General features: G+C 64.2%; 917 protein-coding genes, 12 tRNA genes, 21 pseudogenes and 3 riboswitches (2 of these 953 running past the window's edge). Of the genes and pseudogenes, 547 read left to right on the top strand and 403 right to left on the bottom strand.

Features of this window, described 5'->3' with window-relative positions:
* The 9 genes in view from HAP48_RS46110 to HAP48_RS46070 are tightly spaced (at most 51 nt apart) and all read left to right on the top strand, a layout consistent with a single transcriptional unit that may run on beyond the window.
* A protein-coding gene (locus HAP48_RS46110; RefSeq protein WP_166206935.1) for an arylsulfatase crosses the window boundary here: on the top strand, positions 1 to 1,214 show its 3' portion. The gene continues 499 nt to the left of window position 1, outside the view; 1,214 of the gene's 1,713 nt are visible here — the last part of the coding sequence; the start codon falls outside the window, past its left edge; the stop codon is at positions 1,212 to 1,214.
* A 51-nt stretch (positions 1,215 to 1,265) separates the two neighbouring features.
* Positions 1,266 to 2,282 (top strand): HAD family hydrolase, encoded by a 1,017-nt coding sequence (locus HAP48_RS46105; RefSeq protein WP_166206932.1) that lies wholly within the window; start codon positions 1,266 to 1,268, stop codon positions 2,280 to 2,282.
* Positions 2,283 to 2,292: 10 nt separating this feature from the next.
* A complete protein-coding gene (locus HAP48_RS46100; RefSeq protein WP_166206929.1) occupies positions 2,293 to 3,615 on the top strand; it encodes a DUF1214 domain-containing protein in 1,323 nt (440 codons plus the stop codon).
* A gap of 9 nt (positions 3,616 to 3,624) precedes the next feature.
* Positions 3,625 to 3,912, top strand: a complete 288-nt coding sequence (locus HAP48_RS50560) for a hypothetical protein (protein ID WP_166206926.1) — start codon at positions 3,625 to 3,627, stop codon at positions 3,910 to 3,912.
* A 13-nt stretch (positions 3,913 to 3,925) separates the two neighbouring features.
* Entirely contained in the window at positions 3,926 to 5,353 is a 1,428-nt protein-coding gene (locus HAP48_RS46090) for a DUF1254 domain-containing protein (protein WP_166206923.1), read from the top strand.
* A gap of 29 nt (positions 5,354 to 5,382) precedes the next feature.
* Positions 5,383 to 6,402, top strand: a complete 1,020-nt coding sequence (locus tag HAP48_RS46085; RefSeq protein ID WP_166206920.1) for a DUF1254 domain-containing protein — start codon at positions 5,383 to 5,385, stop codon at positions 6,400 to 6,402.
* Positions 6,403 to 6,451: 49 nt separating this feature from the next.
* The gene (locus HAP48_RS46080) at positions 6,452 to 7,480 is read left to right on the top strand and encodes a SphA family protein (protein ID WP_166206917.1); all 1,029 of its coding nucleotides are present in this window, start codon (positions 6,452 to 6,454) and stop codon (positions 7,478 to 7,480) included.
* Positions 7,481 to 7,501: 21 nt separating this feature from the next.
* Positions 7,502 to 9,604 carry an adenylate/guanylate cyclase domain-containing protein gene (locus HAP48_RS46075; protein WP_166206914.1) on the top strand — a complete coding sequence of 701 codons (2,103 nt, stop codon included), beginning with the start codon at positions 7,502 to 7,504 and terminating at the stop codon, positions 9,602 to 9,604.
* A gap of 1 nt (position 9,605) precedes the next feature.
* Positions 9,606 to 10,622 carry an ABC transporter substrate-binding protein gene (locus HAP48_RS46070; RefSeq protein WP_166206911.1) on the top strand — a complete coding sequence of 339 codons (1,017 nt, stop codon included), beginning with the start codon at positions 9,606 to 9,608 and terminating at the stop codon, positions 10,620 to 10,622.
* Between the two features lie 7 nt (positions 10,623 to 10,629).
* Here the strand turns inward: HAP48_RS46070 and HAP48_RS46065 are convergent, their stop codons facing one another.
* The gene (locus HAP48_RS46065) at positions 10,630 to 11,406 is read right to left on the bottom strand and encodes an HpcH/HpaI aldolase family protein (RefSeq protein ID WP_175612278.1); all 777 of its coding nucleotides are present in this window, start codon (positions 11,404 to 11,406) and stop codon (positions 10,630 to 10,632) included.
* 60 nt (positions 11,407 to 11,466) lie between these two features.
* Positions 11,467 to 12,264, bottom strand: a complete 798-nt coding sequence (gene murI / locus HAP48_RS46060; RefSeq protein ID WP_166206909.1) for a glutamate racemase — start codon at positions 12,262 to 12,264, stop codon at positions 11,467 to 11,469.
* A gap of 183 nt (positions 12,265 to 12,447) precedes the next feature.
* On the opposite strand from murI, the gene HAP48_RS46055 reads away from it, so the two are divergent.
* The gene (locus HAP48_RS46055) at positions 12,448 to 13,011 is read left to right on the top strand and encodes a cytochrome b (protein WP_166206906.1); all 564 of its coding nucleotides are present in this window, start codon (positions 12,448 to 12,450) and stop codon (positions 13,009 to 13,011) included.
* Between the two features lie 143 nt (positions 13,012 to 13,154).
* Complete coding sequence (locus tag HAP48_RS46050) at positions 13,155 to 14,144, top strand: agmatine deiminase family protein (RefSeq protein WP_166215778.1); 990 nt, start codon at positions 13,155 to 13,157, stop codon at positions 14,142 to 14,144.
* A 281-nt stretch (positions 14,145 to 14,425) separates the two neighbouring features.
* Here HAP48_RS46050 and HAP48_RS46045 read toward each other — a convergent pair whose 3' ends face one another.
* From HAP48_RS46045 to HAP48_RS46030, 4 genes are all read right to left on the bottom strand, one after another.
* Positions 14,426 to 15,598, bottom strand: a complete 1,173-nt coding sequence (locus HAP48_RS46045; protein ID WP_166206903.1) for a M20 aminoacylase family protein — start codon at positions 15,596 to 15,598, stop codon at positions 14,426 to 14,428.
* Between the two features lie 184 nt (positions 15,599 to 15,782).
* On the bottom strand, positions 15,783 to 17,090 hold the full coding sequence (gene purB, locus HAP48_RS46040; protein ID WP_166206900.1) for an adenylosuccinate lyase: 1,308 nt from the start codon (positions 17,088 to 17,090) through the stop codon (positions 15,783 to 15,785).
* Between the two features lie 320 nt (positions 17,091 to 17,410).
* Entirely contained in the window at positions 17,411 to 18,079 is a 669-nt protein-coding gene (locus HAP48_RS46035; protein ID WP_166206897.1) for a response regulator, read from the bottom strand.
* 1 nt (position 18,080) lies between these two features.
* Positions 18,081 to 19,454: a sensor histidine kinase gene (locus HAP48_RS46030; RefSeq protein ID WP_166206894.1), complete on the bottom strand. Its 1,374-nt coding sequence runs from the start codon at positions 19,452 to 19,454 to the stop codon at positions 18,081 to 18,083.
* A gap of 278 nt (positions 19,455 to 19,732) precedes the next feature.
* Here HAP48_RS46030 and HAP48_RS46025 point away from each other — a divergent pair, with 278 nt between their 5' ends.
* The 7 genes from HAP48_RS46025 to HAP48_RS46000 all read left to right on the top strand — a co-directional run bounded on the left by HAP48_RS46025 (position 19,733) and on the right by HAP48_RS46000 (position 25,209).
* Positions 19,733 to 20,500 carry a MotA/TolQ/ExbB proton channel family protein gene (locus tag HAP48_RS46025; RefSeq protein WP_166206891.1) on the top strand — a complete coding sequence of 256 codons (768 nt, stop codon included), beginning with the start codon at positions 19,733 to 19,735 and terminating at the stop codon, positions 20,498 to 20,500.
* Entirely contained in the window at positions 20,497 to 21,171 is a 675-nt protein-coding gene (locus HAP48_RS46020) for a hypothetical protein (protein ID WP_166206888.1), read from the top strand. Before HAP48_RS46025 ends, HAP48_RS46020 begins: the two co-directional genes overlap by 4 nt.
* On the top strand, positions 21,164 to 21,772 hold the full coding sequence (locus HAP48_RS46015; RefSeq protein ID WP_166206885.1) for a hypothetical protein: 609 nt from the start codon (positions 21,164 to 21,166) through the stop codon (positions 21,770 to 21,772). The genes HAP48_RS46020 and HAP48_RS46015 overlap by 8 nt, the downstream gene beginning before the upstream one ends.
* 411 nt (positions 21,773 to 22,183) lie before the next feature.
* Positions 22,184 to 22,318 carry a hypothetical protein gene (locus HAP48_RS50315; RefSeq protein WP_256375171.1) on the top strand — a complete coding sequence of 45 codons (135 nt, stop codon included), beginning with the start codon at positions 22,184 to 22,186 and terminating at the stop codon, positions 22,316 to 22,318.
* Positions 22,315 to 22,908, top strand: a complete 594-nt coding sequence (locus tag HAP48_RS46010; RefSeq protein ID WP_166206882.1) for a TetR/AcrR family transcriptional regulator — start codon at positions 22,315 to 22,317, stop codon at positions 22,906 to 22,908. The genes HAP48_RS50315 and HAP48_RS46010 overlap by 4 nt, the downstream gene beginning before the upstream one ends.
* A gap of 94 nt (positions 22,909 to 23,002) precedes the next feature.
* Positions 23,003 to 23,743: a metallophosphoesterase family protein gene (locus tag HAP48_RS46005; protein ID WP_166206879.1), complete on the top strand. Its 741-nt coding sequence runs from the start codon at positions 23,003 to 23,005 to the stop codon at positions 23,741 to 23,743.
* Between the two features lie 5 nt (positions 23,744 to 23,748).
* Complete coding sequence (locus HAP48_RS46000; protein WP_166215776.1) at positions 23,749 to 25,209, top strand: serine/threonine protein kinase; 1,461 nt, start codon at positions 23,749 to 23,751, stop codon at positions 25,207 to 25,209.
* A gap of 174 nt (positions 25,210 to 25,383) precedes the next feature.
* On the opposite strand, the gene rpe is transcribed toward HAP48_RS46000, so the two are convergent.
* Positions 25,384 to 26,085 carry a ribulose-phosphate 3-epimerase gene (rpe, locus tag HAP48_RS45995; RefSeq protein WP_166206876.1) on the bottom strand — a complete coding sequence of 234 codons (702 nt, stop codon included), beginning with the start codon at positions 26,083 to 26,085 and terminating at the stop codon, positions 25,384 to 25,386.
* Positions 26,086 to 26,337: 252 nt separating this feature from the next.
* Here rpe and HAP48_RS45990 point away from each other — a divergent pair, with 252 nt between their 5' ends.
* Positions 26,338 to 27,153, top strand: a complete 816-nt coding sequence (locus HAP48_RS45990; RefSeq protein WP_166206872.1) for an EF-hand domain-containing protein — start codon at positions 26,338 to 26,340, stop codon at positions 27,151 to 27,153.
* A gap of 134 nt (positions 27,154 to 27,287) precedes the next feature.
* Here the strand turns inward: HAP48_RS45990 and HAP48_RS45985 are convergent, their stop codons facing one another.
* The 6 genes from HAP48_RS45985 to HAP48_RS45960 form a co-directional block, all read right to left on the bottom strand.
* The gene (locus HAP48_RS45985; protein ID WP_166206868.1) at positions 27,288 to 28,283 is read right to left on the bottom strand and encodes a P1 family peptidase; all 996 of its coding nucleotides are present in this window, start codon (positions 28,281 to 28,283) and stop codon (positions 27,288 to 27,290) included.
* Positions 28,284 to 28,460: 177 nt separating this feature from the next.
* Positions 28,461 to 29,579, bottom strand: coding sequence for a branched-chain amino acid ABC transporter substrate-binding protein (locus HAP48_RS45980; protein WP_166206865.1), 1,119 nt, complete (start codon positions 29,577 to 29,579; stop codon positions 28,461 to 28,463).
* Between the two features lie 154 nt (positions 29,580 to 29,733).
* Complete coding sequence (locus tag HAP48_RS45975; protein ID WP_166206862.1) at positions 29,734 to 30,483, bottom strand: ABC transporter ATP-binding protein; 750 nt, start codon at positions 30,481 to 30,483, stop codon at positions 29,734 to 29,736.
* On the bottom strand, positions 30,480 to 31,313 hold the full coding sequence (locus HAP48_RS45970; protein WP_166206859.1) for an ABC transporter ATP-binding protein: 834 nt from the start codon (positions 31,311 to 31,313) through the stop codon (positions 30,480 to 30,482). The genes HAP48_RS45975 and HAP48_RS45970 overlap by 4 nt, the downstream gene beginning before the upstream one ends.
* Positions 31,310 to 32,635, bottom strand: coding sequence for a high-affinity branched-chain amino acid ABC transporter permease LivM (livM, locus tag HAP48_RS45965; RefSeq protein WP_166206856.1), 1,326 nt, complete (start codon positions 32,633 to 32,635; stop codon positions 31,310 to 31,312). Before livM ends, HAP48_RS45970 begins: the two co-directional genes overlap by 4 nt.
* Positions 32,636 to 32,645: 10 nt before the next feature.
* Positions 32,646 to 33,563, bottom strand: coding sequence for an ABC transporter permease subunit (locus tag HAP48_RS45960; protein ID WP_166206853.1), 918 nt, complete (start codon positions 33,561 to 33,563; stop codon positions 32,646 to 32,648).
* 516 nt (positions 33,564 to 34,079) lie between these two features.
* On the opposite strand from HAP48_RS45960, the gene HAP48_RS45955 reads away from it, so the two are divergent.
* A complete protein-coding gene (locus tag HAP48_RS45955; RefSeq protein WP_166206850.1) occupies positions 34,080 to 34,610 on the top strand; it encodes a hypothetical protein in 531 nt (176 codons plus the stop codon).
* Here the strand turns inward: HAP48_RS45955 and HAP48_RS45950 are convergent.
* The 3 genes from HAP48_RS45950 to HAP48_RS45940 all read right to left on the bottom strand — a co-directional run bounded on the left by HAP48_RS45950 (position 34,590) and on the right by HAP48_RS45940 (position 37,317).
* Positions 34,590 to 34,982, bottom strand: a complete 393-nt coding sequence (locus HAP48_RS45950) for a carboxymuconolactone decarboxylase family protein (protein ID WP_166206847.1) — start codon at positions 34,980 to 34,982, stop codon at positions 34,590 to 34,592. The genes HAP48_RS45955 and HAP48_RS45950 overlap by 21 nt on opposite strands.
* Before the next feature lie 107 nt (positions 34,983 to 35,089).
* Positions 35,090 to 35,872, bottom strand: a complete 783-nt coding sequence (gene pcaD / locus HAP48_RS45945; RefSeq protein ID WP_166206844.1) for a 3-oxoadipate enol-lactonase — start codon at positions 35,870 to 35,872, stop codon at positions 35,090 to 35,092.
* An 89-nt stretch (positions 35,873 to 35,961) separates the two neighbouring features.
* The gene (locus HAP48_RS45940) at positions 35,962 to 37,317 is read right to left on the bottom strand and encodes a 3-carboxy-cis,cis-muconate cycloisomerase (protein ID WP_166206841.1); all 1,356 of its coding nucleotides are present in this window, start codon (positions 37,315 to 37,317) and stop codon (positions 35,962 to 35,964) included.
* A gap of 211 nt (positions 37,318 to 37,528) precedes the next feature.
* On the opposite strand from HAP48_RS45940, the gene HAP48_RS45935 reads away from it, so the two are divergent.
* The 9 genes from HAP48_RS45935 (at position 37,529) to HAP48_RS45895 (ending at position 45,045) form a co-directional block, all read left to right on the top strand.
* Positions 37,529 to 37,975 carry an SRPBCC family protein gene (locus HAP48_RS45935; RefSeq protein WP_166206838.1) on the top strand — a complete coding sequence of 149 codons (447 nt, stop codon included), beginning with the start codon at positions 37,529 to 37,531 and terminating at the stop codon, positions 37,973 to 37,975.
* Between the two features lie 155 nt (positions 37,976 to 38,130).
* On the top strand, positions 38,131 to 38,616 hold the full coding sequence (locus HAP48_RS45930; protein WP_163160166.1) for a (2Fe-2S)-binding protein: 486 nt from the start codon (positions 38,131 to 38,133) through the stop codon (positions 38,614 to 38,616).
* 37 nt (positions 38,617 to 38,653) lie between these two features.
* Positions 38,654 to 39,460, top strand: a complete 807-nt coding sequence (locus HAP48_RS45925) for an FAD binding domain-containing protein (RefSeq protein ID WP_166206835.1) — start codon at positions 38,654 to 38,656, stop codon at positions 39,458 to 39,460.
* 63 nt (positions 39,461 to 39,523) lie between these two features.
* Positions 39,524 to 40,429 (top strand): AAA family ATPase, encoded by a 906-nt coding sequence (locus tag HAP48_RS45920; protein WP_166206832.1) that lies wholly within the window; start codon positions 39,524 to 39,526, stop codon positions 40,427 to 40,429.
* Between the two features lie 129 nt (positions 40,430 to 40,558).
* Positions 40,559 to 41,761 (top strand): vWA domain-containing protein, encoded by a 1,203-nt coding sequence (locus HAP48_RS45915; protein WP_166206829.1) that lies wholly within the window; start codon positions 40,559 to 40,561, stop codon positions 41,759 to 41,761.
* Positions 41,762 to 41,790: 29 nt separating this feature from the next.
* A complete protein-coding gene (locus tag HAP48_RS45910; RefSeq protein ID WP_166206826.1) occupies positions 41,791 to 42,114 on the top strand; it encodes an XdhC family protein in 324 nt (107 codons plus the stop codon).
* Positions 42,115 to 42,116: 2 nt separating this feature from the next.
* Positions 42,117 to 42,818 carry an XdhC family protein gene (locus HAP48_RS45905; RefSeq protein ID WP_166206823.1) on the top strand — a complete coding sequence of 234 codons (702 nt, stop codon included), beginning with the start codon at positions 42,117 to 42,119 and terminating at the stop codon, positions 42,816 to 42,818.
* Positions 42,815 to 44,419, top strand: coding sequence for an NTP transferase domain-containing protein (locus HAP48_RS45900; RefSeq protein ID WP_166206820.1), 1,605 nt, complete (start codon positions 42,815 to 42,817; stop codon positions 44,417 to 44,419). The genes HAP48_RS45905 and HAP48_RS45900 overlap by 4 nt, the downstream gene beginning before the upstream one ends.
* A gap of 275 nt (positions 44,420 to 44,694) precedes the next feature.
* Positions 44,695 to 45,045 (top strand): DUF4189 domain-containing protein, encoded by a 351-nt coding sequence (locus HAP48_RS45895; RefSeq protein WP_420869917.1) that lies wholly within the window; start codon positions 44,695 to 44,697, stop codon positions 45,043 to 45,045.
* An 81-nt stretch (positions 45,046 to 45,126) separates the two neighbouring features.
* Here the strand turns inward: HAP48_RS45895 and HAP48_RS45890 are convergent, their stop codons facing one another.
* From HAP48_RS45890 to HAP48_RS45880, 3 genes are all read right to left on the bottom strand, one after another.
* On the bottom strand, positions 45,127 to 46,344 hold the full coding sequence (locus HAP48_RS45890; RefSeq protein WP_166206812.1) for an NAD(P)/FAD-dependent oxidoreductase: 1,218 nt from the start codon (positions 46,342 to 46,344) through the stop codon (positions 45,127 to 45,129).
* Positions 46,345 to 46,469: 125 nt separating this feature from the next.
* Complete coding sequence (locus HAP48_RS45885) at positions 46,470 to 47,015, bottom strand: tetratricopeptide repeat protein (RefSeq protein WP_166206809.1); 546 nt, start codon at positions 47,013 to 47,015, stop codon at positions 46,470 to 46,472.
* Between the two features lie 186 nt (positions 47,016 to 47,201).
* A complete protein-coding gene (locus tag HAP48_RS45880) occupies positions 47,202 to 48,314 on the bottom strand; it encodes an alpha/beta hydrolase family protein (protein ID WP_166206806.1) in 1,113 nt (370 codons plus the stop codon).
* A gap of 153 nt (positions 48,315 to 48,467) precedes the next feature.
* On the opposite strand from HAP48_RS45880, the gene HAP48_RS45875 reads away from it, so the two are divergent.
* The 10 genes from HAP48_RS45875 to HAP48_RS45830 all read left to right on the top strand — a co-directional run bounded on the left by HAP48_RS45875 (position 48,468) and on the right by HAP48_RS45830 (position 58,510).
* Positions 48,468 to 48,878 carry a DUF2000 family protein gene (locus HAP48_RS45875; RefSeq protein WP_166206803.1) on the top strand — a complete coding sequence of 137 codons (411 nt, stop codon included), beginning with the start codon at positions 48,468 to 48,470 and terminating at the stop codon, positions 48,876 to 48,878.
* 533 nt (positions 48,879 to 49,411) lie between these two features.
* The gene (locus HAP48_RS45870) at positions 49,412 to 50,125 is read left to right on the top strand and encodes a TetR/AcrR family transcriptional regulator (RefSeq protein ID WP_166206800.1); all 714 of its coding nucleotides are present in this window, start codon (positions 49,412 to 49,414) and stop codon (positions 50,123 to 50,125) included.
* Entirely contained in the window at positions 50,122 to 50,919 is a 798-nt protein-coding gene (locus tag HAP48_RS45865) for an HlyD family secretion protein (protein ID WP_166206797.1), read from the top strand. The genes HAP48_RS45870 and HAP48_RS45865 overlap by 4 nt, the downstream gene beginning before the upstream one ends.
* On the top strand, positions 50,916 to 51,875 hold the full coding sequence (locus HAP48_RS45860; protein WP_166206794.1) for an ABC transporter ATP-binding protein: 960 nt from the start codon (positions 50,916 to 50,918) through the stop codon (positions 51,873 to 51,875). The genes HAP48_RS45865 and HAP48_RS45860 overlap by 4 nt, the downstream gene beginning before the upstream one ends.
* A gap of 6 nt (positions 51,876 to 51,881) precedes the next feature.
* Entirely contained in the window at positions 51,882 to 53,045 is a 1,164-nt protein-coding gene (locus HAP48_RS45855) for an ABC transporter permease (protein WP_166206791.1), read from the top strand.
* 118 nt (positions 53,046 to 53,163) lie between these two features.
* A complete protein-coding gene (locus HAP48_RS45850; protein WP_166206788.1) occupies positions 53,164 to 54,477 on the top strand; it encodes an adenylate/guanylate cyclase domain-containing protein in 1,314 nt (437 codons plus the stop codon).
* 76 nt (positions 54,478 to 54,553) lie between these two features.
* The gene (locus HAP48_RS45845; protein WP_166206785.1) at positions 54,554 to 55,282 is read left to right on the top strand and encodes a GntR family transcriptional regulator; all 729 of its coding nucleotides are present in this window, start codon (positions 54,554 to 54,556) and stop codon (positions 55,280 to 55,282) included.
* A 46-nt stretch (positions 55,283 to 55,328) separates the two neighbouring features.
* On the top strand, positions 55,329 to 56,573 hold the full coding sequence (locus HAP48_RS45840; protein WP_166206782.1) for an MFS transporter: 1,245 nt from the start codon (positions 55,329 to 55,331) through the stop codon (positions 56,571 to 56,573).
* 15 nt (positions 56,574 to 56,588) lie between these two features.
* Positions 56,589 to 57,488 carry an amidohydrolase family protein gene (locus tag HAP48_RS45835; RefSeq protein WP_166206779.1) on the top strand — a complete coding sequence of 300 codons (900 nt, stop codon included), beginning with the start codon at positions 56,589 to 56,591 and terminating at the stop codon, positions 57,486 to 57,488.
* Between the two features lie 92 nt (positions 57,489 to 57,580).
* Complete coding sequence (locus HAP48_RS45830) at positions 57,581 to 58,510, top strand: PhzF family phenazine biosynthesis protein (RefSeq protein ID WP_166206776.1); 930 nt, start codon at positions 57,581 to 57,583, stop codon at positions 58,508 to 58,510.
* 142 nt (positions 58,511 to 58,652) lie between these two features.
* Here HAP48_RS45830 and dapD read toward each other — a convergent pair whose 3' ends face one another.
* From dapD to HAP48_RS45815, 3 genes are all read right to left on the bottom strand, one after another.
* On the bottom strand, positions 58,653 to 59,624 hold the full coding sequence (gene dapD, locus HAP48_RS45825) for a 2,3,4,5-tetrahydropyridine-2,6-dicarboxylate N-succinyltransferase (RefSeq protein ID WP_166206773.1): 972 nt from the start codon (positions 59,622 to 59,624) through the stop codon (positions 58,653 to 58,655).
* Positions 59,625 to 59,692: 68 nt separating this feature from the next.
* Positions 59,693 to 60,154: a DUF488 domain-containing protein gene (locus tag HAP48_RS45820; RefSeq protein WP_166206770.1), complete on the bottom strand. Its 462-nt coding sequence runs from the start codon at positions 60,152 to 60,154 to the stop codon at positions 59,693 to 59,695.
* 10 nt (positions 60,155 to 60,164) lie between these two features.
* Complete coding sequence (locus HAP48_RS45815) at positions 60,165 to 60,992, bottom strand: DUF72 domain-containing protein (protein WP_166206767.1); 828 nt, start codon at positions 60,990 to 60,992, stop codon at positions 60,165 to 60,167.
* Positions 60,993 to 61,127: 135 nt separating this feature from the next.
* Here HAP48_RS45815 and HAP48_RS45810 point away from each other — a divergent pair, with 135 nt between their 5' ends.
* From HAP48_RS45810 to HAP48_RS45760, 11 genes and pseudogenes are all read left to right on the top strand, one after another.
* Complete coding sequence (locus tag HAP48_RS45810; RefSeq protein ID WP_166206764.1) at positions 61,128 to 61,484, top strand: hypothetical protein; 357 nt, start codon at positions 61,128 to 61,130, stop codon at positions 61,482 to 61,484.
* Between the two features lie 67 nt (positions 61,485 to 61,551).
* Positions 61,552 to 61,758: a hypothetical protein gene (locus HAP48_RS45805; RefSeq protein ID WP_166206761.1), complete on the top strand. Its 207-nt coding sequence runs from the start codon at positions 61,552 to 61,554 to the stop codon at positions 61,756 to 61,758.
* A gap of 252 nt (positions 61,759 to 62,010) precedes the next feature.
* On the top strand, positions 62,011 to 63,144 hold the full coding sequence (locus HAP48_RS45800) for a glycosyltransferase family 2 protein (RefSeq protein WP_166206758.1): 1,134 nt from the start codon (positions 62,011 to 62,013) through the stop codon (positions 63,142 to 63,144).
* Positions 63,145 to 63,151: 7 nt separating this feature from the next.
* Positions 63,152 to 64,654: a glycosyltransferase family 39 protein gene (locus tag HAP48_RS45795; RefSeq protein ID WP_166206755.1), complete on the top strand. Its 1,503-nt coding sequence runs from the start codon at positions 63,152 to 63,154 to the stop codon at positions 64,652 to 64,654.
* Positions 64,655 to 64,732: 78 nt separating this feature from the next.
* The gene (locus HAP48_RS45790) at positions 64,733 to 65,428 is read left to right on the top strand and encodes a DUF899 family protein (RefSeq protein ID WP_166206752.1); all 696 of its coding nucleotides are present in this window, start codon (positions 64,733 to 64,735) and stop codon (positions 65,426 to 65,428) included.
* A 424-nt stretch (positions 65,429 to 65,852) separates the two neighbouring features.
* Complete coding sequence (locus tag HAP48_RS45785; protein ID WP_338028968.1) at positions 65,853 to 66,989, top strand: tlde1 domain-containing protein; 1,137 nt, start codon at positions 65,853 to 65,855, stop codon at positions 66,987 to 66,989.
* Between the two features lie 206 nt (positions 66,990 to 67,195).
* Positions 67,196 to 68,152: pseudogene (locus HAP48_RS45780) on the top strand (GAF domain-containing protein).
* 176 nt (positions 68,153 to 68,328) lie between these two features.
* Positions 68,329 to 69,846 carry an aldehyde dehydrogenase gene (gene adh, locus HAP48_RS45775; protein WP_166206749.1) on the top strand — a complete coding sequence of 506 codons (1,518 nt, stop codon included), beginning with the start codon at positions 68,329 to 68,331 and terminating at the stop codon, positions 69,844 to 69,846.
* A gap of 95 nt (positions 69,847 to 69,941) precedes the next feature.
* On the top strand, positions 69,942 to 70,292 hold the full coding sequence (locus tag HAP48_RS45770) for a DUF779 domain-containing protein (protein ID WP_166206746.1): 351 nt from the start codon (positions 69,942 to 69,944) through the stop codon (positions 70,290 to 70,292).
* Positions 70,293 to 70,405: 113 nt separating this feature from the next.
* Positions 70,406 to 71,902, top strand: coding sequence for an AMP nucleosidase (locus tag HAP48_RS45765; RefSeq protein WP_166206743.1), 1,497 nt, complete (start codon positions 70,406 to 70,408; stop codon positions 71,900 to 71,902).
* A gap of 318 nt (positions 71,903 to 72,220) precedes the next feature.
* Positions 72,221 to 73,000 (top strand): Crp/Fnr family transcriptional regulator, encoded by a 780-nt coding sequence (locus HAP48_RS45760; protein ID WP_166206740.1) that lies wholly within the window; start codon positions 72,221 to 72,223, stop codon positions 72,998 to 73,000.
* A gap of 16 nt (positions 73,001 to 73,016) precedes the next feature.
* On the opposite strand, the gene HAP48_RS45755 is transcribed toward HAP48_RS45760, so the two are convergent.
* The 5 genes from HAP48_RS45755 to HAP48_RS45735 form a co-directional block, all read right to left on the bottom strand.
* Positions 73,017 to 73,214 (bottom strand): hypothetical protein, encoded by a 198-nt coding sequence (locus HAP48_RS45755; RefSeq protein WP_166206737.1) that lies wholly within the window; start codon positions 73,212 to 73,214, stop codon positions 73,017 to 73,019.
* A gap of 41 nt (positions 73,215 to 73,255) precedes the next feature.
* A complete protein-coding gene (locus HAP48_RS45750) occupies positions 73,256 to 73,468 on the bottom strand; it encodes a hypothetical protein (protein ID WP_166206734.1) in 213 nt (70 codons plus the stop codon).
* Positions 73,469 to 73,686: 218 nt separating this feature from the next.
* On the bottom strand, positions 73,687 to 74,118 hold the full coding sequence (locus tag HAP48_RS45745) for a phasin family protein (protein WP_224496853.1): 432 nt from the start codon (positions 74,116 to 74,118) through the stop codon (positions 73,687 to 73,689).
* Between the two features lie 438 nt (positions 74,119 to 74,556).
* Complete coding sequence (locus tag HAP48_RS45740; protein WP_166206731.1) at positions 74,557 to 75,186, bottom strand: glutathione binding-like protein; 630 nt, start codon at positions 75,184 to 75,186, stop codon at positions 74,557 to 74,559.
* 10 nt (positions 75,187 to 75,196) lie between these two features.
* Positions 75,197 to 75,790, bottom strand: coding sequence for a cysteine hydrolase family protein (locus tag HAP48_RS45735; RefSeq protein WP_166206728.1), 594 nt, complete (start codon positions 75,788 to 75,790; stop codon positions 75,197 to 75,199).
* Positions 75,791 to 75,918: 128 nt separating this feature from the next.
* On the opposite strand from HAP48_RS45735, the gene HAP48_RS45730 reads away from it, so the two are divergent.
* The 5 genes from HAP48_RS45730 to HAP48_RS45710 all read left to right on the top strand — a co-directional run bounded on the left by HAP48_RS45730 (position 75,919) and on the right by HAP48_RS45710 (position 82,211).
* Positions 75,919 to 76,758: a LysR family transcriptional regulator gene (locus tag HAP48_RS45730; RefSeq protein WP_166206725.1), complete on the top strand. Its 840-nt coding sequence runs from the start codon at positions 75,919 to 75,921 to the stop codon at positions 76,756 to 76,758.
* Positions 76,759 to 76,961: 203 nt separating this feature from the next.
* Positions 76,962 to 77,032, top strand: a tRNA-Phe gene (locus HAP48_RS45725).
* 3 nt (positions 77,033 to 77,035) lie between these two features.
* A tRNA-Leu gene (locus HAP48_RS45720) sits at positions 77,036 to 77,102 on the top strand.
* 337 nt (positions 77,103 to 77,439) lie between these two features.
* The gene (locus HAP48_RS45715) at positions 77,440 to 78,603 is read left to right on the top strand and encodes an SPFH domain-containing protein (protein WP_166206722.1); all 1,164 of its coding nucleotides are present in this window, start codon (positions 77,440 to 77,442) and stop codon (positions 78,601 to 78,603) included.
* A gap of 248 nt (positions 78,604 to 78,851) precedes the next feature.
* Positions 78,852 to 82,211: an AAA family ATPase gene (locus tag HAP48_RS45710; RefSeq protein ID WP_166206719.1), complete on the top strand. Its 3,360-nt coding sequence runs from the start codon at positions 78,852 to 78,854 to the stop codon at positions 82,209 to 82,211.
* A gap of 132 nt (positions 82,212 to 82,343) precedes the next feature.
* On the opposite strand, the gene groL is transcribed toward HAP48_RS45710, so the two are convergent.
* Positions 82,344 to 83,984, bottom strand: a complete 1,641-nt coding sequence (groL, locus tag HAP48_RS45705) for a chaperonin GroEL (protein ID WP_029081569.1) — start codon at positions 83,982 to 83,984, stop codon at positions 82,344 to 82,346.
* Positions 83,985 to 84,042: 58 nt separating this feature from the next.
* A complete protein-coding gene (gene groES / locus HAP48_RS45700; RefSeq protein ID WP_029081568.1) occupies positions 84,043 to 84,357 on the bottom strand; it encodes a co-chaperone GroES in 315 nt (104 codons plus the stop codon).
* Between the two features lie 381 nt (positions 84,358 to 84,738).
* Here groES and HAP48_RS45695 point away from each other — a divergent pair, with 381 nt between their 5' ends.
* Positions 84,739 to 85,029 (top strand): usg protein, encoded by a 291-nt coding sequence (locus HAP48_RS45695; RefSeq protein ID WP_166206716.1) that lies wholly within the window; start codon positions 84,739 to 84,741, stop codon positions 85,027 to 85,029.
* Positions 85,030 to 85,140: 111 nt separating this feature from the next.
* A complete protein-coding gene (locus tag HAP48_RS45690; protein WP_166206713.1) occupies positions 85,141 to 85,692 on the top strand; it encodes a cupin domain-containing protein in 552 nt (183 codons plus the stop codon).
* Between the two features lie 118 nt (positions 85,693 to 85,810).
* Here the strand turns inward: HAP48_RS45690 and HAP48_RS45685 are convergent, their stop codons facing one another.
* Positions 85,811 to 87,061: a NupC/NupG family nucleoside CNT transporter gene (locus HAP48_RS45685; protein ID WP_166206710.1), complete on the bottom strand. Its 1,251-nt coding sequence runs from the start codon at positions 87,059 to 87,061 to the stop codon at positions 85,811 to 85,813.
* Between the two features lie 115 nt (positions 87,062 to 87,176).
* Here HAP48_RS45685 and HAP48_RS45680 point away from each other — a divergent pair, with 115 nt between their 5' ends.
* A complete protein-coding gene (locus tag HAP48_RS45680) occupies positions 87,177 to 88,400 on the top strand; it encodes an MFS transporter (protein ID WP_166206707.1) in 1,224 nt (407 codons plus the stop codon).
* 514 nt (positions 88,401 to 88,914) lie between these two features.
* Here the strand turns inward: HAP48_RS45680 and HAP48_RS45675 are convergent.
* Both HAP48_RS45675 and HAP48_RS45670 read right to left on the bottom strand, forming a co-directional pair.
* Positions 88,915 to 89,676, bottom strand: a complete 762-nt coding sequence (locus tag HAP48_RS45675; RefSeq protein WP_166206704.1) for an SDR family oxidoreductase — start codon at positions 89,674 to 89,676, stop codon at positions 88,915 to 88,917.
* A 12-nt stretch (positions 89,677 to 89,688) separates the two neighbouring features.
* Positions 89,689 to 90,448 (bottom strand): annotated as a pseudogene (locus HAP48_RS45670) (proteasome-type protease).
* A 279-nt stretch (positions 90,449 to 90,727) separates the two neighbouring features.
* Between HAP48_RS45670 and HAP48_RS45665 the strand changes: the two are divergent.
* Positions 90,728 to 92,323, top strand: a complete 1,596-nt coding sequence (locus HAP48_RS45665; RefSeq protein WP_166206701.1) for an ABC transporter substrate-binding protein — start codon at positions 90,728 to 90,730, stop codon at positions 92,321 to 92,323.
* A 165-nt stretch (positions 92,324 to 92,488) separates the two neighbouring features.
* Here HAP48_RS45665 and HAP48_RS45660 read toward each other — a convergent pair whose 3' ends face one another.
* The 6 genes from HAP48_RS45660 to HAP48_RS45635 all read right to left on the bottom strand — a co-directional run bounded on the left by HAP48_RS45660 (position 92,489) and on the right by HAP48_RS45635 (position 97,719).
* Positions 92,489 to 92,782, bottom strand: a complete 294-nt coding sequence (locus HAP48_RS45660) for a GYD domain-containing protein (protein ID WP_224496852.1) — start codon at positions 92,780 to 92,782, stop codon at positions 92,489 to 92,491.
* A gap of 371 nt (positions 92,783 to 93,153) precedes the next feature.
* The gene (locus HAP48_RS45655; protein WP_166206695.1) at positions 93,154 to 93,372 is read right to left on the bottom strand and encodes a hypothetical protein; all 219 of its coding nucleotides are present in this window, start codon (positions 93,370 to 93,372) and stop codon (positions 93,154 to 93,156) included.
* Positions 93,373 to 93,746: 374 nt separating this feature from the next.
* The gene (locus HAP48_RS45650; RefSeq protein WP_166206692.1) at positions 93,747 to 94,172 is read right to left on the bottom strand and encodes a carboxymuconolactone decarboxylase family protein; all 426 of its coding nucleotides are present in this window, start codon (positions 94,170 to 94,172) and stop codon (positions 93,747 to 93,749) included.
* Positions 94,173 to 94,366: 194 nt separating this feature from the next.
* Positions 94,367 to 95,209 carry a transglutaminase family protein gene (locus tag HAP48_RS45645; RefSeq protein ID WP_166206689.1) on the bottom strand — a complete coding sequence of 281 codons (843 nt, stop codon included), beginning with the start codon at positions 95,207 to 95,209 and terminating at the stop codon, positions 94,367 to 94,369.
* Between the two features lie 135 nt (positions 95,210 to 95,344).
* On the bottom strand, positions 95,345 to 96,292 hold the full coding sequence (locus HAP48_RS45640; RefSeq protein ID WP_166206686.1) for an alpha-E domain-containing protein: 948 nt from the start codon (positions 96,290 to 96,292) through the stop codon (positions 95,345 to 95,347).
* An 8-nt stretch (positions 96,293 to 96,300) separates the two neighbouring features.
* The gene (locus tag HAP48_RS45635; protein WP_166206683.1) at positions 96,301 to 97,719 is read right to left on the bottom strand and encodes a circularly permuted type 2 ATP-grasp protein; all 1,419 of its coding nucleotides are present in this window, start codon (positions 97,717 to 97,719) and stop codon (positions 96,301 to 96,303) included.
* 225 nt (positions 97,720 to 97,944) lie between these two features.
* Here HAP48_RS45635 and HAP48_RS45630 point away from each other — a divergent pair, with 225 nt between their 5' ends.
* On the top strand, positions 97,945 to 98,697 hold the full coding sequence (locus HAP48_RS45630) for a competence/damage-inducible protein A (RefSeq protein ID WP_166206680.1): 753 nt from the start codon (positions 97,945 to 97,947) through the stop codon (positions 98,695 to 98,697).
* A gap of 6 nt (positions 98,698 to 98,703) precedes the next feature.
* On the top strand, positions 98,704 to 99,231 hold the full coding sequence (gpt, locus tag HAP48_RS45625) for a xanthine phosphoribosyltransferase (protein WP_166206676.1): 528 nt from the start codon (positions 98,704 to 98,706) through the stop codon (positions 99,229 to 99,231).
* 166 nt (positions 99,232 to 99,397) lie between these two features.
* Here the strand turns inward: gpt and HAP48_RS45620 are convergent, their stop codons facing one another.
* Positions 99,398 to 100,564: an integrase core domain-containing protein gene (locus tag HAP48_RS45620; protein ID WP_224496526.1), complete on the bottom strand. Its 1,167-nt coding sequence runs from the start codon at positions 100,562 to 100,564 to the stop codon at positions 99,398 to 99,400.
* Positions 100,565 to 100,734: 170 nt separating this feature from the next.
* Between HAP48_RS45620 and HAP48_RS45615 the strand changes: the two genes are divergently transcribed.
* Positions 100,735 to 101,358 carry a hypothetical protein gene (locus HAP48_RS45615; RefSeq protein WP_166206673.1) on the top strand — a complete coding sequence of 208 codons (624 nt, stop codon included), beginning with the start codon at positions 100,735 to 100,737 and terminating at the stop codon, positions 101,356 to 101,358.
* 16 nt (positions 101,359 to 101,374) lie between these two features.
* Here the strand turns inward: HAP48_RS45615 and HAP48_RS45610 are convergent, their stop codons facing one another.
* Entirely contained in the window at positions 101,375 to 102,397 is a 1,023-nt protein-coding gene (locus tag HAP48_RS45610) for a methionine synthase (protein ID WP_035976962.1), read from the bottom strand.
* A gap of 99 nt (positions 102,398 to 102,496) precedes the next feature.
* Between HAP48_RS45610 and HAP48_RS45605 the strand changes: the two genes are divergently transcribed.
* From HAP48_RS45605 to HAP48_RS45580, 6 genes and pseudogenes are all read left to right on the top strand, one after another.
* Positions 102,497 to 103,201, top strand: coding sequence for a glutathione binding-like protein (locus tag HAP48_RS45605; RefSeq protein WP_166206670.1), 705 nt, complete (start codon positions 102,497 to 102,499; stop codon positions 103,199 to 103,201).
* Between the two features lie 137 nt (positions 103,202 to 103,338).
* Positions 103,339 to 103,950: a 2-hydroxychromene-2-carboxylate isomerase gene (locus HAP48_RS45600; RefSeq protein ID WP_166206667.1), complete on the top strand. Its 612-nt coding sequence runs from the start codon at positions 103,339 to 103,341 to the stop codon at positions 103,948 to 103,950.
* Positions 103,950 to 104,924 carry an NADPH:quinone oxidoreductase family protein gene (locus HAP48_RS45595; protein WP_166206665.1) on the top strand — a complete coding sequence of 325 codons (975 nt, stop codon included), beginning with the start codon at positions 103,950 to 103,952 and terminating at the stop codon, positions 104,922 to 104,924. The genes HAP48_RS45600 and HAP48_RS45595 overlap by 1 nt, the downstream gene beginning before the upstream one ends.
* A 112-nt stretch (positions 104,925 to 105,036) precedes the next feature.
* Positions 105,037 to 105,858: pseudogene (locus HAP48_RS45590) on the top strand (nitrate- and nitrite sensing domain-containing protein); the annotation flags it as partial.
* Between the two features lie 97 nt (positions 105,859 to 105,955).
* Positions 105,956 to 106,099: pseudogene (locus HAP48_RS50555) on the top strand (hypothetical protein); the annotation flags it as partial.
* Between the two features lie 42 nt (positions 106,100 to 106,141).
* On the top strand, positions 106,142 to 107,083 hold the full coding sequence (locus tag HAP48_RS45580; RefSeq protein ID WP_210292766.1) for a methyl-accepting chemotaxis protein: 942 nt from the start codon (positions 106,142 to 106,144) through the stop codon (positions 107,081 to 107,083).
* Here the strand turns inward: HAP48_RS45580 and HAP48_RS45575 are convergent, their stop codons facing one another.
* The 11 genes and pseudogenes from HAP48_RS45575 to HAP48_RS45525 form a co-directional block, all read right to left on the bottom strand.
* Positions 107,084 to 107,761: an esterase/lipase family protein gene (locus HAP48_RS45575; protein WP_166206661.1), complete on the bottom strand. Its 678-nt coding sequence runs from the start codon at positions 107,759 to 107,761 to the stop codon at positions 107,084 to 107,086.
* A pseudogene (locus tag HAP48_RS45570) lies at positions 107,758 to 108,647 on the bottom strand (crotonase/enoyl-CoA hydratase family protein). Before HAP48_RS45570 ends, HAP48_RS45575 begins: the two are co-directional and overlap by 4 nt.
* Before the next feature lie 134 nt (positions 108,648 to 108,781).
* The gene (locus HAP48_RS45565; protein WP_166206659.1) at positions 108,782 to 110,200 is read right to left on the bottom strand and encodes an amidase; all 1,419 of its coding nucleotides are present in this window, start codon (positions 110,198 to 110,200) and stop codon (positions 108,782 to 108,784) included.
* Positions 110,193 to 111,365, bottom strand: coding sequence for a M20 aminoacylase family protein (locus HAP48_RS45560; RefSeq protein ID WP_166206657.1), 1,173 nt, complete (start codon positions 111,363 to 111,365; stop codon positions 110,193 to 110,195). The genes HAP48_RS45565 and HAP48_RS45560 overlap by 8 nt, the downstream gene beginning before the upstream one ends.
* 5 nt (positions 111,366 to 111,370) lie before the next feature.
* Positions 111,371 to 112,891: a M81 family metallopeptidase gene (locus HAP48_RS45555; protein ID WP_166206655.1), complete on the bottom strand. Its 1,521-nt coding sequence runs from the start codon at positions 112,889 to 112,891 to the stop codon at positions 111,371 to 111,373.
* Between the two features lie 281 nt (positions 112,892 to 113,172).
* Positions 113,173 to 114,837, bottom strand: coding sequence for an ABC transporter ATP-binding protein (locus HAP48_RS45550; protein ID WP_166206653.1), 1,665 nt, complete (start codon positions 114,835 to 114,837; stop codon positions 113,173 to 113,175).
* Positions 114,834 to 115,721: an ABC transporter permease gene (locus HAP48_RS45545; protein ID WP_166206651.1), complete on the bottom strand. Its 888-nt coding sequence runs from the start codon at positions 115,719 to 115,721 to the stop codon at positions 114,834 to 114,836. The genes HAP48_RS45550 and HAP48_RS45545 overlap by 4 nt, the downstream gene beginning before the upstream one ends.
* A gap of 3 nt (positions 115,722 to 115,724) precedes the next feature.
* Complete coding sequence (locus HAP48_RS45540) at positions 115,725 to 116,666, bottom strand: ABC transporter permease (RefSeq protein WP_166206649.1); 942 nt, start codon at positions 116,664 to 116,666, stop codon at positions 115,725 to 115,727.
* 278 nt (positions 116,667 to 116,944) lie between these two features.
* Entirely contained in the window at positions 116,945 to 118,243 is a 1,299-nt protein-coding gene (locus HAP48_RS45535; protein WP_166206647.1) for an ArgE/DapE family deacylase, read from the bottom strand.
* A gap of 235 nt (positions 118,244 to 118,478) precedes the next feature.
* On the bottom strand, positions 118,479 to 119,786 hold the full coding sequence (locus tag HAP48_RS45530; RefSeq protein WP_166206645.1) for a D-amino acid dehydrogenase: 1,308 nt from the start codon (positions 119,784 to 119,786) through the stop codon (positions 118,479 to 118,481).
* A 65-nt stretch (positions 119,787 to 119,851) separates the two neighbouring features.
* A riboswitch (glycine riboswitch) is annotated at positions 119,852 to 119,967 on the bottom strand.
* 3 nt (positions 119,968 to 119,970) lie between these two features.
* Positions 119,971 to 120,077, bottom strand: a riboswitch (glycine riboswitch).
* Positions 120,078 to 120,169: 92 nt separating this feature from the next.
* Complete coding sequence (locus HAP48_RS45525) at positions 120,170 to 121,300, bottom strand: M20/M25/M40 family metallo-hydrolase (RefSeq protein ID WP_166206643.1); 1,131 nt, start codon at positions 121,298 to 121,300, stop codon at positions 120,170 to 120,172.
* A 265-nt stretch (positions 121,301 to 121,565) separates the two neighbouring features.
* On the opposite strand from HAP48_RS45525, the gene HAP48_RS45520 reads away from it, so the two are divergent.
* Positions 121,566 to 123,185, top strand: coding sequence for an ABC transporter substrate-binding protein (locus HAP48_RS45520; protein ID WP_166206641.1), 1,620 nt, complete (start codon positions 121,566 to 121,568; stop codon positions 123,183 to 123,185).
* A gap of 174 nt (positions 123,186 to 123,359) precedes the next feature.
* Here the strand turns inward: HAP48_RS45520 and HAP48_RS45515 are convergent, their stop codons facing one another.
* Positions 123,360 to 123,656: a hypothetical protein gene (locus HAP48_RS45515; RefSeq protein WP_166206639.1), complete on the bottom strand. Its 297-nt coding sequence runs from the start codon at positions 123,654 to 123,656 to the stop codon at positions 123,360 to 123,362.
* Positions 123,657 to 123,951: 295 nt separating this feature from the next.
* On the opposite strand from HAP48_RS45515, the gene HAP48_RS45510 reads away from it, so the two are divergent.
* Positions 123,952 to 124,239, top strand: a complete 288-nt coding sequence (locus HAP48_RS45510; protein ID WP_166206636.1) for a PilZ domain-containing protein — start codon at positions 123,952 to 123,954, stop codon at positions 124,237 to 124,239.
* A gap of 92 nt (positions 124,240 to 124,331) precedes the next feature.
* Here HAP48_RS45510 and HAP48_RS45505 read toward each other — a convergent pair.
* Positions 124,332 to 124,418: transfer RNA gene (locus tag HAP48_RS45505), tRNA-Leu, on the bottom strand.
* A gap of 224 nt (positions 124,419 to 124,642) precedes the next feature.
* Here HAP48_RS45505 and HAP48_RS45500 point away from each other — a divergent pair.
* Positions 124,643 to 125,080, top strand: a complete 438-nt coding sequence (locus HAP48_RS45500) for a twin-arginine translocation pathway signal (protein ID WP_166206634.1) — start codon at positions 124,643 to 124,645, stop codon at positions 125,078 to 125,080.
* Between the two features lie 52 nt (positions 125,081 to 125,132).
* Here HAP48_RS45500 and HAP48_RS45495 read toward each other — a convergent pair whose 3' ends face one another.
* Positions 125,133 to 126,335 (bottom strand): FAD-dependent monooxygenase, encoded by a 1,203-nt coding sequence (locus HAP48_RS45495; protein WP_166206632.1) that lies wholly within the window; start codon positions 126,333 to 126,335, stop codon positions 125,133 to 125,135.
* A 7-nt stretch (positions 126,336 to 126,342) separates the two neighbouring features.
* The gene (locus HAP48_RS45490) at positions 126,343 to 126,588 is read right to left on the bottom strand and encodes a zinc-finger domain-containing protein (protein WP_029081532.1); all 246 of its coding nucleotides are present in this window, start codon (positions 126,586 to 126,588) and stop codon (positions 126,343 to 126,345) included.
* 235 nt (positions 126,589 to 126,823) lie between these two features.
* Here HAP48_RS45490 and HAP48_RS45485 point away from each other — a divergent pair, with 235 nt between their 5' ends.
* Positions 126,824 to 127,957, top strand: coding sequence for a hypothetical protein (locus HAP48_RS45485; protein ID WP_166206630.1), 1,134 nt, complete (start codon positions 126,824 to 126,826; stop codon positions 127,955 to 127,957).
* Positions 127,958 to 128,015: 58 nt separating this feature from the next.
* The gene (locus HAP48_RS45480) at positions 128,016 to 128,768 is read left to right on the top strand and encodes an alpha/beta fold hydrolase (protein WP_166206627.1); all 753 of its coding nucleotides are present in this window, start codon (positions 128,016 to 128,018) and stop codon (positions 128,766 to 128,768) included.
* Positions 128,769 to 128,783: 15 nt separating this feature from the next.
* Here HAP48_RS45480 and HAP48_RS45475 read toward each other — a convergent pair.
* Positions 128,784 to 130,103 (bottom strand): annotated as a pseudogene (locus tag HAP48_RS45475) (hypothetical protein); the annotation flags it as partial.
* 255 nt (positions 130,104 to 130,358) lie between these two features.
* Here HAP48_RS45475 and cysE point away from each other — a divergent pair.
* Both cysE and HAP48_RS45465 read left to right on the top strand, forming a co-directional pair.
* Positions 130,359 to 131,186 (top strand): serine O-acetyltransferase, encoded by an 828-nt coding sequence (cysE, locus tag HAP48_RS45470; protein WP_166206624.1) that lies wholly within the window; start codon positions 130,359 to 130,361, stop codon positions 131,184 to 131,186.
* Positions 131,187 to 131,372: 186 nt separating this feature from the next.
* Positions 131,373 to 131,585 carry a DUF3126 family protein gene (locus tag HAP48_RS45465; protein ID WP_024582483.1) on the top strand — a complete coding sequence of 71 codons (213 nt, stop codon included), beginning with the start codon at positions 131,373 to 131,375 and terminating at the stop codon, positions 131,583 to 131,585.
* Between the two features lie 96 nt (positions 131,586 to 131,681).
* Here HAP48_RS45465 and HAP48_RS45460 read toward each other — a convergent pair whose 3' ends face one another.
* Positions 131,682 to 132,392 (bottom strand): hypothetical protein, encoded by a 711-nt coding sequence (locus tag HAP48_RS45460; protein ID WP_166206621.1) that lies wholly within the window; start codon positions 132,390 to 132,392, stop codon positions 131,682 to 131,684.
* Positions 132,393 to 132,611: 219 nt separating this feature from the next.
* Here HAP48_RS45460 and HAP48_RS45455 point away from each other — a divergent pair, with 219 nt between their 5' ends.
* A complete protein-coding gene (locus HAP48_RS45455; protein WP_166206619.1) occupies positions 132,612 to 132,941 on the top strand; it encodes a DUF6949 family protein in 330 nt (109 codons plus the stop codon).
* Between the two features lie 126 nt (positions 132,942 to 133,067).
* Positions 133,068 to 133,598 carry a gamma carbonic anhydrase family protein gene (locus HAP48_RS45450; RefSeq protein WP_166206616.1) on the top strand — a complete coding sequence of 177 codons (531 nt, stop codon included), beginning with the start codon at positions 133,068 to 133,070 and terminating at the stop codon, positions 133,596 to 133,598.
* 765 nt (positions 133,599 to 134,363) lie between these two features.
* On the opposite strand, the gene HAP48_RS45445 is transcribed toward HAP48_RS45450, so the two are convergent.
* Complete coding sequence (locus HAP48_RS45445; RefSeq protein ID WP_166206613.1) at positions 134,364 to 134,618, bottom strand: hypothetical protein; 255 nt, start codon at positions 134,616 to 134,618, stop codon at positions 134,364 to 134,366.
* 34 nt (positions 134,619 to 134,652) lie between these two features.
* Here HAP48_RS45445 and HAP48_RS45440 point away from each other — a divergent pair, with 34 nt between their 5' ends.
* The 3 genes from HAP48_RS45440 to HAP48_RS45430 all read left to right on the top strand — a co-directional run bounded on the left by HAP48_RS45440 (position 134,653) and on the right by HAP48_RS45430 (position 136,020).
* Positions 134,653 to 134,997 carry a hypothetical protein gene (locus HAP48_RS45440; RefSeq protein ID WP_166202870.1) on the top strand — a complete coding sequence of 115 codons (345 nt, stop codon included), beginning with the start codon at positions 134,653 to 134,655 and terminating at the stop codon, positions 134,995 to 134,997.
* A 158-nt stretch (positions 134,998 to 135,155) separates the two neighbouring features.
* A complete protein-coding gene (locus HAP48_RS45435; protein WP_166206610.1) occupies positions 135,156 to 135,659 on the top strand; it encodes a hypothetical protein in 504 nt (167 codons plus the stop codon).
* Between the two features lie 211 nt (positions 135,660 to 135,870).
* Positions 135,871 to 136,020: a hypothetical protein gene (locus tag HAP48_RS45430; RefSeq protein WP_166206607.1), complete on the top strand. Its 150-nt coding sequence runs from the start codon at positions 135,871 to 135,873 to the stop codon at positions 136,018 to 136,020.
* A 418-nt stretch (positions 136,021 to 136,438) separates the two neighbouring features.
* Here HAP48_RS45430 and HAP48_RS45425 read toward each other — a convergent pair whose 3' ends face one another.
* From HAP48_RS45425 to HAP48_RS45410, 4 genes are all read right to left on the bottom strand, one after another.
* On the bottom strand, positions 136,439 to 136,918 hold the full coding sequence (locus tag HAP48_RS45425) for a hypothetical protein (protein WP_166206604.1): 480 nt from the start codon (positions 136,916 to 136,918) through the stop codon (positions 136,439 to 136,441).
* Positions 136,919 to 137,087: 169 nt separating this feature from the next.
* A complete protein-coding gene (gene fabA, locus HAP48_RS45420) occupies positions 137,088 to 137,627 on the bottom strand; it encodes a bifunctional 3-hydroxydecanoyl-ACP dehydratase/trans-2-decenoyl-ACP isomerase (RefSeq protein ID WP_420869843.1) in 540 nt (179 codons plus the stop codon).
* 11 nt (positions 137,628 to 137,638) lie between these two features.
* Positions 137,639 to 138,292: a TetR/AcrR family transcriptional regulator gene (locus HAP48_RS45415; RefSeq protein ID WP_166206601.1), complete on the bottom strand. Its 654-nt coding sequence runs from the start codon at positions 138,290 to 138,292 to the stop codon at positions 137,639 to 137,641.
* A 587-nt stretch (positions 138,293 to 138,879) separates the two neighbouring features.
* Positions 138,880 to 140,223 (bottom strand): IS1380-like element ISBdi2 family transposase, encoded by a 1,344-nt coding sequence (locus HAP48_RS45410; protein WP_166204320.1) that lies wholly within the window; start codon positions 140,221 to 140,223, stop codon positions 138,880 to 138,882.
* 205 nt (positions 140,224 to 140,428) lie between these two features.
* On the opposite strand from HAP48_RS45410, the gene HAP48_RS45405 reads away from it, so the two are divergent.
* Positions 140,429 to 140,815, top strand: coding sequence for a hypothetical protein (locus HAP48_RS45405; RefSeq protein WP_029081518.1), 387 nt, complete (start codon positions 140,429 to 140,431; stop codon positions 140,813 to 140,815).
* 179 nt (positions 140,816 to 140,994) lie between these two features.
* Here the strand turns inward: HAP48_RS45405 and HAP48_RS45400 are convergent, their stop codons facing one another.
* From HAP48_RS45400 to HAP48_RS45380, 5 genes and pseudogenes are all read right to left on the bottom strand, one after another.
* Positions 140,995 to 141,609: a transglutaminase-like cysteine peptidase gene (locus HAP48_RS45400; RefSeq protein ID WP_166206595.1), complete on the bottom strand. Its 615-nt coding sequence runs from the start codon at positions 141,607 to 141,609 to the stop codon at positions 140,995 to 140,997.
* 333 nt (positions 141,610 to 141,942) lie between these two features.
* The gene (locus tag HAP48_RS45395) at positions 141,943 to 142,560 is read right to left on the bottom strand and encodes a PilZ domain-containing protein (RefSeq protein ID WP_166206592.1); all 618 of its coding nucleotides are present in this window, start codon (positions 142,558 to 142,560) and stop codon (positions 141,943 to 141,945) included.
* Between the two features lie 131 nt (positions 142,561 to 142,691).
* Positions 142,692 to 143,096, bottom strand: a pseudogene (locus HAP48_RS45390) (aromatic-ring hydroxylase C-terminal domain-containing protein); the annotation flags it as partial.
* 38 nt (positions 143,097 to 143,134) lie between these two features.
* A complete protein-coding gene (locus HAP48_RS45385) occupies positions 143,135 to 144,061 on the bottom strand; it encodes an acyl-CoA desaturase (RefSeq protein WP_166206589.1) in 927 nt (308 codons plus the stop codon).
* 119 nt (positions 144,062 to 144,180) lie between these two features.
* Positions 144,181 to 144,867, bottom strand: a complete 687-nt coding sequence (locus HAP48_RS45380) for a GDSL-type esterase/lipase family protein (RefSeq protein ID WP_166206585.1) — start codon at positions 144,865 to 144,867, stop codon at positions 144,181 to 144,183.
* A gap of 97 nt (positions 144,868 to 144,964) precedes the next feature.
* Between HAP48_RS45380 and HAP48_RS45375 the strand changes: the two genes are divergently transcribed.
* A complete protein-coding gene (locus HAP48_RS45375) occupies positions 144,965 to 146,044 on the top strand; it encodes a hypothetical protein (RefSeq protein ID WP_166206581.1) in 1,080 nt (359 codons plus the stop codon).
* A 91-nt stretch (positions 146,045 to 146,135) separates the two neighbouring features.
* Here HAP48_RS45375 and HAP48_RS45370 read toward each other — a convergent pair whose 3' ends face one another.
* The gene (locus HAP48_RS45370; RefSeq protein WP_166206578.1) at positions 146,136 to 146,618 is read right to left on the bottom strand and encodes a hypothetical protein; all 483 of its coding nucleotides are present in this window, start codon (positions 146,616 to 146,618) and stop codon (positions 146,136 to 146,138) included.
* Between the two features lie 147 nt (positions 146,619 to 146,765).
* Between HAP48_RS45370 and HAP48_RS45365 the strand changes: the two genes are divergently transcribed.
* The 4 genes from HAP48_RS45365 to HAP48_RS45350 all read left to right on the top strand — a co-directional run bounded on the left by HAP48_RS45365 (position 146,766) and on the right by HAP48_RS45350 (position 152,801).
* Positions 146,766 to 148,109 (top strand): IS1380-like element ISBdi2 family transposase, encoded by a 1,344-nt coding sequence (locus HAP48_RS45365; RefSeq protein ID WP_166204320.1) that lies wholly within the window; start codon positions 146,766 to 146,768, stop codon positions 148,107 to 148,109.
* A gap of 290 nt (positions 148,110 to 148,399) precedes the next feature.
* Positions 148,400 to 149,551, top strand: coding sequence for a zinc-binding dehydrogenase (locus HAP48_RS45360; protein ID WP_166206575.1), 1,152 nt, complete (start codon positions 148,400 to 148,402; stop codon positions 149,549 to 149,551).
* Between the two features lie 167 nt (positions 149,552 to 149,718).
* Entirely contained in the window at positions 149,719 to 151,602 is a 1,884-nt protein-coding gene (locus HAP48_RS45355; protein ID WP_224496850.1) for a cyclic nucleotide-binding and patatin-like phospholipase domain-containing protein, read from the top strand.
* A gap of 59 nt (positions 151,603 to 151,661) precedes the next feature.
* Complete coding sequence (locus tag HAP48_RS45350; RefSeq protein WP_166206569.1) at positions 151,662 to 152,801, top strand: amidohydrolase/deacetylase family metallohydrolase; 1,140 nt, start codon at positions 151,662 to 151,664, stop codon at positions 152,799 to 152,801.
* 1,038 nt (positions 152,802 to 153,839) lie between these two features.
* Here HAP48_RS45350 and HAP48_RS45345 read toward each other — a convergent pair.
* Complete coding sequence (locus HAP48_RS45345) at positions 153,840 to 155,060, bottom strand: ABC transporter substrate-binding protein (RefSeq protein WP_166206566.1); 1,221 nt, start codon at positions 155,058 to 155,060, stop codon at positions 153,840 to 153,842.
* Positions 155,061 to 155,636: 576 nt separating this feature from the next.
* On the opposite strand from HAP48_RS45345, the pseudogene HAP48_RS45340 reads away from it, so the two are divergent.
* A pseudogene (locus HAP48_RS45340) lies at positions 155,637 to 157,534 on the top strand (SPFH domain-containing protein).
* A 203-nt stretch (positions 157,535 to 157,737) separates the two neighbouring features.
* On the opposite strand, the gene HAP48_RS45335 reads toward HAP48_RS45340, so the two are convergent.
* On the bottom strand, positions 157,738 to 159,348 hold the full coding sequence (locus tag HAP48_RS45335; protein ID WP_166206563.1) for an ABC transporter substrate-binding protein: 1,611 nt from the start codon (positions 159,346 to 159,348) through the stop codon (positions 157,738 to 157,740).
* A gap of 365 nt (positions 159,349 to 159,713) precedes the next feature.
* Here HAP48_RS45335 and HAP48_RS45330 point away from each other — a divergent pair, with 365 nt between their 5' ends.
* The 3 genes from HAP48_RS45330 to HAP48_RS45320 are packed head-to-tail and all read left to right on the top strand — an operon-like array spanning position 159,714 to position 163,316.
* Positions 159,714 to 160,574 carry an FAD binding domain-containing protein gene (locus tag HAP48_RS45330; RefSeq protein ID WP_166215768.1) on the top strand — a complete coding sequence of 287 codons (861 nt, stop codon included), beginning with the start codon at positions 159,714 to 159,716 and terminating at the stop codon, positions 160,572 to 160,574.
* A gap of 4 nt (positions 160,575 to 160,578) precedes the next feature.
* Complete coding sequence (locus HAP48_RS45325) at positions 160,579 to 161,061, top strand: (2Fe-2S)-binding protein (protein WP_166206560.1); 483 nt, start codon at positions 160,579 to 160,581, stop codon at positions 161,059 to 161,061.
* On the top strand, positions 161,058 to 163,316 hold the full coding sequence (locus HAP48_RS45320; RefSeq protein WP_166206557.1) for a xanthine dehydrogenase family protein molybdopterin-binding subunit: 2,259 nt from the start codon (positions 161,058 to 161,060) through the stop codon (positions 163,314 to 163,316). Before HAP48_RS45325 ends, HAP48_RS45320 begins: the two co-directional genes overlap by 4 nt.
* Positions 163,317 to 163,885: 569 nt before the next feature.
* Here the strand turns inward: HAP48_RS45320 and HAP48_RS45315 are convergent.
* Positions 163,886 to 164,830, bottom strand: a complete 945-nt coding sequence (locus HAP48_RS45315; RefSeq protein ID WP_166206554.1) for an ornithine cyclodeaminase family protein — start codon at positions 164,828 to 164,830, stop codon at positions 163,886 to 163,888.
* Between the two features lie 178 nt (positions 164,831 to 165,008).
* Between HAP48_RS45315 and HAP48_RS45310 the strand changes: the two genes are divergently transcribed.
* The gene (locus HAP48_RS45310) at positions 165,009 to 165,749 is read left to right on the top strand and encodes a bestrophin-like domain (protein ID WP_175612277.1); all 741 of its coding nucleotides are present in this window, start codon (positions 165,009 to 165,011) and stop codon (positions 165,747 to 165,749) included.
* A 203-nt stretch (positions 165,750 to 165,952) separates the two neighbouring features.
* A complete protein-coding gene (locus tag HAP48_RS45305; RefSeq protein ID WP_175612276.1) occupies positions 165,953 to 166,339 on the top strand; it encodes a COG4315 family predicted lipoprotein in 387 nt (128 codons plus the stop codon).
* A gap of 142 nt (positions 166,340 to 166,481) precedes the next feature.
* Here the strand turns inward: HAP48_RS45305 and HAP48_RS45300 are convergent, their stop codons facing one another.
* Both HAP48_RS45300 and HAP48_RS45295 read right to left on the bottom strand, forming a co-directional pair.
* Complete coding sequence (locus tag HAP48_RS45300) at positions 166,482 to 167,963, bottom strand: DHA2 family efflux MFS transporter permease subunit (RefSeq protein ID WP_224496849.1); 1,482 nt, start codon at positions 167,961 to 167,963, stop codon at positions 166,482 to 166,484.
* Positions 167,960 to 169,102, bottom strand: coding sequence for an HlyD family secretion protein (locus HAP48_RS45295; protein WP_166206551.1), 1,143 nt, complete (start codon positions 169,100 to 169,102; stop codon positions 167,960 to 167,962). Before HAP48_RS45295 ends, HAP48_RS45300 begins: the two co-directional genes overlap by 4 nt.
* Positions 169,103 to 169,216: 114 nt before the next feature.
* On the opposite strand from HAP48_RS45295, the gene HAP48_RS45290 reads away from it, so the two are divergent.
* The gene (locus HAP48_RS45290) at positions 169,217 to 169,903 is read left to right on the top strand and encodes a CerR family C-terminal domain-containing protein (RefSeq protein WP_224496848.1); all 687 of its coding nucleotides are present in this window, start codon (positions 169,217 to 169,219) and stop codon (positions 169,901 to 169,903) included.
* 31 nt (positions 169,904 to 169,934) lie between these two features.
* Here the strand turns inward: HAP48_RS45290 and HAP48_RS45285 are convergent, their stop codons facing one another.
* Entirely contained in the window at positions 169,935 to 170,516 is a 582-nt protein-coding gene (locus HAP48_RS45285) for an HdeD family acid-resistance protein (RefSeq protein ID WP_166206548.1), read from the bottom strand.
* Positions 170,517 to 170,767: 251 nt separating this feature from the next.
* On the opposite strand from HAP48_RS45285, the gene HAP48_RS45280 reads away from it, so the two are divergent.
* Positions 170,768 to 170,989 (top strand): dodecin, encoded by a 222-nt coding sequence (locus HAP48_RS45280; protein ID WP_166206545.1) that lies wholly within the window; start codon positions 170,768 to 170,770, stop codon positions 170,987 to 170,989.
* 108 nt (positions 170,990 to 171,097) lie between these two features.
* On the opposite strand, the gene HAP48_RS45275 is transcribed toward HAP48_RS45280, so the two are convergent.
* The 4 genes and pseudogenes from HAP48_RS45275 to HAP48_RS45260 form a co-directional block, all read right to left on the bottom strand.
* On the bottom strand, positions 171,098 to 171,658 hold the full coding sequence (locus HAP48_RS45275; RefSeq protein WP_166206542.1) for a GNAT family N-acetyltransferase: 561 nt from the start codon (positions 171,656 to 171,658) through the stop codon (positions 171,098 to 171,100).
* Between the two features lie 18 nt (positions 171,659 to 171,676).
* Positions 171,677 to 174,034 carry an Orn/Lys/Arg family decarboxylase gene (locus HAP48_RS45270; protein WP_166206539.1) on the bottom strand — a complete coding sequence of 786 codons (2,358 nt, stop codon included), beginning with the start codon at positions 174,032 to 174,034 and terminating at the stop codon, positions 171,677 to 171,679.
* A gap of 99 nt (positions 174,035 to 174,133) precedes the next feature.
* The gene (locus tag HAP48_RS45265) at positions 174,134 to 174,556 is read right to left on the bottom strand and encodes a cupin domain-containing protein (protein WP_166206536.1); all 423 of its coding nucleotides are present in this window, start codon (positions 174,554 to 174,556) and stop codon (positions 174,134 to 174,136) included.
* Positions 174,557 to 174,631: 75 nt separating this feature from the next.
* Positions 174,632 to 175,770: pseudogene (locus HAP48_RS45260) on the bottom strand (DJ-1/PfpI family protein).
* Between the two features lie 273 nt (positions 175,771 to 176,043).
* Here HAP48_RS45260 and HAP48_RS45255 point away from each other — a divergent pair.
* Complete coding sequence (locus tag HAP48_RS45255) at positions 176,044 to 177,078, top strand: IS110 family RNA-guided transposase (protein WP_166203463.1); 1,035 nt, start codon at positions 176,044 to 176,046, stop codon at positions 177,076 to 177,078.
* Positions 177,079 to 177,453: 375 nt separating this feature from the next.
* Here the strand turns inward: HAP48_RS45255 and HAP48_RS45250 are convergent, their stop codons facing one another.
* From HAP48_RS45250 to HAP48_RS45240, 3 genes are all read right to left on the bottom strand, one after another.
* Entirely contained in the window at positions 177,454 to 178,062 is a 609-nt protein-coding gene (locus tag HAP48_RS45250; RefSeq protein ID WP_166206533.1) for a tetratricopeptide repeat protein, read from the bottom strand.
* Positions 178,063 to 178,438: 376 nt separating this feature from the next.
* The gene (locus tag HAP48_RS45245) at positions 178,439 to 180,172 is read right to left on the bottom strand and encodes an adenylate/guanylate cyclase domain-containing protein (RefSeq protein ID WP_166206530.1); all 1,734 of its coding nucleotides are present in this window, start codon (positions 180,170 to 180,172) and stop codon (positions 178,439 to 178,441) included.
* Between the two features lie 147 nt (positions 180,173 to 180,319).
* A complete protein-coding gene (locus HAP48_RS45240; protein ID WP_166206527.1) occupies positions 180,320 to 180,874 on the bottom strand; it encodes a PAS domain-containing protein in 555 nt (184 codons plus the stop codon).
* A gap of 504 nt (positions 180,875 to 181,378) precedes the next feature.
* Here HAP48_RS45240 and HAP48_RS45235 point away from each other — a divergent pair.
* Positions 181,379 to 182,176: a rhomboid family intramembrane serine protease gene (locus HAP48_RS45235; RefSeq protein ID WP_166206523.1), complete on the top strand. Its 798-nt coding sequence runs from the start codon at positions 181,379 to 181,381 to the stop codon at positions 182,174 to 182,176.
* A 188-nt stretch (positions 182,177 to 182,364) separates the two neighbouring features.
* Positions 182,365 to 182,793 (top strand): CBS domain-containing protein, encoded by a 429-nt coding sequence (locus HAP48_RS45230; RefSeq protein ID WP_166206520.1) that lies wholly within the window; start codon positions 182,365 to 182,367, stop codon positions 182,791 to 182,793.
* A gap of 3 nt (positions 182,794 to 182,796) precedes the next feature.
* Here the strand turns inward: HAP48_RS45230 and HAP48_RS45225 are convergent, their stop codons facing one another.
* Positions 182,797 to 183,846 carry a patatin-like phospholipase family protein gene (locus HAP48_RS45225; protein WP_035976625.1) on the bottom strand — a complete coding sequence of 350 codons (1,050 nt, stop codon included), beginning with the start codon at positions 183,844 to 183,846 and terminating at the stop codon, positions 182,797 to 182,799.
* 267 nt (positions 183,847 to 184,113) lie between these two features.
* On the opposite strand from HAP48_RS45225, the gene HAP48_RS45220 reads away from it, so the two are divergent.
* Both HAP48_RS45220 and HAP48_RS45215 read left to right on the top strand, forming a co-directional pair.
* Positions 184,114 to 185,193 carry a hypothetical protein gene (locus HAP48_RS45220; RefSeq protein WP_166206517.1) on the top strand — a complete coding sequence of 360 codons (1,080 nt, stop codon included), beginning with the start codon at positions 184,114 to 184,116 and terminating at the stop codon, positions 185,191 to 185,193.
* 181 nt (positions 185,194 to 185,374) lie between these two features.
* The gene (locus tag HAP48_RS45215) at positions 185,375 to 187,858 is read left to right on the top strand and encodes a putative bifunctional diguanylate cyclase/phosphodiesterase (RefSeq protein ID WP_166206514.1); all 2,484 of its coding nucleotides are present in this window, start codon (positions 185,375 to 185,377) and stop codon (positions 187,856 to 187,858) included.
* Between the two features lie 203 nt (positions 187,859 to 188,061).
* Here the strand turns inward: HAP48_RS45215 and HAP48_RS45210 are convergent, their stop codons facing one another.
* The 3 genes from HAP48_RS45210 to thrS form a co-directional block, all read right to left on the bottom strand.
* Complete coding sequence (locus tag HAP48_RS45210; protein ID WP_224496847.1) at positions 188,062 to 189,774, bottom strand: arylsulfatase; 1,713 nt, start codon at positions 189,772 to 189,774, stop codon at positions 188,062 to 188,064.
* Between the two features lie 454 nt (positions 189,775 to 190,228).
* The gene (locus tag HAP48_RS45205; protein WP_166206511.1) at positions 190,229 to 190,792 is read right to left on the bottom strand and encodes a nitroreductase family protein; all 564 of its coding nucleotides are present in this window, start codon (positions 190,790 to 190,792) and stop codon (positions 190,229 to 190,231) included.
* Between the two features lie 83 nt (positions 190,793 to 190,875).
* Positions 190,876 to 192,921, bottom strand: a complete 2,046-nt coding sequence (thrS, locus tag HAP48_RS45200) for a threonine--tRNA ligase (protein ID WP_166206509.1) — start codon at positions 192,919 to 192,921, stop codon at positions 190,876 to 190,878.
* A 229-nt stretch (positions 192,922 to 193,150) separates the two neighbouring features.
* Between thrS and HAP48_RS45195 the strand changes: the two genes are divergently transcribed.
* Together HAP48_RS45195 and HAP48_RS45190 are read left to right on the top strand one after the other, a co-directional pair.
* The gene (locus HAP48_RS45195) at positions 193,151 to 194,440 is read left to right on the top strand and encodes a COG3904 family protein (protein WP_166206506.1); all 1,290 of its coding nucleotides are present in this window, start codon (positions 193,151 to 193,153) and stop codon (positions 194,438 to 194,440) included.
* Between the two features lie 118 nt (positions 194,441 to 194,558).
* A complete protein-coding gene (locus HAP48_RS45190) occupies positions 194,559 to 195,695 on the top strand; it encodes an MFS transporter (RefSeq protein ID WP_166206503.1) in 1,137 nt (378 codons plus the stop codon).
* 40 nt (positions 195,696 to 195,735) lie between these two features.
* On the opposite strand, the gene HAP48_RS45185 is transcribed toward HAP48_RS45190, so the two are convergent.
* Complete coding sequence (locus HAP48_RS45185; RefSeq protein ID WP_166206500.1) at positions 195,736 to 195,903, bottom strand: hypothetical protein; 168 nt, start codon at positions 195,901 to 195,903, stop codon at positions 195,736 to 195,738.
* Positions 195,904 to 196,029: 126 nt separating this feature from the next.
* Complete coding sequence (yidD, locus tag HAP48_RS45180) at positions 196,030 to 196,341, bottom strand: membrane protein insertion efficiency factor YidD (protein WP_029080127.1); 312 nt, start codon at positions 196,339 to 196,341, stop codon at positions 196,030 to 196,032.
* Positions 196,342 to 196,624: 283 nt separating this feature from the next.
* Here yidD and HAP48_RS45175 point away from each other — a divergent pair, with 283 nt between their 5' ends.
* The gene (locus tag HAP48_RS45175; protein WP_210292764.1) at positions 196,625 to 197,542 is read left to right on the top strand and encodes a COG3904 family protein; all 918 of its coding nucleotides are present in this window, start codon (positions 196,625 to 196,627) and stop codon (positions 197,540 to 197,542) included.
* Positions 197,543 to 197,563: 21 nt separating this feature from the next.
* On the opposite strand, the gene HAP48_RS45170 is transcribed toward HAP48_RS45175, so the two are convergent.
* Entirely contained in the window at positions 197,564 to 198,010 is a 447-nt protein-coding gene (locus tag HAP48_RS45170) for an iron-sulfur cluster assembly scaffold protein (RefSeq protein ID WP_029080129.1), read from the bottom strand.
* A gap of 241 nt (positions 198,011 to 198,251) precedes the next feature.
* Between HAP48_RS45170 and folE the strand changes: the two genes are divergently transcribed.
* Together folE and hisI are read left to right on the top strand one after the other, a co-directional pair.
* Positions 198,252 to 198,932, top strand: a complete 681-nt coding sequence (gene folE, locus HAP48_RS45165; protein WP_166206497.1) for a GTP cyclohydrolase I FolE — start codon at positions 198,252 to 198,254, stop codon at positions 198,930 to 198,932.
* Between the two features lie 28 nt (positions 198,933 to 198,960).
* Positions 198,961 to 199,389: a phosphoribosyl-AMP cyclohydrolase gene (hisI, locus tag HAP48_RS45160; protein ID WP_166206494.1), complete on the top strand. Its 429-nt coding sequence runs from the start codon at positions 198,961 to 198,963 to the stop codon at positions 199,387 to 199,389.
* A 119-nt stretch (positions 199,390 to 199,508) separates the two neighbouring features.
* On the opposite strand, the gene ccoS is transcribed toward hisI, so the two are convergent.
* Genes ccoS through ccoN form a run of 8 tightly spaced genes read right to left on the bottom strand, consistent with a single transcriptional unit; the run spans position 199,509 to position 206,495 of the window.
* A complete protein-coding gene (gene ccoS / locus HAP48_RS45155; protein ID WP_166206491.1) occupies positions 199,509 to 199,727 on the bottom strand; it encodes a cbb3-type cytochrome oxidase assembly protein CcoS in 219 nt (72 codons plus the stop codon).
* Complete coding sequence (locus HAP48_RS45150; protein WP_166206488.1) at positions 199,724 to 201,985, bottom strand: heavy metal translocating P-type ATPase; 2,262 nt, start codon at positions 201,983 to 201,985, stop codon at positions 199,724 to 199,726. Before HAP48_RS45150 ends, ccoS begins: the two co-directional genes overlap by 4 nt.
* Positions 201,986 to 202,019: 34 nt before the next feature.
* Positions 202,020 to 202,814: a DUF2189 domain-containing protein gene (locus tag HAP48_RS45145; RefSeq protein WP_166206485.1), complete on the bottom strand. Its 795-nt coding sequence runs from the start codon at positions 202,812 to 202,814 to the stop codon at positions 202,020 to 202,022.
* A gap of 13 nt (positions 202,815 to 202,827) precedes the next feature.
* Entirely contained in the window at positions 202,828 to 203,061 is a 234-nt protein-coding gene (locus HAP48_RS45140; RefSeq protein ID WP_166206482.1) for a hypothetical protein, read from the bottom strand.
* Positions 203,062 to 203,072: 11 nt separating this feature from the next.
* Entirely contained in the window at positions 203,073 to 203,957 is an 885-nt protein-coding gene (gene ccoP / locus HAP48_RS45135; protein ID WP_166206479.1) for a cytochrome-c oxidase, cbb3-type subunit III, read from the bottom strand.
* On the bottom strand, positions 203,948 to 204,118 hold the full coding sequence (locus HAP48_RS45130; protein ID WP_166206476.1) for a cbb3-type cytochrome c oxidase subunit 3: 171 nt from the start codon (positions 204,116 to 204,118) through the stop codon (positions 203,948 to 203,950). The genes ccoP and HAP48_RS45130 overlap by 10 nt, the downstream gene beginning before the upstream one ends.
* Entirely contained in the window at positions 204,115 to 204,858 is a 744-nt protein-coding gene (gene ccoO / locus HAP48_RS45125) for a cytochrome-c oxidase, cbb3-type subunit II (protein WP_175612275.1), read from the bottom strand. Before ccoO ends, HAP48_RS45130 begins: the two co-directional genes overlap by 4 nt.
* Before the next feature lie 5 nt (positions 204,859 to 204,863).
* Positions 204,864 to 206,495 carry a cytochrome-c oxidase, cbb3-type subunit I gene (ccoN, locus tag HAP48_RS45120; protein ID WP_166206473.1) on the bottom strand — a complete coding sequence of 544 codons (1,632 nt, stop codon included), beginning with the start codon at positions 206,493 to 206,495 and terminating at the stop codon, positions 204,864 to 204,866.
* A gap of 266 nt (positions 206,496 to 206,761) precedes the next feature.
* Here ccoN and HAP48_RS45115 point away from each other — a divergent pair.
* From HAP48_RS45115 to HAP48_RS45105, 3 genes and pseudogenes are all read left to right on the top strand, one after another.
* A pseudogene (locus tag HAP48_RS45115) lies at positions 206,762 to 207,409 on the top strand (c-type cytochrome); the annotation flags it as partial.
* A gap of 88 nt (positions 207,410 to 207,497) precedes the next feature.
* Positions 207,498 to 208,502 (top strand): transglycosylase SLT domain-containing protein, encoded by a 1,005-nt coding sequence (locus HAP48_RS45110; protein ID WP_166215753.1) that lies wholly within the window; start codon positions 207,498 to 207,500, stop codon positions 208,500 to 208,502.
* Positions 208,503 to 208,665: 163 nt separating this feature from the next.
* Positions 208,666 to 209,844 (top strand): DUF2336 domain-containing protein, encoded by a 1,179-nt coding sequence (locus HAP48_RS45105; RefSeq protein ID WP_166206470.1) that lies wholly within the window; start codon positions 208,666 to 208,668, stop codon positions 209,842 to 209,844.
* Positions 209,845 to 209,901: 57 nt separating this feature from the next.
* On the opposite strand, the gene HAP48_RS45100 is transcribed toward HAP48_RS45105, so the two are convergent.
* From HAP48_RS45100 to HAP48_RS45090, 3 genes are all read right to left on the bottom strand, one after another.
* On the bottom strand, positions 209,902 to 210,480 hold the full coding sequence (locus HAP48_RS45100) for an Hpt domain-containing protein (protein ID WP_166206467.1): 579 nt from the start codon (positions 210,478 to 210,480) through the stop codon (positions 209,902 to 209,904).
* Positions 210,481 to 210,489: 9 nt separating this feature from the next.
* Complete coding sequence (locus HAP48_RS45095) at positions 210,490 to 211,035, bottom strand: response regulator (protein WP_024582417.1); 546 nt, start codon at positions 211,033 to 211,035, stop codon at positions 210,490 to 210,492.
* 116 nt (positions 211,036 to 211,151) lie between these two features.
* Positions 211,152 to 211,931 carry an NAD kinase gene (locus HAP48_RS45090; RefSeq protein ID WP_166206464.1) on the bottom strand — a complete coding sequence of 260 codons (780 nt, stop codon included), beginning with the start codon at positions 211,929 to 211,931 and terminating at the stop codon, positions 211,152 to 211,154.
* 162 nt (positions 211,932 to 212,093) lie between these two features.
* Between HAP48_RS45090 and HAP48_RS45085 the strand changes: the two genes are divergently transcribed.
* On the top strand, positions 212,094 to 213,668 hold the full coding sequence (locus HAP48_RS45085) for a S10 family peptidase (protein ID WP_166206461.1): 1,575 nt from the start codon (positions 212,094 to 212,096) through the stop codon (positions 213,666 to 213,668).
* A gap of 718 nt (positions 213,669 to 214,386) precedes the next feature.
* Here HAP48_RS45085 and HAP48_RS45080 read toward each other — a convergent pair.
* On the bottom strand, positions 214,387 to 215,268 hold the full coding sequence (locus HAP48_RS45080) for a LysR substrate-binding domain-containing protein (protein WP_166206458.1): 882 nt from the start codon (positions 215,266 to 215,268) through the stop codon (positions 214,387 to 214,389).
* A 183-nt stretch (positions 215,269 to 215,451) separates the two neighbouring features.
* Here HAP48_RS45080 and HAP48_RS45075 point away from each other — a divergent pair, with 183 nt between their 5' ends.
* On the top strand, positions 215,452 to 215,913 hold the full coding sequence (locus tag HAP48_RS45075; protein WP_166206455.1) for a (2Fe-2S)-binding protein: 462 nt from the start codon (positions 215,452 to 215,454) through the stop codon (positions 215,911 to 215,913).
* 2 nt (positions 215,914 to 215,915) lie between these two features.
* Positions 215,916 to 218,093 carry a xanthine dehydrogenase family protein molybdopterin-binding subunit gene (locus tag HAP48_RS45070; protein ID WP_166206452.1) on the top strand — a complete coding sequence of 726 codons (2,178 nt, stop codon included), beginning with the start codon at positions 215,916 to 215,918 and terminating at the stop codon, positions 218,091 to 218,093.
* A gap of 277 nt (positions 218,094 to 218,370) precedes the next feature.
* Here the strand turns inward: HAP48_RS45070 and HAP48_RS45065 are convergent, their stop codons facing one another.
* Positions 218,371 to 219,267: a DUF2189 domain-containing protein gene (locus HAP48_RS45065; RefSeq protein WP_166215751.1), complete on the bottom strand. Its 897-nt coding sequence runs from the start codon at positions 219,265 to 219,267 to the stop codon at positions 218,371 to 218,373.
* 565 nt (positions 219,268 to 219,832) lie between these two features.
* On the opposite strand from HAP48_RS45065, the gene coxB reads away from it, so the two are divergent.
* The 16 genes from coxB to HAP48_RS44985 all read left to right on the top strand — a co-directional run bounded on the left by coxB (position 219,833) and on the right by HAP48_RS44985 (position 235,528).
* A complete protein-coding gene (coxB, locus tag HAP48_RS45060; RefSeq protein ID WP_166206449.1) occupies positions 219,833 to 220,666 on the top strand; it encodes a cytochrome c oxidase subunit II in 834 nt (277 codons plus the stop codon).
* A gap of 74 nt (positions 220,667 to 220,740) precedes the next feature.
* Complete coding sequence (ctaD, locus tag HAP48_RS45055) at positions 220,741 to 222,516, top strand: cytochrome c oxidase subunit I (protein ID WP_166206446.1); 1,776 nt, start codon at positions 220,741 to 220,743, stop codon at positions 222,514 to 222,516.
* Complete coding sequence (locus tag HAP48_RS45050) at positions 222,513 to 223,217, top strand: cytochrome c oxidase subunit 3 (RefSeq protein ID WP_166206443.1); 705 nt, start codon at positions 222,513 to 222,515, stop codon at positions 223,215 to 223,217. The genes ctaD and HAP48_RS45050 overlap by 4 nt, the downstream gene beginning before the upstream one ends.
* Positions 223,218 to 223,232: 15 nt before the next feature.
* Positions 223,233 to 223,955, top strand: coding sequence for a heme-copper oxidase subunit III family protein (locus HAP48_RS45045; RefSeq protein ID WP_166206440.1), 723 nt, complete (start codon positions 223,233 to 223,235; stop codon positions 223,953 to 223,955).
* A gap of 8 nt (positions 223,956 to 223,963) precedes the next feature.
* Complete coding sequence (locus tag HAP48_RS45040; protein ID WP_166206437.1) at positions 223,964 to 224,371, top strand: cytochrome C oxidase subunit IV family protein; 408 nt, start codon at positions 223,964 to 223,966, stop codon at positions 224,369 to 224,371.
* A gap of 77 nt (positions 224,372 to 224,448) precedes the next feature.
* Entirely contained in the window at positions 224,449 to 225,357 is a 909-nt protein-coding gene (locus tag HAP48_RS45035; protein ID WP_166206434.1) for a heme o synthase, read from the top strand.
* A gap of 129 nt (positions 225,358 to 225,486) precedes the next feature.
* Complete coding sequence (locus tag HAP48_RS45030) at positions 225,487 to 225,903, top strand: hypothetical protein (RefSeq protein ID WP_166206431.1); 417 nt, start codon at positions 225,487 to 225,489, stop codon at positions 225,901 to 225,903.
* Between the two features lie 100 nt (positions 225,904 to 226,003).
* On the top strand, positions 226,004 to 226,405 hold the full coding sequence (locus tag HAP48_RS45025; protein ID WP_166206428.1) for a FixH family protein: 402 nt from the start codon (positions 226,004 to 226,006) through the stop codon (positions 226,403 to 226,405).
* Positions 226,402 to 227,856, top strand: a complete 1,455-nt coding sequence (locus HAP48_RS45020; protein WP_166206425.1) for an efflux RND transporter periplasmic adaptor subunit — start codon at positions 226,402 to 226,404, stop codon at positions 227,854 to 227,856. Before HAP48_RS45025 ends, HAP48_RS45020 begins: the two co-directional genes overlap by 4 nt.
* Positions 227,853 to 231,023, top strand: coding sequence for an efflux RND transporter permease subunit (locus HAP48_RS45015; protein WP_166206422.1), 3,171 nt, complete (start codon positions 227,853 to 227,855; stop codon positions 231,021 to 231,023). The genes HAP48_RS45020 and HAP48_RS45015 overlap by 4 nt, the downstream gene beginning before the upstream one ends.
* Before the next feature lie 40 nt (positions 231,024 to 231,063).
* Positions 231,064 to 231,537, top strand: a complete 474-nt coding sequence (locus HAP48_RS45010; RefSeq protein ID WP_166206419.1) for a cupredoxin domain-containing protein — start codon at positions 231,064 to 231,066, stop codon at positions 231,535 to 231,537.
* A gap of 29 nt (positions 231,538 to 231,566) precedes the next feature.
* The gene (locus HAP48_RS45005; protein ID WP_166206416.1) at positions 231,567 to 231,881 is read left to right on the top strand and encodes a copper-binding protein; all 315 of its coding nucleotides are present in this window, start codon (positions 231,567 to 231,569) and stop codon (positions 231,879 to 231,881) included.
* Between the two features lie 113 nt (positions 231,882 to 231,994).
* Entirely contained in the window at positions 231,995 to 232,729 is a 735-nt protein-coding gene (locus HAP48_RS45000) for a cation efflux transmembrane domain-containing protein (RefSeq protein ID WP_166206413.1), read from the top strand.
* 120 nt (positions 232,730 to 232,849) lie between these two features.
* Positions 232,850 to 233,128, top strand: a complete 279-nt coding sequence (locus HAP48_RS44995) for a hypothetical protein (RefSeq protein ID WP_166206410.1) — start codon at positions 232,850 to 232,852, stop codon at positions 233,126 to 233,128.
* Between the two features lie 155 nt (positions 233,129 to 233,283).
* Positions 233,284 to 234,477 (top strand): MFS transporter, encoded by a 1,194-nt coding sequence (locus HAP48_RS44990; protein WP_224496845.1) that lies wholly within the window; start codon positions 233,284 to 233,286, stop codon positions 234,475 to 234,477.
* 112 nt (positions 234,478 to 234,589) lie between these two features.
* Positions 234,590 to 235,528 carry an NAD(P)-dependent oxidoreductase gene (locus HAP48_RS44985; protein ID WP_224496844.1) on the top strand — a complete coding sequence of 313 codons (939 nt, stop codon included), beginning with the start codon at positions 234,590 to 234,592 and terminating at the stop codon, positions 235,526 to 235,528.
* A gap of 227 nt (positions 235,529 to 235,755) precedes the next feature.
* On the opposite strand, the gene HAP48_RS44980 is transcribed toward HAP48_RS44985, so the two are convergent.
* Positions 235,756 to 236,316 carry a tetratricopeptide repeat protein gene (locus tag HAP48_RS44980; protein WP_166206402.1) on the bottom strand — a complete coding sequence of 187 codons (561 nt, stop codon included), beginning with the start codon at positions 236,314 to 236,316 and terminating at the stop codon, positions 235,756 to 235,758.
* Positions 236,317 to 236,593: 277 nt separating this feature from the next.
* On the opposite strand from HAP48_RS44980, the gene HAP48_RS44975 reads away from it, so the two are divergent.
* Positions 236,594 to 236,905, top strand: a complete 312-nt coding sequence (locus HAP48_RS44975; RefSeq protein WP_166206399.1) for a His-rich protein BRANT — start codon at positions 236,594 to 236,596, stop codon at positions 236,903 to 236,905.
* A 117-nt stretch (positions 236,906 to 237,022) separates the two neighbouring features.
* On the opposite strand, the gene HAP48_RS44970 is transcribed toward HAP48_RS44975, so the two are convergent.
* A complete protein-coding gene (locus tag HAP48_RS44970) occupies positions 237,023 to 238,516 on the bottom strand; it encodes an FAD-dependent oxidoreductase (protein WP_166206396.1) in 1,494 nt (497 codons plus the stop codon).
* A gap of 44 nt (positions 238,517 to 238,560) precedes the next feature.
* Here HAP48_RS44970 and HAP48_RS44965 point away from each other — a divergent pair, with 44 nt between their 5' ends.
* The 4 genes from HAP48_RS44965 (at position 238,561) to HAP48_RS44950 (ending at position 241,010) form a co-directional block, all read left to right on the top strand.
* Positions 238,561 to 239,091: a MarR family winged helix-turn-helix transcriptional regulator gene (locus tag HAP48_RS44965; RefSeq protein WP_166206393.1), complete on the top strand. Its 531-nt coding sequence runs from the start codon at positions 238,561 to 238,563 to the stop codon at positions 239,089 to 239,091.
* Positions 239,092 to 239,148: 57 nt separating this feature from the next.
* A complete protein-coding gene (locus HAP48_RS44960) occupies positions 239,149 to 239,592 on the top strand; it encodes a hypothetical protein (RefSeq protein ID WP_224496843.1) in 444 nt (147 codons plus the stop codon).
* Between the two features lie 278 nt (positions 239,593 to 239,870).
* Positions 239,871 to 240,584: an outer membrane protein gene (locus HAP48_RS44955; protein ID WP_166206390.1), complete on the top strand. Its 714-nt coding sequence runs from the start codon at positions 239,871 to 239,873 to the stop codon at positions 240,582 to 240,584.
* A 186-nt stretch (positions 240,585 to 240,770) separates the two neighbouring features.
* The gene (locus HAP48_RS44950; RefSeq protein ID WP_166206387.1) at positions 240,771 to 241,010 is read left to right on the top strand and encodes a DUF6719 family protein; all 240 of its coding nucleotides are present in this window, start codon (positions 240,771 to 240,773) and stop codon (positions 241,008 to 241,010) included.
* A 59-nt stretch (positions 241,011 to 241,069) separates the two neighbouring features.
* Here HAP48_RS44950 and HAP48_RS44945 read toward each other — a convergent pair whose 3' ends face one another.
* Complete coding sequence (locus HAP48_RS44945; RefSeq protein ID WP_166206384.1) at positions 241,070 to 241,321, bottom strand: hypothetical protein; 252 nt, start codon at positions 241,319 to 241,321, stop codon at positions 241,070 to 241,072.
* A gap of 578 nt (positions 241,322 to 241,899) precedes the next feature.
* Between HAP48_RS44945 and HAP48_RS44940 the strand changes: the two genes are divergently transcribed.
* The 3 genes from HAP48_RS44940 (at position 241,900) to HAP48_RS44930 (ending at position 244,509) form a co-directional block, all read left to right on the top strand.
* Entirely contained in the window at positions 241,900 to 242,268 is a 369-nt protein-coding gene (locus HAP48_RS44940) for a hypothetical protein (protein WP_210292763.1), read from the top strand.
* A complete protein-coding gene (locus tag HAP48_RS44935) occupies positions 242,265 to 243,113 on the top strand; it encodes an alpha/beta fold hydrolase (protein ID WP_166206381.1) in 849 nt (282 codons plus the stop codon). Before HAP48_RS44940 ends, HAP48_RS44935 begins: the two co-directional genes overlap by 4 nt.
* A gap of 235 nt (positions 243,114 to 243,348) precedes the next feature.
* Positions 243,349 to 244,509 (top strand): DUF2652 domain-containing protein, encoded by a 1,161-nt coding sequence (locus HAP48_RS44930; protein WP_166206378.1) that lies wholly within the window; start codon positions 243,349 to 243,351, stop codon positions 244,507 to 244,509.
* Between the two features lie 60 nt (positions 244,510 to 244,569).
* Here the strand turns inward: HAP48_RS44930 and HAP48_RS44925 are convergent, their stop codons facing one another.
* Together HAP48_RS44925 and HAP48_RS44920 are read right to left on the bottom strand one after the other, a co-directional pair.
* Positions 244,570 to 245,124: a hypothetical protein gene (locus HAP48_RS44925; protein WP_166202867.1), complete on the bottom strand. Its 555-nt coding sequence runs from the start codon at positions 245,122 to 245,124 to the stop codon at positions 244,570 to 244,572.
* A gap of 134 nt (positions 245,125 to 245,258) precedes the next feature.
* On the bottom strand, positions 245,259 to 245,477 hold the full coding sequence (locus HAP48_RS44920; protein WP_166206375.1) for a hypothetical protein: 219 nt from the start codon (positions 245,475 to 245,477) through the stop codon (positions 245,259 to 245,261).
* Between the two features lie 94 nt (positions 245,478 to 245,571).
* Between HAP48_RS44920 and tnpA (HAP48_RS44915) the strand changes: the two genes are divergently transcribed.
* From tnpA (HAP48_RS44915) to tnpC (HAP48_RS44905), 3 genes are all read left to right on the top strand, one after another.
* A complete protein-coding gene (gene tnpA, locus HAP48_RS44915; RefSeq protein ID WP_166205731.1) occupies positions 245,572 to 246,018 on the top strand; it encodes an IS66-like element accessory protein TnpA in 447 nt (148 codons plus the stop codon).
* The gene (tnpB, locus tag HAP48_RS44910; protein WP_166205730.1) at positions 245,999 to 246,352 is read left to right on the top strand and encodes an IS66 family insertion sequence element accessory protein TnpB; all 354 of its coding nucleotides are present in this window, start codon (positions 245,999 to 246,001) and stop codon (positions 246,350 to 246,352) included. Before tnpA (HAP48_RS44915) ends, tnpB (HAP48_RS44910) begins: the two co-directional genes overlap by 20 nt.
* A gap of 125 nt (positions 246,353 to 246,477) precedes the next feature.
* On the top strand, positions 246,478 to 248,079 hold the full coding sequence (tnpC, locus tag HAP48_RS44905) for an IS66 family transposase (protein ID WP_166205729.1): 1,602 nt from the start codon (positions 246,478 to 246,480) through the stop codon (positions 248,077 to 248,079).
* A gap of 288 nt (positions 248,080 to 248,367) precedes the next feature.
* Here tnpC (HAP48_RS44905) and HAP48_RS44900 read toward each other — a convergent pair whose 3' ends face one another.
* From HAP48_RS44900 to HAP48_RS44870, 6 genes are all read right to left on the bottom strand, one after another.
* Positions 248,368 to 248,547: a hypothetical protein gene (locus HAP48_RS44900; RefSeq protein ID WP_166206366.1), complete on the bottom strand. Its 180-nt coding sequence runs from the start codon at positions 248,545 to 248,547 to the stop codon at positions 248,368 to 248,370.
* 83 nt (positions 248,548 to 248,630) lie between these two features.
* Positions 248,631 to 248,819, bottom strand: a complete 189-nt coding sequence (locus HAP48_RS44895) for a hypothetical protein (protein ID WP_166206363.1) — start codon at positions 248,817 to 248,819, stop codon at positions 248,631 to 248,633.
* A gap of 231 nt (positions 248,820 to 249,050) precedes the next feature.
* Positions 249,051 to 250,385 carry an IS1182 family transposase gene (locus HAP48_RS44890; RefSeq protein WP_166202952.1) on the bottom strand — a complete coding sequence of 445 codons (1,335 nt, stop codon included), beginning with the start codon at positions 250,383 to 250,385 and terminating at the stop codon, positions 249,051 to 249,053.
* A 1,802-nt stretch (positions 250,386 to 252,187) separates the two neighbouring features.
* Positions 252,188 to 252,382, bottom strand: a complete 195-nt coding sequence (locus HAP48_RS44880) for a hypothetical protein (protein WP_166206357.1) — start codon at positions 252,380 to 252,382, stop codon at positions 252,188 to 252,190.
* 153 nt (positions 252,383 to 252,535) lie between these two features.
* Positions 252,536 to 253,702: a tyrosine-type recombinase/integrase gene (locus HAP48_RS44875; RefSeq protein ID WP_224496841.1), complete on the bottom strand. Its 1,167-nt coding sequence runs from the start codon at positions 253,700 to 253,702 to the stop codon at positions 252,536 to 252,538.
* On the bottom strand, positions 253,686 to 254,252 hold the full coding sequence (locus tag HAP48_RS44870; RefSeq protein ID WP_166206351.1) for a hypothetical protein: 567 nt from the start codon (positions 254,250 to 254,252) through the stop codon (positions 253,686 to 253,688). Before HAP48_RS44870 ends, HAP48_RS44875 begins: the two co-directional genes overlap by 17 nt.
* Before the next feature lie 131 nt (positions 254,253 to 254,383).
* Between HAP48_RS44870 and HAP48_RS44865 the strand changes: the two genes are divergently transcribed.
* From HAP48_RS44865 to HAP48_RS44840, 6 genes are all read left to right on the top strand, one after another.
* Entirely contained in the window at positions 254,384 to 254,584 is a 201-nt protein-coding gene (locus tag HAP48_RS44865) for a hypothetical protein (RefSeq protein WP_166206348.1), read from the top strand.
* Positions 254,585 to 254,776: 192 nt separating this feature from the next.
* Positions 254,777 to 255,055 (top strand): TSCPD domain-containing protein, encoded by a 279-nt coding sequence (locus tag HAP48_RS44860; protein ID WP_166206344.1) that lies wholly within the window; start codon positions 254,777 to 254,779, stop codon positions 255,053 to 255,055.
* Positions 255,055 to 256,476 (top strand): AAA family ATPase, encoded by a 1,422-nt coding sequence (locus HAP48_RS44855; protein ID WP_166206340.1) that lies wholly within the window; start codon positions 255,055 to 255,057, stop codon positions 256,474 to 256,476. Before HAP48_RS44860 ends, HAP48_RS44855 begins: the two co-directional genes overlap by 1 nt.
* Before the next feature lie 196 nt (positions 256,477 to 256,672).
* Complete coding sequence (locus tag HAP48_RS44850; protein ID WP_166206337.1) at positions 256,673 to 257,041, top strand: hypothetical protein; 369 nt, start codon at positions 256,673 to 256,675, stop codon at positions 257,039 to 257,041.
* Between the two features lie 56 nt (positions 257,042 to 257,097).
* Positions 257,098 to 258,099, top strand: coding sequence for an AAA family ATPase (locus HAP48_RS44845; protein ID WP_166206334.1), 1,002 nt, complete (start codon positions 257,098 to 257,100; stop codon positions 258,097 to 258,099).
* Positions 258,100 to 258,624 carry a head maturation protease, ClpP-related gene (locus tag HAP48_RS44840; protein WP_166206331.1) on the top strand — a complete coding sequence of 175 codons (525 nt, stop codon included), beginning with the start codon at positions 258,100 to 258,102 and terminating at the stop codon, positions 258,622 to 258,624.
* Positions 258,625 to 258,659: 35 nt separating this feature from the next.
* Here the strand turns inward: HAP48_RS44840 and HAP48_RS44835 are convergent.
* Positions 258,660 to 259,789 (bottom strand): IS3-like element ISRj2 family transposase gene (locus HAP48_RS44835; RefSeq protein WP_166206328.1). Its coding sequence is split into 2 segments (ribosomal slippage): positions 258,660 to 259,537 and positions 259,537 to 259,789, totalling 1,131 coding nucleotides; the frame shifts between segments, so codons are not numbered across the junction.
* Between the two features lie 124 nt (positions 259,790 to 259,913).
* Here HAP48_RS44835 and HAP48_RS44830 point away from each other — a divergent pair.
* From HAP48_RS44830 to HAP48_RS44820, 3 genes are all read left to right on the top strand, one after another.
* Complete coding sequence (locus HAP48_RS44830; RefSeq protein ID WP_166206325.1) at positions 259,914 to 260,351, top strand: hypothetical protein; 438 nt, start codon at positions 259,914 to 259,916, stop codon at positions 260,349 to 260,351.
* A 448-nt stretch (positions 260,352 to 260,799) separates the two neighbouring features.
* Complete coding sequence (locus tag HAP48_RS44825) at positions 260,800 to 261,333, top strand: hypothetical protein (RefSeq protein WP_166206322.1); 534 nt, start codon at positions 260,800 to 260,802, stop codon at positions 261,331 to 261,333.
* A gap of 174 nt (positions 261,334 to 261,507) precedes the next feature.
* Positions 261,508 to 262,434, top strand: coding sequence for a hypothetical protein (locus HAP48_RS44820; RefSeq protein ID WP_166206319.1), 927 nt, complete (start codon positions 261,508 to 261,510; stop codon positions 262,432 to 262,434).
* A gap of 517 nt (positions 262,435 to 262,951) precedes the next feature.
* On the opposite strand, the pseudogene HAP48_RS51005 reads toward HAP48_RS44820, so the two are convergent.
* Positions 262,952 to 263,116 (bottom strand): annotated as a pseudogene (locus HAP48_RS51005) (DUF3892 domain-containing protein); the annotation flags it as partial.
* Between the two features lie 132 nt (positions 263,117 to 263,248).
* Here HAP48_RS51005 and tnpA (HAP48_RS50310) point away from each other — a divergent pair.
* Together tnpA (HAP48_RS50310) and tnpB (HAP48_RS44810) are read left to right on the top strand one after the other, a co-directional pair.
* Positions 263,249 to 263,650, top strand: a complete 402-nt coding sequence (gene tnpA / locus HAP48_RS50310) for an IS66-like element accessory protein TnpA (RefSeq protein ID WP_166202958.1) — start codon at positions 263,249 to 263,251, stop codon at positions 263,648 to 263,650.
* Entirely contained in the window at positions 263,647 to 263,997 is a 351-nt protein-coding gene (tnpB, locus tag HAP48_RS44810; protein ID WP_166202960.1) for an IS66 family insertion sequence element accessory protein TnpB, read from the top strand. The genes tnpA (HAP48_RS50310) and tnpB (HAP48_RS44810) overlap by 4 nt, the downstream gene beginning before the upstream one ends.
* A 107-nt stretch (positions 263,998 to 264,104) precedes the next feature.
* Here tnpB (HAP48_RS44810) and tnpC (HAP48_RS44805) read toward each other — a convergent pair whose 3' ends face one another.
* The 3 genes from tnpC (HAP48_RS44805) to tnpA (HAP48_RS44795) are packed head-to-tail and all read right to left on the bottom strand — an operon-like array spanning position 264,105 to position 266,564.
* Entirely contained in the window at positions 264,105 to 265,778 is a 1,674-nt protein-coding gene (tnpC, locus tag HAP48_RS44805; RefSeq protein WP_166205228.1) for an IS66 family transposase, read from the bottom strand.
* Between the two features lie 46 nt (positions 265,779 to 265,824).
* Positions 265,825 to 266,172: an IS66 family insertion sequence element accessory protein TnpB gene (tnpB, locus tag HAP48_RS44800; RefSeq protein ID WP_063676425.1), complete on the bottom strand. Its 348-nt coding sequence runs from the start codon at positions 266,170 to 266,172 to the stop codon at positions 265,825 to 265,827.
* Positions 266,169 to 266,564, bottom strand: a complete 396-nt coding sequence (gene tnpA, locus HAP48_RS44795) for an IS66-like element accessory protein TnpA (protein ID WP_166202956.1) — start codon at positions 266,562 to 266,564, stop codon at positions 266,169 to 266,171. The genes tnpB (HAP48_RS44800) and tnpA (HAP48_RS44795) overlap by 4 nt, the downstream gene beginning before the upstream one ends.
* Positions 266,565 to 266,706: 142 nt before the next feature.
* Between tnpA (HAP48_RS44795) and tnpC (HAP48_RS44790) the strand changes: the two genes are divergently transcribed.
* The gene (gene tnpC, locus HAP48_RS44790) at positions 266,707 to 268,290 is read left to right on the top strand and encodes an IS66 family transposase (RefSeq protein ID WP_166215215.1); all 1,584 of its coding nucleotides are present in this window, start codon (positions 266,707 to 266,709) and stop codon (positions 268,288 to 268,290) included.
* On the opposite strand, the gene HAP48_RS44785 is transcribed toward tnpC (HAP48_RS44790), so the two are convergent.
* Together HAP48_RS44785 and HAP48_RS44780 are read right to left on the bottom strand one after the other, a co-directional pair.
* Positions 268,291 to 268,728, bottom strand: a complete 438-nt coding sequence (locus HAP48_RS44785) for a hypothetical protein (protein WP_166202962.1) — start codon at positions 268,726 to 268,728, stop codon at positions 268,291 to 268,293.
* A gap of 889 nt (positions 268,729 to 269,617) precedes the next feature.
* Positions 269,618 to 270,961 carry an IS1380-like element ISBdi2 family transposase gene (locus HAP48_RS44780; RefSeq protein WP_166204320.1) on the bottom strand — a complete coding sequence of 448 codons (1,344 nt, stop codon included), beginning with the start codon at positions 270,959 to 270,961 and terminating at the stop codon, positions 269,618 to 269,620.
* 974 nt (positions 270,962 to 271,935) lie between these two features.
* Between HAP48_RS44780 and HAP48_RS44775 the strand changes: the two genes are divergently transcribed.
* Positions 271,936 to 272,595 (top strand): NYN domain-containing protein, encoded by a 660-nt coding sequence (locus tag HAP48_RS44775; protein WP_166206316.1) that lies wholly within the window; start codon positions 271,936 to 271,938, stop codon positions 272,593 to 272,595.
* Between the two features lie 370 nt (positions 272,596 to 272,965).
* Here HAP48_RS44775 and HAP48_RS44770 read toward each other — a convergent pair whose 3' ends face one another.
* The gene (locus HAP48_RS44770; RefSeq protein WP_166206313.1) at positions 272,966 to 273,763 is read right to left on the bottom strand and encodes a type I restriction enzyme HsdR N-terminal domain-containing protein; all 798 of its coding nucleotides are present in this window, start codon (positions 273,761 to 273,763) and stop codon (positions 272,966 to 272,968) included.
* 388 nt (positions 273,764 to 274,151) lie between these two features.
* On the opposite strand from HAP48_RS44770, the gene HAP48_RS44765 reads away from it, so the two are divergent.
* Positions 274,152 to 274,664 (top strand): twin-arginine translocation signal domain-containing protein, encoded by a 513-nt coding sequence (locus HAP48_RS44765; protein ID WP_166206310.1) that lies wholly within the window; start codon positions 274,152 to 274,154, stop codon positions 274,662 to 274,664.
* A 227-nt stretch (positions 274,665 to 274,891) separates the two neighbouring features.
* Here HAP48_RS44765 and HAP48_RS44760 read toward each other — a convergent pair.
* A tRNA-Thr gene (locus tag HAP48_RS44760) sits at positions 274,892 to 274,966 on the bottom strand.
* A gap of 172 nt (positions 274,967 to 275,138) precedes the next feature.
* Entirely contained in the window at positions 275,139 to 275,558 is a 420-nt protein-coding gene (locus HAP48_RS44755; RefSeq protein ID WP_166206307.1) for a hypothetical protein, read from the bottom strand.
* Positions 275,559 to 275,754: 196 nt separating this feature from the next.
* On the opposite strand from HAP48_RS44755, the gene HAP48_RS44750 reads away from it, so the two are divergent.
* The 3 genes from HAP48_RS44750 to HAP48_RS44740 all read left to right on the top strand — a co-directional run bounded on the left by HAP48_RS44750 (position 275,755) and on the right by HAP48_RS44740 (position 277,659).
* Positions 275,755 to 276,450 (top strand): HoxN/HupN/NixA family nickel/cobalt transporter, encoded by a 696-nt coding sequence (locus tag HAP48_RS44750; RefSeq protein ID WP_166206304.1) that lies wholly within the window; start codon positions 275,755 to 275,757, stop codon positions 276,448 to 276,450.
* 231 nt (positions 276,451 to 276,681) lie between these two features.
* Complete coding sequence (locus HAP48_RS44745) at positions 276,682 to 277,155, top strand: hypothetical protein (RefSeq protein ID WP_166206301.1); 474 nt, start codon at positions 276,682 to 276,684, stop codon at positions 277,153 to 277,155.
* 78 nt (positions 277,156 to 277,233) lie between these two features.
* Positions 277,234 to 277,659, top strand: a complete 426-nt coding sequence (locus HAP48_RS44740; RefSeq protein WP_175612274.1) for a hypothetical protein — start codon at positions 277,234 to 277,236, stop codon at positions 277,657 to 277,659.
* Positions 277,660 to 277,818: 159 nt separating this feature from the next.
* Here HAP48_RS44740 and rlmB read toward each other — a convergent pair whose 3' ends face one another.
* Positions 277,819 to 278,643, bottom strand: coding sequence for a 23S rRNA (guanosine(2251)-2'-O)-methyltransferase RlmB (gene rlmB, locus HAP48_RS44735; RefSeq protein WP_166206298.1), 825 nt, complete (start codon positions 278,641 to 278,643; stop codon positions 277,819 to 277,821).
* A 310-nt stretch (positions 278,644 to 278,953) separates the two neighbouring features.
* Between rlmB and HAP48_RS44730 the strand changes: the two genes are divergently transcribed.
* A tRNA-Tyr gene (locus HAP48_RS44730) sits at positions 278,954 to 279,039 on the top strand.
* Between the two features lie 306 nt (positions 279,040 to 279,345).
* Here HAP48_RS44730 and HAP48_RS44725 read toward each other — a convergent pair.
* From HAP48_RS44725 to HAP48_RS44715, 3 genes are all read right to left on the bottom strand, one after another.
* A complete protein-coding gene (locus HAP48_RS44725; protein WP_029080180.1) occupies positions 279,346 to 280,200 on the bottom strand; it encodes a hypothetical protein in 855 nt (284 codons plus the stop codon).
* Between the two features lie 336 nt (positions 280,201 to 280,536).
* Positions 280,537 to 281,718, bottom strand: a complete 1,182-nt coding sequence (locus HAP48_RS44720) for an acyltransferase family protein (protein WP_166206295.1) — start codon at positions 281,716 to 281,718, stop codon at positions 280,537 to 280,539.
* An 85-nt stretch (positions 281,719 to 281,803) separates the two neighbouring features.
* Positions 281,804 to 282,025 carry a hypothetical protein gene (locus HAP48_RS44715; RefSeq protein ID WP_210292762.1) on the bottom strand — a complete coding sequence of 74 codons (222 nt, stop codon included), beginning with the start codon at positions 282,023 to 282,025 and terminating at the stop codon, positions 281,804 to 281,806.
* A 311-nt stretch (positions 282,026 to 282,336) separates the two neighbouring features.
* On the opposite strand from HAP48_RS44715, the gene HAP48_RS44710 reads away from it, so the two are divergent.
* Positions 282,337 to 282,801: a hypothetical protein gene (locus tag HAP48_RS44710; protein WP_166206292.1), complete on the top strand. Its 465-nt coding sequence runs from the start codon at positions 282,337 to 282,339 to the stop codon at positions 282,799 to 282,801.
* A gap of 49 nt (positions 282,802 to 282,850) precedes the next feature.
* Here the strand turns inward: HAP48_RS44710 and cax are convergent, their stop codons facing one another.
* Positions 282,851 to 283,957, bottom strand: a complete 1,107-nt coding sequence (gene cax, locus HAP48_RS44705) for a calcium/proton exchanger (RefSeq protein WP_166206288.1) — start codon at positions 283,955 to 283,957, stop codon at positions 282,851 to 282,853.
* A gap of 259 nt (positions 283,958 to 284,216) precedes the next feature.
* Here cax and HAP48_RS44700 point away from each other — a divergent pair, with 259 nt between their 5' ends.
* Positions 284,217 to 284,723: a Spy/CpxP family protein refolding chaperone gene (locus HAP48_RS44700; RefSeq protein WP_224496840.1), complete on the top strand. Its 507-nt coding sequence runs from the start codon at positions 284,217 to 284,219 to the stop codon at positions 284,721 to 284,723.
* A gap of 78 nt (positions 284,724 to 284,801) precedes the next feature.
* On the opposite strand, the gene HAP48_RS44695 is transcribed toward HAP48_RS44700, so the two are convergent.
* Entirely contained in the window at positions 284,802 to 285,065 is a 264-nt protein-coding gene (locus HAP48_RS44695) for a hypothetical protein (protein WP_166206285.1), read from the bottom strand.
* 299 nt (positions 285,066 to 285,364) lie between these two features.
* On the opposite strand from HAP48_RS44695, the gene HAP48_RS44690 reads away from it, so the two are divergent.
* A complete protein-coding gene (locus HAP48_RS44690) occupies positions 285,365 to 285,793 on the top strand; it encodes a universal stress protein (RefSeq protein ID WP_166206282.1) in 429 nt (142 codons plus the stop codon).
* Here HAP48_RS44690 and HAP48_RS44685 read toward each other — a convergent pair.
* Both HAP48_RS44685 and HAP48_RS44680 read right to left on the bottom strand, forming a co-directional pair.
* A complete protein-coding gene (locus HAP48_RS44685; protein WP_166206279.1) occupies positions 285,787 to 286,047 on the bottom strand; it encodes a type 2 periplasmic-binding domain-containing protein in 261 nt (86 codons plus the stop codon). The two genes, HAP48_RS44690 and HAP48_RS44685, sit on opposite strands and share 7 nt — an antisense overlap.
* A gap of 87 nt (positions 286,048 to 286,134) precedes the next feature.
* On the bottom strand, positions 286,135 to 287,925 hold the full coding sequence (locus tag HAP48_RS44680) for a caspase family protein (RefSeq protein ID WP_166215735.1): 1,791 nt from the start codon (positions 287,923 to 287,925) through the stop codon (positions 286,135 to 286,137).
* Between the two features lie 200 nt (positions 287,926 to 288,125).
* On the opposite strand from HAP48_RS44680, the gene HAP48_RS44675 reads away from it, so the two are divergent.
* Positions 288,126 to 288,908, top strand: a complete 783-nt coding sequence (locus HAP48_RS44675) for a methyltransferase family protein (RefSeq protein ID WP_224496839.1) — start codon at positions 288,126 to 288,128, stop codon at positions 288,906 to 288,908.
* Between the two features lie 93 nt (positions 288,909 to 289,001).
* Here the strand turns inward: HAP48_RS44675 and HAP48_RS44670 are convergent, their stop codons facing one another.
* Complete coding sequence (locus HAP48_RS44670) at positions 289,002 to 290,384, bottom strand: hypothetical protein (protein WP_166206276.1); 1,383 nt, start codon at positions 290,382 to 290,384, stop codon at positions 289,002 to 289,004.
* A gap of 41 nt (positions 290,385 to 290,425) precedes the next feature.
* Positions 290,426 to 291,304, bottom strand: coding sequence for a hypothetical protein (locus tag HAP48_RS44665; RefSeq protein ID WP_029080192.1), 879 nt, complete (start codon positions 291,302 to 291,304; stop codon positions 290,426 to 290,428).
* Positions 291,305 to 291,433: 129 nt separating this feature from the next.
* Between HAP48_RS44665 and HAP48_RS44660 the strand changes: the two genes are divergently transcribed.
* The gene (locus tag HAP48_RS44660) at positions 291,434 to 292,063 is read left to right on the top strand and encodes a hypothetical protein (protein WP_166206273.1); all 630 of its coding nucleotides are present in this window, start codon (positions 291,434 to 291,436) and stop codon (positions 292,061 to 292,063) included.
* Between the two features lie 86 nt (positions 292,064 to 292,149).
* Here the strand turns inward: HAP48_RS44660 and HAP48_RS44655 are convergent, their stop codons facing one another.
* The 9 genes from HAP48_RS44655 to HAP48_RS44615 all read right to left on the bottom strand — a co-directional run bounded on the left by HAP48_RS44655 (position 292,150) and on the right by HAP48_RS44615 (position 304,111).
* Complete coding sequence (locus HAP48_RS44655) at positions 292,150 to 293,736, bottom strand: methyltransferase regulatory domain-containing protein (RefSeq protein WP_166206270.1); 1,587 nt, start codon at positions 293,734 to 293,736, stop codon at positions 292,150 to 292,152.
* Positions 293,737 to 293,741: 5 nt separating this feature from the next.
* Positions 293,742 to 296,378 (bottom strand): type VI secretion system ATPase TssH, encoded by a 2,637-nt coding sequence (gene tssH / locus HAP48_RS44650; RefSeq protein WP_166206267.1) that lies wholly within the window; start codon positions 296,376 to 296,378, stop codon positions 293,742 to 293,744.
* 98 nt (positions 296,379 to 296,476) lie between these two features.
* Entirely contained in the window at positions 296,477 to 297,541 is a 1,065-nt protein-coding gene (gene tssG / locus HAP48_RS44645) for a type VI secretion system baseplate subunit TssG (protein ID WP_166215729.1), read from the bottom strand.
* On the bottom strand, positions 297,505 to 299,472 hold the full coding sequence (gene tssF, locus HAP48_RS44640; RefSeq protein WP_166206264.1) for a type VI secretion system baseplate subunit TssF: 1,968 nt from the start codon (positions 299,470 to 299,472) through the stop codon (positions 297,505 to 297,507). The genes tssG and tssF overlap by 37 nt, the downstream gene beginning before the upstream one ends.
* 1 nt (position 299,473) lies before the next feature.
* Positions 299,474 to 300,022 (bottom strand): type VI secretion system baseplate subunit TssE, encoded by a 549-nt coding sequence (gene tssE / locus HAP48_RS44635; protein ID WP_175612273.1) that lies wholly within the window; start codon positions 300,020 to 300,022, stop codon positions 299,474 to 299,476.
* Positions 300,023 to 300,090: 68 nt separating this feature from the next.
* Positions 300,091 to 300,576: an Hcp family type VI secretion system effector gene (locus HAP48_RS44630; protein ID WP_029080199.1), complete on the bottom strand. Its 486-nt coding sequence runs from the start codon at positions 300,574 to 300,576 to the stop codon at positions 300,091 to 300,093.
* Positions 300,577 to 300,628: 52 nt separating this feature from the next.
* Positions 300,629 to 302,131, bottom strand: coding sequence for a type VI secretion system contractile sheath large subunit (gene tssC, locus HAP48_RS44625; protein ID WP_029080200.1), 1,503 nt, complete (start codon positions 302,129 to 302,131; stop codon positions 300,629 to 300,631).
* A 17-nt stretch (positions 302,132 to 302,148) separates the two neighbouring features.
* Positions 302,149 to 302,676, bottom strand: coding sequence for a type VI secretion system contractile sheath small subunit (gene tssB / locus HAP48_RS44620; protein ID WP_029080201.1), 528 nt, complete (start codon positions 302,674 to 302,676; stop codon positions 302,149 to 302,151).
* Positions 302,677 to 302,797: 121 nt separating this feature from the next.
* Positions 302,798 to 304,111 carry a type VI secretion system protein TssA gene (locus tag HAP48_RS44615; RefSeq protein WP_166206261.1) on the bottom strand — a complete coding sequence of 438 codons (1,314 nt, stop codon included), beginning with the start codon at positions 304,109 to 304,111 and terminating at the stop codon, positions 302,798 to 302,800.
* Between the two features lie 351 nt (positions 304,112 to 304,462).
* On the opposite strand from HAP48_RS44615, the gene HAP48_RS44610 reads away from it, so the two are divergent.
* From HAP48_RS44610 to HAP48_RS44570, 9 genes are all read left to right on the top strand, one after another.
* On the top strand, positions 304,463 to 306,331 hold the full coding sequence (locus HAP48_RS44610) for a type VI secretion system tip protein TssI/VgrG (protein ID WP_166215723.1): 1,869 nt from the start codon (positions 304,463 to 304,465) through the stop codon (positions 306,329 to 306,331).
* Between the two features lie 5 nt (positions 306,332 to 306,336).
* Positions 306,337 to 306,900: a DUF6931 family protein gene (locus tag HAP48_RS44605; RefSeq protein WP_166206258.1), complete on the top strand. Its 564-nt coding sequence runs from the start codon at positions 306,337 to 306,339 to the stop codon at positions 306,898 to 306,900.
* A 12-nt stretch (positions 306,901 to 306,912) separates the two neighbouring features.
* Positions 306,913 to 308,289 carry a type VI secretion system-associated FHA domain protein TagH gene (gene tagH / locus HAP48_RS44600; RefSeq protein ID WP_166206255.1) on the top strand — a complete coding sequence of 459 codons (1,377 nt, stop codon included), beginning with the start codon at positions 306,913 to 306,915 and terminating at the stop codon, positions 308,287 to 308,289.
* 48 nt (positions 308,290 to 308,337) lie between these two features.
* A complete protein-coding gene (gene tssK / locus HAP48_RS44595; protein ID WP_166206252.1) occupies positions 308,338 to 309,675 on the top strand; it encodes a type VI secretion system baseplate subunit TssK in 1,338 nt (445 codons plus the stop codon).
* 302 nt (positions 309,676 to 309,977) lie between these two features.
* Positions 309,978 to 311,192, top strand: coding sequence for a type VI secretion system protein TssL, long form (gene tssL, locus HAP48_RS44590; RefSeq protein ID WP_275949009.1), 1,215 nt, complete (start codon positions 309,978 to 309,980; stop codon positions 311,190 to 311,192).
* A gap of 45 nt (positions 311,193 to 311,237) precedes the next feature.
* Positions 311,238 to 314,786, top strand: coding sequence for a type VI secretion system membrane subunit TssM (gene tssM, locus HAP48_RS44585; RefSeq protein ID WP_166206225.1), 3,549 nt, complete (start codon positions 311,238 to 311,240; stop codon positions 314,784 to 314,786).
* A complete protein-coding gene (gene tagF / locus HAP48_RS44580) occupies positions 314,783 to 315,484 on the top strand; it encodes a type VI secretion system-associated protein TagF (protein ID WP_166206222.1) in 702 nt (233 codons plus the stop codon). Before tssM ends, tagF begins: the two co-directional genes overlap by 4 nt.
* Positions 315,485 to 315,490: 6 nt before the next feature.
* Positions 315,491 to 316,267, top strand: a complete 777-nt coding sequence (locus HAP48_RS44575; protein WP_166206219.1) for a PP2C family protein-serine/threonine phosphatase — start codon at positions 315,491 to 315,493, stop codon at positions 316,265 to 316,267.
* A complete protein-coding gene (locus HAP48_RS44570; protein WP_166206216.1) occupies positions 316,264 to 318,072 on the top strand; it encodes a serine/threonine-protein kinase in 1,809 nt (602 codons plus the stop codon). Before HAP48_RS44575 ends, HAP48_RS44570 begins: the two co-directional genes overlap by 4 nt.
* An 8-nt stretch (positions 318,073 to 318,080) precedes the next feature.
* On the opposite strand, the gene HAP48_RS44565 is transcribed toward HAP48_RS44570, so the two are convergent.
* Positions 318,081 to 319,061 carry a DUF4424 domain-containing protein gene (locus HAP48_RS44565; RefSeq protein WP_166206213.1) on the bottom strand — a complete coding sequence of 327 codons (981 nt, stop codon included), beginning with the start codon at positions 319,059 to 319,061 and terminating at the stop codon, positions 318,081 to 318,083.
* Positions 319,062 to 319,150: 89 nt separating this feature from the next.
* Positions 319,151 to 319,447 (bottom strand): hypothetical protein, encoded by a 297-nt coding sequence (locus HAP48_RS44560; protein ID WP_224496836.1) that lies wholly within the window; start codon positions 319,445 to 319,447, stop codon positions 319,151 to 319,153.
* 141 nt (positions 319,448 to 319,588) lie between these two features.
* Here HAP48_RS44560 and HAP48_RS44555 point away from each other — a divergent pair, with 141 nt between their 5' ends.
* The 3 genes from HAP48_RS44555 to HAP48_RS44545 all read left to right on the top strand — a co-directional run bounded on the left by HAP48_RS44555 (position 319,589) and on the right by HAP48_RS44545 (position 323,898).
* Positions 319,589 to 321,310 carry an NHL repeat-containing protein gene (locus HAP48_RS44555; protein WP_166206210.1) on the top strand — a complete coding sequence of 574 codons (1,722 nt, stop codon included), beginning with the start codon at positions 319,589 to 319,591 and terminating at the stop codon, positions 321,308 to 321,310.
* Positions 321,311 to 321,451: 141 nt separating this feature from the next.
* Positions 321,452 to 323,230 carry a caspase family protein gene (locus HAP48_RS44550; RefSeq protein ID WP_166206207.1) on the top strand — a complete coding sequence of 593 codons (1,779 nt, stop codon included), beginning with the start codon at positions 321,452 to 321,454 and terminating at the stop codon, positions 323,228 to 323,230.
* 20 nt (positions 323,231 to 323,250) lie between these two features.
* Positions 323,251 to 323,898 (top strand): DUF4384 domain-containing protein, encoded by a 648-nt coding sequence (locus tag HAP48_RS44545; RefSeq protein ID WP_166206204.1) that lies wholly within the window; start codon positions 323,251 to 323,253, stop codon positions 323,896 to 323,898.
* Here HAP48_RS44545 and HAP48_RS44540 read toward each other — a convergent pair.
* From HAP48_RS44540 to HAP48_RS44515, 4 genes are all read right to left on the bottom strand, one after another.
* A complete protein-coding gene (locus HAP48_RS44540; protein ID WP_224496835.1) occupies positions 323,891 to 324,079 on the bottom strand; it encodes a hypothetical protein in 189 nt (62 codons plus the stop codon). The two genes, HAP48_RS44545 and HAP48_RS44540, sit on opposite strands and share 8 nt — an antisense overlap.
* A 33-nt stretch (positions 324,080 to 324,112) precedes the next feature.
* Positions 324,113 to 325,966, bottom strand: coding sequence for a caspase family protein (locus tag HAP48_RS44535; protein WP_210292761.1), 1,854 nt, complete (start codon positions 325,964 to 325,966; stop codon positions 324,113 to 324,115).
* Positions 325,967 to 326,525: 559 nt separating this feature from the next.
* Positions 326,526 to 328,919, bottom strand: coding sequence for a calcium-binding protein (locus tag HAP48_RS50305; RefSeq protein WP_166206198.1), 2,394 nt, complete (start codon positions 328,917 to 328,919; stop codon positions 326,526 to 326,528).
* Between the two features lie 147 nt (positions 328,920 to 329,066).
* Entirely contained in the window at positions 329,067 to 329,987 is a 921-nt protein-coding gene (locus tag HAP48_RS44515) for a LysR family transcriptional regulator (protein ID WP_224496834.1), read from the bottom strand.
* A 129-nt stretch (positions 329,988 to 330,116) separates the two neighbouring features.
* Here HAP48_RS44515 and HAP48_RS44510 point away from each other — a divergent pair, with 129 nt between their 5' ends.
* Together HAP48_RS44510 and HAP48_RS44505 are read left to right on the top strand one after the other, a co-directional pair.
* Positions 330,117 to 331,472 (top strand): MFS transporter, encoded by a 1,356-nt coding sequence (locus HAP48_RS44510; protein ID WP_166206192.1) that lies wholly within the window; start codon positions 330,117 to 330,119, stop codon positions 331,470 to 331,472.
* A gap of 32 nt (positions 331,473 to 331,504) precedes the next feature.
* On the top strand, positions 331,505 to 332,749 hold the full coding sequence (locus HAP48_RS44505; protein WP_166206189.1) for a metal-dependent hydrolase family protein: 1,245 nt from the start codon (positions 331,505 to 331,507) through the stop codon (positions 332,747 to 332,749).
* Between the two features lie 200 nt (positions 332,750 to 332,949).
* Here HAP48_RS44505 and HAP48_RS44500 read toward each other — a convergent pair whose 3' ends face one another.
* A complete protein-coding gene (locus HAP48_RS44500; RefSeq protein WP_166206186.1) occupies positions 332,950 to 336,132 on the bottom strand; it encodes an autotransporter family protein in 3,183 nt (1,060 codons plus the stop codon).
* 570 nt (positions 336,133 to 336,702) lie between these two features.
* Here HAP48_RS44500 and HAP48_RS44495 point away from each other — a divergent pair.
* Positions 336,703 to 337,896 (top strand): adenylate/guanylate cyclase domain-containing protein, encoded by a 1,194-nt coding sequence (locus HAP48_RS44495; protein ID WP_166206183.1) that lies wholly within the window; start codon positions 336,703 to 336,705, stop codon positions 337,894 to 337,896.
* Positions 337,897 to 338,067: 171 nt separating this feature from the next.
* Here HAP48_RS44495 and HAP48_RS44490 read toward each other — a convergent pair whose 3' ends face one another.
* Positions 338,068 to 338,463, bottom strand: a complete 396-nt coding sequence (locus HAP48_RS44490) for an NUDIX hydrolase (protein WP_166206181.1) — start codon at positions 338,461 to 338,463, stop codon at positions 338,068 to 338,070.
* 342 nt (positions 338,464 to 338,805) lie between these two features.
* Between HAP48_RS44490 and HAP48_RS44485 the strand changes: the two genes are divergently transcribed.
* From HAP48_RS44485 to HAP48_RS44475, 3 genes are read left to right on the top strand one after another with little or no spacing between them, the layout of a single operon-like run.
* Complete coding sequence (locus HAP48_RS44485) at positions 338,806 to 339,102, top strand: hypothetical protein (protein WP_166206178.1); 297 nt, start codon at positions 338,806 to 338,808, stop codon at positions 339,100 to 339,102.
* A 13-nt stretch (positions 339,103 to 339,115) separates the two neighbouring features.
* Positions 339,116 to 339,295: a hypothetical protein gene (locus tag HAP48_RS44480; protein WP_084518414.1), complete on the top strand. Its 180-nt coding sequence runs from the start codon at positions 339,116 to 339,118 to the stop codon at positions 339,293 to 339,295.
* Entirely contained in the window at positions 339,258 to 339,485 is a 228-nt protein-coding gene (locus HAP48_RS44475) for a hypothetical protein (protein ID WP_029080225.1), read from the top strand. Before HAP48_RS44480 ends, HAP48_RS44475 begins: the two co-directional genes overlap by 38 nt.
* A gap of 446 nt (positions 339,486 to 339,931) precedes the next feature.
* Here HAP48_RS44475 and HAP48_RS44470 read toward each other — a convergent pair whose 3' ends face one another.
* The 3 genes from HAP48_RS44470 to HAP48_RS44460 form a co-directional block, all read right to left on the bottom strand.
* On the bottom strand, positions 339,932 to 340,141 hold the full coding sequence (locus HAP48_RS44470; protein WP_166206175.1) for a hypothetical protein: 210 nt from the start codon (positions 340,139 to 340,141) through the stop codon (positions 339,932 to 339,934).
* A gap of 251 nt (positions 340,142 to 340,392) precedes the next feature.
* A complete protein-coding gene (locus HAP48_RS44465) occupies positions 340,393 to 340,779 on the bottom strand; it encodes a VOC family protein (protein ID WP_166206171.1) in 387 nt (128 codons plus the stop codon).
* 21 nt (positions 340,780 to 340,800) lie between these two features.
* Complete coding sequence (locus tag HAP48_RS44460; RefSeq protein ID WP_166206169.1) at positions 340,801 to 341,160, bottom strand: MerR family transcriptional regulator; 360 nt, start codon at positions 341,158 to 341,160, stop codon at positions 340,801 to 340,803.
* Between the two features lie 246 nt (positions 341,161 to 341,406).
* On the opposite strand from HAP48_RS44460, the gene HAP48_RS44455 reads away from it, so the two are divergent.
* Complete coding sequence (locus HAP48_RS44455) at positions 341,407 to 342,204, top strand: lytic murein transglycosylase (protein WP_166206166.1); 798 nt, start codon at positions 341,407 to 341,409, stop codon at positions 342,202 to 342,204.
* 102 nt (positions 342,205 to 342,306) lie between these two features.
* Positions 342,307 to 342,714 carry a hypothetical protein gene (locus tag HAP48_RS44450; protein WP_166206163.1) on the top strand — a complete coding sequence of 136 codons (408 nt, stop codon included), beginning with the start codon at positions 342,307 to 342,309 and terminating at the stop codon, positions 342,712 to 342,714.
* A gap of 96 nt (positions 342,715 to 342,810) precedes the next feature.
* On the opposite strand, the gene HAP48_RS44445 is transcribed toward HAP48_RS44450, so the two are convergent.
* Positions 342,811 to 343,197, bottom strand: a complete 387-nt coding sequence (locus HAP48_RS44445; protein WP_166206160.1) for a YciI family protein — start codon at positions 343,195 to 343,197, stop codon at positions 342,811 to 342,813.
* 553 nt (positions 343,198 to 343,750) lie between these two features.
* Here HAP48_RS44445 and HAP48_RS44440 point away from each other — a divergent pair.
* Positions 343,751 to 343,824, top strand: a tRNA-Gly gene (locus HAP48_RS44440).
* A 244-nt stretch (positions 343,825 to 344,068) separates the two neighbouring features.
* Here HAP48_RS44440 and HAP48_RS44435 read toward each other — a convergent pair.
* Positions 344,069 to 344,884 (bottom strand): IclR family transcriptional regulator domain-containing protein, encoded by an 816-nt coding sequence (locus HAP48_RS44435; protein ID WP_166206157.1) that lies wholly within the window; start codon positions 344,882 to 344,884, stop codon positions 344,069 to 344,071.
* Between the two features lie 172 nt (positions 344,885 to 345,056).
* On the opposite strand from HAP48_RS44435, the gene HAP48_RS44430 reads away from it, so the two are divergent.
* The 3 genes from HAP48_RS44430 to HAP48_RS44420 all read left to right on the top strand — a co-directional run bounded on the left by HAP48_RS44430 (position 345,057) and on the right by HAP48_RS44420 (position 347,779).
* Positions 345,057 to 345,857, top strand: coding sequence for an NAD-dependent epimerase/dehydratase family protein (locus HAP48_RS44430; protein ID WP_166206154.1), 801 nt, complete (start codon positions 345,057 to 345,059; stop codon positions 345,855 to 345,857).
* Positions 345,858 to 345,866: 9 nt separating this feature from the next.
* Positions 345,867 to 346,727: a 2-keto-4-pentenoate hydratase gene (locus HAP48_RS44425; RefSeq protein WP_166206151.1), complete on the top strand. Its 861-nt coding sequence runs from the start codon at positions 345,867 to 345,869 to the stop codon at positions 346,725 to 346,727.
* A gap of 71 nt (positions 346,728 to 346,798) precedes the next feature.
* Positions 346,799 to 347,779, top strand: coding sequence for a DMT family transporter (locus HAP48_RS44420; RefSeq protein ID WP_224496832.1), 981 nt, complete (start codon positions 346,799 to 346,801; stop codon positions 347,777 to 347,779).
* A gap of 212 nt (positions 347,780 to 347,991) precedes the next feature.
* On the opposite strand, the gene HAP48_RS44415 is transcribed toward HAP48_RS44420, so the two are convergent.
* Genes HAP48_RS44415 through HAP48_RS44405 form a run of 3 tightly spaced genes read right to left on the bottom strand, consistent with a single transcriptional unit; the run spans position 347,992 to position 349,744 of the window.
* Positions 347,992 to 348,360, bottom strand: a complete 369-nt coding sequence (locus HAP48_RS44415) for a nuclear transport factor 2 family protein (protein WP_210292760.1) — start codon at positions 348,358 to 348,360, stop codon at positions 347,992 to 347,994.
* Positions 348,361 to 348,375: 15 nt separating this feature from the next.
* Complete coding sequence (locus HAP48_RS44410; protein ID WP_224496831.1) at positions 348,376 to 348,909, bottom strand: nuclear transport factor 2 family protein; 534 nt, start codon at positions 348,907 to 348,909, stop codon at positions 348,376 to 348,378.
* Positions 348,875 to 349,744 carry an SDR family NAD(P)-dependent oxidoreductase gene (locus HAP48_RS44405; RefSeq protein WP_166206146.1) on the bottom strand — a complete coding sequence of 290 codons (870 nt, stop codon included), beginning with the start codon at positions 349,742 to 349,744 and terminating at the stop codon, positions 348,875 to 348,877. The genes HAP48_RS44410 and HAP48_RS44405 overlap by 35 nt, the downstream gene beginning before the upstream one ends.
* 133 nt (positions 349,745 to 349,877) lie before the next feature.
* On the opposite strand from HAP48_RS44405, the gene HAP48_RS44400 reads away from it, so the two are divergent.
* Positions 349,878 to 350,741: a LysR family transcriptional regulator gene (locus HAP48_RS44400; protein ID WP_166206143.1), complete on the top strand. Its 864-nt coding sequence runs from the start codon at positions 349,878 to 349,880 to the stop codon at positions 350,739 to 350,741.
* A gap of 15 nt (positions 350,742 to 350,756) precedes the next feature.
* Here HAP48_RS44400 and HAP48_RS44395 read toward each other — a convergent pair whose 3' ends face one another.
* Positions 350,757 to 351,785, bottom strand: coding sequence for a GlxA family transcriptional regulator (locus HAP48_RS44395; RefSeq protein ID WP_166206140.1), 1,029 nt, complete (start codon positions 351,783 to 351,785; stop codon positions 350,757 to 350,759).
* A 150-nt stretch (positions 351,786 to 351,935) separates the two neighbouring features.
* On the opposite strand from HAP48_RS44395, the gene HAP48_RS44390 reads away from it, so the two are divergent.
* A complete protein-coding gene (locus tag HAP48_RS44390; protein WP_166206138.1) occupies positions 351,936 to 352,625 on the top strand; it encodes a DJ-1/PfpI family protein in 690 nt (229 codons plus the stop codon).
* Between the two features lie 75 nt (positions 352,626 to 352,700).
* Entirely contained in the window at positions 352,701 to 353,057 is a 357-nt protein-coding gene (locus tag HAP48_RS44385) for a DUF6616 family protein (RefSeq protein ID WP_166206135.1), read from the top strand.
* Positions 353,058 to 353,108: 51 nt separating this feature from the next.
* On the opposite strand, the gene HAP48_RS44380 is transcribed toward HAP48_RS44385, so the two are convergent.
* The 8 genes from HAP48_RS44380 to HAP48_RS44345 are packed head-to-tail and all read right to left on the bottom strand — an operon-like array spanning position 353,109 to position 361,553.
* Positions 353,109 to 354,164: a threonine aldolase family protein gene (locus tag HAP48_RS44380; RefSeq protein WP_166206132.1), complete on the bottom strand. Its 1,056-nt coding sequence runs from the start codon at positions 354,162 to 354,164 to the stop codon at positions 353,109 to 353,111.
* A gap of 17 nt (positions 354,165 to 354,181) precedes the next feature.
* Entirely contained in the window at positions 354,182 to 355,819 is a 1,638-nt protein-coding gene (locus HAP48_RS44375) for an ABC transporter permease (RefSeq protein ID WP_166206130.1), read from the bottom strand.
* A complete protein-coding gene (locus HAP48_RS44370; protein ID WP_166206127.1) occupies positions 355,816 to 356,877 on the bottom strand; it encodes an ABC transporter ATP-binding protein in 1,062 nt (353 codons plus the stop codon). Before HAP48_RS44370 ends, HAP48_RS44375 begins: the two co-directional genes overlap by 4 nt.
* A 4-nt stretch (positions 356,878 to 356,881) precedes the next feature.
* Positions 356,882 to 357,889, bottom strand: a complete 1,008-nt coding sequence (locus HAP48_RS44365; RefSeq protein WP_166206125.1) for an extracellular solute-binding protein — start codon at positions 357,887 to 357,889, stop codon at positions 356,882 to 356,884.
* 31 nt (positions 357,890 to 357,920) lie between these two features.
* On the bottom strand, positions 357,921 to 359,099 hold the full coding sequence (locus HAP48_RS44360) for a pyridoxal-phosphate-dependent aminotransferase family protein (protein WP_166206122.1): 1,179 nt from the start codon (positions 359,097 to 359,099) through the stop codon (positions 357,921 to 357,923).
* Positions 359,096 to 359,593: a LeuD/DmdB family oxidoreductase small subunit gene (locus HAP48_RS44355; protein ID WP_166206119.1), complete on the bottom strand. Its 498-nt coding sequence runs from the start codon at positions 359,591 to 359,593 to the stop codon at positions 359,096 to 359,098. Before HAP48_RS44355 ends, HAP48_RS44360 begins: the two co-directional genes overlap by 4 nt.
* Positions 359,590 to 360,852 carry a 3-isopropylmalate dehydratase large subunit gene (locus tag HAP48_RS44350; protein ID WP_166206115.1) on the bottom strand — a complete coding sequence of 421 codons (1,263 nt, stop codon included), beginning with the start codon at positions 360,850 to 360,852 and terminating at the stop codon, positions 359,590 to 359,592. The genes HAP48_RS44355 and HAP48_RS44350 overlap by 4 nt, the downstream gene beginning before the upstream one ends.
* A 2-nt stretch (positions 360,853 to 360,854) precedes the next feature.
* Positions 360,855 to 361,553: an RraA family protein gene (locus HAP48_RS44345; protein ID WP_166215708.1), complete on the bottom strand. Its 699-nt coding sequence runs from the start codon at positions 361,551 to 361,553 to the stop codon at positions 360,855 to 360,857.
* Positions 361,554 to 361,625: 72 nt separating this feature from the next.
* On the opposite strand from HAP48_RS44345, the gene HAP48_RS44340 reads away from it, so the two are divergent.
* Positions 361,626 to 362,360, top strand: a complete 735-nt coding sequence (locus tag HAP48_RS44340; protein ID WP_166206111.1) for an IclR family transcriptional regulator — start codon at positions 361,626 to 361,628, stop codon at positions 362,358 to 362,360.
* A 51-nt stretch (positions 362,361 to 362,411) separates the two neighbouring features.
* Here the strand turns inward: HAP48_RS44340 and HAP48_RS44335 are convergent, their stop codons facing one another.
* The 15 genes and pseudogenes from HAP48_RS44335 to HAP48_RS44265 form a co-directional block, all read right to left on the bottom strand.
* Positions 362,412 to 364,781, bottom strand: a complete 2,370-nt coding sequence (locus HAP48_RS44335; RefSeq protein ID WP_166206108.1) for a xanthine dehydrogenase family protein molybdopterin-binding subunit — start codon at positions 364,779 to 364,781, stop codon at positions 362,412 to 362,414.
* A 14-nt stretch (positions 364,782 to 364,795) separates the two neighbouring features.
* Positions 364,796 to 365,254 carry a (2Fe-2S)-binding protein gene (locus HAP48_RS44330; protein WP_166206105.1) on the bottom strand — a complete coding sequence of 153 codons (459 nt, stop codon included), beginning with the start codon at positions 365,252 to 365,254 and terminating at the stop codon, positions 364,796 to 364,798.
* Between the two features lie 22 nt (positions 365,255 to 365,276).
* Positions 365,277 to 366,152, bottom strand: coding sequence for an FAD binding domain-containing protein (locus HAP48_RS44325; RefSeq protein ID WP_166206102.1), 876 nt, complete (start codon positions 366,150 to 366,152; stop codon positions 365,277 to 365,279).
* Positions 366,149 to 367,174, bottom strand: a complete 1,026-nt coding sequence (locus HAP48_RS44320; RefSeq protein WP_166206099.1) for an ABC transporter permease — start codon at positions 367,172 to 367,174, stop codon at positions 366,149 to 366,151. The genes HAP48_RS44325 and HAP48_RS44320 overlap by 4 nt, the downstream gene beginning before the upstream one ends.
* Entirely contained in the window at positions 367,167 to 368,183 is a 1,017-nt protein-coding gene (locus tag HAP48_RS44315; RefSeq protein WP_166206096.1) for an ABC transporter permease, read from the bottom strand. Before HAP48_RS44315 ends, HAP48_RS44320 begins: the two co-directional genes overlap by 8 nt.
* Positions 368,180 to 369,718 (bottom strand): sugar ABC transporter ATP-binding protein, encoded by a 1,539-nt coding sequence (locus tag HAP48_RS44310; RefSeq protein ID WP_166206093.1) that lies wholly within the window; start codon positions 369,716 to 369,718, stop codon positions 368,180 to 368,182. The genes HAP48_RS44315 and HAP48_RS44310 overlap by 4 nt, the downstream gene beginning before the upstream one ends.
* A gap of 92 nt (positions 369,719 to 369,810) precedes the next feature.
* Positions 369,811 to 370,917, bottom strand: coding sequence for a TMAO reductase system periplasmic protein TorT (torT, locus tag HAP48_RS44305; RefSeq protein WP_166206090.1), 1,107 nt, complete (start codon positions 370,915 to 370,917; stop codon positions 369,811 to 369,813).
* 79 nt (positions 370,918 to 370,996) lie between these two features.
* Entirely contained in the window at positions 370,997 to 372,958 is a 1,962-nt protein-coding gene (locus tag HAP48_RS44300; protein WP_166206086.1) for a hydantoinase B/oxoprolinase family protein, read from the bottom strand.
* A 4-nt stretch (positions 372,959 to 372,962) separates the two neighbouring features.
* The gene (locus HAP48_RS44295) at positions 372,963 to 374,987 is read right to left on the bottom strand and encodes a hydantoinase/oxoprolinase family protein (RefSeq protein WP_166206083.1); all 2,025 of its coding nucleotides are present in this window, start codon (positions 374,985 to 374,987) and stop codon (positions 372,963 to 372,965) included.
* 252 nt (positions 374,988 to 375,239) lie between these two features.
* Positions 375,240 to 376,199 (bottom strand): AraC-like ligand-binding domain-containing protein, encoded by a 960-nt coding sequence (locus HAP48_RS44290; protein WP_166206080.1) that lies wholly within the window; start codon positions 376,197 to 376,199, stop codon positions 375,240 to 375,242.
* 284 nt (positions 376,200 to 376,483) lie between these two features.
* Positions 376,484 to 377,137 (bottom strand): annotated as a pseudogene (locus tag HAP48_RS44285) (5-oxoprolinase subunit C family protein); the annotation flags it as partial.
* A gap of 189 nt (positions 377,138 to 377,326) precedes the next feature.
* Positions 377,327 to 378,058: pseudogene (locus HAP48_RS44280) on the bottom strand (branched-chain amino acid ABC transporter permease); the annotation flags it as partial.
* Between the two features lie 132 nt (positions 378,059 to 378,190).
* Positions 378,191 to 379,105: a branched-chain amino acid ABC transporter permease gene (locus HAP48_RS44275; protein WP_029080256.1), complete on the bottom strand. Its 915-nt coding sequence runs from the start codon at positions 379,103 to 379,105 to the stop codon at positions 378,191 to 378,193.
* 3 nt (positions 379,106 to 379,108) lie between these two features.
* Positions 379,109 to 379,831 carry an ABC transporter ATP-binding protein gene (locus HAP48_RS44270; protein ID WP_166206074.1) on the bottom strand — a complete coding sequence of 241 codons (723 nt, stop codon included), beginning with the start codon at positions 379,829 to 379,831 and terminating at the stop codon, positions 379,109 to 379,111.
* Positions 379,828 to 380,601 carry an ABC transporter ATP-binding protein gene (locus HAP48_RS44265; protein ID WP_166206071.1) on the bottom strand — a complete coding sequence of 258 codons (774 nt, stop codon included), beginning with the start codon at positions 380,599 to 380,601 and terminating at the stop codon, positions 379,828 to 379,830. Before HAP48_RS44265 ends, HAP48_RS44270 begins: the two co-directional genes overlap by 4 nt.
* 97 nt (positions 380,602 to 380,698) lie before the next feature.
* On the opposite strand from HAP48_RS44265, the gene HAP48_RS44260 reads away from it, so the two are divergent.
* From HAP48_RS44260 to HAP48_RS44235, 7 genes are all read left to right on the top strand, one after another.
* Positions 380,699 to 381,619, top strand: a complete 921-nt coding sequence (locus HAP48_RS44260) for a LysR substrate-binding domain-containing protein (RefSeq protein ID WP_166206068.1) — start codon at positions 380,699 to 380,701, stop codon at positions 381,617 to 381,619.
* Between the two features lie 560 nt (positions 381,620 to 382,179).
* Positions 382,180 to 382,596 carry a hypothetical protein gene (locus HAP48_RS44255; protein WP_166206065.1) on the top strand — a complete coding sequence of 139 codons (417 nt, stop codon included), beginning with the start codon at positions 382,180 to 382,182 and terminating at the stop codon, positions 382,594 to 382,596.
* 106 nt (positions 382,597 to 382,702) lie between these two features.
* Complete coding sequence (locus HAP48_RS51000; RefSeq protein ID WP_420869842.1) at positions 382,703 to 382,969, top strand: PilZ domain-containing protein; 267 nt, start codon at positions 382,703 to 382,705, stop codon at positions 382,967 to 382,969.
* A gap of 117 nt (positions 382,970 to 383,086) precedes the next feature.
* A complete protein-coding gene (locus tag HAP48_RS44250; protein WP_166206062.1) occupies positions 383,087 to 383,275 on the top strand; it encodes a hypothetical protein in 189 nt (62 codons plus the stop codon).
* A 232-nt stretch (positions 383,276 to 383,507) separates the two neighbouring features.
* Positions 383,508 to 384,023, top strand: a complete 516-nt coding sequence (locus HAP48_RS44245; protein ID WP_166206059.1) for a GNAT family N-acetyltransferase — start codon at positions 383,508 to 383,510, stop codon at positions 384,021 to 384,023.
* Between the two features lie 103 nt (positions 384,024 to 384,126).
* Entirely contained in the window at positions 384,127 to 384,582 is a 456-nt protein-coding gene (locus tag HAP48_RS44240) for a cupin domain-containing protein (RefSeq protein ID WP_166206056.1), read from the top strand.
* Positions 384,583 to 384,675: 93 nt separating this feature from the next.
* Complete coding sequence (locus HAP48_RS44235; protein WP_166206053.1) at positions 384,676 to 384,858, top strand: hypothetical protein; 183 nt, start codon at positions 384,676 to 384,678, stop codon at positions 384,856 to 384,858.
* A 25-nt stretch (positions 384,859 to 384,883) separates the two neighbouring features.
* On the opposite strand, the gene HAP48_RS44230 is transcribed toward HAP48_RS44235, so the two are convergent.
* Both HAP48_RS44230 and HAP48_RS44225 read right to left on the bottom strand, forming a co-directional pair.
* Complete coding sequence (locus HAP48_RS44230) at positions 384,884 to 385,819, bottom strand: diacylglycerol kinase catalytic domain-containing protein (protein ID WP_166206051.1); 936 nt, start codon at positions 385,817 to 385,819, stop codon at positions 384,884 to 384,886.
* On the bottom strand, positions 385,803 to 386,849 hold the full coding sequence (locus tag HAP48_RS44225; protein ID WP_166206049.1) for an SPFH domain-containing protein: 1,047 nt from the start codon (positions 386,847 to 386,849) through the stop codon (positions 385,803 to 385,805). Before HAP48_RS44225 ends, HAP48_RS44230 begins: the two co-directional genes overlap by 17 nt.
* A 183-nt stretch (positions 386,850 to 387,032) precedes the next feature.
* Here HAP48_RS44225 and HAP48_RS44220 point away from each other — a divergent pair, with 183 nt between their 5' ends.
* The gene (locus HAP48_RS44220) at positions 387,033 to 387,740 is read left to right on the top strand and encodes an NUDIX hydrolase (protein ID WP_166206047.1); all 708 of its coding nucleotides are present in this window, start codon (positions 387,033 to 387,035) and stop codon (positions 387,738 to 387,740) included.
* Between the two features lie 131 nt (positions 387,741 to 387,871).
* The gene (locus tag HAP48_RS44215; protein ID WP_166206045.1) at positions 387,872 to 389,584 is read left to right on the top strand and encodes an EF-hand domain-containing protein; all 1,713 of its coding nucleotides are present in this window, start codon (positions 387,872 to 387,874) and stop codon (positions 389,582 to 389,584) included.
* On the opposite strand, the gene HAP48_RS44210 is transcribed toward HAP48_RS44215, so the two are convergent.
* A complete protein-coding gene (locus HAP48_RS44210) occupies positions 389,585 to 390,580 on the bottom strand; it encodes a phosphotransferase (protein WP_166206043.1) in 996 nt (331 codons plus the stop codon).
* 127 nt (positions 390,581 to 390,707) lie between these two features.
* On the opposite strand from HAP48_RS44210, the gene HAP48_RS44205 reads away from it, so the two are divergent.
* The 4 genes from HAP48_RS44205 to HAP48_RS44190 all read left to right on the top strand — a co-directional run bounded on the left by HAP48_RS44205 (position 390,708) and on the right by HAP48_RS44190 (position 394,323).
* A complete protein-coding gene (locus tag HAP48_RS44205; RefSeq protein ID WP_224496830.1) occupies positions 390,708 to 391,193 on the top strand; it encodes a copper chaperone PCu(A)C in 486 nt (161 codons plus the stop codon).
* A 120-nt stretch (positions 391,194 to 391,313) separates the two neighbouring features.
* Complete coding sequence (locus HAP48_RS44200) at positions 391,314 to 393,086, top strand: PQQ-dependent dehydrogenase, methanol/ethanol family (RefSeq protein WP_224496829.1); 1,773 nt, start codon at positions 391,314 to 391,316, stop codon at positions 393,084 to 393,086.
* A 68-nt stretch (positions 393,087 to 393,154) separates the two neighbouring features.
* Positions 393,155 to 393,697 (top strand): c-type cytochrome, encoded by a 543-nt coding sequence (locus HAP48_RS44195; protein ID WP_166206041.1) that lies wholly within the window; start codon positions 393,155 to 393,157, stop codon positions 393,695 to 393,697.
* Positions 393,694 to 394,323: a hypothetical protein gene (locus tag HAP48_RS44190; protein ID WP_166206039.1), complete on the top strand. Its 630-nt coding sequence runs from the start codon at positions 393,694 to 393,696 to the stop codon at positions 394,321 to 394,323. Before HAP48_RS44195 ends, HAP48_RS44190 begins: the two co-directional genes overlap by 4 nt.
* 6 nt (positions 394,324 to 394,329) lie before the next feature.
* On the opposite strand, the gene HAP48_RS44185 is transcribed toward HAP48_RS44190, so the two are convergent.
* Positions 394,330 to 395,268 (bottom strand): IclR family transcriptional regulator, encoded by a 939-nt coding sequence (locus HAP48_RS44185; RefSeq protein ID WP_166206037.1) that lies wholly within the window; start codon positions 395,266 to 395,268, stop codon positions 394,330 to 394,332.
* A gap of 305 nt (positions 395,269 to 395,573) precedes the next feature.
* Here HAP48_RS44185 and HAP48_RS44180 point away from each other — a divergent pair, with 305 nt between their 5' ends.
* Positions 395,574 to 397,352, top strand: coding sequence for an acyl-CoA dehydrogenase family protein (locus HAP48_RS44180; protein ID WP_166215699.1), 1,779 nt, complete (start codon positions 395,574 to 395,576; stop codon positions 397,350 to 397,352).
* Between the two features lie 20 nt (positions 397,353 to 397,372).
* On the opposite strand, the gene HAP48_RS44175 is transcribed toward HAP48_RS44180, so the two are convergent.
* Both HAP48_RS44175 and HAP48_RS44170 read right to left on the bottom strand, forming a co-directional pair.
* Positions 397,373 to 399,076, bottom strand: coding sequence for a bifunctional protein-serine/threonine kinase/phosphatase (locus HAP48_RS44175; protein ID WP_166206034.1), 1,704 nt, complete (start codon positions 399,074 to 399,076; stop codon positions 397,373 to 397,375).
* A gap of 33 nt (positions 399,077 to 399,109) precedes the next feature.
* On the bottom strand, positions 399,110 to 400,369 hold the full coding sequence (locus tag HAP48_RS44170; RefSeq protein ID WP_166206031.1) for a nitrate/nitrite transporter: 1,260 nt from the start codon (positions 400,367 to 400,369) through the stop codon (positions 399,110 to 399,112).
* Positions 400,370 to 401,006: 637 nt separating this feature from the next.
* Here HAP48_RS44170 and nirB point away from each other — a divergent pair.
* From nirB to HAP48_RS44140, 6 genes are all read left to right on the top strand, one after another.
* Positions 401,007 to 403,466 (top strand): nitrite reductase large subunit NirB, encoded by a 2,460-nt coding sequence (gene nirB, locus HAP48_RS44165; RefSeq protein ID WP_166206028.1) that lies wholly within the window; start codon positions 401,007 to 401,009, stop codon positions 403,464 to 403,466.
* Positions 403,463 to 403,792 carry a nitrite reductase small subunit NirD gene (nirD, locus tag HAP48_RS44160; protein ID WP_166206025.1) on the top strand — a complete coding sequence of 110 codons (330 nt, stop codon included), beginning with the start codon at positions 403,463 to 403,465 and terminating at the stop codon, positions 403,790 to 403,792. Before nirB ends, nirD begins: the two co-directional genes overlap by 4 nt.
* A 10-nt stretch (positions 403,793 to 403,802) precedes the next feature.
* Complete coding sequence (locus HAP48_RS44155; RefSeq protein WP_166206022.1) at positions 403,803 to 406,466, top strand: nitrate reductase; 2,664 nt, start codon at positions 403,803 to 403,805, stop codon at positions 406,464 to 406,466.
* 191 nt (positions 406,467 to 406,657) lie between these two features.
* Positions 406,658 to 407,716 carry an amidohydrolase family protein gene (locus tag HAP48_RS44150; RefSeq protein ID WP_224496828.1) on the top strand — a complete coding sequence of 353 codons (1,059 nt, stop codon included), beginning with the start codon at positions 406,658 to 406,660 and terminating at the stop codon, positions 407,714 to 407,716.
* Positions 407,717 to 407,754: 38 nt separating this feature from the next.
* Complete coding sequence (locus HAP48_RS44145) at positions 407,755 to 407,952, top strand: (2Fe-2S)-binding protein (protein WP_166215695.1); 198 nt, start codon at positions 407,755 to 407,757, stop codon at positions 407,950 to 407,952.
* 256 nt (positions 407,953 to 408,208) lie between these two features.
* Positions 408,209 to 408,628 carry a hypothetical protein gene (locus HAP48_RS44140; protein ID WP_166206019.1) on the top strand — a complete coding sequence of 140 codons (420 nt, stop codon included), beginning with the start codon at positions 408,209 to 408,211 and terminating at the stop codon, positions 408,626 to 408,628.
* A gap of 244 nt (positions 408,629 to 408,872) precedes the next feature.
* Here HAP48_RS44140 and HAP48_RS44135 read toward each other — a convergent pair whose 3' ends face one another.
* On the bottom strand, positions 408,873 to 409,118 hold the full coding sequence (locus HAP48_RS44135) for a hypothetical protein (protein ID WP_166202864.1): 246 nt from the start codon (positions 409,116 to 409,118) through the stop codon (positions 408,873 to 408,875).
* Positions 409,119 to 409,411: 293 nt separating this feature from the next.
* Here HAP48_RS44135 and HAP48_RS44130 point away from each other — a divergent pair, with 293 nt between their 5' ends.
* Together HAP48_RS44130 and HAP48_RS44125 are read left to right on the top strand one after the other, a co-directional pair.
* On the top strand, positions 409,412 to 410,638 hold the full coding sequence (locus tag HAP48_RS44130; protein ID WP_166206016.1) for a CaiB/BaiF CoA transferase family protein: 1,227 nt from the start codon (positions 409,412 to 409,414) through the stop codon (positions 410,636 to 410,638).
* Positions 410,639 to 410,878: 240 nt separating this feature from the next.
* Entirely contained in the window at positions 410,879 to 411,274 is a 396-nt protein-coding gene (locus HAP48_RS44125; protein WP_166206013.1) for a RidA family protein, read from the top strand.
* Between the two features lie 19 nt (positions 411,275 to 411,293).
* Here the strand turns inward: HAP48_RS44125 and HAP48_RS44120 are convergent, their stop codons facing one another.
* Positions 411,294 to 411,983, bottom strand: a complete 690-nt coding sequence (locus tag HAP48_RS44120) for a TetR/AcrR family transcriptional regulator (RefSeq protein ID WP_166206009.1) — start codon at positions 411,981 to 411,983, stop codon at positions 411,294 to 411,296.
* A 235-nt stretch (positions 411,984 to 412,218) separates the two neighbouring features.
* Between HAP48_RS44120 and HAP48_RS44115 the strand changes: the two genes are divergently transcribed.
* The 3 genes from HAP48_RS44115 to HAP48_RS44105 all read left to right on the top strand — a co-directional run bounded on the left by HAP48_RS44115 (position 412,219) and on the right by HAP48_RS44105 (position 415,712).
* The gene (locus HAP48_RS44115; RefSeq protein ID WP_166206005.1) at positions 412,219 to 413,451 is read left to right on the top strand and encodes an acyl-CoA dehydrogenase family protein; all 1,233 of its coding nucleotides are present in this window, start codon (positions 412,219 to 412,221) and stop codon (positions 413,449 to 413,451) included.
* A gap of 132 nt (positions 413,452 to 413,583) precedes the next feature.
* Entirely contained in the window at positions 413,584 to 414,642 is a 1,059-nt protein-coding gene (locus HAP48_RS44110; RefSeq protein ID WP_166206002.1) for a phosphotransferase family protein, read from the top strand.
* 155 nt (positions 414,643 to 414,797) lie between these two features.
* A complete protein-coding gene (locus HAP48_RS44105; RefSeq protein ID WP_166205999.1) occupies positions 414,798 to 415,712 on the top strand; it encodes a DMT family transporter in 915 nt (304 codons plus the stop codon).
* 94 nt (positions 415,713 to 415,806) lie between these two features.
* Here the strand turns inward: HAP48_RS44105 and lepB (HAP48_RS44100) are convergent, their stop codons facing one another.
* The 3 genes from lepB (HAP48_RS44100) to HAP48_RS44090 all read right to left on the bottom strand — a co-directional run bounded on the left by lepB (HAP48_RS44100) (position 415,807) and on the right by HAP48_RS44090 (position 419,896).
* Complete coding sequence (lepB, locus tag HAP48_RS44100; protein ID WP_166205996.1) at positions 415,807 to 416,565, bottom strand: signal peptidase I; 759 nt, start codon at positions 416,563 to 416,565, stop codon at positions 415,807 to 415,809.
* A 173-nt stretch (positions 416,566 to 416,738) separates the two neighbouring features.
* Positions 416,739 to 417,908 (bottom strand): acetylornithine deacetylase, encoded by a 1,170-nt coding sequence (gene argE / locus HAP48_RS44095; protein ID WP_166205993.1) that lies wholly within the window; start codon positions 417,906 to 417,908, stop codon positions 416,739 to 416,741.
* A 1,202-nt stretch (positions 417,909 to 419,110) separates the two neighbouring features.
* The gene (locus HAP48_RS44090; RefSeq protein ID WP_166205990.1) at positions 419,111 to 419,896 is read right to left on the bottom strand and encodes an SDR family NAD(P)-dependent oxidoreductase; all 786 of its coding nucleotides are present in this window, start codon (positions 419,894 to 419,896) and stop codon (positions 419,111 to 419,113) included.
* Between the two features lie 134 nt (positions 419,897 to 420,030).
* Here HAP48_RS44090 and HAP48_RS44085 point away from each other — a divergent pair, with 134 nt between their 5' ends.
* Complete coding sequence (locus HAP48_RS44085; protein ID WP_166205987.1) at positions 420,031 to 420,738, top strand: histidine phosphatase family protein; 708 nt, start codon at positions 420,031 to 420,033, stop codon at positions 420,736 to 420,738.
* An 81-nt stretch (positions 420,739 to 420,819) separates the two neighbouring features.
* Positions 420,820 to 421,587 (top strand): SDR family NAD(P)-dependent oxidoreductase, encoded by a 768-nt coding sequence (locus HAP48_RS44080; RefSeq protein WP_166205984.1) that lies wholly within the window; start codon positions 420,820 to 420,822, stop codon positions 421,585 to 421,587.
* A 170-nt stretch (positions 421,588 to 421,757) separates the two neighbouring features.
* Here the strand turns inward: HAP48_RS44080 and HAP48_RS44075 are convergent, their stop codons facing one another.
* Positions 421,758 to 422,981 carry a serine hydrolase domain-containing protein gene (locus tag HAP48_RS44075; protein WP_166205981.1) on the bottom strand — a complete coding sequence of 408 codons (1,224 nt, stop codon included), beginning with the start codon at positions 422,979 to 422,981 and terminating at the stop codon, positions 421,758 to 421,760.
* A gap of 169 nt (positions 422,982 to 423,150) precedes the next feature.
* On the opposite strand from HAP48_RS44075, the gene HAP48_RS44070 reads away from it, so the two are divergent.
* Positions 423,151 to 423,226: transfer RNA gene (locus HAP48_RS44070), tRNA-Trp, on the top strand.
* A 64-nt stretch (positions 423,227 to 423,290) separates the two neighbouring features.
* Here the strand turns inward: HAP48_RS44070 and HAP48_RS44065 are convergent.
* Positions 423,291 to 424,496, bottom strand: coding sequence for an ABC transporter substrate-binding protein (locus HAP48_RS44065; protein WP_166205978.1), 1,206 nt, complete (start codon positions 424,494 to 424,496; stop codon positions 423,291 to 423,293).
* A gap of 201 nt (positions 424,497 to 424,697) precedes the next feature.
* Between HAP48_RS44065 and HAP48_RS44060 the strand changes: the two genes are divergently transcribed.
* A complete protein-coding gene (locus HAP48_RS44060; protein WP_166205974.1) occupies positions 424,698 to 425,462 on the top strand; it encodes a FadR/GntR family transcriptional regulator in 765 nt (254 codons plus the stop codon).
* 54 nt (positions 425,463 to 425,516) lie between these two features.
* The gene (locus HAP48_RS44055; RefSeq protein ID WP_166205971.1) at positions 425,517 to 427,130 is read left to right on the top strand and encodes an acyl-CoA synthetase; all 1,614 of its coding nucleotides are present in this window, start codon (positions 425,517 to 425,519) and stop codon (positions 427,128 to 427,130) included.
* 52 nt (positions 427,131 to 427,182) lie between these two features.
* On the opposite strand, the gene HAP48_RS44050 is transcribed toward HAP48_RS44055, so the two are convergent.
* A complete protein-coding gene (locus tag HAP48_RS44050; RefSeq protein ID WP_166205968.1) occupies positions 427,183 to 428,091 on the bottom strand; it encodes a DUF3313 domain-containing protein in 909 nt (302 codons plus the stop codon).
* A 205-nt stretch (positions 428,092 to 428,296) separates the two neighbouring features.
* Here HAP48_RS44050 and HAP48_RS44045 point away from each other — a divergent pair, with 205 nt between their 5' ends.
* From HAP48_RS44045 to HAP48_RS44015, 7 genes are all read left to right on the top strand, one after another.
* Positions 428,297 to 429,043 (top strand): response regulator, encoded by a 747-nt coding sequence (locus tag HAP48_RS44045; RefSeq protein ID WP_166205965.1) that lies wholly within the window; start codon positions 428,297 to 428,299, stop codon positions 429,041 to 429,043.
* Positions 429,043 to 430,380, top strand: coding sequence for an ATP-binding protein (locus tag HAP48_RS44040; RefSeq protein ID WP_166205962.1), 1,338 nt, complete (start codon positions 429,043 to 429,045; stop codon positions 430,378 to 430,380). Before HAP48_RS44045 ends, HAP48_RS44040 begins: the two co-directional genes overlap by 1 nt.
* A 372-nt stretch (positions 430,381 to 430,752) precedes the next feature.
* Complete coding sequence (gene secE / locus HAP48_RS44035; protein WP_028335448.1) at positions 430,753 to 430,944, top strand: preprotein translocase subunit SecE; 192 nt, start codon at positions 430,753 to 430,755, stop codon at positions 430,942 to 430,944.
* A gap of 20 nt (positions 430,945 to 430,964) precedes the next feature.
* Positions 430,965 to 431,498 (top strand): transcription termination/antitermination protein NusG, encoded by a 534-nt coding sequence (gene nusG, locus HAP48_RS44030; RefSeq protein ID WP_044538613.1) that lies wholly within the window; start codon positions 430,965 to 430,967, stop codon positions 431,496 to 431,498.
* 130 nt (positions 431,499 to 431,628) lie between these two features.
* Positions 431,629 to 432,057: a 50S ribosomal protein L11 gene (rplK, locus tag HAP48_RS44025; protein ID WP_008136439.1), complete on the top strand. Its 429-nt coding sequence runs from the start codon at positions 431,629 to 431,631 to the stop codon at positions 432,055 to 432,057.
* Between the two features lie 6 nt (positions 432,058 to 432,063).
* Entirely contained in the window at positions 432,064 to 432,756 is a 693-nt protein-coding gene (gene rplA, locus HAP48_RS44020; protein ID WP_029081784.1) for a 50S ribosomal protein L1, read from the top strand.
* Between the two features lie 198 nt (positions 432,757 to 432,954).
* Positions 432,955 to 433,911 carry a 2-hydroxyacid dehydrogenase gene (locus tag HAP48_RS44015; RefSeq protein WP_166205959.1) on the top strand — a complete coding sequence of 319 codons (957 nt, stop codon included), beginning with the start codon at positions 432,955 to 432,957 and terminating at the stop codon, positions 433,909 to 433,911.
* A gap of 7 nt (positions 433,912 to 433,918) precedes the next feature.
* Here HAP48_RS44015 and sigJ read toward each other — a convergent pair whose 3' ends face one another.
* The 3 genes from sigJ to HAP48_RS44000 are packed head-to-tail and all read right to left on the bottom strand — an operon-like array spanning position 433,919 to position 435,709.
* Positions 433,919 to 434,803 (bottom strand): RNA polymerase sigma factor SigJ, encoded by an 885-nt coding sequence (gene sigJ, locus HAP48_RS44010; protein WP_166205956.1) that lies wholly within the window; start codon positions 434,801 to 434,803, stop codon positions 433,919 to 433,921.
* A complete protein-coding gene (locus tag HAP48_RS44005; RefSeq protein WP_166205953.1) occupies positions 434,781 to 435,326 on the bottom strand; it encodes a hypothetical protein in 546 nt (181 codons plus the stop codon). The genes sigJ and HAP48_RS44005 overlap by 23 nt, the downstream gene beginning before the upstream one ends.
* A complete protein-coding gene (locus HAP48_RS44000; RefSeq protein ID WP_166205950.1) occupies positions 435,248 to 435,709 on the bottom strand; it encodes a hypothetical protein in 462 nt (153 codons plus the stop codon). Before HAP48_RS44000 ends, HAP48_RS44005 begins: the two co-directional genes overlap by 79 nt.
* Before the next feature lie 619 nt (positions 435,710 to 436,328).
* Between HAP48_RS44000 and rplJ the strand changes: the two genes are divergently transcribed.
* From rplJ to HAP48_RS43970, 6 genes are all read left to right on the top strand, one after another.
* Positions 436,329 to 436,847, top strand: a complete 519-nt coding sequence (gene rplJ / locus HAP48_RS43995) for a 50S ribosomal protein L10 (protein WP_166205947.1) — start codon at positions 436,329 to 436,331, stop codon at positions 436,845 to 436,847.
* 54 nt (positions 436,848 to 436,901) lie between these two features.
* Complete coding sequence (gene rplL / locus HAP48_RS43990; protein ID WP_029081779.1) at positions 436,902 to 437,279, top strand: 50S ribosomal protein L7/L12; 378 nt, start codon at positions 436,902 to 436,904, stop codon at positions 437,277 to 437,279.
* A gap of 442 nt (positions 437,280 to 437,721) precedes the next feature.
* Entirely contained in the window at positions 437,722 to 441,840 is a 4,119-nt protein-coding gene (gene rpoB / locus HAP48_RS43985; protein WP_166205944.1) for a DNA-directed RNA polymerase subunit beta, read from the top strand.
* 126 nt (positions 441,841 to 441,966) lie between these two features.
* Positions 441,967 to 446,169 carry a DNA-directed RNA polymerase subunit beta' gene (gene rpoC / locus HAP48_RS43980; RefSeq protein ID WP_166205941.1) on the top strand — a complete coding sequence of 1,401 codons (4,203 nt, stop codon included), beginning with the start codon at positions 441,967 to 441,969 and terminating at the stop codon, positions 446,167 to 446,169.
* 180 nt (positions 446,170 to 446,349) lie between these two features.
* Positions 446,350 to 448,410, top strand: a complete 2,061-nt coding sequence (locus HAP48_RS43975) for an FAD-dependent oxidoreductase (protein ID WP_166205938.1) — start codon at positions 446,350 to 446,352, stop codon at positions 448,408 to 448,410.
* Between the two features lie 223 nt (positions 448,411 to 448,633).
* The gene (locus tag HAP48_RS43970; RefSeq protein WP_166205935.1) at positions 448,634 to 450,679 is read left to right on the top strand and encodes an ABC transporter ATP-binding protein; all 2,046 of its coding nucleotides are present in this window, start codon (positions 448,634 to 448,636) and stop codon (positions 450,677 to 450,679) included.
* A 56-nt stretch (positions 450,680 to 450,735) separates the two neighbouring features.
* Here the strand turns inward: HAP48_RS43970 and HAP48_RS43965 are convergent, their stop codons facing one another.
* Entirely contained in the window at positions 450,736 to 451,947 is a 1,212-nt protein-coding gene (locus tag HAP48_RS43965; RefSeq protein ID WP_166205932.1) for an FAD-dependent oxidoreductase, read from the bottom strand.
* Positions 451,948 to 452,650: 703 nt separating this feature from the next.
* On the opposite strand from HAP48_RS43965, the gene rpsL reads away from it, so the two are divergent.
* The 33 genes from rpsL to HAP48_RS43800 all read left to right on the top strand — a co-directional run bounded on the left by rpsL (position 452,651) and on the right by HAP48_RS43800 (position 473,072).
* Positions 452,651 to 453,022 carry a 30S ribosomal protein S12 gene (gene rpsL, locus HAP48_RS43960; protein ID WP_028168167.1) on the top strand — a complete coding sequence of 124 codons (372 nt, stop codon included), beginning with the start codon at positions 452,651 to 452,653 and terminating at the stop codon, positions 453,020 to 453,022.
* 15 nt (positions 453,023 to 453,037) lie between these two features.
* The gene (gene rpsG / locus HAP48_RS43955; protein WP_021081660.1) at positions 453,038 to 453,508 is read left to right on the top strand and encodes a 30S ribosomal protein S7; all 471 of its coding nucleotides are present in this window, start codon (positions 453,038 to 453,040) and stop codon (positions 453,506 to 453,508) included.
* Positions 453,509 to 453,538: 30 nt separating this feature from the next.
* Positions 453,539 to 455,611, top strand: a complete 2,073-nt coding sequence (gene fusA / locus HAP48_RS43950) for an elongation factor G (RefSeq protein WP_166205929.1) — start codon at positions 453,539 to 453,541, stop codon at positions 455,609 to 455,611.
* 40 nt (positions 455,612 to 455,651) lie between these two features.
* Complete coding sequence (gene tuf, locus HAP48_RS43945; RefSeq protein WP_166205926.1) at positions 455,652 to 456,842, top strand: elongation factor Tu; 1,191 nt, start codon at positions 455,652 to 455,654, stop codon at positions 456,840 to 456,842.
* Between the two features lie 86 nt (positions 456,843 to 456,928).
* Positions 456,929 to 457,237, top strand: a complete 309-nt coding sequence (rpsJ, locus tag HAP48_RS43940; protein ID WP_002712302.1) for a 30S ribosomal protein S10 — start codon at positions 456,929 to 456,931, stop codon at positions 457,235 to 457,237.
* Positions 457,238 to 457,291: 54 nt separating this feature from the next.
* On the top strand, positions 457,292 to 458,011 hold the full coding sequence (gene rplC / locus HAP48_RS43935) for a 50S ribosomal protein L3 (protein WP_029081772.1): 720 nt from the start codon (positions 457,292 to 457,294) through the stop codon (positions 458,009 to 458,011).
* A gap of 1 nt (position 458,012) precedes the next feature.
* The gene (gene rplD / locus HAP48_RS43930; RefSeq protein WP_166205923.1) at positions 458,013 to 458,633 is read left to right on the top strand and encodes a 50S ribosomal protein L4; all 621 of its coding nucleotides are present in this window, start codon (positions 458,013 to 458,015) and stop codon (positions 458,631 to 458,633) included.
* Entirely contained in the window at positions 458,630 to 458,929 is a 300-nt protein-coding gene (locus HAP48_RS43925) for a 50S ribosomal protein L23 (protein WP_092114992.1), read from the top strand. Before rplD ends, HAP48_RS43925 begins: the two co-directional genes overlap by 4 nt.
* A gap of 12 nt (positions 458,930 to 458,941) precedes the next feature.
* The gene (gene rplB, locus HAP48_RS43920; protein ID WP_029081769.1) at positions 458,942 to 459,775 is read left to right on the top strand and encodes a 50S ribosomal protein L2; all 834 of its coding nucleotides are present in this window, start codon (positions 458,942 to 458,944) and stop codon (positions 459,773 to 459,775) included.
* 12 nt (positions 459,776 to 459,787) lie between these two features.
* Positions 459,788 to 460,066: a 30S ribosomal protein S19 gene (rpsS, locus tag HAP48_RS43915; protein ID WP_018272137.1), complete on the top strand. Its 279-nt coding sequence runs from the start codon at positions 459,788 to 459,790 to the stop codon at positions 460,064 to 460,066.
* 10 nt (positions 460,067 to 460,076) lie between these two features.
* The gene (gene rplV / locus HAP48_RS43910; RefSeq protein ID WP_166205921.1) at positions 460,077 to 460,463 is read left to right on the top strand and encodes a 50S ribosomal protein L22; all 387 of its coding nucleotides are present in this window, start codon (positions 460,077 to 460,079) and stop codon (positions 460,461 to 460,463) included.
* Positions 460,464 to 460,483: 20 nt separating this feature from the next.
* Positions 460,484 to 461,185, top strand: coding sequence for a 30S ribosomal protein S3 (gene rpsC, locus HAP48_RS43905; protein WP_018272135.1), 702 nt, complete (start codon positions 460,484 to 460,486; stop codon positions 461,183 to 461,185).
* A gap of 30 nt (positions 461,186 to 461,215) precedes the next feature.
* Positions 461,216 to 461,629, top strand: coding sequence for a 50S ribosomal protein L16 (gene rplP, locus HAP48_RS43900; protein ID WP_016843752.1), 414 nt, complete (start codon positions 461,216 to 461,218; stop codon positions 461,627 to 461,629).
* A 5-nt stretch (positions 461,630 to 461,634) separates the two neighbouring features.
* On the top strand, positions 461,635 to 461,841 hold the full coding sequence (rpmC, locus tag HAP48_RS43895; protein WP_166205919.1) for a 50S ribosomal protein L29: 207 nt from the start codon (positions 461,635 to 461,637) through the stop codon (positions 461,839 to 461,841).
* A gap of 9 nt (positions 461,842 to 461,850) precedes the next feature.
* Positions 461,851 to 462,099, top strand: a complete 249-nt coding sequence (gene rpsQ / locus HAP48_RS43890) for a 30S ribosomal protein S17 (RefSeq protein ID WP_016843754.1) — start codon at positions 461,851 to 461,853, stop codon at positions 462,097 to 462,099.
* A 75-nt stretch (positions 462,100 to 462,174) separates the two neighbouring features.
* Entirely contained in the window at positions 462,175 to 462,543 is a 369-nt protein-coding gene (gene rplN / locus HAP48_RS43885; protein WP_011473865.1) for a 50S ribosomal protein L14, read from the top strand.
* Entirely contained in the window at positions 462,543 to 462,857 is a 315-nt protein-coding gene (gene rplX / locus HAP48_RS43880) for a 50S ribosomal protein L24 (RefSeq protein ID WP_029081764.1), read from the top strand. The genes rplN and rplX overlap by 1 nt, the downstream gene beginning before the upstream one ends.
* Positions 462,850 to 463,407 (top strand): 50S ribosomal protein L5, encoded by a 558-nt coding sequence (gene rplE, locus HAP48_RS43875; RefSeq protein WP_166205917.1) that lies wholly within the window; start codon positions 462,850 to 462,852, stop codon positions 463,405 to 463,407. The genes rplX and rplE overlap by 8 nt, the downstream gene beginning before the upstream one ends.
* Before the next feature lie 46 nt (positions 463,408 to 463,453).
* Complete coding sequence (rpsN, locus tag HAP48_RS43870) at positions 463,454 to 463,759, top strand: 30S ribosomal protein S14 (protein ID WP_029081762.1); 306 nt, start codon at positions 463,454 to 463,456, stop codon at positions 463,757 to 463,759.
* 14 nt (positions 463,760 to 463,773) lie between these two features.
* The gene (rpsH, locus tag HAP48_RS43865) at positions 463,774 to 464,172 is read left to right on the top strand and encodes a 30S ribosomal protein S8 (protein WP_029081761.1); all 399 of its coding nucleotides are present in this window, start codon (positions 463,774 to 463,776) and stop codon (positions 464,170 to 464,172) included.
* Between the two features lie 14 nt (positions 464,173 to 464,186).
* A complete protein-coding gene (gene rplF, locus HAP48_RS43860) occupies positions 464,187 to 464,720 on the top strand; it encodes a 50S ribosomal protein L6 (protein WP_016843759.1) in 534 nt (177 codons plus the stop codon).
* 11 nt (positions 464,721 to 464,731) lie between these two features.
* Positions 464,732 to 465,091 carry a 50S ribosomal protein L18 gene (gene rplR, locus HAP48_RS43855; protein ID WP_166205915.1) on the top strand — a complete coding sequence of 120 codons (360 nt, stop codon included), beginning with the start codon at positions 464,732 to 464,734 and terminating at the stop codon, positions 465,089 to 465,091.
* 57 nt (positions 465,092 to 465,148) lie between these two features.
* Positions 465,149 to 465,724, top strand: a complete 576-nt coding sequence (gene rpsE, locus HAP48_RS43850) for a 30S ribosomal protein S5 (RefSeq protein ID WP_029081759.1) — start codon at positions 465,149 to 465,151, stop codon at positions 465,722 to 465,724.
* 35 nt (positions 465,725 to 465,759) lie between these two features.
* Entirely contained in the window at positions 465,760 to 465,951 is a 192-nt protein-coding gene (gene rpmD, locus HAP48_RS43845) for a 50S ribosomal protein L30 (RefSeq protein WP_029081758.1), read from the top strand.
* 21 nt (positions 465,952 to 465,972) lie between these two features.
* Entirely contained in the window at positions 465,973 to 466,458 is a 486-nt protein-coding gene (gene rplO, locus HAP48_RS43840) for a 50S ribosomal protein L15 (protein ID WP_028339310.1), read from the top strand.
* Between the two features lie 158 nt (positions 466,459 to 466,616).
* Positions 466,617 to 467,951, top strand: coding sequence for a preprotein translocase subunit SecY (gene secY, locus HAP48_RS43835; RefSeq protein WP_166205913.1), 1,335 nt, complete (start codon positions 466,617 to 466,619; stop codon positions 467,949 to 467,951).
* A gap of 71 nt (positions 467,952 to 468,022) precedes the next feature.
* Entirely contained in the window at positions 468,023 to 468,916 is an 894-nt protein-coding gene (locus HAP48_RS43830; protein ID WP_166205911.1) for an adenylate kinase, read from the top strand.
* A gap of 189 nt (positions 468,917 to 469,105) precedes the next feature.
* The gene (rpsM, locus tag HAP48_RS43825) at positions 469,106 to 469,474 is read left to right on the top strand and encodes a 30S ribosomal protein S13 (RefSeq protein ID WP_029081754.1); all 369 of its coding nucleotides are present in this window, start codon (positions 469,106 to 469,108) and stop codon (positions 469,472 to 469,474) included.
* 123 nt (positions 469,475 to 469,597) lie between these two features.
* The gene (gene rpsK / locus HAP48_RS43820; RefSeq protein WP_006021048.1) at positions 469,598 to 469,987 is read left to right on the top strand and encodes a 30S ribosomal protein S11; all 390 of its coding nucleotides are present in this window, start codon (positions 469,598 to 469,600) and stop codon (positions 469,985 to 469,987) included.
* Between the two features lie 130 nt (positions 469,988 to 470,117).
* Entirely contained in the window at positions 470,118 to 471,137 is a 1,020-nt protein-coding gene (locus tag HAP48_RS43815) for a DNA-directed RNA polymerase subunit alpha (protein ID WP_029081753.1), read from the top strand.
* A gap of 123 nt (positions 471,138 to 471,260) precedes the next feature.
* Entirely contained in the window at positions 471,261 to 471,677 is a 417-nt protein-coding gene (gene rplQ / locus HAP48_RS43810) for a 50S ribosomal protein L17 (protein WP_028335465.1), read from the top strand.
* A gap of 294 nt (positions 471,678 to 471,971) precedes the next feature.
* Positions 471,972 to 472,766 carry an SDR family NAD(P)-dependent oxidoreductase gene (locus tag HAP48_RS43805; RefSeq protein WP_166205909.1) on the top strand — a complete coding sequence of 265 codons (795 nt, stop codon included), beginning with the start codon at positions 471,972 to 471,974 and terminating at the stop codon, positions 472,764 to 472,766.
* A 9-nt stretch (positions 472,767 to 472,775) separates the two neighbouring features.
* On the top strand, positions 472,776 to 473,072 hold the full coding sequence (locus HAP48_RS43800; RefSeq protein WP_166205907.1) for a DUF1330 domain-containing protein: 297 nt from the start codon (positions 472,776 to 472,778) through the stop codon (positions 473,070 to 473,072).
* Here HAP48_RS43800 and HAP48_RS43795 read toward each other — a convergent pair.
* From HAP48_RS43795 to HAP48_RS43785, 3 genes are all read right to left on the bottom strand, one after another.
* Entirely contained in the window at positions 473,069 to 474,196 is a 1,128-nt protein-coding gene (locus HAP48_RS43795; protein ID WP_166205906.1) for an Rv3169 family protein, read from the bottom strand. The two genes, HAP48_RS43800 and HAP48_RS43795, sit on opposite strands and share 4 nt — an antisense overlap.
* 21 nt (positions 474,197 to 474,217) lie before the next feature.
* Positions 474,218 to 475,297 carry a phosphotransferase family protein gene (locus HAP48_RS43790; protein WP_166205905.1) on the bottom strand — a complete coding sequence of 360 codons (1,080 nt, stop codon included), beginning with the start codon at positions 475,295 to 475,297 and terminating at the stop codon, positions 474,218 to 474,220.
* A 245-nt stretch (positions 475,298 to 475,542) separates the two neighbouring features.
* Positions 475,543 to 476,556 (bottom strand): zinc-binding alcohol dehydrogenase family protein, encoded by a 1,014-nt coding sequence (locus HAP48_RS43785; RefSeq protein WP_166205904.1) that lies wholly within the window; start codon positions 476,554 to 476,556, stop codon positions 475,543 to 475,545.
* A gap of 118 nt (positions 476,557 to 476,674) precedes the next feature.
* Here HAP48_RS43785 and HAP48_RS43780 point away from each other — a divergent pair, with 118 nt between their 5' ends.
* Positions 476,675 to 477,055, top strand: coding sequence for a winged helix-turn-helix transcriptional regulator (locus HAP48_RS43780; protein ID WP_166205903.1), 381 nt, complete (start codon positions 476,675 to 476,677; stop codon positions 477,053 to 477,055).
* A 332-nt stretch (positions 477,056 to 477,387) separates the two neighbouring features.
* Here HAP48_RS43780 and HAP48_RS43775 read toward each other — a convergent pair whose 3' ends face one another.
* Entirely contained in the window at positions 477,388 to 478,986 is a 1,599-nt protein-coding gene (locus tag HAP48_RS43775; RefSeq protein WP_166205902.1) for an OprO/OprP family phosphate-selective porin, read from the bottom strand.
* 291 nt (positions 478,987 to 479,277) lie between these two features.
* Here HAP48_RS43775 and HAP48_RS43770 point away from each other — a divergent pair, with 291 nt between their 5' ends.
* Positions 479,278 to 480,690 (top strand): DegQ family serine endoprotease, encoded by a 1,413-nt coding sequence (locus tag HAP48_RS43770; protein WP_166205901.1) that lies wholly within the window; start codon positions 479,278 to 479,280, stop codon positions 480,688 to 480,690.
* A gap of 18 nt (positions 480,691 to 480,708) precedes the next feature.
* Positions 480,709 to 482,043, top strand: a complete 1,335-nt coding sequence (locus HAP48_RS43765) for a replication-associated recombination protein A (RefSeq protein WP_166205900.1) — start codon at positions 480,709 to 480,711, stop codon at positions 482,041 to 482,043.
* 4 nt (positions 482,044 to 482,047) lie between these two features.
* Here HAP48_RS43765 and HAP48_RS43760 read toward each other — a convergent pair whose 3' ends face one another.
* Entirely contained in the window at positions 482,048 to 482,986 is a 939-nt protein-coding gene (locus HAP48_RS43760; protein WP_166205899.1) for an alpha/beta hydrolase, read from the bottom strand.
* Between the two features lie 126 nt (positions 482,987 to 483,112).
* Here HAP48_RS43760 and HAP48_RS43755 point away from each other — a divergent pair, with 126 nt between their 5' ends.
* Complete coding sequence (locus HAP48_RS43755) at positions 483,113 to 484,321, top strand: RluA family pseudouridine synthase (RefSeq protein ID WP_166205898.1); 1,209 nt, start codon at positions 483,113 to 483,115, stop codon at positions 484,319 to 484,321.
* 117 nt (positions 484,322 to 484,438) lie between these two features.
* Positions 484,439 to 485,653 carry an amidohydrolase family protein gene (locus HAP48_RS43750; protein ID WP_166205897.1) on the top strand — a complete coding sequence of 405 codons (1,215 nt, stop codon included), beginning with the start codon at positions 484,439 to 484,441 and terminating at the stop codon, positions 485,651 to 485,653.
* A gap of 338 nt (positions 485,654 to 485,991) precedes the next feature.
* Here HAP48_RS43750 and HAP48_RS43745 read toward each other — a convergent pair whose 3' ends face one another.
* Entirely contained in the window at positions 485,992 to 486,201 is a 210-nt protein-coding gene (locus tag HAP48_RS43745; RefSeq protein WP_166205896.1) for a hypothetical protein, read from the bottom strand.
* 303 nt (positions 486,202 to 486,504) lie between these two features.
* On the opposite strand from HAP48_RS43745, the gene glsA reads away from it, so the two are divergent.
* The 4 genes from glsA (at position 486,505) to HAP48_RS43725 (ending at position 491,288) form a co-directional block, all read left to right on the top strand.
* Complete coding sequence (gene glsA, locus HAP48_RS43740; protein ID WP_166205895.1) at positions 486,505 to 487,503, top strand: glutaminase A; 999 nt, start codon at positions 486,505 to 486,507, stop codon at positions 487,501 to 487,503.
* A gap of 71 nt (positions 487,504 to 487,574) precedes the next feature.
* On the top strand, positions 487,575 to 489,227 hold the full coding sequence (locus tag HAP48_RS43735; protein WP_175612272.1) for an MFS transporter: 1,653 nt from the start codon (positions 487,575 to 487,577) through the stop codon (positions 489,225 to 489,227).
* 40 nt (positions 489,228 to 489,267) lie between these two features.
* Positions 489,268 to 489,831, top strand: a complete 564-nt coding sequence (locus tag HAP48_RS43730) for an HdeD family acid-resistance protein (protein WP_166205894.1) — start codon at positions 489,268 to 489,270, stop codon at positions 489,829 to 489,831.
* 95 nt (positions 489,832 to 489,926) lie between these two features.
* The gene (locus HAP48_RS43725) at positions 489,927 to 491,288 is read left to right on the top strand and encodes a metal-dependent hydrolase family protein (RefSeq protein ID WP_166205893.1); all 1,362 of its coding nucleotides are present in this window, start codon (positions 489,927 to 489,929) and stop codon (positions 491,286 to 491,288) included.
* A 35-nt stretch (positions 491,289 to 491,323) separates the two neighbouring features.
* On the opposite strand, the gene HAP48_RS43720 is transcribed toward HAP48_RS43725, so the two are convergent.
* From HAP48_RS43720 to HAP48_RS43685, 8 genes are all read right to left on the bottom strand, one after another.
* Positions 491,324 to 491,782 (bottom strand): GNAT family N-acetyltransferase, encoded by a 459-nt coding sequence (locus HAP48_RS43720; RefSeq protein WP_166205892.1) that lies wholly within the window; start codon positions 491,780 to 491,782, stop codon positions 491,324 to 491,326.
* A 129-nt stretch (positions 491,783 to 491,911) separates the two neighbouring features.
* Positions 491,912 to 494,068 (bottom strand): alkaline phosphatase family protein, encoded by a 2,157-nt coding sequence (locus HAP48_RS43715; protein ID WP_166205891.1) that lies wholly within the window; start codon positions 494,066 to 494,068, stop codon positions 491,912 to 491,914.
* Entirely contained in the window at positions 494,068 to 495,876 is a 1,809-nt protein-coding gene (locus HAP48_RS43710) for a multicopper oxidase family protein (protein WP_210292759.1), read from the bottom strand. Before HAP48_RS43710 ends, HAP48_RS43715 begins: the two co-directional genes overlap by 1 nt.
* Before the next feature lie 389 nt (positions 495,877 to 496,265).
* Positions 496,266 to 497,564 carry a dicarboxylate/amino acid:cation symporter gene (locus HAP48_RS43705; protein WP_166205890.1) on the bottom strand — a complete coding sequence of 433 codons (1,299 nt, stop codon included), beginning with the start codon at positions 497,562 to 497,564 and terminating at the stop codon, positions 496,266 to 496,268.
* Between the two features lie 99 nt (positions 497,565 to 497,663).
* On the bottom strand, positions 497,664 to 498,845 hold the full coding sequence (locus HAP48_RS43700; RefSeq protein ID WP_166215689.1) for an aminotransferase class V-fold PLP-dependent enzyme: 1,182 nt from the start codon (positions 498,843 to 498,845) through the stop codon (positions 497,664 to 497,666).
* A 207-nt stretch (positions 498,846 to 499,052) separates the two neighbouring features.
* Positions 499,053 to 499,862: an IclR family transcriptional regulator gene (locus HAP48_RS43695; RefSeq protein ID WP_029081731.1), complete on the bottom strand. Its 810-nt coding sequence runs from the start codon at positions 499,860 to 499,862 to the stop codon at positions 499,053 to 499,055.
* A gap of 58 nt (positions 499,863 to 499,920) precedes the next feature.
* Positions 499,921 to 500,376: a hypothetical protein gene (locus tag HAP48_RS43690; RefSeq protein WP_166205889.1), complete on the bottom strand. Its 456-nt coding sequence runs from the start codon at positions 500,374 to 500,376 to the stop codon at positions 499,921 to 499,923.
* 178 nt (positions 500,377 to 500,554) lie between these two features.
* Positions 500,555 to 501,784, bottom strand: a complete 1,230-nt coding sequence (locus HAP48_RS43685; protein WP_166205888.1) for a cyclic nucleotide-binding domain-containing protein — start codon at positions 501,782 to 501,784, stop codon at positions 500,555 to 500,557.
* Between the two features lie 179 nt (positions 501,785 to 501,963).
* On the opposite strand from HAP48_RS43685, the gene corA reads away from it, so the two are divergent.
* From corA to HAP48_RS43655, 6 genes and pseudogenes are all read left to right on the top strand, one after another.
* Positions 501,964 to 503,022 (top strand): magnesium/cobalt transporter CorA, encoded by a 1,059-nt coding sequence (gene corA / locus HAP48_RS43680; RefSeq protein ID WP_166205887.1) that lies wholly within the window; start codon positions 501,964 to 501,966, stop codon positions 503,020 to 503,022.
* Positions 503,023 to 503,209: 187 nt separating this feature from the next.
* Positions 503,210 to 503,995: an ATP12 family chaperone protein gene (locus HAP48_RS43675; protein ID WP_166205886.1), complete on the top strand. Its 786-nt coding sequence runs from the start codon at positions 503,210 to 503,212 to the stop codon at positions 503,993 to 503,995.
* A 64-nt stretch (positions 503,996 to 504,059) separates the two neighbouring features.
* Positions 504,060 to 505,652 (top strand): flagellar hook-length control protein FliK, encoded by a 1,593-nt coding sequence (gene fliK, locus HAP48_RS43670; protein WP_166205885.1) that lies wholly within the window; start codon positions 504,060 to 504,062, stop codon positions 505,650 to 505,652.
* Entirely contained in the window at positions 505,649 to 505,912 is a 264-nt protein-coding gene (locus tag HAP48_RS43665) for an EscU/YscU/HrcU family type III secretion system export apparatus switch protein (RefSeq protein WP_166205884.1), read from the top strand. Before fliK ends, HAP48_RS43665 begins: the two co-directional genes overlap by 4 nt.
* 131 nt (positions 505,913 to 506,043) lie before the next feature.
* Positions 506,044 to 506,857, top strand: a pseudogene (gene blaOXA / locus HAP48_RS43660) (class D beta-lactamase).
* Between the two features lie 86 nt (positions 506,858 to 506,943).
* A complete protein-coding gene (locus HAP48_RS43655) occupies positions 506,944 to 507,600 on the top strand; it encodes a carboxymuconolactone decarboxylase family protein (protein ID WP_166205883.1) in 657 nt (218 codons plus the stop codon).
* Positions 507,601 to 507,832: 232 nt separating this feature from the next.
* On the opposite strand, the gene HAP48_RS43650 is transcribed toward HAP48_RS43655, so the two are convergent.
* Complete coding sequence (locus tag HAP48_RS43650) at positions 507,833 to 509,188, bottom strand: aminotransferase-like domain-containing protein (protein WP_166215687.1); 1,356 nt, start codon at positions 509,186 to 509,188, stop codon at positions 507,833 to 507,835.
* Positions 509,189 to 509,561: 373 nt separating this feature from the next.
* Between HAP48_RS43650 and HAP48_RS43645 the strand changes: the two genes are divergently transcribed.
* Positions 509,562 to 510,425 carry a DMT family transporter gene (locus tag HAP48_RS43645; RefSeq protein WP_166205882.1) on the top strand — a complete coding sequence of 288 codons (864 nt, stop codon included), beginning with the start codon at positions 509,562 to 509,564 and terminating at the stop codon, positions 510,423 to 510,425.
* A gap of 203 nt (positions 510,426 to 510,628) precedes the next feature.
* Here the strand turns inward: HAP48_RS43645 and HAP48_RS43640 are convergent, their stop codons facing one another.
* Complete coding sequence (locus HAP48_RS43640; protein WP_166205881.1) at positions 510,629 to 511,030, bottom strand: DUF4260 domain-containing protein; 402 nt, start codon at positions 511,028 to 511,030, stop codon at positions 510,629 to 510,631.
* A gap of 163 nt (positions 511,031 to 511,193) precedes the next feature.
* Between HAP48_RS43640 and HAP48_RS43635 the strand changes: the two genes are divergently transcribed.
* From HAP48_RS43635 to HAP48_RS43620, 4 genes are all read left to right on the top strand, one after another.
* Positions 511,194 to 512,726 carry an acyl-CoA carboxylase subunit beta gene (locus tag HAP48_RS43635; protein ID WP_166205880.1) on the top strand — a complete coding sequence of 511 codons (1,533 nt, stop codon included), beginning with the start codon at positions 511,194 to 511,196 and terminating at the stop codon, positions 512,724 to 512,726.
* 135 nt (positions 512,727 to 512,861) lie between these two features.
* Complete coding sequence (locus tag HAP48_RS43630; protein ID WP_166205879.1) at positions 512,862 to 513,209, top strand: hypothetical protein; 348 nt, start codon at positions 512,862 to 512,864, stop codon at positions 513,207 to 513,209.
* Positions 513,210 to 513,620: 411 nt separating this feature from the next.
* Complete coding sequence (locus HAP48_RS43625) at positions 513,621 to 513,779, top strand: hypothetical protein (RefSeq protein WP_166205878.1); 159 nt, start codon at positions 513,621 to 513,623, stop codon at positions 513,777 to 513,779.
* A gap of 145 nt (positions 513,780 to 513,924) precedes the next feature.
* On the top strand, positions 513,925 to 514,236 hold the full coding sequence (locus HAP48_RS43620) for a twin-arginine translocation signal domain-containing protein (RefSeq protein ID WP_166205877.1): 312 nt from the start codon (positions 513,925 to 513,927) through the stop codon (positions 514,234 to 514,236).
* Positions 514,237 to 514,301: 65 nt separating this feature from the next.
* On the opposite strand, the gene HAP48_RS43615 is transcribed toward HAP48_RS43620, so the two are convergent.
* Together HAP48_RS43615 and HAP48_RS43610 are read right to left on the bottom strand one after the other, a co-directional pair.
* Entirely contained in the window at positions 514,302 to 514,571 is a 270-nt protein-coding gene (locus tag HAP48_RS43615) for a GCG_CRPN prefix-to-repeats domain-containing protein (protein ID WP_029081715.1), read from the bottom strand.
* 277 nt (positions 514,572 to 514,848) lie between these two features.
* Entirely contained in the window at positions 514,849 to 515,544 is a 696-nt protein-coding gene (locus tag HAP48_RS43610; RefSeq protein WP_050402286.1) for an ArsR/SmtB family transcription factor, read from the bottom strand.
* A 105-nt stretch (positions 515,545 to 515,649) separates the two neighbouring features.
* Between HAP48_RS43610 and HAP48_RS43605 the strand changes: the two genes are divergently transcribed.
* Positions 515,650 to 515,958 carry an NIPSNAP family protein gene (locus HAP48_RS43605; protein WP_166205876.1) on the top strand — a complete coding sequence of 103 codons (309 nt, stop codon included), beginning with the start codon at positions 515,650 to 515,652 and terminating at the stop codon, positions 515,956 to 515,958.
* A gap of 82 nt (positions 515,959 to 516,040) precedes the next feature.
* Positions 516,041 to 516,859, top strand: a complete 819-nt coding sequence (locus HAP48_RS43600) for an isocitrate lyase/PEP mutase family protein (protein WP_166205875.1) — start codon at positions 516,041 to 516,043, stop codon at positions 516,857 to 516,859.
* Positions 516,860 to 516,923: 64 nt separating this feature from the next.
* On the opposite strand, the gene HAP48_RS43595 is transcribed toward HAP48_RS43600, so the two are convergent.
* Positions 516,924 to 517,379 (bottom strand): hypothetical protein, encoded by a 456-nt coding sequence (locus tag HAP48_RS43595; RefSeq protein ID WP_166205874.1) that lies wholly within the window; start codon positions 517,377 to 517,379, stop codon positions 516,924 to 516,926.
* Between the two features lie 184 nt (positions 517,380 to 517,563).
* Here HAP48_RS43595 and HAP48_RS43590 point away from each other — a divergent pair, with 184 nt between their 5' ends.
* The gene (locus tag HAP48_RS43590; protein ID WP_166205873.1) at positions 517,564 to 518,205 is read left to right on the top strand and encodes a trimeric intracellular cation channel family protein; all 642 of its coding nucleotides are present in this window, start codon (positions 517,564 to 517,566) and stop codon (positions 518,203 to 518,205) included.
* A 139-nt stretch (positions 518,206 to 518,344) separates the two neighbouring features.
* Here the strand turns inward: HAP48_RS43590 and HAP48_RS43585 are convergent, their stop codons facing one another.
* A complete protein-coding gene (locus HAP48_RS43585) occupies positions 518,345 to 519,568 on the bottom strand; it encodes a c-type cytochrome (RefSeq protein ID WP_166205872.1) in 1,224 nt (407 codons plus the stop codon).
* Positions 519,569 to 519,802: 234 nt separating this feature from the next.
* Between HAP48_RS43585 and HAP48_RS43580 the strand changes: the two genes are divergently transcribed.
* The 11 genes from HAP48_RS43580 (at position 519,803) to HAP48_RS43530 (ending at position 534,790) form a co-directional block, all read left to right on the top strand.
* Positions 519,803 to 523,294, top strand: coding sequence for an indolepyruvate ferredoxin oxidoreductase family protein (locus HAP48_RS43580; RefSeq protein ID WP_166205871.1), 3,492 nt, complete (start codon positions 519,803 to 519,805; stop codon positions 523,292 to 523,294).
* Between the two features lie 88 nt (positions 523,295 to 523,382).
* On the top strand, positions 523,383 to 523,727 hold the full coding sequence (locus tag HAP48_RS43575) for a hypothetical protein (protein ID WP_166205870.1): 345 nt from the start codon (positions 523,383 to 523,385) through the stop codon (positions 523,725 to 523,727).
* A 304-nt stretch (positions 523,728 to 524,031) separates the two neighbouring features.
* Positions 524,032 to 525,189 carry a thiolase domain-containing protein gene (locus HAP48_RS43570; protein ID WP_166205869.1) on the top strand — a complete coding sequence of 386 codons (1,158 nt, stop codon included), beginning with the start codon at positions 524,032 to 524,034 and terminating at the stop codon, positions 525,187 to 525,189.
* A complete protein-coding gene (locus HAP48_RS43565; protein ID WP_092114941.1) occupies positions 525,189 to 525,578 on the top strand; it encodes a Zn-ribbon domain-containing OB-fold protein in 390 nt (129 codons plus the stop codon). The genes HAP48_RS43570 and HAP48_RS43565 overlap by 1 nt, the downstream gene beginning before the upstream one ends.
* A gap of 207 nt (positions 525,579 to 525,785) precedes the next feature.
* On the top strand, positions 525,786 to 526,646 hold the full coding sequence (locus HAP48_RS43560) for a MaoC family dehydratase (protein WP_166205868.1): 861 nt from the start codon (positions 525,786 to 525,788) through the stop codon (positions 526,644 to 526,646).
* 142 nt (positions 526,647 to 526,788) lie between these two features.
* Positions 526,789 to 527,667: an SDR family oxidoreductase gene (locus tag HAP48_RS43555; RefSeq protein ID WP_166205867.1), complete on the top strand. Its 879-nt coding sequence runs from the start codon at positions 526,789 to 526,791 to the stop codon at positions 527,665 to 527,667.
* Positions 527,668 to 527,783: 116 nt separating this feature from the next.
* Complete coding sequence (locus HAP48_RS43550) at positions 527,784 to 528,737, top strand: dihydrodipicolinate synthase family protein (protein ID WP_166205866.1); 954 nt, start codon at positions 527,784 to 527,786, stop codon at positions 528,735 to 528,737.
* 2 nt (positions 528,738 to 528,739) lie between these two features.
* Complete coding sequence (locus HAP48_RS43545) at positions 528,740 to 529,540, top strand: NUDIX hydrolase (RefSeq protein ID WP_166205865.1); 801 nt, start codon at positions 528,740 to 528,742, stop codon at positions 529,538 to 529,540.
* A 388-nt stretch (positions 529,541 to 529,928) separates the two neighbouring features.
* Positions 529,929 to 530,840: a DMT family transporter gene (locus HAP48_RS43540; protein WP_166205864.1), complete on the top strand. Its 912-nt coding sequence runs from the start codon at positions 529,929 to 529,931 to the stop codon at positions 530,838 to 530,840.
* 139 nt (positions 530,841 to 530,979) lie between these two features.
* Complete coding sequence (locus tag HAP48_RS43535) at positions 530,980 to 531,951, top strand: Bug family tripartite tricarboxylate transporter substrate binding protein (protein WP_166205863.1); 972 nt, start codon at positions 530,980 to 530,982, stop codon at positions 531,949 to 531,951.
* Between the two features lie 151 nt (positions 531,952 to 532,102).
* Positions 532,103 to 534,790 (top strand): PAS domain-containing sensor histidine kinase, encoded by a 2,688-nt coding sequence (locus tag HAP48_RS43530; protein ID WP_166205862.1) that lies wholly within the window; start codon positions 532,103 to 532,105, stop codon positions 534,788 to 534,790.
* 272 nt (positions 534,791 to 535,062) lie between these two features.
* On the opposite strand, the gene HAP48_RS43525 is transcribed toward HAP48_RS43530, so the two are convergent.
* Positions 535,063 to 535,413, bottom strand: a complete 351-nt coding sequence (locus HAP48_RS43525; protein WP_029081700.1) for a GrlR family regulatory protein — start codon at positions 535,411 to 535,413, stop codon at positions 535,063 to 535,065.
* Between the two features lie 237 nt (positions 535,414 to 535,650).
* Between HAP48_RS43525 and HAP48_RS43520 the strand changes: the two genes are divergently transcribed.
* A complete protein-coding gene (locus tag HAP48_RS43520) occupies positions 535,651 to 536,088 on the top strand; it encodes a hypothetical protein (protein ID WP_420869841.1) in 438 nt (145 codons plus the stop codon).
* Between the two features lie 110 nt (positions 536,089 to 536,198).
* Here HAP48_RS43520 and HAP48_RS43515 read toward each other — a convergent pair whose 3' ends face one another.
* Positions 536,199 to 536,582: a VOC family protein gene (locus tag HAP48_RS43515; protein ID WP_166215683.1), complete on the bottom strand. Its 384-nt coding sequence runs from the start codon at positions 536,580 to 536,582 to the stop codon at positions 536,199 to 536,201.
* 267 nt (positions 536,583 to 536,849) lie between these two features.
* Between HAP48_RS43515 and HAP48_RS43510 the strand changes: the two genes are divergently transcribed.
* Together HAP48_RS43510 and HAP48_RS43505 are read left to right on the top strand one after the other, a co-directional pair.
* Positions 536,850 to 537,473 (top strand): hypothetical protein, encoded by a 624-nt coding sequence (locus tag HAP48_RS43510; RefSeq protein ID WP_175612271.1) that lies wholly within the window; start codon positions 536,850 to 536,852, stop codon positions 537,471 to 537,473.
* A gap of 213 nt (positions 537,474 to 537,686) precedes the next feature.
* A complete protein-coding gene (locus HAP48_RS43505; RefSeq protein ID WP_166205861.1) occupies positions 537,687 to 538,214 on the top strand; it encodes a hypothetical protein in 528 nt (175 codons plus the stop codon).
* Positions 538,215 to 538,330: 116 nt separating this feature from the next.
* Here the strand turns inward: HAP48_RS43505 and HAP48_RS43500 are convergent, their stop codons facing one another.
* Positions 538,331 to 538,735 (bottom strand): hypothetical protein, encoded by a 405-nt coding sequence (locus HAP48_RS43500; protein WP_166205860.1) that lies wholly within the window; start codon positions 538,733 to 538,735, stop codon positions 538,331 to 538,333.
* A 215-nt stretch (positions 538,736 to 538,950) separates the two neighbouring features.
* A riboswitch (ZMP/ZTP riboswitch) is annotated at positions 538,951 to 539,030 on the top strand.
* 15 nt (positions 539,031 to 539,045) lie between these two features.
* Between HAP48_RS43500 and HAP48_RS43495 the strand changes: the two genes are divergently transcribed.
* From HAP48_RS43495 to HAP48_RS43470, 6 genes are all read left to right on the top strand, one after another.
* Positions 539,046 to 539,909 (top strand): bifunctional 5,10-methylenetetrahydrofolate dehydrogenase/5,10-methenyltetrahydrofolate cyclohydrolase, encoded by an 864-nt coding sequence (locus HAP48_RS43495; RefSeq protein ID WP_166205859.1) that lies wholly within the window; start codon positions 539,046 to 539,048, stop codon positions 539,907 to 539,909.
* A 1,101-nt stretch (positions 539,910 to 541,010) separates the two neighbouring features.
* On the top strand, positions 541,011 to 541,463 hold the full coding sequence (locus HAP48_RS43490; RefSeq protein ID WP_166205858.1) for a MaoC/PaaZ C-terminal domain-containing protein: 453 nt from the start codon (positions 541,011 to 541,013) through the stop codon (positions 541,461 to 541,463).
* A gap of 206 nt (positions 541,464 to 541,669) precedes the next feature.
* Complete coding sequence (locus tag HAP48_RS43485; RefSeq protein ID WP_029081693.1) at positions 541,670 to 541,999, top strand: PadR family transcriptional regulator; 330 nt, start codon at positions 541,670 to 541,672, stop codon at positions 541,997 to 541,999.
* Positions 541,996 to 542,568, top strand: a complete 573-nt coding sequence (locus HAP48_RS43480; protein WP_166205857.1) for a DUF1700 domain-containing protein — start codon at positions 541,996 to 541,998, stop codon at positions 542,566 to 542,568. Before HAP48_RS43485 ends, HAP48_RS43480 begins: the two co-directional genes overlap by 4 nt.
* Positions 542,569 to 542,593: 25 nt before the next feature.
* The gene (locus HAP48_RS43475; protein WP_224496826.1) at positions 542,594 to 543,739 is read left to right on the top strand and encodes a serine hydrolase domain-containing protein; all 1,146 of its coding nucleotides are present in this window, start codon (positions 542,594 to 542,596) and stop codon (positions 543,737 to 543,739) included.
* Positions 543,740 to 543,945: 206 nt separating this feature from the next.
* The gene (locus tag HAP48_RS43470; RefSeq protein ID WP_166205856.1) at positions 543,946 to 545,010 is read left to right on the top strand and encodes an IS630 family transposase; all 1,065 of its coding nucleotides are present in this window, start codon (positions 543,946 to 543,948) and stop codon (positions 545,008 to 545,010) included.
* Here HAP48_RS43470 and HAP48_RS43465 read toward each other — a convergent pair.
* Positions 544,997 to 546,157: a lanthionine synthetase C family protein gene (locus tag HAP48_RS43465; protein ID WP_166205855.1), complete on the bottom strand. Its 1,161-nt coding sequence runs from the start codon at positions 546,155 to 546,157 to the stop codon at positions 544,997 to 544,999. The two genes, HAP48_RS43470 and HAP48_RS43465, sit on opposite strands and share 14 nt — an antisense overlap.
* 305 nt (positions 546,158 to 546,462) lie before the next feature.
* On the opposite strand from HAP48_RS43465, the gene HAP48_RS43460 reads away from it, so the two are divergent.
* A complete protein-coding gene (locus tag HAP48_RS43460; protein WP_166205854.1) occupies positions 546,463 to 546,762 on the top strand; it encodes a hypothetical protein in 300 nt (99 codons plus the stop codon).
* Positions 546,763 to 547,175: 413 nt separating this feature from the next.
* On the opposite strand, the gene HAP48_RS43455 is transcribed toward HAP48_RS43460, so the two are convergent.
* Both HAP48_RS43455 and HAP48_RS43450 read right to left on the bottom strand, forming a co-directional pair.
* Positions 547,176 to 547,637: a hypothetical protein gene (locus HAP48_RS43455; RefSeq protein WP_224496825.1), complete on the bottom strand. Its 462-nt coding sequence runs from the start codon at positions 547,635 to 547,637 to the stop codon at positions 547,176 to 547,178.
* 47 nt (positions 547,638 to 547,684) lie between these two features.
* A complete protein-coding gene (locus HAP48_RS43450) occupies positions 547,685 to 548,191 on the bottom strand; it encodes a hypothetical protein (protein ID WP_224496824.1) in 507 nt (168 codons plus the stop codon).
* A 221-nt stretch (positions 548,192 to 548,412) separates the two neighbouring features.
* On the opposite strand from HAP48_RS43450, the gene HAP48_RS43445 reads away from it, so the two are divergent.
* Positions 548,413 to 548,832 (top strand): zinc-ribbon domain containing protein, encoded by a 420-nt coding sequence (locus HAP48_RS43445; protein ID WP_210292758.1) that lies wholly within the window; start codon positions 548,413 to 548,415, stop codon positions 548,830 to 548,832.
* Between the two features lie 87 nt (positions 548,833 to 548,919).
* On the opposite strand, the gene tnpC (HAP48_RS43440) is transcribed toward HAP48_RS43445, so the two are convergent.
* From tnpC (HAP48_RS43440) to tnpA (HAP48_RS43430), 3 genes are read right to left on the bottom strand one after another with little or no spacing between them, the layout of a single operon-like run.
* Positions 548,920 to 550,593: an IS66 family transposase gene (gene tnpC / locus HAP48_RS43440; protein WP_166205228.1), complete on the bottom strand. Its 1,674-nt coding sequence runs from the start codon at positions 550,591 to 550,593 to the stop codon at positions 548,920 to 548,922.
* Between the two features lie 46 nt (positions 550,594 to 550,639).
* Positions 550,640 to 550,987 carry an IS66 family insertion sequence element accessory protein TnpB gene (gene tnpB / locus HAP48_RS43435; RefSeq protein WP_063676425.1) on the bottom strand — a complete coding sequence of 116 codons (348 nt, stop codon included), beginning with the start codon at positions 550,985 to 550,987 and terminating at the stop codon, positions 550,640 to 550,642.
* Complete coding sequence (gene tnpA / locus HAP48_RS43430) at positions 550,984 to 551,379, bottom strand: IS66-like element accessory protein TnpA (RefSeq protein ID WP_166202956.1); 396 nt, start codon at positions 551,377 to 551,379, stop codon at positions 550,984 to 550,986. Before tnpA (HAP48_RS43430) ends, tnpB (HAP48_RS43435) begins: the two co-directional genes overlap by 4 nt.
* Positions 551,380 to 551,645: 266 nt before the next feature.
* Between tnpA (HAP48_RS43430) and HAP48_RS43425 the strand changes: the two genes are divergently transcribed.
* From HAP48_RS43425 to HAP48_RS43415, 3 genes are all read left to right on the top strand, one after another.
* A complete protein-coding gene (locus HAP48_RS43425; RefSeq protein ID WP_166205853.1) occupies positions 551,646 to 551,939 on the top strand; it encodes a hypothetical protein in 294 nt (97 codons plus the stop codon).
* Between the two features lie 241 nt (positions 551,940 to 552,180).
* Complete coding sequence (locus HAP48_RS43420; RefSeq protein WP_166205852.1) at positions 552,181 to 552,552, top strand: hypothetical protein; 372 nt, start codon at positions 552,181 to 552,183, stop codon at positions 552,550 to 552,552.
* A gap of 194 nt (positions 552,553 to 552,746) precedes the next feature.
* Positions 552,747 to 553,523, top strand: a complete 777-nt coding sequence (locus HAP48_RS43415) for a class I SAM-dependent methyltransferase (RefSeq protein WP_166205851.1) — start codon at positions 552,747 to 552,749, stop codon at positions 553,521 to 553,523.
* A gap of 7 nt (positions 553,524 to 553,530) precedes the next feature.
* On the opposite strand, the gene HAP48_RS43410 is transcribed toward HAP48_RS43415, so the two are convergent.
* Both HAP48_RS43410 and HAP48_RS43405 read right to left on the bottom strand, forming a co-directional pair.
* Positions 553,531 to 554,193 (bottom strand): hypothetical protein, encoded by a 663-nt coding sequence (locus HAP48_RS43410; RefSeq protein WP_166205850.1) that lies wholly within the window; start codon positions 554,191 to 554,193, stop codon positions 553,531 to 553,533.
* Positions 554,194 to 554,206: 13 nt separating this feature from the next.
* On the bottom strand, positions 554,207 to 554,599 hold the full coding sequence (locus HAP48_RS43405) for a winged helix-turn-helix transcriptional regulator (RefSeq protein WP_166205849.1): 393 nt from the start codon (positions 554,597 to 554,599) through the stop codon (positions 554,207 to 554,209).
* Between the two features lie 151 nt (positions 554,600 to 554,750).
* On the opposite strand from HAP48_RS43405, the gene HAP48_RS43400 reads away from it, so the two are divergent.
* Positions 554,751 to 555,872: an L-dopachrome tautomerase-related protein gene (locus HAP48_RS43400; RefSeq protein ID WP_210292757.1), complete on the top strand. Its 1,122-nt coding sequence runs from the start codon at positions 554,751 to 554,753 to the stop codon at positions 555,870 to 555,872.
* Positions 555,873 to 555,934: 62 nt separating this feature from the next.
* Here the strand turns inward: HAP48_RS43400 and HAP48_RS43395 are convergent, their stop codons facing one another.
* Positions 555,935 to 557,080: an alkane 1-monooxygenase gene (locus HAP48_RS43395; protein WP_166205848.1), complete on the bottom strand. Its 1,146-nt coding sequence runs from the start codon at positions 557,078 to 557,080 to the stop codon at positions 555,935 to 555,937.
* Positions 557,081 to 557,231: 151 nt separating this feature from the next.
* Here HAP48_RS43395 and HAP48_RS43390 point away from each other — a divergent pair, with 151 nt between their 5' ends.
* The 4 genes from HAP48_RS43390 (at position 557,232) to HAP48_RS43375 (ending at position 560,381) form a co-directional block, all read left to right on the top strand.
* Positions 557,232 to 558,242, top strand: a complete 1,011-nt coding sequence (locus tag HAP48_RS43390) for a helix-turn-helix domain-containing protein (RefSeq protein WP_166205847.1) — start codon at positions 557,232 to 557,234, stop codon at positions 558,240 to 558,242.
* A 187-nt stretch (positions 558,243 to 558,429) separates the two neighbouring features.
* On the top strand, positions 558,430 to 559,248 hold the full coding sequence (locus tag HAP48_RS43385; protein WP_166205846.1) for a pentapeptide repeat-containing protein: 819 nt from the start codon (positions 558,430 to 558,432) through the stop codon (positions 559,246 to 559,248).
* A gap of 120 nt (positions 559,249 to 559,368) precedes the next feature.
* On the top strand, positions 559,369 to 559,839 hold the full coding sequence (locus HAP48_RS43380) for an aminoacyl-tRNA deacylase (protein ID WP_175612270.1): 471 nt from the start codon (positions 559,369 to 559,371) through the stop codon (positions 559,837 to 559,839).
* A gap of 122 nt (positions 559,840 to 559,961) precedes the next feature.
* A complete protein-coding gene (locus tag HAP48_RS43375; RefSeq protein ID WP_166205845.1) occupies positions 559,962 to 560,381 on the top strand; it encodes a CBS domain-containing protein in 420 nt (139 codons plus the stop codon).
* A gap of 705 nt (positions 560,382 to 561,086) precedes the next feature.
* On the opposite strand, the gene HAP48_RS43370 is transcribed toward HAP48_RS43375, so the two are convergent.
* The 8 genes from HAP48_RS43370 to HAP48_RS43335 form a co-directional block, all read right to left on the bottom strand.
* Positions 561,087 to 561,263: a hypothetical protein gene (locus HAP48_RS43370; RefSeq protein ID WP_166205844.1), complete on the bottom strand. Its 177-nt coding sequence runs from the start codon at positions 561,261 to 561,263 to the stop codon at positions 561,087 to 561,089.
* A gap of 18 nt (positions 561,264 to 561,281) precedes the next feature.
* Positions 561,282 to 561,476 carry a hypothetical protein gene (locus HAP48_RS43365; RefSeq protein WP_166205843.1) on the bottom strand — a complete coding sequence of 65 codons (195 nt, stop codon included), beginning with the start codon at positions 561,474 to 561,476 and terminating at the stop codon, positions 561,282 to 561,284.
* 279 nt (positions 561,477 to 561,755) lie between these two features.
* Positions 561,756 to 562,130, bottom strand: coding sequence for an MreC domain-containing protein (locus HAP48_RS43360; protein WP_176399250.1), 375 nt, complete (start codon positions 562,128 to 562,130; stop codon positions 561,756 to 561,758).
* 230 nt (positions 562,131 to 562,360) lie between these two features.
* A complete protein-coding gene (locus HAP48_RS43355; protein WP_166205841.1) occupies positions 562,361 to 562,540 on the bottom strand; it encodes a hypothetical protein in 180 nt (59 codons plus the stop codon).
* Positions 562,541 to 562,714: 174 nt separating this feature from the next.
* Positions 562,715 to 562,996 (bottom strand): hypothetical protein, encoded by a 282-nt coding sequence (locus HAP48_RS43350; protein WP_166205840.1) that lies wholly within the window; start codon positions 562,994 to 562,996, stop codon positions 562,715 to 562,717.
* A 187-nt stretch (positions 562,997 to 563,183) separates the two neighbouring features.
* Complete coding sequence (locus tag HAP48_RS43345; RefSeq protein ID WP_166205839.1) at positions 563,184 to 563,867, bottom strand: hypothetical protein; 684 nt, start codon at positions 563,865 to 563,867, stop codon at positions 563,184 to 563,186.
* 274 nt (positions 563,868 to 564,141) lie between these two features.
* Positions 564,142 to 564,218: transfer RNA gene (locus tag HAP48_RS43340), tRNA-Arg, on the bottom strand.
* A gap of 100 nt (positions 564,219 to 564,318) precedes the next feature.
* Positions 564,319 to 564,594, bottom strand: a complete 276-nt coding sequence (locus tag HAP48_RS43335; RefSeq protein WP_166205838.1) for a hypothetical protein — start codon at positions 564,592 to 564,594, stop codon at positions 564,319 to 564,321.
* Between the two features lie 209 nt (positions 564,595 to 564,803).
* On the opposite strand from HAP48_RS43335, the gene HAP48_RS43330 reads away from it, so the two are divergent.
* The 3 genes from HAP48_RS43330 to HAP48_RS43325 all read left to right on the top strand — a co-directional run bounded on the left by HAP48_RS43330 (position 564,804) and on the right by HAP48_RS43325 (position 566,785).
* Positions 564,804 to 565,250: a hypothetical protein gene (locus tag HAP48_RS43330; protein ID WP_166205837.1), complete on the top strand. Its 447-nt coding sequence runs from the start codon at positions 564,804 to 564,806 to the stop codon at positions 565,248 to 565,250.
* A 384-nt stretch (positions 565,251 to 565,634) separates the two neighbouring features.
* Positions 565,635 to 565,757 (top strand): hypothetical protein, encoded by a 123-nt coding sequence (locus tag HAP48_RS50300; RefSeq protein WP_275949006.1) that lies wholly within the window; start codon positions 565,635 to 565,637, stop codon positions 565,755 to 565,757.
* 590 nt (positions 565,758 to 566,347) lie between these two features.
* Positions 566,348 to 566,785 carry a hypothetical protein gene (locus HAP48_RS43325; RefSeq protein WP_225024748.1) on the top strand — a complete coding sequence of 146 codons (438 nt, stop codon included), beginning with the start codon at positions 566,348 to 566,350 and terminating at the stop codon, positions 566,783 to 566,785.
* Between the two features lie 477 nt (positions 566,786 to 567,262).
* Here the strand turns inward: HAP48_RS43325 and HAP48_RS43320 are convergent, their stop codons facing one another.
* Positions 567,263 to 568,087, bottom strand: a complete 825-nt coding sequence (locus tag HAP48_RS43320) for a YkgJ family cysteine cluster protein (RefSeq protein WP_166205835.1) — start codon at positions 568,085 to 568,087, stop codon at positions 567,263 to 567,265.
* 705 nt (positions 568,088 to 568,792) lie between these two features.
* Between HAP48_RS43320 and HAP48_RS43315 the strand changes: the two genes are divergently transcribed.
* Positions 568,793 to 569,665 carry a DMT family transporter gene (locus tag HAP48_RS43315; protein ID WP_166205834.1) on the top strand — a complete coding sequence of 291 codons (873 nt, stop codon included), beginning with the start codon at positions 568,793 to 568,795 and terminating at the stop codon, positions 569,663 to 569,665.
* Here HAP48_RS43315 and HAP48_RS43310 read toward each other — a convergent pair.
* Together HAP48_RS43310 and HAP48_RS43305 are read right to left on the bottom strand one after the other, a co-directional pair.
* A complete protein-coding gene (locus tag HAP48_RS43310; RefSeq protein ID WP_175612269.1) occupies positions 569,662 to 571,125 on the bottom strand; it encodes a cryptochrome/photolyase family protein in 1,464 nt (487 codons plus the stop codon). The two genes, HAP48_RS43315 and HAP48_RS43310, sit on opposite strands and share 4 nt — an antisense overlap.
* Positions 571,126 to 571,146: 21 nt before the next feature.
* Complete coding sequence (locus HAP48_RS43305) at positions 571,147 to 571,806, bottom strand: peroxiredoxin (RefSeq protein WP_029081666.1); 660 nt, start codon at positions 571,804 to 571,806, stop codon at positions 571,147 to 571,149.
* A gap of 387 nt (positions 571,807 to 572,193) precedes the next feature.
* Here HAP48_RS43305 and HAP48_RS43300 point away from each other — a divergent pair, with 387 nt between their 5' ends.
* Entirely contained in the window at positions 572,194 to 572,775 is a 582-nt protein-coding gene (locus tag HAP48_RS43300) for a hypothetical protein (RefSeq protein WP_166205833.1), read from the top strand.
* A 60-nt stretch (positions 572,776 to 572,835) separates the two neighbouring features.
* Here the strand turns inward: HAP48_RS43300 and HAP48_RS43295 are convergent, their stop codons facing one another.
* The 5 genes from HAP48_RS43295 to HAP48_RS43275 all read right to left on the bottom strand — a co-directional run bounded on the left by HAP48_RS43295 (position 572,836) and on the right by HAP48_RS43275 (position 580,039).
* The gene (locus HAP48_RS43295) at positions 572,836 to 574,677 is read right to left on the bottom strand and encodes an alkaline phosphatase family protein (RefSeq protein ID WP_166205832.1); all 1,842 of its coding nucleotides are present in this window, start codon (positions 574,675 to 574,677) and stop codon (positions 572,836 to 572,838) included.
* A 139-nt stretch (positions 574,678 to 574,816) separates the two neighbouring features.
* Positions 574,817 to 578,041 (bottom strand): efflux RND transporter permease subunit, encoded by a 3,225-nt coding sequence (locus HAP48_RS43290; RefSeq protein ID WP_166205831.1) that lies wholly within the window; start codon positions 578,039 to 578,041, stop codon positions 574,817 to 574,819.
* Entirely contained in the window at positions 578,034 to 579,257 is a 1,224-nt protein-coding gene (locus tag HAP48_RS43285) for an efflux RND transporter periplasmic adaptor subunit (protein WP_166205830.1), read from the bottom strand. The genes HAP48_RS43290 and HAP48_RS43285 overlap by 8 nt, the downstream gene beginning before the upstream one ends.
* 111 nt (positions 579,258 to 579,368) lie before the next feature.
* Entirely contained in the window at positions 579,369 to 579,737 is a 369-nt protein-coding gene (locus HAP48_RS43280; RefSeq protein ID WP_166205829.1) for a hypothetical protein, read from the bottom strand.
* A gap of 74 nt (positions 579,738 to 579,811) precedes the next feature.
* Entirely contained in the window at positions 579,812 to 580,039 is a 228-nt protein-coding gene (locus tag HAP48_RS43275) for a hypothetical protein (RefSeq protein WP_166215670.1), read from the bottom strand.
* A gap of 92 nt (positions 580,040 to 580,131) precedes the next feature.
* Here HAP48_RS43275 and HAP48_RS43270 point away from each other — a divergent pair, with 92 nt between their 5' ends.
* The 5 genes from HAP48_RS43270 to HAP48_RS43250 all read left to right on the top strand — a co-directional run bounded on the left by HAP48_RS43270 (position 580,132) and on the right by HAP48_RS43250 (position 585,205).
* The gene (locus tag HAP48_RS43270; protein ID WP_166205828.1) at positions 580,132 to 580,626 is read left to right on the top strand and encodes an ArsI/CadI family heavy metal resistance metalloenzyme; all 495 of its coding nucleotides are present in this window, start codon (positions 580,132 to 580,134) and stop codon (positions 580,624 to 580,626) included.
* Positions 580,627 to 580,997: 371 nt separating this feature from the next.
* Entirely contained in the window at positions 580,998 to 581,441 is a 444-nt protein-coding gene (locus tag HAP48_RS43265) for a hypothetical protein (protein WP_166205827.1), read from the top strand.
* Positions 581,442 to 581,549: 108 nt separating this feature from the next.
* On the top strand, positions 581,550 to 584,261 hold the full coding sequence (locus tag HAP48_RS43260; RefSeq protein ID WP_166205826.1) for a bifunctional diguanylate cyclase/phosphodiesterase: 2,712 nt from the start codon (positions 581,550 to 581,552) through the stop codon (positions 584,259 to 584,261).
* Between the two features lie 81 nt (positions 584,262 to 584,342).
* Positions 584,343 to 584,789, top strand: a complete 447-nt coding sequence (locus HAP48_RS43255) for a PPC domain-containing DNA-binding protein (RefSeq protein ID WP_166205825.1) — start codon at positions 584,343 to 584,345, stop codon at positions 584,787 to 584,789.
* A 119-nt stretch (positions 584,790 to 584,908) separates the two neighbouring features.
* Complete coding sequence (locus HAP48_RS43250) at positions 584,909 to 585,205, top strand: septal ring lytic transglycosylase RlpA family protein (protein ID WP_224496823.1); 297 nt, start codon at positions 584,909 to 584,911, stop codon at positions 585,203 to 585,205.
* A 9-nt stretch (positions 585,206 to 585,214) separates the two neighbouring features.
* On the opposite strand, the gene HAP48_RS43245 is transcribed toward HAP48_RS43250, so the two are convergent.
* Positions 585,215 to 587,683, bottom strand: coding sequence for a hybrid sensor histidine kinase/response regulator (locus HAP48_RS43245; RefSeq protein WP_176399249.1), 2,469 nt, complete (start codon positions 587,681 to 587,683; stop codon positions 585,215 to 585,217).
* 102 nt (positions 587,684 to 587,785) lie between these two features.
* Positions 587,786 to 588,577, bottom strand: coding sequence for a thermonuclease family protein (locus HAP48_RS43240; protein ID WP_166215666.1), 792 nt, complete (start codon positions 588,575 to 588,577; stop codon positions 587,786 to 587,788).
* A 284-nt stretch (positions 588,578 to 588,861) separates the two neighbouring features.
* Between HAP48_RS43240 and HAP48_RS43235 the strand changes: the two genes are divergently transcribed.
* The 4 genes from HAP48_RS43235 (at position 588,862) to HAP48_RS43220 (ending at position 592,528) form a co-directional block, all read left to right on the top strand.
* On the top strand, positions 588,862 to 589,068 hold the full coding sequence (locus HAP48_RS43235) for a hypothetical protein (protein ID WP_016840474.1): 207 nt from the start codon (positions 588,862 to 588,864) through the stop codon (positions 589,066 to 589,068).
* A 174-nt stretch (positions 589,069 to 589,242) separates the two neighbouring features.
* Positions 589,243 to 591,258, top strand: coding sequence for an acetyl-CoA carboxylase biotin carboxylase subunit (locus HAP48_RS43230; protein ID WP_166205823.1), 2,016 nt, complete (start codon positions 589,243 to 589,245; stop codon positions 591,256 to 591,258).
* A 107-nt stretch (positions 591,259 to 591,365) separates the two neighbouring features.
* Entirely contained in the window at positions 591,366 to 592,232 is an 867-nt protein-coding gene (locus tag HAP48_RS43225) for an isocitrate lyase/PEP mutase family protein (RefSeq protein WP_166205822.1), read from the top strand.
* A complete protein-coding gene (locus tag HAP48_RS43220; RefSeq protein WP_166205821.1) occupies positions 592,229 to 592,528 on the top strand; it encodes an acylphosphatase in 300 nt (99 codons plus the stop codon). Before HAP48_RS43225 ends, HAP48_RS43220 begins: the two co-directional genes overlap by 4 nt.
* Before the next feature lie 9 nt (positions 592,529 to 592,537).
* On the opposite strand, the gene HAP48_RS43215 is transcribed toward HAP48_RS43220, so the two are convergent.
* Positions 592,538 to 593,350, bottom strand: coding sequence for a class I SAM-dependent methyltransferase (locus HAP48_RS43215; protein WP_166205820.1), 813 nt, complete (start codon positions 593,348 to 593,350; stop codon positions 592,538 to 592,540).
* Between the two features lie 240 nt (positions 593,351 to 593,590).
* Here HAP48_RS43215 and HAP48_RS43210 point away from each other — a divergent pair, with 240 nt between their 5' ends.
* The 4 genes from HAP48_RS43210 to HAP48_RS43195 are packed head-to-tail and all read left to right on the top strand — an operon-like array spanning position 593,591 to position 596,725.
* Positions 593,591 to 594,148, top strand: coding sequence for a GbsR/MarR family transcriptional regulator (locus HAP48_RS43210; protein ID WP_166205819.1), 558 nt, complete (start codon positions 593,591 to 593,593; stop codon positions 594,146 to 594,148).
* Positions 594,149 to 594,174: 26 nt separating this feature from the next.
* Positions 594,175 to 594,840 (top strand): DUF4166 domain-containing protein, encoded by a 666-nt coding sequence (locus tag HAP48_RS43205; RefSeq protein ID WP_166205818.1) that lies wholly within the window; start codon positions 594,175 to 594,177, stop codon positions 594,838 to 594,840.
* Positions 594,837 to 596,273: a TIGR01777 family oxidoreductase gene (locus HAP48_RS43200; protein ID WP_166205817.1), complete on the top strand. Its 1,437-nt coding sequence runs from the start codon at positions 594,837 to 594,839 to the stop codon at positions 596,271 to 596,273. Before HAP48_RS43205 ends, HAP48_RS43200 begins: the two co-directional genes overlap by 4 nt.
* Positions 596,274 to 596,284: 11 nt before the next feature.
* Complete coding sequence (locus tag HAP48_RS43195) at positions 596,285 to 596,725, top strand: hypothetical protein (RefSeq protein ID WP_166205816.1); 441 nt, start codon at positions 596,285 to 596,287, stop codon at positions 596,723 to 596,725.
* On the opposite strand, the gene HAP48_RS43190 is transcribed toward HAP48_RS43195, so the two are convergent.
* Positions 596,679 to 597,536: a LysR family transcriptional regulator gene (locus tag HAP48_RS43190; RefSeq protein WP_175612268.1), complete on the bottom strand. Its 858-nt coding sequence runs from the start codon at positions 597,534 to 597,536 to the stop codon at positions 596,679 to 596,681. The genes HAP48_RS43195 and HAP48_RS43190 overlap by 47 nt on opposite strands.
* A gap of 109 nt (positions 597,537 to 597,645) precedes the next feature.
* On the opposite strand from HAP48_RS43190, the gene HAP48_RS43185 reads away from it, so the two are divergent.
* Positions 597,646 to 598,074: a tautomerase family protein gene (locus HAP48_RS43185; protein ID WP_166205815.1), complete on the top strand. Its 429-nt coding sequence runs from the start codon at positions 597,646 to 597,648 to the stop codon at positions 598,072 to 598,074.
* A 27-nt stretch (positions 598,075 to 598,101) separates the two neighbouring features.
* On the opposite strand, the gene HAP48_RS43180 is transcribed toward HAP48_RS43185, so the two are convergent.
* Both HAP48_RS43180 and lipB read right to left on the bottom strand, forming a co-directional pair.
* Positions 598,102 to 598,764 (bottom strand): SGNH/GDSL hydrolase family protein, encoded by a 663-nt coding sequence (locus tag HAP48_RS43180; protein WP_166205814.1) that lies wholly within the window; start codon positions 598,762 to 598,764, stop codon positions 598,102 to 598,104.
* A 4-nt stretch (positions 598,765 to 598,768) separates the two neighbouring features.
* Complete coding sequence (gene lipB / locus HAP48_RS43175) at positions 598,769 to 599,500, bottom strand: lipoyl(octanoyl) transferase LipB (protein WP_166205813.1); 732 nt, start codon at positions 599,498 to 599,500, stop codon at positions 598,769 to 598,771.
* A gap of 60 nt (positions 599,501 to 599,560) precedes the next feature.
* Here lipB and HAP48_RS43170 point away from each other — a divergent pair, with 60 nt between their 5' ends.
* The gene (locus HAP48_RS43170; RefSeq protein ID WP_021080574.1) at positions 599,561 to 599,806 is read left to right on the top strand and encodes a FliM/FliN family flagellar motor switch protein; all 246 of its coding nucleotides are present in this window, start codon (positions 599,561 to 599,563) and stop codon (positions 599,804 to 599,806) included.
* A gap of 92 nt (positions 599,807 to 599,898) precedes the next feature.
* Positions 599,899 to 599,983: transfer RNA gene (locus HAP48_RS43165), tRNA-Leu, on the top strand.
* Between the two features lie 78 nt (positions 599,984 to 600,061).
* On the opposite strand, the gene HAP48_RS43160 is transcribed toward HAP48_RS43165, so the two are convergent.
* The 13 genes from HAP48_RS43160 to HAP48_RS43100 form a co-directional block, all read right to left on the bottom strand.
* Positions 600,062 to 601,186 (bottom strand): tyrosine-type recombinase/integrase, encoded by a 1,125-nt coding sequence (locus HAP48_RS43160; RefSeq protein ID WP_166205812.1) that lies wholly within the window; start codon positions 601,184 to 601,186, stop codon positions 600,062 to 600,064.
* Between the two features lie 243 nt (positions 601,187 to 601,429).
* Entirely contained in the window at positions 601,430 to 601,876 is a 447-nt protein-coding gene (locus HAP48_RS43155) for a hypothetical protein (protein ID WP_166205811.1), read from the bottom strand.
* A complete protein-coding gene (locus HAP48_RS43150) occupies positions 601,876 to 602,376 on the bottom strand; it encodes a twin-arginine translocation signal domain-containing protein (RefSeq protein WP_166205810.1) in 501 nt (166 codons plus the stop codon). Before HAP48_RS43150 ends, HAP48_RS43155 begins: the two co-directional genes overlap by 1 nt.
* On the bottom strand, positions 602,373 to 602,933 hold the full coding sequence (locus HAP48_RS43145) for a phiTE_072 family protein (protein WP_166205809.1): 561 nt from the start codon (positions 602,931 to 602,933) through the stop codon (positions 602,373 to 602,375). The genes HAP48_RS43150 and HAP48_RS43145 overlap by 4 nt, the downstream gene beginning before the upstream one ends.
* A gap of 160 nt (positions 602,934 to 603,093) precedes the next feature.
* Complete coding sequence (locus HAP48_RS43140) at positions 603,094 to 604,311, bottom strand: hypothetical protein (protein ID WP_210292756.1); 1,218 nt, start codon at positions 604,309 to 604,311, stop codon at positions 603,094 to 603,096.
* A 73-nt stretch (positions 604,312 to 604,384) separates the two neighbouring features.
* Complete coding sequence (locus tag HAP48_RS43135; RefSeq protein ID WP_166205808.1) at positions 604,385 to 604,693, bottom strand: hypothetical protein; 309 nt, start codon at positions 604,691 to 604,693, stop codon at positions 604,385 to 604,387.
* Entirely contained in the window at positions 604,690 to 604,857 is a 168-nt protein-coding gene (locus HAP48_RS43130) for a hypothetical protein (protein ID WP_166205807.1), read from the bottom strand. The genes HAP48_RS43135 and HAP48_RS43130 overlap by 4 nt, the downstream gene beginning before the upstream one ends.
* Positions 604,857 to 605,252 carry a recombination protein NinB gene (locus HAP48_RS43125; protein WP_166205806.1) on the bottom strand — a complete coding sequence of 132 codons (396 nt, stop codon included), beginning with the start codon at positions 605,250 to 605,252 and terminating at the stop codon, positions 604,857 to 604,859. Before HAP48_RS43125 ends, HAP48_RS43130 begins: the two co-directional genes overlap by 1 nt.
* Positions 605,253 to 605,434: 182 nt before the next feature.
* A complete protein-coding gene (locus HAP48_RS43120) occupies positions 605,435 to 605,941 on the bottom strand; it encodes a single-stranded DNA-binding protein (protein WP_166205805.1) in 507 nt (168 codons plus the stop codon).
* A gap of 61 nt (positions 605,942 to 606,002) precedes the next feature.
* Positions 606,003 to 606,977, bottom strand: a complete 975-nt coding sequence (locus HAP48_RS43115) for a ParB N-terminal domain-containing protein (protein ID WP_166205804.1) — start codon at positions 606,975 to 606,977, stop codon at positions 606,003 to 606,005.
* 224 nt (positions 606,978 to 607,201) lie between these two features.
* Positions 607,202 to 608,437: a hypothetical protein gene (locus HAP48_RS43110; protein WP_166205803.1), complete on the bottom strand. Its 1,236-nt coding sequence runs from the start codon at positions 608,435 to 608,437 to the stop codon at positions 607,202 to 607,204.
* Positions 608,438 to 608,484: 47 nt separating this feature from the next.
* Positions 608,485 to 609,498 carry a YqaJ viral recombinase family protein gene (locus tag HAP48_RS43105; protein ID WP_166205802.1) on the bottom strand — a complete coding sequence of 338 codons (1,014 nt, stop codon included), beginning with the start codon at positions 609,496 to 609,498 and terminating at the stop codon, positions 608,485 to 608,487.
* 471 nt (positions 609,499 to 609,969) lie between these two features.
* Complete coding sequence (locus HAP48_RS43100) at positions 609,970 to 610,638, bottom strand: helix-turn-helix domain-containing protein (protein WP_166205801.1); 669 nt, start codon at positions 610,636 to 610,638, stop codon at positions 609,970 to 609,972.
* Between the two features lie 246 nt (positions 610,639 to 610,884).
* On the opposite strand from HAP48_RS43100, the gene HAP48_RS43095 reads away from it, so the two are divergent.
* The gene (locus HAP48_RS43095; protein ID WP_166205800.1) at positions 610,885 to 611,178 is read left to right on the top strand and encodes a hypothetical protein; all 294 of its coding nucleotides are present in this window, start codon (positions 610,885 to 610,887) and stop codon (positions 611,176 to 611,178) included.
* An 8-nt stretch (positions 611,179 to 611,186) separates the two neighbouring features.
* Here HAP48_RS43095 and HAP48_RS43090 read toward each other — a convergent pair whose 3' ends face one another.
* The gene (locus HAP48_RS43090; protein WP_166205799.1) at positions 611,187 to 611,414 is read right to left on the bottom strand and encodes a hypothetical protein; all 228 of its coding nucleotides are present in this window, start codon (positions 611,412 to 611,414) and stop codon (positions 611,187 to 611,189) included.
* 221 nt (positions 611,415 to 611,635) lie between these two features.
* Here HAP48_RS43090 and HAP48_RS43085 point away from each other — a divergent pair, with 221 nt between their 5' ends.
* The 16 genes from HAP48_RS43085 to HAP48_RS43010 all read left to right on the top strand — a co-directional run bounded on the left by HAP48_RS43085 (position 611,636) and on the right by HAP48_RS43010 (position 620,874).
* Positions 611,636 to 612,073 carry a hypothetical protein gene (locus HAP48_RS43085; protein ID WP_166205798.1) on the top strand — a complete coding sequence of 146 codons (438 nt, stop codon included), beginning with the start codon at positions 611,636 to 611,638 and terminating at the stop codon, positions 612,071 to 612,073.
* Positions 612,074 to 612,084: 11 nt separating this feature from the next.
* Positions 612,085 to 612,645 carry a GcrA family cell cycle regulator gene (locus tag HAP48_RS43080; protein WP_166205797.1) on the top strand — a complete coding sequence of 187 codons (561 nt, stop codon included), beginning with the start codon at positions 612,085 to 612,087 and terminating at the stop codon, positions 612,643 to 612,645.
* 39 nt (positions 612,646 to 612,684) lie between these two features.
* Positions 612,685 to 613,221, top strand: coding sequence for a crossover junction endodeoxyribonuclease RuvC (locus HAP48_RS43075; protein WP_166205796.1), 537 nt, complete (start codon positions 612,685 to 612,687; stop codon positions 613,219 to 613,221).
* Between the two features lie 11 nt (positions 613,222 to 613,232).
* Complete coding sequence (locus tag HAP48_RS43070) at positions 613,233 to 613,499, top strand: hypothetical protein (RefSeq protein ID WP_166205795.1); 267 nt, start codon at positions 613,233 to 613,235, stop codon at positions 613,497 to 613,499.
* The gene (locus HAP48_RS43065; RefSeq protein WP_166205794.1) at positions 613,496 to 613,834 is read left to right on the top strand and encodes a hypothetical protein; all 339 of its coding nucleotides are present in this window, start codon (positions 613,496 to 613,498) and stop codon (positions 613,832 to 613,834) included. Before HAP48_RS43070 ends, HAP48_RS43065 begins: the two co-directional genes overlap by 4 nt.
* Before the next feature lie 30 nt (positions 613,835 to 613,864).
* Entirely contained in the window at positions 613,865 to 614,050 is a 186-nt protein-coding gene (locus HAP48_RS43060) for a hypothetical protein (protein ID WP_166297200.1), read from the top strand.
* Between the two features lie 3 nt (positions 614,051 to 614,053).
* A complete protein-coding gene (locus HAP48_RS43055) occupies positions 614,054 to 616,444 on the top strand; it encodes an AAA family ATPase (RefSeq protein WP_166205793.1) in 2,391 nt (796 codons plus the stop codon).
* Positions 616,441 to 616,896 (top strand): hypothetical protein, encoded by a 456-nt coding sequence (locus tag HAP48_RS43050; protein WP_166205792.1) that lies wholly within the window; start codon positions 616,441 to 616,443, stop codon positions 616,894 to 616,896. Before HAP48_RS43055 ends, HAP48_RS43050 begins: the two co-directional genes overlap by 4 nt.
* 1 nt (position 616,897) lies before the next feature.
* A complete protein-coding gene (locus HAP48_RS43045) occupies positions 616,898 to 617,584 on the top strand; it encodes a metallophosphoesterase family protein (RefSeq protein WP_166205791.1) in 687 nt (228 codons plus the stop codon).
* A gap of 50 nt (positions 617,585 to 617,634) precedes the next feature.
* The gene (locus tag HAP48_RS43040; protein ID WP_166205790.1) at positions 617,635 to 617,889 is read left to right on the top strand and encodes a hypothetical protein; all 255 of its coding nucleotides are present in this window, start codon (positions 617,635 to 617,637) and stop codon (positions 617,887 to 617,889) included.
* A gap of 16 nt (positions 617,890 to 617,905) precedes the next feature.
* Positions 617,906 to 618,271, top strand: coding sequence for a hypothetical protein (locus tag HAP48_RS43035; protein ID WP_210292755.1), 366 nt, complete (start codon positions 617,906 to 617,908; stop codon positions 618,269 to 618,271).
* Complete coding sequence (locus HAP48_RS43030; protein WP_166205789.1) at positions 618,271 to 618,549, top strand: hypothetical protein; 279 nt, start codon at positions 618,271 to 618,273, stop codon at positions 618,547 to 618,549. The genes HAP48_RS43035 and HAP48_RS43030 overlap by 1 nt, the downstream gene beginning before the upstream one ends.
* Entirely contained in the window at positions 618,527 to 619,240 is a 714-nt protein-coding gene (thyX, locus tag HAP48_RS43025; RefSeq protein WP_224496822.1) for an FAD-dependent thymidylate synthase, read from the top strand. The genes HAP48_RS43030 and thyX overlap by 23 nt, the downstream gene beginning before the upstream one ends.
* Entirely contained in the window at positions 619,237 to 619,479 is a 243-nt protein-coding gene (locus HAP48_RS43020) for a hypothetical protein (RefSeq protein ID WP_166205788.1), read from the top strand. The genes thyX and HAP48_RS43020 overlap by 4 nt, the downstream gene beginning before the upstream one ends.
* The gene (locus HAP48_RS43015) at positions 619,464 to 619,733 is read left to right on the top strand and encodes a hypothetical protein (protein ID WP_166205787.1); all 270 of its coding nucleotides are present in this window, start codon (positions 619,464 to 619,466) and stop codon (positions 619,731 to 619,733) included. Before HAP48_RS43020 ends, HAP48_RS43015 begins: the two co-directional genes overlap by 16 nt.
* A gap of 748 nt (positions 619,734 to 620,481) precedes the next feature.
* Entirely contained in the window at positions 620,482 to 620,874 is a 393-nt protein-coding gene (locus HAP48_RS43010; RefSeq protein WP_166205786.1) for a GIY-YIG nuclease family protein, read from the top strand.
* 47 nt (positions 620,875 to 620,921) lie between these two features.
* On the opposite strand, the gene HAP48_RS43005 is transcribed toward HAP48_RS43010, so the two are convergent.
* The 32 genes from HAP48_RS43005 to HAP48_RS42850 all read right to left on the bottom strand — a co-directional run bounded on the left by HAP48_RS43005 (position 620,922) and on the right by HAP48_RS42850 (position 636,949).
* Positions 620,922 to 621,302: a hypothetical protein gene (locus tag HAP48_RS43005; RefSeq protein ID WP_166205785.1), complete on the bottom strand. Its 381-nt coding sequence runs from the start codon at positions 621,300 to 621,302 to the stop codon at positions 620,922 to 620,924.
* A 150-nt stretch (positions 621,303 to 621,452) separates the two neighbouring features.
* The gene (locus HAP48_RS43000) at positions 621,453 to 621,656 is read right to left on the bottom strand and encodes a hypothetical protein (protein WP_166205784.1); all 204 of its coding nucleotides are present in this window, start codon (positions 621,654 to 621,656) and stop codon (positions 621,453 to 621,455) included.
* Between the two features lie 209 nt (positions 621,657 to 621,865).
* Entirely contained in the window at positions 621,866 to 622,411 is a 546-nt protein-coding gene (locus tag HAP48_RS42995; protein ID WP_166205783.1) for a hypothetical protein, read from the bottom strand.
* A gap of 44 nt (positions 622,412 to 622,455) precedes the next feature.
* Positions 622,456 to 622,671, bottom strand: a complete 216-nt coding sequence (locus HAP48_RS42990; protein ID WP_166205782.1) for a hypothetical protein — start codon at positions 622,669 to 622,671, stop codon at positions 622,456 to 622,458.
* 14 nt (positions 622,672 to 622,685) lie between these two features.
* Positions 622,686 to 622,868: a hypothetical protein gene (locus HAP48_RS42985; RefSeq protein WP_166205781.1), complete on the bottom strand. Its 183-nt coding sequence runs from the start codon at positions 622,866 to 622,868 to the stop codon at positions 622,686 to 622,688.
* A 27-nt stretch (positions 622,869 to 622,895) separates the two neighbouring features.
* The gene (locus HAP48_RS42980; RefSeq protein ID WP_166205780.1) at positions 622,896 to 623,069 is read right to left on the bottom strand and encodes a hypothetical protein; all 174 of its coding nucleotides are present in this window, start codon (positions 623,067 to 623,069) and stop codon (positions 622,896 to 622,898) included.
* Complete coding sequence (locus HAP48_RS42975) at positions 623,069 to 623,266, bottom strand: hypothetical protein (RefSeq protein WP_166205779.1); 198 nt, start codon at positions 623,264 to 623,266, stop codon at positions 623,069 to 623,071. Before HAP48_RS42975 ends, HAP48_RS42980 begins: the two co-directional genes overlap by 1 nt.
* Positions 623,263 to 623,463, bottom strand: coding sequence for a hypothetical protein (locus tag HAP48_RS42970; protein ID WP_166205778.1), 201 nt, complete (start codon positions 623,461 to 623,463; stop codon positions 623,263 to 623,265). Before HAP48_RS42970 ends, HAP48_RS42975 begins: the two co-directional genes overlap by 4 nt.
* Positions 623,464 to 623,508: 45 nt before the next feature.
* The gene (locus HAP48_RS42965; protein ID WP_166205777.1) at positions 623,509 to 623,778 is read right to left on the bottom strand and encodes a hypothetical protein; all 270 of its coding nucleotides are present in this window, start codon (positions 623,776 to 623,778) and stop codon (positions 623,509 to 623,511) included.
* Positions 623,768 to 623,944 (bottom strand): hypothetical protein, encoded by a 177-nt coding sequence (locus HAP48_RS42960; RefSeq protein WP_166205776.1) that lies wholly within the window; start codon positions 623,942 to 623,944, stop codon positions 623,768 to 623,770. Before HAP48_RS42960 ends, HAP48_RS42965 begins: the two co-directional genes overlap by 11 nt.
* Complete coding sequence (locus HAP48_RS42955) at positions 623,929 to 624,273, bottom strand: hypothetical protein (RefSeq protein ID WP_166205775.1); 345 nt, start codon at positions 624,271 to 624,273, stop codon at positions 623,929 to 623,931. The genes HAP48_RS42960 and HAP48_RS42955 overlap by 16 nt, the downstream gene beginning before the upstream one ends.
* 72 nt (positions 624,274 to 624,345) lie before the next feature.
* The gene (locus HAP48_RS42950) at positions 624,346 to 625,185 is read right to left on the bottom strand and encodes a hypothetical protein (protein WP_166205774.1); all 840 of its coding nucleotides are present in this window, start codon (positions 625,183 to 625,185) and stop codon (positions 624,346 to 624,348) included.
* Positions 625,186 to 625,297: 112 nt separating this feature from the next.
* Positions 625,298 to 627,253: an AAA family ATPase gene (locus tag HAP48_RS42945; protein WP_166205773.1), complete on the bottom strand. Its 1,956-nt coding sequence runs from the start codon at positions 627,251 to 627,253 to the stop codon at positions 625,298 to 625,300.
* Between the two features lie 61 nt (positions 627,254 to 627,314).
* Complete coding sequence (locus HAP48_RS42940; protein WP_166205772.1) at positions 627,315 to 628,553, bottom strand: DnaJ-like cysteine-rich domain-containing protein; 1,239 nt, start codon at positions 628,551 to 628,553, stop codon at positions 627,315 to 627,317.
* Between the two features lie 130 nt (positions 628,554 to 628,683).
* On the bottom strand, positions 628,684 to 629,064 hold the full coding sequence (locus HAP48_RS42935) for a hypothetical protein (RefSeq protein ID WP_166205771.1): 381 nt from the start codon (positions 629,062 to 629,064) through the stop codon (positions 628,684 to 628,686).
* A complete protein-coding gene (locus tag HAP48_RS42930; RefSeq protein WP_166205770.1) occupies positions 629,054 to 629,650 on the bottom strand; it encodes a hypothetical protein in 597 nt (198 codons plus the stop codon). The genes HAP48_RS42935 and HAP48_RS42930 overlap by 11 nt, the downstream gene beginning before the upstream one ends.
* A gap of 43 nt (positions 629,651 to 629,693) precedes the next feature.
* Entirely contained in the window at positions 629,694 to 630,131 is a 438-nt protein-coding gene (locus HAP48_RS42925) for a hypothetical protein (protein WP_166205769.1), read from the bottom strand.
* A gap of 43 nt (positions 630,132 to 630,174) precedes the next feature.
* Positions 630,175 to 630,420: a hypothetical protein gene (locus tag HAP48_RS42920; RefSeq protein ID WP_166205768.1), complete on the bottom strand. Its 246-nt coding sequence runs from the start codon at positions 630,418 to 630,420 to the stop codon at positions 630,175 to 630,177.
* Between the two features lie 3 nt (positions 630,421 to 630,423).
* Positions 630,424 to 630,624 (bottom strand): hypothetical protein, encoded by a 201-nt coding sequence (locus tag HAP48_RS42915; RefSeq protein ID WP_166205767.1) that lies wholly within the window; start codon positions 630,622 to 630,624, stop codon positions 630,424 to 630,426.
* 3 nt (positions 630,625 to 630,627) lie between these two features.
* Positions 630,628 to 631,986 carry a DUF4942 domain-containing protein gene (locus tag HAP48_RS42910; protein ID WP_166205766.1) on the bottom strand — a complete coding sequence of 453 codons (1,359 nt, stop codon included), beginning with the start codon at positions 631,984 to 631,986 and terminating at the stop codon, positions 630,628 to 630,630.
* Positions 631,987 to 632,045: 59 nt separating this feature from the next.
* Positions 632,046 to 632,315, bottom strand: coding sequence for a hypothetical protein (locus tag HAP48_RS42905; RefSeq protein WP_166205765.1), 270 nt, complete (start codon positions 632,313 to 632,315; stop codon positions 632,046 to 632,048).
* A 72-nt stretch (positions 632,316 to 632,387) separates the two neighbouring features.
* Complete coding sequence (locus HAP48_RS42900) at positions 632,388 to 633,356, bottom strand: hypothetical protein (protein ID WP_166205764.1); 969 nt, start codon at positions 633,354 to 633,356, stop codon at positions 632,388 to 632,390.
* A gap of 78 nt (positions 633,357 to 633,434) precedes the next feature.
* Complete coding sequence (locus HAP48_RS42895) at positions 633,435 to 633,674, bottom strand: hypothetical protein (RefSeq protein ID WP_166205763.1); 240 nt, start codon at positions 633,672 to 633,674, stop codon at positions 633,435 to 633,437.
* Positions 633,674 to 634,021: a hypothetical protein gene (locus HAP48_RS42890; protein ID WP_166205762.1), complete on the bottom strand. Its 348-nt coding sequence runs from the start codon at positions 634,019 to 634,021 to the stop codon at positions 633,674 to 633,676. The genes HAP48_RS42895 and HAP48_RS42890 overlap by 1 nt, the downstream gene beginning before the upstream one ends.
* A complete protein-coding gene (locus HAP48_RS42885) occupies positions 634,008 to 634,442 on the bottom strand; it encodes a hypothetical protein (RefSeq protein ID WP_166205761.1) in 435 nt (144 codons plus the stop codon). The genes HAP48_RS42890 and HAP48_RS42885 overlap by 14 nt, the downstream gene beginning before the upstream one ends.
* Before the next feature lie 3 nt (positions 634,443 to 634,445).
* Entirely contained in the window at positions 634,446 to 634,694 is a 249-nt protein-coding gene (locus tag HAP48_RS42880) for a hypothetical protein (RefSeq protein WP_166205760.1), read from the bottom strand.
* 14 nt (positions 634,695 to 634,708) lie between these two features.
* Complete coding sequence (locus HAP48_RS42875; RefSeq protein ID WP_166205759.1) at positions 634,709 to 634,861, bottom strand: hypothetical protein; 153 nt, start codon at positions 634,859 to 634,861, stop codon at positions 634,709 to 634,711.
* The gene (locus HAP48_RS42870; RefSeq protein WP_166205758.1) at positions 634,858 to 635,082 is read right to left on the bottom strand and encodes a hypothetical protein; all 225 of its coding nucleotides are present in this window, start codon (positions 635,080 to 635,082) and stop codon (positions 634,858 to 634,860) included. The genes HAP48_RS42875 and HAP48_RS42870 overlap by 4 nt, the downstream gene beginning before the upstream one ends.
* Entirely contained in the window at positions 635,079 to 635,741 is a 663-nt protein-coding gene (locus HAP48_RS42865; protein WP_166205757.1) for an antitoxin of toxin-antitoxin stability system, read from the bottom strand. The genes HAP48_RS42870 and HAP48_RS42865 overlap by 4 nt, the downstream gene beginning before the upstream one ends.
* Positions 635,742 to 635,818: 77 nt before the next feature.
* Complete coding sequence (locus HAP48_RS42860) at positions 635,819 to 636,124, bottom strand: hypothetical protein (protein ID WP_166205756.1); 306 nt, start codon at positions 636,122 to 636,124, stop codon at positions 635,819 to 635,821.
* The gene (locus tag HAP48_RS42855; protein WP_166205755.1) at positions 636,121 to 636,378 is read right to left on the bottom strand and encodes a hypothetical protein; all 258 of its coding nucleotides are present in this window, start codon (positions 636,376 to 636,378) and stop codon (positions 636,121 to 636,123) included. Before HAP48_RS42855 ends, HAP48_RS42860 begins: the two co-directional genes overlap by 4 nt.
* Positions 636,379 to 636,421: 43 nt before the next feature.
* A complete protein-coding gene (locus HAP48_RS42850; RefSeq protein WP_224496821.1) occupies positions 636,422 to 636,949 on the bottom strand; it encodes a hypothetical protein in 528 nt (175 codons plus the stop codon).
* Positions 636,950 to 637,126: 177 nt separating this feature from the next.
* Between HAP48_RS42850 and HAP48_RS42845 the strand changes: the two are divergent.
* A pseudogene (locus tag HAP48_RS42845) lies at positions 637,127 to 637,444 on the top strand (IS1595 family transposase); the annotation flags it as partial.
* A gap of 53 nt (positions 637,445 to 637,497) precedes the next feature.
* Here HAP48_RS42845 and HAP48_RS42840 read toward each other — a convergent pair.
* From HAP48_RS42840 to HAP48_RS42740, 22 genes are all read right to left on the bottom strand, one after another.
* Positions 637,498 to 637,668: a hypothetical protein gene (locus HAP48_RS42840; RefSeq protein ID WP_166205754.1), complete on the bottom strand. Its 171-nt coding sequence runs from the start codon at positions 637,666 to 637,668 to the stop codon at positions 637,498 to 637,500.
* A gap of 245 nt (positions 637,669 to 637,913) precedes the next feature.
* A complete protein-coding gene (locus tag HAP48_RS42835; RefSeq protein WP_166205753.1) occupies positions 637,914 to 638,693 on the bottom strand; it encodes a hypothetical protein in 780 nt (259 codons plus the stop codon).
* Between the two features lie 700 nt (positions 638,694 to 639,393).
* Positions 639,394 to 639,684 (bottom strand): hypothetical protein, encoded by a 291-nt coding sequence (locus tag HAP48_RS42830; RefSeq protein ID WP_166205752.1) that lies wholly within the window; start codon positions 639,682 to 639,684, stop codon positions 639,394 to 639,396.
* Positions 639,685 to 639,741: 57 nt separating this feature from the next.
* Positions 639,742 to 639,987 (bottom strand): hypothetical protein, encoded by a 246-nt coding sequence (locus HAP48_RS42825; protein ID WP_166205751.1) that lies wholly within the window; start codon positions 639,985 to 639,987, stop codon positions 639,742 to 639,744.
* Between the two features lie 18 nt (positions 639,988 to 640,005).
* Entirely contained in the window at positions 640,006 to 640,161 is a 156-nt protein-coding gene (locus tag HAP48_RS42820; protein WP_166205750.1) for a hypothetical protein, read from the bottom strand.
* Positions 640,162 to 640,186: 25 nt separating this feature from the next.
* On the bottom strand, positions 640,187 to 640,474 hold the full coding sequence (locus HAP48_RS42815) for a hypothetical protein (protein ID WP_166205749.1): 288 nt from the start codon (positions 640,472 to 640,474) through the stop codon (positions 640,187 to 640,189).
* 89 nt (positions 640,475 to 640,563) lie between these two features.
* Positions 640,564 to 640,989: a hypothetical protein gene (locus HAP48_RS42810; RefSeq protein WP_166205748.1), complete on the bottom strand. Its 426-nt coding sequence runs from the start codon at positions 640,987 to 640,989 to the stop codon at positions 640,564 to 640,566.
* A 31-nt stretch (positions 640,990 to 641,020) separates the two neighbouring features.
* Complete coding sequence (locus HAP48_RS42805; protein ID WP_166205747.1) at positions 641,021 to 641,326, bottom strand: hypothetical protein; 306 nt, start codon at positions 641,324 to 641,326, stop codon at positions 641,021 to 641,023.
* 178 nt (positions 641,327 to 641,504) lie between these two features.
* Positions 641,505 to 641,735, bottom strand: a complete 231-nt coding sequence (locus HAP48_RS51095; protein ID WP_477021284.1) for a DUF5983 family protein — start codon at positions 641,733 to 641,735, stop codon at positions 641,505 to 641,507.
* A gap of 49 nt (positions 641,736 to 641,784) precedes the next feature.
* Positions 641,785 to 642,261, bottom strand: coding sequence for a hypothetical protein (locus HAP48_RS42800; protein ID WP_166205746.1), 477 nt, complete (start codon positions 642,259 to 642,261; stop codon positions 641,785 to 641,787).
* 53 nt (positions 642,262 to 642,314) lie between these two features.
* On the bottom strand, positions 642,315 to 642,533 hold the full coding sequence (locus HAP48_RS42795; RefSeq protein ID WP_166205745.1) for a hypothetical protein: 219 nt from the start codon (positions 642,531 to 642,533) through the stop codon (positions 642,315 to 642,317).
* Positions 642,534 to 642,536: 3 nt separating this feature from the next.
* Positions 642,537 to 642,989 carry a hypothetical protein gene (locus HAP48_RS42790; protein ID WP_166205744.1) on the bottom strand — a complete coding sequence of 151 codons (453 nt, stop codon included), beginning with the start codon at positions 642,987 to 642,989 and terminating at the stop codon, positions 642,537 to 642,539.
* A 74-nt stretch (positions 642,990 to 643,063) separates the two neighbouring features.
* Entirely contained in the window at positions 643,064 to 643,306 is a 243-nt protein-coding gene (locus tag HAP48_RS42785) for a hypothetical protein (protein ID WP_166205743.1), read from the bottom strand.
* A 13-nt stretch (positions 643,307 to 643,319) separates the two neighbouring features.
* A complete protein-coding gene (locus tag HAP48_RS42780) occupies positions 643,320 to 643,544 on the bottom strand; it encodes a hypothetical protein (protein ID WP_210292754.1) in 225 nt (74 codons plus the stop codon).
* A 16-nt stretch (positions 643,545 to 643,560) separates the two neighbouring features.
* Positions 643,561 to 643,755, bottom strand: a complete 195-nt coding sequence (locus tag HAP48_RS42775; protein WP_166205742.1) for a hypothetical protein — start codon at positions 643,753 to 643,755, stop codon at positions 643,561 to 643,563.
* On the bottom strand, positions 643,752 to 644,054 hold the full coding sequence (locus HAP48_RS42770; RefSeq protein WP_166205741.1) for a hypothetical protein: 303 nt from the start codon (positions 644,052 to 644,054) through the stop codon (positions 643,752 to 643,754). Before HAP48_RS42770 ends, HAP48_RS42775 begins: the two co-directional genes overlap by 4 nt.
* 180 nt (positions 644,055 to 644,234) lie before the next feature.
* Positions 644,235 to 644,408 carry a hypothetical protein gene (locus HAP48_RS42765; RefSeq protein ID WP_166205740.1) on the bottom strand — a complete coding sequence of 58 codons (174 nt, stop codon included), beginning with the start codon at positions 644,406 to 644,408 and terminating at the stop codon, positions 644,235 to 644,237.
* 11 nt (positions 644,409 to 644,419) lie between these two features.
* Complete coding sequence (locus tag HAP48_RS42760; RefSeq protein WP_166205739.1) at positions 644,420 to 644,638, bottom strand: hypothetical protein; 219 nt, start codon at positions 644,636 to 644,638, stop codon at positions 644,420 to 644,422.
* Positions 644,639 to 644,668: 30 nt separating this feature from the next.
* The gene (locus HAP48_RS42755; RefSeq protein ID WP_166205738.1) at positions 644,669 to 644,863 is read right to left on the bottom strand and encodes a hypothetical protein; all 195 of its coding nucleotides are present in this window, start codon (positions 644,861 to 644,863) and stop codon (positions 644,669 to 644,671) included.
* 10 nt (positions 644,864 to 644,873) lie between these two features.
* Entirely contained in the window at positions 644,874 to 645,122 is a 249-nt protein-coding gene (locus HAP48_RS42750; RefSeq protein WP_166205737.1) for a hypothetical protein, read from the bottom strand.
* Between the two features lie 75 nt (positions 645,123 to 645,197).
* The gene (locus tag HAP48_RS42745) at positions 645,198 to 645,491 is read right to left on the bottom strand and encodes a hypothetical protein (RefSeq protein ID WP_166205736.1); all 294 of its coding nucleotides are present in this window, start codon (positions 645,489 to 645,491) and stop codon (positions 645,198 to 645,200) included.
* A 1,221-nt stretch (positions 645,492 to 646,712) separates the two neighbouring features.
* Complete coding sequence (locus tag HAP48_RS42740; protein ID WP_166205735.1) at positions 646,713 to 646,904, bottom strand: hypothetical protein; 192 nt, start codon at positions 646,902 to 646,904, stop codon at positions 646,713 to 646,715.
* A 233-nt stretch (positions 646,905 to 647,137) separates the two neighbouring features.
* Between HAP48_RS42740 and HAP48_RS42735 the strand changes: the two genes are divergently transcribed.
* The 26 genes from HAP48_RS42735 to HAP48_RS42615 all read left to right on the top strand — a co-directional run bounded on the left by HAP48_RS42735 (position 647,138) and on the right by HAP48_RS42615 (position 659,112).
* Positions 647,138 to 647,965, top strand: coding sequence for a hypothetical protein (locus tag HAP48_RS42735; RefSeq protein ID WP_166205734.1), 828 nt, complete (start codon positions 647,138 to 647,140; stop codon positions 647,963 to 647,965).
* 531 nt (positions 647,966 to 648,496) lie between these two features.
* Complete coding sequence (locus HAP48_RS42730) at positions 648,497 to 649,063, top strand: hypothetical protein (RefSeq protein WP_166205733.1); 567 nt, start codon at positions 648,497 to 648,499, stop codon at positions 649,061 to 649,063.
* Positions 649,047 to 649,274, top strand: coding sequence for a hypothetical protein (locus tag HAP48_RS42725; RefSeq protein WP_166205732.1), 228 nt, complete (start codon positions 649,047 to 649,049; stop codon positions 649,272 to 649,274). The genes HAP48_RS42730 and HAP48_RS42725 overlap by 17 nt, the downstream gene beginning before the upstream one ends.
* A gap of 18 nt (positions 649,275 to 649,292) precedes the next feature.
* Positions 649,293 to 649,739 (top strand): IS66-like element accessory protein TnpA, encoded by a 447-nt coding sequence (tnpA, locus tag HAP48_RS42720; protein ID WP_166205731.1) that lies wholly within the window; start codon positions 649,293 to 649,295, stop codon positions 649,737 to 649,739.
* Positions 649,720 to 650,073: an IS66 family insertion sequence element accessory protein TnpB gene (gene tnpB / locus HAP48_RS42715; RefSeq protein WP_166205730.1), complete on the top strand. Its 354-nt coding sequence runs from the start codon at positions 649,720 to 649,722 to the stop codon at positions 650,071 to 650,073. The genes tnpA (HAP48_RS42720) and tnpB (HAP48_RS42715) overlap by 20 nt, the downstream gene beginning before the upstream one ends.
* A 125-nt stretch (positions 650,074 to 650,198) precedes the next feature.
* Entirely contained in the window at positions 650,199 to 651,800 is a 1,602-nt protein-coding gene (gene tnpC / locus HAP48_RS42710) for an IS66 family transposase (protein WP_166205729.1), read from the top strand.
* A gap of 215 nt (positions 651,801 to 652,015) precedes the next feature.
* Complete coding sequence (locus HAP48_RS42705) at positions 652,016 to 652,435, top strand: hypothetical protein (protein WP_166205728.1); 420 nt, start codon at positions 652,016 to 652,018, stop codon at positions 652,433 to 652,435.
* On the top strand, positions 652,432 to 652,770 hold the full coding sequence (locus HAP48_RS42700) for a YkgJ family cysteine cluster protein (protein ID WP_166205727.1): 339 nt from the start codon (positions 652,432 to 652,434) through the stop codon (positions 652,768 to 652,770). Before HAP48_RS42705 ends, HAP48_RS42700 begins: the two co-directional genes overlap by 4 nt.
* Complete coding sequence (locus HAP48_RS42695; protein ID WP_166205726.1) at positions 652,763 to 653,179, top strand: helix-turn-helix domain-containing protein; 417 nt, start codon at positions 652,763 to 652,765, stop codon at positions 653,177 to 653,179. The genes HAP48_RS42700 and HAP48_RS42695 overlap by 8 nt, the downstream gene beginning before the upstream one ends.
* A 2-nt stretch (positions 653,180 to 653,181) precedes the next feature.
* Complete coding sequence (locus tag HAP48_RS42690; RefSeq protein WP_166205725.1) at positions 653,182 to 653,364, top strand: hypothetical protein; 183 nt, start codon at positions 653,182 to 653,184, stop codon at positions 653,362 to 653,364.
* Positions 653,364 to 653,882 (top strand): hypothetical protein, encoded by a 519-nt coding sequence (locus tag HAP48_RS42685; protein WP_166202861.1) that lies wholly within the window; start codon positions 653,364 to 653,366, stop codon positions 653,880 to 653,882. The genes HAP48_RS42690 and HAP48_RS42685 overlap by 1 nt, the downstream gene beginning before the upstream one ends.
* Before the next feature lie 219 nt (positions 653,883 to 654,101).
* Positions 654,102 to 654,317 (top strand): hypothetical protein, encoded by a 216-nt coding sequence (locus HAP48_RS42680; RefSeq protein ID WP_166205724.1) that lies wholly within the window; start codon positions 654,102 to 654,104, stop codon positions 654,315 to 654,317.
* Positions 654,314 to 654,610, top strand: a complete 297-nt coding sequence (locus HAP48_RS42675; protein ID WP_166205723.1) for a hypothetical protein — start codon at positions 654,314 to 654,316, stop codon at positions 654,608 to 654,610. Before HAP48_RS42680 ends, HAP48_RS42675 begins: the two co-directional genes overlap by 4 nt.
* Entirely contained in the window at positions 654,607 to 654,792 is a 186-nt protein-coding gene (locus tag HAP48_RS42670; RefSeq protein WP_166205722.1) for a hypothetical protein, read from the top strand. The genes HAP48_RS42675 and HAP48_RS42670 overlap by 4 nt, the downstream gene beginning before the upstream one ends.
* A 306-nt stretch (positions 654,793 to 655,098) precedes the next feature.
* Positions 655,099 to 655,174: transfer RNA gene (locus HAP48_RS42665), tRNA-Phe, on the top strand.
* Positions 655,175 to 655,382: 208 nt separating this feature from the next.
* The gene (locus HAP48_RS42660) at positions 655,383 to 655,883 is read left to right on the top strand and encodes a hypothetical protein (RefSeq protein WP_166205721.1); all 501 of its coding nucleotides are present in this window, start codon (positions 655,383 to 655,385) and stop codon (positions 655,881 to 655,883) included.
* Between the two features lie 8 nt (positions 655,884 to 655,891).
* Positions 655,892 to 656,197, top strand: a complete 306-nt coding sequence (locus HAP48_RS42655; RefSeq protein WP_166205720.1) for a hypothetical protein — start codon at positions 655,892 to 655,894, stop codon at positions 656,195 to 656,197.
* A 235-nt stretch (positions 656,198 to 656,432) separates the two neighbouring features.
* Positions 656,433 to 656,699 carry a hypothetical protein gene (locus tag HAP48_RS42650; RefSeq protein WP_166205719.1) on the top strand — a complete coding sequence of 89 codons (267 nt, stop codon included), beginning with the start codon at positions 656,433 to 656,435 and terminating at the stop codon, positions 656,697 to 656,699.
* Positions 656,700 to 656,706: 7 nt separating this feature from the next.
* Positions 656,707 to 656,783 (top strand) — tRNA-Met (locus HAP48_RS42645).
* 529 nt (positions 656,784 to 657,312) lie between these two features.
* Positions 657,313 to 657,519 (top strand): hypothetical protein, encoded by a 207-nt coding sequence (locus HAP48_RS42640; RefSeq protein ID WP_166205718.1) that lies wholly within the window; start codon positions 657,313 to 657,315, stop codon positions 657,517 to 657,519.
* A complete protein-coding gene (locus tag HAP48_RS42635; protein ID WP_166205717.1) occupies positions 657,516 to 657,692 on the top strand; it encodes a hypothetical protein in 177 nt (58 codons plus the stop codon). The genes HAP48_RS42640 and HAP48_RS42635 overlap by 4 nt, the downstream gene beginning before the upstream one ends.
* Before the next feature lie 96 nt (positions 657,693 to 657,788).
* Complete coding sequence (locus HAP48_RS42630) at positions 657,789 to 658,205, top strand: hypothetical protein (protein WP_166205716.1); 417 nt, start codon at positions 657,789 to 657,791, stop codon at positions 658,203 to 658,205.
* Entirely contained in the window at positions 658,202 to 658,348 is a 147-nt protein-coding gene (locus HAP48_RS42625; RefSeq protein ID WP_166205715.1) for a hypothetical protein, read from the top strand. The genes HAP48_RS42630 and HAP48_RS42625 overlap by 4 nt, the downstream gene beginning before the upstream one ends.
* Before the next feature lie 4 nt (positions 658,349 to 658,352).
* Positions 658,353 to 658,751, top strand: a complete 399-nt coding sequence (locus HAP48_RS42620; protein WP_166205714.1) for a hypothetical protein — start codon at positions 658,353 to 658,355, stop codon at positions 658,749 to 658,751.
* Complete coding sequence (locus HAP48_RS50295) at positions 658,751 to 658,882, top strand: hypothetical protein (protein ID WP_275949005.1); 132 nt, start codon at positions 658,751 to 658,753, stop codon at positions 658,880 to 658,882. Before HAP48_RS42620 ends, HAP48_RS50295 begins: the two co-directional genes overlap by 1 nt.
* The gene (locus tag HAP48_RS42615; RefSeq protein WP_166205713.1) at positions 658,879 to 659,112 is read left to right on the top strand and encodes a hypothetical protein; all 234 of its coding nucleotides are present in this window, start codon (positions 658,879 to 658,881) and stop codon (positions 659,110 to 659,112) included. The genes HAP48_RS50295 and HAP48_RS42615 overlap by 4 nt, the downstream gene beginning before the upstream one ends.
* Before the next feature lie 3 nt (positions 659,113 to 659,115).
* Here the strand turns inward: HAP48_RS42615 and HAP48_RS42610 are convergent, their stop codons facing one another.
* Entirely contained in the window at positions 659,116 to 659,331 is a 216-nt protein-coding gene (locus tag HAP48_RS42610; RefSeq protein WP_166205712.1) for a hypothetical protein, read from the bottom strand.
* Between the two features lie 84 nt (positions 659,332 to 659,415).
* Here HAP48_RS42610 and HAP48_RS42605 point away from each other — a divergent pair, with 84 nt between their 5' ends.
* From HAP48_RS42605 to HAP48_RS42415, 40 genes are all read left to right on the top strand, one after another.
* Positions 659,416 to 659,793 (top strand): hypothetical protein, encoded by a 378-nt coding sequence (locus tag HAP48_RS42605; RefSeq protein WP_166205711.1) that lies wholly within the window; start codon positions 659,416 to 659,418, stop codon positions 659,791 to 659,793.
* A gap of 61 nt (positions 659,794 to 659,854) precedes the next feature.
* Entirely contained in the window at positions 659,855 to 660,181 is a 327-nt protein-coding gene (locus HAP48_RS42600; protein WP_166202858.1) for a hypothetical protein, read from the top strand.
* Positions 660,181 to 660,375, top strand: a complete 195-nt coding sequence (locus HAP48_RS42595) for a hypothetical protein (protein ID WP_166205710.1) — start codon at positions 660,181 to 660,183, stop codon at positions 660,373 to 660,375. Before HAP48_RS42600 ends, HAP48_RS42595 begins: the two co-directional genes overlap by 1 nt.
* A complete protein-coding gene (locus HAP48_RS42590; RefSeq protein WP_166205709.1) occupies positions 660,375 to 660,746 on the top strand; it encodes a hypothetical protein in 372 nt (123 codons plus the stop codon). Before HAP48_RS42595 ends, HAP48_RS42590 begins: the two co-directional genes overlap by 1 nt.
* Complete coding sequence (locus tag HAP48_RS42585; RefSeq protein ID WP_166205708.1) at positions 660,739 to 660,921, top strand: hypothetical protein; 183 nt, start codon at positions 660,739 to 660,741, stop codon at positions 660,919 to 660,921. Before HAP48_RS42590 ends, HAP48_RS42585 begins: the two co-directional genes overlap by 8 nt.
* A complete protein-coding gene (locus HAP48_RS42580; protein WP_166205707.1) occupies positions 660,918 to 661,148 on the top strand; it encodes a hypothetical protein in 231 nt (76 codons plus the stop codon). Before HAP48_RS42585 ends, HAP48_RS42580 begins: the two co-directional genes overlap by 4 nt.
* A complete protein-coding gene (locus HAP48_RS42575) occupies positions 661,145 to 661,354 on the top strand; it encodes a hypothetical protein (protein WP_166205706.1) in 210 nt (69 codons plus the stop codon). Before HAP48_RS42580 ends, HAP48_RS42575 begins: the two co-directional genes overlap by 4 nt.
* A gap of 1 nt (position 661,355) precedes the next feature.
* Entirely contained in the window at positions 661,356 to 661,703 is a 348-nt protein-coding gene (locus HAP48_RS42570; protein ID WP_166205705.1) for a DUF3307 domain-containing protein, read from the top strand.
* Positions 661,703 to 662,137 (top strand): P-loop NTPase family protein, encoded by a 435-nt coding sequence (locus HAP48_RS42565; protein WP_166205704.1) that lies wholly within the window; start codon positions 661,703 to 661,705, stop codon positions 662,135 to 662,137. Before HAP48_RS42570 ends, HAP48_RS42565 begins: the two co-directional genes overlap by 1 nt.
* Positions 662,134 to 662,595, top strand: a complete 462-nt coding sequence (locus HAP48_RS42560; RefSeq protein ID WP_166205703.1) for a hypothetical protein — start codon at positions 662,134 to 662,136, stop codon at positions 662,593 to 662,595. Before HAP48_RS42565 ends, HAP48_RS42560 begins: the two co-directional genes overlap by 4 nt.
* On the top strand, positions 662,592 to 663,332 hold the full coding sequence (locus HAP48_RS42555; RefSeq protein ID WP_166205702.1) for an adenine nucleotide alpha hydrolase family protein: 741 nt from the start codon (positions 662,592 to 662,594) through the stop codon (positions 663,330 to 663,332). Before HAP48_RS42560 ends, HAP48_RS42555 begins: the two co-directional genes overlap by 4 nt.
* Complete coding sequence (locus tag HAP48_RS42550; protein WP_166205701.1) at positions 663,329 to 663,514, top strand: hypothetical protein; 186 nt, start codon at positions 663,329 to 663,331, stop codon at positions 663,512 to 663,514. Before HAP48_RS42555 ends, HAP48_RS42550 begins: the two co-directional genes overlap by 4 nt.
* Positions 663,514 to 663,702, top strand: coding sequence for a hypothetical protein (locus HAP48_RS42545; RefSeq protein WP_166205700.1), 189 nt, complete (start codon positions 663,514 to 663,516; stop codon positions 663,700 to 663,702). The genes HAP48_RS42550 and HAP48_RS42545 overlap by 1 nt, the downstream gene beginning before the upstream one ends.
* A 137-nt stretch (positions 663,703 to 663,839) precedes the next feature.
* Entirely contained in the window at positions 663,840 to 664,343 is a 504-nt protein-coding gene (locus HAP48_RS42540; RefSeq protein ID WP_166205699.1) for a hypothetical protein, read from the top strand.
* A 9-nt stretch (positions 664,344 to 664,352) separates the two neighbouring features.
* On the top strand, positions 664,353 to 665,021 hold the full coding sequence (locus HAP48_RS42535) for a hypothetical protein (protein ID WP_166205698.1): 669 nt from the start codon (positions 664,353 to 664,355) through the stop codon (positions 665,019 to 665,021).
* Positions 665,022 to 665,027: 6 nt separating this feature from the next.
* Positions 665,028 to 665,594: a hypothetical protein gene (locus HAP48_RS42530; protein ID WP_166205697.1), complete on the top strand. Its 567-nt coding sequence runs from the start codon at positions 665,028 to 665,030 to the stop codon at positions 665,592 to 665,594.
* Positions 665,595 to 665,638: 44 nt separating this feature from the next.
* Positions 665,639 to 665,770, top strand: coding sequence for a hypothetical protein (locus tag HAP48_RS50290; RefSeq protein WP_275949195.1), 132 nt, complete (start codon positions 665,639 to 665,641; stop codon positions 665,768 to 665,770).
* Positions 665,771 to 665,893: 123 nt separating this feature from the next.
* Positions 665,894 to 666,382 (top strand): hypothetical protein, encoded by a 489-nt coding sequence (locus tag HAP48_RS42525; RefSeq protein ID WP_166205696.1) that lies wholly within the window; start codon positions 665,894 to 665,896, stop codon positions 666,380 to 666,382.
* Positions 666,369 to 668,078, top strand: coding sequence for a phage terminase large subunit (locus HAP48_RS42520; protein WP_166205695.1), 1,710 nt, complete (start codon positions 666,369 to 666,371; stop codon positions 668,076 to 668,078). The genes HAP48_RS42525 and HAP48_RS42520 overlap by 14 nt, the downstream gene beginning before the upstream one ends.
* Positions 668,079 to 668,127: 49 nt before the next feature.
* On the top strand, positions 668,128 to 669,777 hold the full coding sequence (locus HAP48_RS42515; RefSeq protein ID WP_166205694.1) for a phage portal protein: 1,650 nt from the start codon (positions 668,128 to 668,130) through the stop codon (positions 669,775 to 669,777).
* Entirely contained in the window at positions 669,777 to 669,977 is a 201-nt protein-coding gene (locus HAP48_RS42510; protein ID WP_166205693.1) for a hypothetical protein, read from the top strand. The genes HAP48_RS42515 and HAP48_RS42510 overlap by 1 nt, the downstream gene beginning before the upstream one ends.
* Complete coding sequence (locus HAP48_RS42505) at positions 669,970 to 670,290, top strand: hypothetical protein (protein WP_166205692.1); 321 nt, start codon at positions 669,970 to 669,972, stop codon at positions 670,288 to 670,290. Before HAP48_RS42510 ends, HAP48_RS42505 begins: the two co-directional genes overlap by 8 nt.
* A gap of 40 nt (positions 670,291 to 670,330) precedes the next feature.
* Entirely contained in the window at positions 670,331 to 670,663 is a 333-nt protein-coding gene (locus HAP48_RS42500) for a hypothetical protein (RefSeq protein ID WP_166205691.1), read from the top strand.
* Positions 670,660 to 670,875, top strand: a complete 216-nt coding sequence (locus HAP48_RS42495; protein WP_166205690.1) for a hypothetical protein — start codon at positions 670,660 to 670,662, stop codon at positions 670,873 to 670,875. The genes HAP48_RS42500 and HAP48_RS42495 overlap by 4 nt, the downstream gene beginning before the upstream one ends.
* Before the next feature lie 4 nt (positions 670,876 to 670,879).
* The gene (locus HAP48_RS42490) at positions 670,880 to 672,088 is read left to right on the top strand and encodes an SGNH/GDSL hydrolase family protein (protein WP_166205689.1); all 1,209 of its coding nucleotides are present in this window, start codon (positions 670,880 to 670,882) and stop codon (positions 672,086 to 672,088) included.
* Positions 672,089 to 672,110: 22 nt separating this feature from the next.
* The gene (locus HAP48_RS42485; RefSeq protein ID WP_224496820.1) at positions 672,111 to 675,074 is read left to right on the top strand and encodes an NUDIX domain-containing protein; all 2,964 of its coding nucleotides are present in this window, start codon (positions 672,111 to 672,113) and stop codon (positions 675,072 to 675,074) included.
* Positions 675,075 to 675,263: 189 nt separating this feature from the next.
* The gene (locus HAP48_RS42480; protein ID WP_166205688.1) at positions 675,264 to 676,865 is read left to right on the top strand and encodes a hypothetical protein; all 1,602 of its coding nucleotides are present in this window, start codon (positions 675,264 to 675,266) and stop codon (positions 676,863 to 676,865) included.
* An 83-nt stretch (positions 676,866 to 676,948) separates the two neighbouring features.
* The gene (locus HAP48_RS42475) at positions 676,949 to 677,287 is read left to right on the top strand and encodes a hypothetical protein (RefSeq protein ID WP_166205687.1); all 339 of its coding nucleotides are present in this window, start codon (positions 676,949 to 676,951) and stop codon (positions 677,285 to 677,287) included.
* Between the two features lie 51 nt (positions 677,288 to 677,338).
* Positions 677,339 to 678,193, top strand: a complete 855-nt coding sequence (locus HAP48_RS42470; protein ID WP_166205686.1) for a phage tail fiber protein — start codon at positions 677,339 to 677,341, stop codon at positions 678,191 to 678,193.
* Between the two features lie 19 nt (positions 678,194 to 678,212).
* Complete coding sequence (locus tag HAP48_RS42465) at positions 678,213 to 679,541, top strand: hypothetical protein (RefSeq protein WP_166205685.1); 1,329 nt, start codon at positions 678,213 to 678,215, stop codon at positions 679,539 to 679,541.
* Between the two features lie 22 nt (positions 679,542 to 679,563).
* Positions 679,564 to 681,021: a hypothetical protein gene (locus HAP48_RS42460; RefSeq protein WP_166205684.1), complete on the top strand. Its 1,458-nt coding sequence runs from the start codon at positions 679,564 to 679,566 to the stop codon at positions 681,019 to 681,021.
* Positions 681,022 to 681,039: 18 nt separating this feature from the next.
* Positions 681,040 to 681,939 (top strand): phage fiber-tail adaptor protein, encoded by a 900-nt coding sequence (locus tag HAP48_RS42455; RefSeq protein ID WP_166205683.1) that lies wholly within the window; start codon positions 681,040 to 681,042, stop codon positions 681,937 to 681,939.
* Positions 681,936 to 682,313, top strand: coding sequence for a hypothetical protein (locus HAP48_RS42450; RefSeq protein ID WP_166205682.1), 378 nt, complete (start codon positions 681,936 to 681,938; stop codon positions 682,311 to 682,313). The genes HAP48_RS42455 and HAP48_RS42450 overlap by 4 nt, the downstream gene beginning before the upstream one ends.
* Complete coding sequence (locus HAP48_RS42445) at positions 682,314 to 683,186, top strand: hypothetical protein (protein ID WP_166205681.1); 873 nt, start codon at positions 682,314 to 682,316, stop codon at positions 683,184 to 683,186.
* 11 nt (positions 683,187 to 683,197) lie between these two features.
* Positions 683,198 to 683,449, top strand: coding sequence for a hypothetical protein (locus HAP48_RS42440; RefSeq protein WP_166202855.1), 252 nt, complete (start codon positions 683,198 to 683,200; stop codon positions 683,447 to 683,449).
* A 76-nt stretch (positions 683,450 to 683,525) separates the two neighbouring features.
* Positions 683,526 to 685,478: a hypothetical protein gene (locus tag HAP48_RS42435; RefSeq protein ID WP_166205680.1), complete on the top strand. Its 1,953-nt coding sequence runs from the start codon at positions 683,526 to 683,528 to the stop codon at positions 685,476 to 685,478.
* A gap of 65 nt (positions 685,479 to 685,543) precedes the next feature.
* Positions 685,544 to 685,981, top strand: a complete 438-nt coding sequence (locus tag HAP48_RS42430; RefSeq protein ID WP_166205679.1) for a hypothetical protein — start codon at positions 685,544 to 685,546, stop codon at positions 685,979 to 685,981.
* Positions 685,982 to 686,022: 41 nt separating this feature from the next.
* Entirely contained in the window at positions 686,023 to 686,421 is a 399-nt protein-coding gene (locus tag HAP48_RS42425; RefSeq protein ID WP_166205678.1) for a hypothetical protein, read from the top strand.
* 176 nt (positions 686,422 to 686,597) lie between these two features.
* A complete protein-coding gene (locus HAP48_RS42420; protein ID WP_166205677.1) occupies positions 686,598 to 687,953 on the top strand; it encodes a hypothetical protein in 1,356 nt (451 codons plus the stop codon).
* Positions 687,953 to 688,414 (top strand): HK97-gp10 family putative phage morphogenesis protein, encoded by a 462-nt coding sequence (locus tag HAP48_RS42415; protein WP_166205676.1) that lies wholly within the window; start codon positions 687,953 to 687,955, stop codon positions 688,412 to 688,414. Before HAP48_RS42420 ends, HAP48_RS42415 begins: the two co-directional genes overlap by 1 nt.
* Here the strand turns inward: HAP48_RS42415 and HAP48_RS42410 are convergent.
* Positions 688,411 to 688,944, bottom strand: a complete 534-nt coding sequence (locus HAP48_RS42410; RefSeq protein ID WP_234622345.1) for a GIY-YIG nuclease family protein — start codon at positions 688,942 to 688,944, stop codon at positions 688,411 to 688,413. The two genes, HAP48_RS42415 and HAP48_RS42410, sit on opposite strands and share 4 nt — an antisense overlap.
* 55 nt (positions 688,945 to 688,999) lie before the next feature.
* Between HAP48_RS42410 and HAP48_RS42405 the strand changes: the two genes are divergently transcribed.
* From HAP48_RS42405 to HAP48_RS42320, 18 genes are all read left to right on the top strand, one after another.
* Positions 689,000 to 690,988, top strand: a complete 1,989-nt coding sequence (locus tag HAP48_RS42405) for a phage tail tape measure protein (protein ID WP_166205674.1) — start codon at positions 689,000 to 689,002, stop codon at positions 690,986 to 690,988.
* Between the two features lie 8 nt (positions 690,989 to 690,996).
* Positions 690,997 to 691,485 carry a hypothetical protein gene (locus HAP48_RS42400; RefSeq protein WP_166205673.1) on the top strand — a complete coding sequence of 163 codons (489 nt, stop codon included), beginning with the start codon at positions 690,997 to 690,999 and terminating at the stop codon, positions 691,483 to 691,485.
* Between the two features lie 7 nt (positions 691,486 to 691,492).
* Positions 691,493 to 691,807, top strand: coding sequence for a hypothetical protein (locus HAP48_RS42395; RefSeq protein ID WP_166205672.1), 315 nt, complete (start codon positions 691,493 to 691,495; stop codon positions 691,805 to 691,807).
* Positions 691,804 to 692,025 carry a hypothetical protein gene (locus HAP48_RS42390; protein ID WP_166205671.1) on the top strand — a complete coding sequence of 74 codons (222 nt, stop codon included), beginning with the start codon at positions 691,804 to 691,806 and terminating at the stop codon, positions 692,023 to 692,025. The genes HAP48_RS42395 and HAP48_RS42390 overlap by 4 nt, the downstream gene beginning before the upstream one ends.
* A 6-nt stretch (positions 692,026 to 692,031) precedes the next feature.
* A complete protein-coding gene (locus HAP48_RS42385) occupies positions 692,032 to 693,057 on the top strand; it encodes a contractile injection system protein, VgrG/Pvc8 family (RefSeq protein WP_166205670.1) in 1,026 nt (341 codons plus the stop codon).
* The gene (locus tag HAP48_RS42380; protein ID WP_166205669.1) at positions 693,054 to 693,815 is read left to right on the top strand and encodes a hypothetical protein; all 762 of its coding nucleotides are present in this window, start codon (positions 693,054 to 693,056) and stop codon (positions 693,813 to 693,815) included. Before HAP48_RS42385 ends, HAP48_RS42380 begins: the two co-directional genes overlap by 4 nt.
* Positions 693,815 to 694,417, top strand: coding sequence for a hypothetical protein (locus HAP48_RS42375; protein ID WP_166205668.1), 603 nt, complete (start codon positions 693,815 to 693,817; stop codon positions 694,415 to 694,417). The genes HAP48_RS42380 and HAP48_RS42375 overlap by 1 nt, the downstream gene beginning before the upstream one ends.
* A 1-nt stretch (position 694,418) precedes the next feature.
* On the top strand, positions 694,419 to 694,787 hold the full coding sequence (locus HAP48_RS42370; RefSeq protein ID WP_166205667.1) for a phage tail protein: 369 nt from the start codon (positions 694,419 to 694,421) through the stop codon (positions 694,785 to 694,787).
* A 7-nt stretch (positions 694,788 to 694,794) separates the two neighbouring features.
* Positions 694,795 to 695,994, top strand: coding sequence for a baseplate J/gp47 family protein (locus HAP48_RS42365; RefSeq protein WP_166205666.1), 1,200 nt, complete (start codon positions 694,795 to 694,797; stop codon positions 695,992 to 695,994).
* 7 nt (positions 695,995 to 696,001) lie between these two features.
* The gene (locus tag HAP48_RS42360) at positions 696,002 to 696,676 is read left to right on the top strand and encodes a hypothetical protein (RefSeq protein WP_166205665.1); all 675 of its coding nucleotides are present in this window, start codon (positions 696,002 to 696,004) and stop codon (positions 696,674 to 696,676) included.
* A 96-nt stretch (positions 696,677 to 696,772) separates the two neighbouring features.
* On the top strand, positions 696,773 to 699,046 hold the full coding sequence (locus HAP48_RS42355) for a hypothetical protein (protein ID WP_166205664.1): 2,274 nt from the start codon (positions 696,773 to 696,775) through the stop codon (positions 699,044 to 699,046).
* A gap of 14 nt (positions 699,047 to 699,060) precedes the next feature.
* Entirely contained in the window at positions 699,061 to 699,438 is a 378-nt protein-coding gene (locus HAP48_RS42350; protein ID WP_166205663.1) for a hypothetical protein, read from the top strand.
* An 80-nt stretch (positions 699,439 to 699,518) separates the two neighbouring features.
* Complete coding sequence (locus HAP48_RS42345; protein WP_166205662.1) at positions 699,519 to 700,475, top strand: hypothetical protein; 957 nt, start codon at positions 699,519 to 699,521, stop codon at positions 700,473 to 700,475.
* Positions 700,472 to 700,900, top strand: coding sequence for a hypothetical protein (locus HAP48_RS42340; protein ID WP_166205661.1), 429 nt, complete (start codon positions 700,472 to 700,474; stop codon positions 700,898 to 700,900). Before HAP48_RS42345 ends, HAP48_RS42340 begins: the two co-directional genes overlap by 4 nt.
* Before the next feature lie 89 nt (positions 700,901 to 700,989).
* Complete coding sequence (locus HAP48_RS42335) at positions 700,990 to 702,204, top strand: peptidoglycan-binding protein (RefSeq protein WP_166205660.1); 1,215 nt, start codon at positions 700,990 to 700,992, stop codon at positions 702,202 to 702,204.
* Positions 702,204 to 702,728: a hypothetical protein gene (locus tag HAP48_RS42330; RefSeq protein ID WP_166205659.1), complete on the top strand. Its 525-nt coding sequence runs from the start codon at positions 702,204 to 702,206 to the stop codon at positions 702,726 to 702,728. The genes HAP48_RS42335 and HAP48_RS42330 overlap by 1 nt, the downstream gene beginning before the upstream one ends.
* Before the next feature lie 114 nt (positions 702,729 to 702,842).
* A complete protein-coding gene (locus HAP48_RS42325; RefSeq protein WP_166205658.1) occupies positions 702,843 to 703,346 on the top strand; it encodes a hypothetical protein in 504 nt (167 codons plus the stop codon).
* Between the two features lie 30 nt (positions 703,347 to 703,376).
* Positions 703,377 to 704,030: a P-loop NTPase family protein gene (locus HAP48_RS42320; protein WP_166205657.1), complete on the top strand. Its 654-nt coding sequence runs from the start codon at positions 703,377 to 703,379 to the stop codon at positions 704,028 to 704,030.
* Positions 704,031 to 704,152: 122 nt separating this feature from the next.
* Here the strand turns inward: HAP48_RS42320 and HAP48_RS42315 are convergent, their stop codons facing one another.
* The 4 genes from HAP48_RS42315 to HAP48_RS42300 all read right to left on the bottom strand — a co-directional run bounded on the left by HAP48_RS42315 (position 704,153) and on the right by HAP48_RS42300 (position 707,067).
* Entirely contained in the window at positions 704,153 to 704,716 is a 564-nt protein-coding gene (locus HAP48_RS42315) for an ATP-dependent DNA ligase (RefSeq protein ID WP_224496819.1), read from the bottom strand.
* A 695-nt stretch (positions 704,717 to 705,411) separates the two neighbouring features.
* Positions 705,412 to 705,804 carry a type II toxin-antitoxin system HicB family antitoxin gene (locus tag HAP48_RS42310; RefSeq protein ID WP_166205656.1) on the bottom strand — a complete coding sequence of 131 codons (393 nt, stop codon included), beginning with the start codon at positions 705,802 to 705,804 and terminating at the stop codon, positions 705,412 to 705,414.
* 48 nt (positions 705,805 to 705,852) lie between these two features.
* Positions 705,853 to 706,041 carry a type II toxin-antitoxin system HicA family toxin gene (locus HAP48_RS42305; RefSeq protein ID WP_166215656.1) on the bottom strand — a complete coding sequence of 63 codons (189 nt, stop codon included), beginning with the start codon at positions 706,039 to 706,041 and terminating at the stop codon, positions 705,853 to 705,855.
* 369 nt (positions 706,042 to 706,410) lie between these two features.
* Complete coding sequence (locus tag HAP48_RS42300) at positions 706,411 to 707,067, bottom strand: toll/interleukin-1 receptor domain-containing protein (protein ID WP_166205655.1); 657 nt, start codon at positions 707,065 to 707,067, stop codon at positions 706,411 to 706,413.
* Positions 707,068 to 707,405: 338 nt separating this feature from the next.
* Between HAP48_RS42300 and HAP48_RS42295 the strand changes: the two genes are divergently transcribed.
* Positions 707,406 to 707,846 (top strand): hypothetical protein, encoded by a 441-nt coding sequence (locus HAP48_RS42295; protein WP_166205654.1) that lies wholly within the window; start codon positions 707,406 to 707,408, stop codon positions 707,844 to 707,846.
* Positions 707,847 to 708,134: 288 nt separating this feature from the next.
* Here HAP48_RS42295 and HAP48_RS42290 read toward each other — a convergent pair whose 3' ends face one another.
* Both HAP48_RS42290 and HAP48_RS42285 read right to left on the bottom strand, forming a co-directional pair.
* Complete coding sequence (locus HAP48_RS42290; protein WP_166205653.1) at positions 708,135 to 708,650, bottom strand: hypothetical protein; 516 nt, start codon at positions 708,648 to 708,650, stop codon at positions 708,135 to 708,137.
* Positions 708,638 to 710,047: an HD domain-containing protein gene (locus HAP48_RS42285; RefSeq protein ID WP_166205652.1), complete on the bottom strand. Its 1,410-nt coding sequence runs from the start codon at positions 710,045 to 710,047 to the stop codon at positions 708,638 to 708,640. The genes HAP48_RS42290 and HAP48_RS42285 overlap by 13 nt, the downstream gene beginning before the upstream one ends.
* 240 nt (positions 710,048 to 710,287) lie before the next feature.
* Between HAP48_RS42285 and HAP48_RS42280 the strand changes: the two are divergent.
* Positions 710,288 to 711,631: pseudogene (locus HAP48_RS42280) on the top strand (IS1380 family transposase).
* A gap of 577 nt (positions 711,632 to 712,208) precedes the next feature.
* Here HAP48_RS42280 and HAP48_RS42275 read toward each other — a convergent pair.
* The 4 genes from HAP48_RS42275 to HAP48_RS42260 all read right to left on the bottom strand — a co-directional run bounded on the left by HAP48_RS42275 (position 712,209) and on the right by HAP48_RS42260 (position 714,996).
* Positions 712,209 to 712,697: a DUF6941 family protein gene (locus HAP48_RS42275; RefSeq protein ID WP_166205650.1), complete on the bottom strand. Its 489-nt coding sequence runs from the start codon at positions 712,695 to 712,697 to the stop codon at positions 712,209 to 712,211.
* Entirely contained in the window at positions 712,694 to 713,047 is a 354-nt protein-coding gene (locus tag HAP48_RS42270) for a helix-turn-helix domain-containing protein (protein ID WP_166205649.1), read from the bottom strand. Before HAP48_RS42270 ends, HAP48_RS42275 begins: the two co-directional genes overlap by 4 nt.
* 1 nt (position 713,048) lies before the next feature.
* Complete coding sequence (locus tag HAP48_RS42265; RefSeq protein WP_166205648.1) at positions 713,049 to 713,480, bottom strand: hypothetical protein; 432 nt, start codon at positions 713,478 to 713,480, stop codon at positions 713,049 to 713,051.
* A 172-nt stretch (positions 713,481 to 713,652) separates the two neighbouring features.
* A complete protein-coding gene (locus tag HAP48_RS42260; RefSeq protein ID WP_166204320.1) occupies positions 713,653 to 714,996 on the bottom strand; it encodes an IS1380-like element ISBdi2 family transposase in 1,344 nt (447 codons plus the stop codon).
* A 182-nt stretch (positions 714,997 to 715,178) separates the two neighbouring features.
* On the opposite strand from HAP48_RS42260, the gene HAP48_RS42255 reads away from it, so the two are divergent.
* Complete coding sequence (locus HAP48_RS42255) at positions 715,179 to 716,513, top strand: IS1182 family transposase (RefSeq protein WP_166202952.1); 1,335 nt, start codon at positions 715,179 to 715,181, stop codon at positions 716,511 to 716,513.
* A gap of 288 nt (positions 716,514 to 716,801) precedes the next feature.
* Positions 716,802 to 717,824, top strand: coding sequence for a DDE-type integrase/transposase/recombinase (locus HAP48_RS42250; RefSeq protein ID WP_166205647.1), 1,023 nt, complete (start codon positions 716,802 to 716,804; stop codon positions 717,822 to 717,824).
* Here HAP48_RS42250 and HAP48_RS42245 read toward each other — a convergent pair.
* The 5 genes from HAP48_RS42245 to HAP48_RS42225 form a co-directional block, all read right to left on the bottom strand.
* A complete protein-coding gene (locus tag HAP48_RS42245) occupies positions 717,821 to 718,423 on the bottom strand; it encodes a hypothetical protein (RefSeq protein ID WP_166205646.1) in 603 nt (200 codons plus the stop codon). The genes HAP48_RS42250 and HAP48_RS42245 overlap by 4 nt on opposite strands.
* 82 nt (positions 718,424 to 718,505) lie before the next feature.
* Positions 718,506 to 718,733 (bottom strand): hypothetical protein, encoded by a 228-nt coding sequence (locus HAP48_RS42240; protein WP_166205645.1) that lies wholly within the window; start codon positions 718,731 to 718,733, stop codon positions 718,506 to 718,508.
* Positions 718,726 to 719,247, bottom strand: a complete 522-nt coding sequence (locus tag HAP48_RS42235) for an HD domain-containing protein (RefSeq protein WP_166205644.1) — start codon at positions 719,245 to 719,247, stop codon at positions 718,726 to 718,728. Before HAP48_RS42235 ends, HAP48_RS42240 begins: the two co-directional genes overlap by 8 nt.
* Positions 719,248 to 719,488: 241 nt before the next feature.
* Positions 719,489 to 720,877, bottom strand: coding sequence for a polysaccharide deacetylase family protein (locus tag HAP48_RS42230; RefSeq protein WP_166205643.1), 1,389 nt, complete (start codon positions 720,875 to 720,877; stop codon positions 719,489 to 719,491).
* A 95-nt stretch (positions 720,878 to 720,972) separates the two neighbouring features.
* The gene (locus HAP48_RS42225) at positions 720,973 to 721,734 is read right to left on the bottom strand and encodes a polysaccharide deacetylase family protein (protein ID WP_166205642.1); all 762 of its coding nucleotides are present in this window, start codon (positions 721,732 to 721,734) and stop codon (positions 720,973 to 720,975) included.
* A gap of 150 nt (positions 721,735 to 721,884) precedes the next feature.
* Here HAP48_RS42225 and mgtE point away from each other — a divergent pair, with 150 nt between their 5' ends.
* The 13 genes from mgtE to HAP48_RS42160 all read left to right on the top strand — a co-directional run bounded on the left by mgtE (position 721,885) and on the right by HAP48_RS42160 (position 734,120).
* Positions 721,885 to 723,306: a magnesium transporter gene (gene mgtE / locus HAP48_RS42220; RefSeq protein ID WP_166205641.1), complete on the top strand. Its 1,422-nt coding sequence runs from the start codon at positions 721,885 to 721,887 to the stop codon at positions 723,304 to 723,306.
* Positions 723,307 to 723,464: 158 nt separating this feature from the next.
* Positions 723,465 to 723,785, top strand: a complete 321-nt coding sequence (locus HAP48_RS42215) for a helix-turn-helix domain-containing protein (RefSeq protein ID WP_175612267.1) — start codon at positions 723,465 to 723,467, stop codon at positions 723,783 to 723,785.
* A 53-nt stretch (positions 723,786 to 723,838) separates the two neighbouring features.
* Positions 723,839 to 724,636 carry an AraC family transcriptional regulator gene (locus HAP48_RS42210; protein WP_166205640.1) on the top strand — a complete coding sequence of 266 codons (798 nt, stop codon included), beginning with the start codon at positions 723,839 to 723,841 and terminating at the stop codon, positions 724,634 to 724,636.
* Positions 724,637 to 724,852: 216 nt separating this feature from the next.
* Positions 724,853 to 725,857 carry an alpha/beta fold hydrolase gene (locus HAP48_RS42205; protein WP_166205639.1) on the top strand — a complete coding sequence of 335 codons (1,005 nt, stop codon included), beginning with the start codon at positions 724,853 to 724,855 and terminating at the stop codon, positions 725,855 to 725,857.
* A 92-nt stretch (positions 725,858 to 725,949) separates the two neighbouring features.
* Positions 725,950 to 726,663 (top strand): SDR family NAD(P)-dependent oxidoreductase, encoded by a 714-nt coding sequence (locus HAP48_RS42200; RefSeq protein ID WP_166205638.1) that lies wholly within the window; start codon positions 725,950 to 725,952, stop codon positions 726,661 to 726,663.
* A gap of 61 nt (positions 726,664 to 726,724) precedes the next feature.
* Entirely contained in the window at positions 726,725 to 727,366 is a 642-nt protein-coding gene (locus tag HAP48_RS42195) for an HD domain-containing protein (RefSeq protein WP_166205637.1), read from the top strand.
* 197 nt (positions 727,367 to 727,563) lie between these two features.
* Entirely contained in the window at positions 727,564 to 728,181 is a 618-nt protein-coding gene (gene gstA / locus HAP48_RS42190; protein ID WP_166205636.1) for a glutathione transferase GstA, read from the top strand.
* A 70-nt stretch (positions 728,182 to 728,251) separates the two neighbouring features.
* Positions 728,252 to 728,557, top strand: a complete 306-nt coding sequence (locus tag HAP48_RS42185; protein WP_166205635.1) for a YrhB domain-containing protein — start codon at positions 728,252 to 728,254, stop codon at positions 728,555 to 728,557.
* A 16-nt stretch (positions 728,558 to 728,573) separates the two neighbouring features.
* Positions 728,574 to 728,819, top strand: coding sequence for a hypothetical protein (locus HAP48_RS42180; RefSeq protein ID WP_166202853.1), 246 nt, complete (start codon positions 728,574 to 728,576; stop codon positions 728,817 to 728,819).
* Positions 728,820 to 729,051: 232 nt separating this feature from the next.
* Positions 729,052 to 730,746 (top strand): phospholipase C, encoded by a 1,695-nt coding sequence (locus tag HAP48_RS42175; protein WP_166205634.1) that lies wholly within the window; start codon positions 729,052 to 729,054, stop codon positions 730,744 to 730,746.
* Between the two features lie 117 nt (positions 730,747 to 730,863).
* Positions 730,864 to 732,195 (top strand): cytochrome-c peroxidase, encoded by a 1,332-nt coding sequence (locus HAP48_RS42170; RefSeq protein ID WP_166205633.1) that lies wholly within the window; start codon positions 730,864 to 730,866, stop codon positions 732,193 to 732,195.
* Positions 732,196 to 732,264: 69 nt separating this feature from the next.
* Positions 732,265 to 733,050 carry an aldo/keto reductase gene (locus tag HAP48_RS42165; protein WP_166205632.1) on the top strand — a complete coding sequence of 262 codons (786 nt, stop codon included), beginning with the start codon at positions 732,265 to 732,267 and terminating at the stop codon, positions 733,048 to 733,050.
* Between the two features lie 176 nt (positions 733,051 to 733,226).
* Entirely contained in the window at positions 733,227 to 734,120 is an 894-nt protein-coding gene (locus HAP48_RS42160; RefSeq protein ID WP_166205631.1) for a hypothetical protein, read from the top strand.
* 198 nt (positions 734,121 to 734,318) lie between these two features.
* Here the strand turns inward: HAP48_RS42160 and HAP48_RS42155 are convergent, their stop codons facing one another.
* Entirely contained in the window at positions 734,319 to 734,996 is a 678-nt protein-coding gene (locus HAP48_RS42155; protein WP_166205630.1) for a DUF599 domain-containing protein, read from the bottom strand.
* 115 nt (positions 734,997 to 735,111) lie between these two features.
* On the opposite strand from HAP48_RS42155, the gene HAP48_RS42150 reads away from it, so the two are divergent.
* The 5 genes from HAP48_RS42150 (at position 735,112) to HAP48_RS42130 (ending at position 738,339) form a co-directional block, all read left to right on the top strand.
* Positions 735,112 to 735,768, top strand: coding sequence for a glutathione S-transferase family protein (locus HAP48_RS42150; RefSeq protein WP_166205629.1), 657 nt, complete (start codon positions 735,112 to 735,114; stop codon positions 735,766 to 735,768).
* A 108-nt stretch (positions 735,769 to 735,876) separates the two neighbouring features.
* The gene (locus HAP48_RS42145; RefSeq protein ID WP_166205628.1) at positions 735,877 to 736,245 is read left to right on the top strand and encodes a YidB family protein; all 369 of its coding nucleotides are present in this window, start codon (positions 735,877 to 735,879) and stop codon (positions 736,243 to 736,245) included.
* Between the two features lie 218 nt (positions 736,246 to 736,463).
* Positions 736,464 to 736,667: a hypothetical protein gene (locus HAP48_RS42140; RefSeq protein ID WP_018272021.1), complete on the top strand. Its 204-nt coding sequence runs from the start codon at positions 736,464 to 736,466 to the stop codon at positions 736,665 to 736,667.
* Between the two features lie 152 nt (positions 736,668 to 736,819).
* Entirely contained in the window at positions 736,820 to 737,767 is a 948-nt protein-coding gene (locus HAP48_RS42135; protein ID WP_166205627.1) for a hypothetical protein, read from the top strand.
* A 131-nt stretch (positions 737,768 to 737,898) separates the two neighbouring features.
* The gene (locus HAP48_RS42130) at positions 737,899 to 738,339 is read left to right on the top strand and encodes a DUF1489 family protein (protein ID WP_024581318.1); all 441 of its coding nucleotides are present in this window, start codon (positions 737,899 to 737,901) and stop codon (positions 738,337 to 738,339) included.
* Here HAP48_RS42130 and HAP48_RS42125 read toward each other — a convergent pair.
* Both HAP48_RS42125 and panC read right to left on the bottom strand, forming a co-directional pair.
* Positions 738,336 to 739,091, bottom strand: coding sequence for a COG3904 family protein (locus HAP48_RS42125; protein WP_175612266.1), 756 nt, complete (start codon positions 739,089 to 739,091; stop codon positions 738,336 to 738,338). The genes HAP48_RS42130 and HAP48_RS42125 overlap by 4 nt on opposite strands.
* A 68-nt stretch (positions 739,092 to 739,159) precedes the next feature.
* Positions 739,160 to 740,011, bottom strand: coding sequence for a pantoate--beta-alanine ligase (gene panC, locus HAP48_RS42120; RefSeq protein WP_166205626.1), 852 nt, complete (start codon positions 740,009 to 740,011; stop codon positions 739,160 to 739,162).
* A 281-nt stretch (positions 740,012 to 740,292) separates the two neighbouring features.
* Between panC and HAP48_RS42115 the strand changes: the two genes are divergently transcribed.
* From HAP48_RS42115 to HAP48_RS42100, 4 genes are all read left to right on the top strand, one after another.
* Complete coding sequence (locus HAP48_RS42115; RefSeq protein ID WP_166205625.1) at positions 740,293 to 741,216, top strand: division plane positioning ATPase MipZ; 924 nt, start codon at positions 740,293 to 740,295, stop codon at positions 741,214 to 741,216.
* Positions 741,217 to 741,239: 23 nt separating this feature from the next.
* Positions 741,240 to 742,349, top strand: coding sequence for an AraC family transcriptional regulator (locus tag HAP48_RS42110; RefSeq protein WP_224496818.1), 1,110 nt, complete (start codon positions 741,240 to 741,242; stop codon positions 742,347 to 742,349).
* Between the two features lie 430 nt (positions 742,350 to 742,779).
* Entirely contained in the window at positions 742,780 to 743,721 is a 942-nt protein-coding gene (locus HAP48_RS42105) for an alpha/beta hydrolase family protein (protein WP_166205623.1), read from the top strand.
* Between the two features lie 131 nt (positions 743,722 to 743,852).
* On the top strand, positions 743,853 to 744,593 hold the full coding sequence (locus HAP48_RS42100; protein WP_166205622.1) for a vWA domain-containing protein: 741 nt from the start codon (positions 743,853 to 743,855) through the stop codon (positions 744,591 to 744,593).
* 13 nt (positions 744,594 to 744,606) lie between these two features.
* On the opposite strand, the gene HAP48_RS42095 is transcribed toward HAP48_RS42100, so the two are convergent.
* Positions 744,607 to 745,014 (bottom strand): DUF302 domain-containing protein, encoded by a 408-nt coding sequence (locus HAP48_RS42095; RefSeq protein WP_166205621.1) that lies wholly within the window; start codon positions 745,012 to 745,014, stop codon positions 744,607 to 744,609.
* A 128-nt stretch (positions 745,015 to 745,142) separates the two neighbouring features.
* Between HAP48_RS42095 and HAP48_RS42090 the strand changes: the two genes are divergently transcribed.
* Positions 745,143 to 745,862: a DnaJ domain-containing protein gene (locus HAP48_RS42090; protein WP_166205620.1), complete on the top strand. Its 720-nt coding sequence runs from the start codon at positions 745,143 to 745,145 to the stop codon at positions 745,860 to 745,862.
* 340 nt (positions 745,863 to 746,202) lie between these two features.
* Here the strand turns inward: HAP48_RS42090 and HAP48_RS42085 are convergent, their stop codons facing one another.
* Positions 746,203 to 747,990, bottom strand: a complete 1,788-nt coding sequence (locus HAP48_RS42085; RefSeq protein WP_166205619.1) for a D-alanyl-D-alanine carboxypeptidase — start codon at positions 747,988 to 747,990, stop codon at positions 746,203 to 746,205.
* A gap of 423 nt (positions 747,991 to 748,413) precedes the next feature.
* Between HAP48_RS42085 and HAP48_RS42080 the strand changes: the two genes are divergently transcribed.
* Entirely contained in the window at positions 748,414 to 748,752 is a 339-nt protein-coding gene (locus HAP48_RS42080; RefSeq protein WP_029083285.1) for a phasin family protein, read from the top strand.
* Between the two features lie 74 nt (positions 748,753 to 748,826).
* Here the strand turns inward: HAP48_RS42080 and HAP48_RS42075 are convergent, their stop codons facing one another.
* Positions 748,827 to 750,713, bottom strand: coding sequence for a TadE/TadG family type IV pilus assembly protein (locus tag HAP48_RS42075; RefSeq protein ID WP_166205618.1), 1,887 nt, complete (start codon positions 750,711 to 750,713; stop codon positions 748,827 to 748,829).
* A gap of 498 nt (positions 750,714 to 751,211) precedes the next feature.
* Between HAP48_RS42075 and clpS the strand changes: the two genes are divergently transcribed.
* Both clpS and clpA read left to right on the top strand, forming a co-directional pair.
* A complete protein-coding gene (gene clpS / locus HAP48_RS42070; protein ID WP_029083287.1) occupies positions 751,212 to 751,544 on the top strand; it encodes an ATP-dependent Clp protease adapter ClpS in 333 nt (110 codons plus the stop codon).
* 258 nt (positions 751,545 to 751,802) lie between these two features.
* Positions 751,803 to 754,211: an ATP-dependent Clp protease ATP-binding subunit ClpA gene (gene clpA, locus HAP48_RS42065; RefSeq protein ID WP_166205617.1), complete on the top strand. Its 2,409-nt coding sequence runs from the start codon at positions 751,803 to 751,805 to the stop codon at positions 754,209 to 754,211.
* 100 nt (positions 754,212 to 754,311) lie between these two features.
* On the opposite strand, the gene HAP48_RS42060 is transcribed toward clpA, so the two are convergent.
* From HAP48_RS42060 to HAP48_RS42050, 3 genes are all read right to left on the bottom strand, one after another.
* Positions 754,312 to 755,733 carry an MFS transporter gene (locus HAP48_RS42060; RefSeq protein WP_166205616.1) on the bottom strand — a complete coding sequence of 474 codons (1,422 nt, stop codon included), beginning with the start codon at positions 755,731 to 755,733 and terminating at the stop codon, positions 754,312 to 754,314.
* A 123-nt stretch (positions 755,734 to 755,856) separates the two neighbouring features.
* On the bottom strand, positions 755,857 to 756,210 hold the full coding sequence (locus tag HAP48_RS42055; protein ID WP_166205615.1) for a PilZ domain-containing protein: 354 nt from the start codon (positions 756,208 to 756,210) through the stop codon (positions 755,857 to 755,859).
* 151 nt (positions 756,211 to 756,361) lie between these two features.
* The gene (locus HAP48_RS42050; RefSeq protein WP_166205614.1) at positions 756,362 to 757,318 is read right to left on the bottom strand and encodes an AraC-like ligand-binding domain-containing protein; all 957 of its coding nucleotides are present in this window, start codon (positions 757,316 to 757,318) and stop codon (positions 756,362 to 756,364) included.
* 208 nt (positions 757,319 to 757,526) lie between these two features.
* Between HAP48_RS42050 and HAP48_RS42045 the strand changes: the two genes are divergently transcribed.
* Together HAP48_RS42045 and HAP48_RS42040 are read left to right on the top strand one after the other, a co-directional pair.
* Positions 757,527 to 758,537 (top strand): carbon-nitrogen hydrolase family protein, encoded by a 1,011-nt coding sequence (locus tag HAP48_RS42045; protein ID WP_166205613.1) that lies wholly within the window; start codon positions 757,527 to 757,529, stop codon positions 758,535 to 758,537.
* A gap of 32 nt (positions 758,538 to 758,569) precedes the next feature.
* Positions 758,570 to 759,625, top strand: a complete 1,056-nt coding sequence (locus tag HAP48_RS42040; protein ID WP_166205612.1) for a phenylacetaldoxime dehydratase family protein — start codon at positions 758,570 to 758,572, stop codon at positions 759,623 to 759,625.
* 351 nt (positions 759,626 to 759,976) lie between these two features.
* On the opposite strand, the gene HAP48_RS42035 is transcribed toward HAP48_RS42040, so the two are convergent.
* Positions 759,977 to 760,906: a glycine/sarcosine/betaine reductase selenoprotein B family protein gene (locus HAP48_RS42035; protein WP_166205611.1), complete on the bottom strand. Its 930-nt coding sequence runs from the start codon at positions 760,904 to 760,906 to the stop codon at positions 759,977 to 759,979.
* A 121-nt stretch (positions 760,907 to 761,027) separates the two neighbouring features.
* On the opposite strand from HAP48_RS42035, the gene HAP48_RS42030 reads away from it, so the two are divergent.
* From HAP48_RS42030 to tsaA, 5 genes are all read left to right on the top strand, one after another.
* Positions 761,028 to 762,074 carry a lytic transglycosylase domain-containing protein gene (locus tag HAP48_RS42030; RefSeq protein WP_166205610.1) on the top strand — a complete coding sequence of 349 codons (1,047 nt, stop codon included), beginning with the start codon at positions 761,028 to 761,030 and terminating at the stop codon, positions 762,072 to 762,074.
* Positions 762,075 to 762,282: 208 nt separating this feature from the next.
* Positions 762,283 to 763,035, top strand: coding sequence for an AzlC family ABC transporter permease (locus HAP48_RS42025; protein ID WP_166205609.1), 753 nt, complete (start codon positions 762,283 to 762,285; stop codon positions 763,033 to 763,035).
* Positions 763,032 to 763,376: an AzlD domain-containing protein gene (locus HAP48_RS42020; RefSeq protein ID WP_166205608.1), complete on the top strand. Its 345-nt coding sequence runs from the start codon at positions 763,032 to 763,034 to the stop codon at positions 763,374 to 763,376. Before HAP48_RS42025 ends, HAP48_RS42020 begins: the two co-directional genes overlap by 4 nt.
* A 60-nt stretch (positions 763,377 to 763,436) precedes the next feature.
* Positions 763,437 to 764,417 (top strand): Bug family tripartite tricarboxylate transporter substrate binding protein, encoded by a 981-nt coding sequence (locus HAP48_RS42015; protein ID WP_166205607.1) that lies wholly within the window; start codon positions 763,437 to 763,439, stop codon positions 764,415 to 764,417.
* 3 nt (positions 764,418 to 764,420) lie between these two features.
* Positions 764,421 to 764,912 carry a tRNA (N6-threonylcarbamoyladenosine(37)-N6)-methyltransferase TrmO gene (gene tsaA / locus HAP48_RS42010; RefSeq protein ID WP_166205606.1) on the top strand — a complete coding sequence of 164 codons (492 nt, stop codon included), beginning with the start codon at positions 764,421 to 764,423 and terminating at the stop codon, positions 764,910 to 764,912.
* Between the two features lie 163 nt (positions 764,913 to 765,075).
* Here the strand turns inward: tsaA and HAP48_RS42005 are convergent, their stop codons facing one another.
* The 4 genes from HAP48_RS42005 to HAP48_RS41990 all read right to left on the bottom strand — a co-directional run bounded on the left by HAP48_RS42005 (position 765,076) and on the right by HAP48_RS41990 (position 768,207).
* On the bottom strand, positions 765,076 to 765,501 hold the full coding sequence (locus tag HAP48_RS42005) for an HIT domain-containing protein (RefSeq protein ID WP_166205605.1): 426 nt from the start codon (positions 765,499 to 765,501) through the stop codon (positions 765,076 to 765,078).
* 53 nt (positions 765,502 to 765,554) lie between these two features.
* Complete coding sequence (locus tag HAP48_RS42000) at positions 765,555 to 766,805, bottom strand: GNAT family N-acetyltransferase (RefSeq protein ID WP_166205604.1); 1,251 nt, start codon at positions 766,803 to 766,805, stop codon at positions 765,555 to 765,557.
* A 178-nt stretch (positions 766,806 to 766,983) separates the two neighbouring features.
* On the bottom strand, positions 766,984 to 767,736 hold the full coding sequence (locus HAP48_RS41995; RefSeq protein WP_166205603.1) for a glycerophosphodiester phosphodiesterase: 753 nt from the start codon (positions 767,734 to 767,736) through the stop codon (positions 766,984 to 766,986).
* A 3-nt stretch (positions 767,737 to 767,739) separates the two neighbouring features.
* Positions 767,740 to 768,207 carry a RidA family protein gene (locus HAP48_RS41990; protein ID WP_166205602.1) on the bottom strand — a complete coding sequence of 156 codons (468 nt, stop codon included), beginning with the start codon at positions 768,205 to 768,207 and terminating at the stop codon, positions 767,740 to 767,742.
* A gap of 254 nt (positions 768,208 to 768,461) precedes the next feature.
* Here HAP48_RS41990 and HAP48_RS41985 point away from each other — a divergent pair, with 254 nt between their 5' ends.
* Both HAP48_RS41985 and HAP48_RS41980 read left to right on the top strand, forming a co-directional pair.
* Complete coding sequence (locus tag HAP48_RS41985; RefSeq protein WP_175612264.1) at positions 768,462 to 769,328, top strand: cell envelope integrity EipB family protein; 867 nt, start codon at positions 768,462 to 768,464, stop codon at positions 769,326 to 769,328.
* Between the two features lie 147 nt (positions 769,329 to 769,475).
* On the top strand, positions 769,476 to 769,877 hold the full coding sequence (locus HAP48_RS41980) for a RidA family protein (protein ID WP_166205601.1): 402 nt from the start codon (positions 769,476 to 769,478) through the stop codon (positions 769,875 to 769,877).
* A 136-nt stretch (positions 769,878 to 770,013) separates the two neighbouring features.
* On the opposite strand, the gene HAP48_RS41975 is transcribed toward HAP48_RS41980, so the two are convergent.
* Together HAP48_RS41975 and HAP48_RS41970 are read right to left on the bottom strand one after the other, a co-directional pair.
* Positions 770,014 to 771,330, bottom strand: a complete 1,317-nt coding sequence (locus tag HAP48_RS41975) for a DNA polymerase IV (RefSeq protein ID WP_166205600.1) — start codon at positions 771,328 to 771,330, stop codon at positions 770,014 to 770,016.
* The gene (locus HAP48_RS41970; protein WP_029083307.1) at positions 771,309 to 771,608 is read right to left on the bottom strand and encodes a DUF3572 domain-containing protein; all 300 of its coding nucleotides are present in this window, start codon (positions 771,606 to 771,608) and stop codon (positions 771,309 to 771,311) included. The genes HAP48_RS41975 and HAP48_RS41970 overlap by 22 nt, the downstream gene beginning before the upstream one ends.
* Before the next feature lie 230 nt (positions 771,609 to 771,838).
* Here HAP48_RS41970 and HAP48_RS41965 point away from each other — a divergent pair, with 230 nt between their 5' ends.
* On the top strand, positions 771,839 to 772,204 hold the full coding sequence (locus tag HAP48_RS41965; protein WP_016845968.1) for a response regulator: 366 nt from the start codon (positions 771,839 to 771,841) through the stop codon (positions 772,202 to 772,204).
* 15 nt (positions 772,205 to 772,219) lie between these two features.
* Positions 772,220 to 773,593: a PleD family two-component system response regulator gene (locus HAP48_RS41960; protein ID WP_166205599.1), complete on the top strand. Its 1,374-nt coding sequence runs from the start codon at positions 772,220 to 772,222 to the stop codon at positions 773,591 to 773,593.
* 143 nt (positions 773,594 to 773,736) lie between these two features.
* Here the strand turns inward: HAP48_RS41960 and HAP48_RS41955 are convergent, their stop codons facing one another.
* The gene (locus HAP48_RS41955) at positions 773,737 to 774,942 is read right to left on the bottom strand and encodes a serine hydrolase domain-containing protein (protein WP_224496817.1); all 1,206 of its coding nucleotides are present in this window, start codon (positions 774,940 to 774,942) and stop codon (positions 773,737 to 773,739) included.
* A gap of 130 nt (positions 774,943 to 775,072) precedes the next feature.
* Positions 775,073 to 775,675: a TetR/AcrR family transcriptional regulator gene (locus HAP48_RS41950; RefSeq protein ID WP_166205598.1), complete on the bottom strand. Its 603-nt coding sequence runs from the start codon at positions 775,673 to 775,675 to the stop codon at positions 775,073 to 775,075.
* Positions 775,676 to 775,808: 133 nt separating this feature from the next.
* Here HAP48_RS41950 and HAP48_RS41945 point away from each other — a divergent pair, with 133 nt between their 5' ends.
* The 3 genes from HAP48_RS41945 to HAP48_RS50285 all read left to right on the top strand — a co-directional run bounded on the left by HAP48_RS41945 (position 775,809) and on the right by HAP48_RS50285 (position 777,593).
* Complete coding sequence (locus HAP48_RS41945; protein ID WP_166205597.1) at positions 775,809 to 777,041, top strand: MFS transporter; 1,233 nt, start codon at positions 775,809 to 775,811, stop codon at positions 777,039 to 777,041.
* A 118-nt stretch (positions 777,042 to 777,159) separates the two neighbouring features.
* Entirely contained in the window at positions 777,160 to 777,393 is a 234-nt protein-coding gene (locus tag HAP48_RS41940) for a hypothetical protein (RefSeq protein ID WP_224496815.1), read from the top strand.
* A gap of 71 nt (positions 777,394 to 777,464) precedes the next feature.
* On the top strand, positions 777,465 to 777,593 hold the full coding sequence (locus HAP48_RS50285) for a hypothetical protein (protein WP_256375187.1): 129 nt from the start codon (positions 777,465 to 777,467) through the stop codon (positions 777,591 to 777,593).
* 135 nt (positions 777,594 to 777,728) lie between these two features.
* On the opposite strand, the gene rpmG is transcribed toward HAP48_RS50285, so the two are convergent.
* The gene (gene rpmG / locus HAP48_RS41935) at positions 777,729 to 777,896 is read right to left on the bottom strand and encodes a 50S ribosomal protein L33 (protein ID WP_018271988.1); all 168 of its coding nucleotides are present in this window, start codon (positions 777,894 to 777,896) and stop codon (positions 777,729 to 777,731) included.
* A 221-nt stretch (positions 777,897 to 778,117) separates the two neighbouring features.
* Between rpmG and HAP48_RS41930 the strand changes: the two genes are divergently transcribed.
* Positions 778,118 to 778,666 (top strand): hypothetical protein, encoded by a 549-nt coding sequence (locus HAP48_RS41930; RefSeq protein WP_166205596.1) that lies wholly within the window; start codon positions 778,118 to 778,120, stop codon positions 778,664 to 778,666.
* A gap of 21 nt (positions 778,667 to 778,687) precedes the next feature.
* On the opposite strand, the gene HAP48_RS41925 is transcribed toward HAP48_RS41930, so the two are convergent.
* A complete protein-coding gene (locus HAP48_RS41925; RefSeq protein WP_166205595.1) occupies positions 778,688 to 780,013 on the bottom strand; it encodes an LLM class flavin-dependent oxidoreductase in 1,326 nt (441 codons plus the stop codon).
* Between the two features lie 146 nt (positions 780,014 to 780,159).
* Between HAP48_RS41925 and HAP48_RS41920 the strand changes: the two genes are divergently transcribed.
* A complete protein-coding gene (locus HAP48_RS41920) occupies positions 780,160 to 780,675 on the top strand; it encodes a GDSL-type esterase/lipase family protein (protein ID WP_224496814.1) in 516 nt (171 codons plus the stop codon).
* A 28-nt stretch (positions 780,676 to 780,703) separates the two neighbouring features.
* Here the strand turns inward: HAP48_RS41920 and HAP48_RS41915 are convergent, their stop codons facing one another.
* From HAP48_RS41915 to topA, 4 genes are read right to left on the bottom strand one after another with little or no spacing between them, the layout of a single operon-like run.
* Positions 780,704 to 781,453 carry an NUDIX hydrolase gene (locus tag HAP48_RS41915; RefSeq protein WP_166205594.1) on the bottom strand — a complete coding sequence of 250 codons (750 nt, stop codon included), beginning with the start codon at positions 781,451 to 781,453 and terminating at the stop codon, positions 780,704 to 780,706.
* Positions 781,454 to 781,489: 36 nt separating this feature from the next.
* Positions 781,490 to 781,927 (bottom strand): DUF983 domain-containing protein, encoded by a 438-nt coding sequence (locus HAP48_RS41910; protein WP_166205593.1) that lies wholly within the window; start codon positions 781,925 to 781,927, stop codon positions 781,490 to 781,492.
* Entirely contained in the window at positions 781,918 to 784,281 is a 2,364-nt protein-coding gene (gene rnr / locus HAP48_RS41905) for a ribonuclease R (RefSeq protein WP_166205592.1), read from the bottom strand. The genes HAP48_RS41910 and rnr overlap by 10 nt, the downstream gene beginning before the upstream one ends.
* Positions 784,282 to 787,041: a type I DNA topoisomerase gene (gene topA, locus HAP48_RS41900; RefSeq protein WP_166205591.1), complete on the bottom strand. Its 2,760-nt coding sequence runs from the start codon at positions 787,039 to 787,041 to the stop codon at positions 784,282 to 784,284.
* Between the two features lie 253 nt (positions 787,042 to 787,294).
* Here topA and HAP48_RS41895 point away from each other — a divergent pair, with 253 nt between their 5' ends.
* A complete protein-coding gene (locus tag HAP48_RS41895) occupies positions 787,295 to 787,510 on the top strand; it encodes a hypothetical protein (protein ID WP_166202850.1) in 216 nt (71 codons plus the stop codon).
* A 657-nt stretch (positions 787,511 to 788,167) separates the two neighbouring features.
* On the opposite strand, the gene HAP48_RS41890 is transcribed toward HAP48_RS41895, so the two are convergent.
* On the bottom strand, positions 788,168 to 788,641 hold the full coding sequence (locus HAP48_RS41890) for a winged helix-turn-helix transcriptional regulator (protein ID WP_166205590.1): 474 nt from the start codon (positions 788,639 to 788,641) through the stop codon (positions 788,168 to 788,170).
* Positions 788,642 to 788,750: 109 nt separating this feature from the next.
* Here HAP48_RS41890 and HAP48_RS41885 point away from each other — a divergent pair, with 109 nt between their 5' ends.
* Positions 788,751 to 789,524, top strand: a complete 774-nt coding sequence (locus tag HAP48_RS41885) for an SDR family NAD(P)-dependent oxidoreductase (protein ID WP_166205589.1) — start codon at positions 788,751 to 788,753, stop codon at positions 789,522 to 789,524.
* Positions 789,525 to 789,680: 156 nt separating this feature from the next.
* Positions 789,681 to 789,839: a hypothetical protein gene (locus tag HAP48_RS41880; protein ID WP_165123978.1), complete on the top strand. Its 159-nt coding sequence runs from the start codon at positions 789,681 to 789,683 to the stop codon at positions 789,837 to 789,839.
* Between the two features lie 183 nt (positions 789,840 to 790,022).
* On the opposite strand, the gene HAP48_RS41875 is transcribed toward HAP48_RS41880, so the two are convergent.
* The gene (locus tag HAP48_RS41875) at positions 790,023 to 790,631 is read right to left on the bottom strand and encodes an FMN-dependent NADH-azoreductase (RefSeq protein WP_166205588.1); all 609 of its coding nucleotides are present in this window, start codon (positions 790,629 to 790,631) and stop codon (positions 790,023 to 790,025) included.
* Positions 790,632 to 790,730: 99 nt separating this feature from the next.
* Here HAP48_RS41875 and HAP48_RS41870 point away from each other — a divergent pair, with 99 nt between their 5' ends.
* Positions 790,731 to 791,129, top strand: a complete 399-nt coding sequence (locus HAP48_RS41870) for a winged helix-turn-helix transcriptional regulator (protein WP_166205587.1) — start codon at positions 790,731 to 790,733, stop codon at positions 791,127 to 791,129.
* A gap of 167 nt (positions 791,130 to 791,296) precedes the next feature.
* Here HAP48_RS41870 and dprA read toward each other — a convergent pair whose 3' ends face one another.
* On the bottom strand, positions 791,297 to 792,412 hold the full coding sequence (dprA, locus tag HAP48_RS41865; protein WP_166205586.1) for a DNA-processing protein DprA: 1,116 nt from the start codon (positions 792,410 to 792,412) through the stop codon (positions 791,297 to 791,299).
* 100 nt (positions 792,413 to 792,512) lie between these two features.
* Between dprA and HAP48_RS41860 the strand changes: the two genes are divergently transcribed.
* Complete coding sequence (locus HAP48_RS41860) at positions 792,513 to 793,751, top strand: amidase (RefSeq protein WP_166205585.1); 1,239 nt, start codon at positions 792,513 to 792,515, stop codon at positions 793,749 to 793,751.
* A gap of 115 nt (positions 793,752 to 793,866) precedes the next feature.
* Here HAP48_RS41860 and plsY read toward each other — a convergent pair whose 3' ends face one another.
* From plsY to HAP48_RS41845, 3 genes are all read right to left on the bottom strand, one after another.
* Complete coding sequence (gene plsY / locus HAP48_RS41855) at positions 793,867 to 794,463, bottom strand: glycerol-3-phosphate 1-O-acyltransferase PlsY (protein WP_166205584.1); 597 nt, start codon at positions 794,461 to 794,463, stop codon at positions 793,867 to 793,869.
* Positions 794,464 to 794,797: 334 nt separating this feature from the next.
* The gene (locus tag HAP48_RS41850; RefSeq protein ID WP_166205583.1) at positions 794,798 to 796,099 is read right to left on the bottom strand and encodes a dihydroorotase; all 1,302 of its coding nucleotides are present in this window, start codon (positions 796,097 to 796,099) and stop codon (positions 794,798 to 794,800) included.
* A 4-nt stretch (positions 796,100 to 796,103) separates the two neighbouring features.
* A complete protein-coding gene (locus tag HAP48_RS41845; protein WP_166205582.1) occupies positions 796,104 to 797,057 on the bottom strand; it encodes an aspartate carbamoyltransferase catalytic subunit in 954 nt (317 codons plus the stop codon).
* A gap of 208 nt (positions 797,058 to 797,265) precedes the next feature.
* Between HAP48_RS41845 and HAP48_RS41840 the strand changes: the two genes are divergently transcribed.
* From HAP48_RS41840 to HAP48_RS41820, 5 genes are all read left to right on the top strand, one after another.
* Positions 797,266 to 798,045, top strand: a complete 780-nt coding sequence (locus HAP48_RS41840; protein WP_224497117.1) for a M15 family metallopeptidase — start codon at positions 797,266 to 797,268, stop codon at positions 798,043 to 798,045.
* 117 nt (positions 798,046 to 798,162) lie between these two features.
* The gene (locus HAP48_RS41835) at positions 798,163 to 798,648 is read left to right on the top strand and encodes a cupin domain-containing protein (protein ID WP_210292751.1); all 486 of its coding nucleotides are present in this window, start codon (positions 798,163 to 798,165) and stop codon (positions 798,646 to 798,648) included.
* A gap of 214 nt (positions 798,649 to 798,862) precedes the next feature.
* Positions 798,863 to 800,863 (top strand): serine hydrolase, encoded by a 2,001-nt coding sequence (locus tag HAP48_RS41830; RefSeq protein WP_166205579.1) that lies wholly within the window; start codon positions 798,863 to 798,865, stop codon positions 800,861 to 800,863.
* A 145-nt stretch (positions 800,864 to 801,008) separates the two neighbouring features.
* Positions 801,009 to 801,422, top strand: a complete 414-nt coding sequence (locus HAP48_RS41825; RefSeq protein ID WP_166205578.1) for a hypothetical protein — start codon at positions 801,009 to 801,011, stop codon at positions 801,420 to 801,422.
* A gap of 35 nt (positions 801,423 to 801,457) precedes the next feature.
* The gene (locus HAP48_RS41820) at positions 801,458 to 801,910 is read left to right on the top strand and encodes a hypothetical protein (protein ID WP_166205577.1); all 453 of its coding nucleotides are present in this window, start codon (positions 801,458 to 801,460) and stop codon (positions 801,908 to 801,910) included.
* A gap of 266 nt (positions 801,911 to 802,176) precedes the next feature.
* Here the strand turns inward: HAP48_RS41820 and HAP48_RS41815 are convergent, their stop codons facing one another.
* The gene (locus tag HAP48_RS41815; RefSeq protein WP_166205315.1) at positions 802,177 to 803,211 is read right to left on the bottom strand and encodes an IS110 family RNA-guided transposase; all 1,035 of its coding nucleotides are present in this window, start codon (positions 803,209 to 803,211) and stop codon (positions 802,177 to 802,179) included.
* 259 nt (positions 803,212 to 803,470) lie between these two features.
* The gene (locus tag HAP48_RS41810; RefSeq protein WP_166205074.1) at positions 803,471 to 804,814 is read right to left on the bottom strand and encodes an IS1380 family transposase; all 1,344 of its coding nucleotides are present in this window, start codon (positions 804,812 to 804,814) and stop codon (positions 803,471 to 803,473) included.
* 273 nt (positions 804,815 to 805,087) lie between these two features.
* On the opposite strand from HAP48_RS41810, the gene HAP48_RS41805 reads away from it, so the two are divergent.
* The 5 genes from HAP48_RS41805 (at position 805,088) to HAP48_RS41785 (ending at position 809,718) form a co-directional block, all read left to right on the top strand.
* Positions 805,088 to 805,864: an outer membrane protein gene (locus tag HAP48_RS41805; RefSeq protein WP_166205576.1), complete on the top strand. Its 777-nt coding sequence runs from the start codon at positions 805,088 to 805,090 to the stop codon at positions 805,862 to 805,864.
* 3 nt (positions 805,865 to 805,867) lie between these two features.
* Positions 805,868 to 806,044 carry a hypothetical protein gene (locus HAP48_RS41800; RefSeq protein WP_166205575.1) on the top strand — a complete coding sequence of 59 codons (177 nt, stop codon included), beginning with the start codon at positions 805,868 to 805,870 and terminating at the stop codon, positions 806,042 to 806,044.
* Between the two features lie 266 nt (positions 806,045 to 806,310).
* Positions 806,311 to 807,954 (top strand): acyl-CoA dehydrogenase family protein, encoded by a 1,644-nt coding sequence (locus tag HAP48_RS41795; protein ID WP_166205574.1) that lies wholly within the window; start codon positions 806,311 to 806,313, stop codon positions 807,952 to 807,954.
* 163 nt (positions 807,955 to 808,117) lie between these two features.
* Complete coding sequence (locus tag HAP48_RS41790) at positions 808,118 to 808,888, top strand: CPBP family intramembrane glutamic endopeptidase (RefSeq protein ID WP_166205573.1); 771 nt, start codon at positions 808,118 to 808,120, stop codon at positions 808,886 to 808,888.
* Between the two features lie 65 nt (positions 808,889 to 808,953).
* On the top strand, positions 808,954 to 809,718 hold the full coding sequence (locus tag HAP48_RS41785) for a CPBP family intramembrane glutamic endopeptidase (protein ID WP_224496813.1): 765 nt from the start codon (positions 808,954 to 808,956) through the stop codon (positions 809,716 to 809,718).
* On the opposite strand, the pseudogene HAP48_RS41780 reads toward HAP48_RS41785, so the two are convergent.
* The 3 genes and pseudogenes from HAP48_RS41780 to HAP48_RS41770 form a co-directional block, all read right to left on the bottom strand.
* Positions 809,715 to 810,212 (bottom strand): annotated as a pseudogene (locus HAP48_RS41780) (AEC family transporter); the annotation flags it as partial. The gene HAP48_RS41785 and the pseudogene HAP48_RS41780 sit on opposite strands and share 4 nt — an antisense overlap.
* Positions 810,176 to 810,658, bottom strand: coding sequence for a Holliday junction resolvase RuvX (ruvX, locus tag HAP48_RS41775; protein WP_166205572.1), 483 nt, complete (start codon positions 810,656 to 810,658; stop codon positions 810,176 to 810,178). The pseudogene HAP48_RS41780 and the gene ruvX, both read right to left, overlap by 37 nt.
* A gap of 76 nt (positions 810,659 to 810,734) precedes the next feature.
* Positions 810,735 to 811,625 (bottom strand): LysR family transcriptional regulator, encoded by an 891-nt coding sequence (locus tag HAP48_RS41770; protein WP_166205571.1) that lies wholly within the window; start codon positions 811,623 to 811,625, stop codon positions 810,735 to 810,737.
* Positions 811,626 to 811,702: 77 nt separating this feature from the next.
* On the opposite strand from HAP48_RS41770, the gene HAP48_RS41765 reads away from it, so the two are divergent.
* The gene (locus HAP48_RS41765; RefSeq protein WP_224496812.1) at positions 811,703 to 812,710 is read left to right on the top strand and encodes an NAD(P)H-dependent flavin oxidoreductase; all 1,008 of its coding nucleotides are present in this window, start codon (positions 811,703 to 811,705) and stop codon (positions 812,708 to 812,710) included.
* An 18-nt stretch (positions 812,711 to 812,728) separates the two neighbouring features.
* Entirely contained in the window at positions 812,729 to 813,808 is a 1,080-nt protein-coding gene (locus HAP48_RS41760; RefSeq protein ID WP_166205569.1) for an NAD(P)H-dependent flavin oxidoreductase, read from the top strand.
* Here HAP48_RS41760 and HAP48_RS41755 read toward each other — a convergent pair.
* Positions 813,799 to 813,969, bottom strand: coding sequence for a hypothetical protein (locus HAP48_RS41755; protein ID WP_166205568.1), 171 nt, complete (start codon positions 813,967 to 813,969; stop codon positions 813,799 to 813,801). The genes HAP48_RS41760 and HAP48_RS41755 overlap by 10 nt on opposite strands.
* 359 nt (positions 813,970 to 814,328) lie before the next feature.
* Here HAP48_RS41755 and gatC point away from each other — a divergent pair, with 359 nt between their 5' ends.
* The 7 genes from gatC to HAP48_RS41720 all read left to right on the top strand — a co-directional run bounded on the left by gatC (position 814,329) and on the right by HAP48_RS41720 (position 821,622).
* Entirely contained in the window at positions 814,329 to 814,616 is a 288-nt protein-coding gene (gene gatC, locus HAP48_RS41750; RefSeq protein ID WP_166205567.1) for an Asp-tRNA(Asn)/Glu-tRNA(Gln) amidotransferase subunit GatC, read from the top strand.
* Positions 814,617 to 814,694: 78 nt separating this feature from the next.
* Positions 814,695 to 814,925 carry a hypothetical protein gene (locus HAP48_RS41745; protein ID WP_166205566.1) on the top strand — a complete coding sequence of 77 codons (231 nt, stop codon included), beginning with the start codon at positions 814,695 to 814,697 and terminating at the stop codon, positions 814,923 to 814,925.
* Positions 814,922 to 816,397, top strand: coding sequence for an Asp-tRNA(Asn)/Glu-tRNA(Gln) amidotransferase subunit GatA (gene gatA, locus HAP48_RS41740; RefSeq protein ID WP_166205565.1), 1,476 nt, complete (start codon positions 814,922 to 814,924; stop codon positions 816,395 to 816,397). Before HAP48_RS41745 ends, gatA begins: the two co-directional genes overlap by 4 nt.
* 3 nt (positions 816,398 to 816,400) lie before the next feature.
* On the top strand, positions 816,401 to 816,691 hold the full coding sequence (locus tag HAP48_RS41735; protein ID WP_166205564.1) for a hypothetical protein: 291 nt from the start codon (positions 816,401 to 816,403) through the stop codon (positions 816,689 to 816,691).
* A gap of 153 nt (positions 816,692 to 816,844) precedes the next feature.
* Positions 816,845 to 818,206, top strand: a complete 1,362-nt coding sequence (locus tag HAP48_RS41730; RefSeq protein WP_166215642.1) for a patatin-like phospholipase family protein — start codon at positions 816,845 to 816,847, stop codon at positions 818,204 to 818,206.
* 119 nt (positions 818,207 to 818,325) lie between these two features.
* Positions 818,326 to 819,813, top strand: a complete 1,488-nt coding sequence (gene gatB / locus HAP48_RS41725; RefSeq protein ID WP_166205563.1) for an Asp-tRNA(Asn)/Glu-tRNA(Gln) amidotransferase subunit GatB — start codon at positions 818,326 to 818,328, stop codon at positions 819,811 to 819,813.
* 1,542 nt (positions 819,814 to 821,355) lie between these two features.
* Positions 821,356 to 821,622, top strand: coding sequence for a hypothetical protein (locus HAP48_RS41720; RefSeq protein WP_166215640.1), 267 nt, complete (start codon positions 821,356 to 821,358; stop codon positions 821,620 to 821,622).
* A gap of 138 nt (positions 821,623 to 821,760) precedes the next feature.
* On the opposite strand, the pseudogene HAP48_RS41715 reads toward HAP48_RS41720, so the two are convergent.
* The 5 genes and pseudogenes from HAP48_RS41715 to HAP48_RS41695 form a co-directional block, all read right to left on the bottom strand.
* Positions 821,761 to 822,138: pseudogene (locus HAP48_RS41715) on the bottom strand (TSUP family transporter); the annotation flags it as partial.
* 566 nt (positions 822,139 to 822,704) lie between these two features.
* Positions 822,705 to 822,953 (bottom strand): cupin domain-containing protein, encoded by a 249-nt coding sequence (locus HAP48_RS41710; protein ID WP_166205562.1) that lies wholly within the window; start codon positions 822,951 to 822,953, stop codon positions 822,705 to 822,707.
* A gap of 192 nt (positions 822,954 to 823,145) precedes the next feature.
* Positions 823,146 to 824,027 (bottom strand): class I SAM-dependent methyltransferase, encoded by an 882-nt coding sequence (locus HAP48_RS41705; protein WP_166205561.1) that lies wholly within the window; start codon positions 824,025 to 824,027, stop codon positions 823,146 to 823,148.
* Between the two features lie 173 nt (positions 824,028 to 824,200).
* Complete coding sequence (locus HAP48_RS41700; protein WP_166215637.1) at positions 824,201 to 825,448, bottom strand: MFS transporter; 1,248 nt, start codon at positions 825,446 to 825,448, stop codon at positions 824,201 to 824,203.
* A gap of 11 nt (positions 825,449 to 825,459) precedes the next feature.
* Positions 825,460 to 825,966 (bottom strand): PaaI family thioesterase, encoded by a 507-nt coding sequence (locus HAP48_RS41695; protein ID WP_166205560.1) that lies wholly within the window; start codon positions 825,964 to 825,966, stop codon positions 825,460 to 825,462.
* Positions 825,967 to 826,156: 190 nt separating this feature from the next.
* Here HAP48_RS41695 and gcvA point away from each other — a divergent pair, with 190 nt between their 5' ends.
* Positions 826,157 to 827,059 (top strand): transcriptional regulator GcvA, encoded by a 903-nt coding sequence (gene gcvA / locus HAP48_RS41690; RefSeq protein WP_210292750.1) that lies wholly within the window; start codon positions 826,157 to 826,159, stop codon positions 827,057 to 827,059.
* 249 nt (positions 827,060 to 827,308) lie between these two features.
* Positions 827,309 to 827,521: a hypothetical protein gene (locus HAP48_RS41685; RefSeq protein WP_166205559.1), complete on the top strand. Its 213-nt coding sequence runs from the start codon at positions 827,309 to 827,311 to the stop codon at positions 827,519 to 827,521.
* 93 nt (positions 827,522 to 827,614) lie between these two features.
* Here the strand turns inward: HAP48_RS41685 and HAP48_RS41680 are convergent, their stop codons facing one another.
* Positions 827,615 to 828,979 (bottom strand): matrixin family metalloprotease, encoded by a 1,365-nt coding sequence (locus HAP48_RS41680; RefSeq protein ID WP_166205558.1) that lies wholly within the window; start codon positions 828,977 to 828,979, stop codon positions 827,615 to 827,617.
* A 113-nt stretch (positions 828,980 to 829,092) separates the two neighbouring features.
* Here HAP48_RS41680 and HAP48_RS50995 point away from each other — a divergent pair.
* Positions 829,093 to 829,236 (top strand): annotated as a pseudogene (locus HAP48_RS50995) (IS481 family transposase); the annotation flags it as partial.
* 29 nt (positions 829,237 to 829,265) lie between these two features.
* On the opposite strand, the gene HAP48_RS41675 reads toward HAP48_RS50995, so the two are convergent.
* From HAP48_RS41675 to HAP48_RS41660, 4 genes are all read right to left on the bottom strand, one after another.
* Positions 829,266 to 829,359, bottom strand: a tRNA-Ser gene (locus HAP48_RS41675).
* Between the two features lie 81 nt (positions 829,360 to 829,440).
* The gene (locus HAP48_RS41670) at positions 829,441 to 829,758 is read right to left on the bottom strand and encodes a tyrosine-type recombinase/integrase (protein ID WP_224496811.1); all 318 of its coding nucleotides are present in this window, start codon (positions 829,756 to 829,758) and stop codon (positions 829,441 to 829,443) included.
* A gap of 178 nt (positions 829,759 to 829,936) precedes the next feature.
* On the bottom strand, positions 829,937 to 830,098 hold the full coding sequence (locus tag HAP48_RS41665) for a hypothetical protein (RefSeq protein ID WP_166205557.1): 162 nt from the start codon (positions 830,096 to 830,098) through the stop codon (positions 829,937 to 829,939).
* Between the two features lie 424 nt (positions 830,099 to 830,522).
* The gene (locus HAP48_RS41660; protein WP_166205556.1) at positions 830,523 to 830,720 is read right to left on the bottom strand and encodes a hypothetical protein; all 198 of its coding nucleotides are present in this window, start codon (positions 830,718 to 830,720) and stop codon (positions 830,523 to 830,525) included.
* 801 nt (positions 830,721 to 831,521) lie between these two features.
* On the opposite strand from HAP48_RS41660, the gene HAP48_RS50280 reads away from it, so the two are divergent.
* Together HAP48_RS50280 and HAP48_RS41655 are read left to right on the top strand one after the other, a co-directional pair.
* A complete protein-coding gene (locus HAP48_RS50280; protein ID WP_275949002.1) occupies positions 831,522 to 831,650 on the top strand; it encodes a hypothetical protein in 129 nt (42 codons plus the stop codon).
* Positions 831,651 to 831,677: 27 nt separating this feature from the next.
* On the top strand, positions 831,678 to 831,827 hold the full coding sequence (locus HAP48_RS41655) for a zinc finger domain-containing protein (protein WP_166205555.1): 150 nt from the start codon (positions 831,678 to 831,680) through the stop codon (positions 831,825 to 831,827).
* Positions 831,828 to 831,834: 7 nt separating this feature from the next.
* Here the strand turns inward: HAP48_RS41655 and HAP48_RS41650 are convergent, their stop codons facing one another.
* The 4 genes from HAP48_RS41650 to HAP48_RS41625 form a co-directional block, all read right to left on the bottom strand.
* Entirely contained in the window at positions 831,835 to 832,086 is a 252-nt protein-coding gene (locus HAP48_RS41650) for a hypothetical protein (RefSeq protein ID WP_210293347.1), read from the bottom strand.
* Between the two features lie 327 nt (positions 832,087 to 832,413).
* Positions 832,414 to 832,650, bottom strand: a complete 237-nt coding sequence (locus HAP48_RS41640) for a DUF6894 family protein (protein WP_166205554.1) — start codon at positions 832,648 to 832,650, stop codon at positions 832,414 to 832,416.
* A gap of 112 nt (positions 832,651 to 832,762) precedes the next feature.
* Positions 832,763 to 832,966: a hypothetical protein gene (locus tag HAP48_RS41635; RefSeq protein ID WP_166205553.1), complete on the bottom strand. Its 204-nt coding sequence runs from the start codon at positions 832,964 to 832,966 to the stop codon at positions 832,763 to 832,765.
* Between the two features lie 842 nt (positions 832,967 to 833,808).
* A complete protein-coding gene (locus HAP48_RS41625) occupies positions 833,809 to 836,256 on the bottom strand; it encodes a lytic transglycosylase domain-containing protein (RefSeq protein WP_210293049.1) in 2,448 nt (815 codons plus the stop codon).
* A 332-nt stretch (positions 836,257 to 836,588) separates the two neighbouring features.
* Here HAP48_RS41625 and dapA point away from each other — a divergent pair, with 332 nt between their 5' ends.
* The 4 genes from dapA to HAP48_RS41605 all read left to right on the top strand — a co-directional run bounded on the left by dapA (position 836,589) and on the right by HAP48_RS41605 (position 839,143).
* A complete protein-coding gene (gene dapA, locus HAP48_RS41620) occupies positions 836,589 to 837,479 on the top strand; it encodes a 4-hydroxy-tetrahydrodipicolinate synthase (RefSeq protein ID WP_166205552.1) in 891 nt (296 codons plus the stop codon).
* Between the two features lie 47 nt (positions 837,480 to 837,526).
* Positions 837,527 to 837,943 carry a large conductance mechanosensitive channel protein MscL gene (gene mscL / locus HAP48_RS41615; protein ID WP_029081098.1) on the top strand — a complete coding sequence of 139 codons (417 nt, stop codon included), beginning with the start codon at positions 837,527 to 837,529 and terminating at the stop codon, positions 837,941 to 837,943.
* Position 837,944: 1 nt separating this feature from the next.
* Positions 837,945 to 838,418, top strand: coding sequence for an SsrA-binding protein SmpB (gene smpB, locus HAP48_RS41610; RefSeq protein ID WP_029081099.1), 474 nt, complete (start codon positions 837,945 to 837,947; stop codon positions 838,416 to 838,418).
* 146 nt (positions 838,419 to 838,564) lie between these two features.
* Positions 838,565 to 839,143: a peroxiredoxin gene (locus HAP48_RS41605; RefSeq protein ID WP_166205551.1), complete on the top strand. Its 579-nt coding sequence runs from the start codon at positions 838,565 to 838,567 to the stop codon at positions 839,141 to 839,143.
* Here HAP48_RS41605 and HAP48_RS41600 read toward each other — a convergent pair.
* Positions 839,140 to 839,799 carry a uracil-DNA glycosylase gene (locus HAP48_RS41600; protein ID WP_166205550.1) on the bottom strand — a complete coding sequence of 220 codons (660 nt, stop codon included), beginning with the start codon at positions 839,797 to 839,799 and terminating at the stop codon, positions 839,140 to 839,142. The genes HAP48_RS41605 and HAP48_RS41600 overlap by 4 nt on opposite strands.
* A complete protein-coding gene (locus tag HAP48_RS41595) occupies positions 839,780 to 840,415 on the bottom strand; it encodes a LabA-like NYN domain-containing protein (RefSeq protein WP_029081102.1) in 636 nt (211 codons plus the stop codon). The genes HAP48_RS41600 and HAP48_RS41595 overlap by 20 nt, the downstream gene beginning before the upstream one ends.
* Positions 840,416 to 840,776: 361 nt before the next feature.
* On the opposite strand from HAP48_RS41595, the gene rpoZ reads away from it, so the two are divergent.
* From rpoZ to parC, 10 genes are all read left to right on the top strand, one after another.
* Entirely contained in the window at positions 840,777 to 841,169 is a 393-nt protein-coding gene (gene rpoZ, locus HAP48_RS41590) for a DNA-directed RNA polymerase subunit omega (protein WP_016844003.1), read from the top strand.
* A 206-nt stretch (positions 841,170 to 841,375) separates the two neighbouring features.
* Positions 841,376 to 843,667, top strand: coding sequence for a RelA/SpoT family protein (locus HAP48_RS41585; RefSeq protein ID WP_166205549.1), 2,292 nt, complete (start codon positions 841,376 to 841,378; stop codon positions 843,665 to 843,667).
* Positions 843,668 to 843,761: 94 nt separating this feature from the next.
* The gene (locus HAP48_RS41580) at positions 843,762 to 844,535 is read left to right on the top strand and encodes a pyridoxine 5'-phosphate synthase (RefSeq protein ID WP_166205548.1); all 774 of its coding nucleotides are present in this window, start codon (positions 843,762 to 843,764) and stop codon (positions 844,533 to 844,535) included.
* The gene (gene acpS / locus HAP48_RS41575; protein WP_021078359.1) at positions 844,532 to 844,948 is read left to right on the top strand and encodes a holo-ACP synthase; all 417 of its coding nucleotides are present in this window, start codon (positions 844,532 to 844,534) and stop codon (positions 844,946 to 844,948) included. The genes HAP48_RS41580 and acpS overlap by 4 nt, the downstream gene beginning before the upstream one ends.
* A 284-nt stretch (positions 844,949 to 845,232) precedes the next feature.
* Entirely contained in the window at positions 845,233 to 845,994 is a 762-nt protein-coding gene (gene lepB, locus HAP48_RS41570; protein ID WP_029081105.1) for a signal peptidase I, read from the top strand.
* Positions 845,991 to 846,812, top strand: a complete 822-nt coding sequence (gene rnc, locus HAP48_RS41565; protein WP_166205547.1) for a ribonuclease III — start codon at positions 845,991 to 845,993, stop codon at positions 846,810 to 846,812. The genes lepB (HAP48_RS41570) and rnc overlap by 4 nt, the downstream gene beginning before the upstream one ends.
* Positions 846,805 to 847,740 carry a GTPase Era gene (era, locus tag HAP48_RS41560; RefSeq protein ID WP_166205546.1) on the top strand — a complete coding sequence of 312 codons (936 nt, stop codon included), beginning with the start codon at positions 846,805 to 846,807 and terminating at the stop codon, positions 847,738 to 847,740. The genes rnc and era overlap by 8 nt, the downstream gene beginning before the upstream one ends.
* A 44-nt stretch (positions 847,741 to 847,784) precedes the next feature.
* Entirely contained in the window at positions 847,785 to 848,165 is a 381-nt protein-coding gene (locus tag HAP48_RS41555; RefSeq protein ID WP_166205545.1) for a hypothetical protein, read from the top strand.
* A gap of 138 nt (positions 848,166 to 848,303) precedes the next feature.
* Complete coding sequence (gene recO, locus HAP48_RS41550) at positions 848,304 to 849,053, top strand: DNA repair protein RecO (RefSeq protein WP_166205544.1); 750 nt, start codon at positions 848,304 to 848,306, stop codon at positions 849,051 to 849,053.
* 72 nt (positions 849,054 to 849,125) lie between these two features.
* Positions 849,126 to 851,381 (top strand): DNA topoisomerase IV subunit A, encoded by a 2,256-nt coding sequence (gene parC, locus HAP48_RS41545; RefSeq protein WP_166205543.1) that lies wholly within the window; start codon positions 849,126 to 849,128, stop codon positions 851,379 to 851,381.
* A 379-nt stretch (positions 851,382 to 851,760) separates the two neighbouring features.
* Here parC and HAP48_RS41540 read toward each other — a convergent pair.
* Positions 851,761 to 852,796: pseudogene (locus HAP48_RS41540) on the bottom strand (IS110 family RNA-guided transposase).
* Between the two features lie 232 nt (positions 852,797 to 853,028).
* Here HAP48_RS41540 and HAP48_RS41535 point away from each other — a divergent pair.
* From HAP48_RS41535 to HAP48_RS41525, 3 genes are read left to right on the top strand one after another with little or no spacing between them, the layout of a single operon-like run.
* Positions 853,029 to 853,991 (top strand): cation diffusion facilitator family transporter, encoded by a 963-nt coding sequence (locus tag HAP48_RS41535; protein WP_166205542.1) that lies wholly within the window; start codon positions 853,029 to 853,031, stop codon positions 853,989 to 853,991.
* 53 nt (positions 853,992 to 854,044) lie between these two features.
* Positions 854,045 to 855,004: a CDF family Co(II)/Ni(II) efflux transporter DmeF gene (gene dmeF / locus HAP48_RS41530; protein WP_166205541.1), complete on the top strand. Its 960-nt coding sequence runs from the start codon at positions 854,045 to 854,047 to the stop codon at positions 855,002 to 855,004.
* A 29-nt stretch (positions 855,005 to 855,033) separates the two neighbouring features.
* The gene (locus HAP48_RS41525) at positions 855,034 to 855,861 is read left to right on the top strand and encodes an N-acyl homoserine lactonase family protein (RefSeq protein WP_166205540.1); all 828 of its coding nucleotides are present in this window, start codon (positions 855,034 to 855,036) and stop codon (positions 855,859 to 855,861) included.
* Here the strand turns inward: HAP48_RS41525 and HAP48_RS41520 are convergent.
* The gene (locus tag HAP48_RS41520; RefSeq protein WP_166205539.1) at positions 855,852 to 856,673 is read right to left on the bottom strand and encodes a helix-turn-helix domain-containing protein; all 822 of its coding nucleotides are present in this window, start codon (positions 856,671 to 856,673) and stop codon (positions 855,852 to 855,854) included. The two genes, HAP48_RS41525 and HAP48_RS41520, sit on opposite strands and share 10 nt — an antisense overlap.
* 79 nt (positions 856,674 to 856,752) lie before the next feature.
* Here HAP48_RS41520 and HAP48_RS41515 point away from each other — a divergent pair, with 79 nt between their 5' ends.
* Positions 856,753 to 857,631 (top strand): DMT family transporter, encoded by an 879-nt coding sequence (locus HAP48_RS41515; RefSeq protein WP_166205538.1) that lies wholly within the window; start codon positions 856,753 to 856,755, stop codon positions 857,629 to 857,631.
* Here the strand turns inward: HAP48_RS41515 and HAP48_RS41510 are convergent, their stop codons facing one another.
* Complete coding sequence (locus tag HAP48_RS41510) at positions 857,632 to 857,823, bottom strand: hypothetical protein (RefSeq protein ID WP_166205537.1); 192 nt, start codon at positions 857,821 to 857,823, stop codon at positions 857,632 to 857,634.
* Positions 857,824 to 857,997: 174 nt separating this feature from the next.
* Here HAP48_RS41510 and HAP48_RS41505 point away from each other — a divergent pair, with 174 nt between their 5' ends.
* Complete coding sequence (locus tag HAP48_RS41505) at positions 857,998 to 859,251, top strand: adenylate/guanylate cyclase domain-containing protein (RefSeq protein WP_166205536.1); 1,254 nt, start codon at positions 857,998 to 858,000, stop codon at positions 859,249 to 859,251.
* On the opposite strand, the gene HAP48_RS41500 is transcribed toward HAP48_RS41505, so the two are convergent.
* The 4 genes and pseudogenes from HAP48_RS41500 to HAP48_RS41485 all read right to left on the bottom strand — a co-directional run bounded on the left by HAP48_RS41500 (position 859,252) and on the right by HAP48_RS41485 (position 864,179).
* Entirely contained in the window at positions 859,252 to 860,493 is a 1,242-nt protein-coding gene (locus HAP48_RS41500) for an MFS transporter (RefSeq protein WP_166205535.1), read from the bottom strand.
* A 139-nt stretch (positions 860,494 to 860,632) separates the two neighbouring features.
* Positions 860,633 to 862,386, bottom strand: a pseudogene (locus HAP48_RS41495) (flotillin family protein).
* A 3-nt stretch (positions 862,387 to 862,389) separates the two neighbouring features.
* The gene (locus HAP48_RS41490; protein ID WP_166205534.1) at positions 862,390 to 863,052 is read right to left on the bottom strand and encodes an OB-fold-containig protein; all 663 of its coding nucleotides are present in this window, start codon (positions 863,050 to 863,052) and stop codon (positions 862,390 to 862,392) included.
* Complete coding sequence (locus HAP48_RS41485) at positions 863,049 to 864,179, bottom strand: PspA/IM30 family protein (protein WP_166205533.1); 1,131 nt, start codon at positions 864,177 to 864,179, stop codon at positions 863,049 to 863,051. The genes HAP48_RS41490 and HAP48_RS41485 overlap by 4 nt, the downstream gene beginning before the upstream one ends.
* A gap of 121 nt (positions 864,180 to 864,300) precedes the next feature.
* Between HAP48_RS41485 and HAP48_RS41480 the strand changes: the two genes are divergently transcribed.
* Positions 864,301 to 865,674: an Nramp family divalent metal transporter gene (locus tag HAP48_RS41480; protein ID WP_166205532.1), complete on the top strand. Its 1,374-nt coding sequence runs from the start codon at positions 864,301 to 864,303 to the stop codon at positions 865,672 to 865,674.
* A gap of 116 nt (positions 865,675 to 865,790) precedes the next feature.
* On the opposite strand, the gene HAP48_RS41475 is transcribed toward HAP48_RS41480, so the two are convergent.
* Positions 865,791 to 866,567 carry an arginyltransferase gene (locus tag HAP48_RS41475; protein ID WP_166205531.1) on the bottom strand — a complete coding sequence of 259 codons (777 nt, stop codon included), beginning with the start codon at positions 866,565 to 866,567 and terminating at the stop codon, positions 865,791 to 865,793.
* A gap of 86 nt (positions 866,568 to 866,653) precedes the next feature.
* On the bottom strand, positions 866,654 to 867,211 hold the full coding sequence (locus HAP48_RS41470; RefSeq protein ID WP_166205530.1) for an RDD family protein: 558 nt from the start codon (positions 867,209 to 867,211) through the stop codon (positions 866,654 to 866,656).
* A 157-nt stretch (positions 867,212 to 867,368) separates the two neighbouring features.
* On the opposite strand from HAP48_RS41470, the gene HAP48_RS41465 reads away from it, so the two are divergent.
* Positions 867,369 to 868,031, top strand: a complete 663-nt coding sequence (locus HAP48_RS41465) for a DUF6151 family protein (protein ID WP_166205529.1) — start codon at positions 867,369 to 867,371, stop codon at positions 868,029 to 868,031.
* Here the strand turns inward: HAP48_RS41465 and hemB are convergent.
* Positions 868,015 to 869,079, bottom strand: a complete 1,065-nt coding sequence (gene hemB / locus HAP48_RS41460; protein ID WP_166205528.1) for a porphobilinogen synthase — start codon at positions 869,077 to 869,079, stop codon at positions 868,015 to 868,017. The genes HAP48_RS41465 and hemB overlap by 17 nt on opposite strands.
* 208 nt (positions 869,080 to 869,287) lie before the next feature.
* Here hemB and HAP48_RS41455 point away from each other — a divergent pair, with 208 nt between their 5' ends.
* The 4 genes from HAP48_RS41455 to HAP48_RS41440 all read left to right on the top strand — a co-directional run bounded on the left by HAP48_RS41455 (position 869,288) and on the right by HAP48_RS41440 (position 871,591).
* Positions 869,288 to 869,749, top strand: coding sequence for a DUF6163 family protein (locus tag HAP48_RS41455; RefSeq protein WP_166205527.1), 462 nt, complete (start codon positions 869,288 to 869,290; stop codon positions 869,747 to 869,749).
* Between the two features lie 664 nt (positions 869,750 to 870,413).
* Entirely contained in the window at positions 870,414 to 870,932 is a 519-nt protein-coding gene (gene ldtR, locus HAP48_RS41450) for a transcriptional regulator LdtR (protein WP_018271925.1), read from the top strand.
* A 186-nt stretch (positions 870,933 to 871,118) separates the two neighbouring features.
* Entirely contained in the window at positions 871,119 to 871,349 is a 231-nt protein-coding gene (locus tag HAP48_RS41445; protein ID WP_166205526.1) for a hypothetical protein, read from the top strand.
* A 20-nt stretch (positions 871,350 to 871,369) separates the two neighbouring features.
* The gene (locus tag HAP48_RS41440; protein WP_021078384.1) at positions 871,370 to 871,591 is read left to right on the top strand and encodes a hypothetical protein; all 222 of its coding nucleotides are present in this window, start codon (positions 871,370 to 871,372) and stop codon (positions 871,589 to 871,591) included.
* A gap of 926 nt (positions 871,592 to 872,517) precedes the next feature.
* On the opposite strand, the gene HAP48_RS41435 is transcribed toward HAP48_RS41440, so the two are convergent.
* Positions 872,518 to 872,898, bottom strand: coding sequence for a hypothetical protein (locus HAP48_RS41435; RefSeq protein WP_166205525.1), 381 nt, complete (start codon positions 872,896 to 872,898; stop codon positions 872,518 to 872,520).
* Positions 872,899 to 873,075: 177 nt separating this feature from the next.
* Between HAP48_RS41435 and HAP48_RS41430 the strand changes: the two genes are divergently transcribed.
* From HAP48_RS41430 to HAP48_RS41400, 7 genes are all read left to right on the top strand, one after another.
* Positions 873,076 to 873,321 (top strand): DUF3551 domain-containing protein, encoded by a 246-nt coding sequence (locus HAP48_RS41430; RefSeq protein ID WP_166205524.1) that lies wholly within the window; start codon positions 873,076 to 873,078, stop codon positions 873,319 to 873,321.
* Positions 873,322 to 873,487: 166 nt separating this feature from the next.
* Positions 873,488 to 873,874 carry a calcium-binding protein gene (locus tag HAP48_RS41425; protein ID WP_166205523.1) on the top strand — a complete coding sequence of 129 codons (387 nt, stop codon included), beginning with the start codon at positions 873,488 to 873,490 and terminating at the stop codon, positions 873,872 to 873,874.
* Positions 873,840 to 874,460 carry a calcium-binding protein gene (locus HAP48_RS41420; RefSeq protein WP_166205522.1) on the top strand — a complete coding sequence of 207 codons (621 nt, stop codon included), beginning with the start codon at positions 873,840 to 873,842 and terminating at the stop codon, positions 874,458 to 874,460. The genes HAP48_RS41425 and HAP48_RS41420 overlap by 35 nt, the downstream gene beginning before the upstream one ends.
* Positions 874,461 to 874,647: 187 nt before the next feature.
* Positions 874,648 to 875,982 (top strand): IS1182 family transposase, encoded by a 1,335-nt coding sequence (locus tag HAP48_RS41415; RefSeq protein WP_166202952.1) that lies wholly within the window; start codon positions 874,648 to 874,650, stop codon positions 875,980 to 875,982.
* Positions 875,983 to 877,173: 1,191 nt separating this feature from the next.
* Positions 877,174 to 878,142: a tripartite tricarboxylate transporter substrate-binding protein gene (locus HAP48_RS41410; RefSeq protein WP_166205521.1), complete on the top strand. Its 969-nt coding sequence runs from the start codon at positions 877,174 to 877,176 to the stop codon at positions 878,140 to 878,142.
* On the top strand, positions 878,139 to 878,639 hold the full coding sequence (locus HAP48_RS41405; protein ID WP_166205520.1) for a tripartite tricarboxylate transporter TctB family protein: 501 nt from the start codon (positions 878,139 to 878,141) through the stop codon (positions 878,637 to 878,639). The genes HAP48_RS41410 and HAP48_RS41405 overlap by 4 nt, the downstream gene beginning before the upstream one ends.
* Positions 878,639 to 880,138, top strand: a complete 1,500-nt coding sequence (locus tag HAP48_RS41400; protein WP_166205519.1) for a tripartite tricarboxylate transporter permease — start codon at positions 878,639 to 878,641, stop codon at positions 880,136 to 880,138. Before HAP48_RS41405 ends, HAP48_RS41400 begins: the two co-directional genes overlap by 1 nt.
* Positions 880,139 to 880,332: 194 nt before the next feature.
* On the opposite strand, the gene HAP48_RS41395 is transcribed toward HAP48_RS41400, so the two are convergent.
* Both HAP48_RS41395 and HAP48_RS41390 read right to left on the bottom strand, forming a co-directional pair.
* Positions 880,333 to 882,609: a TonB-dependent siderophore receptor gene (locus HAP48_RS41395; protein WP_166205518.1), complete on the bottom strand. Its 2,277-nt coding sequence runs from the start codon at positions 882,607 to 882,609 to the stop codon at positions 880,333 to 880,335.
* 356 nt (positions 882,610 to 882,965) lie between these two features.
* On the bottom strand, positions 882,966 to 883,068 hold the final stretch of the coding sequence (locus tag HAP48_RS41390; protein ID WP_166205517.1) for an alpha/beta hydrolase. 941 nt of this gene lie beyond the right edge of the window; the window shows 103 of its 1,044 coding nt (coding positions 942-1,044); its start codon lies off the right edge, out of view; the stop codon is at positions 882,966 to 882,968.

Genomic DNA, 883,068 nt, shown 5'->3' with positions numbered 1-883,068 from the left:
ACCACCTTGGGGACCGCAACGAATATTTGCCGACAGTGCACGGCTTCGATGAGTTCTACGGCAACCTCTATCACCTTAACGCCGAAGAAGACCCCGAGAACTGGTTCTACCCGAAAGACCCCGGCTTCTTCGACAAGTTCGGACCACGCGGCGTACTGCGGTGCAAGGCATCCGAGCGCGACGACCCGACCGAGCAGCCACGCTGGGGCAGGGTTGGCAAGCAGACCATCGAGGACACCGGGCCGCTCTCCAAGAAGCGCATGGAAACCATCGACGATGAGACGTCGGCCGCGGCGGTCGATTTCATGCGGCGTCAGGTTCAGGCGAACACGCCGTTCTTCTGCTGGTTCAACTCCACCCGCATGCACTTCCGTACCCATGTGCGGGCGGAGCATCGCGACAAGCCGGGCCTGACTTCACGGACTGAATATGCCGACGGGATGATCGAGCACGATGCGACGATCGGCACGATCCTCAAGGCCCTGGACGATCTCGGCGTCGCCAATGATACGATCGTTCTCTACACGACCGACAACGGCCCGCATCAGAACTCCTGGCCGGACGCGGGCACGACGCCGTTCCGCAGCGAGAAGAACACCAACTGGGAAGGCGCGTTCCGCGTGCCCTGCATGATCCGCTGGCCGGGACGAATCCAGCCGGGTTCGGTCTCGAACGAAATGGTCAGCGGACTCGACTGGTTCCCCACACTCATGGCCGCGGCCGGCGACACTGAGATCAAGCAGAAGCTGCTCAACGGCTATAACGTCGGTGGCAAGACATTCAAGGTTCACCTCGACGGTTACAACCAGCTTCCATATCTCACCGGCCAGCAGGATCGCGGCGCCCGCAAGGAATTCATCTACTTCAACGACGACGGCGATGTCGTGGCGATGCGTTATGAGAACTGGAAAGCGGTGTTCGAAGAGCAGCGCGTCAACGGCACCATGCGGATCTGGGCGGAGCCCTTCACGAAGCTGCGGGTGCCGAAATTTTTCAATCTGCGTTCCGATCCGTACGAACGTGCGGACGTCACCTCTAACACTTACTACGACTGGTTCATGTCGGACGCTGCCGGCGCATTCCTGGCGTCCTCGGCGGTCGTCGGAGACTTTCTCGCGACTTTCAAGGATTATCCTCCGAGCCAGCGGCCATCGAGCTTCAGCATCGACCAGTTGGTCGAGAAGATGCAGAAGAGCTTCGAGGTGACCCAATAGGCATGAAGCTCAACGAGAGGTGGTAGGGGAAATCCGTTGCGGATTGCGGTGATGGACAAATGCACAAGACTGAAGCGACGAGCCTGCCTTGCGGCGCTCGTCGCGGTTGTCGTGTTGTGCAGCGTTGTCGGCGCGCGCGCCCAATCCGACCCGCTGCCGTCCTGGAACGACGGCGCGGCGAAGAAGTCGATCACCGGTTTCGTCGCGCGCGTGACGACGCAAGGCGGAGCGGATTTCGTGCCGCCGGCCGAGCGCATCGCCACCGTCGACAATGACGGCACGCTGTGGACCGAGCAGCCAATCTATTTCCAGCTCGCCTTCGCGTTCGACCGCGTCAAGGCAATGGCGCCGGAGCATCCGGACTGGAAGACGCGGCAACCCTTCAAGGCCCTTCTGGAGAAGGATACCAAGGCGCTTGCCGCCACTGGAGAGAAGGGGGTGATGCAGATCCTGGCGGTCACGCATGCCGGCATGACCACGAATGTGTTCGCGCAGTCTGTCCGCGACTGGCTCGCGACCGCAAGGCATCCGCGCTTCAAACGTCCCTATGACAGCCTGGTCTACCAGCCGATGCTGGAGCTGCTCGCCTACCTCAGGGCCAACGGCTTCAAGACCTTTATCGTCTCAGGCGGCGGCATCGAGTTCATGCGGCCGTGGACGGAGCGGGTCTACGGCATTCCGCCGGAGCAGGTGGTCGGCTCGTCGGGCGTGGTGAAATTCCAGATCGGTGCTGACGGCAAGCCCGTGCTGATGAAGGAAGCCAAGGTCGAGTTCATCGATGACGGCCCGGGCAAGCCGGTCGGTATCAACCGCTTCATCGGCCGCCGTCCGATCTTTGCGTTCGGCAATTCGGACGGCGACCTGCAAATGCTGCAATGGACCGCGGCGGGGCAGGGCGCGCGTTTCGCCGGCATCGTGCACCACACCGATGCCGAGCGCGAATACGCCTACGACCGGCAATCGAAGATCGGCAAGCTCGACAAGACGCTCGATGCGGCCGCGGCCGGTGGCTGGACCGTGGTCGACATGAAGCAGGACTGGAAGACCATGTTTCCGGACAGCCCTTGAGGATGTTCAGATGAAGACAGCACTGGTTGTCGCGCTTGCAATGTCCTGCCTGGCCGGCGTCGCCGTCGCTCAGGCGCCGAACCGCGCCGGAACGCCATCGGATCAGGAGATCAGCGATTCCTGGATTTACCTGTTCACGCGCATCCTCGTGTTGCGGCAGCAACAGCTCGATTTTCAGGAAGGCTTCAAATGGAACGAACTGCGGCACCGCAAGCCCGGCGCGGTGGACTGGCCCAATCCGAATCTCGACGTCGCCTATTCGGAAGCCTGGGTCGCGGTGGACGAGACGAGTTGCACGATCGTCACCGTGCCGAAGATCGTCGATCGCTACTATACGGTGCAATTCCTGAACGGATGGGACGAGACGCTCGCCAACATCAATGAGCGGCTCTTCCCAAACAAGCCGGATGGCGAGTTCGCGTACTGTCTGCGGGGCGCCAATGTGACACTTCCTGCCGATGTCCGACGTGTTGATCTGCCGGTCAAATATGCGCGCGTGCTGCTGCGGGTCGAACTGGGAGACAATTGGGACGATGCGGTCCGCCTCCAGCAGGCCTTTGCGTTCCGGGCCACCGGTTCACCGAAACTGCCCGACATTCCGAAGACGCCGATCTTCGACCTCGAGCGGCTGCCCGGTGTCGAACTCTTCGACTATGCCGATATCGCGCTCGACAGCGAACCCGACCTCAATCCGGGGCTGGAGAAACAGGCCGCGGATGCGCGGGCGATCGGCAAGGCGATCAAGGACCAGGCCGAGCGCGAGAGAGTCGCGAAGGTCGTGCGCGAGCAGACCTATCCTGAATATGCAAAGTTCGGCAACACCATCGGGCACGGCGTGATCTACAACGGCTGGGCGCGCCCCGCGGTGGTCGGCAATTACAACATCGACTTCATCGCTCGTACGCTGGTCACCTTTGGCGGCATCTGGGCCAATGTGATGCCTGAAGTCCTCTATTACCGCGCCGGCACGGACGGCACCGGCGCAACGCTCTCCGGCGACAGCAGCTATACCATGACCTTTCCGAAGGGCGAGTTGCCGCAGTCCCTTGCGAAATACTTCTGGTCGGTGATCGCAGTCGATCCCGTGCATTACCGCGTGCTGCCGAATCCGAGAGGGCGCTACCTGCTGAACCGCGAGACCAAGCCGGAATACGCCAGCGACGGCTCGCTCACGCTGTATTTCGCCGCCGAGAAGCCTGCCAACGCACCCGATGGCAACTGGCTGCCGACGCCGAAGGGCTCGGGTTATCGCCTGACATTCCGCTTCTACGGGCCGATCGGCGGTGTGGCGAACGGCACTTACTTCCCGCCGCCTCTGGTGAAGACGCGATAGGATCGAACCATGAGCGGCTACGACATCTTCGCCTGGATCGTGCTGCTTATCCTGGTCGCGAGCGCGATCGGCGTGTTCTGCATCGCCGGCTGGCTGCCCGGGCATATCGCGAAAGCAATCGAGGCCGTTCCCTTCGTCGTGCGCGTCAAGCTCGACGATGCCGCGTTCGCCAATCGCTTGCCGGCCGGATCGGCCGGCACGGCCGCAATCTACACCGACCATTTGAAGCCGACCCACGTCGTGCGCCGCGTGATCCTGCGCCAAGTCGCGATCGTCAACTACGTGAATCCGTTTTGAGCGGGAGATCATCATGAGACGTTTGCTCACGGCAGGAGTTGCGCTCGTGCTCTCGATCGTGGCCGCGCAAGCCCAAACGCCCGACGATATCGCTGCACGCAACGTTCATCGCCGCGCAGTTGAAGCTGTGATCTGGGCGATGCCTGCAGTGAACTACGATCTCATGCTTCAGGAGATGCTAAGCAAGACTGCCGGGAAGGTCGGACAAGCCATCTATTGGGGGCGTCCGCTGGATTGGCACAATCAAACACTCACGCCCAATCCCGATGCCCTCTATTTCATGGTGTTCTTCAACACCAAGGATGGTCCGGTCGTGCTCGACCTGCCATCGGGTGATGCCAATGGCTCGTTCAACGGCAATATCGTCACCGTCTGGCAAATGCCGCTGGAAGACGCCGGGCTGCTTGGCGCGGACAAGGGCAAAGGTGGAAAATATCTGATCCTGCCGCCGGGATACACGGGGAAGGCGCCCGACGGCTACATCGCGCTGCAATCCGACACGTTCGGTGGTTACATGTTGCTGCGCTCGAACCTTCGGAGCCATGGCGCCGACGACGTCGTCAGGTCGATCGCATACGGCAAGCAGCTGAAGATCTATCCGTTGGCGCAGGCGGACAACCCTCCGCCGACCGTGTTCACCGACGTCAAGGACATCGGCTACGACTCGACGATCCGCTATGATTCGAGCTTCTTCGAGCATCTCGATCGGATCGTGCAGAACGAGCCGTGGCTGCAACCTGACCGGGCGATGATCGATCCGCTCAAGACGGTCGGCATCGAAAAGGGCAAGCCGTTCAGTCCAAGCGACGCCATCAAGGCCTTGCTGACGTCGGCCGCGCGCGAGGCTGGTGCTCTGCTCGAGGCGAAATACGACGCCGGACTTCCGCCGTTCTTCTCCGAGACGAGCCGCTGGACACTCCCGGCTCCGGCCGACCTCGTCAAGGCGGCTCAGGAAGCTTACGCCGATCCAGACGTGTATCCGATCGATAACCGCGGTATGGCCTACAGCTATGCCTACATAGGGATCAAGCGCCTTGGGGCCGGCCAGTTCTACCTGATCTCGATTAGGGATAAGGATGGCCGACCGTTCGAAGGAGGCGGGACCTACCGCCTGACGGTGCCGCCCAATGCGCCGGTCGAGCAGTACTGGTCCGTCACGGCGTACGATAGGCAGACCCACGCGCTGATCAAGAATATGTCACGCGCCAGCCGCTCGTCCCAGATCGCCGACATGCAGAAGAACGCCGACGGTTCGGTCGATGTCTATTTCGCCCCGGCCGCGCCGGCGGGCAAGGAGGCCAACTGGGTGCCGACCGATCCGGCGCGCAAGTTCGAGCTGATGTTCCGTGCCTATGCGCCAACGAAGGCGCTGTTCGATCACGGCTGGACATTGCCCGACGTCGAGCGCCTCGCCGCCACGGTTGGCGGGTCAACGCGATGACGCGCCACAATCAGCTGCGGAGCATTACCATGAAGGTCAAGTTCTTGCTTACGATGGTTGCCGGTTCCTGCCTTGCGGTTTCGTCTGCATTCGCACAAGCGCCGGTCCCGGTGACAGTTGATAATTTCGCCCGCGCCGAGTCCGATCTCTACATGAACAACCTCGTCAAGGACGCCGGCCTCGGCAAGCTCAGTCATCGCCGCGAACCGGCCAGCATCGACAAGCAGTCCGTCATCCGGCTCAATCGCGACACGCTCTATACATCCGGCGTGTTCGACCTCGACGCAGGTCCGGTGACGGTCACGATGCCGGATCCCGGCAAACGCTTCATGTCGCTGCAGGTGATCAACGAAGATCACTACGTGCCCGCGGTGTATTACGGCGCCGGAAAACGCAAATTGACGCGAGAGAATGTCGGCACGCGCTACGTGGTGGCTGGGATTCGTACGCTGGTCGATCCGAACGATCCGAAGGACCTCGCGCAAGTGCATGCCTTGCAGGATGCCATCAAGGTTGACCAGAAAGGTACGGGCAAACTCGATCTTCCGAACTGGGACCAGGCCAGCCAGAAGAACATTCGCGACGCGCTTCTGGCGTTGAATGACTATACCGGCGGATTCGCCCATGCGTTCGGGCCCAAGGGGCAGGTCGACCCTGTCAGGCACTTGATCGCCACCGCTGCCGGCTGGGGCGGGAATCCCGACAAGGACGCGTCCTATCTCAGCATCACGCCCACCAGGAACGACGGCACCACGGTCTACAAGTTGGCCGTCAGGGACGTTCCCGTCGACGCGTTCTGGTCGATCAGCGTCTACAACGCGAAGGGATACTTCGAGAAGAATCCCTACGATGCGTATACGCTGAACAACATCACGGCGAAGAAATCCGCCGACGGTTCGATCGCGATCCAGTTCGGCGGCTGCGACGGCAAGCTGCCGAACTGCCTGCCGATCATGAAGGGATGGAACTACACGGTCCGGCTCTATCGGCCGCGCCCGGAGATCCTGAATGGGAAGTGGAAATTCCCGGAGGCGCAGGCGGTGAACTAAGGCGCACGCGAATCCGCTACGCTGTTGTGAACGAAGTGGGGATGTCGGGATGACGATGGTCAAACATCACAGGTGCGCCATACTCGGCATTGTTGGCACACTGGCGCTGGCGACGATGCCGCGCACAGCGTTGGCCGATGCCGGTGGATTGAGCTTCTGGCTTCCCGGCGCGTTCGGAAGTCTTGCCGCCGCGCCAGCGGTGCCGGGATGGTCCTATGCCACGATCTACCTGCATCTGCAGTCGAGCGGCGGCCGAGGGGCCAACTTCGTGCTTCCCGGCGGCGGCCGTGGCGCGGTGGCCGTCGGCCTCACCGATCATGCCGACGCCCTGGTCCAGGGCATCACCTACACCTCGGCGTTGCCGGTGCTCGGTGGCCAGGCGGCGCTCACGATCCTCGGCGCGCCGGGCAACGTTGGCGTCGGCGTCGGCGCCACGCTGACGGGCCCGCTCGGCAACACCGTCTCGGGCGTCCGGACCGACAACCGCACCACCTTCGCCGACGTGTTCTATCAGGGGACGCTCAAATGGAACCAGGGCGTCCACAACGAGATGGTCTACGTCACCGGCAACATCCCGAGCGGCACCTACGATGCGAATCGCCTTGCCAACCTCAGTCTCGGCTTCGCCGCCATCGATGCCGGCGCCGGCTACACCTATTTCGACCCCAAGGCCGGCAACGAGTTCTCCGTCGTCGCCGGCCTGACCTACAGCGCCCCTAACCGGGATCTGCAGTACCAGAACGGCATCGACTTCCATATCGATTGGGCGGCCTCGAAATTCCTCACCAAGACGTTCCAGATCGGCGTTGTCGGCTACTACTTCCAGCAACTGACCGACGACAGTGGTCCAGGCGCGGTCCTCGGAGGCTTCAGAGGCATGACGGTCGGCATCGGCCCGCAAGTTGGATTCCTGTTTCCGAACCTGTCCGAAGGCTACCAAGGCTACTTGAACCTCAAGGGCTACAAGGATCTCGCGACGGAGAACCGGCCGAGCGGCTGGAGCACATGGGTCACCTTCGCGATCTCGCCAGCGCCGCCCGAGACGGCGCCGGCGAAGCCGATCGTTCGGAAGTATTAGGGGAGGCGGACAACAAGCCCGATGAGTGACGTGCGTGCGACCAGCCGGAGGCCGGTTCGGATCGGCTTCCGTACCTCGATCATCGCGGTGTTCATCGCCGCCGTGCTGGTGGTCGGTCTGACGCTGGTCTATCTCAGCTTCAGGCGGGTTTCGTCGATCACGCAGATGGCCGCGAGCACCTTCATCGACAAGGTGGGACAGCTCGGCGCCGACCGCATCGACGCGCAGTTCAAGAACGTGCGCGACAATCTCGACATCCTGGCCGGGCTGCCGGCGATCCAGGAGGCCGACATCGCCGACAACAGCCGGCTCTACGCCCTGCTGGCCTCGATGCTGCGCAACAATCCGCAGATCTTCAATCTCTATGTCGGCTACGAAGACGGCTCGTTCCTGGAGATGGACGTCATCGACCGCGCCAAGCCGCAATTCCGCGCGGCGCTCAATGTCGATGCCGACGCGGTCTACCGCGTCGTGGTGATTGCGCGCACCGGAGCGGCTGTGGCTGCGCCGGTGACACTGTTCCTGTCGGAGAACCTGATCCAGGTCGGCGAGGTGGCGGGGCCGGACAGCTATGATCCGCGGCAGCGGCCCTGGTATGTCGAGGCCTTCAAGGACCGCAAGACGCTGCTCACTGGCCCCTATGTGTTCTATGCGACCGGCGAGCCCGGTTATACGTTGCGCATCCCGCTCAAGGAGGGCCGCCGCGGGGTGGTGGCCGCCGACCTCCTGCTCAACCGGCTGGAGGAGATGCTGAGCCGGCAAAAGCTCGGCAAATCCGGGCTGGCCTTTCTGTTCAACGACGCCGACCGCATCGTCGGCCATCCCGAGATGCGCGATCTGATGGCCGAGCGCCGCGACGCGTTGCCGCGGATCGAGGCCCTGAAGCTTCCCGGCCTGTCCGCGGCGATCCAGTCCTGGCGCAGCGACGGACGCGCGCAGCAGTTCTTCGCCGATGCGGACGGGCGAACTTTGGTGGCGGCCTTTCACCGCATCGAGACCGCCGGGACGGCCAACATCCGCCTTGCGGTGGTCGCCCCGCTCGACGAATTCTTTGCCCAGATCATCTCGGAGCGGCGCGCGCTGTTTGCCATCGCGCTCGGCTTCGTGGCCGCGATGCTGCCGTTCGCATTCTGGCTCGGCTCGCTGCTCGCCCGCTCGCTGCGCGAGCTGGCGCGGCAGACCGACGAGATCCAGCGCTTTCAGCTCGCCGACCGGCCGCGGATGCGATCGGCGATCGGCGAGCTCGACGAGCTCGGCCGTTCGGTGTTCACGATGCGCACCGTCGTGCGAAACTTCTCCAGCTTCATTCCGCAGCCGATCGTGCGCCAGCTGATGGCGTCCGGCGCATCGCTGAAGCTCGGCGGCGTCAGGCGCGAGGTCACGGTGCTCTTCACCGACGTCGCCGACTTCACCGCGAAGACGGAGAAAGCCGATCCGTCGCAGGTCATGATCTTCACCTCGCGCTATTTCGCCGCGATGTCGGAGGCGATCATGAAACACCATGGCACCATCGACAAATTCATCGGCGACGCTGTGATGGCACTATGGAATGCGCCCGACCAGGATCCCGATCACGCCATTCACGCCTGCGAGGCCGTGCTGGACTGCCTTCAGCGCAACGCTGAGCTGAACAAGGCGTTCCGCAGCGAGGGTTGGCCGGCCTACACCACACGGTTCGGTCTGCATCTCGGCGACGCTGTGGTCGGCAATGTCGGCTCCGCCGACCGCATGAACTACACCGCGCTCGGCGCCACCATCAATCTCGCCTCGCGGCTCGAGGGCCTCAACAAGAATTACGGCACGCAGGTGCTGGTCAGCGCCGCGGTGCGGGCGCGCGCCGAACACAAATTCGCGTTCCGCAGCGTCGACCAGATCCGGCCGAAGGGCTTTGCCGAGGCAATCACGGTCTACGAGCTCCGCGGCGCGCGCGGCGAATCCGAGCTGACGTTCTGCGCGTGCTGGGAGGCCGTCTACGCTGCGATCCGCGGCGCCGAGCCCGCCACGGCGCTGCTGCACATTGCCGACTTCCTGGCCGAATATCCCGGGGATGGCGTCGCGCAATACCACGCCGAACGGCTGCGTGAGGTCTTCCCGCAACCGCTGCTCGATCATCCGGTGCACTGAGATGCAGGTCGGGGCCAGGCTATTGTCTCGCAGGACCAGCCGGCGGCGCTTTCTCCTCAGGGCCGCGCTCGGCGCTGCCGCGCTCGGGACGCCTGCGATCGCGCGCGAGCGAGCCCGGCTGCGGCTCGGCTATCTCCATGTCGTCGCCGTCGACGGCCAGATTCTCACCGGCCTCGACCGCGGCTCGTTCGACCGGGAAGGAATCGATTTCGATCTGGTCGAGTACAACACCGGTTTCGAGGTGGTAGAGGCGATGGCCGCCGGCAAGCTCGACGTGCTCTCGGCCGGCGGCGTCATCTCGAGCCTGCTGCCGCGCGGCGGTTACACCGCGTTCCTTGTCAACGATATCGAGATCGCGACCGCTCAGCTCTGGGTGCGGCCGGACAAGGGCGTCACGACATTCGCCGACCTGCGCGGCAAGCGCATTGCGACCACCAGGATGACGACCGCCCACATCTTCCTGGATCGCGCGCTGCGCGCCAACGGGCTCGCGCCAGCCGACGTCGAAATCGCAAACAGCAGCATGTCCGCGGCGGTGAACGCGTTCGTCGCAGGCGAGGTGCCCGCCGTCGCGCTGTGGGTTCCGTTCAATATCACGGTGCGTGAAAAGGCGCCCGGCGCCGTCAAGCTGGTCGACGCATCCGCCTACTATCCGCAATCCGCCGTCGTCGGCGGCTGGGTCTCCCGCCAGGACTATTTTGCCGCCAACCGCGACGTGTTCGCCCGGATCATCCGCGGCTGGGCCGACGCCAACGACCACATGCTGCGCAACGGCAAGGCGGTGGCCGGCGCGTTGCAGAAGAAGCATTATCCGCAAGCCACGATCGCCGATATCGAGGAGGCGCTGGCCGCGCAGAAGATGTTCTCGTCGCGGGAGTGGAAACGGCTCTATGCCGACGGCTCCGTGGCCCGATGGCTGCAGCAGGTCAGCGATTTCTTCCTGACCGAGGCGCCGATCGCAGCCGCGACGCCGGCCACGCAATATTTCGATCCGAGCCTTTATCTCGCGACAGTCTAGCGTCTTCTTACCGCCTGATCCCGGCGAATGCGGCGGCGATGCCGCGCTGGAACAGCGACCAGTCGAAGCCGAGCGCGAGCGCGAGGTAACCGCGGTCGATCATCGCATTGGCCTGCTCGGCGGTGCGGGCGACGCCGCCGATCGGCACGCCGCTCCTCATGATGCCTGCTTCGGCGCGCTGCATCAGCGCGACCACTTCGGGATCGTCCGGCAGGCCGCGCTTGTCGATCGAGGTGGCGAGATCGCCGGGCCCGATCACCGCGAGGTCGATCCCGGGCGTTGCCATGATCTCGTCGATACGGTTCACGGCCTCGACATGCTCGATCGTGATCATGCAGATCATGTCGTCGTCGGCGGTCGCCATGTAGTCGTTCATCGAGACGCCCCAGCGGAACGGCGCATGGAACGGCCCCCAGAGCCGGTCGCCATTCGGCGGATAGCGCACGCTGCGCACCGCCTTCTCGGCGTCGCCGCGATTGCAGATCATCGGGAAATTGATGCCGAGCGCGCCGATGTCCATCGGCGCCTTGGCTAGATAGGGCTCGTTGGCGGCGATCCGCACCATCGGCACGCAGGGTGTGCCCGAGGTGGCGACGATCATCGCATGCGCGGTGCCGAGATCGATCGGGCCGTGCTCGAGATCGACGATGATCCAGTCCAGCGACTGCGCCATGATCTGTACGGTCTGGATGCTCGGAATGGTCGCGATCGCGCCGAAGGTCGGGCGCTTGTCGCGCCACGCCTGGCGCAGGCGGTTGAGCGGCGGCAGCGATGCTGAAGTCAATGCAGTGCTCCCTCGATGAGGCGAGCGGAAGCTAGCAGCACATGGTGACGGCGAAAAGCATCAGGCCGGGACGCGGCCGCCGAAGAACGGCGTCAGCGCTTCGGTCAGCCTGTGCGGGCGCTTCGAGGTGAAGATCATCTCGGCACCGGCCTCGTCGCTCTCCGAGCCGGCCGGGCCGAGCAAATCGGCGACGCGGCGGGCGATCGCCGGTGCCGGATCGATCCAGTCGACCGGCCAGGGCGCGAGCCTGGTCAGCCGTTCCAGCAGCAGCGGGTAATGCGTGCAGGCGAGCACGACGGTGTCGGTGCGGGCGGGGTCGTCAGCGCCATCGCCGACGAAGCAGGGCGCGAGCTCGGCCGCGATGTCCTCGTCGCGCACCTTCTGCCCGCTCAGCGCGGCCTCCGCCAGCGAGGCGAGCTCGCCGGAGCCGACCAGCGTCACCTCGCAGCCCTGCGCAAAATCCGAGATCAGCTTGCGGGTATATTCCCGCTTCACGGTGCCCCTGGTGCCGAGCACCGAGACGCGCCGGGTTCTCGACGAGGCGCAGGCCGGCTTGATCGCCGGCACCGTGCCGACGAAGGGCAAGGGATAGGCATCGCGCAGATGCGACATGACCAGCGTCGACGCGGTGTTGCAGGCGATCACGACGAGGTCGGGCGCATGGGCCTCGATCAGCTCGCCGACCAGCGGCACCACGCGGGCGACGATCTCGTCCTCGCTGTGGTGGCCATAGGGGAAGAACGCGTCGTCGGCGACATAGACGTAGTGCGCGTCGGGCCGGGCGCGGACGACCTCGCGCAGCACGGTGAGGCCGCCGAGGCCGGAATCGAAGACAAGGATGGTTGGGGGATTGGACACGCGGAAATTCTATCCGAACCAGGGTTACCATTCAGTTGTTTTTGGCTATCCGGCGAGTTGGGCCGACAAAAGGCGGTGAAGGGCGGGAATTTCATATGGCTTTGGCAGATACCTGCAAGTATCAGGGCAAGCTATTGCTGCGACGTGCGAAATCCAAACGGGGCCGCCGGGGACCAATCCACCATGATCCGCAATACCACCGCGAGCTGGGGCTCGCTTGCCCGTGCGTTCCACTGGGTGCTGGGCATCACCATCATCGGCATGCTGGCCTATGGCTGGTGGATGAACCACATCCCGGCACGGGCGGACAAGTTCTTCTATCGGTCGATCCATGCCGACATCGGCTATCTGGTGTTGCTGCTCACGGTGCTGAGGCTGGTCTGGCGCGGCGTCAATCCGACGCCGGCGCTGCCGGCCGACACGCCCTCCTGGCAGCGGATCGCCGCCCGCATCAGCCACGGTGCGCTCTATGCCGTCACCATCCTGGTGGCGATGCTGGGCTGGGCGCATTCCGGCGCCCGCGCGCAGAATTATTCTGATTTCTTCGGCCTGTTTCACGTGCCCCAGATCACCTCGCCCGACAAGGCGGCGGCGGATGCCTATGAGGATCGCCACATCTTCTTTGCCTACGTGCTGCTCGCGCTGATCGTGCTGCACCTCGCGGCGGTCGCCTTCCATCATTTCGTCAGGCGCGACCGCGTCGTGGCACGGATGGCGGGGGCGGGTGAGGCGGACGGCGCCCGCTAGAGCCTCGCGGCGGCCCGCGGCTCCGGGCGTCCCAAATTGGTCACGCGTGCGAGGCTAACTGCGCTACCTTGTGACAAACAGGGAGGGCCACCGCGGCCGGAGCGCTCGTGGATCAATTGGCGCAGGATCATGCGAACTGGCGGATGCCGGACGAGGGCGCTCCGCATGCCGCGACCTGGATGGCCTTTGGCGCCAGCGCCGCGATCTGGGGTGGCAAGCTGCTTCCGGTCGCGCGGGAAAATCTCGCCGGCATTGCCAAGGCGATCGCGGCCTATGAACGCGTCAACATGCTGGTGCGCGAGGAGGATCAGGAGATCGCCGCGCGGCTGTGCGGCCCCTCGGTCAGCCTCGTCGTTCAAGCGATCGACGACGTGTGGATGCGCGATACCGGGCCGGTTTTTGTCAGGGATCCGTCGGGGCAACTCGGCGCCGTCGGTTTCAACTTCAACGGCTGGGGCAACAAGCAACGCCATGCGCTCGATGCCGAGGTCGCCGCGAACGTGGCCCGGGCCGCAAAAGCCGTGTTCATCAAGGCCCGCCTGGTGCTGGAAGGCGGCGGGATCGAAGTCGACGGCGAGGGGACTGCCATCATCACCGAAAGCTGCGTCCTCAATCCAAATCGCAATCCGGGTGTGTCCCGGGACGAATGCGAGGCCGAATTGTCTCGCCTGCTCGGGCTGGACAAGATCATCTGGCTGCCTGGCATTGCCGGCAAGGACATCACCGACGGGCATACCGATTTCTATGCACGCTTTGCCAGTCCCGGCGTTGTCGTGGCCGGACTGGAGATGGACCCGTCGTCGTTTGACCATGCGGTGACGAGGCGGCACCTCGACCTCCTGCGCGGCGCTGTCGATGCGAAGGGCCGGCGCCTGGAGGTCGTGGTGCTGCAGGGGCCGTCGACGGTGCGGCCAAAGGTCAACAAGGACTTCGCCGCCGGATACATCAATTTCTATGTTTGCAACGGCGCCGTGATCGCGCCTGAATTCGGCGACGCGATCGCGGACCGCAACGCGCGCGACACGTTGCGCGCGCTGTTTCCGGACCGGGAAATCATCCAGCTCAACATCGACGGCATCGCCGCCGGCGGCGGCGGCATTCACTGCACGACGCAACAGCAGCCGCGGCCGTGACACCAGCGGTCACGGCCGCGAGCCGCTGATATGCGTGATGTCGTGCGCTAAGCGGGCTTTAGCTAGCGCATGATGGATTCGGTTTGGATCGATCTTGCGGCAGACTGCATGCACCTCTCCCGCTTGCGGGGGAGGTCGCATCGCATTGAAGATGCGATGCGGGTGGGGGCTCTCTCCACAATGTGACTCGCGGAGAGAGCCCCCACCCCAGCCCTCCCCCGCAAGCGGGAGAGGGAGCAGGTCGCCTTCGCGGCCGCTATTCAACCTAGGCTCATGCTGAGCTAGCCCGCCGGCATCTGCTTCTCGACCAGCCGCACCCAGTAGGACGCGCCGTGGCCGAGGATGTTGTCGTTGAACTTGTAGGCCGGGTGGTGGCACATCGGGCCGTCGCCCATGCCGAGGAACATGAACGCGCCGGGGCGCGCTTCCAGCATGAAGGCAAAATCCTCGGCGCCCATCACCGGCACCAGATTGTCATTGACGCGGTCGGCGCCGACCACATCGCGGGCGACCTCGGCGGCGACGCCGGCCTCGCGCGCGTGGTTCAGCGTCACCGGATACATCCGCCCATAGTCGGTCTCGGCCGATCCGCCATAGGCTTTGGCTATGCTGGAGGCGACCTCGCCGATCCGGCGCTCGACCAGATCGCGCACTCCCGGATCAAGCGTGCGCACGGTGCCGCCCAGCGTGACGGTCTCCGGGATCACGTTGAACGCGGTGCCGGCTTCGAACATCGTGATCGAGATGACGGCGGATTTCAGCGGATCGACATTGCGCGACACGATCGATTGCAGCGCATTGATGATCTGGGCGCCGATCAGCACGCTGTCGACCGCCTCGTGCGGGGCGGCGCCGGCGTGGCCGCCCTTGCCGTGCACGACGATTTTCAACGTGTCCGACGAGGCCAGCATCGGGCCCGGCGTGGTCGCGAAATAACCCTCGGGCAAGCCCGGCATGTTGTGCAGGCCATAGACCTCCTGGATGCCCCAGCGGGTCATCAGCCCGTCGTCGACCATCGCCTTGCCGCCGGCGCCGCCTTCCTCGGCGGGCTGGAAGATCACGATCGCGGTGCCGTCGAAATTGCGCGTCTCGGTGAGATATTTCGCGGCGCCCAAGAGCATCGCGGTGTGACCGTCATGGCCGCAGGCATGCATCTTGCCGGGAATCTTGGAGGCGTAGGCGACGCCCGAGGCTTCTGCGATCGGCAGCGCGTCCATGTCGGCGCGCAGCCCGATGGTCTTTCCAGAGGTGGACTTGCGGCCGCGGATCACGCCGACCACGCCGGTGCGCCCGATCCCCGTCACCACCTCGTCGCAGCCGAACTCGCGCAGTCTGTCGGCGACGATGCCGGCGGTGCGGTGGACCTCGTAGAGCAGTTCGGGGTTCTCGTGGAAGTCGTGGCGCCAGGCGGCCATTTCATCCGAGAGGGCGGCAACGCGATTGACGATGGGCATGGGGACCGTCCGTTTTCTTGTCATTCGTAGGGCGGGTCAGCGTAGCGTAACCCGCCGCTTTGTCACGGAAAAGCGACTGTCATTCCGGGGCGAAGCGCAGCATCGAACCCGGAATCTCGAGATCGGGGCACAAGATTCCGGGTTCACGCGCGGTGCGCGTGCCCCGGAATGACGGAGAAGGTCTTCAGCTCTCGCCGAACACCCGCTTGAAGATCGTGTCGACATGCTTGAGGTGATAGCCGAGGTCGAACTTCTCCTCGATCTCGGCATCGGTCATGTATTTCTTCACGTCCGCGTCCTGCTTCAGCAGCGTCTGGAAGTCGCCTTCGCCGCGCCACACCGGCATCGCGTTGCGCTGCACGAATTTGTAGGCGTCCTCGCGGCTGGCGCCCTTCTGGGTCAGCGCGATCAGGACGCGCTGCGAATGCACCAGGCCGCCGAGCCGGTCGAGGTTCTTCTGCATGTTCTGCGGATAGACCAGGAGCTTCTCGATCAGACCGGCGAGGCGAACCAGCGCGAAGTCGAGTGTCACGGTGGCATCGGGGCCCATCATGCGCTCGGCCGAGGAATGCGAGATATCGCGCTCGTGCCACAGTGCGACGTTCTCCAGGGCCGGCGTCACATAGGCGCGCACCATGCGCGACAGGCCGGAGAGATTTTCCGACAGCACCGGATTGCGCTTGTGCGGCATCGCCGAGGAGCCCTTCTGGCCTTCGGAGAAGAACTCTTCCGCTTCCAGCACCTCGGTGCGCTGCAAATGGCGCACCTCCACCGCGAGCCGCTCGACCGAGGCGGCGATCACGCCGAGGGTGGCAAAATACATCGCGTGGCGGTCGCGCGGGATGACTTGCGTCGAGACCGGCTCTGGCCGCAGCCCCATCGCTTTCGCGACGTGCTCTTCGACCCGCGGATCGATCTGGGCGAAGGTGCCGACCGCGCCGGAGATCGCGCAGGTCGAGATCTCGTCGCGCGCGGCGACCAGGCGGGCGCGGGCGCGTGCGAACTCGGCATGGGCATAGGCGAGCTTGAGGCCGAAGGTGACCGGCTCGGCATGGATGCCGTGGGAGCGGCCGATGGTCGGTGTCATCTTGTGCTCGAAGGCGCGCGTCTTCAGCGCCGCCAGCACCCGGTCGAGATCGGCGATCAAGAGGTCGGCGGCGCGCTTGAGCTGGACGTTGAGGCAGGTGTCGAGCACGTCGGAGGAGGTCATGCCCTGGTGCACGAAGCGGGCCTCGGGACCGACGATCTCGGCGAGATGGGTCAGGAAGGCGATGACGTCGTGCTTGGTCTCACGCTCGATCTCGTCGATCCGCTCGACGTTGAAGGTGGCGTCCTTGCCCTTGGCCCAGATCGTCCTGGCGGCTTCCTTGGGGATCACCCCGAGCTCGGCCAGCGCGTCGGCGGCATGCGCCTCGATCTCGAACCAGATCTTGAAACGCGTCTGCGGCTCCCAGATGGAAGCCATTTCCGGGCGGGTATAGCGGGGGATCATCGAAAACTCCGAAGCGGGGCGGGGTGCAAAGGCTGCTCCCGGCCGAATTGTTTTTTACGCCGTGCTTTAGCAAATCGGGCCGGGGGAGGCCACCCATTCGGGGCATTTGGAGGGGAAAACCGGCTGTTTCGGGAGGCAAAAGACCGGTTGAGCCCGGCTCCCCTTCACCTCGCCCCGCGTGCGGGGAGAGGTCGGAACGCATCGCAAGATGCGTTCCGGGTGAGGGGGAGTCTCCGCGAATCTCGCTGTTACCGAATCTGCGGAAACAGCCCCTCACCCCAGCTCTCTCCCCGCAAGAGCGGGGCGAGGGAGCGGTCCCGCTACAGGTTCGCCAGGCCGCATTCGACGGCCAGGCGGACCAGCTGGGCGTCGGTCCGCAGGCCGGTCTTGGCCTTGATCAGGTAGTGGTAGTTCTGCACGGTCTTGGTGCTGAGGTTGAGGTTGGCCGCGATCTGCTCCTTGGTGTTGCCGGCCGCGAGCTGGCGGAGGATCTCGATCTCCCGCTCGCCGAGCTGGTCGAGCGCCGATCTGGTCGGCACCAGGCTTTCCAGCGCGAGCACCCGGGCGACGTCGTCGCTCATGGCGGGCTCGCCGCGCGCCACCGAGCGGATCGCCGCGATCAGCTCGGCCGGCTCGCTGCCCTTGGTGACAAAGCCGCTGGCGCCGGCGCTGAACGCCGCCTTCACCTGGGCCGCCTCGCTGTGCATGCTGAAGACGAGGATGCGGGCATCAGCGTCGCGCGCGCGGATGTTGCGGATCGCTTCCAGCCCGCTCGCGCCCGGCATCGAGATGTCCATCACGACGACGTCGGGCGTGTGCGACTTGAACTCCCGGTAGGCATTGGCGGCGTTGTCGGCCTCGGCGACCACGCGGAAATCGTCCTGGTGCTCGAGCACGCGCCGGTAGCCCTGGCGGACGACGGGATGATCGTCGACCAAGAGGATCGAGATGCCCCGAGTCTTCAAGGTTGGGGTCTTCGCGGTCGTCATCTCAGGCGGCAAGCGGAATCGTGGCGGCGACGGAGAGGCCGCGGCGGGCGCGTGCGATCGACAGCGAACCGCCGAGCGCCGCGACGCGCTCGCTGACGCCGGTGAGGCCGAAGCCCGCCGACAGCGCCACCTTGGCGGCGTCGCCGCCGCCATCGTCCTCGACCCGCACCAACAGCGCGTTCTCGGCTCCGGTCCGCCGCTCGATCCGCAGCACGATCTCGCGCGCGTCGCTGTGGCGCAGCGCGTTGGTGAGGCACTCCTGCGCGACGCGATAGGCGGTGGCTGCGACCGTGCCGCTGATATCGGCAAGGTCGCCCTGCATATCGAGCTGGATCAGCGGCTGCGTCGCGGTGCGCGACCGCCAGCTGTCGACCAGATTGACCAGGCTTGCCTCCAGCCCAAGCTCCTCGGCCGGCGGATGGCGCAGCCGGTTCAGCGTATCGCGCAGGCAGGCCATGATGCGGCGCGTCGCCTGCGAGATCATCCGCGCGTCCTGCGCAATTTCGGTCCCGGCGGCGTATTTGTCCCCGGCGCTTGCCTCGATCGTGTTGGCGAAGGCGAGGATCGCGGTGAGGTTCTGGCCGAACTCGTCGTGCAGCTCGCGCGCCAGTGTGCGGCGTTCGTCGTTGCGGATTTCGAGCAGCCGCCGCGTCAGCACCGTGCGTTCCTCCTCGGCCTGCGCGAGGCGGTCGCCGAGATCGCCGACGGCGCGGCCGATCATCGCGAGATCCATCGAGCGGACGCGCGGCAGCGGGGTGCGGTACTCGCCGTCAGCCATGCGCCGCAGCGCTGACACGATCGCGTGGGCCGGCGCCAGCGTATGCGCGATGGCAAGCGAGGCGAGCAGCGCGATGGCGAGCGCCATCAGCAGCGCGACATGGATGTTGTCCAGGATGTGCTGCCAGGCGAGCGCGGTGGCGGCATCCGGATCGGAGGTCGCGCGGACGGTTCCCGCGGTCGCGGTGCGGGCGCTGATCGGCCGGTCGACGGTGGCGTGATCGCCGAGCACCATCTGCACTCCCGCCGCGAACCAGCGCGGCGGCGCGTTGCCGATGCCCTTGCTCTGGCCGCACAGCGGCTTCTCGAACGCGCCGGCCGGTTCGAATTGCACGCAGATCCCGGGCGCGATCAGGCCCATGGTTTCGATGGTGCGCCACTCCGGCGCCGGCAGCAATTGCTCGCGCATCCGGTTGCTGCGCAGCAGCAATTCGCGCCAGTACAGCGCCTCGAGCGCCTGCGAGACCCGCTCGGCGGACGCCGCGGTGGCGCGATCGACGCTGCGATAGGCGTCGATCGTGGCCCAGACGGTGGCGGCGCCGAGGCACAGCGCGACGATGACGAGCAGGCGGGCGACCAGTTGAAGCACGAGGCGCATGCGATCACTCCACGGCCGGAACATGATCCGGAAAAGCGTGAGCCGGTTTCCCTCGCGACAAACGCGGAACGCGTGTGCGCGGAGGTCGTGCTCAAACGAGAGAGCGATGCTAACAGCACCGGTATTCCCCGCCAATCGCAAGCATGCGAAGCTATGCAGGTCGGGAAATTTGCCCGACGAAACTTGGGCAGATGTCTTTGGACGGCACCGGCCGGCTCTGCTCTAACGGCAAATGAGGCCCTCGCAGAGCCTCATGGAACACAGGGAGCGAGCGCAGTATGGATGCCAAGGTCGAAGCTGTGGCCGCATCGGCCGGCCCGGAGGCGGCGGAGCGCAGCGTCCTGCTGCTCTGGATGATCTTCACCGGCCTTTCGGTGTTCGCCGCCTTCCTGCTGTGGCGCTACGGGCTGATCCGCCTGATGGTGTCGTCCGACCGCACCTACATTTCCAGCGTCATCGCCGTGCTCTACATCCTCACCTGCATCCATTGCTTCTGGCGGACGCGGGCAATTGCGCGGGAAGGCGAGGTGGCGCGCGGCTGCCGCGCGATCCTCGCGGCGCCCGATGGCGCCAGGGCGCTTGTGTCAGATACGCGCGGCCTGCCCGGTGGCCTCGTCACCGATCACATCAAGAGCCTGGTGCAGAAGGCCGAGGCCCAGGCCAAAGGCCGCATCGACCAGACCCTGCTGCTGCGGACGCTGGCCGACCGCCTGCGCGGTTCCAACGGCTTCGGCGCCTTTGTTTCCGACACGCTGATGAAGCTCGGCCTGCTCGGCACCATCATCGGATTCATCATCATGCTGGCGCCGATCGCCTCGCTCGATGCCGCCGACAAGGTCGCGATGAAATCCTCGATGGGCCTGATGAGCGACGGCATGGCGGTCGCGATGTACACGACGCTGGCCGGGCTGATCGGATCGATCCTGGTCCGGATCCAGTACTACATGCTCGATTCCGCGACCCAGCGGGTGTTTTCCGATGCCGTCGTGCTGACTGAGACGCACGTCACCCCGGCTTTGGAGCGTCGCCTTGGAACGCCGACATGATGGATGAGTTCGGCCTCTATCCGCGCGAGGAGCCGTTCGATCCGCTCGGCGTCATGCTGTTCAAGGCGCTGCAGGTGATCGCCTTCCTGTTCTTCCTGGCGCTGCTGGCGGTGTCGCCGGACTCCAAGGAAGGCAAGATCGAATCCAAGGCCGAGTTCATCATCACGATGGACTGGCCGGACAATCATCCTGACGATCTCGACCTGTTCGTGCAGGATCCGGCCGGCAACATCGCCTGGTACCGGCATCGCGAGGCCGGTTTCCTGACGCTCGACCGCGATGATCGCGGCGGCGCCAACGACTTCATCATCGTCAACGGCAAGAAGATCGCCTCGCCGATCCGCGAGGAGATCGTCACGCTGCGCGGCATCGTCGCTGGCGAATACACCGTCAACATCTCGCATTTCGTGGCGACGACCGGCGAGCCGGTGCAGGCCAATGTCAAGGTGCAGAAGCTCAATCCGACCGCGCAGGTGATCTTCGACGACAAGCTAACAGTCGATCACACCGGCGACGAGAAGACCGCGGTGCGGTTTCGTCTCGATGCCGAAGGCAAGGTGATCAACGTCGACCGGCGGCCGAAATCGTTGCTCGAGACCTTCCGCAGCAGCTGGCGCAACGGCGCCGATGTCGATCCGAAAACCGGCGTCAGGGAGATCCGCCGTGAATAGCCTGCAGTCGATCGTCCTCACGCTTGCGGTCGCCTATGCGGTGATCGGCGCGCTGCTCTTGATCGTGCTGGTCTATGCGCGGCTGCACTGGTCGCTGAAGGCGTTCGTCATCGTCGTGACCAGCGCGTTCTATTTCGTCAGCTTCGGCGGCATGCGCGGCCTGCTCGGCTGGGCGTCCGCGGAAAGATTGCCGGCAAACTTCAAGCTGCTGTATTCGCGGATCGTGGAGCCGCATTCGCTGGAAAGCGACCCGGGCTCGATCTATCTCTGGGTCGAGGAGCTCGACGAGGACAACCGGCCGAGCGCGGTGCCGCGCGCCTTCCGCGTTCCCTACAGCGACGCCTTGGCCGAGCAGACCCACACCGCCGAGAACGAGATCAAGGCCGGGCATCCGCAGGGCGGACGTGCGGCCGATTTCGGCGGTGGCGACGGCACCATCATGGACCTCGTCAGGGAGTACATCACGCCGAAGACGATCCTCGAGACCACAGGCGGCGATTCCACGACGGGCACCTTCGTGCCCCCGCCGGCGGGCGCGCAGGGGGCGGTCTTTACGCCGCTGCCGCCGCCCCGGATGCCCCCCAAGGACGAGCAGCAATAGGGGACGCGCACCATTCAGAGGAGTGGCACAAAAATAGGGATCGCCAATAATCAGTCAGCGGGGTGGACAGTAATCATCCGGAATTCCTCAACTCCCTGAACCGTGTAGTCTGTGGACAACCGGGGCTAGATTTTATCCCGAAGCCATTTTTCCCGGCAAAGGGGCCGCTGCGTGAAGCGGCCCCTTTCGATTCCTGCCCCAGATCCGACCCCAAGTCCGCCCCGCATGTCCCGCAGCAGGCGCGTTCCGTGCATAGCTGTCATCCTCAGGATAGTGTCTGACAGATATTGAAATCTGTCAGCGGGATGGTGTATATAATCAACAGCCCAAGGGAGGAGGGCGCCTAGTGGTTGTTCCGGCGTTTGGCCGGGAGAGCCGGACGTAATTTGACTACCTCGAAGGACTACCTCCATGACGATAGAAATCTTTCAATTGACCGCCCAGATTCAACAGTGGCTCAATCTTCGCGTCGCCCGCCACTTGGCCGCCCAGGCCGCCAAGTTCAGCCGCGGCCAGGACAGCGATAACCAGACGGTAAACGCATGAACGAGGCGGTGGTTTTGACACCCGAGCGGATCCTCGAAGCAACCGAGGATGTTTTGAGGCGCTTCGGGCTCGCCAAGGCCACCGTTGTCGACGTTGCCCGTGCGCTGGATGTCAGCCACGGCAGCGTCTACCGTCATTTCCCCAGCAAAGCCTCGCTCCGCGACGCGGTCGCCAAACGCTGGCTCGACCGCGCCAACGAACCCCTCTGCAAGCTGGCGGCCGCCTCGGGCCCGGCGCCGGAGCGGCTGGAGCAGTGGCTGCGGACCATGTTTGCGATCAAGCAGAAGAAGGTCTGCGACGATCCCGAGATGTTCGCGACCTATCTCGCGCTGGCCCAGGAGGCGCGCGAGGTGGTCGAGGCCTATAAGGACAAGCAGGTCGATCTGGTCGCGAAAATCCTGTCCGACGGCGTTTCGCAAGGCGTGTTCGAGATCGACAACGTCAAGGCAACCGCGCGTGCCGTGTTCGACGCCACCGTCCGCTACCATCACCCGGCGCATGCCGAGGAATGGGCCAAGCCGGAATGCCCGTCGCGGATCGACGCCCTGATCAGCTTGCTGATGAAGGGGCTTCAGGCCTGCAAGCACTAGCCAGCGCTTCTTCCCATATCCCCTGAACGTCCGATGCCTTCGGCCCGATTGCGAGCCCGGGGCCGCATGTGCTTGATGTCGGACGAGGACCACGATGCGGCTTGCACTGTTTGCCGATGTTCATGCCAACCGGCAGGCCTTCGCCGCCTGTCTCGACGCTGCGCGTGCGCGCGGCGCCGAGCGGCTGATCTGCCTCGGCGATATCGTCGGCTACGGTGCCGATCCCGAATGGGCCGTCGATACGGTGATGGACCTCGCGGCCCGCGGCGCGATCGCGGTGCGCGGCAATCATGACAATGCGATCGGTGTGCCGAGCGACAGCATGAATGCCGATGCGCAGGCCGCCATCGACTGGACCCGCGAGCGGCTCAGCGCCCCCCAGAAGGCCTTCCTGGCCGGCCTGCCGATCAGCCGCGAGGAGGACAACCGGCTCTACGTGCATTCGGAGGCGTCCGATCCGGCGAAGTGGCGCTATGTCCGCGACACGTCGGACGCCGCGCGCAGCATGATGGCGACCGAGCTGCAGATCACGTTCTGCGGCCACATCCATCGTCCCGGGCTCTACTCGATGTCGTCGACCGCGAAGATGACGAGCTTCGTTCCGACCGCGGGCGTCCCGGTGCAATTGCTGACCGGGCGGCGCTGGCTTGCGGTGCTCGGCTCGGTCGGCCAGCCGCGCGATGGCGATCCCGCGGCGTCGTTTGCGATGTTCGACACCGCAAGCCGCGAGATCACCTATCTGCGGGTGCCCTACGACGTCGCGACCGCCGCAGCGCGGATCAAGGCGAGTGGCCTGCCGCACTGGCTGGCCGACCGTCTGCCGATCGGCCGGTGACTGACATGGCGGCGCTGACGATGCGGCCGGGCGCCGAGATCGATGGCTTCACCATCGGCGATCGGGTGCACCGCGGCGGCATGGCGACGCTGTGGAGCGTCACCCATCCCGGCATCACCGTGCCGCTCCTGATGAAGGTGCCGCTCACCTCGGAGGGCGAGGATCCGGCCGCGATCGTCAGCTTCGAGATGGAGCAGATGATCCTGCCGCGGCTGTCCGGGCTGCACGTGCCGGCCTGTTTCGGCACCGGCGACTTCGAGCGCCAGGCCTTTGTGGTGATGGAGCGCATTCCAGGCCAGACGCTCTACAAGCGGCTCGGCGATCTGCCGCTGCCCTATGACGAGGCGAGGGTGATCGGCGGCAAGGTCGCCAGCGCGCTCGCCAGCCTGCACCGGCAGAACGTCATCCATCACGACATCAAGCCGAGCAGCATCATGTTCCGCGAGCGCGGAGAGGCGGTGCTGATCGATTTCGGTCTCTCGCATCACAACCATCTGCCCGACTTGCTGCAGGAGGAGTTTCGGCTGCCTTACGGCACCGCGCCCTACATGGCGCCGGAGCGTCTGCTCGGGGTGCGCGACGATCCACGCAGCGACCTGTTTTCGCTCGGCGTGCTGCTCTATTTCTTTACCACCGGCGTCCGCCCGTTCGGCGAGACCGAGACCCTGCGCGGGATGCGCCGGCGGCTGTGGCGCGATCCGTATCCGCCGCGCGAACTGAGGCCCGATTATCCGCCGTGGCTGCAGGAGATCGTGCTGCGGTGTCTCGAGATCGACCCGGCCGCGCGCTATCCGACCGCGGCGCAGCTTGCCTTCGATCTCGGCCACCCCGAGCAGGTCAAGTTGACGGCGCGGGCGCAGCGGCTCAACCGCGATCCACTTAGCACGGTCTGGCGCCGCCGCTTCAATCTCGGTGCGGCGCCGCCGCAGCCGAAGTCCGATGTCGCGGCGCAACTCGCCTCGAGCCCGATCGTTGCCGTCGCGCTCGATCTCGGCGAGGGCGCCGAGACGCTGAATGACACCATCCGGATCACTGCCGAGCGGGTGCTGTCGACGTCGCCGTCGGCGCGGCTCGCCTGCGTCAACGTGCTGAAGCTCAATCGGCTGGCGATCGATCGCACCCATGACGAGCAGGGCCAGAACAAGCACATCGACCGCCTGGTGGCGCTGCAGCACTGGGCGCGGCCGTTCAGGCTGGAGGAGAGCCGGCTGACCGTGCATGTGTTGGAGGCGATCGATCCGGCGGCGGCGATCCTGGAATTCGCCGATGTCAATCTGGTCGATCACATCATCATCGGCGCGCGGCAGACCTCGATGCGGCGCGCGCTGCTCGGCAGCGTCTCCGCCAAGGTCGCCGCGGAAGCGCCGTGCACGGTAACGGTGGTGCGGCCGTCGCGGCTGGCGCCGGCGACGGATGCGGGCGACGACGCGGCGGATGCCGCGGTCACGCCGCCCGCGTTGTTCTAATCGGCTGCCGCCAATATCTCATCGTCATGGCCGGGCTTGTCCCGGCCATCCACGTCTTTCTTCGTCGAGAAACCAAGACGTGGATGCCCGGGACAAGCCCGGGCATGACGAGTCTGTGGGACGACCGATCGGATCAGGCGCTCCGAACCTGCGGAGTGATCCTGCTTGCCGCGGCTAGATCGCTTCGCCGCGCGCCTCGGCGGCGGCGTTGCGGATCGCGGCGATGTTGGTCTTGTAGGCCTCGACCGTGCCGCCCTTGAACACCGCGGAGCCCGCGACAAAGGCGTTGGCGCCTGCGGCGGCAAGCTGGCCCGCGACGTCGGGCGCAACGCCGCCATCGACCTCGATGTCGATCGGCCGGCCGGCCGTCATTGCCCTGACGTCAGAGATCTTGCCGATCGCCGAGCGGATGAAGGCCTGGCCACCGAAGCCGGGATTGACCGACATGACCAGCACGAGGTCGATCAGGTCGAGCACATATTCGATCGCGCTCGGCGGCGTGCCCGGATTGAGCGAGACGCCGGCCTTCTTGCCGAGCGCGCGGATCGCCTGCAGCGAGCGATGCAGATGTGGGCCGGCCTCGGCATGGACGGTGATGTGATCGCAGCCCGCCTTGGCGAAGGCTTCGAGATAGGGGTCGCAGGGCGAGATCATCAGATGGGCGTCGAAGATCTTCTTGGTGTGCGGCCGCATCGCCTTGATGACGTCGGGGCCATACGAGATGTTCGGCACAAAGTGGCCGTCCATCACGTCGAGATGGATCCAGTCGGCGCCGGCCTGGTCGACGGCACGGACCTCCTCGCCGAGCTTTGAGAAATCCGACGCCAGGATCGACGGCGCGATAACGAGGGGACGCGGGGTGAATGACTGAGTCATAGCGCAGTTCCGAAAGACTTCAGGGGGCGACGGGTGATCCCGCCTAACATGCGGACGCGTGGCGGGCAATGCGAGCGGACGGCGCTCGGAGACCGGAAAAATCTGCCCCTGGCGGCAGCTCTTGCCGGGTGCGCGGAACCCGCATCGGTGCGCCAAGGCCTGGTTTTATTGGGTTTTTGCCATGGCACACCCCTTGCTGAGCCACTGACAAGCGTTTGAGCCGCGGGGCCGCGGCCTTGTTGGAGTATTGCCATGCTATTTGCGTTAGGCGCTGCGTCGTCCGCCATCGATCTTCTCAGCTCGCTGATGTCGTCGAAGTCGACGGCGCAGACGGGCAGCTCCAGTTCGGGAAGTCCGTCGACCGGCCTGTTCGCGCCCGCGACCAGCACCTCGACGTCGACCAGCACGAGCACCAGCGCTGGATCGGGCTCTGGCTCGACGCAGATTTCGGCGGAGACAATGAGCGCACTACTCGCCGCGCAGAGCCAATCGCAGACCACGTCCTCCACCAGCACGACCCCGACCAGCCGGTCGGACGCGCTGCAGGACCTGTTCTCGCAGATCGACGCCGACGGCAACGGCCAGATCACCCAGTCCGAATTCGAGAATGCGCTCGGCGCCGGCGGCACCAACACCGCACAGGCCGACGACGTGTTCGCCAAGCTCGATGCCAATGGCGACGGCAGCGTCAGCCTCGACGAGATGTCGCAGGCGCTGCAGGGCCACAAGGGCGGCGGCCATCATCACCATCACGCCGCCGGCGGCGCGACCGATGGGTCCGGCTCCAGCAGCGGATCGAGCTCCGATCCCTTGATGCAGGCGCTCGACGGCGCAACCTCGACCTCGGTGACCAACAGCGACGGCTCGACCACCACCACGATGACCTATGCCGACGGCTCGAAGGTGTCGATGACATCGCCGGCGGCGGCCTCCACCACCAGCAGCACGACCTCGTCCTCCGCCAGCAGCAGCGCGACCTCGTCCTACAATTTCATCGAGCAGCTGATCCAGCGCCAGGCGCAGGCGATCTCCGCGCAGGCTTCCTCGAGCGTGTCGGTCAGCGCGTAAGGTGGATTTGCTAGTAGCCGTCATTGCGAGGAGCGCAGCGACGAAGCAATCCATATCTCGGCAAGCGGCGCTGTGGATTGCTTCGCTTCGCTCGCAATGACGATGATAGGGCTGCGCGAACGAATCTCTTATGGCTAACCAAACCTGTCCCGCCAGCTCGGCAGCGCGCCGGGGAAGGGCAGGGCGGTCGCCGAATGGACGCCGCGGGCGATCGCGCGCGCCACCGTGTTGGCCGCGATCGCACCGAGCTTGGTCAGCCCGAACAGCGGATCGATCGGCTTGGCGCCGGTCGCGGCGGCAAACACCACATCGCCATCGAGCGGAGCGTGCACCGGATAGATCGCGCGCGCCATGCCGGTCTGCGCGATCATCGCAAGGCGCCGCGCCTGCGGCTTGGTCAGCTGCGCATCGGTCACGACCACGACCAGCGTGGTGTTCTCGGCAGCGGTGGCGTCCGCGCCGCCCTTGAGCCGCACCTTCAGCATGTCCTGCGTGAACGACGGCGGCAGGCCGCGGCCGCCGAACTCGCTATCGACCTCGAACGGCGCCGCCCAGAACCACGGGCCGCCGCCGACCGTCACGCTGCCGACCGCGTTGACCACCGCGAGCGCCGCGACCTTGACGCCGTCGTCGGTCACGTCAGACGCCGAGCCGAGGCCGCCTTTCAAATTGGCGGTGGTCGCGCCCATGCCGGCGCCGACGCTGCCGAGCTCGAAGGTGTCAGAGGCGGCATTCGCAGCCGCATAGCCGAGGTCGCGATAGGGCGGAAAGCGCCCCCACGCCTTATTGCCGCCGTTGAGCAGATCGAAGCAGATCGCGCCGGGCACGATCGGGATCACCGCGTCGCGGACGCGAAAGCCGCGGCCGCGCTCGGCGAGCCAGGCCTGCACGCCGCCTGCGGCATCGAGCCCGAGCGCGGAGCCGCCCGACAGCGTGATGGCGTCGATCGCCTCGACGACGTTATGGGGGGAAAGGAGGGCGTCCTCGCGGGTGCCGGGACCGCCGCCGCGGACATCGATCGAGGCGACAGCCGGCCGCTCGAACAGAATGGCGGTGACGCCGGAAGCGATCACCGTGTCGTCGGCATGGCCGACGCTGACGCCGGCAATATCGGTGAGAAGGTTTTTCACGATTGCGTCCGTCCGCCTGCTGTCCGATCGATCCGGTATAGCAGCCGCCGCGGATGCATCAACCGCGTCGGTGCACGCGCTAGCGGCGACTTGCGGTAAGACTTGCAGGCCTCAGGTCAAAAAAACGCCCCGGCGAACCGGGGCGTTGTTCTCGGATTCAGATTAGATGCGAGCGGCTCAGGAGCCCTTCGGATTGATCTCGGTGTAATTGCCCTTGGCGTCCCACTTGTAGACGACGTAGTCGATCGCCTTGATGTCGCCCTTGGCGTCGAAGGCCATCTTGCCGAGCACGGTGTCCCACTCGCCGGCCTTGATGGTCTCCATCACCTTCTTGGCGTCGGTGGTCTTGGCCTTGGCCGCAGCCTGGGTCCAGACCTGCATCGCCGCGTAGGTGTAGAGCGTGTAGCCTTCGGGATCGATGTTCTTGGCCTTGAACTTCTCGACGATCGCCTTCGCGGTCGGCTTGTTGCGCGGGTCGGGACCGAAGGTGAACAGCGTGCCTTCAGCGGCCGGGCCGGCGATCGAGGCGAACTCCTTGTCGTTCATGGCGTCGCCCGCCATCAGCACCGCCTGCAGGCCCTGGTCACGCATCTGGCGCAGGATCAGGCCGGCTTCCTGATGGTAGCCGCCGACATAGACCAGATCGATGCTCTCCTTCTTCAGGCGCGAGACGATCGCGTTGAAGTCCTTGTCGCCCTTGTTGTAGGACTCGTTGACCTTCTCGGTGATGCCGGCCTTGTTGAGCGCCTTCTTGGTCTCGTCGGCGAGGCCTTTGCCGTAGGTGGTCTTGTCGTTCAGGATCGCGATGTTCTTGCCCTTGTAGGCCTTCGCGATGTAGTCGGCGGCGACGAGGCCCTGCTGGTCGTCACGGCCGCAGACCCGCGCCACGTTCCAGAGCTTGCGCTCGGTGAACAGCGGGTTGGTCGAGGCCGGGGTGATTTGCAGCACGTTGGCGTCGGCATAGGCCTCGGAGGCCGGGATCGAGGACGACGAGCAGAAATGGCCGGCCACGAACGGGATCTTCGAGGAGCCGATCTTTTCCGCGATCGAGCGCGCCTGCTTCGGATCGCAGGCGTCGTCATTGGATTCCAGCGCGAGCTTCTTGCCGAGCACGCCGCCGGCGGCGTTGATGTCGGCGACTGCCTGTTCGGCGCCGTTCTTCATCTGCCGGCCGAAAGCGGATTCGGAGCCCGTCATCGGGCCCGCGACGGCGATCGTGATGTCTTGCGCGAACGCGCTCGCCGATAATGCGAACGAAGCGCCCAATGCCAGGCCGATCAGCTTCAGTGATTTCATGAGACGTCCCTCGTGGTCATTGCCTCTAGCGGAAGGGCCCGGCACGCCGGGCCCCAAAACCGCGGGCATTCTCGGCTGATTTCGCGGCGAAGTCACCGGCAATTTTCAGGCAAATCGACGCTGCATCCGCCGCATCTTGCTGCTCGGGGCGGCGCTAGCCGCGGCGGCCGCCTTCCAGATAGGCGGCGCGGATTTCCGGGCGCTGCAGCAATTCGGCGCCGGTTCCGGCCAGCGTGATCAGGCCGTTGACCATGACATAGCCGCGATGGGCGAGCTTCAGCGCATGGTTGGCGTTCTGCTCGACGATCAGGACGGTGAGGCCGTCCTGCCGGTTCAGCGTGCGGATGGCGTCGAAGATTTGCCGCGCGATCAGCGGCGCGAGCCCCAGCGAAGGCTCATCCAGCATCAACAGCCGCGGCCGGCTCATCAAGGCGCGGCCGATCGCCAGCATCTGCTGCTCGCCGCCCGACAGCGTGCCGCCGCGCTGCGCGACGCGCTCCTTCAGCCGCGGAAATAGCGCAAACACGCGCTCCAGCCCGCTCGCGCGTTCGGCGTCGCTGCATTCGGTGGCATCGGCGCCCATCTGCAGGTTTTCCGCGACGCTCATGCGCGGAAAGATTCGCCGGCCCTCGGGCGATTGCGCGATGCGCAGCCGCGCGATCTCGTGGGTCGGCACGCCGGTGATGTCATTGCCGTCGAATTCGATCCGGCCGGCGCGGGCGCGCGGCCGGCCGAAGATCGTCATCATCAGCGTCGACTTGCCGGCGCCATTGGCGCCGATCAGGGCAACGATCTCGCCGGCATTGATCTCGATGTCGACGCCCTTCAGCGCCTCGATCCTGCCGTAAGCCGCACGCACGCCGCGCACCGCGAGGAGAGGGGTGGTTGCCGATACTGCGCTCACGTGCCGCTCTCCATCACGGCGATCGCCTCTTCCTCGTCGGCGCCGAGATAGGCGGCGATCACCTTGGGGTCGTCGCGCACGGCCTGCGGCGTGCCCTCGGCGATCTTGACGCCATAGTCCATGACCACGACGTGATCGGAGATCTCCATCACCACCGACATGTCGTGCTCGATCAGCAGGATCGAGGTGCCCTGTTCGTTGCGGATCGACAGCAGGAGCTCGTTGAGCCCGCCGCTCTCGCGCGCGTTCAACCCCGCCGCCGGCTCGTCGAGGCAGAGCAGCGCAGGCTCGGTGCACATCGCGCGCGCGATCTCGAGCCGCCGCTGGTCGCCATAGGGCAAATTGCCCGCGGCATCGTCGGCGCGGTCGAGCAGGCCGACGCGCTCGAGCCAGGTCCGCGCCAGTTCGATGGCGCGCTGCTCGGCCTCGCGCCAGGATGGCAGACCGAGCAGGCCGAGCAGGGTCAGGCCCGAGGCGCGCATCAGCGCGTTGTGCTGGGCGACCATCAGATTTTCCAGCGCGGTCATGCCGGGAAACAACCGGATGTTCTGGAACGTGCGGGCCACCTTGGCCTGCTTGGAGATGCGGAAATCGTTCAGCCGCTCGAGCTGGATGCTGCGGCCGTCGTCGTGGGTGAGGCGGATTGTGCCGCCGCTCGGCCGGTAGAAACCGGTGATGCAGTTGAAGACGGTGGTCTTGCCGGCGCCGTTCGGCCCGATCAGCGCGGTGATCTTGCGCCGCTCGGCCGCGAAGGAGAGTTCGTTGACCGCGACGATGCCGCCGAAGCGCATCATCAGGCGGTCGACGCTGAGGATGTGGTCGGCGCTCATCCGTGGCCCTCCTTGACGAGGTCGGACGAGATCGCCTGGTTGCGTTCCAGGAACACGGTCGGCGCGCGATGGCCGATCAGCCCACGCGGCCGCCAGATCATCAACACCACCATGGCCATGCCGAACACCAGCATGCGGTATTGATCGAAGCCGCGGAACAGTTCGAAGCCGCCGATCATGGTCAGCGCGGCGAGCGCGACGCCGAGCTGCGAGCCCATGCCGCCGAGCACGACGATCGCCAGCACCAGCGCCGATTCCTGGAAGGTGAAGGATTCCGGACTGATGAAGCCCTGCCGCGTGGCGAAGAACGCGCCGGCGAGGCCGCCGAACATCGCTCCCGTCGCGAACGCCGTCAGCTTGGTGGTCGTGGTGTTGATGCCGAGCGCGCGGCAGGCGACCTCGTCCTCGCGCAGCGCCTCCCAGGCGCGGCCGATCGGCAGCCGCCGCAGCCGGATCGTCACCCAGTTGGTGAGCAGCGCCATCGCCAGGATCAGATAGAACAGGAAGACGAGGCGGTGGGTCGGCGAAAACTCGATGCCGAGCCTGGCGGCGAGCCCATCATCGCCCGGCGTCAGCGGAATGCCGAACATGGTCGGGCGCGGAATCCCCGAGACGCCGTTGGGGCCGCCGGTCAGGCTCTGCCAGTTGATGATGACGAGGCGGATGATCTCGCCGAAGGCGAGCGTCACGATCGCGAGATAGTCGCCGCGCAGCCGCAGCACCGGGAAGCCGAGCAGCACGCCCCAGAACGCCGCCAGGATACCGGCGAGCGGCAGGCAGACCCAGAACGACAATCCGAAATTGGTGGCCAGCAGGGCGTAGGAATAGGCGCCGACCGCATAGAAGGCGACATAGCCGAGGTCGAGCAGTCCGGCGAGGCCGACCACGACGTTCAATCCCCATCCCAGCATCACATAGGTCAGGACCAGGATCGAAAGGTCGAGAATGTAGCGCTGGTTGTAGAAGATGACCGGCACGAGGAAGGCGAACACCAGCAGCGCGGGGGCGAGCCATCGTCCGGCGAACGACATCGCTGATTGCACCGGTTTCGGCACGATGCGGTCCTTGTCGATCGGCCCCCACCATTGCCGCAGCAGCTCGACGATGATGCTGCCGCCGAATACGGTGCCGACCATGGCGGCGAGGTCGCCGAACCGCGTCCAGTAGATCAGGCCGCCTTGCGGTCCGGCCTCGGTGCGCACGCCGATCATCAGCGAGAACAGCACCAGCGCGACGGCGGCGCTGATCAGGGCTTTCTTGAGAATGAAGGCGCCGCCCGAGGGCTGCGCGGCGGGCGATGGGCGGGCTGAGGTCGCGCTCACGAAGTGCCTGTCAGACTTTTTCGACTTCGGGACGGCCAAGCAGGCCGGTCGGCATGAAGATCAGCACCACGATCAGGATCGAGAACGCGGCGACGTCCTTGTACTCCACGGAGAAATAGGCCGACCACATCGTCTCGATCAGGCCGATCGCGAGCCCGCCGAGCATCGCGCCCGGCAGCGAGCCGATACCGCCGAGCACCGCGGCGGTGAACGCCTTGATGCCGGCGACGAAGCCCATGAAGAAATCGACCAGGCCGTAATACAGCAGGTACATCATGCCGGCGACGGCGGCGAGCGCGGCGCCGATCACGAAGGTCATCGAGATGGTGCGGTCGACGTCGACGCCGAGCAGCGCGGCCATGGTCTGGTCCTGCTCGCAGGCGCGCATGTCGCGTCCGAGCCGGGTGCGCGACACCAGCCAGGTGAACAGCGCAAGCACCACGATGGTGGCGAGCACGACCATGATCTGGACGTTGGAGAGCTGCACGGCAAATCCCGCCGGGCCTTCATGCAGCGTGTAGCCGCCGGTGATGATCGGCGGCACCGGCTTCACCCGCGCGCCCTGCGACACCTGCGAGAAGTTGGTCAGCACGAACGACATGCCGATTGCCGACAGCATCGGCGCCAGGCGGAACGAATGCCGCAAGGGACGATAGGCGATGCGCTCGATGGTCCAGCCATAGAGCGCGGTGATCGCCATCGAGACCAGCAGCACGATCAGCAGGATGAGGGGGATCGCGGTGAGGCCGAGCGACACCAGCACCAGGAAGGAGATCAGCGCGATGAAGCCGCCGATCATGAAGATGTCGCCGTGGGCGAAGTTGATCATGCCGACGATGCCGTAGACCATCGTGTAGCCGATGGCGATCAGGCCGTAGATCGAACCGAGCACGAGGCCGTTGATCAGTTGCTGGGCGAAATAATCCATGCGCTGCCGTTAGAGCCTGTTCGGTTGAGAACCGAGCGGGCTCTCGTGTTGATTTGGACGCGTTTTCTTCACGCGAACCGGTTCCCACTTCGCTCGAAAACGCTACGTCGAGGGTGACGCGGCGAGGCCCCCGGCAGCCTGATCCGTCGCGTCGTGTCATTTTCTAACAGTGGAACCCCGGCGGCGGCAACAGTGCTGGCTGCCGCCGAAAGGGCTTGTACATAACTACTTCGGCGGGTGCGGTTCCGATGTCACAGGGCCGACACGCCGTTGCCCTGCAATGATCACGCCGGAACCCGTGTTCCCCGCGCAACTGCGTCACTGACGGTCTCGCGAGCGGAAGGGCGGGGCCCTTTTTTCCGCGCCGTTTTGGCACGGCCTTGGCCGTCCCCAAGCAATCCCCAGCCCAGTTAAGGTAAACAAAGGGTTTAAATTGCCGCCGGCAATTGATCGGCGTTACCTCGCAGGCTGAACCGTCGCCATTCTGATAAGGCGTCGGAACCACGGGAAGCGGCAATGTCGAGTAACTGGCGGATCAGCTCCTTCAACGGCGCGCTGCTTGCGGCCTATTTCATTCCGGTCTGGACCATCATCGCCTTCACCATCATGGTGTCGCCGATCCACGGCCTCTATGAGCGGCCGAGCGTGTCGATCGCGCTGTATGCGAGCGACCATCTGCACCTTGCCAAGATGGCGACGGTGCGGCTCGCATGGCTGCTGGCGCTGGCACGGATCACCGTGGTGGCGTTCTTCGCGGTGTTCCTCGCGATGGCCGCCTTTGCGCCGTTCCGCAAGAGCCGCGGCAGCGGCAGCGACGAGGCGCTTGCGGTGGCGCTCTGCCTCGGCAGCGTGCTGAGCTTCGCCAGCATGATGATGGCATCCAAAGTCGGCGAGATCGAAGCGCTGCGCACGCATGCCGCGGAGCTCTTGATGCTGCTCGGCACCGCGATCGTGATGCTGTTCGAGACCTCGCCGAAGCGAACTGCCGAGGCGCCCGCCACCGAGGCGAGCGCGCCGGCGAGCGAGCTATCCCTTCAGCAGCCCTAGTTCGGCAATGATCGCGCCGGCTTCCTTGACGGCGTGATTGGCCGCGGGCACGCCGCAATAGATCGCCTGCTGCAGCAGGATCTCCTTGATGTCTTCAGGGGTGAAGCCGCCTTCGCTGAGGGCCGCGCGCACATGCAGGCGGAATTCGTCCCACTGGCCGAGCGCGACCATGGTGCCGATCACCAGCACCCGCCGCGTGCGATGATCGAAATGCGGCCGGGTCCAGATGTCGCCCCACGCATAGCGGGTGATCAGGTCCTGGAAGTCGGTGTTGAAGGCGTTGCGATTTGTGATCGACTTGTCGACCCATTCATTGCCCAGCACCTTGCGGCGCTGCGTCATGCCGTCGTCGCGGCGTTGATTGTCGTCCATTGATGTCTCCTCCCGTCATTGCGAGGAGCGAAGCGACGAAGCAATCCATGCCTAGGCAAGCGGTGACATGGATTGCTTCGCTTCGCTCGCAATGACGATCTTTGTTGTCACCGTTGCGTCAGGAAGCCGACCACGGCTTCGGTGAAGGCGTGCGATTGTTCGACATTGGAGATGTGCGCGGCATCGAGCAGCGTCATGCTGGCGCCGGGAATGCCGCTGCGGATCATTTCGCCGGCCGACACCGGCGTCGCCATGTCCTGCTTTCCTGCGATCACCAGGGTCGGGCTCTTGATCCCAGGCAGCAGCGCGCGCTGGTCGAGCGTCGACAGCGCCTCGCAGCAGGCGAGATAGCCTTCGACCGGCGAGGCTATCAGCATCGCCTTCATGCGTGCGGTGGTCTCCGGCTCGCGCTCGCGGAAGTCAGCGGTCAGCCAGCCCGCGATCACGGTGTCGGCGACGGCGGCGATGCCGCCTTCCTTCACCGCCTTGATGCGGTTCAGCCAGTTGGTCGGATCGGGATAGTAGCAGGCGGTGTTGGCGAGGATGATCTTGCCGAATCTCTCAGGCGCGTTGGCGCCGAGCCATTGCCCGACCATGCCGCCCATCGACAGCCCGCACCAATGCACCTTGTCGATGTTGAGGTCGTCGAGGATATCAAGCACGTCGCGGCCGAAGCGCTCCATGGAGTAGGGGCCCGCCGGCACGCCGGATTTGCCGTGACCCCTGCGGTCGTAGCGGATGACGCGGAACATCTGCGTCAGCGCCGGCATCTGCGGCTCCCACATCTGCAGCGTGCAGCCAAGCGAGTTCGACAGCATCAGGGTCGGTCCGCCGTCGCGGCCGTCTACCTGGACGTTGAGCAGGCACCCGTCGGCGTTGATCATAGGCATCGATTTTTCCCCTCGTCATGCGCGGACTTGATCCGCGCATCCATCTGCGATGATGGATTGCCGGGTCAAGCCCGGCAATGACATCCGTGCTAATTTTCGTCCAGCGTCGCAAGCAATCGGTCGATCAGCGCTTGTGAGGCGCCCTGATAGGCCCTCGGCTCGAACAGTTCTGCGATTCGCCTGGCGTCGAGATGCGCGGTGATCTTTGCATCTGATGACAGCACGTCGCGCAGATGCTTGTTCTCGGCGACCGCTTTCTTGCTGGCGGCCTCGATCAGATGATGGGCGTCGCTCTTGCCGATCGTCTCGGCCAGCGCCATCGCGACCGCCTCCGCCATAATCAGCCCGCCGGTCGTCTCCAGATTGGAGCGCATCCGCGCCGCATCGACCTCGAGCCCCTCGGCGAGATCGACTATCGCGGCGAGCGCGCCTGACGTCACCAGCATCAGGCTAGGCAATGTCGGCCATTCCGCATGCCACGGGCCGGCGCTGCGCTCGTGATCCTGTACCTGCGCGGCAAAGATCGTGGCGGCGAGGTTCGGCGCCATGGTCGCGGCGCCCAGCGCACTGGCGGCGGCGACCGGATTGCGCTTGTGCGGCATGGTGGAAGAGCCGCCGCGGCCGGCGCCGGCCGGCTCGAACGCCTCGCCGACATCGGTTTGCATCATCAGCGAGACGTCGCGTGCGATCTTGCCGCAGCTGCCGGCGAGGATGGCAAACACCGACGCAGCCTCCGCGATGCGGTCGCGATGGGTATGCCAGGGCGCATCCGGCAACGGCAGGTCCAACTCCTTGGCAAGCTGCGTGGCGACTGCGAGGCCCCTGTTGCCGAGTGCGGCGAGCGTGCCGGCGGCGCCGCCGAATTGCAGCGCCAGCGTCTCGCGGCGCAGCCGTTGCAGCCGCTTGCGGGAGCGATGCAGGGCCGCGGCATATTCGGCGAGTTTTAGTCCGAACGGCATCGGCAGCGCGTGCTGCAACCAGGTCCGTGCCACCACCGCAGTATTGCGATGGGCGCGCGCCAGGGTGGCAAACCCGGCAACGGCGCGGTTGAGGTCGGCGAGCAGCGCATCGATCCCGGCACGCAAGCTCAGCATCGTCGCGGTGTCGATGACGTCCTGGCTGGTCGCGCCCCAATGCACATAGCGCGAAGCCTCGGCATCCGCCTTGGCGACGTTGGCGGTCAGGGCCTTCACGAGCGGGATCGCCAGATTGCCCGACCGCGTCGCGGCGTCCGCCAGCGCGGCCAGGTCGAATGATTCGGCCTTGCAGGCGGCGGCGATCGGGCCGGCGGCAGCGGCAGGAATCACCCCGCAGGCCACCTCGGCGCGGGCCAGCGCGGCCTCGAAATCCAGCATGTTCTGCAGGGTGGCGGCATCGTCGCACACCGCGCGCATCGCGGCGCTCGACAGCATCGGCGCAAGCAGGGGGGAGAGGGCTGTGCTCATGGCGCGCGACCTAACCACTGTCGCGCGCTCCTGCCAATGCCCCGCCGCTGCCGCCATTTTCGACAGCGCCGATCGCGCGATTTTGTGAACGGCGGACGCGTCTTGCTGCAGTTGCGAATATGCATCGCTCATCCTCCCAAGGTGCCCTTTCCTTTGCGCCCCGGCTGCTTTACTTGGGGGAAAAGGTTTCTCACGATCGAGGAGGTCCCCCATGGCCATGACAATGACCAGCGAAGTCCAGCTTGCGGCGCCGCGCCAGGCTGTGTGGGACAAGCTCAACGATCCCGAGGTGCTGAAGGCCTGCATTCCCGGCTGCGAAGAGCTGGAGAAGACCGACGAGGGCGGCTTCCGCGCCACCGCCAAGATGAAGGTCGGCCCGGTCTCCGCCCGCTTCAAGGGCAAGGTCACATTGAGCGATCTCGACCCGCCGAACGGCTACAAGATTTCGGGCGAAGGCGAGGGCGGGGTCGCCGGCTTCGCCAAGGGCGGCGCCACCGTCGGCCTTGCCGACAAGGATGGCGGCACGCTGCTGAGCTACAACGTGGAAGCGCAGATCGGCGGCAAGCTCGCCCAGCTCGGCCAGCGCCTGATCAACGGCGCCGCCAAGAAGCTGGCCGATGAATTTTTTGCAAATTTCGCCAAGGCGGTGCAGGGTTAGCTCTGCTCACGGGCCGGATCGTCCAGGCCCCGCCATGCTCTGGATGGGTGGCTCGAAAGGTTGCCCATCGCGGGGCGCACCCATATTATGCCGTCTGGAATGATTTTAAACCGCCTGCTTCGCCGATATGCGGTGGCGCAGATAAGAGAGTGCTGATGGCCAAGATTTCAATGATCGTGAACGGCAACCCCGTGAACGCGAATGTCGACCCCCGTACCCTTCTGGTCCAGTTTCTCCGCGAAAATCTGCGGCTGACCGGCACGCATGTCGGCTGCGACACCTCGCAGTGCGGCGCCTGTGTCGTGCATCTGGACGGCAAGGCGGTGAAGTCCTGCACGACGCTTGCGGTGATGGCCGACGGTCATGAGGTCAAGACCATCGAGGGGCTGGCGGCCGACGGTGCGCCGCTGCATCCGATGCAGGAGGCCTTTCGCGAGCATCACGGCCTGCAGTGCGGCTTCTGCACGCCGGGCATGATCATGACCGCGGTCGACCTGGTCCATCGCAAGGGCCACGAGCTCACCGACGAGGTGATCCGCGAGGAGCTGGAAGGCAATCTGTGCCGCTGCACCGGCTACCAGAACATCGTCGCTTCGATCGCCGCCGGCGCCAAGGCGATGGCCAAATCGGACCTCGCCTAATCAGCAATTCGTCGCGGCAAGCGATCAGGACATTCCAATGTACGAATTCAAATATCATCGTCCCGGCACCGTGCGGCAGGCCGCCAATCTGCTGGTGAAGAACGAGGACGCCAAGCTGATCGCCGGCGGTCACACGCTGGTGCCGGTGATGAAGCAGCGGCTGGCGAGCCCGCCGCATCTGGTCGACCTCTCCCATATCGAAGGTCTCGACACGATCGAGATGAAGGGCCGCTCGCTGGTGATCGGCGCCACCGCAAAGCACGCCGAGGTCGCGAACTCAGCGATCGTGGGCGAGGCGATCCCGGCGCTGGCCGAGCTTGCCGGCATGATCGGCGATCCCGCCGTGCGCCACCGCGGCACCATCGGCGGCTCGCTCGCCAACAACGACCCGACCGCCGACTATCCGGCCGCGGTGCTGGCGCTGGGCGCGACCATCGTCACCAACAAGCGCCGCCTCAAGGCCGAGGAGTATTTCCAGGGCCTGTTCTCGACTGCGCTCGAGGCTGACGAGATCATCACCAAGGTGATGTTCCCGCTGCCGAAGAAGGCGGCCTATGTGAAATTCCGCAACCAGGCCTCGCGCTACGCGCTGGTCGGTGTGTTCGTCGCCAAGCGTCCGTCCGATGTCCGCGTCGCGGTCACAGGCGCAGGCTCCGACGGCGTGTTCCGCGTCACCGCGTTCGAGGACGCCTTGAAGAAGCGGTTCTCGCACAAGGTGCTCGACGGCATCTCGGTTCCGGCTGATGGGCTCAACAGCGACCTGCACGGAAGCGCCGAATACCGCGCGCATTTGATCGGCGTTCTGGCGCGCAGGGCGGTGGAAGCCGCGACCGCCAAGGGCTAAATACCCAAGGGTTAAGTACCAAGGCGTGACACTGCTAACCCCTGTTCGAAGACTGGCTGTTCCATGAGTGCATCGGCGTTACCCACTTCCGTCGATGCGCTCGAGGAGCTGTTGACGTCGCGCGGCTACCTCGCCGAACGGTCGCTCGCGACCGTGACCTATTTGGCGCTGCGCATGGGCCGGCCGCTGTTCCTCGAAGGCGAGGCCGGCGTCGGCAAGACCGAGATCGCAAAGGTCCTGTCGGCGGCGCTCGGGCGCAAGCTGATCCGCCTGCAATGCTATGAAGGCCTCGACGTCGCCTCCGCGGTCTATGAGTGGAGCAGCGCGGCGCAGATGATCGCGATCCGCCTCGCGGAAGCCTCAGGGGACACCGATCGCGACCAGCTCGCGAGCGATATTTTCGCCGAGCGTTTCCTGATCAAGCGGCCGCTGTTGCAGGCGCTCGAGCCGGATGTCGCAGGTCCCCCGGTGCTGCTGATCGACGAGCTCGACCGCGCCGACGAGGCGTTCGAGGCGTATCTGCTGGAAATCCTCAGCGACTTCCAGGTCACGATTCCCGAGCTCGGCACCGTGAAGGCGCCGGCGCCGCCGATCGTGATCATCACCTCGAACCGCACCCGCGAGATCCACGACGCGCTGAAGCGCCGCTGCCTCTATCATTGGGTGGACTATCCGATCGCCGAGCGCGAGCTCGCGATCGTCAAGTCGCGGGTGCCGGGCATCTCCGCAAAGCTGTCGCAGCAGGTCGTCCGCTTCGTGCAGGCGCTGCGCAACCAGGATTTCTACAAGTCGCCGGGCGTGGCCGAGACCATCGACTGGGCCACCGCGCTGTCCGAGCTCGACGCGCGCTCGCTGACGCCGCAGGTGGTCGGCGACACGCTGGGCGCGCTGCTGAAGTATCAGGACGACATCGCGCGCATGCAGGGCGATGCGTTGCAGAAGACATTGAAGGAAGCGACGAGCGACTAGCTGTCATTCCGGGGGCGCGCCACTTGGCGCGAGCCCGGAAGCCATTGGACCGCATTGGCGTTGATAAATGGATTCCGGGCCCGCGCTGCGCGCGTCCCGGAATGACGAGTTGGAGAGAGTGCACATACGATGCCGATCAACCACCTCGCGCCTCCGACCGGCCACATGGCCGACAACGTGATCGGCTTTGCCCGCGCGCTGCGGGCGGCCGGGCTCCCGGTCGGGCCGGGTTCGGTGATCGATGCGCTCGATGCGCTGCAGCTGATCGAGGTCGGTCACCGCGGCGATTTCTACGCCACGCTGGAAGCCATCTTCGTCAAGCGCCATGAGCATGCGCTGATCTTCCGCCAGGCCTTTGCGCTGTTCTTCCGCGCCGCCGAGGAGTGGAAGAGCATGCTGGATTCGGTGCCGCTGCCGGATCACGCCAAAAAGAAGCCGCCGCCGGCCTCGCGCCGGGTCCAGGAGGCATTAGCGCAACCGGCGCGCCACGAGGAGCGGCCGCAGGCCCAGGAGCAGGAGCTCAAGCTCTCGGTCTCCGACAAGGAGGTGCTGCAGAAGAAGGATTTTGCGCAGATGACCGCGGCCGAGATCGCCGAGGTCGTCAGAGAGATCGCCAAGATGCGGCTGCCGCAGGCCGAGCTCGTCACCCGCCGCTACCAGCCGGACGCGCGGGGCTTGCGGCTCGACATGCGTCGCACCGTGCGCAACTCGCTGCGCACCGGCGGCGAGATCATCGACATCAGAAAGCTCGGCCGGATCGAGAAGCCGGCGCCGATCGTTGCGCTGCTCGATATCTCCGGCTCGATGAGCGAGTACACCCGGCTGTTCCTGCACTTCCTGCATGCCATCACCGACGCCCGCAAGCGCGTCTCGGTGTTCCTGTTCGGCACCCGCCTGACCAATGTGACGCGGGCATTACGGCAGCGTGACCCCGACGAGGCGCTGGCGAGCTGCTCGTCCTCGGTCGAGGACTGGGCCGGCGGCACCCGGATCGCGACCTCGCTGCATACGTTCAACCAGCTCTGGGCCCGCCGGGTGCTCGGGCAGGGCGCCATCGTCCTCCTTATATCCGATGGACTAGAACGGGAGGCCGATGCCAAACTGGCCTTCGAGATGGACCGATTGCACCGCTCCTGCCGCCGCCTGATCTGGCTCAACCCGCTGCTGCGCTATTCGGGCTTCGAGGCCAAGGCCCAGGGCATCAAAATGATGTTGCCCCACGTTGACGAATTTCGCCCGGTGCATAACTTGACGTCCATCAAGGGCTTGATCGGGGCGCTGTCGTCGCCGCCGCCGGCGCACCACCGCAGCCTGATCCGTTCTGTAGCCTAAGAAGCCTGACCCATAAGCAGGAGGCCACCATGCTGAACCGCGACGAAGACATCCTGCAGGCCGCCGAGACCTGGCAGAAACAGGGCCATGGCGTGGCGCTCGCCACCGTGGTCGAGACCTGGGGCTCGGCGCCGCGCCCGGCCGGCTCGAGCCTCGTCATCAATGACGACGGCACGTTTCTGGGCTCGGTCTCCGGCGGCTGCCTCGAGGGCGCCGTCGTTACCGAGGCGCTGGACGTGATCGCGAGCGGCCAGCCAAAAATGCTCGAATTCGGCGTTGCCGACGAGACGGCCTGGAATGTCGGCCTGTCCTGCGGGGGTACCATCCGCGTGTTCGTCGAGAAGGTCGGTTAGCCGTGAAACTCGAGGTCCTGAAAGAGCTGAACGCCGAGCGCGCCGCGCGCCGCCCGGTCATCATCGTCACCGACACCGCCAATGGCGAGCAGCGTCTGGTGAAGGCCAACGATATCGCCGCCGATCCGCTGCGCGCCGAGCTTTCAAAGCAGCTGCGGATGGGCAAGAGCGGCAGTGTCGAGGTATCCGGCAAAAAGCTGTTCCTCAACGTCTACGCGCCGACCGCAAAGCTCGTGATCATCGGCGCGGTCCATATCAGCCAGGCCCTGGCGCCGCTGGCGCGCTCGCTCGACTATGACGTGACGGTGGTCGATCCGCGCACCGCGTTTGCGAGCCCGGAGCGCTTCCCCGACGTGCCGCTGGTCGCCGAATGGCCCGACGTCGCGCTGCCGCCGCTCAATGTCGATCACTACACCGCATTCGTCGCGGTGACGCATGATCCGAAGATCGACGATCCGGCGCTGCTGCACGCCTTCGACCGCGACTGCTTCTACATCGGCGCGCTCGGCTCGCGGAAGACGCACGCCAAGCGCGCCGAGCGGCTGCGGGCGCAGGGCGCCAAGGACAGCGACATCGCGCGTATCCACGCGCCGATCGGCCTCGACATCGGCGCGGTGTCGCCGTCCGAGATCGCGGTTGCGATCATGGCCGAGATCACCGCGCAGCTGCGTTTGCCTCCCAAAGAAAAAGAAGAAGCGGCATGAAGTTCGGTCCCGCCAGTCCGGCCGACGCGATTGGCGGCGTCACCGTGCATACGCTCCGCCAGGGTGCGCTGGTGCTCAAGAAGGGCACCACGATCGGCCCGGAGGAGGTCGAGGCGCTGACCAAAGCCGGTGTCAAGGACGTCGTCGTGGTGCGGCTGGAGAAGGGCGACGTCTCCGAGGACGTCGCGGCCGCCAGCATCGCGCAGGCGGTGGCGGGCGAGGGCGTCAATGTCGAGCGCGCCTTCACCGGCCGCGCCAATCTGTTCGCGGCGCGTCCCGGCGTGCTGGTGGTCGACCGCGGCGCGGTCGACCGCATCAACGGCGTCGACGAGGCCATCACCTTTGCGACGCTGGCGGCGTATAAGCCGGTGGTCGAAGGCGAGATGATCGCGACCGTCAAGCTGATCCCATTCGGCGTCGAGGGCAGGCTGCGCGACGCGGCCGTCGCGGTCGCCGGCCACGACACGCTGCGGATCGCGCCCTATGTGATCAAAAAAGTCGGCGTGGTCTCGACGCTGCTGCCGGGCCTGGCGCCGAAGGTGATCGACAAGACGCTGCGCGTCACCGCTGAGCGGCTCGCGCCCGCCGGCGCCACCATCATTGCCGAGCGCCGCGTGCCGCATGACGAGACCGTGCTCGCGACCGCGATCAAGGAATTACTCGGCCTCGGCGCCGAGCTCGTCATCGTGTTCGGGGCATCGGCGATCGCCGACCGCCGCGACGTCATCCCGGCCGCGATTACCGAGATCGGCGGCGCGATCGAGCATTTCGGCATGCCGGTCGATCCCGGCAATCTGCTGTTGATCGGCAGCGCCGGCGGCGTGCCGGTGCTGGGTGCGCCGGGCTGCGCGCGCTCGCCGGTCGAGAACGGGTTTGACTGGGTCTTGATGCGGCTGCTCGCCGGCATCAAGGTGACGCGCTCGGATCTCACCGGCATGGGCGTCGGCGGCCTGTTGATGGAGATCGTGACGCGGCCGCAGCCGCGCACCGTGCCGGACACCGAAGGCAACCGCAACGTTGCGGCGATCGTGCTCGCCGCGGGACGCTCGACCCGGATGGGCGGCCCGAACAAGCTGCTCGCCGAGCTCGACGGCAAGAAGCTCGCGCGCATCGTCGCCGAGCAGGCGCTGGCCTCGAAGGCCTCGGAGGTGATCGTCGTCACCGGGCATCAGGCCGATCTGGTCGAGCAGGCACTTGATGGACTCAAGGTGAAGCTCGTCCGCAACCCAGATTTCGCCGGTGGCCTCGCGAGCTCTGTGAAGGCGGGCATCGCGGCGGTCTCCGATGCAGCCGACGGCGCGATCGTCTGCCTCGGCGACATGCCGCTGATCGATGCGCAGCTGATCGACCGTTTGATCGAGACCTTCGAGCCCGACCGCGGCCACCTGATCGCTGTCCCCGTTAGCGAAGGTCGCCGCGGCAATCCGGTGTTGTGGTCGCGGCGCTTCTTCGGGGAATTGATGACGCTCGACGGCGACATCGGTGCCCGTCATCTGATCGCCAAGCATGCCGAGGTGGTCGCCGAGGTCCCGGTCGAAGGCAACAGCGCCTTCCTCGACATCGACACCCCGCAGGCGCTGGAAGCGGCACGGCGGAGCTAAACATTATCCGCGTCGTCCCGGCGAAGGCCGGGACCCATTACCACAAATGCGGATTGCCTTGCGAGGCTGGGGCCGCTTCCCCGGCGACTACAACGTTCGGTGGTTATGGGTCCCGGCTTTCGCCGGGACGACGGTTGGCGTTGCGCCATCAACCCGTCATTCACCATCTGGAAACGACCCCCCCGTACAGTCCGCGCCGGGTTTTGGGGGATTTCCGCTTGATCATTTCGACCGCCGCCGCGCAGCGTCGCGCGCTGACGATTCTTGTCCTGACATTGCTGATTGGAGCCACACGTTTCACAGTGGATAACTTCGTCACCAAGGCCCACGCGGCCGGCGCGTTCGCGGTAGGCAAATGCGGTGCCTATGGCCAGGCCTATGACTATCCCGCGGAAGGCGCGGCGCGCGCCGCGGCACTGAAGCAGTGCAAGGGCGATTGCACCACCGTGACCATGAAGCGCGCCTGTGCCGCGCTCGCGATCGACATGAAAAATCCTTGCGGCGCGCACGGGTATGCGGTGGCGCCAAAGATCTCGAGCTCGCTCAATGCCGCGACCAAGAAGTGCTACGACTACGGCGGCAAGGAATGCGTGATCCGCGCCTGGGCCTGCGACGCCAAGGGCTAGGGCACATCCGCAACGGTCCGCTTGGCCCGGCAAAGCGGCAATCCGCCGATGACCCTCCCGCGCCGGGACTCAGGCAGACGCTCAGACGGCGCCGTAGAAGTGTCGATATTGCCAGGCGGCGTCGTGCTGCAATTGGTCGTCAGACCACGATTGGTCCTTGAACCGCGCGACCGACATCGGCGATAGATCGACGGGCGGCTTGCCGTCCACGATCCAGGCCGCAAGCGCCTCACCGATGGCCGGCGAGATAGAGAGGCCGGCGACATTGCACCCGCTTGCAAAATAGAAGCCGGTCGCACCAGTGGCCGGGCCAAGAATATGATGGCCGTCAGCGGTCATCGTCGGAATGCCGCCACGAAATTCCCGCACCTTGGCGGTTTGCAGGAACGGCAGCTGATCCTTTACCTCATCGGCGGCTGCATGAAGCACCTCAATATCGAGCGGCATGTCCTTGACGTCGAAGCCGGCCCCGAGCGATTGCATGTCGAAGAAGCGCGGCGTTTCCTCGTAGACACCCCAGAGGAAACCGCCCTGACACGGGCGCGTATACACGGCGGCATCCATGATGCGGATCATCGGCAAGTCGGCACGCGCGCCATCCAGGGGCTCGGTGACGATCAATTGCTGCCGGGTCGGCACCAGCGGCACGCGAATCCCGCTTGCCTCCGCGACCTGCCGCGTCCACGCACCGGCGGCATCGACGACGACAGGACTTTCAATGACGCCGTTCGCCGTGGTCACGCCGATCACGTTGCCGCCGACGATGTTCACGGCGCGTACGTCGGTCTTCGGCAGCAAGGTTGCACCCTGGGCCGCCGCGGCTCTGGCGAAACCGACAGCCACCTGCGCCGGGTCGAAATACCGGTCGTCGCCGATCCGCATCGCTGCGACGACACCAGTCGGCTGCAAGAACGGATTGAGACGGCTCGCCTCTTCCGGAGAGATCAGCTCGACATCGAGGCCGGTGCGCCGCCCGCGCTCGAGGTCGTCCTCGATCACTTCGGCGTCCTGTGGCCGGCGCGCGATCTTCAGGCTGCCAGAGTGCACCCAGTCGAGCGGCTGGCCGGTCTCTTCCGTGAACGCCTCGATCTTGCGGCAAGCGTCCTTGATGAGGCCAACCATCAGGTCGCTTTTGCGAACGCAGCTCACCATGCCCGCGGCGCGCGGCGAGGTTTGTGATCCGATCTCATGCTTGTCGATGAGGGCGACGCTGAGACCTCCACGCTTGCTCAAGTAATACGCCGTGGCCGCGCCCAATCCGCCCGAACCAATAACAACAACATCGGCCTTGCTGATCATGATGCAATGCCCCGAAATATGCTGTGGTGATCGAACCCGCGAAGCCTACTACGCGGCGCAGCAACTGACTATTGCTTTCCTTGCCCGCGCGCGCCTGGGCCTGCGACGCCAGGCCAGCCGCATGGCTAGCGGTCGACATGCGGGTCGATCTTCTTCGCCGCAACGATGTCCGCTTCGCTCCCGGCGGCGTCACCCTGCTGGCGCTTGGTGATGCCGCGCCAGTACAGCGCTGCGGCGGAGGCCGGTTGCAGCCGGAGCGCTGAATCGAATTCGGCGACCGCATTGTCGTATTTGCCGGTTGCGAGAAACACGATGCCGCGACCGATCAAGGCGAGATCGAAGTCGGGCGCCAGCGCGGCCGCCTTGCTGTAGTCGGCCAGCGCATGGTCGTAATCCTTCTTCACCAGATTAATGTCGCCGCGTGCGCCGACCGCAAAGGCATCGTTCGGATCGAGCCGGATCACCTGCTCGATATCGGCGAGGCTGCGGTCGAGATCGCCGGTCTGCGCATAGGCCTGGGCGCGGTAGGTCAGGGCTTTTGCGAGATCCTTGCCGGTGAACTTGCCTGACGCGATCGCCTCGGTACATCCTGCGATCTGCGCGTCCCACGCTACATCGGGCTTGCCGGTGCATCTGGCATCCAACGCGGTCTCGGCGCGTGCATGCGCCACAGGCAACGCCAAAGCGAGGACGGTACAGAGCATCCAGGCGGAAGACTTTGACGAACGGCGTTTCGCCATCGATGAGGTCCGAATGACAAGGTTCGGGCATCGCGAAGCCGCATGCCCACCCCTTTGTCGCGGGTGCGGAATGGCGGGTTCAGGGATTTGGTGCTGGAGCCTCCACAACTGCGCTGTTCAGTTCTCGCCAACGTGCTGTCCAACGGCATACACATGGCACGCTGTGTCCTTGTTGGAGCACTCCGCGATGGCATTGTCGCGCGCCTCCGCAACCGACCGGCCGGTGCCGTAGCCGCAGCCGCCTCTGTCGTTGACCGCAAACGCCTTGGCATCGCTGCGCTGGGCGGCATAGCCGGTAAACGCCCTCTGGCATCCCGGTGAAAGACTCGGCGGTGCGGCAAGCGCGGCTGGCTCGGGCAAGTCGATCATGACAGCGGTCGGCAGCTTCAGCTCGGCGAGGAACGGTTCGACGACGGAAAGCCATCTGCCGGCTGCGCCCTCAAGAACGAGGTCATGGCCGTTCTTGCCAAACGGCGGCAGGATCTGCAATCGCGCCGGCGCCCCGCCGGAGGTGTAGGCGGCGAACATCTGGCGCGCCAGATCGGGGCCGTAGAATTGGTCGTTTTCGGCGTAGAGCCACAGCGCGGGCACGTGCACCGTGCGTCCGAGCGTCGCCGCCGTATCGACGAGGCGATCGGCCCCGCAGGGCTGGCCCGGCCCGGCGAAGGAGTGGTAGCCGCCGTCGAAGTTCAGGATGCCCACCACCCCGGCCGGATTGCGCTCCGCCGCGGCCAACATGGTCAGTCCGCCGGTGGAGTGCCCGAACAGCAGGATGTGATCGGCATCGACCCAAGGCTCGTTGCGAGCCACGGCGAGCGCCGCGATGACATCGTCGGCGCCGATGCGCACCCCAGAAGTGTAGTCGCAGGGCGCCGGCAGTCCCTCCGAATAGCCGCCACCCGATCGTCCGAAGCCGCGGCGCATGATGGAGAGCGTCGCGTAGCCGCGCTGCGCCAGCGCGACGGCGGCGACGTTGAAGCTGATCGGCGTGCGCCGTGCGATCCTGTCGAAGAAGCCCTCGCCGCCCCCCGGTGTGCCATGCGTCATGATCACCAGCGGAAACCGGCCCGGCCGATCCGGGCGGATGACGTAGCTGTCGAGCGTCATATCCTTGCCGGATATCCTGACGGGCAGCAGCATCGGCGCGGCGATCAGCCCGGGCAGCAGGCCGCGGTCCTCGGCATGCGCGACGGTGACGAACGACAGCAGCAGCGCGAGCAAAATCCGCATATCAAACCCTCAGGGCAGGGGCCGCAAGCGAGCCTTATCATGGAGCCGCGCGATGCAGCGAGTAGAAAGGAACATCCGGCTGCTGCGAATATGAAGGCAAGGTTGCATCGCCGGGACTGGCCTGGACCGGCGTCTTGCCGCTAAACTTCGGCCATGCAGTTCGACACCAAGATCGCGGTCGTGATCCGCACCGACCTGGAAGTCTGGCAGAAGCTCAACGTGGCGTCCTTTCTTGCCGGTGGCATCGCGGCTTCGTTTCCCGACTGTATCGGCGACAATTACGAGGACGGCTCGGGGACCAGATATCTCTCCCTGATCGGCCAGCCGATCCTGATCTACGGCGCCGACCGCGCGCAGCTGTCGCGGGCACTGGAGCGCGCGCTGGCGCGCGACGTGCGGCCGGCGCTCTACACCGAGGACATGTTCAGCACCACGCATGACGCCGCCAACCGCGAGGTGGTGAAGGCGGTCGCACGCGCCGACCTCAACCTGGTCGGTCTCGCCTTTCGCGCCGAGCGCAAGGTGGTCGACAAGATCCTCGATGGGCTGAAGTTTCACACGTAGCGGACAGCGGGCGCAGGACGGGTAGAGCGACTTGTTCGCCGTAGCTCGGAGAGCGAAGGCGGAAGCGAACCCCATCGATCCATGTCCGCGGCGAATGATGGGTATCGCTCTGCTCCATCCATCCTACGGATTTTTGTGCGTGAGGTGAGCACGCGGCTCAGGCTCCCTCTCCCCTTGCGGGAGAGGATGGGGAGAGGGGTGGCCCCGGGCGAGATGATCGATGAGTGCATCGCTCTCGCAATTTGTTCGCATGTCGCCGTGCAAGCGAGCGTGGAACGACAGGCAAAACTCGGGCGAGTTGTGTCGCGAGAATGCGGATGTATGCCTCGGAATGCGCAACACCCTCAGCGTTGTCCTGGCGAAAGCCAGGTTGCCCCAAATGTCAGTTGCCTTGCGATGCTGGGGCCGCGGTCCCTCTCACAACAAGCTCGGTGGTTATGGGTCCTGGCTTTCGCCAGGACGACGGTTGGAGAGGCCTCCGCAGGGTTGACAATGACTGACCAGTCAGTCATATTACGGCTATGACCAAGCGCATGAAGAAACCGACCCGCACCCCGTCTGCCAGGCGCCGGACCACGATCCGGGCCGCCGCGGCGAAGGTCCCGAAAGTGGCCTCGGCCAAGCTGTCCGAGCCGAAGCCGGCCGCGAACCGCGCCGAGAAATCCGCGGAGCGGCGCGCGGCGATCATCGAGGCGGCGATGGACGAGTTCATCGCCCGCGGCTTTGCCGCGACCCGGCTCGACGATGTCGCCAAGCGGGCGGGCGTCGCCAAGGGCACGCTCTATCTCTACTTCAAGGACAAGGAGTCGATGTTCGAGGAGCTGATCCGCACCGCGCTGGTGCCACTGATCGGCCGCATGACCGCGCTGCCGACCATTACCGGCCCGGTGCGCGACGCGGTGGAGGGATTTGCCGAGACCTTCATCCGCGAGGTCGTCTCGACCCGCCGCGGCGATATCATCCGGCTCATCGTTTCGGAGGGGCCACGCTTCCCGGCGATCGCCGATTTCTATTTCCGCGAGGTAGTGTCGAAGGGCCTCGCTGGTATGAAGGCGTTGGTCCAGCTTGCGATCACGCGCGGCGAGATCAAGCACCGGGAGCTCGGGCAATTTCCCCAGCTGATCGTCGCGCCCGCGATCGTCGCGGTGATCTGGCAGAGCCTGTTTGCCCGGCACGCACCGCTCGACGGGCTCGCGATGTTCAAGGTCCATCTCGATCTGATCTTCGGCGAACGGAGGACAACATGACCTCGTCGCGCATGATGAAGCTCGTGACCGTCGTCGTGCTGGCGGCTGCGCTCGCCGGTTGCCAGGAGAAGCGGGATCCCGGCTTCCAGGGCTGGGTCGAGGCCGATATGATCTTCGTCAGCCCCGATGAATCCGGCCGCGTGATCAAGCTCAACGTCCGCGAGGGCGACGAGGTCAAGCCTGGCGATCAGCTGTACTCGGTCGACGACGATCTGCAGCGCGCCGATCTCAACCAGAACAATGCCACGCTGGCGAACGCGCAGCAGAGCTATGACCGCGCGGCCTCGCTGCGCGGCACCGGCGCCGGCACCCAGGCCAATCTGGATTCGGCGCTCTCGGCGCTGCGCGTCGCGGAGGCCCGCGTCGTGAGCTCGCAGACCCGGCTCGACCGCCGCAAGGGCTTTGCGCCGATCGCGGGTGCGATCCAGCAGATCTATTTCCGCGAGGGCGAGATGGTGCAGGCGCAGCGGCCGGTGCTGTCGATCATGCCGCCCGGCAACATGAAGCTGCGCTTCTTCGTGCCGGAGGCCGAGCTGCCGAAGCTTGCGCTCGGCGACCAGGTGAGGGTGACCTGCGACAATTGCGCTGATGACCTCACCGCAAAAATCTATTTCATCGCCACCACCGCGGAGTACACACCGCCGGTGATCTACAGCCTCGATGAGCGCAACAAGCTGGTCTATCTGGTCCAGGCGCGGCCGAGCCGGCCCGATGTGCTGCGCGTCGGCCAGCCGATCAGCATCTACATCAATCCCAAGACTAACCCGAAGACGCCGTTGGCGGACCGCAGATGAATAGCGGCCCGACCAGCGCGCGGTCCAACGCATCCGGCATCGCGATCGATGTGAAGGGCCTGAGCAAATCGTTCAGTGGGCGAGAGGTCGTCCATGACCTGTCGATGCAGGTCAAGCGCGGCTCGATCTACGGCTTCCTCGGTCCCAACGGCAGCGGCAAGACCACGACCATCCGGATTCTCTGCGGTCTGCTGACGCCCGACAGCGGCGAGGGCACCTGCCTCGGCTACGACATCAGGCGCGATGCCGACAAGATCAAGCGCAAGGTCGGCTACATGACGCAGCGCTTCAGCCTCTATCAGGATCTGTCGGTGCGCGAGAACCTGGAATTCGTCGCGCGGCTCTACGGCATGCCGGATCCGCGCGGCGCCGCGCGCGACATGATCGCACGCATCGGCCTCAAGGGTCGCGAGGACCAGCTCGCCGCCAATCTGTCCGGCGGCTGGAAGCAGCGGCTGGCGCTCGGCGCCTGCACGCTGCCCAATCCGCAATTGCTGCTGCTGGACGAGCCGACCGCGGGCGTCGATCCCAAGGCGCGGCGCGACTTCTGGAACGAGATCCACGCGCTTGCCGCCGAAGGCCTGACCGTGCTGGTCTCGACCCACTACATGGACGAGGCCGAGCGCTGTCACGAGATCGCCTATATCGCCTACGGCCACCTGCTGGCCCACGGCACGGTGGACGAGGTGATCGCGGCCTCCGCGCTGTCGACCTGGACGGTGACGGGCGAGGACTTCAACGGGCTGATGGCCGAGCTCACGGGCAAACCCGGCGTCGACATGGTGGCGCCGTTCGGCACCAGCCTGCACGTCTCCGGCCGCGACAAGGCCGCGCTCGAGGCCGCCATTGCGCCCTATCGCGACAATTCGAAATGGCGCTGGCAGCCGAGCGAGCCATCGCTCGAGGACGTCTTCATCGACCTGATGGGCCGCTCCAAGGACAATTTTCAAGGATAGGTTCCGATGAGCGCAATGGACACGATCCACAATGACGAGAGCAGGGAGCCGGCATTCGGCTTCTGGCGGCGCAGCTACGCGATGCTGGTCAAGGAGTTCATCCAGCTTCGCCGCGATCGCGTCTCGTTCGCCATGATCATCATGCTGCCGGTGATGCAGCTGACGCTGTTCGGCTACGCCATCAACACCACGCCGCGCAATCTGCCGACGGCGGTGCTGACCCAGGAGGACAGCGATCTCGGGCGCTCGATCCTGAAGGCGATGCAGAACACCGCCTATTTCCGTTTCGTCCGCGAGGTCCACACCGTCGCGGAGTTCGACGATCTGCTGCAATCCGGCAAGGTGCTGTTCGGCGTCGAGATCCCGCGCGGCTTCGAGCGCGCGGTGCGGCGCGGCGACAAGCCGGCGCTGCTGGTGGCGGCCGACGCCACCGACCCGGTGGCGTCGGGCTCTGCGCTCGGCGCGCTCGGGCCGCTGGTGCAGTCGGCGCTGGCGCACGACCTGCACATCGGCGATCCGCCGGAGATGCCGTTCGAGATCCGCGCCCATGCCCGCTACAACCCGGCGGCGGATTCTCGCCTCAACATCGTGCCCGGCCTGGTCGGGACCATCCTGACCATGACTATGCTGATCTTCACCGCGCTGTCGGTGACCCGTGAGATCGAGCGCGGCACCATGGAGAGCCTGCTGTCGATGCCGATCAAGCCGGTCGAGGTGATGTTCGGCAAGATCATCCCCTATGTGCTGGTCGGCTTCATCCAGGCCACGCTGATCATCGCCATCGGCATCGTGCTGTTCGGCGTGCCGGTTCTCGGCAGCCTGACCCTGCTGGCGCTGCTGACCACGCTGTTCATCACCACCAATCTGTCGATCGGCTACACATTCTCGACCATCGTGCAGAATCAGCTGCAGGCGATGCAGCTGTCGATGATGTTCTTCCTGCCGAGCATCCTGCTGTCCGGCTTCATGTTTCCGTTCGCGGGCATGCCGGTCTGGGCGCAATATATCGGCGAGGGGCTGCCGCTGACCCATTTCGTCCGCATCGTCCGTGCCATCATGCTGAAGGGCGCCGCGATGCAGAACCTGCAATACGACACCATCGCGCTGGTCGCCCTGATGCTGTTCGCCATGACGGTGGCCGTGACGCGCTTCCGCCGCACGCTTGATTGAGGCTAAGATAGCCGCAATTATTCATCGTCATTCCGGGGCGGTGCGAAGCACCGAACCCGGGATGTCGAGCTTCCGGGTCTGGTCCTGCGGACCATCCCGGAATGACGGGCGAGGGGAAATGGCCGGGTTCTGGGGGCGAGACAAGGCAGCGCAAGGCGCGACCGTCGCAACGGACTTCCATCACGCCCTGATGCGCGAGGTGATGACTACCGAGCTGCTCCGCGTCAAGGTGCTGATTGCCATCGCCGCAGCATTCTCGGTGATCAGCTCGGCGATCTACTTCATTGCCCCCGAGGCGCTGGTCCGGGTGTGGCACGGCAATTTCAAGCCGTCATATCTTTACTCCGTCATCGTGCCGTTCATCCTGTTCGAATTGTGGGTGCATGGCGCGATCACGAGGCACATGGAGCAGGACCGCGACCTGCCGGTGTTCAGGCGCTATATCGGCGCTCTGATCGAGACGTCGATGCCGACCGTCGCGCTTGCGCTGCATATCGACAGCATGGGCCCGGTCGCGGCGCTCGGCTGGGTCGCTCCGCTGGTCTATTTCATCTTCATCATTGCCTCGACCTTGCGGCTCGATTTCTGGCTGTCGGCCTTCACCGGCTTTGTCGCGGCCTCGCAGCTGTTCTGGATGGCGATGTATTATCGTCCCGACGCGACGCTCGATCCCGAGCCGGATTTCTTCTATCACGCCGCGCGCAGCGTCGTGATCCTGATCTCGGGCATGCTGGCCGGCGCCGTCGGCATGCAGCTGCGGCGTCAGTTCGGCGCCAGCATCCTGGCCGCCACCGCGCGCGATCGCATCACCAATCTGTTCGGCCAGCACGTCTCGCCGCAGGTGGTCGAACGTCTGATGACGGAAGGCACCTCGACCGGGAGCGACATCCGGCGCGTCGCCGTGATGTTCGTCGACTTCCGCAGCTTCACCGCCGGCGCACGCACGCGCTCGCCGCAGGAGGTGGTTGACCGGCTCGACGGCGCCTTCGCGGTGCTGGTCGATATCCTCGATCGCCACGGCGGCATCGTGAACAAGTTTTTGGGCGACGGCTTTCTCGCGCTGTTCGGCGCGCCGTTCGAGACCGGCGACGCCGCGCATCAGGCGGTCGCCGCCGCGCGCGAAATGCTCGCGGCCAATGAGCGCACCAACGCAGCGTCGAGCTGGCCGCTGCGCATCGGCATCGGCATCCATATCGGCGAGGTCGTGGCCGGCAATATCGGCTCGCCGCGGCGCAAGGAATACACCGTGATCGGCGACACCGTGAATTTCGCCGCCCGGCTCGAGGCGCTCAACAAGGATCTCGGCTCGCAGTTTTTGATCTCGTCCGCAGTGCGCGACGCGCTCGGCGAGGAGTGCAAGGACGCCGTCTCGCGCGGCGAGATCCCGGTCAGGGGTTACGAGCACCCGGTGCCGGTCTGGCAGCTGGGGTAGGGCGCCACTATCGGAAATAGATGGAGGTATCAAAGTAGTGGTTGACCGCGTGTCATATACTCATATAGATGACTATATGAATTCAGCCCTCGACGACCGCCTGCCGCGCTACCAGCGTCTCCGCGACGACCTCGCGGCGCGCATCAACCGCAATGAATGGCGTCCCGGGGACCTGATCCCCTCCGAGGCCGAGCTCGGCGCGCATTACGGCGTCGCCATCGGCACCGTGCGCAAGGCGATCGATCAGTTGGTCTCAGACGGCGTGCTGGAGCGCCAGCAGGGCCGCGGCACCTTCGTGCGCCGCGCGCGGTTCAACTCCTCGCTATTCCGCTTCTTCCGCTTCCAGTCCGAAAGCGGCGAGCGCCGCGTGCCGCAGAGCCGCATCCTGCGGCGGAAGGCGATGCCGGCGACCTCGGCGGTGGCATCAGCGCTGCGCATTGCCGTCGGCGAGCCCGTCATCAGCCTGTCGCGGCTACGACTGATCGACGACGTGCCGCTGCTCGCCGAGGAGATCTGGCTCGAGAGGTCGCGCTTCGAGGCGATCCTCGCGCTCGCGACCTCCGAGTTCGGCGATCTGCTGTATCCGCTCTACGAGGATCGCTGCGGCCAGGTCGTGGTCTCGGCCGATGAAATCCTCACCGTCGAGATCGCGACCGAGATGCAGTCGCGCCTGCTGCGGCTCGAGGCCAACGCACCGCTGATCGTGATCGAGCGCCTGGCCTTCGATCTGGAGCGGCGGCCGATCGAATGGCGCCGCTCGCGCGGGCCGGCGGATCGCTTCCGCTACCACGCCGAGATCAGGTGAGTGCGGCAGGCAAACAGAACAACAGACAAAATCACGGGGAGGAATGATGGCAAACTGGTACAGCGAATGCTCGCCGCTCGAACGGCGCACCTTCTGGGCAAGCTTTGGCGGCTGGGGGCTCGATGCGCTCGACGTCCAGATGTTCAGCCTCGCCATTCCGGCGCTGATTGCAGCCTTCGGGATCAACAAGGCCGACGCCGGCTTGCTCGGCTCGGTCACGCTGTTCTTCGGCGCGTTCGGCGGCTGGCTCGGCGGTGCGCTCGGCGACCGCTTCGGCCGGGTGAAGGCGCTGCAGATCACGGTCGCGACCTTTGCGCTGGCGACCTTCGCCTGCGCGTTCGCGACGAGCTACCCCCAGCTGCTGGTCCTGAAGGCGATCCAGGGCATCGGCTTCGGCGCCGAATGGGCCTGCGGCGCCGTGCTGATGGCCGAGATCATTCGGGCCGAGCATCGCGGCAAGGCGCTCGGCGCGGTGCAGAGCGCCTGGGCGGTTGGCTGGGGCGCCGCCGTGCTGCTGTCGGCGCTGGTCTTCACCTATGCGCCGGCCGACATCGCCTGGCGCATCCTGTTCGCGGTCGGCCTGATCCCGGCGCTGCTGATCCTGTACATCCGCCGCGGATTGCAGGAGCCGCCGCGCGCCGTGTCGCGCAAGGCCGAGCCACCGTTCTTCGCTACGCTCGCCGGAATCTTTCACCGCGACGTGCTGCGTGCGACCTTGATCGGCGGCTTGTTCGGCATCGGTGCCCATGGCGGCTATGCGGCGCTGACCACATTCCTGCCGACCTATCTGCGCGAGGTGCGGCATCTCTCGGTGCTCGGCTCCAGCGCGTATCTTGCCGTGATCATCGTCGCGTTCTTTTGCGGCTGCGTGGTGTCAGGGATCATCAGCGACCGGATCGGGCGTCGCGCCAACGTCGCGCTGTTCGCCGCCGCCTGTGTGGTGACGGTGCTGGTCTACATCTTCGCGCGGCTCTCGAATTCGCAGATGCTGGTGCTCGGATTCCCGCTCGGCTTCTTCTCGGCCGGCATTCCCGCCAGCATGGCCGCGCTGTTCAGCGAGCTCTACCCGACCGGCGTGCGCGGCACCGGCGTCGGCTTCTGCTACAATTTCGGCCGCATCGTCTCTGCGGCCTTCCCGTTCCTGGTTGGCTATCTCAGCGATCACATCGGCCTTGGCGCGGCGATCGGGATCGATGCGGCCTTCGCCTATTCGCTGGTGCTGGTCGCCGTGCTGATGTTGCCGGAGACCCGCGGCAAGGTCTTCGAGCAGGCCGCCGCCACGCGCGCGTGATGATGAGGGACGATCATGACATCACGCGAACATGGGGTGACGCGGCGCCGGTTTGCCGCGGGATTGATTGGCGCCGTGGCAGCAGGCGGACTGGCGAGCAGGGTGAGGGCTGAGGTGCCGCAATTAGCGATCGATACCCACGCCCACGTCTTCCATCGCGGCCTGAAGCTCGCACCGGGACGGCGCTACGCGCCCGATTACGACGCGCCGCTCGCCCTCTATCTGCAGCAGCTCGACCAGAACGGCATCACCAATGGCGTGCTGGTGCAGCCGAGCTTTCTCGGCACCGACAATTCCTATCTGGTCGAATGCCTGAAGGCGACCAACGGCCGGCTGCGCGGCATCGCCGTGGTCGATCCCGGCGTCGCGGTGGATGAGCTGCGCGCGCTCGATCGCGCTGGCGTGGCCGGCATCCGTCTCAATCTCGTGGGCCAGCCGCTGCCCGATCTGACGTCGTCGGAGTGGACGGCGCTGCTGGCACACATCAGGACGCTCGACTGGCAGATCGAGATCCAGCGCAACGCGAGCGATCTCGCGATGCTCGCGCCAAGGCTGCTCAACCAGGGCGTGAAAGTTGTGCTCGATCACTTCGCCTTGCCCGATGCAAAACTCGGCATCGACGATCCCGGATTCCAGTCGGTCCTCAAGCTTGGCGCGACGCGAAATGTCTGGGTGAAGATTTCGGCGCCTTACCGCAACGGTGCGGCCGGTGAGGCATTTGCGAAACAGGCCTATCCGTTGCTGCGCAGGGCTTACGGCGTCGACCGGCTGCTGTGGGGCAGCGACTGGCCGCACACGCAGTTCGAAGCAACGCAGAGCTACGCGAAGAACCGCAAATTCCTCGACGAGCTCGTCACCGATGCCGATGAGCGCGCGCAGGTGCTCGCGTCGCCACGCGGACTGTTTCGTTTCTAACCCTCGCGTGATTGCACCGAGTGCTCTGAAGGGCGTCGTTGCTTCTGTGTTACGATGACGCCGTCGGAATGACTGGCACAAGGACACGCAAGATGCAGCGGCGTTATATCACCGTCGACGTTTTCACCGACCGCGCGTTCGGCGGCAACCCGCTCGGCGTGGTGCTCGACGCTGGCGGGCTGTCGACGGCACAGATGCAGGCGATCGCGACCGAGTTCAACTATTCCGAGACGACCTTCGTGCTGCCGCCGCAGGACAGGGGCAACGACGCCCAGGTTCGCATCTTCACGGTGCGCTCGGAAATTCCATTCGCCGGCCATCCCAATGTCGGCACCGCCTTCGTGCTGGCGAGCCAGGCGGCGAAGGCGCCGCCGCGCTTGCGGTTCGAGGAGAAGGCGGGTCTCGTGCCGGTCGAGATTCTCACTGACGGGGGCAAGGTCATCGGCGCGGAGCTCACGGCGCCGCAAGCCTTGCAACGCACGAACGAGGTGAGCGCGGCCGATGCCGCCGCCTGCCTGTCGCTGTCGGCGGCCGACGTGAAGACCGGTCGGCATGCGCCGCAGGTCGTCTCGGTCGGCCTGCCGTTCCTGGTGGTCGAGATCGCTTCGCGCGAGGCGGTCAAGCGCGCCCGGCCAGATGCTGCGGCGTTCGCTCGGGTTCTGCCGCATATCGGAAGCGACGCCATCTATTTTTACACAAGCGACGTGCCGGCGGGCGAGCAGCCGCTCGACCTGCAGGCGCGCATGTTCCATCCTGGTGCCAGCGGCCTGTCCGAGGATCCCGCCACCGGCAGCGCGACCGCGGCCTGCGCGGCGCTGCTCGCCGATATCGATCCCGCGCGTGACGGCGAGTTGCGGCTGCGGATCGGGCAGGGTGTCGACATGGGGCGGCCGAGCCTGCTGCTGACGCGGGTCCGCAAGCAAGGCGGCGCGATCAATTCGGTGCATGTCGGCGGCGGCTGCGTGAAGATGATGGAGGGGACGATCAGCGTCGCGGGGGAGGAGGGTGAGAGCCGAAGCTAGGGCGCGTGCTCACAAGTTCTCATGATGTCCGCTTCGCTCCGATAACGGCCGCTTTGTGCAGCAGCAGCAAATGACGCGAGGGGCCAGAATGCGACATCGTTGACGCGCCACATGTCGCCGACGACGTCTTCGCGTGAGCTGCCTAGCCGTGAAGTTGCGAGTTGAGGCCGTCCCAATTTGGTGTGCGTCTGGTTGCCTCAAGAGCGCCGCTCTGCGAATTACGACGAAAAAGAAGGCCCTTCTGGCCCGAAAGTTCTTTGGCTTTCAGGACTCGGCCATCTTCCAAAAGGATGCGCGCGCCTGCCGTGACATAACAGCCCGCTTCGACGATACAATCGTCACCCAATGAAATGCCGATACCGGCGTTGGCTCCGATCAGGCAGCGCTCACCAACTGTAATCCTCTCTTTCCCTCCTCCGGACAGAGTGCCCATGATCGACGCTCCGCCACCGACGTCGCTGCCACTTCCCACAACCACACCGGCACTTATCCGGCCTTCGACCATGCAGGGACCGAGCGTACCTGCATTAAAATTGCAAAAGCCTTCATGCATGACGGTCGTGCCCGGAGCCAGGTAGGCTCCGAGCCTTACGCGATCCGCATCTGCAATTCTCACGTCCGCAGGCGTCACATAGTCAGTCATGCGCGGAAACTTATCCACGCCTGTCACCTCAAATGCGAGGGCACGCTTTCGCGCTAACATTCGTGCTTCCGCTACACGAGAGCATTCACAGGGACCGAGGGTCGTCCAGGCGACGTTAGGTAATAGACTGAAAATTCCGTCAAGGTTCAGGCAGTTCGGCTGGACGAGCCGGTGGCTTAGGAGATGGAGTCGAAGATACGCGTCGTGCGCATCAGTCGGCGCAGATGCAAGGGAGTCGATTTCCGTACGGATTGGAACGATATCGACATTGCGGACGTCGTCGTGTCGCGCATATCCGTCCGCCGATTCACCCAACGATCTTTTGAGCTCGTCCGTCGTCAGCCGTACCGTTGCCGCCTTGTCGGCCTCCACAACCAGGCGCAGCTGGAGAAACCAGGAATCTAACACGCGACCGTCAGCGGCAATCGTCGCAAATCCCTCGCCTCTCGCGCCCTTCAGCTCCATCGCCATTTGAATTGCTCACACTACGACCCTGCACATAATGCATACGCGAGCTGGAATTAGCAACTTCTGCATTCTCAAACCTGCGGCGCGGCCAGGTTCTCGATCTTGACCCCGTCGCGCTCCTCGATGATCTCGGCGATCCAGCGGCGGTGACAGTGCTCGTGGTCGCGCTCGTAGCAGAGGATGCAGACCGGGCCGGATTTCTTGACCAGCGACGACAGCTCGTCGAGCTCCTCCTTGGCCTGCACCGTCTTGAGGTGCGCCGAATAGATCTTGTGCAGCAGCGCATATTGCCCGCTGCGCGCCGCCTCCCGGCCGCTCTTCGGCGTGCCGAGGCCGCGCAGATGGACGTAGGCGATGCCGCGCTCGTCGAGGCCCGCGGCGAGCTGGGTCTTGGAGAAGCCGGGGCGGCGCGAGGAGGCGACCGCGCGGACGTCGACCAATAGCTTGACGCCGGCGTGCTGGAGCTCGTCGAGCACCGCCTTCGACGGCGTCTGCTCGTAGCCGATGGTGAACAGCTTTTTCGCCTTCGCCATCGCCGTTTCCTCACTTCACCCGTTCGATCAGCTCCATCGCGCCCGCCGGCGCGCGGATCTTGCCCTCGTGGATCACGTAAGCGAACACGTCGCGCGGGGCCTTGTTCGGCTTGGTCTTGTCGACCTTCGGCAGGTCATCCGGCTCGCCGCCGCCGGCCCAGTCCTGGAACCGCTTGGCCCAGGCGTCGAGCTGCTTCGGCGGATAGCAGGTTTTCAATTCGTCATCGCCCTTCTGCAGCCGGGCATAGACGAAGTCGCTGGCGAGATCGGCGATCGCCGGATATTTGCCGTGCTCGGCGAACACCACGGGCACCTCGAACTGGCGCAGCAGCGCGATGAATTCGGGCACGCAAAAGCTGTCGTGGCGCACCTCGACGACGTGGCGCAGCGCGCGGCCGTCGAGCTTGCGCGGCAACAGTTCGAGGAATTTGCCGAAATCGGCGCCGTCGAACTTTTTGGTCGGCGCGAACTGCCAGAGCACCGGCCCGAGCCGGTCCTTCAATTCCAGCACGCCCGAATCATAGAACCGCTTCACCGAATCGCCGGCCTCGGCGAGCACGCGGCGGTTGGTGGCGAAGCGCGGCCCCTTCAGCGAGAAGATGAAGCCGTCGGGCACTTCGCTCGCCCATTTGCGAAAGCTCTCCGGCTTCTGCGATCCGTAATAGGTGCCGTTGATCTCGATCGAGGTCAGCTTGGAGGCGGCGTAGGACAGCTCCTTCGCCTGCGTGAGCTTCTCCGGATAGAACACCCCGCGCCACGGCTCGAAGGTCCAGCCGCCGATGCCGATATAGATGTTGCCTGCGTTCGTCTTGGTCGCCTTGGTGGGAGCTTTGGCCACGACTGCACTCATCGTGAGGAGGGAACAGAGAGAGTAATCAAAATAATCGTGATTGGCCAGTTTGCCAGATTTGCGCGGCGGTACTTATCGTGCTTGCTGGTGTTGGCTAGGATGCCGAAAAACGGGAGAACAACAATGCGCATTCTGGTTGCCGCCGTCCTCTTGATCACGTCGTCAGCTGCAATGGCCGACGAGGTCGACGATGCGCACAAGCTCGCGATCACCGGCCGCGATGCCTATTGGAATTGTCTCGCCCGCGAATATCCCCGCGACAGCAACAAGACGTTGTCCGACCAGGAATTCACCTCACTGATCGCCAGTGTCTGCCCCTCGGAGCGGCAGAACTTCCGGGTGTCGCTGATCGACTTCCTGTCGCTGCAATTTCCGAAACAGGATGCCGATACGCAGCTGACGACCGCCAACCGCGCGATCGAGCTTGCGCAGAAGGACATCGTGACCGCCTTCGTCCGGCGCAGGGCCGCGGCGAAATAGGTTCCCAAATCCTGTTGCGCGCGGTCGATTTTTGATATCAATCCGCGCAGGCGAGGGGATCGGCGGCATGAACTCACAATCGACGGCAGGCTTTTTGGGCGCGGTGGTCGCAGCCATCGTGCTGGCGGCGGCGTTCATCTATGGGCCGTCGCCCAGCCAAATCCGTAATCCCGCCCAGCGGGCGGCGGCGCCACAGGCTGCTCCTGCCGCGGAAGCTGCGCCGGCGGCCCCGGCGCCCCGCGGCCCCGTCATCCGGGACGTCCCGAACAACTAGCGCCCTGCGCCGCTTGCGGACCGCTCGGGGGCTTCCTATTTGGGGTGGAACGGCGACGTTGCAGCTTGTTAAGGGCTCCGGCGCTGGGACGACCACGACAATATCGGCTGCGCCGGATGTACGCGCGCCCCCCTTGTTCGTGGTCGTTGGTATTTTCAGGGGTATTTTGGCCCCGTTTTCCCGCTTCCCGAGACAGCGTTCGGTTCGGCCCGCCTTGGCAGCGGGAGAGGCTGCCGCTATACGCTGGCGCTCATGAATGAAGCCATCAAGCCGGGCCCCGAAACCCTGTCGCAGGCCGCACGTCTGCCGCAGCTTTCGGTGGTCGTCCCGACCTTCAACGAACGCGCCAATGTCACGGTGCTGTACCGCCGGCTCGATGCGATTCTGAAGGACCTGTCGTGGGAAGTCATCTTCGTCGATGACAATTCGCCCGATGGAACCTGGGACGTGGTGCGTGAGCTGGCGCGGAAGGATTCCCGCGTGCGCTGCATCCGCCGAATCGGCCGGCGTGGCCTGTCCGGCGCCTGCATCGAGGGTATCCTGGCCTCGAGCGCGCCTTACGCTGCCGTCATGGACGCCGATCTGCAGCATGACGAGACCCAGCTGCCGAAGATGGTGGCGCTGCTGCAGAGCGGCGAGGCCGAGCTCGTGGTCGGCAGCCGCTATATCGAGGGCTACAAGGCCGACGGCTTCAACAAGCAGCGTGCCGGCGCCAGCGCCTTCGCCACCGAGATCGCGCGCCGCTCGTTGAAGGTCGAGATCGCGGACCCCATGAGCGGCTTCTTCATGATCCGCCGCGACCGTTTCGAGCAGCTTGCGCCGCAGCTGTCGACCCAGGGCTTCAAGATCCTGCTCGACGTGGTGGCGACCGCGGAGGGCAAGCTGCGTACGGTCGAAATTCCCTTCACGTTCGGCGCCCGCCAGCATGGCGAGAGCAAGCTTGACTCGATGGTCGCGCTCGACTTCCTTGGCCTGGTGCTGGCGAAGCTGACCAATGATCTGATCTCGCTGCGCTTCATTCTGTTCGCAGCCGTCGGCGGGCTCGGCCTGCTGGTGCATCTCGGCGTGCTGTTCATCTCGCTGGAGCTGTTCAAGGCGCCATTCCCGGAGGCTCAGGCTGCCGGCGCGATCGTCGCGATGACCAGCAACTTCATCCTCAACAACTTCCTGACCTACCGCGACCAGCGGCTGAAGGGCTTTGGCATCCTGCGCGGCCTGTTGCTGTTCTATCTGGTCTGCAGCGTCGGCCTGCTCGCCAATGTCGGCGTCGCGTTCTCGGTCTACGACCAGGAGCCGATCTGGTGGCTTGCGGGCGCGGCCGGCGCGCTGATGGGCGTGGTGTGGAACTACGCGATGTCCGGGCTGTTCGTCTGGCGCAAGCGATGACGGTGGCATGAACGCGAACGAGGCGCGGCTCGCCCGGAACACCGCCCTTGCGGTGTGCGCGCTCGTGGTGCTGCGGCTGGCCGCCGCCGCATGGACGCCGCTGACCTTCGACGAAGCCTATTACTGGATGTGGTCGAAGTCGCTCGCCGGCGGATACTACGACCATCCGCCGATGGTGGCGATCGTGATCCGGCTCGGCACCATGATCGCAGGCGACACGCCGTTCGGGGTGCGGCTGGTGTCGATCCTGCTCGCGCTGCCGATGAGCTGGGCGATCTACCGGGCGGCCGAGCTCCTGTTCGGCGGCCAGCGCATCGCCGCAAGCGCCACGATCCTGCTCAACGTCACGCTGATGGCCGCCGTCGGCACGCTGATCGTGACGCCGGATGCGCCGCTGCTGGTCGCTGCCAGCCTGTTGCTGTTCTCGCTCGCCAAGGTGCTGGAGACCGGCCGCGGCGCTTGGTGGCTTGCGGTCGGCGCCAGCGCAGGTCTGGCGCTGCTGTCGAAATATACGGCGCTGTTCTTTGGTCCCGCGATCCTGATCTGGCTTGCGGCGGTGCCGAAGCTGCGGCGCTGGTTTCTCTCGCCTTGGCTCTATCTCGGCGGCGTGGTCGCGGCCGGCCTGTTTGCGCCGGTCATCCTCTGGAATGCCGATCACCAATGGGTGTCCTTCATCAAGCAGATGGGCCGCGCCCGGATCGAGGATTTCCGGCCGACCTATATCGCCGAGCTGATCCCGACGCAGTTCGCGTTCGCGACGCCGCTGGTCTTCATACTCGGCGTGATGGGCCTTTACGCGCTCTCTCGGCGCCGCGCCGGCGCGATGGGCGCGCGCGTGCTGATCAACACGATGTTCTGGACCATCGTCGTCTACTTCACCTGGCACGCGCTGCATGCGCGGGTCGAGGCCAACTGGTTCGCACCTGTCTATCCCGCCTTTGCGGTGGCGGCCGCGGTCGCCGCGATCCAGGTGCAGTGGGCGCCGCGCGAGCAGCGCACGATCGATTTCTGCCGCCGCTGGGCCGCGCCGGTCGGCGTCGTGCTGTTTGCACTGCTGATCGTGCAGGCCAACACCGGCATGCTCTCAGGCTATCGCCGGGACGCCACCGTGCGCAGCGTCGGTGTCGGCTGGCAGGAGCTCGCCGCCGAGATCGAGGCGGCGCGCGTCCGTCACGGTGCGACCTGCGTGCTGGCGCCGGACTACGGCACCGTCGGCTGGCTTGCCTTCTATCTCCCCAAGGGCAGCTGCGTGGCGCAGCAGGGCCAGCGCATTCGCTGGGTCAACATGCCTGAGCCGAGCCCGGCCCAGCTGTCCGGCAAGCTGCTGTATGTGCATGAGCTCGAACAGACCATGCCGGCTTCGCTACGCGACAATTTCGCCCGTGTCGAAACCATCGCCGAGGCCAATCGCATGCGCGGGCCGCTGGTTGTCGAGACCTATGCGCTCGATTTGCTGGAAGGTCCAAAGGGTGACGTCCTCGACCGCTCGCCGCCGCCGGAACTGCGGTAGAAATCATCGAAGTCGAATGTCGGACCGGCCGGTTCCGGCTCGTCTTCCAGGTACCCGTCAACCACACGAGGTCCCGACATGACCAGTTCCGTCCTGAAGCACGCTTCTGAGCTCGCCAAGACCAACACCAATCGCTTTCCCAATGAGAGCGCCGAATATCGCCGCGCGCGCCAGGCGTTGCTCGTCGAGGAGATCGAGCTGCGCCGGCATATCGAGCGCGTGGCCGAGCTGCGCCGCGCATTGCCGCCGGGCGGCGAGGTGACCCGGGCCTACGAGTTCACCGGCGAGGCCGGCGTGGCGTCGCTCGGCGATCTCTTCGGCAGCAAGCAGACGCTGGTCATCTACAGCTACATGTTCGGCCCGCAGCGCGAGAAGCCGTGTCCGATGTGCACGTCGTTCATGGCCACGTGGGAAGAGAAGCTGCCCGATATCGAGCAGCGCGTGGCGTTCGTGTTCGTGGCGCGCTCGCCGATCGCGCGGCTGATCGAGGCGAAGCGGGCGCGCGGCTGGACGCGCCACAAGGTCTATTCCGATGTGTCGGGTGACTACACGCGCGACTATGTCAGCAGGGATGACGGCGACGTGCCCGGCTACAATGTCTTCACGCGCCATGACGGCACGATCCATCATTTCTGGGCCGGCGAGATGGGGGCCGGCACCGTCGACCCCGGCCAGGATCCGCGCGGCGCGCCGGACATGGACCCGCTCTGGACCGTGCTCGACACCACGCCCGAAGGACGTGGCAAGGACTGGTATCCGAAGCTCAGCTACTGAGGAGAATCTTGCTCAATCCCCGCGCGAATCCGGGGTGATCGGCAAGGAAATTCTCCCCTCATTGATGGCGGCATGCAGCGGGTGGAACTGCGTGCCGGAATGTCCCATGATGGGACAGAAAAGCCGCTTTGGCGGTCCATTGCCATCTTAAAAAAGCCCTACGCCACAGGCACTTCCCGCGTTGCAGGGGATCGCATCCGGTTAAGTCGCATTTAACTAAAAGTCGCCTTAATGGCCGTCTGTGCCCCCGCGCGACGTTGAGCCGAACATCCGTTCGACCTGTCGTCGAGTGAGGGACAAAGGTGGACCTGTTTTGAGCGTCGGGCGTATGGGTACGAGTGCGAGTGCGTATGTTCTTGGGGCGCCAAGCCGCAAGAAAGCTTCCCGAAAAATCCTCCCACAGCATTTCCTCGGCAGCGCCGCGGTGGCGGGGCTGGTGCTTGGCTGCGCCTGGACCGTCTACGCCAACATCTTTGCGGCGGGCGTCTACCCATCAGTGGGCAATGCGGCGTTCGATGCGCCGGTGGTGAAGCGGCCCGCGGCGGTCGCCGCACGGCCGGCGCCGGCGTTCAACGAGGTGTTCGCGTCCCTGACGCCCGCGCCTGTGGCTCCGGCCAAGAGCGAGGTCGCGAAGTCGGAAGCCCCGGCACCTTCGCTTATGTTTAACGATCGGTTTGCGGCCGCATCGCCCGAGGGCGTGGCCTCCAGCGTGCCGTCCAGCGCCCTGGCCGACGCCGCGCCGCAGATCGATCCGATCAAACAGGCGGCTGCGCCCAAGGTCGCCGAAGCGGCGAGGGCCGTTGCCTCGGCCAAGCTCGCCGAGACATCGAAGCCGCTGCCGGCGCCGAAGTCGGTCGAGACCGCCAAGAGGGAAGCCGCCGCCAATCTGCAGGTGGCGCTCAACGATCCCGCCGCAACGGTGCAGCCCAAGGAAGCCAAGCCCGCCGAAGCCAGGCAGGCTGCCAAATCCGGCGGCGTTCGTGACATGGCCGCGCGCGCCAAGGCCGCGGTGATGTCGATCGCATCGAGCGAGCGGCAGACCATGGTCGAGAAGCTGTGGGGCAAGCGCGAGTCGGGCGGCGGGCTGCTCTCCTTCGCCTCCGCCGACGCCAACGTCACCGGCAGCATCCCCTCGACGCTGGACCAGAACCCGATGCTCGGCGGCTCGCCGCCCTATGACCGCCAGACCGCGGTCTACGACATCTCGGCGAAGACCGTGTACCTGCCGGACGGCACGCGCCTCGAGGCGCATTCGGGCCTCGGCTCCCGGCTCGACGATCCCAGATCATCGCATCTGAAGATGGTCGGCGTGACGCCGCCGCACATTTACGAGCTCAAGCCGCGCGAGGCGCTGTTCCATGGCGTGCCGGCGCTGCGGCTCACGCCGATCGGCGGCGAGGGCAAGATCTTCAACCGCGACGGCCTGCTCGCGCACACCTTCATGCTCGGCCCGAACGGCGATTCCAACGGCTGCGTCTCGTTCAAGGACTACTACGCGTTCCTCGAAGCCTACCGCAACAAGGGCATCCGCCGTCTCGCGGTGCTCGCGAGGGTTCAGTAGGCGCATTCCGCTGGAGGGGGACTTTGCCCCCTCGGCCTGTCCCGCGATCGCTTGACGATACATCGCCGGTACCTGTCCGAACGTCGCAATGACCGTCCCTTGAAAGGCTGCTAGCAGCGCTATATCCTGCGGGATACAAAGGGTGCCAGGGCCAACAGCGCCGCGCTCCCGAGGGTCGCAGAACCCGGGGGAGCAGGGAGGGAGGCATGAGCCGGTCGCCAGGTGTCGTGCATACGGACAAGGTTCTCGACGTGCTGGCCGGAGGCGGCGCGCCCTCGGACCTGTCGGCATCGTGGCGCCGGTCCGGCCATCTGCATGCGCTCGATCCGGCGAGCCGCCTGCCGTCCTATCGTCTCGACCAGGCCGACATCGCCGCCGCGCACAACGGCTCGGCGAATTCCTGAAAGTGGCCCAGCACACGCTGGACCGGCTGTTCCTTGCCGTGGGCGGGGTTGGCTGTTCGGTGCTGCTCGCGGACCGCGACGGCGTCGTCGTCGACCGGCGCGGCGCCTGCGCCGATGACGCCACGTTCAACGCATGGGGGCTGTGGACCGGCGCGGTCTGGAGCGAGAAATACGAGGGGACCAACGGCATCGGCACCTGCATCGTCGAGAAGCGGCCGCTGTCGATCGACCGCGAACAGCACTTCTTCACGCGCAAACTCCGGCCTGTTCTGCACCACCGCGCCGATCTTCGACGAGCACGGCGAGCTTGCCGCCGCGCTCGACGTGTCGTCCTGCCGGGCGGACCTGACCGACGGTTTTTCCCGGCTGATCGCGACCACGGTCACCGACGCTGCGCGCGTGATCGAAGCCGAGAATTTTCGCCGGGCATTTCCTGACGCACGTATTCTGCTGACGCCGAGGAGCGAGCGCGCCGTCAACTCGCTGCTGGCAGTCGATCGCGACGATCTCGTGATCGGCGCAACGCGGGCCGCGCGCCGTGCGCTCGGCCTCAACGCGGCGTCGCTGGCGCGACCGCTGCCGGCGGCCGATCTGATCGGCGAGACCCGCGACGATGGGGGTCTTGTTGCCGCGGAACGCGCAGCGTTGCAGCGTGCGCTCGCGCGGGCCGGCGGCAATGTGTCGAAAGCCGCGAAGGACCTCGACATGTCCCGCGCCACGTTGCACCGCAAGCTCAAGCAACTCGGCTTGCACCGCTAAGGCATTCCCGCAAGGCTTCCGCAGCGCCGATACGCCCTGCCAATTTGCGGCGCACCCTGTCTCAGATTTGCGACAGTTCCCCTGCGGCCGTTGGGGTGGGCCCCTGTTATGTCTGCCTGATTTGACCGAGCGTTCCGGGCAACGCCGTGTGCATCGGCGTGCCAACGGAGGAACACATGAACAAGGTTGACATGCAGTCCGTGCTCAAGGCGCCATTTGCCAAGCGCTACGGCAATTTTATTGGCGGCGAATGGCGCGAGCCCCGCTCTGGAAAGTATTTTGATAACATCTCGCCGGTGACCGGACTTCCGGTCTGCGAGATCCCGCGCTCCGACACGTCGGACATCGAAGCGGCGCTCGACGCGGCGCATGCGGCCAAGGAGGCCTGGGGCCGTACCAGCGTTGCCGAGCGGTCGCTGATCCTCAACAGGATTGCCGACCGGATGGAGGCCAATCTCGAAAAGCTCGCCACCGCCGAGACCTGGGACAACGGCAAGCCGATCCGTGAGACGATGGCCGCCGACATGCCGCTCGCGATCGATCACTTCCGTTACTTCGCCAGCGCGATCCGCGGGCAGGAAGGTTCGATCTCGGAAATCGACCATGACACGGTCGCCTATCACTTCCACGAGCCGCTCGGCGTCGTCGGCCAGATCATTCCCTGGAACTTCCCGATCCTGATGGCGGTCTGGAAGCTCGCACCGGCGCTCGCCGCGGGAAACTGTGTCGTCCTCAAGCCGGCCGAGCAGACCCCGGCATCGATCCTGGTGTGGCTCGAACTGATCGCTGATTTGCTGCCCAAGGGCGTGCTGAACGTCGTCAACGGCTTCGGTCTGGAGGCGGGCAAGCCGTTGGCGTCATCGAACCGGATCGCCAAGATCGCGTTCACCGGCGAGACCACGACGGGCCGGCTGATCATGCAATATGCTTCGCAGAATTTGATCCCGGTGACGCTCGAACTCGGCGGCAAATCGCCCAACATCTTCTTCAAGGACGTCTGCGAAGACGATGACGATTTCTTCGACAAGGCGATCGAAGGCTTCGTGATGTTCGCGCTCAATCAGGGCGAGGTCTGCACCTGTCCGAGCCGCGCGCTGATCCAGGAATCGATCTACGACAAATTCATGGAACGTGCGCTCAAGCGCGTCGAGGCGATCACGCAAGGCAGCCCGCTCGATCCGTCCACGATGATCGGCACACAGGCGTCTTCCGAGCAGCTCGAGAAGATTCTCTCCTACATCGACATCGGCAAGAAGGAAGGTGCGCAGGTCCTGACCGGCGGCGAGCGCAACAATCTCGGCGGCGGGCTCTCGGGCGGTTATTACGTCAAGCCGACCGTGTTCAAGGACCACAACAAGATGCGCGTCTTCCAGGAGGAGATCTTCGGACCGGTGGTGTCGGTGACCACCTTCAAGAACGACGAGGACGCGCTTTCGATCGCCAACGACACGCTCTATGGCCTCGGTGCGGGCATCTGGAGCCGCGATGTCAATCGCTGCTACCGGTTCGGCCGCGCCATCCAGGCCGGGCGGGTCTGGACCAATTGCTACCACGCCTATCCCGCGCATGCGGCGTTCGGCGGCTACAAGCAGTCCGGCGTCGGCCGCGAAAACCACAAGATGATGCTCGACCACTACCAGCAGACCAAGAACATGCTGGTGAGCTACAGCCCGAAGAAGCTTGGCTTCTTCTAGCACTCGGAATGCCGCTCCCTTTCGTTTTGGGGAGCGGGCCAAGCGACAGGCTCCGGCGGGGTATTCCCGCCGGAGCTCCCATCACGGAGGCCGAAATGGCTGACAAGGTGACCGCGACGCCGGCTGCGCTGGAGCTGATTGCCGAGATCGTCGCCGACCACGGCCCGGTGCTGTTTCATCAGTCCGGCGGCTGCTGCGACGGTTCGTCGCCGATGTGCTATCCGCAAGGTGACTTCCTGATCGGCGATTATGACGTCAAGCTCGGCGAGATCGGCGGCGCGCCGTTCTATATCAGCGGCTCGCAATACGACGTCTGGAAGCACACCGATCTGATCATCGACGTCGTACCCGGCCGCGGCGGCATGTTCTCGCTCGACAATGGCCGCGAACGCAGGTTCCTGACCCGGTCCGAGATCTGCGCGCTGCCGCCGCGCGAGACGGAGTAGGGCACCGGCGCCGAGGCGCGCTCGCCGGCCATCTGGAACTCGATGCCATAGTCGCTATACTGCGCTGATCCGGAGTGAGTCCACGCTCGGCCACGGATTTGGCGCAAGGCGACATGTCTCCCACACCTCCCATCGAAACCCCGCCATCCATCACGACCGAAGCGTTCGTCGAGGCCGGCGCGGCGGTTGCCCGCCTCGACGAGATCTACGAGCGCAACACCGCGTTCCTGCGCAGTCGCTTCGAGGCTTATGTCAACGGCGTGCCGTTCACGACGCGGGTGCGCGCGCATTACCCCTTCGTCCGTATCACGACCTCGTCGCATGCGCGGCTGGATTCCCGTCTCGCCTACGGCTTCGTCGCGGGGCCCGGCATCCACGAGACCAGCATCACGCGGCCGGATATTTTCAAGACGTATCTCACCGAGCAGATCGGGCTCCTGATCAAGAACCACGGCGTGGCGGTCGAGATCGGCGAGTCCAGCGAGCCTATACCGATCCATTTCGCCTACCGGCGCGACATCAATATCGAGGCGGCGCTGAGCATCGCCGACAGCTCGGCGTTCACGCGATCGCTGCGCGACGTGTTCGATACGCCCGATCTCGCCGCGATGGACGATGCGATCGCCGACGGGACGTTCGAACTGACGCCGGGCACGCCGGAGCCGCTGGCGCTGTTTCGCGCGGCACGGGTCGATTACTCGCTGCGCCGGCTCTATCACTACACCGGCACCGACCCCGAGCATTTCCAGAACTTCGTGATCTTCACGAACTACCAGTTCTATGTCGACGCCTTCGCGCAATCGAGCCTGCAGCGTCTCGCCTCGGGTGAAGAGGGCCTCGAGGCCTTCGTCGCGCCCGGCAATGTGATCACGCGCAACGCGCTGGCAGGCGGCGGCACCAGCGGGACGGCGTCGGATCGCGTGCCGCAGATGCCGGCGTTTCATCTGGTCGAACCCGGCTATCGCGGCATCACCCTGATCAACATCGGGATCGGGCCGTCCAATGCGCGCAACATCACCGATCATGTCGCGGTGCTGCGGCCGCATGCCTGGCTGATGATCGGGCATTGCGCCGGCTTGCGCAACACGCAGCGGCTCGGCGACTACGTGCTGGCGCATGGCTATGTCCGCGAAGACCATGTGCTCGATCACGAGTTGCCGCTGTGGGTCCCGATCCCCGCGCTTGCGGAGATGCAGGTGGCGCTCGAGGAGGCGGTCGGCGAGGTGACCGGGCTCACCGGCTTCGAGCTCAAGCGGCTGATGCGCACCGGCACGGTCGCGAGCGTCGACAATCGCAATTGGGAGATCAGCGGACCGCAGGTGATCCGGCGGATGTCGCAGTCGCGCTCTATCGCGCTTGACATGGAATCGGCGACGATCGCCGCCAATGGCTATCGTTTCCGCGTACCTTACGGCACGCTGCTGTGCGTCTCCGACAAGCCGCTGCATGGCGAGATCAAGCTCGCCGGCATGGCCAGCGAGTTCTATCGCCAGCGTGTCGGCCAGCATCTTCAGATCGGCTTGAAGGCGCTCGAAAGGTTGAAGGACCAGGAGTCTGAGCGGCTGCATTCGCGCAAGCTGAGGAGCTTTGCCGAAGTCGCGTTTCAATAGCTCCGTTCGCCAAGCCGCAGACGACGCTCGATCTCGGCCTTCAGATCGCGACTCCTGCGCGCATTTCGCCAGCTGGCTGCCTGACGCCGCGGAATCGGAGGTAGCATTTTCCGTGCCCGGGAATTGGAACTTTGGGTTCCGCAGTTCTACGGTTCGACCGTGCGCATTTTGCTGTTGCGTCCGGCGGCGCATTTGCATCTAACTTCTCGGTGTACTGTCTGCAGAAAATTCCGCCTTGCGGTCAAGCGTTTGGAGTTTATTTTTGAGAGCGTGTCTGAGTGAGTTGGTTGCGTGTCGCTTCACTTTGGGTGCCCGCCAGTGAGTGCTTCCGGCGGAAATGGTAATCGCCTTCTCGCAACACTGCCGGCAGCGGACCTGGATCTGCTGGGTCCGGAGCTCGAGACGGTCGCGCTCGATCAGGATGCGGTCCTGGCGCGAGCCGGTGACGAGATCGACTACGTCTTCTTCCCTCATAGCGGGGCGATCACGCTGATGATCGACATGGCAGACGGGAGCACGGTTGCGACCGGCGTGGTCGGGCGCGAAGGGGCGGTGGGCAGTCTTTCGGTGCTCGGGTCGTCCCCGTCGGGTATTACCGCAGTCGTACGTGCGGTAGGCACCGCCTCGCGGATTTCCGCGCCGCGCTTTCATGCGGCTTTCGGACGCAGTGCTGCGATCCGGCAGGCGATGCAAAAGCACATCAGGTCGATGCTGATCCAGTTCCAGCTCGGCTCCGCCTGCAATGCGCTGCACCCGGTCGAGGCCCGGATGGCGCGCTGGCTGCTCCAGCTTCGCGATCGCGTCGACAGCGACATCCTGCCGCTGACTCAGCAGGCGCTGTCGCAAATCCTCGGCGTGCGACGAACGACGGTGACGCTCCTGATGCGCAATCTGCGCACGCGCGGGGCAATCAGGTCCGATCAACGCGGCCGGATCGAGATCGACAGGTCGCGGCTCTCCGCGGCGGCGTGCGAATGCCATCGCGTCATGCGTCTCGAAGCCGAGGAGATCTTCTCGGACAATATGGCCCGATCCCGCGCGGCAGCCCTAACCGACAATCCGCGCATCTCCGAAATCGAAACGGACGACGCGCTGTGAGCGCGTTGCGATGCGATCAGCTTCTCCGCCGCCGATCAAGCTTCTTTGCAGGGGCGGATGCCGTCTCGAGCTTCGCAATCTCGCGCAGCACCTTCGCTGTCTGGCGCAATTCATTGCGCTCCGGTCCCGGCTTCAGCCGTCGAGCCTCGTTGAGAAAGTCCTTGGCCTGCACCAGCCAGGTGGATGCTTCCGTTGCGATCTGCATGCGCGCCATGGCGTCCCTCCATCGCGATCATCAATGGTCTGTGTCGTCGTTCAGGCCGGTGAGCCGGCGCCGCGGCGCCGCACGCGGATGCTCGGCTCATCGACCCAGGCGTCCCGCGCGAACCAGGCGTGATCAGTGCGGCAGAATGGGCAATTGGTGCGCGAGAAGAATACCGCGCTGCGTCTAAAGCTCTCGCGATCAGTCCGGATGCCGGTGGAAATCGCGTGTCCGGTTTGCGGACATTTGACCATGAGCATGCCCATGTGAGCCTCCCTCGATATTGCTTCTTGCTCTTTGCAGAAAAGTACCGGCCGGTTGGATTGCGCCCGTTTGCCGGTGCGACTACTTTGGGGGGCATCGCGCACCTGCTGCGTTTGACAGAGCATCGGGCAGTGGGGGCTGCATGCTCGTCGCTGGGCTTATTCCAACCGGCCGGATCCCTCCTCAAACGAATCCTCGACGTGAATTGAGTGCCGCTCTTTTAGTCGGCTTGGTGGAGAACCCTGGCGAAGTGCTTCCTGACCGGCTCACTTGTCTCCGTGGCAAGCTTCTGGCCAAGCGCCCACAATTCCCTGTTCTGGTCCGATGCCGTGTCGAAGGCCTTGCGGGCCTGCTCAGTGGACAAGGTCAGGACGTCGGCCGCTGACTTGCTGCCGAGAAGATGGGCGAAGAAATCGAGCGCGGAGGCGGCATTGGCGTGGGAGATTTCGATCACCTTGAGCGCGTAGTCGGCCGCGCCTCGCGCATTGCACGAATACGTTTCGCCCAACACCTCGGTCATCCGCCCGGAGGCGGCCCGCGCGTGGGCAAAACCCTGCTCGGCAAGATCGCCGATCACGCCGGGCAAGCCGATCTTCGGAAAGCTCGACAACGGCATTCCGAAGACATTCGTATCGTTCACCGTGACTTTCATTTCACCTTCACTCAAGATGCAGTCCCCTTCTCAAGCGAAAGCATTGCTCGCAACGCTCGCCCGCGTCACGAGAGCTGACGCTCCGTGTTCAATTCAGATTTTGGGTGAGCTTCGATCGCGTCCCGACGCTACTGTGCGGAACGAAAGCGCGACTGTCGGTTCGGTTTGCGACTCTCGCGGAGAATTTTTTTAGATTGTCAACTCACACCAACGTATATTTACGGGGTGCTGTGCATAATGTGGATATCGTGAGCAGCAGAAGACACCTGCTTCAGCGTGAGGTTGCGCAAAGCATCCCCATGAGCGCGCTGTGGAAGGGTCCCAGGTGGTTTGCCCAAAACAAAAGCGCCGGCATCGCCGGGCGTTGCGGCCTTCGCGTTCTCACGCATCGCCTCTGCCCCCTCCAGCGGAGGGTCTGGAGGTTCGGGCTCGCTGCGATCACGCCGTCACTGTCTTCCACAATTGCGTCTCGATGCCGATCGCGGCCTTGACCTGTGGCCGCGCCTGCATCCGCGCGAGATAGCCGGCGAGATCGGGCCATTGCGCGACGTCGACGCCGGCAGGGCGGAGCAGCGTCAATGCCCAGGCCAGATGCGCGTCCGCGACCGAGAAGCGTTCGCCGACGAGGTATTCACGGCCGGCGAGATGCGCGGCCACGATTGCGACATTCTGTCCGATCCGTTCGCGCGGTTTGGCCAAGGCCGCATCGTCCTTGTACCAGAAGGTCGGGAACAAAAATCCCTTGTGGAGCTCGGTGCCGATGAAGCTCAGCCATTCCTGCAGGCGATAGCGGTCCGGATGGCCGGGCGGCGGCGCCAGGCCGAGTTCGGGCCTGAGGTCCGCAATATATTGCAGCACCGCAGCGCTCTCGGTGAGCCGCTCGCCGTTCTCGAGCACCAGCACGGGCACCGCGCCCTTTGGCGAGACGGCGCGGAAGTCGCCGTCGTCGTCCAGCACCTTCTTGGTCCAGAGATGGACCATGTGGTAGCGCGCCTCGATGCCGGCCTCCATCAGCGCGATCCGGCTGGCGAGCGAGCAGGCCATCGGCCAGAAATAGAGCTGCAGCATGGCTGATGTCTCAGGCGAGGGCGTTGCCGCGGGCGATGATGGCGAAGCGGTCGGACAGTTCGGCGAGCGCGACGTCGTGAATGAGCTTTGCCGCGATCGTGCCGCCGGTGCCGTCGGGCAGGTCGCGGGTGGCGCAGCTGTCGGCATCGATGGTGGTGCGGAAGCCGAGATCGAGCGCGGCGCGGGCCGTCGAGCTCACGCACATATGCGTCATGAAGCCGGCGAGCACGAGCTCCTTGCGGCCGGTCGCGGCAAGCTGCGCGTTGAGGTCGGTGCCGGCGAAGGCGTTCGGCAATTGCTTCTCGATCACGGCCTCGCCGGGCCGCGGTGCCAGCGGCGCGACGATGGCGCCGCGCTCCGCGGTGCGGTCGAACAGGCTTCCGGGTTGTCCCTTGTGCGCGATGTGGAAGATCGCGGCGCCGCTCTCGCGCGCGCGGGCGAGCAATGCGGCGGCGCGTGCGATCGCCGGGTTGGCGCCGGGCAAGGCCAGCGGACCCGCGAGATATTCGTTCTGGATATCGATCAGCACCAGGCAGCTGTCCGCGAGGCGGGGCGGGGTGAGGTCGATGCCGGCAAGCTGCATCAGGGTCTTGGCTGCTGTCATGGTCTTCAAATCTCCACGAGATGTGTTCTTCGAAAATATAGCCATGGAGCAGCCTGCCGTAGTGCAGGGATATTGCAGCCGGTGGCTGCGTTATTGCAGGCAGCCGGCGCACGCTGTAGCCTGATGCGATGAACTGGGACGACCTTCGCATCATCGCAGCCGTCAGGGACGAGGGCACCTATGCCGGCGCCAGTGCGCGGCTGCGCATCGACGAGACGACGGTCGGCCGCAGGCTGGCGCGGATCGAGCGGGCGCTTGGCGTTCGCCTGTTCGAGGCCGCCGACGGCGTCCGCAGGCCGACCCGGCAGTGCGACATGGTGCTCGCCCACATCCAGGCGATGGCCGCGCATGCCGAGGAGATCGGCCGGATCGGCGAAAGCCTGCCCGGCCCGGTCGGCCGGCTGCGCATCGCCTCCACCAATGCGATCGCGGAGGAGGTGCTGGCGCCGCGCACCAGCAAATTGCTGCGCGCCAATCCGGGCCTGACGCTGCAATTCCTGACCTCGAGCGACAACGTCAAGTTTTCGCGCTGGGAAGCCGATCTCGCGATCCGGCTGCGCAAGCCGGACAAGGGCGATTTTGCGATCTCGAAACTCGCGGAGGTCAGGCTGTATTTCTTCGAGCCGGTCGCTGCAACAGCGGGGGAAGCGGTGACGTGCGCCTATCCCGATGAGCTCGGAGCGATTCCGGAAATGCTGTTCCTGCGCGCGAAGCGGCTTCGCGCGCGCTGCGTCACCGACAATGTTCGGATCATCCACAGACTGATCCAGTCGCATCAGGCGGTCGGCGTGCTGCCGGAACATAGTTGCGTGGACTTGCTGACCGACCGCCGGCTGCGCGCCACGCTGCTGCCGAAGCGGCGCGATGTCTGGCTGCTGGTGCAGAGCCATCTCAAGCGCGATGCGGCGACGCGCGTCACCATCGACTGGTTGCGCGGCTGCTTCCAGGATGTCGCGCACAGCGGGTGAGACGGCCTCGGAATGGCGGAGCGCGTTGCGGTGCGCGCGTTGCCGCGTCGTTTCGTCTTGAAAAAATCTCGCAAGCCCCTTGCAACCCGGACGTGCTTCGTCTATTAGCCCGCTCCTTCGCTTCGGCCATGGGTTCGGGCTCTCTGAGATCCCGACTGGCGCGTGCCGCTCTGCGGTGTCGTGTTCCGCCGAAATGAAGGCCACGAGATGAAGCTCATGGGCGAGCGTCGGGGATGAAATCCCGAAGGTATCGGTTCGAATCCGATCTTCTCACAAAGGATAGCTCAGTTGGTTAGAGCAGGTGAATGAGACTCATCGGGTCGCGGGTTCGATTCCCGCTCCAAGCGCTCCGTTTCAGCCTGAAAAGCTGATGCCTCTGAAGGGGACCGGACGCGCGCTTCAGTCGCAGTCCGGCCGTCTTGCCGCAAGGCTCTTCGTCCGAACCTAGACACTGTGAGACCGGCTTTGCGCCGCGGTGGATACCGCTTGCGCTGATGCCGGGTGGCTCCGCTCGGCCGCGCGACAAATGTCGCGCGAACGCGCGCGTGCGCCCGTCATCGCGCAGGCTCTAAGCCACGGCCCGCTTGGCTGACAGGAAGCCGCGTTTGCGTCCTCACGTCCTTTGCAAAACGAAACCCGCTCTCCGGCCCATGGGCCCGATGGCAACAATGGAGACGTGTCATGACTCTGAACAAGACCTGGCATTTCCTGACGACCAAGTTGACGGTGAAGGATGGCGAGCGCGCGTTGCTGACGCGCGACGGCCGGCTCGAGCAGGTGCTCGCGCCCGGACGTCACCGCCTGTTCGATCCCCTGCATCAGCTCAAGGCCGAGGTGTTCAGCGTCGTGCGGACCGAATTCCCCGCGGATCGCTTCGCAGTGATCAAGGCCGCGCGCCCTGATCTCGCCGAAGCGCTGTTCGAGGCGGTCGAGACCAAGGCCAACGAGGTCGCGATCGTCAGCCTCGACGGCCGTCCCGTGCAGCTGATGACGCCCTGGCAGACGCGCGTCTACTGGAAGGTCGCAACCTCGGTCGATGTCGAGCGCATCGACGTGGCCGACGATCCCCGCGTGACCGCGCGGCATCTGGCGATGATCCAGCCCAACCGGGCTGGCGTCATCACCGAGGCCGTGGTCGAGAACCACGAGGCAGGCCTGCTCACGGTCGAGGGCAAGCTGGTCGAGCGGCTCGCGCCCGGCCGGCACGCGTTCTGGATCGCGGGCCGCAAGATCGAGGTCAAGCGCCTCGACCTGCGTCCCCAGGCGGCCGAGATCACGGCGCAGGAGATGCTGACCAAGGATCGCATCGCGCTGCGCGTGACGCTGACTGCGTTCCGCCGGATCGTCGATCCCGAGCGGGTCGTGGCGACGGTGCCCGACGTGGATGCGTGGCTGTATCGTTTGGTGCAGTTCGCGATCCGCGAGGCGGTGGCCGGCCGCACGCTGGACGAGGTGCAGTCTGCGAAGGCCGCGCTCGACGATGAGCTTCGCGACTATGTCCGCGGCCGTGTCGCGGAGTCCGGCGTCGAGGTCACCGAGCTCGGCGTGAAGGACGTGATCCTGCCCGGCGAGATCCGCGAGCTGGTCAACAAGGTGGTGGAGGCGGAGCGGGTGGCGAAGGCCAACCTGATCCGCCGCCAGGAGGAGACCGCGGCGACGCGTTCGCTCCTGAACACCGCCAAGCTGATGGAGGAGAACCCTCTGCTGCTGCGGCTCAAGGAGCTGGAGTCGCTCGAGCGTCTGGTCGAGAAGGTCGGCCGCATCGACCTGCATGCCGGCGACGGCCAGGGCCTCGATGCCCTGCTGACCAAGCTGGTCCGCCTCAAGGCGCCCGAGAGCGCGTAAGAGGAGAAGGGCCGCCCACGGGCGGCCCTTTGTTTTCCGCCGGAACGGACCGCCGGCATTCTTGCGAATGTGTGTTAGCGTGCAGGACCGCTGTAACGGGGCACCGCCAAGGCACAACAAGGCACAATTCGCATGTCCTGCTCCGTGCGCACTTCCGCAAACAGAAGGTGCCACCCCGGACAGATTGCGATAACGTGCGCTCTCCGTGGTCCGGAATTCGGCCAGCCGTCAACCCGTCGGTGGTGCCAATGCAACAGATTGCGGAATGGCTGGAGAAACTGGGGCTTGGGCAATACGCGCTGCGTTTTGCCGAGAACGGGATCGACGTTGATGTTCTTCCCGAGTTGACGGATGAAGACTTCGACAGGCTCGGGGTCCTGCTCGGACATCGCCGCAAGATGCTGCGTGCGATCGCCGATTTCACTCAAGCCGAACTGATCGCCGCGCCGGTTTCACCGCACGATGCCGAGCGCCGCCACCTCACCGTGATGTTCTGCGACCTGGTCGGCTCGACGGCCTTGTCGGCGCGTCTCGACCCCGAGGACATGTGGGAGGTGATCCGCGCCTACCGCGCGGCCTGTGCGGGGGTGATCGCGGCATATGATGGCGTCGTTGCCAGATTTATCGGCGATGGCATCCTCGCTTATTTCGGCTATCCCCGTGCCCACGAGGATGACGCGGAGCGCGCGGTGCGCGCCGGCCTCGACGTCATCGCCGCAATCGGCGGGCTCGAGACCCGCGCGGAGGAGGGAGTAGCGGTACGGGTCGCGATCGCGAGCGGGCTCGTCGTGGTCGGCGACCTCGTCTCCGGCGGCGCATCGGAGGAGCAGGCGATGGTCGGCGATGCGCCGAACATCGCCGCGCGGCTGCAGGGCCTGGCGGAGCCTGGTGTGGTCGTCGTGGCCGCCTCGACACGCCGGCTGCTCGGCAATCTGTTCACGCTTCGCAACCTCGGTCGCCGCGAGGTCAAGGGCATCGCCGAGCCGATCGCGGTGTGGGCTGTCGAAGGCGAACTGGCATCGGAAAGCCGCTTCGAGGCGGTGCGCACCGCGCGTTCGATCGGCTTCGTCGGCCGCAAGGCGGAGATCGAATTTGTGCTATCGCGCCAGCAACTGGCGTGGCAGGGCCAAGGCCAGGCCGTGCTGATATCGGGCGAAGCGGGTATCGGCAAGTCGCGCATCGTGGCGATGCTCTCCGACAGCCTCCCGCCCGGGACGCATCGCCGTGTGCGGTATCAATGCTCGCCCTATCACACCAACAGCGCGCTGCATCCCTTCGCCGCCCAGCTCGAGCGCGCCGCCGGCATCAGGTCGGATGATCTGCCGGAGCAGAAGCTGGACAAGCTCGAAGCCATGCTGGCGCTCGGGACGCAGCAGGTGGCCAGCGTGACGCCGCTGATCGCGGCGCTGCTGTCGATCCCGACCGGCGACCGCTATCCGCCGCTGGGCATGAGCCCGGCGCAGCAGCGGCGGCAGACATTCGCAGCGCTGCTCGACCAGCTCGAGGGCCTCGCCAGGCAGCAGTCGGTGCTTGTCGTCTGCGAAGACATGCATTGGGCCGACGCCACATCGCTCGAACTGCTCGACCTCGCGGTCGACCGGATCAGGGGGCTGCCGATCCTCATGCTCATGACATTCAGGCCCGAGTTCGAGCCGCCGTGGGCTGGGCTCGCAAATGTCAGCCTTCTGCGGCTCGATCGCCTCGACCGGCAGGACACGCGCGCGCTGATCGAGCAGGTGACCGTCGGTCGGTTGCTGCCCGGCGAAATGATGACGCAGATCATCGAGCGGACGGATGGCGTCCCGCTGTTCGTCGAGGAACTGACCAAGATGATCATGGAGTCGGGGCTGCTGGTCGAGAATGCCGGGCGCTATCGCCTCGACAATCCGCTGCCGCCGCTTGCGATCCCGGCGACGCTGCAGGACTCGCTGATGGCCCGGCTCGACCGGCTGGCGCCGGTCAAGGAGGTGGCGCAGATCGGTGCAGCGATCGGTCGCGAGTTCTCATATGCGCTGCTGCGCAGCGTGGCCGGGCGCGATGATCTGACCCTTGGCGCGGCGCTTGCCCAGCTCGAAGAGGCCGAGTTGCTGTTGCGCCGGGGCACGCCGCCGGATGCAAGCTACAGCTTCAAGCATGCGTTGGTTCAGGAAGCGGCTTACGAGAGCTTGCTCAAGAGCCGGCGGCAATTGCTGCACAAGCACATTGGCGACGTGCTGCGCGACAAGTTTGCCGAGATCGCCGAGATCGAGCCGGAAGTCGTTGCGTATCATTTCACCGAGGCAGGGCTCGGCGACACCGCGCTGGCGTGGTGGCGCAAGGCGGGTCAGCAGGCGCTGAAGCGCTCGGCCTATTGCGAGGCGATCGCACATCTCGGCAAGGCGGTCGCCATCGCCGATGAACTGCCCGACGAGCCGGGTCGGATGATTGGCCGGCTCCATCTGCAAATCGCGTACGGCCGCGCGCTGCGAGGCAATCTTGGGCACAGCGCCCCCGAGACGGTGGCCGCCTGGACACGCGCCCGGCAGTTCGCCTCTGGTATTGATGATCCAATCGAACTGGCGCCGATCCAGTCGGGCCTCTTCAACGCCTGCTTGACCCACGGCGAGCTCGCGCCGATGCGGGAGTTGGAGGAGGCGATCATGGGCGCGGCGGAACGGCATCCGGAATCGCCGGTGGCGACGATCGTCGCGCGCTGGAGCAGCGGGGTGACCGCCTGGTTCGCGGGCGATTACCTCAACGCGCAAATCCATCTCGAGCAGGCGTTCGCGGCCTATACGACCGAGCCGGATCCGGCAACCTTCAAGGCATCGACGCTCGACCTGCCCTTCGTCATCATGAGATTTCTGGCCTTGGTGCTTTGGCCGCTTGGCGAGATCGATCGAGCCCGACAGCTCGCGGGCGCAGCGGTGAGCGTCGCCGGGGAGCAGCGCGCGCTCGCCCGTGCCAATGCTCTGGTTCACAAGGCGGTTTTCGACGGGCTGTGCGGCAGCAGGTTGCGGCAGACCGAGACGATCCTTGCCCTGGGCCTGGCGCAAGACCACACGATGCCGCTGTATGTTGCCGCCGGCACCTATCTCAATGGTCTGGCGAAGTGGCGCGCCGGCGACCGGGCGGCAGGTCTCGCGGAGATGCAGCGTGGCTGGACGTTGCTTCACGAGAACGACTGCTACCTCTGTGAGCCGTTCTGGGGATTGCAGATTGCGGTGGCGAGTGCAGAGGCCGGGCATGTCGTGGCGGGGCTCGACATCATCAATGAGCTGATCGACGCGACCGAGCAGTCCGGGCAGCACTGGCTGGATGCCGAGCTACACCGCGTGCGGGGTGAGCTGCTGTCACGTCGCGACACCCCTGACATTTCCGGCGCCGAGGATGCCTACCACCGCGCCCTCGACATTGCCCGAAGGCAGCAGACGAAGACGTTCGAGCTGCGCAGCGCGCTGGGACTTGCACGCCTGTACGCCGGCAATGGCCGGGTGGATGCGGTGCCGGAAGTGCTTGCGCCGGTGCGCGCCCGCTTCGATGCGGGGCAGGATCTCGCCGAGATCAGGGATGCCGACGAAGTGCTCAGCCAGACGGATTGGCTGGTCCGTCGTCCTCGTGCATCCTGACGGACGCCGGTCGCGTTAAAACAAAAACCCCGGCATCGCTGCCGGGGTTTTGCATTTCGTTTTCGTTGAGCGAGATCCCGGCTCTGCGGTGCACCGCTTCGCGCTGCACCGCGTCCGGGACGACTTCGTCGCTTAGAAGTCCATGCCGCCCATGCCGCCGCCCGGAGGCATCGCGGGGCCGCCGGCGTTCTTCTTCGGCAGCTCGGCAACCATCGCTTCCGTGGTGATCAGCAGCGCGGCAACCGAGGCAGCGTTCTGGATCGCGGTACGGACGACCTTGGTCGGGTCGATGATGCCCTTCTTGACGAGGTCGGCATAGTCGCCGGTCTGGGAGTCGAAGCCGTAATTGTAGGCCTTGTTCTCCAGGATCTTGCCGACGATGACCGAACCGTCCTCACCGGCGTTGATCGCGATCTGGCGAGCCGGAGCCGACAGCGCCTTGCGCACGATCTCGACGCCGGTCTTCTGGTCGTCGTTCTTGGTGCGCAGGCCCTTGAGCTGCTCGGAAGCACGGAGCAGGGCGACGCCGCCGCCCGGGACGATGCCTTCCTCGACAGCCGCGCGGGTCGCGTGCATCGCGTCATCAACGCGATCCTTGCGCTCCTTCACCTCGACCTCGGTCGCGCCGCCGACGCGGATCACCGCGACGCCGCCTGCGAGCTTGGCGAGACGCTCCTGCAGCTTCTCACGGTCGTAGTCCGAGGTGGTTTCCTCGATCTGCGCCTTGATCTGGGCAACGCGGGCGTCGATGTCAGCCTTCTTGCCGGCGCCGTTGACGATCGTGGTGTTCTCCTTGTCGATCATCACCTTCTTGGCGCGGCCGAGCATGGCGAGCGTGACGTTCTCGAGCTTGATGCCGAGGTCTTCCGAGATGGCCTGGCCGCCGGTCAGGATCGCGATGTCCTGCAGCATGGCCTTGCGGCGATCGCCGAAGCCCGGAGCCTTGACGGCCGCGACCTTGAGGCCGCCGCGCAGGCGGTTGACGACGAGCGTGGCGAGGGCTTCGCCTTCGACGTCTTCAGCGACGATGATCAGCGGCTTGCCGGTCTGCACCACGGCCTCGAGCAGCGGCAGCAGCTCGTTCAGCGAGGAGAGCTTCTTCTCGTTGATGAGGATGTAGGCATCGTCCATCTCAACGCGCATCTTATCGGCGTTGGTGACGAAGTAGGGCGAGATGTAGCCGCGATCGAACTGCATGCCCTCGACGACGTCGAGCTCGGTCTCGAGCGACTTGGCTTCCTCGACCGTGATCACGCCCTCGTTGCCGACCTTCTTCATGGCGTCGGAGAGGAACTTGCCGATCTCGGCATCGCCGTTGGCCGAGATGGTGCCGACCTGAGCGATCTCCTCGTTGGAGGTGACCTTCTTGGAGTTCTTGACGAGGTCGGCGACAACGGCTTCCACAGCCAGGTCGATGCCGCGTTTCAGGTCCATCGGGTTCATGCCGGCGGCAACCGACTTGGCGCCTTCACGAACGATCGCAGCCGCGAGCACGGTTGCGGTGGTGGTGCCGTCGCCGGCCGCGTCAGCGGACTTGGAGGCGACTTCGCGCACCATCTGGGCGCCCATGTTCTCGAACTTGTCCTCGAGCTCGATCTCCTTGGCGACGGTGACGCCGTCCTTGGTGATGCGGGGAGCGCCGAACGACTTCTCGAGCACGACGTTGCGGCCCTTGGGGCCGAGCGTCACCTTGACGGCGTTGGCGAGGATGTCGACGCCGCGAAGCATCTTGTCACGCGCATCGACGCCGAATTTGACTTCTTTAGCTGCCATCTGAATTTTTCCTTGGAATGGTTTTACCCTGGAGGAATCTTGGGGAGAGAGGAGGCGCTTAGGCCGCCTTCTTCTTGGAAGCGGGGACGTCGAGGACGCCCATGATGTCGCTTTCCTTCATGATCAGCAGGTCTTCACCGTCGATCTTGACCTCGGTGCCGGACCACTTGCCGAACAGGACGCGGTCGCCGACCTTGATGTCGATCGGGATCAGCTTGCCAGCCTCGTCGCGGCCACCCGGGCCAACGGCGATGATTTCGCCCTGGGAGGGCTTTTCCTTGGCACTGTCCGGAATGATGATGCCGCCAGCAGTCTTCTCTTCGGCGTCGATACGCTTGACCACGACGCGGTCGTGAAGCGGACGGAATTTCATGCAGTCCTCCTAAACTTTTGTGGATGCTGTAGATTTTTGGAGTGTTAGCAGTCCAGCCTAGCGAGTGCCAAGCCAGCTGCGCAGGAGATAGGCCAAGCCTGGGCGGCGGGCAAGTGCCTCTAGCAGAAAAATTGGCACTCGCGAATGACGGCTGCCACCATCATTTCGGCATCCTTAATGCCGGCCCGCGGGGTCGCCGAGGCTATTAGCAGATGCGGTAAGCTGCTGCCAACGCAAGAAATTTCAACAACCTATTAAACATTTGGGCTTGAGATTGGTTAGTCGCGTGCGTCACATTTCTCTCATGTGAGCGCATCCATTGCCGGTGGTCCGGCTGGGGTCCGGCCGCCAGGTGAATGCGCTCCGTCACAGGAGGTTGGCATGGTCTCGCGAGTTGGTGAGGTTGCTTCCGACGATTTCCGGAAGCAGTTGCTGGGGTACGGGCTGACGACGGCGCAGATCCTCTATCGGATGCCGGATCATCGCTCGTTGCTGCAAACCTATGTCTGGCAGAACTACGACCTGTTTCCGAAATTTCCGGTGCTGCAGGATTTCCTCGCCTTCTGGCAGGCGAAGCTCGAGGGCCCGCTGTTCTCGGTGACGGTGGCGCATTCCAAGCTGGTCAAGCCGGCCGAATTGCGCGCCGTCGACGGCGTGTTCCGGCTGCATTGAGGCGCGGCGTGGACTGAGGTCCTGGGGCAGGGCGCGGCATGCGCCTTTGCCCACCAGCGCCGCGCGACTTGTGTTAGCTTCTCACCGTCAGAAAGAAGACGCGAGGAAACAATGGCCAAGAAGACGGCATCACGATCCGCAGCCAAGACCGCGGTGAAGAAGAAATGGACGGGGCTCGGAGCCGGCACCAAATCGTCCGCGCGCAAGACCATCAAGTCCAAGGGCCGCGTTCCGGCGGCGAAGAAGAGCGCGGCGAAGACTGCGACGAAGGCCCGGCCGAAGCAGCGCGTCGCGATCAGCCACCACCGCGAAGAGGATTTCAAGGCCGACGGGCTGCGCACCTACGCCAAGTACCGCGACCTCGGCATCGCCGCCGCCTCGCATGGCCTCGCCCAGGCGCACGTCATCCGGCTGCAGGGGCCGTGCAATCCCGATGAAGTGTCGAAGCTGCACTTCCACGACGTCGACTTCCAGATGGTCTATGTGCTCAAGGGCTGGGTGAAGACCTACATGGAAGGCGAGGGCGAGACGCTGATGAAAGAGGGCAGCGCCTGGACCCAGCCGCCGCGCATCCGGCACATGATTTTGGACTACTCAGACGACGTCGAACTGCTCGAGGTGATCCTGCCGGCAGAATTCAAGACGGTGGAGTTGAAGGCGTAGGTAACCGTCGTCATTGCGGGGCGCGCGCAGCGCGAGCCCGGAATCCATCTATCGGCTTGACCCGCGGCACAATGGATTCCGGGCTCGTCCTTCGGACGCCCCGGAATGACGTTGTGGGTCACGTCATCATCCCGACAATCGCCCCCATCAGGCATGTCGTCAGCGTGCCCGAGACGATCGACTTCAGCCCGAGCGCGTTGATCTCGTCGCGCCGCTCGGGTGCCATGATGCCGAGGCCGCCGATCATGATACCGAGGCTCGCGAAGTTCGCAAAACCGCACATCGCGTACAGCATGATCAGCCGCGAGCGCGGGTCGAGCGCGTCGGGGCCGAGCTTCGACAGGTCGACATAGGCGATCAGCTCGTTCAGCACGGTCTTGGTGCCCATCAGGCTTCCGGCCGTGATCGCCTGCTGCCATGGCAGGCCCATCAGCCAGCACACCGGCGCCATGACGTAACCGAGCAAGCGTTGCAGCGAAATCTTCGCGCCGCCGATCTCCGGCAGCAGGCCGATGATCGCGTTCGCGAGATAGACCAGTGCGACCAGCACCAGCAGCATCGCGATGATGTTCATCAGGAGCTCGAGACCGGCGGCGGTGCCCTTCACGATGGCGTCCATTGTCGACGAGACCTGGATATCGGGCTTGTCCAGCGACCCGCCGGTGCGTCTGTCAGACGTTTCCGGCACCATGATCAGGCTGACTAAAATTGCGGCCGGCGCGCCCAGCACCGAGGCAATGACGAAGTGCGCGGCCGCGTCAGGGATCAGCGGTGCGAGCAGCGTCGCATACAGCACCAGCACGGTGCCGGCGATCCCGGCCATGCCGCCGGTCATCACCAGAAACAATTCGCTGCGGCTGAGTTGCGCCAGATAGGGCCGGATGAAGAGCGGCGCTTCCACCATGCCGAGGAAGATATTGGCGGCGGTCGAGAGCCCGACAGCGCCGCCGACGCCGAGCGTACGCTCGAGCAGCCAGGCCATGCCGCGCACCACCGGCGGCAGCACGCGCCAATAGAACAACAGCGTCGTCAGCACGCTCATGACGAGCACGATCGGCAGCGCCTGGAAGGCGAGGATGAAATCCGAACCCGGCGCCTTGGGATCGAATGGCGCCGGGCCGCCGCCGACATAACCGAACACGAAGGCGGTGCCGGCGCGCGTGGCCGCGGCGATGGTGCCGACGGCATCGTTGATCGCGCCGAAGGCTTGCGTCACCAGCGGCACCTTGATCAGCACCAGCGCGGTGGCGACCGTGACGATGAGCCCGATCGCTGCCTGCCGCAGCGACACGACGCTCCGATTCTCGCTCAACGCCCAGGCGATCGCCAGCAACGCCACCACGCCGAACGCCGATTGCAATTGCAGCATCACGCCCCCAGGAACCTCGCGGGATTATGGACAGGGGCCTCGCGCAGCGCAACGCTGTTGCGCGTTTCGCTTGCTGCCATTGACAAGTTGCAGGGGCTCGGCCACGCAATCATCCATGCTCACCGCCACGCCGGCCGGCGCCCGCGATCTGCTCCGCCACAGACCGTTCCTGTTCTTTTTGTCGTCGCGCAGCCTGTCGCGATTCTCGAGCCAGATCGGCGCGGTCGCGATCGGCTGGCAGATCTATGAGCTGACCGGCAGCGCGTTCGAGCTCGGCATGGTCGGACTGGTGCAGTTCCTGCCGACGGCGCTGCTCGTGTTCGTCGCCGGCCACGCCGCCGACCGCTTCGAGCGCAAGCGCGTGGTGCAGGCCTGCCAGATCGCAGAAGCGCTGACCGCATTGTTTCTCGCCGGAAGCACCTTCGCCGGCACGATCTCCGAGATCCAGATCTTCGCCGCGACCTTCGTGCTCGGCATCGCCGGCGCGTTCGAGAGCCCGGCGACCGCCGCGCTGCTGCCGCTGATCGCACCGCAGGGCTCACTGCAACGGGCGACCGCGATCTCGAGCGGCGCGGCCCAAGTCGCGACCATCACCGGACCGGCGCTCGGCGGCTTCGTCTATGCGCTGATGCCGAGCGCGCCCTATGCTGTCATGATGGTGTTCTGGCTGTTCGGCGCGCTCTTGACCGGCGGCATCGGCCGGCTGCAGCAGGCGGCGCCGAAGAACGGGGAGGTGTCGGACGACCTGTTTGCCGGCGTCACCTTCGTGCGCAGCAATCCGGCGATCCTGGGCACCATCTCGCTCGACCTGTTCGCGGTGCTGTTCGGCGGAGTCACTGCGTTGCTGCCGATCTATGCGCGCGACATCCTGCAGACCGGACCGCTCGGCCTCGGCATCCTGCGCGCGGCGCCTGCGGTCGGTGCGCTCTTGATGACGATGGTGCTGGCGCGGCACACCATCAACCGCCGCGTCGGCATGCGCATGTTCCAGGCGGTGATCGTGTTCGGCGTGGCGACGGTGGTGTTCGCGCTGTCGCACTGGATGTGGCTGTCGGCGCTGGCGCTCGCAGTGCTCGGCGCCGCCGATACGATCAGCGTCGTGATCCGCTTCTCGCTGGTGCAGCTTGCCACCCCCGACGAAATGCGCGGCCGCGTTGGCGCGGTGAATTTCCTGTTCATCAACGCGTCGAACCAGCTCGGCCAGTTCGAGAGCGGCGTCACCGCGGCATTGCTCGGCGCGGTGCCGTCCGCCGTGCTCGGCGGCGTCGCCACCGTCGCGGTCGCGCTGCTCTGGATGAAGCTGTTCCCGACGCTGCGGGACGTGGAGAAGCTGGAGTAGGGGAATGCTCTCACTACGCGTCATTGCGAGGAGCTCGCGACAAAATTGCAAAGCAATTTTGCGCTGAAGCGACGAAGCAATCCATCTTTCCCCGCGGGGATCGATGGATTGCTTCGCGGAGCCTGTCATCGGGCGCGCGTTCGCGCGACCCGTTGGCTCGCAATGACGGTGCTTGTGGCTCTGGATTTCACCTCGTCCGGGCGACGCTGCTTGCAATATTTCGGAATAATAGAAGATTATCGCTGATTTGCCCGACGTGTCAAGTTGCCGTGCCGAAGGCCGGCAGCCGACGGCTACTTTGCATGGGGTTGTTTTCGATATTTTGGCAGCGCGCCCCCGCGACGGCATGGCCGGGACAAGGCCGCCGCGCGCGGTCTCGTGTCCCGGACGCGGTGCAACGCGAAGCGGTGCGCCGCAGAGCCGGGACCTATCTCATGGTACGATGGATCGAGCCAAGTAGGCCCCGGTTCAGCAGCGCATCATTGCATGCTGCGCTGCGCCCGGGGCACGAGGGTTAGCCCCGGCCCACGAACGGCATCTTGGTCGCCATGACCGTCATGAACAGCACGTTGGCGTCGAGCGGCAGGCCGGCCATGTAGGCCACGGCGTCGCCGACCGCCTTGGCGTCCATGCGCGGCTCGTGCTTGGTGGTGCCGTCCGGCTGCAGCACGCCGGGGCCGTTGACCATGCGGTCGGTCATCGGGGTCGCGGCATTGCCGATATCGACCTGGCCGACCGCGATGTCATACATCCGGCCGTCGAGGTTGGAAGCCTTGGTGAGGCCGGTGATGGCGTGCTTGGTCGAAGTATAGGCCGCCGAGAACGGCCGCGGCGCATGCGCAGAGATCGAGCCGTTGTTGATGATACGGCCGCCGCGCGGCTTCTGCTCCTTCATGATGCGGAAGGCGTGCTGGGTGCACAGGAACGGCGCGGTGAGGTTGGTGTTGACCACGGCCTGCCACTGCTCGAGCGGCAGATCCTCGAAATTGACCGGCGGCGCGCCCATGCCGGCGTTGTTGAAGAGAACGTCGAGCCGGCCATAGGTCGCCTTCACCTTGTCGAACAGCGCGGCGATCGCGGCGGGGTTGGCCATGTCGGCCGACACGCACAGGCTCTTGCCGGCGGGGCCGAGCTTGCTGGTCTCTTCCAGCATCTCGATGCGGCGCCCGGCGAGCACCACGGTGTAGCCCGCGTTCATCAAGGCGAGTGATGCCGCGCGTCCGACGCCGGTGCCGGCGCCGGTGACGAGTGCGATCTTGCTGGTGGCCTCAGTCATCCGAGTTTCCTCTTATTTGGTTTTTGCTTCGGTTTCGTTCTTGTAGGGTGGGCGTGGAATGTTCTGGTGCGCCGCGCGCAGCGCCGCCGACCAGCGCGAGCGCAGGTCGTGAAAATAGGGCTCGCCGGCCTCGATGCGGTGGTTGAGGTCGGCCTCGCAGGCGTCGGTGCGCACCACCAGCACGTCGATCGGCAGGCCGACGCCGAGGTTGGAGCGCATCGTCGAATCCATCGAGATCAGGCCCGTTTTGAGCGCCTCGTAGAGCTCGACGTCGTAATGCATGGCGGTCGAGCACCGGCTTGCCGTATTTGTGCTCGCCGATCTGCAAATAGGGCGTGTCGGTGGTGCACTCGATGAAGTTGCCGGCGGTGTAGACCATGAACAGCCGCATCCGCGAGCCCTTGATCTGGCCGCCGAACAGGAACGATACGTCGAACGAGATATCCTCGGAACGCAACGCATCGCCCTCGGTGGCGTGCACGGAGCGGATCGCGCGGCCGATCCGCTGCGCCGCCTGGAACATGGTCGGCGCGTTCATCAGCGTCTCGAGCTCGCCGGTGTGCGGATCTTCCATGCCCTCGGTCAGGGTCGACAGCACCGACTGGCTGATCGCCAGATTGCCGGCGCTCGCGATCGCCATGATGCGCTCGCCGGGTTTTGAGAAGATGTGCAGCTTGCGGAAGGTCGAGACATTGTCGAGGCCGGCATTGGTGCGGGTGTCAGCGATCATGACGAGGCCGTCGCGCACCAGAATTCCGCAGCAATAGGTCATTTCCAGTCCCCAACGATCCGAATTTCTCGGCGCAGAACTAGTAGCCAATTTCGAGGCCCCATCCAACCCCAATTCCCCGGCGCGGGAGGGCTCCCGATTGCCCAACGGTCCGTAGGCGGGCCTGTTCCACCCGTCGGCAGCCCGGAGATACCAGGGCGCTGGCCTCGGTCTGCGTTGCGTGCAGCCGGCAATGACCTGCGTCCCGTGTCGTTGCGAGGCACGTACCGTTGTGCTCGACTGCCTGCAACCGACAACAACAAGAAATTCCGGGAGGCGAGAATGTCGTTCAAACTGGCCGCTTGCATCGTGGCCTTGGGCATCGTGGCAATGGCTGCGAGCCAGGCATCGGCGCAGAAGAAGGGCGGCACGCTGCGGCTCTATCACAACGACAATCCGCCCTCGACCTCGCTGCTTGAAGAGTCGACCATCGCCTCGGTGATGCCGTTCGCGGCGGTCTTCAACAACCTCGTGGTGTTCGATCCCGCCAAGGTGCACGAATCGATCGACACCGTGATCCCGGATCTCGCCGACAGCTGGTCGTGGGACCAGACCAACACAAGGCTGACTTTCAAACTGCATCACGGCGTGAAGTGGCACGACGGCCAGCCTTTCACCGCCAAGGACGTGCAATGCACTTGGCGGATGCTGATCGGCAAGAGCGAGACCCAGGACTTCAAGCGCAATCCGCGCAAGGTCTGGTACACGAAGCTCAAGGACATCAGCGTCAATGGCGACGATGAAGCGACCTTCGAGTTGACCGAGCCACAACCCGGCCTGCTGGCGCTGCTCGCCAGCGCCTTCTCGGTGGTCTATCCCTGCCATGTGCCGCAACAGGTGATGCGCACCAAGCCAATCGGCACCGGGCCGTTCAAGTTTGTCGAATTCCGGCGTGGAGACTCAATCCGTCTCGTCCGCAACCCCGATTACTTCAAGAAGGACCGGCCGTATCTCGACGAGATCACGGTGCGCTCGATCGACAGCCGGGCCACGCGGATGCTGGCGTTCGCGACCGGCGACTATGACATCACCTTTCCGTCCGACGTCAGCATTCCCCTGATGAAGGACGTCAAGGCGCGGGCGCCGAACGCGATCTGCGAGATGACGTCGACCAATCTGCAGATCAATCTACTGGTCAACCGCGTCAATCCGCCGTTCGACAATCCCGACATCCGCAAGGCGATGTCGCTGGCACTCGACCGCGAGGCGTTCAACAGCATCCTGTTCGAGGGCACCGGTCGGCTCGGCGGCGCGATGCAGGCCAAGCCCGAAGGCGAATGGGGGATGCCGGCAGACGTGCTGTCGACGCTGATGGGCTACGGTCCCGACACCGAGAAGAACCTCGCGGACGCGCAGGCGATCATGCAGAAGCTCGGCTACAGCGACGCCAAGCCGTTGTCGATCAAGATCCAGACCCGCAATCTGCCGACCTATCGCGACCCCGCGGTGATCCTCGCCGATCAGCTCAAGAATATTTATATCGTCGCCGAGCTCGACATCCTGGATACGCCGCGCTGGTACTCGCGGCTGCAGCGCAAGGACTACACGATCGGTCTCAATGTCACCGGCGTCAGCGTCGACGATCCCGATGGCAATCTGGTCGAGAACTATTCCTGCAACTCGGAGCGCAACTACACCCAGTATTGCAATGCCGAGGTCGACAAGTTGCTCGCCGCGCAATCGCGCGAGGTCGACAAGGACAAGCGCCGCAAGATCGTGTTCGACATCGAGCGGGCGCTGGTCGAAGATGCGGCGCGGCCGGTCGTCCTGCACTCATCGGCCGGCAATTGCTGGCAGCCTTACGTGAGGAACTTTCGTCCGCACGACAACAGCCAGTACAACAATCTGCGCTTCGAGGACGTCTGGCTGGATAAATGAATCAAGCTGGCCCGCTGGGCGACGACGTCGACCGTCGTCCTCGCGAGCTTCGTAGCTCAGTCGTTATTCCTGCGCGCGAAGTGCAGCGCCGATCGTGGCGTGTCACGATCGCGACGACACCCGTCGGTCAGAGCGCGCAGGGATGCATCGGGACATCCGAAGCCGCTACGGAAGCTCGGATATCAGCTTGGTCCACTCGGCCTCGGGCCAGGCCCGTGAGGTGCAGGTCCGTATGTTTCCCTGAGAACTGAGCGCGAGCGCGAGTTTCGTGATGTTGTCGCCGAGAGGCGCTTCGGCGAGGAGAAGGATGTCATGCTCGCCGGAGGTGAGATAGACCTCCTTGATTTCGACACCAAGCGTCTTGGCGAGCTCTTTCGCCGCTCGGCTGCGCTTGGGAGCGTCCTTGACGTTACGAATTCCCTGGTCGGTCCAGTCGATCCTCACTATGAATGTCGCCATGTCGTCCTCCAAGGGTTACGCACTGCCCTTGTCTGCCGCGCGTGCGGCAGGCCAACGTGCTTCATGTTGAAGTTGAGGGAGCGCCCCATAAGGCAGGCGCTGCTTTCAGACTGCGATGCCTGCCGACGGCCTGACCGCTGCCTGTTCCATCCGACGGCGACGTCGGCCCGTCCCGTCTCAGAGGGCAGCTCGGTACAGATTACGCCATGTCGTTTGCTGGAGAAAGAGGGCTCCCCGCGTTTTGATCGCAAACGCGTTGACGGGGTTTAGCGATCACCCGGAATTCGCGTAGGCGAGACGCTGCGTTGAGGTCACACCACGTATAAGAGCCGCAGAAGGCCTTCGCGTGCCGGGCTGCCATCTGGTGCAAGTCAGGTGTGGGTGTAATCACCCGGTTTCAATCCGAGCGCTTTGACAGCCGCTTCGGGAAGCTGCCCCCACGCTTCGACCCTTTCATTCGGGGCCATCATTTCCGCAATAATTGCCGTGGCCTTTGCCGGATCTCCTTCAGCCACGAAGAAGACCGAGCGAATAGGCGGGCCGCCGTCCAACGGCTCAGTTGTTACGAGGACAACCTGACCATTTGCCATGCTCTCTTATACCGCTATTGCGGCGCCGTTTCCACGGATCCCATCGATTGATCCCAGCGATCCAGCCGCCGACGCAGGCGCCAAAAGCGAAGCTGCCCCGGTATTGCATCGTCGCAACATGGGACGCAGAACCGCTCCAGGAGCGAGAGCGTGGCCAGCAAGAAAGCAAGTGAAGAGCTCCCCGTTATTGCGCGCTTGAGGTGCGCTGCCGCAACTACCTCGCGCCGGACGGTTCGATGAGCCGGCCGTTTCCCGCCTTCGCCACCGATGCCGAGCTGCTTGTCGAGCCTTACAGATCGATGGTGTTGTGCGCCTGTTTGACCGAAAGGCTGTTGCATTGCAGCGCACTGGTCGGCTGGGACCGCGGGAGTTCGTCACAATTCCTGATGTCTTCCCGCCGGTGCATCGACGAGGAACGCCTCGTCTACCGGCACGCCGAGCGCCGTGACCAGGCGGTTGGTCTCGGCGGCCATGCCGACGATCGCCAGCATTTCCAGATATTCGGCCTCGGTCATGCCCTTGGCGCGGGCGCTCGCGGTGTGCGAATGGATGCAGTAGCTGCAGCCATGGGCCACCGAGACCGCGACATAGAGCATTTCCTTGACCTTTGGATCCAGCGCGCCCGGTGCCATCACCTCCTTGATGCTCTCCCAGGTCCGCCGCAGCGTCTTTGGATCATGCGCGAGCGCACGCCAGAAATTGTTGACGAAGTCCGACTTCCGCGTCGCGCGGATGTCGTCGAAGACGGCGCGCGCCTCCGGCGAGAGTTCGTCGTCGGAGAGCAGCTTTACGGTGGCCATGGCTTGTCTCGCTAGTTCGGATCGGAACTGCGATCATATCACGGCAGGACCTTTGCGCACTCGACCCACCATCGTCATTCCAGGGCTCGCGCAGCGAGAACCCGGAATCCATCGCGCAACAGGCTGTGTGGAGAAATGGATTCCAGGTTGGCGCCAAGAAGCGCGCCCCGGAATGACATAGAAAGGGATCAGCCTTACGATTGCGTCTGACTCTGCCACTGCCCGGGGCGCCCGGCCTGATCGACCTTGACCGCGACCGTCAGCGTCTCGCTGCCGCCGCCATAGCGGGTGCCGCGGACCGGGGCGGCGCCGAGATAGTCGAGGCCGATCGCGACGCGGGCATGGGCGTCGGTGGTGCAGATGCCGTTGGCGGCGTCGAAGCCGACCCAGCCGAGATTGGGCACGAACGCCTCGGCCCAGGCATGGCCGGCCTGCTGGTTGACCATGCCGTCGGAGCGCAGGAAGTGGCCGGAAACGAACCGCGCCGGAACGCCGCCGGCGCGCGCGCACGCGATCAGGATGTGCGCGTAATCCTGGCAGACGCCGCGCTTCAGCGCGAACGCCTCGGAGGCCGAGGTGGCGCTGTTGGTCGGATCCTCGTCGAACGTCATGTGCTCGTAGATCTGCGCCATCAGCGCGTGCAGGAAGCCGAGCACGTCGGCGCCGGCTTCCGCGCGCAGCTCGCGCACGAAGGCGGTCATGGCTGGGCTGAGGTCGGTCAGCGGCGTGGGCCGCAGGAACAGGCTTGGCGGAAACCGCTCGTCGCTGCCGCGCAGCACGCCGCCGGTGTCCTGGGTCTCGACCAGGCCTTCGCAATGGATGGTGAGGTCGCTGATCGCGCCGTGGGTCAGCACATGGGTGACGTTGCCGAAAGCGTCCTCATGGGTGTCGAGCCGGGAATCGGTCGAGACGTCGATCTGCCAATCCGCGACATATTGGCCGTCATGGCTGCCCGGCGTCATGCGCAAGATCTGGATCACGCCCGAGGCCGGCGGCTCGTAGCGATAGGTGGTGGTGTGGGCTATCCGCAGGCGCATGGCTCAACCGGAGTTGGGATCGTCGTTCCCGAGCTTGTCCCGGGCATCCACGTCTTTCTTCCTTATTGCTCTTCAAAGCAAGACGGGGATGGCCGGGTCAAGCCCGGTCATGACGGGATTTTGCGTCAAAACCGGTCAGATCAGGTACTGCTTGGTGACGATCTCACCGAGCCGTGAGTTGTCCGCGATGAATTCCTGGATGAACTCGTGCACGCCGTGCTGGAAGATGTCGTCCATATGGCTGTGCTCGAGCCGGTTCCTGATGCCGCGGGCGTGGCGCTGGGCGGCGCCCTGGCGGCCGTACGCGACGCCGATCTGGTCCAGATTGCGCACGAGGTTGCTGTAGCAGCTGGCGAGCGACCGCGGCAGCGTGTCATTGAGGATCAGAAGGTCCGCGATCAGCCAGGGTTTCAGGGTTTCCCGGTAGACCCAGTGATAGGCGGTCGTTGCCGACACCGAGCGCAGGATCGAGGTCCACTGGTAATAGTCCAGCGGGCCGCCGACATGCTCCTCCTCGGGCAGCAGCATGTGATACTTCACGTCGAGAATGCGCGCGGTGTTGTCGGCGCGCTCGAGATGGACCCCGAGCCGCGAGAACCAATAGGCGTCGTTGCGCAGCATGGTGCGGTAGGCCGAGCCGTCGAAGCGCAGCGAGGTCTCCTGCACGAAGCGCAGGAATTTGGCCAGGTCCTCGCGGCTGCCGGTCCCGCCCTTGCCCCACACCGCCTGCAACTCGATCCAGGCCGAATTGATGGTGTCCCACATTTCCGAGGTCAGCGCGGTGCGCACCGAGCGTGAATTCAGCCGCGCCGCCTCGATGCAGTTCTTGATCGAGGAGGGATTGTCCGACGAGAAGGAGAGATATTCGACGACGTTCTGCTGGTTGGCTTCCTCGTAATGGTCGTAGAAGCTCGCGCCGACGCCGGCGGTGAGCAGCGCGGAATCCCACTCATTGGTCTTGCCGACATAGGCCGCCGGCAGCGCGGTGACGCGCAGCGTCGCATCGATCGTGCGCGCCAGATATTCGGCGCGTTCAACATAACGGGCGAGCCAGAACAGATTTTCGGCGGTGCGCGACAGCATGCTTTCAACTACTCACTTAGAATCCAGGTGTCCTTGGTGCCGCCGCCCTGGCTGGAATTGACCACGAGCGAGCCTTCCTTCAGCGCGACGCGGGTCAGCCCGCCGGGCACGATGGTGGTCTGCCTGCTGCCGGTCAGCACGAACGGGCGGAGGTCGACATGGCGCGGCGCCAGGCCCTTGTCGGTGCAGGTCGGGCAGGTCGACAGCGCCAGCGTCGGCTGCGCGATGAAGCCTTCGGGCTCGCGCTTGAGCTTGTCGCGGAACGCCTCGATCGTGGCCTTGGTGGCGGCCGGGCCGATCAGCATGCCGTAGCCGCCGGAGCCGTGCACCTCCTTGACGACGAGGTCGGCGAGGTTGTCGAGCACATAGGACAGATCCTGCGCTTCGCGGCAGCGCCAGGTCTGCACGTTCTTCAGGATCGGCTCCTCGCTGAGGTAGAACTTCACGATGTCGGGCATGTAGGAATAGATCGCCTTGTCGTCGGCGATGCCGGTGCCGACCGCATTGGCGAGCGTGATGTTGCCGGCCGCATAGGCCGACATCAGCCCGGGAACGCCGAGCGCGGAATCCGGACGGAAGGTGAGGGGGTCGAGGAAATCGTCGTCGACGCGTCGGTAGATCACGTCGACCCGCTTCAGCCCCTCGGTGGTGCGCATGAACACCTCGTCGTTCTTGACGATGAGGTCGCGTCCCTCGACCAGCTCGATGCCGAGCTTGTCGGCGAGGAACGAGTGCTCGTAATAGGCCGAGTTGTAGACGCCGGGCGTCATCAGCGCCACCGTCGGTTCGGCGGAGGCGCTGTGCGGCGCCACCGAGCGCAGCGCCGACAACAGCTCATCCGGATAACGCTCCACCGGCGCGACGCGGTGCCGCGCGAACAGGTCCGGAAACAGCCGCATCATGATCTCGCGGTTTTCCAGCATGTAGGAGACGCCGGACGGCGTGCGCGCATTGTCCTCCAGCACGATGAAGTTGTCGGGGTCGGTGCGGATGATGTCGATGCCGGCGATGTGCACGTAGATGTCGTGCGGCACGTCCTGGCCGTTCATCTCCGGCCGGAACACCGGGTTCTGGAAGATCAGGTCCTCGGGGATGACGTTGGCGCGCAGAATGTCGCGGCCGTGATAGATGTCCTTGAGGAACATGTTGAGCGCGAGCACGCGCTGCTTGAGGCCTTTCTCCAGCAGCGTCCATTCGTTCGCGGACATGATGCGCGGAATGACGTCGAACGGGATCAGCCGCTCCTGGGCTTCGGTATCGCCATAGACCGCGAAGGTGATGCCGATCCGGCGGAACAGCAGCTCCGCTTCCTGGCGTCGATATTCGAGCGCATCCGGCGGCGTCTCTTTGAGCCAGCGGGAGAGCTCCTGGTAGGCCGGGCGAAGGTCCTCGCCGAGGCCATTCATCTCATCGAACGCGACTGCCATATATCCCGACTGCCCTCCCAAGCCATGTGACACAGTGCATGACTTGATGGGATGGTAGCAAGGGGCGGGCCAGCGCGATATGCATTGGCTTATGGCATTTGCTAAGGGTGAGACGGAAGGCCTGCCCGAAAAACCGGCTGAGGTCTGCTTAATTCGGCGGCAAAACCTCGTGACATCAAGGCATTGGGTCGGCAATGTCAGGGGATCAAGTTAGGGAATGAGACCATGAGCGAGATCGTCACGGCGGGGATATTGGTGATCGGCGACGAGATCCTGTCCGGCCGGACCAAGGACAAGAACATCGGCTTCATCGCCGAATACCTGACCAATATCGGCATCGACCTGAAGGAGGTCCGCGTCGTCGCCGACGACGAGGCCGATATCATCGCAGCCCTTGATGCGCTGCGGCATAGATACAACTACGTGTTCACCACCGGCGGCATCGGGCCGACCCATGACGACATCACCGCCGACAGCGTCGCGAAGGCGTTCGGGGTCGAGATCCACCATCATCCCGACGTGGTGGCGCGGTTCAGGGAGCGCTGGAGTGAGCAGGACCTCAACGAGGCGCGGCTCCGGATGGCCCGGGTGCCCGACGGCGCCGAGCTGATCCAGAGCGCGACCATCCTGGCGCCGGGCTTCAAGCTCGGCAATGTCATCGTGATGGCCGGTATCCCCACCATCATGCAGGCGATGATGGACATCGTGGCGCCGACCTTGAAATCCGGCCAGCGGATGCTGTCGGATTCGGTCCGCGCCGACGCGCGGGAAGGCGATATCGGCGGCCCGCTGCGGACGATCGCGGAGGCCCATCCCGACACCATCATCGGCAGCTATCCTTTCCAGGATGAGAACCAGAAACCGAACACCAATCTGGTGGTGCGCTCGCGCGATTCGGAGAAGCTTGCCGCGGCGATGGCCGCGGTGAAGGAGATGCTGAAGCAGGTGCAGGCCGCGCAGAAAAAGCCGGCGGGTTGAAGCGATATGGTCGAGCGAAATTCTGAACCGAGCGCGCAGGAGCGGGCCGGCAGGCCGTTCCCGGTCTCGTGGGATCAATTCCATCGGGATTGCCGGGCGCTGACCTGGCGGCTCAACGAGGTCGGCCCGTTCCACGCGGTGATCGCGATCACCCGCGGCGGGCTGGTGCCGGCGGCGATCGTGGCGCGCGAGCTCGGCTTGCGGGTGATCGATACTGTCTGCGTCGCAAGCTACGATCATGACAAGCAGGGCGACCTGAAAGTGCTCAAGGGCATTTCGGAGCAGACCGCCAAGCTCGGAGGCGGCACCGGCAAGGGGCTGCTGATCGTCGACGACCTCGTCGATACCGGCAAGACCGGCAAGCTGGTGCGCGAGCTGTTGCCCGACGCACATTTCGCAACCGTCTACGCTAAGCCGAAGGGCCGGCCGCTGGTCGACACCTACATCACCGAAGTGTCGCAGGACACCTGGATCTTCTTTCCCTGGGATACCGCACTGTCGTTCCAGCCGCCGATCCGCGACGGGGCGGCCTAGAGAGTCACCTCGCCCCGCTTGCGGGGAGAGGTCGGAGCGCATGTAGCGAAGCGGAATGCGATCCGGGTGATGGGACTCACCGCGAGTTCATCTCTCACTATCTTTGCGGTGTTCAACCGGCATGATTCCCGACATTTTGGACCGGCATGATCCCCGACAGTTTGGGTTAAGCGGTCTGTTCGCCCGGTTCGCGCAGCCCCTCACGAGGCGGAGCGAACCGGGTGAACAGGCCGCGGCGGTCGATGAGACCGACGTCGAGGTCGCAGAAGCGGACGACGTGGTCACCGGTATCGAGTTCGGCGATGCCGACAAGTTCGTTCACCAGCGCCTGACCGATAAAGACGAACTTGCCTTTCCATTTAATCTCCCCATTGCCGCGAACACGGCGGGCCTGGTGATCGGCGTCATACCAGGGGTCTTGCTCGCGATCCGGCATGGTGCGTTGAGATGCTCGATAGGCGTCCTCCGGCGGCCGTTGGCCCAGCGCTTCGTGAGGACGTTCCTTATTGTAATGCTCTCGGAAGGCGTCAAAGCGGGCCTGTTGCTCGGACGCATTATCTGCCGGTGGGCTCGATGTTTGCGCCTTCAAGGTGCGATGCATGCGCTCATGGCGACCGTTCTCCTGCGGCGAGGCCGGACGGATGAAGTGCGGCGTAATGCCGAGCTTCAGCCACCAGACCGACAATGTGGTGAGACCGCCGGCGCCGCGCGAGCCGAACGGCGAACCATTGTCGCAGCGGATTGCCCGCGGCAGGCCATGCTCGCGGAAAGCCCTCTCGAAGCGGGGGCGGACGCCCTCGGTCGTCGGTGCGACGATCTGCAGTTCGATCAGGAAGCGACTGTGGCTGTCAGCCACCGTCAACGGATCAATCCGGCACTGGTCGCGGGTGCGGAACCAACCCTTGAAGTCCACGCTCCACTCGTCGTTCGGCTCCTGCACCGGCGTGCAGGGACGCCGCTGGTCGAGCGGACGGCGGCGGCGCTTCACCGGCGAGATCAGCCCCGCGCGCTTGAGAATGCTCCCAATCGTCGACGCCGCCGGCCAATCGATCTCCGGCGCCTGGCGGTCAAGCAGGGCGAGCAGCTTGCGCGGTCCCAGATAGGGAAAGCGCTGCCGAGCCGCGATCACCTTCTCTGCAATCGCCGCATCGGTCGTTTGTCGGCATTGCTGCGGCGCGTGCGAACGGTCCCTGAACCACTCCGGATCGCCGCTCTGCTTCCGCTGGCGCCATGCGTAAAACGTGTCGCGGCAGATACCGTGACGGCGGCACAACTCCGACACGCTCCAGTTCCCGCTCTCGTACTCCATAAGCATCCGGATACGCTCTTCCATCCGACTGGTCTCTCTGAACGGCATCGTCGGGCCCTCCCGCCGATGCTTCTAGAAACCTGTCGGCAATCATGCCGGTCTAAACTGTCGGGTATCTATCCGGTCTGTACCCGGATATAGCCCCTCACCCCAACCCTCTCCCCGCAAGAGCGGGGAGAGGGAGAAGGAAGAGCATGCCCCTGCAGAACCGCGTCACACCGACCGGAGACATCGTCGCGTCAGAGCATCGCGGCACCTTCACCGGCAATCGCGGCATCATCCACGATCCGGCGACGCGGACGCTCTTGAACAAGCGCTGGTCGTCGCCGGCGTGGCTGACCTGTGTCTGCGAGTTCAGGGGACGGCGGCGCAAGGTGATGAGCCGGCAGAGCTGGACCGAGCTGTTCTTCCTCGATGAAGCCACCGCCTTCGCAGCCGGGCACCGGCCGTGCTTTTATTGCCGCCGCGACGACGCCAAGCGGTTTCGCAGCTGCTGGGAGAGCGGCAACGGCGTCAGCGATCTCAGTGCCAAGGCGATGGATGCGGTGCTGCACGCCGAGCGGCTCGATCGCGGCAAGAAGCGGCTGCATCCGCTGCTGCTGCCAATAGCCGGGCTGCCCGACGGCACGATGGTGCAGGCGAACGGGGAAACCTATCTCGTCGCCAATGGCAAGACGTTGCGTTGGTCGTTCGCCGGTTACGACCGGGCTGACGTGACCGGTCCCGCGATGCTGCTGACGCCGCCGTCAACCGTCCGCGCTTTTGAGGCCGGCTACCGGCCGGTGTTGCATCCGAGCGCTGCGGCTGCTCCGGACTGAGCCGCAGGCGCGACCCTCACGCCAGCCGCTGCCGTGCCAGCTTTGCACCCGCACCGAGCGCAATCAGCTTGGCTTCGGCGATGTCCCGCCGCATCGGCGCCATGCCGCAATTGGTGGTCGCGATGATGTTGCCCTTCGGCACGAATTTCGCGACCGCCTCGATCACCTTGACGACATCTTCGGCGGTCTCGACCTCGTCGCTGGCGACGTCGATCACGCCGGCCTGCACGATCTTGCCGGGCAACGCCGCGAGCAGCTCGATCGGCACCTTCGAGTTGCGACATTCGATCGCGACCTGCTGGATCGTGCTCTTGTCGATCACCGGGAAAGTCTCTTCATATTGCCGCCACTCGCCGCCGAGCGTCTGCTTCCAGTCGGTGTTGGCCTTGATGCCGTAGCCGTAGCAGATGTGAACCGCCGTGGCGCAGGTCAGGCCCTCGGCGGCGCGCTCCAGCGCCTTGATGCCCCAGTCGCGGACCTCATCCATGTAGACATTGAACGCGGGCTCATCGAACTGGATCATGTCAACGCCGTCGGCCTGCAACGCCCTGGCTTCCTGGTTCAACAGCTCGGCGAAGGCGAAGGCCATCTTCACGCGGTCGCCATAGTATTGGTCGGCGATGGTATCGATGATCGTCATCGGGCCGGGCAGGGTGAACTTCAGCCTGTTTTTGGTGTGGGCGCGTGCCGCGCGCGCCTCGCTTTCGTGGACACGGCCCTTGAGTTGCAGCGGTGCGACCACCTGCGGCACCATCGCCTTGTAGCGGTCCTTGCGGATGCCCATCTCGACCTTGTGGGCAAAATCGATGCCCTCGATCCGCTCCAGAAAACCGTGCACGAAGTGCTGGCGCGCCTGCTCGCCCTCGGTGACGATGTCGACGCCGGCATCCTCCTGCAGCTTGACCGCAAGCACCGTGGCATCGCGCTTGGCGCGGGCGAGCTCGGCGCCGTCCGACTTCCAGGGCGCCCACAACATGTTCGGTTCGGCGAGCCATTCCGGCTTCGGCAGGGAGCCTGCGATCGTGGTTGGAAACAGCATGGGTGCCTCCCGATGGGTTCTGATTGAGCGCCTGTGTGCCATGTCCTAAGGTGGAGGTACAGAACAACAAAAGTCTTTGTGATGGGGAATAGGACGCCGATGATCGACCTGCACTACGCGCCGACGCCGAACGGCTGGAAGATCTCGATCATGCTGGAGGAACTGGGGCTGCCCTATCAGGTGATCCCGGTCAACATCCGCGCCGGCGAGCAGTTTCGACCCGAATTCCTGCCGATCAGCCCGAACAACCGCATCCCTGCGATCGTCGACCATGCGCCTGCCGACGGCGGCGGGCCGTTCCCGGTGTTCGAGACCGGTGCGATCCTGATCTATCTCGCCGACAAGACCGGCCGTTTCCTGTCCCGGGAGCTGCGTGCGCGGTCGAACGTCATCCAATGGGTGATGTGGCAGGTGGGCGGCCTTGGGCCGATGCTCGGCCAGCACGGCCATTTCGCGCTCTATGCGGCCGAGAAGATTCCCTATGCGATCGAGCGCTACCGCGACGAGACGGCGCGGCTCTACGGCGTGCTCGACCGCCAGCTCGGCAAGACCGGCGCCTATATCGCCGGCGACGACTATTCGATTGCCGACATCGCCTGCTTCCCCTGGACCATGACCCACAAGGCGCAGGGCTTTACTCTCGACGATTACCCGAACATCAAGCGCTGGTACGCGGCCGTGCGCGCCCGCCCGCAGGTGCAGGCCGGGCTGGCGATCGGAAAATTCGTCAAGGAGCCGTTTGACGAGGAATCACGCAAGAATATGTTCGGGCAAAAGGCCAGGGAAGTGTTGGGGAAACAGTAGATGTTCCTACGCCGTCATTGCGAGCGAAGCGAAGCAATCCATCGCGCCACGCGCGGAGACATGGATTGCTTCGTCGCTTCGCTCCTCGCAATGACGGAGGAGAGAGCAATTCAAACATCACAAAAAGGGAAACGCCAATGATCGAATTCTTCTTCGACTGTTCCAGCCCGTGGACCTATCTGGCCTGGCACAACATCCAGTCGCTCGCGAAGGAGTTCGGCGCCGAAATTACGTGGCGGCCGATCCTGGTCGGCGGCATCTTCAACACCGTCAATCCATCGGTCTACGCGCAGCGCGAGACGCCGGTGCCGCTGAAGGCGCGCTACATGAAGAAGGATCTCGCCGACTGGGCGCGCTCGGCCGGCCTTGCGATCAAGATGCCGCCGACCGTGTTCCCGGTGAACAGCGTGAAGGCGATGCGCGGCTGCATCCTTCTCGGCAACGAGAAGATGGTGCCGTTCGCCCGCGCCGTGTTCGAGGCCTATTGGGGCGATGACAAGGACATCTCGCAAGACGCGGTGCTGACCGAGATCTGCACCAAGGTCAGGATCGATCCCGCAAAATTCCTTGCCGGCATCGGCGATCAGGCGATCAAGGACCAGCTCAAGGCCAACACCGAGGAGGTGATGGCGCGCGGCGGCTTCGGCTCGCCCACGATCTATCTCGACAAGACCGACATGTATTTCGGCAACGACCGCCTGCCGTTGATCCGCGAGGCGCTGGCACGTCTCAAGGCGCGAGCTGCCTGATGCCGAAAGCCGTTGTTTGCCGCGAGCTCGGCCCGCCCGAGCGCCTGCAGCTGGAAAACTTCGCCTCGGTGCCGCTGAAGCCGGGCGAGGTGCGTGTTGCGATCCGCGCCGCCGGGATCAATTTCCCCGACATCCTGATGGCCGCCGGCGAGTACCAGCTCAAGCCGCCGCTGCCGTTCACGCCGGGCTCGGAAGCCGCCGGAGACGTCGTTGAGGTCAACGATGCCGCTGGTGTCGCCGTCGGCGACAAGGTGATCGTCAAGATGCGCTTCGGCGCCTATTGCGACGAGACGGTCGCCGTGCCGTCGCAGCTCGTGCCGGTGCCGTCGACCTTCGACTATGCGGAAGGCGCGACCTTCCTTGCCGCGCACGGCACGGCGTATCACGCGCTGATCGATCGCGGGCGGATCCAGCCCGGCGAGGTGCTGCTGGTGCACGGCGCCGGCGGCGGCGTCGGGCTTGCCGCGGTCGAGATCGGCAAGCTGCTCGGCGCCACCGTGATCGCGGCGGCCTCCAGCGAGGAGAAATTGGCAATCGCCAAAGCGCGCGGCGCAGATCATCTCGTGCTCTACGCGCGCGAGCCGTTCCGTGACGCGGTCAAGCGCCTCACCGACGGCCGTGGCGCCGACGTCGTGTTCGATCCGGTTGGCGGCGAGGTATTCGAGAACTCGATGCGCTGCATCAACTGGGGCGCGCGGATTCTCGTCGTCGGCTTTACCGGCGGCATCGGTCTCGCCCGCACCAATCTGTTGATGATCAAGGGCGCGAGTGTGCTCGGCGTTCGCGCCGGCGAGGCGGTGCGGAAGAACCCCGCGCTCGGCGAGGTCAGGTTCAAAGCGCTGAGCGAATGGGCCGAGGCGGGCCGGGTGCGGCCAAACATCTCGCACCGGTTGCCGCTGGAGGATTATGCGAAGGCGATGCGGCTCCTGATCGAGCGCAAGGCCATCGGGCGTGTGGCGCTGATCACTGGGTAGAACTACCTGCTTTGCACGTGTTCTGCGCAGCACCTGCCCAAAACTTCAGCGGCGCTGCCGCAGGGCTTTTTTACCAATCGAATGTAGGCATGATCCAACCCGGGGTTGAGGCATGTTCAAGAACACCAAGATACTTTATCGCATTGCTTTCTCCGCCGTGCTGCCCTTGATCGCGTTCGTGGCGCTCGCGGTCTACGACATCTCGGCGAGGTGGTCGGTTCGAACAGACATGACCCGCATCAAGCCGATTGCCGAGGGCGTCGGCAAGCTCAGCCGGCTGGTGCACGAGCTGCAGCGCGAGCGGGGCCTGTCGTCGGCTTATCTCGGCAGCAAGGGCGCCCAGATGCGCACCGAACTCGGCGAGCAACGCAAGCGCACCGACGCGGAACGGTCGGTCGCCACGTCAGTGCTCGCCGGTCTCAAGCAATCGGGCACCGTAGATCTCGCCACGGCCGCGCAATCTGCCCAGGACGGGCTTGGCCAGCTCGAGCAGCGCCGCACCGATATCGACGGATTGACCATCGCGCCGCCGGCTGCCGTCGGTTATCTCACCGATACGATCGGCCGGCTCATCACCGTGATCACCGGCATTGCCAAACTCAGCAGCGATGACGACATCTCGAAGTCCATCGCCGCCTACGCCAGTTTGATCGAGGGCAAGGAGCGCGCCGGGCAGGAACGTGCCGCCGTCGCTGGTGGCATCGCGGCAGGTCGCTTCGATCCTCAGCTCTATGTGCGCGCGGTCGGCCTGGCCGCGGCGCAGGAGAGCTTCTTCAGTGCATTCCGTGCTGCTGCGTCGCGGAAAGCGCGTGAGTTGTTCGCCCGATCGATGTCGGGCGGCGCTATCGATTCCTTCAGCGCCATGCGCAAGACGGTAGAGCAGGGCGGGCTCGCGGGTGACTTCAAGTCGCTCGACAGCAAATCATGGTTCGATGCCGCCACTGTCCGGATCGATATGCTCAAGACGGTCGAGGATGGTCTTGCCGCCGAATTGTCGCGCCTGATTGGCCGACAAGAAGGAAGAGGCGACCATGAGCCTCGGCATCGTCGCCGGCCTGATGCTGCTGGCGCTGCTGGTGGGATCGCTCGCGGTGCTGGCGATGGCGCGCAGCATCACCGGGCCGATCAATACGCTGGCGTCCAATATGACGAGGCTCGCCGAGGGGAATCTCGATCTCAAGGTCGACGCCACCGATCGCGGCGACGAGATCGGCGTGATGGCGCGGGCAGTTCAGTTCTTCAAGGAGAGCATGATCCGCTCGGCCGAGCTCGCCGCGAAGGATAGCGAAGCCGTCAACCAGCGTGCGGCCCGCGCCGCACGCGTCGGCGAGCTCACCAATCAATTTCATGACGACATCGGCGTGGTCATCGAGGCCGTGATATCGGCGTCATCACAGCTCGAGGCAACGTCTGCACTGATGAACAGGAGCGCGGGCAAGACCAGCGACCAGGCGGCAAGCGTGGCGGAAGCGACGCAGGCGGCGTCCAGCAACATGCAGACAGTTGCGGCCGCGACCGAGGAATTGTCGAGCTCGGTCGGCGAGATCGGGCGTCAGGTGACACAGTCGGCGCAAATCGCGCAGCGTGCGGCGGCCGACGGGCGGCGCACCAATGAGACGGTACAGGGGCTCTCCGCCGCCGCCGAGAAGATCGGCGACGTCGTCAAGCTGATCAGCGAAATCGCGAGCCAGACCAATTTGCTGGCGCTCAATGCCACGATCGAGGCGGCGCGGGCCGGCGATGCCGGCCGCGGCTTTGCCGTGGTTGCTGCCGAGGTGAAGACGCTTGCGGAACAGACCGCCAAGGCGACCGACGAGATCCGGGCCCAGATCGGCGCAATCCAGGCGACGTCCGGCGACGTCGTGACCGCGATCCGGGGCATGACCGTCACGATCGACGAGATCAACGAGATCGCCTCGTCGATCGCCAGCGCCGTCGAGCAGCAGGGCGCGGCGACCCAGGAGATCGCGCGCAACGTCCAGCACGCGGCCAAGGGGACCGGCGATATCTCGGGCAATATCGGCGCGGTCACCGGTGCGGCGGAGGAGTCCGGGGCAGCCGCCAGCCAGGTGCTCGGCGCTTCGGAAGAACTGTCGCGCCAGTCTGCGCGGATGCGCATCCACGTCGAGGGCTTCATCGACAGCATCAAGGCTGCCTGATCACCGCGTCTTTGCGAACTGTCCGTCGTGCAAGAATGCGATGGTCTGCGCGATCGCATCCCTGTTGCGCACCAGCCAGGGATGCGAGGTGCGGATCACGATGTGATCGGCCATGCCGTCGAGCCGGGTGTTGGCGACCGACACCCGTCCGTCATGCGGCCGCGGCAGGCCGATGGACGTGATCGGATAGATCGAGCGATTGCCGGCGATGACGCCGGTCGGGTAATCGATCGCCGGCAGCAACGCGCTGGTCGCGGCATCGCGGCGGGTGACGAGCTGCTGGCCGGCCGGACCGAAGAAGGCGCGATAGGCGGCGAGGTTTTTCAGGCGGTCGGCGATCTCGCTGCCGCCATTCGGCGTACCCAGCATCACGACGCGGCCGAGCCGGGCCGGACGATGTTGTGCCAGATAGACGCGAGCCAGCAGCCCGCCCATCGAATGGCAGACGAAATGCACGGCGCCGTCGAGGCTGTGCGCGAACCGGTCGAGCGCCGGATGGATGTCTTCCGCCAGCGCATCGAGCGGCTTGCGCCGGCTGTCATAGTCGAGATTGAGGGTAGCAAAGCCGGCATCGTCAAGCGCCAGCTCCATCCTGCGAAACGAGCGCGCCGTCCTGCTGATACCGTGCAGCAGGACGACGCCGTCAGATGGAGACGCCGCGGGACGCCGCTCGCTCACTTATAGTCGCGCTCTTGCCACCACGGGAAATAGTCGGGCATATCAGACGACACCTTGTTCTTGAACTGCGCCGGGCGCTTTTCCAGGAACGACACCACGCCTTCCTTGACGTCGTCGGAGCGGCCGCGGGCATAGATGCCGCGGCTGTCGACCTTGTGCGCCTCCATCGGATCGTCGGCGCCCATCATGCGCCACATCATCTGGCGGATCAGCGCCACCGACACCGGCGCGGTCTTGGCTGCGAACTCCTTGGCGAGCGCGCGCGCGGTCGGCAACAGATCGTCCGGCGTCACCACCTTGCTGACGAGCCGGCCGGCGAGCGCTTCCTGTGCCGGGAAGACGCGGCCGGAATAGCACCACTCCAGCGCCTGCGAGATGCCGACGATGCGCGGCAGGAACCAGCTCGAGGCCGCCTCCGGCACGATGCCGCGCTGGGAGAACACGAAGCCGAAGCGCGCGGCCTCCGACGCGATGCGGATATCCATCGCCAGCTGCATGGTGACGCCGATGCCGACCGCCGGACCGTTCACCGCGGCGATCACCGGCTTCAGGCACTTGAAGATGCGCAGCGTCACCTGGCCGCCGCCGTCGCGCACCTGCGGATCGCTGTAGTCGACGCTGCCGTCCGCATGCCGCTTGACCGGACCGCGCCGCGCATCGCGGTCGAAGGTGTTGGCGCCGGAGGACAGGTCGGCGCCGGCGCAGAAGCCGCGGCCTTCGCCGGTGACGATGATGGCCCTGACGTCGTCGTCCTTGTCGGCCTTGTCGAACGCGTCGATCAGCTCCTGCTGCATCGTGGCTTGAAGGCGTTGAGTTTGTCGGGCCGGTTCAGCGTGATGGTCAGGATCTGCTCGGCGACCTCGTACGTGATCGTCTCATACGCCATGGGGATGATTTCCTCTCGGTTTTCTTGAATGGGCGGCGCAACGCGCGTCTCCATCCAGTTAACCCGGCAATCATCCCTTGTGAAGAAGTCGCATGCGCGACGTGGTTTCGCGCATCGCGACTTGCGTTGAGGCGCTACTTCTTCGGCGGCGTCGGCCACGGCTCCTGCGGGCCGCGCAGGGCTTCGAAAGCCTTGCCCATGCCGAGCACGCCGATGTCGTCGAAGCGGCGGCCGATGATCTGGACGCCGATCGGAAAGCCCTTCTTGTCGTAGCCGCCGTTGATCGACAGCGCCGGGTTCTCCGACATATTCCACGGCACGGTAAAGCAGATGTGCTCGAACGGCTTTGCGGGGTCGTTGAGTGGGGCTGCGAACTCCGCCGGGAAGTTCACCACCGGCGACACCGGTGAGATCACATAGTCGAACTCGCAGAACAGTTTTGCGGCGGCCGCGCGGATCGCCATGGTCATGTTGAAGCCGCGCATCACATCGACACCGGAGAGCTTTGCGCCGGCCTCGGCCCAGTTGAGGATATAGGGCAGGGTCTTGCCGCGGTCGGCCTGCGGCAATTTCGACAGCTCGTCCCAGGTCCGCGCCCGCCAGAAATTGTCGAGCCCCTCGAGCATCTCCGGAGTCAGGATGCCGTCGATCTCGGTGATGACGGCGCCGGCGGATTCGAACGCCTTCGCTGCCTTGACGACGATTTCGCGGACCTCCTTCTCGACCTTCTGGCCGGCCCCGGCGTCGAGCATCAGCCCGATGCGCAGCTTGCGCGGCGACTTCTCGATCGCCTTCCAGTTCACCTCAAGCGCCGGCAGGCTCATGCCGTCGCGGCGGTCGGGGCGCGACAGCACGCTCATCATCAGCGCGGCGTCGTCGACGGTGCGGGTCATCGGACCGGCGACGCGGCCGACATAGGGTGGGTCGATCGGCACGCGGCCGAGGCTCGGCTTCAGGGCGACGAGGCCGCACCAGGAGGCCGGCAGCCGCACCGAGCCGCCGATATCGGTGCCGAGATGCAAGGGACCATAGCCGGCGGCGCCGGCCGCGCCGGCGCCGGCGCTCGAGCCGCCGGGGTTCTTGCTGACATCCCAGGGATTGCGGGTGAGGGGATGGAACGACGACAGTCCCGACGACAGCATGCCGTAATCCGGCATCGTGGTCTTGGAGAAGATCACGCAGCCGGCTTCGCGCAGCCGCGCCGCGGGCGGCGCATCCTTCTCCGCCGGCGCGAGCTTGACGCTCGCGGCACCCAGCGGCACCGGCTGGCCCTTGGTCGCAACGTTGTCCTTGATGGTGACGGGCACGCCATCGAGCGTGCCGACCGGCTCGCCTTGCTGCCAGCGCTCGGTTGCGGTCTTGGCGACCTTCCGCGCTCCGTCAGGGTCGTACAGATAAAGCGCCTTGATGTGCGGCTCCCAGGTCGCGACCTGGGAGATGATTTCCTCAAGCACTTCGGAGGGCGAGAACTGCTTGGCACGGTAGCCTGCGAGCAGGTCGACGGCCGTGAGATCGTGCAGCGATGTGATGGTGTCCGCTTTCGGCTTATGCATGGGCACCTGCCGGCATGCGTTTCTCGATGATGCGGGCAAACATGCTGGCGCCGATCGGCAGGATCTTGTCGTCGAGAACGTAACCGGGATTGTGCACGGGCACCGAACCGTCATGGCCAACCCAGAAATACGCGCCGGGAATGGCCTGCATCATGTCGGCGAAATCTTCGCTGCCCATCTTGGGCGTCGAGCGGGTGAGCACCTTGGCCGGATCGACGACGGTGCGCGCGACTTCCTCGACCACGCGGGACTGCTCTTCCTGGTTCACCAGCACGCTGAAGGTGTCGCGGATATCGGCCTCGATCTCGACGTCATAGGCCGCGGCCATGCCGGCGCAGATCGCGCGCATGCGCTTGCGGATCAGGGCACGGGTGTCGTCGTCGAAGGCGCGCACGGTGCCGCACAACCAGGCTTCGCCCGGAATGACGTTGTAGGCGGAGCCGGAGTGAATCTGGGTGATCGAGACCACCGCCGGCTGCAGCGGATCGACATTGCGACTGACGATCGACTGGATCGCCTGTCCAAGCGTCATCGCGATCACCACCGCATCCTTGGAGCGTTCCGGCATCGCGCCATGGGCGCCGTAGCCGTGGATCTTGATGTCGAAGAAGTCGGCACCGGCCATCGCCGGGCCCGGCAGGATGGCGATCTCGCCATGGTTCAGGTCGGGCGCGTTGTGCAGGCCATAGACCTCGTCGCAGGGGAATTGCTTGAACAGGCCGTCCTTGATCATGGCGCGGGCGCCGCCGAGGCCTTCCTCGGCCGGCTGGAAGATGAAATGCACGGTGCCGTCGAAATTGCGGGTCTCGGCGAGATAGCGCGCCGAGCCGAGCAGCATCGTGGTGTGGCCGTCATGGCCGCAGCCGTGGAAGCGGCCGGGAATGGTCGAACGCCACTTCAGATTGGTGTTCTCCTCCATCGGCAGCGCGTCCATGTCGGCGCGCAGGCCGATCTTTTTGGTGCCGCTGCCCTTGCCCTTGAGCACGCCGACCACGCCGGTGCCGCCGAGGCCGCGATGCACTTCGATGCCCCAACTCGTCAGCTTGTCGGCGACGATGCCGGAGGTGCGGACCTCCTCGAAGCCGATCTCGGGATGCGCATGCAGATCCCGTCTGATGGCAGTGAGTTCGTCGGCAAAACTGTCGATGCGCTCAATGGTCGGCATGGTTTCTATCCGTTTGTACGTGATGGGGAAGTGGGTGCGAAAGTCGGGCCGTTGGGCTTGATACGGATGCCGGGACGCAAATGTTTCCACGGCAGCGTAGCGGTATCGGCCGGCATCGCGCCCGGCGCGGCGCAGATCAGAAGCTTTTCGGCGATCGGCTCGAAATCGGCGCGGAAATGCACCGAGCTCTTGTTGACCAGGATCTTCTGCGCCGTCGGCTCGATGCCGACATAGCGGTACATCGACTGGTCGGCAAGCTGGGCCTTGTAGGAGCCGACCACGACGCGGACGTCGCCGATGCGCAGGCAGGCGGAAGGTCCCATATCCATGTCGCGGCCGCCGAAATAGGGGCCCGGTGCAACGAACTTGCCGTCCGACAGTTTTTCGACCACGAAACTCTCCCGGTATGGCGCGTCACCGGGAATGCCGGACTTGCCGCCGAGTTCGAGCGTGACGGTCGCGCCGATCCCGGCGGTGTGTGCGGCCTTGGCCGATTGCGGGTCGTAGATCACGCCGGTCGCGGCGCTCGCTCTGTTGCGCACCAGCGCGCGCAGCATGCCTGTGGTGTCGGAATCGCCGCCGGCGCCGGGATTGTCCTGGGTGTCGGCGATGATGATCGGCTTGCTTGCCGACTTTGCCAGTTCCATCGCCAGCTGGACGCCTTCGTCGGGCGAGTAGATACGGCCGTCGAAATCGTCCTCATGGCTTTCGACGAGGGCGACAATCTTGTCGGCGGCGGCATCCGCATCGGCCTGGGTCCGGCCATAGGCGAACACGCTCGGCCCGCAATCCCGGAAATCGGCCGCCGGGAAGCCCGGCGCAAATGACAGCGTCGGCACCGCGTCGCTCTCGAGCGCGGCGAGCTGTTGATAGATGCCCTTGGTCGGCTGGTCGTTGGTGCATTGCCAGCTGATCGGGATCAGGAACGGCAATTGCCGGAACGCCTTTGCGAAGCGTTGCTTTGTTTTCAGCAGCAGCGCCAGATGCCTGGCGCAGGCGCGGCCGGTGTCGGCCATGTCGACATGCGGATAGGTGCGGTAGGCGATCAGCGCATCGGCGTGCTCGATCATCCTGGGCGAGACGTTCGCATGCAGATCGAGGCTCACGACCAAGGGGAGGTCGTTGCCGATCACCTTGCGTACGCGGGCGAGGACCTCGCCTTCACCGTCGTCATTGTGCTCGGCGACCATGGCGCCGTGCAGGTCGAGATAGAGGGCATCGATCGGCCCGGCGGCTGCGATGCCGTCGACCATTTCGGCCACGATCCGCTCATACGCATCTTTGTTCACATGCGCCGATGGGCTCGCCGCCGCGAAAATCGTCGGCACCAGCTCCCAGCCATTGGCTTCCGCCGCCTCGACAAAACCGGCGAGGCCGACATTGATCTTGCGCATGATCTTGAGCACATCGGCCCCATGCGTCATCGACGGCCAGCCACCGCCATGCACGAAGTCGTCATAGGTTGCCTTCGTCGGCGCGAAGGTGTTGGTCTCGTGCAGGAAGCCGCCAACGGCAATGCGGGTCATCAAGTTGGTCTCGATACGCTTCTTCGACCATGATGCGATTGGAACGGCCCGCGCCACGATCTCGTCTCGTTGGTTGGAGCGCGATCTTTCGGAGAAGCTGGTATCCACCTTCCGGCTCACGCTCTAGCGCGCGACGTTAAGCGTGTCGTCGCGCCCAGCGCAAGCCGGGGAGCACTACCGGATTTGCATGCCCTATGGGCGTAAAGGCCCAAGGCCAGGTCATAAGGCCAGGTCATAAGGCCAGGTCATCAAGGCTAGGTCGTAAGGCTGCGGCTAAAGACTTAGGCCGTCGCCACAATGCCTTCCGAAACCGGGCGGAAGTTCGCAAAATCCCAGCCGCGGCCGGGTGCGGCATCAAGTAGCGCGCGGGTATAGGCCTGCTGCGGATTGGTCAGCACCTCGGCCGCTGGTCCCTGTTCCACGACGCGGCCGCGCTGCATAACGGCGACGTCGTCGCAGATTTGTGCGGCGACGCGCAGATCATGCGTGATGAACAACAGTGCGATGCCCAGACGCTGCTGGATTTCGTCAAGCAGGTTCAAAACCTGCGCCTGCACCGAGACGTCGAGCGCGGACACGGCTTCATCCGCCACCAGAACGTCGGGATCGAGCGCCAGTGCGCGTGCGATCGCGATGCGCTGGCGCTGGCCGCCGGAGAACTGGTGCGGGTAGCGTGAGATCGCGTCGGGCGGCAAATGGACCAGCTCGAGCAGCTCGCGGGCCCGCGCCAGCGCGTCCTTGCGCGGCATGCCGTAATTGATCGGGCCCTCCGCGATGCTCTCGCCGACGGTGATGCGCGGATTGAGCGAGCGGTAGGGGTCCTGGAAGATGATCTGGATCTTCTGGCGATGCGGCTGCAACAGCCGGCGCGACAGGTCGGAGATCTCGCGGCCGGCGAGGCGCACGCCGCCCGAGGTCGGATCGATCAGGCGGACGATACAGCGCGCCACCGTCGATTTGCCGGAGCCGCTTTCGCCGACGATGCCAAGGGTGCGGCCCTTGCGCAGAGTGAGCGTGACGTTGCTGGCGGCCGCGACTTCACGGGCTTTGCCGTACAGCGACCGCTCCCGGTAGACCTTGCTGAGCTCGTTGGCCTCCAGCACCACCGGCTCGGTCGTCTCCGGGCGTGGCGCGCGCGGCACCAGGCTCGGCACCGAGGACAAGAGATTGCGGGTGTACTCCATCGTCGGATTGCGCAGCACGTCCTGCAGCGGGCCGGTCTCGACCAGCCGGCCGTGCCGCATCACCGAGACGCGATCGGCGATCTCGGCGACCACGCCCATGTCGTGAGTGATGAACAGCACCGCGGTGCCGTGATCGCGCTGCAGGTCGCGGATCAGGGTGAGGATCTGCTTCTGGGTGGTGACGTCGAGCGCGGTGGTCGGCTCGTCGGCGATCAGGAGCTTCGGCTCCAGCACCAGCGCCATCGCGATCATGATGCGCTGGCGCTGTCCGCCGGACAGGCGGTGCGGGTAGGACGAGAAGATACGCTCCACGTCCGGCAGCCGCACATGCTCCATCATTGCCAGGATCTTCTGGCGCCGCGCGCGGGCGTCGAGATCGGTATGGGCGCGCAGCACCTCGTCGATCTGGCGCCCGACCGGCACCACCGGGTTGAGCGCGGTCATCGGCTCCTGGAAGATCATCGCCATCCGCGTGGCGCGAAGCTGGCGCAGCCGCCGGTCGCTGGCGGTGAGCAGCTCCTCGCCAACCAGTTTGACGCTGCCGCCGGACGGCACCAGCGTGCCCTTCTGCAGTAGGCCCATCACGGTCAAGGAGGTCACCGACTTGCCCGAGCCGCTTTCGCCGACCAGGCAGAGCGTCTCGCCTTCGTGCACCTGCAGCGAGAGGTCGTCGATGATGCGGTGCGCATCCTGCTTGCGGCCGAGGCCGACGACGAGATTGTTGATGTCGAGGACGACGTTGGTCGAGCTGGTTGCGGTCACTTGCCCTCACGCTGTTTCATGCGGGGATCGAGCGCGTCGCGGGCGGCGTCGCCGATCAGATTGATGCTGAGAATGGCGATCGAAAGCAGCAGCCCCGGCCAGAAGATCAGCGACGGCTTGACCTGGAAGTAGGCGCGGCCCTCGGCCATGATGTTGCCCCAGGTCGGCGTTTCCGGCGAGATGCCGGCGCCGAGGAACGACAGGATCGCCTCGGTCAGGATCGCGGATGCGCAGACATAGGTGCCTTGCACGATCAGCGGCGCGATCGTGTTCGGCATCAAATGCCGCCACATGATCTTGGGCAGGCTGGAGCCGAGCGAGATCGCAGCCTCGACATAGGGCTCCTCGCGTGCGGTCAGCACCACCGAGCGCACCAGCCGCGCCACGCGCGGGATCTCGGGGATGGTGATCGCGACCATCACGGTCCAGATGCTGGCGCCCGACAGCGACACCACGGCGATTGCGAGCAGGATGGCGGGGATCGCCATCAAGCCGTCCATCACGCGCATCAACACCGCGTCGACCCAGCGGAAGAAGCCGGCGACGAGGCCGATCAGCAGCCCGATAGCGATCGAGCAGACGGCGGCGCCGAGCCCGATCACCAGCGAGATCCGTGCGCCGTAGATGACGCGCGACAACAGGTCGCGTCCATAGGCGTCGGTGCCGAGCAGGTATTGCGCGCTCGACGGCTTCAGCCGCTGCGACGGCGTCAGCAGCAGCGGATCGTGCGGCGCGAGCAGCGGCGCAAAGATCGCCATCAGGATGATGAGGGCGAGACAGATCGTCGCAACCGCGATGATCGGCGTCGAGGTGAGGAAGCCGAGCTTGACGCGGAACGGCCGGGTGACGGGGATAGAGGATTCGGGAAGGGTTTCGATCGCCATTGCTCAGTACCGGATACGAGGATCGAGCAGGGTGTAGGCGAGGTCGATCAACAGATTGACCGCGACATAGATACCCGACGTCAGAAGGATCATCGCCTGGATCACCGGATAATCGCGCGCCAGCACCGCATCGACGGTGAGGCGGCCGATGCCGGGCAGGTTGAACACACTCTCGGTGACGACGACACCGGAGATCAGGAGTGCGAATCCGGAACCGATCACGGTGATGACCGGAACCGCGGCGTTGCGCAGCGCATGGCGCAGCAGCACGCCGGTCTCGCCGATGCCCTTGGCGCGTGCCGTGCGCACGTAATCCTCACCCAGAACATCGAGCATCGAAGCCCGCGTCATGCGCGCGATCAAGGCGACATAGATGAAGGAGAGCGTACAGGTCGGCAGGATGATGCGCTGGAAGAACGGACCGAAGCCGGCCGAGATGCTCTTGAAGCCCTGCACCGGCACCCAGCGCAGATCGATCGCAAAGATCTGGATCAGCACATAGCCGATCACGAACACCGGCACCGAGAAGCCGAGCACCGAAAGCCCCATCACGAAGCGATCGATCCATGTGCCGTGCTTCCACGCCGCGATCACGCCGAGCGGCACCGCGACCAGGATCGAGAGGATGATGGTGGCGAGCGCGACCGAGATCGAGGGCTCGAGGCGCGGGCCGATCATCTCGAGGATCGGCTTGTTCGAGATCAGGGAGACGCCGAGGTCGCCGTGCAGCAGCTTGGCGACCCAGGTGTAGAACTGGATGTAGATCGGCTCGTTGAGACCAAGCGAGGTCCTGATGCGTTCGAGTTGTTCCGGCGTCGCATTGTCGCCGGCGAGAATTGCGGCGGGATCGCCCGGCGTCAGCCGCAGCAACAGGAACACGAACAGGGCCACCACGCCCATCACGGGAACGGCGGCGAGGATGCGGCGGATGAGATAGCCGATCATCGTTGCCATCTCCTCCCATCCGATGGTGCGAAGCGAAGGCTGGGCCGCATCATAGTCATGGTGTCCCCGTGATGTGTCTCATGCGCTTCTGCATCTTCTCTCAAGGCTAGCGCGAAAGTGATGAATTTGCAGGCAAATACTGTGCCAATGGCGACGCTATATCAAGGTGCGGTTCAGCCCGTTGAAAGCCTCCCTTGGTCTGAAGCTGCTCTATCCGAAGCTGCTATTTCGAATTGCACATTTCGTCATGCGCCACCGACCTGAAACGACAGGTCGATTCACACTCTCATCACGCCGCACCAGTTGGCGACGAACAATGCGATGCTCTGCGTTGTCTTGCGAAGGCTGTCGAGCTCGACGCGTTCGTTGAACGCATGCGGGCCGATGCCGTAAGGACCATAGCAAAGGGCAGGGATGCCGTAGTCGACACGATAGTAGCGGGTGTCGTTGACGGCCGTGGATAGGCGCTCCTGCATTGGAGCCTGGAACACGGAGTGATGGGCGGCAGACAGAGCTGCTTCCGCTTCGCTGCCGGGCTCGCACACCGCCGGGTCTGCCTGAAAACCACTCCACACGAGCTCAGCCGGATTGTCGGACAGGAAGTCGTCGGCCTTGTGCGCCTCAGTCAGGCATTCTTCGATGCCACGCATCGCCTCTCGCGGTGTCTCGCCCGGCAGGAGACCGAGCCGGCAATCCAGCTCGCACCAGGCCGCGGTCGAACTGGCCCAGTCGCCGCCTTTGATGATCCCGACGTTGAACTTGATCGGATTCTTGACGCTGCGGAACCAGCTGTTGTCGAGCGCTCGGGCATTGAGCGTTTTGGTGTAATTCTGGAACGCGCGCACCAGATGCATCGCCGACAGGATGGCGCTCGTACCGGCCTCGGAATAGGCGACATGCACCGGCGTGCCGCGCACGCGCAGGCGAAACCAGATGGCGCCGACCTGGGCGCGCGTCAGCGTGTGTCCGGTCGGTTCGGGAATGAGGCAGGCGTCGGCGCGATAGCCGCGCATCAGAGTGGACAATGCGCCGTTGCCGGTGCTCTCTTCCTCGGTCACGGTCTGCAGATGGACGCGCCCGCCCGGGGCATATCCGGCGTCGCGGATAGCATCGAGCGCGAAGATCATTGCCGAGACACCGGCCTTCATGTCCTGCGCGCCACGCCCGAACATCCAGCCGTCGTGCACGGCGCCTGCGAACGGCGGCTGGTCCCAAAGGTCAGCGGGCCCCTCCGGCACCACGTCGATATGACCTTGCAAGATCAGGCTGCGCCCGCTGCCTTTGCTGTTCTTCGTCGCAACAACCTGCTGCGATCCGGCAAGATCGATGCCGTCCATTGGCGCAGCCTTCGGATGGCTCATCAGGTTGACGTCCGCAAGGCTGAACACATCGACGTCGTAGCCGCGCTTTGCGAACTGCTCGGCCAGCCAAACTTGTTGCGGCGCTTCCTGTCCGCGCAAGCTGCGGAACTGCACCATGCGCGACAGGAACGCGATCTGATCGTCGAAGTTTCGATCGACGGCCGCGCACAGCTCTGCGGCAATCTGATCCGGCTTGGTCAACGTCTCAGTTGTCATGTCGCGCCTTTCGTGGAGCCCGGCGCAGAAGCCTGAGCATTGACTGTCTTGGAAAGACGGCGCACGAAGTCGGCGCAATGTCATGCGTGCCCGCCACCCCAATGCGCATTGTCCCCTCCCGAGATGAAGCGCTTTTCCCCGTTGTGACGCTAGTCCTAGTCACGCGGCGTTTCTCGGCGAATTCCGACTTGGCCACACGCAAATACGCTCATATTCTTCCTCTCCGGCCGGATAATTAGGGGAAAGCTGCGTGGGTGGTCTCGGTCGTATCGACCTGCGACGGCACCATTGAAGGCGTGTCGAGGTCGCTCCAATCATCGATCGCCCCTGCTACCATCTGCGCCGTCGCGGCCGAGAGCGTCCAGCCGAGATGACCGTGGCCCGTATTGTAGAACACGCCCGGAATCCGTCCGGCGCGAACCACCGGCATCATGTTCGGCATCATCGGGCGCAGGCCCGCCCACGGCACGATCGCCGACGTGTCGATCCCTGGGAAATGATGTCGCACCCAGTCCACCAGCGGCTGGATCCGGTCGGCGCGAATGTCGCGGTTGAAGCCGTTGAACTCGGCGGTGCCGGCGACGCGGAAGCGGTCGGCGCCGAGCCGGCTGGTGACGATTTTCGCAGCTTCATCGAGCAGGCTTACGGTCGGCGCAGCGTCGCGGCTTTGCGGCGCATCGAGCTGCACCGTGATCGAATAACCCTTCACCGGATAGACATTGACGCGGTCGTTGAGCATGCCAGCGAAGTGGCGGCTCGCGACGCCGGCGCAAATCACGATCCCGTCGGCCTGCAACTCATGTCGCGTCGCGAAGTCGGCATCATGCGAAGCGGCAGCGTTCCAACTGACACGGAAGCCATCGTCGCCGCGCGCGATCGCATCGACATCGGCTTCGTGGATGAAGGCTGCGCCGCGGCGGATGCAGGCGTCGGCAAGCCCGCGGGTGAACTTGTGGATATCGCCGGTCGCGTCCGACGGCGTGAAGAAGCCGCCATAGCAGGCCGTCTGCAGCGCGGGCTCGAGGCTGCGGATTTCGTCAGCGGTCACCGGCCGGCGGTCGAGCCCGCCTTGCTGCAGCAGCGTGTTGACCCGCAGGCCCGCTTCGAAGGCGGCCTTGTCGTGATAGACGTGCAGGATGCCGCGGCGTTCGAGATCGAAGGCGATGTTCTCGCGCTGTGCGATCGAGAACAGATGCTTGCGCGCCTCAATGGCGAGCCGCGTGGTCTCGATGGTGTTGCTGCGATAGCGGCCGATGTTGCCGACGAACTCACTGATCCAGGAATACTTGTGCCAGCTCGGCTTCGGGTTCATCAAGAGCGGCGCATCGCTCCTGAGCATCCAGCGCAGACCCTTGAGGATGGTTGCGGCGCTGTTCCAGACTTCCGCGTTGCTGGCGGAGAGTTGTCCGCCATTGGCGAACGAGGTTTCCATCGCGGCGTAGCGATGCCTGTCGAGGACAGTCACCCGGTAGCCGCGTTCGAGCAGGGCATAGGCCGTCGTCACGCCGGTGATGCCGGCGCCAATGATCGCAATGTGAGGCATGATGGTCTTCAGGCTCCCGTGGGTTAGAGTCGCCGAACCACCGGTGAAACCGGCGTCGGCGCCCCATCTGTCACGGTACCTGAGAGCTTGATCCGCATCGGGTCGGAGCCCAATAGCGAACTATCCCCTTCGGTGGACGTCACGGCCCTTGATGTGCGGCCATGTCCGTCTCTCTCCAGATCGTCCTGACGATACAGTCCTTCTGCCTGAGAGTTTCCGGGGCGGTTGCTCCGTCGGCGCCGAAGCCAACAACACGCATGTTGTCGCTTCGATCTCTCCCGCATCGTCGTGTTGGACGGCCGGACCGTAGGCGAAGCCTGAAAATTGGACAAGGCTAAATTTCGATCCGGCAGTGCCAACGTGTTGTGCAGTGCAAATCGATGTCAGTCCAGCGTCGCCAGCAGCGCCGCCATCAGGCGGCCGCGCTCGGCGAGGCTGTCGACCTCGATATGTTCGTTGAGCGTATGCGCGTCGGCGCCGCGAACGCCGAGGCCGTCGAGCGTGGGGATGCCCATCGCACCGGTGAAGTTGCCGTCCGAGCCGCCGCCGGCGCTGCCATGCGGCAGATCGAGGCCCATCGCCGCCGCGAGGCCCTTTGCCTTTTCATAGAGCGCCATGGTGCCGGCATCCGGCTCCCACACCGGGCGGGTGACGCCGCGCGTCACGTTGAAGGTCACGTCGTTGGCGGTGCCGGACAGCGCCAGCATGCGCTCGACGCCGCGATCGAGATCGGCCTGGCGCTTGGCCATGCTGAGCGCTTCACCGGTGCAGGTCGTCGCAACGCAATTGACCCATTGGCCGCCATGCACGACGCCGACCGAGAACGTGCAGTCCTCGGTGGTCATGCCGTCGATGGCGATGATCTGCCGCGCCATCTCGCGGATCGCGGAGCGACCCGAAGACAACGTCGCGCCGGCATGGCTCGGCTTGCCTGTTGCTTCCAGATTGAAGCGCGCGATCGCGTAGCGGCCGGTGACGACGCCGTTATTCGGACGGCCGGGCTCCGGCACTAGCACGTATTTGTTGCGCGCGGCTTCTGCCTCGATGATGTCGCGCGTCGACGGCGTGCCGACCTCTTCATCGGGTGTGAACAGCACCGTGATCGGCAGCGGCGTCGTGAAGGCGGCGCGCGCCAATTGTCTGATCGCCTCGACCGACAGGTAGTTGCCGCCCTTCATGTCGAAGATGCCGGGCCCGAAACATTTGTTGCCTTCGCGCCGCCACTTCAGCTTCTCGATGGTGCCGACCGGGTGCACGGTGTCCAGATGACCTGATATCAGGATGCCGGGCTGGCCTCGCTTCGGATGAGGAAAACGGGCGCGGACGCAGCCGGCAAAGCCCTGGCGTCCCGCGATGCGCTCGATCGTCGCACCCATGATCGCCATCTCGCGCGCGGCAAGGTCGAGCATGCGTTCGACTGCCGCCGAATCCCAGGTCGGGCTCTCGCATTCCACCCAGCCGCGCAGGCCCTGCAACATCGCTTCGGAATCAAAGGGAAGATTGGCTGGGTTCATCGTTTTTCTCTCTTGTTGTTTTGATCGCGCCGGCATCGCGCGCGCGTTACGAAAATCTCAGCCGACGAATTTGTAAAGCCAAAATCTGGCGCGCGGCCTCATTCGTTTGTGTACGTCCGATCTCGCCCGAAACCGATTGACGCGCATTGCGCTTGGTGCAAGTCTCGATTTCACAAGCCATACAGCATGTTAGTTCGCCTAAATAACGAACCTCATGCATAACGAATAAGCCGGCTTTGACCAGTTTCACGTCAGGAGAGATTGCATGTTCCCTATCTCGCGTTGGAAGCACCGCACGCTCGCGGCTGCGTTGACGGCGCTTGCACTGTCGTTCGCGCCGCAGGAATTGTCATTTGCACCGCAGGCGATGGCTGCGGGCAAGACCATCACCGCGGTGATGCACTCGGATCTGCGCGTCATCGATCCGATCATGACCACCGCCTACATCACCCGCGATCACGGCTACATGATCTATGACACGCTGCTGGCGACGGATTCCAACTTCAAGATCCAGCCGCAGATGGCGGACTGGAAGGTCTCCGACGACAAGCTGACCTATACGTTCACGCTGCGCGACGGCCTGAAGTGGCACGACGGCGCGCCGGTCACCGCGGAAGACTGCGTCGCCTCGCTGCAGCGCTGGGGCAAGGTCGACGGCATGGGCCAGAAGCTGATGGACTTCGTCGCGAGCCTGGAGGCGACCGACGCCAAGACCATCACGCTGAAGCTGAAGGAGCCCTACGGCCTCGTGCTCGAATCGATCGGCAAGCCGTCGTCGCGTGTACCGTTCATGATGCCGAAGCGTCTCGCCGAGACGCCGCCGGACAAGCCGATCCCGGAACAGATCGGATCCGGACCGTTCAAGTTCGTGCAGGCGGAATTCCAGCCGGGCGTGAAGGCGGTCTATGAGAAGAACAAGGACTACGTGCCGCGCAAGGAGCCGGCGAGCTGGACCGCAGGCGGCAAGGTCGTCAAGGTCGACCGCGTCGAGTGGATCACGATGGCCGATGCGCAGACCGCGGTGAACGCGCTGCAGTCCGGCGACATCGATTTCATGGAACAGCTTCCGTTTGACATGCTGCCGGTGCTCGAAGCCAATCCGGATCTCAAGATCGACGTGCTCAACAAGTTCGGCTTCCAGACCCTTGGTCGCATGAACTTCCTCTATCCGCCGTTCGACAATCCGAAGGTACGCCGCGCCGCGTTCCTGGCGATGAACCAGAAGGACGTGCTCGACGCGCTGGTCGGCAATGCCAAGTACCAGAAGATCTGCGGCGCCTTCTTCGTCTGCGGCACGCCGCTGGAGACCGACGTCGGTGCCGAGACCTTGGTGAAGGGCAGCGGCATGGCGGAAGCCAAGAAGGCGCTTGCCGCGTCCGGCTATGACGGCACGCCCGTCGTGATCATGGGGCCGGGCGATGTCACCACGCTGAAGGCCCAGCCGATCGTCGTGGCGCAGCAGTTGCGCGATGCCGGCTTCAAGGTGGATTTCCAGGCCACCGATTGGCAGACCGTCGTGACCCGCCGCGCCAGCCAGAAGTCGCCGAAGGAAGGCGGCTGGAATATGTTCTTCACCAACTGGGTCGCAGCCGACGTCGCCGATCCGATCGTCAACGCGTCGATCACCGGTCGTGGCAAGAACGGCGGCTGGTTCGGCTGGGCCGAAGATCCGAAGATCGAGGAGCTGCGCGACAAGTTCGCGCGCGCTGGCTCGGCCGAGGAAAAGAAGAAGATCGCCGCTGACATCCAGACCGAGGCCTACGATCAGGTGATCTACATTCCGCTCGGCCAGTACACGGTTCCGAGTGCCTGGCGGAAGTCGTTGACCGGTGTCCTCGACGGACCGGCGACGCCGATCTTCTGGAATATCGACAAGTCCGAGTAGGCTTGCGGTCTTGCTAACGACGAATGGCCGGGCGTTGTCCCGGCCATTTTTCGTTTCGAACTGTCGCTTCTAGAGCTCCGGATCTGATTGAATCAGAACCGAAGCTCTAGCTCCTTGTTTGACGCGTTTTCTTCACGCGAACCGGTGCCCACTTCGCTCGAAAACGCTCTAGTGTCAGTGACCCGATTTCGCGTCGCTCGCACTCGACAGGCTGGAGAGCTGTGTCGGCCCGACAGCCGCGCCGTTGATCCAGACCGCTGTTCCTGCGGCGAGTGCTAGCAGTCCGTACAGCATGATCGCGCGACGAATCCATCGCCGGTAGATCACGCGCTCGTCGGGCGTCGCGTCGTGGAATGTCTGGGCATTGAGCCCGTTGCTGCAATGGGCCGCGTCGTCGCCATGCTCGAGAATGGAGGCGCCTTGATCGCGCGCCCTGTCGCCAGCAATTCGATTGCAGTTTGCAATCTCCATCACCGATCTCCGACCAAAATTGATTTCGAAATGCGACGGCCGCGAAATATGCGGCCGGAATTTCCATCGCGCCAAGACAATGCATCGAGACTACGACACGCCGCGATCCCGGCTTGTGAACCGCGCCACAGCCCGGGAAACACGATCAGGTGATGCTAGCAATGTGATACCGCGCCTGCCGCCCAAGCCGTCGGCAGGCGCGTGGCATGCCAACGCGGCTGGCGATGTCTTAAGGTTCCCGTCAGAATCGCGTCGTAACCTGACCGCCAGCGTGTGTACCGATCGCGACGGGTTCATGGCCGACGACGATAGCAGGCCCGCACCAGCTGGCGGGCAGCAGCCAAAGCCGACCGATGAGCGGCGCAGCGGCTCCCGTCGCCGCGTCCTCAAATCGGGGGCGATCGAGTTCGGCAATGAAGCGATACCCTGCACGGTCCGAAACCTTTCTCCGCAGGGGGCCTGCATCGAAGTCAATTCGCCGCTGTGGTTTCCCGACCGCTTCGTCCTCGCCGTCGACGGCCAGCGGCACACCTGCCGGGTCATCTGGAAGAAGGAGCGGCGGATCGGTCTGGGGTTCGCGTGAGGCTCGGCCTGCCGAGCCGTAGCTCGCCGCAACCGCATCGCTTTCGCCTGGCTGGCGGTGGCGCCAACGCTATTCATTTCGCGAGCGAAGGCTGGTGCGGGCGGTGGGAGTCGAACCCACACGACGTTGCCATCGAGGGATTTTAAGTCCCTTGCGTCTACCAGTTCCGCCACGTCCGCATTGCGCCAGGCGCGCCGATTTCTAGCGCGTTTGAGCGCGAAGTGGAATTGTCATTATCCGGTGCTAACAGGTGCGGTTTCAAAGACTTAAACAGTGGCCTGCAATTCCATTTGCTTCGGCCGCCCCGCATTGGGATAAGCAGCGCGCCGCCGCGATTGAGCCTCAATCCGGACACCGGTGGCTGGTTTAGGCAATCTCAACACTGTCTGACTAAGAAAGCCGAATGTCTGTTCGTTTCCCACGCCGCTCAAAGCCGTCGCGCGCGGCGGCCGTCATTGTGCTGCTCGCCTCGGCCGCGGGCGTTTCCGGCTGCGCGCAGATCGGCGATACCATGTCACCAGCGTTCGCCGATCCCGCCAAATACGACCTCTATGATTGCAAGCAGCTCGAGACCGAGCGCAAGAGCCTCGCGACCAGCGCTGCGGATCAGGAAAAGCTGATGGCCAAGGCGGAGACCGGCGTCGGTGGTACCGTGGTCTCCGAGATGGTCTATCGCAACGAGCTGATCTCGATTCGCGCCCGGCAGAAACTTGCCGATCAGGCCTGGCGCAGCAACAAGTGTCATGAAAGCCCGCCGGACGAGACCGCTGCGGCCGCAGCGCCCGCCGCGCCGGCGCCGGCCGCGAAGGGGGCACGCGCCCCGCGGGGCGTCGTCCACTAAGCTCAGCGCTTTCGAGCGAAGCCGATCGCCGGTCGCGCGCTCAGCTGACGGCTCAGACGCGCCAGTCGTAGATCCAGTCCTGCCGCGCCAGCATGCGCTGCGGACCGATGGCGCGGATCGCGAGATCGCGCGTGATCGCGAGCGGCCCGCGCAAGTGATAGATGCGGCCCTGCTGCCGCGCCATGCGCTGGACCTTCAGCACGCGCCTGCGCCGCATCTCGGCGTAGCGCTTCAGCGCGGCGGGAATGCCTGAGGTGTTTTCCCCGGTGCAGTCGCTGAGCGCCTTGGCGAGCACGGCGGCATCCTCGATTGCCATGCCGGCGCCCTGCGCGGCGAACGGCAACATCGCATGCGCGGCATCGCCGAGCAGCGTCACCGCGCCTTCGCTCCAGCGGCCGATGTCGGGCAGGGTGAATAGCGCCCATTTGCGCCAGCCGTCGACGGCGCCGATCAGCATCCGCGCGGTTGCGGGCCAGCGCGCCGTGGCGAACGCGCCCTTGATCTCGTTGATGTCGCCGGGTGCGCTCCAGCCCGGCCGGTTCCAGGTGCCTGAGACGATCGCGACCACGTTGATCTGGCGCCCACCCGAGATCGGATAGGCCACGAGATGGGCGTCCGGCCCCATCCAGAGCTGGACGCGCGGTGCGGTGTATTCACGCGGCAGGGCGGTTGCGTCCAGCGTGCCGCGCCAAGCGATCAAGCCGGAGAATTTCGGCTGTACATCCGGAAACAAATGCCCGCGCACGGCGGACCAGATGCCGTCGGCGCCGATCAGCGCGACGGCCAATTCCTCCTGCCGTGCATTGCCGCGGCGCTGCACCACCGTCAACCCCTTGGCGTGCTTTGTGACATCCTCGAACTGGCAGCCGAGCCGCAGGTCGATATCGGGATGGTCGTTGACCGCGGCCTGCAGTGCGGCTTGCAGGTCGGCGCGGTGGATCACCCAATAGGGGGCGCCGGCGCGGAACTCGGCCGCCTGGCCGAGCGGCATCCGCGCGATCTCGCCGCCGGCCCGCGCGCTCAGAATGTTGACGGATTCAGGCGTGACCGCGCGCCGCGCAAGTGGTTCCTTGAGCCCGAGCCCGACGAGGATGCGGCTGGCATTGGGAGAGAGCTGGATGCCGGCGCCGGCTTCCTCGAGCCGCTCGGCCTTCTCCAGCACGACGACGCGAAAGCCTTGTGCGGCCAGTGTCAGCGACGCCGTCAGTCCTCCGATCCCGGCGCCTGCAACGATGACGGTTCGCGTCAGCGCCACGGAGCGGTCAGGCGACCTTGTCTTTCAGCACGCATTCGGGCGGCCGCGCCTCGCCGGCAGCGAGGTCGGGCGCGAAGCGATACAGCGTCGAGCAGTACGGGCAGATGATCTCGCTGTCGTTGCCGAGGTCGAGGAACACGTGCGGGTGGTCGAACGGCGGGTTGGCGCCCACGCACATGAACTCCTGCGATCCGATTTCGATCACCGAGACACCGGCATCGTTATGGAAGTGCGGGACGACGTGGTCGGACATATTCTCACCTTGGTGGCAACGATGGGCAGACGCAATCGACAGCATGCGGCATCGCGAAATGCCGCGCACCATACTGGCGGGAACAGTTGATTCCTAGAGCCCAGACGGCTCATTTGCTCATGCAAATTCGACACAATCTTGTCGTCCCAGAGAAGCCCTTCTTTGGTCGGAGCCGTTGTGTCGCAAAAACGGCACACTATTTCCAAGGCGAGTTAAACTTGAGGTTTCAAGCGGAATGAACGGGGTTCGCCTCAGTTTTGCGGTGGCCGGTCTGGCAATGAGCGCTGCCATCGGCGCGGTCATTTGGCCGCATGCCCGTGACGCCGGCACGATCCTCGCCGCGCGGGACGATCCCGCTGCGCTCGCCGACCTCAGGATCAATTCCGTGCTGCGCAACAACCCGGCGTTGATTTCGGACAATATCGAGGCGGCGCTGGCCGCGGGGGATGCCGACCTTGCGACGAGCTTTGTCGCGCTCGCCGCCGAGCAGGACATCGCGCTCGGCGATGATCTCACAAGGCGGGTCGACGACGCGCGCGCCGAGCAGTCGTCCACCACGCATTTCGCCAAGGGGTTCGCCACCGGCTTCGTGACCGGCAACGCCGACGATGTCGCAAGCCTGTCCGGCACGGTCGCTGGCGACCTGTTCGTGTTCGGCGATGTCAGGGACGTCGTGCGCGAGGGCAAGCATCTCGTGATGGGCGAGGACACCGACCAGCTGGTGCTTGGGCTTGCGGCCGCCGGGCTCGCGGTGACGGCGGCGACCTATGTGTCGGTCGGTGGCGCCGGGCCGCTGCGCGCCGGGCTGACGCTGGTCAAGGATACGCGCAAGGCGGGACGGCTGAGCGAGGGACTGATCGAATGGGCCGGGCGTTCGACCCGCGAGGTCGTCGACCAGCCGGCGCTGCGCGAGGCGGTCGCCACCGGCTCGGTGCTTCGCCCGGCAGAGACCGCAACCGCGATCCGCGCGGCGTTCCGCGCCGAGAAGGCCGGGGCGCTGGTGCGCGTCGCCAAGGACGTCGGACGCGTCGGCGAGGCCGCCGGGATTCGTGCCGCACGGGACACGCTGAAGGTCGCTGAGAACCCGCAGGAGATCGCGCGCGCGGCCCGCCTCGCGGAGGCGAAGGGCGGCCAGACCCGCGCGATCCTCAAGCTGCTCGGCCGCGGCGCGCTGCTGCTTGCGGTCGGCACGTTCAATCTCACCATGTGGCTGTTCGGCGCGCTGCTTGCGCTGTTCGGCTTCCTGTCCTCGATCAAGGCGATCACCGAACGGGCTACCGCGTGGTGGCTCAGACGGGGCAAGGCGCGGCGCCTGCGGTGGCAGATGTCCGCTCAGGTTGCGCTGGCGGGTTCCGCTGCCCAAGGCTAAGCTCGCGGTCGGCTTTTCGATCGCCAAACTCAATCCCAAAAAAACAACGGAATGGATGATGCCGAGTTTCCATCACGGCGACGTTGAAATTGCCTATATCGACGAAGGCGAGGGCGAGCCGATCGTGCTCGTGCACGGCTTCGCCTCGAGCAAGAACGTCAACTGGATCTATCCGACCTGGGTGTCGGATCTCGTCAAGGCCGGCCGGCGCGTCATCGCGCTCGACAATCGCGGCCACGGCGAATCCGCCAAGCTCTATGACGCCGCGCAGTACGAGATCGCGATCATGGCGAGCGATGTGATCGCGCTGATGGATCATCTTGGGATCGCGCGCGCCGACATCATGGGCTATTCGCTGGGCTCGCGGATGACGGCGATCCTTGCGCTCGAAAATTCCGATCGGGTGCGCTCGGCGATCCTGGGAGGCATCGGCATCGGGCTGATCGAGGGCGGTGGTCCCGGCGAGACCGTAGCCCTCGCGCTGGAGGCGCCGGCGCTCGACGATGTGACCGATCCGGTCGGCCGCACCTTCCGCGCCTTTGCCGATCAGACCCGCTCCGACCGCCGCGCACTCGCCGCCTGCCTGCGCGGCTCGCGCCGGCTGATGACGCGCGTGGAGGCGGCCGGCATCCGCGTGCCGGTTCTGATCGCAGTCGGCAGCAAGGACGAGATCGCCGGCTCAGCGGCGGCGCTCGGCAGGATCATTCCGGGTTCGGAGGTGCTCGACATCCCGAACCGCGATCACATGCGGGCGGTCGGCGACAAGGTCTACAAGACCGGCGTCATCGACTTCCTGTCGCGGCGTAAATAGCTCGTCGGCTTCGTTCTCCGCATCGTCTTTGGCGAAGGCGCGCGCCGCCGCGATCAGCACCACGAAGGTCGCAAGCCACACCATGCGCGCGCCGTAGCGGTCGTGCGGACCCGAGATCACGCCGCAGATCGCGGCATTGCCGAGCAGCGCGAGCGTGACGGTGCCGGCGAGCAGCGTGAGGTCGTCGAGCCGCCGCTGCCACAGCCCGCGGCCGAACAGGATCACGACCACAAGCATCGAGGCCAGTGCGACCGGCACATGGATGCGGTTGATGGCGGTGAAGTCGAGGCGCCAGCGCTGCTGTCGCGCGGCGCGCATCGGCGCGACCTGTTTGGGAATGTAGCGCGCGATGATGCCGTAGGTGTGCGGGATCCAGCCCGAGGAGCCTTCGCCGGTTGCGACATGCATCAGCTGGTCGACGGTGGCTTCCAGCGCCGCCTTGGCCTGCCATCCCGGATATTCGGCCAGCGAACGCTCCACGATATAGCCCATCTCGTCATTCAGTCCCTGGAAGCGGCCGAGCGTGTTGAACATGCTGTGGCCCCACAGGAAGTCGTCGGCGGTCGCCGGCAGCTCGTCGCGATAGGGGCAGAGCTTCAGGTTCTCCTTCGCGCAATGGTCGCGCAGATATTGCGTCACGATGCCATCCTGCAGCATGCGGCCGAAGGCGACGCCTACGCCGCCGGGCGTCCAGGCAAGCTGCCCGGACAGCGCGAAATTCGCCGCCAGCAGCATCGCCGCACCGGCGACGGCGGTCAGGCTGCCCTGCACGAGGCCCGCGATCGGGATGCGCCGGCCGAGCCACGGACGCAGCATCCAGCCGGCGCAGCACAGGCCGAGCAGCACGGCGAGCGTCGCGCTGTGCGTTGCGGCCGAAAATGCGATGAAGCCAAACAGCACCGCCTTCTCCAGCGCCGAAATCCGTTCGCCATGCAGGATGAGGATGAAGAGTGCGAGCACCGCAAGGCCGGCAAAGATGTCGGTCAGCAGCATGCTCGCGAGCCATGGCAGGGCTGTGGTTGCGACCAGCGCGAGGCTGATCGCGATCAGCCGGACCGGCCGGGCGAGGTCGAGCACGCGCAGCGTCAGCTGCAGGATCCACAGCGTCGCCAGGGTCTGGATGCCGAGGTTGAGCCAGAAGCTGGATGCCTCGCCGACATGGAGGTAGATGCCGAACACCGTGGACCGGCTCGGCACCAGATAGCCCTCGTACCAGCGCGCCAGATAGCCGCCGGTATCCCATTGGAGCAGCGGATAGCCGTTCCAGAAGGCAGGGGCGAGCAGGAGCAGGGGGATGGCGATGGTGGCGATCCAGACCGACCGCGCGTCGGTCACGCGGGCGCGTAAACTCCGGGTATTGATGATGTTGCCCCCTTTTTATTGGGGCCGACCATGCCCAAAACCACACTCGCGACGAAATCCGCCAATAGTTGCAGAAGCACGGCTTGATTTCGGCAAAATCCCGACCAACTCCCTTAGACGTCGGCCCGGGGGTGTTCGGCTGAGGTTTACCGTACCGAGCCATCCCGGGACGCGCTGGGTCCATCGTGCTATAACGCACATCAGAACAACCGAATTGCGAGAGCAGCCATGGCAGTTCATCAGGTCAGTCCGCAGGGGGGAAAGCTGGCGGCGCTCGATCCGATCTGGGATCGAATCCGCGGCGAGGCGGAAGACATCCTGCGGCGCGAGCCGGAACTCGCATCCTTCATCTATGCGACCGTGCTGCATCATGAGCGCCTGGAAGATTCGGTGGTCCATCGCATCGCCGAGCGGCTCGATCACGCCGCGCTGTCGGGCGACCTGATCCGCCAGACCTATGACGAGGCGTTGCGCGATGCGCCCGATATCGGCAACGCCTTCCGCGCCGACCTCGTCGCCGTCTATGATCGCGACCCCGCGACCTCGCGCTTCATCGATCCCTTGCTCTACTTCAAGGGCTTTCACGCGCTGCAGACCCATCGTCTCGCACACTGGCTGCATCAGAAGGGGCGCAAGGATTTTGCGTTCTACCTGCAGAGCCGCTCGTCGGCGGTGTTCCAGACCGATATCAACCCGGCCGCCAGGATCGGCCGCGGCATCTTCCTCGATCACGCCACCGGTTTCGTCTGCGGCGAGACTGCCGTCATCGAGGATGATGTGTCGATCCTGCATGGCGTCACGCTCGGCGGCACCGGCAAGGAGAACGAGGACCGCCATCCGAAGATCCGCCACGGCGTGCTGATCGGCGCCGGCGCCAAGATTCTCGGCAATATCGAGATCGGTCATTGCGCGCGCATCGCGGCAGGCTCCGTCGTGGTCAAGCCTGTGCCGCACAACGTCACGGTTGCGGGCGTGCCGGCGAAAATCGTCGGCGAAGCCGGATGTGCGGAGCCGTCACGCACCATGGACCAGATGCTCAACGCGATCGGTCTTTGATTTCACTCGTTTTCTGACCGCGGCGCGTTTTTCAGCGAAGTGGGCACCGGTTCGCGTCGGGAAAGCGCGCCAAACCAAGAATCGTGTGCGCAACATCACGTCGCCAAAGCCTGAAAAGGCTCTGGCGATCTTTGCCGTCTCGTCCTAAAACTCCCCCGAAAATCATCGACCCGATTGGAGACGGCCGTGGACGTTCAGGAAGTCAGGAAGCTCGACGCGTATCTCAAACGCGTGTTCAGCAATCCCAAGATCCGCGTGGTGCCGCGGCCCAAGAAGGACGACTCGGCCGAGGTCTATATCGGCGAGGAGTTCATCGGCGTGCTGTTCGTCGACGACGAGGACGATGATCGCTCGTTCCAGTTCCAGATGGCGATCCTGGAAGAAGATCTGAGCGAGTAACGGCCGAACGGCCTCGCTGCCTGTCACGCTGTCACGACGGGGCGCGCGAATGCGCGCCCGATATCAGGCTTCTCTCTGCTCGCAATGACGAGGAGGCTAGCCCTTCGCGCTGTGCATCTGCGCGGAGAGGCGGTTCATCGCGGTGGCGATGTCGCGCCATTGCCCCAGCCAGCCGCGCGGAAAGCGGAAGGTCAGATCGGCGCCCTCGATGCGCTGCTCACTCAGGCACATGCCGGGCGTCGAGCTATCGCGCGTGCAGCGCGCGGTCAGCTGCGGCTCGCTCGCGGTGAACAGGTCCTCGCCGCCATAGGGCGTGCCGTCGCGGAACGCGCGCGCCGTCAAGCCATCATCGGTATTGGCGCGCTCGTCCAGATAGCGCGGATAGATCGTGCGCAGCCGCATCTCGGGTGCGAGTGAATCGTGGTGCGCCGCGATCGACACGAAGATCCGGTCGATCGGCTGCACCTTGTCCTCGACAGTGTCGGCACTGTAGTGCTTCGGCGCGGCAGGCGCCTCCAGCGACGGATAGAGGAAGCTCAGATCGACGCGCTCCTGCGGCCCGGAATGGCGCTGGATCTTCATGCGCACGGCCATGGTTGGCACGTTGAACAGCGTGCCGCCGACGCTCACCGGCAGCCGCGACGGATCGCTCGGCGGAGCGGTGGTGTAGGTCGGCCACAACAGATAGGCGACGAGCGTGATCGCGCCGGCTGCGATCACTGCCGAGGCGATGATCGGAACGAGATGCGCGCGCGGGTTGCGGCGGGTGTCGCGGGCGAGATGCTGGGCCGTCGAAAGAAGCGTCATGGGCGAAGCTGAGAGCAGGCCGGGAGTGGCCGAATCACCTGCCGAATATGCCACGAGGCGAGGAATTTCCGTACGATTCCAATGGAATCCCAAATTGATGGGCCATGCGCAAACGCCACGTCGGGGCAGTCCGGTTAACCTTTCCTTAAGGATGATGTGGCGGCCGGCCACCAATTCTGCGAAGCAGGGTGAGTGGCCTGTTGCGTAGCGGAAGTGCCGATGTCGCCCGATACCCTGAATTCCCTGTTCTCGCTTTTCATTGGCTTCGCGTTCGCCGGCGCACTGGCCAGCGGCTATCAGGCAATGGCGGAGCGGCCGGCCGGCTTCGGCCTGCTGCAGGAGGGCGTGGCGCCGAAGACCTTTGCCGCGGTCCCGTTCCTCGTCTTCGCCGCACCGTTCATCATCATGCGCAACACGCTGCGCGGCGCCCGCATCGAGCGCCGCCGTTTCGAATTCGTGATGATGGCAACCGTGATCTCCGGCTTCTGGAGCCTGATGTCCGGCACCTTCTTCATGATGACGCTGCGCGCTGCCGGCGTGCTCGCCTGATCCGGTCGCGATCCGCGCCGGATCAATGGCTGCGGTTGCTTGAAACCACATCCGCCGCTGTGCCAAGGTCGCCCTGACCAGAGCTTCGGTTCTGACTGTATCAGAACACGCTCGAAGGAGACCTTCATGGCGATCTACGAACTCGACGGGCAGGAGCCCGATCTTCCCGCTGACGGCAGCTATTTCATCGCCGACAATGCCGTCGTGATCGGCAAGGTGCGCCTCAAGTCCGCGGCGAGCGTCTGGTTCGGCGCCGTGCTGCGCGGCGACAACGAATGGATCGAGATCGGCGAGGGCTCCAACGTCCAGGACAATTCGACCCTGCATGTCGATCCCGGCTTTCCCCTGACCATCGGCAACCACGTCACCATCGGCCACAACGCGATCGTGCACGGCTGCACGCTGGAAGACCGCGTGTTGATCGGGATGGGATCGATCGTGATGAACGGCGCGCGCATCCGGCGCGGCAGCGTCGTCGGCGCCGGCTCCGTCATCACCGAGGGCAAGGAATTTCCGGAATACTCCCTGATCATCGGTGCGCCCGCGCGCGTGGTGCGCACGCTCGACGCCGCCCAGATCGAGGCGTTGTCGCGGCCGGCGAAGTCCTACGCGATCAGGGGCCCGCAGTACAAAGCCGGGCTGAAGAAGATCGGCTAAAGCATGGTCCGGAAAAGTGCGAAGCGATTTTTCAAAGAGATCATGCTTAAGCAAGAATCAGGGCGCGTACTCATAAACTGGGCCCGCTTTCAGGGGCGAAGCAGACACGCGACGTCAGGGATATCGCCTTGTGACCCATGGCGGTCCGCAGCCACAACGCGGCATCACGATGCGCGGTTTCATCCCGGCGTTACGCTTCACCGTCCGTCAGGGGAACGATCACCACTTCCCCCGGAATGCGATCTGTTTGGCGTGATCGCTGTTCACCACCAGTATGGCCACCGCCACCCCTCATAGAGGCGCCACGACGACACCAAGGGCGGGGCGTATGGATCGACCCGGTCGTCTTCAGGGCGATAACGATATCGTGGAACAATATAATAATCCCACGGAGTTGGCGTTATCACGGGCACCGAGATAACAACCCTCCTTGGTTCATGAACGACTTGTGCCTTCCGCGCCCGGGCTTCAGCACCAGACGTCCCGAGGTTACACAGCACCAGGGCCGCTCCGAGAGCGCACGCGACGGTAATTATCTTCATGCATCGGCCTCCTTGCCTCAGAGTGCAAAAGGACTCAAAGCAAGGCAAGCTAATTCGCTCTCGACTGGCTTGAATGACCGCTTATGGCCTTAGCCGACATGACCAAGCGCGCCTCTTTGTCCGCTTCTGACGGTAATGCGGCCGTCGTTCGGCGGGCGGATTTATCGGTACACGCCCTGGAAGCGCGATGATGATCCAACCCAATCTCATCGCGCTTTAGCCCTCAACGCTTCCGGCCCTGCTTGCGCGCGCGCTTTGGTGCTGCGCCGCCTGGCTTTGCTGCCTCCTGCAGGCTTGCCGCTCCCTGAAGTCTTGCGCTCTTGCGCAGCGCATCCTTCAGGTCGATCGGAATACCGTGCTTCTTGAAGAGGTCGGCGAAGGCCTCGTCGGCGAGCTCCTGCAGGGTCGCCATCCGGTCGCGGCCAAGCTGCTTCAGCTTGTCGAATGTGTCGTCGTCAAACTCGATCAGCTTGCGCAAATTGCATTGCTCCCAAACTGTATTGCTCCAACGCATGCCGAAACCGGGGTTTTGCGGACTCGTTGATGTCCGCAAGGGAGAATTCCATGCGCAAATTATCCGCCACCGCCGCGTCAGCGACAATCGCCATTCTGCTGACGCTGCGGTTACCGTCGCCCAAAACACTGGGAGCGGCAGCCCCTCATCAGCCAGCCCGGCCTCGCTGCAGGTCACGTCGCCGCCACCCGGCACCAACAGAGCCGGCACGGCGCAATCCTCCGGCCGGCTGAACGGCGGTGAAGGCGTCACCACCGCGTCGACCGAAAGCATCGACAAGGCAATCGCCGACGAGAACAGGATGGTCGATCGCCGGATGAACAGCATCTGCGGCGGCTGTTAGCTTTTCGCCGGCCGCGTCTTCGACGAACGATGGTCGCGTAGAAGTGAGTGCGACAAAGGCGCGCGGCGGAAGCTGCGGTCCTACATTGAGTTAGCATGCGCGGGACGCGGCGGAGGAGGCTTGAAAAGAAAAGCCTTGGAAAGAAGGAGTAACGGGTGATGTTGCGTAAAACGATGATTGCCTTGCTGGCTGCGGCTTCGGTCGGCCTGTTCACGGTCGACGCCGCGTCGGCGCGCGGCGGTTTTGGCGGCGGCGGCTTCCACGGTGGTGGTGGCGGCTTCCGCGGCGGCGGCGGTTTCGGCGGCTTCCATGGCGGCGCCTTCCGCGCCATGGGCGGAGGCGGCGGCTTTCGCTCGGCTGCGATCGGCGGCGCCGGTTGGGCTGGCCGCGGTTGGGCCGGCCGCGGTTGGCACGGCGGCGGCTTCCGGCGCGGCTGGGGCTATCCGCTCGCTGCTGCAGCGGTTGGTTTCGGCCTCGGCTACGGCGCTTACGATTACTATGACGGCTACTACGGTGGCGGTTATCCGTACAACGCCGGTTACGGCTACGACGACGGCTATGGTTATGGCAACGGCTATAGTGACGGCGGCTGCTACGTCGTTCGCCGTCGCATGCTGACGTCGTATGGCTGGCAGATCCGCCCTGTGCAGGTTTGCAACTGAGCCATCCATTGACGCATGGCCAGTCCATTCGATCGCCATGGTGATGGTCTTGGAATGGTTGGCGCGGCCTCGGTGTTGCGATGTTGGGGCTACGTTGGCTGTCGCGCACTGGTATGCGGCTTGCATCGCATTGCGGCAGTTGATGCGTGAACGCGTCACGAAAACAAAGGGCCCGGCTGCGATTTGAGCCGGGCCTCAGAGGATATCAGAGATGCTGACCATTCCTGATCTGACATTGCTGTTCATGGTCGTTGTGTCGAGTCTCGCCGTTGCGTTGATCTACATGCTCCATCAACTCGAGCCGAAGCTTGCCCGGCTGAGGCTGAGAGTTGATCGGGCCCGCCGCGAACGCATCGGTTAAGTCCGCAATGCTGCACGCGGGGGTTTCGATCAGCTCGAGCCGGCCGCGGCGCTGTTTCGCGCCGTATTTCTTTAGCCACGCCTGCATCTGATTTCAGCCGTCGGCGGCCGCTTGCGCATCGCTGCGCGGGTGTACCTGTCCCGAGCGCGCCGATGATAGTCGGGAAGGGCGGGCCGCATTCCAAGGCCCTCAAAAGAACAAGGCCGTCGACGTAGTATACCGTCAACGACCTTGCCAGCCCCGGATATTGAAATCGGCTCACGCCATCCGGTGACTGGAACATGACTCGGATTCGAAGTCTGATATGTGAACCAGTTCACAAACTCAGGATTAATTCCCGCTAACGGGCACTTCGTCGGTTTTACGGAGTTTTACGGGGCCGGCCTATTGGGGAGCGACGTGGATATCTCGCGAGGGATCAACCGCGCGATCGGTGGCGCTTCCGGCTGGCCTTCGAGCGCTTGCGCGGGGAGGGCTCGACGGCCGGCTCGTTGGCCTGTGCGCTCGCCAGTGACTGGCGCAGGCCCTCGACCTGTTCGGTCAGCGCGGCGACCTGATCGGACAGCTTCTTGGCGTTGGCCTGCTGCGCCGCGAACTGCTTGCGCATGGTCTGCAACTCGTCCTGGACCAGCTGCAACTGGTCGATCGCCTCCTGCTGGGTCTCCTCCATCCCCTTGGTCTTCTCCACCAGGGCCTCGGAGACCTGCGCGGTCCGGGCCTGCAACAGACGGGCGGCGACCATGCGGTCGGTCTCGGGCACGCTGCCGGTGAAGCTGCGCCACAGCGCGATCGAGCCGATTCCGAACAGCACGAGCACGAGTGCCACGGCGCCGATCGCGATCGGCTGCACGCCAATCAGGCTGCCGACTGGTGAATTCCGGGGGGCAAGTTCGACCATGCGACCAGAACCGGACATCAATTGAAAGATTTTGATTAGCACAACCGCGGCGCGGGCAAAACCCGGGGCCCGCTAGGCCCATGCGGCGACAGCGAAATTTGCCGAAAACTGCACGCGCTGCCCCAAAACGGGACGGCTTCCGACAGGCCGACGGGCCTGCCGCCGCAGGTCAAGTCGCGGGCGCGACGAGGCCAACCCGCATGTCCTTCGCGACATAGACGCAGCTGCCGTCGGCGAGCACGCGGCCATCGGCGATGCCGAGCACGAGCCGGCCGCGCCTGACCTGGCGGATGTCGACCTCATAGCGGACCAGCCGGACGTCCGGCGTGATGTGGCCCCTGAACTTGACCTCGCCGACCCCAAGCGCCCGGCCTTTACCCGGCGAGCCCGACCATCCGAGCCAGAAGCCGATGATCTGCCACATCGCATCGAGACCGAGGCATCCCGGCATCACAGGATCTCCGGCAAAGTGGCAGGCGAAGAACCAGTGACCGGGTGCGATGTCGAGCTCGCCGGCGACATGGCCCTTGCCGAAGGCGCCGCCGTCGAGGCTGATTTCGGTGATGCGGTCCATCATCAGCATCGGCGGCGCCGGCAGCTGCGCGTTGCCGGGGCCGAAATAGCCGCCGTCGCTCGATCGCAGCAGATCCGGCTTTGTGTAGGATGATTGCGGTGCGTGAAAATCGTGCGGGTTGAACAAGCTGGCCATCGAAATTGCGGTTATTGTTGAACGTTAGGGCGGCTTTGCCGGATGGTCTTTGACGGCCCGGATTGAGCCTCGACAGGGAGCCGCAGCGCGGCCGCCATGAAGGCCCAGATGTCGTCGGTCAGCTGTGCCGGATCGGGCCGCTGCTCGCCGGTGAGTGCGCCGATCAGCGCCTGGCGGATGCCGCCGATCATCAGCGCGATGGTGAGGTGAGGGTCGATGTCGCCGGATACGATCCCGTCGCGCCGGGCGGCTTCAAGCATCCGGGCGCCGGCTGCGAGCTGGCGGCTGGTAAAGGCAGTCTCGACATCGAGGACCTCGGACGCGCGGCTCAGCGGTCCGATGACCAGCGGCGCAAACGGATGATCGTAGTGAAAGGCGACGTAGGCCCCGATCCGCTGCATTTCCCGGTCCGCCCAGCTCTCGGCTGACAGTCTGGCACCGGCGAATGCCGCTTGGTCGAGCCGGCCGTAGAACTCCTCGACCACGGCGGCGATCAGGCCCGCCTTGGAGCCGAAGTGATGATAGGCGAGCCCCACCGACACCTGTGCCCGCCTGGCGACGGCCTGCATCTCCAGGTGCCCGTGGCCCTCGATGAGCTCCTCTTGCGCCGCCGCGAGCAGCCGTTCCCGTGTCCCAGGACTCGTCGCGCTACTCGCCGCGTTCATTGGTTGCTCACCGCCTGCTGAATTGAATTCAATTCAATAACGCTGCCGCCAGCATGTCAAGGCTCCGATGCCTGATGGCGCAGTGAACCGGTGGAGGGCCTGCGATGGCGTTTGCGATCAAGACCGGGATCCCCGATCCACGGGCGAAGGCGTTCAGCTTCACCGCGCAGAAAACCAGCATAGCGGCGGGCAAGTCGACGCCGACGATATCGTGGACCTGTTTGCCAGCGAGAGTGGGGCGGCCGCGAGCTCAACTTTAAATTCTATCGCCAGGCCACCAACGAGATCGTCGGCATCACGGACGAGGCTGCGTCCTTTCTCGATCGCTTCTTCTGAGGCCTGCGGTCGGGAACCGGGCGTCACCCGAGGTCCTACTGATTGCAGGAGGCCCCGCCCGGAGTTAGAATATTGGCCAGTTAGCCCGTCCTATTCGTGAGAGTGCGTTTTTTAGTCCGCTTGATGTGGCCGCACATCTGCTCTGACGAGGCGCGCGGGATTGCCTTCGGCTTTTCACCGCCTGACCGACCCGTACTTTGCAACGCGCTTGAGGTGTAGGTTGGGCGAACGGGGGGCGGATGCCCCGCCGGTCAAGGACCGAGCGGCAGCAGCGCGCCTGGCAAGCCGCGGATCAGGTCGGCTTCGGGACATGCCGCGGCAAACGCAAGGCGAATGCGGCTCGTGGTCTCGACGACACGGGCAGCGAGTTTCAAGAGACGAAGACGCAGCGTCGCGAACTCGGCTGTGGCCAATTCCCGGGCTTTGGGAATCGCGTCGCGCACGGTCAGCATCAGCCAATAAGCGGCGGTGTGGAGAACGAGGCGGACTTGATTGGCGAGCGCCGAACGGCAGCTGGTGCGATCGGAGGCGAGCTGTGTCTTATGCAGCTTGATCAGATTCTCGGCTTGGCCGCGCGCGCAATACAGGCTGTCGTAGATCCACTCGGCCGAGCCGACATCGAGGCTGGTGACGACGAAACGGATGTCGAGGCCGAGCATCGTCGCCTCAATACGGGCGACGGTACGCCGTTCGCGATCCCAGGACTTGGCCTTGTGGCGCGTCTCGGTATAGCCACGCAGAACCGGCAGGTTCTCGATGGCGCGTCGCGTGCGGATGTCGTCGGCGGCCTCGTCGAGTTTTCTGGCGAGCGGCTTGGTGCCGGACAGACCGAAGATGTAGTCGATGCCGTTGGTCTCGCACCACGCCATGGCCTCCGGCCGGGCATAGTGCCCGTCGCCACGGAACGTAATTCGCGTGTTGTGCCACCGCGTCCGGATATGCCGGATCAGGCGGCGCAGATGGGCACGCACCTCGACGCCGCCCGGCGTCTTGCCGGGCCGCAACACGACCGCCACGGGCCGGCTCTTCTCCGTGTCGTAGACGTGGATCGGCAGGAAGCAGCGTTCGTCATAATGAGCGTTGAACAGCGAGAGCTGCTGATGGCCGTGGACGACATCGCAGGTATCATCGATGTCGAGCGTGACGGATGCCGGCTCGCGCGGGTAGCTATCCATCCATGCGTCGACCAAAGTGTAGGTCAGTCGGATCACGTCGCGCAGGCGCGGAGCATTCTCCAGCCGCGACAGCGTCGGTTGGGAACACAGATCGCGACCCGTGTCCGGCAGCCGTCCGCAGGCCAGCTTGAATGCGGGATCGGACCGCAGATGATCGAGGTCGTCGGCGTCCTCGTAGCCGCAGCAGATCGCGAACATGCGCGCGCGGAACATATCGACAAGGCTGTGCACGACCCGCGTCGGATCGCGCCGATCCGGGAACACCCGGGCCAAATTGTCGGCCAAGCCGAGACGCCGCTCGGCCATCGCCAGAAGCATCACGCCCCCGTTCGAGGTCAGCCGACCGCCATCGAAGGCAGCTGTGACTTTCTTGGCGTGAACGGCTGGAAACGAGAAGGGCAGAATCGTATCGTCGGTCATGGCGGGCGTGGCGTTCGCGGTTGAGGTGATGGGGTTGGCTTCGCAACCGAATCCTACGCCGCATCAGCGCTTTACACCACGCTCGCCAGCCTCTCAGGCGCACTCTGACGAATAAGACGGGTTAGTACCTTTTTCGATCAGGTTTTTAAGCAGGCCTTCTGCAAAGCGGGCCCTGCGACGTTCTGTTAGCACGCTGGGGGAAGCGATGGGCGCTGACAAGGTTCTGTTGCCAATTTTCGTTGTCTACGCACTTGGCTGCATCTTCACGATCGGCGCCTTCTACCGCGATCGCGAGCACGCGATCGGCGTCAAGCAGATCATATGCACCCTCATCTGGCCGATCTGGTGGCCGGTCGCGAACGGTTTCGGGCCGATGCTCGATGCCATCGATAATGCCGTGACGGCGACGGATGGGCGGAAGAGCATCTCGTTTGCGCTGGGGCTTTTCGCTGCCGGTCACTGCCTGTCGAGCAGTTGGGGCGATTGCGGCGGCGCTGTTGCCTGCAGCGGAGTGCTTTTGAAGAGCACAGCGATGTTCTTTCCACCGCTGAACTTCGTCTATGTGACCTGGCTGGTTACGCAATTCGCGTAGCGACGCGCGCCTGCCAGCATTGCAAGCCTCGATCACCTTCATCCGGAGTCTCAAGGCTTTCCAGCCTCCAAAAAGGTTGCGGCCAGGCTTTGGGGGAAGCCTGGCCGCGCGCGAACCGGTCTGGGACGGGGAGGGGTGGGGATGTGACCGGGTCGCGAACTCGAAACTCCTTGCTCTGCTCAGCGCGAGCTTGCCGTTGAAACTGCCGGGCGGTTGTCACCGAGCGAGACCCACACATTGGGATCGCTCTGCGATTGCCGCTTGACGAAGCGGTAGCCGGTGTCCGTCCAGGCGACGATGCTCTCGTTCTGGTTATCGAGCACGAACTCGCCCTTGTCGGTCTTCACCGTCAGCACCGCGTGACCTTCGCCCTTCTTGTCGCGGACCACCGTGATCAACAGCGCCTCGCGGGGCCAGCCGGCATCCATCAGCATCTTGCGCTTCAGGAGCACGTAGTCCTCGCAGTCGCCGTAACCGTCTGATGGCAACGACCATTTCTCGATCACGCCCCAATGATCCATGTCGGTCATCGGCTTGATGGATTCGTTGACCCACTTGTTGACCCGCACCAGGTCGCGCCAGGCGGTCTGCGACAACACGATGTCGCGTGGTTGCGTCGCGCCGCCGCGGCAGTCGCCCGGATTGTCGGCGCAGAATTCGACCCAGCCGATCGGTGAACGCGCGACGTCACCCAGGCTGGCGTAGACCACGTCGCCGGCCTTGGCCGACACGCACGTCGCAAACAGGATGGCGGCAACCGCCAAACCTTTCCCCTGTCCCCTGAACCCAAACATTGTGGCCCCCGTTCTTCTTGTTGGGACCACGTGTCGCACAAAGCTTTTTCGCCGCCGCTAAGTACGCAAAGTAGATTTGACGCGAATACTCGTAAAACCTGCGGCAAATTCGATCTATACTTGAATCAAATTCGCGTAAAATTTGAAACAACTGCAATTGATTCAAATTTTATGCATTAACCCGGCGCGCGCTGCGCCTGTGCGGTTTGTTGCGCCAAACGCGCCGGCCGTTAACCGCCGATTTCACCGGCCCAAACGCGGCGAAGGCGGCCACCGGTACACCGGAGGCCGCCTTCGCGGGCTGAAAACGGGGGGCTTGAGCGGCTTTTCGCTTTACCTCGCGGTAACGCTCTCTTCGAGCGTTTCCGCGGACTGCTCGTGGACGAACTCGAGCGCGAAGCCTTCCTCGAGATTTCGCACCACGCGGGACTGCACCTTGCCGAGCATCACGAGCGACTTCAGCGGCGGACGGTTCTCCGCGGCAATCGCGGCACCGGACAACGAAAGGTCGATGATGCGGCAGGTCATCCGCGTGCCGTCCTCCTGGGTGAGCAGGGCGATCGGGTTGCGCGGCACGATACGGTCGTGGCGGCGATCCTCGGGCAGGTTGAGGATGTCGCGGTTGGCGAGCCAGGTCAGCTGGGCGGCGAGCTTGTCGCGCTTGCGCGCGGTGGCGCCGATCGTCATCGCAAAGCCGTTGTCGATGATCCGGGTGATGCGGCCTTCGACCCGGCCGATATGGTCGAGATAGGCGATCACGCGGTCGCCGACATTGCCGATGCCCGGCGCCAGCAGCGCGAGGCCGCCCGGGGACATATTGATAATCTGGCAGGGAAACTCGCGCCGGTCGGGCAGCATGTAGCGGCCGAGCAGATGCACCTTGACGCGCTGGAAGCGCCGCCGCTCCTCGGCCATGGGGACGACGGTAGTTTTCTTCTGTGCAAACGACATCACAACAAACCCGGCCGCCGTCCATTCGGAGCCCCGATGACCCTAAGGCTGATAGGGTTAACGGGGCGTTACGGTTGTGGGAGGGAACCCGGACACGGCGCGAGAGAGATTCTCGCGCCGTGTCCGGGGACTTAGGCACCTTCATGTGCCGCGTCAGCTTCGCCGAACCATCGTGCAATCGCTTGAGCGGCGTCCTCGAGGTGAGGGGCCGCGTCGGTGGCCCAGGTGACGAAGCCATCGGGGCGCACCAGCATCGCGCGCAAGCCGAGTCGATCCCGGGCGTCGCTTGCGACATAGGTGATCCGCTTGCTCCAGCGAGCTGCAACGGCTTGTAGGGAAGCGCACGCGTCGAAGTCGAGCAGCAGGCCGCGCCCGTTCCTGAGCAGCTCGCCGAGCCTGCGCCCGCAGGCGAGCTCGAAGTCGGGCGCGCTGCGGCCGACCAGCGGATGGCTGCCGCCAAGGTCGTAGCGCAGCGAAACACCCCACACACGCTCGGCAAAGTAGGTCGCGCCGTCGGGCGTCTCGATCAGATCGCGATCTGCCTGTGCGGTTCATGCGGACTTATCCACGGCCGCTATGTCCCGGCGACTGCATCCGCGCTGCCGACCCGGCGCGCGCCCGGGCGCGGCGCAAGATTGTCCGGCGTGTTGATGTTGGTCGCGAGTCCTGCGGCCTCGAACGTTTTGATCAGCCACCAGCCGAGATCGATCTGACCGGGCAGCAGCCCGAGCTTCGCGGAGCTCGGATAGGCATGGTGATTGTTGTGCCAGCTCTCGCCCATGCTGATCAGCCCGGCGATGCCGACATTGTAGCCCTGGGCCGCGACGCCTTCGATGATCCAGGTCTGTCCGCCCTTGCGATGCGAGTAATGACCGATCAGCCAATGACCGGTGACGCAGACGGCGACGCGGACGCAGATGCCCCAGACCAGCCAGCTCGACGATCCGATCGCAAGGAACAGCAGCGCCCAGGGTAATTGCTGCCACATCCAGGTTCGATCGACCAAGGCGTAGAAGCGGTCATTGGCGAGCCGCGGCTCGAGCTGGAAGACCGGCGGGTGTTTCAACACGAGCGCGCAGTGCAGCTGCCACCAGGCATCGCGCCAGAAGCCGGCGCGGTGGCAGGAATAGTCGTGACACGCGGCCTGGCGTTGCGCCCAGTCGCGGAAATCATGCAGCCGTACCATGCCGTAGGGGCCGGCCATGCCGACCAGCGTGCCGAGATAGACGCAGAACCGTTCGAGCCACAGCGGGCAGTCGAAACTTGCATGGATCAGGCGGCGGTGCATGCCGACGGAATGCCCGAAGGACAGGGTGATCGCGCTGGTCACGATGAACAGCGCGAATGCGCTCCACGAGAATGTCATTGGTCCAAACATGATCGCGACCGCGGTCATGGTGCCGAGCCACAGCGATTTCGCTGGCGCCCATCGCACCTGTCCGTCCAGCGGATCGGTGCTGCTATCCGCGAAGAGTCGTTCGGAGCCGGGCTGCAGCTTCATTCCATCACCTGAGGTTGTGTCGCAGGTTGCGGTGAAGCGATCGTCGCTGTCAATTAGCCGCGCACGTCCGTCATGTCGCAGCCGACATTGGCATCTCCGGCGGTCTTGTCAGAAGCCGCTCAGTTGCTGCTGAGGTTTGTCCTGACGATCTGTGTCAACTGCTCATATCCTGTCCTTGTCAGGTGCAGCAGGTCTTCGCGGTAGTTGGCGCAGGGCGTGCTGTTCTGGCAGGCGATCGCCGATGCATCGAGGACGCGGTACTTCTGCACCGACTTCTCTCGCGACGAGAGCGATGCGTTGACGGCTGAAATGTTTTCCTTTGCGCCCGTCATATTCGGGCCGCGCGGCAAAATGAGAATCTGGACCAGACGAGCCTTTGGCCATATCCGGCTGATGCGGTCGAACAGGTGGTCAAAGGCAAGCCGGACGCCGCACGGCTTGTCCAGGTAAATGTTGTTCGTGCCAAGCAGCAGGATCACGGACTGAGGTTGGATGCGTTTGAGCTGTTGTTCGAATGAGGTCAACAACCACAGCGTATTCTGGATGCGATCTCGACCGACCCCGAGGTTCAGGACGGGACGTCCCGCAGCGAGCGAGGAGGCGAGGTCTTGCGGCCAGGCTTCGACCAGCGAGTCGCCAAGCATCACGATCGAGGCTTCGGCAGGAAGCGAGCTGACGTTCTTCAGGTCGCGCCGAAGTGCATTTGCGGAGTCAGGGACCGTCGGCGTCGACGCAATCTGCTGGTCCGCCTCGTCGCATGCGGGCCCGCTCAATGGCGCGGCACTGGTTGATGAGATGATGGCCATTGCAACGATTGACAATGCAAGCGGGATGGTTCGATGTCGAAGTCTGAGCATATGCTGACAGCCGTTGGGGAGTGGAATGACAACTAGGATCGCGATTTTGGGTCAATCCAACAGCATTCTCAAGGAAGGCTTCTTCAACAAATTTTTAGATCGCCATCAGCCGATTGAAGTGGTGTCGATGGGACGCGTGGGCGCCAGCCCATCGCTGCTTGGCCCCTATTTTGCTAGCCGCTCGTTCTTTCGGAATGCTGAATTTTGCATCATTGACATGTGCGCGATCGATTACTCGCTGCTGTCGGCCGGTGCAATCGGGCTTTACGACGTGGTGAAATGGATCGAATGGATCGGGCACAGCGCCAAGAAGAATGGATGCGAACCGATCTTCGTCTGCATCCCGGTCAGCACCGTGGAGCTCTCCAGGCATTTGATCGCGAACTGTATCTCGGTGTTTGAACGAAACGAATGGTTCTATCTGGATGTTCGCGATTGCATCACCCACCTTCTTGAAGACGGAACCAGACGTCCCGAGAACCTCTACAAGGATCCCAGCCATCCCGGCGTGGAACTCTCGGAACTCATTGCCGACAGCCTGAAGGAACTGATCAGCGCAATTCGCGCGATGCCGATGATCGAGGTGGACAGGATGTTCCCGATCACCCGGTTCGAGGTGATCAACCTGCAGGATCGGCTGACGGCTTCCCCGGCAAACTACAAGACATCCCTGATCGAATTCAGGGGCGTGCGTCTTGAACGAGGGAAAACCTATGAGCTGAAGGTCGGAAGCATCAGCGCATTGAGTGGCATGATGCTCAATTCCGCGGCGTGCAAGGGCGTGCTTGAAATCGAGGGCGACCGGAAGTTCTACAAGAACCTCCGGCTGCGGGCCTACCATCCAACGAATTTTGAGGTGCGCCTGGTTCCGATCTGCAAGCCGCTCCGGGATGGAGGGGGAGCAATTGCGTTGACGATTGCCGATGGCGCCCCAATTGAGAGCGACACGACCTTCCACAGCGTCAAGACGCCGGAAGACGATCTGGGCTTCGTCGAGGCGTCGGAAATCATCGTGGAAAGGGGCTATGACCTCTTCACTTACAGGTCGAGGCGCCCGGCAAATGGGCACATGACCCGTTGGACGCCCAAAAGCGCAAACAAGCTCGCGCAGGTTATTTGGGAATGATGACTGGGTTGTGTCTGACAAATCGGCTCGACAGGTTGTCGGGCCGCACCGTCATCTGATCTCGGCGCCGATTGATCGCGGCGTTCACTGCCTATTCAACAGTCACCGCTTTCAGGACCTTCCTGTTCGCCGCGCGGACCTCAAGCTCCAGGGGCGGCTGGAACGACCCGCTCGGCGGCACGAACACGAAGGCGTGGTGCCCGTCACCCTTGTTGAGCTTGAGAAGATCATTGCGGAACTGATCGGCGACGACTTCGGCAACGTGGTCGCCGTTGAAGTAGATATCGATCCTCACCCGTTTGTCGGGGCGCTGGTCGTAAAGGGCCCAGCCGGCGATCCTGTTTTCGTTGAAGGCGTCGACATGGCCAGTGATCTCGCCCGAGAGGCTCTCGATGCCGGCCTCGATCACGTCGAGGTCGCTCCTGTAGATCGACCGCGTCACATCGAAGCTGAAATGCTCGGTATCGACGCATTGGTCCAGCAGGCCCTGCCGATGCTCTTTCATCCGTTCGAGCGTGTCCAGCTCGCCCAGCTTGACGTACATGCCAACGATACCTTCGATACCCGGATTCATCGTGCCTTTCTCCGCGATGCTACTAGCCCGTCTTATTCGTCAGAGTGCGCCTGAGAGGCTGGCGAGCGTGGTGTAAAGCGCTGATGCGGCGTAGGATTCGGTTGCGAAGCCAACCCCATCACCTCAACCGCGAACGCCACGCCCGCCATGACCGACGATACGATTCTGCCCTTCTCGTTTCCAGCCGTTCACGCCAAGAAAGTCACAGCTGCCTTCGATGGCGGTCGGCTGACCTCGAACGGGGGCGTGATGCTTCTGGCGATGGCCGAGCGGCGTCTCGGCTTGGCCGACAATTTGGCCCGGGTGTTCCCGGATCGGCGCGATCCGACGCGGGTCGTGCACAGCCTTGTCGATATGTTCCGCGCGCGCATGTTCGCGATCTGCTGCGGCTACGAGGACGCCGACGACCTCGATCATCTGCGGTCCGATCCCGCATTCAAGCTGGCCTGCGGACGGCTGCCGGACACGGGTCGCGATCTGTGTTCCCAACCGACGCTGTCGCGGCTGGAGAATGCTCCGCGCCTGCGCGACGTGATCCGACTGACCTACACTTTGGTCGACGCATGGATGGATAGCTACCCGCGCGAGCCGGCATCCGTCACGCTCGACATCGATGATACCTGCGATGTCGTCCACGGCCATCAGCAGCTCTCGCTGTTCAACGCTCATTATGACGAACGCTGCTTCCTGCCGATCCACGTCTACGACACGGAGAAGAGCCGGCCCGTGGCGGTCGTGTTGCGGCCCGGCAAGACGCCGGGCGGCGTCGAGGTGCGTGCCCATCTGCGCCGCCTGATCCGGCATATCCGGACGCGGTGGCACAACACGCGAATTACGTTCCGTGGCGACGGGCACTATGCCCGGCCGGAGGCCATGGCGTGGTGCGAGACCAACGGCATCGACTACATCTTCGGTCTGTCCGGCACCAAGCCGCTCGCCAGAAAACTCGACGAGGCCGCCGACGACATCCGCACGCGACGCGCCATCGAGAACCTGCCGGTTCTGCGTGGCTATACCGAGACGCGCCACAAGGCCAAGTCCTGGGATCGCGAACGGCGTACCGTCGCCCGTATTGAGGCGACGATGCTCGGCCTCGACATCCGTTTCGTCGTCACCAGCCTCGATGTCGGCTCGGCCGAGTGGATCTACGACAGCCTGTATTGCGCGCGCGGCCAAGCCGAGAATCTGATCAAGCTGCATAAGACACAGCTCGCCTCCGATCGCACCAGCTGCCGTTCGGCGCTCGCCAATCAAGTCCGCCTCGTTCTCCACACCGCCGCTTATTGGCTGATGCTGACCGTGCGCGACGCGATTCCCAAAGCCCGGGAATTGGCCACAGCCGAGTTCGCGACGCTGCGTCTTCGTCTCTTGAAACTCGCTGCCCGTGTCGTCGAGACCACGAGCCGCATTCGCCTTGCGTTTGCCGCGGCATGTCCCGAAGCCGACCTGATCCGCGGCTTGCCAGGCGCGCTGCTGCCGCTCGGTCCTTGACCGGCGGGGCATCCGCCCCCCGTTCGCCCAACCTACACCTCAAGCGCGTTGCAAAGTACGGGTCGGTCAGGCGGTGAAAAGCCGAAGGCAATCCCGCGCGCCTCGTCAGAGCAGATGTGCGGCCACATCAAGCGGACTAAAAAACGCACTCTCACGAATAGGACGGGCTAGCCCATTCGCTTTAGGCTGCCGCTTTAAGCTGCCTTCATGACATCCCGATCGTCCTGACCTAAAGTCGGCACGGCCGAACCCGGCCCAACGACAAGGACAAGGACAGGGAGGACGAACCGATGGAGCAGATCCGCGTCTGCACGCATGAGGGGCCGGGCGCCAAGCCGGTGATCCGCACCGTGCCATGGCCTGATGTCAGCAAAAAGGCGGCTCTGATCAAGGTCGGTGCCTGCGGCGTCTGCGGCACTGACCTGCATATCCTGAAGGGGCACTGGCCGAAGCCGCTGCCATGGCCGTTCACGCTCGGCCATGAGCTCGGCGGCGTGATCGTCGAATGCGGCCCGGAGCTTTCAGAAGATTTCATGAGCAAGCCGCTGCAGGTGGGATCGAAGGTGATGATCCCGCCCTTGATGCCGTGTGGCCGCTGCTATTACTGCATTCACTACCCGCAAAGCGCCAACAAGTGCCTGACGCCGGTGTATTACGGCCGCTATCTCGGCTTCGACAAGCCGCCGCACATGTGGGGCGGTTGGGCCGAATATGTCTATGTCGATCTCGACATGCTGCCGGGCACCAAGATCTACAGATTGCCCGACGACATGTCGCTGCGGCTGGGGGCGCTCTCGGAGCCGTTGACCTCCTGCATCCGCGCCTTCAACCGCGCCACGCGCGCCGGCGGCTTCAGCTGGGGCGACACGGTGGTGATCCAGGGCTCGGGCCCGATCGGCATCCTCGCGGTCGCTGCCGCGCAGGAGATGGGGGCAGGGCGCGTGATCTGCGTCGGTGCGCCGGAGACGCCGCGGTTGGCGCTGGCGCGCAAATTCGGCGCCGAGGCGACCGTCGATATCGAAGCGCTCAAGACGCCGGAAGAGCGCATCAAGGCGGTGCGCGACATCGTCGGCGGTTTCCGCGCCGACCTCGTGATGGATTGCTCGGGCCATCCAACCGCCGGCCCCGAGGGCATCGAGATGCTGCGCGACGGCGGCACCTACGTCGAAATGGGCCAGTTCACCGATGCCGGCTCGATCAACACGTCGTGGCACCGCATCTGCACCAAGGATCTCAACGTGCTCGGCTCCTGGGGCTTCACCGGCAACGACCTGCCGCTCGGCGTCGACATGCTCTACCGCACCCGCAACAAATATCCCTGGCTCGATATGCAGACGATCTATCCGTTCACCGAGGAGGGCGTCGCGCAGGCGGTCGCGGACGCGATGGCCATGAAGACGGTGAAGTCGACCATCGTGCCGTGGCCGGAATTGGTCGAGTGAGCCCGGCGAATGCGGTGCTGCAAATCCTGTTGCAGTGCTCCCAACAATAGTGGCGAGGGTGAGGCCGGTATGGCCTGATATCGCTCGCCGGGACGGCGGCCCGGGGCTAACATCGGAGCATGCAATCGAACCGCGTGCCGCCGAGTGCAACGTCTGCGTGGGGAAACGTGTCCGATGACTTCCCGCTGTTCAGAACGCTCAGCGCGGAGCAGCGGCTGATCGCCATCGGCGCAATGACCCGGCAAGACCTCGTGCGTGGCCAGTTGCTGGTCGAGCAGGGCGGCCCCTCGGACGCATTGTTTCTGGTGTTGCACGGCGCGCTCGCCGTGTACAGGACCGATCATCCTGAACCGATTGCGGAGCTTCGCGCCGGCGAACTGGTCGGCGAGATCGGATTCTTCGCCAACATCCCGCGCACGGCCAATGTGATCGCGATCCGCGATAGCAGCGTGCTGGCGTTGACGCGTGCGGCCTATGCGACGCTTGTGCAAGAGACGCCTGAGATCGTCGAGGCGCTGCTTGCCGCTCTTGCTCAACGGTTTGCCATCCAGACCGCGCGCCTGTTGCCCGCCCGGGCGTCACCGAAGGCGCGCACCGTCGCGCTGATCTCCGGCGGACGGGAGCCGGTGCCTGCCGCCTTTGAACAGCGCATGCGTCAGAGCCTTGCCGCCGCCGGTGCCGAGATCGTCGACCTCGCGCGGGTCCAAGCCATGTTTCCCGGCCGCCCGCTGGATGCATCCGAAGTGGCCGATTGGCTCAACAGGATCGAGTATGACGCGCCGCTGGTGGCCTATTTCGGTGGAGCTGACGCATCGGAGTGGGCGCGAAAAACCATTCGCCAGGCTGACCTCGTCGTATTCGCCTGCCGTGGCCATGCGCCTGCGCCTGATCTGACGGAGATCGAAAGGTTCGCCTGCGGGGTGCATCCGGCGTCAACGCGGCGCCTCGTTCGTGTTCATGATATCAGGCGCAACGAGGTCAGCGGCACCGCGGCCTGGCTGATCCGGCTGCCCTGCTTCATGCACCACCATGTCGCGCTCGAGGACATGATCGATATCGACAGCCTGGTCCGCTTTCTCTGCGGCCGCGCCGTCGGATTTGTCGCCGGTGGCGGCGGCAGCCTCGGCACGGCGCATGTCGGAATCTACAAGGCGTTTCGTGAGCGCGGCGTGATGTTCGACATCTTCGTCGGCACCAGCGTCGGTTCGGCGATGGCGGCGGGCTTTGCCAAGAACTACGACGCCGAGCATCTCGAGCGCGGCACCCATGAGATCTTCGTCTCCAGCCGCAGCTTCCGCCGTCCGACCTGGCCGCGCTACGCACTGCTGGATCACAAGGCTTTCGATTCCGCGCTTGCCGATCAGTACGGCCATCACTGCCGGATCGAGGACTGCTGGCGGCCGTTCGCGGCGGTTGCGACCAATCTTTCGACGCACAGCCTCGAATTGATCCGGACCGGCCTGCTCTGGCAGGCGGTGCGCGCATCGAGCGCCATCCCCGGCCTGCTGCCACCGTTTTACACAAGGGACGGCTTGATGCTGGTCGATGGATGTCTCGTCGACAACGTTCCGCTGGCGCAAATGCATCAGTTGAAGAGCGGCCCGAATCTGGTGGTCCATTTCGGCGAGCCGGCCAGTGAAATGTTCGACGTCGACTATGCCAAGTTGCCGGGACGGTTTGAACTGCTTGCGTCCCTGCTGACGCCGTTCCGGAGGAAGTCGCTCCCGGCCGCGCCGAGCGCCGTCAACGTGCTGTGGCGGAGCCTCGTCGCCCATCAACGCTACGATACGTTGCCGACCACGCCGCTCGACATGGTGATGCGCCCGCCGACGCCTGACGGCATCGACGTGACCGATTTCGACCGCCATCAGGAGATCTTCCAATCCTCCTACCATTGGGCCCGCGAGACCATTGCTGCCTCGGAGGCGGAGCATAACCCGGCTATTGCGGCCATCGTCGCGTCGGCCAAGGCGGCGGATGAGGATGCGGACAACAGCGCGGACGAGGCGACGGTGACCGCGCCGCTGTCCCAGGAGGCCCGCGCCGGCTGAGCCGCTTGCGGGCTTAGGCGATCTCGACCATCGTGCCGGACTGGAATCCGGAGATGACGATGCCTTTCGATTTGATTCTGCGCGGCGGACGTGTGGTCGACCCGTCGCAAAAACTCGATGCCGTGACTGACGTGGCGTTCTCGGGCGGCAAGGTTGCTGCGGTTGGACAGCGGCTTGTCGCCGATCCCGCAACCCAGGTGCGTGATGTCTCCGGGTTGATCGTGACGCCGGGGATCATCGACCTGCACACCCATGTCTATTGGGGCGGCACCTCGCTCGGCATCGACGCCGAGGAATTCTGCCGCAACTCCGGCGTCACCACCTCGGTCGATACCGGCAGCGCTGGCCCCGGAAACTTTGCCGGCTTCCGCAAGCATGTGATCGAGCCGAGCCAGGTCCGCATCCTCGCCTATCTGCATGTCTCGCATGCCGGCATCTTCGGCTTCTCGGACCGGGTGATGGTCGGCGAGAGCGAGGAGTTGCGGCTGATGAACCCGGTCGACGCCGCGCGGGTTGCGGATGAGAACCGCGACCTGATCGTCGGCATCAAGGTGCGGGTCGGTCTGTTCGCCTCGGGCACTTCGGGGCTGGTGCCGCTCGAGATCGCGCTGGAGGTTGCGGAACAGGTCGGCATGCCGCTGATGGCGCATATCGACCATCCGCCGCCGAGCTATGAGGAGGTGCTGGCGCGCCTGCGCCCCGGCGACGTGCTGACCCATGCGTTCCGTCCGTTCCCCAACACGCCCGCGACCGCGCAGGGCACGGTGAAGAAGGTGGTGCTGGAGGCGCGCGAGCGCGGCGTGCTGTTCGACATCGGCCACGGCAAGGGCTCGTTCGCCTTCAAGACCGCGCGTGCGATGCTCGCCAACGGCTTTTACCCCGACACCATCTCCTCCGACATCCATCAGCTCTGCATCGACGGGCCGGCGTTCGACCAGGTGACGACGATGTCGAAGCTCCTCTGTATGGGAATGTCGCTGCCGGACGTGATCGCGGCGTCCACGGTCAATGCTGCGATGGCATTGCGGCGTCCGGAGCTCGGCAGCCTGAAGCCGGGCAGCGTCGGCGACGCCACGCTGATCTCGATCAGGGAAGGTCGGTTCGACTATGTCGACGTGGTCGGCGAGCACCTGACGGGCGATCGCAGGATCGCATCCGAAGGCGTGGTGATCGGCGGACGCTGGTGGCATCCGAGATAGGGCGCGTGCTCATAAAACCCGTGTCCGCTTTGCTCTCAAGAAAGCAACATCGAAGCCGGTCGCCCGTGAGATACAATCAGACACGGCAACGGCTTTGGGCGAGGTGTCCGCATGATCCTCGGCAACCATGTCAATGGCGGCCATCGGTAGAAATCCCTTTGACCCTCAGTGGCCAAGTTCGGATATTTCGGCTAGTTGAGTATGCGTGGTAACGCAATTGGGACGGGATGTCCGTCCTCGAGAGGACATGGTCATGAGATTGTCGTCAAGGCTTGTCGCGCGCTCAGCCGTCGCTTTCTTCTCAACTGTCTTGCTGTGCGGCCCGGCAGCGTCGCAAACCCCAACAGACTCCGCCAACCCGCTTCCCGGCATCACGGTCGATGCGCCGAAGGAGGCAGCAAGACCAAATAGGCCGAAGCAGGCGGCAAACACAGGGGCATCTCGCCGGACGTCGTCAACCGGTCGAACGCCATCCGCTCAAACGTCATCGTCAACTGCTCGAACGCCATCGCCAGCGCCAGATTCAATATTGGGGAGGATTGCCAGGCTGGAGAAAGTCGCCAGCAATTGCAACGGTGGTTGTGAATCAAGCCTCCCACACGGCAAAGACCCTTGGGTTGGATGTAGCGAGTCGGCGGGCGGACAAGCACATGGGCCTTTCTCGTCGACGTGCAGAGACAACCTCACCTACAAATCCTACGTCGACTGCGTCGAGACCAAAGTGTTCTTGGGCGACTACCGAAACAGAGCCTACTGGGTTTGCAGCAGCCTGGACGCCGCCGGAAAGTTTCGAGTCGCCGAACTCAAGCGACCAAGACATCCGCGCTAAAGCATGATCGGAAAAGCGCGAAGCGGTTTTCCGTCGCGACAAACGCGGAACGCGTTTGCTTAGACAAAGAGCTACAGCGCGATGACAATTCGACCCAATCGCATCGCGCTTTAAGGCGTTTTCCAGCGAAGTTGATGCCGGTTCGCGCAAGGAAAACGCGTCAAAATAACAAGCTGGAGTAAGGATCTGAGTCAATCAGAACCGATACTCTAGTCGGCGACGATCGGCCCGAACGGCTCCCATCGTTCGCCGCTGAAGCGCATCATCCGGAACTCCTTGATCACGCGATAGTCGGTGCGGCTGGTATTGATGGCAAGACCCGGCAGCAGCAGATCGAGCTTCACATTCTTCAGACTGGCGGCCTGGCGCATGATGTTGTCGCGCGAGACATCGTCGCCGCATTGCTGCAGCACATCCACCAGCAGCTCGGCGGCACTATAGCCGTAGACCGTGAAGAGGCTCTTCCTGTCGCCGTCCGGATAGTAGGAGTCCATGAACGCGCGCCATTTCTTCATGCCCGCATCGTCAGCCCAGGTCGGGTCGGCGGCCTCCTTGAACGAGCTCGCCGAGATCAGCCCTTTGGCATTCTCTAGTCCCGCCGGCACCAGCACCGCGTCGATCGAGGACGGACCGACGCCGAGCAGGTGCAGTGGTTTCCAGCCGAGCTCGGCCGTCTTGCGGATGGCCTGGGCGGCGAATTTCGGCGCGGCCATGTCGATCAGCACGTCGACCGCTGCGGCCTTGAGCCGGACCACCTGCGAGTCGATGGTCGGGTCCGTCGCATCATACGGGGCTTCGGACCCAAGCATGTCCGGCGCCCGCGCGCCGAGCGCGTCCTTGAGCCCCGCGAGATATTCCTTGCCGCTCTCGTCATTTTGGAAGAGCAGGCCGATCCTTGCGTTCGGATAATTGTCGAGAATGAACCGCGCATAGACGCGGATTTCGGTCCGCAGGTTCGGCGCGAATCCCATGGTCCAGGGAAAGCCGACCGGATCCTCGAACCGCGTGGCGCGCCCACCGGCGAACAGCTGGGGGATATGGCGGTCGTTGAGATACTTCTGCACCGCGATGTTCGAGGCGTTACCGACGCCCTGGAACGTGAACAGGACCTCGTCGCGCTCGACCAGTTTGCGAGCCTGCTCGACCGTCTTGGCCGGCGTTGCCGCATCGTCATAGGAGATCAGGTTGATCCGGCGGCCGTTGATGCCGCCGCCGTCGTTGATCATCCGGAAGTAGGCGGCCTGCACCTTGCCGATGACGGAGAAGGCCGACACCGGGCCGCTATAGGGCATCGTCTGTCCGATCTTGATCTCGGCATCGCTGGCGCCGGGATCATATTTGCGGCCTTCGGCGCAGAGGTCGGCCGCAGCGAACAGAGCGAGGCTGATGATTGCGGCTCCGGCTGCCGGTCTGTACCAGCTCTTTCGCATCACGCGGCTCCACGGCCGTCGGTGTTGTCGACGGGACGTCCCGCGCACCGGGTTGTGGCGGGCGTGGTGCGACCGTCGACCAGGCGCCGACTCTCGGCCGCCTGCTGCCGCGCAAGCATTCCCTCGTGGTAGAATCTGCGTGCTTCCATGCCGGTTCTCGCGCCGCGCCGGTTCAGCAAACGGACTCCATAGCATTGGCACGCGCAGGCGGTCTCGCGATGTCGTTGGGCGTTTTGCCCGAAGCGGCGTGGAAATATTCCCGGCTGATCAGCGAGCCACGTTCCTGTAAGGCGTGAGCTCCTCGTCCGGGACAGCGCGCCTCTTGCGCACCATCGCCGCGTCAAGCGCGGCGCACCCGTACGCTGCGAGTGATGCGCAATCGCAGCAAATTGATCGCGCCAATCGATGTCACGCGACTCGATCGGCGGTTCATCCTGTCATCAAAAAAAGATTGGCCGAGCGAACAATATTCACCGCCTTGCGCGGATAAAGCCGCGCACCACATTTCCGCACCGCAATTCTTGGGTGCAGGTTTGGGCTCCCAAACTGCCCAGTTGCGAATTGTGGAGATGGACTATGGACTTCCTCGGTTTTCTTAATGGTTCAGGTTCAACCCAGCCTGCCATTTGGATCGCTGCAGCGGTCGCATGTGTGATCCTGCTGCGCGTATCAAACGTGTTTCGCTACATTCCCAACAATCAGGTCGGCATCGTCGAAAAGCTGTGGTCGCTGAAGGGTTCGATCGACGACGGCTTCATCGCGCTGAACGGCGAGGCCGGCTACGAGCCTGAAGTGCTGCGCGGCGGCCTGCATGTGTTGTTTCCGTTCATGTACCGGATTCACCGCTCGGATCTCGTGACCGTCGGCCAGGGCAAGATCGCCTATGTGTTCGCGCGCGACGGCGCGGCGCTGGAGTCGTCGCAGGTGCTCGGTGCCAATGACACCGAGGAGAAGTCGGACTTCCAGGACGCGCGCCGCTTCCTGCTCGGCGGCGGCCAGAAGGGCCCGCAGCGCAAGGTGCTGCGCGAGGGCACCTATGCGATCAACACCACCCAGTTCGCGATCATTACCGACGAATGCGTCTATGGTTATGCTCTGAGCGAGCGCGAACGCGGCGTGCTCGAGGGCATGCAACTCACGATCACCGAGCGCTGGGGCTTTGCACCGGTCGTGCTGGCGGCCGATCACGATCTGGTCGGCATCGTCACCGTGCATGACGGCCCCTCGCTGCCTCCGGGCGAGATCATTGCGCCCGAGGTCGGCATCGAGCTGCGCGACGGCGAGACGTTCCACAACAACTTCCAGGAGCCCGAGAAATTCCTGCGCGGCGGCGGCTATCGCGGCCGGCAGCTGCAGGTCATCGTCGAGGGCACCTGGTACATCAACCGCCTGTTCGCGACCGTCGAGGCGGTGCCGAAGACGGTGATCCCGGTCGGCAATGTCGGCGTCGTGATCTTCTACACCGGCCCGCGCACCGACGACGTCTCGGGCGAGCAGTATCGTCACGGCGAACTGGTGCTCAACGGCAGCCGCGGCGTCTGGAAGGACCCGCTGTTGCCGGGCAAGTACGCCTTCAACACCTATGCCGGCAAAATCGAGATCATCCCGACCGTCAACTTCATCCTGAAATGGGTGCGCGGCGAGGTCGGCGCGATGAAGCTCGACGAGAACCTGTCGGAAATCTCGCTGATCACCAAGGACGCGTTCGAGCCGACGCTGCCGCTCTCGGTGGTGATGCATATCGATTACAAGAAGGCGCCGATGATCATCCAGCGCTTCGGCGACGTGAAGAAGCTGGTCGAGCAGACGCTCGACCCGATGGTCAGCGCGTTCTTCAAGAACATCGCGCAGAAGATGACGCTGATCGAGCTGTTGCAGAACCGCGCCGCGATCCAGGAGGAATCGGCGCAGGTGATGAAGGCGAAGTTCGAGGGTTATTCGCTCGACCTCCAGGAGGTCCTGATCGGCACGCCGCGCGCCGCCGCCGGCGACCACACTATCGAGAACATCCTGATTCAGCTGCGCTCGCGCCAGATCGCGCGCGAGCAGATCGAGACCTATCAGGAGCAGGAGAAGGCCGCGGTGCAGGAGCGCGCGCTGAACGAGGCCAAGGCGACCGCGGCGGCGCAGTCGGCGAGCAGTCCAGGCTCGAAGGCCAGGGCGAGGCTGACCGGGTGCTCGCGGTCGGCACGGCCAACGCGCAGGCGACCAAGCTGTCGGTCGATGCCTATGGCGGGCCGGAGTACCGGCTGGCCGAGCAGAATTTTGCAAAATTCGCCGACGCCCTGACGCGGATCAATCAGCCCTTGGTGCCGCAGTTCTTGATGTCCGGCGGTGCCGCGCAGGAGAACAGCAATGCGGGCTTGATCCCGACCGCAATGCTGAGCTCGATGTTCGGGCAGATGATGCCCGGCGCGCTGGAGAAGCTGAAGGACGAGGCGCCAAAGGCCGCACGCCGGACCAACGGCCAGTGAACGGCGATAGTGCGGTGAGATAAGGTCGGACAAATCGCCGCGAAGAAAGTGCACTCCCTCTCCCGCTTGCGGGGGAGGGCCGGGGTGGGGGTGTCACCGCGAGTCGCATTGTGGAGAGAGCCCCCACCCGGAACGCATCTGGCATGCGTTCCGACCTCCCCCGCAAGCGGGAGAGGCGAAGCGAATCTGCGGACAGGCCGATCCTATTCGGTCTTGTCGACGTTCCAGAACACCGGCGGCGCCGGACCGTCCAGCACGCCGCTCAGCGATTTGCGCCAGGCGCTCGGCATCCGGAACTGGCCGAGCGGGATATAGATCACCTGCTCATAGGCCTCCGTCTGGATGTCGACTGCGAGCTGCTTCTGTGCTTCAGGGGCGGTCGCGCGCGCGAAGGCGTCGCGCATCTGCTCGATCTTGGCGTTCTCCGGCCAGCCGAACCAGGCGCGCTTGCCGTTCGCGGCGATCTGGTTGTTGACGATCGGGTTCATCGTTTCGGTGGCGCCCGTGAAGGTGAAGAACATGTTCCAGCCGCCTTCCTTCGGCGGCTTCTGGCTGGCGCGCCGGCTGACCACGGTCTGCCAGTCCGTCACCTGCGCGTCGACATTGAAGCCGGCCGCGCGCAACAGCTGCGCCGCGACGGTCGGCGGTCCCTTCAGGGTCTGCACGTCGCCGGGGATCATGATCACGACCGGCGTGCCGTCATAGCCCGAGGCGGCCAGCGCCTTTTTGGCTTCGGCCATGCCGTTGCCCTTGATCAGGGTCTCCGCGCCGGCGTCGCTGGCGAGCGGCGTGTCGCAGGCAAAAAAGGCGCCGCAGATCTCGTAATATTTGGAATTGCCGACCGTGGCGTCGAGCACGTCCTTCTGGTTCATCGCCAGGAACGCGGCGCGGCGGATCTTGGGGTTGTCGAACGGCGGGTGCAGGAAATTCATCCGGCCTTCGATCTGGAAGCCGAACTTGTTCAGCACGGCCACGGTCAGATCGGGATTGGTCTCGAGCACCGGCACCATGTCGATCGACGGTTGCTCCAGGAAATCGATGTCGCCGGATTGCAGCGCGTTGATCGCGGTCTGCGCGTCGGGCATCGTGAGCCATTCGACGCGATCGACCTTCGCCACCTTGCCGCCGGAGGTCCATTCCGGTTTCTCCTTGCGCGGCACGTAATCGGCGTTGCGCTCGTAGACCGCCTTGACGCCCGGCTGGAATTCGGCGGTCAAGAACTTGAACGGGCCGGAGCCGATCTGTTCGGCGATCTGCTTGCCCGGCTGCGTTTCGGCGAGCCGCTTCGGCATCATGAAGGCGACATAGGAGGAGGGCTTTGCGATGCTCTCCAGCACCAGGCCATAGGGCTCCTTCAATTTGAGCACGATGGTCCCGGGTCCGGCGGCCTCGAGCGCCGCCGTGAAGTCCATCAGCTTCTGTCCCGTGCCGTCATTGGTGGCCCAGCGCTTCAGCGAGGCGATGCAGTCCTCCGCCGTGACAGGCGCGCCGTCATGCCATTTCAGTCCGTCGCGCAAGGTGAAGGTGTAGGTGAGCTTGTCGTCGGAGATCGTCCACTCCGCCATCTGCGGCCGGACCTTGAAGCTTGCATCGATGCCGAGCAGCGTGTCGTAGACCATGTAGCCATGGTCGCGGGTGATGTAGGCGGTGGTGAAACCGGGATCGATGATGCGCAAATCCGAATGCATCACCGCGGTGATGGTCTTGCCCTTGGCCGCGGCGATCGCGCGCGACGGGAGGATGGCCGGGACCGCGATCGCCGGCGGCACGCTGGCCGCGAGCTTGAGGAGCGTTCTGCGCGAAACATCGACCATTCGCCGTCTCCCGATTTGTCGTTGCGCCGGCACGCATGCCACAGCGACCGGCATGCTTCACCAATCCGCTGCTCAACGCAAGCAAGCCCCATGCCGCCGGTCTCGGATGCGCACAAGCCGGATTCCGGCGCCGGATTCGCGCGGGCTCTGGACGTGAACGTTCCATGACCGCCGCCGTGGCGCGGGCTGCGCCGGGGCCGCGCAAGCGCGCATCCTGCATAGGAGCCTGCGCTTTCCACCGCACCTCGACGGCTGTTCGGAGCGTGCTCTGCCGTGTAGGCTTGCGTCCTGCCGGCCAGCAATAAGGCCATATCCCGCAAAGGGAACAAGCAGCCGAGGGAGTCAAGAAGAGCCACATGACCGATATCCGATACGTAGCACCGCGCTCGCTTGATGAAGCGATTGGCGCATTCGCTGCCGCCGGGAGTGCCGCCCGCATTATGGCAGGGGGTACCGACTTATTGGTGCAAATGCGCGCCGGCCTGGTGCGGCCGGGATTGATCGTCGACATCAAGAAGATCGGCGAGATGACCGAGATTACCGAGGCCGCCGACGGCGGTTTCCGCGTGGGTGCTGCCGTCTCAGGCATGGAGCTCGCCGAGCACGCACGCTTCGGCAAGGTCTGGCCCGGCGTGCTCGAGGCCATCAACCTGATCGGCTCCAAGCAGGTGCAGGGCCGGGCATCCGCCGGCGGCAATCTCTGCAACGGCTCGCCGGCCGGCGACAGCGTGCCGGCGATGATCGCGGCGGGCGCAATCGTCACGGTGCAGGGCCCGAGCGGCCGCCGCGAGATCAAGGTCGAGGACGTGCCGGCCGGGCCGGGACGGACCAACCTCAAGCCGGGCGAGATCCTCGTCAGTTTTGCGCTGCCGCCGCGGCCCGCGGGCTCCGGCGATGCTTACTTGCGGATGATCCCGCGCACCGAGATGGACATCGCCGTCGTCGGCATCGGCGTCAGCCTGACCTTGAAGGACGGCGTCTGCACCGCGGCCCGCATCGGCCTCGGCGCAGTGGCGCCGACCGTGCTGCTGGTCGCGCCGGCGGCAAAGGCGCTTGTTGGCTCGAAACTCGACGCTACAGCGCTGGAGGCCGCCGCCGCTGCCTGCCGCGCCACCTGCCGTCCGATCGACGACAAGCGCGGCACCATCGCTTACCGCATCAAAACCGCCGGCGTGCTGCTCAAGCGCACCGCCGCGATCGCCGCCCAGCGCGCCGGAGGACACTAGCACCATGGCGAAACTGCACGTCACCACCTCGGTCAACGGCGAGCCGGTCGAATTCCTGTGCGAGCCCTATGAGACCATGCTCGACGCCTTGCGCGGGCAATTGGCGCTCACCGGCTCCAAGGAGGGCTGCGCTTCCGGCGATTGCGGCGCCTGCTCGATCACGCTCGACGGCCGCCTGATCTGCTCCTGCCTGATGCTCGCGGCCGAGGCCGAGGGGCATGAGATCCGGACCATCGAGGGCATGGCCAGGGGCGGCGAGCTGCATCCCCTGCAGCAGAAATTCCTCGAACATGCCGCGCTCCAGTGCGGCATCTGCACTTCGGGGATGCTGGTCGCCTCCGAGGCGCTGCTCGCCAAGAACTCAAATCCGACCGAAGAGGAAGTCCGTTTCTGGCTCGCCGGCAATCTCTGCCGCTGCACCGGTTACGACAAGATCGTCCGCGCGGTGATGGAGACCGCGGCTGAAATGCGGGAGACTGCTCGATGAACGTCGTCAACAACAAATGGATCGGCCAGCGCACCATCAGGCCCGATGGCGTCGACAAGGTGACGGGCCGCGCGGCGTTTGCCGCCGACACCACCATGCCCGGCATGATCTGGGGCAAGGTGTTGCGCAGCCCGCATCCGCATGCCCGGATCAGGTCGATCAACACCGCCAAGGCGGAGGCGCTACCCGGCGTCAAGGCGGTCGTGACCTCGCGCGACATCGTCGACTTCACGATCGAGAAGGGCGCCGTGATGCTCGGCATCCAGGACATGCGCTGGATGTGCCGCAACGTGATGGCGCGCGACAAGGCGCTGTTTCCCGGCCATCCCGTCGCCGCTGTCGCCGCGACCACGGAAGCGATCGCAGCCGAAGCCTGCCAGCTGATCGAGGTCGATTACGAGGTGTTGCCCTGGGCGATCGAGATCGACGACGCGATGAAGCCTGATGCGCCGATCTTGCACGAGTTCAACAAATTCGACGGCAAGCCCTCGAACATCATGGGCCGGATCGAGTCCAAGAAGGGCGATATCGCGCAAGGCTTCAAGGACGCCGATGTCGTGATCGAGCGCTCCTTCACCACCCGCCCGGTGCACCAGGGCTATATCGAGCCGCATGCCTGCCTGATCTCGGTTGCGGCCGACGGCAAGACCACGATCTGGTCGTCGAGCCAGGGCCAGTTCATGGTGCGCGCGATGACCTCGATGCTGACGGGCATCCCGCAAAGCGACATCCGCGCCATCCCCGCCGAGATCGGCGGCGGCTTCGGCGGCAAGACCATCGTCTATCTCGAGCCGCTCGCGACCTTGCTCGCCAGGAAGTCCGGCCGCCCGGTCAAGATGGTGATGACCCGCGAGGAGGTGATGCGCGCGACCGGGCCGACCTCGGGCTCCAAGAGCACGGTGAAGATCGGCGCGAAGAAGGACGGCACCATCGTCGCCGCCCACGGCACCTTCTATCTGCAGGCCGGCGCCTTTCCGGGTTCGCCGATCCGCGGCGCGGTCGGTTGCAGCTTTGCGCCCTACGACATTCCGCATGTGCTGTCGGAAGGCTTCGACGTCTGCTCCAACCGTTCCAAGGTCGCGGCCTATCGCGCGCCCGGCGCGCCGATCGGCGCCTATGCGGTGGAATGCGTGCTCGACGAGCTCGCCGATAGCCTCAAGATCGATCCGCTGGAGTTGCGGCTGAAGAACGCGGCCAAGGAAGGCACCAAGGCGGCGCACGGCCCGGTGTTCCCGCGCATCGGCTATATCGAGACGCTGGAAGCTGCCAGGAACCATCCGCATTACGCCGCGCCGCTCGGCAAATATCAGGGCAGGGGCGTGGCCTCCGGCTTCTGGTTCAACGCCGGCGGTGAATCCTCCGCGCAGGTCAACATCACCGAGGACGGCAACGTCGTCGTCACCACCGGTCACCCCGATATCGGCGGCTCGCGCGCCGGCATCGCCAACATCTGCGCCGAGCTGCTCGGCATCGACTACAAGCGCATCTCCGTCATCATCGGCGACACCCAGACGGTCGGCTTCTCCAACCTCACCGGCGGCAGCCGCGTGCTGTTCGCCTCCGCAATGGTGGTGACGCAGGCGGCCGACAAGGTGATCGCGACCTTGCGTGAGCGCGCGGCGAAGATCTGGGAGATCGACCCCGAAGCCGTGAAGTGGGAGAACGGCGCCGCGCATCCGGTCAGCCCGAATGCCGGCCAGTTCGAGCCGCTGACGCTCGCCGACCTTGCCGAGAAGGCGCCGTCGCAGGGCGGCCCGATCGGCGCCAGCGTGCAGCTCAACACCCAGGGCGCGGAGGGCGGCTTCGGCACGCATATTTGCGACGTCGAGGTCGATGTCGATCTCGGCATCGTCAGGGTGATCCGCTACACCGCCGTGCAGGATGTCGGCCGCGCCGTGCATCCGAGCTATGTCGAGGGCCAGCTTCAGGGCGGGGTCGCGCAGGGCATCGGCTGGGCGCTCAACGAGGAGTACATCTACAACAAGGACGGCAAGGTCGATAATCCGGGCTTCCTCGATTATCGCATGCCGGTCTGTTCCGACCTGCCGATGCTCGATTGCGCGCTGGTCGAGGTGCCGAACCCGAAGCACCCGCAGGGCATCAAGGGCGTCGGCGAAGTGCCGCTGGTGCCGGTGATGGCCGCGGTGGCGAATGCCGTGCACGACGCGCTCGGCAAACGCTTCTACAGCCTGCCGATGTCGCCGCCGAAGGTGTCAGAGGCGCTGGATGCACCGACGCAGCTGGCCGCGGAGTAGGAGTTTTCGACGACGTGGCCCGGATGGGCAATGGGTATCCGGGCGACGTAGTCACGCCTAGCGCGGCAATCATGAGGGGACTTGTGCGTTATTAGTTTGAATTGAGCAACTTTTGATTGCATACTCCGTTCTCTTTTTATGAGAAGGGGGCATTTATGGCTTCGTTTTTTGAGATGATCGCCAAGGTGCTGGATCGGGCTTACGAAGAATTAGAATCTGCCGACAAGGACAAGCTGATTAGCGATAGGTTGGACGAGTTGTCAGATCACTATGCGAATGTGCTGACGAACGGAGGCCCAGCCTCGCTACCGTGCGCTAGAGGGGGTGGCAATCGAACTACGAAGTATAGTCCGCTCGGTTGTGAGCCCGCTGATGAGAAGTATGGAGGGTGAGCTTACTCAACGTGTTGTTACACGACGAGTGCTTCGGCGAGACGGTCTTGCAGCTTCAGGTCGAACGGAGCGAACAATCGAAGACATTCTTGTCGCACGTGAAATGATGCGGATAGATCTTGGTCTGGACGTAGTGATTGCTCAACCAAAAGAATAGACCTCTGATTGAGTCACTGCTCACCGCAACTCCATCCCCAACTGCCGGAACACCGTCTCGCAGGTCATCAGATCCAGATGCCCGCCGCCGGCATTCTTGAAGAAGGTGATGTCGTCGGCTGACAGCCGGCCTTTGACCGCACCGCCGGCGAGGTCGTAGTGGTCGCCGAGCACGTCGCTCTCCTTGATCGCGCCGCTTTCGATCGGTTGCAGGATGTCGCCGACGCCGTCGAAGGCGGATTCGCGGCGGTCGACGAAGATGCGCGCGCGCCGCGCCGCCTCGTCGTCGGACTCGCGGGTGTCAGGCGTGAAGCCGCCGACCAGATCGAGATGGGTGCCGGGCCGCAGGTTCGCGCCCTTGACCAGCGGCTCGCGCGCGCGAGTGCAGGTGGTGATGATGTCGGCCGCGCGGGTCGCGGCGTCGAGATCGGTGACGGCCTCGGCGGCGATGCCGTCGCCTTCGAGCAGCGTCGCGAGCTCCTGGGCGCGCGCGACCGTCCGGTTCCAGATCCGCACCCGCCGCAGCGATGGCCGCACCGTGCGGTGGCCGCGCACCAGCCAGTGCGCCATCTCGCCGGCGCCGACCACCAGCAGCGTCTCGGCATCGGGCCGGGCGAGGTGTTTGGCGCCGAGCGCAGAATCCGCGGCGGTCTTCCAATGGGTGATCTCGGCGGCGTCCATCACCGCGAGCGGCCGCCCGTCATTGCCGTCGAACAGCACGCAGACCGCCTGCACGGCCGGCAGCTTGCCGTGCGCGAGATTGCCCGGAAAGCTGGTGTACAGCTTGGTCATCATGAAGCGGCCGGCATCGACCGCGCTGCGGGTGACGAGCTGCTGGCCCTTGTCGTCGCCGAGATAGCCGTCCTTTACCGCGATCTTCGGTCGCCGGTGCGCGGCCTCGATCGCCTCGATCAGGATCGGAAAGGTCAGGACGCGGTTGACCTCGTTATCGTCGACAATATGCACGTGTTGCTCTCCCAGGGCGCCGTTGCGCTCCTCCCAGGCGCGCCCGGCGCGCCAAAAACCGGTCCGGACTGGATAGCGCGTGGGCAAGGTTAGTCAACAAGGCCAGTCAACCGGACATGCGCCGCCGCCCGTCACTTGCTATCCTGCTGACTGATTCTCTCGCAGGTCTTTGCAAGCCGTGGTTGCAGTCGTCGTCGCTATCCTGATTTTCATGCTGTTGAGCGGCGCCGCGCTTGGGACCATGGCGATCCATGCCCGGCTCAAGGACCATCACCGCAGCGACGAGACCAACACCTCGGTGCGGCTGGTCGCGACGCTGTTCGTCACCATGCCGTCGCTGCTGCTTGGGCTGATGATGAACAGCGCCGCCAACACCTATGTTGCCGTTGACCGCAACCTGCACGTGTTCGCCACCGACATCATCCTGCTCGACCGCGGCCTGCGGCCGCTCGGCCCCAGTGCCGACGAGCCGCGCCGGCGGCTGCTCGCCTATGTCGAGCAGGTGCTCAGGGACGTGCCGATCTCGCGGGCGAACGAGGTGTCCGAACATCTGCTCGACGAGGTCGGCACCAGCCTCCGCGAGCTGCGGTTCGACGACGAGCAGAAGGTCGCGCTGTGGAACGACGCGCGGTCGGTGTATCGGCAGGCGGTGCAGCAGCGCTGGACCTTCGTCGAGCAGTCCGACAGCTCGTTTCCGTCGCCGCTGATCTGCATCCTGGTCGCCTGGCTGACACTGATGTTCGCGACGCTCGGCTTCCGCGCGCCGCGCAACGCGGTGGTGATCGCGACCTACATCGCCGCCGCGGCGCTGATCTCGGCCGCGATCTACCTGATCCTTGAAATGAGCACGCCGTTCTCCGGCCCGATCCAGCTCTCCGACCGCCCGCTGGTGCGCGCCGCCGAGGAGATCAGGCGGTAGAGCGTTTTCGAGCGAAGTGGATACCGGTTCGCGTGAAGAAAACGCGTCAAACAGGAAGTTAGCGGTATCGGCACGCGCTCTCGGCTTTATTCCCCTTACGTCCGTCGCTCGGCCCAAAATTCTTCGCGCGGCGCCAACGGAATATGGTGCGGCGTCGGGCGTCCTTATGCATGCAAGCCATTTGCATTCGAAAAGGAGACATCATGAAGACATCGATCTCGCTGGCGCTCGCCACCGCCGTTTCGTTCGCACTCGCGTCTGCGGCCTTTGCCGCGCCGCCGACCAAGACCGGCACCACCGCGAAGGGCTCGGTCCTGACCGATACCAAGGGGATGACGCTCTACACCTTCGACAAGGATTCCGAAGGCAAGTCGGCCTGCAACGGCCCGTGTGCGACGAACTGGCCGGTGCTGAAGGCTGAGGCCAGTGACAAGGCCGAAGGCGGCTACACCATCATCTCGCGTGACGACGGCTCCAAGCAGTGGGCCTACAAGGGCAAGCCGCTCTATACTTTCGCCAAGGACCAGAAGGCCGGCGACATCACCGGCGACGGCTTTCTCAACGGCGCCTGGCACCTCGCGCAGCCGTGAGGATTTTGCAGGTTCGAAGGGCGGGTTAGCGCAAGCGTAACCCGCCATCGCTCGGCGCATTCAATTCGCGGGCGCGGATTGTCGCAGCAGCAGCACGATCGGCATGATCGCGATCAGCAGGATCCCGAGCATCCAGAAGCAGTCATTGTAGGTCATGACCAAGGCCTGCTTCTCGATCAGTTGCGACAACTGCGAGATCGCGCAATCGGGCCGTCGCGGCATCGATCCCCTGGGCCAGGCCGTCGGCCGCCAGCCGCGCCTGTCCGAGCAGGGAATTGGCCGTGACGGATTCGCGAATGGTGTCGGAGTGCACGGCGGTCCGCACGTCGATGAACAATCCGCTGAGCGCGAGCCCGATCGAGCCGCCGAGGTTGCGCGCCATGCTGTAGATGCCGGCACCGTCGGCGGCGTTCTCGCGTCCGATCGCCGCCATCGCGACCTGATTGAGGGGCATGACCGCCAGGATCTGACCGATCCCGCGCATGATCTGCGAGAGCGTGAAGTCGCCGCCAGCGCTGTCGGGGCTGAGGTGAACGTCGACGAAGCAACTCGCGGCGAAGAATGCCAGCCCAAGCGCGGTCATCAGGCGCGCATCGAGCCGTCCGACGATACGCGGCAGGACCGGCATCAGGAGCATGAGGGGAAGGGCCGACAGGGCCATGATGTTGCCGGCCTGCCGCGGGTTGTACCCGGAGATGCCGCTCAGGAACTGCGGCACGACATAGGTTGTGCCGTAGACACCGGCGCCGATCACCAGCGTGATCAGGCTCGTGCTTGCAAATGTCTTGTTGCGCAACAGCGTCAGGTTGATCACCGGCTTTGCGCTGGTCTTCTGCGCGATGAAGAGTGCGGCAAATCCGGACAGCGAAGCCAGGCAGAGATAGACGATCTCCGAGGACTCGAACCAGCGTTCGCGCTGGCCTTCTTCCAGCACGACCGTCAGGCAGCCGAAGGCGATCGCCATGCCGACGATGCCAAGCCAGTCCGCCTTCGCCAACTGGTTGAGGTCGGGCTTCTGCGCGGGGAGGCCGAGGCTGAGCAGGGTGACCAGCGCGATGCCGACCGGCAGGTTGAGGAAGAAGCACCAGCGCCAGCTGACTTCCTCGGCAAGATAGCCGCCGATCACCGGCCCCAGCACGGGCCCGAGCACCACGATGATCCCGAAGATGCTCATGCCGATCGGCATCTGGCGCAGCGGCAGCCGGGTTCGGATGATGACCTGCGCCGTCGGAATCAGCGCGCCGCCGAAGAAGCCTTGCCCGACGCGGCCGATGATCATCTCCGCCAGACCGTGCGACACCCCGCACAGCATCGAGAACAGAACGAAGGCGCATGTCGTGATGATCAGGAGCTGACGCAGCCCCAGCATCCTGGTCAGCCAGGCCGTGAGCGGGATCATGATGACTTCGGCGACGAGATAGCCGGTGCCGATCCAGGTGCCTTCGGTGCCGCTTGCGCCGACCTCGCCCTGGATCTGGGGCAGCGCTGTGTTGGTGATCGAGGTGTCGAGCGTCGCCATGAACGCGCCGAGCGCGCCGGCGAGCACCGCGACCCAATCGACGAGGCTGGCGGACTCCGCCGGCGCGTCAGTCCCGCCGGTGCCGGCCGCGGCCGACCCGCTCACGAGGCGCCTCCGCCGGAGTGCACCGCTCCCGGCTTGGTGTTGACGGAGACTTCGATCGACAGGCCGGGGACAAAGGCCGGTGCCGCCGCGCGGGGGGCATCGACGCGGATCCGCACCGGCACACGCTGGACGATCTTGGTGAAGTTGCCGGTGGCGTTCTCCGGCGGCAGCAGCGCAAACCGGGCACCGGTGCCGGGCGCGAAGCTGTCCACCGTTCCGGTCAAGGGCAGGTTCGGATAGGCATCGACGCTGATCTCGGCCGGCTGGCCGGGGCGCATGTTCTCGACCTGGGTCTCCTTGAAGTTGGCGACCAGGTAGATCTGCCCGGTCGGCACCACCGTCAGCAATCGTGTCCCGGGTTGGGCGAACTGGCCGAGTTGCACGGTGCGATCGCCGACCCTGCCGGCGATCGGGCTGCGTACCACCGTATCGCTCAGATCGATCTCGGCCTGGGCCAGGTTCTCCTTCGCCGCGGCCAGTTGCGCGTCAGCTTGCGCCAATTGCGCCTTCAGCGTTGCGACCTTCTGGCGCGCGGCATCGAGGATGGCTTGCTTCAGCGTGACGGTGGAACGCGCCTGCGCCAACGTGCTTTCGGTTTGATCGTTCTTCTGTTGGGTCCCGAATCCGCGCGCGGCGAGCGATGACGACCGCTCGAACTCCTTTTCGGCGAGACTCGAATTGACCCGTGCGGTCTCGACGTCGGCTTGCGCCTGCGCGATCACGGCGTCCTGCTCGCGGAGATCGGCTGCGCCTTTGGCAATGTCGGCCTGGCGCGCCTCCACGGTTGCCAGGGACTGTCGAACGGTCATCTCGTAGCGGCGAGGGTCGATCTTCACGAGCGGCTGTCCGACGGCGACGTCCTCGTTGTCCTTCACATAGATTTCCGAGACCTGGCCGGCGACACGCGGCGCCATCGCCACCTGATCGGCCCGCAGATAGGCGTTGTTGGTGCTCTCGATGTAGCGCCCGACCGCATACCATTGCCGGGCGTAGATGCCGCCGCAGGTAATTACCAGAAAAGCGATGATTCCCAACAGGATACGCGCCCGGCTGCGCTTCTTCGCAGGGGTCGTTGGGGCCACCTGTTGCCCGGCTTCGGGGACGTCGCCGACCTTCTTCAGGGCTGTGATGCTGCTCATGGCAGGCCGCTCTCCGGAGATTTATTCCACTTGCATAAATTATTCCGATTGGAATATTTATGTCAACTGGAATAATTCATGAGCCGTGCTATGGATGAGTGCGGAGGATTGAATGTGGTTCTGAGACGGCGGAAAACGGAGAGCGGATATCCGCGTGGCGAGGAGACCCGGGCGCGGATCATCCGGGCGGCCTTGGCCTTGTTCGGGGAACGCGGCTTCGACGGCGTCTCCACCCGGGACATCGCAGCGCAGGCCGGCGTTCCGGCACCGTCGTTGCAGTATTATTTCGAGAACAAGGAAGGGCTCTACACCGCCTGCATCGAGGACATTCAGCTATCCGCGAACGCCGCCGTTGGCCCGGCGCTGGAAGTCGTCGAAGCGCTGCTGCATGACAAGGCGAGCGCCACTGCGATCATCGATGCCTATTGTTCCAGCCTCGACGGTCTTGCCGATTTCCTGTTCGCCTCACCGGATGCGAAGAGCCGCGCGCTCTTCATCGCACGCCGGGTCATGCCGATGAAGGCCACCATGATGCGCTCCGATCTTTCCAAGGGATCGGGCTCGCGGCTGCATGATTGCTGTAGCAGGGCTATCGCGCATATTTCCGGCGGCGCGGTGAGCGAGGACGATGCCAAGATGATGGCCGTCGCCATCAACGGCCAACTGCTCACGTTCCATTTCGCGCGGGATCATCTCAAGCACCTGTTGGGCTACGACGAGATCACGCCGGAACGGCTCGCGGATCTCAAGGCGATGGTGCGCAAGCAAACGACCCTGCTGCTGAAGGCCTGCAAGCGATAGCCGGTGCTGCGATCTGAACCGAAGAGGGCGCCTACGTCCTGCTCTTCAGCGCCATGCCCATGCTGATCCAGCTGACGCCGGCGCAGATCAGATCGACGCTGAGGAAGATGCCGAGCACGTAGAGGCTCGACACCGGCCAGCGCGCCAGGATCATGACGCCGAGCACCAGCGTGATCAGGCCGGAGATCGCGACCATGCCCCACGGCGCCGCCGAGTTCATGCCGAAGGCGAGGAAGATGCGGACGATGCCGGAGACGACCAGGGCGATGCCAAGGAACAGCGTCAGCGTCGCCGCGGCGAGCAGGGGATTCTCGAAGGTGATGAAGCCCGCCACGACATAGAGCGCGCCGAGCAGCAGCCAGAACAGGAACTTGCCCCACGACTTGAACTGGAACGCGTTGACGATCTCGGCGGCGCCCGCCACGATCATCATGGCGCCGACGAACAGCACGCTGACGACGGTGGCGAACAACACGCTGCCGAAGGCGAGCACGCCCGCGATCAGATAGATCACGCCGAGGGCGACGATCCAGCCCCACTTCGCGCGAAGGTTGGCAAGCCCGGATCCGAGGCTGTGAGGAGGTGTAGCGGGTGAGCTGGACGCGCTGGACATCGTATCGCTCCCGAATGCTGAACCAAAACCATGCTACCATAGGTGAAGGCACGGACAAGGTCGGGTGCCGGGGTGGCACGAAATGCATGCTTGGTGGCACCAACGGCGCCCGGAGACGTTGATTCAAATCAATCGATGTGTTGCCGCGCAGCATTCGTCCCGCCCGGCGGCAGCCGGTCCGCATCGGACAACGGACTGTCCGGATCGGAGAACATATTGTCCGGATCGCGCATCCACCCAAGGAGGTCGACATGCCCACCACGCACGACACGGATCACACCTACAAAATCCTGGAACTGGTCGGATCATCGGACAAGAGCATCGAGGCCGCGATCGAGAACGCCGTCACCCGAGCATCCAAGACGATCCGCGAAATGAAATGGTTCGAGGTGGTGCAGACGCGCGGCCATATCGAAGACAACAAGGTCCGGCACTACCAGGTGACCTTGCGGGTCGGCTTCACGCTGGAATAGGGCGCCCAGACGAGCTTGCTGCGCGGCCTCTCGGCTCACAACGGCCGTCTCTGGAATACTGGATCACCTGCATGCGCGGGTGATGACACCGAACAAGCTGTTTACCCATCACCTCCGCGACAGCGGTGCTGGCGGGGGCGGGGCGGTGGCGCCGGCGGCAAGCGAGCGCTGCACCATCACGGTGTCGGACCAGCGGCCGTAGCGATAGGCGACACCCGGCAAGTGTCCGACGCGGACGAAGCCGAAGCGGTCGTGCAGCGCGAGCGATGCAGAATTGTCAGAGTCGATATAGCCGATCATCTGGCGGAAGCCGGCCGCCGCGCAGGTGTCGACCAACTCCTGCAGCAGCCGCCCGCCGACGCCCTTGCCGGTGAATCGATGATGCACATAGATCGAATGCTTCACCGTGTAGCGATAGGCCGGGCGTTTGCGGAACTGCACGACATAGGCGTAGCCGACCACCTCGCCGTCGCACAGCGCGACCAGATGCGGCAGGCGGGTGTTGCGCAGATTCTTGCGGCGGTCGCGCAGATCGTCGGGCTCGGGCGTGCCGCTATCGTCGACGCTCTCGTCGATGCCGTGGCGGATATGGTGCCGGTAGATCGACAGCATCGCGTCGACGTCGCTGTCGCGCGAGGCACGGACGGTGATCTTGTGATCATTCTCCATTGCGTTGCGTCCGTTCGCCTATTCGGACACGACATAGGTGTAGAAGCGGACGCGGCCGGAATCGTCGATTTCCTTGTAGATGCCCTGCACCTCGACCTCGAAGCCCGGAAACGCGTTGAAGCTCGCCTCGAACATCTTGAGGTAATCGATCATCGGCTTGCTGCGTTCCGACAGCCGCTCGCCGGGCACGATGGTGGCAATGCCGGGCGGATAGACCACGAACGGCGTCGCGGCGATGCGGCCGAAGATCTGGTCGATCGGCAGATAGTCGACGTCGTTGCGGATCAGATATTGCGCCGCCTCGCGCGGCGACATCGCGATCTCGGGGAGATGTTCGGGCAGGAATTGCTTGGCCTGCAGCGTGCTGACTCCCCCGTCGCGGAAGAAACGGTGCATGTCTCCGCAGAGGTCGCGCAACCGCACCCCGGTGTAGCGTTGCGGGCGGCGACGGAAGAATTCAGGGATGACGTCCTCGACGAGCGCGTTGTCGTCATGCAGCTTCTTGAAGGCGACGAGCCCCGACACCAGCGTGCCGGCCTTGCTGGCCTCGACGCCGGGCGTCAGCAGGAAGAGCAGCGAGTTGAGGTCATTCTTCTCGGCGACGATGCGGTTCTCGCGCAGATATTGCGCCACCACGGGGGCGGGGATGCCGTGGTCGGCATAGGCACCGGTGGCATGGTCAAAGCCGGGCGTCAGCAATGTGAGCTTGTTCGGATCGGTCATGGCAAAGCCCTCCGTCAGCTCGGGGAAGCCGTGCCACGCCTCGCCAGGGTTGAGCTGCCAGTAGGACGGATTGGTCGCAAGCTGATCGGTCGAGATGGTCTCCCAGGCGACATTGTGCACGCCGTTCTCGCGCGCGACGTCGGGGATCATGACGCGATCGGGCACGAAAGGTTCGAAGAACCAGCGCCGCTCCGCGCGCGTCTCCTTCTCCTCGAACTCGCGCTTGACGGCACGGATCTTCTTGCGCAGCTCGATGCCGAGCCGGATCGTATCGTCCCACAGCACTTCACCGGAGCGCCCCTTCATCATCTGCGCGCCGACGTCGAGCGAGGCGAAGATGGGGTAAAACGGCGAGGTCGAGGCGTGCTGCATGAAGCTTTCGTTGAAGCGGCGGTGCTCGACCCGGCGCTTTTGGCCCTTGATGTGGCGGTCGCGGATGTGGATCTGCGAGGCTTGCGAGAAGCTCGCGAGCTGCTTGTGGGTCGATTGGGTGGCGATGATGCCGGGCGCCTCGGGGCCGAGATCGGACAGCCCCATCGCGAAGCGCCCGGAATAGATCGGGTGGAATTTCATGAAGCCGGCCCAGGCCTCGTCGAACAGGATGTAGTCGCAGAGATGGCCGATCCGCTTCAGGATCATCTCGGCCGAGTGGATGGTGCCGTCATAGGTGCACTGCTCGACCACGGCGACGCGGAACGGACGTTCCTTCTTCCAGGCGTTCTCGTCCTTGACCAGCGGGTGCTTGCGGATGTGGTCGCGCAAGCTGCCCTCGTCGAGCAGGTCCCAGCGCATCGGGCCGATCAGGCCCCAGGCGTTGCGCACGGTGGGCACATAGACCGGGATGCCGCCGCCGATCAAAAGCGCGCCGTGATGCGCGGCCTTGTGGTTGTTACGGTCGAACAGCACGAGGTCGCCATCGGTGACCAGCGATCCGAGCGCGACCTTGTTGGAGGTCGAGGTGCCGTTGAGCACGAAATAGGTCTTCTCGGCGCCAAAAATCCGCGCCGCCTCCTTCTGCGCCTTCAGCGCCGGCCCCTCATGGGTGAGCAGGTCGCCGAGGTCGAGCACGGAATTGTCGAGATCGTCGCGAAACACGGCTTCGCCGAGATGTTCGACGAACACCCGGCCGATCGGGCTGCGGCTGTAGAACACGCCGCCATTATGGCCCGGGCAGGTCCAGAGCTGGTTGCCTTCCTCGGCATAGTCGACCAGGGCGCCAAAGAACGGCGTCTTCAGGTTCTCGGCATACTGCTTGAGCCTGGAGATCAGGTTCTTGGCGATGAAGGGCGGGGTTTCCTCGGACAGGAACACGTAGCCGTCGATGAAATCGAGCACCTCGACCGGCAGGTCCTCGAACCGCTTGCGGCGGATCAACAGGATGATCGGGAAGTCGAGGCCGCGCCGGCGCATCAGGTTGATCAGCCCCGCGGTCTTGCCTTCAAGGCCCTTCTTGCCCCAGTCGACCACCATGCAGCCGATCGCGGCATCGGTCTGCACCGCAATCTCGGCGTCTTCCAGCTTGCGGGCGCGGACCACCTCGAAGCCGGAGCGCTCGATCTCGGCGATGATCTGGTTGAAGCGGATGCCCTCGAGGTCGTCGGCCTCGAACACCGGCGCGGCGAACAGGAAGTTGAAGCGTTTGAAATAGTCCATGCGTGTCCCCGAACTGGTCCGGCTGAACCTGTCGGCACAATTCATGACAATCAGATGACAATGGGCGGGATGGCTCCGGCGCAGCGAAGAATCCGCATGTTATCCCGCCACCGGCACCAGGCCGTAGCGCAGCATCGTTTCCTTCATCTTCGCCGGATCGGGTGCGCCGCCGGCCATCAGCGCGGCCATCTCTTTGAAATATTGCGGGCCCAGCGCACCGGGGCTCAGCAGGCACAGACAGGTCGCCGGACCGTTCGAGCGGTTGGTGAAACCGTGCACGATGCCGCGCTTGATGAACGCGGTCTCGCCGGGAGCGAGGTCGATGTCCTTGCCGTCGACCCGCCAGGTCGAGACCCCGGACAGGCCGTAGATCGTCTCGTCCCAGCTCTCGTGATAATGCGGGATCGGCATTCGCGCATTCGGCGCCAGCGTCATCTCGAACAGGTCGATGCTGCCGCCGGTCGTGTCCCTGCTCTCCAGGAATTTGAGCTGCAGCGGCCCAAAATCGATCATCTCGGCCATGGAGGTCTCGCGCTTGGTTGGCGGCCGACGTTAGCGCATGGCACGCGGCGCGGCGAATCGCGCTGGGCGGACGTGCTATCGTCTCGGATACTCAAGCTGCATGGCGACGACGTCCGCCGTGCTCCGGCCATAGCGCGTCTCGATCCCCGCCAGCGCCTGGTCGAGCGCCTGCGCCGGCGGCGTCGCGCCGACCGCGGGCAGCAGGCGATCCGCAGGCCAACTGCCCGCCACGGCTTGCGGATAGATGCGCAGTCCGTTGCGCGTCGTCACCGCGTCGCCAGTCGCGGCGAACGTCGCAGCGTGGGAGCGGTAGGTTCGCGACCAGCTGTCTCCGACCAGCGCCAGCGAGACTTCGTCGACACCAGGGACAAGTGCGAGGCCGAGCTGCTCCCGGTTCCAGAACGCCAACGTGTTCTGGATCGCAGTCAAGGCGAAGGGGCGGGTGAACTTGAAGGCATTGCTGTCATGCCGCGCGTCCCAGCTGGGCAGGCCGATCTCGCGGGCGACAGCCTCGGCCTTGCCACGGCCGGCGATCGTCTCGATCAGGGTCAGCGACATCGGCATCGAGGCCGAAATGCCGGTTGTCGTCGCGACGCCGCGGTCGACCACGATGCGGCGGTCGGCGACATATTGGATCGCGGGATGATTGGCGCGCCAGTCCTTCAGATAGAACCAGTGCGTGGTGGCGCGCCGGCCGTCCAGCAGGCCGGTCGAGGCGACCACCTTGCCGCCGGCGCAGACGCCGACGATCACGGCTCCTTGCTCCGCCTGATGCCGGATCCATTGCATGACGGCCGGATCGTCGTCGCGGCTCATCGCCGGCACGATGACGTATCGGCGCCGTCGGGATGCGCCGCGTCGAATGCGGCAATCGTCGCATCAGGCTCGACCTTCAGCACCGGGAACAGCGTGACTGGCCCGGGCCCCGTCGCCAGCGTGACGACGTCGGCAACATCGGCGCGCCTAAGGATGCCGTAGGGCATCAGATAGTCGGTGGTCTCGGTCATGTCGTTGATGCCGATGATGGCAATCAACGGTCGGGTTCGCTTCGGCGGCTTCAGCGCCGCGAGCATCGCATCGCGCTCCTCATTCGCGATCGCAGGCGGAACCCGGAACGCCGATGCGGCGGGCAGGCTGAGCAGCCAGATGCCGACGATGATTGGAACCAGCGCAGCGACGGCGATGCCGCTCCACGCGAGAAGCCGCCAGGTCATGATGATCGATCTCGTCGTATCCGCTTGCGTCGCCCGGCACGCAAACTATCGGCGGATCACGTCGATCAAAACGGCGAAATTCCCGCAAAAACGGACATGCGGACTGCGCGGCTCAAAGGCGTAGATGGGGTAACGGGCCGGCCGCCCGCTCGCTACGGCGCGATTTGGAAGCGCGCTCGCGAGCGGCCTGTTGGTTGGAAGGCGGTCGTCCCTCAAACTGATGGTGTCAACGGAGTCGGGCAAGCCCGCTCCAAGCATCATTAAGGGACGACCATGTACCACTATGCAGGAATCGACGTGTCTTTGGAATGCTCGAGCGTCTGCCTTGTCGATGGGACGGGTAAGATTTTGCGCGAGGCGAAGGTTGCGAGCGAGCCGGAGGCCCTGATCGGCTGGTTCCGGTCGCTGGGGTTGGTGCTGGAACGGATCGGGCTGGAGGCTGGTCCGCTGTCGCAATGGCTCTACGCAGCGATGCGGGATGCGGGCCTGGCAGTCGAACTGTTGGAGACGCGGCACGTCCGCGATGCCTTCAAGGCGATGCCGGTGAAGTCGGACCGCAACGATGCCCGCGGGATCGCGCAACTGATGCGGCTGGGCTGGTTCCGGCCGGTGCACTGCAAGTCGATCGAAGCGCAGGAGACGCGGGCGGTTCTGACGGCACGCAAGCTGCTGCAGTCGAAGCTGCGCGACATCGAGAACAGCCTGCGCGGCGTGCTCCGCGGCTTCGGTCTGAAGGTCGGCCCGACCACCGAGCGCACGTTCGCCGAACGCATCCGGGAGCTCGTAGCGGGCCATCCTGGACTTGAGGTGGTGGCCCAGGCACTGCTCGAAGCCCACGCCGTGCTGCGGCGCGAGTTCAATGGCCTGGATAAGCACACCCAAAGGCTCGCCAGGTCGCACCCGCAGGCGAAGCTCTTGATGACGACACCGTCCGTCGGCCCGATCGTGGCGCTCACCTATGCCTCGGCGATCGACGACCCGAAGCGCTTCCGGTCATCGAAGGCGACGGGAGCGCATTTCGGCCTCACCCCGAAGAAGTACCAATCGGGCGAAACCGACTATACCGGCCGCATCAGCAAGATCGGCGATGCCTCCGTGCGCGAGGCGCTCTATCAGGCGGCTCATGTCATGCTGACCAAGCCGGTCAGGAACTGCTCGGCGCTGAAGGGCTGGGCGATGCGGATCGCCCGGCGCGCAGGCATGCGCAAGGCCAAGGTGGCGCTTGCACGCAAGCTCGCCGTGATCCTGCATCGCATGCTCGCCGACGCCAAACCGTTCAACCCGATGGCCAAGGCCTCGGCAACCTAAGCAAGGAGCAGCAATCGGCTCTGGGCGGGCCACGACACCAGGCTCTCCCTGAGCGAGGTCCCTTCGCCGGGACGATGGATCCGGTCAGGCCGCCATCCGGGAAGTGGCTCACAACCACGCTTCCGTAGATTGGCCGGCCGGCTCCTCAATGCACCCCATCAGGCGACGGCCACCGCGCCGATCCCGTACAGAAGCAAGTGCCCGGCGAGTGGATCACGCAAAAAGGGATTGACTTACCAAGGCCCGTTACAGAAGTCCGGATGAGCGCCAGCGATATCCGGAGCGGTCCTTCCCCGCATGTCGTGGAGCCTGTCACCGGGCGCACTTCGCGCGACCGGTTGGCTCATGCGGGCTACATGCTACACGCCGGCGCGCTCAGTAGACCAGATTCGTACCCGGCGGCTTCTCCAGCGCCGCCGCCAGCGTGCGATACTCCTCGCAACCGGTGCCACAGATCTCGGCGATCCGGCTCAGGTGATATTGCGCCTGATCGCGGTTGCCCTGTTCGATCTGCCAGAGGCCGTAATAGTTCCACGTCAGCACGTGGTTCGGATCGGCCTTCAGCGCGCGCTCGTACCAGACTTGCGACTGCTTGTAGTCGCCGAGCTTGCGATAGGAATAGCCGATCAGATTGGCGACGTTCGGATGATCGTCGCGGCCGAGCGCGTGGAGCTGATCGATCGCGGCGGCGTAGTCGTTGCGTTCGTAGATCGTCGCATAGGCCGCGCGATAGGCGTCGCGGAATGCCGGATCGTCGAAGCCGGATTGCTTGGTCGGCTTCTTGGCCCGGTGCGTGCTCTTCCTGCCTTTCTCCTGAGGGTAGGACGGCGCCGGAGTGTCGTAGCTCGATCCGTAGGGATTTCCGCCGCCACCTCCGCCTCCACCACCTCCGCCGGCCGCGACGGCGGTCTGCGGTGGGAACAGGATGATTGGCGCTGTCAGAAATGCCGCAAGCATTGCGAGCTTCATCGGTGACTTGATCATGCACACCTCCCGATTCGACGCGGACAGTCGTTGTTCAGAAGCACTAACTCCCGATCGCGGGAGACATTCCGCTCGTTCTGAAAGATTGTCCGTGACAGCCGGTGCGGCAATCGCACTGTCGTTTCAGGACGTCGCGGCTGCACATGCGTGCTGGCCGAGTGTGTTGTTCGCGCCATCGAACCGCGGAGTCGAAACTAACATCGGTGTTAGAATTGCGCCGGTCGTGCGAGGTCTGTGCGAAGGGCGAGCCAGCGTCAATGCGTGCAGCCCGGATGAGCGTAGCGATATCCGGGGTCTCTCTTCGCCGCATATCGCGGAGCCTGTCATCGGGTGCGCATTCGCGCGACCCGTCGGCTCATGCGGGCGACAACCGTCGCTACTTCTGCTCCATATGCCAGGCGCCGTCCCAATCCGCGGCCGGCGGATTTTGCATGAAGCCTGCGACACGCGTCTTCATGGCGATCGACGGCCCATCGCCCGGCGCCGCAGCCAGCGCGGCAGTGAAAGCTTGCTCGGCGTCATCCCAGCGCCGCTCGCGATAGGCGGCAAGACCGTCCGCGTAGTGCTGTCGCAACTCGGTCTGCGCCGGCGTCAGCTCGTCCTTCTTGCCCATGATCTCGAACACTGCGACCGGCTGGCTCTGGCCCATCACGACGAGACGGTCGATCTCGCGCAGCTCGATGGTCGCGGCGCAGGCGCTCGCCGTGGCCTCCGAGATCAGGCTGCGGCTGCCGTAGAACTTGTTGGCGCCTTCGAGCCGCGAGGCCAGGTTCACGGTATCGCCGAGCACGGTGTAGCTCATCATGAACTCGGAGCCGATGCTGCCGACCAGCGCCTCGCCGGTGGCGATCCCGATCCGGATATCGCAGTCGGCCGGGATCGTGCGCACGCCGAGCAGTTCGGGCAGGTCCTTGCGCAGCTGGCTGACCTGGCCGATCATGTCAATGGCGGCAAGCGCGGCCAGATGGGTCTGCTCGGCCTCCTCGACGAAGGGGGCGCCCCAATAGGCCATGATGGCGTCGCCGATATATTTGTCGATGATGCCGTGATGCGCATGGACCGGCGCGGACATCGTCGACAGATAGAGGTTCATGATCTTGACGAGGCCGCTCGGCGTCACACCTTCGCTCAGTCTGGTAAAACCCTTCATGTCGCAGAACATCACCGTCATGACGCGACGCTGTCCTTCGGTGGCGGCGATCGCCGGCTGCTCGAGCAGGCCCTCGGCGATCCGCGGATTGATGTAGCGGCCGAAGGTCTCGCGGATGCGCTGGTTGTGGCGCAGCGTCTCGATCATGCGGTTGAAGGCGGCGGAGAGCTGGCCGATCTCGTCCTGGGTCGTGATGGCGATGGCGCCGTCGAGGCGGCCGGCCTCGACCTCGCGGGTGCCCTCCAGCAGGCGCATCACCGGGCGCGTGATGCCGCTGCCGACCAGCATTGCGAACACGAAGCCGAGGATCGCGGCAATCGCGGTGACGACGCCGGAGATGATGATCGCCCTTTGCTGGGCGGACATCACCTTGGCCGCGGCCGAGCCGACCTGCGCCAGCATGTCGGAACGGATGCCCTCGATCCTGGCATTGAACTCGTCGCGCAGCGCGTCGGCGCGGAGCGTGGTCTGTCGCGCGGCCGTAAAGTCCTTGGCGTCGAGCTGCCCGAGCAGCGTCTTGTTCTCGGCGTTCAAGCGCATCAGCAGGTCGTTGACGGCATTGTCGATGCGGTCATCGAGGCGCCCGAGCGCGGCATTGTCGGAGGGGGTCGAGGGATCGGCGATGATCGCATCGATCAGCACCCGCGCGGCATCGGCCTCGCGCTTGATCAGCGGCTCGATCTCGTCGAAGGTCTTGCGCGCGCTGTCGTAGCCGCTCTCTTCGCCGGGCGCCTGCATCTTCGCCATCATCATCCGGCGCATCGCCAGGGACCGCTCCAGCGCGCGGATGTTGACGCGGGCGAGATGGCCGTAGGCGGGGATGTAGCGGTTGGTGAGCTCGTCGAGGAGATGGCCGACCTGGCCCGCCATCACCATCGACAGCAGCGAGGTGATCACCGCGAGGATGATGAGCCCCGTGGCGATGCCGACGATCTTCTGCCTGATCGAATTTCGAAACATGCCCGGCCCAGCCGCGGCTGCAATAGGCGGGTGTATCCCGCCGTGGCGGCGAAACAGCTAATAGAGTTCCGCGGGCTGCGGTGCAAGCGACCGGCGCCCGCTATCCCGTCCCGGTACCTGTCCCTGGGCCGGGTTCGGGGCGCGGGGCTAGCGCAGGCCTTCGTAGACCATCAGGCCGCGGGCGATCGCGAGCTTGCGCAGGGCCCGTGGCACAAACCGTTCCTGGGGATGCAGGTAACGCCACGAGGTCAGCACCAGGTCGCGCAGCCGGGTGACGTCGTCCTCGAACGGGGCGAGCAGGCCGGTCAGGCTCGCCGGCGTATGGACGCGGGCGGTGAAGGGGAGCAGCAGCAACTCAAGATGCGCCTTGGACCCGGTCTCGGTCGTGGCGGTGATGCCGGCGATGGCCGGCAGGGTCTCTTCGACGACGCAGGTGATGATGTCCTCGATCTCGCCGCGGCTCTCAGCGGTGAACAGGGCGGAAAAACTGCGGTTCTTGAGGTCGCAGCCGAGCAGGGCGGAGGTGCGGGTGCCGGCGACGCGGAACGGAAACCGGGTTTCGCCGTCATAGGCCAGCACGAAGATGTCGGACAGCAGCTCGCGCACCGCGGACGGCTCAAACTCACTCCGGTCAGGTGCACGCGCTGTGCCGCGCTTCGCAGTCCAATAAGCGAAGTACTCACGGCTGGAGCTGTGTTTCATCTAAAGAACCTTGCCCGGCGCCTGTCTCGGCGGGACACATCTGTCCCGGTTTTGCTCAGGCGCCTTCCCTTCTCTGTTTTGCAGGGAAGGCTGTGCAGCGTCCATGCCGCGGCCGCGCTTTGGGCGGCTTATCGGCAGCTTTGTGTTGTTAACGTAAATTTAACTATGTCCTTGGCGCCCGTGGAACCTCCGAGTAGGGTCCGCGCGTTCCCGTTCGCCGGCTGCCCCAAGCGCCGGCGTGGTTGGTACACAGGTGGTGTCAAACAGCTTGGTCATCGTGCGGGGAGGGGTGGGGATGTTCTCCCGATCCCTCTGGGACACGAGAAGATCAGCCGATCAGGGAGGACGTTCTCAGCGTCCTCCCTTTTCTTTTGTCTCGAGCTCTTTTGTCTCGATTCTCGCGCCGTGCGACAGCTGATGTCCGATTTCGGGATTGTGCACTTGCACAGTGGTGTCAAAGCCGCCTATCTCTGATTCACCGCCGCATGCGAGGTCGCCGACCCCTTGGACTCCCATCCCGAATCCCCGCTCGCGCCGCCGCCGGAGGCGCCGCGCGAGCCGATCCTGACCTTGCCGCCGGCGCTCACCGCCTACATCCTCCTGATCGCGGTGATCCATCTGCGGGTGCTGCTGCCGCCGGAGATGGAAAACTGGACCATCGACGTCTTCGGCTTCATCCCGAAGCGCTACGATTCGACGCTGCTCGACATCACCTTCCCGGGCGGGGACGGCGCCAAGGTCTGGACCTTCGTCACCTATTCGCTGCTGCACGCCAACCTCACCCACATCGCCTTCAACGTGCTGTGGCTGCTGCCGTTCGGCAGCGCGCTGGCGCGGCGCTTCGGCGCGCTGCGCTTCTTCGTCTTCATGGCGGTGACGGCGGCCGCGGGTGCGCTCGCGCATCTGCTGACCCATGAGCACGCGATCGCGCCGATGATCGGTGCATCGGCGTCGGTGTCGGGCACGATGGCAGCGGCGATCCGCTTCGCCTTCGTGAAGGGCAGCTTCCTGTCGTTCAACCGGGGCGACGCCGAGGCGGCCGCCAAGGTGCCTGCGCTGTCGCTGTGGCGGGCGCTGCGCAACGGACGGGTGCTCGCGTTCCTGGCGATCTGGTTCGGCGTCAATATCCTGTTCGGCGCCACCTCGCTTTCGCTCGGCGGTGAGGGCGCGAGCGTCGCCTGGCAGGCCCATATCGGCGGCTTCCTCGCCGGGCTGTTGCTGTTCTCGCTGTTCGATCCGGTCCCGCGCGCGCGGGACGATGCTGCAGATGCGTCGTCGGTGGATCAGTCGGGGCGCGTCTGATCGCCGCTTGCGGCTCGGATCGAATTCCTCCATCATCTTTGCGACGCAGAAACAAAGCGGGCCGACAGATAGAGCCCAGCTACTCACCGCGCCCCGGAACCGAAATCGGCGCGGAACTGTTGATTGAAGACTCTGGCGAACAGGCGCGACCTCCTCAAAGGGGCGCGGACGGATTCAGGGAGACGACAATGACGGTACGTTCCATTCTCGATGCAAAGGGCCATCAGGTGATGAGCGTCGCGCCAGGCGCGAAGCTCTCGGCCGCGGTCAAGCTCCTCGGCGAGCGCAAGATCGGTGCGGTGCTGGTGATGGAGCAGGGCCGCATGGAAGGCATCCTGTCGGAGCGCGACATCGTTCGCGTGATCAGCGAGCGAGGCGCAGGCGCACTGGACGAGCCGGTGAGCGCGGTGATGACCAGGAAGGTCGTGAGCTGCCGCGAGTCCGACACTGTCAGCGGCCTCATGGAGGTGATGACCACCGGCAAGTTCCGCCATCTCCCTGTGGTCGACGACGGCAAGGTGGTCGGGCTGATCTCGATCGGTGACGTCGTCAAGCGCCGCGTGCAGGAATACGAGCACGAGCAGGAGGCGCTGCGCGACTACATCAAGACCGCCTGAGTGCTATTTCCCTGACGTGCCGGCGCCGGTCGACGGTGGCGCCAGGATCTCGATCGCTTCCTCGATCGCACCGATGGCGCGCTCGGCGGCGCGGATGCCGTGTGCGATCAGGTCGTCGGCGCGGTGGAAGTCGAACCAGCCGATCTGGCCGACCCGCGGCGAGATCAGCATGTCGGGCGGATCGCCGGCGAGGCGCGCGCGGGTGATGCGGTCCTGCATGATGTTGAAGGCGTCGACCATCACGCTGGAGATGCCGGGCCGGCTGGCGCTGCCGAAAAACTCCCGCTTCACAGTGCGTTCGGCCGAGAAGAACCGGCCGAAGCGCCGCTTCGGCGGCTCCGGTTCGATTTCCGCCTCGGCGGTCACCGCGACCGTCACTTCGGGGGCCGGGGCCGTCGCGCCGTGATTGTAGATCGTGGTCGAATGCGCGAACACGTCGCTGGAAAGGTTCGCCGCGATCACGATCTCGGCGCCGAGCGCGCGCGCGGCCGAGACCGGCACCGGGTTGACCAGCGCGCCGTCGACCAGCCAGCGGTCGCCGATCAGGACCGGTGCGAAGATGCCGGGCAGGGCGTAGGAGGCGCGCATGGCGTCGACCAGGGGCCCCTGGGTCAGCCAAATCTCGTGGCCGGTGCGGACCTCGGTGGCAACGCTTGCGAACTTGACCGCGAGATCCTCGATCATGGATTTTCCAAGCGCCCCCTCGATCTCGGCGGCCAGTTTGGCGCCGCCGATCAGGCCGGAGCCGTTGAGGCGGATGTCGAGGTAGCCGAGCACGCTGCGCGGCTGCAGGCTACGGGCCCATTTCTCCAAAGTATCAATATGGCCGGCCGCATAGGCGCCGCCGACCACGGAGCCGATCGAGGTGCCGACCACGACGTTGGGGACGATGCCGTGGGCGAGCAGGGTCTTGATGATGCCGATATGGGCAAAGCCGCGTGCGGCGCCGCCGCCGAGCGCTAGCCCGATCACCGGCCGGCGAACCGTGCCCAGTCCTACCTTGTCGGGGCCGTCGGAGCTCTTGTGGCCTCGGCCCATCCAGCTATCCAACACGACAAATCTCCTGCCAGCGCGAGACTAGGCCCCGCAGCAGGGCTGCGCCAGCGTCGTCCAACTTCATGGTTATTCCCCGCAGGCATTATTCGTGCCTAGCCCGTTCGCGGTAGGCAGGGAATGTGACTGGACCACGACCTTGCGGCTAACATCGGCTTGATCGGCCGGTTCCAAATGGGGGACGGCAGCCCCGGGACTGTGACAAAGCCTTGGACGCCCCTTGGACGAAGGCTTGAATTTGCCGCGTTTTCGTTGAAAAGCATGGGGATGACTTCGAGGGGCAACGGCATCGACGGATGCGGGCGGGGCACGCGGCTCCTTCCGCTGCTGGCGCTTGCGGCATTTTTGATCGCCCTGATCCCCGCTTCCGTCTCGGCGCAGTTCTTCAGCGACCGGCCGCCGCCGATCCCGCCGGCCTCGGTGCCCGAGGTGGCGCCGTCCGGCCCGGCGCTGAATCTGGCGCCGCCGTCCGGGGCCGGCTCGGGGCCCGTTCTGCCCGGTCCGCTGACCCAGCCGACCATCGTCCAGCCCTCGATCGCGACCACGCCGCCGGCGGCGCTGCCTCCGGCCGGCGCCGCGCCGACTGCGGGGCAGGCGGTGCTCTCGTTGACGGCGCGCTACGGCAAGGACCTGCCGGTGATCAATGCCGGGCTGGTGTGGCGGGTGTTCGCCGACAAGCCTGACGACAACGGCACCTACAAGCTGATCCGCGAGGAACGGGGGGCGACGCCCAACCTCGTGCTGCCGCCCGGCAATTACGTCGTCCATGTCGCGCTTGGCCTCGTCAGCGCGGTGCGCGCGGTCAGCCTGAAGTCGGAGACCGACCGCGAGTTCTTCGTGCTGCCGGCCGGGGGCCTGCGGATCGAAGGCCGGGTCGGCAGCAGCAAGATCCCGGCCAACCAGATTTCGTTCGCGATCTACAAGGGCAGCCAATTCGACGGCTCGGATCGCGGTGCGCTGGTGCCCAACGTCGCCGCCGGCGACGTCGCGCTGCTGCCCGAGGGCACCTACTACATCATCTCCAACTATGGTGACGCCAACTCGGTGGTGCGTTCCGACATCCGCGTCGCGGCCGGCAAGCTCACCGATGTCACCGTCACCCATCGCGCGGCCGTCATCACGCTCAAGCTGGTCAGCGAGAAGGGCGGCGAGGCGCTCGCCAACACCGCATGGTCGGTGATCACGCCGGGCGGCGACGTGATCAAGGAATCGATCGGCGCGTTCCCGCGTGTCGTGCTGTCCGAAGGCGAGTATCGCGCGATCGCCAAGAACGAGGGCAAGGTGTTCGAGCGTCCCTTCAATGTTGTCAACGGCGTCGATGGCGAAGTCGAGGTCGTGGCGCGTTGACGCCTGACCGTGCTGCATTTCATCCGGCTGTCATAGTCTCTAATCCGAGCTAACCATCGCGCGAATTTGAGCCGTCACAATCGCTCGCCGCGACGCGCGGCCTCGCTATTTTTACATGACGTTAAGCCGCGGCATGACTTGGATGCCACGGGGATTTGCGTTTGCGTGAACGGGGCGTGCCATGATCATGGCCAACAAGAAATCAGCAAAGACATCGGCCAAGTTCAATTCGGAGATGTTCGCCGACGTTCCGGTCCTGCAGCGCAAGTGGCAGGCCGCGGTCCGTCCCGGCGAGAAGCTGCCGCACTATGAAGACGTCATGCTCGGCAGCCTTGGCCGGCTCGCGGATCACATCGTGCTGCTGCGCAACGTCGACGGTGTGCTCACCGTGTCTCACACCGGCCGCTACGTCCAGACCTGGCTGAACGACGAACGCTGGGACATTCCGCTCAGTGCGCTGCCGCCGGATTGCGCGACCGCGTTGACCGAAGCCGCCGCAAACGCGCGCGAGAACTGCAGGCCCTATCTCGCGTCGGCGCATTGCGTGCGCGACGGTCTGGTGCGGACCTTTGACGTGCTGGCGCTGCCGACGCGGTCGCGCTGGGGCGGCATCCTGGTCGGCGTCTATGTCAACGAGCGCAATGCGCAGTACAATCTTCTCGATACGATTTTCTCGGCCACCGACGAGGGCGTGCTGTCGCTCGCCGCGATTCGCAATGCGCGGGGCGAAGCGGCCGACTTCCAGATCGTGCATCTCAACCAGGGCGCTGCAAGGCTCCTGATGCAGCCCGCGACCGACTTGCTGTGGCGCCGGCTCAGCGCCGGCGGCAATCCGCTTGCGGCGCCATTGGTGATGAACCGTCTGCGTCGATTCGTCGGAAGCGGTCCTGGCGGCCAGTTCGAGATCGACAGCGGCGATCGCTGTCTGCGGCTCGGCGTCACGGCGTTCGGCGACATGCTGTCGCTGACGGTCTCCGACGTCACTGCGTTGAAGCGGCGCGAAGAGTCGTTCCGTCTGCTGTTCGAGAACAACCCGATGCCGATGTGGGTGTTCGCCGCCGACACGATGGAATTCCTCAGCGTCAACGACGCTGCCGTTCAGCACTATGGCTACAGCCGCGACCGATTTCTCGGCATGACGCTGCGCGAGATCTGGCCGGAGGATGAGTGGGGCGTGCACGCCGCGGCCTTGCGCGAGATCGGCGACGTTTATCAATCGAGCCGCGATTGGCGGCATATCAGGGCCGACGGCACCGAGATCCACGTGCTGACCTTCGGACGCAAGGTGACCTTCGAGGGCCGCGACGGCTATCTGGTCGCGGTGGTCGACATCACCGAGCGCCGGGCCGCCGAAGCGCGCATCGCGCACATGGCTCACCATGACGGGCTCACCAATTTGCCGAACCGCGACTTCTACCAGGAGCGGTTGCGCGAGGCGCTGGAGCGTGGCCGGCCCAGTAGCAAGCGCGTTGCGGTGATGTGCCTCGATCTCGACCTGTTCAAGAACGTCAACGATTCCTTCGGGCATCCGATGGGCGACAGGCTGCTCAAGCTGGTGGCGGAGCGGCTGCGCGAGGTGGTCCGCGACGACAATGTGGCGGCCCGTCTCGGCGGCGACGAGTTCGCGGTCGTGCTTGCCGCTGACGTTTCGCCCAACGAGGCGAGCGGCTTTGCCGAACGGCTGATCGACGTGCTGAGTGCGCCCTACAGGATCGACGGGCTCGAGGTCGTGGTCGGCGCCAGCATCGGGATCGCGCTGTCGCCGGGCGACGGCACCACGTCGGAAGAACTGATGCGCAATGCCGACATGGCGTTGTACCGCGCCAAGTCCGAGGGCGGCGGCGTGCACCACTTCTTCGAACCCGAGATGGACCAGCAGGCGCAGAAGCGCCGCGACATGGAGCGCGATTTGCGCGCGGCCTTCAGCAACGGCGAGTTCGAGCTGCACTACCAGCCGCTGGTCGACATTGCAGCCGACCGCATTAGCGGCTTCGAGTCGCTGCTGCGCTGGCAGCACCCGCAAAAGGGCATGGTCTCGCCCGCGGAGTTCATCCCGGTTGCGGAAGACATCGGCCTCATCGTCGCGCTCGGCGAATGGGTGCTGCGCGAAGCCTGCGCCGAGGCGATGAAGTGGCCCACCGACGTCAAGGTCGCAGTCAATCTGTCGCCGGTGCAGTTCCGCAGCCGCAATCTGGTCCAGGCCGTGATCTCGGCGCTGGCGCATTCCGGCCTGCCGGCGCAGCGGCTCGAGCTCGAGATCACCGAGTCGGTGTTTCTGGCGGAGACCGAAGCCAACCTCGCGATCCTGCACCAGCTGCGCGAGCTCGGCGTCAGCATCTCGATGGACGATTTCGGCACCGGCTATTCCAGCCTGAGCTATCTGCGCAGCTTCCCATTCGACAAGATCAAGATCGACCGCTCCTTCGTGAAGGATCTGGCGCGGCGCTCCGACTGCCTCGCCATCGTGCGCGCGATCTCCGGCCTCGGCCGCAGCCTCAAGATCACGACGACGGCGGAAGGGGTCGAGACAACAGACCAGCTCGACTGGCTGCGCGCCGAAGGCTGCAACGAGGTGCAGGGTTTCCTGTTCAGCGCGGCGAGGCCGGCGGGCGAGATCGCGGCGCTGCTGAGCGGCTTTGCGGCGCGCGCGTCGAAGGCGGCTTGAGCCGCTCGTCATGGCCGGCTTGACCCGGGCATCCATCCTCTTTCGAAGGAGTCCTTGGCTTCGATGGTTGCCGGGTCAAGCCCGGCAATGACGGTCCTTTGCTAGATAGCCGCGCCTCCGGGTGAGCGAAGCGGCACCCTGGGGGCGAGGGTCCTGCATGTCGCGGCGCCCATGCGGGCTTGGGATCCCGCCGCACCGCACATCTACCTGCCAGCGCGCGACTGCATCGCCTTCTCGATCTGCTCCTTGACGGCTTCGAGATTGAAGCTCGCGCCCTTCTGCATTGGCGGATACTCGATCGCGGTCTGGGCGAGCTTGCCGACCTCTTGCTGCACGAACTGGAACCGCCAGAACTCGTAAACAAACCAGTTATAGTATGACAGCGACCCCTTATCGCCACTGGGCAGGCCCGTACGTTCGAAGGGATCAAGCCGAATGTTGGTGAGGATCGGCCAATCAACCTTGACCGTGCCGCCTAACCAGCCGCTCGGCTGATCGGTGAAGCGATACTTGAAGTCGTCGATGCGCACCGCGCTCAATGTGCCTTCCGTGAAATAGAAGATCGAGTGGCGGGCAGACGGGCCTTTTCCGGTAATCAGGTCCATCTGGTTGTACCCATCGAGGTAGACCTTGTAGGTCTTGTCGCCGAGCTGCTTTCCCTTCCTCAACTCTTCGGCGATATTCGGATTGCCGGCGGCAGCGATGAAGGTCGGGAACCAGTCGAGTCCGGACACAATGCCGTTCTCGACCTTTCCCGCCGGCACCTTGCCCGGCCAGCGGATCATGCACGGTACACGGAAGCCGCCTTCCAGTGCCGTTCCCTTGCCGCCCGCGAACGGCGTCTGTCCGCCATCCGGCCAGGTGAAGTTCTCCGCGCCGTTGTCGGTTGTGAACGCGACGATCGTGTTGTCGTCGAAGCCCTCGTCCTTGAGCTTCTTCATCACGGCGCCGACGATATCGTCCAGTTGGGCGAACCCGCCCTCGGAAACCGACCAACCGTTGTCAGAATTGCGCATGTTCTCGTATTTCTCCGAGAGGTGGGTGACCACGTGCATGCGCGTGGGGTTGAGCCAGACGAAGAACGGCTTGTTGTCCCGCTTGGCCTTGTCGATGAAGTCGAACGTAATTTTCAGGATTTCATCATCCACCGTCTCCATCCGCCTTGGATAAAGCGGTCCGGCGTCCTCAATCTTTTGCTTGCCGATCTTGCCCCAGCGCGTCTGCACCGTCGGATCATCGACGTTGCTCGCCCATGAATGAACCATGTTGCGGGGACCGACACTGGCCAACAGCGATTGCGGGTAATTGCGGTGGGCCGGATCTTCCATCGCATCGAGATGGTAGAGATAACCATAGAATTCGTCGAACCCGTGCATGGTCGGCAGGAACTCGTTGAGGTCGCCCAGGTGGTTCTTGCCGAACTGTCCCGTCGCGTACCCCATGGATTTCAACGCGGTCGCAATGGTTGGCGCTTGAGCCGGCATGCCGATAGGGGAGCCAGCTTGGCCGACCGTGGTAAGCCCGGTTCGGATTGGCAGTTCCCCAGTGATGAAGTTGGCGCGACCGGCGGTGCAACTCGCCTCGGCGTAATAGTCGGTGAAACGCATGCCCTCCGCGGCGAGCTTGTCGAGGTTTGGTGTCCGGCTTGCCATGATACCCTGGTGGTAGGCGCCGATATTGAACCAGCCGATGTCGTCACCCATGATAAAGACGATGTTCGGCCGCTGGCCGGCCGCAGCGGGGGCGGGCGCCGGTGTCGGTTGCTGCGCTTGCGCAGTGCTGGTCAGGCCAACGGCTGAGAGCGCCGACGCCGCGATGAGAGAACTACCGCTCAACAGCAGATCGCGGCGCTTCAGTCCCGCGTTGGTCGGCTCGGTGCTGGCTTCAAGGCTTTTCGGAATCTTGCCATTGCTCATGACCCAATCCTCTCCCTGTCATGCGCCCACAGCCGACATGACTTGTTGAGGCGCCTCCTTTGAGGGGCGCTGAGGAGTACAGGAACGGAATGGCGCAGTTCCGGGTTGATTTAGATCAAGCCATGTCGGGGCAGACATTCCCAGCCCAGGACGGCACGAAGGCTACTCACTGACCGGAACGAGGGGCGGGATATGGCGGCCTGTCACTCTTGGGACGCCGATCCGGCAATCAAGATCATTGGTGAGTTGGAGGCGAGCTCAAAAAGGACTCTCCGATCAAGCTCGGTACCCCGGACCCATATACGCCGGGAAGTACCAGCTTCCAGGTGGTGTTCTCTCGCGCCAACCAGAAGGCTCATTGGCTTCGATGTCCGCTTTGCGTCATAAGCCGTCTATGGCCATCCTGGGCGACGTCCGCTCTACTCCCGGAAGCTGACGTTCATGAGCGCACACCCTAGAACCGCGTCACGATATCCGACAGCGCCGGGCGCGGGCGATCCTCGCTCGGCTTGGTCGGCGTGCCGATGTGAATCAGGCCAACGAGCTTCTCGTCCGGCTTCAGGCCGAGACCGTCGAGCACGTCGCGGTCGAAGGCAAACCAGCCGGTCAGCCAGCAGGCGCCGTAGCCGAGCGCGGTCGCCGCAGTCACGATGTTCATTGCGCTCGCGCCCGCCGACAATTCCTGCTCCCATGGCGGCACCTTCGGATGTGGCTTGGTAAAGGAGACCACGCCGATCACCAGCGGTGCATCGGTCAGCCGCTTCTTCTCGACCTCGATGTCGGCGGCCGGCGCACCGGGATTCTTCCGGGCGAACACCTTTGCGATCACGTCGCCGGCGCGCGAGCGGGCGTCGCCCTCGAACACGATGAAGCGCCACGGCGCAAGCTTGCCATGATCGGGAACGCGCGCGCCGATCGTCAAAATGGTCTCGAGCTCGGCCGCGGACGGGCCGGGCCCGGTCATCTCGCGCGGTTTCATCGAGCGGCGGGTCTTCAGGAGTTCAATGGCATCGGGCACGGAAATGTCCTTCAGGGGAGTCGTGCCCCCAAGATGGGGACCCGAGCTGTCAGACGAAAGCCAGTTTAGACCGATTGTGAAGATCAGGCGACGGATCGCGCCCGTTTCACGTCCGGCGGCGTCGCTTCGTCGACCAGCGCGGCGATCGCCTCGTCGGTCGGCATCACGGTCTGGCGCTCGCTGCCGAGCCGGCGGACCGAGACCGAATGCGTCTCGGCTTCCTTCTTGCCGACCACGAGCAGGGCCGGGATCTTGGCCAGCGAATGCTCGCGGACCTTGTAGTTGATCTTCTCGTTGCGCAGGTCGATCTCGACCCGGAGGCCAGCGCGGCGCGCTGCCGCCGCCACCACCCTGGCGTATTCGTCGCCCTCGGAAGTGATGGTCGTGACCACGAGCTGCGTCGGCGCCAGCCAGAGCGGGAAGTTGCCGGCGTAGTGCTCGATCAGGATGCCGATGAAGCGCTCCATCGAACCGCAGATCGCGCGGTGCACCATCACCGGCGCCTTCTTCGAGCCGTCGTGGTCGATGTAGAACGCGCCGAACCGCTCCGGCAGGTTGAAATCGACCTGGGTCGTGCCGCACTGCCAGTCGCGGCCGATGGCGTCGCGCAGCACATATTCGAACTTCGGCCCATAGAACGCGCCTTCGCCCGGATTGATCTCGGTCCGGATCCGGTTGCTGCCCTTGGCCTTGATCTCCGACAGCACGGTCGCCATCACACGCTCGGCGTGATCCCACATCTCGTCGGTGCCGACCCGCTTCTCCGGCCGGGTCGAGAGCTTGACCGTAAGCTCGCCGTCGAAGCCGAAATCGGCATAGGTCGACAGGATCAGGTCGTTGATCTTGAGGCATTCGTCGGCGAGCTGCTGCTCGGTGCAGAACACATGGGCGTCGTCCTGGGTGAAGCCGCGCACCCGCATCAGGCCGTGCATCGCGCCCGACGGCTCGTAGCGATGCACCACGCCGAATTCGGCGAGCCGCAGCGGCAAATCGCGGTAGCTCTTCAGCCCGTGCTTGAAGATCTGCACATGGCCCGGGCAGTTCATCGGCTTCAGCGCGAACCAGCGCTTGTCCTCGGCCTCGTCGCCGGCGGATTGCGCCGCGAACATGTTCTCTCGGTACCAGTCCCAGTGGCCCGACGTTTCCCACAGCGCCTTGTCGAGGATCTGCGGGGCGTTGACCTCGTTGTAGTCGCCGAGCAGCCGGCGCCGCATATAGGCGATCAGCTGCTGGAAGATGGTCCAGCCCTTCGGGTGCCAGAACACCACGCCAGGGCCTTCCTCCTGGAAGTGGAACAGGTCGAGCTCGCGGCCGAGCTTGCGGTGGTCGCGTTTCTCGGCTTCCTCGATCTGCTTGAGGTAAGCGTCGAGGTCTTCCTGCTTGGCGAAGGCCGTGCCGTAGATCCGGGTCAGCATCGGATTGTTTGAATCGCCGCGCCAATAGGCGCCGGCCACCTTCATCAGCTTGAAGGCGTTACCGATCTTGCCGGTCGAGGTCATGTGCGGGCCGCGGCAGAGATCGAACCAGTCGCCCTGGAAATAGATCTTGATCGGCTCGCTGCCGGGAATGGCGTCGACCAGCTCGACCTTGAAGGCTTCGCCCTTGTCGCGGAACACCTGCTTGGTCTTCTCGCGATCCCAGACTTCCTTGGTGAACGGCTTGTCGCGCGCGATGATCTCGCGCATCCGCTTCTCGATCGCGGCAAAATCTTCCGGCGTGAACGGCTCATTGCGGAAGAAGTCGTAGTAGAAGCCGTTCTCGATCACCGGGCCGATCGTGACCTGGGTGCCCGGCCATAGCGACTGCACGGCTTCGGCAAGCACATGCGCGGCATCGTGCCGGATCAGTTCCAGCGCCCGCGGGTCGTCGCGGTTGACCAGTTCGATCCTGGCGTCGGTTTCGATCGGATCGTTGAGATCGGCAAGCGTGCCGTCGAGCGCCATCGCGACGGTGCGCTTGGCGAGCGAGGGCGAGATGCCCCTGGCGATGTCGAGGCCGGTGGTGCCTCTGGCGAATTCGCGGGTCGCCCCGTCTGGAAAGGTGAGGGCGATCTTGTGCAAGGGTTCTGCTGGCTTGAGGTTGGAGAGGCTGTACTGGAATCCGGATTCGGATTTGGGCGTGTCAGTCATCGAAGGCTCCTGGAGCTCACTCCTGCGAACGAGCGCAGGTAAGCGGGAAAGCAGCGGTATAGCAGGGGATTTGGCGCCTGCAATCCGGCAATATCAAGAAAATGGGCCTGCGGCCGCACCGAATCGAGGGAAGCTTGCCTGCGCAGGATTCCGCCCAACATTGCGACCGCGGCCATCATCGTCTAACGTCGAAAGCCCGTTTTCCGCTATCGCGCGATCTGCAAGGTTCATGTTTTCCCGTCTCCTGTTTTTCGTGGCGTTGCTTCTGATCCCCGCCGCCTTGCGGGCGGAAGATACACCGGTCGAAAAGGCCGGATTTGCGAAGCGGCTGACGATCTATCTTGCCAGGGGACCGGCTAACGCCTGCGGCGCCGGCTGCGATCGCTGGATCGCCATCGAAGGCGAGATCGATCGGGACGCCGCGGCGCGGATCCGCCGCTTCCTTGCCGGCGTCAAGGATACCCAGCTTCCGATCTACCTTCATTCGCCGGGCGGCAACGTCGAGCAGTCCTACGCGATCGCGCGGCTGCTGCGCGCGCGCAAGGCGGTTGCCCGGGTCGGCCGCACCAGCGTGCCGGCATGTTCCTCCGGTACGCAGGTCGATGCCGCCTGCCTGAAGATCAAGGGTGCGAACGGGGAAGTCGAGGCCGAACTCGCCACGCGCAATGCGATGTGCGTTTCGGCCTGCGCCTATCTGTTCCTGGGCGCGACCAGCCGCGAAGTGGCACCCGATTCGGTGGTCGCGGTGCATAACTCCAAGCTGATGTTCGTGGTTCACGGGCATCCGCCGCCGCAGGTCGTTGCGGACTTCAGGCGGCGCGAGATGGTGAGCGCCGATCGCGACCGCAACGCATTCCTCGCCGCGATGGGGATCAGCCACGAGCTCAGCGAGCTGATCCGGACCGTGAAATACGAGAACCTGCACGTGCTGACGCGCCCGGAGCTCTATCGATTTGGCATCGATACGCGGCCGTTGCCGGAAACCCTGTGGGCGGTGGAGAAGGAAACACGGCCCTATGTCCGCAAGATCGCCCAGCAGAAGAAGGGCGACGGCAGCGCGTTCCGCATGATGGAGTGGCGCCTGCTGTGCGAGAACAAGGACCGCGGGCGGCTGATGTTCGTACGCGAGTTCGACGAGGGCGCCGCCGGCAAGAGCACCGTGGTGATGATGGCCGGCGCCGACAAGACGGTCGCATTCGGCAGATTGCCGGCGCGGTTCGGCAAATACGAGGTCTGGAGCGACGCGGTGAGCTCGGACACCGTCAAGGCGATGCTGGCGGCGCCGCATCTGCAGGTCGGCGAGAGTACACCGTCATCCGATGCCAAATCCGATCCCAAGTCTGACCCCAAGCCCGGCTTGGTGACATTCGACATCGACACCACCGGGCTGGAGCAGGGATGGACGCAGCTGTTGGCGTCGTGCCCGGCGGCAACTGCCGGCCCGAAGCCTGCGAGCGCGTTCCCGGCCGTTGTGTCGCCGAGCGTCAACGCCGCGCCGGCGGCATCGCCGTCGCCGTGAGAGCAAGGGGGAGTGCAAGGCGCGCGCCTCGATCAGGTGCCATGCATTTAGATGCAGTTGCATTGAATTTCGGGTCTGCTATCAACGCGGCGTGAAACGCTTTGCTCCGACTGCATTGATGCTCGGCAATATCGTCACCGGCTGCTCGGTGCTGGCGCCGGCCGGCATGCTGGCGGAGTTGTCCGACGGGCTCGGCGTCACGATCCACACCGCGGGTCTGTTGATCACCTTCGGCGCGATCGTGCTGTGCGTGGGATCGCCGGTGACGGCGTGGCTGACCAGCCGGATCGAACGGCGCGCGCTGCTGACGGCGACGCTTCTGGTGCTGACGCTGACCAATGCGGCATCCGCCTTCGCGCCGGATTACAACAGTCTCCTGATCATCCGCATGGTGATGCTCGCGGTCGGCGTCCTCTATACGCCGCAGGCGGCCGGCACCGCGGCGCTGATCGTGCCGGTGGAGAAGCGCGGCAGCACGATCGCCTATATCTTCCTCGGCTGGTCGCTTGCGGCTGCGATCGGGCTGCCGTTGATCACCTTCATCGCAAGCCGTTACGGCTTTCGCGCGACCTACGGCGCGATCGCGCTGACCGGGCTCGCAAGCTGCCTGCTGCTGTGGTGGCGGCTATCCGGCGGATTGCACGGCGCGCCGGTCGACCTGAGAACCTGGGCCGATCTCGCCCGCAACCCGACCGTCGTCCTGCTGCTGTCGATCACGACGCTGCAGATGTCCGGCCAGTTCGTGGTGTTCACCTTCATGGGGCCGCTGCTCGCCAAGCTGACCGGCGCCAACGCGGACGCCGTCGGCATCGTGTTCGCGCTCTACGGCATCTTCGGCTTCGTCGGCATCGCGATCGCAACCCGGATCGTGGATTCCTGGGGCGCCTGGAAGACCTCGGTGCTGTTCACCGCACTGCTGCTCACCGGCGTGTCCGGCTGGGCGCTGAGCGCCGGCGCCTATGTATTGATGGCGGCCTCGGTTGCGGTGTGGGGCCTCGGCTTCGCATCGACCAATTCGATGCAGCAGGTGCGCCTGGTCGGTGCGGCGCCGGCGCTCGCCGCGGCGTCGGTCTCGCTCAATACCTCGGTGCTGTATATCGGCCAAGCCATCGGCTCCGCGATCGGCGGATTGCTGTTCGCGCGCGAATGGCTGCATAGCGCGGGCTATGTGGCCACGGCGTTCGTCGCGGCGGCCCTTGTCGTTGTGCTCATCACGCGGCCGCGGTCGGCCGCGCGCGCTGCTGCTGCCGAGTGAGCTTGCTGTTTCGACGCATGTCTTCGGCCGAGCCGGCGCATCACCACTTCACGCTTTGGCTGGGCACGATGAACGCCGTCGCGCTCGGCTTGTTCGGATTGTGGGTGAAGTAGCCGTAGGCGGCGACGATCATGACCAGCAGGGCAAGCACGGCCAGCAAATCGATCTGCCTGGGATCGTGACCGTTGTCGCTGATTTTCCAGCGCATTGTTGTTTCCTCCCCAGGGGGGCAATGAAGCAATGCACCAAGTATCGCCATAGTTCCGCCGGAACAGCCATGCGTGCTGGGTTTAGGAGCGCCGCAGCAACTCCTCAATTCTCGTTGACGCCGGCGTCAACCCTCGTTGACGCCGCGCCAGCGGCCATAGCGCCATGGCAGATACCAGTGTGCCCCAGGAGGCCTCGTCTGCGGGACGTTATCGATCCCGGAGGTGCCCCAGGGCTGGCAGCGCAGCAGTCTTGCCAGCGTCATCCACCCGCCACCCCACAAGCCGAAGCGTTCGATCGCCTCATCGCCATAGACCGAACAGGTCGGCAGATGCCGGCAGTTGTAGCCGACCAGCGGCGACAGCGTGTGCCGGTAGATCCAGATCAAGGCGCGTCCGAAATTGCGCGGCAGGCGGCGCATGGAGGTGGCACAGTCCATGCATTGCGGATGGTGTGACGTTGAATGATCTGTCGGCGGCATACGCAAGTATGTACGTAGTCTTGCGGGGGTTCCAAGCCAAGGAACTGTTCTGTTGCAGATATTTACGCCACAGTTCGCAATTATCGCACAGCGCGGGTCGCGCCGCAACAAAGGGCTCTATGGACGGTCCGGGTCAGCAACGCTACCGTTCTCATAACGCGCCGATGACAGAATCGCGGCGCATTGCCATGGGGCCATTGCCGCCGCTCGCGTCACCAGGGGCTTGGGGGAAGGAACCAAATTGAGGCTCGTGAACTCGCTTTCGTCGCGCAGTCGGGCGCTTATCGGCGCCGTTGCCCTTTGCTTCGCAGCTACCGGTTCCGTGACGACGCCGGGTCAATCGGCGCAGGCTGGCTCGACCCTCGAAGAACGCAAGCTGCCGATGAAGTTCAGCTGGATCGCGTGCCAGCCGAATTGCCGGGGCTGGGTGTCGGCGGTCGGCATCATCACGGCCGACAGCCCCAAGGATTTCGACGAGTTTGCGCGCGGGCGCCAGCTCAGCGGCGCAACCATCGTGCTCGACTCCAGCGGCGGCTCGGTCAACGACGCGATCGCGCTCGGCCGCCGCTTCCGCGGTCTCGGCGCGCTCACCACGGTCGGCACCAGCGTCGTCGATCAGGCGGCGGCGGGTGACCGCGCGAGCGTGCTGCCGGATGCCTATTGCGAGTCGATGTGCGCGTTCCTGCTGTTGTCGGGCAAGACGCGTTACGTTCCGCCGGCCGCCCATGTCCGCGTGCATCAGATCTGGATGGGTGACCGCGCCGACGATGCCAAGGCCGCGAGCTACACCGCCCAGGACCTGATGATCGTCGAGCGCGATATCGGCCGCCTTGCCAAGTACACCTTCGATATGGGCGGCGCCGGTGAGCTGCTGTCGCTCGCGCTCAGCGTGCCGCCGTGGGAAGACCTGCATGAATTGTCGGCGGCCGAATTGCGGCTGACCAATCTCGTCACCACGGATGCGGTCGCCGACGTGCTGCCGCGGCAGGACAGTGCGATCCCTGTCGCCGAAGCGAAGCCGAAGCACGGCGATCGCTTCGTGAGCAGCGCCATGGAAGGTGAGGCGCAGCCGCAGGTCGCGAAGGCGACCAAGACCGCCGAGGCCGTGGTGCCGACCGGCGGTACCGCAGCGCCGGCGCCGGTCCAGCCGTCGCAGTAAGGTTTAGGCTGGCAGTAGGGGTTACGCCGGCTGTTTTGCCTTGGCCTCGATCTGGCCGATCGCATCGACCACGGCATCGAAGGTCAGCAGCGTCGAGGCGTGGCGGGCCTTGTAATCGCGCACCGGCTCAAGCAGCGCGATGTCGGCCCATTTGCCGCCCTGCGGGGGCTGGCCATTTTCCTTCAGCATCTTGCGGACGGTCTCGCGCAATTCGCGCAGCTCGTCCGCGGTCGACCCCACCACGTGGCTCGCCATGATCGAGGAGGAGGCTTGGCCGAGCGCGCAGGCCTTCACGTCATGGGCGAAGTCCGTCACCACCGGGCCGTCCATCTTGAGGTCGACCTTGACGGTCGAACCGCACAATTTGGAGTGGGCGGTGGCACTGGCGTCCGGCTCGGCCAGCCGTCCGAGGCGCGGAATATTGCCGGCCAACTCGATGATCCGCTTGTTGTAAATGTCGTTCAGCATGGGGACAGATGCCTGGTTCCGGCGGCGCCGGGCGCTCTTGGCGGCTGGGTTTCACCGTCCTATATATGGACGGCAGCGCCGGAAACATAGCCCGGCGATGCAGCGACCGCGGCACAGCTGCGCCGCGGCGGTGCTATAACAATGGGACTCAGGCGCCCGGCGGCTCGACGATCCGCCCCGTCTGCCCGGTGACACATCCGGCCCCGAGGGCAAATGCCAGGGCCGGTCGAACGGAGAAGACATGGACGCCTTGATCAAATCGATCCGCCCCAACAAGCCGACCGACGCCAAAGCCAGCGAGCTCGACCCCGCAGAATTCATGGCGGCGGCCGTTCGTGCCGACCAGCCACGCCCGTCGCGGGCGGAAGCCGAGGATGCCGTAAAGACGCTGCTTGCCTATATCGGCGAGAATACCGGCCGCGAGGGTCTGCTCGACACGCCGCGCCGCGTCGTCGAGGCCTATGACGAGCTCTATCAGGGCTATCATCAGTGCCCGGCGGAAGTGCTGAACCGCACCTTCGGTGAGACCGCGGGCTACGACGATTTCGTCCTCGTCCGCGACATCGAATTCACCTCGCAGTGCGAGCATCACATGATGCCGTTCTACGGCAAGGCGCATATCGCCTATACGCCGGTGGAGCGCGTCGTGGGCCTCTCCAAGTTGGCGCGGCTGACTGACATCTTCGCCCGCCGCCTGCAGACCCAGGAGCATCTCACCGCCCAGGTCGCGGCTGCGATCGACGAGGTCCTGAAGCCGCGCGGCGTTGCGGTGCTGATCGAGGCGGAGCATACCTGCATGTCGGTGCGCGGCGTCGCCAAGCATGGCGCATCGACCTTCACCAGCCGCTTCACCGGCATGTTCCGCGACAATCCGGCGGAGCAGCAGCGCTTCCTGTCCCTGGTGCGAGGACCGAACCGGTAACCTCGCGTTTTCCTAAGCGAGGTTTTCCGTGTCCGCATCGACCCACGATCACGACCGCGAAGAGGGGCTGGACTTCCAGCCCAAATTCGACGCGGCAGGTCTCGTGACCTGCGTCGCGACCGATGTCGCGACCGGTGATGTGCTGATGGTCGCGCACATGAACGACGAAGCCCTGCGCAAGACGATCGCGACCGGCGAAGGCTGGTACTTCAGCCGCTCACGCAATGCGCTGTGGCGCAAGGGCGAGAGCTCGGGCCAGACCCAGCGCGTGGTCGAGATCCGGATGGACTGCGATCAGGACGCGGTGTGGCTCAAGGTCGAGCAGATCGGCGCGGCCTGCCACACCGGACGGCGCTCCTGCTTCTATCGCGCGGTGAAGGGCGAGGGCGGCGATGTCAGCCTGTCCTTTGTCGATGCCGAGCGGCTGTTCGACCCAGCGCAGGTCTATCGCAAATAGAACGCTGATCTGAATCAAAGACGACGCGTCGAAGTGGTGCACTTCGTTGCCTCCTGTTTTGCGATGTGCCCATCGTCTCGTCGTCGCGCTGGCAGCAAAAACGGTGATGCATCGTTTTTTTACCGCTGACCACGTTTTTTGCGCTGGTCGCTCTGCGTCCCAGCAGGAGGTACAGGCCGCTTTTCAACGACGGGTCCTTCACTGCCCTCGAACAGGATTCGCTCGGCCGCACCCTCAAGATCTTCGTATTGACCACTCTTCAACGTCCACATGAACGAGGCCAGCCCGGCCAGGCCCATCCCGATGGCAATTGGAACAAGGAAGAAGAAGTCGATCATTTGACCGGCCCATAGTTGAGAGCCGCGGCGCGATCGATCGTCGTTGCCATCGGCGGGCTGATCCGTGACCCACCGTGAAGACGTAAGGCGTTCGCCACCACGATCACCGACGACAGCGACATTGCAACCGCTGCGATCAGCGGCGTGACATGGCCGAGCACCGCGACCGGTATCGCGACGACATTGTAGGCAATCGCCAGGCCGAAATTCTGTCGCACGAGCCTTGCTGCGTCGCGCGCAATTGCGAGTGCCTGCGGAACGGCCAGAAGGCTTTCGCGCAGAAACACGAAATCGGCGGCGTTGCGGCCGACATCGGCGGCCGATCCCGGGGCGATCGAGACATCGGCGGCCATTAGCGCCGGCGCGTCGTTCAACCCGTCACCGACCATCAGGACCTTGCGGCCGGCCGCCTTCTCCGTGGTGATGCAAACGACCTTGTCGGCCGGACACGCGGCGGCCGCAAAGGTCACGCCGAGGCGATCGGCGATGGTGCCGACCCGCGTTTCGCTGTCGCCGGACAGGATTTCGACGTGGAGGCCGGAACGTTTCAGTTCGGCGATGGCGTCGTGCGCGCCGGCGCGCAGGGAGTCCTCGAGGCGGAAGGCAGCGATGCAACTGCCGTTGCAGGACAACAGGACGTTGGCATCGCGATACGCAGGATCGAGCGGCCGTTCCGCGACGGCCCAGTCCGGACGGCCCAACCGCAGCACGCCCTCGCTCGACAGGGCCTCCAGACCCGCACCCGGAAACTCGGCCACGGCATCGAGCCGGGTTGGTTTGCCGCCCACGCTGAGAGCTGCCAGCGCCCGGGAATAGGGATGACGCGAGTGCGCCGCGATCGTGCCCGCCAGCGCAAGCGTATTGACGTCGACATCACTGGACGGCGTGAGAAGCGGCCGGCCTGTCGTCAGCGTACCGGTCTTGTCGAAAATGACGGTATCGACGCCGGCGAGCCGTTCCAGTGCACTGCCGTCCTTGATCATGATGCCGAGGTCGAACAGCCGCCGGGCGGCAACGACATGGACCATCGGCACGGCCAGGCCGAGCGCGCAGGGGCAGGTGATGATGAGCACCGCAATCGCAATGGTGATGGCGCGATGCGCGTCGCCCGTGGCGACCATCCAGCCGACGAAGGTCAGTAAGGCCGTGGCGTGAACGACCGGCGCGTAGAGCCGCGCGGCGCGGTCGGCGATGCGGCGATAGGCCGAGCGGCCGGCCTCGGCAGCTTCCATCATCCGCACCATTTCGGCGAGGAAGGAGTTCTTTGCCGCAGCCGTGGCGACGACCGTGAGCGGGGCGGTGAGATTGAGGATACCGGCTTGCAGTTCCATGCCCTCGGCGGCCGGTTGCGGCGCACTTTCGCCCGACACCAGCGCGTAGTCGAGTTCGGAATGCCCGCCGATCACGCGGCAGTCCACGGCCACGCGTTCTCCTGCCGCCAGCAGGATGGTCATTCCCGGCTCGATTTCATCGACGGGTAGGTAGATCTGCGCGCCATCCGGCCGCTGCCAAAGCGCGCCGCGGGCGGACAGCCGCGCCAATCCGTTCACCGCCTGACGCGCCCGCTCGCGCATCACATGGTCGAGCGTGCGCCCGATCAGGAGGAAGAACAGCAGCGACACGGAGGCGTCGAAATAGGCGTGCGGGCCGTGTCCGATCGTTTCCCAAAGGCTCATGCTAAAGGCAAGCAGGACGCCAATCGAGATCGGAACGTCCATGTTGGTTTGGCCGCGGCGCAAGCTGCGCCAAGCTGATCGAAAGAACACCTGCCCCGAATAGGCCAGCGTCGGCAGCGCAATCGCTGCGGAAATCCAGTGAAACAGGTCGCGCGTCCCGGCTTCCGTACCCGACCAGTTCGCCACCGATAGCAGCATGATGTTGCTCGTGGCGAATCCCGCTACCGCGAGCGCCAGCAACAGCTTTGACAAGGCCGGGTCCTTGCCGTCGGCACCGACATCACGGATGTGCGCCTGATAGCCGATCGCCGTCAGCGTCGGAATCAGCGGCGGCGGCGTGTCGCCACACCATTGAATCGTGACGCGACGGGCAGAAAGATTTGCGCGCGCGTAGGTGACGCCGTCGAGCTTGCTGAGTGCGGCCTCTATTCTTTGCAGGCAGCCGCCACAGTGAATGTCCGGTACTGACAGGTCGGTCTGGCGCAGGCCGTCGCGCAGAGTCCGGCTGGAAAGCAGGATCTCCTCGTTCGAGGTGCCGGCCTTATCGAGACAGAGGTCGGCGCCGGGTGCGCAGCAACTCATGGAACGGCTCCATCTCTCAACCGCGAAAGCCGCGCTATGCGCCGGCCGGTTGCGCGGCCCGATAGGCGTGCCAGGTGGCATGCCCGAGCAACGGATAGATGACGACCAGTCCGAGCATGCAGGTCGCAAGACTCATCAGGAACAGCGCGAGCACGATTACAGCCCAGATCAGGAGGACGCGCAGATTGTTCCAGACCAGCGCCATGCTGCTGCCCATCGCGGTAAAGGCATCGACATCCTCATTCAGCAGCATCGGGATGGAAAAGACGCTGATCGCGAATGAGAACGCGGCGAACAAACCTCCGACCGCAGTCCCGACCACTAGCATCGCCCACCCGGTCGGGGTGGAGAACAGCATGGGTACGATGCGGTCGAGGCCCGGGAACGGCAACAGACCGAAGAACAGCGCGTAGATGATGACGGCCGCGCGCATCCACACCATCGTCAACAGGCAGAGCAGCACGCCCGTGAACAGGATCTGACCGCCGGAGCGCGGCTTGACGAAGAACAGATTCTGCCACTCCAGGGGCTCGCCAGCCTCGATCCGGCGGCTCTTCTCGTACAGACCGACGGCCAGGATCGGGCCGACCACCATGAATCCTGCGAACGCCGGAAACAGAATGTAGTCGCGTTCAGACGCAATCAGGCCGCCGACGAGCACCACCGAGATCAGCAGAATGAGGATACCGTAGGCCAAGCTCATCCAGGGCCGTGTCATCAAATCCTGCCGGCCCCGCGCCAGCCATTCGAAGGGGTCGGCCGGCGTCAGCGAGCGCGCCCATCGATTGGGGGGGGCAAGGGGTGCTGCAACCGGAGGGATCATCGGCATGGCGTGTCTCCGCTCAGGAATGATCTGCGTTGGCCGGCGGCGACGGCGAACAGGACGATTGCGCGGCGCTGAACAGTCCGCGTGCCGTGCCTGCCTTGCCTTGCTTCAGATGCGCCACGCAGGCGGGTTGCGACTTGGTCGCGACATAGATGAGATGGGCATTGGCGCCGATAAACGCCGCGACCGCGACGGCGATCAAGAGCCAGAGACGAATCGTGGGTCTTGCGCGCGCTTGCTTGTCTGACATGACAATCTCGTTCATTTCGATGCTCTCCGCTTGTCGAGCAGATAGAGCGTGAGGATCTTGCGGTCGAGATCGGACAGGCGACCTTCCCAGGTCGGCATGCGACCCTGCCTGCCGCCCCAGATCGAGGTGTCGATGCTCTCCAGGTCGCCCCCATAGATCCAGAAGCTGTCGGTTAAGTTCGGCGCGCCCAGCTCGATATTGCCCTTAGCATCCTCGCCGTGACAGGAGACGCAATTGGCGGCGAAGATTTTCTTGCCGGCCTCGACATTCTTGGGATCGATGTCTTTCGCATCCGGGTGCGCGAGCGAATAGACGAAGGTGGCCGCCTTGAAGACGTCGGCCCGCGGCAGCATCTGGTCGCGCCCGAACGCCGGCATCTGGGACACATGCGTGTCGGGATGTGAGGTATTGATGCCGACGCGGATCGTGTTGAAGATTTGCTCCGGCGTGTCCCCCCAGAGCCAGGATGACGTGGTCAGGTTGGGAAATCCGGGGCCGCCTTTGGCATCCTGGCCATGACACGCCGCGCAATTATCGCCGAACAAGGTGCGGCCCGCGCCGCGCACGATCTCCATCAGTTTCGGGTCGGACTGGATCGCAGCAAAGCTCTCGGTCTCGATCTGCTTGCTCCAGACACTGCGATCGGCCGCCGCTTCCTTCAGCGATGCCGCAACGACCTTGCGTTGATCGATGCCGAGCAGGCCTTTGGTGTAGGTCACGCCCAGAGGCCAGGCCGGCATCAGGATCCAGTAGCCGATCGAGAACAGGACGGCCAGCGCCAGGAAGAAATAGACCACGCGCGGCACTGGCGTGTTCAATTCCTTGATGCCGTTCCATTCGTGGCCGGTGGTAAGATAGCCGGTGTAGCTATCGCGGTCGTGCTGCTCTACCGCCATGGCTTGTCCTCACCGTCAAGAATGGATCGGGCTGCACGATCGAATCTCGGCTTGTTGGCCGGCCAGAACGCATAGATCAGCGCCGCGACTGATAGCGCCATCAGGTAGAACAGGCCGAACGATTTGGAGATTCCGACAAGAAGGTCGTGCTCGACGCTCATTGGCTCGCTCCCGCCTCGGCCGTCGACTTGTGGGCTGCCCCGGTGAGACGACCGAGCACCTGCAAATAGGCGACCATCGCATCCATTTCCGTCAATCGGCTGGGGAGCCCGTCGAACGCGCGGACTGTGGTGGCCTTGCCGTAACGCCTGGTCACCCCATCGGCCTGCGGTGCGTCCGGGCTGGACTGGCCGTAGGCATCGACAGCCGCATTGGCGATCATGTCGTCGGTATAGGGCACGCCGACCGCGCGCTGGGCCTTGAGATGAAGGCTGAGGTCGTCGGTGCGCAATTCGGTGGACAGCAGCCAGTCATAGGCGGGCATCACCGAAACCGGCACCACGTCGCGGGGATTGATCATGTGAGCGACGTGCCACTGGTCGGAATACTTTTCGCCGACCCGCGCGAGGTCCGGTCCTGTGCGCTTGGAGCCCCACAGCATCGGGTGGTCGTATTTGGATTCGACCGCAAGCGAGTAGGGGCCGTAACGGTCGACTTCGTCCCGCAGCGTCCGGATCATCTGTGAATGGCAGGCATAGCAGCCCTCGCGGATGTAGATGTTGCGACCGGCGAGTTCGAGCGGCGTGTAGAGCCGCATGTCCGGCGCATCCTCGACGGTCTGGTGGATGGTGAACAGCGGCGCGATCTCGACCAGGCCGCCGATGCTCGATACCACAATGATCCCAAGGACGAGGCCGATCGCCTTGCGCTCCAGCCGGTAGTGAAATCCGAAGATCGACATCACGGTTACTCCGCCGGTTGCGCGGCAAGCTTCGGTTCGGGCTGCTTCGCAGCCAAGCCGGGACTCCTGATCGTCATCCAGATGTTGTATGCGCCGAGACAGGCGCCGATCAGGAAGAACAATCCGCCGACCGCCCGCGCGATGTAATACGGACGCATCGCGACCAGGGAATCGACGAAGGAATAGGCGAGCGTTCCGCTCTCATTGTAGGTCCGCCACATCAGCCCCTGGATGATGCCGGAATTCCACATCGCGAACACGTAGATCACGGTCCCCGCCAGCCCGAGCCAGAAATGAGCCTCGACCAGCTTAGCCGAGTACATGCCGTCGCGATTCCAGAGCCAGGGCACGGATGCGTAGATCGAACCGAAGGTGATGAATGCAACCCAGCCCAACGCGCCGGCATGAACGTGGCCGATCGTCCAGTCGGTATAGTGGGACAGCGAATTGACCGACCGGATCGCCATGAACGATCCCTCGAAGGTGGTCAGGCCATAAAACACCGCCGCGACCATCATGAAGCGCAAGGTCGCGTCGTCGCGGACCTTGTGCCAGGCGCCGTTGAGCGTCAGCAGCGCGTTGCCGGCGGAGGCCCAGGACGGGACCAGGAGCATCAGCGAGAAGGTCATGCCAAGCGTTTGCACCCACTGCGGCAGCGCCGTGTAGTGCAGGTGATGCGATCCCGCCCACATGTAGAAAAAGGTGATGCCCCAGAACGAGATGATCGACAGGCGGTAGGAGAAGATCGGCCGACCCGACCGCACCGGCAGGAAGTAGTACATCATGCCGAGGAAGCCAGCGGTCAAGAAGAATGCCACGGCGTTGTGACCGTACCACCACTGGGTCATGGCGTCCTGGACGCCTGAAAACGCCGAATAGCTCTTGGCGTGACCGAGGGACACGGGGACGGCGAGGTTGTTGACGATGTGCAGTATCGCAACGACCAGGATGAAGGCCATGTAGTACCAGTTCGAAACGTAGATGTGCGGCTCCTTGCGTCGCGCCAGCGTGCGCAAATAGATCAGGAAATAGACGACCCAGACGACGACCAGCCAGATGTCGGCGTACCACTCCGGTTCCGCATATTCCTTCGATTGGGTAATGCCCATCATGTAGCCGGTGACGGCAAGCAGGCAGAACAGATTGTAGCCAAGCAGCACGAACCAGGGGCTCAGCTGATCGGGCAGTCGCGCGCGCGACGTCCGTTGCAGCACGTAGAGCGAGGTCGCGATCAGGCCGTTGCCACCGAACCCGAAGATCACCGATGTGGTGTGGACCGGCCGGATCCGGCCAAAGCTCGACCAGCCGCCGCCAAAGGTCAGATCCGGCTTGACCAATTGCCAAGCCACCCAGTCGCCGACCGCAAGGCCGAAGACGGCCCACGCCATTGCCAGAATGATGCCGGCCTTGCTGGGGTCATCGTAATATTGGCTAAAGCGTTCATCCGACGGCTCCGGGGCGTAATAGTCCCGGCCAACGACGAGGATCGCCAGCAATCCGGCGATGAAGATCAGCGCTCCATGAAGGCCGATCGGATCGTCTGCGCCCGCCAGGCCGAGCAGCAGTCCGCAACCTGCGACCACAAGGCCGATTTGAATCGCGCGCTGCCGTTCATTCCGAGTAAGCTGGGCAATCATGGGACGCCTGCGAGAGTTGAGGACGGAATCGCATCTGGCTTGATCCCTCTGATCGTAAACTTCTGGCGATCAAAACCGGCGGAGATTGGGACCTGACTTTAGGGCAAGCTTGCTGCCATTCGCCAACATGAAAAAGCCGTTGGCGTTGATCCAGATCAAAGAGGGAGATGTCGGCGAGGTCAGAGAACCCATAAGGCTGCACAAAGGATCGGCGTTGAACTACCACGGACGCTGCTCGCCCGAGCCGACGAAGTGATCGAATGGCTTGGGATGCGATCTGCAGCGCGGCCGGTGTTCCGCGCGCCGCCGTGCAGCCGGCTGCCGTCAAGTCGGACTTCAAGGCCTCCAATGTCATCATGACGTCGGAGATGCTGACCAAGGTGAATCAAGTCTCGGTCGGGCGGGGCGCGACGTTGGCTCAGCGCTGCGCGATCTGCCACGGACCGCAGGGCGTCAGCGACGCCCATTCACCGAACCTCGCCGGGCAGTTTGCCGCGGTGACGTACAAGGAGCTCGCCGACCTCAAGACCGGCGCGCGAGTAGCGTGGTGATGAGCCCGTTCGCGACAGCCATGAGCGATCAGGACATGAAGGACGTTGCGGCCTATTACGCCTATCTGCCGCGGGTGCCTTCGAACAATCTGGAGACCGGGCGCGCCGCGCCGGCGATCGTGGTGACGGGCGCCCCGATGCGTAACATCCCGGCCTGCGGCTCCTGCCACGGCGATATCGACAACAAGGCGGGGGAGCCCTTGGCTCGGCGGCCAGTCGGCGGTCTACATCAAGTCGCAGCTCGACGCCTTCGCGTCGGGCACCCGGCGCAACGACATCATCCAGCAGATGCGCAACATCGCCCGCCAGATGACGGCCGAGGAGATCGACCAGGTCGCGCACTACTACGAGGTCCAGCCCTGAGCGGGATGTTAACGTGCCGTTAACCATAATTACGGCAGGTTGACATGACATGGGTGCCGATTGCCGGCGCCCGCAAGGCACCGGATCGATGGCGGTCGACCTCTACAATGCCACGGCTGCGGCAGGTGTCGATTCCTCGCGCCTGAAAGTTGCAAGCTCGATCAAGCAGGCGGCCGCGACTACCGGCACGAGCTTCGAATATCTGCTCACGACCGCGAAGATGGAATCCAACTTCAATCCGCGGGCCGGCGCCACCACCTCGTCGGCGCATGGGCTTTATCAATTCATCGACCAGACCTGGCTCGGCACCGTCAAGGAGGCCGGAAGCCAGCTCGGCTATGGCCAGTATGCCGACGCCATCACCAAGAATTCCGACGGCAGCTATTCGGTCGGCGATCCCACCGCTCGCAATGCGATCATGAAGCTGCGCGACGATCCCGATGCGACGTCGTCGATGGCGGCTGTGCTGACGCAATCCAACAGCTTCAAGCTCACCGGCAAGCTCGGCCGTCGCCCGACCGACGCCGAACTCTACATGGCCCACTTCATGGGCGTGGGCGGCGCCGGCAAGCTGATCTCGAGTGCAGAGGATAGTCCGAGCGCCAGCGCAGCTGCGATGTTTCCAAAGGCGGCGGCGGCGAACCAGTCGATCTTCTACGACAAGTCGGGCAGCGCGCGCAGCGTCTCGCAGGTTTATTCGGTATTGACCACGCGCTATGCCGCGGCCGCGAATGCGGCGGATACGCGCACCGCGTTTGCCGCGGCGGGCGGCGACACCATGAGCCCTTACGCGATCGCAAGCGCGGCGCCGACACCAGCGCTGACCATGGACACCGCGTCCTATCTCTCGACCTTCCCGGACGCCCGTTCGACCACGGCGGTCAACGCGACCTCGACCGTCGCATCCGCGCAGCCGGCGCCAGCGTTCCGCTCGCTCTACCAGGGCGGCGACCGCTCACAGCCGATCTCGCCGGCGGTGCAGGAGCTGTGGGGCAGTTCCTCCGCGCTGACCAGCTCGGCGACGCCAAAGGTCCGCGCGCCCGGGCGGCTTGATCTGTTCAGCGATCCCAACGGCACCTATAGCAGCGGCTAGCGCCGCCTTGCTGCGCGCGAAGCCTGCGCGCCGTTGCCGTCTTAACGAAACGTCAATAATCCCAAACGTTTATGGTGAACCCTTTGTTAAGCGTCATGGTTTATTTTTCCTTGTAGTTGGCGTCGTAAGTCGACGCCGTTTCGTTGCGTAAGCCGGAAGGACCATGATCGTTCGGCAGTTCATTAGTTGGATTAGGACCGCTCCGGCAGGCGAGCGGGCAGAGGCGACGCGGGCGTTGGCCCGGGCCTGGCTCATTTCGGATCTCGCCGAGGAGGATCGCATCGCAGCCGAAGGCGCGCTGCTGATGCTGCTCGACGACCCGTCGCCGCTGGTGCGCCAGGCGATGGCCGAGGTGTTTGCCCACAGCGCGGGGGCGCCGGCAGCGATCGTGCAGGCGCTGTCGGCCGACCAGCCGGCGATCGCGCTGCCGGTGCTGGAACATTCACCGCTTCTGATCGATGCCGACCTGGTCGACCTCGTCGCGACCGGCTCCGACGAGATGCAGTGCGCGATTGCGCGCCGCATCAACCTGCCGGCCTCCGTCGCCGCCGCGATCGCCGAGGTCGGCTCGGCGGCAGCCGCGCTGGAGCTGATCGAGAACCCGTATGCGGGCCTCGCGCCGTTCTCTTGGGACCGCATCGTCGAGCGCCACGGCCATCTCGCGGCCATCCGGGAATCGATGCTGCAGCTCGAAGACCTGCCGTCCGCGACGCGGCTGGCGCTGGTCGCAAAGCTCTCCGACACGCTGGCGCAATTCGTGGTCGCGCGAAACTGGCTCGGCGCCGACCGGGCCGACCGCATCGCCGGTGAGGCGCGCGAGCGCTCGACGGTGAATATCGCCGCGCGCGCTTTCGGCGACGACATGCATGGCCTGATCACGCATCTGCGCGCCACCGGGCAACTGACCGCAGGCCTGATCCTGCGCGCGCTGCTGTCGGGCAATCTCGATCTGTTCGCGGCTGCGCTTGCCGAACTGTCCGGACTGCCCTATGGCCGCGTCTCCGCGCTGTTGAACGACCGCGGCGGCAACGGCCTGCAGGCGCTGCTGCGGCGCGCGGGGCTGCCGGAATCCACCTATGTCGCGTTCCGCGTCGCGCTCGAGGCCAGCCACGAGGTCGGCTATGTCGACAGCGGCGACGGCGCAGCGCGCCTGCATCGCCGTATGGTCGAGCGCGTGCTGACCCATTGCGAGACCGACCATTCGGCGGCCGAGCCGCTCTTGATCCTGCTGCGCCGCTTTGCGACGGAATCGGCGCGCGAGGATGCGCGGATGTTCTGCGAGGAGCTCGCCGCGGAAGACGGGATCGCGGTGCTGCCTTGCGACGATCTCGTCGCGGCCTAGGCAGCTTTTCTTCTATGCATGGATAGCTGAGGGCTGCCGCGGCCGCCGGCCGCGCGGCTATTCGCTCGGTGCGATGCTCGGCGCGAGGATCGCCTCGAGATGCTCGGGCCTGTCGCGGTTGGCGTGGGTCAGGAATTCATCGGTGATGCCGCGGAGCTGCTTGCTCAGCACGCCGGCGACAACAGCGGTGTCGAGCTTGGTGCGCTCGCGCACGATCGCCTGCACCGCGTTGATGTGGTGGGAAATCAGCTGCGGCGGCACTGCGCTAAGGTCGGGCGCGTGCTCGATGATGCGGCACAGGCTCTCGGCGGCTACGGCCGCCGACGGATAACCGAATGTTGCGGCATCGCCCTTGATGTCGTGGGCGGCCCGGAAAAGCTCTTCGCGGGTCTTCTTGTTGAAGCCCTCGCGCTGCACCGCGGCGTGCGCGGCGGAGAGGCGGTCGGCCTCAATCGTCATCCATTCCTTGAACTCGCCCGACAGCCCGGCGAGCGCCTTTTCGGCGCGTCCGACCGGATCGTCGAGATCGCTCTCGGGGACGCGCAGCAGCATGTTGCGCAGCGGGTTCGGCTGCGTGATGACATGGTGCGTGCCGAAACTCTTGACCTCGATCGTCCCGGGTTTGTCTTTCGCCATGATGGTGTCCTAGATGGTCGAGCGCGCCTTTTCGAGCAGCGACGGCTGTTGCAACACTTCCACTTCGCCGCTGCCGCGGCGCTCGGGGCCGATATAGGTGTTGGTGGTGTTGCGGCGGCGGTCGGGGCCGAAATAGGTCTTGGTCTTGATGAACGGGCGCGGGTTGGCGACCACGTTCATGATGCGCTGGTAGAGGCCCTTGGCCGAGATCGGCTTGGCCAGGAATTCGGTGACGCCGGCATCGCGCGCCACCGTGACACGGCGCTTCTCGGAATGCCCGGTCAGCATGATGATCGGCGCGTAGGGATTGCCCTTGGATTCCGGCTGCCGGATCATCTGCGCGAGCTCGAGCCCGTCGAAGATCGGCATCGACCAGTCGGTGATGACGATGTCGGGCACGTAATGGGTGTACATCTCGAGCGCGGTGGCGCCGTCCTCGGCCTCATAGACCTCGCGCGCGCCGAACGAATGCAACAGCGTCCGCAGGATGCGGCGCATGTGCGGATTGTCATCGCAAATCAAAAATCGCAGCTTGTTGAAATCGATGCGATACATGGTCCGGTCCCGAAAGGGCATACCGGGCCAACGCGGTATTACCCGACGTTAACCATATCCTGCCCGGGGTTAATGATTGGTTGCCGGGCAGGGGAGCAAGGGGCAAGCCGCCGTTCTCAGTAGCCGAACTGCTCGCGCAGGATGCGCTCTTCCAGCGAGTGGCCGGGGTCGAACAGCATCCGCATCGCGATCGTCTTGTCGGACAAGACCTCGACCCGGCGGACGTCGCGGACCTCGTCATGGTCGGCGACCGCGGCGACCGGGCGCTTCTCGCCCTCGATCACCTCGATCACGACGAAGGCGGAATTCGGCAACAGCGCGCCGCGCCAGCGCCGCGGCCGGAACGCGCTAATCGGGGTCAGCGCCAACAGCGCCGCGTTGATCGGCAGGATCGGACCCTGGGCGGAGAGGTTGTAGGCGGTCGATCCGGCCGGCGTCGCCACCAAAATGCCGTCGGCCATCAGCTCGGGCATCCTCTCATGCTCGTCGATCAGGATGCGCAGCTTGGCGACCTGGTAGGTCTGCCGGAACAGCGCGACCTCGTTGATGGCGTGATGCAGATGCACGGCGCCGTGGATGTCGGTCGCGCGCATCAACAGCGGATTGATCAGCGACTCCCGCGAGGCCGCAAGCCGCGTGCGCAGATCATGCGTCGAGTATTCGTTCATCAGGAAGCCGACGGTGCCGCGGTGCATGCCGTAGATCGGCTTGCCGCTGCGCATGTTGGCGTGCAGCGTCTGCAGCATCAATCCGTCGCCGCCGAGCGCAACCACGACGTCGGCGTCAGTGGGTGGATGGTTGCCGTACATCGCGGCAAGCTCACCGAGCGCCGACTGCGCTTCCGCACTCGCGCTGGCGACGAAGGCGATCTTGTCATACCGCTTGGGGCTGGCCATCGCTCACGAACTCGTTTGGCACGGAATACGCCGCGCTCGTCTATACATCCCCGGCGGCCTTGTCGAGATGGTCCGAAAACGGACCGCGTGGCTTACCGGTGCCGCCAAACTAGCGCAGTTTGCCGCTGGATTGCGTAAACATGGGCCCAGGGAGTGAACGACATGGCTAACAGTTTTGCGACACGGTGTGCTGCGGCGCTGTTGGTGGCCTGTCTTGCGACCGCGGCGCGGGGCGATGACGAGACCCCGCAGCCTTCGCCGTCGCCGAGCGCGCAGGCTCCCAGCGGCCAGAAGGGACGAGGAGGACGCGGCGAGGCCGGCTCCGGCGCCAACGCCGCGGCCAGCACGCCCGCCGCCGAGCAGCATCGCCTGCCGCCGGACTCCACCACAAAGCAATCCGTCGCGCTGCCCGGCCGCACGCTCGCCTTCAGCGCGACCGCGGGCTCGATCCGCGTGTTCGACGACAAGGGCGAGCCGCTCGCCGACATCGCCTACACCTCCTACCAGCTCGACGGCGGCGAGAAGGCGAACCGTCCGGTGACCTTCCTGTTCAATGGCGGTCCGGGCTCGGCGTCGGCCTGGCTGCAATTCGGCAATGTCGGGCCGTGGCGGCTGCCGTTCGATGGCGACGGCGCGGTGTCCTCGGCCTCGCCCGAGCTGCAGTCGAATGTCGACACCTGGCTCGATTTCACCGATCTCGTCTTCATCGATCCGGTCGGCACCGGCTACAGCCGCTTCGTCACCACGTCCGAGGATGCGCGCAAGCGCTTCTTCACGGTCGATGGCGACGCCAATTCGGTCGCGCTGGTGATCCGCCGCTGGCTGGAGAAATACGACCGGCTGACCTCGCCGAAATATGTCGTCGGCGAAAGCTATGGCGGCATTCGCGGGCCCAAGGTGGTGCGCAACCTGCAAATGCAGCAGGGCGTCGGCCCGCGCGGCCTGATCCTGATCTCGCCGGTGCTCGATTTCCGCGAATATACCGGCTCCAGCCTCCTGCAATATGTCGCGAGCCTGCCGACCATGACGGCGGTCGCGCGGCAGGCCAAGGGGCCGGTGACGCGCGAGGATCTTGCCGATGTCGAGCGCTATGCGCAGAGCGATTTCCTGCTCGACCTCGTCAAGGGCCAGGCCGATGCCGAGGCGACCACGCGGCTCGCCGACAGGGTCGCGAGCCTGACCGGCATTGATCAGGCGGTGAGCCGCAGGCTGGCCGGCCGTTTCGACATCGGCGAATTCCGCCGCGAGTTCGATCGCAAGAACGGCAAGGTGACCGGCCGCTACGACGCCTCGGTCGAGGGCTTCGATCCCTATCCGGATTCCAGCTACTTCCATTTCAACGATCCGTCCGGCGATCCCTTGATGGCGCCCTTGACCAGCGCCGCCGTCGACCTCACCACGCGCAAGCTGAACTGGCGGCCGGACGGCTCCTATCATCTGCTCAGCGAGAGCGTGAACAAGGCCTGGGAGTTCGGTCACGGCATCAGCCCGGCGGAGTCGGTGACGCAGCTGCGCCAGATGCTGGCGCTCGACCCGAAGCTGAAGCTCCTGATCGGCCACGGCCTGTTCGATCTCGCCACGCCATACTTCGCCTCGAAGATCATCCTCGACCAGCTGCCGGCTTTTGCCGGCCCGAGCCGCACCAGGCTCGTGGTCTATCCCGGCGGCCACATGTTCTACTCCCGCGACGGCTCCCGCCAGGCGTTCCGCAAGGAGGCCGAGGCGCTGATGAGGTGAGGTGAAGGAGGCGTGGATTGCGCCGCCCGCCGCAAATGTTGTCGTCGTCCCGGCGAAGGCCGGGACCCATAACCACAGGATTAGGTTAGTGAGGAAAGCTGTGGCCCCGGCGTCGTGCAACAATCACCTTCGGTGGTTATGGGTCCCGGCCTGCGCCGGGACGACACGGAGTTTGTTGCGCGGCCAGTGAATCATAAATCCGCGCTCTCGCGACATGATTTGCCCGAGGCTTGCATCTCGTTTCGCCCTCTCTTGCAGAGGGCGCAGGGAAAGCCGGGTGCCGATCGCACCCATGGGCCCCGTGCAAAAGGTAGAAAGCACGGGGGTAGGACCACAGGTGTAACCGGAAACAACCCGGCTTTCCCTGCGCGATGGGTTACGGCTTATTTCGCGCTCTCCCCGGCGAGACTTGGCTTTTTTGTCACCGCCTTCGCAAGACGCAATTGCGTCTTCCAAGGGGACACCGGCCACTAGGGCGTCAGGACCACACGACTTCACCGTCCGCCTCACGTGCTTCGTCAGTCGCACGCTGGGCGTCCACCGCATCTCACCGCAACACCCGTGACGATCGCGAAGCGCCCCTCGATCAGGTGAGACGAGCGGACCATACACCAAGTTTCGCTTCCGAAAAATCGAAATATTTTTGTGGAGCGGGCTTGCGCCGTCGGGCAACTCAGTGATTGAATTTCGCGGGGCGCACTCGGCATGCCGTACCCGGTCACCCATACGTCTCCACGATGAAGTCGATCAGCGCCCGCAGCTTCGGGGTCATTTTGCGGTTCTTCGGCCACAGGATCTGGCGCGCGCGGCTTTGCGTCGTGTAGTTCGGCAGCAGCGCTTGCAGCCGCCCCGCGGCGATATCGTCGGCAAGCAGCTCGTCGCGCATCAGCACGATGCCTGCGCCGGCGAGCGCCGCATAGCGGATGCCGAATGCGCTGTTGATGGTCAGGCGGCTCTCGACATCGACATGCACCTCGCCCTCCGGCCCGAAGAAGGTCCATCGCTGCCCGTCCGACCAGCCGGGGTAACGCAGGCACTCATGGCTGGCGAGATCCGCCGGATGGGTCGGCGTGCCGTGTTCGGCGAGATAGCCCGGCGCGGCGCAAACCACGCCGGTATAGGGCGACAGCGAGCGCGACATCATGGTGGAGTCGGTCAGCGTGCCGACCCGGATCGCCGCATCCAGCCCTTCCTCGAGCAGATCGACCATCTTGTCGCTGAGGACGAGGTCGACCGACACTTCCGGGTACGCCTTCATGAAGCGGACGAGCGTGGGCGCCAGGCTGTACGATCCGAAGGCGACCGAGGTCGCGATGCGGAGTTTGCCGCGCGGCGCGCTCAAGGCCTCCTCGACCAGCGCGTCGCCGGCCTCGGCCTGTTCCAGCAAGTGCTTGCAGTGATCGAGATAGCTGCGGCCAAGCTCGGTAAGGCCCTGCCGCCGCGTCGACCGGTTGATCAATTGCGAGCAGAGCCGATCCTCGAGAAACCGGATATGCTTGCCGATCATGGTCGGCGACATCCGCAACTCCTTGGCGGCCGCGGTGAAGGAGCCGAGATCGGCGACGCGGGCGAACACGGACATGCTGGTCAATCGGTCCATGATTATAAACCAATGGTTATTTCATTGCGGATCAAAGCGCCGCTTATAGGGCGCAGCATTTGTATTTATTACCACGAGTGAGCAATCAGCGCGAATGGGCGTACGATCGCTTTGGAAATGTGGCCGGCTGCGCCCGGACGGGCGCAGTCCGCGCGGGTCTCGAACCAGGACAGGAGTGTCACGATGCCTTTCCAGCTCACGATCAATGGTCTCAGTCATTCGGTCGAAGCCGACGGCGATACGCCGCTGCTGTGGGTGCTGCGCGACGTGCTCGGCATGACCGGCACCAAGTTCGGCTGCGGCATGGCGCTGTGCGGCGCCTGCACGGTGCATCTCGATGACGCCGCGGTGCGGTCCTGCATCACGACGATCGACAGCGTCGGGAACTCCAAGATCACGACCATCGAGGCGGTCGGCACCACGCCCGCCGGCAAGAAGATCCAGGACGCCTGGCTTGCACACGAGGTGCCGCAATGCGGCTACTGCCAGTCGGGGCAGATCATGTCGGCCTCCGCGCTGCTTGCGGCCAAACCGCAGCCGACCGATGCGGATATCGACGACGCGATGTCGGGCAACATCTGCCGCTGCGGCACCTATGTCCGCATTCGCGAAGCCATCAAGCAAGCCGCGCAGTCGGGAGGTTGATCATGACGCTGATGGACAATGTGTCTGAGCGCTCCGCCGATTTGTCGCGGCGCAACTTCCTCCGCGCGAGCGCGATCGCAGGCGGTGGCCTGCTGCTCAGCGTGAGCCTGCCGTTCGCGGGCCGCGAGAGCGAAGCCGCGGCCGCCGATGGCTTCGCGCCGAATGCCTTCATCCGGATCGGCGGCGACGGCAAGGTCGTGCTGACCATGCCCTATGTCGAGATGGGGCAGGGCACCTACACCTCGATCCCGATGCTGATCGCCGAGGAGCTCGAGATCGGGCTGAAGCAGGTGCAACTCGAGCACGCGCCGCCGAGCGATAAGCTCTATGCCAACCCGCTGCTCGGCGTGCAGGCCACCGGCAATTCGAATGCGATGCGCGGCGGCTGGCAGCCGATGCGGAAAGCCGGCGCCACCGCGAAGGCGATGCTGGTCGCAGCCGCGGCGAAGCGCTGGAACGTCGAGCCCGCTTCGTGTCGCGCCGAGAACGGCGAGGTGCATCATGCAGCCTCGGGACGCAAGCTGGGTTACGGCGAGCTGGCGACTGACGCGGCGCAGATGCCGGTGCCGGAGAATGTGACGCTGAAGAGCCCGGCCGAGTTCAAGCTGATCGGCACGCCGGCCAGGCGGCTCGATACCCCCTCCAAGATCAACGGCTCGGCGGTCTACGGCATCGACGCACGGCCGCCGGGCGTGAAGATCGCGACGCTGGCGCAGTCGCCGGTGTTCGGCGGGCGGGTGAAGCGCGTGGATGACGCGGCGGCAAAAGCCGTCAAGGGCGTGCGCCAGATCGTGAAGCTCGATGACGCAGTCGCCGTGGTGGCCGATCATATGGGAGCGGCGAAGAAAGGTCTCGCGGCGCTCGTGATCGAGTGGGACGAGGGGCCCCACGCCAAGCTCGCCACGTCAGATATCGCGCGCGAGCTCGAAGCCGCCACCACCAAGCCGGGCACGGTCGCGCAAAACATCGGCGACGCCGACAAGGCGATGGCGGGCGCTGCGACGAAAGTCGAGGCGACTTATCAGCTGCCGTTCCTCGCCCATGCGACGATGGAACCGATGAACTGCACCGTGCACGTGCGCCCCGACAGCTGCGAGATCTGGGTCGGCAGCCAGGCGCTCTCGCGTGCCCAGGCGGTGGCCGCGAAGATATTGGACCTGCCGCCGGAGAAAGTGGTGGTGCACAATCATCTGCTCGGCGGCGGCTTTGGCCGCAGGCTGGAGGTCGATGGTGTCATTCGCGCCGTGCAAATCGCAAAGCAGGTCGATGCACCGGTCAAGCTGGTGTGGACCCGCGAGGAGGACATCCAGCACGACATGTATCGTCCCTACTGGTGCGACCGGATTGCGGTCGGACTCGATGCATCCGGCAAGCCGGTCGCCTGGAACAACCGCTTCGCCGGCTCGTCGGTGCTGGCGCGATGGGCGCCGCCGGCGTTCCGCAACGGTCTCGACCCCGACACGACGGAGGGCGCGATCGATCTCGTCTACGACATCCCGAACTTCCACGTCGAATATGTCCGGGTCGAGCCGCCCGGCATTCCGACCGCGTTCTGGCGCAGCGTCGGTCCCTCGCACAATGTGTTCGTCACCGAAAGCGTGATCGACGAGATGGCGGCGGCCGCCAAGCAGGATCCGGTCGACTATCGCAAGGCGTTGCTCGGCAAGTCGCCGCGCGCCAAGGCCGCACTCGAACTCGCCGCGGCCAAGGCCGGCTGGGGCGGGAAGCTACCTGCCGGGCGCGGACGCGGCGTGTCGCTGCAGTTCGTGTTCGGCAGCTACCTTGCGCAGGTTGCCGAGGTTGAGGTTGCCAAGGACGGTTCGGTTCGCGTCCACCGCGTCGTCTGCGCGATGGATTGCGGCACCGTGGTCAATCCCGACACGGTGCAGGCGCAGCTTCAAAGCGGCATCAATTTCGGCGTCACTGCCGCGCTCTATGGCGAGATCACGCTGAAGGACGGGCGCATCGAGCAGACCAACTTTGACAGCTACCAGATGTTGCGCATCGATCAGGCCCCGGCCATCGAGGTCCACATCGTGCCGAGTTCGGAGCCGCCCGGCGGCATGGGTGAGACCGGGACATCGGGCATCGTGCCTGCAATCAGCAATGCGATCTTCGCGGCGACCGGCAAGCGGCTGCGAAAGATGCCGGTCGATCCGGCATTGTTGAAGCAAACGTAAGCTACCGGCCGTCATGTCCGGGCATAGGCGAGCGGAAGCGACGCCGTTCTTCGGACGGCTATGCCCGAGCATAGGCAAGCGGAAGCGACGCCGTCCTTCGGACGGCTATGCCCGGGCATAGGCAAGCGGAAGCGACGCCGTCCTTCGGACGGCTATGCCCGGGCATGACGGAATGCCGGCGCGATCGTGAAGCCGGGCGGATTTGCGCCCCGCATTGATCCGACAAGCGGGAATGCATGTGAGGCGGTTCGCCAATCTCTGGCTCGCGCCGGTATCACTAACGCTCACGGCTCCACGGGAAGAGAGAGGCCGGGAAATCGGCCGCGTAGCGGTGACCGATCGGCGGGCGGGGCTCTTCTTGCGGGGGATTCGGGTCAGGCTCGACCACCTTCCTGTAAAGATGCCAGGTCGCATGACCAAGCACCGGCAGAACGACGCAGAGACCGACGAAGAATGGCAGTGAGCCCACGGCCAGCAGTACCGCAACGATCAATCCCCACGCAGCCATCTCAACTGGATTCATCTTCACGGCCCGTATCGAGGTGCGGATCGCATCGATCGCCGTTGCATGGCGGTCGAGCATCAGTGGAAATGAGACGACGCTGACGCACAGGGCAATCAGGGCAAAAAGGAAGCCGACGCCGCATCCGATGATGATGAGCGACCAGCCTTCGGGCGTCGTCAACACGCGCTGTGCGAAATCAGGGATGCTCGCAGCCGGAGCATAGCCGAAAGTCGCAACGTAGATCGCGTTCGCGGCGGCGATCCAGACCCCGAACAGAACGAACAGGAGAATGCCAAGTTCGAGCATGGCGCCGAACGACGGCGCGCGCAGCACCTGCATTGCGTCCCAGGCTCCCGGCTCCTCTCCCCGCTCGCGGCGGCGGCTCAGTTCGTAGAGGCCGAGTCCGGCGAAAGGACCGATCAGGGCGAAGCCGGCGGCGAGCGGAAACAGCAGCGGCAGCACCGAATAGCCGATCACAAGTCTGAACAGGAAAAGTCCGAGGACGGGATACATCACGCACAGGACGATTGCGTGGGTCGGGATGGCCTTGAAGTCTTCCCAGCCGAGGCGCAGCGCGTCGCCCAAATCGGAAAGGCTGATCTTGCGAACGACAAAGGCGGTAGAGACGCCAAACAATTGCAGTTTGGGCCGTGCGAATACTGTGGTCATGGTTCCGGCCTCCTTGCTGGTGGTCGCAGGGGAACGGAGCGCCCTCAAAACACGCACATCCGCCTCATGCGCGAAAATCGCGACCGAGTCCGGCAAATCAGATTCAACCAGAAGGAGCTTGCCGGACGACATCTGTCGCAACCGGTCCAATCAAACTAGTCCGATACGCGGCAGAAGCAAGATGGCGAACGCGTCGGGAGAATTGTGCAAGCGCACAAGGCAGGTTTTGCGATGCACCATCCGATGGTGGGGGCCGATCGGCGCTCTCCGGCATGCGATGCATTCGCGCCAACGCGCGCCGGACAGAGGCGGGACATACTCCTCTATTGACGCCGGGCCCGACGAGTACCATCTTGAATGCACTGAACGCCCCCAAGCTCCGATGAGATTGCGGTCGTGACGTTGACCCTTTGTCATGATGTCCCAGCGTCGCGATCGGCAGAATGGGCGAGGCAAAAGGCACGGTGATGGTGTACGTGACACCATACCTTGACACCATACCTTTGACGTGAGCTCCGCCCTTTCGTTCGTCTCCGCAGCCTTCAATGGCAAGGAGGAATGAGGGATGGCTGTCGCGCTCGTACTGCTCCTGGTTGCAGTCGCCTCGGTGCTGTTTCACATCTACAGCCCGTGGTGGTGGACGCCGATCGCCTCAAACTGGCGCTACATCGACGACACGATCAATCTGACATTCTGGATCACCGGAGCGGTTTTCTGCGCGGTCATCGTGTTCATGGCTTACTGCGTGTTCCGCTTCCACCACAAGGAGGGACGGCGGGCCGCCTACAATCCCGAAAACAAGAAGCTCGAATGGTGGCTCAGCATCGTGACGGCAGTCGGCGTCGCAGCCATGTTGGCGCCGGGCCTGGTCGTCTGGCACCAGTTCGTCACCGTTCCCGACGACGCGACCGACGTCGAGGTCGTCGGACAACAGTGGATGTGGAGTTATCGGCTTCCCGGAAAGGACGGCCGGCTCGGCACGTCAGATGCGCGCCTGATCAGTTCCGACAATCCACTCGGGTTGAATCCCAATGATCCGAACGGACAGGACGACGTCGTCGTTCAAAACGAGGATCTGCATCTGCCGATCGGGAAGCCGGTGAAGGTGCTGCTCCGCTCGATCGACGTTCTGCATGATTTCTACGTGCCCGAGTTCCGGGCGAAGATGGACATGATCCCGGGCTCGGTGACGTATTACTGGCTCACGCCCACGCGTACCGGAACATTCGACGTCCTCTGTGCGGAGCTGTGCGGCGCCGCGCACGCGCAAATGCGGAGCAAGGTCGTCGTGGAGGAAGAGAAGGAATATCACGCGTGGCTCGAGAAGCAGCGGACGTTCGCTGAGTTGTCAGGCCAGCGCGACGTCGCGAAGGCCGCGTACAGGACCGGTAGCGAATGAACATGCCGACGAGGATGCGCCGGATGTTGTGAAGCGAACTCGTCGCTGAGCAGAAGACCAAGGAGGGAATTCCGATGGTCGATATCCCGTTTGATCGGGTCGCAGGCATACCGCCCGCCGAAGTAAGTGAGGTCGAGCTCTATCACCCGAAGAGCTGGTGGACGCGGTACGTCTTTTCGCAGGACGCCAAGGTGATCGCCGTCCAGTACTCGATCACGGCAATGTCGATCGGAATGGTGGCGCTGGTGCTGTCGTGGATGATGCGGCTGCAACTGGGATTTCCCGGTACATTCTCCTTCATCGATGCCAATGAGTACCTTCAGTTCATCACCATGCACGGCATGATCATGGTGATCTACCTGCTCACCGCCTTGTTCCTTGGCGGCTTCGGCAACTACCTCATCCCGCTGATGGTCGGCGCGCGGGATATGGTTTTCCCCTACGTGAACATGCTGAGCTACTGGGTCTACCTGCTCGCCGTGCTGGTGCTGGCCGCGACGTTCTTCGTGCCGGGCGGGCCGACCGGCGCCGGCTGGACGCTCTATCCGCCGCAGGCGATTCTCTCCGGCACCCCCGGGCAGGACTGGGGCATCGTTCTCATGCTGGCCTCGCTGATCCTGTTCATCATCGGCTTCACGATGGGCGGACTTAATTACGTCGTGACGGTGCTGCAGGCCCGCACACGCGGCATGACGTTGATGCGCATGCCCCTGACGGTGTGGGGCATCTTCACGGCCACCGTGATGGCGCTGTTGGCCTTCCCGGCGCTGTTCGTCGCCTCGGTGATGCTGTTGCTGGACCGCCTGCTGGGAACCAGCTTCTTCATGCCGACGCTGGTCGAGATGGGCCAGCTGACGAAGTATGGCGGTGGCAGCCCGATCCTGTTCCAGCATCTGTTCTGGTTCTTCGGCCACCCCGAAGTCTACATCGTCGCCTTGCCGGCCTTCGGCATCATTTCCGATCTGATCAGCGTCCACGCGCGAAAAAACATCTTCGGCTATCGCATGATGGTTTGGGCGATCGTGGCCATCGGTGCGCTCAGCTTCGTCGTGTGGGCGCACCACATGTATGTGAGCGGCATGAACCCGTATTTCGGATTCTTCTTCGCCACCACGACGCTCATCATCGCGGTCCCCACCGCCATCAAGGTCTACAACTGGGTGCTGACCCTGTGGCGCGGCGACATCCATCTCACGACGCCGATGCTGTTCGCCCTCGCGTTCATCATCACATTCGTCAATGGCGGTCTCACAGGGCTGTTTCTCGGCAACGTGGTCGTGGACGTTCCGCTGTCCGACACGATGTTCGTTGTCGCGCACTTCCACATGGTGATGGGGATCGCGCCGATCATGGCCGTGTTTGGCGGAATCTATCACTGGTATCCCAAAATCACCGGACGCATGCTCAACGAGGCGCTTGGGCGCTTCCACTTCTGGGTGACGTTCATCGGGGCCTATGCCGTGTTCTTCCCGATGCACTATCTCGGCCTGCTCGGGATGCCCCGCCGCTATCACGACATCGGCGAGACCTCGTTCGTCCCGGCATCCGCCCATGACCTCAATGCGTTCATGAGCGTGGCGGCGCTGATCGTCGGCTTCGCCCAGCTTGTCTTCCTGTTCAACATGATCTGGAGCCTGTTCAAAGGAAAAGAGGCTGGCGGCAATCCCTGGGGAGCCGCCTCGCTGGAGTGGCAGACACCGGAAACCCCGCCGGGACACGGCAATTGGGGAAAGGAACTCCCGATCGTCTATCGCTGGGCCTACGATTACAGCGTGCCCGGCGCTGCCAAGGACTTCGTGCCGCAGAATGAACCGCCGGCCGGATTGGTGGCGCAGGGAGCCCACCCGTGAGTGCCATCATCCTGTTCATTGCTACAATTGCAGCGATCGCGGGATGGTGGCTCTCGCAGCAGCGGCTGGCGGCCAAACCCTGGCTGGAGCAAGGAGTGGACGTCGACCTTCGCGGTGAGAGCGGTTCGTCGGTGCCGACGGCGAAGATCGGACTGGGCGTGTTTCTCGCGGTCGTCGGCTCGTTGTTCGCGCTCCTGATCAGCGCCTACTCGATGCGCAACGGCATGGTGGACTGGCGGGAGCTGCCCCTGCCGAGGCTGTTGTGGTTCAATACCGGCATCCTGGTCATGAGCAGCGTGGCGCTGCAATGGGCGCTGATCGCCGCGCGACGCGACGACATTGACGGCTTGATCGTCGGCCTGCTGATCGGTGGAACATCCGCCGTGACGTTCCTGGCCGGGCAGCTATGGGTGTGGCAGCAGCTGAACGTCGCCGGGTATTTCGTCGCGTCCAATCCAGCCAATTCCTTCTTCTACCTGATCACCGCGTTGCACGGACTGCATCTGACGGGCGGACTGGTTGCGCTCGGCAGGACGACCGCAAAGGTGTGGCGCGGCGCGCCGATGATGCAGGTGCGCCTGAGCGTGGAGCTCTGCGCGATCTATTGGCATTTCCTGTTGTTGGTCTGGCTGGTCTTGCTCGGTCTGCTGACGGGCTGGACCGACAATATCGTCGACATCTGTCGCCAGTTGCTCAGCTAGCGAGGGCAGGAAGCGATGACGGAAACCACACTGGCAACCCCCAACGCGCCGCCCGGAACGATACCCGGATGGCGAGGCATCGCCGCAGACTGGGCCTCGGACCAGCGTGCCTTCAAGCACGTGTCCTGGGGCAAGGCCATGATGTGGATCTTCCTCTTGAGCGACACCTTTATCTTCAGCTGCTTCCTGCTGTCGTACATGACGGCGCGGATGTCGACGACCGTGCCGTGGCCCAACCCAAGCGAAGTCTTCGCGCTCAATATCGCGGGCCAGCACGTCCCGCTGATCCTGATCGCCATCATGACGTTCATCCTGATCTCGAGTAGCGGGACGATGGCGATGGCCGTCAATTTCGGTTATCGCCGCGATCGCGTCAAAACGGCGGCCTTGATGCTGGCCACCGCGGCGTTCGGCGCAACCTTCGTCGGAATGCAGGCCTTCGAATGGACCAAGCTGATCATGGAGGGCGTGCGGCCATGGGGCAACCCGTGGGGCGCGGCGCAGTTTGGTTCATGCTTCTTCATGATCACCGGCTTCCACGGCACGCACGTGACGATCGGCGTGATCTTCCTGATCGCGATTGCGCGCAAGGTCTGGCGGGGAGATTTCGACGTCGAGCGGCGTGGCTTCTTCACGAGCCGGAAGGGGCATTACGAGATCGTCGAGATCACCGGCCTGTACTGGCACTTCGTCGATCTCGTGTGGGTGTTCATCTTTGCCTTTTTCTATCTCTGGTGAGGTGGTGCATGACAAACGCAGCGGTACATGTGGAAGGGCAGGCAACGCAACATGCGCTCCACACTTATGTGCATGACGCAGTCGCATCGGGAGCCACGCACGTCGAGGGCCAGCAGCACCCGATCAAGCTCTATCTCGTGGTCTGGGGATGGTTGTTCGTGCTCAGCACCTGCTCCTATCTCGTCGACTTCTTTGGCATCCATGGCCATCTCCGTTGGTCACTGATCCTGCTGTTCATGGTGCTGAAGGCCGGCCTGATCGTCGCTGTGTTCATGCACATGGCCTGGGAGCGGTTGGCGTTGGCCTACGCCATCCTGTTGCCGCCGGTGCTGGTGCTGGTTTTTGTCGCGATCATGGTGTTCGAATCCGACTACACGCATCTGCTTCGGGTCATGTTTTTCGCGTCGGCGAGCTAGAAGCAGGACGGTTGTGCTGCGAACAAGGCCTTCAACCGATGGCCTTTTGAGTATCGAACTGACGAGGAATCAATCTCGTGCAAATCAATCGTTCAATTCTTCGCCGGAGCTATGCCAACATCGGAGACTACGTCGCACTGACGAAACCGCGCGTCATGTCGCTGGTCGTCTTTACCGCACTGGTCGGTCTCATGGTCGCGCCAGGCGGCATCGATCCCGTCACCGGCGTCGCTGCTCTCGTCTGCATTGCTGCGGGAGCCGGCGCCGCAGCTGCGCTCAATATGTGGTACGACGCCGACATCGATGCGGTGATGGCGCGTACGGCCATCCGTCCAATTCCCAGCGGCCGTGTATCGCGCTCGGAAGCATTGGCCTTCGGATTGATGCTCGGCGCGTGCGCCGTCCTGGCCCTCGGCACTTTGCTGAACATGGCCGCTGCTGCGCTGCTTGCTTTCACAATTTTCTTTTACGTCGTCGTCTACACGATGTGGCTCAAACGCCGAACACCGCAAAACATCGTCATTGGCGGTGCCGCCGGTGCGCTCCCTCCGGTGATCGGCTGGGTTGCGGTCACCGGACAAGTTGGGCTCGAGCCGCTCATCCTGTTTCTGATCATCTTCCTGTGGACGCCACCGCACTTCTGGGCGCTGTCGCTTAATCTTGCCGGGGAATACGCCCGCGCCGGTGTGCCGATGTTGCCGGTCGTGGCCGGCAAGCCCGAAACAAAGCGCCAGATTCTTCTCTATAGCGTGCTTTTGGTTCCCATCTCACTGCTGCCTTGTGCACTGGGGTTCGCGGGAGCCATCTATGGCGCGGCCGCGGCGGTGCTGGGAGCGATCTTGATTGTTCTCGCATGGCAGGTACGTCGGAGCGACGACAAGGAATGGCGGCCAGCTCGTCGCCTGTTCGTGTTTTCGATGCTCTATCTGGTCCTGCTTTTTGGTGTGCTGCTGATGAATGCTGCACCCTACGCTCAGTCCCGCTGACGGGACGCACCCGAATCGACAGCCGCAGGGCTTTCTTCGTGCCGGGGACGTCCCGATACGCCATCGGGCGAGGTCAAGCTGGCGGAATCGTGAATTTGCAGGTTGCATTGATCCGTGCGACAAACGGGTATGCATGTGAGGCGGCTCGCCAATCTCTGGATTCTGCTGCTCGTCGCGGCCGGGCTGTTGCTCGCGCCCGTGGCGCCGGCATTTGCCCGGATGATGCCGGATGCGTCGGCCATCGCCATGCAGGCGATGTCCGGCCACAAGGCCATGTCGGACCAGGCAATGTCCGACCAAGCCATGTCGGGGCAGGCGATGGCGGACGACATGCCGTGCTGTCCGGACCAGACCAAGAGCAAGGGCTGCGACGACTGTCCGTTCCTTGCGCTCTGCATGCTGAGCGTCTCGCTGCCGCTTCCTGCCGGAGCCGTGTCGCTGATCGCACGCGAACCATCGCAAGGCGGATTCGTCGCGCGCGATGACCGCCTGCTTGACGGCCTCGGTGCCAAACCTCCCGATCATCCGCCTCGAACCCACGTCTGACGGGCGCGCAAGCGCCTGATCGCTGACGCGTGCGCCTGACGGCGCGCGTGTCGTCGCATGCCGCTCACGCGGTGCATCAGACGTATCGAGGATCATAACCATGAAGACTTTCCACCTGGCGTGCGCCGCTGCGGCCGCGCTGATCGGCGTTGCCCTGGCGGGTGCGCCCGCCCGCGCCGAGATCAAGAACTACGAATTCCAGCTCACCCAGCCGACGGTCAAGGCCGGGGCCGATCGCATCGTCACGGTGCGGCTGGTCGACAAGACCACCGGAAAAGCCGTTCCCGACGCGGTCATTTTCTCGACCCGGCTCGACATGGCGCCCGACGGCATGCAGGAGATGGCCACCACGGTGACGCCGATGCCGGGCACCGAACCCGGCACCTACCGGTTCAAGGCGACCTTCGGCATGGCCGGCCGCTGGCAATTGTCGCTCGGCGCCAAGGTGCAGGGCGAGACCGGCTCGGTCGAGAACAAGCTCGTCGTCACGGCCGAGCAATGAACCGCCTCGCGTGGGCCCTCACTTGGGCCGGCGCTGCTGCTGCGATTGCCGCAGCGGCAGGCGCCGGGTGGACCGGTCACGGCCTGCCGCCGCGGCCCGCGACCACCATCGTCTCCGCCGCGCAGGCGGCGGAGAGCGCTGCGCCGATCTATTACCGCGATCCCGACGGCAAGCCGTTTTACTCGGCGACGCCGAAAAAGACGACGGACGGGCGCGACTATCTGCCGGTTTTTCCGGATGCCGATGCGCAATCCGGCGCGCCCGAGCGGCCGGCGGACATCAAGGCCGCGGCCGCGAAGGGCGAGCGCAAGATAAAATATTATCGCAACCCGATGGGGCTTCCCGACACCTCGCCGGCGCCGAAGAAGGATTCCATGGGGATGGACTACATCCCCGTCTATGACGGCGACGACAGCGACGACGGCTCGATCACGCTGTCGCCCGGCAAGATCCAGCGCACCGGCGTCAAGTCCGAAGCGGCGGAGATGCGCCGCATCCGCACGCTGGTCCGCGCCCCCGGCACGATCCAGCTCGACGAACGGCGCGTCTCCGTGATCGCAATGCGTGCCGAGAGCTATGTGCAGAAGGTCGCCGACGTCACGACTGGCAGCCGGGTGACCAAGGGACAGAAGCTGATGGAGATCTACAGCCCGGCGGTGTCCTCGGCCGCCGCCGAATATGTTGCGACCATCGGCTCGAAAACGGCTGCGGGGATCGATCCATACGGGCGGGGCTCGCGGCAGCGGGTGATGAACCTCGACGTGCCCGAGGCCGTGATCGCCGAGATGGAGCAGAGCCGCACGGTCCCGATCGCAATTCCGTGGTCGTCGCCGCGGGACGGCATCGTGCTGCAACGTGCCGCGATCGAGGGCATGCGCGCCCAGCCCGGCGACGTGCTGTTCCGGATTGCCGACGTCTCAATGGTGTGGGCGCTGGTCGATGTCGCCGAGCGCGATCTCGGCAACATCGTGGTCGGCCAGAAGGTCACGGTGCGCGCGCGCAGCTATCCCGGCCGCGCGTTCGCCGGCCAGATCGCCATGATCTACCCGCAGGTCAACAAGGAGACGCGCACCGCGCGGGTGCGGATCGAATTGCCGAACGCCGATCTGGCGCTGCTGCCGGACATGTATGTCGACGCCGAGATCGATACCGGCAGCCCGGCGCCGGTGCTCACGGTGGCTGACAACTCCATCCTCGATACCGGAAGCCGCCAGACCGTGCTGCTCGACCGGGGCAACGGACGGTTCGAGCCGCGTGAGGTCAAGCTCGGCCGGCGCGGCGACGGTTATGTCGAAATTCGTGACGGGATCGCCGAGGGCGATGCGGTCGTCACGTCAGCGACATTCCTGATCGATGCCGAAAGCAATCTGAAGGCGGCGATCAAGGGCTTTGCCGGGGCCGGCGCTGCGCAGGCGGCGGGCGAGGGCGAGATGACGGGAGGCAAGCAATGATTGCTCGCGTCATCGCCTGGTCGGCGCGCAATCTGCTGCTGGTGCTGTTCGGCACCGGCTTCGCGGCGGCCGCGGGTCTTTACGCACTGCTCCATCTGCCGCTCGATGCGATCCCCGATCTCTCCGATACCCAGGTCATCGTCTACACCGAATATCCCGGCCAGGCGCCGCAGGTGATCGAGGATCAGGTCACCTATCCCCTGACCACGGCGATGCTGACGGTGCCGAAGTCGAAGGTCGTGCGCGGCTTCTCGTTCTTCGGCGTCTCCTTCGTCTATGTCATCTTCGAGGACGGCACCGACATCTACTGGGCGCGCTCGCGCGTGCTCGAATTCCTCAACGGTGCGGCGTCGCGGCTGCCGGCCGGCGTGTCGCCGACCATCGGCCCCGACGCGACCGGGGTCGGCTGGGTCTACCAATATGCCGTGATGTCGAAAGAGCTGAACCTCGCCGACGTCAGAACGATCCAGGACTGGAACCTGAAGTTCGCCCTTGCCAGGGCCGAGGGCGTGGCCGAGGTCGCGAGCGTCGGCGGCTTCGTCAAGCAGTACAATGTGATCCTCGATCCGCAGCGGATGCGCGATCGCGGCATCACCATGCAGCGGATGCGCGACGCGATCCGCGCCAGCAATGCCGATGTCGGCGGCCGCACCGTCGAGCTCTCCGAGTTCGAATATGTCATCCGCGGCAAGGGTTACCTGAAGGACATCAACGATCTCGGCAGCATCGTGCTGAAGACCGACAACGGCACGCCGGTGCTGCTGCGCGACGTCGCCCGCGTCGAGCTCGGCCCCGACGAGCGGCGCGGCATCGCCGAGCTGAACGGCGAGGGCGAGGTGGCGAGCGGCATCGTGCTGCAGCGGTTCGGCGTCAACGCGCTCGACGTCATCGAGAACGTCAAGAAGCGCTTCAAGGAGATCGCGACCAGCCTGCCGAAGTCGGTCGAGATCGTGCCGGTCTATGACCGCTCCAACCTGATCTATGCCGCGATCGCGACGCTGAAGCGCACGCTGCTCGAGGAGAGCATCGTGGTCGCGCTGGTCTGCTTCGTGTTCCTGCTGCATGTCCGCAGCGCGCTGGTGGCGATCCTGATGCTGCCGGTCGGCGTCCTGATGGCGTTCGGTGCGATGAAGCTGCTCGGGATCGGCTCCAACATCATGAGCCTCGGCGGCATCGCGATCGCGATCGGCGCCATGATCGATGCGGCGATCGTGATGATCGAGAACGCGCACAAGCACCTTGAGCGCGCCGAGCCCGGCCGGTCGCGGGTCGCGATCCTGATCGAGGCCGCGGCAGAAGTGGGACCGGCGCTGTTCTTCAGCCTGCTGATCATCACCGTATCCTTTATGCCGATCTTCACGCTGGAATCGCAGGAGGGGCGGCTGTTCTCACCGCTCGCTTTCACCAAGACGTTTGCGATGGCGGCGGCGGCGCTCTTGTCGGTCACGCTGGTGCCGGCGCTGATGGTGATCTTCGTCCGCGGCAGGATCGTTCCCGAGCACAAGAACCCGATCAACCGCTTCCTGATCTGGATCTACCGTCCCGTGATCAATGGCGTGTTGCGGGCCAAGACGCTGGTGATCGTGCTGGCGCTCGCAACACTCGCCGTCACGGTCTGGCCGGCGCGGCAGCTCGGCACCGAGTTCATGCCTGACCTCAACGAGGGTACGCTGCTCTATATGCCGACCACGCTGCCTGGTATCTCGGTGACCAAGGCGGCCGAACTGATGCAGACCCAGGACCGCATCATCCGCGGCTTTCCGGAAGTCGCCTCGGTCTACGGCAAGGCCGGCCGCGCCGCCACCGCAACCGACCCGGCGCCATCGGAGATGTTCGAGATCATCGTCAACCTCAAGCCGAAGGAGCAATGGCGCAAGGGCGTCACGCTCGACGGCCTGATCGCCGAGATGGACAAGGCGCTGCAATTCCCCGGCGTCTCCAACGCCTGGACAATGCCGATCAAGGCGCGGATCGACATGCTTTCGACCGGGATCCGGACGCCGGTCGGCGTCAAGGTGATCGGTCCCGATCTCGCTGTGATCGACAAGCTCGCCCGCCAGGTCGAGGGGGTCTTGAAGGGCGTGCCCGGCACCTCGTCGGCCTATGCCGAGCGCGGCCTCGGCGGCTATTACCTCGAGATCACGCCGAACCGCGAGGCATTGTCGCGCTACGGCATCGCCGTGCAGGACGTCCAGGACACGATCGCGACCGCGCTCGGCGGCCAGAGCGTGACCACAACGGTGGAGGGGCGCCAGCGCTTCACCGTCAACATGCGCTATCCGCGCGACCTGCGCGACAATCCGGCTGCGATCGCGAGCGACATTCTGGTGGCGATGCCGGCGGGCGGGGCGGTGCCGCTCGGCGAAGTCGCCGATATCAAGCCGGCGCGCGGGCCGACCACGATCAGGACCGAGAACGGGCAGCTCGCGACCTACATCTATGTCGATATCCGCGAGCGCGATCTCGGCAGCTATGTCGCCGACGCGCAGCGCGCGGTGCAGGCTGGTGTGCAGTTTCAGCCCGGGACCTATGTGATCTGGAGCGGGCAGTACGAATATCTCGAACGCGCCACCGCGCGGCTCAAGATCGTGGTGCCGGTGACGCTTTCGATCATCTTCCTGCTGCTCTACCTCAACTTCCGCTCGGTGGCGGAGACCATGATCGTGATGCTGTCGCTGCCGTTCGCGCTGGTCGGCGGGCTCTGGCTGATGTGGGCGCTCGGCTTCAACCTGTCGGTTGCGGTTGCGGTGGGCTTCATTGCGCTTGCCGGCGTCGCCGCCGAGACCGGCGTCGTGATGCTGATCTACCTCAACCATGCGCTGGCCGAGGTCACGGCGCGTCGCGCTGCCGAGGGACGCACGATCGGTCGCGACGATCTGCACCGTGCGATCATCGAGGGCGCGGTCGAGCGTGTTCGGCCGAAGATGATGACGGTGGTCGCGATCATGGCCGGGCTATTGCCGATCATGTGGAGCACCGGCACCGGCTCCGAGATCATGCAGCGCATCGCGGTGCCGATGATCGGCGGCATGATCTCGTCGACCCTGCTGACGCTGATCGTGATTCCCGCGATCTTCGCCATCGTGAAGGGTTTTGAGCTTGGAGCGAGGGGGTCGGCGGGATCGGAGACTGCTCCGTCCGCCGCGCGCCAGGGCGCAGGGTTATGACAGGACAGGGGCCTGTTTGCCGATGCAAATCAAACACAGAATGGAGAATCCCGTGAATCACCTCACCAGGATCGGCATCGCGCTCATTGCGCTGTCAATCACCGCGGCGCCGTCGCGCGGTCATGAAAAACACGGTCATCAATCCTATTCGGCCGGCGAGCCCGGCGATCCGAGCAAGCCGTCGCGCACGGTCGAGGTCGAGATGAAGGAGATGGAGTTCACGCCGTTCCGCATCGAGGTCAAGCGCGGCGAGCAGATCCGCTTCGTGATCAAGAATGCCGGCACCGAGGATCATGAATTCCTGCTCGCGGCCACCGAGGAGAATTTGAAGCATGCTGAGGTGATGAAGAAGCATCCGCATATGGAGCATGACGATCCGAACGGCGTCCGCCTCGCGCCGAAGAAGAGCGCGGAGATCGTCTGGAAGTTCACCGAGGCTGGAACCTTCGAATATTCGTGCCTGATCCCCGATCACCGCGACTACGGTATGACCGGCCGCGTCATCGTGAAATGAAACCAGCGACGAGAGAACAGACAGCAATGATGAACAGGATGATCCGGATCGCAGGCGCCACCACGCTCGCGCTGGCGCTCTCATTTGGCTGGGCATGGAGCGCGGCCTTCGCGCAGGGCGCCGACATCAACGGCGAGGTCAAGAAGATCGACGAGGGGGCGGGCAGGATCACGCTCAAGCATGGTCCTGCCAAGAGCCTCGGCATGGATGAGCCGATGACGATGGTCTACCGGGTCAAGGATTCCGCGCTGCTGAAGCAGGTCAAGGTCGGCGACAAGGTCAAGTTCGAAGCCCAGGAGGGCGACGGCGGCTACACCGTCACCGCGATCCAGAAGGCGAAGTGAGGCGAGGGCCCGCTTCAGTTCCTGAGCTGATGCGCGGATTGGCCCTGTTCCACGCGGACAGGGTTGAATCCGTGGCATCGGCGGTCCTATCCTGTTCGCCGAAGGGAAGATCGATGAGCGATTGCTGCGAGCAGAAAACCTCCGAATGCTGTGCGCCACCGCCGCTGACGCTGCCGAACAAGGCTGGCCGGGCGCCCGCAGTGGCCGACGCATGCTGCTCGGGCGGCGTGCCGGTCTTTGACGGCCTCAACCCGCGCTACAAGCGCATTCTCTGGACCGTCATTGGCATCAACGGCGCGATGTTCCTGACCGAGATGGTCGCAGGTCAATTGGCCGGCTCGCAGGCGCTCAAGGCGGATGCGCTCGACTTCCTCGCCGATACGGTCACCTACGGACTGAGCCTTGCGGTGATCGGCGCCAGCTTGCGGACGCGTGCCTCCGCGGCGCTGCTGAAGGGCGTGTCGCTGAGCCTGATGGCGTTGTGGGTGTTCGGCTCGACCGTCTATCAGACGTTCGTGCTCGGCGTGCCGAAAGCCGAGGTGATGGGCGCAATCGGTGCGTTGGCACTCGCCGCCAATGTTGGGTCGGTTCTGCTGCTGCTGCCGTACAAGGACGGCGACGCCAATGTCCGCTCGGTCTGGCTCTGCTCGCGCAACGACGCGATCGGAAACCTCATCGTGATGGTGGCGGCCCTCGGCGTCTGGGGAACGGCCACGCCATGGCCGGATCTCGCGGTTGCCGCCGTGATGGCGGCAATATTCCTGACCTCGTCGGTGCAGATCCTGCGACAGGCCTGGGCCGAGTATCGCGAGGGGGCGTTGCGCGGCGCGACGGCGGCGCGCGGTTGATCGAGCCGCGAATGCCTGTGCTGCCTGCCATTGGCCGCGACAGGGTACAGAATTCGCCTCGCATTTACCTTAAATGAGGGCGCCGGGGGAACGTCCGGGGCAGCCGCGAAGGCCCCCTCCATGACAGTCAACGCGGCAATACTGATGGCGGCCTTGGTGCTATCGGGAACCGTGTTGGCACAGAGCTCCGGCCCTTCGACGGGCTCGGCGGGGGCTGGCCAAGCGGCCAATTTGACCACCATCGGCCAGGCGCTGAACAGCAACACGAAGACCGGCGACAGCAGCCCGCCGATCGAGAGGGCGGCGCGTCCGGCGAAGCCGGACGCCGGCACTGCCGGCGACACGGTGGGTTCGAGCCGCCCGCCAAAGCCCGACCGACGCCTCGAGCACTATCCGTAATCCCTTGATCCGTAATCCCTGGGGATGTCGCCGGGCCCGAGCCGGTCTGGACGGCGCCGGTCATGATACCGTCATACCGCGTCGGTTAGCGAAGGCGTTTGGTTGAAACGCGGCGGGTGGGAATGGCGAAGGCGAACCGGGCACGGTTCCTGGGAATGGATCGAGACATCGCCGGCGTCCTGCTCGTGCTGGCCATTGCGCAAGTGTTCGGGTGGGGGACCCTCGGCCTGCCGGCCATCGTCGGCCACCGGATGGCGGCCGACCTTGAGATCGCCCTTTCCACGGTGTTTGCGGGGACATCGACCTTCTACGTGACCATGGGCCTGTGCGGCCCACTGCTGGCGAAGCCGTTCCGGCGCTTTGGCGCGCGGCGCGTCATGATGACCGGCAGCGTGATCGCCGCGCTCGGCTTCGTGGTGCTGGCCTGCGCGCGCGAGCCGGTGCTGTATTTCATCGCCTGGACCATCCTCGGTGCCGCCGGCAGCGCGGCACTGAGCACCGCCGCCTACATCATGCTGAACGAGGTGGCCGGGCGGAACGCGAAAGGCGCGATCGGCGCGCTGATGCTGGTCACCGGGCTCTCCAGCAGCATCTTCTGGCCCACGACAGCGTTTCTCGCGGAGGCCTTGGGCTGGCGCGGGACCTGTCTGGCCTATGCCGCGGCGATGGCTCTCGTTTGCCTGCCGCTCTACAGCTTCGGGCTGCCGCGCCGGGCGGTCGGCGAGGCGGCATCCGCATCGCCATCGGACCGGTCCGGTGCGCCGCCGCCGGCCGGCAGGAGCACGTTTTTTCTGGTGGTCGCGGCGATCGGGCTCAACGCCTTCGTCAGTTTCGGCTTCAGCGCGGTGCTGGTCGAGCTTCTGAAGGCGCAGGGGCTGCCGCCGGCCGAGGCGGTCGCGTTCGGCTCGACGCTCGGCGTCGTGCAGGTCTCGGCGCGCGCGATCGACTTCCTCGGCGGCGGTCGCTGGGACGGCATCACGACCGGGCTGGTTGCCGGCACGTTGCTGCCGGTCGCGATGCTGATCCTGATCGTCGGTCACGGCACTTACTGGGCGATCGCGGCCTTCATCCTGATCTACGGCCTCGGCAGCGGCGCGCTTGCGGTCGCGCGCGCGACCATCCCGCTGGTGTTCTACGACAAGAGCGAATTCGCCAAGGCGACCTCGCATATCGCGCTGCCGCTGAACCTGATCTCGGCGGCGTCGCCGCCGCTGCTGGCCTGGCTGCTGACGCGGTCCGGCAGCAATGCCGTGCTGGAGCTCGCGCTCGCCTGCTCGATCGGAGCACTTGTGATGCTCGCCATTCTCGGCCGCCGCCGGCGCGAGGTCGGGATCGCCGCGACGTCGTAAGGTTTCGAAGGTCCGTTGGCTCTGCCCATCCTACCGCAGCACACGATCCTTCGTCGCGGGCACGCTTCTTGCTTGACATTGGTTGTGATGCGGCAGCGCGCACGCTCACGACATGACCCAGGGCATTCACATGACCCAGCAGGTGATCGGCTTTGTCGGCTTCGGCGAGGCGGCGCAGTGCTTCGCGACGCATCTCGCAGCCAAGGGGCGCGTGAAGGGTGGTTCCGCGCCGCTGGTGTTTTGCGACGGCAAGACCAACCGTCCGCCATATTCGGAAGCGTTCCGGAGCATGGCGTCCGATTGCGGGGTCGAACTGGTCGACAGCCTGCCCGCGCTGATGGCGCGCGCCGACATCGTGTTCTCCGCGGTCGTGGTCGCGACCGCCGTGCCGGTCGGGCAAGCCATCGCGAGCCTGGTTCGGCCTGACATGCTGGTGGTCGACGTCAACGCCTCCACGCCCAAGGCCAAGCGGCTGGTCGGCGATGCCGTCGCGGCGCACGGCGGTGCCTTCGTCGATGCCAATTTGATGGGCGCGGTCAGCATCTACGGCGCGGCGGTGCCGCTGTACTGTTCGGGCGATGGTGCCGCGCGCTTCGCCGAATTGTTTGCGCCGCTCGGTTTCACCATCGAGCAGGCCGGCCCGGAGGCGGGCACGGCAGCCGCGGTGAAGATGCTGCGCAGCGTGGTGACCAAGGGCATGGAGGCGTTGATCGTCGAGGCGCTGACGGCAGCCTCGCTCGCGGGCGTGCGCAGCGAAGCGCTGCGCGGCATCTGCGAGCCGATGGATGCGACGCGCTACAGCAAGTTCGTCGACATGTGCGTGCGCACCGACGTGCTGCATGCCGAGCGCCGCGCGGTCGAGATGGACGGCATCGCGGAGGGACTGCGGGAGATCGGCCTGCAACCGATCATGACGGAAGCCACCGCCGCGCGGCTCTGGACATCGGCGAGACTCGGCCTGCGCGATGATTTCGCGGCACGCCAGGCCTACAGCGCCGACGACGTGCTCGATGCCTATGCCGCAAGGGCGGCCGATCTGCCGCGTCGGTAATCGGTAGTCGGTAGGCTGGGTAGAACCAACGGGTCCGCGCAAAGCGCGGCCCGATGATAAACTCCGCGAAACCCATCATCGACACCGCCGATGCGAGCGATGGGTTTCGCTTCCGCCTTCGCTCTTCGAGCTACGGCGGACAAGTCGCTCTATCCATCCTACGGAGCAGCAAAAAGCCGGCGCGGTCCTCGTGATCGCGCCGGCTTGATGTCAGGACGATCGGCCGCTCAGTAAACCAGGCCGGTGCCCGGCGGCTTTTCCAGCGCGGCGGCGAGCGAGCGATATTCGTCGCTGTTGGTGCCGGCGAGCTGGGCGATGCGGTTCAGGTGATATTGCGCTTGATCGCGGTTGCCCTGTTCGACCTGCCAGAGGCCGTAATACTGCCAAGTGCGCACATGCGCCGGGTCGGCCTTGAGCGCGCGCTCGTACCAGACCTGCGAGACCTTGTAGTCGCCGAGCTTGCGATAGGAGTAGCCGATCAGATTGGCGACGTCGGCACGGTCGTCCTGGCCGAGCGCCTTCAGCTGCTCGATCGCGGCGGTATAGTCGTGCTGGTCATAGATCGTGGTGTAGGCGGTGCGATAGCCGGCGAGGAACTTCTGATCGTCGATCGCGGAGCTCTTGTCCTTCTTGGCCTTCTTGCCCTTGCTGGCGCTGCTGTCGGAGGCCGGCGGTGAAGGATTGTCGCTGCCTGCGGCGTAGGCCGTGATGACCGGCCCGGCGGCGAGTGTCATCGAGAGCACTGCGAGGCCCAAAAACTTCCAACGAAACTGCGGCGTCTTGCTCATTCCTGGTTGCTCCTGATCGTTCCTGATCGTGCTCGGTAATCTTACACCGAAGCCTGCTGACTTGAACACCCAGGGCTGCGGAACATTCCCGGCCGTTTCAACGATTACGTGATCTCGCGCCGGCACGGGCAACATGACAAAGAAGTCATTCACATGAATGAATTCCGTCAGCGCTCTTCAGAACAGGTTCAGTGCGCGGCCCATAAGGTCACGTGCATTGATCGGTGAGGCCGACCATCCGGCCGGAGACCTCTCGATCCCGAACAGGAGGACCACCATGTTCAAGACGATTTCCGCCGCGCTGCTCGCCATCTCCGTGATCGCAGCGCCCGCGCTCGCCGCCGAAACCGGCAAGGTCGCAACGCCCGCGCCGGTCACCAAGACCGCTCCCGTGATCAAGAGCGAGCAGCTGCCGGCGAAGGTGCGCAACGCCAACGCCAAGATGGGCCGCCATCACCAGAAGCACTATCGCCATCATCGCCACCACAAGCATATGGGCATGCTGAAGGTGAAGGCGCCGAAGCACGCCTCCAAGCATGTCCGGGCGAAGGTCGCGATCAAGCACGTCGCGCCGGCCAAGCGCGGCTGAATCTGATCCGAGGGGCGTAGTTCGATCCACATTGCCCCGCTGCGCCCTTGGGATGTCAGCCCGGCCCGTCCGTCCATTGCTTCCCCAATGGCCGGCGGGCCGGAGTGCGTTTGCGTTTCAGTTGAGCCCGACACTACCAAGATAGTTTTCGAGCGCGCCGATCTCGCGCGAGGCGACGATCGCACCGACGTAGCCGTCAGGGCGCACCAGCACCCAGTCGCCGGCGTCCAGATGGTAGGCTTTGCGCAGTTCGCCGGTCTCGTCGACGATGTCGCCGCGCGGGCCGATCGTGTGAATGTGCAGGCGAGGGCGGGGCGCAACCGCGTCACGCGCCACTTCGTTGCCGAGCAAGGTCCAATGCTGTCCGTTGAAGAGCTGGAACAGCCGTGCCGGCTGGCCGGCGGCGCCGCGGATCGGCGCATCGGGGGCGCGGTCTCCCGCCAGCAGGCCACGCTCACGTTCCGGCATCTCCAGCGCGAGCGACGACCCGGCATAGCCGAGATCGAGCTGCTGCACCTCGCGGCCGCGCCGCATGTCGCCGCGTTTGCCGGCCTCGAGCAGTTTGGTGGATAGGCCGAGCATGCAAGCGGCGATCGGGCGGCGCTCCTCTTCATAGCTGTCGAGCAGAGCAGCGGGCGCACCCGCGATCACCGCGGCGAGTTTCCAGCCGAGATTGTAGGAATCCTGCACGCTGGTGTTGAGGCCCTGGCCGCCGGTCGGCGGATGGGTGTGGGCGGCGTCGCCGACCAGGAACACGCGGCCCGTGCGATAGCTGTCGGCGAGCCTCGCGTTCATGCTGTAGGCCGAGGCCCACGACACCGCGTGAACGCGAATGTCGTCGCGCCCGGTGCGCACGGCGATCATTTTGGCAAGTCCGGCGGCCGACAGATCAACGTCACCTTCCGGCGGGATCGGAGCCTGCAATTGGAACAGGTCGGTGCCCGCGAGCGGACAGAGCGATATCTGGCGCTCCATCGAGCCGTCGTTGAAGCGGTGCCATGCATCGCGTTCGAGCCCTGTCAGTTCGAAATCGGCGACGACGGCACGAACGCCCAGCGTCTTGCCGGGAAAGCCGATCTGAAGCGCGTGCCGCACGAAGCTGCGGCCGCCGTCGGCGCCAACCAGATAGCGCGCCCGGATCGTCTCCTCGGTGCCATCCTGCGCAAGCCTGGCGGTGACGCCGTCGCCATTCTGCGCAATGCCGACGAGTTCGCAGCCATGCTCGACCTGATGGCCGAGTTCGGCCAGCCGCTCGCGCATCAGGCCTTCGGTGAGAAATTGCGGGAGCATCAGTGGGGTGCGGTACGGCTCGGCCGGCGTTGGCTCCTGACGTTCGATGAAGTCGGACTCGACGAAAGTACCGTCGGCGCGGTGTTCGCGCTGCGGCGGATAGGGGCCGCCCGCCGCGACGATGCGGTCGACGATGCCTAGGTCCTCAAAAATCTCCAATGTCCGGGGCTGGATGCCCTTGCCCCGCGAGCCCTGGAACGGGGCCTCCATCCGGTCGATCAGACGAAAAGGAATGCCGCGCCGCGCGAGCTCGATCGCCAGCGTGAGCCCGGCGGCGCCTGCGCCGCTGATCAGCACGTCGGCTGAAAATTCTTCTGTCATGGCCATCTCCATATGTGTAATTTGCACATAATTGGAGACCCGTGATGCCGTCAAGAAGAAGCGTGCAAAATACACACAATCGTGAAACGATCCGGGCGCTGCACGAGTCGCTGATCGACATCATGCGCGTGCTGAACCGGCCCCAAGGCGACGAGCGCATGGTGCGGGAGGCGGGCATCCCGCTGGAGCGAGCGCTGTTTCCGCTGCTGGTCATCATCGAGCGGCGTGGCCCGATCGGCGTGGTCGATCTCGCTGACGGGGTCGGGCGCGACCACACCACCGTGAGCCGGCAGATCGCGAAGCTCGAGAGCCTTGGCCTGGTCGGGCGGCAGGCCGGCGCTGCCGATCGCCGCGTCCGCGAAGTCATCGTGACGCCCAAGGGCAAGGCGATGACGGATGCCGTAGACGCCGCTCGTGAGCGATTTGGCGAGATTATCTTCAAGGAATGGAGTGAGCGCGACGTCCAGGAATTGGTCCGTCTGATGCGCAAATTCGCCGACAGCATCAGCGGTGCCGCGTTGGACGATCCGGCGCCGCACCTCCAGTCAACGGACGAGCGACGCGGGCAGGGATAACCCAGTTGCGAATTCCCTTCCGCCGCCCAGCAGTTTATGAGACGCGACCGGGGACCCATGAGACAGCGACGTTTGCGGACTTCATCAAAACTGGCGGCGATCCTGCTGCTCTCGATTCCGCTCGCCGGCTGCCTCACCAGCGATGACAGCGGCGGCGGGCCGACGACCTTCACCGATGATCGCGGCGTGGCCAACCAGCCGTTTCCGGACCGGTACCGCGACCAGATCCTGGCCTTCATGCGGACCTATCTGAACAATCCGGTCGGGGTGCGCGAGGCGGCGATCGCCGATCCGGCGCAGCGCACGGTCGGCGGCCGGCTGCGCTATGTGGTGTGCCTGCGCTACAGCGCGAAGGAAACCGACGGCAATTACCGGCCGGCGCGCGAGCGTGGGGTGCTGTTCGTCGACGGCCGGCTCGACCGCATCCTGGATAATTCCGCCGAGCCTTGCGCCGGCGCGTCCTACGCGCCATTTCCAGATTTGGAAAAGATGTCGCGCTGACCGCGGCGGCCCGTCGCGGCAGGCCTGACCGGATCGTTAGCAAACCCCGATCACTTTTCGGGGAGCGCTGAACCTCAGCTTAGGCATTTGCGACATCCATACAGCCGAAATGCGGCTGCTTAACCGGTGAAAAAACCTTCTGTGCCAAGGAACAAACGGGCGTTGTTGCGACCCTGTCACAGCTCGGAAACATCACAGGTCTGGCACTGCCCCAAAGCAACCTAATTGGCGTCACGTTGTTTGGTTTAACAGCGCAGCGTAAGTCACGGGGATCAGAGATGAAGAAGTTTTTGCTCGGCACGGTCGCGCTGGCCGCTCTTGCGAGCCCGGCGTTTGCGGCCGACATCCCGGCCCGCACCTATACCAAGGCACCGCCGCCTACCGCTCCGGCGCTCATCTACAACTGGACCGGTTTCTATATCGGCGGCCATGTCGGCGGCGCGTTCACCGACGGCAACAACCTGATGGGCAGCGACGCGCGCTTCATGGGTGGCGTGCAGGGCGGCTTCGACTATCAGTTCGCCCCCAACTGGGTGATGGGTGTCGAGGCGCAGTACTCCTGGCTGCCGAGCTCGTCGAACAACGGTCTGGTGTTCCCCGCCGGAACGGTCGTGACCGGGAATACCGACCAGCTCGGTTCGGTGACCGGCCGCCTCGGCTACACCTGGGGCCCGACGCTGCTCTATGCCAAGGGCGGTTACGCCTGGCGTGACAACAACAACATCACGGCGTCTGTCGCCGGCGTGCCGGCGGCGTTCACGACCGACGGCGGCCGCAAGGACGGCTACACGGTCGGCGCGGGCCTCGAATACATGTTCGCCCCGAACTGGTCGGCGAAGGCCGAGTACCAGTACTACAATTTCGGCAAGACCACCTTCACCAGCGGTCCGGCCGACATTGTCGGCACGAGCTTCCGCAACGACGAGCAGACCGTCAAGGTCGGGGTCAACTACCGCTTCGGCTGGGGCGGGCCAGTGGGCTCCCGCTACTGATCGCGTCATCGCCGCATCGAGATCAAAGGCCGACCTTCGGGTCGGCCTTTTTTATTGGCCCGACGCTTGCTTATTCAGCGGATATTCACGCCGGATCGTGCAATGCAAAAAATAATTCCTGCATTGCACGGAACTTTCATCGTGATGCGTTATTATGGGATCGCCGGGGCTGGTGGACAAACGAACATGCGTAGCTTTGCGTTAGGGCTGATCATCTCTGCGGTCGCTGTGCCGTGCCTTGCCCAGACGATCCTCAAATCCGAACCCCTCGTGCTTGCGCCGTACGAAGTCGTGTTCGTGCAGGACGCGTCCTGCACCGCCGGCAAGGTGCTCAAGGTGACGGGGTCGATCCGGGGTCTGCATCGGCGGAAGATCTGCGTGTCGCTCGCGGCCGAACAGGCCTCGCTGGCGACGGCGACGCCGTAAGGGCGGGACGACCGCTTTTGCATCCGGCCCGCGACGCGTGCCGGCCGGTCTGCTGTTTTTTAGTTCAACCGCGGCTCCAGGCGCGCTTCGCGATCGGCGTCGGCCTTGTTCTTGACCGGGTCCTCGTCCGGCTCCGCCTGGCACGGCCGGATCTCATAGTTATTCTCGAGCAGCGGGCGGAGCGAGGACTGCTCCTCGCCGGAAACGGCATCCACCACCAGCCCCGATTTCCTGGCGAGCTTCCAGACATCGGCTTCGGTTGGATAAGTCTTGCTCAGCTTGGCGTCTTGATAGAACAGCGCGTATGGCATTCGTCGTTTTCCCCAATCCCCGACAACGCGAGCACCCGTCCCGGGTTTCAGGCAATATCACCGTTCCAATCACGGAACCGTGAGCGGGACCCCGGGCCAAGCATCTGAAAATATGAGTCATTTCGGCCCTTTCGCCGAGGGCCCTGAGTCCTTAACGGGTGGTAAACCCCGGAAAAAAGAATCCCCGGGACTCCACGGGTAGAATCGCCGGATGCTTTCCCCATGAGAGCGATCCTTCAGACCCCCCATGAACGCGTGCACTTCGTGCTCGCGCTCGCGCTGTTCGCGGCCTGCGCCGCGAACGTGGCGCTGGTCTGGTCCTGGCTCTAGCGAAATTTGGCTCTAAAGCATGATCCGGAAAAGTGCGAAGCGGTTTTCCGAAAAGATCATGCTCAAACAAAGAGCTAAAGCGCGATGACGATTCAACCCAATCTCATCGCGCTCTAGCGACCCAAGCGAAAACGCCGTGGCCGCGCGACGGCTGTGGCGATTGACGGCCCCAGCATTCCTTCCATCATTGCCGGCAGAACAAGTGCCCGCCGCGGCCAGCGCGGACGGGCCGCATCGGGGAGCGAACATTGATCGAAACGCTGAAGGAACGGGTCAATTGCGACGCCGGCCTGGTGCGGCGCGGCCGCTTTCTCACCACGACCTTCCTGCTCGAGATCGGCGCGGCCGTCTGGCTGATTTCGATCCATGAGGGGCGGATCGTGTCGGTGACCAAGGGGCCGTTCGTGATGCCGTCGTCGTCCTTTGCGCTGCGCACCTCGGAGGCGGAGTGGGACCGCTTCTGCGAGCGGCGGCCGCCGCCGGGCTCCAACGACCTGATGGCGCTGATCAAGCGCCGCGTGCTGAAAGCCGAGGGCGAACTGCAAATCTTCATGGCGAACCTGCGCTACTTCAAGGAGGCGCTCGGCAAGCTGCGCCGCGAGGGAGCCGCCGCATGAGCGCGACATTCGAGCCGATCATCGGCCGCTACATGCAGCTCGAACTGTTCGGCCGGGCGCACCGCGTCTATGTCGAGGAAGCCGGCGAGGGTACGCCGCTGCTCTGTCTGCACACCGCCGGCGCCGACGGCCGGCAGTATCGCGGCCTGATGAACGATGAGCGCGTCACCCGCAACCATCGCGTCATCGCCTTCGACATGCCCTGGCACGGCAAGTCGTCGCCGCCGCAGGGCTGGCACGACGAGGAATACCAGCTCACCTCAGCGCAATACACGACGATGATCCTGGCGGTAGTCGACGCGCTCGACCTCGACAGGCCGATCGTGATCGGCTGCTCGATCGGCGGCCGGATCGCGCTGCATCTCGCACTCGAGCATCCCGAACGCTTCCGTGCCATCATCGGCCTGCAGGCCGGCGCGCATGTCGATCCGTATTACGACCTGAATTTCCTGCACCGGCCGGACGTGCATGGCGGCGAGGTCGCGGCCGCCATCGTCTCGGGGCTGGTCGGGCCCGACGCGCCCGACAAGGAGAAGTGGGAAACGCTGTGGCACTACATGCAAGGCGGTCCCGGCGTGTTCAAGGGCGACCTCTATTTCTACAAGATCGACGGTGATATCCGCGCTCGCATCGCCGAGATCGACACCAAACGCTGCCCGCTGTTCCTGCTGTCAGGCGAGTACGATTATTCCTGCACGCCGGAGGAGACGCTCGCGGTGGCGAGCAGCATTGCCGGCAGCGAGGCCACCATCATGAAAGGCCTTGGCCATTTTCCGATGAGCGAGAATCCGGGCGAATTCCTGAAACATCTGCTGCCGGTGCTGGAGAAGATCAGCGGCCGTTAAAGCGAGATGAGTGAGCTATCGCCGGATGCGCGAGACAGCCGCTCGGCCCAGCCCTCCGAGAGCGAGCCTCGCTCGTCTCCACCCCGTAAAAGAACGGGAGAGGGTGTGTAGCGCCGTCGCAGTCGCTGCTCGAAGTAACGTCGTCGCGCTTGAGAGCCCCCTCGACCGCGGGCGGCGTGGGTGACACACTGCGCATCCGCACGATTGGCGTGAACCGGTTGCGTAGGAGGTCCTGATGCTTCCGAAAGCTGAAGTGGCCTATTTCGCGATTGCCGACATCTCCGGCTATACGAACTTCCTCGCGGCGGTCGAACTCGACCATGCGCAGGACATCATCGCCGATTTCATGGACGCGGTGGTGAAAGCGTTGCGCCCGCCGTTTCGCCTCGCCAAGTTCGAGGGTGACGCCGCGTTCGTCTACACCACCGCCGAGACGATAGACGGCTCGCTGCTGCAGGACGCGATCGAGGGCGCCTATTTCAAGTTTCGGCGGCGCCTGCGCAGCGTGCGCCAGGCCTCGACCTGCGAATGCAAGGCCTGCGTTGCGATGGGCGATCTCGATTTCAAATTCGTCGTCCATCATGGCGAGATGGTGAAGCAGAGGATGGGCGGGCGGGAAGAGCTCGCCGGGCGCGACGTCATTCTGGTCCACCGGCTGCTCAAGAACACGGTCGGCGCGAAGCTCGGCGGGCGCGCCTACGCGCTCTACAGCGACGCGGCGATCCGCGCCATGGGCGTCGATCCGGTGGCGCAAGGTCTCATCGCGCATCGCGAAACCATTGACATCATCGGCGACGTGACGCTGTGGGTGCGCGATCTCGAGGCGGCGTGGCAGCAGGACGACGCGCAAAGGCGGGTGGAGGTGACGCGCGCCGACGCCCACGCCATGCTGGAGTTCGATATCGCCGCGCCCCGGCAGACGGTGTGGGAGTTTCTCACCGTGCCCGGTCAGTGGCAGCAATGGTGGGACGCCGACACCATTGTCGAGGAATCCGGCAAGGGACGGCGCGGCGTCGGCACGAAAAATCACTGCATGCACGGCACCCATACCGTCGTCGAAGAGCTGCTCGATTGGCACCCGGCCGATAACTTCACGGTGGGCATCACGCTTCCGGTCCCCGACGCGCCGCGGATCGTGATGACCCGCGCGGTTCTGGACGGTCCAGACGGAACGACGCATCTGGAGCTGCGGCTCGCCAAGCCGAAGCCGAAGGACAGGGCGTTCGTCGACGGCGCCTTGGCCAAATACGCCGAGCGCATGACCCAGGCGATCGCCGGCTTGCGATCGATGCTGGAAGGAAAGCAGCCCGTTTCCGACGCAGTGGAGGAGCCGGCGCTGACGCGATCGAGCGGACGCTTCCTGACCGATCCGGTGAAATCGGGCGCGCCGCGCTGAAGTCCGATCGACCCCGGCGGACAAGCGCGGGGGAAGGCCATCAGGTGAACAGGTCGCTGGTTACTTGCCGGAGCGCGGCAGTTCGCTGTTGTCGCGGATCGCGGCGCGCACCTTGGCCATCGTCGTGGTGCAGTATTCCTCGCGCTCCCTGAGGAAGCGCTGCTGCTGGGCGCGGAAATTGGCGACCCGCTCGCGCACCTCGGACCCGAAGTCGCCGCTGATGTCGAGTTTTGCGAATTGCGGCGGCTGCGCCGGTGGCGGTGGGACCTCGACGACGGTCACTGCCAAAGGCGGCGGAGCCGGCAGCAGGCCCTCGATCACGGTCGGCACCGGGAGCGGCGGCGGCACGACCGCGGGCCGCGTCTCGGCCGCAGGCTTGGGCTTGATGTCGAATGTGGCGATGGCCTCGGCCAGGGCCTCCGCAGCGGCAGCGAGTGCCGGCGCGGCGGGTGCGGGCGCAACAGCAGGCGGCGTGGCAGTCTGCTGGGCGGCCGGTGGCGCTGATGTCCGCGGGGCAGGCGCCGGCATCCCGGCGTCGGGCTGCTTGCCCTTCACCGACTCCACGAAAGCCATTGTCTGCGCGATCAGGAGATCGCGTTCCTTCATCCACTTCATGGCGCACCTTGAGCGGGCGGATTGCAGCAGAGCAACCGCGCGGAATCAAGCACTCGCCATCATGATGGTTGACGAAGACGCCTGTTTTGCAGGCGCGGTGACAAAATTGTGACGTACCCGGCGTGCGAGGCGGGTCAGCGCTGGCGGGGATTGGTGTTCGGGGCGAACGGGGTGCCGACGATCCGGACCGGCGTCAGGTCAGGGGCCGGCGCTTGATTGGGGGCCGGCCTAACCGCGGCGTTGGCCGGCGGGGGCACCGGATCCAGCACCGCAACGATCCCGGCGGCAGCCACGCTGAGCAGCGTGAAGGCGCCCAGAAGGAGCAAATTGCGGTTGGGTTCGCGTAGCCTCATGCGAGGAAAATGTAAGCGCTCCTTTCTACGCACCTATGCAGTTGAGCGCGGGGATGGGATGAGGTGTCCACCATGAGCGAGGTGGACACGATCGATGATCACTCCAGAAGAACCTTTGAGACTTGAGACGGTCGGCGTGTTGCGCAATGGCCGGCGTCGCTATGATCCGGCCAGCAAACAGCGGCTGGTCGAGGCCTGTCTGCAGTCTGGCGTGTCGCTGGCGGGGCTTGCGCTGCAACACGGCGTGAACGCGAACCTGCTGCGCAAGTGGGTGGCCAAGCGACAACTTCAGAACGGGGATGGCCAGCCGGAGGCGCGGGCGCCGATTGCGCCAGCCTTTATTCCGGTTCGCGCGCCGTCGCCGTCGCCAACTCGATCTGCTGGCGCGATTGCGGTTTGCGCGACGGAGCGATCCTGTGCAGGGCGGCTGACGGCATCGATGCCCAACGGCGTGACGCTTTCGCTGGAAGGCGGCGACGCGCAGTTGCTGTCGGCGGTGATTGAAGCGCTGGGGCGTTGCGATGTTCCGACTGGCGTCTGATCTTCGGGTCTACCTTCACCGCGAACCGATTGACTTCCGGGCGGGCATCAACAGCCTGGCGATCGTGGTCGAGCAGTCGATGGGGCTGGATCCGTTCCAGCGCGCGGTGTTCGCGTTCTGCAATCGTCGCCGCGACCGGATCAAGCTGCTGATTTATGATCGGTCAGGATTTTGGATGCTGCTGAAGCGGCTGGAGGCCGACAGATTCCACTGGCCCCGAAGTCAGGAGGCGGTGCTGACGCTGACGACGGAGGAGCTGCACTGGCTGCTTGACGGCATCAACATCGCGGCGGTGCGTCGTCATCCGGTGCGGCAATATCAGAGCGTGGGCTGAGCGTGTTCGATGCGGGCGGCGTCATCGGGCTTCGGCATGGCCGTTCTCAGATGACGCGGCCGAAGACATGACGAAGACATGGGAGCCCGGTTGACGCGGCGGCATGACTTCGATTCAAGACTCCGATGAGTCGCAAGCCCACGACGCACGAACTGGAAGCCTTGATCGCGGCGCACGCGGCCGAGATCGCGGCGCTGAAGGCCGAAAACGAGAAACTCGCACAACGCGTGCTGCATCTAGAGGAGCAGTTGCGCCTGGAGCGCCTGCACCGGTATGCGCCGAAGAGCGAAAAGCTCAAGGAGCGCATCTTCAACGAAGCCGAGCAGGCCGCCGCTGAAAGCCGGGACGACGACGATGTCGAGGCGGTCGCCGTGCCGGACACGGGATTGCCGGAGGCTCCAAAGCCGGCGCCGAAGGCACGCGGCCGCAAGCCGCTGCCTGACGATCTGCCGCGCCAACGCGTCGAACACGATCTGGGTGAGGATCAAAAGGACTGTCCGTGCTGCCATAATCGGATGCATCGGATGGGCGAGACCGTCACCGAGCAGTTGCACGTCGAGGTCAAGGCGTCGGTGCTGCAACATGTGCGGTTCAAATATGCCTGCCGTCACTGCGAGCGCACCGCGCTGAACACCCCGATTGTGACCGCGCCGATGCCGGCGCAGCCGCTGCCGGGTAGCGTCGCCACGCCATCGACGCTGGCGCTGGTGCTCGCCAACAAATACGTCGACGGCACGCCGCTGTACCGTGTGGCGGACGCGCTGGGGCGCGCCGACGTCAGCATCAGCCGCGGGACGCTGGGCAACTGGGTGATCCGGGCGAGCGAGTTGCATCTGCATCGGGTCTATGACGCGCTACAGCAAAAGCTCATGTCGCAGCCCCTGGTCCACGGCGACGAAACCTGGGTCCAGGTTCTTAAAGAGGACGGCCGTGATGCGCAGGCCAAATCCTTCATGTGGGCCTATCGCAGCGGCCAGGACTGCGCGCAGCCGGTCGTGCTGTTCGATTACCAGCCCGGTCGCGGCCAGCAACATCCTCAGGCCTTCCTGGCCGGCTATCGCGGCTTGTTGATGAGCGACGGCTATGACGCCTGGCGCACGCTGACAGGCGCGACCCATCTCGGCTGTATGGCGCATGCGCGCAGGAAATTTACCGATGCGCTCAAGGCCAGGACAAAGCCTGGCGGTCCGCCATTGCAGGCGCTCAAGTTCTTCGAGGCGTTGTACGAGGTCGAGAGGGTGGCGCGCCAGACGCCGCCCGACGGCGAAACGCGCGCCGCATACACCTTGCGGCTGCGCCAGCAGCATAGCCTGCCGGTATTGGCCGCCTTCCGGACCTGGCTCGACGACCAGGCGCCGAAGGTGCTACCCGAAAGCTTGACCGGCAAGGCGATCGCCTATGCACGCAACCAATGGGATTATCTGACCCGTTACACCAGTGACGGTCTCGCCCCGATCGATAACAATGTTCTGGAGCGCGACATCAGGCCGTTTTGCACCGGACGAAAAAGTTGGCTGTTCAGCGACACCGTTGCCGGCGCCAAGGCAAGCGCCGTGATCTACAGTTTGGTGCTGACATGCCGGGCATGCGGCGTCGATCCCTATGCATGGCTACGTCACGCGCTCACCGAATTGCCCCAACGCGCGCCAGACGCCGATATCGAAGATCTGTTGCCGTTCAATTGCACCGCTCAAAAAAACCTGCCAGCTGACAACGACAGCGGCTGACCGTCAAACGCTCAGGATCAATCAAGCCGTTCCGATGATCCCGCTGGGCCCCGGCGCCACGCGACGCCGCGGCCAGCCGCGCGCGCAGCCTGTGCAGTAAAATGCGCGCTTACAGGAAAATCGCGTGAGGGGGCATAATGTGCCGAACAAATCCTCAGGCGGTTTCGCGGGGATTTGGAGCTGCGCTCAGAAAGCGCGTCAGGAGCGGACCTGAAGGTCTTGGGCGTGCTGATCAGGGGATGAGCCGGCCGGATGGGCGCAGCGTCGCGAACGGGGCAGGGGCTCAGTCTAGTGCGCGGCCGCCGCGGCCGGCGCTGGTTCGGTGCTGCGGGCCTCGATCAGGTCGGCGTAGCGGCCATACTCCTCGGCCATTTCGAGCAGCTGCTGGCGGACCGCGGCGTCGGTGACCTGGCGGGCCAGCCGTCGTGCCTGATCGGACTGGAAGCGGTAATGTGCTGTATCGGACATGGGACGGCTCCTCACATATGTGTAAGGGCCATCAGGCAAAGGTTCATCAAGCCGTCATTAACGGCGTCATTGAAGGGAAGGCGCTATTGAAGGGTCTGTGAGCGATCGGTCAGCGCGGCCGCCGCTGCGTGCTCCGCCTTGTCCTCGCGGACCTCGACCTCGAACCAGCCCATCTCCTTCAGCTCGCGCGCCTTCTTCTCGGCCGCATCTTCGCTGTCGCGCTTCAGCACGATCTGGCTGGTGCCATCACGGGCAAGGATCAAATAGGTCATTGGCTGAGTCCCATCCCGCATTCTGCATACCCCATTCTGGGCTGCAAGGACAGAAACAAGGCGGCGGATGGGTGATCCTACGGGAATGATCCCACGATTCCTGCCAAGGCGCAGGGCGTCGCGGGTGTCTCCGACCCGGCCCTCCAGCGTGAGCCGGTTTGAAGGGCGATCTAGCCTAGGAGCCCGTCCAGATATGTTTTCGTGACGGGCATTTGTTGTAGAGTAGCAGGCTCAGGCTGCGTTTGCGAGGTTGAACAGCTTGAGGAGGTTATGGACGGTGCAGATCATTGTCCACTCGGCGCGCACTTTCTCGATGCCCCGCAACAGGAACTGGCGGAAGCCTCTTGCCTGTTTGATCTGCCCGAACACCGGCTCCACCACTTGCTTTCGCAATCGGTAGGGTGTTTCGAAGCCGCCATCGTCGATCTTCTTTCGCATGGCCTGTGTCAGCGGGCCGCCGACTTTTCCGTTCGCTACTGTCGGGTGCTTGGCGCGTCCGGGCGCGACATAGCCATCGATGCTGCGTGTGTCGAGCGCTTCGAGATTGGCTTCGCTGCAGTAGCCGGAATCCGCTGAGGCCTGCCGCGGCTTGCGGCCAAGATTGCTCTCGATGGCCTCGATCAGGGGCACCAACTGGCCCTGATCGCTGCCGTGCTGGGTCAGTTCTTGCGCGACAATGATCTGGGCATGTGCATCGACGGCCGCCTGGGCATTATAGGCCTGAACGAAGCCATCCTTCGACTTCATGATGCGGCTTTCCGGATCGGTGAAGTTGCGTTGCGCCTTGGGATTGGGTTCCTCCGATGGCAGCGCCGCCGGTTTGCCCGGCTTCTTGCGGCCTTCGGCCTGGCGCTGCTGTTCCTTTTCGGCCTCGATGCGGCGCTCTTCCTCCGCCGCCAGTTTGGCGTCCGCTTCCAGCGCCGCCATCGCTTGCTGGATCTTCGCCAGCCGTTTCTGCTTGTCGACGGTCCAGTCCGGCAGTTCGTCGCTGTTGCCGAAAGTCTCATCCTCCGAGGCATCCGCCGCCTCGGCGGCCGCCAGCATGCGAGCGACCTCGGCCTTCAATTCCGCCTCGCGCTTCTTCATGCGCTCATAACTCATCGCCTTGTGTTTCGACGCGTTCGCCTTGATCTTCGTACCATCCAGCGCGACATGACCGAGCTTGACCAGCCCGGCCGTCTCGCACAACTTCAGAACCTGCACGAATAGCGCGCCGAGCGCCTTCAAATGTCGCTTGCGAAAGTCGCTGATCGTCCGAAAATCCGGCGCATCCAGCGCCACGATCATCACAAAATCGTTCCGCTCCCGGCAGGCCTTGGCAATCCGACGCGACGAATACAGCCCACTCGCATAGCTATGCAGCAGCAGCGCCACCATCATCCGCGGATCAAACGGCGGCTGCCCAAGCCCGCTCACATAGCTGCCCATGATCTCCCTGAGATCGAGGCTCTCCCGCACCAGATCAACCATAAACCGCGAGACATGGCCTTTCGGCACGAAGTCCTGCACATTCGGCGGCAGAAGCAGCGTCTGATCGATGTTCCAAGGCCGAAAATACTTGCTCATCGCCCAATGTTGAATCAGACCCGACCAGATTTGAACAGCGACTATCCAGACAAGCTCCTAGCGCTTCACCACCACGTTGATGTGGCGGTTGTTGTGGCCCGATCGGCCGCTCACTTGCAGAACGAGCGAGAAATCGAACTGGCTGGTGTAGCGAGACGGGAAGGCGAAAGGTCACCGCGGGGATGGTGTGGGGACTTGGTCCTTGCAGGCAGTGGGATCCTGAGTGGGGACCCAACTCCCGCTGCTGCATTGGAGACCGCGACCTCCGCCGAGGCAGATGAGGGCCCCCTGGGAATAAAACGCGTTGTTGTAGACACAATTCCTCGTCATGGAATCGATCTTCTGGGGGTCCGGCAGGAAGATGTCCTGCGCCGATGCGACACGCGACATCACGCAGGCGATGACCGTGATTGCCAGAGCTGATCTCCACATTCGCGCTCTCCTTCTCAGCAATCGGGAATCTTGAGATGGCCGCGGTGAGGCGGATCGCCGGAAGGTAATTGTTTCGTATGACGGCTCAGCGTCGGTCGGCGCGTAGCGTGCATCGGGGTGCCGTCAGCGCGATCGATGATGTGGAGCGCCGCCCGACAACCGGGAAAATACGGCCTCCTGTGTACGTTGTGGGTAAGCCGCAAGGCGCTTTGATTGAGCCGCAAATAAATGCTCGGCTTGGTCCAACACAACTCGGCTTAAGCCGTGTCTATCTGGATGGAGGACTCGATGCCCAGGCACTTCGGTTTGAAGGCAACAACGGCGGCAGGACGGTCGGCATTCACGGGGTCATCAAGAGACTTGCAGGAGCGGACGGCATCGGCGGCAGCGTCGAAGAGCCAATCTCCGGCCAGTCCTGCAGCGACAAGGCTCGCGTCCCCAAGCTCGGAGCTGCCATATTCTCCTGCGAGCTGGCGGGGCTGCTGTGGTCGACGGACCATCTCGGCAAGCTGAGGTCACGTCCCGGTGAAGGCCAGCGCAAAGAAACGACGCGCCGAAGAACTTTAGGAATCTGGCTGTGGACATCGATAAGGCGATGGCAGATCGCTCGGAGGAAGGCTGCGTCAGTTGGCGGCCTACCGTCGAGCCACAGCAAACGTTCCGGCCCATCATTCCTTGGGCGCCAATCATTCCGCGAGTTGCGACAATAAGCCTGAAACAAATAGCTCGCTATTCGCTCCAGACAGGCACACAGTAAGTCCATCACCGCCCGAACCCGTGGCTTATATCGGTGATGAGAACGCTCGATCGCGCTCCCGCCTTCCTCTAACGGAATGGAGCGTGTCATGTCCTTGAAGCGACATCTCATACACACTCAATCACTTGAACAGCGGCTTGGCATCCAGGCAGAGCGGCTCCGCAAGGAGGCCCGGGGGACTCCCCCAGGCATCGAGCGCCAGCGCCTGGTCCGCAAGGCTCGTCTGGCCGAAACCGGCTCGCACTTGAGCGAATGGCAGCGGTCCCCGGGTTTGCGAGCGCCGACGTGATGGGTCGACACCCATCCCATGCAGATATCGGCGTGAAGAGAATAGTTGATTTCCGCAGGCGATGGGCAAACAAGAGCGACACGGTAATTAGAACCGCCCTGAACCACTTCTGGAGCAAACAGATCAACAGAAGTGCTGCCGCCATGCAGAAGGAGAAGGACAGGCTCCGCAAGTAAAGAGGTCATCGCACTCGAGAAGTGCAGTATCCGGGATTTTGTTCGTACCCTCTCGGGGCTAGGGGAACGCCGTCCGTATTTATTTCAAACGGGCGGCGTAACTTTGTCTGGGCCGCACCCCACCGCGATCATGCGTTTTAAGCAGAACCTAGAACGCATTTCCGGTGCCAACGGCCAGGTAACCAGTGAATTGGCCGCGAGCTTTCGAGAGCTTGTCGATAGCGTCGTGGTTGTGCCCAGGAAGGCCGGGGAGCTCTATCGGCTCGAAACCCGGGATGACGCCGGCCGGATTGATTAGCGGTCCTGGTGGACCGCCAAAGGCCGCACGGGCGCTCTTATCCATGGGTAACCTCCACCCAAACGGATGAGAGCGGAATGTCGGCCAAACTGGTGGTGCCGGCTGAGGGGATTGAACCCCCGACCTTCAGTTTACAAAACCGTTTTTATATCAATAAAATCAAAGCGCTAAACAATCCGTGTTGCTCCGGCGTTGCGGCTAGCCTCCAAGCAGTCGCGCCTGGATATCCTCGGCTGCGCGCTGGTCGGCGTCGCTGTCCTTGAACAGGTGGCCGTATCGGTCGAACGTCAACTGAATGGTCGAATGCCCCATCAGCTTTTGGATGCGTTTGGGGTTCATCCCCTGCTCGATCCACAGCGAAGCGCAGGCGTGGCGCAGGGCGTGCATCCCGTAACGAGCCACCGCTACCACCTTCGGCTCGCCCCCGGCGTCCAGCACGGGCTTACCTCCGTCCAGCACAGGTTCAAGGTCAGTCACGCCCGCCGCCACCTGGAGGGGCTCGAAGCCGCGGGACATCATGTTGCTGTGGGACTCGACGCCGCCGGCGCCAGTGGGGAACACCAGCCCCAGCTCACCCTTTGGACATGTGAGTTTCCATTCCCGCAGGCTATTCAGGACGATCGGCGCCATCGGTATCGACCGGTATGCGGCCTTCGATTTCAGGCGGCCGATTTTGTGGAACACGTCGGCGCGCTGTTTGATGGTAATCTCTCGCGTCTCGAAGTCGACATCCATCCATCGCAGGCCGCGCAGCTCACTCGCCCGTAACCCACAGAAGACGAAGACCAGGACGATCGGCCGCCAACGGCCGGCGGCTCCATTGATGATCGCCTGCAACTCCGGCTTCGTCGGGATCACCGGACGCGGATCATCACGCTCAGGAAGGTCGAGATCCAATCCTACCGTGGGGTCGACTGCGGAGAGGCCGCGGCGCTTGGCCTCCCGAAATATTGATCCGAGAGACCGGACGGCCCGCCGGATCATTTCCGATGAGCGGCCTTCGTCGCGCAGCCGGTCTGCGAAAGCGCTGATTGCAGGGGAGGGCAGCTCGGCGAGCTTCTTGGCCCCGATGAATGGCGCAATGTGCAGGTAGAGGTGCTCTTCGTAGCCCTTGATTGTGCCGGCCTCGAGGCCCTTCTCTCGACTTCGCTTAAGCCACAGCGCACCAGCTTCGTTCACCGTCGGCGAAATGCTGTCGGGCGTGTGGATGCCGCGCGCGAGATCGTGGCGAGTTTCGGTCAGCCACCCTTCGGCATCGCCCTTGCGCTCAAACAGCTTTGCGCGGCGCTTGCCGCCTCCGTCTACATAGGAGGCTTGCCACCGCACCAAACCTGACGGAAGCTTCCGCTTACGAATTGTTGCCAACGCTGCCTCCCGGCTTTCGAGACGACTGCACCGCGACCTTCGCCAATCCCATCTGGCGGCAGAGCTCGCTAACATTCACGATCATGGTGCGGCGCTCCGCAAGCAGCCGCGTGATCTTCAGCCCTTCACTGGGCCTGCGCCATTCGGGCTCAAGCGCAACCTTGTCGGCGGCCCAGCCGGATTGCATCAGGTTTGGATGCAAGACGAGGAGCAGGTCATCCGTTTTGCCCGCCGAATATTCCTTCATCGCTCGCTTGAAGTTGGGCAGCAAATCCGACGACCAGTTTTCCTTGATGAACTCGGCGACAGTGCCCGGATCGATACCAAATTCCGCCAGCTCGAGAGCGATCGCCCATTGCCACATCTGCTCTTCGAAATACCAGATCTTGGCACCGCGACCAGGAGAGCTTTCCAGAGGAATGCCAAGGCGCTTGAGGTGCTTCAGCCGAGCGCGAAATGCAGCTTGCTGTACATCGCCGGCACGATGGATGCGTGCAAGGATACCCTCGGCATCCGCGTAGCTCACCGACCATCTAAGTTCCACTTCCATGCCGATTTGCTCCCAATAGCCGCAGATGACAGCAAAGCATGGCCTGTTGATTAGTGCAAGTGCACTCTTGCACTAATCAACTGCGCGGCCGTATCGTTAGTGCTGATTTGCACTAATGGGAGATTTGACAAATGGGTGATCTGGACTTGGCCGGCGACATCCTTCGCGGCATCAAGGCAATCGCGCAATTCATCAACGAGGATGAGAGGGCCACCGGCTACAAGTTGACCACCGGGCAGCTGCCTGGCGGCAAGGACGGGCGCGAGTGGGTGGCATCTAAGCGCGTCATTCGTGACCATTACGCCCGGCTGACCGGCGGGAAGGCCGCATAGCATGGCCGAAATGCAAAGCCCGACCGCTTGTGACGGCCGGGCTCGCGAAACGGTCCTCGCTGGCGCTTTGGATGGTTCGCACCCTACGAAATCACCGATAGAAATTCAACAGGTTGCCCGCCTGCGGCGGCTCTTCGCCCTAACAGCGGCGACGGCCGAGACGATTGCGGCCCTCGCGTGGGGGCTCGCCAGATGAGCCGGAAACGACTTCCCAACAAACGGTTGTCAGTCGCCTTCAGTTTTGAGTTTGAAGGACATCGGTACAGAGCAAGTGCTACCCGCTTCGCAGACGGCGGCCTTGCCGAAATCTTCCTTGATGCCGGCAAGTTCAACAGCCCGTTGCAGCAGCACGCGGAGACCGCAGCGGTGCTGGTCAGCCTGCTTCTGCAGCACGGCGTAAGCGTCGACACCATCAGGCACAGCATCCGCGGTCCGATCGCCATCGCGATTGATTTGGCGGAGGCGCCGTGATGAATGCTCCGGCGCCGATCACCGACGCGCAGCTTGCGCTGAGAAACATCGCGCGCGATGTCGCGATAGCGCCTCGCGGGGAACGTCTTTCCGCATTGCGCACCTCAGCGCTGCGACTGCAGTCCATCGTCGCTGAGGGGTGGATTCATCCAGCGCAAGTCACCGATAAAATATTCGAGGTCGCGCGCTCGCATGGCCTGGCGGGCGAACCAGGCAGCGACGAAGAGGTTTTAATCGGCGACATTGCCTACGAAGTCACCTTGCCGGCAAGCATGCGCGATCCGGAGGAACCGCCGTTTCCCGACAGCCCAGACGCCTACGGGATCCACAGCGAACCAGCACGAGAACCTGCACCGGCCGTGCCACTTGCCCTGATCTGTCCACCGGCATGGCGCGACTTACCGCTTGAGGAGATGCGCTGGTTAGCGACCAACCGCATTCCTGCAGGGGACGCCACGATCCTGTCCGGAGACGGCGGCGGCGGCAAAACCACCGTTGCCTTGCAGCTCTCGATCGCTGTGGAGCGCGGACTTGGCGATTGGCTCGGCACCACCTGCTTGAGTGGCCAGGTCATTTTTTTTAGTGGCGAGGAGCCAGAACCAGAGATGCGCAGGCGGCTCGATCGCGTAGCGCGCAAGCGCGGGCTCGAGCCGTCCGAGATTGCGGGATTGCATTTTCACTTCGCTGATCCCGACGGTTGCCTGCTTGGCTTGTCCCGGCCGAATGGCCCGATCGTGCCGACGCCGCTGTTCGACCGCCTGTGCACCGCCGCGCTCGAAATCCGTCCCGCGCTAATCGTGGTCGACAGCATCGCCGCGGTGTTCGGAGGCAACCAGAACGATCGCGTTCATGCTCGTTCGTTTGTCGGCATGTTCCGGAGGCTGGCACGCCAAGCCGATTGCGCAGTGCTGTTGCTAGACCATCCGTCGCTATCCGGCATCACCAGTGGCACGGGCAGGGGCGGGAGCATGGATTGGCAGAACGCCACGCGCGCACGCCTGCATCTTGAGACCGTGTCCGACGCCGAGGAGGGCATCGACCGCATACTGGAGGTGAAGAAGATTAATTATGGGGCGCCTGGCGAAAAGGTGAAACTGCGCTGGGAGGATGGTTGTTTCGTTCCTGATAGCGCTCCAGCGCTGACGCGTGCAACCGGGTTCAACACCGTCGATCGGGCTTATCTTGCTTGCCTTGATCGATTGACACTGCAGGGCCGTGAAGTCCGTGAGCACCCTGGCCGGGGATATGCACCCAAGGTGTTTGCCGACATGCCAGAAGCAAACGGCATCACCGCGCGTGCCTTCAAGGCTGCGCAAGAGCGGTTGTTCAGCGCTGGCCTGATCCAAAACGTCACGGAGGGGCCGGCGTCTAAACGCACCAAACACATCGCTCGCGGCAATACCGATGGGGCCGACGCATGAGTCTTCGATCGCCCTTCGATCCCCGATTTTCGCCCTTCGATCGCCCTTCGATCAGGCATGTGATCGCCCTTCGATCGCCCTTCGATCGTCTTCGATCACCCTTCCTTCTATCCCCCTATAACCCTAGGGCGGATCGAAGCGCCCGCCGCGGCCCTTTGGGCGGGCCGCTGGCGCTCCGCTCGCTGACGGTGCTCGCGTGACCGTGGCCGTCGACCTTCACCGCCTCGCGGAGGCGATCGCCGCCGGCGCCGACCTAACATCGGAGGAACGCGCCGCTGCCGCGCAGGCGTTGCGCGCGATCAGCAGGCCGCGGAATGCGACCCGGGACGAGATCCTAGCCGACGGCATGGCGCGCTTCTGCGGTCACCTGCCGTCTGCGCGCGCCCAGGCTGAGGCGTTCGGCGCGGGTTGGCGGCGATATGAGGCCGGCGCCTGGCTACACGAGCGGCTGCTCGACCAGCCACCGGCGCGGAGGGTCGGCAAGATCGAGTACGTTTATTGGCAAGCCCTCAAAATTTATCCACACGTTCTCGGCGCTGAGCGGCTCCGGCGGCTCGTGGGTTAAGTGACTTAACCCAGAAAACGACGAATCGTTAGCTCGACACCAAGCGAGGAATTCTCATGGTCACCGGCCCCGCCACAGCCTTATCGAATGCCACCGCCGCGGCAGCAACTGCGATGGTCGCTCCCATCGTCGGTGGAGGATCGCAAGGCAAGCTGCCCCACGCAGCGCTGCTCCGCTACGAGGAATTGCAGCAACTGAAAAGGGAGGCTCACGCCAGTTATATGTTGGTGATGGAGGAACTTTTCGAGTTGCGTCAGGAGCGGACGCTGCTGAAGCAGACCATCATTCAAAGGAAATCGGTGCACGGCATCGAAGATGGACATCCCGCACTGGCTACCGAAGCGAACAGAATGGCGGCCATCGATCGCCGCCTTCCATCTCTGCAGAAACGCCATGATAATTTGCAGCCAGTGTGGGCCGAGATAGCAGGATTGACCGGCGCTATCGATGATTGGCTGCGCGCCGCACCCGCCGGGCTGACTGTCTACAACGGGCCCGCTCCGACCTTGAAAGCGAAAGAAACGCTGCCCCAAGCAGTTGAACGTTGCAGGCGTCGTGCTCGTGAACTGGATGCCGACCTTCAGAAATACCGCGCAGCGCCGATCACATCGGCTAAGGCAAAGGAACTGATCCGCGCCGAGATTGACCGGATTGCAGCCGCCGGCGAACCCGACCTAACCAATCTCGTCGACTATGGCGAAGGCATTCACTGGCCCGTTCAAGCCATAGCCGGAGTTGGATACAAGCTATCGGGTAAGGGATCTGTTGGGCCGCATACTGCATTCGACGGCCTCGCGGTCGACATCTGGCGGAATCGGGACGCATACATCGCGAGGCTTGAGCAACTGTTCAATGAAAAGTACGCGGACGACAGCTCAGCCCTTGACGATGCCGACCGTGCGCGCCTGATCTCCGAAGCAGAGCGCGACCTGCTTGCAGCAGCTTATGACGAGGAAAGCTTCATCCGCACGAGCGAGGAAGCTGGCCTCGCTATTCAACGTCGCCGGGACGCGCCCCCTGCGGCGGTACTCGGTGTCGAAGTAGAAGGGGCGGTCTAAATGCCGAGCATTGCACGAAACGGAGAAATCCTTCTGTCCGGCGCTGTCGGTGACGGCTTTTCGGGCGAATTCTTCACCTATCTCGACGTGGTCGAATCTCTCGCCTCCCTTGGCCGAAGCAGAGACGTCACTGTCCGGATCAATTCCGGGGGTGGAAGTGCCGCCGACGGGATAGCTATTTTCAACGCCCTCGATAGTCACAAGGGCAATGTGACAGTTGTCGTTGAATCCATCGCCGCGTCCGCGGCCTCGGTGATCGCCATGGCTGGGCAGAAGATCGTCATGCGAGCAGGCTCAATGATGATGATCCATGATCCGTCCGCCCTGACATTGGGCAACTCTTCAGACCACGCGAAGAGCGTCGAAATGCTCGAGACCATGGCTAACTCCATGGCGGACATCTATGCGGAGAAGAGAGCTGGCGCCGGTTGTTTGGACAGCGCCCCGCGGGATTTAAGTGGATTCCTGCCGGGTTATGCTGAACGCGGGGCCTTACGATTTTGTCGTTGCGTCGGGAGGGCGTAGCCCGACCAGAGCGACGACAAAATCGTCGGCGACGGTCATGCGGCGATCACCATAGCTTGCGTGCCGAAGTAAGCCTCGTCGGGCGTGCGCCCGTCAAGGCTCGAGTGAGGGCGTCCCTGATTGTAGAAGGCCAGATACTTGGCAATTGACGCTCGCGCCTCGGACACGCTGTCGTAGGCGCGGAGATAAACTTCTTCGTATTTGACCGTGCGCCAGAGCCGCTCGACAAACACGTTGTCGCGCCAGGCGCCCTTGCCGTCCATGCTGATGGCGATCTTCGCGTCCAGCAGCACATCGGTGAACTCGAGGCTGGTGAACTGGCTGCCCTGGTCCGTGTTGAAAATCTCGGGCCTGCCGTGCTTCGCCAACGCCTCCTGGACCGCTTCGACGCAGAAGGCCGCCTCCATTGTGATCGAGACGCGATGGGCCAGGACCCGTCGGCTGAACACATCGACGACCGCCGCGAGATAGACGAAGCCACGCCGCATCGGAATGTAGGTGATGTCCATTGCCCACGCCTGGTCGGGCCGCTCGATCTTCAATCCGCGCAACAGGTACGGGTAGATCTTGTGACCCGGTGCCGGCTTACTCGTGTTCGGGCGACGATAGACCGCCTCGATCCCCATGCGCTTCATCAGCGTCGCGATGTGGCGGCGACCGGCGTATACGCCCTCCCGCCGCAGCAACGATCGCTGCATACGCGCTCCCGCGAAGGGATAATCGAGATGCAGCTCATCGAGCCGACGCATCAAGGCAAGGTCCTCGGCCGAAACTGGCCGAGGTTCATAGTAGACCGTGCTGCGAGCCAGCTTCAGGACCTTCGCCTGGCGCACGATAGAAAGATCATGACCGCGGTCGATCATCGCTTTGCGCTCAGCAGGCCCGCCTTGGTGAGCGCGCCGGACAAAAAATCGTTTTCCAACGCCAGCTCGCCGATCTTGGCATGTAACGCCTTCAAATCGACCGGCGTCTCGGCCGACGCCTTGTCATGCCCAAACACGCCGGCGGCGCCTTCCAGGAGCTGGTTTTTCCAGATCGTGATCTGGTTCGGATGAACATCAAACAGTTGCGCCAGCTCCGCCAGCGTCTTGTCGCCTTTGACCGCAGCCAAAGCAACCTTCGCCTTGAATGCCGGAGAATGCATCCGGCGGCTCTTCTTCGTCATCTTCGCTCCTGATTCGCGGCAAGAATCCTCGCCGCTGTCAGGCAGAAAATCCACTCAAGCTACTGTCCGAATTTGCGGAGCCAGCTCTAAGACCGGCCGGCCCGTTGCCGAGATCAGGGCAGAAATGAAGGCCGAAACCTGGATGTCGGCGCAGGAGGCTGTCGCCAAAGGCTACGCAACCAGGACTGATACTGCTCGCTCAAAGGAGCCGAGTGCCTTTGACTACAGATTGTATCAGCGGCCCCCGGACCGCATGGCGGCGCTCGCCGATGCCCGGGGATGGACGCAATCTGGCGCGGCCGTTACCGCTGAACGCCAGCGCGCTGCAGACATCCACGCGGCATGCCAAATGGTAGGCAGGTCAGACAGGGCCACGGCCTTCATAGCCGAAGGCAAGTCGCTGCGCGACGTGACAGCCATCCTTCAAACCGAGCGAGTATCGGCCGAGGAAATCCACACTCGACCAGCGACGAAGTTTGACCAGCCTTCCGCGCTTGACCGGAGCGTCGCTGAGATCAATGCCCGCTTCGACGCCAATCACCTTGTGCGGGGAGTTAGGTAAATGGAGATCGTTCGCAGCGCTTCAGCGAGGGAATGGGTTGGCTTCCTCGGCGGAGCGACTGCGGGCGCGGGGCACGCGCGCCTTGACCGGGTGGTGCGTGCCCCCTCGATTTCGCTGGGGCTTTCCTTGCGATGTGTCAGCCAGACTGGAACGGCGGGGCGAGCGTCTTCGGGCTCTCGCCCCCGAGCCACCCCGCGCGGCAGGCCCGGCCCCAGATCAAAAGGTACTTCCCAGCGCTAGCAGCAATACGGGACAGCGTAGCGCTCGACCTCACCAGAGCCAGACCTCAAAACTTATGCAACGCACAACATGCAACCTGCAACGTTTCGGGACAAAACCAGAATGGCATCAATAGCTAAGCGGGTGTTTGGAAAGTGTAGACGTTGCGTCTACGGCCTTAACTTGGGCCTTAAGTTAAGGCCCGTGGTGAACACCGAAGGTGACAGGGGTGCCACCCAATGAACAAAGCGGAACCGCTCATTCGATCTCGGAGGCGGCCCGGCAGTTGGGTTTGCACAAGTCGACACTGAGCCGGCAGATCGGCCAGAAGCGAATTCGAACGCATGGCGGCAGAGTGCGCCTGAGTGAGGTTAAGGCTGATCGGTCGAACACCATCCCTATGCGGTCGTCGACAAGGGCAGCCAATCGGGCCCGGGCCTACGTCGAGACCTTCAAAAAGCGCCACAACGAAGAGTACATGGAGCTGGCGGAGATCCTGGAGCCTCTTCTCCCGAAATCGAACTCGGGCGACTTCATGAGTGCGTCCTTCTCGCTGTGTCTGGCAGTCCTCGTTTACTGCGTCATCTACGAGGAGACGAACGAGTACGAAACCAGCGGCATCGAGTGGACCTGGCAGGAGGGCGAAGCCGTGGAGAATGGCGCCGCAGCTGGGGCCGCCGCTGCCGTGCGCAGGATCATCAGCCAACATGTTCGGATGCAGCGCGAGTTGATCGCGCAGAACCGCGGTCAACTGCGAAAATAGGAGATCGACAATGGCTGACCGGATCGTCCAGCGCATCTTGCTCGGGACAAGCATGCCACTAAATAGTGGCCCCTTTTGCCAGCCTCTTACCTAAAAGGGGCCACTCGTAATGAGTGAAAGGGACCACTGTTCGGTACTTGCCGAAATAGGCCACTGTTCATCCCAAGTAGGCCAGTGACAAATTCAACAGAATCGTTACAGGTTGCTAAATTGCAAGCTGGACGTGCGATGAGCGGTTCATCAGGGACATTTTCGAAGGTATTAACCTACCCGATTTATTTAGGGTATTGGGCGGTTGGTCTAGGGGCGGCAAGTACAGTTGCCTTATCCTATTTCAACTCTGAACACGCCGACGGCTTTCGGAACATCTTCGGATTTGTTTTGGCTGATCCGAAGGCACTTTGGCTATATGAAAATCGCTACGGGATAGTATTCGCATTCCTTCTGTTGGTAGCCATAAAGTATTTTCTTGATCTAAAAAAAGAACAGTACAAATGGCGGCACATCTTAACTGAAATAGTTGAGAGCAACCGAAGATTTGACGTTCTCGAAGAATACCTCGATGGCAGAAAGCTTACCCCAGCTCTCGCAGAGCACATCAGTTCAGAGCTAACCGGGATCGCAAATTGCATCTGCAATTTGCTGAATCAATACACTGACAAAGAATGCCACGTAGCCATTAAGTTACTCGACCGTAATGGCGGCATCGCGACCATCGCCCGCAGCCAAGCTGGATCAACCCACCGACGTGATGTTGACGAGAATCTCAATGGATTTTGGTACGCGAAAAATAGTGCCTTCGCTTACGTGATCGACCGGAAGAAAGCTCATTACGTCTCGAACTGGCTGTTGTTTCGATGGATCTGTCAACGGTATCACAACTCGCACAAAGGTTGGTTTCGCTACTATCGATCAACCGCGGTGGTTCCGATCACGACTGCCGGCCGTGCCGGCGAGATAGGAATTGAGAACACCTACGGGTTTGTGTGCGCCGATAATCGACGCGGCCATTTCGACCACCACGTAACCCCACTTCTTCTCGCGGGTGCTGCTGCGCGTTGCGTGACAGTTCTTCTGAAACTATCTCAAGTTCAACAATGATCGAGGGCTCAAATGACACGAGCAAAGTTCGCCGAAGGGGATAGCGAGGACCGCATCCCCGGTGCACAGCAATTGACAAATGAGCAGCGGACTTCGCTTGAGGCGGGCCGCGAACGTGTTTTCCAAGCTCTCAAGCTGGGGCGCGAAGGACTCCTAAAGCGAGAGGGGGGCGATAAACCCGAGAGCTTGCCGCGAACTAATCGCGGTCGCTAGGATTTCCCGCCGTCAATTACCGTGAACTTCCGACGCCGTTCCGGATGCGTCTCAGACGGTAGCGCCGGGGCCACAGAGAGCGCCGCGTCAACAAGCTGCGCAATGCTCCAAGCCTTCTCCGTAACGCCCAGCGCCTTCGCTGGCGTCGTGCGTGGGGCTTCATTGAGTGCGGCAAAAGATTGTAGTGGCAGACGTACCACAGCGCGACCGATGTCGGTTCTGTGACTCACTTCAAGGCTTGCCAACGGTCCGGACCGCCGCCCCCGTGTGACCACGACTTCAAGTCACATTACGACCACGCCGGTCACGAGCAATCCTGAAGACTCAGAAGATTATCGGGAAGAAAACGATCGTTCTCGGTCTTGAGGTACTCGCGACCATCGTGTTTTTTGACGATCACCTTGGCTGTCTTGCCCTGCTCAGTGACATCGTAAGCGCTTTTGTCGCGTTTGACGTTTGCAATGGCTGTTTCTTCGTGAGCGTCATGCGGAGACCACGCGCTGAGGGTTGATCTGGTCGGCTAGGAAGATCTCGCGGAATGGTTTGTCGCGAGGTCACAATGTCAAAGGATAGTCGTAAGGATAGCGATAAGGATAGGCATATGCCTATCCTCGAACACGGCGCCGACACGCTGCAGCGTGTCGAGATCATCACCGGGACGGGCCGACGTCGGCGCTGGTCGACCGATGCGAAGGCGGCGATTGTTGCGGAGAGTTTTGCGCCGGGTGCAAGCGTGTCCGCAGTGGCGCGGCGACACGACATCAGTCCAAGCCTGTTGTTTCTCTGGCGTCGCCAGGCTACGCGGGCGCAGGTCGCGGAGCGCGGGGACAGAGGCATGCCACCTGGCTTTGTGCCGGTCGCGATCACCGGCTGTGGGCGCCCGAGTGAGGAGCAGGCGGCGATCGAGATCGAGGTCGGCGCGATTCGCATCCGTGTCAGGGGGACAGTCGACCGGGAGGCACTGTGCGAGGTGCTGGCGGCGGTCGGGACGGTTGGTCGATGATCGGGCTTCGAGCTGGGTTGTCGATCTGGATTGCGACGCAGCCGGTCGATTTCCGCCGCGGCATGGACTCGCTGGCGATGCTGGTGAGCGAGGCCTTTGGAGCCGATCCGTTCGACGGCGGACTTTATGTCTTCCGCTCCAAGCGCCGAGATCGCGTGAAGATCCTGACTTGGGATGGAAGCGGCCTTGTCCTTTACTACAAAAGAATCGAGGGGCAGTTCACCTGGCCGCCGATCAAGGAAGGCGTCATGTCGCTATCTCATGCTCAGCTCTCGGTGCTGCTCGATGGCTCGGACTGGAAGCGTGTGCCGATGCGAGTTGTGGATCAGCCGATGCGAGCTGGTTGATCATTATCAAGAGTCGTTCGTCAGTACGCATACGACGGAGGCCGCCTGATTGACGCATGCGCGCGGGCACGGCGAGGTCTATGATGGCATTGGGTGAAGGGTGAAGGTCAGGCGGCCTGCTGATTGGCTGGCTTGTCGGCCTGGCGCAGGAGCTTCCATTCCCAGGGCAAGAGCTCGTGCAGACGCGATGCGGGATGATCGGCGATACGGGCCAGGACGTCGGCGAGCCAGGCCTTGGGATCGACGTCGTTGAGGCGACAGGTCGTGATCATCGTCAGCATGATGGCGGCACGGTCGGCGCCGCGTTGGCTGCCGGCGAAGGTCCAGTTGCGCCTTCCCAAGGCGATGCCTCTCAATGCGCGCTCAGCGCAATTGTTGGTCAAGCAGATCCTGCCGTCGTCGAGGAAGCGGGCGAAGCCGTCCCAGCGCCTGAGCATGTAGTTAATCGGCTTCAGGACCTCGGAGGAACGCGAGAGGGTTTCGCGCTCGCGGAGCAGCCAGGCATGCATGTCCTCGAGAAGTGACTTACTCTGTTCCTGGCGAGCGGCACGCCGCTCGCCGGCACCGCGGCCGTTGATGGCGCGCTCGATCTCGAACAACGTATCGAGGCGTCTGACAGCCTCCAGCGCGATCGGGGAGACCGGTTTGCCTTTCTTGCCTTCCCGAGCATTTTTCTCGATATCAGCCAGCTCGAAGAAGCCCCGCCGCGCATGGGCCACGCAAAACGCCGGCGTAATCGGCAGCGCCTTCTTCTGCGGGTCGAACAGCGGCTCGAAGCCGCTGTAGCAATCCGCCTGCAAGATGCCGGCGAAGGCGGCCAGATGTCTCTGTGGATGCTCGCCTCGTCGGTCGCTCGAGGCGTAATAGACCGCTGCCGGCGGCGCAGGCCCGGCGAACGGCCGGTCATCCCGCACATAAGTCCAGATCCGCCCGGTCGTGCACTTGCCCTTCGCCAGAATACGGATGGTGGTGTCGTCGCCATGAAGGCGCTCGGCAGCGAGCACGTGGCGTTCGATCAAGTGGAAGAGCGGCATGACGGCGAAGGTCCCGTGGCCGACCTGGTCGGCCAGCGTCGACAACGGCAGGTCGATCCCCTCGGCCTTAAAGCGCGCACTCTGGCGGTTGAGCGGGATATGCATGCCGAACTTGTCGAACAGGATCGTCGCCAGCAATTGTGGGCCGATGAAGCCGCGCGGCGTGGCATGGAACGGCGCGGGCGGCTGGCTGATCTTCTCGCAATCGCGGCAGGTGAACTTCTCGCGTACCGTCTCGATCAGCTTGAAGCGGCGCGGGATCTCCTCCAGCGTCTTGGTCACATCCTCACCGATCTTCGCCAGCCGCGATCCACCGCAGCAGGCGCAGGTCGTTGGAGTCTCAATGACGACGCGCTCGCGTTCGATATCGTCAGGCCATGGCTTGCGCACCGGCCGCTTGCGCATGAAGGGGCGGACGTTCTGCGTCTTCGCCGCTGCGGCCTGTGCGGCAAGCTCATCCTCGCTCGCCGTGGTGACGAGTTCTTCGAGCTCCAACTCCAACTGCTCGAGCAGCCGTGCCGAGCGCTCGGATCGCTGCCCGTGCAGTTCGCGTTTCAGCTTCTCGATGCGCAACTCGAGATGAGCGATCAGCGCCTCGGTATCCGACAGTTTCGCCTGCGCATTCGCGGCTTGCGCCTGCCAGTTGGCGGCCTTCGCCTCGGCTTTCTGTCGCGCCTCACGCTCGGCCTGCAGCGCCGCCAGGGCACTGACAAGGTCCGATGGAAGATCATCCGGCTTCGATATCATGGAGCCATTGAATCAGATCGAGCAGCAGATTCAAACCGTAAAACGACTATCCGACCCGCGTCGGACGCTGGGTTTCTTGAGGGTTGCGCCAATCGATCCCGGACAACAGATAGCTCAACTGCGCCGGAGAGATCGTTACCGATTCACCAGCAACCGATGGCCAGATGAACCTGCCTCTCTCGAGTCTTTTGGTGAACAAGCAGGCGCCCTGGCCATCGTGCCAAATGACCTTCAATAGATCACCGCGTTTGCCCCGGAAGCAGAAAAGACCGCCGCCCATGGCGTCGCGCTTGAGCACTTCCTGCACGCGCAGAGCCAGGCTCGGAAAGCCGCACCGCATGTCGGTATGGCCCGTCGCCAGCCACACCCGCACGCCCGTCGGGATCGGGATCATCGGCGCGCCAGGCCCCGAGCAATTCGAACGACCGCCTCGATATCCGCACCGGGGCCGAAGACCACGCGCAGCCCCTGAGGGCTCACGATTTCGATCTGACCTGTCTCGACAGCTTCCGTCGTTGGCGGCGTACTTGCCGCAACTATCGCAGGGACGAATGTCGGGCCGATCGAATCCTCTTCGGCCGGATCATGACAGGTCCAAGCCTTGCGCCAGCTCAGCAGAAGCTGACGTGATATCCCATACCGGCGAGCCGTCGCCGACACCAGTCGTGGCCCCGAGAAGCTCTCCTCTACGATTCTGAGCTTCTCCGCACGCGTCCAGCGTCGCCGCCGACCGGTCTCCACCAAATCCATGCGGCTCAGCACCGCACTGTCCTTATGTCCGTCCATAAGGACAGTCAGCTACAGATCGGAAAAACTCGCAAGACGGCCGCCCTCGGACGGATACGTTCGTCACTCATGCGGAGTTGTTGTAGAATCGCTCTGCATGAGTGATTTGCCTTCCGATCCAGCATTGCTCCGACAAGCCGTGATGACGCTATCGTCACGGCTTGCGGCGTTGTCGGAGGAATGCAGCACGCTGGCGACCGAGCGTGATGCAGCGATCGCCCAACGCGACGCTGCGATCCAGGAGAACGACAAGCTCCTGATGATCCTGTCCCAGTACAAGCGCACGATCTTCGGTCCGCGCTCCGAGACACTGGATATCGGACAGCTGTCTCTCTTCACCATCAGGGCACAGGCGGTTCGTGCCGCCGCCAACGACGACGTGACCGGAGGCAGGCTGCCTGACGGAGCGGAGGGCCGTGGAAAGCGACCGGCGCGACGCAACCGGGGGAAGCTTCCGGAGCATTTGCCGCGCATCGATGTCGTGATCGATATCGAGAGCCACATCTGCCCTTGCTGCGGCGAGCAGCTGCACAAGATCGGGGAGACCGTCAAGGAAGCCTTCGACGTCATTCCGATGCAGTACCGGGTCAAGCGCATCATGCGTCCACGGTACGGCTGCCGGGGATGCCGCCAGGGTGTTCTGCAGGCACCCGCGCCGGCCCAGGCGATCGACGGTGGAATGGTGACGGAAGCCTTGCTGGCCCACGTCGCGGTGATGAAATACGGCTACCAGCTGCCGCTGTATCGCCAGGAACAGATGTTTGCCGCCCAAGGCATCACGCTCGACCGGCAAACGCTGGCCTCGTGGATGGGCCGCGTCGCCTGGTGGCTGAAGCCGCTTCACGCGCTGTTGCGCCGCGCAGTGATGTCCTACCCGCGGCTGTTTGCCGACGAGACGCCGCTGCCAGTTCTCGATCCCGGCCGTGGCAGAACCAAAGTCTGCCAGTTCTGGGCGATCGCCACCGACGACCGCCCGTGGGGCGGCCCGGCGCCGCCGGCAGTAGTCTACGTGTTCGCCGAGGATCGCAAGGCAATCCGCGCCAGGCAGCTGTTTGGAGACTACGACGGCATCCTGCAGGTCGACGGCTACGCCGGGTACAAGGGGCTGATTAAAAACGGCGGCCGTCTGGTACAACTGGCGTTCTGCTTCGCGCATGCGCGGCGGAAGTTCTGGGACGTCCACATCGCGACGAAATCGCCGATTGCCGCGGAAGCGCTGCAGCGGATCGCGATGTTCTACGCCATTGAGGATCGCATTCGCGGTTTGCCGGCGACGCAGCGAGCTGCGGTGCGACAATCCGACACCAGACCGCTGATCGAGGACTTCAAGCCCTGGCTCGAGGCGCGACTGCTGGAAGTCTCGAAGAAATCCGGCCTTGGCAAGGCGATCCGCTACACCCTCAACCATTGGGATGGCCTGACGCGATTCATCGATGATGGGCGCATCGAGATCGACAGCAATACGGTCGAACGCAGCATCAAGCCGATCGGGCTGGGAAAGAAAAACTATCTGTTCGCAGGCAGTGAGGGCGGCGCCGAAACCTGGGCCACTCTCGCATCACTCATCAACTCCGCAAAGCTTCACGACATCGACCCACGGCACTATTTTACTGATGTTCTCGAGCGCATCGTCTCCGGACGTACCAAGATCAATCAGCTGAACACGCTGCTGCCGTGGAATTGGAAAGCCGAGCGCGATGGTTCGGAGCCAAAGCTCGCCGCTTGATCAGTTCGACGGCACGGCGTCGGGAACTTCCTGCGCATCGCTGGCGTCGTCGTAGATCTCTTCGCGGATCACGCGCAGCGTTACCTCGTGCAGATACACTTGCAGCGCACCCTCCAGCTCGGTGAACTCGGGCAGCAGGACTCGATCAACGAAGCCCCGTGACGCACGGACCATCACCGTGTTACGTCGCTGTCGGCGATAACGAAACGGCCGCAGCCCATATCGGCGGCAAAGCGCCAGAAACAGGTGCCGAGACCACTGGTCGGGAAGTGAGAATTGCTGTTCGATCGGTGGATCGTGGCGAGCAAGTTCCTCGACCCGGGCCCGCACCCGCTGCAGCGCGGCTTCCGCTGCAAGGCGCTCACCAGCAGTTCCGGCCCCCACGAACAACGCCTCGATCTTCCGAAGCTTCTCGCGCAGCTGCGACTCGCTGGTCATTCTGATCCCCGTTGCCCGCTCCGAACCGGGATCAACCCATCACCGCGCGCCGGCGGCGTCAATCATCCCGACCGCGCTATCCAGAGCATTCCGCGCAAGTCAAGCCCAGGCACCCGTGATCCTCTCGTGACGCTCACGTTTCTTCCGAGTCTTGCCATCCTGAACCACCGACTGCTTGAATACGCCGATGGCGGTCTTGATGGTTAGGCAGCTTGATAATGCAGGTAATGCGGCGAGTCATGGCTCACTCCTATTCGTCTCCAGCGGCAGAACGGCATCACAGCAAATCCCCAATCAACCAAGTGAGGATACGGCGAGCAGCCTTACGGCCCGACGTGCGTCACTATTATCCCGACCAGCAGGACGGCGCTTAAGACCGCAAGGCCAATACAAATGCGAGCCGGGATTGAATAAGAACGGAAGTGTGGTTGTTCGAATATGCCACGCACCTCTGAGTTCTTTCTTTGGGCGTCGCGGGCTTCGGGATTGCGGCCTCTCACTGTCGCTTTAGCTCTCCCGCGTCGCGACAAGGTCTCGTCCGAGAATGCCGACCCGTTTGTTCAGCGCGTGGCGCAACGCATTGCCCTCACATGCCGTCATCCTGCCAGCAGACCGCTCGGACATACAATCCATCATGACCCGTTGAATCTGGACTAGCGTCATACTTTCGATCTGGGCAATGCGCTTCTTAACTTCGGCGCGCAAGTTGGCAGTCTCTTTAGCCCGTCCTATTCGTGAGAGTGCGTTTTTTAGTCCGCTTGATGTGGCCGCACATCTGCTCTGACGAGGCGCGCGGGATTGCCTTCGGCTTTTCACCGCCTGACCGACCCGTACTTTGCAACGCGCTTGAGGTGTAGGTTGGGCGAACGGGGGGCGGATGCCCCGCCGGTCAAGGACCGAGCGGCAGCAGCGCGCCTGGCAAGCCGCGGATCAGGTCGGCTTCGGGACATGCCGCGGCAAACGCAAGGCGAATGCGGCTCGTGGTCTCGACGACACGGGCAGCGAGTTTCAAGAGACGAAGACGCAGCGTCGCGAACTCGGCTGTGGCCAATTCCCGGGCTTTGGGAATCGCGTCGCGCACGGTCAGCATCAGCCAATAAGCGGCGGTGTGGAGAACGAGGCGGACTTGATTGGCGAGCGCCGAACGGCAGCTGGTGCGATCGGAGGCGAGCTGTGTCTTATGCAGCTTGATCAGATTCTCGGCTTGGCCGCGCGCGCAATACAGGCTGTCGTAGATCCACTCGGCCGAGCCGACATCGAGGCTGGTGACGACGAAACGGATGTCGAGGCCGAGCATCGTCGCCTCAATACGGGCGACGGTACGCCGTTCGCGATCCCAGGACTTGGCCTTGTGGCGCGTCTCGGTATAGCCACGCAGAACCGGCAGGTTCTCGATGGCGCGTCGCGTGCGGATGTCGTCGGCGGCCTCGTCGAGTTTTCTGGCGAGCGGCTTGGTGCCGGACAGACCGAAGATGTAGTCGATGCCGTTGGTCTCGCACCACGCCATGGCCTCCGGCCGGGCATAGTGCCCGTCGCCACGGAACGTAATTCGCGTGTTGTGCCACCGCGTCCGGATATGCCGGATCAGGCGGCGCAGATGGGCACGCACCTCGACGCCGCCCGGCGTCTTGCCGGGCCGCAACACGACCGCCACGGGCCGGCTCTTCTCCGTGTCGTAGACGTGGATCGGCAGGAAGCAGCGTTCGTCATAATGAGCGTTGAACAGCGAGAGCTGCTGATGGCCGTGGACGACATCGCAGGTATCATCGATGTCGAGCGTGACGGATGCCGGCTCGCGCGGGTAGCTATCCATCCATGCGTCGACCAAAGTGTAGGTCAGTCGGATCACGTCGCGCAGGCGCGGAGCATTCTCCAGCCGCGACAGCGTCGGTTGGGAACACAGATCGCGACCCGTGTCCGGCAGCCGTCCGCAGGCCAGCTTGAATGCGGGATCGGACCGCAGATGATCGAGGTCGTCGGCGTCCTCGTAGCCGCAGCAGATCGCGAACATGCGCGCGCGGAACATATCGACAAGGCTGTGCACGACCCGCGTCGGATCGCGCCGATCCGGGAACACCCGGGCCAAATTGTCGGCCAAGCCGAGACGCCGCTCGGCCATCGCCAGAAGCATCACGCCCCCGTTCGAGGTCAGCCGACCGCCATCGAAGGCAGCTGTGACTTTCTTGGCGTGAACGGCTGGAAACGAGAAGGGCAGAATCGTATCGTCGGTCATGGCGGGCGTGGCGTTCGCGGTTGAGGTGATGGGGTTGGCTTCGCAACCGAATCCTACGCCGCATCAGCGCTTTACACCACGCTCGCCAGCCTCTCAGGCGCACTCTGACGAATAAGACGGGTTAGACATCGTCAGATCCTGATGCTCCACGGAGTCCAGCCCGAAAGGCTAACGACGTTTGACGGTACAGCATCAACATTGGATCGGGCTCCTACCTACTCTAGGGGGGCAGCCGGCCGACCGTCGCGGTCAGACGACACCAGGCTCACATGCTCCTCCATCCTTCAAGCCAGAGGTCCGAAACGCCGGGCTTCGCTCGGTCGCCAGCCTGATCCGGCCGACCTCGCGCGCCTCGTGGATTACGACGTGGTCGTTCTCGGAGCTTATAACCGACTGACCGTGGGCGGAGGAACAGTTCCATTCGTTATATTCCGACGAACGATCGGCAGTTTCGGGCTGGGAACGTTGACTGTAGACGTCCCATAATTGCGGATGATTTACCTAGGAGTTTTCGAGATGACGTAAGCCTGATGTCAGCTGGAAATGTTTAGATACACAAAGACTCCAACGGCCCCGGTTTCGTACCGCTCTGGGGCCGTTTTTTTTGATGGTCGCGGCAAATAGGAAAGACCCCGCCACGCCGCGCTGGGAAAGCACAGCCTCAAGAACAATGACGGGAAAGGCGTGGAGCGGGTTGGAGAAGCAAGCCCCGCGCGATGGGCAATAAAAGTGAGGCGTTGACTTTTTGCACACAATATATGCTGCGCTGTATAGCGTTCAGATTGCCGAAGGGGTTGAAAAATTGAACAAATCCGGCTTTGTTCCGGTTGTGATATTCGTGGAACACCTGCAAAAGTTTAATCTTCGGAACGGCCAGCGGAGTTGACGGTTCTTTAGGGACGACCCTATATTTGGGGTCGGAATAGCCCCCCGTCGGACTTGGCCAGAAATGGTCCCCGGCGGGGTTTTCTTTTATGGCGGCACAAGACGAGCCAGCAATAAAGAACGTGATGGCCTTCTTTGATGGCCAGAACTTATTTCAGCATGCCAAAGAAGCCTTTGGCCACCACCATCCAAACTACGATCCAGCCAAATTACACAAGGCCGTTTGTGCCGCGAATAACTGGCGGGCGACTCTCACTCGCTTTTATACGGGGGTGCCGACAGCAATAGAGTCCCCGATGTGGGCGGCATATTGGTCAAATAGGGTGTTGGCTCTCAAGAGGGCCGGTGTCCTAGTGACAACGCGTCAGCTCAGGTATCGGAGAGAGCAACTATTTGACGGGAATGGGGACCCTATTCTTGAGCCCGATGGGAAGCCCAAAATCATTACGACGCCGCAAGAAAAGGGAATCGACGTTCGCCTCGCACTCGATCTCGTTTCTTTAGCGCGAAAAAAGCAGTTCGATATTGCACTTGTCTTTAGCCAAGACCAAGACCTTCAAGAAGTGGTTCACGAAATAGCCGACATATCAAAGGAACAAGATCGGTGGATACGTGTAGCCTGCGCCTTCCCATCGGGGGGTAATGCATCGTCAGGGCGCGGCATAGATAAGGTTGATTGGTTTCGTATGGATCAAACATTTTATGACGCCTGTCTCGATCCTCGCGACTATAGACCAAAACGAGCGTGAACTAATTCTCGATATGCCGCTGCCAATAGCCGGTGAAGTCCACCCACTTGCCGCCGCTTCTAAGGCTAGCCTGGCAATTCCCGCTTTTTGGCCCGCAATCCTATTGGGTCCCGATCTCACGCCGACGATTTCGTGGCGGTGAGCCAAGAAGATCCGGCAGAGTTGGCAACTGGGGACTCGGCTCGAGACTCGGCTCCGTGGCCGGTTTGTCCTGGCCCTTCGCCTGGTGTCGGCGGCTGATCACAAGGCCAATGAGGCCGACGACTACCAGCACGGCTCCTGCGAGAATGAGCCAGTGCGGTAATTGCAGCCATCCTGTCGCGGTCTTGATCATATCCGCCTACTTCTTGGCCTTCAGCCCGAATGTCGACTACCCAGCGGACGGCGCGTCTGCAGCTACCGCAGCCACCGTGATTGTGGCATCAGCCTTCTCTTTTTCGGCAGTCTTCTGTAGCTTTTTCACATATGCCGCTGCAGCAGTCGCCTCCTCGCTATCGATGAGTTCGCGTTTCACGATTTCATTCTCTAACAGCGAAGACAAATATTCCGAATCCAATCTTATGCCGGAGAGCCGACGAACTTCCTTACGGATCGACTCCACTATCTTTTCAGTTCGTAATACGGCCGCCACTGTATACTTGCTGCTCGTCTGCTTTTCGTTCAACAGCTCCGTCAGCGAGTCTTTCGAATATCCTTCAGAACTGAGGCTGCCAAAGCACCCAATAGTATCTTCGTCTTTGCTATCGCAGGATAGGATATTGATCTCGAATACGAGCGTCTTATCGATCGGCTTCGCAAATCTCAGATTATACAGGCGCCATACTGCTCCATTCGAGAGAACGACCCAAGAAACTCCTTCGTTCGCAGCATAGTCGATGGCCTGCTTGACGTGAGAGTCCTTGAGCTCAACCCCTATTGCTTTTGCCTCGATCAAGAATCGTTTTTTATTGTCGACTGTCACGATGCGGTCGACATAGGTTCCGCGGATTGCGTGCTCGCTAGAAACCTCCTTGTATTTGTCGTAGCCCAATGCATCGCAGAGAAAGTCGGTGATGATGGTAACGGTATCTGACTCGCCGATGTCCCGTTGCTTCGCGGCCCCCAGCACTTTCTGATATTTTTTTAGCTGTGCGGATATGCGCGCAGAAACTCTCGCCGGAATTCCCATGGTACCCCCGCTAAAAACAACTTTCTGAAAGCGAGCATGATCTCGCCTCCTGGTTGTTCACGCAAGGGATTAGAGAGTACTTCCGTGCGACTACGGTGCGCCGGCTTCGCTACTTGCCCTTCGCCTTCAGCCCGATCTCTACCAACCGAACTATTGCAGGTGATCGCGCCGGCGTGTCGTCCTGGCGGCCCGCCCAAGCCTCTATGGCCTCAAGCACATCTTTTGGGATGCGGATCGTGACTGCTGGGTCTCGACCCGTTGCGGGACGACCGCGTCTTTTTTGGTGTACCGTAATTGACTTTCCCATAATAGCGGTGTACCAAAAAAGCAGGCCGGACGGAAGCGGAACTTCCGAGCTGGCCCTAACCAGCAACACGGAGCGTGATCCATGTCACGGGCTAAGACCACAGATACCACATCGAGACGGCGGTTTCTCGCCGGTACCGCCGCCGCGGCCGCCCTGGCCGGCGCTCCCGCGCTTTCGGCCGAGCCACCCGTGGATCCGGCTCTGGACGCCATCGCCCGGCATCGGCAAGCCTTTGCCGACCTCTTGGCGGCGATCGCCGCTACCGAAAACACCGATCCCCACACGGACGCACGTTCCGACGCGGAAGATCGCCAAACCGAGGCCTGCAGTCATGAGACTGATATGGCTTGGGAACTGGCAGGCACGACACCGACGACAACCGCCGGCATCGCCGCCGTGTTGGAATATGTCAACCGGTACGAGACCGCCGGCGAACTGTGGCCAAACGTCCACGACTGCACCGGTCCTAGGAGCTGGCACTTCAAGCTGAGGCAAACCATGGCTCGGGCTGCGGCCAAGCTGAGTGGGGCCGCGGGTTTCGAGCAGGCCCGAAGCGACGACGTCCAGCTGGTGCCGCACCTAGGCACTGACTGATCGCCGCGCCAAACCCTGCAATGAGATGCCCGGGCCAGTCCCGGGCATTTTCATTTTCAGAACAAACGACAAACCGCCGTGTTGCGCTCGTGTTGCGTGGGGCGGTTGGTGATAGTTGGTAACAGCTTGTTTTTACTCGTCTCACGTTGTCGACACATGCAACACGGAAACGGGCAGCTGGAACGTACCGAAAACGCACTATCCTATTGATATAGGTCAAGAAAATCTGGTGCCGGCTGAGGGGATTGAACCCCCGACCTTCAGTTTACAAAACTGCTGCTCTACCGCTGAGCTAAGCCGGCGAAATGGGAATGATTTGCGGGCTCGCATAGCAGACTTGGTGCGCCAGGGCCAGAACCTGAAGAACCGATGTCCAGAACCTGAAGGCGCCGACCGATCCCTTCGCTTCGACCGGAGGGGCACGCAAAAGGCGGCCCGAAGGCCGCCTTTTGCGCCGTCAGCGCTTTGCGTGAGCTACTGGCAGGGATGCTGGAGGCCGTCGCTGCCGCGGAACCAGGTGCCGGGGGTGCAGACGAAGCCGTTCTGCCGGGCATATTCCTCGCCGCCGATCGGGGTGCGGGCGTATTCGGGGCCGCCGAACGGGGCGGTGGCGATCGCAGCCGCCGTGCCGACCGCGCCGCCGACCACGCCGGCTGCGACGCCGGCAGGCCCGGGGTCATACCGATTGTAGCTACCCTGCCAGTCGCGGTCCCGCCGGTAGGTGCGGTCGCGAGTGGTGGTGGCGGTGGTGCCAGGCGCGATCCTCTCGCATCGGGCGTCCGGCCAGGCATTCGAGCAACGGGCGGCAGTGCCGATGGTCTGCTGCGCCATCGCGGGGCTGGCCAGCACTGATGCGAGCAGGGCTGCTGCGCCGAGGATATTCAGTTGTGTCATGCGATATCTCCTCTCGTCGTGGTGAGGGCTAATCTCGCTGCGCGGCGCCTGTTCCGGCGCGGCCGTGCCCTGCGTTCAAACCAGTGTGAAGTTCCGCAACTCTCGCGCATGATGCGTTCCGGATCATGCCTCTGTTTGACGAGAATTGCAGGTACAGACGTGGTCGATCTGATATCGGCGCGGGCGCGGGGGATTGATGTTCGGAATCTTGAGTCTTGGCTTTCTGCTCGGCATGCAGCACGCGCTGGAGCCCGATCACATCGCGGCGGTATCGAGCATTGCGGCACGCCGGACCCATGTCGGCGACATCGTCAAGCACGGCCTGACCTGGGGCCTCGGCCACACCATGACATTGTTCATCTTTGCCGGTGCCGCGATCCTGCTCGGGCGGGCAATCCCCGAGACGGTCGCGCAGCCGATCGAGACCGCGGTCGGCGTCATGCTGGTCGGCCTCGGCGCGCATCTGTGGTGGCGGCTGTGGCGCGACCGCGTGCACTTCCACACCCATTCGCATGGCGACGGCACCGCGCATTTTCACGCCCACAGCCACGCCGGTGAATTCTTGCCGCATGCCCGCGCCGCACACAGCCACGCGCACGGTTTCCGCTGGCGCACGCTGCTGGTCGGCCTGATGCACGGCATGGCGGGCTCCGCGGCGCTCCTGGTGCTGACGGTGTCGCAGGCCCCAAACCCGGTGACCGGGCTTGGCTATGTCGCCCTGTTCGGCGTCGGCTCGATGATCGGCATGGGCGTGCTGTCGAGCGTGATCGCGGTGCCGCTGGCGGCCTCGGCGCGCTGGCTGACCTGGGCCAATCGCGGGCTGCAAATTGCGGTCGGCGCGGTCACGATCGCGATCGGGATCCATTCGATCGTCGAGAACGCATTCACCTGATCCGTCGACGCCGCCTTAGCTCTTGGTTTGAGCATGATCTTTCCGGAAAACCGCTTCGCACTTTTCCGGATCATGCAGTGGCCGTTAACGATTTCTGATCCCGCGTCGCCGCATTGAGCGAATGCCGATGCTTACGCGTTAGGCTTACCGGAAGTTTGGCCCGCGTCCTTAACCCTTCCGCCAAGGGCTTGGATTAGGCTGCGGATGGAACAATTCGGGACGCTGGGTGACATGCGCGTAAGTCTTGCGCTGACGATATTGGCTGCGATGACCTCGACGGCGCTGGCCGGCGGCGGCTTCGACATCGTCGTGCCCAACCGCCCCGGCGTGCCCATCATCATCAACGGTGTCGACGCCTCCTACGCGGTGGTCGAAAGCGCGATGGGCCTTGCCCGCAACGACTCGATGGTGCCGACCGTCTATGGCGGCCGCCCGATCGATCCGGTGCCGAATGTCGGCCACTATTATCCGAGCCTCGGCCGCATGCCGGGTTACGGCCGGCTCGAGATCGAGCCGCCGGCCAACCGCCGGCTGCCCCAGCCGGCCGAGAGCTATCATGAATCATGGTCGGCGCATTCCGCGCCGCTGCCGGCGCAATCCAACGTGCCGGTCGATCCGCCGCCGGTGATCTACGCGCCGCAATTCAACGGGCCGCAGCGGCTTCCGGGACCGGTGCCGCGGCCACTGCGACCGAGAGGCCACTAAATCGGGAGCCCCGCAAACGGGGATCTTTCATAGCCATCAAGAGCTACGCGACGACAACGAGACCACCAGGAGAGAGTAATGCGTCAATTGATCAAAGGACTGATTGCGGCGGTGGCCGTCATGGTGACCGCGCCCGCAATGGCGTGCGGCTTCAACCCGTGCGGCTATTCCGCGCCCGTCGTGAATTACGGCTGCGGCGGTTGCGGCGGCTATGGCTATGGCGGTTACGGCGCGGTCGAACGTCTGCCCGACCCGGATGCCGCCTATCCCAGCGCGGCGCAGCAGTACTATTACGTCAACCAGGGCCCGACCTACACCGGTCCGGGCAACTGGGCGCCGCGTCCGTATTATCGCGAGGGCTATGGTCGCCCGTACGGCTATGGCTATCGCCACTACGGCTACCGTCATCACTATCGGTCGTCGCACTATGGCTATCGCTACGGCTACGCGCATCGCGCGCCGGCCTATCACTACGGCCACCGCGTGCTGCGCCGCTACTACTGATCCGGAGCCGTTTCCGCTCCGATTGAATCGGAGCGGAGCTCCAGATTCTAGTTTTGCGCGTTTTCTTCACGCGAACCGGTACCCACTTCGCTCGAAAACGCGCGAGCGATCTGTCGAAGACATCAGCGCCCGTTCGCATCTCGCGAGCGGGCGCTGCTATTACATCAGCCCGAGCCGGCTGGCGCCGATATAGAGCGCGAGCACGGCGGCGTTCGAGACGTTGAGGCTCTTGATCTCGCCGGGCATATCGAGGCGGGCGACGACGCGGCAGGTCTCGCGCGTCAATTGCCGCAAGCCCTTGCCTTCGGCACCGAGCACCAGCGCGAGCGGCGCCTGCAGCTGAACCTTGCCGAGATCCTCCGAGCCCTCGCTGTCGAGGCCGACGGTCTGGAAGCCGCGCTCGTTCAATTCGTTCAGCGCGCGCGCCAGATTCTGTACCGTGACCATCGGCACCAGCTCGAGCGCGCCGGAGGCGGATTTCGCCAGTACGCCGGTCGCCTCCGGGCTGTGGCGGGCGGTGGTGACGATCGCCTTGACCGCGAATGCCGCGGCCGAACGCAGGATGGCGCCGACATTGTGCGGATCGGTGATCTGGTCGAGCACCAGCACGATGCCCTCCAGCGCCAGCGAGTCGATATCGGGCGAGGGCAGGGGATCGGCCTCCGCCAAAAGGCCCTGATGCACGGCATCGGGGGTGAGGCGCCGGTCGATGTCGCCGGGACGGACGATCTCCGGGGTGACGCGGGTCGCGATGTTTTCCTCGGCGAGCCGCCTTGCCGCGTTCTCGGTGAGGTAAAGCTTGCGGATCTGGCGGTCCGGGTTGGCCAGGGCCGCCGCCACCGTGTGCCAGCCATACAGAATCACCGGCCCGTCGGAACCGGATTCGCGGTCCCGCCAGGCCGGCGGACGGGCGAATTTTGCCCCTTTTTGGAAGGGTTTACCGCCCTTGCCTCGGAAATTGGGTTTGCGGTCGCGATCGCTCATGTGAGGCTTGTGTCACGGCTCCCGAATATTGGCAATTTACACAGCGTTTTCGAGCGAAGTGGGGACCGGTTCGCGTGAAGAAAACGCGTCAAAAACAAGAATCTAGCCCCCGCTTTTGCTTCTTTGGAACAGAGATCGCGCCAGCCCGCAAAAGTATGCCAAATAGACGGCCGGCTTGGTTGACTTTGGGGACCGCCTTCGCCCATAAACGCGCCCGACCGCGCACCCGCTTCGGGTCGGCCGGTTATCAGCGTCATTTCGATGACCCGGTCCGCCGCCACTCGCGCGGCCGGTTCTGATGCTGTTGGACGGGGGAGTGTCCCGAGTGGCAAAGGGAGCTGACTGTAAATCAGCCGCCTCATGGCTTCGCAGGTTCGAGTCCTGCCTCCCCCACCAGCCTTCGCTCGCTTCGCGAGCTACGGCTAGGCAAGCCAGCAACCTCCAGCGTAGCGAAGTGAGCGAAGGCTGCCGCGCCGTAGCGCGGAGGGCGAAGGCGGGCTCTGTCCGCGGATGTTACTCGCTTCGCGAGCACCAGCTGGGCAAGCCAGCAAATCTCCATCGTAGCGAAGCGAGCGAAAGCTGCTGCCGAAGCCCGGAGGGCGAAGGCGGGCTGTATCCGCGAAGCTGTGGCGTTGTCCGATGTGGGCAGCAGACGGGCCCGACCAATCGCGCTCAGACGTCATCGTCTACCAGGAAAGGGGATTATCTCTGGGGCCCGGAGAGATTGACCTCGCGTTCAGCCCGGAAGACGTTGCTGTGAAGGTTGGCGATCCATTGGCGACCGCTGGAGGTCACATTAAGATAGCGGATCGCAAGCTGGATCTGTGGTGCGACATTGGTCCAGTAAAACTGCGGGAATTTATAGACGATATCGGCGGGTGTCGCGTAGCCGAGCTTCTTGTTCAGCCCGATTTCCTCGAACTCGTGGAAAAGCGCATTTGACTTTCGCATGTAATGGGGGTCGCCGAGTTGGCCGATCAGATCGGCGGCGCGCAACAGTAACCCTTCCTCCTCGTTGAGATCGTCCGTGTCGATGTTTGGTGTCGTCGCATAGGGGAAGCGGGTGTACTCGATTGCCCGGGCAATTCGGGCCGCATCGACTTCCTCCACGGCATCGAACCGCTCAATCACAAACAGTTTTGAGCGGTCGACATGGTAGGGCGCAAGCGCGGCGTCGGACGATCCAACCGGCAACTGGACGGTGCGGCCGCTGAGGTCCGCGACATACGCGTCATCCTCGTCGCCCTCGACGATGCCGCGGACGTATCCGATGTCGTGGGCAAGGCAGGCCAGAATGAAGTTCGCGTAGTCGTCGGCCGTGGTGGTTCGCTGCAGCGCCCTTCCGGCCAAGATATCGTTCCCGACCAGGGTCACCAGCATGGTGTGTTCGATGTCGTGATAGAGTGCATCGCTGTTACCGATGCATTCCAGTGTCAGCCTGGCGGCAAAGGGCAGCAGCTTCGTCAAATCGGAATGTGAGGAGCGGAAACGGCCTTCAGTTTCCTTGGCAAGAAATGAGCCAAGGGCTTGTGCGGTCAGTTGAGGAATCGTGATCATCTTGGCATCCTCTCCAGCCTAGCTGTGTCTGCGTCACGATCGACAGGGCTTGTGCTGTGGCATCCTTCAGCTTCCCGACCGGTCACAAATGCCGATCGAAACGACACTATCACCAATCCTTGTAAGTCGGCTCGGTACATCCGCCGCAGACCCAGGGAAATGTCCAATCGGCTGTGCGTTTGGCGCCCGCACGCGCTGGCCGTACATGGCAAATTCAGGGCGCTCGATGCCGTCGTTGCCAAGGGCATGACGAAACAGACCCAGATTTTCGAGCCCACGGGAGCATCGAGAACATTTCCGTTCGGTCGACCTTTCGTCAGGTATTTTTTGCGGTTCTCACAGCACCTTCGTCGCTCCCGGGATTTGCCGCAGTGCGCGCGTGATCGCCCAACTCGCCAAAACCGTCAGGAAGAATCCGATCGGTGCTTTCACGGTCGCCGGCAGATTGAAGTCGAACAGCCAATACTGCAGCCATAGCGCGATCGGATAGTGCACCAGGAACATGCCGTAGGCGTCAGCCTGCATCAGATCGAGAACGCTTTTGCCTGACTGGGCGAACCTCAGGAAGTAGGCCAGGATCAGGAACAGGATGGCGACGCTGAAGACGGTGAAGCAGACGGCATAGGCCCCCTCATACCAGTCCGGCAAGTCTGCCGGATTCCCCAGATTTTCGCGCTTGATGGAGATCAGCACCCACATGAGGTAATACGGAACGATCGTCAGTATCATCCAGTCCCAGCTGACCTTCGCCATCCGGCCGTCAGCTGCGAGCAGCCCGCGATCCATATTCGCGAGGCCGATGCCGGCACCGAAAAAGAAGTAGCTTGCATAGAGCAGCACGCGCCCCTGCTGCACCGAGAACGGCCCGAACTCGAACCAGCTGCCGGCGCCGAAGTGAATCCGCCCGGGAATGTAGAACGCAGCGGTTACGGCAAGCATGACCGCGAAGAACACGGCGGGCCGACGGCGACCATACAGCGAGAGGCGATTGATCGGATCGAGCATGTTGGGTGACAGCCGGTACAGCAGGCACGCAACCATATCGAAAGAAAACAGCACCCAAAGGAACCAGATCGGTCCACTCGGCCACGGGCCTTTCGTGATCGTCGTCCACCAGAACTCCGCAAAGCCGATTTCGGGATGGTGTCGCAACGAGATGGCGTAATAGGCGAGCGGAATGACCGTGAATGCACAGATCAAGAATGGCAGGCCAAGCCGAAGCAGGCGATCCGCCAGATAGCTAACAGGTCCTTTTCGAGCGATGCCGGGCCACACGAACAGCCCCGACAGGAAAAAGAACATCGCCATGAAGAAACTGTCCGTGGCGAGGACGATCATGTCGAAGCCGAAGAACGACCTCGGGTCGGTGTGACCGTAATATGTGTAGGGGATGACAGCGTGATGCAGCAGCACAATCAGCGTCAGGAAGGTGCGGGCACGGTCGAGCGAAAGGTTTCGCGTTTTGGCCTTGGGTACCGGCCGCGTGTTCAGGACCTCTGAATGGGAAATCGATGTCATCTATGCCCCGCCTTTTGTGGCGCTGCCCGATGTGGGCAGCACACGATCGCGACCAATTGCGCTCAGACGCTAACCAATCACCGAGTTATCGTCGAATGCTGAACCGCACCGTTGGGCCGTCCAGCGCGCTGATCGGTTGAATCGTAAGCCGATAGGCGATCAGGTTGGTGCCATCAAATGCCTCGAGCAAGTAATCGCAAACGGGGCAGCGATACTCACCCTTGGCGCCGGGCTCTGACCATAGCTCCAGCCGGCGGAAACCTGCGCCACAGCTCGCACACGTCGCATCCGTTTTCAGCACGTTCATCCTCGCCCTGAGGCGATCCTGCCCTTCACGTGAACACGGCCAAGCGAAGGAAGTTGGAGAAATCACGGCCAGAACGTCACTATCCCCGAACCACTCCCCATTGCCGCATGTCGCCGCCAAAGTGCAAATCGTGCCAAAGGAACATTGCTTGCGGTTCCGAGAGCCGGGAAACACCTGACGTTCGAAAGCGCCACGGCGGGGCGAGTTTTATTCCGGCGCGATTGCATTCCGTTGATCTACATCAATCTCGCGGCGCCAAAGCGCCGCAGCTTCGTCGTTCGCCAAATCGTTCGTTAGAGAAAGGGCGCGCCATGCTTCGTTGGATCCTCGCCGCTTCGGCAGTTCTGCTTCTCGTTGCTGTCTGCGTGTTTCCCGATGATGCCTATGCCCGTCGTGGAGGAGGCGGCGGAGTCCGCGGCGGCGGAGGTGGGTTTCACGGTGGCGGGATGCGTGGCGGTGGTGTGCATGTAGGTGGCGGAAGGGTTCATGGTGGAGGATATCGCGTTGCCGGCCGCCCGCGGCCGTCACACCCGATCGCCGGCCGTCCGGGCTATCCGGGCCGGCCGATTGCAGGTCGCCCTGGCCGCCCGGTCGCCGGCTATCCCGGATATGGCAGAGGTTACTATCGCCCCGGCTGGGGTTATGGTGCTGCTGCCGTCGGCGCCGCGACCGCTGCCGGCGCATACTATGGCAGCTACGGCTATTACAGAAACCAGGGCTGCTATTACGATCAGAACGGTCAAATGGTCTGCCCGCAGTCCCAGTATCAATACTGATCTGGCCGATCGGCCCAGACACAATCGCGATCAGGCAGCTCGCTGTTGGTCAAACCGGAGCGTGCGATCCCGGCGGCACCATGTACAACGTCATGGCAAAAATCGCGTAGATGAGGACAAGCAGGGCGCCGATAAACCATGCCGACCGTCCGCTGTTGGTGATGAAGCAGGAGGTCACGGAGGCGATCATGACCATCGTCACGGCGCCCGGCCAGAACTGCAGGTCCATTGGCTTCGGACCGATGACGTAGCTTAGAAGAACCAGTGCCGGCGCAACAAACAGCGCAATTTGAGAGGCGCTTCCGAGCGCGATGCTGACGCTCATATCGAGCCGGTTCTTGCGCGCCGCAGAAAATGCGACCGCCATTTCTGCCGCAGCGCCGACCAGCGCGACGATGATGAAACCGACGAACGCCGGGCTCAATCCGAGCGTCTCGCCTGCTTTCTGCACCGAACTCACGAATATTTCACTGACCAGGGCAACCAGCACCGTGACCGCGATGAGTGTGCTCACAGCCAGTCCGATCGGCCAGCCGGCGTCGTCACTCTCGTCGCCATGCTCCTCGCTTGCGAACAGCTCCTTGTGGGTCTTGAGCGAGAACAGCAGGCCGAGCCCGTAGGCACATATCAGCAACACAGCGAGGCCTGTGCTCAGATGCTGCGCCATCGCTTCGCCGCGTGCCGGATCAAGATCGGCGACGGCTGCGGGAGCAAGCAGCGCAATCGTGGCCATCAGCAGCAGCGCTGCGTACATCCTTCCGCCGGCCCGATTATACTCCTGAACGTGATGGCGGAGCCCACCGAGCAGAAATGATGCGCCGAGCATGAAAAGTGAGTTGGTGACAATGGCGCCAGCGATAGATGCCTTGACCAGCATGTATTCTCCGGCATGAAGCGCGGCGATCGCGATGATCAGTTCGGTCAGATTTCCGAGGGTTGCGTTGAGCAGGCCTCCGATTGCATCGCCGGTCTTTTGCGCGAAGCTCTCCGTCGCGTGGCTGAGAAGGGCAGCCAATGGCACGATGGCGAGGACAGCGAGTACAAACAGAGCTGTGTGGGCGGACGGAGCTGTGGTTTCGACCACCAGCACGATCGGCACGAAGATCAACATCCAAAGCAGTGGATTATGTCGAATTTCCTTGAGCAGAAGGTGCATGAGATCGTCCGATCGAAGCCGGTTCGGCAGCAATTTCCGAGCGCCACGGGCGGCCCATCTTGATCTAGCTCAATCCGACGTCACTGTTTCGCCGGTGATAGCCCAGGCTGGACCAACCCGTCCGGAGGCGCGCGGCATTTCCTGAACGATCGTGTCCATATTTCCGATTCCGTGCCATTTGACCTAGATCAACCCGCGGCCGATCCGGTTGTGCGCTTCTTCTCGGCGACATCAATGAGAAGCAGCCCAGGAGTTTGTAATGACAAGGATTACAGCTGCCGCAGCGATTGCACTTTTGCTCACAACGTCGTCTCTCACTTGCGCAGCGGAGACATCTCCGACTGCCGGAGCAGCACAACCCAGCGCCGCCGACCTGAAAGCCTTGACGGATATGCGCGTCGGCATCGTCAAGGCCGCCCTGCAATTGACGCCCGACCAAGAGAAATACTGGCCGGCCATCGAGGATGCCATCCGCGCGCGAGCGAAGAATCGGCAAGTCCGATTGGAGCGGATAGCCGAATTGCACGAGAAAGGCCCGACGGGCGCCCTCGGCGACGGCAGTCCGGTTGAACTCATGCAGCGACGGGCCGATCGGCTCATTCAACGCGGGACTGATCTCAAGAAGCTCGCGGATGCCTGGGAGCCGCTCTACAAGACGTTGAGCGACGATCAGAAGAGGAGAATGGCCTTCGTATCGTTTGCCGTCATGCGGGGCATGCGAGACGCAATCGAGCATGACGACGAACCCGAGGATGAGGACGATTAGAGCCAGGCCGAGAGGTGGGCCTGCATGGCCGGCTTTGCCGAAGCTCGGCCGCCGTGGACGATCGCGCCATCTGGAACGTTATTTGGGAAGGCATTCCACATTGTAAGCAATGATGATCTGTGCCGGGTCGGCCTTGCCAACGCTTTTCAGGTCTTCCAGGCCGCTCCTTAGCTTCGCGCCGGCGTCTTTGAGGCTGCCTTCAAGTGTGGCCTTGGCCGCCCTGCATCGCTCCTCGCTTGTGAATTCCTGGAACACCACGGTCGGGAGCAGCCTCCATTCGGCCTTGTCGATCGTAGCGGCCGGGCTGACCGAATAGGAGAACACATACATCAGCACCCACATCAGCGTGCTCCTTTTGCGATGCGAGGATCGCCCGATGCCTGCGCATTATCGCGGGAAAGGAAGCGTTCGGCCGTCACCATCGTGATTTCGTGACGAGAGTCCTGGGGCCGCCATGATCTAGATCAAGGCGCAAGCATGCATGCATGGTTTCTGGCGACCGAGGCGTTCTCTTCCGGATCAACGGCAGACATCCGAACCGCGGCGCTCAGCGACAGTATCTCAAGACCGCATTCGAAGCGGGAGTTCAGCTTTCGTTCGGAAGGCAGCGACGCGTCATGCAGATAATCGGGAGGTGAAGCATGTACCGGCATATTCTCATTCCGACAGATGGGTCGGAACTGGCGGAGCATGGAGTCGCGCATGGGGTAGCGCTCGCGAAATCCCTCGGAGCCAAGGTATCGGTGATCTTTGTCCTGGAGCCCCTTTCAGAGCTAGGGGCACGGTACCGTGAGGTGCTCGCCGGATATGCTGCGATACGCAAGGAACAGGCCGCCAGCGCGCTGGATGGCGCGGCTCGTACGGCCAGGGAGGCCGGTGTCTCCTGCGAGACGATCCAAGCGGAGAGCGGGCAACCGCATCAGGCCATCATCGCAGCGGCCAAGGACAAAGGCTGCGACCTTATTGTCATGTCATCGCATGGACGCAGCGGACTCTCCGCAGTTCTGATCGGCAGCGTGACAAACAAGGTGCTGACGCAGGCGAAGACCCCCGTGCTGGTTTGTCAGTGAACGCGCAGATCGCTCGATAGAAAGCGCTGGCGCCGGCCTCGAGCGCGAAGTTCACGCCCGCAAGATGCGCCGCAGCAGTTTGGCGAAATCCTGCGCCATCCGGGACGGCGCTTCATGCGTCGGGGAGAGAGGATCGCGATCTGGTACCGGATCTTCGGGTTGAACGGGCGGATGGCGAGGCCCTCGGTGAACGGCTTGCTCGCCACCGGATCGACGATGCCGACGCCGCGGCCTTCGGCGACGAGCTCGGGCACGTGGCCGAGAAGAATTCCGTCTCCAACATCACGTTCCAGCGCGCTGACCGCCGGATGAACGTGCAACCGATTGCGGCAACAGACCCGTCAGGGAAAGAAGAAGGGCATGAAGGGCATTCCGCCGTCGCCCCGTCTGCCTGCGTTGGCCTCCGCCTTCGGCCGTGCGGGTCTTGCCAGAACCTCCGCCTCGCGATCAGCGCCCCTGCGCTCGAGCCTGGCGGACGGGGCATGACGTGCCTTGCGCCTCTCGCATTCGTCGTCGTCATTGAGGAAGTAACCTGCGGCACAGGTAATCTTGACACAGCGATCGCCGTCTCGCTTAAGGCCGGATCCGCAAATCAAGGGACAAACTCGCGCCGTTTTGAGCTTGATCGCGTCAAGCGCATCGGCGTTTGCGGCTTTTGCGTCGAACTTGGTGCCGGCGTTCCGGTTGAACATCTCCAGCGAGCGCCGCGATTCCGTGTCCCATTCCCCGCTGGGCGATCCTGTGAAGCAACCAACCCGGCGCAATTCGGTCTGTAGCAATTTGGCAACCGCGGCTGGTGCTGTTGGCTGCACGGTTGCCTGCGGACTGGGCAGCGCGGCCACCTTGGGACCCGCATTTGCGTTCGTCTCTCGCGGTTGGTCTGGCGCGGAGGGAGCCGCCGGCGCGGTGCCCTTAGCGGCGGTCGCGGCGCTCTCGGCCGCGAGACGCTTCTGTTCGGCCTGAGCCGCTTGTTGTTGCGCGACGTCCTTGGCTGCCTCAGCGGCCGCCCGAGCTTCCTGTGCTGCTTTCAGGTCCGAGGCCGCCTTGGCGAGTTGCGTCTGTTGAGCGCCCTGGTTGACGAGCCGGGCCTGTTCCTGCGCCGCCTGACGCGCTTTTTCGGCCGCCGCGGCTCGCTTCTCCTCCGCATCAACTTTGGCGAGCTGAAGCTTTGCCAGATTTGCGTAGTAACTGTCAGGATACTGGGCGATGAAAAAGGTCAATGCATCCTTGTTGCCGACCTGCAGCGCGAGTTCGTAGTCATACCGCATTTCGGACCGCGGCGTTGGCGCTGGGACGGCTTCCCGGGCAACTTCCCTGGCAGTTTGCTTGGCAGCTTCCTTCGCAACTTCCTTGGCCGGCACCAGCGGCACATCGTCGCCGCCAAGGGTGCCGTAGACGTACGGCTCCTGCCGATTACCTGTTGCTTTCATCACGTCGTCGCGGACGAAACCGAACACCCTGCGCAAATCCAGGCCGGGAGTTCCGATATACTTCACCAGTGCGGATGCGTACGGACTGTTCTTGCTGTTGCCGTCCGACGCCGTCGAGCCCGCCTTGGCGGCGAAGGCCACGAGCGTATTCGATGTCGCGGGCTCAATGCGGGCAAGGCCGCGGCTGATCGCGCGCGAGCCAACCGTTCGCTTCATTTTGTCGGAGAAAGGATTGTTGCGGCAAGCGTCGAGAATCACAAGCCGCAGTTGCCTTGCCGGTTCAACGGCCAGCAGGACCCGATCGAGCGAAAACGCCTCGTCATAGACGTCCGTATCGCGCTCGAGGGTGGCATCGACCGGGATCAGATAGTTCGTACCTTCGATCTCGATGCCGTGACCAGCATAGTAGACGACAGCAACATCCGCGTCGCGAGACTGGTCGGCAAAATCGCGCAGCGTACGTCGCATCTCGACCGCCTGAAGATCCAGTCGAGTTTGAACCACGTCAAAACCCGCATTCTTCAGTGTCGCCTCGACAATCTGGGCGTCGTTGACCGGGTTCGAAAGGGGCGCGGCGTTCTTGTATGAAGAATTGCCAATAACGAGGGCGACACGGTTTGCAGCCGATGCCGGCTGACAGAACAGCAGCACGATAAGAAAGAAGCAAATTTGTCGCAGTTTTACAAAGCAGCGTGTGCGCATGGCAATGCTACTGTTCAAATGAATGTCTAGATATGTGCGGTCACGACCGAAACGGTTCAATCAAATGTCGATGATCCGCAAAGGCATATGCGGAAAGTGGAACCTGGTTGGCAAGATGGCGTGCCCTGGCCAGGCCGATTGACCTTCGCAGGGGCGTGGCCTTTAGTAATCGCGATTTTCGAACGGGCGAGATCAGTGCTGTGACTGACGTAAAGCTCAGCCAGGCAAACTCCGCGACAGCCAGCAACGGGAGCGCCAATTTGGGCGTCAATCCCTGGCTGGACTGGACCGCGAGAACCGCAGTGATGATCATCTACGGCGGGTCTGCTGTTGTCGGCGCCGTTGGCATCCCGTACCTGTTCCCGTTGGACAGCTTTGCCAAGCTGCTGATGATCGCTGCCCACATGGCAAACGTGCTTTTTCTCGGCCTGGTGGCAGTGACGACCATGACCCGCCTGGTCCCCATCATGAAGTCGAAGGGCATTGAGACGCGGATATCAGCCCTGTTGGGCACTTTCCTAAGCGTCGCGCTCGCGTTCCTTCCAAAGGCGGAGCTCGGTCCGATCTGGTCGATCCTGTCCACGGCACTGATCCTGGTGGCGACCTCACTGTGTATTGTGGTCCTTCGCTGGTTGGGCAAATCCTTCAGCATTCTGGCCGAGGCAAGGCGCCTTGTGACGAACGGGCCTTACCGAATCGTCCGGCATCCCCTCTACCTCTGTGAGATGGTTGCCCTGATCGGCGTGACACTCCAGGTGCTTTCACCGCTCGCCGCGCTCATCGCGATTGTGATTGTGACGATTCAATGCCGGCGCATGATCAACGAAGAGCGGATTCTCCGGCTGGCTTTCCCCGAATATGACGCCTACGCTGCGAGAACGCCTTTCCTGATCCCGGCAAGACTGATCCCCACATGCATGGGGCGATTGGCTCGTCACGCGGGCCGGAAGCTGTCGACCAAGGCCGTCGATCCGCAAGCCTAACGCCGCGCTGCGCTGCGAAGCCGATGTCACCTGTAGAGGCTGGGACGACTGAGGGAATCGTCTCGGCAGACCGCGGATACCGGCGAGGGCCAGTTACGGTTTGGCGGCAACGTAGCCGTAATAATTCATAACGAAGTCCCCAATGGGGAGGGGCTTCAGAGCGCCTCCTTTGCTCGGGTGCGGGATCGCGTAATCTCCCTTGCCCCATGTGAAGATCGTTGTCGTCACGTTTCCGTTCGACACTTGTATCTTGTCACGCAAGACGACCCAGTGCCTCGTCAACACGGAGCCTTCATCCGACTGGTCGTCATACTCGATCAGGTTGGCGCTTATGAAAAGGCATACGCGATATCCGCCGGCGAGCAGGGCGTTGGCTTCGTTGACGCTGTCGATGCCCTTGCTGAATTTCAGATTGGTCTCCTCGCGCACGTCGCGGTATCCCGCCTTGCGGAACCATTGCTCCATTTCGCTCGGCAGCGTGATCCCCGCGACGTCGCTTATTCTGCCGGTGTCGTCAAAATCGAGGAACCAGTTTTCGGAGTCGCGGATGGAGGCGCATGTCAGCCAATCGACGTGGTCCAGCGAGTAGGGCGGCGTGTAGTTCTTCACGTCCTTTCCCGGCTTGATCAGCAGGCGGCCGAGGCTCGCCTGCCCCTTCTGATACAGGTCGATGGCGAACCGCGCATACTGCCCCGGCTTGTCGGACGCGTAGCTGAACATCAACGCGGAGGGGCCACACATGCTCGCCTGGTCCTGATCGATGAGGCTCGGCTTCGCAATGCGCCTGAGAATCCCGATCCCGACGCGGTGCGGGTCGAGCTTCGGAAAGAACGTGGTCCTCGTATTCTTGAGGAAATCGCAGACCATCTCCGCGGCGAGCTTCTTTTGATCCGAATTGAGGTCATACGGTCCAACCCCAAGCCACTTCTTCTTTTCGTCGCCGACGAAGAGCGTGATGAGCTTTTTCGAAGTCGGAGATAGCGTTCTGGAGGTGCTCGCAATGGTGGTCAGGTCGTCCAGCTCGAATGAAGTGACCGTGCCGTCCGCGACGGTCGCCCTGATGATATCGACCACTTCCGCGTAATCCAGCTTGGAATCGTCGAGCAAACCCTTACGAAGTGCGGCATCGACGGATGGCGTAGAGATCGCATCCCATTGACCCTTTGGAGGGGAAGGCTTGGCGGCCGTCTTTGTCGCGAGGTCAACGAGCCGGCTGAATGTTGGCCCGCCAGGCCGAATATAGCCGTCGGGCGTGCCCGGGAAGTTTTTCTGCTGGAAATACAGAATCGAGCTGTAGAGGCTGTCGCTGGCATGACCGGTCACGACCAATTGCGGTTTGAGCGTGGTCTCGGCGCCTCCGTCGGAAATGGCGATCTTGTTGAGCAGCGAAATGACCAGCTCCTGGTCTTGTTTCCAGTTCTGGCAGCTGCGACCCGTCGCGGCGAACCTACCGACTTTGTCTTTCAATTGCGGCATGACTGATCACCAGCAATGTGGTCGTTGTCAGTGGCGGAACGTCAGCGCTCGCCTCTCGGCTTGGAGCCCAGCAGATCGTGCGTCCCACTGACGCTCAACGTTCCCGAGCACTCGAATCCGCCGAAAATTCCGCAGGACCCCGTGACCGTAACGCGAAAGTTCTTTCGTTGAAATATGTCGAGCGAAACGCCAAATCGCGAAAAATCGTTGGCGCTGTTCGGCAGGATCAGGTCGATGTGATCGATCGCCCAGCGCGGCAGGTGAGGGTTGCTCTTCCAGAACAGTTCATTGACGGCGTGGTGTCCGAAATTTGGTCCGACCGTGAGGGCGCCGTCTGCGCCCTCGAACACGAAGCCCGTCTCGTCGATGTGAACGTTGACCCGGTCGGGCGCTACTGCGAAATGCAGCGACGTGATGTCTTGCGGCTGCGGGTCCTTGCCGAATTGCGCACTATAGTCGTCGCTCCATTGCCCTCGGCCGCGCCCGAGCCCGAAGCCGTGCCGGCCCGGAAGGTCTCGCGTCGAGAGCGGCCGGTCGGATAGCTTTGGGCGCCAGATCTCCCGAAATCCGGTGCCGATTGTGGCTGCCATCGACAGATCGAGGGCCCAATGCGACGGCTTCTCCGGGCTTTTCCCTTCGGCGAAGGCGTCGAATCCGTCCGACGTCTTGGCAATCCGCAGCACCTTGATCAGGTCTTCCCAATCCTTCGGCAGAAACGTGACGCCGTCGAGCGTGCTCGTCGCGGCCGCCACGCCGTACTTCTCCAGTTGACGTCGGATATAGGCCTTCTCGTCATAGAGGCGGACATTGGGATTCGGCCCGGCGAAATATTTCGACAGATCGATCTGCGGCCGAAGCATAGTTAGCCGCGCGGCGATCTTCCGGTAGGTGTCGGTCGTGGTCGGATCGGTCGTCGTCACGGGGCCGCCCTTCGAGTCAAAGCCAGTCTCTGATTGGTCTGGTCCGGACGGAGCCGGGTTCAACTGAACCTCCCAACCGGAAAGGCCGACCACCATTCGTGGAGCAATGTAAAGAGCAAGGACGATCTGATGTCACTTCGGAGCAGGGTGCTAGACGTGCTCAACGGCCCGGCGGTCGCGCGCATGCGCTTCCGGTTTCCGATCCGTGGCAGCCACGTGACGATTGCACCGCAAACGTTCCATCACGTCGCACGCGCGATCCGGTTGGGACAGGTCAGCGTCAGAGTTCCGACGGACCTCGCGGCAGGGGTTGCGGCACAATATAACGATGTCGAGCGAACACGAGCGGATGGTACCGTCGTCGCGGCGAATACGCTGGAGGTCGTGTCGGCGACGGGGCGGATGGACGAAGCCTATATCGTCCATGAGGCCTTGCATGCGGCTTACGATCTGCTGCGCACCGGCCTTGACGCCAATGCGGAGGAGGCGTCCGCCTATGTCTGCACTGCGCTCTATTGCCGCATGACAGGCCTGCCGCGACCCCGCTGGGCGAACGGCCCGATTTACGGCAATGCCGCAGAGGTCGCCCGAACGCTGCTGTCGCAATATCAGAAGGGTGATCCCGGCATTCCCTGGGTCGGCGAACATGAATGGCGGATGCTGCGCGCCGGTGTGGGCCTTAATTCGGTCTATGCCAGCGGACCCGGCGGCATTCTCACCGGATGGCTGCTCGGCCAACAATACACCCACGACGGCTGAGGGGACGGGGCTGCGTCCGCTCCACAAACTGGCGGGCCGGCCCCGGTGCCGCCAGTTCCTTACCGAGGTCGACGCCGTTGAAAGCGTCAGGCCACCAGCAAACCCAGCTTTCCGACCGTCGCCAGTGAACGGTCAACGCTGTCTCGGGTCGAGAGCAGCAACGGCTCGGCGGGCTGCCCGGCATCATCCACTTGTTTGACCTGGATGGTTGGTCCGAAGAGTTCAGTCATTTCGGCCGCGATTTGCCCGATCGTCCGAGAGCCGTCGAGCAACTGCAGGAACTGGCGCATCCTGTCGTCCTCCAACTGTACGGTCTGGTGGAGCGGATTGGTGACCAGCGGGCCGGTCTGCGCTTGTCTGCGGGCGAGCAGGCTCGCCTGCGGGTGATCAGTGGCTTCCTTCACCAGAAAGGGCGGTGATCTCAGAAAGGAAATCTCTCCGCTACATGCCAGGATATATAGCGCTTCCGTCAATATCCGTTGGTCATCGCCTGTTTGCCGGCCCTCGAGCAGCGTCCGGGCGCCATCGAGCAGTTCAGTGAATGAGAGTGCGCGCGGCCAGGCCCGGCCGAGACAAAGATGCGCAGCCTTCAGGAGCGGCTTGGTCACCGTTACTCGGCTGCCGTCCTGAGTCTCAAATTCCATCTCGGACTCGTCGGTTAGGCAGACGTCGGGGCGACGTGGGCTGGTGGAGCTCAGCAGATAGAACCGGGTGATGAAGTCGAGATCGACCTGGCGGTCAAGGGAGATGCCTTCGTGGCAGAGCAACGTACGCCGAAACCCGTTGCCGTCGATGAAGTCCTGATACTGATCGCGCGCCATGAATTCGCTTTCGGGAAAGCGTTGCAGCGTGGCGCGGACCTCTTCGCTGTAACCGGCAAGATAGCGTCGCGAGAAATCGGAGTCGCTCAGATATTGCAGCCCATGCCGGCCGGCGTCTTCGACGACTTCGTGCAACAGGAAGGCCGTCGCGCCCTGATCGAGATCGTCGTGAAAAAGCAATTCGTCCGGAGCCTTGAGGACGCGGTTGCACTGATCGCGCATGACTGCACCGTGCACCGAGTTGGACTTCGATCCTTCGCTGAGAAATTTCACGATGGCGCGAGCTTGTCCCACTTTTTCCTTCATCCCGGTGATGTGCCTTGTGTGATAGCGCATCATGTCGCGGACCATGTCGCGGAGATGCGAGAACGGGTGCGCGTTATAGCTGACGTAGCAGAGCCCCTGGGGTGCCAGGTTCTGCTTGAAGATGCTCATCATCTTCTCGCGCACGTTCGGGGGTACCCATGAATACACGCCATGCGCGATGATGTAGTCGAACTGTCCGAAGGCAGCGTCGACATCCATGATGTCGCAATGCAGAAGCTTGATGTTGCTCAAGCCCAATGCGGCGATATTTCGCTGGCCGCGCTCGATGGTAGCGCCGCTCAGATCGATACCGATGAACTCGCTGTCTGGATATTGAAAGGCCATCGGCAACAGGTTGCCGCCGACGCCGCAGCCGAGCTCGAGAACGCGGCAGCGCTCGACGGCCGCCGGCTGCATGCCATAGACCGTTGCGATTGCCGCCAGGTGGTTCGGGTGAGTGTGTCCGTAGACGTGCCCGGGATAATACACCTTATCGTATGCCGTGGTACCGGTGGTCGGCTGGCGGTGCTCGGTCTGGATGTTCATCGCAATCAGTTCCACGAATATGCAAACTTGTCGTTCACGATCGAGACGCGCGTCTGCTTGACTTCCTCCTTGGCGAGAGACTTGCTGAGGAATTCACGCGACAGTTCGGGCAGCAGCGTGTTGGTGATGATGTTATCGATCATCCGCCCGCCGGAGTCCGGATCGTTGCAACGGGATACGATGTGCTCGACGACTGCGTCGTCGTAGCCGAAGGCAGCCTTGTGATTATCGCGCAGGCGCTGTCCGATCCGGTCGAGTTGCAATCTGGCGATGCCGGCAAGCATCTCGTCCGAAAGCGGGAAGTAGGGGATCGAAACAATGCGCCCAAGCAACGCGGCAGGGAACACCTTCAGCAATTCGGGCCGCAGCAGCCTGGCGAGTTCTTCCGGCTCGTTGCGATACTTTGGATCGCGCGCCAGGCCCATGATGAGATCTGTGCCGACGTTTGTGGTCAGAATGATCAATGTGTTCTTGAAGTCGATTCGCCGACCGTTACCGTCTTCCATGACGCCCTTATCGAACACCTGGAAGAAAATCTCGTGGACGTCGGGATGGGCCTTCTCCACCTCGTCGAGCAGGATAACGCTGTAAGGCTTGCGCCGGACCGCTTCGGTGAGCCGACCGCCTTCACCATAGCCGACATAACCCGGAGGTGCTCCCTTCAAGGTCGAGACCGTATGCGCCTCCTGGAACTCCGACATGTTGATCGTGATCATGTTCTGCTCGCCGCCATAAAGGGTTTCGGCAAGCGCAAGGGCAGTTTCTGTCTTGCCCACTCCAGACGGTCCGGCCAGCATGAAAACGCCAATCGGCTTGGACGGGTTGTCCAACTTGGCGCGGCTGGTCTCGATTCTCTTGGCAATCATCGTCAGTCCATGGGACTGGCCGACCACGCGGCGATTGAGGATTTCGGGCAGCTTCAGGACGGTCTCGATTTCGTCGCGCATCATTCTGCCGGTCGGGATACCAGTCCAGTCGGACACGACGGAGGCCACCGACTGCTGGTCCACATGGGCATAGATCATCCGCTTTTCCGGATTGATGCCCTCCAGTGTCTCAAATTTGCCGCGCAACTCCACGCGTTTCGTGGCGCGATCTTCGTCTCCACTCTCGGAGAGGATTTCGCGGATGCTGCGGATGTCCTTGACCAGCTCCTGTTCCTTGGCCCAATCGGCCTCCAGGCCGGTCAACTTGTCCTTCAGCGCCGCTATGTCGCCGTCGATTGCGGTAATGCGCTCGGCGTTCTCGTCCCCGAGATCGTCGTCGCTGACCAGCGCTGATCGTTCGGCCTCGCGAGCCGCTATGGCGACGCGAGCGTCCTCGATCAGGGCCGGCGTTGCGCTCTGGCTGATGGCTACCCGTGCCGAGGCTGTGTCCAGCAGGCTGACCGCCTTGTCCGGCAGCTGTCGAGATGGAATGTAGCGATGCGACAGGTTGACCGCGGTCACGATCGCGGCGTCCGAAATCCGAACGCCATGGTGCTTCTCCATCGGGCCGAGGAGACCGCGCAGCATGATGCAGCAGGTCGCGACATCCGGCTCATCGACCTGGATCGGCTGGAAACGCCGTGTGAGTGCGGGGTCCTTCTCGATGTACTGGCGATACTCCGCCCAGGTGGTCGCAGCGATCGTACGCAGCGTGCCGCGGGCGAGGGGAGGTTTAAGCAGATTGGCCGCGTCACCGGTGCCGGCCGCACCACCAGCGCCGATCAGCGTGTGAGCTTCGTCGATGAACAGGATGATGGGGGTAGGGGAATTCTGCACCTCGTCGATCACCGAGCGCAGGCGCTGCTCGAACTCGCCCTTCATCGAGGCGCCGGCCTGCATCAGGCCGATGTCGAGCGCGCAGAGCCTGACGTTGCGCAGTGGCGGCGGCACTTCGCCAGCGGCAATGCGCTGCGCAAATCCCTCGACCACGGCGGTCTTGCCGACGCCAGCCTCGCCGGTGAGAATTGGATTGTTTTGCCGCCGGCGCATCAACACATCGATCAATTGGCGGATCTCGTCGTCTCGACCGAGGATCGGGTCCATCTGGCCCGACTTGGCCTTGGCGGTGAGATCCTGGGAGAACCGGTCGAGCGGTGTTGTTCCCTTGGGACTTGCCCGGTCCGCGCCGTCAGTACCGGCACCGGCCAATCCGGAGCCGTCCATCGGACGCATGGTCTCTTCCTCGGAGCCTGCCCAGACGGCGCGGTGCTCCGCGGCCAATGCGTCTACGTTTATCTTGGCGAATTCCTGCGAGATGTTGTTGAGCGCACGACGGAGCTCATTCGATTTCAGTCCGGCGACCAGGAGATGGCCGGTGCGGATCTGGGTCTCGCCGAAGAACAGCGTGGCGTAGTGCCAGCCCCGGTCGAGAATATCGATGACCGAATTGGCGACCCCCGGCATGTCGGTTTCGTTCTTGCGGAAGCCGTTGATGACGCCTGCGAGGTCCGACAGCAGCCGCGCGCGGTCGAGCTTGTAGTGATCCACCGATAGGCTGAGGTCGGTCCGCTCCTGTTGCAGGATGTGAAACAGCCAGTGTGCGAGCTCGATGTTGCGGTTGCTCGCGCTTTTGGCGTGGCGCAGGGCTTGTATGAAGGCATCGTAGCCAGCGCGGTTCAGTTTTCCAGTCACGGCCTCAAGGCTGATGTCGGTCACGGTGGAGCCTCCTGCTCAATTTCCCCGGCGATGTCCGGCTCATCATGGAAATTGGCTCGAATTCCATGATGTTAGGACAATCGGACCGGTGCATTGGTTCAAATCGGCGGGGCGTCTGTCGCGGCGCTTCGCCGGGCTCTCAGACGCTCGGCAAGGTGAAAGCGAGCATCGCGGCGATATTCCTCGGTCGAGGCCCAGTTCGGTGAAACCCAGCTGGTCCACCCAAGGCGTCCGCTCTGTCCCAGCTTCATCGGGACGACCGCTCCCGCCGGAATAGCGAGTTCCACCTCCCACTCGAGTTCGTCGCCGATATAGAAGTAAACCGCGTCAGCCAGGGGCTCGGAGAGGTTAGGCACTTCGGTGGGCAGGAACTGCTCGTATTGAGCGAAATCCTTCACAAAAACGCGAACCCTGATCTTGTCTTCGACACTGAACACCCGCGAGCCCAGAAGCGCGTCGTGGCCGAGCTTGGCGTGCGCCGCGCCGAGGCGGCTGCAATGGCTCGCGTCGAACGGGAGCCAGGTGCCGACAAATTCGTCGATCTCGACCCTGACATCGAACAGCCCCTGCAGCAGCCGGGCCAGTCGTGACGCGGATTTCGCCCTGGGTGAGACCAGTCCAGCGAAGCTGAGCTTCGCCATGTCCGGTACCGTGTCTCGATTGGCAAAGATATCAGAGCCGAGGCCGGCAAAGGAGCCGACATAGGCGATGAAGCGGTCATCCGATGGCCGGTCGTGCTGCGCGATCGGCCGTGCGTCCGCCCAGGCGCGAAAGAACAATTGCAGAAAGCGTCCATTGAGAAGGTCGAGAAAGCGCGGAAAGGCGTCGTCTCGCATCAACTGCCAGCCGAGGCTCTCATCGGTGGTGGCCAGCGGCAGTGCGCCCTGCGGTCCGAGCAGACCGAGGAATTTGACCAGGATTCTGAGCCTGCCATCGCGGTCGTCGACCGAGCTCAGATTGGACGCGGGAAATTCCAGATAGGGGGTTTGACCGAGGTCAACAAATTCCTCGCGACGCGCAGCGCTGTCGCCGATCCGCGGCCGATCCGGATTGGATCGCTCGAGCTGGCGGAGCGTCTGGAAGAAATCGAACCGCCAGGGCTCGGCCTTCATCTGGTCGATCAGCGTCACAGCGGCCTCCGGGTGCCCATGCGGGCCGGCCAGCGCATGATCTCGCCGCGTTCCGAAGTCGAGATGACGGTTTGGGTGAAGGTGTTGAAGCCCGAATAGTCGGCGAAGAAGCGTTCCAGCACAGCACCTAGCAGGAACACGCCACTGCCCTCGAATGCCTTCTCGTCGAGCGTCACGGTGATCTCCAGGCCACGCGCTGCGCCACTGCCGGTACGCTCTCGCACCCGCCGCACCACGGGCCTGCTCTCGACGCTGCGCACGCCGCGAATCTTTCGTTCCGTAGCGTCGTCGAACTGGTCGGCGAACAGTGACAGCATCTCCCGCAGTGCTCCGGCGTTCTTGCCACCGCTGCGTTCCACGAGGCCGAGATAGTTCAGGCTCAGCATGTTGATCAGGCGCCAACTGACAACGCCGCTATTGGCGATTTCGCTGCGACTGCGCAACTGCGCCACCACCGGCTCGCGTGGCCGGGTGGGACCGGCTATGCACATCAGCTCGAGCGAGGTGTCATCCAACAGGCGAAAGTCGGCTCCGCCCTGGCCGACCGGCAGATGTTCCGTGAGATGCCGGTTGGAGCACAACGCCCGGACGCTCAGCTCGGCGGCGGATCCGTCGCCGCTCAGGTCGCCGGGCTCGAGCAGCGAAAGGAACATGTCCGTCCCGGTGTAGTCGGAGGACGCGCCATAGGTCTTCTCTTCGACGGTGCGGCGCCGCGGTAGCCGACGAACGGTAAAATAAAGTCCCTCGACCGATCCGGCCGTCCGGTCGACGGCGGCGGAGTACAGCGGACGCACGTGCCGCTTGTCCTTTTCTGCCGGAAAGTGCGCGTAAACCTCCAGCACCTGGTGCGGTTCGTACTCGAGATAGCGGCTTCGGTCGGGCACCACGTGGTATTCGTGCGTATTCGATTTGACCGGGATGCGATCGCTGGTTTTCTCGAACAGGTTGATCGCCGGGGCGGTGTAGAGACTGAAAGTCTCCGCCCGGACAGAGGCGGCAAGCCGCGAGTTGTGCTCATCGAACGCGAAGACGATATCGATCGACTTGCTGCGCAACCGCGGCATCACGGCGCGAAGTCCCGTCAGATTGACGCCAAGGAACTTGCGCGGAAACACGAAATATTCCCGCAACAACTCCGAGCCGCGAAAGACCCGGTTATCGTTCGGAAACAGGGATTCGTTCTCGCTGAAGCCGACTTGCTGCACACAGTCGTTCGGAGCCCGGATGACGACCGGATCGCCGAAATCGTCGAGATAACGAAAATAGAGGCCGACGCAGTTCGAGGTCAATTGTTCGTAAAGTGCGATAGCGTCTGACTCGGCGCCGGTCAGATAGATGGGCAGTTCGCTGGCGCGGCAGCCGGCGAACCAGGTCTCTGGTTTGCTGCGAGCCTCCGCGTCCGCCGGCTCTTCGTCGAGCCGCGCGGCGGTACGGTGGGTCAAGGAGAGCCGGAGCCCCGCAATGACCTCTCCGCCAACTGGAATCCCGAGGGCCTGCAATGCGCCAGCGGTCGCGAAATACTCGGCGCCGGTGACGTCAAAGGGCCAAAGCACGATATCGCGGCAGAGCCGGAAACGGCAGGCGAGGCTCCGTTCCCTTTCGCGATAGGTCGCGTCGAAATAGGCGCCGCGCGCAATTTTCTTGCCGTCACGCAATGCCGGATCGGCATAGGTCGGCTGTGCCTTGACCAGCATGGCAGACGGAGTTGGCGCGAGGTAGTTCGGAACCAGCTGCTCAAGCAGGTTCGCCGTGAACTCCGGAAATTCGTGCTTGAGCTTGAGCTGAACGCGAGCGGCAAGGAACGCGGCGCCTTCGAGCAGGCCCGAAATCATTGGATCTGAGCGATCGCGGATCAGGCCGCCGAGGCGCTCGGCGATGCCAGGATATTCCTCGGCAAACTCTTCCGCATGCTCGTACAGCAGCGACAGTTCGCGATTGTAGAAGTCGAGGAACTCGCGATTCATGCTACATTCGATTGATCTGTATATCGCCGCTGTCGAGATCGACGTCGGCGACGAATTCCACGGGCACGTTGAGCGGCTCGCACTTCAGGTCGGTGTGCACGATGAAGCGAAGCTTGAGCTGCTCGGGGCCGACCGAGGTATCACGCCGGACCCGGATCGATTTGCGGTCGAGCCTGGGTTCATAGGTCGTGAGCGACGTGCGTAGGGCATCGCTGAGCTCTTCGTCCGTCACGTCGTCGATCGACCGGTTTGCGATATCGGGAAAGCCGTAGTTCAGGATCGAGGTCCGGACACAGTCGCGGCCTGTCAAGTCCAGGGTCGATTCGAGAGCAATTGTATTGAGAAGAGTTTCGAGATCATGCGAGACCTCTCGCCTCAGCAACGTTTCGGAGATCGGGAAACGGCCGACACTGCGCCGCCCCGCTATGACGCGCTCGCCGAACTGATCGCGCAGCTCGATCTTCTTGCGCGCATCACGGGCCTCGTGGGCCGCGCGAAAGGCCAGCATCAACGGAGGAGAAAGCCGGTCCTTCTTTGGCGTAACGGTCATCGACGGTCCCTATGCCGCCGGCGCCGATTGCCACTATTGGCAGCCGGCGCCGAGCAGGAAGCTAGCGATCAGGCCCATTCCTTGTTGGCCGGAACGTCCCAGCCGAAGGTCGGCGATGCGCCGGCGCCGCCCTTTTCCGTCTGGGTCTTGTAGATCATCTTCACCTTCGCGAAGTTCAAGCTCACGTTTTCGGTGAGACGATCTTCGCCATGCGATCCGCCGGTCGATACGCTGGCGACCAGGACGTGCTTCATCTCGATCTTGAGATATTCCAGCGGATTTTCACCGGCCTTGCGGACAGTGAGGATCGCGGTATCGATGTGCTTGCCGTTGGCGCAGACCTTGAAGAGTTCAGGCGTCGCCTTGTCAACGAAGTGCGTGAAGTGGAGATCCTGCATGTTGACCTTGCCGGCGCCGCCGCCCGAGCCGCTGTGGAAGGTGCCGCTTTGGCTTTCGCCAAACGACCAGCTCAAAATGTCGATTTCGTCCTTGTGTTTGTCGTCGAGCGACTCGCCTTTGATCGGATCGAGTTTCAGAAAGATGTCGACAGCCATAGTATAGTCCTTTCAAAAAACCTGGATGAGTGACGGTTGCGATAACTCGGCGTCAGGAGCTCGGGCCTGGCAGGCGCGAAACAAGGCTGAGGCCGACGTCCATCGCTTCCAATTGAAAATGTGGACGGAGGAAGAAGCGTGCGTTGTAGTATCCCGGGTTCTCCTCGTTTGCTATGACCTCGACTTTCGCAGCGGCCAGCGGCTTGCGCGCTTTCTGCGCCTCTGACGACAGGGCTGGGTTGGCATCAACGTATTCGTTGATCCAGGTCTGCAGCCAGACCGTCAGCTCATCCTTCTCCTTCATGGATCCGATCTTGTCGCGAACCATGCATTTCAGGTAGTGCGCAAAGCGGGACACGGCGAACATGTAAGGTAGACGTGACGACAGGTTGTCGGATGCGGTTGCGTCCACACCCTTCTCGCCGAAGTATTTCTTCGGCTTGTAGAGCGACTGGGCACCGATGAACGCTGCCTTGTCGGTGTTCTTGCGATGGATCAGCGGGATCAGCCCCGATTTTGCAAGTTCGTGCTCGCGGCGATCGCTGATGGCGATCTCGGTCGGGCATTTCAGATCGACGCCACCGTCGTCGGTCGGGAAGGTGTGTGTGGGCAGATTGATCACCTCGCCGCCGGACTGGACGCCGCGAATGCGCGTGCACCAACCGAACTCCTTGAAGGCGCGATTGATGTTGACAGCCATCGCGTAGGACGCATTGATCCAGCCGTATTTGTCCCCGGTATGCCCGTCGGTCTCCTCTTCGAAGGCGAATTCTTCCACCGGCTCCGATTTCGCGCCGTAAGGGAGGCGGCCCAGCACTCGGGGCATGCACAAGCCGAGATAGCGCGAGTCGTCCTGGTCGCGCAGTCCCTTCCAGGCCGCATACTCCGGCGTGTCGAATACCTTGCCGATGTCGCGAGGGTTCGACAGCTCAGTCCATGAATCCATCCCCATCAGGGTCGGCTCGGCGCCGGCGAAGAACGGAGCGTGTGCTGCGCCGGCGATCTTGCTGAGATCGCGCATCAACTGCACGTCGGTCGGAAGATGGCTGAAATAGTAGTCGCCGATCAGGCAGCCGAATGGCTCGCCACCCAACTGTCCGAACTCGTATTCGTAGATCTGCTTGAACAGCGGGCTCTGGTCCCAGCGCGCATCGGGATACAGCCGCAGGTTCCGATACAGCTCGGTCTTGGAGACGTTCATCACCCGGATCTTGAGGTTGGCGTCGGTCTCGGAATTGAAGACGAGGTAGTGGAGACCGCGCCAGGCACTCTCGATCGCCTGGAATTCGGGTGCGTGCAGGATCTCGTTCATCTGCGCGGTCAGCTTTTGATCGATCCGCGCGATCATCTCCTCGATGGTGTCGAGCACGTCAGACTTGATGACGCTGGTGTCCTTCAGCGCCTCTTGAACGAGCGTGGACACCGCGTTCTCGACTTCGGTTGCCGCACGTTCGGTGCGCGGTTTGAAGCTTTGCTTCAGCAGGGCAGCAAACTCGTCAGCTTCGACGGTCTTGACCTGGGTGGTGGTCTCTTTGTGAGTTGCTTCTTTTGCCATGGTCCCCATCCCTTCCGTTAGCTGTTGGTGTCGGCTTCGGTTGACTGGCTGGTCGCGCGCTCGCGCAGTGCGGCCATCAGTTGAGGATCGGCGAGGAGTTTCTTCAGCTGATCCTCGGCGCCCACCTTGCCATCCATGTAGCGGAGCAGGTTGGCGAGTTGTTCGCGCGCTTCGAGGAGCTTTGCCGTAGCCGGTACCTGGCGGGCGACCGCCACCGGCGTGAAGTCGGACATCTTGTTGAAGCTCAGGTTGACGGAGATCTTTTCGTCAGACCCGTCGCTAAGACGATTGGCGACACGCGCCGTCACGCCGGGCTGGATCGCCGCCATGCGGTTGTCGAAATTGTCCATGTCGAACTCGAGGAACTTGCGCTCTTCGACTTTCGCCTTCTCGACGCCGGGGTTGTTGCCGGAAAGATCGGACAGGACGCCCATGACAAACGGCAGCTCGATCAGCCGCTCGGCGTCGTAGGGATCTTCGTAAGTGATGTGCACGCGCGGTGCGCGGTTTCGGCGAATGAACTTTTGTCCGCTGTCGGTTGCCATTGGGTTGCCCTCTTCACAAAATCTGTGCGGAAGCCGACTTGCGCGACGCAGGCTCGGGAAGTGCCTCGGTCTTTCGTCAGCGGAGCTTCCTTCTCTTAGTCCCGTCGAACGGAAGGCGGGTTCAATTCGATTTATCGATCGCCTTCAGAGCGCCCTCGGGCAGGACGTCACTCAGCAGGCTGAGGAAATCTCGTTGTGCGAGTTCGCGCGCGCGATCGACCAGGAACGGGATCGGACTGGACGGCTCCGCGGCGCGGAAGAAAGATGCAACCTTGGTCAGCAAGTCCAACGCCTGCGCTCTGTTTTCTGCTGAAAAAACAGCATCTTGAGCGTCACTTTCGGCCGCGGCTGGGAGCGATGTGGCGAATTCCGCCATGCGCTCGATCGGCAGGTCGAAAACTTTGTCACGTCCGATATTGATGGCAGCGCTCTCGACGTGGGCGGGCATCAGCATCCGCATCACCTCGATAAACGATTTGCCAACCATGTCCTGCGCCTGCCGCACCAGCAAGAGCGCCGGGCTCGACGGTTCCTTCCGAGCGAAATAGTCGGCGGCTGCCGCCAGCGCCGCGGATGCCCGGCCCGGTGAGGTCACTGCGCCGGCCATTTCAATGGGATGCTGCTGGTCGTCTTGAGCAGTTTCGTCCGGAGATGGAGCAGCTGCGGTTGGATCGCGTGCGGTGACCAGGCCCGCGAGCCAGTTGGCCATGCCATTCGCGACACCCGCAAGCCTGTCGAGACTGACGGGTTGCCCCGAGTTCAACTTTTCGTGCCAAGCCGATTTGATGCCGGCAATCTCGGCCGCGACCGCGGAGCAGCGGGCGCTCAACGATTTCAGGGTGTCGAGGTCGGTCTCGCCGATGATGCGCTCGATGGTTCCGAGGTCAGGCGCGTCGACGTCAGCGTCAGCGGCGGGAATTTCGCCCTTGGCAATCTGATAGGCACGGTAGTTGAGGCTGCCGTGCCTGCGATTTTCGATCAGGGGGAGGAATTGGAGCGGGTTGATGACCGTCGGAAACACGTCGATCGCCTCGACGGTGACGGCGCGAAAGGCATAGTCGCCGTCCTCGCCCCTCGGGTGAACCGCTTCCCATTGTTCGCGGAGCAGCAGGGTGGTCGCCTTGAGGCAGGTGAGAAAGCCATCGAGATCGCGGTTCAGGATGGAGAACTTGGCGAGCAGCATGGTTAGGCGCAGATCGCGGGTGCGTGCCAGGAGGGGCTGCGCGGCGGCGAACTGGCCGGCAATGTCGATGGCCTTTGGGTCGAAGCGTCCGCGCTCTCCGTTGGCGTTGACGACCTCGAAATACGACATCGGAAGCAGCGATTCCGCACCTGCGAAGAAATTCAGGTACTGGACATCCCCGGCCGCATCGAGGTCAGGCCCGCAGGGATCGTCCGGGGCTATGGGCTGCGTCAGGGATGTGACATCGAGCATGCAAAGATGGTCCGTCTGCGGGGCCCTGGCCCCCTTTGCCAAGTCCGTCACAAGTGGCGGATCAGGCGGGGATCATGATCCGATTGTCTGTTAGGTCAGAACAACGATGACCTCGGTTCATTCCCGGCGGCCACGACAGTTTCGCGTGAACCAACAAGCTCTTGGAGCCGACTACAAGAGTGCCGGGATGGTTCCCTCGGGCGCGTACTTCGGCGCGTCAGGAGGGGTGACACCGGGCAACTTGTCGGTCATCCCACCGATGGCTAGCTCGGATTTCGGTTGTTTCGTGCTTGACGACCTGATGCGCCGGTGGCGCGGATCGTGCTGTCAACGAAGGAGTTTAACGCCCACATGGGCCAGCTTACCCAGGATACCCGCCTTTGCGAGCTCAAGACCCCCCTTGGCAAGGACGTTCTGGTTTTTGTCAGGTTCGAGGCCTCTGAAGGTCTGAGTGAACTGTTCGAATATCGTATCGAGTGCCTCAGCGAGGACGCCGATCTCGACTTCGATCGCGCAATCGGACAGCAGTGCACGCTCACCATCAAATTGCACGGGAAGGAGCGCGAGTTCAGCGGCATCCTCACGGAAGCGCAGTGGCTCGGGGTCAAGAACGACTATTTCAGCTACCGGATCGTGCTGAGGCCCTGGCTATGGCTGCTGTCGCGCACCACCGATTGCAGGATTTTTCAGGACAAGAAGGCGCCCGACATCATCAAGGACGTCTTCAACGAGCGCGGCTTCACGGATTATGAGTCCAAGCTTACCGAAGAGGGCTCATGTCCGAAGCTCGAGTATTGCGTTCAGTATCGCGAGACCGATCTGGATTTCGTATGCCGGCTGATGGAACAGCACGGCATCTACTACTTCTTCAAGCATGAGGGTGGCAAGCACACGCTGGTGCTGGCTGACTCCAAGTCCTCGCACAGCCCAATCAACGGTCTCGCAAAGATCCCCTATATCCCGCTGACCGGATCCGACCGTCGCGAGGAGCAGCATATCTATGAGTGGGTTTCCGAGCGCCGGTTTCGCACCGGCAAGTTCGAGCTCAACGACTACAATTACCAGAAACCCAACGCGCAGATGATCAGCGACGCCAAGGGCTCCGAGCACTACACACGATCCGAGATGGAGGTCTACGACTATCCCGGCAAGTTCAAGGAGAAATCCGACGGCGAGCGATACGCCAAGATTCAGCTCCAGGCCGAGCAGGCGATGGATCGGCGCCGCCGCGGCAACGGCGACGCCGTCAGCCTGTTCCCCGGCGGACTAACCAAGCTCGAAAAGCACTCGAAAGACTCGCAGAACGTTGAATATCTCGTCGTACGAGCAGCTCACTCATTTTCCATCGAGTCCTATCGCACTGGCGGTCCCGGCGACGGCGGACAGCACGTCTACTTCGGCAGCTTCGAATTTCTGCCAAGCGACCGGCCGTTTCGATCTCCCATGATGACGCCGAAGCCGAGGATCAATGGTATCCAGACGGCCAAGGTCGTCACCAAGGACGACAATTCGAGCGAGGAAATCGACGTCGAGTCGCTCGGCGAAATCTATGTTCGCTTTTTCTGGGATCGAAAGAAGAAGCGGTCGTGCCGGTTGCGCGTGGCCCAAGTCTGGTCCGGCAAGCGCTGGGGCGGTCAGATCATCCCGCGCGTCGGGCAGGAAGTGGTCGTGGAATTCCTGGAAGGAGACCCCGACCGGCCCTTGGTGATCGGCACGGTGTATAACGATGAATACAAGCTGCCCTACGATCTGCCGTCCAAGAAGACGATTGCGGGATTGAAGTCCGACTCGACCAAGGGAGGAGGCGGCTATAACGAATGGAACTTCGAGGACAAGAAAGGGTCCGAGAAGATCACCCTGCACGCCGAAAAAGACCACGACGTAACGGTCCGCGACACCGAGACCAGGACCATCGGCGAAGCCGCGTTCGGCGGCGATACCCGCAAGACCACGCTCAAGAACGGCAATGACAAGCTTGATATCGAATTGGGTGGCCAGCACATCAAGCTGGCATTGGATCAGTCCGTCAATGCAGGGCTGAGCATCACGCTCACGGCCAATGTCAACATCACCCTCCAGGTAGGTCCCAGCCAGATCATCCTGACCCCCGCCGGAATCGTCATCAACGCCCCGACCATCACCATGACCGCGCAGGCCGCCATGGCGCTCGCGGCCGGCGGCCCGTTGGTTGCCCACGGCACACCAACCATTGTCGGCTGACGGCCATGGGTCAGGTTCGGTTCAGCACAGTCCGCGATCTGTTCGAAGCCTATCCGCTGGCGCGCTACGACGTCGGCAAAGCCTCGCCGGACAAGTTGTCGCTGGATTTCCTGCAGGAGGCCGCTGATGCAGGCAACTGGCACCAGGCCGTATCCTTCTGCGCGTATCTGCTCCCCAGGCGCGTGGCCGTCGCTTGGGGATGTCGCTCGCTGCGGCAGATGTTCGACCATTTCGACGGCAACGAAGGCAGGTCGCTCAGCTTTGCGGAGACCTGGGTCCGGCAGCCAGACGAGCAATCGCGTAACAAGGCGTTGGCGGTCGGCAATGCCAACGATCCCGAGCAGCCGGCGACTTGGCTGGCGCTGGCGGCGGGCTGGTCTGGCGGAAGCGTGGTCCCTGCGGAATTTGCCCCGGTCGAAGCCAAGCCAGATCAGACGGCGCGGGCGGTTCGCGCAGCTCTCTTGATCGGACTTTGCCGGCTTAGCCGCGAGTCCAGGGACCGGATAATGACGGCCTGCCTGGAGGATGGTATTCAGTTGGCACGCGGCGAACCGCGCCCTCTGCGCTGACGAGACGATGTGATGGTGCTTCGCTTCAACATCGAGAACGAGCCCAACCTCCCCGATGGCGGACCTGTGTCATTTACGGTCACCGGAAGGCGTTCGGTCGATATAGGCCGCGATCGTCATCTCGATTGGACATTGCCCGATCCGTCTCGGATGATTTCGGGGAAGCATTGCGAGGTCCATTTTCGCGACGGCGGCTACTGGTTGCACGACGTCTCGACCAACGGCACGTTTCTCAATGGGGCCGACCAGCGCATACGGGGAGCGCATCGGCTGCGCAATGGCGATCGGCTCGTCATCGGCCACTATGTCATTGGCGTTTCGCTGGACCTGGACGAGCGTGCCGAGACCATTCCGAGCCATGGCGCGCAGCAACAAGCTCCGCTCGCGCAGCAGCACGCCGATTACCAGGAACTGTGGGCTCCCGGTCGCGATGTGCCGCCGCCAATCGACCCGCAGCAGTTGAGAAAACCGCGCGAGGCAGCGCGGCCCGTCAATGCGGAATTCCTGGACTGGGCGGCGAGCGTTCCGCCGGCGGGCGTCGACCCCGTCCGGCATTCGCCGCAGATGCCTCAACGGGAGCCGCCTCTGCACGACGACATGAGCTGGGCAGCCGGTCCCGCCGCCACGCCAAAACCGCCGGTCGACGTGCTGCACGCGATGCCGACGCCGCGCCGACCATCGGTCTGGGCCGACGATGAGGCGGCTGTCCCGCCACCGCCGGCACCGCCACCGGCAGGGCAGGCGGGAGCGCCGCGGCCGCAGGTGGCCGAGCCGGCACCGGCTACGGCCGCGCCGATCGGCAATCCCGAGTTTGCGCGCCTGGTGGCGCGTGCTGCCGGACTGCCGGACAATTTCTTTGCCGACAAGACCGAGGCCGAACTCGCGGAGCAGCTGGGCATCATCCTGCGCATGACCGTGGAGAACCTGATGGCTCTGCTGCAGGCGCGGACCCAGGCCAAGCAGCTGACGCGCAGCACCAGTCAAACCACCATCCAGGCCATAGAGAACAATCCGCTGAAATTCTCGCCGACCGCGGAAGACGCGATGCGTATCCTGTTCGGGCCGCCGACGCGCAGTTACCTCGATGCGCCGCATGCCTTCGCGCAGGGCTTCAAGGATCTCAAATCCCATCAATTGAAGACCTATGCGGCAATGCAGCATGCCGTCAGCGGGCTGATCGCCAGTATCGATCCGACGCTGATGGCGCGCGAGCTCGAGCTTCAGCGCGGCGCAAGATCCTTTTTCGGCTCGAACAAGAGTAAGTTGTGGGATGAATTCTTGACGCGCTGGAAGGCGCATCTCGGTCGCGACGAAAGCGCGCCGATCGATACCTTCATGCTGCATTTCTCTGAATATTACGACCGCGCAGACAAGTCGGGGTCAAAGTGAACTGTCGGTGACGATGCCGTCGCCGATCATTGCCAAGTGGATGCAGGAATGTCCTGGTACAGCAAAGTTTTCTGGTCGGAAGGTCTGTTTCTGCGGCCGCATCATCTGCAGCAGAACGATCGCTATCTCGAGCATCTGCTGGAAAAGCGCGTTCGTTACACAACTCCGTACCCCTGGGGCTTTGCCCAGCTCGAGATCGATAACGATCTTACTCAACAGAGCAAATTCGCCGTGCGCAGTGCGACCGGCGTCATGCCCGATGGAACGCCGTTCGATATCCCTGCTGACAGTCCGATCCCGGAAGCCATCGAAGTGCCGGATTCGGCCGCAGGCCAGATCGTCTGGCTGATGATGCCGGTCGCGGCGCCCAATACGCGGGAGGTGGATGAGGATCGCACCGACAGCGCAAGTCGTTACGTTCGGACTTCCGAAACGTATATCGATTCAACCTCGGCGCTGCGGATCGAGGAAGAGATCGACATCGTCTATCCGCGGCTGTCGTTCGAGCTGCGCAAGACCAGCAAGCCGGGATACATGGGTCTCGGCATCGCCCGCATCCTCGAAGTACGCGACAAGAATATCCTGTTCGACGACAAATTTGTGCCGCCGATGCTGGTCTGCGCCGCACATTCGGTTGTCGATGGCTGGCTCAATCGCATCATTGGCTGGGTTGAGACCAAGCTCGACGAGCTTGCACGCTACGCGGTCGATCCTTCGTCCGGCGGCGGCTTGCAGAGCGTCGATTACCTGGTGCTGCAGGTACTGAATCGGACCATTCCCGTACTGACTCATTTCAAGCGGTCCGGCAGCGTACATCCCGAGCGGCTGTACGAAGAACTGCTGAGGTTTGCCGGTGAGCTTGCGACCTTCGCAACGACCGAACGACGCGCGCGGGACTACCCGGCATACGATCACGACAAGCTCGAATACGTCTTCACGCCGCTGGTGCGCGACATCCAGGATTTCCTGAGCGCGCGGCTCGGCAGGCGGGCGATCCGTCTGGAGATCATCGAACGCGCCCAGAACGCATTTGTATCGCCGATCCGCGATCGCGCGTTGTTCCGAAATGCGACCCTCGTGCTGGAGGTCGCCGCACGGCGGCCTCTGGTGGAGATTCAGAACGAATTCCCGCACCTGTTCAAGGTCGGGCCCAACACCAAAATGACCGAGATCGTGCACGCAAACCTGCCGGGTTTGACCTTGGTGCATCTGCCGACGCCGCCACCGCACATCCGGGCCATCACAGACCACGTTTATTTCTACCTCGATCGCAAGTCGCCGCTGTGGCCCGAGTTCAGTACTGCGGCCTCGATCGGGATGCATTTTTCCGGCGACTGGCCGGAGCTTGAGTTGTACCTTTGGGCCATCCTGGAAGAGCGGCCATGACCGACAGGGACAAGCCGGTTAATCCTTTCGGTCGGGGTGAGCGGACCATCATCCGTCCGAACCCCGGCGGGAAGATGCCGCCGGCTCCGGCTCCTCAACCTCCGGCGGGCGAGGGACCTGCAAGCCGTCCAGCATACTCGCCATCGCCCGTGGCTTCGCCTGGTGCCCCTTCGTCGCCGTCATTTTCTCCTGTCCCGCAGGGCGCAAGCTACGCCGCCCCGCCGACCAGCCAGCCGTCCGAGGAATGGATTTCGACACCGGCGCAGGCTCAGGCGCAACCGATCCTGCCGCCCGGACCGCCCTTGCGTGTCGACGATCTGGTTGCGCCAAACGCCAACCCGGTGATGCGCGCCGGCGGCCCTTTGCTGCAGCTGCTTGGCCGGCTGCGAGTAGCACTGATGCGGGCGTCATTCGCGAGCCTGATGGAGCAGGTCGCCGACGCCATCAAGTTCTTCGAGAAGGATATCCGCTCGGCCGGCATTTCCGAGCACCAGGCCAATACGGCGAAATATATCCTGTGCGCTACCGCCGACGATATTGTGCAACACATTCCGACCGACGACCGACACGTCTGGGCCCAATACTCGATGCTCAGCCGGTTCTTCGGCGAGCGTGTGGGCGGCGTACGCTTCTTCGAGATCCTCGACCATTTGAAGACTGATCCGCTGGTCAACTACCCGGTGCTCGAACTCCAGCACGCCTGCCTTGCGCTCGGGTTCCAGGGCATTCACCGGACGTCGCCGGGCGGGCTTGCGAACCTCCAGGTGATCCAGCGCAACCTCTATGAAACGCTGCGCCGGGTTCGGCCCAAGCCGACCAACGATTTGTCGCCGCACTGGCGCGGACAGGCCCTGGCGGGTCGGCGGAAGCACTTGCGTATTCCCGTTTGGCTGGTGGCGGCCGTGGTCGCCGCGCTGCTAACGGGATCCTATTTTGTCCTGCGGACGTTGCTGGCTGGCCGTGCAGAGAATGCCGCGGAAGTCGCGCTGGCATTGCATCCCGGCGATCCGATCGAGCTCAAGCGCCGCGTCGTTGCGCCGCCGCCGCCTCCGCCTCCGCCGCCACCCCCGGACCGCATCACCCAGCTGCAGCGCATTCGCAACGCGCTTGCACTGGAGAAGACGGCTTGCGCCATGACAGCGGATCAGACGGCGAGCTTCATCGTGATCAGGGTCTGCGATCTCGCATTGTTTGCCTCGGGTCAGGCAACCATCCTGGATGGTTTCAAGCCGATCGGGGCCCGGGTTGCGGCGACGCTCGACAAGGAGCCCGGCCGAATCCGGGTGGTTGGCCATACCGACAGCTCGCCAATCCGCACCGTGCGCTTCCCTTCGAATTTCGAATTGTCGGTCGAACGCGCCAAGGCGGTTGCCGCCGCGCTGAAACCCGGCCTGGCCGACGGTTCGCGCATCGACGTCGACGGCAAGGGATCGGATTCACCAATTGCCAGCAATTCGACACCCGAGGGACGTGCAAAGAACCGTCGGGTCGAAATCTTCATCGAACGTAGCGAATAGGCGGACGCCACAAGCTCACGCGATAAGCGACAGGTACCGGTAAATATGCTCGCCAAGGACATTCTACGCATCGTTCTCTATGGAGTCGGGCTCAGCTCGCTTGGGGCGGTGATCTACCTTGCCGGTCCCTTCATTGCTTTCGGCGACTGGCATCCGTTGGAAAACCACATCATTCGCCAGATCGCGATCCTGCTGCTCGGCGCCGCGGCAGCAGGTGTCACCGGTTTTCATTTCTTCAAGCGACGCAAGAATGCCAAGGAAATCGCCGACGGCGTCAGCGGTGCGGATCAGGCCGTCAGCGACGAGCCGGTGCTCAAGGAGCGCATGAAGGATGCGCTCTCAACACTTAAGACTGCGAGCGGCAACAAGTCCGGTTATCTCTACGATCTACCCTGGTACGTCATCATCGGTCCGCCCGGTGCGGGAAAGACCACGGCGCTGGTGAATTCGGGGCTCAAGTTTCCGCTCGCGCGAGGGGCAACGCCGGCGGCGATCGCCGGGGTCGGCGGCACTCGCTACTGTGATTGGTGGTTCACCGAGGAAGCGGTGCTGATCGATACTGCCGGTCGCTACACAACCCAGGATTCAAACAGCAAGGCCGACAAGGAAAGCTGGATCTCCTTCCTGGATATCCTGAAGAAAACTCGATCGCGCCAGCCGATCAACGGCGTTCTCGTCGCAATCAGTCTGGAAGACGTGCTGACGCTGCCGAAGCAGGAACTCGCGCTTCATGCCGACGCCATCAGGATGCGGCTCCTCGAACTGCATCAACGGCTGAAAGTGAGCTTCCCGGTCTACGCGCTGTTCACCAAGGCCGATCTCGTCGCCGGCTTCACCGAATATTTCGCGTATCTCGGCGAAGCCGGCCGGCGCCAGGTCTGGGGCGCCACTTTCCAGACCGCCGACAAGACCCAGAACCTGGTGGGGCAGGTCCCGGTCGAGTTCGATCGCCTGCTGGAGCGCCTGAGCGAGGAAACGCTCGACCGTCTGCAGGACGAGCCGACGCCGCAGCACCGGGTGCAGTTGTTTGGCTTCCCGGCGCAGATGGCGCGGCTCAAGCCGCAAATCCACGATTTCCTCAACCAGATTTTTGAGCCGACGCGTTATCACGTGAACGCCAATCTGCGTGGGTTCTATTTCACGTCGGGCACGCAGCAGGGTACGCCGATCGATCAATTGATCGGATCGCTGGCGCGTACATTCGGCGCGGAGGAAGTCGGTGCAGGAGCCTACTCCGGAACCGGCAAGAGCTATTTCCTCGCCGATTTGATTTCGAAGGTCATCATCGGTGAGGCTGACTGGGTTTCGACCGACCGTGCTGCGGTGCGCCGCGCCCTGATCCTGAAAACCGCGGCGCTGTCGGTGATCGGTCTGGTGGCGATCGGACTGATCGGTGCGTGGCTGACCAGCTATAAGCGCAACTCCGACCTGATCGAGCAGAGCTTGCAGGCGGACAGCGAGTATGCGGCCGCCGGTGCGCCGCTCATCAAGCAAACGCTGATCGCCGATCACGATCTCGACAAGGTGCTGCCGCTGCTCTATCGGCTGCGGAACGCCCCTGCCGGTTATGCCTCGCGCAATGAGCCGGTAGCACTCTCGGCGCGCTACGGGCTCAGTCAGCACGCGCGCCTGTTGTCGCCCGCGAAGGCGGCCTATCACACCGCGCTTGAGCGCATGTTCAGGCCTCGGCTGCTGTACCGTTTGGAAGAGCAGCTCAATGCGCGCATCGCCGAGCCTGCCTTCGTCTATGAGGCGCTGAAGGTCTACCTGATGCTCGGCGGCCTGCAATCCCCAGACCGCGAGCTCATCCGCTCCTGGATGCAGCGCGACTGGGCGGACAACCTCTATCCTGGCGCGACCAACGCGGAAGGTCGGCGCCTGCTCGATGAAAATCTCATGGCAATGTTCGACCTCGAAACCGAGCAGCCGCCGCTGGTCGAGCTTGATGGCCGGCTGATCAAGCAGGCCCAGAATTCATTGGCGCGCCTCAGCGTGTCGCAACGTGCCTACGAGTTCCTGAAGTCGGAGGCTCGCGGATCGACCGCCGGCGACTGGATCGCCAGCCGCCGGGGCGGTCCTGACGTCGCAGTCGTGTTCGAAACCACGACCGGGCAGCCCCTGGACAATGTGAGGGTGCCCGAGTTCTTCACCTATAACGGCTTCAATCAGAAGTTCATCGCTCGACTGCCCGGATTGTCGGAGCGCATGAAGCGGGAGCGGTGGGTCTTGGGTGACGCCGGCCAGCAGTCGGCAATTGACCAGCAGTATGACAACCTGGCTGGCGATCTGCTCAGCATCTACTCCAATGATTTTGTGACGGCGTGGCGTACTGCACTCGGCAGCCTGCGTCTGAAGAAATTGCTCGCCGACAAGCCGAAATACGAGGTGCTGAGGGCGCTTTCGGCGCCGACCTCGCCGATGCGGCAAATCCTGGAATCGGTGCGCGATGAGACCATGCTGACCAAGGAACGCCCGAAGCCGGCGAGCGCCGGCACGCCGGCAGTGCCGCCCGCGGTGACCACGCCAGCGCTGTTCAACAATGCCCAGGATGGTACACCGGGCGCGACGATTGAGTCGCAGTTCAAGCCCTACCATGCAGCGCTTGAGGGGGAGAGCACCCGCCGGCCGATCGACTCGACGATCGCAAACCTGAACGACATTGCGCAAAATCTGACGCTGATGATCGAGAATCCGCAACTGACGGCGCAAGCAACTGCGGGGCTTCAGACCCAGGTTGCCGCGCTGCGCAACAATGCCTCGCGTATGCCGCCGCCATTTTCCGATATGCTGCGGGCGGCAGCCGCGGAGTTCGAAGGCAGCATCGCCGCCTCCACGGCCGGTCAAATCCTGCAGTCGTTGCGCGATCAGGTCACGCCGGTCTGTCAGCAGACGGTGACCAACCGCTACCCGTTTGTCCGCAGCAGTGGTCAGGAAGTCCCGCTTGCTGATTTCGCCAAGCTGTTCAGCCCGAACGGCATCATGGACAAGTTCTTCACCCAGTTCCTGGCGCCGTATGCCGATACTTCGCGCTCGGACTGGGTCTGGCGGAAGGAGAGCCCCGTCGGACGATCGTTCTCGCCCGACACGTTGAAGCAGTTCCAGAATGCCGCCTATATCCGCGATGCCTTTTTCCAGACCGGCGGCGGCGTGCCGGCGGTGTCCTTTGCGATCCGGCCGCCGGCTGCCGCCGGACCGGGCATCACAGTCAAGACCGAGATCGGTGGCACGACGATCAACAGCCCCACCACACCAGGACCAGCCGCAGCTCCCTCCATGTTTGGCGCGCCGCAACCCGCTGCTCCGTCGCCGCCGCAGACCAATTCGCCGACGACGGTGCTCTGGCCCGGCCCATCGCCGCGGACGGCAATTTCGGTCAGCAACGAGTCCGGCTCGCCATCCGTGCTTGAGCGCATCGGCCCCTGGTCATTGTTCCGAATGCTGGAGGCCGGCTCGCTGGTCGCCAAGGCGGAAACCGCCAGCGCAACTTTCATTGTTGCCGGACGTGAGCTCAACTATCAGATTTCCACCGGATCGTTGCGCAATCCGCTAAACCTGTCAGTGCTCCGCGAGTTTCGTTGCCCGACCGGAATATGACCATGCGATGCGGCTTATTCGGCAAGATCGGCGCGAAGCGTGATTTCATCGCGATCGCGACGCCACGCAGCTTCCTGGAAGTCTGGGAGCCGTGGGTGCAGGCTGCCATCTCCGCGAGCCGCCATCAACTCGGCGCCGCCTGGCAGGAAGCATTCCTGACCGCGCCGGTTTGGCGGTTCTGGCTTGGCGGCGCGATCTGCGGCACCACCGTCGCAGGAGCGATCATGCCGTCGCTTGACGGGGTGGGGCGATACTATCCGTTGACGTTGCATGCGGTGCAGGATGGTGACGCCGCGCTACCGCCGCCGAACATCGATCCGCAGGACGAGTGGTTTGCCCAAGTGGAGACATTCCTGCTCTCGACCCTGGACCGGGCTGCGACGTTCGAGCAGATCTCCGACGCGCTGGATCGTCTCGCGCTTCCGCGTCTGCGGACCTCGGGGACTGATGGACCGCCAATCGTGTCGCTGAACGACGCGACGCTGGGAATGGTTTCGACGGTCGATGGGTTTGCCGAGTCGTTCGGCGCGCTCTGCGGCGCGAACCCTCAAATCTATGCCGCGGCTAGTTTCTGGTGGACCGCCGGAGGCGAAGGGTTCCCGCCGATCGCACTCTGTTGCCGCGGATTGCCGGATCCGTTTCACTATTCCACGCTGCTGACCGGCGACGTCAGCCGCGCGGTATCCGGGACGGGATGACGCGCGATGGTACACGTCCCATCCTTGTTCGATGTCGGTAGCGTCACTCATGCCGGACGGGTGCGGGCGCGGAACGAGGATTCATGTCTGGTAAGAACCGACGTCGGCCTATGGGCGGTCGCTGACGGCATGGGCGGTCATGAGGCAGGCGATCTTGCCAGCCGCATCGTGGTGCAGTCGCTTGATGCGATCGCCTCGCCGGACTCCGCGGCGGATCTGTTGGCGCAATGCGAGGCGCGTCTGTTCAGCGCCAACCAGCAGATTCTGGCACTCAGCGAGGCAAGGCAGGGTGCCACTGTCGGGACCACAACGGCGGTCCTGCTCGTACGCGACGGCCATTATGCCTGCATATGGGCGGGAGACAGCCGGGTGTACCTGATCAATCGCCACGGCATCACCCAGGTGTCGCACGATCATAGCGAGTTGGAGGAACTGATCGCCGGCGGCGCGCTATCGCGCGAAGAGGTCCAGGATTGGCCGAACAATGCCATCACCCGGGCTGTCGGCGTTGTCGCCGACCCCGAGTTCGAGGTGGTGACCGGTCCGGCCGAACCGGAAGACATCTTCGTGATTTGCAGCGACGGCTTGACCCGACACGTGCAGGATGACGAGATCCAGCAGCACGCGGCCACTCGCCTTGCCCAGACAGCCTGCGACGACATGCTTGCGCTCGCGCTCGATCGCGGCGGGCTCGACAATGTTACGATCGTGATCGTGCGATTGCTCGCGCCACGATCCTCGGAGCCCACGAGGTCGCCGCTCGATCGGGAGCCGCGAGCATGACCGCGAACGATCCGTTTCGATCATCCTACCGCGGTGTGCCGGCCGGCACCCGGCTCAACGGCATTTACGAGATCGAAGCGATGATCGGGGCGGGCGGCATGGGGGAAGTCTACCGATGCCGCGAGATCCAGACCGGATCGCCCGTTGCGGTCAAGATGTTGCTGCCCGACATGGTCGACAACGAGGCGGCGCTTGCGCTGTTCCGCCGGGAGGCGGCAGCACTTCACAATCTTCCGCATGAAGCGATCGTTCGCTACTTCCTGTTCACGGTCGAACCCGTGCTGCAGCGCCCGTATCTCGCGATGGAATTCGTGAACGGGCGCTCGCTGTCGAACATGCTCGACGATGGGCCGCTGACCTTCGAAGCGCTGATCAAGTTGATGCAGCGGGTCGCATCGGGCCTGCACGCCGCTCACGAGCACGGCATTATCCATCGCGATGTCTCCCCCGACAACATCATCGTGCCGCTCGATGATGTAAGGCGGGCGAAGATCATCGACTTTGGTATCGCCCGGTCTACCCAGATGGGTGACAAGACCATCATCGGCTCCGGCTTCGCCGGCAAGGATAATTACGCGTCGCCGGAACAGGTCGGCTTGTACGGCAATGATGTCACCGCGAAGTCCGATGTCTACAGCTTTGGTCTCGTACTGTTCCAAGCCTTGACCGGGCAGAAGCTCGATATGGGCGGGAGCCAGTTTCAACTGGTCGAGAAACGCCGGCGTGTGCCCGATCTCGGCGCAGTGGATCTGCGTATCAGGCCGCTGCTCGAGAGGATGCTGCAGCCGGACCCGGCCTTGCGCCCGACCATGGCGGAGGTCGCCAACTGGGCGCCGGCGGCTTCGGCTCACCCGTCTGCCGCACCGCTCCACGGCTTCGATCCGTTGGGGAAGCCGGAAGCCGGGACGTCTGCGCAGCAGGAGCGGGTGCCGTCAACCACGCGGAACTCTCGCCGCATCTGGCTCGGCGCCTGCGTCGCAGGGCTGCTGCTTCTGCTGGGGGGCGGTGGGTACACCTTCTATAAATTTGTCTGGTCGACATCGGGCCGGGCGGCCTTGCCGCCACCGCCGAAGCTCGCCGCGACACCCGCGCCGCCGAGGATCGAGCCTGCTCCGCCACAGCCGGCACGTCAGGAGCCGGTGAAGCTGCCGCCTCAGCCGACGGTGACGCCGACTTCGTCGCCCGATGGGCCGGGTCGAGCCGAGCGCATCCGCAGATATGTCGCCCAATATGCGGGCGGCGACTGCTTCTTCATCCTGCCTGTTGCAGTGAGCTCAAGCGCAGCCGTCATTGAGGGATTCGGCGCCTCGACCGCCCCATTCGATACCTTCGACAAGGCGTTTCGAAAGGAGCAGGGATTTGAGGCTTCGGTCGGCGTCAGGCAGGTGAATCCGGCACAATGTCCGGCCGTCAAATTCTTGAGTCAGGTCGGAAGCGATCAAGCGCGTGCGCCGCGCATCAACCTGTCAGCGACGGAATTGAAGGCCGGCGAGACCCTGAACGGGACCATCGAGAATTTTGCCAACCGGGTGGTGGAACTGCTGATGGTCTCGGATCGCGGCGAGGTGCAAAGCCTGTCCTATCTCCTGAAGCCGGGCATCGACTCGCTTTCTTTTGCCCTGCCGATGGCACGCTCAACCGGTCCGCAGCTCCTGTTGGTCGTTGCGGCCCCGCGTGTTCTGGACTCGCTGCGCCAGCCGCGACCGATGGCGGCCGACACATTCTTCCTGCAAGCGATCAGCGAAGCTCAGCGCGGCAATGTGACCCTCACTGCGGCCGCACGCTATGTGATGCTCACGAATTGAGCTGCTCGTCAGAACTTGCCGATCATCAAGATCTTCAGGTCGGCATCCGGCTTGAAGTCGCTTGCCGTGAATTGACGCGAGTTGTCGACAGATGACGGCTTGAGCCGTCCCGGACAAAAACTGACCAGACGGTCGTCGCCGCCCGGATCGATCGTCAACGTGAAGGACCGGATTGGACCCGCCCAGTTCGCGCCCGTCTTGAGCACGTAGGAAATGCGCCGCTCCTGCAGCTTTGCCGCATTGTCCGGGCTGTTGCCGGTGCGCTTGTCCAATTCGGCAAGGAACGCATCCGTGACGCAATACTCTTTCCTGTACCGCTCGACTTCCGGACCTAGCGCTGCGCTGCGACGCAGACCTGAGCGCAGGACCGTGTCAGGGCTGGAGCCGACGCTCGGGCGATACTGATGTTCGACGATGACGGTACGCGCGGGTGGAAATACTTGCTCGCGAACAGCCGAAGTCTTGGTTATCCAGCCGGGCGTGTATTGCTGGCGGCCGTTGTCGCTCATGCCGGCAGGCATCAGAAGGCCATCATCGATCAACTTCGTACGGGTTGTCGCCGGCAGGTCGGCCACCCGGATCTCCCGATCACCGAGCGGCAGCAGGGGCAGCTTGAACTGACGGAGAAGGGCAGTGACATCCTTGTTGCCGACCATGGCGCGCTGGTCGATGGTCAGCGGCACCGGGTTGCCGTCGATCCTGGTCTCGAACTCGACGAAGTTAACCGGATTGCTCGATGGAAGCGCAATGTTCTCGGCTTCGGACAGGTCGATGTCGGGCAGCGGAAAAGCGACGGTGAGCGCAACCGGCTTGCTCGTCTGGTTGACGAATTGGTAGCGAACGTTGACCTTGTCCAGCCCGATACGCAGCTCCTCGCTCGCCATGGTCACATCCTTGGTGCGAACGAATTGCAGCCCGCCGATGGACAATTCGGCGGCGGAATCGTTTGCTCGCGCGGGCCAGCTGGTTGCGACCAACAGGGCGATCATCAGGGCTCGCGACCTCATCGACGGCCTGCTTAACGCTCCTTTTGCCATGCCGGCCTCCATGCGGCGCCGCAGCGTCTGCCCGGGTGGGGTCAATCGATCGCCTGGTAAAGCTCTCCCCATTCCGGCTTCCAGACGCCATCCTGGTCGCAAACCACGATCGCGAGCTTCATGTCATTGGCGAGCCGGATTGCGCCGCGAAAGGCGTCCTGGGCCGGCATATGGGCGCTGACCTGGTCGCTGCTCAGGCGTCCGCCGCTTGCGGCGGCTGGCAACACGATTGACCCGGATGCGCCCGCATCGTCGCGCCTCAAAACCAGAGTAATCGCGTCGGGCTGGATTTCGCTGACTTGCTCAAATCTGTTTTTGGCCATGATTTTGCACTGCAAGCTGAAGGAGTTCGGACTATCACCGTCCAGTGAAAGAGTTGAACGGGATTGGGGTTGGTCGCCACTAATTGACGCTGCGCTCGCGCAGTCTTGGATTAGTCGGACTGACGCTGCATTCGGTTCGGTTACGTTGAGGCGGATATGTTTCGTCGATCTAGCTGGATCTGGCTCTCTATCGTCGGCGCGGCCTTCGCTGCAACCGGTGCAAAGGCCGACGATGCCGTCGTGCGAAGCTTTGCCGGCGGTTCGGCTGCCTCCATGGTCGGGATCGTCCCGGCCGGCCAGGACGTCGAACTCGGGGGCCCGCAAGCGCTCAGCGCTGACGGACAGGGAAACCTGTTTGTGCTTGATCAGGTCAACGGCCGCATCCTGCAGTTCGACCCCAAGCAACCGAACACTGCGCCCGACATCCTGAAGATGCCTCGCGATGTCCAGCCCACCGACCTCGTCGTCCGTAACGACGACATCATGGTTTGGGACGGCGGCGTACGGATGCTGAAGGCGGCACCGGGACAGTCCACGCGCGGGGTGGGCGGAGACGTGATCCAGCTTGAGGAAGTTTCGTCCCGCGGCACGGACGACCAGGTCGCCGTTTCGGCCTTCGCCCAAATGGGCTCGCAGGCGCTGAGCAGTCCAACCGACTTGCTCGATCAGAATACCCGCGCGGCCATCGTAAGGACGACGCGACAGCCCGACCGGCAGTATATCGCCTCGCGCAGCAAGGGATCGGTGATCGCCGATATTATTCCCGACAAGGGCAATGCCAGCGTACGGGTCGAGATCCAGACCATGGTCAGCAACGAGACCATCGGTCAGCTCGGCCTGCGTGTCCGCAACCAGCTCGGCACCGTGGAGTTTCTCGAGATCGACAACAGCGATCGCTTCTACGTGCTGGCCGAGGACATTCCGCCGTCGGGCAAGAATGCCGCCACATTCGTCGCACGCTATGCCGCGAACGGACGCCTGGAGGGCATCTACGAGTTGCCCTTGGAGAACACGCCCGTAACGCGGCGGTTCGTCACCGTCTCAGGCGACGGCGATGTCTATTTTCTGCGTACCAAGCCCGAGGGTGTTGAGGTGGTTGGTGTCGGCTTCCGGCCCATGGGGAAGGTATCCGTCATTGACGTCAGGCCATCGCGCACTCCGGCCGCACCGGCGGCGCGGCCGGATACCAAGTTCAATGCGACCGCCGCCGTGCGGCCGTCCAATCGCCAGCAGTCGATCGAGACGGCCTTCGCGTTTGAGGGCGTTCAGTGGAAGCTGACACCGGCGAACTACGGCAGCGATCCCGACAGCCAATGCTCCGGTTTCAGCCGTATTCGCCGGCCGTGGTATCTGCAGGGCAAGGTAAACCAGGAAGTGCGCGGCGTGCCTTATTGCTGGGGTTGCCACGGTTCGCTCGCGAACTTCCGGCAGCGGATCGAAAGCGGGACGCTGGCAGGCAATGTCTGCACCCGTAACGAGCCACGGCCGGATGTGGCCGGCGTCGACTGTTCGGCATTCGTCAGCGCCGCGTGGGGACTTTCCGTCCACTACACGACCGCCGCCATCCCCGCGATCGCCGCACCCGTGACGAACCCCTGGGACCTGAAGCCTGGTGACGCCCTGAACAAGCCGGGTTCCCACGTGATGTTGTTCCTGCGGTTCACGCCGGATCGCAAGGCGGAGGTCATGGAATCCTCGACGGGCGGCTGCAATGGTCGCGTCTGCCGCAACGTCTATCCGCTGGCGAGCCTGCTCGCGCGCGGCTACGTTCCGGTCCGCTTTCGCGCCTTCGCAGATGATCAGACGACGGTTTCCGCGAACGCCTATCAGGAGACCGAGGCGCCGGCAGGCCGCAAGACAGCGAACAAACGGCGCTGAACCTGGGGTCTTGCTAGGGCTACAGATGAACATGGATCACTGCCTGCGGGCTGGTTTCTGGAGGTCCGGACGGCATCCTGCCGCTCTATCTTACCGGTGTGGTTCCAGGGCAGACCCCGCTTGATATCGAGGTGGATCACGATGCGAAGGCTCAGGGGCTTTGATCAAAAGACCGGTTGGCTGTGTGGCGCCATCCTGCTCGCTACGTTGGTCGGCCTGCCACTCCAGCGCGCGCATGCGGCGGGAGAACTGTCGATAAGTAACCCGGACGGTGCGGCCCTCCGGGCGCTCGTCATCGGCGTCGACGACTACCAGCATGTACGCAAACTGAAGGGCGCGGTCGCCGACGCCAATGACATCGTGTCCAGCCTGAGGACCATGGGCGTCAGCGATGTGGTCGAACTGACCAATGCACAGGTCGATAGGGCAAGCGTGCTGCGTGAGATCAGCTCACTGGTGGAGCGGACAAAGAGCAACGACCTCATCTTCCTGTCGATCGCAGGTCACGGCACGCAGGAGCCCGAGCGCATCAAGGGCTCCGAACCCGACGGAATGGAGAACGTGTTCCTGCTGCCCGAATTCGCCACTACGCCGGCCGGATCGGCCGAGCGCATTTTGGGAAGCGAATTCAACCATTTCATCCGGCAGTTCGAATTGCGTGGCGCGAAAGTGATCTTCGTTGCGGATACCTGCCACGGCGGTGGAATGGTGCGCGATATCGATCCGCGTGCGGCAGAGATGAGTTTTCGACAGGTGCCGCGCTACACGCTGCTGGTCGATGAATTGAAGCCGGTGTCGAGCAGCGACGACCCGAAGTCCGAACTCGATCTCGACCACACTGCGTTCATCGCCGCCGTCGATCGAAACACCAAGGCGCCGGAAGTGCGGATCCCCGGGATCGATGGCCTGCGCGGTGCACTGAGTTATGCCGTCGCGCGGGCAGTTGAGGGCAACGCGGACATCAATCATGATGGCAAAGTGACTCTGAAGGAGCTTTTCAGCAATGTTCGGCAGGTGGTCTATCAACTGTCCGACCAACGCCAGAACATCGTGACGGTATCGTCGCCGACACAGAGGCCGGAAACCGACGTCGCCTTCGAACTGACGCGCGGCGTGGTGCTGATCCAGGGGACGGCCGCGAGAGCTGCCTCCGGTCAGGCTGCTACCGTCGCGCCCGCCGAGAAACAAACCCCCGCGCCGCCGGCCGTTACGGCCACGTCACCAACCGCTCCAACCGGCGTCGCCGCGACCGGCCCGGCCGCGCCCAGTGCCGCACTGTCGCCCTTCCGTCTCACCACGCCTATCCGTTTGGCGGCGCTTGACGGCAAGATGAACTATTTCGCCGGCGTCAAGCCGCAGGATGCCAGTGTGCAGGCCGTTCAACCGACTGATAATCCCGACCTGATCTGGGACCCCGTGTCGCATGACGTCATCGCCTGGGGCGATGTGGTCGCCTATGGTGTTGACGTTGCCGGCTTGACGACAGTGGTCAACCGAACTGCAGCCATTCGGGAGCTTAAGCGCATGGCGACGCGGTCGCCGCAAGTGATGCGTATTTGGCCGGATGATCGACAGCAGCGCAGCGGCCAGACCGTCGAGGTCGAATTGTCCGACGTCGGTTCACGAGCGGTGCTGCTATTCAACGTGTCCGGTGATGGAACTATCCAAATGCTGTATCCGGTGGGTTCTGATGCCGCGCTGGCGCGATCGGCAAATCTGCGGCTGCCGCTTCGGGTAGGCGAGCCGTTCGGTGCCGAGCAGATCGTTGCGGTGACCTCGCAGCAGCGGATGGTTGACTTGGAGACGGTCCTGACGCAGCTCAACCGGCGTCGTGCCTCGGGGCAGGTCATCAAGAGTCTGGAGCGCTACCTGCCGGCGGACGCGCGGATCGCGTCGATCGGCTTTTTCAGCGTTCCCTGACAAAGTTGGGAAAGCAGGTCATGCCGCCAGCGGAACTGGTCTGCCGCAAGCAATCATGGCTCGCGATCGTGCTGGTGCTGGCGGGAAGCGGGGTCGCGTGCGCGGCGCCGCTGTCATCGGCATCTCCATCTGCAGGTGCGACGAACGCTCAATCGGTCCGGCGCGTACAGGCCCCGCGCGGCCCGGCAAATGCGGCCAGCGTGTCGCTTGAAATCCTGCCGGGACCAACTGTCAACATTGGCAGCAAGGTGTCATTCGGCGTAACCGCCAGGAAGCCCGGGTATCTCATGCTGGTGGATGTTGATGCGGAAGGGCGCATGTCCCAGATCTTTCCGACTGCCGAGCTGTTGGCGCAGTCGGTCGGACCCGACATGAATCTTGTCAAGCCTGGCGTCCAATTCATTGTTCCGACCCCGGCGGCACAGCAACGCGGATTTGAGTATGTCGTCGCGCCGCCGGCCGGGTCCGCTGTGATCGTTGCGATCCTGAGCGAGCGGCGTGCGCAATTGCTGGATTTGCCGGACGTTCAGCGCAAGCTTCAGGGGCCGGCCGATACGTTGAGCTATCTGTCGGACTGGACCAGTCAGCTGCGTGTACCGGACAGCGGCAGCGGAAAACTGGTGCCGAACAATTGGTCGTTCGACATCAAATCATACTCCATCAAGTAGGTAAGCGATCGCGTTGCTGCAGCTTGCTCAGGCGGCTGAAGCAACCGCCCCGCGCGATCATGTGGTGAATGTCCCGGTGGCTGAGGGTGACGTTCAGCTTCTTCAATGCAGGGCTCTGCGGTTGAGCTCCGTTTCCGTCCATCGCCGCCAAATCACGCTTGCGGGAGAGACGGCGGCCCATACACGATCTCGGGCGCGCCGCCGTCATGCCGTCCTAGTTGCAGACCTCAACGTTGCCGGTACCGCCGCCGGGACCTCCGCCGCCACGGTAATCGAGATGACATCCGCGACGGACCGGGCGGCATAGATATGCATCACACACGATCTGGCCGCTGCCACCCGAGGGCCTTGCAGTCGCCTGTCGTCGTCGGGGAACATCGGCTTGCGGCTCGGAGATATCCCGTAGCGAACGATCCGAGCGCGACGCGCGCGACGGGCGCTCATCCATGTTGCGCTTCGCCACCGGCTTTTTCCCGCGGCGCTTCTCGCATTCGTTATCCTCGTTCAGGAACGAGCCCTCGGCGCAAGTGATCTTGCGGCACTGATCGCCGTCCGCCCTGTAGCCTTGCTCGCAGATCAGCGGGCAAACGCGGGCCGGCTTCAGCTTGATCGCATCGAGCGCATCGAGGCTTGCGAGCTTGACGTCAAATTTGGTCCCGGCGTGGCGGTTGAACAGGGTCAGGGAGCGACGCGAGGCCGCGTTCCACTCACCGTCGACGGAGCCCGTGAAACAGCCAACCCGGCTCAATTCGCTCTGTACCGATTTGGCAAGATCCTCCTGCGGCGCCGCCGGGTTCAAGGCGGCAACCTTCGCGCCCTCGCTAGTCTGGGAGGGGGGTGCGGGTGCAAGATTGTCCGGCCTGGCGCTGTCGGGGGCAGGTCCGTTCGGGGAAAGCATGGCGACCGTTGAGGATTGGGATGCAGTCCGCTTCCGTTCGGCCTCGGTTGCTTGTTCCAGCGCTGCCTGCTTGGTTCTTTCAGCCGCGATCCGGGCATCCTCCGCAGCCTTGAAAGCAGCGGCCGCTTTTTCCTGCTCGGCCCGCTGGGCTCCTTCGGACGCAAGCCGAGCTTGCTGCTGCTCCGCTTCCTGCGCTTTCCTGGTCGCGGTAACGCGTGCGTCCTCCGCGTCGATCTGATTGAGCTGAAGCTTGGCCAGATTTGAGTAATAGCCGTCGGGATGCTGGGTGAGGAACGCACTCATGGCAGCTTTATTGCCGACCTGCAGGGCCAATTCGTAGTCACGACGAGTCTCGGACGAGGCGTTGGCCGGCGGCGGCGCCGGTTCCTCTGCCTTTGGCACGAGCGCAACGTCGTCGCCGCCCAGCGAGCCGTAGACGTACGGCTCCTGTCGATTACCGGTAGCTTGCAAGACATCGTCGCGGACGAAGCCGAAAGCCCTGCGCAAATCGAGTCCAGGCTTTGCGATATACTTGACCAGTGCTGTCGCGTATGGACTGTTCGTGCTGTTGCCGTCGAGCGCGGTCAGTCCGGCTTTCGCCGCAAACGCGATCAGCGTATTGGATACGGCGGGTTCGACCCGGGCAAGCCCGCGGCTGATCGCGCGCGAAGCGACGGTTCGTTTCATCGTGTCGGCAAATGGATTGTTGCGACAGGCGTCAACGATCACGACGCGCAGTTGCCTGGCGGGCTCGATCGCCAGCAGGATACGATCGAGCGAGAAGGCCTCGTCATAGATATCGGTGTCGCGTTCAAGTCTGGCATCTGTCGGGATCAGATAATTCGTCCCGTCGATCTCGATTCCATGACCTGCATAGTAGACCACGGCAACGTCTGCATCGCGGGCTTGATCGGCGAAATCCCTCAGTGCCCGCCGCATGTCGCTCGAGGCCAGGTTGAGCCGGGACTCGACCACATCGAACCCGGCGCCCTTCAGGGTCGCGGCGATAGCGGCAGCATCATTGGCAGGGTTCGGAAGCAGCGGCGCGTTCTGATAGTTGGAGTTTCCGACGACCAGAGCCACTCGCTTCGTCGCCCAAGCTGGCTGAGACGCCAGGAGAACTGAAGCGGCAAGAAGAACAAAAACTCTGAGGTGTGTGTACAAGCGCATGGCGAACGTCCGAAATCGGCCCGAAACAATGGTAGCTTTATCGAAGATGGCCGCGCACAAACTCCACTGCGTCAAGCGTTACGAGCGCCGGCCTACCTGCGTACAGTAACAATCTTGAGTCCAATCCATTCCTGATATTGTCGTTCGGGGCAGGGAGGACGTTCAAGCGCACACGGAAGAGTGTAGGGTTCATGGCGGGCATCCGAACGATATCGAATGACTTGTAAGATATTGAAATCGTTGTTTTTTATCTTTTGCGCAGTGTGGCCGGGAGTGCCGGCAACCGGCCGGGCTTCGCCAAGTGCAGTTCCATCCCTTGATAGTGAACTCATAATTGAGTGCGCATCGCCCGATGCGCAAGCGATGCTCGTGCCGGATCGTGAGCTTGGGACGGGCACGTTGTTGGTCCTTGTGGCGAAGGTTCAGCCGGCTGGTCTCGACGTTTTGTCGCAGCCGCGAGCCTGTTCCATGGGACCGCGAACTGCGCCCATCTGGATGCAACGCCAATCCGCTCAAGCTGAGACCCGTGGGCCCAGAACAAGGATCGCGGCGCGACTGCTCAGGAAAATCTGAACATGCTCGCGTCGAGCTGTCCCGGCGTGATCCCGATCAGCCAGGCCGCGTTGCCTGCGGCATCGGTGATGATGGTCGAGGCGATGCCAGCGGCGTAGGTCTCGGCGGCCTGCACATCGGCAAACGAATGCAGCGATGTACCCGCGAAGTTCAGGATGTCATTGACGCCGCCCACGTTGAAATCCTGGATGACCATGACTTCCGACGCCGTATCGTCGATGGTGAAGGTGTCGGAACCGCCACCGCCCCAAGCGTAGTCGACGCCACCGCCGCCATCAATCACATCGGCACCGGTGCCCATCAGAAAGACGTCGACGCTACTGCCGCCGGTAACTGTATCGCCGCCATTGGAGCCGTAGATGTAATTCTGGCCTGAACCGCCGTAAATGACGTTGCCGTCGGTTTCACCCGAGGAGATGAAGATATTGAGGCCGGCGCCGCCATACATGGTGTCGATGCCTGCGCCGCCATAGAAGTAATTGGTGCCCATGTCGCCGAACAGCACATCGTTTCCGGCTTCGCCGTACATCACATTCACGTCCGATGCCGACGCTCCACCCGTGCCATCGAGCAAATCGTCACCCGCGCCACCGAACAGGTAATTGAAGCCGGCGCCGCCGTAGAGGACATCGTTGCCGTCTTCGCCGAGCAGCACATCGAGGCCGTAGCCGCCATAGACGGTGTCGTCGCCGGCGCGGGCATAGGCGTAGTCGTTGCCACCGTTGAGATAGAAAATGTTCGCGTCCGTCGTGCCGACAAATACGTCGTTGTATGCGCCGCCGACCAACCCCTCGATCGAATTCAACTGATCCGTGCCAAGTCCGGGCGCGGTGACGACCGGGTTGGTGAGATAGATGAGAAGATTGCCTGTTGCGCCCGAGAAGTCTGCGAGATCAAGTCCGCCACCGCCGTTGAGGGTGTCGTCTCCAGCCCCACCGCTCAGCGTATCGCCTTCGGCGCTGCCGTTCAGCGTATCGTCTCCGTCCAGCCCTTCGAGCCAGCCGCCGTAGGATGGCGCGGTGAGCGTCTCGGCCGCCGACGTTCCAAGCGTCACCAGCGATAAGGTCTGATCCGAAAATTGCAGCGTGTTCACGCCAATCAGAGTGGCGCTGCCAAGCGGCGATCCTGGGCGCGTGTCGGTGAGGATGAAGGAGTTGCCGCTGCCGCGCGATATCTGGAAGGCGCTGAGCGGTGCAGCGAAGGTGGCCGTATTCTGGGCAAGCGGGTCGCCGAAGGCGGTATCGTTGCCGCCGCTCAAGATGAACGTCTTGGTCCCGGAGCCGCCGTAAAGCAGATCGTTGCCTGCGCCGCCGTCGAGCGTATCGCTGCCGTTACCCCCGTAGAGCACGTCGTCGCCGGCGCCACCGGCGAGCGCATCGTTGCCGTTAGCTCCGTAGAGCCGGTCGTTGCCTGCGCCGCCGTCGAGAAGATTGCCCCCTTCATTGCCGATCAGCCAATCATCGCCGTTGCCGCCGTAAAGCGAGTCGGCGTCGGTGGTTGCCGTGAATGCAAAGCCCGACGTGGCATAGATGAGGTCATTGCCATCATCGCCATAGAGCTGGTCGGCCCCGCTGCCGCCGTTGATCGTATCGTTTCCGGCATCACCGTGGATGACATCCGCGTCGCCGCCGTCGCCGCCATACAGGTTCCAACCGGGTGTGTCGCCCCATAGCTGATCGTCGCCGAGGCCACCGTAAAGGACATCCTTACCGGCATCGCCGGTGATGTAATCCGCACCTGCTTCGCCGAGCAGGATGTCGTTTCCGGCACCTCCCGACTCCGAGTCGCTGCCATTGCCGCCGTAGACGATGTCGTTCCCGGAATTGCCGCCCAGCGAGTCGTTGCCGTCCTCGCCGTAGACGACGTCGTCCCCGGGACCGCCGCTCAGATAATCGCGCGCGACGCCTCCGATGGCGGTGTCGTTGCCGGACTCGCCCGACAGAAAGTAGCCGTTGGGGTTGTTCGCGATCACCGTATCGTTGCCGGCGAGGATTGCGTGCCACAGCCCTGAAATATCGAGGCTCGACGTGATGGTGTAGCTGAACCCGGTGATCGATTCCCAAAGCGTCGCCCCGTCGCTGGACGTCCAGCTAATCCCGGTGACGACACCGCCCGTCAGATTGCTTCCGCTATAGGTCAGTCCGGTGCCGATGATGTTGATCAGACCGAAAGTGGAACTGGGCAGTCCACTCGGATAGACCGGATCAAAGCCGAACTGCAAACCCCAGGGTTCCGCGACAAAATCAGTCTGCGGTTCGACGATCGGCCAAATCGGATCGCCGTTGGGAAACGACGCAAACATGACCGGTTCGGGATGAGGATTGATCGTATAAACGGCCATGCCCAACTCCGGCAATCTGGCGCGAACGAAGGCGTTCATTAAAACCTTAGGTTACGCATTGCGGTGCGGTTGGGAAAGACCCAATCGGGTCATGCACCGGCCCCCGATGCAGTTCCGGCACATGGGGTGGGCGAGGACTGCCGCGCCGAAGCCCAACGGGGGCGCAGCGGGCGGCGTCCGGCTCGCTCATTCCATCCGCGCAAACAGCTCCACCAGCGTTTCGCGCAGCCAGCGTTGCGCGGGGACGGTGTCGTTGCGCTGGTGCCAGAACAGGCTGACGACGCGTGGCGGGGCCGGCAGCGGCACCGGCATCGCGTGCAGATCGGGCGCCTGGCGGGACTGCGCGCTGAGATCGCGCGGCAGCACCGCGATCAAGTCGGACTGCCGCAGGATCTCGTAGGCGGCGTTGTAGTGATTGACGGTGGCGACCAGATTGCGCGACAGCCCGCGCGAGGCGAGAAACTGGTCGTAGGTCGGCAGCGTCCTGCCGGCGAGGCTTACATCGACATGCTTGGCGGCGAGGAAGCTGCGGGTGCTGAGCCGCTTCTGCCTGGCGAGCGGATGATCCCGCCGCATCATGCAGGCATATTCGACGGTCCATAGCGAGCGTGAGCGGATCACGGCCGGCGGATGCTGCGCCTCGTTGACATAGACGCTCAGCACGCAATCGACCCGGTTGTCCTCGAGCCGGTCGCCGATCTCCAGGATGGTGTTGGGCATGGTGTGGATGCGCGCGGACGGCGCCACGTCATTAAAGCGGTTCAGCAGCCGCGGCATCACCAGCGAGGAGACGTAATCCGACATCGACAGGCTGAATTCACCCTGGGTGTGCCGCGGATCGAAGGCATCCTCGTCGAGCGCGTGGCGGACGTTTTCCAAGGCGTCGCCGATCGGCTCCCACAGCGCCACGGCGCGCTGCGTCGGGCGGATGCCGCTGGCGGTGCGGACGAACAGGGGATCGCCGAGCGCATCACGCAACCGGGCGAGCGCGTTGCTGACGGCGGGCTGGGTCATGGTCAGCGCGCTCGCGGCCCGTGTGACGCTGCCCTCGGTCATCAGCGCCTCGAAGACTTTCAGAAGGTTGAGGTCGAGCGTGCGGAAGGCCATGAGCAATATTCACGCTGGTGATGTACTAGATAATAATTATAAATTATTCCTATAATAGCGATTTGTCTATTATTCCCCGATTGACCTCGCGGCGCGTGCCGAACCGTGGGGCGCCGAGGGGGATGTTTCATGTCGATGATATCGGCGCGCATCGAGCGCCTGCCGTTCGCGCGTTTCCATATTCACCTGCTGCTGATGGGCGGCCTGGGCTATCTGTTCGACGCGATGGATGCTGCGGTTCTCGCGTTCATCCTGCCGGTGCTGCGCACCGCCTGGGGGCTCACCAATGTCGAGACCGGCGTGCTCGGCAGCAGCACCTTCGTCGGCTATCTGTTCGGCGCGCTGTTCGCTGGGATGCTGGGGGACCTGATCGGCCGCCGCGCGGTGATGATGTCGGCGCTGGCGCTCTACAGCGCGGCCTCGCTGGCGAGCGCGGCGGTGGACAGCTGGCCGTCGTTCTTCGCCGCGCGCGTCGTTGCCGGCATGGGCACCGGCGCGGAGAGCGCGATCATCGCACCATATCTCGCGGAGTTCGTGGCGCGGCGTTACCGCGGCAGCTTCACCGGCGCGCTCGCGGGCTTCTTCTCGTTCGGCTTCGTCGCCGCAGCGCTGCTCGGTTATTTCATCGTGCCCGCTTACGAGAACGGCTGGCGCATCGTGCTCGTCATCACCGCCATACCTGTCGTGATGCTCTTGTGGTGGCGCCGCTCGCTGCCGGAATCGCCGCGCTGGCTGGAAAGCCGGGGCAGGGCGAAAGAAGCCGAGGCGGTGCTTGACAGGATTGAGGCCAGCTTCGTGCGCGAGGGCCGCGTGCTGTCACCTGCGGTCGCAGAGCCCGCCGCACCGGCGGTATCGTCGGGAACGCTGCTGAGCAATGTTGCCGCGCTGCTGGCCGGCCGCCAGGCGCGCATCACCACCATGACCTGGATCATGTGGCTGTCGATCACGTTCAGCTACTATTCGTTCTTCGTCTGGATTCCCGGCCTGCTGGTGCAGAACGGCATGAGCATCACCAAGAGCTTTGGCTATTCGCTCGCGATGTATTGCGCGCAGGTGCCCGGCTATTTCACCGCGGCCTGGTTCAACGAGCGGATCGGCCGGCAAGCCACGATCGCGTCCTACATGCTGCTCGGCGGCGTCAGCGCGATGGGCCTCGCCTTCGCCAAGAGCGACGGGGAGATCATGCTGGCCGGTCTGCTGTTGTCGTTCTTCATGAACGGTACCTATGCCGGCGTCTATGCCTACACGGCAGAGGTGTTTCCGACCGCGATCCGGACCACGGGAGCAGGGCTCGCATCCGCGATCGGCCGCATCGGCGCGATCGTCGCGCCGATCCTGGTCGGCTATCTCTATCCGAGCTTTGGTTTTGCCGGCGTGTTCGGCGTCACCACCTCAGTGCTGCTGATCGGTGCCGTCACCGTCCTCTTGATGGGCGTGCGGACGCGGGGACGATCGCTGGAAGAGATCGCAAGCGAAGCCGCGTGATCACGCAGGCCGCGTCCTGACAGGAGACCATCATGTCCACCATCCTCTTCAAGAATGCCGCGCTGCTCGATCCACTTCGGCCCGAACTCCTCGAAGGGCATCACGTTCTGGTCGAGGATCGCCTGATCAAGGAGGTGTCCGATCGGCCGATCGAGGCCGCCGCGGACCGGATCATCGACCTCAGGGGCAAGACCCTGATGCCCGGCCTGATCGACCTGCATGTCCATGCGGTCGCCGTCGAGCTCGACCTGTCGCTGCAGGCGCGGATGGCGAATGTGCTGGTGACACTGCGCTCGACCATGCTGCTGCGCGGCATGCTGAAGCGCGGCTTCACCACCGTCCGCGATGCCGGCGGCGCCGGCTACGCGCTGAAGCAGGCGATCGACACCGGCCTGACCGATGGTCCACGCCTGTTCGTCTCCGGCCGCGCGCTCAGCCAGACCGGCGGCCACGGCGACGGGCGCGCCCGCTCGGATTATCTGGCCGACCCGACATGCTCCTGCTGCGTGCGGGTCGGCGCGATCGCGCGCGTCGTCGACGGCGTCGATGCGGTGCGCAAGGCGGTGCGCGAAGAGCTGCAGATGGGCGCTGACCAGATCAAGATCATGGCGTCCGGCGGCGTCGCGTCGCCGACCGATCCGATCGGCGCGTTCGGCTATTGCGAGGACGAGATCCGCGCCATCGTCGCGGAGGCGCGGGCGCGTCACACCTATGTGCTGGCCCATGCCTACACGGCCGAGGCGATCGAGCGCGCGGTGCGTTGCGGCGTGCGCACCATCGAGCATGGCAATCTGGTCGATCTGCCGACCGCGCGGCTGATGGCCGAGCAGGGCGCCTATGCGGTGCCGACCCTCGTCACCTATGAGGCGCTGGCCACCGAGGGCGCGAAATACGGCCTGCCGTCGGCGAGCGTCGCCAAGGTCGCCGACGTGCGCGATGCCGGGCTGCGCTCGCTCGCGATCTACCGCGAGGCCGGCGTCAGGATGGGTTACGGTTCCGATCTGCTCGGACCATCGCAACGGTTGCAGAGCGATGAGTTCCGGATCCGCGCCGAGGTGCTCGGCGCGCAGGCGGTGATCGAAAGCGCGACGATTGTCGGTGCCGAGGTGCTCGGCATGACGGGCAAGCTCGGCCGCATCGTGCCGGAGGCCTTCGCCGATCTCCTGGTGCTGGAGGGCAATCCGTTGCGCGATGTGGCGTGCTTGCTCGGCCAGGGCGAGCACATCCCGCTTGTCATGAAGGCTGGCAAGGCCGAGGTCGATCGGCTGGGCCGGTAGGGCGCACCAAAAAAATATCGAAAACAACCCCATGCAAAGTAGCCGGCGACTGCCGGCGGACACGGCAGCTTGACTCGTCGGGCAACTCAGCGGCATTATTCGATTATCCAGAAATCATTCAGCTTCGCTCGTCTCGCCCCCGCAAGCGGGAGAGGTGCAGCCAGTTCAGTCGGACTTCAGTGTGCTTTAGTCTTCGGTTCTCACCACACCACGCGGAAGCCGGCGGTGCCCTTGTAGCTGTGGTTGTCGCCGGCATCCTGCAGGCTGGCGCGATAGGTCGCTTCGCCGAACAATGTGTAGCGGCCGTTGGCCCAGCTGTAGCTGCCGCCGCCGCCGATGCTGCCCCACAGGCGGTCATTGGCGCTGGCGAAGCCGCTGCCCGCGACATCGACGTTGGTGCCGTCGAGGAACTCGTAGTGCAGATTGCCGATCGCGTAGAGGTCCGAGCGGACGATGCTCGTCCCGTCATACCAGCTCTTCTGGTGATTGAGCATTAGCCCGACGCGGCCGAGCAGGCTGTCCGCATTGGTGAGCGAGACCAGCGCGCCGAAGCGGTCGGTGAAGCCGTCGAAGTCGACCTTCGAATAGGCGAGCTGCGCCTGCGGCGTCAGCGAAAAGCCGCTGCCGACATTGATCCGCTTGCCGCCTTCGACGCTGAAGGCATAACCAAGGCCTTCATTGCCGTGAGCCATGTTGCCGACGAGATCGGAAGTGAGATCGCCGCGGTAGAACATGGTCTGCATCTGTCCGTCGAGATAGACGCCGTTGTCGCCATACCAGGTGGCGGTGGCGCCGACGCCGGTGCCCTCGGCGCGGATGCGGCCGTTGCCGAACAGCGAATTCACGTAGGCCGTGGTCAGGCCGTATTGCAGCGTAAGCCCGACGATCAGGCGCCCATAGCTGTTCTCGAGCGCAAGGCCGTCGAGCCCGGCCTGCGCCTTGAACTGATCGCTGTTGGTGGTCGAGCCTGTGGTGTTCGACGGCCGCAGGTTGGACTGGCCGCCCTCGACGCGGCCCCAGAATGCCGACTGTGTCCACGAACTGTCCGCCTGCGCCGCCGGCGTGACGCCCATCCGCGCCATCGCCTCTCCGTCGCCGCCGCCCCAGTAGCGGTTTCCGACGCGCTCCTGCAGCGACGGCAGCTCGTTCATGCCGAGCAGCACTCCGGCGTAGTTTTCGTAAAGCGGCACGCCGGGCTGGTAGAGCGGACCGGTGATCACGGGCGGTGTTGTCGGATCGCTGGGATTGGCGAGGCTGGAGCGCAGATACCAGTCGCCATCCGATGGCGTCGAGATGCCATTCTTCTGCAGCGTATAGGCATAGGCGCCGGCGACGATCGCCTGCTCGCCCTTCAGCACATAGTTGCCGGCCAGCGCGAATGTGCCGTTCGAGGCGCCGGCGACGTCGATCAGCCTGATGCCGTCAACCGTCTGCACGCCGCCACCGCCGAAATTGGCGACCTTCACGGTCGAGGTGCCCGAAGTGCTTCCCAGCACGAAGAGGCGGTCGGTGGCTGAGTTGTCGCCGCCGAGCACGGTGTTGAACAGCAGCGTGCCGCCATTGCCGACGTAATTGCCGGCGACCGTCAGCGTGGTCGCGGGCGTCGTGCCGAACCGCAACGTGCCGGCATTGCTGAATCCGCCCACGACCTGGCTGAAGCCGTTGAGGTCGATCGTGGTGCCGGCGCCGGCCGTGACGGCAGATACCGAGCTGAAGGCATCGGCCGCACCGGCGCGCAGCGTACCGCCGCTGACCGTGGTGGCACCGCTGTAGCTGTTGATGCCGGACAGGATTTGCGTGCCGCCGGTGAGTGCAAGCCCGCCGGTGCCCTTGATCGCACCGGCAAATGTGTCGCTGGCATTGGTGAGTGTCAGCGTCTTGGCGCCGAGCGCGACATTGCCGCTGCCAGCCAAGCTCTGGATGCTGGTGCCGGCGCCGGTGAGGCCGGAGATATCGAAGACCGAGTTCGCCACCACATGGCTTGAATTGCCGATCGATCCCGTGCCTGACAACGCCAGCGTGCCGCCGGTGATCGTGGTCACGCCGCTATAGGTGTTGGCGCCGGACAGCGTCTGCGTGCCGCCTGTGAGTGTCAGCCCACCGCTGCCGCCGATCACGCCCGCAAACGTGTCGTTGGCGGCGGTGATGGACAGCGTCTTGGCGCCGAGATCGACGCCGCCGGTGCCCGACAGCCGCGGGATGCTGGTGCCGATGCCGGAAAGCCCTGCGATGTTGAACGTGCCGTTCGCGATCACCTGGCTGGAGGCGGCAATATCGCCACCGCCGGTCAGTGCCAGCGTGCCTGATGTGATTGTGGTCGCGCCGCTATAGGCCTGGACGCTCGACAGCGCCTGCGTGCCGCCGGTGAGCTGCAATCCGCCGGTACCGCTGATCGTCCCGGCGAACGTGTCGTGCGCGTTGGTGAGGATCAGATTATTGGCGCCGAGCGTGACGATGCCAGCGCTGCTGCCGGCGAGGCTCTGGATGTGGGCGTTGCTCGCGGAGGCGAACGAAAGATCGAGCGTTGCGTTCGCGACCACCCGGCTCGAATTGACGAGGCCATCGTTGGAGCCTGTCAGCCTGAACGCGCCTTGCTGGATCACGGTCTCGCCGGTGTAGGTGCTGCCGCTGCCGAAGAAGAGGATCCCGTTGCCGATCTTGGTCAATCCGCCGACGCCGCTGAAGCCGCCGGTGCCGGCGCCGTTGAAGGCGATGACATTGAACCCCTGGGTATCGAGGGTCAGCCCGCCCGCAGCGATGTTGTGCTGGGCGACGGTTCCGCCAAAGAAGGCGGACGCGCTCGTGGCGAGGGCGCGAACGGTGGCGTTGTCGTAGTTCACCCGGCCGCCGGCGTTGCTGATAGCGATACTGGTTGTCTCCAGCGTGCCGCCGCTGATGTTAAGGGTGCCTGAGCCGGTGCCGGCAGGGCTGGTGACGACGATTCTGCCTGGTGTGACAACGGTCGCGCCGTTCTCGATGTTGAGGGTGTTTGTGCCAATAGCGCTGACATTAAGTATGCCATTGATGCTCCACCGCGATCCGGCTCCGGTCACGGTCACGGTGGATGTCGTGCCAGTCGTATTGCCGATCGAAAGGGAGGCGCCGGTGGTTGTCATTACCGCGCCGTTCTGAATTGTGAGGTTGGCATTCACCCCGGCCGTGACTCCGCCGAACTTGAAATTGCCCGTCGTGCCCGTCGCCCCAGCGGCCACGCCGAGGACGATGTTTGAAGTCTTGTCGACGGCGACCGCACCACCGGCCGGCGCCGTTCCGCCGGTCCAGTTCGAGCCGACCGTCCAGTCGTTGCTGGTGGCGCCGATCCACGCCTGCGCCGCCGCGGATCGCGGCTGGAGCGACACGAGCGCGACCGCCGAAGCACTCATCAAGAGCAGGCGTTGGAAATGCACGCGTCTGTAGGATGGTGATGCAGTCCGTCGCGCACTCGGGCGTTGATTGTCATTCGCCTGTCGCTGTTTCGTCGCAGCCCCGATGCATTCGCGCATGGTGCTTTGGTCCCTTGTTCTTGCCGCTGCCCGGCAGGTTGCATTCCGGCAAACATTCGCCGGCAGCGGATGTGTGTTACGCTATGTGACTCACTGTGAGCTGACAAATGAAGGTTGTATCGTTGGCAACGAAACGGAGCGCGGTGTGCTCGCGATGCAACGTCCGCGCGCTGCAATTAATCGATCGCTAACCAGTTGAGTCGCGTTGGGCACGGTGCCGTGCGCAAGCACACGTCGGAGGCTGCCGCCGGGCAGGGGTGCAATCGCAGGGGTAACGCGGTTCGCAGGACCGGTAGCAGATCGACAGCATGGAGGGGCTTGGGCAGGCCCGCATGCGGTGCCTCGACCGCCAGACGCGCGCGATCACATTACCGCTGGCAGCGTTGACGTTGCCGGGCGGACACACGACATACCGCCTGCCTGATCCCACTCGCCGCTCCGGAGCAAGAAATGAACGCGCCGCCTGACATCGATTCCGTCGCTCCGCAATCTGACGGCGAGATTGTGCGCTGGCTGACCAACGAGACACATGACCAGCGTTTCATCGACAATATCTTCGCCGAGCTCTGCATCCGGCTCCAGCAAGCGGGCATTCCCCTCAAGCGGGCGACGATGAATCTCCTGATTCAACATCCGCAATGGCTCGGCGCCCGGATCATCTGGGCCGACGGCAAGCGCGAGGCCGAGATCACGCGGGTCGACTACGAAGTCAGGGAGAGCTCGGAATATATCGGCAGTCCGGTCTACGAAATCCATCAGGGTGCCACCGAGGTGCGCGAGCGGCTCGAACGCGAGCCGGGCCGCAAGCACGCGCTCTATGACGAGATGCGTGCGCAGGGCCTGACCGACTATGTGGCGTGGCCGCTGCTCCATACGCTTGGCAAGCGGCATGTCGTGACCTTCGCGACCGATCGTCCTGGAGGTTTTGATGACGCACAGATCGCCAGCCTCTCCAAGGTGCTGCCGGTGCTGGCGCTGGTCAGCGAAATCCGAATGAAGAACCGCCTGGCGCGGACGCTGCTCGAGACCTATGTCGGCTCGCATGCCGGCGAGCTGATCCTGGCGGGTGCGCCGCGGCGGGGCAGCGGGACGACGGTGCGCGCCGCGATCATGATCTGCGATCTCAGGGACTTCACCCGGATCTCGGACAGCTGGCCGCGCGACGACGTGATCGATCTGCTGAACGATTATTTCGACGCGATGTCGGAGCCGATTGCGCGGCATGGCGGGGAAATCCTGAAATTCATCGGCGACGGACTGCTCGCCATCTTCCCGCTCAGCGACCCAAAAGCCTGCGCCAATCTGCTGCACGCCGTGTCCGAGGCGCGGCAGGCGATGGCGGCACTCAGCGAAAAGAACAGCATGATGGGCCGTGCGCCGATGAATTACGGCATCGGCGTCCATGTCGGCGACGTCATGTACGGCAACATCGGATCGCGTACCCGGCTCGACTTCACCGTGATCGGCCCTGCGGTGAACATGGCCTCGCGCCTCGAAGCCCTTACCAAGCAATTGGGAAAAAACGTGCTGCTGTCGCGTGCGTTCGCCGACCTCGTGGAACGCGATTTCCGGCTCGAACGCGTCGGCGAACACGCGGTGCGCGGCTTCAGCGAGCCGATCGAGCTGTTTGCGTTTCAAGGGTGAGTGGCGGGACGTTCGGAGAGAGGCCAATCGCTAGAGCCCCGTTCCGATGGAATCGGAACGGGGCTCTAGATTCTAGTTTTGACGCGTTTTCTTCACGCGAACCGGTAGCCACTTCGCTCGAAAACGCTCTAACGTGGACGCCAGCTCCCGCTACAGCGAATCTTCCGCCGCTTACCGCCGGCGCCGCTGCTTTCTCGGAAACAGCCGATCGCGGATGTAGCGCGAGGTCGGCGTCAGGCGGAGGCCCCGCGGCTTCTGCCAGGCGGCGCGGTCGATCTCCTTCTTGTCGCCGATCGCCAGCCTGCCCTTGGCAAACTTGGCGATGAAGATCGCATCGCTCATCCGGCGGCCGGAACGCTTGTTCTTGGCCGTGACTTCCTTCCACAGGCTGAGCCTGCCGAGCCTGAGCTTCGGCAGCTCCTCCTTGATCTCGCGCTTCAGGCAATCCTTCTCGGTCTCGCGCGCGCGTCTGCGCCCGCCGGGGAACATCCACAGGCCGTCGGATCGGCGTCGTACCAGAAGAACCTTGCCGCGCTTCGCGGCGACCAGCTTCGAGGACTTGGGCATCTACTGTGCAATGATCGAAACAGAATCGCTGTCATCTTAATTTGTCTATTTGAGTAGACAAGTTCGACGGCGCATCGTTCCACCGCAATTTGTTGGCTGGTCGCCGACGACGCGGGGCGTGACGATTGAGGAACTTGCGACGGTGCGCGACCTCTGTTGATCAGTTATTCATCCCCCAACAGCCCCACGTTGAAGTCGTGAAAACTGTCACCCTCAGGGTTCCGACAGGAAGTAACTCGCCGGATCGAGTTCGGCAATCGTGTCCCATGATAACCGGCTGCACCGCTTGACTTTATGTTCTTGTTTTGTTCTAATTGCCTCCACCGTGAACAGGAGGCCGCCATGGACAACCGCATCAGTGAAATTCGCAGGCAGATCAGGGCGCTGCGCGTCAGCATGCTCGAGGCCGAGGCCATCATGCGCGAGCAGCTCAACCGGGACGAGGACTGCGCCTTCGTGGCCGGGGACCTGCTGAAGATGCGTCTGGTCATGAGCCGTCTGGTCGAGGAGCGCGGCGTCCTCGGCGACCGCGAACCGATCATCGTGCATGCGAGCGTTGCGCCGCGTCGCCGCGCGACGGCACCGGTTTCCATTCGCCCGGGGAGGCCAGCGCTGGTCGCCAGCGAAGCGCGTGCGTGATGACGCGCGCAGGATGCTGCGGCTGCGCGCCGAGTTGCGCGAGCTCGACGCATCCGTGAACCGGCTCAGGCGGGCCGGGCGCGACAGCGCGTCGGCGCAGCTTCTGCTGTCGCGCAAGCGCGCCGAGCTGGAAGACGTGATCTGCCGGAGGAAAGATGAGAGAGCCGCTTCGGTATTTCCACGACAGCGATGATCACGCGCCCTGGATCAAGGCGCTGGCCGAGGTCCGGCACCGGGCAACGCGGGAAGGCTGGTGCTTTCACCATGTGCAGGCGATCATCGTGGCGATCGATCAGTATGCGGAGGCCGCGCTCGGCAACCGCGAATTCTTCCTCAACCGGCCGCAAACCGTCGGCCCGCGCAGGCGAGGCGACGTGCCGTAGCACGCCGCCCAGGCCGTTGATGTCATCTGATGACTTGCTTGCGAGTATTGCGTGGGGCAGGCGGGTTGAACGGCCCCGGCGAGATGTCGTGATCGCCGGAGCCGTCCCCGTCCTTGGTGTTTTCTCCCGGAGCGTGAATTATAGTCGGGAAGAAGTGGCAATTGGAATGCCCGCAGCATTACGGGTGTGGATTGTGCTTGCCCACGAACTCCCGACGCCTTGCGGTACGGGCCGCCGTTCGTCGCAGGGCTCGGCAGGTTCGCTCGCCGATTGCCGTTCTCGTTTTCGGAGACGGACCCGGCTTTGCATCGAGATTTTGAAGGGAGAGAAGAAAGGGCCGCGTTTCCGCGGCCCCTCCTTGTGCAATCAATTCGAAATATGAAACAGGCACCGGATTAACGGGGCTACGTTACGTCATTACCCCACAGCCCTGATACTCCGTGAAATTACGGGTGTAAACGCATCGATGACTGCGGCGGCTCGTTCGGCTTACCGCCTGCGAGCCGTTTCCGGATCACCGACAGCCGGCAGTTCACGGCGGCCTCCGTGCGTCCAAGCTGTTGGGCGATCTCCCGCTGCGTCAGCAGCGTCTCTCGGAGCAACTGCAACAGCCGGTGCTCGTCCTCGGTGGTCCACTGTGCCGGCTTGATCTGCATACCCGTACTCCCGGAAAAATCGATGAAGCATGTTGCGAGATCAGACGAGATGTCCCGTTCGGACGAAGCCGATTTTGATCGAAAATATCAGTTGTAGCCGGGAAAAACCGGCAATTGGAAATCCGGGACAATACGGGGCCTCCTGACTGAACGGGACGCGAGCAAACCACCGACCAATCGGTCTTGCTCACACACGACCGACAGTTCTGAATAGCGAGCGGCCGTCCGTCATGATCTCGTGGCGGCAATGCTCAGGGCAGCACATCGGCCGGATGCTTGTCACGATGCTCGACATATTCGACGCGTGTCTGGTCCGGATGCAGTACCAGCATGTTGCGGCCGGTCGGGACCGGCTTGGGAGCCTCCAGCACCGTGGCGCCGACGCGGGGGAGATGGGCGGCGAACGCGTCGATGTCATCGACCAGAAACGTCAGATGCGTCGCCGTGAACGGCTTCAGGCTCTGCTCCGTCCCGGCAATGAACAGGATCGAGGCGACCTGCGCGAGCCTGAGATCATACTCCGGATAGTCGAAGCGAAGGCGCGCCGTCTGGCCGATCAGGGCTTCGTGGAAGGCCACGGCCTCATCCAGACCGTCTAGCGGCAGGTAACGTCTCGCCAGGATATTGAGTATCTTCATCGCCAAATCCTCATCATGTCCTCATGCGTTGCTGCGGCCGCGATCCGGCTCGGTCAGCCGGCGCGACAAGGCGCGCCGCCGCTTGCGCAGCACCGCGATCGCCCGATCGATCTGGTCGAGCTTCTGCTGCATCACTGCGGAGCAGTTCACGCGAGCGCCGCGCCGGCCGCCTTCCAGCGCGCTCAAGAGATTGCGAAGTTCGCGGGTCGAGAACCCCGAAGCGATCAGGTCTCGCACCCAGGCGGCCCGTTCGATCTCCGCCGCGGAGTAGCTTCGGTAGCCGTTCGAAATCCGCTGCGGCACGATCAGGCCCGCCGCCTCATAGTGCCGAAGCACCCGGGCACTCACGCCAAGATGACGCGCCGCCTCCTGAATCCTCATCGCGATCTCCTTCGAGGGTCGGCCTAGCACCTTGTCATTAACGTCAATGTCAAGCGCGGTGGTGGCCGCAGGGGCCAAATGTCCCGGCCTGGCTGATCTGGCCGGGATGGCCAATCCGCTTCCCGCGACATATCGTGGCGATCCGCGGCCGAATCTGAGGCGGATCGTTCATCGCCGGGTCATGCAAATCCGGCCATCGTCAGCGCCGCGCCCGGAGGGGCGGCACATTTGCGGAGGAGGTTTCGGATGGTGAGGGGCTGGCGGATTGCGGCATCGGCGCTCGCTGCTGTCGCGATGGTTGCAACGCTGGGCGTTGAGGCGAACGCGGCGCAGTGCGGCAACGGGCCTGGCGGCTTCGAATCCTGGAAGGGGCAATTCGCCGGCGAGGCGAGGGCCAAGGGCGTCGGCGCCACCGCGATCGACGCGCTGATGCAGGCGCATTACGCCAGCGCGACGATTGCCGCGGATCGCGGCCAGCGCAGCTTCGGCCTGTCGCTCGAGCAGTTCATGGCCAAGCGGGGCTCTGCCACCATCGTGGCGCGCGGCCGTTCGCTGAAGCAGTCGCAGGCGGCGTTATTCGCCTCGATCCAGCAGCGCTATGGCGTGCCGCCGGGACCGCTGATCGCGATCTGGGGCATGGAAAGCGGTTTCGGCAGCCAGCGCGGCAACCAGAACATGCTGTCGTCGATCGCGACGCTTGCCTATGACTGCCGCCGTCCGGAGTTCTTCACCGACCAGCTCTATGCCGCGCTGAAGCTGATCGACCGCGGCACGCTCTCAGGCAGCACGCGCGGTTCGATGCATGGTGAGATCGGCCAGACCCAGTTCATGCCGAAGAACGTCCTCGCCTACGGCACCGGCAATCTCGACGTCGCCGCCAACGCGCTGAACTCGACGGCGAACTTCCTGCGGGCCCATGGCTGGCGCGCCGGCGCCGGCTATCAGCCGGGGGAACCCAACTTCGCCGCGATCGAGGCGTGGAACGCCGCAGGGGTCTATCAGAAGGCGATCGCGATCATGGGGCGGCAGATCGACGGCCAATGAGCGCAGGGCCCAAATTGTTCACATCCAGGTTCCTTCACCCCCTGTTAACGCAACGGTGCCCAGATCGTTTGCGGTGAAACGGAGCAAATGGAAACAGGCTCCATGCTCAAGAACGGCACCTATGCGGCGTGGTTCCGAACGTCGCTTGCTGATGGCACCGGCATCGTCCACGTGGCCGATGGCCGGCTGTGGGGCAGCGATGCCATCATGCTCTACAGCGGCACTTATGAGGTGGACGGCGAGCGCTTCTCTGCCGTTCTGAGCACAAGGCGGCACTCCGATGGACATGCGACCGTGTTCGGCACCGACGATCTCGTGGTGCGGCTCGAGGGTGTCTTTACTGGCGCGATCGCGACCTGCACGGGCAGGGCGGATGCCGTGCCCGATCTCGCCTTCGAGGTGACGCTGATTCCGAGCCAGGACGTGACGCCCGAGCCGCCGGCGGATCTGCCGCTGCCGAAGTTCGATCCGAGCAGGCTGCCGAAGCTGCCGAAACGCTCCAGCCGTTGAACCGAAGCGTTTTCGAGCGAAGCCTGTCCCGGACTTGATCCGGGATGGGTACCGCTTCGCGTGAAGAAAACGCGTCAAAAAGAATCGAGCACCCTGCTACGCACCGCTGGGCCCCGCGGTCTCCGGAAACGGCGCGCCGGGGATGTAAACCTTGAGCGCGCGGATCTCGTAGACCGCCGACGGGTTGACGCTGCGCAGGTCGCGCGCCGCTGCGACCGCCGCCGCTTCATCGGCGCAATCGATCACATAGAAGCCGAGCAGCTGTTCCTTGGTCTCCGAGAACGGGCCGTCGATCACCATGCCGTGGCCTGGCCCGCGCAGCGTGCTGGCCTTGCGCGTATCGCCGAGCCGTGCAGCCGGGCCGAGCCGGCCCTTCAGCCGTTGATGGACCTCGCGCAGGCCCGTCATCACGGCGGCATCCTCTTCGGCGGTCCACGATTTGACCTCGGCTTCGACGTGATAGGCCAGGATGGCATAAAGCATCTATGTGCTCCTCATTTCTGATACGGCAGGCCGAAGGACGTCTCGCGGCAACCCACACCGACATTTCCCTTGTAGCGGACCGGATCGTTCTTGTGGTGCGACAAGGTATCCCGCGAGACGCCGCTGGCTGCCGCGCGGGCTCGGCATTGTTGGCCTCTGATTCGATGTCGGCGTTTGGGGCAGGGGGGGCGTTCATCGCTCAGTCCGGACCACAAAAAAGGCGCGGCGGAATCGCTCCCGCCGCGCCCCGTTTTTGTTGTCTCGCTGGTCAGGGCTGAGAGCGCCCCGATGCCAGGCTGATTACTCAAAGCCTAGCGGGCGATCCCAGCGAGGTGACAGCGCTTGAGACAAGACACTAGATCACCTCCTTTCTTTGTTGATGGGACTCACAATATAGGCGGCGAATCCGCCGCTGTTAAGGCCGCCGTCCGGCCCATCCGCGCCAGAAAACCGGCCGGATTGTACAGAAATATGTGTGCCGTTGACCGGGGAACAGGGACGCGAGCCGAACCAGTTGAGGCGGCCGTCCGGCCGTGTTAGGGGAACGCTAGATGCGGGTGTAGCTCAATGGTAGAGCAGCAGCCTTCCAAGCTGAATACGAGGGTTCGATTCCCTTCACCCGCTCCAGCCTTTTCATGACTTGGCGATAGGGTCGGATTCGTTCTGACAAGTCGGGCTGCTTTGCACGTTCCGATGCTTGCTTTCCGAGCGACTGTTTCGCGTGCCGCTTGAGACGCTGCCGTATTTCCAGTGCTGCTCGATGTGCGAGGTCATCAAAACCGAGCATCTTGACTTGGAGAAGAGGTATCGAACGCGCGTGCGGAAATCGGCGGCCGTGGCGCAAAAATGGGTCCTCCGGACCACCCAACCCTCAACGGGCCCGCAATGCCTCATTCGCCCGTTCCGCGGCCTGGCGGAGGACGGGAAGAAATCGCCTGATCATTTCCTCCTTGGTCGCCCGGCTCGTCGGCGCCACGACCTTGATTGCAGCGATGACGCTGCCTTGGCGATTCCTGAGCGGCACCGACACCGAACGAACGCCCTCTTCATATTCCTGATCGCCGAGCGCCCATCCATTTTTTCTAACTTCGTTCAATGCCTTCCTCAACTCGCGCGGGTTCGTGATCGTATGCCGGGTCCGCGCAGGAAGGGGCGTATCGAGAAGATAGCGGTCAAGAACCTGCGGATCCAAATAGGCGAGCAGCACGCGGCCAAGTGAGGATGCGTTCGCTGGCACGCGCGATCCCACGCTCAAGGCCGCATTGACAACCCGGTGTGCTTGAACGCGACAAACATAGACAATGTCCGGCCAGTCGAGAACGCCCACCGTGCATGACTCGTTCAACTCATTCACGACCTCTTCCACGAAAGGCTCGACGGTATCCCAGACGTCATTCGACGCCAGATAGGCGAATCCGAGATCGAGAACTTTCGGCCGCAATCCGAAGCGCTTTCCATCGTGCTCCGCATAGCCGAGGTCGACGAGCGTGAGAAGAAAACGCTGTGCGGTGCCTCGGGTCAGGCCCGTGCGGCCGGCCACTTCGCTGACCGTCATGGAAGGGTGCTCGCGATCGAATGCGCGCAGGATTTGAAATCCCCGTTCAAGGCTTTGCACGAAATGAGCCGGGCGCTCGTCTGCTTGAGCCGGTCGACTGACCGACACGGCCTTTGCCTCTCCTCTGGGCATGTGCCTGCCTTCTCTCGTGGAACCTGCTTCGTTATGCCGGTGTTTCGATCGAAAGACAATGTCCGTATAGCGGACAAATGTCCGTATAGTTGACACGGCGCGGCAGGTCTGCGACCTTCTTGGCGTGGTTGATCGCCTTGGGGCTAATAGGCAGCCGCGAAGGAGCATCATCATGTCGTCTTTCGGGACCGTGTTGTTGACCGGAGCAGCCGGTAAAATTGGCCTTCGACTGCGGGAGTTTCTGCGCCCGCTTATCCGGTTGCGCAGCACCGACATTCTCGCTCTCGATCCGCCCCGAGACGGCGAGGAGACGGTGCGCTGCGACCTTTCGGACCCGCTCGCAGCACGATCCGTCGTCGCCGGTGTTGACGCGATCGTCCACATGGCAGGCATCCCGCGTGAAGCGCCGATCGAACAGATTGCGTCAGCCAATCTCATCGCAACCTATAACGTCTTCGCTGCGGCTCATGCGGCGGGCGTGAAGCGGGTTGTCTTTGGCAGCACCAACCACGTCGTTGGGTTTTATCCGGTTGAGCAATCGGTGGATGCATCGGCTTTGCCTCGCCCCGACACCCTCTATGGCGCCAGCAAGGTTTTCGGAGAGGCCGTCGCGCGCCTGTTCTGGGACAAGCACGGAATCGAATCGGTTTGCATCCGGATCGGGTCTGCGCTGGACAAACCGACGAACGTTCGTCAGCTCAGCACCTGGGTGAGCTACCGTGACCTTGGTGAGCTTGTATGGCGTTCGCTGGTGGCTCCACGGGTGGGAGCGACCATCGCTTACGGCGTTTCGGCCGGATCCCGTTGCTGGTGGAATAACAGCGCAGCCGGTCACCTCGGTTTCATCCCAAAGGACAACGCCGATAGGTTCGCTGCCGAGATGACCGAAGCTCTCGCGAGCGAGGAGGCACGCGGCCCAGCCGTCGTGTTCCAGGGCGGTCCGTGGGCTGCAGATGGCTATGACGCAGCATGATCGCAAAAAATGCGTCTCTTGGTTTGTGCGGTTGTGGCGTTCTCTAACCAGGCATTCGGCGAGGAGAAGGCCATGGATTGTAAAGCGCTCGGAGCGTTGGTGGCGGAGCATTGGGTTTCTCGAACCTCTCTCCCTTTGCTCAGTCCGGACCTCTCGATGGATGAGGCCGTGTGCATTCGTGATGTGTTTCTCGCTCACATCCAGCCGCTCATGGGCCGGCCGCTTGGTTATAAGGCTGCGGTAATCACGCCCCCCGCGCAGCGTGACCTGGGGCTTAAGGAGCCCCTCGGAGGCATCTATCTCGCCGCGATGTTCAGGCCGGCCGATGGTGCCGCGATCCCGGTGACTTATGGCGCACGTCCAATCGTAGAGGCGAAACTTCTTGCTGTGGTCAAGGACGAAGCGATCAATGACGCTCGAACCGTCGAGGAGGTGGCGCGCTCTATCGCCTTCTTGCTCCCATCCATCGAACTCGGGGATTCTCTTGCGAACATCCACCAGAAGATCACGGCGCCGATATTGACCGTCTACAATGTGGGCGCACGTGCAGTTCTGACCGGGACACCGATCCCATTCGATGGAACAGAGGCCGCAACCGAAAAGCTCAAGCGCATGATCGTCACGACGCGAAATGTCGAAAGCAATACGATCGTTGATCGACAAAGCGCAGAGGTCATCATGGGAAATCCGATGAATGCGGTGCTGTGGATCGTCCGGAACCAGCACGCACGTGGTGGTCGGCTTGTTGCGGGTGACCGCCTCGGTCTCGGCGCCATGTCGCGCATCAGACCCACGCCCGGCCTGCACATCACCACCATCTGGGAGGGCCTTACACCAGAGCCCGTGATGGTGGAGGCCGTGTTCCGATGAGTTCGTCTCGCCAACGCTCACTTGTGGCCGCCTGAGCGTGACCCAGACGCATGCCGCGGAAAGTTTATCCCTTGTCGAAACCAACAGCCTCCGACTACATCCGCGGCTCGCTTTACGGCCTTGCGGCCGTGAGCATCTGGGCGTCATGGATCGTGGCCGCGCGGCTTGGGCTCAAGACAAGCCTCACACCCTGGGACATCACGGCAATTCGTTTCGGTGTCGCTGGATCGATCTTGCTGCCGTATCTGGTAAGGAAGGGCCTTGCCGTCGACCGCCTGGGGGGCGTCGGACTGGCAGCGATTGTGCTGGGCGGTGGAGCACCGATGGTGTTGGTGTCCTACGCTGGTCTGCTATTCGCACCGGCGGCACACGCCGCGTCTCTGTATACCGCTCTGATACCCGTGCTTGTTGCGATCCTGGCCGCCGTCGTGCTGGATGAGGCCTTCACCGTCGCCAAGCGGATCGGGCTCGCCTTGATCGTTATCGGCGTCCTCGGCATCGTTTGGGGCGCGGGCGGCACGATCGGATCACGGCAGAACATCGGCCACGCCCTGTTCATCGCTGCGGGCATGTTGTGGGCCTGCTATACAGTGGCCATGCAGAAAGCGCGATTGGACGGGCTTCACGCTGCTGCGATTGCCGCCGTCGGGTCATTGGTCACTTACGTGCCGGTATACGTCATCATGTCCGGGACCACTCTCTTCAGCGCGCCCTGGCGTGACGTCGCGCTGCAGGCCTTGGTTCAGGGAGTTCTGACGCCGGTGATTTCGTTCTGGCTTTACGGACGCGCGGTGAGCATTCTTGGCGCTTCGAACGGCTCGGCGTTCGCGGCCCTGTCCCCGGTCATGACGACGCTGTTGGCCATCCCGATCCTCGGCGAACGGCCGGCAACAATCGACTGGATCGCAATGCTGCTGATTTCGGGCGGTGTCTACATTGCCAGTGGAGGCCGTGGGGCTCGCAAACGCCATTCTGACAACGAGAAAGTTTGCAGCGATCTCAATGGGCCAAAAACGCCGAAAGTGGCAGAGCGGCCTTTGAAAACACTATAGTTTTTTTTGAGACTTCCAAGCGGAATACGAGGGTTCGATTCCCTTCACCCGCTCCAAGCAATTTCAGTGATTTGGCGCGAGTTCTCGATCTCATTCCGACAACTGTTGAAGTCATTTGGGCAACCGGGCTGAATGCCGTTCCAAATTTGCCGGTGTTTTCAGCTCGCAAATCGCAGTGTCGCCGTCGTGACGAAACCGGCGCCCGGGCCGGCTCAATCGCTCGCTGGCTTGTCGAGAAAGGTGTACAGCGCCCGAATTCTCCCGTGCTCGAAGATCGCGACATCCATGCCTGTGACGACAGGCGGAGCTCCAGCCGGTCCGAGCTGCCACCGCAAGCGGCCGAGATCGTGGTTCACCTCGGCAGATCCTGTCGCGCCAAACACAAATCCGGGAGCGTCCCGGAGAATGCGTTCGATCTTCGCGTTCAGAGCGTCGCGGCCAACGATCCGTTCCCCCGCTTCAAAGAACGTGCAATTCGCAGTGTAGATCTCGGCGATCGCGACCGCTCGGCGCGCGGAATCTGGCTGCCCGAATACTTCGTGCAGGTTCCTTTCCATCAGAGGACCAAGTGTGGCGCTCATAGCTGACCCTCCTGGTCAGAACATGCCGTTGGGGTTGGCGCGCGACACGTTCGGCGCGAGCCACGGAGCCGAGTTTTTCGGATCACCGACGAGCTGCAAGATGTCCCAATGCTCTATGGCTTTTCCGTCGGCATCCATCTTGTAGATGTCGACGCCGGCGATCCCCGTATCGTTCGGATCGTCGTTGAACAGATTCAGAAAATTCACGTGAGCCCACACATAGTCGCCGACAGCGATGATCTTGTGGACGACGACGCGCGCCCGGGCGCGTTCCCGGGTGATCTGGCCGAAGAACTGCCCCAGCGCCTCTGGACCGTTTGCAATGAGCGGGTTGTGCTGGACGTATGCGGGGCTGATGAACTCGGCGACGAACTCCTCCGACTTCTTCTGGTTGATCACCAGATCATAGAAGCTAAGGATGCTGGCCTTGTTGCGAACGGCGCGGCTGTCATCGGAATCAAACAGCTCGATCATGGGTAACTCCTCTTGCGAAAAGTGGATTGGCCGGATGGCCCTAGCCGAGGCCGACGACATGAAGGCGGAGCGCATCCAGTTCATCGTCGGATTTCTCGCGAGCGGCTCGGAGCATCTCATCGGCGTCCGCGCCGACCGGCGCGCGACTTGGTGCGGGGACCTGTTCGGCCAGTTCGATCACGCGCCTGGCCGCCAGGACGGAATCGAGCCCGCTGCTCTGCATGCCATTGAGCGTGGTTGCGAATGTGTTGAAGGACTCTCCGTACAGTCCGCGTTGTTCGGCCGTCATGTCGTCGGCAACACGTGCGAGCGCCGCCGCCGTTTTGGCGGGGCCGCCGGTTCTCATGTTGCCCGCAGCCGCCACGACGACGTCGACCCCAAAGGACTTCAGTTCGGCGCGGTAAACGGCGGCAAACACCTCCATGGCCGCCTTTGACGCGCCTGACGGCCCGTTGAAGGGAAGCGGAACGCTCGCCGTCCAGGTGCTGACCTGGACGATGCGGCCGCGCGCCTTCCTCAGCGCCGGCAGGAAAGCGTTCATGACCGCGAGAGCACCGAACACGTTGACGTCGAACTCGCGCCGGATGGCGTCGAGCGGCAGAACCTCGATCGGGCCCGGAGTCAGGATGCCCGCATTGTTGATCAGGAGATCAAGGCCGGAAGCGCCGAGCGCGTCGGACACGCCGCCCGCCCAGGCCTTCACGGCCTGCTCTTTGGTCATGTCGCAGACGGTCAGGCTCACGCGCCCCCCGGAGGCCTCCTTCAAATGCTGGACCTCTGCGCCGGACATGGCCGTGCCAAAAACGATGTAGCCCTTGGCGGCAAGTCCGAGCGCGATATCGCGGCCTAGGCCGCCGCCCGCGCCGGTGACTGCGGCGGAGCGACGCGAATGTTCAGAAGGGCTCGGCATTTGATCTCCGTTTCAGCAGGCGTGCGTGCGCGCGGCGTTGTCCGCTCTCACCGGGTTTATGGTGTCGTTCCGAAGCGCGATGCGCTAGCCTCGCGATCTGCCTAGCAGTGTCGCAGAAAGCGGAACGCCGATAATGGATATCGAAGACCTGCGGACTTTTGTCGAAGTGGCCGATGCCGCCGGAGTGTCGCCGGCCGCGCGCCGGCTGGGCGTCTCGAAGTCGATCGTGAGCCGGCGGCTGTTCCGGCTGGAAGCTGAACTGGGCGTCCAGCTTCTTGCACGGACAACGCGCGGCGCCGCACTGACTGAGGCCGGCGTCACGTTCCGTGACCACGCCGCTCGGGTCTGCGCCGAAATCGATGTCGCGCGGGAGACGATCTTGCCTGCCGGGGACCTGCGCGGCCGCCTGCGTGTTGCGGCGCCGCTGACCTTCGGCCCGACGCTGTTGGCGCCGGTCTTTGCGGAACTGGCGCGGCGCCACCCGCTGCTTCACGTGCACGCGTGTTACAGTGATCGCTTCGTGGACCTTGTCGGGGAGGGCTTCGACTGCGCCGTACGCGTTGGCTATCTCAGCGATTCAATCCTGATGGCGCGGCGCGTCGGACCAATCCATGGCGCACTCGTCGCGAGCCCGGATTATATCAGGGAGCATGGAGCTCCCGAGACGCCGGATGAGCTACTCACGCATCAGGCGCTCATGCAGGGCACGGAAACCTGGCAGTTCATCGACGGGGATAAAACAATCTCCATTCATCCGCTGGGGCGGTTCAAGGCGGACAACGGCACTGCTCTCGCCGTCGCCGCTGTAGCAGGGCTCGGCATTGCCTGGCTTCCGCACTGCCTCGTCGACGACTATTTGGCTTCCGGCGCCCTTACTCCGGTGATGACACGCTATCCTCCTCCGACAGCTGGAGTGTTTGTCGTCCGGCCGCCGGGGCAGCACCCCGCTCGAAAAGTCCGAGTCCTCACCGAACTGCTGATCGAACATTTCGGATAGCGGGCTTTTCTTGTGCTATTTGGTGCGGCTTCGCCCTGGTGCTCGAGAACCAAAGGGATCACGGGAATCGGGGAGGGACGCGGCTTTCGAAACGGTCGTCGCGCGCCTGAGCGCGCGAGGCGGTTGGCCGTAGATCCGCAAGAAGGCGCGCCGCATGCGGTCCTTGTCTCCAAAGCCGACTTTGCGGGCAACGATGTCGATCGGCTCCGTTCCCTCCTGAATGCGCGGAAGCGCCGCTTCGGCACGCAGCCGCTCCACGACCCGGGCGGGCGTATCTCCGGTCTCCTTCAGAAAAAGACGGGCAAACTGCCGTGCGCTGATCCGGGCAGCCGCGGCCATGCGGTCGACGGGAAGCGGTTCGTGCAGGTGCTCGCGCGCAAAATTCAATGCATCCTTGACGCGATCGGACGAGGGCTCCAGTTCAAGCAACGTCGAAAACTGCGATTGTCCGCCCGATCTGCGATGATAGACCACCATGTCCCTTGCGACGGCCTTCGATACCTCGATCCCGAAATCGTCCTCGATCAACGCGAGCGTCAAATCGATGCCCGACGTGATCCCCGCCGATGTCCAGACGTTGCCATCCCTCACGAATATCTTGTCCGCATCGACGCGCACGCGCGGAAACCGCCTTTGCAATCCGGCGGCATATCGCCAATGCGTCGTTACCGATCGCCCGTCGAGCAGGCCGGCGGCGGCCAGCAGGAAGGCTCCCGTGCACACGCTCGCCACGCGCCTCGCCCGCGGTGCCAACTTCCTGATCAGCGCGACGGTGTCGGCATCACCGTCGACGGCGCTGTCGGGGGCGCCTCCCACGATCAGGAGTGTGTCAACAGATCTGCCTCGCGAAGCCTTCAAGGTATGGATCGGCACGCCCGACGCGCTCGTGATTGTGCCGCCATGGACGGAAATCACCTCGATCCGATAGGGAGCACGATGAATCTCCGTCGCCAGATTGAAGGCGCACAGGGGACCGCTCAGGTCCAACAACTCGAAGCCCGGGAACACCAGGACCCAAACGCGTCGGTTAATCTCCGAGGACATGAGATTCCCTACAGCGGACAACGTTCAGAACCGGCGCCTGGTCAGGATGGCAGGATTTACCGTTTATATGTCATTTCTGACATAGGCATTCTCAGCTAGCTTGCGCCGGATTTCAACGCGAATTCACAAATTCAGGCGAACGAGGTAGCGATGAAGGTACTGGCGCTTGCTTTTCCTGGCTTCACATTCATCGACCTGGCCGGTCCGATGCAGGCCTTCATGATGCTTCCGGGATTCTCCTCGCAGATCGTGTGGCAGGGCAAGGGCATCGTCGATTCCGACGCCGGTGTCAGCGTGCAGGCGACGGAGGACTTTGGAAGTTGCTGGAAGGATCCGGACATCCTGTTCGTCCCCGGCAACACACGCTCGCTTTTCAAGCAGCTGCAGGACGACCGGACCCTCGACTTCATCGCCGGTGTCGGTAGCCGCGCCACGTGGATCACAAGCGTGTGCAACGGCTCGCTGTTGCTCGGCGCGGCCGGACTCCTGAAGGGATACAAGGCGGCCTCCTACTGGTACACGCGGGAGCATCTCAGTCTGTTCGGCGCGATTCCGACCGACGCCAGGTACGTCATCGACCGCAACCGTGCGACAGGCGGAGGCATGACTGCGGGGATCGATTTCGGCCTTGCGATGATCGGCCAAATCGCAGGAGAGGCCGCCGGCCGCGTCGCCGAGTTGTCATTTGAGTACGCGCCGCAACCTCCTTTCGGAACCGGGCGCCCCGAACTGGCCGACCCTGCAACATTGGCTCAGACGACAGAGATCGTGAAGCAGCTGATGCCGGTTCAGGAGCTGGAGGGTGTGGGAGCCCGCTGTCGGACGATGGGAAGGCTCTAGGGGCCGTCTCGTCCGGCGTCGGAGTTTGCGGATAGTCTGTGGTGTAAACTGTCGTTGTTCAGAAAGATGCGCGTCATGCAGCAAATCTTCATCGAGCTCTATAACTACCGTCCCGCCTGGGCCAAATGCCCGGAAAGCGAGAGAACCGACTTCGTGACGAAAGTGGTCGAGGCGGTCAAAGGTCTGAAGTCCGCCGGTGTCGACGTCGTCGCCTATGGTTTGAACTCTCCCGCGACCGATCGTCGTGCTCCGTACGATTTCTTTTGTGTCTATCGTGTACCAAACGTCGAGTTTCAGCGCGAATTTGAGCGGCAGGTCGCCGCATCGGGTTGGTACGAATACTTCGAGCAGGTGAATGTCAGCGGTGATGCGAACGACTTTGAAGCCGTGCTGCTCGGAAATGCCAGGATGGTTCGACCAGCTTCGTCCTGACTCAGGGCCGGGCATCGGTCGCCCGAATAAGCGATTACGGAATGATCGCTCTCAGCTTCCCGAGATCGCGCGATGGACGAGTGCGATGACCTCGTCAGCCTCCTGTTCGGTGCTGTCGAAGCGCGCCACGAACCGGATCACCTCCTGGCCGCGTCGCGCGAATTGCAACCCGTTCGCCGCGAGCCGGTCGATGGCCAGAGCCGGCAGGTTGACGAAAACCAGATTGGCTTCCACCGGGGCAACCAGCCGCACGTCCGGCAGCGTGGCGAGACCCGCTCCGAGGCGGGTGGCTATGGCATTGGCCTTGGCCGCGAGCCGCAGGTAAAGGCGATCCTCGACGTAAGCGAGCAGCTGCGCGGCCGCAAAGCGCATCTTTGAGAAGGTCTGGCCGGCACGGCGGAGCCGATAGGACAGGGGTTCGACGAGATCCTGGTCGAACACCACGATCGCATCCGCCGACATCGCTCCGTTCTTGGTCGCCCCGAAGGATAGAATGTCGACGCCGGCGCGCCAGGTCATGTCGGCCGGGCTGCAGCCGAGCCGCGCCAGCGCATTGGCGAACCGGGCGCCGTCCATGTGCAGCGCCAGATTCCTGTCGTGGGCGATGGCTCCGATCTCGGCGATCTCGGCGAGGGGATAGATCGTCCCATATTCGCTGGCCTGCGTGATCGACACCGCATCGGGCTGCGAGCGGTTGCGGACTCCCCAGGCCGCCCGGCCCAGCGCCTCGCGCAGGCTCGGCGGTTCGATCCGAAAGTTCCGGCCGGACATGGCGACGAGCTTCGCGCCGCCGGTGAAGGCTTCGGCCGCGCCGCCTTCCGCGGTGTGGATATGCGCTTCTTCGTGACAATAGATGGCGCCATAGGGGCGCACGCAGCTCGCGAGCGACAACGCATTGGCCGCCGTACCGGTCGAGACCGGGAATACGGTGACCTCGGTCTCGAACAGCTCCGAGAAACGCGCATTCAACAACTTCGAATAATCGTCATCGCCGTAAGCGGCGGCCGGGCCGCAATTGGCCTCGGCGATCGCCCGCAGGATCTCGGGGCTGACCGGCGCGACATTGTCGCTGCGGAAATTCGGGAGCGTCGGGGTTGCTTCGTTCATAGCGTCCTGTCCTGCCGTCATACCACCGTCGTTTCCTGCTTGTTGATGCGCCGGTTGATCAGAAGCAGCGGGATCGCGGTGACCAGGATGAGCACCGCGGCCGCGGCGGCCGCCAGACCCGCGCCGGTGCCCTCGATCGCATGGTACATCACGACGGTCGTGGTGACCCAGCCGCTCGCATAGAGCACAATGGTTGCGCTCAACTCGGATGCGGCGGTGATCCAGACCAGCACCAGCCCGCCGACAAGGCCGCTCGCCATCAACGGCACTGTCAGGGTCGCGAAGGTTTTGGCCGGCGAGACCCCGAGATTGATCGAGGCTTCCTCGAGCGAGGGATCGAGCTGATGCACGATTGCCGAGGAGGAGCGGATCGCGAAGGGCAGCTTGCGCACGACATAGGCGATGACGAGGATCAGCCAGCCGCCCGTCAGAACCAAAGGACCGCTGTTGAACGCGATGATGAGCCCGATCGCCAGGATCGTGCCCGACACCGCAAACGGCACCATGCCGACGAAGTCGAGCAACCCCGACAAGCGGGAGCGGTGCCGGGCCACGACATAGCCGATCGGAGCGCCGATCAGCATGGTGGCGACGGCCGCGATGCTGGCAAGCGTCAGCGTGTTGAGCAGCGGCCGATAGGAGCCCGACAGCAGGGTCGCGTAATTGCCCAATCCGAACTCCCAGGTCAGGACGGGGCCGCGGAAGCGGAGGAGGGAGATCATCAATACGGCCGCGAAAGGCAGCAGCGAGGCGATCACGATGCCCCAACTCACGACCGTGGCCGCCAGCCGCAGTCCCGGCGTCAGCGGCAGCTTCGCGGGCGCACTGCGGGCATTGGTCGAAAAACGGCGCTTGCCGAGATAGTGCCGTTGAACGAGGAGCGCGAGCGCCGTGCAGGCGATCAGCAGCACGCTGAGCGCACCCGCCGCAGCCGGGTTGGCATCGGATTCGCCGGCGAACAGTTTGAAGATGTCGACGGCCAGGAACGGCCGGTCCTCAGCCAGCACCGCCGGCACGCCGAAATTCTCCAGTGCCTCAATGAACACTAAAAGTCCGCCTGCAAGGATCGCCGGCATCACGATCGGCAGCAGCACGGTGCGGATCACATAGGGCCGCGAACCGCCGAGATTGCGGGCTGCCTCCTCCATCGAGGCGTCGACGGCCTGGAAACCGGCCAGCACGGGCATGACGACGTACGGATAGAGCGTCAACGTGAACACGATGACGATGCCGGGCACACCATAGATCGAGCCGATCGGGATGCCGATCCCCCGCAAGGCGGTGGTGACGACGCCGGCATGGCCGAACAGCAACACGAGCGCATAGGCGCTGACGAAGGAGGGCAGGACCAGCGGCAGGGACGCAAGTGTAAGCAGCAGCGCGCGGCCCGGTATGTCGATGCGGGCAAGACAGAAGGCGAGCGGGATGCCGATCGCACATGCGGAGGCCGTCGCGAGCGCGGCGCAGAACAGACTGTTGCCGATGCTGCCGAGATAGTAGCGGCTCTTCACGATCGCCGCATAGTTTCCAAGCGTCAGGCCGCCCGTGCCGTCGATCCGTATGCTGGCATCCAGAACGAGCGCCAGCGGGTAGAGCAGAAACACCGCGAGCAGCACCAGGGCCGCCAGCGTCACGATGGTGGCAAAGCGTTTCATGGCGCCGGATACGCCGTGATCTGGGCAGGGTCGTAGGCAAGGGTAAGCGGCGCACCGGGCGCAACATCGAGCGCCTGGCCGCCGAGCGCCGCGATCCGAATTGGGGTGCCGTCCGGCAGGGTTGCGTGGAGACGCTGCACCGGGCCCAGAAATTCGCGCAGCGCCAGACGCGCTTGCACAAGCGGGCCACCGGAACCGTCGCCCAGCCGCAGGGCCTCCGGCCTGACCGACAGCAACACCGATGCACCCGGCGTTGCGACTTCGCCTCTGACTGAGAACTCCGTTCCGGCTGCCGCGACATGGGTGTTGCGGCCGTCGAAAGCTCCCGCGATGCCCGGCACCATATTGGTCGAACCGAGGAACTCGGCGACGAAGGCGGTCTGCGGCATCCGATAGATGCGCTCCGGCGTGTCGACTTGCTCGATCTTGCCGTGACGCAAGACGGCGATGCGGTCGGAGATGGCGAGTGCCTCCTCCTGATCGTGCGTCACGTAGATCGCAGTCAGGCCGAGCGCCTGCTGCAGCTGTCGGACCTCGATCCGCATTTCGGTGCGCAGCTGCGCGTCGAGATTGGACAGGGGCTCGTCGAACAGCAGCACGGCGGGTTCGATCACGAGCGCGCGGGCGATTGCCACGCGTTGCAGCTGACCACCGGAGAGCTGATGTGGCGAGCGGGGACCGTAACCTGCAAGGCGCACCCGCTCGAGCGCCTTGTCGACGCGCGATGCGATCTCGGCAACCGGGACCTTCCTGGCCTTCAGCCCGTAAGCCACGTTTTCGGCGACGGTGTGGTTCGGGAAGATCGCGTAGTTCTGAAACACCATGCCGGTGTCGCGGCGATGCGCAGGCAGGGCATCGATGCGCCGGTCGTCAAACGAAATGGAGCCGGATTCGACATCGACGAAGCCTGCGATCATGCGCAGCAGCGTCGTCTTCCCGCAGCCCGAAGGCCCAAGCAGCGTGAACAGCTCACCATGCCTGATGTCGAGCGAGATGTCGTCCACGGCCCGCACCGCGCCGAAGGTACGGGTCAGGTTTTCAATCCGGATCCTGGTCATCGGATCAGCGCGTGTTCTGGATCGTGGTCTTCAGCCGCGCGAGCGTGTCGCGCCGGGCTGCTTCCCATTTGACGTCGTCATAGGGCAGCACCTTGATCGCCGAGAACGGCAGCATCCCGGGTGCGACTGCCTCGAGCTCGATATCCTGACGGGCAGGGCGCCGGAAGGTCGCCTTCAGCAACATCTCCTGGACTTCCTTGCTGGCCAGATAGTCGACCAGCCGTTTGGCTGGCTCGGGGTTCGGTCCGCCTTTCAGGACGGCCGCGCCCTCGACGCCCGCATATGTGCCCTCGGCCGGATAGGTGACGCTCACCGGTGCACCATTATGGGCCCACAGGAAGCCGGCATATTCGAGGGTGATGCCAAGCGGATATTCGCCGCTGCCGATCCCGTCGAACACCTGGGTCGAGCGGTTGAGCACCTTCGCATTCGCAAGCAGCCCGTCCATCTTGGTCCAGGCTGCGTCATCAGCGCCCCACAGCGAGAGAAGCGTGGTCGCGGCCGCATATGAGAATCCGGAATTGGCCGGGTCGGTAAAGGCGAGCTTGCCCTTCCATTTCGGATCGAGGAGGTCGGCCCAGGATTTGGGCCCGCTGGCCTTGTCGATCGCCTTGGTGTTCTGGCCGATCACGACAACCTGGATGTTAGTGCCGAGCCAAAGGTCGTTTGGGTCACGGAATTGGGCCGGAACGGCGTCGCGGCCCTTGGCCGGGTAAGCCTGAAGGTGCGGGCTCGCCAGCCGCAGCAGCGTCGCACTGACACCCCAGATCACGTCGCCCTGCGGATTGGCGGCCTCGGAGGCGACGCGGCGCACCAGCACACCTGATCCGGTCGAGACCACGTCGACTTTAATTCCTGTCGCCTTGGCGAAGCCTTCGGCGACAAGCTTGTTCACGGTGTCGTCGTTGGCCGAATAGAGCACGACGCTCTGCTGGGCCGAGGCCAGGCTGGCCGCGAACAGCGATGCCGCGAGCGTCACGACTCGGGCGAGGATGGAGGCAGGAGATCTCATCGTGGTTCGCCCTTGCAGGTTCAGTCGTTGCTCATGTGGTTGCGGCGAGGTACGCGGTGGCCGCCTTGAGCCCGGCCCCGGGTTCGATCGGCAGGCCGAGTTTCGTGAGTGCGTCCTCGAGATGCAGAAGGTCGGTCAGAATGGTCCCCGCGCTCAAAGCACCCATCGTGCCAAACCGGATGACGCGGCCGGAGAGACGGTTGCGGGCGCCTGCGATCACCGTGCGGTGATCCTGGTAGAGCTGTCGCACGATGGCTCCGCCTTCGAGTCCGTCGGGGACCTTGAAGACCACGACCGTGCTCGAGCGCGGCTCTTCGCGGCAAAAATCTGCAAGCCCGAGCGCCGCGCCGCCGGCGCGCAGCGCGCCGGAAAGCTTCTTGTGGCGCGCGAGTACATTGGGGAAGCCTTCCTCATGCATCATCGTCAGGGCCTCGCGCAGGCCGTAGATATGGCTGACCGGCGCCGTGAACGGGGTCTCGTTCTGCTCCGCGGATTTCAGCGCGCGACGGAAATCCCAATAGAAGGTCGATCGCTGCTCGTCCTGCCCGATCGCGCGCCACGCCTTGGCGCTGACGCTGGCAAGTGCGAGGCCGGGCGGGCACATCAAGGCCTTTTGCGAGGCCGAGACCAGGATGTCGATGCCCCATTCGTCCTGCCGCATCTCGATGCCGCCGAGACCGCTGACGGAATCTGCGATGAGCAGCGTTGGCCGGTCGCGCATAAGTGCGCCGAGCGCCGCGAGATCGCCCACGATCCCGGTCGAGCTCTCATTGTGCACGACGACGACGGCGCGATAGGCGTGCTCGCGCAACCGGGCATCCACCGCGACGACATCGATCGCCTGGCCCCACTCGATCGCGACCGTATCGACGGTGATGTTCATGGCCTTGGCGATCGTGGTGAAACGCTCACCGAATTGACCATGCTCGATCACCAGGATCCGGCTGCCCGGTCCGGCCACGTTGACGAGCGCAGCCTCCATGACGCCCGTTCCGGAGCTGGCAAAGAACAGGACGTGGTTGGTCGTGCCCAGAATCGGGCGGATCATCTCCTCCGCCTCGCCGATCGCAGTCCGGCACTCGGGACCGCGATGGTTGACCATCACCCGAGCCATCGCCTGCCGCACCCGCTCGGGCACTTCGGTCGGGCCGGGAAGCCTGAGACGGTAGCCCGTCGCGGCGATGGCGGAAGGTCTCTCTGTGGTGGTCATAGTTTGAAGTCACCGTTCTGACGCATGTAGGGAACGAGGCCGCCCGCGCGCAGGATCGCCAGCATGATCGGGGGCAGCGGCTCCGGGCTGAGCGTCTCGCCGCTGCGTTCGTTGCGGATCGCGCCGGTGCTGTCGGAGCTCAGGATGTCGCCCTCGCGAATGGCGCCCGTATCGCAGACGAGCGGCAGCAGGCCGTTGTTGATCGCGTTGCGGTAGTAGGTGCGCGAGAAGCTTCGCGCCATCACTGCTGGAATTCCGGCTCCGAGCACCGTCGTGACGGCGACTTCCATCGCCGAGCCGCAACCAAAATTCTTGCCCGCCACCAGGATGTCCCCAGGCTGCACTGAGGCCGCGAAGGCCGGGTCGACATGCTCGAACAGGAATTGCCTGAGAACGGCGGGGTCGAGGCTCTCTCGCTTGCGGGTCGAGCTGATGATGGAGTCGGTGTTGACGTCGTCGCCAACCAGTCGCGCGCGTCCTCGCAAAACTGTCATCGCGACACCTTGCGCGGATCGGTCACGACACCGCGTGTCGCGGCGGCTGCGCAGGCAGCCGGGGAGGCGAGGTAGATCGATGCTTTGGCGTTGCCCATGCGCCCCTTGAAGTTGCGGTTGGCGGTCGAGATCACCGCAACCCCGTCTCCGGGGATCACCCCGCAAGTCCCGCAGCAGGAGCCGCAGCCCGGCTCGACCACCGTCGCGCCGAAGCCGACCAGGGCTTCGAGCGTGCCATCGGCCGTCATGGCGTCGCGGACCTCGCGCGATGCCGGCGTGACCACGAGCTGCACGCCGGGCGCTACGCCTCCACCCGCCTCGAGCACTGCGAGAGCCTGATGGAAGTCGCGCAACCTGCCGCCGGTGCAGGTGCCGAGATAGACCATCTGCACCGGCGTGCCGGCCGCATCCTCGAGCGCCACCACCTGATCCACCAGATGCGGCAACGCGATCTGTGGCGTGAGCGTGTCGAGCGCGATCTCCACGGTCCGGCTGTAGCGCGCATCCGGATCCGCTGCGACCGGCTCGAAAGCCTGCCCGGCGCGGCCCTGCAGATAGGCGACGGTTTCAACGTCGGCCGGGAAGATGCCGGTCTTCGCGCCCATCTCGACCGCAAGGTTGCTCAGGACGAGGCGGTCCTCCAGCGTGAGCGTGGTGACACCTGGCCCTGCGAATTCGAGTGCCTGATAGGCGGCACCGTCAGCGCCGAGCACGCCCGCGAGCGCCAGTGCGATATCCTTCGCGTAGACGCCGCGCGGCAGTTGTCCGGTCAGAACGACGCGGATCGAATCCGGCACGCGCAGCCAGATCCGGCCGCACAGCATGATGGCGGCGAGATCGGATGAGCCGATCCCGGTCGCAAAGCAATTCAGTGCCCCGTAAGTCACGGCATGACTGTCGGCTCCGACGACCAAGCCGCCCGGCAGGGCGCGGCCGGTCTCGACGATGAGCTGGTGACCGATTCCTTCGCCGGCCTCATGCAGCGTGACGCCGAAGCGTTCGGCGAAGTCCCGCATCACGCGGTGCAGCTCGATCGTCTGCGGACTTGTCGGCGGCACGTAATGGTCGAGCGCGAAGACCAGTCGGGCAGCATCGCGCACGTTCTCTCCGCCCATCGCCCTGAAATAATCGAGCGCCATCGGGACCGAACCGTCGGTGCCGAGCGCGCAATCGACTTCGCAGACCACGAGGTCCCCGGCGCGCGCATCCTGCCCGGATTTTCGAGCGAGGATCTTCTCGGAGATCGTGCGCCCGGCCATCGCTAGACCTCTGGCATCTCGCAGCCGAGACGGCGGAGCGAGGCGTCGACCCAGCTTCGATCGAGCGTACCGGCTTCGATCGCCGCCATTTGCTTGGCCTCGGCAGCCTGCTTGGCTTCGGCGGCCTCGATCACCGCTCGGCAGTCGTCGATGGCGACGGCCAGCACGCCGTCGTCGTCACCCAGCACCAAATCGCCCGACTGGATGACCATGCCGCCGATGGCGATCGGTCCGTTGATCTCGCCCGGACCGTCCTTGTACGGACCGCGATGGGTGACACCCGCCGCGAACACGGGAAGCGGGTTCGCGCGGATGGCGCCGGCATCGCGGATCGCGCCATGGATGACGATGCCGGCGACGCCGCGCCTTGCGGCCTGCGAGAGCATCATCTCGCCGAAGATTGCGTTGCTGAGGTCGCCGCCGGCGTCGACCACGATGACGTCGCCGGCAACCGCCATGTCGAGCGCCTTGTGCACCATCAGATTGTCGCCGGGACGGGTCTTCACGGTCAAAGCGGGACCGGCCATGCCGCCAGCCGCATGCATCGGCCGGAGCGTGGCGCCGCCCGAGGCCATGCGCGACATCACGTCACTGATATTGGCGACCGGAAGGGCGCGTGCCCGCGCGACCCATTCGCCCGCGACAACCCGCTTGCGGGAAAGGATCCTGAACCCTACGGCATACCGAACCCCATTGAAAATGGAACGCCGTTACGCATAGTGTAATGGCGACGCGCCGAGGTCAACCCGGAATCGGCAGGACAGGGGATTTCGATGCCCAAGACGCAAGGGGTCGCCGCCGTGCAACGCGCACTGGCGATCCTGGATACCTTCGCTGGAGCCGGGTCGCGCAGCCTGGCCGAGATCGCCAGGATCACGGGTCTGGCGAAGCCGACCGTGATGCGCTCGCTGGTGTCGCTCGATGAAGCCGGCTACGTCGTCCGCCTCAGCGACGGCCGCTACGCGCTCGGTGCAAAGACGTTCCAGCTCGGCACCACCTATCGGGCCAATTTCAATCTCGAACAGCATGTGCTGCCGGTGCTTCAGCGGCTAAGCCAGGAAACGTTGGAGAGCAGCGCGTTCCACGTGCGCGAACGCGATAGCCGGCTCTGCCTGTTTCGGGTGGATTCGCCCCAGCTCGTGCGCGACGTCGCGCAGCCGACAAATCTCGCACCGCTCGATTTGACCTCGACGGGACAGGTGCTGCAGACGGCCCGCTTTGTGGATCGCATGAATGACGGCGTGCATGTGTTCGTCAGTTCGGGAGTCTACGACGCCGTGACGGCCTCGCTCTCCACCGCCGTCTTCGGACACGACGGCGCGCTGATGGGTGCGATGACGGTGAGCGGCCCCATCGAACGCATCCGCCGGGCGGATCTGCAGGCGCTGGCGTCGCGGCTCACCGACGCATCGCATCAGCTCTCGCTTGTGCTCGGCGCGCCATTGCCCCGGGAGGTCGGCGCACTGCGGATCATCAGCCTGCCATCGGCGGAAACGGTCTCTCCGTAACGCCGCTCGTCGGATCGAACCTGACGTCGCGGGTTGGCGCTCACTCAGTTTTCACGAGCGGTCCGGTTGGTTGTGCGGGCGGACCAGATTGTCCGCCCAGGCCGCTGCGATGTGCGGCAAAGCGATGTCCTGTTTGCGGTCGAGCAGCAGCTCGAGCACGCGCGGCGGCGTCAGCGGCAATTCCTGGACGCGCTTTCCCGTCGCGTTTGCCACCGCACATGCCACGGCCGCGCCGACATTCAGGATCGGGACCTCGCCCGCGCCCTTGGTGCCGAGAGGTCCGATCGACGGTGCGCCCTCGTAGAGGCTGATCTCGACCGGAACAACGTCCTGCGCCAGCGGCACGCGGTAGGTCTCGAAGCCGTTCTGGCAGACCCGGCCGTTGGCGCCGATCGTCACCTCCTCGTGCAGGGCGTAGCCAAGTCCCTGCACGACGCCGCCCTGGATCTGGCCTTGGATCGCGCGCGGATTCAGCGCGCGGCCGACATCCTGGACGACGCGATAGGCGAGCACCTCGACATGGCCGGTCTCCGGATCGACCGCGACCTCGCAGTCATGGACGGCGAAGATCGGGATATCGATCGCGCCGATGAAGTGACCGGCGACGCATCCCGGCATCGCCTGCACGCCGGCTCCTGTGAAGGCGCCGGTGCCAGAGATCGGGCCGATCTGCGCCTGGGCGCGCGCCGCGACCTCGGCGATCGTGCGGCCGGACCCCGGCGCCCCTGCGATCTCGATCCGCCCCTCGCGCATCACAAGGTCGTCGGGCGCCGCCTCGATCAAGTCGGAGGCGACCTTGAGCAGCTTGGTGCGGACCTCCTGCGCGGCCGACAGACTGGCGGCGCCGAGCGAGACCGTGGTGCGGCCGCCGCCGACGCCGACATCGTAGCCGGCTGCGTCGGTGTCGGCGGCGCGCACGATCACGGTTTCAGGAGGGATGCCGAGCGTGCTGGCGACGATCTGGGGCAGGCTCTGCATCATCGAGCCCGAGCCGATCTCGACGCCCGACGTCACCAGTGTCGCCGTGCCATCGGCATTCATGTTCACGGTCGCTGCCGACGGGCCGACAAAGACGAACCAGGTGCCGACCGTGGTGGCGCGGCCATAAAGCCGGCCATCCGCAAGCGCGCGCGGCGGTGCGGCCGCATCCCGCAGCGTGTCCATCCGGTGCAGCATCGGGCCGAGCACGTCGCCCTCGAACACCTGGCCGGTGGCGCCGAGATCGCCGTCGCCGAGCACATTGCGGCGGCGGAAGGCAAGCGGATCCATGCCGATCCGCTCCGCGATCTCGTCGGTGTGCCGCTCCAGCGCGAAGGTGTTGTAGACGCCGTTGCAGCAGCGGAATGCGCCGTTCGGCGCAGTGTTGGTGTAGACCGCACGCGAGACCAGCCGCACCGACCCGAGCCGGTAGTTGCCGCCGAGCGTGTGCGCGGTCATCGTGGTCAGGAAGATCTGCTCGCCGCCATATGCCCCGCAGTCCATCAGCACGACGGCCTCGCGCCCGACGATCTCGCCTTCGCGTGTCACGGCCGACCGGATCCGGATCTCGGCATTCTCGCGGAACAGGCAGGTCAGCATTTCCTCCTCGCGCGAGTTGACCAGCCGCACCGGCCGTCCGCTGGCGCGGGCGAGCAGCGCGGCGAATGGTTCAATCGCAAGGTCGAATTTGAGGCCGAAGCCGCCGCCGACCGGCGGCACCGTGACCCGCACCTGCGATGGAGCAATCCCCAACAGGCGCGCGGTCGCATTGCGGACGGTCCACGGGACCTGGGTCGATGTCTCGATGTGGAAACGTCCGTCCTCATAGTCCGCGACGACTGCGCGCGGCTCGAACGCGACGTGGTTCTGGCGTCCGACACGGAACGTGCTTTCGACGATCTCGACGTCGGTGCGTGCGAAAGCGCCATCGACATCGCCGCGGACCACGGTCGCCTCCCAGGCGACGTTGCCCGCGCGTGCGCCACCTTCGAGCAGGATCTCATGCTCGCGCCAATCGGGGTGAACGAGCGGCGCTTCTGGTGCGAGTGCCTCGGCCATGGTGAGCAGGGCCGGCAGCGGCGCGATCTCGACCTCGATTGCGGCAAGCGCGGCCTGCGCCTGGGCCAGCGTGCCGGCGGCAACCGCGGCCAGCGGCTCGCCGTCGTAGCGGATCACGTCGCGCGCGAATAACGGGTGGTCGGCGATGCCGATACCGATCTTGCCGGGCGCGTCGGCGGCCGTCACCACGGCATGCACGCCGGGCATGCGCGTAGCCCTTGCGGTGTCGAGGCGAACGATACGCCCCGCGGGAACGCTGGCACGCAGCACCGCCGCGTGCAGCATGCCGGGTAAGTAGCGATCGATGGTATAGCGGGTGCGGCCGCGCAGCTTGTCGCTTGCATCGCGGCGCCGGAGATCCATGGTCGCTGAAACGTCGGCCATCGCTGCGCCTCCCATCAAGTCGCCGCGAGCGCCAGCACGGCGGCGTCGATAATCCGCTCATATCCGGTGCAACGGCAGATGTTGCCGGTCAGTGCCGCGCGGATGTCGTCACGCGTTGCGCCTGATGTGGTCGTCAGAAGATGCGTCAGGGTCACCACCATGCCGGGAAAACACATGCCGCACTGAACGGCATCGCAGGTCTCGAGCGCTTGCTGGATCGGGTTGAGCGTGCCACCGCCGGCGAGGCCTTCGACGGTGCGGATCTCGCAATCCGCTGCGAGCGCCACCGGCATCAGGCATGAGGGCGCGGGCTTGCCGTCGACCAGCACCATGCAGGCGCCGCAGAAACCTTCGCGGCAGACCGGCTTGGCGCCGGTCAGGTGAAACTCCTCGCGCAAGACGTCGACGAGAGGCGTGACGGGATCGGCGGTCGAGGCGAGGCGGTCGCCGTTGACGCTCAGGGTGAAGACCATGCCTGCTGCCTCCCTCATCTCGTCAGTTGGCAAGTGCCGTGGCAGCCGCACGGCGCACCAGGCTCGGCAGCACGCTCACGCGATACCAGGCCGGCACCTCGACGCTGTCGCGGCCGGTGAACTCCGCGGCCAGTTCTGCGGCGATATCGGCCACCCGCGCGGGATCGAGCACTGCGCCAAGCAAGGCAGCTTCGAGCCGCCCCCAGCGGCGCGGGGTCTGTTCGACGGAACCGATCGCGATCCGGACCGCCTGGACATGGCTGGCGGTATCGACATTCACGGAGAGGCTGACGATCGCGACGGGATAGTCGCCTGATTTGCGCAGCGGCAGGCGGGCATGCGCGGTCTTGCGCTCGGTCCGGGGCACGATGATCCTGGTGAGCAACCGGCCAGGCTGGAATGTCGATCGCCGCTTGAGAAAGTCGGCGAGGCTCATGCGCTCGCTGGCGTCACGGCTTGCAATCTCGACCGCGGCATCGAGACAGAGCAGCGCCGGCATGCAATCGGCGGCGTAAAAATCCAGCGCCGAGAGATTGCCACCGATTGTTGCCAACGCACGAACGGCCGGGTTCGCTGAGCTGCCGGCCGCCGCCGCGAGCACGGCGAATTCCGGGAGGCCGGCCAACGCCGCCGCCAGCGCCGCGTGCGTCACCGCCGCGCCAATCTCGATGGCATCCTTACCGATCCGGATCGCACTGAGCTCGGGGATTTTCCCGATCGCGACATAATGCGGCCTGAGCGGTTCGTGCCGGATCGGTGACCGCATGATCCAGGTGCCGCCGGCAAAAGGGGCACCGGCAGGGCCGTAGTCGGCCAGCGCATCGAGTGCCGCCGACAATGAGGGCGCAACGTAGATCGATCCTGTCCGATCGTCTTGCACTTGAGACCCGGCCGTCATTGGCTTCGCTCCTGTCGCAGCCGGTCGAGCAGCACGCCGATGATGACGATCGCGCCGAGCACGACCATCTGGACGTAGCCATCGATGCGGGTGAGGTTCATGCCGTTGGACAGGATGGTGACGAACAGGGCGCCGAGCACCGCAGTGCCGACCCCGCCGCGGCCGCCTGCGAGGCTCGTGCCACCGACCACGGCGCCCGCGATCGCCTGCAGCGACAGCGAGCCACCGAGATTCGGTTCGCCGGAGCCGGTGCGCGCCGTCATCATGATGGCGCCAAGCGCGGCGAGCACCGAGCACAGCACATAGGTCAAGGTCAGGATTCGCTTCACCGGCAAGCCGGCCACCGCCGCGGCGCGCGGATTGGTGCCGATGATGTAGAGCGAGCGGCCAAAGACCGTGCGCACCAGCGTCAGGTGCAGCACGAGACCGACTGCAATCGTGATTGCGATGGCGGCGGGGACGCCGAGAACGTTGCCACCATAGAACATCTGCGAGAACAGGCTTGGCACGCCTTGCACCGGCCGTCCCGCCGACAGCGTCGTCGCGACGCCGATCGCGATGTTGTAGCTGCCGAGCGTCGCGACAAAGGGGTTCACGCCGAGCAGCGCGATCACAACGCCGTTGAACAGGCCGCAGGCGATGCCAAGGCTGAACCCGGCGGCGAGCCCGGTGAGCAGCACCGCCATTGTGTCATGGCCCGATGCCGTGGCGCCCGCCATCGCCAGCGCGGTGCCGACGCTGACCATCGACACCGTGGGGCCAAGGGCGAGGTCGAAGCCGCGGGTCAGGATCACGACGGTCTGCGCCATCGCGAACAGCGCGAGATAGCTGGTCTGCTGGGCAATGTTGAGCAAATTGGCAGGCGAGAGCACGCGACCGTCGACCGCGGCAAAGCCGAGCAGCAGGATGACCAGCGCAATCGGCAGCATCGCGCGCCAGAGCCACCGGGCCGGCGGCCTCTTTGCAAGGCCCGTATCCTTACTCGCGTCCTTGGCGGCGACGGACAGCTCGACGTCAGACACGGGATTTCCTCCGTCGGCTGAGTTCGTCCAGCGCCACGGCCGCGACCATGATGATTCCGAGGAACACCGGCTGCAGGCGGGAGTCGATGTGCAGCAAATTGAGCGCGTTGCCGAGGATGGTCAGGAACAGCGCGCTGATGGCGACGATCTCGATCCGGCCGACACCGCCACGCAGGCTGACCCCGCCGATCACGGCGGCGGCGATCGACTGCAACATCATGCGGTCGCCGCCAAAGCTTGCCTGGCCGGAGCCGACCTGTGCGGTGAGCAGAATTCCGGCGAGTGCGGCGAGTACGCTGGACACGACGTAAGTGCCGACGATGTGGCGCTGGACCGAGACTCCCGACACCACGGCGGCGTCGACATTGCCGCCGATCGCGTAGACGTAGCGGCCGAACAGCGTGCGCCGCTGCACGAACACCATGACGGCGATGACGGCGAGCGCGATATAGACCGCGGTCGGCAGGCCGAACACCTGGGCGCGCCCAAAGCCCTTCACGAAGACGTCCGGCATGCCGTAGACCGGGATGCCGCTCGTGATCATGAGGCCGACGCCTGCGGTCGCCGACATCGTGCCCAGGGTGACCACGAAGCCGGAGACCTTGAGCTTCGCGACGCAGAAGCCGTTGACCAGCCCGACCACCAGCCCGCAGCCGAGCCCGGCAGCGACGCCGCTTGCGATGATGAGGGCGTTGTTGCCGGGAAACGCCGCCGCCGTGATCGCCATGGTCTTGGCGGTCACCACGCTCGCCAGAGCAACGACGGCGCCGACCGAGAGGTCGAAGCCGCCTGCGATGATCACCAGCGCCTGGCCGCAGGCGACGATGGCCAGAAACGACGCGTTGCGCAGGATGTTGAGGATGTTGATGATGCCATAGAACTGCGGGTCGATCGCCGACATGCCGGCAACGAGTGCCACCAGCAGCGCGGGCAGGAAGCCGATCCGCCCGACGATCGATTGAAGGCCGATCGATGGCTGCGGTCGGGCCGCGGCGAGGGCCGTGTTCATGCGACCTCCGCCGTGAGATGATCCCTGAAGAAGCTCGCAAGCACGTTCTGCTCGGTCTTCTCGGCGCCCTTCAACTCGGCAGCGATCCGGCCGTTGTGCATGACGTAGAGCCGGTTCGACAGTGCCAGCACTTCCGGCAGTTCGGACGACACCACGATCACCGCGGCACCGGCCTCGACCAGGCGTTTCATGAACTCGTAGACTTCAAGCTTGGCGCCGACGTCGATGCCGACGCTCGGCTCGTCGAACAGGAACACGGTCAGCTCGCGGGTCAGGGCGCGGCCGAGCATCACTTTCTGGCGGTTGCCGCCGGACAGTGCGCCGGCGGTGCGCTCGATGTTGGGAGGCCTGAGCTGCAACCGCTCCATGATGCCGGTGATGGTGACGCGCTCGGCGGCCTGTCGCAGCATGCCGAAGCGGGCGAAGGCGGGCAGGTCGAGCGCGGTCATCGAGGCGTTCTCGCGGATCGGGCGCGACAGCGCCAGCCCTTCGGCGATCCGGTTGGCCGGGAAATAGGCCACGCCATGCTTCAGGCTGCGCCGCGGCGCCGGAAATTCGTAAGGCAAGCCGTCGAGGCGGACCACGCCCGAGGCAATCGGCGCAAGTCCATAGATCGCCCGGATCAGCTCCGATTTGCCGCAGCCGACGAGCCCCGCAATGCCGGTGATCTCGCCGGCCTGGGCGTAGAAATTCACGTCGCGAACGCTGCCGTCGGCGAGCGTCAGGTTCTCGACATCGACCATGACCTTGTCCGGTTGATGCGTGATGGCCGGGAACAGCAGGTCGATCTTACGGCCAGTCATCAGTTCGACCAGCTCGCCATCGGTCGAGGAGGCGGCCTCGAGGGTACGGATATGGCGGCCGTCGCGCAGCACGGTGACGCGATCGGCGAGCGCGCGGATCTCGCGCATGCGGTGCGAGACGTAGATCAGCCCGACATTCTGGCGCTTCAGCCGGGCAATCAATTCGAACAGCCGCCCGGTCTCCCGCTCGGTCAGCGAAGCGGTCGGCTCGTCGAGGATCAACAGCCGCACCCGGCCGAGCAGCGCTTTGGCGATCTCCGCCATCTGCTGGTGCGCGCGCGAGAGATCGTCGACCCGCTGCGAGGGATCGAGGTCGAAGCCGAGTTCGTCGATCAGCGCCGTCGCACGCTTGCGCATCTCCCGTGCAAGCAAAACACCGCCGTTCGAAACCTCGCGGCCGAGGAACAGGTTCTCCTCCACCGTCAGGCTCGGAACCAGTGAAAACTCCTGGAACACCGGGCTGATGCCGATGGCGCGCGCCCGCTGCGGCGTGAGATGGCGGATCTCCTCGCCGCCGAAATGGAACGTGCCCTCGTCGGCGGGAAAGGTGCCTGACACCACGTTGATCAAAGTCGATTTGCCGGCGCCGTTCTCGCCGAACAAGACGTGCAGTTCGCCGGCGCGGACATCGAGATCGACCCGATCAAGCGCCCGGACGCCGGCAAACCGCTTCGAGATGCCCCGCAATGCGAGCAGGGGCTCGGTCCGATTCACGTCGGTGTCGGAATCCATCTGCTTCTCCGTCCAGGTCCGGCAAGCAGGCGAGAGCATTGCGCTCCCGCCCGCGAGGCGTTGCCGGGGCTTACTTGGCGCCTACTTGCTGCTTACTTGGCCTTGACCGAATAGACCGGCTTCCAGCTTGCCGGCGCCAGCACGAGGTCCATCTGCAATTTCGGGACGGTGGTCTTGTCGATCACTGCCGCGATCGGCTGCACGAGCGCCATCACCGGCTTCTTCTCGATGAGACGCACAGCCTGGTCGATTGCGATCGCGCCTTCGCCGACTGGATACTGGGTTGCGAAGGCGAGGATGTCGCCGCGGTTGAGCGCGTCGAGCATTGCCTGGTTTTCATAGGACGACACGATCTTCAGATCATTTCGTCCGGCTTCGGCGACTGCGCCGATCGCGGCTTCAGCGGTGGGAGCGGTGCCCCAGATCACGTTCATGCTCGGGTAGGCCTGCAGCGCATCCTGGATGAGCTGAAGCTGCACCGCGACGCCGGAGTCGCCGAACTTCTCGGCCAGGATCTTGGCGTTCGCGTTCTTGGCGACCGCCTTCTTGAAGCCCTCGTTGAACGATTCCGCCCAGCCCGAGCCGGCCGGACCGGGGAACGTGACGATGTTGAGCTTGTCGCCGGACTTGGTCTGCGCGAGCAGGCCTTCGCCGGTGACCTCTCCCATGGCGACAAAGTCGACATAGTTGGCTGCGGGCAGGGCGTTGGGCGGCAGCGGGTTGGTGACCCCCACGACCGGCACGCCCTTGGCCTTCGCCTCCTCGAATTTCTTGCTGAGGCCCGCGCCGGAGATAGCGCCGACGATGATCGCGTCCGGCCCGCCCGCCATGCAGTCATCGAATTGCGAGAGCTGCTTGGGAAGGTTCTCGTAGCCGCCGGCTTCATACAGCGTCATGTTGACGTTCATGGTCTCAGCCTGCTTCACGATGCCGTAGGCGACCGCGACCCAGAAACTGTCCTTCATGTGCGGGAACAGCACGCAGAGCTTGTAGGGCTTCTCGGCCTTCGGCAGCGGCGTATACTCCGCCGGCTTCGGGGTGCCGGACGAAGCGTCGTAGACCTTCATCGGAAACCACGGCGTGTCGGCCGACGCCGGCGTGATCGCGGCGGCAAGCGCAAAACTCGTAACGGTAAGGCTCGTGATAATGCCGAGGGTGGAGCGGATCGGTCGTATCCGATTGGCGGGATGGTTGGTCATGGTCTGTCCTCGTTGTTCGATTTGAAGGTGAGGCATGCACGCGCCGTGCCGCCGATCGGCGGCGCGGTATCCGGTCGGATCAGTCCGCAGCCCAGTTGGCGACCGAGCGCCGCTCGAACGCCTCGCGGAACTGACGGGTGGATTCGGGAAGCAGGGCGCCGCTGCCCCAGTCGAGGATCACGGCGTGCTGGCGGATCACATCGAGCGCGTCGAGCGCACCGCTGCGGTAGCGCTGGGCCACGAGTTCCGGATCGAGGCGCACGTTGGCGACGCGCTCGCGCCTGATCCGGGCGCGCAGCGCATCGGTCGCGGCCTTGTCGACCTCGTATTCGCAAAGCTCGGCATCGACGATCTGTACCACCACGCCATAATCCTTGGCGGCGCGCGCAACCGAGATGTAATCGTCCTTGATGTCTTCGATCACGAGGCGCGGATCGCGCTCGAGCGGGTCGCCGAAGCCGCCGCCGCCTGCGGTCGGCCGCGAGAATACGTCGCCTTCGCCGATCGGAACGTCGGAGAAGATCGAGCCAAGCCGTTCCTCGGCTTTGCTGCCGGCCCGCTGCAAGGTCAGGCCGTGCGGCATCGATGGCAGGCCGCCCTCGATGCCCCAGACGACGGCGCGCTCGCGGTCGCAGATGTAGGAGATCACGGTCTTCTCCGCCTGCAACATGCGCGACACCTTCTCGACCCCGGCGCCGCCGCGCCATTTGCCGGGCCCGGGCGAGTCGGTGAGGATCTCGCACTTCGTGGTCAGGATCGGGTTGGCCCGCTCCTGGCCTTCGACCGGCTGCGACATCAACCCGGTTCCGAAGCAGGCGGTGGTGACGTTGCTGCCGTCCTTGCCGTTGCGCCCGCCCCAGCCGCCCGGCAGCCAGTCGTAGAACATGAAGATCGGCTTGTCGGAGCTGCGGGCGTCGAGGCCGCCGGTCAGCAGATATTCCAGGTTGAAGGCGCAGGCGAGCGCGCGCTCCGGCATCAGCTTCGACCACATCTCGTAGATCGAGTTCATGATCTTCTCGAACGGCATCAGGAAGCCGGTGACCGCGATCGGCCATTTGGCATCGACGATCGAGCCCTCCGGCGCGATGATGTCGAAGCAGCGGTAGAAACCGGAGTTGAGCGGCAGATCGGGGAAGAAGGTCTTCATGCCGGCCGCGACCGCCGAGAAGGTCGCCCCGAAGGCCGAATTGTAGATCGAGCCGATGGTCGGATGGCTTCCGGTGAAATCGTAGATCGCGCGGTCGCCCTTGATCGTCATCTTGATCTTGATCGGGATCATGCCTTCGCCGCCGGCGGGGTCGCGGTCGATGAAGTCGACGGTCTCCCATTCGCCGTCGGGCAGCGCTGCGATCCTCTGGCGTGCCGAGCGCTCGACATAGTCCTGCACCGCGGCGAGCCCGGTCTCGACGGTGTCGCGGCCGTATTTGGTGACGAGGCGCAGGATCTCCCGCTCGCAGACCGCGGTCGCCTCGGCCTGTGCCTGGATGTCGCCGATGATCGACGCCGGATCGCGGGTGTTGGAGGCGATCAGATGCGCGACGTCCTTGCAGAAGCGTCCCTTGTCGAACAGGCGGATCGGCGTGATGCGCAGCCCCTCGCGGAACATCTCGCGGGCGGCGACGTCGAACGAGCCCGGCACGCTGCCGCCGACGTCGGACCAATGCCCGTTGGACTGGCTGAAGGCGATGATCTTGCCGTCGGCAAAGATCGGCCGGATCAGACGCACATCGGAGAAATGCGTGCCGCCGGCATAGGGGTCGTTGATCGCAAACACGTCGCCTTCGTGCATGTCACCTTCGAAGTGGCGCATGACGTCCTTGCAGGTGAAATGCAGCGTGCCGACATGAACGGCGATGTCCTGATTGCCCTGCGCTGCGCATTCGCCCATGGCGTCGTGCAGGGCGCTCGAGAAGTCGCGGTTGTAGATCACGAAGGAGTAGCAGGTCCTTAAGACCTGCTCGCCCATCTGGTCGACGCTGGTGATGAAGGAATTCTTCAGCACTTCGAACGTGACGGGGTCGAGCGCAAGATCTCCGGCCATCGGATCACTCCTTCACGCGAATGATGATGTTGAGGTATTTGTCGACCTCGGCGCTGGCGCCGGGCGGCATCACCGTGGTGGCGTCGACCTGTTCGATGATCGCGGGGCCCTGAAAGCTGAAACCGCAGGGCAGGTCGTCGCGCTGATAGACCGGCGTGTCGAGGCCGTTGCCGTCGAACCAGACCCGGCGCCGATCGACCGGCTCCGGGATCGCCCCGGTGGCCTTGTGCACGGCGAATTCGGCCTTGGGGACGACGCCGATGGCCTTCAAATTGAGGCGGAAGAAACTGACCGGCGAGTCGTCCCGGCGGAAATTGTATTCACGCTTGTGCTCGGCGTGGAAGCTCTGGACGAGATCGCTGATCGGGCCGATCGGCCGCGGCGCGCTGACCGCGAGCGAGCGCCACTGGCCGCGATACATCATGTCGATCGACCGCTGCAGCACGATGTCCTGCGCAGCGACGCCCTCGTGCGTCAAGCGCGCGAGCGCTTCCTTTTCCAGGACGGCGAATTGCGCCTCGATGTCGGCGGAATCGGCTTCATCGGCGCCGACCATGCAGCTTTGCGAGAAGTCGTGCTGCATGTCGACCAACAGGCAGCCGAGCGCCGAGGTGACGCCGGGATTCGGCGGCACGATCACGACGGGGATCGCGAGTTCGCGTGCGACGTCGACGCCGTGCAGGGCACCGGCGCCGCCGAACGCCACCAGCGCGAAATCGCGCGGGTCGTAGCCGCGGCTGATCGAGATCAGCCGCACCGCATCCGACATGTTGGCGTTCGCGACCTTGAGGATGGCGTCCGCCGCCTCGTGCAGGCCGAGGCCGAACGGTTTTGCGACGCCATCCTCGACCGCCTGGTGGGCGAGCTCGGGATCGAGCGTCACCTTGCCGCCGGCGAGGCTGGTGCCGAGCCGGCCCATCGTGACGTTGGCGTCGGTGTTGGTCGGCTGGGTATTGCCGTTGCCGTAGCAGGCCGGTCCCGGATGGGCGCCGGCCGATTGCGGTCCGTTGCGCAGGGAGCCCGCCGGATCGGTCCAGGCCAGCGATCCGCCGCCGGCGCCGATGGTCAGCACCTCGATCGAGGCAAAGCGGATCGGATAGCCGAACTCGATGTACCAGTCCTTGGTGATGCGCGACTGGCCTTCATAGGCCAGCGACACGTCGGTCGAGGTGCCGCCCATGTCGAGGCCGATGGAATTGGGAAAGCCGCACAGCCCGGCAATGTAGCGGCTGGCGATGGCGCCCGCGGCAATTCCGGAGCCGGCCAGGCGTGCGGCGAAATCCTTGACGCTCGCCGGCGTCATGACGCCGCCGCCGGTGTGCAGCAGCAGCAGATCGCGGGTATAGCCTTCATCGGCGAGCCGGTCGCCGAGCCTGGTGGTGTAGCTGACGACCACCGGGCTCACGACGGCATTGGCGACCGTGGTCGAGAAGCGTTCGTGCTCGAAGATTTCCGGCAGCACCTGCGAGGAGATCGATACCGGAATATCGGGCATTTCCTTGAGCAGGATGTCGCGCATCGCGCGCTCGTTCGCGCCGTTGAGATAGGCGTTCATGAAACAGACCGCGATCGCGGCAACGCCGCGGCGCTTGAGGATGCGCGCAACCTCGCGCGCGGCGTCGACATCGAGCGGCTCTATCACCTTGCCGGCCGCATCGATGCGTTCGGGGACGGTCAGCCGGTCACGCCGCGGCACGTAGGGCTTGACCACGTCCTTGTAGGTGTCCCAGAGGTCTTCCTTGTTGGCGCGTCGGATCTCGATGACGTCGCGGAATCCCTGCGTGGTCACGACCGCGGTGCGCGGCAGCCGCCGCGTGATCAGGGCATTGGTCGCGACCGTGGTGCCGTGTGAGAACAGCGCGACCTTGGACAGGTCGATACCGGCCTTGGAGACGCCGCCCATGATGCCCTCGATGGGATCGCGCGTCGTTGCCGTCTTCTCGATGCGGATGAGGCCTGAAGCCTCGTCCATGATGCAGATGTCGGTGAAGGTGCCGCCGACGTCGACGGCAACGCGAAGGTTCTGCACGATACGACTTCCTTTCGAGCCCGGGCCGGACGAGGTCGCGACGCGGCTGCGCGCGCCGGATCGATGATCCGGCTGGCACAGACGATCGGTTCGACCGGCGGATTTCCGCAGATGTCGCGAGGATTGTAGGCAGGCCGCCGGCTCAGCTCTTGACGCTCAGCGCAGGAAGATTTGCGCTGGAGAGCACGAGGCGTTGAATTGCTGGCTGCCTAACGCACGTTCAAGCTGGAACGGGAGGAGGGTGGCGAGGTGTCAGGGACGCGCCGTGCGCGATGCAGCCCGCGCCTCGCTCGGCGTGCAGCCGAAGCGGCTGCGGTAGTTGCGGCTGAACTGGGCCTGGTCGCCGAATCCCCAGTGATAGGCGATCTCCGAGATGCTCTTGCGGCACTGCGGATCGCGCAGCATGGCATCGCACATCGCCAGGCGCTGAGTGCGAACGTAGGTGCTGACGGTGATGCCTTCGCTTTCAAATAGCTGGTGCAGATATCTGAGCGAGATGCCGCAGGCGTCCGCCACCATCTGCGGCGTCAGCCGCATGTCGTCGAGGCGAGTGCGGATGAAGTGCTCGCAGCGATGCAGATGGGCGTTGCGGATCGTCGACGAATGCCCGGCCAGCACGCGCTCGTCGGACTCGACCGCCATCGCCAAGAGATCGATCAGGTGCCGGCCCATCATGGCTCGCGCCGGCTCGTCCATCTCTTCGATGCGTTCCCCGGCAAGGCGCAACGTATCGACGAACAGTCCGCCGACGCTGCGGGTGCAGTCGAATTGCAGGGTCGCCAATCGCTCGGGACGGGAGATCCGCGCCTTCAGCACGGCGCTCGGGACTTTCAGCACCCACAGCGCCGTCGGATCGCGGTGGCTGAACTCGTACGGCAAATGGCTGCGCTCGATCAGGAACGCACCCGGCCGGCACAGCACCTCCTTGCCGTCCTGCGCGAAGCGGATTTCCGCGAGTTCCGGCACCGTGATCAGGAAACACTCTTCCCGTTCATTGAGCAGATGGCGCTCGTGCCGCTTGTAGAGCAGGCCGTCCGACACGTTGCGGGAGACCGAAAGCGGCCCGAGCGACCAGGCGCCCAGACTGCCGTTGAAGTCGTGCCCTCCGAGGAAGCGAAGGTCGAGCGAGAAGTAGATGTCGGAAACGACTTGCTGCCAGTATTGCCGGCGTTGCGGCACGGGAATGTCGTTGGTCGCGTAAGTGGTCTGCATCTTGCGCTCCGTCACTGCCGTCGACTGTGATCTTGTCTTATCTGCTGGCGCGGACCGTTCCGGTGTTGACCGTCGGCCCGTCGCAGCGCCTGCGACTTTCCTTCTTGCTATTCCCTTGCAACTCCCGTGCCCGAACGCGGGAGATAGGCTCTTGTCATGTTCCGCGCGCTGCGCGATCGGATCGCGCGCCGGACGCACAGAATGACGACATCTGCCGCGCAGGCAAGCGTGCCGAACGGACTCCGTCCGACACGCTGCGCGTTGTCAGAGTAGCCTCGGCGCTATCACGCCAGGGAACTGCGCAGCCGCGCCAAGAGTCCGGCGCGGTCATGGCGTGCGGCAAGCGCCTGATCCATCCCGACCTGGACGAACTTGACCGGCGTGTTGGGTTGCAACTGGCCGATCAGGTCCATATCAGCCGCAATGACAGTGCCGACCATGAAATAGCCGCCGCCGGAAACCGCATCGCGGTGCAACACAATCGGTTCGGTGCCGCCGGGCACCTGGATCGAGCCGTAGGGATAGCAGGCGTCGGTGATGTTGGAGGGATCGGAGCCTGCCCCGAACGGCGGCTCGCGCGGAACGAATGCGAGCGGCTTGCCGCCCTTGAAGCGGTAGCCGATCCGATCCGCTTCCGGTGCGACCTTCCAGGTGTCGGAGAAGAAACCGCTGCCAGCCGCCTCGGTGAGGCGGTGCCAATAGAGTCCCGGCATGGCGCGCAGCTCCGTCGGCATTCCCGCCGGCAGCCCGCGCAACTCCTTGGCGATGGTGCGGCCTTCCTTGGCCGGCGCTGCCGATGCACCGACCGGCAATTCATCGCCGGCCTCGAGCTTGCGTCCCTTGAAGCCGCCGAGCGCGCCGAGCGCGTAGGTCGAGCGCGAGCCGAGAACCAGCGGCACGTCGATGCCGCCGGCGACGGCAATGTAGGCGCGCGCACCCTGTACCGGCGGTGCGAGGCGCCGCTGCAGCGGCCAGCCGCGCCATGTGAATTCCCGGTTGCGGGTCAGGCCGCTCGGCAGATAGATCAGGATGACGATGGTGATGATGCCGATCGCGATCTCTTGGGCGCCGTTCGGCAGCGCCACGGTCAGGCCGCCGACGCTGAAGCCCCTTTCGAGGTTGCGAAACAGCTCGATCAGCACCGACATCGCGACCACACCGGAAACCGCGCCGCTGAGGCTGTACATGCCGCCGACCACCAGCATCGACAGCGCGATGAAGGTGGTGCGCAGGTAGAACGAGCCGGGATTGACGATGCTCAGGAAGTGCGCATAGAGCGCACCTGCGAGACCGATGATGAAGGCGCTGACCACGAAGGCGACCAGCCGTTCACGCACGATATCGACCCCGGAGGCGCTGGCGGCGACAGCCTCGTCGCGCGCGGCGCGCAGCGCGAGCCCGGAGCGCGACACCGAGTAGAGATAGGCGATTGCGATGGCGACCGCGGCGCCGAGCCACCCGACCCAGACGTTCATGGTCGGGGGAATTCCGACGATCGAACCCTGTCCGCCGGTGACCGAGTCCCAGTTCGAATAGACGTTGTTGACGACGCCGAGCAGGCCGAAGGTGGCGATCGATGCGGCAATCCCCGAGAGCCGCATGATGATGCGCCCGACGATCAGTGCAAATAGCGCCGCGAATGCACCGGAGATCGGCGTCGCGATCCACATCGGCAATTGCGTGTGCAGCAGCCAGGCCGGCAATCCCTTGAGCGTGATCGATTTCATGACAGGCGGGATCGCCAGCCAAGCCGTCATGTAGGCGCCGAGGCACATGAAGCTGATATGCCCGAATGACAGCAGGCCGGAATTGCCGATAAAGGCGTAAAGCCCGACCACCACCATGATGTTGATGAACATTTCGATCGCGGTGCGGTTGAAGGCGCGGCTGCCGAACTGATAGGTCAGGGCCGTCATGGCCAGCAGCACCACGATCAGGATGATCGGGGTGACGATCGTTTGCCGGATGACGGATGGCGGCCGCGACATGGATCAGACTCGCTGCTTGGCGGATTTCGGGGCGAACAGGCCCTGCGGGCGGACCAGCAGGACCACGATCACCGCGCCATAAACGAAGGCGTCGCGGAATACGCGGGCATCGTGCGGCAGGGTGGCCTGGAACACGACGCTCGCAGCCCCGATCAGGAAGCCGGCGGCGACCGCGCCCGGCACGCTGCCGAGCCCGCCGATCACGGTCGCGATGAAGGCGATCAGCATGACATTGGCACCCATGCCGATATCGGCGGTGCCGGAATTGGTGGCGAGGATCAGGCCGATTGCCGCCGCCAGCATGCCGCTGATGGCAAAGGCCAGCAGGATGACGCCGTTGGCGCGCACACCGAGCATGCGGGCCATGGTGAAATTCTCTGCGGCGGCGCGCATCTCGAGGCCGTAGCGCGTGCGCTTCAGGAACAGCACCAGCGCGGCGAGCACCACCAGCGTGATGATGATGGTCACGACCTGCAGCATCGGAATATGGGCGCCGAGAAACTCCACCGGCAGGCCGAGGCCCGGCCACAGCGTGATCGACTTCGGGCGGCTCGAATAGAGTAACAACAATAGGTGCCGGATCACGAAGCCGAGCGCAAAGGACGCGATCATCATGGTCGCCGGATTGGCGTTGCGGAAGCGGCGGAAGACGACGACTTCCGACAGCATCGACAGCCCGGCGCCGACCAGCAGCAGCAGCGGGATCAGCAAATAGAACGGCAGCCGGCCGGCAAATACGATCGCGGCAGCATCGACCGACGGCAACAACATGGCGAAGACGCAAAAGGCGATGAAATCGCCGTGCGCAAAGTTGACCAGCCGCATGACGCCGAACACCGCCGCGATACCGAGCGCGCCGAGCGCATAAAGGCTGCCCAGGCTCAACGCGTCGAACACGATTTGCAGGGCTGCCGTCATCGCCTAATGGTCCCCGAAGCCGAAATAGGCCTGTTTGAGCCGCGCGTCCTTGACCATGTCGGCGGCCTCGCCCTCCAGCACGATGCGGCCGCCCCGGATCAGGACCATCCGCCCGCCGGTCATCCTGGCGCGGGTCGAGCTTTGCTCGACGATCAGCAGGGTGAGCTTGCGCTGCGCGCGCAGCCGCATCAGGATCTCGTAGACCTGGTCGATGATCTTGGGCGCAAGGCCGAGCGACGGCTCGTCGATTGCCATGATGCGGGGAGCCGCCATCAAGGCGCGGCCGATCACCAGCATCTGCTGCTGGCCACCCGACAGCATGCCGGCCGTCGTGTGGCGGCGCTCCGCCAGCATCGGAAAATCCCGGTAGACGGACTCGAGATCGCCGGCAATCCTGCTCCGGTCGGCGCGCATGCCGGTGCCGACCTTCAGGTTCTCTTCGACGGTCAGGCCGCCGAACACGTTGCGTCCTTCGGGCACCAGCGAGAATCCGCGCCGCGCGATCTCTTCCGGTGCCGTGCCGGTCACCCGCGCGCCGTCCAGCGTGATGCTGCCCGAGCCGGTCGGCACGACGCCGGCGATCGCATTCAGCAGGGTCGACTTTCCGGCGCCATTGGGGCCGGTCACGAACAGGATCTCGCTCTCGGCGATCGTCAGCGTGACGCCGCGCAAGGCGGTGAGGCGCCCATAGCTCACGGTGATGTCGTTGACCGCCAGCAAGGTCATGACGCCGCGGCCTCTTCCGCGAGCGCCGGAACGACCTCGTCCTGCTGCGTGCCCATATAGGCATGGCGAACCGCGTCGCTGCGGCGGATCTGGTCGGGCGCACCGACCTCGATGATCTCGCCGGAATCCAGCACGAAGATGCGCTCGCACAGCTCAAGCACGAGCCCGATATTGTGCTCGATCAGGAGAACGCCGATGCCGAGCTCGCCCGCGATCCGCTTGATGACCACGGCCAGATCGTGGCTCTCATGCTCGGACATGCCGGCTGCGGGCTCATCGAGCAGCAGATAGCGCGGCGTGCACATGATGGCGCGGCCGATCGCGACGCGGCGTTCGTCGGTGTAGGGCAGGGCGCCGGCAATCGTGGCTGCAAGCGGCGAAATGCCGAGCCAGGTCAAGACGCGTCTGGCTTCCGCAATCGCGTCGCGCCGGCTCTGGCCGAGGCCGACGCCGGTCACCTCGAGGTTGTCGAGAACGGGGAGATCGCGGAACAGCCGCCCGGACTGAAACGTGCGCGCGACACCCATGCGCCGCAGTTTGTGCGCCGCGATGCCGCCGATCGCGGCGCCCTCCAGCTCGACGGTTCCCGTGCCCACCGGCTGGAATCCGGTCAGGACGTTGATCAGCGTGGTCTTTCCCGCGCCATTGGGCCCGATCAATCCGGTGATGCGGCCGCGGGGGACAGCCAAGGTCACGTTCGACAGCGCTTTCAGGCCATCGAATTGGACGCTGACGTCGCGAGCGACCAACTCCAAGCCTTGGGAAGTCATCGAGCTGTCGTCCCCTACGCGAAGCAACGATTGATTTTTTAGACGCGCGGGGCGATTGTAAAATTCGAAAAAGTAGTCACTGATATCGGAAAAATTGATGACCCTGACTTTCCGTCAGGTCCGCCACTTCATTGCCACCGCGGAATCCGGACGGGTTTCGGCGGCTGCGGCTGCGCTCAACGTGACGCAATCGGCCGTCACGGCATCGATCAAGGCGCTTGAAGCCGATCTTGGCCACAAGCTGTTTGACCGGCATTCCAACGGCGTCACGCTCACCGTTGATGGTCAGCAATTCCTGCAGCGCGCCCGCGCCATCGAAGCCAGCGTGTCGGATGCGATGCGGGGGCCGCACCGCTGGGGCACCCAGGTCGACGGCACCGTCGACGTCGCGGTCAGCTACACGGTGGCCGGATATTTCCTGCCGCCGCTGCTGTCGCGCTTCTGGCGATCCTTTCCGGGCATCACCGTGCGGCTTCACGAGTTTCAGCGCGACGCCATCGAGCAGAGCCTGGTGAAGGGCAGCGTCGATGCCGCGATCATGCTTGTCTCGAATTTGCATGATCGGCGCAGCATCCATTCACGCCTCTTGCTGCGGTCTCCACGCCGGCTCTGGACCTGCGCCAATCACCCGCTCTTGCGCAAGGACAAGGTCACGCTGGCCGATCTTGCCGGCGAGCCATATCTGATGCTGACGGTCGACGAGGCCGAACGCTCTGCGATGCGTTACTGGCAGCGTACCCCGCATGTCCCCAACGTGACCTTCCGAACGTTGTCCGTGGAAGCGGTTCGAAGCATGGTGGCGACCGGAATGGGCATCACGATCCTGTCCGACATGGTCTATCGGCCCTGGTCCCTCGAGGGACACCGTATCGACGTCAAGGTGCTGGACGATGACGTGCACACGATGGACGTCGGCCTTGCCTGGAAAAGCAAGGCGCGGCTTTCTCCGGCGGCCCGTGCCTTCTGCGAGTTTGTCGCGCACGCCTATCCGGGATCGGAGCCGATCCAGTTCGACTGAGGATGGTCCAGGGGCACGTGAGGGCCGCCGCCGCGATTGTGACCCAACTAACAAGGGCTGCAATGGCGCTCGTGCTAACTTCTGAGCGCGGTTGGCACCGTGCCCTCCCGCGGCGCCTCCGTTCCAAGGGGCTGCCCGCTCAATACGAACCGCCTAGCAGCCGCGGGCGCGGCAGCCCTGCGGGCGCTTCGGATCAGCGGTCCACTTCGATTTCAAGCCAAAGCGAGATCCAGTCAGGCTTCGTCATACGGCTTCTTCAGTCAATTCGATCGGTTCGTATGTACGAAGTCGCCACGCCGAATATCCTGGCGCGACGACTTCGCCATGGTGGACCCGGATGGAGGGCAATATCCGGTACGCTGATGTCTGAGGGCTTCTGAGCATCAAGGCAAACGAACTCGCGCGTTAAGCTTGATGTCACGCGGCGAGGTTAAATCTGGAACTTCTGCGCTCGGGTTAGCCCATTTAGTTGAGGTTAACCGGACCATGTTATTGACGTCACGCACTTGTGGCTGATTCCTTGTGCCGGAAACTGCACACTCAGTGACTGGAGACGGGGAGTGTCGTTCCAGTTGACCGTCCTGAAAGTGCTGGCCGGCCAGCCCGCCGGGCGGGCCTCTGTTGCCGAAGTACGGCATGCCGTCGAAATCCTGATGAACAGCGGCAAAGATTGGACCGATCGCATGAAGCGGCTGCTCGCGCATGCGCCCGACCTGAATATCTTCTCGGCCAGGTTCGTGCTCCGTGATCTTGAAGGCTGGTTGATCACAGAAGAAGGTCGGCAATTCCTCTCCGCGCTCGAAACGGCTGTCGCCGTTCGGAGAGAGCCGCCTCGATCGACCGCCGATCTGCCGCCCGGCGAACCCGCTGCGCATCCGGCAACGGATGCGGCAAGATCACTTGATCCACCCACAAGCCGTCGTCAGAAGCCGCGGCGCCGCCGCAGGAATAGCCAATCCAGTCGGCGCACAGCGTGAAGCACGGCGCCGGCTTCGCGCCGGTCGCGGTCCGCGTGGCACCCCGATCGTTAGTGGAAACGCAATCTTTCTCGCGCAGCATCGATCAGATTTGCATTAGTTATTGATGGGCTCGGAAATGATTGCTTTTCCCGACAGACGCAAGTCTGTGCGTAATCCATCGCTGGACAATGCGCTAATCAGGTTCGGTGACATGTCACTGTGCTGTGTCGTCGGCGACATCACAGAGAATGGCGCGGCGCTGATGGCGGATGATCCGCCGTCACCCCTTCCTGACCAATTCACGCTTATCGTTCCACCCAGCAAGACTTACTCATGCCACGTCGTCTGGCGAAATGGCGCATGGCTCGGCGTCGCATTCGTTGCTGGATGACAGGGGCGCGTGTTTGATCACCCCGAATTGAGGAGAAATGCCACGGCAATGTAAGCTATTTCACATGCCGTCGCGCGCTTAGCTGACACTATCCCGCTGTGATTTCAGCGGGACACCATGGACGACGATTTTTGCAGAGAGAGGGCGCGGACCGTGCGGGCGCTTGCAGAGCAAGCTGACCCGTTCATCAGGAAGCGCCTGTTGCAGCTGGCCGCTCACTACGAACGACGCATCGATCAGCCAGAGAAGGCTGATCGAGATCGGGCTGACCTGCCCGCGCTCTGGCCATCGATCGGGCCGTCGTGAATTTTCAGATAAAGCGCTTAGCGAGCAGTAGGAAGCCGAGAACGCCGCTCGCATTATCAGCGGCGTAGAACGGTGCGACGGTAGACACGGTCACGGCAGCCAACTTCAGCATCGTGAGTTGATCCGACGCGGCCGCCGCCCGGCGGCAGGATCGCTCGCGCCGATATCGCGGCAATGACGGGAAACTGCTATTCGCTGGTGTGAGACATCCACCCGATAGCGGGAACTCGAAATGAACGTGCCGTCCATCGAGATTCGTCGGCTCTTGCCCGTGGACGCTGCCATCTATCGCGACATCCGCCTCGAGGCGTTGCGCTTGAGCCCCGAGGCGTTCGGCACCGCCTATGAGACGGAGAGCGCGCATCCCGTTGATTGGTTCGCCGAGAGACTGGAACGCGGCGCGGCGATACTTGGGGCGTTTCGCGGCGGCGAACTCGCAGGCATCGTCGGCTTCGTCGCTGGCGTCGGGCCGAAGCAGCGGCACAAGGGCGAACTGGTCGGCATGTATGTGCGGCCGGCGGCACGGAGCGCCGGCGTCGGCCGCGTTCTGATCGACGCCGCGCTCGAACTTGCCGCTGAAACGGTCGAGCTGGTGCTGATCGCGGTGGTGAAGGGCAACGAGCAGGCCCATCGGCTCTACCGCAGCGCAGGCTTTGTCGAGTACGGGCTGGAGCAGCGCGCGCTGAAGATCGACGGGCGCTACTACGATGACATCCTGATGGCAAAGGATCTCGTCGCGCGCGGCTGACTGCGCGCGCTGAAATGACACAGTTTCGGCGGGCCGTTGCGATCGGCACGCATCCGGCCATAAGGTCGCGCATTCGCTTGCCGCCATCGCCCGGGAAACAGCCATGCCGAAGATCGACCTGACAAAAGTGCCGGAACGCAAGGGGACGGGTTATCCGGCCGAGTTTGCCGCGCCATGCGCCGAGCGCGTGCGGCAGCGTCTTGGTGACGCCGGCGGGCTCGCCGACTTCGGCGTCAATCTGATGCGGTTGCCGCCGGGCAACTGGTCGAGCCAGCGCCATTGGCCTTCGGACGAGGACGAGTTCGTCTATGTGCTCGCGGGCGAGGTGGTGCTGGTGGAGGACGGCGGCGAGACGGTGCTGCGCGCCGGCGATTGCGCGGCGTTTCCGAAAAACTCCGGCAACGGACACCATCTGATCAACCGGTCGCAGATGATGGCGACCTATCTCGAGGTCGGCTCGCGCTCGCGCGCCGACGTCATCACCTGCTCCGACATCGACATGATGAGCCCGAGCTCCGACGGCCGCTTCCTGCACAAGGACGGCACGCCGTACGAGTAGCCGAACGGACGCGGCTTGAGCATTGCCGATTGGGCATTGCGGATTGGCCGCCAAGGGACCAAGTTTCCACGGATAGCGTCTGGATATATTGCGATGACGGAGTGGTACTTCATCTGGATTGACGGGCCACGCGGGCCTGAGCCGCAGAAATGGTCGTCGGACGGGCTGTGGGGGCAGCTTGGCCGTCAGGACATCATTGTGCGCTTTCCGCTGACGGAGCGCGAGGCCACGCTGTCGATCGACCAGCTCGCGAGATTGCACCCGGTGCCTCAGTGAACGGGCCGCGCGAGCGCCGGCGGCCTTACACCACCAGCCGTCCTTGGCGCTCCGCGACCGTGATCTGCGCTTCCGTCCCGGAATTGAAGTCGAGCCGGTCGGTCTCGATCCCGTCGCTGAAGATGACGCCGTTCTCAGGCATCAGCGAGCGCAGGCTGAGGCGCTCGGCGCGGTCGAGGCTGCCGCAGACCAGCGTCACCTGCGAGGTGCGGCTCGGAAACGGCTCGCGCACCGCAAAGCGCAGTGCGCCGGCGTCCCACGCCTGCGGCAGGTAGGGCGGGGCGCTGCCGCCATTGCCGAAGGCGCCGGCGATCGCGAGCGAGCCGGTGACGATGCTCTTGAACCAGGCGGTCGAACCGAGGCCGGTTGCGACGATCAGGCCGCTCGACGACTGCCGTTCCGTCTGCCCGGCGAGCGCGATCTCGTAGACGGCTGACGTATGGGTGCGCGCGCCGATGAAGAGGTCGTTGACGGCGTGGAGCACCTGGCCGTTGGTGAGCTCGGCCCTGGCCATCGTCACCGCCTTGTGGCCGCGTCTGTCGGCTGCGACCTCGCGCAGCAGGGCAGGGAGATCGCGCGGCACGAACGGCAGCAGGATGCCGTCGTAGCGTTTCGCATCGGGGTTGAGCCCGATCAGCGGATGGCCGTCGAGATATTTCATCGTGTTGGCGACGACGCCGTCCTGGCCGAGCGCCACCACGATGTCGGCGGGGCCGAAGATGAAGTTCGGCAGAAAACTCCGGTCGATGATCTGGTAGCGGCCCCATTGCTCCAGCGCCTGCACGGTGACGTGGCGCTCGGCCTGGTAGACATCGTGCTCGCGCTGGTAATCGGAGAAGTCGGCGCCGAGATGCTCGACATAGAAGCGGGCCTGCGCCGCGGTCAGGTATTTTGCGATCAATTCCTCGAGCCGCGTCTTGCGGGTGACGAGGACGACCTTGCGGTCATTGTCGGCGGGCACGGGCGGCCTCCACGGCGGCGGGCTTCTCCAGCAGCGCGTTCAGCAGATCGGGCGAGACGTTGAGCTGGCCGATCTTCTCGGCCTTTTCGGCGATGCCGCTGAAGGCCTGCGCGATCAGCTGTCCCGGCTGCATGCCGGCTGAGGCCAGCGCCTGGATCACGCGGGTGTCGACGCCCTCGAATATCTTCATCAGCGCCCCCACGCGGTAGGCCTCGGCATCCGCCAGCGTGCGGGTGTTCTCGGCGTTGAGGCCGACAAAATCCTTGCGCTTGCTCTCCAGCGTGATGTCGGCGACCATGCCGGCCTCGCGCAGCTCGGCCTGCTTGGCGGCGACGCTCGCCTCGGCATCCATCTGGTTCTCCCGGATCGAGCGCTTCTTCTGCTCGACCGCGATCTCGGTGTCGAGCTCGCTCTCGCGGATGGCGCGTTCCTGCTCCACGGCAAAATTGCGGCGCGCGAAGATCGCCTCGTCCGCGCTCTTGAGGATCGCTTCACGCGCCTCGGCCTCCAGCGCCTTGGCGGTATCCGGCGTCGGCTTCACGCCGCGGATCGAGACGCCGAGGATTTCCAGGCCAAGCGAAGCGATATCGGCACGGCCGCGCAGCCCGCTCTCGATCAGGCCGGCGATGCGGTCGGCGGCCTGCAGGGCCTCCTTCAAGGTCAGTTCCTTCACCGCCTGCTGCGCCAGCACCTCGACGGTGGCGAGGATCCGCTGCGGCAGCTTCTCCGGGTCGTCGGACTCGTAGGTCTTGCCGTCGGCCTTGAGGGTGAAGTTGAGCATCGCGGCCGCTTTCTGCGGCTCGCTGATCCGGTAGGTGACATGGCCCTGAATGGTCAGCGCCTGAAAGTCCCGCGCGATCTGCTGGAAGATGAAGGCGGCGTCGCGGCTGCCGATCGGGACCGCGACCAGCGAGGTGGCCGGCCCATAATAGAAGCCGGACAGGCCGGCGCCTTGCTGGGTCACCGCGCCGCGCCGGAATTTCATGAGGTAGGTGGTCGGCTGGGCCTTGATGAAGCGGAGACCGAACATGGCGTGCACTCCTATAGTAAGTGTGTCTGAGCAACTAAGTTAGTTGGACTGTACAACTAAGTATGTTATTGTCAAGCCGGGCGCGAAAAGGTTCACGCCACCAGAGCGTTTTCGAGCGAAGTGGACACCGGTTCGCGTGAAGAAAACGCGTCAAGACGAGAAGCTCTAGAGGAGCGGGAGAGCATGCCCGAGAAGCCCGATCTCGACTTTCCGCGGCCGCTGACGACGGTCGACGTCGTCATCTTCGCCATCCGGTCGGACGCGCTTCAGGTCCTCTTGGTTCAACGCCCAAGAGCGGAAACCGAGCCGTTCCCAGGGTCGTGGGCGTTGCCCGGCGGCTTCGTCGATATCGCCGGCGATCGCGACCTCGAAGCCTGCGCGGCGCGCAAGCTGAAGGACAAGACCGGCGTCGTCAGTCCGCATCTCGAACAGCTCGGCAGCTGGGGCAGCGCCACGCGGGATCCGCGCGGCTGGTCTGCGACGCACGCCTATTTCGCATTGCTGGGTGAGCACGCCACGGGCGGCGCGCTGGCCGCGGATGCGCAGTGGTTCGCGGTCGAGGGCGAGAAGGTGCGGCCGAAGCTTGCCTTCGACCATGCCGAGATCCTGCAGGTTGCGATCCAGCGCCTGCGCAGCAAGGTCGAGTACACCTCGCTGCCGGCCTATCTGATGCCGCCGGAATTCACGCTGCCGGAATTGCAGCACACCTTTGAGATCGTGCTCGACCGCCCGCTGGAGAAGAGCGCGTTCCGCACCCGCATGCTCGCCGCCGACCTGATCGAGCCGGTTGCGAAAATGCGCAAGGGGCCAAACCGGCCGGCGCAGCTCTACCGGCTGAAGAAGTCCAAGGCCCCGGTGTTCTTCGCGCGGACCTTCAACCCGCCGGGTTGACGATCTTCCGCGACGCTCTGCCTGCGTTGCAACCGCAGGGTCGCTGCAATCCGGACAATTTGAAGCAATCCGGGACGGCAAATTTAATGCGTCTGCGCCACATCGTTCAACCTGGAATAGTGGAGTACGAAATGCGGTTGCGGTTGGTTCGCCTTCTGGGCGCTTCGGCGATGTGTCTTGGCGTTTTCTCTGCGCCGGCCAGCGCCAATTCGGAATGGATCATCAACAGGATGGGCGGCGCGATGCGTGCGGACGTGACCTGGGAGCAGGTCAGGTCGCAGATGCTGGCTGCGTTCTATCAGAGCAATCCGGACGAGCGCGGGGTCACCGCGCAAGGCATCGACGATCTGCGCAAGATAGCGGCGGCGCAGCGGCGCTTGCAGGTCGTTACGCAGATGCTGGCTTACGATCTCGATGGTGACGGAGCGGTCACGAAGGCGGAGATCATCACGGTGATGCAGCCACGGGCGCGGCAAATGATCCACGCCAACGGGGTGCAGCTCGAGCCAACGCCGGAGCAGGTTCGTCTGCAGCTCGACAGGCTTGTCAGTGAGGTGCTCAAGCTGGACGCCGACCAGGATGGCGTCATCAGCGCCGCAGAAATCCGGCAGGAAGGCCAGCGGCAGGCCGATCAGGCCAACGTCAGCTGGCAGCAAAACGCGGCACAGTACGTGCCGATGACGCTCGATGCGAACGGAGATGGAGCCGTCTCTCTCGCCGAATACGAAGCGGCCGTGCGCGAGCAATTTGCCGCGATCGACCAGGATCGCGATGGCCGCATATCCGCCAGCGAATTCGCGGATTTCGGCAAGCGCCTGAACGAGGCCCGACAGGCGGCGCAGCGCGCGCGGGAGATTCAGCTCCGGAAACAGCAGCTGCAAACTGCCGTAGCGGGATGCGATGTGCCCGCCGTCCCGCGCGAGGCGCGTCTCATTCTCCTGGGGGCGCAGGAAGGCAAGGCGCTGTCGAACGCCTGGATCGGCAACCAGGACCGGGTGACCTATGTGACGACTGTCGAGATCGCGCCCGGACCCGAACCGATCTATCTCGCGCTGGCGAGCGGCGGCGCGATGATCTGGGATATCGTTGGGGCGACCGAACGCATCGCCGGCATCGTGGCCGATGCCGACGTGACCGTCGACAAGTCGGGCGACGCGCGTCTGCAACGGTTCGCGCCCGTGAACGGTGTGGGACCGCAGCGCGGCGGCAAGCCGCTTGTCGGCATCATGGGCGTGCCGCGCGAAAAGGTCCACTTCACCGCGCACAGTGGATGCCTGGTGCCGGCGACCGACGCAACGATGAAGGATGGTCGCGCCGAAGAGATCGCGGCGCTGCTGTTCGGACGCGCCGTGGATGAGACCGGCGGCGAGCAGAGCGCGGGGACCTTCCGTGTCCCGGCGGCGCGGCATTTTGCGGACCGGCCGGTTCGCAACGCGATCCAGTTGCCGACGGAAGGCCTTGGCGAATTGTTGTGGCGCGACGTGCGGGTGGATTATCCGGCAGGAATTGCGCAGATCGACGTTGAGGCGGTGATCTCGGCGCATCCGGTCGACCATCATTCCGTACTGCCAGGCCGCGCCGGCCTCGCGGAACTGGTCGACACCGGCGCGCTCATGGTCACCGGGATGAGCCGCGGCGTTCGGATCAACGGTGGCGACTTCAAGCCGTTCACGGTGCCCGACAAGTTCAGGATCTCCAAGAAGCTCAGGCTTCCTGCCGGTGCGCGCGGAACCTTTACCTTGCCGTCCCAGGTGCCGCCGCCCGACGGCGATCTGAGCGCAACCTGCGTGCTTGCGGAGCCGGAGATGAAGCCGGTCAGCGGCTCGCGCACGAATTGCAGCTAGTCAAACCGAAAGATCGAAGCCGGGCGTTGCGATGTTCGTCAAGAACGAGGCAAGGAACATCTTCCCGAGCACGTGCTTGGCTGCCGGCGTGCCGGCCTTGATCCGGCCGGCGCTTGTGGCCTCCGCGAACTCGGCCAGCGTCGGCGCCGCAAGGCTCGTGTCGGGTGTGGTGCGCGGGGCGGTGGCGGATGCGCTGAGCAGCACGCCGGCGTAATAGAGACGGGTGAGGGCGCGGACGTGCGCGAGCCGGGCGCGCAGCGCGTCGTCCAGCGGACAGCCGCGCCAGGCACGATGCAGAATGTCTTGCAGTTCCGGCGTCTGTGCGAGGCTGTCGCCGACAACAGCGAGATCGACCAGCGGATCGGTGCGATAGGCGGACTCCCAGTCGATCATCCAGAGCCTGACGCCGTCGAACAGGATGTTGGCGGCAAGCGGGTCGTTGTGGCTCGCGACCGAGTTGGCGTCATCCCAGACATAGGTCGCGCGGATGCGTTCGAGATGGTCATTGTAGCGGTCGAGCACACCGGGTGCGAACAGACCGGTGCGGCCAACATGGGCCCAGAGCCGGGCCACGATGTCGGGATAGCGCACGAAGGACGGAAAGGTCGGCGTCGCCTGCAGGCGCGCCAGCAATTCGCCGAGCGCCTTCGCCAGCGCCGGCAGGCCGCCGGGATAGCGGCCGAGCGGCTGCCGCTGCACGAAATCCATCACCGCGACGCGCGACGTCTCGTTGGCATAATAAAGGCGCGGCGCGATGCCGGCCTCGGCGGCAATCCTGAGCGAAACATATTGATACGGATTGCGCAGCGGGCTCGGTACCCCTTCGATCCGTAGCAAATAATTCCAGCCGCCCGCATCGATCCGGAACAACTGCGCTGACGTGGCGCCGCCCGAGACAGATGTAACGGCGTCGATCGTTGCCGTGCCGATCACTTCACGCAGTGCGGCATGCGCCGCTTCGCGCTGCACAGGCGGAAATGTATCGAGATCACTCATGCACAAAGAACTAGCATGACGGCTATGCGTGCTGAAATCGCATTGATGCAGCGTTCTCGATCTATTGCTGGCAGCGCGCGACGAAGCATGAAACAGTGCCGCAAAAATCATATCGGGAGAGAACTTGATGTCGTTCGAGCGGGGGTTGCATTGCGCCGTTGCGTGCAAGACCGTTAAGTGCAGATCATGGATCGCGTTGCCATTATTCTGCCTGATCAGCACGTTCGGAGTGATGCATCGCGCCGCCGCTAGCGAATCCTTGCAGATTGTGGACGCGCGCGTACCGGCGGCCGACAAAGAAGGTGGGGACCTTCCCTTGACGATGACGATCAAGAACGAGGCCGACAGCGCCGATGCGCTGCTGCGTGTCCGCTGCCCGGTCGCGAATTTTTCCGAGCGTCACATTGTCGATCGCGGCGAGGGCGCGCCTGCGATGCGCTCGATATCCAATATACCAGTTCCGGCCAAGGGCACGCTCGAGCTGAAGCGCGACGGCTATCACGTCATGCTGTTGCAGTTGCGTCAGGCGCTCGCTCCCGGCGAGACGTTCAAATGCGCGATCGTCTTTCAGAAGGCAGGCACAATCGAGACGGAGGTGCTGGTCCAGAAGTGACCACGGGAAGGCGGCGGGTGAGACTGTCACCTGTCGGGACTCAAGGCTTCTCGCGCGATCGCCCGTATGTGACGGGCGGTTCGATCAATGAAGAATGCTAGATCCGGAGGAAATGAACTTATGACAAGGTTGAATTGGGTTAAATCGCACATGCTCGCGGCGGCAGTAGCATCCGCTGCGACCTTCGCGGGCTCTTTCGCGCTCGCCGATGATGTCAACCAGGAGCGTCTGCTCAATGCCGACAAGGAAGCCGGCAACTGGCTGCACCACCACAAGAACTACTCGGCGACGCGGTTCTCGTCGCTGGCGGATATCAACAAGGACAACGTCAAGAACCTCAAGGTCGCCTGGACCATGCATCTCGGCGGCGTCGAGGGCGGCGGAATCTGGTCGCATGGCGGCCTGGAGGGAACTCCGATCGTCGAGAACGGATTCATGTACGTCACCGACGGCTGGGGTTCGGTCTACAAGATCGATGCTCACGGCGGCAAAGGCGTGCTGGTCTGGAAGATGGATCCCAAGACCGACCACGACTGGGCCGGCGCGGTCGCCTGCTGCGGCGTCGACAATCGCGGCGTCGCGCTGTGGGATAACCTCGTCGTCTCGCACACGCTCGACGGCCGCCTGATCGCGACCAACAAGGAGACCGGACAGGTTGCCTGGCAGCGTCAGGTCGCCGATCCCGACAAGGGCGAAGTCATCACCGGCGCACCGCTGATCGTCAAGGGAATGGCGATCACGGGTGTGGCCGGCGCCGAATACGGCATTCGCGGCTGGATCGCCGCGACCGATCTGAAGAGCCAGAAGGAAGTCTGGCGCACCCACACCATCCCGGGCAAGGACGAGCCCGGTCACGAGACCTGGAAGGACGACAAGAACGCCAAGGCGAGCGGCGGTGGATCGACCTGGGTCACCGGCAGCTTCGACCCCTCGACCAACACCATCGTCTGGGGCGTCGGCAATCCCGGACCGGACTGGGATAATGAATACCGGCCCGGCGACAACCTCTACACCGACTCTTCGCTTGGTCTCGATGCCGACACCGGCAAGATCAAGTGGCACTACCAGCACACGCCGAACGATCCCTACGACTATGACAGCGTGGCGGAGAACGTGCTGGTCGACGTCCCCGGTCCGAACAACACGACGCTCAAGCTCGCGCTCGAGGCCGACCGCAACGGCTTTGCCTATGCGATCGACCGCAACAGCGGCAAGTTCGTCTGGGGTCTGCCCTTCGTCAAGAAGGTGACCTGGACCAAGGGTCTCGATCCCGAGTCCGGCAAGCCGGTAGAGTATGATCCGAAGCAGGGCGTGCAGAAGTATAACGCGTCGGTCACGCCGAGCCGCACCAACAAGGAAACGGACATCTGCCCCGGCAACATGGGCGGCAAGAACTGGCCGCCGACCGCGTATAATCCGAACCTGAAGCTCTGGTACATCCCGGTGATCGAGAGCTGCAACCGGATCAAGGTCGAGGAGATGACGCCGGACAAGGTGAAGGCGCGCGAGTTCTTCACCGGCGGCGGGCCGAGCCAGCCGTTCAAGATCACGGGCAGCGTGACCGCGATCGACGTCACCACCGGCAAGGTGGCAGGGAAGGCGGAGACGGAATTCCCGAACCTCGGCGGCATCCTGGCGACGCCCGACCTGGTGTTCTCCGGACAGCCGTCCGGCGAGGTGATCGCCTATGACGCAAAGTCGCTGCAGAAGCTCTGGGAGTTCAACACCGGCGGTGGCGTCAACGCGCCCCCGATGACGTTCTCGGTGGACGGCAAGCAGTATGTCGCGATCCTGGTCGGCCTCGGCGGTGCCTGGGACAAGTGGTTCATCGATGCCACGCCCGAGCTGAAGCGGATTCAGCCGGGCTCGATGCTCTACGTGTTCGCCCTTTGACGTCGCACGCGCGGGAGGCTTCGGTGAGAGGCCTCCCGCGTCACTTTTGATCCAGAGAACCAAAACAAATGAAGCAAGGATGGCTGGTTGGCGCGTGGCTCGGCTGCGCGCTGGTGATGGGATGTATCGGTACGGCGCATGCGCAGTCGGCGAGCGATCCGACCGATGCCGGCAAGGCGGTGTTCAAGCGCGGCAATTGCATCGGCTGCCACAAATGGCACGGCAATGGCGGCGGCGGCTATGGCGGCGACGCTCTGTCGCTGCGCAAGACCGAGCTGACGCGCGAGCAGATCATCGAGACCGTGACGTGCGGGCGGCCGGGCACCGGCATGCCGTTCTTCGTGCGCGGCTCCTACGACACCACGAAATGCTACGAGATGACCCGGCAGGACGTCGCGGACCGCATGCCGCCCGAGGCGAATGTGTTCCTGCGGCCGAACGAGATCGAGGCCGTCGCCGATTACGTGCTCGCGCACGTCAAGGGCAAGGGCGAGCCGAGCTATGACGAGTGCATCACCTTCTTCGGTGACGGCTCGCGGGTCTGCAACGTCTACAAGGACGCCGGCCACGCCGCCGCGCCGTCCGACCAGAGCGAGAAGGCAAAGCCATGAGCAAGCAACGATCGGCAATCCGTGGCCTCGTCTTCGCCGCCACCGTCACCGCAGCCGTGCCGGCGATGGCGACCGCGGGCGACCTGCGCGACATCAATGTCGGAATGGCCATCAGTAGCGTGCCGGACGCCGGCTACATCAACCTGACCTGCGCCGGGGAGAAGACCACGCACAGATTGGCTGAATGGGCGCAGTGGTCGAATTGCCCGGCCGGGCCGGACCAGCTCCGCGGCATCCGCTTCGAGTATGATAGCGAGACCGCGCGGGAAGGCACCATGGTCGCCGGCCATCCGGCGATCCTGACCGTCATGATCGATCAGGACGCCAAGATCGCGGCGCTGACGATCGAGACCGATCCGAAGGCGCGGCTCTATCTGCGCAAGAAGGCCTTCCTGCTCGGCCTGCAGGCGAGGTCGCGCTACGGCGAAGACGGCTGGAGCTGCTCGAACGCGCAGCCGGCCGGCGGCAAGCAGGAGGTCGGTGGCGTCTTCGTCGACGAGACCTGCAGCAAGACCACCGATGGCCGCACAGTCGTGATCGAGCGTCACCTCTATCGCGAGCCGAACAAGGAATTGAAGGATATGACCGACGAGACCCGGATCACGATCCGCCGCGCCGGGTCGTGAGTGATCTCAGGTCTCGATCGGTGGCGCGTCGATGTCGATCTGCGGCAGCAGGCCGGGCGACTGCCGCTCGACCAGCTCGCGCATCTTGCCGATGATCGCCCTGGCGTCCGCGGAGACGATCGCGCTTGGGCCGGCGACCGTGATGACAAGCGGAGGCGTCCGGTCGGTATCGGTCAGCCGCATTGCGATTGCGCTGAGACCAGGCGTTCCCATGTCGCGCGTATAGGCAAAACCCTGGCGGCGGATCGTCGCCAGCGCATGCTGGATATCCGGAATGCGGACCGCCGATGACGGCGCTTCCTCGGCGTTGATCCGCTGCACGATCCGCCGCGCATCCTCGTCGTTCATCAGGCTGAGAAACACCCGGCCCGGGGTCGAATGGGTCAACAGCCGCCGCGCGCCGGGCTCAAGATAATAGCGCACCGGCGTCGTTCCCTGCAGCACGCGGATGTACTGGCTGTAGAGCTGGTTGCGCGCCACCACGAAGGTCGTCAGCCGCGTTGCCTCGTGCAGCTCGCGCGTGATGGCATCGAGCGTTGCGCCCGGCAGCCGCTCGCTCGTGAGCCAGCCGCCGAGCAGGGCGACGCGGACCGTCGGCAGATAGCTGCGCGCCTGCCGGTCATGCACGAGATAACCGAGCTCGACGAGGCTCTTCAGCAGCGCCGACGTGCTCGACGGCGGGTAGTTCAGCCGCCGCGCGATCTCGGTCATCGCCGCCGGCCGCTCGATCTCGGCGAAATATTCGAAGATGCGGAGCACGCGGTGCGCCGACTTCACGACGGACGGATCGGGGCTGCCGTCGGCGGCCCGAAACAATTCGTCATGCCGGTTGGCCTCGATCACCGTCGCCGCGGGATCGTCGAGTTGCGCGCGCACCCGCTCGGCGACGATGCGCCTGCGGCCCCGCCGCGACGGGGGCTGGGTGTCGGAGCGCGCTCCCTTCATCTGCTGCCGTTCGTGTCCTTCACAGCGCCAAACGGGTGCGCTGCAACATTAGTGTTGTCGCCTTCTGCTGTCGAATGTGCCGCGAAACCGGCGGAGGTCAATAGTCCGCGGTGCAGCATCAACCTGACGTGCGATCCGCGCGCGGACGGCATTTCCTCCACGTATCTGAAATTATTCTCGCATGGGGGGCAGGTGGTGGACATCGCCGCGGTGGTTCTCGATGTTGCAGACAGACCGGGGATGACATCCCGCACACCGGCAAGGCTGATGCGACGTCATCCCAAGCAAGGAGAGCCCCGATGCAGATGAGCGCGCGCGATCTTCGCAGCCCCGACGATGCTGCAAATCCGGCCGATCCCGCCCGCCACATCTCGCATGATTGCGCAGGCCTCAATTTCTACGATCTCGATCGCGGCTTGCGCGGCCTTCTCAATCTGTATCTGTCGCGCGAGGATCGCGAGAAACTGGAGCCGCATTTCCACCGCCTTGGCGAGCTGGCGGGAGGCAGGCTCGACCAGCTGGCGCGGATCGCCGACAAGCATGCGCCGGTGCTCAATCCGCGGGACGCTTACGGCCGCGACGAGGACTGGATTGACTATCACCCGGCGTATCGCGAGATGGAGGCGATCGCCTTCGCCGATTTCCAGTTTCATGCGATGAGCCATCGCGCCGGCGTGCTCGGCATGGATCGGCCGCTGCCGGCCGTTGCCAAGTACGTGTTTCAGTATCTGTTCGTGCAATCCGAGTTCGGGCTGATGTGCCCGATCAGCGTCACCGACACCTCGACGCATCTGATCCGCAAGTTCGGCTCCGACGAGCTCAAGGCCTATCTGCTGCCGAAGATGCTGTCCGACGACATGGCGACCTTGTGGAAGGGCACGCAGTTCATGACCGAGCGCGCCGGCGGCTCCGACGTCGGCGCGGTCGAGACCGTCGCGCGCCGCGACGGCGACGTTTGGCGCCTGACCGGCGACAAATGGTTCTGCTCCCATGCCGATGCCGACGTCGCGCTGATGCTGGCGCGGCCGGAAGGCGGGCCTGACGGCACCAGGGGGCTCGCGCTGTTCGCGCTGCCGCGCCGCCTGAAGGACGGACGGCGCAACAGCTACCGGATCGTCCGCCTCAAGGACAAGCTCGGCACCAAATCGATGGCGTCAGGCGAGATCCGGCTCGACAATGCGGTGGCCTATCTGGTCGGTGATCCCGAGCAGGGCCTCAAGCAGATGATGGAGCAGGTCAACCTGTCGCGGCTGTCGCACGGCGTGCGCGCCGCGGCCTTGATGCGGCGTTGCGTCAACGAGGCCAAGGTCAGCGCCTCGTCGCGGGCGGCGTTCGGCCAGCGCGTGATCGATTTCCCGCTGCTGCGCCGGCAGCTGATGAAGCTGATCGTGCCTACCGAGCAGGCGCTGTCGATGATGCTGGTGGCCGCGCGCGCGATGGACGACGCCAATGCCGGCTCGGCAGAGGCGACGGACCTGCTACGCATCCTGACGCCGCTCCTGAAGTACCGCGCCTGCCGCGACAACATTCCGGTCGCCACCGGCGCCATGGAGGTGCGCGGCGGCAACGGCTACATCGAGGAGTGGGTGCAGCCGCGGCTGGTGCGCGACGCCCATGTCGGCGTGCTCTGGGAAGGCACCAGCAACATCAACGCGCTCGACATCATCACGCGCGCCGTCGGCAAGAGCGGCGCGCAGCGGGCGCTGGCCGCGGCCCTGCATGCGCGCCTCGACGAGGCCAAGGCCTTGCCGGAGCCGTTCCGCGACCGCCTCCGCACAGCGCTCGACCGCGCGATCGGCTTCGCCGAGCAGGTGGCAGCCGATCGTGCCGCGGAGCATGCGGCGCGGCTTGCGGCCAGTGCGCTCTACCATGCCGCGTCGGCGATCGTTCTGGCCTGGGAAGGCGGCCAGGCGGAGGTCGATGCACGGCGGCTGTTGCTATCGCGCTTCGTGCTCGATCATCGCCTCACCGCGAAGGACCCGCTGGCGCCGGCCGACGACGCATGGGAACGCGACGCCATCGCGCTGGTGCTTGGGGACGAAGCCTTGCCGCTCGCGCAGGCGGCCAAGCTGCTGGTTGCTTGATCGCCCTGTCTTGGCGCTGATTAGTGCCGCGCCAGCAGCACCACGACGATCACGGCCAGGATGGCGCACAGCACTTTCCAGAACGTCACGGGATCGCGGTCGTGCAGCGATTTCCGGGTCGTGACGGCGGGGCCGGCCCAGGTCGCGCCGTTCTCCAGCTCGTGCGCGAACTCGATGGCGTCGCCGAAGCGCTGTGCCGGCTCGACGCTGAGCGCCTTGCCGATCACGGCATCGAGCCAGGCCGGCAAATCGGGGCGGTAGCGCGACAGCGGCGCTGGCTTGCCGAAGCGCGGGCGCGAGAACGGCTCGATCTCGCCGAACGGATAGTTCGCGGTGAACATCCGGTAGACGGTGACGCCGAGCGCGAACAGGTCGGACGCTTCATCGCCCGCCTTGCCGCCGAACAGCTCGGGCGCCATGTAGCTCGCGGTGCCCGGAATGTCCTCGGCCGGAAAATCCTCCAGCAGTGGCACCCGCGCGACCCCGAGATCGACCAGCCGCAAGCCGCCGTCCTTCAGCAGGATCACATTGTCCGGCTTGATGTCGCGATGGATGATGCCGGCGCGATGCAGCGCCGTCACCGCGCGCACCAGCTTGGTGGCAATCCCGATCCCTTCAGTCAGCGACAGCCGCGGTGCCCGATTGAGTCGCTGCTCCAGCGTCTCGCCGTCATAGAGCGGCATCGCGGAATAGAGCCGGGTCCGCCGTTCCGCCGGCACCTCGATGATCTCGCCGATCCACAGGCTGCGCACCCGCGCGGCGACCCACGCCTCGCGGACGAAGGCGAGGCGATAGGAGCCCTCGCTGGCGACCCGCGGATGCGGAAATTTCAGCACGACCTCGCGGCCGGCGCGCTTGTCGATCGCCCTGAACAGGCGGCTGTAGCGGCCGTCGGACAGCACGTCGCCGAGCGCGAAATCGTCGACGATGTCGCCGCTTTCCGGCAGATCGCCGATTTGCAGCGTTGCGATCGAGTGGGTGAGCTCGTCACGATCCGCCGGCGGCAGGTCGACGACGTCGAGCACCAGCGCGGTGGTGTTGTCGCTGCTGCCGGCCGCGAGTGCGGCCTCGACGATGGCGCCTGCCGATTCCTCCGGCGGCGTGCGCTCCTCCAGCAAATGCAGAAGGCGGGAATCGCCGAGCGCGCCGTGCACCCCGTCGCTGCAGATCAGAAGGCGGTCATGTTGCCGCAGCCCGACCGAGGTGTAGTCGAAGCGGGCGAACTCCTCGAACCCGATGGCGCGGTTGAGCAGGTGCGCGAGATCGCCGCGGCCGGCGATATGATCCTGCGTCAGCCGCTCCAGGCGTCCATCGCTCAGGCGGTAGACGCGGGTGTCGCCGATATGGATCACATGGCACTGCCGCCGTGACAGGACGACGGAGGAAAACGCGCACGCCATGCCGCTGCGCGCGGCATCGACGCGCCCCTGACCGTAGATCCAGCTGTTGGTGGCTTCGAGCGCCCGCGCGGCGCGGCGGCGGACACCGAGCGTCTCGGGCAGGCAATAATAGGCGTCGATGAAGCTGCGGACGGCGACCTCCGCGGCCTCGCGTCCGCCCTTGTGGCCACCGACGCCGTCGGCGACGGCCGCGACGACGTCGCGGTGCAGCGTGCCCGGCGTGCCGAAGCACGCCGCGACATAGTCCTCATTGGCGGCGCGCTTGCCGATCTCGCTGGCGAAGCCGAGCCGAACTCCCAATTCCCGTTGCGAGCCGTTCGCCACGTCCGTGCCCCGTCATCTCGCGGGGGCGGGCGGTCAGACGCGCGCTCCCGACGCCGCGCCCCAGGTGGTGCGCCAGCGGACCTTGACCATGGCAAGTCCGATGAAGCCAAGCAACGCCAGCACGCCGAAGAACAGGAAGCCGGCGCCGAAGCTGCCGGTCATGCCCTTGGCGGTGCCGAGCGTTTGCGCCAGGAAGAAGCCGCCGACGCCGCCGGCGCAGCCGACGAGCCCGGTCATCAGGCCGATCTCGTGCCGGAAGCGCAGCGGGATCAGCTGGAACACCGCGCCGTTGCCCATGCCGAGCGCCAGCACGCCGATCGAGAACAGCAGCACCGAGGTCCAGGCAATGCGCGGCAGCTCGGTCAGCGACCAGCCGGCCTGCGTCGGCGCGGTGGGCCCCTCCGGCATGAACGCGATCACGAGATAGGCCGCGACCACGACCCCGAACAGGATCGACAGCGAGCGGATGCCGCCGATGCGGTCGGCGATCATACCGCCGACGGGACGAAATCCCGAGCCGAACGCGACGATCAGCGCCACCAGCATGCCCGCGGCAACGCCCGAGACATGATACTGCACCGTGAAGTACAGCGGCAACGCGTTGGCGAGGCCGACGAAGCCGCCGAAGGTGATGAAGTAGAAGAACATGAACCAGCGGCTGTCGGAATCCTTCAGCAGCGCGCCATAGGCCTTCAGCGAGATCGGCTTGCGCTCACCCGGCGCGTCCTTGGCCGCCATGATGTAATATGTCAGCACCATCAGCATCGGAAGCAACAGGCAGCCGAACACGGCCTGCCAGCCCCAATGCTCCGCGATCGTGGGCGCGAGCAGGGTGTCGAGCACGACGCCCATATTGCCGGCGCCGGCAATCCCCATCACGACGCCCTGATATTGCGGCGGATACCAGCGGCTGGCCTGCGGCAGCGCCACGGCGAACGAGGCGCCGCCGACGCCGAGCGCCAGGCCGAACAGCTCGATCGCGAACTTGCTGTGCAGTCCGAACTGCCAGACCGACACGGTCGCGGCGATCACGACGAGCTGGGCAATGATGCCGGTGCGCTTGGCGCCGATGACGTCGGCGAGAATGCCCATCGGCACGCGCAACAATGCTCCGGCGAGCACGGGAATGGCGACCAGGGTGAACTTCTCGTTCACCGCCAGATTCATGTCGTGCGCGATGTAGACGATCAGCGGGCCGAGCGCGACCCACGCCATGAAACTGATATCGAAGTACAGGAATGCGGCGAGCAGCGTCGGCCAGTGACCTGCCTTCTTGAATTCAGCGAACTTCATTGGCAACGACCTCGCAATGATGCGGCCGGAGCAGCCGCATTCTCGCGGTCAGTTCCGGCGCAAACAGTCATGATATGGATGAAAAGGCGAGCGCACTCGTCGTTGAGACGCGCCTGGTTGACGAATGTTCAGCAATAACCGTGCCATCGAATCGCATGCGGACGCTTCGTCAGCGATCGCAAGGCGTTGCCGCTGTGCCGGCGATCGCGTGTGAAGGCTCCGCTTGACGCCGCTGACGGCAAGTGCCGCCGCGCAAACGCGCATGCTGGTGCTTTTTTGTGCGATGCGCATACGAACGTATGATGCCGCGCCAATGTCGCGTTCGCCGCGGCCATGGCAGTGACGATGCTGTGCTGCACAAGAGATCATCGGCGTGGCTAAAAATGTGGCCGAAAAATCCACCGCGAGCGCCGGCAGGTGATTCGGGGGTGGTCGGGAAGGCTTTGATTTTGCTTAAAAATTCCTCGGCCGGAAGTTGGCACGCGTCTTGAATATCATTCGATAACGGAACATCGGTCGTCATCGAAGACGGTCTGCGCCCGCGGCTGGGCTTCCTACAACTCCAAACCTTTATCGGTGTCCATCAACGACGCGCGCCGCGTCGCTGAGCAGCATCGTCGGAATTGAAAGGCAGACCATGCTCGACAAAGTGACCAAGCAAAAGCTCGTGGTGATCGGCAACGGCATGGCCGGCATCCGCACGGTGGAGGCGCTGCTCGAACGCGCGCCGGATCTCTACGACATCACCGTGTTCGGCTCCGAGCCGTACGGCAATTACAACCGCATCCTGCTCTCGCCGGTGCTCGCCGGCGAGAAGACCGTCGACGACATCATGCTCAACACCGTCGACTGGTACGAGGACAACAACATCACGCTGCGCAAGGGCGAGACGGTCACCATGATCGACCGCCGCACCTGCGAGGTCGTCACCGAGGCCGGCGCGCGCGTGCCCTACGATCGCCTGCTGATCGCGACCGGATCGAATCCGATCATGTTGCCGCTGCCCGGCAAGGAGCTGCCCGGCGTGATCGGCTTCCGCGACATCTACGACGTCGATCGCATGATCAAGGCCTCGACCGACTATCGCAACGCCGTCGTGATCGGCGGCGGCCTGCTCGGCCTCGAAGCCGCCAACGGCCTGATGAAGCGCGGCATGAACGTCACGGTCGTGCATTTGCTCGACACGCTGATGGAGCGCCAGCTCGATCCGGTGGCCGGCGGTCTGTTGCGCAAGTCGCTGGAAGAGCGCGGCATGCTGTTCAAGATGCCGGCGCAGACCCAGGCGATCCTGGGCGAGGACCGCGTCACCGGCGTGCGCTTCGGCGACGGCACCGAGCTGCCGGCCGATCTCGTCGTGATGGCGGTCGGCATCCGTCCGAGCTTCGAGCTCGCGAAGAAGGCCGGGCTCTATTGCGAGCGCGGCATCGTGGTCTCCGACACCATGCAGACCTATGACGGCCGCATCTACGCGGTCGGCGAATGCGTGCAGCACCGCCGCCAGACCTATGGTCTGGTCGCGCCGCTGTTCGACCAGGCCAAGGTCTGCGCCAACCACCTCGCGATGAAGGGGTTTGCCACCTATGACGGCTCGGTCACCTCGACCAAGCTGAAGGTCACCGGCATCGACCTGTTCTCCGCCGGCGACTTCGCGCCGGGCCCGGACAAGGAGGAGATCGTGCTGCAGGACGCCAATCGCGGCGTCTACAAGCGCATCATCCTGAAGGACAAGAAGATCGTCGGCGCCGTGCTCTATGGCGACACCATCGACGGGCCCTGGTATTTCCAGCATCTGCGCGACGGCACCGACGTCTCGCATATGCGCGAGCGCCTGGTGTTCGGCGCCGCCAATCTGGGCGATGGCGGCGTCAGTGGCCAGAGCTCGGTCGCCGCGATGAGCGACGAGACCGAGATCTGCGGCTGCAACGGCGTCTGCAAGGGCGCGATCGTCAAGGCGATCAGCGAGAAGAAGCTGTTCACGCTCGACGACGTCCGTGCCCACACCAAGGCGTCGTCGTCCTGCGGCTCCTGCACCGGACTGGTCGAGCAGGTGCTCGCCTTCACGCTTGGCGGCGACTATTCGGCGGCGCCGAAGGTCAAGCCGCTGTGCAAATGCACCGATCACAGCCATGACGACGTTCGCCGCGTCATCGTCGAGCAGCAGCTCAAGACCATTCCGGCCGTCATGCGCTTCATGGAATGGAAGACGCAGAACGGCTGCCATTCCTGCCGTCCGGCGCTGAATTACTATCTGCTCGCGACCTGGCCCGGCGAATATCGCGACGACCAGCAGTCGCGCTTCATCAACGAGCGCGTCCACGCCAACATCCAGAAGGACGGCACCTATTCGGTGGTGCCGCGGATGTGGGGCGGCGTCACCACGCCGAGCGAGCTGCGCGCCATCGCCGACGTCGCCGAGAAGTTCAACATCCCGACGGTGAAGGTCACCGGAGGCCAGCGCATCGACCTGCTCGGCGTCAAGAAGGAAGACCTCCCGGCGGTGTGGGCCGATCTCAACGACGCCGGCATGGTGTCGGGCCACGCCTACGCCAAGGGGTTGCGCACGGTGAAGACCTGCGTCGGCTCGGAATGGTGCCGCTTCGGCACCCAGGATTCCACCGGCCTCGGCGTCAAGCTCGAGAAGTTCATGTGGGGCTCCTGGACGCCGGCCAAGGTCAAGCTCGGCGTCTCGGGCTGCCCGCGCAATTGCGCGGAGGCGACCTGCAAGGACGTCGGCGTGGTCTGCGTCGATTCCGGCTACGAGATCCATTTCGCCGGCGCCGCCGGACTGCACATCAAGGGCACCGAGTTCCTGACCAAGGTCGAGACCGAGGATGAGGCGCTCGAGGTGATCGTGGCGCTGACCCAGCTGTACCGCGAGGAGGGCTGGTATCTCGAGCGTATGTACAAATGGTGCGACCGCGTCAGTCTCGAGCAGATCAGGAAGCGGGTGGTCGACGACATCACCAACCGCAAGGCGCTGTTTGCCCGCTTTGCCTATTCGCAGCAGTTCTCGCAGAGCGATCCGTGGGCGGAACGCGCCAGCCAGGGCGTCGACCGCAACGAGTTCGCCCCGATTGCCGAATTGGAGCTCGCATGACCAGCTGGATTGAAATCGGCGCGCTTACCGACATTCCGCGTCTCGGTTCGAGGGTGGTCCGCACGCCTCATGGCAACATCGCAGTGTTCCGCACCGAGAGCGACGAGGTGTTCGCGCTCGACGACCGCTGCCCGCACAAGGGCGGGCCGCTGTCGCAGGGCATCGTGCACAACAAGCGCGTGACCTGTCCGCTGCATAATTTCGTCATCGAGCTGGCGAGCGGTCAGGCGGTCGCGCCCGACGAGGGTTGCACGCATACACATCCGGCCAAGGTCGAGAACGGCGTTGTCTGGCTGTCGGTGCGGCTGGCGGCCGCGGTGGGCTGAGAGGCCAGGCATGCCCGTCAAGACCACGTGTCCCTATTGTGGCGTCGGCTGTGGCGTCGTCGCGTCCAAGGACGCGGCGGGCACCATCCAGGTCGAAGGAGACAAGCAGCATCCGGCCAATTTCGGCAGGCTTTGCAGCAAGGGCTCGGCGCTCGCCGAGACCATCGATCTCGACGGGCGTCTGCTCGAGCCTGTGGTCGACGGCGCGCCCGTTGCGTGGGACGACGCGCTTGATCGCGTCGCCGATGGCTTTGGCCGGATCATCAGGGAGTGCGGGCCCGACGCGGTGGCGTTCTACGTCTCCGGCCAGCTCCTGACCGAGGACTATTACGTCGTCAACAAGCTCGCCAAGGGCTTTGTCGGCACCGCCAATATCGACACCAATTCGCGGCTGTGCATGGCCTCAAGCGTGGCCGGGCATAAGCGCGCCTTCGGCAGCGACACCGTGCCGGGCTGCTACGAGGATCTCGAGCAGGCGGACCTGTTGGTGCTGGTCGGCTCCAATGCCGCTTGGTGCCATCCGATCCTGCACCAGCGCATGCTGGCGGCGAAGGAGAAGAACCCGGCCTGCAAGATCGTCGTGATCGATCCGCGCCGCACCGCGACCTGCGAGGGCGCCGATCTGCATCTGCCGCTGCGCTCGGGCAGCGATTCCGTGCTGTTCAACGGGTTGTTTGCATTCCTCGCCGGCAGCAATGCGGTCGATCGCGGCTTTGTCGGCGGTTCGACCACGGGCGTTGTCGATGCCCTCAAGCAGGTCGCCGGCCAGACCGTGGCGCAGACCGCGGCAACCTGCGGGCTGAGCGAAGGCGCGGTCGGGCTGTTCTTCGACTGGTTCACGAAGACCGAGCGTGTCGTCACGCTCTATTCGCAAGGCGTCAACCAGTCGTCGAGCGGCGTCGACAAGGTCAACGCCATCATCAATTGCCATCTCCTGACCGGCCGGATCGGCCGTCCCGGCATGGGGCCGTTCTCGCTCACCGGTCAGCCCAACGCGATGGGCGGCCGCGAGGTCGGCGGGCTCGCCAACCAGCTCGCGGCGCATATGGAGCTCGAGAACCCGGCGCATCGCGATCTCGTGCAACGGTTCTGGCGCGCGCCCGTGATGGCGGAGAAGGGCGGGCTGAAGGCGGTCGACATGTTCGACGCCATCGCCGACGGCCGCATCAAGGCGGTGTGGATCATGTCGACCAATCCGGTGGTGAGCCTGCCGGATGCCGACCGCGCGCGCGCCGCGCTCGACGCCTGCGAGCTTGTCGTGGTCACAGACTGCATGCGCGATACCGACACCACGCGCCATGCCGACGTGCTGCTGCCGGCGCTGGCGTGGGGCGAGAAGGACGGCACCGTCACCAATTCCGAGCGCCGGATTTCACGGCAACGGCCGTTCCTGCCCGCGCCGGGCGAAGCGCGTGCCGACTGGCAGATCATCTGCGACGTTGCGCAACGCATGGGATATTCCGGTTTCGATTACCCTGACGTTGCCGCCGTGTTCCGCGAGCACGCCGAACTGTCCGGCTATGAGAACGACGGCCGGCGTGATTTCGACATCTCGGCGCTGTCGACGCTCGATGATCACGCCTATGAGGCGCTGGCGCCGGTGCAATGGCCGGTGACATCAGATCGTCCAGACGGCACGGCGCGGATGTTCGAGACGCCGAATTTCTTCACGCCCGACCGCAAGGCGCGCTTCATTCCGATTGCGCCCCGCGCGGCGCGCCATGCGACCAGCCGCGACTATCCGCTGGTGCTCAACACCGGCCGTATCAGAGACCAGTGGCACACCATGACGCGGACCGGCAAAACCGGGCGGCTGCTGTCGCATGTCTTCGAGCCCTATGCCGAATTCCATCCCGAGGATGCGCGGCTGGCCGGCCTGCAAAACGAAGGGCTGACGCGGCTGACCAGCTCCTGGGGCGAGATGATCGCGCGCGTCGTGGTCAGCGCCGACCAGCGCCGCGGCTGCGTGTTCGTGCCGATGCACTGGAACGAGGAGTTTGCCGGCGAGGGCCGCGTCAACGCGCTGGTCAGTCCGGCCGTCGATCCGCTGTCCGGTCAGCCGGAATCCAAGCACACGCCGGTGAAGGCCGATCCTTACGCGCCGAAATGGCATGCCTTCATCCTGAGCCGCAATCCGATCAAGCGTCCGCAAGCCGGCTACTGGGTTCACGGCAAGGCTGGCGACTGCTGGCGGTTGGAACTCGCGCTCGACGCCCGCCCGGAGAGCTGGCGCGACTGGGCGCGCACGCAACTTGGGCTCGACGGCGTCGAGATCGAATGGGTCGCCTATCGCGATCCGGCCGCGGGACGGTTCCGCTACGCGGCGGTGCGCGACGGCCGGCTCGATGGCTGCGTGTTCATCGCGCCTGACCATGCGCTGCCGTCGCGGGCGTGGCTGACCGGGTTGTTTGCGGAACAGCAGCTCTCGGCCAACGCCCGGACGGCGCTGCTCGCAGGACGGCCGTTCGGCGCGGGCGAGGATGTCGGTCCGATCGTCTGCTCCTGCTTCAGCGTCGGTCGGCACCAGATCACCGCCGAGATCAAGAAGGGCGCCAACAGCGTCGAGGCGATCGGCCGCTGCCTGAAGGCCGGCACCAATTGCGGCGGCTGCAAGCCAGAGATCGGCAAGCTGATCGGCGCAACCGCGCAGCCGCGGCAGGCGATCGCGTCGTAAGTTTCCGCGCCTCGCAGCCGCGCCGGGGCGAAACGCAAGCAGTGCGATTGGGGCGCTATCCGTCCAGAAGCGGACTCGTCATGCTCACCTTGAGTGCTTCCGGTCTTGACCCAACTGAGACATGCGCGGTTCAGGATTGTTGCGGCGCAAATTGACCTTGAAGCCTATTTCCATGGTCGCAATTTCCTGATGTGATCTTCAATATTGCGAGCCAATTTGCGGTGATCCCTGCTCAGGGGCGCCGTGTCGATCACCATCATGTCGTGACTAAAACTATAGAACAGGAAGGACATCACATGCCTTCACGCCGTAGTTTTCTGACCGGCACCGTCGCGACCGGTGTCGCGCTGTCAATGCAGCACGCCGCGGCAACAGTCGCACAGCAAAAGCGAGTGATCGTCGATTCGCAGGTTCACCTGTGGCCGGCGAGCACCTCGGAAAGACCCTGGCTCCCCGGTGCCAAACCGCAGCTTCCGGAGCCCTTCACCATCGAACGAATAATCCCGCTGATGGACGAGGCTGGCGTCGATCGGGTCGTCATCGTTCCGCCGGTGTCGCTCGAAGGCGAGCGTATCGACTATGCCCAGGAGGCGGTCAAACGGTACCCGGGCCGCTTCGCCATCATGGCGCGTGTAGCCCTCGACAAGCCCGACCGCGCGGCACGGCTTGCGACTTGGCGCGACCAGCCCGGCGTACTTGGCGTGAGGTTGAACTTCGGCCCCGGCGAAGCGGCGTGGCTGACAGACGGGACCGCGGACTGGTTCTGGCCGGCGGCGGAGAAGGCCCGCCTGCCTGTGATGTTTCTCACGTCGGGCCAGACATCGCTGTTCGCCCGCATCGCCGAGCGACACCCGCAACTTACGCTCATCATCGACCACATGGGCGTCGGCGCGGGCCTGCGCCCTCGTCCTGATTCATCGGTATCCGTGGGAAACAACACGGTGCCTGAAGCCATTGCACAGTCGGTGGCGCTCGCAAGATATGCGAACGTGTCGGTGAAGTTGTCGTCGGTACCGCTGATTTCGACTGAGCCTTATCCATTCCGTGACGTCACCCCGCATATCCACCGCCTATTCGACGCCTACGGCCCGGAGCGCTGCCACTGGGGAACCGATGTCACCAATTCATTCGCCCGGGCCACCTACCGGCAGCGCGTGACGCAATTCACAGAGGAGCTTCCGTTCCTCACCGAAAGCGACAAGGACTGGATCATGGGCCGCGCGATCCTGGCGCGGCTTCGCTGGACGTGAACCAGGCTTGCTGCGATGCATGAGTCCGCGTCTGGCCCATTTCGGCCTTATGCGACGTCCGCTCCAGCTTCAGCGTCGGTCGGCACCAGATCACCGCCGAGATCAAGGAGGGCGCCAACAGCGTCGAGGCAATCGGTCGCAGCCTGAAGGCCGGCACCAATTGCGGCGGCTGCAAGCCCGAGATCGGCAAGCTGATCGGCGCAACCGCGCAGCCGCGGCAGGCGACCGCGTCCTGAGTTTCCGCGCCTCGCAGCCGCGCCAAGGCGAAGCGCAAGCACTGAAATTGGGGCGCTATCCACCCAGAAGCGGGCTCGTCATGCTCACCCTGAGTGCTTCCGGTCTTGACCCGGCATGGACGTTGGGCACCGTGGTTTTGCTTTCCCAAGCCGTTCATCAGTATTAGATTTCACGGAAACCGTTCGCCAACGGCGGTCGGAGGAAACTATCGCTGGATTGTCGGTTGAAGTTCCGGGAACAACGGAGGCTTCGGAAATGAACAAAGCAGCATTGGCGTTAGTGACCGCTGCCACCATCGGTCTCTCTGCCTTGGTGGCCCCATCACCAGCCCAAGCGTGGCGTGGTGGTGGCTGGGGTGCTGGACTCGCGGCCGGACTGATCGGAGCGGCGGTGGTTGGTGCCATAGCCTCCAGCGCCTACGCCTATGGCCCAGGTTACGGCTACTACGGCGGACCGGGTTACGGCTACTACGGCGGACCGGGTTATGGCTATTACGGGGGGTACGCCCCCGCGTATTACGGCGGCTATGCCCCGGCATACTACAACTACGGCTACGCCCCCGCATACTACGGCGGATACCGCTCTTACTATGCTCGTCCCGCGTACCGGCGCGTTATTCGCCCCGCATACGCCTACGGCCCTGGGTACTATCGCGGGTATGGCTATCGCTGGTGATCGCCAGCGCCGCCGCCGAAGTCTGGGCAACGAACGGTCGCGGGACGGCCGCGGCCTGTTTCGTGCCCGCGGGTGCTTGAGTGCTCATAGCGAGCGGCGAGACGACCGTGAGCATTGACGTCGGCGGCAGACAAAGACCCATGGCCGGCGTGTCTCCTGCCGGCCCATTTCGGCCTTATGCGTTGTCCGCTCCTGCGCCGCTGCCGGGGGAGAAGCGGACATCGCGGATTTATGACTACGCGCCTTAGCAGCCGCGGCAGATGCTCTTCAGCTTGTTGTTGAGCAGGCGGTCCTCCTCGTCGGAGGCCGCCTTGGTGTAGGGGTCGTTACCGCGGCGCTTGTCCTCGGCAAATCCGCCGCCGCGATTTGCGCCGCCGGTATGCATGCCGTGCAAGCCGCCGCCATGACCGTGGCCGCCGCGCGCATCCGCCGGCGGCATTGCGATCGCAAGCAGGGTGAGCAGCAGCGCGACCGTCGTGATCGTCCGCATGGTGTGTCCTCCTCGTCGCGGCAAAATACCGCTGGCGCTGCGGCAAATCGGTGTCGGCCGTTTTCACAATTTCGCGTGGCGGCAATCGGGGCAGGGGCCGGCCGGTTCCGGCCAAATACCGCCGGTGCGCCGCACATAGGCCGCGGGCGGATGGCTTCATGCTGACAATGCAGTGCTCGCCGCACCAAAATGGTGTATCGGCAAGCCTTGACCGCTCAAGCCTTGGCGTGCCCAGGACATGATCCGGCGGCGCCAGATAATCAAGATTTTGCAAGATATCGGAGGAATGCTTCATGTCGGCTTTGCCACTCTCGGGCATCAAGATTCTCGATTTGACGCGGGTGCTCGCGGGCCCGCTGTCGGCCCAGATGCTGGCAGATCTCGGCGCCGAAGTGATCAAGATCGAGCGGCCCGGCGGCGGCGACGACGCCCGCGCCTTTGGCCCGCCCTATCTCGCCGATCCCGAAGGCAAGCAGAACAACAACAACTCGTTCTATCTCTGCGCCAACCGCAACAAGAAGTCGGTCACCGTCAACATCGCCAAGCCTGAAGGGCAGGCGATCATCCGCGAGCTCGCCAAAACGGCCGACGTGATGATGGAGAACTACAAGGTTGGCGATCTCAAGCGCTACGGTCTCGACTACGAGACCATCAAGCAGCTCAACCCCGGCATCATCTATTGCTCGGTCACCGGTTTCGGCCAGACCGGCCCCTATGCCCCGCGCGCCGGCTATGACGCGATCCTGCAGGCGATGGGCGGGTTGATGAGCGTCACCGGCCATATCGACGGCGAGCCCGGCGAGGGCCCGATGAAGGTCGGTCCCTCGATCGTCGACTACATGACCGGCATGAACACCTCGATCGGGATTCTCTCGGCGCTCTACCATCGCGACGCCAATAATGGCGAAGGGCAGCAGATCGACGTTTGCCTGTTCGACACCGTGATCGCATCGCTGTCGCACTGGCTGCAGATCTACCTCGTCAACGGCAAGATGCCGCCGCGCCGCGGCACCTGGGGCAATGGCGGCATGCCGGCCGGCGTATTCCGCTGCACCGACGGCGAATTGATGCTGGTGGTCGGCAATGACGGCCAGTTCCAGCGCACCTGCGCCGTGCTCGGCGAGCCCGAGCTCGCCAACGACAAGCGCTTCGTAAAGAACAACGACCGCGTCGTGCACGGCAAGGAGATCATGGCGATCTTCGCCGGCCTGTTCCTGAAGAAGCCGGTCGCGTACTGGTTCGAGAAGCTCGAGGAGGCCGGCGTGCCGTCGGGCCCGATCAACGATTTCGAGCAGGTGTTCAGCGATCCGCACGTGCAGGCGCGCGGCATGCGGGTCGAGGTCGACCATCCCTACGAGCCGAACCTGTCGCTGATCCGCAATGCGCTGACCTTCTCGGGCACGCCGATCACCGACTACCGCGCCCCGCCGCTGCTCGGCGCCGACACCAAGGACGTGCTGGCGACCATCGGCTATGACGACGCCAAGGTCGAAGGCCTGAAGGCGCAGGGGATATTGTAGGCCAAGTTGGAGCCACGTCTGCGCATCTATCCCCGTCATCCTGAGGTGCGAGCTCTTGCGAGCCTCGAAGGATGAACGGCCCGGCTGGTGGCCGTCGATCCTTCGAGACGCCGCTTCGCGGCTCCTCAGGATGACGGTGATAGAGCGGTCGGCTCCTGGCACACTTCGATCGATATCGAAGCATCATTGACATCAACCTGCTAGTTTAGCGCCATCGATCCCTTGTCGGAGGTGCCAATCATGAAACGGGAAGTCGTTCGCGTCGAACCGATCTCGAGCTGGCTCGAGCGCTGGAAGGCGCCGGCCTCGCCGGTGACCCGGGCCGGCAACATGGTGTTCGTGTCCGGCTTGCCGCCGTTTGATCCCGCAACCGGCGAGTTCGCCGCCGGCGCCTCGATCGAGCGGCAGAGCGAACTGGTCATGGCACAGCTCAAGCAGTGCCTCGAGGCTGCCGGCGCCACGCTCGACAATGTGATGAAGTGCAACGTGTTCTGCACCTCGGCCAAGCACTTCACCACGTTCAACGCGGTCTACGCAAAGTATTTCCCGCACGAACCGCCGGCGCGGATCTTCGTCTGCATCCCGGAATGGACCGGGCCGTTCGACGTCGAGATCGACTGCATCGCGATGGTGTAGCCGAGTTAGGGCAGGGCTCTCAGAGGTCCTGCCGCGTCAGCCGGCCGTGCACCACCACCGGCCGCGCGGCCGGCTTCGCCGGCACGTCGCCCATCGTCAGCACCATCACCGAGACCGTGACGACGCGATCGATGATGGCGCGGACGTCGTCGAGATCGCATTTGCCTTCCGACAGCCGCAGCAGGCGTTCCTTCTCGCGGATGGTGTGATGCGCCATCGCGAGCGCGAAGTGCAGGCCCCAATAGAGCTCGGTGTCGTCGCGACCAGGCATCGCGCGGCGCATCGCGGCGGCGAATTTGCGCAAATGATCGACCTCGCGGTTCTTGATGCGGCGGATCGGCGGCACCGATTCGATCGAGGCGCGGATCATGAAGCGCGCCGCGGTCGAGCCCTCGCGATCCGGCCCGAGGCAGCCGCGCAGGGTCGGGCCGACCAGGGCGCGCATGATGTCCTCGATCGAGGCGCGGCCGCCGCCGTTTTCTTCCGCGGCCTTCAATTCATTGAGACGCTCGCGGTTGGTCTGGATGCTGCGGGTGACGAACAGCTCCGCGATCAATTCGTCCTTGGAGCCGAAATGATAGTTCACCGCCGCGAGGTTGACGTTCGCCTCCGCGACGATGTCGCGCAGCGTGACGTCGCCGAAGCCGCGGTCGGCATAGAGCCGCTCGGCGGCGGCGAGAATGGCGGATCGGGTCTGATCGCTGGCCATGGCCTTGAGCCTTTCCGTTATTCCGCGGTGCGCCGGGGAACGACGAAGACGACAGGGAGTTGCATTTCAAACATTTGTATGAAACTATCGTTTGAATGGCCGGAAATGTCAATCCGCAACAATGCGGGCGGCATTCTGGCACACCACCACCGCCGTATCAGCGAATGCCCTTGCGGCCTGCGGATGCCGGGTGGACAGTGCGGCCCAAAGTCTAGGAAAAAACGAGGAGCGTCCCATGGATTTCACGATGTCGGCCAGGCAGAAGGAATGGCTCGAGCGCGTTCAGGCGTTCATGAAGACGCATGTCCGCCCCGCAGTGCCGATCTATGACAAGCAGGACGCCGAAGGCCCGCGCTGGAAGGTGATTCCGATCCTCGAGGATCTGAAGAAGAAGGCGAAGGCCGAAGGCCTCTGGAACATGTTCATGCCGCCGTCCTCGCATGAGGACGATGAATTCCATGGCGCGGGATTGAGCAATCTCGAATACGCGCTGCTCTCGGAAGAGATGGGCCGCATTTCCTGGGCGTCGGAAGTGTTCAACTGCTCCGCCCCCGATACCGGTAACATGGAAGTGTTCATCCGCTACGGCACCAAGGAGCAGAAGCGCAAATGGCTGCGCCCGCTGATGGACGGCGAGATCCGTTCCGCCTTCCTGATGACCGAGCCGGCGGTTGCTTCGTCTGACGCCACCAACATCGAGACCCGCATCGAGAAGGACGGCGATCACTACGTCATCAACGGCCGCAAATGGTGGTCGTCGGGCGTCGGCGATCCCCGCTGCAAGGTCGCGATCCTGATGGGCAAGACCGACTTCAACGCCGCCAAGCATCAGCAGCAGTCGCAGATCCTGGTGCCGCTCGACACCCCCGGCATCAAGGTCGAGAAGATGCTGCCGGTGTTCGGCTTCGACGATGCGCCGCACGGCCACGCCCAGGTGCTGCTCGAAAACGTCCGGGTGCCGAAGGAAAACATCCTGCTCGGCGAAGGCCGCGGCTTCGAGATCGCGCAGGGCCGTCTCGGTCCGGGTCGCATCCATCACTGCATGCGCACCATCGGCAAGGCCGAGGAGGCGCTTGAGAAGATGGTGAAGCGGCTCGCCTCGCGCACCGCGTTCGGCAAGAAGATCATCGAGCATTCGGTCTGGGAGCAGCGCATCGGCGAGGCCCGCGCCGACATCGAGATGAATCGCCTGCTGTGCCTCAAGGCCGCCGACATGATGGACAAGGTCGGCAACAAGACCGCGCAGGCCGAAATCGCGATGATCAAGGTCACCGCACCGAACATGGCACTGAGGATCATCGACAACGCGATCCAGGCGTATGGCGGCGGCGGCGTCTCCGACGAGGCCGGGCTCGCCAAGGATTACGCCCACATCCGCACGCTCCGCCTGGCCGACGGTCCGGACGAGGTGCACAATCGCGCCATTGCCAGACTTGAACTTCGGAAGTATGCAAACACGTCGCACTGAGCATGATGCGGAACGCATGGCGTTCGCGCTGACGTCGTGCTCAGAATGAAAAAAGAGATCAGGCTGGCCGACCGGCCTGATCGCGGCGGCGCCCGACGGCGCTGCCGAGAACGAAGTTGAGGGAGCGTCATCGTGGCGGACGGCGTCAGGAAAGACGAAGAATTTTCCGGCACAAGGGAAGTCGAGGAACGCCATCGCATCAACGAGGCGAACCTTGCGGCCTGGATGCAGGAGCACGTCGAGGGCTTTCAAGGGCCTTTGACAGTCCTGCAGTTCAAGGGTGGCCAGTCCAACCCGACCTACAAGCTGGAAACCCCCGGCCGCAACTACGTGATGCGACGCCGTCCGTTCGGTAAATTGTTGCCGTCGGCGCATGCGGTGGATCGCGAGTTCCGCGTCATCGCGGCGCTCGGCAAGCAGAATTTCCCGGTGGCCAAAGCCTACGCGCTGTGCACCGACGATGCGGTGGTCGGCTCGGCCTTCTACATCATGTCGATGGAGGAGGGGCGGGTGTTCTGGGATCCGACGCTGCCGAGCCAGCAGGGCGACGCGCGCCGCAGGATCTTCACCAGCAAGATCGAGACGCTGGCCAAGCTGCACATGCTCGATCCCGAAAAGATCGGCCTCGGCGATTTCGGCAAGCCCGGCAATTATTTTGCGCGCCAGGTCGATCGCTGGACCAAGCAGTACCGCGCCTCCGAGACCCAGCACATTCCCGAATTCGAGAAGCTCGCGGAGTGGCTGCCGAAGACGGTGCCGGAGCAGAAGCGCGTCTCGGTCGTGCACGGCGACTATCGCCTCGACAACATGATCTTCCATGCCACCGAGCCGCGGGTGCAGGCGGTGCTCGACTGGGAATTGTCGACGCTCGGCGATCCCATGGCCGACTTCACCTATCTGTTGATGCAGTGGACCATGCCGGGTCTCGTCAACGCCGACCTCAAGGCGTTGAACATTCCGAGCCAGGACGAGGCCGCGCAGATCTACTGCGGTGTCACCGGCATGGCTGTGCCGGATCTGAACTGGTACTTCTCCTACAATCTGTTCCGCCTCGCCGGCATCACGCAGGGCATCGCCGGGCGGGTCCGCGACGGCACCGCCGCGAATGCCAAGGCCCTCGAGTCGGCCAAGCGCACCGTGCCGCTGTCGCAGGCGTCATGGGAATACGCGCAGAAGGCCGGCGCAACCTGATACGAACGCGGCGCGATCCCCAAGGGCTTGCGCCGCTTCTACGAGGTGCGGCATGTTTCCGCATTGTAGCCATCTGTGACTTGAGTTCGCCGCGCCGCTTTGGCAAGTCAGTCCGATCAACGCTCCCGCCTTTGTCCTGATCGGACGCTTTCATCTTGCCCCTTTCCCCGAATCTTCGCGGCAGCCTGTTCATGGCGGCCGCCATGGCCAGCTTCACGGCCAATGACACCATCACCAAGGCGGTGGCGGCCGAGCTCAACATCGGGGAGATCCTGCTGGTCCGCGGCCTCGTCGCGATGGTGCTGGTCGCAGCGCTCGCCTGGTACCGCGACGCGCTGCGCAGTTTTGCCGCGCTGTTGATCTGGCCGGTCGGATTGCGCGTCATGGGCGAGATCGGCGGCACGCTGACCTATCTCTCGGCGATCGCGCAGATCCCGCTCGCCAACGCCTCGGCGATCTTCCAGGCGCTGCCGCTGGTCATCACGCTTGGCGCGGCGCTGGTGTTCGGCGAGCCGGTCGGCTGGCGGCGCTGGCTTGCGATCGCCGCCGGCTTCATCGGCGTGATGGTGATCGTCCGGCCCGGCGCGGAAGGCTTTAGCCAGGCCTCGCTTTTGGCACTGGCGTCGGTCGGCTTCTGCGCAGTGCGCGATCTTGCCACGCGGCGCATCCCGAAGCAGCTGCCGACGGTGTTCATCACGCTGCTCACGACCGTGACGGTGACGACGGCGGGCGCCGTCGTGCTGGTGCCGCTCGGCGGCTGGCGGCCGCCGTCCAGCCATGCGCTCGGCCTATTGGTGTTCGCCGCGGTGCTGATCCTGATGGGCTATCAATGCATCATCGTGTCGCTGCGCACGGGTGACATCTCGGCGGTGGCGCCGTTCCGCTACTCCGCGCTGCTGTGGGCGATGCTGCTTGGCTATCTCGCCTTCGGCCACAAGCCCGACCTGCAGATGCTCGCCGGCGCCGCGATCATCGTCGCCTCCGGGCTCTATGCCTTCTACCGCGAGCGCAAGCGCGACAAGCTCCGTCCGGCCGCGACCGGACCGGGCCTGCCGCCGGATGGGTTGTGAATTTGTAGGGCGGATTAGCGAAGCGTAATCCGCCATCTTCTGCGACGCGACCGCGGCGGGTTACGCTTCGCTAACCCGCCCTGCGCACCAAGCATCACCGAATGATCATGAACAGCCGGTTCCAGCGCAGCGAAGCGGGCCAGCGCCACACCTGCCATGCAGGTGCCTCGTCGCCGATCGAGAAGAAGATCATCTTGGCTTGTCCGATGAGGTTCTCGAACGGCACGTAGCCGACCCCGCCGCGCGCAGGGGGAACGCGGCTGTCGGCCGAGTTGTCGCGGTTGTCGCCCATCGCGAAAAAATGCCCGGGCGGCACGACATAGACCTGCGTGTTGTCGTATTCGGAACGTTCGATCCGATCGAGCGTGAAGTAGCTGACCCCATTCGGCAGCGTCTCGCGCCAGCGCTTGACGCGGACCGGGCGCGGCCCTTCGTCGCGATCGACAAAATCATCGGCGCGCTCGCGCTTGACCGCGGTGCCGTTGATGTACAGCAGCCCGTCGATCATCTGAATCCGATCGCCCGGCAGCCCGATCACCCGCTTGATGAAATCGATCGAATCGTCGCTCGGCAGCCGGAACACCACGACGTCGCCGGGCTTGGGCTCCGAGCCGAAGATGCGGCCGGAGAACAGCGGCGGCGAGAAGGGCAGCGAGTAGTGCGTATATCCGTAGCTGTATTTCGAGAGGAAAAGATAGTCGCCAACCAGCAACGTCGATTCCATCGACGCTGACGGAATGTTGAAGGACTGGAACAGGAAGGTACGGATGACCAGCGCGATGATCAGCGCATGCATGACCACGCGGACAGTTTCCGCTAATCCGCCCTGCTGACGTTTGTTCTCGGTCGACATTGTCCCGGGCTCCTGTTTTACCGGCCGGTCTGCACGCCCCTGCAGTGCCCGATCAACTGCGTAGCCCGGGTGAGCGATAGCTATACCCGGGGAAACCGCTCCCGCATATCGCTTCCGCCGTCGCTCTTCGAGCTATGGCGGACAAGTCGCTCATGCGGGCTGCGACTGCAGCATCACTTCGCGCAATGCGCGATCAGCCGCGCGACGAAATCTCCGCAAGCCGCGAGCTGCGACATCTCGACGAACTCGTCAGGCGTATGCGCCTGCGCGATGGAGCCGGGGCCGACGACGACCGAGGGCACGTCCGCCATGCTGACGAACAGGCTGGCCTCGGTGCCGAACGCAACCTTGGCGTGGTCGTTGCGGCCGGCAAGCTGCTTGGTGAGCGTGACGATGGCGGCGTCAGCCGCGGTGTCGAGCGCGGGATAATCCAGGATCTCCTCGAACTCGATGCCGCAGTCCGGATGCCGCTTGCGCATCGCCGGCTCGATCTCGGCCTTGGCCCAGGCGACGATCGCATCCGTCACCTCCCTGGACTCGGTGATCCCGATGCCGCGGCATTCGAATTCCACCGCGCAATGATCGGGCACGATGTTGAGCGCGGCGCCGCCATGGACGATGCTGGTGAGCAGGGTCGAGTGCGGGACGTCGTAGAGGCTGCCCTGTTCGGCTTCGGCGGCCAGCAACACGGCGCGGCGGCGGATTTCGGTGATCAGGTCGGCGGCATATTCGATCGCGTTGACGCCGTCGGGCGCGATCGAGGAGTGGCGGGCGAGCCCGCGGAAGGTGGCGCGCACGCCGTGCTTGCCCTTGTGCCCGATGATCACCTGCATCTGTGTCGGCTCGCCGACGAAGCAGCCGAGCGGCTTCACCACCTTGCGTGCGACCTCGCGCAGCATCGGCCGCACGCCGACGCAGCCGATCTCCTCGTCATAGGAGATTGCCAGATGGATCGGCGTCTTGAGATCGGCCGCAACCATCTCCGGAACCATCGCGAGGCAGACCGCGACAAAGCCCTTCATGTCGGTGGTGCCGCGACCGTACAGCCGGCCGTCGCGCTCGACCAGCTCGAACGGGTTCTGGGTCCATTCCTGTCCGGCGACCGGCACGACGTCGGTATGCCCCGACAAGACCAGCCCGGCCTTATCCTCCGGGCCGACGGTGACCCATAGCGAGGCCTTCTGCTCGGTGTCATCGACAATGCGCTGTCCCGCGACGCCGTGCGAGGCGAGATATTTTTCGATGTAGTCGATCAGCGGCAGGTTGGAACGGTCGCTCATGGTGTCGAACGCGACGAGGTCGGCCAATAGCTTGCGGATACGGTCGGGACGTGGATTTTGCATTGCCTGTTCGCTTAGCAGGAATTGAGGGGGAGCCGGTGATCTGGCTGGTCCAGCATAACAGCTGGTTTGCCTGCCGAAGCAAAGCAATATTCGCGCCGTCGCGTGACGGTATTGCAGTCCACGCCTGTCGCCCCATGTTTCTGAACGACGAGGAGATGACGATGATCCAGCGCGTAGGATGGTAGAGCCATCGGGCCGCGCTTTACGCGGACCCGGTGGCTCTACCCATCCTGCGGCGCACGGTTGCGCCGACCGGTGTTGCCCATTCGACACGACGGGCAACTCAGCAAAACCTGTCAATCCTGTATGGCAAAAATATTTCGGTTTATCGTAATGGCAACTCAATGTATGGTTTGCCTGTCTCACCCGATCGAGGGGCGGATCGCGATCGTCACGAACGCGGTGTGAGATGCGGTGGACGCCGAGCGTGCGAGAGACGAAAGCATGCAAGGCGGACGGCGAAATCGTGCAGGCCTGACGCCCTAGTGGTAGGTGTCTCGTCGCAAGACGCGAATGCGTCTTGCGAAGACGGTGACAAGCAAGCCCAGTCTCGCCGGGGAGAGCACGTATAAGCCGTAACCCATCGCGCAGGGAAAGCCGGAGTGTTTCCGGTTACACCTGTGGTCCTACCCCCGAGCTTTCTACCCTTTGCTCGGGGCCCATGGGTGCGATCGGCACCCGGCTTTCCCTGCGCCCTCTGTTCAAGAGAGGGCGAAACGAACAGCAAAGCTCGGACGATTCACGTCGCGAGAATGCGGATGTTTGACTCAGAGGCCGCGCCACACCTTCGGTGTCGTCCCGGCGAAGGCCGGGACCCATAACCACAAATGCGAATTGTTGCGTGACCCTGGAATGACGAGTCCCTACACAACATCCGCCGCGGCGTATGGGTCCCGGCCCCCGTGCGCAATTGCGCACTAGGCCGGGACGACGCTGGAGTGTGCGGAGAAAGTCGTGCGACGAACGCGAAGCTGCATTCTCATTCACAGCTGTCATCGCCCGGCTCGACCGGGCGATCCAGTACGCCGCGGCCTCTCGGCTCAAGCACTGGCGTCTCTGGAATACTGGATCACCCGCATGCGCGGGTGATGACACCGCGCGAGACCCTCCAAGGTGTCGTCCCGGCCTTCGCAAGGGACGACAGTTGTGAGTGTGGAACCATCGCGGGAATTCACTTGCGCCGCGAACGGAGATTACCCTTGCTAAATCGGCTTGCCCGTATACGGCATCGACGCGGTGAGGCCGCCGTCGACCGGGATGGCCTGGCCGTTGACGTAGGACGCCTCATCGCTCGCCAAAAACAATCCCATCGCGGCGAGCTCGTGCGGCTGGCCGGGGCGCTTCAGCGGATTGAGCTGGCCGATCTTGTCCTGGGTGCCGCGTTCCTTGGCGCGATCGAACACCGGTTTCGTCATGCCGGTTTCGATCAGGCCCGGGCACACCGCATTGATGCGCACGCCGGTGCCGGAGAGCGAGTAGGCGGTGGTCTGCACCAGGCTGATGACGCCGGCCTTGCTCGCGCCGTAGGGATGTCCGCTCGCGCCGGACTTCAGGCCCGCGACGGAGGCGGTGCAGACGATCGAGCCGGAACCCTGCTTGGTCATGTATGGAATCGAATGCTTGATCGCGAGGAACGGGCCGATCAGATTGACGCGCAGCACTTCCTGCCAGTGCTCGACGGTCTGGTCGGCGAGCGGCACCAGCCCGCCGCTGACGCCGGCATTGGCCCAGATCGCATCGAGCTTGCCGTATTTCGCGACGGCCTTGTCGATGAAGGCCTTCACGTCGCTCTCCGAGCCGGCATCGGCGGTGACGGCTTCGACGGTGCCGCCGGCGTCGCGCACCAGCTTGGCGGTCTCGTTGACGCCATCGGTGCGATCGACCGCAATCAGCTTGGCGCCTTCTTTGGTGAACAGCAACGAGGCCGCACGGCCGATACCGCTTCCAGCGCCGGTGATGATGACGGATTTGCCTTCGAGTCGGCCCATGAGTTTCTCCCTGTTCACATGGTCCGTGGCGCGTCTGCCGCGCGACGGAATTCAAACAAAATTTCAAACGTCCGAAGCACTTGAGACGATGTGCGGCGTACAGCGACGGGGGACACTATTGAAGGGCTCATCCGATGTCCAATCCAGACAAGCCTAACGTGACGGTGACGCGGTGGTGGTGGGTTCGCCACGCGCCGGTGCGCAGCGACGGCGGCAACATCTACGGGCAGGAGGACATCGACTGCGACACCGGCGACACCGAAGTGTTCGAGGCGGTCGCCAAGATGCTGCCGCGCGATGCAGTGTGGTATTCGAGCAATCTGAAGCGCACGCACAAGACCGCGGAAGCGATCTGGGCCGCAGGTTTTCCGAAGCCTGAAAGCATGACGCAGGAACGCGACTTTGCCGAGCAGCATCTCGGCCGGTGGCAGGGCATGAACCGCGCCGCGCTGCTCGCGAGCCAGCCCCCCGGCAGAAGTTGGTTTGCCGACGTCAACGAGCCCGCACCCGGCGGCGAGAGCTTCATGGATCTCTACACGCGGGTCTGCCGCACGATCGTGCGGATCACGGCTGCGGCGCCGGGTAAGAACATCATCGCGGTCGGCCATGGCGGCGTGATCCGGGCCGCGGTCGGTCTCGCGCTCGGCGGCCAGCCGGACAGGGGCCTGTCCTTCGACATCGACAATGTCTCGGTGACGCGGCTCGATCACATCGCAGGCACCGGCCTGTCGACCTGGCGGTTGCCGATGGTGAACCAGCAGCCCTGGATCGCTGATCCGCGCCACGCCGCGATGCATCAGCCGTCCGGACCGGAAGTCAGGCCGGCGAGCAAGCTTGCGTGATTGCTGCTATCGCAACACGACAACGCTGCCTAAGCTCAACGCAATTCAAACACTCAGACTTCAACATCGTGGGAGAGAAACATGACCTTGTTCGACATGAAGGGAAAAGTCGCCGTCATCACCGGCTCGACGCGCGGCATCGGGCGCGCGATCGCCGAGCGCATGGCCGAGCATGGCGCCAAGGTCGTGATCTCCTCGCGTAAGGCCGATGTCTGCGAACAGGTGGCGAAGGAGATCAATGACGCTTACGGCAAGGGCACCGCGGTTGCGGTCGCGGCCAACATCTCGTCGAAGGAAAATCTGCAGAACCTGGTCGACGAGAGCAACCAGGCCTTCGGCAAGATCGATGTGCTGGTCTGCAACGCGGCATCGAATCCCTACTACGGTCCGCTCGCCGGCATCTCCGACGATCAGTTCCGCAAGATCCTCGACAACAACATCGTCGCCAACAACTGGCTGATCTCGATGGTGGTGCCGCAGATGATCGAGCGCAAGGACGGCTCCATCATCATCGTGTCCTCGATCGGCGGGTTGAAGGGCTCGACCATTCTCGGCGCCTACGCGATCTCCAAGGCCGCCGACATGCAGCTCGCGCGCAACCTTGCCTGCGAATACGGCAAGCACAATATCCGCGTGAACTGCATCGCGCCGGGCCTGATCAAGACCGACTTCGCCAAGGCGCTGTGGGACAATCCGGACAATCTGAAGGCTTCGACCGCGCGCTCGCCGCTGCTGCGGATCGGCGTGCCGGACGAGATCGCGGGCGCCGCGGTGTTCATGGGCTCGCGGGCCGGCGACTTCATGACCGGCCAGACCGTGGTGATCGACGGCGGCGCGACGATCAGCTGACGCGCGCTTTGGTGCGCACAGCGCGCCACACACTCAACTCGTCATCACCCGCAAAAGCGGGTGATCCAGTAAACGCCGGCAGCGCGATCCTTCACGACTGCCGCGGCGTACTGGATGCCCCGCCTGCGCGGGGCATGACAGTGTTGGATGCGGAGCGGGGAGTGCCGGCCTCACTCCACCGCCGCATACACGCCGTTGCGCACCAGCGAGCGGGTGTATTCGCGCTGGCCCGGGCCCTGCATCATGAAGACCGCGATCAGGTCTTCGCGCGGATCGATCCAGAAGAAGGTGCCGGCCATGCCGCTCCAGAAGAACTGGCCGACCGAGCCGGAGAACGGCGCGATGCCCTGCTGCATCCGCACGGCAAAGCCGAGGCCAAAACTGTGGCCGGGCGATACCAGCGTGCCCTGGATCTTGACGCCGGCGCCGAGGTGATCGGACGCCATGAATTCGAGCGTCTTGCGGCCGATGATTCTGGTGCCGTCGAGCGAGCCGCCATTGAGCAGCATCTGCGCGAAGCGGGCATAGTCCATCGTGGTCGACACCAGTCCGCCGCCGCCGGATTCCATCGCCGGCTTCTCCAGCATGTTGAACAGCTGCACCTTCTCATTGGTCCAGGGATCGTTGGCAAACGCCTCGGCGAGCCGGCCGGCATTGGCTTCCGGGGTGTGGAAGGCGGTCTCGGTCATCTGCAGGGGGCTGAGGATGCGTTCGGTGAGGAACGCGCCGAGCGTCTTGCCGCTGACGACCTCGATGATGCGGCCGAGGATGTCGGTGGAGCGGCTGTAGTTCCACTCGGCGCCGGGCTGGCAGACCAGCGGCATGCCGGCGAGCATGGTGGCGTGCTCGGCATTGGTGATCTTGCGGCTGCGCAGCCGCGACTGCTGGTAGAGCTGCTGCACCGGCCCGTTGCCGGTGTGGTCGTACGTCAAGCCCGAGGTGTGGCGCAGCAGGTCCTGGATCGTCATCTGTCGCTGCGCGGGTACCAGCTCGAGCTTGCCGTTGTGCTCGACGCCGACCTTGGTCTCGGCGAATTCGGGGATGAATTTCGCGACGGGGTCGTTGAGCAGGAAGTGGCCGTCCTCCAGCAGCATCATGATGCCGATGGAGACGATCGGCTTGGTCATCGAGAAGATGCGGAAGATCGTGTCATGCGTCATCGGCGCCGAGGCCGCCGGGCTCTGCCGGCCGATCGCGTCGAACCAGCCGATCTGGCCGCGCCGCGCCACCAGCACCGTGAAGCCGGGTGCGGTTCCCTTGTCGACCTCGCGCTTGAAGGTGTCGGACAGCGCCTGCAGCCGCGTGCTCGACAGCCCAATCGATTCGGGCTTGGCGAGGGGGAGGGACGGGGTGGTTTGGCTGGCGGCGTGCTTGGTGGCGGTCTGGACGTTCATGGTCTCTCCCTGGTTCTTGATTCTTGCGGCGGAGCGCCGACGCGGGGTGATCGCCGAAGTCTGGCGCAGAAGTTTTGCAATGAACAGAAGCTTCACCGCTTCGCCCTTGCAAACCGGCCATGCCCTGTGCTTGAAACGGCGCGAACCGGCGGCGACGCGGGTTCCCTGCAGGAGTGTAGCTCAATTGGTAGAGCACCGGTCTCCAAAACCGGGGGTCGCAGGTTCGAGCCCTGCCACTCCTGCCAGCTTTTACCCAATCATTTGAAGGTGTTGGCCGAGGTCCTGGACCCCGGCTATGATTGTCTTCACTCACTTGATGAGCGGGCAGCCGCCGTCCTTCAACGGCCGGAACGCCTGGTCGCCGGGCACCTCGGCGAGCACCTTGTAGTAATCCCACGGCGCCTTCGATTCCTCAGGCTTCTTGACCTCGAACAGGAACATCGAGTGCACCATGCGGCCGTCCTCGCGCACCACGCCGTTGTCGGTGAAGGCGTCGCGGACCGGGGTCTCGCGCATCTTGACCAGCACCGGCTTGGTCTCCTTGGTGCCGGCGGCCTTCACCGCGTTGAGGTAGTGCAGGGTGGCGCTGTAGGTCGCGGCCTGGTTCATGGTCGGCATCCGCTTCATGCGCTCGAAGAAGCGCTTGCCGAAGGCGCGGGTGCGGTCGTTGAGATCCCAGTAGTAGGCCTCGGTGATGATCAGGCCCTGCGCGAGCTTCAGCCCGAGGCTGTGGATGTCGGAAATGAACATCACGATACCAGCGAGGTTCTGCCCGCCCGCGACGATGCCGAACTCGGAGGCCTGCTTGATGGTGTTGATGGTGTCGGCGCCGCCATTGGCCATGCCGATGATCTTGGCCTTCGAGGCCTGGGCCTGCAGCAGGAAGGACGAGAAATCCGGCGTGTTGAGCGGATGCCGCGCGCTGCCGATCACCTTGCCGCCGGCGGCGCGGACCACGTCGCCGGTGTCGCGCTCGATCGAATGGCCGAACAGATAGTCGGCGGTGATGAAGAACCAGCTGTCGCCGCCATTCTTCACGATCGCGCTGCCGACGGTGTGGGCGTTGGCGTAGGTGTCGTAGGTCCAGTGCAGCGTGTAGGGCGAGCAGGATTTGCCGGTGATGTCGGAGCTCGCCGCGTCCGTCACGATCATGATCTTCTCGAACTGCCGGGACATCTCCATGCCGGCGAGCGCGGTCGCCGAAGTCGGCATGTCGATGATCATGTCGACATTCTCGGCCTCGTACCATTTGCGGGTGATGGTGGCGGCGACGTCGGCCTTGTTGAGCGCGTCGGCGGTGACGAGCTCGATCGGCTTGCCGAACATCGAGCCGCCGAACTCCTCGATCGCCATCTTGGTGGCCTCGACATTCCCGGCGCCGCCGATGTCCGAATAGACCGACTGGAAATCCGTGAGCACGCCGATCTTGAGCGGCGCCTGTTGCGCGAGCGCCGGACCCGCCAGCGCTGCTGCGATCAGGCCGGCGGCGGACAGACTCGTGACGATGGATTTCATGATGATGGACCTCCCAGATTTTCTTATCGGCTTGATGTTCTTATTAGTTTGTCCGACAAAGCTAGATTTGCCCGGTTCCGCTGTCAATTCTTGCCGGCAGGGTGCGACATTCAGGCTGTAGGCAGCCTATTTGACGCTCCAGGGGCCTTCGCCTTATCATTTGTCCGACAAACAACAATCGGAAGCCCGGGGGAACTGAAGATGCCCGCCACGCCGCTGTTCCGGCGCATCGATGTCGCGCCGGCCTACCAGAAGGTCGCGGACGCGATCGAACGCGAAATCATCAACGGCCGGATCAAGCCGGGCGAGCCGATCGGCACCGAGCAGCAGCTCGTCGCGCAGTTCGGTGTCAACCGCTCGACGGTGCGCGAAGGCATTCGCGTGCTCGAGGAGGGCGGTCTGATCCGCCGCGATTCCAGCCGCCGCTTGCAGGCCTGCCTGCCGCGCTACAACAAGCTCGCCACCCGGCTGTCGCGCGCGCTGATCCTGCACGAGGTGACGTTCCGCGAATTGTTCGAGACCTCGATGACGCTGGAGGTCGCGAGCGTCGAGGGCGCGGTGGAGCGCGCGACCGAGGAGAACATCGCCGAGCTTGCCGGCAATCTCGAGCGCAGCGCGGCGGTGGTCGGCAGTCCGGCTGATCTTGCCGAACTCGATGCGGAATTCCACGTGCTGATGGCCAAGGCCTCGCAGAACCGCGTGCTGCAGCTCGCGCGAGAGCCCGCCGCGCAGCTGTTCTTTCCGACCACCGAGATGATCGTCGGCGGCGTGCCGGAGGGCGGCACGCGCCTCATCGAGGCGCATCGCCATATCCTTGATGCGATCAAGCGGCGCGACAAGGAGGCCGGCGTGCTGTGGACGCGGCGGCATTTGCAGGACTGGCGACGCGGCTTCGAGAAGATCGCCTCGCTCGATCGCTCGGTCGAGCACACCTACATGGAACACGCTTACGCCGCCCGGCAGTAGCGGGCGGCGCGACGAAGACAAGACAACGACAACAAGCACATTCGGGAGGGACAAATGAGCGGAGATATCGCAGCAACCATTCAACGCGCCCGCGAGCACAGCATCGGCGACCTGCTGCGCCGGTCGGCCAAGCGCTACCCCAACAAGACCGCGCTGATCTGCGGCGCGGTGAGCTGGACCTTTGCGGAGATGGACGCGATCTGCAACCGGCTCGGGCGCGGATTGCTCGCGCTTGGCGTCGCGAAGGGCGACCGGCTCGCGGTGCTGTCGCGCAACTCCCATGGCTTCGCCGCGCTGCGCTTCGCGGTGGCGCGGATCGGTGCGATCCTGGTGCCGATCAACTTCATGCTCAATCCGGACGAGATCAATTTCATCCTCGCCAATTCCGGCGCAAAACTGCTCGCGGTCGGCCCGGATTTCGTGGAGACCGCGCACGCCGCGGCCGCCAAGGGCTCGGCGGTCGAAACCCTGATCTGGCTGCCGGGCGAGGACCCGGCCACCGCGCCAGAGGGCATCACGACCTTCGACAACCTGCTGCACAGCGACGCATCCGCACCTGATGTCTCGGTCGACAGCCGCGATCCAGCACAGATCATCTACACCAGCGGCACCGAGTCGTTGCCGAAGGGCGCGATCCTCACCCATGAAGCCGTGATGTGGCAGTATGTCAGCTGCATCATCGACGGCGGCATGACGACCGACGACACCGTGCTGCACGCGCTGCCGCTCTATCACTGCGCACAGCTCGACGTCTTCCTGGGCCCCGCGATCTATCTCGGCGCCACCAGTCTCATTACCGGCAAGCCGGTGCCTGACAATGTGCTGGCGCTGATCGCAGCCCACAGCATCAACGCGTTCTTCGCGCCGCCGACGATCTGGATCGCGATGCTGCGCTCGCCTTCGTTCGATCGCACCGATCTGTCGACCCTGCGCAAGGGCTATTACGGCGCCTCGATCATGCCGGTCGAGGTGCTGCTCGAACTGCAGCGCCGGCTGCCCGATGTGAAGTTCTGGAATTTCTACGGCCAGACCGAGATCGCACCGCTCGCAACCGTGCTGGCGCCGGAAGACCAGCTGCCGAAGGCCGGATCAGCCGGCAAGCCCGCGATCAATGTCGAGACGTGGGTGGTGAATTCCGACATGACCGACGTCGGGGTCGGGGAGGTCGGCGAAATCGTGCATCGTTCGCCGCATCTGTTGTCCGGCTACTACAACGACCCGGTCAAGACCGCGGCCGCGTTCGCCGGCGGCTGGTTTCATTCCGGCGATCTCGCGACTGTCGATGCCGAGGGCTACATCACCGTGGTCGATCGCGTGAAGGACATGATCAAGAGCGGCGGCGAGAACGTCGCTAGCCGCGAGGTCGAGGAGATGATCTACCGGCTGCCTGCGGTGTCGGAGGTGGCGGTGGTCGGGCTGCCCGATCCGCGCTGGATCGAGGCGGTGACCGCGATCGTGGTGGTCAAGGCCGGCGCGCGCCTCGAGGCCGACGCCGTCATCAAGCATTGCGCGGCGTCGATGGCCCATTTCAAGGTGCCGAAGCAGGTCATCTTCGTCGACAGCCTGCCGAAGAACCCGAGCGGCAAGCTGCTCAAGCGCGAGTTGCGCCAGCGCTATCTCGGCGGCGCCACGCTCGACCAGGCGGTCCAGAAGAGCTTTGCCGGATAGGACACGGGCAGGGCACGATCCGAAGCATCGGCCCGCGTCCGGGCAAACGCAATCACTGGCCCGCTGTCGGCGCTCCCTTGTCCGACCACTCCGGCGGCAATCCGAGCTTGCCGGCGGCCATCCCGACCAGGCCGGGATTGCGCCCGAACGCTTCGCAGGCTGCGTATTTCGGCTTGCCGCCGAACGACGCGCCGATCTTGTCGAACGATGGCAGGTCCGGTGGCTTTCCGAACGGCGTAGTTCCGGTGACCACGAGCTTGCTGAAATCGTCACTGAACGAGGAGGCGAGTTCGTAGGCGTCACCGGCACTCGAGACCATCGGCGAACTGGTGAATGAATTTGCGCCGCGAGCCCAGATCATCGCCGCCTGCTGGCGGCTGGCCGGATCGCGCACCTCGGCTTCGACCGTCAGGCTGCCGAGCCCGACCGGCAACCGCGGCACCGGCACGGGCACGCCTGCGCCGAGCGCGGTCGGCAGGATGCCGACCACCTTGGAAGCGCCCGCAGCGACTTCGTCCGTCGGCGCCGCCTGCGTGACGCGCGCGTATGCGGTGAGATCCGCAGGCTGATCGAGCGCAACGACCTGAAGCCGCTCGCTCAGGCCGACGCAGAGCGAACGATCGATGGCATTGGCCACCAGCTTCCTCTGCTCTTGCGACAGCGTCGGCGACGCGCCCTGCGAGAAGGTCGCAGGAACGATATGGATGGTCTTTGCGGCAAGGACGTCGTCCTTGTTGACGCGAACCAGCGACTTCGCCAGCAGCCCGTCGGATTGCGTGAGATTGTCGTAGGACGCTAGTGATCCGCCCCGCGTCATCGGCGCGCTGGCACAGCCCGACAACAACACCATCGCAAGAGCAGCGCCGGCAAGTGAGGATGAGCGATTGCGCTGGCCATCGCGCGACGCCCGGCCCGTGCCCTGCGCAGCAGCCGCAGCGCCCGGCAGAAATTCTAATCTCATGTCACCCCTCGAACGACCGCTCACCCCACGAACGATCGCACGTCACGATAGAACAGGGCCGCCCGGGTCGGGATTAAGAGATATTAAGTCAGATGTAGGCCGTGAAACCGCGCGACCTATTTGAGCCACATTTGGACGTGCAGGCTTAACAAAACGCTATATTTGCACGCTGCGCATGTGAGGCCGGCGCCTCTAAAATACCGTGATGCAAATCCTGGAATACGACCTCGTGGCTTTCCCCGTCACCAACGCGCGCATCCTCTGCGTCGAGGACGACGCCGATATCGCGCGCATGCTGGCCGAAGTCCTCCAGGACAACGGCTTCAGAGTGGTGCTGGTCGGTTCGGCCATCGAGATGGATGCGCTGCTCAAGCGCGAGAGCTTCGATCTCATCGTGCTCGACGTGATGCTGCCGGGCGAGGACGGGCTGAGCATCTGCCGACGCCTGCGCATGTCGTCCTCGATTCCCATCATCATGGTTACGGCACGGAGCGAGGACATCGACCGCATCCTTGGCCTCGAACTCGGCGCCGACGACTATGTCACCAAGCCGTTCAATTCGCGCGAGCTGGTGGCCCGCATCCGCGCGCTGTTGCGCCGGGTCGAGAGCGGCACTGCGTCGCGCTCGCGACCGCGTCCTTTGACCTTCGCCGGTTGGCGGATCAATCCCACCACGCGCGAACTGCATGACCCCGCCGGTGTCCGGATCACGCTGACCGGGGCCGAGTTCGACCTGTTGCTGGCGTTCTGCCGCAATCCGGGGCAGGTGCTGTCGCGCGAACAGCTGATCGAGCAGGCCTTCGGCGGCCTGATCGCATCGGTCGAGCGCAGCGTCGACGTCCATATCAGCCGCATCAGGCAGAAGATCGAGCCGGATCCGAAGGACCGGACGATGATCAGGACGGTGCGGCTCGGCGGTTACCTCTTCACGCCTGCGGTCGAGCAGATCTGATGGGATGGGCGCAGCCGCTGCTGCCGCGCAGCATCGCTGCGCAACTCATGAGCCTCGTCGCGCTCTCGGAACTGATCGGCATCACGCTCGCAGCGGTGACCGTGATTTTTCTGTTCGATTCTCCCTCGATCAACGACACGCAGAAGTTTCTTGCGGGGCGGGTCTCGGAGGTCGCGCAGCTGCTGCGTTCCACAAAGACGCCAGCCGACGCGGATGAACTGCTGGCCGCGGCCAGGCGCGGCGGTCTCGATGTCAGGCGCGTCGCATTGAGCGAACTCGTGCCGAGAACGGCCGGAGAGACGCGGCCGTTTTCCATACGAGCGTTTCGGCAACTGGCGGCCGAGTCTGGAATTGAGTTGCTGGAGGAACTGCGCCATCCGGCAGGTTCGTCGTCCCAGGTGGTCGTGAAGCTCGACGACGGCCACGCGTTGATGGCCGACGTCGCGGTCAATGGCGGCTTTTGGTCCATTCTGCTCCGCCCAGCGGCCGGAGGGGCAATCATCCTGCTGATATCCATGCTGCTGCTGTCGGTCTATGCGGTGCGCTGGGTGATCGCGCCGCTGGCCGAAGTCGCGAGCGCCGCAACCTCGTTCGGCCGCTCGCCGCGGGCTCCCGAGGCGCTGCGCCGGCGCGGTCCGCTTGAAATCGCCCAGGTCGCCGACGCCCTGAACGACATGCGCACCCGGATCCGCGCGCTGCTCGACGATCGCACCCGCATGCTGGCCGCAATCAGTCATGACCTGCGGACGCCGCTGACGCGGCTCAGGCTGCGCGCCGAGCGTGTCGGAGAAGATACTCTGCGCCCGGCAATGCTGGGCGATATCGCCAAGATCACGCGCATGATCAACGAGACGCTGGAGTATCTTCGCGACGATGCGCGTTCGGAGGCAGTCTCGCACATCGACCTGCCGAGCTTTCTGCAGACCATCTGTTCCGAGTTCGCCGATTTGGGCCACGCGGTGTCCTATGCCGGGCCTGCGCGTCTTCCCTATGCCTGTCGGCCCCGCGCCCTGTCGCGCGCCGTCACCAATGTCGTGGAGAACGCAGTCAAGCACGGCAGCACGGTCGCGGTCGCGCTCCGTCCCACCGACTCGAACCACATTGAGATCGAGGTGGTTGACGACGGGCCCGGCATCCCGCCGGCGCTGCGCGACAAGGTGTTCGAACCCTTCTTCAAGGCTGATAGCGCACGGCAGGATAGCGGCGGCTTTGGGCTGGGGCTGTCGATCGCCCAGGATATTGCCAAACGCCATGGTGGCAGCATCGAACTGAAGCCGTGGGAGCCGGTCGGATTGCGGGTATCGATGCTGCTGCCGCTGAAGTCCGTCCTGGCCTAGACGAAGAGGGGCGGTGTGCGTTACCGCACGCGACAGGGGCACCTTCTTGACGCCAATTCCCGGCGGGAAGTCCCGGAGTTGCCCCGGCGCCCCGGCTAAGCTGTTGAACTAAAGGGATCAATGCCCGCTCGACCCATGCTTGGCCCTCGTGGGGCGCGACCTCGCCGACCTTGACGTTTGGCCGGTCCCGCAGTAGATACCCGGCACTCGCAGCCGGCCCGCTTTGATGGCGGATATCCGGCGCGGCCTACTTCCCCGAACATTCGAGCTCGTTTATCGGCTCAACCTTCAAACGAGGGCTGGGTCCGCAAGGTCGGCTGTTCGGATTCCTTGAAACGTTGCAATCGTCCGGTCACGGACGCGGATCCCACGATGGCTTTCAGCCCGTTCAAATTCCTGCAGGAAGTGCGCTCGGAGACCGCCAAGGTCACCTGGCCGACGCGTCGCGAGACGACCATCACCACCATCATGGTGTTCGTGATGGTGGCGCTGGCCTCGGTCTTCTTCTTCGCCGCGGACCAGATCATCCGCTATCTCATCACGCTGATCCTGGGCATCCACTGATGAGCATGGGAACTCAATTGATGGACAAGCGCTGGTATATCGTCCACGCCTATTCGAATTTCGAGAAGAAGGTGGCGGAATCGATCCGCGAGCAGGCCAAGCAGCGCGGGCTGGAAGAGCTGTTCGAGCAGGTGCTGGTGCCGACCGAGAAGGTCACCGAGGTGCGCCGCGGCCGCAAGATCGACGCCGAGCGCAAGTTCTTCCCGGGCTATGTGCTGGTCAAGATGAAGCTGACCGACGAGGCGTTCCATCTGATCAAGAACACCCCGAAGGTGACCGGCTTCCTCGGCGCGGAAAACAAGCCGATGCCGATCTCGGAATCCGAGGCGATGCGGATCCTGCATCAGGTGCAGGAGGGCGTGGAGCGTCCGAAGGCGTCGGTGTCGTTCGAAATCGGCGAGAACGTGCGCGTGGCCGACGGCCCGTTCGCCTCGTTCTCCGGCGTGGTGGAAGAAATCGACGAGGCGCGTTCGCGCGTGAAGGTCGCGGTGTCGATCTTCGGACGCGCGACCCCCGTGGAACTGGAATTCGGTCAGGTCGAAAAGGTGGTCTGACCGGACGGCGTGGGGTATATGCCCCTCGTCAAGTGAGAGGCCGTGGGAGGGAGGAGGCGGTCGCCAGCCCCTTCAACCGAACCACGGAACCTGAAACCGCCGGCATCGTCCGGCACAACAGGAGTGATAAATGGCAAAGAAAGTGACCGGATACCTGAAGCTTCAGGTCCCGGCCGGTGCGGCGAATCCTTCGCCCCCGATCGGTCCCGCGCTTGGTCAGCGCGGTCTCAACATCATGGAGTTCTGCAAGGCGTTCAACGCGCAGACCCAGAAGGAAGAGAAGAATACCCCAATCCCGGTGGTGATCACGATCTACGCCGATCGTTCGTTCACCTTCGAGATGAAGACGCCCCCGATGTCGTTCTTCCTCAAGCAGGCTGCCAAGATCCAGTCCGGCTCGAAGGCGCCGGGCCGTGACAAGGCCGGCAAGGTGACCAAGGCGCAGGTGCGCGAGATCGCCGAGAAGAAGATGAAGGACTTGAATTGCGACACCATCGAATCGGCCATGAAGATGGTCGAGGGCTCTGCCCGTTCGATGGGTCTGGAAGTTGCGGGGTAACGGGCCATGGCAATCGGAAAGCGTTTGAAGAAGGCCCGCGAGGGCGTCGATCGCGAGAAGCTCTACCCGCTCGCGGATGCCATCAAGATGGTCAAGGAGCGCGCCAAGTCGAAATTCGACGAGACGATCGAGATCGCGATCAATCTCGGCGTCGACCCGCGCCACGCCGACCAGATGGTCCGCGGCGTCGTCAACCTGCCGAACGGTACCGGCCGCACGCTGCGCGTCGGCGTGTTCGCGCGCGGCGCCAAGGCTGAGGAAGCCAAGGCCGCCGGTGCCGACGTCGTCGGTGCCGAGGACCTGGTCGAGAAGGTGCAGGGCGGTGCGATCGATTTCGACCGCTGTATCGCCACCCCCGACATGATGCCGCTGGTCGGCCGCCTCGGTAAGGTCCTCGGTCCGCGCGGCATGATGCCGAACCCGAAGATCGGCACCGTGACCATGGACGTCACCAACGCCGTGAAGGGCGCCAAGGGCGGCTCGGTCGAGTTCCGCGTCGAGAAGGCCGGCATCGTGCAGGCCGGCATCGGCAAGGCCTCGTTCTCCGAGGACAAGCTGGTCGAGAACGTCAAGGCGCTCGCGGATGCGGTCTCCAAGGCGAAGCCGGCGGGTTCCAAGGGCACCTACATCCAGCGCGTGGCGGTTTCCTCCACCATGGGCCCGGGCGTGAAGGTCGAGCCGGGCACGATCCTCGGCTGAGGTCTTTGGCCGTGACGAGATAAAGAGGGGCGGGATCGGGCAACCGGTTCCGCCCCTTCGTTTTGCCAGAGCGTTTTCGAGCGAAGTGGGTACCGGTTCGCGTGAAGAAAACGCGTCAAAACAACAATCCAGAGCCCGTTCCGATTCAATCGGAACGGAAAAGACTCCAGGTGAGGCCTCTCGCAGGAAACAACAACAATGCCCGATAAGGTCCTGGTCTATTCACGCTTTCCCAGAAACGAACTGGTGCGCTTCGGTGAGCGCTACGAGCTCTTGAATGCGGCGGGCAAGCGGCTGACCGAGGTGTTTTCGGCGGCGGAGCTTGGCGATATCCGGGCGATGATCACGGCGGGTGGGACCCCGCTCGGCGGTGAGGCGATGGACATGCTGCCGAAGCTCGGCGCAATCATCTGCTACGGCACCGGATATGAGGGGATCGATCTTGCCGCCGCCGCAAGGCGCGGAATTGCGGTCGGCCACAGCCCCGGCGCCAATGCCGCCTCCGTTGCCGACATCGCGGTGACGCTGATGCTGGCGGCGGCCCGCCGCCTGCCGGTCGCCGACAATTACGTCCGCAGCGGCGACTGGATCGGCGCCAAGCCGTCGCCGATGATGCGGCCGCAGGCCGGCATGCGCGGCCGCAAGGTCGGCGTCTACGGCCTCGGCGAGATCGGCCGCAAGATCGCGGCGCGCGTCGCAGCCTTCGAAACCGAGGTCGGCTATTTCAGCCGGTCACGGCAGGACGTGCCGTATCAGCATTTTCCGAGCCTCGAGGCGCTTGCCGACTGGTGCAGCGTGCTGATGATCGCGGTGCGCGCCGGTACGGACACCGTCCATGCCGTCAATGCCGACATCCTGCGCCGGCTCGGCAGCAGCGGGATCGTGGTCAATATCTCGCGCGGCTCCGTCATCGACCAGAAGGCGCTGGTTACGGCCCTTGCCGATCAGTCTATCGCGGGCGCCGGCCTCGATGTGTTTGCCAGGGAGCCGCACGCGCCCGACGAACTGACGGCGCTGCCCAACGTCGTGCTGTCCCCGCATATCGGCGGCCACACCCTGGAATCGCATGTGGCGATGCAGGACTGCGTGCTCGCCAATCTCGAGGCGTTCTTCGCCGGCAAGCCGCTCGCCTTTCCGGTGCCGTCGGCGTCCTGACCGGCGTTCAATTCCGGCGCGGGGCGTGGCGCAGCTTGTCGGGGTTGCGGACGACGTAGATCGCCGCGATCCGGTTGGTTGCGGCGTCGATCGCCAGGCTGAGCGTGTGGTCGATCTCGCCATCGAGCAGGACCAGCGCGCCTGCGCTGCCGTTGACCATCATCGGCTCGACGCGAACCTCGCTGCCGGCATTCTTGCCGGCGATGCCGATGATGAAGCGGACGATCTTCTCGGCTCCCTTGATCGGGTTCAGCGCCGCCAGCTTGCGGCCGCCGCCATCGGTGATCGCGATCGCATCCTCGCGCAGCAGATCGGCCAGAGCGGAGACATCGCCGCTGGCCGCGGCCTGGCAGAATGCCGTCAGCAATCTTGCGTGGCCTTCGGGCGGCGCCGCCGGGGCAGGGCGGCTGTCGCGCACGGTCCGCCGGGCGCGCGCCGCGAGCTGGCGGCAAGCCACCTCGCTGCGCTCGAGCGCGCGCGCGACTTCCGCAAACGGCCGGTCGAACACATCGTGCAGCAGGAACGCGGCGCGCTCGAGCGGTGACAAGGCGTCGAGCGCCAGCATCAGGGCGAAGGAGAGATCGTCGGCAAGTTCGGTGGCCGCCTCGGCCGACAGGCTCTCGTCGAACACCGGCTCGGGCAGCCATGCGCCGACATAGACCTCGCGCTGGGCGCGGGCGCTCTTCAGCCGGTCGAGGCAGAGCCGGGTCACCACCGTGACGAGGAACGCCTCGGGATTGTGAACGTCGTCCGCCGCGGCGAAGCGCAGCCAAGCGTCCTGCACCACATCGTCGGCGTCGCTGCGGCTGCCGAGCATGCGATAAGCGAGCCCGGTCAGCCGCGCACGATACGGGCCGAGCGGGTCGGATTCAGGCGGCCTGCTTGATGACATCGATCTGATGGCCGGCCACGGTCACGCGGCGACACTCCCTCGCATAGCCCAGCGCCAACTTCATCATGGGGAAGATACGGCCGATTTGCAGGGCCATGGCGAGGTCGATCACGCCTTTTTCGCCCCAGCGCGCGCGAACCGCCTCGCGGCAGGCATCATCCTCCGTGGAACGCTGCACGATCGCGTCCGCAAAGCGGAAGCCGAGCGCGGTGTCCGCCGACATCGCGCTGGCGTCGCGCCTAAGCACGGCCGCGACCTGCTGCTCCGCCATCCCGGCCTCGATCGCCATGTCGGCGACCAGCTGCGCGCAGGGACCGCAATCTTCGGCCAGCGCGCCGGTGAGCTTGGCGGCGAAGCAGGCTTCGACCGGCGCAACCTCGCGGCAGGCTGCGGCCTTCATCGCGCCGGCGAACTTGAAGAATGACGTCGGCGACTGCTTCAGCATCATCTCGAGATAACTGGTGTCGTAACCGTAGCGCTTGGAATAGGCACGCAGCATACGGCGCGCGATGAAACTACGCATGGTGTTTCTCCTGGCTGTTCTCTTGGGCTTGGCAGGGCGGAATAGAGTGCGAGGGTCGCGGGCAGGATCACCGCGATCAGGTCGGACGCGGCGTGGCGGTCATGGCCGCCGGCGATCATCGCAAGATGCAGCAGGCCGTGGCCCGCCAGGAACGCGGCGCCCGCGACCGCCGCGGGCCACCAGGCCGGCCGCCAGGCGCGCGCGGCGAGACCGAGCCCGGCTGCCAGGAAAGCGATGCCGACGTCCTGAACCAAATGGGGGTTGAAGGGGCCGGTATCGGCGGCGCCGGGAACCAGCGACCACCAGACGGAACCGGCTGACAGCATCACCAGCCCATTGCCGAGGTTGAAAAGGGCGAGAATTCCTGCAATCCATCGTTTCATGCGAGCCTCCAGCGCCCAGACGAGTCACACCGCCGTCGTGTGACGTCGTCTGTGAGAAATTTTTCGCAGGGCCAGGCAGATCGCCGAACTGGTCTGAAATTTGCTCTTGGCAAGCAGGGCAGGACCGGCTACATAGCGCCTTCCGGGCGTGCTGGCACTTGCTGGCATGTCCGTGCTCGCATTCCGAAAACCTGAGATGATAGGAGATCATTCCTTTCCGCATGCCCGCAAGGATGCTCGAAAGGAAGGAGAACCCATCGCCTCTGGCGGAGTGAGAGCAGGGGCCTTCAGCGTGCTGAAGTGCCTCGATCCTGTCCGAGACTGCAGGCGCCCGCGAGAACTTCGTGTTTTCAACGGCTTAATCGCACAGCCTGCATAGACGGGTGAAGACCGGATTTCGCACTCCAGGTCGCGGCATGTTCGCGGCGGGGAGGCTGATTTGGTTCGAACCTCGACAGCCCATGGCCGCAAGGCTCTGGGAGGGCAGGCTTCTAGATGTCGTCTTGCCCGGCATGTCCGAAGGGTCTTGCGCCCTAAGGATCAGGTTTAGGGCGGGACGGCGGGTGCAACCCGGTGGCCCTCCCGATGCGGAACGGCCGCCAACCGGAAAGAGCTTGCTGTGGAACGAGCGGCAAAAAAAGAGTCGGTCGAACAACTCAACGAGGCCTTCAAGGCCACGTCGGTTGCGATCGTTGCTCACTATTCCGGCCTCACCGTGGCCCAGATGCAGAAGCTGCGCATGCAGATGAAGCAGGCGGGTGCGTCGGTGAAGGTCTCGAAGAACCGTCTCGCCAAAATTGCTCTTGAAGGCACTGACGTCGCTGCCATCGGTTCCCTGCTGAAGGGGCCGACCGTGATCGCTACTTCGAACGATCCGGTTGCGGCGCCAAAGGTTGCCGTCGAATTCGCCAAGGCGAACGAGAAGTTCGTCATCCTCGGCGGCTCGATGGGCAAAACCGTCCTGAATGTCGACAGCGTGAAGGCGCTTGCCTCACTGCCGTCGCTTGACGAACTGCGCGGCAAGATCGTGGGCCTCCTCGTGGCGCCGGCGACCAAGCTGGCTCAGCTCTCGAACGCGCCCGCGGCCAAGCTCGCACGCGTCATTCAGGCTCATGCCTCAAAGAGCGAAGCGGCCTGACCCTTCGCTAATCTCAAAACCTGGTTCGAACCAAACGTTTAAGGAAACAGATCAATGGCTGACTTGCAGAAAATCGTCGACGACCTCTCGAGCCTCACCGTGCTCGAAGCGGCCGAACTCGCCAAGCTCCTCGAAGAAAAGTGGGGCGTCTCCGCCGCTGCCGCCGTCGCGGTGGCCGGCCCGGCCGGTGGCGGTGCTGCCGCTGCTCCGGCTGAAGAGAAGACCGAGTTCACTGTCGTGCTGGCTGCTGCCGGCGACAAGAAGATCGAAGTCATCAAGGAAGTCCGCGCCATCACCGGCCTGGGCCTGAAGGAAGCCAAGGACCTCGTCGAAGGCGCCCCGAAGCCCGTCAAGGAAGGCGTCAACAAGGACGAGGCCGAGAAGGTCAAGGCCCAGCTCGAGAAGGCTGGCGCCAAGGTCGAGCTCAAGTAATGCGCGATCCGGGAGCGCCGCAGGGCGCTCCCGGGCCAACCAAGCGGCGTGCGGCAGGTTGCCGCAGGCGCGCCGGACACAAGAAAGTGTGGGGATCCGTGGACTTAACCCTCGAATCTCCTTTATTGCCTTCCCATATTGGGTCGGCAGCGAAAAAACACGGTCGGCGGCGGGAACGGCAGGGTTCTCGGCGTAAGCCGTTGGGAGACAGTCAGATTTCGGGCTTTTTCAGTCCGTAAAGCGGAGCGTTTGGACGAGCGGGTGCAGGGATGCGCCCCGCGCGTCGTTTTGCGTTTTGGAGGAAATAGGGGCCGGGCTGGGGATTTAATTCCTGACCTTGCGCTTCGTTCCTTCGGGACGATTCGAAAATTCAACCCGGGGGCGATGGCAGTCGCGTCCCGGAAGGTTCGCCCCACAAAGGCGACGAAAATGAGAGGCCACGATGGCGCAGCAGACATTCACCGGTCGCAAACGCGTACGCAAGTTTTTCGGTCACATCAAGGAAGTCGCCGAGATGCCGAACCTCATCGAGGTTCAGAAGGCGTCCTATGACCAGTTCCTGATGGTTGACGAGCCGGCCGGCGGTCGCCTCGACGAGGGCCTGCAGGCGGTGTTCCGCTCGGTGTTCCCGATCTCGGACTTCTCGGGCACCTCGATGCTCGAATTCGTCCGCTACGAGTTCGAACAGCCGAAATACGACGTCGACGAGTGCCGCCAGCGCGGCATGACCTTCGCTGCGCCGCTCAAGGTGACGCTGCGCCTCATCGTGTTCGATATCGACGAGGAAACCGGCGCCAAGTCGGTCAAGGACATCAAGGAGCAGGACGTCTACATGGGCGATATCCCGCTCATGACGATGAACGGCACCTTCGTCGTCAACGGCACCGAGCGCGTCATCGTCTCGCAGATGCACCGTTCGCCCGGCGTGTTCTTCGACCACGACAAGGGCAAGACCCATTCGTCCGGCAAGCTGTTGTTTGCCGCGCGCGTGATTCCGTATCGCGGTTCCTGGCTCGACATCGAGTTCGACGCCAAGGACATCGTGTTCGCGCGCATCGACCGCCGCCGCAAGCTGCCCGTGACCTCGCTGATGTACGCGCTCGGTCTCGACGGCGAGCAGATCCTGTCGACCTTCTACAAGAAGATCACCTACAAGCGGACCAAGGAAGGCTGGCGCGTGCCGTTCGACGCCAACCGTTTCCGCGGCTACAGCACCATCAACGACCTGATCGACGCCGACACCGGCAAGGTGGTGCTCGAGGCCGGCAAGAAGCTGACCGTGCGCAGCGCACGCCAGATGCAGGAAAAGGGCCTCAAGGCGCTTCGCATGTCGGACGAGGAGCTCGTCGGCAACTATCTCGCCGAGGATCTCGTCAACCCGAAGACCGGTGAAATTTACGCCGAAGCCGGCGAGGAGATCACCGAGAAGTCGCTCAAGGTGCTCAACGAGCAGGGCTACAAGGACCTGCCGCTGCTCGACATCGACCACGTCAATGTCGGCGCCTACATCCGCAACACGCTGTCGGCCGACAAGAACATGACGCGTGAGGACGCGCTGTTCGACATCTACCGCGTGATGCGTCCGGGCGAGCCGCCGACGCTGGATTCGGCGCAGGCGATGTTCCAGTCGCTGTTCTTCGATGCCGAGCGCTACGACCTCTCAGCGGTCGGCCGCGTCAAGATGAACATGCGCCTCGAGCTCGATGCGCCGGACACCCATCGCACGCTGCGCAAGGAAGACATCCTGGCGGTGATCAAGACGCTGGTCGACCTGCGCGACGGCAAGGGCGAGATCGACGACATCGACCACCTCGGCAACCGCCGGGTGCGCTCGGTCGGTGAGCTCATGGAGAACCAGTACCGGATCGGCCTGCTCCGCATGGAGCGCGCGATCAAGGAGCGCATGTCGAGCGTCGATATCGACACCGTGATGCCGCAGGACCTGATCAACGCCAAGCCCGCGGCTGCCGCGGTGCGCGAGTTCTTCGGCTCCTCGCAGCTGTCGCAGTTCATGGACCAGACCAACCCGCTGTCGGAGATCACCCACAAGCGGCGCCTGTCGGCGCTTGGCCCGGGCGGTCTGACCCGCGAGCGTGCCGGCTTCGAAGTCCGCGACGTGCATCCGACGCATTACGGCCGTATCTGCCCGATCGAGACGCCGGAAGGTCCGAACATCGGCCTGATCAACTCGCTGGCGACGTTCGCGCGCGTCAACAAGTACGGCTTCGTCGAGACGCCCTATCGCAAGATCAAGGACGGCCGAGTCACCGACGAGGTGGTCTATCTGTCGGCGATGGAAGAGGGCCGTTACCGGGTCGCGCAGGCCAACGTGCCGCTCGATGCCAAGGGCCGTTTCACCGACGATCTGGTGGTCTGCCGCCACGCCGGCGAAGTGCTGCCGGTGACGCCGGACAAGGTCGACTACATGGACGTGTCGCCGAAGCAGCTGGTTTCGGTGGCCGCGGCGTTGATCCCGTTCCTCGAGAACGACGACGCCAACCGCGCGCTGATGGGCTCGAACATGCAGCGCCAGGCGGTGCCGCTGGTTCGCGCCGAGGCGCCGTTCGTCGGCACCGGCATGGAAGGCGTGGTCGCCCGTGACTCCGGCGCGGCGATTGCCGCGCGCCGCTCGGGCGTGATCGACCAGATCGACGCCACCCGCGTCGTGATCCGCGCCACCGAGGATCTCGATCCGACCAAGTCGGGCGTCGATATCTACCGGCTGATGAAGTACCAGCGCTCCAACCAGTCGACCTGCATCAACCAGCGTCCGCTGGTGAAGGTCGGCGACATCGTCAAGAAGGGCGACATCATCGCTGACGGTCCGTCGACCGATCTCGGCGAGCTCGCGCTCGGCCGCAACGTGCTGGTCGCGTTCATGCCGTGGAACGGCTACAACTTCGAAGACTCGATCCTGCTCTCCGAGCGGATCGTGAAGGACGACGTCTTCACCTCGATTCACATCGAGGAGTTCGAAGTGATGGCCCGCGACACCAAGCTCGGGCCTGAGGAAATCACCCGCGACATTCCGAACGTCTCGGAAGAAGCGCTGAAGAACCTCGACGAAGCCGGTATCGTCTACATCGGTGCGGAAGTGCGCGCCGGCGACATCCTGGTCGGCAAGATCACGCCGAAGGGCGAGAGCCCGATGACGCCGGAAGAGAAGCTCTTGCGCGCCATCTTCGGCGAGAAGGCCTCCGACGTCCGCGATACCTCGTTGCGCGTGCCTCCGGGCGTGCAGGGCACCATCGTGGAAGTCCGCGTGTTCAACCGCCACGGCGTCGACAAGGACGAGCGTGCGCTGGCGATCGAGCGGGAAGAGATCGAGCGTCTGGCCAAGGACCGCGACGACGAGCAGGCGATCCTGGACCGCAACGTCTACAACCGCCTCGCCGAGCTGCTGGAGAACCGCCAGGGCATCGCCGGCCCCAAGGGCTTCAAGAAGGACACCAAGATCACCCGTGCGGTGCTCGACGAGTATCCGAAGTCGCAGTGGTGGCTGTTCGCTTCGCCGAACGACAAGCTGATGGCCGAGATAGAGGCCATGCGGAAGCAGTACGACGAGTCGAAGAAGGGCCTCGAGCAGCGCTTCCTCGACAAGGTCGAGAAGCTGCAGCGTGGCGACGAGCTGCCGCCCGGCGTGATGAAGATGGTCAAGGTCTTCGTCGCGGTGAAGCGCAAGATCCAGCCCGGCGACAAGATGGCCGGCCGTCACGGCAACAAGGGCGTGGTGTCGAAGATCGTGCCGATCGAGGACATGCCGTTCCTCGAGGACGGCACCCATGCCGACATCGTGCTCAATCCGCTCGGCGTGCCTTCGCGCATGAACGTCGGTCAGATCCTTGAGACCCATCTCGGTTGGGCCTGCGCCGGCCTCGGCAAGCGCATCGGCCAGACCATCGACGCCTACTATCAGAGGCAGGATCTCAAGCCGCTGCGCGAGACCCTGAAGAAGATCTATGGCGAGGATGAAACCATCAAGTCGCTGAACGACAACGAGCTGGTCGAACTCGGCCGCAATCTGAGCCACGGCGTGCCGATCGCAACGCCGGTGTTCGACGGCGCCAAGGAGGCCGACATCGAGGAGATGCTGAAGCTTGCCGGCTTCGACGCCTCCGGCCAGTCGACCGTCTATGACGGCCGCACCGGCGATCAGTTCGATCGCAAGGTGACGATGGGCTACATCTACATGCTCAAGCTGCACCATCTCGTGGACGACAAGATCCACGCGCGTTCGATCGGTCCGTACTCGCTCGTCACCCAGCAGCCGCTGGGCGGCAAGGCGCAGTTCGGCGGCCAGCGCTTCGGCGAAATGGAGGTCTGGGCGCTGGAAGCCTACGGCGCCGCATACACGCTGCAGGAGATGCTGACCGTGAAGTCGGACGACGTCGCCGGCCGTACCAAGGTGTACGAGGCGATCGTGCGCGGCGACGACACCTTCGAGGCCGGTATTCCGGAATCGTTTAACGTGCTGGTCAAGGAAATGCGCTCGCTCGGCCTCAACGTCGACCTGCACAATTCCAAGGTGGGACCGGGAACGACGTCGGAAGCCGCCGAGTAACGCTGTGATCATGCCCGGCGCAACACGCGCCGGGCCTTCGCACTCCGCTTGGACGTTGAGCGGGGCGCGCGCTGAATAAAATTTCGAATTTGCTGCCGGTGACGATCGGCACGCGAGGAGAAGACCATGAATCAAGAGATTATGAATCTTTTCAATCCGACGACGCCGGCTCAGGTCTTCGACCAGATCCGGATTTCGATCGCGTCTCCGGAGAAGATTCTGTCCTGGTCGTACGGCGAGATCAAGAAGCCGGAGACCATCAACTACCGCACCTTCAAGCCGGAGCGTGACGGCCTGTTCTGCGCGCGCATCTTCGGGCCGATCAAGGACTACGAGTGCCTGTGCGGCAAGTACAAGCGGATGAAGTACAAGGGCATCATCTGCGAGAAGTGCTCGGTCGAGGTGACGCTGTCGCGCGTCCGGCGCGAGCGCATGGGCCACATCGAGCTGGCGGCGCCGGTCGCCCACATCTGGTTCCTGAAGTCGCTGCCGTCGCGCATCGGCTTGCTGCTCGACATGACGCTGAAGGATCTCGAGCGGATCCTCTACTTTGAATACTACGTCGTTCTCGAGCCCGGCCTGACCGCGCTGAAGGACCGTCAGCTGCTGTCGGAAGACGAGTATCTGAAGGCGCAGGACGAGTACGGCCAGGACAGCTTCACCGCCATGATCGGCGCCGAGGCGATCCGCGAGCTGCTCAAGGGTCTCGAGCTCGAGAAGCTCGAGGCGACGCTGCGCGCCGACATGGCCGAGACCGACTCGGACATCAAGCACAAGAAGCTCGCCAAGCGGCTGAAGATCGTCGAGGCCTTCCGCGTCTCCGGCAACAAGCCGGAATGGATGATCATGACGGTCGTGCCGGTGATTCCGCCGGACCTGCGTCCGCTGGTGCCGCTCGACGGCGGCCGGTTCGCGACCTCCGACCTCAACGACCTGTATCGCCGCGTCATCAACCGCAACAACCGCTTGAAGCGGCTGATGGAGCTGCGTGCACCCGACATCATCATCCGCAACGAAAAGCGCATGCTGCAGGAGGCCGTCGACGCGCTGTTCGACAACGGCCGCCGCGGCCGCGTCATCACGGGTGCCAACAAGCGCCCGCTGAAGTCGCTCGCCGACATGCTGAAGGGCAAGCAGGGCCGGTTCCGCCAGAACCTGCTCGGCAAGCGCGTCGACTATTCGGGCCGTTCGGTGATCGTGGTCGGTCCCGAGCTGCGCCTGCATCAGTGCGGCCTGCCGAAGAAGATGGCGCTCGAGCTGTTCAAGCCGTTCATCTATTCGCGGCTCGACGCCAAGGGCCTGTCAACCACGGTGAAGCAGGCCAAGAAGCTGGTCGAGAAGGAGCGTCCGGAGGTCTGGGATATCCTCGATGAGGTGATCCGCGAGCATCCGGTGCTGCTCAACCGCGCGCCGACGCTGCATCGCCTGGGCATCCAGGCGTTCGAGCCGGTGCTGATCGAAGGCAAGGCGATCCAGCTGCATCCGCTGGTCTGCGCCGCCTTCAACGCCGACTTCGACGGCGACCAGATGGCCGTGCACGTTCCGCTGTCGCTCGAAGCGCAGCTGGAAGCGCGCGTCCTGATGATGTCGACCAACAACATCCTGCATCCGGCGAACGGCCAGCCGATCATCGTGCCGTCGCAGGACATCGTGCTCGGCCTCTACTACGTCTCGATCATGCGCGAAGGCCTGCCCGGCGAGGGCAAGATCTTCGGCGACATGGCCGAGCTCGAGCACGCCCTGCATTCGAAGGTCATCCACCTCCACACCAAGATCAAGTACCGGTGGGAAGGCCTCGACGAGGAAGGCAAGCTGTCCAAGCGCTGGATCGAGACCACCGCCGGCCGCGTCATGCTCGGCAATCTGCTGCCGAAGAGCACCAAGATCTCGTACGACATCATCAACAAGCTGATGACCAAGCGCGAGATCTCCGGCGTGATCGACCAAGTCTACCGTCACTGCGGTCAGAAGGAGACCGTGATCTTCTGCGACCGGATCATGGCGCTCGGCTTCTACAACGCCTTCAAGGCGGGCATCTCGTTCGGCAAGGACGACATGGTCGTGCCGGCGTCGAAGTGGAAGATCGTCGATCAGACCCGTACGCTGGCGAAGGATTTCGAGCAGCAGTACAATGACGGCCTGATCACCCATGGCGAGAAGTACAACAAGGTCGTCGACGCCTGGTCGAAGGCCGGTGAAGAAGTCGCCAAGGCGATGATGAAGGAGATCTCCTCCACCAAGAAGACGGCGGCGGGGGCGGATGCCGACATCAACTCGATCTACATGATGGCGCACTCCGGTGCGCGTGGTTCGCCGGCGCAGATGCGCCAGCTCGCCGGCATGCGCGGCCTGATGGCCAAGCCGTCGGGCGAGATCATCGAGACGCCGATCATTTCCAACTTCAAGGAAGGTCTGTCGGTGCTCGAGTACTTCAACTCGACCCACGGCGCCCGCAAGGGCCTCGCGGACACCGCGTTGAAGACCGCGAACTCGGGCTATTTGACCCGCCGTCTGGTCGACGTCGCGCAGGACTGCATCATCACGCAGACCGATTGCGGCACCAAGCTCGGCATCAAGATGCGCGCCATCGTCGATGCCGGCACCGTGGTCGCCTCGCTCGGCTCGCGCATCCTGGGCCGCACGGCCTGCGATGACGTGCGCGATCCCGCCACCAACGAGATCGTCATCAAGCGCGATACGTTGATGGAGGAAACCCACGTCGACGCGATCCAGCAGGCCGGCATCCAGGAAGTGAAGATCCGCTCGGCGCTGACCTGCGAGCTGATCAACGGCATCTGCGCCAAGTGCTACGGCCGCGATCTGGCCCGCGGCACCCCGGTCAACCACGGTGAGGCCGTCGGCGTCATCGCGGCGCAGTCGATCGGTGAGCCCGGCACGCAGCTGACGATGCGCACGTTCCACATCGGCGGCGCAGCGCAGCTCAACGAGCAGTCGTTCGTTGAATCGAACTTCGACGGCAAGATCGTGATCCGGAACAAGGCCATCGCCCGTAACAGCGAAGGCAACCTGGTCGCGATGGTGCGCAACATGGTCGTTGCGATCGTCGATGCCGACGGCACCGACCGTGCAACCCACCGTATTCAGTACGGTTCGAAGATGCACGTCGACGAGGGCGATACGGTCAAGCGCGGCCAGCGCATCGCCGAGTGGGACCCCTATACCCGCCCGGTGCTGAGCGAAGTCGAGGGTACGATCGGTTTCGAGGATCTGGTCGAAGGCCAGTCGATCTCGGAAACGCTCGACGAGTCCACCGGTATCGCCAAGCGCGTGGTCATCGACTGGCGCACGACGCGCGGCGGTTCGGACCTGCGCCCGGCCATCGTGGTCAAGGGCAAGGACGGCAAGGTGCTGAAGCTCGCGCGTGGCGGCGATGCCCGCTACATGCTGTCGGTCGACGCCATTCTGTCGGTCGACATCGGCGCGAAGATCATGCCCGGCGACATCCTGGCGCGTATCTCGACCGAGAGCGCCAAGACGCGTGACATCACCGGCGGTCTGCCGCGGGTGGCGGAACTGTTCGAGGCTCGCAAGCCGAAGGACGCGGCGATCATCGCGGAAACGGCGGGCACGATCCGCTTTGGCCGCGACTACAAGAACAAGCGCCGCATCTCGATCGAGCCGATGGACAAGACCGAGGAGCCGCGCGAGTACCTGATCCCGAAGGGCAAGCACATCCACCTTCAGGACGGCGACATCGTCGAAAAGGGCGATTTCATCGTCGAAGGCAATCCGGCGCCGCACGACATCCTGGCGATCAAGGGCATCGAGGAACTCGCTGCCTATCTGGTCAACGAAATCCAGGAGGTCTACCGGTTGCAGGGCGTGCTCATCAACGACAAGCACATCGAGGTGATTGTCCGTCAGATGCTGCAGAAGGTGGAAGTCACCGACCAGGGCGACACCGACATGATCTCGGGCGAGCAGGTCGACAAGATCGAGTTCGACGCGCTCAACACCAAGGCCAAGGAGGAGGGCAAAAAGCCCGCCACGGGTACGCCGGTTCTGCTCGGCATCACCAAGGCGAGCTTGCAGACCCGCTCGTTCTTCTCGGCGGCGTCGTTCCAGGAGACCACGCGCGTGCTCACCGAAGCTGCCGTCAACGGCAAGGTGGACCCGCTCGAAGGCCTCAAGGAGAACGTCATTGTCGGCCGCCTGATCCCGGCCGGCACCGGCGCCTCGATGGCGCGGATCCGCGAAGTCGCGGTCAAGCGCGACAAGCTGATCCTCGACGAGCGCGAGAAGCAGCAGGCGGCGATCGTGCCGACGGCTCCGGAAGCGGAGCCGCTGGCGCTGCCGCCCGCGGAATAGGCATCCGCAAGACTACGGTAATGGCGAGAAGGCCGGCGTTTTGCCGGCCTTTTTGCTGCTTTCTTTCCCTGCTGCGGTGCAGGGACGCAGTTTGTTCATCTTTCCTTCAGGCAAAAAAGTGCTTTTGCTAAGGTGACTTAGACCGGCTGTTTGGCTCGTGCCGGAGACGACGGAATCCATATGCTCGACTTGGCTATCGTAGGCGGCGGCCCCGGGGGGCTGATGAGCGCCTGGTATCTGAAACGCAAACTCGGCGACCTCTGCCGCGTCACCATCTTCGAGGCGTCGAACCGTCTCGGCGGCAAGATCGTCACGCGCAAATTCGACTCCGCGCCTGCGATGTATGAGGCCGGCGTTGCCGAGATCTACGACTACTCGATGACGGGACCCGACCCGCTGCGCGAGCTGATCCAGCATTTCGGCCTGCAGACGATCCCGATGGATGCCGAGCAGGTGCAGCTCGACGGCGAGCTGCTCGCTGACGTGCCGGGCATGCGCCGCAAATACGGCGCGAAGACCGCGGCCGCGATCGAGTCGTTCCGCAAGCGCTGCAGCGACATGGTATCGCCGCACGAATATTACGAAGGGATCGGCGCCCACGACAACGAGCACCCCTGGGCCTACAAGACCGCCGAGCAGATCCTCGACGAGGAGGTCGACGACGCGACCGCCAAGCGCTTTTTCAAGGTGATGGCGCGCTCCGACATCGCGACCGAGAGCCACAACACCAACGGCCTCAACGCGCTGAAGAACTACGTGATGGACGTCGACGGCTATATCGGCCTGTATTCGATCCAGAACGGCAACGAGCAGCTGATCGATTGCCTGCGCTCGGAAGTCAACGCCGATATCCAGCTCAACCATCGCGTTCTCAAGGTCGGCAAGACTGCGAGCGGCCGCTATCAGCTCAACATGATGAACGGCAAGGGGCCGGAGACGCGCGACTTCGACCTCGTGCTGGTCTGCCTGCCGCACTCCTGGCTCGCGACCATGCGCTGGGACGGCGAGCAGCTGCGCAAGTCGATGGTCAAGCACGTCGCCTATTTCGATCGGCCCGCGCATTATCTGCGCGTCTCGCTCCTGTTTGACGAGCCGTTCTGGGGCGAGAAGATCCCGGGTGCCTGGTTCATGTCGGAAGCGTTCGGCGGCTGCTGCGTCTACAATGAGGGCGCGCGCCATGACGTCGGCAAGCACGGCGTGCTGAACTGGCTGATCGCGGGCTCCGACGCGCTCGCCTTCGCCAATCTCAGCGACCAGGAACTGTTCGATGCCGCGCTGAAGTCGCTGCCGGCGTCGCTCGGCGATGCCCGCGCGCATTTCCTCGAAGGCAAGATCCATCGCTGGCTGTCGTCGGTCAACGCGCTGCCGGGCGGCCTGCCGGTGCGCGACGTCATGACCAACCACCGTCCCGAGCCGAAGGAGCATCCCGGCATCGTGGTGGTCGGCGACTATCTGTTCGATTCGACGCTGAACGGACTGCTCGATTCCTCCGATGCCGCGACCGACATTGTCGTCACCGAGATGATGCGGCTGCGCCGCGCCCGCGCGCAGGAAAGCGCCGAGGTCTCCGACAAGATCGACCGCGGCTATTTCGACAATTATCGCGGCGCCGGTCCCTACAGCGAAACCTGGCGCAACTTCACCGACCCGGCCTATCTGACCGACCTGATCAAGACGGTGTGGGGCAGGGCGAAGGGCTACAAGCTCCTGATCGCCGGCTCCGCCAGCGGCGAGCTGGTCGGTGCGCTGCGCGAGCGCGGCATCGATGCCTGGGGTATCGAGAGCAACCGCTACATCCACGGCAAGACGCCGAAGACGCTAAAGAAGTACAACAAGCTCGGCTCGATCGCCGACTTGCCGTTCAAGGCCAATGAGTTCGACTTCGTGTTCGAGACCTCGCTGTGCCATCTCGGCGAGAAGCAGGTGGTGCGCGCGGTGCGCGAACTCAACCGGGTGGTCAAGACCGGCCTGGTGTTCGCGTCGGTGACCTCGGACATGGCGCCGGCGGTGATCGATCGCTACGACCTGTTGCGCGGGGTGAAGAAGCTCGGCACCTGGTGGGAGTGGTCGGAATTGTTCTTCGGCAACGGCTTCGACCTGTCGATGCACCGCCGCGACTGCACCGATCAGCTGTGGGCGCTGACGCTGGCCGCCAACAAGGGGCCGGGGCAGTGGTACGCCGACTCCGACAGCCTGCGCTATTCGTTCTTCGACAAGGTCGAGGCCGACCTCGACGACTAGCGGCAGCGACTGACGGCATTTGGCGCAAGGCGATCGGCCTTGCGTCAACCACCTGTCAAATGACGGCATGGCTCCAATCCGAATCGACGGGCCGAGCCCACGCGCAGCGATCGCCGCAAACGCTTTGCCGAATTCATCCTGATCGCATAGGATCGCCGCTGCAGCGTTCGCCGCTGCGGTTTCGATTTGCGGTCATGCCGGCCGTGGAGCATCGGTTGGTTTCATGGCGCCTAAACCTCCTGCATCAGACGATCCCAATCGGGCCGATGCCGGCGATCCCGAGCTGAAGAAGAAGCCCGTCATCGTGACCGGTCCGCATGCGGCGGCGGCTTCCGCGAAAGCAGCCGCGGTGCCGGATGACGACGACGACGAGGAGGATGAGGACGACGAGCTTGGGCTCGATGACGATGATGATGACGAGGACCTCGTCGTCTTCACCGCCAAGGAAGCCGCCGGCGCGCTCTCCACGATCTTCGGCTTCGTCAGCCCGATCCTGGCGAACTACAAGAAGCCGTTCGCCTTCGTCGCCATCGGCGTGCTGGTCGAGACGTTGTTCAACGTCATCATGCCGCTCAGCCTCAAATTCCTGATCGACGACGCGCTCGGCGAGGAGGATTTCGGAGCCCTCTACAAGATCCTCGGCGTGCTCGCTGTGGCCGGCATCGTCACCTCGATCATCGCGGTCTGGTACGAGCGCTGGGATGCGCGGCTTGCCGCCGGCATCATCGCCGATGTGCGGACCCGGATCTTCGACCACGTCCAGAACCTGCCGTCGGCCTATTTCGCGCGCACCAAGCGCGGCGAGATCCTGTCGCGCTTCTCGATCGATCTGTCGGCCTTCGAGGGCTCGATCAAGACCTTTGCCAACAGCGCGGCGCTGCCAGGCCTCGAGCTGGTCGCCGGCATCATCCTGATGCTGTTCCTGAACTGGCAGCTCGCCGCGGTCGCCCTGCTGGTGTTTCCGATCACGCTGATCGGGCCGCGCATCCTGACGCCGAAGGCGGTGCAGGCCAATTACGAGCAGAAGCAGAACGAGGCGGCGCTGCTCGGAATGGTGCAGGAGAACGTCGCCGCCCAAGCGGTGGTCAAGGCGTTCAACCTGCAGCGCCGGGCGCTCGGCTGGTTCACGATGCGCAACCGCGACGTCCGCGCCAAGGCCGCCTCGGCCATGTTCCTGTCGACCATGGTGGAGCGCACCGTCACCATCTCGGTGCTGCTGCTTCACCTCGTGGTGCTGGCGATCGGCGCTTATCTCGCGACCAAGGGGCAGATCACGGTCGGCACCTTCGTGACCTTCGAGAGCGCGTTCTGGGAGGTGTCGTACAACATCGCCCATCTGATGCACTTCATTCCGGTATCGATCTCGTCGGCGGCGGCGGTGCGGCACATCCAGGAGCTGCTCGACGAGCCGACCCGCGGCGCCGATCGTCCCGGCGCGCCGGATCTGCCGCGGATCACCAACGACATCTCATTCGACCGCGTCACCTTCCAGTATGAGGGGGCGCAGACGCCGGTGCTCGACAATCTCAGCCTCAAGCTCAATGCCGGCAAGAGCATTGCGATCGTCGGTCCGAGCGGCTCTGGCAAGAGCACGCTGATCAACCTGATCCTGCGGCTCTACGTGCCGGACGAGGGCCGTGTCGCGATCGACGGCGTCGACATCCGCCGGGTGACGCGCGAGTCGCTGCGGGCAAGCATGGCGGTGGTGTTCCAGGAGAACATGCTGTTCAACATGTCGATCCGCGAGAACATCCGGCTCGGCAAGGAAGGCGCGACCGATGCGGAGGTCGAGGACGCCGCCAAGAAGGCCGAGATCCATCGCTACATCATGAGCCTGCCGCAACGCTACGACACGCCGGTCGGCGAGCGCGGCGATACCTTGTCGGGCGGCCAGCGCCAACGCATCGCGATCGCGCGCGCGATCATCCGCAACCCGTCCGTGCTGCTGCTCGATGAGGCGACCTCGGCGCTCGACCAGACCACGGAAGCGGCGATCAACCGCACGCTGCTCAAGGTCGCCGAGGGCCGCACCATGATCTGGTCGACGCACCGCCTGACTTCCGTGGTCGAGATGGACGAGATCATCGTGATATCAAGCGGCAGGGCGATCGAGCGCGGCTCGCACGAGGAGCTGCTGGCCAGGAACGGCGTCTACCGCAAGCTGTGGGACGACCAGGGACATCACGGCACGGACGACGAGGATGCCGACGACGCGGACGATGATGACGATGACGACGAGGAGGATGAGGGCGAAGACGAGGAGGCGTGACGCCTGCGCCGCCTTGCCGCCGATGGTCCGGGCGCGCTCTTCAGCCGACCCGGCCCTTACGCCCCGTCGGCTGCGTGCGGACGCTGCCGGAAGCGATTGGCCGGCCGGGCTGCTGACGATGCCGCCAGTGGGCTGTGCAGCCGGCGCAGCCAACCCCGGCCGCGATAGCCGAAGAAGCGCGCCCAGCGTTGGGCTTGCCAGTAGGGCCCGGTACCGATCGAGACCTCGCGGAAGCTGAATGCCTTGCCGTTCGACCAGGCGTCGCATTCCGTCTTGACCGGATCGTCGTAGAACGCGGTGATCTTCTCCTCGCCCATGCCGTCGGTCGCAAGCCAGGCCGGGATATGGACGTTGCAGAGCTGGGCGACGTCAGTGAACACCTTGTCGGTTCCGGTACCGGTGACGGGGCAGGTGCTGGCGAAGGCATCACCGACCAGCACGACGCCGGCCTGCCGATAACCGGTGCTGACATAGACGTCGGCGGGCCTGATCTTGATGTCGCCGGCGACGTCAAACTCGCCGGTGAGCCGGCGCAACCTCGGCAGCGCGGCGTTCAGCGTCTCGACCGGATTGCGCCGCATCGCGCGCAGCCAGGGATCGTCGGCCTGACGGTAGGTGAAGAGGTTGGCGCGCATCCGGTTCCCGACCGGAAACAGCGTGATGTAGGGGATGCGGTCGCTCGGCCGCTCCGAGAAATAGGTCATCGCCGCGAACGGGAAGGCGGGGCGGCCGACGGGGACGAAGTCGAAGCCGAGCGAGATCGAGTGGCTGTGGCTCGTGACCAGGCGCTCGATGCCGAGCATCCGGCGCAGCCCGACGTTGAGGCCGTTGGCGAGCACCACGAGCCGCGCCGAGATCTCCTCGCCGCTGGAGAGTACGACCTTCTGCCGCTCGGAACTGGTCGCGACACTGGCGACCTTGTCGCAGATGAATTCCGCCGGCCGCGCTATTTCGTTGCGGATCGCCGCGATCAGCGCGTCGTACATGATGCCGTATTGCCGGCTCGGCTGCCGGTCGAGCAGATAGCCGAATCGCGCGATCCAGTTCTCGCCGTCCAGCGTCGCCGAACGGAGCACGGAATCGGCAAGGCCGGTCCTGGCGAATCGCTCGAGCTGGAGGTCGCCGGCGATCTTTTCGACGCGGAAATCGAACGGATAGACTTGGTGGGGGTCGATCAGGACGCTCGGTATCCCGGCACGGCCGAGCATGGCGGCCGCGATCGAGCCCGCAAGACCGCCGCCGATGATCGCGATGTCGGTGTACCGCATGAGTGAGTTCCGTGGCCGTGGCCCCGATTTTTGCGCCGCGAATGGCAAATAAAGGCTTAGTTTCGAAGTTTGCCTTCAGGTCTAAGTTGGGGAGAGTTGTTTCTATTGTTGTTTTACCCGGATATAATATGATTCTGCCGGGTGGCCCGCGACTCGGTCAAAGGGCGAGGGGAGGTGCGAAGGCCGTCATATTCCGTCGCACACCGTGCGCCGGCGAAATGCAAAATCTGCAAGCGCCAGAGGAGTTTCTTTGCTTGTCGTTTTGCTTGACTTCACTATCTCTCGATTATACAAGGCCCCCACTTAACGACAGGCGGTGAGCTACGCCAGCGTCGGAACGGAACACCCGAAGGCCCTTTTTTGAGGAGCCGGACGGGCACCAACCTCGACGAATGCCGCTCAAACGCTGTCGATGATAGCTAGGCAATGCCAGGACGATTTTAGTTCTCTTGAGCACGTCCTCTTGAGAGTGAATTCGGATGCATGACCTCGGTGGCGGACCGAACAGCGAACGCTGAACGGTCCGGGATCGCGGTCCTCTGTGGCGTCGATGCGCTTTCCGCTCAGCGATGAGTGGTTGGCGCGATTTCGCTTTGCGCGGTTGCTTGTTCCGCGTCGAGCGGGCCGTACGGGACGGCTAGTCCTGAGAAGAAATTTGCGGAGCCATTCAAGGCTTTCGCGCGAACTAAAGGGTGAAGGCTGCATGCCGACGATCAACCAGCTGATCGCAAAACCACGTGAAGTGCAGAAGTCGCGCAAGAAGGTGCCGGCGCTGCAGCAGTCGCCGCAGAAGCGCGGCGTTTGCACGCGCGTCTACACCACGACGCCGAAGAAGCCGAACTCGGCGCTTCGTAAGGTCGCCAAGGTGCGCCTGACCAACGGCTTCGAGGTGATCGGCTACATCCCTGGTGAAGGCCATAACCTGCAGGAGCACTCGGTGGTCATGATCCGCGGCGGCCGCGTCAAGGACTTGCCCGGCGTGCGCTACCACATCCTCCGCGGCGTGCTGGATACCCAGGGCGTCAAGAACCGTAAGCAGCGCCGTTCGAAGTACGGCGCGAAGCGTCCTAAGTAAGCGGGAAACGATCAGATGTCGCGTCGCCATTCTGCTGAGAAGCGTGAAGTTCTTCCGGACCCGAAGTTCGGGAACATCATCATTACGAAGTTCATGAACTCGGTGATGTACGCCGGGAAGAAGTCGGTTGCCGAAAACATCGTCTACGGTGCGCTCGGGATGATCGAGGCCAAGACCAAGCAGCCCCCGCTCGGCGTGTTCGAGCAGGCGCTCGAGAACGTGATGCCGACCATCGAAGTTCGTTCCCGCCGCGTCGGCGGCGCGACCTACCAGGTCCCGGTCGAAGTCCGTTCGGTGCGCCGTCAGGCGCTCGGCATCCGCTGGCTGATCTCGGCCGCCCGCGAGCGCAATGAGAAGACCATGACGGAGCGCCTCTCGGCTGAGCTGCTCGACGCCTCGAACAATCGCGGCAACGCCGTCAAGAAGCGCGAAGACGTGCACCGGATGGCGGAAGCCAACCGCGCCTTCTCGCACTATCGCTGGTAACGGCGAAACACGGAATTTAAGGAACAGCCTATGCCTCGCGTTCATGCCATAGAGAACTACCGCAACTTCGGTATCATGGCGCATATCGACGCCGGTAAGACCACGACCACCGAGCGCATCCTGTATTACACCGGCAAGAGCCACAAGATCGGCGAAGTGCACGAAGGTGCCGCGACGATGGACTGGATGGAGCAGGAGCAGGAGCGTGGCATCACGATCACCTCGGCTGCGACCACCGCGTTCTGGAACGGCAAGCGCCTGAACATCATCGACACCCCCGGCCACGTCGACTTCACCATTGAGGTCGAACGTTCGCTGCGCGTGCTCGACGGCGCCGTTTGCGTGCTCGACTCCAACCAGGGCGTCGAGCCGCAGACCGAGACCGTCTGGCGCCAGGGCGACAAGTACAAGGTTCCGCGCATCGTCTTCGCCAACAAGATGGACAAGACCGGCGCCGACTTCTTCAAGTGCCTGGCCGACATCGTCGACCGCCTCGGTGCGAAGCCGATCGCGATTCAGCTTCCGATCGGTGCCGAGAACAACTTCAAGGGTCTCGTCGACCTCGTCGTCATGAAGGGCATCATCTGGAACGATGAATCGCTCGGCGCGAAGTTCGACTATGTCGACATTCCGGAAGACATGATCGAGCAGGCCAAGGAATATCGCGAGAAGATGGTGGAAGCCGCCGTCGAGCTCGACGACGACGCTCTGGCCGCTTTCCTCGACGGCAAGGAGCCGGACGAGGCGACCCTGAAGCGCCTGATCCGCAAGGCGGTGCTGACCGGTGCATTCTATCCGGTGCTGTGCGGCTCCGCGTTCAAGAACAAGGGCGTGCAGCCGCTGCTCGACGCTGTCGTCGACTATCTGCCGTCGCCGATCGACGTGCCCGCGATCAAGGGCATCGATGACGACGGCAACGAGGTCGTGCGCAAGGCGGACGACAAGGAGCCCTTGGCGCTGCTCGCGTTCAAGATCATGGACGACCCGTTCGTCGGCACCATCACCTTCTGCCGCATCTACTCCGGCGTCCTGCAGTCGGGCACCGGCGTGGTGAACTCGACCCGCGACAAGAAGGAGCGGATCGGGCGGATGCTGTTGATGCATGCGAACAACCGCGAAGACATCAAGGAAGCCTATGCCGGCGACATCGTCGCGCTGGCGGGCCTGAAGGAAGCGCGCACCGGCGACACGCTGTGCGATCCCGACAAGCCGGTGATCCTCGAAAAGATGGAATTCCCGGAGCCGGTGATCGAAATCGCGATCGAGCCGAAGTCGAAGGCCGACCAGGAAAAGCTGGGCGTGGCGTTGGCCAAGCTCGCCGCGGAGGATCCGTCGTTCCGCGTGTCGACCGACCAGGAGTCCGGCCAGACCATCCTCAAGGGCATGGGCGAACTGCATCTCGACATCAAGGTCGACATTCTCAAGCGCACCTACAAGGTCGATGCCAACATCGGCGCGCCGCAGGTGGCGTTCCGTGAGCGCGTGACCAAGAAGGCCGAAGTCAAGTACACGCACAAGAAGCAGACCGGCGGTACCGGTCAGTTCGCCGAAGTGTCGATCGTGGTCGAGCCGAACGAGCCCGGCAAGGGCTACGAGTTCGAATCGAAGATCGTCGGCGGCGCAGTGCCGAAAGAATACATCCCCGGCGTCGAAAAGGGCCTCAACAGCGTGATGGGCTCCGGTGTCGTTGCCGGCTTCCCGGTGGTGGACGTCAAGGTGCAGCTGGTCGACGGCAAGTATCACGACGTCGACTCGTCGGCGCTGGCCTTCGAAATCGCGTCGCGTGCCGCGTTCCGCGAGGCGCTGACGAAGGGCAAGTCCGTCCTGCTCGAGCCGATCATGAAGGTCGAGGTGGTGACCCCGGAAGACTACACCGGTTCGGTCATCGGCGACCTGAATTCCCGGCGCGGCCAGATCCAGGGCCAAGACATGCGCGGCAACGCCAACGTCATCAACGCGATGGTGCCGCTCATGAACATGTTCGGTTACGTGAACAACCTGCGCTCGATGAGCCAGGGTCGCGCGACCTTCACCATGCAGTTCGATCACTACGCCGAAGCACCGGCGAACGTGTCGGCTGAAGTCCAGAAAAAGTTTGCTTGATTGTCGTTGGTTAGCAACTAACGACTGAACGGAGAGTCAAATGGCCAAAGCAAAATTCGAGCGTAACAAGCCCCACTGCAACATCGGCACCATCGGTCACGTCGACCATGGCAAGACCTCGCTGACCGCAGCGATTACCAAGGTGCTTGCAGAAACCGGCGGCGCGACGTTCACCGCCTACGACCAGATCGACAAGGCGCCGGAAGAGAAGGCGCGCGGCATCACGATCTCGACCGCTCACGTCGAGTACGAGACGAAGAACCGCCACTATGCCCACGTCGACTGCCCCGGCCACGCCGACTACGTCAAGAACATGATCACCGGTGCCGCGCAGATGGACGGCGCGATCCTGGTCGTGTCGGCGGCTGACGGCCCGATGCCGCAGACCCGCGAGCACATCCTGCTCGCCCGCCAGGTCGGCGTGCCCGCGCTCGTCGTGTTCCTCAACAAGTGCGACATGGTCGACGATCCGGAACTGCTCGAGCTCGTCGAGCTCGAGGTCCGCGAACTGCTTTCGAAGTACGAATTCCCGGGCGACAAGATCCCGATCATCAAAGGCTCGGCGCTCGCCGCCCTCGAAGACAAGGACAAGACGCTCGGCCACGACGCCATCCTCGAGCTGATGAAGAACGTCGACGAGTACATCCCGCAGCCGGAGCGCCCGATCGACCAGCCGTTCCTGATGCCGGTTGAAGACGTGTTCTCGATCTCGGGCCGCGGCACCGTCGTCACCGGCCGTGTCGAGCGCGGCATCATCAAGGTCGGCGAGGAAATCGAAATCGTCGGTATCCGCGACACCCAGAAGACCATCGTCACCGGCGTCGAAATGTTCCGCAAGCTGCTCGATCAGGGCCAGGCCGGCGACAACATCGGTGCGCTGCTCCGCGGCACCAAGCGCGAGGAAGTCGAGCGTGGCCAGGTGCTGTGCAAGCCGGGTTCGGTCAAGCCGCACACCAAGTTCAAGGCTGAGGCTTACATCCTCACCAAGGAAGAGGGCGGTCGTCACACCCCGTTCTTCACCAACTACCGTCCGCAGTTCTACTTCCGCACCACCGACGTGACCGGTGTCGTGCATCTGCCGGAAGGCACCGAGATGGTGATGCCGGGCGACAACATCGCGATGGAAGTGCACCTGATCGTGCCGATCGCGATGGAAGAGAAGCTGCGCTTCGCGATCCGCGAAGGCGGCCGCACCGTCGGCGCCGGCGTCGTCGCCGCCATCATCGAGTAAGTACGCGAATAGGGAATGGCGAGTAGCGGGTGGGTCGATCCATTCGCTACTCGCTACTCGCCACTCACTAAAGAAAGAATATGGCAATGAACGGCCAAAACATTCGCATCCGTCTCAAGGCGTTCGACCATCGAATCCTCGATACGTCGACCCGTGAGATCGTGAACACGGCGAAGCGCACCGGTGCGCAGGTTCGCGGACCGATTCCGCTGCCGACCCGCATCGAGAAGTTCACCGTCAACCGTTCGCCGCACGTTGACAAGAAGAGCCGCGAGCAATTCGAGATGCGCACCCACAAGCGCCTCCTCGACATTGTCGACCCGACCCCGCAGACCGTCGATGCGCTGATGAAGCTCGACCTGGCCGCCGGTGTCGACGTCGAGATCAAGCTCTAAGGTTTTGGATTTTTACGTCCGCCGCTTGCGGACAGAAAGACAGGAAGCACGCCGATGCGCTCCGGAGTGATCGCACAGAAGGTCGGGATGACGCGGGTCTTTACGGAGACCGGCGAGCATATCCCTGTGACCGTGCTGAAGTTGGGCAACTGCCAGGTGCTGGGCCACCGCACGACCGAGAAGAACGGCTATGTCGCCCTTCAGCTCGGCTCCGGCGCCCGCAAGACGGTGTACATGCCGAAGGCCGAACGCGGCCAGTTCGCGGTCGCCAAGGTCGAGCCGAAGCGCAAGGTCGCCGAGTTCCGCGTGTCCGAGGACGCGCTGATCCCGGTCGGCGCGGAGATCCAGGCGGATCATTTCGTGGTCGGCCAGTTCGTCGACGTGACCGGCACCTCGATCGGTAAGGGTTTTGCCGGCGGCATGAAGCGCTGGAATTTCGGCGGTCTGCGCGCCACCCACGGTGTGTCGGTCTCGCACCGCTCGATCGGTTCGACCGGTGGCCGTCAGGACCCCGGCAAGACCTTCAAGAACAAGAAGATGCCTGGTCACATGGGCGTCGATCGCATCACCACGCTCAACCTGCGCGTGGTTTCGACCGACGTCGAGCGCGGCCTGATCCTCGTCGAAGGCGCCGTTCCCGGCTCCAAGGGCGGCTGGATCTCGGTGCGCGACGCGGTGAAGAAGCCGCTGCCGAAGGAAGCTCCGAAGCCCGGCAAGTTCAAGGTTGCCGGCGGCGAAGCTGCCGAGGCTGTGGCCGAGAAGGAGGGCGTGTGAGATGGAATTGAAAGTCACCACCCTTGAAGGCAAGGACGCTGGCTCGGTTCAGCTGTCGGACGAGATCTTCGGTCTCGAGCCGCGCAAGGACATCATTCAGCGCTGCGTGCAGTGGCAGCTGAACAAGCGTCAGGCCGGCACGCACAAGACCCAGGGCCGCGCCGACGTCTGGCGCACCGGCAAGAAGATGTACAAGCAGAAGGGCACCGGCGGCGCCCGTCACGGCTCGGCCCGCGTGCCGCAGTTCCGCGGCGGTGGCCGTGCGTTCGGTCCGGTGGTTCGCTCCCATGCGACCGACCTGCCGAAGAAGGTGCGCGCGCTCGCGCTGAAGCATGCGCTGTCGGCCAAAGCGAAGGACGGCGGGCTGATCGTGATCGACAATGCGCAGCTCGAGGCCGCCAAGACCAAGGCTTTGATCGGGCACTTCTCGGGTCTCGGCTTGACCAATGCGCTGATCATCGACGGCGCGGAGCTGAACAACGGTTTCGCGATCGCGGCCCGCAACATTCCGAACATCGACGTGCTGCCGATCCAGGGCATCAACGTCTACGACATTCTCCGCCGCCACAAGCTGGTGCTGACCAAGGCTGCGGTTGATGCGCTGGAGGCGCGCTTCAAATGAAGAACATCGATCCGCGCCACTACGACGTCATCATCTCGCCTGTCGTGACGGAAAAGGCGACGCTCGCCTCCGAGCACAACAAGGTGATGTTCAAGGTCGCCGGCAAGGCGACCAAGCCGCAGATCAAGGAAGCGGTCGAGAAGCTGTTCGACGTCAAGGTGAAGAGCGTCAACACCCTCGTCCGCAAGGGCAAGACCAAGGTGTTCCGCGGCAATCTCGGCTCGCAGTCGGACTCCAAGCGCGCGATCGTGACCCTTGAAGAGGGCCACCGCATCGACGTGACTACCGGACTATAAGGCGCAACGACGATGGCATTGAAAACCTACAATCCTACGACGCCGGGCCAGCGCCAGCTGGTCATGGTCGATCGTTCGGCGCTCTACAAGGGCAAGCCGGTGAAGGCACTGACCGAGGGCAAGCTCGGCAATGGCGGCCGCAACAACACCGGCCGCATCACCGTGCGCTTCCGCGGCGGCGGCCACAAGAAGGCCTACCGCACCGTCGACTTCCGCCGCGACAAGGTGGACATGCCGGCGGTCGTGGAGCGGCTCGAGTACGATCCGAACCGCACCGCCTTCATCGCGCTGATCAAGTATCAGGACGGTGAGCTGGCCTACATCCTGGCGCCGCAGCGTCTGGCGGCGGGCGACACCGTCGTCGCCGGCAACTATGTCGACGTCAAGCCGGGTAACGTCATGCCGCTCGGCAACATGCCGGTCGGCACGATCGTGCACAACATCGAGCTGAAGATCGGCAAGGGCGGCCAGCTGGCGCGCTCCGCCGGCACCTACGCCCAGATCGTCGGCCGCGACCAGGACTACGTGATCGTCCGCCTGAACTCGGGCGAGCAGCGTCTCGTGCACGGCCGTTGCCGCGGCACGATCGGCGCGGTCTCGAACCCGGATCACATGAACATCTCGATCGGCAAGGCCGGTCGTACCCGCTGGCTCGGCTGGCGTCCGCATAACCGCGGCGTCGTCATGAACCCGATCGACCATCCGCACGGCGGTGGTGAAGGTCGTACCTCGGGCGGTCGCCACCCGGTTACTCCGTGGGGCAAGCCGACCAAGGGCAAGAAGACCCGCACCAACAAGTCGACCAACAAATTCATTCTCCTCAGCCGCCACAAGCGGAAGAAGTAAGGAACGCCGGACATGGTTCGTTCAGTCTGGAAAGGCCCGTTCGTCGAGGGTTCTCTGCTCAAGAAGGCAGATGCCGCCCGCGCGTCCGGCCGTCACGACGTCATCAAGATCTGGAGCCGCCGCTCCACCATCCTGCCGCAGTTCGTCGGCCTGACCTTCGGTGTCTACAACGGCCAGAAGCATGTGCCGGTGGCGATCAACGAGGAAATGGTGGGTCACAAGTTCGGCGAGTTCTCGCCGACCCGGACCTTCCACGGCCACTCGGGCGACAAGAAAGCCAAGAAGGCTTGAGGAATAGACGATGAGCAAACCAAAGCGCGAACGTAGCCTCGCGGACAATGAGGCCAAGGCCGTCGCCCGCATGCTGCGCGTCAGCCCGCAGAAGCTGAACCTGGTGGCGCAGCTGATCCGCGGCCGCAAGGCTGCGGCAGCGCTCGCCGACCTGCAGTTCTCGCGCAAGCGGATCGCGGTCGACGTCAAGAAGTGCCTGGAATCGGCGATCGCCAACGCCGAGAACAATCATGACCTCGATGTCGACGATCTCGTCGTTGCCGAGGCGCATGTCGGCAACGGCATCGTGATGAAGCGTTTTGCTCCGCGCGGCCGTGGCCGTTCGGGCCGTGTGTTCAAACCGTTCTCGCACCTGACCATCGTGGTTCGTCAGGTCGAGGCCGAGGCAAGCGCCTAAGAAGGGCGCAGGAGAAGACGATGGGTCAAAAGATCAATCCAATCGGGCTGCGTCTCGGCATCAACCGGACCTGGGACTCCCGTTGGTTCGCCGGCAAGCAGGAATACGGCAAGCTCCTGCACGAGGACGTCAAGATCCGCGAGATCCTGCACAAGGAGCTCAAGCAGGCGGCCGTCGCCCGCATCGTGATCGAGCGCCCGCACAAGAAGTGCCGCGTGACGATCCACTCGGCCCGTCCGGGCGTCGTGATCGGCAAGAAGGGCGCCGACATCGACAAGCTGCGCAAGAAGGTCGCCGACATCACCTCGTCGGACGTCGTGATCAACATCGTCGAAATCCGCAAGCCGGAGCTCGACGCGACCCTGGTCGCTGAATCGATCGCCCAGCAGCTCGAGCGCCGCGTTGCGTTCCGCCGCGCCATGAAGCGCGCCGTGCAGTCGGCGATGCGTCTCGGCGCGGAGGGCATCCGCATCAACTGCTCCGGCCGTCTCGGCGGCGCCGAAATCGCGCGCATGGAGTGGTACCGCGAAGGCCGCGTGCCGCTGCACACGCTGCGCGCCGACGTCGACTACGGCGTTGCCACCGCGTTCACGACCTTCGGCACCTGCGGCGTCAAGGTCTGGATCTTCAAGGGCGAGATCCTCGAGCACGATCCGATGGCCCAGGACAAGAAGATGGCCGAGGGCGACAATACCCCGCGTTCGCGCCGCGACGCCGCTTGAGGCAAAGCAGGAATTTGAGGGCTTAAAGCCATGATGCAACCTAAGAAAACGAAGTTCCGGAAGGCGCATAAGGGCCGTATCCACGGCGTTGCGACCTCTGGCGCGACGTTGGCGTTCGGCCAGTTCGGCCTGAAGGCGATGGAGCCTGAGCGCGTCACCGCCCGTCAGATCGAAGCCGCACGCCGCGCGCTGACCCGTCACATGAAGCGCGCCGGCCGCGTCTGGATCCGCGTGTTCCCGGACGTGCCGGTGTCGAAGAAGCCCGCCGAAGTCCGCATGGGCTCCGGCAAGGGTGCGCCGGAATTGTGGGTGGTCCGGATCAAGCCGGGCCGCGTGATGTTTGAGATCGACGGCGTGCCGGTGCAGACCGCCAAGGAGGCGCTGTCGCTCGCCGCCGCCAAGCTGCCGATCAAGACGCGCTTCGTTGCGCGCATTGCGGAGTAATCGCCATGGCCGAGATGAAAGTTGAAGACATTCGCGCGATGAGCGACGACCAGCGGGAAGACGCGGTCCTTAACCTGAAGAAGGAACGCTTCAACCTGCGTTTCCAGCGCGCCACCGGGCAGCTGGAGAACACCTCGCGGATGCGGGAAGCCCGCCGCGATATCGCTCGTATCAAGACCGTCGCCGCGCAGCTGCGCGCGAAGAAGAAGTAAGGGAAGCCTATGCCGAAACGTACTCTGCAGGGCGTGGTCGTCAGCGACAAGCAAGCCAAGACCATCGTGGTGCGCGTCGATCGCCGCTTCACCCACCCGATCTACAAGAAGACGATCCGCCGTTCCAAGAACTACCACGCGCACGACGAGAACAACCAGTTCAAGCCGGGCGACATGGTCTGGATCGAGGAATCGAAGCCGATCTCGAAGCTGAAGCGCTGGACCGTGGTCCGGGGCGAACACAAGAAAACGGCCTGATCACTTCGGCCTGGCCGAGGGAATTCAGGAAAATTTTGGGCGCGCTAAAGCGCAGAAAGAGGACGAGGTGCATCAATGATTCAGATGCAGACCAACCTCGACGTGGCCGATAATTCAGGCGCACGCCGTGTCATGTGCATCAAGGTTCTTGGAGGTTCCAAGCGCCGCTATGCCACCGTGGGCGACGTTATCGTTGTGTCGATCAAGGAAGCCATTCCGCGTGGCAAGGTGAAGAAGGGCGACGTGATGAAGGCCGTCGTGGTCCGGGTCCGCAAGGACATCCGCCGCGCCGACGGTTCGGTCATCCGTTTCGACCGCAACGCCGCCGTGCTGATCAACAATCAGTCCGAGCCGGTCGGCACCCGTATCTTCGGGCCGGTGCCGCGCGAGCTGCGCGCCAAGAACCACATGAAGATCATTTCGCTTGCGCCGGAGGTGCTGTGATGGCTGCCAAGATCCGCAAGGGCGATAAGGTCATGGTGCTCACCGGCCGCGACAAGGGTCGCACCGGCGAGGTGTTCGAGGTGCGTCCGGACGAGAACAAGGCTCTCGTGCGCGGCATCAACATGGTGAAGCGTCACCAGAAGCAGAGCCAGACCCAGGAAGGCGGCATCATCTCCAAGGAGATGCCGATCCACCTGTCCAACGTGGCGTATGTCGGCAAGGACGGCAAGCCGACCCGCATTGGGTTCAAGATTCAGGCCGATGGCAAGAAGGTTCGTGTTGCCAAGAGCTCGGGAGCAGAGATCGATGGCTGATACAGCTTACACGCCGCGCCTGCGCGCGGAGTATGACAAGAAGATCCGCGGCATGATGACCGAGAAGTTCGGCTATGCCAACGTGATGCAGGTGCCGCGTCTCGACAAGGTCGTACTCAACATGGGCGTCGGCGATTCCGTCAACGACCGCAAGAAGGCCGAGACCGCCGCTGCCGAATTGAGCCTGATCGCCGGCCAGAAGGCGATCGTGACCTATTCGCGGATCGCGATCGCGACCTTCAAGCTGCGCGAGAACCAGCCGATCGGCTGCAAGGTCACGCTGCGCAAGACCCATATGTACGAGTTCATCGACCGCCTGGTGAACGTGGCGCTGCCCCGCGTCCGCGACTTCCGCGGCCTGAACCCGAAGAGCTTCGACGGCCGCGGCAATTATTCGCTCGGCATCAAGGAGCACATCATTTTCCCCGAGATCGACTTCGACAAGGTCTCGGAAGCGCGTGGCATGGACATCACGGTGTGCACCACCGCCAAGACCGACGACGAGGCACGTGCCTTGTTGGCCGCTTTCAATTTCCCGTTCCGGCAGTGAGTAGCTGAGCCAAAGCCACTCAAACGCGGATACCCAGGAGCCAAGCATGGCAAAGAAGAGTTCGATCGAGAAGAATAACCGGCGCAAGCGGATGGCGAAGAATGCCGCCCCGCAGCGTGAGAAGCTGAAGGCGATCATCGCCGACAAGACCAAGCCGATGGAAGAGCGCTTCGCGGCGACGCTGAAGCTCGCCGAGATGCCGCGCAACTCGTCGCCGACGCGCATCCGCAACCGCTGCGAGCTGACCGGGCGTCCGCGCTCGAACTATCGCAAGAACAAGCTCTCGCGCATCGCGCTGCGTGAACTCGGCTCCAAGGGCCTGGTTCCCGGGCTCGTGAAGTCGAGCTGGTAAGGAGGGTCGGAACCATGTCTACGCACGATCCGATCAGCGATCTCATCACCCGCATCCGCAACGCGCAGATGCGCTCCAAGTCCAAGGTTTCGACCCCGGGCTCGAAGATGCGCGCCAACGTGCTCGAAGTGCTGAAGTCCGAGGGTTACATCCGCGGCTACGCCAGCGTCGAGCATGCCTCGGGCCGCAGCGAGCTCGAGATCGAGCTGAAGTATTTCGACGGCGAGCCCGTCATCCGCGAGATCGAGCGGGTGTCGAAGCCGGGCCGCCGCGTTTACGCCTCGGTGAAGAACCTGCCGCGCGTGAACAACGGTCTCGGCATTTCGGTGTTGTCGACGCCGAAGGGAATCATGGCTGACCACGAGGCGCGCGACGCCAACGTGGGCGGCGAAGTTCTCTTCACGGTGTTCTGAGGAAGGATTTTACGATGTCACGTATCGGCAAAAGGCCGGTGGCGATCCCGTCAGGTGTGACGGCGACCGTCGAGGGCCAGACCGTCAAGGTGAAGGGGCCGAAGGGCCAGCTTCAGTTCGTGGTGCATGACGACGTCGAGGTGAAGTTCGAGAACGGCCAGGTCAAGGTCGCTCCGCGCGTCAAGACCAACCGCGCCCAAGCCATGTACGGGACCGCGCGCGCGCAGGTCGCCAACCTCGTCGAGGGCGTCACCAAGGGCTTCGAGAGGAAACTCGAGATCACCGGCGTCGGCTACCGCGCCGCGATGCAGGGCAAGAACCTGCAGCTCGCGCTCGGCTACAGCCACGACGTGGTCTACGCGATCCCGGAAGGCATCACCATCGCGGTGCCGAAGCCGACCGAGATCACGATCACCGGCAACGATCCTCAGCGCGTCGGCCAGGTCGCCGCCGAGATCCGCGCCTACCGTCCGCCGGAGCCCTACAAGGGCAAGGGCGTGAAGTACGCCAACGAGTTCATCTTCCGCAAGGAAGGCAAGAAGAAGTAACGGAGCCGGTCATGTCACTCAAGGTTACGAATGCCCGGCGCAAGCAGCGCGTGCGCCTTGCGCTTCGCCGCTCGGCAGGCGGCCGTCCGCGGCTGTCGGTGTTCCGCTCGTCCAAGCACATCTACGCCCAGGTCATCGACGACCAGAAGGGCGAGACGCTCGCGTCCGCCTCGTCGCTGGAGAAGAATCTGCGCGAGGCCGGCAAGACCGGCGCCGACATCGATGCTGCGAAGGCGGTCGGCAAGCTGCTCGCCGAGCGCGCGGCGCAGAAGGGTGTCAAGGAAGTCGTGTTCGATCGCGGCGCCTACATCTATCACGGGCGCGTCAAGGCGCTCGCGGATGCGGCGCGTGAAGGCGGATTGAGCTTCTAAACGAATCGAACGATTACAAGGAAAGAGGCTTGGGCCTCCTAGAGATTGGAAAACACCATGGCAGGTGAACGCGAACGCGGCGGACGCGAACGGAGCAGGGATCGCGAAGAGCGCGACAGCGAGTTCGTCGACAAGCTCGTCCACATCAATCGCGTGGCGAAGGTCGTCAAGGGCGGCAAGCGCTTCGGCTTTGCGGCGCTGGTCGTGATCGGCGATCAGAAGGGCCGGGTCGGGTTCGGCCACGGCAAGGCGCGCGAAGTGCCGGAGGCGATCCGCAAGGCGACCGAATCGGCGAAGCGCAATCTGACGCGCGTCGCGCTTCGGGAGGGCCGTACGCTGCATCACGACATCGCCGGCCGTCACGGCGCCGGCCGCGTCTACCTGCGTGCCGCTCCGGCCGGTACCGGCATCATCGCCGGCGGCCCGATGCGCGCGGTGTTCGAGACGCTCGGCATCCAGGACGTGGTGGCGAAGTCGATCGGCTCGTCGAATCCCTACAACATGGTTCGCGCAACCTTCGATGCGCTGAAGCATCAGGATTCGCCGCGCTCGGTGGCGGCCCGCCGCAACATCAAGGTCTCCACCCTGCAGTCGCGCCGCGTCGGCGGCGATGCCGAAGCGGTGGCGGAATAACCCCGCGCGACCAGCGCTTTCTGGAGTTCAAGACGATGGCCAAGGCCAGCAAGACGATCAAGGTCGAGCAGACCGGCAGCGCAATCCGCCGCCATCACTCGCAGCGTTCGACGCTGATCGGCCTCAAGCTCAACAAGATCGGCCGCACCGCCGAGCTGCAGGACACCCCTGAAGTTCGCGGCATGATCAGCAAAGTCCAGCATCTCGTCCGCGTCGTCGGCGAGTAAGCAGAGATAAGGAGAAGGGCGATGAAGCTCAGCGATATCGCCGACAACGCCGGCTCGCGCAAGAAGCGCATGCGTGTCGGCCGTGGCATCGGTTCCGGCAAAGGCAAGACCTCGGGCCGCGGCGGCAAGGGCCAGACCGCGCGTTCGGGCGTCCGCATCAAGGGTTTCGAAGGTGGCCAGATGCCGATGCATCGCCGTCTGCCGAAGCGCGGCTTCAACAACATCTTCCGGCTCGACTTCGCCGAGATCAATCTCGACCGTCTGCAGGAAGCGATCGACAACAAGCTGGTGGACGCGTCCGCCACGGTGAACGTCGAATCGCTGGTGAAGGCCGGCGTGCTGCGCCGCGCCAAGGACGGCCTGCGGCTGCTCGGTCGCGGCGAGATCAAGACCAAGCTGACGATCGAGGTGCACGGCGCCTCCAAGTCGGCCATTGCCGCGGTCGAGAAGGCCGGCGGCTCGGTCAAGATCCTGGCCCCCGCCAAGGAAGAAGGCGAGGCGGCGTAACATCTGCGTCATTGCCCGCGCGCGGCGCGGGCAATCCGCAGTTCGAATGATGGACTTATCGAGGCCGAGCACCAGATAATGTCCGGTGTCTGCCGACTCCCCGGGAGAACTGATCTCTGGGGGGCGTCGGCGAAGGGGGCTCCGGGAGAAAGCCGAAAATGGTCTCAGCAGCCGAACAACTTGCCGCCAACCTCAATTTCGGACAGCTGGCGAAAGCCGACGAGCTGAAGAAGCGCATCTGGTTCACCCTGGGTGCGCTGCTTGTTTATCGGCTGGGCACCTACATCCCGCTGCCGGGCATCGATCCCAACATCTGGGAGCAGGTGTTCCGCAGCCAGTCCGGCGGCATCCTCGGCATGTTCAACATGTTCGCCGGCGGCGGCATCCACCGCATGGCGATCTTCGCGCTGAACATCATGCCGTACATTTCGGCATCGATCATCGTGCAACTGTTGACCACCGTGTCGCCGCAGCTCGAGGCGCTCAAGAAGGAAGGCGAGGCGGGCCGCAAGACGCTGAACCAGTACACCCGCTATTTGACGGTGATCCTGGCCGCGTTCCAGTCCTACGGTATCGCGATCGGCCTCGAAGGCGCCGGCAATGTCGTCAGCGACCCCGGCATGTTCTTCCGCCTGTCGACCGCGATCACGCTGACTGGCGGCACCATGTTCCTGATGTGGCTCGGCGAGCAGATCACCTCGCGCGGCATCGGCAACGGTATTTCGCTGATCATCCTGTCCGGCATTGTCGCCGAGCTGCCGTCGGCGCTCGCCAACATGCTGGAACTCGGTCGCCAGGGCGCAATGTCGACCGGCCTGATCCTGATCGTCATCGTGATGGCAGTCGCCGTGATCGCCTTCATCGTGTTCATGGAGCGCGCGCAGCGCCGGCTGCTGATCCAGTATCCGAAGCGTCAGGTCGGCAACAAGATGTTCGAGGGCCAGTCCTCGCATCTGCCGCTCAAGCTCAACACCTCCGGCGTGATTCCGCCCATCTTCGCCTCGTCGCTGCTGCTGCTGCCGACCACGGTTGCGAACTTCAACGCCGGCAAGGGCCCGGAGTGGTTCCAGTGGATCACCACCCAGCTCAGCCACGGCCGGCCGTTGTTCCTGTTCATGTATCTCGCGCTGATCGTGTTCTTCGCGTTCTTCTACACCGCGATCGTGTTCAACCCGACCGAGACCGCGGACAATCTGAAGAAGCATGGCGGCTTCATCCCGGGCATCCGGCCCGGCGAGCGCACCGCCGAATATATCGACTACGTGCTGTCGCGCATCACGGTGCTCGGTGCGGTCTATCTCGCGATCGTCTGCCTGATTCCCGAAATTCTGATTTCCTACGCCTCGGTCCCGTTCTACTTTGGCGGCACTTCGCTCCTGATCGTCGTCAGCGTGACGATGGATACGGTGTCGCAGGTGCAGGGCTATCTGCTCGCTCACCAGTATGAAGGGCTGATCAGGAAGTCGAAGCTCAGGGGAGGCCGCCGCCGCTGATCACGGCGCGGCTTCAAACTCAAAACACTGGTGTGCGGACCTCGCCCACCTAGCCGGGGGGCGAAACAGAGATGAGATTGATCCTTTTGGGGCCGCCGGGCTCGGGCAAGGGAACCCAGGCGCAGCGGCTGGTGCACAAGCACGGCATCGTTCAGCTCTCGACCGGCGAAATGCTGCGCGCCGCCGTTGCCGCGGGCACGCCGGTCGGCTTGCAGGCCAAGGAGATCATGGCCAATGGCGGTCTGGTTCCGGACGAGGTTGTGGTGGGAATCATCGCCGACCGGATCGAGGAGCCCGACGCCAAAAAGGGGTTCATCCTGGATGGCTTCCCGCGCACCGTGCCGCAGGCGGAGGCCCTGGACGAGCTGCTCAGGAAAAGACATCTCAAGCTCGACGCCGTTGTCGAGCTGCGCGTCAACGAAAGCGCGCTGCTCGCGCGCGTTGAGAAGCGCGCCGAGGAGACCCGCGCGCGCGGCGAGGAAGTGCGGCTCGACGACACGCCGGAAGTGCTGACCAAGCGCCTGGCGCAGTATCGGTCGATGACGGAACCGCTGATTCACTACTATTCCGAGCGGCGGAAGCTCCTGACGGTCGATGGCATGATGACCATCGAGCACGTCACCCGCGACATCAACCGGATCCTGGCGGCGATCGGCGCCGTCGAATCGAAGGCCGACGAGCCGGCCAAGAAACCGGCCAAGAGCGCTTCGAAGGCCACCAAGACGGCCAAGAAGACGACCAAAAAGCCGGCCAAGAAGGCAACTAAGTCGGCCAAAACGGCCGCCAAGCCGGCCCGGAAGGCCGCCAAGGGGGCCGCAAAGGCGGTCGCCAAGGCCAAAGGTACCAACAAGGGCGCCAAAAAGGCCGCGAAGAAGGCTGCAAAGAAGGCCGCCAGTACCCGGAAGGGTGCAAAAGCCGCCAAAAAGGCGACAAAAAAGCTCACGAAAAAGCGAGCTAAACGCTAGGAGCGGTTGACGAAACCGACATGAATCCTTTAATAAGCCCCGCATCCAAGTTGGATAGTTTTATGACGATGCCGGGCCCCGAAGGACATGAGGGGAGGGCGTCGTGTTCGCGTTTGTGGACACAAGCCCGAGAGAGCAAGAACTTGAGCAGCCCGTATCCGTGATGGATCGGCGACAGGAGAGAAGTCCGTGGCCCGTATTGCCGGCGTCAACATTCCGACCAACAAGCGCGTCCTGATCGCGCTTCAGTACATCCATGGCATCGGCCAGAAGAACGCGGCCGACATCATGGAGAAGACCAAGATTCCGGTGGACCGTCGCGTCAATCAGTTGACCGACCAGGAGGTCCTGCAGATCCGCGAAGTCATCGACCGCGACTATCTGGTCGAGGGCGACCTCCGTCGCGAGGTCGGCATCAACATCAAGCGGCTGATGGACCTCGGCTGCTATCGCGGCCTGCGTCATCGCCGCGGTCTGCCGGTGCGCGGTCAGCGCACCCACACCAATGCGCGCACGCGCAAGGGGCCGGCCAAGGCGATCGCCGGCAAGAAGAAGTAATTAGGCGAATAGCGAATAGTGGGTGGCGAATAGTTCTATTCGCTACTCGCCATTCGCTAATCGCTTTTTGAGGTGTAGCCGCTGGCACTACGGCGGCGCTTGAGATCACAGGAAAGGTTTGAAATGGGCAAGGAAGCCACCCGCGTACGCCGCCGCGAACGCAAGAACATCGCCTCCGGCATCGCGCACGTAAATTCGTCGTTCAACAATACGACCATCACCATCACCGACGCGCAGGGCAACACCATCGCCTGGTCGTCGGCCGGCACGATGGGCTTCAAGGGTTCGCGCAAGTCGACCCCCTATGCCGCGCAGGTCGCGGCCGAAGACGTCTCCAAGAAGGCGCAGGAACACGGCATGCGCACGCTGGAGGTTGAAGTGGCCGGCCCGGGTTCGGGTCGTGAGTCGGCGCTCCGCGCGCTGCAGGCTGCGGGCTTCACCGTCACCTCGATCCGCGACGTGACCACGATCCCGCACAATGGTTGCCGTCCGCGCAAGCGTCGGCGCGTTTGATCTGTAAGTCGCGGGCGGCGGTCTGCCGCCCCGCGATGGTTTTTGGAATTGACCGCGCGGACTGTTCCGCGATCTCCAACGCCAGGTTCGGCCATTCGACTGGCCCTGCGACTGGCAAAGGGTGAAAAAAGTGACGATCCAGAAAAATTGGCAAGAACTCATTCGACCGAACAAGCTGCAGGTGACGCCGGGCTCGGACGCGAGCCGGTTCGCCACCGTCGTCGCCGAACCGCTCGAGCGTGGCTTCGGCCAGACGCTCGGCAACGCGCTGCGCCGCATCCTGCTGTCCTCGCTGCAGGGCGCGGCGGTGCAGTCGGTGCACATCGACGGCGTGCTGCACGAGTTCTCCTCGATCGCCGGTGTGCGTGAAGACGTCACCGACATCGTGCTCAACATCAAGGACATCGCGATCAAGATGCAGGGCGAAGGCCCGAAGCGCATGGTCGTCAAGAAGCAGGGCCCGGGCGCCGTCACCGCTGGCGACATCCAGACCGTCGGCGACGTCGTGGTGCTCAATCCGGACCTGCAGATCTGCACGCTGGACGATGGCGCCGAGATCCGCATGGAATTCACGGTCGCGACCGGCAAGGGCTATGTCGCCGCCGAACGCAACCGTCCCGAGGATGCCCCGATCGGCCTGATCCCGGTCGACAGCCTGTTCTCGCCGGTCCGCAAGGTCTCCTACAAGGTCGAGAACACCCGTGAGGGCCAGATCCTCGACTACGACAAGCTGACCATGACGATCGAGACCAACGGCGCGATCACGCCGGATGACGCGGTGGCCTACGCTGCGCGCATCTTGCAGGATCAGCTCAACGTGTTCGTCAACTTCGAAGAGCCGCGCAAGGAAGTCACGCAGGAGATCATCCCCGATCTCGCGTTCAACCCGGCGTTCCTCAAGAAGGTCGACGAGCTCGAGCTGTCGGTGCGTTCGGCAAACTGCCTGAAGAACGACAACATCGTCTACATCGGCGACCTCGTGCAGAAGTCGGAAGCGGAAATGCTCCGCACCCCGAACTTCGGCCGCAAGTCGCTGAACGAGATCAAGGAAGTGCTGGCCCAGATGGGTCTGCATCTCGGCATGGAAGTGCCGGGCTGGCCGCCGGAGAACATCGACGAGCTCGCCAAGCGCTTCGAGGATCACTACTGATCCGTTTTCACCGTCGTGGCCGGAAAACCTCCGGCCACGATTTTTTAATGGGCGAACGCAGGATGCCCACCTGCAAGACTTGTCGCTGAACCACCGCGGCAGAATTGAAGAAGGAAGAAGTCAATGCGTCACGGCAAGGTTCATCGGAAGCTCAACCGCACCGCCGAGCACCGGCGTGCGATGTTCGCCAACATGGCGGCCGCGCTGATCAAGCACGAGCAGATCGTCACCACGCTGCCGAAGGCCAAGGAGCTGCGGCCGATCGTCGAGAAGCTCGTCACCCTCGGCAAGAAGGGCGGGCTGGCCCTGCGCCGTCAGGCGATCTCGGAGCTGCGCGACGTCGACCAGGTCAGGAAGCTGTTCGACACGCTGGCGACCCGCTACAAGGACCGCCAGGGCGGCTACACCCGCATCATCAAGGCCGGCTTCCGCTACGGCGACAACGCAGCGATGGCCGTGATCGAGTTCGTCGATCGCGACGTCGATGCCAAGGGCCAGGACTCCGGTCCGACCCAGGACAAGGAAGCCGAGGCGGCGTAAGCCGGTCTCGAGCCAAGGTTTTGAAAGCGGCGCCTCCGGGCGCCGTTTTTTGTTGGTGGCTGCGTTCTATCTCTTGTCGTCCTGTCGAAAGCCAGAACCCATAACCACCGACATTTGTGGTTGGAGAGACTGTGGCCCCAGCATCGCGTAACAATTCGCATCTGGGGTAATGGGTCCTGGCTTTCGCCAGGACGACGTCGTTCTATGCGTAATCTTCCTCATTCGTCGGTGAGATGCAATTGCGGTGCATCATGCCGCGCCCGATATCTCCTTCAACATCAATGGAGATGACAGATGAAAATCGACCTTTCCGGAAAGACTGCGCTGGTGACCGGCTCGACCGCGGGCATCGGCAACGCCATTGCAAAGGGACTGGCCGGGACCGGCGCCGAGGTCGTCATCAACGGCCGCGGCCAGGCCAAGGTCGACGCGGCCATTGCCGCGATCGCAAAGGCGGTGCCGGGCGCCAAGATCCGCGGTATTGCCGCCGACGTCTCGACATCAGCCGGCTGCAAGGCGCTGCTGGCGGCGCTACCCGAGGTCGACATCCTCGTCAACAATGCCGGCATCTTCGAGCCGAAGGCGTTCTTCGACATTCCCGACGAGGACTGGAGCCGCTTCTTCGAGGTCAACGTGATGTCGGGGGTGCGGCTGTCGCGCGGCTACATGCAGGGCATGCTGAAGCGCAACTGGGGCCGCATCGTCTTCATCTCCTCGGAATCCGGCCTCAACATCCCGACCGAGATGATCCATTACGGCACGACCAAGACCGCGCAGCTTGCGATCGCGCGCGGGCTGGCGCAGCTGACCCGCGGCACCGCGGTCACCGTCAACTCGGTGCTGCCCGGGCCGACCCTGTCCGAGGGCGTCGAGACCTTCGTCAAGGATCTGGCGAAGCAGAACGGGCAGTCGGTCGAGGAGGCGGCCTCCAACTTCGTCAAGCAGCACCGGCCGACTTCGTTGCTGCAGCGCTTTGCCAGCACCGAGGAGATCGCCAATCTCGTGGTCTATGTCTGCTCGAAGCAGGCCTCCGCTACCAATGGCGCCGCGCTGCGCGCCGAAGGCGGCATCGTCAACACCATTGCCTGAGGTGGTCCCATGTCAGCCTATGTGATTTCCGAAGTCGACGTGAAGGATGCCGCCGGCTTCGAGGCTTATCGCACGATCGCGGCCAAGGCGATCGCGCACTATGGCGGGCGTTATCTGGTGCGCGGCGGTGTCGCCGAAGTGGTTGAGGGCGAACCGCCGCCGAACAACATCATCGTCGTCGAATTCCCGTCGATGAGGCGTCTGCGCGAGTGGTACGCGTCGGCAGAATATGCCGAGGCGCTCAAGCATCGGCGCACTGCGCTCGACCGCCGGCTGATCTTCGTCGAGGGTGTGCCGCCGAGCTAACCTTTCGCTCCGTCGAGGAACTCGCTGAAGCCTGAGGGGCGATAGGGGCCGAAGCACAATTGCTCGAGAACGCCGATTCCCGTCCGGTCGCCCTGGCGGGCGCGTACCACCTGTTGCGCGTGCACGTTCTCGCGCGCCAGCGGATCGAGCGTCGAAGGATCGAACGATTCGCCGCCGATCTCGAGCTCACCCTTCCACATGCCCTGGCCCCATTGCGGATGACCGTAGCCGAGGCCCTTCATCTGGAATTTGAGGATCGGATCGAGCGCGATCGTGCTGGTGTGGCCGTCGACGTCGACCAGGTCGATTTCGGCCGAGCGCGCCAGCCGTGTGTTCGGCACGTAGGTCACGCGGTGCCGCGCGGTCGCCATGCGGCGATCGAGCCCGTCGACGACGCCGGGGATCTCGACCTCGCTCCGGTAGAGCGGGGCGATGATACCCTCGCGGACCAGCGCCTCGCCGCGCGTCCCGTCGAAGAAGATGGCGTGCGAGATGTGGTCGTCCCAGACCAGCGGCGCCCACAGGAAGAACACGCTCGGCGGCGGCATCGGCGCGCCTCCGACATCGCGCTCACCGACATTGCGAACGCCCCAGGAGCGATCCTTGGTGCCGTAGCATGAGCGATCGTCGACCTTGATCTCGCCATCGGGGTGGCTGATGACGCCGTGCCAGCGGCCGAACTGGTCGAACCGGGTCGAGTCCATGGCACGGCGGTCGCCCGACCAAAGCGTCTGGCGCGCTTCCTGGATCGCAGCGGTGCGCGCGGAAAAGGTCAGGTCACACGCCAGCCCCGTCGCATTGTCGTCGAGCACGACCCGGGTGCGCAGCATCGGTTCGAGCACCTCGAGTCTGAAAGGACCAACCTGCATCTCGGTGCGCTCGATCGGCGCCCGCCGCGAACCGTAGAAGCAGTGCTGCCGTCCGCCGCGCTCGACGACGCTGAACGCGCAATCGAGGATCTTGCGGTGCGGATAGATCGCGATGCCGATGCCGAAATAATACGCGCCGTCGGCGGTGTAGCCGTTGAACCAGGTCCGGTCATAGACATTGCGGTCGCTGGTGATGGGAACCGCGATCGGTTCCGGCGTCTGGTGGATCGGGAAGTCGTCGAGTTTGTTGAGCACGCGGATCCCTTTCGGTATTCCCTAGTCCTGCCAGTATGCAAAACTGTCGTGATCCAGCGCTTGCGCGCAGGCGCCGCGGGTCATCTTCAGGAACAGTGCGTCGCCGCGCTCGGAACGCTGCACGCTCAGTGCGGAGACGACGCCCATCATGATGCCATGCAGGGTGTAGCGCCGGTAATCCCGCCAGCACTGATCCCAGCCATAGTCCCGCACGCCGCGACGGATCAGTTCCGAATGATAGAATCGCACCAGATCGGCTTCATGAAGCTGCCGCTCGGACGGTTCGATGCCGGCTGACAGGAAATAGGCGACGTCGACGATTCCAGGGCCAACCGTCAGCGTCTGCCAATCCAGCGTCGCCATCGGTCGGGTATTGCCGCGGACGTCAAACAGGATGTTGTCGAGCCTGAAGTCCGCGTGTTGCAGGGTTCGCGGCGTCGATTGCTCGGACTGGTAGCGCGGGACCGCGTCCGGAAGCCGGTCGATCAGATCAAGGAATTCCGGCTCGATCACGCCACGATATCGCTCCTTGTAGTGACCGATGATGGCGGGCAGCGTCGCGCGAAAATCCTTGCGCCTGCTTGCTGCCACCACGAAGCAATGCACCGCGTCCAGCGTCGGATCGTTCCATCGCGGCGCATGCAGGGCGGCGGCCTCGGCCATCGCGATCCGGCAGTCCGCGATCGAGCATCCGGCGAGTTGGTCGCCCTGACGTGCGGGCGCCAGATCTTCGAGAATCAGCGTGAAGTCGTCGGTCGCCGGATCGATTTCGGCGAGGATCGGCCGCGGGGTGTGAATGGCGACGGTCGCCGCCAGCTCGCGATAGAACGCGACTTCGCGGACATAAAGCATGTGCGCGGAACCGGAGCGCCGGCTGTCGGGATCTGCGGCCGGGAATTTGCCGATGACGCTTAAGGGCGCGTTCGGCGCGTCACCGTCATAGTTCAGACGAAATCGATAGGAGTCGCCGACAAGGCCATTACCGACTGGCTTGCAGGCGAGATCAGTGACTCTGACCTGGTCGATCACACCGGCTTCGCGCAGCGCCCGCGTCATCCACTCCGGATCGATCCGCGACGGATCGGCCGTGAGCAAATTCATCGGCTTCCTCCCATCCCCGTGGGCGTCACCACCGCTCCAGCCGCGTCTCGCGTCGGCAGGATTGAGGACGGGGTGATCGTTGCGCAAACTATACAGGCGATCTCGCGGCTTTGGCAAAAGCGACGCGGCGGCCTGTGGGGAAGTCGGGTAGGGCGGGTTAGCGTCAGCGTAACCCGCCGCCCTTGGAGAGGCGGTGGGTTACGGCTTCGCCTAACCCACCACCCTACCCATTTGTCCCGATCCTACTACCAGCCTTCCAGCACGATCTTGCCGCGCGACTTGCCGCTTTCCAGCAGCGCGTGGGCGCGCTTGAGGTTGGCGGCGTTGATGGTGCCGAAGGTTTGATCGAGTGTGGTGCGCAGCACGCCCTTGTCAAGGAGGTCGGCGACATCGTTGAGCAGATGATGCTGCGCGATCATATCAGGTGTCTGGAACGACGAGCGCGTGAACATCGATTCCCAGTGCACCGAGACCGCCTTGCCCTTGAATGCGGCGACGTTGAATTCCGCGGGATCGTCGATCAGGCCGAACTTGCCCTGCGGCGCGATGAAGTCGGCGATCGACTTGTAGTGCTGGTCGGTGAAGGTGAGGCTGGCGACGAGGCCGACCGGCGGCAGCTTCAGCTTCTCGATCTGCTCCTTCATCGGCTGCGAGTGATCGATCACCGCGTGCGCACCGAGATCGAGGCACCATTTCTGCGACTCAGGCCGCGTCGCGGTTGCGACCACGGTGAGTCCGGTGAGGCGGCGTGCAAGCTGGATCAGGATCGAGCCGACGCCGCCGGCGCCACCGGTGATCAGCAGCGTGCGCGGATCGAGGCTCTTGCCCGGCACGGCGCCGAGCCGGTCGAACAACAGCTCCCATGCGGTGATCGAGGTCAGCGGCAGGGCGGCCGCCTGCGCGAAGGACAGCGATGCCGGCTTGTTGCCGACAATACGCTCGTCGACCAGATGAAATTCCGAATTGGTGCCCTGGCGCAGGATCGAGCCCGCGTAAAACACCTCGTCGCCGGGCTTGAAGAGGGAGACGTCGGGCCCGACCGCGTCGACCACGCCGGCTGCGTCAAAGCCGAGGATCTTGTAGCCGCCGTCGGTCGGCGCCGCGCGCTTGCGCACCTTGTAGTCGACCGGGTTGGCCGAGATGGCCTTCACCGCGACTCTGATGTCGCGCCCCTTCGGCTCGGCCTTGGCGATCTCGAAATCGACGAGCGAGTCCGCCGCCTCGATCGGCAGCGATTTTTGGTATCCGACGGCCTTCATGCCTGGTCTCCGTAATGGGCGATTGCCTGCCGTGATACCTGTCGCGCTGGCGTCCATTTGGCAAGTACTGTAAAATCAGGGAACTAGTCCCTGTTTGTATACTATTGGGAAAATACCGATGAAACGGAAGAATTTCGCGCGCCGGCCGGGCTGCGCGGTCGAGGCGGCGCTCGACCTGATCGACGGCAAATGGAAGGGCGTGATCCTGTATCATCTGCAGGCCGGCACCCAGCGCTTCGGCGAGTTGCGGCGGCGGATGCCCGGCATCACCCAGCGCATGCTGACCAAGCAGCTGCGCGCGCTCGAGGACGATGGTCTCGTGATCCGCAAGGTCTATGCCGAAGTGCCGCCGCGGGTCGAATACACGCTGTCCGAACTTGGCGAGAGCTTGCGTCCGGTGATCGATATTCTGAAAGCGTGGGGCGAGGGCCATCAGGAGCGGCTATCCTGCGCGCCAGCGCCTGAGGTCGTCGTGAAGAAGTCCAAGCGCGCGGCGTAGAAGCGTGCTCCTGCGTGAGCAATGCCATGCCTTTGTCCGGGAATTACGAGATGCAAATCAAGGTAACACCAGAAGAGCTGAGATACATAATTCGCTGCGGGGCTGCTCTCGCGCAAATGTCCCTGAGAAATCGCTCCGACATATTGCGGATTCGACAAGCAGCAGATCGTCGATTTTTCCGGTCGAATGAGGAGCGAACTGGATAAGGCCGGTCTAGATATGTAGACGCTGGAGCGGCAGTCGTAGCGCGCCCACGCCGTGAGAGCAGTTGAAATGAAAACGGCCGGAGCGATGCCCCGGCCGTCTGTTCGTCGACGACGGATCGGATCGTCTCAGAACGCAACCTGCGTGCGCAGCGCGACCGCATCAAACTTCGAGCCGACATCCGCAGTCGAAGTCGCCGACGCCTGCTTGGCGACGTCGCCGTGCAGGTAGTTCAGCATGAAGCGGACGTTGTTGTTGACATACCAGTTCAGCGCGGCGGTGTAGACGGTCTGCCGTCCACCGGCGATGCCGACCGCCTGGCCGATCTGATCGTTGAGGTTCATCTGGCTCACGCGGCCGGCGATTTCCCAGGCGCCCCAGCCGCCGCTGGCGAGCGAGAACGGATCATGCGGCTTGATACCGCCATAGGAGGCCGTTGCCGGGTTGTAGGCGTGATTCTCGCCGGTCAGCACATAGCCGACCTGCGCGTAACCGCCGTCGAATTTCAGGCTCGACGCGCCGAACGGCGGCAGCCCGGTATTCGCAGTGCGATCGACGTTGAACCAGTAGTACTCGCCCTGTGCGATCAACGGGCCATAGGTCGCCGCCGCCTCGACGCCGTAGACCTGCGCCCCGGAGACGTTGGCGATCGCACCGGTCGAAATCAGCGTCGTCGGATCGATGCGCAGCTCGGGCCGGTCGCTAAGCGTCAGGGTCTGCGCCTGCGTCACCAGATTGCGCGGCGGCTGGATCAGCCATTCCGCGTCGGCGCCGATATGCACCGAATAGTTGTTGCCGCTGATCGGATTGCCGGCGACGCGGACGACCGCGCCATACTGCTCCGATGATCCGGGCGGGGTGACGCTGGACGCCGAGTGAATCTGGCCAGTGGTCGGTCCGGTGACATAGCCGCCGAGCCAGAGCTGGTCATTCCACCAGCGGGTGCCGGCGGCCGAACGGAAATCGCCCGCCGCGACGTTCTGCGCGATGATGCCGGCCGAGGCGCGCTCCATGAACAGGATGTCGTTGGAGCTGGTGGACTCGTCGAGCGTCCAGGGCAGATCCATGATGCCGCCTTCGATCGCCATCTTGCCGCCGAACGGCTTGAAGCCGGTGTAGCTGAGATAGGCATTCTCGACGCCGGAGGTGCCGCCGCCGGGCAGCGACCCCGCCGCCGTGCCACCGAAGCCGTCGGACGAACCGCCGAAGTCGTAGATCAGCGCGTAATTCCAGTCGCCGAAGAATTTGCCGATCACGCCGATGCGGGCGCGGCGGAGATTCTCGCCGCTGTCGAGCTTCTGCGGCGACGTGCCCGCGGTGTTCGGACGATAGTCGTAACCGCCGACGTCCCAGTGGATGCGGCTCGTGATCGCGATGCAGTTCTGTTCGTCCGCGGTGCAGATCGTCGGCCGGTTGTTCGGCAACGTCACCACGACGCCTGAAGGCGCGACCGGACCCTTGACCGGGATGGCGGCATTGGCGGTTGCGACCCGCGCGGCCTTGGCGTCCGCGGCCTTCGCGTTGGCGTTTGCGCTGGCTGCGGTCGCGGTGTTGGCGTTGGTCTGCTTCTGAAGGTTGTCGAGCTTCTGCTCGAGCATCTTCAGCTGCTGCTTCAGCAGCGCGATCTCGGCATCGCTGCCGCCCCCGGCGGATTGTGAATAGGCCGGCGAGGCGGCGAGCGCCCCTGCCAGCCCTATGGCGATTGCACCAACTTTTGTCGCACTCATTGTGCACCCCTGTTGTGTTTGAAGTCCCCACTCACTCACTGAAACGTCCTAGGAGTTGATCGTGACTGACGCACGACAGCGCTGCCTAGCATCGCAGTTCCGCTTGTTGTCCGCGGGCAACAAGCGGAGCGGCGCAGTGAGATGACAATCATCATAGAAGTTTGGCGGCGCGCTTCAACGCGGCTGCCACGGGTTTTGCACCGCGGCGGCGGGGGGCAGTTATCGGGCCCGGCGCCCTTCAATTGCCCGGCGAACACGCCTATATTCCGGCGTTTTCCACGAGAGGTGAGAATGCTCCGACCCGTCCGCTTTGCTGCCCTATCCGCTCTGTGCACGTTGGCTTTCATTGGGAATCTCGGCCCTGCCGCGGCCCAGGACCGCCGCGTGCCGTCCTCGCAGGCCGAGCTGCAGCTGTCCTATGCGCCGATCGTGCAGCGAGTGCAGCCGGCGGTGGTCAATGTCTATGCTGCCAAGACCGTGCAGAACCGCAATCCATTCCTGGACGATCCTATTTTTCGTCGATTTTTCGGCGTGCCCGGGCAGCAGCCCGAGCAGATGCAGCGTTCGCTTGGCTCCGGCGTGATGGTCGATGGTTCGGGCCTCGTGGTCACAAACAATCACGTGATCGAGGGCGCCGACCAGGTGAAGGTATCGCTTGCCGACAAGCGCGAATATGAGGCCGAGATCGTGCTGAAGGACAGCCGCACCGACCTTGCGGTGCTGCGGCTGAAGGGGACCAACAAGGAGAAGTTCGCGACGCTGGATTTCGCGAACTCCGACCAGCTGCAGGTCGGCGACGTCGTGCTCGCGATCGGGAATCCGTTCGGCGTCGGCCAGACCGTGACGCACGGCATCATCTCGGCCTTGGCGCGCACTCAAGTCGGGATCACGGATTATCAATTCTTCATTCAGACCGATGCCGCGATCAATCCCGGCAATTCCGGCGGCGCGCTGGTCGACATGACCGGCCGGCTCGCCGGCATCAACACCGCGATCTTCTCGCGCTCCGGCGGCTCGCAAGGCATCGGCTTTGCGATCCCCGCCAACATGGTGCGCGTGGTGGTGGCCTCCGCGAAGGGCGGTGGCAAGAATGTGAAGCGGCCATGGCTCGGCGCGCGGCTGCAGGCGGTCACACCGGAGATCGCGGAGACGCTCGGGCTGAAGCTGCCGACCGGCGCGCTGGTCGCCAATGTCGCGCCGAACAGCCCGGCGGCGAAGGCCGGGCTGAAGCTCTCCGACCTGATCGTGGGCATCGACGGCCAGGCGATCGACGACCCCAACGCGTTCGACTACCGCTTCGCGACCCGCCCGCTCGGCGGCAGCGCGGAGATCGAGGTGCAGCGCGCCGGCAAGCCGGTGAAGCTCACCGTGCCGCTCGAGACCGCGCCCGATACCAACCGCGACGAGATCGTGCTGACTGCGCGCTCGCCGTTCCAGGGCGCAAGGGTCGCCAACATCTCGCCGGCGCTGGCTGACGAGCTGCATCTCGACGCCGGCGCCGAGGGCGTCGTGGTGACCGAGCTCGCCGATGACGGCACCGCCGCCAATGTCGGTTTCCAGAAGGGTGACATCATCCTCGCCGTCAACAACGAGAAGATCGCGCGGACCAGCGACCTCGAGAAGGCATCGAAGACGGGGACGCGGGTGTGGCGCATCACGCTGGTGCGCGGCGGCCAGCAGATCAACGTGACGCTCGGCGGATGAGCCCCAAGTGAGCCCCAAGTGAGCCCAAAGCAACCGCGGGAAGTAAGCAACCTGTTCGCTGCGGCAGGGATGGAGCAGGACGCGCCGCACCCGCTGCCGGACCGGCTGCGCCCGCGTACGCTGGCCGACGTCGTCGGCCAGGATCACATCCTCGGCCCCGACGGCGCGCTGACCCGCATGCTGGAGACGCGCACGCTGGGCTCGCTGGTGTTCTGGGGACCGCCCGGCACCGGCAAGACCACGGTGGCGCGGCTGCTGGCCGACGCCACCGAGCTGCATTTCGAGCAGATCTCCGCGGTGTTCTCCGGTGTCGCCGACCTGAAGAAGGCGTTCGATGCCGCGCGCGCCCGCCGTGAGACCGGCAAGGGCACGCTGCTGTTCGTCGACGAGGTGCACAGATTCAACCGCGCGCAGCAGGATTCCTTCCTGCCCGTGATGGAGGACGGCACCGTGGTGCTGGTCGGCGCCACCACCGAAAATCCGTCGTTCGAGCTCAACGCGGCGCTCTTGTCGCGCGCCCGCGTGCTGGTGTTTCACTCGCTCGATACCGCTGCGATCGAACGCCTGTTCGCCAATGCCGAGAAGGTCGAGGGCAAGAGCCTGCCGCTCGATGCGGAAGCCCGCGCCGTGCTGGTGCGGATGGCCGACGGCGACGGCCGCGCCTCGCTGACGCTCGCCGAGGAGGTCTGGCGCGCCGCGCGCAAGGGCGAGGTGTTCAACGCCGAGCAGCTGCAGGCCATCCTGCAGCGCCGCGCGCCGATCTACGACAAGTCGGCCGATGGTCACTACAATCTGATCTCGGCGCTGCACAAGTCGGTGCGCGGCTCCGATCCGGATGCAGCCTTGTACTACCTCGCGCGCATGCTCGATGCCGGCGAGGATCCGCTCTTTCTGGCGCGGCGCGTGGTGCGCATGGCGGTCGAGGACATCGGTCTTGCCGATCCGCAGGCGCTGGCGGTCTGCAACGCCGCCAAGGATGCCTATGATTTCCTGGGCTCACCCGAAGGTGAACTCGCGATCGCGCAGGCCGTAGTCTATCTCGCCACCGCGCCGAAATCGAACGCGGTCTACACCGCGTTCGGCTCGGCGATGCAGACCGCGAAGCAGAATGGCTCGCTGCTGCCGCCAAAGCACATCCTGAATTCACCGACCAAGCTGATGAAGTCGGAGGGCTATGGCTCCGGCTATCAATATGACCACGACATGCCCGACGCGTTCTCCGGCCAGGACTACTTTCCGGAAGCCCTGGGCCGCCAGACTTTTTACGATCCGCCCGACCGAGGCTTCGAGCGCGAGATCCGCAAGCGGCTGGATTATTGGGACAGGCTTCGCAAGGAGCGGGGCGGCAAATAGCTCCTCACTTCACGCTCTTCACAAACTCCAAAATCTCGTCGGTCAGTCGCGTGTCCGGGGTGTTGATCGCATAGACCTCCGACATGTGGCTGTGCTGCGGCAGCATGAAACTGCGGGCGCAGCCGCTTGGCCGCTTGCAGCTGGCCTGCTTCATGAGCTCGAATTGCTCGACGAAGCGCGGCGGATCGAGCTCGGCTGCGGTGATCAGGAACGGGATCGGGCTCGCGACGAGACCCTGCAGCGAGGAGCGCTCGGCGTAGCGCGAGGGGTCGGAGCCGTAATAGACGAGCTCGGCATCGCCGACGGGCGAAGCCGTCAGATCGTAGATGCCGGACACCATGATCGCGCCGGCAAGGCCGTCGCCCTTCACCTTGTGGAATTCGCCGTGCGAGACATAGCTCGCGACATGGATCGCACCGGCCGACTGGCCCATCAGGAAGATGCGTTTGGGATCGCCGCCGCGGAGCACGATGTTCTCCGCGACCCATCGCACGATCGCGCCCATGTCTTCCGCGCCGGCCGGCCAGGGAAACGCCGGCGCCAGGCGATAGGTCGCGTTGACGCCGACAAAGCCGTTCTTGGCGGCCCACAGCATGACGTTGTCGTAGAACGGGCTGCCAGGCGTGCGCTTGTTGCCAGCGACAAAGCCTCCGCCATGGATGTAGATCAGCACCGGGCGTGGCGGCGACGCTGCGTCCGGCGTGAAGACGTCGAGCAGATGGCGGTCGGCGGGGCCGTATTTGACGTCGCGCTCGACCTTGACGCCCTGATAGGGCTCCCTCTGTTGCAGCGGTGCGTAGAGCGCGGCCGTCTTGGGCATCTCGACGACGCGGCCGAGTTCCAGGAGCTTCCAGGCGAGCTCCTCGGGCATCGGGCTCTCCTGGGCCCGCGCCGGCCCCGCGAGCGTCAGGGCCGCCGCCAAAGCCGATACCGCCAGTCTCATTCCAGGGCTCTCCGTCGCTTGCCGCGTGCGGCCGAACACGGCCGATGTGGCAGGATTTACCGATTTCGCCGTGACGATTCGCGGCATTTGCGCTACCCAACGGCCTAACTTCGGAGTTGCAACCCCATGAGCCGCCGCGTCAAGAGACCCCTCCGCCCTGCCGCCGACCGCGCCAAAGGCGCGCGTCCCAAGGGTGCGCGTCCCCATCGCGGCTCGGCGGCCGAGCGGGGGCCGGCGCATCGTCCGGGCGGCAAGCCAGTGGTGCGGCTTGGCGACAAGCAGCGTGCGCCCAAGCCCTTCGTGCCTGAGCCCGAGAAGCATGTCGCCGAGCCACCGCCGCTACCGACCAAGGTGCAGACCGTGGTCGTGACGGCGGACGAGAACAACATGCGCGTCGACCGCTTTCTCGAGGCGCGTTTCCCCGGCCTGTCGTTTTCCCACATCCAGCGCATCGTTCGTAAGGGCGAGTTGCGCGTCAATGGCAAGCGTGCGGACAGCAAGGACCGGCTGGAAGAAGGCCAGAGCGTCCGTATTCCGCCGCTCAAGCTCGATACGCCGAAGGCCGCCGCCAGCCTCTCTGAAGCCGCCAAGAAGACCCTGCAGGACCTCAAGGACATGATCCTGTTCGAGGACGCCGACGTGATGGTGCTGAACAAGCCCGCAGGTCTGGCGGTTCAGGGCGGCTCCGGCATCACGCGCAATGTCGACGACATGCTGGAGGTGATGCGCGACGCCAAGGGGCAGAAGCCGCGCCTGGTGCATCGGCTCGACCGGGAGACCTCGGGCTGTCTGCTGATCGCCAAGACGCGCTTTGCCGCGACCGCGCTGACCGGTTCGTTTCGTCATCGCTCGGCGCGCAAGATCTACTGGGCGCTGGTCGCCGGCGTGCCGAAGCCGAAGCAGGGCCGCATCTCGACCTACCTCGCCAAGGAGGAGAGCGAGGAGGACAGCATCATGCGGATCGCGGCGCATGGCGACGAGGGCGCCAGCCACGCGGTGACCTATTACGCCGTGGTCGAGACCTCGGCGACCAAGCTTGCCTGGGTGTCGCTCAAGCCGGTGACCGGCCGCACCCATCAATTGCGCGCCCATATGGCGCATATCGACCACGCGATCGTGGGCGACCCCAAATATTTCAACAAGGAGAACTGGCAGCTGCCCGGCGGCCTGCAGAACCGGCTGCATCTTTTGGCCCGCCGCATCGTGATTCCGCATCCGCGCGGCGGCGTGATCGATGCGACCGCGCCGCTGCCGCCGCACATGCTGCAATCTTGGAATCTGCTCGGGCTCGAGGCCGACCGCTTCGACCCGATCGAGAACGCGCCCGAGGAGTGACGGGCGGCCGCCCGCAAATCCGTTTCCGACAGCAAGAACGATCAAACCGCGCCGCGCGCAGCCTCTATGTTGCCGCGCGCCGGCCGTTGCCGGCGTGCAATCTTGAAAGGGCTGTCCATGATCGGGACCTGGCTACGCGTCGCGCTTGTTGTTGTTGGCTCGGTTCTCGCCTCAGTGGCGGTGCATGCCGAGACCGTCGTGCTGCGCGGTGGCAGCGTCTACGCCTCGCCCGATGCGGCTGCGCTGCCGGATGCGGTGATCGTGATGACCGACGGAGTCATCAGTGCGGTCGGCAAGTCCGGCGACGTCACGCTGCCCTCGGATTCGCGCGTGATCGATTGTACCGGCAAGACCATCGTTGCCGGGTTCTGGAACAGCCATGTGCATTTCACGCAAAATGTCTGGCGCGGGGCCGGCGCCGCACCGGCCGCGGCATTGACGCAGCACATGCAGGAGATGCTGACGCGCTGGGGCTTCACCACGGTCTGGGATCTCGGCTCCGATCCAAGAAATACGCTGCCGCTGCGCCGGCGCATTGCGGCGGGCGAAGTCGCCGGTCCCAACATCCTGCTGGCCGGCAACGTCTTTCCCAAGGGCGGCCATCCTGTGTACCTGCCGCCTGAAATACAGCTTCCGGAAGCTGCGACGCCGGAGGAGGCTGCGAAGTGGGCGCGGGACTGGCTGGCGATGGGCGAGGACGGCATCAAGCTGTTCACCGGCGCGTTCATGGGAGACAAGCCGGTCGTGAACATGGACCCGGCCATTGCCAAGGCGGCCGTCGACGTCGCGCATGCGCAGGGCAGGCCGGTGTTCGCCCACCCGCAGAACAAGATCGGTGTGGAGACGGTGATCGCATCGGATGTCGACGTGCTCGCGCACACCACGCCGAGCGAGCGCGCCTATAGCGAGGACCAGCTGGCGCGGTTCAAGGCGCAGGGGACTGCGCTGATCCCGACGCTGGCACTGTTCACCACCGTCGTGCTCGACCCTGGTGTCACCAACCGTCTGGTGGCCGCGACCGTCAACCAGCTCAAGCAGTTCTCCGAGAATGGCGGCACGGTGCTGTTCGGTACCGATGTCGGCTTCACCACGCAGTACGACACCACGCAGGAAGTCGAGCTGATGCATCGCGCGCTGTCGGAGCGCCAGGTGCTGGCCTCGCTGACCACCAATCCGGCGCGGTTCTTCAAGGCCGCGAAGAAAGGCAAGGTGGAGCAGGGCTTTGACGCCGATCTCGTGGTGCTCGACGGCGATCCGCTCAGCGACGTCGGCAACCTCGCGAAGGTGAGCACCACCATCCGCGCAGGTCATGTGATCTATCAGAAGCCGTGATGGCTGGCCGCAGAACGCGCTGCCGTGCAACGCGAGCACCCGTTACCATGCGTATCGCATCGTGCCTTGCCGGCATAACTGCGGGTGACGGTGGAGGAACTCCCCGCCGCAGGTGCGCGCTGCCAAAATATCGAAAACAACCCCATGCAAAGTAGCTGGCGGCTGCCGGCGTTCGACAAGGCAACTTGACACGTCGGGCAAATCAGGGATAAATTTCCAATATACCGAAATTGAGCAAGCGTCCCCTCGACCGCAATGGCGGGCTCGCCGGTTGCGATTGCAGCCGCGTCCCCACAATTGAAATTGCCCCGGTTGCGTCGGTCTATTTGGCCGGAAGGCTATCCAAACGGACCAGTTTGATTTCGTCTCATGATCTTGAGCGCGAGCAGGGCCGCGCCGAGCACAAGAAACAGGACGCCGACGACAATTGTGCTGGTGGATTCGAATGTCACACCGACCGCTGTCAGCAGGCAGCCAAGAATGATAGCAAAAAGCCCACCCAGCTTCTTCACCAGCAAAAGCTGTCCGTCGCTTGCGCGCGCCACCATGATCAACCTCACCATTCAAGTGATGCGGTCATTGCCGCCATCGCCGCGGGCCGGTGTTGTTTGGACAGGCGGCGGGCTCACATCCGCACGCGGCGATCGTACTCTCGAGCGCCAGCGATGGAAATCTCGTTGATGGCCTGATGACTTCTCTTTGATTCAATTGCGCATCTGATGATTGGGCAATGCTGCTTACCTGATAGCGCCATCAGCCCGGTCGTTGACTCCGTGTTTTTTTGGGTGCCTACTTCCGGTTGCCGACTGGAAGACCTGAAACACCAAGGTCGAAATCGGGAAGGAAAGCCAATGTGGCCACCTTCGATCGCTGAACAAGCGGAGCGGCCTTACATCTCGACGGGGCACTTGCCCGATCCCGAGATGGTGCAGGAGCTGGTGTCCCAAGCTCATCTGCGCTTCAAGTCGAACAGCGAAGGGACCAATTCGCAGGTTTATCCGGCCTTGGCCAGGGTGCCGAGTGAACTGTTCGGCATCTGCGTGGCCGGTGCCAGCGGGCGCATCTACGGTGCCGGCGACATCGAATACGAATTCTCGATCATGAGTGTGTCGAAGCCATTCGTGTTCGCGCTGGTGTGCGAGGCCATCGGCCCTGAGGAGGCGCGAGCAAGACTGGGCGCGAATGCGACCGGGCTGCCGTTTAATTCGCTGGCGGCAATCGAGCACGGGGCCGGGCGCACCAACCCGATGGTGAACGCAGGTGCGATCGCGACCACCAGCCTCGTTCCGGGTGCGAGCGCGGAAGAGCGATGGCGGTTGATCCATGACGGCCTTTCACGCTTTGCCGGTCGCAAGCTCCCGCTCAACGAGGAAGTCTACGCGTCGGCGTCGAAGACGAATTTTCGCAATCGAAGTATCGCCCGGCTGCTGGAGAGCTATGACCGGATCTACTGCGACGCCAAACAGGCGACCGATCTCTACACCCGGCAGTGCTCCCTCAATGTGAGCGCCAGGGATCTCGCCGTGATGGGCGCGACGCTGGCTGACGGCGGGGTCAATCCAGTCACCCGGCAGCGGGTGGTCGATGCGGCCGTGTGCCACTATGCATTGGCCGTCATGGTCACTGCAGGGCTGTACGAGACGTCGGGCGACTGGCTGTACGACATCGGTCTACCCGGCAAAAGCGGCATCGGCGGCGGTATCGTTGCGGTTTCTCCGGGGAAAGGTGGTTTCGGCACCTTCGCCCCGCCACTGGATGCGGCCGGCAACAGTGTGCGAGGGCAGCTCGCCGCGAAGTTCCTGTCGCAAAGACTGGGCATGGATCTGTTCGTGTCCCAACCGGACGAGTGAAACAAGATGCTCTGAGGATCGGTAGAGCCGTGGCTCGATCGATCGCAACACCAGGCAGGTTGGAGGACGCGATGGCAACGCAAGCTATCTCGATCGGCGACGTTCATCAGGAAGAGCGTGCATCATGGGTGCCCATGATCGCGATCGCCTTCGGTCAGATGATCATGTCGTTCAATGTCGCGTCGTTGCCGGTTGCCATGGGGGGAATGGTGGCCAGCTTCGGCGTGCCGCCGACCACAGTCGCGACCGGAATCGTGGCCTACTCGATGCTGGTGGCCGGGTTCGTGATGCTCGGCGCGAAACTCGCCCAAAGGTTCGGGGCGGTGCAGGTCTTTCGCGTTGCCGTCGTGCTCTTCCTGATATCTCAGATCGCGATGACGTTCAGCCCCACGGCCTCGGTGATGATTTCCGCTCAGGCGCTTTGCGGCGCTGCGGGCGCGGTGATCGTGCCTTCGCTCGTCGCGCTGATTGCCGAGAACTATGCCGGACGCCAGCAAGCGACGGCCCTTGGTGCGCTTGGCTCGGCGCGGGCTGCCGCCGGCGTGCTGGCATTTGTCATCGGTGGGTTGCTCGGCACCTATATCGGCTGGCGCCCCGCGTTCGGGATTCTCATTGCTGCTTCTGCGATCGCTTTCGCCCTGAGTTTCCGCCTGCGGCCCGACCGCGGTCGCCAGGATGTTCAGATCGATCTGATCGGCGTCGTTCTTGCCGCGAGCGCAATCATCTTTATCAGTTTCGGATTCAATAATTTGAACGGTTGGGGGGTGATCCTGGCGACGCCTAACGCGCCGTTCGACTTGCTGGGCGTTTCGCCGGCACCGGTCCTGATCGTGCTTGGCATCGTACTCGGGCAGGCGTTCCTGATGTGGACGCATCGGCAACAGGCCGCAGGGAAAACGCCCCTGCTGGCGTTGCAGGTGATCGACTCGCCGGAGGAGAGGTGTGCCGTCTATGCGCTGTTCGCGGTTGTGGCGCTCGAGGCGGCCCTGAACTTCACGGTGCCGCTCTACATCCAGATCGTGCAGGGACGTTCGCCCATTGCGACGGCGATCGCGATGATGCCCTTCAATCTGACCGTTTTTCTGTCGGCGATGCTGATTGTCAATCTCTATGAAAAACTGACGCCTCGCCAGATCGGACGCTTCGGCTTTGGCCTCTGCGCCGTCGCGTTGCTATGGCTCGCGTTCGTCGTGCGCAACGACTGGAGCGAGTTTCCCGTTCTCTTTGGACTCGTGCTGTTCGGCATTGGCCAGGGCTCCCTGGTGACGCTGCTGTTCAACGTTCTGGTCACGGCCTCGCCCAAGGAATTGGCCGGGGACGTCGGGTCTTTGCGCGGAACCTCACAGAATCTGGCGGCTGCAGTCGGCACCGCGGTTGCCGGAGCGCTTCTCGTCGGTCTGTTGAGTACGATCGCGCTCGGCAGGATCGCGGCCAGTCCGGTGCTGACCAAGGAGCTCCAGAGCCAGGTCGATCTCGGCAACATCACCTTCGTCAGCAATGACCGGCTGCGTAGCGTGCTCGAAGGCACCAGCGGTACGCCGCAGCAGATCGAGGAAGCGGTGCGCGTCAACACCGAAGCGCGCCTGCGCGCGTTGAAGATCGGATTGTTGATCATGGCCGGCCTCGCCTTGCTCGCAGTCATTCCCGCGGGCCGGCTGCCGAATTACCGGCCGGGAGAAATACCGGACGACGGAGCGACAGGCGAGGGTGAACGATCGGCCTAGTTGGCACGCGCCGCGGCCGCTTGGGATTAGGGAGGATGACATGGCCACCTATGAGAACAGTTCCACAATGCTCCGCGGCCTGCCGGGCCCACCTTTATGGGTGTGTGTGCTGCTTGGGCTCGTCATGATCGCCGCGGGCCTTCTGGTCCTGGGCGATGTCGTGCTCTTCACCGTGATCAGCGCCATCTTCATCGGCTGGACGGCAATCGTCGCCGGTGCGTTCGAAATCATGCACGCGTTCTGGACCAAGGGCTGGGGCGGGTTCGTGTGGCAGCTTCTGCTCGGGGTCCTCTACCTTGCATGCGGAATCGTTATGCTGAGCCAGCCGGTGACGAGTGCGCTGATCCTGACCTATGCGCTCGGTCTCCTGCTGTTGGTCTCCGGTATTGTGCGCATGCTGGTCGGCATCGGCCATTGGCGGCAGGCCGGCTGGATCATGCTGGCCTCCGGGCTGTTTGGCGTCCTGGCAGGCCTCGTCATTCTGACCGGGTTTCCGGCAACCGGCCTGTGGGTGCTCGGGCTGTTGCTGGGGATCGATCTGCTGTCTCATGGCGTCGGATGGCTGACCTACGCTTTGCAGCCTGCCGCCAGAGCAGCCCGGTAGGCCGTCAATCCCTTCCAGCCGCAATCAGGTCGGCCCCTCCTACACAGCGAGATCAATGATAATCTCGAGCGATGTGCCATAGGCGGAGCGTGGACATGTCAGATTTGAGCAAAAGCTTCGGGGTGCCTGCACTGATCGCCTCGATTGGGTTGAGCCTCCTTGGCCCGCTGCCTGCGCAAGCTCAGCAGGATACCGGCGTGCTGTTCCAGAATGTCCGCGTCTTTGATGGCAAGAATGGCGCGCTCTCCGGGCCGTCCAATGTGCTGATCCGGAACAACAAGATCGAGAAGATTTCGACTGCGGCGATCACGGCCGACGCGCAGGTGATCGCCGGCGACGGACGGGTGCTGATGCCCGGGCTGATCGACGCGCATTGGCATGCGATGCTGATACGCCCGACGCCGGCGACCGCGATAGCCGGTGATGTCGGCTACACCAATCTCCTTGCGGCCGCGGAAGCAACGGCCACGCTGATGCGCGGCTTTACCACCGTTCGCGACATGGGCGGGCCGGCCTTTTCCCTCAAGCGGGCGATCGACGAGGGGCTCGTCGCCGGTCCGCGCATCTACCCATCCGGTGCCATGATCACCATCACCAGCGGCCATGGCGACTTCCGGCAGCTGTCCGAACTGCCCAGAACGATCGGCGGCATGCTCAGCCGCATGGAGAGGATAGGCGGCGCCATGGTCGCGGACAGCCCCGATGAGGTCCGTGTGCGCGCGCGCGAGCAGCTCATGCAGGGGGCTACGCAGGTCAAGCTCACCGCGGGCGGCGGGGTCGCGTCGCCATTCAGTCCGCTCGATGTGTCCACATTCACTGAACCGGAGCTGCGCGCCGCGGTCGAAGCTGCCGAGAACTGGGGGACCTATGTCGCCGTACACGCCTACACGCCGGTCGCGATCCAGCGATCGATCGCAGCGGGAGCCAAATGTGTCGAGCACGGTCACCTGATGGACGACGCGACGGCCCGCCTGATGGCCGAGAAGGGAATTTGGCTGAGCACCCAGCCCTTCGTCGATCTGTCGGGCGCCAGCGTCCTTGGGCCTGCGGAGCAGGACAAGATGCGACAGGTCGTTGCCGGCACCGACAGGGTCTACGGCTTTGCGAAGAAGTACAAGTTGAAGACGGCATTCGGCACCGACGTCTTGTTCTCGAAGGCGCTCGCCGACCGGCAAGGAGCCATGCTGACGACGCTCACGCGATGGTATACGCCGGCCGAAGCGCTCACGATGGCGACATCGACGAATGCCGAATTGCTCGGTCTGTCTGGGCCTCGAAATCCGTATCCGGGCAGACTGGGCGTGGTGGAGGAAGGCGCGCTGGCCGACCTTCTGTTGGTCAACGGCGACCCGATCGACAACATCAAGCTGATAGAAGACCCGGCAAAGAACTTCGTGGTCATCATGAAGGATGGGAAGGTCTACAAGAATCTTCTTGGTGGTGACCGGAACAAATAGACGGACGTGATGACAGGGCGGGCTCGGCGGTCGCGTCAGAGCATCAGCTTGTAGCCGATGTGGCTACCGGTGAATCCCAGCCGCTCATAGAAGCGGTGCGCATCGGGGCGCGCCTTGTCGGTCGTGAGCTGCACGAGGTTGCAGCCTCTCGCCCTGCATTGCGCGATCGCCCATTCGAACATCTGCTGCCCAACGCCCGAGTTGCGGTGCGTCTCGGCAATTCGGACCGCTTCGATCTGCCCGCGCCAGGCTCCCAGCCGCGCCATTCCGGGGATGAAGGTGAGTTGCAGCGTGCCGATCACCTCGTCATCCGCAGTCGCCACGACCAGCAGTTGGTTGGGATCGGCGACGATGGCATCGAATGCATCGACATATTTTGGATTCGGCGGCGAGCTCTTATCCTCCCGCTGCTGCCCCAGGACGTCGTTGGCAAGCAGCGCAATGATCGCCGGCAGGTCGGCCGCTTGGGCTTGGCGGAAACCGATTGATGTCATTGAGCAGGATTTCCACAGAGACGAAGCCGGATACCTTACAGGCTCGCGCTGGCTATGGACATCCAGCTGGGGGCAAATGAAATCCGCCGGCCCTTTCGGGCCGGCGGATTGGTGTGTCGTCAGCGGTCGTCAGTGCTCCCAGCCGCCGCCATGATGATGGTCGCCGCCGTCGAAGTCGAAGAAGTCGAAGAGATCGCTGAGCGCCGGGCTGTTGACCGGAACATAGGGATTATTGGGCGTCGCAACCGGGTTCGGGAAGTTGTCGCGGCTGCGATGGGTGATCGGCTGCAGGTCCCAGTTGCGCTCGATGAATTTGATGATCGAGACGTGATCGGCATATTCATGCGAGATGTGGCCTTGCCGCGCGAACGGCGACACCACGATCAGCGGAATCCGCGTGCCGTCGCCGAAGTAATCGAGCGGCTGCACATAGCCTGAGTCGAAGTAGCCGCCACCCTCGTCGAAGGTGATGAAGATCGCCGTGTCCTTGGCGTAGTCGGAGGCCTGGACCTGATCGACGATCTTCTTCGTGAAGCCTTCGAACAGGTTGAGCTTGGACGACGCCGGGTGGCCGTCGGTGAAGCCGCTCGGCTTGACGATCGAGACCGCCGGCAGCGAATGCTTGGAGAGGTCGGAGTACAGGTCAGACGAGTCCTTGATATGGGCGGCGACCTGGTCCGGGTGCGACATGATCGAGGTGTCGTACTGGAACGGATTGCAGATGTTGCAGTACTCGTCGGCATTCGGACCAGCCACGCCCCAGTTGAGCTGGTAGGGATCGTTGACGTAGTTGTTCCACTGGTCGCCGTAATACTTCCAGGAGACGTTGCGCTCGTTCAGGCTGTCGCCGATGCTCTTGCGGGTCGACGGCGGGATCGTGAACGGCGTGTTGGACGGATTGGTGTCGGTGTAGGCGTTCTTGCCGTTGCCGAAATAACCCGGATTGTAGTTGTTCAAGAGATAGTAGTGACCCGGTTCGCAGTTCGGATTGATCCGGAGCCCCTTCAGATAGTCCAGGATCGGCTTGACGCCAGGCTGGCTCGGATCCGAGCAGTCGCTGTAGGAGCCGCCGCCGGACACCGGGCTCGTCTGGTAGGGCGCCGGGAAGCCGCCATTGCCGCCGGCGCCGTAGCCGTCCTCGGTGTACCAGTTGTTGGTGCCGACAGCCGGATTCGGATTCTCGATCTGATGCACGATGCCGGCGTCGGGCGTGCCGCCGAACACCTGCGTGCCGTTCGGCGGCACGGCGGCGTTGCCGTAGGTGTCGCTGAAATAAAGCATGTCGGCATGACCGAACATGATGTGGTTGGCACCGGTGCCGCCGTTGACGGACTGGTGGAAGTTGTCGCTCATCGCGTATTTCTGCGCGAGAGACGTGAAGTACGGCACGTCGCCCTTCTGCACGTTGTAGAAGCCGAGCGCCGTCGAACCTTCGCCCGTGGTCGTCGCCGTCGGCGAATAGTCCGTCGAGAAGTTGGAGGGCTGCGCCGCGCCATTGGCGCCGGCGCCGACGGTCACCTCGACCCAGGCGAACAGATTGCCGCCGCAGCCCGACGGATTGTCGCGGCTGGCCGCCGAGTGGTTGCAGTTCAGCTGCTGCCACATCTGGTAGAAGCGATGCACCGGGCTCGCCGAATAGGTGTCGTAGGGCATCGCATCGCTGTTGGTGAGCTGGAACGGACCGGCCGGCAGCGCGCTGACATTGGTGATGCGCGCGTCGGGGGTCGCCGACGTCTGACCGGTGCCGCCGGTCAACAGGTACTGGTAGTACTCGGACGGCAGGCCGGATTCCGACTGCTGCGCCAGCGCAAGCGACGCTTCGCAGGTGGTGATCGGCGAGCTGCCGCATTTGTTCGGGATGTAGGAGACCTTGGGGCCGCCGACCAGCGGAGCCGGCAACTGGTCCTTCGGGAAGTTCTGCTTCGGCGGGCTCAGCAGGAACGCATCGTTCAGGCCGGTGTCGGTTGCGGCTTGCTGATGTGCCTTTTCGAAGTTAGGCCCGGGGATCGCGTTCTTGTTGTGATCGAGCTTGACGATGCCCTGCGAGAGCAGGTTGAACACGCTCTCGTCGTGCCGCTCAGGCACGTAGGTCGCGAACACGTGGTCGAAGCTGCGGTTCTCGCCGATGATGACGATCACGTGCTTGATCGGCGACCGTGTCTCGTGTCCACCGTGGTGGTTCCAGTCCTCCGCCAGCACCGGGCCGGCGGTGAACTGACCTAGCGCAAGTGCGCTGAGGGTAAGGCGGCATCCCTGCAGCCAACGTGACCTGTGCTTGTCGGGCATTAAAGCTCTCCTTTTTGCTGGTTGAGCGGTTTGGTGGAACTTGCAGTGTCTCGCGGCACGACCTTGATCCGTCCCATCATGCCGCCGTCCTCATGTTCGAGGACGTGACAGTGGTAGACGAAGGTGCCGACGATGCTGGGATCGCGAAAATCCATGCGCAGGCGCACGCTGGGATATTTCAGCATCCGGCCGTTGTAATAGGGCACATTGACGGTATCGCGCAGGAACGGCTCGTTGACGGCGACGCCGGACCAGTCGAGCAGCTGGAAGTGAAGCTGATGGATGTGGAAATCATGCAGCTCCATCGAGCGGTTCTCGATGATCCAGTCCTCGACGTCGCCCTGCCGCACGGTGATGTCGGGAATGTCAGATTGCGGATCGAACGGCTTCGGCGTCTCTCCGTCGAGGGTCATGAAGAACTTGGTCGGGCTGTTCGGGTCGTTCGGGTTCTCCGGCTGCTCGGAAAAGAACAGTTTTCTGACGCGCACCGGTGCGACGTCGCCGACCCACGGCCGCTCGGAGCGCGGCAGCGGCTCGGCGTGCGCGGGTAGTCGGGCCTGCGGTTCGCTCGCATTGACTGAGGTCGTGATGGCCACCAGCGCGCGGTTGGGGTCGTTCTCGCCGGCGGGCCCGGTGTCGACCGCGCGCGTCACCAGCAAGGCCTGCGCGCCGGCCGGCGGTCCTTCGACGATGAACTCGGCACGCGCGCCCGGCGGCAGGCCGATGTGGTTGACCCGTTGCACCGAGGGCGACGGGCTGCCCTCGAACTGCAATGGCACCCCATCGAGCCCGACGATGCCGATCTGCTGTGGCGTGCGGCCGACCAGCAGAGCGAGGTTGAGATAGGTGATCGCGGACGCGTTCAGCACGCGCCACAGCTGTCGCTCGCCCGGCTTCATCGTGAGCTGGGCCGGCGGATAGTTCGGATAGGGCACCGGCACGAAGTTGACGGAGAGATCCTTCGACGGCTTGCCGAAGCCGGTGCCGGAATTGGCGACGTCGCCATCATTGTCGAGCTGGCTCTTGGTCATCACCGGCTCGGATTTCGACGGCGGCGCATCGGGATTGACGAGATCCTGGTCGCGGATCACGAGCACGCGCTCGGGGAGGCCGGCGAGCGACGGATCGGCGCGCTCGATGCCTTCGATGATCAGCGCGCCGGAGGCGCCGCCGAGCACCTGGGTCTTGCTGAAGCCGTGCAGATGCGGGTGATACCAATAGAGGCCGGGCGGGGCGTCGTCCGGGATGCGCAGACGATACTCGAACGGCGCATCGTCGGGCTGGATCGAGGTTTTCAGCACATCATCCTGGTGGCAGACCGGCGGCACGGTCAGCCCGTGGAAGTGCAGATTGGTCGAGATCGGCGTCATCGCGCCGCTCGCGCAAACGTCGGCTTTCGGTCTCGTCGTGCAGATCGGTGCGCCGGCGAGCGGGCGGTCGATCGCCGGCGTTGCCGTGTCGAGGTCGACGAGGTCGTTCTTGAAATGGATGACCAGCTGATCGCCCGGCTTCAACCGCAGCGTCGGCGACGGCTTGCCGTCCGGTGTCAGGTAGCAATAGCGGCTCGTTCCATCCGGCAGCTTCTGATCGTGGATACTGAGGTCGGTTTCGAGCACGCCGTCGCGGCTGCGCAATTCGGCGGGTTCCTCGAGCGCGCTGCCAGGCTCCGGCCGCGCACAAACGTCTTGTTGCGTTCGCGGCGCGTCCTGCAAGCCCGTTGCGCCGAGCCAAGCCGTCATGCCGCTCGCAGCAAGCCCGAGACAGGCCGCGGCGATGACACAACAAGCTGTCGAAAGTCGTCGTGCCACGCCGCCCTGCCAATACGTCGACATAGGCGCGCAAACGCGCAACCGACGCCATGCGTGACGTCAGTCCACGTCTTGCGACCGCAATGGTCGACAAATGCTTCTGTTTGGTATCGGAAGGCTAGCCGCGCGTTGTTGCCGAAATCTGGCAGGTTTTTAACACGCAGATGACAGCTTCTTGCGGCACTTCGACGCAGAACGCGAGCAGGATGTTCAAACTTGCTGAGCGATCAATCGGATGGACCATTCGCCGACGCAATTGCGGAGAAAGCGCGACGCGCCGGCAGCCGTCAGATATTTTTTCGTCGTCGCGGATTCTGTCATGTGCCGTCGTGCCGACGGCGGTTTGGTTCCAGCAAACCGCCGCGTGGTTCCGAAGGCGCAGTCTCGCGCTACCCCGCGGCGGCCGTCGACAGGAAGTTGGCGTCTTGCTCGACGGGCTCGCCCAGTTCGTTCTCCCATTTTGCAACGACGGCGGTTGCAACGCCGTTTCCGATGACGTTGGTCATCGTCCGTCCCATGTCCAGGAAGGCGTCGATCCCGATCAGCAGGACGAGGCCGCCTGCCGGCAGGCCGAAGGTCGGGAGGGTGGCGGCGGCAACGACAAGCGACGCGCGCGGCACGCCGGCGATGCCCTTGCTGGTGATCATCAGGAGCAGCAGCATCGCGATCTGGGTCGTGAGCGGCATCTCGATATTGAAAGCCTGTGCGACGAACAGGGCGGCGAAGGTCTGGTACATCATCGAACCGTCGAGATTGAACGAATACCCGAGCGGCAGGACGAAGCCGGTGATCCGCTCCGATACGCCGAACTTCATCAACTGCTCGATCATCTTCGGGAAGGCCGCCTCGCTGCTGGACGTCGAGAAGGCGATCATCATCGGTTGCCGGAGCAGCCGCAGCAGCTCCTTGATCGACCCGCCGAGCACGACGCTGCCCGCGCCGATGATGATCGCCCAGAGCACCACCAATCCGAAGTAGAAGGCGCTGACGAACTTTCCATAGGTGACGAGGACGCCGAGCCCCTGCGTGGTGATGACCGCGGCCATGGCCGCGAACACGCCAACCGGCGCAAAGCGCATGACATAGTCGGTGAACTTCAGCATCACTGGGACGATCTGATCGATCGACCGCGCGATATCAGGGGCAAGCGTGCCTTTGACCGCACTCAGCGCAAAGCCGAAGAACATCGAGAACACGAGGATTTGCAGCACCTCGTTGCCGGCCATCGCCTGGACGACGCTGATCGGGAAGACGTGGGCGGCGAAATCCTTGATGTTCAGGCTGCTGGTCTGGACATTGGCCGTGGCATTCGCATCGGGCAGCGCGAGACCGAGACCGTGTCCCGGTTGGAGCAGGTTCGCGAGCACGAGCCCGACCGACAGCGACAGCACCGAGGCGGTGATGAACCAGGCCAGCGATTTGACGGCGATGCGTCCCACCGCGCCGCCGCTGGCGCCGAGGCTGGAAATCCCGGAGACGATGGTGGCGAACACCAGTGGCGCGATGATCATCTTGATCATGCGCAGGAAGATGTCCGACACGATCGCGAAATAGCCGGCGATCGCCTTGGCCTGTTCCGGGCTCGCGACAACGTTGCACGCGTAACCGACGGCGATGCCGAGAAACAGGCTCACCATGATGTACGTGGTCAGCCTGTTCGGGGTCTGGACTCTGCTGCCTGGCTGCATGACGTGATCCTTCGCCACCGGAGAGTTGCGGCATCCGAGCTGTGGCGCGCCGTTCCGGCGTCTCGGAGGGCTGCTTGATTGAGCGGAGAGCCGGTCCGGCTAACCGAGCTTTGACAGAACCGCCGTACGGGCCTGGCTTGCTGGCGCGTTGCGGGCGCGGATCGCCTCGATGAGGCGGTCGATGTCTTCAGTGGTGTTGAACATGCCGAGCGACACGCGGATGCCGTCGCGCTCCGGCGAGACGCGGATGCCGTTCTGGGTGAAGTAATCCAGCCATTCGGCAGTCGGCAAGGCGATGACATAGATGTGCGGCGCGCGGTGCTGCCGCTCGCGCGGGCCGACCAGACCGACATCGAGCCGATCGAGACCTTCGATCAGGTAATCGCCGACGTCGAAACAATGTTGCTGGATCTTCTCGATCCCGACCTGGTTGATGAGGTCGATCGCCGCGCCCAAGGCTTGGATTGCGGGAAGGTTGTAGTTGCCGAGCTCGAAGCGGCCCGCAGTCGTGGGCAGGGCCATGTTGTCCGGCCGGGCGATGAAGTCGAGCGGCGGTTCGGCGAGGCTTGCCGCCGCGAGATAGGCCGGCTCCAGCTCGGTCCGCGTCGAGTCCCAGTAGAGCAGGCCGAGCCCTTGCGGCACGAGCAGACCCTTGTGCGTGCCGGAGCCGATGAATGTGGCCTTCATGGCCTTGGCGTCGATCGGCACCACGCCGATGCCCTGCATCACGTCCACGACAAAGTAGAGCGAATGCTGCGCGCAGAGTTCGCCCACGCTCTCCACATCGAAGCGATGACCTGCGTGAAATGTGACGTGCGACATCGAGATCGCGCGCGTCCTGTCGTCGATATGCGGCCGGAAGCTCTCCGCATCGACGACGTCGGTCATGGGGATGAAGACGATCTCAACGCCCTTCTTTCGCAGATTGAGGAAGGCGTAGGCGTTGTTGGGATGATCGCCGTGGATCATCAGAACCTTGTCGCCGGCACGAAGCGGCAGCGCGTTGGCGGCGATGTTCATGCTCTCGGACGTGTTCTTGGTGAACGCGATCTCGTGTGGCTCGACCCCGAGGAAATCAGCAACTTTCGCGCGGGTCTCTTCGAGGCGATTGAGCCAGATCCGCTTCGGGCCAGCATTCTCGAAGCCTTCCCAGAGAAAGCGTTCATAGGCCTCCTTCACCGGCCGGGAGAGCGGCGTCTGAAAACCGCTGTCGAGATAAACCACGTGCTCGGCAGCCGGAAAGGCCTTGCGGACGGCTGATACGTCGTAGTGCTGGCGCATGATCACTCCGGTGGCTCGGGCATAGGCTTTCGGCACGGCAAAACGCTCCGCCGGATGGCCGGCGGCGGCGATCAGTTCTGGTGGTGGCGAAGTGGCCTTGATGCAGACTTGGAGAGAGCTGCCTCAATCGTGGTCAGCTCAATCATCTGCCCAGAGGATACACAGGATTTGCGCGAGATCGAGTTTCGATTCAAAAAATGAGAGTAATTATTCCGAAAAATGAGAATCTATGAGATCTTCTTCGTAATCCTGTAGGATCGTTTCGGACAGCAGCGCTGCCGCCTCCTGCAATGGGGCGATGAAGGCATCGAGCCCCGCGAAGCCGACCCGCGCGGCAGGCACTGAAACGCCCAGGCATGCGATGAGATCGCCGGCCGGCGAGACGATCGGCACAGCGCAACCCACAACGCCCTGCACGAATTCCTCGTTGGTCTTCGCCCAGCCTCTGCGCCGTGTCTCGTCGAGCAAAGCCAACAACGCGTCGGGATCGGCAATCGTCGTCGGCGTGTAGCGGACGAGGGGGAGCGATTTGACCAGCCGCTCGCGGACCTTCGCGGGCAGCCGGCTCATGTAGATCTTGCCCGTCGACGTGCAGTGGAGCGGAGCCGCTTCGCCCGGATTGAACTGCAACGCCTGCTGTTGCTTGGAGCGAACGCTGTCGACATAGACCACGACGTTGTCGCGGACGACGCCGATCTCGCACTGTTCGCCGATGCGGTCGGCCACCGCACTCAGCACGGCGTGCCGGCGCACGGTGCGGAACGCTGCGCCGATCGTCTTGGCGGCCAGCGTCACCAGCTTGCTTCCGACCACGTAGCGCTTGGTCCCGAGCGCCTTCTGGATCAGGCCTCGGGTTTCGAGATTGCCGATCAGCCGATGCGCCGTCGGAAGTGGAAGGGAAAGCGCGGCGGCGATCTCGGCAGCCGACAACGCCTTCTTCTGTTCGGCAACGAAGACCAGGATCGCGATGGCCCGATCCAGCGGCCCGTCGTTGGAACTGTCAGGTTCGTTGGCCACGATCCATCCCTCTGCGTCGATGTCGCCCTATAGATTCTACAGCAACACTGACACTTGCCTAGCGCCTGAACTGCGTCAGAAACAGACATAACGAATCGTGCGGGCTCTCGACATCAGAGATCACCCAGCCGTCGGGACCGTTGACGACGATGAAGTTGAGCGTGACCGCACGGCCCTCATTGTCGAACGTCACGGTCGCATCGGTGCGGTCGAACTGCCTGCGCAGGATCGCGATCGAGATCGGGCCGATCCGCCAGCTCGGGCTCTGCACCAGGAAATCGTAGGGTGCGTCGTGCAGGGCGGTCCAGGCGGCGCGCAGCGGGGAATCGAAGAATTGCCGGGCGGTTTCCTCGTCGCGCGGCAGGCCGTTGGAAAACGCCGCGCTGCCTCGTCCATAATGGGCGTAGACGTTGCGGATCAGCGATTCCGGCGTGCGGAACCCGGCCTCGGCGCCGGCGGCTCCGAAGGCCACCGCAACGAGCGAAAAACCCGCGAGGATATTGACCCGTCCCATCAGCTTTATTTGCCGGTGACCCTGACATATCTTGCAGGGAAATCCTCCCGAACGAAAGCCTGCCGGCGTAATGCTGGCTACAGCGGCGCACTCGAAAGCGCAAAATACAACGCAAACAGGAAGCCTCCGACCGTCGGCAGCACGATGACCGATCCACCCTGATGGATCGCTTCCGGAATCATGGCGTGCGCGACGAGGGCAAGCACGCCCCGCCGGCGACCGCCTGCAAGAAGGTCGAAACCAGCGACGGGGAGTTGCCGATCAGGTCATGCCCGGCCACCGCCGAGACGATGCCGGCGACCATAACGGTCGACCACAGCAGCAGCACCGTCCCTGCGCTATACCCTGCTTTGCGAAGTATCGCGGCGCTGGCGGCCGCCTCCGGAATGCCGCCGATGAACATGCCGAGGATGAGGCTGAGCGACAGCGTCTGCATTCCATCGAACTTGGCCCCGATCACAAGGCAGCCCGGGATCGTGTCCAGGATGTTGCCCAGCACGATCGCCAATCCCGCGCCATGGCCGGCCTTGACCAGCAACGTGTCCGACTCGCGCCGGGTGAGGTGATGGACGTTGCTGGCGGCGATCGCGGCCCAGGTCGCGGGATTGACCCCGCTGGAGCTGAGGTTGCTGATGGCCCGTTCGTGACTGAGGCGCCTGACGGCGGCTTCCAGGTCACGATCTTCGTGGATCAGCCGCTCGAAATCGTCCTTGCCGATCCGCAGCAACTCGGTCGTTATCGTGGCGCGGATCGTGGCGCTGCGTGGATTGCCCGTCAGAAGCGCCATCTCCCCCAGGATCTGGCCTTCCGAAAGCTGAGCGATCGGCTTTTCCGCCGACGAGGTGTTCTCGCCGCGATCCGGCAACACGGCGACGTTGCCATGCTTGACGATGTAGAGCGCATCGCCCTTGTCGCCCGCGCGAAACAGGTCGTCGCCTGCGTTCAAGGTCCGTACTTCAATGTACGGCAGCAACGCTTCGATGCGCTCCGGCGGAAGATGGCGCATCAGATCGGATTTGCTGAGCAGTCCGATCAACTCTTGCGAGCTCTTGCGCTTCTGATTGACGGCGAATTCGTAAAAGCGGGTCGGCAGACGGACCGCGGCGCCACGCTGCTCGAGGAACATCGCGCCGCAATAGTAGATCGCGGCGCCCAACGCGAAGCCGCCGCCGACAAATTGCCAGGCCTGCATCCGGCCGAATTGCTGATGCTGGAGGGCTAGCACGCTCTCAAATGCAAGCTCGATGGCGAGCGCGCAGATCAGCGACCCCGCCGCGAAAGCCAGCAGCGCCGCCAGCACGCTCTTGGGAATCCGCACCCACAGGCCGAGGAGCGCGCCGAACATCGTCGATGATGTCGTGACGAAGCCGACGAAGGCCACGGCGGCGATGTCAACAAATCCGGTCATCGGTCCCGAGAATGCTCTCATCGGCACCGTATCGAGCCTGCTTATAGGAAATCGATATGAATCGGCCGGGGTCCGTATAGGCATGATATAGGAGCCTGTAGAATTCAGGTTGCGGGGCGACCATATCTGATGCATCTGGAACGAGACCTGCGGCGCGGACGTTTGTCTGCAGCAGTTCAATGGTGCAGGGAGCGACAGTCTTGAGACAGCGGGCTCGCCTACGACCTGTCGAAGTCAATTCCGCGCCGGAGCGCCTCTCGCCGAGCGAGCCAGGCGTGGTCGCAGCGAGCGTCTATGTCAGCGGGCGACGCGTTTCCGATATTTCGATCGAGGAAGCCGGCGAGTGGTCGAAGAAATCCGGCCATGTGGTCTGGATCGGGTTGCATGAGCCTGACAAGGCGCTGCTCGAGCGCGTTGCCGCGCAGCTGGACCTGCACCCCCTGGCGATCGAAGACGCCTCCACTGCACATCAGCAGCCAAAGGTCGAGCAGTACGACGACGCGTTGTTCGTGGTGGCGCGCACCGCGCAAATCGTCGATGACGAGATCGCATTCGGCGAGACGCATATCTTTCTCGGAACCGGCTACGTCGTCTCGGTGCGGCATGGCGCATCGAGTTCTTACAAGGCTGTTCGGGCTCGCTGCGAGTCATGTCCGGCTTCGCTTTCGCAGGGCGAGGACTACATCCTCTACGCCATCCTGGACTTCATCGTCGACAATTACGGACCCGTTATCGAAAGCGTGCAGACCGAGGCAGAAGAGCTCGAAAAGGAAGTACTGCAGAGGTCGCTGGTCCGGCGGGAATTCGACCGCTTGTACAGGTTGCGGCGGGATCTGCTCAGTCTGCGGCGCGCGGTCGGTCCGGTGGTCAATGTCTGCAAACGGCTTGAGCATGCCGATCTGATCGCGATGGACAAGGAAATGAAGCCGCTGTTCCGCGACGTGCTCGATCATGCCAAGCGGGCCGAAGAGGATATCGATTCGCTCCGCGAAATTCTGGCCTTCGTGTTCGAAGCCAGCATGATGGCCGGACAGGCGCAACAGACGGCGATCACCCGCAGGCTGGCGGCATGGGCCGCGATCCTCGCCGTGCCGACGGCGATTGCCGGCATCTACGGCATGAACTTCGAGCACATGCCGGAGCTGAAGTGGGAATACGGCTACTACTATGTGCTGGCCGGTATCCTCGGCACCTGCGCTCTGCTCTATGCGCGTTTCAAGCGTGATGGCTGGCTTTAGCCACGTTCGCTTCTGCCAGACAATCCGGGGTCATCGGACGGGCCGGTCAACGGAACCCGGGATCGGCGGTGGCGGCTTCGAAAACCGCCGAGACGGGCGAAATTTGACGCGTCGCATCAGCTTTATTTGCCGTTGTCCCTGACATATCTTGCGGGCAAATCCATCTGAACGAAAGCTGGCCGGCGCGATGCGCGAACTGTTTGACGAACCCGCCGAACAATCCCCGCTCGATCCGCAGGAGGCGGTGCGGCGCCACATCCGCACGCCCCGGCGCAAGCGCTTCTACACCGGCGCCGGCGTCACTGACGCCAGTGGCGGATTTGCGATCACGCTCGATGGCAAGCAGATCCGCTCGCCGTCCGGCAAGCCGATCGTGGTGCCGACGCGCGCCCTTGCGGACGCGGTCGCGGCGGAATGGAATGCGCAGGGCGAGACCATCGATCCCATGACCATGCCGCTGACGCGGCTAGCCAACAGCGTGATCGAGGGGGTGATCGATCGCGTCGACGAGGTCGCCGACGACGCCGCAAAATTCCTCGGCAGCGACCTGCTGTTCTATCGCGCCGGCCATCCCGATTCCCTGGTGGCGCGCGAGGCCCGGCATTGGGACCCGATCCTGTTCTGGGCCGCCGATGCGCTCGGCGCCCATTTCGTGATGGCCGAGGGGGTGATGCATGTCGGCCAGCCCGAGCCCGCGATCAAGGCGGCGCGCGCGGCGTTCCCGGCCGATCCATGGTCGGTCGCGGCGCTCCATGTGGTGACGACGCTGACCGGCTCGGCGCTGCTGGCGCTGGCCTTGATGCATGGTGTCTGCGACGAGGACCAGATCTGGGCCGCCGCCCATGTCGACGAGGACTGGAACATCGAGAAATGGGGCGTCGACGAGGAGGTCGCCGTCCGCCGCACCGCCCGGCAGGTCGATTTCAAGGCCGCCGCCGGCGTCCTGAGGGAGCTCAAGCCGGCCGCCGGTTAACGAGGGGTTTACGGCGCCGGGCTAGCCTGCGGCACGTCCCTCGCGCCTGGCCGAAACCTTCGACATGGCACTTGCGATCAATCCCGTGCTGCCGGTGCTTGCCTCGAACGAGGCGGGCAGTGTTGCGCCAGACCTCACGCTCGAGGCGGGCAGCGTCGTCAACGCGCAGGTCTTGAAGGTGCTGTCGGCCGATCTGGTGCGGATCGCGATCGCGAGCCTGTCGATCGACGTCCAGACCGAGGTGCCGCTGCAGCAGGGCCAGAATTTGCAGCTTGCGGTGTCGCAGACCAGTGACGGCAGCGTCCGCCTGCAACTGGTCGGGCCGGGCGCCGACGCCGGCGATGCGGTGCAGCTGTCGCCGCATGCCCAGGGGGCGGCCGACGTCAGCGCCGCGTCGCAGCCCGTCGCCACGGCGCCGAAGGCGGTGCTGACGCCGCTCGAGCGCGTCACCATCACCGCAACGGCCCAGAACGCGGCGGCGGTGCAGGGCAGCCAGGCGCCGCTATTTGCCAATCTCGCGGCGGTCGCCTCGGCCAATCTGCCGCCAAAGCTTCAGGCCGCGATCGCACAGGTGCTGGCGCAGCAGACCGGCCTCGACGAGAATCTGAGCGGCGATGCCGTCAAGACCGGCTTCCAGAAATCCGGCCTGTTGTTCGAGGCGACGCTTGCCTCGGGCGTTGCGCCCGCGAGCGGCAGCGCGCCCGATCTGAAGGCCGCGCTGATCGTGCTGCGCCAGGCGCTGACGTCGCTTGGTGCCGGCGACACCGCCAAGCCTGCATCCACGCCACTCCAGCAACCGACGCTTGCCAATGCCGGCACGGCGCCGAGCATCGTGCCGGCGCCAACGGGCGACCTCGACGTTCAGGAAATCCTGCTGCCGCAGGCCCGCGTGCCGGTTGCCGACGATCTCAGCCGCGGCGCCACTGGGCTCGCCGGGGTTCTCGCGGATGCGCTCGATGCCGGGCCGTCGGCGGGCGGCACGCTCAATCTCATTCAGGAAGCGCTGCACGAGCTCGGCAACCCGGCACGGCAGGCCGCCGCGCCAAGGGAGATGCTGCCGGGCGAAGTGTCCGCACGCAGTAACACGCCGCCACCGCCGTTTCACGGCGCGCTGCCGTCGGCGCAGGCCGTGGCCGAGCCGTCGATCGCGCCGGGCACGCCGATTGCTGCCGCCGCGCATCGCCTCCTGGAAAACACCGACGCGGCACTGGCGCGGCAGACGCTGCTCCAGGTCGCCTCGCTGCCGGATCGCGGCGATGGCCAGCGTCCGCAGCTCGACGCGATGGTGCCGCGCTGGAATTTCGAGATCCCGTTCCTGACCCAGCAGGGCACGGCGATGGCGCAGTTCGAGATTTCCCACGACGGCGGCGGCAATGAGGTCGAGGCCGCCAAGCGGGTATGGCGGGCGCGCTTCACGCTCGACGTCGAGCCGGCCGGCCCGGTGCACGCGCTGGTCTCGTTGAACGGCGAGCGCACCTCGGTGCGGATGTGGGCCGAGCGTCCCTCGACCGCCGCGCAGCTGCGCGCCGGCGCATCCGAGCTCAGCCAGGCACTGAGCAGGGCCGAGCTCACACCCGGCGACATCGAGATCCGCGACGGCAGCCCGCCGCAACCTGCGCCCGCGCGCGCCGGCCACTTCCTGGACCGCGCATCATGAGCGACGCGAACAGCCAGCTCGCGGTCGCCCTGCATTACGACCATTCCGGCGCGCCGCGCGTGGTGGCCAAAGGCAAGGGCGCGATTGGCGCCAAGATCATCGAGGTCGCCAAAGCCAACGATATCCCGATCGAGGAGAACGAGGTTTTGGCCGGCGCGCTCTCCAACGTCGAGCTCGGCGACGAGATCCCGGCCGAGCTCTACAAGGCCGTCGCGGAGGTCTTGGTGTTCGTGCTGCGGCTGTCGGGCCGGGTGCGATAGCGATAGCGTTTTCGAGCGAAGTGGGCACCGGTTCGCGTGAAGAAAATGCGTCAAACAAGCAAGTCCGATTGCCATCGTTTTACCACGATGGCATCAGCATCGTCGTCAACCCGAACTGTTCAGGTCTCCTCGTGATCAATCGCCGCCATGCGCTCGGTCTGCTTGCTGCCGCAGGCATTCTGCCGTCGCGCAGCTTCGCCAACGTGTCCTACCAGCGCAGCGAGTTTCGCGAGGATCTGGCAAAGCGCTTCTTCGATCTCGGCACCGAAGGTACCTTCGTCGGCTACAAGGTCGACGATTATCTGATCATCGCGAGCGACAAGGTGCGCTCGGGCGAGGGCAAATTGCCGGCCTCGACCTTCAAGATCCCGAACGCGCTGATCGCGCTCGAGACCGGCGTGGTGCAGGACCCCGACAAGGACGTCTTCAAGTGGGACGGCACAACGCGCAGGATCGAGGCCTGGAACGAGGATCACACGTTGCGCTCGGCGCTCGCGGTGTCGGCGTTCCCGGTGTTTCAGGAGATCGCCCGCCGGATCGGCGAGGAGCGGATGAAGAAGTACGTCGACATCATCGACTACGGCAACCGCGACGTCGGCGGCGGCATCGACCAGTTCTGGGTGACCGGCAATTTGCGGATCGATCCGGTGCAGCAGATCGATTTCCTCGACCGGCTGCGCCGCGGCGTGCTGCCGGTCGGCAAGCGCAGCCAGCAGCTGGTGTGCGACATCCTTCCGGTGACGAAGGTCGGCGACGCCGTCATTCGCGCCAAGACCGGACTGACCGACAAGGAGCACGGCTCGCTCGGCTGGCTGGTCGGCTGGGTCGAGAAGGGGCAGTGACGTCACCGTGTTCGCGATGAACATGGACTGCAAGACCCAGGCGCAGATCGACGCGCGGATGAGCGTCACGCAGCAATGCCTCACCGATATCGTCGCGCTGTGACGGGCTGACCTGCGCGCGGCGCGGCTGGCAGGCGCATCACGGCTCGACTAGCATGCCTCCGTCAAAAGCAAGAATCGGAGGAAATCATGCAATCAGCAACCGTCTGGCTGTCGTCGCTCACGCTGGCCGCGGCCGGTGGCTGGCTCGCGGCCACGATGTTCTCGGCGCCCGCCACCAGCAAGGAGCCGCGCTTCCCGCAGCTCACCATGGAGCAGCTCAACGATCTGCAAAAGCCGCTCGGCGAGCAGATCATGAAGGTGTCGAGCGTCGGCATCGGCGGACCCTACAATCCGATCATCAGGAGCCCGGTGCTCGGCCAGCGCCTCTACGATCTCTTTTATTACCTGCGCTGGCAGACCTCGGTGCCGACCAGGCTGAACGAGTTCGCGATCCTGATCATCGGCCGGCAGTGGCGCTCGCAGGTCGAATGGTTCGCGCATGCACCGCTCGCGGCCAAGGCCGGGCTGTCGGCTGACGTGATCGCCGAGCTGAAGGCCGGCAACCGGCCGTCGAAAATGGCCGAGGACGAGGCCGTCGTGTACGATTTCGTCACCGAGCTGACCACGACCAAGAAGGTCTCCGACGAGACCTATGCGCGGGCCAAGAAAATCTTCAACGACCAGCAGATCGTCGATCTCACCGCGCTCGCCGGCAATTACGTGATGGTCGCGATGATCCTGGCGATGGCCGAGGAGACCGTGCCGCCTGGCAAGGAGGAGCCGTTTAAGGTGGGTGAGAAGTAGTCGCCGCGTCGGTCAGGTGCTCGGGCAGTGGACTCTGCTTCACCTCGCCCCGCGTGCGGGGAGAGGTCGGAACGCATCGCGAGATGCGTTCCGGGTGAGGGGGAGTCTCCGCGAGCGCAGCTATCACCGCTTATGCGGAGATAGCCCCTCACCCAACCCTCTCCCCGTGAAGGGACGGGGCGAGGGAGCGCAGCGCCGTCGCGGCGGCTATTCAACCCAATCTCATCGCGCTCTACCGCCGGATCGCCCGCTGCAAGGCCGGCATCAGCCTGGGGTCGCGGCATTGCGCGACGTTGAAGCGCATGAAGGCGGATGCCGTCTGCGAGGCGCTGAATACGTTGCCGGGCGCCAGCACGACATTGTCGGCGAGCGCCGCGCGCGCCACGTCGGCGGAATCGCGGCCGTCGGGCAACTCGCACCACAGATAGAAGCCGCCGCGCGGCATCAGCCAGGGCTCGATGCCGATGCGCTGCAGTCTGTCGCCGACGTCGCGGCGGGCGCGGGCGAGGCGCCTTCGCAGCTCCTCGACATGCTTGCGATAGAAACCGCTCGACAGCACGCTCGCGATGATTTCGGTTGCGACCGCGCTCGGGCCGCCAAAACCGGTCGCGACCTGGAGGTCGACGAGATCTTCGATCCAGTCCGTCCGTGCGGCGATGAAGCCGCAGCGCACCGAGGCCGACAGCGTCTTGGAGAAGCTGCCGATCCGGATCACACGGTTGAGCCCGTCGAGCGCGGCGAGCCGCGCCGACGGCTCCGGCTCGAAATCGGCGAAGATATCGTCCTCGACAATCGTCAGATCATGGGCCGCCGCGGCATTCAGCACGCGATGCGCGGTTTGCGGCGACAGCGTCGCGCCGGTCGGATTATGCAGCGCCGAATTGGTGACATAGAGCCTTGGCCGCTCGGCGGCCAGCACCGCTTCGAAGCTTGCGACGTCGGGCCCTGACGCGGTGTAGGGCACGCTGACGATTTTCACCTGATGCGCGCGCAGCAGCGCCCGGAAATTGAAGTAGCAGGGATCGTCGACCAGCACGGTGTCGCCGGGCCGCAGCAGGAAGCGGCAGACCAAATCGATCGCCTGGGTGCCGGACGCGGTGAGCAGGAGCTGCTCCGGCGGGACCTCGAGGCCCTCGTCGGCGAACCGCGCCATCAGGATGCGACGCAGTGCGAGCGAGCCGCGGGTCGCGCCATAGTCGGAAAGCACGGCGTCATCGGCCCGCGCCAGGCTGCGCAATGCGCGTCGCAGCGCTTCGGTCGGCATCCATTCGGCCGGCAGCCAGCCGCAGCCCGGCTTCAGCGCGCCGTCTTCGGCATCGAGCGATTGCCGCGACACCCAGAACGGATCGACGGCGCGGTCGCGCTGCGGCTGGTCCTTGGCCAGCGCGAGCGGCGGCAGCGCGGTTGAAGAGACATAGAAGCCGGAGCCGGGCCGCGGGCGGATCAGGCCCTCGGCCACCAGTCGGTCATAGGCCTCGACGACGGTGGAGGGCGAGACGCCCATCGTGGCGGCAAGGCCGCGGATCGAGGGCAGGCGGTCGTCGGCCACCAGCGCCCGGCTCGCCACCCTGGCGCGGATCGCGTTCATCACGTCGGTGGTCCGCGTCGCTCTCGGCGGATCGGATTGCGGCGCATCGGATGGCTGTTGCAAGTGTATGCCTACCTTCATCCATACAGTTTTGCGATATTGTACTGATCTGTAGCTGCCTTGGCGAGCCCCCGACCGCTATGTTCGCTGGGACGAGCAAGATGAGATTCGGTTGAATCGGTCTGGCGGCAGGCTCGCTGCACCTCTCCCGCTTGCGGGGGAGGTCGACGCGCGTAGCGCGGCGGGTGGGGGATCTTTCCACGATACGACTCGCGGTGATACCCCCACCCCAACCCTCCCCCGCAAGCGGGAGAGGGGGCGCACTGGTGCTCGCGGTTCGACCCTATCTCGCAATGCGCGAAAGCAAGGTGCGATGGACAAGGCTTCGATCGATGGCTGGGGCAGCGGCCTGCTCGGCGTGATTATCTTCAGCGGCTCGCTGCCGGCGACCCGCGTCGCGGTGGCCGGGTTCTCGCCGCTGTTCCTGACCTCGGCGCGCGCCGCGATCGCGGCGCTGCTCGGTGCCGCGCTGCTCGCGGTGTTGCGGCAGCCCTGGCCGCAGCGCAAGGATTTGGTGTCGCTCCTCATCGTCGCGCTCGGCGTCGTGATCGGCTTTCCGCTGCTGACCGCGCTGGCGCTGCAGCACATCACCTCGGCACATTCGATCGTGTTCATCGGACTGTTGCCGCTGTCGACCGCAATATTCGCTGTGCTGCGCGGCGGCGAGCGGCCGAAGCCGCTGTTCTGGCTGTTCTCCTGCATCGGCAGCGCGACGGTCGCAGCCTTCGCCTTGTCGGGCAACGGCTCGGCGTCGCTGACCGGCGACCTCCTGATGGTTGCGGCGATCGTCGTCTGCGGCCTCGGCTATGCCGAAGGTGCGGCGCTGTCGCGCCGGCTCGGCGGCTGGCAGGTGATCTCCTGGGCGCTGGTGCTCTCGGCGCCGGTGGTGCTGCTGATGACGATCATGACGCTGCCGCCGAATTGGGACGGCATCGGCGCGCCGGCCTGGCTCGGGCTCGCCTATGTCTCGATCTTCAGCATGCTGGTCGGCTTCGTGTTCTGGTATCGCGGGCTCGCGATCGGCGGCATCGCCAGCGTCGGCCAGCTGCAATTGCTGCAACCGTTCTTCGGCCTCGCGCTGGCCGGGCTGTTGCTGCACGAGCCGGTCGCCTGGTCGATGATAACAGCGACCATGCTCGTCGTGGTCTGCGTCGTGTTCGCGCGCCGGTTCGCGTGAGTGGTGAGGAGGCCCGGGGGCCCAGGCGCCGCAGGCCAGGTAGCTGCCCCACAACACAACGCCGTCCGCTTGAAATATCCGCGGGCGGCGTTGGTCCTAGCCCCAGGAAGGGTGGTGCAAAATCCCTGGCAGTTATAGGTCGGCTGCGCCGGCAAAGGTTCAGGCAAAATCGCTTGCCGGGGACGTCATCGCTTCATACCGGGCTATTGCGCTTTGCCGATCCGTCCGAGGTGGGTGGTGCCAAATCCGACCGAATATTTCAGCCCGTAGCCGAGCGCGCGGTCGATCCCGATATGGGCGAGCCAGATCATCGCGATCGACAGCACCAGCGGCCCTTCGCCGGCAAGGCCCAGCGTCATCAGCGCCACCGGCGCCAGATAGGTGTGGGCGGCGTTGTAGGCGATGGCGCCGACGCGAGGGCCGGCGAGATAGGCGGCAAAGCTTAGGTCCGGCACCAGGAACAGCAGGACATAGACCAGCCAGGACCCTTCCCATTTGTAATAGAGCACGGTCATCCCGACGAACAGCACCAGGCCCTCGAGCCGGAGCAGGGTGCGCACCCCACCGGTTGCCGCGCCGGTTTCCGTCACGGTTGTCTCGGTCATCGCTGTCTCCCCCACATGTCGGAAAATCCTACCGTTTTTGCGCCCGATACCGCCCACAAGCGGCTTTCCGGTTCCGAAATTGCCGTGCTAAAGCCATTTCCGAACGAAGCGGGACCCCGGCTGGCGCCGGGACGCGGACTGTAGCTAACACGGGCGGAAACAAATGAAAGACATCCTCGACACCCTCGAAGAGCGGCGCGCCGGCGCGAAATTGGGCGGCGGCGAAAAGCGCATCGAGGCGCAGCACGCCCGCGGCAAGCTGACCGCCCGCGAGCGCATCGAGCTTCTGCTCGACAAGGGCTCGTTCGAGGAATTCGACATGTTCGTCGAGCACCGCTCGACCGAGTTCGGCATGGAGAAGAGCAAGGTTCCCGGCGACGGCGTCGTCACCGGCTGGGGCACGGTCAACGGCCGCAAGACCTTCGTGTTCGCCAAGGACTTTACGGTGTTCGGCGGCTCGCTATCGGAAACCCATGCGCTGAAAATCACCAAGCTCCAGGACATGGCGATGAAGGCGAGGGCGCCGATCATCGGCCTCTACGACGCCGGCGGCGCCCGTATCCAGGAAGGCGTCGCTGCCCTGGCGGGTTATTCCTATGTGTTCCGCCGCAACGTCATCGCCTCGGGCGTGATCCCGCAGATCTCCGTCATCATGGGCCCCTGCGCCGGCGGCGATGTCTATTCGCCGGCCATGACCGACTTCATCTTCATGGTGAAGAACACCAGCTACATGTTCGTCACCGGCCCCGACGTGGTGAAGACCGTCACCAACGAGGTGGTCACCGCCGAGGAGCTCGGCGGCGCCTCGGTGCACGCGACGCGCTCCTCGATCGCCGACGGCGCGTTCGAGAACGACGTCGATGCGCTGCTGCAGATGCGGCGGCTGATCGACTTCCTGCCGTCGAACAACACCGACGGCGTGCCGGAATGGCCGAGCTTTGACGATATCGGCCGGGTTGACATGTCGCTTGACACGCTGATCCCCGACAATCCGAACAAGCCCTACGACATGAAGGAACTGATCCTGAAGGTCGTCGACGAGGGCGACTTCTTCGAGATCTCGGAGACCTTCGCCAGGAACATCGTCACCGGCTTCGGCCGCATCGCCGGCCGCACCGTGGGCTTTGTCGCCAACCAGCCGATGGTGCTGGCCGGCGTGCTCGACAGCGATGCCTCACGCAAGGCCGCGCGCTTTGTTCGTTTTTGTGATGCCTTCAACATTCCGATCGTCACCTTCGTCGACGTGCCGGGCTTCCTGCCCGGCACCGCGCAGGAATATGGCGGCCTGATCAAGCACGGCGCGAAACTCTTGTTCGCCTATTCGCAGTGCACGGTGCCGCTCGTCACCATCATCACCCGCAAGGCCTATGGCGGCGCCTTCGACGTCATGGCGTCGAAGGAAATCGGCGCCGACATGAACTACGCCTGGCCGACCGCCCAGATCGCGGTGATGGGCGCCAAGGGCGCGGTGGAGATCATCTTCCGCAGTGACATCGGCGACCCCGACAAGATCGCCGCGCGCACCAAGGAATACGAAGACCGCTTCCTGTCCCCCTTCATCGCCGCCGAACGCGGCTACATCGACGACGTCATCATGCCGCATTCGACCCGGCGCCGGATCGCGCGGGCACTGGCGATGCTGAAGGACAAGAAGGTCGAGATCCCCGCGAAGAAGCACGACAATCTGCCGCTGTGAGGAGAGCGCAGGGTGGGTTAACGCAAGCGTAACCCGCCATCTTCTCCGCACGATCCGCGGCGGGTTACGGCTTCCACCTTCGCTCGTTGAGCTACGGCGGACGCAGTCGCCTAACCCGCCATACAGGTTTCACCGATGACCGAAGACGATCCGACCGACGAGATTTCAGAGATCGAGGCGCGGATCGAGGAGCTTGCCGAGAGCGCCGAACGATCGCGGCGGATCATTCTCGGCTCGAAGGTCGCCATCGCGGGCGGTTTTGCGTTGCTGCTCATCGCGCTGCTCGGCCTGTTGGGCTCCGGTGAGACGGCAGCCCTCGGATCGATTGCGCTGGTGCTCGGCGGCATCGTGTCGCTTGGATCGAATGTCAGCACGTTGCGGCAGACCGAGGCCGCGATCAGCACCGCCGAGGCGCGCCGCGCGCGTCTGATCGGCGGCATCGACCTGCGCCTGGTTCACGATGCGCCGCTGAAGCTGATGTGAGGCGATGTCGTAGCCCGGATCAGCCAACGGGTCGCGCGAACGCGCGCCCGATGACTGGCTCCGCGATATCCGGGGCCGGACTATCGGTGCGGCGCGCACCGTCCCGCATGTCGCTTCGCTGATGTCGCGAGAGTGCGAAGCTGTGTCCCGATCCTCATCTGTCTTCGCCCGGCTCGACCGGGCGATCCAGTACGCCGCGGCCTCTCGGCTCACGCACAGGCGTCTCTGGAATACTGGATCACCCGCTTTCGCGGGTGATGATACCGAAGACGCTGTTTGACATGTGAACCGGAATCCCACCCCACGTCGTCCCGGGCAAGCGAAGCGCGACCCGGGACCCATAACCACCAATGGCAATTGTGTAAGCGACGCTGGGTCCACAGCTCGCTTCAACAACACGACCCTGTGGTTATGGGTCCCTGCTTCGCAGGGACGACGAGTGGAGAAAGCACGGAGCGCGCGATCAACAGCGATGACATGAAGCGGCTGGTCGCCGACTTCAACCGCGACTGGCCGGAGGTGACGCGCACGCGCGATCTCCTGGTGCTCGCGGAGGAGGTGACGGCGTGATGGTTATGTGACGTCACAACCTCGCGAATACAGCTGCGATGCATCGGGTTCCGTGAAAGCTGAACGCGCGGTTCAGCGAGCGTTCAGGCCGTGGCGAAAAAACTGGCTGACGCCTTGTCCAACGCAGCAACAAAGGGAAACTCTCATGGAACGCCGGGATTTTCTGAAGATCGCCTTCGGTGTTGCCGCCGGTGCGGTGACGTTCGCAGCGACCGCGCAGGCCGCGCCGCTCGCTCCGCTTCCCCTCAATCACGATGCACGCGCGCCGGCCGCTGGCGATGCGCATCCGGCCGTCACCACGGGCGAGGAAGTCGATCGCCTGAAGCCCGAGCAGGTGCGCTGGCATCACCGCCACTGGGGTTGGCATCACAGGCGCTGGCACCACAGGCATTGGGGCTGGCGCCGCCGCCATTGGCGCAGGCATCATTGGCGTCATCATCACTGGCGCCGCTGGTGACATTGACTTGACGTCAAAGAAAAACCCCGCGCGAGGCGGGGTTTTGTTTGCGCAGATGTGCCGGATCAGATCGGGCGGCAGCGGCCGTAGCGCCAGGCAAAGCCGTAGGGGCAGGCGCGGACGCGCGGCGCGACCACGACCGGGCCGGGCGCGACGACGATGGGGCGCTCGACCACGACCGCGCCCGGAGCGACGACGACGGGGCCACGATTCCTGACGCAGCCGCCATAGGGGCCGCGGTGCCAGCCCGGGCCGCAACCGCCGGCAGCATCAGCAGCGCTGATGCCGGCGAACGCGGTCGTCACCAAAACAGCTGCTGCAAAAAGATACTTCATGTCTTCTCCTTTTTAATTGGGCCGCGCTGCGGCACCGCAACAAACTTTTACTTACCGATTCGCCCGGCCGGATCATTGCAGAAGCCGTGCCCGATGTCGCCGACCTTAATGGTGCGGGCTGAATGCGACATGAATGTTGCATCTCACGGCTGCGTCCGCGCGCCGCAAGCAGATTCAGCATCAATTCGAAATATTTCGCAGGCGCGAAGGCGGTGCGCGGGAGCGGCGAGGGCGCGAGAATGCGGCGGGGCGCGCATGCCCGCCCCAATGCACGATGCTATTCGCCCGCGCCGAACAGTGCGGCGAACCGCTTCTCGCCGTTTCGCGAAAAATTGACCACGCGGCTGCCCGGCGCAGCATCGCGCGCGGCCCATTTCAGCTCCGTGAAGCGGTCCATCATCGCGGCGCCCAGCGTGCCGGCGAGATGATGCCGCCGCTCGCTCCAGTCGAGGCAGGCCTTGCACACCGGACGGCGCGGATGCGTCAGGGCATCGGCGTCGATCTGCAGCTCCTCGGCCATGAAGCGCTTGCCTTCGCCGGTGAGCTCGATTGCCTGCTTGCTCTGGCGCACCAGCTTCTGCCGTCTCATGCTGTCGAGCATCTGCACGCCGAGATCGCCGGCGAGATGGTCGTAGCAGATGCGGGCGCGGCGCAGCGCCGGATCCTTCGGCCCGGTGCGCACCCGCATGTGGCCGGCGCGGGCGGCGATGCCCTGCAGGCCTTCGAGCACGTCGGCGACGTCGGGGTCAGAGAGCCGATAGTAGCGGTGGCGCCCTTGCTTCTCGGGCTCGATCAGCCCGCCGGCCTCAAGCTTGGCGAGATGCGAGCTCGCGGTCTGCGGCGTGATGCCGGCCTCCTGCGCCAGCTCGCTCGCGGTCAGCGCGCGGCCGGTCATAAGCGCGGTCAGCATGTTGCAGCGTGCGGGATCGCCGACCAGAGCGGCGATCCGGGAAATGTCGGGTCCTGCTTTCATAGTTCGATGATAGACGAAGCATTGGTGTCGGGCAAGCGGGTAGTGTCGGCGTCGGAAGCAGGCTCGTCTTGCGCTCGCAATGACGGACAAATCAGGAGGCAGCCAATGACCATCACCGTCTTCATCCGCTACCAGCTCGATCCGTTCAAGCGCGCGATGTTCGAGGAATATTCGAAGAACTGGCTCTCGATCATTCCGCGCTGCGGCGGCGACCTGCTCGGCTACTGGATGCCGCATGAGGGCACCAACAACATCGGCTTCGCGCTGATCTCGTTCGAAAGCCTCGCCGCCTACGAGGCCTATCGCGCGCGGCTGCGCCAGGACAACGAGGGCATGGCGAACTTCCGCTTCGCGGAGGAAAACCGCTTCATCCTCGCGGAGGAGCGGACATTTCTGCGCAAGGTCGAGGCTTAGCCATTGCACTTCACCGAGCACACTGGCGTGTTGCCCTGTGCGTGCCTATCTCTGCGCGGCCAACGATATCAGGGAGCGACCCATGCCACTGACAACTGCTGACAAACGCGCCGCCTTCAAGAAGCTGCACGAGAGCGGATGCTTCATCATCCCGAACCCGTTCGATGTCGGCAGCGCCCGCGCATTGCAACATCTCGGCTTCAAGGCGCTGGCGTCGACCAGCGCGGGCTTCGCCTGGACCATCGCCAAGGCCGACAACCGCGTCACCGTCGACGACGTCTGCGATCATCTCACCGCGGTGTGCGCGGCGGTCGATATTCCGGTCAACGCGGATTTCGAGGGCGGCTTTGCGGTCGAGCCCGACAAGGTCGCCGTCAACGTCGCGCGCGGCGTCAAGACCGGCGTCGCCGGGCTGTCGATTGAGGATTCCACGGGAGACGCCGCCAATCCGCTGTTCGAGCACAAGCTGGCGGTCGAGCGCATCCGCGCGGCGCGCAAGGCGATCGATGCCGACAACAGCGGCGTGCTGCTCACCGGCCGCTGCGAGGCGTTCCTGTGGGGCAAGCAGGACCTCAATCTGGTGATCGAGCGGCTGCAGGCCTATTCGGATGCCGGAGCCGACGTGCTCTACGCGCCTGGCATCAAGACCAGAGAGGAGATCTCAGCGGTCGTGAAGGCGGTGGCGCCGAAGCCGGTCAATCTCCTGATCGGCGGCCCATCCGAGCTTTCGCTGCAGGCGGTGACCGACCTCGGCGTGCGCCGGATCAGCGTCGGCGGCGCGCTGGCGCGGATGGCCTGGACCGGCGTGATGAAGGCGGCGAAGGAGATGGCCGAGAAAGGCACCTTCACCGAATTCGCCAACGGCTATTCCGGCGGCGAGCTCAACAAGATGTTCAAATAGTCGTCACAAGAAAGCAGCGGGCCGTTTCGGCCCGCTGCTCGCGCCTGGTCAGTGTCGTCGCTCGTTACTTCGCATTCTCGGCCGGCGGGGCGGCCGGCTTGTTCATGTCCGACTTGTTCATGTCAGACTTGTTGATGTCAGATGGCGGGTTGGCCGGTGCTGCCGACGGGCTGGCCGGTGCAGCGCCCGTGGTCATGCCGGGCTGGCTGTTCGACTTCGGCGTCACGTCGCGCATGCCCGGAGGCGGCGCGGCCGGATTGACCGGCTGGGTCTGTGCGGTCTGCGTCGACGGCGTCGTGCCGGCCTCGTGCACCGACGTATTGTTCAACCCGTAGAACAGTGCGCCGAGCACCACGGCCACCGCAACTGCGAACATCGCGACCTTGGTGCTGCTGGCCGGTCCGTCCTGGAGTTCCGGATCCGGCTGCAGCTCGTTGTCCAGGCTGTTGAAGCGCGCCTGACGGCGGATTTCGTCATCGGTCAGGTTGGCGCGATACGGATCGTCAGGTTGGTAAGCCATTTCAAAGTTCCTCCGTTTGCCCCCCAAAGGCTAGACTCAAAGGCTAAACGCAAAGGCTGGACGCAAAGACTAAACGCACGGGACAATCGCTGGCGCGTGGGGATGTTCCGCGGCAATGTTGCAACCCGTTCATGATGGAACCGCCGATTCCAGGGTTCCGAACCTATTCCATGAGGCCTTTCCAATGTGGACCATGCCGCCCGCCGATTCGGTGCTGCACATCCTCTCGTTCATTGCGGTAGCGGCGCAGTCGATGACGGCGGCGCTGGCGGCCGGCAGACGCAGCATGGATTGGGCCGGCGTCTGCATGCTCGGCGCAATCACCGCGCTCGGCGGCGGCACCATCCGCGACGTGCTGCTCGGGCATTATCCGCTGCTCTGGGTCAAGCACCCGATCTACCTCGCGATCGCGGCGGCGGGCGCCTTCGCCACCATCCTGCTGGCGCGGCTGGTGCATAGGCTCAATCTCGCCTTCCTCGTGCTCGATGCGATCGGGCTCGTGGTGTTCACCATGGCCGGCTGCGACATCGCCTGGCAGGTCGAGGCTTCGCTGCCGATCGTGATCGTCTCCGGCATGATCACCGGCTGCGCCGGCGGCGTGCTGCGCGACATCCTCTGCAACGAGGTGCCGCTGCTGTTCCGCAGCGAGCTCTACGCCAGCGTATCCGTGGTGACGGGGCTGTTCTATGCGACGGCCTTCGGCCTGCATCTCAACGACCAGATCTGGACCGTGCTGACCTTCGCCCTCGGCCTGACGTTCCGGATGCTGGCGATCCGCTACAAATGGGAGATGCCGAAATTCGTGTTCAGCGGCGAGGAGCGGTAAGCGGCTACTCGCGCCCCGGACGCAGCGCAGCGCGCTCGCGGTGCGCTGCTGAGCCGGGGCCCATGTCAGCCGCTGAGCCAGGTGGGTCCCGGTTCTGCGGAGCAGCGCATCGCGCCGCACCGCGCCCGGGACACGATACCTATTTCCTCCGCGCCTTGGCGACCTCGTCCGCGCTCACGGCTGGCGCCGCGTTGCCCCAGGCATTGCGGATATAGGTCGCAACGTCGGCGACCTCCTGGTCGGTCAGCTTCGGATAGGCCGGCATCGAGCCTGCGTTCGGCGCGCGCGGCGTGGTCACGGTCTGGGCGCCATCGAGGATGATGCGCAGCGTGCTCGCCGGATTGGCCGATTGCAGATTGGCGTTGCCGGGCAGCGGCGGATAGATCCGCGGCGCGCCCGAGCCGTCAAGCTCATGGCAGGCGATGCAGGCGCCGCGATAGATCCGCTCGCCGTCGCTCATCTGCGCAGGCGAGGGCGGGGTGACCGCAGGCTCCGGCGCGCCGGCCGGCAGGCTCTTCAGATAGACCGCGATCGCGCGCACATCGGTGTCGCTCATCTTCGAGGTCGAGTTGACCACCACCTCCGACATCAGGGGGCCGGCATGGCTGTGCCCGTTGCGGCCGCTCTGCAGACATTCGGCGATGTCACCAGCGCTCCAGGATTTCAGCCCGCTGCGCTCAGCGCCGTCGAGCCTCGGCGCGAACATGCCCTGAACGATGCTGCCGCCGAACGCCTGGTCGCGTCTGTCGGCGCCGAACGCATTCTTCGGCGTGTGGCAGGCGCCGCAATGGGCGAGGCCTTCGACGAGGTAGCGACCGCGATTCCATTCCGTGCCCTTGCTCTGGTCCGGCTGGATGATGCCGGGCACAAGGAACAGATAATTCCACGCCCGCATCAGCCCGCGATAGTTGAGCGGCCAGCGCAGCTCCGGCGGCGGCGCCTTGTTGCTGACCGGCGCCAGCGTCGCGAGATAGGCGCGGATCGCCATTATGTCGTCGCGGATCAGTTTGGTGAAAAAGGGGTAGGGGAAGGCGGGATAATAATGCGCCCCGTCTGGCGAGACGCCGCTGCGCAGCGCGCGGAGGAAATCGTCGTCGCTCCGGCCGCCGATGCCGGTATCGCGGTCGGGGGTGAGGTTCGGCGAGAACACCGCGCCGAATGGCGTGTCGATCCGCTTGCCGCCGGCGAACGGCTTTGCCGGATCGGCAGTGTGGCAGCTCGCGCAGTCGCCGGCGATGGTGAGCGCCTTGCCGCGGGCGATGACGTCGTCGGTGGCTTGAGCTGCGCATTCGCGGGCCGCGAACGCACTGCACAACAGCACAACGGCCAGAATCGCACCCGTCGCTCGATGTCGTCGCCGCATCCAATCACCTTCCGGTCCACAAGACGCGTTACGCCATTTCGCCGCGGGCCTGTCCTGCGACAGAAACCGAAACGGCGCTCCGATATTCCCGGCACTAAGTTGCGATTTTTGGGCGACCGGCTTGGTCGCCCAGAATTGTGCTGCGCAGGCGAGAAAATCCGACATAGACTGGTTCTAACAAGTTCGGATGACTAGCTAAAATGCAGTCGTCGCGACCAGCGCAAAGAGGGCTAAATGGGAATCAACCAAGGGCCTATCAGCCTCGACCAGAAATACACCCAGGGCACCGGCCACGTCTTCATGACCGGCATCCAGGCGCTGGTCCGCCTGCCCATGGCGCAGATCAGACGCGACCGCGCCGCAGGCCTCAACACGGCAGGCTTCATCTCCGGCTATCGCGGTTCCCCCCTCGGCGGTTACGACCAGCAGCTGTTCGCCGCCCGCAAGCATCTCGAGCAGTACAACATCAAATTCCAGCCCGGCGTGAACGAAGACCTCGCGGCCACTGCGATCTGGGGCTCGCAGCAGCTCGCGCTGTCGCCCGGCGCCAAATATGATGGCGCGGTCGGCATTTGGTACGGCAAAGGCCCCGGCGTCGACCGCTGCGGCGACGTGTTCCGCCACGGCAATGCGGCCGGCTCCGCCAAGCATGGCGGTGTGCTCTGCCTTGCCGGCGACGACCACGGCGCGAAATCCTCCACCGTCCCGCATCAGTCCGACCACGCCTTCATCTCCGCGCTGATGCCCTACCTCTATCCCTCCAGCATCCATGAAATGATCGAGATGGGCCTCCTGGGTATCGCGATGTCGCGTTACTCGGGCTGCTGGGTCGGCATGAAGGTGATCACCGAGACGGTCGAGACCACCGCCGAGATCGACCTGACCGACGAGATGACGCCGTTCGTCATTCCGACGGACTTCGAGCTGCCGCCCGGCGGCCTGAACATCCGCTGGCCCGACGACCGTTTCGAGCAGGACCGCAGGCTGCAGGACTACAAGGGCTTTGCCGCGATCGCCTTTGCCCGCGCCAACAGGGTCAACCGCATCACCATGGATTCGCCGAACGCGCGCTACGGCATCATGGCCTCGGGCAAGAGCTATGAGGATATCCGCCAGGCGCTGCGCGAGCTCGGCATCACGCCCGAGATCGCCGCCAAGATCGGCCTTCGGCTCTACAAGATCGGCATGCCGTGGCCGCTGGAGCCGGAAGGCGTGCGCAACTTCGCCGTCGGCCTCGAGGAGATCTTCATCGTCGAGGAGCGCCGCGAGATCGTCGAGAACCAGGTCAAGCAGGAGCTGTTCAACTGGCGCGACGACGTCCGCCCGCGCATCGTCGGCAAGATGGACGATCACGACAAGCGCTTCCTGACCTTCGCCGCCGAGCTCAGCGTGGCTTCGCTTGCGAGCTCGCTCACCGAACGGCTGCTTCGACTTAATCTCAATCCCGAAATCGCCGAGATGCTCCGCGCCAAGGCCGACTGGTTCAACGGCCGCCAGTCGACCCAGATGCAGGCGACCGCACCGGTCACCCGCACACCGTATTTCTGCTCGGGCTGCCCGCACAACACCTCGACCAAGGTGCCCGAAGGAAGCCGCGCACTGGCCGGCATCGGCTGCCACTTCATGGCGCTGTGGATGAACCGCTCGACCGAGACCTTCACCCATATGGGCGGCGAGGGCGTGCCGTGGGTCGGCATCGCGCCGTTCACCAACGAGAACCACATCTTCGCCAATCTCGGCGATGGCACCTATTTCCACTCCGGCATCCTCGCGATCCGCCAGTCGATCGCCTCCAAGGCCAACATCACCTACAAGATCCTGTACAATGACGCGGTCGCGATGACCGGCGGCCAGCGTCACGACGGCGATCTCTCGCCGCAGCAGATCACCTTCCAGCTCCACGCCGAAGGCATTCGCGAGATCTATCTGGTCTCGGAAACTCCCGACGCCTATCCGGCCGATACGATCGCGCCCGGCGTCAAGCTGTTCCATCGCGACGAGCTCGAAAACGTCCAAAAGATGTGCCGCGACACCAAGGGCACCTCGGCGATCGTGTTCGTGCAGACCTGCGCCGCCGAGAAGCGCCGTCGCCGCAAGCGTGGCCTGATGGAGGATCCGCAGCGCCGCGTGCTGATCAATCCCGCGGTCTGCGAAGGCTGCGGCGACTGCTCGGTGCAGTCGAACTGCATCTCGGTCGAGCCGCTGGAGACCGAGCTCGGGCGTAAGCGCACCATCAACCAGTCGACCTGCAACAAGGACTATTCCTGCGTGAAGGGCTTTTGCCCGTCCTTCGTCACGGTCGACGGCGGCAAGCTCAGGCGTCGCGCGCCGCCCGATCTCGGCAGCATCGACAATCTGCCGGAGCCGGCATCGAAGCCCGCGCTCGACCGTCCCTACAACATCGCGGTCGGCGGCGTCGGCGGCACCGGCGTCCTGACCATCGGCGCGCTGCTCGGCATGGCCGCGCACATCGAGGGCAAGGCCTCGATGATCCTCGACATGTCCGGCCTTGCGCAAAAGGGCGGCGCGGTGCTGAGCCATGTCCGGCTCTCCGAGCACACCGCTGATGTGACCTGTTCGCGCATCGTGACCGGCACCGCCGATCTGGTGCTCGCCGCCGACGAGGTCGTGGCGGCCTCCAAGGACACCATCACGCTGTGCGATGCGAGCCGCACCGTCGGCATCATCAACAGCCACGTGATCCCGACCGCGGATTTCATCCTCAACCGTGACTTCAACTTCCAGAGCCGTAAGGTCAACAGCGTGCTGGAGACCGAGCTGCGCAAGGACTCCGCCTTCTTCGACTTCACCAAGCCGGCCGAGGCGCTGCTCGGCGATAGCATCGCCACCAACATCATGATGATGGGCTTTGCCTATCAGCGCGGACTGCTGCCGCTGTCGGCGGAGGCGATCCAGCAGGCGATCGAGGTCAACGGCGTCTCGATCAAGATGAACACGCAGGCGTTCCAGCTTGGCCGTCTGGCCGCGGCCGATCCGGCACGGCTGAGCGGGATGATGAAAGGCGAGGACGAGGCCGCGCCGCCGAAGACGCTGGATGCGATGTCGCTCGACGAGATCATCACCCATCGTATGGGGTTGCTGACCGACTATCAGAACGCGCGGCTCGCCAAGCGTTATCGCAAGCTGGTCGACCAGGTGCGCGACGTCGCCACCAAGGGCGGCTATGGCGAGGCGCTGCCGCGGGCGGTCGCGATCAACTACGCCAAGCTGCTCGCCTACAAGGACGAGTACGAGGTGGCGCGGCTGTTCACCGACGGCCGCTTCGAGAAGCAGCTGCGCGACCAGTTCGAAGGCGAGTTCAAGTTCAGCTTCAATCTCGCGCCGCCGATCCTCGGCGGCGGGCTCGACGCGCAGGGCCGTCCGAAGAAGCGTGCGTTCGGTTCGTGGATGATGTCGGCCTTCAGGGTGATGGCGCGGTTCCGCTTCCTGCGCGGCACGCCGCTCGACGTCTTCGGCTACAACGCCGACCGCAAGCTCGAGCGCGATCTGATCGCAGGCTACGAGAAGGATGTCGCGACGGTGCTGGGTCTGCTGTCGCCGCTCAATCACGACATCGCGGTCGAATTGCTGTCGCTGCCCGACCGCATCCGCGGGTACGGCCCGGTGAAGGACAAGGCGATCAACGAGGCGAAGGTTCGCTACGCGCAACTCGCCGCCGATCTCGCCAACCCGCCGCCGGCGCCGCGGCAGATGGCGGCGGAGTAGGCGTAGCCACGATGCGTATGGTGGGTTAGCGAAGCGTAACCCGCCATCGCATTCACACGCTGATGCTTCGATAGGTAACGACTTGGGCATGGATACGAGTCAGAGAATCGTCACGCAGGCGCCGCTCACAGAACTCTGGGACAGCAACGGGCCGTTGGACGCGCATCGCACTGAGCCGGTAGGCGAGGCAGATGTCGTTCGGCTTCTGCGGAATGGCTCGACCATGGTAGTTGCCGACGTAGGCCTTCCGCTGTGTTGGATAGCTGCGGATGATCGCTTTGCGTTCTGGAAGGATGAAGTGAAGCGTCGTTTGGCGGTACCAAATGTGGATCGCCTTGATCTCAGCGATTATCCGGCCAACTACTGCTATGCCGCATCGATGTGGTCGTGCGCGTCGCTTGGAGCTGTGATCGTCCTGGAAAAGCATCACTAGCCTGCCGGCATACGCTGCGTAGTAGGCGTGGCCACATACTCCGTGTCGTCCCGGGCAAGCGGAGCGCGACCCGGGACCCATAACCACAGGGTTGTGTTGTTGGACCGAGCTGCGGTCCCAGCGTCGCGCAGCAACGAATAGCGGTGGTTATGGGTCCCGGCTTTCGCCGGGACGACGCCAGCTTTGCGGCGCGCATATTGCTCGCTAATAGCAGTCTCGCCTGACGGAATATTTCCGCGCTTGCCAAGGCCGCGACGGCGGTTCAGAAAAACGCTGGAGCCAGGAAACGCCAGCGGAGAGCGATTTGACCATCAAGGGCAAGGCCTACATTGCCGGGATCTACGAACATCCCACCCGGCATGCACCGGATAAATCAACAGCACAGCTGCACGCCGAGGTCGCCAAGGGTGCGATCGAGGATGCCGGGCTCACCAAGGACGACATCGACGGCTATTTCTGCGCCGGCGACGCGCCGGGCGGGCTGTGGCCGATGGTCGATTACCTCGGGCTCAATACGAAGAAACTGCGTCACATCGATTCCACCGAGACCGGCGGCTGTTCCTATCTGATCCATCTCGGCCACGCCGCCGAGGCGATCGCCGCCGGCAAATGCTCGGTCGCGCTGGTCACGCTGGCAGGCAAGCCGCGCACCGGCCCGATGCCGCCGCGCGCCTCCGGCGCCGAGGCCGATTTCGAATCCGCCTACGGGGCTACCACGCACAATGCCTATGGCATGTGTGCCATGCGCCATATGCACGACTACGGCACCACCTCGGAGCAACTCGCCTGGATCAAGGTCGCGGCCTCGCATCACGCGCAATACAATCCGCATGCGATGCTGAAGGAGGTCGTGACCGTCGAGGACGTGCTGAACTCGCCGATGATCTCCGATCCGCTGCACCGGATGGATTGCTGCGTCGTCACCGACGGCGGTGGCGCGATGATCGTCACCACGCCGGAGATCGCCAGGAGCCTGAAGAAGCCGCTGGTGCGCCTGATCGGTCATGGCGAGGCGGCGAAGGGCCCGCGCGGCGGCAAGGATCTCGACCTGACGTATTCGGCCGGCGTGTGGTCCGGCCCGCGCGCGTTCGAGGAAGCGGGCGTGACGCCAAAGGACATCAAATACGCCTCGATCTATGACAGCTTCACCATCACGGTGCTGATGCAGCTCGAGGGCCTCGGCTTCTGCAAGAAGGGTGAGGGCGGCAAGTTCGTCGCCGATGGCAATCTGATCTCGGGTGTCGGCAAGCTGCCGTTCAACACCGATGGCGGCGGGCTGTGCAGCAACCATCCCGTCAATCGCGGCGGCATGACGAAAATCCTCGAGGCTGTGCGCCAGTTGCGCGGCGAGGCGCATCCGAAGGTGCAGGTGAAGAACTGCGACCTCGCGATCGCCCACGGCACCGGCGGTCTGCTCGGCGTTCGCCACGCCGCCTCAACCTGCATTCTGGAGCGTGCGTGATGTCTGAAGCGAAGAAGTACAATGCCCCGGTGACCAACCCGGAGACCGCGCCGTTCTGGGAAGCGGCGAAGGCGGGCAAGTTCATGATCAAGCGCTGCACCACCTGCGGCGAAGCGCATTACTTCCCGCGCGCGATCTGCCCGTTCTGCTTCTCCGACAAGACGGTGTGGGAAGAATCGAGCGGCGAGGCGACGGTCTACACCTACAGCCTGATGCGGAAGTCGCCGACTGGTCCCTATGCGATCGCCTATGTGACGCTGAAAGAAGGCCCGTCGCTGCAGACCAACATCGTCGATTGCGATCTGGAGAAGGTGAAGATCGGCCAGAAGGTGAAGGTGGTGTGGAAGCCGACCGACGGCGCCCCGCTGCCGTTCTTCACGCCGGCCTGATTTTACCCTCTCCCCTTGTGGGAGAGGGTGCCTTCGCCGAAGGCGAAGGCGGGTGAGGGGTCTCTCTCCGCGCAAAGGATCTCTCTGCGGCGCGAACCCCTCACCGAAGCGAGTTTGTGACGACTGCCGGTGTAGCCCTCTCCCACAAGGGGAGAGGGCACCTCAATTGGCGGCGCAGCAGGAAAAAGGTTCGGGGAGAAGACAACAATGCCGATCGTGTACGAACAGCTGATGGCCCTGAAAAATCTCGGCCAGAAATACAGCTACAGCGACCGCGAGGTGATGCTGTACGCCTATGGCATCGGGCTCGGCGCCGATCCTATGGACGAGAAGGAGCTCGCCTTCGTCAACGAGGGCGTGCTGACGCCGCGCCCGCTCAAGGTGGTACCGACATTTGCCTCGGTCGCCGCGTGGGGCGCCGGTCCCGGCGAGATGAATCTGAACCGCGTGATGGTGGTCGACGGCGAGCGCGACATCACCTTCCACAAGCCGTTCGCGACCGCGGCCCACGTCACGGCCGACTCGACCGTGCTCGACGTGTTCGACAAGGGCAAGGACAAGGGCGCGGTGATCCGGCACCAGACCGTGCTCAGGTGCGAGAAGGGCGAGAAACTCGCCACGCTGGTTGCCTCGCGCTTCGCACGTGGCGATGGCGGGTTCGGCGGCCCGTCCGAAGGCCAGCCCGAGCCGCACAAGGTGCCGGAGCGCGCACCTGACAAGGTCGTCGACATCACCACGCGGCCCGACCAGGCGCTGGTCTACCGGCTCTGCGGCGATCGCAACCCGCTGCACTCCGATCCGGAATTTGCGAAGAAGGCCGGCTTCCCGCGGCCGATCCTGCACGGCATGTGCACCTACGGCATCACCTGCCGCGGCGTGCTTCAGACCTATGCCGACTACGATCCGTCCGCCTTCAAGCAGCACGTGGCGCGGTTCTCCTCGCCGGTGTTTCCCGGCGAGACCGTGACCATGGAGCTGTGGAAGGACGGCAACGTGGTGTCGTTCGAGGCCAAGGTGAAGTCGCGCGGCGTCACCGTGATCAAGAGCGGCAAGACGGTGCTGGCGTAGCTCTTGTGCCCCGGATGCAACGCAGCGCGCAAGCGGTGCGATGCAGAGCCGGGGCCCAGTCGCCGGGTGTGGGTCCCGGCTCTGCGAAGCAGCGTTTCACGCTGCATCGCGTCCGGGACACGATAACAAGGGAGAAGAAACGATGGGATTACTCGACGGCAAGGTGGCGCTGATCACGGGCGCCGGCGGCGGACTGGGTGAAGCCTACGCACAACTGTTTGCGCGCGAGGGCGCGGCAGTCGTCGTCAACGATCTCGGCGGCCCGCGCGACGGCTCGGGCTCCGACAAGTCGATGGCCGACAAGGTGGTCGATGCGATCAAGGCCGAGGGCGGCCGCGCGGTCGCGAACGGCGCCGACATCTCGACGCTCGCCGGCGGCCAGTCGGTGTTCGACGACGCCATCAAGCATTTCGGCCGCGCCGACATCCTGGTCAATAACGCCGGCATCCTGCTCGACGAGACCTTCCACAAGGCCAAGGAAGCCAACTGGGACAGGGTGATGAAGGTGCATCTGAAGGGCACCTTCTGCTGCACCCAGCCGGTGTTCAAATGGATGCGCGACAATGGCGGCGGCGTCATCGTCAACACGTCGTCGACCTCGGGCCTGATCGGCAATTTCGGACAGACCAATTACGGCGCGGCCAAGGGCGGCATCTGGGGCCTCTCCAACGTGCTGGCGATCGAGGGCCGCAAGTACAACATCCGGATCTGGACGCTGGCACCCGGCGCACTGACCCGCATGACCGCAGACCTGCCCCGCTACAAGGAGAACCCGGGTGCGGCGCTCGGACCGGATGGCATTGCGCCGGCCGTGCTCTACATGGTCAGCGACTTGTCGGGCGACCAGACCGGCAAGGTTCTCGGCGTCTCGGGCCCCCGTGGCGTCCGCGAGATGCGGATGATGGAAATGGAGGGCTGGAAGCCGCCGTTCACCGGTTGGAAGGCCGAGGACATCGCCACCCACGCCAAGGAGATCTTCTTCTCCGAGGAGCAGATCAAGATGGGCGCGCGGCGGTTTTAGTGGGCTGTCATTCCGGGGCACGCGAAGCGTGAGCCCGGAATCCATGCTACTACGGATGAATGGATTCCGGGCTCGCGCTGACGCGCGCCCCCGGAATGACGAAGAAAGGCTAGACCATGAAACTCACCGCCCAGGCCGCAGGCACCTTCGCGATCGCGCCGACCCCGTTCCACGACGACGGCCGCATCGACGAGGCGTCGATCGATCGGCTGACCGATTTCTACACCGAGGTCGGCTGCGACGGCGTCACGGTGCTGGGCATCCTGGGCGAGGCGCCGAAGCTCGATGCTGCCGAGGCGGAGCAGGTTGCGCTGCGCTTCGTCAAGCGCGCCAAGAAGCTGCAGGTGATCGTCGGCGTCTCGGCGCCGGGCTTTGCCACGATGCGCTCGCTGGCGAAGAAGTCGATGGATGCGGGCGCCGCCGGCGTGATGATCGCACCGCCGCCGCATCTGCGCACCGATGACCAGATCTCAGGCTACTTCAAGCAGGCGCAGGAGGCGATCGGCGACGATATTCCCTGGGTGCTGCAGGACTATCCGTTGACGCTGACCGTCGTGTTTACGCCCGCAGTGATCCGCAAGATCGTGATGGATTCGCCGTCCTGCGTGATGCTCAAGCACGAGGACTGGCCCGGCCTGGAGAAGATCTCGACCTTGCGCAACTTCCAGAAGGACGGCTCGCTGCGGCCGCTGTCTATTTTGGTGGGCAATGGCGGCCTGTTCCTCGATTTCGAGATGGAGCGCGGCGCCGACGGTGCGATGACCGGCTATGCTTTCCCCGAGCTCCTGATCGACGTCGTCAACCTATCCAAGGCAGGAAAACGCGATGCCGCACACGATCTGTTCGACGCGCATCTGCCGCTGATCCGCTATGAGCAGCAGCCCGGCGTCGGGCTGACCGTGCGCAAATACGTGCTGCAGAAGCGCGGCATCATCTCGTCCAGCGCCCAGCGCAAGCCGGGTACTGTCATCACGCCGCAGGCGAGGGCGGAAGTCGACTATCTGCTCTCCCGCGTGGCGCGCGTCGACCGCCGCGCCAATCTGCAACCGCAATCCAGTGCAGCAGGCTAATCATGACCGAGATCGTTGCCCCGCGCCTTGCCTCGACCGTGCTGTTGCTGCGTGACGGCACGTCGGCGCGCGAAATTGAAATTTTCATGATGGTCCGCCATCACCAGATCGAGTTCAACTCGGGCGCGCTGGTGTTTCCGGGCGGCAGCGTCGACAAGAACGACAAGGAGATCGCGGCCAATCCCGCGCTCTATTCCGGCGGGGAAGGCCTCGACGCCGACGCGCTCGGCTTCCGCATCGCGGGGATCCGCGAGACCTTCGAGGAGAGCGGCATTCAGCTGGCGCGGCCGAGCGGGTCGAAGGACCTGGTCGACGCCAGGCGCGCGAGCGAGATCGCGACCGCGCATCGCGCGGCCCTGAACGAAGGCAAGATCACCTTCCACAAGGTGCTGACCGACAACGGCATGGTGCTGGCGCTCGACGCGCTCGTGCCCTACGCGCACTGGATCACGCCGGAGGGCATGCCGAAGCGGTTCGACACCTGGTTCTTCCTCGCCGCCGCGCCGCCCGAGCAGCTCGGCGCCCATGACGGCAAGGAATCCACCGACTCGATCTGGGTATCGCCGCGCGAGGCGCTGGAGGGCGGCGAGACCGGCCGCTTCAAGCTGCCGTTCCCGACCACGCGCAACCTGATCAAGCTCGGCAAGCAGCCGAATGTCGGCGCCGCGCTCGCCGATAGCAAGGGCAAGCCGGTCGTCGCCGTGATGCCCGTGATGACCAAGACCGCCACCGGCCGCCAGCTCCGCATCCCCAAGGAAGCCGGTTACGACGGCGAGGTGTTTGAGGTCGGCGCGCTGGGGTAGTCCCGTCACCCTGAGGAGCGCGCTCTTGCGCGCGTCTCGAAGGGTCGACGGCCCGACTGTGGCCGTGCATCCTTCGAGACGCCGCTGCGCGGCTCCTCAGGATGACGGTTCGGCATCTTCACACTTCGATCTGTAACGAAGGAGCGGCGCAACAAATTCGACGTCGTCCCGGCGAAAGCCGGGACCCATAACCACCGATCTTCATTGTTGCGCGACGCTGGGGCCACACCTTTTTCCAACAACACAACCCTGTGGTTATGGGTCCCGGCCTTCGCCGGGACGACGACGGGAGAGAGAATCGCTTTCTCCACATTTCGGCCTGTAGCGAAGTATCATCGCCTCGCGCCGATCTAGGCTCCGTCTCAATTCACGAGACGGAATCGGCACCATGACCGCCACCACGCCCAGCCAACCCGGCATGGCCTTCGAGCTGGCCCTGCTGCTCGCGCTCGCCACGCTCTGGGGCGGCTCCTACACCTTCATCAAGCTTGGCGTTGCGACCATCCCGCCGATCACGCTGATCGCGGCGCGCACGGCGATCGCAGGGCTGCTGCTGCTCGTCATCATGCGGATGCGCGGCGTGACGATGCCGAGGGATGGCGCGACCTGGCGCCGCTTCATCTTCCAGGCCTGCCTCAACAGCGTGATCCCGTGGACGCTGATCGCCTGGGGCGAGCGCTACGTCGATGCCGGGCTCGCCACCATCCTCAATTCGGCCTCGCCGATCTTCACCTTCCTGTTCACCGCCGCGATCACCCGCCATGAGGCGGCGAGCCCGCGCAAACTGTTCGGGGTGATCGCCGGCATGGCCGGCATCTGCCTGATCGTCGGCGTCGATGCATTCCGCGATCTCGGCGCGGGGATCGTGGCCGAGGTCGCGATCGTCGCCGCCACCATCTGCTACGCCTGCGCCGCGATCTTCAGCCGCGGCTTCAAGGGGCTCGATCCGATGGCGCCGGCGGCGGGCTCGCTGATCGCGGGTGCCGCGATCCTCACGCCGCTCAGCCTCGCCGTCGAGCGGCCGTGGACGCTGTCGCCCTCGACTAGCTCGCTGCTCGCTCTGCTGGCGCTTGCGGTGTTCTCGACCGCGATCGCCTTCGTGATCTACTTCCGCCTGATCCAGACCCTCGGCTCGGTCGGCACCACCGCACAGGCCTATCTGCGGGTACCGATCGGGGTTGCGCTCAGCGTCGCATTTCTGGGCGAGCGGCTGAGCGCGACGGCCTGGATCGGGCTCGCCTGTGTCGTGGTCGGCGTCGCCGCGATGACGATTCCGGCGCGAAAAATCGCCACCGCCTGAGGTCATCGCCGCGATGACGATTCCGGTGCGAAGGATCGCCACGGCCTGAAGTTTCGTCAGCCGAAACCCGCGCCTTGCTGCCGCGGGCCAATCCCTGCATCCTGCCCGCAACGAGATCACGGGTTACGGAAACGGGACGATGCTGCGGCGGATCAGCCTCATTGCCGGTGCGTGCCTGGCGTTGCTGGCGATGGCGGACATGGCGCGCGCGCAGGATTTTCCGAGCCGGCCGATCCGCATCGTGCTTCCCTATGCGCCGGGCAGCGTCGCCGACGTGTTCGCGCGCATCGTCGTACAGGACATGCAGGAGCAGTGGAAGGGCACGATCGTCGTCGAGGCCAAATCCGGCGCCAACGGCTCGATCGCGGCTGAGGAGGTCGCGCGCGCCGCGCCCGACGGCTACACGTGGCTGTTGGTGACGACCTTCTTCACCGCCAGCCCGGCGCTCAGCACCCAGCTGCGCTGGGACCCGGTGAAAGACTTCGCGCCGATCGGCCAGATCTGCCTCGCGCCGAACTTCTTCATCGTGCCGGCCTCGCTGCCGGTGAAAACCGTCGCCGACTACGTCGCGCTCGCCAAGGCCAAGCCGGGCACGCTGAACTACAGCCATCCCGGTAAGGGCTCGACCGGCCATCTCGGCTTCGAGCTGTTCAAGCGGCTGGCCGGGATCGACGTCACCGCGATCGGCTATCGCGGCTATCCGCAGATGGTGCCCGACATCGCGAGCGGCCTGATCACCTCGAGCTTCCTGTCGGCCAACCAGGCGCTGGCCCAGGTGCAGTCCGGCAGCATCCGGATCATCGGCGCGATCAGCGACGGCCGCTCGAAATATTTCCCCGATGTGCCGACCTTGGCCGAGCAGGGCTATGCCGAGGCGCAGGTGACGCCGTGGTTCGGCTTTGTGGTGCCATCAGCCACGCCGCAGCCGGTGGTCGAACGCATCAGCGCGGCGCTGGAAACGGCGCTGGCCTCCGCCGCGGTGCGGCAGAAGCTCGACGTCGCCGGCTGCGACGCCACGAGCGCGCCGCTTGGGCGCTTCGCCGACATCATCAAGGCGGATGTCGCCCTCTGGGCCAGGGTGGTCAAGGAAGCCGGCATCCCGCCCGACTAGGCCCGACGTCGCCCTGTGCCGGAATCAGCCACCGGCTGCTATCATCGGGGTGACACAGATCACACCGCCGGCCGGCTCAGCCGCCTAGCATGTTTACCCAAAGCCCGTATTTTCCCGTATATTGGGCGTATTGGACCCCGGCCTTGATGACATGACCGCTGAATTGCCGCCGAATTCGCACGCGCCGCGTGCGTTCTCCCTCTCAATTGGCCAGCTCACATTCGGCAGCTTCCTGCTGGTGCTGGCTGTGATCATCATCACATCCACGGCCAGCGTCATCGCGATCCGCCACATCGATACGACCTTCGCCGAGCTGCAGCGGCTGCAGAGCGTCGGCGACATCGCCGAGGACATCGACCGCCGCACCAACGAGCTGAGGCTGGCGGCGCGGGACTTCGTCACCGAGCCCGGCAGCCAGTCGCAGTCGGCCCAGGTCGCGCAGGCGGCCCAGTCGCTGAGCGAAATCCTGAAAAAGACCCGGATCGAGCTGGCGCCCGAGCAGCAGGACATGATCGACGGCGTCACCCAGCGGCTGGCGACCTATCGCGGCGGGATCGAGCGCATCTCGGCGCTGCTCAGCCGCCGCGCCGAGATCGTCGCCGGGCTGCCGGCGCTGCGCGACGCCTTCGACAAGGCGGTTGACTCGAGCGGCGATGCGGTGCTGGCCAACGCGCTGTCACAGGACCAGAGCCGGATTGCCACCGCGCTCCTGGCGCACAACACGTCCGCCGCCGAGCAGGCCGCGCAAAGCATGCGGGCGATGACCGTCACCGACCCCGCCTTGCGCAGCGCCGTCGACAATTATGCCGAGGCGATCATCGCGGTCTCGGTCCGCGAGGGCCAGATCGCCGATATCGACCGCGAGGTGCTCGGCGCCGAAGGCCGGCTGATTCAGAAGGTCACCGAGCTGTTGCGCGAACTCTCCAGCCGTCGCGGCCATGTGCTGGCTCGCGATTTTGCGCGGACGCTGGCCGAAGCAAAATGGCAGAGCATCGTGCTCGGCACGGCGGGCGTGCTGATCGGCCTGTTCGCCTCCGTGCTGGTGGTTCGCCGCACCGTCCGCCCGCTCGCCAGGATCGCCGGATCGATTCGCAAGGTCGCGGGCGGCGAGAAGAGCGCGTTCATTCCCGGCGCCGATCTCGACAATGAGATCGGCGACATCGCGCGCGCCGCCGAAGTGTTCCGCCAGACCCTGATCGACGCCGACAGCGCCCGCGAGGCGGCGCTGCGCGCGCTCGCCGAGCAGCGGCTCGCCGAGGAGAGCTACCACAAGCTGTTCGAGGCGTCGGTCGAGGGCATCTACGTCACGACGCCGGGCGGCACGCTGCTCAACGCCAATCCGGCGCTGGCGCGCATGATGGGCTATGCCACGCCGCAGGACCTGATCAACGGCGTCGACGACATCGCAACCACGGTCTATGTCGATCCGGCAGCGCGGGAGCAGTACCAGAAGCTGATGCAGCGCGACGGCACGGTGCGCGACTACGAATACCAGGTGCGCGCGAGCGACGGCACCATATTGTGGCTGTCGGATTCCGCGACCGTCGTGCGCAACGACGAGGGCGAGGTCATCCGCTACGAGGGCACGGTGCGCGACATCACCGACCAGAAGCGCGCCGAAGACGCCATCGCCGAAGGTCGTCGCATGCTGCAGATGGTGATCGACACGGTGCCCGCCGTCATCAACGTCAAGAACGGCGAGCTGCGCTATGTGATGATGAACCGCTACATGGCGGGAATCTTCGGCATCGATCCGCAGGACGCGCTCGGCCAGACCACCGCCGAGCTGATGTCGCGCTACGGCGCGGCCAAGACCGACGAGAACGACAAGCGCGTGCTGTCGGTGCGGCGCGAGCTCGGCTTCTATGAAGAGGAATACAAGGACGCGGCCGGCAACATGCGGCAATGGCTGGTCAACAAGCTGCCGATCCTGGACTCGCAGGGTGACATCGAGAACATCGTCACGGTCGCGCTCGACATCGGCGAGCGCAAGCGCTCCGAGCAGGAGATGCGCAAGGCAAAGGACTCCGCCGAGGCCGCGCTGCGCAATCTGCGCGAGACCCAGAATTCGCTGATCGAGGCCGAGAAGCTCGCCGCGCTCGGCCGCCTGGTGGCCGGCGTCGCCCACGAGGTCAACAATCCCGTCGGCATCAGCCTGACGGTGGCCTCCGCACTGGAGCGCAAGACCGCGATCTTCGCGACCCAGGTCGAGCGCGGCGATTTGCGCCGCTCCAGCCTCAATGATTTCCTCAACACGGCGCGCGATGCGTCCTCGCAGCTCGTCGCCAACCTCAATCGCGCCGCGGAACTGATCCAGTCGTTCAAGCAGGTCGCCGCCGACCGCAACTATTCGGACCAGCGCACCTTCGATCTCGGCGACCTCACCGAGCAGGTGGTGATGAGTCTGCGTCCCGGCCTGCGCAAGCACAATCTGACGCTCAACGTCGATTGCGAGCCGAACCTGATCATGAATTCCTATCCGGGGCCGTACGGCCAGGTGCTGACCAACCTGTTCCTCAACGCGGTCGCACATGCGTTTCCGGACGGCAAGGCCGGCGAGGTCGAGATCCAGGTGCATGCGTCCGGCGGCGACAATGTCGAGGTGATCTTCGCCGACAATGGCTGCGGCATGAGCCTCGATGTCCGCCGCCGCGCGTTCGATCCGTTCTTCACGACACGGCGCGACCAGGGCGGCACTGGGCTCGGCCTGCACATCGTCTACAGCATTGTCACCACGCGGCTCGGCGGACGGCTCTCGCTCGACTCCGCGCCGGGCAACGGCACGCGCATCCAGATAATCCTGCCGCGCGTCGCGCCGCTGGAGCAGGCCGCGGAGTAGGTGGGACGAGGCTACGACTCCTTCACCGCCGTCATTGCGAGGAGCGATAGCGACGAAGCAATCCATTTTTCCGCTTGCGGGGCGATGGATTGCTTCGCTTCGCTCGCAATGACGTGGATCGAGCAATGCGCTCCATCTCCGTCATCCTGAGGAGCCGCGAAGCGGCGTCTCGAAGGATCGACGGCCACCAGCCGGGCCGCGCACCCTTCGAGACGCGCGCAAGAGCGCGCTCCTCAGGGTGACGGCGACGGAATCGTCAGCACTCTGAATCGCTAATTGATATCCGCGAGCTTGTGCAGCGTCGCGCTGAAGATCAGGCTGGCCTTGCCGACCAGCGCGGTGCCGCTCATGGTGCCGCGGGTGTCGGTGAAGGTGCCGGAGACGCCGATGCCGACGGGCGCGGGCCCGCCGAACAGCGGGTTGTCGGTGTCGCGCGGCGTGGTGTGGCGTTGCACAAGGACTTCGCCCTTGAAGGCGTCACCTTTCACCGTGTAGCTGCCGGTGTAATATAGATAGGCGTCGCCGCCCAGAATCTGGCCGTCGCGGAAGAGAATGACGCCGCTGCCCTTGCCGACGCGACCGTCCAGCAGGGTGACGTGAATTGAGTAGAGCCCGTTCTTCATAACGTCCCATGTACCGGCTGCCGCGCCCGCAGCAATCCGGATTGGTTTTTTATGCCAAAGCGAGCAACCTCGTGCAATGCGGCAGGTTGATTCCCGGGTCTCCCGCGTTCGGGTAAACCCTCGGTTCCTGCCAGGCAGTGTGACGGCGCGATGACAGCGGACCGTACGCGCGAATCAAAGTGGCCCGCGAAATGCATAGCTCTGGTTGCACTGGCCGGTGAGTGCTGGAGCGAACACATGACAGACTGGATTGAGTCCGGCGGCCGTTTGGCGCGCCCTCGCAGTGCCAATGGAACTTCGGCCCGTCGTGCGGGCCTCATGATGGTGTCACTCAGGCTCGGACTGGTGACGCTGGTGTCGGTGGTGGCCGTGCAAATCGCGCAGGCGCGCGATCCCGACGGTCGCTACGCCAATTCGCCGCTCAAGGAATGGTTCGATAGTCTGCGCAGCGGCAAGGGGCCGTGCTGCTCGGATGCCGACGGCAGCGCCGTCAGCGATGTCGATTGGGAGTCCAAGGACGGACATTATCGCGTGCGTCTCGACGGCCAGTGGTTCGATGTTCCCGATGAGGCTGTGGTCACCGTGCCGAACCGCGCGGGCCGCACCATGGTCTGGCCGATCAAGAGCTACATGGGCGTGACGATCCGCTGCTTCATGCCGGGCAGCATGACGTAGCGGTCAGGGGTGACGAGCGATCCCTGATCCGCGTCATCCTGAGGTGCGAGCCTTGCGGCGCAATTGCGCCGCTGAACTCGCACCTCAGGATGACGGGGATGCGTCGTCGCTCACACGTACTTCTTGTCGCGCTCGAGCAGTTCGATCGAGATGCCCTGCGGGCCGCGGATGAAGCAGATCCGCACGCCGGGGCGGATCGTGGTCGGCTCCTTGGTGAACTCGACACCCTTGGCCTTGATCTCGGCCGCGACCGCGTCGATGTCCTTCACCGTCAGTCCGAAATGATCGAGCCCCTGATAGGGCGTCACCGGCGCAGCATTGACGCCGTCGCCTTGCGTCACCTCCGCGATGAACACCTTGGCGCCGCCGAGTTGAACGTCGATCCGGCCGGGGCCGCGGATGATCTCGCCGCCGAGAATGTCGCGCAGCCAGGTTGCGGTGGCCTCTGGATCGGGGCTGCGCAGATGGACGTGGTCCCAGGTGACGACAGGCATTGCGATCTCCTTGTTGTTCTTGCGCCGCTGGGGGGCACGGCACGCGCTCTCGCGCGCGAAAGTAGCGAGCGGCCGGCCGTGACGCCATCCCTCCGTCACCGCAGTCGCAAGATTGTCGTCCCGGAATGAAACCATTCCGGCCGTCAGCGATTGTTTTTCGCGTGGCCGCTCGACCTGCGGCCGTCCGGAAGCCGCTTGGCGCGATGCCTGCGTGGCTTCCTCGGTGTGCGGCGGCTCGATCGGGCGTCCAGGGGTGAGGGCACCACGATGCGGATCGGCTTGTCGTTTCAAAGAACTGCCGCCGGACGTCTCGGTCAGGGCGGCTTCTATGCCAGCCTGCTGCTGTCGATTATTGCCATAGCCGGGATCGCCGCGTGGTTCATGCTCCCCGAGCCGAGCGATGCCGGGGACCAGGAGCTGTGGCCGATCTCGCCCGCCGTCACCCGCACTGCGCAATATACATCGACCGAGGCCGAGCCCGCTCAGCCCGCAAAGGCCTCCCCAACCACGTCGGCAGATGAGCCGGCCACGGTGGGCATGGCGACCGCCCCGCCGGCGATTGAGTCGGCGAAGCCGTCCGAGTCCGGCGCCGAACGGTCGCCGCTGGAGAAGCTGCGGATCGCCTCGCAATCATGGCGGCGCGGCGGGCTGGGCTCGAAGGCGCTGGTGACCCTGACGCTGCGCAACGCCAATGATTTCGCGGTCAAGGACATCGAGATCGCCTGCGCCTTCATCCGCCGCGACGGCAGCCCCCTGACCGAGCGCAAGCGGCTGATATCGGACACCATTGCCATGAAAAGCCGCAAGACCTACTCGCGGATGCTGATCGGGTTCGTCAACGTTAACGCAAACAAGGCGAAATGCTCTGTCGTGACCGCCAGCCGCGTTTAATCCCCATTCCCGAAAAAGTGACCGGGAATTGACTTGGCGGGTGAACCGTAACGGCCAGGCAGGAACTAACTAATAAGCCGACCGTTAGAGAACGACCCGGGAGCGCGATGGCGTCTGTCCGGGTGATCATGCGCAAACGATGAGTTCGTTGCGCGATGACTGATGTCGTCGCGCCAAGATGAACCGCGCCCGTAGCGCGGGGGGAGCTACCAAATGCCTGTGGCGCGTTATTTCCTGTACATGGGTGGTGTGCTGCTCGCGCTGCTCTTCGTCGTCAACCTCGTGGTGCCGCAAGAGGCCGTGGTCACCAGCCAGGGCCTGTCGTCGCCCGGTGTCGACAAGACCATAGTGCGCATCAAGTCGACCCAGAAATTGCCGGAGCGGGTGGTGTACGACACCAGCGTGCCGGCCATCGTTCCGCCGCAGGTGAACGCCGTGGCCGCTGCAGCCCCGCCGGCTGACCGCGATGCGTCGGCGCAGTCCCGCGTCCGCAATACGTTCGCCCAGTTCATTCCGCCGGAGAAGGCTGACGCGGGCAAGGGGCCGGTCGTGGCCGAAGCCAAGCCGGCTGAGCAGCCGGCGCAGGCCCAGCCGCAGGCACCGAAAAAGCGCAAGGTCGCGCGGGTCCACTCCCATCCCCAGCAGCCGATGCGGCTGGCGCAGCCCGGGATGTACCAGCCCTATCGCATCGCGCAGCAGCAGCCGCGCATGGGCTTCTTTGGCGGCTTCGGGACCTGGTAAGCGGGATCTCCGTAGCCCACTCGATACGCCGCCGCGAATGCTCGCGGCGGCATTTTCATGTCCGCGATATCAGGCCGGTCGCCGGGCGCCGATTGCGCAGGTGCCGCGCTACGCGGCTACCGCGGCAGGCGCGGAATCTTGTCGGCAAAACCGTTGTAACAGGTCAGCCGCTCGTCCTCTTCCTTGACGAACCGGCATTCATTGACGCCCTTGGCAGGCGCCGCCTTCGGCTTGGGCTGCGGCTTGAAGATCTCGTCGTAGCAGAGCAGCCGCTCCTTGGTGGCGTCGTCGATGTCGCCGCAGGCCTGGAGCTTCTGCGCGACCGATTGCGGCTTGCCGGGCGCTGGCGGCTTCTCGCCCTTCTTGGCCGCCGGCTTCTTGCCGACCTGGACCAGCGGCTTGTCGCCGATCATGGGCTGGGCGGCCGCTGCCGGCTTGTCGGCCGCGGCAGGTGGGGTGGTGCCTTGGGCAAGCGCGGCAGCCGGATACAGGAGCGCCAGCGCGAGAATGATCTGTCTCATGTCGAAATGTCCGAAATGGCGTGATGACCGGAAAGGAGCCGCCGGGACCGGAAAAGCCCGGCAAGCGCCGAGGCTTAGCGCAAGTTTTACTTGAATCCTACCCCCAGACGTTGCTCACCCGGCATCGATCCACCGGCAAAAAGCAGGGCAATTCGTCGGCGGTTGGCTCGCCCGGCGTCGTGATTTGCCTTTGCCAGGCCGGGCGGGTATGACCGCGCCATCTGCGCGACTGGCGCTTGGATGGACCACCATCGGGGAGCGCAGAGACTGAACGCCGCGCGCCTGGGCACCGCTTCGAAACGGAGGTCCCATGACGGCGAATATTCTCGACGGGCATGCACATGCCCAAATTGTCGTCGATCAGGTTGCAAGCGAACTGGACCGGCTGCCCCGCGCACCGGGGCTGGCGGTCGTGCTGGTTGGCTGTGACCCGGCGAGCCAGATCTACGTGCAGAGCAAGGTCAGGATGGCCGAACGGCTCGGCCTGCGCGGCGAGGTCGAACGCCTGCCTGATGACGCCAGCGAGGCCGATCTGCTGGCCAGGATCGAGGCGCTCAACGCGCGCGACGATATCGACGGCATCCTCGTCCAGCTGCCGCTGCCGGCCCATGTCGACGCATTGCGCGTGATGGCTGCGGTCGATCCCGCCAAGGATGTCGACGGCCTGCATGCCCTCAACGCAGGCCGGCTGTTTCACGGCGACGATGCGCTGGTGCCATGCACGCCGCTCGGCTGTCTCCGCCTGATCAAGTCGATACGGCCTGATCTCACCGGTGCGCATGCCGTGGTGATCGGCAGCTCCAACATCGTCGGCAAGCCGATGGCCGCGTTGCTGCTCCAGGAGCAGGCGACCGTGACGCAGACCCACATCCACACCCGCGGCATCAGCAGGATCTGCCGACAGGCCGATATCCTGGTCAGTGCGGTGGGGAAGGCCGGCCTGGTGCGCGGCGACTGGATCAAGCCGCAGGCCATCGTCATCGACGTCGGCACCACGCGCGTCAAGAAGCCCGACGGCGGCTACACGGTGTGCGGCGATGTCTCCTTCGACGAGGCGGTGCAAATCGCGGGCGCGATCACGCCGGTGCCGCGCGGCGTCGGCCCGATGACGATCGCCTGCCTGATGGAGAACACCGTGAAGGCGGCCAAGGCGAGGGCGGCACGGCTGCAATAGCGCGGCATGTGTGCTGCGTTGGGCGAGCGGCCGATGCCGCTCGCGCAACTGATCGCGTCCGGGCGTCTCGCGCGAAGTCGATGACGTAGGAGGTCATGGAAAGCCCGCAGCGATCGTCTATCGTCACGGTACTATGGCGCAAACGCCACAAGGCTAACTTAGGATACTTTTGTTGGGCGCAGTGCGTCCTCAACAGCACAACGCCGCCCGCTTAAAATTCCTGCGGTCGGCGCTGGCTCTAGCCCCAAGGAGGAAATGCAAAATCCTTGGCAACTAGGAGTCAGCATGAACGGCCGAGAGGTTCATCACCCAATCGGGTTATGCCGGATGCGTTTCTCGCTGTCACGAAACTGCAACGCAGCTTTGGTGGAATTGTCGCTTAGCCTGCGGGTTGGATCACCAGCGCGGGCAAGGCGGGGTCACTCTGTTACGCGGCTGAGTGGCCCCGCTCGCGCGGTCGCATTGGTTGGATCGTAAGCCGATAAGCGATCAGATTGGTGCCGTCATAGGCTTCAAGTAGATGGTCGCAAGCTAGGCAATGATACTCGCCCTTGGAGCCCGGTTCGGACCAAAGCTCCAAGCGTCGGAAGCCCGCGCCGCAGATTGGGCACGTTACGTCTGTTTTCTTCATCGCACTGACCCCAATCCCACTTGGGTATCAGTTTATCGAAACTTGCGCGGCAGAACTATGTTTAAGTCTTGTGACAGATTGGTCCCTTATGCCCGATATTTTGATCAATTGCCCAGAGACGGGGAAGCCCATTCAGACTGGTTTGGACACGGAGACTGTCATTCTTGAGACGCTGCCCAGCGTCTCGCTTCCTGTCGAGTGTCCGCACTGCGGTCGAGTGCATTACTGGAAACCAGCCGAGGCTTGGGTCTGGCAGGGTGGGAAGCCCGCACCGCACTGAATTGCTAGATGTCCTCCAGTACGACCTGTTCAAGCTCTAGGACCGCAACGCACGCAAGAAACACATGTATTCCCCCGGGGGATCGTACCCTGAGGGCGCGAGAAGTCTCTGCAATCGCCCGGGGGCATGCGCGGCCCTTTGTGGCGTTTGCGCCGTACCGTATCGTGGTGCCGTAAAGCGGAGGCGCGCGATGCTGTATGCGGAAGATCTCACCGAAGGCCAGACGTTCCAGCTCGGCAGCTACACGATCGGCGAGGCCGAGATACTTGCGTTCGCCGGCAAGTATGACCCCGTGCCGATCCACACCGATCCCACTGCGGCTGCGGCGGGTCCGTTCGGTGGCTTGATCGCAAGCGGCTTCAACACCATTGCGATCTATCAGCGCCTCGTCGTCGAGGCGATCTGGAGCAAGGTGGCGGGGATCGTCGGGCGGAGCCTGGAGATTCGTTTGCCCAGTCCGGTCCGCCCGGGAGCCACGCTGACCGGCCAGTCGCAGATCCAGAGGATCACCATCAGGCCGGAGCGGCGCGACGCCGTCGTGATCTTCAGGACGGAGCTGGTCAACGACGAGCAGCGTCCCGTCCTCGTCGTCGTGCTCGATGCTTTGATTCACATGCGGCCGGCCGCCAAGGAGCGGGCGTAGCCGGGATGAGCCCACGGTAATTCGGGTAACTGCTTCCCACGCGTCATTGCGAGCGAAGCGAAGCAATCCATGCTTCCACCGCGGAGGCATGGATTGCTTCGTCGCTACCGCTCCTCGCAATGACGGACAAGCGACGGGGTCGGGACATGTACCTTGCATTACATGGTACCTTGCTATATATAGCTCCCAACACCCGCAGGAGTTCGATGGCGGAATCGACGATCCAGGTTCAGCTCAAGAAGGGAGCGCTCGAGATGTGCGTGCTGGCGCTGCTGGCCCGTGGCGAAAGCTATGCCTATGAGATCGCGAGCACGCTCGCCTCACGCATCGGCATGGGCGAGGGCACGATCTACCCCTTGATGCGCCGCATGCAGGATGACGGGCTGGTCGATACGCGCCTCGTCGAGTCGAGCAGCGGCCCGCCGCGGAAATATTACCGGCTGACGCCGGCGGGACGCGCGGCGCTCACCGCCCAGAAACGCGAATGGCAGGCGTTCACGGACGCGGTCGATCAGCTGCTCGGAGAGCGCAAATGAACCGGGCGGCGTTCCTGCGACGTCTCTCCGACGGGTTGGCCGGCCTGCCGGCGCGCGAGGCCGAGGACATCCTCGACGACTACAGCGCTTATTTCGACGAGGGTGTTGCGGCGGGACGCAGCGAAGAGGACGTCGCGGCCGCGCTCGGCGATCCCGCGCGGCTGGCGCGCGAGCTGCGCGCCGAGACCGGCCTGCGCCGCTGGGAGAACGACCACAGCCTGCGCAATTCGGCCTCGGCGCTGCTGGCGCTCGGCGGTCTTGCCGCGGTCGACATTTTCTTCCTGTTGCCGCTGCTGTTCGCGGCGCTGCTCACCGTGCTGATCCTCGGCCTCGTGATGTTCGTGCTCGGCATCGTCGGGATCGGGCTGTTGCTCAGCGTGTTCAAGCTCGCCGCGGTTGCGTCGATCGCCAAGCTGGTGCTGCGCGCGGTGGCGGGCGTTGGGCTGATTTCCGCCAGCGCCGGAATTGCGATGCTGCTGCTGTTCGCCGTCAACGCCGCGGTCGGCAAGCTCGGCAGCTATGCGCGCCTGCACTACCGATTGCTCAAACCCGAACAGCACGCCGGCTGACGATGCCGGCATCAGGAGGATGGTGATGAAGCGCATGATGCAAAGTCTCGATCCAACGACCAAGCTCGATCGCCGCAGCGTCCTGGCCGGGCTTGGCGCGAGCCTGATCGCGCCACGGGTCGCGTCAGCGCAACCGACGGCCGATGAGATAGCGCGCCGCCTGACGCAGGCCGAGAGTGCCGGCAGGATCAGCGGCCTGCATGCACTGCTGGTGACCCGGGGCGGCAGGCTGGTGTTCGAGCATTACGGCAAGGGGGACGATGAGGCGGAAGGCCGCGGGCCGCTGGCAAACGTCGTGTTCGGCCCTGATGTGCCGCACGATCTGCGTTCGGTATCGAAGAGCGTGATCGGTCTTGCCTACGGCATTGCGCTTGCCGCCGGCAAGGTGCCGCCGCCGGAGGCGAAGCTGTACGACCAGTTTCCGCAATATGCCGACCTTGCGCGCGAGGCGGGCCGCGACCGCATCACCATCCATCACGTACTGTCGATGACGCTCGGCCTCGAATGGGACGAACTCACCGTTCCCTATGGCGACGATCCGCGCAACTCGGAGATCGCGATGGAGGCGTCGCCCGATCGCTTCCGCTTCATCCTGGAGCGGCCGATTGTTGCCGAGCCCGGCACCAAATGGACCTATTGCGGCGGCGCGACCGCGATCCTGGGGCGCCTGATCTCGAACGGCACCGGCGAGGACTTGCTGGCCTACTGCCGCCGCGTGCTGTTCGATCCGTTGGGATTTGGTCCTGTCGATTGGGCGAAGGGGGTGGGCGACGGCCAGTATCGCGCGGCTTCGGGCCTGCGCCTCTTGCCGCGCGACCTCCTGAAGATCGGCGAGCTCGTGCGCGCCGGTGGCGCGTGGGGCGGCCGGCAGATCGTGCCGCGCGACTGGCTGACGCGCGTGCTCGCGCCGGCGGTCGTGATGGAGAATGGCGGCCGCTACGGCTACCAATGGTATCTCGGCGCGTCCTTCGCTGCAGTATTGCCGCATCCCGAACGCTGGGCCGCCGGCATCGGCTGGGGCGGTCAGCGCCTCTATGTATTCCCCGCACTCGACCTTGTCGTCGCGCAATACTGCGGCAATTATGACAAGCCGACGGCCGAACAGCGGCGCATCAATGATGCCATCATCGATGAGGTGGTGCTATCAGGCATCCTGGCCGCGCACCCATAACGACGCGGACGTCGGCTTTGGGGTCTAGGCAGACATTTTTGCTCAACCAGAGCATTGCCGGTTTTGACTCAAAGCGGAAATTGGATGTTTGGCTAGAAAAAGTCTTCGGTTGGAAAAAGATCGTCGCCTTCAATGCATTTTGAGAGGAAGATCGCAAGCCCTAGTACCCACTTTTCTTGGAACGTGAGTCGTGATTCAAGATATGGATGATCCCCGAAGCAAGAGAAGTCCACCTTTCGCGGAGAGACCGCAAGGTTCTTGAGGCGTGCTGTCGCTCGCCGGTGACGCTGCAGCGCGATTTGAAGCGGGCGCGGATAGTTCTGTTGGCGGCGGACGGGCGCAGCACTCGGTCGATCGCCAAAGAAGTCGGAGTCCAGCCGCGGATTGTCAGCCTTTGGCGACACCGCTATGCCGATCATGGCCTTGAAGGACTGCACGACAAGCCGCGGCCCGGCAAGCAGCCGATCTATACGAAGGCCACCGACAAGCGGATTCTGAAGCTGCTGGATAAGCCGCCACCGCAGGGGTTTGCGCGCTGGACTGGCCCGCTGCTGGCCGAGGCGCTGGTCGATGTTGATGTCCAATATGTCTGGCGGTTCCTGCGTAGCCACAAGATTGACCTCGCGGCTCGCAAGTCCTGGTGTGAGAGCAGCGACCCGAACTTTACGGCCAAAGCCGCCGATGTTGTCGGCCTCTATGTCGCCCCGCCCGCGAAGGCCATTGTGCTGTGCGTGGACGAGAAGCCCTCGATCCAGGCTTTGGAGCGAGCGCAGGGTTATCTGAAGTTGCCCAATGGCCGCGCCTTGACCGGCCAGAGCCACGATTACAAGCGGCATGGCACCACAACATTGTTTGCGGCGCTCGAAGTCGCCACCGGAAAGATCATCGCGGCGCATTCAAAACGCCGACGCCGCGTCGAGTTTCTCGACTTCATGAACAGCGTCACCGCGGCTTTTCCGAACCGGAAGCTTCACGTCATCCTCGACAACCTCAACACCCACAAGAAGAACGAGCATTGGCTCAAGGCCCACCCCAACGTGCAATTTCATTTCACGCCGACAAGTGCGTCTTGGCTCAATCAGGTCGAGGTATGGTTTTCGATCTTGCAGGGGCAGTCGCTCAGCGGCACCTCCTTCACAAGCCTCACGCAGCTTCAGGAGCACATCGATGCCTACGTCAACGCATACAACGACAGAGCCGAGCCCTTCGTCTGGACCAAGAAAAAGGTCCGTCAACGCCGTTTCAAAGGCCGCCGTATCACTCAGCTCTGATTCTGGGTACTAGATCGCCGGTCCACAACGTGTAGCGGTACTGACCATACTGCTGCTTTGCTGCCTCACACTGGCCTATTGCGTGGGCCGCGAACTGTCGAGCACGATCCAGCCACATCTCACTTCCGGTGCGCTTGAACAATTTGAGAAACGCAAAGCCGTTTCCAGCCGTGCCGTGACAGATGCAGCTACCTTTTTTCAGCGGGCCAACTTGCCAGATCGTCTCGCCAGCCGCAGTCAAGAGATCGTCAATGGCTGGGCCCGGAAAGGTAGCCATGGTGTTCACAATGCCAGGCGCACCATGACAGTGCTGCATCAGCATTGCGGTGCGGCCCGGTCGATGTTTGCCAACCGATTGCGGCCAATTGATCAACTCCCCCTCGCGCACTGCCGTCGCCCGCAGCGTGCGAGAAATGCAATCCAGCCATTGTTTTTGCTCGTTCTCGGGCAAGAGATGTCGGCCGCGCAACGCAGGAAAGGCATTTCCCGCGAAGCCGTGAACTGCGCCTAGATGTGTCGCCTTATGCCCTTGAAGATTTTGTTCCCAGATCAGGCAATCCGCGCCCTCGCAAGTTTCAAGCCGATCCCACAGAAGCCTGATATCGCGACGAAACCGCGACGCCCAAATGTCATCACCGGTTTCCTCAAACAGCGCGCGCGATAGGGTTGCTGTCCCCGGAGACCCAAACATAAATTCACGCACCGGATTGTCCTTACTATTATCAACAGCAGCTCCCAATTGATCTGCGACGGTGTTCAGCCCCGCCAATCGGCCTGCAACTAGAAGCAGTCCAGCGTCACCGATCAGAAGGCCGTCGGCGCCGTGGCTGCGCCACCGTCCGCCTTCGATCTGGGCGCGGTTGGCGTCCCTTAATTCAGGTATTACTTCCTGAAAATCGGGATGATCGACAATGGCTCCGATACGCCTCAGGTGGTTGAGCGCCCACGCAACACCACCCGCGCCAACATATAAATTATGAAAGCGAGTGCCCGGACGGGCTTCCTCCAGCGGATGTGTTGGCCATAGGTCGCGGCGAGAAAACGTTGCGTTGGCGTCGGCTGCAATGCGTTGAATGTATTCGCGTGAAGTCGCTTCGTTCCAACTTGACCCATTGAGGGCTTCGTGACGCGCGGCCTCGTAGATCATCAGGGAATATCCTTGGATGCTCGGCTGCGGCCCCTTTCGCACAGTCCGATAACCCGCTTCAATGTCCGATCATTGTGCTGAACTGGTCATCGCGTCAATTTGACAACGCTTCCGAAGATGGCCCTTTTCGGACATGCCGCACTGGCTATCGAAAGTCCGGTGTCGGGGGTGAAGCGGACCTCACGGTTGCGCGTTCCGACTTCCGAGTTTGACCCAACTCGGACCCTGCGTCATAGGGAACTCCCGTGAACCTCTGCGGTAACTCCTCGACCTAACCAGTGGGGGCTCAACGGAGGGATTAGGTCATGGCCATTGTACAATTTACACGCTTCAAGAGCGACAAACCTGAGGAAATGATCAAGACCGCCAAGCAGGCGAAGGCAATCTTCGAAAAGCATGGCGCAGAATTTCTTCGGCTTTCTCGATTTCACACCGGTACGTGGGCCGGGGAGTTTCTTATCTCTACGCGCTATTCCAGTTGGGAGGTGTACGGAAAGGTACAGGAGGCTTTGGCAAAGGACGAGGCATTCGCAAAGCTGTACGCGCACACAGCTACCTTTGCCGAATTGACGGGCCGTAACATCGCGGTCGGCATCGATCTCTGAGGCTCCGCTGAGAGTTGCCGGCGTTGCTCTCGAGTATTGAGGTTCTGTGAGCCGCATCGGCCGCGGAGTGCTCTCTTTCAGTTTACGATCCCAGCTGACTGAGCTGCCATCCGTGGTCGATGTCGCTTCTTGGCCCTTTTCGGACGTGCCGCACTGGCTATCGGTTGTGCGTTCCGACTTCCGAGTGTGACCCAACTGCGACATCAAAGAGCATCGCATGCTGCGATGCCACACGTGGTTCAGCCCTACCAACGTAGCCGGTTAAACCGGTACGATGCCTCCTCACCTTGTTCTGCTGTGGGTCAGAACTTGGCGAGCACCCGGCTGGCCAACCGTTCGTCGAGCGGCACTAAACCGCGGGCTCGAAATTCTCTGCGCCAGCGGTGAGGCGTTGGCGAGTCTCGTCCGAGCTTTTAACTCGGTTCAATCCAATGGGAAGGATTCGAGACGTACATAGTTCCTCGCGTTAAGAAAGCGGACAATTCAAGTCCGACACCTAAAAACGGCAAGTCAAGCACAATGACGCCCGAGCCCTTGGCTGCCTCGAGTCCTCCGTACAGCGTGTGGAGTGCATTTCTCACGTTCTGAAGTAAGCCAATAGCCGTAAAGGTGTTTCGCGTATTTAGCGCGGGCGCCACGTACTTACCGTTTTTCATGCCATCGATGAAGTACTTGCTGTTATGGATTGATTGTAGTGCCGATTTTGAGATTAGCTTTTCGGTAAATGCGACATTGACGCCCCAGTCATTTAAGTGTTCACGGTGCAACTCATATGGAACACTGAAACCAAAGCCGATAACAGCGACGGCCCCTCCGCTGCCTCCAAGACCCAGTCCCCACCGGCTGCTAACAATCTGGAGATCAAAGGTCTCCAAATCTCCTAAGTTCACGACGTACGCGGTAGTGCTCTCGACGCCGCCGATTAACAACTGTCCGCCAGACTTAACGCCGAAGCCAAGCCAACGCTTGAAGAATTTGCGTTCCTCCGGATAATGTTGAGGGGTTGCGGCGGCGGTGGCGGCGGTGGCGGTGGCGGATTTGGTTTATTCCAAACTGAGATGATGACAGCACGCCAGCTTTCGTTTTCCACCCCATCCCTTTCACCTGCATACTTGGCAGCGCGTTCCCCTTTCGCCACCTCGAGCGCAATTTTGAAATTGTTGGGCACTTGCTTGCGAAGCAAATCAATCACGGATTGCAGCCTATTATGCGACAATTCCATGTTGAAATCGTCGCTGCCGGTACGACTTGCAAGTCCTATAATTGTAAGGCTTCCTCCGCTCCTTAATTTCGGAGCCACGACACTAATCAGCCAATTGGAATGTTCCGGCTTTATGGCGAACTTGCCGACTTCAAAGTTGAATAACTTCGCCGCAATCGTATCCGGTGCCTGCGATCCGTACTCCTGGATTTTTCCGGGGGATGCCATGTTGACTATCTCCTAACGGAGAGACCGACTGCGGAACCGGTAGAACTCAGATTGTAATATCCGCGTGCCGATGGGTCGCTCTGGACGTTATGTCGGTTCATCGTCGCCCTCAGATTTCCCGTCAGCTACTTGAAGGTGCCATCGACGCCGTCGAAGTTGGTGAAGCCTACCCGCCCTGGTTCAGCTATGCGCCATAGGGCATTGGCCTGGATGTGTGCGTCGTGAAAAGCAAGCAGAAGCGCGGAGAGATCGACGCCAAGCGGCGCAAGGCAGAGGAATGGCGCCGCCTGCAGGCGCAACGCGCCGCCGAGCAGCGCCGTCTCCGCGAATACAAGATTGCGCTGGCGCGCGGCGAGGTTCCGGTGGTGACGAGCGAGCTGGCGCCGTCGAACAGCTATTCGATCCCCGATTTCGTCGAGCGCGGAACCTATCGACCGGAGCCGTTCGTCTGCAGGGACTGCGGCGTTGCCGAGGTGTGGACTCCATTGCAGCAGAAATGGTGGTACGAGACCGCCAAGGGCGACGTGTTCACCACGGCCATGCGTTGCCGGGCCTGCCGCACCAGGGAGCGCGCACGCAAGACCGCCGCGCGCCGCGTGCATCTCGAAGGGCTCGCGAGGAAGAAGCCTTCCGCCCCGTAAGGGGTACGCATACGACGGAGGCCGCCTGATTGACGCATGCGCGCGGGCACGGCGAGGTCTATGATGGCATTGGGTGAAGGGTGAAGGTCAGGCGGCCTGCTGATTGGCTGGCTTGTCGGCCTGGCGCAGGAGCTTCCATTCCCAGGGCAAGAGCTCGTGCAGACGCGATGCGGGATGATCGGCGATACGGGCCAGGACGTCGGCGAGCCAGGCCTTGGGATCGACGTCGTTGAGGCGACAGGTCGTGATCATCGTCAGCATGATGGCGGCACGGTCGGCGCCGCGTTGGCTGCCGGCGAAGGTCCAGTTGCGCCTTCCCAAGGCGATGCCTCTCAATGCGCGCTCAGCGCAATTGTTGGTCAAGCAGATCCTGCCGTCGTCGAGGAAGCGGGCGAAGCCGTCCCAGCGCCTGAGCATGTAGTTAATCGGCTTCAGGACCTCGGAGGAACGCGAGAGGGTTTCGCGCTCGCGGAGCAGCCAGGCATGCATGTCCTCGAGAAGTGACTTACTCTGTTCCTGGCGAGCGGCACGCCGCTCGCCGGCACCGCGGCCGTTGATGGCGCGCTCGATCTCGAACAACGTATCGAGGCGTCTGACAGCCTCCAGCGCGATCGGGGAGACCGGTTTGCCTTTCTTGCCTTCCCGAGCATTTTTCTCGATATCAGCCAGCTCGAAGAAGCCCCGCCGCGCATGGGCCACGCAAAACGCCGGCGTAATCGGCAGCGCCTTCTTCTGCGGGTCGAACAGCGGCTCGAAGCCGCTGTAGCAATCCGCCTGCAAGATGCCGGCGAAGGCGGCCAGATGTCTCTGTGGATGCTCGCCTCGTCGGTCGCTCGAGGCGTAATAGACCGCTGCCGGCGGCGCAGGCCCGGCGAACGGCCGGTCATCCCGCACATAAGTCCAGATCCGCCCGGTCGTGCACTTGCCCTTCGCCAGAATACGGATGGTGGTGTCGTCGCCATGAAGGCGCTCGGCAGCGAGCACGTGGCGTTCGATCAAGTGGAAGAGCGGCATGACGGCGAAGGTCCCGTGGCCGACCTGGTCGGCCAGCGTCGACAACGGCAGGTCGATCCCCTCGGCCTTAAAGCGCGCACTCTGGCGGTTGAGCGGGATATGCATGCCGAACTTGTCGAACAGGATCGTCGCCAGCAATTGTGGGCCGATGAAGCCGCGCGGCGTGGCATGGAACGGCGCGGGCGGCTGGCTGATCTTCTCGCAATCGCGGCAGGTGAACTTCTCGCGTACCGTCTCGATCAGCTTGAAGCGGCGCGGGATCTCCTCCAGCGTCTTGGTCACATCCTCACCGATCTTCGCCAGCCGCGATCCACCGCAGCAGGCGCAGGTCGTTGGAGTCTCAATGACGACGCGCTCGCGTTCGATATCGTCAGGCCATGGCTTGCGCACCGGCCGCTTGCGCATGAAGGGGCGGACGTTCTGCGTCTTCGCCGCTGCGGCCTGTGCGGCAAGCTCATCCTCGCTCGCCGTGGTGACGAGTTCTTCGAGCTCCAACTCCAACTGCTCGAGCAGCCGTGCCGAGCGCTCGGATCGCTGCCCGTGCAGTTCGCGTTTCAGCTTCTCGATGCGCAACTCGAGATGAGCGATCAGCGCCTCGGTATCCGACAGTTTCGCCTGCGCATTCGCGGCTTGCGCCTGCCAGTTGGCGGCCTTCGCCTCGGCTTTCTGTCGCGCCTCACGCTCGGCCTGCAGCGCCGCCAGGGCACTGACAAGGTCCGATGGAAGATCATCCGGCTTCGATATCATGGAGCCATTGAATCAGATCGAGCAGCAGATTCAAACCGTAAAACGACTATCCGACCCGCGTCGGACGCTGGGTTTCTTGAGGGTTGCGCCAATCGATCCCGGACAACAGATAGCTCAACTGCGCCGGAGAGATCGTTACCGATTCACCAGCAACCGATGGCCAGATGAACCTGCCTCTCTCGAGTCTTTTGGTGAACAAGCAGGCGCCCTGGCCATCGTGCCAAATGACCTTCAATAGATCACCGCGTTTGCCCCGGAAGCAGAAAAGACCGCCGCCCATGGCGTCGCGCTTGAGCACTTCCTGCACGCGCAGAGCCAGGCTCGGAAAGCCGCACCGCATGTCGGTATGGCCCGTCGCCAGCCACACCCGCACGCCCGTCGGGATCGGGATCATCGGCGCGCCAGGCCCCGAGCAATTCGAACGACCGCCTCGATATCCGCACCGGGGCCGAAGACCACGCGCAGCCCCTGAGGGCTCACGATTTCGATCTGACCTGTCTCGACAGCTTCCGTCGTTGGCGGCGTACTTGCCGCAACTATCGCAGGGACGAATGTCGGGCCGATCGAATCCTCTTCGGCCGGATCATGACAGGTCCAAGCCTTGCGCCAGCTCAGCAGAAGCTGACGTGATATCCCATACCGGCGAGCCGTCGCCGACACCAGTCGTGGCCCCGAGAAGCTCTCCTCTACGATTCTGAGCTTCTCCGCACGCGTCCAGCGTCGCCGCCGACCGGTCTCCACCAAATCCATGCGGCTCAGCACCGCACTGTCCTTATGTCCGTCCATAAGGACAGTCAGCTACAGATCGGAAAAACTCGCAAGACGGCCGCCCTCGGACGGATACCGTAAGGGCGCGCATGCGCGCTGACCAGTTGTGCCTCCCGCAGCGACGGACATGGAACCCGCACGCCGGCGGTCAATGCGTCGCGCGCGCGGAACGTTTCGTCGCCTGATCGGTTCGAGACCTTGAAGCCTCCGGACGTGGGGCGCGGGCGGGGAGGAACCAGCCAAGGAAATCAGTCAAGGCCGGATCCAACAAGAAGGAGCAGCGGATGAAGCTTAATGCCACGCAAGTCAAACAGACCATGACGCAACTGAACGCCCAGGTGCTGCCGGATGATCATCCGGCGGTGGCGCAACTGAACAGCGTGTTCGGCGAGCACACATTCTTCGTCGATACCAGCGGACTCAAGGTGCTCGAACCGGCCCAGACCTCCGACACGCCGGGGCAGACGGGCGAGGTCGTGAGCCTCGCCGAGTGGAGCGATCCGGAGCTGACGTCGCTTCGGCCGCACGAGCCCGAGCCGACCGGCGTGCTCATCACGCTTGAACCCAGCAAGCACTGAAGCATTTTCGGCGAAGTGGGCACCGGTTCGCGTCAAGAAAATGCGACCAAACAAAGGGATCAGAGCAAGATCCGATCAATCGGATCATGCTCTGAGTGACATCTCGCCCGGCGCGGCGATGGGCGCTCTCGATGGTGACAGTCCCCAACGTCACCTCAAGAGGTGCCGAAAGTCACATGGCAAATCAGCGCCGCCTGCGTATGCATCTGCGTGAGGTGGGTATCCAGGCGGTGAGGGGCAGATGGGGATCGTGCGGCGCTGGAGCTCGGAAGAGGACGAGAAGCTCCGTGAGCTCGCCGGGGCCGGCAAGAATGCTCTCGAGATCAGCAACGAACTGACCCGCAGCGCGTCGGCGGTGCGCCGGCGCGCCGAGGTCCTGTCGGTTCTCATCATCGCCAAGGCGTTTCGCGCCCGCCCGTCGCATGTCGCCACCCATCTCGAGCGGGTCGCGATCGACGCGATCAAACATCGCCGGCCGTTTCCCGCAGGGGTCGGCCCGAGCACGCTAGCCGGAATGATCGACAAGGGCTGGATTATCCCGGAGGTGGGGCGGAGATATCGCGTCACCGACGCCGGAGTGGAGGCGGTGCGGCGCAAGATCCCGAGCAGTTGAAGGCGCTGCGGCAGCGCGCCCGGCGCGATCCGAATGTGGGCTGGCGGGTTTCCCGTAGATGCACGGCAGGTGAGGCGGAATATTTGCGCCCGAACGCAGATTCCGCGCCCGAGACGGACGCGCCCGCCGTTCAATCATCGGGGGCGCATCAGCTGCGGTCTCCTCTTGCCCTTCCGTCCGAGTTGATGGTGCCGATGCTCAACGTCCCGCAGGCTCAAGCCGATCGATATCAGCGTTTTGCCGATCTCTCCGATTCGGTCGGTGAGGCAGTCGATGCGATCGCCGGACTGAGCGCCGCAGAGCGCACTGACGTGGCATTCCTCGAGCGGGAGTTCATCCCCGCGCTCGGCCTCAACGACGAGTTGCTTCGCGAGCAGCCGCCGGAATTGTCGACGAGCTTCGGCAAGGGCCTGCACCTCTGGCAGTATCCGAGCCAGCTTGCGCCGTATCTGGCCTGGCTGGCGCGCAACGTGTCCGGCGTCTCATCGTATATGGAGATCGGCTGCCGCTGGGGCGGCATGTTCATCCTGGTTGCGGAGTGGCTCCGGAATAGCGGCGCCGACCTCAAGACCGTGATCGCGGTCGATCCGATCGATCCGACACCGTTCATCACGACCTATTTCGAGCTGCTCCGCGAGCGGGCGGAGATCGAGCCGGTCTACCTTCAGGCCTTCTCCACCGCGCCGGTCGTCAGTGCCTATGTCGATCGGGTGAAGCCGGAGTTCGTCTTTATCGACGGCGATCACAGCCTGCGCGGTGCGATGCTGGACCATCTGCTGGTCCGTGCCCATGCCAGGATCATCGTGCATCACGACGTCCACTCCCAGGCCTGTCCGGATACGACGCTGCTCTGGACAGCGCTCAAGGAGTTCGAGGCGCCGATCTTCGATACGTTCGAATTCACCAGCCAGTATCCGTCCGTCGGCGGTTCATTCCTCGGCATCGGCGCGATGAAACGGCGGTCGGCATAGACGGGGCTCACGGTGTTGGCGGCGTCTCGAAGGCGCGCCAGTTGATCGCTCGGAGGTCGCCGCGCTGATAGGGCTGCGGCACGCGCTGCCGGGCCGGCATCAATAGCTGCCGATGCAGCACCGGAAATTTCTGCGCCAGCGTTCCGTTGGTCGGCGGATCCTGCGTATCGGTCGCGGTCAGGCTCACCAGACGATAGCCCGATCCGAACGCCCGCTCGAATGCGCCGGGCTCGAGCTTCCGGATCGTGTTCGGATCCTCGATATCGCCAAAGGTCACGATCATCGGCGCCCTGTTCGGTTGAAAGCTGCCATCGGCCTGCATCGATTCCGGCAGGAGGCTTCCCGAGATCGGACTCTCGTCGAGCTGGTTGTTGATGGTGACGAACACATAGCGCCTGCCGCCAAGATCGGCGTAGGGGGCTTCGCCCCGCTCGGAGGTCGCGCTCTTCACCGCGGCCGGGTACCACCATGGTGCATGCGAGTGGACCATCTCGATCACGGACGCGCCGCGCGCCGTGCCGTTCGGTGTCGCCACCTCGATCGAAATCTTCTTGCGGATCGGCTTGGACGTCGACGATCCGCCGAACACCAAGAGATATCCGCCGCCGAGCACGAGTAGCCAGATCACCAGGCGCCGGACCGCCCAGTTGAGCAGGTTCGTCCGCGGCATGCGCTTCTCCGCTCTACCCGGCGCGTTGTGCCGAGGCTGACGCCCCGTTGAGCGCGCGCGGCGCAGCGCGTCGCTCCTCGAGATAGGCGTTGCCCCAGCTCCACAGCGAGCGGATCACGGGCTCGAGCGAACGCCCGCGCGCCGTCAGCGAATACTCGACGCGCGGCGGCACCTCCGGATAGATCTCGCGGTGGATCAGTCCAGCGGTTTCCAGCTCGCGAAGCTGCCGCGTCAGCATGCGCTGCGAAATCCGCGACAGCCGCCGCCCGAGCTCGTTGAAGCGGATGGTGTCGCCGAGCAGGTGATAGAGGATCACGGCCTTCCACTTGCCGTCGATCAGATCGAGCGTCGCCTCGACGGGGCAGCCGGCTGCACAATCATAGCTCTTCGCATCGCGCCCCTTCATGGTTCACTCCCTGATACTACCGGACATTCCTGTGCGTAATTGTCAGCGCCCAACTTAGCGCGCAACGTTGGTCCCGCAAAGCCGAACCTTGCCGAGCAGAGGCCGGTCCGGCGTGCAACGACACATGAATGACAACAGGGAGGGGACCCGCGTGAAGCGAGGGATTTTGTTGATCGCCGCGATGACGGCGAACGTATTGCTATCAGCTGCGCGTGCGGACGAGGCGGCGGTCCGTGCCGAGATCGTGGCGCGGTTGCCCGAGTCGGTCGGCAACATCGCCATCACGCCGGACAACCAGCTGATCTTCAGCCATCACCCGTTCTTCAGTCCGGAGATCAGGGTCGCGAAGCTGACGTCGCCGACGACGTTCCAGCCGTTTCCAAGCGCGGAGTGGAATACGCCGCGCAAGGGCACCGACCAGTATCTCGACAACGTGCTCGGGCTCCGCTCGGACGAGAACGGCGTGGTCTGGATCATCGACATGGGCTTCCGCACCAACATCACGCCAAAACTGGTCGGATGGAATACACGCAGCGACCGGCTCGAGCGCATCTATTACATGCCGGATCCCGTGACGCGGACGGGGTCGCAGCCGCAGGACATCGTGATCGACCAGAAGCATCGCAAATTCTACATCGCCGACGAGAATATCGGCCCGGGCGGCGACGGCTCGCATGCCGCGATCATCATCATCGACATGGACACCGGGCGCGCCAGGCGCGTGCTTGACGGAGACCGTTCCACGATCCCCGAGGACCTGCCGATCACGGTGGACGGCAAGGATCTCACGGTGTCGGCCAAGGACGGCAAGCCATCGATCATCAAGGTCGGTTGCGACGGCATCACCATGGATGTCAGGTCGGAATGGGTCTACTTCGCGCCGCTCAGCGGCCGCTCGATCTACCGCGTGCGGGTTGCCGATCTCAACGACGAGAAGCTGACGCCACCCGAGCTCAGCGCCAAGGTCGAGCGCTATTCAGACAAGCCGAACAATGGCGGGCTCTCGATCGACTATGCCGGCAATCTCTATCTCACCGCAGTCGAGAGCAAGTTGGTCGGCGTCATCGGCGCCGACCGCAAGTATAGCACCTATCTGAGCGATGCGGAGATGGTCTGGTCCGACGGCATCACGGCGTCCGCAGACGGCTACATGTACGTATCGGCGTCGCAGATCTCCGCGGCCGCGATGTTCCACGGCGGCAAGGGCGAGAACAAGGCTCCGTATCTGATCTATCGCTTCAAGCCGCTCGCGGCCGGCTACGTCTCGCGATGAGTGCGGGCGCAGCGTATTGACGCCGCCGCCCGGCCTGTTTGCAGGCCGGGCGGCAATTGCAATCACGAACTCGCCGGCCGGTCGCGCAGATTGAGCTTGCTCTTGTCGCCACCGGCCCAGGCCAGTGTCTTCGGGTCCATCACCCGGAACCAGAGCGGCGGGATCGCCGCCAGCCCGAACATGCCGGTGTAGCCGTTCGGCAGCCGCGGGATGTCGTCGAAATCGCGCAGCGACTGGTAGGGGCGCATCGGGTTGGCGTGGTGATCGGAATGACGTTGCAGATGGAACGTCATCAGGTTCGAGACGATGTGGTTGGTGTTCCAGGAGTGGCGCGGCTCGACCGCCTGGTAGCGGCCGTTCGGCAGTTTTTCGCGCAGCAGCCCGTAATGCTCGACATAATTGGCCTGGGTCAGCGCATACCAGCCGAGGAAATGATGCGCGACGATGAACGGCGCCACCTTCCAGCCGAACAGCGCGATCAGTATCGCCGCGACCACGAATGTCAGCGCAAAGCCCTGCAGGATCTCGTTGTTGACCGACCAGACCGGCTCGCCGCGCCTGGTCAGCCGCTCGGCCTCGTTGCGCCAGCCGCGCTTGAAGGCGCCGGGCAATTCGCGCAGCGCGAACGCATAGATCGATTCCCCGAACCGCGCGCTGGCGGGATCTTCGGGGGTCGCAACCCAGGTGTGGTGGCCGCGATTGTGCTCGACGCGGAAGTGGGCGTATCCCACCGCACAATTGGCGAGCGTGCCGAACAGGATGTTGAGCCTGTCCGGCTTGTGGCCGAGCTCGTGCCCGATCAGTAGTGCACCGCCATTGATGGTGCCGACACCGAGCAGCAACGCGACATAGGACCACCACGGCAGCTCCTGGGTGCCGAAGAAGGCGATCAGGGCGACGTAGTTCACCCAGGGAAACACCACGGTGAAGCGCGCCAGCCGCAGATAATACGGATCGGCCTCCATCGCAGCGACCACTTCCGCCGGCGGATTGTGGGTGTCCTCGCCGAACAGGACGTCGAGCAGCGGGATCAGGATGAAGATGAAGACGAAGGGGATCAGCGTCACCAGCGGATTGTGCGTCCGCAGGAACAGCCAGTAGGACAATAGCGGGATCAGCGGCGGGATGAACGATAGCATCCACAGATAGCGTTTGCCGTCCCGATAAAAGATCGGGTCGCCAGCATCATTCTTGCCTTCGAAGATCATCGCATTCCCTCCAGCATCTCGCGTCGCGTCGGCATTCGCCGTTGTTGCATCAAGAATGCCGCGAGGCGGGCCTGCGCCGCCAGTTCACAACAGGCCAATTTTGTGGCATTTTGCGCCAAACGTCAGACAGCCGGGGGAGGCCGGCGACACCATGCAGGGATCTGACACGGATGCCCTCCGCGCGCCGGTCACGGTGAGCTATGCGCGGGCGCTGGTCCGCGCCTTCGGCAAGACGCGCGGCGAGCGCGACGAGCTGCTGAAGGGCACGGGGATCCAACTCGAGGCGCTCGACCAGCCGGGCGCGCACATGCCGGTGGCGGCGCTGGTGGTGCTGGCTGCCAACATCACCCGCCGGCATGGCGAGCTTTGGCCGTTGTCGGCCGCGTCGGTCTGGTCGACATCGCTGCAGGGCGCGCTCGACGTCGCGACCCGGACGGCGCCGACCATCCAGGACGCGTTGAGCACCGGCGCCCGGTTCGGATCGACCCGCGCGCCCTTCATCCGCAACCGGCTGCGCCGCACCGCGCGCTCGATCCAGATTGAAATCTCTCCCGCGGTGGCGATGGATGACGCGCTGTGGCACGCCGTGGCGCTGGCGGTCAGCCTCAACGTGCACGCGGTGTACACGCAACTGCTCGAGGATGCGATCGGCCAGGCGACGCTGCAATTTCCCTGGGCTCCGCCCGCGGGCGCGGAGCGGCTCGTGCCGCACTATTCCTGCGCGGTGAAGTTCAACGCGGCCGCCTTCCTGTTCGACGTGCCGAAAGAGTTGTGCGCGCGGCCGTCGCCGTTTGCCGATCCGGAATTGCACGCCAAGGCGATCGAAGCCTTGGAGGCGATCGAGAAGCCGCGCTCGGACAGTGAGGCGCTGACGCGGATCGTGGAGAACCTGATCGCGTCGCGCCTGCCGCAGCGGCTCGGCGAGGAGGAAGCCGCGCGCCTCGTCGGCACCTCGCGGCGCACGCTGGTGCGGCGGCTGGCGGAAGGTGGCGGCGCCTTCCGCCCGCTGCTCGACGGCGTGCTGCGCGAGCGCGCGAGGGTGATGCTCGCGGCAGGCACCCAATCCCGCGACGAGATGGCGGCGGCGCTCGGCTACACCGATGCGACGAGTTTCAGCCGGGCGTGCCGGCGCTGGTTTGGGGAGAGGGGCGTGCGGGGCTAGCGGATCACGGCGTGCTGCGCGGTTCGCGTCAGCCCAATACATCTGGTTGGAGGCTGGCGCGCCTCGGCCGATGAAGAGGGGCAGTATTGCTTCAGCCGTGGCACAATGACGCGGCGGTCGCGGTCACGAGCATTGCCAGGATCATGATCCGGTTTCATACTCTGAAGGCCGGAAAGCGGAGACAGCGATGCTGTTTCGTCTCGCATTTGCTTTTGTAGCGATGGCGGCGCTGCTGGTTGCTCCGATTGACGCCGTCGCGCAGGACATGCTGCGCGATGTCGACCTCAACAGTCCCGACATGACGACGTCGGAAATGACGCGCGCCGATGTCGACAAGCTGCTCGAGGCGGCACGTCAACAGCCGGCGAACCGACGCACGGCAGATTTGGAGGGAAAGCGGCTGTCGCGCCTCGATCTCTCGGGGCTCGACTTCTCCGGCGGCAATCTTCGCCTCGTCAAACTCAACCGCGCCAGCCTGAAGGACGCGCGCCTCGACGGGGCCATCCTGAACCAGGCGTGGCTCATCGACGCAGATTTGACCGGGGCATCCCTCGTCAGGGCATCGCTGCTCGGCACCCAGATGCAACGCGCGAGGCTTGGCGGCGCCGATTTGAGCGGCGCTCGCATCACCGCCGATCTTTCCGGCGCCAGCCTGATCGGGGCCAAACTTGCGGGCGCTGATTTGAGCGCTGACATGCGCAACCAATCGATGGGCATGATGCGCGGCGTGCTCAATTCCGCGGATCTGCGGAATGCGGATCTGAGCGGCGCCAATCTCTCGCGCGCCGATCTCGAATTCGCGAAGCTGCAGAACGCCAATCTGGCGAATTGCAACCTCAGCCGCGCTAACCTCGTGGGAGCCGACTTGTCCGACGCCAATCTCGCCGGCGCCGATTTCACCGAGGCCGACCTTGCGTCGGCCCTCCTGCCGAGCGCGGCGGCGCTGGCCGAGAGCCGCAATCTGGACAAGGCCCGGAACTTGAACCTGGCGCGGCGCCCAAATTAGCAGGCGAATTGCAGTGCCCAGCAACTGGACTTATGCTCTGCGTTGAGAACCACGCTACCGCTCATCGTGCGGCGGGCAGGACCACGGTGGATGGTTGCATGTCGCACCGGAGGTGACGTCATGACCATTTCTCCCACACTGCATAAATATCTTGCTGCTGAAAACATCGCGTACGACGAAATCCCGCACGTGCTCACGATGTCGTCCACCCATAGCGCCCAGGCATGTCACGTCTCAGGCGATCGCTTGGCCAAGGCGATCGTGTTGCGTCGCGATGGCGGCTACATGCTTGCCGTGCTGCCGGCCTCACATCACCTCAGGCTTGAGGATCTGAGGGCGAGATTCGGCGACGATATCGCCTTGGCCGCTGAAAGCGAGATCGATCGTCTGTTCGCCGACTGCGCGCACGGGGCGGTTCCCGCCGCCGGCATCTGTTACGGGCTTGACGTGATCGTCGATGACAGCATCGAGATGCAGCCCGACGTCTACATTGAAGCCGGCGATCATGAGACGCTGCTGCATCTCGGTCGTGAGCAATTCGCACGCCTGACCGCCAACGCACTGCGCGGCCGCATCAGCGCGCACGACTGACGCGCTCGATGGCGGGACCATCTGTCGGTGCGCCCGATGAGGGCGCAGCACACATGCGGCCACGTCCGATCTGCTGTATAGTTGCAGGCGAGGGGGCTGCTGCCTTGCAAGGGAGGTCCTCCATGAAGGTCAAGGACGTGATGCACAAGGGCGTCGATTGGGTGAGCCCCGACACCCCGATCGCCGAAATCGCAAAATTGATGCAAGGGCACGACGTCGGCTGTATTCCGATTGGACGAGACGATCGCCTGATCGGGATGGTGACGGATCGCGATATCGTCTGCAAAGGTGTTACGAGCAAGGACTTCAACCCGGCGCGTGCCACCGCGCGGGATGTGATGACCGAAGGCATCCACTGCTGCCGGGAAGACGACGATCTGGCAAAGGCGGTGCATCATATGGAGACCCTGAAGGTCCGCCGGCTGCCCGTCATCAACAAGAGCAAACGGATGGTCGGCATGATCAGCCTGGGCGATGTCGGCCACTTCGCCGGTGCCGATCTCGTGTCCCAGTGCATGAAGAGCGTGTCGGCTCATCATTGAGGCGAGGCCGGTCTGCCGGACGCGACCGGCAGATCGGCCGGCACCGTGGTCGCACGACAGAACGTCACGATGAATCTATAGCGTGCTCAATACTTCCGGTTGCTGCGGGAGACGCCGATCCCTGTTGCACCGACGCATCAACTGTCGAGCGATACATTCATGCCGATGGAATTTCTTTTGACTGATCGCGGACGGCCCGTTTTGCTGTGCCCATTATGTTTGACGCAGCGATTTCCATACTTTTTATTGTGAGTGTTGGTATCCTCCTCGCTCACGCGATCGATGCGTTCAGATCGTGACATCAGCAGCGTGCTGCGTGAGTAAGCGGACTATCAACCAAGAGACGCCTTTGGCGAAATCAACCAGTTCGCCCCATTCCAGACAGGTATCAACCCAGCCGACCTTGCCGCACGCGGCCAATCGCATGGACGGGTACTTGCCGTTCAAAACCTTTGCACGAACCGGGACGTTCTGACGGCGCGGTGTCTGTTGATGCCCAAGTATCGAGAGGACGCGCTGGCGGTGCTGCGATCAGCCGAGGAGCTTGTGACCGGCTTCCCGTTTGAGGCCTGTCCCTCGAGGCAGGGTGTCTCAAGAAAAGACGCCGCCGGTTTCAAAAATACACGCCCGGCGGCGTTTCCTTCCTGAACTGGGACACTGAAATCCCCAGCACGGTCTCCATTGCACCGCCCATGCCAGAGCGGTTCAGGCTGGCGGGACCTGACGGCAGGTCGTGAGGACGAACCCGGCCTTGCTGCATTGCCACTCGCTGCCGAGCGCAGCGCTCGATACCGGGTGAGGAGCGGCCATCGCCAGCAACATGACAGCCGCACCGGCCAGCAGACTTACGACCACCAGCATGCGTACCTTGTGATTCCACATCGTCGTCGCTCCCTTGGGTCAGTGGGCCAGAAGCTCTGTGCCGGACTGCGTTGCAATCGCGTGCTTGCTGTCGGTCGCCCTCTGTTGGCGAGCGAGACCGAGGTTCTGGATGTACTGCCGTATCCAAAGACCTAGGTCGGCAGAACGCCTGATCTGTGCGGTACGCAAAACCTGGTCGAGATCCTGGAATTTGATGCCGTTGTCTTGCTGCATGGCTTTACCCCGGAAATGTTCAGGTGATGAAAAACACTGGGGATGCTGAGCGCCGTTTGTTTCGGCCTCGCTTCGAGGGGCTGGAAATGAAGTTTCGTTCACGCGGAGGTTATTAGGCGGGTGGGCCAAGGGCCAAGCCAAGGGAGGCCAAGGCACTCGCCCCCGTGGTTCACTGGCGCGCTCGGAAAGATCAGAATCTTGCCGATAAGATATTGATAGGATGGGTATTTTTATTCTGTTCGGCGCCAGGCATGGGAGTGATGTCGAGATGCGGCCGTGTCATCGCCGCCTACCGCCCATTCTGGGCGCGACACCTATCCTCCCGTGGCCTCGATGGCGATAAGCGAAAAGCCCGCTGCCGTATGTCGGGTCCAGTGTCGGACCAGTTGCATAGGCGAGAGCGGCTTGGTCGCGCTCGAACCTCAGTCGCTCTTTCTCTGCCTCGATTTGCCGCATCTCGATCGCGCGCTGTTTATCAAGCTGCATTCTTTTAAAGGCGCGCTCATTTCGTGCGCGCAGATCGGCGTCGTCGAGGACCTCACCGCCGGGCCCGTAGATGTGCTCGATGTCACCCGTGATGACCCGCACCTGCTGAGCTCGCGATGGCGACGTGACAGCCAGACAGGTAGCGATGAGGATTGCTGCTCGGAACACGCTAAATCTCCCAAGCGTGGTGGTGTGCGAACCTGTTGTAAGTCCCGACAGGTACCGGCTTGGCGTCGTTTCAGCATGACAGCATTCACGACGTCTCACGTTCGCGTTCAGCGAGCGGAAGCACGCTCGTGACGAGCATCGTTGCCGTGACTTGAACCGTTCACAACCGCCGGGCCGGACTTGAAAATGCTGGCGTCCACCGGAGGCCGGAAATGAGCTCTCTGCTGCGGCTACGCAGCTTGGTTGACGCTCGCGATCACGGTCCGCATATCGGTCGCCAGGTCGCGATAGCGCGCACCCAACCGCAGATATAGTTCGCGGCTGCTCCCATCCTGCACACGGCTAGCGATCATTTCGCACTCGGCGGCAAGAACCTCAAATCGTTCCAGCTTTGCATGGAGAGCAGACATGGGGCGCGTCCCTGACTGATACTGAGGGACCTGCGACGCTACTCCTCTGATTGCGTCTGATTAAGCATTATTATCGGGTAGAACTAAAATTCTTGCCGCGCCGCCATTTCGGTCATTGTCGCTGTCGCTCTTTCGGGCACTGCTGACGAAAGGGGCACATGGCGGGGGGCCGGCTCATGGAAATGGTTTCATGCCTGCGCCGAGTTCTCTTTCTGAGAGACGCCTTTCAAGCGTGGCAATGGTTCCCTTGAGATTATCGTGCCGCTCGTTCAGCGACCTCGCCAAAATCGGATACCTTCTGTCCGATCGGTCGAAAATCCCCGCACGCTCTTCCTCGGCCGTGATGTCGTCCTGGATCGTCTGACAGGCGAGGATCAGATCGGCCAGTATTTTGCTGATCGTCAACTTTCGTGGAGTGCTTTCGCGGGCTGTGTCAAAACGAGGGTGCATGTTCATCTTGGTGCTCCGAATGTTTGAGTTCGGCACACCGGGAATGGTTGGCGCCGAACTATTCACGCATGCATCGCAAGTTGCTTGCCAGTGTCGGGCCCGTAAGAACACGGTCGGAGCGGGCCCGGCGTCGGCGGATAGCTCCGGATCTTTACGGTGGAGAACACCGGACTGGCTGCTTGCGCCGGCAGAACTATTCTCGGCGCCATGTTGGAATGCAGGCGCCTAGCGTGGCGCGCTTGTAGTCTCGAGCTGCAGTCTGATCTCCAGCTGTCTCGGCAAACCTGACCGCGGCCTCCAGGTCTTGAGCCGCAGACGCGCTGTCGCAGAACAGGCTGCGAATTTCAGCCCGGTATCGATATGTCCTGTAGTTCATCGGGTTGTACTGAAGCGCCAGGTTGTAATTGTTCTGCTCCTCAGCGGCGACCCGGCGCGCTTCGTCAGACTGACGGTCGGAGCTGGTCAGGCGATTGAGCGCCTGGAGTGTCCCGAGCTCCGTGTAACGCAGCGACATCGCGCCAAAGGTCACTGGGAGCGCTTCGCCCGACGAGGCGAGTTGCTTCACCGGGGCAAGCGCGCGCTCGATTTCAATCTTCTTGTATTTGATGGCGTTGTTGTAGTCCCGCAGGCTTTGGAACGCGCTCGATATTTCGCTATTGATCGGAGCGACATAAGCGGCCGGGAGCCGTCGATCCCCGAGCAAGTTGAGGCATGCGCGTATCTTTGCCTGCGGAGGCAGGACATCGCGACATTCCTTGTCAACCACACGCCACTCGTCCCGTGAATGCGCCGTCGGCCGCGTCTGCGCAGCGGAAGGCAGCACACTAACCAGTGCAAAGAAGATCGCTGAGTTGCGACCGCGACTTAGGCCGTCCATTTTACCTCCTCGCCGTTAGCCCGATCTCGACCCGCCGCCGGATAGAATCGAAGCGGGTAGGAGCGTCGTCCTGGGCGTTGTCGCCGCGCTCACCGGGCACAGCCAGAGGACGTCGAGCGCATCTTGCAGGCGCACGATCTCGGCGGCAAATTCGAGTTGGCAGAGCAGGCCATGGTGGAGCTTGAGCAGCAGGTTAGCGGAACGTAAATTGCCAACCGGTCCGCAAACCGACAAGTCCGTCCGGTTCTGTCTCAAGCCATTTGATGGATTTTATTGGCGCGCTCGGAGAGATTCGAACTCCCGACCCTCGGAATCGAAATCCGATGCTCTATCCAGCTGAGCTACGAGCGCGTTGCGGGTCGATTATCAGACTTGGGCGGTGAGGGCCAGCAGCCCTGCGCGGCCGCCAGGCGGTGTCCGCGCGTCCGGCCGGCCGTGTTCCGCAAAGCCGTCAGAAGCAGGGATGGCGGCGGCGATCCTGGCCGATATAGGCGGCCGAGCTCTGGTAGCACTTGTTGCGCGAGGGGCCGTCGTAATAGGCGAAAGTGCCCGCGGCCGCGCCCGGGCCGTAATTGTGCAGATAGCTGATGGGGTAGGGCAGGCCCCAATGGGCGTCGTGGTGGTGATGCCGGTGGTGGCGCGGGTGGGCCGAGGCCGCCTGGGTGAGGGCCAGGACGGCCAGGGAAACAGTCACGGTGAGGGCGGCGAAAAGCTTGGTCTTGGTCATGGGCTGCCTCCGGGCATTCACGCTGGCGGCATTTCGGGCCGATCCGAAGCCCATTTAACCCGGAATCGGGCGAAAAGCTGCGGGAAATCAGTCACAGCGCGCCAAATTTTGCCTTTTTGCGGATGCTTAACCGATTGCCAACACAGTCCGGCCAGAGTCTTGCGGTCAGGTCCGCCCGGATCTGGCATTCCCTCGGTCTCGAACGTTCCATGCGCATCACGCTCCTTGCCGCCTTGCTGCTCCCGGTTCTGGCTGCGACGCCCGCGCGGGCCGTGCTGCACATCACGCGCGACCATGGCGGCTATGTCGAGGAGTACAAGGCCAAGTACAAGCAGATCCGCGACCGCCGCGAGCGCGTCGTCATCGACGGCATCTGCAACTCGGCCTGCACGCTGGTGTTCGGCATCGTGCCGCTGAACAAGATCTGCGTCACGCCGAAGGCCAGCATCGGCTTCCACCAGGCCTATTACGACAAGGCCTTCACCTTCGGCATCAAGGTCACCAGCCTCGAGGGCACCTCCGACCTGATGTCCTACTACCCCGACACGGTGAAGAACTGGATCCGCCGCAATGGCGGGCTCACCACCGAGATGAAGAAGATCAAGAACGGGGTCGATCTCTGGAACATCGTCGATCCCTGTCCGGAAGAGTGGTAGGCGCGGGCGCGCTAGCTCCGACCGCAAAAGCGTTTGACGTAAAATCGGCATTGCTGCTTCAACTCGTCATGCCCGGCCTTGTGCCGGGCATCCACGTCTTTCCCTCCGGCGGAGCAGGAGACGTGGATGGCCGGGGACATAGGCGAGCGGAAGCGACGCCGTCCTTCAGACGGCTGGGCCCGGCCATGACGAGAGGGGCTCAGGTCTTCGGCCTGACGTCGCCGTCCGACAGCAGCGGCACTGACGCCCTCGACTTGCCGGGCACAGCTTCGGCGATGCGGCCGTTCGCTCATGATCCGTTCATCCTCGTGATGCGATTGTGCTCAATGAGCGAGCCCGAGCGCCGGAGCGGCGAAGCTCGGCTCGCACGCACAGGAGGTTGTGATGGCAACCAGATCCAATCTTTCGAAGGCTGAACTCGCTCGCAGCGTTGCCGGCGCCGCGTCGGCGCTGGTGCTGAGCGGACTGGCGCTGTTCGTGGCCGCCCATCATCTCAGCGGCGGCTAAAGCATGATCCGGAAACGTGCGAAGCGGTTTTCCCGCGCGACAAGCGCGGAGCGTTTGCGCGGAGATCATGCTCAAACAAGGAGCCAAAGCGCGATGACGATTCAACCCGATCTCATCGCGCTTTAGGGCGCGCCGGCGCGGGCGCCGCATGGTCTCGTGTGACGATCAATTACGACAGCCAAAACACCCCGATCAACAGACCGGCTGCAAATGCCCAAAGCCCCAGTGTGCAGGCCGAGATGACCCGCACAAAATTCCGCAAGTCGACATCTTGCATTGAATCGCGGGATCGATCGGTCAATTGCAGGCACCCCCCTGCGGTGGCCGCCTTGGCATGCCATCCTGGCATCTCCGCAGAATAGCCTGTTCCCGATCGATGCCCAAATGAAGGCAGGGAACATCACGCAGGATCACGCATTTGCGAGGCCCGCCGGCCCGGCCGGGCATGCCGGGATGCCCGTTCCAGGCCGTATCTCCAGGGAATTCGGGCCGTCTCGAGACGGTGCCGGGGGCAGGCAGCGTCTTGGCGGCCGAGTCCTTCGGCCTCACGCCGGTGTTGCCCTTCGGCTGCCTCGGTAGAAGCCCAGCCATTGTCCGCGATCAAGGCGCGCGCTAGAGGAGGGGCCCGGCAAGCGAGGGCCCGAGAGAACGTGTCGTTCAGGATATCTGCCACCACGCGCATCGTGATCGGATCGACGCTTTTTGCCCTGGCGTCGAGCGCGTTGCTTTATCTGTTGCCTGCGAGCCCGGTCGATCGAACGCTCCGCGGCACCTTCCGTTTTTTGCAGGGCCATGCCTACCTGATCCCCGTCAAGTATTTCAGCGGCGAGCTCAACGCTGCGCGACTGTATGAGGATGATCGACCTCTCGGCCCGGCCAATAGCGACCGCCGGGAGATCGAGACCAAGGGCGCTGGCCGGTTCGAACTGCACCGGGACACAACAAATTGGTTCGGCCCGGTCCTGGTGTTCTCGACAAGCGACAATACCGACCCGAACAAGAACGGAAGAAAATATCGCCTCGAGTGATGACGGCGTTTTCCCTCGCGACAAACGCGGGACGCGTTTGCGCGGAGATCATGCTTAGGCAAGGAACTAAAGCGCGATGACGATTCGACCCAATCTCATCGCGCTTTAGGGAGCGATCCAGATGCCAAGCGCGATGATCGCGATGGAGATCGCGATCACCAGCATGTCCGTCGTGAGCCAATCGGGCATTCCGGTTGATGGCTTGTCGCCCATGTCAGCGACTCCTCTGTTCGCGTCGAGCCCGCATCTTGGAATGCCTGCCTGCGAACGCAGGTGAAGCAGTTCACACAGAAAACGGGAAAGGTGACAACTCGAATTTCGATCACCCGCGCGTTGAAGTTGCGATGCGCGATGCGGATGTCATCTGGGTTTCTGAACATGTTCTGCAGGCAAGGTCGGCGAGCGCAAGTTGATCAAGATGCAGTTTGCCGAGCATGCCATCGGCCTAGCCGCTCGCACCCTTGGCCGTCGGCGGCCCTAATCTCGTGCCGCGCGGAGCTGCTTTGAGTTTTCCAGCAGAGCGGGCCGGTAGGGCGGGGTGGGCTCGTCATCCTCAGGGATCGCGCAATAGCCGAACTCCTGCTGGATGCGCTGGATCTCCATGACGCGATCGTTCAGCCGCCGCAGATTCTCGAGGGATTTGGCCTTCCAGTAGTGGAAGGTATCGTGTGTGATCGGCACGAAGGCGGTCCCGAACAGCGTTGGATCGGGGACGATGGTCCGTCCGAGCAGCAGATACCTGTCGTCGCCGACGATGACGAGCGTGGCATAGGGGCGTCCTTCGCTCACCCTGAGGCCCTTCAGCGACAATTCGCAGAGCTTGCTGAAGTAAGGTTCCTCTCGCCAGCGGTCGGGAGCATCGATATCGACCTGCACGTTCAGTGTGTCGAGTCCGAAATGCGCCACCATGCCTGCGGTCGCAGGAAACCAGTCGTCGTCGAGGTGGCCTTGCAGCCAGCCGCAGCTGAATGAGCGGCACTGCCGCGGACGCCGGTCGTAGATATCGCATCCGCCGCCCGACAGGATGTGATTGCAGACGGTGTTTACCGGTTTGCCGAGATCGGTCACTTCAAGCACCTTGCAGCAGGCGGTGCATGAACCGCATTGCCGAACCGGCGGCGCCACCGGAAAACCGAGGGCCCATGAGCCCTGACTTTCACGGAACAGCAGTTTCTGCTTCTCCAGCGCGCCCAACGCACGCTCGACCTTGAGGCGGGACAATCCGGTCACGCCGATAATACCTTTTGTCGTCGTCGCGCCGCTCTCGACCGCCCGAACAACGACCAATGCCACCTGGTCCATTTTTCTTTTTCTTGTCCGGCTCGTGGCCGGCTCTTCTTATGTAGTGTTCTTGGCCGCCGGTAATCGGCAACGGCAGATCCCGGTGTCATCCGGAAGGCGCCGCGACCGACGCTGTGAAAATTGTTCTGGACCGTATTCGCGAGGGCGGCGCGCCGCATCCGACAAACCTGCATGGCATCGTTGAGGACACATCGTCGTGATTGCATCGCATGCTGCGCTGAAGCGGGCCGGTAGCGAACGTTGTTCGGCACGACAAGGCGACCCGACCGGCAACTCTGCAAAATGCGGATGTGTGGCTCGCCGGCCGTGCAACACATCCGCTGTCGTCCCTGCGAAAGCGGGGACCCATAACCACAAATGGTCATCGTTGAGCGATGCCGGAACGACGAGTCCCGTCCACTACATCTGCTGCGGCGTATGGGTCCCTGCTTTCGCAGGGACGACATTGTGGGTGAGGCACGACCCCGCAAAATTTCGCGATTGCCGCCTGCCTCATCCTCAGCTGTCATCGCCCGGCTCGACCGGGCGATCCAGTACGCCGCGGCCTCTCGGCTCAAGCACCGACGCCTCTGGAATACTGGATCACCCGCATGCGCGGGTGATGACACCGTCGGCTTGAATGCCGAACGCCAATGGCATCGGCGCATCAACCCGCAAAAATTCGCGATTGCCGGCTGCCTCATCTTCAGGCAATGACTGGCGGCAATGAACAAGAGCTTCGAGGAAACTGCCGCCCGCCTGGCGCCGGCGATCTTTGTCGTGCTGTGGAGCACGGGATTCATCGGCACCAAATACGTCATCAACAATGCGGAGCCGCTGACCTATCTGGCGATCCGGATGGCGTTCGTGGTGGTGGTGATGGCGGTGATCGCCGGGGTCGCGCGGCCGAAATGGCCGGACCGGACGGGCGTCTTCCACAGCGCGGTGGCCGGCATTCTGGTGCACGGCTTCTATCTCGGCGGCACCGCGATTGCGATCGCGCATTCGATTCCCGCCGGGCTCTCAGCCTTGATCCCGGGGCTGCAGCCGATCCTGACCTCGACCATCGCCAACCGCTGGGTTGGCGAGCGCGTCACGCCGCTGCAATGGGGCGGGCTGATGCTCGGCCTTGCCGGCGTCGTGCTGATCCTGCACAACCGGCCGATGACGGGCGAAGCGGGTTGGGGCTGGCTCGCCTCCGGCGTCTCGCTGATCTCGATCACGCTCGGCACGCTCTATCAGCGCCGCTACTGCAACCAGATCGACTGGCGCGCCGGCAATCTCGTGCAATACATCGCGGTGACGATCTTCTTCGGGATCGGCGCGTGGCTGTTCGAGAGCAATGTCGTGCACTGGACCAGCGAGTTCGTGCTGGCGCTGGCCTGGCTGGTGTTCGCGCTGTCGATCGGCTCGATCGGGCTGTTGTACTGGCTGATCCGCCACCATGCCGCGACCTCGGTCGCGAGCCTGTTCTATCTGGTGCCGGCGGTGACCGCGCTGATGGCCTATGTGCTTTTCGGCGAGCGGCTCGATCCGGTATCGATCGCGGGCATGGCGGCCTGCGCTGCGGCGGTGCTGCTGGTCAACCGCCGCGCTTAATCCCTCACGCGAATCCTGGCGTGGGCCGCAAGCGCACGTTCGCGGCCCTGCTTGTGATCGACGATCGGCCGCGGGTAGCTCTTGCCGAGGTCGACGCCGGCGCCGGCGAGTTCGATCGGCGTCGCGGTCCAGGGCTGATGGATCAGCTCGTTGGGCAATTGCGCAAGCTCCGGGACCCAGCGCCTGACATAGGCGCCGTCGGGATCGAACTTCTCGCCCTGCAGGATCGGATTGAAGACGCGGAAATAGGGCGCCGCATCGGCGCCGGAGCCGGCGACCCATTGCCAGTTCGCCGGATTGGAGCCGGCATCGGCATCGACCAGCGTGTCCCAGAACCATTGTTCGCCGGCGCGCCAGTCGATCAAAAGGTGCTTCACCAGGAAGGAAGCGACCACCATCCGCACCCGGTTGTGCATCACGCCGCTGTGCCAGAGCTCGCGCATGCCGGCATCGACGATCGGATAGCCGGTCAGGCCGCGCTGCCAGGCCTTCAGCGCGCGGGCATCGCGCTTCCACGGAAAGGCGTCGAAATGCTGCTGCAGATTCCGCTCGGCCAGGTCGGGGACGTCGAACAGCAGATGACGGCAGAACTCGCGCCAGCCGAGCTCGCTGAGGAATTTGTCGATGTCGCCGGCCAGGCGCGGATGCTCGGCTGCGGTGAAACGCGCGGTGTGCCAGAGCTGGCGCGGGCTGATCTCGCCGAAGCGCAGATGCGGCGACAGCCGCGAGGTGCCATCGCGGTCGGGCCGGTCGCGGTCGTCGGTGTAGCCGCGGACGCGATCGTCGAGGAACGTCTTCAGCCGCGCTTGCGCCGCGGCTTCGCCCGGTGTCCAGCTCTCGCGCAGGCCGCCCGCCCAATCCGGCCTGACAGGCTCGAACGCCCAGTCATCGACGGCTTCGCCGGCGATGTCGCTGACGGAGGTGAGCTTCTTCGGCGCCGGCAGCGGCTTCGGCGGATCGCCAAGCCCCTGCACGCGCCGCCAGAATGGCGTGAAGACGCGCAGTCCCCGGTTGTCCTTGTTGCGGATGGCCTTGGGTTCGACGAGCAGGTCGCCGGGGAAAATCTGCGAGCCTCTTTCGTCGCTTGCCAGCGCGGCCTCAACGTCGGCGGCGACAGCTTGATGCGGCGCCTGCGCGACGTCATTCCAGAACACGGCGCTCGCATTGATTTCACGCGCCAGCGTGGCGATCACGGAGGCGGCCGGTCCGGTGCGCAGCACCATCGTTCCGCCGATCGCCTCACAACTCTTGCCGAGCGCGCGCAGCGATTGCGCCAGCCACCAGCGCGTCGCGCCCCCGAGGGGGCGCGCGGCTGGAGGTTTCAGGGCAGGGCTTTGTTCGTCGCGGACATAGAGGCCAACCACGGGCACGCCGCGGCTGGCTGCTTCGTGCAGGGCCGGGTGATCCGACAGCCGCAGATCGTCGCGGAACCAGACGATAACAGGCTGCGCGCGGGCCACCCGGAGGATGCGTGCCTGCCGTTACTTCGGCTGCGGCACGATGCGGATATAGGGCTTCGGCTCCTTCCAGCCCTGCGGATAGATCGTCTTGGCCTCGTCGTTGGTCACCGAGCCCGCGATGATCACGTCCTCGCCCTGCTTCCAGTCGGCAGGCGTGGCGACGCGGTGCTTGGCGGTGAGTTGCAGCGAGTCGATGACGCGCAGGATCTCCTGGAAGTTCCGGCCGGTGGTCATCGGATAGACCAGCACCAGCTTGATCTTCTTGTCGGGGCCGATGATGAAGACGTTGCGCACCGTCTGATTGTCCGCCGGCGTGCGGGTGAGGGGATCGCCGGACGTCGAGGCCGGCAGCATCTCGTAAAGCTTGGAGACGTTGAAATCGGTGTCGGCGATCAGCGGATAGTTCGGGGCGGCGCCCTGCGTCTCCAGGATGTCCTCGGCCCATTTGGCGTGGCGATCCGCGGGATCGACCGAGAGGCCGATCAGCTTGATGCCGCGCTTGTCGAATTCCGGTTTCAGCTTGGCCAGCGCGCCAAGTTCGGTCGTGCAGACCGGGGTGAAGTCCTTCGGATGGGAGAACAGCAGGGCCCAGCTGTTGCCAATCCAGTCGTGGAACTTGATTTTGCCCTCAGTGGTCTGGGCCTCGAAGTCGGGAGCGGTCGTGCCAATCGGAAGTGTCATGATCTTACCTCATCTCATTGATGTTACGGGATAATTCGTATCTGAGGTCGTCTGTTCCAGTATAGGACGGAACAAGGGTTAAGTGAACCGGTTCATGAAAAAGGTGAGATTGTTCTCATAGCGGGGGAATTCCAAGCAACTTGTTTTGATCCAACCCCCTGCGGCGAAATATCAGATGCGGCACAAAAGCTTGGAAATGCCCAGATAAAGCCGCTTATCGCCGTCATCACGCCGGCCCCGGCTGCTATGGGACTGAACCGCGAAAGCTTCCAAAGCGACCAAATGGCAACCATCTAAAAATCTCGGAACGCAAGTTCCGAATCATTAACCACTCGTTTACGCCCGCATGGAAAAGCTGGCCTCAGATAGGAATTGAAAGCTCCCACAATGTCTGCCCCAAGTACCAAGACCGCTGAGGCTCTCAGCGGTGCGTTGCATCCATCCTGCCGCAAGACCGCTGCCCATGCGCTGACCATCGTGCGCGACGGCGTGATCACCGGCGAAGGCCCGACCACCAAGGGCCGTATCCATTTCTCCCGCTCACTCGACGCCGATGACGCAGCCTGGTGCGCGCGCATCCTGACGGCGGCCGCGGTCGAGCATCAGCCGGTCAGCCGGGCCGAGATCGAGGCGCTGTTTTCGATCAACGAGGCCGCCGCCGAGCGCAGCGATGACGGCAGGTTCGACGACCTGCTCGCCAAGGCGATCGCCCATCATGCCGCTTCGGAGTCCGGCCTGCCGGTGCCGCCGCGCACGGTCGCGCTGTCGCCCGACACCGAGATCGATCGCTGGGCGCCGACCCAAGGCGCCAAGATCGACACCAAGGTACTGGAATGGATCGCGGGCCAGATGGGTGGCCAGCGCCGCACCGGCCGCGCGCTGGCGGCAATGGTGGCGACGCTGGTCGGCGCCGCCGCGCTGCCGCTCGCAGCCCAACTGCCCAACGTGTTCGACATCGGGATGATGTGATTATTCGGGATGATGCACGCATCATCCCGAACGAACGGCTTCAAGCGAGAGCGGCGGGGATCACTTCCCCGCCGTTTTCTGTTTGCCGTCGGTCTCCTCGAGCCCGAGCGTCCGCCCCGGGAACCCGGCGACGTCGAAATAGCGGGTCGAGAGCACGCGCTGGAATTTCAGCACGGTGCGCAGGCCGTTGGCCGAAGGCTTCTTCGACATCAGGGTGCCCTCGGCCATCTTCGGCACGATGCCGTTCGGCAGCGCTTCCGACATCACCCGGCCGATCAGCCCGCCATTGTTCGGCGCACGCAGGCCGAGCAGCTGCGCTGCGGTCATGCCGACATCGGCGTTGCTGACCGGCAGCGGATCGACATAGCCCGCCTTGAAGTCGGGCCCGATCGCGGCGGTGAAGTTGAAGGTGTCGCCGCGGCTGAAGCTGCCATGCATGCCCTGGCCCTGGCGCAGCAGGGTGTCGGCGATCTGCACCGAGCAGTTGGTCGGGATCGCGCAGCCGCTCGACCAGGAGCGGAAGTTGACCACGATCGACGGGTTCGGCGTCACCGCCTTGCCCTTCAGATTGAGGTTCGACATCGGCAGCGTGCCGGGGAAGTTGCCGAGCTTGTCGTCGACGAACAGGCCGCTGACATAGTCCTGCTCGAGCAGCGCTTTGACGACGCGGTCGGCGAGCTTCTTGTCGCGGTTCGGCAGATAGATCAGGTCCGAGCCGCCATTGGTCGCGATCACGACGTCAGGCTTGGCTGGGTCCTGGCCGAGCACGCCGTTGCCGGCCTTCGGATGGGCGTTGTCGGCGACCTTGGCGTTCTTGTCGTTGGGGTCGAACAGCGGCAGGTTCAGCGCCTTGGCGAGATCGATCGCCAAAAAGCCCATCGGCAGGAAATCCTTCGGCGTGTCGTCGTAGACGATCTTGGCCGAGGGGCTGGTCTTGCTCTCTTTCGAGATCGTCGAGAAGCCGTGGTCGGAGGAGATCATGATGTTGGTGTTGGCGGAAAGCCCGAGCTCGTCGAGCGCCTTGCGGAGCTGGGCGAGGTTGTTGTCGGCATTCTTGATGCCGGCCATCGAGGTCGGGCCGTTGATGCCGGGGGTGATGGTGTTGAGGCTGTCGCCGGTGTTGTGCTGGCTGCCGTCCGGATCGCGCGACCAGAACACCAGCACGAACGGCTTGTTGCGCGCCTTGAACATCGGCAGCACCACCTTGGTCGCGACGTCGGCCATGTAGGCCTGCTGGGCGACGTTGGCGACCGTCGTGCCCGGCGTCTTGGCGTCGCCCGCCTTGGCGTTATCGCCGCGGCTCGGGGTGGCGACCGGCAGGCCGGCCTTGGTCAGCGCCTCCTTCATCTCGTCGGAGAGCGGCACGCCGGTCTTGCCGCCGGTGGAATCGTCGACCACGATCGTGTTCTTGCCGCGATCGGTGTGGTCGAACAGCAGGGTCGGGCCGACCTTGCCGATGGCGGCGGTGCTGAAGCCCTGGCCGCGGGCCATCTTCAACAGCGTTTCCTCGTTGAGGTAGTCGCCATTGAAGTGGTCGTCGACATCGGCGAGCACGGCGTCGTTCTCGATGAAGGGGACCACGGTGTCGCCCGCCGGCACCGAGCTGTAGCCGGTGTAGATCGTGTTGGAGAAGGTGCCGGTGTCGCCGAGATAATGGCCGGTCGAGAGCGCCGAGCTGTTCGCCATCGTGAAGGTCGGGAACAGCGAATGCGAATTCTTGAAGTTGACGCCCTTGTCGCGGATCTCGGCCATCGTCGGTGCCGTCTCCGGCGTCACGATGCCGCCGCGCAGGCCGTCCGGGACGAACAGGATGAGGTTGCGGGGCTTGGCGTTCTGCGCCGCGGCGGCGCCCGCTGAAAGCGCGATCATACTTGCGGACAGTAAGGTAATGGCTCGGCGCATCTTGTTATTCCCCCTGATGAAGCCCCGCGGCAGCCCGCCGCCGCCTTCGTTTAGTTTTGCCACATGACAGAAATGTTACAGTGCCTGCTCGGCGCTGTAACTGGCGGATTTTTCTTGGCGACGGCCGGTCAACCAGCCATCATTCCGCGGGCTGAATCGCGGCTCTCTCATTGCGCGCAGCACTGCCGGCATGTCCGTACCGTGCATAGAGCGCAGGCAGCACGGCAAGCGTCAACAGGGTTGCGCTGATCAGCCCGCCGATCACGACGGTGGCGAGCGGCTTCTGCACCTCGGCGCCGGTGCCGGTGGCGAATGCCATCGGCACGAAGCCGAGCGAGGCCACCAGCGCGGTCATCACGACGGGCCGGAAGCGGGTGAGGGCGCCTTGCTCGATGGCCTCCCGCAACGGCACGCCGCGTTCGCGCAACTGCCTGACGAAGCTCAGCATCACCAGCCCGTTCAGCACCGCAACGCCTGAGAGCGCGATGAAGCCGACCGCCGCCGAGATCGAGAACGGCATGTCGCGGAGCCACAGCGCCGCGATGCCGCCGGTCAGCGCCAGCGGCACCGCGCTGAACACCAATAGGGCATCGCGCGCCGAGCCCATCGCCGCCAGCAGCAGCAGGAAGATCATCGCAAAGCAGGCCGGCACCACGACCGCAAGGCGCTGGCGCGCTGCGGCGAGATTCTCGGACTGGCCGCCCCAGGTCATCCAGTAGCCCGGCGGCAGCTTCACCGATTGCGCGACGTTGGCCTGGGCTTCCTCGACCACCGAGCCGAGATCGCGGCCGCGGACATTTGCGGTGACCACGATGCGGCGCTTGCCGTTCTCGCGGCTGATCTGGTTCGGCCCTTCGGTGAAGGAGAACTGCGCGACGCGGTTAAGCGGCAGGCTCTGCACAGGTGAGTTCGGCGTCACCTTTGGCAATGCGACCGGCAAATTGCTCAGCGCCTCCAAGTCGGAGCGCACGCTCTCCGGCAATCGCACCACGATGTCGAAGCTGCGATCGCCCTCGTACACGACACCGGCATCCTGGCCGCCGACCGCGGCACCGATCACGTCGTGCACAGCGGAGACGCTCAAACCGCGCCGGGCAATCGCCGCCTTGTCGACCTTGATCTCGAGGATGGGGAGGCCGCTCGTCTGCTCGACCTTGACGTCGGTCGCGCCGCGCACGCTCCGCAGCGCCGCCGCAACCTGGTTGGCGGCCCTCTGCATCGGCTCGAACTCGTCGCCGAACACCTTGACTGCGATGTCGCCGCGAACGCCGGCGAGCAGTTCGTTGAAACGCATCTGGATCGGCTGGGTGAATTCATAGACGTTGCCGGGCAGCCGGCCGACCGCCTTCGAGATCTCCCCGATCAACTGTTCCTTGGTCATCGACGGATCCGGCCACTGCTCACGTGGCTTCAGCATGATGAAGGTGTCGGACGCATTCGGTGGCATCGGGTCACTCGCCACCTCCGGGGTGCCGGTCTTGGAGAAGACGAACGACACCTGCGGAAAGCGGCTGACGGTCTTTTCGACCGAGAGCTGCATCGCCTGCGACTGCGATAGCGACGTGCTGGGAATCCGCAGGGCGTGCATCGCGATGTTCTTCTCGTCGAGCGACGGGATGAACTCCTGGCCGAGGCGAGAGAAGCCGAACAGGGCGGTCGCGAACAGCACGACCGCCACCGCGATGACCGGGATCGGTGTTGCAACCGCTCGCCGCAGCAGGGGGCGATACCAGCCTTTCAGGGTGGCAACGAGGCGGTTTTCCTCCTCCTGTACACGGCCGCTGATGGAGATCGCGATCAGCGCGGGAACCAGGGTCAGCGACAGCACGAAGGCCGCGCCGAGTGCGAGGATCACCGTCAGCGCCATCGGCTCGAACATCTTGCCTTCGACGCCGGTGAAGGTAAGGAGCGGTACATAGACCAGCAGAATGATGGCTTGGCCGTAGAGGCTCGGCTGGACCATTTCGACCGCGGAGGCGTGCACCGTCGCCAGCCGCTCGTCGCGCGTCAGCACGCGGCCGAGCGCCTGCTGCTTCTCGGCGAGGTGACGCAGGCTGTTCTCGGTGATGATGACGGCACCGTCGACGATCAGGCCGAAATCGAGTGCACCGAGGCTCATCAGGTTGGCGCTGATGCGCCCCTGCCACATGCCGATAGCCGTCATCAGCATCGCGATCGGGATCACCAGGGCCGTGATCAGCGCGGCGCGGAAATTGCCGAGCAGCATGAATAACACCGCGATCACGAGCAACGCGCCTTCGGAGAGGTTGCGAGCTACGGTGCCGATGGTCGCATCGACGAGCTCGGTGCGATCGAGCACCGTCGTGACCTCGACACCGGGGGGCAGGGACGGCGTGATGGTCCGTAGACGCGCGTCGACTGCGGCCGACACCGTTCGGCTGTTGGCGCCGATGAGCATCAGCGCCACGCCGACCACGACCTCGCGGCCGTCTTCGCTGGCGCTGCCGGTGCGGGTCTCGCCGCCGATCGACACGGTTGCGATGTCGCGTATCCTGATCGGAACCCCGCCACGGGTGGTGACGACGACGGTGCCGAGCTCATCGATGTTCTGGAGACGGCCGCCGGACCGGACCACAAGGCCTTCGCCGTTGCGCTCGATATAGCGCGCGCCGCGGCTGACGTTGTTGCTCTCGATGGCCTTGGCGACGTCGGCAAAGGTGAGGCCGAGCGCGATCAGCTTCGGCGCGTCGGGATAGACGTGGTACTGCTTGAGGTAGCCGCCGATCGAATCCACCCCGGCGACTCCCGGCACCATTTTGATCCGCGGTTTGATGATCCAGTCCTGCACCGTGCGCAGATAGGCGTCTTTCTCGACGTCGCTTTGCAGCATCTGGCCATCAGCCGAGAGGAAGCGTCCGTCGCTCTGCAGACCCGGCGCGCCGTCGGCCGGCGCCGGCCGCCCGGAGAAATGCACGGACCACATGTAGACTTCGCCAAGGCCGGTCGAGGTCGGGCCCATCCGCGGCTCGACGCCTTGCGGCAAGCGTGCCCGGACTTCGGTCAGGCGCTCGCCGACCTGCTGGCGGGCGAAATAGATGTTCGTCGCTTCCCTGAACACCGCGGTGATCTGCGAGAAGCCGTTTCGTGACAGCGACCGCGTGCTTTCCAGCCCGGGCGCCCCTGCCAGTGCGGTTTCGATCGGGAAGGTGACCTGCTTCTCGATTTCCGCCGGCGACAGTGCCGGTGCGAGCGTATTGATCTGGATCTGCTTGTTGGTGATGTCGGGCACCGCGTCGATCGGCAGCCTGGTCAGCGCAAGGCCACCGAGGAACATCGCGATCGCTGCGAGAGTGACGACGACCCAGCGCCGCTGGATGGCAAGGCCGATGATGCGCTCAATCATGGTCGTGCTCCGCCTCGTCCTTCTCGAACTCGGCCTTCAGCGTGAAGGTGTTCCGCACCGCGATAGTTTCGCCGGCTGACAGGCCGGCGACGATTTCGATATCGTCATCGTCCTCGCGGCCGGTCCGCACGGACCTGGCCTCGAAGCCGTCGGCATCGCGCACGAAGACGGTCGGCGTCCCCTTAATGGTCTGGATCGCCTTCTTCGAGACGATCACGGTCGACGGCGCGCCTCCGAGCGGCACTTCTGCGGTGACGAAGGTGCCGGGTTTCCAGCGGTGGTCCTTGTTGGGCAGGGTCGCGATCACGCGCGCGTTCCGGGTCTCGCGGTCGAGCAGAGGGCTGACGAAGATCACATCCGCACTGGTCTGATCCTCGGTGCCGATGGCGCGAATCTTGACAGACAGACCTTCGCGGACCGCGGCGATGTCCTCGGGTGAAACCGCCAGATCGACCCAGACATCGTCGAGATTGACGATGACGTAGAGCTCGCTTTCCTGCCCCTCGCGCCCGATCAGTCCGCCAAGATCGACGCGCCGTTCGGATACCCGGCCCGAGATCGGCGAGCGCAGGAACTGCGTCCGCAGGCTCTCCGGCGGCTGGTTGGGCAGGTCGGCGATCTCGCTTTCCGACAGGCCCAGCGCAAACAGCTTCTGCCGCGCGCCGTCGAGCTTGATCTGGGCGTCGTTTGCGGTCAGCCGCGTGCGCAGGAACTCGTTCTCCGACACGATACGGGTCTCGACCAGCGTCTTCTGCCTGGCATAGAGGGTCTGCTGCAAATCGTTGCTGAGCCGCGCGGCGAGGTATTCGCTCTTGGCGTCGGCCACCTCGCGGCTTTCGATTGCCGCCACGATCTCGCCCTTCTCGACGACGTCGCCAAGGCGCTTGCGCAGTTCCGTGACCGTCGCAAGCACGCGCACCGAGACGCGGCCGATATGGTCGGCGTCGGGAATCAGCGATCCGGGCGCGAGGAAATGTCGCTTCAACATGCCGCCGCTGGTTTGCGCGAGCGTGATGGAGGCTTCGCGAATCTGGTCTTCGCTCAGCTCGATATGTCCGGGGGCCTCATGCTTGGCCTCAGCCTTCGCTGTGCCCGCGGTCGCAGTTTCCTGCGTCGTGGCCGGGAATTGGACCGGCCAGCCGATCGATCCGGCTGCCATAACGACCAGTGCAATGCCGGCGGCGACGCCGGCGAAAAATAGAATGATCCGTTTCATCTGCGCCTCCGCAGCGCACGCTCGTGGCCGTGCGCCGTCGCAACTTCGTTCTGTGCGGAAACATGCTCGCCGCCTGACGGCGGCGAGTCGCGGCCGGTTAAGCCGGCCGGATCAGGCGCGCGGTGGTTTGAACGGGGAGAGGTGACCGGCTGAAGCCGGCGGCCGCTCGCTCGCGTCACTATACGTATGCGGCGCGTACGCGATGGTGATCACAGTATCCTGCGGGATCATGGGGGCGACGTGCGTCAGGCAGTGATCGCAGTGAAGCGACGCCGGATGAGCAGGAGCCTTATCGCCGGTTTCGCTGCTCGATTGTGCGATCGAGACAGCAGATCCTGTGTCGTCGACGCTGTCACAGGTGCAGGGGTGAAACAGCGACAGCACCAGCGCAAGCGAAATCAGTCCCGCAAGCAGGCTGCGCCAGTGGCGCGATCCTGTTGCGTGAAGGAAAGACTGAATCATGGTGCGCGAAGCGTCCATGGCACCAAACTAGCGCCGCGAGCGCGCACATTCAAGTTTGGGTTCGCGACAGATTGGCCGCGGATACTATAACGTTACGCGCCATATGCGGTTCGGCGCATCAGCCAGCGGCGCGCCGCGACGACGGCCCAGATCGCTTCGACCAGGCCGAACGGCCAGGCGCCTTGCAGGAAGCCGTAGGCCGAGCCGAGCGCGCAGGCGACCGCGAAGGCCAGGATGAACCAGGGGCTGCGATCTTCGGCCGCATAGCAGACGAGCATCATGGTCACCGCGAACAATCCGAACAGCGTGAGCGCATCCATCGCGCAGGTGAACCCCGTTACATCGATGTTGATATCTGAGCATGCCTGAGGTGGAATATCCATCCAGCGTCGCCGCCTGAAAGGACTGCCCCATGAAGCGCATGCATGTTCACGTCGCCGTCAAGGACATTCCGCAATCGATCGGCTTCTACTCGGCGCTGTTCGGGGCTGAGCCTACGGTCGTGAAGTCAGACTATGCCAAATGGATGCTCGACGATCCCCGCGTCAACTTCGCGATCTCGAGCCGCGGCCGCGAGCCGGGCCTCGATCACCTCGGCATTCAGGTGGAGAGCGCGGAAGAGCTCGGCGAGGTCTATGGACGGCTGCGCAGGGCAGGCGGCGAGGTCATCGAGCAGGGCCAGACAGTGTGCTGCTATGCCAAGTCGGAGAAGTCGTGGATCGACGATCCCGCCGGCATCGCGTGGGAGACGTTCCATACGACGGGCGAGAGCATCGTCTATGGCGACGGTACCGGCGAGCGGACTGCGCGCGTCGCGCACGAGAAGCCGGGCGAGACACAGGGCGCGTGCTGCGCGCCGCAGCCCCAGATCGCGCCTTCAGAGGCATCGAGCTGCTGCCGTTCCTGAACAGAACAATTCGTGTCGATGAATTGCGTCGACGCGTTCGCCGGTCATGGGCATTCCGTCGGGCCATCGGATGGGACTTCGGAGCCCGCTGCAATCGGCGGTGGTGGACTCGACCTGCCGCCTATCGGCGCTTGAATGCAGCGGTAGATTCTAGCCGATCTTCGTCTGAACGCGGTTTGAGGCACCTCGCGGGTGCTGACGCACCACGCTACCGCTGTAAGCAAAGGCTTAATGCCTGCTACATAATATCCCGCGATCAACTGCCCCCCGCGCTAACAGCCGGTCAACCATGCGGCTTCTGCCACTCAAGGATCCCGAGCGGTCCTGGCGTCACATCAAGGCACAATGGAAGAAGGACGCTGAAGGCGTCGGTGAGGATTTTTCCACCAGGCATCACCGCTTTCGAGGCGCTGGCGTCGAGGGAGGGCGACAGCCAGGGGCTGTATCACCTGACCGACGGCGAGCGCGTCCATGCGGTCTGCCAGGTCAGACGCCTCTTGATGAGCAAGTATACCGGGCCGGCGCTCAGCACGCGCTTCGTCAACGTGTCTCCGATCTATGATCTCGGCCTCACCGATTCCAGCAGTTACGGGAAGATGCTCGTGGCGCTGTTCTCGGGTGTCGTCTGGCTGTCGAGGGATGCGCTGTCCGCCACCCATATCCGGTTTCTTCTGAAGAGCCCCGGCGACTCGCAATTCTTCGCCGCTCTCAAGGTTGCGACGCCATATTCACCGTTCTCGAAACTCACCATCGAGGGGGCGCTGATCGAGTGCAGCCTGAAGGATGCCAGCGCGTCGTCCGGAGCTGTCTCCTGACGGTGGATCGCTTCTGGTCTGCATTCGTCTTAACCGTCCGATAACTGATTTTCCTAACCGCCCCTTGGGTTGTGTTCCCCTACAAGGGCAGCCGCAAGGGGCAGGAAAATGTCGGTTGTCTCCACGAACAGCGCGATGCCGGAATACCGGCGGCTGTCGATCAAGGGTGTGTCGCGCGCCACAAGGATGGGCGCCATCCAGTGGCTCGTGTTGAGTGCCGCGCTGCTGGTGCTCGCGATCACGCTTGGCACCGGCTATCTCGCGCTGCAGTTTCGCGAGCGTGCGCTGGACATATCCGAACGCGAGCTCAACAACACCGCGCTGTTGCTGTCGCGGCATTTCGACCAGCAGCTTGTCGATCTCCAGCACGTCCACGACGACGTCGTGAATTATTTGCGGGCCGAGCAGGTCGAGACCGCCGATCAGTTCGAAAAGACCATGTCGCTGCTGAGCGCGCACGAAATGCTTCGCACGCGGCTGGCGACACTGCCGCATGTCGGCGGGCTCAATCTGTTCAATGCCAAGGGATGGCTGATCAACTCGTCCGAGATGTGGCCGGTGCCCGACATCAGCGTTGCGGACCGGCGTTATTTCCAGGAGTTCACCTCGGGACGGCCCACGTCGCCTGTCATCGTCGAGCCGGCGATGAGCAAGGTGACCGGCAACTGGACCGCGATCTTTGCGCGCAAGATCACCGGGCGTAATGGCGAGATCATCGGCTTTGCAAGCCGCGGCGTCGAGCCGAGCCATTTCGAGGATTTCGTGGCCTCGCTGGCGCTGAACGGCGACACCGTGATCTCGATCATCCACCGCGACGGCACCATCATCGCGCGTTATCCGCAGGATGCCAGCGTGGTTGGCCGCAACATCGCCGATCAGCCGGCGTTCCGGAAGGTCATCAGTCTTGGCGGCAATCTGTCGGGACGCTTCGTCGGCGCGTCGGGCGATGAAAATGTCGGGGCCGTGAAGTCACTGTCGCACTTTCCGATCCTGATCCTCGCCACCACGCGAACCTCGAGCGCGCTGGAGGACTGGCGTGCCCAGACCAAGCTGCAGTTCTGCGCTGCGGTGCTCGCGGTGCTGATTGTCATCATGATGATCTTCCTGATCGTGCGGCAGCTGCGGCGGCAGCACGACGCCGCGCAGCGCCGGCTGTCCGAGCAGAGCCAGCACCTCGACACCGCCATCAACACCATGACGCAGGGCCTGCTGTTGTTCGATGACTCGGCGCGGCTCGTGATCTGCAATCAGCAATATATCGACATGTTCGGCCTCTCGCCTGACATCGCCAAGCCGGGATGCCATCTGCGCGACCTGATCCTGCATCGCCAGGCGACCGGCTCGTTCGTCGGCGATGTCGATGCGTACTGCGCCCGCTTCATCAACCCGGACAGCGACAAAGTCCAGGACGCTGTCATCACGATCCCGGACGGCCGCAGCATCCATCTGATCTACAAGCGCTCGCCCGACGGCGGCTGGGCCACCACGCTCGAGGACGTCACCGAAGGGCGGCGCGCGCAGGCGCGCATCGAATATCTCGCGCATTACGACGCCCTGACCAATCTGCCGAACCGGACGCTGCTGCAGCGTCACGCGGAAGGGCTGCTGCGCGAGCCGGCGGCCGACGAATTCGCGATTCTTTATATCGATATCGACGAGTTCAAGCGGATCAATGACACGCTGGGTCATCTGATCGGCGACGAATTCCTCCGGCGCGTTGCCGAAAAGCTGCGCCAATCGGTCGGCCCGGGCGACTTCATCGCGCGGCTCGGCGGCGACGAGTTCGCGATCGTCCAGCGCGACATTGCCTCGGATGACGACGTCAGCGACCTGGTTGCGCGCGTCTATCAGTCGCTGCGCACGCCGTTCGACTGTCTCGGCCATCGGCTGTCGAGCGATGCCAGCATCGGCATCGCGATCGCACCACGCCACGGCTCCGACCTGTTCGACCTGCTCAAATGCGCCGATCTGGCGATGTATGCCGCCAAGGCGGCCGGTCGCAGGACCTATCGGTTCTTCGACCCGGCGATGGAGAAGCACGCCCATCAGCGCCGGGCGCTGGAGGCCGACTTGCGAACCGCGCTGGCCGACGGCGGCTTCGAGCTGCACTATCAGCCGCTGGTCGATTTGCGCAGCGACGAGGTCACCGGCTGTGAGGCGCTGCTGCGCTGGCGGCACCCGGTGCGCGGCATGATCTCGCCGGCCGAATTCATACCCCTTGCCGAGGAAACCGGCCTGATCGAGGAGATCGGGCAGTGGGTGCTGCGCACTGCCTGCACCGAGGCGGCGGCCTGGCCCGCGCATGTGCGGCTCGCGGTCAACGTGTCCCCCGTCCAATTCAAGTCGGAGACGCTGGCGCTCAAGGTTGCGAGCGCGCTCGCCGAGAGCGGGCTCGACCCGCGCAGGCTTGAGCTCGAGATCACCGAGGCGGTGCTGATTGCCGACGACGATGCGGCGCTGGTCACGCTCGGCCAGCTCCGCGCGCTCGGCGTCCACATCGCGCTCGACGATTTCGGCACCGGATACTCGTCGCTGCAGTACCTGCAGCGCTTCCCGTTCGACAAGATCAAGATCGACCGCAGCTTCGTCAAGGAAGTCACCCGCAACAGCGGCTCGGCCTCGATCATCCGCGCGGTGGTCTCGATCGCCGCCGATCGCAACATGATCACGACCGCCGAGGGCGTCGAGACCGACCAGCAGCGCGACACCGTGCAGATGCTCGGCTGCACGCAGATGCAGGGCTATTTGTTCAGCAAGCCGGTTCCCGCGCAGGACGTCCGGACGCTGCTCGCGGCCGATGCGGTCGAGGACGCGGCCTGAGGGGCCGCCGATCCCATTCACCAGGAACAATCCACGCCGCCTCCGATTGAGAGTGACAGCTCTTGAGAGGCGTGGCGGTTGATGAAAAGCAAACTTGTGTCCGACGCGCCCGGCGCGCAGGTTCATGTCGTCGTGCTCGATAGCGGTGAGGAAGCATTCGGTGCGCTGACTAGCTTCGCCAATGATGTGAAGCTGTCGGCGGCATCGTTGACCGCCATCGGCGCGTTCGAGCGGGCGACGGTCGGCTGGTTCGATTTCGAGTCCAAGAGCTACCGGAAGATCGAGGTCGACGAGCAGTGCGAGGTGCTGTGTGCGGTCGGCGACGTCGCGACTGGCGACGACGGCAAGGCCAGCCTGCATATCCATATCGTGCTCGGACTGTCTGATGGCTCGACGCGCGGCGGCCATCTGCTTGCCGGCATCGTGCGGCCGACGCTCGAGGTCGTGGTCACGGAGGCGCCGGCCAGTCTGCGCCGGCGGAAACGGCCCGAACTCGGCATCGCCCTGATCGACCTTGCCGCAAAGTAGCCCGACCACTTTACGTGTCCCGCTGAAAAGCTCCTGAAAATTGGCCCCCTGGCGCGACGGACGTGGAACCGAAATCGCGGAACCGCGTTCCTTTGCGGGGCTTGAACGGCAGGCGATCAATGAAAACCGCAGCTACGTCCGCGGTCATGCTGCTGTTTGCCTATTCAATGGCAAACGCGGAGAGTGGCATCGCGTCCTATTATCACGGCATCGGCAGGAGCGGCGAGATGACCTGCGCGCATCGCAAGCGGCCGTTCGGCAGCATGGTCACGGTGTCCTATCGCGGGAAATCGATCCGGTGCCGCGTCAATGACCGCGGCCCGTTCATACGCGGACGGATCATCGACGTCTCGACCACGGCGGCCCGCGCGCTCGGCATCCTTCAGCTCGGCGTCGCGCATGTGGTGATCGATTAGGCGGCGCGTTCAGGACTTCAAGGCGGTCGCCCGCTGCTCGGCGATCGCCTTCCTGAGCGTGCGCGACAACGCCTCGACCGAATAGGGTTTCTGGATCAGCTCGAAGCCGCTGTGCGCGTTCTCGGCGAGCACGTTGCTGTAGCCGCTGGTCAGCACCACCGGCAGTCCGGGAAAGCGATCGCGGATCACGCCTGCGAGCTCGACGCCGTTCATGCCGGGCATGATCACGTCGGAGAACACGAGGTCGGCGGCGAACTCGTTCTCCGACAGGATCGCGAGTGCCGCGTTGGCATCGGCGGCGCGTTTGACCGAATAGCCGAGATCCTCGAGCAGCTCGGTGGAGAACTGGCCGACATCATCATTGTCCTCCACCACGAGAACGCGATAGCCGCGGCCGATCGAGGTCTGCTCGATGCCCGCGCTGGCCGTGACCTTGGCGTCGGCCGGGCGCATCGCCTGCGGCAGATAGATGGTGAAGGTCGCGCCGTGCCCGGGCGTAGAGGTGACCTCGATGTCGCCGTCGGATTGCTTGACGAAGCCGAAGGCCTGGCTCAAGCCGAGGCCCGTTCCCTTGCCGACTTCCTTGGTCGTGAAGAACGGCTCGAAGATCGCGTCGAGGTTTTCCGGCGAGATGCCGGTGCCGGTATCCTGGATCGACACCGTCACGAAATCGCCGCTGCGCGAGGCCTGGCCGCGCAGGGGAGGGATGCTGTTGGCCTTCCTGACTCTGATCGTCATCAGGCCTTCGCCGTTCATCGCGTCGCGGCCGTTCACCGCAAGATTGATCAGCGCGGTCTCGAATTGGCCGATATCGGCGATCGCAAAGCAGTCGGGATGGTCGATCCTGATCTCGATGTGGATCCGTCCGCCGACCAGCGGGCGGATCAGCTGGGTCACGCTGTCGACCTGGGTGCCGACATTGAACACTTCGGGATTGAGCGGTTGCCGGCGCGCAAACGCCAATAGCTGGGCGGTCAGCTTGGAGGCCCGCTCCACGGTCTCGGCGATCGCGTCGATATAGCGGCGGCGCCGCTCATCCGGCAGCTCGCGGCGGCGCAGGAAGTCGGTCGCCGAGCGAATGATGGTGAGCAGATTGTTGAAGTCGTGCGCGACGCCGCCGGTGAGCTGGCCGACCGCTTCCATCTTCTGCGATTGCCGCAGCGCTTCCTCGCCGCGCCGCCGCTCGGTGATGTCGACCGCCTCCGGCACCGCGCCGACGATCGTGCCGTGCTGGTCCTGCAGCGGCCGCATCGCGAAATCGAAATAGCGCTCGCCCGCCGGCAGGCGCAGTAACAGCTCGATCTTGACCTCCTCGCCGCGCATTGCGGTCGTGAAGGCATTCTGGATCAGGCGCGGCATGCCGTCGGTCGCAGCGAACCACGGCGTGTCCCAGAACGGCTTGCCCACGACATCGGCGGCATCGGTGCCGATGCCGGCGAGCGCAGTCTGGTTGGTGTAGAGCAGGACGCCATCCCGGTTCAGCAGCATCTGATATTGATGGCTGGTTTCCAGGATCGCGCGGGTCTGGGCTTCGCGGGATTCGAGCTGCGCGGTGCGCTCGAGGATGCGCCGCTCCAGCGACTCGTTGAGCTTGCGCAGCTCGATCTCGGCTTCCTTGGCGGCCGTGATGTCGTGGGCGACGCCGATGAAGCCGATATGCTTGCCGGTCGGGTCCCAGCGCGGTTGCGATTCCGAACGCAGCCAGCGCCAATCGCCGGCCGCATTGCGGTAGCGCGCCTCGAGCACGAACGGCTTGAGCGAGAGCTCACCGGTGATCTGCTCCTGCAGGATGTTCGGCAGATCATCCGGATGCAGCGCCTTGCGCCAGTCGAACACGACCGCTTCCTCGAACGGCAGGCCAAGGAAATCGAGATAGGCCTGGTTGGCGAAGGAGCGGGTGCGGTCGAGCTTGGTCACCCAGATCGGCACCGGCGCGCTGTCGGCGATCAGGCGGAAGCGTTCCTCGCTCTCGCGCAGGGTCTCCTGCGCCAGCATCTGATCGGTAACGTCGAGATCGGCGCCGACCAGCCGCATCGCTCGGCCGCTGCGGTCGCGCTCGATCTTGGCGACGACGCGGATCCAGCGGCTCTCGCCGTCGTTCGGGCGGATGATGCGGTATTCGGCCGAGTAGTCCTCGCCGCCGGCCTTGAGCACGCCGAACAGATGCTGGATGGTGCGTTCGCGGTCCTCGGGATGAATGCGCGCGACCCAGTTCTCATAGGTCTCGTTGACCTCTTCGGGCGGCAACCCGTGCACCAGGAGATATTCGGGAGAGCGGCGGTTGCGCACGCCGTCGCGGAAATCGATCTCGAGCCCGCCGACCCGGGCGATGCGCTGGATCCGCGCCAGCTCGGCCTCGCGCTCCTGGAGCTCGCGATGGGCGCGATCGCGTTCACGTGCGATCTCCTCAAGGTGCTGCCGCAGCCGTTCGGCTGCCGCAGTTTCGGGGAGCACATCAGCGGGATCGGGGGGGGTCATACGCGCCGGCAACCTCTTGGCGCATTTTCACACAGGACAAGGCGGCTTTGCCAGCGTGATTTATCGCGGTCGCTTGCTCTTCACTTGCGCTTCACTTGGTCTTCACTTGACCTTGGCTTGGTCTTTGGGCGGACGGCAATTATAGGCCCTCCGGAACCCGGCGGCCTGGGCATCCTCCTCGGAGCAGAACCAGCGATCCGGATTGTTGAGGCCGGGGTAACTGCGGCACGCCTGCAGGTGATAGATGCCGACATTGCCGGTGACGCGGGCGCGCACGGCGTATTTGCCCTTGATGTTGCAGCTTGCCGGCATCGGCAGGTCGTCGGGGAAGAGCGCATCGCGGATCTGCTTGTCGCGGTTGGCCGGACAGGCGTTGCCGAGCAGGGCGCCGTCCTTCTTGCCGGTCCGGAAATCGCGCGGCGCCACGAAGCAGCCTTTCCAGAGCCCGGCACGACTATCCCTCGCGGTCGCTTCGTCCGGCTTGAATCGGCCAGTGGCCGACGTCTCGACATTGAGGGCGTAGCCCTTCTGGACCAGCAGCTCGCTCAGGCTGGTCGGGTCGCCCTCGATCTTGCAGACGCCGAGGCGGCGCTTCTTGAAGGTGGGGTCGACGCCGATATCGTCGCAGTGAATCGGCTTGCCGCCGATCAGCCTGGTGAGCTGGTCGCGCGCCTCGATCCCGCAGCTCCAGACATCGGCATGCTCGTCGATGCAGAGCTGATCGGCGGCCGGCGCGTCGATGCCGTCGAGCCGATAGGTCGTGTTGCCGAGCTGAACAGTGCCGGCATCCTTGATGACCGCTGAGGCGGCGAGGGCGGGGGCTGCAGACAGGCCAGGCGTCGCAGACAGGCAGGTCAGGAGAAGCGTCGTGGCGACCGGATTTCGAAACCGCATCATTCTCACTTCAGGGCTTTGGACGTCAGGGCTTGGGCGTCAGGTCTTGATGGCAGGTCTTGATGGCAGGTCTTGATGGCAGGTCTTGGATGTCAGGTCTTGGATGTCAGGTCTTGGGCGGGCAGCCGAACTTCTAGCACAGGCCGGCGCGATCCAACCAAGGCCCGTTCGAGAACGGGCCCGTTCGTGCGAGCCGCCTGCGCGGTGGCATCCGATCAAAGATCCGATTGACTCGACGAGAACAAAATAGGAACGTGATGTGCCAGCTGAATCCCGGATACCTCATGATGTCTGCACGGCCCGAATCTGACGACGATGACGGGCTGGAAGCGGCTGTCGATCAGGCCATCTCGGCCTGCGGCGGCAATTTGCGCGCAACCATCCGGGCGCTGATCGTTGCCAATGAATTCCTGGAGAACGAGGTCAGCGAGCTGATGAAAGCCGTGGCGAAGGCGCATTCGCGCGGCCGCTTCAAGACCTATTCGGGCTGAAATACCCCTCAGGCTACCGCCAAGAAACGGCCAAGCACCCGGCAGGGTCTGCATTAGACCGTTGCCTCCGGGGTAATTTGCTGTACCACGGAGTGGCCAATCGCCCGTGCCGGATTGCGCGGGGAGGATCCTACCCAATAGACAAATTCAAGTCGAAAAAGCCCAAGCAAGAGCATGTTCAAACGAATCCTGATCGCAAATCGCGGCGAGATCGCCTGCCGGGTCATCAAGACTGCGCGCCGTATGGGGATTGAGACGGTCGCCGTCTATTCCGAGGCCGACCGCGACGCGCTGCATGTCGAGATGGCCGATGAAGCCGTGCTGATCGGCCCGCCCGCCGCGGCCGAGAGCTACCTTTTGATCGACAAGATCGTCGAGGCCTGCCGCAAGACGGGCGCTGAGGCCGTGCATCCCGGTTACGGCTTCCTGTCCGAGCGCGAGGCGTTTCCGCGTGCGCTGGAAGCTGCCGGCATCGTGTTCATCGGCCCGAACCCCGGTGCGATCGCCGCGATGGGCGACAAGATCGAATCCAAGAAAGCGGCGGCCAAGGCCAAGGTCTCGACCGTGCCGGGTCATCTCGGCGTCATCGAGGACGACAAGCACGCCGTCCAGATCGCCGACGAGATCGGCTATCCCGTGATGATCAAGGCCTCCGCCGGTGGCGGCGGCAAGGGCATGCGCATCGCGCATTCCAAGTCGGAGGTCGCCGAAGGCTTCAACCTCGCCAAGGCGGAGGCGAAGTCGTCGTTCGGTGACGACCGCGTCTTCATCGAGAAGTTCATCACCGATCCCAGGCACATCGAGATCCAGGTGCTCGGCGACAAGCATGGCAACGTGATCTATCTCGGCGAGCGCGAATGCTCGATCCAGCGCCGCAACCAGAAGGTCATCGAGGAGGCGCCGTCGCCGCTGCTCGACGAGCAGACCCGCCGCAAGATGGGCGAGCAGGCGGTCGCGCTGGCCAAGGCCGTGAACTACGATTCGGCGGGCACCGTGGAGTTCGTCGCCGGCCAGGATAAGAGCTTCTACTTCCTGGAGATGAACACCCGCCTGCAGGTCGAGCATCCCGTCACCGAGCTGATCACCGGTATCGACCTCGTCGAGCAGATGATCCGGGTCGCGGCCGGCGAGAAGCTCGCGCTCGCGCAGAAGGACGTGACGCTGACCGGCTGGGCGGTGGAGTCCCGCGTCTATGCCGAGGACCCGTTCCGCAACTTCCTGCCGTCGATCGGACGCCTGGTGAAATACCGTCCGCCGGCCGAGGCCAGCCATGACGGCATCACGATCCGCAACGACACCGGCGTCCAGGAGGGCGGCGAGATCTCAATTCATTACGATCCGATGATCGCCAAGCTCGTCACCCATGCTCCGTCACGTGCAGCCGCGATCGAAGCGCAGGCCACCGCGCTCGATGCGTTCTATGTTGACGGCATCAGGCACAACATTCCGTTCCTGTCGGCGTTGATGAACCATCCGCGCTGGCGCGAGGGCCGGCTCTCGACCGGGTTCATCGCCGAGGAATTCCCGAAAGGATTTTCGGCGCGCGCGCCCGAGGGCGAGATCGCGCGGCGGTTGGCCGCGGTCGGCGCTGCGATCGATCACGTGTTGGGCGAACGCAAGCGGCAGATTTCCGGCCAGATGGGTGGCCGCGTGGTGCAGCGCGAGCGCCGTCGCGCGGTGTGGCTCGACCGCGCCGAGATCGCGCTCGACGTCGCGCGCGAGGACGACGCCGTCACGGTGCGCTTCATCGGCGCCGACGGGCTGCCGGGCAATCCGCACAATCTGGTGTCGAGCTGGGCGCCGGGCGAGCCGGTCTGGCAGGGCACCATCGACGGCAATTTTGTCGCCGTGCAGGTGCGGGCCATCAACAACGGCTTCCGGCTCGCGCATCAGGGCCATGAGGTGCCGGTCTACGTCTTCACCGAGACCGAGGCGACGTCGGCGCGGCTGATGCCGGTGACCTCCGCGGCCGACACCGGCAAGAAGCTGCTGTGCCCGATGCCCGGTCTCGTGGTGTCGATCGCCGTGGCCGAGGGCCAGGAGGTCAAGGCCGGCGAGACGCTGGCGGTCGTGGAAGCCATGAAGATGCAGAACGTGCTGCGCGCCGAGCGCGACGGCACGGTCAAGAAGATCCACGCCGCCGCCGGCGCCACGCTCGCGGTCGATGCGCTGATCCTGGAGTTCGCTTAGCACCGTCATTGCGAGCGCCAGCGAAGCAATCCATCTAACCCCATATGACGAGAGGTGGATTGCTTCGTCGCTTCGCTCCTCGCAATGACGTGGATGGAGAAAACACCATGGCTTTCCGCAAACGCCGCGAAGCACTGCGATCGATTTTGAGTGGATCAACCTGTATCCGCCCGGGCTCGGTCTATGACGCGGCCTCGATCCGGATTGCCGAGGATCTCGGGTTCGAGCTCGGCATGTTCGGTGGCTCGGTCGCCTCGCTCGCCGTGCTCGGCGATCCCGATATCGCGCTGATCACGCTGACCGAGTTCGCCGAGCAGATACGCCGGATGTCGCGTGCTTCGGCCCTGCCGGTGCTTGTCGATGCCGACCACGGCTACGGCAATGCGCTCAACGTTCGTCGCACCGTACAGGAAGTGGAAGCCGCCGGTGCCGCCGGCCTCACCATCGAGGACACGCTGCTGCCGCAGGCGTTCGGCCAGGCCAAGACGCAGCTGATCTCGCTCGAGGAAGGCGTCGGCAAGATGAAGGCTGCGCTCGACGGCCGCAGCGATCCGTCGCTCGTGATCCTGGGCCGGACCGGCGCCGTCTCGATCACAAGTCTCGACGACGCGATTGCACGCGCCAGGGCCTATGAAGCGGTCGGCGTCGACGGCCTGTTCTTCACCGGCATCAAGTCGCGCGGCGAGCTGGAGGCGCTTTCGGCCGCGACGACGCTGCCGATCGTGCTCGGCGGCGCGCCGGAGGAGATGACTGCGCTGGACTATCTGGCAAGCCAGCGCGTCAGGATCGCGCTGCAGGGCCATGCGCCGTTCGCCGCCGCCACGCAAGCCGTCTACGAGACGCTGAAGGCGCTGCGCGAAGGCACCTCGCCGAAGAACCTCAAGGGCATCGCGTCATCCGAACTGACCGGCCGCGTGATGCGCGAGGCGGAGACCAAGGCGCGCAGCGGCGAGTTCCTCGGCTTGAAGAAATGAGCGGCGTGATCCGCCACGTCACCATCAGCGGCCGCGTCCAGGGCGTCGGCTATCGCGCCTGGGTCGACGAGCAGGCGAACGGGCGCGGCCTCGAAGGCTGGGTCCGCAACCGCCGCGACGGCAGCGTCGAGGCGGCGTTTGCCGGAGCCGACGACGTCGTCACCGACATGATCGCAGCATGTGGCCGCGGTCCGTTCTCTGCGCGCGTCGATGCGGTGCACGCTACGGCGGTCAATTCCGATCTCTTGAATCAGCGCCGGGCAGGGGAACGGTTCTCCGTCCTGCCGACGGTCTGACGCGCGTTGTTACGCGACGGCTGAAATCACCAGCGCCTGAATGCGGCCTTCGATCGCGCCCTTGCCGAACCGGTTCGCCAGAGCCGATGCGGCGTGCTCGGTCGCAGCATCAAGGCCGATCCCGCCGCGCGCCTCGATCTCGCCGCGCAGCGGTGAGCCCTGGCAAAAACCGATCGCCGGATCGTGAGGCGCATTCGCCCGGCTTTGCTCCCGCAAGACGTCGATCTCGATCTTGCCAAAGCCCGCGGCCAAAAGATCGGCCCGGATCGGGTCGGTTGCGTAGTGGCCGTAAGGCGTGCGCGCCAGGAAGCGCGGCGGATCGGCCGGAAAGACCTCTGCCAATGCATGGTTCACCACGTCGGCAAACTCGTTGTCTTCGATGCGATCCCAGATGTTGAACAGGAAACGGCCGCCCGGCTTCAGGACACGGCGAGCCTCAGAATAGCCCTTGGGCTTGTCGGGGAAGAACATCGCGCCGAACTGGCAGGCGACGACATCGAAGCTCGCATTGTCGAACGGCAGGTTGAGGGCGTCGGCCTGCCGCCACCTGATATCGGTCGCGTCCGGTATCCGCGATTTCGCCCGTTCGAGCATCGGTTCATTCAGGTCGGTCGCTGTGATCCTTGTGCCGCGGCCGAGCGCCGACGACAGCGCGCGGGTGACGGCGCCGGTGCCCGCGGCCGTCTCGAGCAGGTCGCGCGGGCCAAGAGCCTTGGCGCGTTGCGCCAGATCGCGCGCATAGGGTTCAAAAATCATCGGCACGAGGAGCCGGTCGTACAGTTCTGGAATGGACCCAACGAACTCCTTGTCGGACGCTGGCATGGCAATCTCCCTGGCGGCCGTGAAGCCGGCCCACATCGACAAGCAGTGTCCGGCCCAAAATGGTCCACCCGGACCAGCTTGGCCGAAGACCTCGGCAACCACAAAGGAAAACTCGTCACCTGCGATCGATTGCACTCACCGGTGCATCACACAGGGCAGGTGGTCCTTCCGGGTCGCGCGCCCCTCACGGGCGGCTTCGGAGCCCTTGACTTTAACTCCGAACAGTCTGATATTTCTGTCATGACAGAAATAACCGCCAAGAGAAAACTTCCTGCCGTCGTCGAGCGCTTCATCCTGCATTGGGGCGATATGGGCGACGAATGGGGCGTCAACCGCTCGGTCAGCCAGATCCACGGGCTGCTTTATCTCGCCGAAGCGCCGATGACGGCCGAGGACATCGCCGACACCCTCGGCATGGCGCGCTCCAACGTTTCCAATTCGATCAAGGAGCTGTTGTCCTGGGGCTTGATCCGGCGGGTGCCGATCCTTGGCGACCGCCGCGACCATTTCGAGGCCGAGACCGACATCTGGGAGGTCGCGGCCAAGATCGCGGCCGGGCGCAAGGAGCGCGAGATCGATCCCGCGCTGGCGGCACTGCGCGCCTGCGTCACCGACGCGGCCGACGATCCGGCCATCAGTCCGCTCGCCAGCAAGCGGCTGAAGGAGATGCTGACATTCACCGAGCTGGTCGACCGCTGGTACACGCAGATGCTGAACGTGCCGCGGCCGCGCCTGGTCGCGCTGATCAGGCTCGGCGAGAAGATCGTGAGTTTCCTGCCCACAGGCAGGGCCAAATAGAGGCGGCGGCGTAACGGGAGTGTGCGATGGCGTCAGCAAGGATATCCAGCCTCAAGACATCGCCGGTCCCGGATACAAAACTGCTCGACGACCATCGCTTCCGCGCATTGCTGCCGGATGAGGATTGGGGCCGCCTGCCGGTTGCGATCTGGCGGCGTTTTTCGAAACGGTTTGAGGATGGCAACACGGTCGTCTATGTCGGTGAGGTCGAAGAGGCTTCGAGCAGCCGTCCTGGCCGGTGGCTGGCGCAGGCCGCGCGCCTGATCGGCGGCCCGCTTCCGACCGGCACCGAGACCGGCGTGCCGATGATCGTCACCGTCACCGAGGACGCGGCGAGCGGCGGCCAGATCTGGACCCGCATCTGCGCGCGCCGCGACGGCTTCCCGCAGGTGATTCATTCCGCCAAGCGTTTTGCCGGGTCGACTGGGCTTGAGGAGTATGTCGGCTTCGGCGTCAGCATGGCGCTGCGGATCGCGGTCGAGCACGAGGCGCTGGTGTTTCACAGTGTCGGCTATTCGCTGCAGCTCGGCCCGTTTCGCCTGCAGCTGCCCGAATGGCTCACGCCCGGCGCTCTCACCGTGACCCATTCCGATCTCGGCTGCGGCGACTTCCGCTTCACGCTGGAGATCATCCACCCGCGTTTGGGCCGGCTGATCCGTCAGTCCGCCGTGTTCAGGGAGGCCTCGTCATGACGCCGCTGCTTTGGACGCTCGTCGCCATCCAGATCGCGATGGGGGCGTTCGACACCTTCTATCACCACGAATTCACCGAACGGCTGGCCTGGCGTCCATCGCAGCGCCATGAGCTGCAGCTGCACAGCGTGCGAAACATGCTCTACGCGCTGCTGTTCCTGGTGCTGGGCTGGCTCGAGGTGCACGGCATCTTCGCGATCGCCATTATGATGGTGCTGGTTGTCGAGGTCGTCATCACGCTGATGGATTTTGTCGAGGAGGATCTGAGCCGAAAGCTGCCGCCGAGCGAGCGGATCAATCATACGCTGCTCGCGATTAATTACGGCGCGATCCTTGTGCTGCTGGTGCCGGTCCTGATCGGCTGGGCGATGCTGCCGACGGCCGTCGCACCTGCCTCTGCGGGCCTCTTGAGTCTGTTCGCGACGGCCGCAGCCTTCGGCGCTGCGCTGTTCGGTGCGCGAGACTTCGCCGCAGCCAGACGCCTCGGACGGATGGCCAGCGTGCCGGCCACGACGCTGGTTGAGAAATTGCCGGCGCGGCAGACCGTGCTGGTCACCGGCGCGACCGGCTTCATCGGCAGCCGTCTGGTCGCAAGCCTCACCGCGTCAGGCCATCAGGTCATCGCGCTGATCCGCAATCCGGCGAAGGCCGAGATGCTGGCGCCGCCGGTGACGCTGATCACGAGCCTCGACCAGTTGCCCGCCGACTCAGGGATCGACGCCATCGTCAATCTCGCGGGCGAGCCGATCGGCAATGGCCTGTGGACCGAGGCCAAGCGGCGGACGATCCTTGCCTCGCGGATCGACATGACGGCGGAGGTCGTCAGGCTGATCGCGCGCCTTGAGCGCAAGCCGGCTGTGCTGGTGAGCGGCTCGGCGATCGGCTGGTACGGTCTTTGGCAGGACCAGGTGCTGACGGAGTCGGCGAAATCCCATGCCTGCTTCAGTCACGAATTGTGCGAGGCTTGGGAGAATGCCGCGAAGCCCGCTGCCGATCACGGCGTCCGCGTGGCCTATTTGCGGATCGGTCTCGTGGTCGGCACCGACGGCGGCTTCATCACGCGGATGCTGACGCCGTTCGAGTTCGGTCTCGGCGGCCCGCTCGGCTCGGGCAAGCAGTGGATGTCGTGGATCGAGCGCGACGATCTGGTGCGCCTGATCGCGCATGTGATCGCGAGGCCCGAACTGTCCGGTCCTGTCAACGCCACCGCACCGATCCCGGTAACCAACACGAAATTCACCGAGGAGCTGGGGCGCCGTCTGCACCGGCCCGCGATCTTCCGCGTGCCGGCCGCGCTGCTCCGCGCCGTCGGCGGCGATTTCGCCGATGAGCTGCTGCTCGGCGGCCAGCGCGTGCTGCCGAACAAGGCGTTGAGCAATGGCTTTGTGTTTCGGCACGAAACCCTGCGCAGCGCATTCGAGGCGATCCTGTAGAGGAGGGGCGTATGTCCAGCAGCTTCACTCGTGGAGTCAAGGGCTGGCTTGCGGGTTGCGCCACGACAACAGTGGTGATTTCTGTCGGCGTCAGCGCGCTATTGATTGCTTCGTACCCCAATCTATCCTCGGTTCTGGTCTGTTTCTGGGTGCTGGGCTGCTCGCCCTTGCTCTTCTTCGTGACCTGTCTGTTGACCGCCATGCCCGCCTCGATTGTCGGCTGGCTCAGTGAGAAGTTTCAGATTCGGGCTGTCGGCTTCTTCGCCTGCGCCGGTGCTGCGACCGGGGCGTTGATCATCACCCTGCTGGTGCCGCGTCCAGAGTTCTGGACATCCGGACTTGGTTACGTGATCGCCGCGGTCGGATTTGTTGCAGGTGTGGCCTACTGGCTCGTCGTGCGCGATGCTACGCCGCAGCCGCCACGCTCCGAAACGTCGCAGCCAGCGTCCTGAGTGCCGCCAGCTTGGCGGGATCGCCGACCTTCGAATGCAGCATCACCTTTGACGCACCTAGTCGTGGCAGCTTGTGCGTGGGGCCGATGTCGATCAGGCCCGGCGGCGCGATGCGGCGAACGAGCGGAGCGACCGCAAGGCCTGCCAGCGCGGCAGCCACCACCGCGGTGACACCGCCGCCGACGAAGCTTTCGGTCCACGCGATGCCGGCCTTGTCGAGTGCACGCACGGCGAGGGCACGCACTCCGCACGGCGGCGCGAGCGTTGCGAGCGGCAGGGCATCGCCTCGCGGCCATACGAAGCGCTTGGTGGCAAACCAGCCGAATTCGTCCTCGGTCAGTTTCTCGCCGCCGCGCCGGCTGCCTTCCTGGCGCACGATGACAGCATCGAGCTCGCCGGCATCGTAGGCGTCGAGCATCTCGCGCGAGAAGCCGATGTTCACGGCAAGCGCGAGCTGCGACGCCATTGCGTGCAGCCGCTCCAGGAGCGGCACCAGCTCGGGGCCTGCGGCGTGATCGCTGATCCCGAGCGTGAGTTGCTGCCGCGCCGGCCTCTCGCCGGACAGCGCGCGGTCATGCACCTCGATCAGCGCGCGGGCATGATGCAGGAACGCCGCGCCATCAGCGGTCAGCCGCACCGCGCGGGGCGAGCGTTCGACCAGCCGCTTGCCGAGCACGGTTTCGAGCCGCTGCAATTTCATGCTGATCGCCGCCTGCGTGGTGCCGAGCGCCTCGGCGGCGCGGGTGAAACCCTGCAATTCGGCGACCAGCAGGAAGGCCTGCACGGTATCGATATCGAGCGTCATGATCAACAATCGTTATCACTGCTATCCATATAGATAAGATACCAAGATGATGCGCGAAGGTCTAGCTAGAGGAGGCGCGATTGACCCGCGCCAACCGAATTCAAGGAGACCGATCATGCCGCTCATCACCGTCACCTACGCGACCTCCCGCCAGACGTCGTCGCTGAAGTCCGACATCGCCGCCGCCGTGTCCGACCTCACCGCTGACATCCTGCACAAGGATCCCAAGGTCACCGCCATCATCGTGAAGTCGGCCGCCGCCGCCGACTGGTTCGCGGGCGGCAAATCGCTCGCCGAGCAGGGGCTCGCGAGCTACTGGCTCGACATCCACGTCACCGAGGGCACCAACACCAAGGACGAGAAGGCGGCCTATCTCGCTGCGCTGTTCAAGCGGATGGGCGAGCTGCTCGGGCCGTTGCACACCGAGAGCTATGCCCATGTCGACGAGGTGAAGGGCGATGCCTACGGCTTCGGCGGCCTCACCCAGGAGCGCCGCTACATCGCCGGCAAGCTGGAGGTCGCGCCGCAGAAGGCGGCGGCATGATTGCCAGTTGTCCGGCTGGCGCGCGCCTCAAGGACACTGCCGGTTGATCGTGCTCTCGATCGTGCCGGTCCAGGCGGCATAGCCATCTGCGCTGAGATGGATGCCGTCCTCGACCTGGGGGCTCGCCTGCGTGCGCAGCGTGCCGACATCGATCAGCGGGATCGAACGATCATGGGCGGTCTGCCGTATCACCCGGTCGATGTCGGCGAAGCGTGACCGGTCGATGGCATTGGCCAGCACGCCCGACCCGGCAATCGGCGCCAGCGACACGACGAAGACCTTGGCGCCGAGTGCGCCGGCCCGCTGCACGATCTCCTGATAGGACTCGGCAAAGGGGCGCCGGTCGACCACGAGGCTGTCGTTGACGCCGACCGAGATCACGACAATGCCCGGGGAAAATTTGATGCGGTCGAACTCCTTGACCAGTTGAAGCACGCCGCTGGCGATCGCACCGGCATAACCCGCGTTGAAGACGGGTCGTCCGCAGATCGCAGGCGAAAAGTTGGCGTTTTCGACCAGGCTGTCGCCGACGAAAGCAACCGGTCTCTCGCTGCCATGACGCGTCATGAAATCCTGGACGCGCTGCAGTGTTGCGTCTTGTCGAAGCTTTTCGACCGGGGTGTCCAGCAGGCGATACACCAGGCTTGCGGAGGCCAGAACGATAAACCCGACCAGGAACCGCTTGCGCATCAGATCACAGCGCCGTCGCTTCCGGCAGGCGCGCCGCGGTGTCGCCGAACACCTCGGCGAAGGCCTGCAGGAGCGCGATGTCGACATCGGCCATCGTGACTGGCAGCCCGAGATCGACCAGCGAGGTGACGCCGTAGCGCGGATCGACCACGCCGCAGGGCACGATCGCCTGGAAGTGCGAGAGCTCGGGCTCGACATTGATCGCGATGCCGTGGAACGAGACCCAACGGCGCAGCCGGACGCCGATCGCTGCGATCTTGTCCTCAAAACCCGGTCCCTTGTCCGGGCGTCGCACCCAGACCCCGACGCGATCCTCGCGACGCTCGCCGCGGACGTTGAAGGCGGCCAGCGTGCGGATGATCCACTCCTCCAGCGAGGCGACATAGGCGCGCACATCCGGCCGGCGCCGCTTGAGGTCGAGCATCACATAGGCAACGCGCTGGCCTGGGCCGTGATAGGTGACCTGGCCGCCGCGGCCGCTCTGGAAGGTCGGAAAGCGCGGGGCGAGCAAATCGTCGGCCTTGCCGCTGGTGCCGGAGGTGTAGAGCGGCGGGTGCTCGAGCAGCCACACCAGCTCGGTTGCCTCGCCGGCCGCGATCGCCGCCACCCTTGCGTCCATCGCCGCGAGAGAATCGGGGTAGGGCACCGGACCGTCCGAAATCCGCCATTCGACCGCGCCGCCGCCCGAAGGGCGAGCAAAGGTCGTCAAATCGAGGCTTTGGCGGTCGTTAACCATTAGCTAACCCTAACGTGGTCAGGTGAACCCATAATTTAGTTCCCGTTCGGCGGTTCAGAAGTGCCCACCCTCGATAAAGTCAGCGTAGATCTCATGGTGGTCCTCGGCACGACCACCATGCCGATTCATCAGGTCATGCGGCTGTCCCGCGGCGCCATCATCGAACTGGATGCCACCGAGGCCGACGAGGTCAAGATCCTCGCCAACAACCTGCCGGTGGCCAGCGGCGTGGTGCTGGTCGACCGCAACCGGATTGCGGTCGAGGTCAAGCAAATGCTGCCGAAATCTCCCGGAGTTCGCAGTTAATTCTCGCATTTAGCGCCTTGTCCCTGCATGCATGATTTGTTACATCGCCCCGTCGATGCGGCGGCGCCTTAGGGTTCCATCCGACATCCTTAGCGCTCGTGGCGGAATTGGTAGACGCGCTGCCTTGAGGTGGCAGTGGGTAACACCGTGGGGGTTCGAGTCCCTCCGAGCGCACCACAACCCGAAATCCTCTTTGATATTATTGCACTTTTCGCTCTCATGCACCCACCAGATCGAGGGTGGGTGCATAGGTGTTCACGATCTGAGCGTGTCGCGGTTCGCCGCGGCCGTATTGTCGAGCATCCCCATCGCCCGCAGCGCCAGCCGCTTCCGGTCCGCCGCCTTGGTGTAGATCTCCGCTTCTTTGATGTCCTTCCAGCCGAAGATCGCCATCAGTTCGTGGGCGGTGGCGCCGTTGTCGGCCGCCCGGGTGGCGGCCGCCTTGCGGAGGCCGTGCGCCGACTTGTCCATGATGCCGGCCGCGACGCAGGCATCCTTGAAGGCATTGCCGAGGCTCTCCTTGACGTAGGCGTCGCCGGTCTCGGTGACGATGAAGGTTTCCCCGGTGGGGCCCGCCTCCAGCGTTTCAGCCAACGGAGGGAGCATGGGCAGGTGAACCGCCGTCTGGCGCTGGCTCTTCTCGGTCGACAGTGAGATGACCTTCTTGACGATCGGTTTCCTCTCGCCCGTGACCTCGTCCCGCACGATGGCCGGCTGGTCGTAAACGTGCTTGGGTCCGACCTCGGCGGCGTCGCCACGGCGTAGGCCGGTATACATATACACATCCAGCATAACCCGCTGCCGGGTGCCGCGCGGCCAGCGCTCCTCGTACTTCACGACGTCGGCCTCAGTCCACTCCTTGAAGCCGCCGGTCTTGGGGCGCTTCGGCAGCTCGGCGTCCTCGGCCGGATTGACCGCCACGATCTTCTGACGCTTCAGCCAGGCGAAGAACTGACGCATGGTCTGCTTGAAGTTCTTCGCTTGCGACGGCGTTGCGGCGCGCCGTTCGATGCCAGCCGCGATCGCATCGGCGTCGATGTCCTCCAGCGGGCTTGCCCCTCCGGTCTTGAGGACGTGCTTCATGATGTTGCTACGCTGGCGGCGGGTCGATTCGCTGATCTCGTTGTTCCACGCGCTCGACGCCTTGTAGAGCTGCCACGCCCACTCCAACGTTCCCTTGCTGGCCCGTGGCTTGCGCTTGACAGTGGCGCCGCCATTCACCGCCGCCCGGTATTCCTCGTCGAACTCCTTGGTGCCGTATTCGGCACGGATGGTGATCTTCGGCCCGCTGCGACCGACCTTCACAAACCAGTACGGCTTGCCGTGGCGGCTCTTGCCGCGCTGCAAATAAGGGGGACGGGGTCGGGGCATGTCCTCCATTAAAGCACCACTGGGGTGCGCTTCCGAGGAGGCTCCGGGGGTAGCTCTTCCGGTGTGGATGGCGGGGAAATCCGGACCCAGATCGTGCCATCAGGCTTGATTTCCACGGTTCCTGCGCCAGCGCGCTGCGCCGCGCGGATCGCACGGTAGGCGTCAGCCTCAGTGAAGCGGGCAGCACGGCGGCTCATGATCGGTCTCCTTGCCAGCAAGGGGCCCGCCTGCGAAGCGGGCCCCGGCCGGGGTCTATTTTACACTTACTGCAAGCTGCTCACGCAGCTTCTCGGTTTCTTGGTAGCGGCGATCGCACTCCTCTTCGAGGTCCGCGACCTGGCTGGCGTAGCGGGCGATCTCGGCCTTCGCCTCGCTCAAAGCCTCACCCGGCGTCAACGCACCGTCGCCGCGCTTCTGCACATAGAACAGGAACTTCTCGAAGGGCGGGTCGATGGCGTTGATGGCGATCTCGACGTAGTTCTTGGCGCCGCTCTCGCGGAACCACGTCGTCATCATGATCGCCATCCGCTTCACGACCTCGCCGCCCAGCTCCATGTTGAAGCCGCCATCATCGAGCCGCATGCTCCTCAGAGTGGGGTCGGTCAGGTCGGTGATGATCTTCTGGTACTTGGCGATGATCTCGCGCGCCAGATCGGGCGTGAAGTCGGCGTCGTCGTCGGGGATCTGCGGCAGGTCCATCAGGCGACCTCCTCTGGGATCTCGGTGCGGTTGCGGGTCTGACCGAACGTCCATGCCGTCAGATTGAGCTTGTGCTTCGCGGCCCACGCCTCGATCGCGGCGGTCACGACCTGGCCGAGCTCGTCCGACTGCTCCTTGGTGCAGTCGAAGAACTCGCCATCGCCGATGTCCTCCTCGTTGTTCTGGTAGAGCATCTCGATGACGTCGCTGCCGTAGACATGAAGGCTGAAGTCCTGCTGCTGGCACTCAGCCACAATGGCCTTCTCTCCGTAACCCTTGGCCGCCTTGATGGCCTCGGCCTCGGTATCGAACTCTTCGATGAAGGACTCGCCGTCGAGGCTGATCCACCAGCGCCACGGATAGGTCGCGTAGGGCGTCGCCGGGGCTACAGCGACCGCGGGCTCGACCAGCTCGCCCGCAACGACGGGGCCCGAGGAGGGCAGTGCGACGGCGGCGGCCGCAGCCGCGCCGACCTTGAACAGATCGCGGCGCGTTGTCATGCCATCACCTCGACCGGCTGCTCGACCACCGCCGCGACCGGCTTGGGCGTGATCGCCTTGACGAACTCCGGCCAGATCTTCTGCCAGAAGCCAACGCACTGAGGGTCAGGGCGGTTCTTGATGACGTCCTCGAAGTCGTGACGATAGGCCTCGCAGATCGCCTTGTCCGCATAGACGCGATCGACGAACACGTCGACGCTCTGATGGTTATCCATCCACTTCAGGTCGTCGATGGCGACCAAGGCGTCGCGAGCCTTGTCCTTGCTCAGCATCTTGCGGCGTTGCGCTTCGCGGACGTGCTTTCTCATGCCCTCGATGGTGCCGTTGAAATCAAACTGCTTGCTCTCGAGCCCACGCGTCTTTCCCATGAAGTAGTCGAACTCGAGGTCGAGCAGGAACTCCTTCAAGGTCTCGGGCCCCCGGTGAGGCCAGCAATATGCGTAGGTTCCGAACGACGAGTAGGCCATGAACATGCTCTTCTCCTCGTCGACATAGATGAAGGCCCATTCGCCGCGGTGCGCCTCGGGCCGGATGATGTAACGCTCGATCTCAGTCATACCCTCTCCATTTGTTGATGGGTGTCGACGCGGTACGCTGCGGCTTGACGCCCTCGAAGCCGCGGCTCTTCAGCCGCGACGGCTTGTCTTTCAGACCCAGGTGATACGCACGCTTCTTGTAGAGCGGCGCGCGCGGACAGCTTCTTGAGGATGCGGAGGTTCATCGGCCGGGCTCCGGATCAATGTAGCCGGTCTGCTCGAGGTGACCGGGACCGGTCCACTGGCGCTCCGGCTTTGGCTCGGCCCCGGCGTTCTTCACCGTCGCGATCGCGGCGTCAGCAAACTCCAGATTGAGCCGCTTCTCCTGCTTGCGCAGCTGGTCGAAGGTCGGCAGCACGTGATCAGCCGGGAAGTTCGGCTTGATCCAGCGGTTGGTCACCTCGACGATGGCGCGGGCGACGGCCACGCGCAGATCCGGATGTTGTGGCGTCCCTGCGAGCGCTGCATCGGCTGCTTCGAGATCGCGGTCGAAGCCGTTGGCCCAGCTGCCGTTGGGCATCACATTCTGCTTACGGACCACGAACAGGGCGAGCTTGGCGGCGCGAATTGCCGCCTGCAGGCCCGCGCGAAGCTCAGAGATGGTGCGCGCGGCGTCTGCGCCGGGTGTGGCCGGCGCCTTCGGCACGTTCTCCAGTGCCCGCTCCAGCAGGAGTCGGGCGTTGTGACCGGGTGACCGGGCAGGGCTCCCGTATTTCCGTTCGGCCAGCAGGTCGCAGGCTTCGACGATGCTATCGCGCAGCTTGCTCGTCCGCTGCGCCGCATCCATCAGCTCCGCGGACATATCGACGGTGACGACTGGCGCGGCTGGGGACGTTTTGTACTCTCTCCTTGCTTCGATCGCGATATTGATTGCGTCCTTGTGGGACGCTGACTTGATGATTTCCTGCAGAGCCGCCTGAGCCGTCCCAGCATCTGCCTCGACATGCTGGGGCAGTGGCGAGTGCTTCGGCTTGGTGGCCTGCTTCGCGCGGATCTGGTCGATCCGGGTCCAGACGCGCACCAGCTCGGTCTCGGCCGCCGGCATCATGTCAAGGTCGTGCGCGCAGGCGAGGGCCGCGAGCGTGACCATGACGCCGCCCATCTCCTGCTTGGGCTCCCCGACCGGGCGACCGAACACGTAGTCGACGAGCTGATGCGCCTCGCTCGCCGTGCAGCCGAGCGATTGGACGAGTTCCAGCGACTCTTCGAGGAAGCGGTGATTGCGCTCGATGCCGTCGCGACAGACGTCGATGGAGAAGCACGCCTTCATCCATTCCGCGACGCGACCCTGAAAAGTCACGGGCAGGGCCTCCAGCGCCTCGCGCGCGAGGCGGCCGTATCGGCCGTTGGTGTCGAGCTGTTCGATCTGTTGCAGTCGCTCGGTTGCGATGATGCTCATTTGCCAAATCCCAAGTAGAAAAAGACGCTGACGACCGAGAGGGCCATCAGGACAACGACGATCTGTTCAACGCTCACTTCGATCTCCTCTCTTCCCTGACCTGCAGGCCGCCGGAGACGAACGCCATGAAGCCGCCCTCGTAGAGGTACTGGCCCATGCTCCGCGCAAACCTGAATGCGATGTACTTCGCCGCCGACGGCGAGGCCGCCTGCACGCGGAAGCAGTCTCCGCCGCTCTTGACCTCGTACTGGCGGACCGCGAGCGATGGCTGCCGGTTGCGCTGGCCCGCGCGCTTTGGCGCGGGCTGCTTCTCGGCCGGCACGTCGATGACGCGATCCTCGACATCCGGCAGGTCGAACATCTTCAGCTGCTCGGGCTTCATCGGACCTCCATAGTGTCGGCCGCCGCAAGAGCTGCTCTAGCTTCTTCGCGAAAGGATGCCTTCAGGCTTTCCGGAATGGCCTTCCACTCACGGCCGCGACCAGACCGATCGCAGACGAGCTTGTGAATGGCTTGAGCGGCCAATTCCACACGCATGTCAAACATCAACTGATCTCCTTGAAGGTGACGCCGTTCTGCACGCCCCACGCCTCGATGCAGGACAGAAGTTCGCCCATATCTCGAGACTTCATCTTCGAGGACCGACCCTCGTAGGGCAGGAAGGTCGAGCCATCGAGCGATGGCATCATCTCCACCTCCTGGCCGCAGGCGTGCATGAAGAGAATTTTCCACTGCTCGGGCGCGTAGAACTTGGCGTTGCCGTTCATGTCGACGTGCGGCACCTGCTTGGACACCTCGCCGAGCATCGCCCACATCTTCTTGCGCTGGGCGTCGGAGGCGAGATCGACATGCATCTCGATCAGGGTGCCCGGCTTGGCGCCCATCACCATGCGGCACAGGAAGATGCGATCCTCCTCGTTGGCGATCACGATCCCGCTCATGCTCCCACCGGGGTCCTTCCGATCACTTCGAGCAGGTAGTCAATTCGGCAGAGAAGGGCCACGTCCGTCGCGTCGCGCTGGCGGGCTGAGCGCAGCAAACCTTCTCGCGTGCAGGTCAGACTGATCCGCAGCGCCGCGGACTCCGTGTAGGACCCCGCCTGCGAAGCGGGGTTTGCTGAGTCCTAGAACGGAATATCGTCGTCCATGTTGTCGAACCGCGAGCTCTGGCCGCCGTTGTCCTGGCCGCCGCGACGCGGCGCGGCGCCACCGACACCACCACCGTAGTTGCCGCCACCGGAGCCGCGGTCATCTCCGCCGCCACCACCACGGCCACCGCCACCATCCGAGAGCATGGTCATCGTCGAGTTGAAGCCCTGCAGCACGACCTCGGTCGAATACTTCTCGACGCCGCTCTGGTCGGTCCACTTGCGCGTTTGCAGCTGGCCCTCGATGTAGACCTTGGCGCCCTTCTTGAGATACTGCTCGGCGACCTTGGCGAGGCCCTCGTTAAAAATTACAACGCGGTGCCACTCGGTCTTTTCGCGACGCTCGCCGGTGCCCTTGTCGCGCCAACTCTCGCTCGTCGCGATCGACAGGTTCGCAATCGGCCTGCCATCCTGGGTGCGGCGCACCTCGGGGTCCTTCCCGAGATTGCCGACCAAAATTACCTTATTCACTGATCCAGCCACGTAGATGGTCTCCTTGATGGTGCTGGGCGCGGCCTGCGAAGCCCCGCCATAGGGTAGATTGTCAGCGCGACGACCACGCCGGAGCTGGCAGCGCCGACTTGGTCTGGGTGATCTCTTGCAGGCGCTTCTGGAAGATGGCCTTGAGGCGCATGTAGGCGGGGCTGCGATCCCGTTCGGTCATGTTGCGGCCGACTAGCCACTGCAGGTAATCGCCGCTCGCCGAGACCGACATCAAACACTGCTTGAACTCGTTCTGGTTCAGCACCACGACGCGCTTGTTGCCCATCCGGTCGCGGTCGATAACGAGGCGACGGTACAGCCACATGCAAAGCGAAAGGTTCAGGGCGCCCCACAGCCGGTAATATTCAGGGTCTCGTCCCCATGCCTGATGGGCGTTGCCGAGGAATTGGATCAACTGCCGAGCGCTGGTTTCGTCCGTGGTCTTGGCGAGCGACGAGACTGACTGACCAGCCATCGTTGATGTCGGCGTCTCACCGGCCGACCCGGCCCAACAGCGGAGGATGACGGACATGCCCACAATCGGCGCCCCGGTCGAGGCGCGCCGGATCTGGTCATAGCCGACGAAAGGACAATGCTTGCGGATAAGCTGCAGCGAGATGGTCGCGTCCTCCATGCCGCGCAGTAGGTCGTCCGGTCGCATCCGAACCAATGACGAGTTCAGCTTAACGAACTCGTTCGCCATCTCGGCGAAGTCCTCGAAGGTGACGACGCGAACGTCGACCAGCGCCTCCTCGATGCCGGAGATTTTAAAGCCCTCGATGCGGTGCTGGCCGTCAACGATGTAGTAGGCGAGGTCTCCCCTGACCTGGCCCAGCGTGATGACGCCCTCGATGGCTTCGTTTTCCCGTGTCGACTGCGCGGCCTCCTGCACCTTCGCATTGACCCGCACCGGACGCTGGAACGGCGGGACCTTCCACTGCTGGACGCCGGCGATGGAGATGATCCGTGTCCCCATGCTGGAGCGAGAGTTTTTCGGGGCCTCTTTGGTCCCCTTCAAGTTGATGATCGTCGCCATGCTGGTTCCCCGACTAAAATCCATGCGGGCCTGCGAAGCCCGGCGATTGAGATGTCCGTGGGCGAGAAGTGCGGCTTCCCGCCCACGGTAGTTTGCGCGCGTTGGTCACCTTGACCGGCCCGTGGTCCGACCCACGCAGAGAGACTGACGAACCCCGGAGGTGCCTTCCCGTTTACGGAGCCGCACGCAGTGCCCCTCTTGGGAGTTTGGCTCTGCTCCCTGCGCTACCCCTTCTTGATCCGGGCGACGGTGTCCTTCATCAGGCCTTCCAGCTTGGTGAGGGTGTCCGGCTTGACGCCGGCCTTCGCACGCATCGACTTTTCGCGAGCCCAGCGGGCGCGCACTTCCTCGACGTTGTTCGCCTCAGCGAACCACGCCACCGCATAGTCGCTGTACTCGGCCTCGGTGGCCGGGCCTTCCGGCTCGGAATTGGCGGAGGACGCCGCGGTTTCGGACGCTGCCGCGCCGTCCTCCGTCGCAGATGCCGATGGCTGGGGGCCATCCTCGGCGGTCTGCGAACCCTGCGCGGGCTGATCGCCCTGCGCGCTGTTGTTGGTGCTGGCGACCCCGTCGGTGACCTCGCCGGTCTTGGGGTCGACGGTCTCCGCGTTGCCGTCCGCCTTGTTGGCGTCGCTCGCGAACTGCGACAGCTTGCCGTCGCCATCGGCCTTCTGGTCATCCTTCTTCGGCCAGGTTTCGTCCGCCGTCGCCATGCCGTCGTTGACGGCCTGAATTTCGGCGATGGTGCGCGCGACATCGGTGGCAAGCCAATCCTTCAACGGTCGACCGCGTACAGCCTCGACGCGATGGAGGTCGACCTCCATCTCGTCCAATCGGATCTGGACCCGGGTCTTGTACTTCTCGATCTGCTTGCCGACGGTCTCGACGACCGACATCTTCGCCTCTTGCCACGCGAAGGTGGTGAAGGTGTCGAGCGCGTTGGTCACGACGTTGCGGATCGCCTTCGATGTGCCGATCTGGTACGCGATGTCCTCGGCGCGCCCCGCATCGCCGCGCACGGTGGCCTGGGTCTTGCGTTGCTGCAGCGGCCGCGTCAGCGAGTAGCCGGTCTCCAAGTCCATGAAGCGCGCGTGGAACACCCAGTGGGTGCCGATGTCGACCGAGCGGCAATCGACATCGCAGTTGCCGAACAAACGCGCGACCGCGTTGGCGCACTTGATCGTCGGGCCTTCGATGTATTCCGTCTTGCCCTTATTTTTCACGGGAAAGCGGTAGTAGAAATATTCACCCGCAGCCGCCGCCAGCTCCTTGATCTTGCGCAGCACGTCCGGCTCGTGGCGACGGACGGCCACCTGTTGGGCGCCGTGAACGCGATCCACCGGGGGCAGGAAGCTCTGCGGCTGGGTCGCAGGAAGGTTGGACGGGGCAGGGCCGGCAACACCGGCAAACGCCTCCAGCGTGCGCACCCGGATATCGTCATTGTCGATGATCGTCGTCATGTGGATGGTCTCCGAATAGTGGGAATGGGAGGGGAGGAAGGCGCTCGTCAGAGCGCCTTGACTTCGCGCAGGCTGCGGAAGGAGTAGGGTGCGACGACCTTCTCCTTGACGTTGGTGACCTTGGCCGAGAGCCTGCGTCCGCCTGCGATGACTGCGAACGACGCATCGCCAATCTTGTGCATGATCGTCGTGGTGATCTCGTCGCGACGATCCTCGCGTTCCTTGATCTGGCGGCCGAGCTCGAGGCGCTCGTCAACCATCTCGGGAATCTCGTTGTCGCCGGAGAGGTCGATCGTGGTGCCGTCCGCGACAGGGTACAGCTTGCGCACCACGTCGTGGTCGCGGCTCGGGTCCAGCGCCGGCTGCTGGCCGTTGGCGATCATCTCCCAGAAGCTCTTGACGGTGGCGAGCGCCCGCTGTTCAGCGCCTTCGTGGCGCTGCACCGGGATCATGTGCAGGTCGGCGGTGAAGTCGCCGACCACAAGCGCGGCCAGGACCGGATGGATTTCGATCTGGAAGCGCGCCTCGGCGAGCATGGTCTCGGTCAACGTCTGCAGCTGATAGCCGAGCGGCACCTCGGGGGTGCCGCGATGCTTATCGCCGCCGAGCCAGTCGTTGATGAACGTCGGCCGGGCAACGACCTTGCCCTGAATGAGCACGAGGCCCTTGCGTTCGGGGTCCACTGCCAGTGCATCCGGTGTCGCTCCAACGCGCAGCGACGGCGAGCGCAGATAGACCTTGGCAGGACGCAGCTGCCAGCTGGGCTCGCGGTCCTCGATGGCGCGCCAGATCGCGGGCTCGAGCCAGCGGCCGCGCTGCAGGATGGGGCTATCCGCCTGCGGCTGGGTCTTGCCGGTCTTTTCGGCCCAGACTGCGAGCGCCGAGCGGTAGCCGACGCCGCAGATCGACGCGATGTCGGAGGCGGTGATGTCGCGGGTCCGCATGGCGAGCCACGACGCGCGGTCGGTGACGGGGTGGCTATCGACGGCGCCGAGCTGGATCTTGTCGACGACGGCTTGGGCGAACGCGCCCACGGGTTGGAACGTGTCGGTGTCGGTCACGATTGGGTGCTCCCACCCGGTCCCTCGAGTGTCAGTCCGCGTGCACCTGCGAAGTGCGGCGCGGCCTGACAGTCACCCTCGGAACCGGGCTTGTTGACGATGGATGGTGGGTTGGTCTCCCGGTGTGCATCCGATATTGCACCGGAAAGGTGCATCGTCAAGGGTGCAAATGCACCGAATCGAAAAAATCTGGTGCATTTCGTCTACGCGCGCTGGCACGCATTGCACAACATTAAATTCTCAGTCTTTAGAAATGCTCTCAAATCAGAAACAAAACGGGGGCCCTATAGGGGCCCCCTTGTTCTGAGTTCTTGGATATACTTGATCTAAGAATCTTAGTTATTGGATATATTGCAAGCCGTGTGCCAGTTGGGCGATGTCCCCTTTGTCCCGACCATGACGAAGCCCTGACTGCACCGCGCGTGGGCGTCATCCGTAGTAATCCGGAATTGTGTGGCGAATCGCCGCGCCCTATCTCGGAGGCAGGTCCTGCCCCGGTCTCTCGAAGCCCAGCACCAACGCAACTGATTTGACGTGCGCGTCGTAGATCGGCGGCGCGTGGTCGGTTTCGAGGTGGTGCAGACCGTTCGCAGCAGGCACGATTCGGCGCACCCAGACGGTGCCGTCGGTCAGGCGGCAGACGAATCGTTCGTTGTTGGCCTGCAGCGCGATGATGTCATCGGTGATCGGCTCGGCCTGGGTGTCGTCGTAGAGGAGGAGCCAGCCATCGAGCAGCATGGTCCTGTCGCGCACCTCGATCGCAACCGTGCCGGTCGGCCTGTTGGTCAGACCTACGCGGTAAAGCGGCTCCTGCTGGAGCTCGATTTGCCGGCGCTCGTCGATCACCCCCATCACCGGGATGGGCCTCGCGGCCCACGGGTAGGCGTCCTCGTCGTCTGAATAGGCGATCAGGGCGCCGGGAATACCGCCAAGCACCGAACCGATTCGCATTGCCCAGTCCGGGGTAAGAACCTGATTGAGCTCCTCGAGTCGCTGGATGGTCTGGTGGGTGGTGCCGAGGAGAGTCGCAACCTCCTTCAGCGTCAATCCCTTGCGCTGTCTGTAGTAGCGAATCGAGTTTTCCGGCGGCGGGTTCTTCAGGCGACTGCTGCCTGTCCGCCTGCGGCCGTCCGCAATCATGTCCATCTCTGTACTAGTCAAAGTTTCGCTCAACCGGGAGTGAACCGTCGTAACAGAGTCGCCCGGGCAGGGGACTATTCCGTGCGCTTGAAGTATTTTTTGAGTCACGCTGTTCGGTACCAAACGTACTGCCATGTGTCATTTCACCGAAAAGGTGTAGGGAGCCGCGTGTGACGTCTTGACCAGTGCACCTATCTGGTGCACTTGTCGGTGACGGACGCGCCCACCTCCATCACCGGAAAGCCAATGACGCTCGCAGAATACTACGCGGTTGCGTATCCCGACGTTTCGCCGTCGGGTGCCGACCAGCAGTTCGCCGACAAGATCGGCGTCGCGCGCTGGTCCGTCACCAGATACCGAAAATTCCTGCACTACCCGACGCCCACCGTCTGGGCGCGCATCAAGCACGCCACCAAGGGTCTCGTGACCGCGGACGATCATCTGCCCGCGATCGCCAAGACCCAGCCCGCCATGGCCGCACGCTCCAAGCCCGCTCAAAAGCGAGGCAAGGCTGCGGTTAAAAAACGGGCAAAGCGCTGATGGGCAGGCTACAGCGACAGCAGATCGTGCAGTGCCTGCGTGGGGTACTCGTTGAGTGCCTTCATCGCGAGGTTGATGCAGTGGACCATGCCCACTGCGTTCAACACGCTTTTCACAAGCGTGCCGTTCCGGGTGCGGAACGTGAACTCGAAGCGGTCGGCGTCGATGTATTTCACCTCGATCGGCTGAAGCAGATCCTTGTCGAGGGTACGCACTTCCAAAGCATCTGTAACCATTCTCGGCTCTTTCGGCCTTCTCGCCAGTTGCGGCAATTCTATGACTGGTTGCGCTGTTCCAGCGCAAGCATTTCCTTAGAACTTGGGTCATGCAAAAACTCTCGTACTCAAAAAAAGGTGCGGGCGTCACAGGCCTATAGTTTTAGTCTTAATGATCTAAACGACGGTCGCAGCGATCTAAACGATCGTGGTGGCGCGTACTCGCTTCAGCAGGTGCGCGCATGAGTAACCTAACCATTGCGCTGGTTGATTCGAGCGCCGTCAAGTCCTTGCGCACAGAAAAGCCGTCCTCCCGCTCGGAAAAAACGTCCGAGATCGCCGCGCATCTCGCGAAGCGCGCAAGCGAGCCATGCCCTGCGGGGGACTACGTCAAGGCAGCAATCACACGAACATCAGAACGCACGGGCATCGCTTACGGGCGAGCGAGGGACATTTGGTATGGGGAAGCACGAAGAATTGATGCATGGGAAATGGACGTGCTGCGGGAAGCAGCCGACGCCGCCGAGTGGCGCATCGCCCTCGACGGGGTCGCGATGGCACGCCGAAAGCTGGAGGGCTCTTCCGCGCCGCATTGCCGTGAAGCTCTTGCTTCGCTTGACGAAGTGCTTCGCATCCTGGGCGGCGACGCTGGCGGCGCGCAGACGACCAGCGAAGTCTGAGGAGACCAATCGTGGGTGATTGGTCCGACACCATGATCGAGAAGCTCCGCCACTACGTGATGGTGGAGAAGATGTCCGCCGGCGAGGCGGAGGCTGCGATGAAGGCGGATGGCTACACGCTGTCGCGCAACGCCGTCATCGGCAAGGTGCACAGGCTGGGGCTTTCGTTCTGGCGCAAGCCCTCCAACGTCGCCAAGGCGCGCAGGCCGAGTCCGGCTACGCCGGGTGCAGTCAATACCGCGCCAAGGGTCGCCAAGGTCATCGCCGCACGCAAGGGCTCCACGCCGGAGCCTGCGATTATAGTCAACAAGAAATCCGCCGTGCCCGTCACGGAGCGCGCGGTCGACGCCGAAAGCGGCGAGCCGCGTTCGCCGACGCTGCTCGAGCTGCGCAACGACCAATGTCATTGGCCGCTCGGCAATTTTCACGACACGCCCCCGTATTTCTACTGCGGCGCGCCGGTAGTTGGAGAAGGCTGTTCGTGGTGTTCGCAGCACCACCGGATCGCCCACGACAGAACGATCAGATTTTCCAAGGGGACCAGTCATGCCGCCGTTGGTGTTGAAGCGTGAGTATCAGTCGCATACCGCACTTCGTTCCGACGGTGTGCGATGACGACCAAGCCGTCCATCCTGACATTCGACCCGTCGCGTAAGCTCGGCTACGGCGCGGGCCCCATTGGGGGCACGCCCGAACTCGGCACGGTCACGCTCGGCAACGACAACACCCCGGACATCGAGGTGTACGGCCGGTGCGCGCGCGCGGTCGACGATCTGATCGTGAAGCATCAGCCTGCGCTGATCGTGGTCGAGCAGCCCTTCTACATCAAGGGCGAGAGCAACTACGGCACCACGCAGCTCTTGCATGGATTGTATGGATGCATCTGCGGCATGGCACGCAGTCGCAACGTGCAATGCTGGTCGGTCGCGGTCCAGACGTGGCGCGCGATGGCGCTCGGCACCGCCAAGTTTCACGGCCGCGACGGGGCCAAGCAGGCGATGCTTGCCTACTGCAAGAACGTCGGCTGGGTCGCCGTCGACGACAACGCCGCCGATGCTGGCGGCATGTGGATCTGGGGCTGCTCGACCTTCGCGCCCTACGGCCAGGTCCCACGCGATGCGTTCACCGCGGGGGTCCTCGCATGGTGAGTACCCACTCAGTGAACTTCGACAGCGCGACCCGGCAGAAGGTCGTCCCGCATACCTCGCAGGGTCTCTGGGAGATTGCCTACAACGATTTCGTCTACGCGGAGACCATGCTGCATGCGACGCGCACCAATCCCGACGCGACGCCGGCCGACATCGCGCGGCGCGAGAGCGACGTGCGCGCGCGCAAGGCGATCTGCAACGCGCTGAATTTCCTGATCACCAACAAGGAGGACGTGGACGCCGTCATCGACGCGAAAACGCGGAAGAAAGCGCCATGACATCGGAGGCGCCAATCAAGTGGGGTGACGCAGGCTGGGTCATCCATATCGAGCCGGGACAGGAACTCGTTTGCGGCCGCGTGTTCGATGAACTTCGCGGTTACTGCGTGGTCCTAAAGTTTTCGACCTCGCGGAAGTGGAATGCCCTGACGACAGACGCGGCGCGCTCCATCGCCAAGGCATTCCGTGCAGATGGCAAGGGCAGCGACGACGCCCTCGCCATGGCGGGGTTGATCGAGGAGCAGATCGAGTTCTGCGAACGACTGAACGCCGGGTGGGAGGCCTTGGGGCGTCCATCCGGTGGATACGACGGCCAGGTGTCCGGACACGCCTGATCGAGCATCACAAGGAGCGGGGGCTTGGGAATGTGCAGGAAGGTCGCGCCGGACGAGGCGCGGAAATCGACGTTGACGGTGCGAGTTACGCCGAACGTCTCGGTTGATTTGAGGGCAGAGGCAAAGAGGCGCGGTGTCGAATACGACGAGTTCGCGGCCTCCATCCTCGACGCTGTTGCGAACCACGGCCTTTACGCTGCCGTACTGGATATTTGAGAGATGGACGACTGGGGTAAAAATATCGAAGCGGTCGCCGACGCTCTGTTCGGCAAGCCGACGTCCAGCAAGAAGGACGAGTTGCGCTACGGCAAGCGCGGCTCGCTCCGCGTCAACACCGACACCGGCTTCTGGGATGACTTCGAATCCGGCGAGGGCGGCGGCACGCTCGCGCTGATCAAGCGCGAGATGGGACTCGAGGGCAAGGACGCCATCGAGTGGATGCGGACCGAGCTGAAGCTGGAGATCGAGGATCGCGCACCCGAGCAGCGGTCTGAGCGACGCGATCAGCGCGATCAGCGCGAGCGTCCGGCTCCGGCGCCGGCGAAGCCAAAGCAGGACGGTCCGAAGCCCAAGATCGTCAAGACCTACGACTATGTCGACGCCAGCGGCGAGTTCCTGTTTCAGGTCGTCCGTATGGAGCCGAAGAATTTCCTGCAGCGCCGCAAGCCGCGCAAGGATGACGACCCGAACGACATCAAGAACGGCTGGGTCTGGAAGCAGGACGTCAAGCCGCAGGTCCCGTACCGGCTGCCCGAGCTGTTGGAGGCGATCGCCGACGAGCGCACCATCTTCGTCGTCGAGGGCGAGAAGGACGTCGACAATCTGTGGGCCATGGGCGTTCCCGCGACCTGCAACGCAGGCGGCGCCGGGAAGTGGCCCGAGGAGCTGACGCAGTATTTCAGGGGCGCCAACGTCGTTATCCCGCCCGACAACGATCCGCAGGCCAAGAACCCGCGCACCGGTGAACCGCGCTTCCATCCCGATGGACGCCCGGTGTTGCCCGGCCAGGATCACGTCAAGCTGGTCGCCTCCAAGCTGGAGGGCGCCGCCGAAAGCATTCGCATCCTGTCGCTGCCCGACCTGCCGGAGAAGGGCGACACCTCGGACTGGATCGCCGCCGGCGGCACCTCGGAGGCGCTCTACCGGCTGGTCGACGAGAAGTCGTGCACGGCGGCCGAATACACCGCCGCGCTCGACCTCGCGTGGCTCAGCAAGAACTTCAAGTCGAAGTTCGGCGCCGTGGTGTGGGGCGAGCCGCGCACCGCGCAGCAGAAGTATGAATACATCATCAAGGGTCTGATCCCCCGCCGGGAGACCGTGCTGATCTACGGCGCGTCGCAGTCGGGCAAGAGCTTCTTCACCCAGGACATGGCGATGGCGGTCTCGCAGGGCGGGGAATACCTCGGCCGCAAGGTGCGTCGCGGGCTCGTGATCTATTGCGCGGCGGAGGCGGGCTCCGGCTTCGTCTACAAGCGGTTCGCGGGCTATGCGGCGGGCAAGGGTCTGCCTGACGATGTGTATCTGCCGTTCATCTGCCTGACCAAGAAGTTCGACCTATTCGGCAACGACCAGCAGGTCACCGAGCTGATCGCCGAGTGCAAATACTGGGTCGCGTGGTGGAACGCGACCTATCCGAACGATCAGGTCGAGCTCGAAGCGGTCGTGATCGACACGCTGAACAAGGTCACGCCCGCGATGGACGAGATCAACGGCAAGGAGGTCGGCCTCGTGATGTCGCGGCTCGACCGCATCCGCGAGGAGCTGAACACCGGGCTGTGGCTCGTCCATCACATGAACGCATCCGGCACCGGGCCGCGCGGCCACACCTCACTCTACGCCGCCTTCGAGACTGCCATCCATGTCGGCCGCTACGACCACACCGAGAAGGACGCGCCGCCCAGGATCAAGGACGGCAACAACCTGCGCGACCGTCGCTTCACCCGGATGTCCAAGCAGCGCGAGGGCGAGGATGGCGAAGTCACGGACTTCTACCTGCGCGGCGTGATCTGCGGCTACGACGAGGACAACGAGATCATCCCGGGCGCCGTGGTCGAATGGATCGACACGCCGAAGAGCCGCGAGGCCGACAAGACCGTGCAAGAGAGCGGTGTGCAGCTCACCGACCAGCGCGCCAACGTCTATCGCGCGCTGCTCCGGGCGATGGAGGAGAGCGGCATCGCGGCGCCGCCGAGCCTGCGGCTGCCCAAGGCGATCACCCGCGTCGTCAACCGCAGCTATTGGTTCGCCGCCTACCGGAAATACTATGCCGAGGATGACAGCGAGGACGCCGTCAAGAAGGCGCTGCAGCGCGCCAACGACTTCCTGATCCGCTCCGGCGTGATCGGTCGCGACAATCCGTGGGTCTGGATCACCGGCAAGCGGGTTCGCGGCGAGGCGCGCATGATCGCGGCACCCGAGCAGGAGACCGCGCCGCAGGCGGCGCCGGTCGACGAGGGCGATCCGGTCGATCAGAACGAAACCAATTGGGAGCAGTTCGACGGCGACGATGCGCCGCTGGTCGAGCCGGAGATGGAGCTGATGGAGCCCGTGCCCGGGCAGGAGACCGGGCAGAGCGTCGGCGAGCCGGAGCTGGAGGGAGCGAGCGAGTGATGGTGAACCTGAACCTTCATGAGCGGGTCTGGCATTATGGTCTGGTTGGCAGCCGGTTGATCGAGGCCGCCTCGGTCGTGCGCCGCACGCCGATGCGGATCTGGCCGAAGCAGTTCGGCACGGCCTGGCCGCGCTTCGAGGCGATGACGGCGGCGGAGCTGTTCGCGTTCAAGCGCGAGCTGCAGGAGGCTGGGCAGCTGGAGGCATGGGAGCGCGAGCAGAACCGCCAGCGCATCCCGCCGTCCGGCATCGAGATCGAGTTGTGCGAGGAGGCGCTCGGCTGGATGCCGCGCTACTTCAAGCACGAGCCGGACGACGTGGCCCAGTCCGTCGGCTTCTGGGCCGCCAAGACCTATTCCATCGACGAGGCTGAAATCCCGCAATGGGTGCTGTACGGCCTCAAGATCATCTCGCGCGGCCTGCGCCGCGATCGTGTTCGGGTGAGGGGTTGAAATGACGTCAAGGACCTATGCAATCGCGGACCTGCACGGCCGCTACGATCTTCTCGAGCGCGCCCTGTGGTCCATCAAGGCCCACGCCAAGGGCGTGAAGCACAAGATCATCACGCTCGGCGACTACATCGACCGTGGCCCGCAGAGCAAAGGCATCATCGAGACGCTGATGGAGGCGCAGGCGCGCGGCCTGCCATTCATCTGCCTCAAGGGCAACCACGAGGACATGATGGTCCAGACCCTGCGCAAGCCGCTGGATCACAACTGGTGGATCACCAATGGCGGCGGCACCACGCTGATGTCGTACGGTCATGTGAGGTACGGCGACTACGACCCGACCGTCGTACCGGAGGCGCACATCGACTGGATGGACCAGCTGCCGCTGTATCACGTCGACGCGCACCGCGTGTTCGTGCACGCCTACGTCAAGCAGGGCGTGCCGCTGGAGCAGCAGGGCACCGAGTTGCTGCTCTGGTCGCGCTATCCGGTTGGCGCCGAGGACGGCTATCGCGACCTCCACGTCGTGCACGGCCACGATTACTTCGAGGACGGCCCCAAGCTCTTCAAGGGCCGCACCAACCTCGACACCCGCGCCTATCACACTGGCCGGCTGGTCGTCGGCGTATTCGATGACGACCAGCCAGGTGGGCCGATTGGCGCCATCGAGATCAAGGGAGATCCCCGCTAACGCCTCACCCAACCCCCTGTTCGCAGCAGGGCAGCACAAGGAGACCGATCATGGTCCAGACCGGACACAATCGACGCCGCAAGGTCTCGCTCAAGCGCGAGCTCGAGCTCGTCGCGATCCACATGGAGCAGGGGCCAGCGGCCTCCGCTGAAGCATGCAGGGCGGAGGGATTGCACCCCCGCTATGCCGCCACCTCCGCCTCCGTCCTCGGGCTTCGCAGGCCCGAGAAGCGCGGGCGGCCCAGCTGTCGCGACACCGACCCGAGATGGGCCCGGGCGATCGCGAACGGCCCGATCAACGTCTAACCCCAAGGAGACCAGAATGAGAGGCAATACCCAACTATACAACAGCGCCGACCTCGTCATCGAGAACGGCCGCATCATCAAAGAGCGTGAGAACTCCTACAATCTCCCGCTCACCATCGTCGTCGACGGCGTGCTGGTTCGCAACGAGTGCGGTCACGTCGAGGCGCGGCGCGACAGCGTCATCGACGCGGTCCGCACCGACCTGCTGCAGCGCTCCCAGCTCGGCATCGCCAAGTACGGCAAGACGCTCGGCGAGCAGCCGAACTTCTCGCTCCGCGGCCGGCTGCAGCACGCCTACGAGGAGGCGCTCGACCTCGCCAACTATCTCAAGTGGGCGATCACTCGGATTGAGGCCGAGGAGGCGGAGCAGAGCGACTTCTGATGTCGATCATCTGCATGCGCTGCAAGCCGAGCAAGCCGGGACCGCGCAAGCTGGTCCCGTCCCGCGTCATCGAATCTCGCGTGATCCATTCGCACGTCCTCGTCAATGGACGCTCGACGCGGACCCGCACGATGCGCCGCCGCCGGGAATGTCTCGGCTGCGGCTTCCGCTGGACCACTCTCGAATACGCAGAACCTGCCAAACGGGGCGCTTCGCACGGCCAGTTTGGCAAGACCAAAACCAAGGAGACCAACAGTGAACGACAATCCGTCCAATAAGATCGACGTCCTCGACCATGGCTACGCGCGCCTGGTCGACAGCATGGGCAGCGACCTGTCCGTGGTCCGCGCCGCCCGCGTGTCTTACGACGCGGCATGGCGCGCCGGCGAGGACACCGGCAGTGACCATCGGCTGATCCGCTATCTCTGGCGCAACCACCACACCTCGCCGTTCGAGGCGGTGACGTTCACCTTCGAGGTGAAGGCGCCGATCTTCGTGTTCCGGCAATGGCACCGGCATCGCACGTGGGCATACAACGAAGTGTCCGCCCGGTACACCGAGCTCCCCGAGGAGTTCTATGTGCCGAAGCCGGAGCATTACGGCACGCAGAGCAAGGTGAACAAGCAGGTCCGCGACATCGGTGGCGTCGACGGGTATTCGGCGGAGGAGTGGCAAAAATTTCTGCGCTGGGAGGATGAGCAGCGCTCCTACATGGAGCAAGGCTTCGCGCTCTACCGCAAGCACCTGGCCGAGGGGATGCCGCGCGAGCTCGCGCGGATCATTCTCCCGTTCGCGACATACTCGCACCAGTTCGCGAGCGTTGACCTGCTGAACCTGATGAAGTTCCTCACGCTGCGCCATCACTCGCATTCTCAATACGAGATCCGGGTCTATGCCGAGGCGATGCTGCAGCTGATCGAGCCGATCGTGCCGGAGTGCGTGAAGGCGTGGAAGGAGAGCGTGGCATGACAACGCTGTTGGAGCGTGTCGGCGACGCCATCACCGCAGCCGATCAGATCAAGGCGCTCAACAGCGGTGAGCGCGCCGTGACCTACGAGATGCGGTCAGTCGACATGGCTCGCATCCCGGTTGTCGGCGAGTGGCGCTACATCATCGGGTGGGGGCCATTGCCGGGCGACCCGGGCGCGATGCTGCCGACCGAGATGGTCCGCATCATCTGGACCGGCGCGGAATGGGTCATCAGCTGATGCCGGCAATGTGTCGCAAGGGCCATCCGCTGATCGGTGACCACGTTCGCGAGGAACGCTGCCGCGAGACCCGCGGCGGCATCCGCCTCCGCTGCAAGACCTGCGTCAAGGAGCAGAAGCGGCGCTGGTACGGCGTCCGCGTCAACCGGGAGCTGCAGCTCTCCTACGCGAACTGGCACCGGCGCGGCCATCCGCAGGGTTGGTCCTGGCCGCAGGTGCGCGAGCGGCTGATCGCGGAGGGCATCGTGCCATGACGGATCGGGTGCGATGCCTTGTGCCGTTCTGCCGGCGCACAACGAAGCCAGGTCGAAACGGTGTCGACGTGCAGTGGATCTGCGGCAAACACTGGAAGGCGGTCCCGCTGGCCCAGCGCCGCGTCTGGGGCCGGCTGCGTCGTCAGTGGCGGCGATACGGCCCCGAGGCCGGCGTCCACTTCGACGCGCGTTGGTGGCGCGTCTGGGATCGTCTCAAGCGGAGTGCAATCGAAGCGGCGGGAGGGATCGGATGAAGCTGACACCGCGCGAGCGTCGCTTCCTCACGCTGTTGCTGCCGGAAGGCGCCACCATCGCGATGGGCCTTCGCGTCGGCTCGGACCTGTGTCGTCGGGGATTGGTGCACATCGCCAAATATCGGCGGTATGGAATCACGGTACAGGGCCGGGAAGCATTGGCAGAACCGGACCGGCCCCCGGCCCCCGTAGGGGGCCCGGGCAGGGCCCGGAAACGGGCAGGGAACCGGCCCCCGGGCCCCTATGGAACCGGGCAGGAACCGGCCCCGGGGGCCGGGCCCCGGAATGGCAGCTAGCCTTACTTTAGGGCCCCGGAACCGTGGCCGGGAGGGCAGGCAAGGGCGCGTTAAAACAGGCCCGGTGCTACCAAGGGGCCGGGCCCGGCCCCGGGGCCCTGTACGGCCCTTAAAACGGCCATATAGGTAAGCAATGCTTACCTATACCGAGATACCTCTTTTTGGAATACCTAAATACCTACGGAAGAGCAAAAAAACATGGCGCGCGAGACGGTCGTTTGCGGGGTCTACTTGCTGCGGTTCAGGGGAGGGGCGCGGTACATTGGATGTTCTACGAACGTCGGGACGAGATTCTCACTGCATCGTAAGGACATGCGCGAAGGTCGGCATACGCGCGACGTTCAGCGGGCCTTCGATGAATGGGGGTATCCGACGTTGGAAATCCTGCTCGAATGCGATCCGTCAGAGCTGAGGGAGCGCGAGGCGGAACTGATCCGCGAGATCGTTCCGGAGCTAAACGCGAAGCCGAGCGGGCGGCGTCCGCGGGGTCTGATGGTGAGGAGGCGAAAGACGGCGGACCCAGCCGCCTCAAGGAAGGTGGTTCCGTGTCGCGACTGGCACTGGCTGGACGCCGTCACCGGTCGGGAGTGACCCCGGCAGGGACTAACCCGCCGGGGCCCTTGGCCTTTTTCGGAATGCTATCGGAACAGTAGTTTGGTCAGCCCGTCCCATGGATGGCGCTCGCGGGCGATCTTGGCTTCGGTCTGGGCGCGATTGTTGCCCTTCGCGAATATCTCCCGGATCGTCTGCCGGATCGCGGCCGGATCGGCGCCGGCCGCCTCGTTGAGATAGACGATCATGTAGGCGTTGCAGAGGCGCGCGTAGACCGACCTCGCGTCAACATCCCAGCTGTTCCGGCCGTATCCACCGGGACCGTCGTACTCGCTTAGCCATGTGACCCAGTGCTGCTGGTGGGTCTGATAACCGCCGGTCGGAAGGGTGTCCGACTCGGGCATCTGCGCTGGGAGCCGTCGCACGGCGCCCAGCATTTCCAGGATCGTGTAGGACCGAACTGTCATCGTTTCGCGTATAGCAATCTCAATTGCTCCTCCTTATGTTGCATTTGAAAGCGACGCCGGTCGTGGGGATGGTCTCCTTGGGATCGGCAGGCGCTTATGATTGGGCGTGGCGACCTGCGAAGTCGCCGCGCCCAATTCCTTTGCGAGGTCCTACTCGGTGACCTCGAGGCTCTTCACTTTACATTCCTCCAGCACGTACCACTCCTCGCCCTCGTCGCTCATGCGATTCCAGTAGGCTTCGACCAGATTGTCGTCCGATGGCCGGCTGGCGGCGCCGAACTCGCGATCCCACCACTCGTCGCAATAGTCGTAGAGGTGCTTGTCCGCGGCCTCCCTTGTCTTGAAGGTCTCCACGTCGGTTCCGTGCCGGGTGTCAATGACGAGGACCCAGACAGTATCCCCAGCTGTTCTTGCACCGTTTCGGTGTTGGTCACTTGAAGGTCTCCTTGTTTGTGTTAGGTGATGTGGATGCTCTTGGTTGATGGACCCCGTGGATGGTCTCCTTGGCGGTTTACCTCCCTTGAGCCGGGGCTGGAGCTGCGAACTCCAGCCCCACCTTTATTTCAGCGAGCGGGATTGACCGCGATCTCGACGATGCCGTCGATCTTCGAGCGGATGTGCTCGGCGATCTCGTTCGGGTGGTACGGGCAGGACCACCGTTGACTGTCCGGCATGTTGGCGGCGTAGACGCCGGGCTCATGGGGCAGGTCGCTCTCACGCGGTGCGCGGTGGTAGAGCTTCTCCACCTCGTCGACGAGGCCGGTGAGGGCCTCGTGCACGGCGTCGGCGCGCGTCTCGTCGCCCGGCCGCTCGATCTTCCATCCGAACTGCTTGAGGAACGCCTCGGCCGCCACGATGGCGCATTGCGGCGAGAAGCCCTCCAGCGTGTCGAACAGCGCCTGCGGCATCGTCCGGGTCCACAGGTCGGCGCCGTCGACCTTGAAGATGCGAGCCCACTCCTTGGCGCAGGCGTTGATGGCGTCGTTGCGCTTCTCCTCCTGCTCGTAGAGCCGCTTCTGCTCCGCCCCGATGAACTGCTCCTGCGGAGGGGTGATCCCGTCGAGGGTGGTCGCGAGATCGCGACCGAGCATCTGCTTACGTGTCGTCATGGTCTTTGGTCTCCTTGTTGAAGCCCGCTGCGAACGGGCCGGGGTCAGCCGTTGTCGGCGTGGTTGGCGTAGGTATTGAGGGCCAGCAGGATGCCGGCCCTCGTCGGCGTGATGTCGATCGGCTCAACGTTGGCGATCTGTTCGAGATCGTCGTCCCTCCAATCCGAGACGGCCCGATCGGCGGCCCGCTTACTGGTGAAGTATTCGTAGCCGGCGCTCTGGCCGCCTTCGGCGAGACGGTGGACTTGATAGAAGCGCACGATGATCTCCTCTGTTACTTCGCGCTTCGCTTGAGGGCGTCAGCGATGCCGATGACGCCCTCCGTCTTGGGGGCCTGCGCGGCACGCTCGCGACTGTGCTGGGCGCGCTCCTGCAGGCCGGCGGCAATCGACTGGGCTTGCCGCCGCTCTTCGCCGCTGAGACGCGCGGCGCTGAGGAAGTTGGCCGCCAGCGCCAAAAGCGAGCCACTGCTCGGGGGACTTGGTCATTCGTCCTCCGGGAAGTCGCGGTCGTATGCCTCGGCGAACTCGTCGAGCGTGCCTTGATGGCCGCAGACCTGGCACTTGACCTGATCGTTCGAGTTCGCCGGGATGGGCGGAGCCACGATCATGTAGCGCCGGCACTTCGGGCACTTGTCGCCGTTGTACTGGAAGGCCATCACATGCCTCCCCACTCTTTGAGCAGCTCTGTCGTCGTGTCGTGGTTCCAGAACCGGATGCGCTGCCGCGGCTCCATGATCTTCCACGCCACCCGCAGCAGGTCCTGCAGGTCGCCCACCTCGTGGTCGGGCTCACTCTCGCGGCCGTGCTTGGCTGCGGCTTCGATGATGTCCTCGATGACGCTCTTCTCGCTCATGATGCGGCATCCCTCAGCATCTCGCGGGTGCTCTGCACGACGAGGTCGAAGTCGACCTTGTGAGCATCGCACCACTCGATGATGTCGCCGAGCAGGTGGGTAAGCATGATCTCCTGATCGCCTTCGAGGCCGGTGTCGGCTCGGTGACGGTCCAGCACTCGTTGTGCCCGTGAAGGGCCGTAGCTTACGTCAGACATTGATGGTCTCCTTGAATGCGCCTGCTGCGAACAGGCGGTGGGGTGTCAGTCTTTGAGAGTGTCGTCGCGGACGAACCGCACGAAGCCAAGCCGCTGGGCGATCTGCCCTATGGCGAACTTGTCCTTGTGCCGGTTCCAGAAGCCGCGGCAGCATGCGTCGTTCGAGTGGTGACAGACGCGATAGCCCTCGAAGCCGCCGTGCTTATTGGCGACGTCGGCTTCGAGTTTTTTTAGATCGAGCGGGCTGTCCTTGCGATAGATGCAGGTCGAGCACGGCCGGTCCTGCACGAGGAAGCCGTCTCGGTCAGCGCTCATGCTGCAGCTCTTCGCTGGTCAGCCAGTGACCGCCCGTGGGCCGCTCACGATTTGGGAACAGGACGTAGACGTCGTTGCCCCGCACTGTGTCGACCTCTCCGGGAAAGGCGACGCCAAGCGACACGCGCCAGACGACAGCGTCACCGCGCTTCAATGCTTGTGCCATGTCTTGCCTCCATCGTGAGAGTGGTGGCCGCCGGCGAGCGCCTTCGCATCGACGCGGCGTCCGGCCAGTTGCTCGGCGCGGGCGAGCTGCTGCTTCGCCATTGCCGATCCGGTCGACATGATCCGGCGGTAGACGCAGGCGTCGGTGACGCCGCGCCGGTCGGTGACGGCGTCCAGTCCCTCGAAGGTGATCGCGCCCTGCGCGCCCACCTTGGGCTTGACGCGGCCCTTGACGATCTCCTGCGCGACGAGGTCGATCACGCGCTTGATCTCTTCCTTGCGCTCGGTAAGGGTCTGGTTCTCGTTGGCACGCCATGTGTCACAAGCCATGTTGGTCTCCTTGAAATGTTGGGGTTTGAAGCGAAGCCGGCGGGCCTGCGAAGCCCGCCGGGGTCGTTGTCGTTAGTCCATCTCGAGCTGCGGCACCTTGACGGCCGGGGCGGCCGGAGCGATCGGCGCGACCTCCTCGTCGACCTCGGGCGCGGACGCGGGCCCCTGGCCCTCGGTCGGCTCGAAGTCGAGCGCGCGGGCGCCGTGCACGGGAGCCGCGATCTCGACGTTGTCGCCGGTGATGTCGAGGAACGCGGTGCGGCTCTCCGTGATCTTGCGGATCGCCTGCAGGTCGATCTCGGCCGAGCTCGTCTCAGCGGCCTTGACCATGTCGTTGGCCGCCTTGCGGGCGGTCTCGATGGCCTGCTTGACCCGCTCCGATGCGTCGTCGGAGAGCATCGAGCCGAGCAGCCGCGCTTTCTTGGCGGCATCGCGCACCGCCTTCGCATCGAGGTTCTGCAGGCCGGTCTCCATGTCCTGCATCAGCTCGCGGACCTCCGAGTTGATCGCCCGCATCGCCTCGACGTCATCGGCTGCCACCCGGCCCGCGATCACGAACACGTTGATCTGGGTCGTGGAGGCGCGGCCGTTGAACTCGTCGGCGAGCCGGCGCGCCTCGGTGAACGCGGCTTCGAGCTTCTCGACCTTCTCCTCCGAGCAGAGCAGGCCGAAGGTGGTCTTGATGCACAGGCCGGCGATGGTCTGCCGGACCTTGTCGCGCAGCGTGGTGGCCTCCTCGTATTCGTCCGGGTTGATGACGACGCGCTCGGTCTCCCATTTGGCGCGCTTGGCGCCGTCCGCCTCGACGCGCTCGGCCTCGATGACCGACTTGGTGTAGTTGACGTTGCCGGTGATCGTGGTCCGCAGCACGACGATGCGGCCCGGACGGATGGTGGTGTTGATGATCGACATAGTGTGGGTCTCCTTGCGGGATGATGCGGTCTGCGAAACCGCGGTTTGATAGTACACGGGATGGACACTTCCCGCACTGTCGTAACAGTGCGGGTCTCATGCGGTTTGTGGATCAGATGTCGAGGGCGCGGCCGGTAGAGCGAACCTTTGCCGTCTCCGCAGTCCACTCGTCGGTGGCGCGACGGGCCTTGCCAGCTGCCCAGTTGCGCAGCTCCGCGATCTTGTCCTTCGCGGTGACCGAGAGCGGGGTCACGGCCTTCGCCGCCTTCACCAGATCGACACAGGTGATCTGGCGGCCGCCGTCGGCGAACGCTGCGAACAGGGCGTCCGGGACGATGGCTGCGATCTCCGAGCCGGTGAAGCCGTCGGTCGCGGCAACCACGTTGGCGATCTCCTCGGCCTTGATGTCCGAGAAGCTGCGGCCGTGCGCCTTGAGCCCTGCGTTGAGGATCTCAACGCGCTCGTTCGGGTTCGGCAGGTCGACGAACCAGAACTCGTCGAAGCGGCCCTTGCGGAGCAGCTCCGGCGGCAGGGTCGCCACCGAGTTGGCGGTGGCGATCACGAACGACTCGCTGGTGCGCTCCTGCATCCACTGCAGCAGCGCGCCGAGCTGGTCCGACGAGACGCCGCCGTCCGAGCCGCCGGCGGTGGCCCCGGTCAGGGCCTTCTCGATCTCGTCGATCCAGACCACGCAGCGGCCAATCGCCTCGATGGTGCGAAGCGCCTTGCGCATGTTGGCCTCGCTCTCGCCGACGAACTTGCCCTTGAGCGCGCCCAAGTCGAGCTTGAGCAGCGGCGCATCGAAGGCGGTGGCGGTCGCCTTCGAGATCAGCGACTTTCCGCAGCCCGGGATGCCGACGAGGAAGCAGCCCTTCGGCGCCGGTAGGCCGTAGGCACGCGCGGCCGGGGAGTAGGCGAGCTTACGCTGCATCAGCCAGTCCTTGAGGTTGCCGAGACCGCCGACGGCCGCAAGGCCGCCGGGGATCGGGTCGAACCATTCGAGGACCTTCTCGCGAGCGATGACGCGCTTCTTCTCCCTCGACACGGCGGTCGGGTCGATCTTGCGCAGCTGCACAAGCGACTTCGAGTAGCAGGCCTGTGCTTCCTCGCCGGTGAGCCCGATCGCGGAGTCGATCGCCGCCTCCCGGGTGCCGTTGGGCGCTGCCGACTCGCGCATCTCGTCGGGCAGGCCGTTGATCGTGTCGTCCAGCAGGCTGGCGATCTCGGCGCGATCCGGCATCGGCCACTCGATCACCGTGGCGTGGTTGGCGAGCTCCGGCGGGACATCGCCCGACGGGGACAGCACGATCAGCGCCTGCGCGCCATCGCGCTCCACGCCCGGCAGGAAGCGGGCCAGGTTGCGCACCTGTCGGCAGACCACCATGCCAATGGTCCCGGCCAGCCACGGCGGCAGATCGCGCATGATCCACGCGCCGCGGTCGGACTTGGCGTCGGCCCGGGCGCGGATGGCGCCGAGCGTCTCGCCGATGTCGGCGGAGCCGATGCTCTCGGCCTTGGCCGCGACATCGGTGACGCCCTGACCGCAATCCCACATGCGCGGGACGAAGCCAGCCGCGGCGGCGGCGCTCACGAGGTAGCGCTCGGCCCGGGCCTCCTCCCGGGTGACGATCCACAACAGCGGATTGCGAGCGCGGAGCAGCGCCGCCACGTCGGCCGCGATCTCTTGGCTGCGGGTCAGGGGCGGTTTCTTGGCGGGAGCCGGGACCGCTGCGGGCTCCGGGGCAGGCGGCTCGGCCGCAACATCGGCCTTGGCTTCGGCTTCGGCCTTCGCCTTAGTCCTGCGGCTCTTCGGGGGCGCGGCCTCGGCATCGGCGGCCGCATCCGCGACCATCTTCCTGATCTCCGGCGTGTCCATGGTCGTCGCCGGGGTCGGCCGGGTCAACATTCCGGCGTTGCTCCACGGCATCGGGCCGAACTGGGTCATGAAGCCGTCGTCGCCGACGGCGCGCACCTCGATACTCTGGACGCTGCCGCCCATGCGGAACTCGTAGGTCTCGCCCGCCTTGATGTCGGCGCGGGTCAGGCCGTTGATGGTGATGTCAGTCATAGTTGGTCTCCTTGTGGAATGATGGGGCCGCCTGCGAAGCGGCCCCGGTTGGGGTTTCAGATCAGATGTGGCAGTCGACGACGGCGAGCCAGGTTTCGGGCGGCAGGCCGTCGAGCAGGGCCGCGAACTCGCGCGACCATTGTTCGGAGTCCTTCTCGTCAGCGACGCACCCGAACCAACCCATCTCGCCGCGCTCGTACCACTGACCGTCCTTGACGACGGCGAAGGTGCGAAGCGCGTTGTTGCGAGCGCGGGTGGCCCGATCTGCGCGTGACATCCAGAACAGTCCGATGATCTCGTCGTCATCGAAGAAGCTGACCAGCTTGGCTTCCTCGAGGTCCTTGAGCACTTGCTGGCCGCGGTAGGCCTCGCGGGTCTTGTCGATGTCGCCGCCATTGTCGGCCTTGACCTCGTCCCACCGTTTGAAGCCCCGGCCGGCGATCACCTCCTGCGCCTCGTCGAACCGCTTGAGCGCCTCGATCTCGGCGTGGTTGCGGATCGCCTCCAGCGGGATGTCCTTGAGCTGGGCGTGGTTGCCGGTGTCGACCCAGCTGCTCGGCCACTTGACCGCAGTGCCCCTGCCATCGCACTTGTTGCAGACGATCTCCTCCGCCCGAAACGTACGCTTGCCGGAACCGCCACACAGGGTGCAGGTCTCCTGATTGGCCGGGTCTTTCTCGGGATCGTAGCCGGGAGCGGCGAGCATGCCCGACCAGCGGCCACCAACCGCCCACCAGTCCCATTTCCGGTTCGGGTTGGTGCGGTCGATCATCCGGATCAAATCGCCGTTCTCGGCAATGAGCGCGTAGCCGTATTTGTGCTCGCCGCTCCGGTCGATCTCGGCCTCGCTGCGAACGATCTTGCCGCTGTGCCACCAGTCGATAAACTCGGCGATGGTCATGACCTCGCTGCACGGCACTTCCACCTTGCTATATCCGTCAGGCACGAAGTGCACCTTGCCGCGATAGCCCCGGCCGTCACCCCAGTCCTTGCTCGTCCACGACAAATCGCCGCGACTTCCCGTGCCCGGGACTTTGCCCATGATCTGCTGCTCCTGCTCGGTCGGGTTGCGGTAGAACCGATCGTCGTGGGCCGCGACCTGAATGCCGTCAGGGGAACGGATCATCGAGCGGGTCTGCTCGCGATACTCGGCGAGGACCTCTTCAGTCTTGTCGACATCGACGACATATTGGTCATCGAAGCCGGTGCACTCGAACTCGTGCCAAGGCTGCAGCATCGGCTTGATCGTTTCCTTGGTGAGCTCGGTCGGCGAGATCACTAGAACTGCGAAATGACTCATAGTCTTGGTCTCCTTGATGATGGGCCTGCGAAGCCCGTTGGGATTGGTTAGTGAAGTTGCCACCCGATCGCCATGAGGGCGCCGACAGCGGCGCCGATCATGAAGAACGTGAGGTCTCGGTCGAATGTGCTCAGAGGCTTTCGCAAGCGCACGGTGCGGTCTCCTCCGAGGTCTCGGGGCTGGTGTCGGCCCCGCACTCCGGACACTCGTCGTCGCATCCGCATGAGTGACTGTCCTCCCACGACACGTCGCATGTGTCGCAGTGGTAGCTATTGAGGAACACGGGCTGACAGTGCGGTTCGCCCTCGTGCTGGTGCTGACAGCCGGGCGTCTTGAGGCGGCGGTGGGTCCATTCGTCTTGGGTGAAAGGGCCGCGGTCGTCGCGCAGGTGATCGGGGTCAGCGTCCTGCACGTCGTAGTCCTTGACGATGACGCGGACGCCGTCGGGGACGATGGCGTCGATCACGCAGCCGTCCTTGACGATGACGATGGCGACGAGTTCAGCGGACATCGGGCTTCTCCACCTTCGGCACCATGCGGTAGATCGGGGTGCAGTCGGCGGCGCGCAGCCGCTCGTCCCAGTGATCGAGGCGATCACCCGACGGCGTGATGGCGCCGAACGGTTCGCCGTCCTCCACCATCTCGGTGATGGTGAGCGGCGGGACGCGCTCACTCTCGAAGCGCTCGACATCCTTTATGAGCATCAGGATGCCGTTGCCGGCCCACGTTCGCAGGGTCGAGAGATCGACCTGCGGTGTGTAGCCCTGCCCGGAGGCCGGGCACTCTTCCTCCTTCGCCATGCCGGGCGCCCAGATCGAGATGAAGGCGTCCCACTCGTAGCCAGCCTCGCAGTGCATCCAGAACGGCAGGCCGTTCTCCTTGCAGAAGGCGACGACCCTATCCGGGTTGCCGTAGACGTGCGCCTGCAGCTTGACGCTCTCCCCCTTGGCGACGATCGCACGAAGATCCTCTTCGTCGTCGGGCGCCTCCTGACATTCGTAGGAGAAGTCGTTCTCGATTGCTTCGAGGAGCGCTTCGATCTTGTCGGACGGCAGCGCGCCGCCGACGCGCATCGTGGTCCATGTGGTATCAGGCATAGTCTTGGTCTCCTTGTGATGGGCCTGCGAAGCCCGGGGGTGGTTAAGAGCCGGTGGCGGCGTTCGGGTCGTACTCGCCCTTCGCTTCCGCGATCAGGCAGCCAATCTCATTGAAGAGGTCCTTCTCGCCTTGATCGGCGTTCTTGAGATCCTCCTCCATGGTGCCGTGGATGCGATCGAGCATGGCGAGCATCTTGCCGATGATCGGAACCTCGACCTCCTTCTCGGTGATCCAGACGTCGCCGTCGTCCTCGCCAAGCTCGTCGAGATCACAATCCATCTGCTCGGCGCGCAGGGTGCGGGCACGGAGCAGGTCCGCTTCCCACGTCTCCGGCTTGGCGTCCTCCGGCTGGTCGATCCATTCAAGCATATCGTTGACAAGGTCGGCGGCTTCGCGCGCGGCGCCCTCCATGGTGGCGTGGAGGGATATCGGGTTGCCGGGCACGTGGAAGTGTTCGGACTGCACGATAAAGATCTTCATGTGGTGGTCTCCTTGGATTGAGGGCTCTGCGAAAGCCCGGGACTTAGGTGGTGATGGCCTTGATCTCGTCGAGCACGGCGTCCCACAGCTCATTGTAGGTGTCGCCGGTCGGCGGTTCGTCCTGTTCATCGGGGCCGAGGTCCCGGTAGTGGCTCTTGGTGACGCTCCGGCTCTCGATCTCCGCCATCCGTTTGAGAATGTTGACGAGGGCGATCGCATATGCGCTTGCCGGCTGATCGACGTCGATCAGTGCATCACGATAGCGCTGCAGTGGTCCGAGGTTTGTCATGGTTCAGTCCTCCGCCTCGATTGCCTTCTGGGCGGCCTCGGCGCTACCGAACCATCGGTTCATGCCGCGTTTGTTTTGCAGCATTCTGCCGTTGACGACGGCGGCGTAGTTGAGGCGACCGGTGTCGGAGTAGACGACGCCAGTGAAGCCATCGTTCACTCCGAAAAGGCCTTTGCAGTAGTCGGTGTAAGTGTGCAGGGCCATAGCTCACCTCCGGCCCGGCTTGTGGAGGGTGAGCACGGTGGTGTTGATGTTGGTTCCGCTCTCCGAGAAGGAGCCGACCGGAAGGTCGTTCCACGCGCTGTTCCAGCTATCTCGCTTGCCGATCAGATCATCGAGTAGGCCGTGGTCGCGCGCGGTGATCGGAAGGATCGCCTTCAACGTGCCGCCCGGCTCAAGGAAGTCGAAGGCGTGCCGGACATGCAGTGCGTAGTGCCTGCCGTAGAACGGTGGGTTCATGAACACGAACTTGAACTCCGCGCGCGGCGCGAGCTCGAGGAAGTTTGCGTGCAACACCGTCAGGCCCAGTGCGCGGCACAGCGCTGCGCGGCCGGCGTCGACTTCCACGCCGTAGACGTCGGCGCCTTTCTTGCGCAGCGCCACCATGAAGCGGCCACAGCCGCAGTTCGGCTCCAGCACCTTGGCGCCCTTGAGCAGGTGAGCGATCGGATAGATCACGTCGTCCACCACCTTCGCCGGCGTCGGGTAGTACTGCAGGTCCTTGGAGACCGCGGTCGACTTCGCCTTGACCGGGTTCTCGTCCGGGGTGTCGGGCAGCACGTCGCCGTAGAACTCGGCGAGGGCCAGGTTCACGTCCTTGAGCGTGTCGGGCTCAAAGAACAGGTGACCGTTGCCGTTGGAGAATGTGCGCAGGCGGACGCCACGGGCGGGATGGTCGATCGTGGTCTTGTCGTACTTCGTCAGCGTCCCTGCCTTGAGCAGCGCGTCCTCGTTGTCGAAGATAGCGCTCAGCTCGACGTGATCGACCAATGGCTTGCCCTGATAGGCAGCCAGCGCATTGAGGACCGTCTCCAGCTTTTCCCGACCGTAGGTCGAATACTTGGAGAAGCCCGACATGATGATGCGCTTCGGCAGACCCTTGACGCCGATCTTGACGACGTCGTGGCTCTTGAAGGCTTGGTCCAGGCCACAGAACACCTCGGCGAGCCCGCGCAGCATACTGGCGCGGGGGTCGATCAGGAACTTACCGAACAGCTCGCGGATGTTCTCCAGCGTGAAGGGCGGGAGCTTCTCCAGTTGCTGCTTCCACAGGCTCTTGTCGGTCGGCGACGACAGGAGTTCGATGTTGCAGCCAGCGTAGGCGTGCAGCCACGCGGACCTGAGCAGGTGCTGGTGCAGGTCTCGCTCGGACGGCAGTTTGAAGTCGAGGTGGCTGTTGCCGTAGACGCCGGCAAGCGTTGCCGTCGTCTGCAGGTCGAGTTGCGCCTTGCCGCAGGCGCGCAGGCCGTCGGAGATTGCCTGCGCCTTCGCCTCGTATTCGGCGATGATCTCGGGCAGGCTGCGTTGGCGGGCGATCTCTTGCCCGATCTTGACATGAGCGTTCATTGGTCTGGTCTCCTTGTGATGGGGAAGGGGCCCCGCCTGCGAAGCGGGGCCGTTGATCGTCAGATGTTGACGGGGTGGAAGGTCTTGGCGCCGGGCAGCTTGTGGAAGCCGTTCGGGGCGCGCTCGCCGCGACCGAGCGACATCGAGACGGCCGCGCCCTTGCCGGTGGCCTCGACCTCCGCGCAGTAGGCCTTGAACTCGGCCTCGGCTTCGGCCGCGCGGACGATCTCCACGGTCCGCTGCGGGTGCGGGCCGTCGGAGGTCACCGCGATCTGGACGTTGCCGTCAACGCGGGAGGCGGGATAGCACTTGAGGATAATGCGGGTCATGTTGGTCTCCTTGATGATGATGGGGATGGGCCGCGCGGCGGCTCTGCGAAAGCCGTCGCGCGGTATCGGGTGTCAGGCCGCCTTCACCGACAGGCGGTCGAGCAGCTCGGTGACGCTGTAGCAGAACTCGCGTCCGCCGTTCTCCGGCATCTGGCCGGGGCGAACGAATGCCGGCGGCTGATGCGCGTTGGCAGCGGGCGCCGGGAACAGCGCCGACAGCGCAGCCTCTTGCGCTGGCTGGATACGGGCGTGCCGCGCCTTGTCGAACGATCCGGTCGCGTTCCAGATGTTCGGCTCGATGCGATAGTTGTCCTGCAGCCGGTCATTCCAGCGCACCGTGTAATCGCTGTGACGACCGCCCTTGAACTCGACGCGCTTGCATCCGTTCAGCCAACGCGCCATCGACTCGTGGGTGTCGAAGCGGTAGCTCTGCTTGCCCTTGAGCACGTAGCCGTGGCCGTCGACGCAGAAGCGGACATCGTACTTCGGTCTGTCGCCGCAGAGGCTGACCCACGGCGCGCACCAGCGGTCGTCCTCCATCAGCGAGAGCGGCAGGTCGAGGACGTTGCCATATTGCGGCAGCGCCACCCGCGCCATGTCGAGGCCGGCGAGGAAGTCGGTGCTGTCACCGTCCGAGGTCACCGAGAACGCCTCGCTGCCGATGATCGGCTCATGCGTCGCGGGGTCCTCCTTCCGCGTCACGGTTGCGAGGTAGCACAGGCAGGCAACGACGACGCGGTCGTAGGGCTTGTGCGCCGTCTTGCAGAACGACCAGCCGAGTCGATCCTTGCTCTGCCACTCCTCCAGCGTCCGCTTCCGCTGAATGTAGAAGCTCTCGTGGCTGTCGTCGCCGAGCCCGTTAAAGGCGATCAGATCGTCGGTGAACTCCGGCGAGGTCTTGCCTTCGCCCATGGAGCCGGCGAGCACGATGCCCTCGACGTGCTGGGCGTGGGCCAGGATCGCCTTGAGGTCGACGATGATCTGCTGCCACTGAGCGATGGTGAAGTTGCGCTTCTGCGTCCAATAGTGGGTGTAACCCATGGTGATGGTCTCCTTGTGTGAAGTGATCCGGGTGGGGCTCGCGCGGCGATCTGCGAAATCGGTCGCGCGGGGGCGTCGTTATCCGGGCAGGTGACGCGGCCAGAACTCTCTGGCTGCCTCCGCCCACTCCTTGGCCTCGGCAAGGGTCTTGCCGAAGCCGTATTGCTTGCCGTGCTGCCACAGGAAACCCTGCGGCGTCGGCTCGGTCCGCACGAGGCAGGCCGGCTTGCCGGGGACGTGCTCCCATTTCCCCTTGGTCGCGCATCCGTCAGCAGCCGGGAGCGGCTGCCAGTCGTGGGTCATGCGATCGGTCGCCATCACGCGCCTCGCCCTCGGAGCGATCGCTCCTGCGCGAGACGCGCCGTCCGCATCCACGGCTGCATCCGGTCATAGACCTTGAACCGGTAACCAAAGGGCGCGGCCTCCAGCTCTCGCTTGAGGTCTGCATACTCTTCCGGTGTGGCGGGCCTCGTGCGGATGTACCAGCCGACATCACAGATGCCGTGCTGCCCGAGGTGCGCATAGCAGCTCATGGTGTTGGCGTCGTAGGCTCCCAACTCGGCAGGGAACACGGCGGTGATCTCCGCCGCGCGTCCCTCGGGCTCCTTGAAGGTGCACGCCCGGAAGATGACCGGGGTGACGTTGTCATTGTCATGCGAGGGCATGGGTGACCTCCCAGACATGCTCTCCGAACCGGTAGTCGCCGCCGCGTGCCATGAGCGGCAGTCGCCGGAACTCGTCGTCAGGGCCGATGACGCCGTAGCGTTCCGGCTGCGCCTCCAGCTGGGCGAGCCACATGAAGTGCTGCTCCATGCGCCACTCGTTGAAGGCGTCGACGACCTCGGGGCCGACCTCGAAGGTCCACGAGCCGTCGGCGCGGCGGATGCAGCTGCACCGGCGCAGGATACCGACCCGGGACTTGACCTCGGAGCGGACGTCATCGCCGTTGCAGACCGACAGGTGGTAGCTGTTGGGACTGCGCATCGCGATCTCGACCAGATAGCTGCCGGTCTCGTCGTGAACCTCGTACTCGACGCCGCCCATGTAGGAGAGCTTCCAGCGGAAGGTGGGGGTGTTGCGCTGCATCGCTCACTCCCTTGCCGCCGGAGTGTCCCAGCCGAACATCGAGCCGGACTTCATGCGCATCGCCTCCTCGGCGGTGACGCCGAGGCGATCGTTCAGCTCGTCGACAGCTTCCTCCACCGCCGACATCGGCACCTCGTCATTATCGAAGTCGGTGAGGTAGTAGCCGGCCTCGCCGCGCTTGACGATGCCGATGCGGTTGCCCGGCTCATTGCCGGGCACCACGACGTAACAGAGTTCGGGTTTCTCACTCACGGTTGGTCTCCTTGTCAGATCATCAGGATGATGGGGTTGCAGGAAACAGCGAGGCTCTGGGTGAACAGGGCGGCCTCGCTGTAGCGATAGAACTTGCGATGGGTCGCAAGCACGTAGTGCGTGCCGGGCTCCGCCCGGCGCAACACCATGTAGACGGGCTTGCTCATTGGTCGTGGTAGCTGTCGTGACAGCCCTTCGAGCAGAACAGGCCGCGATGCTCGTGCGTGCGGCCGCCGTTGGTCTCGGTGCTGTAGCGGAACAGGGCCTGCAGCTTGCGGCCGCTGCGATAGCGGAAGCCGCCGCACCAATCGCAGTCCTGCGAGGTTGCGACGACCTCGCGGCACAGGTCCTGACGGGCGAAGGAATCGCGGGCGATCTGGACGCTCATGCACAGGCCCTCCGTCCATCGCCCTTGAAGTCGTACTCGTTGGCGCGGATCGTCTCGTCGATCTGCTCGTCCGAGTTCTGGTGGTTGTATTCCTTCTCCAGCTGTCGGTAGATCCAGTTGGCGAAGTCGCGCATGGCCGTGAGCAGCGCCTCCTCGTCCTCGGCAGAAACGTCGCGGACGTTGCCGGCGGCAGTGATCGCCTCCGCGTCGAGGCTCATTGTGTAGGCGTGGACATAGTGGTTATCCCGCTGGGTGATCTTGGCCCAGAGGCGCTTGCGGTACTTGCGCTGCAGGTCGTCGATCGTCGCGGCGATCTCGCGTAGCTTCTCGTCCTTCGGCGCGTGCGCCTTGATGCGCTGCTTGGCGGAGCCCTTCTCGTGCGAGCGGAAGGTCCCCTCGAAGCTCGCGCCGTCACCCTGGCTCCAGAACCCTCGCCACCAAATCTTCGGCTCGTACCGGGTCTTGCCGCCGACGGTGGTATAGGAGCGTTGGTCAAGCTCGATGCCGAAGCACTCCGCGACCGTGACGGCGTCCTCGATCACGAACTCGGCGAAGGTGTTGTCGCCCTCGCTGGCGCTGCGGTACCAGTCCCGGGCCTTCTCCTTGGCCTTGTCGCTCAGCTCGTCGAACTGGAACAGCTCGACCGTGATGGTTCTCATGGTTGGTCTCCTTGTTTGAGGTTGCAGGTCTCCGGCCCGGGCCCTGCGAAGGCCCAGTGCCGGGTCGTGGAAGGCGACTAATCGTCGCCCTCGGTGGTCACGTCGATCGCATTGCGCCCGTTGACGGTGAGGCTCGTGGTCGGCGTGTATTTGGTGTGGGCACGGATGAACTGCGGGGAGAGCTTTTTCTTCACCGCCTTCATGTTGAGGTTCTTGCGCTCGTATTCGGAGACGACCGCGCGGAATAGATCGCCCTCATAGGCGCCGGCGCCCATGGCCTTGATCTGGTCACGCAGCGGCTGGGCCTTGGTCTCGATGTCGGCAATCTGGGCCTCCAGCAGGCCCAGCTCGTCGACCAGCGGTCCGACGTTGCTCCTCCTCATGGGACGAACACCACCTGATTGCGCATCATGACGTCGCCGAACATCTCACAGGTACTGATGAAGGCGCCGGCCGCGTACTCGACGTCGTGGTAGCGCTCGAACGTGGCGTACTCGCCGGGGATGTCGAGCGTGACGGCGAAGGCCCTGCGCTCGGTCGCCGGCTGGAACGGCGTTGCCGGCACGAACGCCGTCCCCTCGATCAGCCTGATCTTCGCGCCGACCTTCGGGGCGACGTATTGGTAAAGAATCTTCATGTGGTTGGTCTCCTGGTGTTGCCCGTCTGCGAAACGGGGCGGGTTATCCGGCGTATTGGATGGCGAGTTGCTCCGCCACCTTGGGGAAGAACTTGCTGCGCTCGGCCCATCGCTTCGGGCCGGGTGCTGCCTTGTGGACGCGGTCGACCGGCTTGGCGCCGCGCGGCAGGTTGAGTGCCCTGCGGCACTCCTCCATCGTCCGGTACGTCGGCTTGAGCGGCGGCGCGTCCTCGCCCTCGAAGTCGGTCCAGAAGCAGGTCCGCTTGGTCTCGAAGTCGCCGAACATCCACGGCTGGATCGACTGCGAGAACTCGCGGTAGCGACGGATGCGCTTCTTGGCGTGCTTGTGCATCACCGGGTTCTCCAGCACTTTGCGCGGTATCTTCGCGTCCCAGAGCGTGGAGAACAGCTTGGCGCCTTCCTCGAGCTTGAACCAGATGAAGTCCAGGCGCTCGCGCCGGTTCATCGTGGCGTAGGCGGCGATCTCCTTCGTCGAGTAGTGCTCGGCCGTGTCAGTCGACCGGGCGGCTCGTCGAGCCAGCGCACGCCGCTGTTCGCGAGCCGGGTGCACGGCGGGTGCGCCACCATGAGGAAGTCCCAGTCGCCGTCGAGCACGTTGCGGACGTCGTCGACGATGTGGCGGTTGCTGCCATCGAGCGAGGGAAGCAGGTCGCAGGACCAGACAGCATGGCCCCGTGCGGCGAATGCGCGCCGCACGGTGCCGGTGTACTCGCAGGCGATCAGGACCTTGATGACGGACGAAAGCAAACTTTACAGCGGCGCGGATCAGCATTTTGCTTCGCATGAAACCGTGCGACATAGCGCCAAGGAATATGCTCGCGGAGACGTTCACACGAACACGATCGAAGGATCATTTTCGATCTTCAAGCGCGGCATGACTGGTGTCTACCAGCATTGCAAAGAAAAGCATTTGCATCGCTACCTTGCCGAGTTTGATTTCCGCTACAACCATCGTGTTGGTCTTGGCTACAGCGATACCGACCGCACCAAAGCCGCAATCAAGGCCGTGGAAGGCAAGCGCCTGACCTATCATCAAACTCACTGAGCCGGTCTTTAGATATCAGGCCGGCAGGTTTCTGCGCTGGCGGAAGAAACGCCCTAAGCGGACTTCTTAGCCGTCTTGCGGCGTTTCTTGGATTGAGCAGCCACGCCTTTGCGAGGCATCATTTTGAGCGGCTTTGGTGGGGTATTCAGCGCTGTCTTGAGTGTGACGAGAAAACGGCGTTGCGCTTCTTGTTCGCTATATGGTTCGTCACGTTGATTGGCCATTGATATTAGTCTAGCCTCGATTCTTGAGAGTTAACGACTATCTAGTAGATAAGCGCGTAACGCGCCACCGGGGTCCAGCCCGATGACGCGCCACGTTTCATGCCTCAACCACGTTGTTGCATGTTACCCTCCTTCGGGGCTTACCGTGACCGCCCCGTTTCGCGCCTCAAGATTGCTACTCGGGTCTCCACCCTTTCGCTGCCCACTGCACCGGTGCCACGGCCCGGATGCAGTCGGTATTTCGTTCACCCTGCTTTTCCCTCAATCAAAGTAGGATGGTTGGAACCCTGGTGCGCGAGTCTCCAAAGGCCCGCGCCATGCGGAACGATCCAGCGGCGCTTTATCAAATCCTCAAGCTCACGCGGCTCTAATTCTTTCTTGAGAATACGAAGTGCATCAGCGTCGTCCGGAACCACAAGCTCAGCGCCAAGCGGGAAACGACGAATAGCTGAATTAAACTGGCGGGCGACCACAAAGGCTTTTGGTCCGGTTTCGGTTTCGCTCTGCGGCTGAAAATATTCGACGACTCCTTCGTCCCTAAGTCGCGACAACTGCGGCGTCAGACTAGACCGCTCGATATTCCGGTCATACGCATTTTCAATGAAATCTCGAAGCTCGCTGGCAGAAGCGCCATTCAGGAAATGGTCACCTAGGGCTTTGACGATTAGTTGTTTAATCGTGAGACCCTCGAACTGCAAAAATGGATTGCGGTCTTGTGCTTCCGCTATAATCCTAGATGTTTTTGCTATGAGTGAGCCAACGCCAATTGCAACATTAACGACGCCTTCAAGGGTCGGTCCACTGGCGGAATCTTCGATTGGATTTCCTGTTGCAGCGACGCCGGAAAGTTTGCCAAATCGCGCGGCGTCATTACCGCCCAGCATATCAATCTGCCGTCTAGCTGATCGAACGTGCGCAAGTTCGTTCTCGCGCACATCAATCTCACCCTTTAGCCCGGCGAGTTCATGCGTAAGTTCGCGTTCTCGACGCTCTAGCATTTCGTAGACAGTCTCTTTGCGATCCATCGAGTCACAGTTTCCCGTTGACCGAATCGCCGCCTGTCTTTAGGAGGGGAGGCATCTGACTGCGCTTCCCGCATTCCCAAGTTCGGGCTTGCGATCCGGCTCTCCTTTTAAGGGGCCGTGCCCGCCCCGGTGTGGAGCCGAGGCGGGACTTCTAGGCAGAACATCCGCCCGCTTGGATACGGAACAGACAACACCCCGCCTGCAAGCGGATGTTCGTTTATGCGCAGAGATTCGGTTCGGCGTCAATCACTGCGTCTGTTGCTGCGTCTCGCAAGCTTCTGAAAACTCATGGTATGGAAAGCGCCGCAAAATCAGTTGTTTAGCTTATATTCCTAGATGCTGTGTATTGTGGTGTCATCTGGATAATTAGGGATTTCCTCATCGGCCTGCCTCGGCATGGAAGTGCGTCTCCGACAGGCTGACCGCTTTCGCGAACACGTCGATCGACACGGTGTGGCGGAGGTCGGGCGCCATCGGCGCGGGTCTCGACGCCCGGCAGGGCCTCGTAAGTCTGCAGCACGGCGCGGCCGTGCTGTCGGCGATCTTCGTTCGTCATGATGGCGGTCTCCTTGTTGAGCCCGCTGCGAACGGGGGTGAGTGGGTTACTTGTCGCGAGGTGCGACGTACTGACAGGGCGGATGCCCGGTGAAGAGCTCCCAGTCAGCTGCGAGGAACGCTCGAAGGGCGGCGTCGGCGCCGTTCATGCTGGCGTTGAGACACGTCGCTCCGAACTGCTGGAGGTGTTCTCGGTCCGCCGGCGATCCGCCGGAGCGCGAGCAGATCGCAACGACGGCGGCGGCGAATGCCGCCGGGTCGTCGTCGCAAGGCCGATCAGGAAGCCGAGCACAACGTGCGCGGCCAGGATCATGCCCATCTCGACCCACGAGATGGTTACGGAGGACGTCGCCCAGAGGCGGACGCGGACCTCGGTCTCGTTGGGGACGAGGATCGACTGCGAGGGCATCGGGTAGTTCGGGACGATGGACTTCATGGGATGGTCTCCTTGATTGCCGTCTGCGAAACGGCGGGTTTGGTGGTGGGGTGATGGTCAGCCCTTGTTGGGCCAGCGCCAATAGAAGGCGGCACGGGCAAAGTCGACCAGCCTGCGGTCGACCATCGCATTCCAGATGCGCTCCACGTCTGCGCGGGGGAAGTTCTCCGCGGCCTTCTCGATGCGCGCCTCGCTGTTGCGGCCTCGCCTGTAGCATTCGCCATCATCTGAGTAGGCGTAGGTGAGGTCGTGCGCGTTGCAGGCGCGCTCGAAATCTTCGAGCGTCTTGATCTCGGTATTCATGGCAGTCTCCTGTTGATGTCAGATGGCCTCGGTCGGCTCGGCGCGCTTGGCGCCGAGCCGTGCCATCTCCTCGCGGAGATGGCGGTTGTCGTAGATGGTGACGGTCTTGGTGGTGCCGTCAGCGAGCGTCAGCACCCAGTCGGTGGGACGCACGTCCCGCTCGTGGTAGCTCATGACGCCACGACCTCGAACACGCCGGTCACGTCAGCGCGAAACGCGCCGACCCGATCTTTGCGATGTTCTTGGCATGGACGAGTGATCCGCAGGACCGGGCGTCGGCCACGTAATCATCGCCATACTGCTCGGCGAGCTGAGGAGCGATCTGCTCGAAATCGTCCCAGTGCACGCGGGCGAAGTCCGGGTTGGATACCCAATAGGAAACAAAGGTGCCGCGCCGCTGTGGCGCGGCGCCGGTGTGTTGCCCGGTGCTCTTGAGGAACGATGCGGCGTAAGCGACCCGGTCGCCGGACGTGAGCGTCTTGGTCATGGATGCGGTCTCCCGTAGCGATGCGCGCAGAGCGCGCTGATGACGATGAAGGCGAGGACGATGGCGGCGATGGTCGTGACGGGCATCGCTCACGTCTCCCTCGATGCGGGCGGGTTCCGCCAGTCGAACAGCTGCCAGCTCTCGCCGGAGGCGTACGGTCTGGCGTAGACGGTGTAGTTGAACTGCGCCTCATGGCTCACGCCGTCGGGCTCGATGGTCTCGACCGCGAAGTGGCAGACGCCGTTCTTGATCTGCTTGAGCGGGTCGACGCCGTGCTTGACGCACAGGTGCATCAGGTTGGCGATCAGGTCGCCGACGGCCTCCTCGATCAGCGGGCTGCCATCTTCGTTCCGGCTGCCGGGGCAGACATCTCGGAAGGCGGTCACGGCGTGCAGCGCGAACGTGGAGCGCTCGTCGTTGTAGACGCTGGACCGCATCGCCGCGCGCTGCTCGGTCTCGCATACGAGGCAGTGGTCATCGGCGTTGGGGAAGTGCTTGCAGTTGCTTTTCGGCATGGTGGTCTCCTTGCTGACTTGGGTTGGTGGATCAGGCGAAGCAGGCGCTGCGAACGATCTGCTTCGACTGGCGCTCGGCGCGGCGCATGAAGCCGCGGTCGGTCTTGGCGAAGGGGGCGGCGTGGCGGGTGCGGCTCTGGTCGAGCGACACCTCGCACGCCACCGCAGCGAACACCGCGTAGCGGCGGTGACGCGGTGGCATGGCGCTCTTGCGCTTGGCTTGATCGACGGCGCGATCCATTGCCATCTGCTCGCTGGCAGCGAACACGTGGAGCCGGATGTCGCCACCGCCGTATCCGATGCGGCGGACGGTCACGTCATATGCAATGGTCATCATCGTTTTCTCCTTGGTGATGTGCCGCGAAGGCGGCGGAGGTAGTCCATCTTGCTCAGAGCGCGACACCGACGGCACACGCGGGCGCCGTCGGGTTGGACGTAGAGGTTCTTGCCGTGCAGGCGGTGACCTCGGATGCAGTGCGACTTCGGAGGATCGCGGCCCTTGTGCCGGCCCATCGCTAGTTCTCGAAGGTCGGCAGATCGTCGAGCGCGTCGGCGTCCTGATCGAACAGCACGTAGTCGGCGCCGTTCTGGCGGGCGTAGGTCATGCAGGCGAACAGATCGGCCGGGATCGAGTCCTCGGCGTTCTCCTCGTCGCAGTACAGGAACCAGCCGTAGGGCGTGGCGGCGACCCAGTGGTTGAGGGCGAACTCGCCGGAGACTTTCTCGCTTTGTCGTCGGCGAGAGATGCGCGGTCGACAGGTCCATGAAGTTGCGGAGGTTGGGATGGGTCATCGCTCAGTACCCCGTCGCCTGCTGGTGGGCCTCGGCGTGCGTCTTGCCTGCTTTGATCAGATCGGCGTAGCTGCGCTGCCATTTGATCCAGTGGCGCAGGTCGCGTTCCTGCTCGGATTGGCACTCGGCGCGGGCGATGAAGCCCTCGTCGTCGCCGATCTGCGGTTTCCAGTCGCGCTGCGCGGCGTAGAGGCGGACCCTGGAGATCGCCTGACGCATGGTGAGGTTTCCGCCGAGGCCGTTCTGATAGAACACCTTGCCCTCCCTCTCATGGGCGGGGTCGACGACCTGGTAGCTCCATTCGGCCGTCGGGCCGGAACAGACGATCAGCACGAGGCCGAAGCGCACCTCGATGTGCGCGCCCTCGGCGTGGCACAGGAAGTCGATCTTGCTCGCGAGGTCGGCGTTGGCGAGCGTCTTGGTTGCGCCTTCTCCGACGACGCGGCCGCGCTGCACGGTGATTGTCTTGGGCTTTCGCATTGGATGGTCTCCTTGGGGTTGCGAGTTGAAAAGAGGTGTCCGGGGTGGACCACCTAGATCGACACGTAGATGCGCCCGGTGCCCTTGCACTCGATGCACCGCATCGGCGCCGTCAACGTCTCTGGCTCGGGGTGAAACTTGGTCCAATCACCATCGCCACCGCATTCGATACAGGTGATCTCACCGGCAACGCCGGAGGAGATATCGACCAAGCAGGTGACAATCGTCTCACGCCTAAAGCCGCGGTCGACGTCCATGGTGTGCAGGGCCACGGCTCAGTACCCCGCCCAGTCGCGCAGCTCGTTGAAGGTGCCGGCCCAGACGAAATACTCGGCGTAGGCCGATCCGTTGTAGGTGAAGCGGTCGATCACGACGACGGCGCCCATCAGCGAGCGCACCGCCCAGTCGTGGTCCATGATCCACTGGACCTGCGACTTGGAGAACTTGGTGCCGTGCTCGATCGACGAGGCGGTCTTGCGCATCGGGTCGACCGGCACCGCTTTCTGGCGCAGCAGCGGGATCATCTCGTTGCGCTCGATGCGGCAAATCTCGGCCCACTGCGCGCCGGTCTCGGCCTTGAGCACCATGGCGTCCAACCTGGCCTCGAGGTCCGCGATCTGCTCTTCGAGCGGGATCAGCGGCGCGTCGGCGAAGGCGTTGATGAATGCCTTCTGCGCAGCCGGGCTGCGGGTGTCGGCGAGGACGGCGGAAATGGCTTTGGTCGTCATTGGGATGGTCTCCTTGTGCAAAGGGCCGCCCTGCGAAGGCGGCCCGGGTTGAAGATCGGGGGTTGAGGTGAGGGTCAGCCGAACAGCGGCTTGAGGCCCGGCTTCCACTCGGTGCCGGGCCAGACGCGGCCGTTGTAGGAGACGTGGGCGATCATCTTGCCCTTGCCGTCGACGATGTTGCCGCCGGTGAAGGCCTCCAGCGAGGAGCCGCAGCCCGCGCCGAGATCGCCCTTCTCGATGAAGGCGCGCACCGCCTTGGAGGCGGCGGGATAGTCGGCGACGGTCACGGCCTTGGTGCGGGTCAGGTAGACTTTCATGGTGGGCTCCCTGTCAGGCGGTGAACACGACGGTCTCGCCCTCGACCGTGAAGGGCACGGTCTGGGTGACGAGCTTGATCGCTGCGGCCATCGGGACGCTCCACGTCTGAGCGATGACGTTGGCGACGGTCTTGCGATCCCGCGGAAACTTGGCGCCGGCGATCGCCCATCGCACCATGCCGGGCGCGGACACCATTGGGGACGAGCCGAGGCGGAAGGTCTTGATCTTGGTAGCCATGGTCGGGGTCTCCTTGTCAGTTGCGGGAGGGAAGGACGTCGAGCCAGCCGGAGAAGCGCGAGTAGCGCTCCGGCCGGAGTTTGATCAGCGCGGTGAGATCCTCGCGGGTCATCGGATTGGTCTTGTGGGTGACCATCTCCATGAAGGCGATGTTGCCATCGGCCAGCTTGCGGCGGGCGAGCTCGTAGCGTTGCAGCTGCGTGAGGGTCATGCGGCCCTCCCAGCTTCGTGCCGCGCCATCTCGATGCCGGTGCCGATCGCGTCGACCAGCTGGGTGGTGTAGTAGGACGATCCCTCGGCGGCGTTGCGGGCGTCCATCGCGGCGCCGGCGCCGGTGAAGGTCTTGCGACCGACCGTCCAGTAGCCGCTGGCGTGGCTTGCGCTCGCCGAGTGGTGCTCGATCTTGAAGGCGACGCGATACTCGCCCTCGTCGGACGAGATCGTCATGCCGTGCTGGGCCAGGATCGCCTTGGCTTCGCGGATCGTGTAGTGCGTGTTGGTGCCAGCCATGTGCGTCGCTCCTCTCACTTGCCGTGGCGGTATTGCTGGAGGGCGAGCTTGCGGAGTAGTTCGAGCTTCTGTTGGTAGGACATGGGATGGTCTCCTTGAGTTTGAGGAACCGTCTGCGAAACGGTCGTGCAGGAAGCGCACGCTGGAGCGCCGCACATCGGCGGCGCTCGGACGTGAGTTTCAGCAACCAAATTCCTTGGCGTAGCGGTCGAGATCGGCGAGCAGTTCGGCCTTCGTCCTGTAGTGCGGGCCAACCGCCTGATCGGTGTCGGTGGCGATGATCCGCCACAGGTCCTTGGCGTGCTGGGCGTAGGCGAGTTCGGGAAAGCGCGTCCGCCGGTTGTTCGTGTTCATGTTCGTTGCCCTCAGTTGATGGTCTTGAAGCCGTGGTTGGCAGCGGCCATCACGTTGCCGCTGCACGCCATGCCCGAGAGGTGGAGGCCGAAGATCGCGGTGAAGCGCCCCTCCCGGTTGCGCACGATGACCGGTCGCATCTGGTCGAGGCCCAGGGTCGCGAGGGCCTTCATCAGGTTCGCTTCGGTGGCGTAGCTCTTGGCATTGTCGATGTTGCAGAAGTCGATCACGGGTGGTCTCCTTGTGTCGGGGGTTGCGGTTCAGATGTCTTGGACGACGTCTTGGCAGAACATCGTCGCGTGCTTGAACGTGGCGAAGCGCCACGACTTGGTCTTGTAGCCGCCGCGCTTCGGCGCCCTCTTCGGATCGAGGTGGACGAAGAGTCCGAAGGGTGTGTCGCTGATGCGCAGGTTGAAGCGCTTGCCGTGATAGGTGAGCTTGCGTCGCTTGGTCATTGCGGCCTCCTCAGAAATCGCACTTGGCGAGCTTGAGCACGCGGCGATCGCTCGCCGTCGGGCGGATGGACAGGACGCGGCGGATGTCGGCGAGGAAGTCGATCGCCTTCATCCCGGCGCCGCACTCGGCGACGATCTGCTGACGGGACAGGCCACCGGCCTGCATCTCGCGGCGGATGAACTTGTTGGCGTTCTCGGCGGCGATCGCCGCGAGCTGGTGGGCGCGGCGCGACAGGTCGGTGTTGAGCGTTGTGGACATCGGGTGGTCTCCTTGGTTGGCAGGCATGAAAAAGGCCCCGATGCGAACGGGGCCGGGTGAAGTGGGTCGGGTGGATCAGGCGGCGCGGCGACGCAAGGCGCCGGGTCCGCCCTTGCCCTTGGGTGCATCGCGCCAAGCGTCGGGGTACTTGGCCTGGATCGCTTTCTTGTTCTGGTAGAAGCCTTCGCAAGCGACCCGGAAGAACTCCTCGCCATCGCACATGAAGATGACGAAGGCGGTGTCGGTCATGGAGCGGAACGATCCGGCCGTGCGGTAGCAGGCGGCCTCGCTCTCCATCGGGATGGCGTAGGTCGAGGTCACCAGCTTGTTGCGGGTCCAGACTTGGCAGGTCGCGGTGTACTTGGTCATCGTGGTCTCCTTTGGTGGGTGGTGGGGCTTTGATTGGAGCGTCGGGGTTCGGCGCTCTAAGCAAAGCCCCGTCGGGCCTGTATGAGGTCCGACGGGGTCTTGGCTTTACTCGGCCTAGGCCACTGGTGGTCGCCAGTCGCTTCGGCTCTCCTTGCATCGGTCACGCGCAACGCGCGCCGGGGCGGGATACTGAAAAGCGTTGGAATATGTGGAGGAGTTGCACCTGCGCTCCCGGCTGCGACCGGTCGCGATGTGTGAGGCTAATCCTTTTGGCCCCTCCCGACTTTCCAAACTGCCCCGGCCCTTAAACCTGCCCCCTATGGCGACGATGCGCGCGGAAGGGAACGGCCACGGTGGGGTCGGGCACCTCCAGCCAATTGCGACCCCTGCATCTCTGCGGTGTGGCGGCGGACGATCCAACCCCGGGGCCCTTGCAAGTGCATGGGTCGGGACTGCCTTTAGAGCCATGCCCCAAATTTAAGGAGGCGATACCGCCTAGGCTGGAAGCGGGAGGGCCCCGGGAGGGCCCCCACGGAGATAATGCACCGAATGGGTGCATATAGTAAAGGTGAAATGCACTGGAAAGGCGAAAAAGTGCACCGGTTAACCCGTTGAAAACGCGCGTTAATTGGCCGTTAAGGGCCGGAACCGGGATGCTACGGGCCCCCGGGCAGGGCCCCAACGGGCCCGGGCAGGGCCGGTAATGCACCTGACTGGTGCAAAAGGGCCCCTACGGGTGCGCCGGAAACGCGAATGTGCGGGCCCCTAAAGCCCGGGAATCGGGCCCCTAGCAACGCCGCTGATTAGGGAACCGGCCCCCGGCCGGACTTGGAGCCCGGAAACGGAAGGGCCCTAGCAGGGCCCCGGAAGCCCGGGAAAGGCATAGGGCCCGGAGCCGGGCCCGGAAGGGCCCCCGAATCGGGCCCGGGCAGGGAAAGCCCGGGAGATGGCCCGGCATACGGGCCCCGGGCAGGCAGGAAGCCCGGCCCCGGCCCCCGGGAGAGATGGACGGGCCCCGGGCCCCCGAATCACGGGCAGGGAAGCCCGGGCAGGGCCCCAAAACGGGCCCCAAAGGGCCGAAAACGGCCAAAAATGTCTAAAAAGCCGAAAAAACCGCCCCCCCGGCCCATCCCATCGCAGCCTGATGACGGCGAAGCCGTCGCCTTCACGTGAAGCGGTGAGATCGGGAGGGGCGTCGAACCTGGCCGTCGCGTGAGCGGGCTATCGGACCGGCTGCTGGGATCGGCGGATCGCGCCGGTCTCCGGGTCGAGCTCGTAGGTCGCGCCCGGCTGGAGATCGGATGCCAGCACGCGGGAGCCGTCGGTCCACGTCGCGGGGAGGGTGCGCGATCGGCCCTCGCTGCGGGTCACGCTTACGATCACGGCGCCATCTGGCTTGCGGGGTCTGGGCATGTCGCAACCATACCCGCGTGAGCGCCTCCGCATCAAACCCCGTGCCACCTCTGCACCAGAGTGTTGCACGTGAAACAAGGGACATCCATCAATGTCCACTGTCCACCAATGTCCCCTAAGCATGTCCCTTCGGGTGTGCTGGCATCCCGCGCGGCTTTACGGTTCCGTACAATTACGGTGATAGACGAAAGGTCGTTGTCGAGGATTCTGCGAAGCAGATAAGCGAGATGTCCATGCTTCACAGCGTGTCGATCTCCTCTCCCAAAGGTCCCGCCCTCCGTCTCGCCGAGGATTTCCTGGAGCGGCTGGGTCTGACCTGCATCCTGATCGACCGGCTGCCGGGCGCGTCCAAGACGCGCATGGTCAGCCGCCGCATCGCCGCCATGAAGGCGCGCGGCACCAAGGTCTGGTTCCGGACCGAGCGCGAGGCCGCCGCCGTCCTGAAGCAGCTGTTCGAGGCCAACCGCCAGATCCAGCAGTCGAGGGATGGCCTGATGGTCGCGGCCGAGGTCGAGGCCGTGGTGGAGCTGGTCCGGGGCACGGCGTTCTGCGCCGGCATCACCCCGATCGAGGACTGCGACGTCACCACGACGTTCGCCAGCGTCGCCCGGAGGGTGGAGGAGGCGCTCGCCCGCTGGCAGCGCGACGGCACCATGAAGCGGATCAACCGCGAGTACACCCAGCTCAAGGACCGGGTCCACCGCACCCATGAGAACCGCGAGGCCTATGACGCGCTGACCGAGCTCTACAACGCGCTCGACCGCGCAGATCGCGACCGCCTCAAGGCCGAGTACAAGTCGCGCAAGGAGGGCTCGCCCAAGCTGTCGTGGTCGGCCTTCCTCGGGGAGAAGTTCGCCAAGGCCACCATCAAGGAGCCCGGGCAGGGCGCCGGATCGCAGGGACATTCGCAGGGACATTCGGCGGGACAATCGGGGGACAATGGGACATCGTCGGATGTCCCCCTCGACGAATCAGCTGTCAGCTACACCGAGTGGCTGGTCAAACGCCTCGGTTCCGAGCTTTCATCGTGCACCAGCATGGTGCATTTCACGAAAACGTGATCATGGCCGATCCTGTCGATGCTTCAATCCGCTTAGCCGGTGCATCGACCCTCCGTTCCCAGTCGTAAACGCAAATTAATCTTGTTTTTGCTGTCAAAACCGTGGCCTACACACGCCCGGGCGCGGCCACCACTGCGTCATGAGGCACCCCGAGCATCAAGCGAGGGTGTGCCGTTCACTCAGGAACATCGTCAGATTGATTGTGGGGGAAGGTATCCATGAGGGTACTTCCTAACGGGAAGCTGCGCCCGGTCACCCAGACCGGAGACCGCGCGGTCCCGATGGTCCCGCGTCACCCGAGACGACGTCCCTCGTAGTCCCCAACCAGTTTCCCCCGATCCGGCCCTCCGATAGCCGGTCACGTGAGGTCAGCGCCAGCCCTCCTAGGCACGGCTGACGCTGGCCTCCGTCGCTTTCCGCCCCCGCTTCCGTCCCGACACCGCCCATCCTGGCCGGGTAGGGGGAGGCGGGGAAACACCATTGGACGTCCACGTCCAGTTCCGCCCAGCCCCCATCGTTGGACCCCGCCCGATGTCGAAAGACCTCACCGTCGGCTCGATCGTGTTCGAGCCGGCTCGCAACAACGCGCCTCGCACGGTCGAGGAGCTGTCGCGCGTCCTGTTCGGGGACACGCCGACCATCGAGGTCCCGTCCGGGGTCGTCTTTCACACTCCGCCCTTCGGCAACTTCAACCGTCCGCTGGATGGCATCGCTCCGCCCGACATCATCGCCGGCCGGCAGGCGCCCGACCCGCTCTCGCGGTACCGCTCCGAGGATGTGTTCAAGGTCCTCGACCCGGCGGTGCTCGGTCAGACCGTGGCCTCCGGGGTGGAGACGCTGGTCGGGACCGGCGCAGCTCAAGCGGAGCCGGGCCCCGGCACGGGCGCTGACCTCAGCGACCTTCTGGTCGCCCCTCCCGGGTCCACCACCAAAGCTCCCGAGCTGGACCCCGAAGCCGTCGCCTACATGCGCGACGTGTTCGCGGCTCATGCGATGTCCGGGCTGTTGGCCTCCTGCGTCGTCGACCATCGCGACCTGGCCTCGACCGCCTACGACGTCGCCGCGCTGATGCTGGCGGAACGTGCCCGACGTGGGTAACGGCGGCAGCGGCTACCTCACGCTCGACGAGATCAGGCTCAATCCGTTCATGGCGGTCGCCTACTGCGACGACAACCGGTCCTGCTGGTTCGTCGCGGCCTCCACCCGGGAGAAGGCGGTCGCCAAGGTGCACGAGCTGAAGCATCGTAAGCGCTCCTTTCTACGCACCTATGCAGTTGAGCGCGGGGATGGGATGAGGTGTCCACCATGAGCGAGGTGGACACGATCGATGATCACTCCAGAAGAACCTTTGAGACTTGAGACGGTCGGCGTGTTGCGCAATGGCCGGCGTCGCTATGATCCGGCCAGCAAACAGCGGCTGGTCGAGGCCTGTCTGCAGTCTGGCGTGTCGCTGGCGGGGCTTGCGCTGCAACACGGCGTGAACGCGAACCTGCTGCGCAAGTGGGTGGCCAAGCGACAACTTCAGAACGGGGATGGCCAGCCGGAGGCGCGGGCGCCGATTGCGCCAGCCTTTATTCCGGTTCGCGCGCCGTCGCCGTCGCCAACTCGATCTGCTGGCGCGATTGCGGTTTGCGCGACGGAGCGATCCTGTGCAGGGCGGCTGACGGCATCGATGCCCAACGGCGTGACGCTTTCGCTGGAAGGCGGCGACGCGCAGTTGCTGTCGGCGGTGATTGAAGCGCTGGGGCGTTGCGATGTTCCGACTGGCGTCTGATCTTCGGGTCTACCTTCACCGCGAACCGATTGACTTCCGGGCGGGCATCAACAGCCTGGCGATCGTGGTCGAGCAGTCGATGGGGCTGGATCCGTTCCAGCGCGCGGTGTTCGCGTTCTGCAATCGTCGCCGCGACCGGATCAAGCTGCTGATTTATGATCGGTCAGGATTTTGGATGCTGCTGAAGCGGCTGGAGGCCGACAGATTCCACTGGCCCCGAAGTCAGGAGGCGGTGCTGACGCTGACGACGGAGGAGCTGCACTGGCTGCTTGACGGCATCAACATCGCGGCGGTGCGTCGTCATCCGGTGCGGCAATATCAGAGCGTGGGCTGAGCGTGTTCGATGCGGGCGGCGTCATCGGGCTTCGGCATGGCCGTTCTCAGATGACGCGGCCGAAGACATGACGAAGACATGGGAGCCCGGTTGACGCGGCGGCATGACTTCGATTCAAGACTCCGATGAGTCGCAAGCCCACGACGCACGAACTGGAAGCCTTGATCGCGGCGCACGCGGCCGAGATCGCGGCGCTGAAGGCCGAAAACGAGAAACTCGCACAACGCGTGCTGCATCTAGAGGAGCAGTTGCGCCTGGAGCGCCTGCACCGGTATGCGCCGAAGAGCGAAAAGCTCAAGGAGCGCATCTTCAACGAAGCCGAGCAGGCCGCCGCTGAAAGCCGGGACGACGACGATGTCGAGGCGGTCGCCGTGCCGGACACGGGATTGCCGGAGGCTCCAAAGCCGGCGCCGAAGGCACGCGGCCGCAAGCCGCTGCCTGACGATCTGCCGCGCCAACGCGTCGAACACGATCTGGGTGAGGATCAAAAGGACTGTCCGTGCTGCCATAATCGGATGCATCGGATGGGCGAGACCGTCACCGAGCAGTTGCACGTCGAGGTCAAGGCGTCGGTGCTGCAACATGTGCGGTTCAAATATGCCTGCCGTCACTGCGAGCGCACCGCGCTGAACACCCCGATTGTGACCGCGCCGATGCCGGCGCAGCCGCTGCCGGGTAGCGTCGCCACGCCATCGACGCTGGCGCTGGTGCTCGCCAACAAATACGTCGACGGCACGCCGCTGTACCGTGTGGCGGACGCGCTGGGGCGCGCCGACGTCAGCATCAGCCGCGGGACGCTGGGCAACTGGGTGATCCGGGCGAGCGAGTTGCATCTGCATCGGGTCTATGACGCGCTACAGCAAAAGCTCATGTCGCAGCCCCTGGTCCACGGCGACGAAACCTGGGTCCAGGTTCTTAAAGAGGACGGCCGTGATGCGCAGGCCAAATCCTTCATGTGGGCCTATCGCAGCGGCCAGGACTGCGCGCAGCCGGTCGTGCTGTTCGATTACCAGCCCGGTCGCGGCCAGCAACATCCTCAGGCCTTCCTGGCCGGCTATCGCGGCTTGTTGATGAGCGACGGCTATGACGCCTGGCGCACGCTGACAGGCGCGACCCATCTCGGCTGTATGGCGCATGCGCGCAGGAAATTTACCGATGCGCTCAAGGCCAGGACAAAGCCTGGCGGTCCGCCATTGCAGGCGCTCAAGTTCTTCGAGGCGTTGTACGAGGTCGAGAGGGTGGCGCGCCAGACGCCGCCCGACGGCGAAACGCGCGCCGCATACACCTTGCGGCTGCGCCAGCAGCATAGCCTGCCGGTATTGGCCGCCTTCCGGACCTGGCTCGACGACCAGGCGCCGAAGGTGCTACCCGAAAGCTTGACCGGCAAGGCGATCGCCTATGCACGCAACCAATGGGATTATCTGACCCGTTACACCAGTGACGGTCTCGCCCCGATCGATAACAATGTTCTGGAGCGCGACATCAGGCCGTTTTGCACCGGACGAAAAAGTTGGCTGTTCAGCGACACCGTTGCCGGCGCCAAGGCAAGCGCCGTGATCTACAGTTTGGTGCTGACATGCCGGGCATGCGGCGTCGATCCCTATGCATGGCTACGTCACGCGCTCACCGAATTGCCCCAACGCGCGCCAGACGCCGATATCGAAGATCTGTTGCCGTTCAATTGCACCGCTCAAAAAAACCTGCCAGCTGACAACGACAGCGGCTGACCGTCAAACGCTCAGGATCAATCAAGCCGTTCCGATGATCCCGCTGGGCCCCGGCGCCACGCGACGCCGCGGCCAGCCGCGCGCGCAGCCTGTGCAGTAAAATGCGCGCTTACGAAGCATCAGCTGGGCGTGCCCGAGTATCTCGTCGTCGCGCACTTCAAGGTCGCCGACCTCGAGCTCTACTTCGCGCACCCGGCGAACTACAGGCCGATCTGATGAAGAGCTTCCCGCGGCACTGCTCCGAAAACTGTCTCACGCTCGCAGCCTGCATCAAGGATGGCTGCAAGGCGCCCGTGCAGCCGGACCTCCGGCTGGTGTGCGAGGAGTGCGAGTACTTCTTCGACGCGGCTGACCCGCGCGCGTCCATCCTCAACACCGACGAGTTCGGTCCGAAGTGCCCGGCCTGTGCCATCCAGTTGCACGGCGGCACCGAGGCGTGGGCCCTCGCCAACGGCTGCCAAGGCATCTGGGGCGACACCATCCGGTGGACCAAGGCCGAGGCGGTCGAACTGCTGAAGGACACTCACAAGGATACCGAGAGCCGGGTGATCCCGGTCCGGGTCTATGAGGAAGCCGACAGCTATCGCATCGAGCTGCGCGAGTATCGCGAGCGAGAGTGGGAAAAGTCGCGGTGAGCCTCTGTGATCGCTGCTACGCGCCCGGTCAGTGCTGCCGGGTGATGCATCTGTCGCAGAACGGCGAGCCGCTGACGGTCTGGACCGACGAGGACGTGAGCGCGCAGGCGCGCGCGCACGGTCTGCCGTTCGAGCCCATCGCGCCGCTGTCGAGCTACGTCGATCCGGAGAGCGGGCGGCCTTACGCCACCTTCGAGTGGACGTGCCCGAAGCTCGGCGCCGACGGCCGCTGCACGATTTACGAGGACCGTCCGGACGTGTGCCGATCCTTCGAGGCCGGCTCCGATCCGCTATGCGTGCATTTCAACGGCGCCGAAGCGGGGACGCATGACTGAGCTCGAAGCGCTGCGCGATCGCGTTGCCCAGCTGGAGGCGATCCTCGGCGTCGACGAGCCGTTCCTCGTGCAGCTGCGCCTGGCCTTCGGCCTCACCGGCGCCACGCAGCCGAAGATCCTCGGCATGCTGCTCAACCGCTCCTTCGTCACCCACGACGCGCTCTACGCGATGCTGTACGGCCACCGGCCGGACTGCGATCTGCCGTGCGACAAGACGGTGGACGTCCACCTCAGCAAGCTGCGCAAGACGCTGAAGGGTCACGGCATCACCTTCCGCACCGTGGTCGACGGCGGGTACGCGATGGACACCGCGAACAAGATCAAGGTTCGCGCCAAGCTCGGGCTTCCCACCCAGTCGCGTCCCCATCCGGGGCACCCCGACTTCCCGGCGATCCAGACGGGGCGCTGACGGTGTCCAACGTCGTTCCCTTCACCACGTTTCAGTATCTGCGGCTGCAGCACGAGATCGAGCGCTTCACGCGCTCTCTCCCGCCAGCCGCGCCGCTGATCGGCTCGCGCCAGCAGCGCGAGCGCGACGCGCTCATCGACCTGATCGGTTTCGCCAAAGAAGGCGCCCCACCGGAGATCGCCTGATGTTCGCTGAACTACTCGACCTCATCAACATCCACCGCGCCAAGCGCAATCAGCGCCGCGCATCTCGTCCTCCGCATCTCTCGATGGAGCAGCGGATGGCTCACCTTGAACTGGAGCTGCAGCATATGTCCGCTGAACAGGATCATCTCACCACCGCCGTCGCCGCATTGCTTGCCGCGATCCCCGCCGCCGTCTCGATCATGCAGACCGAGACCGCCAAGATCGTCGCCATCGCCAGCCAGGTGCCCGGTGTCGACCCGGCCGTGGTCGAGTCCTCGGCCAACGCCATCGACGGCGTGGTGAAGGCGCTCGGCGATGCGGTCAACGCCGCGCAGACCGCGCTGGCTGGTCAGCCGGCTCCCGCTGCTGCCGCCGCTGCGGCCCCGGCTGCTGCTCCGGCCGACGCCACTCAGGCGCCGGCGGCGGCTCCGGCTCCGACCGATCCGGCTGCGGCTCCCGCTGCTCCTGCTGCTGACCCTGCCGCCGCTGCTGCTCCTGCGGCTCCCGCCGCGCAGTAACCGACCACGACAACGGCCTCGCCTCTGGACCAACAGGGGCGGGGCCACCTCTAGGCCATGGGGAGAGCCGCGTGCCTAGCCGACGAGATTGGTCTCCCGTCGGGCCCTCGCTGTGATGTCCGTGGGGGCGCATCCGGCTTTGAGAACAGCGGCAACTATCCTGATGCCCGGGCCCAGCCCGGGCATTTCCATGTCAAGCACCCACGCAGGTCCCCCGCCATGTTCAAACGCGCTTTCGATCACGTCGCCGCTCAAGCGGCCGCTCTCGCCATGTCCGGCACCGGCTCGCGCCGCTACATCCGCTGGATCACGCGCGGTCAGCGCACCGCCGCCTACTACAAGAACGGTCTCAACGGTCCCCGCGCAGTGGCGCGGCGGCTCCGCCAGATCGAGGCGGGCTCGCTCACCGAGGCCAACGGTCTGGTGCGCGCGTGAGCAAGGTGGAGGTCGCCGTCCAGCCGCAGCCCTCTGACGAGCCGAAGCTCGTCGGCAGCGTCACGTTCCGCGGCCGCTTCCACTTCCACCGCGAGTTCGGCAGCGTCACTGAGCGCGCCTTCGATCGCGTGCGCGGTTACCGGCAGGGTATGACGGTCCGCACCAAGTGCTTCCCGAACACGCCGCGGGTGATCACCAAGGTGATCGTCCCCGAGCTGGGCGCCCGCGTCTACGTACTCGACGGCGGCAAGGCCTTCGTACCGCACGACCAGATCGTGGATGCTTGGTGGTGAACGACGTCAAGGTCGGCGACCGCGTGACGCTCAAGTTCCTGCGGCTTGGCGATCCGCGCCCAGACGCGCGGCGCGCCACCGTCCTGTCGATCCACAGCTCGCGCATCGGCGTCGACTATGCCAAGGTCCGCACCGACTGCGGCGTCGAATGCCTCGCCTTCCTGCACGAGCTCGATCGCTGAGGCTCCACGCCGGGCACTCACGAATTGCTGATCGCGAGACCAAGATTTTTCTTCCATCGTGCTGGCGGGGCGCGCTATACGCGCCCCCGATGCAACGAGGTGCTCGTACCGCTCCTTCGCGCATTGTTTGTCAGTTCGTCGTGACCGACTATCGAGGGGCCGTCTCTGTCGGAGGCGGTCCCTCAGTCAGTTTCATGCCCTGCGCGTCTCAGGACGCCTCCCGATCTTGTCGCCGCTGCGCACCATGGCAATACGCAGCGGCGGTTCGATTGAACCCGGTCGCGCCGGGGGCAGGGCTGCTCATTCGCCAAGGTAGCTCAGCCGGTAGAGCGCCGCGTTGAAGGCGCGGGCGTCGGTGGTTCAAACCCATCCCTTGGCACCAAAGATAGGCAGGCTTGGCGGTGTTCTGGGATGGTATCTGGAGCTTTCGCGACGTCAGGGGCTCGATCCGTCCCCAGCTCCTCGCCGAAAGGTCGAAGTCTCCGCGGTCATACCATCGCGCCTTCGGCTAACGGATCTCCAATTCCTCGGTGGGTTGTGGTTCGAGCCCACCCTTCCCAGCCAGTTCCGCCGGTGATAGTTCTCGGGCCATGACCGTGCCCAGGATCGCCATCACCGCCATCGCTTTCGCCGCCGCCCTTGTGCCGGCCGCGGCCGACGACATCCCCGAGGCCATGAAGCCGATCGCAGCCGCTGCGCGGATCTTCGCCCTCGAGAACAACCTGCAGGACCAGATCGGCGTCCACGACGAGGACGAGGGGCACATCGGCGAGAAGTTCGAGGTGAACCACGCTCCCGGCGAGAAGTGCACGTTCACGCTGCGGCACCGGGACGGGCCCATCGTCGAGACGATCTCGTTCGACAAGCTGTCCGACGAGTATCGCGCCTCGCGCGGCGCCAAGTACGCCGCTCTCACCGTCCCGGGTCGCGCCGGCGCCGTGTGCGAGATCAGGGGCTCGACCAAGCGCTGCTCCGACCAGCTCGCGATGACGCTGTTCGTCGACGCGCAGGCGCCGACCGAGCTCGACCTGGCTGTCCGGGCGCTGCGCTACTTGGCCGGCATCTGCCCGGCAGCCGCGCTCCCATTCTGAAGGTCCTCATGAAGCGCCGCCGCAACGAGCTGGTCGTGATCGAGTGCTTCAACGTCGACGAGGACGCGGAGTACGGTGACATCGTGGTCGACCAGACCACGCCGCATATCGCGCGCGGCGGCGAAGAGGCTGAGGCCAGCCGGCTCGCGCTGCTCGATGGCATCAAGCGCATTTACGGATACGGCAACTGGACGGCCAGGATCGTCTACCGCTTCCGCAGCCCGCAGCATCTGAGGCGATGGCTTCGCCGCGGCTCGACATGGCGCGGTCGCCACCCGGTGTTCTTCGGGCGCGAGTACTTCAAGGTCATCTAGTTCAAAGGGCCCCACGATGGGCCCTCTCGCGGTGCGCCGTTTGCGGGGCGCTTAATGGTAGGCAGAGGCTTCGGCCGAAAAACACCGCCGCATCAATTCGCCAGCAGCCCTGTTCGCGGACTGGCGCAGTTCAACGAGGGTGGGCGCTACGGGCCGCTGGTCAAGTCAGCGTTTCAGGTACCGCAAGCGGCCCTCGTTGGACACCTTTCCCCCACAGTAGAAAGAGACCCCACCAGTGACCCATCAGGCCACCGGCGACGATGTCGTCGAGACCATCATCGAGTCCGGCACCAACACCAGCAAGCGCGTCGAAGCCGATCCGCGGACGGTGCCCGAGCACGACTTCAACGTCGGCGACGTCGTCACGACCAAGGGCGACGACGTGCCGGTCACCATCGAGCACATCGAGGGTCACATCGCGGCGGTCGTTTGGTTCAACATGAACCAAGACATCTGCCGCTCGAACCTGCTGATCGCAACGATCGAGCACTTCAACTGCTAGAGTTTTCTGCGGGGTGGAGCAGCCCGGTAGCTCGTCAGGCTCATAACCTGAAGGCCGTCAGTTCGAATCTGACCTCCGCAACCAGATAGGGGCGCTTGTATCGCGTAGCCCCGACCTCACGAGAGAGCCGGGCGTCCCGGCCCGTTTCGCTTCGTTGACGCCAAGCGACACCGCCTGGCTCTCTCGCCCACATAGCTCGCCCGCCGCGCCCGTGCGCGGTCGGGACGCCGTATAGGGCGGGCTGTCGCGTTTCACTTCACACACCCAGGGGTATCCGCCCGAGACTGCCGTGGCAACGGCTCGGTCAACGGACCCCGCCATGCAAGCCGCGCTGACCGGGGAGCCACGTGCCCGGAGCGGGGGAGAGATGCCCTCCACAGCGGATGTCGGAGAAAGGCGCGTCCCGACTGAAGGCAAAGAAATCGGCGACCAAACCAGCCCGCTGTAAGGCGATGGGGCGAAACATCGTCGGGGGTCTGCAAGCCTCCACAACAATCCCCACGGTCCCCCATGCCTGCCTACATCCTGATCGCACTGATGTACGTCGGGTCGGCGCACAGCGCCGGCTCGATCACCACCGCCGAGTTCGCCGACGAGCGAAGGCGTCGCGCTGATGGCCGAGGTTCGCGTTGACATCGAGAGCGCGAGCGACGTCGCGATTGGCGACGTTGTCGCCATGAAGGGTCAGCCGTACACGCCGATGACAGTCATCGGCGCTGGCGACAACCACATCAAGGTGATGTGGCTCGACCTCAAGCGGCAAATCCAGCGCGCCGAGCTGCACTTCAAGACGCTGCACAAGGTGACCTCGTTAGCATGAGCGCCCCGGCAGTGCCCTCCAACCCGCACCAGATCTACCAGTCCGCCAAGCACGAGCGGATCTACATCGAGAAGGACGGCAAGCTGCTGCTCTCGATGTCGTTCACCGAATGGTCGTGGATGCTCTCGCGCCCCCAGCCGGTACGCGACGAGACCTTCGACTTCAGCCGCTAACGCGGCGCCTCATTGACCCGGCCCGCCTCTCACTGACGCGCATATGGCTGGGTGCTCCACGCAGTCCCCCACTGCATCACCCCAAGGACCAGACCAATGGCCTTTGAAGAGATCGAGACGGTCACCAAGACCAATCAGCCGCCGATGGCGAAGCTGACCTACATGCGTCCCAAGGTGCGCGGCACCGGGCAGTCCAAGCCGGGCACCGAGCCCCAGCTGATGGTCTCGATCCCGACCACGGTCTGCGGCGCCGCCAAGGCGGAGCGATACGTGCTCCAGCTCGGGACCGGCGACGACCTCGGCAAGATCCGCATCACCGGCTCCACGTCGGAGGCCGCGATCAAGCCGCGCGAGCTGATGCACGCCTTCGTGTTCTCGTTCGGCTACGTCCCCCGGCTGGGTGACGATATGTTCGACGACGAGCGCGGCGTGGTCCGCAAGATCGACGACAGCACCTTCGAGATCAAGGTGGCAGCGTCGCTGTTCCCGCCGGCGCCGGGCAAGAGCAAGTGAAAGAGCAACTGATCCGCCGGTTCGCGCCCGTCAACGTGCACTGGGTGTCGGTGGCGCTTGCCATCGCCGCAGGCGCCATCGGCTATTCCGGTCATGACGGCTGGGGCTGGTGTCTGTTCCTGATCTTCCTCATCGAGTGCTGATCCTGTGAAAGACACCCAGCCCGTAGCCGTCCGCTTCGCGACCGGCGCGTTCTGCCAGTCGCTGCTCGACAGCATGCTGCCGACGATCCGGACGGTGGCGCGCGACCGCGGTTACGCGGTCGCCGTGCACGGCAGCCTCGCCCGCGACATCGACCTGATCGCGGTGGCGTGGACCGAGGAGGCGTCCTCGCACGGCGATCTCGTCATGGCGATCTGCGAGGCGCTCTCGGCAGACGGCCTGCTCGGCCGCTGCCACATCCTCGGCAAGGCCAGCTCGGACGAGAACTTCGGCAGGAAGCCCCACGGCCGCGTCGCCTACACGCTGGTGCATGGCGGCTTCATCGGCGAGATCGACCTCTCGGTCATCCCGCCGCGATCCAAGCCCGCATTGCAGGAGCTGTGATGATCCCGACCCTGTTCCTGCTCGCATGGCGCAACGCCATGATCGCGACGATGGCGATGATGCTCGCGCCCCTCGAGGGCGCCTTCACCGCGGTCGAGGACGAGCTCGAACGGCGAGGCGTCGAGCTGTGAAGATCGACATCGGGCCGCTGCGCAATCCGGCCGACGAGGCCAAGCCGCTCACCGAGGAGAGCCTGCTGCAGCTCCTCAAGCAGATCAACCGGCCGATCACGGTCAAGCCGACGCACATCACGTTCCTGCCGGCGGTCGAATGCACGACCTGCGGCAAGCTCTGTCGCTTCGATGAGCCGTACTTCATGTGCGACGCATGCGAGCGCGTCGTCGGAGCCGTGACGCGCTGAGCTTCAGTTCGCCCGGCCCGAGACGGGCATGAGGTCGAACGCCCCGATCTCGCGGCCCTTGGCGTCCACGTGGGGAACGTCGATCCAGATCAGGCCCTTCGATCCGCGGAATTGGTATTGGAGGCGGCCCGACGTTCGCGTGATGTGTTTGAAGCGGACCATGCCGGTCGGTCGCGCGTCCTCGCCAGCCTTGGCGTGTATCGTTTTCAGGTGGTCCATCTTCACACTGCTAGTTCAGGGGGCGGTCGTGTCGCGTCGACCCACATGGCGACGGACGCGCGTTAACCACAGATCAGGATCGCGATGAAGCCCGTCGACCAAGACAAATTCCACGACAGGGAGACCGGCGCTCGCGGCAACTGCCAGCAGGCCGCCGTCGCCTCGATCTTGGAGCTGCCGCTCCATCAGGTACCAAACTTCCACGATTGCGAAGAGGGCTTCTGGGCCGGCTTCAACAACTTCGTGCGTTCGCGCGGCATGGCGATCCTGGCCCTGCGCAACGGCGACTTCGACTACTGGCTGCGCACCTCGGGCGTCCACTATCTCGCCTACGGCCCCGCCGAGCGGGGCGTGCTCCACGCAGTGGTCTATCGCGGCGGCAAGCTCGCCCATGACCCGCATCCATCACGCGCCGGTCTGTTGCAGGTCGACGAGGTGAACGTGCTGGTGCCGCTGCTCTGATCGCCTGACCTCCCGCACCGACTGACCATCGACGCGGGTCACACCCCGGAGACCATCCACCATGCCCCTCTTCGTGAAGTGCATCGACAACACGCTTGTGCGTGACGAACTCACCGTTGGTCGCCTCTACGAGGTCTGGATCGCCAACCACCGCGACGGCAACTATCACCTGACCGGTTTCGAGCGGCCCTTCAGCATCACGCGGTTCGTCGAGGCTGGCCCGGCCGACCTCAAGGCGGCCGGGCGCTGCTCGAACTGCAGTGCCCCGCTCGGGCGCCACGGCAAGTGCCCGGCACTCTGCGAGCCCGTCGAGAACCCGGAGCCCTACCGGGGCCCGACCAAGGTCGGTCGCACCCACATGGCTCGCCTCGCGGCGCCGGTGGCGTGATGATCAACGAGACCAACATCATCGTCGGCCTCCTGACGGTCGCCGAGATCCTGATCTGCATCTGCGTCGCGCTGGCGGAGCACGGCTACTACTACCTAGCCTGGATCACGGGCTACGTCGCCGTGCTCGTCGGCACCTTCGACGGCTGGTACATCGCCAAGGCGCGCGTGACCAAGTTCGGCGAGGCGCCGTGATGGAAGTCGTCGAGAAGGGCCACCTCTACGCCGTCGACGGCTACGACGGCGCGCCCCAGTCCCTGATCCAGTTCATGAAGCGGGTCGGCGAGGGCTATCCCGGCAACGAGGGCCGGCCTCACGGCGGTACCAACAGTCAGGAGGTGCTGCGCGTCCTGATCGACCGGGTGAAGTATCTCAACGGCCAGGTCCCGAGCCGCCACAACAGCCTGATCCTCTCCGCGTTGCGGGTCGCGCTCATCAAGTTCGAGCTGCGCGCCGCGGAGCTTCACGGCATCGAGTTTCCGGTGATCGACCAAGGTCAGCCGGAGCTGCGCTCGACGTGTCCCCGGTGTGGGCACATCGTCTGCCACGGCCACGCCGATGAGTGAGGCTCCCCGTCCGGAGCCCTCCGACGAGGTGAAGGCGATCCTCCGCGAGTTCGTCGCGATCCAGAAGGCCAAGTACGGCCCCGACTGGAAGAAGAAGCTCTCCGCCGAGATGGCGGCGAAGTCGAGACCATTCATCGACGCGCTACTCGCGGCGCACCGCAAGGACCCCCGATGACACGGACCTTCATGCTGCTCGGCGCGCTGCTGCTCGCCGGCTGCGGCATCGACCGCGGCCAGTGCCTCGCCGATCACGAGGAGACGTCCACGTGGATGATGCCGGTCCAGACCGGCAGCATCTCGTGCGGCAATGGCTGCACCATGCCGATCTACACGCACATCCCGATCGAGGACCATCACAGGACCTGCGATCGCTGGGAATTTCCGGAAGGCCGCCCCCAATGATCAAGATCATCGCGACCCTGTGCAGCCTCGCGGCCCCCGCGGACTGCCACGAGGTCACCGTGACCAACTCCGACTTCCAGCCGATGACCATGACCCAGTGCATGGTCGGTCTGCCGGCGATCGCCGAGTGGATGAAGCAGCATCCCGCCGAGCGCCTCGCCGGCTGGAAGTGCCAGCTCGGCACGCGCGAGCAGAAGGCCGCCTGACATGCTGGATGCTCTCGGCCCCCTGTTCTGGATGCTGATCGGCCACGCGGTAGCGGACTATCCGCTGCAGGGCGACTGGCTGTCGAAGGCCAAGAACCCGGGCTGGTCACCCGTCCTCGTTCCGGCCGAGACGATCTGGCCGGGCGCGCTGCTCGCGCACGCCGCGATCCACGCCGGAGCCGTCAAGCTCGCCACCGGTTCGTGGCTCCTCGCAGTCGCCGAGCTCGTCGCCCACGCGGTGATCGACTTCACCAAGTGCCGCAACCGCATCGGCTACAACACCGACCAGTCGCTCCACGTCGTATGCAAGCTGATCTGGTTCTGCGCGCTGCTGAGCGGGGTCGCCTGATGATCCCGGCGAACCTCACCGCCTTCTTGGTCGTCGGCTGCCCGGGCTCGGGCAAGTCGTGGGTCTGCGGCCAGCTCGCCGGCCTCTACCACTACGTGCCGCACGATCAGTTCAAGGCAGCGCCGGGCGCCTCCTACACCGCCGAGATTTGCCGGCAGTCGCACACCGCGAAACGGCCGCTGCTGATCGAGACGCCGTTCTCGATGTCGCAGATCGTCGCGCCGCTGGAGCATGTCGGCTTCCACGTCACGCCGGTGTTCATTCAGGAGCACCCCGAGGTGATCCGCCAGCGCTACTGGGCGCGCGAGGGGAGGGAGCTCCCTGCCGGGCACCTCACCCGGCAGCGCACCTATCAGGAGCGCGCCACCGCAATGGGCCACTTCCAAGGCACGTCGAGCCAGGTGCTCGAGTATCTGCGGGCGCTCGCCTCGTGAAGCAGCCCTACATCGTCAAGGTCAGCACGGGCTCCGCCCCGGACAACTCGTTCGTCAAGCTGCGCCGGCAGGTCCGCGCGCTGAAGGACGAGAACGATTTCCTCAAATCGGCGCTGGCGGACCTTCGCCGCTCCGCCACGCGCGAGCTCGAGTTGCGCGACGCGCACATCAAGAAGCTCGACATCGAGGTCAGGGACATCGCCTTCGCCTATCGTGAACTGAGGGGGTCGCAAGAAGTGACAGCGCAGCTTCCGAAGCTCGACCTCGTCGGCGAGATCATCCACGCCGAGATCATGGAACGGGCAGGGGACGGCGTCCTCACCCGCGCCCAGCTCTCCGAGGTCATTCGGCCGTTCATGGACATCCTGATGCCCAAGCCGGAGATCGAGTGCTGGCGCGACCCCGATGATCCGAACCGGATGCACGCCAAGCTGACACTTCGGAGGCCCCGGCAGTGAGCGGCCTCGACAAGATCCCTCACTCCCGCGGTGACGCGCTGATCGCCGAATACAAGGAGCGATACGGCGACAAGACCTTGATCGCTTTCTCGCGTGGCAAGGACTCGATCGCGGTGGCCTTGGGCCTGCGCGACAAGATCGAGATGATCCCGTTCTACTACGACGACATCCCCGGGCTCGAGTTTATCGACGAGAGCCTCGACTACTACGAGCGCAAGCTGTTCGGCCGCAAAATCCTGCGCCTGCCGCACCCGGTGTTCTACAAGCACTTCTCCAACGGCCTGTTCCAGCCGATGCGCCGCGCGCAGATCCTGGCCGCGGCCTCCATCCCGCGCCTCGACCACAAGGACGTGGTCGAGATGGTCAAGCAGCAGGAGGGCATCGAGGGCACGATCCTCTCGGCCACCGGCATCCGCGCGCTCGACAACGCGATCCGCTTCATGTCGATCCGAAAGCATGGCGCGATCCGCCCGACCGTCGGCAACTGGGCGCCCATATGGGACTGGACCAAGGGCCGCCTGATGGACGAGATCGAGAAGAGCGGCGTCTCGCTGCCTCCCGATTACACCTTCCTGCCGCGCTCGCTGGACGGCTTCTCCTACCTCTACCTGATCCCGCTCAAGGAGCGTTTCCCGCGCGACTTCGAGCGCATCTGCGACTGGCTCCCGCTCGCTCGCGCGGAGCTGCTCCGTTGCGAGATCAACCAGCGGCTCACCAGCCCGGACGCTCCGGCATGAGCCGCCCCATCCCCCGCGACCTTGAACCGAAGGTGTCCATGCAGACTGTCAGCCACGCCGTCCAAGATGCACTCATCAAGAAGGCGCTGCAGCTGCGCGCCCGTGGCAAGACAATGCAGGAAGTCGCCGACGAGATCGGCGTGACCCGGCTCGATGTATTCCGGATGTTCCAGAGGCAGTGATGATCTTCGTCGGCGTTGTAGCGACCCTTGCTTCGGGCTGCCTGCTGGTGTGCCTGATCTCGGCATGGTGGCATGACAAGGCTTTCTCGAAGGACCCCATCATGGAGACCTCGCTGCTCGTCGGCCTGGTCGCGATGCTGATCTCCTCGGTCCACACGCTGGTGACCGCAGTGCAGGCGATGCTCTGATGCGGCGCCGCTCCATCTTCTGGCTTCTCGCGCTCGACCACGCGGTGAACGCCGTCCTGATCCTGCTGCTGGTGCTGCTGCTCGCATCGCGGCTCTGACCAACCACCTCCGTCCCCCAACCATAGGCTCCCCACGCCATGCACCACCTGCACATCTCCGGCTTTGCCGTGCTCCTGATCGTTTTCGCCATCATGGCGCTGCTGTTCGGCCTCGGCTGGTTCATCCTGGCCCTGCGCGAGCAGAACAGCGAGCGCCGTCGCTGGAGCGAGGCGCGTCCGACGGCCCAGCGCGGCCCGTGGGGCGACCCGTGGAGCGGCGCGGCCTACGCGCCGCGCCCGACGCCGCCGTCACCCGGCCCGGCTCCTGCCGCAGCTCCGCAGCCCGTCTACGCAGCCGCTCCTACCCAGACCGTTGTGCATCACGTCGACCACGGCGCCTCCGCCGGCGACGTGCTGGTCGCCGGCATGGCCGGTGCGATGATCGGCAGCGCACTGGCAGGTCCTCACGTCTACGCCGCGCCGATGATCGTGGACCCGCTCTACGTCGACCCGGTCATCGTGGGTAGCGGTATCGACATCGTCGACGACGGCGGCTTCTTCGGCGGTGACGGCATCGACATCGACTTCGGCGGCGACGACTAAGGAGCACTCATGTCGAGCGATCACGCATGTCCGTACTGCCCCGCGGTGTTCAAGTGGGGCGAGGACGCTGACAGTCCCCTCGGCGTCCGTGCAGGGAACGAGAAGTGCGGCTCGAACGCCTACTGGAAACTGCGTGGGCACGTCGACGAGAAGCACCCCACGGAGGGGCACCGCTGTCCGCGGCGCCTCGAAGTGCCGTTCCTCCCGCAGGACAAGTCCAATGACTGGTGGATGACCCCGGATGGGCACCGCGCCTGCTCGCATTGCGGCTCGATGCACCCCGACGACCTGTTCGCCCAGATCGAGGCCGGCGCGCTCGTGATCGGCACCGACAAGAACTACAAGATCTACTGCGACGTGCCGTCGCCGGTCGCCGGCCAGGTGCACGTCACGTCGATCTCCTCGCACCCGTATGACGGCGGCGAGGAGCTCACCGAGGCGCTGTGCGATCAACACGGCCTGTCGTCGTACGAGCGCACCGAGTACATCGGCAAATACGTCAAATTCCAGCCGCGCTCGGGCATCGCGCACCTGAAGTTCTACTTCCAGCACCTCGATGCTGCCGGCCAGGATCGCTTCATCGCGCTCTACAACGACAAGAAGATCAAGCTCGATCGCTTCGGGCTGTACCGGACGCCGTATTTCGCGACGCCCGCGGGACAGCCGGTCGAGAGGTGACGCGCCATGGCGCTGAAGAAGCTCAACCTCAGCATCAAGAAGAAAGAGGGCGGCGGCGGTCTGCGCAAGCTCGACCCCGACGCGATGAAGAAGCGTCGCGAGGCCGCCAAGGCACTCGATTTCGTGCCGAACGAGGCCGACGTGCTCGCCGACATGCCCGAGGGGCTCTCCCCGGAGGACGAGCACCTCGAGCGCATGCGCAGGCTCGGCGATGCCTTCGGCGACATCCCCGCAGGGGACGCTTCGCCCGCTGACGAAGAGTCCAAGGAGCTCGACGCCAAGGGCAAGGGCATGAAGGCCGACCTCGCGCGTCAGCAGAACGCCAACGCCCAGCAGGACACCGCCGACTATTACATCTGCGTGGTGTTCGCGGACGGCGCGAGCGCCACAGAGTTCATCAAGCGCACCAACTATCCCGTTCCAGACTCGTCCTTCATCGACGGGCACCTGCTCGCATCGGCGCTCGGCTTCGAGTTGCCAAAGCCGAAAATTCGGCTACAGAAGATTCGTCCACCGCAGCGAACACTCGCTCGGCTGGTGACGGCGTTTCCCGACAAGGGAGACAAGGCGTAGTGTCAGCGCCTACCTCTGACGCACATCACGGAGAGTAGCCGATCATGGCGAAGAAGGCGAAGAAGGCGGTCAAGCGCGCCAACAAGGCCGCGAAGTCCCGCACGAAGAAGAAGAGCGCGAAGAAGTCGAGCCGCAAGAGCAAGACGTCGGGCGGTAAGTCGCCGAAGAGCAAGTAAGCCTGCCAAGCTCGTCACCGAGCTTAGGGAAAGGGGTCGCCTTCGCAGGGCGGCCCCTTTCTCTTTGTGGCGCCCGCCACCCGACCATCGAGACCCACGAGACCAACGAAATTCAGTGTCCCCATGCCCAACAAAGCAGTCGCAGCCCAGTCGGACGGCAAGGACCGTCGGAGGAAGAAGGGCAAGAAAACCGTCAAGAACTCATCGACCTCGCCCCGCGAGATCGCTGTCACCGCGGCGTTCAAGCGCAAGGCCGAGGAGGCCGTTCAGTATCGCCTGCAGGGCTACACGTTCCAGCAGATCGGCGAGGAGCTGAAGGTCAATCGCACCTACGCCTACAAGCTCGTCCGCTATGCGATGGAGAGCCAGCCGATCGAGGGCGTCGAAGAGCTGCGCAGCCTTATGGCCGCGCGCCTCGAGATGATGCTCACCGCAACCCTGGCCGACGCCTTCGAGGGGGTCGGCGAGAGCATGGATCAGGCACGTCGCACCATGGAGTTTCAGGCCAAGCTGCTCGGGCTCTATGCGCCGCAGAAGGTCGAGCACTCCGGCGAGGTCGCGGGCGGGGCCCAGCCCGTGTTCGTGATCTCGGCGGCTGATGCCAAGCTCTAAGGCCGCGCGGCAGAAAAAAGCCCCCAGCAGGGGCCCTCAGTTCGTCATCGTCGGCGCCGAGGGCCCGACCAAGGTCGGGCACAATGGCGGCCCCGCGCTCTCGTCATGGGGCGAGAAGGGCGCAACGCCGGCGCAGGAGAAGGCCACCATCCTGCTCGGTGGCGATCAGCGCCACACCTGTCTGGTCGGCGGCGCCCGCTCCGGCAAGACCACGACGCTCGTCCGCACCATCGTGCTGCGCGCGTTGCGCTTCCCGGGCTCCCGCCATGTGATCCTGCGCAACCGCGCGGTCCATGCCGACGCCTCGGTGGGTCTCGACACCCTGCCGAAGGTGATGAAGCTCTTCTTCCCGGGGACGACATACAGGCATTCGCGCCACCCCCACAACGTGGTGCGGTTTCCGAACGGATCGGAAATCTGGATCGGCGGTCTCGACGACGCCTCGCGCGCCGACAAGATCCTCGGCGCCGAATACGCCACGATCTTCCTCAACGAGTGCTCGCAGATCAGCTGGTACACCGCCAAGCTGGTCCGCTCGCGTCTCGCCCAGGTCGTCGCCGGCTGCCGGCAGCGGATGTTCTACGACATCAACCCGGTCGGCAAGTCGCACTGGACCAACGTCCTGTTCGGCGAGCTCAAGGACCCAGAGACCAAGGTCGCGATCAACGACCCCGAGAACTACCAGCGGATGTTCATCAATCCCGCTGACAACATCGCGAACCTTGACGCGGGCTACATCAAGGAACTCGAAAACTCGACCGGCAACTATCGCAAGCGGTTCTGGGAAGGCGCCTACATCGACGAGAACGTCGGCGCGCTCTGGACCACCGAGATGATCGAGAGCTGCCGCGTCGTCGTCGGCGACGAGCCGGAATATGTGCAGACCGTGGTCTCGATCGACCCGTCCGGCGCATCCGAGCCCGGCGACAAGACCGACGTCGAGCAGAAGCCGCTCAACGACGAGATCGGCATCATTGTCGCCTCGCTCGGCAAGGACAACCGTGTCTATCTGCGCGCCGACCTGTCGATCGTCGGCGGTCCGGAGAACTGGGGCAAGGCGGCAATCGCCGCCTACCACGCCTACGGCGCCGACCACATCATCGCCGAGACCAACTACGGCGGCGACATGGTCGCCTACGTCATCCGCTCGCTGGACGGTAACGTCCCGGTGCGCGTGGTGCATGCAAGCAAGGGCAAGCACGTCCGCGCCGAGCCGATCTCCACGCTGTATACCCGCAACGGCGTGCGCCACGTCGGACGCTTCAACGAGCTGGAGGACCAGCTCACCGCCTTCACCACGCTCGGTTACGGCGGACCGAAGTCGCCTGACCGTGCCGACGCATGGATCTGGGCGGTGAACGACCTGGCTCTCGCTTCCGGCGCCAACAGCTGGATCGAGTATTACAAGCGGCTCGCCGAGGGCGCGCAGCAGCAGGGCGGGGCCGCAAGCGCCCCGCCTCCGGAAGGTCCCCAGTTCGGCTTCGAGATCACACCGGCCACGCCTCCGCGCGACAAGGTGCTGATCCGCGTGCCGGACGACGTATCGACCGTCTACCTGATGGACGGCACGGCAGCATACCCGCCGGCCAACCGCATCATCGCCGTCAGCAAGGACGACGCCTCAGCCTTCATGCAACGGGGCTGGGAGCGCGTCCCGCTGCCCGCGCCAACGCCTCAAGCGGGGCCCACAACGTAAAAACGGAAGCTGCAGGATGGTGTCCACCCCTCGCGGAGAAGGCCGCTCGATGCGGTCGCTCTCTCCCTACGACGTCAACGTGTCGTCGCAAGGGCGCCCGGTCACGCCGGGCGCGGGCTACGGCACCGCGCAGGGCGCCGACTGGTTCGGACCTCTCAACCCGATCCAGCCGATTGCCCCGCCCGAGGTCGCAGGCCGCGTCTGGGATTTCATCCCGGGCTACAACCTCGCCACCACGCCGCGCACCTACGAGGAAATCTCGTTCCCGGCGCTGCGCAACCTCGCCGACAGCTACGACCCGATGCGGCTCGTCATCGAGCGGCGCAAGGATCAGATGTGCCGCCTGCCGTGGACCATCCGCGTCAAGCACGAGGACAGCAGCAAGAAGAAGCGGCCGCCGATCTCCGAGCTGCCTGCGGCTCAGCAGAACCGCATCAAGGAGATCACGCGCTTCTTCAAGCGGCCCGACCGGGAGATGACCTTCCGATCCTGGCTGCGCGCGATCCTCGAGGATCTGCTCGTGATCGACGCCCCGTCGATCTTCTGCGAGCGCAACCGTGGCGGCGGGCTGATCGGCCTGCGCTACGTCGACGGCGGCACCATCAAGCGGGTGATCGACGATTGGGGCCGCACCCCGGAGCCCATCCCGTTCACCGGGCAGGACTTCACGTGGAACGGCGACACCATCACGCTGGAGAACCACCGGACCTTCGGCTTCCGGCTGGTGCCCGGCTCCATGATCGCGCATCAGACGCCGATCGGCATGAAGCCGCCGAAGTTCGCGATGCTGCCTCCGGCCTATCAGCAGGTGCTGAAAGGTCTCCCGGCAGTGAACTACACCACGGCGGACCTGATCTATCGGCCGCTCAATCTGCGTCCTAACCGGGTCTATGGCTATTCGCCGGTCGAGCAGGTCGTGATGACCGTCTCGATCGCGCTGCGCCGCTCGCTGGCGCAGCTCGAATACTTCCGCGAAGGCAACCAGCCGGACGCGGTGTATTCGCTGCCGGCCGAGTGGACGCCGGACCAGACTGCACGCTTCCAGCAGTATTGGGACGATCTGTTCTCGGGCAACCTCGCCAACCGTCGCCGGATGAAGTTCATCCCGACCGGCTCCGGCAACGCCTACACGCCGCTCAAGGAGCCGCCGCTCAAGAACGAGTTCGACGAGTGGCTGGTCCGCATCGTCTGCTTCGCGTTCTCCTATCCGCCGGCCGCCTTCGTCTCGCTCTCGAACCGCTCGATCGCCGAGCAGCACGAGAAGCAGGCCGAGGAGGAGGGCATCGAGCCCATGAAGCAGTGGGTCACCGAGACCCTCAACGACGTGCTGATGCGCGAGTTCTCCGACGACGACCTCGAGTTCGCGTGGGCGGAAGAGCAGGAGATCGACCCGGAGAAGCAGTCGACCATCCTGCGCGGCTACGCCGAGGACGGCATCCTGACCATCAATCAGGTCCGGGAGAAGATCGGCGAGGAGCCTGATCCGAACCCTGCGGCAAGCCAGCTGATGGTCAAGACCGCAACCGGCTACGTCAACATCGACAACGGTCAGCTCGACCAGAAGGTCACCGAGGCGAAGGCGATGGCGCAAGCCGTCCCGCAGCCCACGGCGCCCGAGCCGGGCTCCACCAAGACCCCCTCCACATCGCCCCCCTCAACCAAGGTCGGCGCCAAGGCGCCGCCCAAGAAGGACAAGTGATGGCCCGACCAGCCGGATCATACCGCGGCGCTCGCCGGAACGAGGCGAAGGAGAGCGGCCAGCAGATGCTGACGCTCGCCGAGCTTCGCCGGATCAACGAGATGGCTCACCGCAACGCGGCGGCCGCTCAGCTCGCGCGACCGGACAAGTATGTCTCGGTCGGCGAGCTCGAACCCTTGGGGGACAAGTTCAATGGGTAACGCCGTGACCATCAACTCCACCATCACCACCCACCGTCTGATCCCGCCCGCGAACGGCCGCAAGGTCACCGTCAACGGTCGCACCTTCGATCCGGCGGGCGGAGTGCAGGACGTGCCCGAGTTCGACTCGGCGGGACTGCAGGCCAACGGCTGGATGCTGCTGGCGCCGTCCGGTCCGACCACTGCGCGGCCGACCTCGGCGCTCGGCACTCATCCGCTGCTCATCGGCTTCCGCTTCTACGACACCACGATCAACCACCTGGTGATCTGGGACGGCAAGAACTGGAAGAACGAGACGGGCGCCACCGCCTGATCTCACGCCCTCAACCGCGCTCAACCGGTAGGACACCTCCATGGCTCTGTCTGGCGTTCACATCACTTTCGGATACTGCAACGTCGGCTTTGCCGGTGGCGTGCCCCATGTCGCGCTGCCTTACGGCGCGACCGGGGCGCAGCTGATGGCGAACCCCGGGCAGTCCTCCATCGCGGCGCAGGCCGGCAGCGTTCTGCCGAACGCGGAGCTGCTGCTGCCGATGCTGACGATCAACGCCTCGGCCGCGATCTTCTACACCGTCGGCCCGAACGCGGACACCAACGTGGGTCCGCTGCGCTACTTCGATCCGAGCTTCGGCGCCGTCGATATTCTGGTCGACGCCGGCGACAAGATTGCGTGGATCGCGGCGTGAGCCGGCTGCAGCTGGCTCGCCGCGCGTCGATCGCGCGCCGGGCGACACTCGACCGCACCGCCTCGTCGGCGCCGGTCGCCGCCTCCTACGCCGGTGGCGTGGCCGCACCGGCCGGCACTCGCTGGGATTTCGTCACCTTCAACGGGCAGCGCGTGACCGCTGCGACCTCGCGCTCCGCAGCCGAGCCCGTCGTCACGCTCGTAAGGATGTGAACCGATGACCGACTTCCAACGCATCTCCCCGCGCAAGCTGCAGGTCGTCGCCACGCGCGGCCGCGTCATGGGCGACTACACGCAGGGCGGCGGCACCGCGACCCGGTTCGAGAGCCGCATCAAGATGCGCTCGGCGCCGGTCTATGTGCGCGACATCCGCCTCCTGTACGGCAACTTCCTCGCCAACGCGACCAGCTCGGACGCCGACGCGCCGAACGACATCACGGTGGAGGCGGCGCTCGAGTCGCTGACCGGCGTGTTCACCCGCCGGGCGTTCTTCGGCGCGCAGGTCAACCGGCTGCTCGCCGCCGGCGCCCACTACTTCATCTCCGACAAGATCGGCGCCGATCTGGCGCCGAGCACCGATTTTGCCATCCGTACCGGCGTCACGGTCGCCTCCGCCGGTCAGTTCGTGCAGTACGGCGTGCTGACGCTGACCACCGCCGACACCTTCGTCGAGAACACCTCCGGCAGCAGCCAGGTTCTCGGCTTCACCGGCGCTATGGTGGCGAACGGCGGCGTGCTGGTCTCAAAGGGCTATGGTCCGCTCGCAGTGCTCGGCTATCCGCTGACCCCGACGCCCGCCGTCGTGATCCGCGGTGACAGCATCGCGGTCGGCGTGGCTGACGTGAACAACAACGTCGGCGCAAACGGCTTCCTCGAGCGCGGGTTGGTCGGCGCCTCGGGCGGCGCCATCCCGTATATGAACTTGGCGCGCGCGGGCGACAGCCTGCAGGGCGAGGGTGCAATCGGGCACGGCTGGCGGCGCGACAGCCTGATGGAGTACGCCACCCACTACGTCACCGACATGGGCAACAACGATCCTGCCGGCGGCGTCTCGCTCGCCAGCATGCAGACGTTGGCCCTCGCGAACTGGAAGTCGGCGAAGGCGCGGGGCCTCAAGGTCTACCAGTGCACGCTGCTGCCGCGCTGCACCTCGTCGGACGGCTTCACCACGACGGGCGGCCAGACCGTCGTTGCCAACTACGAAAGCACCGGCATCCGCGGCCTGTTCAACGCATGGCTGCTGACGCAGGTCGGCGTGACCATCGACGGCGTCATCGACGTCGCCGCGGTGGTCGAAGATCCGGCCAACCCCGGCAAGTGGAAGGTCTCGGGCGGCGTTCTCACCGCCGACGGCATCCACCCGAACGCGCTTGGCAACGCAAACATCGCGCCGACCATCACGGCGTGGGCCAACACGCTCACCTGATCCCCCAGCTCCCGGAGACGCCATGACCGCGGCGGAGAAATCGACCTTCGCCGCGCCGGCGTCGGCAACGTCCGGCCTTCAGGGCTACGACCTCGAGGGCCAGAAGAAGAAAAAGAAGAAGGACGCCACCAAGGCGGCCGTCGATCCGGACGCGGGCCGCCATCAGGCGGCCGGCATCGCCATCGTGACCCCGGATGGACGCGCGCTGTTCATGAAGCGGGCCCCGGGTGGGGACCACGGCGGCGAGTGGAATTTCCCGGGCGGGGGCATCGACGCGGGCGAGACGGCCGAAGAGGCAGCAATCCGCGAGACGCTCGAAGAGGCCGGCATCACGCTCGACCCTGCAGGCATCCGCGGCCAGGTCTGCCAGATCGCAACCGGCCGGGTCGACTTCACCACCTTCGTTCAGCGCGTCGAGGAGAAGCTCGCCGTCAAGCTGAACGACGAGCACACCGAGGCGCGCTGGGAATATCTGCGCGCGCCGCCCGAGCCGCTGCATCCCGGCGTCCGCGCTTCGCTGCCGCTCGTCATTTCCGTCGTCGAGGGCGGCCCGATGCGCTTCGCCAAGGGCGACAAGCGCACGCTCTACATCAAGCGCAGCCTTCGCAACGGCGAGGCACTCAAGAGCTGGGCCGCAGCCAACGGCTTCCCGGTCACGCTGCCCATCGACGATTTCCACGTCACCATCGCCTACTCGAAAGAGCCGGTCGAATGGTCCGGCGTGCCGCGCTCCACCGTGCCGATCTTCCGGGTCGAAGGCGGTGAGCGTCACCTCGAGCGCCTCGGCAAGGAAGGTGAAGCCCTCGTGCTTCGCTTCCACTCCGACGAGCTCGCCTCGCGTCATCGCGAGATCCACGACGCAGGCGCCGTCTGGCGGTGGCCTGACTTCAAATCGCACGTCACGCTCACCTATCAGGGAGCGGACATCGTCATCGACGAGATGGCGCCGTTCGACGGCGTGCTTGAGTTCGGACCCGAGCAGTGGGCCGAGATCAAAGAAAACTGGATGTCAACCGTCGTCGAAAAACGCGACGCAGGAGAACTGGACATGGATAATCTTTCGCTCTTCGTGCAAATCGCGAAGGTCGATGCCGCCAAGCGCATCGTTTACGGCACCGCAGTGGTCGAGGAAGTCGATCGCGCCAACGAGATCTTCGACTACGCGACCTCGAAGCCGCACTTCGAGAAGTGGTCGGGCGACATCGCGAAGGTGACCGACGGCAAGAGCCTCGGCAACGTGCGTTCGATGCACTCGGCGATCGCGGCCGGCAAGCTGACCGACATCGGCTTCGACGATGCGCGCAAGGCGATCGACATCGCCGCCAAGGTCGTCGACGACAACGAGTGGAAGAAGGTCGAGGAGGGCGTCTACACCGGCTTCTCCATCGGCGGCCGCTACCTCAAGCGCTGGCAGGATGGCGACGCAAAGCGCTATACCGCCGCGCCCTCCGAGATTTCGCTGGTCGACCTGCCGTGCGGGCCCTCCGCCACGTTCTCCATGATCAAGGCGGACGGCACCGAGGAGATGCGCAAGTTCGCTGGCGGCGAGGCCTCCAAGCCGGAGACCACCGAGGAGATCGTCATCACCAACGACATGGTCGCCAAGCGCGCCACCGAGATCGCGACCGAGAAGGGTGGTGACTGGCTGGTGCACATCGCCGACGCCCGCAAGGCGCTCGAGGACGAGGCCGCCGCCAAGAAGGCCGCTCCCGTCGAGCAGGCCGCTGCTGAGCCGGTCGCCGCTGAGGCGGCCGCTGCCGAGGTCGCCAAGGGCGCCACCGCCACCGTCGAAGCCGGTGGCACGATCGAAAACACCGCAACCGAGGGCGTCGATTTGACCAAGACCACTCCCGACGACGTCGCCCAGGTCTGGGCGTCGCCGCGCCTGCCGAACCAGACCTTCGCCAAGAAGGGCGACCTGCTGAAGGCGCTCGCCGAGCTCGAAGCCAAGGACGCGGTCGCCAAGGCGGCAGCTCCGGTGCTCGATGCGCTCAAGACCGGCGAGAAGCCCGCCGAGGTCGCCAAGGGCGCTGATGGCGATGCGAAGCCCGAAGGCGAGACCGCAACCGTCGAGAAGGCTGACCTCACCACCGCCGAGGGCGTCGAGAAGGCGATCACGCTGTTCGACGCATTGAACGCCTCCCACGTGGAGACCCGCGAGCTGGTCAAGGCCGCCCGCGCGCTGTCGCTCGTCGACAAGCTGCCCGAGGGCCTCGTGTTCAAGGGCGAGGCGATCGAGGGCGACGAGCTCGCCAAGGGCGCCGGCCTCTACATGATGGGCGACCTCACCAACATGCTCGCGTGCGTTCAGGCGTGCGAGAACATGACCGAGGGCGAGTGGGGCATCGAGGTGCCGAAGGAGCTGCGCGACCGCTTCGGCGCCGCGCTGGTCGACCTCGGCGACATCGTCGCGGCCGTGCTCGACACCGTGCTGACCCACATCAAGGCCGAAGAGCAGAGCGAGGCGCTGACGCGCGCAGCTCCGCTGGCCGATCTCCTCAAGCGCGGCGCGCGGCACAGCGCCAAGGATCGCGCCGCGATCAAGGAAATCCACGACACCATGGTCAAGCTCGACAAGGGCTGCTGCGGTGCTGCGGAGAAGGCCGCCGGCGACGATCTCGGCAAGGCGATCGAGGCGAACGATCTGCTCAAGGCGCAGGTCGCTGCCGCTTCGGCCGCGCAGGCCCAGCTGTTCAAGGACATCGAGGCCGGCATCGCGCTGAAGATCAGCGACGAGGTCGCCAAGGCTACGGGTCCGCTCCGCGAGGAGATCGCGACCCTGACCACCCAGAACGGCGACCTCACCAAGCGTGTCGCCGAGGTCTCGCTCTATCCGGCCGCCGTGCCGAACGGTCCCTACCGCGTCGCGGAGAAGGCCATCGACATGGTGACCAGTGATCTGGCGAAGATCACGTCCGAGGAGCTCAACACCCGAGCCACCGAGGCGTCCATGCGTCGGCAGATGCCGACGCGCGGCCAGGTCTGATCACTTCCTGAAATTCGGCTAGGCGCCCACCCGGGGACGGGTAGGGCGCCGCAGCCTTCATCGCGACGAGAACCCGGGCCGGGGACGGTCACTGCGGGAACGACGTCGCGCGTCTGCTCGCGCCTGCCGGGGACGGCACCACGGCGCACCCACCACACCCCGCAATCACCAGTTTTGGAGTCTTGAGCGATGAACGCTCTCGTCAAGTATACCGACTTCCTGCCGCACGAGCTGCAGAAGTCGTGGGCGCCGATCTACACCGTCAACGGCAACCTCGATCGCGCTGCGATCGCCGCCGAAGTGCAGTCCTTCCTCGCGTCGATGTCGAAGTCGCACGAGGCGCGCAACTTCGTCCCGGAGATGTTCGCCAAGTCGGCGACGTTCCAGCAGGCCGGCTCGCCCACCACGGGCCTGACCTACTACGATCTCGAGCTGGGCGCGAAGTTCGTGTACCCGGTTCTCACTCCGCTGCGGAACGAAATTCCGCGCGTGACCGGCAAGGGCGGCATTCAGGCCGCTTGGCGCGCCGTGACCAGCGTGAACACCGCCAACATGCGGATCGGCGTCTCGGCCGGTAACCGCGGCGGCGTGCAGGCGGTCTCCACGCAGGACTACGCGGCGGCTTACCGCGGCATCGGTCTGGAAACCAACGTCGACTTCGAGGCCGAGTACGCTGGCCGCGGCTTCGACGACATCCGGGCGATCGCGGCCAAGGTCGGCCTCGAGGCCACCATGATCGGCGAAGAGGCGCTGCTGCTCGGCGGCAACACCTCGCTGCAGCTCGGCATCACCCCGACCCCGACGGTCGCGGCCTCGATCACCGGCGGCGTTCTGGCTGCCGCGACCTACTCGGTGATCTGCGTCGCGCTCGCGTTCGACGCCATGGTCAACGGCTCGATCGCCGGCGGTATCCAGGCCTCGATCACCCGCGCCAACGCTGACGGCTCGTCCGACACGTTCGGCGGCGGCTCCGCGCAGAAGTCGGTGGCTGCCACCGGCACCGTCGCGAGCGGCACCACCGGCTCGCTGACGGCGACCGTTGCGGCGGTCAACGGCGCCTGCGGCTACGCTTGGTTCTGGGGCGCGGCTGGCTCCGAGGTGCTCGGTGCGATCACCTCGATCAACTCGGTTGCCATCGTGGCGGCCGCGACCGGCACGCAGACCGCAGCCTCGCTGCCGTCGAGCGACCAGTCGACCAACAGCCTCGTGTTCGACGGCATCATGACCCAGCTGCTCAAGGCCGGGTCGAATGCCTATGTCGGCCGTCTCGCCACCGGCGCTGCCGGCGTCGGTACGCCGCTGACCTCGGACGGCTCCGGCGGCATCGTCGAGATCGACGCCGCGCTGAAGGATCGCTGGGACAACTTCCGCCTGTCGCCCGACACCATCTGGGTGAACTCGCAGGAGGCGTTGAACATCTCCAAGAAGATCCTGCAGGGCTCGTCCAACGCGGCCCAGCGGTTCGTGTTCAACTCCGAGCGCGACAGCCTCGGCGGCGGCATCATGGTCCGCACCTATCTGAACCGTTTCAGCATGGGCGGCGCCAAGACCCTCGACATCCGCATCCATCCGAACATGCCCGCGGGCACGATCGTGATGACGTCGAAGTCGCTGCCGTACCCGGTCTCGGGTATCGCCAACGTCCTGCAGGTCCGCTGCCGTCAGGACTACTACCAGATCGAGTGGCCGCTGCGGACCCGCAAGTACGAGTCGGGCGTCTACGCCGACGAAGTGCTGCAGTGCTACTTCCCGCCCGCCTTCGCGATGATCTCGAACATCGCCAACGGCTAATTGACGCTCTCGCAGCGTCGGCAGGGGCGCGTACGCGCGCCTCTGCCTCTCTCGCCTTTGCACCCCCACCACTGGAGCTACCAATGCCCAAGCTGTTTGCGCCGGAAGGCGTCAACTCGTTCTCGCACGCCGGTCACGAGTTCACTGTTGCCGAGGACGGCACCGTCGAGGTCGCCGAGCACGTCGTCGAGCATCTGATCCCGCACGGTTTCGTCTCCGGCGAGGCACCGCCCGCGCCCTCCGAGAAGATCACGATCGGCCGCGACGACATGATCGCGGTGCTCGAGGCGCTCGGCGTCGCCGCGAACCCGGCCATGCGCGCCGACAAGCTCGTCGCTGCGCTGCTGGCCGCGGTCAAGAAGAAGCCCGCCAAGGCCGCGACCGGCGCGACTGGCGCCGCTGGCGACGGCGCCGGCAAGTAACGCGCGGATCGCTCCGCGCACCCGCATCACCTCGTAGGGGACACCGATCGCATGACCGGCTTTACCGACTATTCCGCCAAGAACGCGCTGAACTATCTGACCGGCGCGAAGGCCATGCCGGCCCTGACCGGTGTCTGGCTCGCGCTGTTCACGGCGGTCGGTACCGACGCAGGCACCGGCTTCACCGAGGTCGCGGGCAACGGCTACGCGCGCGTGCAGGTGGCTGGCTCCGTTGCAACGACGGCAGCCACCACCACCGCGAGCCCGACCATCACGCATTCGGCGGTGCCCTCCTGGGTCACCGTCGGAATGCAGGCGCGCGACGCCACGACCGGCAATGTCGTCGGGACGGTGCAGTTGGTCGGCGCCACCACGGTCACCCTGACCGCAAACGCAGCCTTCGCCATCTCGTCCGGCGACAGCATCACGTACAGCGCCTTCCCGGACGCCACTGGATCTGCGCCGGTGTCGGCCTCGAACGGTGCGCAGGTCACGTTTGCGGCCTCGACGTCCACCGGCTGGGGCACGCTGATTGCGTGGGGCCTCTTCGACGCATCGAGCGCGGGCAACCTGACGTTCTGGGATTACATGGGCCAGTTCAGCTGGCTGCCCGCGACCGTCACGGCTGCATCTCCCGGCGTCATCACCGCGAAGGCGCACGGCTACGCCAACGGCGACAGCTTCATCTTCTCGACCGAGTACGGCGGCACCGCGCCGACCTTCTCGGCCGGCAGCTACACCGGCCTGCAGACGGTCGCCGGCGTCACCGCGGACACCTTCAACGTCACCGGCGTCAACACCTCGGCGTCGGGCTCGGGCTCGGTGCGCAAGGTCGCATCGCAGTCGATGCCGGGCGGCATCACGGCGCAGTTCTCCGCATCCAGCATGACGCTCAGCCTGGCCTGAGCCCGCACAGGCTCACCCGATGGCAAGTTCCTTCCTCGACGTCTGCCGGTTCATCTCCGGCGTGGCCGGAACCGCGGACTTCACCGTCGGAAGCGCGCTTGCCGGCTACCAGACCCCGAGCACCGCTGGCGCCATCACCAGCGCGAGCTACAGCTACCGCGCCGAAAGCGCCGATCTCACCCAGTGGGAGATCGGCATCGGAACGTGGTCGGGCACGACGCTCGGCCGCCAGATTGTGCTGGCTAACTCGCTCGGTACGACGGCGAAGATCAGCTTCTCGACCACCCCGATCGTCGGCATCGGCGCACTGTCGGCAGACCTCAATACGCTGAGGGGCGACACCAACGCGCTGCGCAACGGCTGCTTCGACATCTGGCAGCGCGGCACGTCGTTCACCAACACCGGGACCGGAACCTTCCAGTATGGTCCGGACGGCTGGATGCTGGATTCGGTCGGTGCCGCCTGCACGATTGCCCAGGTTTTCGCTACTGGAAACTCGCAATGGGCCGCGCAGATCACCGGCGCGACCAGCAACACCGATGTGCAGCTCATGCAGCGCATCGAGTCGAACAAGGCCGCCAAGCTCGCCGGTCGACGCTGCACCCTGCAGGCGCTCATCACCAACAACAGCGGCGCCACGATCACGCCGACCGCCGGCGCCGCGTTCCCCAACGCCGTCGACAACTGGACGACTGCGACCAACGATCTCAACGCGGTCTCGTTTCAGAGCATCCCGAACAACGGTGTAGTCCGTGTGGCGCTCACCTTCTTGGTCTCCCCGAATGCCAAGAACGGTTATGAGGTCTGGTTCGATTTCGGCGCGCTTAACGCCAACACCAAGACCATCGCCATCACCGAGGTCGATCTCCAACCGACCCCGTCGTTTCCTGCTGGCTTGACGAGCTTCCCGCCACCGATCTTCTTTCGCGATCCGTCCGACGAGTTGATGCTCGCCTATCGCTACCTGTACCCGGTTTTGCAGGGACAGGTGGGGCTGGGAACCTCGATCGTCCTTCCTTCTCTTGGCGCAAAGACGTCATCCACAACCATCGACATCCCGGTATGGCTGCCGCTGCCGATGCGGATACCGCCGTTTGGCTTTGTCGGAACGACGCCGACGTGGCAGGCATCGAACCCGACCTCCGGCAATGTCGTGGCGTTCTTCGACAACAACGTTCCCGGGTTCCTGACCAACGCCGGCACGATCTCGGTATCGCTCTCTGGCGGGTCTGCGCGCGGCGGCCTGCTGCGGTTCTCCAGCACTGCCGCCTACAGCGGTAGCCAAGGCGACAACGGCAACCTGTTCGTATCGCCGAACGTCAACCTCCTGCTAACCGCGGAGCTATAGCCGGCGAGGAAGCGTCAGAGGCATGTCTCTACTCGGCTTTGACGCAATCGGCCGGCAGGCTCTCGGCGGGTGGTCCACCCCGCGCGCGCTGCAGGCGAAGGGCACCGCAAGGACCTTCGGGCGTGGCGCATTCACGGGCCGCACCTCGCTTCGAGCGACGTCGATCTCGGTCTCGTTCGGCAAGGCCGCGCCTTCGGGGCGCGCCTCGCTCGCGGTTGCGACTGCGGGCAGGGCATTCGGCAAGGCCAACTCTGGCGGAAGTACCCAGATGGGGGCCTTGTCGAAGGCGTCGTCGTTCGGCCGCATCACCTTCGCCGGCTCCACGCCGCTGCGAGGCGCGACCCGGGCAGTGTCATCCGGTCACGCGGCCCCGGCAGGGACCACGCAACTGCGTGGCGCGACCAAGGCGGCATCGTTCGGCGCCGGCGGCGTCGCAGGCGCCGCCAGCCTGTCAGGCAGGAGCGCGGCAAAATCGAGCGGTCGAACTGCCGCCGGTTTTGTCGCGCGCATCACGGCCAGCGGCAAGGCGGCTGCGCACGGGTTTAGCGCGCTTGGAGCGGTCGCCAATCTCGGCGCTGCGACCAAGTCGGCGTTGCTCAGCGTGGCGGCTGCTTCGTTCAGCGCGCAGCTCACGGGCAGGGGACTTTCCGTTGCCAAGGGCAGCGTCGGGTTCACCGGCAGGGCGCTTCTGTTCGCGCAGGGTGCCGCACGGTCATTCGGTCGATTGTCGTCATCCGAGGCGGTCGCGCTGTTCGCCCGGGGCATCGCCAAGGCGATGGGCCGGGGCTCCATGGTGGGCACCACTTCGCTGACCGCCTCCGGCCGCGCTGCAGCCTCCGGGCAGTCCACCATCAAGCTCAGCCTGTTCATGCAGGCGGTTGGCGTCGCGCGCTCGATCGGGCGCGCCGGCCTCACCGCTACGCTGCCGCTCTCGGTGCGCGGCGCCATCAAGGCGACCGGCAAGGCGACCTTCGGGCTCGGCATGCGGCTCGCTGCACGCGGCCAGGCCGTCGCTCACGGCATCGCCAAGCCAGTCGGCAGCGCCGCGCTGCATGCGCGCGGCCTTGCGTCGGGCGCGGGCTCAGCCGCGATCCGCGGATCTGTGTCGCTCCTTGCGAGCGGCGTCAGTCGCGCGGCCGGTGGCATCGCGTTCCGCACGCTGCACCTTCTGGCCGCCGCGAGCTTCGTCAAGTCGTTCGGGCGCGCTTTGCCCAGCCTGTTCATACCATCGACGAGGGTGGCGCACAGCCCAACGCAATCCACCTCGGCGGCCACCGCCGCCGGGCCGAGCCCCGCGATTGCGCCCACCGGGCCGGGGCCTGCTGTCGCGCCCGCTGGTCCGGGCGCTGCAGTCGCTCCTCCCGCAACAAGCGCCGTCTCCGTCGGCACAAGCAATCGCGTCGCGACGGCAGTCGCCGGCTCGCAAGTTGCCACCGTGGCTGCGCCCAGCCGCACGGTGTCCGTTCCACCCAAAACCTAAGACAGAGGACGATCCGACATGCTGGTGTGGGGCGGCGCGAAATGGCCGGTCGATCAGGAGCCGTTCGACATCGACTGGTCGGGGCAACTCGGGACCGACACGGTCGTGGGATCGGCGTGGTCGATCCTCAGCGGCGACAGCCAGCTGCAGATCGTCGGCAACACGTTCACGACCACGCGCACCCAGATCACGCTCGCTGGCGGCACGGAGGATGCCAACTACATCCTCCAGAACATCGTCACGACGGCTGCGGGCAACACGCTCTCCGAGCGCGTGGTGCTGCCGATGGGGACTGGTCCCAAGGCCGGTGACCTCGTACCGCTGTCGCGCGCGCTCGACTGGCTCGGATTGACCTCCGACCCCGACTGCGCCGTGCAGCGGATCATCTCCGGCATCTCCGGACAGGTCACCAACTACCTCGGCTACTCGCTGGCGAAGGCCGATTACACCCGGACCTTCGACGGCGAGGGGACGCGGCTGCTGTTCGTGCCGGACCTGCCGCTGAACTCCGTGTCGGCGGTCACCATCGACGGCCATGTGATCCCCGTCAGCGCCAACGGCTCGTTCAATCCGGGCTATAGCGCCAACGCCTACGCGGTGGCGGTGAAGGGCTATCGCTTCACGCGCGGCTTCCAGAACGTCACGCTGGCCTACAATTCGGGCTACGCGACGGTCCCTGACGACATCGTGCAGGCCTGCCTCAACTGGATCAAGGACCTCTATCTGCAGAAGCAGATGACCGCGATCCCGACCAACGTCACCTCGGTTCGCGCGGGCGACACTCAGTATGAGTTCGCCAATCCCGGCTTGAGCACGACGAGCAAGATGGCGCAGGACGACCCGCAAATCCCGGTCACCGTGCTGGGCACGCTCTCCAGCTACAAGCGCACCACGCCTGCGCAGGGGGTGTGGCCGTGATCTACGTCCGCAGGATCGAGATCCGCCGCATCCGCACCGTCGCCGGCGCCAACGACACCATCGGCCTGACCGGGTATTCCGGCGCCGAGGTCACGGCCGACCCGAGCAACCCGCGCGGTGAGGTCGTGCTGTTCACCAACATTCCCGCCAGCATTCAGGCGGGGACCGGCGGCCGCAAGCGCGACAGCGGCCTGCCGCAGGACATCGTCTCGAACCCGACGTGGGACATCTACGTCCCCGTGACCGCGCTCGCGAAGGGTGCGGTGCGCGATCGCGACATCATCATCGACGACGAGCAGTACCGCTACGAGGTCGGCCAGGCCTACTGGAACATCCTCGGCTACAAGCTGCCGTGCATCCGACTGGAGGCGTGAGTGGCCGATATTACCGACATCACGGCCTACTTCGCCCAGACCGCGTTCGGCGCGGTCTATCCGAGCGGCACCACGCAGCCGTCGGTCGCCGCCATGGATGTCCGCGTCTTTGAGGGCTGGCCGACGCCAGACCAGCTCGACCTCGACATGGTCGGCAAGATGCTCAACGACGCCAAGCAGGTCGTCGTCCGGCCCGGTGGCCCGGTTGCCAACGTTTCGATCTTCCCGATGCAGGGGCAGGGCTCCAACACCTATCAGATCTTCGACGAGACCTATGTGGTGAGCCGGCCGACCTACGGGCTGACGTTCACGCTCGTCGACAACGTAATCACGGTGTCGGGACAGCCGGTCGCGGCCGAATACCTCACGGTGATCGCCGATGATGCTCATGTCTATTCTGCATCTGGCAGCACGACTGCGGAGCTCCTGGCCGCGCTGGCGTCTCAGGCTCAGACTGATTATCCGCAAGTCGCGAGCACGGCGACGACGCTGACGATCCCGGGCACCCACGCCATCGTCGTCCGGCAAGGCGGCAAGGGCGTGCTCGGCAAGGTGCTGCATCGCCAGCGCCAGTCGATCATGACCACCGTCTGGGCGCCGTCGAGCGCCATCCGCGGCACGCTCGCCAAGGCAATCGACGTTGCGCTGAAGAAGGCCAACAAGATCACGATGCCCGACTCGTCGCAGGCGCTCGTGATCTACAACCGAACCACCAACATCGACGAGATGCAGACGCAGGCGATCTACCGGCGCGACCTCGTGTTCGATGTCGAATACGCCACCGTCGAGCTGTTCGACGGCTACGAGATCACCTCGACGCAGGTCTCGATCACCCACCCCGACAATCCTCTCGTCACCAACGCCATCAGCTGAAGGGCACCAACGTGAACCACGTCCTCGTCATCGTCCATGAGTTCGCCAACTACCTGAAGGGTCAGCTCGTCACGGAAGTGTCCGAGATCGAGCAGATCCTCGCCAGCCACAACCACGTCCATGTCAACAAGGTGGCTGGCACGCCGACCAACGCCGCAGCTGCTCCCGCGACCCCGGCTGCGCCTGCTCCCGCAGCCCAGACGCCCGCTTCGGTTCAGGCTCCGGCTCCGGCCGCCACTCCGTACGTGGCGCCGACGACCTGATCCCACCGCACACCCTTCCGTCCATCCCTCGATGTGAACCCGCCGCAAGGCGGGTTTTTTATTGGAGAAGCACTCGATGCCCGTTTTCCTCGACGGCCAGCAGAACCTCGCCGCGCTCAGCGTTCCGGGCGTCTATGGCGACATCATCCTTCCGACCCCGTTCATCGCGGGCACGCCGACCAACATCGAAGGTCTGGTCGGCGTTGCCTCGTGGGGCAAGACCAACGCGCTGATCCCGGTGTCCAAGCCCGCTGACGCGGCGATCTACATCGGCCCGCCGCAGGTGCGGCCCTACGACATCTCGTCCTATGTGTCGGCGGCCACGCAGGTCGGCGGCTCGATCGGCTTCTATTGCGTGCGCGTCACCGACGGCACCGACCTGGCCGCGACCGCGTCGGTCCAGTCCGGTGCGCTGACGCTGACCGGGGCGTGCACCGGGTCGCTCGGCAACCAGATCACGGCATCGCTGCAGTTCGGCACGGCCGCGCAGTCGCTGATGGCGATCGTGGCGTTCCCCGGGCTGGTGCCCGAGCAGTTCAACAACGTGGCAGGTCCGACGGCGGCGACCGGTACGGCCACCTTCTCGGGCCAACCCGCCCCGAACGACACGCTGACCATCGCGGGCTCCGCGATCACTTTCGTGGCGTCCGGCGCGACCGGGATGCAGGTCAACATCGGCACGTCGCTGCCGGTCACGCTGTCGAACCTGCTGACCTTCCTGCTGGCCTCACAGGATACCGGCCTCGTCAAGTGCACCTACGGCCTGTCGGGCTCGACGCTCTCGATCACGGCGAACCAGTTCTCTGGGACGGGCACCAACGCGGGCACCGGCGGTAACGCGCTGACGCTTGCCAAGGTCTCGACCAACATCACGGTCTCTGGCGCGACGCTCACCGGCGGCGTCGGCACGTGGCAGACCTTCTGGACCAACCTCGCCAACGTCATCAACAACGGCAACGCGGTGCGCGGCCAGAGCCAGTTCGTGGTTGCGACCGCGGGCGTCTCGACCCTGATGCCGGTGGTGGGCCAGACCTACACGTTCTCCGGCGGCACCGACGGCGCCACCGGTGTCACCGACGCCACGCTGATGGGTCAGGACGTCGTGCCGCGCAAGGGAATGTATGTGCTGCGCAACTCGAGCTGCGACTGCTTCACGCTGTGCGATCTGTCGACGCCGGCCTTCTACGCCGCGATCACGTCCTTCGGCCTCTCCGAGACCATGATGCCCATCATGGGCACCGTGAAGGGCGACAGCATCGCCAACGCGCTGGCGACCCGGATCAATTCCGGCGTCGACACGCCGTGGCTGTGGCTCCTCATGGGCGACTGGCCGTCGTTCTTCGACAGCTTCAACGGCTACACGCGGCTCATCAACCCGGCTGCGTTCGGCATCGGCATCGTCGGCAATCTCTCGCCGCAGCAGTCGCCGCTGAACAAGCCGCTGGGGGGTGTCACTTCCACGCAGCGCAGCCAGCTCGGACAGACCTACTCGGACACCGAGTTGTCGCAGATCAACCTCGGCGGCATCGACACCATCCTGCCGCCGAGCTCCTCGCCCGGCGGGTTCTACTTCTCGTTCGCCACCGGCCGTAACGCCTCGAGCAACACGGCAGCGAACGGTGTCGAATACACCCGCATGACGAACTTCCTGATCCGCGCTGCGCAGAGCAAGGCGGCAGGCAGCATCATCGGTCAGCTGCAGTCCATTCAGCCCAACGACCAGACCCGCGCGAAGGCGAAGGCGCTGTTCGACGGCTTCTCGGCGCAGCTCGCCTCGCCGCAGGTCGGTCTCGGCATCAACGGGCAGGGCATGATCGACACGCCTTGGTCGGTGGTCTGCGATCTCTCGAACAACCCGCCGGACCTTCAGGCCCGCGGTTACCTGTTCCTGTACTGGACGGTCCGCTACCTGAACGTGGTCCGCTACTTCGTGGTCAAGTTCCAGGGTGGTGGCAACGTCAGCGTCACCGTGCAGTCGACGCAGCCGACCGCGCAGCAGTTCCAGACGCAGGTCAACTCCGGCGTCTGATCCCAACCCATCACGTAACCCGGCCCGCTCCTTTGTGAGCGGGCTTTTTCTTTGGAGAACTGCCAATGCCCGTCAATGGGATGAACGTCGGCACGGACTACAGCCTTGCGTTCTACGATGGCGCCACCGGCACCATCGTGGACATGGGCGACGTGCAGGACGTCAAGATTCAGGCGCTCAAGCACGACATCAAGACGATGCCGTACAACGACTTCCCGCGCTACGGCTTCGTGCCGGATGGCTACAAGGTCGACTTCACGATCACCCGCAGCGGCCCGACGCTGGAGGACTTCATGGTGAAGTCCGAGGCGAACTTCAACGCTGGCGCCGTTCAGAAGCCCGGCTTCCTCAACGAGAGCATCACCAATCCCGATGGCTCCGTGTCGCGCTACCAGTACAGCAACTTCGTCATCTTCCTCGACAATCACGGCAACATCAGCCGCGACAAGGCGACGACGCTGACGCTGACCGGCATGGCGTCCACCAAGATCCAGATCGCCTGATCCGGATCGCGTCCTCTCTCCAAGCCCCCACAGGAATTTCGATGAACGCAATGAACCCGACCCAGAGCGAGATGATCCTGGCGCGCTACAAGCGCATCGAGCGCGAGGCCGACGAACTCGGCCGCGTGATCGGTGTGCGCAAGCTGCGCCCCTCCGAGCAGACCAAGCTCACCGGCATGACGCCGGACCTGTCAGGCTCCGGTGAGTACCTCGGCCCGGACGGCAACAAGCACCTCGTCTCGGATCGCCTGCCACTCGCGATCGCGGCCGCTGTCTGCGAGATCAACAGCGCGCCGATCCCGTTCCCCCGGACGCGCGGCGAGCTCGATGCCGTGTTCGATATGCTCGATGCCGAGGGTCTTGCCGCCGCCAGCCGCGCACTCGCCAAGCTGCAGACCGGAGAAACCCAGGTCGACTCGAAAGAGACGGCAAAAAACTAACCGAGGACGTCGTTTTTAAGCTCACCCTTTGGTGCATCAAAAACGGCGTCCCGTTCGATGTCGCGCACGCGATGGAAGAGTGGGAGCTCGTCTCCTACGCGATCACCTTTGCCCAGTACGAGAACGGCAACAAGCAGTTCGACTGGGACCGCATGACTTTCATCGGGACATAGCAAGTGCAAATCGGCAAGATCACGGTGGGCGGCCGCGACATCGGGCTCGTCATGCTCACCGAGGGTGAGCCCGAGCGCGTCACGCCGACCGCTGGCAGTGCCGACTATGTCCCGGAAGGCCGCGCCGAGGGGCGGGGCCCTTCCGACTATTCGGTCCCGGGCGGGGGCGCGAGCCCCCGCGTGAGCAACAACCACCATTATCCGGGTCACCCGGCAGGGCGCCACGATGCTGCGCCGCAGCCTGTCAGGCAGCGCTTCGGCGGCGAGGGCGACCTCGATCCGCTGGCGCCGGGCCCGACGCGCCCCACCGGGCGCATCGTTCATCGCGGCTCGCCGGAGGTCGACAAGGAGATCGTCGGCGCCGCCAAGGCGTACCACCTCGATCCGAATTTCATGCGCTCGGTCGCCTCGATCGAGAGCAACAACGATCCCGAGTCCAATCGAAACAAGGACACGAAGTACAAGGGGCTCTATCAGGTCGGCACGCGCGGCGAGAAAAACGAGTGGGAGCGCTTCGGCCAGGGCGGCGATCCTTACTCCGCGCACGACAACGCGATGGCGGCGGCCCGCATGTTCGACGCCAATCGCACGTCCTTCCGGAAGAACTTCGGTCGCGACCCGACCGACACCGAGATGTACCTGATGCATCAGCAGGGCCTCGGCTTCTACACGCAAGGCACCATGACCAATGTCGGTGGCAACCCGTACCCCGGGATGCGCGGCCCACAGACCCATGACAGCTTCGAGCAGGGCTGGGGCAGGGAGATCGAGCGCCGCAAGGAGCAGCTCTCGAACCCGATGAGCATCCCCTCGGCTGCGACCAGCTCGCCGGCCTATACGGGCCCCTCGACGGGCGGCGGCCGGTTGGTCGGAAATGTCGACAGCCGCGTCGATCCTCGCATCCCCGAGATCGTTGGCGCGGCCGCCACGCACCTTCCGCCCGGCTACAAGGTCGAGATGACATCGGGCTTTCGCGGCGCGGGGCAGGCCAACCACAATGGCCGCGCCGCGGACTTCCACATCATCGACCCCGACGGCAACACGCTGCGCAATCGCGGCGAGGACCCGGGCGGGATGTATCAGCTGCTCGCCCGTCACGCGCACGGCGAGCAGCAGGCTCGCCATCCCGAGCTCAACGGCCAGTTCGCATGGGGAGGCGCCTTCGGCACTGCGCTCGGCGGCGGCGGCGAGCGCGACCTGATGCACTTCGACATCAACGGCGAGCGCGGTCGCTACGAGCAGTACCAGCTCCGCAATATGGGGTCGGTCCCGGGCTTCACCTACGGCAAGCAGGCCTCGCCGGAGCGCTCACCGGCGCCCGAGCAACAGGCCACCAAGGACGAGGACGGGAAGCTCTGATGACCAAGACCATGTCGCTGTTCGAGGCGGCCAAGTTCTTCGGAACGGTCGGCCTCGAGATCGAGCACGAGACCCATCGCGCCCTTGAGGGCGCGGCCAAGGTCGTCGAGAAGCAGGCCAAGGACTACATCGGCACCTACGACGCCAAATGGCCGACGACCTGGCTGCCGCTCTCGGAGCGCACCAAACGGGACCGCGTCAACAAGGGCTTCGCTGCCGATAAGCCGTTGCTGCGCACCGGCGAGCTGCGCGACTCGATCCATCACACGGTCGGACACAACGAGGCGACCATCGGCACGGACAGCAAGATCGCCGTCTGGCAGGAGCTCGGCACCAGTCGCATGGTGCCGCGGCCATTCCTCGAGCCCGCGCTGAAGGAAAAGACGCCGGAGGTGCTTGAGCGCCTCGGCAAGGCCGTTCACGGCAAGTTGTCGGGCACCGCCCGGATCACCGAAGATTAGTGCTTTGGCGCGGTCGCGACGAGCAGCACCAGCAGCGCGAAGATCGCGATGCTGGTCCATAGCATCCAATGCATCCAGCGTGGCGCGGGCTTCTTGCCCGTCGCCGGGTCGGGCAGCTTCGCAAGCTGGATGATCTGCGGGACCATCGCAGGCTGAACCTGCTGCATTGGCTCGGTGAGCCGATTTGCAGCCTCCAGCACGGCGCCGATGGCGATCGAGGCGGGCACCGAGAACCACTCGCCGGTGGCGCGGTAATCCTTCAGGATTTCGTGGGCGAGTTGCTCAACGTTGAAGCCCGTTCCGGGCGTCACGCCGATATAGGCGAAGTCGAGCGGCTCATGGGAGCCGGTCTGCAGCGTCGCAATCCGCGCGATGGGGTCGGTGGAGACGCCGATCTTGTGATGGTTACCGGCGCCGCGGATCACATAGACGAAAGTACCGGTCATGTGGTTGTCGGCGGCGCCCTGCCGGGACACCGCGCGACGGAAATCGTTTTCCCCGAAGCTGATGCCGGGGCGAAGGCCCATCATTCGGGGGCCCATCAAGAAAAAACGCATCAAAAGCCTCTAAAATCAAGGTGTCGACGTGAACGCATACCAGATTGGCGTCTCCATTGTTCTCGCCAACGGCGTCTCGCCGGTCCTTGCAATCATAGGGAGTGATCTCCTCAAGCTCCATACCTCGACCGGCCAGATCAACCAGAATTTTGCCGGCTGGAGCACCGCGCTGCTGGGCGTTGGCGCGATCCTGACCGGGGCCACGATCCTCGGCGCGATGACGAAGATCGTCGAGAAGTCGGCCGACTTTCAGGACGCGATGACCAAGGTCTCGCAGCTGAACCCGAAGGTCGCCGAGCTCGTCAAGTCGGGCGAGATCCAGAGGATGTCGTTCAAGATCGGCTCCGACCTCGGCATGAAGGTCGAGGACGTCACCAAGGTCTACGGCGGCATCTACGGCGTCCTGCAGGACCCGGAAGAGGCTGAGAAGATCACGCCGATGGCGGCGCGCTACGCCCGCCTGATGCAGGCGCGGCACCCGGGCAGTCACCCGGAGGACAGCATCAACACGCTGATGCGCGCGGGCGAATTGTCCGGCCGTCTGACCGACGAGCACGGCCGCATCGACCCCAAGAAGGTGCAGGACTGGTTCGACATGGCTGCGCGGCTGGAAGCTGCGACCCACGGCCAGGTCAACCCGGAACAGCTGCTCGGTCTCGCCCAGCAGGGCGGCGGCGTCGCGCTCCGAAGCCTCAGTCAAGAGGGCTACGAGCATATGGCGATCATGGCCCAGATGATGGGCGGCCAGCGCGCCGGTACCGCGCTGCTCTCTCTTCGTAGCCAGATGACTGGCACGATGATGAAGCGCAGCGCCGAGGCGATGCAGGAGTACGGCCTTCTGAAGGAGGGCGAGTGGACCCACGCCGGCGGTCACGTCGAAATGACGGACGAGGCGGCACATCGGATGCTGAGCCTCGTCAACAAAGACCCGATGGCGTTCGTCGAAGAACTGCTCAAGCGCCTCGAGGCCAAGGGCATCCACGGTTCCGACGATCAGATGCTGGCGTTGCAGCGCATCCTCGGTCGCCAGACCACGCAGCGCATGGTCGCCGACATGCTGCTGGCGCGCGAGCAGATCAAGCGGGAAACCGCCGGCCTCGAGCAGGGCGCGACTGTCGATCAGGGTCTCGCCGGATACGACAAGAACATCCACGCCGCGCAGCAGAACATGAGCACAGCGTGGCACAACCTGATGATCGCCATCGGCGGCTCGCAGGGGGAGCGCTTCGCAACCTTCCTCAACAAGATCGCCGACGGCATCAAGTGGGTCACCGACAAGGTGAACGGCCTCGATCCCAAGACCATCGACACCATCTTCCAGGTGACGGCGGGCCTCGCGGCGGGCCTCGTGACCATCGGCGCCGTGCTGCTGGTCGCTCTCGGCACGGTGACCATCGGGGCGCTGGTCGGCAGCGCGACGCTGATCGGCGGCGCCGTCGCGGCTGTCGTCGCAGCGGCCGCGACCTTCGCGGCCTTCCACTGGGATGACATCAAGGCCGCGTTCAACGGCATCTACGGTGCGATCACGGGCTTCATCGACAAACTCGTCGCGCTCTACCACTCGATTGGTGGTTGGTTCAGCAGCGCGCCGAACCACAACCCGAGGGTCGGAGGCGGGCCGCGCGGCGACGCGAAGTCCGATGGGGCCGCTCCACCGTCACCGGCGTGGTCACCGCCGGCAGGCATGGTGCTGGGCACGGAAGTTGCGCCGGGCGGCATCACGCCGGGCGGCGTGCCTCCGACGACGCAGGCGGCCCCATCTGGGACGCCTTCCTACAATCCGCGCTCGGGTTATCACCCGAACCTCAGACCCGGTATCCAGCTGCAGAGCTGGAACCCGGGCATCGAGCGCAACAAGCCGAGCCAGATTTCGCTCTCGCTGCAGATCGACGGTCGGACGCTGGCGCAGGCCATCTCCGACGAGCTCGAGGCCTTGCTCGGTTTCCCGACCGGGGCCCCGTCGCCTGATGGCGTGGGCCGCTGGTTCGACGGCGATCACAACACCGTCACAACGTAAGGCGCTCCATGGCAACCGACGTCCTGATCCTCGGAGGCTTTGCCTTCGAGGATTTCTCCGTTCCGAACGAGATGCCCGGCGGCGGCAATCAAGCCATGGTCGTGCACAAGCTGCCGGGCGGTTCGCGCGTCATCGACACGCTCGGGCCGGACGACGCTCCGGTTGCGTTCACCGGACAGATGTTCGCCGACAATGCGTTCGATCAGGCGCTGGCGCTGGACGCCATGCGCGTTGCCGGTGAGGTCATCCCGCTGATCTGGGGAGGCCAGACCAAGCAGGTCGTGATCGAGAAGTTCACCTTCAAGGTGAAGCGCTTCCCGAACTGGGTGACCTACGACATTTCCTGCGTGGTCGCGCAGGACCCCACGCAGGGCGACCTGACCGCGGTCGACTCCTCCGTCGACAGCAACGTCTCAAGCGATCTGAGTTCGGCATCGAGCGCGGCGACCGATCCATTCGGCGGCGCAACCGTTCCGGCCGGCACACCGCCGATCTGAGGGCAATATGGCAATCTCCCCCAACATCCTCGCCGAGCTTGCCTTCCTTCAGGCGCAGGTCGACGCGGCGAACCCGCTGGCGTCCGCCAGTCGCGCCACGCTCACCGCGATCAAGCTCAACGCCGCCCAGCTCGTCTCCGACATTCAGGATGCGCTGGTCGCACCCTCGATCCTCGACACGTTCGTGGCGCCGGTCGACGGCACCTCGATCGTGCAAGGCATCCTCACCGTCTCGCAGGCTGCGATCGACCAGAACAGGCTCTCGCTGATGCGGGGCCTGACCGGGCGCGCGGCCGCCAACCTCAATCAGGTCCCATCATGAGCACCGGCTACATCGCGGCGACGATCCCGGCCAAGATCGTCCGCATCTCCGGCACGACCCTGTTCGAGGTCGCCATGCAGGAGACCGGCGACCCGCTGCAGTGGGTCGCCATCGCAGCCCTCAACGGGCTGACCGATCCGTGGATCGACGGCCAGGTCGACCTCAAAATTCCTCCGGTGCTGCCGCAAGGCGTCCAGACCGGCATCCTCGGGCTGTAATCATTCATGGCGATCACGTCTGGCGTCGGAAAGCATTCGGCATGGCTGAATGCCGGTGGCCGCTTTCTCATCGAGCGCGGGCAGGTGCAGCAGAGCGCGCAGCGCAAGAGCTCCACCTTCCACTGCACGATCCCGATCAGCGAGAAGGGCGCCTATGACGCGCTGGCCCAGATCGGAGGAGACGACGAGGTCACCATCGAGGTGATGACGCGGGGCGCGACCAGCACGCTGATTACCGGAACCATCAACGACGTCGACTTCGACTACATCGGCCGGAAGATCACCGTCACCGGTCGCGACAAGTCGGCCGGACTGCACGAAAACAAGTCGAGCGAGAAGTGGGTCAACAAATCGACCACTGATGTCGTGAGGGACTTGATCGGCCGCATCGGCATGGTCGGCAAGTTCGACGACATGCAGAACATGGCGGGCAAGATCCTCGAGCAGGACTTCGTCAAGCTCTCCGACAACGTCAGCTACGCCTATGTCATCCACAAGCTCGCCGAGCGCGACGGCGCGCGGTGGTGGGTCGACGCGCAGGGCGTGTTTCACTACGCGAAGTTCAACAGCCCGACCGGCACCTATTCGATCTACGTCGATCAGAGCTCGATGCCGGTGAGGTCAGACTGCCTGCATCTGCGCGTGACCCACAACAAGCAAGCCGGCAAGACCATCGAGGTTGACTTCAAGGCCTGGCACCCAAGGGACAAGAAGGTCCACCAGCACACCACTGTCATCCCCGGCTTCGGCGGGACCAAGCGCTACGGATACCACGCGCCGACGCTAAAGCAGGATCAGGTCGAGGCGCACGCCAAGGCGCAAGCCAACGAGAAGGCGCGCCACGAACTCAAGGTGCGGGCCACCGTGGTCGGCGACCCATCGGTCGCCGCCGGCATGGGTCTCTCGCTTCAGGGCACCCGCTACTACGACCAGACCTTCGACATCGACACCGTCGTCCATGAGTTCGGCATGTCGGGTCACACCAGCCACATCACGGCGCGCTCCGCCAAATCAGGACGATCAGCAACATGATGGGAGACGGCGACCTCGAGCGCGTCATTCTCGGCGTCGTCGAACGTTGGAGCGCGAGCCGCTACACCGAGCGGCACGGCCTCGTCACCAGCTACGACCCGAAGAAGCACCTCGCCAAAGTCACGTTCATGCCCGAAGGGCAGGAGAGTGGCTGGCTGCCGATCGAGACCGGCCACATCGGCGACGGCTACGGCATCGCCGTCGGTCTCCAGCCCGGGGACGGCAAGACCACCGGCGATCAGGTCGTCGTCCGCTATCAGGAAGGCGACTTCGAAGGCGGCAAGATCGTCCAGCGCGTGCACTCCGACGACCAGAAGCCGCCGGAGGTTCAATCCGGCGAGATGGTGATCTGGACCCGCTTCCAGAAGTCGGACGGCGGCGCCGAGAGCGCCGACGGGGCGCAGGCCGGCAAAGGCCAGATGATCTACTTCAAGAAGGACGGCTCGGCCGTCCTGACCGATGGCAACGGGGCAACCATCACGCTCGACGGCAACGGCAACATCAAGATCGCCTGCAAGGACCTCGAGGTCGATGCGAGCGCCAACGTGAAGCTGCTGCCGCAGAAGAACTTCATCGCCAAGGCGGGCGGCGACGCCGGCGTCGGCGCTGGCGGCAACATCGAAGTGCAGGCCTCCGGCTCCGTCGGTCTCGATGCCCCCGGGGGCGTCACCGCGCAGGGCGGCGGCAGCGTCAGCGACAGCTCGGTCTCCCCGCCGAGCAGCCAGCCCACCATCCCGCCCTTCACGGTGCCTGCCTGATGTCGAGCCTCAATCTCAAGTTCACGATCAACACGGCCGACTCGGTGATGCGCGTATTCACCGTGCCGGCCACGATCATCAATCGCCTGCCGTCCAATATCGACTTCGTGTCGTATGACGTGACGAAGGGCGGCGAGGTCCACTACAACGACCGCCTCGCGATCCCCGAGCGGTTCGACGATCCGACGCCTTATCTGGGGTACCTCAACCAGTGGATGGCGGCGAGCGCGGCAGCAACGCCGGCGCTGACCATGACGCAGGCCCTCGCGATCAAGCTCGCCGTGCTCGACGTGTTCTACGGCATCAACCGCCAGATGCCGTTCACAGTGTCGATCTCGAGCGGGGCCTTCGCGTTCGACCCCTCCGATCTCGCCGTGTCGCGCTATTTCGCGTCGGTCACCGGCCTATCGTCAGTCCAGCTCATCCCGATGGGTTTGACCGCTCCGATCACGCTGACGTCGTCCGATCTGCAGAACGTCGCGAGCGCGTTCAACGGGCACGACCTCAAGGTCCTGCAGATTTACGCACAGAAGAAGGCGGACCTGAACGCGCTCACCACGATGACCGCGCTCATCGCCTATGACGCAACAATTGGATGGTGACATGGCAGACGTCTCGCTGGAGTGGCACGAGGATTTCACGCTCGATGCTACGGGCGACCTGCTGGTCGTGGACGGCGACGACGAGGTCCGCCAGCGGCTGGAGCGTCGGCTGTTCACGGCCGTGAAGGGCTACGTCTGGCACCCCGACTATGGCGCGGGCCTGCCGCAGAAGATCGGCTCGACGCTCTCGGTCCCGCAAATCAAGGCGGTGTGCGCAGCACAGCTCGCGCTCGAAGCGTCCGTCGCTCCGAACCCGCCCGCACGGCTGAACGTGACCCGGTCGCTCACCGATCCGGGGCTCATCTCGATCGACATCCAATTCACGGACGCCAGGACCGGCGCCTCCGTCTCTTTCACGATCACGGCGTGAGGTCTGAATGGCTACGCTTCCTACCAAGAGCTTCAACCAGATCGTCACCGACACGGTCTCCGGCATCCAGGGTCGGGCCAGCAAGCTGCTCAACTTCTCGCAGGGCTCGACGTTCCGCGCCGTCGCCGAGGGCTTCGCGGGCACCTTCCTGTGGTTTCAGGCGCTGGCGCTGGAGGTCCTGAAGGCTTCGCGCCTGTCGACTTCGAGCAACGTCGACGTCGACACCTTCACGGCCGACTACATGCCGACGGTGGGCATCTCGAACGGCGTGCCGTCGCCGCGCCTCGGGGCGCAGGCGGCGTCCGGGCAGGTGACCTTCGCGCGCTTCACGGCCGCGCCATCGACCTGCTTTGTTCCGGTCGGCGCGACCGTACGGACCAACGACAGCGCGCAGACGCAGTTCACGGTCACCGCGGACGTGATGTTCGCGTATTTCGACCCGGTGCTCAACGGCTACACGCTGCCGGCCAATCTCGCCTCCATGATCGTGCCGGTGCAGGCCGTCGTGGCGGGGGCGTCGGGCAACGTGAAGGCGGGCAGCATCACCGTCATGACGTCGCCGATCACCGGCATCGACACGGTGATCAACGTCGCCGACTTCATCAACGGCGTCGATCAGGAGCTCGACAGCCAGCTCAAGAAGCGGTTCTCGGACTTCATCTTGGGCCTCGCGCGCGGCGACCTCTTTGGCCTCAACGCCTCGATCGAGGGCTCTGGCGTCAATGTCCAGTACGCAGTCACCGAGGGCTATAACCTCGATGGCAGCTACCACCCCGGGTACTTCTTCGTCGTCGCCGACGATGGTAGCGGCAACCCGACCAACGCCTTCCTGACCACGGTGACGCTGGCGGCGCAGGCGGTGCGGCCGCTCGGCATCATGTGCGGCGTGTTCGGCCCGCAGATCACCCTCGCCACCGTCTCGATGCAGATCGGCACCGCCGACGGTTTCGACCACAACACCGTTGCCGCCCAGGTCGCCGCCGTAGTCGGCACCAACATCAACCAGCTTGGCCTCGGAAATCCGTTGCCGTGGTCGATCATCGCATCGTGGGCCTACTCGGTGCCCGGCGTGACGTCGGTTGCCGACGTTCTGCTGAACGGTCTCTACGGCGACGGCGCCTCGCTCTCGCCGACTGCCGTCACCGACGACCTGACGCTCACCTATGTGATCGGAACGATCAAGGCCAACGAAGTGATTGTGAGCTGACCAGAAGATGGCAACCGGTGACAGTGACGACATCCTCCGGCGCGTCCGGAGGCTGCTGCCGCGCAGGTGGTGGCAGTGGGGCGCACCGCTGCGCGACACCATTCTCGGCGGCCTTTCCGATCTCGCGGCGTGGTGCTTCGACTGGACCACGTATGCGCGGAAGCAGACGCGGCTCGCGACGGCGACCGGCATCTGGCTCGACGTGCTCTGCTACGACTTCCTGCAGCGGCACCTGACGCGCGGATCAGCGTCCGACGAGGTGTTCCGCGCGCTGATCGACGCCACGATCTTCACGGAGCGCGTCACGCGCAAGGGCATGTCGGACTCGGTCGTGATCCTAACCGGGTCCAGGCCGTGGATTTTCGAGCCGTGGAACACCTTCGACACCGGCGCCTATTCCAGCTCGGCGCAGGCCTACGGCCAGATGGGATACGGCGTCGGGCAGGGCGGCTACGGCAACATGAACCTGCCGGGGCAGCTGTTCATGAAGGTGCTGCGCGGCGCCAACTCCGGCGTCCCGAACGCTGACGGCTACGGCGGATACACCGGCGGCTACGGCTTCGGCTCAGTCGAGCTCGTCGGCAATGCAACCCGGCTCATGGGCGTGACCGATCAGCAGATCGAGAAGCTCATCACCTTCACCAAGCCGACCGGCGTGACGGTCTGGCTGCAGATTCTCTGACGCCGCGCTCAGCGCGGCTTCACCCCACCACACCCCAGACATTTCCGAATGTCGCCAGCGCGAGCAGCGCGGGCGCAACCAAGGACCTTTGCGCACATGGATCGAGCTCTCGTCTACACCGGCGCTCTGCCGCAGACCGTCGACATTCTGAACACCAACAAGTTCATGATGCAGGCGCTGGCCTATGGCATGCGAGCCATCCTCGGCACCAACACCTATGTCGATGGACTGGTCTGCCTGCCGACGTCGCCCACTCCGGACCTCCACGTCTCGGTCGGCGTCGGCTCGATCTATGCGCAGGACCTGACCGACGCCAGCGCCTATGGCGACCTCGGCGTGGACAACACCACGATCTACAAGCAGGGCATCCTGCAGTCGGCGCAGGAGCTGACGATCACGCCGCCGTCGACCTCCGGCTTCAGCCAGGTCTATCTCGTGCAGGCGGTCCTACAGGACGTCGACGCCGGCGCGCAGGTTCTGAGCTACTTCAACGCCGCGACCCCCTCGGCGCCGTGTTCGGGCCCCGCTAACGCTGGCACCAGCAACTTCACCATCCGTCAGGTGAAGTGCGCGGTCGCGCTGAAGGCCGGCGTGCCCGCCACCACGGGCACGCAGGTCGCGCCGGCACCGGATGTCGGCTTTACGGCCCTCTACGCGATCACGGTTGCCAACGGTGCGACGCAGATCACCTCGGCCAACATCGTGACGCTGGCCTCGGCGCCGTTCATCTCGACCAAGCTGCCCGACGTTCCGGCGGGCGTGCAGTCCGGCAAGTGGCTCTACGGCGTCGACACTGCGCCGGGCGGCCCGTCGTTGGCCGCATTCGCGACCACCGCGACCTCGAGCGCGGTGCTGACCTTCACCAACGTGCCGTCCTGGGTCGCGCCCGGCATGAAGGTCGCCAACCAGACCAATCCGGCCTCCATCAACGGCGGCCAGACGGTGCTGTCCAAGACCTCGACCACCGTCACGATCTCCGCCAACGTCAACGCGACCGTCAATATCAGCGACCAGATCGTGTTCTCGAACAACGCGATGGTGGCTTCCGTATCTCCCGCGCCCACGGCTCTGGTCCCGGGCATGGAAGTTCGCATTATGGCGAACACCATCAACACCGGCGCCTGCACCCTGAATTTGAATGGGCTAGGCGCGGTCACGATCGTGCGCGCCAATGGTCTCACGCCTTCACTCGGCGACATTGCGTTCGCCGGGGTGATGGGGCTCGTCTATGACGGCGCGCACTGGCAGATCCAGAACTATCAGGGCACCGGCGGTGGCGGCGGGACGACGACGATCAACAACGTCAACATTCCCTACGGCACCGACACCTCGACCAGCTCGAACGTCATCACCGTCACGCCGTCGCCGGCGATCGCCTCGCTCTCGGCGGGGGCTGCGATCATCGTCAAGCTGGCGAACCCGATCACCGGTCCGACCACCCTGCAGATCAGCGGCGGCAGCATCATCCCGGTTCTAAGCCTTGCCGGTCAACCGCTCGGCTTCGGCGCGGCTCGCATCGGCGAGATGTTGTGGATGCTCTACGACGGCACCAATTGGCAGATCGTGAACCAGCTGCTGCCGCTGCAGCAGAGCCTGACGATCTTCGTCAATTCGTCGATCGGCAACGACAACTTCGACGGCTCGCAGCCGACCATCTCGGGCACCAAGGGGCCGCTGCAGAAGATCCAGACCGCGGTCAACAAGGCGTGGAGCTTCCCGCCCAGCGTGTTCAGCATCGCGATCCAGCTCGCGGACGGAACCTACAACGAGGCCGTCTCGACGCCGTCGTTCCCCGGGCCGGGGATCATCATCAACGGCAACGCGGCCAACCCGGCCAACGTGCTGGTGACCGGCGCCAACAACGCCCACACCTTCGCCGTCAATGGTCCCAATCAGATGACGGTGCAGAACCTCAAGGGCACCACTGGCACCGGCAACGGCCCGCCGAGCCTGTTCATCGCGGAGGGCTCCGGCGCTCAGCTGATTACGCAGAACACGATCTCCGGCTTCGTCCAATTCTCCGTCCACGAAGCCTTCGGTCCGTGCTTCGTCTCGGTTGGCAGCCACACCTATGCGGGCAACTTCTCGCAGGCCCTCAACGCCGTGTTCGGCGGTTTCGTTAGCCTTGCGCAATTCGCGCAGTTCTCAGCCTCGGTCGCGCTGACGTGCACGGCCTGGGCCGCTGCAGCCAGCGGCGGCAGCATCTCGGTGCCGGGGGTCGGTGTCCCGACTTACCTGAACCCGGGCAACGTCACGGGCGCGCGGTGGCTGGCGTCAATGAACGGCACCATCACCACGCAGGGCCAGGGCGTGAACTACTTCCCGGGCTCGATCGCCGGGTCTCAGAGCACTGGCGGCCAGTACAGCTAACGGAAGGTGGCGACATGCCCGCAACCGTCAACATCACGATCAGCAACGATGCCGATTTCTATGTGCTGTTTCAGTTCACTGAAGCAGACGGCATCACGCCGATCTCCATCGTCGGCGCCACGTTCATCATGGGCGTGCGCCGCACGATGCAGGACCCTGCCGCGCTGTTCATGCTCACCTCGACGTCCTCGGACGCCGGGGTGATCTCGATCTGGGACGGCCCGAACGGGATCTTCGCCGTCCTTATCAAGAAAGAGCGACTGCAGAAGAGCCCCGTCGGGCTTTTCCAGCAGTCGCTCGTCTGCAATCTGCCGGCCTCGAACGGCCGGCCAGCGCTCACGCTCCCGATCTGGAGCGGGACGCTGCAGAACAACATGGGTGCCTCCCGATGAGTTCAGCTCCGATTGTCGTCACTGCCGATCCCTCGGTCGTCGTCAGTCAGGACAATCCCGCGCTGCAGATTGTCGTTCCTGTGACCACCGCGCCGACGCAGTATTCGTCGCTGGCCGGACTGCCCACGCTGGGCACCGCGGCGGCAGAGGATGTCGGCGCCCAGCCGGGCAATGTCGTTCAGCTCGACAATTCCGGCAAGCTGCCGGCGGTCGACGGTTCTGCGCTGCTCAACATCAATGTCGGGCCCCAGCCGGTTCACTGCGGTCGGCTGATCGCTCCGAATACGTTCACCGTTCAGCTCATCCCCTACCGGGGCAACGCGCTGCAAATCAACGGCAAGCTCTACACGATCCCGGCCAATGGGGTGCTTGCCATTGTCCCCGCCGGTCTGACGCAGGGATGCTATTACATCTACGCCTTCGTCAATGGGACTGGCGCGATCGCGCTGGAGTTCTCGCAGAGTGGGCACACCTCGAGCGCCGCGCCGGGAAATCTGGGTATCGAGGTCAAAATCGCTGACGAGAGCCGCTCCTTGGTCGGAATGGTCTTTCTTCTCAACGGCAATACCATTTTTGACACGCCAACCCAGCGCTTCTGCGCGTCGTGGTTCAATCAGCGGCCGCGACCGCTGCTCAAGCTCACCGGCGGCCAATACACCACGACGACTGCCTCATTCACCGAGATGGGGGGCGGCGTGGAGCGCGTCCAGTTCATCACCTGGGCCGCCACCGCCGTGCAGCTCGGATTCAGCCAGACGATCGACCTCGCCGACAACGGGACGACCGCTACCACGTCATGGCTTGAGCTGTGGGTTGATGGATCAAACAACAGCGGTCTCGAGACGTGGGGCGAGAACGGAGCCTTCAGCGGCACGGTCGGCCAAGTTTTCACGACGATCTCGCAGCAGATTGCGACGGACCTGTCCGAGCTCGTGCTGCACCACGCAGAGATCGCGTGGATGAGCGCGACAGCCGGCTTCACCACGACAAACACCGGCTCGGGTAACGGCCAAATCTGGGGAGTGGTGATGCAATGACGAACATCTCTCCTCAGAAAATCCTCGCCGCCGCGCTGCAGCAGCTCACGCCGTTCGCCCAGTGGTACACCACGGGCGACGGCTACGCCAACATCGTCTGGATGGACACCGTCCAGACGATCCCGACCGAGGACGCCTTCAACGCCGAATACGCCAACCAGCAGGCGAAGCTCGCGTCGAACTACCTCGTCGCGCCGCAGGACCTGCTGGCGCAGCTCACGGCTGCCGACATCGCAGCGATCCAGACTGCGATCTCGTCCAACCCGCAGGCTGCGCTGCTCTGGTTCTCGCTGCTCGCGCAGCGTGACCCGATGGACACCACCAACGACCGCTTCAAGGCCGGCTGGACCACTCTGGTCTCAGTCCTCGGCGCCGATCGCATGAGCGCGATCGCGACCGCGCTCGGAATCACCATCACGGCCTGACGGCCTTTACCGCCAACCACGATCCAGCGGGGCCGCCTTCGGGCGGCCTTCGCGTTTCTGGCTCCCGCAATCTTAAATCCGGAGAAACCATGTTCGATTTGCACGGCATTTCGCAGGCCGCATTCGACCTTATTGTCGAGTCGGAAGTCTCGAGCCGCGAGGTCTATGAGCACCGCTATCGTCATCCCGAGTGGCCGGGCGAGCAGTCCGGCGTCACCATCGGCATTGGATACGATGTCGGACAGACGAGCCGCGCTCAGTTCATCGCCGACTGGTCCGGCAAGATCCCCGACGCCATGGTCAAGGCGCTCGCCAAGACCTGCGGCGTCACCGGTGTTCCTGCCCGGGCACTTGCCCAGAAGCTCCGCGCCGTGGTCGACATCCCGTGGGATGTCGCCGAGGACGTGTTCTCCAATCACGACGTGCCGCGCTACATGGCGATGCTCCGCCATGGCTGTCCGGGCGTCGACGAGCTCGCGCCCGACTGCAAGGGCGTTCTCCTGTCTGTCGTGTTCAACCGCGGCGCCTCGTTCTCCAACGCGGGCCCGCGCTTTGCCGAGATGCGGGACATCCGCTCATGCGTGAAGTCCGGCAATCTGGAACGCATCCCGGGGCTGATCCGCTCCATGAAGCGGCTGTGGCCGGATTCGCGCGGTCTGCGCGACCGCCGCGACGCGGAAGCCGCGCTGTTCGAGAGGGGGCTCGAGACGGCGCATCCGCAGGCCTTCGCCGCGCTGGCCTCCGTGCCGGATCACGTCGATCCGGACACGGTGGCCCATGTGCAGCAGAAGCTCCGGGAGCTTGGTTATCCGCAGGTCGGTGCCGTCGACGGCAACCTGACGCCGCACGGCAAGACCGAGGACGCGATCCTGGCCTTCCGCAACAAGAACGGCCTGCCGCTGACGCCGACCATCGACGACGACTTCCTGACGGCGCTCGCCAAGGCGACGCCGCCGGAAGTGTCCGAGGAGCGGGCGAACGCCTCGGCCTCCGATCTGCGCGAGCAGGGGTCCGACACGATCTCCTTCACCGACAAGGTGAAGGGGTGGGGCGGGCGGCTGTTCGGCGGCGGCACCGGTCTGGGTGTCACTGGCGCGCTCGGCCTCGTCACCGAGAAGGCGACCGCGATCTCCAGCGCCAAGGAGGCGGTCGGCGGGCTCGGGATTTCCGAGACCGGCTGGGTCGTCATCGGCGCGGCGGTCGTGGTGCTGGTCGTGCTGGCGGCCGCTGGCCTGGCCGTCTGGTTCGTCGCCGACAAGATCGAGCGACGCCATGTCGATGATTACCGCGCGGGGAGGGCCTGATGCTTACCGGCGCAGTCGCCACCTTCCTCGCCCGTGTTGCGGGCCTCTTCGGACTGAAGATCTCGGGCTTTGCGGCCGGCGTGATCGTCGCCGGCCTGATCGCCGCAGCCCTCGGGGCTTCCGGCTTCAAGCTCTACGAAATGGGCCGCTCGGCTGCCGAAGCCGAGTGCCAGACCGCCGCGCTGCAGTCGCAGATCGACGCGGCGAATGCCGACAAGGAAAACGCGCAGAAAGCCGCGGCCGAAGCCAAGCTCAAGGCTGCGGGGATCGCGAGCCGCGCTGCCGATGAAAAGGAAAGGACTGCAGACTATGTCAAGGAGCTCGAGCAGCGTGCTGCGAAGGCCGAAGCTGATGCGGCGGCCGCTCACCTTCCTCCTCCGGTCAATGGTGATGCTCTCACTTGCGACGATTTGCGCGGCATGCGGGCACACCTCCCCGCAGTTTGCGGCCCAGTCCCGCGACCTGCCCGGGCGCCCCGGCTTCATGTCCCCCGTCTCGGTCCCTTCTTTAAAGCTAAACGATAGCGGCAAGGCACGCCTCGCACAGACGCGCGATGCGCTGGACGAGGCGAATGGCCGGCTCAAGGAGAGCGGTGAGTGGTACGACAACGTGCGCGCTCGCGCAGCGGGGAGCGAGTAATGACGACGGCAGTTGACGGAGCGACGCTCGCGACCGATGTCAGGGCGCTGCAGGTCAAGGTAGGCGGCATTGATGCTGACATCAGCCAGATCAATGACCGCATCCTTGGGCTGGACGGCAAGATCGAGAAGATGGGGTCGGCGCTGGGGACCGAGTTTCGCTCGGCCCTGTCGTCCCTCGGCACCCAGCTCGGCGAACGCAATCGCACGCCGTGGGGCATCCTGATCTCGGCGGCGGGCCTCATCACCACCACGCTGGCATTCGTCGGCAGTCAAGCGCTCTCCCCGATTCAGGCCGACATCAAGACCCTCAAGGAACACCTCGTTCCGCGAGAGGAGATCAACTATCGAGCCGCCACCGACGAGAAACGGATGGAGCGGCTCGAAGGCCTCGAAATGCTTCTCGTCAATCGTCGCTACGACGAGATGCAGAAACTGATCGACCGGCTCGAACGGCAGAACGACGGCCTCCGCGGCCTGCCGTCGAGCGTGGTCGCGAAATAGTCCTCCACCACAGAAAGAAAGGTACCCTACATGGGCCCCCACGTCCTTATCGTCGGCGCCGACAAGGGCGGCGTCGGCAAGACGACCGTCTCCCGCACCCTGCGCGACTACTTCCACGCCCACGGCATCTCGGTTCGCGCGTTCGACACCGAGGCGCCGAACGGCGTGTTCAAGCGCTTCCACTGGGACGTCGAGGTCGTGGACCTCACCCAGTCCGACGACCAGATGAAGGTGTTCGACAAGCTGCGCGAGGCGCAGGTCACGCTGATCGACATCCGCGCGACGCTGCTCTCGACCACGCTGGCGACCCTGTCGGAGATCGGCTTCCTCGACGGCGTCAAGGAAGGCCGGCTGCGGATCTCAGTCGTCCACGTCATCGGCTCCAGCCAGGCGTCATTCGACGAGATCGACGCGACCGCCAAGGCGGTGGAGGGCGCCACCCATCACGTGCTGCTCAACCACACCAACGGCACCAAGTTCGCCGGCCTGCCGGCGTCCGCCAAGGACGCCATCGTGATCCCGCAGCTCAACACGATGGCGAACGACACGATCGACCGGCTCGGCGTGGGCTTCGAGGCCTACATCGCCGACAAGTCGCAGTCGGAGGTGCTGCAGGGCTACGCGCGCGCGTGGCTCAAGAAGGTCTACGCGGCCTATGACAAGGTCGCGCTGAACGCGCTCTAAGACTGGAACATCAATTGGCCCCCGGGCGCCCCTCACAGGGCGCTCGGGGGCCTTTTTTGCGTTTCAAGGCCTGCGCGATCGCGCGTCCCTGACGCGGTACATTGCCGGGTGCTCGCGGTTCTTCACCTTGACCCAGTCCTTCGAGGGGCCGGCCCGGTAGGGGCGGTCCACGCGCTTGGAGAATTGGAGACGATGCCTTCGAGGCCCATCAGGCAGGCGTGGCGGAACAGCTCGGGCCCGATCTCGCCGGTCTCGAACGGGGCCAGATGGATGCCGTCGACCCGGCGGGCCAGCATCCGTTCCAGATTGGTCTTTCGCATCGACAGCGGCAGCTTGCGGAGATCCTCGCCGTCGAGCTCGATCATGTCGAAGGCATAGAGCTGGACCTCGTCGTCGTGCTGGCGCGAGTGCAGGCCGTCGAAGTCGGAGCGGCCGTCGACGCCCAGCAGGGCCGCCTCGCCATCCAGCACAAACCGCTGCGCGCGGTGGCGCAGCGCCGCCTCGACGATCAGCGGGTAGCGCGTGGTCCAGTCGTGGCCGTTGCGGGTGAACAGGCGCACAGCCTTGCCGGCGCGCTGGACGATCAGCCGGTACCCGTCGTGCTTGACTTCGTGCAGCCATTCGTCGCGCGCGGGAACGGCGGTTCCCCGGGTCGGCAGGCAGGGTGCATAGGGCGATTTGAGCATGTCCCGGATATAGGTATCCGGGGTGGGGACCGTGAATCCTACGTTCGCGGCGGATCAAACATCACCAAGCTATGGTTCACCGCAATGAACGGAACGTTGTTCGCCGGCACGGGCCATCACGACCTCGTTCTCTCGGACTACGGCCGCTCCGTAGCCGCCGACCGCTAAGCCGACGAAGCGGCGCGGCAGGACTGTGTTTCGGCATGGAATAAGGACCCCGTTTTCGGGGTGATCAGGCATCCAATCGGGGGGGGCCAGTCAAACGCCGATTGACAGCAGGACCATGCGGCCGCGTCGGCTGAGATACCATTCGGCAAGCGCCTCAAACATTCGACTCCTTATTTGTGCCGCGTGCGTGCTTCCGCGGCGTCCTGATCGTGGTGCCAGTATTCGATGTCGGGAAGGCGAGAGGGTCGCGAAGAACCGCTCCCACGCTTCCCGGAACGCCGCCTTGGCGCCGTCCAGATCGGTTGCCGTGCCGTTGCACCACGGGTGCACCGGAAGCGGGACGGTGATGTGCCAGTCCCAGCCGGGCTGGAGGCTGGCGGGCTCAGTAGCCAACCTGATCCGGCCAACCTTCCGGCCCTCGTGGATCACCGCGAAATCGTTCTCAAGCTTGTCGCCGGCTATGACGGGTGGGGCGGAGGAAGAGGTGCATGTGTGTCTACGGCTGGCGCCGTGGCCTGTTGATCAGGCTACGCCGCGATCGCTTTCTTTGCGGCTTGAACGAGAAAACCAGAACGCGTGAAACCATGCTGTTCAGCGTAGTGGTCAATCTCGTTCAAGACATCGGCGGGAAGAGTGACGTTGACGCGTACCGTCTTCACTTCCGTCGCTGGTACAGGAATTAGAACGGCAACGCCGTCCCTGTTCTCGGCATCTGCCATGATCTCCTCAAGGGAGGAGGGTTCTGGGACGGCTTCGCCGTCTTCAACCATACCCTCTAGATGAAGAGCCAGAGCTTCCGTTGCCATGGCGCGCGCATCATCTAAATTCGTTCCAGCAGTTACAACGCCAGGAAGATCCGGAAATGACACGCCGTAGTCGCTGTCTGCATCCTTATGGATCAGTGCAATGTAGTGTCGCATGTTATTCTCCCCTCCTTGGGATCAGGGCGCCATGCCCCGTCTGCGATCTCATCTTAGTTTCAGGTCGGCTTGCTTTTCGATGCTCCTCAAAGTGCCGATAGGGATGTCACGCTTCGGATGCGGTACCGTCACGCGGCCGCTCTTTGTCGGGTGCTTGAACTGGATGTGGCTGCCCTTCTGGGCCACCGGCTTCCACCCATCGTCCTTCAGGACCCTGATGACATCTGCTGACCTCATGTGTGTATTAATACACACTTTTTGGAGGGGCGATACATTAATACACACCGGCCAACAAAATTCCTCTGAAAAACTGGCTGCTTTAAAGCTGAGCATGCCTGTGGGGATCGTGGATAGCCGCCAACCGCCAGTAGTATTGCCCGGTTTCTCTACCAAGCTGAGAGCGTTTCGAATCACCAGCGAGGAATACTCACCGTGCCAATAGCTCTCACCATGAACACGAGGCTCGATCACGCCAAAATCTTGCTTGAGCGGCTTGCCACCAAAGCACCAGACGCCAAAGCTAGTTAGATTAAGGAAGGCCTCTTCCGGATCATCCGGCAAATCCTCGTATGGATCGAGGTCCAAAAAATCGTTCATGTGCACCTATTAACGCACGGTCGGCGGAGGGGGTGCATATTGGGCTAATACCTGCGAAAGCCCTTCGCGCACATCTAGTGGCAATAAGTGTCCGTGCGATTGCATGAGTGGCGGCAGGTAGTCACGGGCGCATAGGCTGGCGTGGCACACTTGCCCGTTCTGGGCTGAGACCGTTAGCAAGTGAGTGACCTGCTGGTCGCTCGCGCCGTGGAGATAGGGGCGAACGGCTTCGAAATGATATTCGGCTTGCCTGAAGCTGCGCGCATCAGCCACAAGCCTGATTCCAGCGTCAATCGCAAAACGGATGTCCCGAGAAGCTACGCCGCGCATAAGCTGATGGTACGTGGCCTGGCCGCCCTGAAGGAGCGATGACTGGACGTGACTGATAAAGCCTTGGGGGATTGAGCTGTCCAAGGAGAGCGGGATCAACGTCATACGCCTAAAGGCTGCGATCCCGGACTCCTGTTTGCACCAAATCGACGCGTAGTACCGCTGGCTCAAGATCGGCACGAAAAGATCGGCCAAGCCGAGCTGGCGGAGGATCTCGTCGCGCCACTCGACGGAGACTTCGATATGCTCGTGGGCCATAAAGGACTGAACGCCGAGAGTGTCGAGAAGTTGAGCGACGCCCGCGGCGATTTCGCGGTCGGCAGTCTGGTAACTCATAAACGCTAACATTCCAGCTCAGTCCTCATTCCAGTTTGCGACGGTCAAGATCGTCGGCAGCTCGCCAAAGGTCCGCCAGAACGTCGGCGGGATCTCGATGCGCAGCTCGTGCTGCTCGTCGGTCCCGATGTAGAAGCTGCTCTCGTCTCCGGAGATGAAAAGCCGTATCGGGCAACCGGCATGCTTCGTCCAGCCTTTGATATTGGGCGACGCTCATCGGTCCGAACCCGCTCCGGATGATGGGGTTGGCTTTGCAACCGAATCCTACGCCGCATCAGCGCTTTACACCACGCTCGCCAGCCCCTCAGGCGCACTCTGACGAATAAGACGGGTTAGGGGTGCGGCTGTTTGCCTACACGCCCTGGATCCCAGATATTGTCATTTATGAATTTCTTAAGTTGCTGGATTTCCTCCCGCAGTTCGTCGATCTCCTTCTTAAGCGAGATCATGCTGATGCCTTGCCCAACTGGCGGCTCCGCCGGGATTTTGTCGTTCATCCGATTACCCTTTTCGAGAAGCGCGATCACCCGCAAGCTGTGGTGCGAACTAAGAAAATGCAAGGGTTGTGCGGTCTCTCGGAGCAAGTATTGTTCGCCGCTGCGGTATTATGGCGCAAACGCCACAAGCTAAATGGTGAAGATGGGGTCCGGCGATTAACGTTGGCCGATCTGGCGATGCGGCGCAGCAGCCGTCGGGTTCGGCATCCGGGGCTTGGTCGTCCGATTGGAGCGCCCGCCAGAATGACGTTTGGCGCGCGGCCCCAGCCTCATGTCATGTAGCAACCACACCAATTACCCGCCGCAACCGGGTAGAAAGGCGAGTAATGGGGGGCGAGCCCCCAAAGATTGTGCCAGACCGCCCGTGGTTGACTTCGTCGGTACGGTAGCCCTTCGGCCACTACGCCGGCAGCCCATTTCTGTCGGCCAATCTGTCGGGACGCTACTTCTAACACCAGCTAGACTAAGTGTTGGTAGGCGGCGATGATCTAATGCCTCCAGCCTTTCTTGTCGAACTCGACCCGGGTGCCCGCTGGCGGCCGAGGCGGTTGGGCTAGTTGCAACCTGCCGTCAAATCGCTGGTAGTTGATGAGGTGCCGGTATTTGTTGAAGGCGTAGGTACAGCTGCTTCGCTCGCTCAAGCCGTCCGCCCTCTGCCTTTTCCGGTTTTCGGCGAGCTGTTTCAGCCCAAGGGTCAGGAAATCTCTCGTACGCTAGGAAAGCGGCGGTGGCAGCCAGTTCAAGTTCCACGGCATCGGCATTTGCCATCTCTTGCGCGAGTCGCGCGCGAGCGGGGTGCATCGAAGGATCGGCAGGCATTTGAGTGTAGAAGGTCGAATACTGCCCACCCCAAGCTGCAACGGATTCGTTTTCGACGATCAGCCGCAAGGCCGCTGCATGCTGAGCTGCAGCGGCGAGCAACTCGGAGTAGGGTCCATAGTGCTTGTACCGGAAAGGAAAACCTGATCCGACGCCTGCCGCTTCCAGAAAGAAGGCGATCTTCTGAAACTTGGTACGCCCTACGATGTGGCCCCCTGCATCGCGAACGATAGCTGCTGCTCCATGTGCGTAATCTATGCCGGCCATTTTGATATCCCCGCGTCTACGATTTCCATCACCTTCCTTCGAGCCTCTTCATCACCATCGGCGTGGTAAAGACGGAAGGCCTTGTAGGTCTTAAGTGCCGCCACAACGTTTGACCGCTTTGAAAGATCGGCCAAGTGGTTACCCTCAGTACGGATATTAATCTGGCTGAGCGGACCTTTCGCGCCCTCGGTCAACTCTTTGTAAGGGGACCGTTCGACCTCATCGATCAAAATCCGCGGAGGTTCATCGGGGGATTTGGCGGACCATTCATCCAAGCACTTCACAATCTCGTCTCGGACGCCAGCGCACACCTCGTCGGCCTCTGAAGACGAGGCCGCACCATCGTCCTTATCATGCGCAATCTTAGCCCGCACATCGATGCACTTGTAGAGTTTGCGATCTCGCAAGCGCTCAGCGAGACTGCCGATCCATTTGTCGTTGCTGTCAGCCATAAGGGAAAGCCCACCCCAAATAACCGTATCGTCGAGCGATAGCGCGCAATCGATATTATCGGGCGTTTGAGCAAACTTGACGAGCGGATGCGTTTTCGGAAGACCAGTTTTTTCGATCGAGCCGTCCTTAATCAGGGTTATGGTGCGGGTCAGCAGCTCGGTGTAGATCTTCTCCGCGCCCCGCGTTGCCTTGTGAAAATAAACGGTTGGATAGAGTTGGAAAAGCCCAAGCACGTAGGCTTCGGCGGCGAAGATGGCCTTGCGCCCAAGGACAAAGGTTTGAACGGGCTTGAGCGAGGTTTCGTCGACGCCATGCTGCACCTCGCCAACCTCGAGGTTCTCAACCAACCACTCAAAGTCGATCCCCGCGTGCTGACTGCCAACCATGAGGCGATCGCGTCTCATGTAATCGAGGCGGTCAGCATCGAACTGGCTTGACACGACTGCCGAGTAGATCGTTGGCGTGCCACTGCCGCTAACCATGTCCGCCACGTCGTTTGCAAAGCCGCTGCCCATGTCACGCAGCACATCGGAAACCTCTCCGTTTCGAATGAGCATGTCGCTGACGGCCTCGTGATTTGCCATCTTGAGATCGAACCGCTCGCCGATTTTCTCGAACGCATGGCTGAATGGTCCATGTCCAAGATCGTGCACAAGTGCTGCGGCGAGCGCCTGATCCACGCGAGCATCTTTGGCGGGAAGGTACTTTTCGATCACTCTCATGAGCCTTCGCGCGGTGTGGAAAACCCCCACGCTGTGGAGGAGCCTCGAATGAGTAGCGCCCGGATAAACGAAGTCCGAAAAGCCGAGCTGCTTGATCCGCCGGAGGCGCTGGAACGGACGGGTCTGCAGGACGCGCCAGAGGACGCCCTCTAGCTGCGATCTCTCAACATCAAACTGGATTAGATCGTGCAGGGGGTCGCGAATCCGTTGCTGCTTGGGCATTCGTGCGAATCACCTCATCGACAGCAGACTTGTATCATAGAACAAAACAAGAACATGTCAAGCGACGAGTTTAGGGCGGTGCTTATTGAGATTTCCCCAAGCATCGCGGTAGGCACTAGCCCGTCTTATTCGTCAGAGTGCGCCTGAGAGGCTGGCGAGCGTGGTGTAAAGCGCTGATGCGGCGTAGGATTCGGTTGCAAAGCCAACCCCATCACCTCAACCGCGAACGCCAGGCCCGCCATGACCGACGATACGATTCTGCCCTTCTCGTTTCCAGCCGTTCACGCCAAGAAAGTCACAGCTGCCTTCGATGGCGGTCGGCTGACCTCGAACGGGGGCGTGATGCTTCTGGCGATGGCCGGGCGGCGTCTCGGCTTGGCCGACAATTTGGCCCGGGTGTTCCCGGATCGGCGCGATCCGACGCGGGTCGTGCACAGCCTTGTCGATATGTTCCGCGCGCGCATGTTCGCGATCTGCTGCGGCTACGAGGACGCCGACGACCTCGATCATCTGCGGTCCGATCCCGCATTCAAGCTGGCCTGCGGACGGCTGCCGGACACGGGTCGCGATCTGTGTTCCCAACCGACGCTGTCGCGGCTGGAGAATGCTCCGCGCCTGCGCGACGTGATCCGACTGACCTACACTTTGGTCGACGCATGGATGGATAGCTACCCGCGCGAGCCGGCATCCGTCACGCTCGACATCGATGATACCTGCGATGTCGTCCACGGCCATCAGCAGCTCTCGCTGTTCAACGCTCATTATGACGAACGCTGCTTCCTGCCGATCCACGTCTACGACACGGAGAAGAGCCGGCCCGTGGCGGTCGTGCTGCGGCCCGGCAAGACGCCGGGCGGCGTCGAGGTGCGGGCCCATCTGCGCCGCCTGATACGGCATATCCGGACGCGGTGGCACAACACGCGAATTACGTTCCGTGGCGACGGGCGCTATGCTCGGCCGGAGGCCATGACGTGGTGCGAGACCAACGGCATCGACTACATCTTCGGTCTGTCCGGCACCAAGCCGCTCGCCAGAAAAGTCGACGAGGCCGCCGACGACATCCGCACGCGACGCGCCATCGAGAACCTGCCGGTTCTGCGTGGCTATACCGAGACGCGCCACAAGGCAAAGTCCTGGGATCGCGAACGGCGCACCGTCGCCCGTATTGAGGCGACAATGCTCGGCCTCGACATCCGCTTCGTCGTCACCAGCCTCGATGTCGGCTCGGCCGAGTGGATCTACGACAGCCTGTATTGCGCGCGCGGCCAAGCCGAGAATCTGATCAAGCTGCATAAGACATAGCTCGCCTCCGATCGCACCAACTGCCGTTCGGCGCTCGCCAATCAAGTCCGCCTCGTTCTCCACACCGCCGCTTATTGGCTGATGCTGACCGTGCGCGACGCGATTCCCAAAGCCCGGGAATTGGCCACAGCCGAGTTCGCGACGCTGCGTCTTCGTCTCTTGAAACTCGCTGCCCGTGTCGTCGAGACCACGAGCCGCATTCGCCTTGCGTTTGCCGCGGCATGTCCCGAAGCCGACCTGATCCGCGGCTTGCCAGGCGCGCGGCTGCCGCTCGGTCCTTGACCGGCGGGGCGTCCGCCCCCCGTTCGCCCAACCTACACCTCAAGCGCGTTGCAAAGTACCGGTCGTCAGGCGGTGAAAAGCCGAAGGCAATCCCGCGCGCCTCGTCAGAGCAGATGTGCGGCCACATCAAGCGGACTAAAAAAAGCACTCTCACGAATACGGTAGTGGGTCAGTTTGATTGTGGCGGCCGGCCGGGCTGGAATATTGACAGTCAACGGCGCATATTCGGAGGATGAGCAAATCTCCTCGTGTCACCTTCACTCCCAAGCGGATCGCCGAGGGCAATTGGCAAATTGAAGCCAGTGTCCCGGGGGCGGAAATCAGGATCATCGACGGCCTCACAAGCAACGAGGACGCCCGCGCGTGGATAGATGGGAACCGCAAGATATCTTGGCTAAGATCGCAGGGTTATGCGAAATGACCCCCAAACGCCCTAGAGACCCCAACCAGCTCGCCAAGCGAATCATTGATATCGCTACAGGCGAGACGCCAGACCGCGATCCTACGCCGGAGGAAGAGGACAAAGACCCGGCTGCGGTGGAGCTAGGGCGAAAGGGCGGGAAGGCGCGCGCTGACGCTATGAGTCCCGAGCGTCGCACCGAGATTGCTCGGAAGGCTGCTGCGAAGCGGTGGCGTCGTCCCTAAGCTCGACATTGATGAAGCCACCCACCAGCTTTTGCTCTCCGACGATTGCAACCGCTCGAATCTGACCGGCACCAATCAGGGGAAAATCATCAAGGCGTAGCCTTGCGTTGATTTCAACATGTGGCGCCTTCTGCCTTTTGGTCCTCGCAATGAGACGCTCTAAGCTCTCCGCCGAAAGCCCATCTTCATCCACAATTTGCACGTCGCTCACGCCGTCAGCGTCTAGGTTGATGAAGATGCGCTCGCTTGGATCGTGGTCAAGCGGCAGTCTTATTCGGTAATAGACCGAGAACCTGCGGAGCGCTCCCGGAAACTTAGAGACGCGAATTGCGGCTGGCATCACCCCAATTATGGTGTCACGGCCATTGCCTTCTCGCCTTATGTCCTCACAAAAAAGAGCAAAGCAAACCGGGGCAATCATAAGGCGTATTCAATTATGGGGCGCCCGTTGTCATTAACTGGATCGCGCGCAGTTTCGAACGCTGGAGGGTCAACAAGCTCCTCGCACTCTTCCTCTAGAAAGTAATTCGCGTCCGCCTTCAATTCCGGATCGACTATTTTGACATCGATGTCGTGACCAAGCGCCCAAACCATATCGGCGATGGTTTCAATGGTCATGTTTGTTGTGCCGCTCAGGCGATTATGTATTGCCGAACGGTTCACGCCCAATTCTCTTGCTATACCGGACTGAGTGAGCCTGCCTGCCTCATGTCTACGCGCGTATGCATCCCGAAGTTGGCTTTCGATCATTCCGGCCAGCTTGAGGAACATTTTACGTCGAGGGTTTGGCTTTGGGCGGGAAGAGGGCAAGGTAGTCTCCCATAAATATGTGCTTTGTTAGCTTGCTTGCTTTGATGAAGCCAATAACTTCATCTCTCTTTTTGTTGCTTATGTTTCCGTCGCTCTTGTCTTTCGTGGCACTCTCTGTCGCTCCATAGATAATTGCTAGACATTCTTCGCGGACAGCCCATCCGTAGAGCCGCGACTTTGGGGGGTGCAGTTTCCAGACGTGTTTTTTTGTCGGCATCATCTTGCGGACGTCGCCAGCACCTGGCCGCTCTGAGCACCTCAGATCGCAAAACATTTGGATGATGTGCTCACCTAAAGTTTTGCCGCCACTCTTGCGCTTGAGGTCGTGCAGGGCCTCCTCCGCATCAAACCACTCCCAAAACGATGGCGCGATCCACAGCTGTCGGATGGGCAATCTAGCCCGTCCTATTCGTGAGAGTGCGTTTTTTAGTCCGCTTGATGTGGCCGCACATCTGCTCTGACGAGGCGCGCGGGATTGCCTTCGGCTTTTCACCGCCTGACCGACCCGTACTTTGCAACGCGCTTGAGGTGTAGGTTGGGCGAACGGGGGGCGGATGCCCCGCCGGTCAAGGACCGAGCGGCAGCAGCGCGCCTGGCAAGCCGCGGATCAGGTCGGCTTCGGGACATGCCGCGGCAAACGCAAGGCGAATGCGGCTCGTGGTCTCGACGACACGGGCAGCGAGTTTCAAGAGACGAAGACGCAGCGTCGCGAACTCGGCTGTGGCCAATTCCCGGGCTTTGGGAATCGCGTCGCGCACGGTCAGCATCAGCCAATAAGCGGCGGTGTGGAGAACGAGGCGGACTTGATTGGCGAGCGCCGAACGGCAGCTGGTGCGATCGGAGGCGAGCTGTGTCTTATGCAGCTTGATCAGATTCTCGGCTTGGCCGCGCGCGCAATACAGGCTGTCGTAGATCCACTCGGCCGAGCCGACATCGAGGCTGGTGACGACGAAACGGATGTCGAGGCCGAGCATCGTCGCCTCAATACGGGCGACGGTACGCCGTTCGCGATCCCAGGACTTGGCCTTGTGGCGCGTCTCGGTATAGCCACGCAGAACCGGCAGGTTCTCGATGGCGCGTCGCGTGCGGATGTCGTCGGCGGCCTCGTCGAGTTTTCTGGCGAGCGGCTTGGTGCCGGACAGACCGAAGATGTAGTCGATGCCGTTGGTCTCGCACCACGCCATGGCCTCCGGCCGGGCATAGTGCCCGTCGCCACGGAACGTAATTCGCGTGTTGTGCCACCGCGTCCGGATATGCCGGATCAGGCGGCGCAGATGGGCACGCACCTCGACGCCGCCCGGCGTCTTGCCGGGCCGCAACACGACCGCCACGGGCCGGCTCTTCTCCGTGTCGTAGACGTGGATCGGCAGGAAGCAGCGTTCGTCATAATGAGCGTTGAACAGCGAGAGCTGCTGATGGCCGTGGACGACATCGCAGGTATCATCGATGTCGAGCGTGACGGATGCCGGCTCGCGCGGGTAGCTATCCATCCATGCGTCGACCAAAGTGTAGGTCAGTCGGATCACGTCGCGCAGGCGCGGAGCATTCTCCAGCCGCGACAGCGTCGGTTGGGAACACAGATCGCGACCCGTGTCCGGCAGCCGTCCGCAGGCCAGCTTGAATGCGGGATCGGACCGCAGATGATCGAGGTCGTCGGCGTCCTCGTAGCCGCAGCAGATCGCGAACATGCGCGCGCGGAACATATCGACAAGGCTGTGCACGACCCGCGTCGGATCGCGCCGATCCGGGAACACCCGGGCCAAATTGTCGGCCAAGCCGAGACGCCGCTCGGCCATCGCCAGAAGCATCACGCCCCCGTTCGAGGTCAGCCGACCGCCATCGAAGGCAGCTGTGACTTTCTTGGCGTGAACGGCTGGAAACGAGAAGGGCAGAATCGTATCGTCGGTCATGGCGGGCGTGGCGTTCGCGGTTGAGGTGATGGGGTTGGCTTCGCAACCGAATCCTACGCCGCATCAGCGCTTTACACCACGCTCGCCAGCCTCTCAGGCGCACTCTGACGAATAAGACGGGCTAGGAGCTTGTCTGGATAGTCGCTGTTCAAATCTGGTCGGGTCTGATTCAACATTGGGCGATGAGCAAGTATTTTCGGCCTTGGAACATCGATCAGACGCTGCTTCTGCCGCCGAATGTGCAGGACTTCGTGCCGAAAGGCCATGTCTCGCGGTTTATGGTTGATCTGGTGCGGGAGAGCCTCGATCTCAGGGAGATCATGGGCAGCTATGTGAGCGGGCTTGGGCAGCCGCCGTTTGATCCGCGGATGATGGTGGCGCTGCTGCTGCATAGCTATGCGAGTGGGCTGTATTCGTCGCGTCGGATTGCCAAGGCCTGCCGGGAGCGGAACGATTTTGTGATGATCGTGGCGCTGGATGCGCCGGATTTTCGGACGATCAGCGACTTTCGCAAGCGACATTTGAAGGCGCTCGGCGCGCTATTCGTGCAGGTTCTGAAGTTGTGCGAGACGGCCGGGCTGGTCAAGCTCGGTCATGTCGCGCTGGATGGTACGAAGATCAAGGCGAACGCGTCGAAACACAAGGCGATGAGTTATGAGCGCATGAAGAAGCGCGAGGCGGAATTGAAGGCCGAGGTCGCTCGCATGCTGGCGGCCGCCGAGGCGGCGGATGCCTCGGAGGATGAGACTTTCGGCAACAGCGACGAACTGCCGGACTGGACCGTCGACAAGCAGAAACGGCTGGCGAAGATCCAGCAAGCGATGGCGGCGCTGGAAGCGGACGCCAAACTGGCGGCGGAGGAAGAGCGCCGCATCGAGGCCGAAAAGGAACAGCAGCGCCAGGCCGAAGGCCGCAAGAAGCCGGGCAAACCGGCGGCGCTGCCATCGGAGGAACCCAATCCCAAGGCGCAACGCAACTTCACCGATCCGGAAAGCCGCATCATGAAGTCGAAGGATGGCTTCGTTCAGGCCTATAATGCCCAGGCGGCCGTCGATGCACATGCCCAGATCATTGTCGCGCAAGAACTGACCCAGCACGGCAGCGATCAGGGCCAGTTGGTGCCCCTGATCGAGGCCATCGAGAGCAATCTTGGCCGCAAGCCGCGGCAGGCCTCAGCGGATTCCGGCTACTGCAGCGAAGCCAATCTCGAAGCGCTCGACACACGCAGCATCGATGGCTATGTCGCGCCCGGACGCGCCAAACACCCGACAGTAGCGAACGGAAAAGTCGGCGGCCCGCTGACACAGGCCATGCGAAAGAAGATCGACGATGGCGGCTTCGAAACACCCTACCGATTGCGAAAGCAAGTAGTGGAGCCGGTGTTCGGGCAGATCAAACAGGCAAGAGGCTTCCGCCAGTTCCTGTTGCGGGGCATCGAGAAAGTGCGCGCCGAGTGGACAATGATCTGCACCGTCCATAACCTCCTCAAGCTGTTCAACCTCGCAAACGCAGCCTGAGCCTGCTACTCTACAACAAATGCCCGTCACGAAAACATATCTGGACGGGCTCCTAGTCTCCCAATCGGGGAGATCAAAAAGCTCCAGTCCAGCCGCTTTTAGATCATCCTCTATTGTTGCCATATAAGTCAACAAATGTTAATTGCAATTGAACCGGGCGATTCAAACTGCCGCAGGTTGTACGTGGAACAGGGAGGTGTCCAGCCCAGAAGACCCTCGACTTTCGAATTGATTTCTAAAGTGGCTTTCTTTCGTGACGCTAAGCATAAAGGGTCATATAGTCCGGCCATGAACAAGCTGGACCGAAGGGCGCGCGCCCAAATCCTGCACCTCCTCTGCGAAGGGCAGTCGATCCGCGCCATTACGCGTCTGACCGGGGCCAGCAAGAACACGGTTGCCAAGCTGTTGGTGGATGCTGGCCACGCCTGCGCAGCCTATCAAGACAAGATGCTGCGGAACCTGACCTGCAAGCGCGTCCAGATGGATGAAATCTGGTCGTTCGTTTACGCCAAGGCTGCGAACGTGAAGGGCGCTAAGGCCGCTCCGGCGAGCGCTGGCGACGTTTGGACGTGGACCGCCATCGATGCCGACACAAAGCTGATTGTGAGCTGGCTGCTTGGCGCTCGCGATCTGGACGCGGCTATGGCGTTCACCCATGATCTTGAAAGCAGGATCGCCAACCGAGTCCAGCTAACGAGCGATGGGCACGCGCCTTACCTGCAAGCCGTTGATGCTGCGTTTGGCGGCGAGGTGGACTACGCGATGCTAATCAAGCTGTATGGCGCGGCCCCGGAGGCGGAAGTCCGTTACAGCCCAGCTAAGTGCATTGGCGCTCGCAAAGAGCCAAAGAGCGGCAACCCGGAGTGGAAGCACATCAGCACGTCCTATGCTGAGCGCAGCAACCTCACCATGCGGATGCACATGCGCCGATTCACGCGGTTGACGAACGCCTTCTCAAAGAAAGTCGAGAACCACGCTGCGGCGATTGCGCTGCATACGATGTACTACAACTTCGTTCGCATCCATCAGACGCTCAAGGTGACGCCTGCAATGGCTGCTGGCGTGACTGACAAGCTTTGGGAGATGGAAGACCTGGTTGTGATGTTGGAGCAGTGGGAGCTGGCGAACTTCAAGCCTGAGTATCAGTTCGTCGTCCGTCAGTACGCCATCGGCAAGGGCCACTCGGTCAGCGTCATGTGGCGCGGCGGAGAAGTGGATAGCGTCTTTGGTTTCCAAAGCGAGAATGAAGCGCTTGAATGGATCAAGGACAAGTCGCGCGCGTGGCTCGTTGAGAATGGAAAAAAGAACTAGACCTTTCCTTGATAAATAACTTGGTTCTTCACCAGCCCATGCATTTCCAGATCATTCGTGGAATGGAATCGACCACTCGGCGGATCGTATTTGAACCGATTGTGCAGGCGGTTGTCCTTCATCCAGATATCTAGATGATCGTTAGCGTAGCTCCATCGCCATTCGTTATGATTTCGGCCATAGCCAATCGTGCCGTCCTCTTTGAACGAGAGGTTCTTGCGGCCCCTAGGATTTGAGGGGTTGTAGACTAGAACCCATTCCCTTGTGTACAGCCCGGACGGGACTGGAGGCGAATACTGCGTCAGCGTCGGGATTCCGAATTTGTCGTCTGATTTTTGAGGGACAACCAACATGGGATTGACCGGCGCGCGTAGCCACCGGCGCGCAGCAATTTCCAACGCGATCCATACTGCAAAGGCCGTGACGCAAAGGAGCAGCCAAAAAGCCAAGTGATTGCTGAGGACGCCCATCGTTAAGTCTGCGAACCAGACTTCCGGATAGAACCCAGAGCGGTAGCAGATTTCGAAAGCCGTTCTTGCGACGAGCGTGCTGACGCAGGCAAGCGCGATCCCCAAAGCGATTCTTGCTGGCAATCCCATGCGCCGACTTTAGCTATAGGTTTCCTATATGGGCGAGTCCGCATCCCGATCTCCGCAATTAACCAAGCGAAATTTTTCGGGGTCAGTTTTCAAACTGACCCACTACCGACGGGCTAGAACATACAAGGAACGAATATTCAAATTTCAGTCTTGAAATCAGGCCACTGCGTTTTTCAAAACAGGCCACCGTGGTCGGAAACGGGCCAGCACCCGCCGCCGGCACGAACACCGACTTGTAGTCGAGGTCCGAGCTGGGGGTCGTGGTGCCGTACAGGTGCGAGCCGAACTTGATGGTGACGAGCTTACGCATCGAGCAGCGCCTCCGCTTCCCGGAGGCGTTTCCACGCCATCTCCCGGAGGTCCGCGTCAGCTCGGGTCAACACCGTCAGCACCGCACGCTTCTCCGGCAGGTACGTCCGGGCGAAGTCCTTGTCGTGGCGCACGATGCTGGAGGTGTTGCTGATCAGATCGGCGCATTTGATGGATTGGGCCTCATAGCTGGCCCGCTCGAGGCGGGCCAGGTCGGCCAGCTTACGCTCCCTGCGGGTCGGGGTGCCGGGGCCGCCGGGCGCGTCAGTCAGGTCGAATACGATACTGGCGACCTCACGGCCGAACTCGCCGACCAGATCCTCATAGGTGACGGGCTGGTCCTCGATCGTGTCGTGCAGATAGGCGGCCGCGATCGCCTTCTTGCTTAGCCCGTGCTGGGCGCAGAGCAGGGCGACCTCCTGCAGGTGCACGAAGTAGGGCTCGCCGGTCCATTTCCGCTTCTGGTCTTTGTGGGCGCGCTGGGCGAACTGCCGCGCGCGGTGGACGATGTTCATGTGGTCTCCTTGGGGTGCCCCGTCTGCGAAACAGGGTGGGTGCATCGTTCAAAATTGCCGTTATGATTCAATGGTGCGATAAATCCCGGTGGGTGCGTCTAAGTCATTGATATTGTTCGTCGAATCGTAGAACCTCCGAGCGCACCACACCTCAGCTGATCCTTGAAATCGCTGGATTTTTCGAAGCAGGAGCGGTTGCTCCGGCTTCGCGGCAAGCCACGTCCCGAGCCAGGATCACGCTCTAATCGGGCACGCGCTTGCTGGCCGCCGCCGAGGCCTCGGCACGCGGGGTGCGCTTCTTCAAATTGGCGACTCGGACAGACGCGTTGCTCTCATTGGGCTGCGCGACAGGCCGGGGTGCGGCGTGGGCTCTGCCGTGAGCCGCAGCGGGCGCTTGATGCGCGGCCTGCTTCGGATGCCTGGCCTGTCGCGCGGAGATCGCCTGCGCGCGCGGTGCGACAGCGCCCGGGGCTATTGTCGGACGCTGCGCGATCCGGCGACTGGCCGCCGATCGCGTCGCGAGCAGGGTCAGGTCCAGCGCTTCGGGAACGCGAAACACATCGGACGCGGGAATCGGCAAGGTCGAGACCGCCGCCAGCTGCGCGAGCTGCGGCTGCGGCCACAGCGTGCGGACCGGCCCAGCGATTCGGCTGCGCTGCGCGTGATCGAGGATGTCGGCGTCGCGCCAATCCATGTCGGCAAACACAGGCGCTGGCAGCGTCCGCGTCGCGGTGAAGACGAAGTTCGGAATTTTCGACCAGCGCGTGATCGCGACCGTCTCGGTCGGCGGATGCATGAACCATTGCTGCGGCTCGGTCGGCGTCGCCGGGCGGTCCGCCGTTGCGGGCACGACGTGAACGATGCGGTAGCCGCGCTCCTTCAGCGTATTGAGGATTCGCGGCAGCGCCGCCACCGTACGCGGCTGGATGTCGTGCAGCAGCAGGATGCCCTTGTGCTTGGCCTCGATGCGCTGGATCGCGAGATCATAGACCCGCTGCGGCGAGACGTGGCGCCAGTCGTCGGCCGGGAAGTCGGCGCTCCACACCTGGATGCCCTGCGACGCCAGATAGGCTTCCGGGATCTCGGCGCGCATCAGGCCGGGAATCCGGAAGAATGGCGCGAGCTTGCTCTTGTCGCCGTTGAGCGCGGCCAGGGTCGAGGCGATGCCGTCGTCGACTTCCTGCTTCACCTTTTCGAGCGGCATCTTGTTCATCGTCAACGGATGGTTCTGGCTGTGCGTGCCGACGGTATGGCCGGCCGCGATCAGCTTGCGCACGCCTTCCGGATTGAAACGGGCCTGAGAGCCGATGGTGAAGAAGGTCGCCTTGACGCACTGGCTGGCGAGGATCGCCAGCACCTGGTTGCTGTATTTCGGCAGCGGCCCGTCGTCGAAGGTCAGCACCACCTCGTGATCGGCGAGCGGCAGCGTCTCCGGATACTGCATGGTGCCGATCCGCGGATGCTCGATGGGATCGACGACGAGGGTTCGCGAGGTGCCGAGTGCGTTGGGGTTACCCGGGCAATCCGCAGCGCGGACGGCCTGCGGCGCCATGAAGCAGCAGCTGAGCAGCGCCGCGCCGATCACGGTCCGCGACCGCTTCCGGATAATCACCAGGACGTTCGCAATCATCAAATTCGGCCGCATTCCAAACGCACTGACGAATCCTTAGGTATGGCGCCATGAACGCCGCCTTAACGGTCTGTAATCCAGTTCTGGTTCCGGGTTCAATGTGACCGGTCGGACACGGTCTTCATCGCCGCCGGGACGATGTGGACGACGTGATAATTATGCTCACGCAGATACCTTAAAAAGGCTGGCAGCATCTCGGCGGTTCGCATTTGCGCGTCATGCAGCAGGATAATGCCCTTGCGGTGGCCTTCGAGCCGCCCGGTGAGCAGCTTGAGTTCCTCCTCAGGCGACATCTTGACCCAGTCGCTGGCCCAGAAATCGGCCCCGAACACCGCGATACCGCGCTTTTCCAGGTGATCCAGCAGGGTGGGCGTCGACTCGAAATAGGGGAACCGGAAGAACGGCGTGCTTGGGGTCGTGCTCTCGGTTCCGCGCAGGGCCTTGCCGACCGCCTCGATCCCCCGATTGATGTTCGCCTCGGCCTGGTCCAACGGGAGCTTGTTGAGATGCGGATGGTCCCAGGTGTGATAGCCGATGGTGTGGCCGAGGCGCGCGACCTTGCGGACCATATCGGGATGATCAGCCGCGTTGCGGCCGACCATGAAGAAGGTGGCGCGCACGCATTCGCTCGCCAGCGCGGCCAGCACCTTGTCGGTCGTGCCCGGTGTCGGGCCGTCGTCGAAGGTCAGCACGATCTCGCCGTCGCGCAGCGGCAGGGTCTGCGGGAAGCTCTTCAGCCCGACGCGCGGATAGGTCGCGGGATCGACCTCGAGCACACGCGAGGTGCCGAGCGCGTCCTTGCGCTGGCACTCGGCGGCCTGCGCGGGGGTCAACAGCGCAGCCGGCGCCACGGTCATCAGCGCCGCGACGACGTTCAGGCAAGTGTTCAGGATTGACCGAGAGCCGCTCGACATATTTCTCATTGCGCTGGGCACCGCCGATTAGGTAATCCGTTCCGCACTCATCAGAGCAGTTTTTCCCCTCCTGTCAAACCGGCGAAACACGGCATGGCCGAGAATTTCGACGTTGCCGAACCCGCCGAGACCGACCCGCTGGCCCGGATGCCGATGCGGGACGAGGAGGGCGAGCTGCGCCCCGAATTCGTCGCGGAGGTCACCCGGGCCATTCACGCCGCGGACCGGCCGCTGCTGTGCGAGGTGGTCGCGGAACTGCACGAGGCCGACCTCGGCGACCTGATCGCGGCGCTGGAGCCGGACGACCGCGTCACCCTGGTCGAGATCACCGGCACGGATTTCGACTTCTCGGCGCTCAACGAGGTCGACGAGACCGTCCGCGAGGAGATCCTCGAGGAGCTCGAGCCGGAGACGGTGGCGGAGGGCGTCCGCGAGCTCGAATCCGACGATGCCGTCGAGCTCCTGGAAAGCCTCGACGAGGAGGACCAGGAAGAGATCCTGGAGAAGCTGCCCGCGGCCGAGCGCGAGGACATCGAGCGCAGCCTGCTGTACCCGGAGAATTCCGCCGGCCGGCGGATGCAGACCGAGTTCATCGCCGTGCCGCCGGACTGGAATGTCGGGCAGGCGATCGACTACATGCGCGACACGCCCGATCTGCCGGAGCGCTTCTACGAGATCTATGTCGTCGACGTCGACAAGCATTTGCTCGGCGCCGTGCCGCTCGACGTGCTGCTGCGGACGCGTCGCCCGGTCCCGGTCAAGGACCTGATCGACGAGGACCGTCGCCGCGTCTCCGCGCTGGAGGACCAGGAAGAGGTCGCGCGGATGTTCGGCAAGTACAATCTGGTCGCAGCCCCCGTGGTCGACACCGTCGACCGGCTCGTCGGCGTCATCACCATCGACGACGTCGTCGACGTGATCGAGGAGGAGGCCGACGAGGACCTCAAGGCGCTGGGCGGCGTCACCCATCCTGAAGAGCTGTCCGACACGGTCTGGACCATCGCCCGCGGCCGCTTCAACTGGCTGCTGGTCAATCTCGCCACCGCGTTCCTGGCCTCGTCGGTGCTCGGCCTGTTCGAGGGCCAGCTCGAGAAGATGGTGGCGCTCGCGGTGCTGGCGCCGATCGTGGCGAGCCAGGGCGGCAATGCCGCGACCCAGACCATGACGGTCGCGGTGCGCGCGCTCGCCACCCGCGAGCTCGGTTCGGCCAACGTGATGCGCGTCGTCTTGCGCGAGACCATGGTCGGTCTCGTCAACGGCATCGCCTTTGCCGTGATTACCGGCATCGCGGCCGTGGCCTGGTTCAAGATCCCCGGCCTCGGGCTTGTGATCGGGCTTGCGATCATCTGCAACCTGGTCGCCGGCGCGCTCGGCGGCATCCTGATTCCGATCGTGCTGGATCGGGTGCGGGCCGACCCCGCGGTCGCCTCCGGCACCTTCGTCACCACCGTCACCGACGTGGTCGGCTTCTTCTCGTTTCTTGGCATCGCCACGCTGTGGTTCGGGCTGAAATAGGAGCATGATCCGGAAAAGTGCGAAGCGGTTTTCCCTGCGACAAACGCGCAGCGTTTGCGCGGAGATCATGCTTAGGGGGAGCGCCAGCCGGCCGGTTTATCGTTAATCGCGCCTTAACGGGGTTGGCGGATGATGCTCCTATCTCCAAGGGGGCCATCATGCAGCGTTTGCGGCTCAAGGCGGACGGACGGATCGTCGAACTGCGGGACGGGCAGGAAATCCCGCTCGTGCCCGCACACCCGGCGGTGGCGGCGATGCAGCCCTCTGCCACGCAACCGGTCGTGCGTGATCTGCGCCGCCGCGCGCAACTGACCCAGCTCGAATTCGCCGCCAAGCTCGGCGTGCCGGTGGAAACCATCCGCAACTGGGAGCAGGGCAAGCGCGCCCCGCGCGGCCCCGCCCGCGCGCTGCTCGCCGTGATCGCCCATTCGCCCGAGACAGTGTTCGCCGCGCTGTCGAGCCAGCCGACGGCGGCGTGAGTCGGCGCAAACCGCAGTCGCCCCATCCTCGGTGTCATCACCCGCGCAAGCGGGTGATCCAGTATTACGTCTTCCTGGGCTTTTGTGCCGAAGACATCTACATGGTCAGGCTCTTTCTGAAGGCACATCCAGCAAACACGCTGGTCCAGGGGCGGCGGCGCATTAACTTGCCTCCGCGGGGCTCCATGGAAAGTGCGATCAGGCACGTTTGCGAGCCCTTCTCCTGGAAGATGAGCCACGCGGTCGATGTCATCAATTTTGAAATTCCAACAGTGGTAATCCACGATTACCTGCAGAGCCGCCGCCCTCGTCAAATCGGTCAATTGAAGGTAGATCAAAATTCAAGCCTGGCCGATCCGACAATCGCTTCATTCGGCCTCGCAACGCTTCAGGTCATCGGCGCGGAGAAGCACTTCACCCAGTTCTTCGTGGATCATATCGTCGACGGCCTCTGCAAACATGTCGCGCTTCAATATTTCGGAGTTGACGATCTCGAGGTACGACGCGGCGGATTGGCTCCTTGGCAAGAACGTCGCGCGAAAGACCTCATGCATTCCGCGATCGGTCGAGCCCTCTCTCTGCAAGAAGTTGCGGATGCATGTGGATTGTCAGTCGTCCATTTTTCGAGAGCGTTCAGGAAATCGACAGGCTACTCGCCACACAAATGGTTCGTGGAGAAACGCATTGAAATGGCGTTATCCCTTCTGTCCGATGACACATTGTCTTTGACAGATATCGCCGCGCGATGCGGTTTCGTCGACCAAAGCCACCTTACAAAGGCGTGCAACCGCCACGTCGGAATGCCGCCGGGTGTCTACAGAAGGCGCGCGGCTTCGGCCCGAGTCGAGTAGCTCGCAAATTTCAGGGTCGAAATTTCCAAATCCGGCCGCCGCGTACAAGACGGTGGCCAGCTAGCGGCCGATATTCTCCCACCAGGTGACGGAAGTGGCCGCTCCGGCAGCCCCCGCCGAAGACTCGTGAGCGGTGTCGAGCACCTCGAACGGCCTCCCTTGCCAATTCGCTCTCGACGCCTCCGAACTGGAACAACCTTGGAAAGGGATCGCGAGATGGACTCCTTCACAGATGGAAATCTTGCTTCCCGCCGTGACTTGTTGCTTGCGACGGCTGGAGGCCTTGCGCTCGCTTTGGCCAATCCCGCCCGCGCTACTGAAAATAAAATGAGTCTTGAGCCGCCGATGACCTCGGTCGTTCCGTATGTCGAGCATCGGATATCGAGCGGCGGCGGCGTGGTTTATGCTCGCGAGTATCCCGGCCAGGATCCGGCTTTTGTCATGATGCACGGATTTCCGGACAATCTTCACATCTACGATTATCTGGTGCCGTATTTGACGCGCGCCGGCCGGCGGGTCGTGGTGTTCGACTTCCTTGGATTCGGTCAGTCGGAGAAGATCGCAGCGGAAGGCTATCAGTACACGTTCAAGCAGCAGGTCGGCGACGTCGCCGCTGTCGTCGATGCACTGAAGATCGACCAGTTCGTTCCGGTCGGTCACGACTCCGGCGGTCCGTGCGCTGCCAATTACGCCCTTGACCATCCTGATCGCGTTGCCTGGCTCTGCCTGCTGAACTGCTATTATTCGGACTCACCAACATGGCGGCTGCCCGAAATCATCGAAGTGTTTGGCGACCCCTGGCTCAGGGAGCTTGCCCGGGCATTTCTGAGCAGTCCTGATCAAATGAGCTGGCTGATCACGTTTCAGGACAAGCATTTTCAGGTCAACATGCCCCCGGAATTGAGGGCGCGCTTTGACGGCATCGTGCGACCGATCGTCGATGGCAACTTTGCCGGCGGGGCCGGCCCGGCCTTTGCGCAAATGACCGCTCAGGTGCGCGAGAGTGTGGCCTACAATACGTCACGCCTCCCCGACGTCCGTCGGTTCACCAAAAAGGTCAACCTGATCTGGGGCGTCATGGATCCCTATTTGACCTCTGTTACGGCGGCTGCGATCGCCGCGACCTATCCGCAGAGCGCAGTAAAGCCGGTCGACGCTGGCCACTGGCTGATGATCGACAGGCCGGCCGAGGTGGCGCAACTCCTGCTCACGTCGGGCTAGGATCTGAAGCCATACTCCCTGAACTGAGTGCGCTCAGGCTGGCGGCTGGGATCACCCGGCACGGGCAGGCGGCTCTGGAAAGGTGGTTTGTCATGGACGTCGCAAACGCAACCGTCTTCATCACTGGTGCCAACCGCGGTCTTGGCCTGGCCTTTGCGCGAGAGGCACGCCGCCGTGGGGCGAAGAAGATATACGCCGGCATGCGCAACACGGGCGGGTTCGAGGAATCCGGTGTTGTCCCGGTCAGGGTCGATGTCACGGACAAGGCGTCGATATCAGCAGCCGCCGAACTGGCCGCGGATACTTCCCTGTTGGTCAACAACGCCGGTATCGCCGCCTTGATTGACGGGCCTCTGGCATCGGACGTCGAAGCACAATCAATCCGGATGTTCGAGACCAACTACTATGGTGTCGTGCGCGTCACGCAGGCCTTCGAGCGGATATTGCTGACCAAGCCACACGCCGCCATCATCAACGTGCTCTCCGACATCGTGTGGCTCCCGCGGCCCTATCTAACCCCTTATGCCGCGTCGAAGGCGGCGGCATGGAGCTTCACTAACCAGCTTCGCTTCCACCTGCGGGAGCAGGACGTGCAGGTTCTCGGCTTGCATGTCGGCTTCGTGGATACCGACCTGACCAGCGGCATTGACGTGGCAAAGGCCAGTCCGGAGGACGTGGTGCGTCAGACCTATGACGCTCTTGCGGCCGGCAAGAGTGAGGTCATGGCCGACAGGGGGACAGCAATGCTGAAGGGTACGCTGGCGGCCGAGGTGCCCGGCTACATCACCCCGCCACCCGGGCTTTAAGCACAAAAGGGGCTTTGAACTCGACCGATGAATCGTGGGCCTTGAATTCTGAGGAGAATGCATGAGTGAGGCTGTCAGCATCGGAGGGCTTGTTGCTCCGAATTCGGATCTCGCCCGCAAGGCCGCGGCGCTCGCGGAGCAGGCCCATTCCAAGGTGCTGCTCAACCACGTCCACCGGACCTGGTGGTTTGCCGAGTTTATCGGCAGGAAGAGGGAGATGAAATACGATCGCGAGCTCGTATACATCGCCTCGTTGCTCCATGATCTGGGCCTTTCACCATCGCATGCCGCTGACAGGCGGTTCGAAGTCGATGGCGCCGATGCCGCCAGCCGATTCCTGCTTGCGAACGATTACCCGACCTCGAAGGCTGAAATCGTTTGGGATGCAATCGCGCTCCACTCGGTCGCCGACATCGCCGACCGCAGGCAGGCCGAAGTCGCGCTTGTCCATTTCGGCGCTCACGTCGATGTCATGGGACTTCGAATAGAGGAAATCACGCCGTCCCTGATCGACGATACCTTGGCTCTCTACCCGCGGATCGGAATGAAGGCCGCGTTCACGGAAGCATTGGCCGAAGTCGCCAGAAAGAAGCCGCATACCGCAATTGGTACCGGCTTGGCCGACATTGGCCGGCGGCTCGTGCATGGTCTCGAGATTCCGAACGTCTGTGACATCATTCACGCTGCCCCGTTCGACAGTTGACGTGCGCTGGGATCCCCGAGCGGTGAGCGCTTCGGTCACGGGGATGAAGGAGTAGGCCGCGTACTTATAGCGGTTGGTCGACTGATGTCCGCTCAACACCCGACAGCGGCAAGAGCGGACCTCCAAGCACTGACTTGATACCCGTGGCGTGCTACGGTCAATGACCGCGCCTGTGATCCACCTGGTAGAAGCTCGCCATGAAGCTATTCTGCGCGCCCGGTACATTGTCTCTACTACCGCACATCGTTTTTCTTGAGGCCGGGTTGGCGTTCACTGCCATCAAGATCGACGAGCACACCAAAGCCATCGAAGGTGGCGGCGATTATCGAACGGTGAATCCGCTGGGCTACGTGCCGGCTCTGCTGCTCGACGACGGAACCTTGCTCACCGAAGGGGCCGCGATCGTTCAATACATCGCCGATCAGGTCCCTTCCAAACGACTGGCTCCGCCCAACGGCACGATCGAGCGCTCCAAGCTGCAGGCGTGGCTCAACTTCTTTTCGAGCGAGATGCACAAGGGCGCCTTTGGACCCATTTTCCACAAGGGGCTATCGGAGCAATCCAAAGAGGTGTTTCGGGACCGCCTTAGAGCGCGCTACACTCACCTCGATCGGCACCTTGCGGATCATGAGTATCTGATGGGGAGGGACTTCACGATCGCGGACGCGAACTCCTTCGCCGTCACGAACTGGGCGCCTCGCGTCGGCTTTGATCTTTCACAGTACCCGAAGGTCCTCGCGCACCACGCGCGCATCGGTCGCCGTCCGGCCGTTCAAGCTGCGTTGAAAGCCGAGGGTCCCATTCCCGATGTTTAGCGCGATGTTTCTGATTTGCGCCTCGTGATTGGAGCAGCGTCTGCACATCACCGCTCCGCGTGAATGCCCCATGAGCAAAGACATGCTCCGAAAATCAGAAGCGCTCGAACTCGTTTGGAAACAGTTGGAGCTGAGATCGTCTGACGATGTTCAGTACGTCGTCGTGGAGAGCTCAACTATCGAGAGGCCCTTCGGATGGATTTTCTTTTACCAGTCTAAGAAGTTTCTTGAGACAGGCATCTTTATGCATCGTTTGGCCGGCAACGGCCCCGTGTTCGTCAACAAGGTGACTGGCGAAGTCGACTTCTTTGGAAGTATCCCCCCGCTCGAAGTCATATTGGCGGAGTATGAAAAGAAACTGAGAGAACGCGGATAACGGGCGTTGCCCCTCCATGACTGTCGACGAGTCGCGTCCACGGAGCCGGAAGAATATGCAATCACCATACGCTGGCATGACATTGAACGAACGGATCGTCGTTTCCGGGCGGCTGGCAGAATGGGACAAGGCAGTCCATGCGGCCGATCGATCGAAGATGATCGAGATTTTGACGCAGCTTGACCTGGAGAGTCAGGCGGAGTCGCTGGTCAATCAAATTCTGGCAAATCCAGAATTCTACGGATATGACGATATCAAGTAGTTCAAATGAATTGATCTGACGATCGTGTCTAGCGGCGTCATCGACACTGCGATCGCTTCAATGACATCGATTCCATATCCATTCGCGCGCGCTGCAACCGCCGCGTGAATCGAACGCGCGACGATTTATGTCGCGATGATGCGGCAATCGCAAAACCGACACAGAGCTGTTACGCGCGCTGGCTAATGTGTCGCACGTCGACGTCATAAATCCTTAAAAAATGGGGCAAGAAGTGAAGGCGAAATTCCTTTCAACGGTCGGATTCTGTGTGGTCGCCGCGGCGATCGCGAGCAGCGCGCCGGCGGCGCAGGATGATCACGACCGCGATCATCGTCATCCGCACGACATTCACACCGCAACGCCGATCAAGCATCTCGTGGTCATCTTCAACGAGAACCGCTCGTTCGATCATTATTTCGCGACATATCCGAATGCGGCGAACCCGACCGGCTCGATTCCGTTCGTTGCCAAGCCGCATACGCCGAAGGTGAACAACCTCGCCAGCGCCAATCTGCTGACCAACAACCCGAACCTCAATCCGGCCAACGGCACCGGCGCGACCAATCCGTTCCGTCTCGACCGCACCCAGGCCAACACCAGGTCGCAGAACCACTCCTACACGCCCGAGCAGCAGGCGGTCGACAACGGCAAGGAAGACCTGTTTCCGGAATTCACCGGGCGCGGCACCGCCGGCGGCGTCGGCGCCTTCGGCACCAACGGGCAGGTGATGGGCTATTTCGACGGCAACACCGTCACCGCGTTCTGGAACTACGCGCAGAACTTCGCGATGAGCGACAATGGCTGGACCGACACCTTTGGTCCGTCGACCCCCGGCGCGCTCGAGGTGGTCTCCGGCCAGACCAACGGTGCGCAGAACATCGTCGGCAAGTCATCGTCGATCGCCGATGGCCAGGGCGGTCTGACGCTGATCGGCGACACCGATCCGGCCTACGACTCCTGCTCGAGCACGACCAGCCAGGTCTTGATGACCAGCAAGAACATCGGCGACCTGCTCAACGCCGAGCAGATCAGCTGGGGCAGCTTCATGGGCGGCTTCGACCTGACGCTCAAGAACACCAACGGCACCACCAATTGCGGCCGCAGCACCTTCTCGAGCAACGTCAACGGCACCATCGTGGACTACATCCCGCACCACGCCTGGTTCCAGTACTACAAGTCGACCGCCAACCCGACCCATGCGCGGCCGAGCTCGGTGAACGCTGTGGGCCACACCTACGTTCCCGGCAGCAAGACGATCGATCCGGCCAATCACGCCTACGATCTCGACGACTTCTACGCCTCGGTGAAAGCCGGCAACTTCCCGGCCGTCTCCTACATCAAGATGCCGGCCTATCAGGACGGTCATCCCGGCAACTCCGATCCGCTCGACGAGCAGGCCGGCAATGTCGAGCTGATCAACTTCCTGCAGAAGCAGAAGGAGTGGGGCGAGACCGCTGTCGTCATCACCTATGACGACTCCGACGGCTGGTACGACCACCAGTACCTTGCGCCGGTCAGCGCCTCGTATGATCCGACCGCCGATCAGGTCAACGGTCCCGGCCAGTGCGGCCGCGGTATCGGCAAGCAGACGCAGCCGAACGGCCTCGACGGCAAGCCGGTGAACGGCCGCTGCGGTCCGGGCACCCGCGTTCCGTTCCTGGTGATCTCGCCCTTCGCCAAGAGGAACTTCGTCAGCCACACCCGCATCTCGCAGGCCTCCGTGGTTCGCTTCATCGAAGACAACTGGCTGCACGGCCAGCGTCTTGGCGGCGGCGCGTTCGACGACAGCGTCGAGTCGATCGCTGACATGTTCGACTTCGATCGCGGCCACGGCCAGGACCACGAGTACCGGCAGGACACGCTGTTCCTCGATCCGACGGCCGGCACGGTGATCGTCAGCCCGCCCGACGACCACCATCATCACTAAAGCTCTTCGGTTCTGATCCAGTCAGAACCGAAGCTCTGCTTATGGTCTTGATGCGTTTTACTCGCGCGAACTGGTCCCCAGTTCGCGCGAAAGCGCTCTAACGACACTGGACCTGATATGAACGGCCGCACTCTATGGCTTCTCGGCGCTGGCCTGCTCTCCATGGCCGGCGCCGTTGCGGCAGTCGAGACCCAAGGACTCCCGGGGACAAATCCGAACCCGGTGCAGCTCAGGCGTCCGCCCGTCGCGCCGCTTTCTTCGATGGCGCAGCTCGGCCGCGAGATATTCTACGACGCGTCGCTGTCTTCGTCGGGCGCGCTGTCCTGCGCCTCCTGCCACAGCCCCGACCACGCCTACGGCCCGCCCAACGACGGCCCGGTGATGCTCGGCGGCCGCACGCTGCAGCGGCAGGGCGCGCGCGCCGTTCCGTCGCTGACCTGTCTCGAACGCCACCCGAATTTCAGCATCGGCCCCGAGAAGGACGAGGACGACAACGTCGTCGACCTCGCGCAGATGGCGGCAATCGGCCAGCAGGCCGCGCGCGCCAAGAAGACCGCGACCGCGGCCGCCGCGTCGGCAGCGAACATCGTGCCGCAGGGCGGCCTGTTCTGGGACGGCCGTGCCGACACGCTGCAGGATCAGGCGATCATGCCGCTGCTCGACCCCAATGAGATGGATGGCGGCAGCCTCGACATCGTGGCCGACAAGCTGCGCCGGGAATCCTACGCGAAGCGCTTCGTCGAGCTGTTCGGCGCCGGCATCTTCGACAACAGGCGGCTCCTGGTCGCGGAGGCGATGTTCGCGGTGGCGCGCTATCAGGTGGAGGAGGTGAGCTTCCATCCCTACACCAGCAAGTTCGACTACTGGCTGGAGGGCAAAGCGCGGCTGAGTGAGACCGAGCTACGCGGCCTGCAATTGTTCAACGATCCGGAAAAGGCCAATTGCGCCGGCTGCCATACCTCGGCGCCGACCCGTGACGGCCTGCCGCCGCTGTTCACCGACCATCAGTATGAGGCGCTCGGCGCGCCGCGCAATGCCGCGCTCGCCGGCAACGCCGATGCCAGTTATTTCGATCTCGGGGTCTGCGGTCCGCAGCGCACCGACGTCGCCGAGCAGACGCAGTATTGCGGGATGTTTCTGACGCCGACCTTGCGCAACACCGCACGGCGCCGCGCGTTCTTCCACAACGGCGTGTTTAGCAGCCTCGAGCAGGTGATGGATTTCTATAATTTCCGCGATACCAATCCGGAGAAGGTGTTTCCGCGCAGCGCCGATGGCACGGTGCACAAATACGACGACCTGCCGGAGAAATATCACGGCAATGTGGACGTCAGCGATCCGCCGTTCGAGCGCCATCTGGGCGACACGCCTGCGATGACGGCGCAGGATGAAGCCGACATCATCGCCTTCCTGAAGACGTTGACCGACGGCTACCAGGTGGAGCGGTAGGCCGCCGCGACCGCCTGCGGACCCGATAGGTGAGTTGGCAGGTCCTCGTCATGCGCGCATAATGGCCGCATGAATGTTGTCGAAGGCAACGGCGCCAGGATCCCCGCGATCGGGCTCGGCACGTGGGAATTGCGCGGGCGGGTGTGCGCGCGCATCGTCGAGCAGGCGCTGCGGCTCGGTTATCGCCACATCGACACCGCCCAGATCTATGACAATGAGCGCGAGGTGGGCGAGGGACTGCGCGCGTCCGGCGTCAAGCGCGACGATGTGTTCGTGACCACCAAGGTCTGGACCACGCATTTCATGGCAAAGGATCTCGAGCGCTCCGCCAAGGAGAGCCTGGCGCGACTGCGCCTGACCGAGGTCGACCTGCTGCTGCTGCACTGGCCCAATCCGCACGTGCCGCTGGCCGAGACGCTCGGTGCGCTGGCGCGGGTCAAGCAGGCGGGCCTGGCGCGGCATATCGGCGTGTCGAACTTCAGCGTGGCGCTGATCGAGGAGGCGGTGGCGGCGTGCCCCGAGCCGCTCGCCTGCGACCAGTCCGAGTACCATCCCTATCTCGACCAGACCGACGTGATCTCAGCCTGCGCGCGCCATGGCATGGGCTTCGTCGCCTACAGCCCGATCGCGAAGGGGCGGGTCAAGGGCGACCGGGCGCTGGGGCGGATCGGCGACCGCTATCGCAAGACCGCCGCCCAGGTCTGCCTGCGCTGGCTGCTGCAACAGAACGTGTCCGCGATCCCGCGCACCTCGAAGCTCGAGCGGCTCCAGGAAAACATCGACATCTTCGATTTCGAATTGTCGGATGAAGACATGCGCGAGATTTCGGCGACGGGGCGCCCCGACGCCAGATGATTGGCCCACGGCTGCTTGCCTGAGCACGATCTTCCGGAAAATGGCTGGGCAATGATCCGGATCATGCTATTGCCCGCCGTCCGATTGCGGTTTTTTGGACCGAATTGGGATTGAGGCAGGCGGTTCCCGGCCGCTATTGTAGCTGCCGGGGAGACATCACGACGTGATCGAGTGGGATGAAGTTTCGGCCAAACGCGGATCTGATGGCGTCGGTGTTCGTGCACCTGATGCTGCTCGCGCTGATTTTCCTTTATTCGGAGGTCCATCAGTTCGATCCCGTCGCCGCTGACACGGTGCCGGTCGAGATCGTGACGCCGCAGGAGGTTGCCAAGTCCGAGGTCAAGACCGAGCCCGAACCGGTGCCGAGCCCGTCGCCGACGCCCGAATTGCAATTGCCGTCGCTCGACAAGCCGATCGACACCGCCAAGCCGGAGCCATCAGCGCAGGCGCCTGCGCCACAGCCGCAACAGAATGCGCCGCAGCCCGCGCAGAAGCAGCCGAGCCCGCCGGCGTCCAAGCCCAGCCCGTCGCCGCAGCAAACGGCGGCGGCCGTCCCGCCTACGCCGCCGACGCCTCCACCGATGCCGCAGCAACCGGCTCCGCCGGCACCGCCCAGCTATGTGCAGCCCGAGCCGGATCTCTCGGTCAAATACAACGTCATGCTGGGCCTGCCGCCCGACATCTCCGTGCAGCCGCCCGCCGACGCGCCGGCCGGCCCCGGGCCCGGCAAGGACAATTTCGACGCGGCGGCGACCGAGAAGGCCGACGTCGGCTCCAGCGTAGCGGCCGAATTCCGCCGCCATCTGAGGAACTGCATGAAGCTGCCGCCGACGCTGGGCAGTGGCGACGATGTCAGGGTCAAGCTCAGGGTGTTCATGAAGCCCGACGGCAAGCTCGCCTCATCGCCCTTGCTGGTCGAGGCCAGCGCATCGGCCAAGGGGCCGCTGTTGCTGAAGAGCGCGACCGATGCGCTGGAGGCCTGCCAGCCCTATGCGATGCTGCCGAAGGATCGCTACGGCGAATGGAAGGTGCTCGACCTCGACTTCACGCCGCGCGACTTCGCGTCGTAGACCGATCAGTGGCCCGAGGCTCCAGTGTACCTCGCCCCGCGTGCGGGGAGAGGTCGGATCGCATCGCAGATGCGATCCGGGTGAGGGGGAGTCTCCGCGAGCGCGTCTATCTCCGTCGATGTGGAAGCAGCCCATCACCCCAACCCTCTCCCCGTAAAGAACGGTGAGAGGGAGCGCAGCACCGCCTCGATCAAACCGTCAGCTTCCCATCGCCTGCCAGGCATTCGAGGCGAACTGCCGGCGCCAGATCACGATCACGACCGCGGCGGTGGTGACGAACAGCACCCAGGGACTGACGAACCAGCCGAGATAGGCGAGCGCGAAGAAGAACGCGCGTTGGCCGCGGTTGAAGTGCCGGCCCGCTGTCTCGAACAGTCGCGTGGTGCGGACCACATGGGCCTCGGCCTCCGGCGTGTCGCGCTGGCCGGCCGGCGGCATCGCGCCGAACAGGATCGCGACATAGTTGAACAGGCGATAGGCCCAGGCGAATTTGAAGAAAGTGTAGATGAAGATCAGGATCAACCCGATGCACTTGATCTCCCACAGCGCGGGCGAGGGCGAGAGGTTCACCGGCAATGCGCCGAGCACGGCGAGCGCGTCGTTGGTGGCGCGCAGCAGCGCCAGCCCGCCGCCGATCGCGATCAGGCTGGTGGAGGCAAAGAACGCGGTGCCGTTCTGCAAGCTGGCCATGATCTGCATGTCGACCATCCGCGCTTCGCGGTGGAGCAGGTTGCGCACCCAGATCTCGCGATAGATATGCATCCGCGCCGACAGGCTGTCGCGCCCATAGGCGCTGTGCTCCAGTGTGATGGCATAGACCAGCCATTCCAGCGCGAAGAAGCTGACGGCCAGGATGTCGGCCCAATAGCCGGTCATGGTGCCTTCCTTCGTGAACGCGCGGCTGCCGCGCCGCCCGCATTCCGCGTCATGTACAGGTTGAACGCGTGCAATGCACTATGGCAACATGCGGTGACAACAGGATTCTCCGGACATGCTCAAGCTCGTCATCGGCAACAAGAACTATTCGTCATGGTCGATGCGGCCCTGGCTGGCGCTTCGCGCCAACGCCATCCCGTTCGAGGAAGTCTTCATTCCGCTCTACACCGACAACAAGGTCGACAAGGACCGCATCCTGAGCTTCAGCAAGGCCGGCAAGGTGCCGACGCTGATCGACGGCGACGTCACGGTGTGGGATTCGCTGGCGATCATCGAATATCTCGCCGAAAGATTTCCCGACGCGAAGCTTTGGCCGTCGGATCGCGCCGCGCGCGCGCATGCCCGCGCGGTCTCGGCCGAGATGCATTCGGGCTTTGTGCCGCTGCGCAGCGAGTGCGGCATGAACCTGCACCGGCCGATCCGTCCTGTCGCGCTGTCGGACGATGCGCGCGCCAATGTGGCGCGGATCCAGGAGATCTGGGCCGAGTGCCATGCGCGTTACGGCAAAGAGGGCCCGTTCCTGTTCGGGGCCTTCTCCGGGGCGGATGCGATGTATGCCCCCGTGGTGCATCGCTTCCGCACCTATGCGATCCCGGTGAAGCCGGAGGCGCAGCATTACGTCGACGCCATGATGTCGTTGCCGGCGTTCCAGGAATGGACGAGGGACGGCCTCGCCGAGACGCTGCTGATCGATCGATTCGAGGACGCCTGATCGCTTCCGAAATGTGACAGCGGCCGCAAAGATCGCGGCTTGACGCCGCGGGGCCGAAGGCGTCGAATCCGAAGGACCGGTTTTGCAAGTCGTGAAAGGACTTAGACCATGGGCATTCTGGATTCCCTGGAGAACTCGCCGGAGCTGAAGGGCATGCTTGGCCAACTCGGCGCGGCGGTGATCCCCGTCGTGCTCGGCGAGGTGATGGGCAATGGCGGGCAGGGTGGATTGTCGGCGATCGTCGCCAAGCTCCAGCAGGCCGGCCTTGGCGAGCAGGTCAAATCCTGGATCGGCACCGGCCAGAACCTGCCGATCACCGCCGAACAGCTTCAGGAGGTGCTCGGCAGCGACACCGTCAGGCAGCTTGCCGCCAAGTTCAACATTCCGGTCGACGAACTGTCCAAGGTGCTGGCCCAGCAACTGCCGACGGCGGTCGACAGCGCGAGCCCCAACGGCAAGCTGCCGCATACCGCCTGAGGGACGGTGGAACCCGGTTTCGGCCGGGTCTGCGGGCAATTTCCGGCTGGCACATAAATTGCTGCCTATCGCCCTGAAAAACCTGCAAAAATGGCACCTTTGCCATGCCCCAATGTTGCTGGATTTTGAGCCCTGCCCTGTGCTAGGTTGCCGCAGGGTTCTCAAAATGCCGGCCAGAGCTATCGGGACTGTCAGCTCAGCCAGCAATCTCTAAGAAAATGGAGAGGGCGTTGAAGCATAAGTACTCGATTGGCGAGACCGTCTATTTTACGGCCAGCAATGTGGCGCGCCCCGCTGCGAGCGGCACCTACCAGGTGATCCGCCTGCTGCCGACCGATGGTGACGACTGCCAGTATCGAATCAAGAGCTCGACCGAAGCGTTCGAACGGGTGGCCAAGGAGAGTCAGCTCGCGCTGTCCTGATGGAGTGGTGCGCCAGCCGGTGGCTGGAGCGGGTTCCGCGCCGTCGCCGTCAAAAGGCCCTGTTCGCAGACACATTCTGCTGAAGGTCGAGTGCCGGGTGGCGGCGTTGGCCGTCGCCGATTGTGCTTACGCTGCGTTGAGGGACATCGCGCATGAACTGGGCTTGGACTTCGCTGGATCAGGTGTGGCGCTCGCCGACCTTCCCGATGTGGCTGACCTTGGCCGCCGCCGGGTTTTTTGGGGTGGTCGTTCTGGTCACGCTGCTGCGCGCGGAAAAATCCGTCGCCAACGGCGCGCTGACCGTCATCACGCTGCTGTCGATCGCGGTTGCGGTCGCCGCGACGATCCGCGGCTTCGGGCCGGGCGGAACGGCGTCGCCGGCCGAGACACGCACGGCGCAATTGACCGGCCAGACGGTGCCGGCGCTGGCCTGCGTCGACGACCTCGCTGGAGATGCCGTTCTCAATGCCTGCGAGAAGGTGCTGTTCGGTTCATCGGATACCGCGGCGGCGGCAGTCAGCTATGCGGCGGCCCAGGTCTCGCGCCTGACCGCGCTCGGCGACCTCGCCACGGCGGAGCGCAACTCGACCACCGAGCTGCAGGCACTGCGCCGCGCCATCGAGCATGATCGTTACGGCCTGGTCGCCTATGCGCTGATGGCGCGCGACCACTGCACACCGACCGCGTGCCCCGCGTTCCGCTCGCTTGGCGACAATCATCAGATCATCGCCAACATGAACGAGCGCACCTACGAGAACCTGATCACGCGCTACGCCTCGTCCTGGAACGCGCCCGCCGGCCAGCCGTCGGCCGCCGGTCTGGTCGCGGCGCTGCCGCAGTCGATACCCACGGGCAGGCCAACCAACGCCGAGTTCCCGAGCGCGGCGTCGACGCCGCCGGTCAGCATCATGACGCCTGAACCGTCGGCGAAGCCTGGTGCCGCGGCTCCGCCGCCGGCCGCCCGAGCTGCCGCCGCGCCGCCTGCCGCTCCGAAGCGGCCACCGGCGGCGAAGCGCCCCGTCCAGATCGCGCCGGCTCCCGCCGCGCCCGCGGCACCCGCCGCTGCGAGTGCGCCGGCGGCGGCCGAGGGCCAGGAATAAGCGTGATGATGAGCGCGATGACGGCGGCCTGAGCCGTCGCCACTGCACTGCTTCGCGCAGGAAGTCCCGATATCCACCGGCGCGGATAGCGCTCCCTTTTCAAAGTGCGCGCCGGCCGCTACATCCGGCGCATGCCGCTTCATCTCATCAAGCTTGCCGTCGGTTGCGACTCCGTCAAGGAACTCAAGGGCTGGGTCGCCGAACGGATGGCGACCGCGAAGAAAAAGGGCCTGCCGCTCCGTCACGTCCACATCACGCGGATGACGCCGAAGCGCGAGGAGGAGCTCCTTGCCGGCGGCTCGCTCTATTGGGTGATCCGCGGTGAGATCGCCGCGCGCGAGAAGATCATTGCCATCGAGCCATTCCGCGACAAGGACGGCATCGGACGCTGCCGGCTGGTCATGCAGCCCAAGGTGATCGCGGTTTCGCCGCGGCCGATGCGGCCGTTCCAGGGCTGGCGTTATCTGACCGCGGACTCGGCGCCGGCAGATCTCACCAAATCGAGCGCGGCCAGCGTGGCGTCGATGCCCGAGCCGATGCGCCGCGAGCTGCGCGACCTCGGATTGCTTTAGAGTGGCGCTGTGGTCAGGTGCAGCCGCGTCCATTCGGACGGTGGCACATCGATGTTCTGTGCGGCCGCCGCACTTTGCTCCATCATATCGATCAGATCTTCCCCGACGCCCATCTCGCGCAGATACATGCGGTACTGCTTGGTATAGAGCGCGGTAAGGCCCTCACGGCGTTCTTCGGAGACGTTCGGCGCGATGCGGTGATGGATCGACATGCCGCTCACGACCACATGGCTGTCGGGCGGCAGCGTGCGATGCACACCGCCCGCGAGCATCAGCGCGCAGGCGAGGTCGCAGACGATCCTGGAGACATTTTCCCTGGCGTCCAGCGGGCCGCCCGGCCGTTTGAGCGCGAAGCAGTCGGCTTCGGACTTGCCGCTGCAAGCCTCGACCTCCGTGATTGCAACTATGGCATCGATGCCGCGGTCGCGCAGGATCCGGCCGAGACTGACCGCGACGTTGAGGTTGGACGCACCCCGGCTATTGATCACGATCGGCAGCTTGCGGCCTGCTTGCCGGTCCAGGATCGCGATCAGCCGCTTGAAGGTATCGAACTGAATGACGCCCTCGGCCGCGATCCACTCCGAACAACCCGGGCCGCAGGCATCGGGGCCGCCATGGGCGACATAGAAGATCATCGCATCCGGTGCCGATCCGATGCCGCCAATCGGTGGCCGGGTCTGCGCCTGCGCCAGGCCCGCGGCCAGCAGCGCGATGCCGAGTAGTAGAATGCCGTGCCTGAAGTAACCGCTCATTCCAACCGCCCCTGAAAAGCGCGATAATCCCTGCGTCGCGGCATCGGAGCAAGCTCAACCCGGCATGGCTACACAGCGATGTTGTCGATCAGGCGTGTGCTGCCGAGCCGTGCCGCCACCAGCATCCGCATCGGGCCGTCCTTCAGCGAGCCGATCGGCGCCAGCGAGGCGGCGTGACGAACCTCGAGATAATCGAGCGCGAAGCCGGCTTTGGTGATCAGCGCGGCGCCGGCGGCCATCGCGGTTGCGGTGTCCTCGCCGGCACGCAGCCGGCCTGCCGTTTCTTTCATCACCCGATGCAGCTCGGGGGCGGTGCGCCGTTCCTCCGCCGAGAGGTAGACGTTGCGTGAGGACATCGCGAGGCCATCGCGTTCGCGCACCGTCCTCGACCCGATCACCTTGACGCCGAGGTCGAGGTCGGCCGCCATCTGGGTGACGACCCGGAGCTGCTGAAAATCCTTCTCGCCGAAGATCGCAACGTCGGGCCGGACCTGGGTGAACAGCTTGCCGACCACGGTGGCCACGCCGCCGAAGAAATGCGGCCGGAAGCGATCCTCGAGCCCGGCGGTGGCCGGCCCCTCCGGCACGATCCTGGTGGCGAAGCCGTCCGGATACATCGCCTTCACCTCCGGATGCCAGATCAGGTCGACGCCTTCAGCGGCGAGCTTGGCGACGTCTTCCTTCCAGGTGCGCGGATAGGAGCCGAAATCTTCCGTCGGCGCGAACTGGGTCGGGTTGACGAAGATCGAGACGACGACCCGCTTGGCGCGGCGCTTGGCAAGCCGCACCAGCGACACATGGCCGTCATGGAGGGCTCCCATGGTCGGGACCAACGCGACGGCCGCCTTCTTGGCGCGGAAGGCGTCGACGGCACGACGAAGGGCAGGGACGGTACGAACGACGGTGGGATTTCTCGGCATCTGGTCTCAACTCGTGGGGCGATCCGGGTGGGATGTTTGCGGTTCGGCGGGTGGCGCAGCTTACCAAGACCGCACCGCTATCGGCAAACCGGCGTGTCGCGACCAGCCTTACCCGATCCCGGGCGCGCGTGGATCACGCAAGTCATGCCGCCGATCGACGCAGCCATCTTGCCTGATCGATTCATCATTAAGGACGGCTGCAATTGAATTCCTCTCGCCGTGATGCATTTCACTTGACCGCAGCCGTGCGCGATTTGAAGATCATCGCCGGGGTTTGAATCATGTTGGTGCAGGCTAGTCAGGGTCAGTCCGGCTCCGCGCATGTCATCGTGCTGGGCAACGAGAAGGGTGGTTCGGGCAAGTCGACCACCGCCCTGCATATCGCCGTCGCGCTCCTGAAGGCCGGACAGCGCGTCGCCACCATCGATCTCGATTGCCGCCAGCAAAGTTTCACCCACTACATCAATAATCGGCAGGCCTGGGCGCGGCGCTCCGGCCTCGATCTCGAACTCCCGGCGCACCACTGCATCAAGTACGGCGAGACGATGCAGATCGAGGACAACGAGAACGCCGAATTCCAGCAGTTCATGGCAGCGGTGAGCGCGGTGGAACGCGGCTATGATTTCATCGTCATCGATACGCCGGGCTCGGACAGCTACCTGATGCGGCTCGCGCATTCGATGGCCGACACGCTGGTGACGCCGATCAACGACAGCTTCCTCGATTTCGACGTGCTGGGCACCGTCGATGCCGCGACCTACGCGGTGACTGGCGAGAGCCACTATGCCGAGATGGTGCGCGACACCAGACGCAAGCGGCGCCAGCTCGACGGCGCCTCGACCGACTGGATCGTGGTGCGCAACCGCCTGTCGATGCTCGGCTCACGCAACAAGCAGCTGGTCGCCGACGGCCTCAAGCAGCTGTCGCTGCGGCTCGGGTTCCGTTCGGTCGACGGTTTTGCCGAGCGGGTGGTCTATCGCGAATTCTTCCCGCGCGGGCTGACGGCGCTCGACGACATCGACGAGGCGACGCTCGGCACCCGCCCGAATCTCGGGCACGTCACCGCGCGCGAGGAGGTGATGGGCCTGTTACGCCAGCTCAAGCTGCCGCTCGACGAGCGCGGCCGCCGCCGGGCCGCCAACCGGGCGGAATGGTTCAGCCAGGTCGACAAGCCGCTGGAAGTCCACGACATCATCGGCAGCTAGCGATCGTGAGCAGCAGCGCGTTGATGGCGATCGATCTGGGTTGTCGGGGCGCCGCGGTCGGATTGGCGTTGTTGATCGCAGGCGTGCTGCTTCGCGACCGCAGCGACACGGCGGCGCGCCTGAGCGCCGCGTTGCTGGTCGCCGTTGCGGCATCAGCGATTACCTCGGCGCCGGGGTTTCCGCGGCCATGGCCATACTGGAGCCTGATCCTGGCCGCTCTTTCCAGCAGCGGGGCGGTCCTGCTCTGGCTCTGGGCGCGCGCGACCTTCGATGACGATTTCGTCCTGGGGCCCTGGCATGGCGCCTTGCTGGTCGCCATTGTCGGCGCGCAACTGTTTGACCTCTGGCCCGCAAGAACCGTGCTCAGAGGCGACCTCGATCGACCGCTGTCGTTCGTCTATCTCGGCCTCGCTCTCCTGGCTGCGGCGCAGATACTCCCGACATGGCGCCTGGACCTGGTGGCGGGACGACGGCGGTTGCGCGCCGTCGTCCTGGTCGGCGCGGTGACCTATAGCGTCGCGGGGTTTTTTCACGGCCTTTGGCCCGCGTTCGGCTCCTCCGTTTGGAGCATCGCCAACGCGGTCGGGCTGTGGGTGCTGCTGAGCCTCAGTGGATGGAGTCTGTTTCAGGCGGCAAGAATGCAGCAGGCATCCGCTTTTCTGCCCACCACGGACAGGGTTCCGGGCGAGACCAGTGCTGTGGCACCTGGAGAGGACAAGCCGCCCACGGTCGACCCCGAATTGTTGCGCCGGCTGCTGCGGCTGATGACCGTGGAGCGCGCCTACCGGCGTGAAGGACTGACCATCGGCGCGCTGGCTGCAGAGCTCGGTATTCAGGAATACCGGCTGAGGCAGTTGATCAATGAAGGACTGGGGTATCGCAACTTCAATGCCTTCCTCAATCACTACCGGATCGAGGATGCCAGCGCGGCCCTGGCGGATCCCGGACAAAAGCAAGTGCCGGTGCTGACCATCGCCATCGACGCCGGATTCCAGTCGATCGGCCCGTTCAATCGGGCCTTCAAGGCAGCCACCGATCTGACACCGACTGAATTCCGGCGCGTCGCGTTCGCGAAGCACGCGTCCGGGGCGGGCAACCCGGATGACGTCCCAGGCATCGGCCAGCCGGGCTGAGGAATCGTCCAACCGGGTTCGGAACCCGGCGCAGGCGCGGCCGGCTGGGTTTCGAATAGGCCCGTTTCCAGGCCAATGACGATCCCGGCCTGAAACTGGTCATTTACACCGAAATCGGTTGAAATCCGTGGTTTTCCGGTGATTTTTGCCACAGAGTGGCCAAAAAGCCGGAACAAAGCAGCCGAAATCCGGTTTTACTGGGGACGCCATCGCTCCCTTGTCCGTCTCGCCGGTGGGTAAGGTGCTGTGGTGCCATCGCGCCAACGCGATAGAAGCAATGCACAAACTATAGGTGCAGCGCACAACGTTATGGCGTCAAAGCCACAATATTTGGACTTCCTGTCACGGCGCTGTGACATATATTCTGAAAAGGAGGCCGAAGAGCCTCCGGCGAAAATCAGCCCTGTAAGGCGGGCGCTTTGAGGACGTCATGAAGCGTGGAATTTCCGTTCTGCTTTCGCTCTGTGTGGTGGTCACGGCCGCTTACTTCACCGCGAGCAAGTGGGCGATCCGTCACGAAACCATCATGTTCAAGGATCCGACGCGCGATGAGCGGCCGGTCGCAGTCGACGTCGCCGTGCGCTTCGACAAGGAGATGCAGGCCGACGCTGGCATGATCAAGTTGCCGGTTGCGATCCTCAATCATGGCAATACCGTCAAATTCACCGAATATTCCTTCCTCGCGAACGTGTTCGCAGCGCGCGGCTATCTGACCATCAGCATTCAGAACGACCTGCCGTCGGACGGACCGATGGTGACCAAGGTCGGCGAGATCTATGTCGGCCGTTTGCCGCAGTATCAGCGCGGCATCACCAACATCAAATTCGCGATCGAGGAGATGAAGAAGCGTCTCCCGAACGCCGATTACAGCAAGCTGACGATGGTCGGCCATTCCAATGGCGGCGACATCGCGATGTATTTCGCCAAGCAGTATCCCGACGAAATCAAGAAGGTCGTGACGCTGGACAACCTGCGGGTGCCGTTCATGACCGACGGCAGGTTCAAGATTCTCTCATTCCGGTCTCACGATTCGCAGTTCAAGCCTGATCCCGGCGTCGTTCCCGATGCCGAGGAGTGCGAGAAGGCTGGCATCACCGTTGTGAACACCAACTTCCAGCACAACGACATGCGCGACACCGGGCCCGAGAAGGCCAAGGACTCGATCCAGGCGATGCTCGATAAATTCCTTGCCGACACCGACAGCGATGTCGCGGCGGTCGACACAAGGAATGCGCCGCCGAAGATTCTGGAGCCTGGTCCCGTCTCGCTCTACGTGCCGGTCGAGAAGCGTCAGACCTTCACCGACAAGGTCAAGAAGTCGCTCTCGCTGACCAAGACCGAGACGAAGAAGGATCCGTCGATCACCAATTGACGGGCCGCCCGCGACCCGAACCGGGCAGACTGGCCCGTGACGTCGACCAATCCGTTACGTCGATCGATCCGCCACGTTGACCAATCCCATGGCGCGGCCCACATAGTGTTTGCTGCACGAGGCAAGCGCTGATGGCCGGCAAGACAATCAAACCGACATCTGGAAGCGATGTACGCCCGGCCGACACTCCGGACGTGCCGTCGTCGACCGCGAACGACATCGCCGCGTTCGTGGCGAAGGCGCGGGCGATGTCGCCGCATCGCGCCGGCGCGCGCGGCCGGCTGGTGTTCGCGCTCGACGCCACGATGAGCCGGCAGCCGACCTGGGACATGGCATGCACGCTGCAGGCCGACATGTTCCGCGAGGCCGGCTCGCTCGGCAGCCTCGATATTCGCCTGGTGTACTACCGCGGCTTCAATGAATGCCGTGCCACCGGCTGGATCTCCGACAGCGCGCAGCTCGCGCGGCTGATGAGCAAGATCGATTGCCAGGGCGGCAATACCCAGATCGGCAAGGTCTTGTCGGAGACGCGCCGCGAAGCCGTCGCATCGGGCGTGCGCGCGCTGGTGTTCGTGGGCGACGCGATGGAGGAGAGCGTCGACGAGCTCTGCACCAAGGCCGGCGAGCTGGGCCTGCTCAAGGTGCCGGTCTTCATGTTCCAGGAAGGTCACGACGCGGCCGCCGAGCACGCGTTCCGCGAGATCGCGCGGCTGACCGGCGGCGCATGGTGCAGGTTCGATCCCGGCGCGGCCGCGCAGCTCCGCGAGCTGCTGCGCGCCGCCGCGGCCTATGCCGCGGGTGGCCGCGAGGCGCTATTGCAGTTGGCCAAGACCGCAAGCGGTGCGGCGAAGCTGATCGGCCAGATGAAGTAGGGAACGCGCCGCGTCACGCCCCGCCTGACGTCACGGCCTTTGCAATTGCGCCGAGCAACGCCGACATGGCGGCGGTCACCGCCTGGGTCGTGTCCGCAACGCCGTGCCGTTCGGCGAGCCAGGCCGGATCGTTGTAGGAGAGCCAGGTGTCGCCGCTGGTGTCCTGCCAGACCAGCGCCTTGAGCGGCAGATCGATCCCGATCGTTTGCGTGGCTTGCATCAGCGGGGTGCCGCCCTTTGCATTGCCGAACAGGAAGAGCTCGGTGGTGCGGAGCACAAGACCGGCGCCGGCGGCGCCCGCGGCGTGATCGATTTGCGCAAACAGGGTCAGCCCGCGCGTCTCGAGTTCGGACTTGAGCCGGTCGGCCGTTTGCTTCGGCCCGACATTGCTGCGAAGGCTGATCAGTCCGTCAATCGCCATCAACTGTCCTCCGGTGCGGTCGGCGCAAGCTACTCAATGGCGGGGGCCGGCGCCACGCGTTGCGCTTCACGCTCCGGTGAGACGAAGCTTCGCATGCTTTTTGTCGCCGGGCCGCCTATATTCTGCGCATGCCAACCCTGATCGCCGGCGTCGTCGCAATTGTCGTCCTGTATTCCGCGCTGCAGATGTTTCGTGCGGCCAATCCCGCCGTGCTCGCGCGCGCGATCAAGATCGGTGGCGGGGTACTCGCGCTCGCCGTTGCGGCCTTTACCGGCGTGCGGGGCGAATTGGCGGTGGCCATTCCGCTCGGCATCTTCGGCGCCGGACTGCTCGGCTGGTCGCCGTTCGGCAACACCGGCTTTCCCAATTTCGGCGGCATGTTCGGCGGGTCGCGCAGCGCGGGGCAGAGCTCGCGGGTGCGCTCGCAATATCTCGACATGAGCCTCGATCACGGCAGCGGCGTGCTCAGCGGCCAGATCGTGGCCGGACCGCAGGCCGGCCGCATGCTCGACGAGTTCGACCTGTCGCAGCTCCTGGCGATGGTCCCGAGCTTCGACGCCGAGAGCGTCGCGCTACTTGAAAGCTATCTGGACCGCCGCTTTCCCGCCTGGCGTCAGGACGCGCAGGGCGACCGGGCAGGGCGGCAGGGCCGTGCGGCGGCGAGCGGCAAAATGACCGAGGAGGAGGCCTATCAGATCCTTGGCCTGCAGCCGGGCGCGTCGCGCGACGACATCAGCCGGGCTCACCGCACCCTGATGAAGAAACTCCATCCCGACCAGGGGGGCTCGACGTACCTCGCGGCCCGTGTGAACGAGGCCAAGGATACTCTGCTTCGCACGCATCTCTAACTCCGGCTACGCGAACAACGCCACAGCCGAGAGCTGCCTTCCGTCTCTGATCGATGCCCCGTCTGGCCCGCCGCTGTCCGGCGTGACCGATGTTCTTTCGGGAAAACTTAACCGTAAAAGCTTGACGAGAAGTTTCATGATCGCGCCGCGCGCTGACGGCCCGGTTTTTCTTGCGGCGGCATGCAAAGCAAAAGGCCGGCGCTGTTGGCGCCGGCCCTTTGAGATCAGCAGTCAGAAGCGTTTTCGAGCGAAGTGGACACCGGTTCGCGTGAAGAAAACGCGTCAAAACAAAGAAGCGAGAGTTTCGGTTCTGATTCAATCACCGAAACTCCGGCGTCGATCAGTTGCGAACGGTGATGCAGGAAATCTCGGCGCGCTTCAGCGTCTTGCAAGCGGCTTCGGCCTGGTCACGCTCGAGACCGGCAAAGCGGGCCCGGTAGAGCTTGCGATTGTCCTTGGCGACGACCTCGGTGAACGGATCCGCCTTGCTGAGCAGGCCGCGGGCCGAGCTGCGTGCGAGGTCGATACGCCTGTTGGCCTCGCCTTCGGTCTCCAGCGCACCGACCTGGATGATCCAGCCGGTGTGTGCGGCGCTCGGCTTGGCGGCGCTGGTCTGCGGCGCGGCCTGCAGGCTGCGGGTGGGCTCGATCGACGCCACGGCCTGCGGCGCCGGCGGGGCGGGCGTACGCACGGCCGAAGCCGGCAGCACGCCGAGGATGCCGTTGCCGGTGCCGAAATTGGCCGGCTGCGGCGGCATCTCGGGCCTCGAGGTCTCGGCGGCGCGCGCCATCATCGCATTGGAGGTCTCGGGTATCTCGCCGCGCGACGGGATCGTGCTGGTGATCGGGGGCGCGGCCTGCGCCGGGCCGGCGGCGGCGAGCTTGATCTGGCCGGCCTTGACCTGGACGGTCTTCACCTTGACCGGCTTCATCGGTTCAGCCGAGCCCGGGATCGCGGCGATCGGCTGGGTCTGGATCACGCCTGAGGTCAGCGGCGCCGGCTCGGGCTTGGCCTGCGGCTCCGGCTTGGCCGGGGGCGGCGGCAGGGCGGCAGCGGCCGCTGCCATCAGGGAGGGCTTGGCCGGGCGCGGCGCCGGCATCGGGGCAGGCGCGGCGGGCTCCGCCGCGGCGACCGGCGCGGTCTCCGCCGACGCGCGTGCATCGTCCGCATCGGCGACCTCGACATTGGCGTCGGCCGGATTGCGTTCGGTGATCGCGGCGGCCGTGCGGGTGGTCGCACCCTTGCCGATGTTCTCGGCCAGCAGGTTGCGCATGATGGCGTCGCGGGAACCGCCGCTGCGGCCGCCGAGCACCACGCCGACCAGGAACCGATTGCCGCGGTGGATCGAGGTCACGAGGTTGAAGCCGGAGGCGCGGGTGTAGCCGGTCTTGATGCCGTCGACGCCCTCAACGCTGCCGAGCAGACGATTGTGACCGGTGATGGTGTGGCCGCGGAAATTGAAAGCCGTCGTCGAGAAGTAGCGATAGTAGCGCGGGAAGCGGTCCTGGATGGCGCGGCCGAGCGTCGACTGATCGCGCGCGGTGGTGTTCTGCTCGTCGTTCGGCAGGCCCGAGGCGTTGCGATAAGTGGTCCGGCTCATGCCGAGCGCGCGCGCCTTGCGGGTCATCATGCGGGCGAAGTCTTCTTCGCTGCCGCCGATCGCCTCGGCGATCACGACCGCGGCGTCATTGGCGGAACGGGTGACCAGGCCCTTGATGGCGTCTTCGACCTTGATGGTCTGGCCGGGCCGCAGGCCGAGCTTGGTCGGGTCCTGTTCGGAGGCGTGCTCCGACACCGGCATCTCGGTGTCGAGCTTCATCTTTCCGGAATCGAGGCGCTCGAACAGCAGATAGAGCGTCATGATCTTGGTGAGCGAGGCGGGGTGGCGCAGGCCGTCGGGACTGTTTGATGTCAGCACCGAGCCGGTGTTGCCGTCGACAATGATCGTCGCGAATTGCGGGCTGTAGCTTTCGCGCGCAGGCTCGCTGTTGTGGTGGCGGGCGTAGTGGCGCCGGTGCCGGCGCGCCTCCGCGCTATCACTGGTGATCAGGATCGCCGTCGTGACGGTAACGAGCCCAAGAACGCCAACTCGCAGCGCCCGCGAGGAGGCCAAGGTTGTTCGAAGCATCTACTTCCCCGTCCCAATTTCTATCTAGATCACTGGCTCGTGAGGCGAAATTGTGCCCGGCGGCCATCGATCCTTGCCTGCGCAACCAACCACTTCGGGCAGAACCCATTCGCCGCGGTGGCCGCTCAGGTCGCTCTTCTAGCTAAGGTATTGTTCACAAACAGCTTTCGGGGCCGTCTGTTGGAAGGCGAACAAGAGCCCGGGAATCAGGTTAGGCGGACCGAGTTTCCAAAAGATTAAGCAACCGTTGCGCAGTCGCCCGGGGTTTAGCGCAAATGCCGAAGATTCGGGCTGTGTGATTGTGCGTTGCACAATATTTGTTGACTTTATTGTGCGATGCGGTATTCTGATCAAGTCAGGGGGCCGGGAGCTTCCCGGCATGGGAATTTGCGCGTTCAAGTCTGGGAAAAGGACATTCTATCCATGGTCAAGATCGAAGACATTCAGAGCTACGGCAAAGAGCATATGGAGTCGGTTACCGCCTCCGCGAACAACCTGCAGAGCGGCGTCCAGGCCATTGCTACCGCCTATGGCGACTATGCCAAGAAGTCCTTTGAGGACACCAAATCGTTCGTCGAGAAGCTGTCGGGCGTGAAGTCGCTGGACAAGGCGCTCGAGGCGCAGACCGAGTACCTGCGCTCGTCCTACGAGACCTTCGTCGCGGAATCGCAGAAGATCGCCGGCCTGTACAGCGACTGCGCCAAGCAGACCTTCAAGCCCTATGAGGGCCTGGTCTCCAAGTTCACGCCGGCTGCTCAGTAAGCCTCGCTGATCGAGACAAACGAAAAGCCCGGCCGTTGCGGCCGGGCTTTTTTTGTTGTGCCTGAAGCGGGCGGTTACTTCGCCAGCCGCAGCTTGCTCAGCGCCGTTCCGATCGAGTTGAACGCCGTGACGATCTGGGTGGAGCTGGTCAGCATGTAGAATTTGTCGGCGCTGCTCGCACAGTTCTGCAAGACGGTCGAGGTCGGATCGGCGGGCGTGCCGGTGTTCACCTGGATTGTGTAGATGGTGTACATCGGCCGGCCGCCGCTATCCGTCGCGGCCTTCAGATTCTGGCACATCAGCGCCTGCCTTGCGTCGATCGGATTGCCTGATGCCTGCGAGCTGCCGTCGCCGTAGTCGGGCCAGCGGTCCTCGGTGTTCAGACCGTCGGACAAGAGAATGATGACCCGGTTATAGGTTGTGTTGGAGTCTTCCGCCGGTGCGTTCAACGGACCGCCCACCAGCAGGGACTGCCAGGCCCAGGCCAGTCCGACCGCCTGGTTGGTGCCGCCGGTCGGCTGCATCGCGTTGACCGCATTCTTGAGCGTGGTCCAGTTATAGCTCAGCGGGATGATCGGCTCGAGCGGCGTCGAAACGCTGGTGTTGCAGTAGTACGTGCTGTTCTCATAGTACTCGTTGGCCGGGAACAGCGTGGTGACGTCGGACGACGCCGGCAGCACGCCGGTCGCATCGTTCGGCTGGGTACGGTCGGTGACGCAGCCCGTCCAGTTGCCGATCGGATTGGTGGACGCCTGCCGCCAGTCGTTCTGCACGGTGGGTGTCTGAGTGGTTGCGGTCCATTTGTTGTTGGTCCATCCGACAACAGCGCTGACGCGGGGCTGGCCCGGATTGTCGGTCGTGTCGTTGGGGCCCGGCTGCGTCCAGTTGTGGGTATAGATATAGCCGGTGCACGACTTGACGCCGCCGCTGGTCGCGCAACTGCAGCCGGAGACGGCGTTGCCGGTGGAGTCCGTCGGGCAGGCGCATAACGACGACCCGGTGCAGAATACCTGCGCGGTGGTGCCGACCTGTGTGCTCACCCAGCAGCCATTGTAGCGCGTGTGCGAGTTGGCATCGACGCTCGGGCAGATGTAGCCGGAATAGGTCCCGCTCGAGGGGATGTAGTTCGTGGTCGACGTGCTGGTCGGATTCCTCACGCAGCTGAAGCCGCCGCTGCTGGTGGTCCAGGGGCAGCGCGCACCCGGTCCGACCGCATGCCAGTTCATCGGCAGACTTGCCTGCATGGTGCCGTTGGCGGGCTGCGTGGTCGGCGGATTGAGCCAGTCGGTCCAGTCGATCCAGCTCTGGCCGGAATTGCCGGTGCCGACATTGACGACCTTGGCGAACGGAATGACGGAGATGTAGACGTCGCCGTTGCTCTTGCTCAGCGCGCTGAGCTGGTCGATCAGTCCGCCGGTTGCGGCCACCGCGTTGCGCAGCGCGGTAATCTTGCCGTCCTGGGCCATCGATCCGGTGTTGTCGAGGGCGAGCGCGACGCGCATCTTGACGTTGCCCCAGGTGGTGGTCGTCGAGCTGCTGAAATTCATGGTCGGGAAGCCGGCAAGCTGCATGAAGTCAGACTTGATGAAGCCGGATCCGCTCAGCAGGATGGTCGCCGCCGTGCTGGCGGTCGGGGTGGTATAGGTGGCCGAGACGGCAATGCCCTGGCCGTCCTTGTTGGTATAAAGGCCAGTGAAATAAGTCGTGGCCTTGCTCGGGATCTGGGCGGCCGTGATGCTGCCCATGGTCAGATCCTTGGACAGCATCAGTGCGGTGGAATCGAGCGCCGCCTGCATCGAGGAGCGGGCGTTGTTGGCGCGGGTGTAGTCGATCGCGGCACCCACGAAGGCGAACAGCGGCAGGATTGCGAGGGTGAAGATCACCGCGACATTGCCGTCGGTTGCCCTGGAAAACCGGCCGGCAGCCGAGCGGAAGCGATTGGAAATGGCTGAACCAAGCATGGCGCTCTCGTCAAAATGGATTGCTGGGCCATCTCTACGTGCGCGGCTAAACAGATGGTGAATCGGGCTGGGGAAACCCGCAGCCGGCCCTGCGGAAGGCTCTAAATCGGGGCAAAAGCGCTCGCTATCCTCAATGGCGTCTAAATTGGACGCCCTGATCCTTTGTCAAATCGGGCAGAAATGATTAACCTTCCAAGGGTTGCCGCGCCGGGAATCGGACCGGTGGGTCGCCGGGGTTCTGCGCTTGCGGCAGGGCGTCGCGAGGCCCATATTCGGGAAGTCGATCCGGCCGCCGGATCGAACCGGGAGCGGCAATCTGGAAAGCATTGCTGGGGGTTCCGCGATCAGTCTTGCGGCCATCGCGACCACCTTCCAATCGCCAACCGGTTTCCCCTGGGGAATTCGAACGCCTGAGCCATGTTGCGACTTACGTCTACAGCCCTGATCTCCGAGCCGGTTTCGTCCATGCCGGTGGTACCGGCCGCGCCGGCGCCGACAATGAGCAATGACGACAACCGCAACGGCGCGGGCACCGGCCCGTCGACCTCGGTCATCACCAAGGTCAAGCCGAAGACCAAGCGCCCGAACCTGTATCGTGTCCTGATCCTGAACGACGACTACACTCCGATGGAGTTCGTCGTTCACGTGCTGGAACGATTCTTCAACAAGGACGCCGAGGCGGCGACCAAGATCATGCTGCATGTTCACCATCACGGGATCGGTGAGTGCGGCGTGTTTACCTATGAGATCGCCGAGACCAAGGTGACGCAGGTCATGGACTTCGCGCGCAAGCATCAGCATCCACTGCAATGTGTGATGGAAAAGAAGTAGTTCGCTGGAACGATTGACCCGCCGCGGGCCGCGGAACGGGTCTTGCATCGCGTTTTATGACGCAACCGCGCGTCCCGTATGATCACGGGCGTGGACCGCATGCGACGTTCCGGTGCCTGCAATTTAGAGGAAAACCATCGTGTTGGGGCCGGTCTTTCGCCACGATCCGTCGTAACTATATCAACGGCGATCACGAAGGTTGTTATTGCCTGACCCGGTAATGGCGATCATGATGGCCGGGGGCCATAGAGGACGCGAATGCCTACTTTTTCTCAAAGCCTTGAACAATCCTTGCATCGTGCATTGGCGATCGCGAACGAGCGTCACCATCAATACGCGACGCTCGAACATCTGCTGCTGTCGCTGATCGATGACTCGGATGCGGCGGCGGTGATGCGGGCCTGCAGCGTCGATCTCGACAAGCTCAGGACCAGCCTCGTCAATTATCTCGAGACCGAATTCGAGAACCTGGTGACCGACGGCGCCGACGATGCGAAGCCGACGGCCGGGTTCCAGCGCGTGATCCAGCGCGCGGTGATTCACGTCCAGTCGTCCGGTCGCGAGGAAGTGACCGGCGCCAATGTCCTGATCGCGATCTTCGCCGAGCGCGAGAGCCACGCTGCGTATTTCCTGCAGGAGCAGGACATGACGCGCTACGACGCCGTCAACTACATCAGCCACGGCATCGCCAAGCGGCCCGGCGTCTCCGAGGCGCGGCCGGTGCGCGGCGTCGACGAGGAAACCGAGACCAAGGGCAACGAGGACGCCAAGAAGAAGGGCGAGGCGCTCGATACCTATTGCGTCAACCTCAACAAGAAGGCGCGCGACGGCAAGATCGATCCGGTGATCGGCCGCAATGCCGAAATCAACCGTGCGATCCAGGTGCTGTGCCGCCGCCAGAAGAACAACCCGCTGTTCGTCGGCGAAGCCGGCGTCGGCAAGACCGCGATCGCCGAAGGCCTCGCCAAGCGCATCGTCGACAGCGATGTGCCGGAAGTGCTGGCGGCCGCGACCGTGTTCTCGCTCGACATGGGCACGCTGCTGGCGGGCACCCGCTACCGCGGCGATTTCGAGGAGCGGCTCAAGCAGGTCCTGAAGGAGCTGGAGGCGCACCCGAACGCCATCCTGTTCATCGACGAGATCCACACCGTGATCGGCGCCGGCGCCACCTCCGGCGGCGCGATGGACGCGTCCAATCTGCTCAAGCCGGCGCTGGCCTCGGGCACGATCCGCTGCATGGGCTCGACCACCTACAAGGAATACCGTCAGCACTTCGAGAAGGACCGCGCGCTGGTGCGGCGCTTCCAGAAGATCGACGTCAACGAGCCGACGGTGGAAGACGCGATCGCGATCCTCAAGGGCCTGAAACCCTATTTCGAGGATTACCATCGGCTGAAATACACCAATGAGGCGATCGAGGCGGCCGTCCAGCTGTCCTCGCGCTACATCCACGACCGCAAGCTGCCCGACAAGGCGATCGACGTGATCGACGAGTCAGGTGCGGCGCAGATGCTGGTCGCCGAGAGCAAGCGCAAGAAGACGATCGGCATCAAGGAGATCGAGACCACGATCGCGACCATGGCGCGGATCCCGCCGAAGAGCGTGTCGAAGGACGATGCCGAGGTGCTGAAGCATCTCGAGCAGACGCTGAAGCGCACGGTGTTCGGTCAGGACAAGGCGATCGAGGCGCTGGCTGCGTCGATCAAGCTGTCGCGGGCCGGCCTGCGCGAGCCGGAAAAGCCGATCGGCTCGTATCTGTTCTCGGGCCCCACCGGCGTCGGCAAGACCGAGGTCGCAAAGCAGCTGGCAGCCTCGCTTGGCGTCGAACTGTTGCGCTTCGACATGTCCGAATACATGGAGCGGCATACCGTGTCGCGCCTGATCGGCGCGCCTCCCGGCTATGTTGGCTTCGACCAGGGCGGCCTGCTCACCGATGGCGTGGACCAGCATCCGCATTGCGTGGTGCTGCTCGACGAAATCGAGAAGGCGCATCCGGATCTGTACAATGTGCTGCTGCAGATCATGGATCATGGCCGGCTCACCGACCACAATGGCAAGCAGGTCAACTTCCGCAACGTGATCCTGATCATGACCACGAATGCGGGCGCGGCCGACCTCGCACGGCAGGCCTTCGGCTTCACCCGCTCGAAGCGGGAAGGCGACGATCATGAGGCGATCAACCGCCAGTTCGCGCCGGAGTTCCGCAACCGGCTGGATGCGATCGTCTCCTTCGCGCACCTCAATGCCGACGTGATCGGCATGGTGGTCGAGAAGTTCGTGTTGCAGCTCGAGGCGCAACTCGCCGACCGCGACGTCACGATCGAGCTGTCCGAGCCCGCCAAGGCCTGGTTGATCGAGCACGGCTATGACGAGCAGATGGGCGCGCGTCCGATGGCGCGCATCATCCAGGAGCACATCAAGAAGCCGCTCGCGGATGAGGTGCTGTTCGGCCAGCTCAAGGGCGGCGGACACGTCCGCGTCATCCTGGTCAAGGACGAGGCGACCGACAAGGACAAGATCGGCTTCGAATATGTCGAGGGCCCGGTCACGCCGAAGCCGGAGAAGCTGCCGCCGCGCAAGCGCAAGCCGCCGAAGGGCGGTCCCAACAACGGCGGCGGAGGCGGCACCAAGGGGCCGGCCTCGAAGGGGCCGATGGTCAAGGCCTGAGGCGCGAGCCGAGCAATCCAATGAAAAGGCCGGCTGAATAGCCGGCCTTTTTGTTTGGCGACGATTGGCGCATGACGCGATCAACGTATCGTGTGCCGCATCACTCGCCCTTCAAACGCTGGCCCTCATGGACCCGCACCTGATCGGCACCGCGGCTGCCGACGGATGACAGCCGTAGCGTGCTGAGCAGGGCGCCGACCAGCGCAAAGCCGACGCCGACCATCAGCGAGATCCGTGTGCCGTCGGCCGGAAAGCGCGCCAGCAGCAGCGCCACCAGCGCGGCGCCGATGGTCTGTCCGAGCAGGCGTGCGGTGCCGAGCATGCCGCTGGCGCCGCCCGAGCGCTCGCGTGGCGCGGCGGCGATCATGGTGCGGTTGTTCGGGGTCTGGAACAGGCCGAAGCCGACACCCGCAAGCGCCATGCGCCAGATCACGTCGATCGGTGCCGCGTTGGCCGGCATGAATGCCAGCGTGCCCAATCCCAATGCGAACAGCAGCAAGCCGATGCCGCCGAGCAGGCCGGCCGGATAGCGCTCGACCAGCCAGCCGGCGAGCGGCGCGGCGAAGGCGACCGCGATCGGCCAGGGCGTGATCAGGAGGCCGATCTGCACCGCGGAATATCCGAAATGGTTCTCGAGATAGAAAGGCATCGCGACAAAGGCCAGCATCTGGCCGCAGAACGAGGCGATCGAGGTGCCGATCGACAGCGCGAAGATCGGGATCCGCAGCAAGTCGACCGGCAGCAGCGGCGAGGGCAGATGCTGCTGCCGCCGGTACAGCAAATGCGAGGCGACCGCAGCTATGGCGAACTCCAGGGCGCAGAGATACAGCGCCTCGCCATGGCCGGCGCTGTCGATCGCTGAGATGCCAAATCCGAACGCGATGGCGCTCATCGCAGCGCTTTGCCAGTCGAAGGCGTGCACGGCGGGAAGGGTATGCGGCAGATAGCGCCAGCCCAGTGCCAGCGTGATAACGCCGAGCGGGACGTTGATGGCGAACAGATACGGCCAAGTCCCGACCGCCAGGATGAACGAGGCGATGGTCGGACCGACCGCGGCCGAGATGGCGACGACGAGCGCGTTGACGCCGATGCCGCGGCCGAGCAGCGAATGCGGATAGATGAAGCGGACCAGCGCGGTGTTGACGCTGAGGATTCCGGCGGCGCCAAATCCCTGCAGGATGCGGGCGACCGTCAGCAGCGGCAGCGTGTGCGACAGCGCGCAGAACAGCGACGCCAGTGCGAACAACAACAGTCCTGCCAGATAGACCCGGCGATAGCCGATGATCTCGCCGAGCGAGGCCAGCGGCAGCAGCGAGATCGTGATCGCCAACTGGTAGCCGTTGACGATCCAGATCGAGAATGCGGGGCTGGCGTCGAGATCCCGGGCGATGGTCGGCAGCGCCACGTTGGCGATCGAGCCGTCGACGACGGCCATCACGAGGCCGAGCGCGATCGTGAGAATGGCCCAATTGCGCTGCGGCTGCGGCAGCCCGTCGGGATGCTCAAGGATCGCGGACGACATGTCGTGAAGTTGCTTTCGGTTCCAGCATCGGCGGGCTTACCGGATGCTGGATTAGCCTGACCTTTGCAACCCCCGAAATGACAGACGCCGGCCGCGATCGAAATGAGGCCGGCGAGCCGCGCTTTAGCCCTGACCGAGCAACTCCTTGATGCGACGCTGCAGCTGCCGCTTCTTGATCTCGCTGCGGCGGACCCGCTCGTCGAGATCGCTGACCGGCGTGTCCGAGGTCATGATCCGGAACGCGAGGCCGACCTTGTTGGCCTGGCGCCAGATCAGGCGTGCCAGGAACGAGCGGCCCTTGCGCGCGATGTTGAGGTTCATCTCCTCGGGGAGGCGCGCGGCGTCGCCAAATTCGACGCAGGCGCCGCCTTCGCTGATGTTGCGGACGACGCAATCCATCGTCGAGCCGCGCTCATTGATCTCGGCAACCGCACCGTAAAACACCTTGTCGCGTGGGCTCTGGCGCCGGTCCTGCATGGGAAATACTCCAAATGAACGGCAGGACTGTACCGGCCCGGACCTGCGAAAAGAAGGGCGCGGCGGGAACCGGTTGCAGTTAGCGTAAATTGTTAGCACCCGTGAGGGTGCGGATTCCCGGCTATTTTGCGCCGCAAACCGCCATCTGACGCTAATTCGGCAGCCGGCTGTGCCGCCAATCGCGCGGCGACAGGCCGTAATGGTCGCGGAACACGCGGCCGAAATGCGAGAGATCGTTAAAGCCCCAGGCGAAGGCGATCTCGCCGATGTGGCGATGGGCATGCGCCGGCGAGGCTAGGTCGCGCTTGCAGCGCTCCAGCCGCTGCGCCAGCACGAAGCGCTGGAACGAGGTGTCCTCGTCGGCGAGCAGGCTGTTGACGTAGCGCGGCGAGATGCCGAGCGCGGCGGCGGTCTCGGTGAGGCCGAGATCGGGGTTTTGCAGGTGCGCGAGCACATGCGCCTTCAGCCGGTAAAGCAGCGCGGAGCGGTGGGTCGAGGCGGGCAGCGCCGCGCCGCCGAGCCGTTCGCTCATCGCCATCGCGAGCAGGTCGGCGGCCTGATCGGCGAGGCGGATCGCGCTATCAGGATCGAGCTTGTCGGCGACGTCGGAGAGGCCCGAGATAAACTGCCAGGCCAGCCGCTGCACCGGACGATCCGATGAGAACGTGGTCGCCGTGAGACCCTGCGTGCCGGCGAAGCGCCGGTGCAGCATCTCGCGCGGCACCTGGAAGATGGTTTGCGTGAAGTCGTCGTCGAAGCGCAATTCGTAGGGCCGGGTGGTGTCGTAGAAGGCGAACTCGCCGGGCTGGATCACGGTCTCGCGGCCGTCCTGCAGCACGGCGCCACAGCCGCGCTGGCCGAGCGCGACGAGGACAAAGTCCTCGCTGGCGCGCGCGATCCGCGACGGCGTGCGCAGCACGCGCTGCTGGCCTGACGAGACGACGGAGCATTTCGCCGCGCCGAGTTGCGCGCTGGTGATGGCGCCGTGGAAGGCGCTGCCGAGATCGGACTTGCAGTCGAGCTGCACGAACACGTCGCAGACGATGTCCCGCCAGAGCGCGAGGCGCCGATGCGTGGGCGCGTTGTCCGTGGTGAACAGGGCCGGCATGATTTCCTCCCTTCACGAGTGCAAACGCTGGCCACTCCAACAAAGCAAGCTTCGTACCGGGCACGGCTGGGGGAATCGCCTCCGCAGTCGATTTTTCCTTCCGTCCTGGTCGAACGGCGTTTCCGGTCCCGGGGCAGCATGATGTCAGAGGCTGATAGGGCCGATCAAGTACGAACCGGCCGGAGTGGCCGGCCGCGAGGAGGACATCATGGGTATCGAACATCCGAAATATCGCGTTGCGGTGGTGCAGGCAGCGCCGGCCTGGCTCGACCTCGACGCCTCAATTGCGAAGAGCATCGCGCTGATCGAGGAGGCCGCCGCCAAAGGGGCGAAGCTGATCGCGTTCCCCGAGGCCTTCATCCCCGGCTATCCCTGGTATATCTGGCTGGACTCGCCGGCCTGGGCGATCGGGCGCGGGTTTGTGCAGCGCTATTTCGACAATTCGCTGAGCTACGACAGCCCGCAGGCCGAGAAGCTGCGGCTCGCGGTGAAGAAGGCGGGCATGACCGCAGTGCTCGGCCTGTCCGAGCGCGACGGCGGCAGCCTCTATCTCGCACAATGGTTGATCGGGCCCGACGGCGAGACCATCGCCAAGCGGCGCAAGCTGCGGCCGACCCATGCCGAGCGCACCGTCTATGGCGAGGGCGACGGCAGCGACCTTGCGGTGCATGACCGCCCCGGCATCGGCCGGCTCGGCGCGCTGTGCTGCTGGGAGCACCTGCAGCCGCTGTCGAAATACGCGATGTACGCCCAGAACGAGCAGGTGCATGTCGCGGCCTGGCCGAGCTTCTCGCTGTACGATCCGTTCGCGCCGGCGCTCGGCTGGGAGGTCAACAACGCGGCCTCGCGCGTCTATGCGGTCGAAGGCTCGTGCTTCGTGCTGGCGCCCTGCGCCACGGTCTCGCAGGCGATGATCGACGAGATGTGCGACCGCGAGGACAAGCACGGGCTGCTGCACGTCGGCGGTGGACACGCGGCGATCTACGGGCCGGACGGCAGCTCGATCGCCGAGAAGCTGCCGCCCGATCAGGAAGGCCTGCTGCTCGCCGATATCGACCTCGGCGCGATCGGGATCGCCAAGAACGCCGCCGATCCGGCCGGGCATTATTCGCGGCCCGACGTCACGCGTCTCTTGCTGAACAAGAAGCCCTCCAAGCGGGTCGAGCATTTCGCGCTGCCGCTCGACAGTCTCGAGGAGATCGACGCGGCCGCGAGCTGAAGCATCGGGAAATCCAACCGGAGGCGACTGCCATGGAATCCGCGATTCCCTCACATCTGCAGACTGAGCGGTCCCGTCATCGTCGCGTGCCCGACGACTACGCGCCGCCTTATCCATCGTTCGTCGCGCGCCACAAGCCCGCGGTCAAAAGTGTCATCATGGCCTATTTCGGCGTGCAGGTTCGCGGCGAGCCGACCGCAGCAGTGGCCGAGGCGCTGGCGCAAATCGCAAAACGCTTTGCCGGGGAGAACGGCCCGACCCATTGGGACCGTGCGCAATATGTCGATCAGGCCGGTTTCACCAATGTCGTCTCGGTCGCCTATTGGGACGATGCCGGGCGTTTCGATGCCTGGTTCGATGGCGCGCGCGAGGCCTGGACTGGCAGCGCCGCGGCGGGTAGCGGCGTCGGCCGCTTCATCGAGGTGCTGCGGCCACATGTTGCGCGCTACGAGACGCTGTTCTCGTCGCTCGGCCGCCCGGAGGGCGTTGCGGTTCTGGCCGACGGCATGAGCGGCGAGGTGCAGGAGCATGCGTATTGGGGCGGCATGCGCGACCGCATCCCTCTGTCGCAGACCGACGCGATGTCGCCGCACGGCGAGCCGCGCATCATCCGCGACGGCGCGCGGATCCGCGTGGTCGCGCATGACAATCTCTGCCTGATCCGCTCCGGGCAGGACTGGAGCGACACCGAGGCGTCGGAACGCAAGATGTATCTCGACGATGTCGAGCCGGTGCTGCGCGAGGGCATGGATTTCCTGCGCGACGAGGGCGTGCCGATCGGCTGCTACGCCAACCGCTATATGCGCGTGGTCGATGCGGAGGGGCGGCCGACCGAAAAGTCCTACGGCCAGAGCTGGTGGAAGTCGCTGGCGGCGCTGGAGCGCTGGGCGGAATCGCATCCGACCCATGTCAGGATCTTCGGCGCGGCGATGAAGTATCTGTCGACCTTGGGACCGAACGCGAAACTCAGATTGTATCACGAGGTCACCGTCGCCGCCGCCGACGAGCAGTTCTTCGAATATCTCGGCTGCCACGAACGAACCGGCATGCTGGGCGCGGTGCAGGTGGTGGCAGCACCAGCGGCCTGACCCGGGGCCTCCTGGTCAGAGCAGGGGCCGCATCGAAGCTCCATCAGCCAGCCGTCGCAGGGGCACTGCCAAAATATCGAAAACAACCCCATGCAAAGTAGCCTGCGGTTGCCGGCGCTCGACACACAGCAACTTGACTCGTCGGGCAACTCAGCGGTAGCCTTCCATTATTCAGAAATCTGCAGACGCTCTCAGCTTGCTCGGTGTCATCACCCGCGTAGGCGGGTGATCCAGTATTGCAGAGACGTCTGTGCTTGAGCCGAGAGGCTGCGGCGTACTGGATCGCCCGGTCGAGCCGGGCGATGACACCGTGAGTTGGGCAAGTGACAGCGGGTAACGCTCAGCTTTACGCTACGCAACGCGGAGGCCCTTCGCGATCTCCTTCTGCGCGTCGAACTCGCGGCGCAGGCGGGCCAGCTCCTCGGCGCTCAGCGCGTCGGCGTTGCTGTAGTCCCGTTTCCAGGACGCATCGTCGCTCCAGCGCAGCGGCGACTGCACGGTGGTCTGCGGGCCGGGAGCGGTCTCCAGCACGCGCAGCGCCAACTCCAGCGTGAACGCCTGCGAGGCCTCGTCATGCGGCTTGCCGGCGGAGTTGCCGAGCGGGAAATCCGAGAACAGGAAGCGCGGCACCGCGGCGTGCTCGACGATATCCTTGGCGCAGCCCATCACGACGGTGGGAATGCCGTTCGCCTCGAGGTGCCGCGCGACCAGGCTGACGGTCTGGTGGCAGACCGGGCAGTTCGGCACCAGCACCGCGACGTCGACATTGTCGTCACGGCAGCGCTTGAGGATTTCGGGCGCGTCGGTCTCGATGGTGACGCGATGGCTGCGGTTGGTCGGGGCGCCGAAGAAGCGCGGGGCGACGTCGCCGATCTTGCCGGCCGCGGCGAGGCGCTTGAGTTGCGCCAGCGGGAACCAGGTGCTGCTGTCGGTCGCGGTGGTGTGGGTGCGGTCATAGGCGATGTGCGAAATCCGCAAATCCTGTAGCTGCGACGTGTCGCCGTCATAGACCGAATAGAATTTTGCCCCGCCATTGTATTTCGCGCCAGGACCCTGGTCGCCCCTGATGGGATCGAACGGCGCCGCCGTCGTGATGATGGCGACGCGGGACTGGCTCAGCGGTTTGTTCAAGGGCTGGAACGGGGCGGAGGTGTAATGGGCCCAGCGGTAGGGGGTGGTGTAGCCGATTGCCGCGTAATAATCGCGGGTTCGCTTCATGTAGCCGATCGGGGCGTCGTCGTCGGGGGCAAAGCCTGTTTGATCGTCGGAGGCTGCGGCCATTTTGCGCTCCCTTTTGCGCGCCATCATTTCAGTCCATAGCTAGACCACGAGCCTGCGGTGTCAAGCCGCGTTGCGCGGGAACAGATTTGCGATGCGAACGGGTCTTTGCGCCGCATTGGTCATGCTTCTGACGCTGCTGTTGCCGGTCGGCGCCGGCGCGGAGGATGCGCCTGCCGCAGCCCAGGCGACGCCGCCAGGCCCCGAACAGCCCGCACCGCCGCCTGCGGACAAGCCGGCCACGCCTGCCGAGACTCCCGCGGCTGCGCCAGCGGAGCAGCCTGCGGGGACGCAGGCCGACAAACCTGCGGCACCTCCAGCGGACGCGCCCGCGGCCGCGGCCGACAAGCCGGCAGACGACGCGCGCGAGAGCGACACCCGCGAGGCGATGTGCCTGATGATCGAGTCGGCGGCGCGGGCGAACGATTTGCCGCTCGAATTCTTCGCCCGCGTGATCTGGCAGGAGAGCCGTTTCCAGGCCGACGCGGTCGGGCCCGTCACCCGCAACGGCCAGCGCGCGCAGGGCATCGCGCAGTTCATGCCGGGCACCGCCAACGAGCGCGGACTGCTCGATCCGCTCGATCCGGTGCAGGCGCTGCCGAAGTCGGCCGAATTCCTGAGCGAGCTGCGCAACCAGTTCGGCAATCTCGGCCTCGCGGCGGCCGCCTACAATGCCGGCCCGCGCCGCGTGCAGGACTGGCTCGCCGGCTCCGGTTACATGCCGCAGGAGACGCGCAACTATGTCTCCGCGATCACCGGTACCAGCGTCGACGACTGGGCTGCCGCCGGCCGCAGCGGCAAGATGCCACAGCGTGCGCCGACCACGAGCTGCCGTCAGCTGATGGCGCTGTTGAAGCGCGCGCCCAATCCGTTCGTGGCCGGGCTCGAGCAGCACGTCACGCTGTCGGCGGCCAAGCTGTGGGGCGTGCAGCTCGCCGCCGGCTTCAGCCGCGACAAGGCGCTCGCGATGTATGCCCGCGCCCTCAAGCGGCTGTCGAGCGTGATCGGCGACCAGGATCCCAGCCTGCTCTCCTCGCGGCTGCGCACCCGCGGCAGCGCCACCTTCTACCAGGTGCGGATCGGCGCCGACACGCGCCCCGAGGCCGACGGCCTGTGCAGCCGCATCCGCAAGGCGGGCGGCGCGTGCTTTGTGCTGAAGAACCGGGCGTGAGGGAAGGCTCAAAACTCATCGCGTCATTGCGAGCGAAGCGAAGCAATCCATGCCTCAGCGAAACGGATGGATGGATTGCTTCGTCGCTTCGCTCCTCGCAATGACGGTTGGGGCAGGGCTACTGCATAGCAGCGCTGTGCCGTCATTTGCTTGACCCGTTGAGCATCGCGCCCTAAGCCGCCGCGATTGCAAATCCATCCGGTTCCCCGTGGCGCTTCCTCCGCTCGATTCTCCGCAATGGCAGACCTCGTTCCGCGCCTTCCTGTGGGGCGCGCGGTCGATCGGCGCCACCGTGCTGACCCTGGTGCTGTTTGCGACCTATCTCGGCATCGGCGCGCTGGCGCATGATTCCGGCTTCTCGCTGGGCTGGACCCTGGCGAGCACGGCGTTCGTCTGGGCGGGGCCCGCGCAGATCATCGTGATCACGACGCTCGGCTCCGGTGCCACCGTGCTGCAGTCGGCTGTTGCGGTCACCGTCAGCGCGATCAGGCTGTTCCCGATGGTGGTGTCGGTGTTGCCGATGATGCGCACCGAACAGACCAAACGGCGGCATCTGATCCTGGTGGCGCATCTGACGGCGGTGACGCTGTGGGTCGAGTGCTTCCGCTTCCTGCCGCAGGTGCCGCGTATCAGACGGATCGCCTTTATCCACGGGCTCGGCTGCGGCCTCGTCACCGTCTGCCTGATCGCCAACACGATCGGCTACACGCTCGCCGCCAACCTCACGCCGCTATTGGCCGCCGGCATGCTGATGCTGACGCCGCTCGCCTTCCTGTTCTCGACTGCGCGCAACTGCCGCGAGCTCGCCGACGTCGTCGCACTGGTGCTCGGGCTGTTGCTGTTCCCGCTGGCGGCCATGCTGAACAGCGGTGTCGACATCCTGGTCAGCGGCGTCGTCGCGGGCACCATTGCCTATGGCGTGCACCGGGCAAGGGCAGGCAGCGTGAGGGCGCGCGCATGACGGGCTTCATCGGCGACTGGCACGCGCTGGCGATCCTGTTCGTCGCCGGCGTCATCCCCAACCAGATCTGGCGCATGCTCGGCCTGTGGTTCGGCGGCGGCATCGACGAGAATTCCGAGCTCCTGGTCTGGGTGAGGGCGGTCGCCACCGCGATCCTCGCCGGTATCATCGCGCAGATCGTGGTGCAGCCGCCGGGCGCGCTGGCCAGCGTGCCGGACTGGCTGCGCTACGGCGCCGTCGCAGCAGGCTTCGTGGTGTTTATGCTCACACGGAAATCGATCTTCGCCGGCGTGATCGCCGGTGAAATCGTCATGCTCTCGGGCAAATACTGGCTCGGCTGATTGCGGCGAGCGCATTATCCGCTACTCTCGTGCCCCAAGAACAACAACGGGGGAAACGGCATGCAGCGGCGCGCACCATCGGCATTCATCGTTGCTCTGGCCGCGTTACTGACGGTGGCGCTGCCGGCACGCGCTGCCGACTATCCGACGCGTCCGATCAAGCTCGTGGTGCCCTATGCCGCGGGCGGACCGACCGACGTGCTCGGCCGCATCGTCGGCGAGTATCTGGGGCGCGATCTCAAGCAGGTGGTCGTGGTCGAGAACAAGGCCGGCGCGCAGGGCGCGATCGGCGCCGAGGCCGTCGCGCGCTCCGATCCCGACGGCTACACGTTGTTCGTGACGGCGGCCTCGATCTTCGTGCTCAACCCGCTGCTCTACAAAAAGCTGCCCTATGATCCGACCAGGGATTTTCGCCTGCTGTCCGTCATCACGGATGCGCCGATGATCATGGAGGTGCATCCCTCGGTGCCCGCCACAACGATTGCCGAGTTCGTCGCCTACGCGAAGAAGAATCCCGGAAAACTCAATTTCGGATCGGCCGGCACCGGCGGCACCGTTCATCTCGCCGGCGAGATGTTCAAGCAGATGGCCGGCGTCGAGATGACCCATGTACCCTACAAGGGCGCCGGGCCGGCGCTGACCGACCTCTTGTCAGGCAACATCCAGCTGATGTTCGATACGCTCGGCACCGCGCTGCCGCCGGTCAGGTCCGGCATGCTGCGCGCGCTTGGCGTCAGTTCGACGGAGCGCATCGCCGATCTGCCCGATCTGCCGACGATCGCCGAGAGCGGCTATCCCGATTATGCGGTCAGCGTCTGGTATGGTATCGCAGCGCCGTCGAAAGTGCCTGACGACGTCGCCGACAAGATCAAGGCCAGCCTCGACCGGGCCTTGAACGACGAGGCGTTTCGCGCTTCGCTGGTCAAGATCGGTTTTCCGCCGCTGCGGCCGAAGAGCCAGGCCGAGATCGACAAATACGTAGGTGCCGATCGGGCGCGGTGGGCGGGCGTGGTCAAGACGCTGAACATATCGTTGGACTGACACATGGTACGTGAAATGGAATTGCGCCAGGGCGAGGTCGCCGTCGACATTCCGGCGGCGCGCGATGCCGGCCTCGTCTTCATCGGCCGCATCCGCACGCCCTGGACCTCGCGGCTGGCGACGCCGCGACAGGGGCGGCATGACGGCCCGGTGTGCCGGCTCGAGATCTTCGAGCCCTGGGTCGCCGCGATCAAGGGCGTCGATTTCTATTCGAACCTCGAAGTGCTGTACTGGCTGCACCAGTCGCGCCGCGACATCGTGCTGCAAAGCCCGAAGAACAACGGCAACACCCGCGGCACCTTCTCGCTGCGCTCGCCGGTGCGGCCGAATCCGATCGGCACCTCGATCGTCAAGCTGGTCGGCGTCGAGGGCAACGTCATCCTGGTGCGCGGCCTCGACTGCCTCGACGAGACACCGCTGATCGACGTCAAGCCCGACCGCTGCGAGTTCACCCCGCTGGCTTCGCCGCAGGCTGGGGATTTCGAGACGGAGTAACTCGTCATTCCGGGGCGTCGCGCAGCGACGAGCCCGGAATCCATCGGGCCGCAAGCGCGGTCGCTCGTCAGTTCAAGATTTGCGGAAGAATGGATTCCGGGCTCGCGCCAAGTGGCGCGCCCTCAGATGCGCAATTGCGCATCGGGGAATGACGCCGGTGGCGTCACTTCAACGCCGCGATCAGCTTCGCCGCATTCGCCTCCAGCACCTTGCCGTCTTCCTTATGGCTCGCGGGCGGCAGCAGCGCGACGCCGTCCTTGCGCGGCATCACGTGCATGTGCAGATGGAAGACCACCTGGCCGCCGGCGGGCTCGTTGAACTGCTGCACCGTGATGCCGTCGGCCTCGAACGCCTTCATCGCAGCGGCGGCGATCTTGTGGCCGGCGCGCGCGACATGGGCGTAGTCATCAGCCTTGATGTCGAGGATGTTGCGGGCAGCGGCCTTCGGGATCACCAGCGTGTGGCCGGGCGAGCGCGGCATGATGTCGAGGAAGGCAAGCACGTGCCCGTTTTCATAGACCTTGTAGCAGGGGAATTCGCCGCGCAGGATTTTTGCGAACGGATTGTTGTTGTCATAGGCGGCGGGCATGGCGGCGGCTCCCTGGATTTTGTGGGTTTAATGTCTCGGTCGCGATCCAAACGTCAAGCGTCGTCGTCGACGGTCTTCCGGAACGGGCCGGCCTCGGCCAGCTCGCGTCCGACTTCGGCGACATAGTCGCGCTCGCGTTTGAGGTAATCGGCAATCGCTTTGCGCAGACCGGGATCGGCGATGTAGTGCGCTGAATGGGTGGTCTGCGGCAGGTAGCCGCGCGCCAGCTTGTGCTCGCCCTGCGCGCCGGCCTCGACCACCTTGAGCCCGCGCTGAATCGCGAAGTCGATCGCCTGGTAATAGCAGACCTCGAAATGCAGGAAAGGATGATGCTCGACCGCGCCCCAGTTGCGGCCGAACAACGTATCCGAGCCGATGAAGTTGATGGCGCCCGCGATCCAGCGTCCGTTGCGCTTGGCCATCACAAGCAGCACGTCCCGGCTCATGCTCTCGCCGATCAGCGAGAAGAACTTTCGCGTCAGATAAGGCCGGCCCCATTTGCGCGAGCCGGTCTCCATGTAGAATTCGAAAAACGCATCCCAGGCGTCCTCGGTGATGTCAGCGCCGGTCAGCCAGTGGATCGTGATCCCGGCGGCGACCGCCTCGCGGCGTTCGCGCTTGATCCCCTTGCGGTGGCGCGAGTTCAGCGAGCCGAGGAAATCGTCGAAGGTCTTGTAACCCTCATTGTGCCAGTGGAACTGCTGGTCGGTCCGCTGCAGGAAGCCGTGCGCGCCGAGGAATTTTGCCTCGTCCTCGCGGGCAAACGTCACGTGCACGGAGGAGGCTTCGGTAGCGTTGCAGAGCGCCCTTAAGCCCCGCGCCAGCGCCGAGCTGATCGCCTCGCGGTCGACGCCGTCGCGGATCAGAAGCCGCGGCCCGGTCGCGGGCGTGAAGGGGACGGAGACCTGCAGCTTCGGGTAATAGCTGCCGCCGGCACGGTGATAGGCCTCGGCCCAGCCGCGGTCGAACACGTATTCGCCCTGCGAGTGCGATTTCAGATAGCAGGGCACGACACCGACGATCCGGCCATCGAGCTTGGCCACCAGATGCCGGGGGCCCCAGCCGGTCCGCGGGCAGGCCGAATTGGAGGCTTCGGCGGCCGCGAAAAAGGCGTGAGAAACGAACGGGTTATAGCCCGAACTTGCGATCGCTTGGCAATCGCCTCCAGAGCCGGGCGAGGCCAGCGTGTCGAGGTTATGGATGCTGTCCGCATCCGGCTTCGGATTGGCGCAGGCGTCCCATTCGGCGGCCGGAATGCCGCCGATGTCAGCTACAGCTTCTAGGGTGATTTCAGAAGACGCCATCGAGAATGAAGACCGGTGCCTCGTTCGAGCATGACCTTTCCGGAACAGCTGGCTCCACTTCCGGATCATGCTCCGCATTCCGCCATCGCCGATGACGACCAACGCTTGACCAACGCCTTACCAGCCCTTGCCAAGATCGTGCATCGCAGCGACGACTTCAAGGCTGCAAGGGGACATGTCAGGTTCCCGGTGTAAACCCCTCGAAAATGATCTGGTCGGCGTAGCGCGCGGCGCGTTCGCGCTGTTCCGCGGTCCGCACAGTCCAGGCCAGCAGCGGGCAGCCGAACACCTTGCGGGCGATCCAGGGCGCCGGCGCCGGCAGCTGGTTGACCCAGAAGGCAACGAAATGCGGCTCGGTTTTGAAGCCGTGGCGCAGATAGAGCATGCTGTCGCGCTGCGCCGGCGTCAGCTTGGTCCAGGAACTGTCGTCATAGGTGCGCTGGGCGGTGATGCCGCGCGGCAGGCCCGGCATGATCTCGCGCAGCGCCAGCACCTGGTCGGGGTCGAACGACATGCCGACAACAGGGCCGGAATAGGACGACAGCACCTCGGCCATCCGAGCTACCAGCTTGCGGTCGCCGTCGAAATGGCTCTTCACCTCGACCACCAGCGGGACGCGGCCGGCGACCAGCGCGCAGAGATCGCCGAGTGTCATCATCTGCTCGGAGGTATTCTTGAACTTGATCGCCTTCAGCTCGGCTGCGGTCATGCTCACCAGCAGGCCCGAGCCCTCGGTGAGGCGACCGAGCGCATCGTCGTGATGCACCATCGCCTCGCCGTCGGCGGTGAGCTGGATATCGCACTCGATGGCAAAATTGCCCGCGACCGCGGCGGTGGCCGCGGCCGGCATGTTCTCGATGATGCCGCGTGCGGCATCGTGCAGGCCGCGATGGGCGACCGGCCGCTTTGTCAGCCAATCAGGGGCGCGCATCGCTCAGGAGACTTCGAACACGCCTTCGACTTCGACGGCGGCATCCGCCGGCAGGGAGGCGACGCCGACGGTGGTGCGGGCGTGACGGCCCTTGTCGCCGAACGCTGCAACCATCAGATCGGAGGCGCCGTTGAGGACCTTCGGTCCGTCGAAGAAGTCCGGCGCCGAGTTGATGAAGCCGCCCAGCCGCACCACGCGCACGACCTTGTCCAGGTCGCCGAGCGCGGCCTTGATCTGGGCCAGCAAATTGATCGCGCAGCCGCGCGCCGCCTCGGTGCCTTGCTCGATCGTGACGCCGGCGCCGAGCTTGCCCTTGGCGATCAGCTTGCCTTCGGCGTTGAAGCAGACCTGGCCCGAGACGAACAACAGGTTTCCGCTGCGGACGAAGGGGACATAGTTCGCGACCGGGGAGGTCGGCTCGGGAAGTGTGATGCCCTGTGACGTCAGTTTCTGTTCGACGGTACCCGCCATTTTTGATCCCCCAATTGGATTGCATGTAGCCTGAAACGCGGTCAGGGCCCGGTTTGTTTCGCGCATCGTGCCGCCGGTTGCAAGCGACGGTACGGCAGCAATAGCGTTGCTGTCAGGTGTGGAATGGCACGATAAGCGGCCGAAAATGGCGGCATTTTCGCCGCGCACATTGCCATTTTGTAAAATTTGCCCCAGTTGCGGCGCAATACCACCGTCACTATTGTGGCGAATCCCTGCCTCCCTGAGGAGAAATCATGATCCTGCCGTTTCGGAAGCCGTCGCGTGCCCTGGTGCTGTCGATTGCCGTTGCCGCAGGGTCCGGTCTGGTTCAGGGGCCGGCTGCCGCTGCGGCCAGCGGGCCGTTTCTCGCGCATCAGGCGTTGTACGATCTGAGCCTGGTGAAATCGCGCGGCTCCAATTCAGTCAGCGATGCGCGCGGGCGCATCCTCTACAATTTCTCCGGCAACTCCTGCGAGGGCTACACCTCCGAATTCCGCCAGGTCTCGGAGCTCGACAGCGGCGAGGGCAAGGTGACGCTCTCTGATCTCCGCTCCTCCTCCTGGGAGGACGCGGCGGGCAAAAGCTACCGCTTCAAGATCGACACGCGGATGAACGACAGCGAACCGGCGCCGGTGGACGGCATGGCCGAGCGGGTGGGCGATCATATCACCGTGAAGCTGACCCAGCCGGTCAAGAAGACGTTCAATATCGACGGCAAGGTCGTGTTCCCGACCGAGCAGATCCAGCACATCATCGTCGCCGCCCGCGACGGCAAATCGGTGCTCGAACAGACGGTCTATGACGGCTCCGACAATGGCGAGAAGGTCTACAACACGCTGACCGTGATCGGCCGGCCGATCACGGGCGACCGCGCGCCGTCCTCGCCCGATCCGTCGACGGCGAGCGATGCGATGAAAACGATGACGCGCTGGCCGGTGACGGTGAGCTATTACGACAGCGACGCACGGGCCAAGGACGGCGAGCAGACCCCGGTCTACGCGATGTCGTTCGAGCTCTACGAGAACGGCGTCTCCCGCGCGCTGGTGCTGGATTACAACGATTTCGTCATCTCGGGCGCGCTGGACAAGTTCGACGTCAGGGATTCCAAGCCCTGCAAGTGATGGCTGGCTATCGCCACCCACTCGGCGCCGTCCCGGCTTTCGCCGGGACGACAGCGGAGCAAGCCTGCAGTCGTCGCGAGACCGCTCTGGCCGGAACCGTCCGACGCGAGTACGCTTCCCAAAACACAGGTGTCAGGGAGGCACATGATGAGCAAGCGCGAGCATCTTCGGCCCAGCGGCCTTCATCACAATCCGGCCTACTCCCATGTCGTCGTCGCCTCGGGTGCGCGCACGATCTACATTTCGGGACAGGTGTCGGTCGACGAGGAGGGACGGGTGGTCGGCGCCGGCGATCTCGCCGCGCAGACGACGCAGGTGATGCAAAATCTCGGCATGGCGCTGAAGGCCGCCGGAGCCAGCTACGGCAACATCGTCAAGATCACGACCTACGTGGTCGGCTACAAACCGGAGCTGCGCCCGATCATCGGCAAGGCGCGCTCGGCGTTCTTCGAGGGCATGGAGCCGCCGGCCTCTACGCTGGTCGGCGTCAGCGCGCTGGCGGCGCCGGAATGGCTGATCGAGATCGAGGCTGTTGCGGTCGCGGATTGATACCGATCGTCATGCGCGGGCTTGACCCGCGCATCCATCGCTCTTCAAAGAATCTTTCTGGATGGATGGCCGGGCATAGGCGAGCGGAAGCGACGCGGTCCTTCGGACGGCTATGCCCGGCCATGACAACTGGACACTACTCCTCCACCGGCTTTGCCGGTCCCTCATACGCAATGCCCCTGATCACGGCGGCATTGCCGAACTTCTTGCGCAGATTGTCGATGGCGCGTTCGGCGTGCGCCGAACGGCGGTCGAGCATGTCGGAATCGTTGGCCTGCGAGCCCGGGCGCAGCGCGCTGACGCCGGTGCCCATCAGGCGGAAGGCGGTGCCGTCGATCTCCTTCACCAGCATCTCGCGCGAGACCGCAAAGATCTTGGCGGCGAGCTGGGTCGGGGTCTGGATCGATTGCGAGCGGGTGCGCTGACGGAAGTCGGCGGTCTTCAGCTTCAGCGTGATGGTGCAGCCGGAAAGCTCAGAGGTCTTCAGCCGCGCCGAGACCTTTTCGGACAGTTTCCAGAGCAGCCGTTCGAGCGTTGCGAAGTCGCGGATGTCGGTCTCGAAGGTGGTCTCGCTCGAGATGGTCTTGGCGCCGCGGTCGGGCACCACCGTGCGGTCGTCGATGCCGCGTGCCAGCCGCCACAGCCTGCGGCCTTCGCTGGCGAACTGCTTCATCAACTCGTTCTCGTCGGCGCGCTGCAAATCGGCGATGATGCGGAAGCCGCGCTGCACCAGCTTCTCCTGCGTCGCGGGGCCGACGCCGTAGATGAAGCCGACCGGCTTGCTTGCGAGCATCTCGCGCGCCTCGTCCTGGTCGAGCGTGGCGAAGCCCCTCGGCTTGTCGAGGTCGGAGGCGATCTTGGCGAGGAACTTGTTGCAGGAAAGGCCGACCGAGACGGTGATGCCGATGTCGCGCTCGACATCGCGGGCGAATTTGGCGAGCACCTTGGCCGGAATCATGCCATGGACGCGCTGCGTGCCGGCAAGATCGAGGAAGGCCTCGTCGATCGACAGCGGCTCGACCAGCGGCGTCAGCGCCTGCATCGCGTGGCGCACCTCGCGTCCGACCCGGACATATTTCGCCATGTCGGGTGGGATCACGGTCGCATCGGGGCACAGTTCCAGCGCCTTGAACATCGGCATCGCCGAGCGGACGCCGTAGGTGCGGGCGACGTAGCAGGCGGCCGACACGACGCCGCGCTTGCCGCCGCCGATGATGACGGGGCGATCGGCGATGTCGGGATTGTCGCGCTTCTCGACCGTGGCATAGAACGCGTCGCAGTCGATATGCGCAAGCGTCAGCGCGGGCAGGGTGCGATGTCGCACCAGCCGCGGCGAACCGCAATGGCTGCAGCGCTTCACCTTGATATCGAGATCGCCGAGGCAGTCTCGGCAGAAACTGAGGGGGCCGTCGTGAGCTGCCGCGGCCGTCGTCACGGCACGTCGCGCTCCCATTGCGGGTCGCCCAGCACCTGACGGGCGGCAGCGATGTTGGTCGGGTGCAACTCGGAGGCCTTCGCGAACGCCGTCACGGTGGCGTCGTCGCGCATCACGAAATCGAGCACGCTCGCGAGAAATTGAGGGTCGGATGCGGCATTCCGCAGCGTCTCTGGACCGATTCCAGTCTCGGCCAGGAACAGGCCCAGCCGCTCGGGATCGCCGGCAATAAAACCGAGCGCCTGAATCGCAACGATTTCAGCAACTTCCCGGGGGTTGTGAACAGGCTTTTTCAACGCGCCGGTTTGCCTTTCCGTTAACTTATGGTCTCTATTGAGAGGCCCATCATGCCCGAGTCTTCCGCAGGTGTTCAAGCAACGGAAACCGCACCGCGGACGTTTGGACTACGGGATTAACGGGTTAGACCGATTCTGGCGCTAGTTTGAATTCACTTTTTCGACGCGCCCCAAGCGCGGTGCGTGAGGTGCCGCAGCGGGGCCTGTCTCCTGGGTTTGGGAGGGACGGGATGGCCAAAACCGTCCTGATCGTGGAGGACAACGAGCTCAACATGAAGCTCTTTCGCGATCTGTTGGAAGCGCACGGCTATCAGACTTCGGGCACCAGCAATGGCTTCGAAGCACTCGATCTCGTCCGCAAGCTGCGCCCCGATCTGATCCTGATGGATATTCAGCTTCCGCAGGTTTCCGGCCTCGAGGTCACGCGCTGGATCAAGGACGATCCCGATCTGCGCACGATTCCGGTGGTCGCGGTCACCGCCTTCGCAATGAAGGGCGACGAAGAACGCATCCGCGAGGGCGGCTGCGAAGCCTATTTGTCCAAGCCGATCTCGGTCGGCAAATTTATTGAGACTGTCCGACGCTTTATCGGATAGGGGAGTTGTGGTGCCATGTCCGCGCGTATCCTCGTCGTCGATGACGTTCCGGCGAACGTCAAGCTGTTGGAAGCCCGCCTGTCAGCCGAATACTTCGATGTGCTGACCGCTTCCAACGGGACGGAGGCGCTGGAAATCTGCACCCGCGCCGAATGCGACATCATCCTGCTTGACGTCATGATGCCTGATATGGACGGCTTCGAGGTCTGCCGCCGCTTGAAGTCGAACCCTGCGACCCATTTCATTCCCGTCGTCATCGTCACCGCGCTCGACAGTCCTGCCGACCGCGTGCGCGGCCTCGAAGCCGGCGCCGATGATTTCCTGACCAAGCCGGTGTCCGACGTCGTGCTGATCGCGCGCGTGCGCTCGCTGACGCGTCTGAAGATGATGACCGATGAGCTGCGCATGCGCGCCATCACCTCGCTTGAGATCGGCATGCAGGCGCCCGAGCGCAGCGCGATCGCTGACCGGGGCACGGGCGGCCGCATCCTGCTGGTCGACGACCGACCGTCGTCCTACGAGAAGCTGGCGCCGATCCTCTCCGCTGAGCACACCGTCGATGTCGAGACCAATCCGGCGGAAGCGTTGTTCCACGCTGCCGAGGGCAATTACGACCTGCTGATCGTGTCGCTCAGCCTCGACAATTACGACGGCCTGCGGCTGTGCAGCCAGGCCCGCTCGTTGGAGCGTACCCGCCAGGTGCCGATCCTCGCCATTTCGGATGCCGACAACAACGCGCGGCTCATGCGCGGCCTCGAGATCGGCGTCAACGACTACCTGCTGCGTCCGGTCGACAAGAACGAACTGCTGGCGCGCGCGCGCACCCAGATCCGCCGCCGCCGCTACACCGATCATCTGCGCGACAATGTGCAGAACTCGATCGAGATGGCGATCACCGATGCGCTGACCGGCCTCAATAACCGCCGCTACATGGAGAGCCACCTCGCGACGCTTGCGGAGCAGGCATCGGTCCGCGGCAAGCCGCTGGCGCTGATGATCCTCGACATCGACTACTTCAAGGCGATCAACGACACCTACGGCCACGACGCCGGCGACGACGTGCTGCGCGAATTCGCCGTCCGCATCCGCAAGTCGATCCGCGGCATCGATCTCGCCTGCCGCTATGGCGGCGAGGAGTTCGTGATCGTGATGCCGGAGACCGACCTGCATGTCGCCGGCATGGTCGCCGAGCGGCTGCGCCGCTCGATCGCGGGCGAGCCCTTTTCCGTCGACAAGGGCGGCAAGCGGATCACCGTCACGATCTCGATCGGGCTCACCACGCTGGAGCGCAAGGGCGAGCAGGTCACCGACGTGCTCAAACGCGCCGACACCGCGCTCTATCGCGCCAAGCACGACGGCCGCAACCGCGTGGTCTCGGCAGCGGCGTAACGTCCGCGTTTCACACCATCATATCCGTCGTCATACCCCGCGAATGCGGGGTATCCAGTACGCCGCGGCCTCTCGTTTCAAACGGCGCTGCCTCTGGAATACTGGGTCACCCGCATGCGCGGGTGACGACAGGATAGATGAACCTAACGCCCGCGCTTCACCGCGTCATAGGCCATCCGCTTGAACTCGAACGAGAACGGATGGACGAACGCCATCTGGCGCTGCGCCATCATGACGCCGGCCGTCCCGGTCTTCGGCGAGATCCACCACTGCGTGCCGGCGACGCCGCCCCAATAGAACTCGCCGGCTGCGTCGGGATGATCGATCGGCGAGGGCTTCTGGATCAGGCCGCCGGCAAGTCCGTGCACCTTGCCGGGTTGCTCGCCCATCATCGCGAAGCGGATCCACTGTTCCTCGGGCAACTGGTTGGACATCATCATTGCGATCGTGTCCGGCTTCAGCAGCGTCGGTCCGCCGGGCAGCAGGCTGCGGATCAGCGCGACCACATCGGGCAATGTCGAAACCAGACCGCCGCCGCCATTGAGCCGTGCGACCGGGCGCAGATAGGCGCCGGGGAAGGGCGCATTGTCGGTGCGGGTGAGACCCGGCTTCATCGGCTCCATCAGATCGGCGCCTGCGTAGTATGCAACAAGGCGACCCTGATCCTCTTGCGGAACGACGAAGCCGGTATCGACCATGCCGAGCGGATCGAGGATGCGTGCCTTGATGAACTTGTCGAAGGTCTGGCCGCTCACGACTTCCACCAGGCGTGCGATCACGTCGATCGCGAGCGAGTATTCCCACGACGTGCCCGGCTGATAGATCAGCGGCAGATCGGCCAGAACGTCGACCATCTCAGCCAAAGTGGTATTGGGATTGTGCACGCCGCGCTCGTTGAGCGCTTTGAAAATGACGGTCCCGGGATCGAAGAAACCGTAGCTCAAACCGGCGGTGTGGCTCAGCAGCTGACGGATGGTGATCGAGCTCTTCGCGGGCTCGGTTTGATCGATCGACGTCGCGCCTTTCAGCAGGACCTTGCGGTTGCGCAGCTGCGGGATGAATTTCTCGATTGGATCGTCGAGCTGGAAGCGGCCATCCTCGACCAACAGCAGTGCCGCGCAGGAGGTTATCAGCTTGGTGTTGGAGAAGACCCGGAAGATGTGGTCGGTGCGCAGCGGGATCTGCGCTTCCTTGTCGGCCCATCCGACGCAGCTGACCTCGACCAGCTCGCGGCCGACCATGACCGCCGACGAGATGCCGGACAGGAGATCGTTGTCGATATAACGCTGCATGGCCGCGCGCGCCGGCGCGAAATCGTAGCCGGTGGCCGTCACCTTCAGATCTTCCATGGTCGCTCCCTATTGCGCCGCGGGCTGCTTGTGCGGTCGCTGTCAATCTCGCCTGACGAAATATTCCTTCGGACGCCGTCGCGCGTTGTCGACCCTATCAACCAAACCGCGCTTCGGGACGCAACCGTATTCAGCCGCCGCGCTTCTTGTCCGCGTGATCGGCCTTGGCGACCTTGACCCCCGCATTCGCCAGCAAGACACGCGCAGCTTCCTTCGCGGCGCGCGCCATGCCGGGATCGTCGCGCACCAGGTCCTGCGCGATCGAGCCATCGACCAGCAGCGTGAGCTGGGTCGCCAGTCGCTCGGCATCGGTGACGCCGAGCTGCCGCAGCAGGTCGCGAAACCAGACCCGGCGGCTTTCCTTGAAGGCAACAGCGATGTTCTTGATAGTCCGGTCCTCGTCCTCCGGGCCGAGTTCGGCCACCGCGTTGACGAACGGGCAGCCGCGAAAATCCCGCGCTGAAAAGCGCCGCTCCAGCGAATCGAAGGTCGCGAGAATCTGCTCGGCCGGCGGCTTGTCGGAGGGGCGGGGCTGCACGAAGCGGCGCTGTAGGTAAGCCTCGATCAGCGCGTCCTTCGACGGGAAGTGATTGTAGAGCGTGCGTTTGCTGATGCCGATCTCGGCCGCGATGGTGTCGACGCCGATGGCGCGAATGCCTTGCAGGTAGAACAGCTTGTCGGCGGTCTCCAGGATCCGCTCTTTCATGGTCTGTTTGGGAGGCGGGGAAGCCATGCGCCAGCCGTGATCCTCTTTGCTTGACAGCTCGCCCCCTGTATAGCCTAAGTACACAGGTCTGTGTAACCAAAACAAGCGTGAATCGCAGCCTGCGGCACTCGTGCCGTGCCCATTTGGGAGAACAAGAACAATGCCCCTGTTGCAGGTCCTGCGTCCCACGCTTCCCATTCTGATCGGCGCTTCCATCATGCTCACGCTGAGCATGGGGCTGCGGCAGAGCCTCGGCATCTTCATGCAGCCGCTGACGCACGACATCCACATTTCGATATCCGATTTTACGCTGGCGCTGGCCGTGCAGAACCTCGCCTGGGGCTTTTTGCAGCCGCTCGCCGGTGCAATGACGGTGCGGTACGGCTTTCGACCCATCATGGTGGTCGGCGCGCTGCTCTATATCGCGGGCCTGGTGCTGATGACGACCGCGAACGGGCTGGTCAGTGTCATGATCGGCGGCGGCGTGTTGATCGGCACCTCGCTGGCCTGTACCGCGGCGGCGATTGCGATGTCGGTTGCCGCGCGGGCGGTGCCGGAGACGGTGCGCTCGACCGTACTCGGCATCGTCTCCGGTGCGGGCTCGATCGGCGCACTACTCTCGGCGCCGCTCGGCCAGATGCTCAATGAAGGATTCGGGTGGCGCGTCGGGCTCGCCGGCTTTGTGATCCTGTCGATCGCAATGATTCCGGCCGCCTGGTTCGCAGGGCGCGTCGACAACATTCCGCTGCCGAAGCCCGCGGCCGACGATATCGGCAACGCCACTGCGGCGACCGCGGCGAAGACCGCGTTCGGCAACGCATCCTTCGTGGTGATGACCTGCGCCTACATGGTCTGCGGCATGCAGCTCGTCTTCCTCACCACGCATCTGCCGTCGTATCTGGCGATCTGCGGGCTCGATCCAATGCTGAGCGCACAGACGCTCGGCATGATCGGCGGCTTCAACGTGCTGGGCTCGCTGTTCTTCGGCTGGGCCGGCCAGCGCTGGAACAAGCTGGCGCTGCTCGGCGCGATCTACATCCTGCGTTCGCTGGCGCTCGCCTGGTATTTCATGCTGCCGGCGACGCCTGGCTCGACGCTGCTGTTCGGCGCCACCATGGGCTTCCTCTGGATGGGTGTCGGTCCGCTGGTCGCGGGTGCGGTGGCCGAGATGTTCGGACTGCGCTGGCAGGCGATGATCCAGGGCCTCGCCTTCATGAGCCACCAGGTCGGCAGCTTCCTCGGTGCCTATGGCGGCGGGGTGATCTACGACTCGCTCGGCTCCTACACCATGGCCTGGCGGATCGGCGTCGCGCTCGGCCTTGCCGGCGGCATCATCCAGGTCGCCTTCGCGCTGATCCGGCCGTCGCAACCGCCGCTGCTCAAGGTCGCCTAGCTTCCGATCACGGCAAGGTGCCACGTGCGCGGGCAGTCGCCGGCGTCACGCTGGCGCTGATTGCCGGTGCGTTCGACGAGCGGATGAAGTTCTCTGCGATGCTCTGGTTCATCGGGTCGTGGGCGATCTTCGTCTACACGCCGATCGCATTGGCGGTACGGCAGGCGTTCTGGAGGGGAATGCCGGGCAGTTCATCAATCAGTGCATCGGCGTCGCGACCGTATTCGTGTATGATGCTATCGTGAGTCTGGTCATCCTGTTCGTGATCAATCTCTTCGTCGGGCTTCGCGTGACGCGGGATGTCGAACGGGAAGGGCTGGATCTCGCGCTGCACGGCGAGGTCGTGCAGTAGATTGGGCGGCGTTCCGCAAGGCCGGCGATGTTCGCCGGCCGGTACGGGTGAAAGCTGTTCGAGGTGATCCCATGAACTGGTTCTATTGGAACACAGCGTGGTCGTTGTTCTTCAGCCTGGTTTGGTTCATGACCATCACGCATAATCCGGATGCGCAAATCGCGGATGCGCATCTGCGTGATGAGGCGTTCAAGCGCTAGCGCCGGTAGTAGCGCCACATCCTGAGGAACGTCCTTCGCCCGGGGCGGTCCCGGGACGCATCAGGGATGACGCGTGGCTACAAAGCAAAAACGGGGCCCAAGGGGCCCCGTTTGAAACGTCAGAAGCAGGCGATCTTACTTGATCTTGGCTTCCTTGAACTCGACGTGCTTGCGCGCGACCGGGTCGTACTTCTTCTTGACCAGCTTGTCGGTCATGGTGCGCGAATTCTTCTTGGCGACGTAGTAGAAGCCGGTATCGGCCGTCGACACGAGCTTGACCTTGATGGTGACCGCCTTGGCCATGTGCAAAACCTCGAAAATGCAGGGATATCGGGAGCCGGCCAAATCGGCCCGCGTTTGGCCGGGAAACTAGCCATAAACCGAGGGAAGTCAAGGATTTCCCGGCCGAAACGGGCCTGATTTCGAGGCTTTTCGCCGCCAAAGGGGCGATTTTTCGTCGAACCTGGCGCACCGGACTCCCGACTACCGCCTGTTCCCGTTTCCAGTTGATGGCAGAGGACAGGATGCCGGTTGCAATCACCCATGACGGCCAGGGCGTGCGCGTCGAATGGCTGAAGCAGTGGTACTTCCGCCTGGCCTCGCTGCCGTTCCTCGCAGGCGGCCTCTACTTCGCTTACTACATCGGCCTGATCCTCAAGGCCGATCTGACCGGATCGGGCTACTGGAGCGAGGACTGGGTCGGGCTGCTGTTTCTGACCGGCTTTGCGCTGGTGATCGGCGTGCCCGGACTGATCCTGGCGACGCTGCGCTACTTCATCGAGGTCGACCCGATCTCGCGGCAGCTGGTCGTCACCAATCAGTTCGGTCCGCTGAAGTTTCGCAGCCTGCGGCAACTCAGCGAATTCAAGTTCATCAGCATCACCGATCACTCCGATCCCGATTGCAGCTTCACCGCGTATCACGTGAGCCTGTGCGGCGGCCGCGGCACGAGGCCGGTCATGGTGTCCTCCTTCAGCCGCCGCGACGAGGCGAACGCGTTTGCACGCACGCTCGGTGCCGAGCTGATGCTGCGGCCGAAGGACTATGTCGGCACCGAGCCCGACGCGGACTAGCATCAATCGGCGGGCCCTCGATCAACCCTCGAAGAACTGGTTCTTCGGCCGCGGAAGGCCCAGATTCTCGCGCAGGGTCTTGCCCTCGTATTCCTTGCGGAAGATCCCGCGCTTCTGCAATTCGGGAACGACCTTGTCGACGAACTCGAACAGGCCCTGCGGCAGATAGGGGAACATGATGTTGAAGCCGTCGCTGCCGCGGCCGGTCAGCCATTCCTCCATCTGATCGGCGATGGTCTGCGGCGTGCCGACGAAGGCGAGCCCGCCATAGCCGCCGACGCGCTGCGCGAGTTGGCGCACGGTCAGCTTGTCGCGCGCAGCGACATCGACGAGGCGTTGCCGGCCGCTCTTGCTGGCATTGGTCTCGGGAATCTCCGGTAACGGCCCGTCGGGATCGAAGCGGGACGCGTCGGTGCCGAGGATCACCGAGAGCGAGGCGATCGCGCTCTCGTAATGCACGCGGCTGTCGAGCAACGCGCGCTTCTCCTTGGCTTCCTCGACGCTGTCGCCGACCACCACGAAGGCGCCGGGCAGGATCTTCAGATGCTCGGGATCGCGGCCGATCTTCTCCATGCGGCCCTTGATGTCGGCATAGAGCTTTTGTCCGTCCGCAAGGCTGCCACCGCCGGTGAAGACGGCTTCCGCAGTCTCGGCCGCAAGCTGCCTGCCGTCGTCGGATGCGCCGGCCTGCACAATGACAGGCCAACCCTGCACCGGGCGGGCGATATTCAGCGGACCGCGGACCGAGAGATATTGGCCCTTGTGGTTGAGCACATGCATCTTGTCGGGATCGACGAACAGCCCGGACTCGACATCGCGCACGAATGCGTCATCGGCGAAGGAATCCCAGAGGCCGGTGACGACGTCGTAGAACTCACGGGCGCGCTTGTAGCGCTCGGCATGCTCCATGTGATCGTCGAGGCCGAAATTCAGCGCCGCGTCCGGATTGGACGTGGTGACGATATTCCAGCCGGCGCGGCCGCCGGAGATGTGGTCGAGCGAGGCGAAGCGCCGCGCGACGTGATAAGGCTCGTCGAAGGTGGTCGAGCCGGTCGCGATCAGGCCGATATGCTCGGTGACGGCCGACAGCGCTGAGAGCAGGGTGAACGGCTCGAACGAGGTCACGGTGTGGCTGCGCTTCAGCGCGTTGATCGGCATGTTCAGCACGGCCAGATGGTCGGCCATGAAAAATGCGTCGAACTTGCCGGCTTCGAGCTTCCGGATCAGCGTCTTGATGTGGTCGAAGTTGAAATTGGCGTCGGGCCAGGCCCCGGGATAGCGCCAGGCGCCGGTGTGAATGCTGATCGGCCGCATGAACGCGCCGAGCTTGAGTTGACGCTTCGCCATTGCCCCGTTCCGTTCTTGATGTCGTTAGCGGAACAGATAGGGAGCGCCGCGGACAACGCCATGAGGGTACTTAAGAAGATTCTTGCAATCTGGGCGACGAGCGGAGGATATTTTCAACCCGACGCCTTTGTCATCGTGGAGGGGACATGATCTATCCGGCAAGACCATGGCTGATCGCGGGCTTCCTGGTCGCGATCGCGCTCTGTCTCGGCAGACCGGCGCGGGCGCAGATCGTTGCGATCGGCGCGAGCAATGTCGCGGGCCGGGGCGTCAGCAGTTCGGATGCCTGGCCGGCGCAACTGGAAGGCATGCTGGCGGCGAAGGGCCGTCGCGTTCAAGTCACCAACGCCGGCATCAACGGCGATACCAATGCGGGCATGCTGGCCCGGCTCGATTCCGCGGTCCCCGCAGGGACCAAGATCGTGCTGCTCGACCGGGTCGGTGGCGGCTGGAACGCCAGGCGATTGCATCAAGGCGATCAAAATGCTGAGCTTGCGGCGATCGAGGCCCGGCTGCGCAGCCGGGGCATCCGCGTGATCCCGATGTGGTGGAATGCGGTGCTGCGCAATTATTTGCAGCCGGACCACATTCACTTCACGCCGGAGGGACACAGGGTGGTCGCTGCGCACATGCTGCCCTCGGTGATATCAGCCGTGCACTGACCTGACGCTGAGTCCGGCATTGCGGTGATCATGCCCCAAGCACGTCCTTGTGCATCTTGCCGCCGTAGAAATGGAAGAACGGCACCGGCGCGTCGTGGCGGAGCGGGCCGGTGGCGAGACGGCGGTCGAGCTCGGCGAGCACGTTCTTGGTCATGGCATGCGCATCGGCGAGCGGCTCGGAGCCGATCTCAACCCAGACCAGCTCGACCAGCTCGGCGTCGGCGTGCACCACGCCTTCGACGCGATGCGCGATCGCTGAGGCATCGGCGGTGAAGAAGCGGGTGTCGAAGCGGCGGACGCGGCCGGGCGGCGTGATCGCGCGCGCGATCAGGAACAGGCCGGACGGATCGGGCAGCAGGCCGGCGCCGGCGAACGGCGCCCAGGGTCCATCAAGCTTCGGCGTCTTCTCGACCTTGCGGCCGAGGCAGAGCCCGGTCTCTTCGCAGGCTTCGCGGATCGCGGCATTGGCGAGCGCACGCGCGCGGCCGGGCGTGATCTTCGGGCTGCCCTTGAGCAGATTGGCTTCCAGCTCCGGCGTGATCGGCGCTGCGACCGGCACGCGGTTGTCGGCCTTGTCGACGCGGCCGCCGGGGAAGACGAATTTGCCCGGCATGAATACCACCTTGTCATGGCGCTTGCCGACCAGCACCTTCGGCTTGGCACCGGAGCGATCGATCAGGATCAGCGTCGCCGCATCCTTCGGCCGAAAATACGCATGATGATCGGCTTCTTTTTCGCCCTGGTGGACAACGGCGGCAGGTGCGGCAGCTTCAGTCATTTCATCCCTTTCATTTCTTCTTGCGGCCCGGTTTAGCTAGACCGGCGGGATGTCGCTAGGGGCATTTTCGTCAAAGCCATGCATGCGCAGGGCCCATTGCAATCCAATCACGGCTCCCTTCACCGGCTGCAGCAGCGCCAGCGATGCGAACAGCGTGAACGGCAGATAGATCGCAAGTTGCAGCCACACCGGCGGCGAATAGTCGGTCTCGATCCACAGCGCGGTCGGTACCACGATATGGCCGACGATGACGATGACGAGATAGGCGGGCAGATCGTCGGCGCGATGCGGCGAGAAGTCGAGGTCGCAGACCGGGCAATGGCCGTCGCATTTGAGAAACTTGCGAAACAGTTTGCCTTTTCCGCAGCGCGGGCAGCGGCCAAGGAACCCGCGTTTCATCGCGCTCCACACGTCGCGCTTCTCGGGCTCGGCTCCGTCGCGAGTCCAGACCACTGTCGGCGGTGTCACTTCCATGACGTGCCTCGCTTCGATTTGCCGGGCTTGGACTTCGCCGGCTTGCGGTCCTTCTTGTTGCGCGCCTTCCGCTCCTTGTGCGCCTTCTTGCCAGTTCCCTTGCCTGGTCCCTTGCCAAATCCCGCGGCGCCACGTTCGGCCCTTGCGCCCTCGCGTTTTCTGCCGCGCGGAATTGCCTGGCCGCCGGATAATAGCTCAAAGCGCAGCGCGCCCGCCACTGGAGCTGCCTCGACCAGCCGGACGTCGACGACGTCGCCGAGCCGATACATGGTTCCGCTGCGCGAGCCGATCAGCGCGTGGCGGGTTTCGTCGTAGTTGAAATATTCGCTGCCGATGGTGCGGATCGGGATCAGGCCGTCGGCGCCGGTGTCATCGAGCTTCACGAACAGGCCGGATCGCGTCACGCCGGAAATGCGGCCCTGGAACGAGGCGCCGACCTTGTCAGCAAGGAAATGCGCGATCAGCCGGTCGGTGGTCTCGCGCTCCGCCTTCATCGCGCGGCGCTCGGTGACGGAAATCTGCGCCGCGATCTCGGCCAGCGTCTCCACGGTCTCATCGGTCGGCAAGGCGCCTTCGCCGAGGCCGAGCGCGCGGATCAGCGCGCGATGCACGATCAGGTCGGCATAGCGCCGGATCGGAGAGGTGAAGTGCGCGTAACGGCGCAGGTTCAAGCCGAAATGACCGTAATTCTCGGCGGAGTATTCGGCCTGCGCCTGCGAGCGCAACACCACCTCGTTGACCAGCGGTTCATAGTCCTCGCCCGAGACCTGCGCCAGCACGCGGTTGAACTGCGCGGGCCGCAGCGCACCCTGCTTGGTGAAGGGCAGGTCGAGCGTCTTCAGGAATTCCTGGAGGTTGTGAACCTTCTCCTGGCTCGGCTCGTCGTGCACGCGGTAGATCAGCGGCAGCGCCTTTTTCTCCAGCATCTCGGCGGCTGAGACGTTGGCGAGGATCATGAACTCCTCGATCAGCCGGTGCGCATCGAGCCGCTGCGGCACGATCACCCGGTCGACGGTGCCGTCGGGCTTCAACAGGATCTTGCGCTCGGGCAGATCGAGATCGAGCGGGTCGCGCTCGTTGCGTGCGAGCCTGACCAGCTCATAGGCCGACCACAGCGGCTTCAGGATCGGATCGAGCAGGGGGCCGGTGGTGTCATCGGGCCTGCCGTCGATCGCCGCCTGCGCCTGCGCGTAGGCAAGCTTCGCGGCCGAGCGCATCAGCACGCGATGGAAGGTGTGCGAGCGCTTGCGGCCGTCGGCGCCGATCACCATCCGCACCGCGAGCGCGCCGCGCGGTTCGCCCGGCACAAGCGAGCAGAGATTGTTGGAGATCCGCTCGGGCAGCATCGGCACCACGCGATCGGGGAAATACACCGAGTTGCCGCGCTGCAGCGCGTCGCGGTCGAGTGCCGAGCCCGCCCGCACATAGAAGGCGACGTCGGCGATCGCGACATGGACGATGAAGCCGCCCTTGTTGTTCGGATCGGGATCGACCTCGGCATGCACGGCGTCGTCGTGATCCTTGGCGTCAGGCGGATCGATGGTGACGAGCGGCACGTCGCGCCAGTCCTCGCGGCCCTGCAGCGTCGCGGGCTTGGCGTCTTCGGCTTCGCGCAGTGCAGAAGACGAAAACACCTGCGGGATGTCGTGGGTGTTGATCGCGATCAGGCTGATCGCCTTCTCGCTGGCGATCGAGCCGAGCCGTTCCTTGACCCGGGCGGAGGCTAGCCCGTAGCCGCGGGTGCGGATCAGGTCGACGCTGATGAGGTCGCCGTCCTCGGCGCCGCCGCTGTCGGCCTTGGCGATGTTGAGCTCGCGGCCGGCCTGCTTCTTGTCGACCGGGATCAGCCGGCCGCCGCCTTCAGGGTTGCGGCGGAAGATGCCGAGGATACGGGTTCGCCCGTGATCGATCACCTTGATGACGCGGCCGCGATAGGGCGTGCCGTCGCGCTCGTTGGTCACCTCGACCCGCAGCAGCGCGCGGTCACCGACGCCGGCGACGGTGCCGGGCTTCGGCCGCCGCGGCGTCTCGATGCGGATTTTCGGGGCGGTGCCGTTTTCTTCGGAGTCCCACTCGGCGGGCGTGGCGATCAACTCGCCGTCGCTGTCACGGCCGGTGATGTCGGCGAGCACGGTCGGCGGCAGTGCCGCCGGCTCGTGAATCTTGCGGCCGCGCTTGGCGACCGTGCCGTCGTCGGCGAGCTCGCGGAGGATCCGCTTCAACTCGATGCGGTCGGCGTTCTTCAGGCCGAACGCGCGCGCGATCTCGCGGGTGCCGATCTTGCCTGGATTGGCGCGGATGAAGGCGACGATGGCGTCCCGGCCCGGAAAGCCATGGTCGGGTTTTGGTTTCACTTATCCTCGTGCCTTGCCGGCGCTCTTCTTCGCGGGCGCTTTCGCTGGTGCCGATGACTTTGCAGGCGACGTCTTGGCACCCGAGGCGACCGGCGCGCGCGCCTTGCTGGTTGCATCCGTTTTCGGTTTCGCCGCGGCCTTCTTGGACGCCGCCTTCTTGGCGGGCTTCGCCTCGGCATCGCCGTCGGCCGTTTCGGCCTTGGCTTTTGCGGGCTTTGCCGCCTTCGCCTTCTTGCCCTTTGCCTTGCCGCCGCCCTTGGCCGCGCGCTCGTCGATCAGCGCGATCGCTTCCGCAAGCGTGACCTCATCGGGCGTCTTGTCGCTCGGGATCGTCGCGTTGACGCCGCCGGCCGCGACATAGGCGCCGTAACGGCCGTTCTTGAGCGCGACCGCGCCCAGCGTCGGGTGATCGCCGAGCGGCTTGCCCGGGTCGGCGCCGAAGCGGCGGCCGCTCGGACCCTTGGCAATCTTCTCCGCGATCAGCGTGACGGCGCGGTTCAACCCGATATCGAACACCTCGTCGCCGGCTTCGAGGCTGGCATAGGTCTTCTCGTGCTTGACGAACGGCCCGAACCGGCCGAGGCCGGCGGTGATCGGCTCGCCGGTCTCCGGATGTTTGCCGATCTCGCGCGGCAGCGACAGAAGCTTGAGCGCCAGTTCGAGGTCGACATCGGCAGGCGAGGTGCCCTTCGGAATCCCCGCGCGCTTCGGCTTCTCGCCTTCGGCGTAATCCTTCTGCTCGCCAAGCTGGATGTAGGGGCCGAAACGGCCGGCCTTCACCGTGACATCGAACCCGGTGTCGGGATCGGTGCCGAGCACGCGGTCGGCGCTCTCGGCGCTGTCGGCCGCCAGCGGCCTTGTGTAGCGGCATTCCGGATAGTTCGAGCAGCCGACGAAGGCGCCGAACTTGCCGGCCTTCAGATTGAGCCGCCCGGTGCCGCAGGTCGGACACTGCCTGACGTCGCCGCCATCCGCGCGCGGCGGATAGATATGCGGGCCCAGCATCTCGTCGAGCGCATCGAGCACCTCGGCGACGCGCAGATCCTTGATGTCGTTCACCGCGCCGATGAAGCCGCTCCAGAAATCCTTCAGCACCTGCTGCCAGGAAATCTCGTTGTTGGAGACGCGATCGAGCTGTTCCTCGAGATCGGCCGTGAAGTCGTATTCGACGTATCGCGAGAAGAAGTTTTCCAGGAACGCGACCACGACGCGGCCCTTGTCCTCGCCGTGTAGCCGCTTCTTCTCCAGCTTGACGTAGCCGCGGTCCTTCAGGACCTGCAGGATCGAGGCGTAGGTCGAGGGCCGGCCGATGCCGAGCTCTTCCATCCGCTTCACCAGCGAGGCTTCCGAGAAGCGCGGCGGCGGCTCAGTGAAATGCTGGGTGACCGCGAGGCTCTGGCGCTTCACCGCTTCGCCCGCGCTCATCGCGGGCAGGCGACGCGAATCCTCGTCTTCCTCGTCGTCACGGCTTTCCTGATAGAGCGCGAGGAAGCCGTCGAACTTGATGACCTGGCCGGAGGCGCGCAGCTCGAGTGTGCGGGCACCGGCCTTGGCTTCGATGTCGACGGTGGTGCGCTCGAGTTCGGCCGACTCCATCTGGCTCGCAATGGTGCGCTTCCAGATCAGCTCATAGAGCTTGGCCTGGTCGGTATCGAGGCGGCGGCCGATGGTGGCCGGGCGACGCGAAAGATCGGTCGGGCGGATCGCTTCGTGCGCTTCCTGCGCGTTCTTGGCCTTGGCCTGGTACTGGCGCGGCGCGTCCGGCACGTAGGCGTTGCCATAGTCCTCGCCGATCACCTTGCGGGCCTGGGTGATCGCGGACGGATCGATCTGGACGCCGTCGGTTCGCATATAGGTGATTAGACCAGTGGTCTCGCCGCCGATGTCGATGCCTTCATACAGCCGCTGCGCGATGCGCATGGTGTGCGCCGGCGCGAAGCCGAGCTTGCGGCTCGCTTCCTGCTGCAGGGTCGAGGTGGTGAAGGGGGCCTGCGGATTGCGCCGGGCCGGTTTGGCCTCGACGGTCGCAACCTTGAACAGCGCGGCCTCGATCGCCTTCTTGAGGTCCTCGGCTTCGGCGCCGGAGCCGATGTCGAGCCGCGCGATCTTCTTGCCGTCGGCGCCGACCAGCCGCGCCTCGAAGGCGTCGCCGCGCGGCGTCAGCAGCGTCGCGACCAGCGACCAGTACTCCCTCGGCACGAACTTCTCGATCTCGAGCTCGCGGTCGCAGACCAGCCGCAGCGCGACCGACTGCACGCGGCCGGCGGAGCGGGCGCCGGGCAACTTGCGCCACAGCACGGGGGAGAGGGTGAAGCCGACCAGATAGTCCAGCGCACGGCGCGCCATATAGGCGTCGACCAGCGCGCCGTCGATCTGGCGCGGCGCCCTCATGGCGTCGGTGACGGCCTGCTTCGTGATGGCGTTGAACACCACGCGCTCGACCTTCTGGTCCTTCAGCGCGCGCTTCTCCTTCATCACCTCCAGCACGTGCCAGGAAATCGCCTCGCCCTCGCGATCAGGGTCGGTTGCGAGAATCAGGCGGTCGGCACCCTTGAGCGCCTTGGCGATGTCGTTCAGACGGCCGGCGGCCTTGGCATCGACCTCCCAGATCATCTGGAAATTGGCGTCCGGATCGACCGAACCGTTCTTGGCCGGGAGGTCGCGGACATGGCCAAACGACGCCAGGACCTCGTAGGAGGATCCCAGATATTTGTTGATCGTCTTGGCCTTGGCAGGCGACTCCACAATGACGATATTCATGTCATTCCAATAGCTTACGGGAAAACTTGAAGGTGGGTCCCGCTAGACTCGCGGCCCGCCGTGTCGGGGCGAACATGGGTGCTGAGGCGGTCCCTGTCAAATCGCCAGATATTGAAGGGAGGGTCCAGGCTGTGGAGTTTCTATCCCAAGGGTTGAAAAATACGTCCTAGAGTTGCGGCCGGAAAGGGCGTATCTCTTTATATATAAGGTGGGAATCGGACTAGGCCTTTTGAGCAGCACAGGGGGCGGCCGGATGCGCAAGGCATCCGGCCGGCGACGACCGGCGGGCGACGAGACCGGTGGGGAGGGCGGTCCGGATGACGCCCTGGTCCTGATCGCAGCCGCCGCGACCGAACTCGCCAAACTCGCCCAGCGCCACAAATTCGAGGTCCTCGACCGGCTGTTCGCGATGGCCCGGCTGGAAGCCGACGAGCAGTTGCGTGCGCGCAGTCGAAGGAGGTTGTCGTGACAACCGGTGCCATCACCTGCGCATGCGGGTGATCCAGTATTCAGAGACGCCGGTGCTTGAGCCGAGAGGCCGCGGCGTACTGGATCGCCCGGTCGAGCCGGGCGATGACAGTGTGGGTGGGGACGTAGCTTCGCGTTCTCGCGACATGAATCGTCCGAGCTTTGCATTTCGTTTCGCCCTCCTCTCGCAGAGGGCGCAGGGAAAGCCGGGTGCCGATCGCACCCATGGGCCCCGAGCAAAAGGTAGAAAGCTCGGGGGTAGGACCACAGGTGTAACCGGAAACACTCCGGCTTTCCCTGCGCGATGGGTTACGGCTTATTTCGTGCTCTCCCCGGCGAGACTGGGCTTGCTTGTCGCCGCCTTCGCAAAGCGCTGCGTGCTATTGCGAGGGGACACCGGCCGCTAGGGCGTCAGGACCACACGACTTCACCGTCCGCGTTGCGCATGCTCGTCAGTCATACGCTCAGCGTCCACCGCATCCCACACCGCGTTCGTGACGATCGCGAAGCGCCCCTCGATCGGGTGAGACGGACAATCTATAGCACTGAGTTGTATTTCTGATAAAGCGAAATATTTCGCGCGCTAGGATTGACAGGTTTTGCTGAGTTGCCCGTCGTGTCGAATGGGCAACACCGGTCGCCATCCTGATGGATAGAGTTAGGCCGATACACGCCGCGCGCGCTTCGCGGCAGGCCGCGGCTTCAGCGCCGTGTCGGCGGCATCAAGCACGCGTCCGTCCTGCGAGAACAGCGCGAGTTTCTTCACCGGCTTGCCGTTGTCGCGGTCGACCAGGATGGTCGCGATCTCGTCCGGGTGCTCGTCGAACTCCTCGGTCCATTGCCGGAGCGCGACCAGGATCGGAAAGATGCCGTGGCCCTTCGGCGTCAGCAGATATTCCTGATAGGCGCTGCCGTCGGAGGCGGGGACCATCCTCAATATGCCGCGCTCGACCAGCGTGCGCAGCCGCGTGGTGAGGATGTTCTTGGCGAGGCCGAGGCTCGCCTGGAATTCCCCGAAGCGGCGCCGGCCGAGGCTGGCGTCGCGGATGATCAGCAACGACCACCAGTCGCCGAACACGTCGAGCGCGCGGGCCACCGGGCAAGAATCGCCTGCGAGGCTGGTTCGTTTCACGGCGCGGTCTCCAGAAGTTGGGCCATCACGGTCTTGTGTGGTTGCAATATTAAACCTGATGCCCTAGGTAGGCAATGAAGTTTAATAATGCAACCAACTGGAGGCGGACATGAGATTGGCAAACAAGACGGCGTTGATCACCGGCGGCAACAGCGGCATCGGGCTCGCGACGGCAAAGCTGTTCGTGGCCGAGGGCGCCAAGGTCGTCATCACCGGGCGCAACAAGGAGACGCTTGCGGCGGCGGCCAAGGAACTCGGGCCGAACGCGTTGGCGGTGGCGGCCGACGCCACCGATGTCGCGGCGCTGGAGGCCGCGGTGAAGCAGGGCGCCGAGAAGTTCGGCAAATACGACGTGCTGTTTGCCAATGCCGGCATTCCCGGCCAGACGCCGGTCGGCGGCACCACGCTGGCTACTTTCGAAAATGTGATCCGCACCAATCTCACCGGTGTGTTCTTCACCGTGCAGGCGGTCGCGCCCTATCTCAACGACGGCGCGTCGATCATCCTCAACGGCTCGGTGATTTCGGTGCTCGGCAATCCGGGCTACTCGGCCTATGCCGCGAGCAAGGCCGGCGTGCGCGCGATGGCGCGGGTGATGGCGTCAGAGCTGTCGCCGCGCAACATCCGCGTCAATGTGGTGGCGCCGGGCGCGGTGCGTACACCGATCTGGGGCGCGGCGATCGCAACGCCCGAGGCCGAGAAGGTGTTCGAGGCGCGGATCGGCAAGACCACGCCACTCGGACGCATCGGCGAGCCCGATCACATCTCGAAGACGGTGCTGTTCCTGGCGTCCGACGACGCGGCGCATGTGCAGGGGCAGGAGCTGTTCGTCGATGGCGGCGCAACGGCTTCGCCCGCCGGCGCGCCGATCTATCGCGGCTAAATTGTTTCTCATTGTAACGAACGGCCGGTGTGAAACGGTTCACACCGGCCGGTTTCGTGCGCGACTATCATTGCATGAATTGAACCTTTGACGTACTCGCCGGACTCCTGAATGGGCGGGGAATTTTTTCACCACGGAATCATTTGGAGTGCCGTCATGCCCAAAGCAGCTCGTATTGCTACTCCGATCAGAGTGTCGTCCGCGTCCGAGAATTCAGACACGGCACAGTTCGTGACGGTCGCGCTGTTTTCCGGCATCGGCTTGTTGATCTCTCTCGTCGCCGTCATCGCTGGCATTCAGGGCGTCTGGTTCTGAGGCACCCGGCGGGTCGCCCGCCCGTGCATGACGATAGCCGCTTGGCCAAGACCTTGCCCCGCGCACAACTGTTATACCCCGCGCATGCGGGGTATCCATACGCCGCGGCCTCTCGATTCAATAACGGCTGTCTCTGGGATACTGGGTCACCCGCTTTCGCGGGTGACGACAGCGGTTCTGGGGCTAGGCAGCGTTCAGGCTGCCGGCGGCCTGCAGTGCGCCTGCGACCGCCTTCTCGCGATGCTCGGGACCGACCTGGATGCCGTCGGCCGGGATGAATTCAAGATTCCTGACGCCGATGAAGCCGAACACCCCGCGCAGATAGGTCTCGAGATGCTCGAGGGCGGCCATCGGCGTGTCGGCGCCGTAATAGCCGCCGCGCGAGATCGCGATGATGACCCGCTTGTTGCCGGCCAGTCCCTGAACGCCGGTGGCGTCGTATTTGAAGGTCTTGCCCGCCACCACGACGCGGTCGATCCAGGCCTTGAGCTGGGAGGGAATGGTGAAATTGTACATCGGCGCGCCGATCACCACGATGTCGGCGGCGAGGAACTCATCCAGTACCGCCTGGCCGGTCGCGACATCGTCGCGCACCGACGGGTCCGGAGTGGCGCCCTGGCTCGCGGCCAAATGCAGGCCGGAGAGGTGGGCGAGCGGGGTTTTGGTAAGATCGCGGTAGCTCACGACGAGGCCGGGATTGGCCTGGCGCAGCCGCTCGACGGCGGCAGCGGAGACCTTGCGGCTGACGGAGTGGGGGCCGAGGACCGAGGAGTCGATGTGCAGAAGTTTCATGGCTGGGGTCACCTTTGGTATAGGTTTGTAACTGGCGCTATATGAGTGACCGCCCTAAATATGCGCAAGAACGCACATTTTTGAAACCCGAGCACAGCGATGAGACCTGAGAACATCCATGTGACTGCCCCGCCGCGGCGGCCGAGTCCCGATCACAGCGATTGCCGCGCGGTCGCCTCCGTGCTGGCGCGGGTCGGCGACAAGTGGAGCGTGTTCGTGATCATGATGCTGATCGACGGGCCGAAGCGCTTCAACGAATTGAAGCGCATGATCAGCGGCATCTCGCAGCGGATGCTGACGCTCACGCTGCGCGGCCTGGAGCGCGACGGCCTGGTGACCCGCACGGTGTTTCCGACCATCCCGCCGCGGGTCGACTATGAGCTGACGGATCTCGGCCGCGGGCTGGCGGCGCCTGTGAAGGCGCTCGGCGAATGGGCGTTCGCGCATCTGCCGGAGATCGAAGGCGCGCGCAGCAGTTTTGATGCACGGAACGAGTAGAGCCCGTTGTCGGCCATACCGTGATCCGTCATCCTGAGGAGCCTGCGCAGCAGGCGTCTCGAAGGATGCACGGCCCGGCTGGTGGCCGTCGATCCTTCGAGACGCGCTACGCGCTCCTCAGGATGACGGTGACAGATTGGCGAAAGCCGCCTGTTCGCAGTGCTAGTCTAAATCATCGACACCAGCCCGCCGCCGTGACGCTCGAGCCGGCCGGCAAGCTCCAGCTCCAGCAGCACCGCGCGGACGACGGCGGGCGAGACATCGGCCATCCGGATCAGATCATCGAGGCTGATCGGGCTCGGTCCCAGCAGATTGATGATGCGGGCGCGATCGGGCGCATCGGTGGCAAAGTCCAGCGGCTCGTCCTCCTCGCGCGCGCCGAGCATCACGGGGCGCTCCATGATCGGCGTCACCGCGCTGATGACGTCGGCCGCTTCGGTGACCAGCGTGGCGCCCTGCTTGATCAGATCGTTGGCGCCGGCGGCGCGCGGATCAATCGGTGAGCCCGGCACTGCGAACACCTCGCGGCCCTGTTCGGCGGCCATCCGCGCCGTGATCAGCGAGCCCGAGCGATGCGCGGCCTCCACCACCACGACGCCGAGCGAGGCGCCCGAGATCAGCCGGTTGCGGCGGGGGAAGTCGCGCGCCCGCGGCACGTTGCCGAGCGGCATCTCCGAGATCGCCGCGCCGCGCTCGAGCAGGGCGGCCAGCAGGTCCTCATGCTCCGGCGGATAGATCCTGTCGTGGCCGCCGGCGAGCACCGCGACCGTGCCGCTTGCAACGCTGGCGCGATGCGCCGCCTGATCGATGCCGCGGGCGAGGCCGGAGATCACGACAAAGCCGGCGTCGCCGAGATCACGCGCCAGCGTGCCTGCAAATTTCAGCCCGGCGCCGGAGGCATTGCGGGAGCCGACGATCGCGATCATCGGGCGCGTCAGGGCGTCGCGCGCGCCGCGCACGGCAAGCAGCGGTGGCGCGTCGTCGATGGTGGCAAGCCGCGCCGGATAATGCGCTTCCTCCGGCGCGACGAGATCGATGCCGTGCCTCGCACAGGCCGCGAGCTCCGCAGCCGCGTCGGCCTCGCTCGTGATGCGCCCGGGCCCCGACGCGCCGCCGCGGCGCGCGAGATCGGGCAGACGCTCCAGCGCATGCGCCGCATCGCCAAAATGGCGGAGCAGCGATGCAAAGGTGCGCGGGCCGACATTGTCGGACCGGATCAGCCGCAGGCGGTTGAGCCGCTCGGTGTCGGTGAGTTTTACAGCGCTGGGCGTCCGGTCATGCATGTGGGGCGTAGCTTCGCCCAACCTGGGATTGTGATCAACCACGACATTGGCGCAGTGGGCGTGACGCGCTACAAGCGGTCGCCAATTCAAGGAAGCCCCCATGATCTCACTTGCCGACCTCAAAGCGCGTATCGAGCAGGGCGCGCTGTCGCCCGAGGCCGCCATCGGCCAGTCGCTGGAGGCGATCGGCGCGCTGGAAAAGACCATCGGCGCCTTCGTCCGCCACGACGGCAAGGCGCGGGCGCAGGCTGCCGGGCCGCTGCGCGGTATTGCGGTCGGCATCAAGGACATCATCGATACCGCCGATTTCCCGACCGAGATGGGGGCTGCGATCTATCGCGCCCATCAGCCGCGCGCCGATGCGCCTGTCGTGATGGCGCTGAAGCAGGCCGGCGCCACCATCATCGGCAAGACCACGACCACGGCGTTCGCGGCGAACGATCCGACCGCCACGCTCAATCCGCACAATCACGCGCACACACCGGGTGGATCGTCGTCGGGCTCGGCCGCCGCGGTCGCCGCCGGGATGATCCCGCTGGCATTGGGCACGCAGACCGGCGGCTCGGTGATCCGGCCGGCCTCGTTCTGCGGCGTCGCCGCGATCAAGCCGAGCTACCGGCTGCTGCCGACCGTCGGCGTGAAATGCTTCTCCTGGACACTCGATACCGTCGGGCTGTTCGGCGCCGGCGTGCGCGATGTCGCGCTCGGGTTGGCTGCGATGACCAGGCGGCCGGAGCTTGTCGTGCCGTCATCGGTTGCGGCGCCGCGCATCGGCGTGGTGACGCAAGCCTTTGCCGGCGCGCCCGAACCATCCGGTGCGGAGGCGTTGCAGAAGGCGGCGCGGGCGGCGGAGCAGGCCGGCGCGACCGTTCGCGAACTCGCGATGCCCGAGATCATCGCGGAGGCGTGGCGGATCCATCCGGTGGTCCAGGAGTTCGAGGCGCATCAATCGTTCGCCTGGGAGTATGGCCAGCACTACGATGCGATGCCGCCGCTGCTGCGCGGCCGGCTCGACGAGAGCAAGGGCGGCACGCCCGCCGAGTATGATGCGGCGATGGACGTCACGCTGCGCGCGCGGCAGGCGCTGGCCGCGATCCTCGGCGAGGTCGACGTGCTGCTGACGCTGTCGGCGCCGGCTGCAGCGCCAGAAGGCTTATCGTCGACCGGCGATCCCCGTTACAACCGGCTGTGGACCTTGATGGGCGTGCCCTGCGTCAACGTGCCGACGCTGATCGCCGAGGGCGGATTGCCGGTCGGCGTCACCGCGATCGCGGGTTTTGGCGGCGATGCCAAGGCGCTGGCGGCAGCGAGCTTTGTGGAAGCTGCATTGGCAAAATAGGCCGCGTCATTCCGCGGCTCGCGAAGCGAGAACCCGGAATCCATCCCTCCACAAGTCATGCGGCCCAATGGATTCCGGGCCCGCGCCAAAAGGCGCGTCCCGGAATGACGGAGAGTTACTTCTTCTCGCCGATCTTGCCTTCGGTGCCGGCCTGCAGGCGCTGGATGTTTTCGCGGTGCGTGTAGAACAACAGCAGCGTCAGCACGGCAAACAGCGAGGCGAGCGCGTTGTGGCCGAACCACCACAGGAACAGCGGCGTCACGAACGCGGCGATCAGCGCCGAGAGCGACGAGTAGCGCGTGGTATAGGCGGTGCCGAGCCAGATCACGGCGAAGATCAGCGCCGCCGGCCAGAACAGCCCGAGCAGCACGCCGAGATAGGTGGCGACGCCCTTGCCGCCACGAAATTTGAGCCAGACCGGGAACAGGTGGCCGAGGAACGCGCCCAGCGCCGCCAGCATCGCGGCGTTCGGGCCGTCGATGGTGCCCGCGATGATGACGGCGACCGTGCCCTTCAGCATGTCGCCGATCAGCGTCGCCGCGGCGAGGCCCTTGCGGCCGGTGCGCAGCACGTTGGTGGCGCCGATATTGCCCGAGCCGATCGTGCGCAGATCCTGCGTGCCGGCGAGCCTGGTCAGCACCATGCCGAACGGGATCGAGCCGAGGAGATAGCCGATCAGGAAAGCGGGCAGCAGCATCGCGTCAGCAGACATCGCGGTGGTTCCCTGGACGGCCGGTCCGGTCGATTTCGGCCAACTCCGTCAATGAAATATTAACCATCAACCCGCACCATGGCCTTGGAAATGAGGGAGCTTATCATGGCTTCTGTTCGCAGGCGGCTGGAGCAGCTGTTCTTTGTCGTTTACGTCGCAGCTATCGTCGTCGGAACGACGATGGAAGCGATGTCGCAGCTCGCGGCGCGTTGAGTTCCATCCAGATTTAGAGCCTGTTCCGTTCTGATTGCATCGGAACGGGGCTCTAATTTTTTGTTTTGACGCGTCTTCCTCACGCGAACCGGTATCCACTTCGCTCGAAAACGCTTTAGCTTTAGACGTGCTCGTACACGGTCCGTCCGCCGACGATCGTCCGCGTCACGCGGCCGGAGAAGCGGGCGTCGTCGAACGGCGTATTCTTGCACAGCGATTTGAGATCGTCGCGGTCGAGCACCCAGGGCGTGTCGGCATCGATCACGATGATGTCGGCAGGGGCGCCTGCGCGCAGTGTGCCGCCGGGCAGGCCGAGTAGTTCCGCCGGCCGGGTCGACATCGCCCGGATCAGCGTCTTGAAATCCATCTCGCCATTGTGGATCAGCCTGAGCGCCGCCGGCAGCATGGTCTGCAGGCCGACCGCGCCGCTCGCCGCTTCCGCGAACGGCAGCCGCTTGACCTCGACGTCCTGCGGATTGTGATCGCTCATCACCACGTCGATCAGCCCGGAGGCCAGCGCTGCGACCAGCGCCCTGCGATCGTCCTCGGTGCGCAGCGGCGGCGCCAGCTTGAGGAAGGTGCGGTAAGGCCCGATATCGTTCTCGTTCAAGGTCACGTGGTTGATCGAGACCGAGGCCGAGACGTTGTAGCCGGAGTCGCGGGCGCGCTTGAGGATCTCCAGCGACTCGGTCGAGGTCAGCGAGGCCGCGTGATAGCGGCCGCCGGTCAGCCCCGCGAGCCGCATGTCGCGCTCGAGCATGATCGACTCGGCGGCGGTCGGAATCCCGGCAAGCCCGAGCCGCGTCGCGAATTCGCCCTCGTTCATGACGCCTTCGCCGACCAGGTTCGGGTCCTCGGTGTGGTGCACGATCAGCGCGTCGAAATCGCGGGCATAGGTCAGCGCGCGCCGCATCACCTGGGCGTTGGTGACGCTGCGGTCGCCGTCGGTGAAGGCGACCGCGCCGGCGGCCTTCAACAGGCCGATCTCGGTCATCTCCAAGCCCTGCATGCCCTTGGTCAGGGCCGCCATCGGATGGATGTTGACGATCGCGGTGTCGCGGGCGCGGCGCAGCACGAAGTCGACGGTCGCGGAATTGTCGATGACAGGCGAGGTGTCGGGCTGGCAGATGATGGTGGTGATGCCGCCGGCGGCCGCGGCCTGGCTGGCGGAGGCAAAGGTCTCGCGATGGCTTGCGCCGGGTTCGCCGACAAAGGCGCGCATGTCGATCAGGCCGGGGGCCACGATCTTGCCGGCGCAATTGACGATGTCGGTGCCTTCGGGGACACCGGCGGCGCCGATGCCGCGCTTGGCGTCACGGATCACGCCGTCGGCGATCAGGACATCGCCGGGACCGTCGAAGTCGCGGGACGGATCGATGACGCGGGCGTTGGCGAGCAGGATGGGGCGGCGGTCAGTCAGCATGGCGTCACGCGTTCGGCAGGTTGCGGGCGAGTGCTTCGAGCACCGCCATGCGCACTGCCACACCCATTTCAACTTGTTCACGGATCAGCGATTGCGCGCCGTCGGCGACGAAAGTGTCGATCTCGACACCGCGGTTCATCGGGCCCGGATGCATCACCAGCGCGTCCGGCTTGGCGTAACCGAGCTTCTTCTGGTCGAGGCCGAAATAGTGGAAGTACTCCTGGCTCGACGGCACGAAGGAGCCGTTCATGCGCTCGCGCTGCAGCCGCAGCATCATCACGATGTCGGCGCCGTTCAACCCCTCGCGCATGTCGCGCGCGACCTCGACGCCCATCCGCTCGATGCCGCGCGGCAGCAGCGTGGAAGGGGCCACTACGCGGACGCGCGCGCCCATGGTGTTGAGCAGGAAGATGTTGGACCGCGCCACGCGCGAATGCAGCACGTCGCCGCAGATCGCGATCGTCAGCCCCTCGAGCCGGCCCTTGTTGCGGCGGATGGTCAGCGCATCCAGCAGCGCCTGGGTCGGATGCTCGTGGGCGCCGTCGCCGGCATTGATCACGGAACCGTCAACCTTGCGCGCCAGCAGTTCGACCGCGCCGGAGGCGTGGTGGCGCACCACCAGGATGTCGGGGTGCATCGCGTTCAGCGTCACCGCAGTGTCCATCAAGGTCTCGCCCTTGCGGGTGGACATCGAGGATACCGACATGTTCATGACGTCGGCGCCCAGGCGTTTTCCGGCGATCTCGAACGAGGACTGGGTCCGGGTCGAGGCCTCGAAGAACAAATTGACCTGGGTGCGGCCGCGCAGGCTGGCGCGTTTCTTGTCGACCTGGCGGTTGAGATCGACATACTCCTCGGAGAGGTCGAGCAGGCCGGTGATGTCGTCAGCGGAAAGGCCCTCGATGCCCAGCAGATGCCGGTGACCGAGGACAAAAGTCGATTTCAATGATGGGGTCATTAAAGCGAGAGCTATAGGCGCGGATGGCCGGTGGGGCAAGCGCGAAGAGGGCCAGGGGGAGTTTTCCCCGAGTAAGATGTGGCGGCCTTCTCCGCCGTCATACCCGGGCCTATCCCGGGCGTCCACGCCTTGCTTTTGCGGGCGTTTCCGGAACAAGACGTGGATGGCCGGGTATGGGCGGAGCGGAAGCGACCGGCTATGCCCGGCGATGGCGCCGGAGCGTGAACTCGTGAAAATTGTCGTGATCCTCGTCGCTGTTGTGGGCCTGGTCTCACCGGCCCTTGCCCAAGGCGTGGCCCAAGGCCTGCCCGGCGGCTTCGCGTTTCTGCGCGACATCGATCCGACCATCATCCAGGACATCCGCTACGCCACCTCGAACAATTTCATGGGCCGGCCGCTCGCGGGCTATGGCGCGGCGGAATGCGTGGTGAAGCGCGAGGTCGGGCTTCGGCTCAAGGCCGTGCAGCAGGAACTGGCGCGGCAGAAATTGTCGTTGAAGATGTTCGACTGCTACCGGCCGGCCCGCGCCGTGGCCGACATGGTGGCGTGGTCGAAGAACGGCAGGGAGACCGCCGCCGAGCGGCGCTACAACCCGGCGTTCTCGAAAGCCGATCTGTTCCGCCTCGGCTATATCGCCACCCATTCCGGTCATTCGACCGGAGCGGCGCTCGATCTGACGCTGGTCGATCTGACCGCGGAAAATTCGCGCAAGTTCGATCCGGCCAAGGACTATGCTGACTGCACCGCGCCGGTGACCGCGCGCGCCCCGGAGGGCAGCGTCGACATGGGCACCGGCTATGACTGCTCCGACGTGAAGGGTCATACCGCTGCCAGCTCCATCACGCCGGCGCAGCGGAGCTGGCGGACCAGGCTGGTCGCGGCGATGGCCCGCCAGGGTTTTGTGAACTATTCGAAGGAATGGTGGCACTTCTCGCTGCCGGGCGCGGGCGCAGCCGCGTATGATTTCCCGATTACGCGGGCGCGCTAGGACCACAGCCGCCGCTATAGAGATGACCCAAAGCCGTTCTTGGCCACAGGCGTCGTTCGCGCTGCATTTTGCTATTGTGACTTCTTCATTGTTGCGTATAGGCCAATGGAGCACGCGATGCCAGACAGCGACCAGAACGAGGCGCACACCCCGGTGCCGCAGGGCTATGTGATTGGTGCCGGAGAGGGTGAGCACCTGATCCATTTTCGTGATGGCGGCAACATCTTCATCAAGGCCGACCCCATGATGGGGTCCAATCATCTTGGGCTGGGCATTCAGCAGCTACCCAAGGGCTCGGGCATTCCCCTTCACCGACATCTCGACAGGGACGAAGCCTTCTACGTTCTGGAAGGCAGTGGCACGGTCACACTCAACGATGTGCGTCACGCCTGCGAAAGAGGCGGAACGATTTTCATACCCAGAAACACGTGGCATGGGTTCAGTAGTCCAGACCACGAACTGGTTCAGCTGTGGATCATGGTGCCCCCGGGCCTCGACGGTTTCTTTCGCGAAACCTGCAGCCGACCCGGCGAGCCGCGAAAGCAATTGACGCGGGACCAGATCAACGCGATCGCCCTCAAATACGGGACCGAATTCACCTAGGCGGGCTCAAACATTTGCCAACCGCTAGCAGGGCAAAGCGGACGTGGCATCGTCACGCCGTCAAATTCGGTCGCCGATTCCGAAGTAAATCTGGCCGTTTACAGAATTCGGCCAATCCGGCGCGGAAATCGGCGCGCCGTGTGGCGTCATCCATGCCATCGTCGATGCGGCGGGCAGCGACCCCGCGATGTCGTGTTGATGTGGAGATGCCCGGATGAAACTCACCGCGTCGATACGGACGATCTCGATCGCGCTTTGTTTGTTGGGGCCGGCGTCCGCCGACGAACTGACGACGCCGGGCGACGCCAAGAGCCTGGGCTTCTCCGCCGCGCGGCTGGCGCGGATCGCGCCCTGGTACCAGGGCCGCTTCGATGCCTTCTCGCCGTCGGACGGCCTTCTACCCGGAGCCGTCGTCGCGATCGCCAAAGGCGGCAAGCTCGCTTATTTGCAGGCGATCGGATTTCAGGACCGCGGCAAAACCGTGCCGATGAAGACGGATTCGATCTTCTGGATCGCGTCGATGTCGAAGCCGGTGACCAGCGTCGCCGCCATGATGCTGGTCGACGAGGGCAAGCTCGACCTCGATGCACCGGTTGCGCTGTACCTGCCCGAGCTTGCGGAGATGCGAGTCGCGTTCCGAAAGACCGACCCGGCCACCGGCAAGACGGAATACGGGCTCGATCCGCCGAAGCGGCCGATGACGGTTCGCGATCTGCTGCGGCACACCTCCGGCCTGATCTATCCGGAACTGGACTTTGCCTATCCGGAACGTGGTCTCTCGGACGCGAACGCCGATGTGGCAATCCAGGCGGTTCATATGCTCTACGGCTCGGTGGTCGTGTGGCGACGCGACAGGACACTGGCCGACTTCGTGTCCAGCCTGGCCCGCGTGCCGCTCGTCCATCAGCCAGGCGAGGTTCATGAATATGGCTGGAGCGTCGACGTGCTCGGCCGCATTGTCGAGGTCGTGTCCGGTCAGTCTTTCGACCAATTCCTGCAGAGCCGCATTTTTGTGCCGTTGCATATGGTGGACACCGGATTCTATGTGCCGAAAGAGAAGCTCGACCGCCTGGTCGATTCCCCGATGCCGGAACGGCCACCGATCTGGGATGTCACGAAGCCGACGAAGCTGTTTTCCGGCGGCGGCGGGCTGGTTTCGACCGCGCCCGACTATCTCCGCTTTTGCCAGATGCTTCTCAACGAGGGTGAGCTCGACGGCGTGCGCCTGCTCAGCCCGCAGGCGGTGAAGCAGATGACGACGAACGCGCTGCCTCCGGATATTCACATCTTTGGCGGTGACGAGGTTGGCGGCCGTGCCGGAACGACCTTTGGACTTGGCTTTGGGATCCGCACCAATCGCGTCTACAGCTGGATACCGGGCGCTGTTGGAAGCTATTCCTGGGCCGGACATTGGGGCACGTATTTCTGGATCGATCCCGCCGAGAAACTGATCGGCTTGCAGATGATCCAGGCGACGCCCGACAGCAAGGGACGCGCAGCGCTGCGCTACGCCGGGATCAACCATCTCACCTATGGCGCATTGACGGTTGCCGGGCCGTCCTCGTCTGCCTCGCCGGCGGGATCGGCGATGGCGAGCCCGGAAGCGCTCGCCGACTATGCCGGGACGTATGATTTCGGCGCCTCGGTGAGTTCGCGCGACCGGCAGGGCCTGGCCGACGGCAAAACCGGTTGGCTCGGCATCGAGGCGTTCGTCACGATGGAGCCGGAGGGCCTGAGGATCAATCGGCCGCTCGCTAACAGCCCCGCAGCCAAGGCCGGCGTCGTGGCGGGCGATCTGATCACCGAACTCGACGGCACGCCGCTCATGAGACGTTCGCTCGGCGACGTGCTGGCCCGGCTGCGAGGGCAGGCCGACACGGCGATCAGGATGAAGATCGTTCACAAGGGGCAGGACGGTGCAAGCGAGCTCAGCGTTGTGCGGGCCGCGCGGAGTGTCGATACGGTGCAACTTCAGCTTCGCGTCGAGCAGGGCAAGCTCGTCGCGGAAGCTGTCGGGGCCTGGCCGATCCTCGCGTTCGAGAAAGGCAAGGCGACGCCGCTGGTCGCCACATCGAACAACGAATTCACCGTGGAGGACGAGGATCACACCAGGATCGCGTTCGTCCGCGACGCGGCGGGCAAGGTCTCCGGGCTCATCCTCAATCCCGGGCCCTGGGAGCAGAAGGCGGCGATCATCGCGCCGGCACCGAAATAGCCGATGCCAAAAGCCGGATCGGATTTCCTTCAAATCCGAGGCATTTTTGCAAGACAAAGCTTGCCATCGCTGAAGTAGCTGAACGCGCGTTCAACACTCCTTAATTGCGGCCGTATCAAGTGCGCGCATTACGGGAGCACGAAGCATGCGTTTCGGAGCCATTGCAATCATTGTCGTCGGCGCTGCCGGCATCGCGATCTACGACCAGTACGACAGGAGCGCGAACTACCAGCGCGTCGATGCGCGCATCAGCGGCGTCAACGAGCAGTGCTATCTGGAAAAGGTCGAGCGCGGGGTCATCACCAAGACGACGTTTACTTCCGACCTGACTCGCTGCGAAACTGCCGAGCTGCTGCGCAAGGAGCATCCGAAGTGGCAGGGCTATGACGTGAAGCACAAGATCGAGGTGAAGGTCGTCTATGTCTCGCCGGTAGACAATGTCACGCACACCTCGAGCTTGCAGATGTCCTACTTCCCTAACGGAAAGCCGCTGCGGGCTGGCGACGTGCTTCCGGTGCTGGCCTCCAAGAGCAAGGCGGAGAAGACGCGTTCGATCTGACCGTCACGGCGGTCCGGCAGGATGGGAGTTCGACGATGCGTCTGGGGCTCTACGGGATCATCGCCATCGGCGTTGCGGGCTTCTATACCTATGGCGAGCTCGACAAGCGGGTGAACTTCCGGCCGATCGACGCGCGCGTCAGCAGCGTCAAGGAGCAATGCTACATGGAGAGGACCGAGGGGGGGCGGAGCTCGACCTCCGATCTGTTGCCTTGCGAGCTAGTCGAGCTGCTGTCGCGCCACCATCCGAAATGGCAGGGCGCCGACATCAAGCATAAGATCGAGATCCGGTTTGCCTACATCTCTCCGGTGGATGGCGCGGCACATGAGTCGAACCTGCAGCTGGCGGCCTATCCTGATCACCGGCAACTGGGCAGCGGCGACATCTTTCCTGTCCAGGCGTCCAGGAAGGAAGCGAACCGGACCCGCGCCAATGATTGGGTCGACCGCTGGCTCGGCCGCCATGCGCCCAGGCACGGAAGCATCTAGGGCAGGCACTCATCTGTGGACGCCCCGCCAGATGCAAGCGGTTTTTGAAGAAGATTGGCACGTAGTCGGATGCTGCCATCTGTCCGGCCTCTGATGCAGCGATGGAGCTGCGGGCCCGTATGGGAGTTCGCGGACCGGAACCAAATCATAAATGCGTGCTCCAGGCACGATGAGTACATCTGGTTCTTCCGGCCCCGTCTCGCCGACTGTTGCGCCATACCCTCCTTCGACCGACTACACCTCTGACGACCTCTGGCCCGCCAAGATCACGCCTTGGCGGCAACCGGAGCTCTGTAGTTTTCGCACTTGACGAGTAGCGCCCAGACGATCCGCGCCATCTTGTTAGCGAGCGCGACGGTTACCAGCATCCGCGGTTTACGAGCCAGCATCTGTTCGAGCCACGAACCCCTTGGCGCACCGCGTTTGCTCGCCTGTTGCACGACCGCGCTGCTGCCGATGATGAGGAGGCGCCTGAGCGTGCGTTCGCCCATCTTGGATGTCGCACCGAGCTTCTGCTTGCCGCCTGTCGATCTTTGAAGAGGCGTGAGACCCAACCAAGCGGCGAAGTCACGGCCTTTAGCAAAGGTCTCGGCCGGCGGTGCTAGAGCGGCGATCGCGGTGGCGGAGATTGGGCCAATGCCGGGAACGGTCATTAGCCGGCGCGATACTTCGTCCTCGCGAGCACGTCGCGCGATTTCCTGGTCGAGGTCCGCGACCTTGCCATTGAGGTCGGTCAGCAGGTCCAACATCAATCGGAACATGGCGTGGGCCGCTTTGGGAAGCGAGCTGGCCATCTCTTCTTCCTCGATCAGGTCGGTAAGCATCGCCACGTGCGACGGCCCCTTAGGTGCGACCCAACCATATTCAGTGAGGTGTCCCCGGATCGCGTTGATGAGCTGCGTTCGCTGCCGCACTAACAGGTCACGGGTCCGAAACACCAGACCCGCCGCCTGTTGCTGTTCGCTCTTCACGGCTACGAACCGCATGCTCGGCCGCTGCGCTGCTTCGCAGATCGCCTCGGCATCGATCGCGTCATTCTTTTGCCGCTTCACAAACGGCTTTACGTAGGCGGGAGGGATCAGCCGAACTTCATGGCCAAGCTGGGCGAGTTGACGGGCCCAGTGATGGGCTCCGCCACATGCCTCCAGAGCTACCGTGCAACTCGGCTGGGCTGCGAAGAAATCCAGCAGCTTTCCTCGGCTGATCCGTTTGCTGAATATAGCTCGCCCTTTCCCGTCTGCTCCATGAGCGTGGAAAACATGCTTGGCGATATCCAGACCGATTATGATAACCTCTGACACGGACGCCTCCCTTAAGTGGTGCTCAACACCTCCACTTTGGCACATCGATGCCGTCGGGCGGGGCGTCCACCCCATCATAAATCCGGGATTGTCCGCGTCTAGCCCGATCTATTCACGAGAGCACGGTCGTTCTTGACGTCTGACGGGGGCTGGCGGCTGGCGTGGGTGACCGTCCGGCCTTTTGTCACCGGGTTCTACATCAAGCTGTTTTGTACGCGTTGGAGGAGTGGGGCGGGTGAGCGGGCGCAGGCCCGGTCGGTTACGGGCCGAGCGGGAGCAGCGCGCCGGGCAAGCTGCGGAAGAGGTCGGCTTCGGGGCATGCCGCGGCGAACGCAAGGCGAATGCGGCTCGCGGTTTCGACGACCCGGGCTGCGATTTTCAAGAGACGAAGACGCAGCGTCGCGAACTCGGCAGTGGCCAATTCCCGGACTTTGGGAATGGCGCCGCGCACGGTCAGCATCAACCAATAAGCGGCGGTGTGGAGAACGAGACGGACCTGGTTGGCGAGCGCCGAACGGCAACTGGTGCGATCGGAGGCGAGCTGCGTCTTATGCAGCTTGATCAGATTCTCGGCTTGGCCGCGCGCGCAATACAGGCTGTCGTAGATCCACTCGGCCGAGCCGACATCGAGGCTGGTGACGACGAAGCGGATGTCGAGGCCGAGCATCGTCGCCTCAATACGGGCGACGGTGCGCCGTTCGCGATCCCAGGACTTTGCCTTGTGGCGCGTCTCGGTATAGCCGCGCAGAACAGCTAGGTTCTCGATGGCGCGTCGGGTGCGGATATCGTCGGCGACCTCGTCGACTTTTCTGGCGAGCGGCTTGGTGCCGGACAGACCGAAGATGTAGTCGATGCCGTTGGTCTCGCACCACGCCATTGCCTCCGGCCGGGCATAGTGCCCGTCGCCACGGAACGTAATTCGCGTGTTGTGCCACCGCGTCCGGATATGCCGTATCAGGCGGCGCAGATGGGCACGCACCTCGACCCCGCCCGGCGTCTTGCCGGGCCGCAGCACGACCGCCACGGGCCGGCTCTTCTCCGTGTCGTAGACGTGGATCGGCAGGAAGCAGCGTTCGTCATAATGAGCGTTGAACAGCGAGAGCTGCTGATGGCCGTGGACGACATCGCAGGTATCATCGATGTCGAGCGTGACGGATGCCGGCTCGCGCGGGTAGCTATCCATCCATGCGTCGACCAAAGTGTAGGTCAGTCGGATCACGTCGCGCAGGCGCGGAGCATTCTCCAGCCGCGACAGCGTCGGTTGGGAACACAGATCGCGACCCGTGTCCGGCAGCCGTCCGCAGGCCAGCTTGAATGCGGGATCGGACCGCAGATGATCGAGGTCGTCGGCGTCCTCGTAGCCGCAGCAGATCGCGAACATGCGCGCGCGGAACATATCGACAAGGCTGTGCACGACCCGCGTCGGATCGCGCCGATCCGGGAACACCCGGGCCAAATTGTCGGCCAAGCCGAGACGCCGCTCGGCCATCGCCAGAAGCATCACGCCCCCGTTCGAGGTCAGCCGACCGCCATCGAAGGCAGCTGTGACTTTCTTGGCGTGAACGGCTGGAAACGAGAAGGGCAGAATCGTATCATCGGTCATGGCGGGCCTGGCGTTCGCGGTTGAGGTGATGGGGTTGGCTTTGCAACCGAATCCTACGCCGCATCAGCGCTTTACACCACGCTCGCCAGCCTCTCAGGCGCCCTCTCGCGAATAAGACGGGCTAGCGGGTAGGGCAGGCATGGCCTGACCGGCCGTGAACGTCTGCAAACGACCCATTTCGGGCTTCGTCACTGCAAAATGTCTCATCGTGATGAATCGGTAACAGCCCAACCTGTAGGAGCGTGTTAGCCTTGACCATTGCTGGAGGCTGTAGTGAACAAGCTGGCAAATGCGGTTGCAGCCATTGCGCTGGTCGGAACGCCGGTTTTCGCGGCAGACATGCCGGTCAAGGCTCCGCCGCCCGCACCCGCACCGGTCTATGGTTGGACCGGATTGTATGTGGGCGGCAACGTCGGTTACGGCTGGGGCAAGGCCGATACCGATGTCGTAGGCAACGCGACCACCGTTGTGTTTCCAACCTTCTTGGGTGGCTTTCCAAACAATAGCGTTGCGGTTGCGGGCTCGAATACAGCGAAGCTAAATGGCGCCAGCGGCGGTGGCCAGATCGGCTACAATTATCAATTCAGCCCGAGATGGGTGTTGGGCTTCGAGGCCGATATTCAAGATTCGGGTGAGCGAGGGGGCAATACGTTTGCCCAACCATTCTCAACACCAGTTTGCACACTCGCGGCAGCGGGCCCACCGGGGGTGCCTGTAGTATTTCCTAATAACGGTCCTCCGACCTGTCTTCTGACTGGCACGCTCAACGGCACCGCAGCGACCACGTATGATGCCAAGATTAACTGGTTTGGGACAGTTCGTGGGCGTGTTGGAGGTTTGATAACCGATCAGGTTTTGATCTATGGGACCGGCGGCTTGGCTTTTGGCCGCGTCGAAGTGTCGGGCATTACTGGTGTTAGTGGGTCAATAAACACCAACGCTGCCCTTACACCCAGCGCGAACGCTTTCAGCGACTCCAGGACGAAGGTTGGCTTTACGGTTGGCGGAGGGGTCGAGGGTAAAATCTCGTATGGGATGGGCTGGACGTAGAAATTGGAATACCTCTACGTCGACTTGGGATCGCTCGACACGATCGGCCCCTTCCCTGGCGCGTCCGTCAACCCGCCCGGTTTGGGGTTAATCACATCGCCCTTCAGCGGCACTATCACCACGCACACCCATTTCACCGACAACATCTTGCGTGTTGGGCTGAACTATCAATTCCACTGATTTGATTGCGGCGACTTCTGCTTCTTTAGCGGACATGCCTTCACCATCTCTCACCGATGCCCGACTTCGCGGCCAGAACTGAAGTCACCTGCCTGCATCGCGCGGGCCCATTTTTGAGTACACGTCCTGGCTGAAGCGCATTTTTCGCTGCCCGGCGCCGGCGCGCAGGCTTATGATCCATCGATTCCATTGCGCCACGGCTGGCCCGTGATCCACCCCGGCGGAGACCGGTTGTCCGCGCAGCGAGACCAATTCTCGAGGAGACCATGACGCAGGCTCCGTTCGCTACCCACGACGTCTTCAACCAGTCGCCGCCATTCGAGGACGTCGACCTGTTTACGGCTGACGCGCCGCTGGTCGCTGCCGCCGCCGCCAATGGCGGCGCGGCGGCCACCGCTGAGCTGTCCGGCTTCGGCAAGCATTGGGGATCTGCCGCGATGGCGGAGCGCGGCCGCGTCGCCAACGAGAACACGCCGAAACTGCGAACCTTCGATGCCAGGGGCAACCGTCGCGACGAGGTCGAGTTTCATCCGGCCTATCACGAGCTGATGGCGCACTCCGCGCATGCCGGGGTGCACAACTCGACCTGGACCGCGGACGGCAAGCCGGCCGGCGGGGCGGCCGAAGTGGTGCGCGCAGCAAAATTCTACATCGCCGCGCAAGTCGAGACCGGCCATCTCTGTCCGATCACGATGACGCGCGCCTCGGTCGCGGCGCTGGCCTCACAGCCGGACATTCTGGCGAAGACGATGCCTGTGATCGGCACCCGCGCCTACGACCCGAGCTTTGCGCCGTGGTGGACCAAGCGCGGCATGACGCTCGGCATGGGCATGACCGAAAAGCAGGGCGGCACCGATGTGCGCGCCAACATGACCTGCGCCGAGCGCGACGGCGGTGCTTATCGCATCACCGGGCATAAATGGTTCATGTCGGCGCCGATGTGCGACGCGTTCCTGGTGCTGGCGCAGGCCGAGCAGGGGCTGAGCTGCTTCTTCATGCCGCGCTTTGCGCCCGACGGCACGGTCAATGCGATCCACTTCCAGCGGCTGAAGGATAAGCTCGGCAATCGCTCCAATGCATCCTCTGAGGTCGAATTCCACGGTGCCCATGCCGAATTGATCGGCGAGGAGGGCAAGGGCATCCGCACCATCATCCAGATGGTGCAGCTGACGCGGCAGGATTGCGCGATCGCATCCGCCGGGCTGATGCGCTCGGGGCTGGCGCATGCGCTCAATCATGCGCGGCATCGCAGCGTGTTCCAGAAACATCTCGCCGACCAGCCGCTGATGCAGGCGGTGCTATCGGACATGGCGTTGCATGTCGAGGCGTCCATCGCGCTGGTGATGCGGCTCTGCCGCGCCTTCGATCGTGCGCCCACCGACGCAGGCGAGGCCGCCTATATGCGGCTGCTGACGCCGGCGATCAAATACTGGACCTGCAAGAGCGCACCTGGCTTCCTTTATGAGGCGATGGAGTGCCTCGGCGGCAATGGCTATGTCGAGGACGGCATTTTGGCGCGGCATTACCGGGAGTCGCCGGTCAACGCGATCTGGGAAGGCTCCGGCAACGTGATGTGCCTCGACGTGCTGCGTGCACTCGGCCGCGAGGCCGATGCCGCGCTCGCCGTGCTGCGCGGGCTCGCCGACGAGACCAAGGGCCTGCCGGGCGCGGCCGAGGCCGCCGCAATGATCGGACGATCGTTCCGCCGCCCCGACAGCGAGCGCATCGCGCGGCTGGCGGTCGAGAAGCTTGCGCTGCTCGCGGCCGCCGCGGCGGTCAACCAGGTCTCGCCCAGGAATGCCGAACTGTTCGCGGCGACACGGCTTGCCGAACGCCACGCCGGCATGTACGGCGCGGTGGACCTATCCGATGCCGATCAGCGCGCGCTGCTGGCGCGGGCGCTGCCATGACCCGATTCACCACCGTCATGCCCGGCCTTGTGCCGGGCATCCACGTCTTCGCTTCGATCGAGGAAGAAAAGACGTGGATGGCCGGGGGTAGGCGAGCGGAAGCGACGCCGTCCTTCGGACGCCTATGCCCGGCCATGACGAACTGATAAGCCGAGGTTCGCTAATGGATTCTCTCTCGCCGCAAGATGCGACTGCCGCTCTCAATCTTGCGCCACGTCCGCCGCGGGTCTTTAAGTTCTGGGGCACCGCGCTGTGGGGCCTCGTCATCTTTGTCGCGATGTTCCTCGGCCAGGTCGCGGTCATCGTCTACCGCATCATGGCGCAGGGCGCGGAGCTGTCGGTTGCCGGCATCACCCATGTGGTCGCCGACGGTCTGACGATCTCGCTCTCGGTGCTCGCCGGCCTGCCAATGGTGGTGCTGGCACTGTGGGTCGCGATCCGCCGGACGGGGATCCCGTTCGCCGATTATCTCGGGCTGCGCGGGACGTCGTGGAAGAATGTGATCATCGGAATAGTCGCGCTGGTCGTGCTGGTCGGCGCCTGGGACATGGTGTCCCGCGCCGCCGGCCGTGAGGTGACGCCCGGCTTCATGGGCGACGTGCTGAAATCGGCGCAGGAGCATAGCGCGCTGTGGCTGCTGGTGATCGCCTTCGCTGTCGCCGCGCCGCTGTGGGAGGAGTTGTTCGCGCGCGGCTGGCTCTATCGCGGCTGGTCGGAATCTGCGCTCGGCCCCTACGGCGCGATCCTGCTGTCGTCGATCGTCTGGACCATCATGCACCTGCAGTACGACTGGTTCTTCCTCTGCGAGGTGCTCTCGATCGGCCTGCTGTTCGGCTACCTGCGCTTCCGCACCGGCTCGAGCTGGCTGACCATCCTGCTGCACGGGCTGAACAATCTGGCGGCGACGATCCAGACCTGGTGGCTGGCGGGATAACGGTCTCGCATGTTAGGTTGAAGTCAGGCCCACCTTCGCTGCAACGTTGTTGCAGAAAAATCCTTATGTCGAACTTCGAGAATGCCAACGCGCCGGTCCCGGCTTCGGCACCGCCGCCGCGGACCTGGGATTTCATGGAGACGGCATTCGTGATCCTGATCGCCTACGGCGTTTTTACGCTGGCGGGAGGTTGGGCCATGACGATCATCATCGCGGTGCAAGACGGCGTAGCTAGGATGTCGCCGGCTCAATTGCGGGATTTCGCCGCCCAAGGGCGATGGTACGGCGCTGGCCTTACCATCGCGAGCCCGCTAACGATCGCCGTGCTCTGGATCGCGATCCAGAAGGCTCGCCGCGGGTTCGCCGAATATCTTGCGCTCAATTGGCCGAGCGCGGCCGAAGCGATGCGTGCCTTTGCTATCTTCGCCGGCATTCTGCTCGTTGAATCGGTCATCAAATGGTGTGTCAGCGACGACGGCTCGGTGTTGGATGACCAGCGCTTGTACGTGGTCAAGGGGGCGGGCGGCCTGCTAATCCTGCTGGTCGGTACCTGCATTGCCGGACCCGTCATGGAGGAATTTCTCATCCGCGGCTTCTTGTATCGCGGCTGGTCAGAGTCGTTTCTCGGTCCGATCGGAGCGATCATTCTGACCGCCGCCGTCTGGGCGATGACCCACACGCAGTACGACGTTTATGGGAGGTTGGAGATCTTCGGAATGGGATTGGCTCTGGGCTATTGTCGTTGGCGCAGCAACTCAACCTGGTTGACGGTCGTGATCCATTCCGCACTCAACATATTCATCTCCTTCGTGACGGGCCCCTACGTCTAAGTCCCAACCGTGGCAATCACGATCGGCATCGTGATCGCGGCCAAAATCGTCTGCAGCGTGATGATCTGGGCGAGCAGCGGGGCGTCGCCGCCCATCTGGCGCGCCAGCACATAGGCTGACGGCGAGGTCGGCACCGCAGCGCAGGCCGCGACGATGGCGAGATTGGCGCCGCTGACGCCGAACCGCATCGCCAGCGCAACCGTAAGCACGGGCATTGCGACCAGCTTCAACACCAGAGCCGCGCTGGCGGCGAGGCCGGGGCGGAAGATGCCTTCCAGATGCAGGCCGGCGCCGGTCACGAGCAGGCCGATCGCGAGCGATGAGCCGCCCAGCGCGTCGGCGACATCGTGCCAGATCTGCGGCAGCGGGATGTGCGCGACATTGATGACGAGCCCGATCACGCAGGCCCAGATCAGCGGGTTCACCGGCAGCAGCGCCGCGATCACCACGGCCATCCTCAGCGGTCCCCGCGCAGCTTCGCGAGCCGGTCGAGCGCACCCTGCAGGATGAAGATCGCGGCGTGCTCGTCGATCACCTCGGCGCGGCGTGCGCGGCTGACGTCCATCCCGATCAGCTCGCGCTCGACCGCCGCGGTCGAGAGACGCTCGTCCCACAGCCCGATCGCAAGCGTGGTGAGGCCAGCGAGATTGCGGGCGAACGCCCGGGTCGATTGCGCGCGCGGGCCTTCGCTGCCGTCCATGTTGATCGGCAGGCCCAGCACGAAGCCGACGGCGTTGCGCTCGGCCGCGATCGCGAGCAGCCGTGCGGCGTCGGCCTTGAACTGCTTGCGCTTGATGGTCTCGACGCCGGTGGCGAGCCGCCGGTCCGGATCGGAGACGGCAACGCCGATGGTCTTGGTGCCGAGGTCGAGGCCAACAAGCGCGCCGCGGTCGGGCCAGTGCGGCGCGGCTTCAATCAAGGGAAGGATGGGGGCGGGCATGGCGCTAGCGCTTAGCACGCAGGTGCGCGCCGAGGCAAAGCCCGGCGACGGGCCGGCGTCCATGCGAAAACGCCGATCAGGCGGCAATCACCCGCTCGTCGCCGCCAAGGCAGGCGGCAAGTCCCTGCAACGGACTGTACTGGTGCGCGGTGCGGCGCTGGATGAACAGCGTCTCGACGAGCGCATGCTGCGGGTTGAGCTTGTGAATATGGACGTCGCGCTGCACATGATCGCGCTCGACGACGGCGCGCGGCAGCAGGGTGACGCCCATGTCGGCGGCGACGCAGCCGATCATGCCGTCGAGCGTGCCGAACTCGAAACGGACGGCCGACGGCCAGCCGTACTCGGTGAAGACCTGTTCGAGCCGCTGCCGGTAGGTGCAGCCGGTGCGGAACACCAGCGCAGTCGGGCCCGACTCCGGCGTGCCGGCGCGCAAGGCGGCGAGCGATGTCCAGCGCTGCGCGGTGACCAGCACCAGTTCCTCCGCGAATGCTGGCGTCGCTGACAGTTCGGCGTGCTCGATCGGGCCGGCGACAAAGGCGCCGTCGAGCGAGCCGTCGAGCACGGCCGCCACGAGGTCGACGGTCGGCGCGGTGCGCAAGGTCAGGCGCACCGCCGGATAGCGGCGATGAAATTCGGCAAGCAGCGCCGGCAGCCGCACCGCGGCCGTGGTCTCCATCGAGCCGATCGACAGCGGCCCCTTTGGCTCGCCATCGTCGCGCGCGGCGAGCACGGCTTCGCGCGACAGCGCCGCCATGCGCTGCGCATACGGCAACAGGCGGCGGCCGGCGCCGGTCAGCGACATGCCGCGGCTGTGGCGCTCGAACAGCGCGGTGCCGATCTCGGCCTCCAGCGCCTTGATGCGCTGGGTGACATTGGACTGCACGGTATTCAGCTCTTCGGCGGCCCGGGTGATGCCGCCGAGCCGGGCGACCGTGGAAAAGGTGAGCAGGTCGGTCAATTCCATGGGAGACCATCGTTCTGATTTAGAGATGGTAGCGTTCTCTAGTATTCATTTTCCGAGAATGCTAGGCCCGATTAGGCTTGGAGTCCAGAACAGGGAGCGAGCACATGCCGATCAGCACCGAATTGACGGCACGTCTGGGCATCACACATCCGATCCTGCTGGCGCCGATGGCCATGATCACGGGAAGCCGGCTGGTCAGGGCGGTGAGCGACGCGGGCGGCTTCGGCATTTTGGGCGGCGGCTACGGGGACAAGACCTGGCTCGAGGCGGAGGCCGCGACGCTCAGGAGATTTGACCGTCCGTTCGGCATCGGCTTCATCACCTGGAGCCTCGCCAGGCAGCCCGAGCTGATCGATATCGCGCTCGACGCGAAGCCGCGCGCGGTGATGTTGTCGTTCGGCGATCCCGCGCCGTTCGCGCCCAAGATCAAGGCGGCGGGAGCGCTGCTGATCTGCCAGGTGCAAAGCGAGGAGATGGCGCAGCAAGCGCTCGATTGCGGCGCCGACATCCTGATCGCGCAGGGCGCCGAGGCGGGCGGTCACGGGGCCTCTCGCACCACGCTCGACATCGTGCCGGCGATCATCGATTTTGCGGCGGGGCGCGTGCCGGTCGTTGCGGCCGGCGGCATCGCGGACGGGCGCGGCGTCGCGGCGATGATGATGCTCGGCGCATCCGGCGTGCTGATGGGAACGCGCTTCTACGCCAGCATCGAGGCCGACGCCCCGGAGCAGGCGAAGCAGCTGATCTGCGCGGCGAAGAGCGGCGAGACGGTGCGCGGCGTGGTGTTCGACTGGTCGCGCAAATTGATGTGGCCGGCGCCGTTCACTGCGCGCTCGCTTGCCAACGACCATCTGCGGCGCTGGAGCGGCCGCGAGATCGAGCTGATGCAGCGCGCGGACGAGATCGCGGCGGAGTACGCCGCGGCAAGAGCCGTGGGCAATTTCGACATCGCCGCGGTGTTTGCCGGCGAGTCCGTCGGGTTGATCCATGATATCGTTCCGGCGGCCGAGATCGTCGGCCGCATCGTCACCGAAGCCGAGCAGACGCTGCAGGGCCGGCGCAATTCTCTTTCCTCTCTGACCTGAACACGCGCGAGACACACCATGTGGCCAGACCGTCGATTGATCGATCGTTTCAAGACCGAGTTCCCGATCGTGCTGGCGCCGATGGCCGGCGTGATGGATGCCGAACTGGTGATTGCGGTGGCGCAGGGCGGCGGGCTCGGCTCGCTGCCATGCGCGATGCTGTCGGCCGAGAAGGCGCGTGAGCAGGTCAACATCATCCGCCAGCGCGTATCAGCGCCGATCAACCTCAACTTCTTCTGCCACAAGGCGGTCGACGCCGATCCGGCGCGCGAGGCGCAATGGCGGCAGCGGCTGGCGCCATACTATCGCGAGCACGGTCTCGATCCGGATGCGCCGATCAACGCGGCGAACCGTGCGCCGTTCGACGCGGCATTCTGCGCTGTTGTCGAGGAGCTGAAGCCCGAAATCGTCAGCTTCCATTTCGGCCTGCCGGAACCAAAACTGTTGCAGCGGGTGAAGTCGGCCGGCGCCACCGTGATGTCGTCGGCCACCACCGTGAAGGAGGCGATCTGGCTCGAGGAGAACGGCGCCGACGTCATCATCGCGCAAGGCGCCGACGCCGGCGGCCATCGCGCCATGTTCCTGACCGAGACCATCGCCGAGCAGCCCGGCACGTTCTCGCTGTTGCCGCAGGTGGTGGATGCGGTGAAAGTGCCGGTCGTCGCGGCCGGCGGCATCGCGGATGGACGCGGGATCGCTGCCGCGTTCGCGCTCGGGGCCTCCGCGGTGCAGATCGGCACCGCCTATCTGCGCTGCCCGGAATCCAAGGTGACCGCGGCAGGCCGGATCGCGCTGGCGCAGGCCAGCGATGAATCGACCGTCATCACCAATGTGATGACCGGCCGCCCTGCGCGCGGCGTCGCCAACCGCGTGATGCGCGAGGTCGGCCCGATCTCACCGGACGCGCCGGCGTTCCCGCACGCGGCGACCGCGCTCGGACCGCTGAAGGCGGCTGCCGAGAAACAGGACAAGGTCGATTTCACCAATCTGTGGGCCGGGCAGGCGGTGCGGATGGGCAAGGAAATGCCCGCGGCCGAGCTGACCCGGGCGCTGGCCGGCGCCGCGCTGGCGCGGATGGGGGCACTATCTCAGGCCTGACGCGCGGGCTCGCTCTGGTTGATCTCCAGATGCTCGGTCGCAAGCCTGCGATAATGCGCGGCCATTTCCTTGTAGTGCTGCCGGGAAATCGGATCCGTGGCGCTTTCGGCGCGGCGCTCGAACATCTCGGCCTTGTCCTGCAGAGTTTTTGCCTGGGACATGGCTATTTCTCGTCTCGTTAGACCAGACAGGCCACGTAAAGGATCGCGACACCGATCGCGGTACCGATCGACCAGAGGGCAGGGTCCCAGCCTCCCGGCTGGGGGGTGATCTCACGCATGGACATGACGGACTCCCGTACTTTTCTGTTTGAGGGGAGTAGGCGCCGCGAATGTTTCAGGACGACTGCGCCGGGTCCGCAAAGTGGTTTCGTCGCGGGTTTTGCCGCCGGAATCATCGGGCGCCTGATCGGCCGTCCGGCAGGGGGTCTGGGGCCAGCCGCGCGCCCGGCGCGGTTGCGGCGCAAAACCGGCCTCTGCTATATGGCGGGCTGACCTTTTCAGCCTTGAGGCCCTATATAATGTCCGTAGACGCCACGACCGTCCGCCGCATCGCCCATCTGGCGCGGATCGCGGTCAGCGACGCCGAAGTTCCCCATCTCCAGGGGGAATTGAACGCGATGCTGGCCTTCGTCGAGCAGCTGTCGGAAGTGAATATCGACGGCGTCGAGCCGATGACCTCGGTGACGCCGATGGAGATGAAGAAGCGCGCCGATTTGGTCAATGACGGCGAGAAGGCCGACGACATCGTCCGCAATGCGCCCGATACCGTGAACCACTTCTTCCTGGTGCCGAAGGTGGTCGAGTAACTCTAGCATAGCGTTTTCGAGCGAAGTGGATACCGGTTCGCGCGAAGAAAACGCATCAAACAAAAGCGACAAAGTCCGATGTGTCTGCTCTGCGACGATGAGAAGGCCTACAAGGCCTATATGGACTTCCTCGATGTGATGGAGCGCAAGGGGAAGGTCGCCGATCCCAACGAGGCGATCGACGCCGTGCTCGACCAGCTCGAGGCGCTCGACGCCGCGCGCGCCAAGGAAAATGCCAAAGCGCGGCAGGACGATCCCGCCAACGACAAGACCCTTTCTCCCTTCTTCTGCAGCCCGATCAATAAATGACCGATTTGACATCGCTGACGATCGCCGAGGCCCGCGAGGGCCTGGCGGGCAAGTCTTTCACCGCCGTTGAGCTGACCGATGCGCATCTCGCCGCCATCGAAGCCGCGCGCGTGCTCAATGCCTATGTGCTGGAGACGCCGGACCGCGCGCGCGAGATGGCCAAGGCCGTCGACGAGAAGATCGCAAAGGGCGAGGGCGGACCGCTGGCCGGCATTCCGCTCGGCATCAAGGACCTGTTCGCGACCCGCGACATCAGGACCACGGCGTGCTCCAGGATCCTCGGCAATTTCACCCCGCCCTACGAGTCGACGGTGACCTCGCAGCTCTGGCGCGACGGCGCGGTGCTGCTCGGCAAGCTCAACAATGACGAGTTCGCGATGGGCTCGTCGAACGAGACCTCGTGCTTCGGCCCGGTCACCAACCCGTGGCGGCGCGAGGGCTCCAACACCACGCTGGTGCCGGGCGGCTCGTCAGGCGGCTCGGCTTCGGCGGTGGCGGCATCGCTCTGCATGGGCGCGACCGCGACCGACACCGGCGGCTCGATCCGCCAGCCGGCCGCGTTCACCGCGACCGTCGGCATCAAGCCGACCTATGGCCGCTGCTCGCGCTGGGGCATCGTCGCCTTTGCGTCCTCGCTCGACCAGGCCGGTCCGATCGCGCGTACGACGCGCGATGCCGCGATCCTGATGCGCTCGATGGCGGGGCACGATCCGAAGGACACCACATCGGTCGACATCGCCGTGCCGGACTACGAGGCCGCGATCGGCAAGTCCGTGACGGGCATGAGGATCGGCATCCCCAGGGAGTATCGGCTCGACGGCATGCCGGCCGAAATCGAGAAACTCTGGAGCGAGGGCGCGCAGTGGCTGAAGGCCGCCGGCGCCGAGCTCGTCGAGGTGTCGCTGCCGCACACCAAATACGCGCTGCCGGCCTATTACATCGTGGCGCCGGCGGAGGCCTCGTCGAACCTCGCGCGTTATGACGGCGTGCGCTACGGACTGCGCGAACCGGGCAAGAACATCATCGAGATGTACGAGAACACCCGCGCCGACGGTTTTGGCCACGAGGTGCGCCGCCGCGTCTTGATCGGCACCTATGTGCTCTCCGCCGGCTATTACGATGCCTATTATATGCGGGCGCAGAAGGTGCGGACGCTGATCAAGAAGGATTTCGAGGACTGCTTCGCCAAGGGCGTGAACGCGATCCTGACGCCGGCGACGCCGTCGGCAGCATTCGGCATCGGCGAGAAGGGCGGCGCCGATCCGGTCGAGATGTATCTCAACGACATCTTCACGGTGACCGTGAACATGGCGGGCCTGCCCGGCATCGCCGTGCCCGCGGGCAAGGACGCGCAGGGCCTGCCGCTCGGCCTGCAACTGATCGGTCGCCCCTTCGACGAGGAGACGCTGTTCTCCCTCGGCGAAGTGATCGAACAGGCGGCCGGCCGTTTCACGCCGCCGAAATGGTGGTGAGCGATGGCGGATTTCCGCGCCAGTCTCGCAAACGCCGCGCCTGACGCGGCGCTGTCGCCGCAACTCGCCGCAATGTGGTGGGCGAAGAAGGGCGATTGGCACAAGGCGCACGACATCGTGAAGGACGGCAGTGACGCCAGTTCGGCCTGGGTTCATGCCCATCTGCATCGCGTCGAGGGCGATCTCGGCAATGCCGACTACTGGTATCGCCACGCCAATCAGCCGGTTGCCAAGGACTCGCTCGAGGCCGAATGGGAGCGGATCGTCTCTACGCTTTTGACGCAGAGCGCCTAGGTTTGCCGGTGCCGAGGCACCGCGATCATTAACCCTGTTTCGGCCGCCATGCCGCCGCCCAGATTGGCCGTGATAGGCTAACGGAACCGGGCGGGGGCCAGCGGCAAGAGAGTATTCGTGCGTGGGTCGGGGAAAGGGGGATGGCTGTCAGCGCTGCTGGTGGCCGTGACGGCGGCGGGCCTTGCCGGCTGCGCATCCGTCTACAATCTGCCCGGCAATGTGCCGCTCGGCGCCGCGGCTGCCGACACCAACGGCGTTAGCGACATTCCAAGCTATGAAGACGACCTGCTGCTTGCGCTGTCGTTCTCCGGCGGCGGCACGCGCGCCGCGGCGTTTTCCTTCGGCGTGCTCGAAGAGCTCGACCGCACGCGCTCGAGCGTGGCCGGCACCAAGACACTGCTCGACCGCGTCGACTTCGTCTCCGGTGTGTCCGGCGGCTCGGTCACCGCCGCCTATTTTGGATTGAAGCGGCGCGCCGCGCTCGACGATTTCCGCGAGCGCTTCCTGCTGCGCAACGCCGAGGAGGGACTGAAGACCCGGATCTCGCTCGGCAATATCGGGCGCGCGCTGGGCGGCGGCGTCAACGACAGCCAGTTCACCGACTGGCTCGATCGCAATCTGTTCAACGGCGCGCGGTTCGAGGCATTGCCCGACGACCGCCGCCCGCGGGTCTGGATCAACGCGTCGGACATCTACAACCGCACGCCGTTCGTGTTCGGCAAGACCGCCTTCGATGCGCTGTGCAGCGACATCCGCTCCTATCGTATCGCCGAAGCGGTCGCCGCATCCGCTGCGGTGCCGCTGGCATTTGCGCCTATCGTGCTTGAAACCTTTCCCGGCGGCTGCTCGGCGCCGCTGCCGCCGTGGCTCGAGCGGGTGCGCAACGATCCGAATGCGCAGCCGCTGCTGCGCTCCTACGCCGAGGCCCAGGCGCGCTACCGCGACGGCTCGATGCGCTACGTCAAGCTGCTCGATGGCGGCCTCGTCGACAATTACGGCCTGTCGGGGCTGAGCATCGGGCTGCTCGCAGCCCAGCGTCCGTACGAGCCCTTGAACGAACGGCAGGCGGCCAAGCTTAGGCGCATCCTGTTCCTGGTGGTCGACGCCGGCCGCGGCATCTCCGGCGACTTCGTGCAGACACTGGAAGGGCCGAACGGCGTCGAGCTGGTGTCGGCGGCCGCTGACACCGCGATCGATGCCAGCGTGCGCTCGAGCTACGCGGCCTTCACGGCGCTCGCCAACGATTGGTCCGGCAAGCTGAAGCGCTGGCGCTGCGGCCTGTCGGCGGCGGATCGCACGAGGCTCGGCGTCGGCGCCGGCTGGAAGTGCGGCGACGTCGCGATCTATGTCGAGCGGCTCGGCTTCGACCGGCTCGGACCGGAGCGTGCCGGCATCCTGAACGCCATCCCGACCCGGCTTTCGCTGCCGCCCGAGCAGGTCGACCAGCTGATTGTGGGCGGCGCCGACGCGCTGCGCTCCAGCAAGGCCTATCAGCAGTTCCGGCGCGGGCTCTGATCTGCGCCTCACGCGCCCGGCGCGGGCTGCAAGGGGATTGGAAGGCGGCTTGACTGGCGCGATCGGTTGCGCGAAGCCCAAGGCTTCCCAGATATCACCTTATCCGGACAACGAGACCCATGACCGCACCTGCCGCCCCGCACAGACTGATCAAGAGCGCCACCGGTGATTGGGAAGTCGTGATCGGCATGGAGATCCATGCCCAGGTCACCTCGAACTCAAAGCTGTTCTCCGGCGCATCCACCGCGTTCGGCGGCGAACCCAATACCCACGTCTCGCTGGTCGACGCCGCGATGCCGGGCATGCTGCCCGTGATCAACGAGGAGTGCGTTCGCCAGGCGGTGCTCACCGGTCTCGGACTGAACGCGAAGATCAATTTGCGCTCGGTGTTCGACCGCAAGAACTATTTCTACCCGGACCTGCCGCAGGGGTACCAGATCAGCCAGTACAAGTCGCCGATCGTGGGCGAGGGCGAGGTGTCGCTCGAGCTCGACGGCGGCCGCAGCGTCACCATCGGGATCGAGCGGCTGCATCTGGAACAGGATGCCGGCAAGTTGCTGCACGATCAGTCGCCGACGATGTCCTATGTCGACCTCAACCGCTCCGGCGTCGCACTGATGGAGATCGTCTCCAAGCCCGACATCCGCGACGCCGAGCAGGCCAAGGCCTACGTCACCAAGCTGCGCTCGATCCTGCGCTACCTCGGCACCTGCGACGGCGACATGGAGAAGGGCAGCCTGCGCGCCGATGTCAACGTCTCGGTGCGCCGTTACGGCGAGACCGCGCTCGGCACCCGCTGCGAAATCAAGAACATGAACTCGGTCAACTTCATCGGCCAGGCGATCGAGTACGAGGCGCGGCGCCAGATCGAGATCATCGAGGACGGTGGCTCGATCGACCAGGAAACCCGGCTGTTCGACCCGAACAAGGGCGAGACGCGCTCGATGCGCTCCAAGGAAGAGGCGCACGACTACCGTTACTTTCCCGATCCCGATCTGCTGCCGCTCGAGTTCAGCCAGGCCTTCGTCGACGATCTCAAGGCGCATCTGCCGGAATTGCCGGACCAGAAGAAGTCCCGGTTTATTACGGGCTTCGGTCTGTCGCCCTATGATGCGAGCGTGCTGGTGGCCGAGCGCGAGAGCGCGGAGTTCTACGAGACGGTGCTGTCAGGTCTTGCCGACAAGGCGCGCGACGGCAAGCTTGCCGCCAACTGGGTGATCAACGAACTGTTCGGGCGTCTCAACAAGGAAGGCGTCGAGATCGCCGCCTCGCCGGTGTCGGCCCAGCAACTCGCTGCGATCGTCGATCTGATCGGCGAGGGAGCGATTTCCGGCAAGATCGCCAAGGACTTGTTCGAGATCGTGTGGCAGGAGGGCGGCGATCCGCGCGCACTCGTCGACGCGCGCGGCATGAAGCAGGTCACCGACCTCGGCGCGATCGAGAAGGTGGTCGACGACATCATCGCGGCCAATCCCGACAAGGTCGAGCAAGCAAAGGCGAAGCCTGCGGCCCTTCAGTGGTTCGTCGGTCAGGTGATGAAGTCGTCGGGCGGCAAGGCGAACCCGAAGGCGGTCAACGAGCTCTTGAAGTCCAAGCTCGGCGTCTGAACGAACAGGACAATGATGTTGTCCTTGGCGCATGATCCAGCCGGATCATGCTCTCGTCCCATCCTCTTGCGGTCACCTCTGGCGTCGTCGCGCACGCGTGAACGTGGCGTGATCCTGGCTCACACCCTCCGTCCGCGGTGGTGACGACGCCCCTCGGCGCCGAATCGTCGCAGCCACGATTCGGCCGGGAATCGGGTTTGGATGACCTCAAACGAGGCGAAAGCCAACTTTCCCACGAAATATTTTTCGTTGCCAAAAGTTGCGACTCGGCGCCCGCGCGGCGCCGCTTTTCGTCACAGCTCGCGACTCAACGCAACGACGATCGCGCGTTGATTGACTGAATGCGAATTCAAAAAGTACCTGCAATAAAGGCGTTTCCTGCAACGTTGACAAATGCCGATGTCGGCCGCTGCTGCGTTTCTTGCATCGTCGCGCGAATGCATCGTCGATTTGATCGGCGACGCGCGCTGCGCGTACGACCATCGCTGCGTCAACACTTCCTTAAGCGGGACACTGTTTTTTTTAATCCGTTGGTGTATTCGGGAAGTAGTGCATATCGATTCCCGAGTGCACGCAGCGAAGTAGAGAGCCATCTCACATACCGGAGGGCAACATGGCTAAGAAGGCAAAGAAGGCGAAGAAGGCGAAGAAGGCGAAGAGCGCAGTGAAGAAGACTGCGAAGAAGACCCGCAAGGTCGCCAAGAAGAAGTAAGCCTCTCGCCTTGAGAGGATTGCCGGCGGCTTTATGCCGGCACGTCGCGAGAGCCACCGGACGGACTGCTGAGAGGCACATCCCAATCCCAGGCTCTGGCTGACGAAAGAGGGTGTCGGCGAGACATCAGGTCAAACGGCTGGATCGAATTTCGGAGAGGGCAACCTTCCCAGAACCGGTCCGGCAGAAGAAACAGAGATTTCTTCGTTCGGTGCGGAGCCTGCTTGGTTCCGCAATTTCACCGGCGAGAATGCCGAGCTGAAATCTGGTCCTGACGTGTTCGCCGACCCCCTCGTTCCGGCGGCCTGCGCAGTCCGCGCCCCGGCAACCATTTTCCCCATTCCAGTTCTGGATCGACGTTCGGCCTCACGGCCTCGCGTTCGTTTGCGCCCGCGCCGATCCCGCTCAACGATCCCGCGGATCGTCGGCCGGATCTGCGCCCCCTCCGTAAAAGTTTGAAAGGGATGGCCGCTGAGAGCGGCCGGGGCGGCGTCGGCCATTGGCCGCGATGGTTATTGTTGTCCAAAACACCAAGGTAAACCGGCGTTCACGAATGCACAGAAATGCCTGCGGCACAGGCACTTCTACGATTCGGGGAAACCCGCTTGGCGGCGCCGATTTACATCCCGTTCATCGCGATACTTAAACCGCTCTTCAAATTTGATGGGTCATGATCATCCCAACAAGCCGGCAAACGGCGAGCGGTGATCCAGCGGATCAGCGCGGGGCATGATCCCAAGGATCAGCCCTGAGATAACAGGGTGTTTCAACAGTGGACGGGGGCCGCGCTCGGGGGAGGGCGGCCAACAACAAAAAGGGGAATGACGACAATGTTTCAGGGGGTCATCGATCAGGACAGCGCCATCCCGGTAGCTGCGACCGCGATCCAGGACGTGCTGTTCGAACGTGGCATGTACTGGGCGAGCGGCCGCTCCGGCGTGGTCAACCTCGTCGCGGCGCACAAATGGTTCAACCTGGCGGCGCTCAAGGGACGTACCGACGCGATCGCGCACCGCCGCGAAGTCGCCGAGCAGATGTCCGATATCGAGATCGCGGTCGCCCAGCGCGAAGCCCGCGCCTGGATGACGACGCACTGACTTGGCAACTCTGCCGAAATCGAGCTGGGAGCCTCGGCTCCCTCGCTCCATGTAGAACGAGTAGCGCGCGGCGTAGACGACGGTCATCACCGCTTCGGCCACGATCACGAACTGCCGGACGATGGACGCGGGAAGGATCCGGATCAAATAGCCCCCGGCATAGCCGCCGATCATGGCGCCGATCAGCATCACCGATGTTTCCGGCCACCACACCGCTCCCTGCACGATGAAGATCAATGTGGCGGCGAGCGACACGCAGGTCGCGAGCAGGTTCTTCAACGCCTTGATCGCCCTGATGTCGTTGGGCTCCGTGATCGAGAGCACCGCGGTCAGGATGAGGCCGAGCCCGGCGCCGAAGAAGCCTCCATAGACACACGCCAACCCGAGCACCGCTCCACTCGCGCCGGTCGAGGGCAGCGCCGCGCTCGCCTGCCGCCCGACGGTCCAGCTCTGGATCTGCGGCGCGAAGGCAAACAGCAGCGTTGCGAATGCGATCAGGCTCGGCACCGGCAGCACGAACAGCCGCTCGGGGAGCAGCAACAGGACCCCCGGCGCCGATCGCGCCGCCAAGGGTGGAGACGGTAACGAAGCTGATCGTGCGCGGTGTCGGCGGCGGCAGCTTGCCGCGGTCGGCGAGAGCTGCGATCAGATGCCCCGGCGAGATCGCCACCGCATTCGACGCATTGGCGATCACGGCGGGCAGGCCTGCCGCCAGCATGGCCGGAAACGTGATGAGCGTCGCGCCGCCCGCCAGTGCATTGATGACGCCTCCCGCAACACCGGCCGCGAGCAGCAGAAGACTTGTCTTTGTATCCATCCTTCACCCCTTGCAGGGTGAGCAGGCTAGCGGGCGCAGCGCGGGCCGGTCTGGAACGTCTGTGACGCCGCTTCAACCGCGCCGGTAGACGCCCGGTGTGGTTCCAAAGGTATGGCGGAACAGGCGGGTGAGGTGGCTCTGGTGTGCGCGGGCGATATCTGGTCGACGCTCCTCCAGCGAGCGCCGACGCCGATGACCCGCAGCGATGAGGAGGTGCGGCTCGCCGGAACATACGCATTCAGGCAAACCGTTTCCTCGTCCGGTGTCAACATCGGTGCACATGCAGCAGTCCCGCCGGAATGAGCGCGGCATGGCCCGCAGGCGCAGTCACGGTCGCACCGTCGATGCGGAAGGCGCGCGACCCCGACAGCACCAGCACGATCTGGCTCTCGTCATGGAAATGCGGCCGGAGGCCGAGCGAGCCGGCACCGCGCCACGATGCCAGTTCGACGATGCCTGCATCGTCAGCTGGCTGGTAGTTCCAGGCGTTGGGCGAGGCGGAGCGAGTGATCACAGAGGTCTCGAACCGATGAGGGGGGTGATCCGCAAGCGTAACACAGCGCCTTACCAACCGTCATGAGGCCTCACGGCTGCATCGCGAACGCGCTGGCGGCATTGAACCACCAGCGACAACCGCTGCGCACATCTTGATCGCGGTTGCTCGAGACGAGATTGACGCCTGCTTGCCACCAAGCGCGAAGGCGCGTCACCACTTCTTTCGAAGAACGATGATGCCCTGGTACGGCGAAATCCCGTTCATCGCCACGTCGATCAGATCAAACCGGTCAGTCCAGTTTTCCTCGATGTATTTCCGGGTGATGATCGTCTCGCCATATGTCATCGTGCCGTCGACTTCATAGCTCTGCGGATAGAAGAAAATACCGTCGCGCTGCACGGTCGCGGCTATCGCTTGTTGATCCCAGCCGGGCAGTTTTGAAATGGGGTCGTAAAACGCATACGCAGGAGGGCGGACTGTGAGATAGACAATGCCGCCCTCATTGAGGGACGCGTGTATTGCGGTCAAACAAACTTCGCTGGCGACCGGAGACAGGTGGGTCCAGATAGAAAGTGCGTAGACGAAGTCGAATTTCCGGAAGAAGGGCAGGCTCTTTGGCAGGCTTTCCGACAATACGATATCGAGTTGCGGATTGAGAGTTTTCGCCACCTGGATGATGCCCTTGTGCGGGTCGCACGCGTGCAAATTGCTCAGCGGCACGTCCTTCATGAAGTATCGGGTCACACTGCCCCAGCCGCACCCATAGTCCAGCACGGAGCATTGATCGAATGGCTTCTTGAGATGAAGCCTCAGCTTATCGTGCATGAGGCGGTACGTTTCGACGACTGAGGCCCCCAACTCCATCCCCGAACGGCCGGACCAGTTTCTCTGAGTTCCAGCATCCGGCATTTTGGGAATGGCGTTCTTTATGGCCTCATAGCCATCGTACTCTTTCCAAAGAAGCACGTTCCACAGGTAGGGGTCAGCGATCCAATTAAATGCTTCGTAGGCAGTTGTTCCCCTTCCGCATACAGCATCGGTGCTGGCCAATTCATTGCTGTAGTACTCGTTGAGCCACGAACTCCAGTTCATAAATGTCCTCCGTGCGGTCGGTCACGAATTTCATGTTGTCTGGCTTGTACTGCTGCGGCTGCCGCATTTTGATGCGTCCCAAGCGGCCGTCCTTGTACCGGACCAAACGTATCAGCGATCCCCACGAAGCGCCTAACGGCGTTTTTTAGGCACGAAGCCTGGAACTGCGACCTTCATGACTGAGGAACCGAGGCGATCGGCGAGGCCGTTCGCATCGTCGCCATCGCGATCAGCGCGGCGACCACATTGGCTGCTGCGCTGATCGCCACCGGAATGAAGTAGCTGTGGCTGACATCGTAGGCGAAGCCCGCGGCGCTCGGTCCCAGCAGCGTGCCAACGGCGACGCTGGTGTAGAGGATGCCGATGATGCCGCCGACATTGCGGCCGCCGAAATGGTCGGTGACCACGGCGGGCAGGATCGCAACCCAGCCGCCATAGAACACGCCGAACAGCAGCGCGAAGACCGTGAGCGACCAGAAGCTGCCGGCGACAGCCCAGATCGCCAGCGAGACGGCCATGCCGATGTACATCGCGATCAGGAACGCATCGCGGCCGACCCGGTCGGCGATGCCGCCGAGGAAGAACCGGCCGGCGGTGCTGCCGACGCCGATCATCCCGAGCAGCAGGACGGCGAGCGCCGGCGCCACCTGATGGTCGACGGCAAACGGCACCAGGTGCACGAAGGGCACGAACACCCCGAACGCGCTGATCAGGCAGGCCGCATAAAGCCCGGCGAAGCGGGCGGTCTTGACCGCGCCGCGGATCGAGACGCCCTGGCGCAGCGGCGCGCCTGAGACCGCTTCAAGCGGATCGCCGTCCGGTCCCGTTCCGTAGCGGCGCGGATCGTCGGCGATCAAAAGCGATGCCCCGATGCCGGCGACGGCGGCAACAACGCCCAGCACGACATAAGCATCGCGCCAGCCGAGGCTCGTGATCAGCCAGGTCGCGAGCGGCGGCATCACCAATGTCCCGACCCCGATCCCGCTGACGGCGAGCCCCGACGCAAAACCGCGCCGCCTGACGAACCAGCGTTGCACCGCGCCCAGCGTCGGGACGTAGGCGCAGCCGACGCCGGCGCCGATGCCGATGCTGTAGGCGGCATAGACCTCAAGGATGGTCTGGGCCTGTCCCGCCAGCACCATGCCGACACCGACCAGCGCCATTCCGAGGCCAGCAAGCCTGCGCGCGCCCCAGCGATCGGCAAGCGGGCCGGAGATGATGCCGAGGCCGAAATACAGGAAGCCGGCAAAGGAGAACACCAGCGACACCGAGCCGCGCGAGGCGCCGAACTCCCGCTGCAACGACTCAACGAAGGACGAGAAGGTGTAGGCGCTGCCGAACCCGATGAAGGTCACGACGAAGGCGGCCGCGACGACATACCAGCCGTAGAACGGCTTTGCTCTTTGATAACCGGCGTGCATGGCGGCATTGCTCACGATCGTTCTCCTTGTGCCGCGTGACCGCCAGTCTTGGCCGGCGGATAGAGCAGCATCTGCGTGCAGCGAAACAGCGCGATGGTCTTGTCCGTCGTTTCGCTCTTGATCTCGGCATCCCACACCTGGGTCGTGCGCCCGGCATGTACGAGGCGGGCCTCGCAACTCACGCCGCCTTCGCGTGCGGCGCCGATGAAGTTCGTCTTCAACTCTGAGGTGGCGAAGCCGATGGCGCCGTCCGGCAAGGACGCAAGGCAGCCGAACCCGCATGCGGTATCGGCCAATGCGACGATGCTTGCGCCGTGCAGCAGCCCGTGCGGCGAGAAGTGCTTTGCGGCAATCTCGAAGCGGCCGCGGATCTGGCCGCGTCCGGCTTCGAGCCATTGAAAGTCCAATGCGCCGGGCAGGCTGCCGGCTTGCGACGCGTTGATGCGATCGACCAGTCTGCCGGCGTGGCCACCCGCGTCGATCTCATGCAGGGCGAGTTTGTGTGGAACCTCAGTCATGTCGCCGCTCCATCGGGGAGCTGAATGCCGCGTTGGACGCCGTAAATAAGGATCAGAAAATCTAATTCTTATGGTCCGGTTTTCTCTGCGTTGACGTGGCTTTCAGCCTTAGGATAGGCTGATAGAGCGCTAGGAAGGCCGGGTTAGCAAACCAGATTTGCTGCGCAATTGAGATTAGAAAATCTAAATTATGGAGAGCAGGCTTCCACCCCTGAACGCGCTCAAGGCGTTCGAGTCCGCCGCACGGCATCTCTCGGTGAAGCTGGCGGCCGAGGAGCTGTGCGTGACGCCGGGCGCAGTCAGCCAGATGCTCAAGACGCTGGAGGCCCATCTCGGGGTCAAACTGTTCGAGCGGGTGCCGCGCGGCATCTATCTCACCGACGCCGGGCGCGACTATCTGCCGTCGATCCGCAATGCGTTTCGCCAGATCGCGGAGGCGTCGCGCCGCGTCGCCGCGTCCAATGATATCGGCACGCTGACGGTCAGCGTCACGCCGTTCTTTGCGTCGGCCTGGCTGGTGCCGCGGATGGCGTCGTTTCAGGATGCGCATCCCGAGATCGATCTGCAGATCGTCACCAGCAACACGCTGGTCGATTTCTCGCGCAGCGGCGTCGACGTCGCGGTGCGCCACGGCCTCGGCCGCTATCCGGGGCTGCGCAGCGACCGCGTCGTCAAGGTCGAGATGGTGGCGGTTGCCTCGCCGTCGCTCGTCGCGCGTCTTGGGCGGCCGACATCTGCCGGCGAACTCGCCGGCTGGCCGCAAGTGCATGACGCCGATCGCAAGGGCTGGAGCCTGTGGTTTCAGGCCAACGGCATCGCGGAGGTGCGCACGCCGCGCGGCCCGTCGTTCGACGACAGCGGTCTGCTGCTGAAGGCTGTGCTGACCGGGCAGGGCGCGGGCCTGCTGCCGACGGCGATGGTCGCAAACGAGATCGAGTCCGGCGAACTGATCCAGCTGCTCGAGACCGCGCATCTGGAGGAGTTCGCCTATTATCTCGTCTGCCCCGACAACCGGCAGGGGCTTCCGAAGATCGCGGCGTTCAGGGAATGGATCCTGGGGCCGATGGCGCAGTCGGCGGCCGCGGAGCGTTAGCTGCCCAGCCGTGGCCGCGATCGTGATGCTGAGTGAGCCGGTCCGGTCCTTCCACGTCATCGGCGGCGGCCTCGCGCTGCTCGGCGTCGCCTGCGCGCAGGCCTTTCCGCGGTCGCTGCCGAGGATGTGGCGCGCCCGAGCGCCCCGCAGATCGTTGCTCAATCCCGTCGATGTGACCGATCGTGAGGCCGCCAGCGCTGGCGGCCATGCGGTCGGCGCATCATACTATGGTGAACCGGAGCCAAGGCGATGCGTTCTGCTTTGATGGTGGGACTATTGGCGATGCTGTGGAGCGCCGCCGCCGACGCCGCAACGGCACATCACCGGCGCGTGCGACAGCACGTCATCGTCCGTCCAGGCGAGCAGGTGGCTCCTCCGGGCCACTACGTCTATCCGGGCTACGGGCCGATCCCGCCCGGCGAGAATCGAAATCTCGATCCGTCCACCCGCGGCGGCGGCTGAAGCCGGGTGGGTTCGGTTGATGCTTTCGACGGCGTTGCCTTGACCGCGGCGCACCGTGCATCGCGGCCTGACAAACATCGGCGATCGATCTTCCTAGGCGAAGCTGAACATGCTTGCGTCGAGTTGTCCGGGGGCGAGGCCGATCAACCAGGCAGCGTTGCCTGCCGCATCGGTGATGATCGTCGTATTGATCCCTGGCGAATAGAACTCGGCGGCCTGCACATCGGCAAAGGAATGCAGGGAGGTTCCAGCGAAGCTCAAAATGTCGTGCACGCCGCCTGCGTTGAAGTCCTGGATCACCATGATCTCGGAGACCGCGTCATTGATGGCAAACGTATCCGAGCCGCCGCCGCCCCAAGCATAATCAACGCCACCACCGCCGCTGATCACATCTGCGCCTGATCCCATCAGGAATACGTCGACGCCGCTGCCGCCGGTCACCGTATCGCCGCCGTTCGAACCATAAACGTAGTTCTGGCCCGAACCCCCATAGATGAGGTTTCCATCACTCTCGCCTGACGAGATGAAGATGTTGAGACCGGAGCCACCGAACATGGTGTCAGCGCCAGCGCCGCCGTAAGAATAGTTGGTGCCGGTTCCCCCATAGAGCAGGTCATTGCCGGCTTCGCCGTACATCACGTTGACATCGGACGGCGAGGCTCCCCCCGAGCCGGAAAGGGTATCGTTGCCGTCGCCGCCAAACAGGTAATTGAAGCCCGTGCCGCCATAAAGCGCGTCGTCTCCACTCCCACCAAGCAACACGTCAAGGCCATCGCCACCGAATAGGAAGTCGTTGCCTCCGTAAGCATAAATATAATCGTTGCCAGCGAGCGCGTAGATCGCATCGGCCGCGCTTCCTCCGAGCAAGACATCATTCGCCGCCGTGCCGTTGGTGACAATGTCACCCCCAGGAACCTGCGGTTGGTTCGAGGGCGGTCCATAGAGCGCCTGAATGCCGTCGATGTCCGACTGCGTCAGGTTGGTTATGTCGGCGCTGGCGTAGGGGTTCATGATCGCCGGGCCGCCAGTGTAATGATCGAGGCCCAAAGCGTGGCCGATTTCGTGCGTTGCAACGGCCTCGAAACTTATTCCTCCCGAAAGCGTCAAGCCGCTGGAGGAAGACGTGTAGCTTTCAGCCTGGTCAAAGCTGACCGTGACATCAGGCAGAAAGTCGCCGTTGGAGTAGTAGTACGATGTCTCAGCCAGGATCCCGTAAGGGCCGTCAAAAGTCCCGAGCCCGAAACGGATGTCGACATTCGCAGAATCCGCCACCTCGACGAACGTCACATCGGCAACGGCGGACCATCGCTTCAAGGCATCGATGATTTCCCGCTCATATTCACCTGGCTGGAAGAACGTTGAGAATGTGTCAGGCTGACCGAAGAAATTGACCGTCGCGAAGCTCCACGTGATGGTCTTCGACGACCAGACGGGTCCTTCCAAGTTATAATCTGCCATGGAGATTCCTGCCTGTTGCGTCGCGCCCGGAAACGAGTATCGCGATACTTCGCTTCCGGAGTTTTATTTCGTCCGATTTGTGGTGCCGAAAGGGTAAATAAATTCCTGTGAGATCAACCGTCCTGGCTGGCAGGAAGCTCGGCATCGAGGAGTTCGACGAGGGCATTTGGCTCGTCTGCTTCACGCACTGCGATCTCGGATATTTCGACCTGGAGCAGAAATCCTTGCAACCCACCGACAACCCGTTCGGCACGAGGTCGTCACCCGGGCTGGACGACCAAGTCGATGGCGGAGACGGAGGGATTCGAACCCTCGATAGGCCTTTACAAGCCTATAACGGTTTAGCAAACCGCCGCCTTCAGCCACTCGGCCACGTCTCCGGCTGAACAATTTCAATAACTTAGTTGGGTAATCGGTGGAACAAACAGGGGTTTATGCCACCGGATTGCCACCCAACGGGGTCACGAAACGTTCAAGGCGGCGTTGATAGCGGCCGCCGCCTTGCTGTCGTCCGTTGTAAACATGTGCGCGTAAATCGCAAGGGTAACGCTGGGCTTTGCGTGGCCTAACCGCGTTGAAATCGTGACGATATCCACCCCCGCGTTAATCAGTTGGCTGGCGTGGGTGTGGCGTAGCCCGTGGAACGTGATTTCAGGCGCCTCAATGCGGTCAGCCAGCGTCCCCCGGTCAGATGACACCTTGCTGGGCCTCAGTGGCTTCCCCTCGATACTGGCGAACAGCAGGGCATGCTCAGGCAGTTTGCCGAGCCCGAGCTTCACCCTGATCTCGAGATGGCTTGTCCGAACTGTAGATCAAATCTTACGGTGTCGCTCGCGTTCGAAAGCCTCTACATCACCGGAGTGGTGGACGTTCGAACAGTGTCAGCGCGATAAGCGAGACGATGCTCTCACATACCGCCTCAGTCACGCATCAGTCCGAATAGTTCTTTGACCTCGCTCAGCCGAAGCTTTGGCCGGCAGGCATGTGCTCAAGCAGCATATGCCTGGTGCCGACTGCGATCCCGTCGCGTCGGATATCGTCGTGATAGGCCTTCATGTCCGCGGCAAACTGGCAGGCGACTTCCGGCGGGATCTCGATCGGCTTTCGGGTGATGGGCATCCCCGGAAGATAGGGTAGCGGGGGCCCGTTTGGCGAACCCAAGGAAACGGCCCCAACCTGGGGGCCGCCAACCCGAGCGATACGGGTTTTCTTCCAGCAGTCGGGGGGGCGCCCTTGGCTGGAAGCTTCATATAGACGTTCGGTCGGTCCGATCGTTCCTTACCTACCCGGTCCATCTGGGAAAAAGTGGCAATTCTTGATGGCTGCAGGGAACCACAGACAGGAACAACTGGCCCCGGGCTTCGCTGGGGCCTTTTCTATGGGCTCAAACAGCGCAACGCCGCCAGGCTTAAAATACTCGCTGGCGGCGCTGGTCTAGCCCCGGGAAGGATGTGCAAAATCCCGACATGTGAGGAGTCAGCACAAAGCGTGCCATGGTTCATATCTCAAACGGATTACTTCCGTCGGAGTATGCGGAGGCGCCTTATGCGAACAGATGATCTGTCACGGGCGTTTCCCCACGACTCATAAATTTCAGCATCTCGATCGCGAAACGCTCTTCGGATAGGCGCCGTTCGATGAAGTGAGTCTCGACGTCGCTAAGTTTGGTGCGCAGCAACCCTTGGTAACGCTCGATGTTTTGCTCGTGCACGCGCAGCATCGCAATCTTTCGCTCTTCCATGTACGCCCCCTATGTTTTCGGAGGTGCTTTCGCGCCGGTACCGTCACCGATTACATGTAAGAATCTACGCCACGATGACGGTCACTTCACACGCGACCGTCAAATTCGGAGTATGTTTTTCCGTCAAATGTAGCGGCCCCAGCAACCTTGTGTGTGGGGGACCTGTAAGGTCGGTCACCGGGGCCACCTGGCCAGTCCCGCGTCAATCGAGATTGGTCGACCTAATCGCACACCCGAACCGCGGGTAAGGCAAGCGCGAACTGAACGACATCGGGAAAAAGCGGCAATTTATTTAGACGCGATTCGCTTGTGCTAATTGACGGGGCGCGCGCTTGGTTCGATGATCCGGCCGCTGGGCATTGCGAGATTTCATTAAGGAAAGCTTTTGGACCCAGTAAGGGCCGTTGTTTGGGCAAAGGCACGGTCAAAGACAGCATAGGAAAGAAGGAACGGCCTCAGCGAGGCGATGCGCTGAGGCCGTTTTTCTTGGTCGGGAACAAGTGGCAATTCACGCCGTTAAGATGGCGGGTCGTGTTGAGGAGTTGGGACGACCATCGGCCTCAGTGCTCTCCCCGGGGCGCTGGGGCCGCTGATTTTTGAACAGGCACTTTCTGCAGATATCAGGGACGTTTGCGGGGCGATCAATTTCTTAGAGGAACGAAGCGCGTTCGGTGGCACTTGTTGCATATCCGGTGCCGTCCTAGGCGGTGCGGGATGATGACCCAAAGTGCACACTTGGCCCCGGCGTGTTCCCCCTCGCTGGGGCCGCTTCTTTCGGACAAGACGGATGGAGAGCCGTCGATGCAGGATGATTACGAGATTTTTCGCGACGCGGAGCTTTGGTTAGCTGCTGGGGTGGGCTGCGCGCCGGCGCTTCTGATAGCGGTCATGATGATAGCATCGCTTGTTCAACCGCAATTCCCGGGCTGACAACGAGGCGGCCGGAGGAGGCTTCAAATGCAGCCGAAGATCAAAGAGCATATCTGCCCGGCCTGCAATGGAACGGGCTTCCCGCCGGTTGAGCAGCCTGTTCAGCCGGGTCACAAAATCTATCCGGTCAAATGCAAGACCTGCGACGGCAAGGGCAAGATCACAGAAGACAACTGAGGCGGCCTTACTCCTTCATGCGGAAGGTCGCCAGCATGCGCGCGCCTTGCCATAGCTCAACATCGTGGCCGTCGACCAGTTGCTCCGCCATGCGCGTGGCTTCCTCGTCATCGTCACAGAGGACGTCAACGCGGTTTTGGATGTGGCCGTCCGGGCCCAGGATATAGGCATGGTATGCAGTGCTCACAGGCGTTACCTCTTCCCCGCCAGCAAACTTCCTAGAGCCTTTGGAGACTGCATCCTCGGCGATGTAAGCCACGCATCAATGCGAGAAGCATTCTCAGTTTGCCGGACTCGGCGCAAAAGCAGTTCCTGAGCATGGCTGCCCGCAGGCAGTTTTTCCGCAGCTTCTCTGAGGCGCGGAGCGTCTTCTGCTAGACGTTCTTGAAAGGTCTTTCCGTACTGGAAACGACGCCGCTTCTGCATGGCGCGCTCCTTTCCAAACGAGAACCGGCCCACCGCCAACCGCGCGATCGACGATGGGCCGTTCCGGGTGGATGGCGCGAGCTTGGAGGCATCGCGCCACAGACCAGGTTCTCAATCTCTTTGCTTGAGGATTGTTCCTAAGGGGGCGCCAGAGGCGGACTCAATGCTTCGCGCCGTTTTTGCGAGAGATCAGGGAGACGCAAAACAGTCGTTCGGTTGCGGAACGAGTTTCGACTGCTAGGTCTGGCTGCTCGTCCAAAAAGACAGAGTCTTTGACCATTCCCAATAGCGTTTGCAGTGCCTCGACTTTAGCGGCCTTTTGATCCGGCAAATCCAATCCTTCCTCGTCTGCAAAGAACTCACGGCCACTTTGGATGTCGAAGAAATAGAAGGCCATGTTGAGCGCTCCCATCCATGAAAGGCGGGAGCGCATAAGAACTCTCAGCCACCAACGCCTGAGGGTCGCGTGCTGGTGATCTAACATAACGAAGCCGTGAGCGAGATGGTTGCTAAACAGGCGGCTTTAATCCTGGTGAAGTCAGCCACTCGGTCAAATGGGCAGTGACCTCGTCATGCCGCGCTTTTCTCAGCAGGGTTTCTTTCTTTGCGCACGGTGGAAGCGTCTTGGCTTCCTCGCGCAGGCTCTTGGCCTCGTCAGTCAGACGTTCTTCCAATGATTGCGTTTGTGTGAAACGGCGCCGCCTGATGGTCATGAGGTGCTCCTTTCCACTGGAGGAAGGCGGGAGCGCTAACCGGGCGTTCTCATCACCGATGAATACTGGGAGCCGAGCGGTGATGAATTAACAATAGGCCGGTAGCTCCAGGGTTCCTAGTTAATTCGGAACTCCGTTCCACCCACGAAGAACCCCGGAAGGCCTTTAAGCTGTTGCAGGTTGCCGCTCGTTGATTTGGGTCCAAGAACGAATTGCGACCCATTAAAATTTATGTGCCTAGAACAGTGAATAGGCCATCTCCGCGGTCCTACCGGGAACATGGGCGAAGCCTGCGGCTACGCGAATAGGTCGTTCCCAGCCTGCAGGATCCTCACATAGGTCCCGCTCTCGTGGATCTCTAGCCAGTCCTGATCGATGGCGTACTTTAGGCCGGCCCATATTCGGCCGGCGTCCCCTTGTCCTGATATAGAAAAGGACCGTTGATCTTCTCGACATCAACACGGCCGTCCTGGACCGGCTCGAACGCTCGAGCGTGCTCCATGAGTCTGCGAGCGGCTTTCTCGGGATTGGCGAAGGGACGATCTGCGGTGAATTTCATCGGCGGGGAATCACGATTTCCATCCCACACTGAATGGCATCGCGTGACCAACCCTGTCATGCCAGGGCGATGTTTACAGCGCCTGCTGTTCCGCAGACGGTGCACATCAGGCGCCAACCGACATGCGACCGCCGGCCGCCCTGGAGCCTCTATATACAGCATATACAGCGCCAATCGGGGGCGCTGACGCGGCCAATCGCACCAAATTTTAATTATAACAATGAGTTGCGTCAGGATTCGCCCGCGATCCGTCGCAAGCCTGTTGAAAACCGCTCCCGCCGGGTCATTCCACGCTGGCGCCGCGGTGCAGGTCGGCCTCGATCTGCAACCGGGTCCCGCCGCCGAAGCGGGCGCGATAGACCTGCAGGTTCTCCATGATCCGCTGGACGTAGTTCCGCGTCTCCGAGAACGGAATCAGCTCGACCCAGTCGACCGCGTCGACCTTGGGATCGCGCGGGTCGCCGTAGCGCTCGATCCACTTCTTCACGCTGCCGCGGCCGGCATTGTAGGCGGCGAAGGTCAGGATGTAGGAGCCGCGATAGTCCTCGAGCAACCCGCCGAGCTCGGCCGCGCCAAGCATCGCGTTGTAGACCGGGTCGGTCTTCATCCGGTTGAGATCGAAGCCGATGCCGGCGCGCTTGCAGACGTAACGTCCGGCGTCGGGCGTCACCTGCATCAGGCCGTAGGCCTGGGCCGGCGACACCACGGCCGGATTGAACGCGCTCTCCTGGCGCGCAATCGCGTAGACGACGCTCTGCTCGACCTCCGGCCCGACCTGGCGGAACGATGGAATGCCGTTGACCGGATAGGCGTAGTGGTCGAACGGCAGTCCGCGGTTGAGCGCGGACTTGCCCATCAGCAGCATGCCGCGTGCGTCGCCGTTGCGTGCGGTCAGCTCGCCGATACCGGCCAGCGCCTCCGGATCGCCATTATCGCCGAGGTCGCCGAAGATCGGAATCGCGAGCTCGCGCGCGTCGATCTCGTACAGCAGCGCCACCGCGCGCACGATCTCCAGCCGATCGGCGCCGCGGCCGCGCGGCGCACTGTTCAGCTCGATCTGCGGCAGGCCGAGTTTTGCGCGCGCGAGCTGTCCGTAGTAACTGGTGGATTGTTCGGCCGCGCGGGCATAGGCGGCGCGTGCCTCCTGACCGCGGCCGGCGGCTTCCGCGGCTCGGCCCTGCCAATAGCCGGCACGCGCCAGCGCAGTCGGGTTGGCGCTGCCGACGCCGATCCGCGCGAAGTGCTGGGCGGCGAGGGCGGGATCGTTGAGGAAGCGCAGCGCGATCCAGCCGGCGGTGAATTCCTGCTCGGTCTTGTAGATGTCGCGGGCCGGCAGCGCCGCGTCGCGGGCGATCAGATAGGCAGTGCGAAACTCGTTGGTGTCGATCATCTTGCGCGCCAGCAGCCGGCGCTCGATCCACCATTCGTCGACATTGTAGAGGCGGGAGGCCTCCTTCGGCGCGCTCAGCATCAGCCGCGCGGCTTCATCGAATTTCTCTTCGCGGCGGAGCAACTGGATTTTCGCGAACAAATAGCTGGTGTCGCCGGAGAGTTCGCTCGGCACCGCTTCGAGCAGCGCGCGCAGGTTCGAGCCCTTGCGGGTGGCGGCGATGCGGGCCTTGGCCAGCGCCACATAGCCGGAGCCGAGCCGCTTGGCCTCGCGCATGCCGGCAGCTTCGTTGTCTGTGCCGTAGAGCATGGTGTCCATGCGCGCCTTGTGGTCGCCGGCGGTGAGGAACGAGCCGAACAGATCGAGCGCGACGGTTTCGGTGTCCTCGCTCATCCCGTCGTTGCGCCAGGCCTCGCGCACCAGGCGCTCGGCATTGCCGCGGTCGCCGCGGCCGATCATCACCTTGGCGAGCGCGAGCCGGCCCTTGGCCGAAACCGGCGATTCATTCTGGAACCAGGCCCAGACCGCGGAATCGTCGCGACGGTCGTCCCACAGCGAGGCCTCGATGCGGCGACGCAGGAAGGTCTGCGAAGGCCAGCTCGGATTGGCGTCGAGGAAGCTGCGGTAGCGCTCGACCGAGGCGCCATTGTCCTCGCTGCGCAGGATCAGCCATTCGGCAAGCTTGCGCGCGACCGGATCGGAGATCGAGGCCTCGGCCTCGGTGGCGTCGGAAGGCCTGCGCTTGCGCAGCAGCTCGACGACGTTGGCGAGTGCGTCCTTGTCCGACTGCGACGTCGACGATGTCGCGGCCACCGCCGCAGGCACCACCGGCTTGCGCACGACAGGGGCGGCATGCTGGCGGGTCGCGGGAACCAGCGCGGGTGCGGCGACGCTGGCGGGCGCCGGTTTCTTCGGCAGACTTCCCGTCGAAGCGGGCGAGGCGGTCTTGGGCGCGGCGGTCTTTGACCCCGTGCTCTTGGAATCGGTGGTCTTGGGATGAACGGTCTTGGCACCGTCCGTCTTGGCCGCGCCGGACTTGGAAGCAGTTGTCTTCGCGGCGTCGGTCTTTGCGGAGTCGCTCTTTGTTGCGGCTGGCTTTGAAGCAGCCGCCTTGGGAGCGTCGGCCTTGGGAGCAGCCGCCTTGGGAGCGGCAGACTTCGGTGCCGTGGCTTTCGGAGCAGCAGCCTTGGGAGCCGCAGCCTTGGGCGCGGCCGATTTGGGAGCGGCGCTGTCGGCAGCCGGCGGTGTTGCCGGCGCATCCGTGGCGGCCCATGCATCGGCCGTGATGGCGGCAAGGCCGACAACGAGCGCGAGGCTCGTCGCCAGCGCCGTCGATCGCAAAGTGCCTGCGCGGGCGGAACGGATCACGAAAGTCCTCTGCGGCCTCGAATCATCTGGTCGTTCGGGCCATGGGTTCTTATTTGATTGAAAACGTAGACAAAATACTAAGAAGTCAGCCGGTGCGGCTGTTTGCGCCAGCACCACGGCAAAATCGCGGCTGGAACCGGCTGGGAATAGGTACGGTGCGGCCCTTTCGCCTGTCGGCCAGACCCGATATGAATTGCCTTTCGTGGCGTTTCGCATCGATCGGTGCCGGTCGCGCAGACGCGAAGCGCGCCATCAAGAACGGTCCGTCGACCTAGCCTATAGCCTGAAGCGTTTGGAGGAAGTCCATGGCAGCCAAGACAAAATTCCGGGGGTCATTCACTGCCTTGGTGACGCCCTTCAAGAACGGCTCGGTGGACGAGGCGGCGTTCCGCAGCCTCGTGAACTGGCAGATCGCCGAGGGTACGCACGGCCTGGTGCCGGTCGGCACGACAGGCGAGAGCCCGACGCTCAGCCATGACGAGCACAAGCGGGTGGTCGAGTGGTGCATCGAGGAGGCCAAGGGCCGGGTGCCCGTGATCGCCGGCGCCGGCTCGAATTCGACCAAGGAGGCGATCGAGCTCGCCGAGCACGCCGAGAAGGCAGGAGCCAATGCGGTGCTGGTGGTGACGCCGTACTACAACAAGCCGACCCAGGAAGGCATGTACCAGCACTTCAAGGCGATCAACGATGCGATCGGGATTCCGATCATCATCTACAACATTCCGCCGCGCTCGGTGATCGACATGTCCGTCGACACCATGAAGCGGCTGTTCGAGCTGAAGAACATCGCCGGCGTCAAGGACGCGACTGCAAGCATGGTGCGGGTCTCGCAGCAGCGCGCCGCGATGGGTGAGGACTTCAACCAGTTGTCCGGCGAGGACGCGACCATCATCGGCTACATGGCGCATGGCGGCCATGGCTGCATCTCGGTGACCTCGAACGTCGCGCCGCGGCTGTGCTCGGAATTCCAGACCGCCTGGCAGAAGGGTGACGTCACCACGGCGCTGAAGATCCATGACAAGCTGATGCCGCTGCACACCAATCTGTTCATCGAGAGCAACCCGGCGCCGGTGAAATACGCGATGTCGCTGCTCGGCAAGCTGGACGAGAAGCTGCGCCTGCCGATGGTGCCGGTCACCGAAGCGACCCGCACTGCCGTCCGCAGCGCCATGGTGCATGCCGGCCTGATCAACTGAGCCGGACCGGACCTGCCGTGCGCAACGTCGAAGAGAAGGGGATGGGCATGCTGAAGGAATTCCGCGAATTCGCCATGAAGGGCAATGTCGTCGACCTCGCCGTCGCCGTCATCATCGGTGCGGCCTTCGGCGCGATCGTCACTTCGCTGGTCGGCGACATCATCATGCCGATCATCGGCGCGATCACGGGCGGGCTCGATTTCTCCAACTATTTCACCGGACTTTCCAAGGCGGTCAACGCGACCAATCTGGCCGACGCCAAGAAGCAGGGGGCGGTGCTGGCCTGGGGCAACTTCCTGACGCTGACGCTCAACTTCCTGATCGTCGCATTCGTGCTGTTCCTGGTCATTCGCACCATGAGCCAGTTCAAGCGCAAGGATGAGGCCAAGCCCGCCGAGCCGCCGAAGCCGTCCGACGAGGTCGTGCTGCTGACGGAAATCCGCGACCTCCTCAAGAAGGGCTAAAGTGGCCGACAAGAACGAACGTCCGATCAAGGTTGTCGCCGAAAACCGAAAGGCCCGCTTCAACTACGCCATCGAGGATACGATCGAGGCCGGCATCTCGCTGACCGGCACCGAGGTGAAATCGATCCGCAGCGGCAAGAGCACGATCGCGGAATCCTATGCGGATTCCAAGAACGGCGAGATATGGCTGATCAACGCCAATATCCCGGAATACCTGCAGGCCAACCGCTTCAACCACGAGCCGAAGCGGCCGCGCAAGCTGCTGCTGCATCGCAAGCAGATCAACAAGCTGCTCGGCGCGGTCGACCGCGAGGGCATGACGCTCATTCCGCTGAAGCTGTACTTCAACGAGCGCGGCCGTGCCAAACTGCTGCTCGCGATCGCCAAGGGCAAGAAGCTGCACGACAAGCGCGAGTCCGAGAAGAAGCGCGACTGGGGCCGCGAGAAGGGCCGCCTGATGCGGGCGCGAGGATAGAATTCAAGCCGTCATTGCGAGGAGCGAAGCGACGAAGCAATCCATCCATCCACTGCGGCGCTATGGATTGCTTCGCTAAGTTTATCATCGGGCGCGCGTTGGCGCGACCCGTTGGCTCGCAATGATGACCCACGGAGATTTGGGCGATGAGCCAGAGCAGCCTGACCGATGTCGACTGGAGCAAGATCCCACCGCCCACGGACGACGGCGGCGCGGCGCATCTGACCGGCATGACGATCCCGCCGGTGACCTTGCGCGCCACCAACGACACGTCGGTGACGTTGTCGGCGCTCGAGGGCCGCACCGTGGTGTTCGCCTATCCACGAACCGGCGAGCCCGGCAAGATCGGGCTGGTCGATGATTGGGACATGATCCCCGGCGCCCGCGGCTGTACGCCGCAAACCTGCGCGTTCCGCGACCTGTTCGCCGATCTGAAGGCGGCCGGGGCCGCGCAGGTGTTCGGGCTGTCGACCCAAAGCAATGCGTACCAGACCGAAATGGCGTCGCGCCTGCATCTGCCGTTCCCGGTGCTGTCCGACGAAGCGCTGGAACTGACGCACACGCTGAGATTGCCGACGATGTCGGTGGCGGGCCTGACGCTGATCAAGCGGCTCGCGCTTATCATCGACAATGCGCGCATCACCCACGTGTTCTATCCGGTGTTTCCACCTGACCGGAACGCCGGCGACGTGCTGCAGTGGCTGAGGGACAATCCGAAGCTCTAGCCGAGATCCTTCCGCACGGTCGCGAAGACCTCGCGGAACATGTCGGTGGTCAACACGCCCGTGTTCGTGTTGTAGCGCGAGCAGTGATAGCTGTCGTAGAGCTTGAAGGTGCCAGCGCTATGCACTGCACCGTGCACAAAGGGGGCCGCAGCCAGACGGATGCCCAGCGCCTTCAGAGTCGATTCGTGGGCGATTCGCCCGAGCAGCACGATCGCGCGCAGCTTCGGCATCGTGGCGATGGTGGCGCTCAGGAATTGCCGGCAGGTGTTGATCTCGGCCGGCAGCGGCTTGTTCTGCGGCGGCACGCAACGTACCGCGTTGCTGATCCGGCTGTCGACCAGCTTCAGTCCGTCGTCCGGGCGCGCCTGATAGACGCCGCTGGCGAAGCCATATTCGAGCAGGGTCGCGTAGAGCAGGTCACCGGCATAATCGCCGGTGAAAGGACGGCCGGTGCGGTTGGCGCCCTGCATGCCCGGCGCGAGGCCGACGATCAACAGCCGCGCATTTGGGTCGCCGAAAGACTCCACCGGCGAGTTGAACCAGTCCGGGTGGAGGGCCCGCGCTTGTGCGCGGAAGTCGGCCAGCCTGACACAGAGCTGACAGTTGCAGTCGGGGCGCGTAGGTGCGGCGACGAGGTTACTCGTCGAAATCGTCATCGGCTCCCCGTGGGGCCATGGTGGTGGTCGCGCGCTGCAGGAATTGCGGGGAGTGGTGACGCGGTTCGCGCGGGGCCGGACGTTCGGACGGATCGCGGCCGAGCTTGGATTGCAGCTCGACGAGGTCGGTGAAGACGTCGGCCTGGCGGCGCAGCTCGTCGGCGATCATCGGCGGCTGGCTGGCAATGGTGGAGATGACGGTGACGCGGACGCCGCGGCGCTGTACCGCCTCGACCAGGGAACGGAAGTCGCCATCGCCGGAAAACAGGATCATCTGGTCGATGTGTTCGGCGAGTTCCATGGCATCGACCGCGAGCTCGATGTCCATATTGCCCTTCACCTTGCGGCGGCCGCTGGCGTCGATGAATTCCTTGGTGGCCTTGGTGACGACGGTGTAGCCGTTGTAGTCGAGCCAGTCGATCAGCGGACGGATCGACGAATACTCCTGATCCTCAATGATCGCCGTGTAGTAGAACGCCCGCAGCAGCGTGCCTCGACTCTGGAATTCCTTGAGGAGGCGCTTGTAGTCGATGTCGAAGCCCAGCGTCTTTGCGGTGGCGTACAGATTGGCTCCGTCGATGAAGAGCGCGATCTTGTTGGAAACAGGTGACGACATCAAAGTGTTCTCGCGTGGTTGTTAGTGTTTTTAGCGCAGCGGCGAACGACCGCGCGCAATTTCCTGCGTAGCTTGCCTAAAGTTCTGTGAATCTTTCCCCACGACAGTCACCACCGCAATTATGGTGAGGCGAGGGCAAAAAGCCTAGACCTTTGACATTGCAATGAAGAGATTTACTTGTCTGGGACAGCAACCTAGCCATGTCGTCAGACGCTCCGGCCCTTCTGGCCCCGTCAGACCGGGTTATCAGAGCCTGTTGGGAAGGCAAATCACAAATTTTACCTTGCGAAACCGGGGCTAGCCCTATAACTAACCCTCATAACCAACATGTTCGGTCCCTTTTACCACGGAGCGCCTCGAGATGGCTCGCGTCACCGTCGAAGATTGTATTGATAAGGTCGACAATCGTTTCGACCTCGTCCTGTTGGCTGCGCATCGCGCCCGGATGATCTCGTCGGGCTCGCAACTCACGGTTGATCGCGACAACGACAAGAACCCGGTGGTCTCGCTGCGGGAGATCGCCGATTCGACGATCTCGCCGGAAGACCTGAAAGAGGAACTCGTGCACTCGCTGCAGAAGTTCGTCGAGGTCGACGAGCCCGAGCCCGACACCGTGCCGCTGATCGGTTCCGCCGGTGCCAGCGTCGATGCCGACGACACCGAGGTCGCAGTCGAACGGATGACCGAGGAAGAGCTGCTGAAGGGCCTCGAAGGCCTGGCGCCTCCGGAGGAGCAGCCCGAGGAAGACGAATAAGCTCTTCGTTTCGGATTGATTTGAAAAAGGCCCGGACATTGCTCCGGGCCTTTGCTTTTGTTGACAATTTCGCTGTTACGGTGCGTCCTATGCGGGCGCGGGAAATTGAACGGTTCCAGGGCCTGCGCAGGGTGCTGCTTCATTCGAAAGCGCACTAGATTGAGCAAGGTGGGACGTTCCGGTCCCGCGGGAGAGGCATCGCGTTCATGGCGTATCGACGCCGCAGTTCCATCCAGATGCAGGCTGCAACCGAAACGGTCGCGGTGGCACCGGCGTCGTCCGCGGCGGAGCGGCCGGCCAAGCCGCGGACGCGCATGATGCGACAATATGACCTTGTCGAGCGCGTCCGCTCCTACAATCCCGATACCAACGAGGATCTGCTCAACCGCGCCTATGTCTACGCCATGAAGGCGCACGGCACGCAGACCCGTGCCTCCGGCGATCCCTATTTCTCGCATCCGCTCGAGGTCGCCGCGATCCTCACCAACCTCAAGCTCGACGATGCCACGATCGTCGCGGCCCTGCTGCACGACACGATCGAGGACACCGAGGCGACGCGCGCCGAGATCGATCATGTCTTCGGCCACGAGATCGGGGCACTGGTCGAAGGCCTGACCAAGCTGAAGCGGCTGGAGCTGGTGTCGCGCGAGGCCAAGCAGGCCGAGAATCTGCGCAAGCTGTTGCTGGCGATTGCTGACGACGTCCGCGTGTTGCTGATCAAGCTCGCCGACCGCCTGCACAACATGCGCACGCTGGAATTCGTGCCGCCGGCCTCGCGCCGCCGCATCGCCGACGAGACGCTGGACATCTATGCGCCGCTCGCCGGCCGCATGGGCATGCAGGAGATGCGCGAGGAGCTCGAGGACCTGTCCTTCTTCGTGCTCGATCCCGAGGCCTATGCCGTGGTCAAGCAGCGGCTCGATGCGCTGGCTGAGCGCAACCGTAATTTGATCGGCGAGATCGAAAGCCAGCTCTCCAAGAACCTGCAGAAGAACGGCATCACCGCGCGGGTGTTCGGCCGCCGCAAGCAGCCGTTTTCGATCTGGACCAAGATGGAGCGCAAGTCGGTCGGCTTCGAGCAGCTGTCCGACATCTACGGCTTCCGCGTCATCCTCGACGATGTCGGCGCCTGCTACCGCGCGCTCGGTATCGTCCACACCACCTGGCCGGTGGTGCCGGGCCGCTTCAAGGACTACATCTCGACGCCGAAGCAGAACGACTACCGCTCGATCCACACCACCGTGATCGGTCCGGGCAAGCAGCGTGTCGAGCTGCAGATCCGCACCGAGGAGATGAACCAGATCGCCGAGTTCGGCATCGCAGCGCATGCCTTCTACAAGGAAGGGGCGGGCTCGCCGCACGAGCGGATGAAGCACGAGTCCAACGCCTTCGCCTGGCTGCGCCACACCATCGGCATCCTTTCGGAAAGCGCCAACCCGGAAGAGTTTCTGGAGCACACCAAGCTCGAGCTGTTCCACGACCAGGTGTTCTGCTTCACGCCGAAGGGCAAGCTGATCGCGCTGCCGCGCAACGCCAATGTGATCGATTTCGCCTATGCCGTGCACACCGGTGTCGGCAACAGCGCGGTCGGCTGCAAGATCAATGGCAAGTTCGCGCCGCTGTCCTCCGAGCTGCAGAATGGTGACGAGGTCGAGGTGCTGACCTCGAAGGCGCAGTCGGCACCGCCATCGGCCTGGGAAGCGCTCGCCCGCACCGGCAAGGCGCGGGCCGCGATCCGGCGCGCCACCCGTGATGCCGTACGCGACCAGTATGCCGGCCTCGGCCGCCGCATCGTCGACCGCCTGTTTGCCCGCGCCAAGATCGAATATGCCGACGACAAGCTGAAGGGCGCATTGCCGCGGCTCGCGCGGACCTCGATCGAGGACGTGATGGCCTCGGTCGGTCGCGGCGAGATCAAGGCCTCCGACGTCGCGCGCGCGATGTATCCCGACTACAAGGAAGAGCGCCTGGTACGCTATGGCGCCAAGAAGGGGCTCGTCGCCAAGCTGAAGACGCAGACCCCGCCGCATCCGGCGCGCGCCACCTCAGTGATCCCGGTGCGCGGCATCAATTCCGACCTGCCGGTGAAATTCGCGCCGAACGGCGGCGCCGTGCCGGGCGACCGGATCGTCGGCATCGTAACGCCGGGCGAGGGGATCACGATCTATCCGATCCAGTCGCCGGCGCTGAAGGATTTCGAGGAGGAGCCGGAGCGCTGGCTCGACGTGCGCTGGGACATCGACGAGACCATGCCGCAGCGCTTCCCGGCGCGCATCCTGGTCCACAATGTCAACGAGCCCGGCAGCCTCGCCCAGATCGCCACCGTGATCGCCGAGCACGACGGCAACATCGACAACATCCACATGTCGCGCCAGTCGCCGGATTTCACGGAGCTGACCATCGATCTTGAGGTCTATGACCTCAAGCATCTCCTCGCTATCATCGCGCAGTTGCGCGCCAAGGCCGTCGTCGCAAAGGTCGAGCGCGTCAATGGTTGAAGATGGATGCGCGGGGCATAGGCGAGCGGAAGCGACGCCGTCCTTCGGACGGCTATGCCCGCGCATGACGAGTTAGATTTGCAGGTCCAAGAAAATGTCAAATGCTCCTCCGCTGCGCCTCGGAATCAATGTCGATCACGTCGCGACCCTGCGCAATGCGCGCGGCGGGGCGCGGCCCGATCCGGTGCGGCTGGCGCTGGCTGCGATCGAAGCCGGCGCCGACGGCATCACCGCGCATTTGCGCGAGGATCGCCGCCACATCCGCGACGAGGACATGGCGCGGCTCAAGGCCGAGATCTCCAAGCCTTTGAATTTCGAGATGGCGGCGACCGACGACATGCTGCGGATTTCGCTCGCCACCAGGCCGCACGCCGTCTGCCTGGTGCCGGAGCGGCGTCAGGAACTCACCACCGAAGGCGGTCTCGACGTGGTCGGCCAGCACAATGCGCTGGCGCCGTTCATCGCGCGGCTCAATGATGCCGGCATCCGGGTCTCGCTGTTCATCGCCGCCGATCCAAGGCAGATCGAGATGGCGGCGAAGCTGAAGGCACCCGTGATCGAGATCCATACCGGCGGCTGGTGCGACGCCGTGGTCGACGGCCACACCGACAAGGCGAAAGCCGAATGGAAGCGCATCGTCGATGGCGCCAAGCTCGCGCAGGCGGCCGGGCTCGAGGTCCATGCCGGCCATGGGCTCGACTATGACACCGCGGAGACGATTTCCGCGCTGCCCGAAATCCGCGAGCTGAACATCGGCTACTTCATGATGGGCGAGGCGCTGTTCGTCGGCATCGCAGGCACGGTGCGCGAGATGCGCGCGGCGATGGACCGCGGCCGCGCCAGGGCGCAAGGCGCAGTCGGCGCATGATCATCGGCATCGGCTCCGACCTGATCGATATCACGCGGGTCGCGAAGGTGATCGAGCGCCATGGCGAGCGATTCCTCGATCGCATCTTCACCGATGCCGAGCGCGCCAAGGCGATGCGCCGGGCCAACAATGAGAAGATGGTGGTGGCGACCTACGCCAAGCGCTTCGCCGCGAAGGAGGCCTGCTCCAAGGCGCTCGGCACCGGTATCCGGCGCGGGGTGTGGTGGAAGGACATGGGGGTGGTGAACCTGCCGGGAGGGCGGCCGTCGATGCGGCTGACCGGTGGGGCGCTGGCCCGGCTCCAGGAACTGACGCCCGAGGGCATGCAGGCTCAGATCGACCTTTCGATCACGGACGATTGGCCGCTGGCGCAGGCCTTCGTCATAATTTCGGCGGTTGCTCCAGCCAGATGAGCGCAGGGCGCGGGAATCGGCCGGAAAACTTCAGCAAACTAAAAAATCATTGACATTTCAATGAATTGCGAAGTTTTCAGGCGGCGATTGATTGCGCCTCTGCGAACAACCGTCTAAAACGCCGCTGGGTATATCGAGCGAGACGCGAATTTCGGGTTTAGGTCGGGATTTGCCCTCAAGATCAGAATCAAGGCCATTTTCCTCACGCGGGGATCGAGCGCTTCGCGTGGAGAGAACGTTCTGCCACCGCGCGGGCATCTGGGCCCGCGGGAATTGGGAAAGCAATGAGCGCGACCACCGGGACCAAATCTGAGAGCGGCTTTGGCGAGACCATCCGCGTCGTCATCCATGCCCTTCTGATCGCGCTCGTCATCCGCACCTTCCTGTTCCAGCCGTTCAACATCCCTTCGGGCTCGATGAAGGCGACGCTGTTGGTCGGCGACTACCTGTTCGTGTCGAAATATTCCTACGGCTATAGCCATTATTCGATCCCGTTCTCGCCGAACATCTTCTCGGGGCGCATCTTCGGCTCGGAGCCGAACCGCGGCGACATCGTGGTGTTTCGCCTGCCGCGCGACGACTCCACCGACTACATCAAGCGCGTCATCGGACTGCCGGGCGACCGGATCGAGGTCAGGAACGGGCTGCTCTACATCAATGATGAGCCGATCAAGCGGGAACGGCTGAGCGACTTCATCGGCGAGGACCCTTGCGGCTCGGCGGATGCCACCGCCCGCGTCAAGCGCTGGAAGGAAACCCTGCCGAACGGCGTCAGCTATGAGGCGCTGGACTGCACCGACAACAGCTACATGGACAACACCATCGTCTACACCGTCCCGCCCGGCCATTTCTTCATGATGGGCGACAACCGCGACAATTCCACCGACAGCCGCTTCCTGTCGCAGGTCGGCTACGTTCCGTTCGAGAACATCATCGGGCGGGCCCAGATGATCTTCTTCTCGATCGCCGAGGGCGAGCAGGCCTGGATGATCTGGCGCTGGCCGTTCGCGGTGCGGTGGAACCGCCTATTCTCCATCGTGCGATGAACGACGACACCGCAGCCATCAACGATCAAGCGCCCGCCGGCGAGCCGAGCCCGACGCCTGCCGCCGACGGTACGGCCGCGCCGAAGAAACGGCGCAGCAAGGCCGCCAAGGCGGCCGAAGAGAAGGCCGCGATCGCCGGCACCGAGGCGCGCATCGGGTACAATTTCTCGGATCCCGTGCTGCTGACCACCGCGTTCACCCACGTCTCCGCGCTGAAGCCCGCCACCCGCAACCGCGCCGACAGCTACCAGCGGCTGGAATTTCTCGGCGACCACGTGCTCGGCCTGATCGTCTCGGACATGCTGTTCCGGGCCTTCCCGAAGGCCGATGAGGGCGAATTGTCGAAGCGGCTCGCCGACCTCGTGCGCAAGGAGAGCTGCGCCGACGTCGCCAAGTCGCTCGGACTGCTCGAGGACATCAAGCTCGGCATGGTGAAGGCGGTCGAGGGCGCGCGGCTGCGCAAATCCGTGCTCGGCGACATCTGCGAAGCGGTGATCGGCGCGATCTTTCTCGACGGCGGCTACGAGGCGGCGCGCCAGTTCGTCGAGCGCAACTGGACCGAACGAATGCACAAGCTGCGCCGGCCGCTGCGCGATCCCAAGACCGTGCTGCAGGAATGGGCGCAGGGCAAGGGACTGCCGACGCCGGTCTATCGCGAGGTCGAACGCACTGGCCCGCACCACGATCCGCAATTCCGCGTTGCGGTCGACCTGCCGGGACTGGCCTCCGCCGAGGGTCTCGGCGGCAACAAGCGTGCGGCCGAGAAAGCAGCAGCATCCGCCATGATCGAGCGTGAAGGCGTCGGCACCAATGACTGACGAAGCCAAGGGACAGGCGGAGGGGCAGGGGAACGCGACGCGCTGTGGCTTCGTCGCGCTGATCGGTGCGCCCAATGTCGGCAAGTCGACGCTGGTCAATGCGCTGGTCGGCTCCAAGGTCACCATCGTCTCGCGCAAGGTGCAGACCACGCGCGCGCTGATCCGCGGCATCGTGATCGAGGGCAATGCGCAGATCATCCTGGTCGATACGCCGGGCATCTTCGCGCCGCGGCGCCGGCTCGACCGCGCCATGGTGTCGACCGCCTGGAGCGGTGCCCACGACGCCGATCTCGTCTGCGTGCTGCTCGATGCGAAGGCTGGGATCGACGAGGAGGCGCAGGCGATTCTGGCCAAGCTCGAATCCGTCGCGCATCCCAAGATCCTGGTGCTGAACAAGGTCGACCTCGTTCAGCGGGAAAAATTGCTCGCGATGGCGCAGGCCGCCAACGAACGCATGCGCTTCGAGCACACATTCATGATCTCGGCGCTGTCGGGCGATGGCGTCGACGATCTGCGGCGGGCGCTGGCGCAGATGGTGCCCGCGGGGCCGTTCCACTACCCCGAAGACCAGATGTCGGACGCGCCGATGCGGCATCTGGCCGCCGAGATCACGCGCGAGAAGATCTACAGCCATCTGCATCAGGAATTGCCGTACCAGTCGACGGTCGAGACCGACAGCTGGACCGACCGCAAGGACAAGTCGATCCGCATCGAGCAGACGATCTATGTCGAGCGCGAGAGTCAGCGCAAGATCGTGCTCGGGAAGGGCGGCGCCACCATCAAGTCGATCGGCGCGCAGGCGCGCGCCGAGCTCGCCGAGATCATGGGCGTGCCGGTGCATCTGTTCCTGTTCGTCAAGGTGCGCGAGAACTGGGGCGACGATCCCGACCGCTACCGGGAAATGGGACTCGAATTCCCCAAGGAATAGATCGGCGTTTGAACGTGCCCAGAGCAATGAGCGTGCCCAGAGCGATGAATGTGCCCAGAAACGTGCTGTGGTTTGAGGTGCTGCTCTATCTCTCGCTGACGCTCGACGCGCTGTCGGTGGCGTTCCAGGACCGCACGCCGACCGCCGTGAGGACCGAGCAGATGATCACCGGCGAGACGCTGACGGCCGGGTGCATGATCCTGCTCCTGGTGTATTTCGTCCGGCTCGCCGCGCGGCACCGCAAGAACCGGCCCCGCTGGGCGCTGGCTGCCATGCTGGTGTTGTCGGTGATCTCGCTGGTGCAGGTGATGGGCGAAAGGGGCTTGGAGCTCGACAGTGCCATCGAGGTGGTGTCCTGCATCCTGACCACGGCCGGGCTGTATTATTCCTTCACCGGCGACGCCCAGGGCTGGTTCAACGCGTAAGGCTGTCACCGTCATTCCGGGATGGTCCGAAGGACCAGACCCGGAATCTCGAGATTCCGGGTTCGATGCTTCGCATCGCCCCGGAATGACACGCCGAGATCGCTGCGTTCATCCTCGGAATCCTGTAATCTATTGCACATGGAATGGACCGACGAAGGCATCGTGCTGGGCGTGCGGCGACATGGCGAATCCTCCGCCATCGTCGAGCTGTTGACGCGCGAGCACGGCCGCCATCTCGGCCTGGTGCGCGGCGGCGCCGGCTCGCGGATGCGGCCGCTGCTGCAGCCCGGCAACAGCGTCACCGCGGTGTGGCGGGCGCGGCTCGACGAGCACCTCGGGATGTATGCGCTGGAGGGCACCCGGCTGCGGGCGGCGACGCTGCTGGCCTCGTCGCATGCCGTCTACGGCATCACGCATCTGGCGGCGCTGGCGCGGTTGTTGCCGGAGCGCGATCCGCATGAAGACATCTACGAGATGCTGCAGGGAACGCTGGACGATTTCGATGACGCCGGCGTTGCCGCCGTGCACCTGATTCGGTTTGAGCTCGCGATGCTGACCGAGCTCGGCTTCGGGCTCGATTTGGACAACTGCGCGGCCACCGGGGAGACCACCGACCTGATCTACGTGTCGCCGAAATCCGGCGGCGCCGTGTCCCGCACGGCCGGCGAGCCGTGGCGCGACCGGCTGTTGCGGCTGCCGGCATTCCTGCGCGAAGGCGAAGGCGGTGCCAACAGCTGGTCGGACCAGGACCTGCTCGACGGTTTCCGGGTCACCGGCCTGTTCCTGCTCCGCCACGTGCTGGAGCCGCGCGGCCAGGGCCATTCCGACGCCCGCGACGGATTTATCAACGCCGTGACGAAGCGGCGGAGCCGGACCGCCGTTCCTTAAGCCCGATTCGCAACCTAAATTCCCGGTGATTCGCGGCTTGCCCGATTCACCGCCAAGGTTTAACGCCTCCCCATGGGAAAACGACAGATACCGCCGGAAGAGCCGGCCGAAATTCACGAGGTGCCGCTGCGTGACGCGCTCGAGGAGCGCTATCTCGCCTATGCGCTCTCGACCATCATGCATCGCGCGCTGCCGGACGCCCGCGACGGGCTGAAGCCGGTGCACCGCCGCATCCTCTACGGCATGGACCTGCTCGGGCTCGATCCGCGCGCGGCGTTCAAGAAGTCGGCCAAGATCGTCGGCGACGTGATGGGCTCGTTCCATCCGCATGGCGACCAGGCGATCTATGACGCCATGGTGCGCCTGGCGCAGGATTTCTCCTCGCGCTACCCGCTGGTCGACGGCCAGGGCAATTTCGGCAATATCGACGGCGATAATCCGGCCGCCTACCGCTACACCGAAGCGCGCATGACGGAGGTCGCGCGGCTCTTGCTCGAGGGCATCGACGAGGACGGCGTCGAGTTTCGCGCCAATTACGACGGCCAGACGAAAGAGCCGGTGGTGCTGCCGGGCGGCTTCCCGAACCTGCTCGCCAACGGCGCGCAGGGGATTGCGGTCGGCATGGCGACCTCGATCCCGCCGCACAACGCCGCCGAACTCTGCGACGCCGCGCTGCATCTGATCGAGAAGCCCGACGCCAAGTCGAAGGCGCTGCTGAAATGGGTCAAGGGCCCGGACTTCCCGACCGGCGGCATCGTTGTCGATTCCAAGGAATCGATCATCGAGGCCTATACCACCGGCCGCGGCTCGTTCCGGACCCGCGCGCGCTGGTCGGTGGAAGAGGGCGCCCGCGGCGCCTGGGTGGTCGTCGTCACCGAAATCCCGTGGCTGGTGCAGAAGTCGCGCATGCACGAGAAGATCTCGGAGCTCCTTGATCAGAAGAAGCTGCCGCTGGTCGGCGACGTGCGCGATGAATCCGCAGAGGACGTCCGCTTCGTCATCGAGCCGAAGTCGCGCACTGTCGATCCAGCGCTGATGATGGAGTCGCTGTTCCGGCTGACCGAGCTGGAAAGCAAGATCTCGCTGAACCTCAACGTGCTGATCAAGGGCCGTATCCCGAAGGTGGTCGGCCTTGCCGAGTGCCTGCGCGAATGGCTCGACCATCTGCGCGACGTGCTGATCCGCCGTTCCAACTTCCGCAAGACCCAGATCGAGCACCGGCTCGAAATCCTGGGCGGACAGCTGATCGCCTTTCTGAATCTCGACAAGGTGATCAAGATCATCCGCACCGAGGACGAGCCGAAGCCGGTCTTGATGAAGACCTTCAAGCTCTCCGACATCCAGGCCGACGCCATCCTCAATATGCGCCTGCGCAATTTGCGCCGCCTGGAGGAGATGGAGATCCGCACCGAGGACAAGGATCTGCGCAAGGAGCTGAAGGGCCTCGAGGGCCTGCTCGGTTCCGAGACCGAGCAATGGACCAAGGTCAGCGACCAGGTGCGCAAGGTCCGCGACATCTTTGGGCCGAAGACGCCGCTCGGCAAGCGCCGCACCACCTTTGCCGATGCGCCCGAGCATGATCTCGCCGCGATCGAGGAAGCGCTGGTCGAGCGCGAGCCGTGCACCGTCGTGATCTCCGAGAAGGGCTGGGTGCGGACGCTGAAGGGGCACGTCGAGGATCTCTCGGGGCTCGCCTTCAAGACCGACGACAAGCTCGAGCACTCGTTCTTTGCCGAGACCACCTCGAAGCTGCTGCTGTTTGCCACCAACGGCAAGTTCTATTCGCTCGACGTCGCCAAGCTGCCGGGCGGCCGCGGCCATGGCGAGCCGATCCGCATGTTCATCGATCTCGAGCAGGATGCGGCGATCATCTCGCTGTTCGTCAACAAGGGCGAGCGCAAGTTCCTGATCGCGAGCAGCGAGGGGCAAGGCTTTGTCGTCAAGGAAGAGGACTGCGTCGGGAACACCCGCAAGGGCAAGCAGGTGCTCATCGTCGATGCGCCGAACGAAGCTTGTGCGATCACGACCGTGACCGGCGACACCGTCGCGGTGATCGGCACCAACCACAAGATGGTGCTGTTCGGTCTCGACCAGGTGTCGGAGATGGCGCGAGGCCGCGGCATGCGCCTGCAGAAATACACCAGTGCCTCGCTGTCCGATGTCGCGGTGTTCGATTCCAAGACCGGCCTGACCTGGAAGGATTCCGCCGGCCGCGAGCACAGCATGACCCTGAAGGAACTGGCCGACTGGCGCGGCAACCGCGCCGACGCCGGCCGGCTCGCCCACGGCCTGCCGAAGTCGAACAAGTTCAACCGCGGCGTGGAGTAGTGGAAGCGTAGCCCGGATGGAGCCAACGGGTCGCGCGAATGCGCGCCCGATGACGGGCTCCACGAAATCCGGGGCCGCTGTCACATTTGGCAACGATCCCGGATTACGCTTGGCTGCATCCGGGCTTCTGTAACGGGCCTTGGTAAGTCAATCCCTTTTTGCGTGATCCACTCGCCGGGCACTTGCTTCTGTACGGGATCGGCGCGGTGGCCGTCGCCTGATGGGGTGCATTGAGGAGCCGGCCGGCCAATCTACGGAAGCGTGGTTGTGAGCCACTTCCCGGATGGCGGCCTGACCGGATCCATCGTCCCGGCGAAGGGACCTCGCTCAGGGAGAGCCTGGTGTCGTGGCCCGCCCAGAACCGATTGCTGCTCCTTGCTTAGGTTGCCGAGGCCTTGGCCATCGGGTTGAACGGTTTGGCGTCGGCGAGCATGCGATGCAGGATCACGGCGAGCTTGCGTGCAAGCGCCACCTTGGCCTTGCGCATGCCTGCGCGCCGGGCGATCCGCATCGCCCAGCCCTTCAGCGCCGAGCAGTTCCTGACCGGCTTGGTCAGCATGACATGAGCCGCCTGATAGAGCGCCTCGCGCACGGAGGCATCGCCGATCTTGCTGATGCGGCCGGTATAGTCGGTTTCGCCCGATTGGTACTTCTTCGGGGTGAGGCCAAAATGCGCTCCCGTCGCCTTCGATGACCGGAAGCGCTTCGGGTCGTCGATCGCCGAGGCATAGGTGAGCGCCACGATCGGGCCGACGGACGGTGTCGTCATCAAGAGCTTCGCCTGCGGGTGCGACCTGGCGAGCCTTTGGGTGTGCTTATCCAGGCCATTGAACTCGCGCCGCAGCACGGCGTGGGCTTCGAGCAGTGCCTGGGCCACCACCTCAAGTCCAGGATGGCCCGCTACGAGTTCCCGGATGCGTTCGGCGAACGTGCGCTCGGTGGTCGGGCCGACCTTCAGACCGAAGCCGCGGAGCACGCCGCGCAGGCTGTTCTCGATGTCGCGCAGCTTCGACTGCAGCAGCTTGCGTGCCGTCCAGAACCGCCCGCGTCTCCTGCGCTTCGATCGACTTGCAGTGCACCGGCCGGAACCAGCCCAGCCGCATCAGTTGCGCGATCCCGCGGGCATCGTTGCGGTCCGACTTCACCGGCATCGCCTTGAAGGCATCGCGGACGTGCCGCGTCTCCAACAGTTCGACTGCCAGGCCCGCATCCTGCATCGCTGCGTAGAGCCATTGCGACAGCGGACCAGCCTCCAGCCCGATCCGTTCCAGCACCAACCCCAGCGACCGGAACCAGCCGATCAGGGCCTCCGGCTCGCTCGCAACCTTCGCCTCGCGCAAAATCTTACCCGTCCCATCGACAAGGCAGACGCTCGAGCATTCCAAAGACACGTCGATTCCTGCATAGTGGTACATGGTCGTCCCTTAATGATGCTTGGAGCGGGCTTGCCCGACTCCGTTGACACCATCAGTTTGAGGGACGACCGCCTTCCAACCAACAGGCCGCTCGCGAGCGCGCTTCCAAATCGCGCCGTAGCGAGCGGGCGGCCGGCCCGTTACCCCATCTACGGAGCGCCGCCAGCGGTGTGATAGTATCCACATTTCACCGCGCTATAACCGCAGCCGACGATAGCGGGCGACGGTTGCCATGGCGCACAATCACGACCACGACCATGACCACAGCGGTCATTCTCACGAACATTCCCACGCGGGCCATTCCCATGCCGGGCACAGCCACGCGCCCGACAGCTTCGGCACGGCCTTCGCAATCGGCGCGTCGCTCAACACCGCTTTCGTCATCGCGGAGCTGATCTTCGGCTATTCCGCCAACTCGCTGGCGCTGGTCTCCGACGCGGTTCACAATCTCTCCGACGTCATCGCGCTGCTGCTGGCCTGGGGCGGGGCGTGGCTCGCCGGCAAGCGCCCGACCGATACCCACACCTATGGCTACCGCCGCGCCTCGATCCTGGCGGCGCTGTTCAACGCCGGGCTGCTCCTGATCGCGGTCGGCGGCATTGCGGTCGAGGCCATCAACCGCTTCCGCGAGCCGGCGGAGGTGGCAAGCTGGACCGTGGTCTGGGTCGCGGCGCTCGGCATCCTGATCAATGGTGGCACGGCGCTGTTGTTCATGCGCGGCCGCGACAGCGACCTCAATGTCCGCGGCGCCTATCTGCATATGGCGGCGGATGCCGGCGTCTCGCTCGGCGTCGTCGTCGCCGCGCTGCTCATCATGGCGACCGGCTGGCAATGGCTCGATCCGGCGATCAGCCTGGTCATCGCCGTGGTCGTGCTGCTGAGCGGCTGGGAGCTCGCCCGCGATAGCGTCAACCTCGCGCTGGACGCGGTGCCGAGGGGCATCGATCTCAAGGAAGTGAGGGATTATCTGGCCGCGCTCGAGGGCGTCACCGAGGTGCACGACCTGCACATCTGGGCGATGAGCACGAGCGAAACCGCGTTGACCGCACACCTGGTGCGCCCCGGCGGACATGACGATGCGTTCCTGCATCAGGTCTGTGCAAAGCTGTCGGAGCGGTTCAGCATCCACCATGCTACGCTGCAGGTCGAAATCAGCAGCGAGACCTGCCGGCTGGCGCCGGCGGAGATGGTCTAGCGGGCGGCGGGCGCTGATCGCATCGCCATCGCGCAGTTTTTCGGAGACTTGCCATGCACTCGCATTCGATCGATCAATGGACCCACGAGCACGTCTTCCTCGGCGCCGGGCATTCCCAGAACGAGCGCCGGACCTGGATCGTGGTGGCGCTGACCGCCGTGATGATGGTCGGCGAGATCGTCGCAGGCTGGCTGTCCGGGTCGATGGCGCTGTTGGCCGATGGCTGGCACATGGCGACGCACGCGGCCGCGCTCGGCATCGCAGGGCTCGCCTATCTGCTGGCGCGGCGTCAGGCCGGCAATGCACGCTTCTCGTTCGGGACCGGCAAGTTCGGCGATCTCGCGGCGTTCTCCAGCGCGATCATCCTGGCGATGATCGCGATCCAGGTCGCGTGGGAAAGCATCGACCGGCTGCTGCACCCGGTGCCGATCGCCTATAGCGAGGCGATCATGGTTGCGGCGCTCGGTCTCGTCGTCAACCTTACCAGCGCCTGGCTGCTGCGCGATGACCATGATCATCACCATCATCACGGCCATGGCTACGATCATCACCATGACGATGATCACCACCATCACCATGACAACAACCTGCGCGCCGCCTACGTTCATGTCCTGGCCGACGCCGCAACCTCGATCCTGGCGATCGGCGCGCTGCTGGTCGCGATGGTTGCGAACTGGGTCTGGGCCGACCCGCTGGTCGGCATCATCGGCAGCGTCGTGATCGCGAGCTGGGCCTATGGCCTGATCCGCGCGGCCGGCGCCGTGCTGCTCGATGTCAGCGCCGACGATCACCTGGAGACCACCATTCGCGAACGCTTAGAGGCCAAGGGAGACCGTGTCACCGATTTGCATTTGTGGCAGGTCGGCCCCGGCCACCGCGCCGCCGTAATTTCGGTGGTCTCGGATCAGCCGCTGCCGCCTGCGACCTACAAGCGCCGGCTCGGCGGCCTGTCCGGACTCAGCCATATCACGGTCGAGGTCGAGACCTGTCCGGACCACGACCACGCGCATTGAAGCGGTCGGCTCGACCAAGGGAAGGCAACATGATGAAGGCAATCGGTCTTGCAATATTGTTCTGGGTCGTGGCCGCGTTGCCGCAGGCATATGCTCAGCCTGCGAATTCCGGTGTCGAGCGGCTCTACATTCTCAACTGCGGCGAGGGCGTTGCGGGTGACATTTCACGTTGGTCGCCCGGCGTGAATGAAGGCAAGTCGATGGACTTCGTCGACAATTGCTATCTGATCAAACACGCGCAGGGCTGGTTCCTGTGGGACACCGGCATTCCCGATGCGGTGGCGGAGATGCCGAACGGCCTGGCGCCTGCCGATCCCAAGGCGGTCACCTGGCGGCGGCCGAAGACGCTCGCCGCGCAGCTCGACCAGCTCGGGGTCAAGCCGTCGGACATCAAGGCAATCGCCGTCTCGCATACCCATCCCGATCACATCGGCAATGTCGAGCTGTTCCCGGCCGCGATGCTGTATGTGCAGAAGGCCGAATATGAGTGGCCTGGCGCCAACAACGCACCGCGCTTCAAGCCTGAGCATCCCGTCACCAAGCTGGAAGGCGACCGCGACGTGTTCGGCGACGGCAGCGTCACCATCCTGTCGACACCGGGCCACACGCCCGGCCACCAGTCGCTGCTGGTGAAGCTGCCGAAGGCCGGCGCGGTGGTGCTCACCGGCGATGCCGTTCACTTCAAGGATAATTGGGACAATCGGCGTGTGCCGGCTCTGAACGCCAGCAAGGACCAAACGCTGGCCTCGATGCAGAAGATCGCCGACACGCTGGCGAAGGAGAAGGCGCAGCTCTGGATCAACCACGACAAGGCGCAGCGCGACGGGCTGAAAATGTCGCCGGACTTCTATGATTGAGCCGCTTTGGCGCCGCTCGCTTTCGACCAATTCCGGAACAGCTGCCCCGTCGCCTCGTCCATCGGAAAGAAGCTTTCGATGCGCAGCTCCTGCAGCGTGACGTCCTGGGGCGTTCCGAGCGTTGCGATCGTGGTGAACAGCTGCAGGCCGACGTCGCCCTTGCGGAACAGCATCGGCAGCACCGGTCCGGACGCCGGCCCCGCGGGCGGCGCGGCCAACGCGGCCTCGACACCGTCATAAGCCAGCAGGCGCTTGAGCAATTCCGCCGTTGCGGTGGTGCCGTCGGCGGCGGCATCGGCCTCGACGCTGCGGACGAAGTAGCCGGCCACCTCGGTCCAGTTGGTGAGATAGGGGCGCAGCACGTCGGGCGCGACCAGTGCGTCGGCGAGATTGACCGGCGTGCCGGGAGCCACTGGTCCGACCAGGAATTCCACGAGCCGCGCGGCGCCTGCATTGGCGAGCAGCAGATTCCAGTGCCGGTCGACCACGACCGCGGGGAACGGCTCCTGCTGCGCGAGTATGAAATCCAGCGCGTGACGGATCTGGGCGAGCTCCGGCGCGGCAAGGTCGGTTTGCCGCCATACCGGCGCAAAGCCGGCCGCGACCAAGAGCGCGTTCTGCTGGCGCAACGGCACGTCGAGCGCGGCGGCGAGCCGGATCACCATGTCGCGGCTCGGTGCGGCGCGCCCGAGCTCGAGGAAGCTGAGATGGCGCTGGGAGATATCGGCGCGCCCGGCGAGCTCGAGTTGCGAGTGGCCCTTGCGCTGCCGCCACCAGCGCAGGCTGGCTGCAAAATCGTGCTGCTGCGACATGAGTACCTGTCAGGTAGTTGCCGGAATGATCTCACTCGGCAAGATGCCACAAGCGAACACGAAACGCATGGGGAGCAGGATGGGCGAGTGGATCGGCGTTGCGATTGCACTGGTCTCGAGTTGCCTCGGCGGTACGGCGGCGGCGATCACGCGCTATTTGGCTGGTAACGCCGACCCGATCACGCTGGCGATCCTGCGCTGGGCGATCGGCTTTCTCTGCGTGCTCCCGGCCGCGGTCCTGCTCGGCGCGAAATGGCCGCGGCGCGAGGATTGGCCTGCGGTCATCGCGCTCGGCATTGCCTTCTTCGGGGTGTTCTTCGTGCTCTATAATCTTGCGATGTCCTACACGACGGCGGCGCGCGCCAGCCTTGCGCTGGCGACCTTGCCGCTCTCCACCATGGTGGTCGGCGCCTTGCTCGGCATCGAGCCGCTGACGATGCGCAAATCGGTCGGGGTCTCGATCGCGGTGCTCGGCGTGGCGGCCGCGCTGGCCTCCGGGCTGTCGGCGGCGCCGCCGGGCGCGTGGCGCGGCGAATTGATCATGGCCGCCGCGGTGCTCTGCATGGCGTTCGACAACGTGCTGTCGCGACCGTTCATCCGCCGCTCCAGCGCGCTCGGCTTCCTCGCTGTGGGCATGGGCGCGGGGGCGGCCGCGCTGGTGGCGGTCGGGATCTTCACCGGCAGCCTGGCGATCCTGCGCGATTTCGGCACGTCGCAGTGGATCGCGGGGCTCTATCTCGGTATCGCCGGCGGCGCGCTGGCCTTCATCCTGTGGGTGCTGGCGCTGGAGCGGGCATCGCCGACCCGCGTTGCCAGCACCATGACGGTCAATCCGATTGCCGCAGGCCTGCTCGCCAAGCAACTGGTCGGGGAGCCGATCACGGTCAATCTGGTCGTTGGTCTGATCGCGGTATTCGCCGGAATCTGGATCGCGACGTCGGAGACCAAACCGGCGTGATCAGCTGCGCGGGGCTGATGGCGCGGTCGGCGGCGGGCCGGGCACGTGCTTCGGTTTCAGCGTGCCGGCGTAGAACGACAGGGTGAAGATCAGGATGAGGCCGGCAAGATAGACCCCATAGGATTGCGGCGGGGTGATCGCCCATTGCATGAAGCGTCGGATTGGATTTGGCGGGCTGGCATCATTGTCCATGCGCTCTTGTGCGCGAAGGCCGCAGCAAAGGGAAGCGGGAATCTCAGGCTTCTGCGGCGGTGTTCCGCGCGAAATGGTGAGGCGGGCGGCCTTGCAATGCTGCATTGGCGTCCGCATCTGTCACGCGACGACCAGCCCTTCCTCCCGCACCAATTGCCCGGCATAATCCAAAGTATGGAACTGACGCCCCGTTTGCGCCTCATGAATTGGTTGGTCCGCCAGGGCCTGACCGGCCTGCCGGAAAACGACCTGCTGCGCGGCTTCTGCGAGCGCTGCCGGGCCGCCGGCATGCCGCTGTCGCGGGCGATAGTGTTCATCGACACCCTGCATCCGATCTTCGAGGGACGCGGTTTCCGCTGGAACGACGGCGAGAGCAACGAGGCCGACATCTTCGAATACGGCTCGACCAGCAGCGGCGAAGCCAGTCAGAATTGGCGGCGGTCGGCCTTCTACCACATGCTCGAAAACGGCCGTGACGAGATGGTAATCGATCTCACCGGCGCGCACGATTTTTCGATGATCGGCGACCTTGCCGAGAAGGGCCACAAGCACTTCGCCGCGTTCGTGCATCGCTTCGGCGAAGCCGGTACGATCGGCGAGATGGACTGCTTCTACTCCTACTACACCACCCGCCGTTCGGACGGGTTCGATGCCAACCACATGGCGGCGCTGCGCGACCTGGTGCCGGTGCTCGGGCTCGCGATCAAATCGGCGGCGCAGGTCGAGATCGCCCGCACGCTCGGGCGGGTCTATCTCGGCCGCGAGACGGCGGAGCAGGTGCTGCGCGGGCGCATGCAGCGCGGCATCACCGAGAAGATCAAGGCCGTGCTGTGGTACTCCGACGTGCGCGGCTCGACCGCGATCAGCGAGCGCATCGGCCCGGACGAGATCATCCCGTTCCTCAACGACTACGCGCAGGCCTCGATCGACGCGATCCATGACGCCGGCGGCGAGGTGCTGAAGCTGATCGGCGACGGCGTGCTGGCGATGTTCACCAGCGAGAACATGGCCGGCGCCAGGCGCGCGGCGCTGCGGGCCGAGCACAGATTCCGTCACAACATGCGGGTGCTGAACGACCGCCGCGAGAACGAGGGGCGGCCGACCACATCAGCTTATGTCGGGCTCCATGTCGGCGAAGTCTTCTACGGCAACATCGGCAGCGAGGACCGGCTCGATTTCACGGTGGTCGGGCCCGCCGTCAACGAGGTCAGCCGGATCGCCTCGATGTGCGCCTCGGTCGATCGGGAATTGCTGACCTCGACCGACTTTCGCACCGGGCTCGACGCCGCCGGCCGCAACTATCTGGTCTCCACCGGCCGCTTCGTGCTGCGCGGGATCGGCCACGCGCAAGATCTCTACACACTGGATCCGGCCGTTGCCGCCGACGAGGTCGTCGGCGGCAAATACGAGCGTTATCTGGCGAGCTGATCAGCAGCGCACCGGCTCGCCGACCATGTCGGGCTGCCGCCTCAACGACACCGCAGGCGACATCAGGATCACCAGCGCCTGGGCGGCGAAGATCACGGCCGCGAGGTAGAGGCAGGCTTCGGCGCCGTAGAGGCCGCCGACGATGGCGCCGAGCGCTGAGCCGAGCGAGCGGGCGCCGTAGCTCATGATGTTGATTGCCGAGACGCGGCCGAGCAGCGACGGCGGCGTCACCGATTGCCGCAGCGTGGTGGTCGAGATCACCCACAGGATCGGGCCGACGCCGAGCAGGAAGAAGCTGAGGCCGGCGAGCAGCGGTGTCGGAAACCACGTCGTCAGCGCCATCACGGCCGCCGCGATGAAGCCGGTGACGGGGCCGAGCCCGATCACGGTGCCGAACGCCAGCCGCTTCATCACCCGCGTTGCGAACAGCGCGCCGACCACCATGCCGACCCCGTACATCGCAAGCGTCGTGCCAACCCCGGTGGCGCTGAGCGCGAGATGGCGCACCGCATAGGGCACGAACACGGCGAGCAGCAGGAACGATGCGGTGTTGAAGATGAACTGGGTGATGAACACCGGCCGCAGCAAAGCGTGGTGCATCACGAAGGCCGCGCCTTCCTTGATGTCCTGCATCGGATGGCGCCGCGGCGCGGGCGGACGCGCCGGTTCGTAGATGCCGGCGAGCAGCACGACCGCGATCGCCGACAGCGCCGCGGCGAAGCCGAATGCAGGCGCAGCACCAACCCAGCCGACCAGCACGCCGCCGAGTGCAGGGCCGCTGGCAAAGGCGACGGTGCGCGCCAGCTCGATGCGGGCATTGGCGGCCGGCAATTGCTGTGACGTCACCAGCGACGGGACCAGCGCGGGCGCTGCGACGCTGTAGGCGACCGTGCCGCAGACCGCGATGAAGCCGAGCAGAGCGAGCAGCGGCAGCGTCATCAGGCCGAGCCACAACAGCAGCAGGATCGCGGCGAGTGCGGCCGCGCGCAGCGCCTCGGAGCCGGCCATCACCCAGCGCCGCGACACGCGGTCGGCCAACAGGCCGGCGGGGATCGCAAACAGGATGAAGGGCAGCGTCAGCGCGGTCTGCAGCAGGCCGGTCTGGCCTTCGCCGACGCCGAGCAGCAGCACGGCGACGATGGGCGCAGCCGCAAGCGCGATCTGCTCGGCCGATTGCGCGGCGAGGTTGGACCAGGCGAGGCGATTGAAGGTGGCCGGCAGGCGAGGCGCATCGGCGGACATGGCAGAATCCTTGGGGACATTCGATCCGGCCATAGTGTGGGGTTGGAACACGTCCGGTCCCACCCGTTTCCCGACAACGCCAAAACAAAGGCCCGCCGGGAAAGGCGGGCCTGGTCGCTGATGTCAGCGCGCGGTCACGTCATTGCGGCGTGGGACCAGCGGCGAGTTGCCCGGTGATGGTGCCAACCAATGTGGCAGGCCGGCTGTCGGCGCCGGTCGAAGGCACTGAGGCGACCTCGGCCTTGCGCTGCGCCAGCGCGCTGGTCAGGCTGGTGAGCGCGTCGGGGCCGGCTGGAAAGCCGGCCTCGGAGAGGATCTTGTCGATATCGGCTTGAACGCCGAAACCGACAGCAACTGCGCGGCAAGGCCGTCGCCGAGCCCGAGGCCGCCATTGCCATTGGCGTGGCCGTTAGCGCCGCTGCGGCCGAGCAGGCTGCCGGTGTCGAAGATCCGGATGTCGGAGATCTTCTCGATCGGCTTCACCGCCTCGGCGAGTGCACTCGGGATCACATTGATCCGCGCGAGGTTGAGATCGTAGTCGATCATCTCGGCGCTTAGCTTGTTGCGTGCTTCGGCCTTCAATGTTGCGACCTCGGCTTCGGCCTGGCCGAGCGCCTTGACGCCGGCGGCGCGGGTGGTGGCAGCATTGGCGTCGGCTTTCGCCAGCACATTGGTGGCCTCAGCCTTGTTGGCCGCTGCCTGCTTCTCGGCTTCCGCCATCACGGTGATCGGCATCGCGTCGGTTTCGGCGGCCTTGCGCGCCGCGATCACGTTGATGATCTTGTCACGCTCGGCGATCTCGGTGGCGCGGGCGGTGGTGACCTTTTCCTCGGCTGAGATCGCGACCGCACGCGCGGTCTCGGCGATGGTCTGGGCCTCCGACTGCTCCTTGCTCTTGGCCGCGACCGCGATCGCGCTTTCCTGCGCGACGATCTGAAGGTCGCGCTCCATTTCGGTGTTGCGGCGCTTGACCGCGAGATCGGCCTCGATCTTGCGGGTATCGCGGGCCTGGTTGGCCTCGGTCTGCTTGTTGGCGACCGCGAGTTCCTGCTGGATGCGGTATTCGGCTTCGTTCTGCAACGCGGTCTGTTCGACCTGCGCCGTCTGTGCGCGCATTGCAGCCGTCTTGTTGGCGATGTCGCGCTGCTGGGCGAGCTCGGCCTCGCGCTTGGTGCTTTCGATCGTCAGCGTGGTCTGCCGCGCCACCAGGTCCTGCTGGGCGATATTGACCTCGGTGGTGCGGACGATCTGGTTGCGCTCCTGCTCGCGCTCCTTGGTGATCTTGGTCAGCGTGGTGAGACCGTGGGCGTCAAAGAAATTGCTCGGGTTGAAATGCTTGATGTCGCTCTGGTCGAGCCTCGTCAGCGACACCGATTCAAGCTCGAGGCCGTTATTCTGGATGTCGGCGCCGACCGCGTCCTGCACCGCCTTGACGAAGGTCGCGCGCTGCTCCTGAAGCTCCTCGAGGTTCATGGTTGCTGCGACCGAGCGCAGGCCGTCGACGAATTTGGCTTCGACCAGCTCGCGCAACTCGGCCGCGTCATTGGTGCGGTTGCCGAGCGTCTGCGCGGCGAGCGCGATCGACGAACTGTCCGGTTTGACCCGGAGATAGAACTCGGCGCCGATGTCGACGCGCATGCGGTCCTTGGTGATCAGCGAGTCCGGGCCGCCGCGCGCGACCTCGAGCCGCAACGTCTTCAGGTTCACCGCGGCGGTGGAGTGGAAGATCGGCAGCACGAGCGAGCCGCCGTCGAGCACCACCTTCTGGCCGCCGAGGCCGGTGCGGACATAGGCCTCGTCGCGTGTCGAGCGCTTGTAAAGTTTTGCGAAAAGCAGGCCAATGACGAGGATAGCGAGGACGCCAATGGCGACGGGTACAGCAAGTTCCCACATATGTTATGCCCTGTTCGAAGATTGTTGTTGTTCAATGAGGTCGGCGGGAGCGGCAATCGCGATGAAGCTCTTGGCGTCGCGGTCGACCAGCAGCACGCTTGCGCCGACCGGCAACGCCCCGGAATCAGGGCTGGCACGCGCCGACACGGTGTGCCAGTTGCCGAAGACATCCTTGAGACGGACCCTGCCGGGCAGGCCCTGATCGAGCGGGCCGACCGACACGGTTGCGACCTTGCCGACAAAGTCGCTGTCGTTGACCGCGTAGCTCTCGTCGCGTGGAATGATGCGGGCGAGGCCGCGGCTGGTATTTCTAATCACCGGGATGCTGCCTGCGGCGGCAAGCACCGCGGCAAGCGAGACCGGGATCGCGGTGCCTGCCGCATGCGCCAGGCCCTGAAGCAGGAAGCCTCCGATCGAGAATATGCCGAGTATCAGGATGATCAGGATCAGGAGGGGAAGCCGTCCGGCGTTGATCCAGAGAAACAGGCCACTGAGAGCATTGTGGCTCTCGGCCTCGACCGCGAAATCCTTGCCGATGAGTTCGCTGATCGAAAGTCCGACCATGGTGGTCAGCAGCTCGATGCCGCCAAGTGCCACCATGATCGCAGCCGCGACCGCGAACGGCCGCACGTCGGGGGCGAGCAGGATGTCGCCAACTGCACTCATTTTTCTGACTTGATCCTTTCAAGCCGCGCCGCGATTTCCTTTTCGCGGTGCAAGCGATCGAGTTCGTCAAGCTCCTTGTCGCCGAGCACGCTGGAGGCGGGGACACCGGTGACCCGGGCGATCGCCGCCATGGCACGCTCAGCACTCAATGTATTGGTCGTCGATGGACCCCGGCTGGTTTCGTCCTTGGCCTCGCGCAGCAGGCTTTGTTCGAGATCGGTTAATCGTGCTTCCGCCTCGCGCCGCGCGCCGAGCATGGCCTGCAGCGCCTTGGTCTGCTCGTCGATTTCGAGCTCGATGAAATCCATCGCGCGTTCCAGCGCGATCACCTGCGACTCCAGATCAATTTGCCGTGCGACGCCGGCGCGCGCGAGATCCTCGCGATTTTCCGCAAGTGCGAGACGAATCTTCTCGTTCAGACCAGCCGTTTCGGTATCCAGTTCTTCGCGTCGCTTCTTCAACCGGAATTCTTCGGCGCGCGATTTGCCGAGCGCATAGCGCGCCTCGTCGGCGCCGGCGTCGATCTCGCGGATCGCCTGCTTGACCAGCGCGACCTTGTTGTTGCTCTCGACATTGTCGATGGTCTGGCTCGCGATGGCGGCAAGAAGCCGGCCCATGCGCGCAAGGATGCCTTCGTGAAGCATGGTCATCTCCTCCGGTTGTGCAGATTTCGATTTGACGGCGATGTGGATTTCGTAGCCGCGTCCGTCCGAGATCAAATGCGCCGGGAAGGGGCTTTCCCAGCCCGAGACATATCCCGGCACGTCGAACGGCACCAACACGCGCCCGCTGACAGTGCTGATGGTCAGTGAAGTTGGACCCTTGATCGCGAACAACTTGTCGTCGAGCGGTATCCGGCGGACGGCGGTATCGGCGACGTAATTGGCGCGGTCGCGCAGGCCGAGGGTCACCAGCCGGGCGGGCAGGCCGGTCTCCTTGCGGATCCTCTCGTAGGCCTGGGCGTGCAGCGCGACGAGGTTGGCCCCGACCGGGGCGACCTCGGCGAGGATCGCCATCATCCGGTCGTAGGCCGCAAAGGTCGCCTCGATCGCCTCGATGCCCGATGGGTCGGGGGCGAGGGCGTAGCGCAGCGTTGCGGTCGGCGTCTCGACAGGCAGCTTGATCATGCAGATAACGTAAAGCACTTCCTCAGTACTTTACAAGCGGCATGGCTGCTATCATTTTCGTGAGCCCAGATGCAGTTGCAAATGAGTTGCAATAACGAGTGAGTTCGGCCATCTTGGCACGATGGACGCTCGGACTCCTGAAATGCCTTCCGTTTCCCTTCCCGCCACCGTGCCAGGAGGCTGGCGCGGCGACGCCGGTCATGTACGCAGCCTGCCGGAGGTGAACGCGACCGTCGCGGTGCCCACCGGCGGCCTGTGGTGGCGGCGGCTCCTGGCCTTCGCAGGACCCGGCTATCTGGTCTCGGTCGGCTATATGGACCCCGGCAACTGGGCCACCGATATCGCCGGCGGATCGAAGTTTGGCTACACGCTGCTGTCGGTCATCCTGCTCTCGAACCTGATGGCGATCCTGCTGCAGGCACTCGCGGCAAGGCTCGGCATCGCCACCGATCGCGATCTCGCCCAGGCCTGCCGCGCCACCTATTCCCGGCCGGTGAATTTCGTGCTCTGGCTCGCCTGCGAGGCCGCGATCATCGCCTGCGACCTCGCCGAGGTGATCGGCACTGCAATCGCGCTGAAGTTGTTGTTCGGTATTCCCCTGATCGGCGGCGCGCTGCTCGCGGCGCTCGACGCGTTCCTGCTGCTGCTCCTGATGAACCGCGGCTTTCGCTTCCTCGAAGCCTTCGTGATCGCGCTGTTGATCGTGATCGCGGTCTGCTTCGTGGTCCAGATCGCCGCCGCCGCGCCGCCGATTGCCGGCGTGATCGGCGGCTTCATGCCGTCGCGCGAGATCGTCACCAATCCGGAGATGCTCTACATCGCGATCGGCATCATCGGCGCCACCGTGATGCCGCATAACCTCTATCTGCACTCCTCGATCGTGCAGACCCGCGCCTATCCGCGCACCGAGGAGGGGCGGCGCGACGCGATCAAATGGGCGACCACCGACTCCACCATCGCGCTGATGCTGGCGCTGTTCGTCAATGCCGCGATCCTGGTGCTGGCGGCCGCGACCTTCCACAAGAGCGGCCATTCCGATGTCGCCGAAATCGATCAGGCGTTCGAGCTGCTGTCGCCGCTGCTCGGACTCGGCATCGCCTCGACGCTGTTTGCCGTGGCGCTGCTCGCGTCCGGCCTCAACTCGACGGTGACGGCGACGCTGGCCGGCCAGATCGTGATGCAGGGCTTTCTGAACCTGCGGATGCCCAACTGGGCGCAGCGGGTGGTGACGCGCGGCATCGCGATCGTCCCGGTCATCGTGGTCGCCGCGCTCTATGGCGAGAGCGGCACCGCGCAGCTTTTGGTGTTCAGCCAGGTGGTGCTGTCGATGCAGCTGCCGTTCGCGGTGATCCCGCTGGTGCGCTTCGTGTCCGACAAGCGCAAGATGGGCACGTTCGCGATTTCGCTGCCGGTCGCGGTGACGGCCTGGATCGTCGCCGGGCTGATCGTGATCCTCAACGTGAAGCTGCTGATCGATACGTTCTTCGGCACCTAGAGCGTCTGACGCGCCAGAGCGTTTTCAAGCGAAGTGGACGCCGGTTCGCGTGAAGAAAACGCGTCAAAACAAGAATCTAGAGCTTCGGTTCTGATTCAATCAGAACCAAAAATGCTCTAGTCCTGCGGCTCGGCCAGCGCTTCACCCGTGGCATCGACGCGCAGCCAACCGCTTGGCGCGAGCCGCTGCTGCGGCAGGAAGCGGCCCTTGTAGTCCATCTTCTTCGAGCCCTCGATCCAGTAGCCGAGATAGACGTAGGGCAGGCCCTGGCGGCGGGCGCGGGCGATATGATCGAGGATCATGAAGGTGCCGAGCGAGCGGCTTTCCAGCCCCGGCTCGAAGAACGAATAGACCATCGACAGCCCGTCGCTGAGCACGTCGGTCAGCGCCACCGCCATCAGCTCGTCGCCGCGGCCGGTGATGCCGCTGTCGGCGTTGCGTTTGCGGTACTCGATGATCCGGGTCTCGACATGGCTGTCCTCGACCATCATCGCGTAGTCGAGCACCGTCATGTCGGCCATGCCGCCGTTGCGGTGGCGGCGGTCGAGATAGGCCCGGAACACCGAATATTGCTCTGATGTCGGCACCGCCGTGCGCTGCTCGCCGATGATGTCGGCGTTGCGGGCCAGCACCTTGCGGAAGTTGCGGGAGGGGCGGAATTCATTGGCGACGACCCGGACCGAGACGCAGGCCCGGCAGGCGTCGCAGGCCGGGCGGTAGGCGATCGATTGGCTGCGGCGAAAGCCGCCATGGGTCAGCAAGTCGTTGAGATCGCCCGCTTTGTCGCCGACCAGGTGCGTGAAAACCTTGCGCTCGTGCCGGCCCGGCAGATACGGGCAGGGTGAGGGCGCCGTCAGATAGAACTGGGGGGTATCACGCGAGTGCTGGGTCACGTCAGATCGTCGGGCTCCACAAAAAATACAGGCAGCCGAGTTAGCATCGCCCTCCGGAGGCTAACGGTCAATTGGTTTAGGCGGGCCTAATAATAGGCCCGCGCGGCCGGGCTGACCGGGGTCCGGACCGAGCTGTTGATAACGACGGTTCCGAGGATGATGTCGTGCAACAGCCGGCGGCGGCCGCCGACGAGTCCGATCAGCAGCACCAGCGGCGACAGGAACGAGATCGTCACCCAGAACAGCACCGCATGGGTGGCGCCGAGCACGAAATAACCGCGCGCGCCGTACCAGGTGCGCAGTTCCAGATCCATCATCCGCATGCCGATGGTGGCCGAGTGCTGCCCGCCGATCGAGGCGCCGTAATAGACGATGGCCCAGACGATCGAGGCCGGCGACACCAGCCAGAACAGCGCCCAGCCGAGGCCGAGCGTGACGACGCCGAACACCGCGATGAAGATCACCGCCAGGATCACCGGCACCGCCAGCACGACGAGGTCGATCAGGAACGCGAACACGCGTCGCGTCAGCACGCCGCGGAACAAGTCCGGCTGCACCAGCGGATCGAACGCATGCGGGGGAACGCCGCCATCGTTGCGCCAGGCTTCGTTACGCCAGGTGCCGCCGTCATTGCCATAGGACATGACCAACCTCCGAAGAAAGTCCCGCGCAGGACATGGGAGCAGGAGGCTCGCCTGCCAAGTCCGCGCGAACATTAACTAGCGGAAATAATCAGGCGATTCGGCGGCCGAAAGCGCTCGCCCCGGTGTAGGCTGGAGGTTGTGTGACGGCGGGGGACATATGGGGACTCAAATCGGGTTGCGCTGCCGCTGCGGAGAGGTTCGAGGCGTGGTCACGAACGCGGCACCGACGGCCGTCAATCGCGTCGTCTGCTACTGCGACGACTGCCAGGCCTTCATGCATCGGGTCGGCCGGGCCGATCTGCTCGATGTCCACGGCGGCACAGACATCGTCCAGGTCGCCCCGGCGTCGCTCAGCTTCGTGCAGGGGCATGACAAGATCGCCGGGCTGCGGCTGACGCCCAAGGGGCTGTATCGATGGCACACCACCTGCTGCAATTCGCCGGTGGGCAATTCGCTGACACCTGCCGTCCCGTTCGTCGGAATTGCGGTGCAGGCCTTCGACGGCGGCGCGTCGCGCGTGGACGAGGTTTTCGGCAAGCCAACCGGCGCAATCCTCGGCAAATATGCGATCGGCGAAGCCCCGAAGGGATCGACAGGCTTCAACCCGTCGCTGATCCTGCGCGTGATCGGCAAGGTGTTGGGCTGGCGCCTGCGCGGCAGGACCTGGCCGCATCCGTTCTTCAAGCGCGAGACAAATGCGCCGATCTACCCGCTGACGGTGCTGTCGCAGGGCGAGCGCGATGCGCTGCGCCCGCTGTGCGGTCCACGTCCAACCGCGCCGGCCGGACCCCGTGTAGCGCCGTTTACGATTCCGCCCTGATCTTCTCGGCGGCCTGCGGTGCGAAATAGGTGAGGATGCCGTCGGCGCCGGCGCGCTTGAAGCCGACCAGGCTCTCCATCATCGCGCGCTCGCCGTCGATCCAGCCATTGGCGGCGGCGCCCGCGATCATCGCGTATTCGCCGGACACCTGGTAGACGAAGGTCGGCATCGCGAACGTGTCCTTCACGCGGCGGACGATGTCGAGATAGGGCATGCCCGGCTTCACCATCACCATGTCGGCGCCCTCGGCGATGTCGAGTTCGACCTCGCGCAGCGCCTCGTCGGAATTGGCGCTGTCCATCTGGTAGGTGCGCTTGTCGCCGGTCAGCGTCTTGGCCGAGCCGATCGCGTCGCGGAACGGGCCGTAGAACGCCGAGGCGTATTTCGCCGCATACGACATGATCTGCACGTCGCCAAAACCGTTGTCGTCGAGCGCCTCGCGGATCGCGCCGATGCGGCCGTCCATCATGTCCGACGGCGCGATCACGTCGCAGCCGGCTTCGGCCTGGGTCAGCGCCTGCTTGACCAGTACCGCGACCGTCTCGTCGTTGAGGATCTTGCCGCCTTCGATCAGCCCGTCATGGCCGTGGCTGGTGAAGGGATCGAGCGCGACGTCGCAGAGCACGCCGATATCGGGAAATTCCTTCTTGATCGCGCGCACCGCCTGACAGACCAGATTGTCGGGATTGAGCGCCTCCGAGCCCTGCTCGTCGCGCAGCGACGGCTCGGTGAAGGGGAACAGCGCGATGCAGGGAATATTGAGCTTGGCGGCGCGATCGGCGTCGCGGACGATCTGGTCGACGGTGAGGCGGTCGACGCCCGGCATCGAGGCCACCGGCGTGCGGGTGTTGTGGCCGTCGACCACGAACATCGGCCAGATCAGATCGTTGGTGGTCAGCACGTTCTCGCGCACCAGGCGGCGGGCCCATTCGGTCTTGCGATTGCGGCGCATCCGGATCGTGAGGTCGAGCGAGGGAGAGGCGAGGGCCTCGGTCTGGCGCCGCGGCGCATCGCGCAGTTCGATCGGGCGCCCGAATTTGATCGCCATGTCTTCTCTCCTCGGGGACGGCTGGTCTGGACCTGATATAAGTCCAGTTCTAGCACCTGACAGGGGCGCCGTCATTGCGCCGCTATTGCACCCCTATTGCATCCTTCTTGGCGCCCTTGATTTGCCGCAACGGCAATTGATTTTGCGCGGCTGGCGGGCCAAGACTGCGCCATGAACCCCATTTGGCAGCCGTTCTGCGGCGATTCGGATGTCTGACACCTCTGCACGCGATCAGGCGCGGGACAACGCCATCTCGGTGAACGCGATCTCGTCCGACCGGATCGAGCCGGACGACAATGCGTGGACGCGGCGCCTCGTCATCTTCCTGCGCATCATGGCCGTCGTCTCGGTCGCCAAGGGCCTTTATCACTGGGCCCAGGTGACCGGCTTCGTTGGCGGCGAGGAGGAGGCCTTCGAGAACCAGTCGATGGCCTGGCAGACCGCGACGATCTATTTCGCCGTCATCGAGCTCGTCGCGGCCGTCGGTCTCTGGCTCGCGACACCCTGGGGCGCCGTGGTCTGGCTGACCACTGTCGTCTCGATGGCGGTCATCGAGCTGATGTTTCCCGGCATCTATGGCGGCAGCCTCACCGTGGTCGGGCTCGAGGCCGTGATGCTCGCGGCCTATCTCGCGCTGGCCTGGATGGCGGCGCGCGAACGCCCGCCATAGATCCGCACGCCGCTACGGTGGGATCGACTGTTGCCTCGCGGCGACAGCGCGACGATCAGCTGACGCCGGCTGCCAACATAATGGCAGTCGTGCGCGCAACGAGAAGACAGCGCCATTGGTTCTGCTAGGTGAGTGCCACAGATCGCACCCCTTTCGAGACACCCCATCGCGGGACCGTCTCTGCGGGACCTGCCGTCGGGACCCATTTCACCGGATCTCGGCGCGTGTGCCGGCCGGCTTTGCGCTGGTCGACGGCGGAACCGGTCTGTCCGCGGCAACATTGGCCGGCCGCTTACGCGCATCGCGTGCACATCCCGCGACGTGACCCCGTAAAATTTTCAGAGAATTTTCCGGTAACCGATCGGTCACCGTAAAGGGTTCCCTCATACCCGTTACGCCACCGTTTCGAATTCGAACGAAGCTGTTTCCGAATGTGACAGGGCAGGCAGACGAACCGTGAACAGGGGGCTGCCACCGTCAATGAAAAGTTGCGAAAAGCCCTTGATCCATGGGCTTAATCCACGATTCACTGTCTTAAATTCATGATCTCTTTATTCTCTTATTTAAGCGGATATTCAAACGGCCCCCTTACGTTGGACCTATCAGGCGGGACACAAGTTTCGTCGAAATAAAGTCGATAAAAACGACAAACAGGGGAAGTGTCATGATGAAAGCCGTTGCGACAACGGCGGCGGATGCCGCCGATCGCGCTACCGGTCAAGCTCCGGTGCAGCCGCTCTATCTCGAAGCACTGACTTTGGTGGAGCGGCTGCATCGCCGCCTCCTCGACGTCATCAAGGACGAATTCGACCGCCGCGGCCGCGCCGACATCAATTCGGTGCAGGCGCTGCTCCTCTACAACATCGGCGACAAGGAGCTGACCGCCGGCGAGCTGCGCACCCGCGGTTACTATCTCGGCTCCAACGTCTCCTACAATCTGAAGAAGCTCGTCGAGCTCGGCTTCCTCGATCATCAGCGTTCGCGCGTCGATCGCCGCTCGGTCCGCATTCGCCTGACCCCGCAGGGCCAGGAAGTCCGCAAGATCGTCGATGCGCTCTATCAGAAGCACGTCAAGACGGTCGAGCAGGTCGGCGGCATCTCGAACGAGGAGTTCGCGAGCCTCAACAAGTCGCTGCATCGCCTCGAGCGCTTCTGGACCGACCAGATCCTGTATCGCCTCTGATCCTTCCTTTGTTCGCCTGATGGCCAAGCCGGCCGCCCAGAAGACCGGCAGCCTTCCTCCAGTCAGCGCATCGGTCATGCCCGGCCGATGCGTTTTTCATGCTGCACCTGCGAAAATAAACCTGATACGGCAAGGAACCAAGGCGTTCCCTGAAGCTTATCCCTTGGCCAACAGAAAGGCAGGGATATGCTGGTCGAACGCGGGATCGAGGTGCTGAATGTCGAGGTCGTCGGTGACGCCTACGCGATCGCCTCGAACTATCTGCGCAAATCCGGTGCCATTCCCGACACTTTCGCCACCAATGAGCGGCTGCTCGGCATCATCGTGAAGCTGTTCCAGCGCGGTGAGATGAACCGCCTCCGCCTCGCCAACAAGGCGATCGCGAAGTTCGAGGCCGAGACGCTGGTGGTCGCCTGAGCGTCAACCCGGAGACATCAATGGAAGCCGCGATTGATCGGATCATGCAGACGTATGATCTGCTGCTCAACCGCACGTCCGCTGCGAGCGACGAAGCGCGGGCGAAGGTCACGGAGTACGTGCAGACGCTGTTCGAGGCGGGCGAGCGCGATACGCATCGGCTGACCGTGTGCGGGTTGACCTATTTGCGCCAACTCGACGGCAGCACCGACCATGTGAAGGCCGGGTATACCGGGCTGTAAGGCTAGCTTGGTTTCGCGGACCGTCTTCACGTCATTGCGAGCGAAGCGAAGCAATCCATGTTTCAACGTGGCGATGCGATGGATTGCCTCGTCGCGTTGCTCCTCGCAATGACGGGGTGAGTTTCTGATTCAACTGTCAAACAGCTAGTTCGGTGTCATCACCCGCGAAAGCGGGTGATCCAGTATTCCAGAGACTGGGGTGTTTGAGCCAAGAGGCCGCGGCGTACTGGTCGCCCGGTCCCGTACGCCAAGGCTTCGACGAGGCCATGGATTCTTGGCGCGCCGAAGCTTTAGCGGAGGCGGCGAGGCGGCGAGCCGGCGATGAGAGTTGTGGGTGAGGCCACAGCTCCGCGTTCTCGCGACATGATTTGTCCGAGCCTTGCTTATCGTTTCACCCTCTCTTCAAGCAGAGGGCGCAGCGAAAGCCGGGTGCCGATCGCACCCATGGGCCCCGTGCAATGGTAGAAAGCACGGGGGTAGGACCACAGGTGTAACCGGAAACGCCGGCTTTCCCTGCGCGATGGCTTTACGGCTTACTTCGCGCTCTCCCCGGCGAGACTTGGCTTGCTTGTCACCGCCTTCGCATCACGCCTTCGCGCGTTGCGACGAAACACCTGCCACTAGGGCGTCAGGACCACACGACTTCACCGTCCGCCTCATGCGCGCTCGTTAGTTGCGCAACCTGCGTCCACCGCATCTCACACCGCGTTCGTGACGATCGCGATCCGCCCCTCGATCGGGTGAGACGGGAAATTCATATACCAAGCTTCTCTTCCGGTAAACCGAAATATTTTAGCGCGACGGGATTGACAGCTTTTGCTGAGTTGCCCGTCGGGTTGTTTTGTCGCACGTCGAATAGCTGGGAGGGGCAGACCGGTCGTCCCGCAAGAGCGGGCAACGACGCCGTCGTCGAACGCAAAAGGAATTCAGAACTGAAAGGGTGCAACCGAAACCGCTATCTTTCCGTCTGTTGACTTTTGCACCGTGAACTCGACCTCTTTCGAGGCCTTGATGTTGCCCACAGAGACCGAGATCCCGCCGCTACACTGCACCGTTCGCTTGTCCTTGCTCGTCGCAGTCGTGACGATCTTTTCACCGAGAAGGTATTGCGGTTTCGAATTTTCCGGAGTCGGCTTCGCCGTTGACTCCTTGGCGGCGTAATTGACCAGCGGATTGCGGTGGTCGTCGGAAACGGTCTGGAGCACGGCCTTACGGGTTTCGATTGAATCGCACTCGAGCTGGTCACCGCAACCGCTCAGAACAGCCAGAACCGGAAAACTCAGAAACCAAAGCAATCGTGACGGCATGCCAATTTTCTTGTGTGTGGATGGATGCTTTCCGACAACCGACCCGGAGCAGCATGGTTCCTGCGCTCACCCGACAGCGCGCTCGCAGCGGGCACCTTTCCTCGGCCGCCTCCCTTCCGACAGGAACGCTGATCCTGCCGGTCCGTTGATCCTCGATCGCTTGCCGGGAGCCAAACCATGCGCACATCCCTCCTGCTTACCGTCTTGACCTTCGGCGTCGCCGGACTGGCAAATGTGACGCCCGCCGGCGCCCGGGATTATCCCTGGTGTGTGCAGGGAAGGGGCGTCGGATATCCCGGCGATTGCATGTACCAAACGCGCGCCCAGTGCCTCGCGTCGGCATCTGGAAGGAACGTGATTTGTGGCGTCAATCCTCGCGCAGCATTCGGCCAGCAGCGGCGGGGATATCGCGACCGATATTGATGCTCCGGCTCCGGCGGCCCAGCGATCCTTCGAATGATCTGCAGAAGGTGTCCCGTCTGCTGTTCAGCGAGCAGACGGGACCTCAGGGGCTACTTGTTCTCGGACTGTTAGGTCGTGCTGGCCCGATCGCTCGGACAACTGGGAGGGTGGCGGAGGCAACGATTGGTTGTATGCGAGCTGGAGCAGTTCGGCTTGGGGCACATTTTATGGCGGCGACGGCAACGATCTGATCGAGGGCGGCAATACCGTCAGCACGAACCACGAGTTCGGCGGCGCCGGCGATGACTACGTCTTTGAGAACCAGGGCGGTCTGACCATGCAGTCCCATTACATCGACGGCGGTCCCGGCCGCGACGCCCTGTATGGCTCGAACGGCAGCGATACGATCTTCGGCGGCGACGGCAATGAGAGTGGTGCCAGTATCAACGCGGTCGGCTTCGGCGCGGCGCCGGGCCTGTACGGCTACGCCGGCAACGACATCCTGGATGGCGGCCGCGGCAATCACCTGATCTTTGGCGGTGACGGCAACGATATCACATATCGGCACCGGTAACGATACTTCGTATGGCGGCAACGGCAGCGATACGCTGGTCGGAAATGACGGCACCGATCTGCTCGAAGGCGATGCCGGCGACGACTGGATTTACATGAGCGCCGGCGACCTCAGCAACGCCTACGGCGGAACGGGCAATGACGTCTTGATCGCCACCCAGGGCTCGGTGGTCATGAACGGCGACGACGGCAACGACGTCATGTACGGCTTGGGTGGCAACGACTATTTCTACGGCGGCAATGGCGACGACACCATGTACGGCGGTGACGGCGTCGACGTTCTGCTCGGCGGCGCCGGCAACGATTATTTCGATGGCGGCACCGGCGTGAACTATTATTTCGGCGGCGGCAACAACACGTTCGTCTCCAACGATGTGCCTGGCGTCGAAGTGGTTCAGGACTTCAACGCTGCCACCGATACCGTGCAGCTGAACGGCACAGGCTTCAGTTCGTTTGCAGACGTGCTGTCGAGCTCCTACCAGAACGGCGCCTACTTCGTCATCCAGGTCGACGGCGACACCGCGGTCTGGCTGAACGGCGCGACGGCAGCCACGGTGACGGCGGCGAATTTCTCGATCGTGTCGTAGCTGCTCACGCGTCATCGAAAGTGCATTGGAAAACGGCGACCCCGCAAGGGGTCGCCGTTCGCACATTCGTGGCCGAGGCGGGGATCGCGGGCGCAACCGAAAGAAGGACGCGGGAGCGGGGATACGCTAGGAGCTTGTCTGGATAGTCGCTGTTCAAATCTGGTCGGGTCTGATTCAACATTGGGCGATGAGCAAGTATTTTCGGCCTTGGAACATCGATCAGACGCTGCTTCTGCCGCCGAATGTGCAGGACTTCGTGCCGAAAGGCCATGTCTCGCGGTTTATGGTTGATCTGGTGCGGGAGAGCCTCGATCTCAGGGAGATCATGGGCAGCTATGTGAGCGGGCTTGGGCAGCCGCCGTTTGATCCGCGGATGATGGTGGCGCTGCTGCTGCATAGCTATGCGAGTGGGCTGTATTCGTCGCGTCGGATTGCCAAGGCCTGCCGGGAGCGGAACGATTTTGTGATGATCGTGGCGCTGGATGCGCCGGATTTTCGGACGATCAGCGACTTTCGCAAGCGACATTTGAAGGCGCTCGGCGCGCTATTCGTGCAGGTTCTGAAGTTGTGCGAGACGGCCGGGCTGGTCAAGCTCGGTCATGTCGCGCTGGATGGTACGAAGATCAAGGCGAACGCGTCGAAACACAAGGCGATGAGTTATGAGCGCATGAAGAAGCGCGAGGCGGAATTGAAGGCCGAGGTCGCTCGCATGCTGGCGGCCGCCGAGGCGGCGGATGCCTCGGAGGATGAGACTTTCGGCAACAGCGACGAACTGCCGGACTGGACCGTCGACAAGCAGAAACGGCTGGCGAAGATCCAGCAAGCGATGGCGGCGCTGGAAGCGGACGCCAAACTGGCGGCGGAGGAAGAGCGCCGCATCGAGGCCGAAAAGGAACAGCAGCGCCAGGCCGAAGGCCGCAAGAAGCCGGGCAAACCGGCGGCGCTGCCATCGGAGGAACCCAATCCCAAGGCGCAACGCAACTTCACCGATCCGGAAAGCCGCATCATGAAGTCGAAGGATGGCTTCGTTCAGGCCTATAATGCCCAGGCGGCCGTCGATGCACATGCCCAGATCATTGTCGCGCAAGAACTGACCCAGCACGGCAGCGATCAGGGCCAGTTGGTGCCCCTGATCGAGGCCATCGAGAGCAATCTTGGCCGCAAGCCGCGGCAGGCCTCAGCGGATTCCGGCTACTGCAGCGAAGCCAATCTCGAAGCGCTCGACACACGCAGCATCGATGGCTATGTCGCGCCCGGACGCGCCAAGCACCCGACAGTAGCGAACGGAAAAGTCGGCGGCCCGCTGACACAGGCCATGCGAAAGAAGATCGACGATGGCGGCTTCGAAACACCCTACCGATTGCGAAAGCAAGTGGTGGAGCCGGTGTTCGGGCAGATCAAACAGGCAAGAGGCTTCCGCCAGTTCCTGTTGCGGGGCATCGAGAAAGTGCGCGCCGAGTGGACAATGATCTGCACCGTCCATAACCTCCTCAAGCTGTTCAACCTCGCAAACGCAGCCTGAGCCTGCTACTCTACAACAAATGCCCGTCACGAAAACATATCTGGACGGGCTCCTAGGGGCAAGCTTTCACGTTGCTCGTCAGGGAGGTCATCTGTGATGCTGCCTTGGCGAGTGTTACTATTTCATAGCGATCTTTAGTTGATCGGCTCGACGTTCGGCCGGATCGTTGAAATCCGCCATTTGAAGCTTTGGAGCTGTTCTGCGATCGTTCCGCGCCGGCGGCCGGCGGCTAAGCTTCTGTGGCCTAGGTCGAATTTCGCCGTGGCCCCATTTGCTCCATCGAGGCGTCGCGGTTTTGCCGCGCCGCGTTCGCTATGCCCCAACTCTGTTCATATACCTTACTAGGTAACACAGGCGTCATTTGTTCGCGGTCTGTTTCGGTTTTTGGACCGATTGTGTATCCGAGATGATTATACCTCCTCATGGCCGAGGCTTGCCCGCAGGCGTCATGACGGGGTCCGTCAACGCCCGTTTTAGCTGTTCGGCCTGTTCCCTTGTCAGCTTCTCGGCGAGGCTGTGATCCCGCAACAGCGCTGGCCCCTTGCGTTCTCGATCATACACCATCCAGCCGGTGCTTCCTTGCCGAACGAGGAACCTGGTCTGGCCAGTTGCTGTGTCACTCAATGATACCGCCGATCTGCCGAATACAATCCGCCGATTAATTCTCCGATCCGCGGGCCAGTCATTAAACTGTGCGACTCTGGCTCGCTTCTATTACGACATCGTATCGGCAAAATCGTTCAACTCGAATGCTCCTAAATCACGGCATACGCCGATCAATATAACGGCACCTCAGCTGGGCGTGCGGTCGTATCGTCCTTTCGTCTAATCCCATCCGAAGTGCTATTCACTTTGTGCCACGCGCAGCAAGAGAGCGAGGCAGATTGCTCGTTGCCGTGTGATGCTGGTTGTGGCGTCAGCTGTGCCGACCCCGACGAGGCCTGGCCGCGAGCCGCTCGAAACAAAGCAAGCGAAAACCGACCGGTGAGGTGCGGCGATTTGCAGCACACGGTAGCCGCGCCCTCCGGCTTGCCGAAGACTGTGGCGAATGGTCGCTAGGGGTGCGCAGACGCGTGATCGGCGAGCGATTCCTTCCCTGACGGAACGGCGCTCTTCGATTGGCGCTGCGACCACGTGCCCGGATGCAGCCCACGATCAAGGGCTGCATCGGCAAATTCAGGAGGAAGCCCCATGATCTCGTCCCACATGCGCCTGTTCGGCGCGGTCGTCGCGCTATTGCTTGGGGCGAGCGGTCCGGCGCCCGCGCAGCAGCTCGAGCTCAAGCTGATGGCGCCGGCGGCGCCCGGCGGCGGCTGGGATCAGACCGCGCGTTCGATGCAGCAGGCGCTGGTCGCGGCCGGTGTCGCGCGCAGCGTCCAGGTCACCAACGTTCCCGGCGCCGGCGGCAGCGTCGGCATTGCGCAGTTCGTCAACGGCGCCAAGGGCGACGGCAACCAGATGATGGTCAACGGCTTCGTCATGGTCGGCGCGCTCGCCATGAACAAGTCGCCGGTGACGCTGGATCAGGTGACGCCGATCGCGCGGCTCACCGAGGAGATCCAGGTCATCGTCGTGCCGGCGAACTCGCCGATCAAGACGGCGCAGGATCTCGCGGCCGCTGTGAAGGCCGATATCGCCAAGGTGACCTTTGCCGGCGGCTCGGCCGGCGGCGTCGACCACGTGATGGCAGCGCTGTTCGCCGGTACGGTCGGCGCCGATGCGAAGAAGATCAACTACATTCCGTTCTCCGGCGGCGGCGAGTCGCTCGCTGCGATCCTCGGCGGCAAGGTAACTGCCGGCATTTCCGGCCTCAGCGAGTACGACGGCCAGATCAAGGCCGGCAAGCTGCGCGCGCTCGGCGTGACCTCGGCGAACCGTTTGCCCGGCGTCGACATTCCGACCTTCAAAGAGCAGGGCATCGACCTCGTGCTGGCCAATTGGCGGTCGGTCGTGGCGCCGCCCGGCATCACGCCGGAGCAGCGCAAGGTGCTGAGCGACGCGGTCGAGAAGATGGTGAAGTCCGATGCCTGGAAGGAGATCCTGAAGCAGAAGGGCTGGGATGACGCCTATCTCGGCGGCGATGCCTTCGTGGATTTTCTCAAAAAGGAGATCACGCGTGTCACCGAGGTGCTGAAGTCGGTCGGCCTCGTGAAGTCATGACGCCGGACAGCGCTGCCGACAATCTGCCGCGCGAGCCGGCACGGCGCGTCGATCGCGCCGGCGTCGTGATCGCGGCCGCGCTCGCTGCACTCGCTGCGATGCTGGTGTGGGACGCCAGCAAGCTGCCTGCTACCACGATGTACGGAATGGGGCCGGAGGCGATGCCTGTTGTCATCGCCATCGGCCTTGTCATTCTTGCGGTCGGCAATCTCTTCGATGCGCTGCGCGGCAACCTGCCGCCGCGCGAGAGCATGGACCCGAAACCGGTGTGGCTGATCATCGGCGGCCTTGCGCTGCTGATCGCCATCATCGGCTTCGGTGGCGGATTCATTTTGGCCACCTCGGCGCTGTTCGTGACCACATCGGCTGCCTTCGGCCGGCGCGCGATCCTGGCTGACACCGCGATCGCGCTTGTGATCACGACGCTGGTCTACCTCGCGTTCGACAAACTGTTGACGCTGAGCCTTCCCGCCGGCCCGCTGGAGCGACTGCTGTGATGGACACTTTCGCCGCGCTGGCGCATGGCATGGCGGTCGCCATGCAGCCGATGAATCTGCTCTATGCGCTGATCGGCGTGTTCCTCGGCACCGCGGTCGGTGTGCTGCCGGGCATCGGTCCGGCGCTGACGGTCGCGCTGCTGCTGCCGGTGACCTACAAGCTCGATCCCGGCGGCTCGCTAATCATGTTCGCCGGCATCTATTATGGCGGCATGTATGGCGGCTCGACCACCGCGATCCTGATCAACACGCCGGGCGAGAGCGCGTCGATGGCGACCGCGCTCGAGGGCAACAAGATGGCCAAGGCCGGCCGCGGCGGCCCGGCGCTGGCGACCTCGGCGATCGGCTCGTTCGTGGCCGGCACCATCGCCACCATCGGCCTCGCATTCCTCGCACCATGGCTGGTCGATTTCGCTGTGCGATTTGGGCCGGAGGATTACTTCGCGCTGATGTGCGTCGCCTTCGTCACGGTGTCGGCAACCTTCGGCGACTCGCCGGTCCGCGGCCTCACCAGCCTGTTCATCGGGCTGACGCTCGGGCTCGTCGGCATCGACAAGCTGACCGGTCAGGCGCGGCTTGCGTTCGGCATCCCCGAGCTGCTCGACGGCGTCGAGGTGACGACGCTGGCGGTCGGCCTGTTCGCGGTGGGCGAGGCGCTCTATGTCGCCTCGCGCCGCCATCACGCCGAGGAGAAGCTCGAGCCGGTGCGCGGCTCGCTGTGGATGACGAAAGAGGACTGGCGGCGGTCGTGGAAGCCGTGGCTGCGCGGCACGATGTTCGGTTTTCCGATCGGCGCACTGCCGGCCGGCGGCGCGGAGATCCCGACCTTCCTGTCCTATTCCACCGAGCGGCGGCTGACAAAACATCCGGAGGAGTTCGGCAAGGGCGCGATCGAAGGCGTCGCCGGACCGGAGGCCGCCAACAACGCGTCCGCCGCCGGCACGCTGGTGCCGCTGCTGACGCTCGGGCTTCCGACCTCGGCGACCGCAGCGATGATGCTGGCGGGCTTTCAGCAATACGGCCTCAATCCGGGGCCGCTATTGTTCGCGGAGCGGCCCGATCTGGTGTGGGGCCTGATCGCGAGCCTGTTCATCGCCAACGGCATGCTGCTGGTGCTCAATCTGCCGCTGGTCGGGCTGTGGGTGCGGCTGCTCGCGATCCCGCAGCCGTGGCTGTATGCCGGCATCCTGGTGTTCGCCACCATGGGCACGATCGCGGCCAAGCCGTCGGTCGTCGAGCTGTCGATGCTGGCGGCGTTCGGCGTGATGGGCTTTTTGATGCGGCGGTTCGATTTCCCGATCGCGCCCGTCGTGATCGGGTTGATCCTCGGGCCGATCGCCGAAAGCCAGCTGCGCCGCGCGCTGGCGATCAGCCTCGGCGATCCCATGGTGCTGCTGCAAAGCCCGATGTCGGCGACACTGCTGGGCATCGCGCTGATCGCGCTGCTGGCGCCGTTCGTGCTCAAGGGATTGGGGCGGTTCAGGGCGAGCGAGGACTAGACCGCGGCATGACAGACTGTAAAAGGCCCGCTCCGGGGCTCGCATTTCGGAGCGGGCCAGTCTGGGCACGGCAAATGTTGCCGCGGCGCGAACCTAGCGCGACTAGCTGACACCATCCTGACGACGGCCGAAAAAGAGAGGCGGCTGAACGCCGCCGCTTTGTTTCCAGGGTTTTCGTGAACTGAATGTTCAGCTCACCATTTGTAGCCGAGGCTCGCCGTGATGCGGCGGCGATCGCCGTAGTAGCAGGAGCTGATCGTCGCGCAGCTCGCGACATAGATCTTGTCCGTGACGTTCACGACGTTGAGCGCCGCACGCCAGTGGTTGTCCCATTCGTAATGCAGGGCAAGATCGCCCAGCACGAAGGCGGGGACGCGCGCGGTGTTCGCCTGGTCCGCAAAGGACGAGCCGACGTAACGGATGCCGCCGCCGAGGCCGAAGCCGCGCAGCGGGCCGTCGCTGAAGGTGTAGTCGGTCCAGACCGAGGCGAGCTGCCGGGGCGTGTTGGTCGGCACGGTGCCGATCAGCGCGGGGTTGAGGTCCTTGCTGACGAACAGCTCGTAGTTGGTGTAGCTCGCAACCAGCTTGAAGTCGCGCGTGATATTGGCGACCGCCTCGAGCTCGACGCCACGCGAGGTGACCTCGCCGTTCTGGGTCTGGAACAGGGTGTTGTTCGGATCGGTGGTCAGCGCGTTCTTGCGCTTCAGGTCGAACAGCGCGACGCCGAACCGTGCATTGAGCCCGACCGGCTCGTATTTGACGCCGACCTCGGTCTGCTCGGAGGTCTCCGGCAACAGCAGCTGGCCGGCCGAATTGGTGCCGATCACCGGATTATAGCCCGTCATGTAGGAGACGTAGGGCGCGACGCCGCTGTCGAAATTGTAGATCGCGCCGACGCGGCCGGAGAACTTGCTGTCATCACGGCTCTGCGAGGCGCCGATCCGGTTGCTGTTGTTGAGATCGACCCAATCCTGGCGTCCCGACAGCACCACGGTCAGGCGGTCGAGCTTGACCTGGTCCTGCAGATAGACCGCGGCCATCCCCTGGGTGAGATAGGCGTTCTGATACAGCGGGCCGCTATACGGCAGATTGGTGCCGTAGACCGGATTGAGCACGTTGAGGTTCGTGCCCATCCCAAAACCCTGGCGGTCGTCGATGCCGTAATATTTCAGGTCGACGCCGGCGAGCGCCGTGTGCTGCAGCGCGCCGGTCGCGAAGCGATATTCGAGCTGGTTGTCGAGATTGAGCTGCGTGGCGATGCCGCGGGTGTAGAAATTGCCGCGCGTGATGTCGGCGGCGGCCGGCGTCGTCGCGTAGCCGAGCCCGTAGAGGCCGGCATAATAGACGTCGACATGGGCCATGCGCGCGTTCTGGCGGAAGTCCACGCTGTCGGAGATGCTCTTCTGGAACTGGTAGCCGACCATCTCCTGGTCGCGGCGGAACTGGTCGACGCTGGGATCGCCGACGAACAGGCTGGTCGCGATCCGGCCGAACGGCGCGTTGGTGACGGTGCCGACATAGGGCAGGAAGTTCAGCGCGCGGGTGTTGCTGTGCGAGGCCATGCCGAACACGGTGAGGCTGGTGTCGGCATCGGGCCGCCAGGTCACCGACGGGGCGAAGAAGAAATTGTTGTCGTAGACATAGTCGGTCTGGGTGCCGCCGCCCTGGGCCTGGCCGACCAGGCGGTACTGCACTTGCCCGCCGCCGGGCTGCGCCGCCGCGCCGCCGATGTCGAACTGGGTATAGGCGTTGCCGAAATTGTTGATGCCGGTCTCGATGTAGCGGATGGGCTCGGCCGACGGTAGCTTGCTCACCGCGTTGACGAGGCCGCCCGGCGCCGAGCCGCCGTACAGGATGCCGGACGGGCCGCGCAGCACCTCGACGCGTTCGAGATTGAAGGGCTGCAGCTTCCAGCTCGCATAGGAAGTGTAGAACAGCTGCAGGCCGTCGAGGAACAGCGACTCGTTCTGCGCGGGGAAGCCGCGGATCAAAAACCAGTCGTTGCGGAAGTCGGCGCCGTAGGTGCCGCCGACCACGCCCGGCGTATAGCGCAGCACCTCGTCGAACTTGCTGACGATCTTCTGGTCGCGGATCTGCTCGGCGCTGATCACCGTCACCGATTGCGGCGTCTGGATGATCGGCGTGCTGGTCTTGGTGCCAACAGCGCTCTGCCGCGCCAGATAACCGGTGACCGGACCATTGGCGCGTTCGTGTCCGCCGCCTGCGCCGGCCGCTTGCTGCGCGATTTGTGGCTGAGCTCCCGAAGGCGCGGTCGTGGCACGGCGCGCGGCACTTCGCGCACGCGCGGTGCGTTGCGAGGGCTGTTGCGATCGCGCCGATTGGCGGTGCGGCGCTTCGACGGTCACGGACGGCAATTGCGTCTGGGCGAAGACCTCGTCCGCACCAACGACCGAAAGCGCCACCGTTGCCGAAACAGCGAGCTGCCTCGACCCAATCCACCTGCACGACATTTATTCCACGCTCCGTAAAAAATTCTCGAGCGAGTCGTTATCACGATGATTCTTGGGAACAGCCTGCGCGCGGTTAGAAGCTATCGAAGCTGCGCGCAAAGCGCGTGTGTGTGACCGGGAGACAACGGAGTGCGACGGACAATTGCACGCGTCGCGTGAGTGCTTTGAATCGATCCAGTGTTGAACGACTCAAAAATCGAACGATTCAAAATCGTCTCGCATCCGGCAACGTGATCCGCCGGATTGCCGGCGGGTTCTGGCCGGCGCCTTCAACCAACATGGTTGGCAAGTTCGACGGCTTGCCGGCCGCGAAACGCGCACGACGCGGCGTAAGCCACCGCGTCGTGCCAGCTCGGTCAGTTTGCGATCGCTTTGAGATGAAGGCGGACGCCCTCACTGGCCTGCTCGATCGCTGCTTCAGTGGCAGGCTCGTTGCGCAACGCATTCAACAGCATGAAG

Origin of the sequence: Bradyrhizobium septentrionale, assembly GCF_011516645.4 — a bacterium.
GTDB classification, from domain to species: domain Bacteria; phylum Pseudomonadota; class Alphaproteobacteria; order Rhizobiales; family Xanthobacteraceae; genus Bradyrhizobium; species Bradyrhizobium septentrionale.
The sequence above is the reverse complement of the archived record's forward strand: the minus strand, read 5'-3'. Positions and strand labels throughout refer to the sequence as shown.

What these genes read in the sequence shown, in the direction of transcription:
- HAP48_RS44680 (WP_166215735.1), bottom strand. Translation starts at nt 287,925, where the DNA reads ATGCGCACACGCTGCTTTGTAAAACTGCGACAAATTTGCTTCTTTCTT.
- acpS (WP_021078359.1), top strand. Translation starts at nt 844,532, where the DNA reads ATGATCATCGGCATCGGCTCCGACCTGATCGATATCACGCGGGTCGCG.
- HAP48_RS45410 (WP_166204320.1), bottom strand. Translation starts at nt 140,223, where the DNA reads ATGACCGACGATACGATTCTGCCCTTCTCGTTTCCAGCCGTTCACGCC.
- HAP48_RS41665 (WP_166205557.1), bottom strand. Translation starts at nt 830,098, where the DNA reads ATGCCCATCACCCGAAAGCCGATCGAGATCCCGCCGGAAGTCGCCTGC.
- HAP48_RS45415 (WP_166206601.1), bottom strand. Translation starts at nt 138,292, where the DNA reads ATGAACGCGGCGAGTAGCGCGACGAGTCCTGGGACACGGGAACGGCTG.
- HAP48_RS41640 (WP_166205554.1), bottom strand. Translation starts at nt 832,650, where the DNA reads ATGGCCTTCTATTTCTTCGACATCCAAAGTGGCCGTGAGTTCTTTGCA.
- mgtE (WP_166205641.1), top strand. Translation starts at nt 721,885, where the DNA reads ATGGCCGAGAATTTCGACGTTGCCGAACCCGCCGAGACCGACCCGCTG.
- tuf (WP_166205926.1), top strand. Translation starts at nt 455,652, where the DNA reads ATGGCCAAAGCAAAATTCGAGCGTAACAAGCCCCACTGCAACATCGGC.
- HAP48_RS43410 (WP_166205850.1), bottom strand. Translation starts at nt 554,193, where the DNA reads ATGCCGCGGACGAACCTGCTCAACTGGGCGGTCCGGCGCCTGGTGATC.
- HAP48_RS45770 (WP_166206746.1), top strand. Translation starts at nt 69,942, where the DNA reads ATGGCTGACAAGGTGACCGCGACGCCGGCTGCGCTGGAGCTGATTGCC.
- HAP48_RS41785 (WP_224496813.1), top strand. Translation starts at nt 808,954, where the DNA reads ATGTCGAACTTCGAGAATGCCAACGCGCCGGTCCCGGCTTCGGCACCG.
- HAP48_RS42585 (WP_166205708.1), top strand. Translation starts at nt 660,739, where the DNA reads ATGAGTGAGGCTCCCCGTCCGGAGCCCTCCGACGAGGTGAAGGCGATC.
- HAP48_RS43460 (WP_166205854.1), top strand. Translation starts at nt 546,463, where the DNA reads ATGGCCATTGTACAATTTACACGCTTCAAGAGCGACAAACCTGAGGAA.
- HAP48_RS42630 (WP_166205716.1), top strand. Translation starts at nt 657,789, where the DNA reads ATGGCCTTTGAAGAGATCGAGACGGTCACCAAGACCAATCAGCCGCCG.
- HAP48_RS45360 (WP_166206575.1), top strand. Translation starts at nt 148,400, where the DNA reads ATGGAGCAGATCCGCGTCTGCACGCATGAGGGGCCGGGCGCCAAGCCG.
- HAP48_RS46100 (WP_166206929.1), top strand. Translation starts at nt 2,293, where the DNA reads ATGAAGACAGCACTGGTTGTCGCGCTTGCAATGTCCTGCCTGGCCGGC.
- HAP48_RS44490 (WP_166206181.1), bottom strand. Translation starts at nt 338,463, where the DNA reads ATGCCCAAGTCCTCGAAGCTGGTCGCCGCGAAGCGCGGCAAGGTTCTT.
- HAP48_RS44970 (WP_166206396.1), bottom strand. Translation starts at nt 238,516, where the DNA reads ATGACAGAAGAATTTTCAGCCGACGTGCTGATCAGCGGCGCAGGCGCC.
- HAP48_RS42540 (WP_166205699.1), top strand. Translation starts at nt 663,840, where the DNA reads ATGCACCACCTGCACATCTCCGGCTTTGCCGTGCTCCTGATCGTTTTC.
- HAP48_RS43335 (WP_166205838.1), bottom strand. Translation starts at nt 564,594, where the DNA reads ATGACCAAGACCAAGCTTTTCGCCGCCCTCACCGTGACTGTTTCCCTG.
- HAP48_RS45215 (WP_166206514.1), top strand. Translation starts at nt 185,375, where the DNA reads ATGATCATGGCCAACAAGAAATCAGCAAAGACATCGGCCAAGTTCAAT.
- HAP48_RS42910 (WP_166205766.1), bottom strand. Translation starts at nt 631,986, where the DNA reads ATGAACGCTCATGTCAAGATCGGGCAAGAGATCGCCCGCCAACGCAGC.
- HAP48_RS43780 (WP_166205903.1), top strand. Translation starts at nt 476,675, where the DNA reads ATGAAACGGAAGAATTTCGCGCGCCGGCCGGGCTGCGCGGTCGAGGCG.
- rpsK (WP_006021048.1), top strand. Translation starts at nt 469,598, where the DNA reads ATGGGCAAGGAAGCCACCCGCGTACGCCGCCGCGAACGCAAGAACATC.
- HAP48_RS43355 (WP_166205841.1), bottom strand. Translation starts at nt 562,540, where the DNA reads ATGTCTGCTCTCCATGCAAAGCTGGAACGATTTGAGGTTCTTGCCGCC.
- HAP48_RS45605 (WP_166206670.1), top strand. Translation starts at nt 102,497, where the DNA reads ATGATCGACCTGCACTACGCGCCGACGCCGAACGGCTGGAAGATCTCG.
- tnpA (WP_166202956.1), bottom strand. Translation starts at nt 551,379, where the DNA reads ATGGACGGACATAAGGACAGTGCGGTGCTGAGCCGCATGGATTTGGTG.
- HAP48_RS45170 (WP_029080129.1), bottom strand. Translation starts at nt 198,010, where the DNA reads ATGCTGAACGACATTTACAACAAGCGGATCATCGAGTTGGCCGGCAAT.
- HAP48_RS44300 (WP_166206086.1), bottom strand. Translation starts at nt 372,958, where the DNA reads ATGGCCGGAGATCTTGCGCTCGACCCCGTCACGTTCGAAGTGCTGAAG.
- HAP48_RS43625 (WP_166205878.1), top strand. Translation starts at nt 513,621, where the DNA reads ATGGGTCCCTGCTTCGCAGGGACGACGAGTGGAGAAAGCACGGAGCGC.
- HAP48_RS41910 (WP_166205593.1), bottom strand. Translation starts at nt 781,927, where the DNA reads ATGGAAGTGACACCGCCGACAGTGGTCTGGACTCGCGACGGAGCCGAG.
- HAP48_RS41945 (WP_166205597.1), top strand. Translation starts at nt 775,809, where the DNA reads ATGCCCCTGTTGCAGGTCCTGCGTCCCACGCTTCCCATTCTGATCGGC.
- HAP48_RS43115 (WP_166205804.1), bottom strand. Translation starts at nt 606,977, where the DNA reads ATGGCGACGATCATCAACTTGAAGGGGACCAAAGAGGCCCCGAAAAAC.
- HAP48_RS42160 (WP_166205631.1), top strand. Translation starts at nt 733,227, where the DNA reads ATGAAGTTTCGGCCAAACGCGGATCTGATGGCGTCGGTGTTCGTGCAC.
- HAP48_RS44310 (WP_166206093.1), bottom strand. Translation starts at nt 369,718, where the DNA reads ATGGATTCCGACACCGACGTGAATCGGACCGAGCCCCTGCTCGCATTG.
- gcvA (WP_210292750.1), top strand. Translation starts at nt 826,157, where the DNA reads ATGGAGAGCAGGCTTCCACCCCTGAACGCGCTCAAGGCGTTCGAGTCC.
- HAP48_RS44200 (WP_224496829.1), top strand. Translation starts at nt 391,314, where the DNA reads ATGACAAGGTTGAATTGGGTTAAATCGCACATGCTCGCGGCGGCAGTA.
- HAP48_RS42235 (WP_166205644.1), bottom strand. Translation starts at nt 719,247, where the DNA reads ATGAACATCGTCCACCGCGCGCGGCAGTTCGCCCAGCGCGCCCACAAA.
- HAP48_RS45690 (WP_166206713.1), top strand. Translation starts at nt 85,141, where the DNA reads ATGGCCAAGAAGACGGCATCACGATCCGCAGCCAAGACCGCGGTGAAG.
- HAP48_RS43240 (WP_166215666.1), bottom strand. Translation starts at nt 588,577, where the DNA reads ATGCGGTTTCGAAATCCGGTCGCCACGACGCTTCTCCTGACCTGCCTG.
- tnpC (WP_166205729.1), top strand. Translation starts at nt 246,478, where the DNA reads ATGAGTCGCAAGCCCACGACGCACGAACTGGAAGCCTTGATCGCGGCG.
- HAP48_RS51000 (WP_420869842.1), top strand. Translation starts at nt 382,703, where the DNA reads ATGGGCTCGGAAATGATTGCTTTTCCCGACAGACGCAAGTCTGTGCGT.
- HAP48_RS42435 (WP_166205680.1), top strand. Translation starts at nt 683,526, where the DNA reads ATGCCCGTTTTCCTCGACGGCCAGCAGAACCTCGCCGCGCTCAGCGTT.
- HAP48_RS42960 (WP_166205776.1), bottom strand. Translation starts at nt 623,944, where the DNA reads ATGGCACAAGCATTGAAGCGCGGTGACGCTGTCGTCTGGCGCGTGTCG.
- HAP48_RS42430 (WP_166205679.1), top strand. Translation starts at nt 685,544, where the DNA reads ATGCCCGTCAATGGGATGAACGTCGGCACGGACTACAGCCTTGCGTTC.
- HAP48_RS43035 (WP_210292755.1), top strand. Translation starts at nt 617,906, where the DNA reads ATGAGAGGCAATACCCAACTATACAACAGCGCCGACCTCGTCATCGAG.
- HAP48_RS45830 (WP_166206776.1), top strand. Translation starts at nt 57,581, where the DNA reads ATGCAGCGGCGTTATATCACCGTCGACGTTTTCACCGACCGCGCGTTC.
- HAP48_RS44315 (WP_166206096.1), bottom strand. Translation starts at nt 368,183, where the DNA reads ATGAACACGGCCCTCGCCGCGGCCCGACCGCAGCCATCGATCGGCCTT.
- HAP48_RS44655 (WP_166206270.1), bottom strand. Translation starts at nt 293,736, where the DNA reads ATGAACATCCAGACCGAGCACCGCCAGCCGACCACCGGTACCACGGCA.
- HAP48_RS45565 (WP_166206659.1), bottom strand. Translation starts at nt 110,200, where the DNA reads ATGCATAAGCCGAAAGCGGACACCATCACATCGCTGCACGATCTCACG.
- HAP48_RS42525 (WP_166205696.1), top strand. Translation starts at nt 665,894, where the DNA reads ATGCCCAACAAAGCAGTCGCAGCCCAGTCGGACGGCAAGGACCGTCGG.
- HAP48_RS42475 (WP_166205687.1), top strand. Translation starts at nt 676,949, where the DNA reads ATGCCCAAGCTGTTTGCGCCGGAAGGCGTCAACTCGTTCTCGCACGCC.
- HAP48_RS41515 (WP_166205538.1), top strand. Translation starts at nt 856,753, where the DNA reads ATGGGCGAGTGGATCGGCGTTGCGATTGCACTGGTCTCGAGTTGCCTC.
- HAP48_RS45940 (WP_166206841.1), bottom strand. Translation starts at nt 37,317, where the DNA reads ATGAGCACAGCCCTCTCCCCCCTGCTTGCGCCGATGCTGTCGAGCGCC.
- HAP48_RS45105 (WP_166206470.1), top strand. Translation starts at nt 208,666, where the DNA reads ATGATCGTTCGGCAGTTCATTAGTTGGATTAGGACCGCTCCGGCAGGC.
- HAP48_RS44740 (WP_175612274.1), top strand. Translation starts at nt 277,234, where the DNA reads ATGCGTCAATTGATCAAAGGACTGATTGCGGCGGTGGCCGTCATGGTG.
- ruvX (WP_166205572.1), bottom strand. Translation starts at nt 810,658, where the DNA reads ATGCCCGCCCCCATCCTTCCCTTGATTGAAGCCGCGCCGCACTGGCCC.
- HAP48_RS43195 (WP_166205816.1), top strand. Translation starts at nt 596,285, where the DNA reads ATGTCCAGCAGCTTCACTCGTGGAGTCAAGGGCTGGCTTGCGGGTTGC.
- lepB (WP_166205996.1), bottom strand. Translation starts at nt 416,565, where the DNA reads ATGTCGACCGAGAACAAACGTCAGCAGGGCGGATTAGCGGAAACTGTC.
- HAP48_RS43475 (WP_224496826.1), top strand. Translation starts at nt 542,594, where the DNA reads ATGAAGCGCATGATGCAAAGTCTCGATCCAACGACCAAGCTCGATCGC.
- ldtR (WP_018271925.1), top strand. Translation starts at nt 870,414, where the DNA reads ATGATGAAAGCCGTTGCGACAACGGCGGCGGATGCCGCCGATCGCGCT.
- HAP48_RS44550 (WP_166206207.1), top strand. Translation starts at nt 321,452, where the DNA reads ATGCGAAGGCTCAGGGGCTTTGATCAAAAGACCGGTTGGCTGTGTGGC.
- HAP48_RS45635 (WP_166206683.1), bottom strand. Translation starts at nt 97,719, where the DNA reads ATGGCAGTCGCGTTCGATGAGATGAATGGCCTCGGCGAGGACCTTCGC.
- HAP48_RS43575 (WP_166205870.1), top strand. Translation starts at nt 523,383, where the DNA reads ATGGATACGAGTCAGAGAATCGTCACGCAGGCGCCGCTCACAGAACTC.
- HAP48_RS41735 (WP_166205564.1), top strand. Translation starts at nt 816,401, where the DNA reads ATGGCGGATTTCCGCGCCAGTCTCGCAAACGCCGCGCCTGACGCGGCG.
- HAP48_RS44725 (WP_029080180.1), bottom strand. Translation starts at nt 280,200, where the DNA reads ATGATCACGATTCCTCAACTGACCGCACAAGCCCTTGGCTCATTTCTT.
- HAP48_RS41685 (WP_166205559.1), top strand. Translation starts at nt 827,309, where the DNA reads ATGCGTTCTGCTTTGATGGTGGGACTATTGGCGATGCTGTGGAGCGCC.
- HAP48_RS41885 (WP_166205589.1), top strand. Translation starts at nt 788,751, where the DNA reads ATGAGATTGGCAAACAAGACGGCGTTGATCACCGGCGGCAACAGCGGC.
- HAP48_RS44845 (WP_166206334.1), top strand. Translation starts at nt 257,098, where the DNA reads ATGGTCACCGGCCCCGCCACAGCCTTATCGAATGCCACCGCCGCGGCA.
- HAP48_RS42705 (WP_166205728.1), top strand. Translation starts at nt 652,016, where the DNA reads ATGAAGAGCTTCCCGCGGCACTGCTCCGAAAACTGTCTCACGCTCGCA.
- HAP48_RS41700 (WP_166215637.1), bottom strand. Translation starts at nt 825,448, where the DNA reads ATGCACGCCGGTTATCAAAGAGCAAAGCCGTTCTACGGCTGGTATGTC.
- HAP48_RS43380 (WP_175612270.1), top strand. Translation starts at nt 559,369, where the DNA reads ATGACCATTTCTCCCACACTGCATAAATATCTTGCTGCTGAAAACATC.
- HAP48_RS41480 (WP_166205532.1), top strand. Translation starts at nt 864,301, where the DNA reads ATGGACGCTCGGACTCCTGAAATGCCTTCCGTTTCCCTTCCCGCCACC.
- HAP48_RS46075 (WP_166206914.1), top strand. Translation starts at nt 7,502, where the DNA reads ATGAGTGACGTGCGTGCGACCAGCCGGAGGCCGGTTCGGATCGGCTTC.
- HAP48_RS44535 (WP_210292761.1), bottom strand. Translation starts at nt 325,966, where the DNA reads ATGCGCTTGTACACACACCTCAGAGTTTTTGTTCTTCTTGCCGCTTCA.
- HAP48_RS42980 (WP_166205780.1), bottom strand. Translation starts at nt 623,069, where the DNA reads ATGGCCTTCCAGTACAACGGCGACAAGTGCCCGAAGTGCCGGCGCTAC.
- HAP48_RS43640 (WP_166205881.1), bottom strand. Translation starts at nt 511,030, where the DNA reads ATGACCGAGACAACCGTGACGGAAACCGGCGCGGCAACCGGTGGGGTG.
- HAP48_RS41655 (WP_166205555.1), top strand. Translation starts at nt 831,678, where the DNA reads ATGCAGCCGAAGATCAAAGAGCATATCTGCCCGGCCTGCAATGGAACG.
- HAP48_RS42810 (WP_166205748.1), bottom strand. Translation starts at nt 640,989, where the DNA reads ATGCCGAAAAGCAACTGCAAGCACTTCCCCAACGCCGATGACCACTGC.
- HAP48_RS44870 (WP_166206351.1), bottom strand. Translation starts at nt 254,252, where the DNA reads ATGGAAGTGGAACTTAGATGGTCGGTGAGCTACGCGGATGCCGAGGGT.
- HAP48_RS42925 (WP_166205769.1), bottom strand. Translation starts at nt 630,131, where the DNA reads ATGAAGATCTTTATCGTGCAGTCCGAACACTTCCACGTGCCCGGCAAC.
- HAP48_RS42765 (WP_166205740.1), bottom strand. Translation starts at nt 644,408, where the DNA reads ATGAACACGAACAACCGGCGGACGCGCTTTCCCGAACTCGCCTACGCC.
- HAP48_RS45285 (WP_166206548.1), bottom strand. Translation starts at nt 170,516, where the DNA reads ATGTCCAGCGCGTCCAGCTCACCCGCTACACCTCCTCACAGCCTCGGA.
- HAP48_RS45450 (WP_166206616.1), top strand. Translation starts at nt 133,068, where the DNA reads ATGGCGATCTACGAACTCGACGGGCAGGAGCCCGATCTTCCCGCTGAC.
- HAP48_RS50280 (WP_275949002.1), top strand. Translation starts at nt 831,522, where the DNA reads ATGCAGGATGATTACGAGATTTTTCGCGACGCGGAGCTTTGGTTAGCT.
- rpe (WP_166206876.1), bottom strand. Translation starts at nt 26,085, where the DNA reads ATGACTCAGTCATTCACCCCGCGTCCCCTCGTTATCGCGCCGTCGATC.
- HAP48_RS42130 (WP_024581318.1), top strand. Translation starts at nt 737,899, where the DNA reads ATGCCGCTTCATCTCATCAAGCTTGCCGTCGGTTGCGACTCCGTCAAG.
- HAP48_RS42750 (WP_166205737.1), bottom strand. Translation starts at nt 645,122, where the DNA reads ATGTCCACAACGCTCAACACCGACCTGTCGCGCCGCGCCCACCAGCTC.
- HAP48_RS44205 (WP_224496830.1), top strand. Translation starts at nt 390,708, where the DNA reads ATGTCGTTCGAGCGGGGGTTGCATTGCGCCGTTGCGTGCAAGACCGTT.
- rpsH (WP_029081761.1), top strand. Translation starts at nt 463,774, where the DNA reads ATGTCTACGCACGATCCGATCAGCGATCTCATCACCCGCATCCGCAAC.
- HAP48_RS43405 (WP_166205849.1), bottom strand. Translation starts at nt 554,599, where the DNA reads ATGAAGGGGCGCGATGCGAAGAGCTATGATTGTGCAGCCGGCTGCCCC.
- HAP48_RS44615 (WP_166206261.1), bottom strand. Translation starts at nt 304,111, where the DNA reads ATGCTCGATGTCACATCCCTGACGCAGCCCATAGCCCCGGACGATCCC.
- HAP48_RS45800 (WP_166206758.1), top strand. Translation starts at nt 62,011, where the DNA reads ATGAATGAAGCCATCAAGCCGGGCCCCGAAACCCTGTCGCAGGCCGCA.
- HAP48_RS45220 (WP_166206517.1), top strand. Translation starts at nt 184,114, where the DNA reads ATGACTTCGAGGGGCAACGGCATCGACGGATGCGGGCGGGGCACGCGG.
- HAP48_RS44170 (WP_166206031.1), bottom strand. Translation starts at nt 400,369, where the DNA reads ATGAAGTTCGCTGAATTCAAGAAGGCAGGTCACTGGCCGACGCTGCTC.
- HAP48_RS42870 (WP_166205758.1), bottom strand. Translation starts at nt 635,082, where the DNA reads ATGAGCGTCCAGATCGCCCGCGATTCCTTCGCCCGTCAGGACCTGTGC.
- HAP48_RS42965 (WP_166205777.1), bottom strand. Translation starts at nt 623,778, where the DNA reads ATGAGCGCTGACCGAGACGGCTTCCTCGTGCAGGACCGGCCGTGCTCG.
- HAP48_RS43495 (WP_166205859.1), top strand. Translation starts at nt 539,046, where the DNA reads ATGACGGCGAATATTCTCGACGGGCATGCACATGCCCAAATTGTCGTC.
- HAP48_RS45740 (WP_166206731.1), bottom strand. Translation starts at nt 75,186, where the DNA reads ATGCTGCAGCTCTATTTCTGGCCGATGGCCTGCTCGCTCGCCAGCCGG.
- HAP48_RS44605 (WP_166206258.1), top strand. Translation starts at nt 306,337, where the DNA reads ATGGGTCAGGTTCGGTTCAGCACAGTCCGCGATCTGTTCGAAGCCTAT.
- HAP48_RS43560 (WP_166205868.1), top strand. Translation starts at nt 525,786, where the DNA reads ATGCCGATCGTGTACGAACAGCTGATGGCCCTGAAAAATCTCGGCCAG.
- HAP48_RS45185 (WP_166206500.1), bottom strand. Translation starts at nt 195,903, where the DNA reads ATGCGCTGGAAAATCAGCGACAACGGTCACGATCCCAGGCAGATCGAT.
- HAP48_RS43505 (WP_166205861.1), top strand. Translation starts at nt 537,687, where the DNA reads ATGCCTGTGGCGCGTTATTTCCTGTACATGGGTGGTGTGCTGCTCGCG.
- HAP48_RS43705 (WP_166205890.1), bottom strand. Translation starts at nt 497,564, where the DNA reads ATGCAGCCAGGCAGCAGAGTCCAGACCCCGAACAGGCTGACCACGTAC.
- HAP48_RS45890 (WP_166206812.1), bottom strand. Translation starts at nt 46,344, where the DNA reads ATGATCAGCAAGGCCGATGTTGTTGTTATTGGTTCGGGCGGATTGGGC.
- HAP48_RS44780 (WP_166204320.1), bottom strand. Translation starts at nt 270,961, where the DNA reads ATGACCGACGATACGATTCTGCCCTTCTCGTTTCCAGCCGTTCACGCC.
- tagF (WP_166206222.1), top strand. Translation starts at nt 314,783, where the DNA reads ATGACCATGCGATGCGGCTTATTCGGCAAGATCGGCGCGAAGCGTGAT.
- HAP48_RS45850 (WP_166206788.1), top strand. Translation starts at nt 53,164, where the DNA reads ATGGCCGGGTTCTGGGGGCGAGACAAGGCAGCGCAAGGCGCGACCGTC.
- HAP48_RS43620 (WP_166205877.1), top strand. Translation starts at nt 513,925, where the DNA reads ATGGAACGCCGGGATTTTCTGAAGATCGCCTTCGGTGTTGCCGCCGGT.
- HAP48_RS44480 (WP_084518414.1), top strand. Translation starts at nt 339,116, where the DNA reads ATGCTGCGGCTGCGCGCCGAGTTGCGCGAGCTCGACGCATCCGTGAAC.
- HAP48_RS43715 (WP_166205891.1), bottom strand. Translation starts at nt 494,068, where the DNA reads ATGCCCGACAAGCACAGGTCACGTTGGCTGCAGGGATGCCGCCTTACC.
- HAP48_RS43725 (WP_166205893.1), top strand. Translation starts at nt 489,927, where the DNA reads ATGTCAGATTTGAGCAAAAGCTTCGGGGTGCCTGCACTGATCGCCTCG.
- HAP48_RS43320 (WP_166205835.1), bottom strand. Translation starts at nt 568,087, where the DNA reads ATGGACCAGGTGGCATTGGTCGTTGTTCGGGCGGTCGAGAGCGGCGCG.
- HAP48_RS42325 (WP_166205658.1), top strand. Translation starts at nt 702,843, where the DNA reads ATGACGACGGCAGTTGACGGAGCGACGCTCGCGACCGATGTCAGGGCG.
- HAP48_RS43385 (WP_166205846.1), top strand. Translation starts at nt 558,430, where the DNA reads ATGCTGTTTCGTCTCGCATTTGCTTTTGTAGCGATGGCGGCGCTGCTG.
- HAP48_RS41995 (WP_166205603.1), bottom strand. Translation starts at nt 767,736, where the DNA reads ATGCGCGCCCCTGATTGGCTGACAAAGCGGCCGGTCGCCCATCGCGGC.
- HAP48_RS44015 (WP_166205959.1), top strand. Translation starts at nt 432,955, where the DNA reads ATGCCCGATAAGGTCCTGGTCTATTCACGCTTTCCCAGAAACGAACTG.
- HAP48_RS44985 (WP_224496844.1), top strand. Translation starts at nt 234,590, where the DNA reads ATGACCCAGGGCATTCACATGACCCAGCAGGTGATCGGCTTTGTCGGC.
- HAP48_RS43055 (WP_166205793.1), top strand. Translation starts at nt 614,054, where the DNA reads ATGGACGACTGGGGTAAAAATATCGAAGCGGTCGCCGACGCTCTGTTC.
- ccoP (WP_166206479.1), bottom strand. Translation starts at nt 203,957, where the DNA reads ATGGCGGTAGAGCAGCACGACCGCGATAGCTACACCGGCTATCTTACC.
- HAP48_RS44215 (WP_166206045.1), top strand. Translation starts at nt 387,872, where the DNA reads ATGCGGTTGCGGTTGGTTCGCCTTCTGGGCGCTTCGGCGATGTGTCTT.
- HAP48_RS43465 (WP_166205855.1), bottom strand. Translation starts at nt 546,157, where the DNA reads ATGATCTACGAGGCCGCGCGTCACGAAGCCCTCAATGGGTCAAGTTGG.
- HAP48_RS43555 (WP_166205867.1), top strand. Translation starts at nt 526,789, where the DNA reads ATGGGATTACTCGACGGCAAGGTGGCGCTGATCACGGGCGCCGGCGGC.
- HAP48_RS41695 (WP_166205560.1), bottom strand. Translation starts at nt 825,966, where the DNA reads ATGACTGAGGTTCCACACAAACTCGCCCTGCATGAGATCGACGCGGGT.
- HAP48_RS43180 (WP_166205814.1), bottom strand. Translation starts at nt 598,764, where the DNA reads ATGCGCAAGCGGTTCCTGGTCGGGTTTATCGTTCTGGCCTCCGCAAGC.
- HAP48_RS44515 (WP_224496834.1), bottom strand. Translation starts at nt 329,987, where the DNA reads ATGGCCTTCCGCACGCTCGACCTCAACCTTCTGAAAGTCTTCGAGGCG.
- HAP48_RS41595 (WP_029081102.1), bottom strand. Translation starts at nt 840,415, where the DNA reads ATGTCGTCACCTGTTTCCAACAAGATCGCGCTCTTCATCGACGGAGCC.
- HAP48_RS43965 (WP_166205932.1), bottom strand. Translation starts at nt 451,947, where the DNA reads ATGCGGTACACCGACATCGCGATCATCGGCGGCGGTCTTGCGGGCTCG.
- HAP48_RS43755 (WP_166205898.1), top strand. Translation starts at nt 483,113, where the DNA reads ATGAGCCGCCGCGTCAAGAGACCCCTCCGCCCTGCCGCCGACCGCGCC.
- HAP48_RS45665 (WP_166206701.1), top strand. Translation starts at nt 90,728, where the DNA reads ATGTCGTTCAAACTGGCCGCTTGCATCGTGGCCTTGGGCATCGTGGCA.
- HAP48_RS44350 (WP_166206115.1), bottom strand. Translation starts at nt 360,852, where the DNA reads ATGGCCGGGCGCACGATCTCCGAGAAGATCCTCGCTCGAAAATCCGGG.
- HAP48_RS41585 (WP_166205549.1), top strand. Translation starts at nt 841,376, where the DNA reads ATGGCGTATCGACGCCGCAGTTCCATCCAGATGCAGGCTGCAACCGAA.
- fabA (WP_420869843.1), bottom strand. Translation starts at nt 137,627, where the DNA reads ATGGCCAGCTTGTTCAACCCGCACGATTTTCACGCACCGCAATCATCC.
- glsA (WP_166205895.1), top strand. Translation starts at nt 486,505, where the DNA reads ATGTGGCCACCTTCGATCGCTGAACAAGCGGAGCGGCCTTACATCTCG.
- HAP48_RS41525 (WP_166205540.1), top strand. Translation starts at nt 855,034, where the DNA reads ATGATGAAGGCAATCGGTCTTGCAATATTGTTCTGGGTCGTGGCCGCG.
- HAP48_RS43305 (WP_029081666.1), bottom strand. Translation starts at nt 571,806, where the DNA reads ATGACACTTCCGATTGGCACGACCGCTCCCGACTTCGAGGCCCAGACC.
- HAP48_RS46105 (WP_166206932.1), top strand. Translation starts at nt 1,266, where the DNA reads ATGGACAAATGCACAAGACTGAAGCGACGAGCCTGCCTTGCGGCGCTC.
- HAP48_RS42780 (WP_210292754.1), bottom strand. Translation starts at nt 643,544, where the DNA reads ATGGCTACCAAGATCAAGACCTTCCGCCTCGGCTCGTCCCCAATGGTG.
- HAP48_RS43470 (WP_166205856.1), top strand. Translation starts at nt 543,946, where the DNA reads ATGATCCCCGAAGCAAGAGAAGTCCACCTTTCGCGGAGAGACCGCAAG.
- HAP48_RS44245 (WP_166206059.1), top strand. Translation starts at nt 383,508, where the DNA reads ATGAACGTGCCGTCCATCGAGATTCGTCGGCTCTTGCCCGTGGACGCT.
- HAP48_RS44930 (WP_166206378.1), top strand. Translation starts at nt 243,349, where the DNA reads ATGCTTCCGAAAGCTGAAGTGGCCTATTTCGCGATTGCCGACATCTCC.
- HAP48_RS42865 (WP_166205757.1), bottom strand. Translation starts at nt 635,741, where the DNA reads ATGAGAACCATCACGGTCGAGCTGTTCCAGTTCGACGAGCTGAGCGAC.
- HAP48_RS43100 (WP_166205801.1), bottom strand. Translation starts at nt 610,638, where the DNA reads ATGATTGCGGACGGCCGCAGGCGGACAGGCAGCAGTCGCCTGAAGAAC.
- HAP48_RS44990 (WP_224496845.1), top strand. Translation starts at nt 233,284, where the DNA reads ATGGATCGAGACATCGCCGGCGTCCTGCTCGTGCTGGCCATTGCGCAA.
- HAP48_RS44085 (WP_166205987.1), top strand. Translation starts at nt 420,031, where the DNA reads ATGTCCAATCCAGACAAGCCTAACGTGACGGTGACGCGGTGGTGGTGG.
- HAP48_RS44140 (WP_166206019.1), top strand. Translation starts at nt 408,209, where the DNA reads ATGAACAAAGCAGCATTGGCGTTAGTGACCGCTGCCACCATCGGTCTC.
- HAP48_RS42875 (WP_166205759.1), bottom strand. Translation starts at nt 634,861, where the DNA reads ATGAGCAAGCCCGTCTACATGGTGTTGCGCCGGGCGGAGCCCGGCACG.
- HAP48_RS45515 (WP_166206639.1), bottom strand. Translation starts at nt 123,656, where the DNA reads ATGGAGATTGCAAACTGCAATCGAATTGCTGGCGACAGGGCGCGCGAT.
- HAP48_RS44775 (WP_166206316.1), top strand. Translation starts at nt 271,936, where the DNA reads ATGGCGGCACAAGACGAGCCAGCAATAAAGAACGTGATGGCCTTCTTT.
- HAP48_RS44750 (WP_166206304.1), top strand. Translation starts at nt 275,755, where the DNA reads ATGTTCGGAATCTTGAGTCTTGGCTTTCTGCTCGGCATGCAGCACGCG.
- HAP48_RS45350 (WP_166206569.1), top strand. Translation starts at nt 151,662, where the DNA reads ATGCCTTTCGATTTGATTCTGCGCGGCGGACGTGTGGTCGACCCGTCG.
- HAP48_RS41755 (WP_166205568.1), bottom strand. Translation starts at nt 813,969, where the DNA reads ATGTCCCAGGCAAAAACTCTGCAGGACAAGGCCGAGATGTTCGAGCGC.
- HAP48_RS41850 (WP_166205583.1), bottom strand. Translation starts at nt 796,099, where the DNA reads ATGCTGACTGACCGCCGCCCCATCCTGCTCGCCAACGCCCGCGTCATC.
- HAP48_RS43645 (WP_166205882.1), top strand. Translation starts at nt 509,562, where the DNA reads ATGGACAAGGCTTCGATCGATGGCTGGGGCAGCGGCCTGCTCGGCGTG.
- HAP48_RS45555 (WP_166206655.1), bottom strand. Translation starts at nt 112,891, where the DNA reads ATGACCCGCATTGCCGTTGGCGGCTTCCTGCACGAGACCAACACCTTC.
- HAP48_RS45425 (WP_166206604.1), bottom strand. Translation starts at nt 136,918, where the DNA reads ATGGTCGAACTTGCCCCCCGGAATTCACCAGTCGGCAGCCTGATTGGC.
- rpsJ (WP_002712302.1), top strand. Translation starts at nt 456,929, where the DNA reads ATGAACGGCCAAAACATTCGCATCCGTCTCAAGGCGTTCGACCATCGA.
- HAP48_RS43250 (WP_224496823.1), top strand. Translation starts at nt 584,909, where the DNA reads ATGAAAACCGCAGCTACGTCCGCGGTCATGCTGCTGTTTGCCTATTCA.
- HAP48_RS45640 (WP_166206686.1), bottom strand. Translation starts at nt 96,292, where the DNA reads ATGCTGTCGCGCACCGCCGAAAATCTGTTCTGGCTCGCCCGTTATGTT.
- HAP48_RS44055 (WP_166205971.1), top strand. Translation starts at nt 425,517, where the DNA reads ATGAGCGGAGATATCGCAGCAACCATTCAACGCGCCCGCGAGCACAGC.
- HAP48_RS46085 (WP_166206920.1), top strand. Translation starts at nt 5,383, where the DNA reads ATGAAGGTCAAGTTCTTGCTTACGATGGTTGCCGGTTCCTGCCTTGCG.
- HAP48_RS44610 (WP_166215723.1), top strand. Translation starts at nt 304,463, where the DNA reads ATGGGCCAGCTTACCCAGGATACCCGCCTTTGCGAGCTCAAGACCCCC.
- HAP48_RS43535 (WP_166205863.1), top strand. Translation starts at nt 530,980, where the DNA reads ATGCTGCGGCGGATCAGCCTCATTGCCGGTGCGTGCCTGGCGTTGCTG.
- HAP48_RS43635 (WP_166205880.1), top strand. Translation starts at nt 511,194, where the DNA reads ATGAAAGACATCCTCGACACCCTCGAAGAGCGGCGCGCCGGCGCGAAA.
- HAP48_RS45065 (WP_166215751.1), bottom strand. Translation starts at nt 219,267, where the DNA reads ATGACCACAGTATTCGCACGGCCCAAACTGCAATTGTTTGGCGTCTCT.
- rpsL (WP_028168167.1), top strand. Translation starts at nt 452,651, where the DNA reads ATGCCGACGATCAACCAGCTGATCGCAAAACCACGTGAAGTGCAGAAG.
- HAP48_RS42770 (WP_166205741.1), bottom strand. Translation starts at nt 644,054, where the DNA reads ATGGCTGGCACCAACACGCACTACACGATCCGCGAAGCCAAGGCGATC.
- HAP48_RS45935 (WP_166206838.1), top strand. Translation starts at nt 37,529, where the DNA reads ATGGCCATGACAATGACCAGCGAAGTCCAGCTTGCGGCGCCGCGCCAG.
- rplD (WP_166205923.1), top strand. Translation starts at nt 458,013, where the DNA reads ATGGAATTGAAAGTCACCACCCTTGAAGGCAAGGACGCTGGCTCGGTT.
- HAP48_RS45080 (WP_166206458.1), bottom strand. Translation starts at nt 215,268, where the DNA reads ATGGACCGATTGACCAGCATGTCCGTGTTCGCCCGCGTCGCCGATCTC.
- HAP48_RS42900 (WP_166205764.1), bottom strand. Translation starts at nt 633,356, where the DNA reads ATGGGTTACACCCACTATTGGACGCAGAAGCGCAACTTCACCATCGCT.
- HAP48_RS43205 (WP_166205818.1), top strand. Translation starts at nt 594,175, where the DNA reads ATGGCGTCAGCAAGGATATCCAGCCTCAAGACATCGCCGGTCCCGGAT.
- HAP48_RS43280 (WP_166205829.1), bottom strand. Translation starts at nt 579,737, where the DNA reads ATGGACGCTTCGCGCACCATGATTCAGTCTTTCCTTCACGCAACAGGA.
- HAP48_RS43745 (WP_166205896.1), bottom strand. Translation starts at nt 486,201, where the DNA reads ATGGTGGCGCGCGCAAGCGACGGACAGCTTTTGCTGGTGAAGAAGCTG.
- clpA (WP_166205617.1), top strand. Translation starts at nt 751,803, where the DNA reads ATGCCTACTTTTTCTCAAAGCCTTGAACAATCCTTGCATCGTGCATTG.
- HAP48_RS42835 (WP_166205753.1), bottom strand. Translation starts at nt 638,693, where the DNA reads ATGGATCGCAAAGAGACTGTCTACGAAATGCTAGAGCGTCGAGAACGC.
- HAP48_RS43200 (WP_166205817.1), top strand. Translation starts at nt 594,837, where the DNA reads ATGACGCCGCTGCTTTGGACGCTCGTCGCCATCCAGATCGCGATGGGG.
- HAP48_RS43520 (WP_420869841.1), top strand. Translation starts at nt 535,651, where the DNA reads ATGACAGACTGGATTGAGTCCGGCGGCCGTTTGGCGCGCCCTCGCAGT.
- HAP48_RS42730 (WP_166205733.1), top strand. Translation starts at nt 648,497, where the DNA reads ATGTCGAAAGACCTCACCGTCGGCTCGATCGTGTTCGAGCCGGCTCGC.
- HAP48_RS43665 (WP_166205884.1), top strand. Translation starts at nt 505,649, where the DNA reads ATGAGCGACGCGAACAGCCAGCTCGCGGTCGCCCTGCATTACGACCAT.
- HAP48_RS44935 (WP_166206381.1), top strand. Translation starts at nt 242,265, where the DNA reads ATGAGCGCGACATTCGAGCCGATCATCGGCCGCTACATGCAGCTCGAA.
- HAP48_RS45295 (WP_166206551.1), bottom strand. Translation starts at nt 169,102, where the DNA reads ATGAGCAGCATCACAGCCCTGAAGAAGGTCGGCGACGTCCCCGAAGCC.
- HAP48_RS42640 (WP_166205718.1), top strand. Translation starts at nt 657,313, where the DNA reads ATGGCCGAGGTTCGCGTTGACATCGAGAGCGCGAGCGACGTCGCGATT.
- HAP48_RS41925 (WP_166205595.1), bottom strand. Translation starts at nt 780,013, where the DNA reads ATGGCGAAGCGTCAACTCAAGCTCGGCGCGTTCATGCGGCCGATCAGC.
- HAP48_RS44770 (WP_166206313.1), bottom strand. Translation starts at nt 273,763, where the DNA reads ATGGGAATTCCGGCGAGAGTTTCTGCGCGCATATCCGCACAGCTAAAA.
- HAP48_RS43550 (WP_166205866.1), top strand. Translation starts at nt 527,784, where the DNA reads ATGAAACTCACCGCCCAGGCCGCAGGCACCTTCGCGATCGCGCCGACC.
- HAP48_RS43275 (WP_166215670.1), bottom strand. Translation starts at nt 580,039, where the DNA reads ATGGATGCGCTCACGCTGTTCGGATTGTTCGCGGTGACCATGATGCTC.
- HAP48_RS41895 (WP_166202850.1), top strand. Translation starts at nt 787,295, where the DNA reads ATGCGCAAGGCATCCGGCCGGCGACGACCGGCGGGCGACGAGACCGGT.
- HAP48_RS42230 (WP_166205643.1), bottom strand. Translation starts at nt 720,877, where the DNA reads ATGATTGCGAACGTCCTGGTGATTATCCGGAAGCGGTCGCGGACCGTG.
- HAP48_RS42080 (WP_029083285.1), top strand. Translation starts at nt 748,414, where the DNA reads ATGGTCAAGATCGAAGACATTCAGAGCTACGGCAAAGAGCATATGGAG.
- HAP48_RS43565 (WP_092114941.1), top strand. Translation starts at nt 525,189, where the DNA reads ATGTCTGAAGCGAAGAAGTACAATGCCCCGGTGACCAACCCGGAGACC.
- HAP48_RS44340 (WP_166206111.1), top strand. Translation starts at nt 361,626, where the DNA reads ATGCCCAAGACGCAAGGGGTCGCCGCCGTGCAACGCGCACTGGCGATC.
- HAP48_RS43060 (WP_166297200.1), top strand. Translation starts at nt 613,865, where the DNA reads ATGTGCAGGAAGGTCGCGCCGGACGAGGCGCGGAAATCGACGTTGACG.
- HAP48_RS42830 (WP_166205752.1), bottom strand. Translation starts at nt 639,684, where the DNA reads ATGAAGTCCATCGTCCCGAACTACCCGATGCCCTCGCAGTCGATCCTC.
- HAP48_RS43590 (WP_166205873.1), top strand. Translation starts at nt 517,564, where the DNA reads ATGTGGACCATGCCGCCCGCCGATTCGGTGCTGCACATCCTCTCGTTC.
- HAP48_RS46035 (WP_166206897.1), bottom strand. Translation starts at nt 18,079, where the DNA reads ATGACGACCGCGAAGACCCCAACCTTGAAGACTCGGGGCATCTCGATC.
- HAP48_RS42970 (WP_166205778.1), bottom strand. Translation starts at nt 623,463, where the DNA reads ATGTCTGACGTAAGCTACGGCCCTTCACGGGCACAACGAGTGCTGGAC.
- HAP48_RS43690 (WP_166205889.1), bottom strand. Translation starts at nt 500,376, where the DNA reads ATGGGACGGGTCAATATCCTCGCGGGTTTTTCGCTCGTTGCGGTGGCC.
- HAP48_RS41830 (WP_166205579.1), top strand. Translation starts at nt 798,863, where the DNA reads ATGAAACTCACCGCGTCGATACGGACGATCTCGATCGCGCTTTGTTTG.
- HAP48_RS44225 (WP_166206049.1), bottom strand. Translation starts at nt 386,849, where the DNA reads ATGTTCGGTCTCCGCTTCATCAAGGCCCAGCCGACCACCTACCTCATG.
- HAP48_RS44130 (WP_166206016.1), top strand. Translation starts at nt 409,412, where the DNA reads ATGTCGGCTTTGCCACTCTCGGGCATCAAGATTCTCGATTTGACGCGG.
- HAP48_RS44755 (WP_166206307.1), bottom strand. Translation starts at nt 275,558, where the DNA reads ATGACACAACTGAATATCCTCGGCGCAGCAGCCCTGCTCGCATCAGTG.
- HAP48_RS42215 (WP_175612267.1), top strand. Translation starts at nt 723,465, where the DNA reads ATGCAGCGTTTGCGGCTCAAGGCGGACGGACGGATCGTCGAACTGCGG.
- HAP48_RS44955 (WP_166206390.1), top strand. Translation starts at nt 239,871, where the DNA reads ATGAAGAAGTTTTTGCTCGGCACGGTCGCGCTGGCCGCTCTTGCGAGC.
- HAP48_RS45210 (WP_224496847.1), bottom strand. Translation starts at nt 189,774, where the DNA reads ATGAGCAATGGCAAGATTCCGAAAAGCCTTGAAGCCAGCACCGAGCCG.
- HAP48_RS45735 (WP_166206728.1), bottom strand. Translation starts at nt 75,790, where the DNA reads ATGACAGCAGCCAAGACCCTGATGCAGCTTGCCGGCATCGACCTCACC.
- HAP48_RS45650 (WP_166206692.1), bottom strand. Translation starts at nt 94,172, where the DNA reads ATGGCCACCGTAAAGCTGCTCTCCGACGACGAACTCTCGCCGGAGGCG.
- HAP48_RS42785 (WP_166205743.1), bottom strand. Translation starts at nt 643,306, where the DNA reads ATGAAAGTCTACCTGACCCGCACCAAGGCCGTGACCGTCGCCGACTAT.
- HAP48_RS44195 (WP_166206041.1), top strand. Translation starts at nt 393,155, where the DNA reads ATGAAGCAAGGATGGCTGGTTGGCGCGTGGCTCGGCTGCGCGCTGGTG.
- HAP48_RS43365 (WP_166205843.1), bottom strand. Translation starts at nt 561,476, where the DNA reads ATGCAGCAAGACAACGGCATCAAATTCCAGGATCTCGACCAGGTTTTG.
- HAP48_RS42930 (WP_166205770.1), bottom strand. Translation starts at nt 629,650, where the DNA reads ATGCCTGATACCACATGGACCACGATGCGCGTCGGCGGCGCGCTGCCG.
- HAP48_RS45045 (WP_166206440.1), top strand. Translation starts at nt 223,233, where the DNA reads ATGACGGAAACCACACTGGCAACCCCCAACGCGCCGCCCGGAACGATA.
- HAP48_RS43605 (WP_166205876.1), top strand. Translation starts at nt 515,650, where the DNA reads ATGACCATCACCGTCTTCATCCGCTACCAGCTCGATCCGTTCAAGCGC.
- HAP48_RS45405 (WP_029081518.1), top strand. Translation starts at nt 140,429, where the DNA reads ATGGGCGCTGACAAGGTTCTGTTGCCAATTTTCGTTGTCTACGCACTT.
- HAP48_RS43970 (WP_166205935.1), top strand. Translation starts at nt 448,634, where the DNA reads ATGGCGCCTAAACCTCCTGCATCAGACGATCCCAATCGGGCCGATGCC.
- HAP48_RS43800 (WP_166205907.1), top strand. Translation starts at nt 472,776, where the DNA reads ATGTCAGCCTATGTGATTTCCGAAGTCGACGTGAAGGATGCCGCCGGC.
- HAP48_RS44895 (WP_166206363.1), bottom strand. Translation starts at nt 248,819, where the DNA reads ATGACCTATTTGATCCTTGCCCGTGATGGCACCAGCCAGATCGTGCTG.
- HAP48_RS45015 (WP_166206422.1), top strand. Translation starts at nt 227,853, where the DNA reads ATGATTGCTCGCGTCATCGCCTGGTCGGCGCGCAATCTGCTGCTGGTG.
- HAP48_RS42570 (WP_166205705.1), top strand. Translation starts at nt 661,356, where the DNA reads ATGCTGGATGCTCTCGGCCCCCTGTTCTGGATGCTGATCGGCCACGCG.
- tnpB (WP_063676425.1), bottom strand. Translation starts at nt 266,172, where the DNA reads ATGATCCCGATCCCGACGGGCGTGCGGGTGTGGCTGGCGACGGGCCAT.
- HAP48_RS41965 (WP_016845968.1), top strand. Translation starts at nt 771,839, where the DNA reads ATGGCCAAAACCGTCCTGATCGTGGAGGACAACGAGCTCAACATGAAG.
- HAP48_RS42575 (WP_166205706.1), top strand. Translation starts at nt 661,145, where the DNA reads ATGATCAAGATCATCGCGACCCTGTGCAGCCTCGCGGCCCCCGCGGAC.
- HAP48_RS44445 (WP_166206160.1), bottom strand. Translation starts at nt 343,197, where the DNA reads ATGCTTTATGCCATCCTGGCCTATCACGTCGAAGCCGAGGTCAAATCG.
- HAP48_RS45095 (WP_024582417.1), bottom strand. Translation starts at nt 211,035, where the DNA reads ATGTATCGCATCGATTTCAACAAGCTGCGATTTTTGATTTGCGATGAC.
- HAP48_RS44495 (WP_166206183.1), top strand. Translation starts at nt 336,703, where the DNA reads ATGAACGCGCCGCCTGACATCGATTCCGTCGCTCCGCAATCTGACGGC.
- HAP48_RS41395 (WP_166205518.1), bottom strand. Translation starts at nt 882,609, where the DNA reads ATGTCGTGCAGGTGGATTGGGTCGAGGCAGCTCGCTGTTTCGGCAACG.
- rpmC (WP_166205919.1), top strand. Translation starts at nt 461,635, where the DNA reads ATGGCCGAGATGAAAGTTGAAGACATTCGCGCGATGAGCGACGACCAG.
- HAP48_RS43610 (WP_050402286.1), bottom strand. Translation starts at nt 515,544, where the DNA reads ATGAAAGCAGGACCCGACATTTCCCGGATCGCCGCTCTGGTCGGCGAT.
- HAP48_RS42315 (WP_224496819.1), bottom strand. Translation starts at nt 704,716, where the DNA reads ATGCTCAAATCGCCCTATGCACCCTGCCTGCCGACCCGGGGAACCGCC.
- tnpA (WP_166205731.1), top strand. Translation starts at nt 245,572, where the DNA reads ATGATCACTCCAGAAGAACCTTTGAGACTTGAGACGGTCGGCGTGTTG.
- HAP48_RS45275 (WP_166206542.1), bottom strand. Translation starts at nt 171,658, where the DNA reads ATGGAGAATGATCACAAGATCACCGTCCGTGCCTCGCGCGACAGCGAC.
- HAP48_RS42945 (WP_166205773.1), bottom strand. Translation starts at nt 627,253, where the DNA reads ATGACTGACATCACCATCAACGGCCTGACCCGCGCCGACATCAAGGCG.
- HAP48_RS45305 (WP_175612276.1), top strand. Translation starts at nt 165,953, where the DNA reads ATGAAGACATCGATCTCGCTGGCGCTCGCCACCGCCGTTTCGTTCGCA.
- HAP48_RS44565 (WP_166206213.1), bottom strand. Translation starts at nt 319,061, where the DNA reads ATGATCGCCCTGTTGGTCGCAACCAGCTGGCCCGCGCGAGCAAACGAT.
- HAP48_RS44375 (WP_166206130.1), bottom strand. Translation starts at nt 355,819, where the DNA reads ATGAAACGCTTTGCCACCATCGTGACGCTGGCGGCCCTGGTGCTGCTC.
- HAP48_RS44485 (WP_166206178.1), top strand. Translation starts at nt 338,806, where the DNA reads ATGGACAACCGCATCAGTGAAATTCGCAGGCAGATCAGGGCGCTGCGC.
- HAP48_RS42135 (WP_166205627.1), top strand. Translation starts at nt 736,820, where the DNA reads ATGAACTGGGCTTGGACTTCGCTGGATCAGGTGTGGCGCTCGCCGACC.
- HAP48_RS42735 (WP_166205734.1), top strand. Translation starts at nt 647,138, where the DNA reads ATGCTTCACAGCGTGTCGATCTCCTCTCCCAAAGGTCCCGCCCTCCGT.
- HAP48_RS42335 (WP_166205660.1), top strand. Translation starts at nt 700,990, where the DNA reads ATGTTCGATTTGCACGGCATTTCGCAGGCCGCATTCGACCTTATTGTC.
- HAP48_RS41635 (WP_166205553.1), bottom strand. Translation starts at nt 832,966, where the DNA reads ATGACCATCAGGCGGCGCCGTTTCACACAAACGCAATCATTGGAAGAA.
- rpsG (WP_021081660.1), top strand. Translation starts at nt 453,038, where the DNA reads ATGTCGCGTCGCCATTCTGCTGAGAAGCGTGAAGTTCTTCCGGACCCG.
- HAP48_RS42855 (WP_166205755.1), bottom strand. Translation starts at nt 636,378, where the DNA reads ATGAAGATTCTTTACCAATACGTCGCCCCGAAGGTCGGCGCGAAGATC.
- HAP48_RS42805 (WP_166205747.1), bottom strand. Translation starts at nt 641,326, where the DNA reads ATGATGACCATTGCATATGACGTGACCGTCCGCCGCATCGGATACGGC.
- thrS (WP_166206509.1), bottom strand. Translation starts at nt 192,921, where the DNA reads ATGACTGACACGCCCAAATCCGAATCCGGATTCCAGTACAGCCTCTCC.
- HAP48_RS45085 (WP_166206461.1), top strand. Translation starts at nt 212,094, where the DNA reads ATGGCTAACAGTTTTGCGACACGGTGTGCTGCGGCGCTGTTGGTGGCC.
- HAP48_RS41845 (WP_166205582.1), bottom strand. Translation starts at nt 797,057, where the DNA reads ATGACCCCATCATTGAAATCGACTTTTGTCCTCGGTCACCGGCATCTG.
- secE (WP_028335448.1), top strand. Translation starts at nt 430,753, where the DNA reads ATGGCTTTCAGCCCGTTCAAATTCCTGCAGGAAGTGCGCTCGGAGACC.
- rplX (WP_029081764.1), top strand. Translation starts at nt 462,543, where the DNA reads ATGGCTGCCAAGATCCGCAAGGGCGATAAGGTCATGGTGCTCACCGGC.
- rplE (WP_166205917.1), top strand. Translation starts at nt 462,850, where the DNA reads ATGGCTGATACAGCTTACACGCCGCGCCTGCGCGCGGAGTATGACAAG.
- HAP48_RS45395 (WP_166206592.1), bottom strand. Translation starts at nt 142,560, where the DNA reads ATGTCGTTTGCACAGAAGAAAACTACCGTCGTCCCCATGGCCGAGGAG.
- HAP48_RS41810 (WP_166205074.1), bottom strand. Translation starts at nt 804,814, where the DNA reads ATGACCGATGATACGATTCTGCCCTTCTCGTTTCCAGCCGTTCACGCC.
- HAP48_RS42610 (WP_166205712.1), bottom strand. Translation starts at nt 659,331, where the DNA reads ATGGACCACCTGAAAACGATACACGCCAAGGCTGGCGAGGACGCGCGA.
- HAP48_RS43075 (WP_166205796.1), top strand. Translation starts at nt 612,685, where the DNA reads ATGACGACCAAGCCGTCCATCCTGACATTCGACCCGTCGCGTAAGCTC.
- HAP48_RS45010 (WP_166206419.1), top strand. Translation starts at nt 231,064, where the DNA reads ATGGAGAATCCCGTGAATCACCTCACCAGGATCGGCATCGCGCTCATT.
- argE (WP_166205993.1), bottom strand. Translation starts at nt 417,908, where the DNA reads ATGCAAAATCCACGTCCCGACCGTATCCGCAAGCTATTGGCCGACCTC.
- HAP48_RS45090 (WP_166206464.1), bottom strand. Translation starts at nt 211,931, where the DNA reads ATGGCCAGCCCCAAGCGGTATGACAAGATCGCCTTCGTCGCCAGCGCG.
- HAP48_RS45435 (WP_166206610.1), top strand. Translation starts at nt 135,156, where the DNA reads ATGTTGCGTAAAACGATGATTGCCTTGCTGGCTGCGGCTTCGGTCGGC.
- HAP48_RS41580 (WP_166205548.1), top strand. Translation starts at nt 843,762, where the DNA reads ATGTCAAATGCTCCTCCGCTGCGCCTCGGAATCAATGTCGATCACGTC.
- rplR (WP_166205915.1), top strand. Translation starts at nt 464,732, where the DNA reads ATGTCACTCAAGGTTACGAATGCCCGGCGCAAGCAGCGCGTGCGCCTT.
- cysE (WP_166206624.1), top strand. Translation starts at nt 130,359, where the DNA reads ATGGCAGTTCATCAGGTCAGTCCGCAGGGGGGAAAGCTGGCGGCGCTC.
- rpsE (WP_029081759.1), top strand. Translation starts at nt 465,149, where the DNA reads ATGGCAGGTGAACGCGAACGCGGCGGACGCGAACGGAGCAGGGATCGC.
- recO (WP_166205544.1), top strand. Translation starts at nt 848,304, where the DNA reads ATGGAATGGACCGACGAAGGCATCGTGCTGGGCGTGCGGCGACATGGC.
- HAP48_RS44575 (WP_166206219.1), top strand. Translation starts at nt 315,491, where the DNA reads ATGGTACACGTCCCATCCTTGTTCGATGTCGGTAGCGTCACTCATGCC.
- HAP48_RS42355 (WP_166205664.1), top strand. Translation starts at nt 696,773, where the DNA reads ATGGATCGAGCTCTCGTCTACACCGGCGCTCTGCCGCAGACCGTCGAC.
- HAP48_RS44925 (WP_166202867.1), bottom strand. Translation starts at nt 245,124, where the DNA reads ATGAAGTGGATGAAGGAACGCGATCTCCTGATCGCGCAGACAATGGCT.
- HAP48_RS42125 (WP_175612266.1), bottom strand. Translation starts at nt 739,091, where the DNA reads ATGAGCGGTTACTTCAGGCACGGCATTCTACTACTCGGCATCGCGCTG.
- HAP48_RS44765 (WP_166206310.1), top strand. Translation starts at nt 274,152, where the DNA reads ATGTCACGGGCTAAGACCACAGATACCACATCGAGACGGCGGTTTCTC.
- HAP48_RS45250 (WP_166206533.1), bottom strand. Translation starts at nt 178,062, where the DNA reads ATGATCAAGTCACCGATGAAGCTCGCAATGCTTGCGGCATTTCTGACA.
- HAP48_RS43540 (WP_166205864.1), top strand. Translation starts at nt 529,929, where the DNA reads ATGACCGCCACCACGCCCAGCCAACCCGGCATGGCCTTCGAGCTGGCC.
- HAP48_RS44410 (WP_224496831.1), bottom strand. Translation starts at nt 348,909, where the DNA reads ATGCGCTCCGCCTTCATGTCGTCGGCCTCGGCTAGGGCCATCCGGCCA.
- HAP48_RS42375 (WP_166205668.1), top strand. Translation starts at nt 693,815, where the DNA reads ATGTCGAGCCTCAATCTCAAGTTCACGATCAACACGGCCGACTCGGTG.
- HAP48_RS42350 (WP_166205663.1), top strand. Translation starts at nt 699,061, where the DNA reads ATGCCCGCAACCGTCAACATCACGATCAGCAACGATGCCGATTTCTAT.
- HAP48_RS41435 (WP_166205525.1), bottom strand. Translation starts at nt 872,898, where the DNA reads ATGCCGTCACGATTGCTTTGGTTTCTGAGTTTTCCGGTTCTGGCTGTT.
- HAP48_RS45600 (WP_166206667.1), top strand. Translation starts at nt 103,339, where the DNA reads ATGATCGAATTCTTCTTCGACTGTTCCAGCCCGTGGACCTATCTGGCC.
- HAP48_RS42060 (WP_166205616.1), bottom strand. Translation starts at nt 755,733, where the DNA reads ATGTCGTCCGCGATCCTTGAGCATCCCGACGGGCTGCCGCAGCCGCAG.
- HAP48_RS43760 (WP_166205899.1), bottom strand. Translation starts at nt 482,986, where the DNA reads ATGAGACTGGCGGTATCGGCTTTGGCGGCGGCCCTGACGCTCGCGGGG.
- HAP48_RS41835 (WP_210292751.1), top strand. Translation starts at nt 798,163, where the DNA reads ATGCCAGACAGCGACCAGAACGAGGCGCACACCCCGGTGCCGCAGGGC.
- rplN (WP_011473865.1), top strand. Translation starts at nt 462,175, where the DNA reads ATGATTCAGATGCAGACCAACCTCGACGTGGCCGATAATTCAGGCGCA.
- HAP48_RS43480 (WP_166205857.1), top strand. Translation starts at nt 541,996, where the DNA reads ATGAACCGGGCGGCGTTCCTGCGACGTCTCTCCGACGGGTTGGCCGGC.
- HAP48_RS44855 (WP_166206340.1), top strand. Translation starts at nt 255,055, where the DNA reads ATGAATGCTCCGGCGCCGATCACCGACGCGCAGCTTGCGCTGAGAAAC.
- HAP48_RS44920 (WP_166206375.1), bottom strand. Translation starts at nt 245,477, where the DNA reads ATGAGGCTACGCGAACCCAACCGCAATTTGCTCCTTCTGGGCGCCTTC.
- HAP48_RS43530 (WP_166205862.1), top strand. Translation starts at nt 532,103, where the DNA reads ATGACCGCTGAATTGCCGCCGAATTCGCACGCGCCGCGTGCGTTCTCC.
- HAP48_RS42250 (WP_166205647.1), top strand. Translation starts at nt 716,802, where the DNA reads ATGAACAAGCTGGACCGAAGGGCGCGCGCCCAAATCCTGCACCTCCTC.
- HAP48_RS44040 (WP_166205962.1), top strand. Translation starts at nt 429,043, where the DNA reads ATGGGATGGGCGCAGCCGCTGCTGCCGCGCAGCATCGCTGCGCAACTC.
- HAP48_RS44455 (WP_166206166.1), top strand. Translation starts at nt 341,407, where the DNA reads ATGGTGAGGGGCTGGCGGATTGCGGCATCGGCGCTCGCTGCTGTCGCG.
- mscL (WP_029081098.1), top strand. Translation starts at nt 837,527, where the DNA reads ATGCTGAAGGAATTCCGCGAATTCGCCATGAAGGGCAATGTCGTCGAC.
- HAP48_RS42195 (WP_166205637.1), top strand. Translation starts at nt 726,725, where the DNA reads ATGAGTGAGGCTGTCAGCATCGGAGGGCTTGTTGCTCCGAATTCGGAT.
- HAP48_RS42470 (WP_166205686.1), top strand. Translation starts at nt 677,339, where the DNA reads ATGACCGGCTTTACCGACTATTCCGCCAAGAACGCGCTGAACTATCTG.
- HAP48_RS43235 (WP_016840474.1), top strand. Translation starts at nt 588,862, where the DNA reads ATGATGTCTGCACGGCCCGAATCTGACGACGATGACGGGCTGGAAGCG.
- HAP48_RS43125 (WP_166205806.1), bottom strand. Translation starts at nt 605,252, where the DNA reads ATGAGCGGGATCGTGATCGCCAACGAGGAGGATCGCATCTTCCTGTGC.
- HAP48_RS43295 (WP_166205832.1), bottom strand. Translation starts at nt 574,677, where the DNA reads ATGCGCCGAGCCATTACCTTACTGTCCGCAAGTATGATCGCGCTTTCA.
- HAP48_RS42395 (WP_166205672.1), top strand. Translation starts at nt 691,493, where the DNA reads ATGGCAATCTCCCCCAACATCCTCGCCGAGCTTGCCTTCCTTCAGGCG.
- HAP48_RS43210 (WP_166205819.1), top strand. Translation starts at nt 593,591, where the DNA reads ATGACAGAAATAACCGCCAAGAGAAAACTTCCTGCCGTCGTCGAGCGC.
- HAP48_RS42290 (WP_166205653.1), bottom strand. Translation starts at nt 708,650, where the DNA reads ATGGCCGGCATAGATTACGCACATGGAGCAGCAGCTATCGTTCGCGAT.
- HAP48_RS41990 (WP_166205602.1), bottom strand. Translation starts at nt 768,207, where the DNA reads ATGGCGGGTACCGTCGAACAGAAACTGACGTCACAGGGCATCACACTT.
- HAP48_RS45365 (WP_166204320.1), top strand. Translation starts at nt 146,766, where the DNA reads ATGACCGACGATACGATTCTGCCCTTCTCGTTTCCAGCCGTTCACGCC.
- HAP48_RS43630 (WP_166205879.1), top strand. Translation starts at nt 512,862, where the DNA reads ATGACCGAAGACGATCCGACCGACGAGATTTCAGAGATCGAGGCGCGG.
- HAP48_RS42775 (WP_166205742.1), bottom strand. Translation starts at nt 643,755, where the DNA reads ATGACCCTCACGCAGCTGCAACGCTACGAGCTCGCCCGCCGCAAGCTG.
- HAP48_RS45855 (WP_166206791.1), top strand. Translation starts at nt 51,882, where the DNA reads ATGAGCGCAATGGACACGATCCACAATGACGAGAGCAGGGAGCCGGCA.
- HAP48_RS42145 (WP_166205628.1), top strand. Translation starts at nt 735,877, where the DNA reads ATGGGCATTCTGGATTCCCTGGAGAACTCGCCGGAGCTGAAGGGCATG.
- HAP48_RS44060 (WP_166205974.1), top strand. Translation starts at nt 424,698, where the DNA reads ATGCCCGCCACGCCGCTGTTCCGGCGCATCGATGTCGCGCCGGCCTAC.
- HAP48_RS45005 (WP_166206416.1), top strand. Translation starts at nt 231,567, where the DNA reads ATGAACAGGATGATCCGGATCGCAGGCGCCACCACGCTCGCGCTGGCG.
- HAP48_RS44270 (WP_166206074.1), bottom strand. Translation starts at nt 379,831, where the DNA reads ATGACCTTGCTGGCGGTCAACGACATCACCGTGAGCTATGGGCGCCTC.
- HAP48_RS44045 (WP_166205965.1), top strand. Translation starts at nt 428,297, where the DNA reads ATGCAAATCCTGGAATACGACCTCGTGGCTTTCCCCGTCACCAACGCG.
- gatC (WP_166205567.1), top strand. Translation starts at nt 814,329, where the DNA reads ATGTCCGTAGACGCCACGACCGTCCGCCGCATCGCCCATCTGGCGCGG.
- HAP48_RS41980 (WP_166205601.1), top strand. Translation starts at nt 769,476, where the DNA reads ATGAGCAAGCGCGAGCATCTTCGGCCCAGCGGCCTTCATCACAATCCG.
- HAP48_RS43700 (WP_166215689.1), bottom strand. Translation starts at nt 498,845, where the DNA reads ATGCGCCAGCACTACGACGTATCAGCCGTCCGCAAGGCCTTTCCGGCT.
- HAP48_RS44450 (WP_166206163.1), top strand. Translation starts at nt 342,307, where the DNA reads ATGCTCAAGAACGGCACCTATGCGGCGTGGTTCCGAACGTCGCTTGCT.
- HAP48_RS44830 (WP_166206325.1), top strand. Translation starts at nt 259,914, where the DNA reads ATGAAGGCCGAAACCTGGATGTCGGCGCAGGAGGCTGTCGCCAAAGGC.
- HAP48_RS42410 (WP_234622345.1), bottom strand. Translation starts at nt 688,944, where the DNA reads ATGATGGGCCTTCGCCCCGGCATCAGCTTCGGGGAAAACGATTTCCGT.
- rpsQ (WP_016843754.1), top strand. Translation starts at nt 461,851, where the DNA reads ATGCCGAAACGTACTCTGCAGGGCGTGGTCGTCAGCGACAAGCAAGCC.
- HAP48_RS50560 (WP_166206926.1), top strand. Translation starts at nt 3,625, where the DNA reads ATGAGCGGCTACGACATCTTCGCCTGGATCGTGCTGCTTATCCTGGTC.
- HAP48_RS41720 (WP_166215640.1), top strand. Translation starts at nt 821,356, where the DNA reads ATGTTTCAGGGGGTCATCGATCAGGACAGCGCCATCCCGGTAGCTGCG.
- HAP48_RS41985 (WP_175612264.1), top strand. Translation starts at nt 768,462, where the DNA reads ATGATCCTGCCGTTTCGGAAGCCGTCGCGTGCCCTGGTGCTGTCGATT.
- HAP48_RS45715 (WP_166206722.1), top strand. Translation starts at nt 77,440, where the DNA reads ATGACTCTGAACAAGACCTGGCATTTCCTGACGACCAAGTTGACGGTG.
- HAP48_RS43600 (WP_166205875.1), top strand. Translation starts at nt 516,041, where the DNA reads ATGCCACTGACAACTGCTGACAAACGCGCCGCCTTCAAGAAGCTGCAC.
- HAP48_RS42885 (WP_166205761.1), bottom strand. Translation starts at nt 634,442, where the DNA reads ATGCAGCGCAACACCCCCACCTTCCGCTGGAAGCTCTCCTACATGGGC.
- plsY (WP_166205584.1), bottom strand. Translation starts at nt 794,463, where the DNA reads ATGTCTGCTGACGCGATGCTGCTGCCCGCTTTCCTGATCGGCTATCTC.
- HAP48_RS43015 (WP_166205787.1), top strand. Translation starts at nt 619,464, where the DNA reads ATGGGTCATCAGCTGATGCCGGCAATGTGTCGCAAGGGCCATCCGCTG.
- HAP48_RS45325 (WP_166206560.1), top strand. Translation starts at nt 160,579, where the DNA reads ATGGCGAAACTGCACGTCACCACCTCGGTCAACGGCGAGCCGGTCGAA.
- HAP48_RS43785 (WP_166205904.1), bottom strand. Translation starts at nt 476,556, where the DNA reads ATGAAGGCCGTCGGATACCAAAAATCGCTGCCGATCGAGGCGGCGGAC.
- HAP48_RS43580 (WP_166205871.1), top strand. Translation starts at nt 519,803, where the DNA reads ATGGGAATCAACCAAGGGCCTATCAGCCTCGACCAGAAATACACCCAG.
- HAP48_RS43595 (WP_166205874.1), bottom strand. Translation starts at nt 517,379, where the DNA reads ATGGCTTACCAACCTGACGATCCGTATCGCGCCAACCTGACCGATGAC.
- HAP48_RS43020 (WP_166205788.1), top strand. Translation starts at nt 619,237, where the DNA reads ATGACAACGCTGTTGGAGCGTGTCGGCGACGCCATCACCGCAGCCGAT.
- HAP48_RS44950 (WP_166206387.1), top strand. Translation starts at nt 240,771, where the DNA reads ATGCGTAGCTTTGCGTTAGGGCTGATCATCTCTGCGGTCGCTGTGCCG.
- gatA (WP_166205565.1), top strand. Translation starts at nt 814,922, where the DNA reads ATGACCGATTTGACATCGCTGACGATCGCCGAGGCCCGCGAGGGCCTG.
- HAP48_RS41870 (WP_166205587.1), top strand. Translation starts at nt 790,731, where the DNA reads ATGAGACCTGAGAACATCCATGTGACTGCCCCGCCGCGGCGGCCGAGT.
- HAP48_RS45030 (WP_166206431.1), top strand. Translation starts at nt 225,487, where the DNA reads ATGCATGTGAGGCGGCTCGCCAATCTCTGGATTCTGCTGCTCGTCGCG.
- HAP48_RS44785 (WP_166202962.1), bottom strand. Translation starts at nt 268,728, where the DNA reads ATGACCAGCGAGTCGCAGCTGCGCGAGAAGCTTCGGAAGATCGAGGCG.
- HAP48_RS45950 (WP_166206847.1), bottom strand. Translation starts at nt 34,982, where the DNA reads ATGGACGACAATCAACGCCGCGACGACGGCATGACGCAGCGCCGCAAG.
- HAP48_RS42340 (WP_166205661.1), top strand. Translation starts at nt 700,472, where the DNA reads ATGACGAACATCTCTCCTCAGAAAATCCTCGCCGCCGCGCTGCAGCAG.
- HAP48_RS43345 (WP_166205839.1), bottom strand. Translation starts at nt 563,867, where the DNA reads ATGGACGGCCTAAGTCGCGGTCGCAACTCAGCGATCTTCTTTGCACTG.
- corA (WP_166205887.1), top strand. Translation starts at nt 501,964, where the DNA reads ATGGTGCAGGGAGCGACAGTCTTGAGACAGCGGGCTCGCCTACGACCT.
- HAP48_RS45440 (WP_166202870.1), top strand. Translation starts at nt 134,653, where the DNA reads ATGCCGAAACCGGGGTTTTGCGGACTCGTTGATGTCCGCAAGGGAGAA.
- HAP48_RS46030 (WP_166206894.1), bottom strand. Translation starts at nt 19,454, where the DNA reads ATGCGCCTCGTGCTTCAACTGGTCGCCCGCCTGCTCGTCATCGTCGCG.
- HAP48_RS45710 (WP_166206719.1), top strand. Translation starts at nt 78,852, where the DNA reads ATGCAACAGATTGCGGAATGGCTGGAGAAACTGGGGCTTGGGCAATAC.
- HAP48_RS42185 (WP_166205635.1), top strand. Translation starts at nt 728,252, where the DNA reads ATGAGCAAAGACATGCTCCGAAAATCAGAAGCGCTCGAACTCGTTTGG.
- HAP48_RS42820 (WP_166205750.1), bottom strand. Translation starts at nt 640,161, where the DNA reads ATGAGCTACCACGAGCGGGACGTGCGTCCCACCGACTGGGTGCTGACG.
- HAP48_RS44430 (WP_166206154.1), top strand. Translation starts at nt 345,057, where the DNA reads ATGTCGTCTTTCGGGACCGTGTTGTTGACCGGAGCAGCCGGTAAAATT.
- HAP48_RS42000 (WP_166205604.1), bottom strand. Translation starts at nt 766,805, where the DNA reads ATGGCGTCTTCTGAAATCACCCTAGAAGCTGTAGCTGACATCGGCGGC.
- HAP48_RS42320 (WP_166205657.1), top strand. Translation starts at nt 703,377, where the DNA reads ATGGGCCCCCACGTCCTTATCGTCGGCGCCGACAAGGGCGGCGTCGGC.
- HAP48_RS45765 (WP_166206743.1), top strand. Translation starts at nt 70,406, where the DNA reads ATGTCTCCCACACCTCCCATCGAAACCCCGCCATCCATCACGACCGAA.
- HAP48_RS44050 (WP_166205968.1), bottom strand. Translation starts at nt 428,091, where the DNA reads ATGAGATTAGAATTTCTGCCGGGCGCTGCGGCTGCTGCGCAGGGCACG.
- adh (WP_166206749.1), top strand. Translation starts at nt 68,329, where the DNA reads ATGAACAAGGTTGACATGCAGTCCGTGCTCAAGGCGCCATTTGCCAAG.
- HAP48_RS42595 (WP_166205710.1), top strand. Translation starts at nt 660,181, where the DNA reads ATGATCAACGAGACCAACATCATCGTCGGCCTCCTGACGGTCGCCGAG.
- HAP48_RS45280 (WP_166206545.1), top strand. Translation starts at nt 170,768, where the DNA reads ATGCCCACCACGCACGACACGGATCACACCTACAAAATCCTGGAACTG.
- HAP48_RS42465 (WP_166205685.1), top strand. Translation starts at nt 678,213, where the DNA reads ATGGCAAGTTCCTTCCTCGACGTCTGCCGGTTCATCTCCGGCGTGGCC.
- HAP48_RS41485 (WP_166205533.1), bottom strand. Translation starts at nt 864,179, where the DNA reads ATGATCAAGCTGCCTGTCGAGACGCCGACCGCAACGCTGCGCTACGCC.
- HAP48_RS42005 (WP_166205605.1), bottom strand. Translation starts at nt 765,501, where the DNA reads ATGCCCGCCGCCTATGACAACAACAATCCGTTCGCAAAAATCCTGCGC.
- HAP48_RS43375 (WP_166205845.1), top strand. Translation starts at nt 559,962, where the DNA reads ATGAAGGTCAAGGACGTGATGCACAAGGGCGTCGATTGGGTGAGCCCC.
- HAP48_RS45345 (WP_166206566.1), bottom strand. Translation starts at nt 155,060, where the DNA reads ATGCGAAAGAGCTGGTACAGACCGGCAGCCGGAGCCGCAATCATCAGC.
- HAP48_RS43130 (WP_166205807.1), bottom strand. Translation starts at nt 604,857, where the DNA reads ATGTTTGACATGCGTGTGGAATTGGCCGCTCAAGCCATTCACAAGCTC.
- HAP48_RS44335 (WP_166206108.1), bottom strand. Translation starts at nt 364,781, where the DNA reads ATGGCCGACGTTTCAGCGACCATGGATCTCCGGCGCCGCGATGCAAGC.
- HAP48_RS41880 (WP_165123978.1), top strand. Translation starts at nt 789,681, where the DNA reads ATGCCCAAAGCAGCTCGTATTGCTACTCCGATCAGAGTGTCGTCCGCG.
- HAP48_RS42030 (WP_166205610.1), top strand. Translation starts at nt 761,028, where the DNA reads ATGCTTCTGACGCTGCTGTTGCCGGTCGGCGCCGGCGCGGAGGATGCG.
- HAP48_RS42330 (WP_166205659.1), top strand. Translation starts at nt 702,204, where the DNA reads ATGCTTACCGGCGCAGTCGCCACCTTCCTCGCCCGTGTTGCGGGCCTC.
- HAP48_RS45130 (WP_166206476.1), bottom strand. Translation starts at nt 204,118, where the DNA reads ATGAGCGTCGAGCACGACCTTCTTGTCGGAATCTCCAAATCGTTCGGC.
- HAP48_RS44465 (WP_166206171.1), bottom strand. Translation starts at nt 340,779, where the DNA reads ATGAAGATACTCAATATCCTGGCGAGACGTTACCTGCCGCTAGACGGT.
- ccoS (WP_166206491.1), bottom strand. Translation starts at nt 199,727, where the DNA reads ATGATCGACTTCTTCTTCCTTGTTCCAATTGCCATCGGGATGGGCCTG.
- HAP48_RS44995 (WP_166206410.1), top strand. Translation starts at nt 232,850, where the DNA reads ATGACAGTCAACGCGGCAATACTGATGGCGGCCTTGGTGCTATCGGGA.
- HAP48_RS43065 (WP_166205794.1), top strand. Translation starts at nt 613,496, where the DNA reads ATGACATCGGAGGCGCCAATCAAGTGGGGTGACGCAGGCTGGGTCATC.
- HAP48_RS44745 (WP_166206301.1), top strand. Translation starts at nt 276,682, where the DNA reads ATGCGCGTAAGTCTTGCGCTGACGATATTGGCTGCGATGACCTCGACG.
- HAP48_RS45675 (WP_166206704.1), bottom strand. Translation starts at nt 89,676, where the DNA reads ATGACTGAGGCCACCAGCAAGATCGCACTCGTCACCGGCGCCGGCACC.
- HAP48_RS46020 (WP_166206888.1), top strand. Translation starts at nt 20,497, where the DNA reads ATGATGGATGAGTTCGGCCTCTATCCGCGCGAGGAGCCGTTCGATCCG.
- rplC (WP_029081772.1), top strand. Translation starts at nt 457,292, where the DNA reads ATGCGCTCCGGAGTGATCGCACAGAAGGTCGGGATGACGCGGGTCTTT.
- HAP48_RS42825 (WP_166205751.1), bottom strand. Translation starts at nt 639,987, where the DNA reads ATGAATACCGAGATCAAGACGCTCGAAGATTTCGAGCGCGCCTGCAAC.
- HAP48_RS45980 (WP_166206865.1), bottom strand. Translation starts at nt 29,579, where the DNA reads ATGAAATCACTGAAGCTGATCGGCCTGGCATTGGGCGCTTCGTTCGCA.
- topA (WP_166205591.1), bottom strand. Translation starts at nt 787,041, where the DNA reads ATGAATATCGTCATTGTGGAGTCGCCTGCCAAGGCCAAGACGATCAAC.
- HAP48_RS45100 (WP_166206467.1), bottom strand. Translation starts at nt 210,480, where the DNA reads ATGGCGAAAGACAAACCCGGGACGATCGAGGTCAAGAGTTTCGGCACG.
- HAP48_RS44290 (WP_166206080.1), bottom strand. Translation starts at nt 376,199, where the DNA reads ATGCAGACCACTTACGCGACCAACGACATTCCCGTGCCGCAACGCCGG.
- HAP48_RS43395 (WP_166205848.1), bottom strand. Translation starts at nt 557,080, where the DNA reads ATGATCTTCGAAGGCAAGAATGATGCTGGCGACCCGATCTTTTATCGG.
- HAP48_RS42505 (WP_166205692.1), top strand. Translation starts at nt 669,970, where the DNA reads ATGGGTAACGCCGTGACCATCAACTCCACCATCACCACCCACCGTCTG.
- tssE (WP_175612273.1), bottom strand. Translation starts at nt 300,022, where the DNA reads ATGACCGTTACGCCAAAGAAGGACCGGCTTTCTCCTCCGTTGATGCTG.
- rpoZ (WP_016844003.1), top strand. Translation starts at nt 840,777, where the DNA reads ATGGCTCGCGTCACCGTCGAAGATTGTATTGATAAGGTCGACAATCGT.
- HAP48_RS44395 (WP_166206140.1), bottom strand. Translation starts at nt 351,785, where the DNA reads ATGTCCTCGGAGATTAACCGACGCGTTTGGGTCCTGGTGTTCCCGGGC.
- HAP48_RS42800 (WP_166205746.1), bottom strand. Translation starts at nt 642,261, where the DNA reads ATGCGAAAGCCCAAGACAATCACCGTGCAGCGCGGCCGCGTCGTCGGA.
- HAP48_RS44890 (WP_166202952.1), bottom strand. Translation starts at nt 250,385, where the DNA reads ATGAGCAAGTATTTTCGGCCTTGGAACATCGATCAGACGCTGCTTCTG.
- HAP48_RS43830 (WP_166205911.1), top strand. Translation starts at nt 468,023, where the DNA reads ATGAGATTGATCCTTTTGGGGCCGCCGGGCTCGGGCAAGGGAACCCAG.
- HAP48_RS43735 (WP_175612272.1), top strand. Translation starts at nt 487,575, where the DNA reads ATGGCAACGCAAGCTATCTCGATCGGCGACGTTCATCAGGAAGAGCGT.
- HAP48_RS44660 (WP_166206273.1), top strand. Translation starts at nt 291,434, where the DNA reads ATGTCACTTCGGAGCAGGGTGCTAGACGTGCTCAACGGCCCGGCGGTC.
- HAP48_RS42200 (WP_166205638.1), top strand. Translation starts at nt 725,950, where the DNA reads ATGGACGTCGCAAACGCAACCGTCTTCATCACTGGTGCCAACCGCGGT.
- HAP48_RS50315 (WP_256375171.1), top strand. Translation starts at nt 22,184, where the DNA reads ATGACGATAGAAATCTTTCAATTGACCGCCCAGATTCAACAGTGGCTC.
- groES (WP_029081568.1), bottom strand. Translation starts at nt 84,357, where the DNA reads ATGAAATTCCGTCCGCTTCACGACCGCGTCGTGGTCAAGCGTATCGAC.
- HAP48_RS44670 (WP_166206276.1), bottom strand. Translation starts at nt 290,384, where the DNA reads ATGCCGCAATTGAAAGACAAAGTCGGTAGGTTCGCCGCGACGGGTCGC.
- HAP48_RS41950 (WP_166205598.1), bottom strand. Translation starts at nt 775,675, where the DNA reads ATGGCTTCCCCGCCTCCCAAACAGACCATGAAAGAGCGGATCCTGGAG.
- HAP48_RS45190 (WP_166206503.1), top strand. Translation starts at nt 194,559, where the DNA reads ATGCTCGGCAATATCGTCACCGGCTGCTCGGTGCTGGCGCCGGCCGGC.
- HAP48_RS46010 (WP_166206882.1), top strand. Translation starts at nt 22,315, where the DNA reads ATGAACGAGGCGGTGGTTTTGACACCCGAGCGGATCCTCGAAGCAACC.
- HAP48_RS45820 (WP_166206770.1), bottom strand. Translation starts at nt 60,154, where the DNA reads ATGGCGAAGGCGAAAAAGCTGTTCACCATCGGCTACGAGCAGACGCCG.
- HAP48_RS43030 (WP_166205789.1), top strand. Translation starts at nt 618,271, where the DNA reads ATGTCGATCATCTGCATGCGCTGCAAGCCGAGCAAGCCGGGACCGCGC.
- HAP48_RS44220 (WP_166206047.1), top strand. Translation starts at nt 387,033, where the DNA reads ATGCCCGAGAAGCCCGATCTCGACTTTCCGCGGCCGCTGACGACGGTC.
- HAP48_RS45110 (WP_166215753.1), top strand. Translation starts at nt 207,498, where the DNA reads ATGGCGGTCGACCTCTACAATGCCACGGCTGCGGCAGGTGTCGATTCC.
- tssC (WP_029080200.1), bottom strand. Translation starts at nt 302,131, where the DNA reads ATGGCAAAAGAAGCAACTCACAAAGAGACCACCACCCAGGTCAAGACC.
- HAP48_RS41705 (WP_166205561.1), bottom strand. Translation starts at nt 824,027, where the DNA reads ATGAACTGGAGTTCGTGGCTCAACGAGTACTACAGCAATGAATTGGCC.
- rplP (WP_016843752.1), top strand. Translation starts at nt 461,216, where the DNA reads ATGATGCAACCTAAGAAAACGAAGTTCCGGAAGGCGCATAAGGGCCGT.
- HAP48_RS42240 (WP_166205645.1), bottom strand. Translation starts at nt 718,733, where the DNA reads ATGCGTAAGCTCGTCACCATCAAGTTCGGCTCGCACCTGTACGGCACC.
- HAP48_RS43585 (WP_166205872.1), bottom strand. Translation starts at nt 519,568, where the DNA reads ATGCGGCGACGACATCGAGCGACGGGTGCGATTCTGGCCGTTGTGCTG.
- HAP48_RS41415 (WP_166202952.1), top strand. Translation starts at nt 874,648, where the DNA reads ATGAGCAAGTATTTTCGGCCTTGGAACATCGATCAGACGCTGCTTCTG.
- HAP48_RS42590 (WP_166205709.1), top strand. Translation starts at nt 660,375, where the DNA reads ATGGAAGTCGTCGAGAAGGGCCACCTCTACGCCGTCGACGGCTACGAC.
- HAP48_RS43975 (WP_166205938.1), top strand. Translation starts at nt 446,350, where the DNA reads ATGCTCGACTTGGCTATCGTAGGCGGCGGCCCCGGGGGGCTGATGAGC.
- HAP48_RS45685 (WP_166206710.1), bottom strand. Translation starts at nt 87,061, where the DNA reads ATGCTGCAATTGCAATCGGCGTTCGGCGTGGTGGCGTTGCTGGCGATC.
- HAP48_RS42285 (WP_166205652.1), bottom strand. Translation starts at nt 710,047, where the DNA reads ATGCCCAAGCAGCAACGGATTCGCGACCCCCTGCACGATCTAATCCAG.
- HAP48_RS44700 (WP_224496840.1), top strand. Translation starts at nt 284,217, where the DNA reads ATGACAAGGATTACAGCTGCCGCAGCGATTGCACTTTTGCTCACAACG.
- HAP48_RS41430 (WP_166205524.1), top strand. Translation starts at nt 873,076, where the DNA reads ATGCGCACATCCCTCCTGCTTACCGTCTTGACCTTCGGCGTCGCCGGA.
- HAP48_RS42905 (WP_166205765.1), bottom strand. Translation starts at nt 632,315, where the DNA reads ATGACCCGCATTATCCTCAAGTGCTATCCCGCCTCCCGCGTTGACGGC.
- HAP48_RS41860 (WP_166205585.1), top strand. Translation starts at nt 792,513, where the DNA reads ATGATCTCACTTGCCGACCTCAAAGCGCGTATCGAGCAGGGCGCGCTG.
- HAP48_RS42975 (WP_166205779.1), bottom strand. Translation starts at nt 623,266, where the DNA reads ATGAGCGAGAAGAGCGTCATCGAGGACATCATCGAAGCCGCAGCCAAG.
- HAP48_RS45370 (WP_166206578.1), bottom strand. Translation starts at nt 146,618, where the DNA reads ATGAATCCGGGTATCGAAGGTATCGTTGGCATGTACGTCAAGCTGGGC.
- HAP48_RS45380 (WP_166206585.1), bottom strand. Translation starts at nt 144,867, where the DNA reads ATGGCCATCATCTCATCAACCAGTGCCGCGCCATTGAGCGGGCCCGCA.
- HAP48_RS45810 (WP_166206764.1), top strand. Translation starts at nt 61,128, where the DNA reads ATGCGCATTCTGGTTGCCGCCGTCCTCTTGATCACGTCGTCAGCTGCA.
- HAP48_RS45580 (WP_210292766.1), top strand. Translation starts at nt 106,142, where the DNA reads ATGGCGCGGGCAGTTCAGTTCTTCAAGGAGAGCATGATCCGCTCGGCC.
- HAP48_RS45480 (WP_166206627.1), top strand. Translation starts at nt 128,016, where the DNA reads ATGCCGAGTTTCCATCACGGCGACGTTGAAATTGCCTATATCGACGAA.
- HAP48_RS42815 (WP_166205749.1), bottom strand. Translation starts at nt 640,474, where the DNA reads ATGACCAAGACGCTCACGTCCGGCGACCGGGTCGCTTACGCCGCATCG.
- HAP48_RS42655 (WP_166205720.1), top strand. Translation starts at nt 655,892, where the DNA reads ATGAAGCGCCGCCGCAACGAGCTGGTCGTGATCGAGTGCTTCAACGTC.
- HAP48_RS43135 (WP_166205808.1), bottom strand. Translation starts at nt 604,693, where the DNA reads ATGAAGCCCGAGCAGCTGAAGATGTTCGACCTGCCGGATGTCGAGGAT.
- HAP48_RS41975 (WP_166205600.1), bottom strand. Translation starts at nt 771,330, where the DNA reads ATGGGAGCGCGACGTGCCGTGACGACGGCCGCGGCAGCTCACGACGGC.
- HAP48_RS43140 (WP_210292756.1), bottom strand. Translation starts at nt 604,311, where the DNA reads ATGAGCATCATCGCAACCGAGCGACTGCAACAGATCGAACAGCTCGAC.
- HAP48_RS44865 (WP_166206348.1), top strand. Translation starts at nt 254,384, where the DNA reads ATGGGTGATCTGGACTTGGCCGGCGACATCCTTCGCGGCATCAAGGCA.
- HAP48_RS44880 (WP_166206357.1), bottom strand. Translation starts at nt 252,382, where the DNA reads ATGGATAAGAGCGCCCGTGCGGCCTTTGGCGGTCCACCAGGACCGCTA.
- HAP48_RS44840 (WP_166206331.1), top strand. Translation starts at nt 258,100, where the DNA reads ATGCCGAGCATTGCACGAAACGGAGAAATCCTTCTGTCCGGCGCTGTC.
- HAP48_RS43685 (WP_166205888.1), bottom strand. Translation starts at nt 501,784, where the DNA reads ATGACCGGATTTGTTGACATCGCCGCCGTGGCCTTCGTCGGCTTCGTC.
- HAP48_RS43490 (WP_166205858.1), top strand. Translation starts at nt 541,011, where the DNA reads ATGCTGTATGCGGAAGATCTCACCGAAGGCCAGACGTTCCAGCTCGGC.
- HAP48_RS44240 (WP_166206056.1), top strand. Translation starts at nt 384,127, where the DNA reads ATGCCGAAGATCGACCTGACAAAAGTGCCGGAACGCAAGGGGACGGGT.
- HAP48_RS42530 (WP_166205697.1), top strand. Translation starts at nt 665,028, where the DNA reads ATGGCGCTGAAGAAGCTCAACCTCAGCATCAAGAAGAAAGAGGGCGGC.
- HAP48_RS41960 (WP_166205599.1), top strand. Translation starts at nt 772,220, where the DNA reads ATGTCCGCGCGTATCCTCGTCGTCGATGACGTTCCGGCGAACGTCAAG.
- rplO (WP_028339310.1), top strand. Translation starts at nt 465,973, where the DNA reads ATGAAGCTCAGCGATATCGCCGACAACGCCGGCTCGCGCAAGAAGCGC.
- HAP48_RS43510 (WP_175612271.1), top strand. Translation starts at nt 536,850, where the DNA reads ATGCGGATCGGCTTGTCGTTTCAAAGAACTGCCGCCGGACGTCTCGGT.
- HAP48_RS44235 (WP_166206053.1), top strand. Translation starts at nt 384,676, where the DNA reads ATGACGGAGTGGTACTTCATCTGGATTGACGGGCCACGCGGGCCTGAG.
- tssF (WP_166206264.1), bottom strand. Translation starts at nt 299,472, where the DNA reads ATGAATCGCGAGTTCCTCGACTTCTACAATCGCGAACTGTCGCTGCTG.
- rplK (WP_008136439.1), top strand. Translation starts at nt 431,629, where the DNA reads ATGGCAAAGAAAGTGACCGGATACCTGAAGCTTCAGGTCCCGGCCGGT.
- HAP48_RS42485 (WP_224496820.1), top strand. Translation starts at nt 672,111, where the DNA reads ATGACCGCGGCGGAGAAATCGACCTTCGCCGCGCCGGCGTCGGCAACG.
- tssM (WP_166206225.1), top strand. Translation starts at nt 311,238, where the DNA reads ATGCTCGCCAAGGACATTCTACGCATCGTTCTCTATGGAGTCGGGCTC.
- HAP48_RS43045 (WP_166205791.1), top strand. Translation starts at nt 616,898, where the DNA reads ATGACGTCAAGGACCTATGCAATCGCGGACCTGCACGGCCGCTACGAT.
- HAP48_RS42890 (WP_166205762.1), bottom strand. Translation starts at nt 634,021, where the DNA reads ATGCCCTCGCATGACAATGACAACGTCACCCCGGTCATCTTCCGGGCG.
- HAP48_RS44540 (WP_224496835.1), bottom strand. Translation starts at nt 324,079, where the DNA reads ATGGGCCGCCGTCTCTCCCGCAAGCGTGATTTGGCGGCGATGGACGGA.
- HAP48_RS42950 (WP_166205774.1), bottom strand. Translation starts at nt 625,185, where the DNA reads ATGTCGATCATCAACACCACCATCCGTCCGGGCCGCATCGTCGTGCTG.
- HAP48_RS45790 (WP_166206752.1), top strand. Translation starts at nt 64,733, where the DNA reads ATGACCAGTTCCGTCCTGAAGCACGCTTCTGAGCTCGCCAAGACCAAC.
- HAP48_RS41875 (WP_166205588.1), bottom strand. Translation starts at nt 790,631, where the DNA reads ATGAAACTTCTGCACATCGACTCCTCGGTCCTCGGCCCCCACTCCGTC.
- HAP48_RS44370 (WP_166206127.1), bottom strand. Translation starts at nt 356,877, where the DNA reads ATGACCAGGATCCGGATTGAAAACCTGACCCGTACCTTCGGCGCGGTG.
- HAP48_RS45960 (WP_166206853.1), bottom strand. Translation starts at nt 33,563, where the DNA reads ATGGATTATTTCGCCCAGCAACTGATCAACGGCCTCGTGCTCGGTTCG.
- HAP48_RS45195 (WP_166206506.1), top strand. Translation starts at nt 193,151, where the DNA reads ATGTTTTCCCGTCTCCTGTTTTTCGTGGCGTTGCTTCTGATCCCCGCC.
- HAP48_RS42545 (WP_166205700.1), top strand. Translation starts at nt 663,514, where the DNA reads ATGATCTTCGTCGGCGTTGTAGCGACCCTTGCTTCGGGCTGCCTGCTG.
- HAP48_RS45385 (WP_166206589.1), bottom strand. Translation starts at nt 144,061, where the DNA reads ATGAAGCTGCAGCCCGGCTCCGAACGACTCTTCGCGGATAGCAGCACC.
- HAP48_RS45955 (WP_166206850.1), top strand. Translation starts at nt 34,080, where the DNA reads ATGTCGAGTAACTGGCGGATCAGCTCCTTCAACGGCGCGCTGCTTGCG.
- HAP48_RS44190 (WP_166206039.1), top strand. Translation starts at nt 393,694, where the DNA reads ATGAGCAAGCAACGATCGGCAATCCGTGGCCTCGTCTTCGCCGCCACC.
- ctaD (WP_166206446.1), top strand. Translation starts at nt 220,741, where the DNA reads ATGGTCGATATCCCGTTTGATCGGGTCGCAGGCATACCGCCCGCCGAA.
- HAP48_RS42605 (WP_166205711.1), top strand. Translation starts at nt 659,416, where the DNA reads ATGAAGCCCGTCGACCAAGACAAATTCCACGACAGGGAGACCGGCGCT.
- HAP48_RS45805 (WP_166206761.1), top strand. Translation starts at nt 61,552, where the DNA reads ATGAACTCACAATCGACGGCAGGCTTTTTGGGCGCGGTGGTCGCAGCC.
- HAP48_RS41920 (WP_224496814.1), top strand. Translation starts at nt 780,160, where the DNA reads ATGATCTATCCGGCAAGACCATGGCTGATCGCGGGCTTCCTGGTCGCG.
- rplF (WP_016843759.1), top strand. Translation starts at nt 464,187, where the DNA reads ATGTCACGTATCGGCAAAAGGCCGGTGGCGATCCCGTCAGGTGTGACG.
- HAP48_RS41600 (WP_166205550.1), bottom strand. Translation starts at nt 839,799, where the DNA reads ATGACGATTTCGACGAGTAACCTCGTCGCCGCACCTACGCGCCCCGAC.
- HAP48_RS44425 (WP_166206151.1), top strand. Translation starts at nt 345,867, where the DNA reads ATGCGTCTCTTGGTTTGTGCGGTTGTGGCGTTCTCTAACCAGGCATTC.
- HAP48_RS45610 (WP_035976962.1), bottom strand. Translation starts at nt 102,397, where the DNA reads ATGCTGTTTCCAACCACGATCGCAGGCTCCCTGCCGAAGCCGGAATGG.
- HAP48_RS45545 (WP_166206651.1), bottom strand. Translation starts at nt 115,721, where the DNA reads ATGGCGATCGAAACCCTTCCCGAATCCTCTATCCCCGTCACCCGGCCG.
- HAP48_RS43145 (WP_166205809.1), bottom strand. Translation starts at nt 602,933, where the DNA reads ATGACTGAGATCGAGCGTTACATCATCCGGCCCGAGGCGCACCGCGGC.
- HAP48_RS45630 (WP_166206680.1), top strand. Translation starts at nt 97,945, where the DNA reads ATGAGCGAGATCGTCACGGCGGGGATATTGGTGATCGGCGACGAGATC.
- HAP48_RS42015 (WP_166205607.1), top strand. Translation starts at nt 763,437, where the DNA reads ATGCAGCGGCGCGCACCATCGGCATTCATCGTTGCTCTGGCCGCGTTA.
- HAP48_RS41465 (WP_166205529.1), top strand. Translation starts at nt 867,369, where the DNA reads ATGGGGACTCAAATCGGGTTGCGCTGCCGCTGCGGAGAGGTTCGAGGC.
- HAP48_RS44265 (WP_166206071.1), bottom strand. Translation starts at nt 380,601, where the DNA reads ATGACTTCCCAAGGCTTGGAGTTGGTCGCTCGCGACGTCAGCGTCCAA.
- tnpA (WP_166202958.1), top strand. Translation starts at nt 263,249, where the DNA reads ATGCCTATCCTCGAACACGGCGCCGACACGCTGCAGCGTGTCGAGATC.
- HAP48_RS41490 (WP_166205534.1), bottom strand. Translation starts at nt 863,052, where the DNA reads ATGAGTGCAGTTGGCGACATCCTGCTCGCCCCCGACGTGCGGCCGTTC.
- HAP48_RS45870 (WP_166206800.1), top strand. Translation starts at nt 49,412, where the DNA reads ATGAAGAAACCGACCCGCACCCCGTCTGCCAGGCGCCGGACCACGATC.
- HAP48_RS41445 (WP_166205526.1), top strand. Translation starts at nt 871,119, where the DNA reads ATGCTGGTCGAACGCGGGATCGAGGTGCTGAATGTCGAGGTCGTCGGT.
- dapA (WP_166205552.1), top strand. Translation starts at nt 836,589, where the DNA reads ATGGCAGCCAAGACAAAATTCCGGGGGTCATTCACTGCCTTGGTGACG.
- HAP48_RS45400 (WP_166206595.1), bottom strand. Translation starts at nt 141,609, where the DNA reads ATGTTTGGGTTCAGGGGACAGGGGAAAGGTTTGGCGGTTGCCGCCATC.
- HAP48_RS43525 (WP_029081700.1), bottom strand. Translation starts at nt 535,413, where the DNA reads ATGAAGAACGGGCTCTACTCAATTCACGTCACCCTGCTGGACGGTCGC.
- HAP48_RS44210 (WP_166206043.1), bottom strand. Translation starts at nt 390,580, where the DNA reads ATGAGTGATCTCGATACATTTCCGCCTGTGCAGCGCGAAGCGGCGCAT.
- torT (WP_166206090.1), bottom strand. Translation starts at nt 370,917, where the DNA reads ATGACCAACCATCCCGCCAATCGGATACGACCGATCCGCTCCACCCTC.
- HAP48_RS45335 (WP_166206563.1), bottom strand. Translation starts at nt 159,348, where the DNA reads ATGGTCGATGTTTCGCGCAGAACGCTCCTCAAGCTCGCGGCCAGCGTG.
- HAP48_RS41535 (WP_166205542.1), top strand. Translation starts at nt 853,029, where the DNA reads ATGGCGCACAATCACGACCACGACCATGACCACAGCGGTCATTCTCAC.
- HAP48_RS42075 (WP_166205618.1), bottom strand. Translation starts at nt 750,713, where the DNA reads ATGCTTGGTTCAGCCATTTCCAATCGCTTCCGCTCGGCTGCCGGCCGG.
- HAP48_RS42660 (WP_166205721.1), top strand. Translation starts at nt 655,383, where the DNA reads ATGACCGTGCCCAGGATCGCCATCACCGCCATCGCTTTCGCCGCCGCC.
- HAP48_RS42105 (WP_166205623.1), top strand. Translation starts at nt 742,780, where the DNA reads ATGAAGCGTGGAATTTCCGTTCTGCTTTCGCTCTGTGTGGTGGTCACG.
- HAP48_RS44965 (WP_166206393.1), top strand. Translation starts at nt 238,561, where the DNA reads ATGCCGTCAAGAAGAAGCGTGCAAAATACACACAATCGTGAAACGATC.
- dmeF (WP_166205541.1), top strand. Translation starts at nt 854,045, where the DNA reads ATGCACTCGCATTCGATCGATCAATGGACCCACGAGCACGTCTTCCTC.
- HAP48_RS41915 (WP_166205594.1), bottom strand. Translation starts at nt 781,453, where the DNA reads ATGACTGAAGCTGCCGCACCTGCCGCCGTTGTCCACCAGGGCGAAAAA.
- HAP48_RS46025 (WP_166206891.1), top strand. Translation starts at nt 19,733, where the DNA reads ATGGATGCCAAGGTCGAAGCTGTGGCCGCATCGGCCGGCCCGGAGGCG.
- HAP48_RS45230 (WP_166206520.1), top strand. Translation starts at nt 182,365, where the DNA reads ATGACGGTACGTTCCATTCTCGATGCAAAGGGCCATCAGGTGATGAGC.
- HAP48_RS41470 (WP_166205530.1), bottom strand. Translation starts at nt 867,211, where the DNA reads ATGTCCTATGGCAATGACGGCGGCACCTGGCGTAACGAAGCCTGGCGC.
- HAP48_RS45860 (WP_166206794.1), top strand. Translation starts at nt 50,916, where the DNA reads ATGAATAGCGGCCCGACCAGCGCGCGGTCCAACGCATCCGGCATCGCG.
- HAP48_RS45535 (WP_166206647.1), bottom strand. Translation starts at nt 118,243, where the DNA reads ATGACAACTGAGACGTTGACCAAGCCGGATCAGATTGCCGCAGAGCTG.
- tnpC (WP_166205228.1), bottom strand. Translation starts at nt 265,778, where the DNA reads ATGATATCGAAGCCGGATGATCTTCCATCGGACCTTGTCAGTGCCCTG.
- HAP48_RS44250 (WP_166206062.1), top strand. Translation starts at nt 383,087, where the DNA reads ATGGACGACGATTTTTGCAGAGAGAGGGCGCGGACCGTGCGGGCGCTT.
- HAP48_RS42635 (WP_166205717.1), top strand. Translation starts at nt 657,516, where the DNA reads ATGAGCGCCCCGGCAGTGCCCTCCAACCCGCACCAGATCTACCAGTCC.
- HAP48_RS42100 (WP_166205622.1), top strand. Translation starts at nt 743,853, where the DNA reads ATGGCCGGCAAGACAATCAAACCGACATCTGGAAGCGATGTACGCCCG.
- HAP48_RS44390 (WP_166206138.1), top strand. Translation starts at nt 351,936, where the DNA reads ATGAAGGTACTGGCGCTTGCTTTTCCTGGCTTCACATTCATCGACCTG.
- ccoN (WP_166206473.1), bottom strand. Translation starts at nt 206,495, where the DNA reads ATGATTGCCCAGCTTACTCGGAATGAACGGCAGCGCGCGATTCAAATC.
- HAP48_RS43615 (WP_029081715.1), bottom strand. Translation starts at nt 514,571, where the DNA reads ATGAAGTATCTTTTTGCAGCAGCTGTTTTGGTGACGACCGCGTTCGCC.
- HAP48_RS45270 (WP_166206539.1), bottom strand. Translation starts at nt 174,034, where the DNA reads ATGGACTATTTCAAACGCTTCAACTTCCTGTTCGCCGCGCCGGTGTTC.
- HAP48_RS45750 (WP_166206734.1), bottom strand. Translation starts at nt 73,468, where the DNA reads ATGGGCATGCTCATGGTCAAATGTCCGCAAACCGGACACGCGATTTCC.
- tssK (WP_166206252.1), top strand. Translation starts at nt 308,338, where the DNA reads ATGTCCTGGTACAGCAAAGTTTTCTGGTCGGAAGGTCTGTTTCTGCGG.
- HAP48_RS42685 (WP_166202861.1), top strand. Translation starts at nt 653,364, where the DNA reads ATGTTCGCTGAACTACTCGACCTCATCAACATCCACCGCGCCAAGCGC.
- HAP48_RS44460 (WP_166206169.1), bottom strand. Translation starts at nt 341,160, where the DNA reads ATGAGGATTCAGGAGGCGGCGCGTCATCTTGGCGTGAGTGCCCGGGTG.
- HAP48_RS45245 (WP_166206530.1), bottom strand. Translation starts at nt 180,172, where the DNA reads ATGTTTCGAAATTCGATCAGGCAGAAGATCGTCGGCATCGCCACGGGG.
- HAP48_RS42255 (WP_166202952.1), top strand. Translation starts at nt 715,179, where the DNA reads ATGAGCAAGTATTTTCGGCCTTGGAACATCGATCAGACGCTGCTTCTG.
- HAP48_RS41555 (WP_166205545.1), top strand. Translation starts at nt 847,785, where the DNA reads ATGAATGTGCCCAGAAACGTGCTGTGGTTTGAGGTGCTGCTCTATCTC.
- HAP48_RS43750 (WP_166205897.1), top strand. Translation starts at nt 484,439, where the DNA reads ATGATCGGGACCTGGCTACGCGTCGCGCTTGTTGTTGTTGGCTCGGTT.
- HAP48_RS42455 (WP_166205683.1), top strand. Translation starts at nt 681,040, where the DNA reads ATGCTGGTGTGGGGCGGCGCGAAATGGCCGGTCGATCAGGAGCCGTTC.
- HAP48_RS42995 (WP_166205783.1), bottom strand. Translation starts at nt 622,411, where the DNA reads ATGACGACACGTAAGCAGATGCTCGGTCGCGATCTCGCGACCACCCTC.
- HAP48_RS42275 (WP_166205650.1), bottom strand. Translation starts at nt 712,697, where the DNA reads ATGATTGCCCCGGTTTGCTTTGCTCTTTTTTGTGAGGACATAAGGCGA.
- HAP48_RS43415 (WP_166205851.1), top strand. Translation starts at nt 552,747, where the DNA reads ATGCTCAACGTCCCGCAGGCTCAAGCCGATCGATATCAGCGTTTTGCC.
- tnpB (WP_166205730.1), top strand. Translation starts at nt 245,999, where the DNA reads ATGTTCCGACTGGCGTCTGATCTTCGGGTCTACCTTCACCGCGAACCG.
- HAP48_RS45040 (WP_166206437.1), top strand. Translation starts at nt 223,964, where the DNA reads ATGACAAACGCAGCGGTACATGTGGAAGGGCAGGCAACGCAACATGCG.
- HAP48_RS42380 (WP_166205669.1), top strand. Translation starts at nt 693,054, where the DNA reads ATGATGGGAGACGGCGACCTCGAGCGCGTCATTCTCGGCGTCGTCGAA.
- HAP48_RS42695 (WP_166205726.1), top strand. Translation starts at nt 652,763, where the DNA reads ATGACTGAGCTCGAAGCGCTGCGCGATCGCGTTGCCCAGCTGGAGGCG.
- HAP48_RS42520 (WP_166205695.1), top strand. Translation starts at nt 666,369, where the DNA reads ATGCCAAGCTCTAAGGCCGCGCGGCAGAAAAAAGCCCCCAGCAGGGGC.
- HAP48_RS41680 (WP_166205558.1), bottom strand. Translation starts at nt 828,979, where the DNA reads ATGGCAGATTATAACTTGGAAGGACCCGTCTGGTCGTCGAAGACCATC.
- HAP48_RS43790 (WP_166205905.1), bottom strand. Translation starts at nt 475,297, where the DNA reads ATGAATTTGCTCACGGCCGATCCGTCGCGGATCGATCCGGAGTGGATG.
- HAP48_RS43010 (WP_166205786.1), top strand. Translation starts at nt 620,482, where the DNA reads ATGGCGCGCGAGACGGTCGTTTGCGGGGTCTACTTGCTGCGGTTCAGG.
- HAP48_RS46055 (WP_166206906.1), top strand. Translation starts at nt 12,448, where the DNA reads ATGATCCGCAATACCACCGCGAGCTGGGGCTCGCTTGCCCGTGCGTTC.
- HAP48_RS42745 (WP_166205736.1), bottom strand. Translation starts at nt 645,491, where the DNA reads ATGACCAAGTACACCGCGACCTGCCAAGTCTGGACCCGCAACAAGCTG.
- HAP48_RS42140 (WP_018272021.1), top strand. Translation starts at nt 736,464, where the DNA reads ATGGAGAGGGCGTTGAAGCATAAGTACTCGATTGGCGAGACCGTCTAT.
- HAP48_RS43390 (WP_166205847.1), top strand. Translation starts at nt 557,232, where the DNA reads ATGCAGGGATCTGACACGGATGCCCTCCGCGCGCCGGTCACGGTGAGC.
- folE (WP_166206497.1), top strand. Translation starts at nt 198,252, where the DNA reads ATGGACGCCTTGATCAAATCGATCCGCCCCAACAAGCCGACCGACGCC.
- HAP48_RS42115 (WP_166205625.1), top strand. Translation starts at nt 740,293, where the DNA reads ATGTTGGTGCAGGCTAGTCAGGGTCAGTCCGGCTCCGCGCATGTCATC.
- purB (WP_166206900.1), bottom strand. Translation starts at nt 17,090, where the DNA reads ATGATCCCCCGCTATACCCGCCCGGAAATGGCTTCCATCTGGGAGCCG.
- HAP48_RS43225 (WP_166205822.1), top strand. Translation starts at nt 591,366, where the DNA reads ATGGCTTTCCGCAAACGCCGCGAAGCACTGCGATCGATTTTGAGTGGA.
- tnpC (WP_166215215.1), top strand. Translation starts at nt 266,707, where the DNA reads ATGACGCTATCGTCACGGCTTGCGGCGTTGTCGGAGGAATGCAGCACG.
- HAP48_RS44080 (WP_166205984.1), top strand. Translation starts at nt 420,820, where the DNA reads ATGACCTTGTTCGACATGAAGGGAAAAGTCGCCGTCATCACCGGCTCG.
- HAP48_RS41760 (WP_166205569.1), top strand. Translation starts at nt 812,729, where the DNA reads ATGTGGCCAGACCGTCGATTGATCGATCGTTTCAAGACCGAGTTCCCG.
- nirB (WP_166206028.1), top strand. Translation starts at nt 401,007, where the DNA reads ATGCTCGACAAAGTGACCAAGCAAAAGCTCGTGGTGATCGGCAACGGC.
- HAP48_RS41500 (WP_166205535.1), bottom strand. Translation starts at nt 860,493, where the DNA reads ATGTCCGCCGATGCGCCTCGCCTGCCGGCCACCTTCAATCGCCTCGCC.
- HAP48_RS42460 (WP_166205684.1), top strand. Translation starts at nt 679,564, where the DNA reads ATGTCTCTACTCGGCTTTGACGCAATCGGCCGGCAGGCTCTCGGCGGG.
- rpoB (WP_166205944.1), top strand. Translation starts at nt 437,722, where the DNA reads ATGGCGCAGCAGACATTCACCGGTCGCAAACGCGTACGCAAGTTTTTC.
- HAP48_RS42110 (WP_224496818.1), top strand. Translation starts at nt 741,240, where the DNA reads ATGGCGATCGATCTGGGTTGTCGGGGCGCCGCGGTCGGATTGGCGTTG.
- gpt (WP_166206676.1), top strand. Translation starts at nt 98,704, where the DNA reads ATGGTCGAGCGAAATTCTGAACCGAGCGCGCAGGAGCGGGCCGGCAGG.
- HAP48_RS43150 (WP_166205810.1), bottom strand. Translation starts at nt 602,376, where the DNA reads ATGACAACGCGCCGCGATCTGTTCAAGGTCGGCGCGGCTGCGGCCGCC.
- HAP48_RS44120 (WP_166206009.1), bottom strand. Translation starts at nt 411,983, where the DNA reads ATGGCCAGCGATCAGACCCGATCCGCCATTCTCGCCGCCGCCGAGCGG.
- HAP48_RS44365 (WP_166206125.1), bottom strand. Translation starts at nt 357,889, where the DNA reads ATGAGATCTCCTGCCTCCATCCTCGCCCGAGTCGTGACGCTCGCGGCA.
- HAP48_RS42565 (WP_166205704.1), top strand. Translation starts at nt 661,703, where the DNA reads ATGATCCCGGCGAACCTCACCGCCTTCTTGGTCGTCGGCTGCCCGGGC.
- HAP48_RS43255 (WP_166205825.1), top strand. Translation starts at nt 584,343, where the DNA reads ATGAAAAGCAAACTTGTGTCCGACGCGCCCGGCGCGCAGGTTCATGTC.
- panC (WP_166205626.1), bottom strand. Translation starts at nt 740,011, where the DNA reads ATGCCGAGAAATCCCACCGTCGTTCGTACCGTCCCTGCCCTTCGTCGT.
- HAP48_RS43085 (WP_166205798.1), top strand. Translation starts at nt 611,636, where the DNA reads ATGAGTAACCTAACCATTGCGCTGGTTGATTCGAGCGCCGTCAAGTCC.
- HAP48_RS45530 (WP_166206645.1), bottom strand. Translation starts at nt 119,786, where the DNA reads ATGCCTCACATTGCGATCATTGGCGCCGGCATCACCGGCGTGACGACG.
- HAP48_RS43730 (WP_166205894.1), top strand. Translation starts at nt 489,268, where the DNA reads ATGGCCACCTATGAGAACAGTTCCACAATGCTCCGCGGCCTGCCGGGC.
- HAP48_RS45660 (WP_224496852.1), bottom strand. Translation starts at nt 92,782, where the DNA reads ATGGCGACATTCATAGTGAGGATCGACTGGACCGACCAGGGAATTCGT.
- HAP48_RS45025 (WP_166206428.1), top strand. Translation starts at nt 226,004, where the DNA reads ATGAAGACTTTCCACCTGGCGTGCGCCGCTGCGGCCGCGCTGATCGGC.
- HAP48_RS45880 (WP_166206806.1), bottom strand. Translation starts at nt 48,314, where the DNA reads ATGCGGATTTTGCTCGCGCTGCTGCTGTCGTTCGTCACCGTCGCGCAT.
- HAP48_RS41745 (WP_166205566.1), top strand. Translation starts at nt 814,695, where the DNA reads ATGTGTCTGCTCTGCGACGATGAGAAGGCCTACAAGGCCTATATGGAC.
- tsaA (WP_166205606.1), top strand. Translation starts at nt 764,421, where the DNA reads ATGGTACGTGAAATGGAATTGCGCCAGGGCGAGGTCGCCGTCGACATT.
- parC (WP_166205543.1), top strand. Translation starts at nt 849,126, where the DNA reads ATGGGAAAACGACAGATACCGCCGGAAGAGCCGGCCGAAATTCACGAG.
- HAP48_RS46000 (WP_166215776.1), top strand. Translation starts at nt 23,749, where the DNA reads ATGGCGGCGCTGACGATGCGGCCGGGCGCCGAGATCGATGGCTTCACC.
- HAP48_RS45875 (WP_166206803.1), top strand. Translation starts at nt 48,468, where the DNA reads ATGCAGTTCGACACCAAGATCGCGGTCGTGATCCGCACCGACCTGGAA.
- rplQ (WP_028335465.1), top strand. Translation starts at nt 471,261, where the DNA reads ATGCGTCACGGCAAGGTTCATCGGAAGCTCAACCGCACCGCCGAGCAC.
- HAP48_RS44570 (WP_166206216.1), top strand. Translation starts at nt 316,264, where the DNA reads ATGACCGCGAACGATCCGTTTCGATCATCCTACCGCGGTGTGCCGGCC.
- tnpB (WP_166202960.1), top strand. Translation starts at nt 263,647, where the DNA reads ATGATCGGGCTTCGAGCTGGGTTGTCGATCTGGATTGCGACGCAGCCG.
- HAP48_RS45430 (WP_166206607.1), top strand. Translation starts at nt 135,871, where the DNA reads ATGCTGACCATTCCTGATCTGACATTGCTGTTCATGGTCGTTGTGTCG.
- lipB (WP_166205813.1), bottom strand. Translation starts at nt 599,500, where the DNA reads ATGGTTAACGACCGCCAAAGCCTCGATTTGACGACCTTTGCTCGCCCT.
- rplB (WP_029081769.1), top strand. Translation starts at nt 458,942, where the DNA reads ATGGCATTGAAAACCTACAATCCTACGACGCCGGGCCAGCGCCAGCTG.
- HAP48_RS41840 (WP_224497117.1), top strand. Translation starts at nt 797,266, where the DNA reads ATGGCGCCGGAGCGTGAACTCGTGAAAATTGTCGTGATCCTCGTCGCT.
- HAP48_RS44555 (WP_166206210.1), top strand. Translation starts at nt 319,589, where the DNA reads ATGTTTCGTCGATCTAGCTGGATCTGGCTCTCTATCGTCGGCGCGGCC.
- HAP48_RS44135 (WP_166202864.1), bottom strand. Translation starts at nt 409,118, where the DNA reads ATGCGGACGATCACGACGGTCGCGCTGCTGCTCACCCTGCTTGCGATC.
- HAP48_RS45900 (WP_166206820.1), top strand. Translation starts at nt 42,815, where the DNA reads ATGAAGTTCGGTCCCGCCAGTCCGGCCGACGCGATTGGCGGCGTCACC.
- HAP48_RS42935 (WP_166205771.1), bottom strand. Translation starts at nt 629,064, where the DNA reads ATGTCCGCTGAACTCGTCGCCATCGTCATCGTCAAGGACGGCTGCGTG.
- HAP48_RS42205 (WP_166205639.1), top strand. Translation starts at nt 724,853, where the DNA reads ATGGACTCCTTCACAGATGGAAATCTTGCTTCCCGCCGTGACTTGTTG.
- HAP48_RS41660 (WP_166205556.1), bottom strand. Translation starts at nt 830,720, where the DNA reads ATGGAAGAGCGAAAGATTGCGATGCTGCGCGTGCACGAGCAAAACATC.
- HAP48_RS50285 (WP_256375187.1), top strand. Translation starts at nt 777,465, where the DNA reads ATGAACTGGTTCTATTGGAACACAGCGTGGTCGTTGTTCTTCAGCCTG.
- HAP48_RS42580 (WP_166205707.1), top strand. Translation starts at nt 660,918, where the DNA reads ATGACACGGACCTTCATGCTGCTCGGCGCGCTGCTGCTCGCCGGCTGC.
- HAP48_RS43090 (WP_166205799.1), bottom strand. Translation starts at nt 611,414, where the DNA reads ATGGTTACAGATGCTTTGGAAGTGCGTACCCTCGACAAGGATCTGCTT.
- rlmB (WP_166206298.1), bottom strand. Translation starts at nt 278,643, where the DNA reads ATGAGCGATCGCGACCGCAAACCCAATTTCCGAGGCAAGGGCGGTAAA.
- HAP48_RS43270 (WP_166205828.1), top strand. Translation starts at nt 580,132, where the DNA reads ATGAAGCGCATGCATGTTCACGTCGCCGTCAAGGACATTCCGCAATCG.
- HAP48_RS42860 (WP_166205756.1), bottom strand. Translation starts at nt 636,124, where the DNA reads ATGAGGAGGAGCAACGTCGGACCGCTGGTCGACGAGCTGGGCCTGCTG.
- HAP48_RS44715 (WP_210292762.1), bottom strand. Translation starts at nt 282,025, where the DNA reads ATGAACGTGCTGAAAACGGATGCGACGTGTGCGAGCTGTGGCGCAGGT.
- HAP48_RS45930 (WP_163160166.1), top strand. Translation starts at nt 38,131, where the DNA reads ATGGCCAAGATTTCAATGATCGTGAACGGCAACCCCGTGAACGCGAAT.
- HAP48_RS43040 (WP_166205790.1), top strand. Translation starts at nt 617,635, where the DNA reads ATGGTCCAGACCGGACACAATCGACGCCGCAAGGTCTCGCTCAAGCGC.
- HAP48_RS43775 (WP_166205902.1), bottom strand. Translation starts at nt 478,986, where the DNA reads ATGAGTGCGACAAAAGTTGGTGCAATCGCCATAGGGCTGGCAGGGGCG.
- HAP48_RS45560 (WP_166206657.1), bottom strand. Translation starts at nt 111,365, where the DNA reads ATGCCGACCATTGAGCGCATCGACAGTTTTGCCGACGAACTCACTGCC.
- HAP48_RS42155 (WP_166205630.1), bottom strand. Translation starts at nt 734,996, where the DNA reads ATGACCGGCTATTGGGCCGACATCCTGGCCGTCAGCTTCTTCGCGCTG.
- HAP48_RS44470 (WP_166206175.1), bottom strand. Translation starts at nt 340,141, where the DNA reads ATGCAGATCAAGCCGGCACAGTGGACCACCGAGGACGAGCACCGGCTG.
- HAP48_RS44975 (WP_166206399.1), top strand. Translation starts at nt 236,594, where the DNA reads ATGTTCAAGACGATTTCCGCCGCGCTGCTCGCCATCTCCGTGATCGCA.
- HAP48_RS42895 (WP_166205763.1), bottom strand. Translation starts at nt 633,674, where the DNA reads ATGGCGACCGATCGCATGACCCACGACTGGCAGCCGCTCCCGGCTGCT.
- rplL (WP_029081779.1), top strand. Translation starts at nt 436,902, where the DNA reads ATGGCTGACTTGCAGAAAATCGTCGACGACCTCTCGAGCCTCACCGTG.
- HAP48_RS43300 (WP_166205833.1), top strand. Translation starts at nt 572,194, where the DNA reads ATGTCTGCCCCAAGTACCAAGACCGCTGAGGCTCTCAGCGGTGCGTTG.
- HAP48_RS45595 (WP_166206665.1), top strand. Translation starts at nt 103,950, where the DNA reads ATGCCGAAAGCCGTTGTTTGCCGCGAGCTCGGCCCGCCCGAGCGCCTG.
- HAP48_RS42955 (WP_166205775.1), bottom strand. Translation starts at nt 624,273, where the DNA reads ATGGCTTGTGACACATGGCGTGCCAACGAGAACCAGACCCTTACCGAG.
- HAP48_RS42790 (WP_166205744.1), bottom strand. Translation starts at nt 642,989, where the DNA reads ATGACGACCAAAGCCATTTCCGCCGTCCTCGCCGACACCCGCAGCCCG.
- HAP48_RS41520 (WP_166205539.1), bottom strand. Translation starts at nt 856,673, where the DNA reads ATGTCGCAGCAGCACGATTTTGCAGCCAGCCTGCGCTGGTGGCGGCAG.
- HAP48_RS42150 (WP_166205629.1), top strand. Translation starts at nt 735,112, where the DNA reads ATGCTCAAGCTCGTCATCGGCAACAAGAACTATTCGTCATGGTCGATG.
- HAP48_RS43805 (WP_166205909.1), top strand. Translation starts at nt 471,972, where the DNA reads ATGAAAATCGACCTTTCCGGAAAGACTGCGCTGGTGACCGGCTCGACC.
- HAP48_RS42490 (WP_166205689.1), top strand. Translation starts at nt 670,880, where the DNA reads ATGACCGACTTCCAACGCATCTCCCCGCGCAAGCTGCAGGTCGTCGCC.
- HAP48_RS45500 (WP_166206634.1), top strand. Translation starts at nt 124,643, where the DNA reads ATGTCTGTTCGTTTCCCACGCCGCTCAAAGCCGTCGCGCGCGGCGGCC.
- HAP48_RS44505 (WP_166206189.1), top strand. Translation starts at nt 331,505, where the DNA reads ATGTCCACCATCCTCTTCAAGAATGCCGCGCTGCTCGATCCACTTCGG.
- rpmD (WP_029081758.1), top strand. Translation starts at nt 465,760, where the DNA reads ATGGCCAAGGCCAGCAAGACGATCAAGGTCGAGCAGACCGGCAGCGCA.
- HAP48_RS44980 (WP_166206402.1), bottom strand. Translation starts at nt 236,316, where the DNA reads ATGAGCAAGACGCCGCAGTTTCGTTGGAAGTTTTTGGGCCTCGCAGTG.
- HAP48_RS45655 (WP_166206695.1), bottom strand. Translation starts at nt 93,372, where the DNA reads ATGGCAAATGGTCAGGTTGTCCTCGTAACAACTGAGCCGTTGGACGGC.
- HAP48_RS45455 (WP_166206619.1), top strand. Translation starts at nt 132,612, where the DNA reads ATGTCGCCCGATACCCTGAATTCCCTGTTCTCGCTTTTCATTGGCTTC.
- ccoO (WP_175612275.1), bottom strand. Translation starts at nt 204,858, where the DNA reads ATGTCGATCTTCGGATTTCACTACCGGCTGGAGCGCAAGGCGATCGGC.
- HAP48_RS42480 (WP_166205688.1), top strand. Translation starts at nt 675,264, where the DNA reads ATGAACGCTCTCGTCAAGTATACCGACTTCCTGCCGCACGAGCTGCAG.
- HAP48_RS45520 (WP_166206641.1), top strand. Translation starts at nt 121,566, where the DNA reads ATGTTCCCTATCTCGCGTTGGAAGCACCGCACGCTCGCGGCTGCGTTG.
- HAP48_RS43285 (WP_166205830.1), bottom strand. Translation starts at nt 579,257, where the DNA reads ATGAAACGGATCATTCTATTTTTCGCCGGCGTCGCCGCCGGCATTGCA.
- tnpB (WP_166205730.1), top strand. Translation starts at nt 649,720, where the DNA reads ATGTTCCGACTGGCGTCTGATCTTCGGGTCTACCTTCACCGCGAACCG.
- HAP48_RS41820 (WP_166205577.1), top strand. Translation starts at nt 801,458, where the DNA reads ATGCGTCTGGGGCTCTACGGGATCATCGCCATCGGCGTTGCGGGCTTC.
- HAP48_RS43260 (WP_166205826.1), top strand. Translation starts at nt 581,550, where the DNA reads ATGTCGGTTGTCTCCACGAACAGCGCGATGCCGGAATACCGGCGGCTG.
- HAP48_RS42510 (WP_166205693.1), top strand. Translation starts at nt 669,777, where the DNA reads ATGGCCCGACCAGCCGGATCATACCGCGGCGCTCGCCGGAACGAGGCG.
- HAP48_RS43515 (WP_166215683.1), bottom strand. Translation starts at nt 536,582, where the DNA reads ATGCCTGTCGTCACCTGGGACCACGTCCATCTGCGCAGCCCCGATCCA.
- HAP48_RS44720 (WP_166206295.1), bottom strand. Translation starts at nt 281,718, where the DNA reads ATGACATCGATTTCCCATTCAGAGGTCCTGAACACGCGGCCGGTACCC.
- HAP48_RS42755 (WP_166205738.1), bottom strand. Translation starts at nt 644,863, where the DNA reads ATGACCAAGCGACGCAAGCTCACCTATCACGGCAAGCGCTTCAACCTG.
- HAP48_RS45970 (WP_166206859.1), bottom strand. Translation starts at nt 31,313, where the DNA reads ATGAGCGCCGACCACATCCTCAGCGTCGACCGCCTGATGATGCGCTTC.
- rpmG (WP_018271988.1), bottom strand. Translation starts at nt 777,896, where the DNA reads ATGGCCAAGGCGGTCACCATCAAGGTCAAGCTCGTGTCGACGGCCGAT.
- HAP48_RS43095 (WP_166205800.1), top strand. Translation starts at nt 610,885, where the DNA reads ATGACGCTCGCAGAATACTACGCGGTTGCGTATCCCGACGTTTCGCCG.
- tnpA (WP_166205731.1), top strand. Translation starts at nt 649,293, where the DNA reads ATGATCACTCCAGAAGAACCTTTGAGACTTGAGACGGTCGGCGTGTTG.
- rplV (WP_166205921.1), top strand. Translation starts at nt 460,077, where the DNA reads ATGAGCAAACCAAAGCGCGAACGTAGCCTCGCGGACAATGAGGCCAAG.
- HAP48_RS43420 (WP_166205852.1), top strand. Translation starts at nt 552,181, where the DNA reads ATGGGGATCGTGCGGCGCTGGAGCTCGGAAGAGGACGAGAAGCTCCGT.
- HAP48_RS45255 (WP_166203463.1), top strand. Translation starts at nt 176,044, where the DNA reads ATGTACCACTATGCAGGAATCGACGTGTCTTTGGAATGCTCGAGCGTC.
- HAP48_RS42400 (WP_166205673.1), top strand. Translation starts at nt 690,997, where the DNA reads ATGGCAACCGACGTCCTGATCCTCGGAGGCTTTGCCTTCGAGGATTTC.
- HAP48_RS44405 (WP_166206146.1), bottom strand. Translation starts at nt 349,744, where the DNA reads ATGCCGAGCCCTTCTGAACATTCGCGTCGCTCCGCCGCAGTCACCGGC.
- tnpB (WP_063676425.1), bottom strand. Translation starts at nt 550,987, where the DNA reads ATGATCCCGATCCCGACGGGCGTGCGGGTGTGGCTGGCGACGGGCCAT.
- HAP48_RS43370 (WP_166205844.1), bottom strand. Translation starts at nt 561,263, where the DNA reads ATGTGGAATCACAAGGTACGCATGCTGGTGGTCGTAAGTCTGCTGGCC.
- HAP48_RS41955 (WP_224496817.1), bottom strand. Translation starts at nt 774,942, where the DNA reads ATGGAAGATCTGAAGGTGACGGCCACCGGCTACGATTTCGCGCCGGCG.
- HAP48_RS44180 (WP_166215699.1), top strand. Translation starts at nt 395,574, where the DNA reads ATGAGCGCGCGCGATCTTCGCAGCCCCGACGATGCTGCAAATCCGGCC.
- HAP48_RS46005 (WP_166206879.1), top strand. Translation starts at nt 23,003, where the DNA reads ATGCGGCTTGCACTGTTTGCCGATGTTCATGCCAACCGGCAGGCCTTC.
- HAP48_RS44860 (WP_166206344.1), top strand. Translation starts at nt 254,777, where the DNA reads ATGAGCCGGAAACGACTTCCCAACAAACGGTTGTCAGTCGCCTTCAGT.
- HAP48_RS45695 (WP_166206716.1), top strand. Translation starts at nt 84,739, where the DNA reads ATGGTCTCGCGAGTTGGTGAGGTTGCTTCCGACGATTTCCGGAAGCAG.
- HAP48_RS41405 (WP_166205520.1), top strand. Translation starts at nt 878,139, where the DNA reads ATGACGCCGGACAGCGCTGCCGACAATCTGCCGCGCGAGCCGGCACGG.
- HAP48_RS44900 (WP_166206366.1), bottom strand. Translation starts at nt 248,547, where the DNA reads ATGTCCGATACAGCACATTACCGCTTCCAGTCCGATCAGGCACGACGG.
- HAP48_RS44115 (WP_166206005.1), top strand. Translation starts at nt 412,219, where the DNA reads ATGGATTTCACGATGTCGGCCAGGCAGAAGGAATGGCTCGAGCGCGTT.
- HAP48_RS43655 (WP_166205883.1), top strand. Translation starts at nt 506,944, where the DNA reads ATGCAATCAGCAACCGTCTGGCTGTCGTCGCTCACGCTGGCCGCGGCC.
- fusA (WP_166205929.1), top strand. Translation starts at nt 453,539, where the DNA reads ATGCCTCGCGTTCATGCCATAGAGAACTACCGCAACTTCGGTATCATG.
- HAP48_RS44510 (WP_166206192.1), top strand. Translation starts at nt 330,117, where the DNA reads ATGTCGATGATATCGGCGCGCATCGAGCGCCTGCCGTTCGCGCGTTTC.
- HAP48_RS42550 (WP_166205701.1), top strand. Translation starts at nt 663,329, where the DNA reads ATGAGCCGCCCCATCCCCCGCGACCTTGAACCGAAGGTGTCCATGCAG.
- HAP48_RS45865 (WP_166206797.1), top strand. Translation starts at nt 50,122, where the DNA reads ATGACCTCGTCGCGCATGATGAAGCTCGTGACCGTCGTCGTGCTGGCG.
- HAP48_RS45835 (WP_166206779.1), top strand. Translation starts at nt 56,589, where the DNA reads ATGACATCACGCGAACATGGGGTGACGCGGCGCCGGTTTGCCGCGGGA.
- HAP48_RS41410 (WP_166205521.1), top strand. Translation starts at nt 877,174, where the DNA reads ATGATCTCGTCCCACATGCGCCTGTTCGGCGCGGTCGTCGCGCTATTG.
- HAP48_RS42370 (WP_166205667.1), top strand. Translation starts at nt 694,419, where the DNA reads ATGGCAGACGTCTCGCTGGAGTGGCACGAGGATTTCACGCTCGATGCT.
- HAP48_RS42165 (WP_166205632.1), top strand. Translation starts at nt 732,265, where the DNA reads ATGAATGTTGTCGAAGGCAACGGCGCCAGGATCCCCGCGATCGGGCTC.
- HAP48_RS50300 (WP_275949006.1), top strand. Translation starts at nt 565,635, where the DNA reads ATGGCAACCAGATCCAATCTTTCGAAGGCTGAACTCGCTCGCAGCGTT.
- HAP48_RS43770 (WP_166205901.1), top strand. Translation starts at nt 479,278, where the DNA reads ATGCTCCGACCCGTCCGCTTTGCTGCCCTATCCGCTCTGTGCACGTTG.
- HAP48_RS44545 (WP_166206204.1), top strand. Translation starts at nt 323,251, where the DNA reads ATGCCGCCAGCGGAACTGGTCTGCCGCAAGCAATCATGGCTCGCGATC.
- rpsC (WP_018272135.1), top strand. Translation starts at nt 460,484, where the DNA reads ATGGGTCAAAAGATCAATCCAATCGGGCTGCGTCTCGGCATCAACCGG.
- HAP48_RS41400 (WP_166205519.1), top strand. Translation starts at nt 878,639, where the DNA reads ATGGACACTTTCGCCGCGCTGGCGCATGGCATGGCGGTCGCCATGCAG.
- HAP48_RS43925 (WP_092114992.1), top strand. Translation starts at nt 458,630, where the DNA reads ATGAAGAACATCGATCCGCGCCACTACGACGTCATCATCTCGCCTGTC.
- HAP48_RS43160 (WP_166205812.1), bottom strand. Translation starts at nt 601,186, where the DNA reads ATGGAGGACATGCCCCGACCCCGTCCCCCTTATTTGCAGCGCGGCAAG.
- pcaD (WP_166206844.1), bottom strand. Translation starts at nt 35,872, where the DNA reads ATGCCTATGATCAACGCCGACGGGTGCCTGCTCAACGTCCAGGTAGAC.
- HAP48_RS45845 (WP_166206785.1), top strand. Translation starts at nt 54,554, where the DNA reads ATGAATTCAGCCCTCGACGACCGCCTGCCGCGCTACCAGCGTCTCCGC.
- HAP48_RS45990 (WP_166206872.1), top strand. Translation starts at nt 26,338, where the DNA reads ATGCTATTTGCGTTAGGCGCTGCGTCGTCCGCCATCGATCTTCTCAGC.
- HAP48_RS45460 (WP_166206621.1), bottom strand. Translation starts at nt 132,392, where the DNA reads ATGACGCTTCTTTCGACGGCCCAGCATCTCGCCCGCGACACCCGCCGC.
- HAP48_RS42940 (WP_166205772.1), bottom strand. Translation starts at nt 628,553, where the DNA reads ATGAGTCATTTCGCAGTTCTAGTGATCTCGCCGACCGAGCTCACCAAG.
- HAP48_RS45075 (WP_166206455.1), top strand. Translation starts at nt 215,452, where the DNA reads ATGCCTTTCCAGCTCACGATCAATGGTCTCAGTCATTCGGTCGAAGCC.
- HAP48_RS43005 (WP_166205785.1), bottom strand. Translation starts at nt 621,302, where the DNA reads ATGACAGTTCGGTCCTACACGATCCTGGAAATGCTGGGCGCCGTGCGA.
- tnpC (WP_166205729.1), top strand. Translation starts at nt 650,199, where the DNA reads ATGAGTCGCAAGCCCACGACGCACGAACTGGAAGCCTTGATCGCGGCG.
- HAP48_RS42365 (WP_166205666.1), top strand. Translation starts at nt 694,795, where the DNA reads ATGGCTACGCTTCCTACCAAGAGCTTCAACCAGATCGTCACCGACACG.
- HAP48_RS43220 (WP_166205821.1), top strand. Translation starts at nt 592,229, where the DNA reads ATGAGCGGCGTGATCCGCCACGTCACCATCAGCGGCCGCGTCCAGGGC.
- HAP48_RS43485 (WP_029081693.1), top strand. Translation starts at nt 541,670, where the DNA reads ATGGCGGAATCGACGATCCAGGTTCAGCTCAAGAAGGGAGCGCTCGAG.
- HAP48_RS45140 (WP_166206482.1), bottom strand. Translation starts at nt 203,061, where the DNA reads ATGTCAGACAAGCAAGCGCGCGCAAGACCCACGATTCGTCTCTGGCTC.
- HAP48_RS44500 (WP_166206186.1), bottom strand. Translation starts at nt 336,132, where the DNA reads ATGAGTGCTTCGGCGGTCGCGCTCGTGTCGCTCCAGCCGCGATCCGCG.
- HAP48_RS46070 (WP_166206911.1), top strand. Translation starts at nt 9,606, where the DNA reads ATGCAGGTCGGGGCCAGGCTATTGTCTCGCAGGACCAGCCGGCGGCGC.
- clpS (WP_029083287.1), top strand. Translation starts at nt 751,212, where the DNA reads ATGAGCAATGACGACAACCGCAACGGCGCGGGCACCGGCCCGTCGACC.
- rpoC (WP_166205941.1), top strand. Translation starts at nt 441,967, where the DNA reads ATGAATCAAGAGATTATGAATCTTTTCAATCCGACGACGCCGGCTCAG.
- HAP48_RS45910 (WP_166206826.1), top strand. Translation starts at nt 41,791, where the DNA reads ATGCTGAACCGCGACGAAGACATCCTGCAGGCCGCCGAGACCTGGCAG.
- HAP48_RS42300 (WP_166205655.1), bottom strand. Translation starts at nt 707,067, where the DNA reads ATGAGTTACCAGACTGCCGACCGCGAAATCGCCGCGGGCGTCGCTCAA.
- HAP48_RS44155 (WP_166206022.1), top strand. Translation starts at nt 403,803, where the DNA reads ATGCCCGTCAAGACCACGTGTCCCTATTGTGGCGTCGGCTGTGGCGTC.
- HAP48_RS45915 (WP_166206829.1), top strand. Translation starts at nt 40,559, where the DNA reads ATGCCGATCAACCACCTCGCGCCTCCGACCGGCCACATGGCCGACAAC.
- HAP48_RS43245 (WP_176399249.1), bottom strand. Translation starts at nt 587,683, where the DNA reads ATGACCCCCCCCGATCCCGCTGATGTGCTCCCCGAAACTGCGGCAGCC.
- HAP48_RS44475 (WP_029080225.1), top strand. Translation starts at nt 339,258, where the DNA reads ATGAGAGAGCCGCTTCGGTATTTCCACGACAGCGATGATCACGCGCCC.
- sigJ (WP_166205956.1), bottom strand. Translation starts at nt 434,803, where the DNA reads ATGTCATCAAGCAGGCCGCCTGAATCCGACCCGCTCGGCCCGTATCGT.
- HAP48_RS42305 (WP_166215656.1), bottom strand. Translation starts at nt 706,041, where the DNA reads ATGAGGTCAGCAGATGTCATCAGGGTCCTGAAGGACGATGGGTGGAAG.
- HAP48_RS45150 (WP_166206488.1), bottom strand. Translation starts at nt 201,985, where the DNA reads ATGAGTTGCTGCGCACCCGGCGCCGACCTCTGTCTCGATAAGGCCGGC.
- HAP48_RS44075 (WP_166205981.1), bottom strand. Translation starts at nt 422,981, where the DNA reads ATGAACGTCCAGACCGCCACCAAGCACGCCGCCAGCCAAACCACCCCG.
- HAP48_RS45265 (WP_166206536.1), bottom strand. Translation starts at nt 174,556, where the DNA reads ATGGCCGAGATGATCGATTTTGGGCCGCTGCAGCTCAAATTCCTGGAG.
- HAP48_RS44005 (WP_166205953.1), bottom strand. Translation starts at nt 435,326, where the DNA reads ATGCGTAGTTTCATCGCGCGCCGTATGCTGCGTGCCTATTCCAAGCGC.
- nirD (WP_166206025.1), top strand. Translation starts at nt 403,463, where the DNA reads ATGACCAGCTGGATTGAAATCGGCGCGCTTACCGACATTCCGCGTCTC.
- dapD (WP_166206773.1), bottom strand. Translation starts at nt 59,624, where the DNA reads ATGGCGATGGAGCTGAAGGGCGCGAGAGGCGAGGGATTTGCGACGATT.
- HAP48_RS43290 (WP_166205831.1), bottom strand. Translation starts at nt 578,041, where the DNA reads ATGATTGAGCGCATCATCGGCCTTGCCATCCAGCGGCGCTGGGTCGTC.
- HAP48_RS42385 (WP_166205670.1), top strand. Translation starts at nt 692,032, where the DNA reads ATGGCGATCACGTCTGGCGTCGGAAAGCATTCGGCATGGCTGAATGCC.
- tagH (WP_166206255.1), top strand. Translation starts at nt 306,913, where the DNA reads ATGGTGCTTCGCTTCAACATCGAGAACGAGCCCAACCTCCCCGATGGC.
- yidD (WP_029080127.1), bottom strand. Translation starts at nt 196,341, where the DNA reads ATGGACTGTGCCACCTCCATGCGCCGCCTGCCGCGCAATTTCGGACGC.
- HAP48_RS41505 (WP_166205536.1), top strand. Translation starts at nt 857,998, where the DNA reads ATGGAACTGACGCCCCGTTTGCGCCTCATGAATTGGTTGGTCCGCCAG.
- HAP48_RS43185 (WP_166205815.1), top strand. Translation starts at nt 597,646, where the DNA reads ATGCCGCTCATCACCGTCACCTACGCGACCTCCCGCCAGACGTCGTCG.
- HAP48_RS42055 (WP_166205615.1), bottom strand. Translation starts at nt 756,210, where the DNA reads ATGCAGGACCGGCGCCAGAGCCCACGCGACAAGGTGTTTTACGGTGCG.
- HAP48_RS42740 (WP_166205735.1), bottom strand. Translation starts at nt 646,904, where the DNA reads ATGCCCAGACCCCGCAAGCCAGATGGCGCCGTGATCGTAAGCGTGACC.
- HAP48_RS45920 (WP_166206832.1), top strand. Translation starts at nt 39,524, where the DNA reads ATGAGTGCATCGGCGTTACCCACTTCCGTCGATGCGCTCGAGGAGCTG.
- HAP48_RS45645 (WP_166206689.1), bottom strand. Translation starts at nt 95,209, where the DNA reads ATGCGCCTGCGGATAGCCCACACCACCACCTATCGCTACGAGCCGCCG.
- HAP48_RS44400 (WP_166206143.1), top strand. Translation starts at nt 349,878, where the DNA reads ATGGATATCGAAGACCTGCGGACTTTTGTCGAAGTGGCCGATGCCGCC.
- HAP48_RS42260 (WP_166204320.1), bottom strand. Translation starts at nt 714,996, where the DNA reads ATGACCGACGATACGATTCTGCCCTTCTCGTTTCCAGCCGTTCACGCC.
- rplA (WP_029081784.1), top strand. Translation starts at nt 432,064, where the DNA reads ATGGCAATCGGAAAGCGTTTGAAGAAGGCCCGCGAGGGCGTCGATCGC.
- HAP48_RS44945 (WP_166206384.1), bottom strand. Translation starts at nt 241,321, where the DNA reads ATGCCATACGCGCTGTTCTATCAAGACGCCAAGCTGAGCAAGACTTAT.
- HAP48_RS42270 (WP_166205649.1), bottom strand. Translation starts at nt 713,047, where the DNA reads ATGTTCCTCAAGCTGGCCGGAATGATCGAAAGCCAACTTCGGGATGCA.
- HAP48_RS43500 (WP_166205860.1), bottom strand. Translation starts at nt 538,735, where the DNA reads ATGAGACAGATCATTCTCGCGCTGGCGCTCCTGTATCCGGCTGCCGCG.
- HAP48_RS45490 (WP_029081532.1), bottom strand. Translation starts at nt 126,588, where the DNA reads ATGTCCGACCACGTCGTCCCGCACTTCCATAACGATGCCGGTGTCTCG.
- HAP48_RS44695 (WP_166206285.1), bottom strand. Translation starts at nt 285,065, where the DNA reads ATGTGGGTGCTGATGTATGTGTTCTCCTATTCGGTCAGCCCGGCCGCT.
- HAP48_RS45745 (WP_224496853.1), bottom strand. Translation starts at nt 74,118, where the DNA reads ATGAAAGTCACGGTGAACGATACGAATGTCTTCGGAATGCCGTTGTCG.
- HAP48_RS41455 (WP_166205527.1), top strand. Translation starts at nt 869,288, where the DNA reads ATGTCTGACACCTCTGCACGCGATCAGGCGCGGGACAACGCCATCTCG.
- HAP48_RS42045 (WP_166205613.1), top strand. Translation starts at nt 757,527, where the DNA reads ATGGGTATCGAACATCCGAAATATCGCGTTGCGGTGGTGCAGGCAGCG.
- HAP48_RS42515 (WP_166205694.1), top strand. Translation starts at nt 668,128, where the DNA reads ATGCGGTCGCTCTCTCCCTACGACGTCAACGTGTCGTCGCAAGGGCGC.
- hemB (WP_166205528.1), bottom strand. Translation starts at nt 869,079, where the DNA reads ATGGCGATCAAATTCGGGCGCCCGATCGAACTGCGCGATGCGCCGCGG.
- HAP48_RS45540 (WP_166206649.1), bottom strand. Translation starts at nt 116,666, where the DNA reads ATGATCGGCTATCTCATCCGCCGCATCCTCGCCGCCGTTCCCGTGATG.
- HAP48_RS41795 (WP_166205574.1), top strand. Translation starts at nt 806,311, where the DNA reads ATGACGCAGGCTCCGTTCGCTACCCACGACGTCTTCAACCAGTCGCCG.
- HAP48_RS45320 (WP_166206557.1), top strand. Translation starts at nt 161,058, where the DNA reads ATGAACGTCGTCAACAACAAATGGATCGGCCAGCGCACCATCAGGCCC.
- HAP48_RS42170 (WP_166205633.1), top strand. Translation starts at nt 730,864, where the DNA reads ATGAACGGCCGCACTCTATGGCTTCTCGGCGCTGGCCTGCTCTCCATG.
- HAP48_RS43650 (WP_166215687.1), bottom strand. Translation starts at nt 509,188, where the DNA reads ATGAACGCGATCCGCGCCAGGGTGGCGAGCCGGGCGCTGGTGGCCGAC.
- HAP48_RS41790 (WP_166205573.1), top strand. Translation starts at nt 808,118, where the DNA reads ATGGATTCTCTCTCGCCGCAAGATGCGACTGCCGCTCTCAATCTTGCG.
- HAP48_RS42095 (WP_166205621.1), bottom strand. Translation starts at nt 745,014, where the DNA reads ATGGCGATTGACGGACTGATCAGCCTTCGCAGCAATGTCGGGCCGAAG.
- HAP48_RS43155 (WP_166205811.1), bottom strand. Translation starts at nt 601,876, where the DNA reads ATGGACCTGCCGCAGATCCCCGACGACGACGCCGACTTCACGCCCGAT.
- HAP48_RS44360 (WP_166206122.1), bottom strand. Translation starts at nt 359,099, where the DNA reads ATGACCACCACAGAGAGACCTTCCGCCATCGCCGCGACGGGCTACCGT.
- HAP48_RS42915 (WP_166205767.1), bottom strand. Translation starts at nt 630,624, where the DNA reads ATGGCCCTGCACACTTACACCGACTACTGCAAAGGCCTTTTCGGAGTG.
- HAP48_RS46045 (WP_166206903.1), bottom strand. Translation starts at nt 15,598, where the DNA reads ATGCCCATCGTCAATCGCGTTGCCGCCCTCTCGGATGAAATGGCCGCC.
- HAP48_RS42535 (WP_166205698.1), top strand. Translation starts at nt 664,353, where the DNA reads ATGTCGAGCGATCACGCATGTCCGTACTGCCCCGCGGTGTTCAAGTGG.
- HAP48_RS43215 (WP_166205820.1), bottom strand. Translation starts at nt 593,350, where the DNA reads ATGCCAGCGTCCGACAAGGAGTTCGTTGGGTCCATTCCAGAACTGTAC.
- HAP48_RS44435 (WP_166206157.1), bottom strand. Translation starts at nt 344,884, where the DNA reads ATGCCCAGAGGAGAGGCAAAGGCCGTGTCGGTCAGTCGACCGGCTCAA.
- HAP48_RS44385 (WP_166206135.1), top strand. Translation starts at nt 352,701, where the DNA reads ATGCAGCAAATCTTCATCGAGCTCTATAACTACCGTCCCGCCTGGGCC.
- HAP48_RS45755 (WP_166206737.1), bottom strand. Translation starts at nt 73,214, where the DNA reads ATGGCGCGCATGCAGATCGCAACGGAAGCATCCACCTGGCTGGTGCAG.
- HAP48_RS45615 (WP_166206673.1), top strand. Translation starts at nt 100,735, where the DNA reads ATGCCCCTGCAGAACCGCGTCACACCGACCGGAGACATCGTCGCGTCA.
- HAP48_RS45070 (WP_166206452.1), top strand. Translation starts at nt 215,916, where the DNA reads ATGACGCTGATGGACAATGTGTCTGAGCGCTCCGCCGATTTGTCGCGG.
- HAP48_RS44415 (WP_210292760.1), bottom strand. Translation starts at nt 348,360, where the DNA reads ATGAGCGCCACACTTGGTCCTCTGATGGAAAGGAACCTGCACGAAGTA.
- HAP48_RS43675 (WP_166205886.1), top strand. Translation starts at nt 503,210, where the DNA reads ATGCGCGAACTGTTTGACGAACCCGCCGAACAATCCCCGCTCGATCCG.
- HAP48_RS44325 (WP_166206102.1), bottom strand. Translation starts at nt 366,152, where the DNA reads ATGACGGCCGGGTCTCAAGTGCAAGACGATCGGACAGGATCGATCTAC.
- HAP48_RS42920 (WP_166205768.1), bottom strand. Translation starts at nt 630,420, where the DNA reads ATGACAAACCTCGGACCACTGCAGCGCTATCGTGATGCACTGATCGAC.
- lepB (WP_029081105.1), top strand. Translation starts at nt 845,233, where the DNA reads ATGAGCGCGACCACCGGGACCAAATCTGAGAGCGGCTTTGGCGAGACC.
- HAP48_RS41510 (WP_166205537.1), bottom strand. Translation starts at nt 857,823, where the DNA reads ATGGACAATGATGCCAGCCCGCCAAATCCAATCCGACGCTTCATGCAA.
- HAP48_RS44090 (WP_166205990.1), bottom strand. Translation starts at nt 419,896, where the DNA reads ATGGGCCGACTCGAAGGCAAATCCGTCATCATCACCGGCGCTGGAAGC.
- dprA (WP_166205586.1), bottom strand. Translation starts at nt 792,412, where the DNA reads ATGCATGACCGGACGCCCAGCGCTGTAAAACTCACCGACACCGAGCGG.
- HAP48_RS44355 (WP_166206119.1), bottom strand. Translation starts at nt 359,593, where the DNA reads ATGACAGTTTTGCGAGGACGCGCGCGACTGGTTGGCGACGACGTCAAC.
- HAP48_RS46090 (WP_166206923.1), top strand. Translation starts at nt 3,926, where the DNA reads ATGAGACGTTTGCTCACGGCAGGAGTTGCGCTCGTGCTCTCGATCGTG.
- HAP48_RS43450 (WP_224496824.1), bottom strand. Translation starts at nt 548,191, where the DNA reads ATGGCATCCCCCGGAAAAATCCAGGAGTACGGATCGCAGGCACCGGAT.
- HAP48_RS45795 (WP_166206755.1), top strand. Translation starts at nt 63,152, where the DNA reads ATGAACGCGAACGAGGCGCGGCTCGCCCGGAACACCGCCCTTGCGGTG.
- HAP48_RS44275 (WP_029080256.1), bottom strand. Translation starts at nt 379,105, where the DNA reads ATGACGGCAGCCCTGCAAATCGTGTTCGACGCGTTGAGCCTGGGCAGC.
- HAP48_RS45840 (WP_166206782.1), top strand. Translation starts at nt 55,329, where the DNA reads ATGGCAAACTGGTACAGCGAATGCTCGCCGCTCGAACGGCGCACCTTC.
- coxB (WP_166206449.1), top strand. Translation starts at nt 219,833, where the DNA reads ATGGCTGTCGCGCTCGTACTGCTCCTGGTTGCAGTCGCCTCGGTGCTG.
- HAP48_RS43350 (WP_166205840.1), bottom strand. Translation starts at nt 562,996, where the DNA reads ATGAACATGCACCCTCGTTTTGACACAGCCCGCGAAAGCACTCCACGA.
- HAP48_RS42040 (WP_166205612.1), top strand. Translation starts at nt 758,570, where the DNA reads ATGGAATCCGCGATTCCCTCACATCTGCAGACTGAGCGGTCCCGTCAT.
- HAP48_RS45145 (WP_166206485.1), bottom strand. Translation starts at nt 202,814, where the DNA reads ATGCCGATGATCCCTCCGGTTGCAGCACCCCTTGCCCCCCCCAATCGA.
- secY (WP_166205913.1), top strand. Translation starts at nt 466,617, where the DNA reads ATGGTCTCAGCAGCCGAACAACTTGCCGCCAACCTCAATTTCGGACAG.
- HAP48_RS44260 (WP_166206068.1), top strand. Translation starts at nt 380,699, where the DNA reads ATGACCCTGACTTTCCGTCAGGTCCGCCACTTCATTGCCACCGCGGAA.
- HAP48_RS42180 (WP_166202853.1), top strand. Translation starts at nt 728,574, where the DNA reads ATGACTGTCGACGAGTCGCGTCCACGGAGCCGGAAGAATATGCAATCA.
- HAP48_RS44690 (WP_166206282.1), top strand. Translation starts at nt 285,365, where the DNA reads ATGTACCGGCATATTCTCATTCCGACAGATGGGTCGGAACTGGCGGAG.
- HAP48_RS43545 (WP_166205865.1), top strand. Translation starts at nt 528,740, where the DNA reads ATGACCGAGATCGTTGCCCCGCGCCTTGCCTCGACCGTGCTGTTGCTG.
- HAP48_RS43230 (WP_166205823.1), top strand. Translation starts at nt 589,243, where the DNA reads ATGTTCAAACGAATCCTGATCGCAAATCGCGGCGAGATCGCCTGCCGG.
- HAP48_RS41440 (WP_021078384.1), top strand. Translation starts at nt 871,370, where the DNA reads ATGGAAGCCGCGATTGATCGGATCATGCAGACGTATGATCTGCTGCTC.
- HAP48_RS42425 (WP_166205678.1), top strand. Translation starts at nt 686,023, where the DNA reads ATGAACGCAATGAACCCGACCCAGAGCGAGATGATCCTGGCGCGCTAC.
- HAP48_RS50295 (WP_275949005.1), top strand. Translation starts at nt 658,751, where the DNA reads ATGATCCCGACCCTGTTCCTGCTCGCATGGCGCAACGCCATGATCGCG.
- HAP48_RS45240 (WP_166206527.1), bottom strand. Translation starts at nt 180,874, where the DNA reads ATGAAACACAGCTCCAGCCGTGAGTACTTCGCTTATTGGACTGCGAAG.
- HAP48_RS42020 (WP_166205608.1), top strand. Translation starts at nt 763,032, where the DNA reads ATGACGGGCTTCATCGGCGACTGGCACGCGCTGGCGATCCTGTTCGTC.
- fliK (WP_166205885.1), top strand. Translation starts at nt 504,060, where the DNA reads ATGGCACTTGCGATCAATCCCGTGCTGCCGGTGCTTGCCTCGAACGAG.
- era (WP_166205546.1), top strand. Translation starts at nt 846,805, where the DNA reads ATGACTGACGAAGCCAAGGGACAGGCGGAGGGGCAGGGGAACGCGACG.
- tnpA (WP_166202956.1), bottom strand. Translation starts at nt 266,564, where the DNA reads ATGGACGGACATAAGGACAGTGCGGTGCTGAGCCGCATGGATTTGGTG.
- HAP48_RS50305 (WP_166206198.1), bottom strand. Translation starts at nt 328,919, where the DNA reads ATGAACGCCTTCGTTCGCGCCAGATTGCCGGAGTTGGGCATGGCCGTT.
- HAP48_RS42500 (WP_166205691.1), top strand. Translation starts at nt 670,331, where the DNA reads ATGGCTCTGTCTGGCGTTCACATCACTTTCGGATACTGCAACGTCGGC.
- rnc (WP_166205547.1), top strand. Translation starts at nt 845,991, where the DNA reads ATGAACGACGACACCGCAGCCATCAACGATCAAGCGCCCGCCGGCGAG.
- HAP48_RS42225 (WP_166205642.1), bottom strand. Translation starts at nt 721,734, where the DNA reads ATGACCGTGGCGCCGGCTGCGCTGTTGACCCCCGCGCAGGCCGCCGAG.
- HAP48_RS43425 (WP_166205853.1), top strand. Translation starts at nt 551,646, where the DNA reads ATGAAGCTTAATGCCACGCAAGTCAAACAGACCATGACGCAACTGAAC.
- tnpC (WP_166205228.1), bottom strand. Translation starts at nt 550,593, where the DNA reads ATGATATCGAAGCCGGATGATCTTCCATCGGACCTTGTCAGTGCCCTG.
- HAP48_RS41825 (WP_166205578.1), top strand. Translation starts at nt 801,009, where the DNA reads ATGCGTTTCGGAGCCATTGCAATCATTGTCGTCGGCGCTGCCGGCATC.
- HAP48_RS41605 (WP_166205551.1), top strand. Translation starts at nt 838,565, where the DNA reads ATGAGCCAGAGCAGCCTGACCGATGTCGACTGGAGCAAGATCCCACCG.
- nusG (WP_044538613.1), top strand. Translation starts at nt 430,965, where the DNA reads ATGGACAAGCGCTGGTATATCGTCCACGCCTATTCGAATTTCGAGAAG.
- HAP48_RS42390 (WP_166205671.1), top strand. Translation starts at nt 691,804, where the DNA reads ATGAGCACCGGCTACATCGCGGCGACGATCCCGGCCAAGATCGTCCGC.
- HAP48_RS42360 (WP_166205665.1), top strand. Translation starts at nt 696,002, where the DNA reads ATGGCAACCGGTGACAGTGACGACATCCTCCGGCGCGTCCGGAGGCTG.
- HAP48_RS42035 (WP_166205611.1), bottom strand. Translation starts at nt 760,906, where the DNA reads ATGGCCGCAGCCTCCGACGATCAAACAGGCTTTGCCCCCGACGACGAC.
- HAP48_RS42245 (WP_166205646.1), bottom strand. Translation starts at nt 718,423, where the DNA reads ATGGGATTGCCAGCAAGAATCGCTTTGGGGATCGCGCTTGCCTGCGTC.
- cax (WP_166206288.1), bottom strand. Translation starts at nt 283,957, where the DNA reads ATGCACCTTCTGCTCAAGGAAATTCGACATAATCCACTGCTTTGGATG.
- HAP48_RS44185 (WP_166206037.1), bottom strand. Translation starts at nt 395,268, where the DNA reads ATGAAGGGAGCGCGCTCCGACACCCAGCCCCCGTCGCGGCGGGGCCGC.
- rpsS (WP_018272137.1), top strand. Translation starts at nt 459,788, where the DNA reads ATGGTTCGTTCAGTCTGGAAAGGCCCGTTCGTCGAGGGTTCTCTGCTC.
- HAP48_RS43315 (WP_166205834.1), top strand. Translation starts at nt 568,793, where the DNA reads ATGAACAAGAGCTTCGAGGAAACTGCCGCCCGCCTGGCGCCGGCGATC.
- HAP48_RS44065 (WP_166205978.1), bottom strand. Translation starts at nt 424,496, where the DNA reads ATGAAATCCATCGTCACGAGTCTGTCCGCCGCCGGCCTGATCGCAGCA.
- HAP48_RS43330 (WP_166205837.1), top strand. Translation starts at nt 564,804, where the DNA reads ATGCGCATCACGCTCCTTGCCGCCTTGCTGCTCCCGGTTCTGGCTGCG.
- HAP48_RS45925 (WP_166206835.1), top strand. Translation starts at nt 38,654, where the DNA reads ATGTACGAATTCAAATATCATCGTCCCGGCACCGTGCGGCAGGCCGCC.
- HAP48_RS45020 (WP_166206425.1), top strand. Translation starts at nt 226,402, where the DNA reads ATGAACCGCCTCGCGTGGGCCCTCACTTGGGCCGGCGCTGCTGCTGCG.
- HAP48_RS41930 (WP_166205596.1), top strand. Translation starts at nt 778,118, where the DNA reads ATGCCGGTTGCAATCACCCATGACGGCCAGGGCGTGCGCGTCGAATGG.
- HAP48_RS44960 (WP_224496843.1), top strand. Translation starts at nt 239,149, where the DNA reads ATGAGACAGCGACGTTTGCGGACTTCATCAAAACTGGCGGCGATCCTG.
- HAP48_RS42090 (WP_166205620.1), top strand. Translation starts at nt 745,143, where the DNA reads ATGCCAACCCTGATCGCCGGCGTCGTCGCAATTGTCGTCCTGTATTCC.
- HAP48_RS45525 (WP_166206643.1), bottom strand. Translation starts at nt 121,300, where the DNA reads ATGAACCCAGCCAATCTTCCCTTTGATTCCGAAGCGATGTTGCAGGGC.
- gstA (WP_166205636.1), top strand. Translation starts at nt 727,564, where the DNA reads ATGAAGCTATTCTGCGCGCCCGGTACATTGTCTCTACTACCGCACATC.
- HAP48_RS50290 (WP_275949195.1), top strand. Translation starts at nt 665,639, where the DNA reads ATGGCGAAGAAGGCGAAGAAGGCGGTCAAGCGCGCCAACAAGGCCGCG.
- HAP48_RS45730 (WP_166206725.1), top strand. Translation starts at nt 75,919, where the DNA reads ATGAACTGGGACGACCTTCGCATCATCGCAGCCGTCAGGGACGAGGGC.
- HAP48_RS43720 (WP_166205892.1), bottom strand. Translation starts at nt 491,782, where the DNA reads ATGACATCAATCGGTTTCCGCCAAGCCCAAGCGGCCGACCTGCCGGCG.
- HAP48_RS44330 (WP_166206105.1), bottom strand. Translation starts at nt 365,254, where the DNA reads ATGGTCTTCACCCTGAGCGTCAACGGCGACCGCCTCGCCTCGACCGCC.
- HAP48_RS44630 (WP_029080199.1), bottom strand. Translation starts at nt 300,576, where the DNA reads ATGGCTGTCGACATCTTTCTGAAACTCGATCCGATCAAAGGCGAGTCG.
- HAP48_RS45000 (WP_166206413.1), top strand. Translation starts at nt 231,995, where the DNA reads ATGAGCGATTGCTGCGAGCAGAAAACCTCCGAATGCTGTGCGCCACCG.
- HAP48_RS42415 (WP_166205676.1), top strand. Translation starts at nt 687,953, where the DNA reads ATGACCAAGACCATGTCGCTGTTCGAGGCGGCCAAGTTCTTCGGAACG.
- HAP48_RS44125 (WP_166206013.1), top strand. Translation starts at nt 410,879, where the DNA reads ATGAAACGGGAAGTCGTTCGCGTCGAACCGATCTCGAGCTGGCTCGAG.
- HAP48_RS42680 (WP_166205724.1), top strand. Translation starts at nt 654,102, where the DNA reads ATGTTCAAACGCGCTTTCGATCACGTCGCCGCTCAAGCGGCCGCTCTC.
- gatB (WP_166205563.1), top strand. Translation starts at nt 818,326, where the DNA reads ATGACCGCACCTGCCGCCCCGCACAGACTGATCAAGAGCGCCACCGGT.
- HAP48_RS42050 (WP_166205614.1), bottom strand. Translation starts at nt 757,318, where the DNA reads ATGCCGGCCCTGTTCACCACGGACAACGCGCCCACGCATCGGCGCCTC.
- HAP48_RS46080 (WP_166206917.1), top strand. Translation starts at nt 6,452, where the DNA reads ATGACGATGGTCAAACATCACAGGTGCGCCATACTCGGCATTGTTGGC.
- tssB (WP_029080201.1), bottom strand. Translation starts at nt 302,676, where the DNA reads ATGGCAACCGACAGCGGACAAAAGTTCATTCGCCGAAACCGCGCACCG.
- HAP48_RS44380 (WP_166206132.1), bottom strand. Translation starts at nt 354,164, where the DNA reads ATGAACGAAGCAACCCCGACGCTCCCGAATTTCCGCAGCGACAATGTC.
- HAP48_RS45620 (WP_224496526.1), bottom strand. Translation starts at nt 100,564, where the DNA reads ATGGAAGAGCGTATCCGGATGCTTATGGAGTACGAGAGCGGGAACTGG.
- HAP48_RS45680 (WP_166206707.1), top strand. Translation starts at nt 87,177, where the DNA reads ATGCTCACCGCCACGCCGGCCGGCGCCCGCGATCTGCTCCGCCACAGA.
- rpsN (WP_029081762.1), top strand. Translation starts at nt 463,454, where the DNA reads ATGGCAAAGAAGAGTTCGATCGAGAAGAATAACCGGCGCAAGCGGATG.
- HAP48_RS41770 (WP_166205571.1), bottom strand. Translation starts at nt 811,625, where the DNA reads ATGGAATTGACCGACCTGCTCACCTTTTCCACGGTCGCCCGGCTCGGC.
- HAP48_RS42085 (WP_166205619.1), bottom strand. Translation starts at nt 747,990, where the DNA reads ATGCTTCGAACAACCTTGGCCTCCTCGCGGGCGCTGCGAGTTGGCGTT.
- HAP48_RS46050 (WP_166215778.1), top strand. Translation starts at nt 13,155, where the DNA reads ATGCCGGACGAGGGCGCTCCGCATGCCGCGACCTGGATGGCCTTTGGC.
- HAP48_RS42600 (WP_166202858.1), top strand. Translation starts at nt 659,855, where the DNA reads ATGCCCCTCTTCGTGAAGTGCATCGACAACACGCTTGTGCGTGACGAA.
- HAP48_RS43110 (WP_166205803.1), bottom strand. Translation starts at nt 608,437, where the DNA reads ATGACGACGATCATCGACAATGACGATATCCGGGTGCGCACGCTGGAG.
- HAP48_RS44710 (WP_166206292.1), top strand. Translation starts at nt 282,337, where the DNA reads ATGCTTCGTTGGATCCTCGCCGCTTCGGCAGTTCTGCTTCTCGTTGCT.
- HAP48_RS45510 (WP_166206636.1), top strand. Translation starts at nt 123,952, where the DNA reads ATGGCCGACGACGATAGCAGGCCCGCACCAGCTGGCGGGCAGCAGCCA.
- groL (WP_029081569.1), bottom strand. Translation starts at nt 83,984, where the DNA reads ATGGCAGCTAAAGAAGTCAAATTCGGCGTCGATGCGCGTGACAAGATG.
- HAP48_RS42840 (WP_166205754.1), bottom strand. Translation starts at nt 637,668, where the DNA reads ATGGCCAATCAACGTGACGAACCATATAGCGAACAAGAAGCGCAACGC.
- HAP48_RS45485 (WP_166206630.1), top strand. Translation starts at nt 126,824, where the DNA reads ATGAACGGGGTTCGCCTCAGTTTTGCGGTGGCCGGTCTGGCAATGAGC.
- HAP48_RS42310 (WP_166205656.1), bottom strand. Translation starts at nt 705,804, where the DNA reads ATGCGACACTACATTGCACTGATCCATAAGGATGCAGACAGCGACTAC.
- HAP48_RS44000 (WP_166205950.1), bottom strand. Translation starts at nt 435,709, where the DNA reads ATGAAACGATGGATTGCAGGAATTCTCGCCCTTTTCAACCTCGGCAAT.